The sequence below is a fragment of the Neisseria musculi genome (genome assembly GCF_014297595.2).
Lineage (GTDB): Bacteria > Pseudomonadota > Gammaproteobacteria > Burkholderiales > Neisseriaceae > Neisseria > Neisseria musculi.
In genome coordinates, this window is record NZ_CP060414.2 from 851510 (window position 1) to 1763873 (window position 912364).

General features: G+C 53.4%; 906 protein-coding genes, 21 tRNA genes, 1 other RNA gene, 60 pseudogenes and 1 riboswitch (1 of these 989 only partly in view). Of the genes and pseudogenes, 415 read left to right on the forward strand and 573 right to left on the reverse strand.

Annotated elements, in window-relative coordinates:
• Nucleotides 1-798, reverse strand: the 5' portion of a protein-coding gene (gene istA / locus H7A79_RS04305; RefSeq protein ID WP_187000734.1) for an IS21 family transposase. Its footprint begins 78 nt before the window's first position; 798 of the gene's 876 nt are visible here — the first part of the coding sequence; the start codon lies at nucleotides 796-798; its stop codon lies beyond the left edge, outside the window.
• Nucleotides 799-2322: 1524 nt separating this feature from the next.
• Between istA (H7A79_RS04305) and H7A79_RS04310 the strand changes: the two genes are divergently transcribed.
• A tRNA-Thr gene (locus H7A79_RS04310) sits at nucleotides 2323-2399 on the forward strand.
• 31 nt (nucleotides 2400-2430) lie between these two features.
• Here H7A79_RS04310 and H7A79_RS04315 read toward each other — a convergent pair.
• Nucleotides 2431-3081 carry an IS1595 family transposase gene (locus H7A79_RS04315; RefSeq protein WP_187001178.1) on the reverse strand — a complete coding sequence of 217 codons (651 nt, stop codon included), beginning with the start codon at nucleotides 3079-3081 and terminating at the stop codon, nucleotides 2431-2433.
• A gap of 236 nt (nucleotides 3082-3317) precedes the next feature.
• Entirely contained in the window at nucleotides 3318-3545 is a 228-nt protein-coding gene (locus tag H7A79_RS04320) for a transposase (protein ID WP_187001179.1), read from the reverse strand.
• 115 nt (nucleotides 3546-3660) lie between these two features.
• Here H7A79_RS04320 and H7A79_RS15170 point away from each other — a divergent pair, with 115 nt between their 5' ends.
• Nucleotides 3661-3927, forward strand: a complete 267-nt coding sequence (locus H7A79_RS15170) for a hypothetical protein (RefSeq protein ID WP_377057900.1) — start codon at nucleotides 3661-3663, stop codon at nucleotides 3925-3927.
• Nucleotides 3840-4277 (forward strand): annotated as a pseudogene (locus tag H7A79_RS04325) (IS1595 family transposase); the annotation flags it as partial. The gene H7A79_RS15170 and the pseudogene H7A79_RS04325, both read left to right, overlap by 88 nt.
• Nucleotides 4278-4727: 450 nt before the next feature.
• Here the strand turns inward: H7A79_RS04325 and dut are convergent.
• From dut to cmk, 6 genes are all read right to left on the reverse strand, one after another.
• Nucleotides 4728-5180 (reverse strand): dUTP diphosphatase, encoded by a 453-nt coding sequence (gene dut / locus H7A79_RS04330; protein WP_135036074.1) that lies wholly within the window; start codon nucleotides 5178-5180, stop codon nucleotides 4728-4730.
• Nucleotides 5181-5542: 362 nt separating this feature from the next.
• A complete protein-coding gene (locus tag H7A79_RS04335; protein ID WP_135036077.1) occupies nucleotides 5543-6841 on the reverse strand; it encodes an adenylosuccinate synthase in 1299 nt (432 codons plus the stop codon).
• A gap of 17 nt (nucleotides 6842-6858) precedes the next feature.
• A complete protein-coding gene (locus tag H7A79_RS04340; RefSeq protein ID WP_187001180.1) occupies nucleotides 6859-8025 on the reverse strand; it encodes an ATP phosphoribosyltransferase regulatory subunit in 1167 nt (388 codons plus the stop codon).
• Between the two features lie 406 nt (nucleotides 8026-8431).
• A complete protein-coding gene (locus H7A79_RS04345) occupies nucleotides 8432-8743 on the reverse strand; it encodes an integration host factor subunit beta (protein WP_085366261.1) in 312 nt (103 codons plus the stop codon).
• A gap of 11 nt (nucleotides 8744-8754) precedes the next feature.
• A complete protein-coding gene (gene rpsA, locus H7A79_RS04350) occupies nucleotides 8755-10440 on the reverse strand; it encodes a 30S ribosomal protein S1 (protein WP_135036086.1) in 1686 nt (561 codons plus the stop codon).
• 157 nt (nucleotides 10441-10597) lie between these two features.
• Nucleotides 10598-11257 (reverse strand): (d)CMP kinase, encoded by a 660-nt coding sequence (gene cmk, locus H7A79_RS04355; RefSeq protein WP_187001181.1) that lies wholly within the window; start codon nucleotides 11255-11257, stop codon nucleotides 10598-10600.
• A 573-nt stretch (nucleotides 11258-11830) separates the two neighbouring features.
• Between cmk and H7A79_RS04360 the strand changes: the two genes are divergently transcribed.
• Together H7A79_RS04360 and mutY are read left to right on the forward strand one after the other, a co-directional pair.
• Nucleotides 11831-13114, forward strand: a complete 1284-nt coding sequence (locus H7A79_RS04360) for a uracil-xanthine permease family protein (protein ID WP_246408065.1) — start codon at nucleotides 11831-11833, stop codon at nucleotides 13112-13114.
• 551 nt (nucleotides 13115-13665) lie between these two features.
• Entirely contained in the window at nucleotides 13666-14727 is a 1062-nt protein-coding gene (gene mutY / locus H7A79_RS04365) for an A/G-specific adenine glycosylase (protein WP_187001620.1), read from the forward strand.
• 808 nt (nucleotides 14728-15535) lie between these two features.
• Here the strand turns inward: mutY and H7A79_RS04370 are convergent.
• The 12 genes and pseudogenes from H7A79_RS04370 to H7A79_RS04425 all read right to left on the reverse strand — a co-directional run bounded on the left by H7A79_RS04370 (nucleotide 15536) and on the right by H7A79_RS04425 (nucleotide 24412).
• Nucleotides 15536-15754: a hypothetical protein gene (locus H7A79_RS04370; protein WP_187001182.1), complete on the reverse strand. Its 219-nt coding sequence runs from the start codon at nucleotides 15752-15754 to the stop codon at nucleotides 15536-15538.
• Nucleotides 15755-15757: 3 nt separating this feature from the next.
• Nucleotides 15758-16669: pseudogene (locus H7A79_RS04375) on the reverse strand (pseudouridine synthase); the annotation flags it as partial.
• Nucleotides 16670-16873: 204 nt separating this feature from the next.
• On the reverse strand, nucleotides 16874-17425 hold the full coding sequence (locus tag H7A79_RS04380; protein ID WP_187001184.1) for a hypothetical protein: 552 nt from the start codon (nucleotides 17423-17425) through the stop codon (nucleotides 16874-16876).
• On the reverse strand, nucleotides 17422-18030 hold the full coding sequence (scpB, locus tag H7A79_RS04385) for an SMC-Scp complex subunit ScpB (protein ID WP_135036132.1): 609 nt from the start codon (nucleotides 18028-18030) through the stop codon (nucleotides 17422-17424). The genes H7A79_RS04380 and scpB overlap by 4 nt, the downstream gene beginning before the upstream one ends.
• Nucleotides 18031-18094: 64 nt before the next feature.
• Nucleotides 18095-18469 carry a hypothetical protein gene (locus H7A79_RS04390; protein ID WP_187001185.1) on the reverse strand — a complete coding sequence of 125 codons (375 nt, stop codon included), beginning with the start codon at nucleotides 18467-18469 and terminating at the stop codon, nucleotides 18095-18097.
• Nucleotides 18466-19398, reverse strand: coding sequence for a ribosome biogenesis GTPase YlqF (gene ylqF, locus H7A79_RS04395; RefSeq protein WP_187001186.1), 933 nt, complete (start codon nucleotides 19396-19398; stop codon nucleotides 18466-18468). Before ylqF ends, H7A79_RS04390 begins: the two co-directional genes overlap by 4 nt.
• Before the next feature lie 303 nt (nucleotides 19399-19701).
• The gene (rapZ, locus tag H7A79_RS04400) at nucleotides 19702-20556 is read right to left on the reverse strand and encodes an RNase adapter RapZ (protein WP_187001187.1); all 855 of its coding nucleotides are present in this window, start codon (nucleotides 20554-20556) and stop codon (nucleotides 19702-19704) included.
• Nucleotides 20537-21571 carry an HPr(Ser) kinase/phosphatase gene (gene hprK / locus H7A79_RS04405; protein WP_135036108.1) on the reverse strand — a complete coding sequence of 345 codons (1035 nt, stop codon included), beginning with the start codon at nucleotides 21569-21571 and terminating at the stop codon, nucleotides 20537-20539. Before hprK ends, rapZ begins: the two co-directional genes overlap by 20 nt.
• Nucleotides 21572-21573: 2 nt before the next feature.
• Entirely contained in the window at nucleotides 21574-22023 is a 450-nt protein-coding gene (gene ptsN, locus H7A79_RS04410; protein ID WP_135036111.1) for a PTS IIA-like nitrogen regulatory protein PtsN, read from the reverse strand.
• Between the two features lie 234 nt (nucleotides 22024-22257).
• Nucleotides 22258-22884 carry a PAQR family membrane homeostasis protein TrhA gene (trhA, locus tag H7A79_RS04415; RefSeq protein WP_187001188.1) on the reverse strand — a complete coding sequence of 209 codons (627 nt, stop codon included), beginning with the start codon at nucleotides 22882-22884 and terminating at the stop codon, nucleotides 22258-22260.
• Between the two features lie 374 nt (nucleotides 22885-23258).
• On the reverse strand, nucleotides 23259-23699 hold the full coding sequence (gene mscL / locus H7A79_RS04420) for a large conductance mechanosensitive channel protein MscL (protein ID WP_187001189.1): 441 nt from the start codon (nucleotides 23697-23699) through the stop codon (nucleotides 23259-23261).
• Between the two features lie 221 nt (nucleotides 23700-23920).
• Complete coding sequence (locus H7A79_RS04425) at nucleotides 23921-24412, reverse strand: disulfide bond formation protein B (protein ID WP_135036114.1); 492 nt, start codon at nucleotides 24410-24412, stop codon at nucleotides 23921-23923.
• Between the two features lie 9 nt (nucleotides 24413-24421).
• Here H7A79_RS04425 and H7A79_RS04430 point away from each other — a divergent pair, with 9 nt between their 5' ends.
• On the forward strand, nucleotides 24422-24571 hold the full coding sequence (locus H7A79_RS04430; RefSeq protein WP_167743137.1) for a hypothetical protein: 150 nt from the start codon (nucleotides 24422-24424) through the stop codon (nucleotides 24569-24571).
• 70 nt (nucleotides 24572-24641) lie between these two features.
• Here the strand turns inward: H7A79_RS04430 and H7A79_RS04435 are convergent, their stop codons facing one another.
• Nucleotides 24642-25523 carry a prephenate dehydrogenase gene (locus H7A79_RS04435; RefSeq protein WP_187001190.1) on the reverse strand — a complete coding sequence of 294 codons (882 nt, stop codon included), beginning with the start codon at nucleotides 25521-25523 and terminating at the stop codon, nucleotides 24642-24644.
• 123 nt (nucleotides 25524-25646) lie between these two features.
• Nucleotides 25647-26936: a glutamate-1-semialdehyde 2,1-aminomutase gene (hemL, locus tag H7A79_RS04440; protein ID WP_187001191.1), complete on the reverse strand. Its 1290-nt coding sequence runs from the start codon at nucleotides 26934-26936 to the stop codon at nucleotides 25647-25649.
• Between the two features lie 209 nt (nucleotides 26937-27145).
• On the opposite strand from hemL, the gene H7A79_RS04445 reads away from it, so the two are divergent.
• From H7A79_RS04445 to H7A79_RS04455, 3 genes are all read left to right on the forward strand, one after another.
• On the forward strand, nucleotides 27146-28003 hold the full coding sequence (locus tag H7A79_RS04445) for a mechanosensitive ion channel family protein (protein WP_209304415.1): 858 nt from the start codon (nucleotides 27146-27148) through the stop codon (nucleotides 28001-28003).
• A complete protein-coding gene (locus H7A79_RS04450) occupies nucleotides 27996-28505 on the forward strand; it encodes a protein disulfide oxidoreductase (protein ID WP_187001621.1) in 510 nt (169 codons plus the stop codon). Before H7A79_RS04445 ends, H7A79_RS04450 begins: the two co-directional genes overlap by 8 nt.
• A 398-nt stretch (nucleotides 28506-28903) precedes the next feature.
• Nucleotides 28904-29554: an IS1595 family transposase gene (locus H7A79_RS04455; RefSeq protein ID WP_186999959.1), complete on the forward strand. Its 651-nt coding sequence runs from the start codon at nucleotides 28904-28906 to the stop codon at nucleotides 29552-29554.
• On the opposite strand, the gene H7A79_RS04460 is transcribed toward H7A79_RS04455, so the two are convergent.
• From H7A79_RS04460 to H7A79_RS04485, 6 genes and pseudogenes are all read right to left on the reverse strand, one after another.
• Nucleotides 29551-29799, reverse strand: a complete 249-nt coding sequence (locus tag H7A79_RS04460; protein ID WP_246408068.1) for a site-specific integrase — start codon at nucleotides 29797-29799, stop codon at nucleotides 29551-29553. The genes H7A79_RS04455 and H7A79_RS04460 overlap by 4 nt on opposite strands.
• Nucleotides 29800-29891: 92 nt before the next feature.
• Nucleotides 29892-30572 (reverse strand): annotated as a pseudogene (locus H7A79_RS04465) (IS1595 family transposase).
• A gap of 31 nt (nucleotides 30573-30603) precedes the next feature.
• Nucleotides 30604-30843, reverse strand: coding sequence for a tyrosine-type recombinase/integrase (locus H7A79_RS04470; RefSeq protein WP_246408070.1), 240 nt, complete (start codon nucleotides 30841-30843; stop codon nucleotides 30604-30606).
• 303 nt (nucleotides 30844-31146) lie between these two features.
• Nucleotides 31147-31374 carry a hypothetical protein gene (locus H7A79_RS04475; protein WP_246408071.1) on the reverse strand — a complete coding sequence of 76 codons (228 nt, stop codon included), beginning with the start codon at nucleotides 31372-31374 and terminating at the stop codon, nucleotides 31147-31149.
• 259 nt (nucleotides 31375-31633) lie between these two features.
• Nucleotides 31634-31876: a hypothetical protein gene (locus H7A79_RS15175; RefSeq protein WP_246408074.1), complete on the reverse strand. Its 243-nt coding sequence runs from the start codon at nucleotides 31874-31876 to the stop codon at nucleotides 31634-31636.
• Nucleotides 31877-32285: 409 nt separating this feature from the next.
• The gene (locus H7A79_RS04485; protein WP_343060894.1) at nucleotides 32286-32573 is read right to left on the reverse strand and encodes an FAD:protein FMN transferase; all 288 of its coding nucleotides are present in this window, start codon (nucleotides 32571-32573) and stop codon (nucleotides 32286-32288) included.
• A gap of 122 nt (nucleotides 32574-32695) precedes the next feature.
• Here H7A79_RS04485 and radC point away from each other — a divergent pair, with 122 nt between their 5' ends.
• Nucleotides 32696-33403: a RadC family protein gene (radC, locus tag H7A79_RS04490; RefSeq protein ID WP_187001192.1), complete on the forward strand. Its 708-nt coding sequence runs from the start codon at nucleotides 32696-32698 to the stop codon at nucleotides 33401-33403.
• Nucleotides 33404-33845: 442 nt separating this feature from the next.
• Here radC and H7A79_RS04495 read toward each other — a convergent pair whose 3' ends face one another.
• The 6 genes from H7A79_RS04495 to ampD all read right to left on the reverse strand — a co-directional run bounded on the left by H7A79_RS04495 (nucleotide 33846) and on the right by ampD (nucleotide 39029).
• Entirely contained in the window at nucleotides 33846-34709 is an 864-nt protein-coding gene (locus H7A79_RS04495) for a phosphoribosylaminoimidazolesuccinocarboxamide synthase (protein ID WP_187001623.1), read from the reverse strand.
• A gap of 40 nt (nucleotides 34710-34749) precedes the next feature.
• Entirely contained in the window at nucleotides 34750-35022 is a 273-nt protein-coding gene (locus H7A79_RS04500) for a hypothetical protein (RefSeq protein ID WP_187001193.1), read from the reverse strand.
• Nucleotides 34959-36317 (reverse strand): PFL family protein, encoded by a 1359-nt coding sequence (locus H7A79_RS04505; protein WP_135035354.1) that lies wholly within the window; start codon nucleotides 36315-36317, stop codon nucleotides 34959-34961. The genes H7A79_RS04500 and H7A79_RS04505 overlap by 64 nt, the downstream gene beginning before the upstream one ends.
• A 12-nt stretch (nucleotides 36318-36329) precedes the next feature.
• Complete coding sequence (locus tag H7A79_RS04510; protein WP_187001194.1) at nucleotides 36330-36602, reverse strand: ACT domain-containing protein; 273 nt, start codon at nucleotides 36600-36602, stop codon at nucleotides 36330-36332.
• A 528-nt stretch (nucleotides 36603-37130) separates the two neighbouring features.
• Complete coding sequence (locus tag H7A79_RS04515; protein ID WP_187001624.1) at nucleotides 37131-38387, reverse strand: cell division protein ZipA C-terminal FtsZ-binding domain-containing protein; 1257 nt, start codon at nucleotides 38385-38387, stop codon at nucleotides 37131-37133.
• A gap of 93 nt (nucleotides 38388-38480) precedes the next feature.
• Nucleotides 38481-39029 (reverse strand): 1,6-anhydro-N-acetylmuramyl-L-alanine amidase AmpD, encoded by a 549-nt coding sequence (gene ampD / locus H7A79_RS04520; RefSeq protein ID WP_492011890.1) that lies wholly within the window; start codon nucleotides 39027-39029, stop codon nucleotides 38481-38483.
• Between the two features lie 134 nt (nucleotides 39030-39163).
• On the opposite strand from ampD, the gene mltG reads away from it, so the two are divergent.
• The 5 genes from mltG (at nucleotide 39164) to recN (ending at nucleotide 45744) form a co-directional block, all read left to right on the forward strand.
• Complete coding sequence (gene mltG, locus H7A79_RS04525) at nucleotides 39164-40159, forward strand: endolytic transglycosylase MltG (RefSeq protein ID WP_187001195.1); 996 nt, start codon at nucleotides 39164-39166, stop codon at nucleotides 40157-40159.
• Between the two features lie 133 nt (nucleotides 40160-40292).
• Nucleotides 40293-40931 carry a dTMP kinase gene (tmk, locus tag H7A79_RS04530; protein WP_187001196.1) on the forward strand — a complete coding sequence of 213 codons (639 nt, stop codon included), beginning with the start codon at nucleotides 40293-40295 and terminating at the stop codon, nucleotides 40929-40931.
• 270 nt (nucleotides 40932-41201) lie between these two features.
• A complete protein-coding gene (locus H7A79_RS04535; RefSeq protein WP_187001625.1) occupies nucleotides 41202-41411 on the forward strand; it encodes a heavy-metal-associated domain-containing protein in 210 nt (69 codons plus the stop codon).
• 202 nt (nucleotides 41412-41613) lie between these two features.
• Nucleotides 41614-43806 (forward strand): heavy metal translocating P-type ATPase, encoded by a 2193-nt coding sequence (locus H7A79_RS04540; RefSeq protein ID WP_187001197.1) that lies wholly within the window; start codon nucleotides 41614-41616, stop codon nucleotides 43804-43806.
• Nucleotides 43807-44082: 276 nt separating this feature from the next.
• A complete protein-coding gene (recN, locus tag H7A79_RS04545) occupies nucleotides 44083-45744 on the forward strand; it encodes a DNA repair protein RecN (protein WP_187001198.1) in 1662 nt (553 codons plus the stop codon).
• Nucleotides 45745-46125: 381 nt separating this feature from the next.
• Here recN and H7A79_RS04550 read toward each other — a convergent pair whose 3' ends face one another.
• Nucleotides 46126-46491 (reverse strand): RidA family protein, encoded by a 366-nt coding sequence (locus H7A79_RS04550; RefSeq protein ID WP_135035330.1) that lies wholly within the window; start codon nucleotides 46489-46491, stop codon nucleotides 46126-46128.
• 581 nt (nucleotides 46492-47072) lie between these two features.
• Here H7A79_RS04550 and H7A79_RS04555 point away from each other — a divergent pair.
• A pseudogene (locus tag H7A79_RS04555) lies at nucleotides 47073-47716 on the forward strand (IS1595 family transposase).
• Between the two features lie 154 nt (nucleotides 47717-47870).
• On the opposite strand, the gene aspA reads toward H7A79_RS04555, so the two are convergent.
• From aspA to H7A79_RS04585, 6 genes are all read right to left on the reverse strand, one after another.
• The gene (gene aspA, locus H7A79_RS04560; RefSeq protein WP_187001199.1) at nucleotides 47871-49289 is read right to left on the reverse strand and encodes an aspartate ammonia-lyase; all 1419 of its coding nucleotides are present in this window, start codon (nucleotides 49287-49289) and stop codon (nucleotides 47871-47873) included.
• Nucleotides 49290-49518: 229 nt separating this feature from the next.
• Nucleotides 49519-50328, reverse strand: coding sequence for a sulfite exporter TauE/SafE family protein (locus H7A79_RS04565; protein WP_187001200.1), 810 nt, complete (start codon nucleotides 50326-50328; stop codon nucleotides 49519-49521).
• A gap of 47 nt (nucleotides 50329-50375) precedes the next feature.
• Nucleotides 50376-51131, reverse strand: a complete 756-nt coding sequence (pssA, locus tag H7A79_RS04570; protein ID WP_135035319.1) for a CDP-diacylglycerol--serine O-phosphatidyltransferase — start codon at nucleotides 51129-51131, stop codon at nucleotides 50376-50378.
• Between the two features lie 164 nt (nucleotides 51132-51295).
• The gene (locus H7A79_RS04575; RefSeq protein ID WP_187001201.1) at nucleotides 51296-51910 is read right to left on the reverse strand and encodes a thermonuclease family protein; all 615 of its coding nucleotides are present in this window, start codon (nucleotides 51908-51910) and stop codon (nucleotides 51296-51298) included.
• A 12-nt stretch (nucleotides 51911-51922) separates the two neighbouring features.
• Complete coding sequence (locus tag H7A79_RS04580) at nucleotides 51923-52612, reverse strand: SIR2 family NAD-dependent protein deacylase (protein WP_187001202.1); 690 nt, start codon at nucleotides 52610-52612, stop codon at nucleotides 51923-51925.
• A gap of 252 nt (nucleotides 52613-52864) precedes the next feature.
• Complete coding sequence (locus H7A79_RS04585) at nucleotides 52865-53638, reverse strand: FKBP-type peptidyl-prolyl cis-trans isomerase (RefSeq protein WP_135035310.1); 774 nt, start codon at nucleotides 53636-53638, stop codon at nucleotides 52865-52867.
• Between the two features lie 191 nt (nucleotides 53639-53829).
• On the opposite strand from H7A79_RS04585, the gene H7A79_RS04590 reads away from it, so the two are divergent.
• The 4 genes from H7A79_RS04590 to nusB all read left to right on the forward strand — a co-directional run bounded on the left by H7A79_RS04590 (nucleotide 53830) and on the right by nusB (nucleotide 56456).
• Nucleotides 53830-54699, forward strand: coding sequence for a DMT family transporter (locus H7A79_RS04590; RefSeq protein ID WP_187001203.1), 870 nt, complete (start codon nucleotides 53830-53832; stop codon nucleotides 54697-54699).
• 276 nt (nucleotides 54700-54975) lie between these two features.
• The gene (locus H7A79_RS04595; protein ID WP_246408075.1) at nucleotides 54976-55254 is read left to right on the forward strand and encodes an immunity protein Imm33 domain-containing protein; all 279 of its coding nucleotides are present in this window, start codon (nucleotides 54976-54978) and stop codon (nucleotides 55252-55254) included.
• A gap of 57 nt (nucleotides 55255-55311) precedes the next feature.
• Complete coding sequence (gene ribH, locus H7A79_RS04600; protein WP_187001205.1) at nucleotides 55312-55788, forward strand: 6,7-dimethyl-8-ribityllumazine synthase; 477 nt, start codon at nucleotides 55312-55314, stop codon at nucleotides 55786-55788.
• Between the two features lie 242 nt (nucleotides 55789-56030).
• On the forward strand, nucleotides 56031-56456 hold the full coding sequence (gene nusB / locus H7A79_RS04605) for a transcription antitermination factor NusB (protein ID WP_135035298.1): 426 nt from the start codon (nucleotides 56031-56033) through the stop codon (nucleotides 56454-56456).
• Nucleotides 56457-57320: 864 nt separating this feature from the next.
• Here the strand turns inward: nusB and tkt are convergent.
• Both tkt and H7A79_RS04615 read right to left on the reverse strand, forming a co-directional pair.
• Complete coding sequence (gene tkt, locus H7A79_RS04610; RefSeq protein WP_187001206.1) at nucleotides 57321-59309, reverse strand: transketolase; 1989 nt, start codon at nucleotides 59307-59309, stop codon at nucleotides 57321-57323.
• A 222-nt stretch (nucleotides 59310-59531) separates the two neighbouring features.
• Nucleotides 59532-60179: a fumarylacetoacetate hydrolase family protein gene (locus H7A79_RS04615; protein WP_187001207.1), complete on the reverse strand. Its 648-nt coding sequence runs from the start codon at nucleotides 60177-60179 to the stop codon at nucleotides 59532-59534.
• Nucleotides 60180-60754: 575 nt separating this feature from the next.
• Here H7A79_RS04615 and H7A79_RS04620 point away from each other — a divergent pair.
• Nucleotides 60755-61522: a TatD family hydrolase gene (locus tag H7A79_RS04620; protein WP_187001208.1), complete on the forward strand. Its 768-nt coding sequence runs from the start codon at nucleotides 60755-60757 to the stop codon at nucleotides 61520-61522.
• Nucleotides 61523-61761: 239 nt separating this feature from the next.
• Nucleotides 61762-62415: an IS1595 family transposase gene (locus H7A79_RS04625; RefSeq protein WP_187001209.1), complete on the forward strand. Its 654-nt coding sequence runs from the start codon at nucleotides 61762-61764 to the stop codon at nucleotides 62413-62415.
• 22 nt (nucleotides 62416-62437) lie between these two features.
• Here H7A79_RS04625 and H7A79_RS04630 read toward each other — a convergent pair.
• Nucleotides 62438-63017 (reverse strand): annotated as a pseudogene (locus H7A79_RS04630) (IS1595 family transposase); the annotation flags it as partial.
• Between the two features lie 311 nt (nucleotides 63018-63328).
• On the opposite strand from H7A79_RS04630, the gene H7A79_RS04635 reads away from it, so the two are divergent.
• The gene (locus tag H7A79_RS04635; protein ID WP_187001210.1) at nucleotides 63329-64096 is read left to right on the forward strand and encodes an endonuclease/exonuclease/phosphatase family protein; all 768 of its coding nucleotides are present in this window, start codon (nucleotides 63329-63331) and stop codon (nucleotides 64094-64096) included.
• Between the two features lie 354 nt (nucleotides 64097-64450).
• Nucleotides 64451-66745, forward strand: coding sequence for a Tex family protein (locus tag H7A79_RS04640; RefSeq protein WP_187001211.1), 2295 nt, complete (start codon nucleotides 64451-64453; stop codon nucleotides 66743-66745).
• A gap of 67 nt (nucleotides 66746-66812) precedes the next feature.
• Here the strand turns inward: H7A79_RS04640 and H7A79_RS04645 are convergent, their stop codons facing one another.
• Nucleotides 66813-67235: a hypothetical protein gene (locus tag H7A79_RS04645; RefSeq protein WP_214646411.1), complete on the reverse strand. Its 423-nt coding sequence runs from the start codon at nucleotides 67233-67235 to the stop codon at nucleotides 66813-66815.
• A gap of 315 nt (nucleotides 67236-67550) precedes the next feature.
• Between H7A79_RS04645 and H7A79_RS04650 the strand changes: the two genes are divergently transcribed.
• The 3 genes from H7A79_RS04650 (at nucleotide 67551) to H7A79_RS04660 (ending at nucleotide 71669) form a co-directional block, all read left to right on the forward strand.
• Nucleotides 67551-70649: an N-6 DNA methylase gene (locus tag H7A79_RS04650; RefSeq protein WP_214646412.1), complete on the forward strand. Its 3099-nt coding sequence runs from the start codon at nucleotides 67551-67553 to the stop codon at nucleotides 70647-70649.
• Nucleotides 70650-71060: 411 nt separating this feature from the next.
• Nucleotides 71061-71390, forward strand: coding sequence for a hypothetical protein (locus tag H7A79_RS04655; protein WP_214646413.1), 330 nt, complete (start codon nucleotides 71061-71063; stop codon nucleotides 71388-71390).
• 15 nt (nucleotides 71391-71405) lie between these two features.
• Nucleotides 71406-71669: a hypothetical protein gene (locus H7A79_RS04660; RefSeq protein ID WP_214646414.1), complete on the forward strand. Its 264-nt coding sequence runs from the start codon at nucleotides 71406-71408 to the stop codon at nucleotides 71667-71669.
• A gap of 155 nt (nucleotides 71670-71824) precedes the next feature.
• Here H7A79_RS04660 and H7A79_RS04665 read toward each other — a convergent pair whose 3' ends face one another.
• Nucleotides 71825-72019, reverse strand: a complete 195-nt coding sequence (locus H7A79_RS04665; protein ID WP_187001761.1) for a hypothetical protein — start codon at nucleotides 72017-72019, stop codon at nucleotides 71825-71827.
• On the opposite strand from H7A79_RS04665, the gene H7A79_RS04670 reads away from it, so the two are divergent.
• The 4 genes and pseudogenes from H7A79_RS04670 to H7A79_RS04685 all read left to right on the forward strand — a co-directional run bounded on the left by H7A79_RS04670 (nucleotide 71969) and on the right by H7A79_RS04685 (nucleotide 73060).
• A complete protein-coding gene (locus H7A79_RS04670; RefSeq protein ID WP_343060895.1) occupies nucleotides 71969-72163 on the forward strand; it encodes a hypothetical protein in 195 nt (64 codons plus the stop codon). The genes H7A79_RS04665 and H7A79_RS04670 overlap by 51 nt on opposite strands.
• Nucleotides 72123-72382 (forward strand): annotated as a pseudogene (locus tag H7A79_RS04675) (tRNA-dihydrouridine synthase). The gene H7A79_RS04670 and the pseudogene H7A79_RS04675 overlap by 41 nt, the downstream one beginning before the upstream one ends.
• Nucleotides 72339-72686, forward strand: coding sequence for a restriction endonuclease subunit S domain-containing protein (locus H7A79_RS04680; protein ID WP_353663631.1), 348 nt, complete (start codon nucleotides 72339-72341; stop codon nucleotides 72684-72686). Before H7A79_RS04675 ends, H7A79_RS04680 begins: the two are co-directional and overlap by 44 nt.
• Complete coding sequence (locus H7A79_RS04685; protein WP_214646415.1) at nucleotides 72680-73060, forward strand: restriction endonuclease subunit S domain-containing protein; 381 nt, start codon at nucleotides 72680-72682, stop codon at nucleotides 73058-73060. Before H7A79_RS04680 ends, H7A79_RS04685 begins: the two co-directional genes overlap by 7 nt.
• Nucleotides 73061-73090: 30 nt before the next feature.
• Here the strand turns inward: H7A79_RS04685 and H7A79_RS04690 are convergent.
• Nucleotides 73091-73677, reverse strand: a pseudogene (locus H7A79_RS04690) (IS1595 family transposase).
• Nucleotides 73678-73771: 94 nt separating this feature from the next.
• On the opposite strand from H7A79_RS04690, the pseudogene H7A79_RS04695 reads away from it, so the two are divergent.
• Nucleotides 73772-74350, forward strand: a pseudogene (locus H7A79_RS04695) (IS1595 family transposase).
• Here H7A79_RS04695 and H7A79_RS04700 read toward each other — a convergent pair.
• Nucleotides 74324-74500, reverse strand: a pseudogene (locus H7A79_RS04700) (IS1595 family transposase); the annotation flags it as partial. The pseudogenes H7A79_RS04695 and H7A79_RS04700 overlap by 27 nt on opposite strands.
• 280 nt (nucleotides 74501-74780) lie before the next feature.
• Here H7A79_RS04700 and H7A79_RS15180 point away from each other — a divergent pair.
• Nucleotides 74781-75041: pseudogene (locus H7A79_RS15180) on the forward strand (hypothetical protein); the annotation flags it as partial.
• A 74-nt stretch (nucleotides 75042-75115) separates the two neighbouring features.
• Here H7A79_RS15180 and H7A79_RS04705 read toward each other — a convergent pair.
• On the reverse strand, nucleotides 75116-75313 hold the full coding sequence (locus H7A79_RS04705) for a (2Fe-2S)-binding protein (RefSeq protein WP_135033964.1): 198 nt from the start codon (nucleotides 75311-75313) through the stop codon (nucleotides 75116-75118).
• A gap of 278 nt (nucleotides 75314-75591) precedes the next feature.
• Here H7A79_RS04705 and H7A79_RS04710 point away from each other — a divergent pair, with 278 nt between their 5' ends.
• A complete protein-coding gene (locus H7A79_RS04710) occupies nucleotides 75592-75717 on the forward strand; it encodes a hypothetical protein (protein ID WP_255518783.1) in 126 nt (41 codons plus the stop codon).
• Nucleotides 75718-75881: 164 nt separating this feature from the next.
• On the opposite strand, the gene H7A79_RS04715 is transcribed toward H7A79_RS04710, so the two are convergent.
• On the reverse strand, nucleotides 75882-78368 hold the full coding sequence (locus tag H7A79_RS04715) for a MuF-C-terminal domain-containing protein (protein WP_246408076.1): 2487 nt from the start codon (nucleotides 78366-78368) through the stop codon (nucleotides 75882-75884).
• A gap of 131 nt (nucleotides 78369-78499) precedes the next feature.
• Complete coding sequence (locus H7A79_RS04720; protein WP_187001213.1) at nucleotides 78500-79432, reverse strand: hypothetical protein; 933 nt, start codon at nucleotides 79430-79432, stop codon at nucleotides 78500-78502.
• Nucleotides 79433-79679: 247 nt separating this feature from the next.
• Between H7A79_RS04720 and H7A79_RS04725 the strand changes: the two genes are divergently transcribed.
• Nucleotides 79680-79952 carry a hypothetical protein gene (locus H7A79_RS04725; RefSeq protein ID WP_187001214.1) on the forward strand — a complete coding sequence of 91 codons (273 nt, stop codon included), beginning with the start codon at nucleotides 79680-79682 and terminating at the stop codon, nucleotides 79950-79952.
• Between the two features lie 479 nt (nucleotides 79953-80431).
• Complete coding sequence (clpB, locus tag H7A79_RS04730) at nucleotides 80432-83002, forward strand: ATP-dependent chaperone ClpB (RefSeq protein ID WP_187001215.1); 2571 nt, start codon at nucleotides 80432-80434, stop codon at nucleotides 83000-83002.
• 156 nt (nucleotides 83003-83158) lie between these two features.
• Here the strand turns inward: clpB and H7A79_RS04735 are convergent, their stop codons facing one another.
• From H7A79_RS04735 to H7A79_RS04855, 25 genes and pseudogenes are all read right to left on the reverse strand, one after another.
• Nucleotides 83159-83806, reverse strand: a complete 648-nt coding sequence (locus H7A79_RS04735; RefSeq protein ID WP_187001216.1) for a deoxynucleoside kinase — start codon at nucleotides 83804-83806, stop codon at nucleotides 83159-83161.
• 44 nt (nucleotides 83807-83850) lie between these two features.
• Entirely contained in the window at nucleotides 83851-84375 is a 525-nt protein-coding gene (gene folK / locus H7A79_RS04740) for a 2-amino-4-hydroxy-6-hydroxymethyldihydropteridine diphosphokinase (protein WP_135033959.1), read from the reverse strand.
• Between the two features lie 15 nt (nucleotides 84376-84390).
• Complete coding sequence (locus H7A79_RS04745; protein ID WP_135033958.1) at nucleotides 84391-84762, reverse strand: SirB2 family protein; 372 nt, start codon at nucleotides 84760-84762, stop codon at nucleotides 84391-84393.
• A 370-nt stretch (nucleotides 84763-85132) separates the two neighbouring features.
• Nucleotides 85133-86590 carry a ribosome biogenesis GTPase Der gene (der, locus tag H7A79_RS04750; RefSeq protein WP_135033957.1) on the reverse strand — a complete coding sequence of 486 codons (1458 nt, stop codon included), beginning with the start codon at nucleotides 86588-86590 and terminating at the stop codon, nucleotides 85133-85135.
• A 399-nt stretch (nucleotides 86591-86989) separates the two neighbouring features.
• Nucleotides 86990-87619: a YfgM family protein gene (locus H7A79_RS04755; RefSeq protein WP_135033956.1), complete on the reverse strand. Its 630-nt coding sequence runs from the start codon at nucleotides 87617-87619 to the stop codon at nucleotides 86990-86992.
• Complete coding sequence (gene hisS, locus H7A79_RS04760) at nucleotides 87620-88915, reverse strand: histidine--tRNA ligase (protein ID WP_187001217.1); 1296 nt, start codon at nucleotides 88913-88915, stop codon at nucleotides 87620-87622. It lies immediately after the preceding gene.
• Nucleotides 88916-88951: 36 nt separating this feature from the next.
• Nucleotides 88952-89347: a hypothetical protein gene (locus H7A79_RS04765; RefSeq protein ID WP_187001218.1), complete on the reverse strand. Its 396-nt coding sequence runs from the start codon at nucleotides 89345-89347 to the stop codon at nucleotides 88952-88954.
• A gap of 56 nt (nucleotides 89348-89403) precedes the next feature.
• Nucleotides 89404-90675 (reverse strand): flavodoxin-dependent (E)-4-hydroxy-3-methylbut-2-enyl-diphosphate synthase, encoded by a 1272-nt coding sequence (gene ispG / locus H7A79_RS04770; RefSeq protein ID WP_135033953.1) that lies wholly within the window; start codon nucleotides 90673-90675, stop codon nucleotides 89404-89406.
• Nucleotides 90672-91562, reverse strand: coding sequence for a helix-turn-helix domain-containing protein (locus H7A79_RS04775; protein WP_187001219.1), 891 nt, complete (start codon nucleotides 91560-91562; stop codon nucleotides 90672-90674). The genes ispG and H7A79_RS04775 overlap by 4 nt, the downstream gene beginning before the upstream one ends.
• Complete coding sequence (gene pilW / locus H7A79_RS04780; RefSeq protein WP_187001220.1) at nucleotides 91562-92326, reverse strand: type IV pilus biogenesis/stability protein PilW; 765 nt, start codon at nucleotides 92324-92326, stop codon at nucleotides 91562-91564. The genes H7A79_RS04775 and pilW overlap by 1 nt, the downstream gene beginning before the upstream one ends.
• A 2-nt stretch (nucleotides 92327-92328) precedes the next feature.
• Entirely contained in the window at nucleotides 92329-93435 is a 1107-nt protein-coding gene (rlmN, locus tag H7A79_RS04785) for a dual-specificity RNA methyltransferase RlmN (RefSeq protein WP_187001221.1), read from the reverse strand.
• A gap of 130 nt (nucleotides 93436-93565) precedes the next feature.
• Nucleotides 93566-93991, reverse strand: coding sequence for a nucleoside-diphosphate kinase (gene ndk, locus H7A79_RS04790; RefSeq protein ID WP_135033949.1), 426 nt, complete (start codon nucleotides 93989-93991; stop codon nucleotides 93566-93568).
• A gap of 117 nt (nucleotides 93992-94108) precedes the next feature.
• Complete coding sequence (gene zapE, locus H7A79_RS04795; RefSeq protein WP_187001222.1) at nucleotides 94109-95260, reverse strand: cell division protein ZapE; 1152 nt, start codon at nucleotides 95258-95260, stop codon at nucleotides 94109-94111.
• 118 nt (nucleotides 95261-95378) lie between these two features.
• Nucleotides 95379-96182: a DUF4198 domain-containing protein gene (locus H7A79_RS04800; RefSeq protein ID WP_187001223.1), complete on the reverse strand. Its 804-nt coding sequence runs from the start codon at nucleotides 96180-96182 to the stop codon at nucleotides 95379-95381.
• Between the two features lie 128 nt (nucleotides 96183-96310).
• A complete protein-coding gene (locus H7A79_RS04805) occupies nucleotides 96311-97471 on the reverse strand; it encodes a cytochrome-c peroxidase (protein ID WP_187001224.1) in 1161 nt (386 codons plus the stop codon).
• 635 nt (nucleotides 97472-98106) lie between these two features.
• A pseudogene (locus H7A79_RS04810) lies at nucleotides 98107-99057 on the reverse strand (IS110 family RNA-guided transposase).
• Between the two features lie 736 nt (nucleotides 99058-99793).
• The gene (locus H7A79_RS04815; RefSeq protein WP_246407985.1) at nucleotides 99794-100534 is read right to left on the reverse strand and encodes a hypothetical protein; all 741 of its coding nucleotides are present in this window, start codon (nucleotides 100532-100534) and stop codon (nucleotides 99794-99796) included.
• A 48-nt stretch (nucleotides 100535-100582) separates the two neighbouring features.
• Nucleotides 100583-100786, reverse strand: a complete 204-nt coding sequence (locus H7A79_RS04820) for a zonular occludens toxin domain-containing protein (protein ID WP_246407983.1) — start codon at nucleotides 100784-100786, stop codon at nucleotides 100583-100585.
• Nucleotides 100787-100930: 144 nt separating this feature from the next.
• A complete protein-coding gene (locus H7A79_RS04825; protein ID WP_187000624.1) occupies nucleotides 100931-101182 on the reverse strand; it encodes a DUF2523 family protein in 252 nt (83 codons plus the stop codon).
• A 3-nt stretch (nucleotides 101183-101185) separates the two neighbouring features.
• On the reverse strand, nucleotides 101186-101263 hold the full coding sequence (locus H7A79_RS04830; protein WP_353663637.1) for a hypothetical protein: 78 nt from the start codon (nucleotides 101261-101263) through the stop codon (nucleotides 101186-101188).
• Nucleotides 101260-101478, reverse strand: coding sequence for a major capsid protein (locus H7A79_RS04835; RefSeq protein ID WP_187000623.1), 219 nt, complete (start codon nucleotides 101476-101478; stop codon nucleotides 101260-101262). The genes H7A79_RS04830 and H7A79_RS04835 overlap by 4 nt, the downstream gene beginning before the upstream one ends.
• A 78-nt stretch (nucleotides 101479-101556) precedes the next feature.
• On the reverse strand, nucleotides 101557-101754 hold the full coding sequence (locus tag H7A79_RS04840; protein WP_434968539.1) for a hypothetical protein: 198 nt from the start codon (nucleotides 101752-101754) through the stop codon (nucleotides 101557-101559).
• A gap of 3 nt (nucleotides 101755-101757) precedes the next feature.
• Complete coding sequence (locus tag H7A79_RS04845; RefSeq protein ID WP_187000622.1) at nucleotides 101758-102054, reverse strand: hypothetical protein; 297 nt, start codon at nucleotides 102052-102054, stop codon at nucleotides 101758-101760.
• A gap of 54 nt (nucleotides 102055-102108) precedes the next feature.
• The gene (locus H7A79_RS04850) at nucleotides 102109-103434 is read right to left on the reverse strand and encodes a replication initiation factor domain-containing protein (protein ID WP_187000621.1); all 1326 of its coding nucleotides are present in this window, start codon (nucleotides 103432-103434) and stop codon (nucleotides 102109-102111) included.
• Nucleotides 103431-103637 (reverse strand): hypothetical protein, encoded by a 207-nt coding sequence (locus H7A79_RS04855; protein ID WP_187000808.1) that lies wholly within the window; start codon nucleotides 103635-103637, stop codon nucleotides 103431-103433. The genes H7A79_RS04850 and H7A79_RS04855 overlap by 4 nt, the downstream gene beginning before the upstream one ends.
• Before the next feature lie 131 nt (nucleotides 103638-103768).
• Here H7A79_RS04855 and H7A79_RS04860 point away from each other — a divergent pair, with 131 nt between their 5' ends.
• A complete protein-coding gene (locus tag H7A79_RS04860) occupies nucleotides 103769-104452 on the forward strand; it encodes a transposase (protein ID WP_187001225.1) in 684 nt (227 codons plus the stop codon).
• Nucleotides 104453-104597: 145 nt separating this feature from the next.
• Here H7A79_RS04860 and H7A79_RS04865 read toward each other — a convergent pair whose 3' ends face one another.
• The gene (locus tag H7A79_RS04865; RefSeq protein ID WP_135033943.1) at nucleotides 104598-105500 is read right to left on the reverse strand and encodes a tyrosine-type recombinase/integrase; all 903 of its coding nucleotides are present in this window, start codon (nucleotides 105498-105500) and stop codon (nucleotides 104598-104600) included.
• Between the two features lie 534 nt (nucleotides 105501-106034).
• On the opposite strand from H7A79_RS04865, the gene H7A79_RS04870 reads away from it, so the two are divergent.
• From H7A79_RS04870 to H7A79_RS04920, 11 genes are all read left to right on the forward strand, one after another.
• On the forward strand, nucleotides 106035-107378 hold the full coding sequence (locus tag H7A79_RS04870; RefSeq protein ID WP_187001226.1) for a Na(+)-translocating NADH-quinone reductase subunit A: 1344 nt from the start codon (nucleotides 106035-106037) through the stop codon (nucleotides 107376-107378).
• 2 nt (nucleotides 107379-107380) lie between these two features.
• Nucleotides 107381-108619 (forward strand): NADH:ubiquinone reductase (Na(+)-transporting) subunit B, encoded by a 1239-nt coding sequence (locus tag H7A79_RS04875; protein ID WP_135033941.1) that lies wholly within the window; start codon nucleotides 107381-107383, stop codon nucleotides 108617-108619.
• The gene (locus H7A79_RS04880; protein WP_135033940.1) at nucleotides 108606-109370 is read left to right on the forward strand and encodes a Na(+)-translocating NADH-quinone reductase subunit C; all 765 of its coding nucleotides are present in this window, start codon (nucleotides 108606-108608) and stop codon (nucleotides 109368-109370) included. The genes H7A79_RS04875 and H7A79_RS04880 overlap by 14 nt, the downstream gene beginning before the upstream one ends.
• A 2-nt stretch (nucleotides 109371-109372) precedes the next feature.
• Nucleotides 109373-109999: an NADH:ubiquinone reductase (Na(+)-transporting) subunit D gene (locus tag H7A79_RS04885; protein ID WP_135033939.1), complete on the forward strand. Its 627-nt coding sequence runs from the start codon at nucleotides 109373-109375 to the stop codon at nucleotides 109997-109999.
• A gap of 3 nt (nucleotides 110000-110002) precedes the next feature.
• Complete coding sequence (gene nqrE / locus H7A79_RS04890) at nucleotides 110003-110599, forward strand: NADH:ubiquinone reductase (Na(+)-transporting) subunit E (RefSeq protein WP_135033938.1); 597 nt, start codon at nucleotides 110003-110005, stop codon at nucleotides 110597-110599.
• Nucleotides 110600-110611: 12 nt separating this feature from the next.
• Complete coding sequence (nqrF, locus tag H7A79_RS04895) at nucleotides 110612-111835, forward strand: NADH:ubiquinone reductase (Na(+)-transporting) subunit F (RefSeq protein ID WP_187001227.1); 1224 nt, start codon at nucleotides 110612-110614, stop codon at nucleotides 111833-111835.
• Nucleotides 111836-111920: 85 nt separating this feature from the next.
• A complete protein-coding gene (locus H7A79_RS04900) occupies nucleotides 111921-112979 on the forward strand; it encodes an FAD:protein FMN transferase (RefSeq protein ID WP_187001228.1) in 1059 nt (352 codons plus the stop codon).
• Nucleotides 112980-113028: 49 nt separating this feature from the next.
• On the forward strand, nucleotides 113029-113229 hold the full coding sequence (gene nqrM / locus H7A79_RS04905; protein WP_187001229.1) for a (Na+)-NQR maturation NqrM: 201 nt from the start codon (nucleotides 113029-113031) through the stop codon (nucleotides 113227-113229).
• A 387-nt stretch (nucleotides 113230-113616) separates the two neighbouring features.
• Complete coding sequence (locus H7A79_RS04910) at nucleotides 113617-113778, forward strand: DUF192 domain-containing protein (protein WP_434968551.1); 162 nt, start codon at nucleotides 113617-113619, stop codon at nucleotides 113776-113778.
• Complete coding sequence (locus H7A79_RS04915; RefSeq protein WP_214646417.1) at nucleotides 113729-113914, forward strand: DUF192 domain-containing protein; 186 nt, start codon at nucleotides 113729-113731, stop codon at nucleotides 113912-113914. Before H7A79_RS04910 ends, H7A79_RS04915 begins: the two co-directional genes overlap by 50 nt.
• Before the next feature lie 150 nt (nucleotides 113915-114064).
• Entirely contained in the window at nucleotides 114065-114406 is a 342-nt protein-coding gene (locus H7A79_RS04920; RefSeq protein ID WP_135033934.1) for a hypothetical protein, read from the forward strand.
• A 78-nt stretch (nucleotides 114407-114484) separates the two neighbouring features.
• On the opposite strand, the gene H7A79_RS04925 is transcribed toward H7A79_RS04920, so the two are convergent.
• Nucleotides 114485-116161 (reverse strand): formate--tetrahydrofolate ligase, encoded by a 1677-nt coding sequence (locus H7A79_RS04925; RefSeq protein ID WP_187001231.1) that lies wholly within the window; start codon nucleotides 116159-116161, stop codon nucleotides 114485-114487.
• Between the two features lie 385 nt (nucleotides 116162-116546).
• On the opposite strand from H7A79_RS04925, the gene H7A79_RS04930 reads away from it, so the two are divergent.
• From H7A79_RS04930 to H7A79_RS04940, 3 genes are all read left to right on the forward strand, one after another.
• Nucleotides 116547-116975: an EamA family transporter gene (locus H7A79_RS04930; protein ID WP_187001232.1), complete on the forward strand. Its 429-nt coding sequence runs from the start codon at nucleotides 116547-116549 to the stop codon at nucleotides 116973-116975.
• A 204-nt stretch (nucleotides 116976-117179) separates the two neighbouring features.
• Nucleotides 117180-119036 carry an excinuclease ABC subunit UvrC gene (gene uvrC, locus H7A79_RS04935; protein ID WP_377057468.1) on the forward strand — a complete coding sequence of 619 codons (1857 nt, stop codon included), beginning with the start codon at nucleotides 117180-117182 and terminating at the stop codon, nucleotides 119034-119036.
• A gap of 371 nt (nucleotides 119037-119407) precedes the next feature.
• A complete protein-coding gene (locus H7A79_RS04940) occupies nucleotides 119408-119758 on the forward strand; it encodes a hypothetical protein (protein WP_214646418.1) in 351 nt (116 codons plus the stop codon).
• Between the two features lie 29 nt (nucleotides 119759-119787).
• Here the strand turns inward: H7A79_RS04940 and H7A79_RS04945 are convergent, their stop codons facing one another.
• From H7A79_RS04945 to recA (H7A79_RS04955), 3 genes and pseudogenes are all read right to left on the reverse strand, one after another.
• Nucleotides 119788-119949: a hypothetical protein gene (locus H7A79_RS04945; protein WP_246408078.1), complete on the reverse strand. Its 162-nt coding sequence runs from the start codon at nucleotides 119947-119949 to the stop codon at nucleotides 119788-119790.
• Nucleotides 119949-120149, reverse strand: a complete 201-nt coding sequence (locus H7A79_RS04950) for a hypothetical protein (protein WP_228068112.1) — start codon at nucleotides 120147-120149, stop codon at nucleotides 119949-119951. Before H7A79_RS04950 ends, H7A79_RS04945 begins: the two co-directional genes overlap by 1 nt.
• An 18-nt stretch (nucleotides 120150-120167) precedes the next feature.
• Nucleotides 120168-120473 (reverse strand): annotated as a pseudogene (recA, locus tag H7A79_RS04955) (recombinase RecA); the annotation flags it as partial.
• Between recA (H7A79_RS04955) and H7A79_RS04960 the strand changes: the two are divergent.
• Genes H7A79_RS04960 through H7A79_RS04970 form a run of 3 tightly spaced genes read left to right on the forward strand, consistent with a single transcriptional unit; the run spans nucleotide 120432 to nucleotide 121544 of the window.
• Nucleotides 120432-120962, forward strand: coding sequence for a phage head morphogenesis protein (locus H7A79_RS04960; protein ID WP_246408080.1), 531 nt, complete (start codon nucleotides 120432-120434; stop codon nucleotides 120960-120962). The pseudogene recA (H7A79_RS04955) and the gene H7A79_RS04960 sit on opposite strands and share 42 nt — an antisense overlap.
• 2 nt (nucleotides 120963-120964) lie before the next feature.
• Complete coding sequence (locus H7A79_RS04965; protein ID WP_187000117.1) at nucleotides 120965-121174, forward strand: hypothetical protein; 210 nt, start codon at nucleotides 120965-120967, stop codon at nucleotides 121172-121174.
• Nucleotides 121167-121544: a phage virion morphogenesis protein gene (locus H7A79_RS04970; RefSeq protein WP_187001235.1), complete on the forward strand. Its 378-nt coding sequence runs from the start codon at nucleotides 121167-121169 to the stop codon at nucleotides 121542-121544. Before H7A79_RS04965 ends, H7A79_RS04970 begins: the two co-directional genes overlap by 8 nt.
• Before the next feature lie 254 nt (nucleotides 121545-121798).
• On the opposite strand, the gene H7A79_RS04975 is transcribed toward H7A79_RS04970, so the two are convergent.
• From H7A79_RS04975 to tsaB, 4 genes are all read right to left on the reverse strand, one after another.
• Nucleotides 121799-121984 (reverse strand): hypothetical protein, encoded by a 186-nt coding sequence (locus H7A79_RS04975; protein ID WP_187001236.1) that lies wholly within the window; start codon nucleotides 121982-121984, stop codon nucleotides 121799-121801.
• A riboswitch (TPP riboswitch) is annotated at nucleotides 121975-122067 on the reverse strand. Its footprint overlaps the gene before it by 10 nt.
• An 800-nt stretch (nucleotides 122068-122867) precedes the next feature.
• Nucleotides 122868-123689 carry a uracil-DNA glycosylase family protein gene (locus H7A79_RS04985; RefSeq protein WP_187001237.1) on the reverse strand — a complete coding sequence of 274 codons (822 nt, stop codon included), beginning with the start codon at nucleotides 123687-123689 and terminating at the stop codon, nucleotides 122868-122870.
• Nucleotides 123683-124129, reverse strand: coding sequence for a ribosomal protein S18-alanine N-acetyltransferase (gene rimI, locus H7A79_RS04990; protein ID WP_187001238.1), 447 nt, complete (start codon nucleotides 124127-124129; stop codon nucleotides 123683-123685). Before rimI ends, H7A79_RS04985 begins: the two co-directional genes overlap by 7 nt.
• A complete protein-coding gene (gene tsaB / locus H7A79_RS04995; RefSeq protein WP_187001239.1) occupies nucleotides 124126-124800 on the reverse strand; it encodes a tRNA (adenosine(37)-N6)-threonylcarbamoyltransferase complex dimerization subunit type 1 TsaB in 675 nt (224 codons plus the stop codon). Before tsaB ends, rimI begins: the two co-directional genes overlap by 4 nt.
• 597 nt (nucleotides 124801-125397) lie before the next feature.
• Between tsaB and H7A79_RS05000 the strand changes: the two genes are divergently transcribed.
• Nucleotides 125398-126309 carry an AAA family ATPase gene (locus H7A79_RS05000; protein ID WP_187001627.1) on the forward strand — a complete coding sequence of 304 codons (912 nt, stop codon included), beginning with the start codon at nucleotides 125398-125400 and terminating at the stop codon, nucleotides 126307-126309.
• Nucleotides 126293-127237: a DUF58 domain-containing protein gene (locus H7A79_RS05005; protein WP_187001240.1), complete on the forward strand. Its 945-nt coding sequence runs from the start codon at nucleotides 126293-126295 to the stop codon at nucleotides 127235-127237. The genes H7A79_RS05000 and H7A79_RS05005 overlap by 17 nt, the downstream gene beginning before the upstream one ends.
• A gap of 197 nt (nucleotides 127238-127434) precedes the next feature.
• Here H7A79_RS05005 and H7A79_RS05010 read toward each other — a convergent pair whose 3' ends face one another.
• Entirely contained in the window at nucleotides 127435-127617 is a 183-nt protein-coding gene (locus H7A79_RS05010) for a hypothetical protein (protein ID WP_187001241.1), read from the reverse strand.
• A 1-nt stretch (nucleotide 127618) separates the two neighbouring features.
• Between H7A79_RS05010 and H7A79_RS05015 the strand changes: the two genes are divergently transcribed.
• Nucleotides 127619-129592 carry a transglutaminase TgpA family protein gene (locus tag H7A79_RS05015; protein WP_187001242.1) on the forward strand — a complete coding sequence of 658 codons (1974 nt, stop codon included), beginning with the start codon at nucleotides 127619-127621 and terminating at the stop codon, nucleotides 129590-129592.
• A gap of 65 nt (nucleotides 129593-129657) precedes the next feature.
• Nucleotides 129658-129732 (forward strand): annotated as a pseudogene (locus tag H7A79_RS05020) (IS1595 family transposase); the annotation flags it as partial.
• Between the two features lie 348 nt (nucleotides 129733-130080).
• Here H7A79_RS05020 and H7A79_RS05025 read toward each other — a convergent pair.
• The 4 genes from H7A79_RS05025 to H7A79_RS05040 all read right to left on the reverse strand — a co-directional run bounded on the left by H7A79_RS05025 (nucleotide 130081) and on the right by H7A79_RS05040 (nucleotide 134379).
• Nucleotides 130081-130731: an IS1595 family transposase gene (locus H7A79_RS05025; RefSeq protein ID WP_187000374.1), complete on the reverse strand. Its 651-nt coding sequence runs from the start codon at nucleotides 130729-130731 to the stop codon at nucleotides 130081-130083.
• A 1087-nt stretch (nucleotides 130732-131818) separates the two neighbouring features.
• Nucleotides 131819-132649 (reverse strand): symmetrical bis(5'-nucleosyl)-tetraphosphatase, encoded by an 831-nt coding sequence (locus H7A79_RS05030; protein ID WP_187001243.1) that lies wholly within the window; start codon nucleotides 132647-132649, stop codon nucleotides 131819-131821.
• A gap of 236 nt (nucleotides 132650-132885) precedes the next feature.
• The gene (locus H7A79_RS05035; protein WP_187001628.1) at nucleotides 132886-133278 is read right to left on the reverse strand and encodes a RidA family protein; all 393 of its coding nucleotides are present in this window, start codon (nucleotides 133276-133278) and stop codon (nucleotides 132886-132888) included.
• Nucleotides 133279-133635: 357 nt separating this feature from the next.
• Complete coding sequence (locus H7A79_RS05040) at nucleotides 133636-134379, reverse strand: pseudouridine synthase (protein WP_187001244.1); 744 nt, start codon at nucleotides 134377-134379, stop codon at nucleotides 133636-133638.
• Nucleotides 134380-134612: 233 nt separating this feature from the next.
• On the opposite strand from H7A79_RS05040, the gene H7A79_RS05045 reads away from it, so the two are divergent.
• On the forward strand, nucleotides 134613-135449 hold the full coding sequence (locus tag H7A79_RS05045; protein ID WP_187001245.1) for a phosphatidylserine decarboxylase: 837 nt from the start codon (nucleotides 134613-134615) through the stop codon (nucleotides 135447-135449).
• A gap of 115 nt (nucleotides 135450-135564) precedes the next feature.
• Here H7A79_RS05045 and H7A79_RS05050 read toward each other — a convergent pair whose 3' ends face one another.
• From H7A79_RS05050 to rpsF, 6 genes are all read right to left on the reverse strand, one after another.
• Nucleotides 135565-135891, reverse strand: coding sequence for a hypothetical protein (locus tag H7A79_RS05050; protein WP_187001246.1), 327 nt, complete (start codon nucleotides 135889-135891; stop codon nucleotides 135565-135567).
• A gap of 204 nt (nucleotides 135892-136095) precedes the next feature.
• Nucleotides 136096-136218 carry a hypothetical protein gene (locus H7A79_RS05055; protein ID WP_281385003.1) on the reverse strand — a complete coding sequence of 41 codons (123 nt, stop codon included), beginning with the start codon at nucleotides 136216-136218 and terminating at the stop codon, nucleotides 136096-136098.
• A 922-nt stretch (nucleotides 136219-137140) separates the two neighbouring features.
• Nucleotides 137141-137593, reverse strand: a complete 453-nt coding sequence (gene rplI, locus H7A79_RS05065; RefSeq protein ID WP_135033921.1) for a 50S ribosomal protein L9 — start codon at nucleotides 137591-137593, stop codon at nucleotides 137141-137143.
• A gap of 18 nt (nucleotides 137594-137611) precedes the next feature.
• A complete protein-coding gene (gene rpsR, locus H7A79_RS05070; RefSeq protein ID WP_135033920.1) occupies nucleotides 137612-137842 on the reverse strand; it encodes a 30S ribosomal protein S18 in 231 nt (76 codons plus the stop codon).
• A 4-nt stretch (nucleotides 137843-137846) separates the two neighbouring features.
• The gene (gene priB / locus H7A79_RS05075; protein ID WP_187001247.1) at nucleotides 137847-138143 is read right to left on the reverse strand and encodes a primosomal replication protein N; all 297 of its coding nucleotides are present in this window, start codon (nucleotides 138141-138143) and stop codon (nucleotides 137847-137849) included.
• Between the two features lie 14 nt (nucleotides 138144-138157).
• Nucleotides 138158-138535 carry a 30S ribosomal protein S6 gene (gene rpsF / locus H7A79_RS05080; protein WP_135033918.1) on the reverse strand — a complete coding sequence of 126 codons (378 nt, stop codon included), beginning with the start codon at nucleotides 138533-138535 and terminating at the stop codon, nucleotides 138158-138160.
• Nucleotides 138536-139651: 1116 nt separating this feature from the next.
• Here rpsF and trpS point away from each other — a divergent pair.
• Nucleotides 139652-140662, forward strand: a complete 1011-nt coding sequence (trpS, locus tag H7A79_RS05085; protein WP_187001248.1) for a tryptophan--tRNA ligase — start codon at nucleotides 139652-139654, stop codon at nucleotides 140660-140662.
• Between the two features lie 1699 nt (nucleotides 140663-142361).
• Here the strand turns inward: trpS and ubiE are convergent.
• Both ubiE and H7A79_RS05095 read right to left on the reverse strand, forming a co-directional pair.
• Entirely contained in the window at nucleotides 142362-143099 is a 738-nt protein-coding gene (gene ubiE, locus H7A79_RS05090; protein ID WP_135033916.1) for a bifunctional demethylmenaquinone methyltransferase/2-methoxy-6-polyprenyl-1,4-benzoquinol methylase UbiE, read from the reverse strand.
• 13 nt (nucleotides 143100-143112) lie between these two features.
• Nucleotides 143113-143535: a gamma-butyrobetaine hydroxylase family protein gene (locus tag H7A79_RS05095; RefSeq protein ID WP_187001249.1), complete on the reverse strand. Its 423-nt coding sequence runs from the start codon at nucleotides 143533-143535 to the stop codon at nucleotides 143113-143115.
• A gap of 236 nt (nucleotides 143536-143771) precedes the next feature.
• Here H7A79_RS05095 and H7A79_RS05100 point away from each other — a divergent pair, with 236 nt between their 5' ends.
• The 3 genes from H7A79_RS05100 to H7A79_RS05110 all read left to right on the forward strand — a co-directional run bounded on the left by H7A79_RS05100 (nucleotide 143772) and on the right by H7A79_RS05110 (nucleotide 146108).
• Nucleotides 143772-144329 (forward strand): hypothetical protein, encoded by a 558-nt coding sequence (locus H7A79_RS05100; RefSeq protein WP_135033914.1) that lies wholly within the window; start codon nucleotides 143772-143774, stop codon nucleotides 144327-144329.
• Between the two features lie 174 nt (nucleotides 144330-144503).
• Nucleotides 144504-145451, forward strand: a complete 948-nt coding sequence (trxB, locus tag H7A79_RS05105; RefSeq protein ID WP_187001250.1) for a thioredoxin-disulfide reductase — start codon at nucleotides 144504-144506, stop codon at nucleotides 145449-145451.
• 165 nt (nucleotides 145452-145616) lie between these two features.
• Nucleotides 145617-146108 carry a peptidylprolyl isomerase gene (locus H7A79_RS05110; protein WP_135033912.1) on the forward strand — a complete coding sequence of 164 codons (492 nt, stop codon included), beginning with the start codon at nucleotides 145617-145619 and terminating at the stop codon, nucleotides 146106-146108.
• 262 nt (nucleotides 146109-146370) lie between these two features.
• On the opposite strand, the gene H7A79_RS05115 is transcribed toward H7A79_RS05110, so the two are convergent.
• Nucleotides 146371-146640: an HU family DNA-binding protein gene (locus tag H7A79_RS05115; RefSeq protein WP_135033911.1), complete on the reverse strand. Its 270-nt coding sequence runs from the start codon at nucleotides 146638-146640 to the stop codon at nucleotides 146371-146373.
• Between the two features lie 189 nt (nucleotides 146641-146829).
• Nucleotides 146830-149280 carry an endopeptidase La gene (gene lon, locus H7A79_RS05120; RefSeq protein ID WP_187001629.1) on the reverse strand — a complete coding sequence of 817 codons (2451 nt, stop codon included), beginning with the start codon at nucleotides 149278-149280 and terminating at the stop codon, nucleotides 146830-146832.
• 418 nt (nucleotides 149281-149698) lie between these two features.
• On the opposite strand from lon, the gene H7A79_RS05125 reads away from it, so the two are divergent.
• The 3 genes from H7A79_RS05125 to lipA all read left to right on the forward strand — a co-directional run bounded on the left by H7A79_RS05125 (nucleotide 149699) and on the right by lipA (nucleotide 151881).
• Nucleotides 149699-149971, forward strand: a complete 273-nt coding sequence (locus H7A79_RS05125) for a YbeD family protein (protein WP_135033910.1) — start codon at nucleotides 149699-149701, stop codon at nucleotides 149969-149971.
• Nucleotide 149972: 1 nt separating this feature from the next.
• Complete coding sequence (gene lipB / locus H7A79_RS05130) at nucleotides 149973-150596, forward strand: lipoyl(octanoyl) transferase LipB (RefSeq protein WP_187001251.1); 624 nt, start codon at nucleotides 149973-149975, stop codon at nucleotides 150594-150596.
• A gap of 301 nt (nucleotides 150597-150897) precedes the next feature.
• Nucleotides 150898-151881, forward strand: coding sequence for a lipoyl synthase (lipA, locus tag H7A79_RS05135; RefSeq protein WP_187001630.1), 984 nt, complete (start codon nucleotides 150898-150900; stop codon nucleotides 151879-151881).
• A gap of 243 nt (nucleotides 151882-152124) precedes the next feature.
• On the opposite strand, the gene H7A79_RS05140 is transcribed toward lipA, so the two are convergent.
• The 7 genes from H7A79_RS05140 to H7A79_RS05170 form a co-directional block, all read right to left on the reverse strand.
• Nucleotides 152125-152901 carry a ferredoxin--NADP reductase gene (locus H7A79_RS05140; protein ID WP_135033908.1) on the reverse strand — a complete coding sequence of 259 codons (777 nt, stop codon included), beginning with the start codon at nucleotides 152899-152901 and terminating at the stop codon, nucleotides 152125-152127.
• A 128-nt stretch (nucleotides 152902-153029) separates the two neighbouring features.
• Nucleotides 153030-153299, reverse strand: a complete 270-nt coding sequence (locus H7A79_RS05145; protein ID WP_246408082.1) for a hypothetical protein — start codon at nucleotides 153297-153299, stop codon at nucleotides 153030-153032.
• Between the two features lie 454 nt (nucleotides 153300-153753).
• The gene (locus H7A79_RS05150; RefSeq protein ID WP_246408084.1) at nucleotides 153754-153918 is read right to left on the reverse strand and encodes a hypothetical protein; all 165 of its coding nucleotides are present in this window, start codon (nucleotides 153916-153918) and stop codon (nucleotides 153754-153756) included.
• Nucleotides 153919-154288: 370 nt separating this feature from the next.
• Entirely contained in the window at nucleotides 154289-154570 is a 282-nt protein-coding gene (locus H7A79_RS05155) for a hypothetical protein (protein WP_187001252.1), read from the reverse strand.
• A gap of 230 nt (nucleotides 154571-154800) precedes the next feature.
• Nucleotides 154801-156213 (reverse strand): threonine synthase, encoded by a 1413-nt coding sequence (thrC, locus tag H7A79_RS05160; protein WP_187001253.1) that lies wholly within the window; start codon nucleotides 156211-156213, stop codon nucleotides 154801-154803.
• A 94-nt stretch (nucleotides 156214-156307) separates the two neighbouring features.
• The gene (locus tag H7A79_RS05165) at nucleotides 156308-156661 is read right to left on the reverse strand and encodes a hypothetical protein (protein ID WP_135033311.1); all 354 of its coding nucleotides are present in this window, start codon (nucleotides 156659-156661) and stop codon (nucleotides 156308-156310) included.
• 33 nt (nucleotides 156662-156694) lie between these two features.
• Nucleotides 156695-157303 carry a sugar O-acetyltransferase gene (locus tag H7A79_RS05170; protein ID WP_209304392.1) on the reverse strand — a complete coding sequence of 203 codons (609 nt, stop codon included), beginning with the start codon at nucleotides 157301-157303 and terminating at the stop codon, nucleotides 156695-156697.
• An 83-nt stretch (nucleotides 157304-157386) separates the two neighbouring features.
• Between H7A79_RS05170 and H7A79_RS05175 the strand changes: the two genes are divergently transcribed.
• Together H7A79_RS05175 and H7A79_RS05180 are read left to right on the forward strand one after the other, a co-directional pair.
• Nucleotides 157387-158697: a replication-associated recombination protein A gene (locus H7A79_RS05175; protein ID WP_187001254.1), complete on the forward strand. Its 1311-nt coding sequence runs from the start codon at nucleotides 157387-157389 to the stop codon at nucleotides 158695-158697.
• A 192-nt stretch (nucleotides 158698-158889) separates the two neighbouring features.
• Nucleotides 158890-159027, forward strand: a complete 138-nt coding sequence (locus H7A79_RS05180) for a hypothetical protein (RefSeq protein ID WP_187001255.1) — start codon at nucleotides 158890-158892, stop codon at nucleotides 159025-159027.
• A 727-nt stretch (nucleotides 159028-159754) separates the two neighbouring features.
• Here H7A79_RS05180 and adhE read toward each other — a convergent pair.
• Entirely contained in the window at nucleotides 159755-162370 is a 2616-nt protein-coding gene (gene adhE, locus H7A79_RS05185) for a bifunctional acetaldehyde-CoA/alcohol dehydrogenase (RefSeq protein ID WP_135033905.1), read from the reverse strand.
• A gap of 280 nt (nucleotides 162371-162650) precedes the next feature.
• Here adhE and H7A79_RS05190 point away from each other — a divergent pair, with 280 nt between their 5' ends.
• The 5 genes from H7A79_RS05190 to H7A79_RS05210 all read left to right on the forward strand — a co-directional run bounded on the left by H7A79_RS05190 (nucleotide 162651) and on the right by H7A79_RS05210 (nucleotide 165490).
• Nucleotides 162651-162893 (forward strand): hypothetical protein, encoded by a 243-nt coding sequence (locus H7A79_RS05190; RefSeq protein WP_187001256.1) that lies wholly within the window; start codon nucleotides 162651-162653, stop codon nucleotides 162891-162893.
• A gap of 118 nt (nucleotides 162894-163011) precedes the next feature.
• Entirely contained in the window at nucleotides 163012-164229 is a 1218-nt protein-coding gene (pncB, locus tag H7A79_RS05195; RefSeq protein ID WP_187001257.1) for a nicotinate phosphoribosyltransferase, read from the forward strand.
• A 166-nt stretch (nucleotides 164230-164395) separates the two neighbouring features.
• Nucleotides 164396-165142, forward strand: a complete 747-nt coding sequence (fabG, locus tag H7A79_RS05200) for a 3-oxoacyl-ACP reductase FabG (RefSeq protein ID WP_135033902.1) — start codon at nucleotides 164396-164398, stop codon at nucleotides 165140-165142.
• Nucleotides 165143-165325: 183 nt separating this feature from the next.
• Nucleotides 165326-165401 (forward strand) — tRNA-Val (locus H7A79_RS05205).
• Between the two features lie 12 nt (nucleotides 165402-165413).
• Nucleotides 165414-165490 (forward strand) — tRNA-Asp (locus tag H7A79_RS05210).
• Nucleotides 165491-165665: 175 nt separating this feature from the next.
• On the opposite strand, the gene H7A79_RS05215 is transcribed toward H7A79_RS05210, so the two are convergent.
• Together H7A79_RS05215 and dalD are read right to left on the reverse strand one after the other, a co-directional pair.
• Nucleotides 165666-165983, reverse strand: coding sequence for a hypothetical protein (locus H7A79_RS05215; RefSeq protein WP_353663632.1), 318 nt, complete (start codon nucleotides 165981-165983; stop codon nucleotides 165666-165668).
• 69 nt (nucleotides 165984-166052) lie between these two features.
• The gene (dalD, locus tag H7A79_RS05220; protein ID WP_187001258.1) at nucleotides 166053-167420 is read right to left on the reverse strand and encodes a D-arabinitol 4-dehydrogenase; all 1368 of its coding nucleotides are present in this window, start codon (nucleotides 167418-167420) and stop codon (nucleotides 166053-166055) included.
• A 234-nt stretch (nucleotides 167421-167654) separates the two neighbouring features.
• Between dalD and aroA the strand changes: the two genes are divergently transcribed.
• Nucleotides 167655-168947 carry a 3-phosphoshikimate 1-carboxyvinyltransferase gene (aroA, locus tag H7A79_RS05225; protein WP_187001259.1) on the forward strand — a complete coding sequence of 431 codons (1293 nt, stop codon included), beginning with the start codon at nucleotides 167655-167657 and terminating at the stop codon, nucleotides 168945-168947.
• Between the two features lie 366 nt (nucleotides 168948-169313).
• Nucleotides 169314-169926: pseudogene (locus H7A79_RS05230) on the forward strand (IS1595 family transposase).
• An 86-nt stretch (nucleotides 169927-170012) separates the two neighbouring features.
• Here the strand turns inward: H7A79_RS05230 and H7A79_RS05235 are convergent.
• The 4 genes from H7A79_RS05235 to H7A79_RS05250 all read right to left on the reverse strand — a co-directional run bounded on the left by H7A79_RS05235 (nucleotide 170013) and on the right by H7A79_RS05250 (nucleotide 174322).
• On the reverse strand, nucleotides 170013-170531 hold the full coding sequence (locus H7A79_RS05235) for a PqiC family protein (protein WP_187001260.1): 519 nt from the start codon (nucleotides 170529-170531) through the stop codon (nucleotides 170013-170015).
• Entirely contained in the window at nucleotides 170531-172177 is a 1647-nt protein-coding gene (gene pqiB, locus H7A79_RS05240; protein ID WP_187001631.1) for an intermembrane transport protein PqiB, read from the reverse strand. The genes H7A79_RS05235 and pqiB overlap by 1 nt, the downstream gene beginning before the upstream one ends.
• Nucleotides 172177-173502: a paraquat-inducible protein A gene (locus H7A79_RS05245; protein WP_245231714.1), complete on the reverse strand. Its 1326-nt coding sequence runs from the start codon at nucleotides 173500-173502 to the stop codon at nucleotides 172177-172179. Before H7A79_RS05245 ends, pqiB begins: the two co-directional genes overlap by 1 nt.
• Nucleotides 173503-173734: 232 nt before the next feature.
• Nucleotides 173735-174322 (reverse strand): LemA family protein, encoded by a 588-nt coding sequence (locus H7A79_RS05250; RefSeq protein WP_135033898.1) that lies wholly within the window; start codon nucleotides 174320-174322, stop codon nucleotides 173735-173737.
• Between the two features lie 361 nt (nucleotides 174323-174683).
• Here H7A79_RS05250 and H7A79_RS05255 point away from each other — a divergent pair, with 361 nt between their 5' ends.
• From H7A79_RS05255 to H7A79_RS05265, 3 genes are read left to right on the forward strand one after another with little or no spacing between them, the layout of a single operon-like run.
• Nucleotides 174684-175064, forward strand: a complete 381-nt coding sequence (locus H7A79_RS05255) for a hypothetical protein (protein ID WP_246408088.1) — start codon at nucleotides 174684-174686, stop codon at nucleotides 175062-175064.
• Complete coding sequence (locus H7A79_RS05260) at nucleotides 174946-175401, forward strand: DUF3304 domain-containing protein (protein WP_353663643.1); 456 nt, start codon at nucleotides 174946-174948, stop codon at nucleotides 175399-175401. Before H7A79_RS05255 ends, H7A79_RS05260 begins: the two co-directional genes overlap by 119 nt.
• Nucleotides 175308-175529 (forward strand): hypothetical protein, encoded by a 222-nt coding sequence (locus H7A79_RS05265; RefSeq protein ID WP_187001762.1) that lies wholly within the window; start codon nucleotides 175308-175310, stop codon nucleotides 175527-175529. The genes H7A79_RS05260 and H7A79_RS05265 overlap by 94 nt, the downstream gene beginning before the upstream one ends.
• On the opposite strand, the gene H7A79_RS05270 is transcribed toward H7A79_RS05265, so the two are convergent.
• Nucleotides 175526-176230: a class I SAM-dependent methyltransferase gene (locus tag H7A79_RS05270; protein WP_187001262.1), complete on the reverse strand. Its 705-nt coding sequence runs from the start codon at nucleotides 176228-176230 to the stop codon at nucleotides 175526-175528. The genes H7A79_RS05265 and H7A79_RS05270 overlap by 4 nt on opposite strands.
• 199 nt (nucleotides 176231-176429) lie before the next feature.
• On the opposite strand from H7A79_RS05270, the gene H7A79_RS05275 reads away from it, so the two are divergent.
• The 5 genes from H7A79_RS05275 to H7A79_RS05295 all read left to right on the forward strand — a co-directional run bounded on the left by H7A79_RS05275 (nucleotide 176430) and on the right by H7A79_RS05295 (nucleotide 180640).
• Nucleotides 176430-178553 (forward strand): lytic transglycosylase, encoded by a 2124-nt coding sequence (locus H7A79_RS05275; protein ID WP_187001263.1) that lies wholly within the window; start codon nucleotides 176430-176432, stop codon nucleotides 178551-178553.
• Nucleotides 178554-179609: 1056 nt separating this feature from the next.
• Nucleotides 179610-180116 carry a hypothetical protein gene (locus tag H7A79_RS05280; protein ID WP_187001264.1) on the forward strand — a complete coding sequence of 169 codons (507 nt, stop codon included), beginning with the start codon at nucleotides 179610-179612 and terminating at the stop codon, nucleotides 180114-180116.
• A complete protein-coding gene (locus H7A79_RS05285) occupies nucleotides 180113-180268 on the forward strand; it encodes a hypothetical protein (RefSeq protein ID WP_187001265.1) in 156 nt (51 codons plus the stop codon). Before H7A79_RS05280 ends, H7A79_RS05285 begins: the two co-directional genes overlap by 4 nt.
• Nucleotides 180265-180429, forward strand: coding sequence for a hypothetical protein (locus H7A79_RS05290; RefSeq protein ID WP_187001266.1), 165 nt, complete (start codon nucleotides 180265-180267; stop codon nucleotides 180427-180429). Before H7A79_RS05285 ends, H7A79_RS05290 begins: the two co-directional genes overlap by 4 nt.
• Complete coding sequence (locus H7A79_RS05295) at nucleotides 180398-180640, forward strand: hypothetical protein (RefSeq protein ID WP_187001267.1); 243 nt, start codon at nucleotides 180398-180400, stop codon at nucleotides 180638-180640. The genes H7A79_RS05290 and H7A79_RS05295 overlap by 32 nt, the downstream gene beginning before the upstream one ends.
• A 108-nt stretch (nucleotides 180641-180748) precedes the next feature.
• Here the strand turns inward: H7A79_RS05295 and H7A79_RS05300 are convergent, their stop codons facing one another.
• Together H7A79_RS05300 and H7A79_RS05305 are read right to left on the reverse strand one after the other, a co-directional pair.
• Entirely contained in the window at nucleotides 180749-181519 is a 771-nt protein-coding gene (locus H7A79_RS05300; protein WP_187001268.1) for a DNA adenine methylase, read from the reverse strand.
• A gap of 50 nt (nucleotides 181520-181569) precedes the next feature.
• On the reverse strand, nucleotides 181570-181677 hold the full coding sequence (locus tag H7A79_RS05305) for a Com family DNA-binding transcriptional regulator (protein WP_123796416.1): 108 nt from the start codon (nucleotides 181675-181677) through the stop codon (nucleotides 181570-181572).
• A gap of 249 nt (nucleotides 181678-181926) precedes the next feature.
• Between H7A79_RS05305 and H7A79_RS05310 the strand changes: the two genes are divergently transcribed.
• From H7A79_RS05310 to H7A79_RS05350, 9 genes and pseudogenes are all read left to right on the forward strand, one after another.
• Nucleotides 181927-182157 (forward strand): hypothetical protein, encoded by a 231-nt coding sequence (locus tag H7A79_RS05310; protein ID WP_187000598.1) that lies wholly within the window; start codon nucleotides 181927-181929, stop codon nucleotides 182155-182157.
• A gap of 283 nt (nucleotides 182158-182440) precedes the next feature.
• Nucleotides 182441-183384 (forward strand): annotated as a pseudogene (locus H7A79_RS05315) (rolling circle replication-associated protein).
• A 13-nt stretch (nucleotides 183385-183397) separates the two neighbouring features.
• A complete protein-coding gene (locus H7A79_RS05320; RefSeq protein WP_281384923.1) occupies nucleotides 183398-183526 on the forward strand; it encodes a hypothetical protein in 129 nt (42 codons plus the stop codon).
• A 152-nt stretch (nucleotides 183527-183678) separates the two neighbouring features.
• A complete protein-coding gene (locus tag H7A79_RS05325) occupies nucleotides 183679-183903 on the forward strand; it encodes a hypothetical protein (protein WP_187000597.1) in 225 nt (74 codons plus the stop codon).
• A 69-nt stretch (nucleotides 183904-183972) separates the two neighbouring features.
• On the forward strand, nucleotides 183973-184221 hold the full coding sequence (locus tag H7A79_RS05330; protein ID WP_246408129.1) for a hypothetical protein: 249 nt from the start codon (nucleotides 183973-183975) through the stop codon (nucleotides 184219-184221).
• 59 nt (nucleotides 184222-184280) lie between these two features.
• Complete coding sequence (locus tag H7A79_RS05335; RefSeq protein ID WP_187000595.1) at nucleotides 184281-186134, forward strand: hypothetical protein; 1854 nt, start codon at nucleotides 184281-184283, stop codon at nucleotides 186132-186134.
• 57 nt (nucleotides 186135-186191) lie between these two features.
• Complete coding sequence (locus H7A79_RS05340; protein ID WP_281385056.1) at nucleotides 186192-186269, forward strand: hypothetical protein; 78 nt, start codon at nucleotides 186192-186194, stop codon at nucleotides 186267-186269.
• A gap of 1 nt (nucleotide 186270) precedes the next feature.
• Nucleotides 186271-186549, forward strand: coding sequence for a DUF2523 family protein (locus H7A79_RS05345; RefSeq protein ID WP_187000594.1), 279 nt, complete (start codon nucleotides 186271-186273; stop codon nucleotides 186547-186549).
• Nucleotides 186550-186567: 18 nt separating this feature from the next.
• The gene (locus H7A79_RS05350) at nucleotides 186568-187737 is read left to right on the forward strand and encodes a zonular occludens toxin family protein (RefSeq protein WP_187000593.1); all 1170 of its coding nucleotides are present in this window, start codon (nucleotides 186568-186570) and stop codon (nucleotides 187735-187737) included.
• Between the two features lie 139 nt (nucleotides 187738-187876).
• On the opposite strand, the gene H7A79_RS05355 is transcribed toward H7A79_RS05350, so the two are convergent.
• Nucleotides 187877-188527 carry an IS1595 family transposase gene (locus H7A79_RS05355; RefSeq protein WP_186999959.1) on the reverse strand — a complete coding sequence of 217 codons (651 nt, stop codon included), beginning with the start codon at nucleotides 188525-188527 and terminating at the stop codon, nucleotides 187877-187879.
• Between the two features lie 482 nt (nucleotides 188528-189009).
• On the opposite strand from H7A79_RS05355, the pseudogene H7A79_RS05360 reads away from it, so the two are divergent.
• Nucleotides 189010-189959, forward strand: a pseudogene (locus H7A79_RS05360) (IS110 family RNA-guided transposase).
• Here H7A79_RS05360 and H7A79_RS05365 read toward each other — a convergent pair.
• Nucleotides 189941-190492, reverse strand: a complete 552-nt coding sequence (locus tag H7A79_RS05365; protein WP_187001269.1) for a hypothetical protein — start codon at nucleotides 190490-190492, stop codon at nucleotides 189941-189943. The pseudogene H7A79_RS05360 and the gene H7A79_RS05365 sit on opposite strands and share 19 nt — an antisense overlap.
• A gap of 109 nt (nucleotides 190493-190601) precedes the next feature.
• On the opposite strand from H7A79_RS05365, the gene H7A79_RS05370 reads away from it, so the two are divergent.
• Nucleotides 190602-191252, forward strand: a complete 651-nt coding sequence (locus H7A79_RS05370; protein WP_186999880.1) for an IS1595 family transposase — start codon at nucleotides 190602-190604, stop codon at nucleotides 191250-191252.
• 24 nt (nucleotides 191253-191276) lie between these two features.
• Here the strand turns inward: H7A79_RS05370 and H7A79_RS05375 are convergent, their stop codons facing one another.
• The 10 genes from H7A79_RS05375 to H7A79_RS05420 form a co-directional block, all read right to left on the reverse strand.
• Nucleotides 191277-191879: an HI_1402-related protein gene (locus H7A79_RS05375; protein WP_187001270.1), complete on the reverse strand. Its 603-nt coding sequence runs from the start codon at nucleotides 191877-191879 to the stop codon at nucleotides 191277-191279.
• Nucleotides 191880-191889: 10 nt separating this feature from the next.
• On the reverse strand, nucleotides 191890-193905 hold the full coding sequence (locus tag H7A79_RS05380; protein ID WP_187001271.1) for a putative phage tail protein: 2016 nt from the start codon (nucleotides 193903-193905) through the stop codon (nucleotides 191890-191892).
• A 2-nt stretch (nucleotides 193906-193907) separates the two neighbouring features.
• Complete coding sequence (locus H7A79_RS05385; protein ID WP_187001272.1) at nucleotides 193908-194486, reverse strand: phage tail protein; 579 nt, start codon at nucleotides 194484-194486, stop codon at nucleotides 193908-193910.
• Nucleotides 194479-195645, reverse strand: a complete 1167-nt coding sequence (locus H7A79_RS05390) for a baseplate assembly protein (RefSeq protein WP_187001273.1) — start codon at nucleotides 195643-195645, stop codon at nucleotides 194479-194481. Before H7A79_RS05390 ends, H7A79_RS05385 begins: the two co-directional genes overlap by 8 nt.
• The gene (locus H7A79_RS05395; protein WP_187001274.1) at nucleotides 195636-196013 is read right to left on the reverse strand and encodes a GPW/gp25 family protein; all 378 of its coding nucleotides are present in this window, start codon (nucleotides 196011-196013) and stop codon (nucleotides 195636-195638) included. Before H7A79_RS05395 ends, H7A79_RS05390 begins: the two co-directional genes overlap by 10 nt.
• 76 nt (nucleotides 196014-196089) lie before the next feature.
• Nucleotides 196090-196674: a phage baseplate assembly protein V gene (locus H7A79_RS05400; protein ID WP_187001275.1), complete on the reverse strand. Its 585-nt coding sequence runs from the start codon at nucleotides 196672-196674 to the stop codon at nucleotides 196090-196092.
• Nucleotides 196658-197758 (reverse strand): phage late control D family protein, encoded by a 1101-nt coding sequence (locus tag H7A79_RS05405; RefSeq protein WP_187001276.1) that lies wholly within the window; start codon nucleotides 197756-197758, stop codon nucleotides 196658-196660. Before H7A79_RS05405 ends, H7A79_RS05400 begins: the two co-directional genes overlap by 17 nt.
• Nucleotides 197759-197768: 10 nt before the next feature.
• The gene (locus H7A79_RS05410; protein WP_187001277.1) at nucleotides 197769-197987 is read right to left on the reverse strand and encodes a tail protein X; all 219 of its coding nucleotides are present in this window, start codon (nucleotides 197985-197987) and stop codon (nucleotides 197769-197771) included.
• The gene (locus H7A79_RS05415; protein ID WP_187001278.1) at nucleotides 197984-198880 is read right to left on the reverse strand and encodes a phage tail protein; all 897 of its coding nucleotides are present in this window, start codon (nucleotides 198878-198880) and stop codon (nucleotides 197984-197986) included. Before H7A79_RS05415 ends, H7A79_RS05410 begins: the two co-directional genes overlap by 4 nt.
• Nucleotides 198880-201108, reverse strand: a complete 2229-nt coding sequence (locus H7A79_RS05420) for a phage tail tape measure protein (protein ID WP_187001279.1) — start codon at nucleotides 201106-201108, stop codon at nucleotides 198880-198882. Before H7A79_RS05420 ends, H7A79_RS05415 begins: the two co-directional genes overlap by 1 nt.
• Before the next feature lie 45 nt (nucleotides 201109-201153).
• Here H7A79_RS05420 and H7A79_RS05425 point away from each other — a divergent pair, with 45 nt between their 5' ends.
• Complete coding sequence (locus H7A79_RS05425) at nucleotides 201154-201354, forward strand: hypothetical protein (protein WP_187001280.1); 201 nt, start codon at nucleotides 201154-201156, stop codon at nucleotides 201352-201354.
• Here H7A79_RS05425 and H7A79_RS05430 read toward each other — a convergent pair.
• The 32 genes and pseudogenes from H7A79_RS05430 to H7A79_RS05590 form a co-directional block, all read right to left on the reverse strand.
• Nucleotides 201351-201470 (reverse strand): GpE family phage tail protein, encoded by a 120-nt coding sequence (locus H7A79_RS05430; RefSeq protein WP_187001281.1) that lies wholly within the window; start codon nucleotides 201468-201470, stop codon nucleotides 201351-201353. The genes H7A79_RS05425 and H7A79_RS05430 overlap by 4 nt on opposite strands.
• A 46-nt stretch (nucleotides 201471-201516) precedes the next feature.
• Nucleotides 201517-201807 carry a phage tail assembly protein gene (locus tag H7A79_RS05435; RefSeq protein ID WP_187001282.1) on the reverse strand — a complete coding sequence of 97 codons (291 nt, stop codon included), beginning with the start codon at nucleotides 201805-201807 and terminating at the stop codon, nucleotides 201517-201519.
• 105 nt (nucleotides 201808-201912) lie between these two features.
• Entirely contained in the window at nucleotides 201913-202428 is a 516-nt protein-coding gene (locus tag H7A79_RS05440; RefSeq protein ID WP_187001283.1) for a phage major tail tube protein, read from the reverse strand.
• Between the two features lie 10 nt (nucleotides 202429-202438).
• Nucleotides 202439-203830: a phage tail sheath family protein gene (locus H7A79_RS05445; RefSeq protein ID WP_187001284.1), complete on the reverse strand. Its 1392-nt coding sequence runs from the start codon at nucleotides 203828-203830 to the stop codon at nucleotides 202439-202441.
• Complete coding sequence (locus tag H7A79_RS05450; RefSeq protein ID WP_187001285.1) at nucleotides 203830-204333, reverse strand: Gp37 family protein; 504 nt, start codon at nucleotides 204331-204333, stop codon at nucleotides 203830-203832. Before H7A79_RS05450 ends, H7A79_RS05445 begins: the two co-directional genes overlap by 1 nt.
• 1 nt (nucleotide 204334) lies before the next feature.
• Nucleotides 204335-204763: a gp436 family protein gene (locus H7A79_RS05455; protein ID WP_100563516.1), complete on the reverse strand. Its 429-nt coding sequence runs from the start codon at nucleotides 204761-204763 to the stop codon at nucleotides 204335-204337.
• Nucleotides 204763-205026 (reverse strand): hypothetical protein, encoded by a 264-nt coding sequence (locus H7A79_RS05460; RefSeq protein ID WP_187001286.1) that lies wholly within the window; start codon nucleotides 205024-205026, stop codon nucleotides 204763-204765. Before H7A79_RS05460 ends, H7A79_RS05455 begins: the two co-directional genes overlap by 1 nt.
• 2 nt (nucleotides 205027-205028) lie before the next feature.
• Nucleotides 205029-205361: a capsid cement protein gene (locus H7A79_RS05465; protein ID WP_187001287.1), complete on the reverse strand. Its 333-nt coding sequence runs from the start codon at nucleotides 205359-205361 to the stop codon at nucleotides 205029-205031.
• Entirely contained in the window at nucleotides 205362-205628 is a 267-nt protein-coding gene (locus tag H7A79_RS05470) for a Gp49 family protein (protein WP_187001288.1), read from the reverse strand.
• 45 nt (nucleotides 205629-205673) lie between these two features.
• Entirely contained in the window at nucleotides 205674-206609 is a 936-nt protein-coding gene (locus H7A79_RS05475; RefSeq protein ID WP_187001289.1) for a major capsid protein, read from the reverse strand.
• Between the two features lie 41 nt (nucleotides 206610-206650).
• Nucleotides 206651-207778: a 2-oxoacid:acceptor oxidoreductase gene (locus tag H7A79_RS05480; RefSeq protein ID WP_187001290.1), complete on the reverse strand. Its 1128-nt coding sequence runs from the start codon at nucleotides 207776-207778 to the stop codon at nucleotides 206651-206653.
• 122 nt (nucleotides 207779-207900) lie between these two features.
• Complete coding sequence (locus H7A79_RS05485; protein WP_187001291.1) at nucleotides 207901-208110, reverse strand: hypothetical protein; 210 nt, start codon at nucleotides 208108-208110, stop codon at nucleotides 207901-207903.
• Between the two features lie 83 nt (nucleotides 208111-208193).
• A complete protein-coding gene (locus H7A79_RS05490) occupies nucleotides 208194-208559 on the reverse strand; it encodes a hypothetical protein (protein ID WP_187001292.1) in 366 nt (121 codons plus the stop codon).
• Between the two features lie 264 nt (nucleotides 208560-208823).
• A complete protein-coding gene (locus H7A79_RS05495) occupies nucleotides 208824-209165 on the reverse strand; it encodes a Mor transcription activator family protein (protein WP_187001293.1) in 342 nt (113 codons plus the stop codon).
• The gene (locus H7A79_RS05500; protein ID WP_187001294.1) at nucleotides 209162-209620 is read right to left on the reverse strand and encodes a gp16 family protein; all 459 of its coding nucleotides are present in this window, start codon (nucleotides 209618-209620) and stop codon (nucleotides 209162-209164) included. Before H7A79_RS05500 ends, H7A79_RS05495 begins: the two co-directional genes overlap by 4 nt.
• A gap of 149 nt (nucleotides 209621-209769) precedes the next feature.
• Nucleotides 209770-210045: an HU family DNA-binding protein gene (locus H7A79_RS05505; RefSeq protein ID WP_187001295.1), complete on the reverse strand. Its 276-nt coding sequence runs from the start codon at nucleotides 210043-210045 to the stop codon at nucleotides 209770-209772.
• 54 nt (nucleotides 210046-210099) lie between these two features.
• On the reverse strand, nucleotides 210100-210306 hold the full coding sequence (locus H7A79_RS05510; protein WP_187001296.1) for a hypothetical protein: 207 nt from the start codon (nucleotides 210304-210306) through the stop codon (nucleotides 210100-210102).
• 2 nt (nucleotides 210307-210308) lie between these two features.
• Nucleotides 210309-210635, reverse strand: coding sequence for a DUF5406 family protein (locus H7A79_RS05515; protein ID WP_187001297.1), 327 nt, complete (start codon nucleotides 210633-210635; stop codon nucleotides 210309-210311).
• Between the two features lie 3 nt (nucleotides 210636-210638).
• A complete protein-coding gene (locus H7A79_RS05520) occupies nucleotides 210639-211244 on the reverse strand; it encodes a DUF3164 family protein (RefSeq protein WP_187001298.1) in 606 nt (201 codons plus the stop codon).
• A gap of 16 nt (nucleotides 211245-211260) precedes the next feature.
• Nucleotides 211261-211476 carry a hypothetical protein gene (locus tag H7A79_RS05525; protein ID WP_187001299.1) on the reverse strand — a complete coding sequence of 72 codons (216 nt, stop codon included), beginning with the start codon at nucleotides 211474-211476 and terminating at the stop codon, nucleotides 211261-211263.
• Nucleotides 211473-211928: a hypothetical protein gene (locus tag H7A79_RS05530; protein ID WP_187001300.1), complete on the reverse strand. Its 456-nt coding sequence runs from the start codon at nucleotides 211926-211928 to the stop codon at nucleotides 211473-211475. Before H7A79_RS05530 ends, H7A79_RS05525 begins: the two co-directional genes overlap by 4 nt.
• Nucleotides 211906-212400, reverse strand: coding sequence for an HI_1489 N-terminal domain-containing protein (locus H7A79_RS05535; protein WP_187001301.1), 495 nt, complete (start codon nucleotides 212398-212400; stop codon nucleotides 211906-211908). The genes H7A79_RS05530 and H7A79_RS05535 overlap by 23 nt, the downstream gene beginning before the upstream one ends.
• Before the next feature lies 1 nt (nucleotide 212401).
• A complete protein-coding gene (locus tag H7A79_RS05540; RefSeq protein WP_187001302.1) occupies nucleotides 212402-212614 on the reverse strand; it encodes a hypothetical protein in 213 nt (70 codons plus the stop codon).
• Nucleotides 212605-212793, reverse strand: a complete 189-nt coding sequence (locus H7A79_RS05545; RefSeq protein WP_187001303.1) for a hypothetical protein — start codon at nucleotides 212791-212793, stop codon at nucleotides 212605-212607. The genes H7A79_RS05540 and H7A79_RS05545 overlap by 10 nt, the downstream gene beginning before the upstream one ends.
• Nucleotides 212790-213044 (reverse strand): hypothetical protein, encoded by a 255-nt coding sequence (locus tag H7A79_RS05550; protein WP_187001304.1) that lies wholly within the window; start codon nucleotides 213042-213044, stop codon nucleotides 212790-212792. The genes H7A79_RS05545 and H7A79_RS05550 overlap by 4 nt, the downstream gene beginning before the upstream one ends.
• 2 nt (nucleotides 213045-213046) lie before the next feature.
• Entirely contained in the window at nucleotides 213047-213493 is a 447-nt protein-coding gene (locus H7A79_RS05555) for a hypothetical protein (protein ID WP_246408091.1), read from the reverse strand.
• A 1-nt stretch (nucleotide 213494) separates the two neighbouring features.
• A pseudogene (locus tag H7A79_RS05560) lies at nucleotides 213495-214638 on the reverse strand (ExeA family protein).
• Nucleotides 214635-214817: a hypothetical protein gene (locus H7A79_RS05570; protein ID WP_187001305.1), complete on the reverse strand. Its 183-nt coding sequence runs from the start codon at nucleotides 214815-214817 to the stop codon at nucleotides 214635-214637. Before H7A79_RS05570 ends, H7A79_RS05560 begins: the two are co-directional and overlap by 4 nt.
• A 41-nt stretch (nucleotides 214818-214858) precedes the next feature.
• A complete protein-coding gene (locus tag H7A79_RS05575) occupies nucleotides 214859-216637 on the reverse strand; it encodes a TnsB C-terminal domain-containing protein (protein ID WP_246408097.1) in 1779 nt (592 codons plus the stop codon).
• 2 nt (nucleotides 216638-216639) lie between these two features.
• Nucleotides 216640-217488, reverse strand: coding sequence for a DUF3102 domain-containing protein (locus tag H7A79_RS05580; RefSeq protein ID WP_187001306.1), 849 nt, complete (start codon nucleotides 217486-217488; stop codon nucleotides 216640-216642).
• Nucleotides 217489-217523: 35 nt separating this feature from the next.
• Complete coding sequence (locus H7A79_RS05585; RefSeq protein WP_187001307.1) at nucleotides 217524-217811, reverse strand: IclR family transcriptional regulator; 288 nt, start codon at nucleotides 217809-217811, stop codon at nucleotides 217524-217526.
• A 7-nt stretch (nucleotides 217812-217818) separates the two neighbouring features.
• Nucleotides 217819-217995, reverse strand: a complete 177-nt coding sequence (locus H7A79_RS05590) for a DNA-binding protein (RefSeq protein WP_187001308.1) — start codon at nucleotides 217993-217995, stop codon at nucleotides 217819-217821.
• 117 nt (nucleotides 217996-218112) lie between these two features.
• Between H7A79_RS05590 and H7A79_RS05595 the strand changes: the two genes are divergently transcribed.
• The 20 genes and pseudogenes from H7A79_RS05595 to H7A79_RS05690 all read left to right on the forward strand — a co-directional run bounded on the left by H7A79_RS05595 (nucleotide 218113) and on the right by H7A79_RS05690 (nucleotide 232587).
• Nucleotides 218113-218487 (forward strand): helix-turn-helix transcriptional regulator, encoded by a 375-nt coding sequence (locus H7A79_RS05595; protein ID WP_187001309.1) that lies wholly within the window; start codon nucleotides 218113-218115, stop codon nucleotides 218485-218487.
• A gap of 24 nt (nucleotides 218488-218511) precedes the next feature.
• Nucleotides 218512-218865 (forward strand): hypothetical protein, encoded by a 354-nt coding sequence (locus tag H7A79_RS05600; protein WP_187001310.1) that lies wholly within the window; start codon nucleotides 218512-218514, stop codon nucleotides 218863-218865.
• 219 nt (nucleotides 218866-219084) lie between these two features.
• A complete protein-coding gene (locus tag H7A79_RS05605; RefSeq protein WP_187001311.1) occupies nucleotides 219085-220023 on the forward strand; it encodes a hypothetical protein in 939 nt (312 codons plus the stop codon).
• Complete coding sequence (locus H7A79_RS05610) at nucleotides 220020-220508, forward strand: hypothetical protein (protein WP_187001312.1); 489 nt, start codon at nucleotides 220020-220022, stop codon at nucleotides 220506-220508. The genes H7A79_RS05605 and H7A79_RS05610 overlap by 4 nt, the downstream gene beginning before the upstream one ends.
• Nucleotides 220509-220597: 89 nt before the next feature.
• Entirely contained in the window at nucleotides 220598-221110 is a 513-nt protein-coding gene (locus tag H7A79_RS05615) for a TIGR02594 family protein (protein WP_377057847.1), read from the forward strand.
• Nucleotides 221111-221528: 418 nt separating this feature from the next.
• A complete protein-coding gene (locus H7A79_RS05620) occupies nucleotides 221529-221777 on the forward strand; it encodes a hypothetical protein (protein WP_187001314.1) in 249 nt (82 codons plus the stop codon).
• A complete protein-coding gene (locus tag H7A79_RS05625) occupies nucleotides 221767-222171 on the forward strand; it encodes a hypothetical protein (protein ID WP_187001315.1) in 405 nt (134 codons plus the stop codon). Before H7A79_RS05620 ends, H7A79_RS05625 begins: the two co-directional genes overlap by 11 nt.
• A gap of 1 nt (nucleotide 222172) precedes the next feature.
• The gene (locus H7A79_RS05630; RefSeq protein WP_187001763.1) at nucleotides 222173-222367 is read left to right on the forward strand and encodes a hypothetical protein; all 195 of its coding nucleotides are present in this window, start codon (nucleotides 222173-222175) and stop codon (nucleotides 222365-222367) included.
• Nucleotides 222364-222576 (forward strand): TraR/DksA family transcriptional regulator, encoded by a 213-nt coding sequence (locus H7A79_RS05635; protein ID WP_187001316.1) that lies wholly within the window; start codon nucleotides 222364-222366, stop codon nucleotides 222574-222576. Before H7A79_RS05630 ends, H7A79_RS05635 begins: the two co-directional genes overlap by 4 nt.
• Nucleotides 222577-222578: 2 nt before the next feature.
• Nucleotides 222579-222902 (forward strand): annotated as a pseudogene (locus tag H7A79_RS05640) (hypothetical protein).
• Nucleotides 222899-223216, forward strand: a complete 318-nt coding sequence (locus tag H7A79_RS05645) for a hypothetical protein (RefSeq protein ID WP_187001317.1) — start codon at nucleotides 222899-222901, stop codon at nucleotides 223214-223216. Before H7A79_RS05640 ends, H7A79_RS05645 begins: the two are co-directional and overlap by 4 nt.
• Before the next feature lie 2 nt (nucleotides 223217-223218).
• Nucleotides 223219-223761, forward strand: coding sequence for a DUF3486 family protein (locus tag H7A79_RS05650; protein WP_187001318.1), 543 nt, complete (start codon nucleotides 223219-223221; stop codon nucleotides 223759-223761).
• Nucleotides 223758-225275, forward strand: coding sequence for a terminase large subunit domain-containing protein (locus H7A79_RS05655; protein WP_187001319.1), 1518 nt, complete (start codon nucleotides 223758-223760; stop codon nucleotides 225273-225275). The genes H7A79_RS05650 and H7A79_RS05655 overlap by 4 nt, the downstream gene beginning before the upstream one ends.
• A 21-nt stretch (nucleotides 225276-225296) precedes the next feature.
• On the forward strand, nucleotides 225297-226769 hold the full coding sequence (locus H7A79_RS05660; protein WP_187001320.1) for a DUF935 domain-containing protein: 1473 nt from the start codon (nucleotides 225297-225299) through the stop codon (nucleotides 226767-226769).
• Nucleotides 226766-227671 (forward strand): phage head morphogenesis protein, encoded by a 906-nt coding sequence (locus H7A79_RS05665; RefSeq protein ID WP_187001321.1) that lies wholly within the window; start codon nucleotides 226766-226768, stop codon nucleotides 227669-227671. Before H7A79_RS05660 ends, H7A79_RS05665 begins: the two co-directional genes overlap by 4 nt.
• 3 nt (nucleotides 227672-227674) lie before the next feature.
• The gene (locus H7A79_RS05670) at nucleotides 227675-228115 is read left to right on the forward strand and encodes a phage virion morphogenesis protein (protein ID WP_187001322.1); all 441 of its coding nucleotides are present in this window, start codon (nucleotides 227675-227677) and stop codon (nucleotides 228113-228115) included.
• A 177-nt stretch (nucleotides 228116-228292) separates the two neighbouring features.
• The gene (locus tag H7A79_RS05675) at nucleotides 228293-229708 is read left to right on the forward strand and encodes a hypothetical protein (RefSeq protein WP_187001323.1); all 1416 of its coding nucleotides are present in this window, start codon (nucleotides 228293-228295) and stop codon (nucleotides 229706-229708) included.
• On the forward strand, nucleotides 229708-229908 hold the full coding sequence (locus H7A79_RS05680) for a hypothetical protein (RefSeq protein ID WP_187001324.1): 201 nt from the start codon (nucleotides 229708-229710) through the stop codon (nucleotides 229906-229908). The genes H7A79_RS05675 and H7A79_RS05680 overlap by 1 nt, the downstream gene beginning before the upstream one ends.
• Nucleotides 229862-231181, forward strand: a complete 1320-nt coding sequence (locus H7A79_RS05685) for a hypothetical protein (RefSeq protein ID WP_187001325.1) — start codon at nucleotides 229862-229864, stop codon at nucleotides 231179-231181. Before H7A79_RS05680 ends, H7A79_RS05685 begins: the two co-directional genes overlap by 47 nt.
• On the forward strand, nucleotides 231178-232587 hold the full coding sequence (locus H7A79_RS05690) for a hypothetical protein (RefSeq protein ID WP_187001326.1): 1410 nt from the start codon (nucleotides 231178-231180) through the stop codon (nucleotides 232585-232587). Before H7A79_RS05685 ends, H7A79_RS05690 begins: the two co-directional genes overlap by 4 nt.
• A 176-nt stretch (nucleotides 232588-232763) precedes the next feature.
• Here H7A79_RS05690 and H7A79_RS05695 read toward each other — a convergent pair whose 3' ends face one another.
• Nucleotides 232764-233270 carry a hypothetical protein gene (locus tag H7A79_RS05695; protein ID WP_187001327.1) on the reverse strand — a complete coding sequence of 169 codons (507 nt, stop codon included), beginning with the start codon at nucleotides 233268-233270 and terminating at the stop codon, nucleotides 232764-232766.
• A 350-nt stretch (nucleotides 233271-233620) separates the two neighbouring features.
• Here H7A79_RS05695 and H7A79_RS05700 point away from each other — a divergent pair, with 350 nt between their 5' ends.
• Nucleotides 233621-233860: a hypothetical protein gene (locus H7A79_RS05700; protein WP_187001328.1), complete on the forward strand. Its 240-nt coding sequence runs from the start codon at nucleotides 233621-233623 to the stop codon at nucleotides 233858-233860.
• A gap of 169 nt (nucleotides 233861-234029) precedes the next feature.
• Nucleotides 234030-234578: a phage protease gene (locus H7A79_RS05705; RefSeq protein WP_187001329.1), complete on the forward strand. Its 549-nt coding sequence runs from the start codon at nucleotides 234030-234032 to the stop codon at nucleotides 234576-234578.
• Between the two features lie 325 nt (nucleotides 234579-234903).
• Here the strand turns inward: H7A79_RS05705 and H7A79_RS05710 are convergent.
• The 5 genes from H7A79_RS05710 to H7A79_RS05730 form a co-directional block, all read right to left on the reverse strand.
• A tRNA-Asn gene (locus tag H7A79_RS05710) sits at nucleotides 234904-234979 on the reverse strand.
• Between the two features lie 634 nt (nucleotides 234980-235613).
• Nucleotides 235614-235820: a YbdD/YjiX family protein gene (locus H7A79_RS05715; RefSeq protein WP_187001330.1), complete on the reverse strand. Its 207-nt coding sequence runs from the start codon at nucleotides 235818-235820 to the stop codon at nucleotides 235614-235616.
• On the reverse strand, nucleotides 235810-237882 hold the full coding sequence (locus H7A79_RS05720) for a carbon starvation CstA family protein (RefSeq protein WP_187001331.1): 2073 nt from the start codon (nucleotides 237880-237882) through the stop codon (nucleotides 235810-235812). The genes H7A79_RS05715 and H7A79_RS05720 overlap by 11 nt, the downstream gene beginning before the upstream one ends.
• An 8-nt stretch (nucleotides 237883-237890) precedes the next feature.
• Nucleotides 237891-238211, reverse strand: coding sequence for a hypothetical protein (locus H7A79_RS05725; RefSeq protein WP_187001332.1), 321 nt, complete (start codon nucleotides 238209-238211; stop codon nucleotides 237891-237893).
• Nucleotides 238212-238526: 315 nt separating this feature from the next.
• A complete protein-coding gene (locus H7A79_RS05730) occupies nucleotides 238527-238994 on the reverse strand; it encodes a universal stress protein (protein ID WP_187001333.1) in 468 nt (155 codons plus the stop codon).
• A gap of 132 nt (nucleotides 238995-239126) precedes the next feature.
• On the opposite strand from H7A79_RS05730, the gene H7A79_RS05735 reads away from it, so the two are divergent.
• Entirely contained in the window at nucleotides 239127-239933 is an 807-nt protein-coding gene (locus H7A79_RS05735; RefSeq protein ID WP_187001334.1) for a tRNA threonylcarbamoyladenosine dehydratase, read from the forward strand.
• Nucleotides 239930-240802, forward strand: coding sequence for a segregation and condensation protein A (locus H7A79_RS05740; RefSeq protein WP_187001335.1), 873 nt, complete (start codon nucleotides 239930-239932; stop codon nucleotides 240800-240802). The genes H7A79_RS05735 and H7A79_RS05740 overlap by 4 nt, the downstream gene beginning before the upstream one ends.
• Nucleotides 240803-241324: 522 nt before the next feature.
• Here H7A79_RS05740 and H7A79_RS05745 read toward each other — a convergent pair.
• The 5 genes from H7A79_RS05745 to icd all read right to left on the reverse strand — a co-directional run bounded on the left by H7A79_RS05745 (nucleotide 241325) and on the right by icd (nucleotide 246947).
• The gene (locus tag H7A79_RS05745) at nucleotides 241325-242521 is read right to left on the reverse strand and encodes an acetate kinase (protein WP_187001336.1); all 1197 of its coding nucleotides are present in this window, start codon (nucleotides 242519-242521) and stop codon (nucleotides 241325-241327) included.
• 157 nt (nucleotides 242522-242678) lie between these two features.
• Nucleotides 242679-243689 (reverse strand): 2Fe-2S iron-sulfur cluster-binding protein, encoded by a 1011-nt coding sequence (locus tag H7A79_RS05750; RefSeq protein WP_187001337.1) that lies wholly within the window; start codon nucleotides 243687-243689, stop codon nucleotides 242679-242681.
• Between the two features lie 356 nt (nucleotides 243690-244045).
• The gene (locus tag H7A79_RS05755) at nucleotides 244046-244351 is read right to left on the reverse strand and encodes a hypothetical protein (RefSeq protein ID WP_353663633.1); all 306 of its coding nucleotides are present in this window, start codon (nucleotides 244349-244351) and stop codon (nucleotides 244046-244048) included.
• A gap of 722 nt (nucleotides 244352-245073) precedes the next feature.
• Nucleotides 245074-245167 (reverse strand) — tRNA-Ser (locus tag H7A79_RS05760).
• Between the two features lie 541 nt (nucleotides 245168-245708).
• Nucleotides 245709-246947, reverse strand: coding sequence for an NADP-dependent isocitrate dehydrogenase (gene icd / locus H7A79_RS05765; protein WP_135035763.1), 1239 nt, complete (start codon nucleotides 246945-246947; stop codon nucleotides 245709-245711).
• Nucleotides 246948-247625: 678 nt separating this feature from the next.
• Between icd and H7A79_RS05770 the strand changes: the two genes are divergently transcribed.
• Entirely contained in the window at nucleotides 247626-248186 is a 561-nt protein-coding gene (locus tag H7A79_RS05770) for a pseudouridine synthase (RefSeq protein ID WP_187001338.1), read from the forward strand.
• Between the two features lie 807 nt (nucleotides 248187-248993).
• Here H7A79_RS05770 and H7A79_RS05775 read toward each other — a convergent pair.
• The 4 genes from H7A79_RS05775 to lptF all read right to left on the reverse strand — a co-directional run bounded on the left by H7A79_RS05775 (nucleotide 248994) and on the right by lptF (nucleotide 251482).
• Nucleotides 248994-249070: transfer RNA gene (locus tag H7A79_RS05775), tRNA-Asp, on the reverse strand.
• 12 nt (nucleotides 249071-249082) lie between these two features.
• Nucleotides 249083-249158 (reverse strand) — tRNA-Val (locus H7A79_RS05780).
• A 144-nt stretch (nucleotides 249159-249302) separates the two neighbouring features.
• On the reverse strand, nucleotides 249303-250373 hold the full coding sequence (gene lptG, locus H7A79_RS05785) for an LPS export ABC transporter permease LptG (RefSeq protein ID WP_187001339.1): 1071 nt from the start codon (nucleotides 250371-250373) through the stop codon (nucleotides 249303-249305).
• A complete protein-coding gene (lptF, locus tag H7A79_RS05790) occupies nucleotides 250370-251482 on the reverse strand; it encodes an LPS export ABC transporter permease LptF (protein WP_135035754.1) in 1113 nt (370 codons plus the stop codon). The genes lptG and lptF overlap by 4 nt, the downstream gene beginning before the upstream one ends.
• A gap of 170 nt (nucleotides 251483-251652) precedes the next feature.
• On the opposite strand from lptF, the gene H7A79_RS05795 reads away from it, so the two are divergent.
• The 3 genes from H7A79_RS05795 to efp all read left to right on the forward strand — a co-directional run bounded on the left by H7A79_RS05795 (nucleotide 251653) and on the right by efp (nucleotide 255253).
• The gene (locus tag H7A79_RS05795; protein ID WP_187001634.1) at nucleotides 251653-253077 is read left to right on the forward strand and encodes a leucyl aminopeptidase; all 1425 of its coding nucleotides are present in this window, start codon (nucleotides 251653-251655) and stop codon (nucleotides 253075-253077) included.
• A 385-nt stretch (nucleotides 253078-253462) separates the two neighbouring features.
• Complete coding sequence (earP, locus tag H7A79_RS05800) at nucleotides 253463-254650, forward strand: elongation factor P maturation arginine rhamnosyltransferase EarP (RefSeq protein ID WP_187001635.1); 1188 nt, start codon at nucleotides 253463-253465, stop codon at nucleotides 254648-254650.
• 42 nt (nucleotides 254651-254692) lie between these two features.
• Nucleotides 254693-255253 (forward strand): elongation factor P, encoded by a 561-nt coding sequence (efp, locus tag H7A79_RS05805; protein WP_085366796.1) that lies wholly within the window; start codon nucleotides 254693-254695, stop codon nucleotides 255251-255253.
• Nucleotides 255254-255718: 465 nt separating this feature from the next.
• Here the strand turns inward: efp and H7A79_RS05810 are convergent, their stop codons facing one another.
• Nucleotides 255719-255943 carry an HP1242/YdcH family protein gene (locus H7A79_RS05810; RefSeq protein ID WP_135035751.1) on the reverse strand — a complete coding sequence of 75 codons (225 nt, stop codon included), beginning with the start codon at nucleotides 255941-255943 and terminating at the stop codon, nucleotides 255719-255721.
• A gap of 198 nt (nucleotides 255944-256141) precedes the next feature.
• Here H7A79_RS05810 and H7A79_RS05815 point away from each other — a divergent pair, with 198 nt between their 5' ends.
• Complete coding sequence (locus H7A79_RS05815) at nucleotides 256142-256891, forward strand: nitroreductase family protein (protein ID WP_187001340.1); 750 nt, start codon at nucleotides 256142-256144, stop codon at nucleotides 256889-256891.
• A gap of 598 nt (nucleotides 256892-257489) precedes the next feature.
• Here H7A79_RS05815 and hpnC read toward each other — a convergent pair.
• Complete coding sequence (hpnC, locus tag H7A79_RS05820; RefSeq protein ID WP_187001636.1) at nucleotides 257490-258305, reverse strand: squalene synthase HpnC; 816 nt, start codon at nucleotides 258303-258305, stop codon at nucleotides 257490-257492.
• A gap of 163 nt (nucleotides 258306-258468) precedes the next feature.
• Nucleotides 258469-258565: signal recognition particle sRNA small type (gene ffs / locus H7A79_RS05825), an RNA gene on the reverse strand.
• 264 nt (nucleotides 258566-258829) lie between these two features.
• Here ffs and H7A79_RS05830 point away from each other — a divergent pair.
• Nucleotides 258830-262657 (forward strand): DUF3683 domain-containing protein, encoded by a 3828-nt coding sequence (locus H7A79_RS05830; RefSeq protein ID WP_187001341.1) that lies wholly within the window; start codon nucleotides 258830-258832, stop codon nucleotides 262655-262657.
• A gap of 311 nt (nucleotides 262658-262968) precedes the next feature.
• Here the strand turns inward: H7A79_RS05830 and H7A79_RS05835 are convergent.
• From H7A79_RS05835 to H7A79_RS05845, 3 genes and pseudogenes are all read right to left on the reverse strand, one after another.
• Nucleotides 262969-263618: pseudogene (locus tag H7A79_RS05835) on the reverse strand (SDR family NAD(P)-dependent oxidoreductase).
• Nucleotides 263619-263892: 274 nt separating this feature from the next.
• Nucleotides 263893-264840, reverse strand: coding sequence for an aldo/keto reductase (locus tag H7A79_RS05840; RefSeq protein ID WP_187001342.1), 948 nt, complete (start codon nucleotides 264838-264840; stop codon nucleotides 263893-263895).
• Nucleotides 264841-265060: 220 nt separating this feature from the next.
• Nucleotides 265061-265771: a putative quinol monooxygenase gene (locus tag H7A79_RS05845; RefSeq protein ID WP_187001343.1), complete on the reverse strand. Its 711-nt coding sequence runs from the start codon at nucleotides 265769-265771 to the stop codon at nucleotides 265061-265063.
• 30 nt (nucleotides 265772-265801) lie between these two features.
• On the opposite strand from H7A79_RS05845, the gene H7A79_RS05850 reads away from it, so the two are divergent.
• Complete coding sequence (locus tag H7A79_RS05850; protein WP_187001344.1) at nucleotides 265802-266137, forward strand: hypothetical protein; 336 nt, start codon at nucleotides 265802-265804, stop codon at nucleotides 266135-266137.
• 133 nt (nucleotides 266138-266270) lie between these two features.
• Here H7A79_RS05850 and H7A79_RS05855 read toward each other — a convergent pair whose 3' ends face one another.
• The gene (locus H7A79_RS05855) at nucleotides 266271-266939 is read right to left on the reverse strand and encodes a cytochrome b/b6 domain-containing protein (RefSeq protein WP_187001345.1); all 669 of its coding nucleotides are present in this window, start codon (nucleotides 266937-266939) and stop codon (nucleotides 266271-266273) included.
• 111 nt (nucleotides 266940-267050) lie between these two features.
• On the opposite strand from H7A79_RS05855, the gene H7A79_RS05860 reads away from it, so the two are divergent.
• Nucleotides 267051-267980: an NAD(P)H-hydrate dehydratase gene (locus H7A79_RS05860; protein WP_187001346.1), complete on the forward strand. Its 930-nt coding sequence runs from the start codon at nucleotides 267051-267053 to the stop codon at nucleotides 267978-267980.
• Between the two features lie 359 nt (nucleotides 267981-268339).
• Here H7A79_RS05860 and gyrA read toward each other — a convergent pair whose 3' ends face one another.
• The gene (gyrA, locus tag H7A79_RS05865) at nucleotides 268340-271126 is read right to left on the reverse strand and encodes a DNA gyrase subunit A (protein WP_187001347.1); all 2787 of its coding nucleotides are present in this window, start codon (nucleotides 271124-271126) and stop codon (nucleotides 268340-268342) included.
• Nucleotides 271127-271198: 72 nt separating this feature from the next.
• Between gyrA and H7A79_RS05870 the strand changes: the two genes are divergently transcribed.
• Nucleotides 271199-272095 (forward strand): CNP1-like family protein, encoded by an 897-nt coding sequence (locus H7A79_RS05870; RefSeq protein WP_343060897.1) that lies wholly within the window; start codon nucleotides 271199-271201, stop codon nucleotides 272093-272095.
• A 3-nt stretch (nucleotides 272096-272098) separates the two neighbouring features.
• Here the strand turns inward: H7A79_RS05870 and H7A79_RS05875 are convergent, their stop codons facing one another.
• Nucleotides 272099-272272 carry a hypothetical protein gene (locus tag H7A79_RS05875; protein ID WP_167743074.1) on the reverse strand — a complete coding sequence of 58 codons (174 nt, stop codon included), beginning with the start codon at nucleotides 272270-272272 and terminating at the stop codon, nucleotides 272099-272101.
• Between H7A79_RS05875 and H7A79_RS05880 the strand changes: the two genes are divergently transcribed.
• Nucleotides 272261-273031: a sulfite exporter TauE/SafE family protein gene (locus H7A79_RS05880; protein ID WP_187001348.1), complete on the forward strand. Its 771-nt coding sequence runs from the start codon at nucleotides 272261-272263 to the stop codon at nucleotides 273029-273031. The two genes, H7A79_RS05875 and H7A79_RS05880, sit on opposite strands and share 12 nt — an antisense overlap.
• Before the next feature lie 309 nt (nucleotides 273032-273340).
• Here H7A79_RS05880 and H7A79_RS05885 read toward each other — a convergent pair whose 3' ends face one another.
• Both H7A79_RS05885 and H7A79_RS05890 read right to left on the reverse strand, forming a co-directional pair.
• Nucleotides 273341-273640 carry an AzlD family protein gene (locus H7A79_RS05885; protein WP_187001349.1) on the reverse strand — a complete coding sequence of 100 codons (300 nt, stop codon included), beginning with the start codon at nucleotides 273638-273640 and terminating at the stop codon, nucleotides 273341-273343.
• The gene (locus tag H7A79_RS05890) at nucleotides 273637-274356 is read right to left on the reverse strand and encodes an AzlC family ABC transporter permease (protein ID WP_187001350.1); all 720 of its coding nucleotides are present in this window, start codon (nucleotides 274354-274356) and stop codon (nucleotides 273637-273639) included. The genes H7A79_RS05885 and H7A79_RS05890 overlap by 4 nt, the downstream gene beginning before the upstream one ends.
• Nucleotides 274357-274549: 193 nt before the next feature.
• Here H7A79_RS05890 and cysT point away from each other — a divergent pair.
• Nucleotides 274550-275394, forward strand: a pseudogene (gene cysT / locus H7A79_RS05895) (sulfate ABC transporter permease subunit CysT).
• A 269-nt stretch (nucleotides 275395-275663) separates the two neighbouring features.
• Entirely contained in the window at nucleotides 275664-275981 is a 318-nt protein-coding gene (locus H7A79_RS05900; RefSeq protein WP_187001351.1) for a hypothetical protein, read from the forward strand.
• A gap of 46 nt (nucleotides 275982-276027) precedes the next feature.
• Here the strand turns inward: H7A79_RS05900 and truB are convergent, their stop codons facing one another.
• Both truB and rbfA read right to left on the reverse strand, forming a co-directional pair.
• A complete protein-coding gene (gene truB, locus H7A79_RS05905; protein WP_187001352.1) occupies nucleotides 276028-276933 on the reverse strand; it encodes a tRNA pseudouridine(55) synthase TruB in 906 nt (301 codons plus the stop codon).
• Between the two features lie 118 nt (nucleotides 276934-277051).
• Nucleotides 277052-277423, reverse strand: coding sequence for a 30S ribosome-binding factor RbfA (gene rbfA / locus H7A79_RS05910; RefSeq protein WP_187001353.1), 372 nt, complete (start codon nucleotides 277421-277423; stop codon nucleotides 277052-277054).
• A gap of 305 nt (nucleotides 277424-277728) precedes the next feature.
• On the opposite strand from rbfA, the gene H7A79_RS05915 reads away from it, so the two are divergent.
• Complete coding sequence (locus H7A79_RS05915) at nucleotides 277729-278778, forward strand: Gfo/Idh/MocA family oxidoreductase (protein WP_187001354.1); 1050 nt, start codon at nucleotides 277729-277731, stop codon at nucleotides 278776-278778.
• Nucleotides 278779-278845: 67 nt separating this feature from the next.
• Here H7A79_RS05915 and H7A79_RS05920 read toward each other — a convergent pair whose 3' ends face one another.
• Complete coding sequence (locus H7A79_RS05920) at nucleotides 278846-279184, reverse strand: cupin domain-containing protein (RefSeq protein ID WP_187001355.1); 339 nt, start codon at nucleotides 279182-279184, stop codon at nucleotides 278846-278848.
• Between the two features lie 331 nt (nucleotides 279185-279515).
• On the opposite strand from H7A79_RS05920, the gene waaF reads away from it, so the two are divergent.
• A complete protein-coding gene (waaF, locus tag H7A79_RS05925; protein WP_187001356.1) occupies nucleotides 279516-280532 on the forward strand; it encodes a lipopolysaccharide heptosyltransferase II in 1017 nt (338 codons plus the stop codon).
• Between the two features lie 943 nt (nucleotides 280533-281475).
• Here waaF and H7A79_RS05930 read toward each other — a convergent pair.
• Nucleotides 281476-282096, reverse strand: a complete 621-nt coding sequence (locus tag H7A79_RS05930; RefSeq protein ID WP_187001357.1) for an HI_0552 family protein — start codon at nucleotides 282094-282096, stop codon at nucleotides 281476-281478.
• A 144-nt stretch (nucleotides 282097-282240) separates the two neighbouring features.
• Between H7A79_RS05930 and H7A79_RS05935 the strand changes: the two genes are divergently transcribed.
• Nucleotides 282241-283671, forward strand: a complete 1431-nt coding sequence (locus H7A79_RS05935; protein WP_187001358.1) for a 3'-5' exonuclease — start codon at nucleotides 282241-282243, stop codon at nucleotides 283669-283671.
• A gap of 424 nt (nucleotides 283672-284095) precedes the next feature.
• Here H7A79_RS05935 and H7A79_RS05940 read toward each other — a convergent pair whose 3' ends face one another.
• The 61 genes and pseudogenes from H7A79_RS05940 to H7A79_RS06235 all read right to left on the reverse strand — a co-directional run bounded on the left by H7A79_RS05940 (nucleotide 284096) and on the right by H7A79_RS06235 (nucleotide 322208).
• Nucleotides 284096-284929, reverse strand: coding sequence for a DNA adenine methylase (locus tag H7A79_RS05940; protein ID WP_187001359.1), 834 nt, complete (start codon nucleotides 284927-284929; stop codon nucleotides 284096-284098).
• 38 nt (nucleotides 284930-284967) lie between these two features.
• Nucleotides 284968-285676, reverse strand: a pseudogene (locus H7A79_RS05945) (DNA cytosine methyltransferase).
• 72 nt (nucleotides 285677-285748) lie between these two features.
• Nucleotides 285749-285859 carry a Com family DNA-binding transcriptional regulator gene (locus tag H7A79_RS05950; protein WP_187001360.1) on the reverse strand — a complete coding sequence of 37 codons (111 nt, stop codon included), beginning with the start codon at nucleotides 285857-285859 and terminating at the stop codon, nucleotides 285749-285751.
• Nucleotides 285860-286007: 148 nt separating this feature from the next.
• Entirely contained in the window at nucleotides 286008-286493 is a 486-nt protein-coding gene (locus tag H7A79_RS05955; protein ID WP_187000356.1) for a hypothetical protein, read from the reverse strand.
• Nucleotides 286494-287090, reverse strand: a complete 597-nt coding sequence (locus tag H7A79_RS05960) for an HI_1402-related protein (protein WP_187000876.1) — start codon at nucleotides 287088-287090, stop codon at nucleotides 286494-286496.
• A gap of 10 nt (nucleotides 287091-287100) precedes the next feature.
• Entirely contained in the window at nucleotides 287101-288999 is a 1899-nt protein-coding gene (locus H7A79_RS05965; protein ID WP_246408026.1) for a putative phage tail protein, read from the reverse strand.
• Between the two features lies 1 nt (nucleotide 289000).
• On the reverse strand, nucleotides 289001-289570 hold the full coding sequence (locus tag H7A79_RS05970; protein WP_187000877.1) for a YmfQ family protein: 570 nt from the start codon (nucleotides 289568-289570) through the stop codon (nucleotides 289001-289003).
• Between the two features lie 2 nt (nucleotides 289571-289572).
• Nucleotides 289573-290622 (reverse strand): baseplate J/gp47 family protein, encoded by a 1050-nt coding sequence (locus H7A79_RS05975; RefSeq protein WP_187000878.1) that lies wholly within the window; start codon nucleotides 290620-290622, stop codon nucleotides 289573-289575.
• 23 nt (nucleotides 290623-290645) lie between these two features.
• Nucleotides 290646-290993 carry a phage GP46 family protein gene (locus H7A79_RS05980; protein ID WP_187000879.1) on the reverse strand — a complete coding sequence of 116 codons (348 nt, stop codon included), beginning with the start codon at nucleotides 290991-290993 and terminating at the stop codon, nucleotides 290646-290648.
• A 90-nt stretch (nucleotides 290994-291083) separates the two neighbouring features.
• Nucleotides 291084-291752: a phage baseplate assembly protein V gene (locus tag H7A79_RS05985; protein ID WP_187000880.1), complete on the reverse strand. Its 669-nt coding sequence runs from the start codon at nucleotides 291750-291752 to the stop codon at nucleotides 291084-291086.
• Complete coding sequence (locus H7A79_RS05990) at nucleotides 291749-292903, reverse strand: phage baseplate assembly protein (protein WP_187000881.1); 1155 nt, start codon at nucleotides 292901-292903, stop codon at nucleotides 291749-291751. The genes H7A79_RS05985 and H7A79_RS05990 overlap by 4 nt, the downstream gene beginning before the upstream one ends.
• A complete protein-coding gene (locus H7A79_RS05995) occupies nucleotides 292893-294218 on the reverse strand; it encodes a DNA circularization protein (protein ID WP_187001361.1) in 1326 nt (441 codons plus the stop codon). Before H7A79_RS05995 ends, H7A79_RS05990 begins: the two co-directional genes overlap by 11 nt.
• On the reverse strand, nucleotides 294215-296308 hold the full coding sequence (locus H7A79_RS06000) for a phage tail tape measure protein (RefSeq protein WP_187001362.1): 2094 nt from the start codon (nucleotides 296306-296308) through the stop codon (nucleotides 294215-294217). Before H7A79_RS06000 ends, H7A79_RS05995 begins: the two co-directional genes overlap by 4 nt.
• A gap of 176 nt (nucleotides 296309-296484) precedes the next feature.
• A complete protein-coding gene (locus H7A79_RS06005) occupies nucleotides 296485-296634 on the reverse strand; it encodes a TetR family transcriptional regulator (protein ID WP_187001638.1) in 150 nt (49 codons plus the stop codon).
• Nucleotides 296635-296639: 5 nt separating this feature from the next.
• Nucleotides 296640-297065, reverse strand: a complete 426-nt coding sequence (locus H7A79_RS06010; protein WP_187001363.1) for a hypothetical protein — start codon at nucleotides 297063-297065, stop codon at nucleotides 296640-296642.
• Nucleotides 297066-297071: 6 nt separating this feature from the next.
• Nucleotides 297072-297449, reverse strand: a complete 378-nt coding sequence (locus H7A79_RS06015) for a phage tail protein (RefSeq protein ID WP_187001364.1) — start codon at nucleotides 297447-297449, stop codon at nucleotides 297072-297074.
• A 65-nt stretch (nucleotides 297450-297514) separates the two neighbouring features.
• The gene (locus H7A79_RS06020) at nucleotides 297515-298921 is read right to left on the reverse strand and encodes a phage tail sheath subtilisin-like domain-containing protein (protein WP_187001365.1); all 1407 of its coding nucleotides are present in this window, start codon (nucleotides 298919-298921) and stop codon (nucleotides 297515-297517) included.
• A complete protein-coding gene (locus H7A79_RS06025; protein WP_187001366.1) occupies nucleotides 298921-299106 on the reverse strand; it encodes a DUF2635 domain-containing protein in 186 nt (61 codons plus the stop codon). Before H7A79_RS06025 ends, H7A79_RS06020 begins: the two co-directional genes overlap by 1 nt.
• 2 nt (nucleotides 299107-299108) lie before the next feature.
• Entirely contained in the window at nucleotides 299109-299762 is a 654-nt protein-coding gene (locus H7A79_RS06030) for a phage protein Gp37 (protein ID WP_187001639.1), read from the reverse strand.
• Nucleotides 299752-300174, reverse strand: a complete 423-nt coding sequence (locus H7A79_RS06035; RefSeq protein ID WP_187001367.1) for a gp436 family protein — start codon at nucleotides 300172-300174, stop codon at nucleotides 299752-299754. The genes H7A79_RS06030 and H7A79_RS06035 overlap by 11 nt, the downstream gene beginning before the upstream one ends.
• A complete protein-coding gene (locus tag H7A79_RS06040; protein WP_187001368.1) occupies nucleotides 300174-300575 on the reverse strand; it encodes a hypothetical protein in 402 nt (133 codons plus the stop codon). Before H7A79_RS06040 ends, H7A79_RS06035 begins: the two co-directional genes overlap by 1 nt.
• A 64-nt stretch (nucleotides 300576-300639) precedes the next feature.
• Complete coding sequence (locus tag H7A79_RS06045; protein WP_187001369.1) at nucleotides 300640-301548, reverse strand: Mu-like prophage major head subunit gpT family protein; 909 nt, start codon at nucleotides 301546-301548, stop codon at nucleotides 300640-300642.
• Nucleotides 301548-302609 (reverse strand): phage protease, encoded by a 1062-nt coding sequence (locus H7A79_RS06050; protein ID WP_187001370.1) that lies wholly within the window; start codon nucleotides 302607-302609, stop codon nucleotides 301548-301550. Before H7A79_RS06050 ends, H7A79_RS06045 begins: the two co-directional genes overlap by 1 nt.
• A 216-nt stretch (nucleotides 302610-302825) precedes the next feature.
• Complete coding sequence (locus tag H7A79_RS06055) at nucleotides 302826-303242, reverse strand: phage virion morphogenesis protein (RefSeq protein ID WP_070749459.1); 417 nt, start codon at nucleotides 303240-303242, stop codon at nucleotides 302826-302828.
• A gap of 113 nt (nucleotides 303243-303355) precedes the next feature.
• Nucleotides 303356-304651, reverse strand: a complete 1296-nt coding sequence (locus H7A79_RS06060; RefSeq protein ID WP_187001371.1) for a phage head morphogenesis protein — start codon at nucleotides 304649-304651, stop codon at nucleotides 303356-303358.
• Entirely contained in the window at nucleotides 304638-306206 is a 1569-nt protein-coding gene (locus H7A79_RS06065; RefSeq protein ID WP_187001372.1) for a DUF935 domain-containing protein, read from the reverse strand. The genes H7A79_RS06060 and H7A79_RS06065 overlap by 14 nt, the downstream gene beginning before the upstream one ends.
• Complete coding sequence (terL, locus tag H7A79_RS06070; RefSeq protein WP_187001373.1) at nucleotides 306206-307840, reverse strand: phage terminase large subunit; 1635 nt, start codon at nucleotides 307838-307840, stop codon at nucleotides 306206-306208. Before terL ends, H7A79_RS06065 begins: the two co-directional genes overlap by 1 nt.
• A complete protein-coding gene (locus tag H7A79_RS15295) occupies nucleotides 307837-307950 on the reverse strand; it encodes a hypothetical protein (RefSeq protein WP_492011889.1) in 114 nt (37 codons plus the stop codon). The genes terL and H7A79_RS15295 overlap by 4 nt, the downstream gene beginning before the upstream one ends.
• Nucleotides 307951-307962: 12 nt before the next feature.
• Nucleotides 307963-308469 (reverse strand): DUF1804 family protein, encoded by a 507-nt coding sequence (locus tag H7A79_RS06075; RefSeq protein WP_187001374.1) that lies wholly within the window; start codon nucleotides 308467-308469, stop codon nucleotides 307963-307965.
• Nucleotide 308470: 1 nt separating this feature from the next.
• Nucleotides 308471-308686 (reverse strand): hypothetical protein, encoded by a 216-nt coding sequence (locus H7A79_RS06080; RefSeq protein WP_187001375.1) that lies wholly within the window; start codon nucleotides 308684-308686, stop codon nucleotides 308471-308473.
• 10 nt (nucleotides 308687-308696) lie between these two features.
• On the reverse strand, nucleotides 308697-308960 hold the full coding sequence (locus tag H7A79_RS06085; protein WP_187001640.1) for a hypothetical protein: 264 nt from the start codon (nucleotides 308958-308960) through the stop codon (nucleotides 308697-308699).
• Between the two features lie 5 nt (nucleotides 308961-308965).
• Entirely contained in the window at nucleotides 308966-309307 is a 342-nt protein-coding gene (locus H7A79_RS06090; RefSeq protein WP_187001376.1) for a hypothetical protein, read from the reverse strand.
• Nucleotides 309304-309582 carry a hypothetical protein gene (locus H7A79_RS06095; protein ID WP_434968544.1) on the reverse strand — a complete coding sequence of 93 codons (279 nt, stop codon included), beginning with the start codon at nucleotides 309580-309582 and terminating at the stop codon, nucleotides 309304-309306. Before H7A79_RS06095 ends, H7A79_RS06090 begins: the two co-directional genes overlap by 4 nt.
• Nucleotides 309518-309925, reverse strand: coding sequence for a hypothetical protein (locus H7A79_RS06100; RefSeq protein WP_187001378.1), 408 nt, complete (start codon nucleotides 309923-309925; stop codon nucleotides 309518-309520). The genes H7A79_RS06095 and H7A79_RS06100 overlap by 65 nt, the downstream gene beginning before the upstream one ends.
• On the reverse strand, nucleotides 309903-310133 hold the full coding sequence (locus H7A79_RS06105; RefSeq protein ID WP_187001379.1) for a hypothetical protein: 231 nt from the start codon (nucleotides 310131-310133) through the stop codon (nucleotides 309903-309905). The genes H7A79_RS06100 and H7A79_RS06105 overlap by 23 nt, the downstream gene beginning before the upstream one ends.
• 11 nt (nucleotides 310134-310144) lie before the next feature.
• Nucleotides 310145-310330, reverse strand: a complete 186-nt coding sequence (locus H7A79_RS06110; protein WP_187001380.1) for a hypothetical protein — start codon at nucleotides 310328-310330, stop codon at nucleotides 310145-310147.
• Between the two features lie 3 nt (nucleotides 310331-310333).
• Nucleotides 310334-310543 (reverse strand): hypothetical protein, encoded by a 210-nt coding sequence (locus H7A79_RS06115; RefSeq protein ID WP_187001381.1) that lies wholly within the window; start codon nucleotides 310541-310543, stop codon nucleotides 310334-310336.
• Nucleotides 310543-311076 carry an N-acetylmuramoyl-L-alanine amidase gene (locus H7A79_RS06120; RefSeq protein WP_187001382.1) on the reverse strand — a complete coding sequence of 178 codons (534 nt, stop codon included), beginning with the start codon at nucleotides 311074-311076 and terminating at the stop codon, nucleotides 310543-310545. Before H7A79_RS06120 ends, H7A79_RS06115 begins: the two co-directional genes overlap by 1 nt.
• A gap of 182 nt (nucleotides 311077-311258) precedes the next feature.
• Nucleotides 311259-311687, reverse strand: a complete 429-nt coding sequence (locus H7A79_RS06125) for a Mor transcription activator family protein (RefSeq protein ID WP_187001383.1) — start codon at nucleotides 311685-311687, stop codon at nucleotides 311259-311261.
• Nucleotides 311677-312087: a gp16 family protein gene (locus tag H7A79_RS06130; protein ID WP_187001641.1), complete on the reverse strand. Its 411-nt coding sequence runs from the start codon at nucleotides 312085-312087 to the stop codon at nucleotides 311677-311679. The genes H7A79_RS06125 and H7A79_RS06130 overlap by 11 nt, the downstream gene beginning before the upstream one ends.
• Nucleotides 312088-312265: 178 nt before the next feature.
• The gene (locus H7A79_RS06135; RefSeq protein ID WP_187001384.1) at nucleotides 312266-312682 is read right to left on the reverse strand and encodes a type II toxin-antitoxin system HicB family antitoxin; all 417 of its coding nucleotides are present in this window, start codon (nucleotides 312680-312682) and stop codon (nucleotides 312266-312268) included.
• A gap of 60 nt (nucleotides 312683-312742) precedes the next feature.
• A complete protein-coding gene (locus tag H7A79_RS06140) occupies nucleotides 312743-312925 on the reverse strand; it encodes a type II toxin-antitoxin system HicA family toxin (protein WP_187001385.1) in 183 nt (60 codons plus the stop codon).
• A gap of 182 nt (nucleotides 312926-313107) precedes the next feature.
• A complete protein-coding gene (locus tag H7A79_RS06145; protein WP_187001386.1) occupies nucleotides 313108-313275 on the reverse strand; it encodes a hypothetical protein in 168 nt (55 codons plus the stop codon).
• A 346-nt stretch (nucleotides 313276-313621) separates the two neighbouring features.
• Nucleotides 313622-313786: a DNA polymerase III gene (locus tag H7A79_RS06150; protein ID WP_187001387.1), complete on the reverse strand. Its 165-nt coding sequence runs from the start codon at nucleotides 313784-313786 to the stop codon at nucleotides 313622-313624.
• Nucleotides 313787-313789: 3 nt separating this feature from the next.
• Nucleotides 313790-314443, reverse strand: coding sequence for a BRO-N domain-containing protein (locus H7A79_RS06155; RefSeq protein WP_187001388.1), 654 nt, complete (start codon nucleotides 314441-314443; stop codon nucleotides 313790-313792).
• Between the two features lie 154 nt (nucleotides 314444-314597).
• Entirely contained in the window at nucleotides 314598-314765 is a 168-nt protein-coding gene (locus H7A79_RS06160; RefSeq protein WP_187001389.1) for a hypothetical protein, read from the reverse strand.
• Nucleotides 314766-315126: 361 nt separating this feature from the next.
• Complete coding sequence (locus H7A79_RS06165; protein WP_187001390.1) at nucleotides 315127-315648, reverse strand: host-nuclease inhibitor Gam family protein; 522 nt, start codon at nucleotides 315646-315648, stop codon at nucleotides 315127-315129.
• Between the two features lie 12 nt (nucleotides 315649-315660).
• Complete coding sequence (locus H7A79_RS06170) at nucleotides 315661-315897, reverse strand: hypothetical protein (RefSeq protein ID WP_187001391.1); 237 nt, start codon at nucleotides 315895-315897, stop codon at nucleotides 315661-315663.
• Entirely contained in the window at nucleotides 315890-316036 is a 147-nt protein-coding gene (locus H7A79_RS06175) for a hypothetical protein (protein ID WP_187001392.1), read from the reverse strand. Before H7A79_RS06175 ends, H7A79_RS06170 begins: the two co-directional genes overlap by 8 nt.
• 90 nt (nucleotides 316037-316126) lie before the next feature.
• Entirely contained in the window at nucleotides 316127-316279 is a 153-nt protein-coding gene (locus tag H7A79_RS06180; protein WP_187001393.1) for a hypothetical protein, read from the reverse strand.
• A gap of 1 nt (nucleotide 316280) precedes the next feature.
• Nucleotides 316281-316754 carry a hypothetical protein gene (locus H7A79_RS06185; RefSeq protein WP_187001394.1) on the reverse strand — a complete coding sequence of 158 codons (474 nt, stop codon included), beginning with the start codon at nucleotides 316752-316754 and terminating at the stop codon, nucleotides 316281-316283.
• Nucleotides 316751-317239 carry an HI_1489 N-terminal domain-containing protein gene (locus tag H7A79_RS06190; protein WP_187001395.1) on the reverse strand — a complete coding sequence of 163 codons (489 nt, stop codon included), beginning with the start codon at nucleotides 317237-317239 and terminating at the stop codon, nucleotides 316751-316753. The genes H7A79_RS06185 and H7A79_RS06190 overlap by 4 nt, the downstream gene beginning before the upstream one ends.
• On the reverse strand, nucleotides 317236-317424 hold the full coding sequence (locus H7A79_RS06195) for a hypothetical protein (RefSeq protein ID WP_187001396.1): 189 nt from the start codon (nucleotides 317422-317424) through the stop codon (nucleotides 317236-317238). Before H7A79_RS06195 ends, H7A79_RS06190 begins: the two co-directional genes overlap by 4 nt.
• On the reverse strand, nucleotides 317421-317915 hold the full coding sequence (locus H7A79_RS06200) for a class I SAM-dependent methyltransferase (protein WP_187001397.1): 495 nt from the start codon (nucleotides 317913-317915) through the stop codon (nucleotides 317421-317423). Before H7A79_RS06200 ends, H7A79_RS06195 begins: the two co-directional genes overlap by 4 nt.
• A complete protein-coding gene (locus tag H7A79_RS06205) occupies nucleotides 317912-318079 on the reverse strand; it encodes a hypothetical protein (RefSeq protein ID WP_187001398.1) in 168 nt (55 codons plus the stop codon). The genes H7A79_RS06200 and H7A79_RS06205 overlap by 4 nt, the downstream gene beginning before the upstream one ends.
• Before the next feature lie 189 nt (nucleotides 318080-318268).
• Nucleotides 318269-318430 (reverse strand): hypothetical protein, encoded by a 162-nt coding sequence (locus H7A79_RS06210; protein WP_187001399.1) that lies wholly within the window; start codon nucleotides 318428-318430, stop codon nucleotides 318269-318271.
• A gap of 108 nt (nucleotides 318431-318538) precedes the next feature.
• Nucleotides 318539-318760 (reverse strand): hypothetical protein, encoded by a 222-nt coding sequence (locus H7A79_RS06215; protein WP_187001400.1) that lies wholly within the window; start codon nucleotides 318758-318760, stop codon nucleotides 318539-318541.
• 77 nt (nucleotides 318761-318837) lie between these two features.
• Nucleotides 318838-319756 (reverse strand): annotated as a pseudogene (locus tag H7A79_RS06220) (AAA family ATPase).
• 19 nt (nucleotides 319757-319775) lie between these two features.
• Nucleotides 319776-319937: a hypothetical protein gene (locus tag H7A79_RS06225; RefSeq protein WP_187001401.1), complete on the reverse strand. Its 162-nt coding sequence runs from the start codon at nucleotides 319935-319937 to the stop codon at nucleotides 319776-319778.
• A gap of 10 nt (nucleotides 319938-319947) precedes the next feature.
• Nucleotides 319948-321963: a Mu transposase C-terminal domain-containing protein gene (locus tag H7A79_RS06230; protein WP_187001402.1), complete on the reverse strand. Its 2016-nt coding sequence runs from the start codon at nucleotides 321961-321963 to the stop codon at nucleotides 319948-319950.
• Complete coding sequence (locus H7A79_RS06235; RefSeq protein ID WP_187001403.1) at nucleotides 321960-322208, reverse strand: XRE family transcriptional regulator; 249 nt, start codon at nucleotides 322206-322208, stop codon at nucleotides 321960-321962. The genes H7A79_RS06230 and H7A79_RS06235 overlap by 4 nt, the downstream gene beginning before the upstream one ends.
• A 128-nt stretch (nucleotides 322209-322336) precedes the next feature.
• Here H7A79_RS06235 and H7A79_RS06240 point away from each other — a divergent pair, with 128 nt between their 5' ends.
• The 5 genes from H7A79_RS06240 to H7A79_RS06260 all read left to right on the forward strand — a co-directional run bounded on the left by H7A79_RS06240 (nucleotide 322337) and on the right by H7A79_RS06260 (nucleotide 327011).
• Nucleotides 322337-323152, forward strand: coding sequence for a helix-turn-helix domain-containing protein (locus tag H7A79_RS06240; RefSeq protein WP_187001404.1), 816 nt, complete (start codon nucleotides 322337-322339; stop codon nucleotides 323150-323152).
• Nucleotides 323153-323313: 161 nt separating this feature from the next.
• On the forward strand, nucleotides 323314-323757 hold the full coding sequence (locus tag H7A79_RS06245) for a S24 family peptidase (RefSeq protein ID WP_187001405.1): 444 nt from the start codon (nucleotides 323314-323316) through the stop codon (nucleotides 323755-323757).
• 265 nt (nucleotides 323758-324022) lie between these two features.
• Entirely contained in the window at nucleotides 324023-325117 is a 1095-nt protein-coding gene (aroC, locus tag H7A79_RS06250) for a chorismate synthase (protein WP_187001406.1), read from the forward strand.
• 296 nt (nucleotides 325118-325413) lie between these two features.
• Nucleotides 325414-326073 carry a DUF1269 domain-containing protein gene (locus tag H7A79_RS06255; protein ID WP_187001407.1) on the forward strand — a complete coding sequence of 220 codons (660 nt, stop codon included), beginning with the start codon at nucleotides 325414-325416 and terminating at the stop codon, nucleotides 326071-326073.
• 491 nt (nucleotides 326074-326564) lie between these two features.
• Nucleotides 326565-327011, forward strand: coding sequence for a ProQ/FINO family protein (locus H7A79_RS06260; protein ID WP_187001408.1), 447 nt, complete (start codon nucleotides 326565-326567; stop codon nucleotides 327009-327011).
• A 286-nt stretch (nucleotides 327012-327297) separates the two neighbouring features.
• Here H7A79_RS06260 and H7A79_RS06265 read toward each other — a convergent pair whose 3' ends face one another.
• Nucleotides 327298-328170 (reverse strand): DMT family transporter, encoded by an 873-nt coding sequence (locus tag H7A79_RS06265; RefSeq protein ID WP_187001409.1) that lies wholly within the window; start codon nucleotides 328168-328170, stop codon nucleotides 327298-327300.
• A 675-nt stretch (nucleotides 328171-328845) separates the two neighbouring features.
• Between H7A79_RS06265 and H7A79_RS06270 the strand changes: the two genes are divergently transcribed.
• Both H7A79_RS06270 and H7A79_RS06275 read left to right on the forward strand, forming a co-directional pair.
• Complete coding sequence (locus tag H7A79_RS06270) at nucleotides 328846-330192, forward strand: murein hydrolase activator EnvC family protein (RefSeq protein ID WP_187001410.1); 1347 nt, start codon at nucleotides 328846-328848, stop codon at nucleotides 330190-330192.
• A complete protein-coding gene (locus H7A79_RS06275; protein ID WP_187001411.1) occupies nucleotides 330180-330317 on the forward strand; it encodes a hypothetical protein in 138 nt (45 codons plus the stop codon). The genes H7A79_RS06270 and H7A79_RS06275 overlap by 13 nt, the downstream gene beginning before the upstream one ends.
• A 17-nt stretch (nucleotides 330318-330334) precedes the next feature.
• Here the strand turns inward: H7A79_RS06275 and H7A79_RS06280 are convergent, their stop codons facing one another.
• On the reverse strand, nucleotides 330335-330832 hold the full coding sequence (locus H7A79_RS06280) for a hypothetical protein (RefSeq protein ID WP_187001412.1): 498 nt from the start codon (nucleotides 330830-330832) through the stop codon (nucleotides 330335-330337).
• 373 nt (nucleotides 330833-331205) lie between these two features.
• Complete coding sequence (locus H7A79_RS06285) at nucleotides 331206-331370, reverse strand: hypothetical protein (RefSeq protein ID WP_167743080.1); 165 nt, start codon at nucleotides 331368-331370, stop codon at nucleotides 331206-331208.
• A 129-nt stretch (nucleotides 331371-331499) separates the two neighbouring features.
• Here H7A79_RS06285 and H7A79_RS06290 point away from each other — a divergent pair, with 129 nt between their 5' ends.
• The 4 genes and pseudogenes from H7A79_RS06290 (at nucleotide 331500) to H7A79_RS06305 (ending at nucleotide 335792) form a co-directional block, all read left to right on the forward strand.
• Nucleotides 331500-332960 carry a S41 family peptidase gene (locus H7A79_RS06290; RefSeq protein WP_187001413.1) on the forward strand — a complete coding sequence of 487 codons (1461 nt, stop codon included), beginning with the start codon at nucleotides 331500-331502 and terminating at the stop codon, nucleotides 332958-332960.
• 517 nt (nucleotides 332961-333477) lie between these two features.
• Nucleotides 333478-334020, forward strand: a complete 543-nt coding sequence (locus H7A79_RS06295) for a DUF2062 domain-containing protein (protein WP_187001414.1) — start codon at nucleotides 333478-333480, stop codon at nucleotides 334018-334020.
• Nucleotides 334013-334558: a type IV secretion protein Rhs gene (locus H7A79_RS06300; RefSeq protein WP_135034881.1), complete on the forward strand. Its 546-nt coding sequence runs from the start codon at nucleotides 334013-334015 to the stop codon at nucleotides 334556-334558. Before H7A79_RS06295 ends, H7A79_RS06300 begins: the two co-directional genes overlap by 8 nt.
• Before the next feature lie 555 nt (nucleotides 334559-335113).
• Nucleotides 335114-335792: pseudogene (locus tag H7A79_RS06305) on the forward strand (IS1595 family transposase).
• A 194-nt stretch (nucleotides 335793-335986) separates the two neighbouring features.
• Here the strand turns inward: H7A79_RS06305 and fdx are convergent.
• Nucleotides 335987-336328: an ISC system 2Fe-2S type ferredoxin gene (gene fdx / locus H7A79_RS06310; RefSeq protein WP_135034564.1), complete on the reverse strand. Its 342-nt coding sequence runs from the start codon at nucleotides 336326-336328 to the stop codon at nucleotides 335987-335989.
• A gap of 135 nt (nucleotides 336329-336463) precedes the next feature.
• A complete protein-coding gene (gene hscA, locus H7A79_RS06315) occupies nucleotides 336464-338326 on the reverse strand; it encodes a Fe-S protein assembly chaperone HscA (RefSeq protein WP_187001415.1) in 1863 nt (620 codons plus the stop codon).
• 388 nt (nucleotides 338327-338714) lie between these two features.
• Here hscA and H7A79_RS06320 point away from each other — a divergent pair, with 388 nt between their 5' ends.
• From H7A79_RS06320 to H7A79_RS06345, 6 genes are all read left to right on the forward strand, one after another.
• A complete protein-coding gene (locus H7A79_RS06320; protein WP_135034562.1) occupies nucleotides 338715-340067 on the forward strand; it encodes an SLC45 family MFS transporter in 1353 nt (450 codons plus the stop codon).
• A gap of 9 nt (nucleotides 340068-340076) precedes the next feature.
• The gene (locus H7A79_RS06325; protein ID WP_187001416.1) at nucleotides 340077-341078 is read left to right on the forward strand and encodes an aldose epimerase family protein; all 1002 of its coding nucleotides are present in this window, start codon (nucleotides 340077-340079) and stop codon (nucleotides 341076-341078) included.
• Nucleotides 341079-341093: 15 nt separating this feature from the next.
• Complete coding sequence (locus H7A79_RS06330; RefSeq protein ID WP_187001417.1) at nucleotides 341094-343355, forward strand: glycoside hydrolase family 65 protein; 2262 nt, start codon at nucleotides 341094-341096, stop codon at nucleotides 343353-343355.
• Between the two features lie 4 nt (nucleotides 343356-343359).
• Nucleotides 343360-344034, forward strand: coding sequence for a beta-phosphoglucomutase (gene pgmB, locus H7A79_RS06335; RefSeq protein ID WP_187001418.1), 675 nt, complete (start codon nucleotides 343360-343362; stop codon nucleotides 344032-344034).
• 256 nt (nucleotides 344035-344290) lie between these two features.
• Nucleotides 344291-345133, forward strand: coding sequence for a protease HtpX (gene htpX / locus H7A79_RS06340; RefSeq protein WP_187001419.1), 843 nt, complete (start codon nucleotides 344291-344293; stop codon nucleotides 345131-345133).
• Nucleotides 345134-345735: 602 nt separating this feature from the next.
• The gene (locus H7A79_RS06345) at nucleotides 345736-346944 is read left to right on the forward strand and encodes an amino acid aminotransferase (protein WP_187001420.1); all 1209 of its coding nucleotides are present in this window, start codon (nucleotides 345736-345738) and stop codon (nucleotides 346942-346944) included.
• 87 nt (nucleotides 346945-347031) lie between these two features.
• Here the strand turns inward: H7A79_RS06345 and H7A79_RS06350 are convergent, their stop codons facing one another.
• Complete coding sequence (locus H7A79_RS06350; protein ID WP_187001421.1) at nucleotides 347032-347841, reverse strand: outer membrane protein assembly factor BamD; 810 nt, start codon at nucleotides 347839-347841, stop codon at nucleotides 347032-347034.
• Between H7A79_RS06350 and rluD the strand changes: the two genes are divergently transcribed.
• The 8 genes from rluD (at nucleotide 347840) to H7A79_RS06390 (ending at nucleotide 353601) form a co-directional block, all read left to right on the forward strand.
• Nucleotides 347840-348955 (forward strand): 23S rRNA pseudouridine(1911/1915/1917) synthase RluD, encoded by a 1116-nt coding sequence (gene rluD, locus H7A79_RS06355; protein ID WP_187001422.1) that lies wholly within the window; start codon nucleotides 347840-347842, stop codon nucleotides 348953-348955. The genes H7A79_RS06350 and rluD overlap by 2 nt on opposite strands.
• A gap of 162 nt (nucleotides 348956-349117) precedes the next feature.
• On the forward strand, nucleotides 349118-349402 hold the full coding sequence (locus H7A79_RS06360) for a hypothetical protein (protein ID WP_187001423.1): 285 nt from the start codon (nucleotides 349118-349120) through the stop codon (nucleotides 349400-349402).
• Complete coding sequence (gene nudB / locus H7A79_RS06365) at nucleotides 349399-349860, forward strand: dihydroneopterin triphosphate diphosphatase (RefSeq protein WP_135034553.1); 462 nt, start codon at nucleotides 349399-349401, stop codon at nucleotides 349858-349860. Before H7A79_RS06360 ends, nudB begins: the two co-directional genes overlap by 4 nt.
• Nucleotides 349861-349942: 82 nt before the next feature.
• Complete coding sequence (gene hscB / locus H7A79_RS06370) at nucleotides 349943-350443, forward strand: Fe-S protein assembly co-chaperone HscB (RefSeq protein WP_187001642.1); 501 nt, start codon at nucleotides 349943-349945, stop codon at nucleotides 350441-350443.
• A gap of 118 nt (nucleotides 350444-350561) precedes the next feature.
• Entirely contained in the window at nucleotides 350562-351281 is a 720-nt protein-coding gene (locus H7A79_RS06375) for a DUF6973 domain-containing protein (RefSeq protein WP_353663634.1), read from the forward strand.
• Nucleotides 351274-352227: a nucleoside hydrolase gene (locus tag H7A79_RS06380; RefSeq protein ID WP_135034551.1), complete on the forward strand. Its 954-nt coding sequence runs from the start codon at nucleotides 351274-351276 to the stop codon at nucleotides 352225-352227. The genes H7A79_RS06375 and H7A79_RS06380 overlap by 8 nt, the downstream gene beginning before the upstream one ends.
• Nucleotides 352228-352332: 105 nt before the next feature.
• Nucleotides 352333-352938, forward strand: a complete 606-nt coding sequence (gene recR, locus H7A79_RS06385) for a recombination mediator RecR (protein WP_135034568.1) — start codon at nucleotides 352333-352335, stop codon at nucleotides 352936-352938.
• A gap of 180 nt (nucleotides 352939-353118) precedes the next feature.
• The gene (locus H7A79_RS06390; RefSeq protein ID WP_135034550.1) at nucleotides 353119-353601 is read left to right on the forward strand and encodes a GNAT family N-acetyltransferase; all 483 of its coding nucleotides are present in this window, start codon (nucleotides 353119-353121) and stop codon (nucleotides 353599-353601) included.
• A gap of 485 nt (nucleotides 353602-354086) precedes the next feature.
• On the opposite strand, the gene H7A79_RS06395 is transcribed toward H7A79_RS06390, so the two are convergent.
• Nucleotides 354087-355325: a multifunctional CCA addition/repair protein gene (locus H7A79_RS06395; RefSeq protein WP_187001643.1), complete on the reverse strand. Its 1239-nt coding sequence runs from the start codon at nucleotides 355323-355325 to the stop codon at nucleotides 354087-354089.
• A gap of 470 nt (nucleotides 355326-355795) precedes the next feature.
• Between H7A79_RS06395 and rlmB the strand changes: the two genes are divergently transcribed.
• The 4 genes from rlmB (at nucleotide 355796) to H7A79_RS06415 (ending at nucleotide 358490) form a co-directional block, all read left to right on the forward strand.
• Nucleotides 355796-356542 carry a 23S rRNA (guanosine(2251)-2'-O)-methyltransferase RlmB gene (rlmB, locus tag H7A79_RS06400; protein ID WP_187001425.1) on the forward strand — a complete coding sequence of 249 codons (747 nt, stop codon included), beginning with the start codon at nucleotides 355796-355798 and terminating at the stop codon, nucleotides 356540-356542.
• A 12-nt stretch (nucleotides 356543-356554) separates the two neighbouring features.
• Nucleotides 356555-356965 (forward strand): hypothetical protein, encoded by a 411-nt coding sequence (locus tag H7A79_RS06405; RefSeq protein ID WP_187001426.1) that lies wholly within the window; start codon nucleotides 356555-356557, stop codon nucleotides 356963-356965.
• Nucleotides 356966-357079: 114 nt separating this feature from the next.
• Nucleotides 357080-357496, forward strand: coding sequence for an NfeD family protein (locus tag H7A79_RS06410; protein WP_187001427.1), 417 nt, complete (start codon nucleotides 357080-357082; stop codon nucleotides 357494-357496).
• Nucleotides 357497-357521: 25 nt separating this feature from the next.
• Nucleotides 357522-358490 carry an SPFH domain-containing protein gene (locus H7A79_RS06415; RefSeq protein ID WP_135034547.1) on the forward strand — a complete coding sequence of 323 codons (969 nt, stop codon included), beginning with the start codon at nucleotides 357522-357524 and terminating at the stop codon, nucleotides 358488-358490.
• 418 nt (nucleotides 358491-358908) lie between these two features.
• On the opposite strand, the pseudogene H7A79_RS06420 reads toward H7A79_RS06415, so the two are convergent.
• Nucleotides 358909-359900: pseudogene (locus H7A79_RS06420) on the reverse strand (sulfate ABC transporter substrate-binding protein).
• Nucleotides 359901-361052: 1152 nt separating this feature from the next.
• On the opposite strand from H7A79_RS06420, the pseudogene H7A79_RS06425 reads away from it, so the two are divergent.
• Nucleotides 361053-361697, forward strand: a pseudogene (locus H7A79_RS06425) (IS1595 family transposase).
• 161 nt (nucleotides 361698-361858) lie between these two features.
• On the opposite strand, the gene H7A79_RS06430 reads toward H7A79_RS06425, so the two are convergent.
• The 5 genes from H7A79_RS06430 to gloB form a co-directional block, all read right to left on the reverse strand.
• Nucleotides 361859-362386, reverse strand: coding sequence for a single-stranded DNA-binding protein (locus tag H7A79_RS06430; RefSeq protein ID WP_135034546.1), 528 nt, complete (start codon nucleotides 362384-362386; stop codon nucleotides 361859-361861).
• Nucleotides 362386-363771, reverse strand: a complete 1386-nt coding sequence (locus tag H7A79_RS06435; protein ID WP_187001428.1) for an MFS transporter — start codon at nucleotides 363769-363771, stop codon at nucleotides 362386-362388. Before H7A79_RS06435 ends, H7A79_RS06430 begins: the two co-directional genes overlap by 1 nt.
• Nucleotides 363772-363854: 83 nt before the next feature.
• Nucleotides 363855-364481: a lytic transglycosylase domain-containing protein gene (locus H7A79_RS06440; protein WP_187001429.1), complete on the reverse strand. Its 627-nt coding sequence runs from the start codon at nucleotides 364479-364481 to the stop codon at nucleotides 363855-363857.
• A gap of 80 nt (nucleotides 364482-364561) precedes the next feature.
• Nucleotides 364562-367861 carry a DNA translocase FtsK gene (locus tag H7A79_RS06445; RefSeq protein ID WP_377057672.1) on the reverse strand — a complete coding sequence of 1100 codons (3300 nt, stop codon included), beginning with the start codon at nucleotides 367859-367861 and terminating at the stop codon, nucleotides 364562-364564.
• Nucleotides 367862-368026: 165 nt separating this feature from the next.
• On the reverse strand, nucleotides 368027-368791 hold the full coding sequence (gene gloB, locus H7A79_RS06450; protein WP_187001430.1) for a hydroxyacylglutathione hydrolase: 765 nt from the start codon (nucleotides 368789-368791) through the stop codon (nucleotides 368027-368029).
• A gap of 93 nt (nucleotides 368792-368884) precedes the next feature.
• Between gloB and H7A79_RS06455 the strand changes: the two genes are divergently transcribed.
• From H7A79_RS06455 to H7A79_RS06490, 8 genes are all read left to right on the forward strand, one after another.
• Entirely contained in the window at nucleotides 368885-369565 is a 681-nt protein-coding gene (locus H7A79_RS06455; protein ID WP_135034542.1) for an energy-coupling factor ABC transporter permease, read from the forward strand.
• A 188-nt stretch (nucleotides 369566-369753) separates the two neighbouring features.
• The gene (gene ppx, locus H7A79_RS06460) at nucleotides 369754-371253 is read left to right on the forward strand and encodes an exopolyphosphatase (RefSeq protein WP_187001431.1); all 1500 of its coding nucleotides are present in this window, start codon (nucleotides 369754-369756) and stop codon (nucleotides 371251-371253) included.
• A gap of 84 nt (nucleotides 371254-371337) precedes the next feature.
• A complete protein-coding gene (gene pdxH / locus H7A79_RS06465) occupies nucleotides 371338-371970 on the forward strand; it encodes a pyridoxamine 5'-phosphate oxidase (protein WP_187001432.1) in 633 nt (210 codons plus the stop codon).
• Nucleotides 371971-372211: 241 nt separating this feature from the next.
• On the forward strand, nucleotides 372212-373504 hold the full coding sequence (gene serS, locus H7A79_RS06470; protein ID WP_187001433.1) for a serine--tRNA ligase: 1293 nt from the start codon (nucleotides 372212-372214) through the stop codon (nucleotides 373502-373504).
• Nucleotides 373505-374172: 668 nt separating this feature from the next.
• The gene (locus H7A79_RS06475; RefSeq protein ID WP_187001434.1) at nucleotides 374173-374613 is read left to right on the forward strand and encodes a DNA polymerase III subunit chi; all 441 of its coding nucleotides are present in this window, start codon (nucleotides 374173-374175) and stop codon (nucleotides 374611-374613) included.
• Nucleotides 374614-375030: 417 nt separating this feature from the next.
• Nucleotides 375031-375303, forward strand: a complete 273-nt coding sequence (locus H7A79_RS06480) for a FeoA family protein (RefSeq protein WP_187001435.1) — start codon at nucleotides 375031-375033, stop codon at nucleotides 375301-375303.
• An 88-nt stretch (nucleotides 375304-375391) separates the two neighbouring features.
• On the forward strand, nucleotides 375392-377269 hold the full coding sequence (gene feoB, locus H7A79_RS06485; RefSeq protein WP_187001436.1) for a ferrous iron transporter B: 1878 nt from the start codon (nucleotides 375392-375394) through the stop codon (nucleotides 377267-377269).
• Nucleotides 377269-377409, forward strand: a complete 141-nt coding sequence (locus tag H7A79_RS06490) for a FeoB-associated Cys-rich membrane protein (protein WP_135034535.1) — start codon at nucleotides 377269-377271, stop codon at nucleotides 377407-377409. Before feoB ends, H7A79_RS06490 begins: the two co-directional genes overlap by 1 nt.
• Before the next feature lie 264 nt (nucleotides 377410-377673).
• On the opposite strand, the gene nth is transcribed toward H7A79_RS06490, so the two are convergent.
• From nth to H7A79_RS06510, 4 genes are all read right to left on the reverse strand, one after another.
• The gene (gene nth, locus H7A79_RS06495) at nucleotides 377674-378309 is read right to left on the reverse strand and encodes an endonuclease III (RefSeq protein WP_135034534.1); all 636 of its coding nucleotides are present in this window, start codon (nucleotides 378307-378309) and stop codon (nucleotides 377674-377676) included.
• A 386-nt stretch (nucleotides 378310-378695) separates the two neighbouring features.
• Nucleotides 378696-379595, reverse strand: a complete 900-nt coding sequence (locus H7A79_RS06500; RefSeq protein ID WP_187001437.1) for a pirin family protein — start codon at nucleotides 379593-379595, stop codon at nucleotides 378696-378698.
• A 250-nt stretch (nucleotides 379596-379845) separates the two neighbouring features.
• Nucleotides 379846-381738 carry a monovalent cation:proton antiporter-2 (CPA2) family protein gene (locus H7A79_RS06505; protein ID WP_187001438.1) on the reverse strand — a complete coding sequence of 631 codons (1893 nt, stop codon included), beginning with the start codon at nucleotides 381736-381738 and terminating at the stop codon, nucleotides 379846-379848.
• 284 nt (nucleotides 381739-382022) lie between these two features.
• On the reverse strand, nucleotides 382023-383792 hold the full coding sequence (locus H7A79_RS06510; RefSeq protein ID WP_187001645.1) for an ABC transporter ATP-binding protein/permease: 1770 nt from the start codon (nucleotides 383790-383792) through the stop codon (nucleotides 382023-382025).
• A 314-nt stretch (nucleotides 383793-384106) separates the two neighbouring features.
• Between H7A79_RS06510 and H7A79_RS06515 the strand changes: the two genes are divergently transcribed.
• The gene (locus H7A79_RS06515; RefSeq protein ID WP_187001439.1) at nucleotides 384107-386350 is read left to right on the forward strand and encodes a TonB-dependent receptor; all 2244 of its coding nucleotides are present in this window, start codon (nucleotides 384107-384109) and stop codon (nucleotides 386348-386350) included.
• A 314-nt stretch (nucleotides 386351-386664) separates the two neighbouring features.
• Here the strand turns inward: H7A79_RS06515 and H7A79_RS06520 are convergent, their stop codons facing one another.
• Together H7A79_RS06520 and H7A79_RS06525 are read right to left on the reverse strand one after the other, a co-directional pair.
• Nucleotides 386665-386865 (reverse strand): hypothetical protein, encoded by a 201-nt coding sequence (locus tag H7A79_RS06520; RefSeq protein WP_187001440.1) that lies wholly within the window; start codon nucleotides 386863-386865, stop codon nucleotides 386665-386667.
• A gap of 79 nt (nucleotides 386866-386944) precedes the next feature.
• Nucleotides 386945-387232: a hypothetical protein gene (locus tag H7A79_RS06525; protein WP_135037421.1), complete on the reverse strand. Its 288-nt coding sequence runs from the start codon at nucleotides 387230-387232 to the stop codon at nucleotides 386945-386947.
• Between the two features lie 421 nt (nucleotides 387233-387653).
• Here H7A79_RS06525 and rclC point away from each other — a divergent pair, with 421 nt between their 5' ends.
• From rclC to H7A79_RS06545, 4 genes are all read left to right on the forward strand, one after another.
• Entirely contained in the window at nucleotides 387654-388265 is a 612-nt protein-coding gene (gene rclC / locus H7A79_RS06530) for a reactive chlorine resistance membrane protein RclC (protein ID WP_281385022.1), read from the forward strand.
• A gap of 85 nt (nucleotides 388266-388350) precedes the next feature.
• On the forward strand, nucleotides 388351-388686 hold the full coding sequence (locus H7A79_RS06535) for a carboxymuconolactone decarboxylase family protein (protein WP_135037416.1): 336 nt from the start codon (nucleotides 388351-388353) through the stop codon (nucleotides 388684-388686).
• 585 nt (nucleotides 388687-389271) lie between these two features.
• On the forward strand, nucleotides 389272-389895 hold the full coding sequence (locus H7A79_RS06540; RefSeq protein WP_187001441.1) for a LysE/ArgO family amino acid transporter: 624 nt from the start codon (nucleotides 389272-389274) through the stop codon (nucleotides 389893-389895).
• A gap of 214 nt (nucleotides 389896-390109) precedes the next feature.
• Nucleotides 390110-390595 carry a NemA protein gene (locus tag H7A79_RS06545; RefSeq protein WP_187001442.1) on the forward strand — a complete coding sequence of 162 codons (486 nt, stop codon included), beginning with the start codon at nucleotides 390110-390112 and terminating at the stop codon, nucleotides 390593-390595.
• Nucleotides 390596-391123: 528 nt separating this feature from the next.
• On the opposite strand, the gene H7A79_RS06550 is transcribed toward H7A79_RS06545, so the two are convergent.
• Together H7A79_RS06550 and H7A79_RS06555 are read right to left on the reverse strand one after the other, a co-directional pair.
• On the reverse strand, nucleotides 391124-392722 hold the full coding sequence (locus H7A79_RS06550) for a peptide chain release factor 3 (protein ID WP_187001443.1): 1599 nt from the start codon (nucleotides 392720-392722) through the stop codon (nucleotides 391124-391126).
• Nucleotides 392723-393047: 325 nt separating this feature from the next.
• Nucleotides 393048-393926 (reverse strand): LysR family transcriptional regulator, encoded by an 879-nt coding sequence (locus H7A79_RS06555; RefSeq protein WP_187001444.1) that lies wholly within the window; start codon nucleotides 393924-393926, stop codon nucleotides 393048-393050.
• 157 nt (nucleotides 393927-394083) lie between these two features.
• On the opposite strand from H7A79_RS06555, the gene H7A79_RS06560 reads away from it, so the two are divergent.
• Nucleotides 394084-394764 (forward strand): hydrolase, encoded by a 681-nt coding sequence (locus tag H7A79_RS06560; RefSeq protein WP_187001445.1) that lies wholly within the window; start codon nucleotides 394084-394086, stop codon nucleotides 394762-394764.
• A 40-nt stretch (nucleotides 394765-394804) separates the two neighbouring features.
• Here the strand turns inward: H7A79_RS06560 and H7A79_RS06565 are convergent, their stop codons facing one another.
• Nucleotides 394805-395014, reverse strand: coding sequence for a hypothetical protein (locus tag H7A79_RS06565; protein ID WP_187001446.1), 210 nt, complete (start codon nucleotides 395012-395014; stop codon nucleotides 394805-394807).
• Between the two features lie 13 nt (nucleotides 395015-395027).
• On the opposite strand from H7A79_RS06565, the gene H7A79_RS06570 reads away from it, so the two are divergent.
• The 8 genes from H7A79_RS06570 to H7A79_RS06600 all read left to right on the forward strand — a co-directional run bounded on the left by H7A79_RS06570 (nucleotide 395028) and on the right by H7A79_RS06600 (nucleotide 398934).
• The gene (locus tag H7A79_RS06570; protein ID WP_246408101.1) at nucleotides 395028-395489 is read left to right on the forward strand and encodes a hydrolase; all 462 of its coding nucleotides are present in this window, start codon (nucleotides 395028-395030) and stop codon (nucleotides 395487-395489) included.
• 6 nt (nucleotides 395490-395495) lie between these two features.
• Nucleotides 395496-395660: a cysteine hydrolase family protein gene (locus H7A79_RS15185; RefSeq protein WP_246408102.1), complete on the forward strand. Its 165-nt coding sequence runs from the start codon at nucleotides 395496-395498 to the stop codon at nucleotides 395658-395660.
• 217 nt (nucleotides 395661-395877) lie between these two features.
• Nucleotides 395878-396390 carry an alpha/beta fold hydrolase gene (locus H7A79_RS06575; protein WP_214646420.1) on the forward strand — a complete coding sequence of 171 codons (513 nt, stop codon included), beginning with the start codon at nucleotides 395878-395880 and terminating at the stop codon, nucleotides 396388-396390.
• Nucleotides 396359-396820, forward strand: a complete 462-nt coding sequence (locus tag H7A79_RS06580) for an alpha/beta fold hydrolase (RefSeq protein ID WP_353663635.1) — start codon at nucleotides 396359-396361, stop codon at nucleotides 396818-396820. The genes H7A79_RS06575 and H7A79_RS06580 overlap by 32 nt, the downstream gene beginning before the upstream one ends.
• A 156-nt stretch (nucleotides 396821-396976) precedes the next feature.
• Entirely contained in the window at nucleotides 396977-397513 is a 537-nt protein-coding gene (locus tag H7A79_RS06585) for an NADPH-dependent FMN reductase (protein ID WP_135036977.1), read from the forward strand.
• 84 nt (nucleotides 397514-397597) lie between these two features.
• Nucleotides 397598-397855 (forward strand): DUF2789 family protein, encoded by a 258-nt coding sequence (locus tag H7A79_RS06590; RefSeq protein WP_209304857.1) that lies wholly within the window; start codon nucleotides 397598-397600, stop codon nucleotides 397853-397855.
• Nucleotides 397856-397898: 43 nt separating this feature from the next.
• Nucleotides 397899-398513 carry a glutathione S-transferase family protein gene (locus tag H7A79_RS06595; protein WP_187001447.1) on the forward strand — a complete coding sequence of 205 codons (615 nt, stop codon included), beginning with the start codon at nucleotides 397899-397901 and terminating at the stop codon, nucleotides 398511-398513.
• A gap of 286 nt (nucleotides 398514-398799) precedes the next feature.
• On the forward strand, nucleotides 398800-398934 hold the full coding sequence (locus H7A79_RS06600) for a hypothetical protein (protein WP_281385024.1): 135 nt from the start codon (nucleotides 398800-398802) through the stop codon (nucleotides 398932-398934).
• A 237-nt stretch (nucleotides 398935-399171) separates the two neighbouring features.
• Here H7A79_RS06600 and H7A79_RS06605 read toward each other — a convergent pair whose 3' ends face one another.
• The 3 genes from H7A79_RS06605 to gshA all read right to left on the reverse strand — a co-directional run bounded on the left by H7A79_RS06605 (nucleotide 399172) and on the right by gshA (nucleotide 402578).
• A complete protein-coding gene (locus H7A79_RS06605) occupies nucleotides 399172-400173 on the reverse strand; it encodes an asparaginase (protein ID WP_187001448.1) in 1002 nt (333 codons plus the stop codon).
• A 356-nt stretch (nucleotides 400174-400529) separates the two neighbouring features.
• On the reverse strand, nucleotides 400530-400724 hold the full coding sequence (gene iscX, locus H7A79_RS06610; RefSeq protein ID WP_135036983.1) for a Fe-S cluster assembly protein IscX: 195 nt from the start codon (nucleotides 400722-400724) through the stop codon (nucleotides 400530-400532).
• A 510-nt stretch (nucleotides 400725-401234) separates the two neighbouring features.
• Nucleotides 401235-402578, reverse strand: a complete 1344-nt coding sequence (gshA, locus tag H7A79_RS06615; protein WP_135036986.1) for a glutamate--cysteine ligase — start codon at nucleotides 402576-402578, stop codon at nucleotides 401235-401237.
• A 240-nt stretch (nucleotides 402579-402818) separates the two neighbouring features.
• Between gshA and leuC the strand changes: the two genes are divergently transcribed.
• From leuC to leuD, 3 genes are all read left to right on the forward strand, one after another.
• Entirely contained in the window at nucleotides 402819-404225 is a 1407-nt protein-coding gene (leuC, locus tag H7A79_RS06620; RefSeq protein WP_187001449.1) for a 3-isopropylmalate dehydratase large subunit, read from the forward strand.
• Nucleotides 404226-404355: 130 nt separating this feature from the next.
• Nucleotides 404356-404490 (forward strand): entericidin A/B family lipoprotein, encoded by a 135-nt coding sequence (locus tag H7A79_RS06625; RefSeq protein ID WP_135037165.1) that lies wholly within the window; start codon nucleotides 404356-404358, stop codon nucleotides 404488-404490.
• Nucleotides 404491-404565: 75 nt separating this feature from the next.
• Nucleotides 404566-405207, forward strand: coding sequence for a 3-isopropylmalate dehydratase small subunit (gene leuD, locus H7A79_RS06630; RefSeq protein ID WP_187001450.1), 642 nt, complete (start codon nucleotides 404566-404568; stop codon nucleotides 405205-405207).
• Between the two features lie 204 nt (nucleotides 405208-405411).
• Here the strand turns inward: leuD and H7A79_RS06635 are convergent, their stop codons facing one another.
• The 6 genes from H7A79_RS06635 to dnaB all read right to left on the reverse strand — a co-directional run bounded on the left by H7A79_RS06635 (nucleotide 405412) and on the right by dnaB (nucleotide 410451).
• Nucleotides 405412-405873, reverse strand: a complete 462-nt coding sequence (locus H7A79_RS06635; RefSeq protein ID WP_135037160.1) for a PilX family type IV pilin — start codon at nucleotides 405871-405873, stop codon at nucleotides 405412-405414.
• Between the two features lie 7 nt (nucleotides 405874-405880).
• Nucleotides 405881-406399, reverse strand: coding sequence for a pilus assembly PilX family protein (locus H7A79_RS06640; protein ID WP_187001451.1), 519 nt, complete (start codon nucleotides 406397-406399; stop codon nucleotides 405881-405883).
• Nucleotides 406375-407277 (reverse strand): PilW family protein, encoded by a 903-nt coding sequence (locus H7A79_RS06645; RefSeq protein ID WP_187001452.1) that lies wholly within the window; start codon nucleotides 407275-407277, stop codon nucleotides 406375-406377. The genes H7A79_RS06640 and H7A79_RS06645 overlap by 25 nt, the downstream gene beginning before the upstream one ends.
• Nucleotides 407278-407296: 19 nt before the next feature.
• Nucleotides 407297-408004: a type IV pilus modification protein PilV gene (gene pilV, locus H7A79_RS06650; protein ID WP_194198396.1), complete on the reverse strand. Its 708-nt coding sequence runs from the start codon at nucleotides 408002-408004 to the stop codon at nucleotides 407297-407299.
• A gap of 85 nt (nucleotides 408005-408089) precedes the next feature.
• Entirely contained in the window at nucleotides 408090-408758 is a 669-nt protein-coding gene (locus H7A79_RS06655) for a GspH/FimT family pseudopilin (RefSeq protein ID WP_187001454.1), read from the reverse strand.
• A gap of 283 nt (nucleotides 408759-409041) precedes the next feature.
• Nucleotides 409042-410451 (reverse strand): replicative DNA helicase, encoded by a 1410-nt coding sequence (dnaB, locus tag H7A79_RS06660; protein ID WP_135037149.1) that lies wholly within the window; start codon nucleotides 410449-410451, stop codon nucleotides 409042-409044.
• A 235-nt stretch (nucleotides 410452-410686) separates the two neighbouring features.
• Between dnaB and H7A79_RS06665 the strand changes: the two genes are divergently transcribed.
• Nucleotides 410687-411220 carry an inorganic diphosphatase gene (locus H7A79_RS06665; RefSeq protein ID WP_187001455.1) on the forward strand — a complete coding sequence of 178 codons (534 nt, stop codon included), beginning with the start codon at nucleotides 410687-410689 and terminating at the stop codon, nucleotides 411218-411220.
• Nucleotides 411221-411500: 280 nt separating this feature from the next.
• Here the strand turns inward: H7A79_RS06665 and rpe are convergent, their stop codons facing one another.
• On the reverse strand, nucleotides 411501-412187 hold the full coding sequence (gene rpe, locus H7A79_RS06670; protein ID WP_167743178.1) for a ribulose-phosphate 3-epimerase: 687 nt from the start codon (nucleotides 412185-412187) through the stop codon (nucleotides 411501-411503).
• A gap of 211 nt (nucleotides 412188-412398) precedes the next feature.
• Between rpe and H7A79_RS06675 the strand changes: the two genes are divergently transcribed.
• The 4 genes from H7A79_RS06675 to H7A79_RS06690 all read left to right on the forward strand — a co-directional run bounded on the left by H7A79_RS06675 (nucleotide 412399) and on the right by H7A79_RS06690 (nucleotide 415021).
• The gene (locus H7A79_RS06675) at nucleotides 412399-412830 is read left to right on the forward strand and encodes a Spy/CpxP family protein refolding chaperone (RefSeq protein WP_187001456.1); all 432 of its coding nucleotides are present in this window, start codon (nucleotides 412399-412401) and stop codon (nucleotides 412828-412830) included.
• Between the two features lie 279 nt (nucleotides 412831-413109).
• Nucleotides 413110-413760 carry an IS1595 family transposase gene (locus tag H7A79_RS06680; RefSeq protein ID WP_186999880.1) on the forward strand — a complete coding sequence of 217 codons (651 nt, stop codon included), beginning with the start codon at nucleotides 413110-413112 and terminating at the stop codon, nucleotides 413758-413760.
• 620 nt (nucleotides 413761-414380) lie between these two features.
• Nucleotides 414381-414701 (forward strand): hypothetical protein, encoded by a 321-nt coding sequence (locus H7A79_RS06685; protein ID WP_187000874.1) that lies wholly within the window; start codon nucleotides 414381-414383, stop codon nucleotides 414699-414701.
• Nucleotides 414702-414757: 56 nt separating this feature from the next.
• The gene (locus tag H7A79_RS06690) at nucleotides 414758-415021 is read left to right on the forward strand and encodes a hypothetical protein (RefSeq protein ID WP_135037661.1); all 264 of its coding nucleotides are present in this window, start codon (nucleotides 414758-414760) and stop codon (nucleotides 415019-415021) included.
• A gap of 95 nt (nucleotides 415022-415116) precedes the next feature.
• Here H7A79_RS06690 and H7A79_RS06695 read toward each other — a convergent pair whose 3' ends face one another.
• From H7A79_RS06695 to H7A79_RS06710, 4 genes are all read right to left on the reverse strand, one after another.
• The gene (locus H7A79_RS06695) at nucleotides 415117-415836 is read right to left on the reverse strand and encodes a DNA adenine methylase (protein ID WP_246408020.1); all 720 of its coding nucleotides are present in this window, start codon (nucleotides 415834-415836) and stop codon (nucleotides 415117-415119) included.
• A gap of 150 nt (nucleotides 415837-415986) precedes the next feature.
• On the reverse strand, nucleotides 415987-416523 hold the full coding sequence (locus tag H7A79_RS06700) for a DNA cytosine methyltransferase (protein WP_246408022.1): 537 nt from the start codon (nucleotides 416521-416523) through the stop codon (nucleotides 415987-415989).
• Entirely contained in the window at nucleotides 416480-416827 is a 348-nt protein-coding gene (locus H7A79_RS06705) for a DNA cytosine methyltransferase (protein ID WP_246408024.1), read from the reverse strand. The genes H7A79_RS06700 and H7A79_RS06705 overlap by 44 nt, the downstream gene beginning before the upstream one ends.
• Nucleotides 416828-416899: 72 nt before the next feature.
• Entirely contained in the window at nucleotides 416900-417010 is a 111-nt protein-coding gene (locus H7A79_RS06710; RefSeq protein WP_187000875.1) for a Com family DNA-binding transcriptional regulator, read from the reverse strand.
• Between the two features lie 62 nt (nucleotides 417011-417072).
• Here H7A79_RS06710 and istA (H7A79_RS06715) point away from each other — a divergent pair.
• The 3 genes and pseudogenes from istA (H7A79_RS06715) (at nucleotide 417073) to istB (ending at nucleotide 419381) form a co-directional block, all read left to right on the forward strand.
• A pseudogene (gene istA, locus H7A79_RS06715) lies at nucleotides 417073-418667 on the forward strand (IS21 family transposase).
• Nucleotides 418657-418803, forward strand: a complete 147-nt coding sequence (locus H7A79_RS06720) for a hypothetical protein (protein ID WP_246407916.1) — start codon at nucleotides 418657-418659, stop codon at nucleotides 418801-418803. Before istA (H7A79_RS06715) ends, H7A79_RS06720 begins: the two are co-directional and overlap by 11 nt.
• Nucleotides 418785-419381, forward strand: a complete 597-nt coding sequence (gene istB, locus H7A79_RS06725) for an IS21-like element helper ATPase IstB (protein WP_246407914.1) — start codon at nucleotides 418785-418787, stop codon at nucleotides 419379-419381. The genes H7A79_RS06720 and istB overlap by 19 nt, the downstream gene beginning before the upstream one ends.
• 167 nt (nucleotides 419382-419548) lie before the next feature.
• Here the strand turns inward: istB and H7A79_RS06730 are convergent, their stop codons facing one another.
• The 27 genes and pseudogenes from H7A79_RS06730 to H7A79_RS06855 all read right to left on the reverse strand — a co-directional run bounded on the left by H7A79_RS06730 (nucleotide 419549) and on the right by H7A79_RS06855 (nucleotide 431525).
• Nucleotides 419549-419881 carry a hypothetical protein gene (locus H7A79_RS06730; protein ID WP_187001457.1) on the reverse strand — a complete coding sequence of 111 codons (333 nt, stop codon included), beginning with the start codon at nucleotides 419879-419881 and terminating at the stop codon, nucleotides 419549-419551.
• A gap of 330 nt (nucleotides 419882-420211) precedes the next feature.
• Nucleotides 420212-420523, reverse strand: a complete 312-nt coding sequence (locus H7A79_RS06735) for a helix-turn-helix domain-containing protein (RefSeq protein WP_187001458.1) — start codon at nucleotides 420521-420523, stop codon at nucleotides 420212-420214.
• Nucleotides 420520-420886: pseudogene (locus H7A79_RS06740) on the reverse strand (type II toxin-antitoxin system RelE/ParE family toxin). The gene H7A79_RS06735 and the pseudogene H7A79_RS06740 overlap by 4 nt, the downstream one beginning before the upstream one ends.
• 87 nt (nucleotides 420887-420973) lie before the next feature.
• Nucleotides 420974-421231, reverse strand: a complete 258-nt coding sequence (locus H7A79_RS06745) for a helix-turn-helix domain-containing protein (RefSeq protein WP_187001459.1) — start codon at nucleotides 421229-421231, stop codon at nucleotides 420974-420976.
• A gap of 12 nt (nucleotides 421232-421243) precedes the next feature.
• Nucleotides 421244-421345, reverse strand: coding sequence for a helix-turn-helix transcriptional regulator (locus H7A79_RS15190; protein ID WP_434968545.1), 102 nt, complete (start codon nucleotides 421343-421345; stop codon nucleotides 421244-421246).
• A 187-nt stretch (nucleotides 421346-421532) separates the two neighbouring features.
• Nucleotides 421533-422195: a hypothetical protein gene (locus H7A79_RS06750; RefSeq protein ID WP_186999913.1), complete on the reverse strand. Its 663-nt coding sequence runs from the start codon at nucleotides 422193-422195 to the stop codon at nucleotides 421533-421535.
• A gap of 248 nt (nucleotides 422196-422443) precedes the next feature.
• Nucleotides 422444-422863: a type II toxin-antitoxin system VapC family toxin gene (locus H7A79_RS06755; protein WP_186999912.1), complete on the reverse strand. Its 420-nt coding sequence runs from the start codon at nucleotides 422861-422863 to the stop codon at nucleotides 422444-422446.
• A 2-nt stretch (nucleotides 422864-422865) separates the two neighbouring features.
• Nucleotides 422866-423132 (reverse strand): type II toxin-antitoxin system prevent-host-death family antitoxin, encoded by a 267-nt coding sequence (locus H7A79_RS06760; RefSeq protein ID WP_135037280.1) that lies wholly within the window; start codon nucleotides 423130-423132, stop codon nucleotides 422866-422868.
• Between the two features lie 177 nt (nucleotides 423133-423309).
• On the reverse strand, nucleotides 423310-423711 hold the full coding sequence (locus tag H7A79_RS06765) for a tyrosine-type recombinase/integrase (protein WP_187000099.1): 402 nt from the start codon (nucleotides 423709-423711) through the stop codon (nucleotides 423310-423312).
• The gene (locus H7A79_RS06770) at nucleotides 423680-423844 is read right to left on the reverse strand and encodes a hypothetical protein (protein WP_187000098.1); all 165 of its coding nucleotides are present in this window, start codon (nucleotides 423842-423844) and stop codon (nucleotides 423680-423682) included. The genes H7A79_RS06765 and H7A79_RS06770 overlap by 32 nt, the downstream gene beginning before the upstream one ends.
• Nucleotides 423845-423856: 12 nt before the next feature.
• Nucleotides 423857-424155: pseudogene (locus H7A79_RS15195) on the reverse strand (tyrosine-type recombinase/integrase); the annotation flags it as partial.
• Complete coding sequence (locus H7A79_RS06780) at nucleotides 424056-424394, reverse strand: Arm DNA-binding domain-containing protein (protein WP_343060902.1); 339 nt, start codon at nucleotides 424392-424394, stop codon at nucleotides 424056-424058. The gene H7A79_RS06780 and the pseudogene H7A79_RS15195, both read right to left, overlap by 100 nt.
• Nucleotides 424324-424566, reverse strand: coding sequence for a hypothetical protein (locus H7A79_RS15200; protein ID WP_186999911.1), 243 nt, complete (start codon nucleotides 424564-424566; stop codon nucleotides 424324-424326). Before H7A79_RS15200 ends, H7A79_RS06780 begins: the two co-directional genes overlap by 71 nt.
• A gap of 128 nt (nucleotides 424567-424694) precedes the next feature.
• Nucleotides 424695-424784: transfer RNA gene (locus tag H7A79_RS06785), tRNA-Leu, on the reverse strand.
• 46 nt (nucleotides 424785-424830) lie between these two features.
• A tRNA-Cys gene (locus H7A79_RS06790) sits at nucleotides 424831-424908 on the reverse strand.
• A 16-nt stretch (nucleotides 424909-424924) separates the two neighbouring features.
• Nucleotides 424925-424998, reverse strand: a tRNA-Cys gene (locus H7A79_RS06795).
• Between the two features lie 45 nt (nucleotides 424999-425043).
• Nucleotides 425044-425119 (reverse strand) — tRNA-Gly (locus H7A79_RS06800).
• Between the two features lie 25 nt (nucleotides 425120-425144).
• Nucleotides 425145-425220: transfer RNA gene (locus tag H7A79_RS06805), tRNA-Gly, on the reverse strand.
• A gap of 25 nt (nucleotides 425221-425245) precedes the next feature.
• A tRNA-Gly gene (locus H7A79_RS06810) sits at nucleotides 425246-425321 on the reverse strand.
• Between the two features lie 225 nt (nucleotides 425322-425546).
• Nucleotides 425547-426119 carry a CDP-diacylglycerol--glycerol-3-phosphate 3-phosphatidyltransferase gene (gene pgsA / locus H7A79_RS06815; RefSeq protein ID WP_135036907.1) on the reverse strand — a complete coding sequence of 191 codons (573 nt, stop codon included), beginning with the start codon at nucleotides 426117-426119 and terminating at the stop codon, nucleotides 425547-425549.
• Between the two features lie 578 nt (nucleotides 426120-426697).
• A pseudogene (locus H7A79_RS06820) lies at nucleotides 426698-426850 on the reverse strand (phage head morphogenesis protein); the annotation flags it as partial.
• A complete protein-coding gene (locus H7A79_RS06825; protein WP_246408103.1) occupies nucleotides 426847-427692 on the reverse strand; it encodes a phage portal protein family protein in 846 nt (281 codons plus the stop codon). The pseudogene H7A79_RS06820 and the gene H7A79_RS06825, both read right to left, overlap by 4 nt.
• 4 nt (nucleotides 427693-427696) lie before the next feature.
• Nucleotides 427697-427972, reverse strand: a complete 276-nt coding sequence (locus H7A79_RS06830; RefSeq protein ID WP_187001460.1) for a hypothetical protein — start codon at nucleotides 427970-427972, stop codon at nucleotides 427697-427699.
• Nucleotides 427973-428317: a hypothetical protein gene (locus H7A79_RS06835; RefSeq protein ID WP_246408104.1), complete on the reverse strand. Its 345-nt coding sequence runs from the start codon at nucleotides 428315-428317 to the stop codon at nucleotides 427973-427975. It lies immediately after the preceding gene.
• A gap of 1270 nt (nucleotides 428318-429587) precedes the next feature.
• Nucleotides 429588-430227, reverse strand: a pseudogene (locus tag H7A79_RS06845) (IS1595 family transposase).
• 1086 nt (nucleotides 430228-431313) lie between these two features.
• Nucleotides 431314-431400, reverse strand: a tRNA-Leu gene (locus H7A79_RS06850).
• A 38-nt stretch (nucleotides 431401-431438) separates the two neighbouring features.
• Nucleotides 431439-431525: transfer RNA gene (locus H7A79_RS06855), tRNA-Leu, on the reverse strand.
• An 87-nt stretch (nucleotides 431526-431612) separates the two neighbouring features.
• Between H7A79_RS06855 and rnr the strand changes: the two genes are divergently transcribed.
• Nucleotides 431613-433997: a ribonuclease R gene (gene rnr, locus H7A79_RS06860; protein WP_187001462.1), complete on the forward strand. Its 2385-nt coding sequence runs from the start codon at nucleotides 431613-431615 to the stop codon at nucleotides 433995-433997.
• A 490-nt stretch (nucleotides 433998-434487) separates the two neighbouring features.
• On the opposite strand, the gene H7A79_RS06865 is transcribed toward rnr, so the two are convergent.
• The 3 genes from H7A79_RS06865 to mltB all read right to left on the reverse strand — a co-directional run bounded on the left by H7A79_RS06865 (nucleotide 434488) and on the right by mltB (nucleotide 438514).
• A complete protein-coding gene (locus H7A79_RS06865; protein WP_135036891.1) occupies nucleotides 434488-434823 on the reverse strand; it encodes a YbaB/EbfC family nucleoid-associated protein in 336 nt (111 codons plus the stop codon).
• Nucleotides 434824-435167: 344 nt separating this feature from the next.
• Nucleotides 435168-437423: a DNA polymerase III subunit gamma/tau gene (dnaX, locus tag H7A79_RS06870; protein WP_187001463.1), complete on the reverse strand. Its 2256-nt coding sequence runs from the start codon at nucleotides 437421-437423 to the stop codon at nucleotides 435168-435170.
• A gap of 11 nt (nucleotides 437424-437434) precedes the next feature.
• Nucleotides 437435-438514 carry a lytic murein transglycosylase B gene (mltB, locus tag H7A79_RS06875; protein ID WP_135036885.1) on the reverse strand — a complete coding sequence of 360 codons (1080 nt, stop codon included), beginning with the start codon at nucleotides 438512-438514 and terminating at the stop codon, nucleotides 437435-437437.
• A 1409-nt stretch (nucleotides 438515-439923) separates the two neighbouring features.
• On the opposite strand from mltB, the pseudogene H7A79_RS06880 reads away from it, so the two are divergent.
• Nucleotides 439924-440272, forward strand: a pseudogene (locus tag H7A79_RS06880) (transposase); the annotation flags it as partial.
• A 33-nt stretch (nucleotides 440273-440305) separates the two neighbouring features.
• Here the strand turns inward: H7A79_RS06880 and H7A79_RS06885 are convergent.
• Nucleotides 440306-440956: an IS1595 family transposase gene (locus H7A79_RS06885; protein WP_187000931.1), complete on the reverse strand. Its 651-nt coding sequence runs from the start codon at nucleotides 440954-440956 to the stop codon at nucleotides 440306-440308.
• Between the two features lie 414 nt (nucleotides 440957-441370).
• Between H7A79_RS06885 and H7A79_RS06890 the strand changes: the two are divergent.
• Nucleotides 441371-442014, forward strand: a pseudogene (locus H7A79_RS06890) (IS1595 family transposase).
• A gap of 111 nt (nucleotides 442015-442125) precedes the next feature.
• Here the strand turns inward: H7A79_RS06890 and pyrC are convergent.
• The 4 genes from pyrC to hemF all read right to left on the reverse strand — a co-directional run bounded on the left by pyrC (nucleotide 442126) and on the right by hemF (nucleotide 445016).
• The gene (gene pyrC, locus H7A79_RS06895; protein ID WP_187001465.1) at nucleotides 442126-443163 is read right to left on the reverse strand and encodes a dihydroorotase; all 1038 of its coding nucleotides are present in this window, start codon (nucleotides 443161-443163) and stop codon (nucleotides 442126-442128) included.
• A gap of 72 nt (nucleotides 443164-443235) precedes the next feature.
• The gene (locus H7A79_RS06900) at nucleotides 443236-443799 is read right to left on the reverse strand and encodes an NMCC_0638 family (lipo)protein (protein WP_187001466.1); all 564 of its coding nucleotides are present in this window, start codon (nucleotides 443797-443799) and stop codon (nucleotides 443236-443238) included.
• 11 nt (nucleotides 443800-443810) lie between these two features.
• On the reverse strand, nucleotides 443811-444035 hold the full coding sequence (locus tag H7A79_RS06905) for a sulfurtransferase TusA family protein (RefSeq protein WP_135034299.1): 225 nt from the start codon (nucleotides 444033-444035) through the stop codon (nucleotides 443811-443813).
• 81 nt (nucleotides 444036-444116) lie between these two features.
• Nucleotides 444117-445016, reverse strand: a complete 900-nt coding sequence (gene hemF / locus H7A79_RS06910) for an oxygen-dependent coproporphyrinogen oxidase (RefSeq protein WP_187001467.1) — start codon at nucleotides 445014-445016, stop codon at nucleotides 444117-444119.
• Nucleotides 445017-445313: 297 nt separating this feature from the next.
• Here hemF and gap point away from each other — a divergent pair, with 297 nt between their 5' ends.
• Entirely contained in the window at nucleotides 445314-446342 is a 1029-nt protein-coding gene (gap, locus tag H7A79_RS06915; protein ID WP_187001468.1) for a type I glyceraldehyde-3-phosphate dehydrogenase, read from the forward strand.
• A 623-nt stretch (nucleotides 446343-446965) separates the two neighbouring features.
• Here gap and H7A79_RS06920 read toward each other — a convergent pair.
• Both H7A79_RS06920 and folE2 read right to left on the reverse strand, forming a co-directional pair.
• The gene (locus tag H7A79_RS06920; RefSeq protein WP_187001469.1) at nucleotides 446966-448804 is read right to left on the reverse strand and encodes a SurA N-terminal domain-containing protein; all 1839 of its coding nucleotides are present in this window, start codon (nucleotides 448802-448804) and stop codon (nucleotides 446966-446968) included.
• Nucleotides 448805-449106: 302 nt separating this feature from the next.
• Complete coding sequence (gene folE2, locus H7A79_RS06925) at nucleotides 449107-449880, reverse strand: GTP cyclohydrolase FolE2 (protein ID WP_135034255.1); 774 nt, start codon at nucleotides 449878-449880, stop codon at nucleotides 449107-449109.
• 409 nt (nucleotides 449881-450289) lie between these two features.
• Between folE2 and H7A79_RS06930 the strand changes: the two genes are divergently transcribed.
• Nucleotides 450290-451456 (forward strand): trans-sulfuration enzyme family protein, encoded by a 1167-nt coding sequence (locus H7A79_RS06930; protein ID WP_135034256.1) that lies wholly within the window; start codon nucleotides 450290-450292, stop codon nucleotides 451454-451456.
• Nucleotides 451457-451922: 466 nt separating this feature from the next.
• On the opposite strand, the gene H7A79_RS06935 is transcribed toward H7A79_RS06930, so the two are convergent.
• Nucleotides 451923-452813 (reverse strand): LysR family transcriptional regulator, encoded by an 891-nt coding sequence (locus tag H7A79_RS06935; RefSeq protein WP_187001470.1) that lies wholly within the window; start codon nucleotides 452811-452813, stop codon nucleotides 451923-451925.
• Between the two features lie 302 nt (nucleotides 452814-453115).
• Between H7A79_RS06935 and H7A79_RS06940 the strand changes: the two genes are divergently transcribed.
• From H7A79_RS06940 to purF, 8 genes are all read left to right on the forward strand, one after another.
• Entirely contained in the window at nucleotides 453116-453433 is a 318-nt protein-coding gene (locus H7A79_RS06940; protein WP_135034258.1) for a DUF485 domain-containing protein, read from the forward strand.
• A 2-nt stretch (nucleotides 453434-453435) separates the two neighbouring features.
• On the forward strand, nucleotides 453436-455112 hold the full coding sequence (locus H7A79_RS06945; RefSeq protein WP_187001471.1) for a cation acetate symporter: 1677 nt from the start codon (nucleotides 453436-453438) through the stop codon (nucleotides 455110-455112).
• A gap of 118 nt (nucleotides 455113-455230) precedes the next feature.
• The gene (locus H7A79_RS06950; RefSeq protein ID WP_135034300.1) at nucleotides 455231-455590 is read left to right on the forward strand and encodes a hypothetical protein; all 360 of its coding nucleotides are present in this window, start codon (nucleotides 455231-455233) and stop codon (nucleotides 455588-455590) included.
• 1 nt (nucleotide 455591) lies between these two features.
• Nucleotides 455592-456014: a protein YgfX gene (locus H7A79_RS06955; RefSeq protein WP_187001472.1), complete on the forward strand. Its 423-nt coding sequence runs from the start codon at nucleotides 455592-455594 to the stop codon at nucleotides 456012-456014.
• A 148-nt stretch (nucleotides 456015-456162) separates the two neighbouring features.
• On the forward strand, nucleotides 456163-457449 hold the full coding sequence (gene folC, locus H7A79_RS06960; RefSeq protein WP_187001473.1) for a bifunctional tetrahydrofolate synthase/dihydrofolate synthase: 1287 nt from the start codon (nucleotides 456163-456165) through the stop codon (nucleotides 457447-457449).
• A gap of 12 nt (nucleotides 457450-457461) precedes the next feature.
• Nucleotides 457462-458631, forward strand: coding sequence for an SPOR domain-containing protein (locus H7A79_RS06965; RefSeq protein WP_187001474.1), 1170 nt, complete (start codon nucleotides 457462-457464; stop codon nucleotides 458629-458631).
• Nucleotides 458631-459128, forward strand: a complete 498-nt coding sequence (locus H7A79_RS06970; protein WP_135034263.1) for a CvpA family protein — start codon at nucleotides 458631-458633, stop codon at nucleotides 459126-459128. Before H7A79_RS06965 ends, H7A79_RS06970 begins: the two co-directional genes overlap by 1 nt.
• 18 nt (nucleotides 459129-459146) lie before the next feature.
• Nucleotides 459147-460682 (forward strand): amidophosphoribosyltransferase, encoded by a 1536-nt coding sequence (gene purF, locus H7A79_RS06975; RefSeq protein ID WP_187001475.1) that lies wholly within the window; start codon nucleotides 459147-459149, stop codon nucleotides 460680-460682.
• A gap of 774 nt (nucleotides 460683-461456) precedes the next feature.
• Here purF and H7A79_RS06980 read toward each other — a convergent pair.
• From H7A79_RS06980 to rimP, 4 genes are all read right to left on the reverse strand, one after another.
• Complete coding sequence (locus H7A79_RS06980; protein WP_187001476.1) at nucleotides 461457-461603, reverse strand: hypothetical protein; 147 nt, start codon at nucleotides 461601-461603, stop codon at nucleotides 461457-461459.
• Between the two features lie 196 nt (nucleotides 461604-461799).
• Nucleotides 461800-464595, reverse strand: coding sequence for a translation initiation factor IF-2 (infB, locus tag H7A79_RS06985; protein ID WP_187001477.1), 2796 nt, complete (start codon nucleotides 464593-464595; stop codon nucleotides 461800-461802).
• Nucleotides 464596-464605: 10 nt separating this feature from the next.
• Complete coding sequence (nusA, locus tag H7A79_RS06990; RefSeq protein WP_187001478.1) at nucleotides 464606-466102, reverse strand: transcription termination factor NusA; 1497 nt, start codon at nucleotides 466100-466102, stop codon at nucleotides 464606-464608.
• A gap of 28 nt (nucleotides 466103-466130) precedes the next feature.
• Nucleotides 466131-466562, reverse strand: a complete 432-nt coding sequence (gene rimP / locus H7A79_RS06995; RefSeq protein WP_135034268.1) for a ribosome maturation factor RimP — start codon at nucleotides 466560-466562, stop codon at nucleotides 466131-466133.
• A 514-nt stretch (nucleotides 466563-467076) separates the two neighbouring features.
• Here rimP and H7A79_RS07000 point away from each other — a divergent pair.
• Entirely contained in the window at nucleotides 467077-468426 is a 1350-nt protein-coding gene (locus tag H7A79_RS07000; RefSeq protein ID WP_187001479.1) for a DEAD/DEAH box helicase, read from the forward strand.
• 311 nt (nucleotides 468427-468737) lie between these two features.
• On the opposite strand, the gene H7A79_RS07005 is transcribed toward H7A79_RS07000, so the two are convergent.
• From H7A79_RS07005 to H7A79_RS07020, 4 genes are all read right to left on the reverse strand, one after another.
• Nucleotides 468738-469709, reverse strand: coding sequence for a cation diffusion facilitator family transporter (locus H7A79_RS07005; protein ID WP_135034270.1), 972 nt, complete (start codon nucleotides 469707-469709; stop codon nucleotides 468738-468740).
• Nucleotides 469710-470032: 323 nt separating this feature from the next.
• Complete coding sequence (locus H7A79_RS07010; protein ID WP_135034271.1) at nucleotides 470033-471466, reverse strand: NAD-dependent succinate-semialdehyde dehydrogenase; 1434 nt, start codon at nucleotides 471464-471466, stop codon at nucleotides 470033-470035.
• A gap of 687 nt (nucleotides 471467-472153) precedes the next feature.
• Nucleotides 472154-474157 (reverse strand): ATP-dependent zinc metalloprotease FtsH, encoded by a 2004-nt coding sequence (ftsH, locus tag H7A79_RS07015; RefSeq protein WP_135034272.1) that lies wholly within the window; start codon nucleotides 474155-474157, stop codon nucleotides 472154-472156.
• Between the two features lie 63 nt (nucleotides 474158-474220).
• Entirely contained in the window at nucleotides 474221-474841 is a 621-nt protein-coding gene (locus H7A79_RS07020; RefSeq protein ID WP_187001480.1) for an RlmE family RNA methyltransferase, read from the reverse strand.
• Nucleotides 474842-474952: 111 nt separating this feature from the next.
• Between H7A79_RS07020 and yhbY the strand changes: the two genes are divergently transcribed.
• Complete coding sequence (yhbY, locus tag H7A79_RS07025) at nucleotides 474953-475234, forward strand: ribosome assembly RNA-binding protein YhbY (protein ID WP_187001481.1); 282 nt, start codon at nucleotides 474953-474955, stop codon at nucleotides 475232-475234.
• A gap of 114 nt (nucleotides 475235-475348) precedes the next feature.
• Here yhbY and H7A79_RS07030 read toward each other — a convergent pair whose 3' ends face one another.
• Nucleotides 475349-475795 (reverse strand): DUF4149 domain-containing protein, encoded by a 447-nt coding sequence (locus H7A79_RS07030; protein WP_434968546.1) that lies wholly within the window; start codon nucleotides 475793-475795, stop codon nucleotides 475349-475351.
• 155 nt (nucleotides 475796-475950) lie between these two features.
• On the opposite strand from H7A79_RS07030, the gene H7A79_RS07035 reads away from it, so the two are divergent.
• The 5 genes from H7A79_RS07035 to H7A79_RS07055 all read left to right on the forward strand — a co-directional run bounded on the left by H7A79_RS07035 (nucleotide 475951) and on the right by H7A79_RS07055 (nucleotide 479972).
• Nucleotides 475951-477525, forward strand: a complete 1575-nt coding sequence (locus H7A79_RS07035) for a YdgA family protein (RefSeq protein ID WP_187001482.1) — start codon at nucleotides 475951-475953, stop codon at nucleotides 477523-477525.
• A 162-nt stretch (nucleotides 477526-477687) separates the two neighbouring features.
• Complete coding sequence (locus H7A79_RS07040) at nucleotides 477688-477996, forward strand: TetR/AcrR family transcriptional regulator (RefSeq protein WP_187001483.1); 309 nt, start codon at nucleotides 477688-477690, stop codon at nucleotides 477994-477996.
• Nucleotides 477987-478214 carry a hypothetical protein gene (locus H7A79_RS07045; RefSeq protein ID WP_187001484.1) on the forward strand — a complete coding sequence of 76 codons (228 nt, stop codon included), beginning with the start codon at nucleotides 477987-477989 and terminating at the stop codon, nucleotides 478212-478214. The genes H7A79_RS07040 and H7A79_RS07045 overlap by 10 nt, the downstream gene beginning before the upstream one ends.
• A gap of 312 nt (nucleotides 478215-478526) precedes the next feature.
• Nucleotides 478527-479297, forward strand: a complete 771-nt coding sequence (locus H7A79_RS07050; RefSeq protein ID WP_187001485.1) for an SDR family NAD(P)-dependent oxidoreductase — start codon at nucleotides 478527-478529, stop codon at nucleotides 479295-479297.
• A 24-nt stretch (nucleotides 479298-479321) separates the two neighbouring features.
• A complete protein-coding gene (locus H7A79_RS07055; protein WP_187001486.1) occupies nucleotides 479322-479972 on the forward strand; it encodes an NAD(P)H-binding protein in 651 nt (216 codons plus the stop codon).
• A 740-nt stretch (nucleotides 479973-480712) separates the two neighbouring features.
• Here the strand turns inward: H7A79_RS07055 and H7A79_RS07060 are convergent.
• On the reverse strand, nucleotides 480713-481432 hold the full coding sequence (locus H7A79_RS07060) for a LysR substrate-binding domain-containing protein (protein WP_187001487.1): 720 nt from the start codon (nucleotides 481430-481432) through the stop codon (nucleotides 480713-480715).
• Nucleotides 481433-481627: 195 nt separating this feature from the next.
• On the opposite strand from H7A79_RS07060, the pseudogene H7A79_RS07065 reads away from it, so the two are divergent.
• Nucleotides 481628-482188 (forward strand): annotated as a pseudogene (locus H7A79_RS07065) (NAD(P)H-dependent oxidoreductase).
• Nucleotides 482189-482232: 44 nt separating this feature from the next.
• Nucleotides 482233-482829 (forward strand): flavodoxin family protein, encoded by a 597-nt coding sequence (locus H7A79_RS07070; protein ID WP_187001488.1) that lies wholly within the window; start codon nucleotides 482233-482235, stop codon nucleotides 482827-482829.
• A 214-nt stretch (nucleotides 482830-483043) separates the two neighbouring features.
• Here the strand turns inward: H7A79_RS07070 and H7A79_RS07075 are convergent, their stop codons facing one another.
• Nucleotides 483044-484105: a histone deacetylase family protein gene (locus H7A79_RS07075; RefSeq protein ID WP_187001647.1), complete on the reverse strand. Its 1062-nt coding sequence runs from the start codon at nucleotides 484103-484105 to the stop codon at nucleotides 483044-483046.
• Nucleotides 484106-484279: 174 nt separating this feature from the next.
• Here H7A79_RS07075 and yajC point away from each other — a divergent pair, with 174 nt between their 5' ends.
• From yajC to mnmM, 7 genes are all read left to right on the forward strand, one after another.
• Complete coding sequence (gene yajC, locus H7A79_RS07080) at nucleotides 484280-484573, forward strand: preprotein translocase subunit YajC (RefSeq protein WP_135034281.1); 294 nt, start codon at nucleotides 484280-484282, stop codon at nucleotides 484571-484573.
• 67 nt (nucleotides 484574-484640) lie between these two features.
• The gene (gene secD, locus H7A79_RS07085; protein ID WP_187001489.1) at nucleotides 484641-486491 is read left to right on the forward strand and encodes a protein translocase subunit SecD; all 1851 of its coding nucleotides are present in this window, start codon (nucleotides 484641-484643) and stop codon (nucleotides 486489-486491) included.
• Nucleotides 486492-486496: 5 nt separating this feature from the next.
• Nucleotides 486497-487432, forward strand: coding sequence for a protein translocase subunit SecF (secF, locus tag H7A79_RS07090; protein WP_187001490.1), 936 nt, complete (start codon nucleotides 486497-486499; stop codon nucleotides 487430-487432).
• Between the two features lie 176 nt (nucleotides 487433-487608).
• Nucleotides 487609-488649: a zinc-dependent alcohol dehydrogenase family protein gene (locus tag H7A79_RS07095; protein WP_187001491.1), complete on the forward strand. Its 1041-nt coding sequence runs from the start codon at nucleotides 487609-487611 to the stop codon at nucleotides 488647-488649.
• Between the two features lie 315 nt (nucleotides 488650-488964).
• A complete protein-coding gene (locus H7A79_RS07100) occupies nucleotides 488965-489210 on the forward strand; it encodes a hypothetical protein (RefSeq protein ID WP_187001492.1) in 246 nt (81 codons plus the stop codon).
• Between the two features lie 285 nt (nucleotides 489211-489495).
• Nucleotides 489496-489783, forward strand: a complete 288-nt coding sequence (gene hfq, locus H7A79_RS07105; protein ID WP_135034286.1) for an RNA chaperone Hfq — start codon at nucleotides 489496-489498, stop codon at nucleotides 489781-489783.
• A gap of 75 nt (nucleotides 489784-489858) precedes the next feature.
• Nucleotides 489859-490437 carry a tRNA 5-(aminomethyl)-2-thiouridylate-methyltransferase MnmM gene (gene mnmM / locus H7A79_RS07110; RefSeq protein ID WP_187001493.1) on the forward strand — a complete coding sequence of 193 codons (579 nt, stop codon included), beginning with the start codon at nucleotides 489859-489861 and terminating at the stop codon, nucleotides 490435-490437.
• A 123-nt stretch (nucleotides 490438-490560) separates the two neighbouring features.
• On the opposite strand, the gene H7A79_RS07115 is transcribed toward mnmM, so the two are convergent.
• From H7A79_RS07115 to hda, 4 genes are all read right to left on the reverse strand, one after another.
• Nucleotides 490561-491151, reverse strand: a complete 591-nt coding sequence (locus H7A79_RS07115) for a uracil-DNA glycosylase family protein (RefSeq protein WP_187001494.1) — start codon at nucleotides 491149-491151, stop codon at nucleotides 490561-490563.
• Between the two features lie 69 nt (nucleotides 491152-491220).
• Complete coding sequence (gene cutA / locus H7A79_RS07120; RefSeq protein WP_135034287.1) at nucleotides 491221-491544, reverse strand: divalent-cation tolerance protein CutA; 324 nt, start codon at nucleotides 491542-491544, stop codon at nucleotides 491221-491223.
• 16 nt (nucleotides 491545-491560) lie between these two features.
• Nucleotides 491561-492232, reverse strand: a complete 672-nt coding sequence (locus tag H7A79_RS07125) for a histidinol-phosphatase (RefSeq protein WP_135034288.1) — start codon at nucleotides 492230-492232, stop codon at nucleotides 491561-491563.
• Nucleotides 492229-492891 (reverse strand): DnaA regulatory inactivator Hda, encoded by a 663-nt coding sequence (hda, locus tag H7A79_RS07130; protein WP_187001495.1) that lies wholly within the window; start codon nucleotides 492889-492891, stop codon nucleotides 492229-492231. The genes H7A79_RS07125 and hda overlap by 4 nt, the downstream gene beginning before the upstream one ends.
• A gap of 204 nt (nucleotides 492892-493095) precedes the next feature.
• Here hda and H7A79_RS07135 point away from each other — a divergent pair, with 204 nt between their 5' ends.
• Nucleotides 493096-493746 carry a DedA family protein gene (locus H7A79_RS07135; RefSeq protein WP_187001496.1) on the forward strand — a complete coding sequence of 217 codons (651 nt, stop codon included), beginning with the start codon at nucleotides 493096-493098 and terminating at the stop codon, nucleotides 493744-493746.
• 141 nt (nucleotides 493747-493887) lie between these two features.
• Here the strand turns inward: H7A79_RS07135 and H7A79_RS07140 are convergent, their stop codons facing one another.
• The 3 genes from H7A79_RS07140 to H7A79_RS07150 form a co-directional block, all read right to left on the reverse strand.
• Nucleotides 493888-495147: an RsmB/NOP family class I SAM-dependent RNA methyltransferase gene (locus tag H7A79_RS07140; protein WP_187001497.1), complete on the reverse strand. Its 1260-nt coding sequence runs from the start codon at nucleotides 495145-495147 to the stop codon at nucleotides 493888-493890.
• A gap of 64 nt (nucleotides 495148-495211) precedes the next feature.
• Nucleotides 495212-495475, reverse strand: coding sequence for a hypothetical protein (locus H7A79_RS07145; protein ID WP_187001498.1), 264 nt, complete (start codon nucleotides 495473-495475; stop codon nucleotides 495212-495214).
• A 202-nt stretch (nucleotides 495476-495677) separates the two neighbouring features.
• Nucleotides 495678-496079: an RNA-binding S4 domain-containing protein gene (locus tag H7A79_RS07150; RefSeq protein WP_187001499.1), complete on the reverse strand. Its 402-nt coding sequence runs from the start codon at nucleotides 496077-496079 to the stop codon at nucleotides 495678-495680.
• 273 nt (nucleotides 496080-496352) lie between these two features.
• Between H7A79_RS07150 and H7A79_RS07155 the strand changes: the two genes are divergently transcribed.
• Together H7A79_RS07155 and ribBA are read left to right on the forward strand one after the other, a co-directional pair.
• On the forward strand, nucleotides 496353-497312 hold the full coding sequence (locus H7A79_RS07155) for an acetyl-CoA carboxylase carboxyltransferase subunit alpha (protein ID WP_187001648.1): 960 nt from the start codon (nucleotides 496353-496355) through the stop codon (nucleotides 497310-497312).
• A 325-nt stretch (nucleotides 497313-497637) separates the two neighbouring features.
• Nucleotides 497638-498729 carry a bifunctional 3,4-dihydroxy-2-butanone-4-phosphate synthase/GTP cyclohydrolase II gene (ribBA, locus tag H7A79_RS07160; protein WP_187001500.1) on the forward strand — a complete coding sequence of 364 codons (1092 nt, stop codon included), beginning with the start codon at nucleotides 497638-497640 and terminating at the stop codon, nucleotides 498727-498729.
• Between the two features lie 107 nt (nucleotides 498730-498836).
• Here the strand turns inward: ribBA and H7A79_RS07165 are convergent.
• Nucleotides 498837-500074: pseudogene (locus H7A79_RS07165) on the reverse strand (MFS transporter).
• Between the two features lie 217 nt (nucleotides 500075-500291).
• On the opposite strand from H7A79_RS07165, the gene H7A79_RS07170 reads away from it, so the two are divergent.
• The 7 genes and pseudogenes from H7A79_RS07170 to H7A79_RS07200 all read left to right on the forward strand — a co-directional run bounded on the left by H7A79_RS07170 (nucleotide 500292) and on the right by H7A79_RS07200 (nucleotide 508104).
• Nucleotides 500292-501695, forward strand: a complete 1404-nt coding sequence (locus H7A79_RS07170) for an SLC13 family permease (protein WP_187001503.1) — start codon at nucleotides 500292-500294, stop codon at nucleotides 501693-501695.
• 127 nt (nucleotides 501696-501822) lie between these two features.
• Nucleotides 501823-504681, forward strand: coding sequence for an excinuclease ABC subunit UvrA (gene uvrA / locus H7A79_RS07175; RefSeq protein ID WP_187001504.1), 2859 nt, complete (start codon nucleotides 501823-501825; stop codon nucleotides 504679-504681).
• A 196-nt stretch (nucleotides 504682-504877) separates the two neighbouring features.
• Nucleotides 504878-505414 (forward strand): annotated as a pseudogene (locus H7A79_RS07180) (transposase).
• 180 nt (nucleotides 505415-505594) lie between these two features.
• Nucleotides 505595-506011: a nuclease-related domain-containing protein gene (locus H7A79_RS07185; RefSeq protein WP_135034298.1), complete on the forward strand. Its 417-nt coding sequence runs from the start codon at nucleotides 505595-505597 to the stop codon at nucleotides 506009-506011.
• A gap of 16 nt (nucleotides 506012-506027) precedes the next feature.
• A complete protein-coding gene (locus H7A79_RS07190) occupies nucleotides 506028-506369 on the forward strand; it encodes a hypothetical protein (RefSeq protein WP_187001505.1) in 342 nt (113 codons plus the stop codon).
• A gap of 455 nt (nucleotides 506370-506824) precedes the next feature.
• On the forward strand, nucleotides 506825-507475 hold the full coding sequence (locus H7A79_RS07195) for an IS1595 family transposase (RefSeq protein ID WP_187000374.1): 651 nt from the start codon (nucleotides 506825-506827) through the stop codon (nucleotides 507473-507475).
• 23 nt (nucleotides 507476-507498) lie between these two features.
• Nucleotides 507499-508104, forward strand: a pseudogene (locus H7A79_RS07200) (IS1595 family transposase).
• Nucleotides 508105-508147: 43 nt separating this feature from the next.
• Here the strand turns inward: H7A79_RS07200 and H7A79_RS07205 are convergent.
• Nucleotides 508148-508705 carry a FixH family protein gene (locus H7A79_RS07205; RefSeq protein WP_135037687.1) on the reverse strand — a complete coding sequence of 186 codons (558 nt, stop codon included), beginning with the start codon at nucleotides 508703-508705 and terminating at the stop codon, nucleotides 508148-508150.
• A 1-nt stretch (nucleotide 508706) separates the two neighbouring features.
• Nucleotides 508707-510131, reverse strand: coding sequence for a cytochrome c oxidase accessory protein CcoG (gene ccoG, locus H7A79_RS07210; RefSeq protein WP_187001506.1), 1425 nt, complete (start codon nucleotides 510129-510131; stop codon nucleotides 508707-508709).
• Nucleotides 510132-510504: 373 nt separating this feature from the next.
• On the opposite strand from ccoG, the pseudogene H7A79_RS07215 reads away from it, so the two are divergent.
• Nucleotides 510505-510998, forward strand: a pseudogene (locus tag H7A79_RS07215) (IS1595 family transposase); the annotation flags it as partial.
• Nucleotides 510999-511001: 3 nt separating this feature from the next.
• On the opposite strand, the pseudogene H7A79_RS07220 reads toward H7A79_RS07215, so the two are convergent.
• Nucleotides 511002-511359: pseudogene (locus H7A79_RS07220) on the reverse strand (IS1595 family transposase); the annotation flags it as partial.
• 101 nt (nucleotides 511360-511460) lie between these two features.
• Here H7A79_RS07220 and H7A79_RS07225 point away from each other — a divergent pair.
• Nucleotides 511461-512138, forward strand: a pseudogene (locus H7A79_RS07225) (IS1595 family transposase).
• A gap of 412 nt (nucleotides 512139-512550) precedes the next feature.
• Here the strand turns inward: H7A79_RS07225 and H7A79_RS07230 are convergent.
• The 8 genes and pseudogenes from H7A79_RS07230 to H7A79_RS07265 form a co-directional block, all read right to left on the reverse strand.
• Nucleotides 512551-513198, reverse strand: a complete 648-nt coding sequence (locus H7A79_RS07230; RefSeq protein ID WP_187001649.1) for an IS1595 family transposase — start codon at nucleotides 513196-513198, stop codon at nucleotides 512551-512553.
• Nucleotides 513199-513505: 307 nt separating this feature from the next.
• Nucleotides 513506-514092, reverse strand: a pseudogene (locus tag H7A79_RS07235) (IS1595 family transposase).
• A gap of 727 nt (nucleotides 514093-514819) precedes the next feature.
• Nucleotides 514820-515464 (reverse strand): annotated as a pseudogene (locus tag H7A79_RS07240) (IS1595 family transposase).
• 359 nt (nucleotides 515465-515823) lie between these two features.
• Nucleotides 515824-516735 (reverse strand): ATP-binding protein, encoded by a 912-nt coding sequence (locus H7A79_RS15205; RefSeq protein ID WP_434968547.1) that lies wholly within the window; start codon nucleotides 516733-516735, stop codon nucleotides 515824-515826.
• 2114 nt (nucleotides 516736-518849) lie between these two features.
• A complete protein-coding gene (gene gtfA, locus H7A79_RS07250; protein ID WP_187001508.1) occupies nucleotides 518850-520298 on the reverse strand; it encodes a sucrose phosphorylase in 1449 nt (482 codons plus the stop codon).
• 661 nt (nucleotides 520299-520959) lie between these two features.
• Nucleotides 520960-521610 (reverse strand): annotated as a pseudogene (locus H7A79_RS07255) (IS1595 family transposase).
• A gap of 37 nt (nucleotides 521611-521647) precedes the next feature.
• Nucleotides 521648-521787 (reverse strand): annotated as a pseudogene (locus H7A79_RS07260) (IS1595 family transposase); the annotation flags it as partial.
• A 582-nt stretch (nucleotides 521788-522369) separates the two neighbouring features.
• Nucleotides 522370-522798, reverse strand: coding sequence for an RrF2 family transcriptional regulator (locus tag H7A79_RS07265; RefSeq protein ID WP_187001509.1), 429 nt, complete (start codon nucleotides 522796-522798; stop codon nucleotides 522370-522372).
• Between the two features lie 95 nt (nucleotides 522799-522893).
• On the opposite strand from H7A79_RS07265, the gene H7A79_RS07270 reads away from it, so the two are divergent.
• The 8 genes and pseudogenes from H7A79_RS07270 to H7A79_RS07305 all read left to right on the forward strand — a co-directional run bounded on the left by H7A79_RS07270 (nucleotide 522894) and on the right by H7A79_RS07305 (nucleotide 528491).
• Entirely contained in the window at nucleotides 522894-523256 is a 363-nt protein-coding gene (locus tag H7A79_RS07270) for a hemerythrin domain-containing protein (RefSeq protein WP_187001510.1), read from the forward strand.
• 281 nt (nucleotides 523257-523537) lie between these two features.
• A complete protein-coding gene (locus H7A79_RS07275) occupies nucleotides 523538-524692 on the forward strand; it encodes an NnrS family protein (protein WP_187001511.1) in 1155 nt (384 codons plus the stop codon).
• A 276-nt stretch (nucleotides 524693-524968) separates the two neighbouring features.
• Nucleotides 524969-525285: pseudogene (locus H7A79_RS07280) on the forward strand (N-acetyl-gamma-glutamyl-phosphate reductase); the annotation flags it as partial.
• 264 nt (nucleotides 525286-525549) lie between these two features.
• Complete coding sequence (grxD, locus tag H7A79_RS07285) at nucleotides 525550-525858, forward strand: Grx4 family monothiol glutaredoxin (RefSeq protein ID WP_135035379.1); 309 nt, start codon at nucleotides 525550-525552, stop codon at nucleotides 525856-525858.
• Nucleotides 525859-526081: 223 nt separating this feature from the next.
• On the forward strand, nucleotides 526082-526738 hold the full coding sequence (gene queC, locus H7A79_RS07290; RefSeq protein ID WP_187001512.1) for a 7-cyano-7-deazaguanine synthase QueC: 657 nt from the start codon (nucleotides 526082-526084) through the stop codon (nucleotides 526736-526738).
• Entirely contained in the window at nucleotides 526735-527160 is a 426-nt protein-coding gene (gene queD, locus H7A79_RS07295; protein ID WP_187001513.1) for a 6-carboxytetrahydropterin synthase QueD, read from the forward strand. The genes queC and queD overlap by 4 nt, the downstream gene beginning before the upstream one ends.
• Nucleotides 527161-527407: 247 nt before the next feature.
• Nucleotides 527408-527779 (forward strand): DUF1304 domain-containing protein, encoded by a 372-nt coding sequence (locus H7A79_RS07300; protein ID WP_135035389.1) that lies wholly within the window; start codon nucleotides 527408-527410, stop codon nucleotides 527777-527779.
• A gap of 79 nt (nucleotides 527780-527858) precedes the next feature.
• Complete coding sequence (locus H7A79_RS07305) at nucleotides 527859-528491, forward strand: 7-carboxy-7-deazaguanine synthase QueE (protein ID WP_187001514.1); 633 nt, start codon at nucleotides 527859-527861, stop codon at nucleotides 528489-528491.
• Between the two features lie 99 nt (nucleotides 528492-528590).
• On the opposite strand, the gene H7A79_RS07310 is transcribed toward H7A79_RS07305, so the two are convergent.
• Nucleotides 528591-528809 carry a hypothetical protein gene (locus H7A79_RS07310; protein ID WP_187001515.1) on the reverse strand — a complete coding sequence of 73 codons (219 nt, stop codon included), beginning with the start codon at nucleotides 528807-528809 and terminating at the stop codon, nucleotides 528591-528593.
• A 102-nt stretch (nucleotides 528810-528911) separates the two neighbouring features.
• Here H7A79_RS07310 and H7A79_RS07315 point away from each other — a divergent pair, with 102 nt between their 5' ends.
• The 4 genes from H7A79_RS07315 to H7A79_RS07330 all read left to right on the forward strand — a co-directional run bounded on the left by H7A79_RS07315 (nucleotide 528912) and on the right by H7A79_RS07330 (nucleotide 533913).
• Complete coding sequence (locus H7A79_RS07315) at nucleotides 528912-530003, forward strand: conjugal transfer protein (protein ID WP_187001516.1); 1092 nt, start codon at nucleotides 528912-528914, stop codon at nucleotides 530001-530003.
• The gene (locus tag H7A79_RS07320) at nucleotides 530000-530485 is read left to right on the forward strand and encodes a low molecular weight protein-tyrosine-phosphatase (protein ID WP_187001517.1); all 486 of its coding nucleotides are present in this window, start codon (nucleotides 530000-530002) and stop codon (nucleotides 530483-530485) included. The genes H7A79_RS07315 and H7A79_RS07320 overlap by 4 nt, the downstream gene beginning before the upstream one ends.
• 383 nt (nucleotides 530486-530868) lie before the next feature.
• Entirely contained in the window at nucleotides 530869-531333 is a 465-nt protein-coding gene (locus H7A79_RS07325) for a DUF302 domain-containing protein (protein ID WP_377057434.1), read from the forward strand.
• Nucleotides 531334-531525: 192 nt separating this feature from the next.
• Nucleotides 531526-533913, forward strand: coding sequence for a DNA translocase FtsK (locus H7A79_RS07330; protein WP_187001519.1), 2388 nt, complete (start codon nucleotides 531526-531528; stop codon nucleotides 533911-533913).
• Nucleotides 533914-534124: 211 nt separating this feature from the next.
• On the opposite strand, the gene ispD is transcribed toward H7A79_RS07330, so the two are convergent.
• The 3 genes from ispD to truA form a co-directional block, all read right to left on the reverse strand.
• The gene (ispD, locus tag H7A79_RS07335) at nucleotides 534125-534823 is read right to left on the reverse strand and encodes a 2-C-methyl-D-erythritol 4-phosphate cytidylyltransferase (RefSeq protein WP_377057427.1); all 699 of its coding nucleotides are present in this window, start codon (nucleotides 534821-534823) and stop codon (nucleotides 534125-534127) included.
• Nucleotides 534820-535536, reverse strand: a complete 717-nt coding sequence (gene dnaQ, locus H7A79_RS07340; protein ID WP_135035411.1) for a DNA polymerase III subunit epsilon — start codon at nucleotides 535534-535536, stop codon at nucleotides 534820-534822. Before dnaQ ends, ispD begins: the two co-directional genes overlap by 4 nt.
• Before the next feature lie 149 nt (nucleotides 535537-535685).
• Nucleotides 535686-536516, reverse strand: a complete 831-nt coding sequence (gene truA, locus H7A79_RS07345) for a tRNA pseudouridine(38-40) synthase TruA (protein ID WP_187001521.1) — start codon at nucleotides 536514-536516, stop codon at nucleotides 535686-535688.
• Between the two features lie 363 nt (nucleotides 536517-536879).
• On the opposite strand from truA, the gene gltS reads away from it, so the two are divergent.
• Entirely contained in the window at nucleotides 536880-538133 is a 1254-nt protein-coding gene (gene gltS / locus H7A79_RS07350; protein ID WP_135035417.1) for a sodium/glutamate symporter, read from the forward strand.
• Between the two features lie 95 nt (nucleotides 538134-538228).
• Entirely contained in the window at nucleotides 538229-539251 is a 1023-nt protein-coding gene (locus H7A79_RS07355) for a lysozyme inhibitor LprI family protein (RefSeq protein ID WP_187001522.1), read from the forward strand.
• A 60-nt stretch (nucleotides 539252-539311) separates the two neighbouring features.
• On the opposite strand, the gene H7A79_RS07360 is transcribed toward H7A79_RS07355, so the two are convergent.
• Together H7A79_RS07360 and H7A79_RS07365 are read right to left on the reverse strand one after the other, a co-directional pair.
• On the reverse strand, nucleotides 539312-539464 hold the full coding sequence (locus H7A79_RS07360; RefSeq protein WP_187001523.1) for a hypothetical protein: 153 nt from the start codon (nucleotides 539462-539464) through the stop codon (nucleotides 539312-539314).
• A 43-nt stretch (nucleotides 539465-539507) separates the two neighbouring features.
• Nucleotides 539508-540977, reverse strand: a complete 1470-nt coding sequence (locus H7A79_RS07365) for a DASS family sodium-coupled anion symporter (RefSeq protein WP_187001524.1) — start codon at nucleotides 540975-540977, stop codon at nucleotides 539508-539510.
• Between the two features lie 154 nt (nucleotides 540978-541131).
• Between H7A79_RS07365 and H7A79_RS07370 the strand changes: the two genes are divergently transcribed.
• Complete coding sequence (locus H7A79_RS07370; protein ID WP_187001525.1) at nucleotides 541132-541416, forward strand: hypothetical protein; 285 nt, start codon at nucleotides 541132-541134, stop codon at nucleotides 541414-541416.
• 154 nt (nucleotides 541417-541570) lie between these two features.
• Here the strand turns inward: H7A79_RS07370 and H7A79_RS07375 are convergent, their stop codons facing one another.
• Nucleotides 541571-542284: a 5'-methylthioadenosine/adenosylhomocysteine nucleosidase gene (locus H7A79_RS07375; protein WP_187001526.1), complete on the reverse strand. Its 714-nt coding sequence runs from the start codon at nucleotides 542282-542284 to the stop codon at nucleotides 541571-541573.
• Nucleotides 542285-542429: 145 nt separating this feature from the next.
• On the opposite strand from H7A79_RS07375, the gene H7A79_RS07380 reads away from it, so the two are divergent.
• From H7A79_RS07380 to H7A79_RS07425, 10 genes and pseudogenes are all read left to right on the forward strand, one after another.
• Nucleotides 542430-543557, forward strand: a complete 1128-nt coding sequence (locus tag H7A79_RS07380; protein WP_135035432.1) for a PilT/PilU family type 4a pilus ATPase — start codon at nucleotides 542430-542432, stop codon at nucleotides 543555-543557.
• Nucleotides 543558-543810: 253 nt separating this feature from the next.
• Nucleotides 543811-545121 carry a trigger factor gene (tig, locus tag H7A79_RS07385; RefSeq protein ID WP_187001527.1) on the forward strand — a complete coding sequence of 437 codons (1311 nt, stop codon included), beginning with the start codon at nucleotides 543811-543813 and terminating at the stop codon, nucleotides 545119-545121.
• A 196-nt stretch (nucleotides 545122-545317) separates the two neighbouring features.
• Complete coding sequence (gene clpP / locus H7A79_RS07390) at nucleotides 545318-545941, forward strand: ATP-dependent Clp endopeptidase proteolytic subunit ClpP (protein ID WP_135035438.1); 624 nt, start codon at nucleotides 545318-545320, stop codon at nucleotides 545939-545941.
• Nucleotides 545942-546200: 259 nt separating this feature from the next.
• Nucleotides 546201-547745, forward strand: a complete 1545-nt coding sequence (gene murJ / locus H7A79_RS07395; protein WP_187001528.1) for a murein biosynthesis integral membrane protein MurJ — start codon at nucleotides 546201-546203, stop codon at nucleotides 547743-547745.
• 300 nt (nucleotides 547746-548045) lie between these two features.
• Nucleotides 548046-548090: pseudogene (locus H7A79_RS07400) on the forward strand (hypothetical protein); the annotation flags it as partial.
• Complete coding sequence (locus H7A79_RS07405; protein ID WP_281385040.1) at nucleotides 548091-548225, forward strand: tautomerase family protein; 135 nt, start codon at nucleotides 548091-548093, stop codon at nucleotides 548223-548225.
• A 590-nt stretch (nucleotides 548226-548815) separates the two neighbouring features.
• Nucleotides 548816-548953, forward strand: coding sequence for a hypothetical protein (locus tag H7A79_RS07410; RefSeq protein ID WP_187001529.1), 138 nt, complete (start codon nucleotides 548816-548818; stop codon nucleotides 548951-548953).
• Nucleotides 548947-549468: an alpha/beta fold hydrolase gene (locus H7A79_RS07415; RefSeq protein WP_187001530.1), complete on the forward strand. Its 522-nt coding sequence runs from the start codon at nucleotides 548947-548949 to the stop codon at nucleotides 549466-549468. Before H7A79_RS07410 ends, H7A79_RS07415 begins: the two co-directional genes overlap by 7 nt.
• A gap of 221 nt (nucleotides 549469-549689) precedes the next feature.
• Entirely contained in the window at nucleotides 549690-551108 is a 1419-nt protein-coding gene (locus H7A79_RS07420; protein WP_187001531.1) for a sodium:proton antiporter, read from the forward strand.
• 423 nt (nucleotides 551109-551531) lie between these two features.
• Nucleotides 551532-552008, forward strand: coding sequence for an NGO0322 family iron-responsive protein (locus tag H7A79_RS07425; RefSeq protein ID WP_187001532.1), 477 nt, complete (start codon nucleotides 551532-551534; stop codon nucleotides 552006-552008).
• Between the two features lie 171 nt (nucleotides 552009-552179).
• Here H7A79_RS07425 and rnhA read toward each other — a convergent pair whose 3' ends face one another.
• From rnhA to lspA, 3 genes are all read right to left on the reverse strand, one after another.
• Entirely contained in the window at nucleotides 552180-552635 is a 456-nt protein-coding gene (rnhA, locus tag H7A79_RS07430; protein ID WP_187001533.1) for a ribonuclease HI, read from the reverse strand.
• Between the two features lie 380 nt (nucleotides 552636-553015).
• Nucleotides 553016-553954, reverse strand: coding sequence for a 4-hydroxy-3-methylbut-2-enyl diphosphate reductase (gene ispH / locus H7A79_RS07435; protein WP_187001534.1), 939 nt, complete (start codon nucleotides 553952-553954; stop codon nucleotides 553016-553018).
• 69 nt (nucleotides 553955-554023) lie between these two features.
• Nucleotides 554024-554530, reverse strand: coding sequence for a signal peptidase II (gene lspA / locus H7A79_RS07440; RefSeq protein ID WP_187001535.1), 507 nt, complete (start codon nucleotides 554528-554530; stop codon nucleotides 554024-554026).
• Between the two features lie 181 nt (nucleotides 554531-554711).
• Between lspA and H7A79_RS07445 the strand changes: the two genes are divergently transcribed.
• Nucleotides 554712-555488, forward strand: a complete 777-nt coding sequence (locus H7A79_RS07445; RefSeq protein WP_187001536.1) for a ferredoxin--NADP reductase — start codon at nucleotides 554712-554714, stop codon at nucleotides 555486-555488.
• Between the two features lie 445 nt (nucleotides 555489-555933).
• Here the strand turns inward: H7A79_RS07445 and H7A79_RS07450 are convergent, their stop codons facing one another.
• Nucleotides 555934-557994 (reverse strand): TonB-dependent siderophore receptor, encoded by a 2061-nt coding sequence (locus H7A79_RS07450; protein WP_246408131.1) that lies wholly within the window; start codon nucleotides 557992-557994, stop codon nucleotides 555934-555936.
• Nucleotides 557995-558122: 128 nt separating this feature from the next.
• Between H7A79_RS07450 and H7A79_RS07455 the strand changes: the two genes are divergently transcribed.
• Nucleotides 558123-558368 (forward strand): hypothetical protein, encoded by a 246-nt coding sequence (locus H7A79_RS07455; protein WP_187001538.1) that lies wholly within the window; start codon nucleotides 558123-558125, stop codon nucleotides 558366-558368.
• Here H7A79_RS07455 and H7A79_RS07460 read toward each other — a convergent pair.
• The 7 genes from H7A79_RS07460 to H7A79_RS07490 all read right to left on the reverse strand — a co-directional run bounded on the left by H7A79_RS07460 (nucleotide 558340) and on the right by H7A79_RS07490 (nucleotide 562212).
• Nucleotides 558340-558519 (reverse strand): zf-HC2 domain-containing protein, encoded by a 180-nt coding sequence (locus H7A79_RS07460; protein WP_187001539.1) that lies wholly within the window; start codon nucleotides 558517-558519, stop codon nucleotides 558340-558342. The genes H7A79_RS07455 and H7A79_RS07460 overlap by 29 nt on opposite strands.
• On the reverse strand, nucleotides 558506-559120 hold the full coding sequence (locus H7A79_RS07465; protein WP_187001540.1) for a sigma-70 family RNA polymerase sigma factor: 615 nt from the start codon (nucleotides 559118-559120) through the stop codon (nucleotides 558506-558508). The genes H7A79_RS07460 and H7A79_RS07465 overlap by 14 nt, the downstream gene beginning before the upstream one ends.
• Nucleotides 559101-559847, reverse strand: a complete 747-nt coding sequence (locus tag H7A79_RS07470) for an HvfC family RiPP maturation protein (protein ID WP_187001541.1) — start codon at nucleotides 559845-559847, stop codon at nucleotides 559101-559103. Before H7A79_RS07470 ends, H7A79_RS07465 begins: the two co-directional genes overlap by 20 nt.
• Entirely contained in the window at nucleotides 559834-560679 is an 846-nt protein-coding gene (locus tag H7A79_RS07475) for an HvfB family MNIO-type RiPP peptide maturase (RefSeq protein WP_187001651.1), read from the reverse strand. Before H7A79_RS07475 ends, H7A79_RS07470 begins: the two co-directional genes overlap by 14 nt.
• A gap of 310 nt (nucleotides 560680-560989) precedes the next feature.
• Entirely contained in the window at nucleotides 560990-561334 is a 345-nt protein-coding gene (locus H7A79_RS07480; RefSeq protein WP_187001542.1) for an HvfA family oxazolone/thioamide-modified RiPP metallophore, read from the reverse strand.
• Nucleotides 561335-561425: 91 nt separating this feature from the next.
• On the reverse strand, nucleotides 561426-561686 hold the full coding sequence (locus H7A79_RS07485) for an HvfA family oxazolone/thioamide-modified RiPP metallophore (protein ID WP_187001543.1): 261 nt from the start codon (nucleotides 561684-561686) through the stop codon (nucleotides 561426-561428).
• 70 nt (nucleotides 561687-561756) lie between these two features.
• Nucleotides 561757-562212, reverse strand: coding sequence for an HvfX family Cu-binding RiPP maturation protein (locus tag H7A79_RS07490; protein WP_135037589.1), 456 nt, complete (start codon nucleotides 562210-562212; stop codon nucleotides 561757-561759).
• Nucleotides 562213-562497: 285 nt separating this feature from the next.
• Between H7A79_RS07490 and H7A79_RS07495 the strand changes: the two genes are divergently transcribed.
• Nucleotides 562498-563004 (forward strand): hemerythrin domain-containing protein, encoded by a 507-nt coding sequence (locus H7A79_RS07495; protein ID WP_187001544.1) that lies wholly within the window; start codon nucleotides 562498-562500, stop codon nucleotides 563002-563004.
• A 459-nt stretch (nucleotides 563005-563463) separates the two neighbouring features.
• Here the strand turns inward: H7A79_RS07495 and H7A79_RS07500 are convergent, their stop codons facing one another.
• The 13 genes from H7A79_RS07500 to H7A79_RS07560 all read right to left on the reverse strand — a co-directional run bounded on the left by H7A79_RS07500 (nucleotide 563464) and on the right by H7A79_RS07560 (nucleotide 572207).
• Nucleotides 563464-563700, reverse strand: coding sequence for a hypothetical protein (locus H7A79_RS07500; RefSeq protein ID WP_187001545.1), 237 nt, complete (start codon nucleotides 563698-563700; stop codon nucleotides 563464-563466).
• A 321-nt stretch (nucleotides 563701-564021) separates the two neighbouring features.
• Nucleotides 564022-565521: a phage tail tape measure protein gene (locus H7A79_RS07505; protein WP_187001547.1), complete on the reverse strand. Its 1500-nt coding sequence runs from the start codon at nucleotides 565519-565521 to the stop codon at nucleotides 564022-564024.
• A 415-nt stretch (nucleotides 565522-565936) separates the two neighbouring features.
• Nucleotides 565937-566692, reverse strand: a complete 756-nt coding sequence (locus H7A79_RS07510; RefSeq protein WP_187001548.1) for a phage tail tube protein — start codon at nucleotides 566690-566692, stop codon at nucleotides 565937-565939.
• Between the two features lie 3 nt (nucleotides 566693-566695).
• Nucleotides 566696-567160 (reverse strand): phage tail terminator protein, encoded by a 465-nt coding sequence (locus H7A79_RS07515; protein ID WP_187001549.1) that lies wholly within the window; start codon nucleotides 567158-567160, stop codon nucleotides 566696-566698.
• 14 nt (nucleotides 567161-567174) lie between these two features.
• Nucleotides 567175-567624, reverse strand: coding sequence for a phage virion morphogenesis protein (locus tag H7A79_RS07520; RefSeq protein WP_187001550.1), 450 nt, complete (start codon nucleotides 567622-567624; stop codon nucleotides 567175-567177).
• Entirely contained in the window at nucleotides 567608-568033 is a 426-nt protein-coding gene (locus H7A79_RS07525; RefSeq protein WP_187001551.1) for a phage protein Gp36 family protein, read from the reverse strand. The genes H7A79_RS07520 and H7A79_RS07525 overlap by 17 nt, the downstream gene beginning before the upstream one ends.
• Before the next feature lie 15 nt (nucleotides 568034-568048).
• On the reverse strand, nucleotides 568049-569038 hold the full coding sequence (locus H7A79_RS07530; RefSeq protein WP_187001552.1) for a major capsid protein: 990 nt from the start codon (nucleotides 569036-569038) through the stop codon (nucleotides 568049-568051).
• Nucleotides 569039-569106: 68 nt separating this feature from the next.
• Nucleotides 569107-569460, reverse strand: coding sequence for an oxaloacetate decarboxylase alpha chain (locus tag H7A79_RS07535; RefSeq protein ID WP_187001553.1), 354 nt, complete (start codon nucleotides 569458-569460; stop codon nucleotides 569107-569109).
• Nucleotides 569453-570424 (reverse strand): hypothetical protein, encoded by a 972-nt coding sequence (locus H7A79_RS07540; protein ID WP_187001554.1) that lies wholly within the window; start codon nucleotides 570422-570424, stop codon nucleotides 569453-569455. The genes H7A79_RS07535 and H7A79_RS07540 overlap by 8 nt, the downstream gene beginning before the upstream one ends.
• 271 nt (nucleotides 570425-570695) lie before the next feature.
• On the reverse strand, nucleotides 570696-570860 hold the full coding sequence (locus H7A79_RS07545) for a hypothetical protein (protein ID WP_187001555.1): 165 nt from the start codon (nucleotides 570858-570860) through the stop codon (nucleotides 570696-570698).
• Between the two features lies 1 nt (nucleotide 570861).
• Nucleotides 570862-571203 (reverse strand): hypothetical protein, encoded by a 342-nt coding sequence (locus H7A79_RS07550; RefSeq protein WP_187001556.1) that lies wholly within the window; start codon nucleotides 571201-571203, stop codon nucleotides 570862-570864.
• Nucleotides 571200-571835 (reverse strand): hypothetical protein, encoded by a 636-nt coding sequence (locus H7A79_RS07555; RefSeq protein ID WP_187001557.1) that lies wholly within the window; start codon nucleotides 571833-571835, stop codon nucleotides 571200-571202. Before H7A79_RS07555 ends, H7A79_RS07550 begins: the two co-directional genes overlap by 4 nt.
• A gap of 177 nt (nucleotides 571836-572012) precedes the next feature.
• Entirely contained in the window at nucleotides 572013-572207 is a 195-nt protein-coding gene (locus H7A79_RS07560) for an IS3 family transposase (RefSeq protein ID WP_353663636.1), read from the reverse strand.
• Between the two features lie 1264 nt (nucleotides 572208-573471).
• Here H7A79_RS07560 and H7A79_RS15300 point away from each other — a divergent pair.
• Complete coding sequence (locus tag H7A79_RS15300) at nucleotides 573472-573591, forward strand: hypothetical protein (protein ID WP_492011891.1); 120 nt, start codon at nucleotides 573472-573474, stop codon at nucleotides 573589-573591.
• Nucleotides 573569-573931, forward strand: a complete 363-nt coding sequence (locus tag H7A79_RS07570; RefSeq protein ID WP_214646425.1) for an ATP-binding protein — start codon at nucleotides 573569-573571, stop codon at nucleotides 573929-573931. The genes H7A79_RS15300 and H7A79_RS07570 overlap by 23 nt, the downstream gene beginning before the upstream one ends.
• Here H7A79_RS07570 and H7A79_RS07575 read toward each other — a convergent pair.
• Nucleotides 573824-574327 carry a hypothetical protein gene (locus tag H7A79_RS07575; protein ID WP_187001764.1) on the reverse strand — a complete coding sequence of 168 codons (504 nt, stop codon included), beginning with the start codon at nucleotides 574325-574327 and terminating at the stop codon, nucleotides 573824-573826. The genes H7A79_RS07570 and H7A79_RS07575 overlap by 108 nt on opposite strands.
• Before the next feature lie 195 nt (nucleotides 574328-574522).
• On the opposite strand from H7A79_RS07575, the pseudogene H7A79_RS07580 reads away from it, so the two are divergent.
• A pseudogene (locus H7A79_RS07580) lies at nucleotides 574523-574627 on the forward strand (IS1595 family transposase); the annotation flags it as partial.
• A 202-nt stretch (nucleotides 574628-574829) separates the two neighbouring features.
• On the opposite strand, the gene H7A79_RS07585 reads toward H7A79_RS07580, so the two are convergent.
• From H7A79_RS07585 to H7A79_RS07645, 13 genes are all read right to left on the reverse strand, one after another.
• Nucleotides 574830-575210, reverse strand: coding sequence for a replication initiation factor domain-containing protein (locus H7A79_RS07585; protein ID WP_246408105.1), 381 nt, complete (start codon nucleotides 575208-575210; stop codon nucleotides 574830-574832).
• A 725-nt stretch (nucleotides 575211-575935) separates the two neighbouring features.
• Entirely contained in the window at nucleotides 575936-576586 is a 651-nt protein-coding gene (locus H7A79_RS07590) for an IS1595 family transposase (RefSeq protein ID WP_186999880.1), read from the reverse strand.
• A gap of 117 nt (nucleotides 576587-576703) precedes the next feature.
• Nucleotides 576704-577405, reverse strand: coding sequence for a hypothetical protein (locus tag H7A79_RS07595; protein ID WP_187001560.1), 702 nt, complete (start codon nucleotides 577403-577405; stop codon nucleotides 576704-576706).
• An 82-nt stretch (nucleotides 577406-577487) separates the two neighbouring features.
• Nucleotides 577488-578717 carry an HlyD family type I secretion periplasmic adaptor subunit gene (locus tag H7A79_RS07600; protein ID WP_135033735.1) on the reverse strand — a complete coding sequence of 410 codons (1230 nt, stop codon included), beginning with the start codon at nucleotides 578715-578717 and terminating at the stop codon, nucleotides 577488-577490.
• 88 nt (nucleotides 578718-578805) lie between these two features.
• On the reverse strand, nucleotides 578806-580956 hold the full coding sequence (locus tag H7A79_RS07605; protein WP_135033733.1) for a type I secretion system permease/ATPase: 2151 nt from the start codon (nucleotides 580954-580956) through the stop codon (nucleotides 578806-578808).
• Nucleotides 580957-580998: 42 nt separating this feature from the next.
• A complete protein-coding gene (locus tag H7A79_RS07610; protein WP_434968548.1) occupies nucleotides 580999-582339 on the reverse strand; it encodes a TolC family protein in 1341 nt (446 codons plus the stop codon).
• A gap of 263 nt (nucleotides 582340-582602) precedes the next feature.
• Complete coding sequence (locus H7A79_RS07615; RefSeq protein ID WP_135033731.1) at nucleotides 582603-583175, reverse strand: 50S ribosomal protein L25/general stress protein Ctc; 573 nt, start codon at nucleotides 583173-583175, stop codon at nucleotides 582603-582605.
• A gap of 69 nt (nucleotides 583176-583244) precedes the next feature.
• Nucleotides 583245-584231 carry a ribose-phosphate pyrophosphokinase gene (locus H7A79_RS07620; protein WP_135033764.1) on the reverse strand — a complete coding sequence of 329 codons (987 nt, stop codon included), beginning with the start codon at nucleotides 584229-584231 and terminating at the stop codon, nucleotides 583245-583247.
• A gap of 207 nt (nucleotides 584232-584438) precedes the next feature.
• A tRNA-Gln gene (locus tag H7A79_RS07625) sits at nucleotides 584439-584514 on the reverse strand.
• 9 nt (nucleotides 584515-584523) lie between these two features.
• Nucleotides 584524-584599 (reverse strand) — tRNA-Gln (locus H7A79_RS07630).
• Nucleotides 584600-584616: 17 nt separating this feature from the next.
• Nucleotides 584617-585465, reverse strand: coding sequence for a 4-(cytidine 5'-diphospho)-2-C-methyl-D-erythritol kinase (gene ispE, locus H7A79_RS07635; protein ID WP_187001561.1), 849 nt, complete (start codon nucleotides 585463-585465; stop codon nucleotides 584617-584619).
• 9 nt (nucleotides 585466-585474) lie between these two features.
• Nucleotides 585475-586068: a lipoprotein insertase outer membrane protein LolB gene (lolB, locus tag H7A79_RS07640; RefSeq protein WP_135033727.1), complete on the reverse strand. Its 594-nt coding sequence runs from the start codon at nucleotides 586066-586068 to the stop codon at nucleotides 585475-585477.
• A gap of 141 nt (nucleotides 586069-586209) precedes the next feature.
• Nucleotides 586210-588066 (reverse strand): tetratricopeptide repeat protein, encoded by a 1857-nt coding sequence (locus H7A79_RS07645; RefSeq protein ID WP_187001562.1) that lies wholly within the window; start codon nucleotides 588064-588066, stop codon nucleotides 586210-586212.
• A 167-nt stretch (nucleotides 588067-588233) separates the two neighbouring features.
• Between H7A79_RS07645 and H7A79_RS07650 the strand changes: the two genes are divergently transcribed.
• On the forward strand, nucleotides 588234-588836 hold the full coding sequence (locus H7A79_RS07650; RefSeq protein WP_187001563.1) for an NUDIX hydrolase: 603 nt from the start codon (nucleotides 588234-588236) through the stop codon (nucleotides 588834-588836).
• 245 nt (nucleotides 588837-589081) lie between these two features.
• Here H7A79_RS07650 and H7A79_RS07655 read toward each other — a convergent pair whose 3' ends face one another.
• From H7A79_RS07655 to H7A79_RS07670, 4 genes are all read right to left on the reverse strand, one after another.
• Entirely contained in the window at nucleotides 589082-590650 is a 1569-nt protein-coding gene (locus tag H7A79_RS07655; protein WP_246408106.1) for a transferrin-binding protein-like solute binding protein, read from the reverse strand.
• A gap of 350 nt (nucleotides 590651-591000) precedes the next feature.
• On the reverse strand, nucleotides 591001-592497 hold the full coding sequence (locus tag H7A79_RS07660) for a tripartite tricarboxylate transporter permease (protein WP_187001564.1): 1497 nt from the start codon (nucleotides 592495-592497) through the stop codon (nucleotides 591001-591003).
• 13 nt (nucleotides 592498-592510) lie between these two features.
• A complete protein-coding gene (locus H7A79_RS07665) occupies nucleotides 592511-592948 on the reverse strand; it encodes a tripartite tricarboxylate transporter TctB family protein (protein ID WP_135033762.1) in 438 nt (145 codons plus the stop codon).
• A 127-nt stretch (nucleotides 592949-593075) separates the two neighbouring features.
• Complete coding sequence (locus tag H7A79_RS07670; RefSeq protein ID WP_187001565.1) at nucleotides 593076-594095, reverse strand: Bug family tripartite tricarboxylate transporter substrate binding protein; 1020 nt, start codon at nucleotides 594093-594095, stop codon at nucleotides 593076-593078.
• Between the two features lie 791 nt (nucleotides 594096-594886).
• Between H7A79_RS07670 and glnD the strand changes: the two genes are divergently transcribed.
• Nucleotides 594887-597448 (forward strand): [protein-PII] uridylyltransferase, encoded by a 2562-nt coding sequence (glnD, locus tag H7A79_RS07675; protein WP_187001566.1) that lies wholly within the window; start codon nucleotides 594887-594889, stop codon nucleotides 597446-597448.
• Nucleotides 597449-597526: 78 nt separating this feature from the next.
• On the forward strand, nucleotides 597527-597739 hold the full coding sequence (locus tag H7A79_RS07680; RefSeq protein ID WP_187001567.1) for a hypothetical protein: 213 nt from the start codon (nucleotides 597527-597529) through the stop codon (nucleotides 597737-597739).
• Between the two features lie 200 nt (nucleotides 597740-597939).
• Here H7A79_RS07680 and dld read toward each other — a convergent pair whose 3' ends face one another.
• From dld to H7A79_RS07700, 4 genes are all read right to left on the reverse strand, one after another.
• Nucleotides 597940-599631, reverse strand: a complete 1692-nt coding sequence (dld, locus tag H7A79_RS07685) for a D-lactate dehydrogenase (RefSeq protein WP_135033718.1) — start codon at nucleotides 599629-599631, stop codon at nucleotides 597940-597942.
• Nucleotides 599632-599805: 174 nt separating this feature from the next.
• Nucleotides 599806-600081 carry a hypothetical protein gene (locus H7A79_RS07690; RefSeq protein WP_187001568.1) on the reverse strand — a complete coding sequence of 92 codons (276 nt, stop codon included), beginning with the start codon at nucleotides 600079-600081 and terminating at the stop codon, nucleotides 599806-599808.
• A complete protein-coding gene (locus tag H7A79_RS07695; protein WP_135033716.1) occupies nucleotides 600065-600475 on the reverse strand; it encodes a phage holin family protein in 411 nt (136 codons plus the stop codon). The genes H7A79_RS07690 and H7A79_RS07695 overlap by 17 nt, the downstream gene beginning before the upstream one ends.
• Nucleotides 600476-600580: 105 nt before the next feature.
• Complete coding sequence (locus H7A79_RS07700; RefSeq protein WP_135033715.1) at nucleotides 600581-600892, reverse strand: ElaB/YgaM/YqjD family protein; 312 nt, start codon at nucleotides 600890-600892, stop codon at nucleotides 600581-600583.
• A 273-nt stretch (nucleotides 600893-601165) separates the two neighbouring features.
• Here H7A79_RS07700 and H7A79_RS07705 point away from each other — a divergent pair, with 273 nt between their 5' ends.
• On the forward strand, nucleotides 601166-602215 hold the full coding sequence (locus H7A79_RS07705) for an NAD(P)-dependent alcohol dehydrogenase (protein ID WP_135033714.1): 1050 nt from the start codon (nucleotides 601166-601168) through the stop codon (nucleotides 602213-602215).
• 193 nt (nucleotides 602216-602408) lie between these two features.
• Here H7A79_RS07705 and scpC read toward each other — a convergent pair whose 3' ends face one another.
• The 4 genes from scpC to H7A79_RS07725 all read right to left on the reverse strand — a co-directional run bounded on the left by scpC (nucleotide 602409) and on the right by H7A79_RS07725 (nucleotide 608137).
• A complete protein-coding gene (gene scpC / locus H7A79_RS07710) occupies nucleotides 602409-603932 on the reverse strand; it encodes a succinyl-CoA:acetate CoA-transferase ScpC (protein WP_187001569.1) in 1524 nt (507 codons plus the stop codon).
• A gap of 383 nt (nucleotides 603933-604315) precedes the next feature.
• A complete protein-coding gene (locus H7A79_RS07715) occupies nucleotides 604316-605293 on the reverse strand; it encodes a tRNA dihydrouridine synthase (protein ID WP_187001654.1) in 978 nt (325 codons plus the stop codon).
• Nucleotides 605294-605909: 616 nt separating this feature from the next.
• Nucleotides 605910-606791 carry a carbohydrate kinase family protein gene (locus H7A79_RS07720; RefSeq protein WP_187001655.1) on the reverse strand — a complete coding sequence of 294 codons (882 nt, stop codon included), beginning with the start codon at nucleotides 606789-606791 and terminating at the stop codon, nucleotides 605910-605912.
• A complete protein-coding gene (locus tag H7A79_RS07725; RefSeq protein WP_187001570.1) occupies nucleotides 606791-608137 on the reverse strand; it encodes a sugar porter family MFS transporter in 1347 nt (448 codons plus the stop codon). Before H7A79_RS07725 ends, H7A79_RS07720 begins: the two co-directional genes overlap by 1 nt.
• A gap of 476 nt (nucleotides 608138-608613) precedes the next feature.
• Between H7A79_RS07725 and H7A79_RS07730 the strand changes: the two genes are divergently transcribed.
• A complete protein-coding gene (locus H7A79_RS07730) occupies nucleotides 608614-609396 on the forward strand; it encodes a formate/nitrite transporter family protein (protein ID WP_187001571.1) in 783 nt (260 codons plus the stop codon).
• 27 nt (nucleotides 609397-609423) lie between these two features.
• Here the strand turns inward: H7A79_RS07730 and H7A79_RS07735 are convergent.
• Nucleotides 609424-609556, reverse strand: a pseudogene (locus H7A79_RS07735) (lipoprotein signal peptidase).
• A gap of 102 nt (nucleotides 609557-609658) precedes the next feature.
• Between H7A79_RS07735 and ispF the strand changes: the two are divergent.
• The 3 genes from ispF (at nucleotide 609659) to H7A79_RS07750 (ending at nucleotide 612451) form a co-directional block, all read left to right on the forward strand.
• Nucleotides 609659-610138, forward strand: a complete 480-nt coding sequence (ispF, locus tag H7A79_RS07740) for a 2-C-methyl-D-erythritol 2,4-cyclodiphosphate synthase (RefSeq protein WP_135033702.1) — start codon at nucleotides 609659-609661, stop codon at nucleotides 610136-610138.
• A 236-nt stretch (nucleotides 610139-610374) separates the two neighbouring features.
• Entirely contained in the window at nucleotides 610375-611040 is a 666-nt protein-coding gene (rpiA, locus tag H7A79_RS07745; protein ID WP_135033700.1) for a ribose-5-phosphate isomerase RpiA, read from the forward strand.
• Between the two features lie 217 nt (nucleotides 611041-611257).
• Nucleotides 611258-612451, forward strand: a complete 1194-nt coding sequence (locus H7A79_RS07750) for an amino acid aminotransferase (RefSeq protein ID WP_187001572.1) — start codon at nucleotides 611258-611260, stop codon at nucleotides 612449-612451.
• 114 nt (nucleotides 612452-612565) lie between these two features.
• Here the strand turns inward: H7A79_RS07750 and H7A79_RS07755 are convergent, their stop codons facing one another.
• The 6 genes from H7A79_RS07755 to H7A79_RS07780 form a co-directional block, all read right to left on the reverse strand.
• On the reverse strand, nucleotides 612566-615046 hold the full coding sequence (locus H7A79_RS07755) for a glycogen/starch/alpha-glucan phosphorylase (RefSeq protein WP_187001573.1): 2481 nt from the start codon (nucleotides 615044-615046) through the stop codon (nucleotides 612566-612568).
• A gap of 171 nt (nucleotides 615047-615217) precedes the next feature.
• On the reverse strand, nucleotides 615218-616663 hold the full coding sequence (glgA, locus tag H7A79_RS07760) for a glycogen synthase GlgA (RefSeq protein WP_186999860.1): 1446 nt from the start codon (nucleotides 616661-616663) through the stop codon (nucleotides 615218-615220).
• A gap of 329 nt (nucleotides 616664-616992) precedes the next feature.
• The gene (locus tag H7A79_RS07765; protein ID WP_135033695.1) at nucleotides 616993-617268 is read right to left on the reverse strand and encodes a hypothetical protein; all 276 of its coding nucleotides are present in this window, start codon (nucleotides 617266-617268) and stop codon (nucleotides 616993-616995) included.
• 188 nt (nucleotides 617269-617456) lie between these two features.
• Nucleotides 617457-618755: a glucose-1-phosphate adenylyltransferase gene (glgC, locus tag H7A79_RS07770; protein WP_246407820.1), complete on the reverse strand. Its 1299-nt coding sequence runs from the start codon at nucleotides 618753-618755 to the stop codon at nucleotides 617457-617459.
• Nucleotides 618752-620749, reverse strand: coding sequence for a glycogen debranching protein GlgX (gene glgX, locus H7A79_RS07775; protein ID WP_246407822.1), 1998 nt, complete (start codon nucleotides 620747-620749; stop codon nucleotides 618752-618754). The genes glgC and glgX overlap by 4 nt, the downstream gene beginning before the upstream one ends.
• 68 nt (nucleotides 620750-620817) lie before the next feature.
• Nucleotides 620818-621012 carry a hypothetical protein gene (locus H7A79_RS07780; protein ID WP_186999861.1) on the reverse strand — a complete coding sequence of 65 codons (195 nt, stop codon included), beginning with the start codon at nucleotides 621010-621012 and terminating at the stop codon, nucleotides 620818-620820.
• Here H7A79_RS07780 and H7A79_RS07785 point away from each other — a divergent pair.
• Complete coding sequence (locus H7A79_RS07785; RefSeq protein WP_135033693.1) at nucleotides 621004-621213, forward strand: hypothetical protein; 210 nt, start codon at nucleotides 621004-621006, stop codon at nucleotides 621211-621213. The two genes, H7A79_RS07780 and H7A79_RS07785, sit on opposite strands and share 9 nt — an antisense overlap.
• A gap of 7 nt (nucleotides 621214-621220) precedes the next feature.
• On the opposite strand, the gene glgB is transcribed toward H7A79_RS07785, so the two are convergent.
• The 4 genes from glgB to adk form a co-directional block, all read right to left on the reverse strand.
• Entirely contained in the window at nucleotides 621221-625588 is a 4368-nt protein-coding gene (gene glgB, locus H7A79_RS07790) for a 1,4-alpha-glucan branching protein GlgB (RefSeq protein ID WP_187001658.1), read from the reverse strand.
• A gap of 716 nt (nucleotides 625589-626304) precedes the next feature.
• Nucleotides 626305-627936, reverse strand: a complete 1632-nt coding sequence (locus tag H7A79_RS07795; RefSeq protein ID WP_135033754.1) for a glycosyltransferase family 2 protein — start codon at nucleotides 627934-627936, stop codon at nucleotides 626305-626307.
• Nucleotides 627937-628197: 261 nt separating this feature from the next.
• A complete protein-coding gene (rnc, locus tag H7A79_RS07800) occupies nucleotides 628198-628905 on the reverse strand; it encodes a ribonuclease III (RefSeq protein ID WP_186999862.1) in 708 nt (235 codons plus the stop codon).
• 216 nt (nucleotides 628906-629121) lie between these two features.
• Complete coding sequence (gene adk, locus H7A79_RS07805; protein WP_135033689.1) at nucleotides 629122-629769, reverse strand: adenylate kinase; 648 nt, start codon at nucleotides 629767-629769, stop codon at nucleotides 629122-629124.
• A 276-nt stretch (nucleotides 629770-630045) separates the two neighbouring features.
• Here adk and recA (H7A79_RS07810) point away from each other — a divergent pair, with 276 nt between their 5' ends.
• The 4 genes from recA (H7A79_RS07810) (at nucleotide 630046) to H7A79_RS07825 (ending at nucleotide 634920) form a co-directional block, all read left to right on the forward strand.
• Nucleotides 630046-631125 carry a recombinase RecA gene (gene recA / locus H7A79_RS07810; protein WP_135033687.1) on the forward strand — a complete coding sequence of 360 codons (1080 nt, stop codon included), beginning with the start codon at nucleotides 630046-630048 and terminating at the stop codon, nucleotides 631123-631125.
• Between the two features lie 372 nt (nucleotides 631126-631497).
• Complete coding sequence (trpE, locus tag H7A79_RS07815) at nucleotides 631498-632973, forward strand: anthranilate synthase component I (protein ID WP_186999863.1); 1476 nt, start codon at nucleotides 631498-631500, stop codon at nucleotides 632971-632973.
• Between the two features lie 263 nt (nucleotides 632974-633236).
• On the forward strand, nucleotides 633237-633524 hold the full coding sequence (locus tag H7A79_RS07820; RefSeq protein WP_186999864.1) for a GIY-YIG nuclease family protein: 288 nt from the start codon (nucleotides 633237-633239) through the stop codon (nucleotides 633522-633524).
• A 259-nt stretch (nucleotides 633525-633783) separates the two neighbouring features.
• Nucleotides 633784-634920 (forward strand): 5-(carboxyamino)imidazole ribonucleotide synthase, encoded by a 1137-nt coding sequence (locus tag H7A79_RS07825; RefSeq protein WP_186999865.1) that lies wholly within the window; start codon nucleotides 633784-633786, stop codon nucleotides 634918-634920.
• A 138-nt stretch (nucleotides 634921-635058) separates the two neighbouring features.
• Here H7A79_RS07825 and era read toward each other — a convergent pair whose 3' ends face one another.
• Nucleotides 635059-635979 (reverse strand): GTPase Era, encoded by a 921-nt coding sequence (era, locus tag H7A79_RS07830; RefSeq protein WP_186999866.1) that lies wholly within the window; start codon nucleotides 635977-635979, stop codon nucleotides 635059-635061.
• Nucleotides 635980-636235: 256 nt separating this feature from the next.
• Nucleotides 636236-637633, reverse strand: coding sequence for an argininosuccinate lyase (argH, locus tag H7A79_RS07835; RefSeq protein ID WP_135033753.1), 1398 nt, complete (start codon nucleotides 637631-637633; stop codon nucleotides 636236-636238).
• Nucleotides 637634-637680: 47 nt separating this feature from the next.
• Between argH and H7A79_RS07840 the strand changes: the two genes are divergently transcribed.
• Both H7A79_RS07840 and ypfJ read left to right on the forward strand, forming a co-directional pair.
• Nucleotides 637681-638718: a sensor histidine kinase gene (locus tag H7A79_RS07840; RefSeq protein WP_135033679.1), complete on the forward strand. Its 1038-nt coding sequence runs from the start codon at nucleotides 637681-637683 to the stop codon at nucleotides 638716-638718.
• Between the two features lie 146 nt (nucleotides 638719-638864).
• Entirely contained in the window at nucleotides 638865-639701 is an 837-nt protein-coding gene (gene ypfJ, locus H7A79_RS07845; RefSeq protein WP_186999867.1) for a KPN_02809 family neutral zinc metallopeptidase, read from the forward strand.
• A gap of 271 nt (nucleotides 639702-639972) precedes the next feature.
• Here ypfJ and speB read toward each other — a convergent pair whose 3' ends face one another.
• Nucleotides 639973-640938: an agmatinase gene (gene speB, locus H7A79_RS07850; protein WP_186999868.1), complete on the reverse strand. Its 966-nt coding sequence runs from the start codon at nucleotides 640936-640938 to the stop codon at nucleotides 639973-639975.
• 96 nt (nucleotides 640939-641034) lie between these two features.
• The gene (locus H7A79_RS07855) at nucleotides 641035-641727 is read right to left on the reverse strand and encodes a DedA family protein (protein WP_135033673.1); all 693 of its coding nucleotides are present in this window, start codon (nucleotides 641725-641727) and stop codon (nucleotides 641035-641037) included.
• Between the two features lie 529 nt (nucleotides 641728-642256).
• Here H7A79_RS07855 and H7A79_RS07860 point away from each other — a divergent pair.
• Nucleotides 642257-642466: a hypothetical protein gene (locus H7A79_RS07860; RefSeq protein ID WP_186999869.1), complete on the forward strand. Its 210-nt coding sequence runs from the start codon at nucleotides 642257-642259 to the stop codon at nucleotides 642464-642466.
• 170 nt (nucleotides 642467-642636) lie between these two features.
• On the opposite strand, the gene glmM is transcribed toward H7A79_RS07860, so the two are convergent.
• Nucleotides 642637-644001: a phosphoglucosamine mutase gene (gene glmM, locus H7A79_RS07865; protein WP_186999870.1), complete on the reverse strand. Its 1365-nt coding sequence runs from the start codon at nucleotides 643999-644001 to the stop codon at nucleotides 642637-642639.
• Nucleotides 644002-644354: 353 nt separating this feature from the next.
• Here glmM and prmB point away from each other — a divergent pair, with 353 nt between their 5' ends.
• Nucleotides 644355-645254: a 50S ribosomal protein L3 N(5)-glutamine methyltransferase gene (gene prmB, locus H7A79_RS07870; RefSeq protein WP_187001659.1), complete on the forward strand. Its 900-nt coding sequence runs from the start codon at nucleotides 644355-644357 to the stop codon at nucleotides 645252-645254.
• A gap of 328 nt (nucleotides 645255-645582) precedes the next feature.
• On the opposite strand, the gene H7A79_RS07875 is transcribed toward prmB, so the two are convergent.
• From H7A79_RS07875 to H7A79_RS07885, 3 genes are read right to left on the reverse strand one after another with little or no spacing between them, the layout of a single operon-like run.
• Nucleotides 645583-647022, reverse strand: a complete 1440-nt coding sequence (locus H7A79_RS07875; protein ID WP_186999871.1) for an efflux transporter outer membrane subunit — start codon at nucleotides 647020-647022, stop codon at nucleotides 645583-645585.
• Nucleotides 647023-647079: 57 nt separating this feature from the next.
• On the reverse strand, nucleotides 647080-650265 hold the full coding sequence (locus H7A79_RS07880; protein ID WP_186999872.1) for an efflux RND transporter permease subunit: 3186 nt from the start codon (nucleotides 650263-650265) through the stop codon (nucleotides 647080-647082).
• 11 nt (nucleotides 650266-650276) lie between these two features.
• Nucleotides 650277-651557, reverse strand: coding sequence for an efflux RND transporter periplasmic adaptor subunit (locus H7A79_RS07885; protein ID WP_187001660.1), 1281 nt, complete (start codon nucleotides 651555-651557; stop codon nucleotides 650277-650279).
• Between the two features lie 234 nt (nucleotides 651558-651791).
• On the opposite strand from H7A79_RS07885, the gene mtrR reads away from it, so the two are divergent.
• Nucleotides 651792-652430 (forward strand): multidrug efflux system transcriptional repressor MtrR, encoded by a 639-nt coding sequence (gene mtrR, locus H7A79_RS07890; RefSeq protein WP_186999873.1) that lies wholly within the window; start codon nucleotides 651792-651794, stop codon nucleotides 652428-652430.
• Nucleotides 652431-652551: 121 nt separating this feature from the next.
• Here mtrR and H7A79_RS07895 read toward each other — a convergent pair whose 3' ends face one another.
• The 7 genes from H7A79_RS07895 to H7A79_RS07925 form a co-directional block, all read right to left on the reverse strand.
• On the reverse strand, nucleotides 652552-652698 hold the full coding sequence (locus H7A79_RS07895; RefSeq protein ID WP_186999874.1) for a hypothetical protein: 147 nt from the start codon (nucleotides 652696-652698) through the stop codon (nucleotides 652552-652554).
• A 445-nt stretch (nucleotides 652699-653143) separates the two neighbouring features.
• A complete protein-coding gene (locus H7A79_RS07900; RefSeq protein WP_186999875.1) occupies nucleotides 653144-653902 on the reverse strand; it encodes a peptidyl-prolyl cis-trans isomerase in 759 nt (252 codons plus the stop codon).
• Nucleotides 653899-655260, reverse strand: a complete 1362-nt coding sequence (locus H7A79_RS07905) for a DUF389 domain-containing protein (protein WP_186999876.1) — start codon at nucleotides 655258-655260, stop codon at nucleotides 653899-653901. The genes H7A79_RS07900 and H7A79_RS07905 overlap by 4 nt, the downstream gene beginning before the upstream one ends.
• A gap of 147 nt (nucleotides 655261-655407) precedes the next feature.
• A complete protein-coding gene (locus tag H7A79_RS07910; protein ID WP_186999877.1) occupies nucleotides 655408-656283 on the reverse strand; it encodes a peptidylprolyl isomerase in 876 nt (291 codons plus the stop codon).
• 64 nt (nucleotides 656284-656347) lie between these two features.
• Nucleotides 656348-656617, reverse strand: coding sequence for a BolA family protein (locus H7A79_RS07915; protein ID WP_135033662.1), 270 nt, complete (start codon nucleotides 656615-656617; stop codon nucleotides 656348-656350).
• Nucleotides 656617-656907 carry a YciI family protein gene (locus H7A79_RS07920; RefSeq protein WP_135033661.1) on the reverse strand — a complete coding sequence of 97 codons (291 nt, stop codon included), beginning with the start codon at nucleotides 656905-656907 and terminating at the stop codon, nucleotides 656617-656619. The genes H7A79_RS07915 and H7A79_RS07920 overlap by 1 nt, the downstream gene beginning before the upstream one ends.
• A 4-nt stretch (nucleotides 656908-656911) precedes the next feature.
• The gene (locus H7A79_RS07925) at nucleotides 656912-657445 is read right to left on the reverse strand and encodes a septation protein A (RefSeq protein WP_135033660.1); all 534 of its coding nucleotides are present in this window, start codon (nucleotides 657443-657445) and stop codon (nucleotides 656912-656914) included.
• A gap of 667 nt (nucleotides 657446-658112) precedes the next feature.
• Here H7A79_RS07925 and H7A79_RS07930 point away from each other — a divergent pair.
• Together H7A79_RS07930 and H7A79_RS07935 are read left to right on the forward strand one after the other, a co-directional pair.
• The gene (locus H7A79_RS07930) at nucleotides 658113-660098 is read left to right on the forward strand and encodes a FimV/HubP family polar landmark protein (RefSeq protein WP_186999879.1); all 1986 of its coding nucleotides are present in this window, start codon (nucleotides 658113-658115) and stop codon (nucleotides 660096-660098) included.
• A gap of 72 nt (nucleotides 660099-660170) precedes the next feature.
• Nucleotides 660171-660821: an IS1595 family transposase gene (locus H7A79_RS07935; protein WP_186999880.1), complete on the forward strand. Its 651-nt coding sequence runs from the start codon at nucleotides 660171-660173 to the stop codon at nucleotides 660819-660821.
• 493 nt (nucleotides 660822-661314) lie between these two features.
• Here H7A79_RS07935 and H7A79_RS07940 read toward each other — a convergent pair whose 3' ends face one another.
• The gene (locus tag H7A79_RS07940) at nucleotides 661315-662427 is read right to left on the reverse strand and encodes an anhydro-N-acetylmuramic acid kinase (protein ID WP_186999881.1); all 1113 of its coding nucleotides are present in this window, start codon (nucleotides 662425-662427) and stop codon (nucleotides 661315-661317) included.
• 282 nt (nucleotides 662428-662709) lie between these two features.
• Here H7A79_RS07940 and H7A79_RS07945 point away from each other — a divergent pair, with 282 nt between their 5' ends.
• Nucleotides 662710-664272, forward strand: a complete 1563-nt coding sequence (locus tag H7A79_RS07945) for an inorganic phosphate transporter (protein WP_186999882.1) — start codon at nucleotides 662710-662712, stop codon at nucleotides 664270-664272.
• A 304-nt stretch (nucleotides 664273-664576) separates the two neighbouring features.
• Here H7A79_RS07945 and H7A79_RS07950 read toward each other — a convergent pair.
• Both H7A79_RS07950 and H7A79_RS07955 read right to left on the reverse strand, forming a co-directional pair.
• Nucleotides 664577-664667 (reverse strand) — tRNA-Ser (locus tag H7A79_RS07950).
• A gap of 329 nt (nucleotides 664668-664996) precedes the next feature.
• Complete coding sequence (locus tag H7A79_RS07955; RefSeq protein WP_186999883.1) at nucleotides 664997-666907, reverse strand: ATP-binding cassette domain-containing protein; 1911 nt, start codon at nucleotides 666905-666907, stop codon at nucleotides 664997-664999.
• A gap of 132 nt (nucleotides 666908-667039) precedes the next feature.
• Here H7A79_RS07955 and H7A79_RS07960 point away from each other — a divergent pair, with 132 nt between their 5' ends.
• The gene (locus H7A79_RS07960; RefSeq protein ID WP_186999884.1) at nucleotides 667040-667573 is read left to right on the forward strand and encodes an RDD family protein; all 534 of its coding nucleotides are present in this window, start codon (nucleotides 667040-667042) and stop codon (nucleotides 667571-667573) included.
• A 145-nt stretch (nucleotides 667574-667718) separates the two neighbouring features.
• Here H7A79_RS07960 and H7A79_RS07965 read toward each other — a convergent pair whose 3' ends face one another.
• Entirely contained in the window at nucleotides 667719-668546 is an 828-nt protein-coding gene (locus tag H7A79_RS07965) for a c-type cytochrome (protein ID WP_186999885.1), read from the reverse strand.
• 264 nt (nucleotides 668547-668810) lie between these two features.
• On the opposite strand from H7A79_RS07965, the gene H7A79_RS07970 reads away from it, so the two are divergent.
• The 5 genes from H7A79_RS07970 to ilvC all read left to right on the forward strand — a co-directional run bounded on the left by H7A79_RS07970 (nucleotide 668811) and on the right by ilvC (nucleotide 672951).
• Nucleotides 668811-668886: transfer RNA gene (locus H7A79_RS07970), tRNA-Arg, on the forward strand.
• A gap of 367 nt (nucleotides 668887-669253) precedes the next feature.
• The gene (ilvB, locus tag H7A79_RS07975; protein WP_186999886.1) at nucleotides 669254-671032 is read left to right on the forward strand and encodes a biosynthetic-type acetolactate synthase large subunit; all 1779 of its coding nucleotides are present in this window, start codon (nucleotides 669254-669256) and stop codon (nucleotides 671030-671032) included.
• Complete coding sequence (gene ilvN / locus H7A79_RS07980) at nucleotides 671032-671523, forward strand: acetolactate synthase small subunit (RefSeq protein ID WP_135033648.1); 492 nt, start codon at nucleotides 671032-671034, stop codon at nucleotides 671521-671523. Before ilvB ends, ilvN begins: the two co-directional genes overlap by 1 nt.
• Nucleotides 671524-671588: 65 nt before the next feature.
• The gene (locus tag H7A79_RS07985; protein WP_135033646.1) at nucleotides 671589-671894 is read left to right on the forward strand and encodes a putative quinol monooxygenase; all 306 of its coding nucleotides are present in this window, start codon (nucleotides 671589-671591) and stop codon (nucleotides 671892-671894) included.
• 43 nt (nucleotides 671895-671937) lie between these two features.
• Nucleotides 671938-672951, forward strand: a complete 1014-nt coding sequence (gene ilvC / locus H7A79_RS07990; RefSeq protein ID WP_186999887.1) for a ketol-acid reductoisomerase — start codon at nucleotides 671938-671940, stop codon at nucleotides 672949-672951.
• Nucleotides 672952-673523: 572 nt separating this feature from the next.
• Here the strand turns inward: ilvC and dapC are convergent.
• A complete protein-coding gene (gene dapC, locus H7A79_RS07995; RefSeq protein WP_186999888.1) occupies nucleotides 673524-674714 on the reverse strand; it encodes a succinyldiaminopimelate transaminase in 1191 nt (396 codons plus the stop codon).
• 299 nt (nucleotides 674715-675013) lie between these two features.
• Complete coding sequence (locus H7A79_RS08000; protein ID WP_135033387.1) at nucleotides 675014-675193, reverse strand: protein MIGRI; 180 nt, start codon at nucleotides 675191-675193, stop codon at nucleotides 675014-675016.
• Nucleotides 675194-675357: 164 nt separating this feature from the next.
• Here H7A79_RS08000 and metX point away from each other — a divergent pair, with 164 nt between their 5' ends.
• Both metX and metW read left to right on the forward strand, forming a co-directional pair.
• On the forward strand, nucleotides 675358-676500 hold the full coding sequence (metX, locus tag H7A79_RS08005) for a homoserine O-succinyltransferase MetX (RefSeq protein WP_186999889.1): 1143 nt from the start codon (nucleotides 675358-675360) through the stop codon (nucleotides 676498-676500).
• On the forward strand, nucleotides 676496-677077 hold the full coding sequence (metW, locus tag H7A79_RS08010) for a methionine biosynthesis protein MetW (RefSeq protein WP_187001661.1): 582 nt from the start codon (nucleotides 676496-676498) through the stop codon (nucleotides 677075-677077). The genes metX and metW overlap by 5 nt, the downstream gene beginning before the upstream one ends.
• Nucleotide 677078: 1 nt before the next feature.
• Here the strand turns inward: metW and H7A79_RS08015 are convergent, their stop codons facing one another.
• From H7A79_RS08015 to H7A79_RS08045, 7 genes are all read right to left on the reverse strand, one after another.
• Complete coding sequence (locus tag H7A79_RS08015) at nucleotides 677079-677282, reverse strand: lipoprotein signal peptidase (RefSeq protein ID WP_246408133.1); 204 nt, start codon at nucleotides 677280-677282, stop codon at nucleotides 677079-677081.
• A gap of 43 nt (nucleotides 677283-677325) precedes the next feature.
• Nucleotides 677326-677703 (reverse strand): fluoride efflux transporter CrcB, encoded by a 378-nt coding sequence (crcB, locus tag H7A79_RS08020; RefSeq protein ID WP_186999890.1) that lies wholly within the window; start codon nucleotides 677701-677703, stop codon nucleotides 677326-677328.
• A 469-nt stretch (nucleotides 677704-678172) separates the two neighbouring features.
• Nucleotides 678173-678661 (reverse strand): 5-(carboxyamino)imidazole ribonucleotide mutase, encoded by a 489-nt coding sequence (gene purE, locus H7A79_RS08025; RefSeq protein ID WP_186999891.1) that lies wholly within the window; start codon nucleotides 678659-678661, stop codon nucleotides 678173-678175.
• Nucleotides 678662-679065: 404 nt separating this feature from the next.
• Nucleotides 679066-679725, reverse strand: a complete 660-nt coding sequence (locus tag H7A79_RS08030) for a tetratricopeptide repeat protein (RefSeq protein ID WP_186999892.1) — start codon at nucleotides 679723-679725, stop codon at nucleotides 679066-679068.
• Between the two features lie 13 nt (nucleotides 679726-679738).
• Entirely contained in the window at nucleotides 679739-680407 is a 669-nt protein-coding gene (locus H7A79_RS08035) for a class I SAM-dependent methyltransferase (protein ID WP_186999893.1), read from the reverse strand.
• A 25-nt stretch (nucleotides 680408-680432) separates the two neighbouring features.
• Entirely contained in the window at nucleotides 680433-680618 is a 186-nt protein-coding gene (locus H7A79_RS08040; protein WP_135033744.1) for a DUF3460 family protein, read from the reverse strand.
• 36 nt (nucleotides 680619-680654) lie between these two features.
• Nucleotides 680655-680807, reverse strand: a complete 153-nt coding sequence (locus H7A79_RS08045; RefSeq protein WP_186999894.1) for a hypothetical protein — start codon at nucleotides 680805-680807, stop codon at nucleotides 680655-680657.
• A 272-nt stretch (nucleotides 680808-681079) separates the two neighbouring features.
• Between H7A79_RS08045 and pcnB the strand changes: the two genes are divergently transcribed.
• From pcnB to recB, 4 genes are all read left to right on the forward strand, one after another.
• On the forward strand, nucleotides 681080-682426 hold the full coding sequence (gene pcnB, locus H7A79_RS08050) for a polynucleotide adenylyltransferase PcnB (protein ID WP_186999895.1): 1347 nt from the start codon (nucleotides 681080-681082) through the stop codon (nucleotides 682424-682426).
• A 7-nt stretch (nucleotides 682427-682433) separates the two neighbouring features.
• Nucleotides 682434-682679, forward strand: coding sequence for a glutaredoxin family protein (locus H7A79_RS08055; protein ID WP_228068095.1), 246 nt, complete (start codon nucleotides 682434-682436; stop codon nucleotides 682677-682679).
• A gap of 135 nt (nucleotides 682680-682814) precedes the next feature.
• The gene (locus H7A79_RS08060; RefSeq protein ID WP_135033626.1) at nucleotides 682815-683084 is read left to right on the forward strand and encodes a YihD family protein; all 270 of its coding nucleotides are present in this window, start codon (nucleotides 682815-682817) and stop codon (nucleotides 683082-683084) included.
• A gap of 146 nt (nucleotides 683085-683230) precedes the next feature.
• The gene (gene recB, locus H7A79_RS08065) at nucleotides 683231-686881 is read left to right on the forward strand and encodes an exodeoxyribonuclease V subunit beta (RefSeq protein WP_186999896.1); all 3651 of its coding nucleotides are present in this window, start codon (nucleotides 683231-683233) and stop codon (nucleotides 686879-686881) included.
• Between the two features lie 429 nt (nucleotides 686882-687310).
• Here the strand turns inward: recB and bfr (H7A79_RS08070) are convergent, their stop codons facing one another.
• Together bfr (H7A79_RS08070) and bfr (H7A79_RS08075) are read right to left on the reverse strand one after the other, a co-directional pair.
• Nucleotides 687311-687784 (reverse strand): bacterioferritin, encoded by a 474-nt coding sequence (bfr, locus tag H7A79_RS08070; RefSeq protein WP_186999897.1) that lies wholly within the window; start codon nucleotides 687782-687784, stop codon nucleotides 687311-687313.
• 24 nt (nucleotides 687785-687808) lie between these two features.
• Nucleotides 687809-688273, reverse strand: coding sequence for a bacterioferritin (gene bfr / locus H7A79_RS08075; protein WP_135033619.1), 465 nt, complete (start codon nucleotides 688271-688273; stop codon nucleotides 687809-687811).
• 443 nt (nucleotides 688274-688716) lie between these two features.
• Here bfr (H7A79_RS08075) and typA point away from each other — a divergent pair, with 443 nt between their 5' ends.
• Both typA and H7A79_RS08085 read left to right on the forward strand, forming a co-directional pair.
• On the forward strand, nucleotides 688717-690528 hold the full coding sequence (gene typA / locus H7A79_RS08080) for a translational GTPase TypA (protein ID WP_186999898.1): 1812 nt from the start codon (nucleotides 688717-688719) through the stop codon (nucleotides 690526-690528).
• A gap of 726 nt (nucleotides 690529-691254) precedes the next feature.
• Nucleotides 691255-692025: a Rossmann-fold NAD(P)-binding domain-containing protein gene (locus H7A79_RS08085; protein WP_186999899.1), complete on the forward strand. Its 771-nt coding sequence runs from the start codon at nucleotides 691255-691257 to the stop codon at nucleotides 692023-692025.
• Between the two features lie 164 nt (nucleotides 692026-692189).
• On the opposite strand, the gene H7A79_RS08090 is transcribed toward H7A79_RS08085, so the two are convergent.
• Both H7A79_RS08090 and H7A79_RS08095 read right to left on the reverse strand, forming a co-directional pair.
• Nucleotides 692190-692654 carry a type IV pilin protein gene (locus tag H7A79_RS08090; RefSeq protein WP_187001662.1) on the reverse strand — a complete coding sequence of 155 codons (465 nt, stop codon included), beginning with the start codon at nucleotides 692652-692654 and terminating at the stop codon, nucleotides 692190-692192.
• Between the two features lie 95 nt (nucleotides 692655-692749).
• The gene (locus H7A79_RS08095; protein WP_135033614.1) at nucleotides 692750-693223 is read right to left on the reverse strand and encodes a type IV pilin protein; all 474 of its coding nucleotides are present in this window, start codon (nucleotides 693221-693223) and stop codon (nucleotides 692750-692752) included.
• 438 nt (nucleotides 693224-693661) lie between these two features.
• Between H7A79_RS08095 and H7A79_RS08100 the strand changes: the two genes are divergently transcribed.
• From H7A79_RS08100 to H7A79_RS08110, 3 genes are read left to right on the forward strand one after another with little or no spacing between them, the layout of a single operon-like run.
• Entirely contained in the window at nucleotides 693662-694834 is a 1173-nt protein-coding gene (locus H7A79_RS08100) for an efflux RND transporter periplasmic adaptor subunit (RefSeq protein ID WP_186999900.1), read from the forward strand.
• A gap of 12 nt (nucleotides 694835-694846) precedes the next feature.
• The gene (locus tag H7A79_RS08105; RefSeq protein WP_186999901.1) at nucleotides 694847-696784 is read left to right on the forward strand and encodes a MacB family efflux pump subunit; all 1938 of its coding nucleotides are present in this window, start codon (nucleotides 694847-694849) and stop codon (nucleotides 696782-696784) included.
• Between the two features lie 56 nt (nucleotides 696785-696840).
• Complete coding sequence (locus H7A79_RS08110) at nucleotides 696841-698235, forward strand: TolC family protein (protein WP_186999902.1); 1395 nt, start codon at nucleotides 696841-696843, stop codon at nucleotides 698233-698235.
• Between the two features lie 702 nt (nucleotides 698236-698937).
• On the opposite strand, the gene hflX is transcribed toward H7A79_RS08110, so the two are convergent.
• The 9 genes from hflX to H7A79_RS08155 all read right to left on the reverse strand — a co-directional run bounded on the left by hflX (nucleotide 698938) and on the right by H7A79_RS08155 (nucleotide 707932).
• Nucleotides 698938-700137, reverse strand: a complete 1200-nt coding sequence (hflX, locus tag H7A79_RS08115; protein WP_186999903.1) for a GTPase HflX — start codon at nucleotides 700135-700137, stop codon at nucleotides 698938-698940.
• Nucleotides 700138-700179: 42 nt separating this feature from the next.
• Entirely contained in the window at nucleotides 700180-700953 is a 774-nt protein-coding gene (locus H7A79_RS08120; protein WP_186999904.1) for a TatD family hydrolase, read from the reverse strand.
• Between the two features lie 534 nt (nucleotides 700954-701487).
• Nucleotides 701488-702546: an alanine racemase gene (gene alr / locus H7A79_RS08125; RefSeq protein WP_135033603.1), complete on the reverse strand. Its 1059-nt coding sequence runs from the start codon at nucleotides 702544-702546 to the stop codon at nucleotides 701488-701490.
• 220 nt (nucleotides 702547-702766) lie between these two features.
• Complete coding sequence (hisD, locus tag H7A79_RS08130) at nucleotides 702767-704059, reverse strand: histidinol dehydrogenase (protein WP_186999905.1); 1293 nt, start codon at nucleotides 704057-704059, stop codon at nucleotides 702767-702769.
• A 41-nt stretch (nucleotides 704060-704100) separates the two neighbouring features.
• Nucleotides 704101-704460 carry an MmcQ/YjbR family DNA-binding protein gene (locus H7A79_RS08135; protein ID WP_186999906.1) on the reverse strand — a complete coding sequence of 120 codons (360 nt, stop codon included), beginning with the start codon at nucleotides 704458-704460 and terminating at the stop codon, nucleotides 704101-704103.
• Between the two features lie 53 nt (nucleotides 704461-704513).
• The gene (gene nfsA / locus H7A79_RS08140) at nucleotides 704514-705239 is read right to left on the reverse strand and encodes an oxygen-insensitive NADPH nitroreductase (protein ID WP_186999907.1); all 726 of its coding nucleotides are present in this window, start codon (nucleotides 705237-705239) and stop codon (nucleotides 704514-704516) included.
• A gap of 35 nt (nucleotides 705240-705274) precedes the next feature.
• Nucleotides 705275-706516, reverse strand: a complete 1242-nt coding sequence (locus H7A79_RS08145; protein ID WP_186999908.1) for an NYN domain-containing protein — start codon at nucleotides 706514-706516, stop codon at nucleotides 705275-705277.
• A gap of 41 nt (nucleotides 706517-706557) precedes the next feature.
• Entirely contained in the window at nucleotides 706558-707217 is a 660-nt protein-coding gene (gene hisG / locus H7A79_RS08150) for an ATP phosphoribosyltransferase (protein ID WP_186999909.1), read from the reverse strand.
• A 70-nt stretch (nucleotides 707218-707287) separates the two neighbouring features.
• Nucleotides 707288-707932: an SCO family protein gene (locus tag H7A79_RS08155; RefSeq protein WP_186999910.1), complete on the reverse strand. Its 645-nt coding sequence runs from the start codon at nucleotides 707930-707932 to the stop codon at nucleotides 707288-707290.
• 483 nt (nucleotides 707933-708415) lie between these two features.
• Between H7A79_RS08155 and H7A79_RS08160 the strand changes: the two genes are divergently transcribed.
• The 9 genes and pseudogenes from H7A79_RS08160 (at nucleotide 708416) to H7A79_RS08195 (ending at nucleotide 711662) form a co-directional block, all read left to right on the forward strand.
• Nucleotides 708416-708500: transfer RNA gene (locus H7A79_RS08160), tRNA-Leu, on the forward strand.
• A gap of 128 nt (nucleotides 708501-708628) precedes the next feature.
• Nucleotides 708629-708871, forward strand: a complete 243-nt coding sequence (locus tag H7A79_RS15210; protein ID WP_186999911.1) for a hypothetical protein — start codon at nucleotides 708629-708631, stop codon at nucleotides 708869-708871.
• Nucleotides 708813-709139, forward strand: coding sequence for an Arm DNA-binding domain-containing protein (locus tag H7A79_RS08165; RefSeq protein WP_343060905.1), 327 nt, complete (start codon nucleotides 708813-708815; stop codon nucleotides 709137-709139). Before H7A79_RS15210 ends, H7A79_RS08165 begins: the two co-directional genes overlap by 59 nt.
• A pseudogene (locus tag H7A79_RS15215) lies at nucleotides 709040-709338 on the forward strand (tyrosine-type recombinase/integrase); the annotation flags it as partial. The gene H7A79_RS08165 and the pseudogene H7A79_RS15215, both read left to right, overlap by 100 nt.
• A gap of 12 nt (nucleotides 709339-709350) precedes the next feature.
• Nucleotides 709351-709515, forward strand: coding sequence for a hypothetical protein (locus H7A79_RS08175; protein WP_187000098.1), 165 nt, complete (start codon nucleotides 709351-709353; stop codon nucleotides 709513-709515).
• On the forward strand, nucleotides 709484-709885 hold the full coding sequence (locus H7A79_RS08180; protein WP_187000099.1) for a tyrosine-type recombinase/integrase: 402 nt from the start codon (nucleotides 709484-709486) through the stop codon (nucleotides 709883-709885). The genes H7A79_RS08175 and H7A79_RS08180 overlap by 32 nt, the downstream gene beginning before the upstream one ends.
• Nucleotides 709886-710062: 177 nt before the next feature.
• On the forward strand, nucleotides 710063-710329 hold the full coding sequence (locus H7A79_RS08185) for a type II toxin-antitoxin system prevent-host-death family antitoxin (RefSeq protein WP_135037280.1): 267 nt from the start codon (nucleotides 710063-710065) through the stop codon (nucleotides 710327-710329).
• A gap of 2 nt (nucleotides 710330-710331) precedes the next feature.
• A complete protein-coding gene (locus tag H7A79_RS08190) occupies nucleotides 710332-710751 on the forward strand; it encodes a type II toxin-antitoxin system VapC family toxin (protein WP_186999912.1) in 420 nt (139 codons plus the stop codon).
• 248 nt (nucleotides 710752-710999) lie between these two features.
• Nucleotides 711000-711662: a hypothetical protein gene (locus H7A79_RS08195; RefSeq protein ID WP_186999913.1), complete on the forward strand. Its 663-nt coding sequence runs from the start codon at nucleotides 711000-711002 to the stop codon at nucleotides 711660-711662.
• 464 nt (nucleotides 711663-712126) lie between these two features.
• Here the strand turns inward: H7A79_RS08195 and H7A79_RS08200 are convergent, their stop codons facing one another.
• Nucleotides 712127-712837 (reverse strand): M23 family metallopeptidase, encoded by a 711-nt coding sequence (locus H7A79_RS08200; RefSeq protein ID WP_187001663.1) that lies wholly within the window; start codon nucleotides 712835-712837, stop codon nucleotides 712127-712129.
• A 212-nt stretch (nucleotides 712838-713049) separates the two neighbouring features.
• Between H7A79_RS08200 and H7A79_RS08205 the strand changes: the two genes are divergently transcribed.
• Both H7A79_RS08205 and H7A79_RS08210 read left to right on the forward strand, forming a co-directional pair.
• Nucleotides 713050-713529 (forward strand): FxsA family protein, encoded by a 480-nt coding sequence (locus H7A79_RS08205; RefSeq protein WP_135037271.1) that lies wholly within the window; start codon nucleotides 713050-713052, stop codon nucleotides 713527-713529.
• Nucleotides 713530-713840: 311 nt separating this feature from the next.
• Nucleotides 713841-716054, forward strand: a complete 2214-nt coding sequence (locus H7A79_RS08210) for a RelA/SpoT family protein (RefSeq protein ID WP_135037268.1) — start codon at nucleotides 713841-713843, stop codon at nucleotides 716052-716054.
• Nucleotides 716055-716655: 601 nt separating this feature from the next.
• Here H7A79_RS08210 and murI read toward each other — a convergent pair.
• Complete coding sequence (gene murI / locus H7A79_RS08215; RefSeq protein ID WP_187001664.1) at nucleotides 716656-717468, reverse strand: glutamate racemase; 813 nt, start codon at nucleotides 717466-717468, stop codon at nucleotides 716656-716658.
• Between the two features lie 373 nt (nucleotides 717469-717841).
• Here murI and tsaE point away from each other — a divergent pair, with 373 nt between their 5' ends.
• The 3 genes from tsaE to H7A79_RS08230 all read left to right on the forward strand — a co-directional run bounded on the left by tsaE (nucleotide 717842) and on the right by H7A79_RS08230 (nucleotide 719946).
• Complete coding sequence (gene tsaE / locus H7A79_RS08220) at nucleotides 717842-718312, forward strand: tRNA (adenosine(37)-N6)-threonylcarbamoyltransferase complex ATPase subunit type 1 TsaE (RefSeq protein ID WP_186999914.1); 471 nt, start codon at nucleotides 717842-717844, stop codon at nucleotides 718310-718312.
• A complete protein-coding gene (locus tag H7A79_RS08225; RefSeq protein WP_186999915.1) occupies nucleotides 718300-719607 on the forward strand; it encodes an N-acetylmuramoyl-L-alanine amidase in 1308 nt (435 codons plus the stop codon). Before tsaE ends, H7A79_RS08225 begins: the two co-directional genes overlap by 13 nt.
• Before the next feature lie 78 nt (nucleotides 719608-719685).
• Entirely contained in the window at nucleotides 719686-719946 is a 261-nt protein-coding gene (locus H7A79_RS08230) for a hypothetical protein (RefSeq protein WP_186999916.1), read from the forward strand.
• A 136-nt stretch (nucleotides 719947-720082) separates the two neighbouring features.
• Here the strand turns inward: H7A79_RS08230 and ftsB are convergent, their stop codons facing one another.
• The 4 genes from ftsB to guaB form a co-directional block, all read right to left on the reverse strand.
• A complete protein-coding gene (gene ftsB / locus H7A79_RS08235) occupies nucleotides 720083-720358 on the reverse strand; it encodes a cell division protein FtsB (protein WP_135033379.1) in 276 nt (91 codons plus the stop codon).
• A 10-nt stretch (nucleotides 720359-720368) separates the two neighbouring features.
• Nucleotides 720369-721655: a phosphopyruvate hydratase gene (eno, locus tag H7A79_RS08240; protein ID WP_186999917.1), complete on the reverse strand. Its 1287-nt coding sequence runs from the start codon at nucleotides 721653-721655 to the stop codon at nucleotides 720369-720371.
• 72 nt (nucleotides 721656-721727) lie between these two features.
• On the reverse strand, nucleotides 721728-722225 hold the full coding sequence (locus H7A79_RS08245) for a YbhB/YbcL family Raf kinase inhibitor-like protein (RefSeq protein WP_187001665.1): 498 nt from the start codon (nucleotides 722223-722225) through the stop codon (nucleotides 721728-721730).
• A 547-nt stretch (nucleotides 722226-722772) separates the two neighbouring features.
• The gene (gene guaB / locus H7A79_RS08250; RefSeq protein ID WP_186999918.1) at nucleotides 722773-724236 is read right to left on the reverse strand and encodes an IMP dehydrogenase; all 1464 of its coding nucleotides are present in this window, start codon (nucleotides 724234-724236) and stop codon (nucleotides 722773-722775) included.
• 261 nt (nucleotides 724237-724497) lie between these two features.
• Between guaB and H7A79_RS08255 the strand changes: the two genes are divergently transcribed.
• The 7 genes from H7A79_RS08255 (at nucleotide 724498) to H7A79_RS08285 (ending at nucleotide 732948) form a co-directional block, all read left to right on the forward strand.
• Nucleotides 724498-724941 (forward strand): DUF4124 domain-containing protein, encoded by a 444-nt coding sequence (locus H7A79_RS08255; RefSeq protein WP_135036472.1) that lies wholly within the window; start codon nucleotides 724498-724500, stop codon nucleotides 724939-724941.
• 111 nt (nucleotides 724942-725052) lie between these two features.
• Nucleotides 725053-726054, forward strand: a complete 1002-nt coding sequence (locus H7A79_RS08260; RefSeq protein ID WP_187001666.1) for a S49 family peptidase — start codon at nucleotides 725053-725055, stop codon at nucleotides 726052-726054.
• Nucleotides 726055-726163: 109 nt separating this feature from the next.
• Entirely contained in the window at nucleotides 726164-727558 is a 1395-nt protein-coding gene (gene hrpA, locus H7A79_RS08265; RefSeq protein WP_186999919.1) for an ATP-dependent RNA helicase HrpA, read from the forward strand.
• 465 nt (nucleotides 727559-728023) lie between these two features.
• Nucleotides 728024-728242, forward strand: a complete 219-nt coding sequence (locus H7A79_RS08270) for a hypothetical protein (RefSeq protein WP_186999920.1) — start codon at nucleotides 728024-728026, stop codon at nucleotides 728240-728242.
• Nucleotides 728243-728297: 55 nt separating this feature from the next.
• Complete coding sequence (locus H7A79_RS08275; protein ID WP_186999921.1) at nucleotides 728298-728585, forward strand: helix-turn-helix domain-containing protein; 288 nt, start codon at nucleotides 728298-728300, stop codon at nucleotides 728583-728585.
• Complete coding sequence (locus H7A79_RS08280) at nucleotides 728575-729540, forward strand: reverse transcriptase family protein (RefSeq protein ID WP_246407827.1); 966 nt, start codon at nucleotides 728575-728577, stop codon at nucleotides 729538-729540. The genes H7A79_RS08275 and H7A79_RS08280 overlap by 11 nt, the downstream gene beginning before the upstream one ends.
• A gap of 240 nt (nucleotides 729541-729780) precedes the next feature.
• On the forward strand, nucleotides 729781-732948 hold the full coding sequence (locus H7A79_RS08285; RefSeq protein ID WP_353663613.1) for a GNAT family N-acetyltransferase: 3168 nt from the start codon (nucleotides 729781-729783) through the stop codon (nucleotides 732946-732948).
• A gap of 382 nt (nucleotides 732949-733330) precedes the next feature.
• Here the strand turns inward: H7A79_RS08285 and H7A79_RS08290 are convergent, their stop codons facing one another.
• Nucleotides 733331-734980: an ABC1 kinase family protein gene (locus H7A79_RS08290; RefSeq protein WP_186999922.1), complete on the reverse strand. Its 1650-nt coding sequence runs from the start codon at nucleotides 734978-734980 to the stop codon at nucleotides 733331-733333.
• 346 nt (nucleotides 734981-735326) lie between these two features.
• Here H7A79_RS08290 and H7A79_RS08295 point away from each other — a divergent pair, with 346 nt between their 5' ends.
• The gene (locus H7A79_RS08295; protein ID WP_246408137.1) at nucleotides 735327-735842 is read left to right on the forward strand and encodes a C40 family peptidase; all 516 of its coding nucleotides are present in this window, start codon (nucleotides 735327-735329) and stop codon (nucleotides 735840-735842) included.
• Nucleotides 735843-735855: 13 nt separating this feature from the next.
• The gene (locus H7A79_RS08300) at nucleotides 735856-736074 is read left to right on the forward strand and encodes a hypothetical protein (RefSeq protein ID WP_135036501.1); all 219 of its coding nucleotides are present in this window, start codon (nucleotides 735856-735858) and stop codon (nucleotides 736072-736074) included.
• 560 nt (nucleotides 736075-736634) lie between these two features.
• On the opposite strand, the gene H7A79_RS08305 is transcribed toward H7A79_RS08300, so the two are convergent.
• A complete protein-coding gene (locus tag H7A79_RS08305) occupies nucleotides 736635-736856 on the reverse strand; it encodes a hypothetical protein (protein ID WP_214646371.1) in 222 nt (73 codons plus the stop codon).
• Here H7A79_RS08305 and H7A79_RS08310 point away from each other — a divergent pair.
• From H7A79_RS08310 to moaA, 3 genes are all read left to right on the forward strand, one after another.
• Nucleotides 736855-737193, forward strand: coding sequence for a CidA/LrgA family protein (locus H7A79_RS08310; protein WP_135036504.1), 339 nt, complete (start codon nucleotides 736855-736857; stop codon nucleotides 737191-737193). The genes H7A79_RS08305 and H7A79_RS08310 overlap by 2 nt on opposite strands.
• On the forward strand, nucleotides 737190-737885 hold the full coding sequence (locus tag H7A79_RS08315) for an LrgB family protein (RefSeq protein ID WP_186999924.1): 696 nt from the start codon (nucleotides 737190-737192) through the stop codon (nucleotides 737883-737885). Before H7A79_RS08310 ends, H7A79_RS08315 begins: the two co-directional genes overlap by 4 nt.
• A gap of 316 nt (nucleotides 737886-738201) precedes the next feature.
• On the forward strand, nucleotides 738202-739176 hold the full coding sequence (moaA, locus tag H7A79_RS08320; protein WP_186999925.1) for a GTP 3',8-cyclase MoaA: 975 nt from the start codon (nucleotides 738202-738204) through the stop codon (nucleotides 739174-739176).
• A gap of 903 nt (nucleotides 739177-740079) precedes the next feature.
• On the opposite strand, the gene ppc is transcribed toward moaA, so the two are convergent.
• Nucleotides 740080-742785: a phosphoenolpyruvate carboxylase gene (ppc, locus tag H7A79_RS08325; protein WP_186999926.1), complete on the reverse strand. Its 2706-nt coding sequence runs from the start codon at nucleotides 742783-742785 to the stop codon at nucleotides 740080-740082.
• A 257-nt stretch (nucleotides 742786-743042) separates the two neighbouring features.
• Here ppc and moaC point away from each other — a divergent pair, with 257 nt between their 5' ends.
• The 3 genes from moaC (at nucleotide 743043) to H7A79_RS08340 (ending at nucleotide 745428) form a co-directional block, all read left to right on the forward strand.
• Entirely contained in the window at nucleotides 743043-743543 is a 501-nt protein-coding gene (moaC, locus tag H7A79_RS08330) for a cyclic pyranopterin monophosphate synthase MoaC (RefSeq protein WP_186999927.1), read from the forward strand.
• Nucleotides 743544-743567: 24 nt separating this feature from the next.
• Nucleotides 743568-744371, forward strand: a complete 804-nt coding sequence (locus H7A79_RS08335; RefSeq protein ID WP_135036377.1) for a HesA/MoeB/ThiF family protein — start codon at nucleotides 743568-743570, stop codon at nucleotides 744369-744371.
• 391 nt (nucleotides 744372-744762) lie between these two features.
• On the forward strand, nucleotides 744763-745428 hold the full coding sequence (locus H7A79_RS08340; RefSeq protein ID WP_135036380.1) for an isochorismatase family protein: 666 nt from the start codon (nucleotides 744763-744765) through the stop codon (nucleotides 745426-745428).
• Between the two features lie 387 nt (nucleotides 745429-745815).
• Here the strand turns inward: H7A79_RS08340 and H7A79_RS08345 are convergent, their stop codons facing one another.
• Nucleotides 745816-746466 carry an IS1595 family transposase gene (locus H7A79_RS08345; RefSeq protein ID WP_186999880.1) on the reverse strand — a complete coding sequence of 217 codons (651 nt, stop codon included), beginning with the start codon at nucleotides 746464-746466 and terminating at the stop codon, nucleotides 745816-745818.
• Nucleotides 746467-746621: 155 nt separating this feature from the next.
• On the opposite strand from H7A79_RS08345, the pseudogene prpB reads away from it, so the two are divergent.
• A pseudogene (gene prpB, locus H7A79_RS08350) lies at nucleotides 746622-747562 on the forward strand (methylisocitrate lyase).
• A gap of 37 nt (nucleotides 747563-747599) precedes the next feature.
• Nucleotides 747600-748790: pseudogene (gene prpC, locus H7A79_RS08355) on the forward strand (bifunctional 2-methylcitrate synthase/citrate synthase).
• 763 nt (nucleotides 748791-749553) lie between these two features.
• Here the strand turns inward: prpC and H7A79_RS08360 are convergent.
• A complete protein-coding gene (locus H7A79_RS08360; RefSeq protein WP_186999928.1) occupies nucleotides 749554-750462 on the reverse strand; it encodes a Dyp-type peroxidase in 909 nt (302 codons plus the stop codon).
• A gap of 175 nt (nucleotides 750463-750637) precedes the next feature.
• On the opposite strand from H7A79_RS08360, the gene H7A79_RS08365 reads away from it, so the two are divergent.
• The 4 genes from H7A79_RS08365 to serC all read left to right on the forward strand — a co-directional run bounded on the left by H7A79_RS08365 (nucleotide 750638) and on the right by serC (nucleotide 754895).
• The gene (locus H7A79_RS08365) at nucleotides 750638-751738 is read left to right on the forward strand and encodes a metallophosphoesterase (RefSeq protein WP_186999929.1); all 1101 of its coding nucleotides are present in this window, start codon (nucleotides 750638-750640) and stop codon (nucleotides 751736-751738) included.
• 87 nt (nucleotides 751739-751825) lie between these two features.
• Nucleotides 751826-752374, forward strand: a complete 549-nt coding sequence (locus H7A79_RS08370) for a chorismate--pyruvate lyase family protein (RefSeq protein ID WP_135036389.1) — start codon at nucleotides 751826-751828, stop codon at nucleotides 752372-752374.
• Nucleotides 752375-752456: 82 nt separating this feature from the next.
• On the forward strand, nucleotides 752457-753377 hold the full coding sequence (gene ubiA / locus H7A79_RS08375) for a 4-hydroxybenzoate octaprenyltransferase (protein WP_186999930.1): 921 nt from the start codon (nucleotides 752457-752459) through the stop codon (nucleotides 753375-753377).
• Nucleotides 753378-753791: 414 nt separating this feature from the next.
• Complete coding sequence (gene serC / locus H7A79_RS08380; protein WP_186999931.1) at nucleotides 753792-754895, forward strand: phosphoserine transaminase; 1104 nt, start codon at nucleotides 753792-753794, stop codon at nucleotides 754893-754895.
• 280 nt (nucleotides 754896-755175) lie between these two features.
• Here the strand turns inward: serC and H7A79_RS08385 are convergent, their stop codons facing one another.
• The 3 genes from H7A79_RS08385 to H7A79_RS08395 all read right to left on the reverse strand — a co-directional run bounded on the left by H7A79_RS08385 (nucleotide 755176) and on the right by H7A79_RS08395 (nucleotide 758725).
• Nucleotides 755176-756303 carry a M14 family metallopeptidase gene (locus tag H7A79_RS08385; RefSeq protein ID WP_186999932.1) on the reverse strand — a complete coding sequence of 376 codons (1128 nt, stop codon included), beginning with the start codon at nucleotides 756301-756303 and terminating at the stop codon, nucleotides 755176-755178.
• Nucleotides 756304-757483: 1180 nt separating this feature from the next.
• A complete protein-coding gene (gene dapB / locus H7A79_RS08390) occupies nucleotides 757484-758296 on the reverse strand; it encodes a 4-hydroxy-tetrahydrodipicolinate reductase (RefSeq protein WP_135036401.1) in 813 nt (270 codons plus the stop codon).
• Between the two features lie 15 nt (nucleotides 758297-758311).
• On the reverse strand, nucleotides 758312-758725 hold the full coding sequence (locus H7A79_RS08395; protein WP_135036404.1) for an outer membrane protein assembly factor BamE: 414 nt from the start codon (nucleotides 758723-758725) through the stop codon (nucleotides 758312-758314).
• Between the two features lie 100 nt (nucleotides 758726-758825).
• Between H7A79_RS08395 and fur the strand changes: the two are divergent.
• The 3 genes and pseudogenes from fur (at nucleotide 758826) to dapD (ending at nucleotide 761328) form a co-directional block, all read left to right on the forward strand.
• Nucleotides 758826-759327: pseudogene (fur, locus tag H7A79_RS08400) on the forward strand (ferric iron uptake transcriptional regulator).
• Between the two features lie 335 nt (nucleotides 759328-759662).
• Nucleotides 759663-760391 carry a leucyl/phenylalanyl-tRNA--protein transferase gene (gene aat / locus H7A79_RS08405; protein WP_187001669.1) on the forward strand — a complete coding sequence of 243 codons (729 nt, stop codon included), beginning with the start codon at nucleotides 759663-759665 and terminating at the stop codon, nucleotides 760389-760391.
• Nucleotides 760392-760506: 115 nt separating this feature from the next.
• Entirely contained in the window at nucleotides 760507-761328 is an 822-nt protein-coding gene (gene dapD / locus H7A79_RS08410) for a 2,3,4,5-tetrahydropyridine-2,6-dicarboxylate N-succinyltransferase (RefSeq protein WP_186999933.1), read from the forward strand.
• A 686-nt stretch (nucleotides 761329-762014) separates the two neighbouring features.
• Here the strand turns inward: dapD and H7A79_RS08415 are convergent.
• From H7A79_RS08415 to H7A79_RS08425, 3 genes are all read right to left on the reverse strand, one after another.
• A complete protein-coding gene (locus H7A79_RS08415) occupies nucleotides 762015-762332 on the reverse strand; it encodes a DUF2322 family protein (RefSeq protein ID WP_186999934.1) in 318 nt (105 codons plus the stop codon).
• Between the two features lie 172 nt (nucleotides 762333-762504).
• Entirely contained in the window at nucleotides 762505-763131 is a 627-nt protein-coding gene (gene upp / locus H7A79_RS08420; RefSeq protein WP_186999935.1) for a uracil phosphoribosyltransferase, read from the reverse strand.
• Nucleotides 763132-763652: 521 nt separating this feature from the next.
• Nucleotides 763653-764990, reverse strand: coding sequence for an anaerobic C4-dicarboxylate transporter (locus H7A79_RS08425; protein WP_135036758.1), 1338 nt, complete (start codon nucleotides 764988-764990; stop codon nucleotides 763653-763655).
• A gap of 270 nt (nucleotides 764991-765260) precedes the next feature.
• Between H7A79_RS08425 and grcA the strand changes: the two genes are divergently transcribed.
• Nucleotides 765261-765647 (forward strand): autonomous glycyl radical cofactor GrcA, encoded by a 387-nt coding sequence (grcA, locus tag H7A79_RS08430; RefSeq protein WP_186999936.1) that lies wholly within the window; start codon nucleotides 765261-765263, stop codon nucleotides 765645-765647.
• 177 nt (nucleotides 765648-765824) lie between these two features.
• On the opposite strand, the gene H7A79_RS08435 is transcribed toward grcA, so the two are convergent.
• The 7 genes from H7A79_RS08435 to H7A79_RS08465 all read right to left on the reverse strand — a co-directional run bounded on the left by H7A79_RS08435 (nucleotide 765825) and on the right by H7A79_RS08465 (nucleotide 776568).
• Nucleotides 765825-767090 (reverse strand): endonuclease/exonuclease/phosphatase family protein, encoded by a 1266-nt coding sequence (locus H7A79_RS08435; protein ID WP_246407829.1) that lies wholly within the window; start codon nucleotides 767088-767090, stop codon nucleotides 765825-765827.
• A gap of 288 nt (nucleotides 767091-767378) precedes the next feature.
• Nucleotides 767379-769607 carry a DNA internalization-related competence protein ComEC/Rec2 gene (locus tag H7A79_RS08440; protein ID WP_186999937.1) on the reverse strand — a complete coding sequence of 743 codons (2229 nt, stop codon included), beginning with the start codon at nucleotides 769605-769607 and terminating at the stop codon, nucleotides 767379-767381.
• 411 nt (nucleotides 769608-770018) lie between these two features.
• Nucleotides 770019-772874: an aminomethyl-transferring glycine dehydrogenase gene (gene gcvP / locus H7A79_RS08445; RefSeq protein ID WP_186999938.1), complete on the reverse strand. Its 2856-nt coding sequence runs from the start codon at nucleotides 772872-772874 to the stop codon at nucleotides 770019-770021.
• Nucleotides 772875-773097: 223 nt separating this feature from the next.
• Nucleotides 773098-773838, reverse strand: a complete 741-nt coding sequence (locus H7A79_RS08450) for a UDP-2,3-diacylglucosamine diphosphatase (RefSeq protein ID WP_186999939.1) — start codon at nucleotides 773836-773838, stop codon at nucleotides 773098-773100.
• Between the two features lie 70 nt (nucleotides 773839-773908).
• On the reverse strand, nucleotides 773909-775039 hold the full coding sequence (dapE, locus tag H7A79_RS08455) for a succinyl-diaminopimelate desuccinylase (RefSeq protein WP_135036782.1): 1131 nt from the start codon (nucleotides 775037-775039) through the stop codon (nucleotides 773909-773911).
• A gap of 162 nt (nucleotides 775040-775201) precedes the next feature.
• Nucleotides 775202-775558: a PilZ domain-containing protein gene (locus tag H7A79_RS08460; RefSeq protein WP_135036785.1), complete on the reverse strand. Its 357-nt coding sequence runs from the start codon at nucleotides 775556-775558 to the stop codon at nucleotides 775202-775204.
• Between the two features lie 32 nt (nucleotides 775559-775590).
• Entirely contained in the window at nucleotides 775591-776568 is a 978-nt protein-coding gene (locus H7A79_RS08465; protein WP_186999940.1) for a DNA polymerase III subunit delta', read from the reverse strand.
• 150 nt (nucleotides 776569-776718) lie between these two features.
• On the opposite strand from H7A79_RS08465, the gene H7A79_RS08470 reads away from it, so the two are divergent.
• Nucleotides 776719-777402, forward strand: a complete 684-nt coding sequence (locus H7A79_RS08470) for an epoxyqueuosine reductase QueH (RefSeq protein WP_135036789.1) — start codon at nucleotides 776719-776721, stop codon at nucleotides 777400-777402.
• A 23-nt stretch (nucleotides 777403-777425) separates the two neighbouring features.
• Here H7A79_RS08470 and H7A79_RS08475 read toward each other — a convergent pair whose 3' ends face one another.
• From H7A79_RS08475 to H7A79_RS08505, 7 genes and pseudogenes are all read right to left on the reverse strand, one after another.
• Nucleotides 777426-777554, reverse strand: coding sequence for a hypothetical protein (locus tag H7A79_RS08475; protein WP_255518820.1), 129 nt, complete (start codon nucleotides 777552-777554; stop codon nucleotides 777426-777428).
• A gap of 718 nt (nucleotides 777555-778272) precedes the next feature.
• On the reverse strand, nucleotides 778273-778845 hold the full coding sequence (locus tag H7A79_RS08480; RefSeq protein WP_186999941.1) for an HI_0983 family protein: 573 nt from the start codon (nucleotides 778843-778845) through the stop codon (nucleotides 778273-778275).
• Between the two features lie 89 nt (nucleotides 778846-778934).
• On the reverse strand, nucleotides 778935-779069 hold the full coding sequence (locus tag H7A79_RS08485; protein ID WP_281384882.1) for a hypothetical protein: 135 nt from the start codon (nucleotides 779067-779069) through the stop codon (nucleotides 778935-778937).
• 89 nt (nucleotides 779070-779158) lie between these two features.
• Nucleotides 779159-780262, reverse strand: a pseudogene (locus H7A79_RS08490) (DUF1176 domain-containing protein).
• Nucleotides 780263-780361: 99 nt separating this feature from the next.
• Complete coding sequence (gene grxB / locus H7A79_RS08495) at nucleotides 780362-781012, reverse strand: glutaredoxin 2 (protein ID WP_186999944.1); 651 nt, start codon at nucleotides 781010-781012, stop codon at nucleotides 780362-780364.
• Nucleotides 781013-781068: 56 nt separating this feature from the next.
• The gene (gene trpB / locus H7A79_RS08500) at nucleotides 781069-782271 is read right to left on the reverse strand and encodes a tryptophan synthase subunit beta (protein WP_186999945.1); all 1203 of its coding nucleotides are present in this window, start codon (nucleotides 782269-782271) and stop codon (nucleotides 781069-781071) included.
• Nucleotides 782272-782281: 10 nt separating this feature from the next.
• Nucleotides 782282-782893 carry a phosphoribosylanthranilate isomerase gene (locus tag H7A79_RS08505; protein ID WP_377057751.1) on the reverse strand — a complete coding sequence of 204 codons (612 nt, stop codon included), beginning with the start codon at nucleotides 782891-782893 and terminating at the stop codon, nucleotides 782282-782284.
• A gap of 207 nt (nucleotides 782894-783100) precedes the next feature.
• On the opposite strand from H7A79_RS08505, the gene H7A79_RS08510 reads away from it, so the two are divergent.
• Nucleotides 783101-783259 (forward strand): hypothetical protein, encoded by a 159-nt coding sequence (locus tag H7A79_RS08510; RefSeq protein WP_186999947.1) that lies wholly within the window; start codon nucleotides 783101-783103, stop codon nucleotides 783257-783259.
• 218 nt (nucleotides 783260-783477) lie between these two features.
• Here H7A79_RS08510 and H7A79_RS08515 read toward each other — a convergent pair whose 3' ends face one another.
• Complete coding sequence (locus H7A79_RS08515; RefSeq protein WP_186999948.1) at nucleotides 783478-784032, reverse strand: gluconokinase; 555 nt, start codon at nucleotides 784030-784032, stop codon at nucleotides 783478-783480.
• 559 nt (nucleotides 784033-784591) lie between these two features.
• Between H7A79_RS08515 and H7A79_RS08520 the strand changes: the two genes are divergently transcribed.
• Nucleotides 784592-785242, forward strand: coding sequence for an IS1595 family transposase (locus H7A79_RS08520; protein ID WP_186999949.1), 651 nt, complete (start codon nucleotides 784592-784594; stop codon nucleotides 785240-785242).
• 542 nt (nucleotides 785243-785784) lie between these two features.
• Here the strand turns inward: H7A79_RS08520 and H7A79_RS08525 are convergent.
• Complete coding sequence (locus H7A79_RS08525; protein ID WP_186999950.1) at nucleotides 785785-787170, reverse strand: GntP family permease; 1386 nt, start codon at nucleotides 787168-787170, stop codon at nucleotides 785785-785787.
• Between the two features lie 383 nt (nucleotides 787171-787553).
• On the opposite strand from H7A79_RS08525, the gene trkA reads away from it, so the two are divergent.
• Together trkA and H7A79_RS08535 are read left to right on the forward strand one after the other, a co-directional pair.
• Complete coding sequence (trkA, locus tag H7A79_RS08530; RefSeq protein ID WP_135036261.1) at nucleotides 787554-788948, forward strand: Trk system potassium transporter TrkA; 1395 nt, start codon at nucleotides 787554-787556, stop codon at nucleotides 788946-788948.
• Nucleotides 788949-788999: 51 nt separating this feature from the next.
• A complete protein-coding gene (locus H7A79_RS08535; protein WP_186999951.1) occupies nucleotides 789000-789236 on the forward strand; it encodes a hypothetical protein in 237 nt (78 codons plus the stop codon).
• 472 nt (nucleotides 789237-789708) lie between these two features.
• Here H7A79_RS08535 and xth read toward each other — a convergent pair whose 3' ends face one another.
• On the reverse strand, nucleotides 789709-790479 hold the full coding sequence (gene xth, locus H7A79_RS08540; protein WP_135036255.1) for an exodeoxyribonuclease III: 771 nt from the start codon (nucleotides 790477-790479) through the stop codon (nucleotides 789709-789711).
• Between the two features lie 123 nt (nucleotides 790480-790602).
• Nucleotides 790603-790923 (reverse strand): ArsR/SmtB family transcription factor, encoded by a 321-nt coding sequence (locus H7A79_RS08545; protein ID WP_228068210.1) that lies wholly within the window; start codon nucleotides 790921-790923, stop codon nucleotides 790603-790605.
• A gap of 286 nt (nucleotides 790924-791209) precedes the next feature.
• On the opposite strand from H7A79_RS08545, the gene H7A79_RS08550 reads away from it, so the two are divergent.
• Nucleotides 791210-793258, forward strand: a complete 2049-nt coding sequence (locus H7A79_RS08550; RefSeq protein WP_186999952.1) for a M3 family metallopeptidase — start codon at nucleotides 791210-791212, stop codon at nucleotides 793256-793258.
• 284 nt (nucleotides 793259-793542) lie between these two features.
• Here H7A79_RS08550 and H7A79_RS08555 read toward each other — a convergent pair whose 3' ends face one another.
• A complete protein-coding gene (locus H7A79_RS08555; RefSeq protein WP_186999953.1) occupies nucleotides 793543-794193 on the reverse strand; it encodes a hypothetical protein in 651 nt (216 codons plus the stop codon).
• A gap of 630 nt (nucleotides 794194-794823) precedes the next feature.
• On the opposite strand from H7A79_RS08555, the gene H7A79_RS08560 reads away from it, so the two are divergent.
• The 7 genes from H7A79_RS08560 to H7A79_RS08590 all read left to right on the forward strand — a co-directional run bounded on the left by H7A79_RS08560 (nucleotide 794824) and on the right by H7A79_RS08590 (nucleotide 800874).
• Nucleotides 794824-795624, forward strand: a complete 801-nt coding sequence (locus tag H7A79_RS08560) for an NUDIX domain-containing protein (RefSeq protein ID WP_135036244.1) — start codon at nucleotides 794824-794826, stop codon at nucleotides 795622-795624.
• A gap of 15 nt (nucleotides 795625-795639) precedes the next feature.
• Nucleotides 795640-796077 carry a hypothetical protein gene (locus tag H7A79_RS08565; RefSeq protein WP_187001671.1) on the forward strand — a complete coding sequence of 146 codons (438 nt, stop codon included), beginning with the start codon at nucleotides 795640-795642 and terminating at the stop codon, nucleotides 796075-796077.
• Between the two features lie 322 nt (nucleotides 796078-796399).
• Nucleotides 796400-796675, forward strand: a complete 276-nt coding sequence (locus H7A79_RS08570) for an accessory factor UbiK family protein (RefSeq protein WP_186999954.1) — start codon at nucleotides 796400-796402, stop codon at nucleotides 796673-796675.
• A gap of 26 nt (nucleotides 796676-796701) precedes the next feature.
• Complete coding sequence (locus H7A79_RS08575) at nucleotides 796702-798192, forward strand: YifB family Mg chelatase-like AAA ATPase (RefSeq protein ID WP_135036235.1); 1491 nt, start codon at nucleotides 796702-796704, stop codon at nucleotides 798190-798192.
• A gap of 103 nt (nucleotides 798193-798295) precedes the next feature.
• Nucleotides 798296-799126: an SPOR domain-containing protein gene (locus H7A79_RS08580; RefSeq protein WP_186999955.1), complete on the forward strand. Its 831-nt coding sequence runs from the start codon at nucleotides 798296-798298 to the stop codon at nucleotides 799124-799126.
• 19 nt (nucleotides 799127-799145) lie between these two features.
• Nucleotides 799146-799847: a thiol:disulfide interchange protein DsbA/DsbL gene (locus H7A79_RS08585; protein WP_186999956.1), complete on the forward strand. Its 702-nt coding sequence runs from the start codon at nucleotides 799146-799148 to the stop codon at nucleotides 799845-799847.
• A gap of 199 nt (nucleotides 799848-800046) precedes the next feature.
• The gene (locus H7A79_RS08590) at nucleotides 800047-800874 is read left to right on the forward strand and encodes an undecaprenyl-diphosphate phosphatase (RefSeq protein WP_135036226.1); all 828 of its coding nucleotides are present in this window, start codon (nucleotides 800047-800049) and stop codon (nucleotides 800872-800874) included.
• 251 nt (nucleotides 800875-801125) lie between these two features.
• Here H7A79_RS08590 and H7A79_RS08595 read toward each other — a convergent pair whose 3' ends face one another.
• From H7A79_RS08595 to H7A79_RS08620, 6 genes are all read right to left on the reverse strand, one after another.
• On the reverse strand, nucleotides 801126-801815 hold the full coding sequence (locus H7A79_RS08595) for a M48 family metallopeptidase (RefSeq protein ID WP_186999957.1): 690 nt from the start codon (nucleotides 801813-801815) through the stop codon (nucleotides 801126-801128).
• A gap of 129 nt (nucleotides 801816-801944) precedes the next feature.
• The gene (locus tag H7A79_RS08600; RefSeq protein WP_186999958.1) at nucleotides 801945-802679 is read right to left on the reverse strand and encodes a lysophospholipid acyltransferase family protein; all 735 of its coding nucleotides are present in this window, start codon (nucleotides 802677-802679) and stop codon (nucleotides 801945-801947) included.
• A 483-nt stretch (nucleotides 802680-803162) separates the two neighbouring features.
• Entirely contained in the window at nucleotides 803163-803813 is a 651-nt protein-coding gene (locus H7A79_RS08605) for an IS1595 family transposase (protein WP_186999959.1), read from the reverse strand.
• Between the two features lie 75 nt (nucleotides 803814-803888).
• Nucleotides 803889-804458: a D-glycero-beta-D-manno-heptose 1,7-bisphosphate 7-phosphatase gene (gene gmhB / locus H7A79_RS08610; protein ID WP_186999960.1), complete on the reverse strand. Its 570-nt coding sequence runs from the start codon at nucleotides 804456-804458 to the stop codon at nucleotides 803889-803891.
• A gap of 12 nt (nucleotides 804459-804470) precedes the next feature.
• A complete protein-coding gene (locus H7A79_RS08615; RefSeq protein WP_186999961.1) occupies nucleotides 804471-805526 on the reverse strand; it encodes a glycosyltransferase family 4 protein in 1056 nt (351 codons plus the stop codon).
• Nucleotides 805527-805547: 21 nt separating this feature from the next.
• Nucleotides 805548-806000: a DUF7832 domain-containing protein gene (locus H7A79_RS08620; protein ID WP_186999962.1), complete on the reverse strand. Its 453-nt coding sequence runs from the start codon at nucleotides 805998-806000 to the stop codon at nucleotides 805548-805550.
• Between the two features lie 354 nt (nucleotides 806001-806354).
• Between H7A79_RS08620 and H7A79_RS08625 the strand changes: the two genes are divergently transcribed.
• Entirely contained in the window at nucleotides 806355-806543 is a 189-nt protein-coding gene (locus H7A79_RS08625) for a hypothetical protein (RefSeq protein WP_135033276.1), read from the forward strand.
• On the opposite strand, the gene H7A79_RS08630 is transcribed toward H7A79_RS08625, so the two are convergent.
• On the reverse strand, nucleotides 806515-807033 hold the full coding sequence (locus H7A79_RS08630; RefSeq protein WP_135033277.1) for an RNA pyrophosphohydrolase: 519 nt from the start codon (nucleotides 807031-807033) through the stop codon (nucleotides 806515-806517). The genes H7A79_RS08625 and H7A79_RS08630 overlap by 29 nt on opposite strands.
• A gap of 313 nt (nucleotides 807034-807346) precedes the next feature.
• Here H7A79_RS08630 and H7A79_RS08635 point away from each other — a divergent pair, with 313 nt between their 5' ends.
• On the forward strand, nucleotides 807347-808507 hold the full coding sequence (locus H7A79_RS08635) for a polyamine ABC transporter substrate-binding protein (RefSeq protein WP_186999963.1): 1161 nt from the start codon (nucleotides 807347-807349) through the stop codon (nucleotides 808505-808507).
• Nucleotides 808508-808800: 293 nt separating this feature from the next.
• On the opposite strand, the gene H7A79_RS08640 is transcribed toward H7A79_RS08635, so the two are convergent.
• On the reverse strand, nucleotides 808801-809142 hold the full coding sequence (locus tag H7A79_RS08640) for a phosphoglycerate kinase (RefSeq protein ID WP_186999964.1): 342 nt from the start codon (nucleotides 809140-809142) through the stop codon (nucleotides 808801-808803).
• 44 nt (nucleotides 809143-809186) lie between these two features.
• Here H7A79_RS08640 and H7A79_RS08645 point away from each other — a divergent pair, with 44 nt between their 5' ends.
• The gene (locus tag H7A79_RS08645; protein WP_186999965.1) at nucleotides 809187-809399 is read left to right on the forward strand and encodes a hypothetical protein; all 213 of its coding nucleotides are present in this window, start codon (nucleotides 809187-809189) and stop codon (nucleotides 809397-809399) included.
• A 214-nt stretch (nucleotides 809400-809613) separates the two neighbouring features.
• Here H7A79_RS08645 and H7A79_RS08650 read toward each other — a convergent pair whose 3' ends face one another.
• Complete coding sequence (locus H7A79_RS08650) at nucleotides 809614-810264, reverse strand: IS1595 family transposase (protein ID WP_186999880.1); 651 nt, start codon at nucleotides 810262-810264, stop codon at nucleotides 809614-809616.
• Between the two features lie 166 nt (nucleotides 810265-810430).
• Between H7A79_RS08650 and H7A79_RS08655 the strand changes: the two genes are divergently transcribed.
• The 9 genes and pseudogenes from H7A79_RS08655 (at nucleotide 810431) to H7A79_RS08695 (ending at nucleotide 815824) form a co-directional block, all read left to right on the forward strand.
• Nucleotides 810431-810973, forward strand: a complete 543-nt coding sequence (locus H7A79_RS08655; protein ID WP_246407831.1) for a hypothetical protein — start codon at nucleotides 810431-810433, stop codon at nucleotides 810971-810973.
• 21 nt (nucleotides 810974-810994) lie between these two features.
• The gene (locus H7A79_RS08660; protein WP_246407834.1) at nucleotides 810995-811255 is read left to right on the forward strand and encodes a helix-turn-helix domain-containing protein; all 261 of its coding nucleotides are present in this window, start codon (nucleotides 810995-810997) and stop codon (nucleotides 811253-811255) included.
• Nucleotides 811198-811437, forward strand: coding sequence for a hypothetical protein (locus tag H7A79_RS08665; RefSeq protein WP_246408166.1), 240 nt, complete (start codon nucleotides 811198-811200; stop codon nucleotides 811435-811437). Before H7A79_RS08660 ends, H7A79_RS08665 begins: the two co-directional genes overlap by 58 nt.
• Nucleotides 811438-811472: 35 nt before the next feature.
• Nucleotides 811473-812124, forward strand: a pseudogene (locus H7A79_RS08670) (IS1595 family transposase).
• A gap of 69 nt (nucleotides 812125-812193) precedes the next feature.
• The gene (locus H7A79_RS08675; RefSeq protein WP_246407836.1) at nucleotides 812194-812679 is read left to right on the forward strand and encodes a tyrosine-type recombinase/integrase; all 486 of its coding nucleotides are present in this window, start codon (nucleotides 812194-812196) and stop codon (nucleotides 812677-812679) included.
• 31 nt (nucleotides 812680-812710) lie between these two features.
• Nucleotides 812711-813355: pseudogene (locus H7A79_RS08680) on the forward strand (IS1595 family transposase).
• A 129-nt stretch (nucleotides 813356-813484) separates the two neighbouring features.
• Entirely contained in the window at nucleotides 813485-814852 is a 1368-nt protein-coding gene (gene xseA, locus H7A79_RS08685) for an exodeoxyribonuclease VII large subunit (RefSeq protein ID WP_186999966.1), read from the forward strand.
• 320 nt (nucleotides 814853-815172) lie between these two features.
• Nucleotides 815173-815355 carry a type II toxin-antitoxin system HicA family toxin gene (locus H7A79_RS08690; protein WP_186999967.1) on the forward strand — a complete coding sequence of 61 codons (183 nt, stop codon included), beginning with the start codon at nucleotides 815173-815175 and terminating at the stop codon, nucleotides 815353-815355.
• Nucleotides 815356-815407: 52 nt separating this feature from the next.
• The gene (locus H7A79_RS08695; protein ID WP_186999968.1) at nucleotides 815408-815824 is read left to right on the forward strand and encodes a type II toxin-antitoxin system HicB family antitoxin; all 417 of its coding nucleotides are present in this window, start codon (nucleotides 815408-815410) and stop codon (nucleotides 815822-815824) included.
• A gap of 64 nt (nucleotides 815825-815888) precedes the next feature.
• On the opposite strand, the gene H7A79_RS08700 is transcribed toward H7A79_RS08695, so the two are convergent.
• The 18 genes from H7A79_RS08700 to H7A79_RS08785 form a co-directional block, all read right to left on the reverse strand.
• On the reverse strand, nucleotides 815889-816092 hold the full coding sequence (locus tag H7A79_RS08700) for a hypothetical protein (protein WP_186999969.1): 204 nt from the start codon (nucleotides 816090-816092) through the stop codon (nucleotides 815889-815891).
• Between the two features lie 319 nt (nucleotides 816093-816411).
• A complete protein-coding gene (locus H7A79_RS08705; RefSeq protein ID WP_186999970.1) occupies nucleotides 816412-816936 on the reverse strand; it encodes a hypothetical protein in 525 nt (174 codons plus the stop codon).
• Nucleotides 816936-817709, reverse strand: coding sequence for a peptidoglycan-binding protein (locus H7A79_RS08710; protein ID WP_246407839.1), 774 nt, complete (start codon nucleotides 817707-817709; stop codon nucleotides 816936-816938). The genes H7A79_RS08705 and H7A79_RS08710 overlap by 1 nt, the downstream gene beginning before the upstream one ends.
• Nucleotides 817710-817767: 58 nt before the next feature.
• Nucleotides 817768-818037 carry a hypothetical protein gene (locus H7A79_RS08715; protein ID WP_186999971.1) on the reverse strand — a complete coding sequence of 90 codons (270 nt, stop codon included), beginning with the start codon at nucleotides 818035-818037 and terminating at the stop codon, nucleotides 817768-817770.
• Nucleotides 818034-818450 (reverse strand): hypothetical protein, encoded by a 417-nt coding sequence (locus H7A79_RS08720; protein ID WP_186999972.1) that lies wholly within the window; start codon nucleotides 818448-818450, stop codon nucleotides 818034-818036. Before H7A79_RS08720 ends, H7A79_RS08715 begins: the two co-directional genes overlap by 4 nt.
• Nucleotides 818451-818505: 55 nt before the next feature.
• Nucleotides 818506-818898, reverse strand: coding sequence for a hypothetical protein (locus H7A79_RS08725; protein WP_353663614.1), 393 nt, complete (start codon nucleotides 818896-818898; stop codon nucleotides 818506-818508).
• A 38-nt stretch (nucleotides 818899-818936) separates the two neighbouring features.
• On the reverse strand, nucleotides 818937-824624 hold the full coding sequence (locus H7A79_RS08730; protein ID WP_186999974.1) for a TipJ family phage tail tip protein: 5688 nt from the start codon (nucleotides 824622-824624) through the stop codon (nucleotides 818937-818939).
• A gap of 41 nt (nucleotides 824625-824665) precedes the next feature.
• Complete coding sequence (locus H7A79_RS08735; protein ID WP_186999975.1) at nucleotides 824666-825457, reverse strand: tail assembly protein; 792 nt, start codon at nucleotides 825455-825457, stop codon at nucleotides 824666-824668.
• Between the two features lie 18 nt (nucleotides 825458-825475).
• Entirely contained in the window at nucleotides 825476-826237 is a 762-nt protein-coding gene (locus tag H7A79_RS08740; RefSeq protein ID WP_187001673.1) for a C40 family peptidase, read from the reverse strand.
• A complete protein-coding gene (locus H7A79_RS08745; RefSeq protein ID WP_186999976.1) occupies nucleotides 826234-826953 on the reverse strand; it encodes a phage minor tail protein L in 720 nt (239 codons plus the stop codon). Before H7A79_RS08745 ends, H7A79_RS08740 begins: the two co-directional genes overlap by 4 nt.
• Nucleotides 826950-827288: a phage tail protein gene (locus H7A79_RS08750; protein WP_186999977.1), complete on the reverse strand. Its 339-nt coding sequence runs from the start codon at nucleotides 827286-827288 to the stop codon at nucleotides 826950-826952. The genes H7A79_RS08745 and H7A79_RS08750 overlap by 4 nt, the downstream gene beginning before the upstream one ends.
• Before the next feature lie 50 nt (nucleotides 827289-827338).
• Nucleotides 827339-830560 (reverse strand): phage tail length tape measure family protein, encoded by a 3222-nt coding sequence (locus H7A79_RS08755; RefSeq protein ID WP_186999978.1) that lies wholly within the window; start codon nucleotides 830558-830560, stop codon nucleotides 827339-827341.
• The gene (locus H7A79_RS08760) at nucleotides 830550-830822 is read right to left on the reverse strand and encodes a DUF1799 domain-containing protein (RefSeq protein WP_186999979.1); all 273 of its coding nucleotides are present in this window, start codon (nucleotides 830820-830822) and stop codon (nucleotides 830550-830552) included. The genes H7A79_RS08755 and H7A79_RS08760 overlap by 11 nt, the downstream gene beginning before the upstream one ends.
• Nucleotides 830823-830869: 47 nt before the next feature.
• Nucleotides 830870-831181, reverse strand: coding sequence for a phage tail assembly chaperone (locus H7A79_RS08765; RefSeq protein WP_186999980.1), 312 nt, complete (start codon nucleotides 831179-831181; stop codon nucleotides 830870-830872).
• Between the two features lie 48 nt (nucleotides 831182-831229).
• Nucleotides 831230-831871 carry a phage tail protein gene (locus H7A79_RS08770; RefSeq protein WP_186999981.1) on the reverse strand — a complete coding sequence of 214 codons (642 nt, stop codon included), beginning with the start codon at nucleotides 831869-831871 and terminating at the stop codon, nucleotides 831230-831232.
• Between the two features lie 62 nt (nucleotides 831872-831933).
• Complete coding sequence (gp17, locus tag H7A79_RS08775) at nucleotides 831934-832281, reverse strand: tail completion protein gp17 (RefSeq protein WP_186999982.1); 348 nt, start codon at nucleotides 832279-832281, stop codon at nucleotides 831934-831936.
• A complete protein-coding gene (locus H7A79_RS08780) occupies nucleotides 832271-832771 on the reverse strand; it encodes an HK97-gp10 family putative phage morphogenesis protein (RefSeq protein ID WP_186999983.1) in 501 nt (166 codons plus the stop codon). The genes gp17 and H7A79_RS08780 overlap by 11 nt, the downstream gene beginning before the upstream one ends.
• 2 nt (nucleotides 832772-832773) lie before the next feature.
• Complete coding sequence (locus H7A79_RS08785) at nucleotides 832774-833094, reverse strand: phage head closure protein (protein ID WP_186999984.1); 321 nt, start codon at nucleotides 833092-833094, stop codon at nucleotides 832774-832776.
• A gap of 101 nt (nucleotides 833095-833195) precedes the next feature.
• Between H7A79_RS08785 and H7A79_RS08790 the strand changes: the two genes are divergently transcribed.
• Together H7A79_RS08790 and H7A79_RS08795 are read left to right on the forward strand one after the other, a co-directional pair.
• Complete coding sequence (locus tag H7A79_RS08790; RefSeq protein ID WP_186999985.1) at nucleotides 833196-833372, forward strand: type II toxin-antitoxin system HicA family toxin; 177 nt, start codon at nucleotides 833196-833198, stop codon at nucleotides 833370-833372.
• A 33-nt stretch (nucleotides 833373-833405) separates the two neighbouring features.
• The gene (locus H7A79_RS08795; protein ID WP_186999986.1) at nucleotides 833406-833828 is read left to right on the forward strand and encodes a type II toxin-antitoxin system HicB family antitoxin; all 423 of its coding nucleotides are present in this window, start codon (nucleotides 833406-833408) and stop codon (nucleotides 833826-833828) included.
• Nucleotides 833829-833924: 96 nt separating this feature from the next.
• On the opposite strand, the gene H7A79_RS08800 is transcribed toward H7A79_RS08795, so the two are convergent.
• The 13 genes from H7A79_RS08800 to H7A79_RS08860 form a co-directional block, all read right to left on the reverse strand.
• A complete protein-coding gene (locus H7A79_RS08800) occupies nucleotides 833925-834296 on the reverse strand; it encodes a DNA-methyltransferase (RefSeq protein ID WP_186999987.1) in 372 nt (123 codons plus the stop codon).
• Between the two features lie 364 nt (nucleotides 834297-834660).
• The gene (locus H7A79_RS08805; protein WP_186999988.1) at nucleotides 834661-834867 is read right to left on the reverse strand and encodes a hypothetical protein; all 207 of its coding nucleotides are present in this window, start codon (nucleotides 834865-834867) and stop codon (nucleotides 834661-834663) included.
• A gap of 216 nt (nucleotides 834868-835083) precedes the next feature.
• The gene (locus H7A79_RS08810; RefSeq protein ID WP_186999989.1) at nucleotides 835084-835392 is read right to left on the reverse strand and encodes a head-tail connector protein; all 309 of its coding nucleotides are present in this window, start codon (nucleotides 835390-835392) and stop codon (nucleotides 835084-835086) included.
• The gene (locus H7A79_RS08815) at nucleotides 835379-835627 is read right to left on the reverse strand and encodes a hypothetical protein (RefSeq protein WP_186999990.1); all 249 of its coding nucleotides are present in this window, start codon (nucleotides 835625-835627) and stop codon (nucleotides 835379-835381) included. Before H7A79_RS08815 ends, H7A79_RS08810 begins: the two co-directional genes overlap by 14 nt.
• Nucleotides 835628-835701: 74 nt before the next feature.
• On the reverse strand, nucleotides 835702-836886 hold the full coding sequence (locus H7A79_RS08820; protein WP_186999991.1) for a phage major capsid protein: 1185 nt from the start codon (nucleotides 836884-836886) through the stop codon (nucleotides 835702-835704).
• Entirely contained in the window at nucleotides 836883-837536 is a 654-nt protein-coding gene (locus H7A79_RS08825; RefSeq protein WP_186999992.1) for an HK97 family phage prohead protease, read from the reverse strand. Before H7A79_RS08825 ends, H7A79_RS08820 begins: the two co-directional genes overlap by 4 nt.
• Nucleotides 837517-838755, reverse strand: coding sequence for a phage portal protein (locus H7A79_RS08830; protein ID WP_186999993.1), 1239 nt, complete (start codon nucleotides 838753-838755; stop codon nucleotides 837517-837519). The genes H7A79_RS08825 and H7A79_RS08830 overlap by 20 nt, the downstream gene beginning before the upstream one ends.
• Nucleotides 838756-838797: 42 nt before the next feature.
• Entirely contained in the window at nucleotides 838798-840486 is a 1689-nt protein-coding gene (locus H7A79_RS08835; protein ID WP_186999994.1) for a terminase large subunit, read from the reverse strand.
• Nucleotides 840480-841064, reverse strand: coding sequence for a terminase small subunit (locus H7A79_RS08840; RefSeq protein ID WP_186999995.1), 585 nt, complete (start codon nucleotides 841062-841064; stop codon nucleotides 840480-840482). The genes H7A79_RS08835 and H7A79_RS08840 overlap by 7 nt, the downstream gene beginning before the upstream one ends.
• Nucleotides 841065-841208: 144 nt before the next feature.
• Complete coding sequence (locus tag H7A79_RS08845; RefSeq protein WP_353663615.1) at nucleotides 841209-841550, reverse strand: HNH endonuclease; 342 nt, start codon at nucleotides 841548-841550, stop codon at nucleotides 841209-841211.
• 164 nt (nucleotides 841551-841714) lie between these two features.
• Complete coding sequence (locus tag H7A79_RS08850) at nucleotides 841715-842095, reverse strand: hypothetical protein (protein WP_246407842.1); 381 nt, start codon at nucleotides 842093-842095, stop codon at nucleotides 841715-841717.
• Nucleotides 842096-842512: 417 nt separating this feature from the next.
• Entirely contained in the window at nucleotides 842513-845443 is a 2931-nt protein-coding gene (locus H7A79_RS08855; protein WP_186999998.1) for a DUF5906 domain-containing protein, read from the reverse strand.
• A 145-nt stretch (nucleotides 845444-845588) separates the two neighbouring features.
• Entirely contained in the window at nucleotides 845589-845870 is a 282-nt protein-coding gene (locus H7A79_RS08860) for a hypothetical protein (RefSeq protein ID WP_186999999.1), read from the reverse strand.
• 48 nt (nucleotides 845871-845918) lie between these two features.
• On the opposite strand from H7A79_RS08860, the gene H7A79_RS08865 reads away from it, so the two are divergent.
• The 11 genes from H7A79_RS08865 to H7A79_RS08915 all read left to right on the forward strand — a co-directional run bounded on the left by H7A79_RS08865 (nucleotide 845919) and on the right by H7A79_RS08915 (nucleotide 850801).
• Nucleotides 845919-846620, forward strand: a complete 702-nt coding sequence (locus H7A79_RS08865; RefSeq protein ID WP_187000000.1) for a LexA family transcriptional regulator — start codon at nucleotides 845919-845921, stop codon at nucleotides 846618-846620.
• 208 nt (nucleotides 846621-846828) lie between these two features.
• The gene (locus H7A79_RS08870) at nucleotides 846829-847020 is read left to right on the forward strand and encodes a hypothetical protein (protein WP_187000001.1); all 192 of its coding nucleotides are present in this window, start codon (nucleotides 846829-846831) and stop codon (nucleotides 847018-847020) included.
• A 37-nt stretch (nucleotides 847021-847057) separates the two neighbouring features.
• Nucleotides 847058-847423, forward strand: coding sequence for a YfdP family phage-associated protein (locus H7A79_RS08875; RefSeq protein ID WP_187000002.1), 366 nt, complete (start codon nucleotides 847058-847060; stop codon nucleotides 847421-847423).
• Between the two features lie 56 nt (nucleotides 847424-847479).
• Nucleotides 847480-848334 (forward strand): DUF2303 family protein, encoded by an 855-nt coding sequence (locus H7A79_RS08880; RefSeq protein ID WP_187000003.1) that lies wholly within the window; start codon nucleotides 847480-847482, stop codon nucleotides 848332-848334.
• A gap of 63 nt (nucleotides 848335-848397) precedes the next feature.
• The gene (locus H7A79_RS08885; RefSeq protein WP_187000004.1) at nucleotides 848398-848595 is read left to right on the forward strand and encodes a hypothetical protein; all 198 of its coding nucleotides are present in this window, start codon (nucleotides 848398-848400) and stop codon (nucleotides 848593-848595) included.
• A 20-nt stretch (nucleotides 848596-848615) separates the two neighbouring features.
• Nucleotides 848616-848849, forward strand: a complete 234-nt coding sequence (locus H7A79_RS08890; RefSeq protein WP_187000005.1) for a hypothetical protein — start codon at nucleotides 848616-848618, stop codon at nucleotides 848847-848849.
• On the forward strand, nucleotides 848846-849127 hold the full coding sequence (locus H7A79_RS08895; protein WP_187000006.1) for a hypothetical protein: 282 nt from the start codon (nucleotides 848846-848848) through the stop codon (nucleotides 849125-849127). The genes H7A79_RS08890 and H7A79_RS08895 overlap by 4 nt, the downstream gene beginning before the upstream one ends.
• Nucleotides 849117-849482 (forward strand): hypothetical protein, encoded by a 366-nt coding sequence (locus H7A79_RS08900; protein WP_187000007.1) that lies wholly within the window; start codon nucleotides 849117-849119, stop codon nucleotides 849480-849482. Before H7A79_RS08895 ends, H7A79_RS08900 begins: the two co-directional genes overlap by 11 nt.
• 119 nt (nucleotides 849483-849601) lie before the next feature.
• Nucleotides 849602-850162 carry a hypothetical protein gene (locus tag H7A79_RS08905; protein WP_187000008.1) on the forward strand — a complete coding sequence of 187 codons (561 nt, stop codon included), beginning with the start codon at nucleotides 849602-849604 and terminating at the stop codon, nucleotides 850160-850162.
• A gap of 1 nt (nucleotide 850163) precedes the next feature.
• Nucleotides 850164-850511, forward strand: a complete 348-nt coding sequence (locus tag H7A79_RS08910) for a DUF551 domain-containing protein (RefSeq protein WP_187000009.1) — start codon at nucleotides 850164-850166, stop codon at nucleotides 850509-850511.
• Between the two features lie 5 nt (nucleotides 850512-850516).
• Nucleotides 850517-850801: a helix-turn-helix transcriptional regulator gene (locus tag H7A79_RS08915; protein WP_187000010.1), complete on the forward strand. Its 285-nt coding sequence runs from the start codon at nucleotides 850517-850519 to the stop codon at nucleotides 850799-850801.
• A 36-nt stretch (nucleotides 850802-850837) separates the two neighbouring features.
• Here H7A79_RS08915 and H7A79_RS08920 read toward each other — a convergent pair whose 3' ends face one another.
• Nucleotides 850838-851257: a hypothetical protein gene (locus tag H7A79_RS08920; protein WP_187000011.1), complete on the reverse strand. Its 420-nt coding sequence runs from the start codon at nucleotides 851255-851257 to the stop codon at nucleotides 850838-850840.
• A 157-nt stretch (nucleotides 851258-851414) separates the two neighbouring features.
• Here H7A79_RS08920 and H7A79_RS08925 point away from each other — a divergent pair, with 157 nt between their 5' ends.
• From H7A79_RS08925 to H7A79_RS08940, 4 genes are all read left to right on the forward strand, one after another.
• Nucleotides 851415-852281, forward strand: coding sequence for an exonuclease domain-containing protein (locus H7A79_RS08925; RefSeq protein ID WP_187000012.1), 867 nt, complete (start codon nucleotides 851415-851417; stop codon nucleotides 852279-852281).
• Between the two features lie 304 nt (nucleotides 852282-852585).
• Nucleotides 852586-853491 carry a phage antirepressor N-terminal domain-containing protein gene (locus H7A79_RS08930; RefSeq protein WP_187000013.1) on the forward strand — a complete coding sequence of 302 codons (906 nt, stop codon included), beginning with the start codon at nucleotides 852586-852588 and terminating at the stop codon, nucleotides 853489-853491.
• 128 nt (nucleotides 853492-853619) lie between these two features.
• On the forward strand, nucleotides 853620-853802 hold the full coding sequence (locus tag H7A79_RS08935; RefSeq protein ID WP_187000014.1) for a type II toxin-antitoxin system HicA family toxin: 183 nt from the start codon (nucleotides 853620-853622) through the stop codon (nucleotides 853800-853802).
• Nucleotides 853803-853864: 62 nt separating this feature from the next.
• Nucleotides 853865-854281 (forward strand): type II toxin-antitoxin system HicB family antitoxin, encoded by a 417-nt coding sequence (locus tag H7A79_RS08940; RefSeq protein WP_187000015.1) that lies wholly within the window; start codon nucleotides 853865-853867, stop codon nucleotides 854279-854281.
• Nucleotides 854282-854349: 68 nt separating this feature from the next.
• Here H7A79_RS08940 and H7A79_RS08945 read toward each other — a convergent pair whose 3' ends face one another.
• The gene (locus H7A79_RS08945) at nucleotides 854350-855363 is read right to left on the reverse strand and encodes a site-specific integrase (RefSeq protein ID WP_187000016.1); all 1014 of its coding nucleotides are present in this window, start codon (nucleotides 855361-855363) and stop codon (nucleotides 854350-854352) included.
• A 180-nt stretch (nucleotides 855364-855543) separates the two neighbouring features.
• Nucleotides 855544-855619: transfer RNA gene (locus tag H7A79_RS08950), tRNA-Glu, on the reverse strand.
• Between the two features lie 118 nt (nucleotides 855620-855737).
• Here H7A79_RS08950 and H7A79_RS08955 point away from each other — a divergent pair.
• The gene (locus tag H7A79_RS08955; protein WP_187000017.1) at nucleotides 855738-856637 is read left to right on the forward strand and encodes a recombination-associated protein RdgC; all 900 of its coding nucleotides are present in this window, start codon (nucleotides 855738-855740) and stop codon (nucleotides 856635-856637) included.
• A gap of 450 nt (nucleotides 856638-857087) precedes the next feature.
• Here H7A79_RS08955 and H7A79_RS08960 read toward each other — a convergent pair whose 3' ends face one another.
• Nucleotides 857088-857330: a hypothetical protein gene (locus H7A79_RS08960; protein WP_187000018.1), complete on the reverse strand. Its 243-nt coding sequence runs from the start codon at nucleotides 857328-857330 to the stop codon at nucleotides 857088-857090.
• Here H7A79_RS08960 and dcd point away from each other — a divergent pair.
• The 7 genes and pseudogenes from dcd to H7A79_RS08995 all read left to right on the forward strand — a co-directional run bounded on the left by dcd (nucleotide 857311) and on the right by H7A79_RS08995 (nucleotide 863245).
• Complete coding sequence (gene dcd, locus H7A79_RS08965) at nucleotides 857311-857877, forward strand: dCTP deaminase (RefSeq protein ID WP_135037338.1); 567 nt, start codon at nucleotides 857311-857313, stop codon at nucleotides 857875-857877. The two genes, H7A79_RS08960 and dcd, sit on opposite strands and share 20 nt — an antisense overlap.
• Nucleotides 857878-858285: 408 nt before the next feature.
• On the forward strand, nucleotides 858286-858846 hold the full coding sequence (locus H7A79_RS08970) for a YagU family protein (protein WP_187000019.1): 561 nt from the start codon (nucleotides 858286-858288) through the stop codon (nucleotides 858844-858846).
• A gap of 1345 nt (nucleotides 858847-860191) precedes the next feature.
• Complete coding sequence (ygfZ, locus tag H7A79_RS08975; RefSeq protein ID WP_187000020.1) at nucleotides 860192-861049, forward strand: CAF17-like 4Fe-4S cluster assembly/insertion protein YgfZ; 858 nt, start codon at nucleotides 860192-860194, stop codon at nucleotides 861047-861049.
• A 299-nt stretch (nucleotides 861050-861348) separates the two neighbouring features.
• On the forward strand, nucleotides 861349-861483 hold the full coding sequence (locus H7A79_RS08980) for a hypothetical protein (protein ID WP_255518825.1): 135 nt from the start codon (nucleotides 861349-861351) through the stop codon (nucleotides 861481-861483).
• Between the two features lie 717 nt (nucleotides 861484-862200).
• Nucleotides 862201-862398, forward strand: a pseudogene (gene lepB, locus H7A79_RS08985) (signal peptidase I); the annotation flags it as partial.
• Between the two features lie 137 nt (nucleotides 862399-862535).
• Nucleotides 862536-862823, forward strand: a complete 288-nt coding sequence (locus H7A79_RS08990; protein ID WP_353663616.1) for a hypothetical protein — start codon at nucleotides 862536-862538, stop codon at nucleotides 862821-862823.
• 167 nt (nucleotides 862824-862990) lie between these two features.
• Nucleotides 862991-863245: an IS3 family transposase gene (locus tag H7A79_RS08995; protein WP_187000022.1), complete on the forward strand. Its 255-nt coding sequence runs from the start codon at nucleotides 862991-862993 to the stop codon at nucleotides 863243-863245.
• A 328-nt stretch (nucleotides 863246-863573) separates the two neighbouring features.
• On the opposite strand, the pseudogene H7A79_RS09000 reads toward H7A79_RS08995, so the two are convergent.
• Nucleotides 863574-863786: pseudogene (locus H7A79_RS09000) on the reverse strand (IS110 family transposase); the annotation flags it as partial.
• Nucleotides 863787-864002: 216 nt separating this feature from the next.
• On the opposite strand from H7A79_RS09000, the pseudogene H7A79_RS15220 reads away from it, so the two are divergent.
• Both H7A79_RS15220 and H7A79_RS09010 read left to right on the forward strand, forming a co-directional pair.
• Nucleotides 864003-864104 (forward strand): annotated as a pseudogene (locus H7A79_RS15220) (IS3 family transposase); the annotation flags it as partial.
• Nucleotides 864105-864163: 59 nt separating this feature from the next.
• On the forward strand, nucleotides 864164-864358 hold the full coding sequence (locus tag H7A79_RS09010) for a hypothetical protein (protein ID WP_434968531.1): 195 nt from the start codon (nucleotides 864164-864166) through the stop codon (nucleotides 864356-864358).
• A gap of 283 nt (nucleotides 864359-864641) precedes the next feature.
• On the opposite strand, the gene H7A79_RS09015 is transcribed toward H7A79_RS09010, so the two are convergent.
• The 4 genes from H7A79_RS09015 to H7A79_RS09030 all read right to left on the reverse strand — a co-directional run bounded on the left by H7A79_RS09015 (nucleotide 864642) and on the right by H7A79_RS09030 (nucleotide 868957).
• Nucleotides 864642-865118, reverse strand: coding sequence for a hypothetical protein (locus tag H7A79_RS09015; RefSeq protein WP_187000025.1), 477 nt, complete (start codon nucleotides 865116-865118; stop codon nucleotides 864642-864644).
• A 1586-nt stretch (nucleotides 865119-866704) separates the two neighbouring features.
• The gene (locus H7A79_RS09020) at nucleotides 866705-867124 is read right to left on the reverse strand and encodes a LapA family protein (protein WP_187000026.1); all 420 of its coding nucleotides are present in this window, start codon (nucleotides 867122-867124) and stop codon (nucleotides 866705-866707) included.
• A gap of 352 nt (nucleotides 867125-867476) precedes the next feature.
• Nucleotides 867477-868478 carry a DNA polymerase III subunit delta gene (gene holA / locus H7A79_RS09025; RefSeq protein ID WP_135034395.1) on the reverse strand — a complete coding sequence of 334 codons (1002 nt, stop codon included), beginning with the start codon at nucleotides 868476-868478 and terminating at the stop codon, nucleotides 867477-867479.
• A complete protein-coding gene (locus tag H7A79_RS09030) occupies nucleotides 868478-868957 on the reverse strand; it encodes an LPS-assembly lipoprotein LptE (protein ID WP_135034394.1) in 480 nt (159 codons plus the stop codon). Before H7A79_RS09030 ends, holA begins: the two co-directional genes overlap by 1 nt.
• A gap of 274 nt (nucleotides 868958-869231) precedes the next feature.
• On the opposite strand from H7A79_RS09030, the gene ttcA reads away from it, so the two are divergent.
• The 4 genes from ttcA to H7A79_RS09050 all read left to right on the forward strand — a co-directional run bounded on the left by ttcA (nucleotide 869232) and on the right by H7A79_RS09050 (nucleotide 872277).
• Nucleotides 869232-870176, forward strand: a complete 945-nt coding sequence (gene ttcA / locus H7A79_RS09035) for a tRNA 2-thiocytidine(32) synthetase TtcA (protein ID WP_187001674.1) — start codon at nucleotides 869232-869234, stop codon at nucleotides 870174-870176.
• 283 nt (nucleotides 870177-870459) lie between these two features.
• The gene (locus H7A79_RS09040) at nucleotides 870460-870777 is read left to right on the forward strand and encodes an HLGFF motif protein (RefSeq protein ID WP_187000027.1); all 318 of its coding nucleotides are present in this window, start codon (nucleotides 870460-870462) and stop codon (nucleotides 870775-870777) included.
• Complete coding sequence (gene ccoS / locus H7A79_RS09045; RefSeq protein WP_187000028.1) at nucleotides 870777-870971, forward strand: cbb3-type cytochrome oxidase assembly protein CcoS; 195 nt, start codon at nucleotides 870777-870779, stop codon at nucleotides 870969-870971. Before H7A79_RS09040 ends, ccoS begins: the two co-directional genes overlap by 1 nt.
• Nucleotides 870961-872277, forward strand: coding sequence for an MFS transporter (locus H7A79_RS09050; RefSeq protein WP_187000029.1), 1317 nt, complete (start codon nucleotides 870961-870963; stop codon nucleotides 872275-872277). The genes ccoS and H7A79_RS09050 overlap by 11 nt, the downstream gene beginning before the upstream one ends.
• Before the next feature lie 195 nt (nucleotides 872278-872472).
• On the opposite strand, the gene ppsA is transcribed toward H7A79_RS09050, so the two are convergent.
• Entirely contained in the window at nucleotides 872473-874860 is a 2388-nt protein-coding gene (ppsA, locus tag H7A79_RS09055) for a phosphoenolpyruvate synthase (RefSeq protein ID WP_135034390.1), read from the reverse strand.
• Nucleotides 874861-875315: 455 nt separating this feature from the next.
• On the opposite strand from ppsA, the gene ppsR reads away from it, so the two are divergent.
• The gene (gene ppsR / locus H7A79_RS09060) at nucleotides 875316-876134 is read left to right on the forward strand and encodes a posphoenolpyruvate synthetase regulatory kinase/phosphorylase PpsR (RefSeq protein ID WP_187000030.1); all 819 of its coding nucleotides are present in this window, start codon (nucleotides 875316-875318) and stop codon (nucleotides 876132-876134) included.
• 116 nt (nucleotides 876135-876250) lie between these two features.
• Nucleotides 876251-876409, forward strand: a pseudogene (arfA, locus tag H7A79_RS09065) (alternative ribosome rescue factor ArfA); the annotation flags it as partial.
• A gap of 544 nt (nucleotides 876410-876953) precedes the next feature.
• Here arfA and H7A79_RS09070 read toward each other — a convergent pair.
• Complete coding sequence (locus H7A79_RS09070) at nucleotides 876954-877487, reverse strand: NUDIX hydrolase (RefSeq protein WP_135034387.1); 534 nt, start codon at nucleotides 877485-877487, stop codon at nucleotides 876954-876956.
• Between the two features lie 65 nt (nucleotides 877488-877552).
• Between H7A79_RS09070 and H7A79_RS09075 the strand changes: the two genes are divergently transcribed.
• The gene (locus H7A79_RS09075) at nucleotides 877553-877831 is read left to right on the forward strand and encodes a hypothetical protein (RefSeq protein WP_187000032.1); all 279 of its coding nucleotides are present in this window, start codon (nucleotides 877553-877555) and stop codon (nucleotides 877829-877831) included.
• A gap of 547 nt (nucleotides 877832-878378) precedes the next feature.
• On the opposite strand, the gene bioA is transcribed toward H7A79_RS09075, so the two are convergent.
• From bioA to H7A79_RS09090, 3 genes are all read right to left on the reverse strand, one after another.
• A complete protein-coding gene (gene bioA / locus H7A79_RS09080) occupies nucleotides 878379-879674 on the reverse strand; it encodes an adenosylmethionine--8-amino-7-oxononanoate transaminase (protein WP_135034385.1) in 1296 nt (431 codons plus the stop codon).
• A 549-nt stretch (nucleotides 879675-880223) separates the two neighbouring features.
• Nucleotides 880224-881258, reverse strand: a complete 1035-nt coding sequence (gene ruvB / locus H7A79_RS09085; protein ID WP_135034384.1) for a Holliday junction branch migration DNA helicase RuvB — start codon at nucleotides 881256-881258, stop codon at nucleotides 880224-880226.
• Between the two features lie 131 nt (nucleotides 881259-881389).
• On the reverse strand, nucleotides 881390-881743 hold the full coding sequence (locus H7A79_RS09090) for a hypothetical protein (RefSeq protein WP_187000033.1): 354 nt from the start codon (nucleotides 881741-881743) through the stop codon (nucleotides 881390-881392).
• A 154-nt stretch (nucleotides 881744-881897) separates the two neighbouring features.
• Between H7A79_RS09090 and H7A79_RS09095 the strand changes: the two genes are divergently transcribed.
• Complete coding sequence (locus H7A79_RS09095) at nucleotides 881898-882854, forward strand: bile acid:sodium symporter family protein (protein ID WP_187000034.1); 957 nt, start codon at nucleotides 881898-881900, stop codon at nucleotides 882852-882854.
• A 268-nt stretch (nucleotides 882855-883122) separates the two neighbouring features.
• Here the strand turns inward: H7A79_RS09095 and trmB are convergent, their stop codons facing one another.
• The gene (gene trmB, locus H7A79_RS09100) at nucleotides 883123-883833 is read right to left on the reverse strand and encodes a tRNA (guanosine(46)-N7)-methyltransferase TrmB (RefSeq protein WP_187001675.1); all 711 of its coding nucleotides are present in this window, start codon (nucleotides 883831-883833) and stop codon (nucleotides 883123-883125) included.
• Nucleotides 883834-884265: 432 nt separating this feature from the next.
• Here trmB and H7A79_RS09105 point away from each other — a divergent pair, with 432 nt between their 5' ends.
• Entirely contained in the window at nucleotides 884266-885246 is a 981-nt protein-coding gene (locus tag H7A79_RS09105) for a PhoH family protein (protein WP_135034381.1), read from the forward strand.
• 681 nt (nucleotides 885247-885927) lie between these two features.
• On the opposite strand, the gene hisB is transcribed toward H7A79_RS09105, so the two are convergent.
• The 3 genes from hisB to H7A79_RS09120 all read right to left on the reverse strand — a co-directional run bounded on the left by hisB (nucleotide 885928) and on the right by H7A79_RS09120 (nucleotide 889227).
• Nucleotides 885928-886869, reverse strand: coding sequence for an imidazoleglycerol-phosphate dehydratase HisB (gene hisB / locus H7A79_RS09110; RefSeq protein WP_135034404.1), 942 nt, complete (start codon nucleotides 886867-886869; stop codon nucleotides 885928-885930).
• A 100-nt stretch (nucleotides 886870-886969) separates the two neighbouring features.
• Nucleotides 886970-888049, reverse strand: coding sequence for a histidinol-phosphate transaminase (gene hisC, locus H7A79_RS09115; protein ID WP_187000035.1), 1080 nt, complete (start codon nucleotides 888047-888049; stop codon nucleotides 886970-886972).
• A 281-nt stretch (nucleotides 888050-888330) separates the two neighbouring features.
• Nucleotides 888331-889227, reverse strand: coding sequence for a lysophospholipid acyltransferase family protein (locus tag H7A79_RS09120; RefSeq protein ID WP_187001676.1), 897 nt, complete (start codon nucleotides 889225-889227; stop codon nucleotides 888331-888333).
• A 575-nt stretch (nucleotides 889228-889802) separates the two neighbouring features.
• Here H7A79_RS09120 and metK point away from each other — a divergent pair.
• Together metK and H7A79_RS09130 are read left to right on the forward strand one after the other, a co-directional pair.
• Entirely contained in the window at nucleotides 889803-890972 is a 1170-nt protein-coding gene (gene metK / locus H7A79_RS09125; RefSeq protein WP_187000036.1) for a methionine adenosyltransferase, read from the forward strand.
• Nucleotides 890973-891328: 356 nt separating this feature from the next.
• The gene (locus H7A79_RS09130) at nucleotides 891329-891913 is read left to right on the forward strand and encodes a ZapG family protein (RefSeq protein ID WP_187000037.1); all 585 of its coding nucleotides are present in this window, start codon (nucleotides 891329-891331) and stop codon (nucleotides 891911-891913) included.
• A gap of 799 nt (nucleotides 891914-892712) precedes the next feature.
• Here H7A79_RS09130 and miaB read toward each other — a convergent pair.
• Together miaB and H7A79_RS09140 are read right to left on the reverse strand one after the other, a co-directional pair.
• On the reverse strand, nucleotides 892713-894032 hold the full coding sequence (miaB, locus tag H7A79_RS09135; protein WP_135034378.1) for a tRNA (N6-isopentenyl adenosine(37)-C2)-methylthiotransferase MiaB: 1320 nt from the start codon (nucleotides 894030-894032) through the stop codon (nucleotides 892713-892715).
• Between the two features lie 18 nt (nucleotides 894033-894050).
• Entirely contained in the window at nucleotides 894051-894425 is a 375-nt protein-coding gene (locus H7A79_RS09140; RefSeq protein WP_187000038.1) for a hypothetical protein, read from the reverse strand.
• Between the two features lie 774 nt (nucleotides 894426-895199).
• Between H7A79_RS09140 and H7A79_RS09145 the strand changes: the two genes are divergently transcribed.
• Nucleotides 895200-896669, forward strand: a complete 1470-nt coding sequence (locus tag H7A79_RS09145) for a protein adenylyltransferase SelO (protein WP_187000039.1) — start codon at nucleotides 895200-895202, stop codon at nucleotides 896667-896669.
• Between the two features lie 167 nt (nucleotides 896670-896836).
• Here H7A79_RS09145 and H7A79_RS09150 read toward each other — a convergent pair whose 3' ends face one another.
• Nucleotides 896837-897124 carry a hypothetical protein gene (locus H7A79_RS09150; protein ID WP_187000040.1) on the reverse strand — a complete coding sequence of 96 codons (288 nt, stop codon included), beginning with the start codon at nucleotides 897122-897124 and terminating at the stop codon, nucleotides 896837-896839.
• A 159-nt stretch (nucleotides 897125-897283) separates the two neighbouring features.
• On the opposite strand from H7A79_RS09150, the gene ruvC reads away from it, so the two are divergent.
• On the forward strand, nucleotides 897284-897829 hold the full coding sequence (ruvC, locus tag H7A79_RS09155) for a crossover junction endodeoxyribonuclease RuvC (protein WP_187000041.1): 546 nt from the start codon (nucleotides 897284-897286) through the stop codon (nucleotides 897827-897829).
• A gap of 745 nt (nucleotides 897830-898574) precedes the next feature.
• Entirely contained in the window at nucleotides 898575-899279 is a 705-nt protein-coding gene (gene murU, locus H7A79_RS09160; RefSeq protein ID WP_187000042.1) for an N-acetylmuramate alpha-1-phosphate uridylyltransferase MurU, read from the forward strand.
• Between the two features lie 78 nt (nucleotides 899280-899357).
• Here the strand turns inward: murU and H7A79_RS09165 are convergent.
• From H7A79_RS09165 to trpC, 4 genes and pseudogenes are all read right to left on the reverse strand, one after another.
• Nucleotides 899358-900163 (reverse strand): annotated as a pseudogene (locus tag H7A79_RS09165) (integrase core domain-containing protein).
• A 652-nt stretch (nucleotides 900164-900815) separates the two neighbouring features.
• Complete coding sequence (locus H7A79_RS09175; RefSeq protein WP_214646372.1) at nucleotides 900816-902105, reverse strand: PHB depolymerase family esterase; 1290 nt, start codon at nucleotides 902103-902105, stop codon at nucleotides 900816-900818.
• Between the two features lie 248 nt (nucleotides 902106-902353).
• Nucleotides 902354-902602 (reverse strand): TM2 domain-containing protein, encoded by a 249-nt coding sequence (locus H7A79_RS09180; protein ID WP_209304406.1) that lies wholly within the window; start codon nucleotides 902600-902602, stop codon nucleotides 902354-902356.
• Between the two features lie 183 nt (nucleotides 902603-902785).
• Nucleotides 902786-903568 carry an indole-3-glycerol phosphate synthase TrpC gene (gene trpC / locus H7A79_RS09185; RefSeq protein ID WP_187000044.1) on the reverse strand — a complete coding sequence of 261 codons (783 nt, stop codon included), beginning with the start codon at nucleotides 903566-903568 and terminating at the stop codon, nucleotides 902786-902788.
• Nucleotides 903569-903682: 114 nt separating this feature from the next.
• Here trpC and H7A79_RS09190 point away from each other — a divergent pair, with 114 nt between their 5' ends.
• Nucleotides 903683-903874 (forward strand): hypothetical protein, encoded by a 192-nt coding sequence (locus H7A79_RS09190; RefSeq protein WP_187000045.1) that lies wholly within the window; start codon nucleotides 903683-903685, stop codon nucleotides 903872-903874.
• 489 nt (nucleotides 903875-904363) lie between these two features.
• Here H7A79_RS09190 and H7A79_RS09195 read toward each other — a convergent pair whose 3' ends face one another.
• Nucleotides 904364-904492 (reverse strand): hypothetical protein, encoded by a 129-nt coding sequence (locus H7A79_RS09195; protein WP_281384889.1) that lies wholly within the window; start codon nucleotides 904490-904492, stop codon nucleotides 904364-904366.
• 52 nt (nucleotides 904493-904544) lie between these two features.
• Between H7A79_RS09195 and H7A79_RS09200 the strand changes: the two genes are divergently transcribed.
• The gene (locus tag H7A79_RS09200) at nucleotides 904545-905687 is read left to right on the forward strand and encodes a THUMP domain-containing class I SAM-dependent RNA methyltransferase (protein WP_187000046.1); all 1143 of its coding nucleotides are present in this window, start codon (nucleotides 904545-904547) and stop codon (nucleotides 905685-905687) included.
• 576 nt (nucleotides 905688-906263) lie between these two features.
• Here the strand turns inward: H7A79_RS09200 and H7A79_RS09205 are convergent.
• The gene (locus tag H7A79_RS09205; RefSeq protein WP_187000047.1) at nucleotides 906264-906632 is read right to left on the reverse strand and encodes a glycine zipper domain-containing protein; all 369 of its coding nucleotides are present in this window, start codon (nucleotides 906630-906632) and stop codon (nucleotides 906264-906266) included.
• 233 nt (nucleotides 906633-906865) lie between these two features.
• Here H7A79_RS09205 and H7A79_RS09210 point away from each other — a divergent pair, with 233 nt between their 5' ends.
• On the forward strand, nucleotides 906866-907915 hold the full coding sequence (locus H7A79_RS09210; RefSeq protein ID WP_135034399.1) for a metallophosphoesterase: 1050 nt from the start codon (nucleotides 906866-906868) through the stop codon (nucleotides 907913-907915).
• Nucleotides 907916-908352: 437 nt separating this feature from the next.
• Here H7A79_RS09210 and pta read toward each other — a convergent pair whose 3' ends face one another.
• The 4 genes and pseudogenes from pta to H7A79_RS09225 form a co-directional block, all read right to left on the reverse strand.
• Entirely contained in the window at nucleotides 908353-909864 is a 1512-nt protein-coding gene (gene pta, locus H7A79_RS09215) for a phosphate acetyltransferase (RefSeq protein WP_187000048.1), read from the reverse strand.
• A 515-nt stretch (nucleotides 909865-910379) separates the two neighbouring features.
• Nucleotides 910380-910510, reverse strand: a pseudogene (locus tag H7A79_RS15225) (AAA family ATPase); the annotation flags it as partial.
• 33 nt (nucleotides 910511-910543) lie between these two features.
• Complete coding sequence (gene aroB, locus H7A79_RS09220) at nucleotides 910544-911623, reverse strand: 3-dehydroquinate synthase (protein WP_187000049.1); 1080 nt, start codon at nucleotides 911621-911623, stop codon at nucleotides 910544-910546.
• Nucleotides 911624-911790: 167 nt separating this feature from the next.
• Nucleotides 911791-912351, reverse strand: a complete 561-nt coding sequence (locus H7A79_RS09225; protein ID WP_187000050.1) for a shikimate kinase — start codon at nucleotides 912349-912351, stop codon at nucleotides 911791-911793.
• Nucleotides 912352-912364 lie beyond the last annotated feature (13 nt).

The following is a 912364-nucleotide window of genomic DNA, read 5'->3' on the forward strand; positions in this document are numbered from 1 at the left end:
GCCATCGGCCGTCTGAACATCCGAAAGCAAACCTGAAGAACGCAATGTCGCCTGCAAAGGCATGATGAAACCGGATTTCAGGTAACGCTTGAAAAGCTCTACTCTGCTTTTTAGTCCCAGCCCTATATGGCGGCAGATTTTGGAAAGGAAACCGTAGCCGTCGGCTGCTGCCGGCAACACCGGATTCAGACGGCGCCCGTCTTCTGCACAGGCATCACGTTGAATCATGACGGTTTTGGCATTATCAAACAGCACTTTGTGCGCCATGCCGCAGAAGAGTTCAAAACTGTTGCACAAACCGTCTGTCCGTGCTTCGGTACGCCCGTTGTCATAGAAGCGGACACAGCTTGCTCGGGAGTAACCCAATGTGGCGGCAAAGGCCTTCGGAGGGTTGCCGCCTCTGCGGATAATGGTGAAATCCGCCTGCATCTGCCGGCCGGGTTTGATTTCAAAGCGTAGCGCAGGTTCGTTATCGGGTTTGGGTTTGAGGATGGCGGCATAATCACTGACGATTCCGACTTTGCCCTGAAAGCCCGTTTCGAGGATTTCCCGATACGGCACGGCAGCGGGAATCCGGCCGGGAGCAGCGGCTTCGATGCGGGAGCGGATATAGTCTTTAAAGGGGTCGGGCTTGCCGGGTTTTGATCCGACTCTTTGATATTGCGGTGCGCAGTCTTTGTGAGGCAGATACTTTTTAACGGTGTTTCTAGACAATCCCAATTCTTTGGTCATGCCTTGAATGGATTTGCCTTGCTGCTTGAGCGCTTTGATGGCTGCAACCGTCTCCTGATTCAACATGAAAGCAGCCTTTGTTTTAAAGCTGCGAGTTTAAGTCAGGGTGGTCAATTTCTGACTGCCGTCAGGTGGTCATTTTTACACTGCAGATAACACTTTACGAGGCAGGTTAAACCAAAGTTATAAAAAATCATACATATTCGAAGCATTAATGCAGACGGATTCATAGGCATTGTTCAACTATTTCCTGATATTTCTTTTCAACTATACCAATTCCACTGGCAGCAAACCATACGCCGCTATCTAGCGAGAAAACCGAAACCTAATGCGGCGTGTGCTTTAAAGAAGCTGGCGAACAGTATTTTTAGCTTTGACAGTATGAAATTGCCTGTATCTATATGCGGGTCAGTACCAACAAAGTTTGAAACGTCAACACCAGTTTGTAAAATTTTCAAACTGCCTACACCAAATTTCTATCCCATTGTCAATGGCAAAACTGCCTATATCTTATCAAGTATCTCATATGAACGCTGAAAATTGTGGGTTCTACCCAGTATTTTTACAGCTGTTTTAACAGATCTTTTCTGTTGAAGAATCAATCTACAATAACGGGTTCAATATTTAAACCAATCAGAAGCCACTAGACCAACACAACACGCCTTCGGCTCTTCTTTATACAGTTTCCATGCTGCTAGAAATATCTAGTTAATGTAGAAGCGACAGATGTAAACAGTATTTCCAAAATACCGTTCAAAGCCTTGCAATGATGAGGCAATTGACCGGAATCAGTGTCGGAAGCATCAATAGCCCGTACCTGAAGTTACGCCGGTGCCCAGCTGGCGAATGCGGGCAGTACACCCCTTTCTAAGACACCGTAGAATCAGACCAATCCTATTTCAAGGCAAAGCGCATCCGAGGTAAACTCGGGTGAAAAGCGGGCACTAAAACCATCTTTTCCGACATCCTCAAACGAGGCGGCAATGGGTTTGCCCGAGGTATGCAACATATCAATGGTTGGCGCTATGCCAAGCATCGCTTGGTACGATTTAACTGAGTGCCGGAGCATAACCTTTTACCTGCATTTAAAAGAAACCCTGGGTTTCTCTTCAGCCACCGACAGGATGATTTGTATAAAGCACTATTTGTATAAAGCACTATTGGAAATGTTGCGGAAAGACCCTTTAAAATAAATTTTGAGCTATCGGGTCATATGGAAAAAAACCAGCTGAGTAGATTTAAATACGCTCCACCAAGATACCATGGATGTGTTTAACCGGATAGTAGATAATTCTAGCTAACTTCATGACGATACTTTTAAATCAGGAATACCATGGATGAAAATTAAACCCATGTAACTCTCCACATATTGCTTATCCTATCTACACTTCAAGGCCTTATCTCATTTTAAATTTGACCCACTAATATTTATTGTTTGTTAATCATATAAAATTTCATCTGCAGTTTTTTTAAACACTCCACCTGAAATAAGCTATCAACAAAACGATATCTTTAAAAAAATTTAAAAACTACCGAAAAATAATTTGCAAATACTAAAAAAAACGGATATTATATTAAACATAATATATAGCCGGTATAGCTCAGTTTGGTAGAGCAGCTGACTTGTAATCAGAAGGTCCCGAGTTCGACTCTTGGTGCCGGCACCATTTAAATAAAAAAAGGGGCTGTCCTAGATAACTAGAACAAATCCTGCTTTACTAATTGTTTTAAAATAGAAATTTGAAATTTTATCTTACTGTTGTTAAAACGCCATTCACACTCTTTCAAATACAGTTCAAAATGCTCTTTGGGAATGCCGTTAAACTTGCGTAAATGGCGTTTTGCTTGGTTCCAAAAGTTCTCAATTCCGTTAATGTGATTTTGTCGCTCAGCAAAATGTGTGCTGTGATTGATCCGAAAATGTGAAAATTCGCTCACATCAAGAACGTCATAACTTTTGTAACAATCGGTATAAACAATGCTATCAGGCTTCACTTGCTCGCGGATAATTGGCAATAAAGTCGCAGTTTGTGTATTGGGTACGGCAACGGTGTAAACCTTACCATTACGCTTCAAAAGCCCGAATACAGCCACTTTGCCAGCCGCACCGCGACCACGTTTGCCTTTGCGTTGTCCGCCAAAATAGCTTTCATCAACTTCTACTTCACCATCAAGCATTTCCAGATGCGGGCTGTTGTGATAGATAAGTAAGCGCAAACGGTGGAAGTAATAGGCAGCGGTATTTTTATTGACGCTAACTAATTGCGCCGCTGTGCGAGCGGTAACACCTGCAACAAATAGTTCAATCAGTTTGTTTTGCTTGTACTGACTTAAACGACTTTTTCTCATAGGGATTATTCTAACCTGAAGTTAAATTTCCCTAGTTATCTAGTACAGCCCCATAAACAATGCCGAAAAAATAAACAATACTGAATACAAAAGTGCCCCGCAAAAGCAGGGCACGGCTTGGTTGTTACCGGTTGAATACACAAACGGCGTTGATGCTTCGACGCGCTATCTTTCTATGCGGTATCAGTGCAGCTATTGGCAAAGCTGGGAAACATAACCGGGATTATGTTGTATGACTAATTCATTAAGATGGACAATCTGCATTTTGAATTCAAACGAATATACTGGTTTGGATTCGTGCCTGCGGATATATCTTTTAGTCCGTGAGAATGACAGGTTTTAACTCGTTTTCGAACTGTTGAACCACTTAATCCGAATTTGTTTGCCGTTGCTTGATAACCATATTCCAGTGATAAATAAAATCCCACCACTTCCAGTTTGAATTCATTTGTGGATTTAATCATGGAAATACCTTCAAAATTTAGATTGTATGTCCAACTTTTTAAATGGATAGTCGGTTAAAACAAGGGACTGTACTAGATTAGCAGATAGCCACCCTCCAAAAATAAAGATAACATCATGATAGTTAAAGAAAAAAGTTCAAAAAGAACTACTGTGTTTTTCGTGCTTCAAGTTACTGCTGTTCCGCTGCCGATATTTTGGATACCCCAATTCGGCAGCATTGTTCTACGCAAAATCCGCCAAGTCATTAGCCGTCATTTAACACTGCTGCCGATGAAATTTTTGACGTTCCGGTTGAGCTGGATGAAAGCTGTTCCGGCGGTCATCGCAAAGGAAAACGCGGAAGCGGTGTGGCAGGGAAAGCGGTCGTTTTCGGTTTTTTGAGGCACAACGGCAAAGTTTATACGGTTACCGTGCCCAATACACAAACCGCTGCTTTACTGCCGGTCATCCGCGGACAAATAAAGCCGGACAGCATTGTCTATACCGATTGCTGCAAAAGTTATGATGTACTTGATGCGGGCAGATTCAGCTGCTTTCGCATCAACCACAGTATACGGTTTGCAGAACGGCAGAATCACATTAACGGAATCGGGAGCTTTCGGAATCAGGCAAAACGGCATTTGCTCAAGTTTAACGGTATTCCCAAAGAACATTTTGAGCTGTATTTGAAGGCGTGTGGACGGCGTTTTGGCAACAGTGAAATAAAGTCTCAAATTTCTATTTTGAAATAATTGGTAAAGAGAGATTTATCCTGGTTATCTAAGACAACTCCTTATTTTTAAAGCACTGATATGATAAGAAAATTTATCGCCAACCATTAAAATAAGTCTCAAACAAAGGCAGGCGATGATGGGATGGGAAACGGATACGGCAAAACGAACCGATACTGTCATGGCTTTAAAGTGGGTTAGGTATAAAACTGTGGGTCGACTCAAAAAAAGTAAACGCTATAGTGAACCCGCTTCATTTTCGGTGTGGCGCAACAAACTGCAGGCAGCACAGAGCTGGTTTTGTTGCTGCTTCAGCGGCTTACACAATCATTCTCTTGAGCGGAAACACAGCAGTACCACAGCAGAAATAAAGTGGATTCACTAATACTGTTACGACATTACAATATCCCGGCAGGCTGTCTCTGCCCGCTTGCTGCCTTGTATCGGCAATGTGCGGATTCCTATTGCGTTTCACTTTTTACCCGTGCTGCCGAAACCGCCCGCACCGCGTTCACTGGCGGCAAATTCATCCACCAACTTAAACGCAGCCTGCACCACCGGCACCACCACCATTTGTGCGATACGCTCCAGCGGCTCGATGATAAACGCTTCTTTGCCACGGTTCCAAACCGACACTTTCAGTTCTCCCTGATAATCCGAGTCAATCAGCCCGACCAGATTGCCCAGCACAATGCCGTGTTTGTGGCCCAAACCCGAACGCGGCAGCAGTATGGCGGCGTAAGCAGGGTTGGCCAAATAAATGGCTAAGCCGGTCGGCACGAGAAACGTAGCGCCCGGCTGCAAAACAACGGCCTCGTCAATACAGGCGCGTAAATCCAAGCCTGCCGAGCCGGCTGTGGCATAGGCAGGAAGATAGTCGGTCATTTTCGGGTTGAGGATTTTTAATTCCACTTCGGTTTGCATAACGGCTCTTTCGTTTTAAAAGGCATCTTGTCTACAAGCGTAAAATCCGCTTTATTTCGGACACCAGCCCAAACAGCATGGACAATACGGAACCTGTTCGCCAGCCTGGGCGGCTGACAAAATCGTTCTCTCTACAGCAAGACACACAAGGGCACAATGGAAATAACGGTATTAAGCCTTTCAGACGGCATTAAGGTATTTTTTCAAAGGCATCAAATTGATGCAGCCGTGATCCGCTATCGGCTGTTTGTATGGTCTGCGGCTCTTGTTTGGCTTGAGTCCAAGCTGCCGTATTATACACAAAGGCCGTCTGAACAATTTCAGACGGCCCCAAAGGGTGTTTTACAGAACCGCCGGCCCAATCAGGCAAACGGATGTTGCAGCAAGATGGTTTCGGCGCGGTCGGGGCCGGTGGAAACCATGGCAACGGGCGCGCCGCACACTTCTTCGATGCGTTTCAGATAGGCTCTGGCATTCTGCGGCAGTTCGGCAAAATCTTTTACGCCGAAAGTTGATTCTTTCCAGCCCGGCAGCGTTTCGTAAATCGGTGTGCAGCCTGCCACAGCATCGGCACCAAACGGCAGAATATCGGTTGTTGTGCCATCGGCCAAGGTATAACCTACGCAGATTTTGATTTCTTCTATGCCGTCCATCACATCGAGTTTGGTGATGCACATGCCGGTGATGCCGTTTACTTGAATCGAACGTTTCAAGGCCGCAGCATCAAACCAGCCGCAGCGGCGCGCGCGGCCGGTTACCGAGCCGAACTCGTGGCCGCGCTCGGCCAAGCCTGCGCCGATGCCGTCAAAAAGCTCGGTCGGAAACGGGCCGGAGCCCACGCGGGTGGTATAGGCTTTCACAATGCCCAACACATAATCGAGCATCTGCGGCGGCACGCCCGCGCCGGCCGATGCTGCGCCGGCCAAACAGTTGGAAGAGGTTACAAAAGGATAAGTGCCATAGTCGATATCCAATAAGGTGCCCTGCGCACCTTCAAACAGCAGCTTTTCGCCTTTGCGGTTTTTTTCATAAAGTATGCGCGACACATCGGAAATCATCGGTTTGATACGGTCTGCGTATTTTTCGATAACGGCCAGCACGTCTTCCTGCCTCACCGGCTCGGCGTGGTGCAGGTGTTGCAGCTGTACGTTGTAATATGCCACATTGGCCTGCACTTTAGCTGCCAGTTTTTCGGTGTCGAACAAATCCACCATACGCACGGCGCGGCGGGCGGCTTTGTCTTCATAAGCGGGGCCGATACCGCGGCCGGTGGTGCCGATTTTGCCGCTGCCGCGCGATGCTTCGCGCGCTTGATCCAGCGCGATGTGGTAAGGCAGAATCAAAGTAGCGGTGGGGGCGATTTTCAGACGGCCTTCCACGTTTTTCACACCTGCGGCGTTCAACTCATCGATTTCGCCCATCAGTGCTTCGGGGCTGACCACCACGCCCGATCCGATAAAGCAGTCGAGCTTTTCATGCAGAATGCCGCTGGGTATCAGGCGCAAAACCGTTTTTTTGCCGCCCACCACCAGTGTGTGCCCGGCATTGTGGCCGCCCTGGAAACGCACTACGCCGGCGGTTTCTTCTGCCAGCCAGTCCACAATCTTACCCTTGCCCTCGTCTCCCCATTGGGCACCGATCACTACTACGTTTTTAGCCATAATCCTCAACCTGTTATTCAAATAACTTCGTTTTCCGCTCCGACCACCTGCCAGCCGTCTCCTTGACGTTGCAGACGGCGCATCGCTTTTCTGCCGCCGTTGTGGCCGCTGCCGTAATCGATGACCACCGTCTGCCCTTCGGCACGCAGGCGGTCAACGGTTTCCTGCGCATGCTGCAAATCAGCCGCTTCTACGGCAATGGGGGGCTGCTGCCCACATTGCGGCAAATGTCCGATAAACGTGCGCAAATCAAAACTGAAGCCGGTGGCCGGCCGGGCGCGGCCGAAATATCCGCCCAAACCATCGTAACGGCCGCCGCGCGCTACTGCTTCGTGGTTGTCTCTGCCGTAAGCAGCATACAGCAGGCCTGTGTGGTAGTTGTCCACCCGCAGCTCCGACAAATCGATATGCACGACCTGCCGGGGAAAGGCATCGCACACAGCCTGCAATTCGTTTAATGCCTTGCCCACAGCAAACAAATCGGGCAGCTTGGCGCGCGCTTCGGCCAGCACTTCGCGCGAACCGTAAAGCGCAGGCAGGAGTGCAAACGCTTTCGCCCACATACTGTCGAGTTTCCACCCGCGAACTTGGGCAGTAACGGCAGCGGTATCTTTATCCTGCATCAATGCCAGCAACTGTGCTGCCTGCTCCCCGGTCAGCCCTGCGGCCTCGGCCAACGTGCGGAATACGCCGATATGGCCGAGCGACAGCAGAATTTCACCCACACCGCCAACGGCTACACTTTTGAGCATCAGATCAATCAGCTCGATATCGGCAGCCACATCGGCATAGCCGTATAACTCCGCGCCCACCTGCAAAGGTTCGCGGGTGCTTAAAAAACCATCGGGGCGGGCGTGCAGCACCGAACCGGCATAACACAGGCGGTTAATGCCGTTATTGGCCGATAATAAATGCGCATCGATACGCGCTACCTGCGGCGTGATGTCGGCACGGACGCCGAGCTGGCGACCGCTGAGCTGATCGACCACGCGTATGGTTTTCAACGACAAGCCCGCATCGATATGGGTGAGCAGCGAATGACTGTATTCCATCAAGGGCGGATATACCAATTCATAGCCGTGCACGCGGAACAAAGCCAACAGCCGTTCCCGCGCACTCTCAAGCCGGCAGGCGGAAGAAGGCAGGATATCGGCAATGTGTTCGGGTAGTTGCCAAGACTGCATGAAAATCCAATCTCTCTGTGTGATCAACAAAGGCTGCTCAAACTGATAGCGGACTAAATTTAAACTCTGCGGCATTGCTTTGCCATACCGTATTCTTTGTACAGCACGAGGCTTGCGCTCTGTTTCGGTTTAAATGTAACCCACTAACAACCATCATTCCGGGCAACACCTGCCGCACGTTTTATACTTTGATTTTAAATTCAAACAGCTCCGAATCATTCATGCGGAACTTTAACATAAAACAACCATGAAGTGCAGCAAACAACACCACACAAGCCTGTTTGTCACATACCTTGGGTTGCCGGTTCGGTTTTTTTGTTTTCAGACGGCCTGCCCATTCTGGCAGCCACATATCACGGTTTTCAAATAAAAAACGCCGCATCTCTGCGGCGTTGACTTTTTCAGTTTATTTTGCGTTCAGCAGGGCTTGATCCACACGCTCCCGCAACTCTTTACCCGGCTTGAAGTGGGGAACATATTTTTCGGGCACTTCCACACGTTCGCCGGTTTTAGGGTTGCGGCCGACACGGGCCGGGCGGCGGTTTAAATCGAAACTGCCGAACCCGCGGATTTCGATACGCTGCCCTTTAGCCAGCGAGCGGGTCATGGTATCCACCAAAACCTTTACGCTGTATTCTACATCTTTAGCCATCAGCTGCGTGCCGTTTTTTTCGGCAAATACCTCTGCCAAACGAACCATTAATTCAGACTTAGTCATGTCTGCACCTATCACTCTTGATCGCCTGAAAGTTTGGCTTTCAGCAAATCACCCAGGCTGGTCGTGCCGGCGCTGGCAGTAGAAGCGGCATTCATAGAGTTGAGCGCATCACGGCTCTCTTTGGCGTTTTTCGCCTTCACCGACAGCTTGATGCTGCGGTTTTTGCGGTCAACCGTAGCCACAATGGCTTCTACTTCGTCGCCCTCTTTCAACACGTTGCGCAAGTCTTCAACGCGCTCGGCCGACCATTCTGAAGCCGGCAGATAAGCCTCCACCTCTTCGGTCAGCGAAACGACCGCGCCTTTGGCATCTACAGACTTCGCCACACCCTTAACCAGCGAACCTTTGTCGTTTACGCTGATAAAGTTACCGAAGGGGTCGCCCTCCAACTGTTTGATACCCAGGGAAATACGCTCTTTTTCCACATCGATGGCCAACACAACGGCCTGCACTTCTTCGCCTTTTTTGTATTTGCGCACGGCCTCTTCGCCCGACTCCGTCCAAGACAGATCGGAAAGATGAACCAAGCCGTCGATGCCGCCGGGCAGGCCTACAAATACACCGAAGTCGGTGATGGATTTCACCGCACCGGACAGCTTGTCGCCTTTATTGTGGTTGGCAGCAAACTCTTCCCACGGGTTGGCCTGGCATTGTTTCATGCCCAAGCTGATGCGGCGGCGGTCTTCATCGATTTCGAGAATCATCACTTCCACTTCGTCGCCCAGCTGCACAACCTTGCTCGGGTGGACGTTTTTGTTGGTCCAATCCATTTCGGAAACGTGCACCAAGCCCTCGATGCCCTGCTCGATTTCAACAAACGCGCCGTAGTCGGTGAGATTGGATACTTTACCGAACAGGCGGGTGCCTTGCGGATAACGGCGGGTCAGGCCGTTCCACGGGTCTTCGCCCAACTGTTTCATACCCAGGGAAACGCGCTGTTTGTCTTGGTCGAACTTCAACACTTTGGCTTCTACTTCCTGGCCCACTTCCAGCACTTCGCTCGGATGTTTCACGCGGCGCCATGCCAGATCGGTGATGTGCAGCAGGCCGTCGATGCCGCCCAAATCAACGAATGCACCGTAGTCGGTGATGTTTTTAACAATACCTTTGACAACCGAGCCTTCCTGCAGATTTTCCAGCAGGGCTTTGCGCTCTTCGCCCAGGGTAACTTCCAGAACGGCGCGGCGGGATACCACAACGTTGTTGCGTTTTTTGTCGAGTTTGATCACTTTGAATTCGACTTCTTTGCCTTCAAAGTGGGAGGTGTCTTTTACGGGACGCACATCAACCAGCGAACCGGGCAGGAAAGCGCGGATGCTGTTGATCATCACAGTTAAGCCGCCTTTGACTTTGCCGTTGATGATGCCTGAAAGAATATCGCCGTTTTCCATGGCTTCTTCCAAAGCAATCCAGTCGGCAGCGCGTTTGGCTTTTTCGCGCGACAGTTTGGTTTCGCCGAAGCCGTTTTCAACAGATTCGATGGTTACGGTAACGAAATCGCCTACTTTCACTTCAATCTCGCCCTGGGCGTTTTTGAATTCGGCCACATCGATCAGAGATTCTGATTTCAAACCGGCGTTTACGGTAACGAAGTTTTGGTCGATGCCGACCACTTCGGCGGTAATCACCTCGCCGGGGTTCATCTCTTGAAGGGTAAAGCTCTCTTCCAAAAGCTGGGCAAAATTTTCCATAGTCATAAATAACTCTTTTCAATACACCGCCAAGGGGTGCGGGGTGGGTTGTGGAAAACGCCTGCCGCCCTTGGCACGGCAGGCATTTGCTGCAAACGGTTTTCAGACGGCCTGCCAAGATGCCGGAGCCGTCTGAAAAAGCTGGCGGAATTATACAGCAGGCTTAGATTTCTGCATACCAATCAAGCACTTTTTTTACCGATTCTTCGATGGTTAGGCGGGTAGTGTCCAGCAGCAGGGCATCGGGCTGCCGCTTGAGCGGTGCAACGGCGCGGCGGCGGTCGGCTTCATCGCGTGTTTCGATGTCGGCGAGAATGCGCTCGAAAGCCAAACCTTCTGCAGGCAGACCGATTTGTTTGGCGCGGCGTTCGGCACGGGTACGGGCAGACGCAGTCAGAAAAATTTTCAGCGCGGCATCGGGAAAAACCACCGAACCCATATCGCGCCCGTCTCCCACCAAGCCCTTTTCGGTGAGAAAAGCGCGCTGCCGTTGCAGCAGTGCCCCGCGCACTTTGGGCAGCTGCGCCACTTCCGATGCCCCCATGCCGATGGCTTCGGAGCGGACGGCATCTGTAACATCGCGGCCGTCAAGCAGGATACGGCTGCCGTCAAATTCGGCGGGCAGCGCTCCGGCCAGCGCGGCTACGGCCGTTTCATCACTCCAGCCGGCATGACACTGCTGTGCGTAAAGCGCGGTCAGGCGGTAAAGTGCGCCGGAATCGAGATAGTCGAAGCCGAGCGCGGCGGCCACGCGTGATGCCACCGTGCCTTTTCCCGATGCGCCCGGGCCGTCAATGGCGATAATTTTTCGGTTTAAATCCATATCGTTATTCTCTTTATCCGCTGAGGCGGTGTTGTTCAGACGGCCTTGCGGGTTTGTCCCGACTGTTTGTCCCGGCCGTCTGAAACAATCTGTCGGTCAAATCAGAAGCAGAATTATATAGGCTGGATATAGGCTTGCAATCTTTTTCTTGACGCGCCGGCATTGCCTGAGGCCGTCTGAAAAACACGCGGCGCAATACACAAAATACTTTTTTGCAGCATTATCGTGAATCCGCCGGGCTTCCGCCACGGCCTTGCCGCGCCTCAAGCCCCGGGAAAACGCCGTTTCCGAAAGGAAACAAGTTTCTGCGGAGCTAAAACGCCGTTTCCGAAAGGAAACAAGTTTCTGCAAAGCTAAAACGCCGTTTCCGAAAGGAAACAAGTTTCTGCAAAGCTAAAACGCCGTTTCCGAAAGGAAACAAGTTTCTGCAAAGCTAAAACGGCTTTTTAAGCTGCCGGAGCGGCAACAGGGTTATGCTGCGCCGGCTGCGGCGTGCCGGCCCTGTATCGGAAATATGTGGATCCGCTATATAATCTGTCCGTTTGTTTTCAACCAGAATAACGGAACTTAAATATGCAGCAACTCAAATTAGCCGTTGCAGGCGCGCAGATTCTGTTTGTGGCATTTGGCGCGATGGTGCTGGTGCCGCTGCTCACCGGCCTGAACCCGGCCATGGCACTCTTGGGCGCGGGCATCGGTACGCTGCTTTTTCAATGTGTGACCAAACAGAAAGTGCCGGTGTTTTTAGGCTCTTCGTTCGCCTTTATTGCGCCGATTATTTATTCTGTCGGCGAATGGGGGCTGCCTTCCACCATGTTCGGCCTGTTTGCGGCGGGCTTTATGTATTTTGTGTTTGCCGCATTGATTAAATGGCGCGGGCTGGCCGCCGTCAACCGCCTGCTGCCGCCCGTGGTTATCGGGCCGGTGATTATGGTAATCGGTTTGTCGGTGGCGGTGGTGGCCAGCCAAATGGCCATGGGGCAGGCCGGCGGCACCCAGGCAGTGGACTACGCCCAATCGCTGCTGCTCTCGGGCTTTACTTTTGCCGTTACCGTGCTGGTGGCAGTGTTCGGCAGCAGAATGATCAAACTGGTGCCGATTTTAATCGGCGTGGGTGCCGGCTATGCGGCCGCCCTGCTGATGGGATGGGTGGATACTTCCCCGATTGCCGCCGCGCCGTGGTTTGCCGTGCCGCATTTTGAAACGCCGCAAATCAACTGGCAGGCTGCGCTGTTTATGCTGCCCGTTGCCATCGCCCCGGCCATTGAGCACATCGGCGGCGTGATGGCGGTGGGCAAAGTAACCGGCAACGATTATGCCAAAGACCCCGGCCTCGACAAAACGCTGGCGGGCGACGGTTTGGGCGTGTGTGCGGCGGGCTTGATCGGCGGCCCGCCCGTAACCACCTACGGCGAAGTAACCGGCGCGGTGATGATTACCAAAAACGGCAATCCGAAAATCATGACTTGGGCGGCCGTTTTCGCCATCTGCATGGCGTTTTTCGGCAAATTCAATGCTTTTCTGGCTTCGATTCCGCTGCCGGTGATGGGCGGGATTATGATTCTGCTGTTCGGCACCATCGCCTCGCTCGGCCTGAAAACGCTGATTGATGCCAAAGTGGATTTGATGCAGCCGAAAAACCTCGTTATCGTCAGCTCGGTGCTCACCACCGGCGTGGGCGGCATGATTATCAAGCTGGGCAGCATCAGCTTTGCGGGTGTCGGGCTGTGTGCGGTGCTGGCCGTGGTGCTGAACAGGATACTCTGCCCGATGCCGCGCCCGGTGAAGCGGAACCTCCCTTACCGCATTGATACCCCGCCCCGCCAAGCCATGCGTCCGACAGGCGCAGGCATATAGTGGGGCAATATTTCCGAAACAGCCCGCCGCAGCAGCGCAAGGTGCCGCAATGCAGTAGCAGAACGGGGCATACGCAGTATCGATCCGCAGCCAAACGACACGGCTTCCCCACCTGCACCAACCCGCAAGCCGGGCCGTCTGAAACCCAAAACAGAGCGATGCCCGAACCTGAAACGACAGCGCACCACAGGCTGCCTTCGGGCAGAAAACTTGCAAACCGAGCCGCCCGAAAGGCCGTCTGAAACCCACCGCTGTTTATCGTGAACCCGCACATTCCGCAACCGCACAGGCCGCAGGCACTACCGATAAATACTGATGTTGCCGCATAGGCGGCCGACAAAACCGTTTTCCCGAAGCCGAAGCGCGGTAATGCCGTAGCGGAAACCGCGCAGATTCACGATATTGCCTGCCCGCCGCAGCGAAACGGCGTTTTAGCTCCGCAGAAACTTGTTTCCTTTCGGAAACGGCGTTTTCAGACGGCCGCACGCTGCCGAACCGCCCTTGCCCGCCAGCCCCAATCCAGCTTGCAGCACATTTTTTCCTTATCCGCCATGACCGACCTTTCTTTCGCAACCCGCCTGATACGCTGGCAGAAACAGCACGGCCGCCACCACCTGCCCTGGCAGGTGCGCGATCCCTATCTCGTATGGCTCTCGGAAATCATGCTTCAGCAAACCCAAGTGGCCACCGTGCTGGACTATTACCCGCGCTTTACCGCCCGCTTTCCCACCGTGGCCGAACTGGCAGCGGCCGGGCAGGACGAAGTGCTCGGCCTGTGGGCGGGCTTGGGCTATTACAGCCGCGCCCGCAACCTGCACAAAGCCGCACGGCAGGTGGTCGAAACGTTTGGCGGCGTATTTCCGTGCGAGCGCGAAAAGCTGGAAACACTCTGCGGCGTGGGCAGGAGCACTGCAGCGGCCATTGCCGCTTTTGCCTTCCACAAGCGCGAAGCCATTTTAGACGGCAACGTCAGGCGCGTGCTCTGCCGCGTGTTTGCGCTGGACGGTGGTGCCGCCGATAAAAAGTTTGAGAAACAACTGTGGACGCTGGCCGAATCGCTGCTGCCCGAACGCGGCGGCGATATGCCCGCCTACACACAGGGGCTGATGGACTTGGGCGCCACCGTCTGCAAACGCAGCAAGCCCCTGTGCGGCGGCTGCCCGATGGCCGGCATCTGCCGGGCCAAAGCGCAAAACCTCACTGCCGAGCTGCCGCGCAAAAAAAGTGCGCCCGAAGTGCCAACGCTGCCGCTGTTTTGGCTGGTGATGCGCCGCCCAAACGGTGCCATATGGCTTGAAAAGCGGCCGCCCGAAGGCATTTGGGGCGGCCTTTACTGCGTGCCGTGCTTCAACAGCCCCGGCAGCCTCTATGCCGCCGCCGCACACTTCGGCCTTCTTTCAGACGGCCTCGAAGAACAGCCCGCCTTCACCCACCGCCTCACCCACCGCTTATTGCTGATTACCCCGTTTTGCGCACCCGTGCCCGACAGCCTGCCCGGCGGCCTTTCAGACGGCCTGTGGGCGGACCCACATGATTCCGGCTGCGGCCTGCCCAAACCGCTGCATGATTTTTTGTTAAGCCGCCGCTTGGGAAAAAAAACCGCCCGACCCTGAAACACCGGCGCTCCGCCCTATCGTGAACCCGCTTTGTTTGCGCGGCAAAACAGCAAGCCGCAAGCAGTATCGGCAACCTGCCCGGCCGTTCCCTTTAAAACACGGCCATGCCGAAGCGGCAATGAAGCGGGTTCACGGTATCCGCTTCCCAACGGCTGCCTGTTTTGCTTTGGGAAAACACAGCCGTGCCAAACCGTTTATGGCGCAGCCGGGCCGGATTCGCGCAAATCCGCCCCCGTTCAAGCGTTGCCCCGCCCTGCCCTGCGCGGGTTAAGGCCGCCCGATGCCCTGCGCCGCAAATGAAAGGAGTTCGCCATAAAGCCTGGCAAAAATGCCTAAGGCCGTCTGAAAACGTTTTCAGACGGCCTGAAACAACGCGGCCGAGCAGCAAAAGATTACCAACCCTATTCAACCTGCCATTCTGTTTGATAAATGATTTCAGACGGCCTGAGCACAGGTTCTGACGGAACCCGCAAGGCCGTCTGAAAACCACCGCCAAAGCAGATAAAGAAAACCACAACAGGAACCGTGGCCCCTCCGTTGCGGCATGGCAGCACCGTGCGCCCACTGCCCTACCGAAAATGCAGGGGTTCACTGCATTGCAGCCGTGGCAGAAACACCTGAATGCCGTCTGAAAGGCCGCAACACTATTATTCCCGCGCAGGCGGGAATAACGGCAGATCAATCTCTGCGGTGTTTTCTGAATGCTGCAAAATCCCGAGCCAGTTTGACAGCGGTTTGAATGTTACCCGGGCAGGGCGCGGCAAGGCCGGTGTTATGTTGCCGCGATGTGGTTTGCCGAAAGAGTTTAAGGCCGTCTGAAACTTTCAGACGGCCTTCGGCCTAACGGTGCGGCGTTGCCCAAACACAACGCTCCCAAACTCAAGCCGGTTTGGCGGCCGTTTGAATGCAGCCAGACAAAATGGCGGGGGGATGTGTTGCGGCGGTATTGATTATCTCTGCAAAGCTTAAGGTGTTGGAAAAGGCCGTCTGAAAACTTTTTCAGACGGCCTGCAAACTTCCGCAACCCTTATCTTCTGCTCCGGCTGCCGGGCAGGGGCATATCCGCCCACCTCATGATATTGGCCACTTCGGCGGGGTTGAGCTCGTAAAACTGACCGCGCTTGAGCCGGTTGGGCAGGCCGATGGGGCCGAAGCCCACGCGCACCAGGCGGCTCACGGCCAGGCCGAAATGCTCGAAAATGCGGCGCACTTCGCGGTTGCGGCCTTCTTTAATCACCACGTTATACCATTTGTTTGCCCCTTCTCCGCCCTGCGCGCAAATGCGCTCCACCCTTGCCAAGCCGTCTTCCAGCATCACGCCTTCTTCGGTGAGCGTTTTCATCTGCCCGGCCGTTAATCCGCCGAGCACACGCACGGCGTATTCGCGCTCCACTTCAAAGCTGGGGTGGGCGAAACGGTTTGCCAGCTCGCCCGAGGTGGTGAGAATCAGCAGCCCGCCGGTGTTGATGTCCAAGCGGCCGATGGCCGTCCAGCGGCTGCTGGCGGCCTGCGGCAGGCGGTCGAAAACGCTCACACGCCCCTGCGGGTCGCCGCGCGACACGATTTCGCCTTCCTGTTTGTAATAAAGAATAATGCGCGGCAGGCGGTCGGGCCATTTGAGCTTGATCACGCTGCCTTTTACCTGCACTTGGTCTGCCGGCGACACTTTGTCGCCCAGTTGCGCGGTTTTGCCGTTTACCGTTACCCAGCCCCGGCCGATCCACTCTTCCATTTCGCGGCGGGAGCCCGCGCCCGAGGCGGCCAGTGCTTTTTGCAGGCGCACCGGTTCGAAGCTTTCCAAATCGGCGCGTTTTTCCTTCAAATTGCGGGCGCGCTCCATGATTTTTTGGTTGGGGTTGCGCACTGCCAGTTTTTTGGCGCGCGCCGCCTGCGTTTTCGGTTTGGGCTGCCGCTGCTGGGCGGGCTTGCTTACGTTTTTATTTTTTTCAGACATTTCATGTTCTCCTAACGCGCTCTGCCGCCGGACAGAACGGCTCTTCTGAGGCCTTGCGGCGGCAGGTCGGGTGGGTAAAAAGGTTTTTTCAGACGGCCTTTGTATGCAGATCAGGCGGCCGCCCGGTTTTATTTCCGATACAGAGAGCCGGGCGGCGGGGCGTATCGAAAGCAATGTTTATCTGCCGTATCACGCTGCTGCACAATACTGCGGGCCGTTTTGCGGGCTTGGCAGGTTCGACACCGTTGGCGGCACATCTTGCCGCCCCGGCCCGTGTCTGTCTGTGTCGCCGTTTCTGCGGTTGAAATAGCGTTCGATCAGCAGCGCGCGCAATTTTTCCCACTCGGTTATGCTGTTCAGGCAGTCAATCAGTCCTGCATTGATGGTTGAGCGGGCAGCAACGCGCCTCAGCGTGCCCAGGTTCTTAATTTTATGCCTGTCTTCAATATCCCCGCCCGACCACCGGCCGATACTCAAATGCCAAAAAGGCTCGCTGCGCATATGGTAAAACGGCATGCCCATATTCATGGTGAAGCCGACATCGGCAACATAACGCCGCCAAACCTGCCTGAATGCGGTTTCCAATGCGGCATCGGGCGCGGTTTCGGTGCCTTTCAGACGGCCCTGCTCCGCCAAATCGGCCAACGCCAGCAGCAGAACGGGCTTGTGCGGTGCTTCTTTGCCTTTGTGTCTGGCGCAATTGAGCGAGGCAAAACAATGCAGATAATAGGCGGTATTCACGGTTGTTCCGCTTCATCGGGTGCGGCATCTTCCCGATCCTCCGCCCCGCCGCTGCCGGCCGGCCCGGTTAAATCGGGCAGCACCAGCTCGCCCAGCTCGGTGAGCGGCGGCAACGCTTCCAAACTTTCGAGCTGCAAATCGCTTAAAAACGCGTGGGTGGTAGCCCACAGCGCGGGGCGGCCGATGGAATCGCGGTGGCCGATGATTTCAATCCAGCCTCTGTCTTGCAGCGTCTGCATCACATTTTGCGACACTGCCACGCCGCGTATGCCTTCGATGTCGCCGCGCGTAACCGGCTGCTGGTAGGCGATAATCGCCAGCGTTTCCATCACCGCACGCGAATAGCGCGGCGCGCGCTGTTCCTGCAGGCTGCCCAGCCGTTCAAACGCCGCCTGAGCAATTTGAAACCGCCAGCCTTCGCGGGTGTGGGTTAATTGCAGGGCGCGGTCGTGCCAGCGGGCTTTCAGGCCGGCCAGCACATCGATGAGTTTGTCGGGCGAGAGCGGCGGCACGCACAACTCGCGCATGGTTTTTTCGCTCAAGGGTTCGGTTTGGGTAAGCAGTGCGGCTTCGATGAGCGCATCGGGCGGAAGTTTTTCGGTCATGGTTTGTTGGGGTTTCAGACGGCCTTGCCAACGGCCGTTTGAAACGGAAGTTAATCTTTCTGCTTCAATATGGCAATATGGCAAATCCGCGTTTTTTTGCTTCTGGCAGGCCGCGCTCGGCGATGGTATATACATTAACGCGGCCGGTTTGGCCGCCGCACACGGCGGGAAACATCACGCCGCGCAGGGTTTGTTTTCCGGCCGCATACACGCGTATGCCCTGCAGTTCTTTTTCCATAACCGCCGGGCTGATGCCGCTGCCTCCGCATTGGCGGGAGCCGTCCGGTTTGTAGATCTGCACCTGTTTTTCAAGCGTTTGGGGTTGCCGCTGACGGCTGCCGGACGGCGGGGCTTGCAGTTTGTTTTGGCCGTCTGAAAAAGTGCAGGCGGTTAAAGATAAGACGCCTGCCGATAAGGCGGCGGAAACTATCGGCCTCACAGGGGTTTTCCTTTTTTTTCTGCTTTTCGCGCTTCGCGCACGGCTTTTTGTTCGGCTTCTTTCTGTTTGGCTTTTTTGAGCCATGTTTCCCATTGGTTTGGCGTTTCGAGCGTGATTCTGCCGATGTGGCCATCGCGGAAATCGGTGAGGGTGTTTTCGGCGGCTTTTTGGTAGTTGGTGCGGCCGCCGCTTAAAACTGCGCCGCGCTTTTTGGCGATCCATTCGAGCCAGTCGGTGTTCTGCCAATGGCTGCTGGGGTCTTTATCCGCCTGATAGCGCGCTTGCAGCAGCGGCAGATAGTGGCGGCGCAGGTAGTCTAACAGCTCGAGGGCGACTTCCTCTTCATCGAGCGCGTTGCGCCCTACGGCACCGCCGGCGGCGAGATTGTAGCCGCCCTCTTCTACGATGATTTTCGGCCACAGCATCCCCGGGGTGTCGTAGAGCCAGAAGTCATCGGCGAGAAACAGGCGCTGCTCGGCTTTGGTGATGCCCGGCTCGTTACCGGTTTTGGCGGATTTTTTGCCGATCATGCCGTTAATCAGGGTGGATTTGCCAACGTTGGGAATGCCGCAAATCAAAACGCGAAGGGGCTTTCCGATGCCGCCCCGGTTAGGCATCATGGTGCGGCAGGCGCGGGTGATTTTGGCTGCGGCGGCGGTTTCGGAAGCATCGAGCGCGATAGCCCGGGTGTCGGGGCGGCTGTTGTAGTGTTCCAGCCAGACTGCGGTGCGCCCGGGGTCGGCCAAATCCTGTTTGTTGAGGATTTTGAGCTTGGGCTTGCCTTTGGAAAGCTGCGCCAGCAGGGGGTTTTCGCTGGATGCGGGCATACGGGCATCGAGCATTTCGATAACCATGTCCACGCTTTTGATGCGCTCGGCGATGGCCTTTCTGGCTTTGTTCATGTGACCGGGGAACCATTGGATTGCCATGGTGTGCTGATCTTTCGGGGTTTGGCGGGGCTTGGAAGCCGTCTGAAAAATTGCGGGTTTGGGAGGGCGCGCCGGCCTGTCCGTTAAAATATTAAGACAGAAAATGGCAGACTGTGCGGATGATGAAAACGACACAAGGCGATGCTGTGCTGCCATTGTTCTCAAACAGGCCGGTTATGACCATCAGGCAGCCCTTAAAGCCGGGCTGCCTTAAAGCCGGGCTGCCTGATGGTGTGCGGCATTATAACACGGTGCGGGGTCGGCTTTCAGACGGCCTAAATACCCAAAAAGGCCGTCTGAAACTCAGCGTTCCGCCAAACGGTTAAGCTGGCGGTGGCGCACCAGCAGTTCGTAATGCCCTTTGAGCCTTCGGGCAAGCTGCTCCACCATATACACCGAGCGGTGCTGACCGCCGGTGCAGCCTATGCCTATGGTTACATAGCTGCGGCTTTCCACCTGCATCTGCGGCAGCCAGCGGCTCATGAAACTGCCGATGCCCTCCACCATTTCCTGCACTATGGCCTGGCTGCCGAGATAATCCTGAATCGGTTTGTCCATGCCGTTGAAAGGGCGCAGCGCGGTGTCGTAATAGGGGTTGGGCAGGCTGCGCATATCAAACAGAAAATCCACATTGGTGGGCACGCCGTATTTGAAGCCGAACGATTCTAAAATCACCAGCAGCCCCTGCCTTTCGTGTTTGAGCCATTGCTGCACGGTGTGGCGCAGCTGCTGGGCATTCATTTTGGATGTGTCGATGCAGTAGGCGGCTTCTCGCAGGGGGAACAGCCAGGTTTTTTCCTGTTGCAGGCTCTCCAGCAAGGTTAAGGTTTGACCGGAAAGCGGGTGGCTGCGGCGGGTTTCTGAAAAACGCCGTACCAAAATGCCCTCTTCGGCTTCAAGAAACAGAATTTCCACTTCGTGCCCCAGGTTCCGCAGTGCCTGAAGCTGTGTTTGCGCTTCTTTAATATCGATGCGCGAGCGGATATCGACACTGATACCGAGCCGGTTTATTTCACTGCTTTCCGTGTGGTAAGCCACCAGGCCGGGCAGGAGTTTGATGGGCAGGTTATCAACGCAGTAATAGCCCAAATCTTCCAGAAGTTTGAGTGCAACCGACTTTCCCGAACCGGAAAGCCCGCTAATCAACACTATTTTCATGGCCGGTTTCGTTTTCTTTCAGCATACTTTGGTGGCGCTCCAAAAATTCTTTGGTACTGTCTTTGCCGCGCAATTGCAAAATATAGTTGCGTACGGCGGCTTCAACCAACACCGCCAGGTTGCGCCCCACCGCCACGGGCAGCGTAACCGAGCGCACGCTCACATCTAAAATCGATTCGGTTTCGGAACGGATGCTCAGGCGGTCGAGCCGTTTCATATAATCATCATCGGCAGCAACCAAGTTAATGATTAATTGAAGGATTTTTTTAGGTCGGATAGAAGTTTCGCCGAAAATATGGCGGATATTCAGCACCCCCAGCCCGCGCACTTCGAGAAAATCGCGCAGCATCGGCGGGCAGCGGCCGTCAAGCGTTTCGGGGCCGGTGCGGTAAAGCTCTACCGCATCATCGGCAATCAAACTGTGGCCGCGCGAAATCAACTCCAATGCCAGCTCACTTTTGCCCAAGCCCGACTGGCCGGTAATCAGCACGCCGATTTCAAAAACATCGAGAAACACGCCGTGTTTGACCGTGGAAACTGCCAATGTGCGCTGCAGATAAATCCGCAACACATCCATCAGATGCGGGCTTTCCAGCTTGGAGGTGAGCAGCGGGATATTGTGGGTGTGGCAATAATCGCGCAGCATCGGCGACACCGGCAGCCCGTTGGCCACAATCACCATCGACATAGGAATATCAAACAGATTGACCGGGCTTTCTTCGGGGTTTCCGTCAGCCTGCACCTGGCGCATGGGGCGGGTTTTGTCCACCATGGTGCTCAGGTCGCTGAGATTGTCGGTGCCCTCTTCCATGCGCTTGAGAAATTCGGCCTCGGCCACGCCGATTACCTGCACTTGGTTGGGGTGGATAAAATTCAGATGGCCGACCAACGCCAAAACAGGTTTGTCGTCTTTAACGCCGATGCGGTTGTCGGCTCCCGCCGTGCCGGCAGCCCAAGCCAGTTGCAGCTTGTGCTGGTTATCCTGATACAGACGGCGTACGGAAATGCTGGGCATGGTTACTCTTCGCTCAAAAGCCGCTGCACTTCTTCGGGCGACACGGCAGCCGACAAGGCTTCGCGCACGGATTTCCGCGAAAACCGGCCGGCCAGTTTCGATAAGGCTTCCAAATGTTCGCCGGTGGCGTTTTCAGGCACCAGCAAAACAAAAATCAGCGAAACCGGCTTGCCGTCCGGTGCATCGAAAGGCACCGGTTCTTTGGTGCGGATAAACGCGCCCACCGCTTTTTCCACCGAAGCATGGCGGCCGTGCGGAATCGCCACGCCCTGCCCCAAACCGGTTGTACCGAGCTTTTCGCGCGCAAACAGGCAGTCGAAAACATCGGCGCGCGCCAAGCCGGCCTCGTTTTCCAATAACAGCCCCGCCTGCTCGAACACGCGCTTTTTACTGCTGACTTCCAAATCCAGCTCAATATGCGCTAAAGGCAGGATTTCTCTGATCAGGCTCATATCAATCTCTTAACTTTACAGAAGCAAAACAGATGCGGATTGTACCCACTGTTGGGTCAAATCTCAAATTTTCCAACCCGGCTTTACACAACCCCGTGCTGCAACAAAATTATTTATCTTCAAATAATTCATCAACTTATAATCGATGCAATGATACGCACCCCGGCCGTCTTAAAACCTTTTGCCGGTTTCAGACGGCCGGAATGTGTTGATTGTATATCGGAACACACAACGCTAAATCACATAAAAATACACGCAGGCAAACTGCGCCAAACTGCCGCCGAGCACAAACAGATGCCAAATGCCGTGGCCGTGTTTGATTTTTTCATCGTTCACAAACCAGTAAATCCCCGCACTGTAAAGCAGGCCGCCCAACACCAGCCAAAACAGCCCTGCCGGCGGCAGGCTCTTGGCCAGCGGGTATATGGCCACCAGCACCAGCCAGCCCATCAATACATACAATACCATCGACAGCAGGCGTTTTTCGCTTTTCCTGCCGATGGTCAGCTCCTGGGCAATACCGAATGCCGCCAACCCCCACGACACGCCGAACAGAGACCAGCCCCATGCACCGCGCAGCGACACCAGGGTAAACGGCGTATAACTGCCTGCAATCAAAAGATAAATTGCGCAATGATCCACCTTTTGCAGCACGGCTTTCACTTTCGGCTGCGGCACACTGTGGTAAACCGTGGAGCCGGCATAAAGCACAATCAGGCAAATGCCGTAGGCGGCCGCGCTGATGATTTTATACACATCGGGCGTGCCCGCCGCTTTCACCAGCAGCAGCACCAGCCCGGCCACAGCCAACACCGTGCCTGCCAAATGGCTGTATGCGTTAAATTTTTCGCCTGCGTACATCGTAAATCATTCCAATCGGAAAAGGTGTATCAGTTTACTGCATTCTGCGCCCATCGTGCAGCCGGCCATAACTGCATCGAACCAAAGGCTTTGCCAAGCCCGCAGAAACTTGAACGCACCTGCTTCCTTTACAGCGTATCCAGCGTATCCGCTTAAAACGGGCTGTGCGGCAATCCCTTCCATTTCCTTTGGGGCATGATTGCGCTTCACTGAAATGAGAGCGGTTTGACAAGCCGCCGTTATTTTCAAGCGGGCGGGTTATGCCGCCTGACACCATTGCGTGTTTCAAACCCGCTGCGGCTTCCATCAAAATGCGGGAAAAACGTCAGGCCGTCTGAAAACGTTCAGACGGCCTGACGGAGTTTGCTCAAATATTATTTTTTGTTCAAAGAGTCGCGGATTTCGCGCAACAGCAGCACTTCTTCGGAAGGCTCGGCCGGCGCTTCTTCAACAGCCGGCGCTTCGCGTTTCAGTTTGTTGATCAGCTTGATCACCACGAAAATGGCAGCGGCGATAATCAGAAAGCTGATGATGGTGTTGATAAACAGACCCACATTCAGCGTAACCGCACCGGCTTCCTGCGCGGCAGCCAAAGTGGCATAGCCGGCTTCAGGCGCATTGGCCCCCTCTTTCAAGGTGATAAACAGGTTTGAGAAGTCCACGCCGCCGATCAAAATACCGATAGGGGGCATAATCACATCATCAACCAAAGATTTTACAATGCCGCTGAACGCTGTGCCGATAACCATACCGACCGCGAGATCGATCACGTTACCGCGCATAATAAATTCTTTAAATTCTTGTGCTAAAGACATCATATTTCCTTTCAAAAATTCAAAAAAGTGTGTGGAATATTACCAAAACTGCGCTGTATAAAAGTTAAGGCCGCGCGCATGGTACTGGATTTATTGTAATGGTATGTACAATATAGTTAAATTTTGTCTTTTCGACATGAAACGGCAATTTTGGTTCCCGCTTGTGTGAAAAAAATACCGTTCGACAAGAAGTGTAACTTTTTTACCGCAGCCGGCCTGCATCAAGCGGAGCGGCTTTTCAGCAAGCTTCCCCACACCAGCAGCAACACGAAACCGAAATACAACACACTCCACACCGGCAGCGGTATGCCGAGAAAGTAATCGGGCACCGCACAATCACCGAAACCGCGGATAACCGGCTCGTATAAATCAAACAACGGCCAATCCCGCAGGCGGAACGTCCACGGCGCACCGCAGGCCGGAGCGGCGCCGGGCGGCAGGCTTTGAATATAAAGCTGATATACCGCCACGCCCGCGCCATACACGGCCGGCACGCTCACCAAAAACGCGCTAAACATACGCCCGGCCCCGCTCTGTTGCCGCCCCAGTGCGGCCAGCAACGCCGCCATGCCGGCCGCCAACACCGACACACGCTGCAAAATGCACAACACGCAAGGGTTCAGCCCCATCACGTATTGCGAATAAAACGAGCCGATGGCGGTGCAGACCGAAAGCAACACCACGGCCCATAAGGTTTTGCGGAAAAGGTTCATACAAACTCCGTGTCAAGAATACTCCGTATCGGGCAAACACAACGGCGGCAGGCCGGCAAAACAACCGGCACCATAGGTTTTCAGACGGCCTGCCGGTATGGGCAGGCCGCCGTTTTAACGAAAGGCCGTCTGAAAGCCCGCCAAGAATACTATCCTTAGGCCAACAACGCGGCAGCCGCTGCCGGTGTGAAAAGCCGTCTGAAAATCCCCGGCAAGATGGCTGCTCATTTCATTGTGAAGCCGACCAATCATCGCGCGCCTGCCTGGCCTTTTCAAAATAACGGTAAAGCGCGGCGGCATCGCCTGCTTCAAGCATGGCTTTCAACACCGCCAACTGTTGCTGCTGGCCGTCAACCAGCGCGGTCAGGCTGTGTTTGTTGGCCATGCAGATGTCGGCCCAGACAGCAGGGTGGCTGGAAGCAATGCGGGTGAAGTCGCGGAAACCCGAAGCGGCAAAATCGAAATAAACCTCGCCATCGGGATGGGTGGCGATTTGGTGCACATAGGCATAGGCCAGCAGGTGCGGCAGATGCGACACGGCGGCGAAAACGGCATCATGCTCGTGCGCGCTCATGCGGGAAATTTGCGCCCCTGCCGAGCGCCATAACGATTCCACCAGATACAGGCCGTCTGAATCTTCTTTGCCGTGCGGGCAGATAATCAGTTTTTTGTTTTGAAACAGCCCGAACTGCGCCGCCAATGCGCCACTGCGGTCGGAGCCGGCAATCGGGTGGGCGGCGATGCAGCGCGGCAGATGCTGCGGCAGATATTGCCTGAACGCATTGATTGCCGATTGCTTGGTGCTGCCCACATCGGTTACCACGGTACGGTGGTCGAGCAGCGGTGCCAATTGCACGCACACGGCAGGCAGCGTGGCAACGGGGGTGGCGATCACCACCAAATCTGCCCCGCCCACGGCTTCGGCGCAGATGCACTCAAACGCGCGGTCAATCACCTTGCGCTCCAGCGCGCGCTCGAGATTGCTGCGGTTTAAATCGATGCCGGTTACGCCGCCCGCCAGCCCTTTGTGCTTCAAATCGAGCACAAACGAACCGCCTATCAGACCGACGCCGATAAGGGTGATGTGTTGGGGCGCAGTGGGGCTTTCCATGTTGCGGTGGGATAAACGGTTAAGCCGCCAGTTTACCCCAACGGCCGGCGGCTTAACAGTATCCGGATAGAAAAAGGCCGTCTGAACACGGCTTCAGACGGCCTCGGGTATCCGCTTGCCCGCTCAGGCCTGCGCAGCCGTTTGTGCAAACACTTTTTGCGCGGCGGCTACGGTTTCTTCGATCAGCTCGGGAGTGTGTGCGGCCGACATAAAGCAGGCTTCGTAGGCCGAGGGGCCGAAAAACACGCCGTTTTCCAGCATGCCGTGGAAGAATGTTTTGAAATATTCCACATTCGAAGCGGCCATATCGGCATAGCTTTGCGGAAAGGTGTCGGCGAAATACAGGCCGAACATACCGCCGATATAGTCGGCGCTGAAGGCGATGCCGGCTTCGCAGGCGGCCGTCTGAAAACCTTCGGTCAATTGCCGGTTGAGGGCAGACAGGTTTTCGTAGAAGCCTTCGCGTTGGATAATTTCCAGCGTTTTCAGGCCGGCGGCCACGGCCACGGGATTGCCCGACAGCGTGCCGGCCTGATACACACCGCCCAACGGGGAAATGCAGGCCATGATGTCTTTGCGGCCGCCAAACGCGGCCAGCGGCATACCGCCGCCGATAACCTTGCCCATCGTGGTCAGATCGGGCGTAATGCCGTGCAGCGACTGCGCGCCGCCCGGGGCAACGCGAAAACCGGTCATCACTTCATCGTAAATCAGTACCGCGCCGTGTTGCCGGGTGAGCGCGCGCAAAGCCTGGATAAAGCTTTCAGACGGCCTCACCAGATTCATGTTGCCGGCAAAGGGCTCCAAAATCACGCAGGCGATTTCGCTGCCGGCCTGGGCAAACGTTTCTTCGAGCTGTACGGTATTGTTGTATTCCAAAACCAGCGTGTGTCGGGTGAAATCGGCGGGCACGCCGGCAGAACTCGGGTTGCCGAAAGTGAGCAGGCCGCTGCCGGCCTTCACCAGCAGGCTGTCGGAATGGCCGTGGTAGCAACCTTCAAACTTGATGATTGTGTCGCGCCCGGTAAAACCGCGCGCCAGGCGGATGGCGCTCATGGTGGCTTCGGTGCCCGAGCTCACCAGCCGCAGCTGCTCGATGCTGGGCATCAGTTTGGCGATTTCTTCGGCGATGAGGATTTCGCCTTCGGTAGGCGCACCGAACGACAAACCGCCCAACGCTGCTTCGCGCACGGCTTCCACCACTTCAGGGTGGGCATGGCCGACAATGGCCGGCCCCCACGAGCCGACATAATCGATATAGCGGGTGCCGTTTTCGTCCCACACATAAGCGTCCCGGGCTTTTGAGATAAAGCGCGGCACGCCGCCGACGCTGCCGAATGCGCGCACGGGCGAATTGACGCCGCCGGGAATGATGTTTTTGGCACGGTTGAATAATTGTTCGTTGCGGTTCATAAGGCATCCTTGCTGAAATATACGGCTGTGTTTCAGACGGCTGAGAGGATACGGTTGGGCCGTCTGAAACGCAAAAAACCGTATTTTAACAGTTTACTGCCTGATATTGCGGCAGGCGCGGCCGCCCGGGGCAGATTTTAACGCAGCCTGCCGCCGTGTTCTGCAAATATGGTATATTGCGCCACTCTCCCGCAACCGCAAAAACTGCTGTGAATACTGTAAACCGAATCAATAACGGCATCCGCCAAAGCCTCGGCCATTATGAAGCCATGACCGAGAGCGTGCAGGCGATGATCGAAGCCTTTTGGCTGCGCGTACCCTATTTAGCGGTGGCACTGCTGGCCTTTGTGTTGTTTTGGCTGCTGGCCAGGCTGTTTAAAATCTTGGCGGCAAAGCTGCTCTCGCGCCGCCTCAGCCACAGAGCCAACCTGATGTTGGTGTTGCAGCGCATCGGCAGCGCGCTGATTGTTTTCGGCGGCTTTCTGGTGGCGATGATGATTGCCATCCCCGATTTCACCCCCGCGCAGCTGGTCAGCACGCTGGGCATCGGCTCGGTGGCCATCGGCTTTGCCTTTAAAGATATTTTCCAAAACCTGCTTTCAGGCATTCTGCTGCTGCTCAACGAGCCGTTCAAAATCGGCGACCGCATTGTTTCGGGTTCGTTTGAAGGCGAAGTGGAAAACATCGAAATCCGCGCCACCACGCTGCGCACTGATGACGACAGGCGCATCGTGATTCCCAATTCTCAACTGTTTACCTCGCCCGTTACCGTAAACACCCGCGCCGGCCTGTACCGCCAAAGTACTATGCTGACCCTGCCCGCAGGTTTGGATGCCGGCACGGTGAAAGAGCAGATTATCCACGCGCTGCAACAACAATGCGGCGACATCGTTTCCCAACCCGAAATCGCCGTTACCGCGCTTTCCGACACCACCGCCACGCTCGAGCTGCGCTGGTGGGCGCAGGGGCACGCCGACAACAACATGATTCTCGACCGCGTGCTGTCGTGCGTGCAGCCGCTGCTGACGCAGGGCGGCAAACCGAATGGAGACGAAAGCGGTGGGTAAGCGGGCCGTTTATTGGCTCCGGCAGGCGGTTCAGATGGCCTTGCTGCTGTTGCTGGTGTCGCTTGCGGTTGATTGGTGGCGCAAACCCGCCCAGCCGCAACGGTTTGCCGGGCAGGGTTTGGATATTGTAAACGGCGGGCAGACCACGCTGACCGCGCTCAGCAGCGGGCGCACCGCCGCCGTGTATTTTTGGGGAAGCTGGTGCGGCATCTGCAAACATACCTCTCCCTCCGTACAACGCCTGCACGAAGCAGGCATACCCGTGTTGGGCGTAGCGATGCACTCTGGCAGTGCGCAAGAAGTAGCAGCCTATATGCAGGAAAACGGTTTGTCGTTTGACACAGTTAACGACCCTCAAGGCAGGATATCGCGGCGATGGCAGGTGGCGGTAACACCGACCGTGGTGTTGGTAAAAAACGGCAGAATGATACACAGCACCACCGGCATCGGCAGCTATTGGGGGCTGCGCGGCCGTATCTGGCTGGCAGATAAGGTATATTGAAAAACCCACAGGTTTAAGTTTTCAGACGGCTGGGTAACACTGCCGACTATCCGTTGCAGGCAACCGCACTATAGCGGGTATAGCGGGTCTGCCCCTGCCTTTTGCCGATTCAAGCAATCGGAATCCGACACGCCTTTTACTGGCATATCGGCCGGCAAGCACGTGCTCCCTTACCGGTTTAGCTCATTTTATGAACTGCGTGCCTACCGCAGCACGGGCAAATAGCCCCCTGCCAACATAAAAACCAATATTTTGTTCATTTGCTTTTTCTTGAAAGGATAAAGAAGGTTTTTCACAGAATCTATTTGATTGTCATGATTTTCATAATAAAATTATCTTTTTTTTAGGGGCTGTACTAGATAACTAGGGAAATTTAACTTCAGGTTAGAATAATCCCTATGAGAAAAAGTCGTTTAAGTCAGTACAAGCAAAACAAACTGATTGAACTATTTGTTGCAGGTGTTACCGCCCGCACAGCGGCGCAATTAGTTAGCGTCAATAAAAATACCGCTGCCTATTACTTCCACCGTTTGCGCTTACTTATCTATCACAACAGCCCGCATCTGGAAATGCTTGATGGTGAAGTAGAAGTTGATGAAAGCTATTTTGGCGGACAACGCAAAGGCAAACGTGGTCGCGGTGCGGCTGGCAAAGTGGCTGTATTCGGGCTTTTGAAGCGTAATGGTAAGGTTTACACCGTTGCCGTACCCAATACACAAACTGCGACTTTATTGCCAATTATCCGCGAGCAAGTGAAGCCTGATAGCATTGTTTATACCGATTGTTACAAAAGTTATGACGTTCTTGATGTGAGCGAATTTTCACATTTTCGGATCAATCACAGCACACATTTTGCTGAGCGACAAAATCACATTAACGGAATTGAGAACTTTTGGAACCAAGCAAAACGCCATTTACGCAAGTTTAACGGCATTCCCAAAGAGCATTTTGAACTGTATTTGAAAGAGTGTGAATGGCGTTTTAACAACAGTGAGATAAAATTTCAAATTTCTATTTTAAAACAATCAGTAAAGCAGGATTTGTTCTAGTTATCTAGGACAGCCACTTTTTTTATCAAAAAATTAATTCTAGAGAGAAAAACACTCCGGCTAAAGTTACTGCAACAAATTTGTGTCATCATTTCGCGAATGCCGCACCAAATCAGACAATATCTGAGTATGTGACTGCAAATGCTTAAACGACAGGTAAGCATAGCGTTGAATTCCCCCATCTCTTGTAACACCCTCAATGGTACTTTTCGTTGAATCAGCCAGCTTGCCCAGATGTGTCTCAAATCGTGCCATGTGAAAGCTGTTATGTTGGCCAGCTCAAGACTTTTCTTCCAATACCTACTATTTATACCAATAATAGGATTTACACGCTTATTTACAAAGGCTCTAGACTAGCAGCTTTATATAAATTTACTTTAAAAAGCCCCCAAAGTTGGTGACCCAGTTCATCAGAGTTTCGGTTCCATCGCCATTCGCATTCCCTCAGGTGCAAATCAAAGTTTTTGGTTACGCCATTGAATTTGGCGGGCCTTTGTTTGGTAAAACTCCGGAAGCTTTCAATACCATTGATGCGCCCGGTACCATCTGCAAACTCATTTTGTCCGTGATTAACGCGCAAATGTTTAGAGTAGCCCGCATCGACCAGGCCGCTGTAACCGCGCCGGCTATCAGAATAAAAACACTCTCCAGAGAGACCTTTCCCAATATAACAGCTTGAAGTGTTTGCTTTTTACAATCAGGAACGATTTCGGTATAAACCCTGCCGTCTCTTTCGAAAATACCAAAGACGGGTTGTTTAAGCGTTCCTCTGCCACGCTTTGACTTGCCATGGAAACCGCGCTACAAATAGCTTTCATCAACCTCCATGCTGCCGTATAACAGGTCTTTTTGCTCGCTTTGGCAGCGGTATATTTCGTGTCTGAAAATGCGATACCGGTGGTTGATGGTATTGCGGTTGAAGCCTGTCGGCAAAGCGGTTTTGAGGCTTCTATACCGACACAAAAATGCTTGATAATTTTTTGAGCTGATGGTCACTTAACTTGGTGTTATATTTCATTTTTCTAGGCTAACAGAGCTATTCTGCTAGTCTAGAGCCTCACAAAAACATATTTGGAATGTTTCCCTATCTGCCACCTTAAACCCCCAATTGCGGCGCCATTTAAAACGACAACCAAAGATTTACTAGCTTTCATCTCATCAAAATAACACCAAGCAACTTTACGATCTAAATCTATTTGGTTCCACTTAAGATTTAAAACATTACTTTGCCTTAAACCAGTATTGAAGCTAAATATAATCAGGTCAGCAAAGTACCGTGTTCTTGCCACCCATATCAGCCTTTGAGCTTCAGCAGGCTTTAACCAACAAACTCATCCTTCATTCTCTTTATATTTTTCTATGAATGGCGCTTTGTCTATCCATTTCCATTTTTTTGCAGCTGCATTCAAAATAGAAATGATATAGAGATAAATAGCGGTTCTTTGTACTGTCTTTGCAATTCAGATTATCCACTACATTCATTACGAAGTCGTTATCAATATGGTGTAAATAGACCTCTGAATTGTGTCAGCAAACGTAGTTTTGATTTATCATTATTAATAACTACTTATTTTTTCTGATTTTTCTTTAAGCTATTTCAAAGCAGCTTCATCCCATAAACGCTTAGGCTTGTGGCCAAGATGGGAAACGCACCAAGCATTATGCTTAAATTCATCTCTCAGGTTTTCAGCTGATTTTTTGTCTTTCGTACGAGCAGAGCGTCTAACTCTTTTTTCACCGGGTATTGCAATGTCAACGTAATATATGCATGCCGCTTTTGCAACGGTACAAGCCCCCATGTTGTAAGCATTTTTCTTCACTCCTACTTTTGAACGAAGCCTGCAATTGCATATTTTCTTGTTCGGGCAGAAAAGCGTCAAGGGCAGGTTGGGTAATGCAATATCCCCCCCGGCAGTGCTCCCGTATATTTTCTCTTTGTGCGGCAGAAATCATTCTGCCGGTCTGCATCGTGGCCCTCATAGCTGTCTGACGGCTCTCTGACGGCTTTGTGATCAAAGTAATAACGGCTGTTTTTAGACAGCAGGAACAGGTATTCATGGGCACGGACGCAGCGGTCGGTTACGGATTCGGGCATGGGTTGGTTTTGTGCCAAATGATGTCTTGGCGCAGATACCAGCCGTCGGCCTGTAACGCCAAAGCCACCCTCCACGGAATGCCGATCAGGTCTTTGGTTTTGAGGCCATCTGAAAGCGGTGCAGTTTTAACTTCGTTGAAGCTGTGTGCTTTCAGACGGCCTTTCGGCCGCTTTAGGGACTGTGGCGGTTTCGGCTGCTGTTGCGGCCGTTTCTGACGTTGGGGCATCGGCTATCGGGGCAACGGGTTCCGCCGCTGTCCTGGTTCGGGGTTAGGATCGAGTTTGAGTTTGGAGTTCGCTGTCCATATCGCGCTCCTGTGAAACAGAAGCCTCCCTAGTCAGGGGGGCCGGGTTTGGCGGTTCGGCAGGTGGCGGGGCAGCCCGACAGACGAACTTCTTCGGCAACGATGGTCGCCTACTCTTCATCTCCTTCCCGCCATGGGGCAGCAGCGGGGCGCTTCGGCTTCGGGAGCCGCTGCTGGTTACGGTTCGCGGATTTTCTGATATCACAAACAATAACCGTCATAACTCACTATCAGGCCGTCTGAAAATATTTTTCAGACGGCCTGATAGTTTAAAAATATGATGTTTTTCAAATATCGGTGCCACAGCCTTGTGTCGCTCTGGTTGGTTTTACTATGCCCGTATTTGCCGATGACTGCGGTGTCGAAGATATGCAGATGCACCACCATGTGCGCATAAGGCGCCTATTGTGTTGAAAGACGTAACAAAAATATACGCCGTTTTCAGACGGCCTGTTGGTTTCCGGCCGGATTGACCCGCTCGCTGCTCGGCGGCGCTGAGTTGTTGGGCAGTCGGCACACGGCTCATGCTTTTGTCCGGCCCGAATCCCCACAGACTGACCGACGGGCCGATGGTTACATCGATGACGCCTTCGGTGGGGGCGTGCCGGACTCCGGGCAAACTCAGTTATGGTGAAAAACAAACATTTTACCGTGCGGGGTTTTGCAAAAGCTTCCGATCTGTTTTCTTTCCAGACGCCTTAATGTTATGATATTTGAAATAATAACTTAAAGAATAATTATATGAGTATCAAACAGTGGCCCGAAGGGGAACGGCCGCGTGAAAAACTGCTGGCGCGCGGTGCGGCGGCGTTAAGTGATGCCGAGTTGCTTGCCATTCTGCTCCGGGTGGGCACACGGGGCATGAGTGCGGTAGACTTGGCGCGCTATCTGCTTAACGAGTTCGGCAGCTTGGGCAAGTTGATGAGTGCCGATGCCAAAACCCTGTCGGTGCATAAAGGCATGGGGCTGGCGGGCTACACGCAGTTTGCGGTAGTGCGTGAAATAGGCCGGCGCGTGCTGGGGGAAGAGCTGCATGAAAACGCCGTTTTCAACCGTCCTCAAGATGTTGCCGACCTGCTGCGCCTGCATTTGGGGCATGAGCGGGTGGAGGTGAGCGTGGCATTGCTGCTCAACAGCCGCAACCGGCTGATAGCCCTGCACGAGCTCTCCCGCGGTACGGTGGCGGAAAATACCGTGTATGTGCGCGAAATCGTGAAGTTGGCGCTTGAGCATTATGCCGCCGCCGTGATTATTGCCCATAACCACCCCGGCGGCTCGCCCGAGCCTTCAAAAGCCGATATTGCTTTCACCCGCCGCCTGGCGCAGGCATTGGATTTGGTGGATGTGGCTTTGCTCGACCATTTCATTGTAACGGCGAAGCAGGCGGTATCGCTGCATGAGTGCGGTTTGATGGGAAAGGCAGAAATGCAGGATGCGGTTTTACCGTAACCGGATATAACGCGGCTGTTATTACCTTTGTTTCTGTTGCGGTGTTGCTTCTCCTCGGCTCAATGAGAACGATTTTGCCGGCCGTCTGAAACAGTACGGAATGGGTTCCATACCCGTCTGCATTGTCCCCGCCCTGCACGGCCTGCCTTGTGCCGGAAATGCAGCAGGCCGGTCAAAGTCTGCCTGCTGTCGGATGGTTCAGGCTTGGTATGCCGGGCTGTTTTTTGCTGAAATGATGGTTTCGTGATTTTTTGGGTATGCCGAACCATAAGGGTCTCCCCGCCTTGCGGCATTCCCGGCAATTCTCAAAATTCCCAAATGCGTCTTCAAACAAAAAACGGAGTGTGCAAACCTTGTTGGAGGTTTTTTTTACATTTAAGGCCGTCTGAAAATTTCAGACGGCCTTTGCATCCGTTTATATCGTTATATTGCAGCCGGCGGCTCAACCTTCAGTGAGCAGGTTTAATGCCTCGCGGTATTTTTCCACTGTTTTGCGGATAATCTCATCGGGCACTTTCGGCGCCGGTGCCTGCTTGTTCCAACCACTTTGCTCCAGCCAATCGCGCACAAACTGTTTGTCGAACGAAGGCGGAGTGGTGCCGGTGCGGTATTGGCCGGCCGGCCAAAAACGGCTCGAATCGGGCGTGAGCACTTCGTCCATCAGCGTCAGCGTGCCGTTTTCGTCAAGGCCGAACTCGAATTTCGTGTCGCAGATGATGATGCCCCGCGATTCGGCATAGGCAGCGGCTTCGGTGTAGAGCTGTATGGCTTTGCGGCGCACTTCGGCCGCAAGTTCCCTGCCGATGAGGGCTTCGCATTCTTCAAAGCTGATGTTTTCATCGTGATCGCCCACGGCAGCCTTGGTCGAAGGGGTGAAAACCACTTCGGGCAGCCGCTGCGCCTCCTGCAGGCCTGCAGGCAGTTTGATGCCGCAAACCGTACCGATTGCCCGGTAATCTTTCCAGCCGCTGCCGGCCAAATAGCCGCGCACCACAGCCTCCACTTTAACCGGCGTGAGTTTTTTGGCAACCACGGCGCGTTTTTCCAATGCACGGGCTTGCGCTTCGGGCAAGACATCGTAAACCGTGTCGCCGGTTAAGTGGTTGGGCAGGATATGGGCGAGTTTGCCGAACCAGAAATTGGACATTTGGGTGAGGATTTCCCCTTTGCCGGGAATCGGGTCATCGAGAATCACATCGAAAGCAGAGAGACGGTCGGAAGCGACCATAAGCATACGTTTTTCATCGATTCCGTATAAGTCGCGGACTTTGCCGGAATAGATTTTTTTCAGGCTGGCGGCAGGCATGGCTTTTTCCAAGAGAAACTTTCGGGGCGGCTATTTTAGCCTAAATCGGCAGGGCAGGGAGGATTGTTTGCCGGGCCGCCAGGCCGTCTGAAAGTTTTTTCAGACGGCTCAACCCTTTTATCAAACCATTTGATGCGGGCGGCTTAACGGGCGGCAAAGCAGGCGGGCATTCAAATATGCTGCCGTTCGGGCAGATTGCGGAAACCTGCGTTACCAAGTGCCGCGCTGCTTCTCCCCGGCTGGGACGGGTCAGTTTTTCATCGACTGCACCGGCGCGGGAATACGCCCGCCGCGCTTCACAAACACTTCGCACGAGCCTTCTTTCACCGGCATAATCGGTGCATAGCCCAACAGGCCGCCGAACTCTACGCTGTCGCCCACATCTTTGCCGGGCACGGGAATAATGCGCACGGCGGTGGTTTTGCCGTTAATCATGCCGATAGCGGCTTCATCGGCGATGATGCCGGAAAGGGTGGCCGCCGATGTGGTGCCGGGCACGGCCACCATATCCAGCCCGACCGAGCACACGGCGGTCATGGCTTCGAGCTTCTCCAGCGTGAGTATGCCCGATTCGGCGGCGGCAATCATGCCCTCGTCTTCCGACACGGGAATAAACGCGCCGCTCAAACCGCCCACCGCGCCCGAAGCCATCATGCCGCCTTTTTTCACGGCATCGTTCAACAGCGCCAGCGCGGCGGTAGTGCCGTGGGTGCCGCACACGCTCAAACCCATTTGCTCGAGGATGCGCGCCACCGAATCGCCGACAGCCGGTGTGGGCGCGAGCGACAAATCGAGAATGCCGAACGGAATGTTCAGGCGTTTGGCGGCTTCGTGGCCGATTAACTCACCTACGCGGGTGATTTTGAAGGCTGTTTTTTTCACCACTTCGGCCACTTCGGTTAAGGTGCGCGCATCGGAATGCTCCAGCGCGGCCTTGACCACGCCGGGGCCGGATACGCCCACATTAATCACCGCACCGGCTTCGCCCGAGCCGTGAAATGCCCCCGCCATAAAGGGATTGTCTTCCACCGCATTGCAAAACACCACGATTTTAGCGCAGCCGAAGCCTTCGGGCGTGATTTCGGCGGTTTCTTTGATGATTTCGCCTGCCAAGCGCACCGCGTCCATATTGATGCCCGCGCGGGTGCTGCCGATATTGATGGAGCTGCATACGATGTCGGTGGTTTTCATGGCTTCGGGAATCGAGCGTATAAGGATTTCGTCTGCCGGCGACATGCCTTTCTGCACCAGCGCGGAAAAGCCGCCGATAAACGATACGCCGATGGCTTTCGCGGCGCGGTCGAGGGTTTGTGCCACGCTCACATACGAATCGGCTTTGGTGGCGGCGGCGATTTGGGCGATGGGCGTTACCGAAATGCGCTGGTTCACAATCGGCACGCCGTATTTGGCCGAAAGATAGGCGGCCGTCTGAACCAAATCTTTGCCGGTATGGGTGATTTTATTGTAGATATTGCGGTTGAGTTCATCGAGATTGCTGCTGATGCAGTCGTGCAAATCGATGCCGATGGTGATGGTGCGCACATCGAAATGCTGGTCGGCCACCATGCGCACGGTTTCGAGAATTTCGTTGGACTGTATTTTGCTCATGATTCAGCCCCTTTAAATGCGGTGCATGGCGTTGAAGATTTCTTCGTTTTGCATACGGATGTCCAGCGCCAGCCTTTTGCCTTCTCCGGCAAACAAATCCAGCATCTCTTGGCGCGTTTTCGGGCATTGGGCGGTATTCACCAAAATAATCATGGTGAAAAAATCGTCCATCAACTGCTGGCTGATGTTAAGAATGTTGAGCTTGTGTTCGGCCAAAATTTTGGATACATCGTAAACGATGCCGACACGGTCTTTGCCGATAACGGTAATCACTGAATGGCTCATATTGCGTTTCCTTGATATTGGGTTTGAAATTTTAGGCGGGTTTCAGACGGCCTGTTTTTTCACAAAAGGCCGTCTGAAAAAATAAGCCGTATTGTATAGAAAAAGAAGCGTACTGCCTGCGGTGCGCCTGCGGGTTTACCGCAAAACGGCAATGCCCTGCCTTTGCTGCCGTTACGATAATGATTGACGCATTCCCGGCACGAGCCGGCCGGCCGTAAAGAATGCCGGCAGGGCAGGATACACAAAACCTTGGGGAATCAGTGGGTTCACAGCAACCCGCCCCGATAAATACGGAACGGTCGGCCGCAAAGAATACCGGCAGGGCAACACAAGCCCCCCGCCGTCATCATTTAACGCAGCCGGATTGAACATGGCCAAACCATGCCGACACCGCCTGCGGTTCGAAACCCGGCGGCGTTTTGTGCTGTTTCACTGTCTCCGCAGTTGGCCGGGCTTATTTGCTTCACTGCAGGCCACAGGCCGTCTGAAAACTTGTTCAGACGGCCTGTGGCCTGCACCGGCTCGCAATCAGGAAAACAGGCGTTTCGACAATACACCGCCCGGCTCAATGCCCACTTTCTGCATTTCATCCTGACGCGCCAACACATAGCTGCGCACATCTTTGAGCCACTGGGTGGAAAGCTCTTCGAGTTTGTCGTTTACCAGATCCAAGCCCAGCGTGCTGGAAAGTTTCACCGCCAAATCCATGAAGCGGTTGAATTGTTTTTCGCCGGCAGGCACATGGGGGATGTCGAACAGCATGCTGAAACCCCGGTAGGCCTGGTTGGCAAGCAGGCTGGAAGTAAAGGGGGCATTGTCGAGCGTGATGATGCTGAACAGCGGATCGCCCTGCTCGTCAGACAAATGAAATGCGCCGTCCACCCCCAACTCGAAACCGAGATTTTCCACGGCGGCGCGCAGCTCGGTGCCGCTGACTGTGCCGCGCGAAACAAGGTGCATGGCAATGGTTTGGTCTACGCGGGCGCACAATTCGTCAAGCGGGCGCGCGGTGTTCAAAAACGTTTCCACATCGGTAAGCAGCAGGCCGCCGTTCATTTTTTCGGCAAACCGGTTCACCTGGCCGCCGAAGCTTTCAAGCTCCTGCACGGTGGCCAGGCCGCTGCGGCTGATGGCTTGCAGGCCGATAACGAAACCCTGGTAGTAAACGCTGGGAATCGGCTCGGCGATTTGGAAGCGGCCGTCCATGGTGCAGCCGGCGATTTGAAAGCGGTGGCGGCTGGAAAGGCGGGGAATCGAATGCAGCTCCTGCGCTTCGTGCAGCGAGATATAGGCCATATAGTCGAAACGGTGGTCGAACCAGGGCAGCTCGAGCTTGGTAAGATCGTTCAGATCAAGCAGCAGTTTGCGTTTGCCTTGCAGTTTGGTTTGCGAAAACACCGGTGCCGCTATTTTTTTAAAGTCGAAAACAGCATCAGCGGGTTTGACTTCGGGTCGGATAACGGTTTCAGTGAAATCGTCTTCCACTTCAAATTCCACATCGGGCTTGCCCGCTGCCGCTTCGGAAACTTTGGCGGCAAACAAATCGTCTTTGCCGCCGAAGGCTTCCTGCCCGGAAATATCCTTATGGCGCAGGGGGCGGATGGGCGCGCCGGCCTGGTCTTGTGATTGGCCGTCGCGCACGAAATCGGTTTTGCTGCCCATCAGGGCATCTTTATCGGAATGGCCGAACTGCTCGCGCACCTGCCTGCGGTATTGGTTTTCCTGATACATATTATAGGCAATCACGCCCAAAATAACAGCGAGCACGAGAACGATGATAATCAGTGTGGTTTCACTCATATGCAATAATCCGTTAATCCGTGGGGTTGGGCCCAATGCGGCGATTATAACGAAAACCGCCTGCTCTGGCAGCATCTTTCAGCGCACGATTGCGATGCCGCCCTCCGCCACACGCACCCAATCGAAAAAATGTCCGGGGTCGCTTTTGCGGCCCGGCGCGATGTATTGGTGGCCGGTAACCGCCTCTATCGGATAGCGTGCCGCCAGCGCGCGCAGAAGAATATTTAACGATTGATACTGAACATCGGTAAAAGGTTCAAAATCGCAGCCTTCCAATTCGATGCCTATAGAAAACGCATTGCATTTTCCGCGCCCGCGAAACGAAGAAACGCCCGCATGGTAGGCCGCATCATCGCACGAAACAAACTGCACGGCTGCGCCTTTGCGGTCGATAAAGAAGTGGCTGGATACGCGCAATGGGTGTATCGCGCTGAAAAACGGGTGCTCTTTTGGATTGATGCGGTTGGTAAACAGCTTTTCCACCGCGCCCGTGCCGTATTCAAACGGGGGCAGCGAAATATTGTGCAAAACCACCAGCGAAACGGTTTCTCCGTTTTCCCGGGGGCTGAAATTGGGGGAGTCGGCACGCCGCGCGGGCAGCCACCAACCTTGTTGCCAGTTGTCCATCATATCCTTTAAACATTACGCTCTTTTTTCAGACGGCCTTTCATACTTTCAACGCTGCCGCTAAAACTGCCGTGCTGCAAAAAACGCCGCTTTCGTTTTATACTGCCGTCCGAACCAACACCACGAATCCTACCATGCTGAAAAAATTGTTGAAACGGCTTGCCGCCGCTTTTATTTTGCTTGCCGCCGTTTGGGCGGGCCTATTGTTTGCGCCGAAAAACAATGAAAAAGCCTATCGTCTGAAAATAGAAAAAAACCAGGGCATTGCCTCAGTGGGCCGCAAACTGGCCGAAAACGATATGGTTTACAGCCGCCACGCATTGATCTCGGCAGCCTATCTATTGGGTGTACACAACCGCCTGCGCACCGGCTCCTACCGCCTGCCCAAGCAGGTTTCCTCATGGCAGATTCTGCAGCACCTGCGCGGCGGCCGCCCCGATTCCATAACCGTGCGCATCACCGAAGGCATGCGCTTTGCACAAATGCGCCGCATCATCAACGAAACCCACGATATCGAACACACCACCCGCAGCTGGAGCAATGAAAAGCTGATGCAGGAAATCGCCCCCGATGCGCCGGCCGGCAACCCTGAAGGGCTGTTTTTCCCCGACAGCTATGAAATCGATGCAGGCAGCAGCGATATTCAGATTTACAAAACCGCCTACCGGACCATGCAGCGCAACCTGCAAGCCGCATGGGACGAGCGGCGCAGCGGGCTTCCCTATCAAACCCCTTACGAAATGCTGATTATGGCCAGCATCATAGAAAAAGAAACCGCCCACGAAAACGACCGCCGCCATGTTGCCGCCGTGTTTGCCAACCGCCTCGCCACCGGTATGCGCCTGCAAACCGACCCCAGCGTGATTTACGGCATGGGCGATGCCTACCAAGGCCGCATCCGCAAAGCCGATTTGCAGCGCGACACCCCCTACAACACCTACACCCGCGCAGGGCTCACCCCCACACCGATTGCGTTGCCCGGCAAAGCCGCGCTGGAAGCCGCCGCCCACCCTTCTGCCGAAAAATACCTCTATTTCGTTTCGAGAATGGACGGAACAGGCCAGAGCCAGTTCAGCCACACCCTCAGCGAACACAACGCCGCCGTACGCAAATACATTCTGAAAAAATAAAACATGATGCCGCCGGCGGGGCCGTCTGAAACATTTTCCCCAACAAAAACCAAATGTTTTCAGACGGCCTTTAACACGGCCTCCCCCATATTTCTTTTATAATGCCGCCACCCACCACCATAAAGCACACACCATGCAGGCACAATTCATCACACTTGACGGCATTGACGGCGCAGGCAAATCCACCAACCTCGCCGTGATTCAAAACTGGTTTGAAACCCGCAACCTGCCCGTACTGTTCACCCGCGAACCGGGCGGCACACCCGTGGGCGAAGCCTTACGCAAAATCCTGCTCAACCCCGCCACCCAAGCCGGCTTGCGCACCGAAACGCTGATGATGTTTGCCGCGCGCTGCCAGCACATCGAAAGCGTGATCGCCCCCGCACTGGCGCGCGGCACAAACGTCGTGTCCGACCGCTTCACCGATGCCACCTTCGCCTACCAGGGCGGCGGACGCGGCGTGCCGCCGGCCGATATCGCCGCGCTCGAAAACTGGGTTCAGGGCAGCCTGCGCCCCGATTTGACCATTCTGCTCGATGTGCCGCTGAAAGTTTCCATGCAGCGCATCGGCCGCAACCGCAAAAAAGACCGCTTCGAACAGGAAGAAGCCGCTTTCTTTACCCGCGTGCGCGCTGCTTATCTCAACCGCGCCGCCGCCGATCCCGGGCGTTACGCGGTCATCGACAGCAACCGCACACACGAAGCCGTGCAGCAATCTATCGAAGCCGCGTTAAACAAACATTTCCGGCTCAGACCCAAATCCCTCCTATAAAAAATTCCGCAGGCCGTCTGAATGGTTTTCAGACGGCAGAGTTTTCAGACGGCCTTCAGCCGGCTGTTACAAAAGCCTCTGCCTTTGATATGGTGTACCGCCTTCCCGCTCTTGACTTTGACACTAGGTTGAGGTTTATAGTTAAGCTATAGTGAATCTGCACGTTTTCCGCATCGTGCTGCAAGCCGCAGGCGGTGCGGTACGGCAAGGCGCAACCATGCTGTAACGAAGCAGGTGTTTGACTATATTTTTTATTTCACGGAGAGCATGATGGAAACCATCACCCTGAATATCGGCGGCATGACCTGCGGCGGCTGTGTCAAAAGCGTTACCAAAGTTTTAGAACAGTTAAACGGCGTGGGCAGAGTCGAAGTGAGTTTGGAAAATGCCGCTGCCCTGATTATTTACGATGCCGGTAAAATACAAACTGCCGCCTTAATCGGAGCGGTGGAAGGCGCAGGATTCGATGTTTCTTTATGAGAGAGGCCGCAGCCCCGGCAAAATCTTTCCCAAAAATCTTTTTTAAGCCTGTCTGATTAAAATAACGCTGCTGCCATGCAGGCATAATGTTAAAACTGTTTTCAAATATTGCAAAAACCCCAGGTGTCGGAAAAGGCCGGGATTGTCCAAACCCCGACCGTCTGAAACGCCTGTGTCGGTATTTCGCCGAAAGGTTGGAACCATGCAACAGAAAGTCCGCTTCCACATCAGCGGCATGACCTGCCAGGCCTGCGCGAGCCGCATTGAGAAAGTGTTGAACAAAAAAGATTTTGTTCAGACGGCCTCGGTGAACTTTGCCAGCGAAGAAGCGCAGGTGGTGTTCGACAACAGCCGCACCGATGCGGCCGCACTGGCGCAAATCATCACCCAAGCAGGTTTTAACGCGCAGGAAAAAACCGCCGCCGCCCCGCTGCCGTCTGAAAACCATACCGACTGGCGTTTGTGGCTGCTGCTGGCCGTCAATGTGCCGTTTCTCATCGGCATGGCAGGCATGATGGTGGGGCACCATGATTGGATGATGCCTGCCTTGTGGCAGTTTGCGCTGGCCAGCGTGGTGCAGCTTTGGCTCGCTGTTCCGTTTTACAAAAGCGCATGGGCGAGCATTAAAGGCGGGCTGGCGAATATGGACGTGCTGGTTACGATCGGCACGGCGGCGATTTACCTTTATTCGGTGTGGATGATGTTCCGCCACGGCGGTATGGGGCATCACGGCGGAGAGCACGTTTATTTTGAAGCCGGTGTGATGGTTGTCGGCTTCGTGAGTCTCGGCAAATTTCTCGAACACCGCACGAAAAAATCCAGCCTCGACAGCCTCGGCCTGCTGCTGAAACTCACGCCGCACCAAGTGAATGTGGAACGCGGCGGCCAATGGCAGCACCTGCCGCTCGACCAAGTGCAGGCAGGCGATTTGATCCGCGCCGGCCACGGCGAGCGCATCGCGGCAGACGGCATCGTTGAGAGCGGCAGCGGCTGGGCCGATGAAAGCCATTTAACCGGCGAATCGCAGCCCGAAGCAAAAACCGCCGGCAGCAAAGTGCTGGCCGGCGCCATGATAACCGATGGCAGCATGGTTTACCGCGCCCTCCGACTCGGCAGCCAAACCCTGCTCGGCGACATGATGGCCGCTCTGTCCGAGGCGCAAGGCAGCAAAGCACCGATTGCCCGGGTGGCCGACAAAGCAGCGGCGGTTTTCGTGCCCGCCGTGGTCGGTATCGCCGCGCTCACTTTTATCTTAACCTGGCTGTTCAAAGGCGATTGGATACCCGCGATGATAAACGCCGTGGCCGTGCTGGTCATCGCCTGCCCGTGTGCGCTTGGTTTGGCCACGCCCGCCGCGATTATGGCCGGCATGGGCAAGGCGGCGAAACACGGTATTTGGTTTAAAGACGCCGCCGCCATGGAAGCAGCCGCCCGCGTCAACGTGGTGGTGCTGGATAAAACCGGCACCCTCACCGAAGGCAGACCCGAAGTGGCGGCGGTATATCTGCGGCCGTTTGAAAACCTGCCCGGGGCTTTCGCCGTTGATGAAAACGAACTTTACCGCCTCGCCGCCTCGGTCGGGCAAAATGCTGCGCACCCGCTCGCCCGCGCCATCGTTCAGACGGCCTCGGCACGCGGCATCACCCTGCCCCTCGCCGGCAACGTGCACACCGAAGCCGGCGCAGGCGTGAAAGCCGATATAGACGGCATCGGCGAAGTGAAAATAGGCAAGCCGGACTATTGCGGCCTCACGCTGCCCAAAAACCTTGGCCCGGTGTGGAAAACCGCCAGCATCGTTGCCGTGTCGGCAAACGGCCGCGCCCTCGGTGCCTTTGCGCTGGCCGACCGGCTCAAAGCCGACAGCAAACAGGCCGTAGGCCGTCTGAAAGCACACGGCATCGAGGTGTATATGATGAGCGGCGACAATCAGGGCGTTGCCGACTATATCGCCGCGCAATTGGGCATAAGCCGTGCTTTCGGCAATATGAGCCCGCGCGGCAAAGCTGCCGAAGTGCAGAAGCTCAAAGCCGCCGGCAACACCGTGGCCATGGTGGGCGACGGCATCAACGATGCCCCCGCACTGGCCGCTGCCGATGTCGGTTTCGCCATGAAAAACGGTGCCGATATAGCCGAACACACCGCCTCGGCCACGTTGATGCAACACTCGGCCAACCAAATGGTCGATGCCCTGCTGATTTCGCGCGCTACCCTGACAAACATCAAGCAAAACCTGTTTTTCGCCTTTTTCTACAATATATCGGGCATTCCGCTGGCAGCCCTAGGCCTGCTCAGCCCGGTGGTTGCCGGCGCGGCCATGGCCCTAAGCTCGATTTCGGTGCTCGGCAATGCCCTGCGCCTGAAACGGGTGAAGATTGACGGCAGTGAATCACGATAAAAAACACGCCCCGCCGTAACCATCATAAAGCAGATCGGCCATATCGCCCCCTACCGCCCTGCCCTATTCTTATTTTGGTCTGCGGCCCAATATCTGCCCCGGCCGTCTGAAACAGCTTTCAGACGGCTTGAATACCCATAAAACCAACTGCATCGATAAAAAATAAATAAATTCTAAAAAACTATAAAAAATCTTATTTTAACTACGAAAAATCTTAGTTATAATCCCGCCCAATATCCGACTCCCGTTTCAGACGGCCCAAACCAAGGAATATCCATGCTGCTGGCGCTTTCATTATGCGACTTCGTGATTGTAGAAAAACTCAACCTCAACTTTCAAACCGGCTTCACCGTGCTCACCGGCGAAACCGGGGCGGGCAAATCCATCACGCTCGATGCACTCGGCCTGCTGTTGGGCGACAAAGCCGATTTCAGCCAAGTGCGCACCGGTGCCCGAGAAGCCCGGCTTTCCGCCCTTTTCGACATCAGCGGCCTGCCCGCATTGCAGGCGCAGCTGTATGAACAAGGTTTGCTTGAAGCCGGCAGCGAAGAATTAAGCATACGCCGCATCATCGATGCCAAAGGCAAAAGCCGCAGCTTTATCAACAACCAGGCCGCCACACTCGCGCAGCTCAAAGCCATCGGCAGCCGGCTCATCGATATCCACGGACAAAACACCCACCATTCGCTCAACCAAGAATCTGCGCAGCGGCAATTGCTCGATGCCTTCGCCGGCGCCCAAGAACAAGCCGGGGCGGTGAAACAGCTTTACCAAAGCTGGAGCAATGCCCGCAAAGCCCTGCACGAAGCGCAAAACCACGCCGAAAACACCGCCATCGAACGCGAACGGGTAGCATGGCAATGCAACGAGCTCGAGCAGCTTGATTTGCGCCACGGAGAATGGGAAAGCCTCAACCAAAGCCACCACGGCCTCGCCCACGCCGCCGAATTGTTGCAGGCCGCAGAGCAGGTTTCCGAATATATCGATGGCGACAACGGTATGCAGCGGCAACTCTATCAATGCCAAAAACTCCTGGGCAGCCTGCAAAATATCGAACCGCGCTTTGCCGAAAGCCTCGAAATGCTCGCCGCCGTTGAAGCCGAGCTGGGCGAAATCGGCGCCAATATGCGCGATGTATCCAACCGTGTCGAAATCAATCCCGATGAGCTGGCCGAGCAAGAACGGCGCATGGGCGCATTAATGAGCATGGCGCGCAAATACCGTGTCGAACCCGAATATCTGCCCGCCAAACTCGAAGAACTGAACCAAATCCTGCAAAACCTGCACGAAGCCGCCGACATCGCCGCCCTCGAAGCTGCCGCGGCGCGCACCGAAGCCGAATACACCGCCGCCGCACAGAAACTATCGGCCATGCGCACTGAAGCCGCTGCCAAACTGGCCGCCGAAACCACCGGACATATGCAGCAGTTATCCATGAAAGGTGCAGCCTTCAATATCGAACTGCTGCCCTGCCCGCCCACTGCGCACGGCTTGGAGCAAGTACAATATCAAGTGGCTGCCAACAAGGGCAGCCCCCTGCGTCCGCTCAACAAAGTGGCCTCCGGCGGCGAACTTGCCCGCATCAGCCTTTCTATTCAAGTGGTTACCAGCCAATATACCCAAGTGCCGACACTGATTTTCGATGAAGTAGATACCGGCATCGGCGGAGGTGTGGCCGAAACCGTAGGCCGCGCCCTACGCTCGCTGGGCAAACGGCATCAAGTGCTGGCCGTTACCCACCTGCCGCAAGTGGCCGCCTGCGGAGAAAACCACTGGCAGGTGCACAAACACAACGAAGGCATACAAACTGTCAGCGAAATCAAAGTATTGGATAACACCGGCCGCATCGAAGAAATCGCCCGCATGCTCGGCGGCGAAACCATCACCGACACTACTCGGAAACATGCAGAAGAAATGGTGGCGTTGGCGGCAGAATAACCGGCAAGCAGGCAAACCATACTGCTTCCGAAAATCCGTTCCAAACCTGAAAGACCCCAAATCTGAAAACATCCGTATCCCGCCACGATAGGCTTAACCCGCATATCCCAACCGTTTCTGAAAACGGCAGACGCTCAGACCCAAGCCGGCCATAACCGGATATTTAAAATGCTGAAGTATCGTGAATCAAGATAAAATGAAACCGGCGCCGGGCAGCATGGCAGAATAACGCCGTATCGTTTTTCTTTCAGTTTGCCCGCAAAGATTGCAGGCCGTCTGAAAACCATGTTTCAGACGGCCTGCCCGCTATCACCATCAGGGTTCCATTAAAAGCAGAAAATCGTTGTTTAAAAAATAAAAATCAATAGTTTACGCCTAGATTCATGCTTCCTGTTTACCGATTTGTACCGCAGAAATCTTGATTTCCACTTTCCATTCCGGCTTAGCCAACTTAGCCTGTACGCATGCACGGGCAGGCGTATAACCGGAAACCACCCAAGCATCCCACGCTTCATTCATTGCATCATAATCAGCCAAATCCGGCAAAAAAACAGTGGCCTCCAAAATATGCTTTTTATCGGATCCACATTGTGCCAGCCAATTATCGATTTGCGCCAACACATCACGGGTTTGCTCGGCAACCCCCACATCGGTACGCTCGGGCACCATACCCGCCAAAAAAACGAAACCATTGGCTACAACAGCCTCCGACAAGCGCGCTGTTTGGCCGAAGTATTGCACAGTCATTTTGCTTCCTTTGCATTAAGTATCATTAAAGTATATGGAAAACACATGGTAACACAGGCAGCGCAAGCACTTTTTCTCTCGAGCATGCGGTTCTACTGCACGCCAAACAGAAAAATATTGCACACCACCGCATTTATTTTTCAGACGGCCGTTTCCAAGCCGAACCGATTAGTCCGTCCTACCACGGCTTCCCCTGCACGCACCAAATAGATCTCACAGCAAAACTTTATCTGCAAATAACACCGCAGCACCACACACTCAGCCAACCACCCGAACGCGCCGGGCGCATCAGGTGTAAAAAACCCGGCGTTATTTACACTTTCCCTTTTTGCCTGAAACCCCGTTTGGGGATTTTTGAGAGTTGCGAGAATGCCGAAGAACACGGCCGAGCCGCATTGTTCTCGTGGTTTTTAGAATACTCAAAAACCACGAAACCATCATTGCAGCAAAAAACAAAAGCGGTTTGGCATAAACAGTGTAAACAACGTTAGACTTTTCTAGAATTAAGGTTGTCTGAAATGCTCAAATGGCGTTATTTCCGAGATGATAGGAATGGCGTTTTAAATTTTTTGGCAACTCCAATAGAGATAACACACTGCAAATTAAGAAAAAATCACAGAAAACTACTCTATTTTCTGTACCGGAAGCAACTGCCCGTTCCGCTGCCTATATTTTGGGTATGCCTAAAATTCGTCAGCCCTATTCCACCGTCAAACCTGCCAAGTCGCCAGCCATCATTTGACTCCGGCTGACGATGAGGTTTTTGACGGTTCGGTTGAGTTGGACGAAAGTTGTTTCAGTGCAAGGCGTGAGGGCTGGTGCGGGCGCGGCGCGGCAGATAAAGTGGCCGTTTTCGGCATCCTGAACCAGCACGGCAAGATCTGTACGGTGGTTGCAGATAACGCCAAGCTTGGAACTTTACTGCATGTAATCAAAAGAAAATTTATGCCTGACAGCATCGTTTGCATAACAGCCTAGACCAGTCGCAACAAATGGGATGCGGGTCGTTTTATTTATCACTGCATCAACCATTCCAAAGTGCTTGCAGACCATCGGAACCACATTGACGGCATCCGAAAATTTTTGGAATCAGGCAAAGCATACCTTACGCAAATACGGCGGAATCGGGCGGAAATATTTCTTGCCGTTATTGAAAGAATACGAATTCCGGTTTAACTTCGGCACACCAACCCTACAGCTTAAAAAAACGCTGCGGGATTGGTGAGGAATTTAGGGCTAATCTAGTACAGCCCCAATTTTTAGTGGGTTAGCTATAGTGGTTTAAACTTTCCATAAAACCCATACCGATATTCGGAATATTGCCAGATATATCACAATGATATCAGCCCTTAATATTCTCCAATATCTGTTAAAAACACTCAAGATTTAAACCGTTTCGCCTTATATTGCGGGTTCATCAGGTTTTGAGGTGATAGGATATCGTCCAACTCTTCTACGCTCAGTAAGCCTTTTTCCAACACCACTTCTCGTACGCTCTTGCCGGTTTGGGCGCAGATTTTGCCCACCAAATCACCGTTGTGGTGGCCGATAAACGGGTTTAGGTAAGTAACCAGCCCGATTGAGTTGAACACATATTGTTCGCACACTTCGCGGTTGGCCGTGATGCCCGACACGCATTTTTCGCTAAGGTTGGTGCAGGCGTTGCCCAGCAGCGAGATGCTCTCAAACAGGCATTGCCCTATCACGGGCTCCATCACGTTCAGTTGCAGCTGCCCGGCCTCGGCGGCAAAAGTAACGGTGGTGTCGTTGCCGATAACTTTGAAACACACCTGGTTTACCACTTCGGGAATCACGGGATTGACTTTGGCGGGCATAATCGAAGAGCCTGCCTGCATTTCGGGCAGGTTTATTTCGTTCAGGCCGGCGCGCGGGCCGGATGACAGCAGCCGCAGGTCGTTGCAGATTTTCGACAACTTCACCGCCGTGCGCTTCAATGCACCGTGCACCATCACATAAGCCCCGCAATCGGAAGTGGCTTCAATCAGGTTTTTGGCCGGCACGCAGGGCAGGCCGCTCACTTCGGCCAGCTTGGCCACCGCCAGGTGGGCATAGCCTTCAGGGGTATTCACGCCCGTGCCGATGGCGGTTGCGCCGAGATTCACTTCCAGCAGCAGCCCGGCCGTGCGCAGCAGGTTGCGCTCTTCTTCTTCGAGCAGTACTGCAAATGCTGAAAATTCCTGCCCCAGCGTCATCGGAACGGCATCTTGAAGCTGGGTACGCCCCATTTTCAGAATATCGGCAAACTCGTCTGCTTTGCGCTCGAATGCCTGTTTCAGACGGCCTATTTTCTCCAGCATCGCCACAATGCTGTGATAAACCGCAATGCGGAAACCCGTGGGATAAGCATCGTTGGTGGATTGGCTGGCGTTCACATGGTCGTTGGGGTTAATGATGTCGTAGCGGCCTTTTTCATAACCTGCGATTTCCAACGCAAGATTGGCAATCACTTCGTTGGCGTTCATGTTTACCGAAGTGCCTGCGCCGCCCTGATACACATCGGAAGGAAACTGGTCGAGGCAGCGGCCTTTTTCCAGCACTTCATCACAAGCCTGCTCAATCAGGCGGGCGGTTTCCATCGGAACCACCCCCAAATAGCCGTTGGTGCGGGCAGCGGCTTTTTTCACCATCACCATGCCGCGCACCAGCTCGGGAATATCGGAAACTCTCTGATCTGAAATATTGAAATTTTCTTTCGCCCGCAAGGTGTGTATACCCCAATACACTTCGTTTGGAATCTTGCGCTCGCCGAGCAGGTCGGTTTCGATGCGTTTTTTCATCTTTGGCTCTCCGTTGTTTGAAAATTTACAGCCGTTTCCGGCTGGGCAACCTGCAAAAACAGATAAAACAGGCTGGCTGCAGATAATGCGGCGGCAATACGAAGCACACCGGCGCTGCCATGATTTTAAGGTGGCCGGCTTGGCGGCTGCTTTGCCATTTTACCACTTTACAGGCATAAAAAGGCCGTCTGAAACGTTTCAGACGGCCTTTTTATCATGCTTTTCTGTTTCAGGCCTGCAAGCGCCACAGCATTCTGCCGGCAATCACCAGCAACAGTATGCCGAACGCCTGTTTCAGCTTTTCGGGCGGCAGTTTGTGTGCGGTTTTCACGCCCAGCGGTGCACATACCACCGTTGCCACGCTCAACACCGCCACCGCCGGCAGATACCAAAATCCGAACGAGCCTGCGGGCAGCCCGCCCACGCTCCAGCCCGAATAAAGATAACCTGCCGCGCCGGCTGCCGCAACCGGCCATGCCAACCCTGCCGATGTGCCCACGGCACGGTGTACCGGCACGTTGCAATACATCAAAAACGGCACCGACAGCGAACCGCCGCCTATGCCCACCCAGCTCGAAACCATGCCGAACAGCACGCCCGCCCCGCTCAAGCCCGCCCGGCCGGGCAGCGAGCGCGAAGGCTTGGGCTTGGCATCGGCCAGGGTTTTCAACGCCACCAAAACGGTAAATACGATAAAGAAAAGCTGCAAAGCCGCGTTGGAAATGTGTTTGACCAAAAACGAACCCGCCAACACGCCGGCAATCATGCCCGGCACCATGCGCCGCACCACCTGCCAATCCACCGCGCCTTTGCGGTTTTGCGCCATCACGCTCGAAAACGTGGTGAACACCATAATGGCAAACGATGTGCCCACGGCCAAATGCTGCGCGTGCGGGATATGGTCCAAACCCTGCATCTGCAACACCCACAACACCACCGGCACGATAATCATACCGCCGCCTATGCCGAGCAGCCCGGCAACAAACCCGGCAAACGCGCCGACTGCCAGCATCACCGCCACCAACTGTATGTCTAACATCGTTATTCTTCTTTTCAAATTTACAAACGTTTGTTCCACAACACTTTTCAGACGGCCGGATTGCGCTTTTTCAGCCACCGCCAAGCAAACACCACATAACCCGACAGGCTGTAGCCCAAGAAAAACAGAAACAGTACCAGCGAAGGCTCCCATGCCGCCACCGCCAACACCAGCATAAAAACAATCATCGCAAAAAACGGCACTTTGCGGCGCACGTTGATTTCTTTAAAGCTCCAAAACGGAATCTGCACCACCATCGAAAGTCCCGCAAACAAGGTGATAATCAGGCACACCCAAGCCGCCTGCGGAAAACGCCCGTAGCTGTGGTTCACCCAAATCATGCCTACAATCAGCGCCGCCGCCGTGGGGCTGGGTATGCCGATAAACCAACGTTTATCGACCTTGCCGATTAAAGTGTTGAACAGTGCCAGCCGCAGCGCGGCGCAGGCACAATAGATAAACGCGGCCGAATAGCCGATTTTGCCGAACTGCCAAAGCTGCCATTTATAGGCGATTAAAGCAGGCGCAACGCCGAAGCTCACCATATCGGCCAGGCTGTCAAGCTGCTCGCCGAACGCGCTCTGGCTGTTGGTCCAGCGCGCCACACGACCGTCCATGCCGTCCAGCAGCATCGACACAAACACCGCAATCGCCGCCGTTTCATAGCGCCCGTGCATGGCCTGCGTGATGGCGAAAAACGCGGCAAACAGCGCGGCAATCGTGAAAGAATTGGGCAGCAGGTAAATACTGTTCTGCCGCAGCAGCGCCCTGAAACGCGGCGTGGGATTTTGTGGTGTCGTCATCGTTTTTCCGTAACGGCCGTGCGGCCCGTTATGTGGTTTGTATGGATTATACCGCAAGCCTCATGCGGCGTGTTTCAGACGGCCGAACCGATTGGACAACGGCCTTGCCCGAGGCAGGCTTTGCCAACGGTCAAACCAGGCCGTCTGAAAACCGTTTCGCGGCACTACCACCAGCCCTGTTGCGCACCGCCCGCGTTCGGATTTTGCTTTTCGCGCGCCTGCCGGCGGAAATGCCACGGTGCTTGGGCGTTTTTGCCGCGCCACAGCCCTGCTGCCTGCTGCCGCGCTCCTGCTTCGGCATAGGCATAAGCGGCATAATCGGTTTTGTTCTGCCGGCGCTTGGCAATCGATACATAATGCCACGCATGACCCTGTTGGATTTGGCTCAGGTTCACATCTCTGCCGTTTATGCCCACCTTAGCCACTTCGCGCTGGTAGCGGTCGGTTTCAAACACTTCCACATCAACGGTTTTTGCCAAAACTGCGGCACTCAATGCCTGCCGCGCCGCCTGCCCGTGCGCCTGCTGCAATTCGGGCGCATCGATATAGGCCAGGCGGATTTTATGTTTGGCACCGTTATTGTCGGTAACGCGCAGCGTATCGCCATCGGCAACGGCGGTTACGCGCCCCGTGTATTGCCTGACGGTACGCGCCTGCGGCCAAACCCGGCTGTCTTGCGCTTTTTCGCCCTGATCCGGCAGCGGCACCCAAACATCTGCCTGCGCGGCCGCACCCGGCGGCAACAACGCCAAAAATATTGTTAAGATAATGTTTTTCATGAGTTTTTACCGTTAATCACAAGCAGCGCGGCGGATGAGTTCTTCAACCAGCGCAGGCACGCCGTCTTTGGCTTTTTGCGCAATTATTTCCACCGCCCTGCCCGCCTGCTGCGGCTTGGGATCAACCAAAAAACACTCGGCCTGCGGCGGGGCGAAGTGCAGCAGCGAAGCGGCGGGGTAAACCTGAAGGGAAGTGCCCACCACCATCACAATGTCGGCATCGCGCATTTCTGCCACGGCCTGCCCGAACAGCGGCACTTCCTCGCCGAACCACACGATATGCGGCCTGAGCGGGCGGCCTTTGCTGTCGGTGTGTCTGCCGTCCAAATCACCCGTCCAAGCTAAAATTTCACGCTCATCGGCACAACTGCGCGCTTTGTCCAGCTCGCCGTGCAGGTGAAGCACATGGCGGCTGCCTGCGCGCTCGTGCAGGTTGTCGACATTTTGGGTGATAATCTGCACGCGGTAATGCGCCTCCAGCCGCACCAGTGCCTGATGGGCAGCGTTCGGCTGCGCTTCGTTGGCCTGCCTGCGGCGCATATTGTAGAAATCGTACACCAACTGCGGGTTGCGCGAAAAAGCCTCGGGCGTGCACACATCGGTTATTTTGTACCCCGCCCACAAGCCGCCTTCATCGCGAAACGTGTTCAAGCCGCTGTCGGCGCTGATGCCCGCGCCGGTCAGCACCACGCATTTTTTCATCGTTCCCTCCTTAATAAATAGCCATAGCGGATTGGCACATTTTCGTTACCACGCAGCAAGTGCAGACAATGCAGATTATATCCGTTGGGCGGCTGAGAAAACCGTTCTCTCCGGGCGGAAACACCGCCGAAACGGAGCAGCGGTTTCACCCTGCGCGGGGCAGCGGCAAAACGCGCGCCGGCGCTGCTCTTGCTGCCAAAACAGCAGGCCGTCTGAAAAAATCTTTTCAGACGGCCTGCCCCGCTGCCCGGTTTATTTGCCTTGCGCTTTCGCTTTTTCTACTTTCAACAGCTTCACATCAAACACCAAAGTGGCATTCGGGCCGATTTTGTCGCTCACGGCATTTTCACCGTAGGCCAGTGCGGCGGGGATAAACAGGGTGTATTCGCCGCCTTCTTTCATTAACTGTATGCCTTCCGTCCAGCCTTTAATCACTTGGTTGAGCGGGAAAGTGGCGGTGCCGCCGTGTTGTTTGCTGCTGTCGAACACCGTGCCGTCAATCAAGCGGCCTTCGTATTCGACCGTTACCACATCAGCAGCTTTGGGCTGCGCGCCCGTGCCCTCGGTTTTCACTTGGTATTGCAGACCGGAGGCGGTGGTTTTCACGCCTTCTTTGGCGCCGTTTTCTTTCAGAAATGCCTGCCCCTTTTCAAGATTGGCTTTGGCATCTTCCACCACTTTGGCATGCGCTTTCTGCTGCTGCTCGGCCATAAACGCCATCAGCACTTCCTGTGCCTGCTGGTCGTTCAGCTTGGGCTCTTTGCCTTCGAGCAAGGTTTGCACGGCTTCGTTAAGCACTTTCAAATCCACTTCGGTGCCCTGGTCTTTCATGCGTTTCAGGGTGGTGCCGATGTCCATACCCAAAGCATAGCTGGCGCGCTGCACGGGGCTGCCGAAACCGTCTGCGGCGGCGGCAGAGGCGGGTTTTTCGCCGGATGCGGCAGCAGCGTTGCCTTCCTGTTTGCAGGCGGCCAGTGCCAGTGCGGCGGTTGCGGCCAATACGGCGGTTTTCAAGGTTTTGTTCATTATGTTCGTCCTGAGTAACATATTAACGGGAGCGTGAATTATAGCGGAGTTTGGGTAGATTGGAATGAAGGCCGTCTGAAAAAACCACTGGTTTCAAACGGCTTTGTGTTAAAAAACGCAGGCCGTTTTCTTCTCTTTTCAGACGGCCTGCTATAAAATTCAAGGCTTTTCTTGATGCAGGCATTCAAACCATGCGCGAATCCAACCGCCGTGCGGCACCCATGCTGGTTGCGGGCTGCGTGATTTTCGGCCTCGGCAGCCTGATTGTGAAAATCGTGCCGGTGGGCGCGTATGCCGTTGCCTTTTGGCGTTTGGCGGTGGCGGCGGTGATTTTTTGGGCGTTGTTGCGTTTTTTCGGGCAGAAACTGCCGAAAAGCCGGCAGGCGTTGCGTTACGCCCTGCTTTCGGGCGCGTTTCTCGGCTTCGACCTGGCTTTGTGGCACGAAAGCATTTATGCGGTCGGTCCCGGCATTTCCACTCTGCTCAACAGCCTGCAAATCTTTTTTCTTACGGCCATCGGTTTTTTCTTTTTCGGCGAACGTTTGGGCAAAATGCAATTGCTCAGCCTGATAATGGCGGTGGCGGGCGTGGCACTGATTGCCGGCCCCGAATTCGGCCGCAATCAAAGCGCAGGCTGGGGATTGGTAAGCGGGATTGTGTCGGGCTCGATGCTGGCGTTGTCGATGGTAATGGTGCGCAAAACCCATCAGGCCGAAGCCACGCCGCTGTTTCCGATGATGATGCTGGTCAGCCTCGGCGGCATGGCCGCGCTGGTGCTGCCTATGCTGCTGCTCGATGCCGGCAACCTCTACCCCGCTACCCCGCGCGATATCGGCCTGATTGTGATTTACGGCGCAGTGATGCAGTGCTTCGCCTGGGGGCTGGTTGCCTATGCGGTTGGGCTGCTCCCGTTGTCGCTGACCGGCCTGTTGCTGCTGAGCGAGCCCGCAGCAGCGCTGCTTATCGACTATTTCTGGCTCGACAAGCCCATCAACGGCCTGCAATGGGGCGGCGCGGCCTTAACGCTGGCGGCGGTTTACCTAGGGTCTGTTGACAATTGACCAACGCAGCGGCTTTTTGAGGTAAAAACCGCATATGCAAGGCAAAAAGCGCAGCAAGGTTGGACACCTTGCGAGCATTTTTAACGCCGCAGACGCGCGATTTTGACCAAAAATACCGCCGTTGCGTCATGTCAACAGACCCTAAGTTCGCAGCAGAGAAACCGCCATGCGTAAGGGCGGTGTATCGTGTAAAATAGCCGCATCTGCAATCTTTACCGCGCCGTTTCCGCCATGAGCCTGTTTGCTGCCACCTTTTCCGCCGCGCCCGGCCGCTGCATGGCTTTCAAAACCGTGGGCAAAGGCGGTGCACCCGTTGGATTGACGTACCGCAAAGAGCCGGTGTTCGAGCAAGACAGCGACCGGCGTTTTTTCAGCGGTGATGAAACCGATGAATTGACCGCTGATTCTGCAAATTTCACCGTGTGCGGCATAAGCAGCAGCACCCGCAGCCGCCCTGCCGTTGCCGAACGGCCCGCCCAACCCGCCGGCACAGCATGGAAAACCGGCCGAAACGGCAAATTCCACCCCGCCGCCGATTGGCGGCCGCAAGATTGATTTTCAAACGGCCCAATCCATTTTTTACCGTTTCACCACTTAAACTACGGAAAACCTATGAACACCATCCAACCCGACCACAACGGCACCAACCTGCGCATCGGCATCGTACAGGCACGTTTCAGCAACGAAATCGGCAGCGCCATGCTCAAAGTGTGCACCGGCAAACTCATCCAGCTCGGCGTTCACACTGACGACATCACCGTTGCCACCGTTCCCGGCGCGCTCGAAGTGCCGCTGGTGCTGCAAAACATGGCCGCATCCCGGCAATATGATGCCCTGATTGCCATCGGTGCCGTTATCCGAGGCGAAACCTACCATTTCGAGCTGGTGGCCAACGAATCCGGTGCCGGCATTACCCGCGTGGGGTTGGACTACAACATCCCCATCGCCAATGCCATTCTCACCACCGAAAACGATGCGCAGGCGCGGGCGCGCATCGAAGAGAAAGCCGCCGATGCAGCCGTGGTAGCCGTAGAATGCGCCAATCTCACCAACCTGCTGCTGCAAGATCAGTTTGAAGATGAAGTCTGACAGGGTTCAGACGGCCCGAACGGCACATTTTTTAATATAGCGGTTGACACACATATTTATCGCATTGGGCAAGCCCGCAGACCGTGCAGCCGCCGCTGAACCGGCTCCATTGCCGTTTCAGCGGCCGTAAAACTAAAACCGTTTTTTGAACCGAAGCACAACAACGCAACAGCAGAAACCAAGCCGCTTCACCAAGCCGGCTCAGGCCGTCTGAAACTCTGCCGCACAACCGAGGAAACACCATGAAAACACCCCGCCGCCGCGCCCGTGAATTTACCGTACAGGCACTTTACCAATCGGCACTCAACCACACCTCTGCCTCCGAAACCGCCCAAAACATCAACGAAAGCAGCGGCTTCAAAAAAGCCGACAGCGAATTGTTTACCGCCCTCTTTTTCGGCACCCACGCCAACCGGCAAGAATATATGCAGCAAATCCGCCCCCTGCTCGACCGTGATGAAAACGATCTCAGCCCCATCGAGCGCGCCGTATTGCTGATGGCCTGCCACGAGCTTGCCGCCATGCCCGAAACGCCCTATCCTGTGATTATCAACGAAGCCATCGAAGTAACCAAAACCTTCGGCGGCACAGACGGTCATAAGTTTGTGAACGGCATACTCGACAAACTCGCCGCCCGGCTGCGTCCGAACGATCCCAAACGCGGCTGAACAAGACCCGGCAGCAGGCATGCTGCAACATTGCCGTTATTTAAGCGGCTGCATTTGCAGCAAAACAAACCGCAAACACAACACAGCGAATCCTCGCTGCCGGCAAGCCAAACCATACCGACACTACAGAGCCGACCCGGTTGCCGCTTGGGCGGGCGATCCGCAAATCGTTCCCTTTGCACTCGAGCACGGCAACGATAGGCCAAACCATACCGGCCTGCATATGGCGGATTAACCAAACTTCCGCTACAGCGTTGCTGTGCCTTACCATACTGATTGTACTGCCTGCGGCCTGCGGCCTTAATCCGCCATACTCGGGCTTGCCCGGGCATGGACGGAACACCGACCCCGAAACACACTTGAGGCCGTCTGAAAAGTTTTCAGACGGCCTCGATATTGGAAAAAACCGGATTCTCTGCATTTTCTTCACCAAACAGTTTTTGTTTTGGCTGAAAACGATGGCTGCACCATTTCGGGTATACAAAAACTGTGCGGCGTTACCGCGTCTTACAGCATTCTTAACAACGCTTGGCCATACCCAAACCCTGTTCGGGCAAACGGAAAGTGTAACAACACCAAAACTTTCTATATTTGAGGCCGTCTGAAAACTTTCAGACGGCCTCAAGGTTGGGCGGGCTCGGGTTGTTTACACTTGCTGCACCCAACAGCTTTTGCTTTTGCCGAAAACGATGGATCCGTAATTTCGGTATGCGCACAACTGCGCGGAGCTCCGCTCCTTACGGCATTTCCGGCCACGTTTCCAAACCGGTGTCCGGGTTAAAACTAAAAGTGTAAACACCGGGATTTTCTACATTTCAGGCCGTCTGAAAACTTTCAGACGGCCTGAAGGTTTGGGCAAACGGTTTATTGTAAAACCGCTTTCACGGTATCTGCCACGTTCTCTGCGGTGAAGCCGAATTGTTGGAACAACTGCTCGGCGGGAGCGGATTCGCCGAAACGGTCAAGGCCGACCACCGCGCCGTCCAAGCCCACATACCGGTACCAGCCGCCGGTTGCGCCCGCTTCCACGGCGATGCGCGGCAGCCCCAACGGCAACACGCTGCTGCGGTAGGCTTCGTCTTGACGCTCAAACACATTGGTCGAGGGCATGGACACCACATTCACCAACACGCCCTGCCCGGCCAGCAGGGTTTGCGCCTCTAAGGCCAGCCCCACTTCGGAGCCTGTTGCGATAACCACTGCCCGCGCCGCGCCCCCTTCGGCTTCGCTGACCACGTAGCCGCCGCGCTTGATGTTATCCAACTGCACCGGGCTGCGCGGGATAAACGGCAGGTTTTGACGGCTGAAAATCAGGCTGCTGGGGCGCTCTGCTGCTTTAACGGCCTCAACCCACGCCACCAGGCTTTCGGCAGTGTCGCAGGGGCGCCATACGTCCATATTGGGAATCAGGCGCAGGGTGGCGGTTTGCTCTACCGGCTGGTGGGTGGGGCCGTCTTCGCCCAAGCCGATGGAATCGTGGGTAAACACAAACACGGGGTTGATTTTCATCAGCGCAGCCATGCGCAGAGCGTTGCGGGCGTATTCGCTGAACATCAGAAAAGTAGCGCCGAAAGGTTTTACGCCGCCGTGCAGCACCATGCCGTTGATGATGGCGGCCATGCCGAATTCGCGCACACCGTAGTGGATATAGTTGCCGCCGTTTTCGCGCGTAACCGATACGCTGCCCGGCCAGTCTGTGAGGTTGGACGGAGTGAGGTCCGCCGAGCCTCCCACCAGTTCGGGCAACACTTCGGCCAGAATTTCAATGCTGTTTTGGCTGGCTTTGCGGGTGGCGATTTTCTCGGCTTTGTCGCACACTTCTTTCAAAGCCGTCTGAACATAAGCATCGAAGCCGGCGGGCAGTTCGCGGTTCATGCGGCGCACAAATTCGGCGGCTTTTTCGGGAAACGCGGCCTGATATTCGGCAAACAGCGCGTTCCAACCGTTTTCCAGCGCCGCACCTTTTTCTTTGGCACTCCAGCCTTCATACACTTCCTGCGGGATTTCAAACGCGCCGTAATGCCAGCCCAAATGGCGGCGGGTGGCCTCGATTTCTTCTGCTCCCAACGGTGCGCCGTGGGTTTTGTGGCTGCCCTCTTTGGTGGCCGCGCCTTTGCCGATAAGGGTTTTGCAGCAGATGATGGAGGGTTTGCCGGTTTCGGCTTTGGCCTGCGCGATGGCGGCTTCGAGGGCGGCGGTATCGTGGCCGTTCACATCCGGCACCACGTGCCAGCCGTAACTTTCGAAACGTTGCGCAATGTTTTCGGTAAACCAGCCGTCCACTTTTCCGTCTATGGAAATATTATTATCGTCATATAAAACAATCAATTTGCCCAGCCCCAGCGTACCGGCCAGCGAGCAGGCCTCGTGTGACACGCCCTCCATCAGGCAGCCGTCGCCCGCAAACACATAAGTGTGGTGGTCGACAATATCCAAGCCTTCACGGTTGAACTCGGCCGCCAGAATTTTTTCGGCCAGCGCCATGCCCACGGCGTTGGCAATGCCCTGACCCAGCGGGCCGGTGGTGGTTTCCACGCCTTCGGTGTAGCCGTATTCGGGGTGGCCGGGGGTGTTGCTGTGCAGTTGGCGGAAGTTTTTCAAATCATCGATCGAAACCTGGTAGCCCGTGAGGTGCAGCAGGCTGTAGAGCAGCATCGAGGCGTGGCCGTTGGATAAAACAAAACGGTCGCGGTTGTAAAATTTAGGGTTGGCGGGATTGTGGTTTAAAAATTTCGTCCACAACACTTCGGCCATTTCGGCCATGCCCATCGGCGCGCCGGGGTGGCCGGAATTGGCTCTCTGTACTGCATCGGCAGATAAGAAACGGATGGCGTTTGCCAGTTGTGAAGCCATTTGGATACCTTCTCTGATAGGGGTGTAGAAACGTTTCCGATTATCGCCTGATTCGCGGGGGCTTTCAAGATTGGAAAACCTGCTTATGCCGCCGTACCCACACTCAAGAAAACCGTTTTGCAGGCCGCTGAAAGCAATAACACAACCGGTTGTGCCGGCTGTATTGCCGTGTGTCGGAATGTGCGGATTTGCTGTGCGGCGGCCTATTTATCCCCACGCTGCTTAAGCCACGCTGAATTCAGCCTGCACGATTCCGCCCAAATCCAACACCGCCCGGTCGCCGGAATGCAGTTCGCCCACCCCGGCGGGGGTGCCGGTGAACACCAAATCACCCGCTTTAAGGCCGTAAGTGGTAGCCAACTCCTGCAAAACCGCCGCAATCGGGTAAACCATCAATGCGGTCTGCCCCTGCTGGCGCAGCCCGCCGTTTATGGTTAAGGTGAAGGTGCAGTCTTGCGGGTCGGCCAGACTGCCTGCTGCCGTAAAATCCGACACACACGCGGCGCCGCGGAAGCCTTTGGCCTTTGTCCACGGCAGCCCTTTTTCTTTCAGACGGCTTTGGATGTCGCGGGCGGTTAAATCCAGGCCGACACCGTAGCCTGCCACAATATTTTCAATATCACTTTCAAGGCCGTCTGAATCTTTTCCGACCAGCAAAACCAACTCGCATTCATAATGCACAGAAGTGCTGTATGCCGGCAGCCCGATGGTGCCGCCGCTGCGCAGAATGCTGTTGTTCGGCTTCATAAACACCACCGGCTCGGTTGGTGCCTCATTTTTCAGTTCGGCAATATGAGCTGCATAATTGCGGCCGATGCAATAGATATTGTTCACACGCACAGCTCGGTCTTCCAAATAAATCTGCGTCATAACGTTTCCTTTTTTTGTTCGGACGGCCAAATACGATTATAGGCCGCCGCACGGTTTGCTGCACCTGGGCCGGCGTATAACGAAACTCCGTCAACCAAGCAAAGCCGCTTCTTCGGATTCTTTTCAGACGGCCCGGTGATGCGCCCGCCATAAAGCAGAAAACGCAACCCCGAACCCTTATCCGGCTTTTACCTTGCCTGAGCCACCGCCCCGTTTACCTGCAGGCGCAATCATGCCCCCTTATTTCCATTACGGCCTTGCCCGGCTCCGGCTCAAAAACAGCCTTATAAACCGATAAAGCAGCAACAGAATCCGTCCATATCGTTTTGCACTGTCTGCAACATGCTGCCTTATGCCATACCGAAAATGAAGAAATTGTCGGGGTTGGCGGTATAGAATGCGGTGCAGGTTATTAAGCCCTTCACTCGGCAACTGAGTTAAATCGGCTTTACGTTTCTAAGACATGCCCCTTGACATACCCCTTTACATAGGGCGCGCTATAGAGGCCGTCTGAAAGATTTTGCAGCGTTCAAACGGCCTGATATGATTGCCCCACTATTGAAAAGATATTTGCCATGAAGCTGACCGACACCCACTGCCACCTTGCCGACCCTGCCCTGCTCGGCAGCCTGCCGCAGGTTTTCGCCGCTGCCCGCGCGGCAGGCGTTTGCCGTTTTATCGTGCCGGCCACGCAGCGCAGCGATTTTGCCGATGTGGCGGCGTTATCGGCCTTACCGTCAGTGCATATCGCGCTGGGCATTCACCCGTGGTTTGCCGGCGCGGCCATAGAGCGTGATTTTGCAGAACTGGAGCAGCAATTGCTCAAACACCCGAAAGCATTGGTAGGGGAAATCGGTTTGGATTACGGCAGGGCGCAAACGCAGGCGCAGCGGCAACGGCAGATTGTGGTGTTCGAGCATCAGCTTGTGTTGGCACAACGGCTGCACCGCCCGGTGATTATTCACAATCTGAAAGCAGCGGCTGCAATCATGCAGTCGGTGAAAAACTGCCGTTTCACGCAAGGCGGCATTGTTCATGCCTTTTCCGGCAGTTTGGAAGAGGCACGGGCATTTATGGATTACGGGTTCAAAATCGGCATCGGTTCACTGCTGCTCAACCCTGCCGCGCGCAAAGCCCGCCGTGCGGCCGCCGAATTGCCGGCAGAAAATATTGTATTGGAAACAGACAGCCCGTTTATGCTGAAAAACGCCGTTAATACACCGGCCAACGTGCAGAAAATCGCTGCAGCCGCCGCACAACTGCGGGGTATCAAACCCGAAGACCTGGCCGCACAAACCGAGAGGAATGTGAATGCCCTACTGGCCGATATTAACAGGCTGTAAGCATGTCCTTGCCTAGTGTTTGGGCTCTTGAATTCGAATTCAAAGTGCAGCTTTCTGCAGCAAAAAACCGCACCTAATATCACCCTCCAAACTTCCCCGCTATTATATTGCCCAAAAATTCCAACGGTAAGTGGAATTTCCGTAGAAGAAATGCAATCCCTTTGAACACAAAAGTTTAACAACAATGTAGATAAAAAATTGGGGCTAACGTAGATTAGCAGTCATGATAGGCTGCTAAAATGAAGATAACAAACTGTAAATTAAGCAAAAAAAGCACAGAAGACACTACTCAGATATTTTGTGCCGGAAGTTACCGCCGTTCGGCTGCCGATGTATTGGGTATCCGGCCCAACACCGCCATACTCTTTTACCGCAAAATCCGCCTCGTCATCAGCCGTCATTCGGCCTTGGAGGCCGATCAGGTTTTTGAAGGTTCCGTAGAGTCAGATGAGCGCTGCTCCGGCGGTAAGCGCAAAGGAAAACGCGGCACAGGAGCCGCAGGCAAAGTGGTGGTTTTCGGTATCCTCAAACATGGCGGCAAGGTTTATACCGTGGTCGTGGATAACGCCAAAAAAGAGAGTTTGTTGCCTGTTATTGCGAAGAAAATCATGCCGGACAGTGTGGTGTATACCGACAGTTTAAGCAGCGATGATGTCCTGGATGTCGGCGGTTTTCACCACCATAGGATTAACCACGGCAAGACATTTGCCCAGAGACAAAACCACATCAACGGCATTGGGAATTTTTGGAATCAGGCCAAGCGTGTGCTACGCAAATACAACGGAATCGACCGGAAGTCTTTTCCCCTATTCTTGAAAGAATGCGGGTTTCGTTTTAACTTTGGCACACCAAGTGAGCAGTTGAAAATCTTGCGGGATTGGTGTGGTATTTAGGGCTAAGCTACTTCAGCCCCTAATAAAAAGTCTGTTTCGGTACACCGTTAAATTTAACCAAGCGGTTTTTGGCATAACCCCAAAACAATTCGATGCCGTTAATGTGTTGCGCACCCCGGGCGAACTCGTCTGCACCATGATGTACCCTGAAGTGCTTTTCACAGCCCATATCGACCAAGCCGTGATAGCCGCGCCAGCCGTCAGTATTGATGACAATTTCAATAGCAACCCGCCCTCGAATAACCTGTTGCAGTGTAGCTTTCGAAGTATCCGGCACGATTTCGGTATAGACTTTGTCGTCCCGTTTTAAGATGCCGAAAACAATGGTTTTGCCTCCCTCTCCCCCGCCCGCCCTCGGATGCGTTTGGAGCCGAAGTAGGATTCGTCCAGTTCGACCACACCGGCAGAGGGAGTTTGCCGTTCACATTCAGCAGCCATACGGCAACGCAGTTTGAGAAACAGATATTGGCACTTTGGGTACTGATGCCGGTGAGTCTGGCGGTATCGGAAGCGGTCAAATCAAGTGTGAAAAGGCGCAGGATTTGACGGAATTTTGATTCGGTAATTTTACTGAACTTTTGGTATTTGTTTTTAATAGGTATATCAGAAGCTTAACATCATTTTTGCTGATTTTGCTTCGTAAGCCACATATTTAATTTAGATATGAACACATTTAGATTTAGCATTATCTATTGTTATGGAATTAATGGTGCTACTTATTTTTCTAATCTACTATTTTCTACTATTTTTCTGAAGAGAGATCAATGGAGTGAGAGATAAACTGTTTCCGTTTCGCTTGAGTAGCCTGACGAACTGCCCTGTTAATAAACCGCAGCGGAACGTTACTGGTCTATTTTGCATTTTACGATATAATTCAATTATCAGGCAAAACAACAACAACGGAACACACATTATGCCCCCCACTCCCGTTACCGTCACTTCCTACAATATGCACAAAGGCATGTCGGCGCTCAACCGCAAAGTTCAGGTCGGCAGCATGGCCGAGGCTCTGCAAAGCCTCCATTCCGATATTCTGTTTTTGCAGGAAGTACAGGGCGAACACCGGGGGCGCTGTGCCAAACTGCCCGATTTTCCCCACCTGCCGCATTACGACATTATCAGCGAGCACCTTTCGTTTCACAGCAGCTACGGCAAAACCGCTGCCTTCCCCGAACGCCACCACGGCAACGCCATTCTCAGCCATATGCCCATCAACACCCGCCACAATCTCAATATCAGCGTCAATAAACTCGAGCAGCGCGGTGTGTTGCATTGCGAAATCTGGCCGGAAAACTGGAATGTACCGCTGGTGTGCCTGTGTGCCCACCTCAACCTGCGCGAGCCTGACCGCTTAAAGCAATATCGGGCGATTTTTGATTACATCACCCGCCAAGTCGATCCCCAAAGCCCGCTGATTATCGCCGGCGACTTCAACGATTGGCGTTACAAATCCACCATTTTGCTTGGCAATGCACTGAATTTGCAGGAGGTGTTTGTAGATGAAAACGGCAAACGCCCCAAAACCTTTCCCTCATGCCTGCCCGTTTTAAGCCTCGACCGCATCTATACCCGCAATCTCGAAGTGGTCGGCGCAAAAATCCACCGCAGCAGACAGTGGCAGCGGCTCTCCGACCATCTGCCCCTGAGTGTGAAAGTGCTGCCCCGCATCAAACAGCCGTAACGTATCCGCATCCAGACCGGCCGTCAGAAACCTTTCAGACGGCCTTTATTGTTTGTCCGGTTCACCGAAACTGCTCCAAGCATGGTGAATCCGCTTAATTTGCGGTAAAAAGCAGCAAGTCGCAGACAATATGGCCCCCGATTCTGTTGCCGCCTGGGTTTTGCAAAACGATTCTCTCAGGCGGAGATGCAGCAACGCCGTAACAGAAATCAAGTGGGTTTGCCATAGCAAAACAGACACAGCGAAACAGGCCGGCGCGGCCATGATTTTGAAGCGGGCGGGTTGCCTGCATCTTTGCCAACCATCATTAAAACCGCTATCCTTTCCCCTTTTTTACCTTTCCCGAAAACAACCATGAACATCACCCAAACCCTCGCCGCCGAACTCTCCGCCACCGCCGCCCAAATTACCGCCGCCGTTGCCCTTTTAGACGAAGGCGCCACCGTGCCCTTTATCGCCCGCTACCGCAAAGAAGCCACCGGCGGGCTGGACGATACCCGGCTTCGCACGCTGCAAGAACGTCTCACCTACCTGCGCGAGCTTGAGGAACGCAAACAAACCGTATTAAAAAGCATAGCGGAGCAAGGCAAACTTTCAGACGGCCTCAAAGCGCAAATCGAAGCGGCCGACAACAAAACCGCGCTTGAAGATTTATACCTGCCCTACAAGCCCAAACGCCGCACCAAAGCGCAGATTGCCCGCGAAAACGGCCTGCAACCGCTGGCCGATTCGCTGTTGGCAAACCCAGATCAAGACCCCGAAACCGCCGCGCAAGCCTATCTCAGTGGGCAGATTTCCGACAGCAAAGCCGCACTGGAGGGCGCGCGCGCCATTTTGATGGAACAATTCGCCGAAGATGCCGGGCTCATCGGCACGCTGCGCGAAAAACTGTGGCGCGAGGCCGAGATTCACGCGCAGGTGGTGGAAGGAAAAGAACAGGAAGGCCAAAAATTCGCCGACTATTTCGACCACCGCGAAGCCGTGCGCACCATGCCCGGCCACCGCGCGCTGGCAGTTTTGCGCGGCCGCAACGAAGGCATTCTGCAAGCGTCCCTGAAATACCGCCCCGACGACACCTCGATAACCGAACCCAGCGGCTACGAAAAAATCATCTGCAAACACTTCAATATCGAAGACCGCAACCACCCCGCCGACAAATGGCTGCGCGACACCGTGCGCCTTGCCTGGCGGGCGAAAATCTTTCTTTTGCTCGAAATCGAAGCCTTAGGCCGTCTGAAAGACAATGCCGATACCGATGCCATCACCGTGTTTGCCCGCAACCTCAAAGACCTGCTGCTGGCCGCGCCCGCCGGCCGCCTGCCCACGCTCGGCCTAGACCCCGGCTACCGCAACGGCGTGAAATGCGCGGTGGTGGGCGACACCGGCAAACTGCTGGACACCGCCATCGTTTATCTCCACCAAGAGAACAACATGCTGGCCGCGCTCGCCCGCCTGATCAAACAGCACGGCGTGAAACTGATTGCCATCGGCAACGGCACCGCAAGCCGCGAAACCGACAAAATCGCCGCCGAACTCGTGCGCGCGCTGCCCGAAGCGGGGCTGCACAAAATCATCGTTTCCGAAGCCGGCGCGTCTGTTTATTCCGCTTCAGAACTGGCGGCACGCGAGTTTCCCGATTTGGACGTTTCTCTGCGCGGCGCGGTATCCATCGCCCGCCGCCTGCAAGACCCGCTGGCCGAATTGGTGAAAATCGACCCCAAATCCATCGGAGTCGGCCAATACCAGCACGATGTCAATCAAGCGCAGCTTGCCAAATCGCTCGATGCCGTGGTGGAAGACTGCGTAAACGCAGTCGGCGTGGACGTAAACACCGCCTCCGCGCCGCTGCTCGCCCGCATCTCCGGCCTCAACCAAACGCTGGCGCAAAACATCGTTGCCTACCGCGATGAAAACGGCGCGTTTGCAAGCCGCAAAGCGCTTCTGAACGTGCCGCGCCTCGGCGAAAAAACCTTCGAGCAGGCCGCCGGCTTTCTGCGCATCAACGGCGGCAAAGAAGCGCTTGATGCCAGCGCCGTCCACCCCGAAGCCTACCCCGTGGTTGCCAAAATGCTCGCCGACCTCAACATCAGCGCCGCCGGCCTCATCGGCAACCGCGAAAAAATCAAACAAATCAAACCCGCCGCCTATACCACCGAACAATTCGGCCTGCCCACCATTATAGACATTCTCGCCGAACTCGAAAAACCCGGCCGCGATCCGCGCGGCAAGTTTCAGACGGCCGCATTTGCCGAAGGCATCAACGAAATCAGCGATTTAAAACCCGGAATGATATTGGAAGGCGTGGTTTCCAACGTTGCCAACTTCGGCGCGTTTATCGACATCGGTGTACACCAAGACGGCCTGGTACACATCTCCGCGCTGGCCGATAAATTCGTGCAAGACCCGCGCGAAATTGTCAAAGCCGGCGATGTGGTGAAGGTGAAAGTGCTGGAAATCGATGCCCAGCGCAAACGCATCGCCTTAACCATGCGCTTAAATGACGAACCAGGCAGCGGCACGGCAAAAAACGCCGGGCCGTCTGAAAACAAACCGCAACGCACCGGCAACACAAAAGGCAAACCCCAGCGTCAGGAAAAAGCCCCCACCAATTCGGCCATGGCCGAGGCGTTTGCGAAGTTGAAACGGTAATCCATTTGTCGAAACCCTAATTTGAGATTCAAGCATCATGATTACACGAGAGAATCTTACAGATTTATTAAAACTGCTGGACTTTCAGCAACACGGAAAGATGTTTTCCAAAATCATAAACGGCCATGAACTCAAAGCCGATTTTGCCAATCAAAAACTTATTTATCCCGCAGGCATTACCGCCGAGCGCGAGACCAGCAAAAATTTCAGCCACAACGAAAACTTTGTCGTATTCGAGTGCGTGCATAATCTTTTGCAAACAGGCTATAAGCCCGAACACATTACTCTTGAGCCCAAAACAGTCGGCGGACGAGAGGATACAAGTTTTTACTGCGACATTTTGATTAAAAACAACGATGGGGAAGAATATCTGCTTATTGAGTGTAAAACTACCGATGCCAAAGACAGCGAATTTGACAAGGCATGGAAACGTATGCAGAAAGACGGCGGTCAGCTTTTCAACTACTTCAACAGTTACCGCAAAGCGCAATACCTATGCCTGTACGCCGCCGATTGGGCAAACGGCGGAGTAGAACAGAGCTACCGTCTTGTTTCCATGAAAGACAACGAAAAATATCTGGAAAGCGACAATAGGTTGAAAAGTTACAAAAGCGTGCGCGAAGAAAGCGGCAGCAAAGCCGATTTTTTTCAAGTATGGCAGCAGACCTACCAGCTCGACTCCACCGAAAACAATCTGTTCGAATCCGCTCCGTTCCGCATCGGCACACGTCCGTTTGCCACCGCCGATTTAAAAGAAGTGGACAGTCTTGCCATCCAGAAAAAATACCACCGCTTCGCCACCATTATGCGCCAGCACAACGTATCGGGGCGCGAAAACGCTTTCGACAAGCTGGTCAATATCTTTTTGGCAAAAATCAAAGACGAAAGCGAAAACCCGAATAATTTAAAAGTCTATTGGAAAGGCGCGGCACAAGACAACTATTTTGACCTGCAAGACCGTCTGCAAGAGTTATATAAAAAAGGCATGGATGAATTTTTGGGCGAAGAAATCACCCACGTTACCAACAATGAAATCGAAGACGCTTTTGCCCTATTCAAAAACAAAAAAGACGAAACCAAGCGCACCATTTTAGAAAAATTCAAAGAAATCAAATATTACACCAACAACGACTTTGCCTTTCTCGATGTACACAACCGCCCGCTGTTTTTCAAAAACGGCGCAATTCTAAAAGAAGTCGTGCAGATGCTGCAGGACATCAAACTTAAAACCGACGGCAGCGGGCAAAACCAGTTTTTAGGCGACTTATTCGAAGGCTTTCTTGATCAAGGCGTAAAACAAAGCGAAGGACAGTTTTTCACGCCCATGCCGATTGTACGTTTTCTCGTGTCGTCTTTACCTTTGGAAAATCTGATTAAAAACGGCGAAAGCGTGCCGAAAATGATTGATTACGCCTGTGGGTCAGGCCATTTTTTAAACGAATATGCCACACAAATCCGACCCATCATAAATCAATATAAAAACGCCGACCCCGCACCGTATTACGCTGCCGCCTACGGCATAGAAAAAGAATACCGCTTATCCAAAGTTGCCAAAGTATCTGCGTTTATGTACGGGCAGGACGGCATTAATATTGTGTACGGCGATGGCTTAACCGCACACAACGATATTCAAAACGGCGCATTTTCCGTACTTGTAGCCAATCCGCCTTACAGCGTCAAAGGTTTTTTAGACACGCTATCAGAAGAAGAGCGCGAAGCCTTCGCGCTATATCGGAATGTGAAAGAAACCGATAAATTCAATGCCATTGAAACCTTTTTTATCGAACGCGCTGCCCAGCTTTTGCAGCAAGGCGGAGTGGCGGCGATTATTCTGCCGTCTTCGGTGCTCAGCAATGACAAAATCTACATCAAAGCCCGTGAAATCTTATTGCAGCGGTTTGATATTGTCGCCATTGCCGAATTCGGTTCTAGTACATTCGGCAAAACACCTACAAACACTGTAACCTTGTTTTTACGCCGCAAAGGCAATGCTCCCAGCTTGGCCGAACATTATCAAAACCGCGTGGACTCTTGGTTTGACGGCGACAACGAAGCCGACGGACTGTTTGAAGACAGTGATTTGCTTGTTCGCTATTATAATCATTGCGGCATCGATGAGAGCGAATATCTGGATTTCCTGAAAAGCAAAAAGCTGCCTGAAAACGGCATTTTTGCCGACTACCGCGCCGAATACGAAAAAAGCGGCGACTGGAAAGCCATGCAGAAAAAACGCGATTTCAAAAGGAAAAGTACAGATGAAAAACAAGCCGAATTTGAAAAACGCGCTTTTGACTTCGCCGCTGAAATCGAAAAAGACAAACTGCGCTACTTTATGCTTGCCGCAGCGAACCCTCAGCCCGTTTTGATTATCAAAAGCCCAAGCGAAAGCAAAGCCGCCAAAACCTTTCTCGGCTATGAATGGAGCACGCGCAAAGGCAGCGAAGGTATCCGATATATCGGCAGCAGCGAAACAGAAAACGAAGACGAAGACAATCCCAACCGCAACCAAGGCATCTTCAAAATGCAAACCCCGCTGTTCAACCCCAATGATTTGGCAGACAGCGGTAAGCTCAATCATTTAATCAGGCACAATTTTCAGACGGCCTTAACGCAAAAGCAGCCTGAAATTCCCGAACACCTGAAAATATTTGCCAGCCTGCGCCCGCTCCATGAAATGTTAGATTTTTCGCGCACCAAATTTGATAAGGCTATCCAGACGGCTTTGGCAGAGAAAGTAAAGATTGTGAGTAAGTATCCGTTGGTAAAACTGAAAGATTTGGCAGATGTTTATCGCGGCGTAACATATGCCAAAACAGAGCAATTACAGGAAAAGACAAGCAAAATTATTTTGCCTGCCGACAATATCACGTTAGATGGACGCTTGGAAATTAACAAAGAAATCTATTTATTGGAAAGTAAAGAGTTAGATGGCGACAAACGATTGAAGAAAAATGATATTTTTATCTGTTTTTCAAGTGGTAGTGAAAAGCACATTGGCAAATTATGCTTGATTACGGAGGATACCAATTACTTCGCGGGAGGATTTATGGGTATTTTGCGAGCAAGTGGAGAAGTATTGCCTCAATACCTATTTAATGTATTAAATTTGGATGATATGAGAAATCAGGTTCGTCAGCTAAGCAATGGTAGCAACATTAAAAATTTATCCAGTTCAATTGGCGAGCTAAAAGTTCCTAAACCACCCGAAGATGTTCAAAATCAAATCATCGCCGAATGCCAAAAAATCGACCAGGAATACGAAAGCAGTCGTATGAGCATTGAAGCCTATCGCGCCAAAATCGCCCAAATATTCAGCGACTTGGAAGTGATGGCGCAAACTCAATCGGGGGGGGTAAAACTATTTAAAATCAAAGATTTATTAAAAATATATCCTCAAAAAATTGATCCAGCTCAACATCCCGGACAAGGTATCTATATTGGTTTGGAAAATATTGAACCGCACACAGGCAAGCTGACGGGTGAATATCTACACGAATATTCGCTTATTAAAAGCGTTAAAAATAAATTTTCCATCAGAGAAATCTTATTTGGCAAACTGCGTCCCAATTTGAACAAGGTATGGCTTTCAGATTGTGAGGGAATTTGTTCAACTGATATTTTGGTACTTCAAGCCAAGAATTCAACACAAACTGTTTTGTTAAGCCATTATTTACGCAGCAAATCATTTAACGAAAAAGTATTAAAAACAGTATCAGGACAACAATTGCCGCGTACATCTTGGGAAGCCCTCAGCCATATTCAACTAGCACTACCTAATGAGTCTGAGCAAAAACAGATCTTGGCTAAAATCGCCGACTACGAAGCCGAAATCACCAAGCTGGAACAAAACCTGCAATCTCTGCCTGCCCGCAAACAGGCGGTACTGGAGAAATACCTAAATTAACCTTCAGGCAGCTTGAAAATCCGCCTGAAATAGGCCGTCTGAAAAAGGAAAACATGTCATAATCAGACAACCTATTTAATTGCGTTGCGTTATAAAATGCAGATTCAATCCATTAATAAAACGATGAGACAAAATGATGCCCAAATTATCCCAAACACAAAAAGTCATCAGGTTTTTGCAGGAAAACGCGCCGCAAAGATTTACCGCACGGCAAATTGCAGAAGCGCTTGCCGCGCAATATCCTGACGATTACCGCAATAAAAAAGCCGCTTTTGCAGACGAAAAAAATTTATCGGGCAAGTCGCCTCGGAAATCGGTTCGCAAAAAAACAGCATCATCAAAGCCTGCCCCGATATTGTGATACAGGATAAACCGTTCCCGCGTTTGTATGGGTATCAGGCGGGCTCTGCTTTGGCGGCGGATAACGGTGCCGCAAGTTTTTCGGAGCGGGATCTGTATCCCAAATTAATGCAGTTTTTATCCGGCGATTTGAAACTGTATTGTTTGCGGATTGATGAAAAGCGTTCCAAAAACAACCGCGGCGCCAAAGGCAGCCAATGGCTGCACCCCGATATTGTGGCCATGCAGGCGATGGGCCGGCAGTGGCATGCAGATGTCCGCCAATGTGTGAAATCGGGTTCGGGGCAGAATGTGGCGTTGTGGTCGTTTGAAGTGAAGCCGGTATTGAACGGCGCGAATGTGCGGGAAAGTTTTTTCCAGGCGGTCAGCAATTCCGGCTGAGCCAATGAGGGCTATTTGGCAACCACTGCCGTTATGGGCGAACACACCGAAGCAGAATTGCGGATTTTATCGGCATTGCACGACATCGGCGTGATTGTGCTGAATATCGACAATCCGAGCGAAAGTGAAATTTTATTGCCGGCCAGGCGTAAAACACAAACCGATTGGCAATCGGTTAACCGCATTGTGGAACAAAATAAGGATTTTGAAACTTTTATCGAATATGTGGCAATTTATTATCAATCGGGAAAAATCGTTGAGAAAAATTGGAACAGATAGTGCTGATGGATTCTATCCAGTGTGTTCAAATGAGCATAACAGCTTACCGGCAGATATGCTGCTGTTGCGCGCGATTATAAAAACGGAAGCTACGCGGAATACGTTTTTCCCGCTTGAATTTTATCTGCACAAAAATTGACCCGGCAACTTGACTTTCAAACGGCCTCGAACGCCATTGCCAGAAAAACCTTACAATACTGTGCTTGAAACTTTTCCGTTTCGAAGAATGATTCCACCTGCCGCCCCGCCGTCTTTCTGTTGCGCCCATGATCGATTAGACTGATGCCTACTACCGCCATATGGCTCACCAAATCACCCGCCACACTTGGCTTTACAGCGAAGTGATGCATGCCGGTACCGTTATCCACAGCGATAAAAACCATTTTTTAAGATTCAACGAAGGCGAACAGCCGGTAGCCCTTCAGCTAGGGCGGCAGCGAGTCGGCTGCTTTGGTGCAGGAGGCCAAAGCTGGCGAGGCCTACGGCTACAATGAAATCAACCTTAACTGCGGCTGCCCCAGCCTGTGCGTGCAAAATGCGCTTTCGGCGCTGGCTTGATGAACGAAACTGCGCTGGTAACCGACTGCCTCAATGCTATGCAGGATGCGGTGCAGATTCCCGTAACCGTTAAACACCGCATCGGCATCGGTCGCCAAAACGAATATGTGGTTGTGCTCGATTTTGTGGGTACGCTTTCTGTTCAGACGGCCTGAAAATATTGCCGTTCAACTGTTCAGCCAATCTTTCGCCAGCAGCGGGCGTTTGGATGCGGAATATTACCAACCCAAGTTTGACCGCCTGCTTGCCCATATCCGCAAACAAAAATACGCCTGCTTGGGCGATTTGGCTGATTTGTCCAAATCGGTTGAACCGGGCTCTGAAGCTTACCGTGATGAAGGCATACCGTTTGTTCGTGTAGCGGATTTATCTGGATTTGGTATTGCCCCGACAGATAAATTTTTAAACCCTGAAAACTTTCATAATGTTATCCGCCCCCAAAAGATACCGTATTGTTAAGCAAAGACGGCACGGTCGGCATCGCTTACCGTGTGCCGCAGAATATGAATGTGATTACTTCGGGCGCAATTGTGTATCTGAATATCAAACCGCAATATCGCGAAACCCTGCTGCCCGATTGTCTGGCTTTGGTATTAAATTCGCCCGCAGTCCGTTTGCAGGTAGAACGCGATGAAGGCGGCTTGATTATCCGGCATTGGAAGCCGTCTGAAATAAAAGAAGTTTTGATTTCCATACTGCCTTTATCCATGCAGAAACATATCAGCAATAAAGCGCAGCATAGTTTCATGCTGAAAAAGAAAAGTGAAAATTTGTTGGAAGAAGCCCAAAAGCGGGTAAAGCAAGAAATTGAAAATCAAGAAATGGAGATATAGAATATTGTTGAAGGGGCTTAGGAAGCAAAATTAGCCCAAGGGTCGATTTCTCAGTATTTTAAGCAAGACTAATACAGATCATCATGCCTGTGATTGAAGCGAAATTAGGTTTCCTTTAAATGTAAATAAAAAGTCTGTTTCGGTACACCGTTAAATTTAACCAAGCGGTTTTTGGCATAACCCCAAAACAATTCGATGCCGTTAATGTGTTGCGCACCCCGGGCGAACTCGTCTACACCATGATGTACCCTGAAGTGCTTTTCACAGCCCATATCAACCAAGCCGTGATAGCCGCTTCGGTATAGACTTTGTCGTCCCGTTTTAAGATGCCGAAAACAATGGTTTTGCCTCCCTCTCCCCCGCCCGCCCTCGGATGCGTTTGGAGCCGAAGTAGGATTCGTCCAGTTCGACCACACCGGCAGAGGGAGTTTGCCGTTCACATTCAGCAGCCATACGGCAACGCAGTTTGAGAAACAGATATTGGCACTTTGGGTACTGATGCCGGTGAGTCTGGCGGTATCGGAAGCGGTCAAATCAAGTGTGAAAAGGCGCAGGATTTGACGGAATTTTGATTCGGTAATTTTACTGAACTTTTGGTATTTGTTTTTAATAGGTATATCAGAAGCTTAACATCATTTTTGCTGATTTTGCTTCGTAAGCCCCTAAAAATAAGGGGCTGACGTAGATTAGCAATCATGACATGCTGCTAAAATGAAGATAACAAACTGTAAATTAAGCAAAAAAAGCACAGAAGACACTACTCAGATATTTTGTGCCGGAAGTTACCGCCGTTCGGCTGCCGATGTCTTGGGTATCCGGCCCAACACCGCCATACTCTTTTACCGCAAAATCCGCCTCGTCATCAGCCGTCATTCGGCCTTGGAGGCATCAGGTTTTTGAAGGTTCCGTAGTCAGATGAGCTGCTCCGGCGGTAAGCGCAAAGGAAAACGCGGCACAGGAGCCGCAGGCAAAGTGGTGATTTTCGGCATCCTCAAACGTGGCGGCAAGGTTTATACCGTGGTCGTGGATAACGCCAAAAAAGAGAGTTTGTTGCCTGTTATTACGAAGAAAATCATGCCGGACAGTGTGGTGTATACCGACAGTTTAAGCAGCGATGATGTCCCGGATGTCGGCGGTTTTCACCACCATAGGATTAACCACGGCAAGACATTTGCCCAGAGGCAAAACCACATCAACGGCATTGGGAATTTTTGGAATCAGGCCAAGCGTGTACTGCGCAAATACAACGGAATCGACCGGAAGTCTTTTCCTGCATTCTTTCAACAATAACGGAAAAGGTTGACAGTTGATTCCATTGTATTTTCGCAGAGTGCGCTTTGCCCGATTTCAGAAGTTTTCGATGCCGTTGATATGGTTTTGTTTGTCTGCAAACAACCTGCCGTGATGGATGTGCTGATGGATAAAACCGCTTATATCCAACATCACGACTATCCAAACAGTCGGCACGGAAAATAGTAATAACAGGCAGTTTGGATCTGCTTTAAGAGTCAAACGATGGCTGAATTTTTACAGTTTAACATGACTACTTATCTAGTATAGCCACCCAAAAAAAAGCGAAACAAACCGCACTGAAAATAATGGATGCCGTCCAACAAACTGTTACAGAACCGATTATCTGAAAGCACAGCTCTGCTTCTGCCGTTAGCCCAAGCATCGGAGACGCAAGAACCTCGCCCCTGCCGCCAGCGCCCTCTTGGGAAAAGGGTTGGCGGAGAGCGCAAGCGGGCTGATACGCCGATACTTTCCAAAAGGAACAGATTTCAACAAAGGGGGCAGACAGATTAAGGTAGCAAGGGGAATCAACTGCTGGCTGGGGAAAACTCTTGGTTAAAATAAACGGACTCGCACAATACCAACCATTGAGAGATACGCAGGGATCGGATGGGGTGCGGATGCGCAGGGCCACCGGCAAAGAAAAACACTTGGCTGCGAAACGCCAAGTGTTTTATTCTTAAACTAGATCTAACCTCTAATGAATATTTCAATTGAAATGAAAATTTAGGGGGATGTATAGGAACAAGTCAGCTTTGCACATTAATGAATGCCTGCAGTAACCATGCTTTGGCTTTGAGCACCACTCCCAGTTAAATAAGAAGCTGCCAAATCGCTACAACAGCCGCAACAAGTAGCAACACCTAACTGCGCCTGCAAATCGTTCAAACTACAAGCTCCGGCGGCAACGATTTCTTGAATTTGGCGGTCGGTAATGGCATTGCAAATGCAGACAAACATTTTAATACTCCTTGTTTTGCACTTCTCACATAAAAATTAGCTTCGAGAGAAGTAATTTTATTATTAGACTTAAATATAAATAAAAACAGTTCGCATTGCAAGAATAGAAATTGTAAATTACTGGAATAGTATAAATCTTTCCCTTACAAACAACACCATCCTAGTATTTGCCGCCATTTAAACTCACTTTAACCACAAAAATGTGGCAAAGTAAATATTGGCTGCAAATAATTTGGCCATCTTTTACGTACGGCATGAAGAACTAAAACGCTTTTTGGGTGGACGATATTTTCACCCGCAATCAAGATTTTGCCGATGCGCTGGAAGCTGCCGTGTATCTTGAACCTGAAACAGATGAAACGAAGCCAGATTATTCTCCGGTTGGTGCGATTTATAAATATTAATTATTTCAATTAGTTGCCTGGATATCGGAACAATATTTACAAAGTACAGCTGCTTGCGGATTTGTTCCACGATATGTTTGCGCGCGCCGGCAAACGACTTTTTTTGGCGGTCAGATGTTTCAGCGGCGGGCACTTCATATCCATCATATCAATAGGTTTGTTTTTCAAGTAAAAATCCAATGATGCCTTGCCAACCCTACCGATTCGGCAGCCGTCTTGATAATTTCAGACAACTTATTGTATGCGGCCAAGCCTACATTCAGTTCGCCCATCTCATTAAACCAGCCGCGCTCTTCTTTGCCCATATCGGCCCTGCCGTTTGGGTTATGTTGGCCGTCTGAAGCGCGGCTGAATTTAGATTCATATTGCGCCAAATCGGAATCTGTTTTAATATTGTGATTAGATAGGTCGGCATCTGAAGTAATATCCCAATGCAATTGAAGCGGACGGGTTTTCAGAAATTGCCGGCCTTTTTCCTTATTCATATAAAGCAGATTATTATTGAACGCATTTTCAAGCTGCTTGTCGTGTCTTCCGTAAACGCTGGCAATATCAACCAAATCAACGTCTCGCTTACCCTTACTGATGTGCAAAGCCGCAATAACCGGTTTATCTTTACCGTTCTCATGTTCCACAAGCTCCGTCAAAACAACAAATGCGTCTTTCTTGGTTGTGGATTCAAAAACCGCAATAGGATTGTTAAGTTGTTTTGGCAACTTTTTCATATCTTCAGGCCGCAAAGAATGGCGGTTTTTGTCGTAAGCATTTTTTCGGCCAAGAGAACCGATTATTGCTTTCTCAATTGTTCCGCCTGAGATACGCACTACTCCATCGGGAATACCGAGCATCTTAAGAACGGCAGGGGTTTTCCCCAGCTTGATAAATCCAGCATTTACTTTGCCATCAACAACCGCATCAACCGCCCGCGCAAAATCCGATTGCGCATCTTCATTCAGGCTGTAGCGGGTATCGCCTGCAAGGGGTTCAACTCCTTTTTCAGACGGCTTAACCGCATCGATACGGCGCAGCAGGCCGAACACTTGGCCGTCTGAAAACGCATCGCGTCCGATGCCTAAAGCATCTTTCAGGATATTTTTGATGCGCCCGGCAACGCGCGCCAAATACCCGCCCAAGCCGTCTTTAAACGCTGCGGGCAGGGAAATGCCGTATTTGCGCTCCAATGCTTCAAGGTTGTTTTCCTGCTTGGCCGCGTAAAGCTCGGCTATGGCTTCTTCCACCGCCGCCATGCGGTTTGCGGCTGCGGTATCCCGATAGCCGCGCCGCTGCTTCATCACCGCATCGGCAAGGCTTTTTACCGCCGTGTTGCCGTCTGCCTGCCGCAGTAACGCGCTCCATTTGGCTAAGCCTTCTACATGGATTTTTCTGTGTGCCGATTCGTGCCATGCCACAAACTTTGCCGTGTCGGCATTGGGCAGGTTGTCGGCAATCAGGGTGATGCGCCCCGTTTTCGGATCGAACCAGCCCTGCGCATTGAGCAGGTCTTCGGCATTGTCGGGGCGCGAAATATCGTCAAGCGCAACCACATCAATCAAGGCGGCATTCTTTTTGCCGACAGCCGCAACAACGGCACTTTCCAGTTCGGCGATTCTTTCCGCCGAAATTTCAGACGGCCTGCTTTCGCTGCGCTCAAAACGCGCATCGGGATTGTTTTTGCGGTAGCCTTGCAGATTCTTTTCTGTTAGAATTTTCTTACGCCCTGCGGATTGTTGCAGCAAGCCGTTTAATCGTGAACGGAACGCCTGCGCATCTGTCGAACTACGGTTCGGCCTGTCGGAAGGTAACGCGCCCTTATCGGCGGAGTTTTCCAACACGGATTGGGCTTTTCCTATATCTGCATATTTCAGCAGGCCGTCTTTTACCCAACGCTGCCACGGCATTTTGCTGTCGGCATCGTAAGCGTTAATCAGAATATGGGCATTCAGTGCATCCTTGCCTGCTTCCAAAACAATACGAACAGGCCGCCCCGAAACCTTTTCAGGCGCAATGAATACCATGCGTCCTTTAACCGTGTCGGATTCAAACACGGCGGCAGGGTTGTCAATCCAATCAGGGATTTTTTTCCATACGGCAGCAGTCATCAGCGGGTGGTTGTCGCGGCTTGCCGAAACTTTCGATTCCACGATATTCACGGGCATATTGCCGTAACCCAACATATCCAGCATATCGGAAAGGTCTAGCACGGTAACGCCGCGCATATTTGGCTTGCTGCCGTTAAACAGTTCATCAATGCGCTGCTCGTATTTTTGGCGCGTGGATTCCGAACGGCTGAATTTTCCGCTGCCGTCTTCCAGTTCCATCTCTTCGTAAAACGGGTCGCGGTGAACCGGCCAGTCTTTAAAAAGATAGTTGGTTACGGTTTCTCTGTCCGATTCCGACAAAACGCTGCCGCGCGCGGAAAATGCATAGCCTTTCTTTTCGTTGGCGGCTTTGTTGTAGTTGCGTTTGAACGCCCGCGCGTTTACCGTATCGCGGTTGGCCTGCGCTTCGGTAAAGGCTTCCCGCATCAGCCACATATCCCACGCTTTCCAATATTTGGAAATGGCCAGCCCCAGCGCGTTTTCGGTTTTGTATTCGCGGTTTTGGTAATGGTCGGGCAGCGGCAGGGTTTCACGCCCGCTGACGGTGCGCACGGTGTTGATGCCGTTTTGGTCTGCAAACCCGAGTTTGTCTGTTGATTCGAATATCTTTTTTTCAGACGGCCTTGATTTGCCGCGCCCTGCTGCGGGGCGTTCCTGCTTCAGGCCGTCTGAATCAGCGCCGTCTACTCTTTGCCGTTCTCCAACTCCGCCTGCGTTTTCGCCAGCGCCTGTTTCATCAGCGCCGCCGCTTTCGGGTTGCGGTTGAGTGTCTGAAACAGATTCCCAGCGGGTCGCTGCTCTGATTGTGTTGCGGCTGTCGGCTCTGCTCTGTCGAAGATGCCGCGCTGTTCTTGTCTGCCGTGTTGCTGCTCATAGTTCTTTATGCTTTCTTGAAGTAGTTGCTGTTTGTCGGGTGTCCGCACGCCGCCGAACATGTCGGCTTCGGCAGGGTTGCCTTGTGCGGCGAGCAAATCATAATAGTTTTTCAGCAGAGTTGAAATGGCTTTTGCGCTTCTGCGGTGTTCGTCAAAGAAACGCACCAGTTCGCGGGCAACAGGCGGTAAATCGTCTTCAAACATGCCATGTTGGGCGAGATAATCGGCCACGCTGCCGCCGCTTTCGTGTATCTCGTTTATCTTTTCCACGGCTGCCGCAATGTCGGAGGAAATATCGGCATCGTGCATCGCGCCGTCTTTGATGTGGTTTTTGGCTTTCGCAATAGCGGGCGCGGCCTGCATCATGGCGTTTACCATGTTTTTCAGCCCTGCATCGGTGCTTTCCACCATGCGGCTCAATGCGGGGCTGTTGCCATATGCACCATACAGCAGGGCATTGCGCAAACGCCTTACGCCGTCTTGGCTTAATTGGCCGTCCGCCCCCACCATCTGCGCCTGAACCGTAGTAGGCATGCTGCCGACAAAATCGCGGATAAAGCCACGGTTGGCTGGCGTGTTGAGTTCTCCGTTTTCAGACGGCACAAACGAGCCGAAATCGGGCAGGCGATCCGCATCGACACGCGCCTGCTCGAGCGCGCTCATGCCCAAGCCGCCGCCTTCGTTTGATGCCACCGCCTCCCTGTTGGTGTCGATGCCCGCATCGGTAAAGCGGCTAATCAATACAGATTATACATAATTGAATATTTTTTATTTTTTAAGATGATGGATATATCATGAAACCTATTGAGCAAACAAGAAATACAATCTAAATAATTAATATATACAGCCAATAATTTAATATATAAATTCATTTTAATAAAAACTCTTACCAAACATATTAATCCATTAAATTAATAATTTCTTGCAATTAAATATCTTGCTTAAAATTCTTAATCATTTTAACTTCATTCCATAGGAGACATTTACAATGATTAAAACGTTAAATACAACTGAGATCCAAAATGTATCAGGTGGTTGGGTTGCCAATGCCATAGGTGGAATTGTCGGATCTTATAGAGCAGGATACGGCTATCTTGCAGGAGGAGGAAAGGATTCAAATAGATTTCTTGGAGCCGTGGCATTGGGAGGTGTTGGTGGATTATTCAGCCCAGTAAACAGAATACGTTCTGCAGCTTTAACGGCAGGTGGCGCGTTTACGACCAGCGCAGTAGGCACAAGAATTGGAAGTCCATATTTTTAAAAATGAAAATATGGGCAAGATATGTTTCGCCAATACTGTGTATAGCTATATCCACAGCCGTTATAACACTGGGAATAAAATATCTTTTTCCCAATAAATATATGTTTTATTGGCAAATTTCTATCAGTATGTTCGTAACAGGGATACTGCTGCGCTGGTTTAATCGAACTGAACGTTGAATTTGATTTTCAGATCTTTCAATGTTGTTTGGAATATTTTCAGCGTTAGGTAGAACAGGTCTTTCTGTAATTTCCACTTACTTAAGTAGGCTGTATCAAAGCCAGGTCGTCTGAAAAGCCGTTTTCAGACGACCTTTTTAAACTGTATAAGCGATTTATTCACAGACTTTTAAAAAATTTATTTTTATAAAGAAAATATATATAACAATAATGCTACAAAAACCGACTTTCTGTCTTGAGTTATCCACAGGAATCCCTATATAGCCGTTAACGTAATATCAAACCAAAGGAAACCGAAAGATGAGATTCGACAAACTAACCGCAAAATTCCAGCAGGCTCTTTCAGACGGCCAGAGCCTGGCACTGGCTGCCGACAACGGCTATCTCGAAGCCGGCCATGTGCTCAAAGCCCTGCTTGACGACAACGGCGGCATCACCGCCCTGCTCGCCCACGCCGGCGTGAATGTCGCCCAAGTGAAACAGCAGTTGCAGCAAACCTTAAACAGCCTGCCGAAAGTGTCCGGTCAGGGCGGTGAAATCCTTCCCGGCCGCGAATTGCAGGCCGTACTGAACCTGATGGATAAAGCCGCTGCCAAACGCGGTGATGCCTATATTGCCAGCGAGCTATTTCCGCTTGCGCTGGTGCAGCAGAATGACGCCACCGGCAAAATCCTGAAAAATGCCGGTGCCACCGAGCAGAGCATCAACGCTGCCATCGATGCGGTGCGCGGCGGCGCGGCTGTGGACAGCCCCAATGCCGAAGACCAACGCGAAGCCCTGAAAAAATACACCCTTGATTTAACCCAACGCGCCCGCGAAGGCAAACTCGACCCCGTTATCGGCCGCGATGATGAAATCCGCCGTGCCGTTCAGGTATTGCAGCGGCGCACCAAAAACAACCCCGTGCTCATCGGCGAACCCGGTGTGGGCAAAACCGCTATCGTTGAAGGTTTGGCGCAGCGTATCGTTGACGGCGAAGTGCCCGAGAGCCTGCGCAACAAACGCCTGCTGGTGCTTGATTTGGCTGCATTAATCGCCGGCGCCAAATATCGCGGCGAATTTGAAGAACGCCTCAAAGGCGTACTCAACGATTTGGCGAAAGACGATGGCAACACATTGATTTTCATCGATGAAATCCATACTTTGGTGGGTGCCGGCAAAGCAGACGGCGCAATGGATGCGGGCAATATGCTCAAGCCTGCACTGGCGCGCGGCGAGTTGCACTGCATCGGTGCCACCACTTTGGACGAATACCGCCAATACATCGAAAAAGATGCCGCACTGGAGCGTCGCTTTCAAAAAGTGCTGGTAGGCGAGCCCAGCGTGGAAGACACCATCGCCATTTTGCGCGGTTTGCAGGAGCGTTACGAAATCCATCACGGCATCGATATCACCGACCCGGCAATCGTTGCGGCGGCAGAATTGAGCAACCGCTACATCACCGACCGCTTCCTGCCCGACAAAGCAATCGACTTAATCGATGAAGCCGCCAGCCGCATCAAAATGGAGCTGGATTCCAAACCCGAGCAGATGGACAAGCTCGACCGCCGCATCATTCAATTGAAAATGGAGCGGATGCACGTTGAAAAAGAAAACGATGACGCCAGCAAAAAACGCTTGGAGTTAATCGATGAAGAAATCGGCGGTCTGCAAAAAGAATACGCCGATTTAGACGAGATTTGGAAAGCCGAAAAAGCCTCTTCCGCCGGCACGGCCGACATCAAAAAACAAATCGATGAAATCAAGGTGAAAATCGAGCAGGCCAAACGCCAAGGCGATTTCGCCCGCGCCTCCGAATTGGAATACGGCGAGCTGCCCAAGCTCGGCCGGCAGTTGCAGGCCATCGAGAGCAACCCCGAAGCGAAACAGGCCAACAAACTCTTCCGCACCAAAGTCGGCGCAGACGAAGTGGCCGAAATCGTTTCGCGCATGACCGGCATTCCCGTGGCCAAAATGATGGAAGGCGAGCGCGACAAACTGTTGAAAATGGAAGAAGTGCTGCACAAACGCGTGGTCGGCCAAGACCAGGCCGTGCGCGCCGTGTCCAACGCCATCCGCCGCAGCCGCAGCGGTTTGGCCGACCCCGGCAAACCTTACGGCAGCTTCCTGTTTTTAGGCCCCACCGGAGTGGGCAAAACCGAATTGTGCAAAGCACTGGCCAATTTCCTGTTTGACAGCGAAGACCATTTAACCCGCATCGATATGTCGGAATACATGGAAAAACATGCCGTTGCCCGCCTAATCGGTGCGCCCCCGGGCTATGTGGGCTACGAAGAAGGCGGCTATCTCACCGAACAGGTGCGCCGCAAACCCTACAGCGTGATTCTGCTCGATGAAGTGGAAAAAGCCCACCCCGATGTGTTCAACATTCTGCTGCAAGTACTCGATGACGGCCGCCTCACCGATGGACAGGGCCGCACGGTCGATTTCAAAAACACCGTAATTGTGATGACTTCCAACATCGGCAGCCAGCATATCCAAAAACTCGGCACCGCCGATTACGAAGCGGTGAAAGACGTGGTGATGGAAGACGTGAAAGAACATTTCCGCCCCGAAATGATCAACCGCATCGATGAAGTGGTGGTGTTCCACGGTTTGGATCAGGCCAATATCCGCAACATCGCCAAAATCCAGCTCGAAGGCCTGAAAAAACGCCTCGAAGCCATGAACCTGCGCTTAACCGTAGACGATGCCGCGCTCGATGTGATTGCCCAAGCCGGCTTCGACCCGGTGTACGGCGCCCGCCCGCTCAAACGCGCGATTCAGGCAGAAATCGAAAACCCGTTGTCGGTCAAACTGTTGGAAGGCGCTTACCGGCCCGACAGTGAGATTCGTGTGCAAGCCGAGGGCGACAAACTGGTGTTTGCCTAAGCATTTGAAGCCGTTATCGTGAACCCGCTTTATTTCCGTTACGTTGCCGGGCGTACTGCCCGGTGCCGAAAATAAAGTAGATTCTCGACATAATCACAGGCCGTCTGAAAATGTTTCAGACGGCCTGTGATTCTTTCTCTATGCCCAACCCGATAATTACACTTCGTTCAGATTCAGATAATGGCGGCTGCCCTGCATATCGCTCATGGCGCGCAACAGCATTTCGAAGTGGTCGTCATTGTTGATGAAATCCAGCTCATCGGCATTGGCAATCAAGAGCGGTGAGTTTTGATAGAGATGGAAAAAGCGGCGGTATTCGTCTTGAATCTGCCCCAGATAACCCGGCGGAAAAACATTCATCATGCTGCCTTGCCGTTTTTGCAGGCGTTTTTGCGCGTTTTCATCTGAAGTCTGCAAATAGATCACCAAATCGGGCACCGGGTATTCGGGCATAATCTTGCGCTTCATCTGCCAAAACAGGGTTTGTTCGTTGGCCGGGTCGCTGCCTTTGAGCACGACCGGCACGAAAATCTGGTCTTTTTCAAGCAGAAAATCGGCGATGATGCACTCGTTTTTTTCTTCTTCGGTGTTAATCAGCTCCACTGCTTCGGTGCGGCGCATCAGAAAATACAGCTCGGTGGCCAGGCCGTGGTTGGCGGCATTCAGATAAAACTGTTCCAAAAAGGGGTTGCGCTCGGGGCTTTCGGTTAAATGCAGGGCATCGAAATATTCTGCCAGGCGGCGGCTCAGCTCGGATTTGCCGCTGCCGATGGAACCTTCTACTACGATATAACGGTGGTGCATGATGGATGGTCTCTCCGTGGTGTCGGGTGGTTGCCGGTTAAGTTTCAGACGGCCTGTTTGCGGCCGTCTGAAAACACGGGCGCGGCTTCGGTTACGGCGATGCCGCCGCTGCCCAATCGTTCTGCCAAATCTGCCGCGCGGCCGTGGTTGCCCAGCCGGAAATCGGGGGCGATTTCGGCCAGCGGGCGCATCACGAAACTGCGCTCGTGGGCGCGCGGGTGCGGCAGGGTGAGACAGGGTGTGCTGCCGGATTCACCGTTGTAGTCGATGATGTCCAAATCGAGCGTGCGCGGGGCATTGCGGAAGCTGCGCTCGCGCCCGAAGCTGCTTTCGATACTGTTTAACACAGCCAGCAGCTGCTCCGCGTCCAAACGGGTAGACACGATGCAGACGGCGTTAATAAAATCGGGCTGGTCAGCATAGCCCACGGGCGCGGTAATATAGAGTGAAGATGTGCGCAGCAGTTCAATCTGCGGATGCCCTGCAATGATTTGCAAGGCTGTTTTTATCTGCTGTTTGGGATTGTTCAGATTGCTGCCCAACGCAATGACGGCGGTGTTGGATATCATGTTTCAGACGGCCTGTCAAAGTGGTTTGTAACGCGCCAGATAAATGATTGCCGCCACGCACAGCATCGATAAACCATATCCCGCCCATGCTTTGCCGGTTTTCGGCTGCGCGCGCACGGTTATCATGCCCAAACCGATATAACCCAACAGCAGCAGCAGTTTCACGCCCAGCCAGTTTGCATTGCCAAACGGGGTGAAATGGGTGATTTTCATCAGCCACAGGCCGGTAAACAGCAGCAGCGTGTCGTTGAAATGAGGGAGGATTTTCAGGATTTTCGGCAGTGGTTTGGCGGGTTTGGCGGCGCGCAGCCAAAAGCGCAGGTTGAACAGCAGCACGGTAACGGCCGCAAACAGCATATGGCTGTGTTTCACAATGATATATTGCATGGTATTTTGGTTGGTGTTTTCAGACGGCCTGTATTGTAACCCGAAACCGCCATCGATTCTGCATTCTTCGGCAGTATTCGGGTATTCGCCGGCATAGTGAACCCACTTTGTTTCCGTTGCGGCATTTCTGTGCCTCAGCCAAAGGGAACGGTTTTGCCGGCCGCCTGTGTGGCGGCAGAATCGGTTTGGTATTGTCTGTACTGTCTGCGGCTTGCTGCCTTGTGTCGGAAAAAAGTGGGATTCACTATTAAAGCAGGGTTCGCTGTAACGATTATGATTAAACCGAGGCCGTCTGAAAAACGGGCGGCTTTTGCGGCATGCGCTTTTCAGACGGCCTAAACGTATTTTGTAACAACACGGGTGGATCTGTTTATTTGTTGTGCAGCTTTTTCACACTCACTTTGGCCTTCTTTTTCAAGCGGTTTTTTGTTTCTTTGCGCCCTTCGCGTTTTTCGATGCGGTTGCTCAACGCCGCACGGCGCAGCGGTTTTTTCTTGGGTTTGTCTTGCGCTTCTTCGTAGGGATTTTCCGACACATTGTATTGGATGCGCAGCGGCGTGCCCTGCAGATTGAAGGCTTTGCGGAAGGTTTGGGTGAGATAGCGGGTGTAGCTGTCGGAAACGGCCTGCAATGAATTGCCGTGTATCACGATAACGGGCGGATTCATGCCGCCCTGATGGGCATAGCGCATTTTCGGGCGCACCAAACCGGCTCGCGGCGGGGCTTGGCGTTCGAGTGCCGCCTGCAGAACGCGGGTGATTTTCGGCGTGGGCATTTTCATCATGGCGGCGTTGTAGGCCGATTGGATGCTCTCAAACAGGCTGTCGATGCCGCGCTCTTTCAGCGCGGAAATATAGTGGAACTTGGCGAAATCGAGAAAATAGAGTTTGCGGGCAATATCGCGCTTCACTTGTTCGCGCCGCTCCTGGCTGATGCCGTCCCATTTGTTTACCGCCACCACCAGCGCCCTGCCCGCTTCGAGGGCGAAACCGGCAATGGTGGCATCTTGGTCGGCGATGTCCTGCTGCGCATCCAACACCAGCACGGCCACGTTGGCCGCCTCAACGGCCTGCATGGCTTTAATCACCGAAAATTTCTCAACCGCTTCTTCCACTTTGCCGCGCCGGCGCACGCCTGCGGTGTCGATGATGGTAAACGGTTTGCCGGCACGCTCAAAATCGATGTGGATGCTGTCGCGGGTGGTGCCGGCCATGTCGAAGGCAATCACGCGCTCTTCGCCGAGAATGGCGTTTACCAGCGTGGATTTGCCCACGTTGGGGCGGCCGATAACGGCAAACACGGGGTGTTTGGGCGCAGCGGTTTCTTCTTCGACATCGGGAAAATGTTCCAAAACCGCTTCTATCAGGTCATACACACCATCGCCGTGTGCGCCGGAAACTACATACGGCTCCCCCAAAGCCAGCTCGTAAAATTCGGCGGCCAACACGGCCCGGTCGGCACCCTCGCCTTTGTTCACGGCCAGATACACAGGGCGCGGGCTTTGGCGCAGGCGGTCGGCGATGATTTTGTCTTGCGGGGTCAGGCCGGTGCGGCCGTCAACCAGAAATACCACTGCATCGGCTTCGTCTACCGCCTGCAGGGTCTGCTTGGCCATTTCGTGCAGAATGCCGCTGTCCACCACCGGCTCGAAGCCGCCTGTATCGATAACCAGATAAGGTTTGCTGCCCCCCCTGCCGTGGCCGTAGTGGCGGTCGCGGGTGAGGCCGGGCAGGTCGTGCACCAAAGCATCCCTACTGCGCGTGAGGCGGTTGAACAAGGTGGATTTGCCCACATTGGGGCGGCCGACTAGGGCGATGGTGGGTTTCATATTTTTGCTTTCTGTGTCAGGCCGTCTGAAAAGTTTCAGGCGGCAAGCAGGTGCTGTATAGACACCCCTCTTTAAAATCATTACAGCGTTGGTTTGCGTCGGCTGTATTCTGCAGCACAGGGGTTTGAGATGATACGCCGTCAAACAAAAGGGCTTGCAGAAAGCTTCCTGCAAGCCTACTGTTTTCAGACGGCCTGAAACCTTTGCAAAAAAACCAATTTAAACTTGAAAACGTTTGTGCTCCGCCATTTTCTCGTAGGCAGGAATCCAATACAATTTTCACAAGTCGTTGAAATCAAACAACAGTTAATTTTAAAAGGCCGGATTCCCACCTACACGGGAATGACGACAATCGGATGTTTCAGACGGCCTAAACGGATTTTGCAAAGGTCTTGGCCTTTATTTTAATTGGTCGGCCTTAAACTGCACCGACTCCCTATTGGCGGCATCTTTGGGCAGCTGCGCCAAAGCCTGCCCGTAAGCCTGCAAGGCTTCTTTGTTTTTGCCCTGTGCCAAATAAATATCGCCTTTGGTTTCCAAAAGCAGGGGTTCGAAAGCGGGGGCAACTTTGGTGTTTGAGGCGGCGAGAGCTTCTTCATATTGGTTTTGCTGCAAACGTACAACTGCCAAACGCTGGGCAGCCATTGCCTGCACAACCGGGTCTTTCTGGTTGTCTAGCACCCAGTTCAAATGGTTGGCGGCGGTGTCATAGCTGCCTTTGTCGAACTCTGTGCCGGCCACCATAAACGCGGCCTGTGCGGCAGCAGTCGTGCCGCTGTAATTCTGCTGGAGATTGCGTAAATCAGCGTTTACTGCTTTGGCATCGGCGTTGCTTTGCGCTTTTTCAACCAGCTGCGTCAGTACGGCTGCGGCCTCTTGGTCTTTTTTTACCTGATGGTTTTGATAAACCACATAACCCAAATAGCCTAAGGCGGCGGCCACCAATGCGGCAAACAGCCAACGCCCCCAGCTTTTCCAGAAATATTTGAAATTTTCGAGCTCTTCCTGCTCTTGGATATGTGCAGCCATTTAAGCATTCTTCCATTGTTGTAGGGTGGAAACCAACAGGGCGGCATCAAGGGTGGTTTGGCCGTGGGTGCCCTGTAGGTCTTTAAGGGTAACCGTGCCGTCTGAAAGCTCGTTCTGAGCCACAATCAGGGCGAAGCGTGCACCGCCGGCATCGGCTTTTTTCATCTGTGCTTTCAGGCTTTGGCTGCCGGTGTGTTGCAGCACATCGAATCCGGCATCGCGCAGGGTTTGGGCATGTTTCATCACTTGCAAAGCGGTGCCTTCGCCTTGGTGCATGGCGTAAACATCTGGTGCGGCCCGATAAGCCAGTGCGCCGTATTCCCGCACCAGCAGCAGCAGGCGTTCCACCCCCATGGCAAAGCCGATAGACGGCGCAGGTTTGCCGCCCAGCTCTTCAATCAGGCCGTCATAACGGCCGCCGCCGCAAACGGTGGCCTGTGCGCCAAGCTTGTCGGTTGTCCATTCGAACACGGTTTGGTTGTAGTAGTCCAAACCGCGAACCAAACGGGGGTTTTCCATATAGGCAATATCCAAGCCCTCGAGCATGGCTTTAAATGAGGCGTAGTGCGCACGCGATGCTCCGCCCAGATATTCGGTCAAGTGCGGTGCGTTATTGCAGATTACCTGCAAATCGGGTTTTTTGCTGTCGAGCACACGCAGGGGGTTGGTGTACAGACGGCGTTTGCTGTCTTCATCGAGCTTGTCTTTGTGGCTGCCCAGATAAGACACCAGCGCCGCACGGTGGGCGGCGCGCTCTTCGCGGTTGCCCAGGCTGTTGATTTCCAAAACCAGATAGTCGCGTATGCCCAATTCGTTCCATAAGTCTGCCGACATAGCAATGATTTCGGCATCGATATCGGGACCTTCGAAACCCAGGGCTTCCACACCCACCTGGTGAAACTGGCGGTAACGCCCTTTCTGCGGGCGTTCGCGGCGGAACATCGGCCCCATATACCATAATTTTTGCGGGCCGTTATACAGCAGGTTGTGTTCGACCACCGCACGCAGGCAGGATGCCGTACCTTCGGGGCGCAAACTCAGGCTGAGCTTATCGTTGGAATCGGCAAAGCTATACATCTCTTTGCCGACCACATCGGTTTCTTCGCCGATGGAGCGCACAAACAGGCCGGTTTGCTCCACAATGGGGGTGCGGATTTGGCTGTAACCGTAGCGGCGCGCCCAGCGGGTAACGGTGTCTTCAAATGCCTGCCAAAAGGCGGCAGTGAGTTTGAAATCTTTCTGCTCCACCGGCAGAAGGTCGTTCATGCCTTTAACGGCTTGGATTTTTTGTCCCATAGTATTTCGATATCCGCATTCTTTTCAGACGGCCTGTTATTCGATGCCGCTGTTGGTAAACTGGCGCAGCATACTGGTGGTCAAACCGGCAAATTGTCTGTATTTTTCGGACTGGCCGCTTTCTTTATCCAAATCGACAGAAACCAACACACCGCTTTTATTGCCGTAAAGCATGGTGTTTTCAATTTCCCAAACCTGTTTCTTGCCTGATACGGCAGGCGAAACAAAAGCCTGTATCATCTCGCCGGAAGGCAGGTTCTGCAAAATCAGGCTTTTTTTAACATTGTCGAGCAAATCTGCGCCCACAAACTGAAACGGGTTCACGGCCATGTCGCTCACACCCTGATAAGTGTAGATAAACACTTTGTGTTCTACTTTCGGATTGTTGAGCAGATAAAGCCTTAACAGTAATTCGCGTAAATCGGGTGCCATCTTTCACCTCGCTTTGTTTGAATATTGGAGGCCGTCTGAAAATATAACGACAGGTTTTATACCGATAGAATGGGAATCACCCGGCTCCCGTTACGTTTTTTACCGCCTTCGCCATAATTGGTTTCCACATATTCCTGCACAATAGCTAAGAATTCGGCGGCCATATTGTCGCCTTTGAGCGTAACTTTGCGTTCGCCATCCACATACACGGGGGCAACTGGCGTTTCGCCCGTACCGGGCAGACTGATGCCGATATCGGCCAGCTTACTCTCACCGGGGCCGTTAACCACGCAGCCCATCACCGCAACATTTAACGATTCTACGCCAGGATAACGGTTGCGCCAAACCGTCATGCTTTCGCGCAAATACTGCTGGATATCGCGCGCCAGCTCTTGAAATACCGTGCTGGTGGTACGTCCGCAGCCCGGACAGGCGGTAACCATGGGCGTAAACGAACGCAGCCCCATGGTTTGCAGAATTTCCTGAGCCACCACCACTTCCTGCGTGCGCGGGCTGCCCGGCTCGGGGGTGAGCGAAATACGGATGGTGTCGCCTATGCCTTCCTGCAACAACACCGCAAGCGCGGCAGTCGAGGCAACAATGCCTTTACTGCCCATGCCTGCTTCGGTTAGGCCTAAATGCAAAGGATAAGCGCAACGTGCGCCCAAATCGCGGTAAACCTGAATCAAATCCTGTACAGCACTGACCTTGCACGACAAAATGATTTTGTTTTCAGGTAGGCCCAAATCTACCGCCTTTTGGGCAGATTCCAATGCCGATACAATCAGTGCCTCTTTCATAACCTCTTCAGACGGCTTGGGCGAAGCAGAGGCCGAATTGGCATCCATCATGCGCCGGGCAAGACTTTGGTCGAGCGAACCCCAGTTTACGCCGATGCGCACGGCCTTATCGTGTTCGGCGGCAGTACGTATCATATAGGCAAATTTTTCGTCCCCTTTCGCGCCTTTGCCTACATTGCCGGGATTGATGCGGTATTTTGACAACGCGCGGGCACAATGGGGAAATTCTTGCAGCAGCCGCTCGCCGTTAAAATGAAAATCCCCCACCAATGGTGTATCGCAGCCCATATCATCCAAACGGCTTCTGATTTCCGCCACTTTGGCGGCAGCTTCAGGGCTGTTTACGGTAATCCGCACCATTTCCGAACCGGCATCACTCAATTCTTTCACTTGCTGCGCCGTACTCTGGGCATCAGCAGTGTCGGTGTTGGTCATCGACTGCACCACAACAGACGCATCGGAACCTACGGTTACATGATCGATACGGACCTGGTGGGTTGGACGGCGGATAAGTGTCGGGGTGCTCATTGCTGTCCTGCGGTAAAAGATGACGTGGTTTTACCGGTTAAGTGCCGGCGCACGGCGATTTCCCGCCCACCGTAATTGGCAGTGGCACCGAGAGAATAACCAATCCAAACTTCATACGGCGCACCGCCCCTGAAGCGGTGTTCGCTGCCTGCAGGCACAATGCGGTTGATAACGAATGCACCGTTTTTGTCTTTGATAACCAGGTTGGAGCGGTATAAAACCTTAACCATCAATTCATCGGCGGCAACCGGCACTAAACCGGAAGCAGGAGCAGGCTCCGAAGCCGCGACACTGTCTTGGGCTGTTGCCGGAGCAGAAGCAGCAGAGGCCGCAGAGATCGCAGCATCACCGTCCATTGCTACCACTGAAATATTGCCGGCCTGAAGATTGCCGGCTGCCGAGCCTGCCGGCTCCGGACGTTCCATATGATCGCTCTGTTTGGCATATTCCTGATTGGATTTGCTCTGCCATGCATAAATACCGCCGCCGACAGCCACCGCTGCCAGCACTCCTAAAATCCAGGCGGGAAACGATTTTTTTACCTCGGTTTGCCGATAATTCATAGTATGGCTGCCGCTACGGTCAACTGCATACAGATTATTGCGGTTCTGCGGCATGATTCGGTCTAAAAATGCAGCGACTTCGTTATCGTCTAAATCCAAAAAACGACCATAGGTCCGCAAAAAACCACGCACAAACACCAGCTCGGGCATCATTTCGTAGTTGCCGCTTTCCAAGCCTTCGATTTGGCGGGCCGACAGCTTCAAGCGTTCGGCAACCTCTCCTATCGAATAACCTTTCTGCTCTCGCACTTGGCGTAACTTCAAACCCAGTTCGGCGGCAGCGTTGTTGGAGGGGTGTTGTTCTAATTGCTGGTTATCGGTCATTACAAACGTCCTGTTGTAATTGTTTGCAGTTCATCGGAATAGGGATAATTGGCACGCAATTGCGCTTCGTATTCGTAGGCTGCCTGCGTGTTGCCTAAAGTATTATACAGACGCCAACCCAAAAGCAGGTCGTCTGCCCCCAAAGCATCAACCTTGCTTTGATATTGGCGGAAATAATAGTCGGCACCGCTCAGATTGCCGGCCAGCATTTTGGTACGCGCCATTTCCTTCAAAACGGGATAAAACTGCGCATCGGCCGCCAAAGCCCGTTCAAAATAAGCCTCTGCCAGGGAATACTGCCCCATTTTGGTGCTGCATATGCCTTTATTGAGATTGGCGATATGCGGGTTAGGGTAAGTGGGATCGGCCAAAGCCTTATCGAAATAAGGCAGTGCATCATTCGGACGATTTTGAATACTGCAGAGAAACCAGCCGTAATTGTTATTGATTTCCGCACTGTTCGGTTTAATCGACAATGCTTTTTGAAAGCTCTCCTGCGCTTTGTCGTTCACTTTCAAGTATTGGTAGATTTGGGCGCGAATCAGCCAAGCATTCTCGTTTTTCGGATTGGCCTTCAATGCTTCATCAATACTGCCGACTGCCTGGCGGTAATCTTTTCCGCGCAAATATTCCACAGCCAACTGTGTTTTAATGTTCGATATCTGCTCTGCCCGTTCACGTGCGGTCGGTTGCGATGCCCCGCCCGCGCAGGCACTCAATGCCAACATTATTGCCATGATTCCCGCTGTTGTTTTGGTATTCATATCTAGCCCCTTAAAATTCCCTTAGATTGTATGGTAATCTGCTGCCATTTTTCCCGGCGGCGCGTTTTATCCTTCACTTGGCCGGCAAGCTGCCCGCAGGCGGCATCGATATCGTCGCCGCGGGTTTTGCGCACGGTAACTACAAACCCTGCCTGTTGCAGGATATCGCGAAATACGCGGATGTTTTCGTTGCTCGAACGCTCGTAACCCGAATTCGGAAACGGGTTGAACGGTATCAGGTTGAATTTGCACGGCACGTTGCGTACCAGTTCGATTAACTCCCTTGCATGCTGTGCCTTGTCGTTAATACCATCGAGCATCACATATTCAAACGTAATGAAATCGCGCGGAGCCTTATCAAGATAGCGGCTGCAGGCTGCCATCAATTCTTTTAACGGGTATTTTTTATTCAGAGGCACAATTTCGTTGCGCACAGCATCGTTGGAGGCGTGCAGCGACACGGCCAGCGCCACCGGCATCACATCGCGCAATCTGTCCATCTGCGGCACCATGCCTGAAGTAGATACCGTTACCCTCCGGCGCGACAATCCGTAGCCGTGGTCGTCCAGCATAATGCCCAATGCGGTAATTACGTTGTCGAAATTGGCCAAAGGCTCGCCCATCCCCATCATCACCACATTCGAAATCACCCGCTCATTTTTCGGGGTGATGCCCATGGCTTTGTTTGCCCACCACAATTGGCCGATGATTTCGGCGGTACTCAGGTTGCGGTTGAACCCCTGCCTGCCGGTTGAACAAAACGTGCATTCCAATGCACAGCCTACTTGCGATGAAACACACAAAGTGCCGCGGTCGGCTTCGGGAATAAACACAGTTTCCACACCGTTGCCGGTTCCCACATCAAGCAGCCATTTCCGGGTGCCGTCTGAAGATTCTTGAGCGGCCATTAAAGCAGGTACGACCACTTCGGCCTGCTCTTGCAGCTTGATGCGTAAAGATTTCGCCAGGTCGGTCATGTCATCAAAACCGGCAGCGCCGGCCTGATGTATCCAGCGCATCACCTGTTTGGCACGGAAAGGCTTCTCGCCCATTTTTGCGAAATGTTCGGTCAGCCCGTTTAAATCGAAATTCAGCAGATTGGTTTTCATGTTCGCCACAGGCTTTTAAATGAAAGCTTTATCATAACTTTTCGGCAAGCTCTGCAGAAAGCTGCCATTTAAAAGCTAAACTTCAGGCCGTCTGAAAATATTCAGACAGCCCGAAGAGTTGCATGTCCGCTTAGCGGGTGCAGATTTCGCTTTCGCTGAAGAAATAGGCAATTTCTTTAGCGGCGTTTTCCAGGCTGTCGGAACCGTGCACGGCATTGGCATCGATAGATTCGGCGAAATCGGCACGGATGGTGCCGGCTGCTGCTTCTTTCGGGTTGGTGGCGCCCATCAGTTCGCGGTTTTTAACTACGGCGTTTTCACCTTCGAGCACCTGAATCATCACGGGGCCGCCGGTCATGAAGGCAACCAGGTCGGCAAAGAACGGGCGGTCTTTATGCACAGCGTAGAAATCTTGGGCTTCTTTGGTACTCAAGTGTTTCATTTTGGCGGCAATGATGCGCAGGCCGTTGTTTTCAAAACGGCTGTAGATTTGGCCGATCACATCTTTGGCAACTGCATCGGGTTTGATGATGGAAATGGTACGTTCGATAGCCATGAAAAATCCTTTAATTAATGAAATTTCCCAACAGACAGAAACGCCTGCTTTTTTTATTCTTGATTGATTTAAACAAAAATCGGGGCGCGTATTTTATCAAACTCTGCCAATATTTTGTTAAATACCGGCATTTTTTTTGCCGAGCGTTAAATGGGGCAGCGCCAGATATTCTTCCGACTGCATTTCCACCATACGGCTGACAGTGCGCACGAATTCATGGGCGAAGTCGCCTTCCACATAGATCTCTTCGGCGGGAACTTCGCTGGTAGCGCAAAATTTAACGCGGAAGTCGTATAACACGTCTATCAGCCAAGTGAGGCGGCGTGCCTCTGCTTTTTCGGCTTCGCTCAGCTTTTCGATGCCCGACACAAACACCATTTCGTAGCGTTCGGCCAAATAAAGATAATCGGCCTGCGAGCGGGGCCTGAAACACAGGGCACGGAAGTCGAACCAGATGGCTTTGCCGTCTTGCGCGTTACACATCAGTTCGCGCCCGTTTATGGTAATCGGGCGGGGATTTTTGGTTTTTCCGTGCGCCACCTGGGCAAACAACGAGGCCAGCCTGCCTTCGTTTTCTCCGTTGTCGGGCACATAAAACACCTCGGCGGGTTTTAAAGTGCGCAGGCGGTAGTCTTCGCCGCCGTCCACATTGAGAACCGTGAGTTTGCTTTCAATCAGCTCAATAGTGGGCAGAAAGCTGCTACGGTTTTGCCCTTGCGGATAAAGTTCGGAAGGTGCGTAGTTGGAGGTTGCCACCAACACCACGCCGCCTTCAAACAGACTTTCCAGCAAACGCCCCAAAATCATGGCATCGGCAATATCGCTGACGTGAAATTCATCGAAACACAACACACGGGTTTCTCCGGCAATTTCCGCAGCCACAGCTTTGAGCGGGTTCGTTTCGCTTTTCAAGGCTTTCATACGCCGGTGCACTTCGGCCATAAAGGCGTGGAAGTGTACGCGGCGTTTGCGGCGGTAAGGCAGGCAGCCGTAAAACACATCCATCAGAAAGCTCTTACCGCGCCCCACTCCGCCATAAAAATACAGCCCCTTGGGCAGTTGCGGCGAGCGCAGGCTGCGGCCCAAAAAACGGTTGCGTTTGCGTTTGAACATCATTAATTCGGTCCACAACCGGTCGAGATATTCGATGGCTTTGGCTTGGGCTGCATTACGGATAAACGCGGGCTGCTCCGAGGCGGCCTGATACCAGGTGAGCGGGCTGTGGTTGCCGAAGTCGGGCGGAACAAAGCGGTTTTCGTTATTGTTCATCTAGATAACATTTATATCGATCAATATTAACTCATTATAAAGGATTTCAGACGGCCTCCAAATGTTTCTTAAAACAGAGGCCGTCTGAAAACGGTTGTGGCCGGCAATCATGCTGCGTTTAGTGTGCCTGATGGCCGATTTGGAATGTGAGCGTAGTATAGCTTGCCTGTTTCCCGCAGATTTTCGGATCAGGAAAATCAATTTTATGCTCAACACTGGCTTTCCAGAAACCTTGGCGCAGCGGGATGATATCTACACTGCCGTCATCGCCGGTTTTATCGTAAAACGCCTGTGCTTCCACTTTATGGTTGCTGCGGCTACCGGTGTCAAAGCCGTCAAACGTGGCGGTAACAGCAGCACCCGGCAGCGGTTCGCCGTTAAACAGCACCCGCACCTTAAAGCGCCCGCCCACATGCACATTGGCGGGGTTGTCCAGCGGCACAATCTCCAAACCCTGTCCCACCGGGCGGGTGATGATTTTAGTATCGGCGCTTTCATGGCCGACATTGACAATATTTTTGCCATACATACGCGTTTGTTCGCAATAATCGGCATCAGACATTTCTCTGATACTGGCCTGCTTCCAACCGGCTTTATTTTTCGACCAAAAAGTAGGCCGGTATTCGGCGGTAACCAAATAGCTGCCCTCTTTCACGGGCTTTTTGCTTTGGTATTGATAGTTATACTGCCCTTTCTGCACCAAATCTTCTTTTCCTTTCTCGGTGATAAGCTGCATAGGTTTGCTGAAAATGTGCAGGCGCTCTTGAGCAATCAGCTCCATATCGGGGAACTCACCGTATCCCAATTCGGCCTTCAGGATTTCGCCGCCGTGCGTATGCGCAGTTTCCACCCACACGCGGTGGGCTTGGGCGGCAGTTGAGCAAAACAACGCCATCAAGGCAAATAAGGCTGTTTTTTTCATAGTTTTCTCGCTTGGTTGAAAATATAGACAGGAAAGATTTTGTTATAGTATAACATATAAAAAACAAACCAAGGCCGTCTGAAACGTTTCAGACGGCCTTTCGGTTTGAGTGCTTACGGCTGCTCAGATTATTGGTTGTTCGGACGGCCTTCCAGCGCGCTGTGTGCAGGCAGCTCGGGCACGGTGCGGGCAGACTCGGGCACCGATCCGGACAGGGTGTTCAAAAACGCCACAATGGCATCAACATCTTCTTTTGGAAGTTGTTTACCCAGTTGTGCTTCGCCCATGATGCTGACTGCTTTATCCAACTCCCACACGCTGCCATCGTGGAAATAAGGATAGGTGCGGGCAACATTGCGCAGGCCGGGAACGCGGAACACGAATTTGTCGTTTTCTGACTTGGTTACTTCAAAGCGGCCTTCATCTTGGTTTTTGCTGCCGGTAAACTGCCAATACGGGCTCTTAACCAGGCCGAATTTCTGGAACGAATCGCCGCCCAGCGACACACCTTTATGGCAGGCGATACAGCCGTTATTGATAAACGAACGCACACCCTTGCGCTCGGTTTCGTTAAGTGCGTTGATATTGCCTTTGAGATAATCGTCCCATTTGGTAGGCGTAAGCAGCGTACGCTCGAAAGCGGCAATGGCTTCTGTGATGTTTTTAAACGTTACCGCGCCGTCTGTTTGCGCATAAACTTCTTTAAACATATCGCGGTATTCGGGAATTGCGGCAATTTTTTTCTCGACCGATGCTTCATCGGTATTGGCCATTTCCACCGGATTGAGCAGCGGGCCGCCGGCCTGCTCTTCCACTGTGGCGGCACGCCCGTCCCAAAACTGGCTGCCCAGCAGCGCGGCATTCAAAGCCGTGGGAGAATTGCGCGCACCAAACGTACCTTTGTGGCCGGGGCTAGTTGGCAGATTGTCCACACCTGCCGTGGCCAGGTTATGGCAAGAGTTACAGCTTACCGTGTTGCCGCGCGACAGACGCGGTTCATACCAAAGCTGGCGGCCAAGCTTCACCTGCTCTGCGGTAAACGGGTGTGCCTTCTGCATTTCCGCCTCATCGGGCAACGGTTGGAACAGCGACTGCGCCTGCTTTAACAGCTCTTGGTCTTCAGGCGAAGCGTTGCTGTTGTCGGGCGCGGCGGCAGCGGAAACTGAGGAAGCCGCAGCCGGAGCAGATTCCGGTGCCGAAGCCTGCCCCTGCTGCCCTTCTCCCTGGCAGGCCGCAAGCGCCAGCAATACAGCCAACGCCAGCCCGCCTTTTTTGAGAACATGTTTCATGGTGATTCCTTTTTTAACAATTATTTTGGTTATGCTTTTTTTTCGCCATAATGGGCTTATGGTTGCAGGCAGTATAAAAGTGTCGTTGCCCATCGGATTTGCGCAACATCAATAATTTAACGCTTCATTGCTTTTAATAATGATGTCGATAAAATTTATAAAGAAATATTTGCGCAAACACATTGCTCTTATCTTAACTTAAAGGCCGTCTGAAACGCTGCTGCCACCCCCGTTGGAAAATCATGGCGGCACCTGCCCGCCTTACTTGCTTTGTTTATATCCGCCACTGCACGCACGGCACCGGTTTCTACAGGGCGGCTATCCCCTCCTTTCATTGCCGGCACCGGCAGCAAGCAGAAAACAGCACCGGCGATACGGCACTGCTTCTGCGGTTCTGCAGCGGTTCTGCGGCGCTCGGACGGCTTGCGGCATCATTCCCTTTAAACTGATGTGCGGCACTGCCGTTACAGAAATGAAAGAGAGTTTTGCCAAACCGGGCAACCGATGGCATTCTGCCGGACACAAAACAACCAAAGATAGTGTGTGAAAGTGTCAATGCCGTTGATGTATTCTTTCGGCAACAATCAAGCCGTGCCCTGCTTTTGCGGGGCATTTGCCTGTTTGGCATTGTTAATTTATGTTGTTAATCCGCAACGGGTTTTGTCGTATTCTGTTTGGTTTTTCAAAATGTAGAAAGCGATGGTTACCAGCTTTCGCATAATTGCAACAATAGATGAGTTTCGGCGGTTTTTTCCCGGCTTTCAGACGGCCGATAAAGGCGGGAAAGGCGTTCATGCGGTAGGCGGCCAATGCGGGCATGTATAGGGCTGCCCTTAAGTCGGACTTGCCTACCTTTGAAATCCGTTCTTTGCCGTTTACGCTTGTTCCCGGCTGATGCCGTTTTGGACCCAAACCGAAATAGGCGGCCAGTTGGGCAGCGGTATCAAAGCGTGATGTTATGGTCGAGAGCAAAACGGCGGCGGTGTTTTCGCCTATGCCTGTGATGGTTTTCAGGCGTTGGCGGTTTTTGTCGTAATCGGGATTGGCTTTGTAAAAGCTCTGCAAGTCTTTTTTAAGCGTCTGCAAATAGCGGCTCAAGTAGTCTATCGTTGCCTTTATGTGCCGTTTCAAGTAATCGGGGGCTGTTTGATACTTGGTCAGTTCTGCCGCCCGTTGTTTTTTGATGCGAGCTATATAGCGGGTCAGTTCCTGAAGCTGTTTTTGTTCGGACGGCTGCGGCTGCCATGTTTCGGGGTTCATGGCCTTGCAGTAGCGGGCGATGAGTTTTGCGTCTTGTTTGTCGGTTTTGCTTCTTTGCAATACGGCGTTTGCGAAGCCTTTTATTTTTCTTGGGTTGTCCACGCTCATTTTGTAATGGCTGTTGAGATATTCGGCCGGCGGTCTATAGCAGGTTCCCGTTGCTTCGCAGCAGCAGTGCAGGCTTGGGTTGGCGTTATGGCCGTTTAGCATGCTTTCAGCTCGGCTTAACCTGTGGGGCTGTTTCCGAATCGGTGTTCGTAAAAAAAGCCGTCTGAAATCAGACGGCAGTCTATGGTTACTTTGCTCACGTCTATTCCCAAGTACATGGTGTTTTACCTTATCAATGCGGGCTTTGCGCCTTAGATAGTGTTCAAGCTTGATGATTGGGGTAAGCCCCCGCTTCAATCTTTGGGACATGTTTTGAACATCGGCCGTACTTGCGAAGTCGGGGCTTTGCGGTGCGGGCAGCTAATCCGGGCCGCAGGGAAATTTTAATCGGGTTTGTTTCATCTGCCAAACGTTAGCGGAACTAACCCGTTGCGCTGGTTTTTTTTATCTTATCTTGCGCCGCATCGGCCGTGGGTTTGATGCGATTTGAAAAGGGTATAAAAAATCCTGCAAGGGGTATTCATACAGCTTCACTAGACATTTTTCCCCGCCCGAACCGAAACCACCTAGAGGCGCGGGGGCAGAGCAGAGAAACAAGCAGAGAGGAAGATATTAATAATGTTTGTGATCAAGCAAACGGCCACGCGATTTAAACAACTGAAACGGAAAGGAAACGTTATGATTTGATTTTGAATGATTGACAATTTGAACCAAGCAGGGCGGGGAATAGCAAAAATCCCCGTTGGCGCGGGGATTTTGGCATTGCCCGTCATCGTTTAACAACTTTGAAAGGCTTAAAATGCAGTTTAAAATACTCTTCGCTAAGGGAAAACTGCTTTTAACGGTCAATATTGACACGCGGTTTATTTTAGCGGTGTTGATGCTGATTAGTCAATAGCGAGACCCGCCAAACAAAGGCCGTCTGAATCGTTTTCAGACGGCCTTTTTGCGGTTTCACGGCCTGAACTGTTCTCCTGCTTCGACATAGCCGTCATACATCAGGTTTGGCAGGCTTTTTCCGCCCATTACCGGCACTTCTCCGCCTGATGCAGGGCTACCCCCTTGCGCGGTTTCAGACGGCGTGTATGGGGCGTTTGCGGTGTCTTTGTAGGGATTGAACGGCAGGCCGTTTTTAACGTAGTCTTTGCACATTTCGGTGCTTACTTCTTTCAGCGGCGTAGCCTGATCCGAATAACAGGTACAGCCGCTATCACCACCCGAAATACAGGCGGCCACGCGCTCAAAGGTTTTTACCTGCCGCACACTATCATAAAGGGGCTTGCTTTCGGGCTTTTCGGCCAGCGTAGGCACATATAAATCAGGTGTGAGGCTTCGGCCTTGCGCCGATGTGGAATATTCGGCAGACGGGGGCGGTGATGCGAGGGATTCAGCAGAAACGGCGGCAGCCTGAATATCTTCGCTTTGTCCTGAATAGCGTTTGCCCATCTTGATTACAGTATAGGCGGTGAAACCGATCAGCAGCGGCAGAAAGATTATAAGAAACACTAGGCTTTTGGGAATGCGCCGTTTAGGCTTGGTGTGTACTTCCGCCGATTTGTACCGGCCGAATGCTTTTTTTGGCAGCACAAAACTTCTTTCGATGGCGCGGGCAATATTGGTTGCATTATCGGGCTGATCAACGCATTCGTTCCATTCATAAAGTTTTCGGCCAACGGGTTTGATGCTGATATGCATATGTCGCTGAACCAGTTTACGCACGAACGAATCAAGAAAGCTGGGATGTTACGTTATCAGCACGATATCAAGGCCGTGATGACGGTGAAGCGCCAGCTTTTCGATGAACTCAGGAACTTTTGAAGCAGCCGAGCGGGTTCCCATTAATCTTTGCGCTTCGTCTATGATAACGAGCGGGCCGTAGGGCAGAAAGTCTTGTAATCCTTGCTCTTTGATTTGGCCGTCTGAAAGCTCCTGATGTTCTATGGCCAATTCGGGAATACCGTTGATAAAAAGCGGGCGTTTTTTTCTTTTGACCGTCTTTGTCGGTAAAGTGGGTATAGGATTCATCGGACAGCAACATATTCACGATTGATGCGGTTTTGCCCGAACCGGGAACGCCTGTTTGCAGAATAATCATTTACCATTCCCGCCACTAGGCATGAAGGAAAGTTTGTTTATGCCTGCCATTGTGATATTGAACACATAAGCCCAAAAAATGATACCGAGTGCATGACCGAAACCTGCCATGATGACAAGCCGGAATACGGCGGAGGGCATGTTTTCAAAATGGGTAACGATGTATTCTTTCAGCCAGTTCAATCCGACCATATAGCCGCCGTAGGTTACGAAAGTTAAGCCGAGCGCGGGAATAAGGAATGCAGGCATTGTTTAATCCTTTTTGAGACCTGAAAACATGATATAAGCCGCCGATATTGAAGCGAGACCTATTACAAGAAAACATATCATTTCGGCAAAACGGCACAGCCCGGCATCAGGGCAAAAATCACAGCGATGATGCCCAAAACGATACCGCCAACCTGCAAGGCATCTGAACGGGCAGTAGAGAGAGCCGTAGTAATGGCTTCGGGAACTTCGGCCATTGCCAAAGCGGGCAAAACACCCATTGGCACGGCAACGGCAGTTTTTGCGCCATATTTACGGGCAATATTCATTGCTTTCATGATATTTCCTTTAAGTGAGTTAAAAAAGTGTGCGCGGGCTTTTAAAGGCAGTCAGACCGCCCGCCGAGCCTGAATCTTTTACATTTCAGTCATAAAACCAAAGACGATAAAGTTGTCGCCTATCTCTTCTAATGCGGTTTCCACGGCTTCGTTTCTGTCGAAGAAAAAGCCCGCTTGGTTGATAAACGGCGTATGACCCACATCACCCGTATCAGACGGGTATAGGAAATCCCCTGTTTCCCGAGACTGCACTACATAAACGCGGGTTATCGTCATGGTTTAACCTTTGCTTTGTGTTCTTGGCCGAAAACCGATGATTTTCAGTTTTTGGCTTTTGCCGTTGGTTACCAGCTCAACGTTTAAATCGGCTTCAAAGGGAAATGATGCGCCTTTGAACTGTTCAAAGTTAATAGAGCCGCCGTAGTCGTATTCCGATGCCGAGCTGCCTAAAGCGTTGCCCTGACTCGCATCAAGCGGAGTGGAGACGATAACGCGGCAGTAATCAAAGGTTTTGCCGTCTATTTGGCCGTTGAAGCGCTTTACACCCATAATTTGACCTTGAATCTGCATCTGCATGATGGTTTTCCTTTCATAAATACACTGCACTTTCAGGCGGCAGCGTTCTGCCTTTTAAAACTTGCCGGAATATTGGTGATACGCCCAAGCCAAATAATCTTCTTCGTGCTTGTCTGAAATCAGCTTGGTCATTTTGCGTTTCTGTTCCAATGCCATTTCAACCAGCATTTGGGCGGATTCACCCGGTTTCAGACGGCCTTCATCTTCATGAACGGCGGGTGCGTGATTGAATTTGGCCGCGTAGTTTTCCATACTCAAACGCTTGGGCAATAAATCGTGTTCGGGTTCGAACATAGCCAGTATTTCGGCAGGCTGTTTGTTCGGAAACATGGATTTGGCGGCATTGATAGCGCGCCCGACTTGGTTTCGGGCGACTTCAATACAGCGTTCGAAAGTCAGATCGAGTACCTTTTTAACGGTTTCAATCCGTTGGGCTTTCTCTTGAAACTGTGAACAAATGGGATAGGCCCCGCCGAAGTATTCGCCCGGCACGGTCAGCACTTCAAAGGGAATAACAATATCTTTGGCTTTGAATTCGATTTCAAAACGCACCCACGGGCTTTGTTTGTCGCCCAACTGTTTGCCTTTTTCATACACGCGAACGTATTTGGACGATTCGCGCGAGCCGACATAGTAGGTTTTGCCCTTGCCGTTGTTGGATTCCCAATCGGTACCGACCGATTCGCCATCGGGCATCATGCGGTGATTGGTGAACTTGCCCGCCAGCCGGTCGGCTTTGGCCTGTTCGGGCGTGTATTCGCCGTTGAAAAAGTCTTTGGCAATATCGATGCGGGTAATCTTCGGGCGAACGGCTTGGGTGATGAACCGGTAAAGGCGGGATTCCCAGCCGTCTGAAGCGGCATTGCAGCCGGTGGCGGTAAGCTCTATCAGCATGGTGTTGTTTTGGCCGCCGAAGTGGACGCGCCCGTATTGGGCGTTATCGGTTCCCATCAGCCAGCAGGAATCATAGAAACGCCCACCCGTATGTTTGGCTTTTTCGGTAATGCCGAAGCCGAAAATATCGTTTAACGCCATTGATGCACGGACAATATATTCATCATCGGAAACGAGCGGATAACCGGCCAGCAGCGACAAAGTATCTTCGTGGATTGAAAAACTGATTTGGTCGATAAAGGCAGAATCTGCCTTACCGCGTCTTAACGGAATTTCCAGCAGACGGCCTTTGGAATCGGTCAGAAAGTGGGTGTATTTTTCAAACGCTTCCTGCTCCGCGCTTACGGCCGCTGCCGTTTCTGCTCCCCCCCCTGTTAGATAAGGGGGGCGCCATACCGGCGCATGAAGCCGCCTTTGGCGCGTCGCAAAGCCGCCGCCACCAAATACGGCTTCACGCGCTTTTTTTGCTTTGTCTTGGCTAATCATTCGGCAGACTCCCTATCCATGATTTGGCGCACGGCCAAACGCCCGTATTCGCAAGCCTGATTGACGGTTTTGACACGGTTCAGAGGATTGCAGATAGGAAAACAGACAGTACGGCTCGGATTGTCGTCTTTAAAAATGCGGACGATGTAGGATTTGGGGAAAAGTTCGGGTTCGGGTGTTACGGTGTAGTAGGCTGATGACATTTCAGACCCCTGAAAAATTCTGTTGTTCCGATTTGTCAAGGGGTATAATGTAAAAATACACCCCTTTTGTTGGGGTGCAATATATAAGGCCGTCTGAAAAAGCTGTTTCAGACGGCTTCGCAAACGCTATATTGCAAAGAAGCAAAACCGACAAACAAGACGCAAAACTCATCGCACGATACTGCAAGGCCATGAATCCCGAAGCATGGCAGCCGCAGCCGTCCGAACAAAGACACCTGCAGGAACTGACACGCTACCTATCGAGACTGAAGCGTTTGCGCGCCGCCGAACAAAACAAACGTCAAACCGCCCCCGGTTACCTGAAAGGCCATATACAGCAAACGATTGAGAATCTGACCAGCCAAATACAACAGGTAAAGGCAGATTTGCAGGCGTTCTATTCATCAAACCCGCGATACAGCGAAAACCGCCAACGCCTGAAAACCATAACGGGCATAGGCGAAAACACCGCCGCCGTTTTGCTCTCGACCATAACATCACGCTTTGATACCGCTGCCCAACTGGCCGCCTATTTCGGTTTGGGTCCAAAACGGCATCAGCCGGGAACAAGCGTAAACGGCAAAGAACGGATTTCAAAGGTAGGCAAGTCCGACTTAAGGGCAGCCCTATACATGCCCGCATCGGCCGCCTACCGCATGAACGCCTTTCCCGCCTTTATCGGCCGTCTGAAAGCCGGGAAAAAACCGCCGAAACTCATCATTGTTGCAATTATGCGAAAGCTCTTGACTATCGCTTTCCACATTTTGAAAAACCAAACGGAATACGACAAAACCCGTTACGGATTAACAGCATAAATTAACAATACCAAACAGAAAAATGCCCTACAAAAGCAGGGCACGGCTTGGTTGTTGCCGAAAGAATACATCAACGGCATTGACACTAAATACACTATCTTTGGTTGTTTGATGGTGAAAAAATTTCCCATCAAACAACGCTGCATCACGCTTTATTTAATTTACGCTTCGCCCTCGGATGCGCGCCATCGTAAACTTTGGCCAAATGATCGAAATCGAGTTTGGTGTAGATTTGCGTGGTCGATAAGCGGCTGTGGCCGAGCAGTTCCTGTACTGCGCGGATATCCTGTGCCGACTGCAGCAGATGGCTGGCGAAACTGTGGCGCAACATATGCGGCGAAATATGCTGCGGGCTGCCGTGGCGCAACGCCCAATCGCGCAGGCGGTTTTGAATCTGGCGTATGCTCAGGCGGCGGCCTGTTCTGCCGGTAAACAGCGCGGTTTCGCCGCCTGCTGCCGCCCGCTGCGGCAGATATGCCCGAACGGCTTCGATACTTTTACTGCCCAAAGGCACGCGGCGCTGTTTGCCGCCCTTCCCGGTTACCCCCACCCAGCCCTCTTCCAGCAGAATATCCTGCATATCCAATCCGTGCACCTCGGCCACGCGCAGGCCGCTACCATACATCAGCTCGAACAAAGCATGATCGCGCACGCTTAACAGCCCCTCGCCGCAACCGTTGTCGAGCAGGGTGTTGAGCGTTTCCTGCTCGACCGCCTTAGGCAGACGCTCCGGCTGCCGGGGGGCTTTCAAACCTTCTGTGGGGTCTGCCGCCAGCAAACCCTGCTGCTCCAACCAGCCGCAATACTGCCGCCAAACCGACAGTTTGCGCGCTATGCTGCGCTGGTGTGCGCCCAGTTGCGACAGTTTTTTCAAAGCCGCAACAAAATAGCGGCGGTGCAGGGTTTCACCGCCTGCATCGGGCGGCAGCAGTTTTTGAAGCTGTATCAGGTCGCGGCGGTAGGCAGCCACGGTGTGCGGCGACTTCCCCTGCTGCGCCAGCGTATTTAAATAAAGATTGCAATGATTGGCAAACTGTTCGGGAAACATGGTATCGAAGGCCGTCTGAAAAGATAAAATATTTCAATCAAAATTTTGATTTTTATAGAAAAATAAATTTTTCCAATGAAAACCGTGGTAACAAGTGTATGATTTAGGTAAAATCAAAATGCTTTCCTGTTTACATTTTAACAGAAAGCAGCCTTTACCAAACCGCCGGATTTCCCGATACAGCGCGGCAAACGGGGCGGAAATACACGGCATACGGCGGTTTTGCCGCAGCTCGGAATCAATAAAGGTGCCGACAACGGCGGCTTTGGCAGTTGTGTTTTATCGGGCGGTTGCAGGTTGGTTTTCAGACGGCCTCCCAATCCCTTTCTGCCCGGTAATGAGCCGTTCACGCATTTTCCATGCAGGGCGCAAGCTGCAGCCGGCAGCAGTTGCCAAAACCGGTTTGGCTGCCGTTTTAGGAGCCTGCATAATGGTGCTCTTTTAAGCTAAGGCGCAGCAACACCGCAGCGGGGCAGGCGGATTCACCATACCGGCCCGTGTTTCATCAATCTGATACAACGTTGGTGCGAAACCATGATTAGAATTAAAAAAGGGCTGGATCTGCCGATTGCAGGCCGGCCGGAACAAACCATCTACCCGGGCGCCGCCGTCAGCGAAGTGGCCGTACTCGGCGAAGAATATGTGGGTATGCGCCCTTCTATGAAGGTTCAGGAAGGCGACAAAGTTAAGAAAGGCCAAGTGCTGTTTGAGGATAAGAAAAACCCGGGCGTGGTGTTTACCGCTCCGGCCCCAGGCACAGTTGCCGCCATCCACCGCGGCAAAAAACGGGTATTGCAATCGGTGGTGATTGCCGTGGAGGGCGATGAGCAGGTTTCATTCGACCACTATTCCCCCGAAGCCCTCGAGCGTTTGAGCGGTGAAGAAATCCGCCGCAACCTGCTTGCCTCAGGCTTATGGACGGCATTGCGCACCCGCCCTTTCAGCAAAGTGCCTGCCGCCGATGCCGAGCCTGCCGCTATTTTCGTCAATGCGATGGACACCAACCCGCTCTGTGCCGACCCGCAAATCGTGATTCGGGAACGCGCCGATGATTTCACCCGCGGCTTATTGGTTCTGAGCCGCCTCACCGCCAATAAAATCCATGTCTGCAAAGCCGCCGGCGCCGATATTCCGGTTTCAGACGGCCGCAATATCGCCGTTCACGAATTCGGCGGCCCGCATCCGGCCGGCTTGCCGGGCACCCATATCCACTTTATCGAACCGGTTGGTGCCGGCAAAACAGTGTGGACGGTAAACTATCAAGACGTTATCGCCATCGGCCATCTGTTTGCCACCGGCGAATTAGACGTTTCGCGCGTGGTGTCGCTGGCCGGCCCGCAAGTCAAACAGCCGCGCCTGTTGCGCACCGTTTTGGGCGCGAAAATCTCCGACCTGACGGCGGGCGAATTGAAAGACGGCGAAAACCGCGTGATCTCCGGCTCGGTGCTCAGCGGCGCTGCCGCCGTCGGAGCGCACGATTATCTGGGCCGCTACCACAACCAGATTTCGGTGATTGCCGAAGGCCGTGTCAAAGAGCTGTTCGGCTGGGTGGTGCCCAGTGCCGGCAAATACACGGTTACCCGCACCACTCTCGGCCATTTCTTAAAAAACAAGCTGTTTGATTTCACATCGGCCGTCAATGGCGGCAAACGTGCGATGGTGCCCATCGGCACCTACGAGCGCGTGATGCCGCTGGATATCCTGCCTACCCTGCTGCTGCGCGATTTGATTGTCGGCGATACCGACAGCGCACAGGCTTTGGGTTGTTTGGAGCTGGACGAGGAAGATTTGGCACTGTGCAGTTTCGTCTGCCCGGGCAAATACGAATACGGCACGCTGCTGCGCAATGTGCTGGATAAGATTGAGAAAGAAGGCTGAATATGGGATTGAAACATTTTTTTGAAAAAATCGAACCCGATTTCCTGCCGGGCGGCAAACTCGAAAAATGGTATCCGCTCTATGAGGCAGTGGCCACCCTGTTATACACGCCCGGCACGGTAACGCGCAAATCCTCGCATATCCGCGATGCACTCGATTCAAAGCGCATGATGATTATGGTGTGGATTGCACTGTTTCCGGCCATGTTCTACGGCATGTATAACGTTGGTGCGCAATCGGTTGCCGCCGTCAACCATATGGGGCTGCTGGAACAAAACATCGCCGCCGACTGGCATTATGCGCTGGCGCATTGGCTGGGCATCAATTTGGGTGCCGATGCCGGCATTTTCAGCAAACTCTCGCTGGGTGCGGTATTCTTTCTGCCGATTTATGCGGTGGTGTTCGCCGTGGGCGGTTTTTGGGAGGTCCTGTTTTCCGTTATCCGCAAACACGAAATCAACGAAGGCTTTTTCGTTACCTCAATCCTGTTTGCCCTAATCGTGCCGCCCACCCTGCCGCTGTGGCAGGCTGCGCTGGGCATCACGTTCGGCGTGGTTGTAGCCAAGGAAGTGTTCGGCGGTACGGGTAAAAACTTTATGAATCCCGCGCTGGCCGGCCGCGCCTTTCTGTTTTTCGCCTATCCCGCCCAGATTTCCGGCGATGCCGTTTGGACGGCAGCAGACGGCTTTTCGGGAGCGACCGCGCTTTCCCAATGGGCAGTTGCGGGTTCAGACGGCCTGAAAAACGAAATCACCGGAGAGCCACTTGCCTGGATGGATGCCTTTATCGGCAATCTGCCCGGCTCGATGGGCGAAGTCTCCACATTGGCACTGATTATCGGCGGCCTGATGATTGTGTTTTGCCGTATTGCATCTTGGCGCATCATTGCCGGCGTGATGATCGGCATGGTGGCCACTTCGCTGCTGTTTAATGCCATCGGCTCAGACACCAACCCGATGTTTTCTATGCCGTGGTATTGGCATATGGTATTGGGCGGCTTTGCCATCGGTATGCTGTTTATGGCCACCGACCCGGTTTCCGCTTCGTTTACCAATGCCGGCAAATGGTGGTACGGCGGCCTTATCGGCATGATGTGCGTTTTGATCCGCGTGGTCAACCCCGCCTATCCCGAAGGCATGATGTTGGCTATTCTGTTTGCCAACCTGTTCGCGCCGATTTTGGATTATTTTGTTGCCCAGGCAAATATCAAACGCAGGAGGATCCGCAATGGCCAAGTTTGATAAAGACAGCTTCGGCGGCACGCTGGCGGTGGTGGTTGCCGTCAGCCTGCTGTGTTCGGTTATCGTGGCAGGTGCCGCGGTGGGTTTGAAACCCGCCCAAAACGAGAAAAAGCTGCTCGACAAACAGAGAAATATTTTGGGCGCCGCCGGCCTGCTTTCAGACGGCCTCGATGTGCCTAAAGTGTATGCCGAGCGTGTCGAGCCGCGCATCGTAGATTTGGCTACCGGCGAGTATGTAGAAGGCATGAAAGATTTCGATGCCCGCGCCGCCGCCAAAGATCCGCAGCACAGTATAAAAATCAAGCCCGAAGAAGATTCGGCAGGCATTCAAACCCGCGCCAAATACGCCGAAGTGTATTTGATTAAAGACGATTCCGGCAAAACCGGCCAAATCGTCCTGCCCATGCATGGCAGCGGTTTATGGTCGGTGATGTACGGCTTTGTTGCAGTCCGCCCGGACGGCAACACCATTAACGGCCTCACCTATTACGAGCAGGGCGAAACCGCAGGCTTGGGCGGCGAAATTGCCAATCCGCTGTGGCAAAAGCATTTTGCAGGCAAAAAACTGTATAACGATCAGGGCGGTGTCGCCATCCGCATCGGCAAAGGTGCCTCTTCCGACAAAGAACACGGTGTGGACGGTCTCTCCGGCGCCACCATGACCACCAAAGGCGTGCAGGGTTCGTTTCATTATTGGTTCGGTCAAAACGGCTTCGGCCCCTATCTGGCTAAAATCAAAGCAGGAGAATAATCATGGCTGATACAAAACGTTTGAAAGAACTCATGTTTTCTCCGGTTGTGAAAAACAACCCGATTGCCTTGCAGATTCTCGGCGTATGTTCCGCGCTGGCCGTAACCACCAAGCTGGAAACCGCCGTGGTAATGGCAATTTCAGTAGCGTTGGTAACCGGTTTTTCGAGCTTTTTCATTTCACTCATCCGCAACTACATTCCCAACAGCGTGCGCATCATCGTTCAGATGGCCATTATCGCTTCGCTGGTTACGCTGGTCGACCAAGTGTTGCAGGCTTTTGCCTATGAATTGTCCAAACAGCTGTCGGTGTTTGTCGGCCTGATTATCACCAACTGCATCGTGATGGGGCGCGCCGAAGCCTTCGCCATGAAAGAGCCGCCGCTCGAAAGCCTGATTGACGGCTTGGGCAACGGCTTCGGCTACGGCGTGATTTTGGTGATTGTGGCCGTTATCCGCGAGCTGGTAGGTTCGGGCAAGCTGTTCGGCACCACCATCATGCAAACCGTTCAAGACGGCGGCTGGTATCAGGCCAACGGCCTGTTTCTGCTTGCACCCAGCGCATTCTTTATCATCGCCTTCATTATCTGGGGTCTGCGCACTTGGAAACCCGAACAGGCGGAGGAATAATTCATGGAACACTATCTGAGCATTTTTGTGAAATCCATATTTATCGAAAATATGGCGCTCTCCTTTTTCTTGGGCATGTGTACGTTTTTAGCCGTATCCAAAAAAATCTCCACCGCTTTCGGTTTGGGCGTAGCCGTTACCGTGGTGCTGGCGATTTCGGTGCCGGCCAACCAATTGGTCTATTCGCTGGTGCTGAAAGACGGTGCCCTCATGCCGGGTGTAGACCTAACCTTTCTGCGCTTTATCACCTTTATCGGCGTGATTGCCGCCATTGTGCAGATTCTGGAAATGGTTTTGGACAAATACTTTCCCGCACTCTATAACGCGTTGGGGATTTTTCTGCCGCTGATTACGGTAAACTGCGCCATTTTCGGCGGCGTGTCATTTATGGTTCAGCGCGACTACAACTTCACCGAATCCATCGTTTACGGCACCGGCGCGGGCTTGGGCTGGATGCTGGCGATTGTGGCGCTGGCCGGCATCACCGAAAAACTGAAATACGCCGATGTGCCCAAAGGGCTGCGCGGGCTCGGCATCACGTTTATCAGCGCCGGCCTGATGGCTTTGGGTTTTCTGTCATTTTCCGGCATACAGTTATAAGGAGCGGCGCGCATGGAAATCATTTTAGGCATCGTGATGTTCACCGTCATCATTTTGGCCTTGGCCGTGATGATTCTGCTGACCAAATCCAAACTGGTGAGCTCGGGCGACATCACCATCACCATCAACGGTGAAGATGACAAAACCATCACTGTTCCAGCCGGCGGCAAACTGCTGGGCGCGCTGTCGGGCAAAGGCATTTTCGTGTCGTCCGCATGCGGCGGAGGCGGTTCCTGCGGTCAATGCAAAGTGGTGGTCAAAAGCGGAGGCGGCGACATTCTCCCCACCGAACTTTCCCATATCAGCAAGCGCGAAGCCAAAGAAGGCTGCCGGCTGTCGTGCCAGGTCAATGTGAAGAGCGATATGGACATCGCCCTGCCCGAGGAAGTGTTCGGCGTGAAAAAATGGGAATGCACCGTTATTTCCAACGACAACACGGCCACTTTCATCAAAGAGCTGAAACTGGCGATTCCCGAAGGCGAAGAAGTGCCCTTCCGCGCCGGCGGCTATATCCAAATCGAAGCCGAACCGCACACTGTGGCCTATAAAGACTTCGACATTCCCGAGCAATATCACGAAGATTGGAACAAATTCAACCTGTGGCGCTATGTTTCCAAAGTAAACGAGCCGATTGTCCGCGCCTATTCGATGGCTTCCTATCCCGAAGAAAAAGGCATCATCATGCTCAATGTGCGGATTGCCACCCCGCCGCCCAACAACCCCGATGTGCCGCCCGGCCAAATGTCGTCTTATATCTGGTCGCTCAAACCCGGCGACAAAGTGATTATTTCCGGCCCCTTCGGCGAATTTTTCGCCAAAGACACCGATGCCGAAATGGTGTTTATCGGCGGCGGCGCAGGCATGGCTCCGATGCGCTCGCATATTTTCGACCAGCTCAAACGTTTGAAATCCAAGCGTAAAATCAGTTTTTGGTATGGTGCCCGCTCCAAACGCGAAATGTTTTATGTGGAAGATTTCAACACGCTGCAAGCCGAAAACGACAACTTCCAATGGCACGTTGCCCTTTCCGACCCGCAACCCGGCGATGATTGGGACGGCTACACCGGCTTTATCCACAACGTGATTTATGAAAACTACCTCAAAAACCACGAAGCCCCGGAAGACTGCGAATTCTATATGTGCGGCCCGCCGATTATGAATGCCTCAGTGATTAAAATGCTGAAAGATTTAGGCGTGGAAGACGAAAACATCTTGTTAGACGACTTCGGCGGCTAAAGTTGCCATACGGCAGCAAACCTATCAGGCCGTCTGAAAATATTTCAGACGGCCTGTATCATTGTTCTACCTTAAAGAAACCACCATGCTTTGCCATACAAAAAAATCTATTCTCCGGCTGCTCGGGCTGCTGGTTACGCTGGGTGTCCTTTCCGCCTGTGGCGGGGCACCGGCAACGGCCACCGCGAGCGGAGAAACCATGGGCACCACCTACACGGTCAAATACCTTGCCGATTCCAAAGAGCCTTTGCCCGACCCCCAACAAATCCAAGCCGGCTGCAACAAGATTCTGCAGGAAATCAACCGGCAGATGTCCACCTATTTGGCCGACTCCGAAATCAGCCGCTTCAACCGCCTCAAAGCCGGCGAAGGCATGTCGGTTTCCGCCGACTTTGCCGCTGTGGTTCAAGAAGCATTGCGCCTGCACGCCCTCACCGAAGGCGGCCTCGATGTCACCATCGGCCCGCTGGTGAATCTGTGGGGATTCGGGCCGGACAAAAGCGTGATCCGTGCACCGACTGCCCAACAAATCAGCACCGCAAAACAGCAGGTGGGCATAGACAAAATCCGGCTGGAAACCAACAGGCCGTCTGAAAACAGCGCCTATTTAAGCAAACAGGCCGATGGGGGTTATCTGGACTTGTCTGCCATTGCCAAAGGCTTCGCCGTGGACAAACTGGCGCAGTATCTCGATAACGCCGGCATCGAAAACTATCTGGTCGAAATCGGCGGAGAATTGCGCGCCAGAGGCAGAAATCAAAACAACAAAGCTTGGAGCGTGGGCATCGAGCAGCCGCAGTTTGCTCGGCAGCAGGCCGCGCAAATTATTGTGCCGTTAAACAACCGCTCGCTTGCCACCTCGGGCGACTACCGCAACTTCCGCACCGATGCAGCGGGCAAGCGGCTTTCGCACATCATCGACCCCGAAAGCAAACAGCCTGTCCGCCATCATCTGGCCTCGGTGAGCGTGGTGGCCGACAACGCCGTTACCGCCGACGGCCTCGCCACCGGCCTTTTTGTGTTAGGCGAAGAAAAAGCGCTGGCCATTGCCGAAAAAAACCGTTGGGCGGTGTTTCTGATCATCAAAACCGCCGATGGTTTTAAAACCGAAATGTCCCCCGCTTTCAAAGAAATAGTAAAATAGCCGCTGCAAAGGCCATAACAAAGGCCCCCCCCACAAAAAGGATCACACCATGACAATCTTCTTCATCACCTTCTGCTTTTTTCTGCTGGTGATTCTCAGCATGGCACTGGGCTACATATTCACACGCCGCGAAATCAAAGGCAGTTGCGGCGGCATTTCCGCACTCGGCATGGAAAAAGTCTGCGATTGCGACACACCGTGCGCGCGCCGCAAAGCCGAATCGGCCAAACAGCAAAAAGCGGCTCCGTAACATGGCGTTGCCAAACGCCGCAAACCTGCACCGAAACAGCAAACAGGCTCTTATAGTTCCCCCCCCCCCCGCCCCCAACCGTGCGGCTGCCGGCTGTGCAGGAAGCTTTCAGCCGCTGTTCGGTACATATTGCATTCAAGATAGAGACGGGCAGCTTCCCATGAATACAAAAACATGCAAAGCCTGTTCCTCCAAACACCGGAGGGCTATGCACGCATCGCAGGGCTTGCCGCCTGCGTGCTGGCCTCGACAGCAGTAGCCAGCCCGGGCACAAGCGGTTGCCACAGGCGTGCCGCAAAAGATTTGCCGCACACCCGCTTGCAGGCCGGCAAAGCCTACATGGAGGTGCAGCTGGCAAGCACCTACCACCAGCGCCAAACCGGTCTGATGCACCGCACAGACATGCCTGCCGATGAAGGTATGCTGTTTGTTTTTCCGCAAACGGCCATACAATGCTTTTGGATGAAGAACACACCCCCTGCCTTTAACGGCGGCTTTTGTGGCAGCAGACGGCACCATCGTCAATTTGGCCGATATGCAGCCGTTTAGCGGGCAAAACCACTGCTCAACCAAGCCCGTTGCCTATGTGCTTGAAATGCACCGGGGCTGCTTCAAACGCCACGGCGTGCACCCCGGCATGCGGTTGGAAGATGTGCAGGGGCAGCTGTTTCAGCAAATGCGCTAACAACGCTGCACAGGCCGCGTCTGCCTGCACGGGGCGGGATTATTTTTCAGACGGCCTGAAACTTTTACCCACCCCGAAACAAAAAGCGGCCCAAAAACCCCGGCTATCGTGAACCCCTTCATTTCGGCACAAGGCAAAACCGCAGACAGTATGGAACCAACTCTGTTGCCGCTTCAGTGGCTTGCACAATCGCTCTTTGAACTAAAACGCAGCAATGCTGTAACGGAAATGAAAAGAGACGCTCTAAAACCTATCCCGGTTTGCATTTATTTTTCTATAAAAAACCGCAAACTGTCGCAATGCCGTAGCGGAATAAATATAAAGCGGATAGGCATGCTGACAGCCACCGCTCACCATCATTACAACGCGGCGGGATGCAAACAACACAGCCCCTACCAAGCAGGGCAAGACTGTGTGATTTTCAAACGTTCGGCAATGTTTTCTGCAGCCCAATCTTTGCCTTTATTCAATTCAATCTATTTTACCATCTGATTTTATCGGGATAATAAACAGGCCGTCTGAAAACTGTTTTTCAGACGGCCTGATTTTCAAGCAAAACAATCCGGCGGTTTAAAACAGGCCGTGAATCACGCCGTTTTCGTCCACATCGATTTTTTCGGCAGCAGGCGCTTTGGGCAGGCCGGGCATTTTCATCATATTGCCGCACAGGGCAACGATAAAGCCTGCACCGGCCGACACGGTGATGCCGCGCACATGGATGGTGAAGCCTTCGGGTCTGCCCAAAAGTTTGGCATCATCGCTGAGTGAATATTGGGTTTTGGCCATACACACAGGCAGTTTGTCCAAGCCCAGTTTTTCGAGCGAAGCGATTTCGGCAGCGGCTTCGGCACTGAATTCGACACCGGCGGCACCATAAACCCTCTGCGCAATGGTGCGGATTTTTTCCTGAACCGGCCGCCCGGTATCGTAGGCAAACTGAAAATGGTTGGGCCGGGTTTCGACTGCTTCCACCACTTTGCGCGCCAAATCTTCGCCGCCTGCCCCGCCCCTGCCCCACACTTCGGTCAGCGACACTTCCACACCCTGCTGCGCACAGGCCGTCTGAATCATTTTCAGCTCGGCATCGGTGTCGGACACGAAACGGTTGAGTGCCACCACCACCGGCAGGCCGAACACGTTTTTCAGATTGTCGATGTGTTTGAGCAGGTTGGGCAGGCCCTTCTCCAGCGCACCCAGGTTTTCTTCGCCCAGTTTGGCGCGTTCGGCGCCGCCGTTGTATTTGAGCGCACGCACGGTGGCCACCACCACGGCGGCATCGGGTTTCAAACCGGCAAGGCGGCATTTGATGTCGCAGAACTTTTCCGCGCCCAAATCCGCGCCGAAGCCTGCTTCGGTTACCGTGTAATCGCCGAGGTGGCGGGCAGTGCGGGTGGCAATCACCGAATTGCAGCCGTGTGCGATATTGGCAAAGGGGCCGCCATGCACCAGCGCGGGCGTGCCCTCGATGGTTTGCACCAAATTGGGTTTGACGGCATCTTTCAGCAAGGTCGCCATCGCGCCGTGGGCTTTGAGATCGCGCGCATAAACGGGGCTGCCGTCTTTGGCGTAGGCAACCAAAATATTGCCTAAACGCTGTTTAAGGTCGGCCAAATCTTTGGCCAGACAGAACACCGCCATCACTTCGGAGGCTACGATGATGTCGAAACCGTCTGGGCGCATCACCCCGTCAACCGGCTTGCCCATGCCGCCGATAATATTGCGCAACTGGCGGTCGTTCATATCAACCGCGCGCCGCCACAATACGCGCTTGGGGTCGATATCGAGCGCATTGCCCTGATAGATATGGTTGTCGAGCATGGCCGCCAACAGATTATTGGCCGCGCCGATGGCGTGAAAATCGCCGGTGAAATGCAGGTTGATGTCTTCCATCGGCAGCACTTGCGCGTAGCCGCCGCCCGCAGCACCGCCTTTCACGCCGAACACAGGCCCCAGCGAAGGCTCCCGCAGGGCGATAACGGTTTGTTTGCCGATGCGGTTGAGTGCATCGGCCAAGCCGATGGTAACGGTGGTTTTGCCTTCGCCGGCCGGCGTGGGGTTGATGGCGGTAACCAGCACCAGCCTGCCTTGTTTGGGCGGCAGTGCGGCGGTGTCGGCAGGGTTGATTTTGGCTTTATAATGGCCGTACGGCTCGATTTGCTCGGGCTTCAGGCCGATTTTGGCAGCGATTTCGACTATCGGCCGCATGGTGGCGGATTGGGCGATTTCAGCATCGGTTTTGTAGCTCATGGTGCGCTCCTGACTTTCCTGTAAACAATGAAACAGCGTTATTATAGGTGTAACGGCGAAATAATGCCTGCCCGCAGATAAAACTTTCAGACGGCCTTGCCGCAGCGCGGCTTGCTATACTGCAATTTTTGTCGGCCGCCTGCCCTTCAGGCCGTCTGAAACGCCGCCGGCACGGTGAAACACAATAAAGCAGGCAAAGCACCCAAACCGCAGCAACAGCATAAATACCGCCCGTTCCAATCCGCTTGAAAATACACCGTGCCGCTTATATTGCCCGCTCCACGCCGCCTTGTGCTGATGGTTACAAATTCACTATGACACGGCAAAAGGGCCGCGCCGTATCGCTTTTATCGGGTTTTACCCTGTTTTCACAAAAGGTGCCGCAATGGCTTATTCATGGTTTTACTTGGCATTGGCTTCGGCCTGTTTTGCCGCGCTCACGGCAATTTTCGCCAAAGCAGGCCTGCAAGGCATCGATTCGGACTTTGCCACCTTTATCCGCACATTGGTGATTATCGCCGCGCTGGCGGCTTTTTTGAGCTACACGGAAAAATGTCAGAATGTGGCCGGATTCACGGGTAAAAACCGGCTGTCTCTGGTATTGTCCGGCCTGGCCACAGGCGCATCGTGGCTGGCCTATTTCAAGGCTTTGCAGTTGGGCAATGCTTCGCAGGTGGCACCGGTGGACAAATTCAGCCTGGTGCTGGCGGCGCTGATGGCGGCGGTGTTTTTAGACGAACGCCCATCCGCCCAAGCATGGCTGGGTTTGGGGCTGGTAACGGCGGGCGTGCTGGTGCTGACATTGAAACACTGAGGCGGCCGAGACAGCACCGACCGCAGCCTTTTCCCGCATATAGCGAATCTACTTACCCCGTTACAGCGTTGCTGCACATTAGCTCAAAGAGAACGATTTTGTAAACCGCTAAAGCGGCAACAGAATCGGTTCCGTACTGTTTGCAGTGTCTCCGGCTTGCTGCCTGATACCGAAAATTCATTGAATCCACTATAATCCGGCCGTCTGAAAACCGATTGTTCCGCCGTGTCTGCAACCTTTGATCTGGATATTTTTTTGAAAAACCTGCCCAACCTGCCGGGCGTATACCGTATGCTCGATAAAAACGCCCGGGTGCTTTATGTGGGCAAAGCCGTCAATCTGAAACGGCGCGTTTCGGGCTATTTTCAAAAAAGCGGCCATTCGCCGCGCATTACGCTGATGGTGAAGCAAGTTTGCACCATCGAAACCACCGTTACCCGCTCCGAAGCCGAGGCGCTGATTCTCGAAAATAATTTAATCAAAGCCCTCTCGCCCAAATACAATATTCTGTTCCGCGACGACAAATCCTACCCCTACCTCATGCTCAGCGGCCACGCCTTCCCGCAGATGGCCTATTACCGCGGCACGCTCAAAAAAACCAACCAATATTTCGGCCCCTACCCCAACGGTTACGCCGTGCGCGACAGCATACAGGTGTTGCAGAAAGTATTCCGTCTGCGCACCTGTGAAGACAGCGTGTTCGAACACCGCGACCGCGCCTGCCTGCTTTACCAAATCCGCCGCTGCTCCGGCCCCTGCGCCGGCCACATCAGCCGGGAAGACTATCAGGCCGGCGTGCGCGAAGCCGTAACCTTTCTCAACGGCAAAACCGGCGAGCTCACCCAAGTTTTGCACCATAAAATGCAGCAGGCTGCCGAACGGCTCGACTTTGAAGAAGCCGCCCGCTACCGCGATCAGATTCAAGCACTCGGCCTGGTGCAGAGCCGACAGTTTATCGACAGCAAAAACCCCGACAGCCCCAACGATATCGACCTGCTGGCACTGGCCGTGGAGGGCGGCAGCGTGTGCATCCATTGGGTGAGCATACGCGGCGGGCGGCACGTGGGCGACAAAAGCTTCTTTCCCGATGTGCGCCACGACCCCGAACCCAACGGCCAAGACTACGCCGAAGCCTTTATCGCACAACATTATTTAGGAAAAAGCAAGCCCGATGTCATCATCAGCAACTTTCCCCTGCCCCAAGTGCTTCAGACGGCCTTAAACCAAGAACACGGCAGACAAATTCAATTCATCACCAAAACCATAGGAGAGCGCAAAGTGTGGCTGAAAATGGCCGAGCAAAACGCCCGCATCGCCATCAACCAACACCACCTGCAACACAGCAGCCGGCAAAACCGCACCGAAGCACTCGCGCACATACTCGAAATCGATTCAGACGGCCTACAAAGGCTCGAATGCTTCGACATCAGCCACACCCAGGGCGAAGCCACCGTTGCCTCCTGCGTGGTATACGATGAAAACAACATCCAACCCTCCCAATACCGCCGCTACAACATCACCACCGCCAAAGCAGGCGACGACTACGCCGCCATGCGCGAAGTGCTCACCCGCCGCTACAGCAAAATGGCCGAAGCCCAAGCCAACGGCGAAAGCGTCAAATGGCCCGATGCTGTGTTAATCGATGGCGGCAAAGGCCAAATCAACGTAGCAGTAGCAGTGTGGGAAGAATTGGGGCTGACCATTCCGCTGGTCGGCATCGCCAAAGGCATTGAACGCAAAGCCGGCCTGGAAGAACTGATTCTGCCCTTTTCCGGCCGCACCTTCCGCCTTCCGCCCCACAGCCCCGCCCTGCATCTTTTACAGACTGTGCGCGATGAAGCCCACCGCTTCGCCATCACCGGCCACCGCAAAAAACGCGAAAAAGCCCGCATCACCTCCTCATTGAGCGGCATTCCCGGCATCGGCAGCAAACGCCGCCAAGCCCTGCTCACCCGTTTCGGCGGCCTGCGCGGTATCACCGCCGCCAGCGTAGAAGATCTCGCGCAAGTAGAAGGCATCAGCCGCGCACTCGCCGAAAAAATCTACGACAGCCTGCATTAAAACCGGCAGATATCCGCCCCCATCGTTTAATTACAGACGGCCTCCATACCACGCCCATGAGCCCAAGTCCGCCTGAAAAAAGCCGCCTGAAAACCACCTGCACATGAAAATTTATCAAACGATAGCCGATCCATTGAAAATAGGGGCATATTACCTGCCTGTCTCTCTTGAAGCCGCGATAAATCGGCTCGATTTTTGAGATAAAGCATTTTTGATTTTGTTTCACACCGTGCAACATTGTTTCAAATCCTGCCACACAAAGGCAGGATTTTTTGCATCATCCGAAACTACGTGCTGGGATTGCTGGGCTCTTTTTGCATGGTACGGCATCATGTGTTCATCGAATAAACAAACACCGAAGGAAAAACATCATGATTATCCCCGCCCCTCAAAATGAAGACTACGGCTTTTTCGGCACCATCGGCCTGCATCACGCCCCGCAGGAGTTTTGGAAACTGGCCGTGAGCGAAATTTGCAAAGCTACCCGCGAACACGCTGAAGACGTGGCTTTGTTTTTGGACAGCCGCCACGGCCGTCATTTTGCAGATGATGTTTTAAACGGCCTGCACAACGGCTTGAGCCGTCAAGAAGCGGTAACGGCAGAAACCGGCAAGTGGAGCCGCATGGACTTTCGATCGCCGCCTTGCCCGGGAAACCGGCCTGCCGCAAACCACACCATACCTGCGCGGCCTGATTGCGGTTTTGGCCGCCCGGTAAGGTAAAATTCCCGATGTCGGGAATTTTACCCCGTTCAGTCATTGCAGATGACCAGCTCGCCGCTGGTCTTTTGCGTTTTGTCGCGGCCGACCGAATACGCCAGCTCCAAACGGGTGATGCTGAAATCCTTAAACAGCTCGAGAATATCCGGGTGGTCGTTGATGGAGAGCATAACTTTGCCTTTACTCTCCGCCATCACTTTGGCCCGCCGCTCATACTGCGCCCAATCAAGGCGCGGTCATAGCCTGCAAGCTGCCAATACGGCGGGTCGGCATAGAAGAAGATATGCTCGCGGTCGTAGCGTTTGAAGCATTTTTCCCAGGGCTCGTTTTCGATATAGACACCGTTGAGCCGCTGCTGTGCGGCTTTCAGACGGCCACGCTCGGCAGCCCGCACCGGCTCAAAACCATCTACTTAACCAATATGCAGTCGGCCTACATGGCCACCGCTATGCCGAACGTTGATGCCCGCTTTGGTGCAGACTGCGGCATCGACTTCATCGACCACTGTGGGGTTTTCTTTCAGCCACACGCGCACATTGTCTTTATCTTGGCCGATTTTGGCGCCGTTGTAGGCATGCCATGTGCCGGATTTTTCAACGATGCCGTATTTCACGCCCAAATCCACAAGTTCGCCTTCCCAACTGATGCCTTCGCCGTAGAGAATATCAAATTCGGCTTGTCGGAAAGGCGGGGCGACAATGATGAAGAGCACCGACACCCACCCTATTGGGAGTACGCCGCCATCAAAGATGGGCGCACCCGCGAAAGCCACCGCCTGCTGCACGGCAAGGTGTACGCCGCCACTGACCCGGTTTGGGATACCCGCTATCCGCCGCTGGATTACCGTTGCCGCTGCCGCGTCAAACCGCTCTCCGAAGCGCGCGGTGCGGCCAAAGTGCTGCCCAGCCCCAAATTGGAAACGATAACGGTCGATATCCGCACCAACGAATACACCGGCGAAGAGCGCTATGCCCAACGCACCGGCATCCGCATCAACGGCACCTTTGTGGCACCCAACGCCGGCTTCAATGCCAATCAGGGCAAAGCCATGCTCAGCCGCATGGCGCGGGTGGCCGCCGAAAAAGCCCGGGCCGTCCACCCCGACATCGCCCGCACCGCCATGAAAGAGCTGGCGGCAGACAAACGTTTTAAAAACAGCCTACCCAAAGCCGTGCTGGCTTGGGTGTTGGATTTACTGAAAGGGTAAAGATGGCAGAGTTGGACTTAAGCCGGGATATTTATCGGGCAGCCTACACTATTGAAGACAGTGTGGATGTGGGAAGAAATTTAAAAGACGACAACACCATAGTGTTGGACTTCGGGGAAATCAACGTCATCATTGACGATTTTCAAGCATTGGATATGATGCGGAAACTCGCCGCATTTTTTAATTATAAACTGGTGGATTTAGATGCTTGAAATCAGCTTAGATGCCAGTCAACTCGAACACGGTCTCAGCCAACTGTTGAAAAACGCCACCGACACCCGCCCCGTGATGCGTGCCATCGCTACCGAAATGGTCTCACTCACGGAAGACAACTTCGAAAGTGAGGGCTGGGGTGGGCAAAAATGGAAGAGAAGCCGGCGCGTTGCCGACAACGGCGGCAAAACCCTGCAATTATCCGGCCGGATCGCCGCCGGCATCAGCACCCAGATCGGAAACGGCTTTGCCCGTATCGGCAGTAATAAAAAATATGCCGCCATCCACTACTTCGGCGGTAAAATCGAAGCCGAAAAGAAACTCATCGACACCGCCATCGCCATCGAATCCCTCAAAAGCGGCCTTTAAAAATAAAACGGGCAATCTGCCCGTTCACTTTATTTCACTAGTAACATTGTTTCAAGTCCACTATTCCATAGTATCCACCACCATCTGGCTGAATCCCATTTAGCTCAGAGACTCTTGTATATTTATCTCAATGGGTTTCAATTTTCGCTTCAATATTATCTCCTATACTTTTCATATGTTTTACAAACAAATTCATTAGAATAATGATAACAATAGTAAGAAAATAATTTAGGTTTGAATATAAATCCTTTGTATTAAATTTTCTTCCATCCATTTGGGGATAAGTAAGTTTTATTATATCTTTGGTCAAATAACAAAACAACACAGCCCCACTCCTTCGCAACCTTGCTGTTGCCAACACAGAGCAGGAAAACAAACAGCCGCACCCCATGCCGTTTCAGACGGCCTCGGTTGCGGTGGCTGCAAAAAATGGTTGCCATTTATAGTTTCCTACGCCGGTATTTGCCGTATCAGGTTCACGGGCATCTCAGCCGCCCACCAGGCAGCGCCCCGACTAACTCAATAAAAATAAAAATATGATGAAATTACCGCAAAAAGTGTAAGTCTAGGCTACCGTCCCAAACCAAAAGCAGAACATCGGCCAAGCTTTGCATAACTGAAGTCTGCATGCATCTCATTTAAATGAGAGAACGCAGATCGGCAATCGCGACAGATTGCGAAAATGAATATAACATACGATAACAAAAGAGTATCCAAGAAAATTACTTGGATATTTTGTACCGGAGGCCACCGCACATGCGGCTGCCGGCATTCTAGATAGTCGGCCCAATACGGCTATTCTTTTTTATTGACTACACAAACCGTCTCATTATCAGCCATCATGTAGCTTGGGAAACAGATCAGTTTTTTGAGGGCTCAGCAGGGTTGGATGAGAACTGCTTCGACAGCAAGCGTAAAAAAGTGCGACAGGCAAAGTAGTGGTTTTCGGCATTCTCAAGCATTTCGGCAAGGTTGATACGGTCATGGCAAACCACACCAAAAAAAGCAAGCTTGTGCCTTACGCAAATGTAACAAAATTTACCGGAAATTTTTTCACTTGTTTTTGAAATAAGGTAAGTTTCGTTTTAACTTTGGAACACCAAAACAGCCGCTACCACTCCGGAGCTTTAGCATGATATTTGCGGCTGATTTAGCGCAGTCCCCAATTTTATTTGCCTGCAAAATACATACCGTGGTTGATGCGGAAATGGTTAAACTCACAAAAATCCAATACGCCATAATCTCTATAAGGGTGATTTTCAATGCTTTTGAATAACCCCGGTAGAGTGCCTCAAAATTTTTGAAGGGTTGCGGCTTGTTGGTTTATGACGGTACTGCGCCTGCTGCCAGTATATTCCGCAGTTTTTTCAACTCTTCCCAAGCCTGTTTTTTCAGATGCGGCTGCCGCAACAGGCGGGCGGGGTGGGGAACGGTAAATGCGGGTGTGCTGCCGCACAGTTGCGCGATGGTTTCGGCGTAGTGCGGCTGCGAAAACACCTGTCCCAAAAACAGTATTGCCTGCGCCCGTGATGCAGCGAGTTCGGCCTGCATTTGCGGCAGTGCGGCGGCCATCTGCCCGGGCGGCGGCTCGGGGGTGAACACGGCGGCGGCTTTTATCCAGCTGGTTTTGTGGACATCGGCCGCCTTCAGGCCGATGGCGGCGAGCATATTGTCAAGCAGCACGCCTGTGTTGCCGCTGAACAGCCGGCCTATGGCGCTGTCTTCCGGGGCGGGGCAGATGCTGACCGCCATTACAGCAGCAGGCTGTATCTCGGCATCGTGCATCAACGGCATGATGTAGGCGGTGTTTTCAGACGGCATTTCCCGCGTTTCGGGCAGCACGGGTTCAGACGGCTTGCCGACTGGCGCAGCTATGTTTTTTTCAGGCGGCCTGCCGTGCGCAAAATGGCCGTCTGAAACTTTGGCAGCGGATTTGACGGCAGCCGTTGCCGCCAAGCGCGCGGTTGCGGCGGCCGGCGTGCGGGCTGCGGGTTGAGGCGCGACAGTAGTTTGCAGTGGTGTTTGGGGTGCGCCCTGCGGGATATGCGCGGCGGTTTCGGCAGGCAGCACTTTTGCACCCTTGTTCAGCCACATCGGCCCCAAGCCCAGTGCTTCGTGCAAATGCAGATAACGGCTGCTTAACATAATTTCTCCATTAAAACAGCATCTTCCCACGCACCTCCGGGCAGCGGGTAATAGGCTTTGCGGCGGCCGTATTCGCTGAAACCGTGTTTGCGGTAGAGCGCCTGCGCGGCAAGGTTGGCGGCGCGGACTTCCAAAAACAGCCGCTCGGCATGCTGCACCGCAGCCGTATGAAACCATGCCGCCATCAGCCGCGAAGCCAAACCGGCGCGGCGGCGAACGGGGGCGGTGGCAATCAGATGCAGCTCCGATTCGCCGCACAAGGTCTGCCACACGGCAAAGCCGCCGATGGTGCCATCGGCTTCAGCCAACACGGTTACGCTGTCGAAACGGTTGTTTAAGGCCGTCTGAAACTGCGCAGCAGACCACGGCGACGGGTTGCATTGCGCATCGAGTGCGGCCAGCGCGGAGCAGTCTGCGGGCAAGGCGGGACGGATAATCACAGCGCGCCCTTTTGTTCGGCCTGCTCTTTGGCGGTGAGCGCGATTTTATTTCGCACATACAGCAAGCCCGCACGGGCGGCATCGGTGGCGGGGTAGCGTCCGCTTGCGGCCAGGTCGAGATAGTCTGCCGCAGTGGGCATCTGCGCCGTGCCGCCAAAGGGTGGTTTCTCGTTCAGCGCAAAGGCATTGCCTATCCCCTGCGGTTCGGCGCAAGCTGCCGGCGGCGCGATGTCTGCGGCTTTGCCTATTTGGTAACCGCTCAGGCGGCGGTGGTTTTCGGTGTCGAACCAGGCATAAAACACTTCGCCCATGCGCGCATCGGTGGCCGCCAATACACACGGTGCGCTGATTTGGTATGCCACCGCATCCAAACACGGCACGCCGACAAGCGGCAGGTTGAACGGTGCCGCCAAGCCCTGCGCCACGCCTGCGCCGATGCGCAAACCGGTAAATGCGCCGGGGCCTTGTGCGTAAACAATTCCGCCCAAACCGGCCGCCGTGATGCCTGCTTCGGCCAGCAGCGCGCCGATGTGCGGCAGAATCAGCTCAGACTGGCGGTTGCCTGCGTTTTCGTGGCGGAGCAGGGTTTGCCCGTCCGCGCGCAAGGCCAGCGACAGAAACGGAGTGCTGGTGTCGATGGCTAAAACGGGGCGGGAAAAGTCGGCTTGCATGGCGGGCAATCGAAAGTGGTCGGACGGGGCATTATACCTGAGGCAGGGGCAATTTATCAGCGTGCCGGAAGCGGCCGGGGCTGTTTCGGCATTCAAGCCGCAAGAAGTTTGTCTGTCGTTGTTTCCGTGCCGGGCAACTGCAACATTCGGCGTCTGTGTCGGTTTCACCGGTGCTTCAATAGGTTGGCCGGTTTGATTCAGGTTCCCGCCGGCACGGGAATGGCGGCATTTCAGCCTTTCAGACGGCCTGCAAACCATACGGGTGATGGCGTACCGATGGTATTTGCGCGGCGGCATTACCGGTTTTTGCCCGAAGAGAGCGGTTGTGAAACCGCTGAAAGGGCAGCGGAACCGGTGCCGCATTATCCCGTTGCCGCAGCGTGCCGCCCGGTGTTGAAACCGTGCATTCAGGATGGGCGGGTAATTTTGATACAGAAAAATACTTTGGCTGATGGTTTTTTAAGCGGATGTGTAAGTATTGTGTATGATTGTGTTAAAATTTGCTGTGCAAACATAAAGCACAAACAATCGGGCAGGCCGTCTGAAGAATTTTCAGACGGCCTGAATATACCCCGCAACCCATTTGACAGCCCTCTGATGAATACCGACATACAACACGCACTACAACAGCTCAACACGCTGATTCTAGGGAAAGAAAACGTTTTACAGCAACTGTTTGCCGCCGTGCTTGCCGGCGGCCATGTTTTGCTCGAAGACGTGCCCGGCGTGGGCAAAACCACGCTGGCACACGGCGTGGCGGCAGTTTTGGGCCTGGATTACCGCCGTGTGCAGTTTACCAACGATATGCTGCCCTCCGATCTGCTGGGCATCAATGTTTACCGCCCCAACGAAGGCCGGTTTGAGTTCCACCCCGGCCCTGTGTTCCATCACTTTTTATTGGCCGATGAAATCAACCGCGCTTCGCCCAAACTGCAATCGGCGCTGCTGGAAGCGATGGAGGAGCGTCAGGTATCGGTGGACGGGCAAACCTACGCGCTGCCCGGGCCGTTTATCGTGATCGCCACCCAAAACCCCGCCGAACAGCTCGGCACCTTTCCCCTGCCCGAATCGCAACTCGACCGCTTTATGATGCGCCTGAGCATGGGCTACCCCGCCGCCGATGCCGAAAAACGGCTGTATGCCGAAGGCAGCGGCCGCCGCAACCTGCCTGCACTTCAGGCCGTTTGCGATGCCGCAACGCTCGCACAATGGCAGCGGCAGGCCGCGCAGGTGAAATGTTCGCAGGCGGCCGCCGATTATGTGTACCGCCTTGTGCAGGCCACGCGCCAACCCGGCCGTTTCGTGATCGGCTTAAGCCCGCGTGCGGGTTTGGCGGTGGTGGCCGCGGCCAAGGCGCGGGCGTTTATGCTGGGCAGGCCGCATGTGCTGCCCGAAGATATAAAAGCCGTGTGGGTGCCGGTGGCCAACCACCGTTTGCAACCCGTGCAGCAGGGTTTGACCGGCGCACAGATTCTCGCGGATCTGCTCAATCATGTTGCCGTTGCCTAAACGCCGTCTGAATGCCGTGCAGGAGGGGGCTGCTTCTGCCGCCGCGCTGCATTGCCGCCCTACCCGCTTGGGGGTGGGGCTGGCGGTAACGGTGCTGCTGTTGTGGCTGGTGGGGCTGAACTATCAGGTTAATCTGGCTTATGCCGCCGCTTTCTGGCTGGCGGGGTTTTTGCTGGTGTCGGTGCTGCTCAACCTGCGCCAGCTTTCGGTTTTTCAGATAACGGCGGAGATGCCGGCCGAAGTGTTTGCCGGCGGCCATGCCGTGCTGGAGCTGACCGCTGCCGGCAACACCCGCCGCCTGCTGTGGTTGTGCAGCGGAGATGATTTGGCTGATACGCACACGCCGCCTGCAAAATTGTGGCAGGCCTGGCATATCGGTTCAGACGGCCTGCCTGTTTTTCAATGGCGCATTCCCGCCCTGATGCGCGGCTATCTGCGCATACCGCCGCTGCATGCGGCCTCGGTGGCGCCGTTCGGCGTGAGCATGGTGCAGTGCGTGCGGCGCTGGTCGGACGAAGCAGTGGTGTTTCCCGCACCCGTTCCCCACGATGTGCCCGATATACCCGCCCGCAGCGGTGAAGCCGACCGGCAGCGCCCGCCCGCGCAGGGCGGCGGCGATTTGGCCTATTTGCAGATGCACCAACAGGGCGCATCGTTGCAGCACGTTGCCTGGAAAACCTATGCCAAAACCGGCGAAATGCTCGACAAACGCTTTGAAGAGCCGCAACAGGCCGCCCGCAACACCATTATTTCCTATGCAGACTACCCCGCCGTCAGCGACAAAGAGCGCTTGGCGGGCTTGCTGTGTTTCCGTGTGCTTGAAGCCGAACGCCTCGGCCTGCCGTATTCGCTGGAGCTGCCGCAGCGGCTGATTTCCCCACAGCACGGCCAGCGGGAAAAGTGTTTGACGGCGCTGGCATTGTGGTAGCGGCAAACGGCGCGCATCGGGCCGCCGGCGGGTGCCCCGGCTCAAAGAGAACGGTTTTGCAGGCCGCCGGCATTGCGGCGGTCTAAAACACACCGATCCTCAATAGCCGGCTCCGTATTTGACATCATAACTGTGTTGGCCGGTTGGGTATGGGTGTCGTCAGATCGGCCGGACGGTAAAACCGGCTTACCCTTGATTCATTGCGGCGCGGTTACACTCCGGTTTGCCGAGAGCGGCTTTGCAGGCCGCCCAAGCGGCAGCAAAATCAGGTTCCATACGCCCACACGACCTTGCTGAGCGATACCGGAAACATGTGAATCCGCTATATAAAGGCCGTCTGAATCGCGGCCGTCTGAAAAGCCATATTGAACCCATAACATTATGCTGATTGCCAATCCTTCTTTTCTGCAACAGCCGCCGCCTCGAGCGGCGGCATTTGTGGTGCTGGCCGCCCTGCTGTGGGCAGCGCTGCCATTGGCTGTTGCGCTGCCTAGCGCGGTTACGGCGGTATTCGGCGGCTTGTGGCTGCTGCGGCTGGCCTTACTGAAAGCCGGTATCGGCCGTGTGCCGAAAGCGGTGTTGCTGTTATTGGCATCAGCGGCCGGCCTGCTGGTGTGGCAGCAACTCGGCACCGTAGTCGGGCGCGAAGGCGGCGTGGCGTTTTTATTGTTGCTGGTGATGCTCAAAGCGTTTGAAAGCAGCAGCCGGCGCGATTGGCAGGTGCTGCTGCTGGCTATGCTGTTTTTAATCGGGTCATCGGTGTTGCTCGACCAAAGCCTGCTTATCGGCATATGGTTGCTGCCGGCGCTGCCTGCCGTCAGCCTATGTTTTGCCGTGTTGTGCGGGTTAGGCGGCAGGGAGGCGTTCAAACGCAGTGTGCAGGCACTGTTGCTCACCTTGCCACTGACGATGGTGATGTTTGTGGCGGTGCCGCGCCTGAGCGAGCCCCTGTGGCGCATTCCGCAGCAGGCGCAGCAGGCCGAAACAGGCTTGTCGGAAACGATGGAGCCGGGCAGCATCAGCAATTTGGTGCAGAGCGGCAGATGGGTGGCCAACATCACTTTTTCAGACGGCTTCAAACCGCAGCGCAGCGATTTATATTGGCGCGCCGTTATCATGGGCGAATTTGACGGCACGCGCTGGCAGGCGCTTAACGGCAACCACATTGACGAAGCCCGCTCCGCCCCGTCCGAACGCACCGTTGCCTACCAGATGATTATCCGCGACCAAAACGGCGTTTTACCCGCGTTGGACTACCCCGCAGCAGAGCTGCCCGCAGGCGTGGAGAAAAGATTGGGGCAGACCATACGCGCAAGCCGCAGCCGTGAAGGCTTACGCCGTCTTAGCCTGCAGGCATCGCTGGGCGACACCCTGCCGCACGCCCTCGATGCCCTCGGGCAGAATTTCTACACCCGCCTGCCAAACGGCAACCCGCAAACCCGCCGCCTCGCCGAAACACTGGCGCAGCAGTCGGCCACACCCGGCCAATTTATCGGCAAAGTGCTCGAACACTACCGCCGCCACAGTTTCACCTACACCCTGCAACCGCCGCCCACACGGGGGCAAAACGGCATCGATGGGTTTATGTTTCACACCCGCCGGGGCTTCTGCGAACATTACGCCCAAAGCTTTGTGGTGATGATGCGCGCCGCCGGCCTGCCTGCGCGTGTAGTAACCGGCTATCTGGGTGCCGACTATAACGAACAGGCGGGTTTTTGGCAGATTCGCGCCAAAGATGCCCACGTTTGGGCCGAAGTGTGGCTGCCGCACGAGCAGGTTTGGCTGCGCGTCGATCCCACCGCCGTCGTTTCGGCCGCCCGTGCCGAAAGCGGCATCGGCCAAGCCCTTGCCGCCAACGAACGGACAATGGTGGCCGACAACAGCGGCCTGCTTGCCCGCTGGCGCGACACCGGGCAGTTTTATTGGCAGCAATGGGTGGTGAATTACGACCAAACCAAGCAAAACAGCCTGTTTGCCCGCATCGGCCTCGGCGGTTTCAACTGGCAAACCCTGCTGCTGGTGCTGCCCATCGCCCTCGCCGCCGCTCTGCTGCCGCTGGTGCGCTGGTGGCTAAGCGGCCGCAACCGCGAGCGTGATTTTCTCAACGAAGGCTTTACGTTGCTCAAAAGCGCAGTTTTAGGTGAAGACGATGAAACCGCTGCCGCCGTCAGCGCAGGCGAGCTGGACAACCTGCTGCGCAGCAACGGCATGACCGACCCGGCCTTGTCGCATCTGCTACAGCAATACGAACACTGGCTTTATGCAGCCGAAAGGCCGCCCCTGTGCACACAGAAACACTGGTTTGCTGCGGCACGCAAAACAGCGCAACGCTACAGAAACAACCATCTCGGGTAGCACACCTTGTCGGGCAAGCAGCAAAATATAAAATGCCCCTTTTTCATGTCTTACGCAAATAGGGCGGAATCGGGCGGAAATCTTTCTTGCTGTTTTTGAAAGAATGCGAATTTCGGTTTAACTTCGGTACACCGACCTGACAACTTAAAACGCTGCGGGATTACTGTAGAATTTAGGGTTAATTAATAATAGTACAGCTCCTTTAATTTTTAGGGTTATGCTAGGACAGCACTAAAAACACCACACTAAATCCATAAGATTTTCAGCTGCTCACTCGGTATACTTAAGTTAAATCTGGATGCGTATTCTTAAAAATGGGAAAAATTAGCGGTCAATTCTATTCCTGTATATAAATACTACATTGCTCAATTTTGGAAACTTTCAATACCGCTGATGTGATTGCGACCATCCACAAAGTGCTTACTGTAGTCAACACTCAAGTTTTGAAAATCATTAAAATATATAATGTTAGGGGCTGTCCTAGATAACTAGAACAAATCCTGCTTTACTAATTGTTTTAAAATAGAAATTTGAAATTTTATCTCACTGTTGTTAAAACGCCATTCACACTCTTTCAAATACAGTTCCAAATGCTCTTTGGGAATGCCGTTAAACTTGCGTAAATGGCGTTTTGCTTGGTTCCAAAAGTTCTCAATTCCGTTAATGTGATTTTGTCGCTCAGCAAAATGTGTGCTGTGATTGATCCGAAAATGTGAAAATTCGCTCACATCAAGAACGTCATAACTTTTGTAACAATCGGTATAAACAATGCTGTCAGGCTTCACTTGCTCGCGGATAATTGGCAATAAAGTCGCAGTTTGTGTATTGGGTACGGCAACGGTGTAAACCTTACCATTACGCTTCAAAAGCCCGAATACAGCCACTTTGCCAGCCGCACCGCGACCACGTTTGCCTTTGCGTTGTCCGCCAAAATAGCTTTCATCAACTTCTACTTCACCATCAAGCATTTCCAGATGCGGGCTGTTGTGATAGATAAGTAAGCGCAAACGGTGGAAGTAATAGGCAGCGGTATTTTTATTGACGCTAACTAATTGCGCCGCTGTGCGAGCGGTAACACCTGCAACAAATAGTTCAATCAGTTTGTTTTGCTTGTACTGACTTAAACGACTTTTTCTCATAGGGATTATTCTAACCTGAAGTTAAATTTCCCTAGTTATCTAGTACAGCCCCTAATGTTAAAGATGATTAAGCTGTCAGTATAAACGATATTACTAGATATGATTTTTTCAATAAGATAATAGGAGATAAGCTCTATTTTTTAGATTATCCACAAGCACAGTATCAACCTTTTGGCACGTTTGAGAACACCGAAAAAGACCATTTATTTCTTAGGATAATTCTGCCATATTTTCCTTTTCGTTTGTCAGCAAAACAACTTTCTGCTAATATAGGCACCCTACAAAACAGCTTTTGGCTTTTTTCGGCAAATAATGGTTGATAGCAGTATGGATTTTGTGGTGAAAGATTGCAGTGGAATTGGGGGCTATATTATATTTATCAGTGAATAGGCTGTTACTTAACATACAAAATATTTGATCATACACACCTGAATTCTAATATATGCCGAACTGCGAGGTCATCTGCAATTTTAGCGCAGCATTCCCACCAGCGAAATATGTAGTGACTGCAACAATGGCCAATATCTGCAAAAGGCTAACGATGGTTATAACAACACTCATTTTTTATGCAGCTGACTCATTAAATTAAGCAGTAAAGCCGTGTTTTTTAACTGAATAGCAGTCAACCAAACCCGTTACGAATCAACAGATTACCCTAACTATGTCTAGGTCGTTTTCAGATGGCCTTTATCTTTAATTTATAGAAAACCCTAGTTATCTAAATTTCCATTTTTATGAAGATCCATTTGGGAATTTTTCAGGGTTGTCAAGAATGTCGGAAAATATAACAATGAAATTTAAGACGCATACGAAGCCAAGGGAAAGAGGCTTTTGGGGTATTATCGTGAATCTACTTTATTTCCGTTGAAGTGTTAAGATGCCTTAACTCAAAGAGAACGGTTTTGTAAGCCGCTGATAGGGGCAGCAGAACGGGTTCTATGTTGTTTGCGGCCTGCTGTTTCTCACATAAAATAACTTAACCATACAGACGCTGCTTTTATCAGCGTGTTGCATAAATCATTCGGCTATTTTTCACATTTTCGGTTGAAAGCTGTTAGCGGCAGATGAAAATTTTAAGGCCGCATACTTATAACGCAGTTTTCCAATTCAGTCCGCCTTGGGAAGACACTTGGGCAGTTTCGCCGGTGGCGAGGTTGATGGAGGTGAGCTGGCCGCCCCACAGGGCGCCGGTGTCGAGTGCGATTACGCGGTGGTTGTTGATGTAGCCGAGTGCCGACCAATGGCCGAACACAACAGTATGGCTCAGATGGCGGCGGTCGGCGGCTTGAAACCAGGGAATTAGGTTTTCCGGCATTTCATCGGGACAGCTTTTGAATTCGTAGTCGAGTTTGTGTTTGTTGCGGGTAATGGCGCGCATTCTGGTGAATACGTTGGTGATCATACGCAGGCGGTCATAGCCTTCGAGTGTGTTTTTCCAGCGGTGCGGCCGGTTGCCGTACATATTGGCAAAGTAGTTGCGCGCCTTGCTTCTTTGCAGTTCGCTTTCCACTTCGCGGGCAAGCCCGGCAGCTTTTTCGATATCCCATTTCGGCAGTAGGCCGGCGTGCACCAAAACGTGGGTGGCGTTTTGCACCAGCAGGGGTTGGGCCTGCAGCCAGCCGAGCATTTTTTTACTGTCGGGGTGGTTGAGAATAGGGCTGATGGTGTCGCCGCGTTTGAGTTTGCCGAAACCGTATGACACGGCCAAAAGATGTAGATCGTGATTGCCGAGCACGGTCTGTATGCTGCTTTCGTGTTTGATGGCAAATTGCAGGGCTTCGAGTGATTTGGGGCCGCGGTTGACAATGTCGCCGGTGAGCCAGAGGGTGTCGGTTCCGTGGTTGAAGCCGATGGTGGCAAGCAGGGTGGTGAATTCATCGTAACAACCCTGGATATCGCCGATTGCGTAGTGTGCCATTGTGTGGATCCGTTTTGTTTTTGAACCGCAGGCCGTCTGAAACGTTCAGACGGCCTTATGTTGTACAACAACCTTAATTTAACAGTTCAGGCGGGCGGCAAAAAAGAAAGGAAAACGGGTGAAGCCGCTTCAGGTAACGCGGAACCATTCTATTTTTGCGTCAAAGATTTGCAAACCGCTGTCTTTAGGCTGAAGCGGGCAGCCCGTATGGTTTTGTGTTGCACTATATCTGTTAATCAATAGTCGTTTAACACCAGCACAGCTTCGGCTTCCACCTGCACGCCTTTGGGCAAAGCCGCTACGCCGATGGCAGCGCGGGCGGGATAAGGCTGGTTGAAGTATTCGGCCATAACTTCGTTAAATACAGAAAAATGTTTTAAATCAGTGAGATAGGCATTTATTTTTACAATATCGTCAAGCGTTCCGCCGGCTGCCTGCGCCACGGCTTGCAGGTTTTTAAACACTTGATGCGCTTCGGCACGGAAATCGCCGTTGCCGACTACTGTCATGGTGGCGGGGTCGAGCGGAATCTGGCCGCTCATGTAAACAGTATCGCCTGCGCGCACAGCTTGGCTGTATGCGCCGATGGCAGCAGGGGCGTTGTCGGTGTGGATGATGGCTTTCATAATGGTTGCCTTTGTGATGGAAACGGATTTCGGATTATCTGATAAATCTGCCTGTTTTTCCAGCCGCCCGTCCAGACGGCCTGTAGCGTTTCGGGGAGCTGTATGCTGTTTGCAGATATGCGGGCTGCCGCCTTGCGCTTACATTTCAGTCGGGCCATGCAGAAAATACAGTTGAAAGCCGGGGTTGCCCGGGCAAGGAGCGGAAGGATACAGTGCCGGCTGTGCTTTCCGGCGGCAAGGCCGGGCGGCTTAAGGCAGCGCGGTTTCATTCGGTATTGCCCAAACTGTTGGCTTCTTACGGTGTTTTTCAGACGGCCTCAAGCTGAACGAAACAACCGGTTTCTGTATTTCTGGCGACATTTAAAATGTTTCATCATGCCGCAGGTAGCGCCATTTGCCCGGCGGCAGCCGCCCCAGCTTCACTCTGCCCATGCGGATGCGCTTGAGGCCGGTTACGCGCAGGCCGACCAGCTCGCACATACGGCGGATTTGGCGTTTTTTGCCTTGTTTTAAAATAAAGCGCAACTGATCTTCGTTTTGCCATTCCACTTTGGCGGGCTTGAGTTTTTCGCCGTCCAGGCTCAAGCCGTGGTTGAGCAGTTTTAAGCCCTCTTCGCTCAAAGTGCCGCGTATGCGCACAAGATACTCTTTTTCGCTGTTGTTGTTTTCGCCGATAAGCTGTTTGGCGATACGGCCGTCTTGCGTGAGCACCAACAGGCCGGTTGAATCGATGTCCAAACGGCCGGCGGGCGCGAGGCCGAATTTGTGTTTTTCATCAAACTGAATACGGCTGTTGTCGCCTTCCCAACGGTTTTCGGGGGTGATCAGCCCGGCGGCGGAAGGATAACCTTTTTCGGCCTGCGCACTCACCCAGCCCATAGGCTTGTTAAGCAGTATCGTTACCCGCTGCGCCTGTTTTTCGTGCGCCTGCCGGTTGAGATCGATGCGGTCGGCCGAGGTAACTTTTTGACCGATCACCGCAGTTTGACCGTTCACCTTCACCCAGCCCTGCCCGATATAGCTGTCGGCTTCACGTCGCGAGCAAAGGCCGAGTTCGGCCATACGTTTGGAAAGGCGTAGTGTTTTTTGCAGGGAATGGGGCATTTCAGACGGCCTGTTCGATAAAAAGTTATTCTATTGTTGTTTAAAATAAAAATGAAACAAAGCGGCAGCGACCGGCAAAGGCGGGCAACACTGCGTCATTTTGATGTTAAGTAACGGTATTATAGCCGAGAAGCCGCTGCCGTTTTGGTTTTCAGACGGCCTTTTCCTTTTGCATCGCGTTATCGGCTATAATTAACAACCCTTTAAAAACAGATAATACGGAAGGAAGCGTTATGTCCCGTTTTTACCCGCATCCGATTATTGCCCGCGAAGGCTGGCCGTTTATCGGCAGCGGTTTGATTGCCAGCATTTTCATCACATTGTGTGCCGGTTGGTGGTCGCTGCCCTTCTGGCTGTTTACCGTGTTTGCATTGCAGTTTTTCCGCGATCCCGCGCGCTCGGCACCGCAAGATGCCGATGCGGTATTAAGCCCGGCAGACGGCCGCATCGTAGTGGTGGAACGCACCACCGATCCCTACCGCCGGGTACCATCGCTGAAAATCAGCGTGTTTATGAACGTATTTAACGTACACTCGCAACGCTCACCCATCGATGGCACGGTAACAGCGGTGGAATACACCCCGGGCAAGTTTGTGAACGCAGCCTTAGACAAGGCCTCCGCCGAAAACGAGCGCAACGCCGTTTTGGCCACCACCCGCAGTGGCCGCGAAGTAACCTTCGTGCAGATAGCGGGCTTGGTAGCACGGCGGATTCTGTGTTACACGCAAGCGGGCGCAACCCTGCGCCGCGGCGAGCGTTACGGCTTTATCCGCTTCGGCTCGCGCCTTGATGTTTATCTGCCGGCCGATGCGCAGGCACTGGTAGCGATAGGCGACAAAGTCAGCGCCACGGAAACCATCTTGGCGCGTCTGCCGCCGGCCACTCCCGAAGCAACCACCGAAGCAACACCCATCGCCGAAGCGGTTACCGCCGACACAGCCGATATTGCTCCCGGACACGAAAAAACCGCCTCAACAGAAACCCTGCCCTGCACCGAGGTAGCGCAAACCGACATCGAAGCCTCTGCCGAAAAAGCACGCCGGGCAGTTGAAAAAGAGTTCCACGGCTAAAGCGCGAAACCGCCGGATTGAAATTGAAACGGTAAAAACAAACAGTTATGGCGTTTCCGCCCGTGGTCGCGATGATTTTCAGACGGCTGCGGGCTTGGTTGTATGTAGGGCTTCGTCAGTAGCCGGCTTTGGGTTCCCGCGCCGGAGCGGCAAGCCGTTTGCCCAAGTGTTCAATGGTTGCTTTAAACACCCCCACCGGCGCGGGCGTTTTGGCGTTAACCGCCATCGTTTGGCAACGTTGAAAGGCTTCAAATCCAGTTTGAAACTCCCTGTCCAAAGGGCCGGCTACCGTTCGGCCGATGTTGGCACGCGGGTTATTGCAGCGTGCTGTCATGGCAGCCGATAGCTGCAGCGGCAAGGCCGTCTGAAACGGTTTCAGACGGCCTGTATCGGGCGTTTGGGTGGGGTTGTCTTTATGGTATTGAGCGGAGGCCTTTTTCAACGCAGTCCTGCACATTTCCGTGCCGGTTTCTTTGAGCGGCGTGGCTTGGCTGGCATGGCAGCTATAGCTGCTTTTTCCTGATAGCCTTTATACATTTTATAACCCATAAAACCAACCAAGTAAAATATCATAGCCAAGAGAACGAGTATAGCGGTAATGACATAATACCAGCGGCTTTTAATGTGTTTATATCTAGTGTGTACTTCAAAATTTATAGTAATTGGGTACTTCCTGTCTGATTTTATGGCTGGACAATAAAGCATTTCGGCTTTGCGCCGTTGGATTAGTTGCGGCTTCGTTCCATTCCACGCGGGTTAAGCCGCCCATTTTGTTTGCGGCGATATAGATAGGTTTGTTAACGACTTCACAACCATAGTATTGCACCGCTCCCGCAAAAAACTTGGACAAGTTAAGTATATGTTTCAAAAATACTTTTCAAGCTGAGTTCTACAACCGACAGGACTAGGCTTTTTTAAGTTTAGACTAATCCACTCATCATTATGGTAATGTATGTAATCATCTATACAGCTGCCGACTACGCCACCGTCAACGCACCCTCCCCATAGAAGTTTTGTGTTTTCAATGTACTTAAAGAAATGATCCGACCAGAATGCAACAGCGGGATTTTACCTTTCAGACGGACAAATGACTGGACCGGCATTTGCTCTACCCATCTTAGCGCTTTAGCTTACGGCTTAAAGAATACTCCAGCCTCAAGGTCTTTATAGCAGGCATAAACTTCGGCAACGGCAGCTTTATCCTGCGCATCAGGGTCAGGGATAATAAAAGCTGTTTTGGACAGGATGGCGCTGTGCAATAGATAGTTTGGTGGGCATTACCCTCTACATTTGGACGGTTTGGCGGCGTTCTTTTGCTTTTCTCTAGGAGCTTTCATGTGCTTTAGGCAGTTTGTTTTTCGCCCCTACAACACACTGTTGTTCCTCACAGGTTTTTCGTAGTCAGGGTTAGCGGCAAAATAAGGGGGCATTTGGCTTTCATAGAGAGACAGCCTGCAGATTTTTTGAAGTGGGGCTAGAGGGCCACTATCCAACGGTACGGGTGTGTGCGTGAGATGTTGAGTGCGTGAGATGTTGAAGCACCATGCGGCACTCTGTTGGCTGCGCACCGGGTAACAGGGGTATATTGGGATATAGAAAAACTGCACCTTAATGGGTTGGAGGATATCCAACTTTTGGGGCGCAGTTCAGGGCATTCAAACGGCCTTATACAGCATGGATTAAATGCTCCTTTATTCAACAGCCGCTACTACAGCAACATTGATAGTTGCAAGAACATCGGTATGCAAAGCTACTTCAACTTCGTATTCTCCAACAGCTTTCAGTGGGCCATTGGGCAGACGTACACTGGATTTGACAGCATCAATGCCTGAAGCAATGATCGCGGCAGCGATGTCGGCATTGGTAACAGAACCGAATAAGCGGCCATCAACACCCGCTTTTTGTGCGATAGTAAGAGTTTGACCATCGAGTTTTTCCTGACGGGCTTTGGCATCGGCTAGAATTTCAGCTTGTTTAACCTCCAGCTCAGCACGACGTGTTTCAAATTCTTTCATATTGGCTTCGGTGGCACGTTTGGCTTTACCCGAAGGAATCAGGAAATTGCGGGCATAACCGTTTTTCACGGTTACAACATCTCCCAGATTACCCAACCCACCGATTTTTTCTAACAGAATAATTTGCATGGTATGAGTCTCCGTTAATTATTTATGTTGGTCGGTATAAGGCAGCAGAGCCAAAAAGCGGGCACGTTTTACTGCGGTAGATAATTGCCGCTGATAATGCGCTTTGGTTCCTGTAATGCGTGCCGGAATAATTTTGCCATTTTCAGAAATAAAGTCTTTGAGCAAATCCACTTGTTTGTAATCGACTTCTTGGATTCTTTCAGCCGTAAAGCGGCAGAATTTTCTACGTTTGAATGATTGACGAGCCATGTGTTTAACCTTTATATTCTTTAATATTTTGTATCCTCAGCACCGGCTTGCTGTAACAACGGCTTTTTTGAGTCAAAAAGCCGCTTACTTCTACTGCGGTTTGTTCGCGGTGCTGCCAATTAAGTGCATCCTTGCCGATAATTCTAGCAGGCATTTCGAGCTTAACCAAACATTGCTGCCCGTTTTCCCACTGCCAAGATTCGTGTACCAACATAATGTCTAAAATAGGAATACCAGCAGGGGTATATCTCAGCTCTCTGCATTCGGCAATTTGTGCAGCAAGGGTGAAAAGATTATCCAATCTTTAAATTCAAATTACGCTTCGGCAGTTTTTTCTTTGGCTGCATTGCCGCCATCTAGCAGATTTTTAGACTTTTCGTCTTTCAGCATCGGAGAAGCTTCGGTTACGGCGTGTTTGGTCTTGATGGTCAGGTGGCGTAGAACGGCATCGTTGAAGCGGAAAGCAGTTTCCAGTTCATCAACCACTTCAGGTAAAGTTTCGATGTTCATCAAAACATAGTGAGCTTTGTGGATTTTATTGATCGGATAGGCCAGTTGGCGGCGCCCCCAATCCTCAAGCCTGTGGATCTTACCACCAGCTTCAGTAATCATGGTTTTATAGCGTTCAACCATTCCTGGCACCTGTTCACTTTGATCAGGATGAACGATAAACACAACCTCATAATGACGCATGTTGCCTCCTTACGGTTTTAACAGCCTTCAGCCATGCGAAAAGCAAAAGGCAAGGTTAGAAATTTTGAAATTATATACCAGTCTGCAAAGATAAAGCAAGCCGCTAAAAAATTACAACAACATCTGCTACATTTTTCAAACGGCTTCCATGTTCACTCTACCCTAAACCGCTATTTCTATTTTATTTATAGAAGACCGTAAAATCATCCACATTAACATAGAATATAGACGTTTTCCTTGCTTCGGTAGGGACTGCTCTAACCAGCCACGCCTACGCGGCAAGTCCGTGGTAGCATGGAATCGCACTCAGTAATTTTGCGGCTTTGCATGAAGCGCAGAGGCTTGACCGCTTCATTGTGAACAGGGTCATGGCAACACTGATGGGCTTTGAGGCTTACTTAACAAACCATCTGAAGCGTTACTAACATAAAGGCCTTCTACCCAATCAACTCAGGTAGTGTAGGAATCCATGCTGCCGAAGCCGACCGTTCCTCTGCTGAAACAGCGACAAGCAAAACTATTGCTGTAGGACTGGCAAAAAGACCTGACCCTTTCACTAAAACTGCAGGTGTCCGATGTCTTTCAGACTGCCATAACGTTTACTCAGAAAACCTACCACCGTAACGTTTTAAAATGTAGGAAGCAATGATTTTAATGCCCTTGCCAAGCTGCGCTTACTGCGGATGCCACTAGTACCGAAATAGGATTTATTCAGCTCCAAGATGCCGCCTAAAAGTGTCTGCCCCCATGCTTACGAGCTAAGTGCTGATGCAATTTTAGGTGCAGGCTGTTGATACTTTTGACACTGATTCCAGTTGGTTTGGCCACACCCGAAGCAGCTAGATTTTAGCTAGGCATTAATCAAAAATATTTAGATTTGGATAAAATCCATCTTAATTGTCAACCACTATTTGTTTTTGGTTAAGTAAGGATTTTGCATTAATTTGTATTTTTAAAGTTCATATTTCTAATAGGTAAATATGATTTAAAAACAGATGGAAGCAGCAGGTAAACATTATTGGGTTTTAAAGATGTATAATTTAGGCAAAGCCATTTTTTTTCAGACCGTCTTTATTTTAGATTGTCTGAAAAGATTTTACAGAGAATGAAGCGACTATGATCAAAAAACGCGTTTTAACCGGTGTAACCACTACTGGCATACCGCATTTGGGTAATTATGTCGGCGCTATCCGCCCCGCCATCCGTGCCTCGCAAAGCGAGCAAACCGAATCTTTCTTATTTTTGGCCGATTACCACGGCATCATCAAATGCCATGACCCGGTGGCAATTCACGAATCCACCCGGGCTATTGCCGCCACTTGGCTCGCCTGCGGCTTAAACCCGGAGCGCACCACGTTTTACCGCCAAAGTGATATTCCCGAAATTATGGAATTAAATTGGATACTCACCTGCATCACAGCCAAAGGGTTGATGAACCGCGCTCATGCTTATAAGGCTGCTTTGCAGGAAAATTTGGAGAAAGGGTTGGAAGATCAAGACCACCAAATCGAGATGGGGCTATACAGTTACCCGATTCTGATGAGCGCAGATATTCTGATGTTCCGGGCCAACGAAGTGCCGGTGGGACGAGACCAAATCCAACATGTTGAAATGGCGCGCGATATAGCGGGCCGCTTCAATCACCGTTTTCAAGAAGTGTTCACCCTGCCGGAAGCGAAAATAGATGAAAACGTGGAGCTCTTGGTGGGTTTGGACGGGCGCAAAATGAGCAAAAGTTACGGTAACACCATTGCGCTGTGGGAGAACGATAAAAAAATCCAGAAATCGGTGAATAAAATCCTTACCAACCTTAAAGAGCCGGGCGAACCGAAACAGCCGTCTGAAAGCCCGTTATTTGAGATTTACAAAGCCTTTGCCACACCTGAAGAAACTGCGGAGTTCATCCATATGTTGGCTGAAGGCTTGGCTTGGGGGGAGGCGAAAAAACTGCTGACAGAGAAAATCAATGCCGAACTGGCCGAACCGCGCGAACGCTATGCTGAGCTTACTACCGATCCCGCGCAGATTGAGGCCGTTTTGCAGGAAGGAGCGGCCAAAGCCCGCCGAGAAGCCCGAGTGCTGCTCGACAAAGTGCGCGATGCAGTGGGGATACGTGCACTAAAGTAGGTATGTAAGGTTTAAGACTGAAAATTTGAGATTGATTCTAAATATTACCCCAAAGACTCGGGTTTTTAGTTGTTGTTTTGGTGTTCTAAAGTTAAAGCAAAATCCATACTCTTCAAAAATAAAGGAAAAAATTTCTGATTGACTCCATTCTATTTACATAAAACACGTTTTATCTGACTCCAAAAGTTTTCAATGCTGTCAATATGACTTTGTTGGTTGGAAAAATTGTTTGCTATGATTAATTCTATGATAATAAGCTTTGCTGATATTCGACACATCGCAGCTACTCAAATTATCTGTATACTACACTATCTGTATACTACACTATCTGTATACTACACTATCTGTATACTACACTATCTGTATACTACACTGTCAGGCATAATTTTCCCCGTAACCATAGGATTGGTGCTATTCACTATGACCGTATAAACCTTACCTCAATATTTAGGAATACCGAAAGCCACTACTTTACCTGCCGTGCTCCTATCACCTCTTCCTTTTAAACGACAGTGTTTCGAAAAACATCGCCGCTTTGTGAGGTAGCAGCACGATTTGGGCTTCGGACTTGCGCCAACTGGAAGCAGTTTTGACCAAAAACTTGTTTCGTGTCACACCTCATCAATTGATAGCTACTTGATTAAATCGGTATGGCGCATAAAAAACATCATGAATTTTTTTCAAAAAATTACGATAAAATTATGATATAAGTTAAAATTGACGAAACATATGCCGCCTTCGGGTAAAACTGTTTGATTGTTGCTGCCGCCATTGGCAAGAAGGCTCCCATCTTTTAAGGCAAACCGCATCAGCATAGATTACGGTTCTACTACCGTTAATCAGGGGGAGAGTTCGTTACCCTAGGGCTGCGGTTAATCACCGCGTTTTGTGCTCAAGATTATGGTGGTTGGTGGTTGATGCCTACGCTACCAAACACATACCGGGCTTGAAATTGGATTGTTTGAGGGCTTTATTCAGCACAAGTTAAAATATGGCGGCTGCTCGGTAAAGAGAACTCTAATAGACGGCAAAACAGGCTGTTTCGTTTTGAGGCATCGATAATTGCCCCAACGGCTTCGGTAATACGTTTCAAACACACATCCGCCACAGGCTGAATTGGTTGTTCAACCAGCTGCAGTTGTTCCTGATGAATGTATACTGCCTAGTACCTGCCGGTATGGCCGCCGTTGCAGGCAAAGCAAATGGCAGCATGAACGGACTCAGGGCGAAAGATAATAAAACAGATATATTCGGCAATCTGATATTTTAACAAAGGTGCATTATGATGATTTACCGCCTATGCAGGCGGCAAGCCGGCGATAAATGATTACGGCCGTCTGAAACAACGGGAATTTTTTCAGACGGCCTTTTGCATTGAAAGCAATAGCCAAGAACGCTGCTTACCGGGGGGCCTGAAAAGCAGCCGTCAAAGCGGCTGCCGGTGTTTACCGTTTACCGTTTCCCGCAACAGATCAATAGAATGGAACAAGGTGTTGATACGCTGCCAATTCCGCGCTGCCCAAACAGCTTATTTCAGCTTAGGCAAACACTCAGATTCCCTACATCACCACTCTTTGCAAGCTGTTAAAACCATATGGTGTTGAAAGCTTTTCAAGCCGTCTGAACATGCCCTGCTTCGGGTTTTCAGACGGCCTGCATTTTAAATCAATAGGTTGGTTTTGATTTTTATTATAATAAATCAGTATTTTACCCCTTTATGCAGAGCAACGACACCTGCGGTCATGTTGTGGTAATCCACCGTATCGAAACCCGCGTCAAGCATCATTTGTTTGAGCGTTTCCTGATCGGGGTGCATCCTGATGGACTCTGCCAAATATTGGTAGCTGTCGGCATCTTTGGCAATCATTTTGCCCATCAGCGGCAGCAGTTTGAATGAATATAAGTCGTAGGCCGGCTCCAATGGCTTGAATACTTTTGAAAATTCTAAAACCAGCAGGGTGCCGCCAGGCTTTAATACACGATACATTTCTTTTAAAGCCGCATCTTTACGGGTCATATTGCGCAAGCCGAAAGCCACAGACACCAAATTGAAATAATTGTCGGGAAACGGCAGTTTTTCAGCATCGGCCAGCGATACAGGCAGAATCAGGCCTTCGTTGAGCAGGCGGTCGCGGCCTACCGAAAGCATGGAAGAATTGATGTCGGTGAGCCATACTTCGCCCTCTTTGCCCACCCGCTTTGCCCAGCCCCGCGATAAATCGCCCGTGCCGCCGGCGATGTCGAGCACTTTGCCGCCTTTGCTGAGAGGAGCGGTGTTGATGGTGAAATGTTTCCACACGCGGTGCAGGCCGCCGGACATAACATCGTTCATAATGTCGTAGTTTTTGGCTACCGAATGAAACACCTCGGCTACTTTGCCGGCTTTTTCGCTTTCGTTTACGGTTTGGTAGCCGAAATGGGTTTTGTTGTCGCTCATTATGGATTCCTGTTTAGTGTTTGCCGCAACCGCCGCTGCCGCATCCGTGTTTCAGGGCGGGTGCGGCTCTACCTGCGGCGGCAGGTGTGCGCGATGCGCCGGCCGCTTCGATAAGGCGCAGATAGTCGGCCCACATTGTATCGTATTCGTGCGCCAATTTATATAAATAATCCCAGTCGTAAAGCCCGCTGTCGTGGCCGTCTGAAAATGTGATTCTCAGGGCGTAGTGCCCCACCGGCTCTAGGGCGGAAATGGTTACGCCGGCTTTGCCTGTCTGCAGGGCTGCTTGGCCGGGGCTGTGACCGCGCACTTCGGCACTGGGCGAATAAACGCGCAGAAATTCGGCAGGCAGGCTTTTGCTGCTATCCCGGTAAACCAAGGTAAGCGCAGCACGGCTGCCGTGCAGGCGGATTTCTTCGGGAGCTTCGTATTTCATATTGGGTTTTGTATGGAAAAACGCTATTTTAGCAGTAAAATATAGCGGTTTAGTTACCATGGAACAAGGCTGCGGAGCCGCAGGCAGCACAACTAATACGATAAGGAGCAATGCTGTATTATTGTAACGAAGCCGCTATAAAACCTTTTCAGACGGCCTTGAATAAGCACCGCCCTGCCCTTATTAACATTCTGCAAACCCTGCATTATCCCGCTTTTCTTTTAAATGGAAGAATAATGAAACGAATCATTGCTTTATCTGCAATTTCCACTTTGGCTCTGGCTGCCTGTAAAGACGATACACAAGCCCGATTGGAGCAGCAGCAGAAACAAATCGAAGCACTGCAACAACAGCTTGCCCAACAAAATGCGCAGCAAGACAACACTGTTTACGAGCTGACCGCCGATGCAGTAAAAGATACCATTCCCGCAGAATATCAGGCCAACGGCAACAACGGCGAGCCGGTAACGGGCACAGACGGCCAGCAATATATTTACGACCAATCGACCGGAAGCTGGCTGCTGCAAAGCCTGGTGGGGGCGGCTGCGGGCGCGTTTATCGGCAATGCCTTGGCCAATAAATTTCAAAAAGCCCAAGCCGACACCCCTGCAGTACGGCGCGCGCGGGCCGATTATTACCAGTCGGCACAAGCGCAGCAGCGCACCAGCCGGCAGTTGAACACCAAGTCGCTGCCCGCGCAAAACCAAGCCGCACAACAGAATTACCGCCAAACTACCCAAGCCCCTTCCAACACCCGCCGCCCCATGCGCAGAGGCGGTTTCCGCCGGCGTTGAAATGCAGGCCGTCTGAAATTTTTTCAGACGGCCTTATCTGTCCGCCGAATATAACGCTATATTTTATTTACAGATTCTGTTGATTAGCCCAATCGTTTTCAGACGGCCAAACCAAACCGGTTCCGTAGTATGGTTTCGGCCATCGACATAATCGTTTTCAAGCAAGGAAAACCCATGAGCAAGCACCACAAACTGATTATTTTAGGCTCCGGCCCCGCAGGCTACACCGCTGCCGTTTATGCCGCCCGCGCCAATCTGCAACCTGTGGTTATCACCGGTGTCGCCCAAGGCGGCCAACTGATGACCACAACCGAAGTCGATAACTGGCCGGCCGATGCAGGCGGCGTGCAGGGGCCCGAGCTGATGGCACGCTTCCAAGCCCACGCCGAACGTTTCGGCACCGAGTTGGTTTTCGACCAAATCCACACAGCCGATCTGCAAAACCGCCCCTTCACGCTGAAAGGCGATATGGGTGAATACACTTGCGATGCGCTGATTATCGCCACAGGTGCCTCGGCCAAATATCTCGGCCTGCCCTGCGAAGAAAAATTTGCCGGCAAGGGCGTGTCGGCTTGCGCCACCTGCGATGGTTTTTTCTATAAAAAACAAGATGTAGCGGTTATCGGCGGCGGCAACACCGCAGTAGAAGAAGCGCTGTATTTGGCCAATATCGCCAACACCGTTACCTTGATCCACCGCCGCGACACTTTCCGTGCCGAGAAAATCATGATCGACAAACTCATGCAACGGGTTGCAGAAGGCAAAATCATTTTGAAGCTGAATGCCGTACTCGAAGACATCACCGGCGATGATATGGGCGTGAACGGCGCACGTTTGAAATATCATGACGGCAGCAGTGAAGAAATTGCCGTGCAGGGCGTGTTTATCGCCATCGGCCACAAGCCCAACACCGATATTTTCAAAGGCCAGCTTGATATGGACGAAGCCGGCTATCTGAAAACCAAAGGCGGCAGCGGCGACAATGTCGGCCTCACCAATATCGAAGGCGTGTGGGCTGCCGGCGATGTGAAAGACCACACCTACCGCCAAGCCATCACCAGCGCTGCCTCGGGCTGCCAAGCCGCCTTGGATGCGGAACGCTGGCTCGACCGCCAGAACTAAACAGATTTGGAGGCCGTCTGAATAACAGACAGCACCTATATCTATAAAATATCTATAAAATCGGCGTTAAACAGCAAATTTTACATTTCGGGCTTTCGGGCCTTCCCTTGTTTTCCGGGTAACGGTTACTGCAACCCGGTCTATCGACAGAAGAAAGGATTTTCCATGATTAAACTACACACCAATTTCGGCACCATCGGTATCGAACTCGACCACGAAAAAGCCCCCGTTACCGCCGCCAATTTTGAGCAATATGTAAAAGACGGATTTTACGATGGTTTGATTTTCCACCGTGTTATCAAGGGCTTCATGATTCAAGGCGGGGGCATGGATGAAAACATGAACGAAAAGCCCGGCCGCGATCCGATTCAAAACGAAGCCCAAAACGGCCTGAAAAACGACAAATACACCCTCGCCATGGCACGCACCCAAGCTCCCCACTCCGCCTCTTCGCAGTTTTTTATCAACACGAAAGACAACGGTTTTCTCAACCACACCGAACCCAGCCTGCACGGTTGGGGCTATGCCGTCTTCGGCAAAGTAGTTGAAGGCCGGGAGGTTGTAGATGCCATTGAGGGCGTGGCCACCAAACGCCACGGCTATCACGATGATGTGCCGGTTGAGAGCGTTGTGATCACCAAAGCGGAAATCGTATAAACCGGTTGGCCGATGAATTATTTCCGGGGCCGTCTGAAATTTTTCAGACGGCCCCGGAAATTTTCATGCCTATATTCTTTTTGCTTGGTTTCTCAAAATTATCAAATTTTATGTATCCAATTAATTTACACTACAAAACGGCAAACCAAGCAATATAGATAACACAGCGAAATACCGCAAAGTGTAAACAATCCGAACTTTTCAACGCAAAAAGCAGACACAAGCCTGCTTTTCTTATACGGATTCTAGGGATTCCGAATGTTTACAGAGCGTCTTTCAAAGCTTTTCCTGCGCGGAATTTCGGAGTTTTGGCAGCAGCGATGGTCAGTGGCTCGCCGGTTTTCGGGTTACGGCCTTGACGTTCGGCACGTTCGCCAACGTAGAAAGTACCGAAACCCACTAAAGTTACGGTATCGCCTTTTTTCAGCGCACTGGTTACGGCATTGGTCATACCGTCCAAAGCTTTGGCGGCGGCGGCTTTGGAAATATCTGCCTCTTGGGCAATGGCTTCAATCAGTTCAGACTTGTTCACAATAAGTCCCTTTCTATCGTTTGAAATAATAAAAGCCCCGATAATCGGGCGTTTGGGGTACGGTTTCGTACGTCTGGCGACTTTATAGCAAGCCTAAAATCGCTGTGTCAAGCGAAAAGATGCGGAATATTGCGCTTTTGCAGGCTTTCTTCACAACAACCGCATCTTTTACAACACATTCCTACAGATTCAATGTTTGGTTGCTTTTGTGCTTGACTGGTTTTCAGTGCCCGTCAATACGGCCTCGGCGGCATTTTTTTCGGTTTTCCACGGCTCAGGCTGATGCTCTAAACCCAAAGCCAAAACTTCGTCTATCCATTTCACCGGGTGGATAGTCAGGCCTTCCTTCACATTGTCGGGAATTTCTTCCAAGTCTTTCACGTTATCTTTCGGAATCAGCACATGCTTGATGCCGCCACGCAATGCCGCCAGCAGTTTTTCTTTCAAACCGCCGATGGGCAGTACCTCGCCGCGCAAGGTGATTTCCCCGGTCATTGCCACATCGGCGCGCACGGGAATCTGCGTAAATGCCGATACCATCGCCAGCGTCATGGCAATGCCTGCGCTGGGGCCGTCTTTGGGGGTGGCACCTTCGGGAACGTGTATGTGGATGTCTTTTTTCTCGTAGAAGTCAGGGGCAAGTCCGACTGTTTCGGCGCGCGAGCGCACCACGCTCCAAGCGGCGGAAACCGACTCTTTCATCACATCGCCCAGTTGGCCGGTTCGGATGATGTTGCCTTTTCCTGGTAAAGCTGCAGCCTCGATAGTGAGCAGTTCGCCGCCCACTTCCGTCCACGCCAGCCCGGTAACTTGGCCGATGCGGTTTTCGTCTTCGGCCACGCCGTAGTCGAATCGGCGCACACCCAAATAATTGTGGAGGTTTTTTTCGGTTACCTTCACGGTTTTGGCTTTCAGACGGCCTTTCACGGCGGCAGCGGTTTTCTTGTCGGCAGCCAGCGTAATCTGCATCACCACTTTGCGGCAGATTTTGGCAATCTCGCGGTCAAGCGAGCGCACGCCTGCTTCGCGGGTGTAATAACGGATGATGTCGCGCACCGCGCTTTCGGCAATTTCCAGCTCGCCCTCTTTCACGCCGTTGCGCTTCATTTGTTTGGGTACCAGATACTGCATGGCGATATTGATTTTTTCGTCTTCGGTGTAGCCCGACAAGCGGATGATTTCCATGCGGTCGAGCAGCGCGTGCGGAATATTGAGGCTGTTGGAAGTGGCGATAAACATCACATCGCTCAGGTCGTAATCCACTTCGGCGTAGTGATCGGCAAACTTATTGTTTTGTTCGGGATCGAGCACTTCGAGCAGGGCACTGGCGGGATCGCCGCGGAAATCGCTGCCGAGTTTGTCGATTTCATCCAACAGAAACAGCGGGTTTTTCACGCCGGCTTTGGCCATGTTCTGCAGGATTTTTCCCGGCATCGAGCCGATATAGGTGCGGCGGTGGCCGCGGATTTCGCTTTCATCGCGCACACCGCCCAAGGCCATGCGCACATATTGGCGGCCGGTGGCTTTGGCGATAGACTCGCCCAGCGAGGTTTTGCCCACACCCGGAGGGCCGACCAGGCACAGAATCGGTCCTTTGATTTTATCCATGCGTTTTTGCACGGCCAAATATTCCAAAATGCGCTCTTTGACTTTTTCCAAGCCGTAGTGGTCGGCGTTGAGCACCAAATCGGCTTTGGCCAAATCTTTGCTCACGCGCGATTTTTTCTTCCACGGCAATTCCAGAAGGGTGTCGATGTAGTTGCGCACCACGGTAGACTCTGCCGACATAGGCGGCATCATTTTCAGTTTTTTCAGCTCGGAAAGAGATTTTTCTTCGGCTTCTTTGCTCATGCCGGCTTCTTTAATCTGCTTTTCCAGCGCTTCGAGTTCGCCGCGTTCGTCTTCTTCGCCCAATTCTTTCTGAATCGCTTTTACCTGTTCGTTAAGATAATACTCGCGCTGCGATTTTTCCATTTGGCGTTTCACGCGGCCGCGGATGCGTTTTTCTACCTGCATGATGTCGAGTTCGGCTTCAAGCTGGCCAAGCAGGTATTCCATGCGCCCGGCAATGCTGACCATGCCCAATACGTCTTGGCGCTGTTCGAGTTTGAGTTGCAGGTGGGCGGCAACGGTGTCGACCAAGCGGCTGTTGTCGGAGATGCCGTGGATGGTGCCGATCACTTCGGCCGGAATTTTTTTGTTCAGTTTGGCAAACTGGTCGAACTGCGACAGCAAGGTGCGGCGCAGGGCTTCCATATCAGGAATGTCGGCATCGGTGTCTTCGGCGGATTCCACATGCGAAACAAACAGTTCGCCGTTGTCTTCCACATGGAGGGCGCGGCCGCGGCGGATACCTTCCACCAGCACTTTCACGGTGCCGTCCGGCAGCTTCAACACCTGCATCACTTGGGCTACCGTGCCCATTTTATGCAAATCTCCGGCACCGGGATTTTCTTCGTTGGGGTCGCGCTGGGCGAGCAGAAACACCGGTTCGTCTTTGGCCATGGCCGAATCGAGTGCCGCAATGGATTTTTCGCGCCCCACAAACAAGGGCAGCACCATGTGCGGATAAACCACCACGTCCCTCAGCGGCAAGGTTGCCAAAACGGCATATTCCTCAGAATGCTTGTTTGTTGCCATATCTTTGTCTCTATTCATTCAAGTGGTTGCTGCAACATTTCCGTGACGGCGTTGCTGTGCATCGGTCTTGCGGCGAAAATGCAAATCCACGATTGTTTGTCGGATTGCCGCCCACATGGGGCTGGCAGCCTGCTATTTCAAGTCTTGCCGCTTATCTCTTCAAAATGCCTTTTCAGACGGCAGTATAATGGATTGCCCGCCGTGTTTGCGTTAAAATATTGCCGAAAATGTATCAGGCCGTCTGAAAAGTGAAATTTTTTCAGACGGCCTGATTAGGTCGTACCACCTGGTACGTTACGGCAGTATTGGGGGGTAAAATCCACGCCTGCAGCGTTGAAAATGCCCGCAAGATATTCAATCTTGCTTGTTTTTGGGCCGGCCTTCTGATGACACGCCCCGGCCTTTTTAAGGAAACACTATGTCCGGACAAAACCCTTCTTTAATCGACTTTCCCTGCAACTTCACCATTAAAGTGATGGGAATCCAGCATCCCGAATTTACTTCGTCCGTACTGGCCTGCGTGCAGAAACATGCACCCGAAACCCGGGCGCACCATATCAGCGTGCGCGCCAGCAGCAAAGGCAATTATCTGGGCGCCACAGTGGAAGCGGTCAATGTGCAGAACCAAGAGCAGTTGAACGATATCTACCGCGGGCTTACCGGCCACGAGCTGGTGAAAATGGTGCTGTAGCATGAAAACCGTGTATCTCGGCCTGGCGGATTACCAGCCCGTGTTCGAAGCCATGAAAGCCTTCAATGCCCGGCGTACAGCCCAAACCGAAGACGAGCTATGGGTGGTTGAGCATCCGCCCGTGTTTACGCAAGGTTTGGCGGGCAAGCCCGAGCATCTGCTGCGGCACAGCAGCATACCCGTTGTGCAGATTGACCGGGGCGGGCAAATCACCTACCACGGCCCCGGTCAATTGGTGGTTTACACCCTCATCGATTTCAAACGCCGCAAAACCAGCGTGCGCAGTATTGTGAGTGCGCTTGAAAACAGCATTACCGCCACGCTGGCCGAATACGGCATCAATGCTGCGGCCGACCCGCAACGCCCGGGGGTATATGTAAACGGGCGCAAAATCGCCTCTTTGGGATTGCGGATTAAAAACGGCTCGGTGTATCACGGCCTGGCCTTGAATATCGATATGGACTTATCGCCTTTTCTGCACATCAACCCCTGCGGCTACGCCGGCATGGAAATGGTTCAGATGGCCGATTTCCTCTCACCCTGCCCGCCGCTTGCCGAGGTGGCCGGAAAACTGACTGCGCATTTACAGCAAAAACTGGAAGCGCCTGCCGCAGAGGCCGTCTGAAAATTATTTTCCGATACACAGCTTTAGAAAACGCCGGCCGTGTCTGTTTGCGGATATTGCCGGCTCCCTGCACCAGTTTACGGTATAGCCCCCCGGCCGGCACACACGGCTTTGCGGTTGAAAACAGCAAACCGCGCGGGCCGGGCAGACACTTTACCCTGCCCTATCCCATAAAAGGCCGCCGTTGCCGATGCACAAAAAGAACACCGCACCGGCCGTGCTTATGCTTTACAATACAGCCTTGCGCCTTCCCCGAAACCAAACCGGCCTCCGCCCAACCGATAACAGAAATATGTCAGACATGAACAACGAAACCGTCAAATCCAACAATACCCAAGGCGTCAAATACAAAGGTGCCGCCAAAACCGCACGCATTCCCATCAAAGTGGTGCCGCTGGAAGAAAAGCTCAAAAAGCCCGAATGGATACGCGCCAAGCTGCCCACGGGTAAAAAATTTTTTGAAATCAAAAATATTTTGCGCGATCAGAAAATGCACACCGTGTGCGAAGAAGCCAGCTGCCCCAACATCGGCGAATGCTTCAGCAAAGGCACCGCCACCTTTATGATTATGGGCGACATCTGCACCCGCCGCTGCCCGTTCTGCGATGTCGGCCACGGCCGCCCCAACCCGCTCGATCCGGCCGAACCTGCAAATCTGGCCGAATCCGTAGCCGCCATGAAACTGCGCTATGTGGTGATAACCTCGGTTGACCGCGACGACCTGCGCGATGGCGGTGCCCAACATTTCGCCGACTGCATCCGCGCCATCCGCGAAAAAAGCCCGCAAACCAAGATTGAAATTTTAGTGCCCGATTTCCGCGGCCGTCTCGATATTGCTTTGGATATTCTTTCCCAAACTCCGCCCGATGTGATGAACCACAATCTCGAAACCCATCCCCGCCTCTACAAACAGGCGCGCCCGGGTTCCAATTACCGGCACTCGCTCGAACTCTTGCGCCGCTATAAAGAAATGCAGCCCGATATCCCCACCAAGTCGGGCATTATGGTCGGCTTGGGCGAAACCGATGAAGAAGTGCGCGAAATCATGCGCGATATGCGCGCGCACAATATCGAAATGATTACTGTCGGCCAATACCTGCAACCTTCAGACGGCCACCTGCCCGTTTTACGCTATGTTACCCCCGCGCAGTTCAAAACATTCGAGCAAGAGGCCTACGCAATGGGCTTCACCAATGCCGCCGTCGGCGCGATGGTCAGAAGCTCTTACCACGCCGACGAGCAGGCCTCCCAGGCTTTGCGGGAAAACGTTTCAAACAGTCTTTAAATGATAGTGCCCCGCTCTATTTCCTGCTGCGGGTTACTGTTGCGGGGCTGCATCCCGCCCCACCACCAAGAGAGTGGTTTCGCCGGCTGCCGAAGCGGCAGCATAACCGGCTCGGCCATGCCGCTATCGTTTGGCCTGCGTGCCGGGTAGCGGAAATACAGTGGATTCACCATCATCCTGTTTTTAAAGCATCAGGCCGTCTGAAAAACAACTTTCAGACGGCCTGATGTTTACTGCGGCGGGTTATTGATCCACAAACGCGCGCTCAATCAGATAGTCGCCGCGCTGGCCCATTTTCGGCGAAACCTGCAGACCGAATTCCTCCAACACTGTGCCGGTGTCTTTCAGCATGGCGGGGCTGCCGCACAGCATGGCGCGGTCGTGTTCGGGGTTCATCACCGGCAGGCCGATGTCGGCAAACATTTTGCCGCTTCTCATCAGGTCGGTGATGTGGCCGCGGTGCGGGTATTCTTCGCGCGATACCACGGGGTAGTAAATCAGTTTTTCTTTGACCAGTTCGCCCAGATATTCGTGTTCGGGCAGCTCTCGGGTGAAACGGTCGTAATAGGCCAAATCTTTTTTGTAGCGCACGCCGTGTACCAGAATTACTTTTTCAAACTGTTCATAAACTTCCGGGTCTTTGGTGATGCTTAAAAACGGCGCGATGCCGGTGCCGGTGGAAAGCAGGTAAAGGTTTTTGCCGGGGTTGAGGTCGCCGCAAATCAGGGTGCCGGTGGGTTTTTTGCTCACTAAAACTTCATCGCCTACTTTCAGATGCTGCAGACGGCTGGTCAGGGGGCCGTCAGGCACTTTGATGCTGAAAAATTCGAGATGTTCTTCCCAATTTGCGCTGGCTACGCTGTATGCGCGCATCAGCGGTTTGCCGTCCACCATCAAACCCACCATTACAAACTGGCCGTTTTCAAAACGCAGCGAATCATCGCGGGTGCAGGTGAAGGTGAAATAGGAGTCTGTCCAATGGTGTACGGATAAAACTTTCTGGGTGTTGAATGCTGCCATGATGATTGCTTTCTGAAATAGGAAGCCGTCTGAAAACGGCTCTGAAACGTTTGAAAATGCCTGCTGTTCGGGCAGGCTGTCAATGTTAATCTGATTTTAAACAAAAAGAATTATGCCCACAATCTTTATCAACGCCGCTGCATCATGCCTGAAACGGCAGAAAATTCGGCCAATGCCGCCAATTGCAGCGGATCGCGCCCCCAGCGGCGGTTTTTCAGCCGCCGCATCCAATAAATATAGCGCAGGGTGCGGCTCAAAACAGCGGCATGGCGATCGGGCAGTCTCTCGAAATATATGCGCCAAATTGCCGCCGCCTCATCCAACAGGCCGTTGCGCGCCAACGGCAACAGGGTGGAATGCAGATAACAGAGCCAATCGCGGCAGTCGGCCCTCGCCAATACACTTGCGGGGTCGTCTTCAAAATCAAAAAACCGATATTGCCGGCATCGTCCAACATCATGTTCCGCGCAAAAGCCTGGCTGGCATACTGCCCCCCGGCCATGAAGGCTGCCAATTGGCCGCCAAGCCCTGCTGCCGCCATGCACTAAGGCTGCCCGCAGCGGCTTCTTCCGCGATAACATCCTGCAACGGCCTGCCGCAGAGATGCCCCATCATCAGAGAATTTTCCTGTACGGCCAAAAGAGGGGGAACGCCCCCCGATGCCGCAAGCTCACGCAGCCTGGCAGCTCCGGCGGCAATGCTCGGGTTGCTGCCCACAAATTGGGTACATGGGTCAGCACGCGCAGTTGCAGCATCTTCGCAGGCAGCGCCAAAAGCGCGTAACGCCATGCGGCATTTCTCTTGCCGGCTTTGCGGATCCACACCGTTTCGCCGTTATCCAATATATAGCGGTCAATCGCAGCCCCCTGCTGGCGGGCAGAAAGCCGCGATAATTCGCTGTGGTAATCGGGCGGCCGGCTTTCTGTTTCCGGGCTTTTTCTCCGGCTGCCCCGTGCCGGAAATGGGCAGCGGCGCATCGGAAAATGTATTTTGTTGATAATCAGCCATATTGTTCATCTAATCTGCTACAGTGCCCAATAAGGTTATTTGCCCTACCCGGGCAGCCATACCGCGCTGTTTTTTCAGACGGCTTCAGCAACAGGCCGTCTGAACACAAGGCCGGCAGGCTTCACCAAAGCGGGCTTGCGGATCCGCCCAAAACGGTGATGCGAACAAATGCCGAGTTCTAAATAAAATGTTTCGTATCATAATATCGACCGCCGCAGTTTGCCGGTTGCTGCCGGAGCGTTCAGACGGCATCGGGTTTGCGCCGCAATGCCGGGCATAGCTTCTGCTGCGGTGCCGCAAACGGATTACCCATATCCAACGGCAGGTTGCAAGCACCGCTTGTGCCGCCGTGTTCCCTACCGGTTTTCCGGCAGAAGCGTTAAGGAAACAAGGCATCGAGAAAATCAGCGGGGCGGCAGCTTTCGTTTTCCCGATAAAACATAATCTCGTGAATACGGATGCTGTTTTGCCCGCTGTTTACCGATGCAGCCGCTTTCAGCCAAAACGCCGGCCGGTTATGCCTGCGGAAGCTTGGCAGATAAGCGGCAGTGGGTTTTGCCGCCGTTTTTTCATCTTCCTCCCGCAGCCATTGAACCGTCCAAGCACGGCTCTCATCTTCGGTGCAAGGCGTAAACAGCCATTTGCCGCAGCCAAGTGCCAAGTGCGTGCTTGTGCGCTGCTGTGTTCTGCCCTCATATTTTTCCCTTTGCTGCCATGCTTGGCCTGCCCGAGCAAACGGCTCCACGGCATCAGAGGCCGTCTGAAAACGCCGTTTCCGAAGGAAACCAGTTTCTGCGAAGCCAAAACGCAGTTTCCGAAAGAAACCGGTAACACCGTTTCCGCAAGTAAACAAGTCTCTGGTTTTTTCAGACGGCCTGTACGCGTACACCTTTATTTTTCCAACGTTTCCCGGATAATGGTTTTGACAATATCGGCATTATTCGGCACGGTTTGAACGCGTTGCGGCAGTTGCTCCAAGCCTTCGAGGGCGGCGGGTCGCGGCACGGTTACGCTGCCTGCGGCTTCGTGTATGGTGTCTTCAAATTTGGCGGCCAGGGCGGTTTCGAGGCAGACGATGGTTTCACCCGCTTGGCGCACTTCGCGCGCCACTTGGATGCCGTCTGCAGTGTGCGGGTCAATCAATCCGCCGCCGCTGCGGTAAACATCAGCAATGGTGTCCAAGCGGTTGCGGTGGCTGCTTCGGCCGGAGGCAAAGCCGTATTTTTCATGAATCTCCGGCAGTTTTTCCGACAAATCAAAACCTTTGCCGCTGCCGACTTCTGCCCATAATGCCCGGATTTGTGCTGCGTTTCTGCCTGTCAGGTCAAACACGAAACGCTCGAAGTTGGAGGCTTTGGAAATGTCCATCGAGGGGCTGGAGGTAACGTGGGTGTGTTCGGCGGTGCGCGGGCGGTAAACACCGGTTTTGAAAAATTCGTCAAGCACATCGTTTTCGTTGGTAGCGGCAATCAGACGGCGGATGGGCAACCCCATCTGGCGGGCGATATGGCCTGCGCAGATGTTGCCGAAGTTACCGCTGGGCACGCAGAAACTCACTTTTTGCGCGTTGGTTTCGGTAGCTTTGAAATAACCGGCGAAGTAATACACCACTTGCGCCACGATGCGCCCCCAGTTGATGGAATTGACGGTGCCGATGTGGTGTTGCGCTTTGAAGGCGGCATCGTTCTGCACGGCCTTTACGATATCTTGGCAGTCGTCAAACATGCCCTGAACGGCGATATTGTGGATGTTTGCGTCTTGCAGGCTGAACATCTGCGCGCGTTGGAAACTGCTCATTTTGCCCTCAGGCGAGAGCATAAACACGTTTATGCCTTTTTTGCCGCGCAGGGCGTATTCGGCGGCGGAGCCGGTGTCGCCGCTGGTGGCGCCGAGAATGTTGAGCTGCCTGCCTGCTTTGGCCAGCACATATTCAAACGCATTGCCCAAAAACTGCATGGCCATGTCTTTAAACGCCAGCGTGGGGCCGTTGGAAAGGGCTTGGATTTTGATGCCGTCTGAAAGTGTGCGCACGGGTGTGATTTCGGCGCTGCCGAAAATTTCGGCGGTATAGGTGCGGTTGATAATATTGCGCAAATCGGCGGCGGGAATATCGGTAGCAAACAGGCTGATGATTTCAAACGCCAGCTCGGGGTAACTCAGGCCGCGCCATTGCTGCAGGGTTGCCGCATCGATTTGCGGATAATGCTCGGGCAGCATCAGGCCGCCATCGGGCGCAAGCCCCATCAATAATACTTCGCTGAACGGTTTGGGTGCGGTGGCTCCGCGGGTGCTGATATATTTCATGGCTCGGTTTCTTCAATCATCGGGCAAATACGCCGGAGGGCATCATAGGTTTTCAGACGGCCTGCGGTATGCGGGCAGGCCGTCTGAAACAAGATTAACGGTATAAACGCTTCACGCAGGCGGTTACGGTTTTGGCGGTTACCGAGGCTGCGGCCTGCGCGCGGGTAGCAGGATTGACAATCTGCACCATTTCGTTGGCGGTTATCTGGTTGGGGGCTTCTTCGCTGGCGCAGCCGCAGATTTTGTTTTCCCATTCCTGCTGTTTTTCGGCCGTCATCGCCAACGCGATCAAGCGCCATTCGTTGCGTTTGTTGAGTTCGGCGCGGCATTGGTTGTCTAGGGCTGCCTTCACCAAAGCGTTGCCCATGCCCAAACCGCTGTTGATATTGCCGTCTGCCGCACAGGCGGCAAGCAGTAAAGCCAACGGCAGTGCAATGATTTTTTTCATGGTTTCCCTTTTTCAAACAAGTGGTAAAAATGTTTATCCGGCGGCGCGGATTCTGGCCAGATAGGCCGCTCTGTCTGCTTCAGTGATGGCCCGCACGGTGCGGCAGGGCGAACCCATCGCCAAAACATTGGCGGGAAGATCTTTGCAGACCAGGCTGCCTGCGGCCACCACGGTGTTGCTGCCAATGGTAACGCCGCCTAGAATGATGCTCTGCGCTCCTATCCATACATTATCGCCAATCACAATCGGCTTGGCATCTTCATAGGCTTGGGCGCGCAAATCCGCATCCAGCGGATGCCCCACGGTGTACAGCCCCACGTTGGGCGCCAGCAGCACGCCGTTGCCGATGGTGATACCGCCTGCATCGAGCATAATGCAGTTGAAATTGGTATAAAAACCGTCGCCCACTTCGATATAGGTGCCGTAATCGCAGTAAAACGGCTGGGTGATAAACACGTCTTTACCTGCTTTGCCGAAGAGGCGGCGGATAATCGCTTCGCGCGCGGCCGTGTCGCCCGGGCGGGTGCAGACATTATAGTCGTGCAGCAGCTCTTTGGCGCGGTTGCGACAGGCAGCCAAACCGGCAGCCAACGCATTGTGCGGCATACCGGAGAGCATCTTTTCGCATTCGCTTTTCATCATCGGAGGCCGTCTGAAACAAAACAGGCGCCATTGTACCGTATCGGGCTTATAATGCGGGGAAACTTTAGTAACGGAACAATGCCATGCCGGACCTGTTTACCCGCCCTCCCGATGCCCCGCTTGCCGAACGCCTGCGCCCGCACTCTCTCGAAGAAGTGATCGGCCAGCAGCATTTAATCGGCGAAGGCAAACCGCTGCGGGTGGCGGTGGAAAGCGGCAAGCCGCATTCGATGCTGCTGTGGGGGCCGCCGGGTGTGGGCAAAACCACGCTGGCGAGAATTTTGGCGCAGAGTTTCCATGCTCAGTTTCTACCCGTTTCGGCCGTGTTTTCAGGGGTGAAAGACATCCGTGAAGCGATTTTGAAAGCCGAAACCGCCCTGCAGCAGGAGCGTGCAACGATTTTGTTTGTCGATGAAGTGCACCGCTTCAACAAAGCCCAGCAGGATGCGTTTCTGCCCCATGTGGAAAGCGGCCTGCTCACCTTTATCGGCGCCACCACCGAAAACCCTTCGTTTGAAGTGAACTCTGCCCTGCTGAGCCGTGCGCAGGTGTATGTGTTGCAGCCGCTCTCGGCGCAGGATTTGCAGCAACTGATTGATAAAGTGCTTGCCCTGCCCGATTATCAGGGCTTTGCCATTAACGGCGAAGCCCGCGAACTGTTGTGCCATGCTGCCGATGGTGATGCGCGCCGGCTGCTGAATCTGTTGGAACAACTGCTGCGCACTGCCGCCACCCGCCGTCTGAACGCACTCACCCCCGAGTTTCTCGCCGACAGCTTGGGCACGCAAATCCGCCGCTTCGACAAAGGCGGCGAGAGTTTTTATAACCAGATTTCTGCCCTGCACAAATCCGTGCGCGGCTCCCACCCCAACGCCGCGCTGTATTGGTTTTGCCGCATGCTGGACGGCGGCGCCGATCCGCGCTATCTCGCCCGCCGCATCGTGCGCATGGCTTGGGAAGACATCGGCCTGGCCGACCCGAGAGCCATGCAGATTGCCAACGAAGCGGCCGCCGCCTACGAACGCCTGGGTTCGCCCGAAGGCGAGCTGGCACTGGCGCAGGCCGTGCTCTATCTGGCTGCCGCTGCCAAATCCAATGCCGGCTACACGGCTTTCAACCAAATGCGCGCTTTCGTGAAAAGCAATGCCTCCGGCGAAGTGCCCGTACACCTGCGCAATGCCCCCACCAAAATGATGAAAGAGTTGGGCTACGGCCGCGAATACCGCTACGCCCACGATGAGCCGCACGCCTATGCCGCCGGCGAAAGCTACATGCCGGACGGTTTGGCCGAGCCGGATTTCTACCAACCCGTGCCGCGCGGCCTCGAAATCAAAATCGGTGAAAAACTCGCCCGGCTCAAACAGCTTGACGATGAAGCAGGCGGCATAAAGTAACCCCCCCCCCGAAGCCGCAGGTTTGAGGGCAGGGGCTGCGCAGGCAAACCGGTTGGGACTTTCACAACATTCAATATTCAAAACAATATTCAAAAACGCCGCAAACCGTTTTCCGCTATCAACCGCCAATTTGGCAGATTGGGTAATACGGTATTTCTGTTACGGCCTTGTTTTTGGCGCAAAACAGACGGCGTGGCGGATGCCCAAGCGGTAACAGAAGCCGTTTCGTACGGCCTGCGCTCTGCTGCTTGGCAGCAGCAAGAAAGCAGGTTGATGGCAGGCCGTCTGAAAATCAGCGCGCCCGGATATTCAGACGGCCTGAGCTGTTGAAAGGCCGGGTTGTTTACAGTTTTATGTGAAACCGCTTTTATTTTTTGCTGAAACGATGGTTTGTGATTTTTGAGCATCTTCAAGAACGGCGCAGCTTCGTTGTACCTTTGGGCATACTTGGCAACCCTCAAAACCCCGAAGCGGGTCTTCAGGCAAGAAACGAAAAGTGTCAAAAGCACCGGGATGTTCTACACCCGATGCCTTCGCAAAAATACTTTCAGGCCGTCTGAAACGCGCAAATACCGTCATTACCGCAGGCGGAATCAGATGAAATATTGAAGCATTGAATAAACAGATGCTTAGATGTCAAATGCCGGGCCTCTTGCCCGCAGATGCGTGACGGCCGGCAACCTGCTGTGCATGTTTTTAAATTTTGCAAACGCCCCAGCCTGCAAATATTGCAAAAACCTGCGCTTTTCATTTTTTAAATTCGAGGCCGTCTGAACATGTTTTCAGACGGCCTCAATCGTCAATGCGCAGGAATATTATCCGCCATAGTAGGCTTTGGTAGGGATTTCTTCCAAATCGGCCACCATCGGCAGGCGCGGGTTGGCGGGCGGGCATTGGTCTTCATAAACCATCAGTGCCAACTCCCTGCGGGCGGCGGCAGATGAAAATATTGAAGCATCGATATTTTCATTTTTTTAAACCCGCGCTTTTCATTTTTTAAATTCGAGGCCGTCTGAACATGTTTTCAGACGGCCTCAATCGTCAATGCGCAGGAATATTATCCGCCATAGTAGGCTTTGGTGAGGATTTCTTCCAAATCGGCCACCATCGGCAGGCGCGGGTTGGCGGGCGAGCATTGGTCTTCATAGGCCATCAATGCCAGCTCTCTGCGGGCGGCGGTGAAGGCTTTTTCATCGATGCCCTGCTCTTTGAACGACATTTTGATGCCTACGCTGTGCGCCAAATCGTGGCAGGCTTGGGCAAACGATTCCACGCCTTCTGCCGGGGTGCTGCACGGCAGGCCGAGCATACGGGCGATTTCCTGGTAGCGTACATCGGCCCTGTAGTAGTTGTATTTCGGCCAGGTGGCGGTTTTCTGCGGCCGTGTGCCGTTGTAGCGGATAACGTGGGGCAGGAATATGGCGTTGGTGCGGCCGTGAACGGTGTGAAACTTTCCGCCCACTTTGTGCGACAGCGAGTGGTTGATGCCGAGAAATGCGTTGGCAAATGCCATGCCGGCGATGGTGGAGGCGTTGTGCATTCTTTCTCGGGCTTCGGGGTCGCTTGCGCCGTTTTTGTAGGAGCGTTCCAAAAATTCAAACACCAGCTTGATGGCCTGCAGCGCCAGGCCGTCTGTAAAATCGTTGGCCAGCACCGAAACATAGGCTTCTACTGCGTGGGTGAGCACGTCCATGCCTGTGTCGGCGGTTACGCTTGCGGGAACGGTCATCGTAAACGAGGGATCAACGATGGCAATGGTGGGGGTGAGCGAATAATCGGCAATCGGGTATTTTTTGTCGCCGTCGCTGATCACGGTAAACGGCGTTACTTCGGAGCCGGTGCCCGATGTGGTGGGAATGCCGATAAACTTGGCTTTGCGCCCCAGCTCGGGGAAGCGGAAGGCGCGTTTGCGGATGTCCATGAATTTCTGCACCAAGTCTTCAAAATCAACCTGCGGCTGTTCGTAGAAAAGCCACATGGCTTTGGCCGCATCCATCGGCGAGCCGCCGCCCAGCGCGATAATGGTGTCGGGCTGGAAGCTGCGCATCAGGTCGGTGCCTTTATACACAGTCTGCACGCTCGGGTCGGCTTCGACATCGGTAAACAGCTGCACGGTAACTTTGTTTTTGCGCAGACTCAGCTGGTGGGTGATTTTATCGACAAAGCCCAAATCCACCATGGAGCGGTCGGTAACAATCATCACTTTTTCGCAATCTTTCATATCTTGCAGATATTGGATGGAATCGCGCTCGAAATAGATTTTGGCGGGCACTTTAAACCATTGCATGTTGTTTCTCCGGCGGCCTATTTTTTTGATGTTCAACAGATTGACGGCACTGACGTTGCCGCCCACAGAGTTTTTGCCGTAAGAGCCGCAGCCCAGGGTGAGCGAGGGCAGGAACGCGTTATACACATCGCCGATGCCGCCGAATGAAGAAGGGGCGTTCCAAATCACCCGCAGGGCTTTCACGCGCCCGCCGAAAGTTTTCACCAATTCTTGATCGGCCGTATGAATGGCGGCGGAGTGGCCCAAACCGTCAAACTCCACCATTTCTTCAGAAAATTTCAAGCCTTCTTCGGTGGTTTCGGCTTTCAGCATGGCCAAAACGGGCGAGAGTTTTTCACGGGTGAGCGGCTCTTTGGGGCCCACTTCGCGGCATTCCACTATAATAATGTTGGTTTGCTCAGGCACTTTGAAACCGGCCTGCTCGGCAATCCAGGCGGCAGGTTTGCCCACCACCGAGGCATTGAGTTTGGCACCGCCGCAGTTGGCGCTGTTGGCCTTCACGCCGAAAATAAATTCTTCCAGCAGCGTTTTTTCTTTTTTGTTGGCGAAATACACGCCGTAAGATTTAAATTCTTCGGCCAACTCGTTATAGATTTCTTTGTCGGCAATCACCGCCTGCTCGCTGGCGCAGATCATGCCGTTGTCGAACGCTTTGGACATTACGATGTCGTGGGCGGCCTGTTTGATGTCGGCAGATTTTTCCACATAGGCGGGCACATTGCCTGCACCCACGCCGAGCGCGGGCTTGCCGCAGGAATAGGCCGCTTCCACCATGGCATTGCCGCCGGTGGCCAAAATAGTGGCCACGCCCGGGTGTTTCATCAATGAAGACGTGCCTTCCATCGAAGGTTTTTCAATCCATTGGATACAGTTTTCCGGTGCGCCTGCGGCAATGGCGGCATCGCGGACGATTCGCGCAGCGTGGGCGGAACATTGCTGGGCAGAAGGGTGGAAGGCAAAGATAATCGGATTGCGGGTTTTCAGCGCAATCAATGCCTTAAAAATGGTGGTGGAGGTGGGGTTGGTGGTGGGGATAATGCCGCAGATGACGCCCACGGGGTCGGCAATCTCGGTGATGCCGGTTACATCGTCTTCACTGATCACGCCCACGGTTTTCAAATCGCGCAGGCGGCGCACCACATTTTCGCAGGCAAACAAATTTTTGGTGGCTTTGTCTTCAAACACCCCGCGCCCGGTTTCTTCCACCGCGTGCATGGCCAGCTCGCCGTGTTTGTCGAGCGCGGCAATCGAAGCTTTGGCCACGATATAGTCGATTTGTTCCTGGTTGAGTGTGAGAAACCGATCCAGTGCGGCCAAGCCTTGTTCGACCAAGCGGTTGACTTCGGCTACCGCAGGGCTGACAGTTTTATCGGCAGATGCATTCATAGTGTTCTCCTGAAAAGAAGTAAGGAATAAAGTAATAAACTTTCATTAAATACAGTATAAGTAATATTGTTACAAATATTCTTGACTTGCGTCATAAACACCGCACTTTAACGAAAAGCACCGCCTGATTCACTGTTGGTTTTTAAGCAGTTGAATTGGATAATATTTCTGAAATATGCAAAAAACGGAAAAATGGCGGGTTTTGGGAAGTTTTGTCTGTACTCGAAAACCATGCCTCAAAGCTGCGTGCCGCCATTCATACCCTGCAGGAATGCGTTTGTTGGGCTTTTCAGACGGCCGGCGTAAATATGGCAAGTTTTTTTGCTGCCCCTCCCCGCTAGTGCCGGTTGTTTGGCCGGATGGAAAAGCAATGATGTATTATTATTACATTTCAACAGGTAAATCAGATTGTTTATGTAATATAAACACCTTTCATTTTTTTCAGACGGCTTTCGGCATTGATTTTGAAAAAGCTCTGCCGGTCATTGCCCGGTATAAAACCGTCCTGAAATTTCCGGCATAAGCCGCACATGCAGAATCAAAACAAGAAAAGAATCAGACTCAGGCATTCTACCGAATCCCCACAAACGCCTTGAAACATGATTTAATGGCAGCCTGCCCAACCAAACGGGAACCGTTCCATGGCCCAACGCCCCCCCATCATTCAATCGCTGCTCGATACCGATTTATACAAGTTCACCATGTTGCAGGTTATCCTGCATCAATTTCCGCAAGCCCACGGCGTGTATGAATTCCGCTGCCGCAACAACGATCAAACCGCTTATCCGCTGGCCGAAATCCAAACCGAATTGGAACAGGAACTCGACAGGCTGTGCCGGCTGCAATTAAGCCAAAGCGAGCTGGACTATCTGCGCAGCCTGCGTTTTATCAAAAGCGATTTTGTCGATTATCTCGAACTGTTCCAACTCAAACGCCGTTTCGTAAAAGTTGCCACCGACAAAGCAGGCCGTCTGAACATCCGCGTTGAAGGGCCGATGATACAGGCGATGTTTTTCGAAATTTACATTCTCGCCATCGTTAACGAGCTCTACTTCCGCCGCCTCGAAACCCCCGAAGTATTGGCCGAAGGTGAGCGCCGCCTGCAGGCCAAAGCCGCGCGGCTCAAACAGCTGGCCGCCTTGCAAAGCCCCGCCGCCCCGCCGTTTCTGATTTCCGACTTCGGCACCCGCCGCCGCTACACCCTTGCCTGGCAGGAACACGTTATCACAACCCTTTACGCCGCCGCCCCCGAAATCATGCGCGGCACCAGCAATGTTTATCTCGCCAAAAAACTCGGCATCACCCCCATCGGCACCATGGCACACGAATTTTTACAGGCTTTTCAAGCGCTGGATGTCCGCTTGCGCGATTTTCAGAAAGCCGCCCTCGAGAGCTGGGTGCGCGAATACCGCGGCGATCTCGGCATCGCCCTTACCGATGTGGTGGGTATGGACGCATTTTTGCGCGATTTCGATCTCTATTTCGCCAAGCTGTTTGACGGCCTGCGCCACGACAGCGGCGACCCCTACACTTGGGGCGACAAAGCCTATGCGCACTACAAAAAACTCAAAATCGACAGCCGCACCAAAATGCTCACTTTTTCAGACGGCCTCGATATCGAAAAATCATGGGCACTGCACCAATATTTCAAAAACCGCTTCAAAACCAGTTTCGGTATCGGCACCAATTTCACCAACGATTTGGGGCATACCACGCTCAATATCGTATTGAAACTGGTCGAATGCAACGGCCAATCGGTCGCCAAACTTTCCGACAGCCCCGGCAAAACCATGACCGACAACGACACCTTCCTTGCTTATTTGCGCCAAGTATTCCAAGTGCCCGCGCCCCAATCATAAAGCCGACCGGCCGTCTGAAAGATTTCAGGCGGTTGTTGCGTCTATCAAAAACCGGGCAAACCTGTCTGACCGCCCAAAAGTTTTCAGACGGCCTCAAAATAGATAACCCGCCTTATTTTATGATATAAGGCCGTCTGAACCCCAAACCGACCACAAAGGAAACCACATGAGCTCACAAGATTTAAGCGGCAAAACTGCCCTCGTTACCGGCGCATCCCGCGGCATCGGCGCAGCGATTGCCGACACGCTGGCAGCTGCCGGTGCCACCGTTATCGGCACCGCCACCGGCGAAAGCGGCGCCCAAGCCATCGGCGAACGCCTCGCACAATGGGGCGGACAAGGCCGCGCCCTAGATGCCGCCGAACCCGAAAGCATCGAAAACCTGATTGCCCTCATCGAAAAAGAATCCGGCAAGCTCGACATTCTCGTCAATAACGCCGGCATCACCCGCGACAACCTCTTGATGCGCATGAAAGAAGAAGAATGGGACGACATCATGCAGGTCAATCTCAAAGCCGTGTTCCGCGCCAGCAAAGCCGTGTTGCGCGGCATGATGAAGCAGCGCAGCGGCCGCATTATCAACATCACCTCGGTTGTCGGCGCTATGGGCAATGCCGGGCAGGCCAACTATGCCGCCGCCAAAGCAGGCTTAATCGGCTTTTCCAAATCTATGGCGCGCGAAGTCGGCAGCAGGGGCATCACCGTCAACTGCGTTGCCCCCGGCTTTATCGACACCGATATGACCCGTGCCCTACCCGAAGAAACCCGCAAAATGTTTGAAGCGCAAACGGCACTGGGCAAATTCGGCGATGCACAAGATATCGCCGATGCCGTGCTGTTTCTCGCTTGCGACCAAGCCAAATACATCACCGGCCAAACCCTGCACGTAAACGGCGGTATGCTGATGCCCTAGCCTGCAGGGGCTGCCGGTTTGTACCGCCCGCCCTGCTCTTTTGCCTGCCGGGCGGCAGCAGGTAAAGACTAAAAGTAATTTCTTTTAGTTTTAACCATTTGCCGGGAAGTGCAAAGAAGCAGCATCAAAATGCTTGCACAAACTTGGGAATTTTGGTTTAATCACTTTCTCACAACGCAAAACGGGTGATTAGCTCAGTTGGTAGAGCGTCTGCCTTACAAGCAGAATGTCGGCGGTTCGACTCCGTCATCACCCACCAAGTTTCTTGCGCGGAGTGGTAGTTCAGTTGGTTAGAATACCGGCCTGTCACGCCGGGGGTCGCGGGTTCGAGCCCCGTCCACTCCGCCAAAACCTTTTCGGAAAAAAGCACCGTTTCAAACCGGTGCTTTTTTCTTTCTGTTCTCTGAAATTTGTCTGTTCTCTGCAATCTGTTTTCAGACGGCCAAGAGGGTGGCAAATCTCGGCCTTGCCTACATTCCTCCGTTTTTTATTCCCTGTTTTTTGCTTGGATACCTGATTCGGGCTACCCCTTGAAGATCTGTTTCGGCGTGAAAGCCTGTTTGGTTTTTTGCGTTTTTTTTGCGGCTTGTTTCAGAATACCCCGAGTCGGCAGGGCGGCATGGTTTTTAATATAGCGAACCCCTTTATTGCCTGCGGCGTTCTTAATATAGCGAACCCCTTTATTGCCTGCGGCGTTCTTAGCCCAAAGAGTACGGTTTTGCCGGGCTTCCCAAGCGGCGGCAGAATCGGTTCCGTATTGCCTGCACCGTCTGGGGCCTGCCTTATGTCGAAAATAAAATGTATTTGTTTTACTTAACAAAGCCCGTGTATGGCAGAGCATAAAATAGGCCGTCTGAAACGGGTTTGCCGCTTAGCCGGCAACGCTCCCCTTCAGACGGCCTTTGCGCCGTTAGGCTATCAGTTTGCGCACTTCCTCAATCTGTTCGCGCAGCAGAGCTTCAAACTCGGGCCTGCCTGCCAATTCGCCAAACAGGGCCGGATCGGCGGCAAAGGCTTTCACGGGATCGGCGGACTCATACACGGCGTGTACGGCAGCTTCGTCAAGAATACCGTCCTGATAGGCAAACGGCAGCCTGCCTTGGTGCCAGCGTTCCATAAACACGAAAAACAGCGCAGGCAGTTTGGCGGTGGCCGCAGGGCGCGCGCCCTGTTTGAAACGTTCAATCAGCGTGGGCTGGATTTGGGCGGGAATTTTGGAAAAACCATCGGCAGCCACACGCTGGTTGGTGTCTTTGATATAGGGGTTGGTAAACCGCTCCAGCACCACATCGCGGTATTTGCCCAAGTCGATTAAATTGTTGCCGAGGCTGGCAATCACGTCTTCGGTAACATAATCGTAGGCGATTTTGCGCGCGGTTTCGAGATTGGTGCTGTCGTGGATATACAGTTTGCCCAGCAGCGTGCCCATCCAGGCAATGGCGGCGTGCGGCACATTGAGCACGCGGATTTTGGCTTCTTCGTAAGGAATCACCGACTCCACCAGCTCTACGCCCGCCTTCTCCAGCGCGGGGCGCACATTGTTTTTGAAATTATCTTCGATCACCCATTGGGTAAAGGTTTCGCCCATTACCGGTGCTTTATCGGCAATGCCTGTTTGCGCCTGAACGCGTGCCGGCAGCTCTTTGGCCGGGCGCGGCACGATGCGGTCTACCATGGTGTTGGGGGTGGTTACGTTGGCTTTCATCCATTCGATGATGTCGTTTTGGCCGGTCAGGCCGAGAAACTCGACCAAGCCGTCGTGAAAACGCTCGCCGTTGTGTCGCACATTGTCGCAGCAAAGCAAGGTAACGGCGCCGTTTTCAAGCTGCATCCGTTTTTTGAGGATTTTGGCAATAATGCCGTAAATGGTTTGGCTGCCACCCGCTAAATCCGCTTTCAGCGCAGGGTCGTTCTGCACCAGTTTGAAATTGCTGTCGAGATAATAACCGGCCTCGGTAACGGTGAAAGCAATCACTTTAACCGCCTCCCGCCCGCCCTCTTCAATCAGCGGCACCAAACCGGCCTGCCACGGAATCAGCTTGCGGATAGACTTGATCACTTCATATTCACGCTCGCCGCGCGGGCTGACGGTTTCCAGCACATATTCGCCGTTTTGCGCACGCAGCGCTTCGATGGTATGTTCGCTGTCGTTGCGGATATTGCCGGCCGCAATCGTCCAACTGTCGTCTCCCTGCTTGATTAATTCGTTGAGATACCATGCCTGGTGGGCGCGGTGGAAGCTGCCCAAGCCGATATGAAACCAAATGTTTTTGCTCATGTTGCGCACTCCTTTTATCAGTCATACAAATATTTCAAAAAATATAATATTATTTACATCAATAAGTTATAAAACACCCGGCCATTGTGGCACAATTTGAAAGCAAAAAACAGGCATGCGAAATAAAGCGGTTCCATATATGAGGCCGTCTGAAACATCGCGCCGGCGGGTTTTCCACCGGCTCCGATTCTTGGCATAATACGGCCTTACCGATTTCCAGCAGAGAACGCCCGAATGACCGCATCCATCCGCCTGCCCGCCGCCGCCCTGAAACCCTCCACCGTTGCCCTGCCCGGCTCGAAAAGCATCAGCAACCGCACGCTGCTCTTGGCCGCCCTCTCCGACAACACCTGCGAAATCCACTCGCTGCTCAAATCAGACGACACCGACCGTATGCTTGAAGCCCTGCAAACGCTCGGCGTGAAGCTCGAATTTTTTTCAGACGGCCGTCTGAAAGTACACGGCTGCGGCGGGCGTTTTCCCAACCAAAGCGCCGATCTGTTTTTAGGCAATGCCGGCACCGCCTTCCGCCCGCTCACCGCCGTTTTGGCCATACTCGGCGGCAACTACCGCCTGCACGGCGTGCCGCGTATGCACGAGCGCCCCATCGGCGACTTGATCGATGCCCTGCACATCACCGGCGCCGATGTGCGCTATCTTGGCAACACACACTACCCGCCGCTGCAAATTAACGGGCGCGCCGACAACGGCGTGCGCACGATTCCGATCAAAGGCAATGTGTCGAGCCAGTTTCTCACCGCACTCCTGATGGCACTGCCGCTCACCGGAGAGGCATTTGCCATAGAAATGGTGGGCGGGCTGATTTCCAAACCCTATATCGACATCACCCTCAAACTGATGGCGCAGTTTGGCGTAAACGTAGAAAACCACGGCTACCGCGTATTCAACATTTCCGCCGGCGCGCACTACCGTGCGCCCGAAAACATTTATGTGGAAGGCGATGCTTCGAGCGCATCTTACTTTCTCGCCGCCGGGCTGCTTTCCGGCCAACCCGTGCGCGTTACCGGCATCGGTAAAAACAGCATTCAGGGCGATGCAGTTTTTGCGCACGAGCTTGAAAAAATCGGAGCCGCCGTGGTTTGGGGCGACAACTTTATCGAAGTTTCCCGCCCCGCCGGCCAAGCCGTACTGCCGTTCGATTTAGACGCCAACCACATCCCCGATGCCGCCATGACGCTGGCCGTAGCCGCCCTTGCCACGGGCGCACCCTGCTCGCTGCGCAACATCGGCTCGTGGCGTGTGAAAGAAACCGACCGCATCGCCGCCATGGCTGCCGAGCTGCGCAAAGTGGGCGCAAAAGTAGCTGAAGAACCCGAAGCCATCCACATCACCCCGCCTGCCGTGCTTACACCCAACGCCGAAATCGACACCTATGACGACCACCGCATGGCCATGTGTTTTTCGCTGGTATCTCTGCTGGGCGTGCCGGTTGTCATCAACAACCCGAAATGCACACACAAAACCTTCCCCACTTATTTTGACCTGTTTGCTTCGTTGAGAGAGTAAACCCGTTCATTTAAATGAAGGCCGTCTGAAAACACAATTCAGACGGCCTTTCAACACAATCCGTGTTTGAAACCCGATTAGGCAGACTGCCGCTTTTCGCCGTGCTATGCAGGCGCATGGTGAAAACAGTGCGTTTGTTCAGCATCGACTTCCAACACTCTCACTTTCACACATCACGGCTTTGACAATTTCCGCCTACGCGAGCCAAAGCTGGCCGCCTAATTCACAAAAGACAAATCGGAAATGCCGTCTTAACAGCGCAGAGAATAGAGTATTACCGGCTATTGTTTCTTTGATGTTCAGGGCAAATTATTCAAAAATGGGCTTACGAAGCAAAATCAGCAAAAATGATGTTAAGCTTCTGATATACCTATTAAAAACAAATACCAAAAGTTCAGTAAAATTACCGAATCAAAATTCCGTCAAATCCTGCGCCTTTTCACACTTGATTTGACCGCTTCCGATACCGCCAGACTCACCGGCATCAGTACCCAAAGTGCCAATATCTGTTTCTCAAACTGCGTTGCCGTATGGCTGCTGAATGTGAACGGCAAACTCCCTCTGCCGGTGTGGTCGAACTGGACGAATCCTACTTCGGCTCCAAACGCATCCGAGGGCGGGCGGGGGAGAGGGAGGCAAAACCATTGTTTTCGGCATCTTAAAACGGGACGACAAAGTCTATACCGAAATCGTGCCGGATACTTCGAAAGCTACACTGCAACAGGTTATTCGAGGGCGGGTTGCTGTTGAAATTGTCATCAATACTGACGGCTGGCGCGGCTATCACGGCTTGGTCGATATGGGCTGTGAAAAGCACTTCAGGGTACATCATGGTGCAGACGAGTTCGCCCGGGGTGCGCAACACATTAACGGCATCGAATTGTTTTGGGGTTATGCCAAAAACCGCTTGGTTAAATTTAACGGTGTACCGAAACAGACTTTTTATTTACACTTAATCTGCTCCCAAATACCTACCTGATATTGTAATGGAAGCCCTCATTGTTTCAGGCCGTGTTCACAATATTTTCATACGGCCTGCTAACTATTTGAAAATTTTATTGTATGTCAATAAACAACTGCCGAAGCTGCCTTTTCCAACCCTTGATTCAGTGATTCAACCATTGCTGTATAGCCGTCGCCGTTTTGCGGTGTTTCAATGTGAAAGGGACGGCTTTGCCCGTTCGGCCATACGGCATAACCGCTAATGAGCGTTTTGCCTTGATAATTTCCTTGAAAAGCTTCTATATAAATTTTCAGTGTCTGCATACTGCTGCTTCTGGCCGCAGGTACAAAAACGTAGCGGCCGCCCAAGCGGTTGAGCTTATTGCTGAAACCTGATGCCAATGCTTTATCCAGCGGGCTTGCCCACAGGTGGTTGCGGGCAAAGTTCACATGATAATCATCGGTTTGATATACCAGCCCGCCGTTATTGAGCGGATCGGCCAAATACACGTGCACGGCGATTTCGCTGCCGCTTTTGGCAGGAAGGGTGTATCGGCTGTCGGGCAGTGTGAAATATTGGGTAGCGGGCGTGCTACAGGCGCTCAGTGCGGCCAGCGCGCCTATCATCATCCATTTGCGCATCAGCGGCTTCCTTTCGGTATCGGATCTTTTATGTTACTGTTGAAAATCAGTGCGTTGGGTTTTTCTTTTAAGGTGTTTATCACGGGCTGTGCATCTTTCAGGGTTTTGTCGATACTCTGCAAAGTGCTCTGCACATCGCTGTAGAACGGCGACTGCGGCGACACGCCCTGCAGGGTTTGGCGTAATCCGCGCAGGGTTTGGTTCAGCTCGCCGGGGATATTTTGTGTTTGCGGTTTGTTGATTAAGGCATTGGCCGCATTCAAAGTAGCCTTAAGTTCACGCAGTGTGCCGTTCAACTCACCCACAGTGTTTGCGAGCGGCAGTTTGTTGAGTTTTTCGAGCAGGCTGCCCAGTTGCGCCTGCAAATCGTCAAATCCGCTGCTGCGGGTGGCAATAACTACGTTGCCGTTATAGTCGGCAAATGGTTTGAGTTTGGCACTTTCAGACGGCCTGTCGTCCAGCTCTATCATTTTGCTGCCGGTTAATAGGTTGTTGCTGGAAATAGTGGCGGTTAAACCTTTGTTTAAGGCCGTCTGAAACTGGTTTTGCCAATATTCGCGGCTCTGCGCCCCGGCGTTAAGCTCTATGCGCTCCGGCTCGATGCGGATGCGCACGGGAATCCAGCCGTTTTCAAACAGTTTGAGGCTGTCGTTTTCGGCAAAATAAGGTACTTCGGCCACGGTGCCGATGTTGATGCCTTTATATTCTACCGGTGCGCCGCTCATCAAACCCCGCACGCTTTGTTTGAAAAAGGCGGTGTAATAGAGGGAGCGTTCGGTCGGCAGGTTGTCGATTTCGCTACGGTTGTTATAAAGCTCGAAAGTGTCATCGTTTACCGCCGGCCTGCCTTTGTCCCCTCCGGCCGGCGAAGCAAAGGAAATGGCACCGGAAAGCAAGGCGGGAATAGGGGCGGAATCCACGCTGATACCGTTACCGGTGGTTGCGATGCTGATGCCCCGTTGCAGCCAAAACTGGCTGTGTTCGCCCACCAGTTTGTCGTTGGGGCTTTGAATGAATACGGTGTAATTGACGGTTTGGTCTTTAGGGTTGAACTCGGCATTTTCCACCACGCCCACACTGAAGTTTTCAAATAGCACCGGGCTGCCCACACCTATCATTTTGTCGTTGAGACCGATAAGTCTCAGGCGCAGGCCGTTTTGGCCGATAGCGGCGATCGGCGGGATATCGAGCACTTCAAAACGCTCTTCGGTTTCTTTGCTTTTACCGGGTGTAAAGGCAATATACGAGCCGGAAACTAAGGTATTGAGACCAGAAATTCCGCTTTGGTCGATGCGCGGCTTCACCACCCAGAATTGGGTGTCTTTACGCATCATGTCTTTTGCATCGGCAGTCAGGCGGGCGGTAACTTCCACGCCTTTTTGGTCGCTGCGCAGGCGGATGCGGGTTACCCGCCCTACTTCCACACTCAACACTTTCACCACGGTATTGTTTACTTCGATGCCTTCGGCACTGTCCATCAACAAGGTGATTTCCGGCCCGCGGTTGCGGATGTCTTTCATCAGCAGCCACCCGCCTGCAATCAGGGCAATCAGCGGAATCAGCCAGATAACCGAGCTAAATAGGTTTGCTTTGCGCACCACAGCCGCAACGGGCTGATGGGGTTGTTTGTCGTTATCGTTACTCATCATTCAGGTTGGCTTGCCGGCAGGTTTTCAGACGGCCTGTTTACAGATTGTTCAAAAGAGCGCGCTCTGTCCCACAAAAGGCGCGGGTCGAAAAAATAGGCGGAAAGCATGGTCAGCAACACCACCAGGCAGAAATATACCGCCGCCGGCCCCGGCACTACCCGCGCCACATAAGTGTGGAATGCACTCATCAGAATAATAATCACAAAAATATCAATCATCGACCATTTGCCGATGGATTCGGTAAAGCGGTAAAGCCGCTGCATGGTGTGCACGCCGGCCGGCAAGCCGCAGCGCGCGCTGAGAATCAGCACCAACATCAACACGATTTTTGCCCCCGGCACCAAAATGCTGGCACTGAAAATAATTGCGGCAATCAGCTTATCGCCTTCGTTCCACATATACACGATGCCGTTGAAAATGGTGTTTATCTGCACGGTGGCAGGATTGGAAGAAATCATAATCGGCAGCGCGTTGGCCGGAATATACAGCAGCACCGCCGCAATCAGAAACGCAATAGAGAGGCTCAGGCTCTTGGGGCGGCGCACATACAGATCGGATCCGCACACCCCGCAAGCTGCTTCTTCACGGCTGCGGAAATACAGACAATGGCTGCAGCAGACACGCCCTGCCGAGGCCGTCTGAACCGCATCACGGCCCAAAATACGGTGGATTTTATAATACACCCAATGCTGGGGAATCGACACCGAAGTGCGTATCAGCATCACCGAGAGCGCAAACATCAAATAGAATGCCGCACCAAATTCCACCTGCGCCACCGAAGAGAGTTTGATATACGCGACCAATGTCGAAATAAAAAACACATCAACCATAATCCAGTGGCGCAGCCGAACCAGCGTTCGGGTGGCATAGAGCAGGCCGGGATATCCTCTGTTTTGCCACAATGCCGCATATACATAAACACACAGCAATAAAAACAGCAGCGGCGTGCCAAACGTGAGCACAAACATCACTTCGGCCAAAAAGCCGAAATCGAGCAGCACCAAGCGTTTCATCATCGAAGGCAGCGACAGGATCGAAGTTACCCCGGCCATCGTAACCGTAACAAACATCATGCTGTACACAAACACCATCAACACCAGCGAAGCCGCCGCATAGGCCAGCGGAGCAACATACGGATTGTTTTCCACCTCCACTACTTCATAACCGCAATTCGGGCAGTGCGCCTCCTGCCCCTGCCGCAAATACGGTAACGCCATGCGCTGCCCGCATTCAGGGCAGTCGAGCATATGTGCCGGCAGTGCCGCATCTCGCTGCAGCGTATGGTAACGCCACCAACGGCGGTAGTTTCTAACAAGTTTCACAGCTGTTCAGACGGCCTCTTCCCGCCGGCAGACTCTAAAATAAAACGCTTATTATAGCCGATAAAGCGCTGTATTTTCGGATGATGGGTGTAAAAGACCGTCAGCACCGGCAACCTGTTCCGGCCGTCTGAATACACACCATAAAGCCCAAACAACAACCGCCGGCTATCTAAAAAATATAGATTAAATCGGCGGTTTCATTGGTTTGGTTTGCAATAAGTTTCAGACGGCCTTACATCAAAACACGCGGGCTGATGCTGATGGCGGTGTTGTCTTCAAATTTCAATAAGGCGGCATTTTTGTTGTGTCCGAGCAGCCCAGCCAGCACATTGGCCGGAAAGGATTGGCGCATGGTATTGTAAGAAACTGCTGAATCATTATAGGCTTGGCGCGCTACTGCCACCCTGCTTTCGGCATTGTCCAATGCTTCAATCAAACGGCGGATATCCGAATCCGACTTCAACTCGGGATGGCTCTGAATCACGCTCTGCAAATGGCGCAAAGCCGCATTCAATTCGGTTTCTACTGCACCTAAAGAAAGCAGCGAACTTTCGTCTATATTGGCCGATGCCGCCAGTAAAACTACTTCTGCACGTGCGCGGGCGGAAATAACCGCCTTTAAAACGGCAGGGGCATGGTTGAAATAATCTTTAGACACATCTGCTAAAGTAGGAATAATATCGTGGCGGCGCTTGAGTTGGATTTGAATTTGCGAAAAAGCCTTGAGATATTGCTTCTTTCCCACCAGTAAACGTTTATAAACCATTATCGGCAGCAACAAACAGAAAACAATCAGAAGCGAAGTGAGAAGCGGTTCCATGATAAATCCTTTTTAATCGGTTATTCCCGCGTGATTGCCGGGCTTTTTTTCATTTTGGTTATCAACGGTGTGATTATAACCAATCAAAATAATTGTATCTATATGTTAAATTATGCAAGAATATATTCAGCAAAAAATGTTGTTTTCTTGCACCGCTCCACAGAAACATATCTTGTCTGTATCTGTGAATAGATCTGATCTCCGATAAAGAAAATGCAAGCCGGAGGGCTGTGGATAGTGTCGAATACAAGGTGGGGCAGCGCTCGAACTGCGCTAACTGCTGCACAAAAGACTTGGGGAAACGGGCAGTTGGACATTTATCTGGCAGACAACAGCAGCCCACACACTCAACAAAAGGAAGATGAGCAATGAACATGTACAAGGTGCCTTTTCCAATAAACGCGAGGTTTTGATGTGGCTCAAAAGCCTGTGCCTGTGCGGCTTGCTGGTATTAGGCGCTTGTGAAGCCAAACCGCCCAAGGAAGAAACATATCCGGCCAGCATGGCAGGAGCCAATTACACGCGAAAAGGCGTACAGGCGTTTTATGTGAACGGTGCTTGGGGAGGTGGGATTGGCAGTTATAGCGGAGGGGAGTGGTGGTGTTTGTTGCGTGACCTTGCCCATAAAATGGCGCCCTGGCCTGGATGCGGAAGTGGAATGGCGGATCGGTCATTTTCAAAAAGAGGGTCGTTTTATGACGGGCGAGGAAAGAAATGCACTCTCTACCCAAGAGCTGAGTGAAAAGCACTGGGTCCAGCGCCATCTCAAACGCCATGTACCGATTGAGCCTTATGAACCGGATGGGGGCAGTATGCAGGTGATTTTTTACCCAATGATGAGGCAAAGATTTATGTATCGAACTGAGCGCCTTATAGCCCCAATCACCTGCGCTATCACTTGTGGCAGCAATCAGAGCGCGATCCCCAACGGATCCAGTTTGAAGCCGAGCAGCAAAAGCGTGACGAAAAAGAAGGATATTGAGAAATGGCCCTGCAACCTTTGCCCCAGAGCCTGCTGTTCTTGCGCGCTCAAGGGGCGCAAGAACAGCAGCGCCGTGCTGCGGCCTTGGCCTGCGTGAACAGCCCAGCCAAGCCCGATTGCAAACGCAATATTTCCATTGGCATCTTTGTCATTGTTGTGACAGGCCGGCTATATCGCCATGCTTTCACATATTTATTGGTAAACCGGCATACAAACAATGATTAACAACAGTCTGCGTTTAAGAAACGGCTTTTGATTTTAGCCATACCCAAGACCATTTCAGCATTCTGCAGGACTTGTCCGTATTCCGGCAGTATGTGTACCCCGCCCACACTTTTCTGCAACACCAGCCCATACACTGCCGCCTTATGCGGCCACCAGCGGTTGCCTGCCGCTTCCATAAAATGACACAGCCGCAACAGCTTCTCGTTGTCGAAAGGGGGCACATAAACCATAAACTGACCAAAAACGACTTCAAACCCCAAAGCTTTTGCATTCGCTTTTAGCGTTTGCAGAGGCAGGCAAAATTTTTTGTCGGGCAACAGCACACCGTCAAACCAATTACTACATCCCCACAACGAATAAGGGTTAAACCCCGTCAGCACTACTTTTCCTTCCGGTTTCATCACGCGGTAAGCTTCAGCAAGCGTAACATAGGGAACTCCGCTGCATTCCAGTGTATGCGGCATCAATAATACATCTACCGACTCATCTGCCCATGCCCACACGCCTGCATCCATATAAAAATCGCGACTATTGCAAAGCCATGTGCCGAGCGGCTCCAACCAGCCGCACATACCTGCCTGAACAGCTATCTGCATTTCGCCACAGAAGTAAAACCGCTTGAAAAAGCTTTTTTCCCAACCAGCGACATATTGCCCTGCTACTGTTTGTAAAAACCAGTTATCAAACATTTCCAAATTCATATCATTCAAACTTTAATTGAATTTCGAACAATCATAACAATATATAAAATATATCTGAAAAAATTATTTTAAAAAATATGATTTACATGGTAAGTATTTTAATTGCTTCAGATATTTCCGGATAACTTCTTGACTTCATGCCTTTAAAATATTACCATCCCTTATATTCAAAATCACTATCTCCGAATTTACAAAGACTATGGCCAAACTAAAATCTATAGCCTTAGCCGTTACCGGCGTATCGGCAGTTTCAGGTGCAACATACACCTACGCAGCTCCTTCCAGTCAAACAGCAGGTATGGCAATGATGCGCTTGAATTCATCATTACTTGATCAAGAGAAAAGAAGCCAAAATAATCTTGCGTCCGGCAGTTTGTGGAATGCCATGCGTAAAGATTTCCGTATGGCCGAAGTTAATTCCAATTTGGTGCGCAGTCACGAAAATAAATTTTCTGCCAGCCGCGCCTATTTCGACCGTACCATCAACCGCAGCAAACCCTATATGTATCATATTGCGAATGAAGTCAAAAAACGCAATATGCCCGCCGAAATCGCCCTACTCCCTTTCATTGAAAGCGCATTTGTTACCAAAGCCAGATCCCATGTAGGTGCCTCGGGTTTATGGCAGTTTATGCCCGCCACAGGCCGTCACTTCGGGTTGGAACGCACCGCCTTATATGATGGCCGCCACGATGTATATGCCGCCACCAACGCCGCATTGAATTATCTTGAATATCTCCACGGCATGTTTGGTGACTGGTCATTGGCATTGGCTGCTTACAACTGGGGTGAAGGCAATGTCAGCCGCGCAATCAACCGTGCACGGGCACAAGGCTTGGCTCCCGTTTATGAAAACCTGCGAATGCCCGCAGAAACCCGCAATTATGTTCCCAAACTGCTTGCTGTTCGCAACATCGTGAAAAACCCCCACGCTTTCGGCATGGGCTTGAGCGATATTGAAAACAAACCTTATTTCAAAGCCGTAAATATAGATAAACCCATTGATACAAGAGCTATTGCGCGCTTGGCCAATATTAGCGAAAGTGAATTTTTGGCTCTGAACCCGGCGTTCAATGTACCTGTTTTTGTACCGAAAGCCAACCGCAAACTGCTGCTGCCGGCTCATGCCACCTCTACATTTGAGAAAAACTACCGCAATGCCAAGTCTGACGAATTGCTTTCTTGGGACGTTTACACCGCCGGCGGAAAAACCAGTTTGAACCGTATTGCCGCCGAAGCTGGCATGGATATAACCGAACTCAAACGTTTGAACAATACTAACAGCGATTCGCTCAACTCTGGCCGCAATCTGTTGGTGGCTAAAAACAGCATTAAAGGCAAAAGCACCAATGACTACAACTATGTTCGCATCGAAACTGAACGCAGCCCCTTACCCAACAGTTACAACACCAATACAGCCTCTCTAAAACAGATCAACGGTTCTGATGTCAAAATAGCTGAATCCAGTTCGGCTCCAATTGCCATTCTGACAGGCCAAACAAAACCTGTTTCGGAACAAAGCAGCACCTCACTGGCACCCGTTTCCATTGCAGCCTCTCTGATTGCCCCCAACCAACTTCCTGAAAAAGTAGGTAACACAGCCAATTCCGTTAAGATAGAGAAGACTAATCTTACCGCAGTTCAGGCCCCAGAAACCACAACAATTGCTATTGCGGAGCCCCTGCCCCTGCCTACGCAAACCTCTGCAACCCCTATTTCGGAACAACCGACCCCCTCTGACGAATCTGCCGATGTTGCCGTAAACGACACCTCTCTGCCCAACCGTACCCCCCAAGCCACCCAGCCTACAGACCCCTTGCTGGCACTGGTTAATGACACAGAACAGCAACGCTTGAATGCTGCCGACAGCATTAAAAACACACTAGCCCAATTAGAGGCCGAAGAAACTGCCAACAAAGCCCGTGTTAACCGTATTGTTGCCAGCCGCAGTAAACAGCAGCAACGTACCGAAGCCCGCTTAGCTCGAGCCAATGCAGCTGCGCAACATGCCAATAATACCCACCGAGTAGAAGCCGGTGATACTTTGTTCAATATTTCCCAGCGTTATAACTTAACCGTAGCTGATTTGATTACCGTAAACAATATCAAAGGTAACAGTATCCGCAAAGGCCAAGTATTAAAAGTAACCGCAGCCTCTACCCAGCGGAATGCCGTACGTAATGTCTCTTATACTGTACGCAAAGGTGATACACTCAACACGATTGCCAGCCGCTTTAATGTTGATGTAAACGATATCCGCCGTTGGAACCGAAATACCCGCACAGTAACACCGGGCCAACGCTTAAAACTAATCGGCAGTTGACTTTATTCATAAACTTATATAGTGAAAAAGTAAAATAAGATACCTGATGGTTTATATCCATCGGGTATCTTATTTTCGGGCAGCCTCAATCTTTGGAAAGGTCGAGTTGATTACATTTTTTTCTAAACAGCTTTTATTTCTACCAAAATGATTATTTCGTGATTTTTAGTACCATCAAGAAGGGTCGTCTGAAAGAGCGACCGGCATCAGCCAACGTGTTTTAATGTAAAGCCGTCTGAAACGCTACACTGGCATCAGTAGGTGGATGAAGTATGGGCAATGATATCAGTTTCAATGAAGACAGCACACAAAATAAAGATTAAGAAGCGCGTATAACAGCCTGAAACGCAATCTACCTTATCTGTTTGCTTTTGAGCAAGACAAGGAATCGGAGATTAAGCCTAATTCAGCAACCTCCAAAATAGGAGGGTGACAAAGAAAAAAAGCCTAAACGTTGTTTAGGGCTTTTAAAACTTGGCTCCCCGTTCTAGCCCAGATGCGAACCAAAGTTTTATCTATTCAGTTACCTAAATAATTCTCGAAAGCGGCGTGATTGTTAAAAATCACGCTGTTTTAGTTTTGCCTTTGGCCATTTAATGGCGGTATGTCTAAAAAATCGCGCAATTATTCACAATCCCTTGATTCGGTGGTTTTCGGCTGTTACGGCTGCCGGAAAACTTTGAGTGAGCGCCTGAGTGGGGGGAGGATGAACCGGCTCGGGCGCATCACCCTTTCCGTTATTTCGCGGTGTGCCCTAGCTGCGGGGGAGAAGTCGAGCAGGCGCAGTATCACGTTAATTTGATTAAGGCGTGGTGCAATGCGACTGGGCCGAAGACGGACGAGGGCAAGGCAGCGACGGCTAAGAATTTGGAAGGACACCCGACGCCTGAAGAGGCGAAGCGCACGCGGTTTAATGCGATGAAGCATGGGCTGAATGCTCGGGTGGCTCAGTATTTCCCAGCAAAACCCGACCGATACGCGGCGTGTGAAACCTGCGATATTGACCGGGCTTTTTGCGCTGCGCAGCCTGCCTGCCAGAAGCAGACGCAGCTTTTTATGCTGCATCAGGCGGCATTCGAGCAGCGCGACCCGAAACACTTAATACCGATTTATGCGGATATACAGGCGGGTATTACCGCCATCATGCAGCAGATTTTGCAGACAATTCTGAAAGAAGGCGTGTCGTTGCGCACGCCTGCTTGGGCGGTGGATAAAGACGGCGGCGTGGTGATTGCGGAATACGAAGATTTGGCGACAGGTCAACGCCGCACGATTTATGAAGTTAAAGCGCACCCGTTATTGCGCTCGCTGCAAGACTTTTTATCGAAAAACGGTATGTCGCTGGCGGATATGGGCATGACGCCGCGCGTAATCGAGCAGGAAGAAGCGGCGATGGGTAGGCTGGCTCAAGACGGCGAAGCACAGCAGTCGTTGATGGAATATTCGCAGCGGCAGGCGTTGGCGTTGGAGAATTTGGCGGATTTGGCCAAGCGCGCGAATGCCAAAAAGATGCAAGACCCCGTGTTGATTGAATACCAGCAGCAGAACGGTGGTGAAAAGTGAACAGCAACGATGAATATCAAACGCATTGCGAACAATGCGGGGCAGAGCTGACCGGAGAAGAAAAACTTTGCTACGGCTGGCTGTGCCCTGCTTGCGATGACGAAGTGCATCAGGCGTGTTTGGCAGAGATTGAGGAAAAGGAAAAACCATGATGCCGTCTGAAAACTGTGAAGCGTGCGGCGAAAAAATGACGCATGAAGAGCAACTCGAGTTTTTGTTTATGTGCTGGAAATGCCATGAAGAAGAATCAGCTTATTTAAATCAGGCTTTTGGATTGACTGATGAGCACAGCCGCCCAACGCATCAAGGTTAAGCACCGCGCCGAAGCGGAAATTATGCGCTATGCCAAGCCCGACCCGGAAACGGGGGTAAAGCCGCACGCGCTTTGGCACAAGCATGTGCACAATGTCGACCTTGACCCGATGCAGTGTCTGAAAATGCAGGAAATGGATGATAACCGCAGCACGGTTGATTTTTCCTGCCGTCGGATGAAGCCGCGCGCGAAAAATCGGCGCGTTTGTTGAGATAAATCGGATTTAAATTTGTTTCACCGTGTGAAATACTTTTGCAAATTATACCGAACTCGGGAAAGCAGAATGACAAAAGCAACTACATCGTCGCTTTTGTTTTTTCTACCAGTTACAGATGACCAGCTCACCGCTGGTCTTTTGCGTTTTATCACGGCCAACTGAATAGGCCAACTCCAGCCTATGAATACGGAAATCTTTAAACAGCTTCCGAATATCCGGGTGGTCGTTGATGGAAAGCATGACCTTGCCTTTGCACTCCGCCATCATTTTGGCCAACAGCTCATACTGCGGCCAGTCAAAGGCTCTGTCGTAGCCTGCAAGCTGCCAGTACGGCGGGTCGGCGTAGAAGAAGGTGTGTTCGCGGTCGTAGCGTTTGAAGCACTTTTCCCACGGTTCGTTCTCGATGTACACACCGTTCAGCCTTTGCTGTGCGGCTTTCAGACGGCCTGCGATGTCGGCGGCGGTAAAGCCGCGGCCGGTGGTGGCCGTGCCGAAGTGTTGGTCAACCGTTTTACCGCCGAAAGCGGTGTGTTGAAGGTAGAAGAAGCGTGCGGCACGTTGGATGTCGGTCATCGCTTCGGTCGGGGTGGATTGCAGGCGGGCGAACACCTCTCTACTGGTCAGCGTCCACTCGAATTGGCGTACGAACTCGTCGAAATGGTGCTGAACCACGCGATACAAATTGATGAGCTGACCGTTGATATCGTTGAGCACCTCACACTTGGCCGGTTGCGGCCGCAGGAAAAACAATGCCGCGCCACCGGCGAAGAGCTCAACGTAGCAAGTATGCTCGGGAAACATCGGAATCAGGTGTTTGGCCAAACGGCGTTTACCACCCATCCATGGAACAATTGGCAGAGGCTTTTGAGTCATGATTACTCCTATATAGTAAGTATCGGTACTCAAAGGCACTCAGGTCTGAATTATTGGGTTTTAAACTGATTGAGCAATTTGCAGCGCGGACACTTGATTTCAAAGCAGCCACGGCCAACAGCCAACAATTTAAAACAATTTTTGCAACGGTGTTTCATTTTTCGCAGTACCTTTTACGTTAGTGATAAAATACCGCTGCCTCGCGAGGTGGCGGCCTTGAAGCTAACGCAGGCCAATTCTGCTTGGCTGGCGTGTCGGTGTTACCGCACCGGCACGTCGCCGTCTTTATATCTTTGTTCGGCCGTCTGTTTCAGACGGCCTTATATATTGCACCCCATGAAAAGGGGTGCATTTTTACATTCTACCCCTTGACAAGTCCGAACAACCGACTTTCAAAGGGGTCTGAAATGTCATTAGCTTACTACACCGTAACGCCCGAACCCGAAATTTTTCCCAAAGCCTACATCGTCCGCGTATTCCGTGAATCAAATAACGATTGCGTTTGTCTGCAAACCGTCAATTTTCCTATCCGAAACCCTGACCTGCCGAACAAAACCCTGTCTGAAGCCGACACGTTCGGGCGTATGACCGTTAAGAAACTGATTGACTGTCATGTGATGGCGAAAGCGGGTTCTTGAGATGGCGCACAGAACGTACAGAATCAAGCCCAACCCCGCCCGTTTCGGCGGCGGTTGGAATCTGCAGCTAATCGAAGCCGGAAAAATCATGCTCACAAAAAACGAACCTGCAAACCCATGCCCGCATGGTTTTGGGTTTGCCGGCCAAATCCATCACGATTTGGCTTTGCCGGCCTGCAAATTAGGCGGCCAATCTTGGATTGAAGCGGGGGGTGTGTCCATGAGTACCCGCTGCTGCCCCGAATGCCGCCAGTACCGCCAAACGTCCGCTTTTTCGGGCGTTTTGGGCTGCGTCTGTGATGTATGCGCCGTAGCGGCGCAAAGCGCGAAGCGCGGCGCGCTTTCTTGTCTTAATAGTAACAACTGCATCGGGAATCATGCTGCAGGCATGAAAGGCAGTAAAAACAAGCAATTGCCAAAATTTCATGAAAGGTTTGAAAGCGAAGCGGCAAAAGAGAGCGCAAAACTGAATGTGTTTTCGACTTCGCACAAGAAATCTGCAACCGCGTTGGAATTAAACGTACACCAATTCATACAAACATTTGGCCTAAACCATGTCGGCTTTTTAACTCTAACCTTTGCCGATGACGTGCAGGACGTAAAAGAAGCCGGCCGCCGCTTTCACAGTCTGCGCACAAACTTTCTGAGTAAACATTTCAAACACTGCATCTGCGTGTATGGGCGCACCAAGAAAGGCCGTATTCACTTCCACCTAATCGTAAACACCCGTGAAGATACGGCGTGGGCTGAACTTTGCCACGATTGCCGCCCGTGGCTACCAAAGTGCCAACCCCGCATTGCGCCGGTTTTGGAAGCTGATACGAGAAAACGTGGGCAGATACGGTTTCGGCCGCGCCGAACTGCTGCCGGTCAAAACCAACAGCAAAGGCTTGTCGCGCTATGTCGCCAAGTACATTGCCAAGCATATTGACAGCCGTCTTCCCGAAGACAAGGGCTATAGGCTTATCCGCACCACCATTGACAAAAAAAGCCTTTGGAAGATTGCCACATCAAACTTTTCGTTCCGCTCTGCCGGTTCGGCCCGATGGCGGCGCAAGCTGCAAAACCGGGTTGTGGCCGTTGGGCCGTATCTCAAAAGATGCCGTTGAAGTCAGGGGATTGGTGATACCCGATATAACCGAAGAGAATTACAACATCGTTTTAAGTGAAACCATCAGCCCCAAATGGGCATTTTTGAACCGCGGAATTATCGGAAAGCGGCCTTAAGAAAGGAAAAGCCATGAGCAACAAAACCCCAACCCCGCAGCCGCCCGTTCAAGGCATTTACATGACCGCCGCCTTTGACCACCGCATGATGGTGAGAGAGCGCAAAAACGATGACGGCAGTTACAGCAAAACCAACTCTTGACCGTGCGCGTATTCCCGCGCGCCTTTAAAGACAACGTGTACTACTCGGACGAAAGCTGAACAAAGATTCAGGGCTTGGGCGGTGTGCCTTGAATTGACCCCTTAAACACCGCCGACCTGTTTTTACTTACTAAACTTTGAAAGGAAAAAATCATGAAAAACCTGAAAGACAAAATGTATAAAGCTATGGCAGTCGCCACAATGACCGCCATGCCAGCCGTTGCATTGGCCGATGATGCCGATCTGCTTGGTGCCGTCAAAACCGAAACCGGCGGTTTGAAAGCAGGTGTTTTGTCGATTGGTGCGGTAGTAGTGGGCATCTCTATTGCCTTTGCGCTCGTGCGCATCGGCAAACGCGGTGCAGACTCTGTAGGCTAAGGTGCAGTCATGGGTTATCAGGTAGGCCGAATCTGCCATCAAACGCATGAAGAAGCAACAAACGCCGTGATGACCCAAGTTTTGCCTACAATCGACAAAGACGGGGTGTTACACCACCCCGTTTTTAAAGGCAAAACGTGGGTTTACAAAGAACAGCCCGTAAAGTTGACTTTCCCTCAATGTGAATATGGTCAATACCATCAAGCAGGAAAGGAAATAGGCATAGGGCTGTCAACAGCCGCTGCCGTGCTGTTTGTGGTTGTGGTGGCCGTAAAAGCGGTCGGAATGATGGGAAATGACGGAACTGAAGAAAGATGAGAAATGTTACCCGAAATGGAATTTGCACTTGGACTGCTTCCCGCTCTTTGCGGCTCGCTGTGCTTACTTGTTTCAGCCTTAACGCTGCGTTAAGCCCGCTGGCCGCATGGGCAGACGTACCCACGCCCCCGACCGCATACCACAAACAGATAGATACCAGCTTCCCAAGCGGCCAAGCCTTGCTGAATCAGGGCTACAACCCCAAAACGGGGGTATTGAAAGTAGAGAACCGCCCGCAGGGAAAACCGACCGTAACCACCAACGGTCAGACGGTAACAGGTACGCGAAACACCAATGTGGTGGTTACTGATAAATACGGCAACAAGGTAAAAGTGCCGTCAAGAATTACGCAAACGGCCAATGCTGCTGTGATTGCAAGTTATGTTGGAAATAGTCTTGCTGAAGGTATTTCAAAATATGGTAATCAGTCAGTTAATGATTATAAAGATGGCCGCTTTGGTGATATGGGGCGGTCTGTTGCTGGCGGAGTTGCAACAACACTTGATGCTTTGAGTGGTGGGGTTTTGGGGTCTGTTTGGGGCGTTGTCGATAATGCGACCGGCTCGAATATTACGGGCGGTAATCCGTCTTCGGTTTCAAACACTATTAAAAAGTTGCAAGAATCTGCTGACAATTTCCATAAAGAAATGTATGGCGGGGGAAATCCGTCAAGCCCTTCCTACAACAAAGGGAATCCATCATCACCGTCAACAGCCAACCCGTCTTCACCATCAACAGGCACACCTGCCCGACCGGGCAACCCCTCCAATCCGTCTGTTAGCGGCGGGGCTTCTTCTTCGGGGCTGGGTTCTGCTGCCGCTGCTGCCGCTTCTGCACAAAAAACCGCAGAAAGAAACGGAGATGTTGGTAATGCGGTTGGTAATGCCGCATTAAAAAAAGCCGCCGACACTGCCGCAAATGCTGCCGAAGCCAAAGCCAGGCACGAGCAGGCGAAGGAAGCGGCAAAAAAAGGTAACGAAGTTTACCAAGTCGTATTGAACTATACAGACTACGGCGTAGAACCCGTTCGAAGCAAATATAAAAGGCTAGGGGCTTATACTGATAAACAATCAACTTCAATTGCGAGATATGACAGTAAAGGCCGCAGAACAATTATTAAATCTTCGTTTTTGGATTCCTATTTGCCGGGTAGTTTGAAAGGCTCGGGTGTTGCGGCTGTGAATACAGATTTGGTCAGTGTGAATACACCCGAACCGACACCGCCTACTGCTGAAGATATGAACCTTTCAGGTGGTGAAGTCGAGCAAATTCTGCGGCGCATGTTTGAAAACCAGCAAACCAACCATCGCGAAATGATGAACCAGTTGGTCCGCATTGCCGCCAACACCGCTCCTACTGCCCCGACAGATTCACCTCCGCCGACCCAAACAGACGGTACGGGCAAACAAGTGATACGAAAAAGCGTGGTAGATGAAGCAACCACATCAAAAAGCGTTCAAAAAAATACCGTGAAAAGCGCACCTTATACACCTATGGGCAGCAACCAAGCCCAGCAAACCGAAGTTACGGTAAATAATGACGGCAGCGTAACCACAAGGATTATTCCGCGTCCCGATTTGAAAGCCAACAGCAGTCAAGCCCCGACACGCTCTCCCGTTACCCCCGATGCGGCCAATCCGTCAAACCCTGCCGTGGCCGATGCCGCCAACCCGTCTCAAACGGTACCGAACCAAACAGGGAATCAGCAAAACCAGCAGAACCAACAGAACAATCAGCAGAACCCGCAACAGCGCGATTTCTGCGAGAGAAACCCGCAAGCGGCGCAATGCGCGGATTTGGGCAGTGCCGATTACGAAGATTTGGATATACCCGAAAACGGTATAGATTTGGAATTGAAACCGCTTGACGTATTCAGTACAGACGGCGTCTGCCCTGAAAACGTTTCCTTTTAGTTCGGCGCATTGGGCAGCTTTGAATTTGATTATGCCTATATTTGTAATGTCTTACGCTTGATACGCCCGATTTTGATAACCGCCACCATCATTACCTGCGGCTTTGTGGCATACGGCGCGGTTAAGGAGCTTTGAAATGTGGGGTAACCTGATTACAGGCGTTTTGATGAACGTTGCAGGCCGTGTGATTGCCGCGCTGGGTTTGTCGTTTGTCTCTTATGTCGGCATCAACGAGATACAGGCTTTTCTTCTATCACAAGTTCAAGAACATATCGGGGGTGTGCCTGCCGATGCTTTAAATCTTGCCTACATTGCAGGTATCGGCGTGTGCCTCAACTGGGTATTCGGCACTTTCTCGTTTGTCGCATCACTGAAAGCCGTTTCGAAGCTGTCGGCAGGTATTCAAAGAAAATAAATTCTAAGGAAAACAGAAATGCTCTATTTGATTACAGGCGTACCGGGCAGCGGCAAAACCCTGAAAATGATTTCAGACTTAATGAACCGCAAAGATCTGAAAAACCGCCCGCTGTATTTGGACGGCATTTCCGAAGTCGACAACGAAGTCATACCCAATCTGCCCATTCCCGAAGGCGAAACCATGCAGACTTGGCACAAATGGGCGCCCACGGGGGCAATACTCGTAATCGATGAATGCCAGCGCGTATTCAGGCCGCGCCCCAGCGGCTCCAAAGTTCCTGACTACGTGGCCGAACTGGAAACACACCGCCATAAAGGCATAGATATTTTTTTGCTGACCCAACACCCCCGTCTGATAGATATAAACGTCCGCAGCCTGATTGGTCATCACTGCCATATCAGTAAAAGCAATCTGGGCGTTCGGCGTATGTTTGAATGGGAAAGTTGCGGCGATCCGACCAGCCGCGCCAGCGTGGCAAGTGCCGTCAAAAGCGTTTATACGCTCGACAAAAAAGCATTTGGGGTTTACAAAAGCGCCGAAGAACACACCAAAATCAAAACCAAGCTAAGCCGCGTTGTATATATCGCGCCCGTTTTACTGGCGTTCATGATTGCCGCTTCATGGTATATATACTCAAGCTGGAATGATTACACCAAAAAACAGACGCATACGGCCAAAGAACACATTGCCGCACCGGCGGCAAGCCCTGCGGAAAGTGCGGCGGATGCGGCTGCGCCGGCTGCCGCCGCGCCGGCTGCCGCCGCAATTCCGGCAGGGCAGTACCCGTCAGCAAAAGAACAGGCCGAAACGCCGCAAAAACCGCATATCAGCGAAGACGACTACAAACCCGCCATAGACGGCCAGCCGTGGACGGCTCCCATCTACAACGGCCAAAACAAAGCCGTACAAACCATGCCCTATCCCGTGGCGTGCGTCAAAAACCAAAACAAATGCACCTGTTATACCGACCAGGCCACACCGATTAAAGAGATGAAGAAACAGCAATGCCTTGATTACGTTGCAGACGGCATATACAATCCTTACAGACGGGCGGCAGAAAACACCGTCCCAACGGCAGAAAAGGCAAACGAACCCGCACCTCCGCAAGTGCTGGTAATGGGCGGCAAAAGCCCGCAGAATCTGATGTATGACGGTTATGTCGAAGCGGGTGAACAGTTTAGGTAATTAATCATGACTTGTTTTTTTTGGTTCTTAGTCGGAATAATTGTTGCAAACATTTACTTTAAATATGGATTGCGTGGTTTTTTTGATTTTAAAAAGCCGTTTGTTTATGTAATATTATTTTTGGGGCTGTCCTAGATAACTAGAACAAATCCTGCTTTACTGATTGTTTTAAAATAGAAATTTGAAATTTTATCTCACTGTTGTTAAAACGCCATTCACACTCTTTCAAATACAGTTCAAAATGCTCTTTGGGAATGCCATTAAACTTGCGTAAATGGCGTTTTGCTTGGTTCCAAAAGTTCTCAATTCCGTTAATGTGATTTTGTCGCTCAGCAAAATGTGTGCTGTGATTGATCCGAAAATGTGAAAATTCGCTCACATCAAGAACGTCATAACTTTTGTAACAATCGGTATAAACAATGCTATCAGGCTTCACTTGCTCGCGGATAATTGGCAATAAAGTCGCAGTTTGTGTATTGGGTACGGCAACGGTGTAAACCTTACCATTACGCTTCAAAAGCCCGAATACAGCCACTTTGCCAGCCGCACCGCGACCACGTTTGCCTTTGCGTTGTCCGCCAAAATAGCTTTCATCAACTTCTACTTCACCATCAAGCATTTCCAGATGCGGGCTGTTGTGATAGATAAGTAAGCGCAAACGGTGGAAGTAATAGGCAGCGGTATTTTTATTGACGCTAACTAATTGCGCCGCTGTGCGAGCGGTAACACCTGCAACAAATAGTTCAATCAGTTTGTTTTGCTTGTACTGACTTAAACGACTTTTTCTCATAGGGATTATTCTAACCTGAAGTTAAATTTCCCTAGTTATCTAGTACAGCCCCTTATTTTTTACTTGTATATTGATTTACTATGCTTTTTCATTGATGAAAAATGCCTAAACAAGTCAAGGGGCGGGCGTCCGTAAAATATTGTAATCGCCCTAAGCGTTTACAATATTTTACGGATACCCCTTGACGCCCTGCCACCCGATACGCTCCCTGCTGCTCCCGCAGCGCCCACTGCTGCGGGGGCTGCCACACGGCGAATGCGGGGTTTGGGGCAGCGCCCCATAAAGCAAAAGCTCCAAGCCCTGATAGATTCAGGCGGATATATCAGGGCTTGGCGTTTGACGAAACACCAAGCAAAGCCCCCGACTTCGCAAGTACGGCCGATGCCAAAGCATGTAGAAAAGATTGAAGCGGGGGCTTACCGCATGAGCAAGTTTGAACACTATCTAGGGATTAAAAGCCCGTATTTATAAGGTAAAACACCATGTACTTGGGAATAGACGTGAGCAAAGCAAGCATAGACTGCTGTCTGATAACAGACGGCTTTTTTTATGAACATCGGTTCAGCAACAGCCCCACAGGTTACACCAAGCTGAAAGCATGCTAAACGGCCATAACGCCAACCCAAGCCTGCACTGCTGCTGCGAAGCAACGGGAACCTACCATGAACCGCCGGCCGAATATCTCAACGGCCATTACAAAATGAGCGTGGACAACCCAAGAAAAATAAAAGGCTTCGCAAACGCCGTATTGCAAAGAAGCAAAACCGACAAACAAGACGCAAAACTCATCGCACGATACTGCAAGGCCATGAATCCAGAACCGTGGCAGCGTCCCACATCCGCACAAAAACAGCTTCAGGAACTGACCCGCTATATAGCCCGCATCAAAAAGCAACGAGCCGCCGAACAAGTCAAACTGCAAACGGCATCAGATACAATTGGCCAATTTATCAAAGACAACATCAAATACCTAAACAACCTGCTGCAAAAACTCAACCAAGAACTCAAAGCCTTTTACAAAGCCAATCCCGACTACCACAGAAACCGCCAACGCCTGAAAACCATCACAGGCATAGGCGAAAACACCGCCGCCGTTTTGCTCTCGACCATAACATCACGCTTTGATACCGCTGCCCAACTGGCCGCCTATTTCGGTTTGGGTCCAAAACGGCATCAGCCGGGAACAAGCGTAAACGGCAAAGAACGGATTTCAAAGGTAGGCAAGTCCGACTTAAGGGCAGCCCTATACATGCCCGCATTGGTTGCCTACCGCATGAAAGCCTTTCCCGCCTTTATCGGCCGTCTGAAAGCCGGGAAAAAACCGCCGAAACTCATCATTGTTGCAATTATGAGAAAGCTGGTAACCATCGCCTTCCACCTGTTGAAGAACCAAACGGAATATGATAAAAGTCGTTACGAATTAACAACATAAATTAACAATGACAAACAGAAAAATGCCCCGCAAAAGCAGGGCATGGCTTGGTTGTTGCTGAAAGAATACACCAACGGCATTGACACTAAATACACTATCTTTTCTTTTCCCTGTGCATTTTTCAGAAAAGCGGCCAATAAGTTAGGGCCGATGCGCCACGCTTCGGGCAACCCCAGCGCAGCAGCGGCGGCCTCACTGCAGAAATAGCGGTCGGCCGATTGCGGAAACACGCGGAATACCACGCCCAAGCTGCCGGGAAGGTCATAGCGGCAGCCGGTGTGCCCGGTAAACCATTTACGCACCTGGGCCTCTTCCGCCGCCTCGGCCGAGATATCGACAAAATCCCAATGGCCGGGCTTGAAGTTGATTTTTTTGAAACGCACGCCGCCGTCAAGCCAGCTGGCAGAGGCGCACAGGCCGTCTGAGAACACCACTTCGCAGTGGCTGTACGGCCCGCGGTCGACAAACCGCACCAAGCGGCTTATCCAACCCCGCCAAGCGGGCATCGTGCCTTTGTAAAACGCGACTTTCATAAAAAAATCCCTGCAAAAGATGCAGGGATATTAAGGGGAACCGGGCAGAAATGCTTTGGGGCTGTACTAGATAACTAGGGAAATTTAACTTCAGGTTAGAATAATCCCTATGAGAAAAAGTCGTTTAAGTCAGTACAAGCAAAACAAACTGATTGAACTATTTGTTGCAGGTGTTACCGCTCGCACAGCGGCGCAATTAGTTAGCGTCAATAAAAATACCGCTGCCTATTACTTCCACCGTTTGCGCTTACTTATCTATCACAACAGCCCGCATCTGGAAATGCTTGATGGTGAAGTAGAAGTTGATGAAAGCTATTTTGGCGGACAACGCAAAGGCAAACGTGGTCGCGGTGCGGCTGGCAAAGTGGCTGTATTCGGGCTTTTGAAGCGTAATGGTAAGGTTTACACCGTTGCCGTACCCAATACACAAACTGCGACTTTATTGCCAATTATCCGCGAGCAAGTGAAGCCTGATAGCATTGTTTATACCGATTGTTACAAAAGTTATGACGTTCTTGATGTGAGCGAATTTTCACATTTTCGGATCAATCACAGCACACATTTTGCTGAGCGACAAAATCACATTAACGGAATTGAGAACTTTTGGAACCAAGCAAAACGCCATTTACGCAAGTTTAATGGCATTCCCAAAGAGCATTTTGAACTGTATTTGAAAGAGTGTGAATGGCGTTTTAACAACAGTGAGATAAAATTTCAAATTTCTATTTTAAAACAATTAGTAAAGCAGGATTTGTTCTAGTTATCTAGGACAGCCCCAATGCTTTTAACGGACTTTAAAATCAGGTAGTGTGAACTCGATTTTGATTTTATCCAGTTCGGCCTGGGTGCTGGCAGCCTCAATCTTGCTTTGTAGGGCTTGGCGTTGCCCCGCGATATGGGCGGTGAGTGCCTCATAGGCCAGCGTTTTCTGCAGCGCGGCGGTCTTGAGTTGCTCGACCGGTACACCGCGCGCAGCCGCAATGCCGTCTAAAACGGGTGTCAGCACGGTGCTGTCTGCCGCCCACGCTTTGGCCTCCGCAGCCTGCAATGCCCACGTCTGCACCTCAAAAGGAGGAAGTTTGTCGGTTTCGGCGGCAGCGTCGATGCAGGCTTGGGCGGCAACATTGAGCTGCCGCAGCTTGTCGGCTTTGGCGGTGGCGAGTTGCTGTGCGGCCGCGCCATCAGGCAGCACCCACTCGCCATTTTGCAGCTGGTGCAGGTGACTTGGCGGCGGTGTATTACTAAACCAAACCTCTGCCCCATCCGACCACGCAAATGGATTTGAATCTGCGTAATCTGCTTTCAGATAATACAGGCCTTCAGTAAGGACGGGCGCATCATGCCTGATGATTTCGCAATGCCCAAATTCATTAAAGCCAAAATACATATAATAATCCTCACTGAACAACCCAACTGTTATTTTTACGAACCCTCACCGTATCGGTGAGTTTATCTATGATGACTGATCCATTTTTTGCCGTCGGAGAATATCCGATCCAAGGAATTCGGGCATTATAATAAGCATCCCCCTTCCCTGGGATTACCGGGGTGGCACCGCTAACCAGCCCGTTTTCATAATCGAAGTCTAAGTAGATGTTCTCATATGTGATTCCTTCGGCCTGGCGGATTGCCGCCATCCCGCCTCGCAAGTTTACACCTGCGAAGATAACGTTTTTCACAACCCCAGCTCCGGTTGCTTCTTGTGCAGGATTAACATCAAAAAATACAACAGGCGCATTATGGGTGTGCTGATTTTGATAGCTACCGCCTTGAACGTATAGACCATCCAACAAACCGTCCCACCCCGGAAAGCGGTCATACGTAGAAGCCACAATCCTAATTCCTTGCCTTTGGAAATCACTCATTATGTTGCCATTGAGTGAAATATTAGTGGCAGATTCAATTGAGACTGCATCCCAGCAAGAATACTGTTCGTTTCTGTTTTTACCCACAGTACATCCCTCAAGGGTCACTCCGTCAACGACCGAGAGCATATAGCCCGAGAAATTTCCTATCCCGCCGCCATCCATATTTACATCTTCCACATGACAAGATGTAAATTTAAAATTCTTATGTCGCCGCGCAGCCACACTGGTCGCCCCGAGAACCTTAAACCCACAACCACCACTCGATTTCCCGCCATGATTTCCAGACATTTTTGACACACAAGAAACAAACGATACGTCACGAATTCCAAGTTGCCCACCAAAACGATAACTGTGTTCGGCGGCGTCAGACACCAACCAGTTGGAAAAATTCAGATCGTGAGTCCAGTAGTCTCCGCCTATACTCTCCACGAGCAATCCGTTCTGCCCCGGCGCACCAGTTGCGTTGGGTGATTTTTCAGACAACCTTGCATTATAAAAATCATAGTTAGCGACATCGCGCAGGTACACCCCAGTTCTGTAGCATTTGATATCGATGTTGGATATGCGGCCATCTTCCACCCCAAAAACCAATAGTGAAGCATCGTAATTGACGATATCGACCCCACCAATGTTGATATTCCTCAGAGGCACACCAAAAGACGATTGAAGATGCACACCATAGTTCGATCCTTTAACCTCACTTTTAAGTTTGATTTTCCCGATTTCTACATTGCTCCCCAATATCCTCACCCCGCGATCGGATGCACTCCCCGGAGAGCTGACTTCCATAACATCAATCGATATGTCGCTATTAATAGTGACGCAGGGCCGATCCGAGGCAACAATCTTTTTAAAAACAGCACCCATAGCAGCAATCCTCGAAAACTGAGGCACACTTATTTGCGTTATGTTGTAGCTTTTTCCGGCCGAAAAATTGAGCTGTTTGCGCTCAAATGCACATACACTCAATGCTGATTGAATCTTTTGAGTCTCATCCATGCCATTACCCAAAACCCCAAAATCCGCCACCCAAACAGTTTCAGACTGCCTGTACCAGCGGACACCATCGACGCTCACAATTACCGTACCGCCATTATCGGGAGAGGTTGTGTCGGCTTTATTGGCTACAAACAGTCCACCACCGACGCCTGGGGTGTTGTCGTAATACCCGTTGACACTGACGAAGCTATTCCGACCTGTATATTGACGTAAAGCTGCAATGCTCACGACACTCACGCTGGCATCATTTATAGAATCCAAAACACCTTTAGGAGTGGCCGCCGTCGATTCATCATCTTCGGCCAGAACATTCGACAACTTAACAAGGCCAAAATCTGTCAGCGTACTTTTTTTGCCTAATACGTTTTTAATTTGCTGCTCTCTTTTTTCGTTTTCTTTTTTCAGCCACTGCGTCCTTGCCCCAAGTTGTACAGCCTGTTTATTAGCCACACCGTCAGCCCCGCCGGTTACAGGGTCTGTCATCTCGATTTGATACAAGTTATCAACCCACTCCGGACTAACTTTATTTTCCTGAATTATTCCCATTTTTAAGCTGCTCCAAAATTGTAATCGCCGTCAAAATCGACTTTGCCGTTGTAATACAGCGGCGTATCTTGATAATCCAAACGCACCAATACACAGCGGGCAGGTGCGAAGGCCGGTAGGGTTTCCCGCAACAGACGGGCTTCCGTATTGGTAATCGGTCGGTTGAAAATAATTGAGTAATGCGCCCACAACCGGTGGTCGCCGTACATATAAATGCCTTTGTGATTAATACTGCCGTTGTAGATTTGGCCACCAAGCCCCTCAATCAGCTTGATTTCACCAAAGCCCAAACGGTGGCAGATTTCACGCACCGCCCAGGGTGTGCCTTTGCGGCGGTGTAAAAACACGGCATCTTTAATCAGCTGGCGGCGTGTCTTATTGTCTTTGGCTAACCAGTACCCGTCCGAACCAACCATGCTGCGGCTCTCCGCCAGCAGCTCAAGGTGGTTGTCATCCACTTGCTCGAGCAAGCGGGGCATGAGCTTGGTTAAAGCAAGCTTGCGATAGCCAAGGCTGAGATTGGCCAAGCGTGTAAAGCGCGGGTCTTGAGCGATGATTAAGGCGTATTTGAGCCTAGCCATCTTGCTGCTCCATATCGACCGATAAGCTAAATGACACGCAACGCGCCCATTGGTTAGGTGCAATCACAATGACATCGCCATCTCGCAATTCGCCATGCTCGTTGGATAAAATAACGTTGTACACGCCGCTGACCTTTAAGGCCGTCTGAATATCCAATGGCACCACATCTTTGCCGAGCTTGGCATAGCGGGCAGTTTCATAGTCCGACCAAGCTGCGCTGGCAGCAGCTAAAACTGATTTAGAATCAGCACCTTTGAACAATACCAAGCGGGCATCGATTTTGTATTCCACCACTTCGGGCGCGCGTACAATCACAGTGTCACAGAGCGGCCGCACCGTCTCATCGCTCAATGCCGCCGATACCTTGTCAATCAATTCTTGGCTGGGAAGCCCGTCCGTTGCCAGCAGCGTAACGGCCACCGTGCCGCCAATCGGATTACCGGCAGAATCAACATCGTTGCTGACATGGACACCGGCAATGGCCTGCGAAACACGGCGGGCATAATACTCATAGGCTTTTTTCGGACCACCTACTGAAAACGCCTCAAAAGCCAGCAAAATCCGCTCGCGATAAGCATCGTCGCTCTCAATGATGATACCGCCTGAGGGGACAGTAATATTGCTGACCTCAACCTCAATCTCATCATGCAGCGGTTTGGCCAAGGTATTGATTTGACCGATTGCCCAGCCGTTTCCGGCCGTGCCGGTTGTAGTGCATTGCGCCGGTAGGTCAACCGTATTGCGGCTGCTCGACAAAGTTGCCGACGTAGTTGTCTCAAAAATCAGCTCGCCTACGCCGACCTGCGTGCCGACAGGGATAAACACCTGCTCGGCGGACAAGTTGGCCTCGCACGAAAAGCGCAGCGTGGTAAAAGCAGGCTGAGCTTCCAAGCGCGGCGTATTGACATCATCGCCGCACAAATCCAACATTAAGCCGGTTGCAAAGCGGACGTGCTGCTGGCGATATGCCTCGTTTACTTGCTGCCGAGTCAATGCTTCTCGGTAGGCGTACACGTTAATCAGCAAACGCTCAATGTGCGCCGGTTGCAGTGCCTTGCCGCTGTCTTGTTCATATTTGGCAATAATCTCGGCCAAGATGGTCGACAAATCATCAGCCACAACCTTGACGTCTTCACGCTTTAAAGTGCTTAAATCCATGCCGCATGCTCCAAGTTCAGCGTTGTGCCGTAGATTTCACCGGATACCTCATCAGCCACGCGCCAGCGCACGGTCATGGTGATGTGCGGGGCATTGCCGCTAAACGTCACTCCATCCACCACCGCCCGCGTTTCCCAGGTCTGAATGGCCAACACCACTTCGCGCACGATATTTGGCACAAACACGTCTTCCGGCGTGTCAATGTAGTCAAAATGATTGCTGCCGAAATCGGGGCGGGTCACATCTGAGCCTTTGCGGGTGGACAAGATGTTGTGGATACACAAGTCGATATCGTCCACGCCCTGCGCCAAACCGCTACCACCGGGAGCAAGCTGCCAGTGCTTGGAAATGGGCGTATCGAATTGCATAAAAAAATCCCTGTATTGTTTTGATACAGGGATTTTGCCTAAGGCCGTCTGAAACGGCTTTTAATGCGGATTAAAACTACTCGGGTTTGCCGGTTTTGCCGCCGCTGTCGCCCGTGTGCAAATGCCCAAGGAAGCTGATGCCGTTGATGACCACATCTCCTTCAACTTCAACATTGCCTGAAATTTGCGCAGTGGAGCCGCCGTTACCGTTGCCCGCACTCATACCGCTCAGGTAGGTCAACAGGCCGTGTACCGTGGCATTACCTTTAATCTCAGTATTCGGCGCATCAATGGTAACGGTACCTTCGGTTTGCACCAACACATCGCCCGTTTTGCGGTCGTGTTCGATAATCGTGCCGTTTTTAAAGCGCCGCACCCATTTGTCTTTGCTGCTGGCCGGTGGTTTATCGGCTGTGCTGTAAATCGCGCCAATGACGCAGCCGTTTTCGCCACGCGCGTCCAGCAGGCAGACAACTTGCTCGCCTTCGTCAGGCAGGCTGTAAAATTGATTGGCACCGGCTGCCGGTGTCGTCATCGGCAGCCAGTCGGTTTCCATGTCTTCCAGGGCAGGGATTTTGACGCGCAGATTGTGACCGGCTTCATCCACCGCCGATACCACGCCGAATTGCAGGGTCGCCCCAAAATCATGCGTTTGCTGCATCCTGCTGCTCCTCGTCATCGATATATTCAATCATCTTAATTTCCAGCTCGGTGGTGTATCCGCTGCTGCTGCGATACTCATGCCGCGCTTGCTTAACCAAATACTTACCGGAAAACTTACCCATGTTTTTCAGACGTACGGTTTGACCGGCCACCAGCAGCGCATTACCAAACAATGTGATGTTTCCGGCGCATTGGTCATCTTGCGCTTCGGCCAAGACAGCATCAGCGCGGGCATTGAGCTGCGTTTGGCTTTCACCTTTATTTGGCACGATTTTCAAGGTGTCGCCGGTGTGGCCACGTTTGGATTTCGGGCGCAGAGACTTGGTTTTTCGCGTGGCCGACACTGTTTTCTTGGTTTTCGGGTCGTAGCCGCGCATTTCCACTTGAGTCGGCACACCTTTAATCAAATCGCGCAGGCGGATTCGGCTCATGTCTTCAGGACTCAATATCACCACCGCTTTACGCTCTTTCAGCGTGACGTTGTCGGCGAATACCAGCTTATTCCCGACAACCTTAAAGGTGTGGCCATACTCTTTGGCCAACCGGCTCAAAAACTCAATATCGCGCTCCTGATACTGGGTCACCCGTTTGATTTTGATGTCTTTTACTTGACCGTCAGGCTGCAATTTCAGACGGCCTGCCACTTGGCGCACAATCTCGGCCAGCGTGGTATTTTCATACGCTCGGCCTTTTAAAGTGCGGCTGGCCTTAGTAATGCCTGCCGACAACGCCTTCAGGCTTACTGTTGACGGTGGGTGGTTGTATTCAATTTCAGCAATCTCAAAGCTGCCTAAATCTACCAGCCCGGTGAATTGGTCGCCCAAACTCAATGCCAGCGCATCGCCTTGCTCCGGATACCAACCACGCAGCCAGCGACCGTCGACATCTTCAAACTCGACCTGCAGCTCATCAGATTGCCCCTCGAGGTAATCTGTATAAACAAACGAAATCAGATACGGTGCGATGTCGCCGGTGATATCCTTGTTTTCGTAGCTCAGCGTGAAATCCGGCTTGGTTACCGGATGAGTGCCACCCGTACCGCCTTGAGCGGCCAAGCCGGACAAGAAACCCTTAATATCCATCTCAACCCCTTCAGCGCATCCAAGGCGGCAAATCGGCCTGACTGTTTTTCGGCTTGCTTTCCAGCACCGGCACAAACACCGTCAAGCCGTTGACAAACTCTTCGGCCAACGGCAAATGCGGGTTGGCCGCAATCAAGCCGTCAATCAGCAGTGCGTTGCCGTAGTGCTTATGGGCAATTAAATCCCAGCGGTCACCGTCTTTGGTGATATAGCGTAAAACCGCGCTCATCCATCACTCCTTGTCGCCAGCCAACCGGTCAACTTTTCAGCGGCCGATGCACCATTGACCACCGCTTCGGATGCCGTAGTAATTGAGTCGCCGGCCGCATCCAGCCAACCGCCGATAGTTCCACTCTCGTAACCGGCACGCATACTCGCCACCGTGCTGCCGAGCGCATTTCCGGCTGCACCAAGCTGCGTGGCCATTTCAGCCGCGCCGGATAAGTCACCCAGCAAGGCCGTTACTTCCGGCAAACCATTGAGCTTGCCCAATACATCACCGCCCACGCCGAGCGCATCGCCGATTAAATTCAGCGCACCGGCGGGATCATTGCGCAACTCTTTAGCCGCCGTGATGATGCCTTGCATCTGCTCAATGCCGTTTTCTGCCGCACGATAAATCTTCACGCCGGTTTCAACCGCCTGCATCACATCTGCCGCTTGCGCCTGTACCGATTCGGGCAACAGCGAGAGCAACGGGTTTTGCTTGCCACTGATAATTGCCGGAGTCGGAAGCGGATTGTTCGGGTCGCCGACAAACTCGGTCAGCGCTACATCCAACTCGCGCGCGGCAGTGCGGCCTTGTTTATCCTGAATCAGCGTGCGCTCGGTCAGGCTCTCAATGACAAACCAGCCGACAAAGCGGCCGGAGCCGTAAACCAGCGACACCGCCTGCTGCGCTTCCAAAGCCGCCAGCAAACCCTTATAAGCCGTGTCGGGATTGCCCAACATCCAATGCAGTTTTAAGCCAAAGCGCAGCGTGGTCAGGTCGTTTTCCATCGCCTGTAAGCGTGGTCGGCCTTTTAACACTTCGTGCTTGGCAAACTTGGCCGAGTGCTGCGCTTCTAGGCTGGCAAAGCTTTGCAAGGTCTCAAAGCGCACATCACCTAACATTGCATACATCAGAAAGCCCTCCGTTCACGGTCGGCCATCATGCGGTGAAACAGCGTTTCAAACTCGCGCAAGCCCATTTGCAAGGCCGTCTGAATTTGGGCAGGGTCGCCGCCCGGTGCGTTGATGGTCGGGTTGAAATGGATGGTCACGCCACCGGCACCCGCAGCCTGTCGCGCTTGCTCGAAATCGGCACGATGGCCGGATACCCGCGCGGCCACATCGGCACGCAGCTGGCCGATACGGCTGCCGAAGCTGTCTTTCAGACGGCCTGCCCATGCGCCGACCGTACCGATTGGCCGGTTGGCCGTACGGCGGATACCAATATCCAAACCTTGGGTAATGAAGCCACCAAAACGGCGGAACTCACGGCTCGGCGAATGGATATCCATCACAGCCTGGAATTTAGCCTTAATCGAATTGCCGATAGACGCAATCGTGTTATATACCGCTGCTGCCGCTGATTTAATGCCGTTAATCAACCCCTGAATCAACATACGGCCAAAGCCGGTAAAGGTTGACGGCAAGGTGACGCCAAACCAGCTCATCACACTGGCAAAAGCCTGATAAAACAAACCGAGCGGCGAAAAATTGAGAATAGTGGCCGCAATATTACCGATGCCACTGCTGAAGAAAGCCGTGATTTTCGCCCAAAGCCCGCTGAAAAATGTCACCAAGCTTTGCCACAACGCTTTTGCACCGCCCACCATTGATGACCAGTTGTTGTAGAGCATGTAAGCGGCAACGGCCAACAGGCCAAGGGCGAGGAAAATCGGATTGGCCATCAAGAATGCGCCCAATTTAATGAACGCAGAGCCGAGCATTGGCAATAAGCGAATTACAAATAACAAGCCACGCCCAAAAAAAGATACCGCCTTCATAAAGCCGCCAAGCATGGTATTAACGACGGACATGCCTTTTGAGAAAATCACAAACCCCATTGATGCCATACCCATCAATGCGGTGAATGTTGTGACACCAACAACCAACCCTGCCAAAACACCACCGAACTCAATAATCATGTCTATGATTGCGGGATTTTTGGCAGCCCAGTCGGTTGCCGAATGGATTAATCCGGCCAAGGCTGAGGAAACTTGATTAATAATCGGCAACAAACGGTCGCCGATTACAGTCATAAATTCAGCCCAACTGTTTTTCATCAACGTTAGGCCGTTTTCAGTAGTGGCAGAGCGAGCCGCAAACTCTTTTTCCATACTGCCTAAAAACTCAGCCTTACCGTCTTTACCGGCCTTTTTCAGCGATTCAAGCGATTGCTTATAGGTATCTAAGCCGCCGACCAGAGCTGCAACATCATCGGCATACTCCAAGCCAAACAAGTCAACCAATGCGCCCATTTGGTCTGCTTTTGGCAGCTTCTCAACCTTATGCAAAAAGTCCACTAAAGCCTGCTCGGCATTTTCAGAAATGGCCTTTTTTAAGGTTTTGGCATCCGTCCCCATGCCTTCTAAAGCCGCTTGAAATTTTTTCCCCTGTTTTTCTGCGGTCATCAATTTAGTCAGCATGCCGTTAATGGCCGTACCGGCCACCTCAGGTCTTCGACCTAAACTGATAAACGCATTCGACAACGCCGCCGCCTGAGTTTCGGCCAGACCGAACTGCACGGCCACGCCGCCCACGCGGCTGAGCGCATTGACGATATCGCCAGCTTTTGCGGGGAAATTATTGGATAAATGGTTCACCGCGTCACCGAGCTTGTCGATTTCTGCAATCGGGATTTTATAGATATTGGCCAACTTCGCCATGCTGTCACCAGCTTCATCAGCCGACATGTTGAACGCCACGCCCATCTTGGCAATCGTGACAGTAAACGATTTCAAATCCTTCTCTGCCACCCCCAACTGACCACCGGAAGCGGCAATGGCTGCCAATTCTTCTTTGGCCATCGGAATGGTGCGGGTTAATTCCAAGATGTCTTTTTTTAGATTTTCCAAGCCTTGCGGTGTTTCGAAATCAACCACTTTTTTGACATCAGCCATTGCTGATTCAAATTTAATGGCTTCTTCCGACAGGCTCATCACTATATTGCTGACGGCTTTAATACTGTTCACCGAAGCGGCGGCAGCAATTGCTGTGCCTGACCCTAACGCCATCAATTTTTTACTGGCACTGATGGAGTCATTTTTAAGCATCCCAACCACCGAGCGCAGATTCTTGATTCCTGCAATCGCGCCCCCGACGGTCGCACCGACAGTAATTGCTATTGCCAAATTTGATGACATCGGGTAAATTCCTTTGTAATAGTTCGCGAAAGAAAGGAGGTTGGAATGAAAGAATTATTGGATTACTTAAATGACGTGATTTCGATGTTTCGCTGGCTGCTTGCGTTTGCCTTTTTCAGCCTGCTTGCTACTATTGCCGCTATTGCCTACAATTTTTATCCAATCATCACCTTAACGGTCGTTGGCCTGACAATAATCGGCTGGATTGCTGAAATATTCAAACAGCGTCAGTCTAAAAGCAGCTAAACCCCTTTCTGATAGCCCGCCTTAATTTGGCGGGCTGCTTCTTTCTGCCACTCTTCAAATTCATCAAGCGGCAAGTCGTACACATCCTGCACGCTCCAACCAAACCACCAAGCCACATCGGCGCAAGCGGCTAAAAGTTCACGGTTGGCTTCGGCAACAGATTTATGCGTTTGCAGTTTCGACTTCGGCGCGAAAGGTGGCCTGAATAGCCTCCAAATCTTTCAAATCCAACTCATCCAAGTCTTCCGGCACCAAACCGGTGACACGCGATACCAGCAGCAAACCTTGCTCGGCCTCATTACTGATGTGCATGACCGCACGCAAATCACCCACACGCGGACGGCGCACCGTTACTTTTTCCAGTAATTGGCCGGTCGCCAATTTGACCGGATATTGCAACACCACAACTTGGTTGCCACCTAATTCACTTTGAATTTTCTGAGCTTCATTCATTCTTCAATCCTTTTGAAAATTAAATACAAAAAATCGCTGTATCTGCGGGAGATACAGCGATTCTGCCAAAGACCGCCTGAAACGGCTTTTAATACGTCTTAAAACCTACGCACCGATGTTTTTACGCATCTGCGACAACACATCCTGACCATCGACACGCAAGGTGTTGGTAAAGGCGTTGTAGTAAAACAGCTCGCGGCCATCGGCCACTTGGCGCACTTCGTTGACCTGGAAGGTGCTGGCAAACTCGGCTTTTTCCTTCGGCTTGAAACCGCCCAATGCGTCCTTGCCGAAGGTGCCGGTCATAGTAGTGACCATTGGCACTTCTTTTTCCAAACCGGCCGCATCGAAGGTTTGCAGATTCGAGCGAATCATCAGCTGGGCTGATTTAAATGGGTTGCGGCTACGGGCAGCAACTTCCGGATAGAAACTGTTCCAGGTCATTTCCGCTTCCAAGGCTTCCATGCCGCTTGGCAGCTTGATGGTACCGAAGAGCCCCAAACCGGTGACTTCATCCATGGTGAACTCAATTTCCGGCGCAGTGATTTCAGCGGCCTTGCCCAGCAGGTTGTTACCGTCGATATAGACGTTTGCGTTGTAGATTGCATTTAATTTAGGCATTTACGGCTCCTTAATTACCGCTGACCAAATTGGCCAAATATTTACGGGTCATCACCGACTTATTGCTGATGCGTTCAGCAGGCAGCTTCGGCGTGTATTCGTACACAATCGGCACCTGACCTTTGCTGAAGGCATCGACCAAGTCGTAGTCGTAATCCAAATCCAGCGAGAAGCCGACGATGGAAGGCAGCGTAGACAAATAAGTGCGGATGGTCTCCAACAGGCTGTCGAGCAAGGCATCATCAATCGGGCGGTCGATGTACTGCAGCTCGACGCGGCGGATGGATTCGTCAATCAAGTCGCCGGTGCGCTGTGCCACTTCAAAATTCTTGATGTGGGTAACAGTCGGGAAACACGCCAAGCGGTTGCCCCACAAGCGGTAGCCGGTGCCGTATGAATTGAATACGGTGGTGATGCCTTTTTCGTTCAGGCGGTTGGTTTCGCTTTGCGGGTCATCGGCACGGGCAGTCAGGCCGATTTCAAGGCCGGTCACACCCAGCAATTCGCGGTTTGACTTGCTGAACCAATAGCCTTGCTCCACATCGGTTTTCATACGCAGACCGGCGGCGTGGGTCGCCAATGATTCCACACCAAGCGTGCCGATAACGTGCGGGAAAAACAGCTCCGCACGGTCGCTTGATGTTTGGAAATTAATCGTACCCAACGCACCACGGCCTTCCAACGCCTTGCTCAAGGTCGTGCCTGTCGGCGCGTCAATGTACGCAATGGCTTGCAGCTTGGTGGCCAAGGTAATCGCAGCGGCAGCAACTTTGGCCGTTTTATCATACTCCGGCACAATCACAATCTTGGCATCTGCACCGTAGCGGTTGTAGCCTTCAGTCAGCAATTCCAAGCCGGTGCGCTTGCCCGTGGCCGCGACATAGCCGCCGATGATGTCTGCTTCGGTGACTTTGGTCGGGTCGGTGTAGGTGTAGCTGATTTTCGGCGCGACAGGCTTGGCGGTAAACGTGATTTCGCCGCTCACCATATCGATGGTGTAGTTTTCGCCCTCAGCCAACGGCGAATCGCCGTCTGAAACGGTATAGCCGCTCTGCAATGCAGGATGTTTGGTCTTGGCCGTCAAGGTATCGGCATCAACCGTCAATACCTCATCGCTGACTTGCGATTTATGCTTGGCCGGGTCGCAGACGTTGACCACATACGCCACACCGGACGCATAACGTGTCCAAATATTGGCGGCATCCGGCAGGGGAAAACCGGCATTCGTCAGCGCGGAAAATTGGGAAAAGTCTTTAATTGTCGAGCAAACGGTCAACTCATTGACCGCACCGATAGGCGCGGTGCCGACCATCGCAGTAATCGCACCGTCAACGGTATAGACGGCGTTGCTGCCGCCGTCGACACGCTGGGTCTCGGTGCCGTGATGAAATGCTGCTGCCATTATGGAGCCTCCTTCAGTTTCAAATCTTGTTCGTGCGGGTCGCCACTTTCGCGCGGCCGCGTGCGGGTAAATAATGGTTTGGTTTCGGGCTGATACACCTGCACCTGCTGGGTTTCGGTCTGCACCGTCAATTCATACTGCCAAGCGCCCACGTCTTCGTTTAAAAAGCGTTCCTGCAACAAATGGCAAGGCAGGCAGTTTGTGGGGCGGAAGCCGACAATGGCCAAGCGCGTTTCATCCAAAATCGCCAGCGTACCTTCATCGCCGTGCAGATTGCTGCCGATAATCGTCAGCACCAAGGTTATGTCGCGCTGCTGGGCAATGCTGCCCAAATGCTCCAAATCGGTAAACTTGCTGCCGCCATAGCCCACCAAAATCGCGCCGGTCGGGTGAATAAACTGATATTCAGACGGCCGCTCCGGAAACGCTTCAACGATGACCCACGGGATGGCCTGCTGCAAATGCTCGACCACCGAGTCAATGACCGGACGTGTGGCACTCATGTCAGTATCCCGTCATGTCAATGCGCGAGCCGCCGCGCGTGTGATACGCGCCGGGTTCCGGCTGCGCCTGTTTGTCCAAAGTATCAACGCCGATATGGATTTTGCCGTCGCGGATGGCTTCCAACGTTTTCAAAGTCGCGTTGTAAGCCGTCTCCAACGTCTTCGGAAAATCTGCACGATTGATACGGCGCGAGTGCAGGAAGTGGCGGGCAATGTTGATACACAACGGCGGCAACACAGTCGGCACCGACTTGAGCGGCAGCGGGTAGCGGCCACGCAAGTAGCCGTCAACCAAGTCGCAGGCATAGCGGATGGCTTCATCCACCACCGCCATGTCCGGCTCAGTCGCACGCGGCTCATCGTTGGTCAACTGCACCAATTCGACCTTGCTCATCGCTTTCATCATGTTATCGGCGTTGATGTAATACATTACGCGTCTGCCTTTGTTTTGCGTTGCGTTTTGGTTTTGGATTCAGGCTCGGCAGCCGGGTCGGCTTCAGGTGCCGTTTGCTCTTGGGCTTCCGCCTGCTGTTCCGGCTCTTTGGCCGTGGTGGCCACCGGTGTCACATGAGCGGCCACGGATTCGTACTGCTCAGGTGTCAGCTCGACTTTTTCGCCCAGTTCAACGCGAAATTGCTTGCCTTGGGTGTCTTCCAAAATCAAGGGCGTATTGGCGATATAAACCTTATTCATGATTAACCTTTCAACAAAACACGGATAATTTCGCCCGCCCCGGCCGCAGCCGTCAGGGCAGTACCGGCAATCTTGGCCGCACCGGTCACCGCGCAACCTTGCGCATCGGCACCGACTTGAGCACCGGCTGCAATTTCGCCACCGGCTTCAACCACCGCAATACCGACCACATCAACCGCCGCCGTATCGCCGTTGGCCACGTCATACGGCGCAACACCCAACACAGCTTCACCGGCCTTAGCCTGTGCGCCTGAAAAATTGACAAAGCGGTCTTTCACAATCTCGCCTGTCGCTGTAATGGTGGCGACCAGCACCACGTTTTTTGTTTGAGCCATTTAAACCTCTGCTTTCTGCATTACTGCATTTTCTTTCACACGATAAGCTTCCAATTCCCACAGGCGACTCATTGCGTCCTTTAACGCCAATTCACAGCCTACCTGCTCATCGAAAATATCGTGGCTTATACAAGCTGCCTTACCAATCACCACAAAACCAGATTTCAAGGTCAACGAGCAAACGATTATGGTTGTCTCGCCTACACGGTGATAATCAACCTTATCAATCTTGCTTTCGATTTCTTCGGGTGTAATTTTTGCGCTCATATCTTTCTCCCAGGCCGTCTGAACGTTTCAGACGGCCTTTAATGATTAACCCACTGCGTTTTCAAACAAGAAACCACACGCACTGCCCACGACTGCCGCCTTGCGGATATCGGTATAGCGGGCATATTCCACCTTGCCGCCAACTTCTTCATAGCGGTCGACCAGCGGCATGCCGCGACGGCGGAAGGTGTAGCCGAATGACGGCTCGCCCTCGTCATTGCCGTCTGCAACCAAATGCGGGCGCACGATCAGGCTGGCAAACTTACCCCATACATCTTTCGTGGATTTACCGGCAGCCGGAGTAGACACCGCTTCGCCGACGATGATGTCTTCAAGTTCAAGCAGGTTTTTCAGCTGCTCAACGCTCAACAGGGTTTTGCGCTCATTGGCACCCAACGCGCCAATCAATTCAGGATGGCGTTTCAGAGCCGACAACACGCTGGCACCCACCACCAACACGCCCGGGCGCACGCCGCAAGCGGCACGCACGGTTTCACGCGCGGTTTCAATATCGGCCAACGGGTTCGAATCATCCGCCGACCATTGCTTGGTCGCCGTCAAATCCTTGGTATGGCCGGATTGATAGGCCGATTTCGCCTGCAGCAAAGCAGCCGTTTCGATTTCTTGGCGCAGCTGCACACCCTTGGTAGCGCGGCGTGTCGCTTTGGCTTGCTCGTTAAAGAGCGATTCCGCTTGCTCGCGGTAGTCCACACCCGCCGCCAAATCGTGTTCTTCCAGCACCACCGGCAGATAGTTCGGCGAATCCAAAGTAATTACGTTAGACGCTGCACCGACGGCACGTTTGGTGTCATATTCGACAAACGAGCCTTTGCCGAACACCGGCACTTGCACGCCTTCGGAATCGGTCAACACCTGCGGGAAAATCTTTTCAGCGATAAACTCGGCATTTTTGTAGCCGACCGCCAGATTGGTTAAAACGGGGTCGAGTTGTCCACGCAATTTACGCAAATGAACGCTCATGTTTCTTCCTTTTTAAATGCGACGATATCGTCGCTTTTGGGTTAAACGGCGGTGCGGCGTGCCGCTTCTTCGTAGGGGATGCCTTCCTTGGCTGCCAACGCCACCGCGCGTTCGTGATGGCTCAGCGCATCAGGATTGGACGCTTCGGCAAAATCGGCAGACAGGCCGCCGGTGGCTGCCGGTGCAGCACCTTTGGCATAATGGCCGCTGGGCAATACTTCGGGCAGGCCGCGCAAGAATTGGCGCAACGCTTCGCCGATGGTGCTGCCTTCGCCGAACTCCACGCTGGTTTGCTCAGGGTAGTCGGCAAAATCCAACACCTGCACCACCAGCTCTTTGTCAGCCGGTTTCAGGCGGCCTTCTTTCACCAAGGCTTCGGCAAATTCGGCATTCTGCTCATGCTTGCCTTCGCGCAGGTCGCGGTCTTGTTCGTCTTTCAGGCGTTTCAGCTCCGCTTCCGCAGCAGCGGCCTTGGCTTCGGCTTGTTCACGGGCGGCTTTTTCGGCTGCCAGTTGTTCTTCGGGCGACATAGGGGTCTCCTTGTTTTCATGGGTTTCGGGGTCGGTTGGGGTTGCAGATTCGGCAAAAGCCGGGGTTGGTGGTGCGGACTTCCAGTCTGCCGATTCTTCGATGTCGCGGATTTCCCAATCGGCAACGACTTTATCGGCGGTGGCCGTGTCGTACTGTTCGATCAGCCAATCGCGCAGGCGGCGGAAAATCGATACCGCGCGGCGGTGGGCGTGTTCCGAAAACTCTACATACACATCGTCTTCGGCAAAGCCCACAGCGGCCAAGCCCTTCACCGCCGGCGGCTGTGCGCCCAAAAAGCCGACATGGCGCAGATACCACGCGCCGGGCTTCGGGTTGCTCGGGCTGTCGGGCGGGTAGAAGCTGGCCGACACTTTTTTGTAGCGCCCCGCCTTAACCAGGCCGGCGAAGTCATCGTCCACTTGGGCAAAGTCGGCACACAGCACGCCGTCTGAAACGGTCAGGCCGCCCACCCAGCCGTAGGCGGGCGCATCGGTTTTGGGATGGCCGACCACCAGCGGTGCTTCGTGCAGCTTGGGGTCGTAACCCGCCGCCGCTTCGGCAAGCTCTGCAGCCGTGATGGTTACCCTGTTGCCGTTGTTGTCGGTGTGCGTACCCGCCCGGAAAATCTCGTGCGCCATAAAAAAATCCCCGCATTTGCTGTTGCAGGGATTGTCGCTTGAGGCCGTCTGAAAGGCTTTTAATGCGCTTTAATAATTGCAGGCGGGCGGCCGTAAGAAACCGCCCCGAAGGGCGGGGGCGGTCAGACAAATAAAGCCGATAAGGTTTTGAGTGCCATCAATACCGGCAATACGGCAAACAAAAAGTGAAGCCGGATTAAAAGGCAGCTGTAAACAAACATGCCCAGCATAATCAAACCCAGCCACCAATGATGGAACAGCAAGGTGGGAATCAGCTTGGCATCTACCCGCAGCCAAAATACCGTAATCAGCATACAGCTCAGAATGTGCAACCATTTCCGATTATATATAGGCCAATTTACAGTTAATAACCCAAATAAAAAATTCAGTATTTTATCCAGCATGAGTTTTCCGATTAAATCCCGAGCAGGACGATTTGCAAAGGCGAACGCCAACGCAATGCCACAGCAACCACACATGAGCGGTAACGGCGGTTGTTATACAGCACATCCCGCCACTTACCAACCATTCCTAAAGCATCTTTACCCAGCTTTGTCCAAATCCACTCACCCGTCAGGGGTGTTTTACCGTAAAAAACAGAAAACACGGCATCGGCAGCCAAATAGGCTTTGGAACACTCTTTTACCGCATTGAGCATTTGATCCACAATATCTGCTGCCTCCGGCGTGATGTCTTCGGGCGCGGCCCGCAGTGCGCCATCATAAAACTTTTGGATAATGCCTGCATACACCACTTTCATCTCTTGCGTTAAAACCGTCATGTTTCATCTCCTGAATAACCCTGCCACAGCGGCAGTTTTTTCAGTTTGAACCCTCCGGAAGGCGAAAACTTTTAGCAGGCTTTAATCAGTAAAAGTAAACCGCCCCAAAAACGCGTTTTAAGCGCGTTTCCGCTTCGGGGCAGGCAAACCCCCGGCCGGAACGCGAAACGCAATCCTGGGTCGGTCAGGCATCGGTCAGAAGCGGTGTTTGCGCTCAAAAGAAAAACGGCGGGAGCGGATCCCGCCGTTTCCGGTTTTTTTACGCTAGGCAAACAAGTCAGCCTGGGTTTTGGCGCGGTGGTGCTGCGCCGCTTCGCGCACGATTTTGTAAATCTGCTGCATGGTCAAACCGTATTCCATCGCCAGCGCGGCATGGTTGCGCCCGTCGAATTTGCGCCAAATCTCGGCATCGCGCTCCGAGAGCCTGCCGAAGTGGTTTTTGGGGAAATACAACAGCTGCCCGCCCCAATGCCTGCTCAAATGCGCCGACACCTGCTTGGCCGCAGCCACAGCCTCCCGCCTGCCGATATCGGCAACCGAAACCAGGCAGGCCGCCATTTGGTCTTCCATATCGGCAATCAGTTCCGCCGTTCTGTTGTCCGTCATTGCAGTACTCCTCCCACGCGCAGCACCCATTGCTTCAGATGCTCGATCACTTTCGAGGCGTTGTCCGTGTCCAACCAGCCGTGGTAATCCACGCCCGTCATGCGCTTGACAAACCGTGCAAGGCCCAGCTCGGACGGGCTGCGCACCGCACCCAGCCTGTGCAGTTCCAGCCACAGCGCGCGGATTTTGGCCGTCTGCCTGCCGTGGTCGCGCACGGCAATATCGGGCTTACCCTGCTTGCGCTGTGCCTTAGTCGCCACCACAAACCCCTGTGCCTTCATCGCTCTCAGCACCTGCTCCAATTCGGCAACCGACAACGCCTTGCTGCTCGTTTTGCCGCCCGAAGCATTGGCCAGCAGCGTGCGGTAATCGTTGTCGCTCATCATCAACCGGCTTTTGCCCACGTGGATGAGCTTAATCAGGCAGGCTTTTTTCTGCGCCTGTGTCTCTTTCATAACCGCCCCTTGTTTCACACAGTGAAACGTTGTTTCATTTTTTATATTAAATTCAATATCTTATTTGCTATAATACACAAGCGTTATACGCCGTGCAAATAAAACAGGCCGTCTGAAAAGTTTCAGACGGCCTGCCGTGTTGTTGCAGCCTAACCGTTTAGCGCATCTTTCAATGCTTTGCCCGGTTTGAATTTCGGCACTTTGGCGGCGGGTATCGTAATCGCCTCGCCCGTTTTCGGGTTGCGGCCTTGGCGTTCGGCTTTTTCGGCTACGGTAAAGGTGCCGAAGCCGACCAGCGTGATGTCGTTGCCCTTGGCCAGCGTGTCTTTAATAATATCCGTCACGCCGTCCAAGGCCATTTCCGCCTGCTTCTTGTCCCAAAGCCATTTCTTGGCCAATTCTGCAACAAATTCAGATTTATTCATGGTATCACTCCTAAAGTTTTCAAAAGCGGCAAACCGTACCGCGCGGGTTAATGATTATTTTCGCCATTGCTTCAAAGACTCCGCCAAGCGTGCCAACCATGAAGCCTTTACCGGTATATGCAGCCGGGCTGCGACTTCTCCGTCATAAACCGCCCCAGCCGCCGCCCTTAATTTGGCTTTGGCCTGATCGGGATGGTCTGCCGAAATATTGATGCTCCACCATTTGCCGCCGAAGCGGTAGCTGAATGTATATTCTTTCATCCTCACTCCTTCGCATGTTTTCTTTCAATACCGGTAATTTCAACCGCAACAACCATTTGCATAAATGCTTCTTCCGGTTTTCCTTCTTCGTTTAAATCCACCAATAAACGCTCTCCGGCCGCGTTGTGCAACGAAACGATTACCTCGTCTCTGATAATTTCATCAACAATATTTCCTATTGCACATTCGAAGATTCCGAAGCCGGGAACATTGCCGCCGACCGATGTCGAATATTCTTTGGAATATTCCCACATCTGAATCCTGACTCTGACGTTTTGCACATAATCAAAACTTTTTGCATCATTAATGTCATACACAAATTGTTCCATTTTTCACACCTTTGCAATATCCAAATTCAGCAACTGATACTCGCCCGCATCGTCGCGGCGGTACACCCGCACAAACGGCTTGCTGATATGCACTTGCAGGCTGTCGCTCAATGCCGCCATTGCGCGCAGCCATTTGTCGTCTTTAATTTCCAAACGGCGCAGGCCGAGCACGCGGGCGGTGGAGATATTGCCTTCTTTGTCCACCTGAAACGCCGCGTTAATCAGCGTTTTCAGCTCGGTTCGGCTGCCTTCCGTCCACTCGTTGATACACTCGTCGATTAAGGCTTTGGCCGCAATCAAACCCTCATCGAACACCAAAGTGTCCTGCATCGCCAGTTGCACGCGGTACGCGCCGTCGAAGCTGTGCAGGCTGATGTTGCCTTTTTTGCCGCCCACTTTTACATCGTAGCGGTCTGCGGAAAGCTGTACGAATGCGGCAATATCGTCCATCGCCTGCTGTTTGAAGCCGCTGATATGCTCCTGCACCTGCGCCGCCTTTTCGGCGATTTCCATCACCAGCTCATCGCGCATCAGGTCGATTTCGCGAATATTGGCCAGCGGCACAAAGTTGCCTTTGGCATCTTGACGATATTGGCTTAAATCAGTCATTTTTTGATTTCCTTTTTTAAGTTAATGCGTTAACGGATATTTGCTGATAAATACGCTGCTTAATCCCTTTCGGGTCTGCGTTTTCATCTTCTTCTATATTTTCCGCAATTTGAGCCAATAAGCAGGCGACAAATTCGGAAATGCTTGATTCAGGGGTAACTGATACCAAGGGTATTTTTATTTGCAGTTTTCCACTTTCGGTCTCCGTGATAACAATTTGATATTCTTTCATTTCTTACCTTTCTGCCTTTCGGCGTAATAAATACGTTTGCATTCTTCCGGCGTGCGGTGGCGGGGGCCGTGTATCCAATCCCGGTTCATCACCGGAGCGTCTTTCAGACGGCCTGCAATCTGTTTCAGCATGGTTCTGCCGTATTCGGTAGGCTGATGCTTCTCATCCAGTTTCGGCACCATCTTGACCGTTCGCTCCGGCATATACTTGACCAGATCCGCCGGGTTCGGCCATTCAGTTGATGTGGCCGCGATATTCTGAAACGCCGCCCCGATTCTTTCGGCATCACACTCCGGCCGCCAATCATGCCTGAGCAGCAGGCCGTGCCATATTTGTGCGACCGCCTTTAAGTCGTCCGCCGCCGGTCGGCCTTTCAGATTTAAGGCCGAAAGCAGCATAAAGCCCGCACCGATTTCCTTTTTCAGCCAACTAACCTCCTTCTCCTTGTTCATTTGTCCACTCCATTAACTTTCCTACGCCTTTTCTGAGTTTGGTTTCTGCCGCCGGCGCCGCCCGAACAGCCGCCCCTGCCGTTACCGCCATTTTCTCCGGCGACCAAAACGTGATGTTTTCGAGCAGGTAGCCGTGGCTGGTCAGCGGCGGCTTCAGCTTGCCCGCATCGCGGGCCTCGAGGCAGCGGTTAAACGCCCAAATCCAAGCCTCGCGCGGGGCGGGGTAAGTTTGGCGGTTGCGGCTGATTTCAGCGGCCCGAATCATCGGGGCAATCTCGCCTACCAGCTTGGCCACGCGGGCAAAGGTCAAATCTTTTTCAGACGGCCTAAACAGGGTCAGGTATTTCAAACAGCCGCGCACCAGCTCGTCGGATATGCCCGATAACGCCACCAGCGCGGTGCGGGCTTCGTCGTGGGCAATCAGCACATCAAGGCTTAGGCTGGCTCCGCAACTTGGGCATTTAACTTTCATTTCACGCCGCCTCCTGCTTAGCTGATGCCAAATCATTACTGCTCAGGCATCTCAAGGCCGTCTGAACCACATCGGCTTCGGTGTCGGCTTTATCCGCCGATACCATCAGCAGAATAAACTGCCCGCTGGTGCTGTTCAGCTCGCAGCAGAGATAGCCTGCCCGTTCGCGCCAAACTTTGGCCTTGATGTTGCTGTAATCCCGTTCTACGCGCATTTCTTTTCCCCTTCCTCGCTCAACCGATACGTTACCGATACGCTGCTTTCAATCTCGCCGCGCCGCTCCATCTTCGCCAGCTCCGCCTTCACTTCCGCCAACGGCCAACGCAGCACATCGGCGATAAATTCGGCGGAACACGGGTAATGGCTTGCCAGCAGGTCTGATATATATGTCATCTGTATGCCTCCGCATCGCCGCGCACCCACTCGAAGTCTTCCTGCTCGTAGGCTTTAAGCATCTCGCGCACCGCATCGTCGGCTTCGCGCTGCTTGGCGGCCATCAGAGCGGCGGTGTCGTCGCTGCCCCGGTATTCAGCCGCATACTGGGCGGGCGGCGGGCTGTAAGGCTGGTCGTCTGCCTTGCTTTGGCAGCCGAGCACCAGTGCGATTGCCAGCCCGAAAACTGTTTTTTCGATTAAATCCGCCATTTTTATTCCCCGCTTTCTTCGTCTGATTCGTCAACACCGCCCGCGATGGCTAAGTTCAAAATATCCTGCCAATCCAGCATAAACCGCTTGCCGGTGGCTTTGCTTTCGATAATCGGGTTTCCCGTGGCAGTTGTTTGCATGAGGTATTCTTTGCCGCCCATGCTGCCGGTGGCGATTTCTTTACGCAAAAACAATGCGCCGCTCTCAATTAATTTGCCGTATTTCGGTTCGGTTTGCTCCGCCCAATCGTTTTCTTTTGCCAGCCGCAACAAATCATGGTGGTCAAATGCATAACCCAAACCTGTGCGGCCATCGACCACAATCAACGTGCCGTCCATCGCTGATCCACACATATAGGTCACATCTTCGCCCTGGATCATTCCGTGCACACTGGTAACCATCAGTTGCACCATCTCTTTCGATATCGGGCTGCCGTATTGTTCTTTCATCTCACACCCCCTTAACCACATCGGCATCAACCACATCAAACCCCAGCTCGGCCGCTTGGCTCATGGCCGCGCTTACTAAATTGTTGACGGCCAGCGGGTAGAGCAGGCTGTGTTCCGCCGTGCCTTTGGCCGTGCGGCTCTTTACCGTCAGGCGCTCGGCCACCGCATCGATGGCGCTCTCATCCATCACTTTGGCGATATCGCCGCCGGCGCGCTCAAACTTGTGTTTCAGGTAGCCCGCCAGCTTGCCGTCGGTCAGCGGCAACAGCGTTACCACTTCGCATCGCTGCACCACTTCGCGTACGTTCGGGTTGTTTTCGCTGAGTTTCTGTGCCAGCTCGGTTTGGCCGATTAACACAATGCCCAGCAAGCGCTCGAAACCGTGCTTCAGCTCAAAAAACCGTTTCAAGTGTTTCAGGGTGGGGATGGGCAGGCTGTGAGCCTCCTCGATTACCAACACATGCTTGTTGCCTGCTTTGGCGCTTTCGGCCAGGGCGCGGTGGATTTGGGCAAACCGCGCTTCTGGGCTGCGCTTGGGCGACACATTCGGGGCCACCGCCGCCAAAATCGCCTCGGCGATATGCACCGCCTTCAGGGTTTTGCCCTTTTGGTCGTTGTCTTCCATCGCCAACACATACGGCTCAACCATCACGATCTGTTTGCCGTCGCGGTTGATGCGCTCTTGCAGGTCTTCGCGCAGGGTGGATTTGCCCGCGCCGCTTTCGCCGACCACCGCTACAAAACCGCCGTGGCAGGCCGTCTGAAACATCGCCTCGCGCACATAACGCACATCTGGCGTCAGATACACATCATCGGCGCTGTTGATTTCGTCATTAAACGGGTCGCGCGGCAGGCCGAAATGGCGGCGGGCGGCTTGTGTTAAGGTTGCCTTTCGTAATAACATCTCTTTGTCCTCGCTTTCATTAGGGTGGGCAGGTGCGGCTTCCGGCTCGTTTCTCAGGCCAGCGGGAATATCCGCACCATTCGTTTCAAAATACTGTTTCAACTTCTCGCGCAGCTTGATCTGCGCCTTTTTTCGGCCATTTCCCGTGGTTGACCACCGCCACCAGCATGGGCTTGCTGCAGCCGATTTCGGCAGCGGCGGTTGCGTAGGATTTGCCGATTTTCTGAAAATCCTGCTTCATCGTTCATAATCCCGAATGGCTTGATGAAATTCGTTTAACGCTGCGATGGCATCGGCATCCAAGAAGCTGTCGCCATAGTTAACCTTGGGTAGGAACCGTCTGGATAACGTACCGGCTTCTGTGGCAACTTTGACGAGCTTCTCGTATTCTTCACGTTCGATTTCAATGGTTTCTTTCATTTCGTTCTCCTTCCAAATGCGACGACGTCGTCGCATTTGGTTTAACCGGTTTTGTGTAATTTCAGACGGCCTGCCGTTTTCAGTTGGTTAAATACCGCTTCCAATTGACTGGCGGCCACGCCGTCCGGATATTGTTTGGTGATTAAGGCGACTGCCTGCTTCCAATCACCACCTGCGGCTTCGATACGCGGTTTCAGCAGCTTGGCCACTTCCACCTTGCTCAACACCTGCTCGGCCACTTCCATACGGTTGTAATCCATCTGCGACCCCTGCCGCTCGATATAGAGCGTATTGCGCGCCGCCAGCGTGTCTTCCTGATGCTTGTAGGGGTCGATGCGCCCGCCGAACGGTACCACCTTCGCCTTGCGCTTGGCCTCGGCTTCGGCCAATGTGTCCGCGCCCATTGCCAGTTTTTCCTGCTCTTTTCTGGCCTGCTGCGCCGGCGTATCGGCGGCGGGTTTGTATTCCACCCCCATCAGCGCCGCGCCTTCGCGGAAGCCGAATCCGTCAAACTCGATAGCCGTTACCGTCTGCCAGATTTCGTTGCCTTGCGCATCCCATGTGGCAATGCGCGCGCCGGTTTCGTCCCAAGGGTTTTTCGCCACCAAGAGCTTCTGCCCCACCATCACGCCCGGGATGTTTTTCACACTATACACGCGGCCGCCGAAGCGGATTTCCAATTCGGGCGACACCTTCGCTTCTTTCGGTGCGCTCACCGCCAGCTCGCGGCAGTATTCGGCAGGCGGCGGCAGGATTAACTGCTCGGGTTTGATTTTGTTCCACGCCTGATAGCGCGTCACTCCGTGGCGGCTGTGGGTTTTGGTGCCGTTGTAATAGCGCATCCAGCGCTCGGCCAAACCGTTAAGCTCGTCAATGCTGTGTACTTCCACCAGTTTCAGGCTGCTCTCAAAGGCCGTTTCGACGACGTCGTTGGCCTTTTCCACCTGCCCCTTGGCGCGCGGATTACCCGGCTTGTTAATCTGCACATGCACATCCAGCGCCTTACAGAGGTTTTTAAACGCCGCCGAGGTATTGGCGCTGCCCGGGTCGAGCATCACATTCTTCGGCACGCCCCGTATCGGGTCTTTGGCCGTTTCGGCTTTGGCCTGCATCATGTAGATAAAAAAGTCGCACAGGTTCGCTGATGTCTCGCCCCCGAAGTAGTAGCGCACGCAGATGGTGCCGCTGGTATGGTCGGTGCCGGTATAACGCCACACCCGGTCGAGCTCGATTTTTTTCAGGTTGCCGGGCTTGTTTTTGTAAAACTCTTCATAACCCGCCACCCGCAAGCCCGTATCCTTGCCGTTGCGCGGCAGGTAGTAAAGAACGCACAAGCTCGGGTCGATTTGCCACCACTGGTTGGGGTGTTCCGACTTCAGCCGCGTTACCGGCTCGGGCTGCAGAAGCTGGTCGGGATGCAGCCTGTATTTGCGCAGTGCCCGCACGATGGTGCTGTCGGAGAGCTTAGTTATTTCGCCGGTTTCCTCGTCCACCCGGCAGGCATTGATTTCGCCGTTGGCGCGCAAAATCTCCACCGCCGCGCCCACCGTTGTGAGCCGCTTGCCGTTTTTGCGCATGGTTTCCATCACCAGCGTGCTGATGGTCTGCGCCTCTTCATGGCTCAAGGCCGATTTGCCCGCATCGGCGCGGCGCTTGCGGCTCGGCTTCAACACCACCGCTTCCAGTTTTCGGTGCAGGGTAGCCAAGCTAATCCCCAACGCCTGCGCCTGCTCTTTCAGATAGGCCGTCTTGCCGCCGTGCCCGCGCTGTTCGGCTTCGCGGGCGATTTCGGCCAGCCGCTCCGTCATTGCCGCATTCATGCTTATTCTCCGTCCGCCACGCCTTGCAGCCATTCCAGCACACTGTCGGTGGGTGCTTCTTCCGGCAGCGCAAACTGCTCGCGCAGCGATTCCGCATCGCGGATAATCTGATTGATGCAGCCCACCATCTGCGGCCGGTGGTCAAACCCGTGCGCCTCGCCGTGTGCGGTCAATTGCTCAAACAGGTCGCGCAGTCTGCTGATATCCGAGCGCACGCCGATTTCGGTGGTGCTCAAACGCATGGTCAGCTCGCTGGCCACATCCTGCGGCTTCGGCTCTTTCGTGCCTTTCTTAGCCAGCTTCTCGGCCAGCTCGTCCACCTTTTTGTTTTTGTCGGCAATGACCTTGTCTTTGGCCGCCGCCGTTTCGCGGCTCTCGCGCAGCGCCAGCCGCAGCTCCTTAACCGTCATACGGTCTACATCGTCGAGCGTATGGCCGTTGATATCGCCGCCGTCGGCCAGCTCGATCAGGGTTACATCTTCTTCTACCAGCAGTTCCAGCAGTTTTGATTTACCCAAATCCATCAGTCTGGCTTGCGCCTTCTGCATTTGAGGCGTAGCAAAGCGGCGGGTGGCAGACATTAAGCGACCGGCCTCCGAACGCTTAATCCCAAACTCATTTTCAGAGATTTCCAAAAAACGGCCATGGGGCGTGTGTTCTTTCAACACAATTAGGGCACGCCCCAATTCAAACATGCCTTCAAGTGTCTGACGGACAGCTTGACGGCCGCGCTCAATCCATCGGTCTTCGTTGTAGGTTTCGCCGTTTCCCCATTGCTCCATAACCATCATGCTGTGCATCGCGGCATTTTTATCTGTATTTACTGCATCCATTACTTCGATTTCGCTCATTTTTTTATCTCCAAATTACCCGACGTCGGGTAATTTCAAATTCGGTTTACACGCTGGCTCAACTCTTCCAGTTTTGCCGACATCATTTCGTGTTGACGTCTATATCTTTCGGCTATCTGTAAGGTTTTCACGCTGTATGAAAAATTGCCGTTATCCAGCCTTACCACCAATCCCGCCGCTATCAGGTCTTCCAAATCCCGGCTCACATGCACCGGCGAAATACCGAGGCCGTCTGAAATCTCTTTATTACTGACCCCGATAATCGGGTGCGCTTCCAGCGATTTAAATACGCTTAACAGCCGTTGTCCTTTGCTGCTCATCATCTGCTCCTTATTTCAAGCCGAGCTTGGAGGCGATTTCGTGGCCTTTGCCGTAGTTGCCTTTACGCTGGCCGCCGACCACCAGATAAACATCGCGCGGCTTAAAGCCGTTGTCTCTTGCCCACTGCGCCAGTGTTTGGCCGTTTTTGGCAAAATTTTCTTTTAATTTTTCAACAGTTATAGCCATAGATAGCCCCTTTCTACTGTGATAAAATAGTGAACTATTTATGCACTAGATATTTACTAGTGCATTCCTAATACGTGAATTATGAGATTTTAAAATCTCCTTTGCAAGGATTATTTTGTGATTTCCAAGTCTCTTTTCGGTAATCGTTTGAAAGAAAAAAGAAAGTTTTTAGGCTTAACTCAAGCGCAAGCTGCTGAAAAAGCGGGAATTGAGCGTGAAACATGGGGAAAATATGAGCGTGGCGTATTCATGCCTAGTGGAGACGTATTGCTCTCTTTTTTAAACATGGGGATAGATGTAAGCAGTTTATTTGCTGCCGAGATGCCTATGCCGTCTGAAAATTTAGGAATAAGCAAAGAAGAAAATGAATTGCTGGTGTGCTATCGCCAAGCTAGTGATTTGGGGCGTGCCGTCATTTTGAGTGCAGCACGCGGCGCAGAGAAAAAAGCCGCCAAAGATCATCAAGTTTCAGCCGCGGACAAAACCGCGTGATATTTAACAGACAAGGGGAGCGCCATGGAAACCGATAAACTGCTGGCGGAAGTTTCCACATTAAACGGCAAGCTGGAAAACCTGGCTTTGAAACAGCAGGCACAAGAGCAGGCTTTTTTGGATATTCTGCTCGAAATCTGCCTGCAACTGCCGCCAACCAAACAATCCAAACTGATTTTTGATTTGGACTTAACTGCCGTTCCGTCTGCAACAGTTATCCGAACCGCAAAAAGGCAGCCGCATTTATTCGATAATGAATTTCACCGACAGGCTGAGTTTTTGTCCAACCGAGAAAATCTGAATACGGTTGCAGAGCATCGGGATTATCTGATTCGGGAATTGAATACCAAAATACTTAATGTCATATGCAAAGAATAAAGAAATGCCGTCTGAAATTTTCAGACGGCATTAGGACACTCCGGCATTCTCTGGCTGCGCTGGTGTTCTGAAACGGATATTACGCAATTTGAAGCGGCCGTGCATTTTAAAGTGCATTAAAAATGACCACCCCGATATTCAGGTCATCGGACAGGTGGTGCAGATTTCCAAAGACCTTAATTGAACCAATAGAGAGCTAAACCCAAAGGTAGAAAAACAATGTCTAAGAAGGTAAGAAAGAATTTACAATATTTGCGGGCTGTACAAGACGGAAATCTGATTGATTTGGAGGGAATCCTGAGACGGGTGCTGCAGAAATTGGCATTGCATACGCAAATCATTGCTTATGGTGAGCAAACTCAAATCCAACACCGTAATCTGAATATTTTGGATTCTTCAGGCGATTTGGTTGATGGCATCTGGTTGCATATCGGTAAAGGCATGGAAAACGAACATATGCGAACCATGCGTAACCGTATCCTTTCTATCAATGATGATGGTGGGAGCCAGCCTCCGCCCGAAGGTTTTTCTTTTTTAAGTAAAGAAGCATTTCTGCATATCGACAAACATCATGTGATTTTTTGCGGAAATGGTATCCGTTCGGAGAATATTTCTTTATATTTTAAGGCATTGTCAAAAGAAGCACGTACTGATGATGATTCCATCCCCCTGTTGGATATGGAATTGCGGCCGGTGGCAAATTGCGATAAGTTACGGATGATTCAGGAACATGGTGTAAAATACATCAGTATGAATGCAAGTGCCTATCAATTATCGGTTGAACAAACTAAAAAGCCGTCATTTTTGGCAACTGTGTTACGGACTATGATTGTGGAACCAACCCAGCATGAGTTAGCACAACAAGAAGATATTCAGGCTGGTGTATTTTTGAAATTAAAGGGTAACCGTAGAGCAGCTGTTGAAGCACAAGAGCTCATGCAACGATATGCTCAAGAAGTAGTGGATGATGACGGTGGCGACAGCTTCGAGATTATTACCCAAAACGGTGAAGTAATTAAACCTGCAAATGTGAAACTCTCAAAAAGTGTATTGTTGCCTAAATTCGAGCAGACTAACGGCCTAAGTTATTTAGAAACAAGTTATGCGCTGCTGGAGTTCTTCAACGAACTTAAATCTGATAATTTGACTGAACAATGAAAAAATACCTGCCCTTTTTACGTTTTGTGCTGATTGCCTGTATATCGGCATTCTTGGCGTGGAAAGGGCAGCCTTTTGTTCATGGAAACGAGAAAGCAGTTGATTTAATTATCAACGTATTTGCAATCTTGGCCGGTTTTCTGATTGCGATTATGACGCTGTTTAGTGATATGCGGTTTGATGAAGATGCGAATTGGCGGCAAATTCAAATTCGTGAAGGCGTACAAGAACAAAGATATATCAAACATTCCATGCTCTTTTACACTTATCTGGCAGTATTGGTTTGTGTTTTTCTTGTTATATTGTTGGCTCATAAAGAAGAATATAAAAATGGACAAATAATTTTTTGGCTAGAGCGGGGATATTTATTCTTAGCCTGCATGTCCATTTTTTACTCTGTATTTTTACCCGGAAACCTAATTAAAAGCCGGAAAGAAGAGTTTCAAAAACTCATGGATAAAAAGAAACCCAAATATCCGAATTGATTTTTTAAACCCGTTTAAAAGCCCAAAAGCATAAACTCCTTCAAAATCCCTGTAACGAAACCAACCGTTACAGGGATTTTTTCATGTCTATCAATCATCAAACCGAACTGCCGTGGATAGCCGAAGCCCGCCGCCATATCGGGCTGGCAGAGATTCCGGGCAAGCAGCACAACCCCAAAATCATCAACTGGCTGAACACCCTGAATGCCTGGTGGAAAGACGACGAAACGCCGTGGTGCGGCACGTTTGTCGCCCATTGCTGCCGTGTTGCCGGGCGCGGCCTGCCGCAGCATTGGTATCGTGCCAAGGCATGGGCGGATGCGGGCACGCGCCTGCAACATCCTGCTTACGGCTGTATCGTGGTTTTCGAGCGCAAAGGCGGCGGCCATGTCGGTTTTGTGGTCGGGCAAGATGTGCAGGGCAACCTGATGGTTTTAGGCGGCAATCAGGGCAATAAAGTCAGCATTGCCAAGTTTCCCCGTAGCCGCGTTACCGCCTATGTATGGCCGTCTGAAAAAGGTAAAGCCAGCCGCCCGCTCGACAGCCGCTACAAATTGCCGCGTATTCAGATGGCCGGTGGCTTTTCGAGTAACGAAGCTTAAAGGCCGTCTGAAATGAAGAAATCACTCATCGCTTTGGCCTTATCGGCTACCGTTGCATCAAAACCGTATGTTCAAGTGCCGGCCAGATTTATGGTTGCAGACAAGCTGTCTGTGATCGTCCCGCGGGGCAGAATCGACAAATCGGGAGTGGCTGTCGCCCGCCGGGCGAAAAAGCACCGGAAAGCAAAAAAATGAAACTTTGGCTCATTGATATTCTTTACGCGATTGATGGTATTTGTAACGGCTATCTGTTGCTTTATTTAATTGCGTGTATTTTTAGAATGTTTTTTTAAAAATAACTTTCTAATCTTAGTACAGAGAAAGTGGGATTGCACTGACACCATGATGTGTATTGCATTAATAGGTGTGATTTTCATCCCGAGCAAAGATGCTCTGAAAGTTATGCTGGGTGTTTAAAATGAAATTCATCAAATGGATAGGCGGCCTGTTTACCAACCCCGCCACCGGCCAAATCAGCCACACTAAATTTTGGGCCAACGTTGCCGCCTGCGCGATGACCTATAAATTCGCCCTCCAGCCCGACGCGCCCGAGTGGCTGTTGTGGGCATACGGCGGCATGGTCGGCGGCTATGCCTTAATCAAGCGCGGTATTGCCGCCGTGCCTCAGGTCGCCCAAATCAACAAAGGGGCCGATCATGCCGATTAATCCGCTTACCCGCACCGCCGTTTCCACGGTTTTGTTTATTGCCGCCGTGCTGGCCGTCTACTTTGCCGGCCGCATCGACGGCCACCGCACCGCCATGCAAGCGGCTGAAAAAGAAAAGGCCGAAATCATCGGCACTTATCAGGCCGCAGCCTTGTCGGCGGAAATCCGATACAGCGAAAAACTGGCCGAAGCGGCCGCCGAAAAACAAAAGTGGTTCGATTTCGCGCAAGACCAAAGCGCCAAACTGGCGGCAGCCAACCGCCAATTGGATATTCAAACGGCCAAACTACAGGAGCAAATCCCCAATGCGGTTAAAAACGACGGCAACGGCTTTACTGGTATCGGTGCTGACAGCCTGCGCATCTACAACCGAGCCTTCGGCTACGCCGATTAAAGTGGTCGAGCAGCCCGTGCTGCCGCCGGTGTCTTCTGAGCTGCTGCTCGTTCACGAACGCCCCGAGCGTCTGAGCGGCGGCTCACCCCAACAACTGTTAAACCATGCCGCAGCCTACGGGGCATACTGCCAAAAGCTCGAAGCGCAGGTATCAGGCTGGCAGGCATGGTATCAACGGGAAAAACAGCAACAATGACCGACATTATCGACAAAGCGTCAGAAAACGAAGCCTTGTTCTTGGCCGAAGCCCTTTATAAAGCAGGCAGGCCGTCTGAATACCAAGGCGAAAGCAACTACGAATGCGACGACTGCGGCGGGCCGATTCCCGAAGCGCGCCGAAAAGCCGTGCCCGGCTGTACGCGCTGCGTGCTGTGCCAAGCATACTTTGAACACGGATTCCCTTAAAAATGGACAACAAAACCTTTATCAGCATTGAATTCTGGCAGCTGGTCGGCTTTCTGCTTTCCTTTCTCGGCGTGTGCTGGGGCTTCGGCAAAATGCTGTTGGCTCAATTCCAAGCCCAGCAGGACGAACGCCAAAAACAGTAGGAACGCTTGCAGGGCAAAGTGGAAATCATGGAAAAGCAGCTGGGCGAATTTAGTGCCAGCCTGCCGATGACCTATGTTTTGCGCGAAGACTACATCCGCAATCAGGTGGTATTGGAAGCCAAGCTCGACAACGTGGTCGACAAGCTCACCGAAATCTACAAAATGGAGCGTCAGCAAAAATGATCAGCCAAGAATTGATGGCCAAACAACGCCGCGAAGGAATGCGCTGGAATATCCTGAACACCTTGAACAAAGCCCGTCCGCATACCACGAGCGAAGTGTTTTTGTTGGACATCATGAACGCAATTTACCCGCAAACCACCGCCTTGGAACTGCGCCAGCAGCTCGACTATCTGGCCGACCGCAAGCTGGTGGAACTCAACAAATCGCCGCACGGCCTGTGGTTTGCCGATTTGACCAGCTTGGGCGTAGACATAGCGGAATATACGGTCGAATGCCGTGCCGGTATTGCCCGTCCTGAAAAAGTGTGGAGCTAGGCATGGCGCAACGCAGCACAATCGAAAAACTACCCGAAGCCGTCCGACACGAATTTGAACGCAAGCTCGTTGAAAACGGCTTTTCGGATTATCAAGCCATTGCCGAATGGCTGCAGGCGCAGGGCTACGAAATCAGCCGCTCGGCGGCGCACCGCTACGGCCAAAAAGTACAACGCCGCTTTGCCGCCATCAAATCCAGCACCGAAGCGGCACGCCTGATTGCCGAAGGCGCAGCCGATGAAGGCGACACCCGCAGCGAAGCGTTGATGGCCATGCTGCAAACCGAACTGTTCGATGCGCTGGTGCAAATCGGCGAAATGGACAACGAAGAATTGGGTGCGCTCGACCGTTTCGACGTAATGGCCGAAGGTGCGAAAAAAATCAGTGGTCTGATTTCCGCCAGCACGCGCCTGAAAGAATATCAGGCCAAAGTTAAGGCCAAAGTGGCGGCGGCCGAAGATGTGGCCAAGAAGGCCAAAAAAGGCGGCTTGTCCGATGAAGCTGCCGAAGCCATCCGCAAACAGATTTTGGGTATTGCCTCATGAGCGGGCGAAACATCATCGCCGAAACCATCGAAGCCTTAGGCCGCACGCCTATGGCTTTATTGCCATACCAGCAGCGTTGGTGCGCCGATAATGCGCCGGTGAAAGTTTGCGAGAAATCGCGCCGTATCGGTTTGTCGTGGGGCGAAGCGGCGGATACCGCCTTGCTGGCCGCCAGTACCAAAGGCATGAATGCTTGGTATATCGGTTACAACAAAGATATGGCCTTGGAGTTTATTAAAGAATGCGCCAACTGGGCGAAGTTTTACGGTTTGGCCGCCGGCGAAATCGAAGAAACTGAAGAAGTGTTTATTGAAGGCGACGAAAAAAAATCCGTGTTGGCTTTTGTCATCCGCTTTGCTTCGGGCTGGCGCATTACCGCTTTGTCCAGCCGTCCGTCCAACCTTCGCGGTAAACAGGGCCGCGTCATTATCGACGAGGCGGCATTCCACGAGCAACTCGGCGAGTTGCTCAAAGCGGCAATGGCTCTGCTGATGTGGGGCGGGCAGGTTCACATCATTTCCACCCATGACGGCGTGGACAACCCGTTTAACGAGCTGATTAACGATGTGCGCGCAGGAAAAAAACCATATTCCGTCCACCGCATCCCGTTTGACGAAGCGGTTTCAGACGGCCTGTACCAACGCATCTGCCTGCGCTTGGGGCATGAGTGGACGCCGGCCGGCGAAGCGGCGTGGTGTAAAGAAATCCGCGATTTTTACGGCGAAGATGCGTCCGAAGAGTTGGACTGCATCCCGAAAAACGGCGGCGGCAAATGGCTGAACCGTGCGCTGATTGAAAGCCGCATGACCCCATACGCGCCGGTTATCCGCTACGACCAGACCGACGATTTCGGCCTGTTGCCTGAACTGCGCCGCGCCCGTGAAGTGGCAGACTGGATTGCCGATACCTTGCAACCGCTGCTCGACGGTTTGGACAAAACCCGTGTGTCCTTCGTGGGTGAAGACTTCGCCCGCAGCGGCGACCGCACCGTGATCGTGCCTCTCTTGCAAAGCAAAGACCTGATTTTGAAACCGCCGTTTATCTTGGAACTCGGCAATATGCCGTTTGCCCAGCAGGAACAGATTATGCAGCATTTGTTGGCCAATCTGCCCAACCTGCGCGGCGCAGCCTTGGACGCACGAGGTAACGGCCAATCTCTGGCCGAAGCCATGCGCGACGCGTTCGGCGCGGAAGTGGTGGAGGCCGTGATGCTGTCTGAAAACTGGTACCGCAGCCATACCGCACCATTCAAGGCCGCACTGGAAGACGGCACACTCGACGGCCTGCCGCGCGATGAAGACATCTTGGCCGACCTGCGTGCGTTCGAATTGGTCAAAGGTGTGCCGCGCATTCCCGACACGCGAACCAAAGGGCAAGACGGCAGAAAACGCCACGGCGACGCGGCGATTGCTTTGGTTTTGGCGCATTACGCCAGCCGTGAACTCAATGCCGGGCCGGTGCGTGTTGCCAGCCGCCGTGTACGCCGCATCAGCAAAACCACGCATGGCTTTTAAGGCCGTCTGAAAGAGAATCCCATGAAAAAACCGCATCTCAAACTCAAATTAAACGGTCAAAACATCACTTTCAAGCCTGAAGATTTGACCGGCCATATCGCTGTTTCCCGCCAGTTTTTAAGCGGATTCGGCGGCTGGCTGCCCAATCCTGACCCGATTTTGCGCAAGATGGGCAAACAAATCTCGGTTTACCGCGAATTGTTGCGCGATGAGCTGGTCGGCAGCTTCGTGCGCCGCCGAAAAGCCGCCGTTGCCCGCCTAGACTGGAAATTAAGTGGCGATGAAGTCGATGAGCGGGTATTGAATTTTGTCGAAAATTGGCTGGTTGCTGATGTTGATGTGTATAAATTTTGCAAAGACATCATGAATGCCGCTTTTTTCGGTTATCAACCGATTGAAATTATCTGGCAGAAAGGCAGTCAATGGCTGCCGTCTGAAATCGTGGCCAAGCCGCAAGAGTGGTTTGCTTTCAATGATGACCGAGAATTGATTTTCACCGAAAACGGCTTGAGCCAAGAGCCGCTGCCGCCTTATAAATTCCTGTGTCCGCGCCATGAAGACGACTATCTTAATCCCTACGGTTTGGGTGATTTGGGCTTGGTGTTTTGGCTGGTCACTTTCAAGCGCGGCGGCCTGAAATTCTGGGTAAGTTTCACCGAAAAATACGGCGCACCATGGTTGATTGGCAAAGAGCCGCGCTCCAACACCCACAGCGACACCGAAAAGCTGCTTGACGCGTTGGAAGCCTTAATCAGCAATTCAGTCGGCACGATTCCGAATGATTCCAGCGTCGAAATCCACGAAGCCAGCGGCAAATCATCATCGGTAGATGCCTTCGACAAGCTGCTGAAAGAGTGTAAATCCGGCATCAACATCGCCTTGCTCGGCCAAGACCAAACCACCGATAAAGAAACCAACCATGCCAGTGCCAGCGCAGGCTTGGAAATCGCCGATGACATCCGCGACAGCGACCGCCGTATTGTCGAAGCGGCGTTTAATGAGCTGATTGAATGGGTGGTGTCGCTGAATTTCGGCGATGTAGTTTGCCCAAAATTCGAACTGTTTGAGAATGAAGAAGCAGGCACGAAAGAGCGTGCGGAGCGCGACAATATGTTGTCCGGCGCAGGGGTGAAATTCACTTCCCAATACTGGAAGCGCACCTATGGCTTGGAAGACGGCGATATTGTTGAAGAAGATGCCATCACCCCGACCGCCGCTGATTTTGCCGAAGGTTGGGACGGCGCAGAAACCGATGCAGGCTTGATTTTAGACACACTCGCGCCCAATGCAGGCCGTCTGAACCAACAAGGCCGCGACCTGACTGCCTTATTGGTTCAGGACTTGCAGCGCGGCGAAACCGAAGACAATATTCTCGACCGTTTGGCCGAGCAGTTCCCGAATATGGATGACACCGCCTTGCAAAACGAGCTGGCGCGCGTGATTTTCCTATCCGATTTGGTCGGTCGCATTGAAGCGCGCGGAGAATTGGCATGAATCCCGAAGACATCAAAGCCGTATTCGGTATGCAGCCCGAAGCGGCGGTCGCATATCTGAAGCAAAAAGGCGTGGACGTATCTTGGGACTGGCAGGATATGCTGGATGATGCGCACGCCACCGCGTTCACCATGGCCAAAACCGCAGGCATGGACGTGGCCAATGATATTTATCGCGCCGTTGTCAACGCCGCCGAGACCGGCCAAACGCTGGAGCAGTTCCAAAAAACACTCACGCCGGTGTTGCAAAGCAAGGGCTGGTGGGGACGCTCCCAAGCAACCAATCCCGACACCGGCGACATTCAGACGGCCACGCTCGGCACGCCGCACCGCCTGAAAACCATTTATCTGACCAATATGCAGTCGGCCTACATGGCAGGCCGCTATACCGAGATGATGGATTCGCTGGATACCCATCCGTATTGGCAATATGTCGCCATCAACGACAGCCGCACCCGCGACAGTCACCGAAAAATGCACGGCCGCGTCTATGCCGCCACCGACCCGGTGTGGAATACCATGTATCCGCCGCTGGATTTCCGCTGCCGCTGCCGCGTGCGCCCCTTATCGCGTACAGCAGGAGAAGGCAAAGTGTTGCCCAGCCCCATGTTGGAAACCCAAACTGTCGACATCGGAACAAATGAATACACCGGCGAAACCCGTTACGCCCAACGCACCGGCCTGCGGATTGACGGTAAATTCGTCGCACCGAGCGCAGGCTTCAACGCCAACCAAGGCAAAGCCATGCTCTCGCGCATGGCGGCGGTGGCGGTGCAAAAAGCACAGGCAATACATCCCGACATCGCCCGCGTTGCACTCAAAACCATGATGGGCAACGCCAAATTCAAAGCCGCATTGTCAGCGGCGGAACTGGCTTGGGTTTTGGAACTTTTGAAAGGGTAAAAAATGCTTGAAATCAGCTTAGACGCAAGCCGATTGGAACACGGTCTCGGCCAGCTGCTCAAAAACGCCACCAACACTCGCCCCATGATGCGCGCCATCGCCACCGAAATGGTCAGCCTGACGGAAGACAACTTTGAAAACGAAAGCTGGGGCGGCGAAAAGTGGAAACAAAGCAAACGCGCGGCCAATGGAGGCAAAACCCTGCAACTGACCGGCCAACTCGCCGCCAGCATCTCCACCAAAGTCGGTAACGATTTCGCCCAAATCGGCAGCAACAAAAAATACGCGGCCATCCACCACCTCGGCGGCCAAGCCGGACGCGGCAGAAAAGTCACCATCCCGGCCAGACCATACCTCCCCATCAACGGCAGCGGCCAACTACAAAACGGAGCCGAGAAAAAACTCATCGACATCGCCATCGAATCACTCAGAGCAGGTCTCTAAAAAAGCAAAAACGGGCAAAATCTGCCCGTTTATTTTCTTTGCACTCTATGAAATGCTATTTCACAAATCCAATCCCACCAAAACCCATTCCAGCCCGCCTCATCCCATTTATCTCACAGAGTCTATATATTTATCTCAATGGGTTTCAGTCGGACGGGCAAAACAGCAGTCAAAGAGATGTACTGTCTCGAATATTTGGCAACCAACCCTTTCCAAGAAGAAGGGATTGTGGCGCCGCGTTTGCAGCAGAGCCAAACGAATCTGATGTATCACTTGGATGCGATACGACGCTCGCCGATTCTGACGGGCTACATCGCGCATAAAAACGGCCGACGCCAAATGGCCGACCTGCGCTACCAGTTTGAAAACGGCAGCAAGGCCGTCTGCTACGGGATTATGAGCCAGATCGACGGCGACGGTTTGAGCATCGGCTCGCTGGAAGAAATCGATGATATGCCTTCAGACCGCCTGTTTTCACGGTTTTTGCCGATGCTGGGTTCGGCGCGGCGCTTGGGTGTTGATTCAGGCGTGAAGTTCGACCCGCAGATACGCATTACCGGCGTTTACAAGGGCGCGGACGTGCTGTCTGAACTGATTAATACGGGCGGCTACCACATCTTGCCGCCGGTTGATGTGTATCTCGGCATGGAACTGGGCATTTTGAACCAGGCATTTATCGACGAGATGAAATCCCAGTTGCCTGAAGCCGAGTATCTGCGCCAGTTTTTGTGCATGAACGTGGCCGCGCAGAACTGGATTTGGGAAAAATATATCCGCCGCGCGATGGCAGTGGGTTTGCAGTCGGGCATTCAGGCCGCCTGCCCGATGCCGGGCGGGCGGTATAAGAAGCGCGGGCTGTTGAGTTTCGGCTACGACCATTCGGGGCACGGCGAATCTGCCCATGCTTCCAAGTCTGCGCTCGTGGTTTGCGAGCAGATTGGGATTTTCGCTACTTTCCCGTTTGTGAAAACGTGGCCTGCCGGTACGGACGATGCGGTGGTTCAGCGGGATTTGCTCGGATTTTGGCAATATTTTATGCCGGATTACGCAATGGGCGACGCCTACGGTTTGGGTATGCTCACCGGCCTGAACGACCAGCTTTTTGCGCGCGGTTTAACCGACATCGACCGCCGAACCATAGGCGACGGCCAATCCACGGCATCGACGTGGCAGCATTGGCCGTTCGCGCCCATCCGCTTTGAAGGCATGGTGAAACACAATATGGCCAGCCTGTTGCGGCAGGCGTTCCACAATAATCAGGCTGCGATTCCGTATGTTGACGACGGTTCGGACGCGCTGAAAACGAAAAACGACGCCAACACGAGCTGGGGGCCGAGCGTGCTGGATTTGGTGCAGGCAGAAAGCTCCGATTTCGCTGCCTTTATCCGCCAGCTCGGAAACATTAAGGTGGAGCCGGCGAAAGGCTCGGCTTATAACTCTTACAAGATGGCAAACCCGAAAATCGGCGACGATATGTTTGATGCGGCCTGCGCGGCGATTATGGCGCTGCTGACGGCGGGTGCGGATACTTATGTGCCGTCGGTCATTCAGACGCGGGCGGTATCTCAGGCGGATTTGCTGGGGATACGGTGATGACAAAACCTTTGAGCGAAGCAGAGCGCGCCCGGGCGGCGGAAATGAAGCAGCAATGGATCGAAGCATTCGGCGACGACAGCGTTATCCGCGAATTGTATAAGGTCGGCCTGATAGACGGCTGGCGTGATGTTGTATCGGTAAGGAAACTAAATGGGAATGATGAGCTGGCTGTTCCGCCGGAAGGAAACGGCGGTTGAAGAGAGGCCGTCTGAATACGAAATCGGTATGCGAACCACGCCGGAACGTGCGACGCATATCGAATATTCGTGGCAAGGCATAGACTACCACCACCGCGCCGTTGTGGCCGACATCCGCCGCATGGACAAAGAAGACGGCCGTGTGAAGCGCATACACAATCGCGTGGCGCGCGATGTTACGCGCGGCGGCCTGGTGCTGCTCCAAGCCACAGAAAATGAGCGAATTAAGAAAGAGTGGCAGGCGTTTGAGCAGCGGCTTGAGCTGAACAATGCGCAGAAACTGAAATCGGACGCACGCGGGCTGGTGATGGAAGGCAACCTGCCAATCCAGTGGGTGTTGAACGACGCGCAGCAGGTGGCGCGTGCGGTGCGTATGCCGTCTGAAACCATACGCCCGAATGTTTTGCCGAATGGCCAGTTTAGAGATGTTCAGACGGCCTATGCCCAACACGATTACCGCAGCGGCAAAGATATTGCGACGTTTGCGCTTTGGCAGATGACGCTGGCGCGGCTCGACCCCGACAACTACGATGATTTATCTTGTTTCGGGCGGCCTTTTATGGATGCGAGCAGGGAAATTTGGCGGAAACTCCGCATGACCGATACGGATTTGGTTATCCGCCGCCACCACCGCAGCCCGATGCGGCTGGCTCATGTGCTGGAAAACGCCACCCGTGAAGAGATGGAGCAATACCGCGAAGCAACCGAAGCCAATAAAGACCTGATTACCACTGATTTTTATCTGAATAAAAAAGGCGGTGTCGCAGCCGTTCAGGGCGATGCAACGATGGGCGAAATCGGCGACGTGGTTTATCTGCTCGACAGTTTTTTTGCGGGAAGCCCGTTGCCCAAAGGTTTGATGGGCTACACCGACGGCATGGCGCGGGATATCCTCGAAGACCTGAAGCGCGACTACTACGACGAAGTCGACCAGTTGCAGGACGTGTTGGCATGGGCTTATACGCAGGGCTTCCGCCTGCATCTGCTGCTTCAGGGCATCAACCCCGACGGGCAGACTTTCCATATTACCTTCGCCGAGCGCCGCACCGAAACCTTGAGCCAAACCACCGACCGCGCGCTGAAACTGCAAGCATTGGGTATGCCGCAATCGATGATCTGGGAAGAAATGGGTTACAACGCCGGCGACGTGGAAAAACGCCGTACCGACGATGCGAAGCGTTACGACCCCTACCCGCAGACCGGTCAGAAAGTGAGCATCACGCCCGGCAACGCGCCTAAAGGCGAGAGCGCAACCAGTGTGAGTAACCGATGAGCAAGGCCGAAAAAATCCGCAAGGCCACGCTGGCCGCCGTTGCCCAGCGCGACGCCTATGTGAACGAAACCACCGACGACATCGCAGAGATGTACCGCAAGGCCGCCGACGATATGGCCGCGCAGATACGCGGCAGCGACGGGCGGCGGATAGAGCCGCTGGAACTGCACGCGCTGTTACAGGCAACGGCGGCGGTGTTGCGTCGTTTGAATACCCTGCGCGATGCGCGGCTGGAAAACGACCTGAACACGCTGGCGGTGATGGCGGGAATGCCGTTCGGCGACACGCTGACCTTTTCCCGGCGCGAACGGGCGAAAGATGCCGCGGTGTCGTTCGTGAAAAACTTCGTGCATTCAGACGGCCTGCAACTTTCAGACAGGCTTTGGCGCTTGAGCCGCCATGCCGCCGATACGGTGGCCGAGCATCTGAAAGCGGCGGTTGGCAACGGCGACGATGCTTTTCACGCCGTGATGGGCAGTTTGGGCAGCGGCGCCGATGTGCCGCCGCATATCGCCAAAGCCTACGATGCCAGCCGCGCCGGCGCGCTGCGGCAAAGCCTGCGCGATATTATGACGGGCAGCCCCGACCCGACCACGGGCGGCGGCGTGGTGTATCAGGCGGAGCGTCTCTTCCGCACCGAACTGATACGGGCGCACGGAGAAGCCTATATGGGCATGGCGTTTGAAACCGAAGGCGTGCGCGGCGTGCGCTTTATGCTATCGCCACGCCACCCGAAGCCCGACATCTGCGACACCCACGCATCGTCGGATTTATACGGGCTGGGTGCGGGCGTGTATCCAAACCGCGAAAGCTGCCCGTGGCCGGCGCACCCGAACACGTTTAGTTATGTGGTGGCGGTGTTTGATGATGAGGCCGGTGGTTCTGGGAAAGACAAGGCTGAATCATCTGCGAAAACCCAATACCCATCTGTTTATGAGGATTCTTTCCCCAAATCCTATCAATCTTTAAAGCATCATGTTGATGTGTTGAAAGCCCGTGGCGCCGACACGGACAGGTTACGGCGCGAGCTTGGCCAGAAAAAGCGGTGGGTTGCCGCCGGCCTGTCTTCGGAGCAGAAATCATGGCTGAACACTCAGGCCGGGTATGTGTTTTTGTCTGACGAAACTTTAATCAAACAGTTTGCCCACCATGCCGGGCAGCCTGTTTTTATGAAACACTATCTGAATTTGCAGCATCTGATTGATAATGCCCAGGTGGTGGCGCGCAGTAACGAAAGCTCGGTGATGTTTTTTCAAGAAGATGAAAGGGTGATGAAGGCGGTGTTGAAAACAACCCGCGACGGCAGCGAAGTATATTTGACTTCACTGCACGTTTCAGACATGAAGGCGGTGAAGCGGGCGCTGAAAAAAGAAACCGTATTCAAAAACGAATACGGTTCTTTATAGCAAGAAAACAGACTGCGGCCGGGCTGGGAATCACCGGCACGTGCTCGCAATGGCTACGGCCCCCAGATTATCACCGTGTTTCACAGCCTGCTTGCTACGTTTTCAATATAGTGCCAGCTGCGTGGTTTGTCAAACTTAAAGGCCGTCTGAAATTTCAGACGGCCTGTTTTTTAGGCTTATTTAATTTCTGTGCGTTGTTTGCCTTTTTCTGTAAACCAAATGTGATATTTTTTTCCTTTTGATTCTTCTACGGATTTCTCAAGCTTTCCATTAATCGCATCCATAAAAGCAAATGATGCCACACTATCGTTGCCACCTTTCAGCATTTCTTTTCTGATAAGTTGGTTGTCAACAAAAACCATACTTTTTATGAATTGGCAGTTTTTATCACATTCAAATACCGAATACACTTGGTTTTCTTTCCCATAGATTTGGTATTTACCGTCTTTTTCACCGGCGAATCGGATCATAATAATATTACTGGCCGCTTGACCTGCGTTTGCCTGATCTTGGCTGATTGCGGATTCGTATCCATATTCTTGACCATCTTGTAATGAGTAAAAATGATCGGGAATTGTAGATTGCTTTTCCTGTTTGAGGATTTCCTCCTGTGGTGTTTGTGTATCGGATTGGCTACAAGCAGCCACCGCTACCGCCACTAACAATACAAGATATTTTTTCATAGGTTATCCTTTTTATATGTAAGTAAATAGACGGTTTTATTTTACTGATTTGCTTTAATTTATGCTAAAAAATGGCGATGCTATTTGACTTTTAGATAACCTTGTTGTTAAATAGCTGCATTGCTTCAATCAGCAATACGGGTTTGGAAGCCCGTTCAAGAGGCAGACGCGCCGCTGCCGAGCATCTTGAATGCCTAGCGGTATTTTTACGTCTGTAACACTTCGCAACCTATGGGGCGCGAAGGCAGGAGGCTTCGCGCCTACCGGTTCCTTTTGCCGGTCTTCCAACCTGCCTTCTGCGCCCCGCCTCACGTTTGGAAGCGTGAGTATTAAATTCAAAAGGAACCATCATGAACAAATCAAGAAAATTAAGCCTGAATACCCGCCCGAATATCCACGACGCGATAGACGAGCTTTACGGCACACGGCAGGCTTTCGACGGTATGCTTACCCTGCTTTCCTGTACCAACTCTGAAAAAATCGAAATAGAAACGCTGGTGCAGTTTCTGAAATCCTTTTCACTACGGTTGAATATGTGTGAAAAAGTGTTGCAGAAAGCCGCCGGAGAAGAGTTTGCAGATGCCGCCTGATTTTTTTTAATCCTTAACTTCGCTTTTCCGACAATATCAGGCCGTCTGAAACCATTTGCCCGAACACAGGAAAATGGTTTCAGACGGCCTTTTTTCTTGCCTAAAATCATACTGTTTTACATCTTTAATCCCGCTTAATCTTGGCCTTATCTTGAATACGGATAAGGCCATGTTTTCTTTTCCACGCATTATCAAACTTTCCGAATCCACCCGCACCGAGCCGCTGCGCGTGTGCTCCGCTCCCGCGACCTTGCCGCAATCGGGCAAGAAAACGTCGTGGGTAACGATTACGCGCGTGGGCAGCTTTACTGACCCGCGCTACGGCCGCTTTGAGATTACCGCGCCCATGCTGTTGAGCATGGTGAAGAATTTTGAAGACGGCGTGGTTGGGCAGGATGTGTTTTTAGACGTGAACCACAATCCGGGCGACGGCTCGGCGGCGAAAATCCTGAAGCTGTCGGTTGAAGGCAACCGCCTGCTCGGGCTGGTGGAATGGACGGATTTCGGTTTGAAGGCGGTGAAAGAGCGCGGCTTTACCTATTTGAGCGCCGAATATCACGATAACTGGCAGGACAACGAAGCCGGCCTGTTTCACGGCGCTACCCTGCTGGGCGCGGGTTTGACGGTGCGGCCCGTTATCAAGCGCCTTGACCCTGTAACGCTGTCGTGTGAGGCCGACGGCTCGACTTTGTTTTGTCGGAATTGGCCGACGATTTGATTACGAAAGCGAATGCCCCAAATATGGAGGAGATACTCGCCTGTGCAAAATCTTACACTGACCGTGAAACTTTGCTGATTGAAAAACTGGAAAGCATCGACAGAGGACCTGAATATACACCAATATAGTGATGTTGACCTGAAGAGCAACGTGAATGTGCTGAAGGGTGTAATTATGAAATCGAAGTCATCTGAAAAAATTTGGACAATGCTACAGCATTTTATTGATCAAATCAACGTGTGCGATGATGGAATCATGATCCACTACCGCAGTTAATTATTAAAGAAAAATGCCCTGAACCAAATGTGGTTAGAGTATGGATATTTGGCTCCCCAACCTGGGCTCGAACCAGGGACCTGCGGATTAACAGTCCGTTGCTCTACCGACTGAGCTATCGGGGAAATAGAGTCAATTATAGCGATGATTTGGAAAGTGTCAATATTTTTTACGTTATTTTTTTACCTTAAACACCAGTAAATCGAATCGGGAGTCTAAGAATCAAAATTAATTTTAAAGGATTCCTCTCAGCATCTTCATCCCAGCATCTTCAACAGCATGCTCAGCATAGCCCAAAAAGATTCGGTACCGTTGATATACTGTGTACTACAGGCAAACTTATTATTGCCATAGTTACTCCTAAATAATATTTTGCAAAGCTATACCGACCCATTTTGGATATCTTCAGTATAAACTACGTTTTTAACCGCAATATGACCTCGGATGGCCTTCTACAATGTAGGTTTGGATGCATCCGAAACAGTTCCTATATAAACTTACCTTTGCATTTTAGGATGAAGGGAGCGATGATTTTACCGCCCGCACCAAGCCGCACTTGGTACCGAAAAATTCCATGATACCACCTCAAAATATCTGCCACCAATGTTCACAAGCTAAGTACCGATGCAATATATTGGGGAGTGCTTCCCAAACCCCGTGAATAAATTATAAGACATTTAATCAGTATCTATTGCAAAGCCGTCTGAAAAACACCCTATACAAAACAAGTATCAGGGTGTTTTCAAATTGGAAACCATATTAGCAACAACGCCCTCCTGAAGAGCCGCTGCGACGCTTGCTACAATAGTCCCGAAACTGCAACTCGGTCATTACAGGTGCATTGGGATTATGCTTACGTTGCCGAGTCACATAGTTTTGATAATCCGGTATACCAACTATCAGGCCGATAGCAAGACGGGTAGTTTTCCAAGTATTTTTTATACGCTGCAGTAGGTTAAAGCTCATTTTGCGGAACCTCATTGCGGTAAACGGGAGGAACTTCTTTAGCGGTAGCCCAAGCTACTTTGCGCGCTTTCATTGCAACCCGCAATCCGTAAACTGCCACGATTACGACCACAGAAAGAAAAATTATGGTAAGGCCGGAATTAACATAATCATTAAAAGCAATGCGGCTCATTTGGGCAAGATCTTTGGCCGGGGCCAATACTTTACCATGTGCCGCAGCATCATTAAATTTGGCGGCGTGCGCCAAAAAGCCGATTTTCGGATCGCTGTGAAACAGTTTTTGCAGGCTGGCGTAGCAGGTTACGAACAGCAACAGCAGCGCTGGCACCAATGATACCCACACATAGCGTTCGCGTTTCATTTTCACCAACACGACACTTACCATAATTAGTGCCACACCGGCCAGCATTTGGTTACCTATACCAAAAAGCGGCCATAAAGAATTAATGCCGCCCAATGGGTCGGTTACCCCGGTGTAAAGAAAATAACCCCACAATGCTACGGCCATTACGGTGGCAATCAGATTAGCAGGCAGGCTGTCGGTGTTGCCGAAAGGTTTAATGAAGATGCCGCCCAGATCCTGAATCATAAAACGTGCCACACGCGTGCCGGCATCAACTGCTGTTAGGATAAACAGGGCTTCAAACAGCAAAGCAAAGTGATACCAGAAAGCCATCATGCCGGGGCCTGAAATCAGCTGGCTCATAATGTTGGCCATGCCGACTGCCAAAGTGGGAGCACCGCCTGCACGGGAAAGAATGGTGTGTTCACCCACATCTTTTGCCATTTGCAGCAAAGCAGTTTCTTCGATGGGGAAGCCCAGCTGGTTGGTGATAACTTGGGCAGCATTGGCCGCATCTGTGCCGATTAGTGCGGCCGGGCTGTTCATAGCGAAATACACGCCGGGGTCAAGCGAAGCGGCAGCAGCCAATGCCATAATCGCTACAAAGCTCTCCATCAGCATACCGCCGTAGCCAATCATGCGCACATGGGTTTCGTTTTCAACCATTTTTGGGGTGGTGCCTGACGAAATCAGCGCATGGAAGCCCGAAACGGCACCACAGGCAATGGTAATAAACAGGAAAGGGAACAAGTCTCCTGAAAACACGGGACCGGTTCCATCGATAAATTTGGTTACCGCAGGCATCTGAAGTGCGGGGCCGACAATCACAATACCGATTGCCAGCGCAATGATGGTGCCGATTTTCAGGAAGGTAGAGAGATAATCTCGCGGGGTCAGCAGCAGCCAAACAGGCAACACAGCAGCCACAAAGCCGTAAATCATAATTGCCCAAGCAAGCTGGATGCCGTCCAAATCAAAAATATAGGCATAGGAGCTTTGCGCCACATCCTCGCCAAACACAATTGCGCACATCAGCAGAATAAAGCCGACTATGGAAATTTCGCCGATTTTTCCAGGACGGATATAGCGGGTATAGATGCCCATAAACAGCGCAATCGGAATAGTGGCGGCGATGGTAAAGGTGCCCCAGGGGCTGTGTACCAATGCTTTTACTACAATCAGTGCCAACACGGCCATGATAATGACCATAATCATCAAAATGCCGACAGAGGCAATCACACCGGCTACCGTGCCCAACTCCTGCTTGACAATGTCGCCCAAAGATTTGCCGTCTCGGCGCATCGACACAAACAGCACCATCATATCTTGGACGGCACCGGCAAACACCACGCCGAAGATAATCCATAGCGTACCAGGCAGATAACCCATTTGCGCGGCGAGTACGGGGCCGACCAACGGGCCTGCACCGGCAATCGCGGCAAAGTGGTGGCCGAACAAAACACCTTTGTGGGTAGGCACATAGTCCAATCCATCGTTATGCCGCTCGGCAGGCGTAAGCCGATTGGCATCAAGTTGCGCTACATTTTTGGCAATATAAAGGCTGTAAAAGCGGTAGGCGATGCAATAAACGGATATGGCGGCAACCACCATCCATACTGCATTAACCTGCTCACCGCGGCTCAAGGCCAATGTGGTAAAGGCAGCCAAGCCAACCAATATCACAGCGCCCCACAGCAGAAACGATTTAAGCTGTTTCATGTAAAACCTCACGGGATTGTTGAAAGTAGATAAAAGAAGTTTAAACTTAAATAACTTATTAATAAAAATACAATATTTTGCAAGATTAATAAAAATACAATATTTTGCAAGAACAACGCAAGAACAGGTAGTTTGGCCGCTATCTTTCCGGTTGTGCCGCAACAATCTAAATTTGGATTGCCGCGAATGAAAGCCGCTCTTCCTACATCACACGTTATCATGCCCACCAAGGCTTGAAATGCCAAAATGGTTTTCTGCCAAATAGCGGCAGCGGGCAGCTTGCGGTAAAAAGCTGTTGCGCTTTGCAGTTTGTTCTTAACACTTTCCACAGTATTGCGGTATCTATTTTCGGTGAAACCACAAAACTCCTTATTACTTATCCTTATTACATTACCATAGGCTGTACCGGCCTAAAGGAATGTTATCGGGAGCCGGATACAACCAGCGGCATCCAGTAACTGCGGTTTCCCAAACAAACTACCACCGTATACTCCTGCCAATCCGTCAGGCCCCGATGGTCGTTCAGCCAAGCGGCCGGCCGTCTGAAAGTATTAAATATTAAATATGTAAAACATAAAAACCAGAACCCGCCGCTGTTGCAAACGGCGGATCCCTGCTTTTCAGCCCGGCTGGCTCCAACGGCTTTATTCCGATTCATCTTCCGTGCTGCGGATAATCAACAGCGGCAGATGGCTTTGGCGCATCACGGTTTCGGCAAAACTCCCCATCAGCAGGTGCATCAGACCGCTGCGGCCGTGGGTGCCCAACACCAACAGGTCGGCACCTTGCGCATCAGCATAATCCACCAACTCCTGCGCCATTTCCCGCGCACCTTTGTTGGCCACCAACAGATGCTTCACCACATTCGCTGCGCCCTGCTCTTTAGCGCTGTTTTCAGCAAAATCCAGCACTTCGTTACCCTGCGCCACAGCGGCGGCTTCGTAGCTTTCATGCTGTAAAAATTCGGGTGCCAACGCCATATATTCGGCAGGATTGGCAACGTGCACCAAAGTCAGCCGCGCGCTGCCGAAACTTGCCAAATCGGCGGCATGCTTCAAAGCGTTGAGGGAAGTCGCACTGCCGTCAACGGCAACAACCAAATGCTTATACATCTTCTTCTCCTTATTTGAAGTGTCGAACCTCCGGACTCAATCCAACTCTGCCGGCTCCGTTCAAGTATAATACCGTTGCGCCGTTTTAGCAGCGTTTTTTTTATTGTGCTTGACTTACCACAAGGCAGAATCATGCAAGACACCGCTTCCGTTTTTTCCCGCCGCTTCGGCGGTATCGCCCGCCTTTACGGCCAAGCCGCCCTACAGCGTTTTGCTGCCGCTCATGTGTGTGTGGTGGGCGTAGGCGGTGTCGGCTCGTGGGCGGTGGAGGCACTCGCGCGCAGCGGTATCGGTGCCTTAACGCTGGTGGATTTGGACAACCTGGCCGAATCCAACGTCAACCGCCAACTGCCCGCGCTCACGGCCGAATTCGGCAAGGCCAAGGTAACGGCGCTGCACGAACGCATTCTGCAAATCAACCCTGCCTGCCGCGTAACCGAAATCGAAGACTTCGTTACCGAAGAAAACCTGCATGAGATTTTCAGACGGCCTTTCGATTTCGTTATCGATGCCATCGACCAAGTGCGCGTGAAAGCGGCAATGGCGGCTTATTTCGTGCAACACGGCCGGCCGTTTGTGGTGAGCGGCGGCGCCGGCGGCCGCAAAAACCCGGCTTTAATCCGCACCGGCGATTTGAGCAGTGCCACCCACGACCCGCTGCTGTCCAATCTGCGCTACACCCTCCGCAAACGCTACGGCTTCCCGCGCGGCGGCGGAAAAATGCGCGTGCCGTGCGTGTTTTCCACCGAGGGCATAACTCCGCCGCAAACGGCTCAGGCGTGTTTAACCGATAATCTTTCAGACGGCCTTTTTTCAGACGGCTCCAATGCTCCGCAAGGCTTGTCGTGTGCCGGCTACGGCGCGAGTATGCTCGTTACCGCACCATTCGGCCTTTATTGCGCGCAAGCCGCTGTCGGACACATAGGGGCAGGGAAATGACGGCAGCCGGCGAAAGCCTGCCAAGGCCGTCTGAAAAAACCGTGGCTTGGGTTTTCGGCCAGCCCGTTACCGATATTCCGCAGGATTTGTTTATTCCGCCCGATGCCCTCAAAGTGGTGCTGCACAGCTTTCAGGGGCCTCTGGATTTACTGCTTTATTTAATCCGCAAGCAGAATATTGATGTGCTGGATATTCCGATGATTAAAATCACCGAGCAGTATCTGCACTATATCGCCCAAATGGAGGCCTATCAATTTGATTTAGCCGCCGAATATTTATTGATGGCGGCGGTGTTAATCGAAATCAAATCACGCCTGCTGCTGCCGCAGCCCGAAAACACCGAAGAGAGTGAGGAGGCCGACCCGCGCGCCGAACTGGTGCGCCGCCTGCTGGCCTACGAGCAGATGAAGCTGGCCGCGGCCGGCCTCGATGCCCTGCCCCGCGCCGGCCGCGATTTCGCCTGGGCCTATCTGCCGCTGGAAATCGCCGTTGCAGCCAAACTGCCCGATGTGCACACCGCCGACCTTACCGAAGCGTGGCTGGGCATACTTTCCCGCGCCAAACACACCAAAAGCCATGCGGTGGTGCAGGATGCGGTATCCGTGCGCGCGCAGATGTCGGCCATTCTGCGCCGCCTCAACACCCGGGGTTTCTGCCGTTTTTCGGAGCTGTTCCAACCCGAGCAGGGAGTGGTGTATGTGGTGGTGAACTTTATCGCCCTGCTTGAGTTGGCCAAAGAAGGCTTGGTCCGCATTGTGCAGCCTGAAAACTTCGCCGAAATCGAAATCTATGTGAAAGACGGCGGCGCAACAGAAAACGGCGCAGAAACGCTTTCAGACGGCCTGTTTGACGAAACAGAACAACCATAACATTTTGCCGAATACCGTCTTGACCGAAAACAACGGCGGCTGTGTGCATTTCAAACCATACAGCAAGCCGACACGAAACGGGCAAGACAAAGAACTCCAAAACAACACGGCGTCACGATGGCGATTCTGTTGCTGCTTCAGCAGCCGGCAAAATGACGCTCTTTAAGCCGAGCCGGGAAAACACCGTACCGCCGTTTTATATTACCCGAATGCCAGGCCGTCTGAAAATATTTTTCAAATCAATCTGTTCATACGGCCATGCCAACCCTGCAAGCCCGCTGTTCCCTGCCCGGGCGAGGATCCGGGCATTCAATTTCCCGGTATTTGCTTAATCGATATTTCAATATTTTTATCCGGCATTCCGGCCTCTGCGTAAATAACGGTATAAAAGCCTTTCAGACGGCTTAAAGTATTTTGCAAAGGCTCACGGCTGTTTGGCGGGCTGCCGGATTCTGATAGATGCAGCACAATAAAAAACCCTGCTTTATGCAGGGCTTTCCCATATAGGCAACCGCCGTTTTATCACAGGCCGCTCAAACCGGCAGTATCGTGGGCGATCATCAATTCTTCGTTGGTGGGAATCACCACCGCCAACGCTTTGCTGTCGGCAGCGGTAATCACGCCGGCATTGCCGAAACGGGCGTTTTCGTTGGCTTGCTTGTCTTCGACCAAGCCTAAAAAGCCCAAATAGTCCAACACCTTGCTGCGGACCAAGTTGGAATTTTCGCCGATGCCGCCGGTAAACACCAAAACGTCCAAGCCGCCGGCGGCTACCGCCATAGCGGCAACGTATTTGGCCAAACGGTAGGTAAACACTTCCAATGCCAATTTGGCACCTTCGTGGCCTTTGCCCGCTTCTTCTTCAACGGTACGGCAGTCGTTGGATAATTCCGAAATGCCCAGCAGGCCTGATTTTTTGTTGAGCATATCGGTAACTTGTGTGATGCTCATGTTGGCGTTTTCGGCCAAAAACGAGAAGATGCTCGGATCGACATCGCCGCTTCGGGTGCCCATTACCAAGCCTTCCAGCGGTGTCAGCCCCATGCTGGTATCTTGGCATCCGCCGTTGGCAACTGCGGCAATCGATGCGCCGTTACCCAGGTGGGCGATAACCATGCGCAGACTGTTTTTGTCTTTGCCCAAAAAGCGGGCGGTTTCATCGGCAACAAAGCGGTAGCTGGTGCCGTGAAAGCCGTAGCGGCGCAGGCCGTATTTGCGGTAAAGCTCGCGCGGCACGGCATAAGTGTAGGCGTGTTCGGGAATACTTTGGTGGAAAGCGGTGTCGAACACGGCCACATTCGGCAGGCCTTTGAAAATATTTTGTGCAGCGCGGATGCCCAGCAGGTTGGCAGGATTGTGCAACGGCGCGAGGGGGATACATTTTTCAATGCCGTCCACCACTTCCGGCGTAATTACAATAGATTCGCTGTAAAGCTCGCCGCCGCTGACCACGCGGTGGCCGACCGCTGCAATACGGCTGTCGAGCCCGTGGGCTTTCAATTCTTCCATCAGTGCTTCCACCGCTCCGGTATGGTCGGGATTGCGTGCTAAATCTACCTTGCGCTTTTCGCCGTTGGCTTTAAACGTGATATACGCATCGGGAAGGTTCAGTTTTTCTGCCAGGCAACTGAGCAATACCCCGCCGCTGTCGTTATCCAACACCGCGCCTTTCAAAGAAGAACTGCCGCAGTTTAATACCAAAATCAGTTTGTCTGACATATTATGCTCCTAAATAACTGTTTTCAGACGGCCTCTGCCGCTTTTCAACAAAACATTTCAAAATAAAACACTGCATTCTAGCAAACTTTGCCGTATGCCGAGCATTCTGCCGGCATGGGCCAAACAATAAACAGTCTGTCAAAAACCAAGAACTGCCCTAAACTGCAGGCGAAAACGCATCCGAAAAAAATGCATCAACGGGCAGGCCGCATTGTTCTACAAGTTGTTGCCGCGCCGCCTCAATCATACCGGGCGAGCCGCAGGCATACACTTCGTGTCCCGACAAATCGGGATAATCCGCCGCAACATGAGCTTGGATATACCCTTGTGCCCCCTGCCAATTATCGTTTTGGCGGGAAAGCACCGGCGTGAAACGGGCATCGGGCAGCCGTGAAACCAAATCCGCCGCCTGCTGCAAACAATATAAATCAACCTCATGCCGCGCGCCCCAATAAAGATGCACGGTGCGCGTATCACCGTTTTCCGCCATCTGCCGTAAAATACTGCAAATCGGTGCGAATCCTGTGCCCGTGGCCATCAGAATTGCAGGTTTGCCGCTTTCTTGCAAGGTAAACGTACCCAACGGGCCGCGTACACGCAGAATTACCTTTTCTTGAATCAAGGCATTTTCGCTAAACAGCATCTCTGAAAACAAACCGCCCGCGCGCCTGCGGATATGCAGCTCCAAAGCTTCGGCCTGAGCCGGGCTGTTGGCAATCGAATAGCTGCGCACCTGGCCGTTTTTCAGCAAAATATCAATATATTGCCCGGCTAAAAATGTAAACGGCGGCGCTTTGGGCAAAGCCAGCGTCAACACAGCAACATCATGCTGGTAAACCACCGAAGCCACCCGGGCAGGAAAAGTTTTCACCGGCGGCATGGCCGCACCATTATAGCCCGGCACCTTCAACACAATATCACTTTGCGGCACCGCACAACACATCAAAATCTTACCTTGCGCCGCCTCTTCGGCGCTCAACGCCAACTCCGCATGCGCGCCCTGTGCCACTTCGCCGCCGACAAGCTCAGCTTTGCACTGCCCGCAAATACCGCTTTGGCAGGAATGCGGCAGATTCAAACCCTGCCGCTTGGCGGCGTTTAAAACCGGCTCCCCCGCTTCTGCGGTAAAAGCAGCATTATCAGGGGCAAGAGTAATGGTATAAGACATAAAATACCGTTAAAAATCAAATCAAGAAACCAGCCGCAGCCTTTGCCGGGCACCGCCGCTTCAGGCCGCAGTGCTGCTTGTGATACAAACCCTCGGGCCGAAACTGTTGCAAAATTTATAAAATACCGCCCAGCGCCTACCCGCCATCAGCACGTAGGAAACCTTGTCTGGCTTTCGTAAGTTGCTGCAATAAAAAACCTGACGGCTGTAAGGTGCAATCCACACCTGCCGGAGAACAACAGTTATTGAATGTTTCAAACGGCTGAATTATAAAACACAAACCGGCTTGACGGGTTGTCTTTTAAAACGCCTCAGCCCTGCCCCCGCAAGTCTGTTCAGACGGCCTGAAACCCGGGTTATGGATCAACGGTTTCCAACAAAGCAGGTAAAACAAATAGAACAATGCCGGCTGATTCTGTTTGCACGCCGGCGGCCTGCAAAGTCGTTTTTTGGCTAAAACGCAGCAAAGACGCAGCGGAGCCAAGTTGGCTGACTGCTTGGCCAATCGTGTTTTTTTTACGGTATGGCTTGATATTATCGTGAATCTGCCGGTTCCTTGACCATCTCTGAGATCGGGCTGCCGTCTGTGCATTCTGCACCCTGCTGTTTTGTACTGAAAATGAAGTAGAGCTGCGGCAGCGGCTGCAAACCGCCTGCATCACAGCCGCTGTGTTTTTTCTTTGAACGCCTGCAACACTAAAGGCCGTCTGAAACAGATTGTTCAGACGGCCTCCCGCAACATTGACAGTTTTAGTTAAAAAGATTTAGTTAAAAAGAATCCCGCTCGGCCAACCACAGCGCAGCCAAAGTAACCAGCGATGCACAGCCTATCAGAATAATGATTTGCAGAAAGAAAACCGACATAAAAACCTCCGTATGATTGTGAACCGCCGTGCCTGCTGCAAGCAGCGGCTTATCGTTGTTGTAAAAACCGAGTGCTCATCATACCACAAAATCATAACATTTCTTTACCTTTACTTAACTTTCCACTCTGAAAATTACAATAATTATCATCAATAGGTAGAAATAAATTAATACCATTAAAACAATAAACCAAATTTAACCCATATTCACATTAACTCCTACCGGTGTAAACCCGCCATTACTGCCTTCATAAAAAACCGGCGCGAAACGGTGTTTCTCTGAAACCGCAGCCGGCCTATGTGCAATACTGGCCTTTCAGACGGCCTGTTATCCCATTTATACGGCCGTTACACGCCTACCTACCGCCCTTCCCGGCCCTGATTGATGTTGCTTCTCTTCGCCCCCCCCCCCCCCGCAGCCGGTAATGCGCAGATTCATCGCTGAAGACGTTTTGAATAAAACCACTTTTGTCAATACAAAAAAAGCCGGTGATTGAACACCGGCTTTGAATGAATATTTATGGCGGAGTAGGAGGGATTCGAACCCTCGATCCAGGTTTTAGCCCAGATGCACCCTTAGCAGGGGTGTGCCTTCAGCCTCTCAGCCACTACTCCGTAAAGAAGCGTGAACTATAAACAAGTCTGTTTAAGGTGTCAAGAAAGTTAGTGGTTTTTGGGCTGTATGAACATTAAGTTTATGAATTCCATTTAAATTCACCTTAATCGGTTGGGCTGCTCATTCGGGCTTGCCCATGATTGGGAAAAGCCGGCCCCACACTCACTATATTGCCGCTGTATTGCTGTTTTATACCGGCCGTAACCTATGTATAGGCTTGATGCAGAGCGGTGGTAGCGGAGTGTGGTTGCCAAACGATCACTGTAGCCAATCCACTTTAATGCAGCAAACCGAAAACACTGCACAACCGGCTCTGTTGCCGCTTCAACGATTTGCAAAACCGCTCTCTTTCAACTAAGGCACAGCATGCCCTAGTGGAGATAAGCCGATTCACCATCACCATAGGGATTTTGCGCCGGGCGGTATACAGATAATGTTTAATCTGTTTTTCGAAATATCGGTGGTTCTTGCTGCAGCCGTCTGAAAAGGCCGTGCAGCACATACTGCACGGCCTTCAGGCAGCCTTTTCAGACGGCCTGGTTACATACGTTCAATCATGGCTTTGCCGAAAGCAGAGCAGGATACTTCGTTGGCACCCTCCATCAGACGGGCAAAGTCGTAAGTAACCTGTTTGTCGCCGATGGCTTTTTCCATGGATTCGATAACCAAATCTGCGGCCTCTTTCCAGCCCAGGTGGCGCAACATCATCTCGGCAGACAGAATCAGCGAGCCGGGGTTGACTTTGTCTTGGCCGGCATATTTCGGCGCGGTGCCGTGGGTGGCTTCGAATACGGCGTATTGGTCGGAAATATTCGCTCCCGGTGCGATGCCGATGCCGCCCACCTGCGCAGCCAGCGCATCAGATATATAGTCGCCGTTGAGATTCAGCGTGGCAATCACATCGTATTCAGCGGGGCGTAAAACGATTTGTTGCAGGAAAGCATCGGCAATGGCATCTTTAACAATGATTTCTTTGCCGGTTTTCGGGTTTTTGAATGCACACCACGGGCCGCCGTCTATCGGTTCGGCACCGAATTCTTTTTTGGCCAATTCGTAGCCCCAATCTCGGAAGCCGCCCTCGGTAAACTTCATGATGTTGCCTTTGTGCACCAAAGTTACGCTGTCGCGGTCGTTGTCGATGGCGTATTGGATGGCGGCGCGCACCAAGCGCGCGGTGCCTTCTTTCGACACAGGCTTGATGCCGATGCCGGAGGTGGCGGGAAAGCGGATTTTCTTCACGCCCATTTCGTTCTGCAGGAAAGCAATCACTTTTTGGGCGGCTTCGCTCTCGGCTTCCCATTCGATACCGGCATAAATATCTTCGGTGTTTTCACGGAAAATCACCATATCGGTTTTGCTCGGATCCTTCAGCGGAGAAGGCACGCCGTTGAAATAGCGCACAGGGCGCACGCATTGGTATAAATCCAACTCTTGGCGCAACGCCACGTTCAGCGAGCGGATACCGCCGCCTACGGGCGTGGTCATCGGGCCTTTGATGGATACCGAATATTCTTTCAGCGCCTCCAGCGTTTCTTCGGGCAGCCAAACATTGTCGCCGTAAACGCGGGTGGCTTTTTCGCCGGCATAAACCTCCATCCAGTGGATTTTTTTCTCGCCACCATAAGCCTTGGCTACGGCCGCATCAATCACGTTAATCATTACGGGGGTAATATCCACGCCGATGCCGTCGCCTTCGATAAAGGGGATAATCGGGTTGTTGGGAATGGCTTGTCCGGGCACGATTTTCCGACCCTCTGCGGGTACTTTGATATAGCTCATGGTGTCTCCTGTTTACGGGTGTTTTTCTTTGCAGTTTAACAAGCCCGCTGCAAAAGCGCGGCAGGCGTGGCGTGAAACTGCGCAAACGCTTTGAGATTATGCTTGATTTTTGCCGCCGGTGCCAGTAGGCAGGCAAAATCGGCCTGCGGCTGCCATACTTGACCGGCGGCGGCAGGATAAGGAAGAAAACAGGCAGGCGCAAAGCCCGATAACGGCGCGCGCGGCCAATTATTTTAAAATACCATAATATCTTCAATATACTGTCTGCGGCTTGCCACTTATCCCCCAAATGGGGGTCTAACGGCTTAGCCGGCTGATAACCGAAGGCTCAGGCCGTCTGAAAGCAGTTTTCAGACGGCCTGAATATTTTTTGTATGCCGCTGCCGGCAGCATTTGCCACGCTTGCAAAAGACAGACAACCGCGGCTTCATCCGCAGAAATCCGCACCGTTTTACCCAGCGTTATAGTTTACCCGGCGTTACAACAGTTCAGACGGCATTGCCGCACCGCGCCTTTCGTCACTGTCTTGCACTGCCGGCCGGCTGCCCGTATCAAAAGTGGACCAATCCACTATAAAATACGGCACAGGCCAAGAGCTGCACCCACAGCAAAACCAACACCCTGCCGGCAGCAGCTTTCCATCGTCAACCAATCCAGCCTCAATAAACGGCGGCATTCATGAAAAAACTGATTGTTTTCAACAAACCTTACGGCGTTATCTGCCAGTTTTCCGCGCACGAAAAACACAAAAGCCTCAAAAATTATATCGATATACCGGGTTTCTACCCCGCAGGGCGGCTGGACGCCGACAGCGAGGGCCTGCTGCTGCTCACCGACAACGGCCGCCTTCAGGCGCAGATTGCCGACCCCAAACACGGCAAAGAAAAAACCTATTGGGTGCAAGTGGAAGGCAGCCCCGATGAAGCGCGGCTCGATACACTGCGCACAGGCATGGACTTGGGCGGCTTTATCACCCGCCCGGCAAAAGTGAGGGTTTTGCCGCCGCAAGAGCCGGAGTGTTTGTGGCCGCGCAACCCGCCTATTCGGGAACGCAAAACCGTTGCTGATTTTTGGTTGGAAATCACCGTCAGCGAAGGCAGAAACCGCCAAGTGCGGCGGATGACGGCCAAAGCGGGTTATCCCTGCCTGCGCTTGGTGAGGGTGGCGGTGGGAAGGCTCAACCTGTTCGAGCTGGGCATAGAACAGGGCACTTGGGCATGGTGCCGCAAAATGCCTTGATATCTACTATAAATGCCGTTCCAACAGCCTAAATTTCAGACGGCCTGAGTTTCAGACGGCCTGAGTTTCAGACGGCCTGAGTTTCAGACGGCCTGAGTTTCAGACGGCTTGAGTTTCAGATGACTTGAGTTTCAAACGGCTTGGATATTGAAAAAAAAGTCAGATTACCGGAAAGTCCAGATGGTTTGCACTTTTTATACTGCACCGCTTTTATTTTGGGGCTGACATAGATAGGCAGTCTCGACAGGCTGTCAAAATGGGGATAGCACTTTATAGATTCAGCAAGAGCCTCTCAAGAAAACTGCTTGAATATTTTGTACCCGAAGCCGCCGCACGTGGCTGCCGATATTTTGGGTATTCAGCCCAATAGGGACACCGGCAGATTCCACCCTTACCGGATAAACCACAGCGGTTTGCCGGCCGACAAAAGCATATTATATTAATCACAGCATTGGAATTTTTTGGGGTCAGACAAAACATATCTTACGCAAATGTAACGGAATGACCGGAAATCTTTTCCTTATTCTTGAAAAGTGTAGATTTGCTTTAACTTTGCAACACCAAGCAACACTGTTTCACCTTGCTTTGGGCTTTGGGCTTTGGGGCTTTGGGCATCGTTGATCAATCTCTAAGCCCCCGAAACAGGTCTTCACGGCGGTTTCCCAAACAAACCTTCACACAGAGGGTGTAAACAGGCCGGGGTTTTCCGGTGCTCAAGCCGTCTGAAAACAGATTGCAAAAAAACAGATAAAGAAAAAAGCACCGCTTCAAGCCGGTGCTTTTTTCTTTGCTTTTTTGAAAAGGGTTTGGCGGAGTGGACGGGGCTCGAACCCGCGACCCCCGGCGTGACAGGCCGGTATTCTAACCAACTGAACTACCACTCCGTATAAGAAACTTGGTGGGTGATGACGGAGTCGAACCGCCGACATTCTGCTTGTAAGGCAGACGCTCTACCAACTGAGCTAATCACCCTTTCGCATTGCGAAGATGTGATTAAACCAAAATCCCCAAACTTGCGCAAGCGTTTTTTCAGCTTGATAAACCACTTTTCAACAAGCTGATGAAATATAAAAAAAATTACTTTTTCAGACGGCTTGTGTTTCTCTCAGACCGGATTCAGCGTTTTTCCTGCCTGCGTATCAGATACACGCCCAAAACGGCAAACAGCGCGGTCGGCAGCGCAGCGGCGATTAGCGGCGGAAAGCCGTAAAGCTGCCCGGTAAAGCCGAACAACCGGCCGGTGAAGTGAAACGCCAGCCCCAAACAGATACCGCCAAACAGCTTCAGCCCCATATTGCCGCGGCGGGTGTGTTGCGGGGTAAACGCCAGCGCCACCAAAGCCATCACCAGTGCGGCAACAGGATACATCAGTTTGCGCCACCAAGCGATTTCGTAGAGCTTGGTCTGCTGCCGGTTGTTTTTCAGATGGCCTATATAGGTGGTGAGCTCCGACACCGACATCTGTTCCGGCTTTACCAGTAACACTTCCAGCAGGCCGCGTTGCAGCTTGAGCGGCCAGTTTTGTTCGGCATGTGTTTCGGTGCGCACTGCTTCACCGTCAAGCAGGCTGCGGCGCACGTTTTGCAGCTGCCAGCTGTTGTTTGGATTGAGTGTGGCGGATTCTGCTTCCACCGCTTCAGCCAGTTGGAAGGCTTCATTGTGCCGCCACACTTTCACGCCCAGCAAGGTGTGGTCGGGCAGCATTTCGCGCACGTTGATGATGTTGTTTTGTTCTTTCAGCCACAAACCCTGCGCGCCTGTGCTGATGCGGCCGCTGATGGTGGTGGCTTTCATGTTTTCGGCACGCTGGCTCAGTGATGGTGCGAGCCATTCGCCCAAAGCCGCGGTGGCAACGGCAAATATCAGGCCGAAGCGCAACAAAACGGTAATCAGCTTTTGAGTGCTCATGCCGCTGGTTTTCATCACCGTGATTTCACTGCCGGAAGCGAGCTGGCTCAAGGCAACCAACCCGCCTATCAATACTGCCAGCGGCATCAGGTCGTAAGCGTGGGCAGGCATCTGCATCAACACATACTGCATCATTTTACTGCCGTTATAACTGCCTTTGCCCAAATCGCCTGCTTCATTGATGATGTCGAAAAAGCTGTAAAGTGCCAGAAAGGCCAGCAGTGCGTAAACCGTCATCACGCTGAGTTGGCGGATAAGGTAGCGGGTAATCAGCTTCATTTGGCACCGCCTTTCAAGCTGAGTTTTACAGCGCGCCAAAAAGGCTGTGCGGGCATACTGCGCACACGCAGCAGGATAACGGCAACGGCGGCAATGAGTATGTGCATAGGCAGCATACCGAGCCAGAAATTGAGTTTGCCGCCTTCCACCGCATTGCGCAAAAAGGTAAGGCCGTTTTGGTAAACCAAATACATGCCGATGGCAATGAGGATATTATAAGTGTGCCCCGTGCGCGGGTTGAAATAAGAAAGCGGCACGGCCAGTATGCTCAGAAGCAATACGCTCACAGGCAGCGACAGCCGCCACATCAACTCGGCCTTGTATTGCGGATTGCTGCTGCCGAAAAGCTGCCCGGTGGGAATAGTGCGGCGGTGTGAAACCGGATCAACGATTTTCGGCACCGTGCTGATAATCAGGCTCAAATGCTCGAACGACACTTGGCTGTAATCGGCCCGGCCGGGTGTGCCGCTGTAACGGTAGCCGTTGCTCAACTCGAGCGTACGCTTGTTGTCTTGCAGCGAAAACGTGCCTTCTTTGGCGAAAACGATGTTGTCGTTGCCTTTATCGTCTGTTTCGCGCAAAAACAAGTTTTTCATAATGCCCGGGCCGGTGTCGAAAGTTTCCACGAAATACACGCGCCCGTTGCGCTTGCCCAGCGTGCGGAACTCGCCCGCCTCCACCAATGAAAGCTCCTGTTTCTGTTTTAAGATTTCGGCGTATTCGCGGCTGCGCAGCTCTGCCCACGGCATCACGAAAAGCTGCATCACCGCAATCAGCAGGGCAAACGGCACGGCAAACTGCAACACAGGTCGTATCCACTGCCTCAGCGCCAGCCCGCACGAGAGCCAAACCGACATTTCGCTGTCGCGCCAATAACGGGTCAGCACAGTGAGCGTGCTGATATAGGCGGTGAGCACCAGCAAGAGCGGTGTCATGCCGACAACCCAAAAGCCCACCAGCGCGGCCACTGCATCAACCGCCACGCGGCCGTCTGCGGCACGCCCCAGCAGGTTGACGGCCTGCGTGGACACCAGCACCGCCAGCAACACCACAAAAATGCCCACAGCGGTGAAAGAGAGTTCTTTGATAAAGTTTCGTTGATAAATCATAAATAGCCGCTTTGGATGGCAGAGATGGCCGGATTAAGGTTCCTCCTGAGGTTTCGGGTATGCCAGTGATGGAGTACAATCAGGCCGATATGTTTCAGACGGCCTGTCGATATCGGCAGGGCCGTCTGAAAAAATTCTTTAGGGATAACCACTCATCTAGGAGAGTCAGCGTGAAATTTAGCACAAAAGCCGAAAAATTGCAGCCGGACACCGCCGGCGCCCTGCTTTATATCTGCGAAAAAGCCTGCCCCTGCAGCGAAAACAGCGATAACGAAACCGCCGCCCTGCTCTGCGGCTCTTTAGAAAAAGGCCAAACTTTCGCCGAAACCAAAATTTCCGAACACGGCCGTCTGAAAGCCGTTGCGGTGGTGTGCCTGCCGGATACCGGGCGCGAAACCGCAGCCAAGGCCGCCGCCGAAGCTGCCGCATGGGCGCAAAAGCAGGAATCGGTAAACATCTGCCTCGCCCCGTTCAACCAAGAAGCTGCCGCCTTGGTTGCCGAAGTGTTCGCAACCGCATTCGGTAATGCGGTTTACCGCTTCGAGCGCTACAAAAAAGAATCCCAACCCGCCCGGCTGGCCGAAGCGGTATTTTTCAGCCCCGAACACGGCCGGGCCGTAAAAGATGCGCTTAAAACAGCCGATGCCCTGGTTTACGGCATGTCGCTGTGCAAAGACCTCGGCAATGCCGCGCCCAACGAATGTACGCCCGAATATCTCGCCGAAACAGCAAAAAAACAGGCCGAAAAGCTCGGTGCCACGGTGAAAGTGTTCGATAAAAGCTATATCAAAAAACATATGGGGGCTTTTTGGTCGGTGGCCAAAGGCAGCAAACAGAAACCCTATTTCATCGAACTTTCCTATTTCGGTGCGGCAGATAAAAAAGCGGCGCCTGTGGTGCTGGTAGGCAAAGGCATCACATTCGACTCGGGCGGCATTTCGCTCAAACCCGGCCTGAATATGGACGAAATGAAATACGATATGTGCGGCGCGGCCGGCGTTATCGGCACCTTCTGCGCCGCCGTCAAACTCAAGCTGCCCGTCAATCTGACCGCGCTTATCCCCACTTGCGAAAACATGCCCTCCGGCCACGCCAACAAGCCGGGCGATATTGTAAAGAGCATGAAAGGCCTCACCATCGAAGTGCTCAACACCGATGCGGAAGGCCGTCTGATTCTGTGCGATGCCTTAACCTACGCAGAGCAGCTCAAACCCAAAGCCGTGATTGACGTTGCCACCCTCACCGGCGCCTGCATCGTTGCGCTGGGCCACGAGGTCAGCGGCCTGATGGCCAACAATCAAGAGCTGGCCGACAGCCTGCTGGCCGCCTCGCGCGAAAGCGGCGATCAAGCCTGGCAGTTGCCGCTTTTCGATTCCTATAAAGAGCAGCTCAAATCCAATTTTGCCGATCTGCCCAACATCGGCAGCCCGGGCGCAGGCACCATCACGGCAGGCACATTTTTATCTTACTTCACCGAAAACTACCCGTGGGCGCATCTCGATATCGCCGGCACCGCATGGAAATCGGGCAAAGAAAAAGGCGCCACCGGCCGCCCCGTGCCGCTGTTGCTGCACTATCTGCGCCAAATAAAATAAACGCGGTTTTTTTAAAACCATCGGCCGTCTGAAAACAAAACGAAGCTTCCGTTTTCAGACGGCCTTTCCACATGACGAAAATATAAACCCAATCCAAATCAAGCCTTTAAATCTTACTCACAAAAGCTGTGGATAACTGTGTGGAAAGTTTGTAGAATCGCCGTGTTTTTCCCGCAGAATCAAGCCCCGCACAGGGTTGCACAAAAATTAAGCCTGAATAAAAATATATTATTTATCAAATAGATAAACATATCCAACCGGTGTCAGGCCCATTAATCGGCACGCTTGTCAATGCGGTAACTATTAATGTGGATAAAGAAAATATTTTTCTTGACAATCCGCCCCGAAGCGATAATCCCGCACTCCGAATATATGGAAACCGATGATGCCCTCCGAACACCGCAGCCGGCCGCACCTTGCGCCGCAAACCCCAACCGAATCCCCGCCGGTTTGCTGGCTTTTCTGCACCGTTATCGACAATTTCGGCGACATCGGCGTATCGTGGCGGCTCGCGCAGATGCTCAACCGCGAACTCGGCCGGCAGGTGCATTTATGGACAGACAACCCCCAAGCCCTGCGCGTGCTCTGCCCCGATTTGCCCGCCCCGCCCTGCGTGTATCAAAATATCCATATCCGCCTGTGGAATTCCGACCGCGCAGCAGGCTTGGAATCCGCCCCGCCGCCCGACACCGTTATCGAAACCTTCGCCTGCAACCTGCCGCCGAATGCCATCGCCGCAATAGCCGCCAACCGGCCGCTGTGGCTGAATTGGGAATACCTGAGTGCTGAAACCAGCAACGAACGTCTGCACGCCCTACCCTCTCCGCAACCAAACGGCCTGCAAAAATATTTCTGGTTTATGGGCTTCAGCGAAAAAAGCGGCGGCCTGCTGCGCGAACAGGATTACACCGAACGCAGCCGTTTCAACACCGCCCAATGGCGCGCCCGCCTGCTGCTGCCCGAAAAAACTGCCCCCGAATGGCTGCTGTTCGGCTACGAAAGCCCCGTTTGGGCCCAATGGCTGGAGATGTGGCGGCAAAGCGGCCAACCCATCACCCTGCTGCTCTCCGGCGGGCAGATTGCCGACAGTCTCAAAACCTCCGCCGCCATTCCGCACCATGCCCTGCAACAGGCGGGCGACATGTTTCAGACGGCCTGCGTAACCCTAATCCGCATTCCTTTCGTGCCGCAACACGATTTCGACCGCCTGCTGCATCTTTCAGACGGCCTGATTGTGCGCGGGGAAGACAGCTTTGTGCGCGCCCAATTTGCCGCCAAACCCTTTTTCTGGCACATCTATCCGCAAGAAGAAGCAACGCATATCGAAAAACTGCACGCCTTTTGGAACCAAACCTATGCCTGCTACCCCGCGGCCGTCCGCAACGCCCACCGAATATTGTCGGACGAACTCAACGGCGCCACCGTGCTCACCGCCGCACAACGCCTGGCTGCCTGGCAGACCCTGCAAAGCCGCCACGCAAACTGGCGCAAAAGCGTGTCGGATTGGCAAAAACACCTGTTTTCACAGCCCAGTGCCATAGAAAAACTAGCCAAATTCAAGCAACGCCGCTAAAATAGTGCGTTTTATTTTCACCCGATATTGATTGGAAACATGATGAAAACCGCACAAGAACTGCGTGCCGGCAACGTATTTATGGTCGGCAACGACCCGATGGTGGTGCAAAAAACCGAATATATCAAAGGCGGCCGCTCTTCGGCCAAAGTGAGCATGAAGCTGAAAAACCTGCTCACCGGCGCCGCCACCGAAACCATCTATAAAGCTGACGACAAATTCGATGTTGTCGTGTTGGCGCGCAAAAACTGCACATACAGCTATTTTGCCGACCCCATGTATGTTTTTATGGACGAAGAGTTCAACCAATACGAAGTGGAAGCCGAAAACATCGGCGATGCGCTGAAATTCATTGTGGACGGCATGGAAGACGTGTGCGAGGTAACCTTCTACGAAGGCAATCCGATTTCCGTGGAGCTGCCCACCATCATCGTACGCGAAGTAGAATACACGGAGCCTGCCGTTAAAGGCGACACCTCGGGCAAAGTGATGAAAACCGCCCGTTTGGTCGGCGGCACCGAAATCCAAGTGATGGCCTACGTTGAAAACGGCGACAAAGTGGAAATCGACACCCGCACCGGCGAATTCCGCAAGCGCGCCTGATGCCCGAATTCAACACCGTTCGAAATAAGGCCTAGATACAAGGCCGTCTGAAAACATAAAACCGCCCCGGCCATTTCGCCGGCTGGGGCAGTTTTTCATAATCAGATTCAAACACCCTCCAATGCCCTCCAAACCGAAACCGTTTATTGCCGCCCCGGCAGCACAAACCAAGAAGCTGCCGTAATGCCGGGTGTATCGTGTATCTGCGCGCATGGGCGGATCAAACACCATATCCCCAAATAAACGCAGCCCCCTATAGTGAATCCGCCTTATTTTCGGCACCGGGCAAAGCGGCACAGAACCCATTCCGTTGCTTTGCTATTCCAACCGCAACAAAGCCAATACGAAATGAAACAGGCCGAACCCTGCCCATACAGAATCCGACCTGCTTTATCCGCCTGACGATAAACTTATCCGAAACTCGGAGTCGGTTTGGTTTTTCAGACGGCTCCGATCGATAATGGTTTATTTTCCGGCTTTATCGGCTTTCAACAAAATCGCATACAGCTGGTCTTTCAGATGCAGCTTCTGCTTTTTCAACTCTTCGATTTCCTGCAAACCTTCGGTAACGGGGTTGTTGGTCAGACCGGTGATTTTGTCGTCCAGCGCGTTATGCTCGTCAAACAAGCGGGCGAAGTGGGCATCTTCTTGTTTTAATTTAGAAATCAAATCGCGATATTCCGGGAACATTTCGTTTTCCTCTTAACATACCAATTAAAAAAACAAGCAATTTCTTGCTTACCTGAGTTCCATTACATTCTATAACAAAGCAGCCTTGCTAATCCAGCCCATTCTCCGATTGCACCCCGCCCTGCCGCAACCCCGCCATAGTAGATTTTCCCGGCAGCCGCGCATACAATCCCCCACTCCCCCACACAGGAAACCGCCATGAATCCTACCGTTGACACCCTGCTCGGGCACCGCACCTGCCGCCGTTTCAAAGCCGGCCTCACCATGCCGTCCGAACACCTGCAAACCATCATCGACTGCGCCCGCCGGGCCCCTTCGTGGATGAACGGCCAACACTACACCATCATCAACATCACCGCGCCCGAATTGCGCGCGCAGATTACCGCCCTGCAACCGGCCAACCCGCAAATCGGCACATGCAGCACCTATCTGGTTTTTGTGGCCGACCTGCACCGTGCCGGTTTGTGCAGCCGCGCCTATCACGGCACGTTCAGTGCCGCCGGCGATCCCGACAGCCTGATAACCGCCGTTACCGACACCGCGCTGGCCGCCCAAAACGCCGCAACGGCCGCCGAAAGCCTGGGCTACGCCACCTGCTACACCGGCGGCATCCGCAGCACCGCCGCCGAGCTGGTTGCATTATTGGGGCTGCCCCCGCACACCTTTCCCGTTTTCGGACTCTGCATCGGCACACCCGACACCGAAATGCCGCTCAAACCGCGCCTGCCCGAAAACACCGTTTACGCCGAAAACCGCTATCCCGAAGAGCAAACCCTTTCAGACGGCCTCGAGCAATACGAGCGCACCATGACCGCTTTCGGCGAAGCGCGCGAAAAATTTCCCTACCGCGAAAAATTCGCCCGCCATTACAGCAGCAGCTATGCCCCCGAAAACCTTTTCCTGCTGAAAAAGCTAGGCTGGCTGACCCAAACCGCACCGGGCAGATAATGCCCCTGCCTCAGAATCACAAACACCATGCCAAACCCACGGCGGCGGGCAGATACTTTCAGACGGCCTGAGATCTTTACTACATTCATTCAGGCCGTCTGAAAGTATCTGCTATCGTCATCAGCTTCGCCGGTCCGCTGCGCTCCCTCCGCACAATTCAAAACTATATCGCGTGCCACATCCCAACGCCGCCCGTACCGGAGCGGAAACCCTAATATTGCCGCAAACCCGCCGGCCCTGCTGCCGCATTGCTGCACCTTGGCTCAAGACGGCGGTTGTGTCAGCCGCCAAAGCAGCAACAGAACCAGTTCCGCATTATCCCTATGTTTGCGGCTTGCTGCTTTTCACCGAAAATGAACGCACCCACCATCAATAGCGGGTTGGCTGCCGCAGCCGGCAGCTACCGGATGGCAACAACCGGTAAAATCCGCCCGGATTACCGCCCGTACCGAAATAACAGCGGTTGAACATTTCAGACGGCCTGAACGGTAATGGCGGTGATTGAGTGTTTCAGACGGCCTAAACGGGAATAACAGCGGTTAAACATTTCAGACGGCTTGAACGGATTGTAAAGGCAACCACCTTGCGCCTCCTTCGATTATTTCTTCAACACCGCCCGCTTCACCACCACCCACCAATCTTTTGCCTCCAGCACGGGGCGGTGGTTGAACACATCGTAGCGGCCGGCTTCGAGCTTGTGCAGAATCTGCTGCGCGCCCAAAACAATCATGCGCAACTCCAACCCCATGCGGCCTTTGAGCGTTTGGGCCAGAGGCGAGCCGGCTTTGAGCATTTTATGGGCGCGCCCGCATTCATAGGCCATCAGCCGCTGAAAAGCAGAATCTGCCCTGCCCTCGGCAATCTGCGCCTCGCTCACACCGAATTTCTGCAAATCGCTCTGCGGGATATACACGCGCCCTTTCTGCCAATCTACGGCCACATCCTGCCAAAAATTAATCAATTGCAACGCGGTGCAGATGCCGTCACTCTGCGCAAGGCTCAAGGCATCGTGTTCGCCGTAGAGATGCAGCATGATGCGCCCCACCGGGTTGGCCGAACGGCGGCAATAATCTACCAGCCCGCCGAAATGCTGGTAACGCTTTTGCTGCACATCCTGCCCGAATGCGCAAAGCAGGTCGTAAAACGGCTGCAGGGGCAGGCCGAACGGTTGCAGCGCTTCGGCCTGCAAACGCTGCATCAGTTTGGTTTGCGGCACTTCACCCCGGGCTATTCTATCGAGCTCTCCGCGCAAACCGGCCAAGGCCTGCAAGCGTTCCGCATCAGTTGCGGCGCCCTCATCGGCAATATCATCGGCGGTGCGGGCAAAGGCGTAAACGGCGTGGGTGGGCTTGCGCAAACGGCGCGGCAGCACTATCGAGCCGACAGGGAAATTTTCATAATGGTTTACCGACATACGGGTTTTCCGGCAAATTTTTTGATAAAGGGAAAAAGGCTTGAAGGCCGTCTGAACAACAGCCGTCTGAACAACAGCCGTCTGAACAACGGGAAACAGCATATTCCTGCAAGCAGCGAAACAAAAACACCGATGAGCCGGCCATCGGTGTTTTTCAAATCAGGGCGGCGAGCCCGACCCCCGGCACTGGCGCATCAGAGTGGGCTGCTGGCTTCCGCCCCTGACCCGTTGTTCCGAATTACCATGCGGGGAGACCCGCCGTAAGGTAGGCATTATATCTGCTTTGCGCGCGCATACCAAGCGTTAATTGCGCCTGTTTCCGGCCAAAGCGGCAGCTTTGCCGGCAAACCCTTTGCCTGCATGAACGGCCTGCATATTGTATGCCCATATTTTTCCATTGAAAAAAGGCATAAACTACATTAAATTGATTTTCCTGATGTGATGCTTTCAGACGGCTTAATCCGGATTGAAGGCCGTCTGAAAAATAAAAACCTGCCCACACAACCCTATCGGAACCGCACACCATGACCGCCGCCCAACCGCGCATCCGCGAAATCCCCTATAACTACACATCTTATTCCGACCGAGAAATCATTATCCGCCTGTTGGGCGAAAATGCTTGGAACGTATTGCAGGCATTGCGCAGCCGGCGCAAAACGGGGCGGTCGGCGCGTATGCTGTTTGAAGTGCTGGGCGACATTTGGGCGGTGGAGCGCAATCCTTATCTCATCGATGATTTAATCGAACACCCCGCCCGCCTGGCCGCACTGGTGCAGGAAATGCACCACCGCCTGGGCGAAATCCGCAAGCGGCGCGACAACAACAGCCAAGTGGCCGAACTGCTGCTTTCGGCCGAGGCAGCGGTTAGGCGGTTTGACGAAAGCTTTGAAGCCACCCGCCGCAAACGCAGGCAGATTCTGGCGCGTTTGGGCAAAATCACCCGCAGGCACAACATCATGTTTGACGGCCTCGCCCGCGTGAGCCACGTTACCGATGCCACCGACTGGCGTGTGGAATACCCGTTTGTGGTGGTTAACCCCGACAGCGAAAGCGAAATCGCGCCGCTGGTGCGCGCCCTGATTGAGTTGGATCTAACCATCATCCCGCGCGGCGGCGGCACCGGTTACACCGGCGGCGCAGTGCCGCTCGATGCCATGAGCGCGGTCATCAACACCGAAAAGCTCGACCGGCACAACGGCGTGCAATATGTGGAACTGCCCGGTTTGGAGGGCACCCATCCGGTTATCTGCTGCGGCGCCGGCGTGGTTACGCGGCGGGTGGAAGAAGCCGCCGCCGCTGCCGGGCTCGTGTTTGCGGTCGACCCCACCTCGGCCGATGCCTCCTGCGTGGGCGGCAACGTGGCCATGAACGCCGGCGGCAAAAAAGCGGTATTGTGGGGCACCGCGCTGGACAATCTTGCCTGGTGGAAAATGGTCAATCCGCAGGGCGAATGGCTGAAAATCGAGCGGGTTCGCCACAACTTCGGCAAAATCCACGATGAAGACACCGCCGTGTTCAACATACACACGCTCGCTTCAGACGGCCTTAGTATTGCCAAAACCGAGCGTTTGGAAATCCCCGGCTGCCGGTTCCGCAAAACCGGCCTGGGCAAAGACGTTACCGACAAATTCTTAAGCGGCCTGCCCGGCGTGCAGAAAGAAGGCACAGACGGCATCATCACCGGCTGCGCTTTCGTGCTGCACACCATGCCCGGGCATATCCGCACCGTCTGTTTGGAATTTTTCGGCACCGTTGCCAACGCCACGCCTTCCATCGTGGAAATCCGCGACTACCTGCTCGGCCACGGCAGCGTCAAACTGGCCGGTTTGGAGCATCTCGACTGGCGTTATGTGCGCGCGGTCGGCTACGCCGCCAAAGCAGCGGGTAAAGGCCGCCCGAAAATGGTGCTGATTGCCGACATCGTCAGTAATGACGAAGCAGCCTTAAGCGGAGCGGCCGAGCACATCGTGAAACTCGCGCAGGCGCGCAATGGCGAAGGCTTTATTGCCGTTACCCCCGAAGCGCGCAAAACTTTCTGGCTCGACCGCAGCCGCACCGCCGCCATTGCCAAACATACCAACGCCTTCAAAATCAACGAAGACGTGGTGATTCCGCTGGAGCGGCTGGGCGAGTATTCAGACGGCATCGAACGCATCAATATCGAATTGTCGATTAAAAACAAACTCGCCCTGTGTGAAGCCCTGATTCAGTATCTGCGCGGCAGCCTGCCGGTGGAACAGATGGGCACCGGCCTGCCCAAAAGCGAGTTGCTGGGCGGGCGCGCCGACCATGCGCTCGCACACGTTGCGGCCGTGCAGCAACGCTGGCAGTGGCTGCTGGCCAATCTCGATGCACCGCTGGCCGACTACAAACAACGCTACGGAGCCGCCGTGCATGCCGCAGCCGAAGCAAACGACAGCGAAAGCAGTTTCATTGCCTTTCGCGATTTCCGCTTGCGCGTGTCGGTTAAAGCCGATGTGATGAAGCCCCTCTCTGAAATCTTCAGCGGCCAAACCGACACCAAAATCATGCAGGGGCTGGCAAGAATCCACACCAAAGTGGTGCGCTCGCGCGTGTTTGTTGCGCTGCATATGCACGCAGGCGACGGCAATGTGCACACCAATATCCCCGTGAATTCAGACGACTATGAAATGCTTCAGACGGCCCATCAAGCCGTGGAGCGCATCATGGCCATTGCCCGCAGCCTGGGCGGCGTGATTTCCGGCGAGCACGGCATCGGCATCACCAAGCTCGAATTTCTCACCGATGAAGAAATGCAGCCCTTTTGGGATTACAAAGCCAAAATCGATCCGCAAGGCCGCTTCAACCGCCGCAAGCTGATGAAAGGATCCGATCTGCGCAACGCCTACACCCCCTCGTTTGCCTTGCTGGGCGCAGAATCGCTGATTATGGAGCAGTCCGACCTGGGCGGGATTGCCGAGGCGGTGAAAGACTGTTTGCGCTGCGGCAAATGCAAGCCCGTGTGCAGCACCCATGTTCCGCGCGCCAACCTGCTCTACAGCCCGCGCAACAAAATTCTCGCCGCCGGCCTGCTCACCGAAGCATTCTTATATGAAGAACAAACCCGCAGAGGCGTGTCGGTCAGGCATTTTGACGAATTGGGCGATGTGGGCGACCACTGCACCGTCTGCCACCGCTGCGCCAAACCCTGCCCGGTCAATATCGATTTCGGCGATGTTACCGTAGCCGTGCGCAATTACCTGCGCAAATCCGGCAAACGCCAATCCAACCCCGCCGTGGCCGCAGGCATGGCCTTTCTCAACGCCACCGACCCGCGCACCATCCACATTTTGCGCAAAAGCGTGGTCGAAGCCGGCTTTGCCCTGCAAAACGCGGGCTACCGCTGGGGTAAAAAATTCCGCATCGGCGCAGGCAGGCAGAAAACCGCCCCCAAAGCCACCACCGGCAAAACCCCGCTAAAAGAGCAGATTGTGCACTTTATCAACCGCCCGCTGCCGCGCAACGTGCCGATTAAAACCGCCCGCGCGCTGCTGGGCATCGAAGATGCCAAAACCGTGCCGATTATCCGCAACCCGCAAACCGGCGAAGATGCCGAAGCCGTGTTCTACTTTCCCGGCTGCGGCTCCGAGCGGCTGTTCAGCCAAGTGGGGCTGGCTGCCCAAGCGATGCTGTGGCACGCCGGCGTGCAAACCGTGCTGCCGCCCGGCTATCTCTGCTGCGGCTATCCGCAAGATGCAGGCGGCGATCAAGCCAAAGCCCAACAGATGACCACCGAAAACCGCGTATTGTTCCACCGTTTGGCCAACACCTTGAACTATCTCGACATCAAAACCGTAATCGTCAGCTGCGGCACCTGCTACGACCAGCTCGAGCAATACCGCTTCGAAGACATCTTCCCCGGCTGCCGCATTATCGATATCCATGAATTTCTGCTCGAAAAAGGCATCAAACTCAACGGTATATCCGGCCGGCAGTATCTCTACCACGATCCCTGCCACAGCCCGATCAAAACCATGAACGCCGCCCAAACAGCAAGCGGGCTGATGGGCAAAAAAGTAGTTTTGAGCGACCGCTGCTGCGGCGAGAGCGGCATGTTTGCCGTGAAACGCCCCGACATCGCCACCCAGGTAAAATTCCGCAAGCAGGAAGAAATCGAAAAAAACCTGGCGCAACTGCCGCAGGGAGAGCCGGTGAAAATGCTTACCTCCTGCCCCGCCTGCCTGCAGGGGCTGAGCCGTTACCGCGACGACAACCAACTGCCGGCCGACTATATCGTGGTGGAAATGGCCAAGCATATTCTCGGCGATAACTGGCAGAATGAATTTGTCGCCAAAGCCATTAACGGCGGCATAGAAAAAGTGCGGCTGTAAACCCTGCTGCCTGCCGGCAAAACAACAGGCCGTCTGAAAACACTTTCAGACGGCCTTTGCATATTTTGCCCGATGCCGTCTGAAAACTGCGGCTCGGCTGTTAAGGCGCGGCCTGTTTTCTTCGGCGGATTGGTTTGGTGCAGGGTTGCCGGTGCGGTCAAAAGGCTCCATCGGCTGTTTTTTGAAATGCCCTCATTGTTTTTTCAGACGGCCTTTACGCCTTTTGCCCGAAGCCGTCTGAAAATGTTCAAACCTTTTCAGACGGCTCAACCGCGTTGCGGCGGGCTTTTTGCCGCCGATGCTCGGGCAGATTAAATGCCGAATCCCCCGTCTACGCCATAATGCGAGCCGGTAACGTAAGCGGCCTCTTCCGAGGCAACAAACCCCACAACCGGTGCAATTTCATCAGGCTCGGCAAAACGCCCCGGGGGCACAGTTTGCTCAACGGCTGCCTCATAATCTTTGGCCTCTTGCGCACTTAAGCCCAATTTGTCGTAAAGCGGGGTTTTGGTTGCGCCTGCGGCAACGCTGTTTACGCGTATCCCCAACGGGGCGGGTTCTTTCGCCCAAGTGCGGGCCGGGCTTAAAACCGCTGCTTTGCTGGCGGTATAGACAGAGTTTGCCGGCATCGGGTTATCGACCAGGCCAGATGTGATGTTCACCACATTGCCACGGCTTGCTTTAAGCAGCGGAAGCGCTTGCGATGTTACGTCTATCACGGCGCGGACGTTTAAGTCGAATGTGCGGTCGAAATCTTCGAGACGGATATTTTCAATGGGGTAACAGGTGCGATGCCGGCATTGTTCACCACAATATCCAGCCTGCCGAACTTCGCTTGAATATCGGCAAGAATGCGGGCTATGTCTGCCGAGTTTGACACATCGCCGACAATGTAGCCGATATTGGCGTGGCGGCCTGCGCTTTCCTGCAAGGTGTGTTCGCTGCGGCCGACAATCACCACATGCGCACCGTTTTGTGCAAAATAGCCGGCGATGCCGGCCTATGCCGGAGCCTCCGCCGGTATTAAGGCGACTTTGTTTTGTAGTTTCATTGTTTTTCCTGACAAATGGGGTGGTTGATATCAATTAGATGTCGAATGGTCTGCATCGGTTATGCACTCCGCTGCCTTGATGCAGTTTATGATTTCCGACCGCTCCGGATAACGGCAAACCAAGCCGCAATGTGCTAACGGAAACCAAAGGTGCCAAACCTGCTCTTCCCAACCGCTGCACGGCTCAGGCCATCGGGTTTTCCCACTCGCCGCGTGTGTCCGCGCCGGTTTCGTCTGCCAGCTTTTCCAGCCGGGCAATGTCATCGGCCGAAAGCACCAATCGCGCGGCTTTGGCGGCATCGGTTACGTGGCGGGTTTTGGTGGCGCCGATAATGGGCAGCGTGCCTTTGGCAACCGCCCAAGCCACGGCCACCTGTGCTGCGCCCGCATTTTGCGCCGCGCCGATTTCGGCCATCGCATCGGTGAGTTTTTGCAGCTGCGGCAGCATTTTGTTGTAGGTTTCGGCGCGTTGGCTGCCTTGCGGCAAGGGGTTTTGCGGATTGTATTTTCCGCTTAACGCGCCCTGCTCCAACACCATATAGGCAAAAAAGGTGATGCCGTTTGCTTTGCAGTAATCGAGAATGCCCGCCTTTTCGGATTCGCGGTAAAGCAGGCTGTAGTGGTTCTGCACGGCTTCGACCTTGAAGCCCGCGCCGCCCAAAATTTCATTCGCCCGCTTGATTTGCGCAAGATTGTGGTTGGAAACGCCCACGGCTTTCACTTTGCCGCTTTGCAGCAGCGGAACCAGCATCGGCGTCCAACGTTCTACGTCATGGGCGTTGTGAATCCAGTAAATATCGACAGCATCTGCGCCCAGGCGTTGCAGGCTGCCTTCGAGCATGGCAGCCACGGGGTCGGCAGCGGATTCATCGGCGGTTTGCGGGGTGAATTTGGTCGATAACAGCACGCTGCCTTGCGGATATTTGCGCACCAGTTTGCCCAGCTCGGTTTCAGAGCTGCCCATGCCGTACACGGCGGCGGTGTCCCACAGGTTCAGCCCTTCCAGCATGGCGGTGTCGAACACTTCTTTTATCTGCGCTTCGGTTAAGTTGTTGCCGAACACAGCATCGCCGCCGGCAAAACTTGTGCCCCACGACCAGGTGCCCAGTGCGGTTTTCGGTAATTTCTGCATATTAATGCTCCTTCTTATCAATCATTTAAGCCGAAAGCCCTTCGGTTTGACGGGTGTTCTGCACGGGATAATGCGGCACTCCGCCCCGGCGCCTGCTGATGCGCCGTTTGGCGTGCGCTGTTGCCGCTCCGCCCGTGCAGTGTTTTCGGTTTGTGCAGACACGGACGCGTCATACGGGCGGCAAACCATGCGGCGGAATATCGGCTCCCGCCCGCCACGGTTACGGCTCGGGTGCATGAAAAAGCAGCCCGCCCTGATTGCCCAGATAGGCGGGGGTGATGTCGATGGTCTGCCTGTCGGCAATCATGGCTGCGGTCTGCTTCAGATAATGTTGAAAATGGGGCGTTTGGCGGTGCGTTTCGTAGGCGGCATCATCGGCGTAGATTTCAAAAAACAGCCATTTGTTGGGATTATCCTGCTCCGTTGCGGCATACATCGCCAGCACGCCCTTTTCCGCTTTCAACGATTGCACCATTTCAGCGGTAACGGCGCGGGCGAATGCCCGGCTGTGTTGCGGTTTCACTTCCACCCTCTCCAGATTGATGCGGCTTGTTTCAGACGGCCTGATTTTCTTGTCGCCCAGAAAAACGGGGGGTAAGGCAATGCGCTGTTTGTGGTCGGTGAGGATTTTCGGGGAGGCAGCGAGAAAGGCGCGGTATTGCGGCGATTGGGCGTGTGTCTGATACGCCGCTTCATCGGCATAAATTTCAAACATATACGCCATATCCGGATCGGCTTTCTGCTTCACCGAATACATCGCCAGCGTGCCTTTTTCGGTTTGGATTGAAGTGCGGATATTGTTTTCGCCCACCGCATCGTATTGCGCGGTTCGGCCGCTTTGCACGCCCAGCTCAAAGGCATTGAAAACCGGCGCGGCTTGGGCGGACAAGCCCGCCGCCAAAGCCAATAGCAACGCGCTTTTTTTGTTCATTTTTCATCTCCTGATTGCGGATATATTGGTATGGTGAAGACATTTGTTTTCGGCGGCAGGCGGCATGGCGCACCGAGCCGCATCAGTTGCCTCACGGGCGGCGGTCAAGCCCTTCTTTTGGGACGGAGGCACCGCAATGCCGCAGCGGCAGTCAAACGGACACGCCATAGCGCTTCCCTACGCACATGCTACCAGGCTGATGCCGCCCAAGCAGTGCAAAGGCCGTCTGAAAACGGGAAAGCTGCCCGAACAGCGTCAAACACAGACAGAATGAAAGCGGCAAGCCGTCTGAAAAAACAGATGCCTGCCCGAGTGCAAGGCTGTCTGAAACAAGGAGCACCGGCTGAAAGCATCAAAGCCGTCTGAAATCGGAACGCTTGATTGGAAGCACCAAGGCCATCTGAAAGCACTTAATTTCAAAAACTTTCAGACGGCCTTATATTGCGCCCCATGAAAAGGGGCATTTTTACATTCTTTCCAATACCTCTACACTCCGGCTCTAACCGGCAGTGCCGGCAAACCACACCGCCGCCGCAACGGCAGCCGCAACAGCCAAAGCCGTTGCCAGTTTGCCGCTGCCGGCAAATGCTAATGCAGGCAGCTTGCCTTCGATAAATTTATAGCCGGTGATCATGGGTTTGATCAGATCATGCTTTTTTAGAAATTTATAAATAAAAATGGTGGCAACGTGTATGCAGATTAAGCCCAATAACGCATTGAAAAAGGTAACGTGCACGGTGCGCAGCGTGCTGCCCAAGCCGTCGCCTGCCCAGCCGTTGAGATAGCCGCTGTTGGTGAATGTGTTTTCATCGTTGGCAAACAAACCCGTTGCCACCTGAAACAGCACCGCCGCCAGCAGGGCCAACACCATCAGCGCGCCCAACGGGTTGTGGCCGGGTTGTTCGTTTTCGCTGATTCCGCCTTTGAGATAGCGTGCAATCTGCCCCGGCCCGCGCACAAAGTTGGCAAAGCGTGCTGTGTCGCTGCCCCACAGCCCCCAGCAGATGCGGAACACAACCAGCGCCAATATCAACAGCCCCACCCGCAAATGCCATGTCAAAAGGTTGCCGCCCGTTTCGGCGCTGTACCACATAAAGGCGGTGGCGGCCGCCAGCGTCCAATGGAAAATCCGCGTGGGCAAATCCCAAACTTTCAGTTTTTGCTTCATAATCTGCTTTCGTTCTTATATGATGGTTTGTGCCGTTTTCAGACGGCCTGCCGGCAAAGAGCCTGTCGTCTGAAATTTTTTATGATTGTAATGGATTTGCACGCAAGAATCATGATGTTTTCAAGCCCTTACCAAAGTAAACGTTTTGCCGCCCAGTTGGAGGCCGCTTTGCAGTTTCCGCAGCTTTTCACGCCGCGCGCGGCCGACAGCCACAAAGGCACACACGGCACGCTGGCGGTTGTCGGCGGCGCGGCGGGCATGAGCGGTGCCGTGATTTTGGCCGCCACAGCCGCCATCTACAGCGGCTGCGGCAAAGTGTGGGCGGGCTTCAACCAAAACACCCTGCCCCTGCCTGTTGTTCCCGAACGCCCCGAAATTATGCTCGCCACCGCGCCTGTGTTACAGCAGCGCGACGACATCAGTGCCTGGGTGTTCGGCTGCGGCTTGGGGTTGTGTAGCGAAGCCGCATCCTTGCTGCGCACTCAATTGCAGCGTTGTGGAAACGAACCGCTGCTGCTGGATGCCGATGCCCTTACTCTGCTGGCGCGCCACCCGGAAGCAGCGGCACAGGCAGGCAGGCGCGGCAATGTTATTCTCACGCCCCACCCCGCAGAAGCCGCCCGCCTGCTGGGCATATCTACCGCTGATGTGCAGGCAGACCGCGGACAGGCAGCCGAGTGCATCAGCCGCCGGTTTAACGCTTACACCGTGCTCAAAGGCCGCCACACATCGATATGCGCCCCAAACGGCAGCTTGCTCCACACCAACCGCAGCGGTAACCCCGGCCTGGCGGCGGCAGGCAGCGGCGATGTGTTGAGCGGCATCATCGGCAGCCTGCTGGCGCAAAGCATCAGCCCCGAACAAGCCATTTGCGGCGGCGTGTGGCTGCATGGTGCCGCCGCCGATGTATTGAAAGATTCCGAAACCGGCGAAACCGGTATGCTCTCCGGCGAGATCGCCCCCGCCGCCCGCTGGCTGCGCAACCGCATCACCGCCAACCTGCACCCTGAGAGCCAAGCCCGCGAAACCCTGCTACCATGAATCGGCTTTATTTTTGATATAAGGCAACAAGCCGCAGACAATGGCAGACAGTATAAAGCCGGCTCTGTTGCCGCTTGGGCGGCCGATGGTATCTTTCTCTTTAGGCTAAAGTGCAACAATGCCATAGTCGAAATGAAAGGGTTTCACGATGATTCGGTTTAATGCGGGTTTAAGGCAACTCCGGCAGACAGTGCCATACACAACCGGTTCCGTTGCTGTTGGGGCGGCTTACCAAACTGCTTTCTTTAAGCAGGCGGACTGACGCTGCCGTTATTTTAAAGTGGGTTGGCACAACCATCGGAAAGGCCGTCTGAAAACCTATGTTCAGACGGCCTCAATCACGGCTGGTGTTTAAACGGTTATCCCCGCCTGTCATCACCGGCAATGTCCCCGGCAGATTCGGCTTCGGCGCTTTCGCCGTGTTCTCCGCCGCCTTCTTCAAGCATTTCGTCTTCTTCCGGCTCGGCAATCCGCTCGAGGCTCACCAGCATTTCTCCCTCATCGAGATTGATCAGGCGCACGCCTTGGGCAGCACGGCCGGTTTCGCGGATTTGCGCCACTTTGGTGCGGATTAACACGCCGCCGCTGGTAATCAGCATCAAATCATCGCTTTCGTTTACCAGCGTGGCGGCTACCAATTCTCCGTTGCGCTCGCCGGTGTCGATGGCGATGATACCCTGCCCGCCTTTGCCTTTGCGGCTGTAGTCTGCAATCGGCGTGCGTTTGCCGTAGCCGTTTTGCGTGGCGGTGAGCACCTGCTGTTCGGTATGGTCGGGCGGGGAAACCAGCAGGCTGACGATGCGGCCGCCTTCAGGCAGGCGCATACCGCGCAAACCGCCGCTGCCCCGACCGGACGGGCGTACGCCGTTGCCTTTCAATACGGGCGCATCGGCACCGTCCGTTTCATCGTGTTCGGTTTCGGCTTCCATATCAAGGCCGTCTGAATCTTCGTTTTCCAAATCATCGGCTTCGCCGCTGCGTTCGTAATATTCGTTAAAGCGGATGGCTTTGCCGAGATTGGAAAACAGCATAATATCGCTGGTGCCGGAGGTTTTCGCCACCCCCACCAGCGAATCGCCGTCTTTGAGGGCAATGGCCTTGATGCCTTGCGTGCGCACGTTTTTAAACGCGGAAAGCTGCACTTTTTTCACCATACCCTGCGCGGTGGCGAAGAAAACGTATTCGTCTTCGGGGAACTCGCGCACGGCCATAATGGCGCTGACCTTTTCGCCTTCGTCAAGCTGAATCACGTTGTTAATCGGGCGGCCTCGGCTGTTACGCCCGCCTTCGGGCAGTTTGTACACCTTAATCCAGTGACACTTGCCGAAGTTGGTAAAGCACATCAGATAATCATGGGTGTTGGCGACAAACAGGGTTTCGATAAAGTCTTCGTCTTTGGTGGCGGCAGCCTGTTTGCCGCGCCCGCCGCGCCGCTGCGCCTGATAATCGGTGGTGGGCTGGGTTTTGATGTAGCCGCCGTGGGTGAGCGTTACCACCATTTCTCGCGGCGGAATCAAATCTTCATCGGCAATATCGCCGCCAAACGGGTTGATTTCACTGCGGCGCCCATCGCCGAAGTTGGTTTTGATTTCTTCCAGTTCTTCACCAATGATGGCGGTGATGCGCTCGGGCTTGGCCAAAATATCCAGAAAATCAATAATCTGCCCCATGATGGTTTTGTAGTCGGCCACGATGGTGTCTTGATCGAGGCCGGTGAGGTTGCGCAGGCTCATGCGCAAAATAGCATCGGCCTGAATGTCGCTGAGAAAATAGCCGCCCGCCTGCAAACCCAAACCTGCTGGCAGGCCTTCGGGGCGCGCCATCTGCATATCCAAATCGGTGCGCGCCAGCATTTCGCCCACCAAACCCGACTGCCACGGGCGCGAGAGCAGTTTTTCTTTGGCTTCGGGGGCATCGGCGGATTCTTTGATAAGCTGAATCATCTCATCAATATTCGACAAGGCCACCGCCTTGCCTTCGGCGATATGGCCTTCGTGGCGCGCCTTTTTCAGGCGGAACAGGGTGCGGCGGGTAACGACTTCGCGGCGGTGGCGCAGAAATTCGCTCAAAATCTGTTTCAGATTAAGAAGGCGCGGCTGGCCGTCTACCAAAGCCACCATATTGATGCCGAAACTGTCTTGCAGTTGGGTTAATTTATACAGTTGGTTTAAAACCACTTCGGCATTTTCGTTGCGCTTCAGTTCGATCACCACGCGCATACCCGATTTGTCGGATTCATCGCGCAGATCGGAAATGCCTTCTAACACTTTGTCGCGCACCAGCTCGCCGATTTTTTCCACCAGCTTGGCTTTGTTTACCTGATAGGGGATTTCATCGATGATAATGGCTTCACGCTCGCCGTTTTTGCCGATAGGCTCGATATGGGTTTTACCGCGCATCACCACGCGGCCGCGGCCGGTTTTATAACCCTCGCGCACCCCGCCCAAGCCGTAGATGGTGGCACCGGTGGGGAAATCGGGGGCTTTGATGATATCGATTAATTCGTCTATACCGGTTTGCGGGTCGGCCAGCAATTTCAGGCAGGCATCGATGGTGTCGGGCAGGTTGTGCGGCGGAATATTGGTGGCCATGCCCACGGCGATACCCGAGGAGCCGTTTACCAGCAAAGCGGGAAAACGGGTGGGCAGCACCAGCGGTTCACTTTCGCTGCCATCGTAGTTGGGGCCGAAATTAACGGTTTCCTCTTCGATGTCGGCCAGCATTTCGTGGGCGATTTTTGCCATGCGGATTTCGGTGTAGCGCATGGCCGCCGCGCCATCGCCATCGACAGAGCCGAAGTTGCCCTGGCCGTCTACCAACACATAGCGCATCGAAAAATCCTGCGCCATGCGCACGATGGTGTCGTACACCGCCGAATCGCCGTGCGGGTGGTATTTACCGATAACGTCGCCGACAATGCGGGCAGATTTTTTATATGCACTGTTCCAATTGTTTTTCAATTCGTGCATGGCATACAGCACGCGGCGGTGCACGGGTTTCAGGCCGTCGCGCACATCGGGCAGCGCGCGCCCCACAATCACGCTCATGGCGTAATCGAGATAGCTGCGGCGCATTTCTTCTTCAAGGCTGACGGGGAGGGTTTCTTTGGCGAAATGATGGTCGTTGCGGATGGTGGCGTCGGTCATAACGGGATAGCGGTTTCTATAGAAAATTCGCGCCATTTTAGCATAAAACGCGCCTGCATTGGCGTATCCGCAATGTTCGATACCGAGCCGCCGCAGCCGTCTGAAAAACCCGCCCTGCCTCAGAGATGCCCTGCATGCCGCTTTCAGACGGCCTTTGCAAACCGTAAAACCATATGGAACACAACGCAGCCGGGCAAAGACAGTACGGCAGACCATGTGGTTCCCTACGTTTTACGTTTTACCGCAGCCTCTGCAACCGGCAAACCTATGCCGGGCTGTGTAACAAATGCCCGCCGCCGTGCGCCGTTGCGCCCGCCTGCCCGCCGCCTTACAATGACCGCTGTTTCCAACTCACGGAGAGCTTTTATGCGCCCGATTCTGATGCTTGCGCTGGCCGCAGCCGCCCTGCAGGTTTCTGCTGCCCCGCACAGCGATAAAGACACCTTCGAAAACACCCGCTACCAGGAAAGCGAAGCCGAAAAATCGGCGCGGGAATTTAAAGAAGCCGATGTCGCCCTGCCTGCCTTTCCCGACACAAAAAACGGCGGCTGGTTTGATATTGATGCCGGCAACGCTTTCGACAAGCGGCCGAAAATCCTGCTCGAGAGCATCAGCCGCGCGCCGGACGGCACGGTGCGTTATGTTTTAAACGTGCAGTCGAAGCAGGGGCACGACAACCTCACCGCCGAAGGCATTTACTGCGCGTCCTCTTCTTTCGGCGGCGAGAACAAACGCTCGGCTTATAAAGTATTCGGCTACGGCGATCCGGTCAACCAACGCTGGATTGCCCCGAGTAAAGGCAGCTGGAAAAACATAGGCTCGATTCTCAGCGGTGCCGACCCCATACGCGGCCCGCTGTTCCGCGCGTTCTGCGAAGACGGCACCCCGAGCGGCGGGCCGGCTCTACAGCAGCGGGTTATCGAACGGGCGGGCAAACATCATCCTTCCCTGACCAACCGCAACAAATAACCCTCAAGGCCGTCTGAAAATGTTCAGACGGCCTTCTGCCTTTAACGCAACCGCATCGTTGTTTTGAACATTCTGCCATATTCCCGCCGGCCCGCGCCGCCAGAAACCGCCGCTTTCCTGCGGTGCAGCACGCCACAGCGGCAATACTGAAAAACTGAAAACATCATGGATCTTCACCTTATTGCACTTCTTGCCATCGGCTTTCTGGCCGGGCTGATGGATGCTGCGGTGGGCGGCGGCGGTTTGTTGCAGATTCCCGCCCTCTTTAACGCCCTGCCCAACAGCGTGCCGGTTACCTCGGTGATGGGTATCAACAAATTTGCTTCATTCAGCGGCACCTTCACCGCCTCGGTTCAATTTGTGCGCAAAATCCGCGTGCCGTGGAACATGCTGCTGCCCGCCGCCGTGCTGGCGTTTCTGGCTTCTTACGGCGGCGCGCGGCTGGTAGCCTATCTGCCTGTCCACCATATCAAACCGGCAATGCTGGTGATTATGGCGGCGATGTTTGTTTACACGTTTTTTAAAAAAGATTTGGGGCAGGTTGCCCGCACCGCGCAACTGAGCCGCAAAGAAACCGCATGGGGGTTGTTTTTCGGCGCCCTGATCGGTTTTTATGACGGCCTGTTCGGCCCGGGCACCGGCAGCCTGCTGGCTTTTGTGTTTGTGCGTTTTTTCGCTTACGACTTTCTCACCGCCACCGCTTCGGCCAAAGTGATTAACTTCACCACTAATCTGGCCGCACTCGCGTTTTTTATCCCCAACGGCCACATTGTTTGGGCATGGGCGCTGCCGCTGGCGGCCGCCAACCTGTGCGGCGGGCTGGCGGGCACGCATCTGGCGATACGCGGCGGCAGCCGCTTGCTGCGCTATGGGTTTATGGTGCTGTTGTGCGTGTTAATCGGCAAGTTTGGTTGGGACCTGCTGCACACGGCATAAACGTTTTATCAAACAAACGCTTGTTTATAAAAGGCCGGGGCTCTGCAAAAATCAAAAGCATCAGAAAAAGTTTGTCTGCCGCCATTGGCTGCGCAAGCCCGCCGCGCTACCCCAGTCCAAACGGCCTCCACCCAAATGTTGGTTCATCAACACTTGCAATATTTCAACCTAGATTCCCCTGCGCGTGAATGACGGCGTTTGAGCATTTCAAACGGCATGAAGACATGTTTTGCAAAACTTCAGGCCGTCTGAAAAGATTTGCGGCTTTTCAGACGGCCCGATAATTGACACGGCTTCTATTTCTCAAACTTATTTCATCAAATAACCCAACACCCCCGATGAAACCACCGCCACCAGCACCGTGGGCAGCATGCCCCAGCGGGCGGCAGCAAACAGCGTGATGGCGAGCGCAACCAATTCATGCGGTTTGTCGGATACGAAATGCGGTGCAATCACGGCAACCAGCACACAGCCCGGCGCGGCTTCCATCACCGCCGCCGCCCGCCTGCCCGGTGTGCGGTTGCGCAGGGCGGAAAAACCGATCAGCCGCGTAGAATAGGTTACCGCCAGCATACCCGTAATGGTGAGGAACGAAGCCCACGAAATCATGCTTTGTCTCCCCCAAAATAAGCGGCCAGCAGTCCCGCCGCCGCACCGGCAGGCACATACCACGCCCCATCGGCAGCGAGATATACCGCCGCAGCCGCCACCAAGCTCACCAGCCACGGGCGCGCGGCGGCAAAACCTTTCCACAAACCGCGCAGCAGCACCAGAAACACGGCGGGGAAAGCCATGCCGAATCCCCAAGCCTCCACATTGCCCAACCCCGGGCCGACAGCCGCACCCAAACCGGTGAACACCACCCACACCGCATAAAGCGTTAAGCTCACACCCATATAATAAGGCAGGCTAAACAGCGGCAGGCCGAGACCGAGCTTTTTGCGCCTGTGGATGTCGGCCAAGCTCATCGCCCAGCTTTCATCGGCCATAAAAAACAGCGCGGGCAGGGCTTTTTTCAAAGGCAGCCCTTTCAGATAAGGCGCAAGTGCCGCCCCCATCAGGATATGGCGGCTGTTAATCATCAGGGTTACGGTGATAATCAGCAGCGCCGGCAGCGGGCTGCCCCACAAACCCACGGCGGCAAATTCGGAGCCGCCGGCAAAGTTCAGCCCGGCCATCATCGACATTTCCAGCGGGCTCATGCCTTTCTGCCCGCCCTGCACGCCTAAAATCAATGCAAACGGCAGCATGCCGATAATCACCGGCAGGCAGTCTTTCACACCGCGTTTAAATTCGGACCGGGTCGGCGGGTTGTTCGTTGTCATGGCGGTATCCAAAACGGAAAAGGCCGCCATTATAAACCAAGCGGCCGTCTGAAAACATGGTGCCGCCTGCTGGTGCAACGGCTGCAAACCGTTATAACGAAATCATCTTTTATTAAAACCAACCATTCTTTCCCTTTTTCAGACGGCCTCGGTAAAGTGGCGGCATATCCCTGATGATTTGCGCTTGTGCGCCATCCGATTATGCTGCTCACCCCCCCCCTGCGTGTTACCCGGCTTCAAACTCAGCCTCGGCTTAACTGTGTTGTGTCTGTCGCTTTTGGTTGTGCTGCCGTTTGCGATGATGGCAGTGAAAGCGGGCGAAATCGGCTGGACGGCGTTTTGGCAGACCATTTCCGAGCCTAATGTTTTGGCGGCGGTGTGGCTGAGTTTGAAGATGTCGTTTTATGCCATGCTCACCAATATCGTGTTCGGCACGCTGGTAGCTTGGGTGTTGGTGCGTTATGAGTTTCCGGGCAGAAATCTGGCCAACGCGCTGGTGGATCTGCCGTTTGCGCTGCCCCCACCGCCGTAACCGGCATCGCGCTGGCCACGCTCTATGCGCCGCAGGGTTGGATAGGCCGTCTGTTTGCGCCGTGGGGTATCAGCATCGCATTCACCCCTGCCGGCATCTGGATTGCGCTGGTGGTGGTGAGCCTGCCGTTTATCGTGCGCGCGGTGCAGCCGGTGCTCGAAGAATTGCCGGCCGGATACGAAGAAGCCGCCGCCACGCCGGGTGCCGGCCGTCTCACCGTGTTCCGCCGCGTGCTGCTGCCCGAAATCACCCCCTCCCTGCTCACCGGCACCGGCATGATGTTTGCCCGAGCCACCGGCGAATACGGTTCGGTGATTTTTATCGCGGGCAATATCCCGATGGTTTCCGAAATTCTGCCGCTGGTGATCACCGGCAAGCTCGGGCAGTTTGATGTGCAGGGCGCATCGGCGGTGGCGCTGTTTATGCTGATGATTTCGTTTGCGGTTCTGTTTCTGCTCAACGCCGGCCAATGGGCTTTGAACAAACGGGCGGGCGCGAAGGCTTGAAGCGCAGGCCGTCTGAAAAGCCACCCCGTTAGGTTTCAGACGGCCTTATGCCAACGATGCCCTACCGCCGGAACCGGCGCAAAACGGCAAAGGAAGGCAGGCCGACAATACAGCTCCGGATCTGCTGCCGCTTGGGCGGCCTGCAAAACCGTTCTCTTCGAACAAAAAAGAACAAAAAAAGCGCGGCAACGCTGTAACGGAAACAACACCGCAAAGGCCGTCTGAAAAACCGTTCCGTTATGTTTCAGACGGCCTGACACCGCCTACCCGTGAAAAGTAATGCAGAGAGCAGCAAGGGTAAAGCCATACAGGCAGGCACAGCCCCGACTCTGCTGCCGCTTTGGCAGCCTGCAAAACCGTTCTCTTCGAATAAGAAAGGAACAAAAAAACGCGGCAACGCTGTAACGGAAATAACACCGCAAAGGCCGTCTGAAAAACCTGCACACGCTTTTCAGACGGCCTTGTCTTTATCTCTAACGCTTTCTTCCCTGCCGCAGGGCAATCCGTCTGCTTGCGGAAAACACCCTGCCCGGCAGCAGGCAGCGGCCGGCCGTTTGAACACCACAGCGGTTAAAAAAGAACCGTAGAAAGAATCGGATTGCTTGATTTATTTGCGCCCGGCTGCTTGCAGATTCAGCCGCATTTTGCTGTGTTCATCAGGCGCACGGCTTTCAGACGGCCCTGGCGTATTTCGGCCAGGCCGATGAAGGTGCCGTTTTCGCGGTATATGCGCAGCGGGCCGCCCTCCGGCCTGTCCTCGGCATCGGGGCGGCGGCCTGTTTGCAGCATATCGGCGGCGCGGCTGCCGATCACGGTTGCAGGCAGGTGCCGAACCAGCGCATCACAGGGCAGCAGCAGCGCATCGCGTTCGGCTTCGCTTAAGGCTTCGAGGGTTTCAAGGGTGTGGCTTTCGGCGGTGGTGAAACCTGCGGTTTCGGTGCGGCGCAGGGCGGTGAGGTGGGCGAAGGTGCCGGTGTGTTTGGCGATGTCTTCGCCGAGGGTGCGGATATAGGTGCCTTTGCTGCAACGCACGTCAATCACGGCGGCGGGCGGGGAAAACGAGCGGATATTGATCGAATAAATTTCGATGCCGCGTGCTTTGCGCTCGATGGTGATGCCTTTGCGGGCGTATTCGTAGAGCGGCCTGCCTTCGTGTTTCAATGCCGAAAACATCGGCGGCACTTGGCGGATTTTGCCCGTTAATGCGCGGCAGGCCGTCTGAAAAGCGGCCGGGCTGATATTTGCGGGCGCGGCGGCGATCACTGCGCCTTCGGCATCACCCGTGGTGGTGGCTTCGCCGAGCTTCAGCGTGGCGGTGTAGGCTTTGTCGGCATCGAGCAGATATTGGGCGAATTTGGCGGCTTCGCCGAAACACACGGGCAAGAGGCCGGTGGCAAGCGGGTCGAGCACGCCGGTGTGCCCCGCTTTTTCGGCGCGGTAGAGGCGGCGGGCTTTCTGCAGGGCGGCGTTGCTCGAGAGCCCTTGCGGTTTGTCGAGCAGCAGCACGCCGTTTACGGGGCGTTTGGTCGGTTTGTGCATACGGGGTTTCGGTGGGTATCCAAAGAGAAAGGCCGGTGTTTCAGACGGCCTGGGGAGGCAGTTGCAGCCTGCGGGCGGTTATGTTCGGCAGCGGTTGTGTCGGGCAGTTGCGCCCGGTTTAGTCTTCCACCGGTTTTTCTGCCGCCACCTGATCAATCAGGTGAGAGATGCTCATGCCGCGCGCCAGCGATTCATCGTATTTGAAATGCAGCTCGGGCGTGCGGAACAGCTTGATGCGTTTGCTCAATTCGCTGCGCAGGTAGCCTTTGGCGTGTTCGAGCGCTTCTTCGGTGATTTCGCGGGCGGTGTCGTCAAGCACGGTGTAATAAACGGTGGCGTGGCTGTAGTCGCGGGTAACTTCCACATCGTTGATGGTGATGAAACCGGCGCGCGGGTCTTTGAGGCCTTTGCGCACCAGTTCGGCCAGCTCGCGCATAATCTGCTCTTTCACGCGGTCTTGGCGGGCATAGCCCCGTTGGGGTTTTCTCATGCGGTGATCCTTTAATCGATGATGCCGCCTGAACAATGTTTCAGACGGCCGAATATTCCAAACCGCCGCCATTATAGCCGATAGCCGGTTCGATTTAAATGAAAGCAAGGCGGCAGGGCGCAGGCCGTACAAATCATGCTGCGCCGGTTCTGCCGCCGCTTTGGCAGCCGGCAACATCATTTTTTGGGGCTGAAACAGGCCGGTTGCGGTATTCAGTTTTTGTAATCCGCCATATTTCTCTTTCAGACGGCCTGCAAAAGCGGTAGGCTTAGGGCTGACACCCGACAATCAAACAGGAGCTTGGCATGACCCAAACCATCAAAATCGGCCTGGCCGGTTTCGGCCTTTCCGCCAAAGTGTTCCATCTGCCGTTTTGGCAGGCAGACGGGCGTTTCAAAGTGGTGCGCGTGTTGCAGCGTTCGGGCAGCCCGGCGCAGCAAATCCTGCCTGATGCAGAAATCGTGCGCAGTTTCAGCGGGCTGCTGGCAGACGATACCGATTTAATCGTGATTACCACGCCCAACCAAACGCATTTTGAGTTTGCCCAACAAGCCCTGCTGGCGGGCAAGCATGTGGTGGTGGAAAAACCGCTGTGCGCCACCGCAGCCCAAGCGCGCCGGCTGGCGGATCTGGCGCAAAAACAGGGCGTGGTGCTGACGGTGTATCAAAACCGCCGCTGGGACGCCGCGCTCCTCACCGCCAAACGGCTGCTTTCAGACGGCCTGCTGGGCGATATTGTCGATTGCGAAATCCGTTTCGAGCGTTACGCCGAAGGCTTGAGCCCGAAAAGCTGGAAAGAAACCGGCGGGGCAGACGTAGGTTTGGTGTACGATTTAGGCTCGCACCTGGCCGACATGGCGGTGGATCTGTTCGGCCTGCCGCAGGAAATCTATGCCGATGTGCGCCGCCAGCACGAGGGCGCGGTGAGCGATGATAATTTTCAGATGCTGCTTTATTATTACCCGGACGGCAAAAAAGTTTCGCTCACGGCGGGAAAATACATGCGCGAGCCGCTGCCGTTTATGGCTTTGCACGGCAAACGCGGCTCTTATGTGAAACAAAACGCCGACAATCAGGAAGCTCTGCTGGCTGCGGGCGCGGTGCCCGAAGGTGATTGGAACCGCGAACCGGAAGCCGAATGGGGCATTCTGCACACGAAAACCGCCGAAGGCGCCGTTATCCGCCAACGTTTTGAAGGCGAGCGCGGCGATTACGGCGCGTTTTACCGCAACCTTTACAATGTGTTGGCCAATGGTGCCGAATTGGCGGTGAAACCGCAGCAGGCGGTGCAGGTTTTAGATTTGCTGGAAAAGGCTTACCAAAGCGCAGAAAGCAAACAGCGGGTGGAAATTTGAATGTTTATGTTTATGTTTATATTGATAGGCTCAGGCCGTCTGAAAGTTTTCAGACGGCCTGTTTCCGTTATAAACAGCAGCTGCCGAAACGCAGTTTTTTGCTGAACACCAATTCGTGTGTGAGCTGTTTCACCACCAAAATATTGGTGCGGTCTTCCAATGCGCGGATGCTGTGGGCTTCGTTCGGCTCCAAGCGCACCACCTGAAGCCCGGCGGTGTTAAGCGTTTCTTTTTCGGTGGTGATTTGCGCGCTGCCGTTGAGCACGATTAACAGTATGATGGCATCGGTTTCGTAAACGGGGATTTCGTTGCCGCGCTGCAGGGAAAGCTGCACGAGCTGTTGGTCGTTGTCTTCGGCAATCACGCCGCCGATTAAGGCCTGTGGGTCTAAAATATATGGTTTCATGGCGCATATTCTCTGTGAAATTTCATTACGCCGCCCATTATAAAACCGCCGGCGGCGGCGGACAGGCTTTTTCAGACGGCCTTTGATATAAGGCAAAGGCAGGGTTCGCGCTGCGGCAGGCCCAATCCGCTTCATTGCCGCCCCAGCCCGAAAAGAGCGCTTCTGCCCGCCGGCAAAGCGGCAAACAGAACCGTTTCTGCGCCGCCTGCCGCCAAAAATAAAGCAGCTTCGCCATACACACCGCGCCGCCTGCCGCCCCGTATCCAAAATCGGCCCGATTCGCTATACAATATGCAGCGTATCAAAAATATACCGAGCCACACCCGCCGCCATGTCGAAAAAAATCCTGATTATTTCCCCCAGTTGGATAGGCGACTGCGTGATGACGCAGCCGCTCTGCCGCCGCCTGCACGAGCTGCACCCGGGCGCCGCCATCGATGTGTTTGCCCCCAAATGGTCGATGGCCGTGTTCGAGCGCATGCCCGAAGTCAGCGAAATCATCGAAAACCCGTTCGGCCACGGCGCGCTGGCGCTGAAAAAACGCTGGCAAACGGGGCGGCAGCTGGGGCGGCGTGGTTACGACCGGATTATCGTGCTGCCCGGTTCGCTCAAATCCGCCCTTATTGCGGCTGCCAGCGGCATCAAACAGCGCACGGGCTATGTGGGCGAATCGCGCTACCTGCTGCTCAACGACATCCGCAAACTCGATAAGGCCGCGCTGCCGCTGATGGCAGACCGCTATACCGCGCTGGCGCATTCCACGCAGGCCGCATTCAACGGCAGTCCGGGCAATCCGCTGTTTAAAATCGATGCAGAGCGCAAAGCGGCCGCGCTGGCCAAACACGGCTTGAACACCCGCCAACCCGTTTCGGCTTTCTGCCCGGGCGCAGAATACGGCCCCGCCAAACGCTGGCCCGCCCGCCATTTTGCCGAACTCGCCCGCCGCCATGCCCGCGCCGGCCGGCAGATCTGGCTGTTCGGCTCGCAAAAAGATTTCGATATTGCCGAAGAAATCAACACGCTTTCAGACGGCCTCTGCATCAATTTGTGCGGCAAAACCGATTTGGCAGAAGCCATCGATTTATTGGCCTGCGCCGAAACCGCAGTCTGCAACGACAGCGGCCTGATGCACCTGGCCGCCGCCGTGGGCTGCAGGCTGGCGGCGGTGTACGGCTCTTCCAGCCCAGTCCACACACCGCCGTTGAGCAATCGTGCCGCCATCGTAAGCCTGAATTTAGACTGCTCGCCCTGCTTCAAACGCGAGTGCCCGCTGGGGCATACCGACTGCCTCAACAAACTCGCGCCCGAGCAGGTGGAGCAGGCAATAAAATCGCTGGAGCAGGCTTGACTTCTGTATCCAACCCTCCACCGAAACCGGCACGCGGACGGCAGGCCGCAGGCGGTGCAGACACCGCATGACAGCCAACGCCGTGATGATTTCTAGAACAGATCGGCGGCAGCAGAAGGCCGTCTGAAAAACAACGTGGCGGTTTTTCAGACGGCCTAACGTGTTTTTATTTCCGCTGCGGCGTTGCCGTGCTTTTAATTTAAAGAGAACGGTTTTTTCAAGCCGCCAAGCGGCAACGGAATGAGCCCACAATATCCCTAGTGCCTTCGGCCTGCGTAGGTTTTAGCGGAGCAGGCAGTTCAGATCGCTGAAGCAGGCTTGACTTCTGTATCCAACCCTCCACCGAAACAACTACACGAACGGCAGATCGCAGGAGGTATAGACACAGCATGACAGCCAAGGCCGTGATGATTTTTAGAACAGATCGGCGGCAGCAGAAGGCCGTCTGAAAAACAACAGGGCGGTTTTTCAGACGGCCTAAATGAATTTTGCAAAGGTTGCGCCCTTTTCGCTTTTACTCCCGCTGCGGCATGGCTGTGTTTTTTTATTTCCGCTGCGGCATTGCCGTACTTGTGTGCTGACTTTATTCTGCTGGTGTTCAATAGAGAGCAGGTTTGCAGGCCGCCCAAGCGGCGGAAGAATCGGTTTCTTATCTGCACCACTCTGCCGCCTTGCGCCGAAATGTTCAACCGCCCTGTTTTCAGACGGCCTGTGTAGAAACACCGGCGTTTTTTACAGTATGCCGCATCAATCCGCGAAGCTCCGCACAGCGGCCAAACTGCCGGGGAGCCAGTGCCTCAGGCAGAACACTGCCCCGCCCGCCCGTTATCGGCACAGCAACCGTTTACCGCATACCGAAAGCCGCATGGCTGCCACTGCAAAAAGTGCCGCCCCCCCCCTTGCCACGATTTAAACAGGTGCCTGCCCTACCCTGCATGCTGCCTCAACTCCCCGTGAAGCAGGTTTCATATAAAGGCTGCAGGGCGCGGATTTGCGCCGCCAGCCAAGCCGCGCTGTCGGTTTGGCCGATAACGCCGCGTTCGATATGGCTGCCGATGCAGAAAAAATCACCCAGTGCCAAATCCAAACCACCCGCACGCTGTACCGCCGCAGTCGGATAATCGGCATATTCGCCATCGCTGTCGCGCCACATATCAAAGCCGTCAAAATCCCCACCCGCCAATGCCTGCGGCCATTGCCGGTATTGCTCCAGCGACACGGCCGACTGCGCCGCACGGTAGCTGTGCCAATCCAGGCACACGCCCAAACGGCGGCGGTTGAGCAGCAGCGAAAAAATCACCGCCGAATCCTGATAACGCGTGTATTTGAAATAGGCAAAAAAATGCGCCCGCACCTGCCAGCCGTTGCACCAGCGCTCGATATGCGGCGGAGCAAATTCCGCGCCCAACTGCGCCGCAACATTCTCCACCGTGTGCCGCCACACCAGCCACGCCGAGCGGTGCGCCGCTTTAATCCCGTCCAAACGCTCCGGACAATAACGCTTGATTTGCGCCAATTGGAAAAACGGCAAATCGAATACAGCGGCATGATGCGGCTGCAACATTATTGGCTCCCGTCAAAAAACAGCATTCTACCCCAGCGGCTTCGATATAGTGCAAAAAGCCGTCTGAAGTTTTCAGGCGGCCTTTGCTTATTCTTGCTTTAAATAAGCTACTATAAGATTTGGGGAACCAAACATCAATCTTGTATGTCATTAAGCCACATCACAGCACCTGTTAAAAACATGAACCACAGCCAACCTTATTTAACCCGATACGGCAAACTCGGCCATATTATTTGGGAAAGCCGTGAAACGCTCTGCCAATGCACAAAGCCGAAATGTTCACATTCTATTCGATATATTGAAATATTTTATGCCTCACCAACCTGCCCCAAGTGCAAAAGCCGAATTGAGCATCCTTATAAATATATTGTATTCGATGTTGAAAGCCCTGCTGTAAAGTTTGATAAGGCTAAACCAAACTCTGAAGAAAACCCAACTGAATTTCGAATCTGCCAATTTTCGTGGGCAGTTTACCGCCATGATGGCAATCTTGAATATATTCAAAACCACATTATCCAACCCAACGGCTACCGACTACCCGCCGATCATCAAAACAGACGCGGCTTTTCTCATGATGATGCCTGTAAACAAGGCAGGCCTATTCTTGAAGTTATCAGCCTTTTCCAACAAGATTTAGCACGTTACCCTGCTGATGAAATATGCTTGATTGCATTTAATATTTCACATGATATTGGTTTAATCAATAAAGAACTGTTACGGACAGGGCAGGACGAAATAAATTTTTCAACATTCAAACAATTCTGTCTGATGAAAAACACCACAAGCCTATGTGAACTAACCTTTCCAGACGGGCGGGAAGGGTTTAAACACCCTTCACTGATGGAGCTCCACCAATATTTGTTTGGCGGTTTTTCAAACTGGCATAATGCTTTTTACGATGTCCAGGCCACAGCCAGATGTTTTTTTGAGTTGGTCGGGCGAAAATATATCGTCTGCACACATGAAATCGACACAATAGCCGATTTACGAAACGAGACAAAACACAAACAAGAATACACAGAAAAGATGCTTTCGGAAAACAAGCAATTAGAAAACCGGCTCGAACATACAAAATCAGCGTTGTCTTCAGCCTTACACAACAATCAACAACTTCAAGAACACCGTTTATGTTTAGACAGAGATATTCAGACATGGCAAAGCCGTTATGCAACCTTAACCTCGCAAAACAAACAGCTTCGGTTTGCACTTGCAGCCATAACAACCGCCTTTTTTATAACCATAATCTGTTATTTCTTATGGCCGTCTGAAAACCATCTATATCATGCCGGCAACCAACCCAATCAGTTGGTGATTGTAAAAAACACCGCACTATATAAACGCGCATCAAGAAAATCCGGCAATTTCGCCGGATTTATACAAAAATGCAGTCTTGTGTCTGTTACCAAAAACAACAACGGTATAAGCGAATACGGCAATGGCAAATGGCTGCACATTTCCTATACAGGAAAAATCTGCCAGAATCAGAACATGAAAGGAAAATGTCTTAACAAACACACTGCGGGCTGGGTTGATGCCAAAGATATCCAATCAAAAACAAAATCCTGCCCAAATTAAAAACACTTATATATGATAAAAATCATTGAAACAAAGCCATAAAATTGCATTGCCCGCTTGCCCGCTGCTTCTTCAATCATTATATTTTGCCCCGCTTCAATCAGAAAAATCCAATCATACCTGCCGTCCGCACCACAATTCCGCAAGCTGCAAACATCTTGAAAGCCTTAACCGGCACATTCTGCCGCGACCCGGCCGGTTTTTTTGTTTAACGTTTGACCGCTCCGGTTTCAGCAACCCAATGTAGTGCCGTATATCGACACTCTATGCCATACCCCGCCCATTGCAGGCAAACTCTCCAAGCCTTTCAGACGGCCTTTATGTATAAAGCGGCGACATCTTTTGCACAGAAAAACGCTAGCTTTTGCACGAATTGAAGGTAAAAGGAAATGATAGCTTTTGCACAAACTATCTAAAAGTCGCTTTAAAATTTAAAAACCATATTATCCTCATACCCCAGCCCCTTGGCCACGCCCGCAATCAAGCTAACCGAAGCGATGCCATCAAACACTGCCCACTCCTGCGGTCGGTGTTGTTTTAAGAAACCCAAATAATCCATAAACTCGCTGCGTGTACTGCTGAAGAACACGAAAGGCGGGCGAACCATGTACATAAGTTGAAGAAACTGCACCATGCCGAAGTAGTGCTTGTTGGCATACATACCCTGCAATGTCGAAACATACGGTGGGTCAAGCACAAGCAGGGTTTTAGGCTCGTCAACATACTGCGGCAGCAGGGTTTGGAACGGTTGGGAAACAATCTCTAGTCCTTTTAAATAGCCGTCCGCATCGGGGTAATCGGTGCGGCGGATGCAGTTGTACATATGCTTATTAAGAAGCTCGGCCATGGTGCCGGCCTGATTGCTGCTGAACAGCAGCCACGAACGTAGGCAGTGCAGGTCTTTGTAGCCGTTGAAATCCTGAATGGCAGCGACAACTCGGGCTTTAGTCGGCTTGTCCAAATGCCTGTCGCGGGGGTAATCGGCCAGCACGACGGCGAGTGTCTGCCGCAGGCGGTTGGTATCGGGGATATGGCGCAAACGCTCGGCGTAGCCGTCGAAGTCGTTATAGATGACACGGGCGGCGGGTTTGGTGTGCTTGGCAACGTGCGAGAGCAGGCCGCTGCCGCCGAATGCGTCAACGATTGTCCAGCCCGCGCCGTCGGCAGGGATGTTGTCTAATGCGTCTTTAAAGGCTTTGATAAAGTTGCGTTTTTGCCCGAAAAATGGCAAGGGGGCTTTGGTGTGGTGTTTGGTCATAACAGCAGGCGCTCGCGGCGCTCTGCCTTATCGGTTAGTCAGAATGTGGTAATGAGTTTTTCTGCAATCCAGCGGGCGACTTGCGGTACAACGGCGTTTCCGGCAGCCCTAGCCTCTGCAAAGTTGGCCGCATCCAGTCCTTTGCGAAGCCCATTATCTGCAACCGTTCGCTGCCGCTCAACCATCGCACCCCGTCCGTCGGCAACAATGCAGATGTTGGAACCTGAGATGTCGATATTTGTCCCGCCGGGGAAACCTGCAAGTAAAGTTGGGTGTGCGTCCGCCCAGGCGCTGCCCGCTGCCGCCTTGCCAGCCAATCGGTCAGCTGGTCCGGCGTCAGCCATAAACCCAATTGGCGGCCACTCTCCCAATCCAGCGACCAGGAATACGCGGCGGCGTTTTGTGGGGACTCCGAAATAGCGAGCATCGAGCACTCTCCAGTATCCCACATACCCGCATTCGGCAAGGGACTGGATAACTGTCTGAAAGTCTTGGCCATTGTTGCTATTGAGCAACCCCGTGACGTTTTCAAGCACCAGCCAGCGGGGCTGAAGTGTTTTGACGATGTTGAGTGCGTCGAAGAACAGGCCGGTGCGGGAAGCGGTCGGCGAGTACGGCGCGGGGCACGTCGGCAATTTCGACTTGCCATGCGGTTGTAAATCCTGCCTGCTCGAATCCGAGATCGAAGCCGCCGATGCCGGCAAACAGGCTACCGACTGTGGGTTTTGATGGTGCTTTTGCATCCATATTTTCCTTTCGTGCGGCATTCTGGGATGCTCCGGTTTGAAAATACGGCGCTCTCGGCACTCTGTGAAATAATCAATTGAATGTGTTGATGGTTTTGCAATGGCGGCATTTTATTTCTATTTTACCGCAACCTTTTGCCAGCAATTTATGGCAGATTTTGCAACGCAATTCGCGGTATCCCATATCGCATTTACTCCGTTTGTTATAAAATACCGCCGCTTATCTGCCGTAACAGGCCGGTAAGCGGCGGCCTTGAAGTCAATGCATTTCTGACTGGCGCAACGGGTGCTTGCTAGGTTATTCGTTGCGTCGCCGCCTCTCAAATCAAATTTTAAATCCCTCCTTTCTTTTCAGACGGCCTTGTCGATACTGTAGCATACAAGGATTCAGGGCTGTGTCTGCACGGCCGCGGGTAGTCCAACGCGCGGGCGCACCATTCGCTGCAAAACCAGCTGCCCGGGCCTTGTTTGATAAACGGCAACACAAAGGCCAACACGCCGAAAAAGTCGTATCGGCAGCCATCTGTTATGCGGTAAAACCGTGCTGCCTTTTCGGCCGCCTCCGGCGGCAGCTCGATTAAATCCCATCGCTCCGGTGGCAATGCCATTACTTTTTTGCGCACGCCGCCGTCGCGGGCAGAACTGGAATAGCAAGAAAAAACCCCTGCGCGCTGGTTATCCTGTACCGCAATCTCGCAATGGCTGTACCGGCTTTTGGTAGCCCGCCGCACGGCGGCATCGGCTATGCGTTTGATTATGTCGCGCGGGCGCTTGATGTCTGCTTTGCCCTTGTAAAGGGCAAGATAAGCCTTAGCCATTCAGATGGCCTCCGGCGCAGTAAACGCAATCACAATCTTATCCAGCGCGGCGGTCGTCTTGGCCGCCTCAATCTTGGCTTGCAGCGCCTGCCGCTGCCCGGCGATGCTGGCGGTGAGTGCCTCATAGGCCAGCGTTTTGCGCAGCGCGGCGGCCCTAAGCTGCTCAACCGGCACGCCGCGTGCGGCGGCGATGCCGTCTAAAACGGGCGTGGGCGCGGCGTTGTCTGCCGCCCATACTTTGACCTCAACAGCCTGCAGCGGCCACGTCTGCACCTCAAACGCGGGCAGCTTGTCGGTTTCGGCGGCCGCGTCGATATAGTCTTGGGCGGCGGCGTTGAGCTGTTGCAGCTTGGCGGATTTGGCTGCCCTGAGTTGCTGCGCGGCCGCATCATCCGGCAACACCCACTTGCCGTTGTGTAATTGGTGCAGGTGGCCGGGCGGCGGGGTGTCGCTAAACCATACCGTCTCACCGTTTGACCAGGCAAACGGGCGGGCATCGTCAAAATCCGCTTCCAGGCAATATTGGTCGCCCGAAAGGGCGGGGGCTTCATGGGCGGCCATTTCGCAATGGCCGTATGTGTTGAAAATCAGATACATAACAAAATCCTTAAACAGTAACCCAAGTATTATTGCGGCGCACGCGCACTGTCCCGGTCAGTTTGTCGATAATTGTCGAGCCGTTTTTGGCCGTCGGCGAGTAACCGATCCACGGGATACGGGCGTTGTAGTAGGCGTCGCCCTTGCCCGGTATAACGGGGGTTGCACCGCTGCTTAAGCCGTTGTCATAGTCAAAATCAAAGTACAGGTTATCGTAGGTAATGGCGTCTGCGGTGCGGATTGCCGCCATGCCGCCGCGCATGTTGACCCCCGTGAAAACCACGTTTTTCACGGTGCCCGCGCCGGTTGCTTCGGGCGCGGCATTGGTGTCAAAAAATACCACCGGGGCGTTTTGGTTGTGGCTGTTTTGGTAGCTGCCGCCCTGCACAAACAGGCCGTCGAGCAGGCCGTCCCAGCCGGGGAACCGGTCATAAACGGCAGACACGACGCGGATGCCCTGCCGCTGGAAATCGCTCATCACGTTGCCGTTAAGCGAGATGTTGGTTACCGATTCCAGCGACACCGCATCCCAGCACGAGTATTGCGCGTTGCGCTTTTTGCCGAGCGTGCAGCCGGTCATGGTAACGCCGTCTACAACCGAAAACATGTAGCCCGCAAAATTGCCGATGCCGCCGCCGGTCATGTTGACGTCTTCGACGTGGCAGGCGGTGAGTTTAAAGTTTTTGTGGCGGTGGCGGGCCACGCTGGTAGCGCCAAGCACCTTAAAGCCGCAGCCGCCGCTCGACGTGCCGCCGTGGTTGCCCGACATCTTGGACACGCAGGCCACAAACGACACGTCGCGGATACCGAGCTGGCCGCCGAAGCGGTAGCCGTGCTCCGCTGCGTCCTCAATCAACCAATTTGCAAAAGTCAAATCATGAGTGGTGTAGTCGCCGCCAATGCTCTCAACCAGCAGGCCGTTTTGGCCGGGTGCACCCTCCGCGTTGGGCGATTTTTCGGACAGGTGGGCGCGGTTAAAATCGTAGTTGCCCACGTCGCGCAGATAAACTCCGGTGCGGTAACACTTAATTTTTATATTATCGACGCGCCCGCCCTCAACCCCGAACAGCATCAGGGCTGCGTCGTAGTTGGTAATATCCGCGGCGCCGATTTTGATATTTTTAAGCGGGATACCGATCGACGACTGCAAGTGCACACCGTAGTTTGACCCCTTGGCATCTGATTTAAGCTCGATTTTTCCGATCTCAACGTTGCTGCCCAACACACGCACGCCGCGATCTGCCGCGCTGCCGGGCGAGTTGACCGCCAGCACATCGACAGACACATCGCTGTTGATGTTGATACACGGTTGTTCGGATGCGGCCAGTTTTTTAAACACTGCTCCGGCCGCGGAAAGCTGCGAAAACTGCGGGATACTGATTTGGCTGATGCCGTAGTTTTTGCCGGCCGTGAAACCAAGCGGCTTGCGCTCGCCCGCGCATACGTTTAAGGCCGTCTGAACCTTTTGAGTTTCGTCGCTGCCGTCGCCCAAAATGCCAAAATCAGCCGCCGACACGGTTTCAGACTGCCTTTTCCAGCGCATTCCGTCGGCGGCCACAATCACCGTGCCGCCGTTGTCGGCGGTGGTTTTGTCGGCTTTGTCGGCCACAAACAGGCCGCCGCCGATACCCGGTGCGGTATCATAGTATCCGTTGACATTAACATAACCCGAACCGCTGTATTGGCGCAACGCATCAATGCTGGATACTTGCGAGGCAGATTCGGCCAAGGTTTTGATGGCACTCAAAACCTGGCTATGATCCGCCTTATCCGGCTCAATTCCGGCGGCTTTTAAAATGCTAAACAACTCGCCCTGCAACTGATTGAGCCACCATGCCGGCACGGGAGTGCCCGGCACGCGGCGGGTGCCGTCAACAAACTGATTATCGGGGGTTTGGATTAAATCCATCTTATAGCTCCTCGGCGTATTCAAAACGGCAATAAGTCCATGCCGGCTTAAGCTCCTCAAACATCGTCTCGATGATGGGGTCTGTGTAAACGGTTAGTCGGTCGCCGGCGCGGGCTTCGCCGGCGCGGAAAATGTAGGCTGTGGCGTTGCCGTCGGCGATGTCGACGCACCAGCGCCATTGGCTCTCCTCATCGTTGAGGTTGTCGCCCGCGCAGCTTGTGCCCGCCCGAAAACAATCCTCCTCAGTGATGTGGATGTCGTAGCCCGCACCCTTTGCCAAACTTAAAAAATAAGGGATGCTCAAACCGCCGGTGGCGTTGATTTTTGCGATTACGGCGCTGATGCGGTAAGGCTCGGGTTTATCGGAGTTGTCGATGCCGAGTACGCGCTCCCAGTTGTCGATCAGCTCGCCGGCGTATTCGGGGGTAACGGCGTTTTCCGCGGCGGCGGCATGGTCGGCGGCGGCATCAAGCGCATTGCCGTCGATGGTTGCCTGATTGCGCTGGCCGTCGGCATTACGGGCATAAGATACAGGCGGCAGCAGGGCAAGCAGCGTGTTTTTGTAGCCCATGATTAACCCATGCCCGTGATGGTTACGGTGCCCAGCCGATACCAGTTAACGTCGTCATCGTTTGCGGCCAGCATATTTGCGCGCGGTGCCGTCAAAATGCGGTCAGCCACACCCGGCACATTGCTGATAACCGCTTCGATTTGAGATACCACCAAATCGTCGCCCGGCTCGAATTTGCCGAAAAACTCGGCCAACGCCCGCTCAACCACCGGCTGCACATCGGATACGCCCGGGATAAACACCGATGCGGCCACATCGACGTTAACGGCGTTCGGTGCCATGACCAGCACATTTTTGGCGGTAACGGGGCGCACCTCGTCGATATAGTCTTGGCATTTTTTGATGGTCTCATCGCTCGGCAGGCCGCCCGAGCTGGTGATAACCACGTCAACCGTACCCAGCCCGCGCCGCAGCGGGTAAACGTATGCCCCCGTTACGCCGTCCACCTCCAACGCCCAATTTTTAAAGTCATACTTGTTGCCGCCTGCGGCTGGTCGGCGGATGCGCTCCAGCAAACGGGCAAGCAGCGATGCATCGCTCTCGGTGTCGGTGCCGCCCTCAACGGTAATCACGCACTCAGACGGCACGCCCGCTGGTGCCGCCATCAACTGAGCCGCTGCATTTTTGGCGTGGGTTGCGGTGCCGGCAGATTCCGCGGCCACGGCAACCCTAACCGGCGCGCTGCCGTCTGCCGCCACGCGCTCAAGGGTGCGGTAAAGATAATCGCCGCGCTTAATCAGCAGGCCGTCTGAAACAACCGCACCTGCCAACGCGCCTGTGATAACGGCATATCCTGCCGCTTTGGTGGCATTGCGGCGGCGAAGGCCGCGCAGGTTGGCGTGCCGCTCCAAATAGTCGCTATCGGCCGTGTCGGGGAAAATCTGCCGGGTAATCCACGCCTGATGCGCATACTGCCCAGCGGCCACGCTGGCCAGGCGGCTGGCGTGCACGTAGTGGTCGCCGTCGGGGCTGATGTCTGCCGTCGGGTCGAGCGACTGTGTGTCGCGCAAAACCGAATCGCGGATCTCCTCAAACGTCGGAATCGTAAACACGCTTTAAAGCCTCTTTAAACGGGTTAAATAACGGGTACCTTGTGGCGGTAGTCAAACCCGCCCTCGGCGGTATCGACGCGGATAGCCAAATACAGCCAGCCGTTGTGCGGCTGCTCGGCACTGACGGTAATCCGTTGTGCGCGCCCGCTGTCGACAATGGGCTGCAATGCCTCGGCGGCGTATTGCTCCGCCAGCAAACCCACCCGCTCAAGGTCTTTCTCGCGCTGCAACAGATGCAGCTGTGAGCCGACCGTTTTATCTGCCCACCAGCTGCCAAGCGGCGTCATCAACCGGATGTACACCGCATTTTTAAGGGTGCTGACGGTTTTGCCGGTGTAGTCGCCGGTGGCGGTATCAAGCTCTTTATCCATATCGTGATTTTGCCTTTTTCAGACGGCCTGTCAGAGCAAACGCCTTTCAAGCCTGCGGCGCAAAAAAAGCAGCCCGAAGGCTGCCTGCTGTTATCCCGGTATCGGCGGCGATGTCTGCCCGCCGCTGTCGCCGGTGTGCGGGTGGTTGGCCAACGAAACGCCCGATGCCGCCACATCGCCGTCTGTTTCAAAACTGCCGCCCGTTTGAGTTACGTTGCCGCTAAATGTCGCGCCATTGCCGCCCTGCACGGCCATGCCGCCGTTGCCGTTGATTTGGCCTTGTGCGGTCAACACCGCGCTGGTCTCCAGCATGGGCGTTTCAAAGTTGGCTGCTTCGCTGGCCGTGATTTTGTAGCTTTTGCAGTTAACCTTAAAAACATCGCAATCGGCCTCGATAACCTTGCCGCTCTTAATCACGATTTTTGCCCCTTCGTGGTTAAAAATGGCCGTTTCGCCCGGGCTGAGGTTTTTAATGCGGTATCGGCCGTGCTGCGTGCACACAATCACACCGTGCGACGTTGCACCACCCAGCGGGATAACCACCGCTTCCGAGCCTGCCGGCGGGTTGCTGGCAAAGCCGTATTCCTGCAAGTGTTCGAGGTCTTGCAGGGTTTCGTCGGCCAAGCCGCCCAACTGCACACGCTGTATCAGCCCGTCCGACACAACCAGTGTGATTTTGCCGCGGAACGCCGCCCGCACGGTATCGCCGATGTTTCGGGCCGTTTGCGCCGCCCGCTTCGCCATTTTTGCCAAACTCATTCAAATACCGCCGTTTTGTTGGTTTCCGTTTTTTGTTTTTTGCCTGCTTTTTTACGGTTGGTTACGCCTTTTTTGCTGCCCTTACGCTTGCGCGCCTGCTCCGATTTTTTGGGGTAGGCATCGGGCGTCCAAACCCCGTCCTCTTTGAACCGCAGCTCTGTTTGCGTGCCGCTGCCGCGGGAGAGCATAAACCGCCGCCCCATCAAGTAAAACACCGCATCGATGCCGTGCTCGTCATCAATCACATGCACCCGCTGGCCGGGCTGCCACAACACACCGTCGCGCGTGGCATGGCCGCCTACCGTAACCGTTAGGGTAAACCCCTCCAGCCGCCAATCGGCCAGCTGCTTTTTGGCCTGCTTTTGCAGCGCGGCCAAATTGTCGGCGTCGGACACCACCACCGTTTTGGGTTTGTGAAGCGTCATGGTCGGGTCTTTGTAAACCCATTTGAGATCGTGTTTGGCGCTGTCGCCGCTTTTTGCGTGCGATTGCGCCAGAAACACCACCTCCGAGTAGCGGTTATCTACCGACCACTCCAGCACCACGCTTTCGGTGTTGCGCCGTTTGTCGCTGCGGCTCCAACACAAGGTGGCCACGGGCGGGCTGGCATAATCCGCCCCGCCCACAACCAGCGTGCCGTCCGGCTCCATCCACGGATGCAGCCCCACCGAATTGGCAATATGCGTTAACGCCTGCCACACGCTCTCGCCCGGCTCGATGTCGATTTTATCGAGCACCGGGTTACTCTCGGCCTTGAGCCGGATATTTTTGATTTGCGGCCATGGCGCCACCAGTTTTTTAGCTGCGTCCAACACGGTCATGCCCTTAACATTGAGCTGCACGGCAGAGCAATCCACCAACAACCCGGCATAGTCGCGCCCGCTAAGCCGCAGCGAGCGCGAACCCTTGCGCTTATCGTGATGCTGGCTGTCGACAATGCCCGTCATCACCGTTTGGCCGTCTATTACCACCTCGCACGTCTCCCCCGACAAATCGGGGATTTCCGCCGCGCCGTAGGGCAGGCCGATGGCAAAATCGAAACCGTCGGCCGGTATCAAAAAATCGCTGTCTATATCGTAGCTCTCCCAATCGCGGTGCTCTTTGCCGCCGATACGCACGGCGGTGGTGTGGCCGTAGGAATTATTTTGCATAGCTGTTTACCAGTTCGCCCCGCGCGATAAATGCGGGGTGTTTGATATGGGGGTTGAGTTTGACCAGCTCGTCGGCGCGGCCAAGGTCGCCGTAAAACTCGTGCGCCAGCTGGTGCACGGTGCAGTCAAACTGGGCAATCCGCACCACCAGTGGCGGCTTTTGGTTTATTTCCGCCACAATCAGGCGGTTAAACCGCGCGGCCAGCCTGCGCAATGCCTCGCCGGCGGTGTGGGCGCTGCTGTATAGCGCATCGGCGCTCAAACTGCCCGCAGCGGTGGCATCGGCCTGTATGGCGCGCATCAGGTCGATTTCCGCCTGTATCCGCGCACGGATTTGGCGGTTAACGTGCATCAGCTCGGCCGCGCTCATCTCGCCGCCGCGCGTCTCCACCAAGTCAACCGCCACCGCCACCAGCCCCAAACACACCGATGCGCGCAAGGCCGCGTCAATCGGCCGCATTTGGTTGGCAGTGATTTTTTGCAGTTGGGTTACACCGCCTTTGCCGCTCAGCAAATCTCCGCCCAAGGCCGCGCACTCGGCCGCTTTGGCCGACACCTCGTCAAACAGCTGCCGCGCCGCCAAACCGCCCTGCGCGGTATCAATGTTTGCCGATAGGGCCGCCTCGTTTTTCAGGCCGTCTGAAACCATATCCGCCATCGTGCCTAGATTGGCACCCAAGCTCTGCCTAAAGGTATCTGCGCTGTAAGAGCCGCTCCACGGCCAGCCTACCTCATTAAAATCAAACAGCCGCCGCACCGCCCCGAACACGCCCGCGCCGGCGCTCCAAATGCCCAGCGCGCTGCCCCACAAGTCGGACACGCCCGCATCAACCGCCAGCAGCGTGTCGATAAAGCCAAATGCCGCCTCTTTGTAGGCGTCGATTTCGGCAATCAGGGCTTCCATCTCAACTAAAAAACTGTTTTCAAAAACAAAAATTTCCTGCGCTTCGGCGGCCTCACGGAACGTGATGTCGACTGCCGCGTAATCCACATTGTCGGCCTCGTGGCGGTAGCTCCACGATGCCGCAATCATGTTTTGCATCCGCCCCCAAACAGGGTGTACCAACACCCCCGCGCCCGGCTCCTCCAGCGCATCAAGCAGCTTTTTCAGACGGCCTGCATAGCCTTTGCCCCAAAAAACCGCCCGAATCTGCACCTGCCTGCCCGTGGTGCCCATATCCTCAAGGTCAACGCCCTGCACAAAGGCGCGGGCGTGCTCGGCCAACGCTTTGCCGTTGCTCTCGTCGACAGACTCAATGTCAAACCCCACGCCCTTATAAGACGCATCCTGCAAAACGGTATGCCACGCGCTCATTGGCCTGCCCCTCTGCCAAACATCAACACCTGATGCCGCGACACCTCGTTGGCAATCACACGCCCGTCGAGCGTTACGGCAATATTGTTTTGGATGGTTTGATTAAGCCCGCCCAGCGTGCCGTTGATGGCGTTAAGGCTGCCGGTAACGGCTGCGGTATCGGCGGCCAGCGCCGCATGGTATTGCGCGGTTTGCTCCGCAATCGCGGCCTGATAGGCTGCGGTTTGCTGGGTAATAACGGGCGCAAGCGGCTCGGCTGGCTTGAGCGGCTCGGCCGGCTTAAGCGGGGCCAGCGGCTCCGCCCGCAACCGCGGCGGCGGCTGCACGGGAAGATAGGGCTTGTTGGCTCGCCAAGCCTCGCGCATCTTTGCCATGCGCTCGTCTTCGCCCGCGTTCAGGCTTTCTGAACGCAACAGCAAACCCAAACCAAAACTTGTTTTGGCATTAAAAAGTTTGCCGATTTTGCCAAACCATCGGCCGCCCGCCCCGCCTTTGGGTGCACCGCCGCCGTTTTTGCCCGGTAAAAAATCCCCCAACCCCTTGCCGTTTGCCATTGCCACCAACCCCAATGCGCCCGCAGCAGCCGTTGCCGCAGCGGTTAACGCTTTGGCCGCCAACGCAGCATTCGGAAACTCGGCCGAAATCCCCATCAAGCCGGTTTGGAAACTTATCAGCGGCTCGGTGAGGCTCTCGGTCATCATGGCAATTGATTTATCCCGCTCCTGCTTGGCTGCATCGGTCATCATCCTTGCCTCATTGAGGCGCGCCACTTTGCCGTTATCGTATGTAACGCCCGCCAGCGATTGCAGGTATTTGTTGATTTGCTCCAAATCCGAGGCGGCAAACAAGCCTTGCTTTGCCTGCAAGTCAGGCATCACTTTAGACAACACAAACCCGTGCATCATATTCATTTGTTCGGCGGCGGTTTTGTCGCCCTGCTCGGCTTTGGCTTTATATCCGGCATACTCTTTGTCTTTTGCCAGCATCTGGTCCACCAAGCGGCTTAACACCTGTATGGCATTTTCGCCGTTGGCCTTGCCTCTCAAAACCGAGCCCTCCCAATCGATGCCTTTTCCGGGGGCTGCCGGATTGTCAAGTTTGGACAAGCGTTTAACCGTATCTGCCGACAATGTTTTGTTAAGGATATTGCCAACGTTGGTAGCCGCCTCGCTGGTTGTGCCCGATTTGTTTGCCGCCGACTGAAGCAGCGCCAGCAAATACTCAAACCCCTGCATGCCGTTCAGGCCGGCGGCCTGCGCCTGCGGCAGCAGCGCGGGCAGCTCGCGCACCATGTCGGCAATCTCAAAATTGCCGTCCAATCCCGACTGCAAAGCCTTTTCAAATGCCAAGCCCAAGTCTTTGCCGTTAAAACCCGCATCTTTAAGCACTTTCATTAGTTTTGCGGTGTCGTCGGGGTTGTATTGCCCGTTTTCGCTGGCTGCCATCATGGCCGCATAAGATGTTTGCGCGTCTGCCTGCACCTCTTTAAAGCTCATGCCGTTTGTCATCATGGCACTAATCATGCCCAACGCGGAATCCGCATTACCGCCATTTTGTTTAATCAGCTCCAACGCCAGCTCTTTAACCTGTTTTGCCCCCTCGGTTGCAATCCATTGCGCCGACTTGCTGTCGTCCTCGATAAATGCTTGTCGCGCCACTTGGTTGATGTTGGCATTAAGCTGTTTTTTATCGTCCATCGCAGGCTTGAGCACAGCAAAAGCGGCCGTTCCGGCAGCCATGCCGGCCGCCCCGACTGCAAAAGCCTTTTGCAGCCGCGAACCTTTGCCCAACTCGGCATTAAGCTCCGCCACACGTTGTTTGGTCGCCCGCGCCGCCCGTGCCAAATCGTTTTGCGATGCCAAGCCACTACGTCGCAGGCGGTTATAAGCGGCTTCCGTTGCGCGGATTTCGCGCTGTATTGCTTTTTCGGAGCGGATTCCCGCAACCTCATAAGGTTTGTTTGCCCGCGCCAATTGAGCTTTGGATAACGCCGTGCGCTTTAACTGCCGCTCGGTTTCGGCAAGCAGGCGGCGCGCACCGTCATCGCGCCCCGTAAGCGACAACACCAATTTCATCAAACCGTTTGCCATAAAAAACAGCCTTTAAACTCACATTAACTCACGGTTAATTATGGCTTAAAGGCTGATCGCAAGGATATTTAAGGGGCTTCAAGCCCTAATCTTGCCGGGGGAGCCGCGAAAAGGCAAAAAAAGGCCGTCTGAAACAACATTGAAACTGTTTTCAGACGGCCTTGTGCTATACCGGTTTATGGCTTGGGCAGCCGCCTTGAGATAATCACTCCGTCATCACTCGGCTTTTTAATGCCCAGGCTTGCCAAAATATCGTCAAACCATGCCGTCAGCTCGGCGTGGCACATATTGGCGACGGCCTCGGCGGATATGCCCGCCTTGGCCATCAGAATCACGGATTGGCGGTAGTTTCGGTGGCTGTTGCGGTAGCTTCCGCGGCCCGTTTTGTCCAGGCGGCCGCTGCGGTGCCCGTGGGGGCTGCCCCAGCGGCGGTGTATTTTACCCGCAGTGCATCCTGCGCGGCCAAAATAATGCCGTAGTCCTCGCCGGTGAGGTTTTCCAGCAGGTAGGCGGCGGTAAGCTGCTCGGGGGCGATGCCGTCAACAGTGAGCTGCTCGGCCCAATAGGCCATTGTTTCGGCCATCAGCGCGGCGGTTTTGCCGTTTTCGGTTTGCGCTTCGGCTCCGCCTATCTCTTCGATGGCGGCTTGCGCGCGCAACTCGCCGCCGATGGTAAGCGGGCGCAGGGCGGCGCGCTTGGCCACCTTATCCGTGCCAGGCACGGGCAGCCCCCATGCCAAATCAAAATCGTATTTCATGCCGCGTTACTCCGTGATTTTGTGCAGCGCCACCATCTCGATGTCGATGCGCGCTTCGTTATCAACCTCATACTGCTCGCTGGTCTCGACGGTAAAGCAGTCGATATACGATGTACGGCGCTCCTCTTTGTTGATGGGGTAGATGGTAATCTTGGCTTTGGTGATGTTATCCCAATCAATTTCTGTGCCGTCGATGGGGATGGCGGCGGTAACGCTCAGTTTGTGTTCGGTTACGCCATCGGCATAGCCTTTCACGCGCCCTTGGCGGTTCATGGTTTTAACGGGTTTGCGGCCTGTGGTGGTTTGCGGCTTGATGCTCACAATCTCAACGTCTTGGCCGTTAACCTCCATAATCACCGCGCCGACATAGGTTGCGTCGCTCATTTTGCTTTCCTTTTTTGGGTTTTCAGACGGCCTTTAAAGGTGTTTTAAGGCCGTCTGAAACGGGTTTAAAGATACAGGTCGATGCGGGCGGCAAACACGTGCAGGCCGTTAACCACATCTACCGGGATAACCACATTCAGGCGGTTGGGGTCGTTGGGGTCGCGCTCCACAATCAAGAGATGCGCATTGGCCATCACGCTCTCGATGATTTCGGCTTCTTCCAGTTTGAGCAGCACGTCGAGGATTTCCGAGCGCACTTTTTTCGGCGTGCGTTCGTGCAGTTTTTCGCGCGGGAAGCGCAGGGCAACACGCTGGTCTACCGCATCGCGCACATAATCCAGCGTGCGGATGGTGGTAATGTCGAGCAGGGCGGGGTCGTCGGTGCCGGTGGCGTTTTTGGTGTATGTGGACACCGCACGCAGAATCTGCACCTTGTTGTTAACCACGGTCAGCGGGGTGATGCCGTTGTAAAGGGCGTTGTTAAGCTCGGCGTAAACCGGCCAATCGGCATCCGATGTGATGCCCAAGCCCTTAACCTCAAGCGTGTTCAGGGGCTTGGCCGGGTCTTCCTCGAATGCCAACACCGCCGCATAACCTGCGGCAATAATGGCGCTGCCCTCAACGGCGCGCTTATACCACGGCACGCTGATGCGGCCGTCGTTGAGTTTGCCTGCAAACGTAGTGGCGGCTGCCAATGTGCCGCGCTGGCCGATAACGCCGATGGCGCCGCGTTTTTCGATGGCATTGGATACTGCGGTCAGATGGGCGCTCAGGCGCTTGGCGTTGGCATCGTCGCCAAACGCGCTGCACACGATGTGGTAGCGTTTGCCCGCCACCGCGTTGAGCGCGGCGGAAATATCGGCGTTGCCCTCGCCGCCGGAAAACGGGGTAACGCTCACTTTTAAGCCCGTGGCCGTGGTTGACGCGCTCAATGCCAGCTCGTTGCCGATCTCGCCCTTGCATTTGGCCGTCAGGCTTACCGCCGCCGCCGAACCTGCCGCCGCCGGGCTGTCCGCCGTGCCCAGCAGGGTACGTAAACGGCCGGCCACGGTGTCGGGGGTATCATCGGCATTAACCGATGTGGCATAAGCCACGCCGCCCAACACCACGGTGGCGGTGCCGGCTGTGGCCGGCAGGCCGGAAACGGTAACGCCGGCAGTAGCGGCCTGCGCGCCGTCGGCGGCATCGGCCACGCCGATTACGGTCAAATCCAAATATTGGTTATTGGTAAACGCTTGGCGCACGCACAAATGCGCCCACGAGCCGGCGCCGAACAAATCGGCCGCCTGCACATCGCTAAACAGGTTAACCGGCACATTGGGCGTTTGGCTGCCCGCCGCCGTCATCAGCGCAATCAGCACCATTTTCTGCGGGTTTTGCGGCAGGCCGCTAACCGCGGTTTTGGTGTTAAATTCGATGTATCGCCCGGGCACGCGGATGCTGCCGGGAATGGTGTCAAAATCCACTTTCATTACTTGCTGCCTTTCTTGGTGGCGGGTTCAGGGTCAACGGCTGCCAGCAGGTCGCCGTCGGCCAGCAGGCGGCGGTAATACAGCGTGTCGGGCACGCTCACAGGCTCTTGGCCGATATAGTCGTGCGCACGGCCCTCTTTGGGCACACGCAGGCCGTCGGCGGCCACTACTTTGATTTTGTCCATGATTAATCCTTTTTAAGGTTGATATCGGCGCCCACCTCCGCGCCGGTTGCGGGGTCGTAAATCTTGCCGGTAATGCCCTGCAAATCAGGCCACGGCTCGGATAGGCTGCCCTGGTATTTGGCAAAAATATAATCGGGGCTGGCCGGGTCGTCGGTATGCTCCGGGTAGCGGCCGTTCTCCAACCCGACGCCGCTAAAGCAGATGCTGTACTCGATTGCATATATGCCCACCGCAGCCTGCTGCACCAAAACATGATTGGCAATCGCACGCACCGCTTTGGGAACCAACCCGCGGCTGTCGGCAAACCCCAGCCGCTGGCCGTCCAGCAGGCGGCGGATGGCGCGGATTAAATCGTTGCTGCCGATTTCGCGGGCGTCGATGCCGCCCTGCCGTTGCGCCGCCTCGCTGCGCAGGTTGCGGGTGGCGGCCATTACCACAAACTCGGCGGTGTCCTGATAACGCGCGCCCCTCAAACCCGCCGGCGAGCCTACCGTTTCGATTTTGCTTCCGCCATACGTTACCCAAACCGCGGGCAGGGTGTGGATTTGCCCGGCCAAATCGTCGGCCTCGCCGTTGTAGCTCTTAACGGTGCGCACCATGCGCCCCAAACCGTTTTTCAGACGGCCTGTAATCGCCTGCTCAATATCAGTTATCACGTCCAAACACCTTGTTTTTGGCATTGGCAAAAATAACGCCGTTATCCGCCGCCGCGATTTCGCCGCCCGTGCCGTCCACTCCCAACTGCACATCGCCTTTGGCAATGGCGCGCAACAAGTCGAGCACGTCGATTTTGTAGCGGTTTCTGATTTCTTCGGTTATCAGCACGCCCGAGGCGGCAGTAAGGCGGTAACGGGCGATGTCGCAGCACAACCGCACCAAAATCGGCGGCGTATCGGCAAAAGGTCGGCTGAAACGGCCGAGATAGGCGTCGATTTCCGCCGTTGCGTCCTCCAAGGCCACCCGCGCCACATCGTCGTCAATCTCGCCGTCTTGGTTGCGGTCGGTGATTTGGATTACCTCCAAATCGCCAAACCTCGCCACCATATCGCCGACGGTTGCATAAGCCATTACTCTGCCTCTTTGCGCTCAAGTGCCGGCTCGTCGGTGATGCGCGCCCAAGCGGTTTCGCCCACTTCAGCGCGTTTTACGGTTTGCCATTGGTCGTTAAACAACACACCGCCGCGCCACAGCTCCTTGCCTTTGGCTGCGCGCACCAGCAGCGCCTCGCGGCTGTCGGCCTTTTTATCGGCTTTGCCCGTTTGGCCGCGCAGCGCGTGCAATTCGCGCGCCAAGGCTTCTTTTTCGTTTTCGGTTGCGGCCAGCTTGGCGGTCAGTTCGTCGATTTCGGCGCGGGCGGCGGCCAATTCGGCCTGCACATCCGCCGCCTGCTCATGCGCGGGCGTCTGCTCTTCGGGCTTGCTGCCCGGCGCGGGTGTTTGGGCTTCGGTGGATTTGGTGTTTTTTGCCATATTGGTCTCCCGTTTTCAGACGGCCTTTAATCTGCTTTTAAGGCCGTCTGAAAACCGTTAAAGGTTACAGATGCACCGACACGTGCAGTTTCAGTCGGCCCTTAAAGGTGTTGGTGGTGCCGTCGATTTTGTCGGCTTCCAACAGCTCGCGTGCGATGCCCTCCAGCTCGGGCGGCACCACCAGCAGGCTGGGTTTGACGTCGAGCTTGTAGCCGCCGTTTGCCTCGATGCGCTGCATCTTGACGATGATTTTTTCCAAGTTGGCTTTGGTCAGCGCGGTTTTTTCGGCCAGGTGGGCGAGTTGCCACAAACCAAAGCCGGCGGCGCAGCGGCGGCGCGAGCCGTAAAGGTAAACGTCTTCCATAAATACTTTGTCCGATTTGGCCGGGTCAAACTTGGCCTCAAATTCGGGTTCTGTGCGGCTCTGGAACACCAGCGGCTTCAGCGTTTTGGTGTCATCAATAACATACCAGCTGGGCACGCCCTCATCGGTGCCGGTGGTAATGTTGACGGTGGGCGTGTTGCTGCCGGTGCCGTCGGTTTTGCTGTTTACGGGGTGGTCGGTGTCAAAAAAGTATTGGCCGTCGTAGCAGGTGGTGGTTTTGCCTTGTTTCAACAGGCTCCACACCAAATCATCGGGCAGCGCGGCGGCGGATTCGCCCATCGCAGCCATCATCGGGCGGTACATGCCAACCTGATCGTCTTCGATGTCGGTGCGCTCCACGCCTACGGTGGCCTCAAACTTTTTATTGGCCAGGCTCATGGCCTCTTTTGCCATTTTTTCGATTTGGCGTTGGCCCACCCATTCGCGCATTTTCGGAAACTTGCCGAGCCACGCATAAGTGTTGATGGCGGTGGTCGACGGCACGGTCATGGCAATGGCGGTGTAAGACGGCTTTACAGATTCCAAACCGGTTTGGAATTCTTTGCGGAAAGCTGCCGTGATGGCGGTTAAAATGGCTGATTTATCCATTATTTATCGTCCTTTTCGGTTTTGATTTTGGCAAACTCGGCATGGCTCATGCCGAGCATTTTGGCGGCGGCCGCCTCTTCGGCGGTCAGCGCGGCGATGTTTTCGCCGGCGGGCAGGCCGCCTGTCTGCGTGCCGGCCAGTGCGGCCACCGGCTGCGCGTTGTCGATATAGCCGCTTAAAAACGCAAAGCCGCCGTCTTGTTTGAGCACGCTCTCCGCCCACTCTTTCTGCGCGGGCAGCAGTTTGCCTGCGGCCAGCGCGGCGGTAATCAGCTCGGCGCCCTTATCGGCGGCACGCTCGGCGGTCAGCGCGGCAAGCTGGCTTTGCAGCTGCTGCACCAGCTCAACGGGGGCGTATTGCGTAGGATCGGGTTTGCCTTGTGGGCAGGCGGAAAGGGCGGCGATTTTGCCGTCCTTTTCGGCCAACTCTTTATAGATGTCGGCCGACAAGGCAACGTTTTGCGGCTTGGCCTGCAACAGCGCGGTCAGCGCCGCAGTCAGCTCTTCTTCGGTCGCCTGCGGCAGGCCGAACAGTTGTTGCAACAACTCTTTCATCGGGTTTTGCTCCGTTTGGGATTTAAAAAACTGTGCCGACGCTGCCGCCAACACCTCATCCATGCCGTCGAGTGCCGGGTAATTGGTCAGCGCGGCATGGTAGATTTTGCGCACATAGCCTTTGGTGTCGTAGCCAAACACCGCCGAGATATAACGGTATTCTTTGGCGGCGATGGCTGCTGCCGCCTTATCCGTCCACTCCACGTCGGCAAACAAACCCTTGGGCGTAAAATCCAGACATCTCATCCAGCCTGCGGCGGGCGCGGGCTGGCCGTTTTTTTCCTTGTGCAGGGTCTGGTGCTCATAGTCGACCACCAGCTGGTTGCGCGATGCATTGGCCAGCTCGACCAAATCACGGCCGTTTTCCTCTGTGAGATACCACGCGGGGGCGTCAAACGGGCGGCCGTCAACCGCCCGAAACTCGCCGTAGGGCAAAAGTTGGATGCGGCCGTCTTTCGGGGCCACCTCAAAACTGCATGCGGCAAGGGTTAATTTGTCTTTAGGCATATTGCAATCCTTTCGATGTTGCCATTTTCCGGCTTTTTTCACACCATAAAGAGCGGACACGCTTCAAACCCGCCACCGACATCTATCTGATATAATCAAATCCGTTTCAGAGCCTTTTTAAATTCGCCTAGAATTGCGTTTAAATCTTCCGATGGGGGTTTGCCTTACAGCCATAAAAAACGCGCTAAAAAGCGCGTTTTTAAGGCCGTCTGAAAATCAGCCGATAAGATTGGCGAAATAATCCTGCACATCATCCATTAAAGCCTGCTTGTCGTCGTTGCTCAAAACCAAAAATTCACGCTGCGGAATGCGCACCTTGCGGCCACGTCCCGCCATGCCGCCGAAATTGTGAATCGCAGCATAAACCAGATTGGTGCCGACCAGCGCGGTATCGTTGTCGGAAAAGGTGCTGAAGCTGTTGCGCAGCGCACCGGTATCATTCAGCGGCTTGCCGTTGCGGTATTTCAGCCCCAACCATTTCGGCCGGCCGCCCGCGCGGAAATTATCACGCACGCCTTTGTGCATGGTTTCCGATAAGCGGCGCATAAGCAGATAGCGGTTTTCCACGCCACTGCCCAAGCGTTCGAGTTGGTTTTGCACCACAAACAGGTTGTCGATTTGGACTTCAATCATGCTATAATCATCTCCAAGGAAACTAGAAAAGCGATGAATCTCCCTATCGCGGCCTACCCGAAAGGGTGTGCGAGAGCGTGTGCGAGAGCGTGTGCAGGTGTGGGGAGCCCTGCCTAGTTTCCTTTTTTCTTCAGCTTTTTCTTAAATTCTTCAGTTTTCATATCCCTGAAAGAATCTAAAAATATCTCCTGCTTACTCTCAAGATATTTAAAGGCGATTAAATAAAGTCTCCCATCCATTTCTCCAACCAGCTCATAACTGTTTTTCCCTCTGCTGTTGTCGGCGTATAAATAAATAGGGTTTGCTATCAACTCTGGTAACAAGGCATATTTCTCAACGGTAAAACCTTGTCCCTCTCGACTATCCACCTGCTTAACCAGCGTATCGTCCGACAACCACACCGTTGCCCGTTTCAAACCTGTCTGCTGTTGTACTTGCTTACTTAACACACCTGCTGCAAATTTCACCTGCCGTGACAGCTTGTTGCGGATGTCGATTTTCTCTGAATTACTCAGTTTGCCATCAATTTTCAGACGGCCTTTCACTTCGTAAAACTCTTCTGAAAGCTGTTTAAACACCGCTTTAAATTCCGCACCATTCATTTCCGCTTTGGCAAATTCATGCGCGAGACCACGGTCGTATTGGTCTAAATTCGGCCGGTAATTCATGCGGCCGGCGTTGTAGCCGAAACCACGGTCGGTGGTGTGCAGGCTGCCATCGGGTGCTTTAAAGGCAATCGTCGGGTAGCTGTCGCCTTTTTTGTTGTAAACCTTATGGGTTTCCACCAAATTATGTTCACCCGATTGGCTCAACACTTTACCTTCACGCCTCATATCGCGCTCACTCAGCGCAATCACCGAGCAGCGGCAGTTATATCCGTTGGGCGGATAAAACGTTGTCCAAAACGGGTCGTCATAGCGGTACACCAACCCGTCCATAGCAGAGTGGGCGGGGCGGGTGCGGTGGTCGCCCACCGCGTCATACATCCAATAAGGCCGGTTGTCGATATTATCCATATAACCCTGATACTGCCCGGCGCTATAAGCCGACTGCATATTGGTGCGGTAGATAGTATCCAAGCGTCGCGGCGCACCGAACACCTCGCCCGTTTTAGGGTCGATGATGTCGTGGCCGTTGTGTCCGTTGGGGTGCAGCCAGCCCTTGTTTTGCAGGTGCTGCAAAATGTCTTTGTGCCAATCGGCATACGATTGGCCGTCTGAAACCGCTTTAACCATGCTTTGCTTAATGTCATTGAGCATATCCAAGTCGGTCATGCGCGCAATGGTGTATACCTTGGCAATTTCCGAATCGGTCAGATTGCGGTAATTTTCCGCCGTGACCTGCTTGGTTTTCAGCCACTCAATCGCTTTTTCCGGCGGCAAGCCGAGGGCAAAGTTAATTTTCGGCATTGGCCTGCCCCAATAAATCACTCAAAAACAAAGCATTTTGCATATAGCCTTGCAAGGTGCAGTTGTCGAGCTGCGGATAGAGCGCCGTCAGCGCCGCGTCGGCCTCCTCGTAGCTTTCGCACGCCGCCAATGCCGCCACCGCCTGTTTGATAATCGGGTTGAGTTGCGCATTAAAGTCCGGTACCTCCAGCGCCTCGTCGATGGCGGCATCTAGCGCCCGTTGCTCTTTACCAACCGCAGCCGCGGCAGGCAGGCGGGCGGACAACGCCGCCAAAGCAGCCTGATTAACGGGATTGGTTTCCCCAGGGCGCGCCAGCACCCGCTCGCCCTCGGCAGGCTCGGGAATAACCAGCTTATCACGCACCCAGCTCTCGGGGATTTGCACGCCCACATCAACCAGTTTGGGTATCGCGTCGGCAAAGATTTTGATGTCCTCAGATTCGCGGGTATCAAACTCAAACTTAGGTGCACGCGCGGGGTCGGTGTTGGGGTAGTTGATTTGCAGCCAGGGCAGGATAATCTGACGCGTGATGGTTTGCGCCACCTGCTTGGCGTCGGACACCAGCAAATCGCGCCGTACCTCGTTGTGCACGGTGCCCAGCGCATTGGTGCTGCTTTTGCCGTCCGCCCCGCTGGTAAGCGTCTGCCCCAAAATCAGGCGCGCCGCCGATTTTTCGCACCAGTCGGCCATCTGCAAAAACGGGTTGCTGGTGGCGGTGGTGCCCGATGCCGCTTGGTGCAGTTCGATTTCCATTCCCTCCGGCATAATGCCGGCGGCGTTGTGGCCGATTTCCGCCACCGCCCTCAGCAGCGTGCGTTTTTCATTTTCCGTCGCCCCTGCGCCGTATTTACCGATACGGATCGGCATACCGTATAGCTCCAAAAACTCGGCAAAGTCATGCACGGCATAATGCTTAAACATATACAGCCATGCCAGCGTGCGGAATAAGCCGTTACGCGCCTGCTGCACGCTGCGCGATTTATGGCTGTGCACCACCCAGCCCAACGGCCACAGCGGATCGCCCATCGGGTTGTTTGGTGTTTTGATGAGCAGTTGGTCGTTTTTATTCCACTTAAACCAGCTTTGCGGGCGGTGGGTAAATGCAGTCGGATAATACAGGCCGTCTGAAAGCGTCCAGCCTATTTCGAGCGCGGCAAACCCGTGGCCCACGGCGTCCATCAGGTCGATAACCAAATCCTCAAACTGCGCCAACCCGTCCACCAACTCAAACGCAGCCTGCGCCTGCGCCTCTTCTTTGGGGGTGGCGTTGCGCGGCGGGGTTACGCGCCAATCCAAAGTAAGCAGCGCGCGCTTGCGCGTGCCCATATTGGCGCCGATGTCGCTGTCGCGCTCCTCAATGTCGGCAAACAGCTCGTGCTGCGCGGTAATGTCGCCCGTTTCAGCATCCTCAAACAACCCGCGCATTTTGGCCGGCGTAATAAAGTTAGACGGATGGTCGGCAATCACCCGCCCTGCGGCGGTGATTTGCGCCAAGTCGGTTTGCAAGCCATCAACAGGCTTTTGCACTTTTTGATTTTTGTCTTTTTTTGCCATTATCTAGCCCATTTGCTTTTGATGTCGTCATCGTCAAAATCGCCGTCGGCGGTGCTTTGCCACTCAATCGGCGCGGAGTTGGCCAACGCGCCCGCCCACAGCATCTGCACCGCATCGGGGCCGTCGTCATGGTCGGCCAGCGGAAAATGCCTAAATTGCTGCTCAAGCGTGGCTTGCCCCGCATGCAGCAAAATCAGCCCGTTGGCCATGTGCGGCTGTAAGGTCTCAATGCGCAGCAGCTTGTCGGTAATCGGCTTCACCGCACGCGCCGGCACAGGCACACCACGCGCCGCGCTGCGCTTAACCAGCTCATCTTTCAAAAATTCCTGAAACTGCACCGTCTCGATAAACCACATCTTGCAGCGGTATTTTTGGTGCAGGCGGATCACATCCTCGATAATCAGATCGGGCAGGCGTTTTTTGATTTGCGCCTCCACGATATAGAGCTTGCCGGTGCCGCGGTGGTAGCCGCCGACAATAATCGCACTCGGGTCGCGGCTTGCACCGGCCTTGCCCAACGACGGGTCGAGTGCGCCGAAGTAAATTAAATCGCCCGGCAACTCCGTCCAGTATTTGAGTGCAGACGCAAACGGTGCCGCATCGCCGCTGACCGGGTCGTTTTGATACTCCGAGTCAAACGTGGCATGGCCGTCGCGGGCGCGGATTTTCATCAGATCGACCACCCTGCGCGCCGCCCAGCTCGTTACCGCACCGGCATCCATTTCCGTTTGGTTGGCCTGATAAAACGCATCGGCCATTGCCGCACCGGCTTTACCGTTGTTGCGCAGGATGGCTTCCCACTCGTCCCACAAGTCCATGCGGTCGGGCCAGCTCAACATCGCCTTAAACTTGATGCTGCGCCAAAACGGGTTATCCAACGTGCGGTTGAGCACACTGTCGTAATGTAGGATCGTGCCGATATACACCACATCGTATTTTTGGCCGACACCGCCCAAAGGCAGCACGGTTTTGGTCAGCCACGCATTGAGCTTGTCGCGCTGCTCGGGATTTCTCACTTGTTCGTCGTTTTCAATATCATCCAGCACGGTCAGGTCGGGGCGGTAAGGGCCGTGGCGCAAACCGCGCAGCTTTTTGCCGCTACCGGCCACTTGCACTTTAATATCATTGGCCGTCACAATCGCACCGGCCTGCCACACGCGGCCTTGGCTGCAGGCTTCGGTAAAGTCGGTTTTTAGGCGGGGGTTAAACTCCAGCTCCGCCTTGATGGCCTCAAGCATCGGGTAGGCTTGGTCGATGCTATCCATCACGATCACGCAATAATGCTTTTGCGCGGTAATAATGCAATACAAAGTAAACAGCTGCGTCACCAGCGTCGATTTGGCTTCGCCGCGCGGCGCGGCAATCGCTTCATGGCGGCCTTGCGCGTCTTGCAGCACTTCGGGCAGGCGGGTAAACAGGTATTCGTGCAGTTGTGATTTACTGGCCGACCGCACATAGTGTGGGAAATAAGTATTCACGAAATACTCATAGCCGCCCACAGGGTCGAGCACCTTGGCACGGCGCGCGGCCACCGCTTTCGGCGAAGCGTCGAAGCCTTCCACTTCGGCTTCGATGACTTGGCGCAGGTTCGCCGCCAAGCTCGCCAGCGATTTCAGAAATTCTTTTGTTTTCATGCGCGGTTTTCCCAAAGTTTCAGTAGAGCCTGATAATCCTGCCACGCGGCATAATCCGCAGCGGCGGCGGCTTTTTCGATTTGACTTTTACACCAGTCAATCGGGTTCATTTTTCAGACGGCCTATCCAAATTTCTTTTCAACTTCTGCACCAAACGGTTCCAAAACTTCCACAAATGCGCCCAAATGCTTAGTGTGTTTTTCTTGAACGAATACCATCAGCATTTCGATTAACTCCAACGCCGTTGCCAGCTTAGATGTCTCAGGCATCACGCGCGCGTTGGCGGCGACGGTTTTCGTAAACGCATCGGCCAGACTGGCCAGCAGCTTAGCGCGCTCCGACGGCGTTAAGTCTTCCACGCTTGAATCCTGCAGCATGGTCATGGTGCTGTTGTACTGCACCATGAATCCTGCCAACATCGCGCGGCTCAAATCTTCGATGCCGCCGCCTGCCAGCGTATAGGCGGCGCGCAGTTTGTCCCAATCGTCGCCTTTTTCCTTGTCGGCACGTTTCCATGCGCGCGCGGTGGCTTGCGGGATTTCGCACATCAAAGCCGCCGTTTCCAGCGTTTGCGCGCCGGAAACATAAAGCTGGCGCAAGCGTTCGCGTTTTTCCTGCGGATGCGCCATATCACAACCCCATCTTGGCTTTAATCAGCTGCCAGCCCAACGACACAATGCTGCCGCCCACCGCACCGGACACGCCGCCCACCACGGCGGCGGTGCGCTTGGTGTCCTTGTGGATTTCGGCGATTTCGGCTTTCATGGCCTGTTGGTTTTGCAGGGTTTGGTCGGTCTTGGCTTCGATGCGCGCCAAAGCCGATAGAATCGGGTCTCGGTTTTCCATGGTGTGTTCTCTATTTGTCGGCCTTGCGGTCGAGCTTGTCGTTGAGTTTGTCGAGCTTGGTTTCCAAACGGGCAAGGCCGTCTGAAACTGTTTTCAGGTCGGCGACGGCCTCGGCTTTGGTGCGGTAGTTGATTTCCACGCGGTGCAGTTGTTCGCGCAGCTCGTCGGCGCGGCGGTCGGCTTCTTTCAGACGGCCTGAAATGCCGTTAACCCAAAACCAACCCGCCGCCGTAGCCAAGCCCCACAGGGTTTTAAAGGCAAACTCAAAATCAATGGTGGTCATTGCGGCACATCTCCAAGCACAATGTAGCAGGCGTAGCCGTCCGGTCGGATACTGGCCACCTCGATGCCATCACGCCACGGATACACCTCATAAACGGCGGCGATGGTTTGCCACACGGCGCGGCGCTGCACGTCAAAATCGCAGTCGTCCCACTCCACGCAAAAGGTCACACGGAATTGGCTGTCCATGCGGGCGCGGTAGGTAAAGCCGCCCTTATCCAGCAAGCGCGACACGTTCAGCACAAATCCCTCCTGCTCGCGCGCGCGGCCTAAACCCAGCTCGGTATCGGCATGACGGCAGGCCAAGACGCGCTGCACCAATTCGCGGTAGGTGGTCATGGTGCCACCTCCGAACTGTCAACTTTAAGTTGATGGTTCGCCCAATCGCGCCAGCCTTGGTTTTGCACTTCCAGCTTTTGCACATACGCGCCAAACTTGACCGCATGGCGCAGCAGGGCTTCGGGTTTGCCCGATTCAGGCGGCTCAGGTCGTAACGGCGTGTCCAGCAGCGCGGCAGGCACGGGCGGCATCACCGGCTTTTCGGCCGTCTTAATCGGCGTAGCCGAGGGCTTGGCGGTAGAGACGCAGGCTGTCAGCACCCAGGCCGTCAACACAACGGCCGCCGTTTGCGCTTTTGTCTTTTTCGATAACATGATGGATTTCTTTCTCAATGGCCGCCGCGCGGCGGTCGAGTTCGCGGTTGGCTTGCGCCAGCTTCGCGCTTTCCGATTGGGCAAAGTCCTGCCATTTTTTCTGTTCGGCCAAGGCTTTTTCGAGTTCGGCAGCATAGGCTTGTTCGGCTTTCAGACGGCCTTCGGCGGCTTCGGCCTTGATTTGCTCAATCACCGCCTGTTGACGCTTAAAGGCCGTCTGAAAACCGCCGTACCACACGCCGCCCAGCAATGCGGCTGCGGCCAAAGCCGCCACGCCGTATTTAATCAGTTTGACTTGCAGCATTTTCAGCCTCCTGCCGTTTGACCGACACAAACGAACGGGCGACGGCATAGCCGCCGACGATGCCCAAGTAAATCGCCCAGATTTCAGACGGCGCATCGGGCGCGACGACAAACTTATACGTCGCCGCAGCACACGCCACGTTTGCCCACAGTTTTGAGTGCGATACCTTGCCTGTTGCGGGGTTTTTGATGATGTCTAACAGTCCCATTTCAAACGGCCTTATAAGGGATAACGGGTTTTAAACACTTCGCGCACCTCAAACAGACGATTGCCGATTTCAAAATGGCCGGTGCGGTCAATTCTTTTCAAGATGTTTTTACACAACATCGCAAATACGACAGCAGCAAAAAACCAACCCATCACGAGAGATGACAGCACACAAATCAATATCGTTTGCACATCCATTTTTTAACCCTTGTTTTTACGTTTACGCGCCGCACGCTTGGCCGCGGCCACGCTCGAAAAGCGGTGCGGCTGCTTATTTCGGCCTTTGCCAGTGTGGCGCAAATAACTCGGCGTATCCAATACCTGTAAGGCTTTTACATCGCTTTCAGACGGCTTTTTACCCAATGCCCATGCCAACGCCGCCAGCGCATATTGCTTAATCTTGCCAAACATCAGCCCAGCTCCTTCGCAATCGCATTGGCGACGGCGCGGCAAATCAACCATTTACGTTGTTTGAACAAGGCCAAATCCGCATCGTTTGAGATAAAAAAAGGCTCAAACACAATGCCGCCGTGTTGCGCGTAGGCCAAGCGGCTGTGCTGGCCGGCGTTATCCGGCTTATAGCCTTTGTCGCCGCGCATCTTCCAGCCGGTTGCTTCTGCCACCGCTTGGCTCAATAGCTGACACCAGCGTTTGTTTTTCGCTGTGCTCAAGGCTTCAATGCCCGTAGCCGTTTTATTCGCCGCCGCGTTGCAATGAAACTCAATCGCCACCGCCGAGCCGCGAATCAAAGTCAAGGCCTTGGATAAAGGCAAATTGCCCTTGCCCTCGCCATCGGTGCGCACCGTCAAGCCGTAGTCGTTACGCAAAATAGATGCCGTGATATTGCGCATATCCTGCGCCAAATCCGCCTCGCGGTCGCTGCCGTTGACCGCGCCCGGGTCGGTGTTGCTGTGGCCTGCGGTCAACACAATAATTTTGCTCATAAAAGCCCTTTCATAATCGTTTTAAGCGGTTTTTAAACCCATTTTTGCGAGCCTTTATGCTATCCGCCTTTACGCACATACCCGCACGGTATGCCTTTCAAGCCCTTAAGGCCGTCTGAAACAAGCGGATTAGGCAAAAAAAATCCGCCCGAAGGCGGATGAAAGAGGAGAATAAAACAGCGTTAAAACAGGGTATTTTGCTGCGATACCGGCTCGCATCCCGAGCGCATAATCGTGTAGCCCGTGCGCTCGGAAATGCCGTATTTCGGGCACAGTTCCGTCATCGCCATCAGGCCGCTTTTTCCCTCGACTTCGGTCAGATTTAAAAATTCGTTTCTAAACCGCTCGTTGCGCAGCTCGCGCAGAGCGTTTTCGCAGCGCGGCACATACAGCTCCTCGCCTCCATACACGCGCAACAGCTCGTATGTTTTCGCCTCGCCAATCGCCGAAAACAGCATATGCAGGCGCGGCGTATCTTCTTTGCCCTTGCCAAACTTAAACCGCGCGCCGCCGATGGCTTTTACCAGCTGTTCGGCGGCCTGTAATCCGATAACCTCGACAATATCCTGCATGGTTTCGGGCAGCAGGTGTCGCACCTTCTTAAGCTCCATTGCCTTCCCCTTTTAGTTTTTGCTGTTTTTTTGTCAACGCCGCAATCACGCCGCGCATATGCTCGTCGGTAAGCCATTCCACCCGCGCCACCCCATACATGCGCTTGGCCAAAGCATGCGCATAATTCCAGTGCAGTGTCATCGATGCCAGCAAGGCTTCGATTTTGCGCATCATCGGGTCGGCCGAGCTGCGGCGGCGCGGGCGCGCGCCGTGGCTTTTCGCAAGCGGCACAAAGCCCATACGCGTCATCTCTTCCGCCACTTTTTCCAAATCCTTCACGCCCATTTTTGCGCAAGAATCCTTTCCCGTTACCCGCTCCAGCATGGCGCGGTAAGCATCGTCGGCCATATCAAGCTCCTTTTGCGCAATCTTGATTTTGGCAATCAGGCTGCGGCGCAGCTTTTGCACATCGTTCACGGTCAAATCCTTAAAACACAATATGTTGTGTATTTTATGTTATTTTTACCGAAAAATCTACTATATATTGATTTAAGTGGCTGTTTTTTTGTGAAAGGTTGGAATGCAAAAAAGCCGTCTGAAACAGACGGCTCCGATTACTGTATAAGAAAGTTGAGGTTTAAGAAAAGCTGATATTCAAACGCTTGCCGAGTTTTCCGGCTGCTTTTTCCAAAAAATCGATTTTCGTATTGTGGCGCAAATCAAGCAGGCGGTCAATCTGCGGCATATGTACATCCAAGCGGCGTGCCATTTCCGCTTTTTTCACGTTTTGGCGCAACATTTCATTCAGCAGCAGCACCTTTGCCGTTTCCAGCGCAGGCAGTTCTACTGTTTGAGAACCATCGTTTTCAGACGGCAGCGGAATTTCACGGCGGTCTTCAAAATAGCCTTCCAAAGCACAAATCAGGCCGTCAACAGCTTCGATTTTGGCTGATTCTTCGTCTTCGCCCACTGCCACCGCCTCGGGAATATCGGGAAACGTTACCAACAGCGTGCCGTTGTCGTCGGGGGTCAAAATATAGCGATAAGCCAACATGTCATTACCTTTTGTGAATGATGGATTTGATGATTAACAAGCCCTTTCGGGCTTGCCTTGTTATTTGAGACCTAAGTCTTTTTTGATTTTCAAAACCAATCCCGTACCGATTTCTTTACTGCCGTGGTTCGGGAAAACCGATGTTTTATTACCTAATCTGATGAGTTGGTGGCTGCCGCGTTTCTGCGTGGTAAACTCTACACCCTGAGAGAGCAGCCATTTTCGGAACTCGCTGTATTTCACTCAACCTCCTTTCTTATACAGTAAAGATATAATACAACAAATTTGTTGTGTTGTCAATAAAATTAAACATTTTTGTTGTGTTTTGTGGAATCAAAAAGGCCGTCTGAAACAGCGTTGATACTGTTTTCAGACGGCCTTTATTCTTGGGTTTAAAGACTTTGCCGGGTTCCGGCCCAACCTTGCTATTTTTTTACAGCTTCGCGGATTTTATCCTTAACCCATTGGGAAAAATCGATTTTATTTGCATATTCGAGCAAATCTTTTTCGGTTTCATTGTTGAAGGATACGTTTTTGATTGTCCGCTTGGCCGCTGCCCGTTTTCGATATTCGGCCAGCTTTTCATCAACCATAGGTACTCCTTGATTTTTAAAACGGTTGGCGGTATAGTTTGAGAAAGTTTGGAGGAAGGGGCAGCGGTGTTCTGCCGCCCCTTTTTACTGCAAGTGATTTACATTAGTAAGCTTTTGCCGAGATTACCAACAAAATCACTAAGATTAGGATTTTAACCACATTCATCACCTCCTTTCTTTTTCGATTCCCGCCGCCTCCAACGGCGGGTTTCTTATTTCCTAATCCATGAAACGAATTATATTGTGTATAGACATAATAGTCAAGCATTTCCCCTAAAAAACACGCAAAAAGGCCGTCTGAAACCCCGATAAATCAAGGTTTCAGACGGCCTTTAAATCATCTAAATCATTCTTCCAGCGATTGCGCGTATTCTGACAGGCAGAGCAGCAGGCAGCCCAGTTGTTCGGACTCTTCTGATTTCAGTTCGCCGATTTGCAAGAGAGCCGTGCCTAAAAATGCCAAGCCGTGTGCAATGCTGTTGCGTTTAAGTTCCAGTTGTTCGGTATTCATGGCTTAACCCTCCAAGCTCAAAGACTGTTGCTGTTGCAGAAACGCCCGTTTTTCCTGCCGCGCCTTGCTGCCCAGTCTGCCCGCGCGGGCGAATTTCGGGTCGGGGTTGTAGGCGACAATGCCCAAGCGGTCGAGTTCTTTCAGGTGATGGCGCAAAGCGTCTTTGCTGCTGCCCATCAGGCGGGCTTTCTCGTCCCAGTTCAAACCCATATTGTGATAACGGGCAAGTCTGGCCATCTCGGGGTTGGCTTTCAGATAGGCTTGTTCCAACAGACCGGCACGCGCCATATTGAATTGCAGTGTTTCGCGGTCAACGGCGATAAAACCGTCCGGCTCGGCCAGCTTTTCCTTTGCCCATGCACGGAAGGCTTTGGCGTTGGGCGTGTTGGCGAAGAAGCTCAGCAGGTTGCAGCCGGAATGGGAGAATATGCGGGTTTCGCGCATCTTACCATCAACCGCCATCAATTTGATGGTGGTTGAATCTTTCTCTTGAAATTCATCAAGATGGCGGTTGTAGAGATTGTTCACGCCGTCGCGGGCGCGTTTGTCGGAGAAGCCCAAAGCCAAACCGAGCTGTTCGGCGGTCAGCCATTTACCGCCGTTGTGGTCGATAATGGCAATTTGGGACGGGTTGAATTGTTGGATGGGTGCATTCATGATAGAATGTCCTTTCATTTATGAGAGTAGATGACACGGAAAAGAACGCTCCAACGTTGCTTTTCCACTATTGCCGCCAAGCTCCAACTTGGCGGCAATTTCATTACAGGGTTACTGTGGAATGAATTATAACGTATATACGTTTATTTGCAACCTATTTTTTTAGCCTTTCTCTAATTATCTCCTTAACCCATTGAGAAAAATCAATTTTATTTGCAAACTCCAGCAAATCATGCTCTGTTTCTGTATTAAAAGAAACGTGCTTAAGCATTCGTTTTTTCTCATATTTTTTTCGGGTTTCGGCCAATTTTTCATCAACCATAGGCATACTCCTTGATTTTCAGCACGTTCTATTTTAAGATTGGGACTAGGCGGCGTGCCGGCCGCCTAGCTGGTTAGCCCTAGTAAGCGTTACCGCTTACCGTTAACAGGATAACCAAGATGAGAATTTGAAGGGTGAGCTTCATTTTCTTCTCCCAGTAGAGCCCCGCTTCGGTGGGGCTTTTCCCGTATCGGCCTTGCTGCACCGATGAAATGAATTATAATCGTATATACGCTAAAGGTCAAGCATTTCCCCCAAAAAAACACGCAAAAAGGCCGTCTGAAACCCAAGTTTCAGACGGCCTTTAACCATTGGCAATATCCTTCAGGCCGCCCTATGTTAAACATAGGGCGCACTAATTTCAAAGAGCCTGTTCCGTCGGCTCGATGACAAAATCCTCCATACCGCTCACAATCTTAATCCCCGGCACTTGGCCGTCTGCAAAACGCTCTTTCTGGTTCAAAATCGCGTCTTTGTCGATTTCTTGTTTGGTGCGCACAAATTCGGCAAAGGCGGATTTTTCGGAGAGCCACGCCAACACGGCGGCGACGCCGGTTACTTTGACCGACGGCGGGCGGATACGCCATTTAATCAGGCCGGTAACAAAGTCCACGGTTTTGGTTTTGCCGTTTTCGGTCAGCTCGTCTTTATGCGCTTCGCAGTAGGCGGCCACGCGCTCGGTCAGGCTCATGATTTCGGCACACAGCGGCGCGGCTTTGGCGGCATAGGCTTCTTCGATTTCGGCTTTCTTGTCGCCGGCTTCGGTTTCGAGGCGTTTCACTTCGCGCTGCAAATCGCCGATTTTGCGGATAAACGCGGTTACTTCTGCTTTGTCTTGCGCCGCTTCGATGGCGGGCTGTTTGATTCGGGTGGTTTTAGCCATTTTTACTTGCTCCTAGTTTACATATGGTCTGTCGCAGACCGCTTTAATTACTTTGATTTTGTTGATTACCGCTTGTTTAAAATCGGCTGCATCGGCATTTGCGTTAAGCTCCATACTCATCAGCATCCAACCGACCATAAAGGCTGCCAATTCTGCATTGCTTGATTCGGGGGCGGCGTGAAAGTCGGGGATTTCGACTTTGATTCCGTCGTTTTCCGTTTCTCGGATTTTGATAACGTATTCATTCATTTGATTTTTTCTCCAGTTTATTGACTAACTCGTCTGCTTCGCTCTCACTAAAGCCGCATTCTTCGGCATAGTTGCAAAACACGCTCCAGTTTTCGTCTGCAAAATCGGCCAACAGGCGGTATTCTTTTGCTTCAATCATTTGACCTAATCCTATCCATTCAAAAAATCTTTTTTTTGATATTGCTGGTAATTTTCCAGCTGCTCCTTCGTAAGGTGTTTATGGCGTTTATCAGACATGATTTCTTTCCTTTTCAAGGCGTTTTAAAATTTCGTGGGCAACGGTATTCCCCGGCAAGCCGTGTTTTTGGGCAATCTCTGCAAATTCCGTCATGTAGGTTCGCAAAAATTCGGCAAGGAGTGCTTTTTCAAAATCCTGCAACATGTCAATTTCCTTTTTCACGTTCGCGCTTGGCCAGCTCTTCGACTTTCGCGCGGTTTCTCAAAATCTGTTCGGCAAAGGTTTCGGGCTTTCCCGGCTCGATGATTTTGCCGTTCAATACCGCTTTAATGCCGTCTGAAATCTGTTTTAACGCGGATTTGCCTTTGGCTTTTTCCACTGCCGTCGGGTTGTAGCGGTACTCAATCATCGGCGGTGCGGGCGGCGGTGGCAGCACGTCCAAAAAGTCGCGCGGGCTTGGCCAGCGGTTGGTTTCTGCCGCCAGCACCATAAAGGCCGTCTGAAAGCGTTTTAAATCGCGTTCTTCGTCCCACTCGCGCCCGTGTGCCAACACACGACTCCATGCTTTGGCGGTGGCGGCCACGGTATCGGCGGCAGGCGACCCGGTCAGGCGCAGTGCCAGCAGCATAGTCAGGCCGTCAATCATCGTGTTGTGTAGTTGGGTAGGTAGTTCTTTCATCTTTTCAATCCTTGCAGCTCGGTGGCTGCGGTTAGGGTTTGGCTGGGTTTGGCGGGCGGTGCGTCTCGGTGGGTCGGTTTGCTTATCTGATTCCCTGCTGCGGTGGGCTGGCAAGCCCACCCTACAAGGATTTCATACAGATAACCGTGCGATTTGAGCGGTGTTTTCAGACGACCTGCTTCGCGTGCCGCCAAGACTTCATGCAGGGCATAGAGCCATGCGTCTATCGGTGCGGCATAGGCCGTGCCGTCTCGCTCGATAGTGGCCGTCTGAATCTGCGGCAGCAGCTCTTTGAGCAGTTTGGCGGTGCGTCCCCAAGAGAGCTGGCTCTTCTCGGGGCGGAACAGCCCGATATACCGTATTGCCGCCTTGCCAATGTCGGCATCCAGCTCGAGCAGCATTTTCAGCACTTCGGCAGCCTCGGCATCGCTGATTAAACTGTCCAAGCTGTGTACCGCGCCGCAGTTGGGGCAACGGGTGTTCATGATTCGACCTCGCCCCAATACCAATCAAATTCGCCGAAAAATGTTTCTACCGCCCATTCGTTTTTTTCTTTGTCGGTCATACTGTCCCAATCATCGGGGGCAGAGTATGCAAACAAAACACGGCTATCGCACTCATCACACAACCCCGGACAAGTCATAACAAATTCGATTTTTTTGGCCATCACATTTCCTCCTTAAAAAACGTTATCCAATGCGTCTGCGTTTGGTTTTGCTTATGCTTCATGCTGACGTGTCCGATAAGCGGCTCCACATCTGTCAGAGCCAAAATATCTTTCACAGGGATTTGGTTTTCGTTCCATTTAAAAATCAGCATACCTTCGGGCCGTAACACTCGGAAACACTCGGCAAATCCTTTGCGTAAATCCTCGCGCCAGTCATTGCCCAACACGCCGTATTTCTTTGCGAGCCAAGATTTTTCGCCTGCTTTTTCCAAATGTGGTGGGTCAAAAACCACCACCAGAAACGTGTTGTCAGGGAAAGGTAGATTGGTAAAATCCATAACCGCATCAGGGGAGATTTCCAGCTTTCGTAGGTATTTTCGGTCTTTCAGAAGATGGGTTTCCCGCCGCTTATCACCAAAAACTGCCGACTTATTGGCTTTGTCAAACCACATCATCCGGCTTCCACAACAGGGGTCTAATACTTTGGCATTCATGATTCCTCCCACAATGCAATCGCTCTTTCCAACGTCGCCGCTTCCGCCGACTTCATCATGCCGTCTGGTTTTCTTGCAACTACCACAAAATTACCGCCGTCGCTTTTACTGATTACCATCTCGCCGCGGTCTTCGAACCATTCGATAAGGTCTTTCGCATTCATTTTTAATAATCCTTTTAAGTCAATATCTTGCAATTTTCACAAGACAAAAAATATATAGCCGTATCAACAGCTTGCCGTTTTAATTGTCGTCGTAGCCGTCGCCGATCATCCGTATCAAAGCAATACGCGCCACCAGCTCCAGCAACACGCCAAGACCAATCAATACCGCCAGTCCTATTGCAATCCACATCATTTTTTCCGCTCCTTCTTCAGCAACTCTTCCGTTTCCCGCATCATCCGCGCCTGATATTCTTCCGCCGTTTCCTGCTTTTTCCGCGCCTGTCTTGTCCACGCGCGGCGGCGGTGTTGGCCGTAGGCTTGCCAATCCTGATTGCGTCTATAAAAGCTCATTTGCGCCATCCTTTCTGTATCGCCTTATCCCCAAAGCGGCGTTTGATGTCCGTCACCGCCTGTTTCAATGCCAGCTCACGCACCTTGCGTGTCGGTCGTTTGGCCTGTTTATTCATACACAATGCCCTCCATCTTGCTGTCCGCGCTCATGCTGTCGTATTGCGCTTCCACCTTCATCACTTCCGCCTGCGCCGCCATTTCCGCCGCGCGCTGTAAATCGGGTGTCTCTGCCCAGGCTTCTTCGGTACATGAGTGCAGCAAGACTCCTGCCAACAGCATAACCGTCGCGGTCAGCATCCCGGCCATCATGTGCTTCAAATATGCAATCATTTTTTATTTTCCTTCCGAATCAATGATTTATAAAATTCATTGGGTAAAAAATATATAGCCGTGTCAAGGGCTTAGGCCTATCGGATAATCAGCGAGCTGTACTTTTTCACAATCCCGGCCTGCAATTGGATGCCGTTTTTGTTCGCCGTGCGCACCGCGCCGCGCATCAGTTTACTCATCCGGCGCGTGTTGCCGTTGGCCTGTTTCACGATTTCCGACAGCGTTTCTTCATCGGCTTGCGGCAGGGCGGATTTGGCGATTTCGGCCAATTCTTCATCGGGCAGACTGTCGCCCAGCGGCAGGACTACACTCACACGGCTGTAAAGCTGCACCAGCTCGCCATGCTTGCCGCGCAGATTCGTCACCAGTTTCGGCATACCGCTCAACACCAAGCCGCAACCCGTTTCGTCGTGCAGGCGGCGCAGGATTTCCAAGGCGCGTAATGGCAAGTTTTCTGCTTCATCGACTACAATAAGACGGCCCGAATCGCGCAAACGGTCGGCCACCGCTTCAAACAAATCATTCAGGCTGCCCGTACTCATCAGCTTGCACGCCGTCGCCAGTTTGCGCATCAGCACCAGCGCGGTAAAGCTCGGATTGGCTTCAATCAGCACCGCTGCCGGATTTTGTTCGCAGTAGTGTTTGACTGCTTGGGTTTTGCCCAAACCGGCCTGACCGTAAATCACCGCCACTTCGCCGCCTTCGTGCGCATCACGCATCACTTCCGCAATCCGGCGCGTGGTGCGCGTGGCCACAAACTCAATATGCAGCTCTTCGCGCTTTGGCTTTGCTTTCCTGCACTTCCAAATATGCTTCGATTTTCGGCTCGATGGTCTCGTAATTGCCGCCTTTGTCCGCATAAGTACCGCTCAGGTACATACTTACCGCCGCCGGAGCGCAGCCGATACCGCGCGCCAATTGGGTCTGATTCAGCCCTGATTTGGCTTTAAAATCGGCAAGACGTTGTTGTAATGCTGTGTTGATTTGGTTTTTCATGTTGTTTTCCTTAAGTTTTTTAAAAAATATAGCCGTTTTCCATCCAGTCCCACACCACCCACGCCGTTGCAGCAACCACCGCAGCGCAAGCCCCGATAATCCACGGCCATGTTTTGCGTTTTTTGGCCTTACGGATGTCTTTAATCACGATACCGTCTTGTTCTAATTCATAAAAATCCATTTTTTTACTCCTATTTGTCTGCTTCAAACAAAACAAAATCATCGGTTCCCGTTTTCGGCAATACCGCATATTCCGCTTCGATAACGTCCGGCTTCATACCCATACTGCCCAGCTCGTCCCACGTTGCCGCCTGCTCAAGTGCCGGATTCGCTTCCGCATTGGCCAACCTGATTACGTTTTCCGCGCGTTTGACCTTACCTTTGCGGCGGTTTTCCGCCAGTTGGTCGCGTCGCGCCACCGGCATTGCAGGGCGTTTGTTGCCGTCGAGTTTAGCCTTACATAAAAACTTACCGGCCATGTCATACACCAACACACTCTGAGCATCGTCCAAGTCATAAGCTACACGCACTTCGTCTTTGTGGTACTCGGCCAAATCCACGCTAAAATATTGGTTGTTAAACAAATCCAGCCAGCCGCGCTGCACCTTACGGATTTCCTGCGGTCTGAACAGCGTTTCTTCCTCTTCCGCCGCCAAAAAGTCAGGGGTCAGGCCGTCTGAAATCATGCGTGCATCACGGTATTGTTTCGGCGTATAGTGCGACCCGTCTGCCATTTTCGGCAGCTCGCTGTGGGGGCGGTTGTTGTAATCGTCGATACAGGCCATCACATCAGCGATAAACTGTTTCCAGCTCGGCAGCTTAGCCGCCCATTTCTGCTGTTCAGCCGTCAGCTCTTTGCCCTGTTCCAGCGCGTTAAACGCGCTTTCCAGTTTGCGGTAGGTCAGGTTTTTCGTGCTGCTGTCCATCCCTTCGCCGGTAAACGTGTCGTAATTTCGGGCAATGCGGATTAAATTGTCTTTCCACCAGCGTTCAATGATGCCGCGCCCCTGCGGATTGCCCGGCAAACCCGTCTCATGATGGATACTCAGCCGCGCAGCGATACCCGTAATCTCGTGATCGATGGTCTTGGCCGTTTGGCCGCCGCCGTTATCCGAGTAATACATCAGCGGCACGCCAAAATGCTTGACCCCAATCCGCAGCGCATCACACACCGCCACGCAGCTCTCCGCCAAACTGACCGAAAACCCCATCACCATCCGCGTGCAACCGTCCAAAATCACCGTCACTTCCGGCTTAAACGGCCTACCGTGTACAGGGTGTGCCACCTTCGCCTTAAAGCTGTGGCCGTCGCCGATCCAAACATCGTTCGGCTTCAACGCCCCCCAATCACGCTTCACATAAGGCATCAACGCCTTATATGCCGCGCCGGTTCTGCGGCCCCGTTCCTGCATAATCATCGGCAGTTTCTCCCAAACACGTCGCACTTGGCTCTCAGTTGGCATTTCATTAATCGGCATATGCTTTTCCCACCAATCCGCAAACAACCCATAGCTGTGTGCCAATTTCGGCGCGCTCGGCACATTGTGAAAGCGGATAAAATGCGGCAACCAACGGTATTCCGACAGCGGCACAATCCGGCGCGTCGCCTTCGGAGCCAGAGCCATCAGCCGCTCGTTCGGCGTGGCCGCCTCGCGGTAGGCCAAAGTCCATTCTTTTAAAGAGCGCATGGAGAGCTTCGCTTCGCCACCGCTGCGCGCATTGGCCAAGGGCAGCAGATCCATCAAATGCTTGGGCAATCTGCCTTGTTCCAACTGTTCCAGCACATAAGCCTGCGCATGGCTTATTTTCAAGCCGCCCACGCGGTGCATTTTCAGCACCTCCGCCACAATCGATATCCGCGCATGAGCACATTGCCGCTGTTTTTCCGTTAAGCCGCCAACCACTTCGTCAATCGGCAATCCAAGCTGCGTGTTTTGGCGTTTGCCCGGCAGTTTCGCCGCCTGCACAGGTAGCGTTTCGGCCAGTTTTTCGCTTTCCGCCAGCAGCTCGTCGGCTTTTTTCTGTTGGATGGCGGTTCGGATTTCGGGGGGTAAACTGTCGATTAGGTATTCAAAACCACCTCCGCGACCGGCTCTTTCTCTAAAGTCCCAATTGGACTTTTTAGCAAGTTTTGACAATCCTCTAACAGTACTCGGAATACCTTGTATTTTTAAGTTTTCTAATTCTTTCAGGCTTATGTAGCTCATAACTGCAAAACCTCCTTGAGTTTTGAAATTCTTTCGGACCGATTGTCTTTTATCGCGTAGTAGGGGAAAACTTCTTCTAAGTCTTTTTGAATGACTTTCGCCACTGATTCCGCTATCCGGCGGCTTCCTTTTCCATTTCTGATTACTTCAGAAACAGACTGATTAGTAACGCCTAGAGCAGAAGCAATCATCCTTGCCGACACGTTATGATTTTCTAAAGATTGATAAATTTCATTCGGTTGCATATTCCCTCCTGTGTTAAAATACTTCACTTACATTGCTGGCTTACTTGCTTGCCTTACCTGTTGAATGAATCATATACCAAAGATATTTGGTATAGCAAGTATCTTTGGTTAATATTTTGGTGAAAACTATGGAACGTATTGATTTAGCTTTAAATTTAGTTGAAGAGAGAAGTAGATTAGGTTATTCAAGAAAGAATTTTGCAGAGCAGGCTGGTTGCAGTGCGGAAAGTCTGCGTTTGTACGAAAGCGGGCAAGTGAATATCCCTGCCGATTTTTTACTGGCAGCGGTTCAATTAGGAGTTGACATCCAATTCATATTTACAGGTATTCACTCTGAAAATCTGAATAGAGTCTCAGAAGAAGTTGATAGAAAGATTGAAGAGAATATAGCGAAAACAACCATAGAAAATCAGATAAATGGTAATGTCAGCAATGCTGTTATTGCTTCTTCAGGTTCTGTTGTAAACCAAGTAAATACGCAACAGCATGTAACCAAAACCATAGCAGAAGTGAAACCGGGTATCGAGCATATTACAAACGAGCAGGCGGCAAAATTACAAGCATTAGTAAAGCAAATTGTGGAGTCTGAACAAATCACAAAGACCAATCCCAAAACATTTAGAGCCGTTTGGTCTAGCCTGAATGCTTACTGTAAAGTTCCTAAATACAACTTAATTCCCCTAGAAAATTACGAAAAGGCCGAAACATATTTACGGAAATGGCTGGGTCGCTTAGGGAATACTGCTACATCAAGGAAGAAAGACCCTGATTGGCGTAAAAAGAGGTACGCATATATCAAGCTTAATATCAAACAATTTAACCTTGAAGATTGGCTATCGGACTATCTGATAAAGAATTTTTCAGTTACTAGTCTTACAGCACTTAGTGATGACGATTTGCAAAAAACCTACTCTGCCGTTGCTAGCAAAAAACGTAAAAAATAACAGTCAACTTGGAACTGTTCGATTATTTCCAGTTCCAAGTTAGAAGTTTTGTTTTTTTTTAGAATTTTTCTAATTTATTGGTTTAAAATAAAATTTCCGAACTTGGAACTAATCCATTTGTTCTAAGTTTAGTTCTAAGTTCGGACGGCATTACCGATATAATGAGCAACCCGGTCGACCTATCCGAGTTCGTCTTCGTGCCACGCTACAACATCGCCGCCGCCGCAGGCCACGGTGCATATGTAGATAGCGAGAGTTACGACTACTGTATAGCATTCAGAAAAGATTATATAAATCAGATACTTTCCAGCAATACGGAAGATTTCAGCGTAATTACGGTAAAAGGCAACAGCATGGAAGGAGTCCTAAATCACGGCGACCTGATACTGGTAAACCATGCCCGAACCGAGCCGTCAGACGGCCTGTATGTGATACAGATAGGATCTGACCTGTTCGTCAAGCAAACACAACGCCTGCCCAACAAACGTCTGTTGGTCAAATCCTCCAACACCAGCTATGACCCGTTTGAGATTGACCTTAATGATGTAGATGCCGACATCCGTATTATCGGCAAGGTAGAGTGGCTTGGCCGTACCATCGCTTAATTCAGAGCAGTTTTAAAAATGTCTTAAAACCGTTTTAAATTTGATAATTCCCCGCCAGCTTTTGCTCAAAAAAATGCGCGTTTTTGCTCATTTTTTTGCAAAAGCTGGCGTAAATTTTTTTAGATACAAAAAAACGCCGAAATCCGCGTGTTTATTGGATTTCAGCCTTTTTTTGGTGAGTGTGATTCAAGTGCAAAAACTAACAGTACCCCACATATGCTAAACTGGCCGTCCGTTTTCCAACCCTTTCCCAAAGCACAACACTATGGCAGGAAACACTTTCGGACAACTCTTTACCGTAACCACTTTCGGCGAAAGCCACGGCCCCGCGCTGGGCTGCATCATTGACGGCTGCCCGCCCGGGCTGGCCTTAACCAAACAAAACATCCAAGCCGACCTCGACCGCCGCAAACCCGGCACCAGCCGCCACGTTACCCAGCGGCGCGAGGCCGATGAAGTGGAAATTCTATCGGGCGTGTTTGAAGGCCGCACCACCGGCACCCCCATCGCGCTGCTGATCCGCAACACCGACCAGCGCAGCAAAGACTACGGCAATATCGCCCGCCGGTTCCGCCCCGGCCACGCCGATTACACCTATTGGCACAAATACGGCCTGCGCGACTACCGCGGCGGCGGCCGCTCTTCCGCCCGCGAAACCGCCGCCCGCGTGGCTGCCGGCGCCGTGGCCAAGAAATGGTTGAGCGAAACATTCGGCACCGAAATCGTGTGCTGGGTAACACAAGTCGGCGAAGTGGAAATCGCATTCGAGGGCGAGCAGTTTATCGCGCAAAACCCGTTTTTTGCCGCCAACCAATCGCAAATCGGCCGGCTCGAAAACTATATCGACAGCGTGCGCAAATCGCTTGATTCGGTGGGTGCCAAACTGCACATCGAAGCGCGCAACGTGCCTGTGGGCTTGGGCGAACCCGTGTTCGGCCGCCTCGATGCCGACATCGCCCATGCCCTGATGGGCATCAATGCCGTAAAAGGCGTGGAAATCGGCGACGGCTTCGATGTAGTTGCCCAGCGCGGCAGTTTCCACGGCGATGAGCTTACCCCGCAAGGCTTCAAATCCAACCACGCCGGCGGGGTGTTGGGCGGCATTTCCACCGGCCAAACCATCACCGCCAACTTTGCCGTCAAACCCACCAGCAGCATCGCCACCCCCCGCGAAAGCATCGACATCGATGGCAACAGCGTCCAAATCGCCACCCACGGCCGCCACGATCCCTGTGTGGGGCTGCGCGCCGCACCGATTGCCGAGGCCATGCTGGCTTTGGTGTTAATCGACCATGCTCTGCGCCACCGCGCCCAAAACGCCGGTGTGCGTGTAAGCACACCCGATATCGAACACCGCTGAACACAGCCCCCTAAAAACTTCCGGGCCGTCTGAAAAACACCAACCGCCGTCATCCGGCCGTGTTTTCAGACGGCCTTTATCCTTTGCCCTCCGGTTTGCAGCACCTTACCGCCGCTTGTATGCTGTTTGCCGACTGCATTAACAGCAGCTTACCGAATCATGAAAATATGTAAAACACCCTGCCTTGCCGAAACTTTTTAATATCAGCAGTCTATCTTTAAATATCGCGGTGTGTATGTATCGCGGTAATTCACCGCCAGAGCATTACCGCCCCCTCCCCCCGAAGGAGTAAAAATATGCAGCAAAACATTATTGTCGGCTTATTCAACGTCCCCAGCGAAGCCTACCAAGCCTTCAGCGAATTGAAGGCCTACCGCCAAACCCATGATTCTTTGATTGCACAAGCCGTATTGGTGAAAAAAGAAAACGGCGTGATTACTGTGGCCGACAGCACCGATTTTGCCGAAAATGCCGATGAAGGCGCAGTTACAGGCGGCCTGCTGGGCGCATTAATCGGCGTGTTGGGCGGCCCCGTGGGCATGCTGCTGGGCGGCGCAACCGGTGCCGTCATCGGCAGCAGCACGGGCGCAACCGTTTCGCTCGCAGAAGCTACGCTGATGGAAAGTGTGTCGCAAAAAATGATCAATGGCGATGCGGCCGTGATTGTGCTGGCCCAAGAAGCAAGCGAAGTGCCTGCCGATGCTTTCTTCGGCCGCTTCGACACCCATGTTTTACGCTGGAGCGCAGAAAGCGTCCAACAAGAAGTGTTGACCGCTGCCGAAGTCGAAGCAGAGCTGCAACGCCAAGCGCGCGAGGAGCTGCAGCAACGCCGCAAAGCCGAGCGCAAAGAAAAGGCAGAAGAGCTGAAAAACAGCCTGAAGCAGAAATTTGAAGATTTAGGCAAAAAATCAAAGGCGGATAATCAGCTCCGCCGCTGCGCCTTTGGGCAAATCTGATCCAACAGCGGCTGTGTTTGCTGCCTCGGCAGGCGGCATACGGCGATAACGCCCTCAAATTGCCGCCTGCGCAACAAAGGCCGTCTGAAAAGGTTTTCAGACGGCCTTTGAATATCATCAAACAATTTTTCATCTCAGGGTCATTTCGGAAAGGTGCTGCGGCGGTGCCGCCCCAAAAGAGTCGGAAACGCCCTATGTGATTCTGATTGCCTACCATCTCGCCCGCAAATCCGCCCACCGCCGCCGGCACGGCCATACACAAATTTCATCGAGCGCGGCGGCAGAATAACGCCCGCCATATCAGCAAAATTCCGAGAGACACCGCACACCCGCAGCGGCAGGCCAAACCATCAACGGCATAGCTGCCGCGGCCAACCGCACCATGCGCCCAAGTTCAAAACATTATCGACAAAGCCTTAGCCAAAACACCGGCTTTATACTAAAATATGCAGACTTTACCCAATCAGACCATCAGTTTCAGGAACACCAACATGACGAAGGAAACCGCTTTGGGCGCAGCACTGAAATCCGCAGTGCAAACCATGAGCAAAAAGAAACAAACCGACATGATTGCCGAACATATCTACAATAAATACGATGTGTTCAAACGCTTCAAACCGCTGGCTCTCGGCATCGACCAGGATTTGATTGCCGGGCTGCCCCAGTTTGACCCCGCCCTGATTGCGCGCGTGCTGGCCAACCACTGCCGCCGCCCGCGTTATCTCAAGGCACTCGCCCGCGGCGGCAAACGCTTTGATCTGAACAACCGCTTCAAAGGCGAAGTCAGCCCCGAAGAGCAGTCAATCGCCCAACAGCACCCCGCCGTGCAGCAGGCGCTTGCCGCCCGCGTCGAACGCCAAGCTGCCGCCGAAGCGCAGCAAACTGCCGAAACCGTGCCGCCATCTCCCGAAGCCCCCGCGCAGAGCAACAACGGCTAAACGCCCTGTCAAACCGGTTCCGCCAACCGCAAGGCAGGGCAGAAACGCCTGCCTTGCGGCCGTCTGAAAGCCTTTACGGCCAGCCTTTTGAAAACCATACAGCACCGGCGCACCTTGCCTGCGGTAGGGAGCCTGCCCGCTGCGTTGCTGCGCCCTGTATCGAAAATATACACACCCGCTCGGCCGACAGAGCACATCTGACCCGGCTCGAATATCACATGACATTTTCAGCAAAAAATAATTTCAAACGGCCTGAACCAAAACAGCCGTGCCGATAACCGGTCATTCACATGCCCAGCCAGCCTGCCAAAATATTCCAATAAAACAGGCAGCCGATGGCGCACACCGCCACCACAATCCCCGCCGCGTTGACGGCGCTGATTTTTTCTTTAAACGCCAAAGCCCCCACCAGCGTGCCGAGCACAATCACGCCGATATTCATGCCCGCAAACACCAGCGTAGGGTTGCTGCCCATCACTTGGTGCGCGCGCACATAGGTGAAAATATTGGCAAAATTCAAACAGCCCAGCACCATCCCGCCGAGTATGCCCGCCGCCGACCATTTGGCCGGCCTGGAAAACAGCCAGCCAAACATCAACACCCCTGCCAGGCAAAACGCCACCAGCAGGTTGCCGGCAAAAGCCGTGCCGCTTTTGGCCACCTGTTTAAACAGAATATCGATCACGCCGTAGCCCGCCCAAACGCCCAGCAGCCAGCCCGCATTGGCCGCAAACCCCTGTTTTTTACCGCCATCGGGCTTCCAAAGTAGGCAGAACAACGCCGTAAACGCCAACGCCAAACCGATCAGACGGCCTGTTGAAAGCTGCTCGCCAAACAGCGTAAACGAAGCCAAAACCGGCAGAAACAGCGACAGCCGCTGCGCCGCATCGGCCCGCACAATCCCCGCCTGTTCCACCGCCTTTCCCATCACCACAAACACAGAAGGCAGCAAAACGCCCAATGCGGCAAACAGCCACCATGTCGGCAGATAAGCCTTCCACGCACTCAAATCAGGCTTCAGCAACTGCATACACAACACAACGGCAACGATATAGTTCACCGCCACCGCCTGAGCGATATCTATTTTCCGCGAGCGGGCGAGTTTGAGCAGCACCGACACGGCAACGCTGCAAAAAATACTGGCAATCAAATAAAGCATCAACACCTCCACCGCAGTTTACCGGGCCGTCTGAACAACCGGTTTCACACACCAACCGGCTCCTGCAGACACCTGCGCTGCAAAACCATTCAATCTTGGAAAACCGGTTATCCGGCCCGACAGCCGCTTTCTCCCGCCGCCTAAACCATGGCCGCCGATTCAGGCACACTCAAAACCACAGGGCTTTGCCGCGCCTTGCGGCATTCGGCAACGCTGAAAAATCCCGACACAAACCTGCCAAAACAAAACCTACACACCATTGGAATTTCCATACCGACATCCTGCACGCCAAATATTTCCACCGTTTCAGACGGCCGCAACCGGCGCAAAAAACTGTTATTTTATCGGTCTTTGCCGCCCCCCAACAAGAGCCGCCCGATATGGCCGCGCCCAAACCATATCTTTTCAGCAAGCCACACAGTGAATCACATAGCGAATCTGCTTTATTTTCAGCACCGGGCGGCAAAACAATACGGAACCTATCCTATTGCGGCTTTGGCAGCCGGCAAAACCATCCCCTTCGGGATAAGGCCGGCAATACCGTAACGCCGATAAAGCGGGCGTACATAACCGCCCGGAGCCCGGCCTGCCGTTAAAACACCGCCTCCCGCCCGATTTTCAGGCGGCCTGCCTATACGTTATAATCGGTTTTTCATCACCCTGCGCCCCGCCGCCATGCCGATCAAACCGCTGTTGCCCGCCCTCCTGCTCTGCTGTTCCGCCGTCTTTGCCGCCCCCGAGCCCGTGCCTGCCGATGCCGCCCAAGCCGGCAGCGGTTTGCAGGAAATCCGCCGCGCCATCAGCGATGCCCAAGCCGATCTCAAACGCAAGCAGAGTGCGCAACAAAACGCCCGCGCCGCGCTTGAGCGCACCCAAGCCGCGCTGACCAGAGCGCAACAGGAGCTCGCAGCCATCAACAAACAGCAGCGCAACGCCTGGGCAAAACTGCAAAAGCTGCAAAACGAGCTGGGCCGTCTGAAAACCGAAGTGGCCGGCATCAAAGCCCAAGTGGCACGCCTGCTTGCCGGCCAATATAAAAACCGCCACCCCAATGCAGTGGCACTGTTTCTGAAAAACGCCGAGCCGGGGCAGAAAGCACGCTACCTGCAATACAGCCGCTACATCAACGAAGCCAACCAAAAAGTCATGAACGATTTGGCGCACCGGCAGGCCGGGCTGGAAAAACAAGAAGCCGCCATCGATGCCGGGCTGGCACGTCTGAACAAAATCAAAGCCCAACGGCAGGCAGCCATCAACAAACTCGACCGCGCCGACACCGCCGCCCAAGCCGAAAGCCGCCGGCTTTCCGAGCAGATCAACAGCCAAATCCGGCATATCTCCGCCCTGCGCGAAAACGAGCAGCGTCTCAACGCCCTGTTGGCCGACATCGCCAAACGCAACGCCGCAAAACGCCGCCAAGAAGCCGAAGCCCGCAAAAAAGCCGCCCAAGCGCGGCTGGCCGCCGCCGAAAAAGCACGCACCGAAAAAGAACAAGCCAAAATCAAAGGCAAACCTGCCCCAACCCAAGAAAGCAAACCCGCCAAAACACCCACCCCAAAACCGCAGGCCCCGCGCTCTACCCTCACCGCCGAAGACCGCGCCCTGCAGGCTCCCGACCAAACCACCGAATATAAAAACAGCTTCAGCCGCATGCAGGGCAGCCTTATCCGCCCCGTGGGCGGCAGCATCAGCGGCCGCTTCGGCCAGGCCCGCCCCGGCGGCGGCACCTGGAAAGGCGTGTTTTTCGCAACCGGCAATGCCCCCGTGCGCAGCATCGCCGGCGGCACCGTTGCCTATGCCGGTGCCCTGAGCGGCTACGGCAACATGGTGGTGCTCGACCACGGCGACGGCTATGTGAGCGTATATTCAGGCTTAAGCAGCGTATCGGTGGGCAGCGGCGGCAGCGTGGGCGCCGGCAGCACCATCGGCACCAGCGGCAGCCTGCCCACCGGAGAGCAGGGGCTGTATCTCGAAATCCGCTACCGCCGCCAGCCGATGAACCCGCTCTCATGGCTGCGCTGAAACCCGCCCTCACGGCTGCGCCCCATTTTCTCTTAACCGCTTTTTCAGACGGCCTTACGCCGCAAAACCCGCAAGGCCGTCTCCCCTCTCCCAACGATTTTTCAACCCTTTCCCAAACAGCCTGATACGGCCAAAATCCGCATCAGGCTGCCGCCCCACATTCAAACCTGCCTAATTTCCGCCCGCCGTCTGAAATATCGGCAGGTCTGTACGGGAAGCAGAGGCCGTCTGAAAATATCAAACCAACCTGAATGGGAAACACTGGCTGTCTGAAAATATCAGACCAACCTGAACCCGAATGGGAAACACAGGCCGTTTGAAAATCCGGCGCAATCGTTTCAGGATAACGTTCAGACGGCCCGGCTGTTCGGTTTGACTCCGAAAGCCCCGCCGCGCTTGCAAACCCGCTGCCGGCCGTCTGAAAATCCGCAAGATGCTTTTCAGACGGCCTGATGCAGTTGAAGCGGCCGCAGGCTGCGCCCCATCTTCCCCTACCTTTTTTCAGACGGCCCTGATGCGCTTGAAACCCGCTGCGGATTGCCGCTCTCCCTTCAAACCTGCAAACCTCCGTTTTCCAAGCCGTCTGAAAATACCGAACCGACTTGAATACCGGAAACAGAGGCCGTCTGAAAGAATCCAACCAACTTGGATTTTGGCTGCGCCAAAACCCGCAGTAGCAGGCTGTGCCACGTTTTCCTAGACAGCCTGATGCAGTTGAAGCGGCCGCAGGCTGCTCCCTATCTTCCCCTACTTTTTTTCAGACGGCCTGATGCGCTTGAAACCCGCTGCGGATTGCCGCTCTCCCTTCAAACCTGCAACCCTCCGTTTTCTAGGCCGTCTGAAACAGCGCATCTGTACAGCCCGTTCAAACGGCTGCTGTTTTCAAACAGCCTTAATCGGCTTTAAAACATCTTTCAGACGGCCTGTATCCCCTCCCACCCCCGTCAAAACCGCCGGCCCAGTGCAGCACCCGCACCCCCGCTTCAAACCCGCCGGAAACAGACTTTAAAGATTTAAAAGCAAACGGTTTCACAACAGCCGTCTGAAAATAACGCCACAGCTGCCTGAAAGCCCATCATCAGAATTTGATTGGCAGCCTGAGCCGTCTGAAAATTTTTTTCAGACGGCCGGGTAATATTCAGACGGCCTGCCCGCCTTGTGCTGCACCGCCGTTGCAAATCAGGCCTTATTTAGCATTTTTTTACCCCTATACAGTTGCCCGCAAACGATAAATCACATAAAGTTCCACAGTTATCCAAGCAGGCCGTCTGAAAGCCTGCGGCTCAGAAGAAAGAGAAAGTTTGGCAATGTCTAATTCCACTTTAAAAAAAATCGCCCTATACACACTGGGCGCATTCAGCGGCGTGGCGTTAAGCCTGAGCGTGCAGAGCCATGCGGCCGGCGAAAAGAAAAACGAAGCCCTGCCGGTGCAGTCCATCCGCACCATGGCCGAAGTGTACGGCCAGATTAAAGCCAATTATTATCAAGACAAATCAGACGATGCCCTGATTGAAGGCGCCATGAAAGGCATGGTATCCGGCCTCGACCCCCACTCGGAATACATGACCAAAAAAGATTATGCCGACCTGAAAGAAAGCACCCGCGGCGAATTCGGCGGCTTGGGTATGGAAGTGGGCGCGGAAGACGGCTTTGTGAAAGTGATTGCCCCGATTGAAGACACACCTGCCGAGCGCGCCGGCGTGAAAAGCGGCGACTTTATCGTGAAAATCAACGGCGTATCCACCCGCGGCATGACGGTCAACGAAGCCGTGAAAAAAATGCGCGGCAAACCCGGAACCGACATCACGCTCACCCTTTCGCGCAAAGATGCCGCCAAACCCATCACCGTGAAAATCACCCGCGCCGTCATCAAAGTGAAAAGCGTGCGCCACCACCTGCTCGAGCCGGGCTACGGCTATATCCGCATCAGCCAATTTCAGGAGCGCACCGTGCCCGCGCTCAACGAGTCTGCCCAAGCCTTGGCCAAACAAAACAAAGGCCCGCTCAAAGGCCTGGTGCTCGATTTGCGCGATGACCCCGGCGGCCTGCTTAACGGCGCGGTGGGCGTGTCTGCCGCCTTCCTGCCCGCCAACGCCACCGTGGTGAGCACCAAAGGCCGCAACGGCAAAGGCGGCATGGTATTGAAAGCAGTGCCTGAAGACTACATTCTCTCTTCCGGCAAAGACCCGCTCTCCGGCCTGCCCGCCGAGATGAAAACCATCCCCGTTACAGTGCTGATTAATTCCGGCTCGGCTTCGGCTTCGGAAATTGTAGCGGGCGCGCTGCAAGACCACCGCCGCGCGGTGGTGGTGGGCACGCAGAGTTTCGGCAAAGGCTCGGTGCAAACCGTACTGCCGCTCTCCAACGGCAGCGCCGTCAAGCTGACCACCGCACTCTACTATACCCCTAAAGACCGCTCGATTCAGGCGCAAGGCATCGTGCCCGATGTGGAAGTGAAAGACAAAGACCGCCTGTTTGAAAGCCGCGAAGCCGATTTGGCCGGCCACATCGGCAACCCCTTGGGCGGCGCAGAAGTAAACGGCGGCGAATATGTGCCGTCTGAAACCGCGAAAGAAGAGCCTAAAACCAAGAGCAAAAAAGAAAAAGACGAAGACCGCTCTTCCCGTCGCATTCCCAACCCGGCCAAAGACGAGCAATTGAAAAAAGCACTCGAATTGGTGAAACATCCCGCCCAATGGCAAAAATCGCTGGGGCTGGCCGCCAAAAAACCGGCACCCCAAAAAGAGAAAAACGGCGAATCGGAATAAACCCCCGACTGGCTGCACCTGCAGGCCGTCTGAAAGCATATTGAAACACCGCCCACGGCGGAACGGCCACGATGTTTTCAGACGGCCTTTACCTAGATTGCGCATACAGCCTGTCCGTTTAACAATCATAACGGAACAACGACAGAGAAAATATGCAGATACCGGTGGTGCAAACCACACAGCAACACAGGCCGGTGCCGTTTGGTTTCACAACGGAGCAGCCAACCGCTCTGTTTACGCTGCGGCGTGCTTGCTGCGCTCCTGCTCAAAGATACCGATTTTGAAAATGCTGAAGCGGCCACAAACCCGGTTTAGCAATGCCCGCACCACCTAAGGCCTGCCGCTTGCGCCGGAGAATAAAGTGGATTCACCCTAGAAACAAACATAAAAACAAAATTTTGCCGGCCGCCCGTGCTGCCAAGGCCAAGCCCGAGCCGCAGCATCCGGCACCAAAGCAAGCTCCGCCACATCACTTATATCCCTTGAAACTGCCGGATTACCCCCGATTTCTACCCGCATGACCGATACCAAACACACATCTTGGCGCAGCAGGCTGCCCGACCGCGAACAAATTTTCGCCTCACGCTGGAGCAAACCCTTTGCCCCGCTGTTCGACAAACCCTATTTCTGGACACTCAACCGCCGCCAAGCCGCCCTATCCGTTGCCGTAGGTATGTTTTGCGGCCTGATGCCCGGCCCCACCCAAATGCTCACCGCCCTGATTGCCGCCTATTTTCTGCGCACAAACCTACCCGTTGCCGTGTTCACCACCCTCTACACCAACCCCATTACTTATATGCCGCTTTACTACACTGCCTACAAAATCGGCAGCGCCCTACTGGGCGTAAAAGCAGCGGCAACCCTGGAATTTCCCGCCTGGAGGAGCGGAAACTTTCTTACCGAATCATGGGCTTGGCTGATTGGCGCAGGCAAACCGCTGCTGGTGGGCGTACCCATTTTAGGCTCAGTGCTGGCCGTAGCAGGCTATCTTGCCGTACTCACAATCTGGCGGCTGCGCACTGCCAGATTGTGGCAGAAACGGAAAGCCCGCCGTGGCTGAACGCTGGCGGCGGCTGAACGCTCAAGAAACCAAGGCAGCGCAGCTGGTTTTTTCAGACGGCATCGACTACGGCCGCATCAAAATCTACCGCGGCATACCGCTGCTGCCCGATCTCAATGTAGCCGTTGCCCCCAACGGTCACATTTATTTTCCCCGCCAAAACTGCCCCGACGACTTCACCTGCACAGGCACGCATTACACCGTGTGGCTGATACACGAACTGACCCACGTTTGGCAATACCAACACGGCTACCGCACCTGGCTGGGCGGCCTGATGCTGGCCGTTAAAGGCGGCTACCGCCAACGCTGCTGCTACGCCTACCCCTCCCCCGCAAGCATCCGCAGCATCGCCGATTTAAACATGGAGCAGCAAGCCGAGCTTATCGCCCACTACTACGCCGCCCGCTTTCTTAAATGGCCGCAATATCAAACCGACCTGCCCCATTTCGAAGCCGTTTTAAACAGCTTTCTCGCCAACCCCCACAACACCGCACTGCTGCCGAAATACCGCAACAGTTTAAGCTGGTTTACCGGCTGAAAGATATTATAATGTAACATATTTCATTTCCGTTACGATGTTGTTACGCCATTTATACTATTTGCAGCTTACTAAGGCGAACTCACTATAACGAACATACTGAACAAGTATAGCTAAAAAAATTGAAGCTTGTGCAAAACCCATACAGCATCTAAAAACATTTACATTATTCTCGGACTTAACTCTTACATATTAATAATATATCGGTCTTAGCCGTCTTGAAAAATGATAGTGTTAGTACCCATTAAAAAAACGCGTGTTTGGGTTGAATCTGTGGATTACCCCTCCTCCGCCTAAAGGGTGTTTTACGGGAGTAATACCCGTTTTCTTCCCGATATTTTGTCCGCACGGCGGTGTCGAAGGCTTGTGCTGATGCGGCAATGACCGGGGCTTGGGTGGATTGGATAGTGTTATTCCTTGCTTGCTGAAAACGGTGTCCAAGCTACAGCAAACCCTCTTTATTTCTGTTACAGCTTTAGTTGTGCCTAACCTAAAGGGCAGTTTTGTAATTATTTAGGCTCTAGACTAGCAAAATAGCTCTGTTAGCCTGGAAAAATGAAATATAACACCAAGTTAAGTGACCATCGGCTCAAAAAAATTATCAAGCATTTTTGTGTCGGTATAGAAGCCTCAAAACCGCTTTGCCGGCAGGCTTCAACCGCAATACCATCAACCACCGGTATCGCATTTTCAGACACGAAATATACCGCTGCCAAAGCGAGCAAAAAGACCTGTTATACGGCAGCATGGAGGTTGATGAAAGCTATTTGTAGCGCGGTTTCCATGGCAAGTCAAAGCGTGGCAGAGGAACGCTTAAACAACCCGTCTTTGGTATTTTCGAAAGAGACGGCAGGGTTTATACCGAAATCGTTCCTGATTGTAAAAAGCAAACACTTCAAGCTGTTATATTGGGAAAGGTCTCTCTGGAGAGTGTTTTTATTCTGATAGCCGGCGCGGTTACAGCGGCCTGGTCGATGCGGGCTACTCTAAACATTTGCGCGTTAATCACGGACAAAATGAGTTTGCAGATGGTACCGGGCGCATCAATGGTATTGAAAGCTTCCGGAGTTTTACCAAACAAAGGCCCGCCAAATTCAATGGCGTAACCAAAAACTTTGATTTGCACCTGAGGGAATGCGAATGGCGATGGAACCGAAACTCTGATGAACTGGGTCACCAACTTTGGGGGCTTTTTAAAGTAAATTTACATAAAGCTGCTAGCCTAGAGCCTTAATTATTAAGCAACTGAAACAGCCATAGAACCGGTTCCATGCTGCCTGTGCGGCAGGCGGTTTGCTGCCTTGTGGTGAAAATAAAGTGGGTTCGCGATATATCTTAACCGTTTTCGGAAAGCAATCAGATAACCAAACTTGTGTTTCTGTTTGTTTCGGCCGGCTGTCACGGCTCTGCGGCTGAAAGCCCCGGCGGTTAATGGTGTTCGCGGGCGTGGTTGATGGTGTATTTCGGAATTTCCACCACCAAATCTTCACCTGCTACTTTGGCCTGGCAGCTCAGGCGCGACTCGGCTTCCAAGCCCCATGCTTGGTCGAGCAGGTCTTCTTCGATTTCGCCGGGTTCTTCCAAACTGCCGAAGCCTTTGCGCACAATCACATGGCAGGTGGTGCAGGCACAGGACTTTTCACAGGCGTGGTCGATTTCGATGTCGTTGGCAAGCAGCAGGTCGCAGATGGTTTGCCCCTGCGGCGCGTTTTCTATGGTTTTGCCTTCGGGGCAGAGTTCGGCATGGGGGAGTATGGTTACTTTCGGCATGGTGTGTCGTTTCTTTCTGATAATAATGTTTTTGATTTCAATCGGGTAAAGTGGTGTTTTCAGACGGCCGGGCGATTTGGCTGCACCGGCAATTTAAAATTTAAATTGACAGGCTTGCAAGGCCGTCTGAAACAGTCAGAGTTCTTCCACGTTTTTGCCCGCCAACGCCCGTTGGATGTTGCGGTTCATGCGTTTGGCGGCAAAATCATCGGTTGCCTGACCGAGCGCGGATACGGCGGCGCGGATGGTTTCGGCGCTGCCGGAGCGCATTTGGTTTTCCAATTCGGCAACGGCCGTCTGAACGGTTTGCAGGCTGTTTTTGTCGAGCAGATCGCCGTCAAGTTCGAGCGCGGCTTTCACGGCGGCAGCCAAGCCTTCGGCCTCCACCACGGCTTCGGCACGGGCGCGGGCGGCCATATCGTCCGAAGCGTTGGCCATGCTTTCTTTCAGCATGCGGGTGATGGTTTCATCGTCCAGCCCGTAAGAAGGCTTCACTTCGATTTGCGCCTGCACGCCGGTGGACTGTTCGCGGGCAGACACCGAAAGCAGGCCGTCTGTATCCACCTGGAAGGTAACGCGGATGCGCGCGGCACCCGCCACCATCGGCGGAATGCCGCGCAGGGTAAATTTGGCGAGACTGCGGCAGTCGGCCACCAGCTCGCGCTCGCCCTGCACCACGTGAATGGTCATGGCGGTTTGTCCGTCTTTAAAGGTAGTGAAATCCTGTGCGCGGGCGGTGGGCAGGGTGCTGTTGCGCGGGATGATTTTTTCTGCCAGCCCGCCGTAGGTTTCCAACCCCAGCGACAACGGGGTTACATCGAGCAGCAGCCATTGGCCGTTGCTTTTGTTGCCTGCCAGCACATCGGCCTGCATGGCCGCGCCCAGTGCCACCACTTCGTCCGGGTTGAGATTATTGAGCGGTGTCTGTCCGAAAAAGGTGGCAACGGCCTGCTGGACATGTGGCATACGGGTGGCGCCGCCTACCATAATTACGCCTTTGATGTCGGATTTGGCTGCACCGGCATCTTTCAACGCCTGCTTCACCGGCTCTATGGTTTTAGCCACCAGGTGTTGGGTGAGATTTTGGAATTCTTGGCGGGTAACGGTATGCTCTATTTCGCGGCCGTCTGAAAGCGTGGTGCGGATGGTGGTGCTGTTGCTTGCGGTTAACGCTTCTTTGGCGGCGCGGGCAAGGCTTAACAGCAATTGGCTGTCCTGCTCGTTGAGCTGCGAAAGTTGGTTTTGTTCGAGCAGGTGGCAGAACAGGCGCTGGTCGAAATCATCGCCGCCCAGCGCGCTGTTGCCGCCGGTGGCTTTCACTGCAAACAATCCCTTCGATAATTGCAGCACGGATACGTCAAATGTGCCGCCGCCGAGATCGTACACCACAAACATACCTTCGGAGGCATTGTCCAAACCGTAGGCGATGGCGGCGGCAGTCGGCTCGTTCAGCAGGCGCAAAACATTCAAACCTGCCAGCCGCGCGGCATCTTTGGTGGCTTGACGTTGGGCATCATCAAAATAGGCAGGCACGGTAATCACTGCGCCGGTAAGTTGGCCGCCGAGTGCGTTTTCGGCGCGTGTTTTGAGGGTGCGCAGAATTTCGGCGGAAACGTCTATCGGTGTTTTTGCGCCTTGGCGGGTCTGCATCTCGATAATGCGCCCGTTGCTGCCGAAACGGTACGGCAGATAGTGGCTGCCCCCGCTGAGATCGGCCGGCGTGCGGCCGATTAAACGCTTGGCCGATGAAATGGTGTTGAGCGGGTCGGTTTTCTGGGCTTTGAGCGCATCGTGACCGGTTTCGGTGCGCGCTTCTTCGCAATAACGCACCACCGAAGGCAGGGAAACCCGGCCTTGTTTGTCGGCAATGCAGGCGGCGCTGCCGCTTTTTACGGTGGCAACCAGGCTGTTGGTGGTGCCCAAATCGATGCCTGCGGCCAAACGGTGCCGGTGCGGCGCAGCCGACATTCCGGGTTCGGCGATTTGCAGAAGTGCCATGTTTTGTGTGCCTTTTTGGATAATCTGTTTTTTTAACCGGCACATATTCTAGCAGATTTAGCGCGGGTAGTTGAGTGAATCTGTCGGGAATAGCCGGCTACTATTTTTCAGACGGCCGCGGTTTCAAATATTTTTGAAATTTAACGATTGCCTAACCGCCAAAATTTTTCTATTTGTAATTTACTTTCTTCATACATTACTGCACATTTCTTTACACGAAACCCAAATAATCCACAACAACTTTAGAATATCAAACAAACATTATTGTTTGGCAGCAAAAGCGGTGTAGCAAGCCGCGGCAACATATTGATATGAGTCAAGATTTATCCGTAGAAATACTACTATTATTTTTGTTGGAAAATTACTTATTTTACCCAGGAGAACCAATATGGCGGAACATCAAACCCCGTCTTCCAAACAAGGGCTGCCCGATCTCTCCAAAAGCATGATTTGGATGCTCAGCTTCGGTTTTTTGGGCGTTCAGACGGCCTTTACCCTGCAAAGCTCGCAAATGAGCCGCATCTTTCAAACACTCGGTGCAGACCCGCACGATTTGGGCTGGTTTTTTTTATTGCCCCCGCTGGCGGGCATGGTGGTGCAGCCCATTGTGGGCTATTACTCCGACCGCACATGGAACCCTAAACTGGGCGGCCGCCGCCTGCCTTATTTGATTTACGGCACCTTGATTGCCGTTATCGTGATGATTTTGATGCCCAATTCAGGCAGTTTCGGCTTCGGTTACGCTTCTTTGACGGCGCTGCTGTTCGGTGCGCTGATGATTGCTTTGTTGGACGTTTCGTCAAATATGGCGATGCAGCCGTTTAAAATGATGGTCGGCGACATGGTTAACGACAAGCAGAAAAGCTATGCCTACGGTATTCAGAGCTTTTTATCCAATACCGGTGCGATTGTGGCGGCCATCCTGCCTTTTTTGTTTGCCTTTTGGGGCTTGGCCAATACGGCGCCCAAAGGCGTGGTGCCGCAAACGGTGGTGGTGTCGTTTTATGTGGGCGCGGTGCTGCTGGTGGTAACCAGTGCATTAACGGTATTCAAAGTAAAAGAATACGACCCTGAAACCTATGCGCGCTACCACGGCATCGACCCGCAGGCCAATCATGGGAAAGTGAGCTGGGTGCAACTGCTGAAAGAGGCACCTAAAGCGTTTTGGACGGTGTCGCTGGTGCAGTTTTTCTGCTGGTTTGCTTTCCAATATATGTGGACTTATTCCGCAGGCGCAATTGCCGAAAATGTGTGGCAGACCACCGATGCTTCTTCTTTGGGTTATCAGGAGGCGGGCAACTGGTACGGCGTTTTGGCGGCGGTTCAGTCTGTCGCTGCGGTAGTGTGTTCCTACGTTTTGGCCAAAGTGCCCAACCCATACCACAAACCGGCTTATTCGCTCTGCCTGGCACTGGGCGCTGCCGGCTTTTTCTCGGTGTTTGCGGTAACGAATCAATATGCACTGGTTTTGTCGTACATTTTGGTCGGCATCGCTTGGGCAGGCATCCTCACCTACCCGCTGACTATTGTTACCAATGCCTTGTCGGGCAAACACATGGGCACCTATCTGGGGCTGTTCAACGGCTCAATCTGCCTGCCGCAGATTGTTGCCTCCCTGCTGAGCTTCGCTTTGTTCCCCATGCTGGGCGGCCATCAGGCGAATATGTTTCTGGTGGCGGGCGCAATGTTGCTGGCCGGGGCGTTGTCGGTATTTCTGATTAAAGAAACGCACAGAGTCTAGGAAGCCGCCATGACTGCCGCACCTGTTTTTTTCGGCCGTGCCGGCGGCCGCGAGGTTTACAAATATGTGCTGCGCAACGCCCGGGGCACGCAGGCCGCCATTTTGACTCTGGGCGGGATTATTCAGGAATTTTCGATATGGCAAAACGGCGTGCGCCGCCAACTGGTAGTGTCGCTGGATAATGCCGAAAGCTATGTTTGCAACCCCTTTCAGATTAACAAGCAAATCGGGCGGGTGGCCGGACGCATTCAAAACGCATCTTTCGAAATCAACGGGCAGGTTTACCGGGTACCGGCCAACGAAGGCAGACACGCCCTGCACGGCGGCGCCAACGGCCTAGGGTCGCAAATATTGGAAGCAAGTGCCGCCGACCCGCAGGAGCTGGCGCTCTCTACCGTGCTGCGGGAGGCAACAGACGGCTATCCGAACAACCTCAACCTGACTATCCGCTACCGCCTCACCGATGATAACCGTTTGGAAGTGCATTACCATGCCGAGGCGGAAGGTGATACGGTTTTCGACCCCACCGTCCATATCTACTGGCAGCTTGCCGAAGGTTTGGGAAACGGCCGTTTGAACATACCGGCAGGCCGGCACATTCCCGCCGACAGCGAAAAATTACCCGCCTACCCGCCCTACCCCGAAAACGCGCTGTTTGATTTTTCAGACGGCCGCCAACTTGACGAAGCCGTTGCGCAACTGCGGGCAAACACGCCCCGGCAGGGATTTGACGATATTTATCAGGTCGAGCCCAACCTAAACCGGCCGGCCGCCGTTTTAGACACGGCCGATGGCTGCCGCATCAAAATTTTCAGCGACCGCAACGGCCTGGTGCTGTTTACCGCCTGCCCGGCCGATCCGGCCAAACACAAACAGGGCATTTACGATACCTTGGCCACCGAAGCCCAAACGCTGCCAAACAGCCTGCACCGCCCCGAATTCGGAGAAATCCGTATGCGCGGCGGCGAAACCAAACAAACCACCATTGTTTACCAAATCGAAACCCATTGAACAAAGGAAACCGCTATGTACACCCGAATCATGGACGTGCACACTTGGAAAATCCAGTCTTCGCGCTTAGAAAAAGAACACAAACGCCTGCAGGAAAGCCTGACCAGCCTCGGCAACGGCTATATGGGCGTGCGCGGCAATTTTGAAGAAAGTTATTCCGCCGACAGCCACTTGGGCACCTACATCGCCGGCGTATGGTTTCCCGACAAAACCCGTGTCGGCTGGTGGAAAAACGGCTATCCGAAATATTTCGGCAAAGCCATCAACGCCGTCAATTTTTTCAAAGCCAGAATTTTTGTTGACGGGCAGGAAGTTGATTTGGCAGCAAACGATGTTCGGGATTTTTCTGTGTGCCTCGATATGCAGACGGGCGTGCTGTGCCGCACGTTTACCGTGTCCGGCGTGAAATTTACCGTTACCAAATTCTTGTCGGTGGCGCAAAAAGAGCTGGCATTCATCAAATGGGAAGCAGTTTCTGCAGACGGCGGCAGCCATCAGGTGAAAATCCAAGCCCTGATTGATGCCGATGTCCGCAATGAAGACGCCAACTATGAAGAGCAATTCTGGCAGGTGCTCAACCACGCGGCAGAAACCGGCGGCGCGCATCTCGCCGCGCAAACCGTTGCCAACCCGTTCGGCGTGCCTCAGTTTATCGTGAACGCACAGCAATCGTTTGCCGGCAACTTTAACGAAACAGGCCGTCTGAAAACCGATTGGGAAGTGGGCAACACCTTTGAAGCGGAAGTCGGCACCGGCGTGAAAACTCTGGAAAAACGCGTAATCGTCACCACCAGCCGGGATTATGCCGGCCTGGCCGAAGCAGAAGCCGCCGCAGACAAATTGACCGCACAAATCCGCAACACTCCGTTCGAAGATTTGCTCAAAGCACACGAGCAAGGCTGGCTGCACCGCTGGGAAATCGCCGATGTGGTTATCGAGGGCAGCGATGAGGCGCAGCAAGGCATCCGTTTCAACCTGTTCCAATTATTCTCCACCTATTACGGTGAAGACGCGCGCCTGAACATCGGCCCCAAAGGCTTTACCGGCGAGAAATACGGCGGTGCCACCTATTGGGACACCGAAGCCTACGCCGTACCGCTCTATTTATCGCTGGCCGAGCCGGAAGTTACCCGCAACCTGCTCAAATACCGCCACAACCAACTGCCTCAGGCGCAGCACAATGCCCGCGAACAAGACTTGGCCGGCGCACTGTATCCCATGGTTACCTTTACCGGCATCGAATGCCACAACGAATGGGAAATCACTTTTGAAGAAATCCACCGCAACGGCGCCATCCCCTACGCCATCTACAACTACACCAACTACACCGGAGACGAAAGCTACCTTGCTAAAGAAGGTTTGGAAGTGTTGGTGGAAGTGTCGCGTTTTTGGGCAGACCGGGTGCATTATTCAAAACGCAACGGCAAATACATGATACACGGCGTTACCGGCCCCAACGAATACGAAAACAACATCAACAACAACTGGTACACCAACACCTTGGCGGTTTGGGTACTCGACTACACTCTCAAAGCGCTGGAAAAACACCCGCGCCCCGACTTGAACGTTACCGCCGCAGAAGCCGCCAAATGGCAGGACATTATCGCCAATATGTATTACCCCTACGATGAAGAGCTGGCCGTTTTCGTACAGCACGATGGCTTCCTCGACAAAGACATCCGCCCTGCGGCCGACCTGAAACCCGAAGATTTGCCGCTCAACCAAAAATGGTCGTGGGATAAAATCCTGCGTTCGCCGTTTATCAAACAGGCCGATGTTTTGCAGGGCATTTATTTCTTCGGCGACCGTTTCAGCCTTGATGAAAAACGGCGCAATTTCGAATTCTACGAACCGCTGACCGTGCACGAAAGTTCGCTTTCCCCGTCTGTCCACGCCATTCTGGCCGCCGAACTCGGCATGGAGGCCAAAGCGGTGGAAATGTACGGGCGCACGGCCCGCCTCGATCTCGACAACTATAACAACGATACCGGCGACGGCCTGCACATCACCTCCATGACCGGTTCGTGGCTGACCATCGTGCAAGGTTTCGCCCAAATGAAAACTTGGAACGGCAAGCTCAGCTTCGCCCCCTTCCTGCCGGCCGCATGGAAAGGCTACGCCTTCCATATCAACTACCGCGGCCGCCTGTTGAAAGTCGAAGTCGGCGGCAGCGTTACCCTCACCCTGCTCAAAGGCGAACCCATCGAAATCGAAGTGTACGGCAGCAAAGTGCTGCTCGAACGCAGCCACACCGCCCCTTTGGGCAGGAAAGGATAAAGCAATGACCTTCAAAGCCGTTTTATTCGATTTAGACGGTGTCATCACCGACACTGCCGAGTATCACTATCTTGCCTGGAAAAAACTGGCCGACAGCCTGGGAATCACCATCGACCGCCGTTTCAACGAGCAGCTCAAAGGCGTATCCCGCGAAGATTCGCTGAAAAAAATCCTCGCCCACGGCGGCCTGCAAAACGCCTTTACGCCCGAAAGATTCGCCGGACTTCTCACGCAGAAAAACGACCGCTATGTCGAAATGATACAGGCCATTACCCCGGCCGATGTGTATCCGGGCATACTGGTGCTGTTGCAGAGCCTGAAGGCTGCCGGCAAAAAAATCGCTTTGGCCTCTGCCAGCAAAAACGGCCCCTTCCTACTCGAAAAAATGGCGCTGACCCCATACTTCGATGCCATCGCCGACCCTGCCAAAGTCGCCCTGTCCAAACCTGCACCCGATATTTTTCTGGCCGCGGCCAAAGGCACGGGCACGGCCATCGGAGAGTGTATCGGCATCGAAGACGCTGCGGCGGGCATCGCGGCCATCAAAGCGGCCGGCGCCCTGCCGGTCGGCGTGGGCAGCCCCGAACATTTGGGCAGCGATATTGCCGTGGTTGCCGACACCCGCAGCCTGACTCTCGACTATCTGCAACAGGTATGGGATAGCGCCTGCAGATTATAAACCTGCCTGCATACCGCAGGCCGTCTGAACACTGTTTTCAGACGGCCTTTATGCATGGTACACAGCAGCCCATCCCTTGACATACAGAAATACAAACACCTTTATGGCAGCGGGTCAGGCCGTCTGAAACCGTTCACAAATTTGCATACCTTTGCCATATTGTATCTTTGCGGCATCAAAGCTTTTTGAGACAATAACCGCGTTCTTCGGAACGAAACCGAAAAACAACACAAACCGCACTATCAAAGGAAAACCTGTGAAACGCATCTTTCTGTTTTTGCTGACCAACATTGCCGTTTTGGTCGTTATCAGCATCATTCTGAGCATACTCGGGGTGAATGCCGCCTCCAACGACATGAGCAGCCTGCTGGTTTATTCGGCAGTTGTCGGCTTTACCGGTTCGATTATTTCGCTGTTGATGTCGAAAACCATTGCCAAACGCTCGGTCGGTGCCGAAGTCATCACCCAACCGCACAACGAAACCGAAGCATGGCTGCTGCAAACCGTTGAAAACCAAGCCCGCCAATGGAACCTGAAAACCCCCGAAGTAGCCATCTACCACTCGCCCGAACCCAACGCCTTTGCCACGGGCGCCAGTAAAAACCACTCTTTGGTAGCCGTGAGCACCGGCCTGCTCGACCATATGACCCGCAACGAAGTAGAAGCCGTGCTCGCACACGAAATGGCGCACATCGGCAACGGCGATATGGTTACGCTCACGCTGATTCAGGGCGTAGTCAATACTTTCGTGGTATTTCTTGCCCGCGTGGTTTCCGGCATCGTGGCACGCAGCGGCAACGGCGAAACCTCGCAAGGCACTTATATGCTGGTGAGCATCGTTCTGCAAATCGTGTTCGGCTTTTTGGCCAACTTTATCGTTATGTGGTTCAGCCGCCAGCGTGAATACCGTGCCGATGCGGGAGCCGCCCGCCTGGTGGGCGCTCCCAAAATGATTGCCGCCCTGCAACGCCTGAAAGGCAATGCCGGCGACCTGCCCAAAGAAATGACCGCCATGGGCATCGCAGGCGGCACGCGCGATTCTTTGATGAGCACCCACCCCACTTTAGACAACCGCATCGCCCGTTTGAAACAGCTGTAACCCCAACCGCCCGCGCTTGGGCATGATAACCAAGCCCTTAAGTCCGACATTGAAATTTCAATGGGATGTGGAACTTAAGGGCTTTGTCATGACCCGTTCCGGCAATCAATAAAAGCCACGGTTTTTTTACTATACAGATGATTTATCCGGCTCAAACAGGTTTATCCGCCCCACGCCCGGAATACCCCAAATTACCCTTCTTCTCCGCCAACGTTTATCAAAGCAAACACCCTTTTGATTGAATTTTTGATTGAATACAGCACGGGGCTGCAGGCCGTCTGAAAAACAGGTTTTCAGACGGCCTGTTTGAATACCGGCCGGATTAACCGTATTTTTATAACCGGCCAATCAAAATAGGTGTCAGACGGGAAGCCGAAGGCAGAAAAACGGTGCCACACAACACGGTGCCGTGATGAGTTTAAAGCGGATCAGCCATGCAGCGGATAATCTGCAGGCTGCAAGCCCCCCTATAGCCACCAATCCACTTCATGTTTGCTGCCAACCCTCAAGCCTCAGCCAATGCAGCAATGTGCGGCAACAAAATTGTAAACCCCTGTCTCTTGTGCCAAAATATCTGCCACCCTCCCTACACAGGAAAACCCATGTTCCGGCATATCGATTTCTACCCCGGCGACCCGATTTTGGGTTTGCTCGAAACTTATCACAACGATCCGCGCAGCCACAAAGTGAATCTCGGCATCGGCATTTATTTCGATGAAAACGGCAAACTGACGTTGCCGGATTCGGTGCGTGCCGCCGAGGCAAGGCGTACCGCTGCCGCGCTACCGCGCCCCTATCTGCCGATGGAGGGCTTGGACGGCCTCCGCCGCGCGGTGCAGAAACTGCTGTTCGGCACCCACTGCGCGGCTTTGAAAGAAAACCGTATCGCCACCATTCAAACCCTCGGCGGCTCCGGTGCGCTTAAAGTGGGTGCCGATTTTCTGCGCCGCTGGTTTCCCGAAGCCAAAGTTTATGTGAGCGATCCCACTTGGGACAACCACAAAGGCATTTTCGAGGGTGCAGGTTTTGAAGTCGGCACTTATCCTTACTACGATTCCGAAACCGGAGGCGTAAAATTCGAGGAAATGCTGGCGTTTTTCTTGAAACTGCCCGAACACAGCGTGCCGGTATTACACCCCTGCTGCCACAATCCTACCGGCGTGGATTTAAGCCCCGTACAATGGGACGCACTGCTCGAAATCGTGCAAACCCGCAAGCTGATTCCGTTTATGGACATGGCTTATCAGGGCTTCGGCGAAAATTTCGACAGCGATGCCTATGCTGTGCGCAAAGCCGCCGACATGGGCCTGCCGCTGTTGGTCGGCAATTCTTTTTCCAAAAACCTTTCACTGTATGGCGAACGCGCCGGCGGCCTGAGTGTGGTATGTTCCAGCCCCGAAGAAGCCGCCCTGGTGTTCGGCCAGCTCAAATTTACCGTACGCCGCATTTATTCCAGCCCGCCCGCACACGGCGGCTGTATCGCGGCAGAAGTGATGAATACGCCCGAGCTTTTCGCGCAATGGGAGCGCGAGGTGTGCACCATGCGCAACCGTATCCGCGCCATGCGGCAAAAACTGTATGAAGTGCTTTCTGAGAAAGTGCCTGATAAAAATTTCAATTATTTCATCACCCAACGCGGAATGTTCAGCTACACCGGCCTTTCTCCCGAACAGGTGCAGCGCCTGCAAAGCGAATTTGCAGTTTATCTGGTTGCCTCCGGCCGTATGTGTGTGGCAGGGCTCAACGGAAGTAATGCCGATTATGTGGCCGATGCCTTTGCCGCCGTGTTAACCGGCCGGAAACCCGCCTGATTGCCGGTAAAAATATCGAGGCCGTCTGAAAGCAAAATGTTCAGACGGCCTCGATTATCTTTTTAACCCGGTTGCCCCAATCAGACCTTAACGCCAATAACGCCACCACGGAATACTGTTGCTTTCGCTCCACGGTTTTTGCAGATAGGGGCTGTTGGGAAAGTTTTGCGCCAAAATGCGGCGGGTATCGTCTGCCAATTGCGTTTTGTTCATTTTGCGGTAAGAAGATTCCATAATCGCCAGCGATTCTTCCACGAAACGGGTATTTTGATACCGTTCGACAATTTTCTGCGCGCGGTTGGCAGCGGCCAAATAGGCACCACGCTTCATATAATAGCGGGCCACGGCGATTTCGTTGCCGCCCAAAGCATCCACCAGCTTCGCCATACGCTCGGTGGCATCGGGCGCGTATTTGCTGTTGGGATAGCGTTCCACCAACCCGGCAAATGCCTGATAGGCCTCGCGGTTGGCTTTCGGGTCGCGGTCCGACCAATCTTGCGAAGCCAGCTTGTTTAAAAACGACTGGTCTTCGTTAAACAGCACCAAACCTTTGAGGTATAAGGCATAATCCATATTCGGATGCTGGGGGTGGTTGCGCTGGAAGCGTTCGATGGCGGCCAGTGCTTTTTCGGGCTCATCGTCTTTATAATAGGCATAAGCCGTGTCTAACTGCGCCTGCTGGGCGTAGCGGCCGTTGGGAAAGCGTGATTCTAAAATTTCATATAACTTGATGGCTCGCGTATAATTATTGCTGTTTAACTCATCATGAGCCTCGGCATACAGTTTTTCAACCGTCCAATCCTGAGTGATTTGGGCATCTTTATCAATGGTGCCTTTGGTGCCGGCGCAGCCGCCCAAAGCCAAGCCTAAAGCAGCCACTAAAAGAATTTTTTTCATGCAGAACTCTTCCTTTGAAAATGAAGCCGATTATAACGATGATTTAGGGTTTTCGGCAGCCCCCGATGCAGAAACTTGCATTAATTTAACCGTCCCTCTCGATTTGGCTGGGGTGCGGCTCGATGCGGTATTGGCCAAACTGCTGTCCGATTACTCGCGCAACCGCCTGACCGCATGGATAAAAGAAGGCGCGGTAACGGTAAACGGAAAAACCGCCCAACCCAAAGACAAAATGATAGGCAGCGAATATATCGCGGTAACGGCGCGCCCGAGCGCAGAAAACCTGGCGTTTACGCCCGAACCCATGGATTTGGACATTATCTATGAAGATGCTTCAGTGATGGTGTTAAACAAACCCGCAGGCCTGGTGGTACACCCCGCCGCCGGCAACTGGACGGGCACCCTGCTCAACGGCCTGCTGGCGCACTGCCCGGGGCTGGCGCAGATTCCTCGCGCCGGCATCGTGCACCGTTTGGATAAAGACACCAGCGGCCTGATGGTAGCAGCCAAAACCCTGAGCGCGCAAAACCATTTGGTGCGCCAATTGCAGGCGCGCACGGTCAAACGCATTTACCGCGCAGTAGCCAACGGCATCGTGCCGTTTGACGGAAAAATCGATACCCTTATCGGCCGCGACCCGCACAACCGCCTGAAAATGGCAGTGGTGAAATTCGGCGGCAAGCCGGCAGTTACCCATGTGAAAGTGTTGGAGCGTTATGCCGCGCACAGCTATATAGAATGCTCGCTCGAAACCGGCCGCACCCACCAAATCCGCGTGCATATGCGCGAAGCCGGCCATCCGCTCGCGGGCGACCCGGTTTACGGCAACCTGCGCCATCCCTGCTCCGACACCGCCAAAGCAGCCGTCAAAGGCTTGGCACGCCAAGCCCTTCATGCCTACCGCTTGAGTTTCGAGCATCCCGCCACAGGCGAAACCGTATCGTTTGAAGCGCCGATTCCTCAGGATATGTACCGCCTGTTATCCGTGTTGCGCTTGGAAGCCGGGCTGGATTCCCCACTCAGCCGTGAGGCCGCATGGCAGGAAACACCCGATAGCGGCGGAGACTGGAATGAAGACGATTACGATGTGGAAACCGTGTATCTGCACGGTTAAACAAAACCGTGCCCACAGCTTTTCAGACGGCCGGAACACCGAAACCGCAGGCCGTCTGAACCTTTCCATGCCGGTAAAAAAGCAGCAGCGCAACCCTAACCGCCGCATCGATTTAGGCTATAATCCGCCTGCCCTTCCCTGCCACACATCACGCGCGAAACCATGTTTAATCTGCCCCACAGCGGCCTGCCGCTTCAAAAAACCAGCGGGATACCGCATTTCCCGCCGGATTGGTTTGACCGTTATCGATTTATCCTGCAATTGCCTGCAAGCCGCCCCGCCCATACAAACCGGCTCCAAACCGCCGCCGCGCCGTTTGCGGCAGCAGCATTGTGCCTTTGCCGCCCTATTCTGCAGCCGCGCCGTGCAAGCCAGCCTGTTTCAGACGGCCTCAGCCCCGTGCTCACGCCATGGCCGGCACGCTTTATTGCCAACGCCCGACAATGAAAACCAACATAACCGACAAACCGCCCAAAATACCTGTTTCCGTATTGGTAGTGTTGCACGACGGCAACGGTAACATATTGCTGATTGAGCGTGCCGATTGTAAAAATTTCTGGCAGTCAGTAACCGGCAGCCTGGAGCCAAATGAAACACCCCAAGCCGCAGCAATCAGAGAAGTTTTAGAAGAAACAGGAATTTATCTTTCAGACGGCCAACTGAAAAATTGGCACGAAAGCACCGAATACGAAATCTACCCCCACTGGCGCCACCGCTACCCCCCGGGGATTACACACAATACCGAACACATATTCTCCGCCGAAATAAACCGCCAAACGCCAATAAAAATCAGCCTCTGCGAGCATACCGCCTACGCATGGCTGCCGCAGGCCGAAGCCGCCGTAAAGGTTTTTTCACCCTCAAATAGAGCAGCAATTTTAAATCTGCATAAGCATTTGTTTTAATATCCGTTTTATAGGATAATTTAAGTTATGTAAATCAAGCCGCACGCATTTGTAAACGGATTTGATTATATTGAAAGTTTTCATGGCACAATATTTTACTTTATTTGAATTGGAACCCGCGTTCGACATCGACATCGAAGCATTGGAGCAAACCTACCGTTCGCTGGCCGCCCGGTTCCACCCCGACAAATATGCTTCCGCTTCCATATTCGAGCAAAAACAGGCCGTTATGATGGCTTCGGCCGTAAATGAAGCCTACCGCGTTTTAAAGAATCCCACCGAACGCGCCGCCTACCTGCTGCTGCAACACGGAATCGAAGCCGATGCGCCCGAACACACCGCTTTCGCGCCCGAATTTCTAATGCAGCAGATGCAGTGGCGTGAAACTTTGGAAGAAGCCCGAGCCTGCAGCAACTCCGCTGTCCTGGCAGAGTTGGATGGGGAAATTGCCTCCGGGCAGCTAAATCTGCAACAGCACCTGCGCACCGCTTTTTTAAAGCAAAGTTATGATGAGGCCGCCTCCTTAGTACGACAAAGCCGCTTTCTCGACAAACTGCGCCAAGAAATACAGGCCGCCTCCTGACAGGCCGTCTGAAACCACCCATAAAAACACGATAACAATCTATTCAGCACTGCAACTTTTATCCACCGCAACCCGAACCCTTTGCTCACTCACCTAACCTTTTGACAAAAGAAAAAATATGAAACGGATCAGCCTATTGATTAGCGCATTGCTGCTCACAGCCTGCCAGATTCACAGCGATGAGGGCCGCCGCAACAAAATTCTCAAATTTACCGCCAAACACCCCGTAGCGGCGCAGGCTATCGGCCTGCCCGGTGAAGATGCCGTCAATATTACCGGCAATGCCGCCCGCTTTGCCCTCAAAACCGGCCTCGACAACGAAGCCAACGGCAGCGAAGGCTTGGGAACCCAGGTTAATGCCGTTCGCCATGCGCTTTGGCAGGCAGCCATCTCCGCCCGTTTCGGCACCGAAATCGCTGAAAAAATCGGCAACGCCTACGAAGACGACACCACCATACGCGAAAACAAAACCCAATATTTCAGCCGTGCCGCAGCCGATCAGGCTGTTGATTTGCGCAACAACCGCATCGGGCGCACCATAGGTGCCGCCAACCCCGATGCCGAGATGAAAGTGTTGGTTCGCGCTGTTATCAACCACTATCAAAAAGAGGGTTTGTGGACGGCGCGCCCTGCCGCAGAAAAAGGCCGCAGCATTTGGCGCATCAGCCGCACCAAAATCAGCCGCGCCGAGCAGCAGGCCGTGTTGGAACAGATCAAAACACTTGATGAAAACGGCTTTGCACCCGAAGATCAGGCCGACACCCCCCCCCCCCCGCAAATTAACACGCTGAGCGAAAGCACCCCCGAGCACCTACCAAACGGAGCAGCCCATGAGTGAAAAAATCCGCCTGATTATCGACACCGACCCCGGCCAAGACGATGCCGCCGCCATTCTGATGGCACACGGTCTGGCCAGGCGGGGGCTGATTGATTTCCTAGCACTCACCGTTGTGGCCGGCAACGTAGGCCTGCACCACACCGCCACCAACGCCAGAATCATCTGCGACTGGGCGGGAGCAACCGATTTTCCAGTTTATGCCGGCGCAGGCAAACCCTTATTGCGGCCGCTGGTTACCGCCGAAGAAGTGCACGGCAAAACCGGGCTGGACGGCGCACAACTACACGACCCGCAATGCCCGCTGCAACCCGTTCATGCGGTTCCCTATCTCATCGACACCCTGCGCAAAGCCAAAGAAAACGGCATCACACTCTGCCCCATCGGCCCGCTCACCAATATCGCGCAGGCCATCAGCCTTGCTCCCGACATCGTGGGCGGCATCAAAAACATTGTATTGATGGGCGGCAATTATTTTGAAGCCGGCAACATCACCCCCGCTGCCGAATTCAATTTCTATGTAGATCCCCATGCCGCGCAGATTGTGCTCGAAAGCGGCGTGCCCATCACCATTTTGCCGCTCGATGTTACCCACAAAGCCTGCATCACCACCCCGCGCATGAATGCTTTGCGCAAACAGAATAACGCCAACGGCAAACGCTTGGCCGATATCCTGCAAAGCTACGAACGCTTCGACACCCAAAAATTCGGCCTTGAAGGCGGCCCGCTGCATGACCCCTGCGCCGTTGCCTGCGCCGTTTTCCCCGAACTCTTCAGCGGCAAACCCTGCCGCGTTGATGTAGAAACCCAAAGCAGCCTCACTTTAGGCGCCTGCGTGGTGGACTGGTGGGGCACCACCGGCAAACCCGCCAATGCCCGCTGGATCACCGAAGTCGATGCAGACCGCCTGTTTCGGGAATTGGCCGCCTCCATCAACGAGCTGCCCTGATTTTCAACCATATACTGAAGGCCGTCTGAAAACAGGCGCAGCGCAGTTTGTGCCGCCCAAAACTTTTTCAGACGGCTCCAAATCCAATCCAAACCTGCCGACACCATGTCCAAAAAGCCCGATGCCTTCACCCGCCTGATCAATGCCTTGAAAATCCTGCCCAATGTCGGCCCCAAATCCGCACAGCGCATGGCCTACCAACTGTTGCAGCACAGCCGCAGCGGTGCGCAGGAACTGGCAGAAGCCCTGCAACAAGCCTTAGCGCAGGTTCACCACTGTCCCCGCTGCAACACCTTTTGCGAAGGCGGGTTGTGCGGCATATGCGCCGACCCCGACCGTGACCCGCACCGGCTGATGATTGTGCATATGCCTGCCGATGTTTCCGGCATGGAAACCGCCAACTGCCACGATGGGCTCTATTTCGTGTTGATGGGGCAAGTTAATCCCGCACAAGGCATGGATTTAAACCATGTTGCACTGGACAAGCTGATACAGCGCCTGCAAAACAGCGAAGTGGAAGAAATCATCATCGCCACCAATTTCACCGCCGAAGGTGATGCCACCGCTTATGTGTTGTCGGAATTATTCAAAAACCTGCCGTATAAAATCAGCCGCCTCGCCCGCGGCATCCCTCTCGGCGGCGAGTTGGAATATGTGGATGCCGGCACGCTCGCACAGGCGGTTTACGAACGCAAAATATTGAAAGAATAGCCGCCTCGGGCAGTTTGCATCGCGCTCGCGCAAAAAAACACCGCGTTCGGCACAAACCGCTTTATCTGCCGTTAAAAATCCCATATGTTCACAACCGCAAGCCCACATTTTGCCTGATTGATTCAGACGGCCTGCCAAACGCAAACACCGGCCGTCTGAAAACCTGCCGCCAGATACACCATGAGCCTGATTACCATACTCCGCCCCGCCGCCCCGCACGACTGCGAACATATCTACAACGCCCACCGTTATTCCGTGCAATACACCTGCACCCGCAGCTACAACAACCGCGTGCTTGAAGCCTGGAGCCGGCTGCTCAGCCCCGAGGGCTATCTCGACACCATGGGCAATGCCGACAAAGCCTTATGGGTGGTGGAATACCGCGGCCACATCCAAGGCTTTTTCCAACTCGATTTCAAAGAAGCGCAGCTTGATGCACTTTATGTCCACCCCTTCGTACACAACCACGGCCTGGGCACGGCTCTGCTGCAACGCGCCGAAGGGCTGGCCGCCGCCGAAGGGCTGAGCTTTATCAAACTCTACGCCTCGCTCAATTCAGTGGCGTTTTATAAGCTCAACGGCTACGAATCGCTCGGTGCCGCCGTTTTGCCGCTCAACCGCCAGGTAACGGTTGAATGCGAATTGATGCGCAAATATCTCTAGGGTGTTTCCGCCTCTGGGTTCTCTCCAACCAAAACCATACATAATCCCTCAGCCGCCGTTTTCCCCGAATCCGGCAGCTTTTGGCACAACCGTGCAGGCCGCAGATAATGCCGGCGCAATCTTGAGAAAACCGGGCTGTTTGCATTATTTGCACTTTTTATACCGGCCACTTTATTTTCCACACAAAATCAACGATTTCATGTTTTTTTATCATACCAAAAAAACCACGCGGCCTGCCTTCGGGCATTTTTGAATACCGCCAACCCCTGTTATTTCCATTACTGCATTGCCAAACCCAAATCCCGAGACAACGGTTCGGCAAACCAAGCGGCAGCAGAGATAGTTCTGCGGCCGCTTTCTGCCCGTTGCCGAAAATAAAGGGAAATAATGGCTCAAACCTCAAACGGGGTATCAGGGAAAATAAACGATGTCAGCAACGCCGGGATTTTCTGCGGGATTTTCTGCAGGATAGCGGCCGCATTTTCCTAACCACAGCTTAACGCCTGCCGGTAGGCCGTCTGAAGCGGCGTGATTTTTTCCAACCGCGCCTTATCGATGGCTTGGGCGGTTTGCTGCGGATTATCCGCACAGGCCGCAGCAATGGCGGCGGTGTCGGTTTCGTTGGCGGCAGCCAGCAGCGCCAGCCAGTGCGCACGCTGCGGATAGGGTTCGTTTTCGCGGTGCAGACGGCCTTGCGCATCGGCCAAGCACACGTTTAAGGCCGTCTGAAAACGCCCCGGGCGGCGGAACGCATCGGCTTTTTTCAAGGTTTCCAACACGGTTTTCGGCCTCAACTCGCCCACGCTGTGAAACATGATGTGCCAACGACACACCAATTCGGCCAGTTCGGCGCAGGCCTTCGGCACTTTGAGGTGGGCATTGACGGCACGCACGGGTTCTACACCGGCAATATCGTGGCCGTAGTGTTTGGGCAGAATATGCGCCGGCGTACGCGCCTTGCCCAAATCGTGCAGCAGCGCGGCGTAACGCTCGGGCAGGGTCAGCCCCATATCAGCAGCGCGCTGCAGCACCATCAGCGTGTGGATGCCGCTGTCGATTTCGGGGTGGTAATCGGCGCGCTGCGGCACGCCGAACAGCGCGTCCACTTCGGGCAGCAACACTTCCAACACGCCGCATTCGTGCAAAATTTCCACCATACGGCGCGGCTGCGTCTCCATCAGTCCTTTGGCCAACTCCTGCCACACCCGTTCGGCCACCAGCGCGCCGGCCTCGCCGTTTTCTACCATCTGTTTCATCAGCGTCATGGTTTCGGGCGCAACCTCGAAGCCGTAGCGGGCGGCAAAGCGGGCGGTGCGCAAAATCCGTACCGGGTCTTCGGCGAAGGCGGGCGAAACATGGCGCAGGATTTTATCGCGCAAATCCTGCCGTCCGCCGAAAGGGTCGATAATCCGGCCGTCTGAATCTTGCGCCATCGCATTGACGGTTAAATCGCGCCGCTGCAAATCCTGCTCGAGCGTTACGCTTTTGTCGGCATAAAAGGCAAAGCCCGCGTAGCCTTTGGCGGTTTTGCGCTCGGTGCGCGCCAGCGCGTATTCTTCGTGGGTTTCGGGGTGCAGAAACACGGGGAAATCCCTGCCCACCGGCCGGAAGCCGTGCCCGGTCATGGTTTCGGCATCCGCGCCCACCACCACCCAGTCACGGTCGGTAACGGGCAGCCCCAGCAAAGCATCGCGGACTGCGCCGCCGACAAGGTAAATCTGCATAATCAGGCCGTCTGAAAAAATAAACGCGATTGTACCGCAAAAGAAAACCGCAACGCTGCCGCGCCGTGCGGCGGGTGCCGTCTGAAGATTCGGTTTTTGTTTTATTGTTTCCTGCATCAAGCAGCAGGCTGCGAAATGTGCGGAGCCGACTCTCTCCAATCGGCTGGCAAAACCGTTTTTTTAACCTCGGGCCCAACAAGGCCGTAACGGAAATCAAGGGAATCTATACCCTGCAGCCAGCCGCCCCACCCTGCTTTTTTCAGACGGCCTGCGGGCAAACCCTGTATAGCGGAAACCTTATTTCTGCCACGGCGTTGCTGCGCCTTAGCTCAAAGAGAACGACTCTGTAAGCCGCTAAAGCGGCAACAGAAGCGGTTCCGTACTTGTACTGTCTGCGGCTTGCTGCCTGGTGCAAAAATAAGTTTTTCCGCTATATAATGCCGTCTCTAATCTTCAGCAGAAGCAGAATTATGGCCAATCAGCGACTTATCTACGGTTTCCATGCCTTGAACGTCCGTTTGTGGCAAAACCCCAAAAGCATCACCGGGCTTTATATACAGGAAGGCCGGCAAGATGCGCGCACGCGCGAAGTGCTGGAAAAAGCGGCTGCCGAAAACGTGCCGGTGCATTTTGCCGATGCCGCGCGGTTGGCGGCCATTGCCAAAGGCGCGCGCCATCAGGGAGTGGCCGGCTTTATCGATGCTTCTAAAAACCACGTTCATTTGGAAGATGTTTTGGAAAACCTGCGCGAGCCGGCACTGCTCTTGGTGTTGGACGGCATCACCGACCCGCACAATCTCGGTGCCTGCCTGCGCACCGCCGATGCCATGGGCGTGCACGCCGTGATTGCGCCGAAAGACAAAAGCGCGGGGCTGAACGCCACCGTGAGCAAAGTGGCCTGCGGTGCCGCCGAAACCGTTCCCTATATCACCGTTACCAATCTCGCCCGCACCCTGCGCGAGCTGAAGGAATACGGCATCTGGGTAATCGGCACCGATATGGGGGGCGAAACCGACCTGTATCACGCCAAGCTGCCCGAAAGCATCGCTTGGGTGATGGGCAGCGAAGGCGCGGGTATGCGCCGTCTCACCCGCGAGCATTGCGACATGCTGGTTTCCGTGCCGATGTTCGGCACGGTGGAAAGCATGAATGTGTCGGTAACGGCGGGCATGGTATTGGGCGAAACCCGCCGGCAGCGGATGTTAAACGCCGGATAACGGATAAATATCATGCTTGGTGCCAAAAACAGGCTGCTTATTGCCTTAGTGTATGCCCTTTCCCCGTTGGCAACCGCTTTTATCGTTTCGGTATCGGCGGCTCCGGAGCCGGTGTGGTTCATTATGGCGTATGCTGTTTTGCTGTTTTCGATACCTGCCTTTATCGTGGGCTGGATTCAGACGGCCGTATTGCATCGAAGCCGTTTGTTCAGAATGGCTGTGTCGGGTGTCAGCGCGTTTGCATTGTGTTTGGTTTTTTCTGTTTGCTTTAACCCCCTTGAATCAGGGCAGTCTTTTACAGACTCGTTTGGGGATCTGGGACGGCCGCCTTTGCCGCATCTATATTTGGGCATTTACGGCGTATTGACTGCCTGGCTGCTGGACTTTCTGATTACCGCCGCTTTAAACAGAAAGGCCGTCTGAAAACGCCCGGCCCAAACCGTTTCAGACGGCCTTTTACCGCTCAGGCAGCAAACATTGAATTTCTGCCGGCTGCCTTTATTATTCATTCAACTGAAACAACAAAGGGGCAAACCCATGATATATTGGCTTATCGCTGCGGCATTGGTGCTGATTCTCGAGCTGTTTGCCGGCACGGTTTACCTACTGGTGGTCAGCGCCGCACTGTTCGGCGCGGGCTTGGCGGCTTTGCTGTTTGACAATCACGCCGTCAGCACCACAACCGCCGCTGTGTTGGCTACAGCCGGCATCGTTTGGGTAAACCGCCGGCTGAAAAGCCGCCGCAAAACCGGCAACGGCGAAACCGCGCTCGATGATTTGGATGTCGGCCAAACCGTTCACATCAACCGCCGTCTGCACGGCAACAGGTATGAAGTGCACTACCGTGGCGCCGTTTGGCAGGCCGAGGCCGCCAACGCGCTGGCCGTTTCCCAGCCGCAAACCGCCGTCATCACCGGCAAAAACGGCAATGTTCTCCTGATTCACCTGCATTAACTCCACTCAACCCGAAGGAAAAACCATGGACTTCAGCCCTTTTCTCAGCTTTCCCATTCTGCTTTTTATCGCCGTTATCGTGTTCGGTTTCAAGGCGTTTGTGGTGGTGCCGCAGCAGGAAGCCTATGTGGTCGAGCGGCTGGGGCGTTTTCACAAAGTGCTCACGCCCGGCCTCAACATTCTGATACCGTTTATCGACCGTGTGGCCTACCGCCACACCCTGAAAGAAATCCCGCTCGATGTGCCCAGCCAAGTGTGCATCACCCGCGACAACACCCAGCTCACGGTGGACGGCATTATTTACTTTCAGGTAACCGACCCCAAACTCGCTTCATACGGCTCCAGCAATTATATTTCCGCCATCACCCAATTGGCGCAAACCACGCTGCGCTCGGTTATCGGCCGCATGGAGCTCGACCGCACCTTTGAAGAGCGGGACGAAATCAACAGCACGGTGGTGGCCGCGCTCGATGAAGCCGCCGTATCGTGGGGTGTGAAAGTGTTGCGCTACGAAATCAAAGATTTGGTGCCGCCGCAGGAAATTTTGCGCGCCATGCAGGCGCAAATTACCGCCGAACGCGAAAAACGCGCCCGCATCGCCGAGTCGGAAGGCCGCAAAATCGAGCAGATTAATCTCGCCAGCGGCCAGCGTGAAGCAGAAATCCAACAGTCCGAAGGCGAGATGCAGGCCGCCATCAACGAATCAAACGGCCAGAAAATCGCCCAAATCAACCGCGCACAAGGCGAAGCCGAAGCCCTGCGGCTGGTGGCCGAAGCCAATGCCGATGCCATCCGCGCCGTGGCCGAAGCCCTGCAAAATCCCGGCGGCAGCGAAGCCGTGAACCTGAAAGTGGCCGAACAATATGTGGAAGCCTTCGGCAAACTGGCCAAAGAAAACAACACCCTGATTATGCCCGCCAACATCGCCGACATCGGCAGCCTGGTAGCCGCCGGTTTAAAAATCGTTGAAGGCAATAAAACAGCGGCCAAATAAAAATACGCCGACCGCAGCCGCCTGCATAGATAAGCATGTTTCCGACAGCAAACCGCAGGCGGCACCATAATGCAAAACCGACTCTGCCGCTTTGGCGGCTCTGTTTGATGGGAGTGTCCGATAAAAACAAACGCGGCAGTCTGCGGGCGGCGGAAATAGGGCTGCCCGGCTGCAACCGTGAGCGTGCCGGTCCACCTTGTGCCGCTCTTCTGTCTGCCCCGCCGTTTCGTGCGTATTTTACGGACTGTTGCCCGACAAGACGGGGCTGTGCCGCATCAGTTTGCATTGAGCCTGCTATAAAAAACGCACCCTTAAGCCCGGGCAAAACACCGCAGCAGGCAAGTATCCGCGATAAAGAAAAACAGGCCGTCTGAAACGTTTCAGACGGCCTGTTTTTCTTATAAACCCGGCAAGCCCGTTATTTGTTGGCTGACAATTGATCGACCATGCGGCCGTCTGCAAAATATTTTTTCATGATTTCCTCCCAAGTGCCGAACACATCATCGGGCTTAAACGTTTCGATATCGGGAAAATCAGCTTGATGCTTTGCCAACACCGCAGTATTGCTCGGGCGCAGATAGAGTTTGGCCGCCAGCTCCTGCGCCGGTACGCTCCATAAATAGCCCAAGTATTCCCCTACCGCCACGCGGGTGCCTTTTTTCTCCGCCACGCCGTCCACCACCGCCACAGGGCTTTCCGAAAGAATGGTATAGCGCGGATACACGATTTCAAACTGCTCGGGCGCCAACACACGGCTCACATGGTTGGCTTCGTTTTCAAAGGTAATCAGCACATCGCCGATATTGCGCTGTGTGAACGTGGTTGTAGCCGCGCGGCCGCCGTTTTCAAACACAGGAGCGTTTTTCAGCAGCTTGGCAGCAAACTCTTTGGCTTTGACTTTGGCTTCGTTACCGTTATTGTATTGGCTTTCAGCCCATAGCCGAATGCACCGAGAAAGGCATAACGGCCGTTGCCGGTGGTTTTCGGGTTGGCAATCACGATTTGCAGATTGTCTTTGGCCAAATCCGCCCAATCGCGCACCTGTTTAGGGTTGCCTTTGCGCACAAGAAAAACCGTGGTACTGGTAAACGGCACGGCATTATCGGGCAAACGGCTGCGCCAACCTGCCTTCACCAGCCCTTTTTTCTCTAAAAGCTCGATATCCGAAGTTTGGTTCATGGTTACCACATCAGCCTGCAAACCTTTGGCCACTGCCAAAGCCTGTTTGCTCGAACCGCCGTGCGACTGCTGCACGCTGATTTCCCCGCCCGGATGCCGGGCTTAATATTCTTTGATAAACAGAGGGTTGTATTCCTTATAAAAATCACGCGCCACATCGTAAGACACATTCAGCAACTTGATGCCGTTACCGGCAGCGTTTTGCCCCCCCCCCCGCAGCCGATGCAGCATACTGCCCTTCGGTTTCCGGAGAGCAGGCCGACAAAGCCAAAACAATGCCAAACAAAGCAGAGAAAGAGAACAAACGGGTTGCGACCATGATGATTGAGATAAAAAATGGAAACATGGCAAACTGTAATACAAGCCGTCGGAAAAAGAAAGAATAACTCACTGGTCACGAAGCCTTTACCCACCAGCAATCCAACCCGACCGAATACATAACTGACATCCAGCCGGCGGTCAGATTCTTTTATTTACAGCATACCACTTTCAGCGGCAAAACCATCGACCAGTATTTCGACACTTCCACCACAGGCATAAGTTTAAAGCAGCCGACATCGCAGACCGTCTAGAAAGCCGAACAGCAACGACTTAATGGTATATCGAAAGCGAGCTGTGGAAAAAATGCTTCAAGCGCTACGACAGCCCCCCAATGCCTTCTTCTACACCAAACCACCTTATTGGCAGTTTGCAGGTTACAACCGCACGTTTGATTGGGCACAGCAAGGACTGCAGGCCGATGCGATAGTATACACCAGCGACAAAATCATACTATCCATCAACGAACTACCCGATAATCCAGGATCTATTCAAAGACTTCAGCATCACTGCCTTGAGCCTATATCAAAGCCGCACGGATAAAAGTAACAACGTTGGACTTTTATCTTAATTCAGTGGTTGTAGATGGGGGATCACCACTAGTCTCTGCGTTTTATCACGGCTGAAGGTATATTTGCATTCTTTTTGTCATGTGCGACAAGCGGAAGAGTATGACTGAAAAAATAAAAAATCATGACAAAACGCACGTTAGCTTACACAAATTTTTCCGATGGAATTCAGTCATTGAAAGCGGCAGTTGAGATTCTGGCAAAGCCGGCACGCCCACGGGGATTTGAACCTTGGTTACTGCTGTGAAAGGGCTGCTCTAACCGCTAAGCGATATGCGGGTACATAAACCGTGACGTACCCGGAGCAACCGAATGCTTGATTCTTTGGCTCGTAACCAAATACTTTATCCAATTGAGCTAAAGCTTCGCTGCCCCGTGTTGACCGTGAATCAAGAATGCGGATATGGAAACGTGTTTTTGCTTGGCCTTTTTCTAAAAAAGTTTTATTTTTTGATTTGGCTCTAGACTAGCAGAATAGCTCTGTTAGCCTAGAAAAATGAAATATAACACTAAGTTAAGTGACTACAGCTCAAAAAATTATCAAGCATTTTTGTGTCGGTATAGAAGCCTCAAAACCGCTTTGCCGACAGGCTTCAACCGCAATACCATCAACCACCGGTATCGCATGTTCAGGCACGAAATATACCGCTGCCAAAGCGGGCAAAAAGACCTGTTATACGGCAGCATAGAGGTTGATGAAAGCTATTTGTAGCGCGGTTTCCATGGCAAGTCAAAGCGTGGCAGAGGAACGCTTAAACAACCCGTCTTTGGTATTTTCGAAAGAGACGGCAGGGTTTATACCGAAATCGTTTCTGATTGTAAAAAGCAAACACTTCAAGCTGTTATATTGGGAAAGGTCTCTCTGGAGGGTGTTGTTTATTCTGATAGCCGGCGCGGTTACAGCGGCCTGGTCGATGCGGGCTACTCTAAACATTTGCGCGTTAATCACGGACAAAATGAGTTTGCAGATGGTACCGGGCACATCAATGGTATTGAAAGCTTCCGGAGTTTTACCAAACGAAGGCCCGCCAAATTCAACGGCGTAACCAAAAACTTTGATTTGCACCTGAAGGAATGCGGATGGCGATGGAACCGAAACTCTGATGAACTGAGTCACCAACTTTGGGGGCTTTTAAAGTAAATTTATATAAAGCTGCTAGTCTAGAGCCTTTAAATTTTGTGAAGCGCTCAGGCCGTCTGAAAATATTAATAGAAAATATTTTCAGACGGCCTGAGCGTTGATTTTGCTATCGCTGTGCCAAACTGTATGCATTGAAAATAATGAACCGGCCCGGCTTGGGTTTAGAACGGGATGTCATCATCAATATCGTCCACCGGTGCGGCAGGCGCAGCAGGCGCTTGGCGGCGGGGTGCAGCGGGCGGTGTGTTTTGGGCTTCCTGCTGGTAAACGGGAGCGTTTTGGTAATTCTGCTGTTGGGTCGCCGGCTGCGGATAAGCGCCTTGGGCTTCACCGCCGTATTCCGCCGTGCCGCTGCTGCGCGAACCGAGCATTTTCATTTCGTTGCCGATGATCTCGTATGCGGTACGCTCGATGCCGTCTTTGCCCATGTATTTGCGGCTTTGAATGCGGCCTTCGATATAAACCGAGCTGCCTTTGCGCAGATACTGGCCGGCTACTTCTGCCAAACGGCGGTAAAGTGTGATGTTGTGCCATTCGGTGCGCTCTTGGCGTTGGCCGCTTTGACGGTCGTTCCACACTTCGCTGGTGGCGATGCTGAAATTGCAAACGGGCTCGCCGTTGGGCATATAGCGTACTTCGGGGTCGCGGCCGAGATTGCCGATAAGGATAACTTTGTTTAACGATGACATCAATTTGCTCCTGAAATAATTTGTTCGGCGGCATTTTGGTCGAAACCTTTTTGCAATGCCTTGATAAAAACGGTTTTTTTGTCGGCACTGAAGCTGACGGCCTCTACGCCTTCCAATGCGGTTAAGGCAGAGTGTAATTGCTCCGCTCTGCCGCGCCAAGTTTCCGGTACCGAAAAATTGAGGTTTTTAACCGGTTTGGGGGCGGGTGAGCACACGGCAACGGCCAGCCACAACAAAATCAGGCCGCTGCAAAAAGCGAACACGCCGTTGAAACCGTAGTGTTGGAGCAACACGCCGCCGGCCGCTCCGCCGGCAAACAGGCCGACCGACTGCATGGTGTTGTACACCCCCATAGCGGTGCCTTTTAAATCGGAAGGGGCGATTTTCGACACCATTGAAGGCAGGCTGGCTTCCAGCACATTAAAGCCGATAAAATACACAGCCAGTGAAACAGCTGCCGCCCAAACGGAATCCTGCACAATCAGCAGGCCGGCCTGGGCAGCGGCAATGCAGACAATGCCGCACACAAATACTGCTTTGAGTTTGTTGCGGGTTTCGCCGACAATAATCAGCGGCACCATCAGCACCAATCCGGCCAGTGTTGCCGGCAGATAGATTTGCCAATGTTGCTCTTTCAGCAGCCCGAGTGCCACCAGGGCAAACGGTAATGCGGTAAACAGGGCCATTTGCGCAGCATGCAGGGCAAAAATGCCGAAGTTGAGCGCAAGCAGCCGGCCGTCTTTCAATACTTCGCCCAAACGCGAAGGCTGCGCCTGGGCATCTTCGTGCAGTTTCGATGCTGAGGGGTTGGGGGTGATGCAGGCCACCACGGCGATGCCGGCAAGGCTGAGCACGCCGGTTAGGGCAAACAGTCCGTCTACACCTATACGTGCGGCCAGCAGCGGTGCCAGCACAAGGCCGGCCGAGAAAGTCAGCCCGATACTCAGCCCGATGACGGCCATCGCGCGGGTGCGCACTTCATCGCGGGTAAGGTCGGCCAACAGGGCGGTAACCGCCGCGCTCACGGCACCCGCCCCCTGCACCGCCCGTGCCAGCACCAGCATCTCAAGCGTGTCGGCAGCCGCAGCCATAAAACTGCCGGCGGCAAACACAATCAGACCGAAATAAATTACCTTTTTACGGCCGAATTTATCGGAAGCCATGCCCAACGGCAATTGCAACACCGCCTGCGTCAAACCGTATATGCCCATCGCCATGCCGACCAGCGCTTTGTTGTTTTCCGCGCCGGGCAAAGTGGCGGCATAAAGCGCCAATACGGGCAGCACCAAAAACATGCCGAGCATACGCAGCGCATACACGCCTGCCAGCGATACGCCCGCGCGCCACTCATGCGGATACATCTGTGTGCGGTTTTCTGTTGCCATAATTCGGTTAAGTGTTTTCAGACGGCCTGTTGCGGCCTACCTGCGCCGCAGGCCGTCTGAAAAAATCATCGTGAAAAATCTGCTCAGCTCCACTGCCAGCGGTTGCGCCACGCGCCAAGCACGGCATCGGGATATTTGCTGCTGCCCAGGCTGCCGTTAAAACGCGCCAGAGCACGCACCAGATTGCCGCGTTCCACATTGTTATAGTGGCGTAGGATGGTGCAGCCGTAACGCAGATTGGTGCGGATATCAAACAGATTGTGTGAAGGTTTGCCGATATGGTTTTTCCAAAACGGCATCACCTGCATCAGCCCGCGCGCACCTACATTGCTGATGGCGTATTGGCGGAACGCACTTTCCACTTGGATCAGGCCGAGCACCACCTGCGTATCGAGCCCGGCGCGGCTGGATTCGTATTGGATATTGACCAGCAGCCGTTTGCGCTCGCCCTCATCGGCCACATAGCGCGCCAGCCGTGCCGACATATCGTGCAGCCAACGTTCGCCGTCTTCAGCGCGGTCGAACACCAGCCGTGCGGGATTCACGTTGTTGATGGAACTGCGCATCACCGATGCCACATCATCAGAGAGGGTTTCTTCGCGTTGCGCCCCGGCATGCAGCAGGCGGGGGCTGAGCAATAATGCGCCGCCCGCCGCCAACAGGCGGCGGCGCAGCAGACATTCGGCAGGAATCAGGTTGTCCGGTTTCATAGTGCATGGTTTGAAAATATTTATTGCTATGTTTTTCAGACGGCCTCTCTTTGCCCAAAACTTCAGGCCGTCTGAAAAACTTAATCCAAATGCCCGCCCCCCTGCGCCAATACCGTGCGGTTGCCGTTGGCCTCGGGGGCGGACACAATGCCGTCCGCCTCCATCCTGTCGATCAAACGGGCGGCGCGGTTGTAGCCGATGCGCAGATGCCGCTGCACTGATGATATGGTTGCTTTGCGGGTTTTCACCACGCAGGCAACGGCATCGTCATACATCGGATCAAGCTCTTCTTCGCCGCTGCGCTGGCCGTTAGCGTTACTGAACAGGTCATCGCTGCCCACACCTGAGGTGAGAATATCGTCAATATAGTCCGGTTCGCCGAATTGTTTCAGATATTCCACCACGCGGTGCACTTCGTCATCGGCTACGAATGCGCCGTGTACGCGCTGCGGATAGCCCGTGCCGGGCGGCAAAAACAGCATATCGCCCTGCCCCAGCAGGTTTTCTGCGCCCATTTGGTCGAGAATGGTACGGCTGTCCACCTTGCTCGACACCTGGAACGCGATGCGTGTGGGAATATTGGCTTTAATCAGGCCGGTAATCACGTCCACACTGGGGCGCTGGGTGGCCAAAATCAGGTGGATGCCGGCGGCGCGGGCTTTTTGCGCCAAACGGGCAATCAGCTCTTCGATTTTTTTGCCCGCCGTCATCATCAAATCGGCGAATTCGTCCACCACCACCACGATAAACGGCAGTTTTTCCAGCGGCTCGGGGTCTTCGGGCGTGAGCGTAAACGGGTTGGCCAATTTCCCGCCGTGTGCCGCCGCTTCGGCCACTTTCTGATTGAAGCCCGCCACATTGCGCACACCCATATGGCTCATCAGGCGGTAGCGTTTTTCCATTTCGTTCACACACCATGTGAGCGCGTTTGCGGCCAGCTTCATATCGGTTACCACGGGGGCGAGCAGGTGCGGAATGCCTTCGTAAATCGACAACTCCAGCATTTTCGGATCGATCATAATCATGCGCACTTCATCGGGCGCGGCTTTGAACAGCATCGACAGAATCATCGAGTTCACCCCCACCGATTTGCCCGAACCGGTGGTGCCCGCCACCAAAAGGTGCGGCGCTTTGGCCAAATCGGCCACAACCGGCTCGCCTGTGATGTCCTGCCCCAAGGCCAGCGTGAGCTTGGATTTGGATTCCCGAAACGCCTGCGAATTGAAGATTTCACTCAAGCGTATCATCTGCCGCTTGGGATTGGGCAGCTCCAAACCCATGCAGGTTTTGCCCGGAATGGTTTCCACCACACGGATAGATGCCACCCCCAGCGAGCGCGCCAAATCTTTTTCAAGGTTCATCACCGCATTGCCGCGCACGCCCACATCGGGTTCGATTTCGTAACGCGTAATCACGGGGCCGGCATAAGCGTCCATCACCTTCACTTTCACCTTAAACTCGGCCAGCTTCTCTTCAATGGTGATGCTGTTTTCCAGCAGGGCTTCTTCGGTTTGGGTAGCACCGGGGTCGAACTGCGGCGGCTGCAGCAGTGCTGCGGTAGGCAGGTGCGGCACGCCTGAAACCGCATGGTTCTTTGCGCCGTCCGCCGTGCCTGCCGGCAGCGTTTCAGACGGCCGCAATGTTCCGGCTGCCGGGTTTTGGAGGGTGTGTTCGAACACCGCCGCCGTGGTTTCATCGGCATGGTTTAACGCCGCGAGATCGACCGTCTGAAAAGAAAGCGGCAGTTCCGCCTCTGATGCAGACTCCTGCAGCAGCCGGTCGGTAATCGACCCGTTCGGGCGGCTGCTGATGTGCGCAACGGCCTGCCCGGCATATTCGTCAACACGCGGCGGGAAGGTTTGCAGCGGAGCGGTATCGTGCCGGAATACGGGCGGTTCGGGAATATCGATCACCTGCCGCTCCACCTCCGGCACAGAGGGCTGCTCAATCACGGCGGCTTGGGCGGCCGGCACGGCGGCAAACGGGGTAAACCGTGTAGAAATCGGCGGCGGAACGGCAACAGGCCTGCCCGGCGGCTGCAATTGTGCCGAATGGCTCTGCTCCACCCTCGCAGCGTCAGGAATCACACTTTCGCGTATGGCAGTATTGATGCGGCGGATGCGTTGCCGGCTGACCGGCGAATCGGTTTTGGCGAGATTGGCAAACACTTCGCCCTCCGGAATCACTTTGGGCTGCAAAACCTGCACCGGCGTTTGCGCCGACACTTGGCGGCGGCGCGCCAAACGCTGGCGGAGCAGGTTGGAACGGATATCGTCTTCGCCGATGGTTTCGGGGTTTCCCAACGCCTGCGCCACCGGCTGCGTCATCTCGGTGCGCGGCACGGAATGGGAAAGCCGGCGCAATTCCGAAAACACGCGTTCGCGTGTGCGCACCAGCGCAGGGTCGTCCAAACCGATAATTTCCGGCTCGACAACCGGTTGGGGCGGCGCGGCTTCTTCGAGCGCGGGTTTGAACCGCCAATTAAGCTCCACCACCTCCATATCGGGCGGGGGGTTGGAAAACCGTTTCGGTTCAGACGGCTCCGCTCTGTTTGGCGCTTGGTCGGCAAGATGGGTTTCGTGCAGCGAACGGGTGGCTTCTTCCAGCGTGATCACAGGCAGCGAAGCATCGACAGATCCGCCCACCGGGCGGTATTCGTTGCCGTCAAACGGCACATAAGGCGCAATACCGATGGCTTTGCCGGTGAGACTTCGGCTTTGGGGCGCATTTGCCTTCCCGCCTGCCGCTTCCCTTTCCGCTTCTGCCGATAAAACTGTGCCGAACATGGGAATACCGCCGCCCTCCTGCATTTGGCCGTTTTCGTTTTCAGACGGCCTCTGTTGCGTTTCGGGCTGCGCCCCTGCATTGTCGGGCAGCGGTTCGGCGGCCTTCGGGGTGCAGGCGGGGGCTTCGGTGTTGTCGGTGCTGCTGCCTGCTTCGGCAAATTCGGAGTCGGGATCAGCTTCTATTTTCGGTGCGGCGGCAAAAATCGGCAGCTCTTCGAAATCGTCATCTTGCGTTTCGCGCCTGCCGCCCGAAGTGGCATCAAGTTTGCGGCTGTGTTTCGGTGAGAGTGCGCGGAATTTTTCAACGGTTTTGTCGTAAACGGCTTTGGCTTCTTCTGCCGCCCGATAGCTCTGGCGGGTGTTTTTCAGGTTGGGATCCACGCCGCGCAGGGCTTTGGGCGGTTTGGAGCCGCCGGCTTCCGGCTCAGGCGCGGCTTCGGCATCAGCCTCGTGGCGGCTCAGATAGGCCAACTCGCGCAGCCATTCCTGCTCTTGGCGGTGGCGCACCCATAACGCGCCCGCAATCGCAAACAGCAACACAATCAGTAAAAATGTCCACAACATAAATACAAACAGCCCGTTTGGTTTCGGCAAAGGCGTTATTCTAACGTGTTTCAGCCCTGAAAAGAATAATTTTCACGCCGGCACGGGGCTTTTGACGATAATAAAGATTCAAACGACCGCTGCCGTGGCAATCAGGCTTTGAATCTGCCCGATGCCGGCCAGGCCGTCTGAAAGCCGCTCGCGCCGGCAGCCGGCTTAAAAACGGTTTTTCCATTCCCTTAGGGCAGCGAACACAGCAGCTCCGTCTGCCAATTTTCCGCCGCTGTATTCCGCCGCTTTCTGCGCCACCTGCCGGCCGCCTGTGCGCAGAAACGGGTTGATCCGAAGCTCGTGCGCCAGGCTCACCGGCAATGTGGGCATGTGTTCTGCGGCGGCTCGGGCGGTGCGCACGGCGGGGTTGTCCGGCTCGACACAGGCAGCAAAGCGCAGGTTGGCGGCGGTGTATTCGTGTGCGGGGTAAAACAATGTGTGCCCGGGCAGGCCGGCATAGCGTTGCAGCGAGACATAAAGCTGCCCGGCGGTGCCGCAAAACACCCGTCCGCAACCTGCCGAAAACAGGGTGTCGCCGCAGAAAACGTGCAGGCCCTCTGCATCGTGCAGCAGATAGCTCAGATGCCCGGCGGTATGGCCGGGCGTGTGCCAAACTTCAACGCGGCAGCCGCCAAACAGCCACTGCACGCCTTCGCCTGCATACCGGTCGGCGGCGGCGATGTCGCGGTTGCCGTATACCGTGCATTGCGGGAAAACCTGCTTCAGCCCGGCGATGCCGCCTGTGTGGTCGTGATGGTGGTGGGTAATCCATATTTCGGCCAAACTCAGGCCGTGGCGGTGCAGATAGTCGAGCACGGGCCCGGCCTCTCCCGGGTCGATGCAGACGGCCTGCCCGTTGCGGGAAACCGTCCAGATATAGTTGTCGTCCAACGCGGCAACCGGATGGATAGTAAACGCCTGCGCAGCCATTTTTCATCACCTTTGTTTTTTCAGACGGCCTTGATTATATCCTGAGGCAGGGGTATAAATCAGGCCGTCTGAAAATTTGCTGTTTGACTGTTTATGGATTTTTCGGCTGCCTGGTTTCCCCCTGCCCTGCTCTATGCCGCCCTGCTGCTGTGGGCGGGTATTTTGCTGGCCGCCAAATCCGCGCTGCCTGCGCTGTGCCGGCACAACGGTGCCGCAATGGTCGCGGCGGCTTATATGGCGGTGCTGTGGGGATTGAATGCGGGTTTGGGCAGCGGGCAGTTGGCGGGCATGAGCTACCACCTTCTCGGCATCAATTTGGCTGTGCTGATGCTCGGCCTGCCCGCCGCTTTATGGCTGGGCACGCTGCTGCTGGCAGCCTACACCGCGCTGCACGGCGGCGGAAACTGGGCGGCGCTGGGGCTCAACGCGCTGTTTGTGCTGCTGCCTGCCGCTGCCATTAATGCTGCATTCCGCCGCGTTGCCGCACGGCTGCCCGACAATCTGTTTGTTTATATTTTTGTCAACGGCTTTCTCGCTGCCGCAGCGGGAATGCTGCTCACAGGGCTGCTGGTGTCGGTGCTGTTGCAGCTTGCCGGCGTGTTTGCTGCCGATGCGTTGTGGCAGTCGGCATTTCCGGTGTTTTTTCTGCTCTCTTGGGGCGAAGCCTTTCTCAGCGGCATTTTCACGGCCGTTTTCGTGGCTCTGCGCCCGCGCTGGTTGAGCACTTTTGACGAGCGGCGTTTTTTGCGCGCCCGAAACAGCATTTGGACATAATGCCGCCTCACCCAAATATCCTCCGTACACCGCAGCGGGCAGACCTCAGCCCCACGGTATCAGGCCGTCTGAAAACCTGCCTGCGCTTTCATTGATATGAAGCAAAACCCTGCACCGAAAGCAGATGACAATCCGGCGGCTGCGGGGTAACATTCGCGCTCTTTATAATATGTTTCCGATTCCGTGTTATGAATGCTCCCAACCTTCTTGCTTCCGTGGATTTAGGATCCAACAGTTTCCGCCTGCAGATCTGCGAAATCCACAACGGCCAGTTGAAAGTCATCGATTCGTTTAAACAGATGGTGCGCTTCGCAGCAGGTTTGGACAGCCGCAAAAATCTTGACGAAGCCTCGCAGGAGCGGGCGCTGGAATGCTTGGCCAAATTCGGCGAACGCCTGCGCGGCTTCCAACCCGGGCAGGTGCGGGCGGTGGCCACCAACACCTTCCGCGTGGCGAAAAACATCGCCCAATTCATGCCCAAAGCCGAATCCGCGTTGGGCTTTTCCATCGAAATCATCGCAGGCCGCGAAGAAGCCCGCCTGATTTACACCGGCGTGGTGCACACTCTGCCGCCCAACGGCGACAGAATGCTGGTTATCGACATCGGCGGCGGCTCCACCGAATTCGTTATCGGTTCCGAGCTCAAACCCACTTCCACCGAAAGCCTGCCGCTGGGCTGCGTAACCTACAGCCTGCGTTTTTTCCAAAACAAAATTACCCAAAAAGATTTTCAGGCGGCCGTTACCGCCGCACGCAACGAAATCCAGCGCATCAGCAAACTGATGAAGCGCAGCGGCTGGGATTTCGCCGTGGGCACTTCGGGATCGGCCAAATCCATACGCGATGTGATTGCCGCCGAAAACCCGCAGGAACACGACATCACCTACGCGGGCATGAAAAAGCTGGCCGACAAAATCATTGCCGCCGGCAGCGTGAAAAAAGCGCGCCTGGAGGGCATGAAACCCGACCGCATCGAAGTGTTTGCCGGCGGGCTGGCCGTGATGACGGCCGCGTTTGAAGAGCTGGAAATCGAAAAAATGACGGTAACCGAGGCCGCCCTGCGCGATGGTGTGTTTTACGATCTGATCGGCCGCCAGCTCAACGAAGACATGCGCGACCAAACCACCGCAGAATTCCAAGAACGCTATCATGTGAGCAAAAACCAGGCCGCCCGCGTGGCCGCTGCCGCGCAAAAGTTTATGGAAAGCATCGGCCACGCCCAAAACATGCCCGTGCAGGAGCTGGCCTATTGGCAGCAATACCTCAACTGGGCGGGGCTGCTGCACGAAATCGGTGTCGATATCGCCCACACCGGCTACCACAAACACTCTGCCTATATTCTCGAAAACGCCGATATGCCCGGCTTTTCGCGCAAAGAGCAGAATATTTTGTCGCAGCTGGTGCTCGGCCACCGGGGCGATGTGCGCAAAATGATGCCTTTGGCCGGCAGCAGTGCCATATGGCCGGCCATTCTTTCGCTACGGCTGGCCGCACTGTTCTGCCGCGCCCGCCTGCCGTTGGATCTGCCGCCCTTCACCCAGCTGCGCAACAGCGATGGGGGCAAAGGCTTCGTGTTGCGCATCAACCGCAACTGGCTCGACCGGCACCCGCTGATTGCCGGCGCGCTCGAATACGAAAGCGGACAATGGCAGCGGGCAGGCATGCCCTTTACCGTGCAGGCACAATAATGCCCGCGGCTTCGGCCGTCTGAAATCCCCCCCGGCCTGTTCAGACGGCCAACCAACTTAATGCAACCCGTTTAGGAAACCGCAATGGATCTGCACCATATCCGCGAAGACTACAGCAGGCAGGAACTCTCGGAAGCCGAATGCGGCGACAACCCTATTGCCCAGTTTGACCGCTGGCTCAACGAAGCCATCCGCGCCGAAGTAAACGAACCCACCGCCATGAACGTGGCCACCGTCAATTCAGACGGCCGCCCCGAAGGCAGGCAGGTGCTGCTTAAAGAAACCAACCCGCGCGGCTTTGTGTTTTTCACCAACTATAAAAGCCGCAAAGGCCGCGCGCTGGCAGCCGTGCCGTTTGCCGCCCTCACCTTTTTCTGGCCCGAACTGGAGCGGCAGGTGCGCGTGGAAGGGCGGGTAGAAAAACTCGATGAAGCCGCATCAGACGAATATTTCGAAAGCCGTCCCTACACCAGCCGCATCGGCGCATGGGCCAGCGAGCAGAGCGAAGTGATTTCGGGCAAAGCGGCATTGGTGGCGCGCGCTGCCGCCGTGGGCCTGCAACACCCGCTGCACGTGCCCCGCCCGCCGCACTGGGGCGGCTACATTGTCCTGCCCGACCGTGTGGAGTTCTGGCAGGGCCGCCCCAGCCGCCTGCACGACCGCATCCAATACCGTTTGCAAAACGGCATCTGGCACAAAGAAAGACTGTCGCCCTGAAAGCGCAGGCCGTCTGAAAATATTGCAAAATATAATATTGTATCGGGCGTTGAACATTGCCCGCTGACGCTTTAGCTCCACGGAGCTCCACGGCCTGCCCGCGCTGTTTTCAGACGGCCTCCAAACAGAAAAACAGCGCAACGGCGCAAAACTACCGCGCCAGAAACACAGGCAACGGCGCAAATTGGTTTACAATCACCGGCCTGCTCCGGCAGGTTTACCCGAAACCACAGGAAAAACCATGTTAGACATCCAACAACTCCGCAACCACACCGCCGCCGTGGCCGAGCGTTTGGCCGCACGCGGCTACCCGCTCGACACCGCCCGCTTCGAAGCACTGGAAAACAAACGCAAGCAACTGCAAGTCCGCACCGAAGAGCTGCAGGCCGCGCGCAACAGCGAGTCGAAAAAAATCGGCGCCCTGAAAAGTTCGGGCAGGCACGAAGAAGCGGAGCAAACGATGGCGCAGGTGGCGCAGATTAAAGCAGATTTGGAACAGGCCGCCGCCGACTACGAGGCCGTGCAGGCCGAGTTGGATGCCTGGCTGGCCGCCATTCCCAACCTGCCGCACGAGAGCGTGCCGGTGGGCGCGGACGAAAGCGGGAATGTGGAGGTGCGCCGCTACGGCGCGCCGCGCGTGTTTGATTTCGCCGTCAAAGACCACGTTGATTTGGGCGCGCCGCTGGGTTTGGATTTTGAAACGGGTGCGCAGCTTTCCGGCGCGCGCTTTGCCGTGATGAAAGGCCGAATCGCCCGCCTGCACCGCGCGCTGGCGCAGTTTATGCTCGACACCCACACGCTGCACCACGGCTACACCGAGTATTACACGCCCTATATTGTCAGCAGCAACACCCTGTTCGGCACCGGCCAGCTGCCCAAATTCGGCGAAGACCTGTTTCACGTTACCCGCGGCGGCGATGAAACCAAGCTTGTGCAATATCTGATTCCCACCGCCGAAGTTACGCTCACCAACACCGTGGCCGAGAGCATTGTGCCGTCTGAAACACTGCCGCTGAAACTCACCGCCCATTCGCCCTGCTTCCGCTCCGAAGCGGGTGCCTACGGCAAAGACGTGCGCGGCCTGATCCGCCAGCACCAGTTCGACAAAGTGGAAATGGTGCAGATTACCCGCCCCGAGCATTCCTATGATGCGCTGGAAGAGATGGTCGGTCATGCCGAAAAAATCCTGCAACTGCTCGAGCTGCCCTACCGCGTGATTGTGCTGTGTACCGGCGATATGGGGTTCGGCGCGGCCAAAACCTATGATGTGGAAGTGTGGGTGCCGGCGCAAAACACCTACCGCGAAATTTCGAGCTGCTCCAACTGCGAAGACTTCCAAGCCCGCCGCATGAAAGCACGCTTCAAAGACGAAAACGGCAAAAACCGCCTGCTGCACACGCTCAACGGCTCCGGCCTGGCGGTCGGCCGCACGTTGGTAGCCGTGCTGGAAAACCACCAGAATGCAGACGGCAGCATCAACATCCCCGCCGCGCTGCAACCCTATATGGGCGGCATTGCCAAGCTGCAACCCTAGCGGAGCCCGGCAGTGCGGCGGCCTTGCGGTGGGCGGCATTGCGCAACGCCCGCTGGCGCAACCCGCCCCTTTAAATTCCACTCTGCCGCGATATGCTGAAGCCCCCGGCATGATGTGTCGGGTTATGTGTGAAACCTGAGGATTGCCTGCCGCGCCACATTGGAAGCTTGGCACTCTGCCGCCTTGCTGCGAGAGCGGCGCGGGTTTTGCAGAGCCTTAGGCCGTCTGAAAGCGGGCGCAGCTTTTTTGCCGCCCCGCTCCCGTTTTATCTTAAACCCGGAAAACGTTTTATGTTTGTTTTATGTTTAAGGTTTAAACGTTTATGTTTGCAGTCAATCCGCACATTTTCAGTGCCAACCGGCGAGCCGCAAACCATTCGGGCGGCACTCAAAACGCTCTGCGCCTTAACGGAAATGCAGCGGATTCACGTTGAAAAATCTTTTCAGACGACCTGAAGCCGTCTGAAAAGCTTAAATGCCGTTATCCCCGCTCAGGGAAATGCAAATAAAAATATTGAAGTATCGGTTAAACCCATACCGGGATGCTAAACATCTGAATGTCTGCCTGCGCGGGAATAACAGCAAATAACGCCTGTGATGTTTGTGAATCGTTCAAAGGTTACGGCCTGTATCAGCCTGCCGAAGGCCGTTTGAAACAGCGGTGATGCCATGCCCAAAGCAACTTTCTACACCCATGTCGGCGATCCTGCCGCTTTCGTTTGCCGCTTGGCGGAACGCGCCGTGAAAAGCAGCAGCCGTGTGCTGCTGTGGGCAGATTCGCCCGAAGCAGCCGAGCGGCTGGACAGGCAATTGTGGCAGTTTGATCCGGCAAGTTTTCTGCCGCACGAGTTGTGGGTTCACGGCCGGGCATTGCCGCAAAACGTGCCGCTGCTGGTGTCTTACGGGGAAGCGCTGCCTGAAACCGCACCCGGCACGATAGTGCTGAACGTCTCTGCCGATTTTTGGTGTTATGCCCCTGCCCGACCCGCCCGCGTGCTGGAAATCATCGGCACCGGCCTGGAAGATCTGGCCGATGCCCGCGAGCGTTTCAAGGCCTATCGTAAACAGGGCTTTGAAGTCGAACACCACAATATGCAGGGCAAAGCCTAAAGTATTTTCAACACTATAAATATAATAAACCCGAAATATAATAAACCCGCTTTACCGCCGGCAGGACGCTCTGTGCCTCAGCTCAAAGAAAGCGGTTGTGCAAGCCGTTGCAGCGGCAGCAGAACCGGCTCGGTATGGTCTGCGGCTTACTGTTTTGCGCCGGTATCCGGCCGTCTGAAACACCCTGTGGCAACCAACCTTTCCATGCCGGCTGCCCAATTCAACCAACTCCCTGTTTCTGATTTATATCAAGAAGTTTCAAACTATTATTTATAGATTAACAGACTGAATTGAGTATTTTGCTGAAAAGTATTAGCATGATATTGCAATCAAATAAGAACCAATACTAGTTTATTTGCTGTTTATCCGTCTTGCCGCTTTCCGATTGTTACCGTCAAACAAGAAAGTAAGTTTCTTATGGCCGTGGTTCCGCTCTCTTCTCTCAGCAAAGGCACATATGCCCATATTGATTCTATCCGGCCGCAAGCCATTTTCGGCGGGTTAGATGATTTGGTCGGCCGCCGTTTGGCCGATTTGGGTTTTTCCAACGGTATGCCGCTGATGGTGGTTGCCGTGGGCGCATTCGGCAAGGGGCCGCTTGCCGTGCGTTTGGGCAATCAGTCGCAATTTGCCCTGCGTGCGCCCGAGGCAGCCAAAATCATGTGCCGCGTGGTAACCGAACATTTCTAAACTGCTTTCAGACGGCCTTTGTTCCGCTCAATCTGTGTGGCCGTCTGAAAAATTAAAAAATCATTCCCATCATCTGCAAGGATACGATATGCAGGCCGATGCCGTTTCTTTAAGCTATTTTGCGCTGCTTGGCGCGCCCAATTGCGGCAAAACCGTTTTGTTCAACGGATTAACCGGCTCCAACGCCAAAGTGGCCAATTATCCGGGGGTAACGGTCGATAAACGCGAGGGGGTATTTATCGATGATGCCTCCATCCACATCATCGACCTTCCCGGCACCTACAGCCTGCGCACCACCAGCCCCGATGAGGCGGTGGCGCGCGATATGGTGCTGGGCAAACTCGGCCGGCAGCCCGATGCAATCATTGCCGTAGCCGATGCCACCAATCTGCGCATGACCCTGCGCATGATGCTGGAGCTGAAAATACTGGGGCTGCCGATGGCGGTGTCGCTTAATTTAAGCGATGTCGCCCGCTCGAGAGGCCTGCAAATCGATGCGGTCAAACTCAGCAAACTGCTGGGGGTGCCGGTGTTGGAAACAGTGGCGGTGAGCAAAGACGGCATCAGCGGCGTGCGCGAGGCGGTTGCAAAACTGCCGCGCCGCGCGGGCAAGCCCGTGGATATGGAGGCGGTCGAACACCTGCTCAACAATCTCGACAGTAACGCGCTGTATGAGCAGGTGGAAGACATTCTGCGCCAAGTAGTGCGCACCGAAATGAAGCTGCCCGAATGGCACCGCCGCTTGGATGCACTGGTGCTGCACCCGGTTTGGGGCTTCGTTATCTTGACGGCGGTTTTGTTATTGGTGTTCCAAGCCGTTTATTCGTGGTCGGAACCATTAATGGAGGCCATCGAAGGCGGCTTCGGCGCATTGGGCGAATGGGTGGCCGCCGTGATGCCCGCCGGCATATTGCAGGATTTGATGGTGAACGGCGTGATTGCCGGCATGGGCAGCGTGCTGGTGTTTCTGCCGCAGATTACCATTCTGTTTGCATTTATCCTTCTGCTCGAAGATTCAGGCTATCTGCCGCGCGCCGCTTTTCTGCTCGACAACCTGCTCTCGAAAAGCGGGCTTTCCGGCCGCTCGTTTATTCCGCTGCTCTCCAGCTTTGCCTGCGCCGTGCCCGCCGTGATGTCGGCGCGCACCATTCAAGACCCGCGCGAACGCCTGGCAACGATTATGATTGCCCCCATGCTCACCTGCTCGGCGCGGCTGCCCGTTTACGCGCTGATTATCGCTGCAGTGATTCCGCAGCAAACCGTATGGGGCGTGTTTAATCTGCAAGGCCTGACCCTGTTTGCCCTGTATGTGGCGGGCACCGCTTCGGCGGCATTAACAGCTTTCGTGCTGAAACGTTTTGCCCGCAGGCAAACCGGCATCCGCCAGTTTCCGCTGCTGATGGAGCTGCCCACATTCCGCATGCCCAATTTCAAACACATCGCCACCAGCCTGTGGGATCGCGTGAAAGCATTTTTAAAACGCGCCGGCACCGTGATTTTCGCCTTAAGCGTGGTGTTGTGGGCTTTGGTGAGCTTTCCTGCGCCGCCTGAAGGAGCAACCGGCGCCGCCATCGATTACAGCTTCGCCGGCACCATCGGCCACTTTATCGAGCCGCTGTTTGCGCCGCTGGGCTTCACCTGGCAGATGTGCATTGCCATGATTCCCGGCATCGCCGCCCGCGAAGTGGTGGTGGCCGCGCTGGGCACAGTATATGCTGTGGGCACAGGCTCGGAAGACGCGGTGCAAAACGCGCTGGTTCCGATTGTGGGCAGCAACTGGGGGCTGCCGACTGCGTTTGCTTTCTTGGCCTGGTATATCTACGCCCCGATGTGCATGGCCACGTTGGCGGTGATTAAGCGCGAAACCAAATCCGCCCGCAAAACCCTGATGATTACCGGCTATCTCTTTGCACTGGCCTATTTGTTTGCCTTTATCGTTTATCAGCTAAGCTCGAGGATTCTCTGATGGAACAATATATTATCGTTGGCATTATCGTAGCGGCGTGCGTGCTGTATATACTGCGCAAATTTGTGTTCAAGCCCAAAAACAGCAATTCTGCCTGCGGCGGCTGCGACCGCTGCGGCGGCGGTAAAGGCTGCGGCTAGCCTTGCTCTGCAAACCGGAACCTTTAAAAACCGACACAGGCCGTCTGAAAAGTTTCAGACGGCCTGTCCGCACAAAAACAGCGGCAAAGCCGGTACAGACGCGGCTACTTTCAAAATATCTGTTCCCGCTGCAGCCGCTTAACCGGAAAACCATGCAGATATTCAATACTCTGCTGTGCAAAAAACTTGAGGCCGTCTGAAAAGTTTCAGACGGCCTGTCAAAGCAAATTGAGTGCCAAACCCGCTCTCCCGGCAAACCGGACACTAAGGCACGGCTTTCGCCCCGTATTCACACAAATCGTTGATAATGCAGCGCGCGCACAATGGCTTTTGCGCCTTGCAGGTGTAACGGCCGTGCAGAATCAGCCAATGGTGGGCATCGAGCAGAAATTCTTTCGGCACACACTTCATCAGTTTGTCTTCCACTTCGCGCACGTTTTTGCCGGGCGCAATTTTGGTGCGGTTGGACACTCGGAAAATATGCGTGTCCACCGCCATCGCCATTTGGCCGAAAGCCGTATTCAGCACCACATTCGCAGTTTTTCGCCCCACGCCTGGCAGGGCTTCCAGCGCTTCGCGGGTTTGCGGCACTTCGCCGTTGTGTTTGTCCAACAGGATACGGCAGGTTTCGATAATGTGTTTCGATTTGGTTTTATAAAGGCCGATGGTTTTGGTGTATTCCATCACGCCTTCCAAGCCCAGATCCAGCATGGCTTGAGGAGTGGCGGCAACGGGAAACAGTTTCGCCGTGGCCTTGTTCACACCCACATCGGTAGCCTGCGCCGAAAGCAGCACGGCAATCAGCAGCTCAAACGGGCTGTTGAAGTTTAATTCGGTGGTCGGATGCGGATTGGCGGCGCGGAAACGCTCGAAAATTTCTTGGCGGATCAGTTTGTTCATTTTGGGGTTGGGTTGCAGTTTGTGCGGTTGGGGCAGGCATTATATAACACCGCGCCGTGTGTGGATTCAGGAGAGGAACATTCTTTGTCCACTCGAAAAATGATGGCGGCACCGGCCTGCCCCGCCATACTGCCGGCACTCTTGCGAGCCGCCGCCCTGCCTTAACGGCGCGGGTTGCTGCAAAAGTTCAGGCCGTCTGAAAGCATCTGCCTGCCGTTCCGCCTGTAAGCGGGCTTGCGCGGCATACAACGGCAGCTTTTTTCAGACGGCCTCTATAATAAATCGCCAATGCAGGCGGAAAGCGGCGCGGGTTGCCGCTGCGGCTTGCAAAACCGATGTGTTCGGCGAAAGTGCGGCAACCGAGTCATTGGGTTTGCGGTATCTGTCTAACGCAAACCTTGCGGCACTTCGGGTGCAACCAAACGTTTCAGCCCGGTGCCGCCCAAATCTATTTCTGTGCCGAAACGGCGGCTGCCGCTGTTCCAGTCGGTCACGGCCTGTTGCAGGGCTTCGCGGCTGTCGGCAACGAAATTCCACCAAACCACGGTGGGATGCGGCAGCGGTTCGCCGCCGAGCAGCATGATGTGGCTGCCGGCTTCTCCTTCGAGTTCAAACGATCGGGCATCGGCGGTTTCGATAAAGGCCAGCTCATCGGCGGTGAAAGTCTGCCCGCCCGCCTTGATGCTGCCCGCTATCACCAATACGCCGTATTCCCAGCCCGCTTGTGCGGGAATGCTGATGCGCGCGGCCCGGTCAAACTGTATATCCAAACCGATCAGCGGGCTGTGTTGCGCAGTGGGGGCAGTATGGCTGCCGAAGCAGCCGGTGGTCAAGATATAACGCACGCCGTTTTCCTGCCATTCGGGCAGCTCGGGATAGTGTTGGAAATCGGGATCGATTTCCTTGTGCATCGGCAAGGCTATCCACAATTGCACGGCGTGAAGCTGTTTGATGCCCTCGGGCGTTTGCTCGGTGTGTGCGATACCGCGCGCGCCGCCTGTGCCGGCCGTCATCAGATTGACCTGTTTGGGGCGGATAAGCTGGCGGAAGCCTAAACTGTCTTGGTGCCACACCTCGCCCGAGAGCATCCAGGTAAAGGTTTGCAGATTGGTGTGCGGGTGAGAGCCGACTTGCAGGCCGTCTGAATTTTCTGCAAATTCGGCGGGGCCGGCGTGATCGAGAAAGCACCATGCGCCGATGGTGCGGCGGCTGCCCTGCGGCAGCAGGCGGGCAACGGGAATGCCGCCGACGTCTTTGGTTTTGGCGGTGAGTTTTTCGGTGTTCATCAATATTCCTTTAATTGGGTTGGCTGTCGGACAGCCGGTTAAAACAAACCGGGGTTTCTTGGTGCGGCTCACTTGGGCCGTCTGAAATATCGGGCTTCCGTTTCTTTCTGTGCAAGCTGAAACCCGATTCGTTTTTTAACGCTAGAAATAAAACTTGTGGTTTTGAGCCGGATTCCCGCCGTTGCGCAAACAACGGGAAACGGATATTTCATACGGCCTCAGTAGGTTTTGCAAAGGCATCAAACCGCTGTTATTTCAATAAAGCGGCTTTTTCGCCTTCTGTGTTTTCAGACGGCCAAGCCGTCTCGTCTGCATCGGGCCACTCCACCGCTTCGCCGCGCATCAGCGCCTGTATCATGGCTGCGGTTTCGGTGTCTTCCTGCTTGGCCGCGTTGAGCATTTCCTCGTTTTGGAAGATTGCGTCTTCGGGGTTGTAGAGCGGCGCCATTCTGGCTACGCGGGCACGGTCGCGGTGGAAATAGAAGCGGCTGATTTCATCGGCCCTGCCTTTTTCCATGCCCAATACTTCCAGCGCGGTGCGGCCGGTGCGCACGGCAGAATCAAAGGTTTCGCGTATGGCAAACTCCACACCGGCACGGTGGAGCTTGAAGGTTTGGATGCGGTCGTAGGCACGGGCGATGATTTTAATGCCCGGGTTGGTTTTGCGGGCAAATTCGATGATGTGCAGCGCCTGTTCTTTATCGTCTATCGCCACCACCAGCAGTTGCGCTTTTTCGATGCCGGCGGTAAGCAGCAGTTCGGGGCGGGAGGCATCGCCGAAATAGGTTTTGATGCCGTATTTGTTCATGCCGTCCACCATCACCGGGTCTTTGTCGATAATGGTCAGCGGGTAGCCGCACATGCGCAGAATATCGGTGGTAATCTGCCCGAAACGCCCCATACCGACCACAATCACCGCTTTTTGTTCGTGAATTTCATCGTCTGCCCGCCCGGCGCCGCCCTGTTTCAGGCGCGGAGCGAGATATTTGCCGTGCAGAATCAGAAACAGCGGTGTCAGCGCCATCGAGAGCACCACAAACGCCGTCATATTGGCATTAACGGTAGCATCAATCACTTTTTGTGAAAACGCAGTGGTAAACAACACAAAGGCAAATTCGCCGCCCTGAGCCATCATCACCGCACGCTCTGCCGCTTCGGCACGGCTGCTTTTTGCCGCCCGCGCCACCAGATAAATCACTGCTGCTTTGGCCGCCATCAGCGCCACCACGCCCGACACGATAATCTGCCAGTTTTCCGCCACCACGGTCAGATCCAATGCCATACCCACCCCGAGGAAAAACAGGCCGAGCAGCAGGCCGCGGAAGGGTTCGATATCGGCCTCAAGCTGGTGGCGGAAACTGGATTCCGACAGCAATACGCCGGCCACAAACGCCCCCATCGCCATAGACAGCCCGCCTTCTTCCATCAGCAAAGCCGCGCCCAACACCACCAACAGCGCCGCCGCCGTCATCACTTCGCGCGCTTTCGATTTGGCCAGTACGCGGAACAGCGGGTTCAGCAGCCACAAACCCGCCGCCACCGGCACCGCCACCGACAATGCCGCCGCCCCCAGTTTCATCCACACGGAACCTGCTTCGGCGGCATTTACCGGATCATGCGGGGCAAGAAACGACACAACAGCCAGCAGCGGTACAATCAGCAAATCTTCAAACAGCAAAATCGACACCATGCGCTGCCCGCTGCGGCCGGCAAGCTCGTTGCGCTCGCCCAATACCTGCATCACAATCGCCGTGGAGGTCAGCACAAACCCCGAAGCGCACACAAACGCCACCTGCCAGGACGCATCGAAACCGAAAATGCCTACCAGCGTGAGTATAAAGGCCGCCAGAACCACTTGCAGGCTGCCCAGGCCGAAAATCTGCCGGCGCAGTGCCCACAAATGCGAGGGTTTCATTTCCAGGCCGATGATAAACAAAAACATTACCACGCCCAATTCTGCAATATGGATCACTGCCTGCGGGTCGTCAAACAGTTTCAAACCAAACGGCCCGATTACCAAGCCTGCCGCCAGATAACCGAGCACCGAGCCCAGCCCCAACCGTTTGAACAAAGGCACGGCAACCACTGCCGAGCCGAGCAGGGAAACCACTTTAATCAGTTCGCCCGCGCCTTCTGCTGCCATAAATCTCCGGAAAATAAAAAAATTGCTGATATTGCTTAAATAAAAAAAGACCGCCATTTTACCCGAACCGGCCCGAATCGGATTGAAGTTTGCACAGAAATAGAAAAATCCCCTCCCAAGTATCCGCAATACAAACAGTGATTTCTCTATCCGCAGCGCCGGCATGATACCGGTTGCCGGGTTGGGTTTTGATCCATTGGTTCAAACAATAAAATACAACCCGTTTCCCCCGCTTTGGCCGGAATATGGTTACTTCCTGCCGCCGGCAGCAGTTTCAGACGGCCTTAACCGCAGGGTGCCTCGCCCACAAAGATACGGCGGTTGTGAAAGGCGGCGAGCGTGCCGCGGTGGCCGATGCTCACAATAATACTCTCGGGCAAACGCTCGCGGATAAGCGTGTACAGCGCGGCTTCGGTCGGCTCGTCCAATGCGGCGGTGGCCTCGTCAAGCAACACCACTTTCGGGCGTGTGAGCAGAATGCGCACAAACGCCACGCGCTGCAATTCGCCCGGAGAGAGTTTGTGCTGCCAATCATCGGCTTTATCTAGCTGCCCGGCAAGCCGGCCTAGAAAACAGGCCTGCATGACGGCCACCAATTCAGGATGGTGCGGGTCGATGTCGGGATAGCACACCGCCTGGCGCAGGCTGCCCTGCGGTGTGTAGGGGCGTTGCGGCACAAATAAAATATCCCTCTGCGGGGGGCGGCCGATTGTGCCGCTGCTGCCGAACGGCCATAAGCCTGCCAATGCACGCAACAGTGAGGTTTTGCCGCAGCCGCTGGGGCCCTGTATCAAGAGTGCATCGCCGCTTCCAACGCCCACGTTCAGATTTTCCAGTAACACATCGCCGTTTTGGCGGTAGAGCGTTACGTTGTCGAGCGAGAGGCCGTCTGAAACTTCGTCAACCTGCGGGTTGCCGGCCTGTTTGATTTGGTTGGTGCCGGCGAGAAAGCCGCTTAAACGTTCCAAGCGGGCGCGGTAAGCGGTGAATGCTTCATAGAAGTTGCGGAAAAACGATAAGGCGCGTTGCAGGCGGTTGAATGCCTGCACGGTTTGGTGCATATCGCCGATTTTAATCTGTCCGGCAAAAAAACGCGGTGCCTGAAGCATCAGCGGCAAAAGCTGTACGCCCTGCGTGAGCAGATCGTTGAAGCCGTTTAACGTAATGCTTTGGCGGGCGATTTTCCAGCGGTTGCGGATAATGGCGGCAAAACGTTCGCCAAGCTGCTGCCGTTCGCGCCATTCGCCGTTGTAAAACGCCACGCTCTCGGCATGATCGCGCACGCGGATCAGCGAATAACGGTAGTCGCCGTTAAGTTTTTCGTTGTCGTAGTTATAGCGGATCAGCGGTTTGCCTATCCACATCGCCGCCACGGTGGAAAGCAGCACGAATACAAACACGAAAAACACCATACCGCGCGGAATCTCCAAGCCGAACAGGCTTAAAATGCCCGACAATCCCCACAAAACAATGGTAAATTCAACTGCAGAAATCACCGAATTGAGCATACCCCGGATAAATTCGATGGTAGCAACGATAAACTCCTGCGCGTCCTGCTGGATACGCTGGTCGATATTGTCGGGCGCATGGCGGAGCATTTGCAGACGGTAATAGTTTTTGTCGGCCAGCCAGCGTTCGGTCAGCACGGCGTTTAATTTTTCCGACCACTTAATCGCCAGCGCCTGATCGAAAAAATCGTTCACAATGCCGTTAAGCGTACGCATCAGCACCACCCCCGCATTAATCAGGGCGAAAAACCAAAAAGCTTGGGCTTCAGCATCTTGCAGGGCACTATATAAACCGTTGTAGAAAAATGTGTTTAAAACATTCAAACGGATTTCGGTAAGCAGCAGCAACACCATCAGCATAACTGCCAGTGCGGTTTTGACACCGCTTTTTTTATTGATGCAGGGGCGCAGAATATACCAAAACTGTTTGCCGAAACGGGTTTTGCCCGCCAGAAAAACAATCAGCACCAAAGCTGCCATCACGCCGCCCAAAGTTTGCAGCAGCCACATCGGGCTGTTGCCCAGTTCGATTTGCCATTTTTCCATATTGATTCGACACATCATGAGGCCGTCTGAAATATTTCAGACGGCCTTTCAGCCGTAAATATTTCCACAGTCAAGCGAGCTTAACCGGAGCAGAAGTTGCCGGCTGTGTTTGAGAAGATAAACAATGTAAATATAAACAAGAATATTTGTGAAATAAAAACAATAAGTTGAAAATTTTTACAAAGCTGTTTTTTTAATATTCATATAAATTCAAATTATAATACTCTAAATTAATGCAAGTAAAAATAATTCTTAAAATTCTTAAAATTGATGTTTCAGCTCAACTTCAACCTAAACCATAACAGAGGATATTTATGAAAAAACAAACATATAAAACCGCCCTGCTGCCCCTGCTGGTTTTTCAGGCATGGGCTTATGCCGACACACCGGCTGTGCCTGCCGTTGTTGAAAATACAGAAATCGGCACCGTAACAGTGAAAGGCAAGGCAGCCAAATCTTATTCTATCGCCAGCGACGGCGATCTGCGCGACCGCGTGAACTTGGGTCTGCTCGGCAAGGCCAACGCCTTCACCGCGCCGGTTACCGTGGTGAATTACGATGAAAAAGCCCTCAATAACACCGAAGCGCGCACGTTGGTGGATGCCATCGCCAAACACGATGCCTCCACATGGCAGTTCGGCGGCGAAAGCAATACGCTCACCGGCCTGTATTTCCGCGGCTATCAGTTAGATGCACGCCAATTCAGCGTAAACGGCCTGGCCGGTATGTACGGCACGCAAGGCACCTCCAGCGTACAGGTGGCTTCGGCGCAACTGATTAAAGGCGCATCCACCGCCATTACCGGCATGGATCCGGAAGGCGCGGTATCCGGCGCCGTCAATATCGAAACCAAAAAAGCCGCAGATGAAGGCAACCGCAAAATCGGCGCGGGCTACTTCAGCGACAGCCGCGCCCAAGGTACATTCGACTTGGGGCAGCGTTTCGGTGAAAACAAACAGTTCGGCGTGCGTGCAAACGGCAAGCTGCGCCACGGCGACACCCCGCGCAACGGTTACAGCGAAGACAATAAAGAATTTGCGCTCAATGCCGATTACCGTGGCGACAAACTGCGTGTGGCGTTTGACTCCATTTACTCCAAGCGCAAAGCCGAAGGCGGCCGCGCCCGTATTCAGGATATCCAAAGCGCAAACGGCCGTTTGTTTGACGCGCCGGACGGCAAAACCAACCTCTTACCGGGTTGGAACCGGCAAAACACCACCGGCCAAACCAATATGCTGACGTTTGAATATGATCTTGACGCACCGATACAAATCAGCGGCGGCATCGGTTATAACAAAGCGCGTTATTACGGCACGCTGGTTTCGCCAACGGCCTGCGCCACCGCCACCACCACCCGCCCGCAAAGCGGAAACAATTGTGACGGCACGCAATACACCACCGGCCGCGCCCGCATAACCGGCCAATATTTCCGCACCCTCAGCATGAATCTGGCCGCGCGCGGCGAATTTGAAACCGGGCCGGTCAGCCACAACTGGAATGCCGCATTCGACCGCATTATCCGCAACCGCACCACGCTGCAAAGCGCGCAAAGTGCCGCAAACAGCAGCCGCGTGATCACACCTTACGGCGCAACCAGTATTGAAGAGCAGCTGGCGGCCTACCGGCCGGTTATCCCCACAGCGATGAACACCAGCCTGGATACCAATGTCAAGGTAAACAGCCTGGCGTTATCGGATACCTTGGGCTTTTTCGGCAACAAATACCGCCTGACTTTAGGCGGCCGCTATCAAATGATTGATCAAACAGATAAAAGAGAAGGAAGCAGCGCAGACGCCTCCCGCTTCAGCCCCATGGCCATGGCCGCCTGGGTGCCTTCTCCCGATTTTGTGGTTTACGGCAACTATATGGAAGATTTGGAGCCCGGAGCCGTCACCACCGACACCGCAACAGGCGATGCGGGCATGTCCGACCCGCGCGTCAGCCGCCAGTTTGAGGTAGGCGTACGCAAAAACTGGGGTGATTTTGTTACCACGCTCAATGCCTTCCAGATCACCCGGCCCGGCTATTACCGCACCAATTCCGCTGCCTATATCGCCAACCGCCTGGCCGGCAAACCGCGCGGTACCGAACGCAACCGCGGTGTGGAATTCAGCACTTACGCCAACCTGCTGAACCAAACCCTGCGTCCGAGTTTCGGCATCATGTATCTGCAATCCCGCGTAAAAGATTATCCCACCTACGCCGAAACATTCGCCAACGGCGTGCAGGTTGCCAACCCCAATGTGATTGCCAAAGCCGGTGTCGAATGGGATACGCCGTTTGTTAAAGGGCTGACCTTAAGCAGCAATGTGCAACATTTCGGCAAATCCTACCAGCGCACCGACAAGGCTTACGCCTTCCCCTCTTACACCCTAGTGGATGTGGGCGCGCGCTACAAAACCAAGCTGGGCGGCAAAAACACCCTAACGGTGAGCAGCGCGGTAGAAAATCTGTTCAACAAAAACTACTGGCAGGTGCAGCGCGGCCAATACGACCGCAGCTTCGCCGTGCTCGGTATGCCGCGCACTTATTGGCTGAAAGCCGAACTGGAGTTTTAACCGGATTAACACATCACCGACACAGGCCGTCTGAAACTTTCAAACGGCCTGATATATTTTCAGACGGCTCGGCGGGTTGGAAAAGTTTGTTTTGCCTGCACTTTCATACCGGCAGTTTTTATTTCCGCCGAAATAGAAACAGCGGCATCGCGATGGCAGGCGTGTCCAAGCTTCACGCAACACCGCCCTGCCTTCAGGCATATTTGATAAGCGTCAAAACCCTAAAACAGAGCTTCCGGCAAAAAGAAAAATACAACCATGCCTGATTTTCGATATCCTCAGGCCGTCTGAAAGTTTCAGACGGCCTGATATTTTCAGACCGCCCGGCGGGTTGGAAAAGTTTGTTTGGTCTGCACTTTCATGCCGGCAGTTTTTATCTCTGCCGAAATAGAAACAGCGGCATCGCGATGGCAGGCGTGTCCAAGCTTCACGTAACACCGCCCTGCCTTCAGGAATATTTGATAAGCGTCAAAACCCTGAAACGGAGCTTCGGGCAAAAAGAAAAATACAACCATGCCCTGATTTTCGATATCTTCAGGCCGTCTGAAACTTTCAGACGCCCTGACGTATTTTAAAACGGCCCGTTCGGTTTGCTTATTTGCCGAACGGCAGCCATATTCTGGCCAAGCCATACATCACCGCGCCGCCCGCACCCAGCAGCAGAAACAATATGCCTTTTTTGCGCGCATTCGGGCAAAACCAGTAAACGGCAGTGCTGAAGCTGAAAAACAGCACGGCCACTACCCACACCAATTGCTTGTCTTTGAAGCGGTTAAGCATGTAGCTTTCGGTGATCACCACATACATCTGCCACAATGCCGCCATGCACATGCTGATGACGCCGGCGGGCAGAAAAACAATGCCGAGCAATTCTTTATTCATTTTTTAAATGCGGCCGTCTGAAAAAATAAAGGCGCAATTATAAACCCTGCCGCAAACAAACCGGAAGCCGCCAGTTTTCAGACGGCCTATAATATATATATAATAGTAATAGAAGAAATTTTGATTCTATAATGCTATTATTCTTATATTCACATGATAATATATCTTGAAATTTTAAATATCTAGATGATATAGAAAACATAAGCTTTGACAGAGCAATAAGTTATCTATTCGATGTGCGTAACAATTCCTGCAACCAATCAGTTAAACTCGGCCGCCGTCCGATAAGGAAACAGTAATGCCGTATAGAATTTTTACGGCAATAAAAATTACACCAACCCTAACCTACCCGTTTACTAAATTTTTATGCCTGTTTCGATAAAAGGCTGGAATCACCTACATTTTCCAACAACAATACAATATGTTCAACAACCTTAGCTTAAGGAGTATTACAATGAGTCCGTTTCACAAGCTTCTGGAAAAAATCGCACATGCCGATAAACTCGGTGTTTTTCTCTGCCGTTTTTCCATCTTTGTCGTATTTGCCTGGATAGGCTGGCTGAAATTTATTCCATATGAAGCCGATAGTATCGTACCGTTTGTTGCCAACAGTCCCTTTATGTCGTGGCTGTATAACGATCCCCTGAATTATGTTCAATATATGAATCATGAAGGGGTATTGAACGAGGCCAATCGCGCATGGCATTTGGCCAACAACACCTACGGCTATTCCAACGGTTTAGGCGTAGTGGAGCTGGTATTTGCCTTTATGATTATGGCGCACTATATCAATCCGCGTATAGGCTTTATCGGCGCGACACTCTGTTTTCTCACCCCTTTTATTACTTACACTTTTTTGATTTTCACGCCTGAAACATGGGTACATGGTGCAGATGCGCATACCGGCTTTCCTTACCTTTCCGGTGCAGGCCGTTTGGTATTGAAAGACATTATGATGCTTGCAGCAGGCTTCATTGCCATGATAGATTCTGCACGCGCAATCCTAAACAACAAAAAAGCAGCGTTCGCTTAGGCCTGCCTACGCTGTAAGTTCTAAAAACGATAAATCCGCCTGAAAGCGTCTTTATCGTTTTCAACTCACTACTGAAAGGAAAAATATGTTTAAAGATTGGCCCGAACACACTGCTTTTGTCAAACAGTCTTTTGCAAGCTTAGGTAAGAAACATCCAAAAATGCTCCAGGCTTATGGAGCATTGGAGCAAGCAGCGGCGGCAGAGGCTTTAGACGAAAAAACCCGCGAACTGATTGCAATAGCAGTCGCCATTACCACGCGCTGCGAGAGTTGCATCAGTGTGCATGCCGAAAAAGCTGTAAAAGCCGGGGCAACCGAAAGCGAGATTGCCGGAGCGTTGGCAATGGCTATTTCACTCAATGCAGGTGCTGCCTATACATATGCACTGCGTGCACTGGAAGCAGTAGAGAACCAAAGATGACACTGCCCCAAGCCGGCAGACAGTGCCTCCCGATTTTACAGTCACCGCACACTGCCGGGCTGCGGCAAAAAATGTAAAACCACACCGGAGAAGCAGCCGGACAATTGCTTATCCGGTGTGGTTTTTTATTTACAATAAGGATATAAACCTTACAGCATCCCGACCAACGATAAAGATCTCCCTCTCTGAGAGGCGGTAAAACCGCATCCCAATACTCCCTTTTACACTCCTGCCGGATCGGGCTGTCTCCAAAAAGCACCATATCCACCGTCTTAAGAGGTGTTTGGGTGCGCGTTCATACCACTACTTCTGCTTTTGATGCTCATTCAGCACACCTATAACACGCCATGCAGCAGCTATCCAAATGCAGCAAATCGACTTCACCGCATTGACCGGGACAATCAAAGCAGCACTTTTGCTTTTCTCTGATTACCAATACAGCGGGCCCGCTCAATTTTCTCTACGGTTTTGCCGTACTCCCGCACTTACTGCCTGATTGCTGCCCTGCACCCCAAATGGGCGATAGCTAACCGGCAGCATTCCAGCGATAATAACGCCCCTTTCCCACCTTTACGACAAGCTTTTATGCAGCCTTTTTTCACCGGCCTGATGATTACCGGCGGCCTGATTGCCGCCATCGGTGCACAAAATGCCTTTGTTTTAAAACAAGGCTTGCTCAAACAACATATAGGCTTGGTTGTGTTGCTGTGTTGGCTGTGCGATGTAGTGCTGATTGCGCTGGGCATATTCGGTACCGCCGCCCTGCTTGCCGGCAACCCCGCCGCCTCGGCACTGTTAGCACTGGCCGGCAGCCTGTTTCTGCTGGCCTATGGCGCGATAAACGCCAAACGCGCTTGGCAGGGCGGCGGGCATTTGGCAGTAAACACCGATGCCGCAGCTGCTTCCTCGCTGAAAACCGCAACCACCACACTCGCGCTCACCCTGCTCAACCCCCATGTATATATCGACACGGTGGTGTTAATCGGCGGAGCCGCCTCGTCTTTCAATCAAACAGGCAAAATGCTGTTTCTGCTCGGCTCGCTAACTGCCTCGGCATGTTGGTTTGTTTCGATAGGTTTCGGCGCACGCCTGCTGCTGCCGCTGTTCCGCCGCGAACGCGTGTGGCAGGTTCTCGAGGGTCTGATTGCCCTGATGATGTTTTATCTGGCATGGAATTTGCTGCAGCAAGCCCTGGCTCTGTTGTTTTGATACGGCAAAGCAACCCGTCAAAGGCCGTCTAAATCAATATGTTCAGACGGCCTTGAAATATAAAAAACCATATAAAAACAATATAATAAATGGATTAAACGGCATGCTGTGCGCCGTGCTTTACCAACCCTAACAACCCCGCCGGGCAGAACCCGATATACTGGCTGCCGTTCAGCCGCCTGCGGTATTAACCGGTTTATGAAAGGATCAAACCATGAAACACATTCTGTTTGCCACCACCCTCGCCGCCACCTTGAGCGCCTGCACCGTAGGCACGCCCGGTATGTCGGTGGGCGTGGGGGTGGGTACCGGCATAGGCCGCCATGTCGGCTTGGGCACGTCTATCAATATTCCCGTAGGGCTGGACCGCACCCGCACCAGCGGCAACAAAGACGGCACAAACGTGGTGGAAGAACAAACCGTTACCTATTTCGATGCACAAGGCAACGCCCGCAACCAACCGGTTAAAGGCGGCTTTCACCGCCAACTGGTCGGCAGGCGCAGCAACGAATACATCGTGCAGGATTTTTACAGCGACAACAACCAAAAACGCACCGACCCCTACACCCTGCCCCGCAGCCGGCTGATGGATTTCCGCGCCCACCCCGAAAACGGCGCACTGACCACCTATGCCTACAACGGCAACGTGATGCAGCAGCAGATTTTCAAAAACGGCCGGCTGGTGAACGCGAAATATTAACCGGCGGCTTTTACCGAACCGCCGGCGCAGGCGCGGATTTGATTCATTCTGCCCGATATTTCAGGCGGCAGGCCGCAAGTGCAGGCAACACGGAGCCTGCCCTGTTACCGCTTGCCGGCCGGCGGAACCGTGCGCCAAGCCAAAAGGCAATATTGCAACGGAAACTCAGGGAGTCTGCGGGCTGCACGGCTTCAGGCCGTCTGAAAAACGTTTTCAGACGGCCTGAATCTTTTGCCCAATCCCCATTGGTTTTCCATATATCCCGCAACCTTTTCCACCTTAAAGCCGTCTGAAAATGCCCAAATCCCGTTATTATCGCGGACGCCTTTATTTTCGGCACCAAGCCGCAGACCGCCGGCAGTGCAGACGATAAGAAGCCTGCCCTGTTACCGCCGGCGGCCTTAGATTTCTGCCGGCAGAAAAATGACGGAAAACAAACTTTTTGTGGTGTTTCCGGGTTTTGCAAAAGTTTCAGGCCGTCTGAAAACATGATTTTCAGACGGCCTGAAACACGTTTGTCTGTCAAACTCAAGCGTTCAGATTCGCCGAGTGCTCACGCGTTTCATGGAACACGATATCCGGCCAACGCTCCTGCGTTAAGCCCAGGTTCACGCGGTTGGGCGCGAGATAGGCCAGATTGCCGCCTGCGTCCACCGACAAATTCACCGCATTGGCTTTTTCAAATTCGGCCAGCTTTTTCCTGTCGCTGCACGACACCCAGCGCGCCGACCAAATCGGGGCGTTGTCAAACACCGCTTCCACACCGTATTCGGCGGCCAGCCGCGAAGTTACCACCTCAAACTGCAACACGCCCACCGCGCCCAAAACCAAATCGCCGCCGTTATGCGGTTTGAACACCTGCACCGCGCCCTCTTCGCCGAGCTGCTGCAAGCCTTTTTGCAGTTGTTTGATTTTCAGCGGGTTTTTAATGCGCACGCTGCGGAACAGCTCGGGCGCGAAAAACGGAATGCCGGTAAACGAAAGCTGCTCGCCTTCCGAAAAACTGTCGCCGATTTGGATATTGCCGTGGTTGGGAATGCCGATAATATCGCCTGCATAGGCTTCTTCCACCAGCTCGCGGTCGTGCGACATAAACGTAACCACGCTGGAGGCGGAAATTTCGCGGTTGATGCGCAGATGCTTCATTTTCATACCGCGCTCGAATTTGCCGGAACACACGCGCAGAAAGGCGATGCGGTCACGGTGTTTCGGGTCCATATTCGCTTGGATTTTAAACACAAAGCCTGAAAACTTCTCTTCAGACGGCTGCACCGTGCGCACGGTGGCATCGCGCGCTTTCGGGGCGGGCGCCCAGTCGATAAGGGAATTTAAAATCTCTTGGATGCCGAAATTGTTGATCGCCGAGCCGAAAAACACCGGCGTGAGCCCGCCCGCCAGAAATGCTTCCAAATCAAACCCGTTCGAGGCAGCCTGCACCAATTCGATTTCATCGCGCAATTGTTTGATTTCCAGCGGAAAGCGTTCGGCCAAAACCGGATTGGCTATGCCTTTGATGATGTCGAACTCGTGCGGCAGCCGCTCGCCGCCGGCCTCGAAGAGATAAATTTCATCGTTCAGAATGTGATACACGCCTTTGAAATTTTTGCCCATGCCGATCGGCCAGGTAACGGGCGCGCAGCGGATTTTCAAAATGCTTTCCACTTCATCGAGCAATTCCAGCGAATCGCGCACTTCGCGGTCGTATTTGTTCATAAAGGTAACGATGGGCGTGTTGCGCAGGCGGCAGACGTTGAGCAGTTTGATCGTTTGCGCTTCCACGCCTTTGGCCGCGTCAATCACCATCAAGGCGCTGTCCACCGCCGTTAACACGCGGTAGGTGTCTTCCGAAAAGTCTTGGTGGCCGGGGGTGTCGAGCAGATTGACGGTGTGGCTGCGGTAATCGAACTGCATCACCGATGAAGCCACCGAAATGCCGCGCTGCTTTTCGATTTCCATCCAGTCGGAAGTGGCGAATTTGCCGCTTTTCTTGCCCTTCACCGTTCCCGCGCTCTGAATCGCGCCCGAAAACAGCAGCAGTTTTTCGGTGAGCGTGGTTTTGCCGGCATCGGGGTGGGAAATGATGGCGAAGGTGCGGCGGCGGCACACTTCTTGTGGAATATTCGACATGGTTTCTCTTCAATGATAAATAAACGGTTTCTGTTTAGAGATGCAGCCTCAAACTGCCGCACAGAAACAGCAGCAAAGCCGGCACAGACGCAGCAGCTTTCAAAATATCTGCTCCCGCCGCAACCGCTTAACCGGAAAACAATGCAGATATTCAATACTCTGCTTTGCAAAAAACCTCGAGGCCGTCTGAAAATTTTCAGACGGCCTGCCATACAGTAGGCCGATTAACGGGGCAAGGCGCGGGATTGTATAAAAAAATGCTTGTTTTTTCAACATGTAAACCGAAACAAGCTAGGCATCGGAGCGCATGCCCCGCGCTTCCCGCTCAGCGCCTGCCGGATTTTTCCAGCAGAAAATCCACCATGCTGGCCACATTGGGGGTGGAGCCCCGGTTTTTGTAATACACCAGATACAGCGGCACGGTATCGACCCTCCATTGCGGCAGCAACCGCACCCAGCCGCCGCTGCGCAGCATATTGTCGAAACAGGGCAGAAGCGCGATGCCGATGCCGTCTGAAACCATCTGCCCGAGCAGGTTGGCATCGTTGCTGCTGAGTTTGCAGCTGCCCTGAATATGCACGCAGTGCTGTCTGCAGACAAACCGCCATTCGGGGCCGTCATATTTGTTTAACAGCGTATGCCCGTGCAGCTCGTGCGGGCTTTCGGGGCAGCCGGCGCGTTGCAGGTAGCTTTCTGCGGCAAACAGCCCCAGCTCGATGTCGGTGAGTTTGCGGGCGACAACGTTGCCGTCTTCGGGCAGGCTCAAGCGCAGGGAAATATCGATGCCGTCTTGAATCATATTCACTTTTTTATTGTTGATTTCAACTTCCAGCACCACATCGGGATAGCGGCGCATATATTCGGCCAGATGCAGCATCAGAAAACCGCGCCCCACTTCTGTGGAAACCGATATCCGCAGCAGCCCACCCGGCGTGTCAAGCCTGCCCTGCACGCCGTTGACCGCCGCTTCGGCCGCCTGCATCATCTGCTGCGCGCGCAGGTAAAACTGCTCACCCACTTCGTTGAGCAATACACCCCGTCTGCTTCTGTCCATCAATGCCGTGCCCAAGCCGGCCTCCAAACGGCTGATGCGGCGGCTCAGGCGCGACTTGGGAATATTCGCCAAATCCGCCGCCTTGCTGAAACTGCCCGCCTGCACCACCGCCACAAACAGGCGGATATCGTTTAAATCCACATTACCCATCTTGTTTCTTACCCATGTTTGCCGGTTTTTTCCTTTTTTCTGTTCTGTTTTTGCAACTTAAAGTTTGATTTTTGTATCTTGTTGCAAAATTATGCATATCTATAATGCGCCCTGTCAACACGATGTTTTCGAATAAACACTCAATAAGGAAACTGTAATGAGCCAACCCGCAAACTTCAACGGCGCCGCGCCGAAAATCGATCCCGCCAACGCCGCGATGCTGTTAATCGACCACCAAAGCGGCCTGTTTAACACCGTGCGCGATTTGAACGTGCGCGAGCTGCGCGCCAACGCCGTTACGCTGGCGAAAGTGGCGGCTTTGGCCAAAATGCCGGTAATTACCACCGCTTCGGTGCCGCAAGGCCCCAACGGCCCCTTGATTCCCGAAATCCACGAAGCCGCGCCGCATGCGCAATACGTTGCCCGCAAAGGCCAGATTAACTCTTGGGACAACCCCGATTTCGTGGCCGCCGTGAAAGCTACCGGCAAAAAGCAACTCATCATCGCCGGCACTATTACCAGCGTGTGCATGGCCTTCCCCGCCATCTCCGCGATTGCCGAGGGCTATCAGGTGTTCTGCGTGGTCGATGCTTCCGGCACCTACAGCAAAATGGCGCAGGAAATCACGCTGGCGCGCATCGTGCAGGCAGGAGCCGTGCCGATGGACACCGCCGCCGTGTGCTCCGAAATCCAGCAAACCTGGAACCGCCCCGACGCTGCCGAATGGGCAAAAGCCTATGAAGCCGTGTTCCCCGAATACGCGCTGCTGATTGAAAGCTACATCAAAGCCCGCCAAGTGGAGCACGATGGCGAGCAATTGGATTCCGAGCGCGCCTGATTGATTTTTTAATCGATCACGTTTTCAGACGGCCTGCTTTCTATTTCAGACGGCTCACCGGTCGATATTGGGAAAAGGCCGTCTGAAAACCCACCGGCGCAGCCCCAAGCCCGGCCTGCCGGGCAGAGTGCGGCGGTGTGCAGCCCGATTGCGGCGCACATAATGTATTAATGTATTTTTCCCCTTTCAGACGGCTCACCGGCCAGTGTTCGGACAACAGGCCGTCTGAAAATTCCAACCCCAACCTCAAAAAGGAAACTTTAATGGCAAACAAAAAACCCTATATCCGCCTCGACAAAAACGATGCCGCCATGCTGCTGGTCGACCACCAAACCGGCCTGCTCTCGCTGGTGCGCGATATCGAACCCGACAAGTTCAAAAACAACGTGCTGGCCACCGCCGATTTGGCCAAATATTTCGGCCTGCCCACCATTCTCACCACCAGCTTTGAAAACGGCCCCAACGGCCCGCTGGTGCCCGAATTGAAAGAAATCTTTCCCGATGCGCCCTACATCGCCCGCCCCGGCAACATCAACGCCTGGGACAACGAAGATTTTGTGAAAGCCGTCAAAGCCACCGGCAAAAAACAGCTCATCATCGCCGGCGTGGTAACCGAAGTGTGCGTGGCCTTCCCAGCGCTTTCCGCCATCGAAGAAGGCTATGATGTGTTTGTGATTACCGATGCTTCCGGCACCTTCAACACCATGACCCGCGATGCTGCGTAGGACCGCATGAGCCAAGCCGGCGTGCAGCTGATGACCTGGTTCGGCGCCGCCTGCGAGCTGCACCGCGACTGGCGCAACGACATCGAAGGCTTGGGCGCGCTGTTCGGCAACCACATCCCCGACTACCGCAACCTGATCACTAGCTTCAACACGCTCACTCAGGGTAAATAAACGCATTAAGGCCGTCTGAAAACTTTTCAGACGGCCTGTTACCGTTTTGACAGTTAATAAATTGATAATATTGGTAAGAATCTCAAAAAACCATAAGCCGGCCAAAACCTTTACCCGACATTCCTCTCTAAGGTTTGCACAGCAAGGTTTGCACAGCGGCTTTTGCAGATATGGCACAAACATCTGTTTTTTAAACATATTCACAAGGAATATCAAAATGAGTTTTGTAACCACTCGGGACGGCGTTCAGATTTTCTATAAAGATTGGGGGCCGAAAGATGCAGAAGTATTATTTTTTCATCACGGCTGGCCGCTCAGTTCCGATGATTGGGACGCACAACTGCCCTATTTCGTTGCCAAAGGCTACCGCGTTATCGCCCATGACCGCCGCGGACACGGCCGCTCAAGCCAAGTGTGGGACGGGCACGATATGGATCACTATGCCGATGATGCGGCGGCGGTAGTCGAACACTTGGGCATTCAAAAAGCCGTGCATATCGGGCATTCCACAGGCGGCGGAGAGGTGGTGCGCTATATCGCCCGCCACGGCGAAAGCCGTGTATCAAAAGCCGTGTATCAAAAGCCGTGTATCAAAAGCCGTGTATCAAAAGCCGTGTATCAAAAGCCGTGTATCAAAAGCCGTGTATCAAAAGCCGTGTATCAAAAGCCGTGTATCAAAAGCCGTGTTGGTAAGTGCCGTGCCGCCTTTAATGGTGCAGACAGAAAATAATCCTGAAGGGCTGCCCAAAGCATTATTCGATGACTTCCAAAAACAGCTGTTGGCCAACCGCGCCCAGTTTTACTATGATGTTCCCGCCGGCCCTTTCTACGGCTTTAACCGCCCGGACGCAAAAGTGTCCGAACCGGTTATCCAAAACTGGTGGCAGCAAGGCATGATGGGGGCAGCAAAAGCCCACTACGACGGCATCGCGGCATTTTCCCAAACCGACTTTACCGAAGATTTGAAAAAAATTACCGTACCCGTGTTGGTGATGCACGGCAGCGGTGACCAAGTCGTCCCATTTGAAATTTCGGGAAAACGGTCGGCACAACTACTGCAAAACAGTACATTAAAAGTGTATCCGGGCTACTCCCACGGAATGCTCACCATTAATCCTGAAGTGATCAATCCCGATTTGCTGGCATTTATCCAAAATTGAAGCCAACCGCTTGAGAACAGACCGGCATGATACGGTCAGGCCGTCTGAAAAACAGATTTCAGACGGCCTGCTGCCGTACCTCAAGCCAAAACTTGCCTTTTCCTGCCACAGGAAACACAATGATACCTTTCCGTTGAATCGTCAAGGACACTCCCCATGACCCAAATCGCCCTGATTGTCGGCAGCCTGAGCAAACAGTCTATCAACCGCGCCGTGGCCGAACATATTGCCGCGCAGGCACCCGCCGGCGTGGCAGTCGAAGAAGTGCAGATCGGCGATCTGCCGCTCTACACGCAAGATCTCGATGCCGAAAGCGTGCCGGCCTACGATCGCGTGCGCGCACAGCTCAAAGCCGCCGATGCCGTGTTAATCGTCAGCCCCGAACACAACCGCGCCATGCCTGCCGCCGTGAAAAACATTATCGATATTGCCTCGCGCCCGTTCGGCCAAAGCGTTTGGGCAGGCAAAAAAGCCGCTGTCGTTACCGCCTCGCCCGGCGGCTACGGCGGCATCAACAGCGGCCTGCAAATCCGCCAAAGCCTGCAACCGCTGGGAGCAGACGTGCTAATCGCACCCGAAGTGTTTCTCAGCCGCGCCAACGCCGCGCTGGAAAACGGCAAGGTAGCCGATGAGCGCACCGCGCAGTTTTTAAACCAATTCGCCGCCACCTTTTACGCCTGGGCAGCGCAATAAAAACAACAGGCCGTCTGAAAGCCGGTTGACAGGCTTTCAGACGGCCTATCCGCCCAATCTTTACAACTTTAGAAAGGAGCCGCCGTGCCTGCCCACCCGCCCGAATTTATCGAACAATGCGCCGGCTTCACCGACCTGTTTCTGCAATTGGGGCTGCCTGCCGAACCGCAGGAGATTGCCGGCTTTATCATGCGGCACCGCCCGCTGCCTGAGTCGGTTTCACTGTCCGATGCGCCGTTTTGGAACACCGCGCAAGCGCAGTTTTTGCAAGAGCAGCGCCAACTGGACGAGCCGCCGTTCAATATATTGATCGACCAGCTCAGCGAAGCCCTGCGCGGTTAATCTGCTCAAACCCTGTATCCCCCAACCACCGAAAGGAAACCCCATGAAACTCTACTATGCCCCCGGCACCTGCGCACTGGCCTGCTGGATTGCCTTAGAATGGGCCGGTGCCGACTATGAAGCGGTGCGCGCCGACTATGCTTCAGAAGAATACAAACGCATCAACCCACTGGCCGCCGTACCCGCGCTCGACATCGGCGGCAAACGCACGATGACCCAGGCCGCCGCCATTTTGCAATATATTGCCGACTCCCACCCCGAAAGCCGGCTCGGCAGCAACGAAGGCTTGGAAAACGCGTTCGAGCTGAACGAAACCATGTCTTTTCTCGCCAGCGACCTGCACCCCGCCTTCTGGCCGTTTTTCATGCCCTACCGTTACACCACCGATGAAAGCGAGGCGGCATTGAAAGCGGTGAAAGAATCGGCCTATGCCCGCATCGACCGCGCCATGCTGCACCTGGAAAACCTGCTGGCCGCCGGCGGGGGCTATGTGTACCAAGGCCGCCGCAGCATTGCCGATGCCTACGCATTTGTGATGGTGCGCTGGACGGAAAACCTGCCGAAAAGCTGGCGCGAATACCCCGAAATTGCAAAATTTATGGAACGCATGACGGCCGACCAAGCCGTGCAGTATGTGATGCAGGCGCAAAAAGCCTGATGCCGCCGTTTTCAGCTGCAAGGGCGGATATCTGAAAATGCCTGTCTGAAAATAGGGTTGGAAAAATAGGATTGGAACCACCGTAAAATCTCCCTGCCGATCCGTTTCACCCATACTGCGCCACCGCATACCGAAACGCCGCCGCTATGGCGGCGTTTCGGTGCAATTGCCGGAAATAAAAACTGCAAGCTGCTTTTTTAACGGCGGTACTGCCTAGCTGCACACCGAAGCCCGCCCAAGCCATCAACGCGGGAAATTGCTTTATTTCCAATCCCATAAACTCTCAATGAGACCGTTGCAAACGGGTTTCAACCAAACCCGTCTATCCGTTTACCCGCGCCTGTCGGAAAACCCGAATACCCGCCCCACTTCCACCACAGGCAAACTTCAGGCCGTCTTAAACCCTTTTCAGACGGCCTGAAGCCTTAGGTGTAGGAAATTCCAGCGTTGTTTACACGTTCCGTTTTTTTTACATGCAGACCCATTTTGGGATTTTTGAGGGTTGTCAAGAATGCCGAAAGGCACGGCGAATCCGCATCGTTCTTGAGAATGCTCCAAAATCACGAAACCATCATTCTGGCAAAAAACCAAAGCCGTTTGCCATAAAGAAACAGACCCTGCGCCTTCCCGCGCCGGCCCTGTGCGGCAGGCGGTTGCCTTATGCTTCTTCCACCAAGCCCAAATCAAGCAGCTCCTGCTGCAGCCGGCCGGCAGTCCAACCGCTGCCGACAGCCAGCGTGAGCAGCACGGCGGCGGTTTCCAAGTTGGCTTTGCCGCCGTTCACCACGCCCGCGCCCCGCAGCGCGCTGCCCTGCGCATAAACGGCGGCGGCGTTGCCTTGCGGCACTTGGCTGATGTTCAGCAACAGGCCGCCTTTTGCGGTAAACCGCCGCACGGCATCGATGAAACCGGCATCTGCCGGGGCATTGCCGTGGCCGTAGCTTTGCAATACCACAGCGTCTGCCCCGCTGCGGTCGAGGCCGTCTGAACAGGCTTGTGCAGCAAAACCGGGAATCAGCGTGGTGCAGATCACTTTGGCCTGCGGGTTCAGCGGGCGCACCTGCAAAGCCTGCCCTGTTTTTTCAGACGGCCTGATGCGCACATTATCCCAGCCTTGTTCGGGCGACCATTGCGCCAGTGTGCCGAAATGCGGGTTGCTGAAACCTTCCGCGCTTTCGGTGCTGGTTTTGCTGCTGCCCACGGCGGGAAACAGTTTGCCGTTAAAGGCAATCACGGTTTCGCGCAGATCCAGCTCGAAAGCGGTCACGGCGGTGGCAAGGTTCAGCGGGGCATCACTGTTTTCTGCATCGTAGGGCAGCTGCGAGCCGGTCAGCACCACAGGTTTGTCCAACCCCTGCAGGGCGAGTGCAAACAGATTGGCGGCGTAGGCCAATGTGTCGGTGCCGTGCAGCACCAGCACGCCGTTGTATTGCGGGATTTTTTCCGCCACCAGTTGCAGCCAGCTTTGCCAGTCGGCAAGCGTAACCGCCGAGGAATCAATCAGCGGGTCGCATAAATGCCAATCAAAACGGAAGCGGCCGGCAAACGGCAGCAGGGCTTTGCCTGCCAGCGCGGCATCCGGGCGCAGGCCTTGCCTGCTTTGGCTCATGCCGATGGTGCCGCCGGTGTAGAGTACGAAAATGGAGGGTAAGGTGTGCATATTTTCTGTTTCCGGTGTAGGTTGAATAGGAAAACGGGGCAGTCCCCAAACCGCATACGGCGCAGGCGGCAGATGCGCGGTGTCCGTTTCAGTTTAATCCGCTATGGCACAAGCCCGCTATAGTGAATCCATTTGATTTTCGACACAGGGCGGCAAACTGCAGGCAATACAGAGCCGATTCTGTTGCCGTTTTGGCGGTTTGCAAAACCGTTTTCTTCAGGCCGTGCCACAATGCTTTAACGGAAACAAAGCGGGTTCACGATTCAATATAAACAGCGGTTTTACCGGGTTGGCGCAGCAGGCCGTCTGAAAATACCGCCCTGTTTTTTCAGACGGTTAAAGCAGCCGTATGCTGCCTATTCTGCTTCCCGTATCCAAGCCTGCTGCACGGCTTCGAGGATTTTTTCGCCGCTGCGGGCAGGATCATCGTTGAAATCCGGCAGGCTGAGAATCAGCTCGCGCAACCGGGTAAACCGGATGGTTTTCGGGTCGATATCGGGATAACCGTCATAAAGTTCTTCTGCGATGCGTTGGGTGTCGGTCCATTTCATCGTGTTTTCCTTTTTTGATTCATGCAGCAACGCAAAACAGCGCAACACAACCAAGAGGCAATACCGATGCCCCGTTGCCGCTTCAGCGGTCGGCCCAACCCGTTTTCTCCGTCCCCCGGGCAGGGCTTAATTCTGTGTTGTGTTCTGTGTTGCCGACAGTGAATGCGCACATTTTGAGTAGGTTAAGCCGCAGGCAGTGCAGAATCATACGGCGAACCCGGCCATGCCCTAATGGAAATGTCCATATTCTGCGGCAGTTTGTTTGGCGGAGTGTAGCATTATCCGCTGCACAGGGCAGATTTTTCCAAAGGCCGTCTGAAAACCCGCCGCCGCAAACTGAACAGCAGAAACAACCATCTGCACTATGCCGGCAGGGCTTGTGTCCGGCATGTCTCCTGCGGTTCAACGGCGATCAGAACAACCGTTACCGCAATTTGAACAGACAGCATACGGCGGCCAAACAAGCAGAGTGCCGCCGGCAATGCCGGTTTTGCCTATGGCAAGGCTGAATTACCCTGCCGTCTGCTCTAACTCCAGCGAAGCGGCCAGCAGCGACAGGCGCGCCATCACGCCGTAAACATACAGGCGGTTGCACCCGCAATCGGGGTTGGCGGCATTGGTTTGCGGTACGCCCAGCGAATCCCATTGGGCGAACACGCGTTTGCAGCGCTCTTCGCTGCCCTCTTCCGCGCCCGCCACCGGAATCGCCTGGTTCAGCGGCACAAACACCATGCCGCCCGCGTTGAGGTTTTCATCGTTGGCGCGCCCTTCGTGCACGCGGAAAAAACCGCCGATCACGAAACGGTCCATCATATACACCACCGGCTCGGAAACTGCGCCGTCAAGTATTTCATAAGTGTAGATGCCTTCCTGCACAATCACTTCGCTCACTTGCAAGCCTTCTTTGATTTTGGCCATTTTATTGCGGTTTTTACGGTTTAACCCGCGCACTTCATCGGCCGATTTCACGCTCATCACACCCATGCCGTATGTGCCCGCATCGGCTTTCACAATCACAAAAGGCTTGTCGGTAATGCCTTTTTCATCGTATTTGGCCTGGATTTTCGCCAGCATCCGCTCCACTGCTTCGGCCAGCGCGTCTTCACCTTCGCGTTCTTGAAAATCCAAACCGCCGATCTGCTCGAAATAAGGGTTGATGTGCCACACGTCTATGCCCAGCAGTTCGGCAAATTCGGCTGCCACTTGATTGTAGGCGGCAAAGTGGGCGGTTTTACGGCGGGTCGTCCAGCCTCCGTGCAGCGGCGGCAGCACGGTTTGCGCGATGCCCTGCAAAATTTCCGGCACGCCGGCCGACAAATCATTGTTCAGCAACACCAGGCAGGGCGAGAATCCGTCTGCCAGGTGCACCCTCTCCCTGGTGCGCAGCAACGGTTCGAGCAGGATTTTATCGCCCAATGCGGTTTCAAACTCTGCCGCCTCAGTAATCTCGGGGTTGAGGCTGCCCAAGCGCACCTCAAACCCCGCCGTGCGCAGAATGGTGCTCAAGGCATACGCATTTTGCAGATAAAAAGTGTTGCGGGTATGGTTTTCGGGCACAATCAACACCGATTTCGCCTGCGGGCAGGCGCGCTCTACCGCGTCCTGCGCGGCGTGTGCCGCCAACTGGGTGAAGGCCGGATTGAGATTATTGAAGCCCCCCGGAAACAGATTCATATCGATAGAAGCCATTTTATAGCCGGCATTGCGGATATCGACCGAACCGTAAAACGGCGGCTTGTGCTGCGCCCACCGTTGGCGGAACCAAGCCTCGATTTTGGTTTGGTGGTTTAAAATGGTCCGTTCAAATTCTTGAAGTTGCGCCAGATAGGCACCAGACATTACGGGCAGCGACATATTTTTACCTGTATCAAAAATTGCTCACCCCCGCATGATAGGTTTTTCAGACGGCCTATACAAGCACCAAAAAATTATTGCAGTTAATACACAGCCAAAATAAGACAATATGTCTAAAAAATTATCAATAAAATTCAAAATAAAATATAAAAAGCATTTTTTAGACATTTTGCTTGCATTCTGCCGCACAAATCGCTACCATCACGCCGATATTTTTCTGTGATAACCAAAGCACAAACCATGAAACCGCAAACCCTTTATGACAAACTTTGGAACAGCCATATCGTCCGCGAAGAAGAAGACGGCACCGTTCTGTTATATATCGACCGCCATCTGGTACACGAAGTTACCAGCCCTCAGGCTTTCGAGGGGCTCAAAATGGCCGGCCGCAAGTTGTGGCGCATCGACAGCGTGGTTTCCACGGCCGACCACAACACCCCCACCGACCATTGGGACGAAGGCATCAAAGATCCCATCTCCAAACTGCAGGTCGATACTTTAGACAACAACATCAAAGAATTCGGTGCACTTGCCTATTTTCCTTTTAGAAACAAGGCTCAGGGCATCGTGCACGTGATGGGGCCCGAGCAGGGCGCCACCTTGCCCGGCATGACCGTGGTTTGCGGCGACTCCCACACCTCCACCCACGGCGCATTCGGCGCGCTGGCGCACGGCATCGGCACCTCCGAAGTCGAACACACCATGGCCACCCAGTGTATCACCGCCAAAAAATCCAAAACCATGCTGATTAAAGTAAACGGCCGTCTGAAACCCGGCGTTGCCGCCAAAGACATGGCTTTATACATTATCGGCCGAATCGGCACCGCCGGCGGCACCGGCCATGCGGTCGAATTCGGCGGCGAAGCTGTCCGCAGCCTCTCGATGGAAGGCCGCATGACCTTGTGCAATATGGCTATCGAGGCCGGCGCGCGCAGCGGCATCGTGGCTGTGGATCAAACCACCATCGATTATGTGAAAGGCAGGCCGCTCGCTCCCAAAGGCGAAGATTGGGAAAAAGCCGCTGCCTACTGGAAAACGCTGGTTTCCGATGAAGGCGCGGTTTTCGACACGGTTTACGAGTTTGATGCTGCCGATATCGAACCGCAGGTTACTTGGGGCACCTCGCCGGAAATGGTGCTCGACATCAACGGCAGAGTACCCAACCCCGCCGATGAAGCCGACCCGGTCAAACGCAGCGGCATGGAGCGCGCGTTGGAATACATGGGGCTGGCCGCCGACACTCCGTTAAACCAAATTCCCGTGGATGTGGTGTTTATCGGTTCCTGCACCAACAGCCGCATTGAAGATTTGCGCGAAGCCGCTGCCATAGCCAAAGGCCGCCGTAAAGCCGCCAATATCCGCCGCGTATTGGTGGTGCCGGGTTCGGGCTTGGTAAAAAATCAGGCCGAGCGCGAAGGCTTGGACAAAATCTTCACCGAAGCCGGCTTCGAATGGCGCGAACCGGGCTGCTCGATGTGCCTGGCCATGAACGCCGACCGCCTCGCACCACAGGAACGTTGCGCCTCCACTTCCAACCGCAACTTCGAAGGCCGCCAAGGCAACGGCGGGCGCACCCACTTGGTCAGCCCGGCAATGGCCGCCGCTGCCGCAGTTACCGGCTGTTTCACCGATGTACGCCGTCTGTAAAAAACAACAGGCCGTCTGAAAAACTTTCAGACGGCCTGCCTTAGAAATTGTTTTTTAGCACAAACTTTGGCATGATAATAACAGTATGCAGCAATGCATACCGTACTTTCAAACCATTAGGAGCTTAAACATGAAAAAAACCGTATTGGCCGTATTAACCGCCATGACTTTATTGTCTGCCTGCAACACCGTATCGGGCTTCGGCAAAGATGTATCCAAAGCCGGCGACAAACTTGAGCAAACTGCCGACCGCCACGGCCACTAATTTAATTGCACCCAATATCTCCACCCCCGCAACCGCTGTTACTGCGGGGGTGTTTTGCAAACCGAAAGTACGAACATGAAAGCATTCACGCAAATTACCGCATTGGTTGCCCCGCTTGACCGCGCCAATGTTGATACCGATGCCATTATCCCCAAACAATTTTTAAAATCCATCAAGCGCAGCGGCTTCGGCCCCAATGCTTTTGATGAATGGCGCTATCTCGACCACGGCGAGCCGGGCATGGATAACAGCAAACGCCCGCTCAACCCCGATTTTCCGCTCAATCAGCCGCGCTACCAAGGCGCACAAATCCTACTCACCCGCAAAAACTTTGGCTGCGGTTCATCACGCGAACACGCCCCGTGGGCTCTTGATGATTACGGCTTCCGCGCCGTTATCGCTCCCAGCTTTGCCGACATTTTCTTCAACAATTGCTACAAAAACGGCCTGCTGCCGATTGTGCTGGGCGAAGAAGCAGTCGACCAACTGTTTAAAGAAGTGGAAGCCAACGAAGGCTACCGTTTGGCCATTGATTTGGAAACGCAGACTCTCACCACACCGAGCGGCCAAACATTCACTTTCGACATTACCGAACACCGCAAACACTGCCTGTTAAACGGCCTTGACGAAATCGGCCTGACCCTGCAGCACACCGATGAAATCAAGGCGTTTGAAGAGCAACGCAAAGCCTCGCAACCGTGGCTGTTTCATGTTTGACTGTTCAAATAAAACGCACAGGTTGGTGTTTTCAAATAGTGTGCCATACCCATACTTAACCTTGATATTTTTTACCTAAAATCAGATGCTTGTGATAAGATTGCGCATGATGACATAAGCTTTCGTGATGCTTTGTGAATTTTACAGAAGCATCAGGCCGTCTGAAAAACTGATGTTTCAGACGGCCTGTTCCAATCTTGGCTTTTACTTTTTATTGCCAATCTGCTCACATTTTCCCGTTGTATTCTGAGCCCGTGCAGAAACGGCATCTTGACATCGATAAGCCTCACCGACACTGTTCATCCACAATGCCAAGGTATAACCATTATTTGCTTTGGGCGTAATCACCAAGTTATAGCGCAGGCTGTTTTGATCAGGCATCACTGCTGTGATTTCATAGCGAGCTTCCAGCTCTGGATCCCTAAACAACCCTGAAGCTCTTTTTTGCAAATCTGTTTGGCTGGACAATGACCCCGGAGTGCTGACACGTTCGGTTTTAATATTGTTATTGATATCCAACAATTCTGCCTGGGCATCGGTTAAATGCCCGCGCTCGATATAGCGGCTATATGAAGGGTAAGCTATCCCGGCAATTATGCCGATAATCGCCACCGCAACCATCAATTCAACCAAGGTAAAACCTTGTATTTTCTGTTTTGATTTCATATTTCCCCTATTTTCCCGCTGCCACATAAGACTGTAAAATCACAACAGTGTTTCTGTTTTTACCCCATGCTTTAGCCGTTACGCGGTAGATTTCCGAACCGTCAGGCTGCTGGCTGATATATTCAATAATATAACGGGAAGGTTGCGCAGCTTCTCTGGCTGCGAATATTCCGCTGCTGTTATCTATACATGATTCGGTTTTGGATTTTCCACAGGTAGCGCGCTCCCAAGCAGGATTCGTGCCTACATTACACAGAGCGTTTTCGCAATCTTCTGTGAACTGGCTTGCATCAAGATCATCGTCAGCAATTCTTTTCTCACCTGTCCGCAATGCGGCTTCAGCCAATGCTGTAGCAAATTTGTGATCTGCATCGTTGGTGCTGATACGCTGCTCGGTGTTATAAGACTGGGTTACGCTTACTACCAAAAAAGCCACTACAATCATTACCATCAATACAATAAACAGTGAAAAGCCCTGTTGTGCCGATTTGGGTTTAAAAGTTACGAAAGGCTGCGGTTGGCGCATGTGTTTCCTCCCCTTATTGCTGCATCAATATTATAGATTTGCACGGCATTGCCGGCTCCACCTGTCAAACTGATACGGACAAATGCAGGAATATGATTCAAACTATTAGAATATTGAAATTTTTCCGTGTTTCCTTCCCCATCGGGGCAGTCATTCACATAAATATATCTGAACGTTGCACTTGTAACGCTGTTTACCAACAGCTGGGGGTTGCCCCATGTATTGTTCCCATTCAACTGGAAACGGAATAAACCTGTTTGACCGCCGACAGAGCCGGTTACATAGGCATGTACGGCATAACGCAATACAGAAATTTCATTGTCTCGGGCTGTTGCCGAACCCAATGCAACTTTTGCTGCTGCGATGTTGGCCGGTTTGGTATTATTTGCCGGCCGAACCAAAGTGTCGCAGGTACTGAGCACCAACTGATCACCATTCTCAGGATTATCTGCCCCATAAAGAAAAACCAAAGCATCCGATGTGGCGGTAAAATTTGCCGCATTAAAATCGCTCCTATTGATTGTTCTTACCGCCCCTGAATTGCCCGCTGTATTATCCAGTTTGAAAGCATTTGATTGTGATGTTGCGGTATTATTATCGCGGATGGTCCGGCTATTGCTTTCCGCCATATTGAAACACCCAAAACCACCTGCCATACGGGCATCACGCACCACCATATTGGCGGCATTGCGCACATCCTGTTGCGTATTCATACGGCTGTCGGCAGCACTATTCAGCTGGCGGGCGGTGAAATAACCTTTGCTCACTGCCACCAATACAATCATGCTTAATGCACTGGCCACCAAAAACTCTATCAGGCTGAAACCCTTAATGCTTTGCGCACCCGTAATAGGCGGATAATATTTTTTGTTTTTCATATTTCGTTCTTTGATTGGGTTAATCCGGCACACGCGCTTGGTAAGTGTAAACGATATTGCTGTTATAGCTTTTTACGGCAGGAGCAACATCAGCCTGCTCCGAATCTATCTGCCACAACACTTTAACCATCAACGGCCCACTGTTTTTACAATTTGCATCCACATTGCCGTTTGAGTCGATTTCCATCTCGTCCACCCCGCGGCATATGGCATATCGAACCTCTGCATTGGGCAGAGCCGATCCCAATGCACTTTCAAAACTACGGATTTGCTCATCAACCAACTCGCTTTTAGTCAATTGGGGCGGATTACCGGCATTTGCCCCGCCTGGGTTGTTGCCGCCTGCAACATTGCCCTTTATGGTTTGTATTCCGTTTTTCATATAGGCATCATAGCTTTTATTCACCCAACCGGTATCGCCGGATGCTGCCGACAAAGTCGGATTAATCTGCATTCCCTCCATCAAATTCTGCACGGCTTGGGCAACAATGGTTTGGCTTTCGGCTTCGCGCACGCCGGATACGGTGCGCAACTGGGTGGCCAGCAAGGCCAGCACACCGACGGCCAATACAAACATCGCCACCAACACCTCAACCAGCGTCATGCCGCCTTGGCGTTGTTTCAGACGGCCCGATTCCTGCTGCGCCGAGGCGGCAACATCTGTTTTCAAATGGTTCGGATATAGGATGCGGTGCATATTTTCCCCACACTGTTTTTTCATTGACATTTACTTTATCTTGGGTATAAGTCGGGCTTTCAGACGGCCTAAAATGGTTTGGTTGCCATATGGCTGCCGTTTTCAATAGCAAAATTTATTCGTCTTTATATTTGCATAATTTGGCAATCGTGCCCGTTACGCTGCTGTCGCATTTTTGCACTCTGCCGCCGCTGTCTATCACCAAAATCGAAGCCCGTGCAGCTTTGGTTCTATCGTCTTTTGCTGCAGCATCGGTAATGGAAATTTTAACAAACCCGCTGCCGATGCTGAATGTGCTGCCGGCTCCCGCATTAGCGGCATGGCCGAATGTGCCGTTAGGATAAAACGCCCATATGAGATTGCTGCCCGGCTGCTTTGCACCGCTAAAACTATAAATATTGAACTGATAACGGGTTCGCTGTTCATCTTTGGCATTTAGAATAACGGTACGCAGATCAACATCGGTATTGCGTGTGTAACTGCCGTTTTTATCGGTATCGGCAAATGCCACCATGCCTTGGCCTTCATATGTGGCTTTGCAGTAATTGTCAGGATTGCCGTCCACTTTGATTTGGGCGGGGCAAACATAAACCGGCAGATTCAAACGGACGGCTTCGCTGCGTGCGAAGCGCAGAAGATTGGCCACCTGCTCCGCCTGGCTTGCGGCACGGCGGGAGGCTATCCATTGACTCATATTGGGGAAAGCTATTGCGGCCATAATTGCCGCGATGGCAATCACGATTAACAGCTCGGTTAAGGTAAAACCTTGGTATTTTGAACGCATGAGCAAACCTGGAGACGTTGTTTGGGTAATGTGTTTTATCAAATATTCAGTCTGTTTTCAGACGGCCTGAAATAAAACCGGTTCAATCATGCGCGGAAATACCGTAAAAAACACCCGCAGCCGAACCACGGGCATTTCATCTGCAATTGCACAGGCATGCCCCCTGTTTATCCAGCCCTGCTCTTTGGCAGTTTTGTTTATTTTCGTTGTCCATTGTAAACGATAACGTAGCTGCATACCTAATAAAATATGAAATGCGCTTAGCTTGGCGCGGAAATCTGTATCAATCTTCCATCATTGCAGCATCCGGCACATAGGTAGAATTTTCAAACTTGGTAAACTGGCCGATAAAAGTGAGATATACCCTGCCGGTGGGGCCGTTGCGGTGTTTGCCGATGATACATTCCGCCAAGCCTTTAAGCTGGGTTTCTGCGTTGTAGTATTCATCGCGGTACATAAACATAATCAGGTCGGCATCTTGCTCTATGGCCCCCGATTCACGCAAATCGGACATCATCGGGCGTTTGTCGGTGCGCTGCTCCACCGAGCGGCTCAACTGGGACAATGCAATAACCGGCACCCGCAGCTCTTTGGCCAAAGCCTTGAGTGAGCGTGAAATTTCGCCCAGCTCTGATGCGCGGTTGTCGCTGCGTCCCGATCCTGCCATCAATTGAAGATAATCGATCACTATCAAACCGAGTTTGCCGTTGAACTGGCGGGCAAGGCGGCGGGCGCGGGCGCGCAGCTCGAGCGCGGTCAGCCCCGGCGTTTCATCAATAAATATCGGCGAATCCGAAAGTTTGACCACCGCATTATTCAGACGGCTCCAGTGTTCATCTTCCAAACGACCGGTTTTGAGAACGTGCTGGTCGAGCCTGCCCACTGATCCGAGCATACGCATCACCAACTGTGCGCCGCCCATTTCCATAGAAAACACGGCCACGGGCAGTTTGGATTCCACCGCCACATGTTCGGCAATATTGATGGAAAACGCGGTTTTACCCATAGACGGCCGGCCGGCCACGATAATCAAATCACCCGGCTGTAAACCTGAGGTTTTTTTGTCTAAATCAATAAAGCCGGTGGCTATGCCGGTTACTTCATCGGGATTATCGCGCGAATAAAGCATATCGATACGCTCGACCACCTCTTTCAAAAGCGCAGGCATTTCTAAAAAGCCCTGTTTGGATTTGGCCGTGCTCTCGGCGATTTGAAAAACTTTGTTTTCGGCTTCATCGAGAAGCTGCCCGGCATCGCGGCCTTGCGGGTTATAGGCGCTGCGGGCGATTTCAGTGCCCACTTCGGCAAGCTGGCGCATAACCGAACGCTCCCGCACAATTTCGGCATAGCGGCGGATATTGGCAGCCGAAGGTGTATTTTGCGCCAGCGTAATCAGATAGTTGAACCCGCCGGCCGCCTCCAGCTCCTCGTTGCGCTCCAAAGCCTCCTGCACGGTAATCACATCAGCAGGACGGCTTTCGTTAATCAGGTTGGCGATGCTGCGGAAAATCAGCCGATGTTCGTGGCGGTAGAAATCTTCAGAGGCAACCACATCAGCGATTCGATCCCAAGCGGCATTTTCAAGCAGCAGGCCGCCCAACACCGACTGCTCCGCCTCCATAGAATGCGGCGGCAGCGATAATGCGCTCACTTCACGGTCTTCAGACGGCATCATATCGATGTAATCGTTCATGGGATCTGCCTTAGTGTATATTGGGGAAAGCCGCTTATTATAACCGAAGCCCAAACACAGCGGCCTGTAAGCATTCAAAACAAAAAAGAGAAAACGGCGGCATTGAAGCGCCCCGGAAAATTAGACACCATCTCCAACTTATGAGGCACAATTCAAGCGGCAGGGTTTCTTCGCTATAACGGCCAAGCAATGCTATACTCACGCCCGTTTAAACCGATTTAAAAAAGGAAGCATTATGGCTGATTTCAACAAAATCCTCCCTCCCGGCAACGTGGATGGCGGCATGGTCAATGTTGTGAACGAAATTCCCGCAGGCAACAACCACAAAATCGAATGGAACCGAAAATTAGGGGCGTTCCAATTAGACCGCGTAGAGCCTGCCATATTCGCCAAACCCACCAACTACGGCTTTATCCCGCAAACCCTTGATGAAGACGGTGATGAACTGGATGTTTTGCTGATTACCGAGCAACCTTTGGCTACCGGCGTGTTTCTAGAAGCAAAAATCATCGGCGTAATGAAATTTGTTGATGACGGCGAAGTTGACGACAAAATCGTGTGCGTGCCCGCCGATGACCGCAACAACGGCAATGCTTACAACAGCTTGGCTGATTTGCCGCAACAGCTGATCAAGCAAATCGAGTTTCACTTCAACCATTATAAAGCCCTGAAAAAACCCGGCTCAACCAAAGTGGGGCACTGGGGCGATATAGAAGAGGCTAAAGCGGTGATCAAAGAATCTATTGAGCGTTGGAACAAACAAGCTTAACCCCCTCATAACCCATCAATAGATCAGCGCATTTCAATGCAAAACCGAAAACTTCGGGCAGCCAACAGCAGGAAGCCGGTTCGGCTGCCGCTGTCGGCGGGGTTTACCAAACCGTTCTCCCAGGATCAAAACCCGCAGCACTGCAACGGAATAAACGCCCCCCCTGCCCCAACAAGCGCCGCAAAAAAACTACAAGATACCCAATGATTCGGGTATCTTGTTTCAAACAGATAAACTGCCGATATAACAGTTAGAGGCCGTCTGAAAAATATATCCCCCTTCAAAAGAGTGTGCCGGCCAATTCCTGCCGCATTTTATCAATAACGGCCTGATAGTCGGCCTGACCAAAAATTGCAGAGCCGGCCACAAACGTATCTGCACCTGCAGCGGCAACAGCAGCAATATTGTCCGTTTTGATACCGCCGTCCACCTCAAGCGCAACTTTCCTGCCGCTCTCGCCTTTATATATATCGAGACAATCACGCACCTGACGGATTTTCACCAATGTTTGCGGAATAAAACTCTGCCCGCCAAAACCGGGATTAACCGACATCAGCAGCACCATATCAAGCCTGTCCAACACATTTTCCAACACATAAACCGGTGTAGCCGGGTTTAGCACCAAACCTGCCTGACAGCCCAAATCTTTAATCAAACTCAGGCTGCGGTCGATATGGCGGCTCGCTTCGGGGTGAAACGTGATGATGTCTGCCCCGGCTTCGGCAAACGACCGGATCAGATCATCCACCGGCTCCACCATCAGATGTACATCTACCGGCACGGTAGTATAAGGTTTAAGTGCCGCACACACCATCGGCCCGAAGGTAAGGTTGGGCACATAATGGTTATCCATCACATCGAAATGGATAAGGTCGGCGCCCGCTTCGGTAACGCGTTTCACTTCCTCCCCCAAACGGGCGAAATCCGCAGATAAAATACTCGGAGCAATACGGAACTGTTGCACGATTGGTTTTCCTTTAAGTTTTTTCGTTTCAGACGGCCTCTGATTGAAAAAGTTCAAATCACGCCGATTACAATATTATTGATTTTAATATACTGTTTTAAAAATAAATTTTCAATAAAATTTTATTGTCATTAACAAATATTATCTGAAATAATACCGCGCTTCACAAACATATCCGCTAGTATTTTACAAATATTGAATTTGGGAAAACAATATGCTTACCACAATAAAGTTTAACCCGTTGTTACAGGCCGCCCTAGGCGGCTGCCTGCTGGTTTTCGGAACAAGCCATGCCTATGCATCGCCAATGCTCCGCTTGGACAACTTCCATCCCAATTGCGATGTACGCCCGCTGAATTTGAGCCATGCACAAATCAATGAGTTGCGCAGCATCCGTAAAGAATACAAGAAAGCCATTGAAAAAGCCTCCCGCAAAGAAGAGCGCGTCAGTAAAAACCGCCGCCGCGATATTATCAAAATCCTTTCCAGCGATAAATTCAATGCCGATGATTCACGCGATTACATAGAAAGCCGCTATCTCGCCAGTATGGATTTTGCAGTTGACGAATTGGCCATCCAACACCGTTTCTACAAGCTGCTCACGCCATTGCAACGGCAACATTGGCTGAACACCTGCCTGAGATGAATTTACCAACAAACCAAACACGCCCGCAAATCATTAAAGGCCGTCTGAAAATCTAAACTAGAGTCAACATTAAAACAAAACAAGTATATATCCTTCTATATACAAGGCACCAAGCCGCAAAGAATAGAAGCAATGCGTCAGGAAGCTCAATCTCGCCATGATTTTAAAATGGGCTATATCTAAATTTAGCATTAAAACAGGCTTAATTCGCATCATGCTTAAAGATCGGGGCTGTACTAGATAACTAGGGAAATTTAACTTCAGGTTAGAATAATCCCTATGAGAAAAAGTCGTTTAAGTCAGTACAAGCAAAACAAACTGATTGAACTATTTGTTGCAGGTGTTACCGCCCGCACAGCGGCGCAATTAGTTAGCGTCAATAAAAATACCGCTGCCTATTACTTCCACCGTTTGCGCTTACTTATCTATCACAACAGCCCGCATCTGGAAATGCTTGATGGTGAAGTAGAAGTTGATGAAAGCTATTTTGGCGGACAACGCAAAGGCAAACGTGGTCGCGGTGCGGCTGGCAAAGTGGCTGTATTCGGGCTTTTGAAGCGTAATGGTAAGGTTTACACCGTTGCCGTACCCAATACACAAACTGCGACTTTATTGCCAATTATCCGCGAGCAAGTGAAGCCTGATAGCATTGTTTATACCGATTGTTACAAAAGTTATGACGTTCTTGATGTGAGCGAATTTTCACATTTTCGGATCAATCACAGCACACATTTTGCTGAGCGACAAAATCACATTAACGGAATTGAGAACTTTTGGAACCAAGCAAAACGCCATTTACGCAAGTTTAACGGCATTCCCAAAGAGCATTTTGAACTGTATTTGAAAGAGTGTGAATGGCGTTTTAACAACAGTGAGATAAAATTTCAAATTTCTATTTTAAAACAATTAGTAAAGCAGGATTTGTTCTAGTTATCTAGGACAGCCCCAAAATTATTTTATTGTGGCGGATTAAAGTTGAAGCGGATAGCGTATTACCCATTTTGCCGTGTTGAGCCCTGCTGTACTGCATCGGTTGAAATGCAATCCGCTCCGTTATTGCTGGCATACCAAACAATCCACGGCTGAAGCTTTTGCCCAATCCAAAAAACATCACAAGAAGTTTATTTGCCGTTATTCCCGCCTGTGCAGGAATCTAAACGCTTGGCATTCCACAGCCGTTGGCTTAATCCATACTTCAATATTTTCATCTGTATTCCCGTTTGGGCATAACGGTATTTCTGCCTTTCAGACAGCATGAAGATATTTTTCAAAGACTTCCGGCTGGCTTGTTGGAAATATGCGGCCGGCCGAATTCTGAACAGAGAGGGGAGGGGCTGTCGACAACTGCCCCGCGTTTCATTTCATTCATGCCGCCGGCCACGCGCTTTCAGACGGCCGTGGTTGATGCACTCCGTTCGGTAAACCGAAGTAAAAAAGCTGCCGTTTTAAACGGGGATGGCGTAATTTTATGTTAATCAGACGGTAGCCGGTGATTTTAAGTGCTTATAATACGGCACGTTTTGATGCATTTCCCGATATGGCGAATCCGCTTGAAAACAATCACCGTGCCGGCAGGCGATCTCAAAGCCTCCAAAGGCATGGCAGAGCTGGCAGCCATGTTCAAGCAGAAAAACATCACCTTCGCGCAAACCGAATTCGCCGCCAACGTCCCGCAAGCCGAACAGAACGCTGCCGTTGATGCCCTGCTGAAACAAGGCAATCCGCACAACTTCATCATCTTTACCAAAGGCACCACCCTTCCGGCCGGCGCGGATGCCAACAGCAAAGCTGGCGAGCATATGTATTCGTTCGACTACTCCTACCTGCTCGAATCCGCACGCGACTGGCTGTTTCAGCAGGTGAAAAAATAACAGCGGAAACGTTGGTATAGATAAAGCAAGACAGTGTATCGAAGCATCAACGCTGCTTGTATCCAATTGGCAACAAACCAAACCGTGCCCTGCTTTTGCAGGGTATTTTTGTATTCGGCATTGTTTATCGCGCCGGATCGGCAGGCTGTGTGCCCAATGGTTGCTTTGATGTGGTGTTTGACTGGTTCTGCAGCCCCTTGCTTTTTGATACAGGAGATGCAATGAGTGGGTTTTGCAGACATCTTGGTTCGGGTGACTTCGGCGCTACTGTTCTTAAACGGAGCAAAACCGATAAACCAGATGCAGAACCGACAGTATAAAGCGGCGCGAACTTTGGCACCTTTTCGGGGCATCTTTGACACCAAGCCAACCGCAACTATCAGTCAGAACTTTGGCACCATACCAGCGAGGCACGTTAATCAAACTTAAAAATCATATTATCCTCATACCCCACCTTTTTGGCTATCTCGGTTATCAATTTAACTGAAGTTACCCCATCAAACACCGTCCATTCGATGGGCCGGTATTGCTCTAAAAAATCCAGATAATCCATAAGCTCGCTGCGTGTGCTGCTGAAGAACACGAAAGGCGGGCGTACCAAGCGCATAAGCTGAAGAAACCGAACCATGCCGAAGTAGTGCTTGTTGGCATACATGCCCTGCATGGTCGATACATACGGCGGGTCGAGTACCAGCAGAGTTCGCGGCTTGTCGATATACTGCGGCACCAGGGTTTGAAACGGTTGGGAAACAATCTCTAGTCCCCTTAAGTAATCTTGCGCATCGGGATAATCGCTGCGGCGGATGCCGTTATACATATGCTTGTCGAAAAACTCGGCCATGGTGCCGGCCTGATTGCTGCTGAGCAGCAGCCACGAACGCAGGCAGTTTAGGTCTTTGTAGCCGTTGAAATTCCGAATAGCGGCGACAACCCGGGACTGGGTCGGTTTGTCCAAATGTTTATCGCGGGGATAATCGGCCAATACGGCGGCGAGTGTCTGCCGCAGGCGGTTGGTGTCGGGGATATGGCGCAAACGTTCGGTGTAGCCGTCAAAGTCGTTATAGACAACGCGGGCGGCGGGTTTGGTGTGTTTGGCAACATGCGCCGGCAGGACGCTGCCGCCGAATGCGTCCACGATAGTCCAGCCCGCACCGTCGGCGGGGGATAGGGTTCAAGGCCGTCTGAAAGGCTTTGACAAAGTTGCGTTTCTGCCCGACAAAGGGCAAGAGGGCTTTGGTGTAATGGGTCATAGACAGCAGGCGCTCGCGGCGCTCTGCCTTATCGGTCAATCAGAATGTGGTGATGAGTTTTTCAGCGATCCAACATGCGATTTGCGGCACAACGGCGTTTCCGGCAGCCCGAGCTTCTGCAAAGTCGGCCGCATCCAGTCCTTTGCAAAGCCCATTATCTGCAACCGTTCGCCCCCGCTCAACCATCGCACCCCGTCCGTCGGCAACAGTGCAGATGTTGCTACCCGAGATGTCGATATTCGTCCCGCCGGGGAAGCCTGCAAGTAAAGTTGGGTGTGCGTCCGCCCAGGGGCTATCTGCTGCCGCCTTGCCGGCCGGTCGGTCAGCTGGTCCGGCGTCAGCCATAAACTCAATGGGGGGCATTTCTCCCAATCCGGCACCAGGAATACGCGGCGGCGTTTCGTGGGGACTCCGAAATAGCGAGCATCGAGCACGCGCCGGTATCCCAAATACCCGCATTGGGCAAGGGACTGGACAACTGTTTGAAAGTCTTGGCCACTGTTGCTATTGAGCAGCCCCGTGACGTTTTCAAGCACCAGCCGGCGGGGCTTGAGGGCGGAAACGATGCGCATTGCGTCGAAAAACAGGCCCGTGCGCTCTCCGGCAAGGCCCGCGCCTTTTTCCTGCGGTGGATACGTCTTGGCAGGGAAATCCGCCGATGATGACGTCAGTGCGCCACAACTCGGGCAGGCAGGTACGGACATCGGTGAATTGTTTGGCGTGCGGGAATCGGTCGGCGAGCACGGCGCGTGGCACGTCGGCAATCTCGACCTGCCAGTCGGTTGTGAATCCTGCCTGCTCGAATCTGAGATCGAAGCCGCCGATGCCGGCAAACAGGCTGCCGACGGTGGGTTTTGACGGTGCTTTTGCATCCATATTTTCCTTTCGTACGGCATTCGGCGATGCTCTAGTCTGAAAATACGGCGCTCTGAGCACTCTGTGAAATAATCAGTTAAATGTGTTGATGGTTTTGCAATGGCGGCATTTGATTTCTACTTGGCCGCAACCTTTTGCCAACAATTTATGGCAGATTTTGCAACGTAATTCGCGGTATTCCATATCGCATTTACTCCGTTTGTTATAAACTGCCCCGCTTTATCACACAGCGGAGCCTAACCTGGATGTTATGCATGGAAACCATCGCAAAAGTACACCGGCTTTTTCACCGGCAAAAACTCTCCCAACGTGAAATCGCCAAACAACTGAATCTCTCCCGCAATACAGTAGCCAAATATCTGCAGCACCCCACCGTAGCCCCCCGTCTACCGTAGAGAGCAAACGCCCGAACAAGTTCAGGACTTGCGCGAACTACCGTAGTCCCCCCGTCTACCGCAGAGAACAAACCTATTACCCCAAACTCGGCCCTTTTCTCGAAGTGTTGGCACGACAGCTGCACCAAGAAGCCCAACTGCCCAAACAGCAACACCTTTTCGCACGCCGGCATTTCGAACGCCTCAAAGATGCCGGTTATGCCGGACAGTACAGTGCCGTTGCCGTATTTATCCGCAAATTCCGCCAACAGCACCAACCCAAACCGACTCAAGTCTTTATGGCTCAGGCTTTTGCCCCGGGTGATGCTTGTCAGTTTGACTGGAGTATCGAAACCGTTTGTTTGGCCGGACAGACCGTCAAGGTGAATATCGCCCATTTCCGCTTATGCCACAGCAGGGCTTTTTTCGTTTGTGCTTATCCCAATCAGAAAGCCGATATGTTGATGGATGCACACAACCGCGCATTCGCTTTCTTCGGCGGCGTACCTGCCCGCGGTATCTACGACAATATGAAGACCGCCGTTACCCGCATCGGCAAAGGCAAGGAGAGAGAATTTAACGCGCAGTTTTTACAGATGATGACCCATTTTCTCATTGAACCGGTTGCCTGCACCCCTGCTTCCGGCTGGGAAAAAGGCCAGGTCGAGCGGCAGATACGCCACCTGCGCGAAAGATTGTTTAAACCGACTTTGGCTTTTGATTCCTTTACCTCTCTCAACGACTACCTGCAACAGCAATGCCTGCGGCTGATGAGGCAGCACAAACATCCCGAATATAGGCAGCCGGTTAACGACATATGGGAAAGGGAGAAGCATTCGTTGGCTGCTTTCCGTCCCTATCCGGCAGAACGTTTGGAGATACTCAAAGTCAGCAACCAATCTTTGGTTACCGTCGAACGCCACCGTTACAGCGTACCGGTCAGATGGGCGGGCAATACGGTTAGGGTTTATATCGGCGCACAGACCGTCCGCTTTTGTAGCGATACCGACTGCATTGCCGAACATCCGCGCAGCTTTGTGAAAGACGGCACCAGCTATAACCCTTGGCACTTTTTGCCCTATCTGCAAAAGAAACCCGGCGCGTTAAGAGACGGCAGGGCTTTCACCGGCTGGGTACTACCACCCGTCATAGAGCGTCTGAAAGCCTGTTTGCTTAAGCAGCCCAAAGGAGACCGAGTGATGGTCAAACTGCTGAACCTGATGGCCGAATACGATGCCGACTTGGCATTGACTGCAGCGGAATTGGCATTGGATGAAGGTATGCCGACTCCGGAGGCGGTCTTGAACATCATCAACCGTCTGAAAGAACCGCCGCCACCCCGTTTCCATATTAGGGACATCCCGCTTACCGTCCCGCCGTCAGTTGATTGCAGCCGTTATGACCGCTTACTGAGTCTGTCGGGCAAACAAACGGATACGATGAAGGAGAAGCATCATGCAGCATGAACGTCTGGTCGGATTGCTGAAAGAATTGAAACTCGGTGCGATGGCAGAGCAATGGGATGAAATCGTAATGGACGGCATCCGCCGCAAACGGGGTACGCCGGATATTCCGGAGCCGTTTTGGCTGCCGAACATATAGCCAAAACCGCAAGAAGCACCCAAAACCGGATCAGCCGGGCAAGGTTTGCGCAACAGCGCAGCTTGGCCGACTTCGATTTTGAGCAGAGTTTGATACACCGTCCGGCCTTGGAACTGCTTTTGGGCGGGGACTATATCAGACAGAAGCGTAATGTGGTGTTGGTAGGCGGACCGGGTACGGGCAAAACGCATATTGCCACAGCACTGGGTATCGAAGCGGCGACACAAGGATTCAGGGTACGTTTTTGGAATGTACCGGACTTGGTCAACAAATTGGAAGCAGACAAAGACGAAGGCCGTCTGAAACTAACCGAACAGCAATGTCGGTACGATTTGTTGATTCTTGATGAGTTGGGGTATCTGCCGTTTAGTCAGAAAGGCGGTTCGTTGCTGTTTCATCTGATGAGCCAACTGCATGAAAGGACGAGTGTTGTCATGACGACCAATTTGGCTTTTAGTGAATGGGTGAAGCTGTTTATGGATAAAAAGATGACGGGTGCTTTACTGGACCGCCTGACTTATTGCTGCGATATTTTTGAGACGGGCAATGATTCTTACCGGATGAAACACCGCTCATAGGGTGGCTCAATTTTAGACCACAACTGTGGCTCAGTTTTGGAATGGAATTGATAGGGGCTGGGCAGTGGCGGATATTCAAGGCCGTCTGAAAAGTGGCGGCGGGAATGCTGCGCGTTTCCGCCTGCAAAGCAACGCCCGCCCGCCTGGGTGTTGCGGGCGGGGCTGCTTTATCGGCTAGCGCGATTTTCTGCGACTATGTCCGCGTCCTCAACTGCTTCAAAGAGGTCATAGCTGCATGAATTGGCGGGAGCATAATGCACGTCAAGCTGGTTGTGAAGCTGTAAAAGCAAGTCGGCTTGGCTGACTATTACCGTGTTTCTCTGTATTTCGGCTATGGTTTTAATGGCAAGGGCGATTGATTCTGCCGCTTCGGCAAAAAGGTGATAACCCCAAAGCGTATCGGCACACTCGTTGACACAGTCGCGGGGGATTTCAATAACCTGCGGCTGTTTGCCGGCATGGTCGGGGGTATTTTGGGGTTGGGTGGGGATGTTTTGCATTTTGAAATGCTCCTATACTTTTGAGATTGAGAAACCCATTAGGGGGTGGTGCTCTCTCAGGTACATAGACACCTGCCTGCGCCTTACGGTTGGCAGACACCGCCATAACTTGACTTGTCGGCACAAAGGCCGCACAATATAAATTTTTGGCGTGAAAAAATCAGCGTTTACCCTGCTGATTTGGGCATAAGTTTTGTGAGAGAGAAACTGTAATTCAACTCTCACGGTTCAAGGTGTCAATGTTTTCCTGTTGCTGGCATTGGCTGCTGTTGGATTGTGTTGTAAAACGGCTGCCTGTAAAAAGCCCCGCTGTTTTGTGCGGGGCGGTGTTTATGCTATGGCTTCAATGCCTTTTTTCTTGATTATGGTTAACAGCTTCAGGGCTGCTCCGCTCGGTTTTTTGATTCCGCGCTCCCAATCTGAAACCTGATTTTTGCCGATATTCAGATAAACGGCTAAGGCTGCCTGGCTTAAGGCTTCACGCTCCCTTATGGCGCGTATGGTTTCCCCGCCCATCGGTTCTACTTCGGTAAGGCATGATCTATCAAAGCTGCGCATTGTCTTTTTATCGATTGCACCTGCTTCGTGAAGTCCTGCGGCCATATCGTGAATAATGCCGCTCAATTCGCTTTTGTATTTCATGGCTTCAACTCCTTTAGTTTCAGCGTAGCAATATAGCGTTCAAGCTCTGCATCTGTGCATTGTGTCAAAACGGCGGCCAAGCTTTTTAAGTTTTTCAATTCCTGAATGCTGATATTTTCGCGGTCTGACTTGGCAAAGGCATAAACAAAAAATGCACGCTTTCCCCGTTTGAATAAAATCAGGCTTCGATAACCGCCGCTTTCCCTTGCCCTTTTCGGGCTATCCGCTGCTTAATCACGCCGCCGCCCAAGTCTGCATCAATTTGCCCGCTTTCCGCTCTTTGTACTGCCTTGATTAAATCGGTGTCGGCAATACCTGTTTGTCAGAAAACTTCGCTATCCATTTGTTTTTAAAAATCCGCATGGCTGCCCTTTGTGTAATGCCATGCATTATACTGTGTTGCCCAATGCCGCACAATATTATCAATCCTGATAGAAAAAGCCCCGCTTGTCATGCGGGGCTGGTGTTTTCAGACGGCTGTTTTCCAATCGTCTGTAAATGTGTCGGCGGAATATCCAAAATGCCGTTGCAATCGTCAATGGCGAAAAAGGTAAGGGCGTATAGTGTGATGCTGCCGTGTGTCTGAATGTAGTTCAGGATTTCGGCACATTGCGATTCGAGGGGAAAACGGGAAAATGGCGGCCTGTTTTTTCGTGACTGCGGCCGTCTGAAATGCTTTTTTGTGTTTCGGGCGGTTTCTTGTTTCATGGCCTGCTCCCTTTAAATGCGGTTTGCCGATTGCTTGGCGATATAGTCGTCTATTTCGCTTTCCAGCCAGCCGATGGCCTTACCGCTGTTTGCCAGTTTGAAAGGGTGGGGCATATCGGGTCGTGGCGGCGGTTTTTGGGGTCTAAACGGTACCAAAGCGTGCTTACCGAAATGCCTAGCCGTTTGATTACTTCAAGTTGGCGCAAGATTGTGTTTGCCCTAATTCAATCGCTTTCTGCCCGTTTGGGCGTGGTTGGAATATGGCTACATTTTTTCAAGAAATTTTAGACAAAATAATACCCTATGCGCGCATAGAGTAGGCTTTTACGCGCATAGGGTATGGGTTTTTCGCGTATCGCTCAATGGCTAAAACGCCTTGCAGCCAGTTTTTCCGCATCGTTGATTCAGATACATAAAATCTTGACGCGGCTTGTTTGGCAAACTGATTTTTGCTTAACCCGCTGTCTTTGTACTCCCGTATCGCCTGTGCTTTTAGTTTGTTTGTTTTTGCGTGTCGGGCAAGCGCGGCTTTTCTGTTGGATTCTTTTATCAATTGTTTTTCTTTTGCTGCTTCCAGCGCGGCTCTCTGTAAGTCGCGCCGCGCTATTTCTCTACCTTTTCTTTCGATTTCTACCATCGGCGGCTTGTATGTTTTCTTGGGCTTTGCATTCTCGGCCTTCAGCTTTGCGATAATCTCATTTTCTAAAATAACAACATCACCGCTTGGCGTGTGGTGTTTCATGCTTTCGTATATTTTTAATTCATTTTTGGCCCGTGCTAATTCCAATTTGCTGTTTGCAAGGCTTTCTCTAAGCTGCTTGTTATCGTTCTCTACTATTTGAACCTGCTTAGATGCTCTTTTTATGTGTTGTTCAAGTGTCTTTTTATGCTCCCTTTTAAGCCTTTCTGCTTTGTCTTTCTCTTTTTGCGCTTCATCTCTCAGTCGTTTGGCCTTTTTGTGCATCTCTCTGGATTCTTTTAAATTTCGCTCTATTTCAGATACCTGCTGCTCTGATATTGTTTTTTCTTTCTTTTTTGTGGAGGGTATATGTAAACAATCTTCTTATCCTGCTCTTGTCTTTTCAATATCTTCCGCTACGTCATAGATGCTGAAACTATGCCCGCTCTCAGCATATTCCAAAAGATAACCGTAACTTCCCCATTGATTCATTTTTTCACTCCCGATAACTCAAAAAATACTTTCAGACGGCCTTAAACTGCAAATGGGTTAAACAGTTCGGTCTTAGTGTTTCTAAAATCCGCCGTGTTGCGTGTTACCAATGTAAGGCGGTGCTGTATGGCTGTTGCCGCTATCCGTGCATCGTTTTCAGGGGCTGGGTTGGGGGTGTGAAGTTTGGCGCAAATAGCGGCGGTGTTGCGGTCTATGGGCAAGATGCGGCCTGCGAACATTTCGGCCATTACTGCGCCATACCATGCCCGCAATGCCGCTCCTTGTGTTTGGTTTTTGCGCTCCATCAGCAAAATGCCCCGCTCAAGCTCCATCACAACAATAGGGCTGGTGTAGAAAACGCCGCTGTCGGCGGTGGCAAGCCAAGAGGTAAGCCCTTTGTCTGCCGTGCCGCGTTTGATTTTCCGCATCTCGCTGATTATGTTGGTATCCAGCAAATACACAGTTATTCCCCTAAATCGGCATTACGCCGCTGCGCTTGGCTGCGTGGCGGTATCTCAAGCTCTATATCGGCAGCATCAGAGCTGTCTATTTGCATCAGTACATCAAGCGCGCTTTTCGGCCTGCCTGCCAGTTGCCGATAATCGTCATAACTCAATAACACATGCGCGGGCTTGCCCCTGTTGGTTATCACTAAGGGCGCGCTGTCGGCTTCCCGCATGGCGCGGGTGGTGTAGTGGTTAAACTTCCTGCTCGTCATAATCTTTTCCATTATCAAACTCCTGCGTTTGTTTTGGATTAATGTTATTACCTTAATTTAATCCAATGCAAAGCAACGGCATATTATGCCGCCGACAAAAAAGCGGTAAAAATCCCCGCTGCTTCGGCGGGGTTGCCGGTATTTGGGATTGCGGGGCAATGATGGGCGGTTGTTAAAACCTACACAACATCAGCTTCTTTCTGCATCAATCAGGGCTGGGGCGGTGTTGTACCGCTCACGCAAATAGCCTGAATACCATTGCATCATTTCTACCCGTTGCGGCAGATATTCCGTGCGGTGGTATGCTGCCCTTACCTTGTTTTGTTCCACATGGGCAAGCTGTCGCTCGATTACATCGGGCGGGAAACCGTTTTCATTCGGCACATCGGCAGCCGGGCTGCGGAAACCGTGCGGCGTGGCAATGCCCTTGTATCCCACGTTAATGATTTTGCCTGCGGTGTTTTCGCTGATGTGGCCGTCTGAATGGGTGCGGCTGGGAAACAGATAACAACCATGCCCCGTTGCGGTGTGTAGGCTTTCCAGTAGCTCTAAAGTCCAATCAGACAAGGACACAATATGCGTCGCCCGCATCTTCATCTTTTCGGCGGGAATAACCCATAGCCGCTTGCTGATCAATTTCTTTCCATTGTGCAAAGCGGATATTGCCCGCCCGCACAAAGGTAAGCATGATTAGCATCATGGCTATGCGGTTTTCTTGGCGCATCGGTTCACGCATTTAACGGTGGTAAAACTCTGTGATTTCACTTTGCGGAAAGGCGGGCCGGTGTTTGACCTTTTCACGTACAATCACGCCGCAAAGGGCAAAGGCAGGGTTCTCTGCGGCATTGCCCGTCTGAATGGCGTAATTGAAAACGGCCTTGATACGTTGCAACACGCGGGCGGCGGTTTCAGGTACCCCACGCGCTTCTACCGCCTTACCGTTTCCAGCTGTAACGGGGCTTTGATTTCGGTAACGGGGTGCTTTCCAAGCATCGGGAAAGCGTCTGTTTCCAAAGAATACAACACGCGGGCGGCATGGTTGCTTGTCCAGCGGGGCAGTTGGTTTTTATGCCACTCGCGGGCGATTTTTTCAAAGCTGTTTCCGGTGGCGGCCTGTCGTTCCTGCTTGGCCCCTGTTGCTTGGCGGCAGCTGGGCTTGCCCTGCGAAGCAAGCGGCGGGCATTTTCGGCGGCTTTGCGGGCTTCAGACAAAGAAACGGCGGGATATTTGCCGATTGAAAGTAATTTCTCTTTTCCGTCTATGCGGTATTTCAGCCGCCATAACTTGCCGCCGTTCGGTTTGCATACCGCCGCCTGAAATTTTCTGAATCTGGGCGGTTCGTTTCAGGTTTTTTATTTGGCAGCCGTTTAACGGCGTTTGTTGGTAAAAAATAAGGGGTGTTGGTAACTGTGCGGAAATTTTACCGATTAAAAACGGTTGGTTCAATCAGACGGAACGGGGTGAAATTGGGTGAAAAAGCAAACCGAAGATGGAAGAAAACCTTTTAAATATAATGGCTTGATTGGTTTGTTTGGATAATATCGGACAAAAAACAACCGCTGGAAAGCGGTTTGTGGTGCCCGGAGCCGGAATCGAACCGGCACGACCTGTTTAGGGTCGACGGATTTTAAGTCCGTTGTGTCTACCTATTTCACCACCCGGGCGGCATCTTCGAATCGCAGTTGCATTAAAATCCGAAGACATAGAACTTGGAGGCGGGGGCACGGATTTTAACCGACCTGTATAAGGGTTGCAGCCCTTATCGCATAAACACTCTGCCACCCCGCCATGAAGGGTTTGATATTGGAGGCGGAAGTCGGAATCGAACCGGCGTACACGGCTTTGCAGGCCGCTGCATAACCACTCTGCCATTCCGCCTGAAAATTTACAAGCCGTTTAGGTGGCATAAACTGCTTGGTACTGTGGAGCGGGAAACGAGTCTCGAACTCGCGACCTCAACCTTGGCAAGGTTGCGCTCTACCAACTGAGCTATTCCCGCATCGGATTACATCTGCAATGAACTTTGGAGCGGGAAACGAGTCTCGAACTCGCGACCTCAACCTTGGCAAGGTTGCGCTCTACCAACTGAGCTATTCCCGCATCGGATTACATCTGCAATGAACTTTGGAGCGGGAAACGAGTCTCGAACTCGCGACCTCAACCTTGGCAAGGTTGCGCTCTACCAACTGAGCTATTCCCGCTTGGGGGTATTGCCACTGCTGGTTTGCAGTGGCAAAGAGAGCGTTATTATAGTGTGTGTGAAATCGGTGTCAATAGTTTTTTTAAAATTGTAGTGGATTAAATTTAAACCGATATGGAGTTTCTTCGTCTTTGTAGTTTCGTAAGCTGTTGAAGCAAAGATGGAGCATACTTACAGCTTCCTGAAGCCGAATGTGTGGTATTTAATTTAATTTAACTCCCTATAATTATCGTGCCGGACTAAACTCTTTCCAAGCCATTTTGAGATAGTAGAACATCGACCAAATAGTAAGTATGGAAGCGGTAAACATCAAAATGTTGCCGATTAGTATTAAATTAAAGCCGTGAAAGTTTTCGAGGCCGATCAAAAGCAGCAGGATTGCGGCCATCTGGGCGGTGGTTTTGAGTTTGCCGATGGTAGCAACGGCCACGCTGCCGTGTTTACCCATTTGAGCCATCCACTCGCGTAGAGCAGATATGGTGATTTCGCGGCCGATGATGATCATGGCGAAAATTACGTAAGTTCGGTTGAGGCTGACTAACAGCAACAAAGCCACGGCTACCATGAGTTTGTCAGCCACGGGATCGAGAAAAGCCCCAAAATCGGAGGTTTGCTTCCACAGGCGGGCGAGAAAGCCGTCAAACCAGTCAGTTACGGCGGCAGCGGCAAAAATTATGGCAGCTGCCCAGTTTACGGTCTGCGGGTTTACCCAGCCATCAGGCAGGTAGAAAATGGCAGTAAATGCCGGTATTAGCAATACACGCATCCATGTAAGCAAGATGGGTAGGTTCCATGGCATAGTAAGACTTTCTGTCGATTTTCAGACAGCTCAGGATTTTGGATAGGCCGTCTGAAAAAAGAGATATTTGGCAGAGTGGACTAGGGTTGGTGTGAGTGACGGATTATAACGAATTTAGGGGTAGCTTAGTGGGGAAACGTGCAGGTGGAATGATTTTGCTGATTATTTTTAACAAACTGTTGTATAGCTAGTCCACTGAATTTAAGTATAAGCAGACGAGGGAGTGAAGCCGAGTGAGATAAATATACAAGAGTCTCTGAGCTAAATGGGATTCGACCAGATGGTGGAGGATGCTGTGGGATGGCGGATTTGAAATGTTGTTTCACGGTGTGAAACAAAACAAACGGGCAGATTGCCCGTTTTATTTTTAAAGGCCGCTTTTGAGGGATTCGATGGCGATGTCGATGAGTTTCTTTATGGTTTATTTTCGGCTTCGATTTTACCGCCGGGGTGGTGGATAGCAGCTTACTTTTTATTACTGCCGATACGGGCAAAGCCGTTATCGACTTGGGTGCCGATGCCGGAGGCGAGCCGATCGGAGAGTTGCAGGGTTTTGCCGCCATTGTCGGTGCCCCATCTTTGGCGGTTTTGGCCACGGCGAAAGTGGCGGTATGGGCATCATCAAGCATATCCTGCCAATCCCAAGACACATGATGGCCTTTCTGTTTCAGATAGGCCACGGCGGCCTCGGGCTGCATACCGAACACGGCTTTGATGTCTTCGGGGTTCATCTGCCCATCTCCCGAGCCGCTTCAATCTTGCCGACCAGGCCCGATAAAAATATCAGCCTGGCCAGCTCGTTTTGCAGGGCTTTGTCGTCCATATCCGGGTAAGCGGCGGTCAGACGGTCGAGCAGGTTGTCGGTGTCGGCATCGGTATTACTGCGTGGCTCGCGGCCGATAATCCACGGTGCGCCGAACTTTTCGGCGAACTCCGCCCAAAATTTCAGGCCGCCGCGTTTGAACACGGTAGGCCAATAGACACAAGACAAATCGCCCGTGCCGTAGGGATTGGTGTAGCCGGCGTTGTGGGTCGGGCAGAGGAATTTATAGGCAGGAACGGGTTCGCGATGGCCGAAATCCGTGCTATTGGCGGTGAAATACAGTTGGCCGTCGGCATCGAACTCAAACCACTCCTGCGGTTTGGCAATGATTTTGGCGGGAAGCCATTGTTTGCCGGCCTGCCAGATAACCTCTAAAGGCTGATAGCCGAACATGGTGGCATCAAGAATACTGTTGATCAGCTGATAAATATCGATATCGGCAAGCAAACCGTCTATCAGGCGTGCGGCATCGGGCGGTACACCGTCATCTTCGAGACGCCACTCCATGCCGGTTACCGCTGCTTTGCGCCGGCGCACATGGCCGGCAACAATGGCATCGCCCAACAGTTCGCGGTAGACGGCGATATTGCGGCCGAGTTTTCGCAATACGGGGTCGGGGTTGGGCAGCAGGCCGCCGAAACCGCCGGCTCCGAAGAAACGCTGCATCACGGCCAGATGGGCAGTCAGGTTTTCAGGCTTGGCGGCAACGGTGCCGGCCGCGGTTTTGAGTTTGAAATGGGGTTTGTTCATATCTTTATCCGTTAATCATGCGGAATTTTTCGTAGAGTTCCACCCAGTCTTCGACTGTTTCCCCAACACAGAACCGAACACCGTCGGGTATCGTTATTCGCCGGCATTCGTCCGGCCATAACTTTTCAAAGACCATCAATAACGGCGTGCCGGCAATTAAATTGAGCAGGCTGAAAATTCTCATAAACGTGAAAATCAGCCCCACGGCCAAAAAGTAGACGGCGGATACGGCCAAATACGGTAAGTCTGCAGTAATTAAAAAGATGTTTTTCGGCTTCATTCAATATCCTCCCGTGAAGTGGCTGCGCCGCTTGGCTTTTCTGCTGCTGACCCGCACAGGGCCGGTATTCAGTTCGCGGGCGGCATAATGCGCCAGCACAAAAGCAATGCCCGCGTCGCCGTGGCGTTTACGGACGTCTGCGCCTTTGTTGCGCACGGCGGGTATGCGCGGCACGCCGTTAACCAACTCAAACGCGCACAGGTTATTCAAAATATCTCCGTCTTTCGGCAGGCCATCGAGCGTGCCATCTTCCAATGCTGCCTTAAACGGCGCGGTATGCAACCGGTACCAGTTTTCGGTGAGCATCACGGGCTCGATGATGTTTGCGCCGAACTTGTCCTGCATGGCTTCGGCCAGCGACTGGCCGTTGCCGCGCGCATCGAAATCGATGGCAGTTCCGTACTGAACTGTCCCCCAAGTCAGACACTATCTCCCAATATATTATGATATATGGTGCGGTTTTATGGAAAAGTATTCAAACGGATTCAAATTGGAAGTCATGAAATACCCTCTACAGGCATGGTAAAAACATACCACCAACGTTTTTTCTCTAAACCGCGCTGCCGTTCGCAAACTGGCATCGCGCTATTCTTCACGGGGAGGGCTGCATCAACCGGCAACCAGGTATCTCCGGCTGTCCTTCGGATTGTAACCATTTGAATCTCAAGTTTAACGCTATGGGTATGGTCAGAAATGAAGGGGTATCCCCAAAAGGGACGTGCCCCGCCCGACAACCGCTCGATACTGCACGGAAAGGCCATCTGAAAACAGTTGCCGGAAGGCAAAAGATTTTCAGGCGGCCTTTTCCTGCTTGCTGCACCGCCTTGACGATTTGAACCCCAGCCCGAAAGGCGGGAAACCTGTGAAGAAACCAAACCGGCCAAGGGGTAGCCAGCTCGGCTGTCTTGCAACCGGAAAGGAGCTGGTGCAGGAACCGGCGTATCTGTGCGCAGAAACGGTCGTCTCAAAACAGCTCGATGCCTTAATCTGGGAAAACAAAGCGCGGCAGGGCGAAGCCGGACCGTCTCGGGATTCAGACAGAGCTGTCCTTTGAAACGGCTGTTAGGGATTGCCGAATTGCCGCGCGGTATGTTCTACTGCCAACCGGTTTCTCAGTCAGCGGAAGACCAATATGCCGGTTTAAAACGGCATATCCCTGCGACTTGCCGGCAACACAAAGGATGGTACGGCTGCCGCAGAATAACGGTGGCAATCCGTCACACGAGGGCATTGTGGCCAATCACAAGAAAATCAGCCGTCTGAAGGCGGTGGCGGGCTGGGGCGGCAGCACGGTGGCTCAAATACTTCTTCTGTCGAGGAGGGGAAAGCTGCAGACGTACCGGGTAGAAGCTTCCATATCGGGCATCCCAACCGGAAACAGATAAGAGATGTCACTGAGTTCAATATTGCAAAAGTCGGAATACTTCCATACGTGCAAATACTTCTACTGCCGAATTGGCAGCAGCTTTGCACGAATCTATCCGTTACTGCAACCATAATGGGATTAAGCTGGAATTAAAAGGATTGAGTCCTGTGCCATACAGGATTTGAAACCATGTTGCACCATGCGAAACAAAATAAAAGGAACTGACGTAGATTAGCCCTAAATTCCACACTAATCACGCAGCGTTTTTAGCTGCCGGGACGGTGTGCTGAAGTTGAAACCGAAACCCACTTTTTTTCAAGAACAGTGGAAAGGATTTTCGGTCAATAACGTTATATTTGCGCAAAACGCGCTGCGCCTGATTCCAAAAATTTTCCATACCGTTGATATGGTTTTGGCAGTCGGCAAACGCTTTGGAATGGTTGATACGGTGGTGGGTAAAACCGCTTACATCCGGCTTGCCACAGCTGCTCAGGCCATCCGTATAAACGATACTGTCCGGCATAGTTTTCTTTTTGATTACAGGCACTAATGTCTCAAATTCAACATTGCCGGTTACAACCGTATCAACCTGATTGTGCCGTTTCAGAATGCCGAAAACAGCCGCTTTCCCTGCTGCACCGCGTCCGCATTTTCCTTTGCGATGACCGCCGAAACAGCTTTCATCCAGCCCGGCCGGAGCATTAAAAATTTCATCGGCAGCCGGTGTTAAATAACGGCTGATGACTTGGCGGATTTTGCGGTGAAGAATAGCGGAGTTAGACTGAATGCTCAAAATATCAGCAGCGAAACGGGTAGTAACTTGGAGTACAAAAAATTCAAGCAGTTTCTTTTGAACTCTCTTGCTTAAGTTGCAATTGGTTATCTGCATTTTCGTAGCTTGGCATAACTGCTAATCTACATCAGCCCTAAATAAAAAACGGTTTATCTCAAAAATCACGCCGATTTATCGCGAATAGTTGCAAATAGCCGTATTATTCAGCGCAAAACCTATCGCCTAGCCTGACTTGCTTTCGTCTAGTGGAATCCAAACTGTTTCACCGGTCAAATCCATCTGAGCCCACGTCAAATCTAAAACATTGCCTTGACGTAAATCCGTTGTTAAACCAAATATAACTGTATCCGCCATATTATTAGGAAGGCAGTACGGCAATCAGCTGGTTGGCGTTATCAGTAACCACAGTACAAATCTTACCGTGCTGCTCTAGGATGCCGAAAATAGCCGCTTTACCTGCCGTCCATTGACCGTGCCCTTACACCTTGTGCCGAAAAAACTTTCATCCAACTCAACCGAACTGTCAAAAATCTCATTGGCAGCCGGAGTCAAATGATGGTTGGCGGCTTGACAGGCTTGACGATGGAGCAGGGCTGACGAATTAAGGGCATACCCAAAATCTCGACAATGGAACGGGCAGTTGCTTCCAGTACAAAAAGGAGCAGTTTCTTGTACTTTGTTATTTAATTTTCAGTGTGTTATCTATGTTTTTTAGGGTGTGGTTGATGATCTAGTATAGTTCCAAAATAAAAGTTGTTTACATAAAAAGTGCAAATAACTCAATATTTTCAAATATCTAAACAATATCCACACATACGATTTCACTATACAAATCTTTACCTGCTTTACTTAAGTGTGCGGGCTTAAAGGCGGCAAAGGTGTAAGTGATAAAAGGTGTAAGTGATATCGGCATGAAACGAGGCGCCATCTGCTTCACCTGTATCGCCGTTTAAAGCTGTGAGTATGTCTAGTATGTCTAATGCTACTTTCAGGCCGACTGAAAGATTGAACAGGCGTCAGATTCCGGCAATGAAAGCAGGTAAAGCCTGTGCCAAAAATGCCTTCGATAACCACATCGTAAGCTGCTTTCAGACGGCATTGATATTATAGTGCATGACTGGGAAAACTGTCGCAAAATGCCGGCAACAAAAAACCGGCATTACGCCGGAGATGTTTGTTTTGTGGTGCCCAGAAGAAGACTCGAACTTCCACGCCCGTAAGGACACTAGCACCTGAAGCTAGCGCGTCTACCAATTCCGCCATCTGGGCCAATCTGTTGTTAAAGCAAAATTATGGTTTAAAACCTATGGTGCCCAGGAGAAGACTCGAACTTCCACACCCGTGAGGATACTAGCACCTGAAGCTAGCGCGTCTACCAATTCCGCCACCTGGGCTTTGCTTTAATCTTTGCTTTCGGTTAAAGTGCTGGCTGCAAAGAGATGAGCATTATATATTCAAATGAAAGATTGTCAATCATCAACATGAAGAAAAATACCAAGTTACTCAGTTTGCGTGAGCAAGACCCGTTTTTAGCGCGCGAACGCCAACGTTATGGACAACCGCTGCCCAGCCGTGAGTGGGTTATCGAATTGTTGGAAAGGGAAGGCGTTCCGCTGAAAATGGCTGCATTGGCAGAAAAGCTGTCGGTTAGCGGCGAAGAATATGATTTTTTCGAGCGCCGTATCAAGGCAATGGCGCGAGACGGCCAGGTGCTGATTAACCGTCGTGGGGCGGTGTGTGCGGCCGACAAACTGGCGCTGGTGAAATGCCGTGTTGAAGCGCACAAAGACGGATTCGGCTTCGCCGTGCCGCTGACTCCCGATAAAAAAGGTGATTTTGTGCTTTATGAACGGAAGATGCGCGGGTTGATGCACGGGGATATCGTTACTGTACGCCCTGCCGGCACGGACCGCAGAGGGCGGCGGGAAGGGCAGGTGCTGGATATTGTTGAGCGTGCCCAAAAGCAGGTGGTGGGTCGTTTTTATGTGGATCGAGGCATCGCTATCTTAGAGCCGGAAGACCGCCGTTTAACCCAAAGCATCGTGCTTGAGCCTGAGGGTTTGGCTGAAATGAAGCCCGAATCAGGGCAGGTGGTGGTGGCCGAAATCGAAAGCTATCCTGACGGCCACCGCCCGGCTGTCGCCAAATTAATCGAGGTGTTGGGAGATTATGCCGACAGCGGTATGGAAATCGAAATCGCTGTGCGCAAACACCAACTGCCGCATATTTTCAGCAAGGCCTGCCAACAGGCGGCTGCTGAAATTCCCAACCGCGTCCGCCCGCAGGATACCGAAGGCCGCGTTGATTTGCGCAGCCTGCCGCTGGTAACGATAGACGGTGAAACCGCACGCGATTTTGATGACGCGGTATATGCCGAAAAACAGGGCCGAAATTTCCGCTTGGTGGTGGCGGTTGCCGATGTGGGTCATTATGTGCGCCCCGATGATGCCATCGACAAAGATGCGCTTGAGCGCGCTACCAGCGTATATTTTCCGCGCCGCGTGATTCCCATGCTGCCTGAAAACCTCTCCAACGGCATTTGTTCGCTCAACCCCGGTGTGGAGCGTTTGTGTATGGTGTGCGATATGGTGGTAACGTATGCCGGCAATATCAAAGAATACCGGTTTTACCCCGCTGTGATGAAATCACACGCCCGCCTCACCTATAACCAGGTGTGGAATTGGATAGAACAGGGCGGCGATTATCCCCACAAAGCGCAAATCGACACTTTATACAAGCTGTTTAAGATTTTGCAGAAAAAACGCCACCAGCGCGGAGCAGTCGAATTTGAGAGTATCGAAACACAGATGATTTTCAACGATAACGGCAAAATCAAACGCATTGTGCCGGTTGTCCGCAACGATGCCCACAAACTGATTGAAGAATGTATGCTGGCGGCCAATGTGTGTGCGGCAGAGTTTTTATTGAAAAACAAACACCCTTCGCTGTTTCGCAACCATTTGGGCCCCACACCAGAAAAACTCACCGCCCTGCGCGAACAACTTGGCCTGCTCGGCCTGCATTTGGGCGGCGGCGACAACCCTGCCCCCAAAGACTATGCCAAACTGGCCGAACAATTCAAAAACCGCCCCGATGCCGAACTGCTGCAAGTGATGATGTTGCGCTCGATGCAGCAGGCCGTTTATGAGCCGGACAACCACGGCCACTTCGGCTTGGCATACGAAGCTTACACCCATTTCACCTCGCCCATCCGCCGTTATCCCGATTTAACCGTCCACCGTGCCATCAAGGCCGTGTTGAAGCAGGAAAAATATAAGCCCGAATCATGGCAGGCGTTGGGCGTGCACACATCGTTTTGCGAGCGGCGCGCCGATGATGCAGGCCGCGATGTGGAAAACTGGCTGAAAACCTACTATATGCGCGACAAAGTGGGCGAAGTGTTTGAAGGCCGCATTTCCGGCATGGCCAATTTCGGTATTTTTGTTACGCTTGAAGGCGTCCATATCGAAGGCATGGTGCACATCAGCGATTTGGGCGAAGACTATTTCAATTTCCGCCCCGAAATCATGGCTATGGAGGGCGAACGCAGCGGAGTGCGCTTCAACATGGGCAGCCGCGTAACCGTTAAGGTGGCGCGTGCCGATTTGGATACCAGCAAAATCGATCTTGCGCTGATCAGCGGCGGCGAAGTGCCGAAAAAGCGCGGCAGAAAAACTGCCGTTCAGACGGCCTCCGACAAGAAAACCACAAAAAGCCGAAGCAAAGCTGCACCCGTTAATAAGTCTGAAACTCAGCCTAAATCAGAAAAAAAGGCACAAACCGCCGTCAAAAACACCCGTAGAAAAAAGGCTGCCGCCACAAAAGGCAGCAAAGTTACAGCCAAACGCAGCAAAAATAAGGCTTAGATTGATACGTTGCTGCGGCAGAGAATCAAGCCATGGTGAACCCGCTTTGTTTCTGCTGCGGTGTTGCTGTGCTTTAGCTCAAAGAGAACGGCGTTGCCAGCCTCCCAAGCGGCAGAGCCGGTTTCATAGTGCCCGTGCTGCTTGGGACTACTGTGGGGCTGTCGGCCTTGTTCCGGCAATTCAGCTCAAAAGAGTGGTTTTAAGCTGCTTTGGAGATGCCGGAATCGGCTTCATGCCGTAACGTCCGCAGCTTGCCGCCTGATATCGAAAACGTGTTTGCCCGCGATAACAACCCGCTTTGAAACCGCAATATTGCCCCGCTTGGCTTTATCGCACTGTTTCTTTCCGCTGCCTTCCATTTCTTTGCAGATTGGCGATATACCGGCTTGGCAAAATTTTAAGGCCGTCTGAAAAGCCGGCGGTGTCAAACCGAATCTTTCAGACGGCCTGTTGCCGGCAAACCTGCTTGTTCCGGCTTGTCTCCGTTATCTCAGCGGAAAAAATCGCCCATGCCTGCGGGCAGCCCCTGTGTAAATACCCCCATGGTTTTGTTGGTGGTTTCCTCGGCTTTGTTTCCTGCATCGTTGATGGCGGCCAAAATCAAGTCTTCCAGCATTTCTTTATCATCGGCAGCTTCCTGAATCAAATCCTGGCTGATGTCGATTTTGCGCACAACGTGGCTGCAAGTCATCACCACTTTCACCAAACCGTTGCCGGCCTCGCCGCTTACTTCGGTTTCGGCCAGTTTGGCCTGTGCTTTTTTCATGTTTTCCTGCATCTGTTGGGCCTGCTTCATCAGGCCGCCCAATCCGGCTTTTCCAAACATAGTGTGTACTCCTTAATATCAATGTGTATAAATGTAGATGGTTAATCAAATGGTTGATAAATTTTCTGCCGGTATTCAGGCCGTTGCGCCAATACGGCCGCTACAGGCAAAAGTTTAATCTCCTCCGGCGGCATCGGGATTATGCGGGAGCCGGACAAAATGGGTGCTACCCAAATCTAAACCTTAGCCCCAGCGCTAAATCACAGCACAATATTTTGATTTAAAATAAAAAGTTTAGCAATCAGCATAGCAATGCCCGCTACGCTGTTCCATCGGACTGCAAACCGACTTTCGCCAACGCACGCAGGCAAACGGGGCGCCGCCCCAGTTTCAGACGGCCTTTATCACGGCTGCTTCAGCTCTAAAGTTTCCGGCAGCCACTGCGCCTCGAAAAACTGCAAAATCTGCTTTGCGGCGGGGTCGGCCTCAAGCAGTTGCTGCGCCTGCCGGCGGCCTTCGATTTGCAGGCGGGCGCGCTGCATTTCAGGCGTTTCCCAGCCCGCATCACCGCGCCAGGCTTCGGTTTGCAGCTTCAAGGTCAAACCGTAGGCTGCGGCCAGCGTGTTTTGGATTTTGTCCAACCGTTCTTTGTTGGTGGTGGCGCGGGCTTCGTGGCTGAGGGCGAACACCAGCAGGCCGCTTTCGGCATCATAGCGGGTAAGGGCGGCGTTTTGGGCGATCATTTGCGCGGCACCGAGTTTGACGGCCAGATGCTTGGCGATTTGCGGCCAGTTTTCGGGCGTCAGATCGGGAAGCGGGGCAAGAGCGGCTTCGTTTTGCGCATCGCGGTTTTCAAGTGTTGCGCTGCCTTCTCTCTCCGCAGCTTCTTCGGCTTGTTTGGTTTCTGCGCCGAATTTGGTTTCTGCGCCGAATATATCGTCTATGGGCAAATCGGCAGGCGGCAGGTGATGTCCGCCGTCTTCGGGAAAATACGGCAGTTCGTCAGGATAGTCTGCGCCGTTATCGTCAAAACGGTGTTCCAAACCGCTTTCTGCGGCAGAGGCCGTCTGAAAAACGTTGGCCGCACCAACGGCTTCTGCTTCTTCGGTAACAGCGGGGGCAGTTGCGGTTTTGCATTCCGGTTGCGGTAATGCTTCGGCCTGTGCAGAAGCTGCCGGCTGCTGTCCGGCTGCCGGCGGTAAGGTATCTTGGGATGGGGACGATATATCGGCAGCGGACATTGCTAAACCGTGTGCGGCCGTCTGAACGGCGGCGGTAACGGTTGCGGGCGGTTTGGACAATCCGGAGGATTCTGCCGTTTCGGTTTGCGCCACTATGGTTTCCTGCCACGGCGGGGTGTCGTCTGCGGGATTGCCGCTGCTGTTTTCAGGCGGATTGCCGGCAGGCGGTGCGGCCGTCTGAACAGTGTTGGAAACGGTATCGGCGGCGGCATTGGAAACTGGGGTTTCAGACGGCCTCTCCGGCGGAATCAGGGGCTTTTTTGCGGCAGGCTCTGCATGTGCGGGATTGCGCAGCTGCGTGCCTTCGATGATGCTGTCGGCACCGTGGGCTCGGGCGGCCATCGGGGCGAAGGCGAGCATACGCAACAGCGTCATCACAAAGCCTGCGTATTCATCGGGTGCAAGGCTTAAATCGTGTTTGCCGTGAATGGCGCATTGGTAATAAAGCTGAATCTGTTCGCCGCTGAGTTGTTGCGACAGGTGCAGCAGGGTTTTGCACTCGGGGTCTTCGGCAACGGCGGCGGGCACGGTTTGCACCAGTGCCAGCCGTTGCAGCAGCAGGGCCAGTTCGCTTAAGGCGTTGTCGAAACCGATGGCGCGCGCGGCCATTTCCTGCGCTTTCTGCAACAAGGCTCCGCCGTTTTGATTGACGATGCCTTGCAGCAATTCGTAAAGATAGCGTTTGTCTACCGCGCCTATCATTTGGCGCACATCGTGCTCGGTTACACTGCCTGATCCCATGGCAATCGCTTGGTCGAGCAGGCTCAGTGCATCACGCATCGAGCCGGCGGCTGCGCGCCCCAGCAGTTGCAGGGCGGCCGCTTCGTAAGCAATCTGCTCCACCGTGAGCACATGCGCCAAATGGTCGGCCACCTGCCGGGCGGTCATGTTGCGCAAAACGAATTGCAGGCAGCGGCTCAACACGGTAACCGGCACTTTGTGCGGATCGGTGGTGGCGAGGATGAACTTCACATGCTCGGGCGGCTCTTCCAGTGTTTTGAGCATGGCGTTGAACGCGCTTTTCGAGAGCATGTGCACTTCATCGATAATATAGACTTTGTATTTGCCGGCGGTGGGCGCGTATTGGGCGTTTTCGAGCACTTCGCGGATGTTGTCGATGCCGGTGTTGGAGGCGGCATCGATTTCCAGCAGATCGACATAGCGCCCCGCGTCAATCTGCGTGCAGCTTCGGCACACACCGCAAGGCTCGCCGTGACTGGGTGTTTCACAGTTGAGGCTTTTGGCAAGAATGCGGGCAATGGTGGTTTTGCCCACTCCGCGCGTGCCGGTGAGCAGGTAGGCGTGGTGCAGACGGCCTTCATCCAGCGCGTTGCGCAGAGCTTTGACAACATGCTCCTGCCCGACCAAATCGGCAAAAGTTTTAGGCCGCCACTTGCGGGCGAGAACTTGATAGGCCATAAATGATTGCTTTACAAACGATAATTTCCGCTCACGCCGTTGGCGATGTCGCGCACGGCGGTTACATACATACGGCTGTGGTTATATTGCCAAACGGTGTAGAAGTTGTTTAAACCGATATAGTATTCATACACGCCCGGGGCGGTTTCGAGACGGTAGAGTATGGCTTTTTCATTGTCGTCCACCACCTGCTGCGGCATCACGCCCAAGCGTTTCAAATCGCCCACGGTTCGGGTGGGCGCGGTTTTTTCATCGATGATGTTTTGCAGCTCCTGTGTGATGGTGAGCGTGGCCGGCACCACCATTTTGCCGCCGCTCTGCCAGCCGTGTGCTTTCAGATAGTTGGCCACCGATGCTGCCACATCACCAATATTGTTCCAAATATCGCGGCGGCCGTCTCCATCGTAATCAACCGCATATTTGCGGAAGCTCGAAGGCATAAACTGCGGCATTCCCATCGCGCCGGCATAGCTGCCTTTGAAGCCGAACACATCGCGCTTTTCTTCCCGGGCCATCAGCAGCAGCTCGTGCAGCTCCTGCTGGAAAAACTCCGCACGGCGGGGATAATCGAATGCCAGTGTGCTCAGCGAATCGGCCAGGCGGAAGCTGCCCATATTGGTGCCGTAATTGGTTTCGATGCCGATAATGGCGACAATGATTTCGGCAGGCACGCCGTAGCCTTTTGCTGCGGCATCTATGGTTTCACGGTGTTGGGTATAGAAACGCCTGCCTCCTGCGATTCTGGCTGCTCCTGCATTGGCCGCGCGGAATTCATACCACGGGCGTGATGTGCCGGGGCGGTTCATAATATTGATAATATTGCCTTTGTATTCCACATTGTTAAAAAAACTCTGCAATTCACCGGCCGAGAACCTGCCGCCTGCGGCTTCGTGGGCGATAAATTTCTGTACATTGGCATTGGCGTTGAAACCGCCCACTGCTACCGAGCCGGCAGCATGGTCAAACACCGGGCGTTTGCCGGCGGGCGGCACCGGCGTTTCCTGTGAGGTGCCGGCGCGGCCGTTTTGAATGTCGCTGCTGCACGAAGCTGCCAGCAATACGGCAAGTGCGCTCCACAATATTCTTTTCATGAATAGTCCGTTTTCAATATAGTTAGAATGCGGCGCATAGTGTATCAGACAAACCGGGTTTCCACACATTTATCAAGGCAGATTCAAATACGCATAAGCAAATGCGGTGCGGGCGGCCCGTGTATCGCAGCTTGTGCAGACACCGCAGCCGAACCGGGGTGTTTCAGCAATGCCGAAAACCTGTGTCGGAAGGGCAGCCCAAGGCGTGCCGCCGCCCCCACACTATAGGAGGCTGCCAAGCTGCCGGCTTGCCGTAAAAGCTACTGCGCCGCCCAAATAGCCGACAGCAAACCTGCGGACCCGGCAAACTGCATACCTGCCTCATGGGTTTGCTTTTACAATTTGCCTTTAGGATGTTACGCATTAGAGTGGATACAGAGTTTCAATACAGGCAACAGGCATTGTCTCTGCGAAAACAGCTTTGCAGGAAAGTAAGCAGATGATTTTTTCAGACGGCCTGCAGATCTCAATACAGCCAATGCAGTCTTCTGCAAAAAACTTTGTTTCAAAAGAATTTTCAAAATAAAAGCCAAGCCTCCGCCTTGTTTCCCGGGCCGTCTGAAACGTAAGTAGTCTGAAATTTGCAAAAACGTAAGGCGTAGACAACATTGGTTTTTTATACTTGCAACCGTTATCCCAAATCCGGCTTTACGGTGTCTGTAACAGGCTGTACTGTATTTCCGGGGTTGTTATTAGATGTTTAAACTGCCACAGCCATATCGACCAATAGTTTTTGCAAACAGCCAATACCCGCTTAGGCGGAATAACGGGGGAAATTACTGATTTTTGCTTGATTAAAGAACAAGCGTTTGTATCGCCGCTGTCTATATAGAATATGATGTTGGTAGGTTCTGAGGGAGAAGATGAAAGATGAAACCCATTCGGCCGTTTCTTCGATTTATAGCGATAGCCGTGTGAAAATCTGTTTCATCACAACAAGCCTGATGTTGCAATGGTAAACAGCACATAACCAAAAAAGCTGAAATCCTATTTGCCGTTTGACAGGGAAAAACCGGTTTGTTCTCTAGTGTTATAAACAAACAGCATGAGTAGAACGGTATTATTCTGACGGGTAATTTAGCGTCCAGCCAGCGGATGGGAATTTCGCCAACAATACAACGTCGGATGCGGTCCCGTCATATTTCTCGGATAAGCGTTGTAAAGTTACCGATTGAAAGATAAAAAGAAGATAGATATGGTGCCTGGATGAAAACTTCGTAGGGCTCAAAATTCAATTGTTCGTTACGATTTCAAAGCGGTCGATTTTCGACTGCTGCTGATAGTGATAGCACAATACATAGTGAGTAACGTTTTATAGGACAAGACACTATCTTTAGCCATATTCTGTATCATGTTTTCGGTAGTCTATCTGCGAGCAGTACACCTCTTTCTAAGACGCAGTAGAAGCCGTAGAATCAGACCAACCCTATTCCAATGCAAAGCGCATCCGAGGTAAACGCGGGTGCAAAGCGAGTTCTAAAACCATCGTTTCCGACATCCTCAAACGAGGCGGAAAGGTTTTGTACCGAAGTTGTTCCCAATACTTCCAAAGCAACGCTGCAAAAGGTTATCGGAGGCCGTATCACAGTCGAGAGCATGACCAATACCGATGGCCAGCGGAGCGCCGAAATGGGTTTTGCAAAGCATTTCAGCGTGCATCACGGCGACAATGGGTTTGCCCGAGGTATGCAACATATCAACGGTATCGAATTCTTTTGGCGCTATACCAAACATCGCTTGGCACGATTTAACGGGGTGCCGGAGCATAACCTTTGGGGCTGTCCTAGATAACTAGAACAAATCCTGCTTTACTAATTGTTTTAAAATAGAAATTTGAAATTTTATCTCACTGTTGTTAAAACGCCATTCACACTCTTTCAAATACAGTTCAAAATGCTCTTTGGGAATGCCGTTAAACTTGCGTAAATGGCGTTTTGCTTGGTTCCAAAAGTTCTCAATTCCGTTAATGTGATTTTGTCGCTCAGCAAAATGTGTGCTGTGATTGATCCGAAAATGTGAAAATTCGCTCACATCAAGAACGTCATAACTTTTGTAACAATCGGTATAAACAATGCTATCAGGCTTCACTTGCTCGCGGATAATTGGCAATAAAGTCGCAGTTTGTGTATTGGGTACGGCAACGGTGTAAACCTTACCATTACGCTTCAAAAGCCCGAATACAGCCACTTTGCCAGCCGCACCGCGACCACGTTTGCCTTTGCGTTGTCCGCCAAAATAACTTTCATCAACTTCTACTTCACCATCAAGCATTTCCAGATGCGGGCTGTTGTGATAGATAAGTAAGCGCAAACCGTGGAAGTAATAGGCAGCGGTATTTTTATTGACGCTAACTAATTGCGCCGCTGTGCGAGCGGTAACACCTGCAACAAATAGTTCAATCAGTTTGTTTTGCTTGTACTGACTTAAACGACTTTTTCTCATAGGGATTATTCTAACCTGAAGTTAAATTTCCCTAGTTATCTAGTACAGCCCCGAATATTTTGTATTGGAAGCAACCGCATGTTCTGCTGCAGATATCCCGGGTATCCAGCCCGATACGGGCGTTCTCTCTTTTTCCGCCACCGCAGGATTAATTACGGCAAAACCATATCGGCAGCATTGGAAATTTTTGGAATCAGGCGAAACGTGTCTTGCGCAAATATAACGGAATTAGCTGGGAATTTTTCCCGCACTTTTTCTGAAAGAATGTGGGTTTCGTTTTAATTTCAGGACACCAAAGCAGTTAAAAACCTGCGGCTTTGGTGGTATTTAGGGCTGATCTACTTTAACCTCTAAATATTTAATGATATTTTAAATGGCTCTAGACTAGCAGAATAGCTCTGTTAGCCTAGAAAAATGAAATATAACACCAAGTTAAGTGACTACAGCTCAAAAAATTATCAAGCATTTTTGTGTCGGTATAGAAGCCTCAAAACCGCTTTGCCGACAGGCTTCAACCGCAATACCATCAACCACCGGTATCGCATGTTCAGGCACGAAATATACCGCTGCCAAAGCGGGCAAAAAGACCTGTTATACGGCAGCATAGAGGTTGATGAAAGCTATTTGTAGCGCGGTTTCCATGGCAAGTCAAAGCGTGGCAGAGGAACGCTTAAACAACCCGTCTTTGGTATTTTCGAAAGAGACGGCAGGGTTTATACCGAAATCGTTTCTGATTGTAAAAAGCAAACACTTCAAACTGTTATATTGGGAAAGGTCTCTCTGGAGGGTGTTGTTTATTCTGATAGCCGGCGCGGTTACAGCGGCCTGGTCGATGCGGGCTACTCTAAACATTTGCGCGTTAATTACGGACAAAATGAGTTTGCAGATGGTACCGGGCACATCAATGGTATTAAAGCTTCCGGAGTTTTACCAAACGAAGGCCCGCCAAATTCAATGGCGTAACCAAAAACTTTGATTTGCACCTGAGGGAATGCGAATGGCGATGGAACCGAAACTCTGATGAACTGAGTCACCAACTTTGGGGGCTTTTAAAGTAAATTTATATAAAGCTGCTAGTCTAGAGCCATGATTTTACATTAAATTCATCCTTCTTCGCGAATCATCTTTCAGACGGCCCCAACCGGTTGGTCAGGCCGTCTGAAAGGTTTTTAATATTCCACCGTCCAATCGATACTTTCTCCGCCCCGCATCGGCACTAATGAACCGCCGTTGCCGAACGGTATTTTGGAAACCACTTCACGGGGGTGTTTCACCAGGGTAATGGTGCGTGGGTTTTCGGGCAGGCCGTAGAAACGGGCGCCGTTTTTCGAGGCAAAGGCTTCGAGTTTGTCCAGCGCGCCGGCTTTTTCAAACACTTCGGCATACAGCTCGATGGCGGTGGCGGCGCTGAATATGCCCGCGCAGCCGCAGGCATTTTCTTTGGCGGATTGTGCGTGCGGCGCGGAATCGGTGCCTAAAAAGAATTTTTGTGATTTTTCTCCGGTTATGGCTTCAACCAAAGCTTTGCGGTGGCTTTCGCGCTTGAGCACGGGCAGGCAGTAATGGTGCGGGCGCACGCCGCCCACCAGTAAATCGTTGCGGTTGAGCAGCAAGTGCTGCGGGGTAACGCTGGCGGCTACATTGTCGCCGGCTTCCATCACCAAACGGGCGGCATCGGCGGTGGTGATGTGCTCAAACACAACTTTCAAGCCCGGCACTTTATCTAAAACGGGCTTCATCACGCGTTCGATAAATACGGCTTCACGGTCGAAGATATCGATTTCGGGGTCGGTAACTTCGCCGTGCACCAGAAACAGAATGTTCTGCGCGGCCATTTCCTCTAAAACGGGAAGCAGTTTGAATAAATCGGTTACGCCCGAATCGGAATTGGTGGTGGCACCCGCCGGGTAGAGTTTGAAAGCAACGATGCCGGCGGCCTTGGCTTCGCGCACGAGTTCGGGAGTGGATTTGTCGGTGAGATAGAGCGTCATCAACGGCTCGAAAGTGCTGCCGGCAGGCAATGCGCTCAAAATGCGCTGTTTGTAGGCCAATGCATCAGCCACACCGGCCACGGGGGGCTTCAGGTTGGGCATAATCACGGCGCGCCCCATTTGGCGGGCACTAAATGGCAATACGGTTTTGAGTGCTTCACCATCGCGCAGGTGCAGGTGCATATCATCGGGTTGGATAATGGTAAGGGTTTGCATAATTTTCCTTTGGCTGTATTCAACATTGAATTGCATTAAAGGCCGTCTGAAATGTTTCAGACGGCCTGATTGTTACAGATTCACAACCGGGCTGGTTTGCCGCGGCCTGCGGGCAAGGTGGAGCGCCGGCTGTGGGGGCACATATTCGAAAGGCGGTGTGTCGGCGGCCTGCAGAATTTCTCCGCCATTTTCCGAATCCGGTTGGGTGTCAACCAATTGGCGGAACGGAAACGGCGGAACGGTGGTGTTTTCCGAGCGGAACCGCGCCGCTGTTCCCGCCCTGCCCTGTTCGACCGGCGTGATAAAGGCGCGGCGGGCGGCAGCCTCACCGGCAACGGCGGTTTTGACGCTGCACGAAGCGGGTGCGGTGCCGAAGTAAAACACGGCCTGTACGTCTGATTCCATCATGCCCGCCGGCAGTTTTTGTACGGCTTCGGCGGTTAATGGCTGCAGGTTGTGCCGCTGCGCCCAAGCGGCGGGGCTGCCCGCACTACCGCTCTGATCGGCATAGGCTTGCGTGAAAAGCTGCATCGCGCCAATGGAATAAACGGCAGCCTGCTCCGGCGCAACGCTGTTCTGCCCGCAGGCAGACAATAAAACCGTCAACACAGGCAACGCGGGCCGGAAAACGCTCATTTCAGACGGCCTTATCTGTGTTTGAGCACCAGCCTGAACACGCCGCGGACTTCGGAAGATTCCAGCAGCACATGGCCGGTTTGGCGGCAGAAGGCGGCGAAATCATCGGGCGCAGCGGCATCGGTGGCAAGCACGACAAGCAAGTCTCCTGCCTGCATCTGCGCCAGTGTTTTTTTGGCACGCAGAATCGGCAGCGGGCATTTCAATCCGGTTACGTCTAAAGTTTGTGCGTTTATCATGGCATACTCGTTTTCAGCGGGAGCTTTATTATACGCCCTGCCGGAGTGTTTGCTTAAATCTCAAATCGGGGGTCAAGCCTAGCCACCCAGCCAGTTGCGCGGCTTTAAAAATTCGTTTAACCGCGCCTCCGGCGAACCTGCTTCGGGCGTGTAGGCATATTCGAAGCGCACCAGCGGCGGCATCGACATCAAAATGCTCTCCGTGCGCCCGCCGCTTTGCAGGCCGAACAGCGTGCCCCTGTCCCACACCAGATTAAATTCCACATAACGCCCGCGCCGGTAAAGCTGGAAGTTGCGCTCGCGCTCCCCATACGGCGTATGTTTGCGGCGCGCCACAATCGGTAGGTAGGCCTCGGTGTAGCCCCCGCCGACTGCGCGGATAAAATCCAAGCAAGTGTCGAAAGGCCAGCGGTTCACATCATCGAAAAACAGGCCGCCCACGCCGCGCGCTTCGCCCCGGTGCTTCAGATAAAAATATTCATCGCACCATTGTTTGTATTGCGGATAAACATCGCTGCCAAACGGCGCACACACGGCAGCCGCAGTTTGGTGCCAATGTAAAACGTCTTCTTCAAAAGGATAAAACGGCGTTAAATCGAAACCGCCGCCAAACCACCACACCGGCTCCCTGCCCTCGGGGTGGGCAATGAAAAAGCGCACATTGGCATGGCTGGTGGGTACATAAGGGTTTTTCGGATGAACCACCAGCGATACGCCCGCCGCCTCAAACGGCGCACCCGCCAGCTCCGGGCGGTGTGCAGTGGCCGAAGCGGGCATGGCGCTGCCTTCCACATGCGAAAAATTCACCCCCGCCTGCTCAAACACCGCGCCGTTTTTCAACACCCTGCTCTCACCCTTGCCGAGTCTGCCCTGCCAACAGTCTGAAACAAAACCCGCCCCGCCGTCTTCTTTTTCGAGCGCGGCGCAGATTTGGTTGTGCAGGGTTTGCAATAGGGGCAATACCGATTCTGTATGCATGATGCTTCCTTATCGTTTTTCAGACGGCCTATTATAACGGCGAAGCCCTGCGCACGACAAAGCAGGTAGGTTTCAGGCATTGTGCTTCCCAACGGCCAATCTTCGGTTTGCAAGCCTGAATCTGCCGGAAAGCAGCAAAAAACCGTTTCGGGCAGATTGCGCGTTATGCTGTAACCGCCTGTAATCCATCTTGACTACACCGCACTACAGCACGGTATAATTCGGGCGTTCCGCCGCAGCGTTTCAGACGGCCTGCATATTTTACCACCGCTGTTTCAACAAAAAGGACTGAAAAAAATGGGCATTAAGATTGCCATCAACGGCTACGGCCGCATCGGACGACAAGTATTGCGCGCAATCTATGATTACAAACTGGAAAAACAACTTGAAGTTGTGGCGGTCAATGCCAGCGGCAGCCTCGAAACCAATGCCCATCTCACCAAATTCGACACCGTTCACGGCCGCTTTGCCGCCGATGTTTCCCACGCTGAAAACCACCTGATTATCAACGGCCGCAAAATCCCTTTCTTTTCCACCCGCCACCCCGCCGAACTGCCGTGGGCGAGCTTAGGCGTGGATTTGGTGATGGAATGCACCGGCGCATTTACCAGCAAGGTTGCAGCCCAAGCCCATCTCGAATCGGGTGCAAAAAAAGTGCTGATTTCGGCACCTGCCGATGAAGATGTTGATGCCACTATCGTTTACGGCGTAAACCATAATGTGCTCACGCCCGAAATGACTGTGGTTTCCAACGCATCGTGCACCACCAACTGCCTGGCTCCCATTGCCAAAGCCCTGCACGAAGGCATCGGCATCAACAAAGGCCTGATGACCACCATCCACGCACTCACCAACGACCAAACCGTTACCGATGTGCGCCACAAAGACTTGCGCCGTGCCCGCAGCGGCGTGGAAAACATGATTCCCACCAAAACCGGTGCGGCCAGGGCAGTGGGCATGGTGCTGCCCGAATTGAAAGGCCGCTTGGACGGCCTTGCTATCCGCGTACCCACCGTGAACGTTTCTTTGGTGGATTTGAGTTTCGAAGCAGGCCGCGACACCTGTGCAGAAGAAATCAACAGCATTGTGAAAGCTGCTTCAGACGGCCCGATGAAAGGCGTGCTCGGCTACAACACCCTGCCGCTGGTTTCTATGGATTTCAACCACACCAGCCAAGCCAGCCATTTCGACAGCACGCTCACCAAAGTAACTGCGGGCAATATGGTGAAAGTGTTTTCATGGTATGACAACGAATGGGGGTTCAGCTGCCAGATGCTCAACACCGCCCGCGCGATGTTCGGCTTGGAAGTTGCGCCTTTTGAATGAGTATTCTCAGCCGTGATGTTAAAAACTGATTGAAAACCCTTGCAGCATTTTGGCAACCGTTAGATTAGTGCGGTAAGACTTCAACAGTTGGCGGGAACGCTGCAAGGGTTTTGTCAAAGCAAATGCTGATGTCTGATAATGCGGCAGTGATGAAATGCAAAACATCATAAGGTTCAAGCGTTATTAGCATCTTCCGATATCCTGCCTGCCCTGTATTCTTGTTCATTTCGGCGATTCAATAGGGAGCTCCAATCATTTGGCCAACTCAAGCAATGCTTTACTCTTTGTTTTTTTGCAGACAAACAAAAGCGTAGCCGCCCGGTCGGACATCTTTAGAAAATTTCCAATACAGGCGTTGGTAAAATCTGCTTAATTGACTATATCAACCCTCTAGGCCGTCTGAAAATACTCCGCAAAATATAGGGCGGTAATTTTAACCGCCCTATATTTACAGCGAAACAGCACAGACAAAACAAAGTTTGAAAAGCTGAAGAGAACCCCGTCTCTGGAGCCGGTTGGGTTACCGCTTTAACGGTTTGCCAAACTACTCTCTGTGGATCGGTTAAGGCCGAACCATGATTATCGTTTTGCGTTGTTTGGCTGTACACCGACACCGTTACCGGCTACTCCGACTTCACTTTCTGCGCCCCCCGGGTTTGCTTGATGGTGGCATTCAGATGGCCGATCAAAGCGGCGAAAGAAGCATTGCTTTGATTTTCAGCCAATGCCAGTTTGGCAGGCTTCAATTGTTCTGTGATATTTTCCGGCACCTTCACACTCTGCACTTCCACCAATACCGGCGCAGGCAGATTCGACAGTAACACATAAGCCGGCTTTCCGTTTTCGGGATGGGCCTTAATCAATTGTGCGTAGGCTTCCGGCGGCATAGACTGACGCGCCTGCTCTGCCGTCAGCTGCGAAACCGGCGACCATTTCAAATCGGCCGTTTTGCCTTTCTGCACATCTGCCAGTGCCTGTTTTGCTTCAACTTCCGCCAGGCGGGCGGCTTCGGCACGCAGATAGTCTGCTTCTACAAATTTTTTGGCTTCTTCAAACGGCTGGGTGTTTTGTGCGCGAACCTCTTTTGCACGCACCACCCACACCAAGCCTTCATTAACGGTAACCGGCTCGGAATTATGCTTTTTCTTCATTACGTCATCACTGAAAATGGCGTTAATGAGGTTATCGGGCATCCCGGCGGCCTTGCCGTTTTCTTTGGTGAGCCAATCGACAGGGGCTTGCAGCTTCAGGCCGGTTTTTTTGGCAACTTCTGCAAGGCTTCCGGGGTTGTTGAATGCTTCTTCGGCCAGTTTTTCTTTGGCTTCGTTAAAGGCCGCCACAGCTTTTTTCTGCTTCAACTCTGCTTCCAGGCGGGCTTTTTCCTGCTCGAATGCAGGTTTGTCCTGAATATTCAGAATGGTGATGATGTGGTAGCCGGCGGCCGTCTGAACCACTTCGCTGATTTCGCCTTTTTTCAAAGAAAATGCACGGTCTTCAAACTCTTTCAACAACCCCCCGTCTTGCGGAAGATAACCCAAATTACCGCCGTTGCCGGCAGATGCCTCATCACGGGAATATTGTTTGGCCAATGCGGCGAATTTAGACGGAGCGGCTTTAAGCTGCGCCCGCACTTTTTCGGCTTCTGCTTTGGCGGCCGCTTTCACATCATCGGGGGCATCTTGGGGCGCGGCAAACAGAATATGCGCGATTTCGCGCTTCGGTTTGGCAGCGGTGCTTTCCTGCTCGAACGCTTTTTTAAGCTCCTCTTCGCCCACGGTTTGCTGCTGGGCCACATCTTGAATATTCAGAGCCACATGTTCCACTTTAACCGCCTGCGGAATCACATAGTCTTTTTGATTGGCTTCATAATATTTTTTCAGCGCGGCATCATCTACTTTCACCTGCCGCGCAAACGCCTCGGGGCTGAACGACACCGACCGCACGGTACGCTCGGCCTGTGTGGCGGCAATCAACTGTTTTGCCTGGGCATCGCTGACCAGGTTGCCGTTATTCACAAGGCTGATCAGGTTATTGACCATAAATTCGTTACGGATTTCTTCAATCAGCGCATCTTCCGACATTTGACGCCGGTTCAGATATTGGTTGAACAGATTTTGGCTGAATTTGCCGTTTTGGTCGTGAAAGCCGGGTTCGTCCACAATAATCTGCTTGATTTGATCCTGCGAAACGGAGATGCCCATTTCGCGCGCGCCTTCGGTTAATAATGCGCGCTGCACCAAAGCATTAAACACCGCATCGCGCGATTCGTTACCGCCGGCGGCCTGCATATTCTGCAGGGCGGTGTTCAATTGGTGTTCGCTAACCTTTTGGCCGCCCACTTTAACAATATAATCGTATCCCGGTGCGGCCACGGTGCTGACGCCGAAGCCGACAAAAGTCAGCGCAATCAGGCCTAATAAAATTTTGGCGGGCGTTTTGTATTTTTCTACGGCTACAAACATAGTATCTAATCAAGGTAATAATGCAAAGGCGCATTGTAGCAGCGTTTGCAGACACTGTGCAGCTTGAGGACATTTCTATAGGTGCGACAGCCTGCCGGTGAAGTATCAGGCCGTCTGAAAAACAGTTTCACTTGTTTTCAGACGGCCTCAAGCAGAAAATGCCTTCTGCGCACAGCTGTCGAAAGTCGAAATATAAACCGGCTGCAACGGATGCGGCTGGAAAACTGCGGTACGGCAGATAAACCCGCCTCCTGCACAACCGGCAGAAAGCGCAAATCGCACAGGAAAATCAACCGTTACCGTTAGGGATAGGCAATATAGGCATAAGCCGAATGGTTGTGTATCGACTCGAAGTTTTCACTTTCGACCGTAAAGCCGCAGATGCGGTTGTCGGCAATTAAGCGGGTGGCAACATCGCGCACCATGTCTTCCACAAATTTCGGGTTTTCATAAGCCTGCTCGGTAACATATTTCTCATCAGGGCGTTTGAGCAGCCCGTAAAGCTGGCACGAAGCCTGCGATTCCACCAAATCAATGATTTCTTCTATGGCCACTTCGCGGCCGCAGGTAATGGTTACGGTAACGTGCGAGCGTTGGTTGTGCGCGCCGTATTGCGAAATTTCCTTCGAACACGGGCACAGGCTGGTTACCGGCACCAACACTTTGAGCGTTTGGCGGTATTCGCCTTTTTCGATTTCTCCGCTTAACGTTACATCGTAATCAAGCAATGATTCTATGCCTGACACAGGCGCGCTTTTTTTTCGGAAAAAGGGAAACGACACGCTGATTTTTCCCGAATGCGAATCCAAAAGTGCCACCATTTCTTCGGTAAGCATTTTTAAACGCCCGAAGTCCAACGCTTCGGTTTGACGCTCCATCAACGCAACAAAGCGCGACATATGGGTGCCTTTTTGGTCGGCCGGCAGAAACACCGTCATGCCCAAGCGGGCAACGGTAGCCTGCACCCCTTCTGCGGTACTGATGGCAATAGGGAAACGTAAGTCTTTGATGCCGACCTGGTTAATCGGCAAATTGCGCAAATCGCGGGTGGATTGCACGTCTGCAATAGTGTTCATGCGGGAGTGTCCTCAGAATCGGGGCTTGGAGAGCCTTTAATGTGTGTGCGCCGGCCTTAAATGCAAGGCCGTTTGAAATTTTATTTCAGACGGCCTCAGGCAGTTCTGCACTGCCGGCCTGCTTTTTTGATAAAACAACACAAAACGATACAGCCTTACCCCTGCCCCCGCTTCGCTGCCCGGTTTTGTGTGTGCCGTTTAATATAAGCAGCTGTTTAGCTTCAATATCGCTCTGCCTGAAGCCGCACGGGGCGGGCGGCTGCCCGGGCGGAAGTCTGAAACCCACAGGGCTGCAAATGCGAAATTATATCACTTAGGGTGGAGCCGGGCATTGATTGTTTCAATTTTCGGGATAGTGTTAAAATCCCGCTGTTTATTATATTTACCTAATATTTTAAAGGCATGCGCCATGAAATTTGCCACCGAAGTTATCCACAGCAGCTATGATCCCGATGAACATAACCGCGCCATCATGCCTCCGGTTTACCAAAACAGCATGTTCCGCATGAAAGAAATCGGCGAGCAGATTCCGTTTCGTTATGCCCGCGCAGGCAACCCCACCCGCAAAGTGCTGGAAGACACCCTAGCCGCGCTGGAACACGGAGCGGCGGGCTTTGCCTTCGGCAGCGGCATGGCAGGCATCGACTGCGTGTTCCGCACTTTTCTGCGCCCGGGCTGCACCATCATTGCGGTGGGCGACATCTATGGCGGCACTTATGATTTACTCACCGAGGTGTATGCCTCGTGGGGCGTAAATGTGGTGTTTGCCGATTTAACCGACCCTGCCAATCTCGATAAGGCGTTGGCCGCACATCAAAATGTGGCGATGGTATGGCTGGAAAGCCCGTCCAACCCGCTGCTGCGGCTGGTGGATATTGCAACGCTGGCGGCAAAAGCCAAAGCAGCCGGCGCGCTGGTGGGCATCGACAACACCTTCGCTACGCCTTATCTGCAAAACCCGCTCGATATGGGCTGCGATATTGTGTTTCACTCGGCCACCAAATATTTGTGCGGCCATTCGGACGTGCTGATGGGTGTTGTGGCAGTAAAAACCGAAGAATTGGCGCGCCCTATGCGCACCATGATGACGAACACCGGCGGTGTGGCCGGACCGATGGACTGCGCACTGGTGCTGCGCGGCATCAAAACGCTGGCTCTGCGTATGCAGCGGCATTGCGAAAACGCGCTGGAGATCGCCAAACGGCTGGAAACACACCCTGCGGTGGAAAAAGTGTTTTACCCCGGCCTGCCCTCGCACGAGCACCACGCCTTAGCCGGGCGGCAGATGAAAGATTTCGGCGGTGTGGTGAGCATCTGGCTGAAAAACGACAGCAAAGAAGCTGCCGACAGCGTAATTAAAAACCTGAACATGATTCAGATGGCCGCCAGCCTGGGCGGGGTGGAAAGCCTGATTAACCATTGCTATTCACAGTCGCACAGCGGTGTACCGCACGAAATCAAAACCGCTGCCGGCATCAAAACCGGCCTGCTGCGGTTTTCTATCGGCGTAGAGGATGTTGATGATATTTGGGCGGATATTGCCGCCGCGCTGGACACGGCCTTGCCCGGCCGCTGATTCGCCTGTTTGATGCAGACCATACCCTTACGGCCAAGCCGTTTTAACATCATTACGGCATGGGTTCCTTACACTGCCTGCAGCCTTATGCTTTTAGTGGGTTGGCGGCAGTCTCTTTATTTTCATCCCCCCATGCCCGGAACGGGCATTTCCCGTTTTCCACCAAACGCATATGAGGTTCCGCGGCCGAGGCGGCCGTGTTTTTTTAACACTCAAACTGAAACAATGGCGTAGGGAGAGGGCAGTTTAAGCGTTCGGCACACCGTCCGAAGAAACTGCGCCCTTTTGTGAATGGCCGCAACACGGCAAGGCAGCTTCATGGCTTTCCGGCATCCGTTGCCCGATGCTTCCGGTAAAGCGGTATCTCTTTCGCGATGCTGCACAGCCGTTTTTTCCCAAATCTTACCGTGTACACAACGCGGTTATGTTTAACCGCTCAGGCCGTCTGAAAAACATCCGCCCGTTATCAAACAACCGTATCCGCCCATACGCTTTCCACACACTCTTTCAACAGATTCAATATAGGATCTTCTTCAAACTCATCGAGATAAATAAAGTGAAGCGGCAAGTTTTGGCGGTATTCGTCAAGAATGTAAATGGGTTTGCCTGCCGCACACGCAGCTTCTGCTTTTTGGGCAGGTATCATCGCCAGCCCTGTGCCTTCGCAAACCAAATCGATGATGGTTTGCGGGTAATCGCAGATAATCTGCTGTTTGGGCGAGATTTTGTATTTGCGCCAAAACTGCTGCATATGTTTGCGGCTGCTCGACACCACCGACATTTCAATCCACGCATACTCTTCCAAACTTCCGGGCAGGCCTGCCTTGATGCGGCCGGCTTCGCCTGCGTGGCAGACCAGCGAATATTGGATATCGCCGAGAAACAGGCTGCGCAGGCTGCGGCGGGTAACGGGGCCGAGAAAGAAGCCGCCGTGCAGTTGTTTGTCCAACACCCGCTGCTCGATTTCGCCGCTCATGCCGTATTGGATATGCAGCATGATATCGGGGTCTTGCTTCAGGATGCTTTGTGTCAGAGCGGTGATTCTGTCGGGCGCAACGGGGTGGATAAGGCCGAGATCAGCATGGGTAACATAATGTTCTGAAAGGGTTTTGGCAAAGCAGTCGAGTTTGTGGTGGTGTTGCAGCAGGGCTTCGGCCTCCGGCAGGAACACTTCGCCTGCCGGGGTGAGTACCATGCCGTTGGTGGTGCGTTTGAACAGGGTAACGTCCAATCGCTTTTCGAGCGATTTAATCTGCGCTGAAACGGCCGGCTGCGACAAGTGCAAACGCTCGGCTGCCTGGGTCAGATTGCCGATGTGGGCAACTTCGATAAAGGTTTTAAGCTGGTTGTAATCCATATTTTTCTTCTGCGAAAGCCGGTAGGGTAACGGCCGACCCGCTGCGGGCGGCCGCCGCCCGGCCAATCAGATCTGCCCCGGGATACTGCACCGCAGCAGCATACCTTGATGATGGTGTTTCGGCATATCTTCAGGCCGTCTGAAAGATTTTCCCGAGCGGTGATTGCTTTAAAAATCAACTCCGTCCGGCGCATTATCAGCCGGACGGATTGATACTATCAGAAAATAATATTAGCCACGGCAATGTTTTTTCATTTTAATCCGTTTCGTTTACCGGTAAGCGTTCTGTAAAGGAGAAAGTAATGGATAAACAAACTGCACGGCAAGTGCTCTCACATCCGAAATTCAAACAGATGGCGCAACAAAAAGCGATGATAGGCTGGGGATTTTCGGCTGTTGTTTTTGTGATGTATGTGGCTTATATCTGGCTGATCGGTACTGCCCCCGAAATGTTCGGCAAACCCGTATCCGAGGGCGGCATCACCACTTGGGGCGTTTACGCCGGCATCTTCGTGATTGTGTTTTCATTTATCACCACCGGCATCTATGTCAGCATAGCCAACGGTAAATTTGAAGAAATGACCCAAGAAGTTGTGCGTGAAGTTCAGGGAGAAAAATAAACATGAATAAATTTTTAATCGGTATTCCGGCTCTGCTCGCTTCGGGCAGCGTTTGGGCAGACGCCTTAACCGGCGATGTGGAAAAACAGCCGCTGAATATTTCGGCGATTGTGATGTTTCTGATTTTCGTGGGCGCAACGCTGTTCATCACCAAGTGGGCGGCCAAGCAAAACAAATCCACCAAAGATTTCTACACCGCCGGCGGCGGCATTTCCGGCTTTCAAAACGGCCTGGCCATTGCAGGGGACTTTATGTCCGCCGCCTCGTTTCTGGGCATTTCGGCCATGGTGTACACCACCGGCTACGATGGCCTGATCTATTCCACCGGCTTCTTGGTGGGCTGGCCCATCGTTTTGTTTCTGATTGCCGAACGTTTGCGCAACCTCGGTAAATTCACTTTTTCAGACGTGGTGGCCTACCGCCTCAAACAAGGGCCCGTGCGCGTATTTGCCGCCAGCGGCTCCTTATTGGTGGTGATTCTCTACCTGATAGCCCAAGTTGTAGGCGCAGGCAAACTGATCCAACTGCTGTTCGGCATGAGCTACACTTCCGCCGTGGTTATTGTGGGCGCGCTGATGGTGGCTTATGTGTTGTTCGGCGGCATGCTGGCCACCACCTGGGTGCAGATTATCAAAGCCGTGATGCTGCTTTCGGGCGCTTCGTTTATGGCCTTTATGATTTTGAAAGCCTCGGGCTTCAGCTTGGAAAACATGTTTTTGAAAGCCACCGAAATCCACGAAAAAGGCGCTGCCATCATGTCGCCCGGCGGCTTGGTTTCCAATCCGATAGACGCACTCTCGCTGGGGTTGGCATTAATGTTCGGCACCGCCGGCCTGCCGCATATCCTGATGCGCTTCTTTACCGTGCCCGATGCCAAAGAAGCACGCAAATCAGTATTTGTGGCCACGGGCTTCATCGGCTATTTCTATCTTTTAACCTTCATCATCGGCTTCGGTGCGATTATCTTCGTTACCAAAGACAACCCCCAGTTCTTCACCACCATGATTAAAGAGGGCAAATCCGTTGTAGAAATGATAGGCGGCACCAATATGGCGGCGGTTCACTTGTCGGGCGCACTCGGCGGCAACCTCTTTTTGGGCTTTATTTCCGCCGTAGCGTTCGCCACCATTCTCGCAGTAGTGGCCGGCCTGACCCTTTCCGGCGCATCGGCCGTGAGCCATGACCTTTACGCTTCGGTTTTCCGCAAAGGCCAAGCCTCGCAAGAGCAGGAAATGCGCGTATCGCGTTTGGCTACCTTAGGCTTGGGCGTGATGGCCATCGTGTTGGGCATCGCCTTTGAAAACCAAAACGTTGCCTTTATGGTGGGCTTGGCATTCGCACTGGCGGCCTCGGCCAACTTCCCGATTCTCGCCCTGTCGATGTTCTGGAAAGGCCTGACTACGCGCGGCGCGGTTATCGGCGGCTTTCTCGGCCTGCTGGCGGCTTTTGTGCTGATTATCCTCGGCCCGACCGTGTGGGTGAAAGTGCTGCACCACAAAGAAGCCCTCTTCCCCTACAGCAACCCCGCCCTGTTTTCGATTCCGCTGGCCTTTGTTGCTGCCTGGTTTTTCTCGATTACCGACAAATCCAAACAGGCCGGGCTGGATAAAGCAGGCTTTGAAGCACAATATGTCCGCTCCATGACCGGCATCGGCGCGGCAGAAGCCAGCGACCACTAAACTCAAACCGCCGCAAAGCACAATAACAGGCCGTCTGAAAAGATTTTTCAGACGGCCTTTCGGTTTGCCGCCGATATTCAGTACAATGCCGTCTGAAACCCACCTGCAAGGACGCACCATGTATTTTGTCGACCGCACCGCCGTGGTGCTCAAACCCACCGCAAACTTTCTCGCCTGGCTCAAACAGACCGATGAAAATATGCCCGATTTAACGCTGGAGCAAATCCGCAGCAACTGCTCGGTGTTTCTCGTGCCGCAGTTTGACGAGCCGGAAGCGGTGGTTTCCTATTTTGACGAGCGTTACCAAACCATTTTCGAAGCCGAAATTTCCAGTTGGGACATTCCCCGCAGCCAATGGCCGGCCGATATGGGTCTGAAAGCCTTTTGGGAATATTTCGAAGTGGAAATTCACGACATGGTGTTCGATATGGAAGAAGCCGGGCTGAACATCACCCCCGTATTCGACAACATGATGTAAGATGCGACCTTTTCAGACGGCCTTCAAACCTTCGCCCGCCGGCAAAGCCCTAACGGTGTTTCTGCATCTTTGGGCGGCTTATCTCTGCCTCACCGCGTTTCACGGCACGGCACGCATCATCGGCCTGCTGTTGCTGGCTGCCGCTTTTTTCCGGGCGTGGCACAGCCAAAACCTGCGCCACGCCGATGCCGTACACAAAATCACCGTCAGCCCGCAAGGGAGGGCGGTGGTGTTTACCGGCCGGCCGCCAGCCGATTTTGAAGCCGTGTTGCGCCCGGGCAGCCTGGTTTCGCCTTACGCCATGTTTTTGAAATGGGATGTGGGCGGCCGCACAATATGGCAGTTTGTACTGCCCGATATGACGGAGCGCGAAAGCTTCCGCCGCCTGCTGGTTTGGGCACGCTGGGGGCAGCCTAAAGATTAACCTTTCCTTTCAAGACCGTCTGAAAACGCCGTTTCCGAAGGAAACAAGTTTCTGCGGAGCTAAAACGCCGTTTCCGAAGGAAACCGGTTTCTGCCAAACCAAACACTCCCTGTTTTCAGACGGCCCCACACACATTTATCTACTCAAAATGAAAACATTAAACGACTGGTTATCGCATCTCGAAACCGCCCACAGCGCGGGGCTGATTGATATGGGTTTGGCGCGCGCGGGCGAAGTGAAAAACACCATGCGGTTGGAGCCGCAATGCCCCGTGATTGTGGTAGCAGGCACCAACGGAAAAGGCTCGGTGTGCGCCTTTCTCACCCAGATTTACAAGCAGGCCGGCTTCAAAGTAGGCACGCTCACCAGCCCGCACCTGCTCCGATACAACGAGCGCATCTGCATCAGCGGCGAGCCTGTAAGCGATGAAGCGATTACAGCTGCGTTTGAGCGCATCGAAGCGGCGCGCGGCAGCGTTTCCCTCACTTATTTCGAATTCAACACGCTGGCCGCCGTTGATATTTTTATGCGCGAAAACGTTGATGTGATGGTGTTGGAAGTCGGCCTCGGCGGGCGATTGGACGCAGTAAACATTTTTGATGCCGACTGCGCCGTGGTAACCGGTGTCGATCTTGACCACCAATCGTTTCTGGGCGACACCGTTGAAGCGGCCGCCCACGAAAAAGCCGGCGTGTTCCGCAGCGGCAAACCCGCTGTCTGCGGCCAAAACCCTCCGCCCGAACCGCTGCGCCGCCACGCCGAAAATATCGGTGCCGACCTGCTTTTGGCCAAGCGCGATTTCGATTTCAGCCGTATGGAGCAGCAACAATGGTCGTTCCACTTCCATCCCACCGCCGCATCGGGGCTTTCAGACGGCCTCAAACGCAACCGCAACGCCCTGCCCATACCCGCCCTGCGCGGTGCCTACCAACTGGGCAACGCCGCTTGTGCGCTGGCCGTTATCGAATGCCTCAACCCGCGCCTGCCTGTCGATATCGGCTCCATCAAACGCGCTCTGCTGCTGGTTCACAACCCCGGCCGCTTCCAAGTGCTGCCCGGCCGCCCGCTCACCATTCTCGATGTCGCCCACAACCCGCACGCCGCCCGCGCCCTGCGCCAAAGCTTGATTGCCCTGCCTTTCGCCGAAAAACGCACCGCCGTGTTCAGCATTTTGGCCGACAAAGATTCAGACGGCGTGATCGACACCGTGAAAGACCAGTTTGACCAATGGTATATCGCCCCACTGCATCTGCCGCGCGGTATGTCTGCGGCAGAAATAAAACAGAAACTCAACCACCACGGCATAACCTCCGTGCAGAGCTTTGAAAATATTCAAACGGCCTATCAGGCAGCTTTGGCGCAGGCCGGGGAAAATGATAGAATCACGGTTTTTGGTTCTTTCCACACCGTTGCCGAGGCCATGGCTACTTTGTAACAAGGCGGATTCATGTCAAACAACCGTTTCCATTCACTCAATGAATACGAAAAACTGAAGCGCAAAAACCGCCGCCGTTTGGTTGGCGCGTCTGCGTTGGTGATATTTGCCGGCATTTTGCTGGCCAATGTGTTGAACCAAAGCAGCACCGAAGAAGCCGCCGGCAACATCAGTATCGAAAAAACCGCCTCCGCCGAATCGGAAGCCACAGCGCAGACAGAGACTGCCAACCAAGCCGCCGCTGCCGATGATGCTTCCGACTTATCCCCTGCTGTCGTGTTGGAACCCGCCCCGGCCGATACCGAAACCACAGAACTGAGCAACCCGCTTGCTAACCCGCCCGCACAAACGCCGGCACAGCCCGCGCCCGCAGAGCAAACGGTATCCGAATCCGCCGCCCAAACCGCCGCGGCAACCGCAGCCGCAAAAGCAGCGGCCGAGAAAAAAGCGGCGCAAGCCAAACCCGCCGCCAAACCCTTGCAGGCCGAAACGCCCAAACCCCAACCCAAGCCGCAGCCCAAGCCCGAAGAAACCGCTCCGCCGCCCGTGGTGGTCATCAACAACCGCATCGAGCCCGATGCCGAAGCCGGGCGTAAAGCCGCTGCCAAAAAAGCCGAAGCCGAACGTCTGAAACAGCAGGCGCAGCAAAAGGCAGCAGCACCCAAAAACGAACAGGAAACACAAGCACGCGAAACACGCGGGCAGGCCGCAGCCAAAGAAGCCGAACGCCGCAAAACCGCACGTTCGGCCGAGCAGGAAAAAGGCCGTCTGAAAGCGCAACAAGAAGCCCGCGCCAAAGCGGAATCTGAAAAACGCGCGGCCGAAACCGCCAAGAAAAAACAGCAGCAAGCCAGCCGCAAAGCCGCGCAAGATGCGTTAAACAACAAAGCCGCGCAAGCATCGGTTGAAAAAAGCGACCCCAAAACCATTCTGGAAGGCAAACCCGCTTCCCAAAAAGCCATTATTCAGGCCGGCGCATACAGCAGCCGCGATCAAGCCAAACAAACGCAGCAGAAACTGGCCGATGCAGGCGTGAGCGCCTACATCACCGAAGTGGAAACCAGCAAAGGCAAGGTTTACCGCGTGCGCACCGGCCATTACCCTGATCGGGAAACCGCCGGCAAAGCTTTGCAACGGCTGCGCAAAAAAGGGGCAGACGGCATCATAATCGGACAACCCTGATGGCCACCTTCGACCTTCTCGCCTCCGGCCTGATCGGCCTGTGCATTATCGTTTCAATGATGCGCGGCATGATTGCCGAAGCAGCTTCTTTAATCATTTGGATTGCGTCATTTCTTGCAGCCAAAACATTCGCCGTACCTTTTTCGGAAATCGCGTTCCGCTCATTCGAACCGCGCCCTTTGGCCGTATCCCTGTCTTTTATCGTTTTGTTTGCTGCCGCATGGCTGCTGCAGCGTTGTTTGCGCTCGCTGCTTACCGGTGCCGCGCAGGCCTCGGGTTTGGGCGGCATCAACCGCCTGCTCGGCGGCGCATTCGGGGCACTGAAAGGTATTTTGCTGGTTACGTTGGCGGTAATCGTCTGCTCGTTTACCGATCTGCCGCAAACCGATGGCTGGCGGCAGTCGGTCAGTGCGGGCTATTTCGAATCGCTGGCACAATTTGCCGTACCCTATCTGCCGGCCGCCCTTGCAGATAAAATACAGTATCAACCTCTTTAAAAATGTTCGGAGAAAAAAATGTGTGGCGTATTGGGCATGGTAGCCTACCAACCTGTAAACCAAAGCCTTTATGACGGCCTGCAAATGCTGCAACACCGCGGCCAAGATGCTGCCGGCATCGTTACCGTAGAAGGCAGCATTTTCCATATGCACAAAGGCAAAGGCATGGTGCGCGATGTGTTCCGCACCCGAAATATGCGTGATCTGACAGGCAATGCCGGCATCGCCCATGTGCGCTATCCTACCGCAGGCAACGCCGAGAGCGCGGCCGAAGCGCAACCGTTTTACGTCAGCTCGCCGTTCGGCATCGTGCTGGCGCACAACGGCAACCTTACCAATACCGAAGAACTCTATGAAAACGTGTGCCACAAGCATTTGCGCCACATCAATACCCGCTCCGATTCGGAAGTGCTGCTCAATGTGTTTGCCCATGAATTGCGCCGCGCAGTTACCGACTCCAATGCTTCGCAACTGAGCGTTGACAATATCTTCGAGGCCGTTGCCAAACTGCACAAACGCATACGCGGTGCATACGGTGTGGTGGCTGTGATTGCCGGTTACGGGCTGGTGGCTTTCCGCGATCCGCTCGGTATCCGCCCGCTGGTGCTGGGCACACAAACCGATTCAGACGGCCGCACTGCCTATGCCGTTGCTTCCGAATCGGTTGCCTTCAATGCCATCGAGTTTGATTTGGAACGCGACATTGCCCCCGGCGAAGCCGTTTTCATTTCTTTAGACGGGCAGTTTTTCTCACGCCGGTGCGCCGCAAACACCAGCCTCAGCCCCTGTCTGTTCGAATACGTTTACTTCGCCCGCCCCGATTCAGTAATCGACAATGTTTCCGTTTACCGCGCCCGCTTGGGCATGGGCGTAGCACTGGCCGAAAAAGTGAGGCGCGAGCTGCCGCTCAACGATATTGATGTGGTGATGCCGATTCCCGACACCAGCCGCCCCAGTGCAATGGAACTGGCGCACCATTTAGGCAAACCCTACCGCGAAGGGCTGATTAAAAACCGCTACATCGGCCGCACCTTCATCATGCCCGGTCAAGCCACGCGCAAAAAATCAGTACGCCAAAAACTCAGCCCGATGGAATCTGAATTTAAAGGAAAAAGTGTGCTGTTGGTTGATGATTCCATCGTTCGCGGCACCACCAGCCGAGAAATTGTCGAAATGGTGCGCGCTTCCGGCGCCCGCAAAGTCTATTTTGCCTCGGCTGCCCCCGAAGTACGCTACCCCAACGTTTACGGCATCGATATGCCAACCCACGAAGAGCTGATTGCCAACGGCCGCAACAAAAACGAAATCGCCCGCGAAATCGGTGCCGATGGCTGTGTTTTCCAAGATTTGGGCGAGCTGGAGCAGGTGGTGAAATCACTCAACCCTGCCATCGATTCATTCGATGCTTCATGCTTCAGCGGCTGCTATCCCACCGGCGATATCGATGAAACCTACCTGCAAAAACTTTCTGCCGACAAATCCCTGCCCGCCGCGCTCACCGGCACCATCCACACGGCAATACGCATCAGCAACCACCCGGAAGACGATGAATAACTCTATATGCCGGTTTTCATCATTCAACCACGGCAAAAACATAAACCCGGTTCGATATGCCGCAACGGCTTCAAGATACGGCGCACCAGGTTTATATTCAGCTCCGTCTGCCGGCCTGCCGGCACAGCTTGATGCGGAGACTGTCATACAACATCACGGCAGAATCTCTGCCCCGACAGGCAATATCCGTTATCAGAAGATTGGCTGGCAGCAAACCTGGGGTTGCAATCATTTTTTCAGACGGCCTGATTTTGCGGCTGCACAAAGCAGCCGTTAAGCCTGCAGGGTCTGCTTGTCCACCGGAGCCCGGAATGACGGCGGCTGTTTTCATTAACATGCTTTAGGCGGTTTTATGATGATGAATGGCGCGTTCCCTACAACCACTTAGCAGTTTGTATGTTGCTGGCCACACTTTCTGCCTGCATTGATCATGCTGCCGTCTGCTTTTCTTGTCATTGCGTTTGATGCTTCGTAATACACGAAAAGGATTTTTTGGCGCACGCCCCCAACCCTGTCAGGATGGGATTGCAAGGATTTTCCAACATTGGTTTTATTCGCGCGGATTCCAATAGTGAAAGGCCTCAACCTTCGTAAAATCCCAAGAAATCTATTTGCCGCTGTTCCTGCACAGGCAGGAATCCGGCTGTTTAGCGTCTGATATTTGTTTCACCGATTTCAAGATTGCTGCCTGCGCGGGAATAGCGGCATCAGTCTTTCAGACGGCATCGGGGCATTTTTGCAAAGGTTCGGGAGGATAGAAAAATCCAGTATGGTTTACACTTTTCGTTTTTTGCTTGAAGGCTCATTTGGGGGATTTTTAAAAGTACCGAGAATGCCGGAAGGCGCAGCAAAGCCGCGCAGTTCTGATTCAAATACTAAAAAAAACGATTTTGCTGCTTTATCATAGGCTTGCCAAATCATTCTCTTTGGGTTCTTTAATGCCGCACGATTGTTTTAAAGCAGGCCGGCCATATCCAACCCCGTCATGATTAAATTGAATTGAAAAGAGCCGAATCCTGTCCGATACAGGATTCGGCTCTAAGAAGCCGCTTGATTAAACTGTTTGGATTGAAGCGCAGTTTATTTTTCAGACGGCCTTTTAGCCGTCTGACAACCGCTACAGCGAACGTGCCACCTCAACGATTTCAAACACTTCCAGCGTATCACCTTCCATGATTTCGTTATGGTTTTTCAGCATCAGGCCGCACTCGTAACCCATGCGCACCTCCTTAACATCATCTTTGAAGCGTTTTAGTGAAGCAAGTTCGCCCGTGTGGATAACCACATTGTTGCGAATCAGGCGGATATGAGAATCGCGCTTCACAATACCATCGGTAACCATACAGCCGGCGATATTGCCCACTTTCGATACGCTGATAACCTGGCGGATTTCCACCGAGCCGATAACCTGCTCTTTCTGCTCCGGCGCCAGCATACCGCTCATGGCTGCTTTCACATCATCGATGGCATCATAAATAATATTATAGTAGCGGATTTCCACGTTTTCGGTTTCGGCAAGCTTACGGGCGGAGCCATCAGCACGCACGTTAAAGCCGATAATGAAGGCACCCGAAGCAATCGCCAAATTGACATCGCTCTCGGTGATGCCGCCTACGCCGCTGTGCAGTACATTGACTTTTACCTCATCGGTAGAAAGTTTTTTCAGGCTGCCCGACAAGGCTTCGTAAGAGCCTTGAACATCGGCCTTGATAATCACCGACAGCGATTGCGCCTGGCCCTCCCCCATGTTACTGAACATATTCTCCAGCTTGGCCGCCTGCTGTTTGGCCAAACGCACATCGCGGTATTTGCCTTGGCGGAACAGGGCGATTTCGCGGGCTTTTTTCTCATCGGCCAACACCATCGCGTCTTCGCCGGCATTGGGTACATCTGACAGCCCCAGAATTTCCACGGGTATAGACGGCCCGGCTTCATCTATCGGTTTACCGTTTTCATCCATCATTGCACGCACTTTGCCGAAGGCCGTTCCTGCCAGCAGCATATCGCCTCTTTTCAGCGTACCGCTTTGCACCAGCAAGGTAGCAACCGCACCACGGCCTTTGTCGAGGCGTGCTTCCACGATGATGCCTTTGGCAGGCGCATCGGCGGGGGCAGTCAATTCCAACACTTCCGCCTCAAGCAACACAGCTTCGAGCAGGGTATCGATATTGATACCTTGTTTGGCCGACACATCGACAAACTGGGTATCGCCGCCCCATTCGTCAGGCACGACTTCGTGTGCCGTCAGTTCTTGGCGGATACGCTCGGGATTGGCGGCTTCTTTGTCGATTTTGTTTACCGCCACCACAATCGGCACGCCCGCCGCTTTGGCGTGGGCGATGGCCTCAATGGTTTGCGGCATTACGCCGTCATCTGCTGCCACCACCAAAATAACGATGTCGGTAGCTTTGGCACCGCGGGCGCGCATCGCCGTAAACGCTTCATGGCCGGGCGTATCGAGAAACGTAACCACACCACGCGGCGTTTCCACATGATAGGCACCGATATGCTGGGTAATGCCGCCCACTTCGCCCTGCACCACTTTGGCACGGCGGATATAGTCAAGCAGCGAGGTTTTGCCGTGGTCAACGTGTCCCATCACTGTAACCACCGGCGGACGCGGCAGTTGCTCTGCCTCGACCTGCACGGCATTATCATCCAAAAAAGCTTCCGGATCGTCGGCTGCTGCAGGTTTGCCGATGTGGCCGAGTTCTTCCACCACAATCAGAGCCGTATCTTGGTCGATGGATTGGTTGATGGTTACCATCATGCCCATTTTCATCAAGGCTTTCACGACTTCCACGCCTTTCACCGCCATTTTGTGTGCCAAATCGGCCACGGTGATGGTTTCAGGCACCAACACTTCATGCACCACGGGCTCAGTAGGTGCCTGGAAAGCGTGTTGGTTCAGCTCCAGTTTAAGCTGCTTCTTGCCCTTTTTGCCGCCGCGCACACGTTCTTCCTGCCCTGCAGCTTGGTTGCGGCCTTTCGCGCCTTTGCCTCCGCGCGGACGGTTCTCCATGTCGTCCCGGCTGTGGCGTTCGCCTTTCTTCGGGCGTGCCGAAGATTCCGGCTTTGCCGCCGACACGGCTGACAACGGAGCCTTTTCAGACGGCCTGGCAGAACGCTGCTCGGCCGTTTTGCCTTCTCTGGCTGCTTTCGCTTCCTGCTGCGCCTGCAGTTTGGCTGCTTCGCGGCGGGCTTGCCGTTCCTGCTTTTCTTTCAGCAGTGCTTCCTGATGGGCGCGCATAGCGGCGGCGCGGCGAGCTTCTTCGTCCCGGAGTGCCTGCTCTTCTGCGCTGACCACCGGGCGCACGGCGGCGGGCTGCTGCTGTTTTTGCTCTTTGTTTTTGCTTTTGACCGGTTTTTCTTCCGCAACGGCTGTTTCTTCTGCCTTGGCCGTCTGAAGCAGTTTTTCTTGCTGTTCGGCTTGCTGCATCTGCTGCGCTTCTAGGGCTTCCTGCTCGGCTTTCAGCCTCGCTGCTTCAGCCTGCGCGGCCGCTTCGGCAGCCGCTTTTTCGGCTTCGGCACGCTGCGCCGCTTCACGTTCTGCCAACGCCGCCGCTTCGGCAGCCTGCTGTTGCTGTGCTGCCTGCTCCGCTTTGGCCTTTGCTTCGGCAGCCAACTCAGCAGGCAACGGGCTCACTACTTTTCGGCTGCGCCGGCGGGTTTCCACCTGCACACCCCCTACTGTGCTGACTTCGGCTTTTTTACGGCTGATGCTGATGGTACCGCTGCCGCTTCCGCTGCCGTGTGATTTTTTCAGATAAGCCAACAATTGTTGTTTGTCATCGGAAGTAATGCTGTCGCTGCCGCTGCTTTTGTTCACGCCGGCACTGGCAAGTTGTTTCAGCAAATCGCCCACGGGCTTTTTCAGTTCGGCGGCAAATTGTTCTACTGTTGTATTGTTCATATTTACCCCCTCAGTTTTCTTCGGCAAACCAGTGTTCGCGGGCAGCCATAATCACTTGCTTGGCTTCTTCTTCGCTCACGCCGGTGATTTCGATCAATTCATCAACGGCCAGTTCTGCCAACTCATCTCGTGTGGTGATGCCCGCCTGCGCAAGATCGCGCAACATTTCTTGATCGATACCTTCGAGATTGCGCATATCTTCATCGATATCATCGAGTTTTTCTTCTGATGCAATGGCCAGCGTGAGAATGGCATCGCGTGCACGGTTGCGCAACGCTTCTACGATAGCTTCGTCAAAACCTTCTATTTCCAACAGTTCGGCGGCAGGCACATAAGCCACCTCTTCCAGCGTGGCGAAGCCTTCCTGAAGCAGCACTTCGACAGTTTCTTCGTCTACATTCAGATGCTCGGTAAACAGCCTGCGGATGGCTTCATCCTCGGCCGCATTGCGTTCCTCCGCTTCTGCCACAGTCATGATATTCAGCTGCCAGCCGGTCAGATCCGCTGCCAAACGCACGTTTTGACCGCCGCGGCCTATGGCCGGCGCCAATTGGTCTTCCGCCACCACCACATCAACGGCGTGTTTGTCTTCATCAATCAAAATGCGGGTTACTTCGGCCGGCGACAAGGCGTTGATAACGAACTGTGCGGTTTCGGGAGACCACAAAACCACATCGATACGCTCGCCGGCCAGTTCATTGGTTACGGCGTTCACGCGCGAACCGCGTACACCGATACAGGTTCCTTGCGGGTCGATGCGTTGGTCATTGGCCTTCACTGCGATTTTGGCACGGTGCCCGGGATCGCGGGACGCTTCTTTGATTTCAAGCAGGCCATCTTCAATTTCCGGCACTTCCATTGCAAACAGTTTTACCAGAAAATCACGCGAAGTGCGGCTCAGAATCACCTGTTTACGGCCGGAACTGCCGATTTCATCGACTCTCAGAAACAGCGCACGCACACGGTCGCCGTTGCGGAAATTTTCACGCGGAATCATTTGGTCGCGCGGCAGCAATGCATCGAGCCTACCGATTTCGATAATGGTTCCGTGGCGTTCCACACGCTTCACAATCCCCATTACAATATCTTCTTTACGTGCCAAAAATTCCTCGAGAATCTGCTCGCGTTCGGCATCACGGATGCGTTGCAGGATAATCTGCTTGGCGGTTTGCGCGGCTTGGCGGCCGAAACCTTCGTTTTCAAGCTGCTCTTCGTAATATTCGCCGATTTGGATGGCGGTTCCGGGAATCTCTTCCTGGATTTCTTCGATGGTCTTCTCCACATCGGGATAGGTGTAGTCTTCATCGGCCACAATCATCCAACGGCGGAAAGTTTTGTATTCTCCGGTGTCGCGGTTGATTTCTACGCGCACATCCATATGTTCGCGGCCGGATTTTTTCTTGGCAGCAGTACTCAGTGCAAACTCCAGCGCATTAAACACTACTTCGGGATCTACGTTTTTCTCACTGGCCAATGCTTCGGCCAGCAGCAACATCTCACGACTCATTTTCTTAACTCTCCGTAAAACGATATTTTTAAAATTTGAATTCCGGGCGCAAGCGGGCTTTGTCGATATTATCCAGCCCGATTTCGACAGTTTTTCCTTCGAAGGAAATGCGCACGGTATTGTTTTCACAGGCCTCGATACAGCCGATAAAGTTTTTTTGGCCGTTTATCGGCAGACGCGTTTTGACTTTGACCTGCCCTCCAGCAAAACGCACAAAGTCGGCAGCTTTTTTCAACGGACGGTCAAGGCCGGGGCTGGAGATTTCCAAGCGTTTGTAATCAATATCTTCCACCATAAACAGGCGGCTCAAATGATTGCTCACTGTAGCGCAGTCTTCCACGGTAACGCCGCCCTCTTTATCGATAAACACGCGCAAATCACCTTGCGCAGTCAATTCGAAATCCACCAACTCGTAACCCAAACCGGGCAGGGTTTTATCGAGAATAGTTTGAATATCCATAACACTCCAAAAACAAAAAATGGCCGTGGGGCCATTTTTCCTGAAAACTGAAAAATTTTCTTATTATAACCGTTTCATCTTCAAAAGCAAAGAGAAGATGCTGATTGTCAGAGTTTTCAAACCCATAACAAATTTTTAAAATACCACCCTGCCCACAACAACCGGAATCGCTTTCCGATAACCGTGTTTTTTTGCCCTGTTTCCGCTACAGCCCGTATGTCAAATATTTGACTTGACCAATCAACACAGCTTCTATATAATTGTTCGATTAAATTTTATTTGAAGCCATCGTCTTCAGCCAACTTCCACTCTTTCGGGCTTTATTTTTTTTAAAGCTTTCTGATTTGCTTCGTTTGCAGGCATATTTGCAGGTTGTTGCCGATGCTAACCACAAGCCACAGTGCTTGCAACAACCTTTCGTACATCTTTTCTTTAAGTAAATACGTTACCCCATGCTTCAGGCCGTCTGAAAATGTTTTAGACGGAATGTGTTGTTGTTTCTTTCCGGAAAACCATGTCTGTAAAATTTACCGACTTAAATCTCGATAAAAACATTTTATCCGCCCTATCGAGCGCGGGTTACGAATCGCCAACCCCAGTGCAGGCGCAGTCTGTTCCCTATGCTTTGGAGGGGCGCGACATCATGGCCTCGGCCCAAACCGGCTCCGGCAAAACCGCCGCCTTTCTGCTGCCCACCCTGCAACGGCTCACCCGCCGCAGCGACAAGCCCGGCAAAGGCCCGCGCGCATTGGTGCTCACGCCCACGCGCGAATTGGCGGCACAGGTAGAAAAAAACGCGCTCACTTATGCCCAAAATATGAAGTGGTTCCGCACAGTGAGCATTGTGGGCGGTTCTTCGTTCGGTTATCAAATCCGCGCCCTTTCCAAACCCATCGATTTGATTGTGGCCACTCCCGGCCGTCTGATGGATTTGATGGACAGCGGCAAAGTGGATTTCAGCCGCCTCGAAGTGTTGATTCTCGATGAAGCCGACCGTATGCTCGATATGGGTTTTATCGAAGACATCGAAACCATTGTGGCCGCCACCCCCGAGAGCCGCCAAACGCTGCTGTTTTCCGCCACGTGGGACGGTGCAGTGGGCAGGCTGGCGCGCAAGCTCACTAAAAATCCCGAAGTGGTGGAAGTGGAGCGCGTGGATGAACAGGGAAAAATCGAAGAGCAACTTTTATATTGCGATGATATGCGCCATAAAAACCGCCTGCTCGATTATATTTTGCGCGATGCCAATATCGGCCAGGCGGTAATTTTCACATCCACCAAGGCCATGACCGAAACCCTGGCCGATGAATTATATGAAAAAGGCTTTGCCGCCAACTGTCTGCACGGCGATATGCCGCAAGGCTGGCGCAACCGTACGCTGATGGATTTGCGCCGGGGCCGCTGTAAAATCCTGGTGGCCACAGATGTGGCCGCGCGCGGCATCGATGTGCCCACCATCACCCATGTAATTAACTACGACCTGCCCAAGCAGGCCGAAGACTATGTACACCGCATCGGCCGCACCGGCCGCGCAGGCCGCACCGGTTTGGCATTGACGTTTGCCGAAGTAAGCGAATACGTGAAAGTGCATAAAATCGAAAAATATATTTCGCGCAAACTGCCCGAAACAACCATAGAAGGCCTGGAACCCACCCGCAAGCGCGCCAAAGGCGCCGGCAAACCCAAAGGCAAAGGCGGCTGGGGGGAGCGCAGATTCGGCGACAGAAATCCCGGTGAGAAAAAATTCGGCGGCAAAAAATACGGCGATAAAAAAACCGCAGCACACAAAGCCGGCGGCAGTACTTTCGGCGGTAAGAAAAAGCCTGCGGGCAGCGTGGGCAGAAGTCCGCGTCCTTCGCGCTGACGGCTGCCAATGCGGCGGTATGGCACGGCCGAGGCCTTGGAAAATACCTTAAGGCCGTCTGAAAGCTTTCAATACCGCCATTTCCGCTTAGGCGGAAATCCAGGTGAAAATATTTAAATGCCGATTAAAAAACATTTGGATGCCAAATATCCGAGCTCCCGCTCAAGTGGGAATGACGGCAGATAAACTTCTTGTGATGTTTTTTAAAATTTTAAAAGCCTCCGGCCGTCTGAAAACTCAATAGCGCAACATCTGCATTGCTAAAGTTTTCAGACGGCCTTTGTTTTTTTGGAATGTAAGGTGCCTGCCGATTAGTGCGGATGCCCGTGATGATGATGGTGAACACAGGGCTGCGCACCGCTTGCCGCAGCCGAGCAGCCGTGTTCTTCATGCCCGTGCTGCGGCGGCTCGGCCTGCACAGTAACATGGGCGATGCCGTGCCGCTGCACGGCGGATTCTACTGCCCGTGCAATCCGGTAAGCCTCGGCAACCTTTAAAGCCCCGTCAATCACAATATGGCATGAAAGTGCGTGTTGGCGGCTGGTGATTGTCCAAGCATGGATATCGTGCAGCCCTTGTATGCCTTCGATATTGAGAATATCGGCCGCCACTTGGTTCATATCGGTGCCGGCGGGCGTGCCTTCCATCAAAATATGCAGGCTGTTTCGGGTTACGCCCCAGCCGCTTTTGCCGATAAGCAACGCAATCAGCATACTGATTACCGAATCGGCCCATATCCAGCCGAATGAGAGCACCAATATACCTGCAATGATGGCTCCGATTGATCCGAGCAAATCCCCCAACACGTGCAGATAGGCGGCACGCATATTGATGTTGCCTTCGGTATCCGAATTTTTCAACATATACCAAGCCACCGCAACATTCACAGCCAAACCGAGTGCCGCCACCGCCAGCATCGAAGCGCCGGAAATTTCGTTCGGGCTGAGCAAACGCAGCACGGCTTCGATCACAATCCATGCGGCAATCAGCAGCAAAGTGATGCCGTTAACTGCTGCGGCGATGATTTCAAAACGCTGATAACCGAAACTGCGCTTGCTGTCGGCCGGCCGCTCGCCGAAGCGGAATGCTGCCAGCGACAAGGCGATGGCGGCCGCATCGGAAAACATATGCCCCGCATCGGAAAGCAGTGCCAAACTGTTGGCCAGCCAACCGGCGGCGGCCTCAACCAGCATAAACGAGCCGATCAGCAGCAGCGAAACCCGCAGCACTTGCTTATTGGCAGCATGGGAATGCGGGTGTGTATGATCATGATGGTCGGACATGAGGGGTTCTTCTTTAATAAACTATTGTGATGATACACATTTTTCAGTTTAGAGGCCGTCTGAAAGCACTTCCGGCCAACCTATATAGTGAGTTATTTTATTCTCGCCGCCGGACAGCAAGTTGCAGACGGCAAGGGCAGTGTCTTTAGCTTCAAATAGCGGTTTTTGGCCGATAAAGCAGCAACACCGGTTTTGTGTGGTTTGTGGTTTGTGGTTTGTGGTTTGTGGTTTGTGGTTTGTGGTTTGTGGTTTGTGGTTTGTGGTTTGTGGTTTGTGGTTTGTGGTTTGTGGTGCCGGCTCCCTTTTATCGAAAATATGTGCATTCACGCCAAATCCAGGCACAGATATTTTAATTCCAAATATTCATTCACGCCGTATTTGCTGCCTTCCCGCCCCAAGCCGCTCATTTTGATGCCCCCGAACGGCGCAACTTCATTGCTGATTAAGCCCGTGTTAATGCCGACCATACCGTATTCCAGCGCTTCGCCCACCCGCCACTGGCGCGCGGTATCGCGGGTAAAAAAATAGCCGGCCAAACCGAATTCGGTATTATTGGCGGCAGCAACGGCTTCTTCTTCGCTGTCGAATTTAAACACCGGACACAACGGCCCGAAGGTTTCTTCGCAAGCCACCCGCATTCCGGCGGTTACATCGCGCAAAACGGTCGGTTCAAAAAAAGTTCCGCCTAAACTGCTGCGTTTGCCCCCGACCAAACATACTGCTCCTTTTTTCAGCGCATCGGCAATGTGCTCTTCCACTTTTTCTACCGCTTTTTCTTCAATCAGCGGGCCCTGGTTTACCCCGTCTTCCAAACCGTTTCCCAGCTTGAGTGCCGCCGTTTTTTCAGACAAACGCCGGCAGAATTCATCGTAAATTCCGGCCTGGACATATACGCGGTTGGTGCAGACACAGGTTTGCCCGCTGTTGCGGAATTTGCTGGCCAGCACACCTTCCACCGCTTTATCCAAATCGGCATCGTCAAATACCAGAAACGGCGCATTGCCGCCCAGCTCCAAGCTGAGTTTTTTGATTTGGGCGGCACTGTCGGCAAAAATCTTTGCGCCCACTTCGGTGGATCCGGTAAAACTGATTTTGCGTATGGTCTCATTGCGGGCAAACACGCCGCCGATTTCCGAAGCACTGCCGCTAACGATTGCAAACAAATCTTTTGGTATGCCCGCCCGATAAGCCAATGTTGCCAGCGCATAGGCCGAGAGCGGCGTGAGCGCGGCGGGTTTCACCAGCATGGCGCAGCCTGCCGCCAATGCAGGAGCAGCCTTGCGGGTAATCATCGCAGCGGGGAAGTTCCACGGTGTGATCGCGGCAGTTACCCCTATCGGCTGTTTGATCACCATAATTTTTTGGTTAGGCTTCACACCGGTGAGAATATCGCCATCGATACGGCGGGCCTCTTCGGCAAACCAGCGGATAAAGCTTGCTGCATAATCCATCTCTCCCCGCGATTCAGCCAAACTTTTGCCTTGCTCCATCGTTATCAACCGCGCCAGATTTTCTTTATTGTCCTTCAGTGACCGGTACCAGCACCACAAAATGTCGGCACGCTCCAATGCAGTTTTGGCCGCCCAACTTTTCTGCGCCGCAGCAGCACGCTCAATCAAAGCATCCAAAGCCCGAGCAGCGGTTTTTTTCACATAGGCCAACGTCTCTCCGGTGGCAGGATTGTTTACTTCAATGCCCTCTGCCAAAGCGCTGAGGCTGACATCTGAATGTTGCAGTAATTGCCCGATCATTTTCATCTTCACTTCCCTCAAACCATAGCCGTCAAAAAAAGGCCGGCAGGCCGGCGGCTGTTCCGTTTGGCAAAACTTCGACACCGCCGGAAAAGAGCCGTTTTTTTTACTTTTCCGCCAATCGCCGCAACTTGTTGACATCCGCCCGACCTGATCCAAACCGTATAAAGAGCCGTCTGAAATGCAGCATGGTAAAAACTTCCCTCTACGCCGCCATTGTTTTCAGACAGCCGTGTCCGGTGTTTCCACCGATACCGCCCGGCATGGATAAGGTTTGCCTTTGATAACCGCATATTCGGCAACTCCGCTGTTTCCAACAAACCAACCGCATATCTCACCAAACTCTTTGGAAACCGCCGTCTGCTTGTTTACAGACCAACCCACCCCATCGTTTATCCCTTATTTGTGAAGACGGTATCCCACCATGAGCAGCCTTTAGATTCTGCAAACTGAAACGCACTTTTCAGAACGCACTTTTCAGACGGCCGAACCAACTTCCAAACCATCTCAATTCCCATATACTTAGCAAACAACAAGAATAAAACAAGGCACCGAACCGCAGACAGCAAAAATACGGCAAGGCCGGGCAGCAATGCTGTAGCACCCTATATTTACTTTGCTGCATTCAACATTTCCCGCACCTGCACAACGCATATAAAAAGCGGCCTTAACGACCGCTGTATTAATTGGATTTTATACTTTATCTGCCGGATTGTGCATTTCTTGCGAAACGCCCGCTTCCGCTGCAATGGCTTGACCGGTTATCTTCTCTTCAGAAGCATGCCTGTTATTTTCAGCTTCTCCGGTACCGCTGTTTCCGGCCGGCGGCTGCGCCGCAGCATCGCCGTCCTTACGGATATTGTAGCTGTAATCTTTCGGCGGGCTGGGCTGCTTGCCATCCATGATTTCCAGTACTTGGTCGCGGTCGATGGTTTCCCATTCCATCAATGCTTTGCACATGGTTTCCATCTTATCGCGGTTTTCATCCAAGATTTTATAGGCCACGGCATATTGCTCGTCAAGAATGCGGCGGATTTCCGCATCCACCTCCCGCTGGGTTTTTTCGGAAATGTGCTGCGAACGGGTTACGCTGCGGCCGAGAAACACCTCGCCTTCGTTTTCGGCATAAACCATCTGCCCCATTTTGTCGCTCATACCGAAACGGGTAACCATTTCGCGGGCAATTTGGGTGGCGCGCTCGAAATCGTTGGAAGCGCCGGTAGAAATGCGGCCGACAAACAAATCTTCGGCAATACGACCGCCATACAAAATTGAAATCTGGCTCAACATTTGGTCTTTATACATGCTGATACGGTCGCGCTCGGGAAGCTGCCAAGTCAGCCCCAGCGCACGGCCGCGCGGCATAATGGTTACTTTGTGGACGGGATCCGTATATTCCAAACTTTCCGCCACAATGGCATGACCGGCCTCATGGTAGGCAGTGGCACGCTTCTCATCTTCGTGCATCACCATCGAACGGCGCTCGGGGCCCATATAGATTTTGTCTTTTGCATCTTCAAAGTCGCTTTGATCGACTTTCACTTTATTGCGGCGGCCGGCAAACAGGGCTGCTTCGTTCACCAAGTTGGCCAAATCCGCACCCGAAAAACCCGGCGTGCCGCGTGCCAGCGAAACCAAATCCACCGATTCGTCAAGCGGCACCTTCTTGGCGTGTACTTTCAAAATCTGTTCCCGACCGCGGATATCGGGCAGCGGCACCACCACTTGGCGGTCGAAACGGCCGGGGCGCTGCAAAGCGGGGTCAAGCACATCCGGGCGGTTGGTAGCAGCAATCACAATCACAGTTTGGTTGCTTTCGAAACCGTCCATTTCAACCAACAATTGGTTAAGGGTTTGTTCGCGCTCATCGTTACCGCCGCCCAAACCGGCACCGCGCTGGCGGCCTACCGCATCGATTTCATCGATAAAGATGATACAGGGGGCATTTTTCTTGGCCTGTTCGAACATATCGCGCACGCGGCTGGCACCCACGCCGACAAACATCTCCACGAAATCCGAGCCCGAGATGCTGAAAAACGGAACCTGTGCCTCACCGGCAATGGCTTTGGCCAGCAGGGTTTTACCCGTACCCGGGCTGCCTGCCAGCAGGATGCCGCGCGGCACACGTCCTCCCAGGCTCTGATAACGGTTGGGCGCCTTCAGATAATCAACGATTTCCTGAACTTCCTCTTTGGCCTCATCACAGCCTGCCACATCGGCAAAGGTTACTTTATTGGTGTCTTTGTCCAACAGTTTGGCGCGGCTTTTACCGAATGAAAATGCGCCGCCCTTACCGCCGCCGCCTGCCTGCATACGCATAAAATAAAACCATGCGCCGATTAAAAGCATCACCGGCAGCAGGCTGAACAGCAGGCTGGTGAGCATACTCGGTTTTTCTTCAGGCGTAACTTTTACACGCACTTTTTTATCCAACAGAGTCGGAACCAGCTTTTCATCTAACGGTGCATTGGTGAAAAATTCGGTTTTGTCCGTACGCGTGCCTTTAATCAGGTAGCCGCTGACCACCGAGCCTTCAATGTTCACATTGGCGATTTCGCCTTTGTTCACTTGTTCGATAAACTGCGAATATTCGATTTGCTGTTTGTTTTCTTTGCTGTCGCTGATTGCGTTGAACGCCATCAGCATGGCAACAATCAACACCAGCCAAACCAATACGTTTTTTAACATATTCCCCACTGAAACAGGCTCCATATAAGGGTCGAAAATAAAGACGGATTGTAAATCAGGCTATCCGCATTGTCAGCGTTTATTTTTGCCCAATAAATAAATCTCACTGGAACGATTGCGGGAGGCATTCGGTTTTCTGGTCTGCACCGAAGCAAACACTGCGCGCATGGACGCAGCATACTCTTGATACCCTGCTCCCTGAAACACTTTAACTAAAAAATTACCGCCGGTTTTCAAATGCTGGGCTGCAAAATCCAAAGCCAACCCGCACAAATCAAAACTGCGTGCCTGATCCGTTACGGCATTGCCCGACATATTGGGTGCCATATCGCAAATTACAAGATCCAGCGGGCGGCCTGCCAACAACTTTTCAAACTCGACCAAAACCGCATCTTCACGAAAATCACCTTGGATAAACGATACGCCCTCTATCGCATCCATCGGTAAAATATCCAAAGCAAACACCTTTCCGCCACTGCCGGCCAGCTGCGCTGCCGCCTGCGACCAGCTGCCGGGTGCGCTGCCCAAATCGGCCAATACCATACCTGGGCGGATAAGTTTGTCTTTTTCATTGATTTCCAATAGTTTGTAAGCCGCGCGTGCGCGGTAGCCTTCCTTTTTCGCCAAGTGTACATAATGGTCGTTAACGTGTTCGTTAAGCCATGCTTTGGAAGATTTGGAACGCACCGACATACCGCAACCATGCAAAAATAAAACTGTTATTGTACGTTATTTTCCCCTTTAAAGCGCCCCTTCGCGTAGAATAACCCCTTTAACCGATTTTGATATTTGAAGCAGAAAAATATGGCCGACCCACTCACCACCCAAGAAATTTTAACGCTCAAAGCCCGTGCCCATCATTTAAATCCCGTTGTGATGGTAGGCCGGCACGGTCTGACCGAATCCGTTATCAAAGAGACCGACACGGCGCTGGCAGCGCACGAGCTGATTAAAGTGCGCATATCGGGAGACGACCGTGCCGAACGCACAGCTATTTGCCAGGCTCTGTGCGAAGCGGTAAACGCGCAGTTGGTGCAGCATATCGGCAAACTGCTGGTTTTATGGCGCAAAAACACCGACAACTGAAAGCGCAAACCCACCAAATTCAAACAGGCCGTCTGAAAAACTTCTGCCTGCCCGGCTGTTACAGAAGCTCTTCAGACGGCCTATCCGATAGCCTTTGGCAATCGGCAGACAATTCTAGCGCCATTCCATTTTAACCAAGCGCAACACCAAACCCAGCCCCAATACGCTGCACACCATATAAATAATGGTCGAAACGCCGTGCCACCTGCCGAACGAGCCGCCCAGCAACATTAACAGCCAGTTTGCCGTGCCTGTTTTATGCGCTTCGATCACAGGCGCAATCAAAAACTGGTTTACCGCCAGCAAAGCCAGCAGCAGCAAAATCCATTTTCCCGTATGCCTGCGCGTATCATTTCGTTTTTGCTCCAACCTGCCCGTAAAATAAACCAGCAGCCAAACAAACAGACCGATATATGATGTTGCGGTGAACAAAATTCCTGCCAAGGCACCCGCCTGCATTCTTTCCAAATGCTGAAACAAAACGGGGGCAGCCAGATAGCCCACGCCCAACTGCAAGCCCAGCCATACTCCGGCCAACACACCGGACAATTTTTTCATCATCTGCTCCTTGCACCAAAATTCACGCACAATACCATTTTCCGCCCTTCCCCATCAAGCGCGGCAAAAGCCTTTGGCCGTCTGAATGCCCTGCCCGATCAAAGACAGGCAGCGCAAAAAATGCTATGCTTTGCGCTTTGCGTTTGATTGTGCGATTCATGAAAAAGCTATTGATTTCCCTGTTGCTTGCCCTTGCGGCCGTATCGGCAGCCTTATTTGGCGCACTGCCCTACTATCTCGGCATCAAAGCCGAAGAGAGCCTGGCCGCCCAGCAACAACTACTGTCGCAATCCGGCTTTCTCACCATCGAATCGCACCAATACCGGCGCGGCTGGTTCGGCGCAACCGAAACCACAGTCGTGCGGCTGAAACCCACATTGCTTCATAACACCGGGAAATACCTGCCCGACAACATAAAAACCGTTTTAAAAGAACCTGTTAAAATTATCAACCATATTCAGCACGGCCCGTTTGCCGGCAGTTTTACGCCCATACGCGCCCATGTGGAAACCGAATTCCGATACCACCCCGAAGCGGCCAAAGTGTTGGCGCGCTTTTTCGGCACTCAGGCACCCGTCAGCCTAACCAACACCGTTCATCTCAGCGGCAGCGGCAAGCTGTCTTTAACCGTGCCCGCATTCGATTATGAAGAGCTTTCGGGCATCAAACTGAATTGGCAGGGCTTGAGCGGCACCACCGCCTACCAACCCGGGTTCGCCGCCTATAGCCACGATTACACCGCTCCCGCCCTGCTGGCCGAACTGGCCGGCAAAGGCAATATTGCACTGGAAAACCTGCGTATCCGCACCGAAACCACCGATGGCGGCAACCAATTGGCACTGGGCGGCAGCCGATTCAAGCTGGATAAATTTTCTATGCACTGGAAAGAAGGTTTCGACTACCACATCAAAATCAATGAATTGGTCAATCTGATTACCGACTTGCAGATTGGCGCGTTTATCAACCCCACCGGCACCGTTGCCCCTTCCAAAATCGCCGTAGAAAAACTCAGTTTCGACACCCAAACCCGTGAAAACGGCGAATGGATCGACAGCGAAGGCCGCTTCCGCTTTGAAACCCTCGTTTACGGCGACACCCGCTACGGCCCGCTCGACATCAACGTAACTGCCGAACACCTGGATGCCAAAAGCCTTTTGGCCGTTAAAAACAAAATGGCCGAACTTTCGTCAAAAGAAATGAACGAAGAGCAGATTCAAAGCGAGCTGTTGAAAACCGCCCGCGACGAAGCCTCCGGCCTGTTTACCCGAAACCCCGTTCTAAACGTTAAAAACTTCACCTTTAAAACACCGCAGGGCACAATTGATGTGAAAGGCCGGCTGGGCTTCAACGGGCTCACCCGAGCAGATATGGACAATCTCAGCGCCATGCTCGATAAAACCCATGCCCGCTTCGATATGCAGGTGCCGCAAAAACTGCTCGAGCAGCTCGCCGTCAGCCAGGCCGGCAATATTTTCAGCGTGAATCCGGAAGACCTTGCCGAAGGCCGTGCCAGCCTGGAAGACATCAACGAAACCTTGCGCCTGATGGTGGAGAGCACCGTCAATTCCATGGCGCACGGGCAATATCTCACCATTGATGAAGGCAATATCAAAACCCTGCTTGAGCTGGATAACGGCCGTCTGAAACTCAACGGCAGAATATTCCAAACCGCACCCGAGCCGGAATTTACCGAAGCAGATATGCTGCCCGAAACCGCGGTTTCCGCGCCTTAGGATTACCCCTTTAAACACCATTGGCGCAACAGGCCGTCTGAAAGTTTTCAGACGGCCTGAGTTTTTCAAGCGGCACTGTTTTTCAACCCTGGCACCCAAACGGCTTGACACACCGTTTTTCTGCCATGTAATGACTAAACAGTCATTCATTAGGAAGCAGAAATGGTCAGACCGTTAAGTGCAGAAAAACACCAAACGCTAATACAAACAGCCATCGCGCTGATTGCCGAACAGGGATTGTCGGCCGGCACCGCCAACATCGCCAAACAGGCAGGCGTGGCCGGCGGAACCCTGTTCACCTATTTCGACAGCAAAGAAGCGCTGTTTAACCAGGCCTATTTAAGCATCAAGGCCGATATTGCCGCCGCCGTGTCAGGCAGCGGCAATGGTGGCGTGCCTATACCGACTGGGGCCTGCGTCATCCGCGCGAACGGGCGGCGGTGCGCCAACTGGAATCTTCATTGTTGCTGACCCTGCAAACGCGGCAGCAGACGCGGGAAATGTTTGCCCCGATGTGGCAGATACTCGATGAAGCCGAGCGCTCGGGGCAGTTTTATCTGCCGTTGGATTTCACGGTGCCGATGATGGAAGGCATGGCGGAAACCGCCATCCAGCATCTGGCAGCGCCTTCCTCGCCCGGGCAGCAGGCCGCTTTTGAAATGATGTGGCGCGCACTGGTGAAACCGTAATGCTTTTTTCAGACGGCCTTTTCAGCAAACCCGGCCCATTTCCGCCACCCGGCAGGCCGCAGGCCGTGCAGAAAGCACGGAACCGCTGTTGCCGCTTGGGCGACATGCCGAACCGTTCTCCGGATCAAAGCGCAGCCGCGCCGCAGGCGGGACGGAATAATACGGAGCCACCCTATTTCATTTCATCTTTTACGGCAATCCAGAATAAAAACGGGGAGGCAGCCCAACCGCAGGCCGTGCCGTCTGCGCTTCACGGTGGAGCAACCCCGCACCGTTATTGTTTTACTTTATATTTTCAATAGGATATTCAACATGAAACACACCGCATTAATCACCGGCGCTTCCAACGGCATCGGTTTGGAGCTGGCCCGCATTCACGCCGAACGCGGCGGCGGTTTGGTTTTGGTGGCGCGCTCGCAAAACAAACTCGAACAGCTGGCGCAGGAATTGCGCACGCAATACGGCAGCAACGTTACCGTGATTGCGCAGGATTTGGCCGCACCGCAGGCCGCGCAGGCAGTATTTGCCCAAACCGAGCAGGCGGGCATTCAAGTGGATATTTTGATCAACAATGCCGGATTCGGCGGTCACGGCCGCTTTTTCGAGCGCGAATTGGCCAAAGAGCAGCAAATGATCCAACTTAATATCACCGCGCTCACCGAGCTGACCCATCTCTATCTGCAAGACATGGCGCGGCGCGGCGGCAAAATCCTAAACGTTTCCTCCACCGCCTCGTTTATGCCCGGCCCCCTGCAGGCGGTGTATTACGCCAGCAAAGCCTATGTGACTTCGTTCAGCCAGGCGCTGGCCGAAGAAGTGCGCGAATTCGGCGTTACCGTTACCGCGCTGTGCCCCGGTGCGGTGGCAACGGGTTTCGTAGATGCCGGCGGTTTGCAGGATGTGGGCGCATGGAAAAACGCCAAATCGGCGCAATCAGTGGCCGAATACGGCTATCGGGCAATGGAAAAAGGCGAACTGGTGGCATTTAACGAAGGCAAACTGAAGTTTGCCTTGGAATGGATAATTCCGCTGCTGCCGCGCAAAACCGTGTTGAAAATGTCGCGCAAGGCAATGGAAAAGTAGTCTCAATAAAATAAAGGATTGACTATGCACGCCCTCATTATCGGCGCCACCGGCGCAACCGGCCGCGCGTTGTTGGATACCTTGCTGAACAATTCCGCCTTCGGGCGGGTCAGCATTTTCGTGCGCCGCCCCGTGGCCGTTGAGCACCCCAAACTTGCGGTTCATGTTATCGATTTCGCGCAAACCCGCACCTGGCAAGACAAAGTGCGCGGCGATGCGCTGTTTTCCTGCCTCGGCACCACCCTTAAAGACGCAGGCAGCAAAGAAGCGCAGTGGCAAATTGATTACGACTACCCATACCGGTTTGCACAAACCGCCCAAGCCAACGGCGTGCCACAGTTGCTGCTGGTGTCTTCCGCCTACGCCAACCCCGCATCGAAAGGGTTTTACACCCGCATGAAAGGCAGGCTGGAGCAAGATATTACCGCGCTGGGTTTTGCCTCGCTCGGCATCTTCCGCCCGCCGAGCCTGGTGCGCCCGAACACCGACCGCACCGGCGAAAAAACCGCACTGTGGATATTGAACCGCTTAAACCGCATCGGCCTGTTGCACGCCATGCAGCCCATGCCCGTGGCAGAACTGGCGCAAGCCCTGGCAGCAGCCGCCAAACAGGCAGTACCGGGCGTGCGCATTTTGGAAACACAGGAAATCCGCGCTGCAGCCGACACGCGATAATACCCAAAACCGCCATAGCCTAGCGCCGTCAAAACACAAAGCCGTCTGAAAACAGAAACCTGCCCGAGTGCAAGATCCTCTGAAAGGTTGAAAGGCAGGAGGTCGGTTTGAAAAATATCAAAGCCGTTTGAAATCGGAATGCCTGATTGGAAGCATCAAAGCCGTCTGAAAGAGTTTAATTAAACGGCCTCATGCCCTTTCAGACGGCCTTATAATATATTGCACCCCATGAAAAAAGGGGGCATTTTTACATTCTTTTCAATACTGCCAAAACTTTAACCCCAGCCCCTGCCGATAAACCACACCGCCGCTGCAACGGCAACGGCATAGCCGAAACCGCGCCCTCCAATTTATACCGCGCAGTATCAAGGCCGTCTGAAAGCGCTTATATTCAAGAAACCTTTCAGACGGCCTTAGCCCGAACTTAGAACAGCCATTGCCAAAACCCCATAAAGCCCGTTCCCGTTATCAAAACCCGAAGCGCAACAACAAAGCGCTCCTGACCGCCACGCCTACGGCAGATATGCCGCGCTGCCGAAATCCAAGCCGTCTGAAAAAAGGAACCCTGCCCGAACGCAAGATCCTCTGAAAGGTTGAAAGGAGGTCGGTTTGAAAAACACCAAAGCCGTTTGAAATCGGAATGCCTGATTGAAGCATCAAAGCCGTCTGAAAAGCGCTTATGTTTTGAAACCTTTTCAGACGGCCTGTATCTGCTGTTTGGCAGTGGGGATAGTGTTTCGTCAAGCTTGGTCCGCATGGCGGGCGGGCTGTTTTGAACGGGATAGTTTCTGCGCCAGAATTTCTGCCAACGCATCGAATACAAAGCGGATGCGCGGCGGTGTTACCGTGCGTTGCGGGCGGTACACATACGCCGTCCACTTCTTGCGTTCCATTTCGGGGAATAATTCCACCAGTTCGCCGGTTGATAAATACGGTTGGCACAGCAGGCGCGGCAGGCAGGAGAAGGCCTGCCCCTTTAACACGCCGATCAATTCGTTTTCCATGCGGTTGCTGACAAATTTCGGCCTGGCCGGGGAAAATTGGTATTGGTTGGACAGATACCAATTCCATACCCGCCCTGTGTTGGGGTTGATTAACGCGCTCAGGGGATAATGCCGTTGCAGGCTTTGCCAGTCTTCCGGCATGCCGGTCTGCGCGATCAATTCGGGGCTGGCGACAATGCAGTCTTCTGCCGTGCCGACTTTTTTGATAATCAAACGGCTGTCTTCGGGCGTGCCGAAGCGGATGCCGACATCGATTTGCGCATCGACCACATCGACCAAGCCCAAATCCGACCGCCAATCAATCATCAAATCGGGGAGGCCGGCCGATTTTTCCCAAAGTTCACCCAGCACTTCCTGCATCAAGGCCATATCCGGCACGGCAATACGCACCAGGCCGGCGATATGTTGGTCTTGCTGCCTGCTGTTTCGGGCAAACAGGCGTTCGCTGTCGGCCAACAGCTGGCGCGCCTGCGGCAGAAACTGTTTGCCGATTAAAGACGGCTACAACTGGTTTGGCAAAGAGCCGGCAACCGTGTTGGCGTTTTTAGACAAATATATGAAATAATTTGATTTATTTTTTAATTTAATGGAATACGGGCGGTGTATTTGTATGCTGCAAATACACCGCTTCGATATATTTCAGGAAACAAGATGAAACATATTTTAATCATTTCAGAGCACCCGGATTCAGACGGCTCCACCGCCAATACCTTGATTATCAACGAAGTGCAAAAACAATTGCCTGATGTGGAAGTGCGCCGTCTGGACAAACTGTATCCCGATTACCAAATCAACGTGCCGGCCGAGCAAGAAGCCTTAAGCCGCGCCGATGTAATTGTGTAGCAGTTTCCGTTTTATTGGTACAGCACGCCGGCGTTGCTGAAAAAATGGATCGACGACGTGCATACCCACAGTTTCGCCTATGGCTCGACAGGCGATAAACTGCACGGCAAAAAACTGATTGTTTCGTTTACCGCAGGCGGCTCGGCGCAGGATTATTCGGCAGGCGGACACGAAGGCATGGAGCTGCCCGCATTTTTTCCGCAATTTTCCCAAACAGCACATTTGTGCGGCATGGATTTTCAAACACCGGTTTATTCGCACAGTATGCACTACATCGCAGGAGCAGGCAGCCCAGACGACCTCGCCCGCATACAGGCCGATACGCTTGATCATGCCGGGCGTTTGATTGCCGCCATTCGGTCGCTATGAGGTTTTTCCCGAAAATGATGCTATGGGTTGTCAGCGCGGCAGTTTTGCTCATTACGTCGGCCGCTGCGGTTATCGTGGGCATAGATTCCTATCAATACCGGCAAAATCAACAATTAATCGAAAAATTTGCGCCCGATAAAGATAAAGCGCCAAGCAAAACCCTGGTGGTGTTTTTCTCCCGCTCGGGCAATACCGAAATCATGGCGCGCAAAATTACCCAATTAACTGGGGCCGATATATTGCCTTTGCAGTCTGCCCACAATCAAATTGGGGGGGGGGGCTGGCTACAAGCCTTACAAGATGCCCGCAATACCGATGCGGATATTACGCCTAATAAAGTGGATTTAAGTGCTTATGATACAGTGTATATCGGCTCGCCCGTGTGGTTGTACAACCCGGCACCGCAGATTTATCAGTTTGCCAAAAACCATGATTTTTCAGGAAAACAGGTGATTCTGTTCAATTCGATGAACAGCAAATTCGAGCAGCGTTTTATTGATGATTTTAAAGATATTGTCAAACAAAACGGCGGCACATTTACCAGGCATCTCTACATTATCCGCGGGCGGATGGGGCAGCAGATGCCGGCGGATGTATTTTTGCAGAAGGTGGAAAAACTGATGGAAACCGAAGCGCATTAAAACGCCGAATATAAAATACCCGTGCTTAATAAATAGAGGCCTCAAAAATATACACCACGCCGCCCCCGACACCGGCTTTTTTCCGTTTTTCGTGATGGGTGCACGGCATCAATCACGATGATTTTGATGTTTCAGACGGCCTCGGCGGGTTGTGCAGAGCATCGCGCTCCAACGGATATTTTCCATTCCATAAAGCAGCAGGTGCGGTAGCACCTTATACCCGCTTTCCGCCTCCCCGCCCCTTCGACAGACTATGCCGCAGATGCCTGTCGTATTGCAATACGCATTCGGGTTTGCCCTGTGCAGCCAACACGTAAAGGTGCGCTGCTGCCGATGCGGCAAGGCTTTCCAAGGTGTAGCCCCCCTCAAGCACCGACACTACACGGCCTTCGGCGCTCTCGGCCGCGCGCATGATTTTATGGGTCAGCCAGGCAAAATCGGCTTCGTGCAGGTTCAGACGACCGGTTTCGTCTTGTTTGTGGGCATCGAAACCCGCCGAAAGCAGCACCAGCTCCGGCTTGAATGCCTGCAAACGGGGCAGCCATTGCTCACGCACTGCTTTGCGGAACATGCGGCTGCCGGTGTGCGGTGCAAACTCGATTTCAACGCTGTTGCGCTCTTTGCTCCGCCCGGTCTCTGGAAACGGATACAGCCCCTGCGCGAAGCTGTTGAAAAACAGTATGCGCGGATCGTTGCCGAAAATTTCTTCGGTACCATCGCCGTGATGTACATCAAAATCTACTACGGCAATGCGTTGCAGGCGGAAATTGGCAATGGCGTGCATGGCGCCCACGGCCACATTGTTGATCAGGCAGAAACCGCCCGCTTTGCCGCTGTGGGCATGATGTCCGGGCGGGCGCACGGCACAGAAGGCGTTAAAGGCTTCGCCTTTCATTACCATTTCCACCGCCTTCACCACCGCACCCGCTGCATAGCGTGCGGCCTGCAACGATTCGTGGCTCATCACTGTATCGCCATCCAGGCGGTAGATTTTGCCCGCAGGCGGCTGCACCGACTCCAAAAAGCGCAGATATTTGCGCGGGTGAACCAAAGCCAGCTGTTTGTCGGCCACTTCTGACGCCTGCACGGCCTGCATCACGCTCCGGATGCCCTGTCTTTCAAGCTCTGCTTCAATAGCTGCGATCCGCTTCGGCGATTCGGGATGACCGGTATCCGGTTCGTGCTGTAGAAACAGCGGATGGCTGATCCACGCCGTTTTGGCCTTTTGACCCAGCAGGCGGCGCAATTTGGTGCGCATATATTTAACGATATTCATTGCCGTGCTTTCCGTTTTCAACGCCGCTGCATGTTTTTCAGACGGCCTTTGCATCATTTCAAGCCCTGCCATACGGAAATTTCTTGGAAAAATCCGCCCTGCCCTTTAGAATAGCTTACTTTTAGCGGCAATCCAAACTGTTTGCTGCCTGCCAACAATTTAAGGAATGAAAACATGATTGATTTTGCTTATGCTGCCGATGCCGCCCAACCGAGTATGTTGATGCAGTTTGCCCCGCTGGTGCTGATTTTGGTGGTGTTTTATTTTCTGATTATGCGCCCGCAGCAAAAGAAATTCAAAGCCCACCAAGCAATGTTGGCCGAACTCAAGCGCGGCGACAAGGTTATTTTGGCTTCGGGCTTCAAAGGCACAGTCAACAAAGTGGGCGAGCAGTTTTTTACTGTGGAAATTGCGCGCGGGGTAGAAGTTGAAGTGGAGCGCAACGCCATCGCCAGCAAAGTCGAATAAGCCTGCTGCTTGAAAAGCCGCTGCATTCGTGCTGCGGCTGTTTGTATTTATAAAATAAAGGTTTAATATGAACCGTTATCCGCTTTGGAAATACCTGTTGATTGCCGCCACGGTTATTTTGGGCATCATCTATACCCTGCCCAACCTGTTTGGCGAAACCCCGGCAGTGCAAGTATCCACCAACCGACAATCCATCATCATTAACGATCAAACTGAAGCGCGCGTAGCCGCCGCACTCAAAGCTGCCAACATTCAAACCGATGGTATGTTTGTGGCCGACAATTCGCTGAAAGTGCGCTTCAAAGACACTGAAACCCAGCTTAAAGCCCGAGATGTGATTGAAAACACCATGGGAGAAGGCTATATCACCGCGCTCAACCTGCTGGCCGACAGCCCCGAGTGGATGGCTAAAATCAAGGCCAACCCGATGTTTTTGGGCTTGGATCTGCGCGGCGGTGTGCACTTCACCATGCAGGTGGACATGAAAGCTGCCTTGCAGAAAACCTTTGAGCGCTATTCTGGCGATATCCGCCGCGAACTGCGCCGCCAGAAAATCCGCACCGGCACCGTGCGCCAAACCGAAAACAGCTTGATTGTGCCGTTTCAAGACCGCGCCGACTTACAGAAAGCGCTGCCGCAGCTTCGCAATTATTTTCCCGAAGCCACGCTGACCCCGCAGGATAACAATCTGGTGCTGACGCTGTCGCAGGATGTGCTCAACAAAGTGCGCAACGATGCGCTCAAACAAAATATCACCACCCTTCACAACCGCGTAAACGAATTGGGCGTGGCCGAACCGGTGATTCAGCAGGCAGGCGCGGAACGCATTGTCGTGCAGTTGCCGGGCGTGCAGGATACCGCCAAAGCTAAAGACATTATCGGCCGCACCGCCACGCTGGAAGTGCGCATGGTTTCCGATGATCCCGCCCAAGTTCAGACGGCCTTGGCAGGCAATGTTCCCTCAGGTTACGAATTGCTTTACAGCGCGGGCGAGCAGCCGCACCCCACTTTGGTGAGCAGGCAGGTCGAGCTTACCGGCGACAACATCAACGATGCCCAACCGGGCTTTGATGAAATGGGCGCGCCCGCCGTCAATATCAATCTCGACAGCACCGGCGGCAATATCTTTGCCGAACTCACCTCGCAAAATGTGGGCAAACGCATGGCAATGGTGTTGATTGACCAGGGCAAAGCGGAGGTGGTTACCGCGCCTGTTATCCGTTCTGCCATTACCGGCGGCCGCGTTCAAATTTCCGGCAGCATGAGTGCTGCCGAAGCCAACGATACCTCGCTGCTGTTGCGCGCCGGCTCGCTGGCGGCTCCGATGGAAATCGTGGAAGAGCGCACCATCGGCCCGTCTTTAGGCAAAGAAAACATTGCTAAAGGCTTCAATTCTACCCTGTGGGGTTTTGCTGCCGTAGCTGCCTTTATGGTGGTGTATTACCGGCTGATGGGCGTGTTTTCCACCATCGCGCTTACCACCAATATTCTCTTTCTGATAGCGATTCTGTCGGCACTGCAAGCCACGCTGACACTGCCCGGCATTGCTGCGCTGGCCTTGACGCTGGGTATGGCAATCGACTCCAACGTGTTGATTAACGAGCGTATCCGCGAAGAATTGCGTGCGGGTACGCCGCCGCAGCAGGCCATCAACTTAGGCTTTCAGCACGCTTGGGCAACCATTGTCGATTCCAATATCACTTCGCTGATTGCCGGTATCGCCCTGCTGATTTTCGGCTCCGGCCCCGTACGCGGTTTTGCCGTGGTGCACTGCTTGGGTATTCTCACTTCGATGTATTCTTCGGTTGTGGTGTTCCGCGCGCTGGTTAATCTGTGGTACGGTCGCCGCCGCAAACTGCAAAGTATTTCTATCGGCTCGGTGTGGAAACCCGAAACCGAAACGGCCGGCAAGGAGTAAGCAATATGGAACTATTCAAAATCAAACGCGATATTCCGTTTATGAGCTATGGCAAGCTCACAACGTTTATCTCACTGGTAACATTTATCGCCGCCGTTTTTTTTCTGGTTACCAAAGGCTTGAACTTCTCGGTTGAATTTACCGGCGGCACGGTAATGGAAGTGCAATACCGGCAAAGTGCCGACATCGACAAAATGCGCGGGCGCCTCGACACGCTGAAGCTGGGCGATGTTCAAGTGCAGGCATTGGGCACCAACCGGCACATCATGATACGCCTGCCGAACAAAGAAGGCGTGCCTTCTGCCCAGCTGTCCAACAATGTGATGAACCTGCTCAAACAAGACAACCCCGATGTTACCCTGCGCCAGGTTGAATTCATCGGCCCGCAGGTAGGCGACGAGCTGGTAACCAACGGCCTTTTGGCGCTGGGCATGGTGGTGGCGGGCATCATTATCTACCTTTCCGTGCGCTTCGAGTGGCGTTTTGCTGTTTCGGCAATTATCGCCAATATGCACGACATTGTGATTATTCTCGGCTGTTTTGCCTTTTTCCAATGGGAGTTCTCACTCACCGTGCTGGCCGGTATTCTCGCGGTGCTGGGCTACTCGGTGAATGAATCGGTGGTGGTGTTTGACCGTATCCGCGAAAATTTCCGCAAACCTCAAATGCGCAATAAAACCGTGCCGCAGATTATCGACAACGCCATTACCGCCACTATGAGCCGCACCATCATCACCCACGGCTCCACCGAGGCCATGGTACTTTCCATGCTGATTTTCGGCGGTGCCGCGCTGCACGGCTTCTCCATGGCACTAACCATCGGCATCGTATTCGGCATCTACTCTTCTGTGCTGGTGGCCAGCCCGATGCTGCTGATGTTCGGATTAAGCCGGGAAAACCTGGTCAAACCGCAAAAGCAGAAAGAAGAAGCCGTGGTTTAACGCATTCCCTGCCGTACGGCCGTCTGAAAGCAATTGTTTTCAGACGGCTTTTTAATATGATCCACCACTATTTGATACAATATAACATATTGAATTTTATAATAAAATTTTACACAAACCAGCGTTTGCTCTATAACGGGCCGCATTACTGTCCAACCACTCTGAAAGGATTCAATATGAAAGCAATGGCTTATTACGGCGCGGGCGACATCCGTTTTGAAGAGAAACCCAAGCCGCAAATTATCGACCCCACCGATGCAGTCGTGAAAATCGTGAAAACCACCATTTGCGGCACCGACTTGGGGATTTGGAAAGGCAAAAACCCTGAAATCGAGCCAGGGCGCATTCTCGGCCACGAAGGCATCGGCATCGTTGAAGAAGTCGGCTCAGCAGTAAACAATATTAAAAAAGGCGATAAAGTTATCATTTCGTGCGTCAGCAAATGCTGCACCTGCGATAACTGCAAAGTACAACTGTATTCCCACTGCCGCAACGGCGGCTGGATTCTCGGCTATATGATAGACGGCACCCAGGCCGAATATGTGCACACACCCTATGCCGACAACAGCCTGATTCCGCTGCCCGACAATGTAAATGAAGAAGTTGCCCTACTGTTGAGCGATGCCTTGCCCACAGCCCACGAAATCGGCGTTCAATATGGCGATGTCAAACCCGGCAACACCGTGTTTATCGCAGGTGCCGGCCCCGTGGGAATGTCGGCACTCCTGACCGCGCAGTTATACAGCCCCTCCGTGCTGATTGTGTGCGATATGGATGAAAACCGCCTGAAGCTGGCGAAAGAATTGGGCGCTACCCACACCGTCAACCCTGCATCAGGCGATGTAGCCAAACAGGTGGCCGGTATTGTCGGCGAAGACGGCGTTGATACCGCCATCGAAGCAGTGGGCATCCCCGCCACTTGGAATATGTGCCAAGATATCGTTAAACCCGGCGGCAATCTGGCCGTAGTCGGCGTATATGGCGCATCGGTTGATTTCAAACTGGAAAAACTGTGGATTAAAAACCTCACCATCACCACCGGCCTGGTGAATGCCAACACCACTGAAATGCTGATGAAAGCGATTTCCACCAGCTCGGTGGATTACACCAAAATGCTCACCCACCGCTTTAAGTTCAGCGAGTTGGAAAAAGCTTATGATGTTTTCAAACATGCGGCTGAAAACGGCGCCATGAAAGTGGTTCTGACTGCAGACTGACCTGCGTGCAGGATAATATGAAACCAAGCTGACAAAGGCCGTCTGAAAAATTTTCAGACGGCCTTTGCGTTTGTTGCGAAATAAAGTTCACTAAAAAACGTTTTATTATAAATAATTTATTTTTTTAACATTTGGATCGTTTTTTTACATAAGAGATTAGCACTTTCTTTCATTTTTTTAGAAACTTAATAAATGAAATCCACTCTGACTACACAATGCAGCTTGGTTCTGCATCTTGATGGCTTAACGCCGCCCATGCCTGTCCGACACTTCACGGACGGCTGAAAACCATTTCAATTGAAAGGACTTGTATTCATGAAAAAAGTATTAATCGCCGCCGCTTTCACCGCCCTGGCTCTCACTGCCTGCTCCAGCAATAAAGACAAAGCGCCCGAAACCGCAAACATCACCGTTGAGCAGGCTCTGCAAGAATGCCAACAGACTGTAGGCAACACCCAAGACCGTGCTGCTTTTGATGCCTGCATGAAAGATAAAGGCTTCGAACGTCCGAATGCTGCCGCCGGCTCAGAGCCTGCCGCTCCCGTTAAACCTACCAAATAAAAAAGTATGTTTTAACGTTTGGATCAGACAAACGGCTGCCTCGTCAGCCGCTTGTCTTTTTCAAGCAATCGGCATAAAAATACCAACCGGATTTTAACCATAGGTATTTCCGTAGCAGGCAGAGCTCTACCGCATTACCGCTATTCCAACTAGAAGATTTTTGAAACAACGCCAAAAACGTTTGCATATTCTTACCGAAATAGTGTTGGCAAAAAAATGCATTCAGGGCTACAATCACAAAGTGTTTTCCCGAATATTTCAAAACCATAATAACGGAGTATAAAAATGACCGCTAAAGGACAAATGCTACAAGATCCTTTTTTGAATGCTTTACGGAAAGAGCATGTTCCGGTTTCCATTTATTTGGTAAACGGCATCAAACTTCAGGGGCAGGTTGAATCATTTGACCAATATGTCGTATTGTTGCGCAACACCTCGGTAACACAAATGGTATATAAACACGCCATTTCCACCATTGTTCCCGCGCGTGCAGTGAGTTTGCAACAGCAGGAACACAAACAAACTCAGGCCGCAGCCCCTGTTCAGGTAGAAACCCAACAGCCGGCCGAATAAGGCAGCAATACAAATACCTTACCGAAACAATGCGGTAAGGTATTTTTTATATCTCTTTTTTCAGACGGCCGGATAATGCTGCTAAATAATATTCTGCCTTTCGCCCATCATTTGCTGCGCAGCAGCATCCGCCCCGGTGAAAGCGTACTTGATGGAACCGCAGGCAACGGCCACGACACCTTGTTGCTGGCACAATGCGTTGGCGCCGGAGGAAAAGTGTGGGCGTTTGACATACAGGCGCAGGCACTGGCGCAAACTGCCGCCCGATTGGCCGATGCCGGCATCCGAACCAAAGTGGAATATGTATGCGCAGGACATGAAACATTGGCAGAATATGTCGAAGAACCATTATCCGCTGCGGTATTTAATTTCGGCTGGCTTCCCGGCGGCAACAAAATGCTGACCACCCAAGCCGCCACCAGCATACCCGCTTTAACGGCTTCCTTAGCATTGCTGAAACCGGGTGGTTTGCTGGTAGCCGTTCTGTATCCCGGCCATGATGCCGGATACCATGAAGCACATTCCGTGGAACAATGGGCGGCAGATTTACCGCAGCAGCAATATGCCGTATTGAAATACGGTTTTATCAACCGCCAAAACCAACCGCCTTATTTGCTGGCGGTTGAAAAGTTGCAGAAAATCAGGCAAGCCTGATGAAATTAGGGCGGTAACAGTATCTCCGATGATAAAGCAATCGGCCTGCAAGCTAACGCGCATTCGCTTTCACGATCCTTCCTAATCAACTGATTCATTATATCTTCCCCGAAGTTGGCAAATTCACAACAAACCGGCTTCCCTGAAAAAATGCCCGTAAACTTCCGCCTTCTTTTCCAATGCCAGCGGATAAGCCCGCGATGATGACGGCAGGCGGTACAAACGCAGATTCCGCCCGTTAAACAACGCTTCGGCATATTCCCCGATTTTCGGCTTGGCAGTTTCAGACGGCATCAGAGCAAGCAATGTGTCCGTAGCCAACTCACCTGTGGTCATCACGGTTCGGCACCGCGGAATGCACGCCAACACGGCCTCCAAATCCACCGGTTCGACAATTTCCAAAAATTTATCTGCCGCATTACCCTGCAAACGCCGTACCTTATACGCCGTGTCGCCGACAGCAATGCCTTTCTCCGCTAAAAACGAACGCAGCAAACTTTCTTTAAACGCCTTGCCGCCTGCTTCAACAAAATAATCTTTATCGCCGAAAAACACCAAGCCGAACACCCGCCACATATCGTTTTGAAAATTCGGATAATAAAAATCCATTTTCCAGCGTGTACGCGGCGGCGGAAACGATCCAAGCATCAATAATCGGGCGTTTGCCGGCAAAAACGGGGGCAAGGGGTGGGTTTCTATAGTAGTGTTCGTCATCGGCAAGAGCAATAAACAGAAGCAGGCGGAAAGCCCGTCCTGCAGATCGGATACAGCTTAAAAAGCGCGCTACCGTGCCAACTGTGCCTTCATCCATTTCAAATAGGGCAGAAAACCACCCTGTACCGGCTGCATCAGCACTTGCGGGCAGTCATAGCTGTGGTGGCGCACAATAATTTTTTCCACCGCCTTGTAATGGCAGCGGGCAGTTTTAATCACCAAGCGGATTTCTTCACCACTGCACAATTGGCCGTTCCACATATACCGGCTGCTGACACTTTCATATTGCACGCAGGCAGCCAAGCCGTTTTCGAGCAACAAGCGGCCGATAAGCTCGGCTTCTTCGCGGCTCGGCGCGGTGGCAGTGATGATAACGGGCTTGAAACGGAGCATATTCAGACGGCCTTTGTTAAAGTTTGAAATTCAAAACCGGCCAACCCCGGGCTTCGGCTTCCTGCTGCAATATTTCATCGGGATTAACGGCCACTGGGTCGCTCACCAAATGCAGCAGCGGCAGGTCGTTTTTAGAGTCGCTGTAAAAATAGGTTTTGCCGTAGTCTGCAAGCGTTTCGCCGCGCGCAGCCAACCATTCGTTCAGGCGGGTGATTTTGCCTTCTTTCAGGCTGGGCGTGCCGACATAATTGCCGGTGTAGCGGCCGTCTGCACCGGTTTCCAGCCGAGTTCCAATGATATTTTCGATGCCGAACAGGCGGCAGATGGGGGTGATGATAAATTCGTTGGTCGATGAAATCACCAGCAATTCATCACCGGCACTGCGGTGGCTCTCCACCAGCATTTTCTGCATGGGCGAAATATGCGGGATAATAAAAGCGGCAGTAAATTCGCCGTGCATCTCGACCAACTCTTCTTTACTGAACCGGCCGAGCGGCTCCAAGTGGAATTTCAGAAATTCATCGATATTCAGGCAGCCGTTTTGGTAGTCGCGGTAGAACTTATCGTTTTGGGCGCGGGTGTATGCGGCATCGACCACGCCTTTCTGAATCAGATATTGCGGCCACGCGTGGTCGGAATCGGTGTTGATTAAAGTGTTGTCCAAATCGAAAATGGCGAGGTTTTTCATGCCTGCTCCTTCAGAAGCTGCCGCAACAACGGCAGGGTGATGCGCTTGCCCATTGAAACGGCATAGCGGTCTAAGGTATCGAGCATCTGCATCAGGCTGTCGGTGTCGCGCCGCCAATGATTGAGCAGATAATGAAAGATTTCAGGCTCCACCACCAATTGACGGGCAGCGGCCATACTCACCAACGCATCGATTTTTTCTTGGTCGCTCAACGGTTTGACATCGTAAACCAAACAATAGCCCATACGGGTGCGCAAATCTTCGCGCAACACCAACGCGTGCGGCGGCACCCCGCCGCTGAGCAGCAAAAATCCGCAGCCGCTGTTGCGCAAGCGGTTGAATATTTCAAACAGCACCGCCTGCCCGCTGCTGTCGAGTTTGTCTATCTGATCTACCGCCAGATATTCGGCTTCAAACGCCGTTTCCTCCAGCGGGGTGTCGGCGGCATCGACATAAACAGCGTTTTTGCCCGCCTGCGAAGCCTGCGCCACCCAGGCCTGCAGCAGGTGGCTCTTGCCCGAACCGGGCAGCCCCCACACATAAACAAACTGCCCCTGCGCTTGTTGCAGCATATACAGCAACTCGGCGTTAGACCTACCCAGAAATTTATCAAACGAAGGGTAGTCGCGGGAGGCAAAGTCAAAAATCAACTGGTTCACGGCGTGGTTTGCGCGTCTTTTTAAAACACTGCATTGTAAGCGGTTTCAGCAAACGGCAGCAAGCAGCGGCGCCGTTTGGCGGCCTGCGGTTTTTCACTTAAAATAACAGACCTTATACCCCGTTTGGGCCGTCTGAACACAACCCGGGCACAGCCGCCGCTTTCAGACGGCCGCCTTAAAAAACACTCCGAAAGCACGCTTCAAATGGAATTTATTTCATCGGTTATCGATTTTATTCTGCACATCGACCAACACCTCACCCAACTGGCCGCGCAATATGGTGCTTGGATTTACGCCATTTTGTTTCTGATTATTTTCTGCGAAACCGGCTTGGTGGTTACACCGTTTCTGCCGGGCGACTCGCTGTTGTTTGCCGCAGGCGGCATTGCCGCTATCGGCGGGATGAACATTCATATGATGGTGCTGCTGCTGATTGTGGCAGCGATTGTCGGCGATGCGGTCAATTTCGCCATCGGCAAATATTTCGGTGCCAAACTCTTTGCCAATCCCGATTCCAAGATCTTCAAGCGCAGCTATCTCGACAAAACCCACCGGTTTTACGAAAAATACGGCGGCAAAACCATCATCATCGCCCGCTTCGTGCCCATCGTGCGCACGTTTGCGCCGTTTGTGGCCGGCATGGCCGATATGCACTACGGCCGCTTTATCCGCTACAACGTTATCGGCGCCATGTTGTGGGTGGTGCTGTTTTCTTATGCGGGCTATTTCTTCGCCAATATCCCGGTGGTGAAAAACAATCTCGGCCTGGTGCTGGGCGCGATTATCGTGATTTCGGTACTGCCCGGCGTTATCGAAATTATCCGCGCCCGGCACGCGGGCAAACACGGCGAATAATCTGCAACGCGCTGTTTTTCAAAGGCTGTGTGCCGAAGTTTTACCAAAACCGTTGAAGCCGTCTGAAATATCCGTTATTTCGTTATTCATGTTGCCGGCGGGGTATATCCCCGCCTGAATTGAGGCCGTCTGAAAACCGCCCTAACCTTTGCGCTGCATCACCACAGCGAAAAAGCCGTCGGTTTGGTGTGTTGCGGTGTCCAAACGCAGATACGCTCCTGTGTTTAAATCTACTTTGGCCGCAGCCAGCAGGCCGGCGCAGTCCACCGGCTCGAATTCGGGGTGTTCCGCAAGGAAACGCTCCGCCTGCCGCTCGTTTTCTTCCGGCAAAATGCTGCATGTGGCATACACCAAACGGCCGTGCGCTTTCACCAGGGCAGCAGCAGCATGGAGAATGCTGTGCTGCTGCGCCAGCAGCTTGGCCACGGTTTCGGGCGACTGCCGGTATTTCAGATCGGGGTTGCGCCGCAAGGTGCCCAAGCCCGAACACGGCGCATCCACCAACACACGGTCGGCCTTGCCTTTCAGACGGCCGATGCGCGGGTCGGTTTCGCTGCCGATGCGCTCGGGGTGGATGTTGGTCAAACCCGCGCGCACCATGCGCGGCTTGAGATTGGCCAAGCGTTTTTCGGCAACATCAAACGCATAAATGCGGCCTTTGTTGGCCATCATCGCGCCCACGGCCAGTGTTTTGCCGCCCGCGCCGGCGCAGAAATCCACCACGGTTTCGCCGCGCCTGGCGCCGAGCAGCAGCGCGAGCAGCTGGCTGCCCTCGTCCTGCACCTCCAACGTGCCGTCAAGAAACAGCGGGTGCCTGTTGAACGCGGCTTTATCGTGCAAACGGATACCCCACGGCGAATAAGGCGGCATTTCGGCGTTTAAACCTTCGGCCTGAAGCGCGGCCAGCACTTTATCGCGCCTGCCTTTGAGGGTGTTGACGCGCAGATCCAGCGGCGCGGAGCAGTTGATGCTGCGCCCGAACGCGAGCAGGGCTTCATCGCTATAGTGCGGGCGCATTTGCCCAATCAACCACCGGGGCAGCTCGGCGGCGGTATTCAGGCCGTCTGAAAACTCGTTTTTGCGGCTTTTCAGACGGCCTAAAAAATCGGCTTCCGCCTCATCGATCAGCCCCGCCAACCGGCTGATATTCATGCTTCTGCCCAACACCAGCGCAGCCAGCGCAGCCTTGCGCGGCTGTGTGTGCGGGCGGTCGAGGGCCGCCGAAATTTTCTGATAGTGGCGCAGGGCGGCAAAAGCGGTTTCGGCAATTTCACGGCGGTCTTGGCGGCCGAGTTTTTTGTGGTTGCGGAAATAGGCGGAAAGAACCGCATCGGCAGGCTGTTTGAACGTAAGCATACCGGCCAGTACGGCGGCGGTGTGGTCGAGTCGGGCTGGGGTCATGGCGGTTTTAATGTGGGGAGAATCAGCGGCGGATTATACGTGAAACCGCCGCAGTTCCGTAACCTCAGGCAGGCGGTTTCAGACAGCCGCACACCGGCAGCCGCCCTGCCGTCAGTTTGGCCTGCACAAGGCCAAGCCGCTTTGAGCACGGCTCCGAATCACAGCGGGGCTTCACCGCCCTAATGCGGGTGCATTTGTTCGAACAGCCGCCGAGCAGCCCGGCAACCGTGTTGAGGCCGTCTGAAAACGCACTTTCGCGGCTTTTCAGACGGCCTGAAAATCGGCTTCTCCCCTCATCGGGCAAACCGGCCAACCGGCCGATATTCATGCTCCTGCCCAACATCTGCCGCAGCCTTGCGCGGCTGCGGATGCCGTTTTTTTATGGTGCCGCAGCCTGCTGCCGAAAGAATGCGGCGGAAGTCCCGCCACCCCGCTCAGACGGCCTGCCGGTGTTGTTCAGACGGCCGGAAGGTTCGATTATCCTGTTTCGATATTAAAACAGGCCGTCTGAAAAACGCCGCTCATAAAGCTTACCACCCGCCGCGCTTGATTTTGTCGATTTGGCGGCGGTCGCGCTTGGTGGGGCGGCCGTCCGGATAAGCCGCGCTGGCACGGCTTGCCTGGTCGAGCAGCTTCTGCTCTTGGCGGCGGCAGGCGGTCTCCTGATCTTCTTCATACAGCATACGCGCCTCCGGCGCAGGCCGGCGCTGGTGGTTGAGCGACAGCACCCTGATTTTGTAGGGCAGTGAATTGAGCGTTAAATCCACCGTGTCGCCCGCACTGATATTTTTGCTGTTTTTCACCTTCGCTCCATTCACCTGCACGCGCCCGAGCTCGATATGCTTCTGCGCCAGCGCGCGGGTTTTGAAAAAACGCGCCGCCCACAGCCACTTGTCGAGGCGCATGGCGGCGTTGTTGCGAGCATTGTCCATAATGGTGCCGTATTGATTGATGTGCGGCCGAGTTTAGCATAAGATACGCAATCTTATCGGGAGCTTTTGCACTAAAACGCCCCCCGCCGGCAAACAGCAATTTCAGCGCGCAAAGGCCGTCTGAACAGTTTGGGCGCGCGGCGGTCAATATCCCGCAGGGCAACCGCAGCCGTGCGGCAACCCGCGGCATTTTGGAATTTCGCGGCAGATGCTGCCAAAGCCGTTTCCTTAGCGTATCATTACGTTTGAATCCTAACGAATAAGAGCATGATTATGAAACCCGTTTTTCTGGATTTTGAACAACCCATCGCCGAATTGACTCAAAAAATCGATGAGCTGCGTTTCGTGCAGGGTGAGTCTGCCGTGGATATTTCCGAAGAAATCGCCCGCCTGCAAAAGAAAAGTGCCGATTTGACCAAGTCGATTTTCAACAAACTCACCCCCGCGCAGGTGTCGCAGGTATCGCGCCACCCGCAACGCCCTTATACTCTGGATTACATCAACGCTGTTTTCACCGATTTCCAAGAGCTGCACGGCGACCGCCATTTTGCCGATGACCACGCCGTTATCGGCGGTTTGGCGCGTTTCAACGGCCAAAGCGTGGTGGTAATCGGCCACCAGAAAGGCCGCGACACCAAAGAAAAAATCCGCCGCAATTTCGGCATGCCCCGCCCCGAAGGCTACCGCAAAGCCCTGCGCCTGATGCAGCTTGCCGAAAAATTCCACCTGCCGGTGATAACGTTTATCGACACCCCCGGTGCCTACCCCGGCATCGGCGCAGAAGAGCGCAACCAATCCGAAGCCATCGGCCGCAATCTCTATGAATTAACCAAACTGCACGTGCCTGTGTTGTGCACCATTATCGGCGAAGGCGGCTCCGGCGGTGCGTTGGCGATTGCAGTGGGCGACTTCGTGAATATGCTGCAATACTCCACTTATTCGGTGATTTCGCCCGAGGGCTGCGCATCTATTTTGTGGAAAACCGCCGAAAAAGCCCCCGATGCCGCGCAAGCCCTGGGCATCACTGCCAAACGTTTGGCCGATTTGGGTTTGATTGACCGCGTCATCGAAGAGCCGCTGGGCGGCGCACACCGCAACCACGCCGAAATAACCAAGCGCGTGAAAGAAGTGCTTACCGAGCAACTGCGCACCGCACAAGATATGCCCATGGCCGACCTGCTCACCCGCCGCTTCGACCGCATTATGGCTTACGGCCGGTTTGCCGAAAAATAAGCCACCCGCAACACAAGAACAGGCTTCGATACCTGCTCTTGTTTTTTCAGACGGCCATGCAACTATTTTTAAAGCATTTGCCGCCACGGTATTTGCTTCTACAATCAATCCGCTTTACTGCCGTTATGGCGTTGCGGCAACTTAGCCCGAAAAGACGCTTTACCGGCCGCCGGGGCGGCAACAAAAGCGGTTTCGTGAGGTCTGCACTGCTTGCGGTTTGCCCGTAGCAGAAAATAAAGTGGGTTCGCCATATAGCCAACCTACCCTGCGGCCATTACAATCGGCCGCAGCTGCTGAAACCACAAACCGATACCAAAGGCTACCCATGAACATCTCCCCCATTCCCGAAATCCTCGCCGACATCAAAGCCGGCAAAATGGTGATTATCACCGATGCAGAAGACCGTGAAAACGAAGGCGATTTGGTGATGGCTGCCCAATTCGTTACCCCGCAGGCCGTCAATTTCATGATCAAACACGCCCGAGGCCTCGTTTGCCTGCCGATGAACGATGAACTGGTCGAGCGTCTCAAACTGCCGCAGATGACGCAGAAAAACGGTGCGCAATACGGCACCAACTTCACCGTATCCATCGAAGCCGCCCACGGCATCTCCACCGGCATTTCCGCTGCCGACCGCGCGCTTACCATTCAGACGGCCGTATCGCCCGCCGTCCGACCCGAAGACATCGTCCAGCCCGGGCACATCTTCCCCCTGCGCTCACAAAAAGGCGGCGTGCTTGTGCGCGCCGGGCACACCGAAGCCGCCGTTGATTTGGCGCAGATGAGCGGCCTCACCCCCGCCGGCGTGATTTGCGAAATCCTCAACGATGACGGCACCATGGCGCGTATGCCCGAATTGATGAAGTTCGCCGAAGAGCACAACCTCAAAATCGGCACCATCGCCGATTTAATCGAATACCGCAGCCGCACCGAAAGCCTGCTTGAAGAAATGGGCGACACCGCCGTGCAAACCCCGTGGGGCGGATTCCGGCAGCATGTATATGTCGACAAACTCTCCGGCGAAACCCATCTGGCGCTGGTAAAAGGCAGCATCAGCCCCGAAAAAGAAACCCTCGTGCGCGTGCACGAGCCGTTTTCGGCGATGGACTTTCTCCAGGCCGACCCCAACCATAGCTGGCCGCTGCCCGCCGCGCTGCAACGCATCCAACAGGCCGAAAGCGGCGTGATTATCCTGCTTCACCGCACTGAAGACGGCAGCGCCCTGCTCGAGCGCACTCTGCCGAAAAACAGTTTCCAAGTGAAAAAATGGGATAAGAAAACCTACGGCATCGGCGCGCAGATTCTCGCCGGCCTCAATGTGCAGAAAATGCGCGTGATGGGAAAGCCCTCTTCTATGAACGGGCTGACCGGATTCGGGCTGGAGGTAACGGGTTTCGAAGAAGCCGCAGGCGCATAAAAAACAGGGCGGCAAACAACCGCCCTGTTGTTATTTCGAGGCCGTCTGAAACGCTGAGGCCATCTGAAAACATGCTCCAATCCGGGTAAACGGCAAACCCGTCCAACTTACCCTTTCTCTGCCCGCACTATTTTGCTTTCACGAATCGGCAGGTTCAGCAACGCCGCCGCTGCGGCCAATGCCATATCGGCATACCACATCCAGCCGTAGTCGCCGAATGCGGTGATGGCCGTGCCGCCGAGATAAGCTCCGAAAAAACCGCCGATCTGGTGAGAGAGTAAAGTCAGCCCGAACAAGGTAGCCAAATAACGCACACCAAACAGTTTGCCGACAATGGCGGCAGTGGGCGGCACCGTAGCCAGCCAAGTCAAGCCCAACCCTGCCGCAAAAAGATAAAACGCTACATCGGTTCGCGGCATCACCAAATACGCCGCAATCAGCAGCGCGCGTGAAGCATACATTGCAAACAGCAGATATTTGCTGCGCCAGCGGCCGACCGCCCAGCCTACTATCAGGCTGCCGATAACGTTGGTAATTCCGATAAGCGCCAGCGACCATGAAGCCACGGCAGGCGGCAGGCCGCACAGCGCCACTTCGGTGGGCAGGTGTGTGACCAAGAAGGCAATATGGAAACCGCAGGTAAAAAAGCCCAAATGTAGCAGAATATAGCTGCGGTCTTTGGCCGACTGCGCCAAAGCCTGCTTCAAGGTTTGGCTGCCGTCCGGCTCAAAGGCCGTCTGAACGGTTGCGGCATCACCGCACGTGAGCAGGCGCGCCAGAGGCAAAGCCAGCAACCCGGCTGCCGCCAACGCATAGGCGGCAACGCGCCAGCCTGCGGCAGGCAGCAGAACCAGCCCCTGCACCAGCGGCGCAAACAGAAACTGCCCGAGCGATCCGCCCGCATTCAGCACGCCCGAAGCCGTGCCGCGCAGATGCGGCGGCACTTTGCCGGCCACCCTGCCCATTAAAATCGAAAAACTGCCTGCACCTGCGCCAAATGCAATCATCACGCCCATTGTCAGTGTCACCCCCAAGTGCCCGGCAGCCACGGCATCAGCCCGCAACCGGCTGCCAGCAGCAGCGTTCCCCACAAAAGCACCGGCCATGCACCAAAGCGGTCGGCGAGCGCACCGGTAATCGGCTGCGACACGCCCCACATCAGCTGCATGACCGCTATCGCGAAGCTGACCGCAGAGATGCTCAATGCCGTGTCGCGCACCATAGGCTGCACAAACAACCCCAGCGACATTCTGATGCCCATGGTAATCATCAACACTAAAGCCGCCGCCAAAACCGGCAGCCACACATAACGCCGGTTGTATTGGGATTGCCGGAGTGCTTCCATACTTTACACCTTCTATCCGTTACTGCCTGAAACCTTGCAGAGTCAAGGAAATTTATAGCGAAGGCCGTCTGAAAAAGCAAGCAGCAAAGCATTTTGCCGCAACAGTTGGTTTACAGATTCTTTACAGCTACATCGGCTTACACTTATACTGCCCTTGCAGCCTCGGCACCCGGCAGGCACTTGCCTGCCGATTTTCCAATACACAGGAAACTACACCATGACTCCTGATAAAAACCGACCAGAAAACATCGAGTTGCTAAGTGCACAAGCGCCGATAACCGATTTCAAAGGCTTGTTTACCGCCATTGTCGCAGCCATCGTCAGCTTCGGCATTTACCATATCCTGCCCTACGACACTAACGCCAACAAAGGGATTGCCGTGTTGGTTTTCGTGGCGATTATGTGGTTTACCGAAGCGGTGCACATCACCGTAACCGCGCTGATGGTGCCACTGCTGGCTGTGTTGCTGGGTTTCCCGGACATGGACATCAAAAAAGCCATGAGCAGCTTTTCCGACCCGATTATCTACATTTTTTTCGGCGGGTTCGCACTTGCTGCCGCACTGCATATGCAGCGGCTCGACCGAAAAATTGCCGTTTGGCTGATTTCACTCTCACGCGGCAATATGAAAGTGGCTGTACTGATGTTGTTTGCCGTAACCGCCTTCCTGTCAATGTGGATCAGCAACACCGCCACTGCCGCCATGATGCTGCCTCTGGCCATGGGCATGATGGATCATCTCGATAAAGAAAAAGAACGCAAAACCTTTGTGTTTGTATTACTCGGCATCGCCTACTGCGCCAGCATAGGCGGCTTAGGCACCATCGTAGGCTCGCCGCCCAACGCCATTGCCGCCAAAGCATTAGACTTAGACTTTATGGGCTGGATGAAAATGGGTCTGCCCATGATGCTGCTGATGCTGCCGCTGATGCTGTTTTCTCTTTATATTATTCTGCGCCCCAACCTAAACGAGCGCGTAGAAGTAAAAACCGAACATATCCCGTGGACGCTTCACCGCATACTCGCCATGCTGATTTTTATCGCCACCGCTACCGCGTGGATATTCGGTGCCAAAATCAAAGACGTTTTCGGCATTTCCAACCCCGACACCGTTATTGCCCTGATAGCCGCCGTTTCGGTGGTGGTATTCGGCGTAGCGCGCTGGCGCGAAGTAGCCCGCAACACCGACTGGGGCGTGTTGATGCTCTTTGGCGGCGGCATCTGCCTGAGCAACCTGATGCAGGTTTCCGGCGCTTCCGAAGCCATCGGCCAGCAGGTTGCCACCACATTTGCGCTAGCACATCCATTGGTTGTCATTTTCATTGTAGCCACTTTCATCATCTTCTTAACCGAATTCACCAGCAACACCGCTTCTGCCGCACTGTTGGTGCCGATTTTTGCCGGCGTTGCCGCCCAAATGGGGCTGCCTAAAGAAGTGATGGTATTCGTTATCGGCATTGGTGCCTCCTGCGCCTTCATGCTGCCGGTTGCCACACCGCCCAACGCCATCGTGTTCGGCACAGGCTTGGTGAAACAGAAAGATATGATGCGCGTGGGTTTGCTGCTGAACATTCTCTGCATCATCCTCGTTGCCCTGTGGGCCTACACTTTCTACGCATAATTCAAAAGCAGAAAGGCCGTCTGAAAACATTTTCAGACGGCCTTTCCCTTGCGCTTGAACTCCGCGGTTTATTTTGAAAAAATGCTACAATATACAGTTTCATTTTTTCAGACGGCTTTAAGCAGATATGAGCAATAACGACACCATCCGCATTCGTGGCGCACGCACCCATAATTTGAAAAACATCGACCTGGATATTCCCCGCAACCGGTTGGTGGTGGTAACCGGTCTTTCGGGCAGCGGTAAATCAAGCTTGGCCTTCGACACGCTGTATGCCGAAGGCCAGCGGCGTTATGTGGAAAGTCTTTCTGCCTATGCCCGCCAATTTCTGCAGATGATGGACAAACCTGATGTCGATTTAATCGAGGGGCTTTCTCCTGCTATTTCCATCGAGCAGAAATCTACCAGCCATAACCCGCGCTCTACGGTAGGTACGGTAACCGAAATCCACGATTATCTGCGCTTGCTGTATGCCCGGGTCGGCACGCCTTATTGCCCGGAACACGGCCTTGCGCTTTCCAGCCAAACCGTATCTCAGATGGTTGATGCCGTGTTGAAGTTGCCGGAGGACAGCCGGGTGATGATTCTTGCTCCTGCCGTACGCGGGCGAAAAGGCGAGTTTGTCGAATTTTTTGCCGATTTGCGGGCGCAAGGTTTTGCCCGTGTGCGCGTGGATAGCGAAATTTTTCAGTTGGACGAAGTGCCGAAGCTGGAAAAAAACATCAAACACGATATCGATGTGGTCATTGACCGCGTTAAGGTAAAAGCCGATATCAAACAACGCTTGGCCGAAAGTTTTGAAACTGCCTTGCGCCACGGCGGCGAGCGTGCGCTGGCTTTGGAAATGGACAGCGGCGGAGAACATTGGTTTTCTGCCCGGTTTGCCTGCCCCGTCTGCTCATACAGCCTGCCCGAGTTGGAACCGCGCCTGTTTTCCTTTAACAACCCTGCCGGCGCCTGCCCCACCTGTGACGGTTTGGGCAATATGAACTTTTTCGACCCCGAACGCGTGGTGCTGCACCCTGAATTATCGCTGGCTGCCGGCGCAATCAAAGGCTGGGACAAACGCAACCAATTTTATTTTCAAATGATTCAATCGCTGGCTGCCCATTACGGTTTTGATGTGGGCATGCCGTTTAAAAACCTGCCTGAAAAAGTGAAAAAGGTGGTGCTGCACGGCTCAGGCAAAGAGGTTATCGAATTCCGCTACCTTTCTGAAAAAGGCACTATCTTCAACCGCAGTCATGCTTTTGAGGGCATCATTCCTAACTTGGAGCGCCGTTTCCGTGAAACCGACTCCGCCACCGTGCGCGAAGAACTGCTGCAATATCAAAGCCACAAAGCCTGCCCGAGTTGCGGCGGCGCGCGCTTGCGAAAAGAAGCGCGCTATGTTTATGTGGGCAAACAGCCGCTGCACGAGCTTTCGGCTTGGCCGCTTACTCAAACCCATGATTTTTTTGAAAAACTCGATTTAGAGGGCAATAAAAAACAGATTGCCGAAAAAATTCTCAAAGAAATCACCGAGCGTTTGGGCTTTTTGATTAATGTAGGCCTCGATTATCTTAATCTTTCCCGCTCCGCCGAAACCCTTTCCGGCGGCGAAGCCCAGCGTATCCGCCTGGCCAGCCAAATCGGTTCGGGCTTAACCGGCGTAATGTATGTGCTGGACGAGCCTTCTATCGGGCTGCACCAGCGCGACAACGACCGCCTGCTTGCCACCCTCAAACGCTTGCGCAACTTAGGCAACAGCGTGATCGTGGTGGAACATGACGAAGATGCCATCCGCGAAGCCGATTTTGTTATCGACATGGGGCCGGGAGCAGGCGAACACGGCGGAGCCGTATTAATTGCCGACACGCCCGAAAAAGTTGCCTCCTGTGGAGAATCCGTTACCGGACAATATCTGAGCGGTAAGAAAAAAATCGAAGTGCCGTCTGAAAGAACACCGCCCAACCCTGAAAGAATGTTGGTATTAAAAGGCGCACGCGGCAATAATCTTAAAAACGTAACCCTCGAATTACCGTTGGGCTTAATCACCTGCATCACCGGCGTGTCCGGCAGCGGAAAATCCACCCTGATTAATGACACGCTCGCCAAAATCACCGCCCGCGAACTTAACCGTGCCCGCGAACTTAACCGTGCCCACGAGGAACCTGCACCCTACAACGATATCACCGGCCTCGAGCATCTCGACAAAGTGATTAATGTCGATCAATCCCCCATCGGCCGCACCCCGCGTTCCAACCCTGCCACGTATACCGGCCTGTTCACTCCCATCCGCGATCTTTTCGCCGGCGTGCCGCTTGCCCGCGAGCGCGGCTACAATGTCGGCCGTTTCTCGTTTAACGTTAAAGGCGGCCGCTGCGAAGCCTGCCAGGGTGATGGCGTGATCAAAGTGGAAATGCATTTTCTGCCCGATGTGTATGTGCCTTGCGAAGTGTGCCACGGCAAACGCTACAACCGCGAAACTCTCGAAGTGCAATATAAAGGTAAAAATATCAGCCAAGTGCTGGATATGACCGTAGAAGAAGCCCGCGAATTCTTCGATGCCGTGCCCACCGTATCGCGTAAATTGCAAACCCTGATGGATGTCGGCTTAGGCTATATCCGCCTCGGCCAATCCGCCACCACCTTATCGGGCGGCGAAGCCCAGCGCATCAAACTCGCGTTGGAACTCTCCAAACGCGATACAGGGCGGACATTGTATATTTTGGACGAACCGACCACGGGTTTACACTTTGCCGACATCGCCTTATTGCTCAAAGTGATCGGCCGTCTGAAAGGCAAAGGCAACTCAATTGTGATTATCGAACATAATTTAGACGTGATTAAAACGGCAGATTATATTGTCGATTTAGGGCCGGAAGGCGGCGGCGGCGGCGGGCGGATTATTGCCAAAGGCTCGCCGGAAGAAGTGGTAAAGATTAAGGGAAGTTATACGGGGAGGTATTTGAAAGAGATTTTAAAAAGTAAAATGGTTAAATAACTAATATTCAACAACTTAACAGAAGAAAGCATGTTTATTTATGTATATTTAGATTTATTGTAAAAAATAAAATCATTAGAAATAACCTCAGGTACAGGTGGATTGGTTAAAGGCCTAGAACTAGCTAGTTTCAAGCATACCTTTTTCATTGAATGTGGAGCTGACGTAAAATTAGTGGTCATGACAGGCTGCTAAAATGAAGATAACCCATTGCAAGCTACAACGCCCACACAGAAAAAACTGCTTGAGTTTTTTATGATGGAGGTTATCACCCGCTTGGCTTCGGATATTCTCAGTATCCAAGCCAATCCCGCCATGTTGTTCTACCGAAAAATCAGCCAAGACACCGCACATCATTTGGCTTCATGCCGATGAAGTTTTGAGGGTATAGTTGAATGGGATGAGAACTACTTTGGCGGAAGGTGTAAGGGCAGGTGTGGTCGCGGCGCAATGGGTAAAATGGACTGCCTTCGGTATCCTGAAACGGCAAAGCAAAATGTTTACCCTTGCGGTGGAAAACATCAGGTGGAATACTTCACTTCCTGTTATCAAAAAGAAAACTATGCCCGACAACGTTGGTTACACTGGCTGTTTCAAAAGCTATGATGTTCTGGATGTTAGTGAATTTACCCCAGCACATCAATCATTCCCAGTTGTTTGCAGACCGTCAAAACCAAATTTCAACACGCCAAGTGAGCAGCTAAAAACATTGCTAAAATGGTGTGGTATTTAGGGCTAACCTACGTCCCTCCTAAATAAATGATAAGAGAAAAAGGATAATATAGATGATTATTAAACTATTTGAGCCGTGTGAAAACGACTTGCTCGCGTTAAATCAGCTTTTGTCTTTGCCAAATATTCCACTAGAAACATAAAATAAAATCCGGCAAGAAATCAAAAAATCCAGTCGGGAATGAAAGGCGAAAAAGAAGCAGCGTATCAGATCAATTTTCATTATGCAGCATTGAAAAATTGGATAGTGATTAACGATTTACCTTTGGAGTTTAATGAATTCACCGCACAAATAGACCATTTGTTGATTAACCGTTTCCTAGAAATTTATGTCTGCGAAAGTAAGAATTTTAACGAAGGCATCGCCATCAATGATCAAGGGGAATTTTCGGCTTTCTACCAGAGGAAACCGTACGGTATCCCTTCCCATATTGAGCAAAATAGCCATTATATCACACTATTGAAAAAACCGTTTGACAGCGGCGCAGTAAACTTGCCCATCCGCTTGGACTCTAAAATAAAACCTACACTTTTTAGCCTGATTTTAATTGCCAACTCGACACAGATTTCACCTCCAAGAAACGGACTGTCTATTTAAGGATCGAATCATCAAAGTGGAGCAGACAAAAAACAAAATTGGAAGCGGCGAGGACAATCCGGCTTTGACGACTTCTGTGGTCAAGCTGGTTTCCACAAAAACCCTGCAAAACTTTGCCGAATCTCTCGCTGCCATGCACCAAACTGCAAATATTGATTGGCCTGCCCGTTTTGGTATTTTGGATACGGAATTCGTGTGTATCAATACGAAAGAACCCGTTTCCGTTATTAAGCAGTTGGTTGCAAAATCCTCGGTAACAGAAAACAATGCTGATGTAGAAAAAGCAGAGCCCGCCAAACATTTGATTTATACATCATGCGGCATTAAGGTTAATTATAATATCGGTATTTTTTGTTAGCACAACAAAAAACGTTTTCAAGGCAATGTTTATTGCTATAAATGCCAGAAAGAGATACCCGCTACTTGGACAAGTGCCGGTTGGGTTTTATTATTTTCTTGAGAGTTTTTGCCGCTTCGCCCTAACCTGCTGCCTAGGGTAAGCGTATCCCGAGTAAAACATCAATTTCATATAGATATATGAGATACAAACGTACCGACTATGCTTCTTTATCCAAGCTGTCTGAAAAGAGTTTCAGACAGCTTTATTTTAACGGCATCAGTCATCCCGTGAATTTTCTATCATCTCAAACCCTTTGCGGTTATTGTAGATATTAGAAAAGGCTCTAGACTAGCAGAATAGCTCTGTTAGCCTAGAAAAATGAAATATAACACCAAGTTAAGTTACTATCAGCTCAAAAAATGGGGCTGTACTAGATAACTAGGGAAATTTAACTTCAGGTTAGAATAATCCCTATGAGAAAAAGTCGTTTAAGTCAGTACAAGCAAAACAAACTGATTGAACTATTTGTTGCAGGTGTTACCGCTCGCACAGCGGCGCAATTAGTTAGCGTCAATAAAAATACCGCTGCCTATTACTTCCACCGTTTGCGCTTACTTATCTATCACAACAGCCCGCATCTGGAAATGCTTGATGGTGAAGTAGAAGTTGATGAAAGCTATTTTGGCGGACAACGCAAAGGCAAACGTGGTCGCGGTGCGGCTGGCAAAGTGGCTGTATTCGGGCTTTTGAAGCGTAATGGTAAGGTTTACACCGTTGCCGTACCCAATACACAAACTGCGACTTTATTGCCAATTATCCGCGAGCAAGTGAAGCCTGACAGCATTGTTTATACCGATTGTTACAAAAGTTATGACGTTCTTGATGTGAGCGAATTTTCACATTTTCGGATCAATCACAGCACACATTTTGCTGAGCGACAAAATCACATTAACGGAATTGAGAACTTTTGGAACCAAGCAAAACGCCATTTACGCAAGTTTAACGGCATTCCCAAAGAGCATTTGGAACTGTATTTGAAAGAGTGTGAATGGCGTTTTAACAACAGTGAGATAAAATTTCAAATTTCTATTTTAAAACAATTAGTAAAGCAGGATTTGTTCTAGTTATCTAGGACAGCCCCCAAAAAATTATCAAGCATTTTTGTGTCGGTATAGAAGCCTCAAAAACCGCTTTGCCGACAGGCTTCAACCGCAATACCATCAACCACCGGTATCGCATGTTCAGGCACGAAATATACCGCTGCCAAAGCGGGCAAAAAGACCTGTTATACGGCAGCATAAAGGTTGATGAAAGCTATTTGTAGCGCGGTTTCCATGGCAAGTCAAAGCGTGGCAGAGGAACGCTTAAACAACCCGTCTTTGGTATTTTCGAAAGAGACGGCAGGGTTTATACCGAAATCGTTTCTGATTGTAAAAAGCAAACACTTCAAACTGTTATATTGGGAAAGGTCTCTCTGGAGGGTGTTGTTTATTCTGATAGCCGGCGCGGTTACAGCGGCCTGGTTGGTGCGGGCTACTCTAAACATTTGCGCGTTAATCACGGACAAAATGAGTTTGCAGATGGTACCGGGCACATCAATGGTATTGAAAGCTTCTGGAGTTTTACCAAACGAGGGCCCGCCAAATTCAACGGCGTAACCAAAAACTTTGATTTGCACCTGAAGGAATGCGAATGGCGATGGAACCGAAACTCTGATGAACTGAGTCACGAACTTTGGGGGCTTTTAAAGTAAATTTATATAAAGCTGCTAGTCTAGAGCCTAGAAAATATCTGATTCATTGTGTGGCCGCTGAAGCAGAGAGCAGTTTTTCCATCGGTTTCAGATTGACAGCATAGCCTTGATTAACCAGCCATCTGTCTTCTACTCGCCATTTTCCGCCGGCATCTTCCACGCGCACATACCAGTGATGGGTGTCAGGCAGCGGTTTGAAAACGGCGTTGTACTCAGCTTTGTTGCCCGAAAATACCCCACTTTGCGCGGGTTGCAGTTTCACGGTTTGATCCTCGGCTTTTTTTGCCGGATGCATCAATACCAAATTAAGCGGTTCCTGCGGGTTGAAGTTGCCGCTAACCAGCACTTTAGCGGCGTTTTTATCGGGATTGACCAACACTTGTGCGTGAATATTGCGTTTGAAGGCTTCTTCATCGCGGTGCAGTTGCAGGTCGATATGTTTGCCGTCTTTATAATAGTCATCGCTCACCAAGTCGGCCGAATTGCTTTGGGCTAAGTGGAAAGTGTAGAGGGCGGCAAACACCACAATCACCGGCCCTGCCATCAGCAGCCACGGCCACGGTTCTTTATACCAGACTTTCGATTTTTGCGTTTGGGGCACTTTATTCTCCGATAAACGATGCTTTTTCTATGATGGTGTGCGGTTCGCCGCCTGCTTCGCGATAGGTGAATTCAAACACTATAGGGTGGCTGCCTTTATCGGCGTATTCGGGAATGGTGGCAACCTGAACAGGCACGGTAACGGTTTCTTTCGGGGGAACGGTCAGGCCGTCTGAAGGCAGGCCGGTGAGGGAAATTTCATCAAAACCGCTTACTTTGGCAGTGATACGCTGCTCTTTTTCGCTGTCGTTGATGATGCGCAGGTTGTAGGCGTTTTCCAGCCAACCTTGGTTATTTTCGCGCACCATCACGCCTCGGTCTTTGATAATGTCTACATTGAGGGTTTCGCGGGTGGAAATGCCGGCAATCATGGCGGCCACGGCAGCAGCCAATACTGCACCGTAACCGATAACACGCGGGCGCAATAAGCGTTTTCTGATGTCTTTATCGGTATATTCGTGCGCCAGCACGCTTTCGGTGGTATAGCGTATCAGCCCGCGCGGATAGTTCATTTTATCCATAATCTCATCGCAGGCATCAATGCAGGCGGCACAGCCGATACATTGATACTGCAAGCCATCGCGGATGTCAATGCCCACGGGGCACACCTGCACGCACATAGTGCAATTGATGCAGTCGCCGAGCTTGATTTCTTCTTTACTGGCGGTTTTCTTTCGGGCTCCGCGAGGCTCGCCGCGTTCGGTATCGTAAGAAATCACCAACGTGTCTTTATCGAACATCGCGCTCTGAAAGCGGGCATAAGGGCACATATGCAGACACACCTGCTCACGCATCTGATGGGCAAACAGCCAAGTCATAAATCCGTAAAATGCTGCAGCAAACAGCGCACCGCCGCCTGCAGTGAGTGTGAATACGGCCGGCACAAGTTCGCGTATCGGCGTAAACCAGCCGGCAAAAGTGATGCCCGTCCACGCACACACAATAAAAATCAACAGATATTTAATGGTTTTAATGCGGATTTTACGGAAATTCCACCGCTCTTTATCGAGCTTCAAACGCTTGTTGCGGTCGCCTTCGACAAGGTGGTCTATCCACAGCATGATTTCGGTGTAAACCGTTTGCGGGCAGGAGTAGCCACACCACAAACGGCCGGCGATAGTGGTCCACCAAAACAGGCCGAAGGCAGAAATAATCAGCAACAGAGCCAAATAAATCAAATCACCCATGCCCAACGAAAGGCCGAAAATATAGAAATGACGCGCAGGAATATCGAATAAAACCGCCTGGCGGCCGCTCCAGTTGAACCACGGCACCACATAAAACACGAACTGCGTAGCCAAAATCATCAACAGGCGCAAATTGGCGAAACGCCCTTTAGCCATCTTCGGATGGATGCGTTTTGCACCTTGATAAAGTTGGATAACTTGTTCTTTAGATTGATTTCGGCCTTTGGGTACGCTTGACATGGCGGAGTTCCTCAGCTTGATAATGGCTTGCGTTATTTTCGTTATGGCGCAGCATTATAACAGGTGTTGGAAAAGGTCGGGTTGTTTACACTTTTTATGCCAAACAGCTTTTGTTTTTTTTTGCTGGAATGATGGTTTCGTGATTTTCGAGCATTCTCAAGAACGATGCGGCTTCGCCGTGCCTTTCGGCATTCTTGACAACCCTCAAAAATCCCAAAATGGGTCTGCATGCAAAAAACGGAAAGTGTAAACAACGCTGGAATTTCCTACACTTTTTTAGGTTTTCAGACGGCCCAAAAACCAAGCGAGGCCGTCTGAAAAACACAAATAAAAGAGACAATACCGGATTATTTAGTTGTATTACCCTCAAAAAATAGAGATAACACACTGCAAATTAAAGAAAAAATCACAAAAAACTACTCTATTTTCTGTACCGGAAGCAACTGCCCGTTCCGCTGCCGATATTTTGGGTATGCCTAAAATTCGTCAGCCCTATTCCACCGTCAAACCTGCCAAGTCGCCAGCCATCATTTGACTCCGGCTGACGATGAGGTTTTTGACGGTTCGGTTAAGTTGGACGAAAGTTGTTTCAGTGCAAGGCGTGAGGGCTGGTACGGGCGCGGCGCGGCAGGTAAAGTGGCCGTTTTCGGCATCCTGAACCAACACGGCAAGATCTGTACGGTAGTTGCAGATAACGCCAAGCTTGGAACTTTACTGCATGTAATCAAAAGAAAATTTATGCCTGACAGCATCGTTTGCACAATAAGCCCGGGCAGTCGCAATAAATGGGATGCTGGTCGTTTTGTTTATCACTGCATCAACCATTCCAAAGTGTTCACAGACCATCGGAACCTCATTGACGGCATCTTGCAGCGTTGCTTTGGAAGCATCGGGAACAACTTCGGTACAAACCCTTGCTGCCTCGTTTTAGGATGTCGGAAACGATGATTTTAGCACTCGCTTTGCCCCCGCGTTTACCTCGGATGCTTTTTGCATTGAAATGGGATTCGTCTGATTCTACGGCGTTTTAGAAAGAGGTGTCTGCCCGCATTCGCCAGCAGGGCTCCGGCGTAACTTCAGGTACGGACTGTTGATGCTTCCAACACTGATTCCGGTCAGTTTGGACGGTATCGGAAGCGTTCAAATAGAAAGCGGAAAGCCGTAAGACCTGACGGTATTGGGAATCGGTAATTTTACTGCACTTTTGATACTTGTTTTTTAATTTTATTTCATAAGCTTATCATTAATATTGGGTGGTTGTGCTTTCTTAGCCCCTTTGTTAAATAGAATAGCTCTAGACTAGCAAAATAGCTCTGTTAGCCTGGAAAAATGAAATATAACACCAAGTTAAGTGACCATCAGCTCAAAAAATTATCAAGCATTTTTGTGTCGGTATAGAAGCCTCAAAACCGCTTTGCCGACAGGCTTCAACCGCAATACCATCAACCACCGGTATCGCATTTTCAGACACGAAATATACTGCTGCCAAAGCGGGCAAAAAGACCTGTTATACGGCAGCATGGAGGTTGATGAAAGCTATTTGTAGCGCGGTTTCCATGGCAAGTCAAAGCGTGGCAGAGGAACGCTTAAACAACCCGTCTTTGGTATTTTCGAAAGAGACGGCAGGGTTTATACCGAAATCGTTCCTGATTGTAAAAAGCAAACACTTCAAGCTGTTATATTGGGAAAGGTCTCTCTGGAGAGTGTTTTTATTCTGATAGCCGGCGCGGTTACAGCGGCCTGGTCGATGCGGGCTACTCTAAACATTTGCGCGTTAATCACGGACAAAATGAGTTTGCAGATGGTACCGGGCACATCAATGGTATTGAAAGCTTCTGGAGTTTTACCAAACGAGGGCCCGCCAAATTCAACGGCGTAACCAAAAACTTTGATTTGCACCTGAGGGAATGCGGATGGCGATGGAATCGAAACTCTGATGAACTGAGTCACGAACTTTGGGGGGCTTTTAAAGTAAATTTATATAAAGCTGCTAGTCTAGAGCCATGATTTTTGTGAACGAAGCTACCAACGTCTTCTGGTCTTATCCCGTCATTATCCCGAGCAGTTCGGGAATACCGTTTATCACGGGATCCCCAATATATTCTCAAACGTAATTCCATGATTGGAGCAGGTCAGAATCACGATAAATTTAAAAAAGTATGGGTAATTTTCCTGCCGTCCGCCTGTCCGTATATCAACTGCATGGCCTGATACACAATCCAGAGAAATAGCATCCCAAAAAATGGGAACGGCATTATTTATAACATTGATATAAGACTTTTCAGCGCCGGAAAGTATTGTTTCATCAAATGAGTTATTGGATTTGTCGAATTAATCGCTGAACTGTTCAGAAACTTACTTAAATCATTTGATTTATTTGATATTTTTAATTAACTTTTGGGGCTGAAGTAGATTAGCCCTAAATACCACACCAATCCCGCAAGATTTTCAACTGCTCACTTGGTATGCCAAAGTTAAAACGAAACCCGCATTCTTTCAAGAATAGGGGAAAAGACTTTCGGTCGATTCCGTTGTATTTGCGCAGCACACGCTTGGCTTGATTCCAAAAATTCCCAATACCGTTGATGTGGTTTTGCCTCTGGGCAAATGTCTTGCCGTGGTTAATCCTATGGTGGTGAAAACCGCCGACATCCGGGACATCATCGCTGCTTAAACTTTCGGTATACACCACACTGCCCGGCATGATTTTCTTCGCAATAACAGGCAACAAACTCTCTTTTTTGGCGTTATCCACGACCACGGTATAAACCTTGCCGCCATGTTTGAGGATACCGAAAACCACCACTTTGCCTGCGGCTCCTGTGCCGCATTTTCCTTTGCGCTTACCGCCGGAGCAGCTCTCATCTGACTTTACGGAACCTTCAAAAACCTGATCGGCCTCCAAGGCCGAATGATGGCTGATGACGAGGCGGATTTTGCAGTAAAAGAGTATGGCGGTGTTGGGCCGGATACCCAAGACATCGGCAGCCGAACGGGCGGTAACTTCCGGCACAAAATATCCGAGTAGTGTCTTCTGTGATTTTTTGCTTAATTTACAGTTTGTTATCTTCGTTTTAGCAACCTATCATGACTGCTAATCTACGTCAGCCCCTAACTTTTTTAGAAAATTCAGTTTGATTTTCTAAACGAATACCCTTTTCAAGATCGTATTCAAAGTAGCCTTGGTTTAAATCTCCCAAACTTTCATTACAAAATTTATTTTTATTATCTTTGACAAAGAAAAATACTGCACTTTGGATGTCAATTTTGTATGCTGTTTCAACTTTGAAATTCCCATCTTTACCATCGGTAAGAGGGCTAATTTTCCAAATTGATGGCTGCGCAAATATTCTTAAGGGGCTTAGGAAGCAAAATTAGCCCAAGGGTCGATTTCTCAGTATTTTAAGCAAGACTAATACAGATCATCATGCCTGTGATTGAAGCGAAATTAGGTTTCCTTTAAATGTAAATAAAAAGTCTGTTTCGGTACACCGTTAAATTTAACCAAGCGGTTTTTGGCATAACCCCAAAACAATTCGATGCCGTTAATGTGTTGCGCACCCCGGGCGAACTCGTCTACACCATGATGTACCCTGAAGTGCTTTTCACAGCCCATATCAACCAAGCCGTGATAGCCGCTTCGGTATAGACTTTGTCGTCCCGTTTTAAGATGCCGAAAACAATGGTTTTGCCTCCCTCTCCCCCGCCCGCCCTCGGATGCGTTTGGAGCCGAAGTAGGATTCGTCCAGTTCGACCACACCGGCAGAGGGAGTTTGCCGTTCACATTCAGCAGCCATACGGCAACGCAGTTTGAGAAACAGATATTGGCACTTTGGGTACTGATGCCGGTGAGTCTGGCGGTATCGGAAACGGTCAAATCAAGTGTGAAAAGGCGCAGGATTTGACGGAATTTTGATTCGGTAATTTTACTGAACTTTTGGTATTTGTTTTTAATAGGTATATCAGAAGCTTAACATCATTTTTGCTGATTTTGCTTCGTAAGCCCCTTCTTAAAATTCGTTCTTCCTCAAATTTATAAGTTTCGCTTGGGTTTGGTATAGATTCAGAACAAGCCGCCAAACCGGAACACGAAGCTAATACGGTTAATGTTGTCGTTCTCACTATTTAGTCCTTTCGTAAATAACTGTTCCGGTTTCGGAACCATTTTCGTCTTTCAACTAAAAATAGGCTTTTCTGCTGTCCTGAAGCATACATAGCAGTCCTTTTTCATCTTCATACTGCATTTTGGTAAATACACCTTTAGCTAATACTGAAATGCTGTAACGGTTATCTGTTTGAGCTCTATCAAAATCCGATCACTCAATAACGAAATCATTTTGTTTTTTTGGACTCGCAGATTGGAGTTAACCAAAATACCGATAAATTTTGTGCCGCTCCTACTGTTGAAATGGGATTCCTGATGATAGCCATTTTCCAAGCACTCAAAAAGAATGCTGATAAGAGTGACGGACGAAAGTAGCCTGTGCATTATGCAGCCTCCTGATTCACAGGAACAACATTACAGGCACACAGAGATTTTGGTTGGTTGCTGTTTGATCAGACAGTTACTATCAATACCAATAAAATTACATAAGCAATTTTCACCCAAATCTCCTTTGTTGCCGCGTCTAGACGATTTTAAACTTTTCAATTATTCTATGGCTCTAGACTAGCAGCTTTATATAAATTTACTTTAAAAGCCCCCAAAGTTGGTAACTCAGTTCATCAGAGTTTCGGTTCCATCGCCATTCGCATTCCTTCAGGTGCAAATCAAAGTTTTTGGTTACGCCGTTGAATTTGGCGGGCCTTAGTTTGGTAAAACTCCGGAAGCTTTCAATACCATTGATGCGCCCGGTACCATCTGCAAACTCATTTTGTCCGTGATTAACGCACAAATGTAGAGTAGCCGGCTTATCGACCAGGCCGCTGTAACCGCGCCGGCTATCAGAATAAAAACACTCTCCAGAGAGACCTTTCCCAATATAACAGCTTGAAGTGTTTGCTTTTTACAATCAGGAACGATTTCGGTATAAACCCTGCCGTCTCTTTCGAAAATACCAAAGACGGTTGTTTAAGCGTTCCTCTGCCACGCTTTGACTTGCCATGGAAACCGCGCTACAAATAGCTTTCATCAACCTTTATGCTGCCGTATAACAGGTCTTTTTGCCCGCTTTGGCAGCGGTATGTTTCGTGCCTGAAAATGCGATACCGGTGGTTGATGGTATTGCGGTTGAAGCCTGTCGGCAAAGCGGTTTTTGAGGCTTCTATACCGACGCAAAAATGCTTGATAATTTTTTGAGCTGATAGTAACTTAACTTGGTGTTATATTTCATTTTTCTAGGCTAACAGAGCTATTCTGCTAGTCTAGAGCCTAAAAAATATTTTCGGTCACCTCCATTGTATTTTATGTAAGACACGTTTTTTCTGATTCCCCCCCCCAATGCTGTTGATGTAGTTTTGTCTATTTACAAATTACAAACTTTTTGCCATGAGTAATCCTGTAATATAATAGCGAAAACCAATGGTATCTCATTCAAATACATCGTCAATACTCAAACTATCCGCACAAACTCGACTATCAGACATGACTTTCCTTGTAATAGCTTCCCTTTTCTTTCTCGCCAACTACAAGCATGTCCACGGCCGTCAAAAACTGACCACTTTAAAGCCGGAACCGGCAGTTTGATTGTGCTCACCCCACGGGGGGGTAAATCTCCTTTATCACAGGCGCAATGCCTATCTTCTTTTTGTCCTTCAAACGGTAACTCTCTCCACTTATCCGAACAACATGACAATGGCGGAGTAATCTGTCCAGCATGGCGGCAGTCAAAGCCGTATCGTTGGCAAAAGCCCCGGCCCACCGGCTGAACGGCAAATCGGCCGTCTGAACATCCGAAAGCAAACCTGAAGAACGCAATGTCGCCTGCAAAGGCATGATGAAACCGGATTTCAGGTAACGCTTGAAAAGCTCTACTCTGCTTTTTAGTCCCAGCCCTATATGGCGGCAGATTTTGGAAAGGAAACCGTAGCCGTCGGCTGCTGCCGGCAACACCGGATTCAGACGGCGCCCGTCTTCTGCACAGGCATCACGTTGAATCATGACGGTTTTGGCATTATCAAACAGCACTTTGTGCGCCATGCCGCAGAAGAGTTCAAAACTGTTGCACAAACCGTCTGTCCGTGCTTCGGTACGCCCGTTGTCATAGAAGCGGACACAGCTTGCTCGGGAGTAACCCAATGTGGCGGCAAAGGCCTTCGGAGGGTTGCCGCCTCTGCGGATAATGGTGAAATCCGCCTGCATCTGCCGGCCGGGTTTGATTTCAAAGCGTAGCGCAGGTTCGTTATCGGGTTTGGGTTTGAGGATGGCGGCATAATCACTGACGATTCCGACTTTGCCCTGAAAGCCCGTTTCGAGGATTTCCCGATACGGCACGGCAGCGGGAATCCGGCCGGGAGCAGCGGCTTCGATGCGGGAGCGGATATAGTCTTTAAAGGGGTCGGGCTTGCCGGGTTTTGATCCGACTCTTTGATATTGCGGTGCGCAGTCTTTGTGAGGCAGATACTTTTTAACGGTGTTTCTAGACAATCCCAATTCTTTGGTCATGCCTTGAATGGATTTGCCTTACTGTTTGAGCGCTTTGATGGCTGCAACCGTCTCCTGATTCAACATGAAAGCAGCCTTTGTTTTAAAGCTGCGAGTTTAAGTCAGGGTGGTCAATTTCTGACTGCCGTCAGGTGGTCATTTTTGCACTGCCGGTAACATTAACCCTACAAATGTTGGCGGACTGTTTGAATATAAACAGTATTGACAGCCAATACTGACGTAACAATGCTACACCATTCGAAGCCGAATATTAAGATGCAAAAAGGCTATTGGTGAAAAATGATGGCTGTCAGATAACGGACGAGCCGTTATCATAGATGAAGGCAAACCAGTCTATTTTGTGAGTATTAAAGACAGCAGAGCCATAATCTCCTATATTGATGTGGAATTTCCTACCAATACTTACGAATTTGTGCAGGAGGGCGAATTTGTACGGGAGAGCAAATGAAAAGAGCAGTAAAAGCAGTATTGTTTTTTAGTTGTTACACTTGTCCAGACGGCATCTACCTTACCTAGATAAGTTTAAGTAACGTCATACAGAGCTTTTCCAAAAACAAAGGCATAGTCTATCTAGGTTTGAGTCAGGCGGGGATGACAATGGATTCAATAAAAATGTATAGACGTATTCGTTTGTTCCCCCTCCATCTGCGTAAAAAACTGTGAAACTATGATTATCACATTTGAGTACATTAAACCCAGCAGAGTACGCGTGCCTGATACAGGTCTACTTAGCAATTTACCTTTAAATATCAATAGCTAGAATACCCTGTTCTCCAGTTTCACATTGAGTGCTCCAAACAGTTTAGGCTGGGATGTCATATATGTGGGTGATGGTCATAGAGATGCTATAAGGTTAGTTACGGATTCAAAGGCAATAAATTTAATGATGTAGTCGACTTAATGAGACTTCTGATGGGGAATAACCGATGCAAAAAAGTGGATCGCTGTAGTTTCGGTAATTATTATTCCGTTTGTTTATGCTATCATTAAATCAGCAGCAAGGGCCGGTGAACACAAATCAGCCGGCATCCTATAGCCAAGTTTTTTTCCGGGTGGCAGTTGAGCTCCCTATGCCTCCTTAATCTATCTACCCGCTTTGCTGAAATCCGTTCCTTTCGGAAAGTATCGGCGTATCAGCCTGTTGGTGTTCTCCTCCAACCCTTTTCCCAAAAGGGTACCGGCAGCAGAGGCTTCGTCTCCGATGCCTGGGCGAGACCGGGTGCCGGTAAAATGCTTTGCCGTTGTCCGGTGTGAAGCATGTTGTCGAACGGTTTCGGCACGCGGATAGCCGTATCTTTTGCTTTGAAATCGGCGGCTTTGCGGATGACGGTGAATTTGGTTTTTCTCCCGGCTGCGGCAGCCTGCTTTTCCGGCTCCTGCCGATGATGTGCCCGTTTTCAAACCGCCGCTGCGCGCTTTGCCGCCGACAATGGCCGGGTAACCTCCAATGCCCTTCCGCCTTAATCCCCGCGCGACTGCCTTCCTGCACTATGGTTTGGAAACGGTGCGCGGACGGGGCTGCCGCCATTTTGCGATCTTTGGCGGGATAACGGTAAACGGTACCGTTTGATGCCTTTGTGTCGGCTAACGGCGGACGCAGAGCTGTGCTTCCGGATAATCGGCTCTGCAACGGTCTGTTGGACGGAATCCGTTATTTATCCGCGCGGTTTGTTTTGCTTTTGGGCATTACTGTGTTGCAGCGCTTGACGAGAACGGTATGTTGCTCTGACGGAATGCCCTATTTGGCGGCCGGCATGGAAGGGGACAGCCGATGGTTTGTGCGGTTTGGCCGTGTGTCCGGTTGCAGCTGCAATTCTTCTTGCCGAAAAAGGCCGGTATGCTGTCGAATACCGGCCTTTTCTGTTGGTGGAAGGTTGCACTCGAAGCTTTATTCCTCCACAGCGTTACTACGCTCCATCGTATTACTTATACAGCCTGGGGCTTGCTGCCTTACGGCAAAAAAGTTTCGTCATCACTCCATAAGCTTACACTGCTTATTTTCGTGTAAATGCAGATTGCGGAGATTAGATGTTTTCAGATGACCTAAACTGATCTTGCAAATGGTTCAGGCTTTCAGACGGCCGGCCTTTGTTTTATTACCCCATCTATATGGCTTACAGCGTGATTTCTCTGCTCTCGCCGTTCACGGTTTCAAGGATGGCGAAAGTTTTGTTGCCGGTATTAACTGTCAGTTTGGCCGATACGCCTGCGGCGGCATTGTTCCACACGATTTCCAGCTCTTTTTCGCCCAATGCTTTCACAGAGAACTCACCATCGAAGGCTTGGGAAGTGTTGCGGAACTTCAGCAGATTGAAGAGTTGTTGTACTACTGGGCGTTTCACGGCTTCATCGATTTCTGCCAAAGAATAGTAGTGGCGGTTGATGTTGCGGCCTTCTTTGGTTTTTTCCAAAAGTTCAATGTCGTTTTCACCGGCGAGCAGGCCTACATAGTAGATTTGCGGAATACCGGGGGCGAAGCATTGCAACACGCGTGCCAAGATATAGGCCTGGTCATTGTTGCCCAACGCCGAATAGTAAGTGCAGTTGATTTGATAGATATCCAAATTATTGTATTCGGCGCTGGAATATTTTTTCTTCACGTTGGCGCCTTGGGCATAGAGAGCTTCGCGGGTGGCTTCGCACTCTTCATCGGTCATTAAATCTTTTACGTCCACCACACCGATGCCGTCATGGGTGTCGAGGGTGGTAAACTGTTTGCGCGGGCAGATTTCCAACCAATGCACGAGTCGGTCAACGCAGCCGCTGAACAGGGTGTGCAACACCAGCATCGGCAGGGCGAAATCGTAAACGTAATAATCGTGTCCGGCGATTTTGAGCTGGATGGTGTAGTGCTCGTGAATTTCGGGCAGCACGGTAACATTGTGCGCATCAAGCACATCGGTGCATTCTTTCAGGGTTTCCCAGATTTCCGGTTCCACAAAGAAGCAGTTGGTGCCGATTTTTTTGTTGGCATAGGCAAACGCATCAAGGCGGATAATCGATGCACCCTGTTTGCTCAGAAATTCAAGGTTGTCTTTAATGAATTTTTTGGTTACCGGGTGGGTAACGTCTAAATCGACCTGCTGCTCGTCAAAAGTACACCACACTTTTTCGCTGGTGCCGTCTGCAAATTCGGCCATGCGGTAAGGTGCACGCGGCTTACGTTTGTAGATTAAATCCACCTGCTCTTCGGTCGGCTCGCCGCCCGGCCAAAACTCTTTATAGCGGATAAACAAATTCCGCCATTCGGAACCATCTTTTTTCTGTTGAAAATCCTGGAAATAAGGCGATTGTGCAGAAATATGGTTCACCATAAAGTCAAACATCAAGTAATAATCTTTCGCCAGCGCATTTACGTCTTCCCAGCCGCCGAATGCAGAATCGACTTTGGTATAGTCCATCGGTGCAAACCCCCGGTCACCGGAAGACGGGAAGAACGGCAGGATATGCACGCCGCCGATCACGCCCTTCATGTGCTTTTCCAACACGTTTTTCAAATCTTTCAGATTGCTGCCCAAACTGTCGGCATAGGTAATCAACATGGCTTCATTTTTCACTTGCATGATTTTCTTCCTGTCGTTAAATGTCGTTGGATTACACCTTCAGCGCATCATGCCCGGCAAGCATGACACCGATGTCAGTTTGCACAGTATCATATCAAACTCCCTGCAAAAATCAATTAGTTTAGTGTAATGAAAATGTTAGCAAGCAATACTAATTGATATAAAACAATTGATATAAAACAAATTCCGCTTTATCCGCGCAACGAGACGCAGGCTTGCCCATAATTTCATTTATCGACATAAAGCTTGAGTGTTTGAAATATTCTTTCAAACGGCCTGATTTTATACGCAACCAATATCCTATTAATCTATCTCCCTACCCCAAAATAATGACGGCATTGGTACACTCTATCGCTTGGATCTCTGAAACATACAGCAAGCCGTCTGAAAACCGAAATACCGTTATTCCCATTTCACAGGCAGACGTATGAAAATATTGAAATACATTAAACAACACTCATAAATATCGAACGCTCAGCTTTCTCTCCGTACAGGAATGACACAACTGTTATGCAAAGAAGATAACATCAGATAAACTTCTGATCATATTTTCGGAAAGAGTTGGCTGTTTACATTTTTTATGCCCATCAGCTTTGGTTTTCTGCCGAAACAATGGTATTCTAACATTCAACAAATATTTTGGGGTTGAAGTAGCTTAGCCCTAAATACCACACCAATCCCGCAAGATTTTCAACTGCTCACTTGGTGTGCCAAAGTTAAAACGAAACCCGCATTCTTTCAAGAATAGGGGAAAAGACTTTCGGTCGATTCCGTTGTATTTGCGCAGCACACGCTTGGCCTGATTCCAAGAATTCCCGATGCCGCTGATGTGGTTTTGCCTCTAGGCAAATGTCTTGCCGTGGTTAATCCTATGGTGGTGAAAACCGCCGACATCCAGAACATCATCGCTGCTTAAACTGTCGGTATACACCACACTGTCCGGCATGATTTTCTTCGTAATAACAGGCAACAAACTCTCTTTTTTGGCGTTATCCACGACCACGGTATAAACCTTGCCGCCACGTTTGGGAATACCGAAAACCACCACTTTGCCTGCGGCTCCTGTGCCGCGTTTTCCTTTGCGCTTACCGCCGGAGCAGTGCTCATCTGACTCTACGGAACCTTCAAAAACCTGATGCCTCCAAGGCCGAATGATGGCTGATGACGAGGCGGATTTTGCAGTAAAAGAGTATGGCGGTGTTGGGCCGGATACCCAAGACATCGGCAGCCGAACGGCGGTAACTTCCGGCACAAAATATCTGAGTAGTGTCCTCTGTGCTTTTTTGCTTAATTTACAGTTTGTTATCTTCATTTTAGCAGCCTATCATGACTGCTAATCTACGTTAGCCCCTGAAAATGCTATACCAGTGGCTGATGGTATTACGGTTGAAGCCTGTCAGCAAAGCGGTTTTTGAGGCTTCTATATCGACACAAAAATGCTTGATAATTTTTTGAGCTGATAGCCACTTAACTTGGTGTTATATTTCATTTTTCTAGTCTAACAGAGCTATTCTGCTAGTCTAGAGCCTAAATTATATTGAAACGATAACGAAAGTTATTGTGAAGATGGGAATCGGCATTTTTCCCGCCATACCTGTGCGAGCGTAACAGGTACTTGAACAAGCAGCGTTTATCGCCCCACCAAAACCAGTGGAAGACGGTGGACTAAAGGCGGCGCAGACAATATATATATAAAGAAAGGCCGCTTCAAACAAACCGGCTGCCATTGTTTTGCCGTGATGCCTTTAAAGCCCAACAGCCATACAGAGCCAAAACGGCTTCGATAATGAATCCACTTTATTTTCTGTTGCCGCGTTGCTGCATCTGGCACAAAGAAAGCGGTTTTGGCGGCCGCCGTGGCAGAGGCGGCTCCGCAATGCTTGCGCCGCCTGCGGCTTGCTACCTTATGCCGCAAGCGTGCAAACCCACCGTAAAAAAGCAGGCTTGCCCCGGCCTTAAAATATAATACAGACCCGAAATGAAACCGAACTGGAGCCGTCTGAAATTTCAGACGGCCGGGCATCGCCCCGCTTTTGGTTTCCAAACTCCCCCGTCTGCCTATACGCGGTTCTCAAATTTTCGGCACATACAGCAAATCACGAGTGGTTTTATTGATCAGGTCGGCCAATGTGAAGCCGTCCAGATAGTTCAGAAAGGCTTTTACCGCCCCGCCGAGTATGCCCGCCATGCGGCAACCCGGGCTAATCAGGCAGCGGTTGTTGCTGCCCATACACTCAACCAGCTGCATCGGCTCTAAATGGCGCACCACCGCGCCGATGCTGATATACTCGGGCGCGCAGGCAAGTTTCAGGCCGCCGCCGGTGCCGCGCACGCTGTCGAGAAAGCCGCCTTTCACCAGCGCAGCAACCACTTTCATCAGATGACTTCTCGAGATACTGTAGGTATCCGCAATCGTGCCGATATTGACCAAAGCACCATCGTTTACAGCGGTATACATCAACACGCGCAAGCCGTAATCGGTATGTTGGGTTAAATACATAATCGTAATGGGTTTGACTGAGTTTGACTGATTTGACTTATAGGTGAGGAAAGTTTCATAATATATGAAACTTATAAAATTATCCAGCCGCCGCTATGAAACCGCTCAAACGCCACCCTGATTTAATCGAACGCTCGCGCGAACATCATCACTCGCTGGCATTGTGCCTGCGCATTCTGCACCATCCCGCCGGCTGCCACCGGGCCGATATAGAAGCCCACCTGCCCGACCTGCTGGCGCATTTTGCTGCCGAAGAACATCAGTTTGCCCCGCATTGGCACAACATAGCCCCCTCCCTGCGCGCCCGCTTCGAATCCGACCACCGGCAACTGCGTGAGATGGCGGCCGCCCCGCAATACGGCAGTGAAGCTTGGAACACCGGGTTTGCCCTCACCCTGCGCAATCACGCCCGTTTTGAAGAGCGCGAGCTCTTTCCTGCCCTGGAGCCGTTTTTATAATGGGCGCGCTTATCATGAAAAAGCGCGCCGCAACTTTTTCAGACGGCCCTGGTGCAGCCGCAGGCCGTCTGAAAAGTTTCTGATGCTGCCCGCCGCAACACAAATTTGCCGCATCTTTTAAAGCATGAAACCGCCAACCATAGCCGCCCCGCGCAGCAAGCCCAAGCGGCAGGCCGCAGATTATGCCGTTTCCAACAGATTAACGCCCTCATTACTTTAAAGAAAGCGGGGCGGCATAATATCGAAATACCTTTTACCCGCTATCTTTCACAGGAACCGCCATGAATGCTTTTTTCAACCGCCCCGTGTGGGCGATGGCCTTTCGGCCTTTTTATCCGCTGGCCGCACTTTTCGGTGCGTTATCGGCGCTGCTGTGGGGCTTGGGCTATCAAGGCACGGCAGAACTGCCTTCACTTTACTGGCACGCCCACGAAATGATTTGGGGCTATGCCGGCGCGGTAGTGGTGGGCTTCCTGCTCACCGCCGTTGCCACTTGGACGGGGCAGCCGCCCACGCGCGGCGCGGCTTTGGCAGGTTTGGCCGCCTGCTGGCTGGTGGCGCGGATTGCACTGTATTTTCCAAACGGCGCGGCGCTGGGCGGCATTGCCGGCACGGTGTTTTTCGGCTATGCGGCGGTGTGCCTGGCTTTGCCGGTTATCCGCAGCCGCAATTCGCGCAACTATATTGCGGTGGCCGCTCTGTTGGTGTTCGGGCTGACCCATGCGCTGTTCCACCTCTATCTGCAGCCGTTTCACGCTGCCGCCCTGCTCAACGGCCTGATGGCGGGCTTGATGATGGTGGCAGGCTTTATCGGCCTGGTGGGTATGCGGATTATGCCGTTTTTCACTGCCAAACGTTTGAATATTCCGCAGGTTGCCTCGCCTGCCTGGGTGGCATGGTCGGCCTTGCTGCTGCCCATGCTTGCCGCCGTGCTGATGATGCTGCAAACCGCCCTGCCCCTGGCCGCCGCCGCCATGCTGGCGGCCGGTGCGGTTAATTTGGTGCAGGTGTGGCGGTGGTGGAACGGCAAAGTGTTGCGCGAGCCTATGTTGTGGGTGTTGTTTGCAGGTTATCTGTTTACGGCGCTCGGCCTGATTGCCACCGGCGCGGCGCAATGGCAGCCGGCCTATCTGAGTTTGGGCGTACACCTCACCGGAGTGGGCGGCATCGGCCTGCTTACCGTGGGCATGATGGCGCGTACCGCGCTGGGGCACACCGGCAGACCCATCTATCCCTCGCCGGCATCGGTAACGGCAGCCTTTTGGCTGATGGCTGCTGCCGCCGTGGTGCGCGCTGCCGCTGCGCTTTCAAGCGGCACGGCCTACACTCACGGCATCCGTTTCTCAGCCGTTTTATTTGCCCTTTCTCTGCTGCTGTATGCTTGGCGCTATATCCCGTGGCTGCTCTCGCCCCGTGCAGACGGCAAGGCCGGATAATCGGTGTTTACGGGTGAAATCCAACAGAAACGGCAGGCCGCATCACCCCGGCTCTGTTGCCGGTCGGTGGCCGGCACAATCATTTCTTACAATGCCGGCCTGTTCCGTATCGATTCCAACCGAATCCGCCCTTCAAGAACCAACCCCATACCATCAGATTTGCACCAAACTGTGTCGGACACAAGCCGCAAAGGCCGTCTGAACAATCTGCCCTTCAGACGGCCTGCCCGGTTTTAAACCAACCCCTTTCCGGCCGCTTTCAGCGAGGATTCCACCATCTCCCACCGCATCAAAGCCGGCATTGTCGGCGCCACCGGCTACACCGGCGTAGAACTGTTGCGCCGGCTTGCCGCCCACCCCGGCGTTGAAATTTGCGCCGTAACCAGCCGCAGCAACTCCGGCACAGCCGTAGCCGATTATTTTCCCAGCCTGCGCGGCGTGTATGATTTAAAGTTTCAAACGCCCGATGAAGCCGGTTTGGCGCAATGCAACGTGGTGTTTTTCGCCACCCCCAACGGCGTGGCCATGAAAGAAGCGCCCCTGCGCTGCTGGCACAAGGCGTGCGCGTGGTGGATTTGTCGGCCGACTACCGAAAGCAATGCGTGGGTTGTGTTGTCGGTTATCGACAATCTGGTGAAAGGTGCGGCCGGGCAGGCCGTGCAGAATATGAACATTATGTTCGGCTTCAACAAAACGGCCTGCGCAACAAAACGGCCTGCGCGACGCGCCGCTGCTGCCCTAGCTCGGCACAACGCACGCCGCCGCGCCCATACTGCCGCGTGCGGCCGTGTATCGGAAACCGCCCGAATCCACTATAATCGCCCTGTTTTTACACTCATCACTTTCAGGAACCGGATATGAGCATCCAAGAACAAATCAAAGAAGTGGTTACCACCCACCGCGTGGTATTGTTTATGAAAGGCACCAAGCAGTTTCCGCAATGCGGTTTCTCTTCGCGCGCCGTGCAGCTTCTGCAGGCTGCGGGCTGCGAAGATTTCGTTACCGTTAACGTGCTGGAAAACGAAGCCGTGCGCCAGGGCATCAAAGAATACAGCAGCTGGCCGACCATTCCGCAACTGTATGTCGATGGCGAATTTCTGGGCGGCTCCGACATCATGATGGAAATGTTTGAAGCCGGCGAACTGCAGGAAGCCTTAAAAGCATAACCGCCGCGCCATGCCGCCCGATGAAACGCTTTCAGGCCGTCTGAAACATGCTTTCAGACGGCCTTGGCAGCTTATAGCGGTTCTCCTTTATTTCCGGCACAAGGCAGGGTGCGGCCGCGCCGCAACGGCAGTGAAAGGATTTCACCCTAATCCGCCATTATCCCGCCTCTTTCGTTTACGCGGTTCGCAATCCATCCCGCGACAACAAAACTAGGAACCCGTCATGACCCCTCAAAAAGCCGTGGTCGTCTTTTCAGGCGGCCAGGATTCCACCACCTGCCTGATTCAGGCCGTGCGCCGATACGGCAGCGAAAACGTAGAAGCCGTTACCTTCCAATACGGCCAACGCCACGCCCGCGAGCTGGAATGCGCCCGCTTTATTGCCCGAGATTTGGGCGTGCGCCAAACCCTGCTCGATTTGAGCCCGATGCAGCACATCACCCATAACACGCTGATGGACGAAACCGCCGAAATCCAAGCCCCCGCAGGCGGCGTGCCCAACACCTTCGTAGACGGCCGCAACGCGCTGTTTCTGCTTTATGCCGCCGTTTACGCCAAAAGCCGCAACGCCCGCCATATCATCACCGGCGTGTGCGAAACCGATTTTTCGGGCTACCCCGACTGCCGCGATATTTTCATCAAATCGATGAACGTTACCCTCAATCTGGCGATGGACTACACCTTCCAAATCCACACCCCGCTGATGCACCTCACCAAAGCGCAAACCTGGGCGCTGGCCGATGAAATGGGCTGTTTGGACTATATCCGCCGCCACACCCACACCTGCTATCAGGGCACCGCAGGCGGCTGCGGAACCTGCCCCGCCTGCGTGCTGCGCGAACGCGGGCTGACCGAATACCTGACAGGCAGGGCATCATGAAAATCACCAAAATCTTCACCTTCGATTCTTCCCACATGCTAAACGGCCACGACGGCAAATGCCGAAACCTGCACGGCCACACCTATTCGCTCGAAATCACCGTTTCAGACGGCCTGATTGAAGCAGGCGCGAAAGCCGGCATGGTGATGGATTTTGCCGACTTGAAAACCCTGGTCGAACAACACATTATCGAGCCGTTCGACCATGCTTTCCTTTATCACGGCGCCAACGCGCGCGAAAGCCAAATCGCCGCCCTGCTGGAAGGCTGGCAGATGAAAACCCTGCGCTTACCCCGCCGCACCACCGCCGAAAACCTGAGTGTAGAAATCTACGGCCGTCTGAAAGCCGCCGGCCTGCCCGTGTGCAGCGTCAAACTGTGGGAAACGCCCGCCTCGTGCGCCGAATACAGCGAACCACCATAACCCGCACGGCAAACCGGCAGCCTGCCTTATCGCGGATGCCCGCTTTTTTCCACCCACTCAGCAGGCCGCAAACAGGCGGGCAACTCGGCACCGCCGCCGCCACGCGGCTTACACCATCATTGTCTTTGAACCGCCGCACGGCAGCACTGTAACGGAGTCAAGAACAAGCGGACGCACAACACCCACCGCACTACCGGCAGCACTGCATTGTTCTTTATGTTGATACACCCTGTGAGAAAACCCAACCATGCAAACCTTGGCAACCCTGGCGGCCTTAATCGTGGCCGCCGAACATTTTTATATTATGTATCTCGAAATATGCAGAATTCCCGGCCCGCAGGCCGCCCGCATTTTCGGCCTGCCCGAAGAATTTATGCGGCAAAAGCGCGTGCAGGTGATGTTTGCCAACCAGGGGCTGTATAACGGCTTTCTGGCCGCCGGCATCATTTGGGCGCAGTTTTTCGCGCCGCAAAACGCAAGCTCCCAAGCCACGCTGCTGTTTCTCGGCTTTGTGATCACCGCCGCCGTGTGGGGCGCGGCCACTTCAAACAAGGGCATTCTGCTCAAACAGGGCCTGCCCGCGCTATTGGCATTTCTGGCCGTTGCGGTATATGCTTAGGCCGTCTGAAATAGGATAACCATAAGATTGCGCCCCACCCGAAACCTGTTCGTACGGCCGAAGCGGAGCAACTGAAAACATGACAGAAATCCGCCCCGAAAACCCCGCCTACCGCATTGTCGAAATATTCGAGAGCCTGCAGGGCGAAGGCAGCAACACCGGTATGCCCGCCGTGTTTATCCGCCTGGGCAAATGCAACCTCGCCTGCGCCTGGTGCGACACCGACTACCTCACCTTTAAAACAGTAAGCCTGCAGGATATTTTAGGCCGTCTGAAACACTATTCCGCCCGAAACGTCATCATCACCGGCGGCGAGCCGACCATACAGCCGCATTTGGGCATATTGCTCGATGCTTTGAAATCGGCGGGTTACCGGCTCTTTATCGAAACCAACGGCCTAAACCCGGTGCCGCCGCAGATCGACTACACCGCCGCCAGCCCGAAAGCCTGCTACGCGGCCAAATATGAACAGCAGTGCATTGAAAAAGCAGATGAAGTGCGCATCGTGGCCGATGGCGACGTATTGGCATTTTGCACGGCAATGGAGCAGAAAATCCGCGCCAAGCATTATTATCTTTCTCCCTGCGAACAAAACGGCCGCATGAATATCTACGACACCATCCGCCAAATCGGCCTGTTAAACAACCGCCCCGATGCCCCCGTGCACTGGCAGTTGAGCGTGCAGGCGCACAAATGGGCGGGCATCGAATAGCGCGGCGGCAAGGGTTGGGTTGCCAAAGCGGGCGGGCAAAGCCTTTTCAGACGGCCGAAGCGCACCCCGCAACGCGCTTTCTTCGCCCTTGCGCCCCCCCTATACTGCCGATTCCCCAAACCAATATAAAGTATAATGCGGCGGGCAGGCACAGCACGCCGTATCGGGCAGGGCAATACCGTCATCGCTTGAAAGCAGGCGGCTGTCGTGAGCCTGCTCCGGTTTTGCCGCAAGGCAGGCCGCCAACACACAACACAACCGGCTCTGCTGCCGCCCGATGCGGCCGGCAAAACTGCTCTCCTTAACCTGCCGAATCAAAGTGCCGCAGCGTCCCAACGGAAACCAAGCAGGTTCGCGATACCGGAAACCAACCGATTCACTATATAATGCGCCATCTTGCGCACTCCGAAAGCAACGCCGATGCCGATTCTGCCCGACCCCCGCCCCTATCCTGCCGAGCCCGTCAAAAACAGCCTGCTCACCTATGCCTCGCAAATCGCGCACGGCACTTCTACCGCACAGCGCACACTCTGCGCCCAATCGCTGCAGGCCGAAATCTACACAATGTTGCAGCAAAATCATTATCTCGGCCTTTCCGTAGCCATGAGCATGGCACCCGATGCCGGCAGCTACCGCGCGCTGTTCGACAGCCTGAACGACACCCTGCTGGCCAAAACCGACTCCGAAATCCAATGGTTTGCCCTGCCCGTGGTGCTGGTGGCCGGCTGCAACCAGCCGCACACGCTGCCGTTAAACGCGCCAACGATAGAGCTGTGCGCCTGCCTGGCCGATTATCCGCACCTGCGCGAACTGGCGCAGGCAGCCTGGCTGCCCAAGCTGATGCGCTCGGCCGATTTGGCCGCCATCGATGCCGGCCTATGGTTTGCCGCCAAACAAAACGAAGCCGCCGCCCAAGCATTTGCCGCCAAGCTGCCGCAGGCAGATTTGGCCGTTCCGCAAGGGCAGTCGGTTCATGTGGTGTTTGCCTTGGGCTACGGCAAAAAAAGCATTCAGACGGCCTTAAACCCCAATCTGCGCGAAGCCGCGCTGCCGCTGATGCAGGTGTGGCAAACCGCCTTCACGCAACCCGGCCTCACCCTGTTTGCCAACCCGCTCGCCCCCGCCGCGCCGCCGGCAGCCCTCGCCGAAGGCAGCCGTATGCGGCTGCGCATGGCACTGGATGTGTTTGCCGCCAACGCTATCCGCGCCGTGCGCCTGCAAAGCCCGCGCGCCGGCGTGGTGGTGGCCGCGCAGCAGGGCGGCAGAATCCTGTTCGGCTTCAACGCCACCGACAGCGCCTTCGAGCTGGCCGACCAAGTGTTTGCCTGGCCGCTTTCCCCTGCCGAGAGCATTGCCGTCCTCCAGCAGGATTTTCTAGACCTGATGGCCGAATGCCGGGTTGAAAACATCCGCCTGCTGCACGATGTGCTGCCCGAAGAAGCCGAGTTGCCCACCTATGCCCGCGCGCTCAAACTGCCCGGCCACAACCCTTTGTTTGCAGAACCATCATGAAAACCTACCGCATTTTGTTTGTATGCCTGGGCAACATCTGCCGTTCGCCGATGGCCGAATACGTTTTCCGCCGCCTGGCCGCCGATGCCGGCGCAGCACACCGCGTGCAGGCTGCCAGCGCCGGCACATCAGGCTGGCACAACGGCGAAAATATGCACAGCGGCACCCTGAAAAAACTCAGGCAGCACGGCATCGACCCTTCGGGCTTTGCCAGCAGCCAGGTCAAGCCCGGCGACTGCGGCCGTTATGATTTTCTCATCGCCATGGACGACAACAATCTTGCCGAGCTCGAACGCCTGTTCGGCCGCCGCCCCGGGCAGATTTTCAAACTCACCGACCTGATACCCGAAAGCGGCTGCAACCATGTGCCCGACCCGTGGCACACCGGCGATTTCGATGAAACCTTCCGCCTGGTGTCGGCAGGCAGCAGGGCACTGCTGGACAAACTGAGCTTAACCGCCAACTGCAGCGGGCGCAGTTGATACCGCACACAAACCGCGCATACGGCAGGCAAAGTTTGCACCCCATCCACACCGTTTGAGCCGCCGGGTGCCCGGCAAACCAACACGCCGCCAAGCCAAACAGTATTTGCCGCCGCCGGCGCGGGCAGGAATCCGACCGGGCGCAAACCCGCGCGTTTGACACCCCTGCATCGGCTTAGACCATACTTTACTGCCCGCAAACAGCAGCATCGAAACCTTTCAGACGGCCTGAAAATATTTGGCAAAAGCTTCAGCCGTCTGAACACCCTGCCTTTACCGTTTTAAACATCAGGCAGATCAAACCCTCCCGCCGCACCTGCAGCGGCAACACCGTTTTACCCACCAGGCCCAACCGGCCGATTAAAAAAGGAAACACCATGAAACTGCTGAAAACCCTCCCCCTGCTCTGCATTGCCTCCCTTGCCGCCGCCTGCGCCCACACGCCGCCCAAACCGGAGCGTACCGCCAAGCCGACCCACACCGTTGCCAGCCGCTACGGTTTCAACGAAACCGTGCAACGCATCGAGGCCGCCGTTAAAGCCAAAGGCATGACGGTGTTCGGCGTGATCGATCATCAAAAGGCCGCCCGGCAGCACGGGCTGACCATGCAGCCGGCCAAAGTCATCATATTCGGCAACCCCAAAGCCGGCACGCCGCTGATGGTGAAAGACCCCGAATTCGCCCTCCGCCTCCCCCTGCGCGTGCTGGTTACCGAAAACGGCGGCAGCGTATCTGTGGTGTTTCAAGACACCCGCGCGCTGATAGAAAACAGCCGCCTGGATTTTTCCGATGTGGAAAACGGCTTGGCTAAAGCCGAAACCCTGCTGCAAAAAACCGTTGCCGAATAATCGGCAGATTCGCACCCCGGCGGCACGCGGTGGTTTTCAGACGGCCTCAAAACGCGGCAGACCCGTTGCCGGCCGTCTGAAAGCCTGCCGCGCCCTGCAAGGCATAATATTGTATAATTGCGCCTTTTCTCGCCCCCGACACGATTTTGCCGCCTGATGGCTTTCAGACGGCCGAACCCCCGCTATACCGCCATGGCTGACCAATCCCCGAAAAAATACGAAAAAACCGCCGCCAAGCCGCGTGCGCAAACCGCTGCCGCGCCGTCTGAAACCAAAGCGCGCCGCGCCAAAGGCGTAACGCCCGGCAAGGCCAAGCGCAACCGCCCGCCGCACGTTGCCAATCTGATTAACGATACCTTATGGCTGTTTGCCCTGCTGCTTACCGTTTATGCCGCGCTCTCGCTGGCAAGCTTCACCATGCAGGATCCCGCCTGGTCGCGCAGCGTGCCCGCAGCCGGTGAAGTGCGCAACCTGGGCGGCCTGTTCGGCGCTTACCTGGCCGATGTCGGCTATTATTTGTCGGGCTTGTCGTTTTGGTGGCTGGTGGCGGCAGGCTGCGTGTGGCTGTATAAAAACTTCCGCCCCCTCAAAACGCCCGACAGCAAGCCCTACAACCACAAAATCGCATTTGCCGCACTGGGCATACTGCTGCTCTCCAGCCCGATTTTGGAAGTGTTCGCCTTCAAAGCGCAATTGGCCGATGCCCTGCCGGTCGGCGCGGGCGGCTTAACCGGTTCGTTTGCCGCACCGGGGCTCAGCCTTCTGCTGGGTACTTCGGGCAGCCTGCTGGTTATGCTGGTGGTGGTGTTGCTCGCCCTCTCGCTGCTGGTGCAGGTGTCGTGGCTCGACATACTCGAAAAAACCGGTGCCAAACTCGAGTGGATGTGGCTGAAACTGGTGCGCAAAGAAGACAAATACATCCGCGACCTGCCCGATGCCAAAACCACCCGCCGCATGGTGCGCGATGCCAAAAACATCACCGCCGAGCCTGTAGAGCCCATCGAAGGCTCCAGCAGCAACCGCAAAGTGGCCATTGCCCCGCCGCCCGCTCCCGTTCAGACGGCCTTGTTCGACAGCAAAGGCGAAGCCGCCGAGCCGCCCCCTGCAGGCGAATACACCCTCCCCTCACTGCACCTGCTGCGCCTGCCGCAGGGTGAACCGCCCGCCATCAACCCCGACAAACTGCAACAAACCGCCGAGCGCATCGAAGCCAAGCTGGCCGAATTCGGCATCGGCGCGCAAGTGGTTTCGGCCACTTCGGGGCCGGTTATCACCCGCTTTGAAATCGAACCCGCGCAGGGCGTGAAAGGCAGCCAGATTGTCAATCTTTCCAAAGACCTGGCGCGCTCGATGTCGCTGCAGGCCGTGCGCATCGTTGAAACCATCGCCGGCAAAAACACCATGGGCATCGAGCTGCCCAACGAACGCCGCCAAGACGTGATGCTGAGCGAAATCCTTTCCTCGCCCGTGTTTACCGATGCCAAATCCAAACTCACCGTTGCGCTGGGCAAAGACATTGCCGGCATCCCCGTGGTGGGCGATCTGGCCAAAATGCCCCACCTGTTGGTGGGCGGCATGACCGGCTCGGGCAAATCGGTGGGCGTAAACGCCATGATTCTGTCGGTACTTTTCAAAGCCGCGCCCGATGAAGTGCGCTTTATCATGATCGACCCCAAAATGCTCGAACTGAGCATTTATGAAGGCATTCCCCACCTGCTCTGCCCGGTGGTAACCGATATGCGCGAGGCCGGCCAGGCTCTCAACTGGTGTGTGGCCGAAATGGAAAAACGCTACCGCCTGCTCTCCCACGCCGGCGTGCGCAACATCGATGGGTTCAACAAAAAGCTGGCCGAAGCCGCAGAAGCGGGCAAGCCGCTGCTCAACCCCTTCAGCCTCAACCCCGACCACCCCGAGCCGCTCGAAAAACTGCCGATGATTGTGGTGGTGATTGACGAATTGGCCGACCTGATGATGACCGAGCGCAAATCGGTAGAGCAGCAGATTGCCCGCCTTGCCCAAAAAGCCCGCGCCGCCGGCATCCACATGATTGTCGCCACCCAACGCCCCAGCGTGGATGTGGTAACCGGCCTGATTAAAGCCAACATCCCCACCCGCATGGCCTTTACCGTGCAAAGCAGAATCGACAGCCGCACCATTCTCGACCAAATGGGCGCAGACGAGCTGCTCAAATACGGCGATTCGCTGTTTCTGCAGCCGGGCAACGCCGAGCCCACCCGTCTGCAAGGCGCATTTGTGTCGGACGATGAAGTGCACCAAATCGTCAACCACGTCAAACGCCAGGCACCCGCCAACTATGTCGAAGGGCTGCTCAGCGGCGAAGCCGCGCTGGAAACCACCAACATCGTCAACCCCAACGCCAACAGCGACGAACTCTTCGACCAGGCTGCCGCCTTTGTGCTGGAAAGCCGCAAAACCTCGATCTCATCGCTGCAACGGCAGCTGCGCGTGGGCTACAACCGCGCCGCCAACCTGATGCAGGCTCTGGAAGATGCCGGCATCGTTTCCCCCGCCGATGTGGGCGGCAGCCGTAAGATTTTGACTCAGAAGGATAATCTTTAAATAATCTTTAGGGCAAATAATCTTTAAGAATTGCTTCGCCGGTTTAAATATGGAAAGGCCGTCTGAAAAACAGTTTTCAGACGGCCTCAAACTTTATGCAATCGATACCGCCTTCACTATCCACCACATCCGTCATACTCGGGCTTGACCCGAGTATGACGGATATGTTCAGATGGCGTGAGTGTTTTAAGATGCCGCTGCTGCGGCAAGCTCACTTTTGTGCCAGCAGCAGGCGCACGATATATTCGTCTTGCGGCAGCGTCAGCTTTAAATTGCGGCTGTCGCCCGGCACCAGCAGCGGGCGGATACCCAGCCTTTCCACCGCCGAGGCTTCATCGGTTATGGCACCGAGGTCGGCCGCAGCCAGCGCACGCTGCAGCAGGGCAGCGGAGAAAAGCTGCGGGGTTTGCGCCTGCCACAAACCGCTGCGGGGCACGGTGGTTTCGATTCGGCCGTCTGAACCGCCGCTTTTGAGGGTGTCGGCCACGGGTACGGCGAGAATGCCGCCATCGGGGTGGCTGCCGGCTTGGTCTATCAGGCGGCTGAGTGCGGCTTCGGGCAGGCAGCAGCGGGCGGCATCGTGCACGAGAATATTGTCGCCGGGGGCGGCCAAGCCGAGCCCGAGCAGGGCGTTTACGCCGTTTCTCACCGTTTCGGCGCGGCTTGCACCGCCGCAACGCAGCAACACGGTTTCGGCGGCCGTCTGAAAAGCTGCCGCTTCGGGCGCAAACACAGAGTCGTCTGCCGCCAGCACCACGGCGGTCAAACTGATTTGCGGGTGGGCGGCAAAGATGTCGAGCGTGTGCTGCAACACGGTTTTGCCGTGGATTTCCACATATTGCTTGGGTTTGCCTGCGCCGAAACGCTCGCCCGTGCCGGCAGCGGGAATGAGGGCAATGTTGCGTTTCACGCGCCGGCCTCCGTGCGCCATAAGCATTTGCCTGCGGTGATTTTATCGAGCGTGTCGAGATAGGCTTCATGCTCGGCCAGCTCGGCTTCGCCGGCGCTTAAAACTTTAAGGCTTGGCGGGCGTTGGATTTTGGCGGCAGCATCATCTTCACTGCCGTAACCGCCATACTCGTCCATCAAGTCATACTGGCCGCGCGTCATGGCCAGATACACTTCGCCGAGCAGTTCGCAGTCGATAAGCGCGCCGTGGAAAACACGTTTGCTGCGGTCGATATCAAAGCGTGTGCACAAAGCATCCAGGCTGGCTTTCTGGCCGGGAAACATTTTCCGCGCCATGCCGAGGGTATCGGTTACCGTGCAGCCCAGCCCTTCTACGGTGGGCAGCCCCATGCGGCCGAATTCCATATCGAGAAAGCCCACATCAAACTTGGCATTGTGGATAATAAGCTCGGCGCCGCGCAGAAAATCGGCGATTTGCTGCCCGACCTGCTCGAATGTGGGCGCGTTTTTGGCTTCCAAATCGGCCAGGGTGATGCCGTGTACGGCAGCGGCATCTTCGGGAATGTCGCGCCCGGGGTGGATATAAAGATGCAGGGCGCGGTGGGTAAGCCGGCGGTTGGTCATCTCCAGCCCGGCAAATTCGACCATGCGGTCGCCGCTGTTGGGATAAAGGCCGGTGGTTTCGGTGTCGAGAATAATCTGGCGGGTGTTCATAGCAGTTGCTGTTGAAAAAAGGTTGCCGCATGATACTGAAAGCGGCAGAGAAAGTAAAAACGGTTCGGCAGCGGTTGTGCCAAACCCATCAAGGCCGTCTGAAAACCATGCCCGCTTTCAGACGGCCTAACGCAATAAGCCGTTGCGGCCTACCACAGCCATTCGGGGGCGGACGGTGCGGCCACCCCCCATTCGGGCGGATAATCCACGCCCGTCAGATAAAGGCCGTCCGGCATCAGCGTGGGCGGGGCGTGTTTTCGGCTGCGCGCTTCCATCAGGTCGGCAAAGCCCTGCACGCTCAAACGGCCGTCTCCCACATACACCAGCGCACCCATAATGTTGCGCACCATATGGTGCAGAAAGGCGTTGCCGTGCAAATCGAGCTTCATCAATTCGGGCGTGCCGCTCAAGGTGGCGGCATACAGGGTTTTTACGGGGGATTTGGCCTGGCACTCTGCCGCACGGAAGCTGGAAAAATCATGTTCGCCCACCAACAGGGCGGCGGCCTGCCGCATTTTTTCCATATCCAGCGGCCGGCACACCCACCCCACCCTGCCTGCCAGCAGGGGGTTGCGCACGGAAGCCGAAAGCAACACATAACGGTAGCGGCGGCCGAACGCATCGAAGCGGGCATGAAAGCGCGGGTCGGCGGGCTGCGCATGCCAAACGGCCACTTCTTTGGGCAGGTGTGTGTTCACGCCCTTCACCCACGCCTGCGCAGGGCGCCGGGCTGTGGTGTCGAAATGCACCACTTGCGAAACCGCGTGCACGCCGGCATCGGTGCGCCCCGCCGCTACGGTGTGGATACGTTCGCCCGCAATCTGTTCCAATGCATGTTCCAAAACCTGCTGCACCGTTATCAAACCTCCGGCCTGTTTCTGCCAGCCGTGGAAACCTCTGCCGTTATAAGCGAGCATCAGTACCCAGCGCTGCGTTTGTGCCGCAGGCGGTGCGGCGGGAAATTCGTTATCGGCAGGCATGGCGGCTCCGGGTCGGCAAGTAACAATGCGTTAAGAAAAAACATTCAATTATAAACCGATTTATACCGGCAACTTATCCCGAACGGTAAAACAGCCATAAAAAACTTTACAGAATGTGAAAATGCCTGCCGCAACCTGCCCAACGGGTTGGCAGCACTGCCGCCGCAAACGGGCGTTTCAGACGGCCGTGCAGGTTTTTCAAAGTTTCAATGTGTTGAAAAGATAAATAAAACCAAACAAAATCCACCGTTACTGCCTTTGACAAACCTTAACCCTTCGCCTAATATCTGTTTCCACACAGGGCAGCCGCCCGCTCGTTTGAAATACTATGTTTGAAATACTAACCGAAAGAAGAATAGATTTATGGAATGGATTTTTAACAGTTATTACACCTTGATTGCCGCCACCGTTGTGCTGCTGGTCGGCAGGCTGATGGTGGCGAAAATCAAATTTTTGCAGGATTTCAACATCCCCGAGCCCGTGGCCGGCGGTTTGGTGGCGGCGGTGCTGCTGTATGCGCTGCACGCTGCCTATGGCGTGAGCTTCAAATTCGAAAAACCGCTGCAAGATGCGTTTATGCTGATTTTCTTCACCTCCATCGGCCTGAGCGCCGACTTTTCGCGTTTGAAAGCAGGCGGCCTCCCATTGGTTACGTTCACTGCTGTTGTCGGCTTTTTTATTTTGGTTCAAAACGCAGTGGGCGTGGGCTTGGCCGGCCTGTTCGGCCTCGACCCGCTGATCGGCCTGATCACCGGCTCGATTACCTTAACGGGCGGTCACGGCACCGCAGGTGCATGGGGGCCCGATTTCGAGAAAAACTTCGGCTTAACCGGCGCCACCGCTTTGGGCATGGCTTCGGCCACATTCGGCCTGGTGGCCGGCGGCCTGATCGGCGGCCCGGTTGCCCGCCGCCTGATCAACAAAATGGGACGCAAACCTTTAGACGAAGCCGCCATGAAAGCCCAGGCCGCCGTTTACGATGACGACAACCCCGCCGAGCGCGCCGACAACGTGTTCGAACACCCCGAACAAACCCGCCTGATTACTGCCAATTCGGCGGTGGAAACGCTGGCCATGTTTGCCGCCTGTCTGGCATTTGCCGAAATCATGGACAACATCGACAGCGTGTATCTCAAACCCTATTTTCTCGACCTGCCCAAATTCGTGTGGGCACTGTTCGGCGGCGTGATGCTGCGCAACATTCTCACCAGCGTGTTCAAATTCAATATGTTTGACCGCGCCATCGATGTGTTCGGCAACGCTTCGCTGTCGCTGTTTCTGGCCATGGCGCTGCTCAACCTGAAACTGTGGGAGCTCACCGGCCTGGCCGGCCCCGTAACCGTTATCCTGCTGGTGCAGACTGTGGTGATGATGCTTTATGCCACCTTCGTTACCTATGTTTTGATGGGGCGAGATTACGATGCGGCCGTGCTGGCTGCCGGCCACTGCGGCTTCGGCCTCGGCGCCACCCCCACCGCCGTTGCCAACATGCAGTCGATCACCGAGCGTTTCGGCCCCTCGCACAAAGCCTTTCTGATTGTGCCGATGGTGGGCGCGTTTTTCGTTGATTTCATCAATGTTTTCATCCTCACCGGTTTTGTAAACTTCCTCAAATAAACCGCAAGCAAACTAAAAAGCACCTGCAACACCTTACCCGTTGCGGGTGCTTTTGCTATGATGCCGTCTGAAACCCACCTTGCAAAGGCCGTATTATGTATAAAAAACTGCTCGCTTTTTCCCTGACTGCCGCCTTGTCCGCCTGCGGCGAGAGCGGCTCCAAACAGCCCCCCGCACCACTGGCCTGCGGCAACCCTGCCGTGGTGCAAAACGTACGCACCAATATTCAAGAAATCATCAAACAGGAAGCACAGCGTTTCGCCCGCAACGACACCCGCCAGTTTATCGATGCCGATAAAATCATCGCTGCCGCCACCCAGCTCAACGTGCAGCTTGACGGCCCTGCCGAAGAAAACCAAAACGGCCGCCCCATATGCAGAGCCAATCTGAGCATACAGATTCCCGCCGACATTCTGAACACCGCCCAAACCAACAGCCCGCTGGTTTACGGCACCAACAGCAGCATCACCCGAGTGGTTCAAGAGCGCATCACCGGCAGCCCGCTCACCTACGACAAAGGCCTGTTTGCCCGCCCGCTCCACTACACCACTGCCGAAGCAGACGGCCAAACCACCGTAAACTATGAAGACAACGCCATCACCGTAACCGCCCAAAACATTGCCGGCGCGCTGCTGCCCTACGGCGTAAAAAGCATTCTGATGATTAACGGCCAACCCGTCCGGCGCGAAGATGCACTGAACACAGCCCCGCAGGCCTTTCCCGACCCGCCGCCGGCCGACCCGCAGGACATACTCGACAATAATGCCGCCGCCAATACGTTCGGCGGAGAAACCACCGCTACAGACGCGCCCGAAACCCTTACCCCCGAGCCGCCCCGCAGCGAAACCGCCTTCTCTGCAGGCGAATTGGAGCAGGCAAAAAACAACAACCAAGCGGCCGACCGCGAAATCAATATGGTGTGGAACAGCATCGATCAGAATATCCAGAAAGAGCTGATTAACGAGCAACGCAGTTGGATTCAAAGCAAAAACACCCACTGCCGCCAAGCCGCCGCCCAAGCCGAAAGCAGCCTGCAGGCCGAATACCTGCACCTGCAATGCGACACCCGCATGACCCGCGAACGCAGCCAATACCTGCGCGGCTATACGATTAACTAAACTGCCGAACTTGGCCTTAAAACGTCACAGGCCGTCTGAAAGCATTTTCAGACGGCCTTGTTATACCACCGCATTGCCTTGCAGAAAATCCTGTGCAAAGCGCGGCAAACCAAAGTTCTCCGCAGCAGCCGCCCCGAAACCTTGCCGTGGGAAGCGAAGGCCGTCTGAAAGCTTTTCAGACGGCCGGTATTTCCAAATTGCCGGTATTTTCAAACGGCCTAATGTTGTTTGATTTTATCGGCAGAAACCTACGGGTTTACCAATAGCCCAACACTTTCCACCAAACACCGCCGATAAACACGAAAATCAGCAGGTTTACCACACTCATCACGAAACCGGCTTTCCACCATTCGGCCAGCGTGGTGTAACCCGAGCCGAAAATCACCGGAGAAGTACCCGTGGCATAGTGGGTGAGCGTCATCATGATGCTGGAGGCGGCAGCCATAATCAGCGCAAACAGCATCGGCGGCGCGCCCAGCGACAAACCCGCAGCATAAAAAGCACCGAGCATGGCAGTGATGTGGGCGGTGGTGCTGGCAAACATATAGTGGGCATACATATAGGCCAGCACCAGCAACGCCGATGCGCCCGCCCAGCCCAAGCCCAAGCCGGCAATATTGCGCTCAAGCACCACCGAAAACCAGGACACCAGCCCCAGCTTGTTTAAAAACGTTGCCATCATCACCAGCGCGGCAAACCAGGTTATCGTGTCCCACGCGCTTTTTTCTTTCAGCACATCGTCCCAAGTGAGCACGCCCGAGAGCAGCAGCAGGCTTAAGCCGATAAAGGCGGTGGTGGTGGCATCAACGGCAAAAGCCTTGCCGAACAGCATCGCCGGAACGCCCGCCCACAAAACCAGCAGCACGGCGAAAATGGCCAGCATGATTTTTTCGCCGCCGCTCATCGGCCCCAAACCGGCCAATTTTTCTTTGGCAAACTGCGCCGCATCGGGTGTTTCTTTAATCTCTGGCGGATAAATGAAATACAGCACCAGCGGCATCAGCACCATTGCAGCCAGCCCCGGCAGCAGCATCGCCAGCGCCCAAGTGCCCCAGCTTAAATGAATATCGGAGCCGGTAGCCTTGGCGATAATGTCCACCACCAGCGGATTGGGCGCGGTGGCCGTGATAAACATCGCCGAAGTAATCGGATTGCTGTGATAGTTTACCAAAGCCAGATATTTGCCGATGCGCCCCTGCGTGCCTTTTTCCGGGTCGGAATCATAGCTGGCGGCAATCGCCTTCATCACCGGGTGGATGATGCCGCCGCCGCGCGCAGTGTTGCTCGGCGTAACCGGTGCCAGCAGCAGCTCGGAAAGCGCCAGGCTGTAGCCGATGCCGATGGTTTTTTTGCCGAACAGCGAAATAAAATAATAGCCGATGCGCGCGCCCAAACCCGTTTTCAAAATGCCGCGCGAAATCATAATCGCCACACCGATCAACCAAATCAGCGGGCTGGCAAAGCTGCTGAGCGCATCTTTCACGGCATCGGCAGGCTTATCGGCGGTCACACCCGTGAGTGCCACCAGCATGATGGCGATAACCGACACCGCACCGATCGGCATGGCTTTGCCGATAATCGCCGCAATCACCCCCACAAACATCGCCAGCAGGTGCCAAGCCTGCGCCGTTACCCCTTCAGGCGCCGGCACCACAAACCAAATCACCAGGGCCAAGCCTACAGCAACCGCCGCCGGCAGCGGTTTGAAGCCGAATTTATCGCTCATTTGTTTCCTCACAGATTCAACACAGATAAAAATAATGCACTGCAACTATTTTAATCCAAGCCGCCGCCCGCAGATAGTGCAGACCGAAACCTTTTATCACGCCCCGGCCGTCTGAACGTTGCCTCTCCCGCGCCTTATCTGCGCATGCCATATAGTGTACCGCTTCATTTCTGTTACAGCACTGTCGTGCCCGCTCGAAAATAACGGCTCTGCAAACGCCGAAGCGGCAATCGAACGCGATACTCTGCTCAAACAGAATCTCTGCACCGTCCGAATTCTGCCGCCTTACCCGAAACAGAAGGGATTCACTGAAGCCGCAGCACGGCCGCAACAGAAATCCGCCCGGTCGGATTCCCCGCCCAAAGCATCATCAGGCAGGCGTTTCAGCGGCACCATGCCGGCCACCGAAAACTCATCAGGCCGTCTGAAAACCCGATGAACCCTTTTCAGACGGCCGCTGCGCAGGCAGTTTGCAAGACCAACCAAAGGGATTGATACCCCGCATTGAAAACCATTCAGGCCGTCTGAAACCGCCTGCGCATTTAGCGTGTTCAGACGGCCTTTGCCGGAGGGCTTTCCATGCGGCGCGGGGTCTAGAGAAGGCCGATAAGGTTCATCACCATGCGGGCAGAATTGGCCGAGGCCGTTTTCAAAAACTCATCGAAACTGACACCGGCCTGTTCGTCTGCCGCATCCGACACCGCGCGCACCACCACAAACGGCACCTTCAATTGGAAACAGGTTTGCGCAATGGCCGCCGCCTCCATCTCCACCGCCTGCACCCCGGCAAAATGGCGGCGGATAAATGCCGCTTTTTCTCCGCCGTGCACAAACTGGTCGCCGCTCACAATCAAGCCCCGGTGCACCGCCGCGCCCTCAAATGCCGCAGCCGCCGCTACGGCCGCTGCCGCCAGCGCCGCATCGCTCTCAAACACGGCAGGCAGTTGCGGCACCTGCCCTAAGGCATAACCGAAAGCGGTAACGTCCACATCATGATGCGCCACCTGCGTGCCGACCACCACATCGCCCACTTTCAGGCCCGCACCGATGCCTCCCGCGCTGCCGGTGTTGATAACGCAGTCGGGAGCAAAACGCCCCGCCACCCATGCCGTAACCGCCGCCGCATTGGCTTTGCCGATTCCGCTCAAAGCCAACACCGTTTTTTTGCCGCCCAGTGTGCCGCAGTAAACCGTAAACCTGCCGAACGTTTCGGTAACGGCATTTTCCATGCTGTTTTTCAACAGCTCGATTTCCTGCTCCATTGCGCCGACAACCGCCACGGTGCCGCCTGTTTGTTTTACGGTCATTTTCTTCTCTTTCAAAGGGATAAGGCGGAGCATTATACCGCTGAAGCCCACACGGCACTACTGCGCCGGCAACCCGCTCCATGCCGTCTGAAATTTGCTATAATTACTCAAATTAACCAAAACTCACACAACAAAAGGGATAAAAATGAACGAAAGTCCGCTGCCGGCCAAAGAAGAAATCTATTCGCTGCTGAAAACGCTCAATAAATATAAAGGTTCCGACCTTTTTATCACCGCCAACTTCCCGCCCGCCATGAAACTGGACGGTAAAATTACGCGCATCACCGAAACCCCGCTCACACCCGAACGCTGCATGGAAATGGCCTTTTCCGTGATGTCTTCCAAGCAGATAGACGAATTTACCAACACCAACGAGTGCAATTTTGCCATCAGCCTGCCCGACACCAGCCGTTTCCGCGTCAATGCCATGGTGCAGCGCGGTGCCACCGCGATGGTGTTCCGCACCATCACCAGCAATATCCCCAAATTCGAAACGCTCAACCTACCGCCGATATTGCAGAAAATCGCCATGCAAAAGCGCGGCCTGGTGATTTTTGTGGGCGGCACCGGCTCGGGCAAATCCACTTCGCTGGCCTCGATGATCGACTACCGCAACGAAAACAGCCACGACCACATCATCACCATCGAAGACCCCATCGAGTTTGTGCACCAACACAAAAACTGCATCATCACCCAGCGCGAAGTGGGCGTGGACACCGAAAACTGGTTTGCCGCCCTTAAAAACACCCTGCGCCAAGCGCCCGATGTGATTCTTATCGGCGAAATCCGCGACCGCGAAACCATGGATTACGCCATCGCCTTTGCCGAAACCGGCCACCTGTGTATGGCCACCCTGCACGCCAACAGCACCAACCAGGCACTCGACCGCATTATCAACTTTTTCCCCGAAGAGCGCCGCGTGCAGCTGCTCACCGACCTTTCACTCAACCTGCAGGCTTTCATCTCGCAACGCCTGATTCCGCGCGAAGGCGGCAAAGGGCGCGTAGCCGCCGTGGAAGTGCTGCTCAACTCACCGCTGATTGCCGAGTTGGTGCACAACGGCGATGTACATTCGATTAAAGAAGTCATGAAAAAATCGCAAAGCATGGGTATGCAAACCTTCGACCAGGCTCTATACGATCTCTATGAAAACGGCCACATCAGCTTTCAAGACGCCATCAAAAATGCCGATTCCGCCCACGATCTGCGTCTCGACATCCAATTGCGCAGCCGCCGCGCCCAAAATGCCGGGCCGGATTTGGAACTGATTTAACCCGCAAACCATCTGCCCTTTGCCGCATCTTCAAACAGGCAGACACGGCAGAGGCCGTCTGAAAAAACCGCTTTGTTCTTTTCAGACGGCCTCAAAACATCTGCCGCCACAAATCCGCCGCCCCTCTATTTTAACCCCCGCCGTGTGTGATATACTTCCATGCTGAATTTTCATTTCCGATTTCCCAACATCAAACGGGCCCCTGCCCGTTTTGTTGATAAACAAACAAACCTATATTCAATAAGGGCTTACGATGAGCGTAACTGTAGAAACTTTAGAAAATCTGGAACGCAGAGCAGTATTGTCGCTGCCGTGGAGCGAAATCAACGCAGAAACCGACAAACGCCTGCGGCAAACCCAACGCCGCGTAAAAATCGACGGCTTCCGCCCGGGCAAAGCGCCGCTGAAAATGGTGGCTTCCATGTATGGCGCAAGCGTGCAGAACGATGTACTCAACGAGCTGGTGCAAAAAGCATTCTACGATGCCGCCGTTGCCCAAAACCTGAAGGTGGCCGGCCGCCCCCGCTTTGAAGGCATCGAGGAGCAAAACGATGAAAACAGCTTCAAAATTGCCGCTTTATTTGAAGTGTTTCCCGAAATTACCGTAGGCGATCTGTCTGCCCAGGAAGTAGAAAAAGCAACCGCCGAAGTGGGCAGCGAAGAAGTGGAAAAAACCGTTGAGATCCTGCGCAAACAACGCGCCCGCTTTGACCATGTCGAGCGCGAAGCCCAAAACGGCGACCGCGTGATTATCGATTTCGAAGGCAAAATAGACGGCACCCCGTTTGACGGCGGCAGTGCGCAAAACTACCCGTTCGTTTTAGGCAACGGCCAAATGCTGCCCGAATTCGAAGCCGGCATATTGGGGCTGAAAGAAGGCGGAAGCAAAGATGTCGAAGTAACTTTCCCCGAGGATTACCACGGCAAAGATGTGGCCGGTAAAACCGCCGTTTTCGCCATCAGCCTGAAAAACGTGTCTGCCCCCGTGCTGCCCGAAGTGGACGAACAGTTTGCCAAAGCCTTGGGCATCGCTGACGGCGATGTTGCCAAAATGCGCGAAGAAGTGCGCAAAAACGTGGCCCGCGAAGTTGCCCGCCGCACCGAAAACCAAACCAAAAACTCGGTGATGGAAGCCCTGCTGAAGGCCGCCGAAGTGCAGTTGCCCAAAGTGTTGGTTGATGAAGAAGCCGCCCGCTTGGCCGGCGAAATGAAGCAAAACTTCGTGAATCAAGGCATGGCCGATGCCGACAGTCTGAACCTGCCTGCCGATATGTTCAAAGAACAGGCCGAACGCCGCGTGGCTTTGGGTTTGATTTTGGCCAAGCTGGTTGAAGACAACCAACTGGAGCCCACCGAAGAGCAGATCAGAGCCGTAGTGAGTGATTTTGCCGAAAGCTACGAAGATCCGCAGGAAGTGATCGACTGGTATTTTGCCGACAAACAACGTCTGCAGGGCCCCACTTCCCTGGCTGTTGAAGCCAATGTGGTAGCATTCGTGCTGGGCAAGGCCAAAGTAAACGAAAAAGTATTGTCATTTGACGAAGTGATGGGCGCGCAGGCCTGACACAGCGGTTGAGGCCGTCTGAAACCCTCAAAGCACCGAAGCAGCCTTCCGCGCTTTGGTGCTTTTTACAGCGGATTCCATTTAAAACAGCACAGCATTACCCCGCCTTGCCATGCTGCCTGTATTGCCTACGGCTTGCTGCCTGCCGTGTTAAATAATATCCGCCATGCTGAAATATTCTGATAAGGAGAACAAGATGATTCCCGACATCCGCAACGGCTACCTGGTGCCCACCGTTATCGAGCAAAGCGGCCGCGGTGAGCGCGCTTTCGATATTTATTCGCGCCTGCTCAAAGAGCGCATCGTGTTTCTGGTGGGGCCCGTAAATGATGACAGTGCCAATCTGGTGGTGGCGCAGTTGCTGTTTTTAGAGAGTGAAAACCCTGATAAAGATATTTTTCTGTATATCAACTCGCCCGGCGGCTCGGTAACGGCGGGCATGTCGATTTACGACACCATGAATTTTATCAAGCCCGATGTTTCTACCCTATGCTTGGGGCAGGCAGCCAGCATGGGCGCGTTTCTGCTTTCTGCCGGTGCCAAAGGCAAACGTTTCGCCCTGCCCAACAGCCGTGTGATGATACACCAGCCGCTGATCAGCGGCGGCTTGGGCGGCCAGGCCTCCGATATCGAAATCCACGCCCGCGAGTTGCTGAAGCTGAAAGACAAACTCAACCGCCTGCTGGCACAACACAGCGGCCGGGATTTGGCCGAAGTAGAGCGCGACACTGACCGCGATAACTATATGTCGGCGCAAGAAGCGCAAGAATACGGCTTGATCGACCAAGTATTAACCGACCGAGCCGGCATCAAACCGTAAAGCTTTTTTCAGACGGCCGCTATCCAAGCAGGCCGTCTGAAACCGAAAACATGCAGTAATAGCCAACCAACTTAATAAAAAGCACACTCGTCATACTCGGGCTTGACCCGAGTATCTTAAATTTCACTAAATATGAGAGGCTCGGGTCAAGCCCGAGTATGACAGAACGGTTATCAAGTAAGTGGTTTAACTATACTGACTCCCCGGCGGATACTTTTCAGACGACCGCAACTCTTTTTATCCCACTCAAGAAACCACCATGAACCTACTCGGCGCACTGGCAAAAGTCGGCAGTTTAACCATGGTATCGCGCATACTCGGCTTCGTGCGCGACACGATTATCGCGCGCATATTCGGCGCGGGCATGGCCACAGACGCATTTTTCGTGGCATTCAAACTGCCCAACCTGCTGCGGCGGATATTTGCCGAAGGCGCTTTCGCGCAGGCATTTGTGCCGATTTTGGCCGAGTACCGGCAAACCCGCTCCGAAGCGGCCGCGCGGGAGTTTATCCGCCATGTAGCGGGTATGTTGTCGTTTATTTTGATGATAGTAACCGCTTTGGGCATTCTGGCCGCGCCGTGGATTATTTATGTTTCCGCACCGGGCTTTACCCAAGATGCCGGCAAATTTCAGCTTTCCGTTGAACTGCTGCGCATCACCTTTCCCTATATCTTGTTGATTTCACTTTCTTCTTTTGTCGGATCGATACTCAACACCTACCATAAATTCAGCATTCCCGCCATCACGCCCACGCTGCTGAATGTGTCGTTTATCGTATGCGCGCTGTTTTTCGCCCCCTATTTCAACCCGCCGGTAATGGCACTGGCGTGGGCGGTGTTTGCGGGCGGCCTGCTGCAATTGGGCTTCCAACTGCCGTGGCTGGCAAAGCTGGGTTTTCTGAAACTGCCGAAACTGAATATGAAAGACGCGGCAGTAAACCGCGTGATCAAACAGATGATTCCGGCCGTTATCGGGGTGAGCGTGACACAGATTTCACTGGTGATCAACACCATTTTTGCCTCGCTGCTGCAATCGGGCAGCGTATCGTGGCTGTATTATGCCGACCGCCTGATGGAGCTGCCCACCGGCGTACTCGGCGCAGCACTGGGCACGATTCTGCTGCCTACCCTGTCGAAACACGCCGCAGACAAAGATACACAGGCATTTTCCGGCCTGCTGGATTGGGGCTTGCGCCTGTGTATGCTGCTTGCCCTGCCGGCAGCGGTGGGGCTGGCCGTGCTGTCGTTTCCGCTGGTGGCCACGCTGTTTCTGTATAAAGAATTTACACTCAACGATGCACTGATGACGCAAAGCGCGCTGGTTGCCTATTCGTTCGGCCTCATCGGCCTGATCATGATTAAAGTGTTGGCGCCCGGTTTTTATGCACGCCAAAACATCAAAACACCGGTGAAAATCGCCGTATTCACACTCGTCTGCACCCAATTGATGAATTTGGTGTTTATCGGCCCGCTGAAGCACACCGGCCTGGCACTCGCCATCGGCTTGGGGGCGTGCCTAAACGCGGGGCTGCTGTATTTTCTGCTGCGCAAACATAAAATCTACCAACCCGGCGCGGGCTGGGCAGTGTTTCTCGCCAAACTCGCCATTGCGCTGGCGGTAATGGGCGGCGGCTTGTGGCTGGCGCAAGCGCAAACTTATCTGCCGCTGCAATGGATTGATGTGCCCGGCTGGCAGAAAGCAGTGCAGCTTTCCGGCCTGGTGGCTCTGGGCGGAGGGCTGTATTTCTTGTCGATGGGGCTGATGGGATTGCGTCCGCACCATTTCAAACGCGCTGAAAAATAACAAAACAAAAGGGGGAGATAAAAATGCCCCTTTTTTTCATGGGTTGCAATATATGAAGGCCGTCTGAAACGTTTCAGACGGCCTGTAAGCAATCCCTTTCACTTCCGTTACGGCGTTGCTGCGCCCCGATAAGTATGCACAGCTCCACTCTGAAGCCCTGCTTCAAAGTGTTGTACCGTTTGAGGTATTATCTAACTCAAACGAAGGAATACAGCCCATACCAACCCAACTATTCACAAGGAGTTTTATATACCGCATATCAACATCAAATGCTACCCAAAAGGCTTAAGCAAACAGGAACTGCAAACCTTCGCCGATGATCTGACCGCTTTTGCTAGCGAACGTTTGAACACGCCCGCCAGATACATCACCATCGCCTACACCGAAATCCCCGCCGATGAGTGGAAAGAAAAAGTATGGGACACGGAAATCAAACCGAACGCAGACACGCCGTTGCGCAAGCCCGAATATGAAATGTAACGGTTGAAGGCCGTCTGAAAACGAACAGGGCAGGTCTCGCCAAAACGCCATTTCCGAAAAGGAAGCCTGCCTGCTGCGGAGCTAACACAGTTTCTGACAAGCAAACCGGCCTTCTGTGGTGCTGGAGCGCCGTTCCGGCAAGGCAAAACGCTGGCGAAACGGTTCCTTTTGCCGTGCTGGAACTTTCAAGCGACCTCAATCTTATCAGGGGCAGGGTTTTACACCCGTCCCATACTACCCGACTGTATCCGGCATCTTCGTGTATTGCAGATTCGGGCAGGCATCACTCCCTGCCCGCATTAATCATACCGCATCGGAAACAACATTAATCAAAATGAGGTAACAGCCATGAAACCGATCAAAATCCTCTTTCTCGCCGCGTTTACTCTCACCGCCGCCTGCGCCACCGCAAATGCGCCGCTGCGCTGACGGAAACGAGTTACCAAAGCCAAATCCCTTACGGCAACAACGAAAAAACAGGGCAATACGCCACCTCATCAGACGGCGCAAAAATCTATTTTGAACGCTACGGCAAAGGCTCGCCGCCTATTGCAGTACTGCACCGCAGCCCGATAGGTTCGCCCGCTGAAATGGGCGAATTTATCGACAATCTTGCCAAAAATCATGAGGTAATCGCCGTCAGCACGCGCGGGCACGGCAAATCTGCAATGGGCAATGTTGCGCCGGCCTGCGCGCAAAAAGCCGCCGATGTGGCGGGGCAGTGCTGAAAGCGGCGGGGATTGCGGGCAAAACGGATTTACTCGGCTTTAGCGATGGTGCCTACACCGTGCCCGCTTTCGGCGCGGCCTATCCCGCGCAAACAGCGAAAATCGTTGCCATCGGCGCAGGCAAGTGGAAACGCGGCTTCATTCAGGGCAGCGGTAAACAGCACACCCCGTTCGCCGACATCGAACAAGCCGACCCTGCCTACCGGCTGGCGCAGCAAACCGTCCGCCCCGACCCGCAGCGAACCGCCCAATGGTTCGCCGATACGCTGAAAACCTATGACAACGCCGCCATCGGCAAGGAAACCTTCGCCAACATCGCCGCGCCGGTGCTGTATATCGTTGGCGAAGACGATGCCAACGCTCCGCCGGATACCGTCATCGCCGCCTACCGCACCACTCCGCACGCCGATTTGTCCGTCATTGCCAACGCCCAGCACCCGGCCTTTATCGCCAACTTTCCGGCAGTATGGGCGGTGGTGGAGCTTTTTTTGAACGGCGGAAAAGGCGGTAAATAGGCCGTCTGAAAAAACAACGGGAAACAGCACCCCATTTTTCAGACGGCTTGGGCAGGCCGCATTTTGCTGCGCCCAACCAAGATTTCACAGCATGAAAGGCTGACACCGGCGCCGGGTTTCATTTACAATTTGCCAAACCATTATTAAGCCTTTGATTTCGGCCGCGCGCAGCCGGGCATAAACCCGCCGCGCATTCCGCCCCACTGCCAGAAGGAAATACAATGCGTTCGCCAACCCTACTGCTGCCCCTGCTGCTCGCACCGCTGCCCGCCGCCGCCTCTTCTCTCAACGGCGCCAACCTGAGCCTGCTGTGGGGCATACCGTTTGTTTTGATACTGCTTTCCATCGCCACCGGCCCGTTGTTGTTCAGCACCATATGGCACCACCATTTCGGCAAAATCACCGCCTTGCTGACGGTTTTGTTTCTGATTCCGTTTACTGCTGCATTCGGCCCGACCGAAACCTCCCGCACCGTTGCCCATGCGCTGGTGGCCGAGTATATTCCGTTTATCATTCTGCTGTTTGCACTCTACACCATTTCGGGCGGCATTCTAGTGTGGGGCAACCTTCACGGCAGCCCGCGCCTGAACACCGCCATCTTGGCCATCGGCACAGTATTGGCTTCGATTATGGGCACCACCGGCGCCGCCATGCTGCTGATCCGCCCGCTTTTAAAAGCCAACGACAACCGCAAACACCGCGTGCATGTGGTAGTGTTCTTTATTTTTCTGGTGGCCAATATCGGCGGCGGCCTCACGCCGCTGGGCGACCCGCCGCTGTTTTTAGGTTTTTTGAAAGGCGTGGATTTCGGCTGGACACTCCGGCATATGATGGTGCCCGTGGTGTTGAGTTCCGCTGTTTTGCTGACACTGTTTTATTTTCTCGACCGCTATTATTTCACTCGTGAAAACGAAGTACTGCCGCAAGACCCCTCCCCCGACAGCCCCTTGAAACTGTTCGGCAAATGGAATTTTCTGCTGCTGGGCGGTGTGGTATGCGCCGTGTTGGTATCGGGTTTGTGGAAGCCGCAACACCCCGGTATCGATATTTTAGGCACGCACTATCTGCTGCCCAACCTGCTGCGCGATGCGGTGCTGTTGGTTTTGGCGGCGGTTTCCCTTGCCATCACGCCCAAACAGGTGCGCGCGGGCAACGAGTTCAACTGGGAGCCGATACTCGAAGTGGGCAAACTCTTTCTAGGCATTTTCATCACCATCGCGCCGGTTATCGCCATGTTGCAGGCCGGTGAAAAAGGCGCGTTTGCAGGCCTGATTTCACTGGTGCACGACAGCAGCGGCCAACCCGTCAATGCCATGTATTTTTGGATAACCGGCCTCTTGTCGGCCTTTTTAGACAACGCCCCCACCTATTTGGTGTTTTTCAATATGGCCGGCGGCGATGCCCAAGCCCTGATGAGCGGCCATCTGTTCTATACGCTGCTGGCGGTATCGATGGGATCGGTGTTTATGGGTGCGCTCAGCTATATCGGCAATGCACCCAACTTTATGGTGAAAGCGATTGCAGAACAGCGCAAAGTGCCGATGCCCGGCTTTTTCGGCTATATGGCTTGGTCGCTCGCTATTTTGGTGCCGCTGTTCGTACTGCATACCTTTATTTTTTTCGTATGGCAGTTGTTTTAACCTGCCCGCTTCCGCACAACAAAGGCCGTCTGAACGATATTTTTCAGACGGCCTTTGATTGATATGGCGTACTCTCTTTTATTTCCGCCACGGCATTGCCGTACCTTGATTCGACTGTCGCAAAAAACGATTGTGCCTGCCCGTGAAGCGGTAACAGAATCGGCTCTGTATTATTGTCTGCGGTTTGCTGCCTACACCCAAATAAAGTAGACATACCCTAACCACAGTGTTGTTTTATCCACTTTTAACCTATTTAGCGTTTTTACTCAATTTTTTCATCATAACTGGAAAATTAATTTCATTTAAAAACATATATTTATTAAATTAATAATTAATAATAACAATTATCATTTGAAAATATCTCTATTTTGCGTATAATGCAGTCCAACGGTTAGGCAAACAACGCAACGAAAGGAGAACGAAATGCCCGAAAACATTTTCAAGCAAGTTTCTCTGGATATTCTGCGCCTGCACCAAAAAGCCGTACACACGCTTTTAGCCACCCAGTGCAGCGGCTGCCCGGAAATCCATGATGCAGTGTTTGTTACCTTAAACGGCAGATATTATGTTTGGTTGGCTGAAAGCCCGCAAAGCGACCCGAAAACCGGCATTCTGCTGATTGAGGCAGAAGGCACCCCCACCCGCCTGAGCTGGGTTGCCCGCGCCCGCAGGCTCAAGAAAAAAGACCGCTTATACTGCCGTGCCGCCGCCGCGCTGCAACGCCGCATCAATCCCGACCAAGCGGCATCCTGCCTCGCCGATTGCCCCTGTTTGTTGGAGCTTATCCCGCAGCAAGGCCGCTTAACAGTTAATGACAATAGAGATTTTACGCTTTTGCCTTCCGATTTGATGAAGGCTCTGTATCCGGCAAAGCAAACAATAGAAGCATTTGCCTCATAACAGTTTTGGTAGTGGTTTGTGTTCCTTTTGCGCCCCCTCGTGGGGCGGTTTTTTTGCATGGAAAAACGCGTTGCAGGCTCCCAAACAACTTGCCGGCCGCTTTTTCAGACGGCCTTTCGTTAACGATAACTGTCAGGCCGTCTGAAAACCACGGGCATTGAGTTCTGCCTGTCAGACATCTCCTGCACCACCGGCAAATTGTGCCGCACCTCGGTTGGCCAGCTTGTCGGCACGCTCGTTTTCCTCGTGGCCGGCATGGCCTTTTACCCATGCCCATTTAATGTCGTGCAAACCGGCCAAACGCTCAAGTTCACGCCACAAATCTTCGTTTTTCACCGGCTGTTTGGCAGCGGTTTTCCAGCCGTTTCGCTTCCAACCGTGTATCCATTTTTCCATACCGTTTTTCACATATTGCGAGTCGGTGCAGATTTCCACGCTGCTTCGGCGCTTCAACGCCCTCAGCCCTTCGATAACGGCCGTCAGCTCCATACGGTTGTTGGTAGTTGCAGACTCCCCGCCGAACAGCTCTTTTTCTTGTGTGCCGTAGCGCAACAGCACGCCCCAGCCGCCCGCACCCGGGTTGCCTTTGCAGGCACCATCGGTATAGAGATAAACGGTTTTGCTCATATGGTTAACCCACTATAGTGAATCCGCCTTATTCTTGCTGCAGGGCAGTACAACGATACAGAACCAATTCTGTTGCCGCCTCACCTGCAGGCAGAATTATTCTCCTTGCGCCAGGGCGCAGCAACACCCCAATGGAAATAAAACAGACTTACCATAAAATAAAATTCAAAGTATCAAGCAACAAGCAGCATGGCAGGCAGCAGGACAGCACCGTCATAACCTTGAAAGTGAATCGGCTGTATCAGTGCAGCTTAAAAACAAGGTGCATCATAACACAGGCAGTGTATCGAAGTATCAATGCCATTTAATCAGCATTTACACTTTAGTACACTGTCTGTCTTAATTCAAATTTTAGCAACCCAAATAAACCGTTTGTGCTGTTATTCTTTGCGCAAGGCTTTGGGCAATACAAACACGATGCTTTCTTCTATGCCGCTGCCTTCGCGTATGGTTTCGTGGCCCCAGCTTCGGATGGCGGCAACCACTTCTTCCACCAGCACCTCGGGAGCGGATGCGCCGGCGGTTATGCCCACGCTGTGTTTGCCTGCAAACCATTCGCGTTTCAGATGGCCGGCGTTGTCGACCATATAGGCATCCACGCCGCGCAGCGCTGCCACTTCACGCAGGCGGTTGCTGTTGGAAGAGTTGGGCGATCCGACCACAATCACGATATCGCATTGCGCCGCCAGCGCTTTCACGGCTTCCTGGCGGTTGGTGGTGGCGTAGCAGATGTCTTCTTTATGCGGGCTGCGGATATTCGGAAAACGTTTCTGCAGGGCTTCGATGATGTCGCGCGTTTCGTCCACCGATAATGTGGTTTGGCTCACATGGGCGAGCTTTTCGGCGTTGCGCACTTCCAACCCGGCCACATCTTCCACGGTTTCCACCAGCAGCATACTGCCTTCGGCAAGCTGACCCATCGTGCCTTCCACTTCAGGGTGGCCGGAGTGGCCGATCATGATGATTTGGTAGCCCTGGGCATCGAGGCGGGTAACTTCTTTATGCACTTTTGTTACCAGCGGGCAGGTTGCGTCAAACACTTGAAAGCCGCGTTGCGCCGCTTCTTGCTGCACGGCTTTGGATACGCCGTGGGCAGAATAGATCAGTGTGGCGCCCTCGGGTATATCAGCCAAATCTTCGATAAAAACCGCGCCTTTTTCGCGCAGGTTGTCCACCACGAATTTGTTGTGTACCACTTCGTGGCGCACATAAACCGGCGCGCCGAATTCTTCGAGCGCGCGCTCGACAATGCTGATGGCGCGGTCCACGCCGGCGCAGAAACCGCGCGGGTTGGCTAAGACTATGGTTTTTTGGGTCATGATGTGCTTTCTTTGTGCGGCGGCCGGCAACGGTGGTGCGGCCGTTATTGTTGGCAGAAATCTGGCGGTTTATCGGTTTTCAGACGGCCTGCTGTTTTCTTTTTTGTGTTTGAAACCGTCTATCACCAGCAGCGCGGCACCAACGCAGATAAAGCTGTCGGCCACATTAAAGGCGGGGTAATACCAGCTTTGCCAGTAAAATAGCAAAAAATCAACCACATGGCCATAAATCAGGCGGTCGGCCACATTGCCGGCCGCGCCGCCGATAATCATGGCCGCGCCGTATTTGCCCCAAGTGCCGAAGTTGTCTTTCACGATGGCGCGCGCCAGATAAAAGCTGATAACCGCCGCCAAAGCGAGAAAGAAATATTTCTGCCAGCCGCCCGCACCGGCCAGAAAGCTGAATGCCGCGCCGGTGTTGAACACCAGTGTCAAATCGAAAAAGCCGGGGAGGATATTGAGCCGTTCGGCAAACTCAAAATTTTTCAGCACGGCGGTTTTGGTGATTTGGTCGAGCACAAGGGCGGCGGCAATCAGAAGCCAATATTTGATTTTGGAGGGTTTTCGGGCTGTCATGTGCAAAATCGGCAAAAAACAAAGGCTGCATTTTACCTGAATCGCACTTTGTCGGGTTTAATTTGCATAAGGAAACAATGCGCATGGTGTGATATCACAGGGCAGTTATCTTTCAGACGGCCTTTCGGTATAATCGGCAACCTGTCTGAAAGGCCGTCTGAAACACATGCCAGGAACTGCAATGAGCGCTGCACCCGAAGCCAAATACACTGAAGAAACCGTTTTATGGATTAAACACCACACGCCCAAGCTGATTACGTTTGCCATCACCCGCCCCGAAAGCTACCGCTTCTCGGCGGGGCAGTTTTCGCGGCTGGGTTTGCGCGAGGGCAACGGCTTCATTTGGCGCGCCTATTCGGTGATGTCTGCCGAATATGCCGACACGCTCGAATATTTCGCCGTGTTGGTCGAAAACGGCCCGATGTCGGCCAGACTCGCCGCGCTGCAAAGCGGAGATACTGTGCTGCTCGACAAAAACGCCACCGGTTTTTTGCTGCCCGGGCGTTTTCCCGATGGCAAAGATTTGGTGATGCTCTGCACCGGCTCGGGCATCGCGCCGTTTTTATCGATATTGGAGCAGCCCGAAATCTGGCAGCGTTTCGACAGCCTGGTGTTGGCGCATTCTGTTTCTTATGCTGATGAATTGATTTTCACCCGCCGCATCGCCGCTTTGCAGACTCACCCTCTGGTGGGCGGATATTTCGGCAAGCTCACCTTCCTGCCCGTGCTCACCCGCGAACGGACGGCAGGCGCGCTGAACCAACGCCTGCCCGAATTGCTGGCAAGCGGAGCGTTGGCCGCCGCCGCAGGCAGGCCGTTTACCCCGCAAAACACGCGCTTTATGATCTGCGGCAATCCGGCAATGGTGAAAGACACTTTCCAAACTCTGTTCGATATGGGCTTTTCTATGCACCGCAACCGCATTCCGGGGCAGATTATGATGGAAAACGGCTTCTAACCCTGTTTTGCCGCATACACCCAATGCAAACAGGGATAAAGGCCGTCTGAAAAAACCAATGCTTTCAGACGGCCTGAGTGCATATTATCAGGGCTTTCATTAACCCTCCGCCTGCTGCTGCCGTTTTACCGCGCACCGGCGCAAACAATAATAAAGGCCGTCTGAAAAAAACCAATGCTTTCAGACGGCCTGAGCGCATATTATCAGGGCTTTCATTACCCCCCTCCCGCTGCGGCCGTTTTACCGCGCAACGGCGCAAACAATAATAAAGGCCGTCTGAAAAAAACCAATGCTTTCAGACGGCCTGAGCGCATATTATCAGGGCTTTCATTAACCCCCTCCCGCTGCGGCCGTTTTACCGCGCAACGGCGCAAACGATAATAAAGGCCGTCTGAAAAAACCAAACGCTTTCAGACGGCCTGAGTGCATATTTTAAGCACTTCAATTAAAACTTATAGTTCACTGCCAGGCGGAAATCACGGCCTATGCCGGGGAGGGTTTCGCCCCGTTGGCTGTGCGGATAATAGTATTTGTTAAATACGTTGTTTACCGAGAAATTCACATTCAAAGTATCTTTGCCCAGCGGTTTCCAGTTGGCAAAAATATCATTGACATTGTAGCTCTTGCGCTCGACTTGGGCGGCATTGCCGTTGCGGTCGCGCACCAAAACCGAACCTTTGGCTTTCTCTACGGTGCGGTTTTGCCAGCCGATTTCGAGATTGGGTTGGTTGAAGCGGTAGGCCAGCGAGGCTGTCCATGTGCGCCCTGCCTGCACGGCAAATTCGGGGTTGGCACTGAGCAGGTTGCCGGGGTGGGTGTCGTAAAGGCGAGGCTTGCTGTGCGCCACTCCTGCTTTGGCAATCAGCCCGCCGGTGCGGTAAGACGCGCCAAGCTCGTAACCGCGGTTTTTGATGTAGCCGGCGTTGGCGGCTTCGCGCACGCCCCCGATAATGTTGCCGGCGGCATCATGGCGGTTTTGCGGGTTGGCAATGGCGTCTTTAATGGTTTGCCAGAAATAGCTGCCGCTGGCGGCAAAGGTGCCGTTGTTGTAGTTGAAGCCGATTTCGGTGTTGCGCGCGCGTTCGGCTTTGGTGCCGTCTGCAATGGAAACAATGCCGCGCCGGCCGTGGGTGAGCAGCGCATCATAAAGCCTGGGGCTGCGGGTGGCATAGTTGTGTACGGCGCTGAAGCTGAGCGTTTCGAGCGGCTGCCAGATCAGGCCGAAGCTCGGGTTGAGCCGGCCGTCTGAAACCGATTTGCCGTCATGGGTTTTGATGTCGAAATGGTCGTAGCGCAGGCCTGCTGTGAGCGTGAAATCGCCGATATCGTTAATCGCTTCCACATACGCGCCGGAATCGGTTTTTTTCGGATTGGTTAGATTGTAGCTTCTCACCAATGCTTGGCCGGCGGGATTCGTTCGATTGGTGTATTGGTGGTTAAGGAATGCATGCGGCTCGATTTCTTGATGACGGTAATTTACGCCGTATTTCAAGGTGGTGTATTGGCCGATGCGGCTGTCCAAACCCACATTGGCACCTTTGGTGTCAATCATGGTGGTGGTCGGCCCGGGAACATTGCCGGCATAGCCGTTGTTGGTGTCATCGGCAGAATAGCGTTTGTTTTTCATCAGATAGGCATTGGCTTCAAGCTTATCGATGAAACCGAGATTCTTCGCGGTATATTCAAGGTTGGTATTGGAGAGGGTGGTTTCGCGGTAGGCCGGGGCGTTTGATGCCAGGCTGCCGTCCGTGCGCGGGGTGGTTTCCCAGCCGAATTCTTCACGCACAAAACGCTCGCCGCGGTGTTGGTCCTGCATGTGGCTCAACACAATGCGGTGGTTGTCGAATGTGGCGCCGATTTTGGCCAAATAACTGCGTTTGTCCAACCCGCTTTTCAGCACGGTGTTGCCGCCGTATTGGTTGGCGTAGCCCTTGCCGGCTTTATAGTCGCTTTCATCGTTTCTGCTGTAGGAAAACAAACCGTCAAAATTGCCGGCACGGCCGAATACGCTGGTGCCGTAATTGTGGCCGTTGTTGCTGGCATAGCCGGCATTCACGCGCACGCCCCAGTCTTTATCCAAACCTTTGAGCAAATCTGCCGCATCAAGGGTTTTGGCAACAATAGCACCGTTGGTTGCGCCGATACCGGAACTGGCCGAACCCGCGCCTTTTTGCACCGACACGATTTTCACCAGCGAAGGGTCAATAATAAAGCGGCCTTGGTGATAAAGAATCTGGCTGTCGGAATAGGCGTTGTCTATTTTGATATCGACCGAGTTCTGCCCCATGCCGCGAATGGTCAGAAACTGTGAAGTACCGTTACCGCCGCCGAAATCAACGGCCGGCTCTTCTTCCAGCAGTCCGCGCAAATCAGTAGCCGTGCTTTCATCTTTCTTTTGCAGTGTTACCACGTTGGTTTTGATTTTTGCACCCTGGCGGTCGCCTTTCACCACTACTTCTTCCAGCGCAGCGTTGACCGCTTCGGTGTCTGCCCACGCAGGCACCATGAATACATTACCGACCAACACGGCCAATATCGTTTTCTTCATCTCGAACCTCATTTGCACATAAACAAGTTAATCAATAATTACTACTATTTGCAAATAAATTCTAATATGAAGATTTTTCTAAGTCAATGTTAATTCAAAGTCATGAAAATAAGAATAATCAGATTTTTATGTTTGGGCAAAATAAATTACCGATTGAATATCCAATCGGTAATTTTCGGGAAGACAGCCTGCTTAAAGGCGGGAAGACAGCCTGCTTAAAGGCAGAATGCTACGGCAATCATCAGGGAGGAATGATTCAAACACCTTTGCGCCCGGCTGAAAATCCAGCCGGGATTTCCCGATTCAATGCCCGTGTTGCTGCCACTCTTTGATATTGCGGCGTATAAATGCCAGTTGGCTGCGGTAGCAGCGGCAGCTCGGGCACACTGCCAAATGCATCACCACCGAAAGGCGTTCCCTCATAGAAAGCCGGCGGTCTTGGCTCTCTGAAAGCAGTATGCAAGCTTCTTTACATTTCAACATAGCTCTTTCCTTGCTCCCCTATTTCGGTATCTGCCAAATCAAACCAACGTTGCTGCAGGCATTGCCGCAGTCCGTTGCGGGCACGGTGCAGGATAACGTAGCAGTTTTCTTTGCTGATGCTGAATTCTCGGCATATTTCAACTACTTCCCAGCCCATGATCTCGCGCAGATAAAAAATACGTGCGGTATCGTGCGGAAGCCCCTGCATACAGTTTTCCAACGCCCGGAAAAAATCCTGCCTGCACAGCGCGTCTTCCGGCGCAGGTTGCCAATATTGCGGAGCGGCAGCAGGTTGCCAGTGACCGCTTTCATCGAAACAACCGTTATAGCCCCGCTCGATGGCATCATTTTCTTCCTGCATACCTTCAAGGCTTATCATGTGCCTGCTGCTGCGGAAATAATCGGCAATTTTATTTTTGAGTATGCTCAGCACCCAGGTTTTCAACCCGGCTTCCCCCCGGAACTGGCTGTGTTTGGCTATGGCTGCCGCCAGGGTGTCCTGCACGATGTCTTCGGCCAGAAATTCATCACGCAACTGGATTTTGGCAAAGCGTAAAATATCGCAATGCAGCTCGGCAAGTTTATGTTTGAATTGTTCCATCGGTTGATTTTGTTGTGAGTAAAACGCCCGCATCCACCCAGTCATTAACTGCCGGTTTCAAAAGCTCCGCCACATCCTGCTCGGGCAGCAGCTCCTGCAGGCCTGCCAAAAGATTGGTAAATGTGTCGCTTTGGCGTTGGAAATGCTGCAGCAAAAACAGGTCGGTGCCTTCTATCGTGCGGTAATAAACCTCGTTGCTGCGGTTGCGCCAAGTTAAAACATGGCAGGGTGAGTCTTCTATCTGCTCCGGCCCGATGCTGACAAAATCACAGGGGTAATATTGCAGCCGGGCCGCAGGCGCCCAGGATAACACACTATGCTCATGCCAGCGGCCGTCTGAATCAGGCTGTATGGCTGTTTCGGCATGCAGCAAGGCGGTTTCAAAATCCATTACGGCCAGCATATTTTCAGACGGCCGCTCATGTTGCGGCAGGCTGTTGAGATAGGCGAGAAATTGCGGGGGAATATCATTAAAAAACGGAGATTCCGGGTGTGCCTCGATTAAAAAACGGTTTTGCCAGCCCTGCCATTGTTCGGAATCGGCCAGCAGACTGCTGTCGCTGAAGCAGAGATCGAGAAAACTTTTTATATTGTTGCGCACCAAGCGGGTATAAACAGCCAAGCGCTCAGGCGCGATACCGGGGGGGGCAGGCAGCGCGGGGTTGCGGATATGATCGGCAAGCTGCGCCTGCGCCTGCGCTGAAGAAATAGGGTTATGCGGCTGCATGTTTGGCTCTCTCCGCCTGCTGCTGAATCGCGGCAATGCGTGCCACTTCGGCCTCCAATTCGGCAAACGGCGGCAAGTTGCTGTCGCGCTCCAGCAGTGTGGGTACATTTTGCGGCAGGCTGCGGCAAGTGTAGGCAAACAAATCCCACACATCATCGCATACAGCCTGCCCGTGGGTGTCAATCAACAGTTCGGCAGTTTCTTCATCGTGCCCAGCCATATGAATATAGCTTACCCTTGCCAAATCGGTGCGGTTGATATAATCGGTTGGTGCAACAATGCCGTGGTTTACGGCGTTCACGTAAATATTGTTGATATCCAAATGAATATCGCAATCTGCTTCTTGCACCACTGCATTGAGAAATTCGGCTTCATCCATTTCTGCAATCGGGTTGTGGGCATAATATGAAGTGTTTTCCACCGCAATGCGCATTTCGAGCACATCCTGCACCGCGCGGATACGGGCGGCGGTGTGGCGCACCGACTCCCAGGTAAACGGCAGCGGCAGCAAATCATAAATATGCCCGTGGTGGCTGCAATAGCTCAAATGCTCCGAAAAAAAGTCGATGCGGTATTGCCGCAAAAACGCTTTGATCTGCTTGAGAAAATCAATCTGCAACGGATCTTGACCGCCTAATGAAAGCGACAACCCGTGGCAGGCAATGGGAAAACGCTCGGCCACTTCGTCAAACTGCCTGCGTGCCGCGCCGCCCATACGCAACCAGTTTTCAGGGGCGATTTCGATAAAGCGGATCGGGCTGCTTTGACGGTCGAGCCGCAAAAAGTCGGCGGCCATACTGCGCTTGTAACCCAAACCCGCACCGCGCAAGATATTCATTTCGTGTCCTTTATTATAGTATTGGAAAAAACCGGCTGTTTACACCTTTACAATGGCAAAGAGCTTTGCTTTTCCGCTGAAATAACCGTTTCTTGATTTTTGCCTATGCTCGAAACCATAGCTCGCTGTGCTTTCCGGCGTTATCGGCAACCTTTAAAAATTTCCCAAAAGGTTTTCGATGCAGAAACAAGAAAAGCAACAATGCCGGAATTTTCTATATATCGTGCTGTTTCAAGCATACCGTTCGAAGAGGCCGTCTGAACGCCGTAACGGCAAAATCCCGCATTCAGACGGCCAAACTCGCTTATTTACTGCCGCATTTGCCTTCGCCGCACTTACCCTCGGCAGCTTTGGCAGGTTTCTTTTTCGCCGAAGCGCCGCACTTGCCCTCACCGCACTTGCCTTCGCCCGCTTTGGAAGCCTTCTTGCCGGCCGCACCGCACTTGCCCTCACCGCACTTGCCTTCGCCCGCTTTGGAAGCCTTCTTGCCGGCCGCACCGCACTTGCCCTCGCCACACGCGCCTTCCTGCGCTTTTTTGGTAACGGTTTTCACAGTTTTGGCAGCGGGCTGTTTGGTTTCAGCCATGGCCTGCCCGCCCAACAAAGCCAGCGAACCGGCCAATGCAATCAGAGAAGAAGTTTTTTTCATGATGTTTCCTTTTTAAAAAGTATTGAAAAACAGAGAGTACAGTGATAAAGCCGTCTGAAAGCCCGTGTAGTTCTTTCAAACAGGCATCACATCATTTACTGCCGCATTTACCTTCGGCAGACTTACCGCTGTGCGATGCTGCGCCGCATTTGCCTTCGGCAGCCTTGCCATTGTGCGATGTTGCGCCGCATTTACCTTCGGCAGCTTTGCCGCTTGCGCCGCATTTTCCCTCGCCCACTTTATGCTGCCCAGAGGCTGCAATCGGAGCAGAGGGGGCAGAACCGGCCTGACAACCCGCCAGTGCCAGCGCACCGGCCAATGCGGCCAAAGCAGTAGAAGTTGTGGTTTTCATCTTTATTATTCCTTTCAAATAAATTAAGAGGGACAAACTTTTCTTGCGTGAAAAAACCTATTTGGGCTTTTCAGACGGCCTTGCCCGGCCGGCCGAACAGCAGATGGTCAAGCGAAAAACGACCCATGCCCTGAAGTAGCAGCGGCAGCAGCACCACCAGATAAATCAGCGCCATTTTGTAGCCGTTGTCACATACATTATAACCATTGCCGCCGTGCACCGCCGCCCACGCTACTGTCGTCAGCACCATCAGCATCAATGCACCGGCGCGTCCGAACAAGCCCGACAACAGCAACAGCGGCGCGACCAGCTCGATACCCGTTGCCGCAGCCCAGTTGAAGCCGGCAGGAAACAAGCTGAACGGAAACGGAAATGCGCCTTGAATATCGGCAAACCAGTTTTGACCGTTCCATTTTTCGATACCTGCTTCCCAAAATTCATAAGCGGCAAACAGGCGCAAACCCAAAAGCGCAATATCTTTGCCCCAAGTGTTGGAAAAACGGCTCAAACAAGCGGTGCGGTTCATAATAATTCCTAACAAATGTTTATGCCTGAATAGACGGCATATACGGCAATTTCTTACACTTCATTACAGATTTTTTAAGCTTTATTTTTAAATAATTGAAAATTATAATTTATTTTTTAAAATAACATGAGCAGAATGCCGGGTAAGGAAAACAGCAGCAATGTTGAAAATGCCCTTTGATTATACCATAACGGGGAAAGTATAAAAACAGCCTTTCAGACGGCCCAAACATTTTTTGCCGAAAAAGGTTATATGATATACTCGCCACAAAATAAGGAAAACAAGATGGATTTTTTCAACACCCGCAGCATAACGTTTGATAATCCCATAGAAATGCTCTATGCCTGCCACAGCAAAGTGCGCCGTTTTTGCAGCCAAGTGCAGATGCTGCCCGGCTACATCGTCGCCAACGGGCGAAATGATGCGGCATTGCAGGCGGTGAAACAGATCAGCCAATATTTCAACACCGCCGCTCCGCTGCACCACCAAGATGAAGAAGAAGATTTGTTCCCCCTACTGCTGTATCACTTTCCCCACACGCGCAGCAATATCGAAGAACTGCAACGCCAGCACGAAAGCCTGCACGCCGGCTGGGCAGCGGTAGAACACGAATTTGCCGGCCTGCTGGCCGACCCCGCCTACCGCCTGCAAACCGATGTACTCCAACGCTTCAGCACAGGCTACGATGCTCATCTGGCACTGGAAGAACCTTTGTTTGAAACCGGCAGAAACCTGCCTGCGCAAGCGTTGGTCGAAGCAGGAAGAAAGATGGCCGAACGTAGAAAAACTTAGGAATTGATGCCTTGTTGAAAACCATCGGAAAACCTTTTCAAACAGTCTCAACAGATTTTTTCAGCGGCCTCATTACCTACACCGAAGTATGGCGCAAGTGTTTGATAGTAAATAAACTTCATTTTCGGCAAGACGACAAACTGTAGAGTACAGCAAAGCGCAACAATACCGCAATGAAATGTTAAGGTCGCACGCGTTTTGTCATGATTTAACATTTTTTGTCATAGCAACTAATCACCTGTATAGATAACAAGCCAGCACAAATTTATTTAAAAATTTAATCAATATATTATCCTCATACTTAACACAGTTTCCTGCTGTCTTGCCTTTGGGAAATTTGGAATCCAATAAATCGTTCATCCCTTCCTCTGTAGTTCATATCTGCTTAGGTGGTTGAAGTAATCGAAGTAATCTAAAATTTCGCCTTTTACTTCGGTTTTTACCGCAGCAATCAGCTGCTCAGTTTTTTTGGCTGGAATACACTGTAGCCGCCGATACGGGCGAATAGTCGTCAATCGCCGCATTACCGCCTGCGCCGATACTGTCGATACGGCCTTTCAGCTCGTTTACCGCACCAACCACACTCTCTTTATCGTGGGTTTGCAGCGCGGATTTATGGCCGATGTCGGCCTTGATGCCTTTCAGAATCTCACCGATTTTGTCGGCAAGCAGGTTGATTCTCTCGGTCAGTTTCATATTTTGATTCACTTTTTACGAAATGGATAAAATCAGGCGGGCTACAAAATCGGGAGCATCGTCTTCGGACGGCCTGAAACCGTGCAGCCACGCCTCAAAATCTTCAAAGGATCTGCCCATATTCTCTGGCTGCCGAAGCCAGACCCTGTACAAATCATCGTCAAACCACCTCTCGGCATGGGCGATATTGCCGCGGTAAGCACGAAAATTAACCAGCATTACTCGTTCCCCTGATGATTTCCACCGCAATATCGCCGCTCATCTGCACAAGGCCGTCTGAAAGGCGGGTAAATTCAACATCGGCGGTGTAAAAGCCCTCTTTCAGGGCAACACACTGCCCGGCGGAAAGCGTGAGCAGCAGGCGGTTTTGGTCGGGATAAACACCAACCGCAAACTCGGCTGCCGCACCGCCGGCATAAAGTCGCTCAGAGCCTGTTGCGGATTGGCGGCGATATTGGCCGCCATCTGGTCGGCAGTAATCCCGATACCCTCAAGCGCCGCCTGAAAATCATTGCCTTGCGATTGCGCGGTTTGCAGTTTTTGCAACAGCGCATTAACCGCCGTAGCCGCCACCTCGGGCGGCTTACCCAAGGCGATAAACGCACCGGCAAGCGCGGACGCCTGTTCGGCGGCCAAACCAAACTGATTAGCGGTACCGCCGATACGTGCCATCGCGTTTACGATGTCTTTTTCGCGGGCGGCGGTGTTGTTTCCCAATACGTTAATGGCATCGCCAAGCCGCCCCACCTCTCCAATCGGAAGCTGAAAAACGTTGGCAATAGTAGCCGCCGCATCGCCCGCCTCTTCGGCGGTCATGCCAAAGGCCACCGACATTTTGGCGGCCATTTCGGTAAATTCCGGCAATCGGTCTAATGACACGCCAAGCTGCCCACCCTGCGCGGCAATTTCGGCCAGTTTGTCGGGCATAATTCCCAACTCGCCCGACATGCGCTTGATTTCATCTGATAGGCCCGCGATTTCCTCGGGTGTGCCGTCCACCACCTTTTTCACGCCTGCCATCGCGGTTTCAAACTTCATGGCTTCCCTAGCGGCATAAGCCAAGCCGCCCGCTTTGGTTACCACGCCTTGCAATTCGTCGGCAACATCAGTCAGGCTCGGGCGCAAATCGCTTAAGCTGCGCTCCAGCCGATAAACCTTGTCGCGCTGCAAATCGGCGGCGCGCGCCAATTCGTCATGGCTTAATGTTCCGCTGTTTTTCAGCGTTTCATAAGCCTGTTTGGTTTTTTCAATTTCCTGCCGCGCTTTGTCGTCGGTATCCAAACCAAGCTGGATACGCGCATCCGCCAACGCCTTAAGCTCTTGCGCCTCTGATGCCAGCGCATCAAGCTTTTGCGTAACCGACGCCGATTCCGCAGCCAGCTTTTTTTGGTATTCGGCCAATTTTTTAACCGGCACGCCTGTTGCCGCCATCTCGTTGCGCGCATCGCGTACTGCGGCAGACAGATCGGTTTCCTTTTGGGCAAGCTTTTCCATTTCTGCGCGCAGCTTTGCCACCGCCTCTTTTTGTTCGGCGGCCGCGTCGTTTTTCATGCTTTCGTGCAGGCCGTCCAGCAAGGTATCGGCGGCCTGCATTGCCTGCGCCGTTTTCTCAAGCTCGTTTGACAATGCTTTATATTTTTCGATGGCGGCCTGTTGTGCCGATACCTGTTCAAACTGACCGCGCAGTTTCCCCGCCTGCTCGGCAAGGTGGGCGGCCGGCAAACCGGCTGCTTCTATTTCGTCCGCCAGTTTTTTAATCTCTTCGGCGCCTTCCACACTGGCCAAAATCCGCAAACCCGCCTGAATATTTGCATTAGACATATTGACAACCTATAATAAATAACGTTACATCAAATCAACATTATTTATTACAATCCGCCCGCCGTTCTTTGACCGGCTTCATTCACACGGGGGTAATCATGATATATTTTTTACTGATACTGTTTTTCGCGGGGATGCTTACCAATCCCGCCCGCAGCAGGCCATACCGGCACACCTACCGCCGAAAATGACAAAAAGAACGCAAATAAAAGGAAAAAAACGGTGATTAAATATGGAAAAGAGGGCTGGGACGGCAACGATGTTGTCCGTAAAGGCCGCCGCAACTGTATAAACAGTCGCGAAGGTTGGGATGTTTAATTAAAAAACATCAAACAAAGGCCGTCTGAATAATATTTCAGACGGCCTTTTGCATTAATGGCCAGCGCATAACTTGCGTCAGCGGCGCGGGCATTTGCTAGGCAAACACTTTCACGCTGTAGGCCGATTTGTAGCCCGCCACCAGCACGGGGTTGCCGGTAAAGCCGGCGGAATTGAAGTCTTCGTTGAACCAGTCGATTTCGGAATCGGCAGCCACCACGGCGGAAGGCACGTGCAGTTTGATGCGCTCGCCCGTTACCCGGTTGATGCCGTCCAGCATGATTTCCAAATCGTAGTCGCCCACGGTGTCGGCATCGATGGCGTAGCCGCCGGTATCTTTGGTGCCGGCGGTTACTTTGACGGTTTCGCCGTTTTGCACGTTGGCGCAGTCGGGCTTAATCATAATCAGGCCGAGCGTTTCGTTTACTTCGAAATCGCCGGCTTCCACTTTGGCATCGGTAGCGTTTTTAACCGACACCTTGGCGGCATCGAGATTGTCCAGCGATACCTTATACCATTGGCCTTTGGTGCCGATGGCGATTTCCTCGTCCGTTACCTTGGCGGCTTTGGCTTCAATCAGGGCGGATTCGCCCATCAGCGCCATCGCCAGATTGGTGCGGTCGAAGGTGTCGAAACCCCATTTGATTTCGGACGGGTTTTTGATGGATATACTGTCGAGCGACTGGCCGATGCTGTCTTTGCGCTTGCTGATGCGCTGTTTTTTCTCGGCGCTTGTTTGGATAGACAGGTTGGTGGTGTTGCCCACATCGTAAAAGCCGCTGCCTTCGATGCGGCGGTTGCGTACAATCACGGTACCGGCAAACAGCAAACCGTCGTCTTGTTGTCGTTGCATGGGTTACTCCTTGGTTAATTTGATGGTTACGGCGGTTTCAAACCGCATCGGAAAAAATGCAAAGCCTTCGTGGTAGGCTATCGGCAGCGCGGCGCGGGCGGTAAACGGCGCGGCGGTCAGCGGCCGGCCGTTGTCGTCTTTCGGGTCGAAGCCCTGAAACGCTGCTTTAATGGCGGTGAGGGTTTCGCCGACACCGTCTTGGCTGTATTGCAGCCGGTTGGGGCTGTATTGCCGTTTGGCCAAAATAAAACTGAAGCTCAGCCGCTCGCGCAATATGGTTTTGCCGCCGGCGGTATCGTCCGGCGTGAAGCCGTCAAACACCACATACACTGCGCCGTCCTGCGGCTTGAGCCTGCGCTCGGAGGTAACCGCCTCCAAGTCGGCCGCCTCCAGCACCGCGCTCACACCCGGCACTTGGGCCATTCTCGCCATCACGGCGGGGTAGCAGGCCAAGATGTTTTGATACATGGGCAGATTTGCCATTATTTACCGCTCCAAATGGTTTGCAGCCAGTCGTGCAACTCGTCGCGGATGTCGGCGCGGTCTTGGTCGCTTAAACCGAAAATCTCGCGGGCGGGCATCTTGGCCGTGCCGGTTTGCAGGTAGCGGGCATATACGCGGTCGGTGCCGACTTCGGCCATGCTTTCGGTGGCGTGGCTGGTGATGCTCCGCAGCAGGTCGCCACGGTCAACCAATATCGAGCCGCGCGTTTTGCCGTTTTTGCCGGTTTTGGCGTAGAGCGTCCACAGCGACAATTGCGCCCACTTGCTGCCGTCCGGCGCGGTTTTGGTTTCAAACCGCTTGCGGGTGCTGTTTTCCAGCAGGCCGGCCACCGCGTTTAAAGGCTCGCTTAAATCGCCGTTAAGCCTTGCATACAGCGTGTTTAAGTGCGCCTGTAACTCGGGCAGTGTGCTGTTAACGGTTAACCTCATGCCACTCCTCAACCTTGTTCGGCCTTACCGCATACAGGCCGTCTGAAGCCTTGGCAGCGGGCTGCACGGCATCCAAACCGAGTAAACGCGGCTCTTTGACAACGGACTTAAGCCATTCGATGGCAGCCTTATACCGCTTTTCTACGATTTCGATGTCGCCGTCTTCGTGGAGGTAGTAGCGGGCGATGTCGCACACCTTGATTACCAGCACGCGCGGCACCGCGTCGCCGTTAAGGTTTTTGTAACCGGCGGCGGCCAGATAGCTGCCCGCCTCGGCCTCGGCCTCGGCGTCTGCGATAGCCCGCTCCAATACTTCGACTTTTACAGTTTTTCCGTAATCATGGTCGGTAAGTGCGGCGATTTCCCGTTCCGAAAACCGCAAAATCATATCTTCGGGGCCGATCAGCATTTCATGCCGCCTTTCTTAAGACGCGCTCAGCGTGACTACCAGCTCGGGGCGCAGCGCAATCGGCAGCGGGTTGGACTGCATGTGCAGGCTCCAGCCTTTGTCGTGGTCGAGCTTCTCGCGGCTGGCGTAATACGGCAGCGCGCGGGTGTTAACGGTTGCATTCATGTCGGCGGGCGCAAATGCCTCGGTGTACAGCTTGCGGCCTACCGGCAGCAAAATCGCTTGGTCGGCAGCGATTTTTGCGCCTTTTGCGCCGAAGTCGCCGGTATATTGGATAAACTTGATGCCGTTGTGTTCAAACTCAATCGGGTTCAACGAGCCTTCGCGGTAGGCAGCGCCGTCGCGGTAACGCTCGTACAGCGGCTTGATTTTGTCGTGGTATTTCAGCGCGGTTAAAAAGTCCAAACCGCACAAGGCCACCCAACCCGTTACCATCGCGCCTTTCTGTTTGGCGCGCAGGCTGGCAATGGTTTTATCCATTAACTGGCCCACTTCGGTGGTTTTGGTATCGAGTTTCCAATCCACGGTTTCGCGGGTCAGCTCGAACTCTTTATACAGGTCGTACAGCATGGTGCCGTCGGCATCTAAAATCTTGCCCTGCAACGCACCCAGCATCAGGTGTTCGCGGGTAAATTCAAGATTGAGCTTGCCGGCAGCCATCTTGTCATTAACTACGTTTTCCACGGTTTCGGCTTTGTCGGTGCCGAATGCGCGCAGATTCTGTACATCATCCGCGCGGACTACGTCGTCTTCGGGAAGATGTGGAATCCTGAATGTTTTAATCGCGCGGCCTTTAGGGGGCACGGCTTGGCCGGATTCGCCGCGCTCTTTGCTTTGCACCAAATTCAGACGGCCTTCCTGATATTCCACGTTTACATAAGTGGTAGTCAGGTATTGCGGCTCGAAAATACCCAAGTCGCGGATTTGCGTAGGAGTGGCCGGGATTTTGTTTACTGCGGTTGTCAGCGCACGAACGCCGAATTTGCTATCGCTTGATAAAGGCATATTGTTGACCTCAACAAAATGGTTATTAGGGTGGCCGCCGTTTCAGACGGCCTGATTGTTTTAAGAGCTTAATGGCTCTGTGCGGCAGCAACGGGCGTGCCGATATAAACGATGCCGTAGGGGTCGCCGTCTGCCTGCAAGCCAGCCAGATTGCCGCCGGATGACGCGGCATTAACAGCAGCATCAGAAACCAGCGATAAATCGATGATGCAGTTGTGCGGCTGCACCAGCACTTTGCCGTCCTGCTCGTCGGTCAATGCCAGCAGTTTTTTGCCGCTGCGGGCGGGGTAGTCGACAAACGTACCGGCTTTGGTTCCCGTATCGGCAGCAACGGCCACGCGGGTTAAATGGGTGGCTTCCCATTTAAGGTAATCGCCGGCAAGAGGGGGCAGTGTTTGCGGATTGGTTTTTTGCTCAGACATACATACCTCCGTTTAGTGAGCTTTTGCCGGTGGCAATCGAGAGTTTCGCGCCTTGCGCCGGCGGTTCGCCCGCCGCCTGATTGTCGGCCAGCAGCGCTTCCGGCACGGGCGGCTTGGCAGCCGCAGGGGCGGAAAGTGCGGCCTCGGCGGGTTTCAGGTCGCCAATTAAGGCGGCCGCCTGATCCGCATCCACAGACAACAGCAGGTTATAGGTTGATTCGGTCAGGCCGCCGAACTTACCGTCGGCGCCTTGGGTAAAACCGGCTGCCGACAGCTTGGCGTCGACATCGGATTTTTTCTTGGCTTTTTTCAGCTCGGCATTTTCCTTTTCCAAGGCCTCAACTTCGGCCTTGAGGTCGTCAAACGCCTTTTGCTCGTCAGCAGTCATGCTTGATTGCTCCTGTTTTTTGGGTTGGTAATCAAACGGCAGCGGTGCGCCGCCTGCGGATAAAGCCGTGGCATGGGTGTTGCCGTCCGCGCCGACGGCGGTAAACGACACTTCGCGGATAACGCAGTTGCGCATAATCAGTACCGGCCCGGCAACTTCATTGCCGTTTACGGTTTCCTTAACGCCCGCCGCCAACTCTTCCACGCTGCCCGATTGCACATAAACCGACATCTCCCACGGAAAGCCCTGGTCGGATTCTTCCGCCACGGCACGCCCGTGTTCGTTGTCAAGTAAGGTACCTTCGGCATACAGCCCGTCTGCGGTCACCGACAAACTGCCCACGCCCGCCCGCCTGCTGCCGGCGTGGTCGATTAAAAAGGCGGTTTTGTCTTTGAGCCTGATGCCGGAAAAGTCGATAACCGCCTGCCATTCGCCCAGGGCGAACGGCTGGCCGCTGTTGGCGATGCCGGAGAATCTGCGCGGCGCACCGCCCGCAGCGGCGGCCACAGCCACCGCGCCGGTTGACGACAGACGCAGGTTTAGGGTTTTGGGAGTTTGGGGGGTGTTGGTATTCATGCCGGCATTATGCGGCGGCGGAACGGAAAAACGGCTTTGAGGCGCTTCATCAACCTGACGGCGGTGTGCCGCTTGTGCGGGCAAGGAGGAAATGGCGTTTGCGGCGTTTTTAAACGGGGGTTAAACGGGGGGTGCGGGCGCGGGTAAGGGGTAAGCCTGCCCGAAAGGAAAAACGCGCCGAAAAGCGCGTTTTTTTCAATCTGCGGATTCTTGGGCTTCCAGTGTCATGATTCCTTGTGCGGTAATCATATATGCGTGGCCGTTTACTTTTTTAATCTGCCCGAGCTCTGTCAGCACCGACAGGGGCGTAACCTGCATTCTGCGCTAAAGGCATCAATTCGCCCACGGGCAGCGGCTTGGGATGCAGGCCGTGTTTGCGGCGCGCTTCGCGCAGGTGCGAGAGAATAAGCAGGCGCCCGGCTTGGTCGGGGTTCATTTCAACCATCCTTATAACGGGGGTCGGCTCTTAGTGCCGCCATCAAATCATCTTTATAAGGGTGCAGCGACGGCAGTTTTTCTACCGCTTCGGACACCCAACCGCAGGCGGTGCGGTATTCGGCGGCGGGCAGGTGGTCGAAGGTCATGGCTCCGCCGATAAACGAACCGACAAAGCAGCCTGCATAGTCTTTATCACGGTCGGGATTGTGCGGCCAAGCCTTTTCAAAGCGCGACTCCAAGTAGTCGTACAAATCTATAACGGCGGCACGGCTCAAGTCGACCTCGGTAAATGTCTTGGTTTCCGCATCGTAGCTTACGGTTAATCCGAAAGGCACACTCATTTTTTATCCCCTAATATCAAAGTGATTTTATTGCGTTGTTCTTCCGGCAATGATACCACATAGGCAATAACCTTAGCCCTGTTGAAGGCGTTTAACTGCCTTAAATCCAAAGGCACGATGTCGGCTTTTTTCAAATGTTTTTGGATATTATTGATTTTTTCCTGCCACCGCGCTTCAGGTATGGCAAAAAAATGGTTTAACTTCTCTATCTTTTCGGGGCGGGCTTCGTCTTCCGTAAACATAAAATCCAAAGTCGGCCACGTTTCCGGTGCGCCGTCGGAAATCACCATAAAGTCGGGCGGGTTTTTATTGGGCAGATTGTAACGCTCCAACTTAACACCGTAGGCTTCCTGCCACAGGGCAGCCGCTTCGGCTTCGTGCAGGCTCTGCTTTTTCTGCGCCTTGTCTTCGAGCAGACGGGCGACTTCGGCCTTGTCGGCTTTCAATCCCGCGAAGCTCGTTACCGCCACGCCCGTGGGGCGGAACTTGGTATTTAAATAGGCTTCCCGCGCCTCAATCATTTTATCCAGCGCATCGTCTCCGTGGCGTTCGCCGAACAGTTTTTCCAACGCACCCAGCCTGTCGCCGTGGTTGTGCGCAAAGCCCGGGGTGATGTCGGCGGGAATCTCCACCGTCTGCCCGGTGCGCGGGTTGGTAAAGACTGTGGTTTTAATGTCGGGGTTGTCGTCGATGCGCCCCTGTTTGTGGGCTGCTTTCTGCGCATCGGTAAAGGCGGTGAACTACCCCCTAAAAAACCGAACAGCTTAACCAATCGACTCCCAAAGCCTGAATCCTGTATGGCACAGAACTCAATCCTTTTCATTCCAATTAATCCCATTATGGTTGCAGTAACGGATAGATTCGCGCAAAGCCGCTTCCGGTTCGGCAGCGGAAGCGTATTTGCGCGTATGGAAACATTCCGACTTTAATGTGCCGAAGAAGCTTTCCACGGCCGCATTGCCCAAACAGTTTCCTTGCGCGACATGTTTTGCACCGGTTTGCATTTGCCCGATTCAATTTGGTAATCCCGCGCCCATACCGATCCGAACACAGTATCGGCTTTTCAGACGGCCTTGACTTCTCCAATGCCTCTTTCAACATCTTGCCGGCCAAATTGAAAGCAGGCCGGGTGGGGGTGCGGCAACCGATGATTTCTCCGTTAAACCAGTCCGTCAGCGGCAACAGTTGCGCTTTTTCCCACCGGCATCGAGTCCGGCAACCGATGATTGCCTTGTTGAACCAATCCATCAGCGAAGAAAGATACAACTTTTCTCCCGCATTATTGAGCTCCGTGGCAGCCCTTACCCGTTTCCCATTTGGCTTTTCCGCCTTGAAACGGCGTTGCAGGATAGCGGCACAACGTTGCCGGCCTCTTTCGAACGGGCGATGGACGGCATTGGCACCGCCGTACCGCCGCCCCGGCCCGACACCGCCTTCAGACGGCTGATTGTCTTGTGGTTGGCCAACATCCCTGCATAGCGGATTGCCGCCGTTATCCTGCGGCAGCCGCAGCGTCCTTTGTGTTGCCGGCAAGCCGCACGGATATGCCGTTTCAAACCGGCATATTGGTCTTCCGCCGAATGCGCTGCCGGTTGGCAGCAGAAGGCAGTAGCATGTACCGCGCCCCGAATCTTCCCCGGCGCCGTCTGAGCAGCCGTGGCTGCGGAAGATACTATGCGGCTGCCCCATCATCTCCAAAGCCGTTTCAAAGGATAGTCCTGCCTTAATCCTGAGACGACTCGGCATCTTTCTGCCGCGCTTCGTTCTTCCCGGATTCAGACATCGGGCTGTTTTCAGACGGCCTTTGCCCGCGGTATCGGGCGGTTGTCGGGCCGGTATGGAATCCGCCGGCCGGGGCGCGTCCCTTTGGGGATACCCCTTCATTTCTGACCATGACATGGCGTTCATCTTGAGATTCAAAGGGTTGCAATCCAAAGGGCAGTCGGAGATGCCTGGCTTTTTTAACGGTTTGAGCTTTTTCACAGGTTTCCCGCCTTTCGGGCCGGGCTTCAAACACTGTGAGATACGGCCTTTGGCTGCCCGCAGCATTCGGCTGAAAAAAGCCCGTATGCCGACTTTATCGAACAGCTGCCGGATGCAGGGTTCAAAGCCAAAAACAGCAGAACGCAGGCAGCTTTGTTGAAACCGGCAGGACGGCCCTCCGTCAAAACGATGACGGAATATGGCTTTAACTTTGCAACGGGTGCGCCCTAAGCCCGATTGACGGAGTTGTCGGACTTAAGTTTTATCGAAAAGCACGAAAATGCGGTGCTGCCGGGCCCCGGCCGGGCAGGTGAAACCCATTTGGCTGTTTCTTTGGCTTATCCGGCAGTAATGGCGGGTATCAGTAACGGCAGCCGATTTGATGCTGCAACCGGCGGCGCATAATCGAGGAAAGCGGAAATCTTATCTGCAAGGTTCGGTTATGGGTCCGAGGCTGCCGGTGATTGATGAAACCGGCTGTTTACCGTTTGGAAGGGAAGACGCCAACCTGTTCTTCAATGTTGCGGCCAAACGGTATGGGCGGGGCAGCATGATTCTGACGGCCGATTTGCCGTTCAGCCGGCGGGCCGGGGCTTTTGCCAACGATACGGCTTTGACTGCCGCCATGTCGGACAGATTACTCCGCCATTGTCATGTTGTTCGGATAAGTGGAGAGAGTTACCGTTTGAAGGACAAAAAGAAGATAGGCATTGCGCCTGTGATAAAGGAGATTTACCCCCCGTGAGATGGTTACAACCAAACTGCCGATTTCGGCTTTCTTTAAAGTGGTCAGTTTCTGACGGCCGTGGACAACTAAAAATTCCTGCTCTCGGATTAAACGGATGTTGGGAATTTCCCCTGTTGTCCCGTGCACCGGTGCATCGGCTGTTTGAGAAAGCCGTTTGCCGATACAGCCATCGGCCGTCTGAACATCCGAAAGCAAACCTGAAGAACGCAATGTCGCCTGCAAAGGCATGATGAAACCGGATTTCAGGTAACGCTTGAAAAGCTCCACTCTGCTTTTAGTCCCAGCCCTATATGGGCGGCAGATTTTGGAAAGGAAACCGTAGCCGTTGGCTGCTGCCGGCAACACCGGATTCAGACGGCGCCCGTCTTCTGCACAGGCATCACGTTGAATCATGACGGTTTTGGCATTATCAACAACACTTTGTGCGCCATGCCGCAGAAGAGTTCAAAACTGTTGCACAAACCGTCTGTCCGTGCTTCGGTACGCCCGTTGTCATAGAAGCGGACACAGCTTGCTCGGGAGTAACCCAATGTGGCGGTAAAGGCCTTCGGAGGGTTGCCGCCTCTGCGGATAATGGTGAAATCCGCCGACCGAAAATCCTTTCCACTGTTCTTGAAAGAATGTGAATTTCGGTTTAACTTCGGTACACCGTCTGAGCAGCTTAAAATCCTGCAAGATTGGTGTGGAATTTAAGGCTAATCTAGTACAGCCCCTTGTTTTAAAGCTGCGGGTTTAAGTCAAGGTGGTCAATTTCTGACTGCCGTCAGGTGGCCATTTTTACACTGCCGGTAACAATAGCGAGCAGGCTCCAAGCCTTTCGGATATCTGTCGTCACCACCAATCGGCATTCCAACAATCTGCCTGTCGTCAAGACCGACATCACGCATGAAGCGCATTAAGGCACCAACGGAATTTTTCCGTGTCTGACCTTATAGCCGAAAGTCAAATTAAGCGTTTTTTCCCTCACCGATATGCGCCGTTCGTGGATCATGTTTTTAAAAGTTTGGCAAATCGGAAAAGCCCCCGAAAAATAGCCGTCCGAGTGTTTCAATATATCCGGCGGGATTTCTATATCGCCGTGATTGAACTGAATTTCAAAGCGGCACCGGTTCGATTCCTTATCATCCAACTGCCTGCCTTTTTCGCACATGCAGACAAACTTTGCGTTTTTCTTCCTGCCGACATAAAACATTTTTGCCCGTTCCATCTTCCCGGTCATTTCCGACTTAGGCCGTATATTGTGATGGTCGAAACAGCCGTTATCGCGGTCTGGCAAAGCTTGTTCGGGGCTTATCCGCCATCTAAAAAATCGAGAGCCAAACCACAGCGGGTGATGCGCGGCATTATGGCATTTTGCAGAAAGTCGAAAAGGCGGTTTTCCCGGCGATAGGAAGCCAAATTACAGCCTAAACCTTTCCATTCGATTAAGACGGTATCCCGCTTTCCACCGTAATGCACTTCCCCATAATCGGCCGATTCGGAACCGAGTCTGATAAAAAATGGGTGTAGTGTTCGGTTTGGTTTTGCTCCCCACTCATGGGGTTGGTTTTTTTGTTGCTCCCCCTGTTAGTCTAGGCGGGGAGGCGGCCTTCGGCGGGTTCCGCCTTGTCTGCCGCCGCGCAGGGCGCGCCGTCTGCCACGCCATTCCCCGCCACAGCCTTATTACTCCCCGCCATCATTGCAAAACAACCTTGTCCATGATTTCGCACACAGCCAAACGCCCAAATTCTTCGACTTCTGACAAGGTTTTATTCGGCAAATCAGGATTTCGGATAGGGAAATTAACGGTTTTAATACAGCATACATCGGCGTTTTTATCTTCCTTGAAAAGCGAACGATGTAGGATTTGGGGAAACTGTAAGAATCAAGATTTACGGTGCAGTAAACAATGCACATGATAAAACCCCTTCACTTGGCGTTTGAGTTAGCGGGGCTTTAGGTTTGTAAGATATGATCCCCTTACGTGGGACGCAATTTAGATTTAGGGGCTGTCCTAGATAACTAGAACAAATCCTGCTTTACTAATTGTTTTAAAATAGAAATTTGAAATTTTATCTCACTGTTGTTAAAACGCCATTCACACTCTTTCAAATACAGTTCAAAATGCTCTTTGGGAATGCCGTTAAACTTGCGTAAATGGCGTTTTGCTTGGTTCCAAAAGTTCTCAATTCCGTTAATGTGATTTTGTCGCTCAGCAAAATGTGTGCTGTGATTGATCCGAAAATGTGAAAATTCGCTCACATCAAGAACGTCATAACTTTTGTAACAATCGGTATAAACAATGCTGTCAGGCTTCACTTGCTCGCGGATAATTGGCAATAAAGTCGCAGTTTGTGTATTGGGTACGGCAACGGTGTAAACCTTACCATTACGCTTCAAAAGCCCGAATACAGCCACTTTGCCAGCCGCACCGCGACCACGTTTGCCTTTGCGTTGTCCGCCAAAATAGCTTTCATCAACTTCTACTTCACCATCAAGCATTTCCAGATGCGGGCTGTTGTGATAGATAAGTAAGCGCAAACGGTGGAAGTAATAGGCAGCGGTATTTTTATTGACGCTAACTAATTGCGCCGCTGTGCGGGCGGTAACACCTGCAACAAATAGTTCAATCAGTTTGTTTTGCTTGTACTGACTTAAACGACTTTTTCTCATAGGGATTATTCTAACCTGAAGTTAAATTTCCCTAGTTATCTAGTACAGCCCCTAGATTTATAAGGCAAGCCTATGGTTTTCTGTCTTGTATTAGCCGCAGAGAATGACCCCGTTTACTCAGCGAATTTTCTGAATCTGATAATCCAGCCTGTCCACCCTGCCGGTTTTATTGTTTGTAATCAATAAAATATGCGGAATAAAAATCTGATAGCCTGGTAGATAATAGCCTTCAAAGCCTTGCGTCAGCTTCATTGTGCCTGTTTGGTTGTTCATGGTTAATGTACAGTTCACCCGTTGCATCGTGCCTTTCAGTTTGCTGTGGATCACGACAGCATCTTCCGACAAGCCTAAACGGCATTGCTCTTTCAGATCAATTTGCCCGTTTCTGTCAACCAATATGGCCGAACTTTGAAAAGTGCCGCCGTTTGCACTCCACTGCGCGGGGGCTGGGTTGATTTGGATATTCTCCATAACAAACCCTTCCTCACCCATCGCCCATTTCAATTCCCAATGATTCAACAAAATCAGGCTTTTGGCATCAGGCCGACCTTGGATGCGCGAAGTTTTCCGCTTCACATTGGCATGGTGCGAAGAAAATAATCTAACACTCGAAAATTTATCGGTTTGTCGGCTGATGTTGACACCGGCCTGGGCATTGCTCTGCTCAACAATATCATAGGTAATGGACTTAATACGTTGCTCGGCCTTGCCGGTTTCAAACTGACCGGCCATAGCCAATAATTGGGCATCGATATCGTTTGCCGCGTAAACTGAAAGCGGCAATGACAAAGCAATCCAAGAAAGCATAATTTTACGCATGGGGGCATCCTTAAAATAATCAGATTATATTTAGACAATAGGCCGTCTGAAAGTTTCAGACGGCCTATTGTATTTAGCGATATCAGCGTTCCCGCAGTGCCTGTTTCATGCGGGTAATCGGTTTGATAAGATATTGGAAAACGGTTTTTTCTCCGGTTTTCACATCCACCGTTGCCACCATACCGGGAATAATCGGCATATCTTTGCCATTGCGGTCTTTCAGGCTGTTGCTGCTGGTTTGCACCAAAATACGGTAATAAACTTGATTGGGGTCAAGCTTTAAATCGTTTACACGCGCTTGGTTGCTGCTGCTGACCGTATCAGGGCTGATTAAGGTTACTTTACCGTCCAAGCCACCATAAATCGCATAATCGTAGGCGCTGATTTTCACCACCGCAGGTAAACCGGGGCGCATAAATGCAACGTCTTGCGGGCGAATGTAGGCCTCCACCAGCAATTTGTCGTCCAACGGTACAATCTGTAAAATATCTTGACCCACATTTACTACACCACCCACAGTATTGATTTGGATATTTTTTACAATACCGCGCATTGGCGAACGAATTTGCGAACGTTCTACAGGGTCGGCGCGCATTACCATATTTTCTTTGGCCTGAGCCAATTCCGATTCAGCCTGCACCAACTCGTTATTGGCATCTGCCATATAGCGGTTTTTACGCTCGGCAATCTGCATGGACAGATCGCTGGACTCACGCCGCATACGCAACAACTCCACTTCGGAAACCACACCTTGCGCTACCATCGGTGCGGTAATACCGATTTCTTTATCCAAAGTAGCTTTGCTTATACTTAAATTATGAATAGCTTCGCTGACGGCTCTGCGGCGTGCATTAAACGCAGCCTGCTCACGTTGTTTCAATTCATTGCTGATACCCTGAGGAAAGCTCAAATTAGTACCATAAGCTTCTGCTTTCAAACGTGCAACCATAGCTTCGAGGTTTTTTACCTTGGCCTCACTTTCACGCAAAACAGCAGAGCTACGGGTATCATCTAATCTCAGCAGAATCTGATCTTTTTCAACAATATCACCTTCTTTAACCAGCATTTCGGTAATGATACCCGGATCCAAGCTCTGCACCACTTGCTCGCGGCTGCTGGGAATAACGTTGCCTTGACCACGGGTTACTTCTTCAATCGGGCTGTTATACGCCCAAATCACAAACACCACCAAAAATATGAAAAACAGAATAATGACCCAAAACTGACCGCTATGCTTTTCTTTCTGTAAAGCGGCATTTAAATCGTTTACCAATGCCAAATCTTTAGATTTAATATTGTTTTCGCTGCTCATAATGATAATACCTTTACGGTTTTGTTATTAGGCCGTCTGAAAACAACGGCTTTATTGTTATGCTGTGATGTGGCAAACCGGTTTCACCTTATGCCGCCGGTTGCAGTTGTTTTTCGCTTCTACCTTCATTCTGCATCAGCTTTTGCAGCACCAAATCGCGTGGGCCGTCCATCACAACCTTACCGTCATCCATTACGATAATGCGGTTCACAATTTGTAGAACCTGCGGGCGGTGGGTAACCAAAACCATAGTTCTGTTCTTACCCCATTGTGCGACAGCATTCAGTGCCATGCGTTCGGTTGCCTGATCCAAACCCGTAGTCGGTTCGTCTAACAACACAACTTTGGGGTTACGCAAAGTCATGCGGGCCAAAGCAATAATCTGTTTTTGTCCGCCCGACAAACCCAAACCGTCCTCTCCCAGCGGCATATCCAAACCGCGCGGGTGGCTGCGGATGATGCGGTCAAGGCCGAAACGCTTGAGTGCAGTCAACAAGTCTTGGTCGGTAGAATATCCATCTGTACGCGCTAAATCCATGTTTTCACGTAACGATCCCAAAAACAGGCGCGGCGACTGGCTCAACAGTACAACTTGGTTGCGTAGGAAGTTGGGATCGAGCTGACGCATATCGACACCATCAAGCATAACGTTGCCTTTTTCAGTATCATACAAGCCGCTGGCTAATTTCAACATGGTGCTTTTACCACTGCCGATGCGTCCCAAAACACCTACTTTCTCGCCCGGGCGGATATTCAGGCGCAAATCAGTAACCGCCGCACTTCCTTCCTGCTGATATTTGAATGATACATTTTCAAATGTAATATTACCCTGCACATGATCCAACGTGATGTATTGACGTTCTGGGCTGCGTTCAATCGGACGTTCCACAATATTGTTCACCCCTTCCAGAGCCAGTTTGGCTTGCTGAAACCGGGTTGCCAATCCGGCCACTTGCGCCAACGGTGCCAATGCGCGGCCAGACAAAATAACCGATGCAATCAGCGCCCCCATCGTTATTCTTTCCGCCGGATTTTCCGCGTGAATCAAATAAGTACCGAGCAATACCAAAAACACAGTATTCAACTGCTGCATGCCGGTTGCGAAGTTCACCATAAAATTGCTGGTATCTTTTACCTTAATGGAGGAAGCCGAGGTTTTTGCGGTGTATTCATCCCAGCGCTGCTGCGCCCAAGAGGTGGCATTATTGGTTTTCAAGGTTTCAATACCTTCAATCGCTTCGACCGCCAAACCGGAACGCTGAGAAGACTCTTTCATCGATTCGTTAATATAACGGGAAAGCGGCCTCTGAACCAACAAACCCACAATTACCACAATAGGGATAATTGTTAATGGAACCAGTGCCAACTTGCCGCCCACTACCGCAATCACCGTGATAAATAATAAGAGAAACGGCAAATCAACCAAAGTCAACAGGCTGGCACTGGTCATAAATTCACGCACTGATTCAAATTCACGCAAGTTATTGGCATAAGAACCCGAAGATGCCGGTCTGTCAGCCAAACGCAATGCCATTACTCGGCGGAACAGCGCCGAGCTGATAATCAAATCGGCCTTTTTACCGGCAATATCGGTCAAATGACCTCGAATCATTTTAGCGGCAAATTCAAACGTGATCGCCAAAATCACACCGATACTCAACACCCACAGGGTTTCATAAGCCTGATTGGGAATCACTCGGTCATATACATTCATCACATATAGCGAACTGACCAAAGCTAAAAAATTAATAATGAAAGTAGCAAGAATAACTTGGTAATAATAGCTTCTGAAGCGCCAAATCACTTTCCAAAACCATGATTTGGGCAAATGGTATTCCGGCAGATCAGAACGCATATCGGAAACCATTTTCTGTTTGATAAACCAGCAGTAGCCTAAATAAAGAACAGATAATTGCTCGTAATCCAGCTCTTGAGACAAACCATCGGCTTGACGCACATGATACTTCCGATTGCGGCCTACCCCTTCGATTTTAGTAACTACGGCTGCTTCTTCATTATGGAGAATCAACACAACCGGCACAGCAAGCGAAGGAATATTTTCCAAATCACGTTTGGACAATGTATTTTCAAAGCCATGGCTTTTTAAAACTTCCGAGAGCGAGTGAAAATTGACGTTCAGTTTTTTATCCCGCACAACCTCTGCAGCAAGTGCCGCTTCAGATACCGGCGCACCCAACAGGCGGGTGGCCAAAGCAATGTGTTCGATAATGGATTTCATAATAATGTTTTCACGTTAATGTTATTGGATTTTTCATTCAAACTAGCGTGCTGCACCCGCCCAGCTGGCAACCTGCGACTGGGAAACCAGATATTCAAGGGCAGCATCCCGAAAGTCATTACGTGCATTGACGTTTTCCTGCTCAATACCTGCCAATTCGTTATAAGCTCCCAAAACATCGGTGAGGGTTCGGCGTGCGATTTTGAATTGCAGTTCGTAAGATTTCACAACTTCTTTTTGTGCAGCTATATGCTGTGCAGTGATATCCTGACGCTGTTCACTTTGTGCCATGTCTATTTCGGCAGTTCGCGCTTTCTCAGTAACTTCGCGGAGAATCTGCTCCGACTTAGAGTCTGCAGCAATCAGTGCCTGTGCATTCTTATCCACATTATGCCGTGCGGCCATGTCCAATACATTCCAAGTCAGATTCAGATAAAGCTCTTTGCTGTCCTTGGTGGCTAATCCCTCCAAATTTACAGCCGGCAGCCGCGATGCTTTGGTTGCATCCAACTCGGCCTTGACACTTTCCCGCTCTGCCTGTTGGGCAAGATAAGACGGATTCAGCCCTTTATCTTTGCTGTTAAATTGTTTCACGATACCCGAGGCTGAATTACCGGCAAACGGATCTTTCAAATCCTCCGGCGAAACTGGAGAGATGGTATATTTTGACAACCGGCTCAGCGCCATTTCCATAGTACGGCGAAGTTGCGCTATAGAGGTTTCTACCTGCAACTGGCGCGAACGAGCTTCAATCAACTCTGAACGGCGACCGCCGTCATATTTCACGATAATGCTTAAATCTTTCAAAAGATTGTTGTGGCGGCTCAAACTTTGACGGCTGACATCCAACGACTCTTTTGCCCGCAATGCCGTTAAATACAGCTTACCGATCTCTCCACCCAATTGTTCTTGGGTTTCAAAATATTTATGACCGTAATAAATCTCTTTGTTCTTATCCCGTCTGACAGCTGCATTAATACCACCCCAAGAATAAAGATTCAAACTACCTCTCAATCCTAAACCATTGTCTTTATTGTTGCTACTGTATTTATGTTTTTGCGTAATCACTCGAGTACCGGTAATTCCCAGCACAGGATAATGGCCGGCCCGGGTAGCTTTTGTTGTGCTTTTAGCTGCATTTTCGTTGGCTTTTGCCTCCAGCAAAGCTGGATCGGAAACCAAAGAATGCTTTAGGATATCTTTCAGCCCTTGCGCCCCGGCAGGTTGCAAACCAAAAAGCAGCACCAGTGGCAAAACAGACCATTTTTTCAGCTTTCCACTCAGAAAAAATTGAGACATATTTTTTTTCATTTTTTTATATAGCCATCGTAATGTTTGTACAAATTCCAATATTGAAAACCAATACCAGTAATTGTTTGCCATTATTAAATATAAGACTTTGTACTAATTTTATTAGCATAACACCATATTTAACATTATCCGGTAAATCTCAGATAAAAGGTAGGGAAAAGCTACCCAAAGTACACAACAAGCTACACTACCACGGAATTTACTATTATTATAATATATGAATGTCTTGGAAAATATCTACTGAGCACCTTCACTTTGGCAATATTCTAAATAATTATTTTATAACAAAGAAAAATCCCACTGCCAATGCAATGGGATTCTATTACCAGACTTTCTTATCGCTTTTTACCGGTAACGGTAGCAACGGCCAAGTCGGCATGACGTTTCAGTGCAACACTTTGCACTCCATCAGGGAATTTAATATCCGACAAATGCAAGATATCGCCAGCTACTACATTACCGCAGTCGAGCTCCAAGGCTGCAGGAATATCTTTAGGCAAAGCTATTACTTCAACAGTAGTATTCAACAAAGAAACACGACCGCCTTGCAGTTTAACAGCCTGCGAAGTTTCCGCGTTAATAATGTGCAAGGGTACACGGATGCGCAATGGCTTGGCAGCATCAACAACTTGGAAGTCAATATGTTGAACTTGCTGACGGAACGGATGCATTTGGAAATCACGCACGATAACGTCTTGAGTTTCACCGTTTAACGTCAGTTTAAGCAATGAAGTATGGAAAGATTCTTTTTCCAATGCATAATATACAGTTTTGTGATCCACAGAAATGGCAACCGGCTCCTGCCCTTCACCGTAAAGTACTGCAGGCGTTCGGCCTTCGCGACGCAGGCGGCGGCTCGCACCAGTGCCCTGGGCATCGCGAACAATAGCTTGAATTTCATATAACATAATTTAAAGTACTCCAAAATAAACAAAACAGTTGCCATCGGCCGCGACCAGCTTTAAGACAACATCGGATTAAGGCAGAAATACACTGCCTGCTGTCAACACATCTTCATTAAACAGATATGAAACAGATTCTTCATTACTGATGCGGCGTACGGTTTCTGCAAGCAGGCCGGCAATCGTTACTTGGCGAATGCGGTCGCAGCTGCGCGCAGCCTCAGACAAAGGAATAGTATCGGTTACCACAACTTGATCAATATCGGAAGAGGCGATGCGGGTTGCTGCCTCACCTGAAAACACGGGATGGGTAGCATAAGCCAACACACGTGAAGCACCGCGTTCCTTCAATGCAGAAGCAGCTTTACACAAAGTATTGGCCGTATCAATCATATCATCGATAATCAAGCAGGTTCTACCTTGAATATCGCCAATAATATTCATAACTTCCGCCACATTGGCTTTCGGGCGGCGTTTGTCGATAATCGCCAAATCAACGTTCAACACTTTTGCCACCGCCCGCGCACGAACCACGCCGCCGATATCCGGGCTGACAACAGTCAGGTTCTCGATACGCTGCCGCTGGATATCGTTAATCAAAATCGGTGTAGCATAAATATTATCTACAGGAATATCAAAAAAACCCTGGATTTGGTCGGCATGCAAATCAACGGTCAATACGCGGTCGATACCGGCCGAATACAACATATTGGCTACCAATTTGGCCGAAATCGGCACACGCACCGAGCGCGGGCGGCGGTCTTGGCGGGCATAGCCGAAATAGGGAATAGCAGCGGTAATACGGCCTGCCGATGCGCGTTTGAGTGCGTCAGCCATAGTCAGCACTTCCATCAGGTTATCATTGGTCGGCGCACAAGTGGGCTGCAGAATAAACACATCGCGACCACGCACGTTTTCCAAAAGTTCGACTGCAACCTCGCCGTCTGAAAATTTACTGACTGAAGCGTTGCCTAGGGAAATATCCAAATGTTTTACCACTTTTTGAGCCAATTCGGGATTGGCATTGCCGGTAAACACCATCAAACTGTCGTATGCAGCCATATCTTCATCACCTGGGGTTGTATTGGATTTATGCTCGGAAAACATCACGCTTCCTTCCGCTTTGGCCTTGCAGCCGAAAGTCGATATTATACGCCCGGGCACCAAGCATTCAAAGCCCTTCCGCCTGCAATTATCGGTTTTCAGACGGCCTCACGCTTTCTCCCACAATATAAAAAGCGTGCGATAAACTCACACGCTTTTTCCGGCTGGCTGGGGAGGAAGGATTCGAACCTTCGCATGCTGGAATCAAAATCCAGTGTCTTAACCACTTGACGACTCCCCAATTTGGGGCTGGCTGGGGAGGAAGGATTCGAACCTTCGCATGCTGGAATCAAAATCCAGTGTCTTAACCACTTGACGACTCCCCAACACAATAAAACTCTTTCTATATCTGCAACGGGTGGAGGGTAAGCCCTCTTATGCAATAAGCTTCATAGATTTTCGAAATCCGCTCGAAAACAGAAACGGCTTCTTCTTGGCTGTTAAAAGCGGCAAATAAGCAGGCACCGGAGCCTGTCATTAAGGTTTTTCCGAATTTTTCGAGCGCCGAATAGGCTGCCGAAACTTCGGAATATTCTTGAAAAACCACAGCCTGCATATCGTTTCTAAACGGTTGCAGCGATTGGAAAGAAGGTATTATGCTGGGTTCGGAATTTCGTGTCAAGCGTTCGTGAGAAAAAATCACTGCGGTGCTAATGTGTACGGGCGGCTTGACCACCACATACCATTGCTGCGGAATATCCAGTTCGGTCAGTTGCTCGCCTATGCCTTTGGCAAATGCATTTTTGCCGAAGATGAAAAACGGCACATCCGCTCCCAGTTGCAGGCCGATATTCATCAATTGCTGCTGCGTCAAGGCGCACCGCCACAATTTATTCAACACCATCAGCACAGTCGCTGCATCGGAGCTGCCGCCGCCCAAGCCGCCTCCCATCGGAATCCGCTTTTCCAGCCAAATATCTGCACCGTTTCGGCCGTCTGAAAAAGGCTGCAACGCTGCGGCGGCACGGTAGGTTAAATCGGTTTCGGGCGGCACACCTTTGATTGGGGTGTGCAGCAGGATTTGCCCGTCATCGCGCAAAGCGATATAAACCGTGTCACACAGATCAATCAGGCAGAATATGCTTTCCAACTCATGGTAGCCGTCTGCACGGCGGCCGGTAATGCGCAAATCCAGATTGAGTTTGGCCGGAGCGGGATAGGCCTGCGCGGCGGCCGATACAGGTAATACCATAATACACCCTTAGCTGCGCGCCGCACATTGTGCGGGAGCATTGGTGGTGTTGGTTTTTTTCATTTGATCAAACACCAAACGCAGGCTTAACTTGGCACTTTCAAGCAATAATATTCGCGGCGTGCCGTTTTCATTCAGCGAACGCGAAATCGTCCATTCAAATTGCTGCAAACGGCCATCGGGCAAAATTTGGTAAGGGGCATTTTTAACCCATTGGCCGTTTGTCCAAATATGCAGGTATTGCACCGGCACGGGAAAGCCCAATAACTGCTCGCTCAATTCCCGCGCGCTAGCAGCCTGATATTTTTTTCCTTTATTATCAACGGCAAGCACACCTTGTCCATCTTGGCAGAGCTGGCCCAGCGTGTTGCCCAACGGGGTATTGACGTTGATGGTTTGAACTTGGTTTTGGTAAGTCCAGTCGAAATTGGCATATGAGCCTTTTTCATTCGCTTTCACCGCCAAACGGCCTTCGGCAGCGAAACTGTCAATATCGGATTGTGCGCGCCAGCCCTCTTTGCCGGCCGGGCGGGGTTGTGCGCAGGCAGCAAGCAGCAATGCGGCAACGCTGTATAAAATAAATTTGGGATGGTTGGTTTTCATGAGATACCCTATCGGTTGTTTTTTCAGACGGCCTCAAACAGCCTGCCGGCAATCATCGGCAACGCACTCAAATCTGAGCTTTAAGGTTTATAAAAGGCCGTCTGAAAATATCGGCCGCTTGCAAAATCCGAGCTTGCCCGTTTATTTCTTACGGTTGTTTTTCGGCCTGGCTGCCGGCAGTTTCACGCCCAAACGCTGCAAGGTTTTTTGCAGTACGGCATCATTCCCCCCCCTGCCCAAGCCTTCGCTCCATATTGTTTTGGCTTTTTCCTGCTGCCCAAGTTTCCACAACACTTCACCCAAGTGGGCGGCTACTTCGGGGTCGGGAAACTGGGCGTAGGCGTATTCGAGATACGGCAGTGCCGACTGCGCATCGCCTTTCAGATAGTATGCCCAACCCATACTGTCATTGATGGCAGCCGACTCCGGTTCTTGCTGGTAGGCCGCCTGAATCAGGCTGAAGGCCTCGTTTACATCATATTCGGGCAGGGCAAACATGGTGTAGCCCAAAGCATTCAAGCCGGCTGCACTATTCGGGTTCAATTTAAGATAGCGGCGCAAATCGGCCACGGCTTTTTCGGGCTGGCCGAGTTTGTCGGCATACAGCATGGCGCGTTGATAGAGAATATCGGGCAGGCGCTCCCGATAACCCGGCTGTTTTTCTGCATTGGCAGCCAAAACATTCAATTCGGCCAACGCTTCCTGCGGGTTGTTGTGTTTACTCAAGGCAAACAGATATACCCGATGCACATCGCCCATACTGAAAAAGCGGCCTTGCTGCTCCGGCAGGCGCCGGGCCCGGCGCACTTCTGCCAATGCCCTGCTGCCGTTGCCCTGCTCGGCTTCAATCGAGGCTCTGAGCACGGTCTTATCAAACACATATTCAGGTGCGGTGATTTTATCTGCCCACGCTTTGGCCTGTTTGAAATCTTTTGCGTCAGCATAACGCATCGCGCCGATTACCGCAGCCCGGCTTTTCTGCTCGCTGGTGCCGATACGGTAGGCTTTTTCGAGATAGCTGCCCACCGTTGAAATGTTTTCTTCGCGGCTCACCGACAGAATGGCCGCCTGAATGTATAAATCAGCATTCGGATTTTGGTTCAGCAGGGTTTGCAGACGCTGATATGCCTTGTCATTTTGGCCTTCGGCAATCAGGCTGCTGATTTCCATTTCCTGCCACACCGGCGACAGCTTGCCGGCATCGGTTTCGGTGAAAAAGCGCCGCAGGATTTTCGGGCTGTGCTGCGCTACCAAGCGCAGGGTAGCTTCGGTGGGCGGCAGGATTTCGGTATCGAGTTTGGCCAACCGCTGCAAAGCAGCCACGGCATCGCGCTCTTTATTGATTTGCGTGCTGAAAATCAAATCTGCAATAGCTGCTTCGGGCAAATCGGCATATTTTTTGGCGGCTTTATGCACGTCTTTACCAACCTTCCCCGCCAATGTGGGTTGTTGCACACTGATTTGCGACAGCAATAAGAAAATGCGCCTTGCCTGCTCTTCATTGGCATGCTTCAGAATTTCACCCAAATCTTTGCCGGTGTGATCCGTGTTACCGATCACCAAATCACGCGCCCAAGCCATGCGTTTTTGCGCATTGCCGGGTATGGGTTCGATTTCACGCCATTTGCGGTAAATCTGTTCCGCCTGCTGATAAGCGTTCAGCGAAACGGCCATCTCCATCGCCCGCTCGGCCACTTCGGGGCTTTTGGTGCGGTTGAGCATGACCAGATAAGTAGCCAGTGCCGTGCCGGGCTCGCCTTTCTGCAAAGCCATTTCACCGCCGAGCAAATTAAACATATCATTGGCACGCTCGACAATACCTACCCGGCGTTCGTATTCCAAAGCCCGCTCTTCGGGCGGATAAAGGCTTTTTTTCGCAGCCTGCTGCACAGCCTGCTGCGGCTGTTTGGATGTTTCGCCTGCGGCGTAGACGCTGCCGGCAAACAGCATCATCACCGCCAGCGCGGCAGAGTGGATTTCGGTTCGGCCAAAAAACATACACTTTCCTTAACAGCGGGTAACAGCGGCGCACTTTCAGACGGCCTATACCCCGATATACAAATGTGCAATACTTTATCACAAGCCCGCAGCTTTGTTGATATTGCATACCGCACTCTATCTGTGTAAAAGTGTGCAGGCCGTCTGAAAACAACAGCTAACACATCATGCCCCCCGCCGAACTCACCCGTTTTTTCCGCCGCGCTGCCGCCTATCCCTCCGCAACCCGAAACCTGCGCAACGCCCTGATTGACGGCATTGAGGTGCATGAAGCCGCCGTGTTGTTGGCCGTGGTGTTCCGCAAACGGCAATGGCAGGTTTTGCTCACCCGCAGAGCCGCCACCCTGCCCCACCACCCCGGCCAAGTTGCCTTTGCCGGCGGGCGGCGCGATGAGGGCGACATCGATCTCACCCATACTGCCTTGCGCGAAACCGCCGAAGAAACAGGCATCGCCGCCGGCTATTGGCAAACCTTTGAACCGCTGCCGCCTTATTTCACCCCATCAGGCTATACCGTTTCACCCGTGCCGGCATTGAGTATCACCAATCCGCCCGTTTATCCGAATATTGAAGAAGTAGAAGAGATTTTCTATCTGCCTTTGGATCTCGCTCTTGATAAAAGCCTTTACCGCAGCCGCAATTTCAGCCACAACGGCCAAACCGTTCCCACCCCTTTCCTGCCCTACCTTCATTACGATATTTGGGGCATGACGGCCATGATTCTTTATGATCTGGCAGAAAGATATGAGCTGCATAAAGGGCAGCGATGACACCATAACGGCAATCTTGATAAAGCCTGCCCTCTAGTTAATCGGCCCGGTTTCCATCGGCTTTAAAATGAGCATCGGCAATCTGCAGTCAATTGCAGTATAGCCGGTTCATTTTCAAATAATGACAATAAAGCAACGCCGTAACGGATTGTTAACCGGTGCACAAATTAAAAACCACAGGCCGTCTGAAATATTTTTTTCAGACGGCCTGTGGTTTTTATGAGCCGAACCGGTAAAACTCCGGTTTACGGCCGTTTGGCACCGTAGCCGCCGATCAGCTGCTTAGTGTTGTCGGCATTTTGCAGGCCGTAAGTGCCGCCGATTTCCGCAGCTTGTTCACCATAGAATTTGCCCAACAACCGGCCTGTCATCCGGTTATCTGCAGTAACGGCATCGCCTTTGAAGCTGTTGCTGTTGGCCGACCACGAAGCCGTGCCTTTCATATTGTAGCCGGAAGCGGCTTCCGAAACGCGCACGCCGTTGTTCAGGCTGTGAAACTGAGCGTTGCCGGTTTCAAAACGCAAGCCTTTTTTGGCAAAGTCGGCCACAGCTTTTACATCGGCAGTCAGTTGGCGGTCGGCCTTGCCGGCTTCAACCAAATAAGCCGTGGTGATGCCGGTATAAGTTGCCGTACCGCTGGTGGGCATGGCACTCACAGCAGTTTCATCGCCAATACTCTGATAGCCGTGGGCAATGCCGTTTTTCGGGTCGGTATAATGGGCAAAGGTTTGATAAATCCAGCCTGCTGCTGCGGGATCGTGCAGCACGATGCGGGTTCCGTCTGCAAATTGGACAATATAAACGCCATCGAATTTTTTATCGAACACCAAACCGTTTTTGTCTTTTTTGAAATATGCCAAAGCCGAAACCGCATCGGCAGTTGCTCCCGCCAAACCGCTGCGCAGCAAACGGTCATTATTATAGGCAGTTTCAATTTTATTCTTATCGGCCAATGCATCATCCCGCGCTTTTTGTGCTTCGGCCAATGCTTCTTCCTCAGCACCGCTTTTCTGTGCCTGAGCCAATGCTTTTTCGGCTGCTTCAAGCGTTTTCTTTGCCGCTTCCAGTTTTTTATAGTTTTCTACGATTCTGGCATCGACTGTGGATTTAACATTAGAGAAATGGGTATTGGGTTCGTCCCCTGTCTGCTCACTGATATCTTCTCTCGAATGGCCGCCTGAAAAAGCTTTGCTGATTGATGAATTAGGGGTGGCAAAACTTATCGTTGTTGCATCTCCTGCAGTATTTTTATTGGTAATAACTACACCATCCAGCTTGACAGGATCATTGGCGTTAAACTCCAGCGTGCGTATCAAACCGATTTGGTCGTCAATTAACGCAGGCTTACCGTCAACCCCGCGCAACTGCATATGCGGATTATGCTGCTGCGCGCCGGTGGAGGCGATAAATGCGGTATGCAGGGGCGTTGGCAGGTTCAAGGGTGCCAGGCTGTTGTTGTCGCTGATTTCAGATGCATCAACCGTGCCGTTACCGCCGGCAGAAGAACCGGCCGATGCGGCGGCCAGCGCATCCAATGCTGCCGCGAGTTTGTCTTTCTGTTCTTTGCTGATTAAAGATTTCTGGCTGTCGCTTAAGCGGTTGTAACTTTGCGCAGCCGCTTCTACCCTTTCCTTGTCTTCAAGTGTGGTTTCGGCAGGCGCATCCAACGCCTCAATCATATTCATGACATTGCGCGCTGCAACGGCGTTATCGACCAAATCGGCACTGGTCGAACCACCGCCCCCGCAGGCAGCCAAAACTGCGGCGCAAACAGCAGCAAGTGCAAGGTGTTTTACGGTTGTTTTCTTAGACATAACATCCCCTTAAGTTAATGGTTCTGCCGATAAAAAGGCATTTTCTTGAAAATTACAATTCATAACAAATTTAACAAATTGTAAATTAATGCCTGTTAAAATACAAATATCATTAACAAATACCGGCTTTCACCTTAACGGGTATCTCTATTTTGCAACATCGGGGGATGGGTTTTACGGCCTCGAAAAACACGGCAATGCCCTGTGTAAGCGGATTTTTTACCGTATAAACAACTTAAGGGGCTCGTTTTCAGCAGCAGGAAACCCGCAACCTCGATATTTTGGCGTGCAACCCTGCAAACAGAAAAAGGCCGCTAGCGGCCTTTCAGATATGTTCAAGCAGTGTATGTTCAAGCAGCGGCTTTGCGGCGGCGCAGCCTGCGGTAAACCGGCAGCAGCACCATAAAGCCCGACAGCATCCACAACGACAAGGTAATCGGGCCGTGGAACAGAATACCGATATCTCCCTGCGAAATCGACAAGGCGCGGCGCAGGCTGGATTCCATCAGCTCGCCCAACACATAACCCAAAATCAGTGCCGAAAGCGGAAAATTCAGTTTGCGCAACAGATAACCCAAAATGCCCAGCCCGATCATCAACACCAAATCAAACGTGGTGCTGTGAATGGCATACACGCCCACAAAACTTACCGCCGCAATGGCCGGAATCAAAATATAGTTGGGTATATTCAACAGCTTGGCAAAAAATCCCACCAGCGGGATATTCAACGCCAACAGAATAATGTTGCCGATAAACAGCGAGGCAATCAACCCCCACACGATATAGGGCTGCTCGCTGAAAAGCTGCGGGCCGGGGGTGATGTTGTAGAGCGTCAGCGCACCCATCATCACCGCCGTGGTGCCCGATCCCGGCACACCCAACGTGAGCATGGGGATAAACGAACCGCAGGCAGAAGCATTGTTGGCTGCTTCCGGTGCGGCAATACCGCGCAGATCGCCTTCGCCGAAAGTGCCGTTTTTGCCGGCAATTTTTTTCTCGTTGGTGTACGTCATCGCGCTGGCAATGGTTGCCCCCGCGCCGGGCAGCACGCCGATAAAGAACCCGGCCGCGCCGCTGCGGATAATCGCGCCCATGCTGAACATCAGCTCTTTCAGGTTGAACAGCGCGCGTTTGCCCTGTGCCAGCGCTTTTTGTCCGTTTTCGGTGTGCTCGAGCATAATCAGAATTTCGCTGATGCTGAAAAAGCCGATAACGATGGTGGTGAACTGGATGCCGTCTGAAAGATTGACCGAACCGAAAGTGAAACGGTAAACGCCGGTAACCGCATCCATGCCGACCATGGCCAGCGCCAACCCGATTAAGGCCGAAACGGCGGTTTTAACGGGCTGGTCGCCCACCAGGCCGCTCAAACAGGTGATGGCAAACGCCATCAGCACAAAATATTCGGCCGGTCCGAACGCAATCGCCCAATGCGCCAGCAGCGGTGCAAACAAAACCACGCCAACGGTGGCGATGGTGCTGCCGATAAACGAGCTGGCCGCAGAAAGTGAAAGCGCGATACCCGCCTTGCCCTGTTTGGCCAGCGGATAGCCGTCAAGCGTGGACATAATCGCCGCTGCATCACCCGGCACGTTAATCAAAATCGCCGAAATGCGCCCGCCGTATTCACAGCCCAAATACACCGCAGCCAGCAAGATCAGCGCCGATTCGGGCGGCAGCCCCAGCGCAAAGGCAAACGGCAGCAGCAACGCCACACCGTTAATCGGCCCCAGCCCCGGCAGCATACCCACAATGGTGCCGATAAACGCGCCTATCAACGCCAGCAGCAGGTTTTGCGGCAGCAAGGCCACCTGAAAGCCCGACATCAAATATTGCAGAGTTTCCATTGATACCCGCCTTTCAACCGAAAAAGCCCAAAGGCAGGGGCACATCCAAGGCCAAGTCGAACAGCGCGTAAAACAACGCGCCCAAAACCATGCCCGACACCGCGCAGGGCAGCGTGCGCCCGCCGAACAGCCTGCCGACACCAAACGCCATCAGCGCGGTGGCGAGCGGAAAACCCAACACTTCGAACAACGCCGCATAGGCACTCAAAAACACAATGCACAGGCCGACTTTTTTCAAAACAGCAGGGGTGTAACCCAAGTTGATGTGCCCGCCGCGCGGCCGCACCGCCAAAAACAGGCAGCACAGCGCCAACAGCGAAAGAACCAGCATCGGATAAGGGCGGGGGCCGAGAGGGTCGTAAGACACCGGCGCGGTATAGCCGAAAGCCAGGCAGAGCAAGCCTATCGCTGCCGAAAACAGCGCGGCAGAAAACAAACGTTCGATTTTCATCACAATACACTCCGTTTGCAGACAGAAAATAATGTTGTTTGCGGTTGTTTTTCAGACGGCCCGGGCGGCTCCGCTCAAGGCCGTCTGAAAAACAACCGCAAACAACGGCATCCCGGTTATCTCCGGGTTATTTGACCAACTCAAACTCTTCAGACAACGCGCGCATTTCTTTAGTGGACTGCTCAACATATTGTTTCAACTCGTCGCCGGTAAGCTCAAACGGCAGCAGGTCGCGCCGGCTGCGCAGCTCTGCGAATTTCGGGTCTTTGAGCATCGCGTCAAACTGGGTTTTCCACCAGCGATAAGATTCATCGCTCACTTTCGGCCCCATGTAATAGCCCCGGATAACCGGCCACTGCACATCGAAGCCCTGCTCTTTGGCAGTGGGAATATCTTTGAGCTTGCCCTGCAGACGCTCGGGCGAAAACACTGCCAGCACACGGATTTTGCCCGCCTCAATATGCGGTCCCATCTCGGCGATGCCCGCGCTGACCACATTGATATGGTTGCCCGACACGGCAGTTACCGCTTCGCCGCCGCCTTCCAGTGCAACATAAGCCATATCTTTCGGATTAACGCCGGCGGCTTTGGCCACCATTGCCGTTTGCAGCCAGTCTTGGCCGCCCACGCTGCCCCCTGCGCCGAAGCTGACCGATTTCGGATTCTTTTTCAGCGCATCAACCAAATCCTGCAGGTTTTTCAGCGGAGAATCGGCATTCACCGCCACCATGCCGTAGTCGGTGCCCACAGCCGCCAGCCAGCACACGTCTTTTTCGGTGTATTGGCCGAACTTGCCTTGCGCCAGGTTCAGCAGCGAGCCAGTGGAAAACGCCACGATGGCATCGTTGTTGGCAGGGTCGTTGGCCACGATTTTGTTATAGGCAACCGCGCCCACGCCGCCGGGCATATAGGTTACGCGCATCGGCTTGGCGAGCCGGCCGGTGTCTTTCAAACCGCTTTGCGCGAGTTTGCAGGTTAAATCGAAGCCGCCGCCGGGCTTGGCGGGGGCGATACATTCCGGCTTGGCGGGGGCGATACATTCCGGCTTGGCCGGCGCACCCGCTTGACCGCCGTCTTTCTTGCAGGCACCCAACGTTAAGGCCGCCGCAACCGACAAAGCCAATACGGTGTATTTTTTATGATACATGGCAAATTTCTCCTTGATGGTTATATAAAAAGCCGCCACAGCAGCTTTAAAGGGGGGGGGGGTGCGCACAAAAATTAAATGAGTCTTTGCGCTTTATCAATATTGCCCAGCCACTGCAAACAAAATCATATCTATCGGCAATATTTGTTAGCAGCACGCTCGAACAGCAGTTGAAAAAAACGGCTGCGGCAAAGCTTCGTAAAAAAACAAACAGCCGGTGGATATCGTGATGTTCAGACGGCCTGAGGCCGTCTGAAAACACACGCAACAGCGCCTGCGGTTCTACCTTTCAACCGAACCTGTTTTCCAGTCCCCACGGACAGGCCGGCGCTTGATTGCTGCCCGCTCGTGCAGTTTGCGGCGGCGTGCCTGCCGAAAAAAACAGAGATAAGCAGAAACCGCGCTGCTGTGCAAACATCGCAGGCAAACGGGTTTGCCCAAACCGACACCCCGATCTTGACACCCCGATCTTTCAGAAGGCCTGCCCTTCCCGCTTTCAGACGGCCTGCCCGTGTGTGCGGCTTGCAGGGCGGCCGGTTGATGTTTGATACCGGCTGCCGGCTTTCTTCAGCCGCGATTCTGGCGGATAATCCCTACAGTCGGGCGGCGGCCGGCAGCGGCATGCGCCGTGTCCGGTAAACCGCCCCTGCGGGTTTGTCGGGCCGGGCTCTGCCAAAACGTTGGCGGCCTGCCGCAAAAGCATTCGGCGAAAGCCGCTTTTTAACTGAAATTGATTGAAATACTGTTTGAGGCCGTCTGAAAAATCTTTCGGGCGGCCGGCGGAAAATATTATGCAAACCCTGATCCAATCAGCACTGCACAAGCTTCAATCTGAAAAACGGCAGGCCGTTGAAGCCTACTGCGCCCGGCGGCAGGTGCCGGTGTTTTTCGAACGCCACACCCAGGCTGTCGAGCGCGCGCTGGCGGTATTGTGGACGGCGCTGTTCTCCGACAGCACGATGTGCCTGCTGGCCACCGGCGGTTTCGGGCGCGGCGAAATGTATCCTTATTCAGATGTGGATTTGGCGCTTGTGTCGCCCGAACCGCTCACAGAAAAACAGCAGGAAAAAGCCGGAATCTTTGTGCAGGCGTTGTGGGATATGCAGCTGGCACCTGCCGTGAAAAGCGGCAGCGTGGAAGAATTGTGCGAAAGTGTATGCGAAGACATCACCGGCGATACCGCTTTTCTTGAGGCGCGTTTTCTGTTTGGCAACCATGATTTGGCCAAGCAGCTTTTGCAGCAACTAGACTTGCAGCGCGACACTTCTGCCTTTATCGAAGCCAAAATGCTGGAAATGCAGCAGCGGCACGCCAAATCGCAGGGTTCGGGCGCGCTGCTCGAGCCCAACATCAAAACCTGCCCCGGCGGCCTGCGCGACATCCACACCATGCTGTGGCTGGCGCGGGTGCAGGGCTTGGCTATGCCTTTAACCACGCTGATTTCGCAGGGTGTGGTCACCCGCCCCGAAGCCGTTATGCTGCTCAACAGCCATAAAAAACTGGCCGCTATCCGCATCGATCTGCATCTGGCGGCAGGCCGCAGTGAAGACAGGCTGATTTTCGACCTGCAAACCCAGGTGGCCGAAAACATGGGCTGGCACGATGACGAGCACCGTATCAAAAGCGAAAAGCTGATGCGTGTGTTTTACCGCGCCGGCAAAACGGTGATGCAGCTCAACGGGATATTGCTGCCGATGCTGCGCGGGCGCGTGTATTCGCAGGCCGGCCGCATCGTCTGCCGCATCGACGACGACTATTACCAAGTGGGCAACCAACTGGCGGTGTACGACAAAAAACTGTTTACCCGCCGCCCCGAGCATCTGTGGAAAGCAATCGGGATTCTGCAGACACGCAAAGACATTCTCACACTCGCCCCGAAAACCCTGCGCAACTGGTGGGCGGCTTCGCGCAAAATCAACCGCGCATTTTACGGCAACCCTGAAAACCGCCGCCGCTTCGCCGGTTTTTTCAAGCACGGCGAAGGGCTCACCCATGTGATGCGCTTTCTCAATCTCTACGGCGCGCTCGAACGCTATCTGCCGGCGTGGGGAAAAATCGTCGGCCTGCTCCAACACGACCTGTTCCACATCTACCCTGTTGACGACCACATCTTAACCGTGCTGCACAATATGCGCCGCCTGGCGATGGATTCGCGCAGCCACGAGCTGCCGTTTGCCTCGGCGCTGATGCACGCATTCGAAAAACAACATATTCTCTATCTGGCCGCCCTGTTTCACGACATTGCCAAAGGGCGCGGCGGCGACCATTCGATAGAAGGCGTTGCCGATGCCCGCCGCTTCGCTGCCGACCATTTTCTCAGCAAAGAAGAAAGCAGCCTTTTGGCCTGGCTGGTAGAAAACCATCTGCTGATGTCGGCAGTGGCGCAGAAAGAAGACATTCAAGACCCCGATGTTATCGACAGCTTCTGCGAGCGCGTGGAAACACAAGAGCGGTTAACTGCGCTTTACCTGCTGACCGTTGCCGACATACGCGGCACCAACCCGAAACTGTGGAACAGTTGGCGCGCCGGCCTGCTGGAAAACCTGTTTCACGCCGCCGCCCGCCGCCTGGCCGGCGAAAGCGGCAGCCGCACTGTGGTTGTGGGCCGCCGCCGGCAAGGTGCGGCCGACCAGCTTACCCGCGCCGGCACGCCCGAAAAGCAGCAGCGCAAACTCTGGCAGGCGCTGGGCCCGGCCTATTTCGTGCGCCACGAACTGCGCGAAATCCTCTGGCACACCGCCAATCTCGTCCACCAAACCGAAGCCCCGCAGGTGCGCAGCCGCATTCTGCCCGACAGCGGCACGTTGGAAGTGATGGTGTTCATGCCCAACCAACCGCGCCTGTTTGCCCGCCTGTGCCGCATCTTCAGCCGCCACAGTTTCGATATTCTCGCCGCCCGCGCTTTTGTAACCGAGCACGGCTATATTCTCGACACCTTTATCGTGCAGCTGCCGCCCGGGCGCGCCGCCGCCGATTATCCCAACGTGCAGAGTGCGCTCGAAGCCGAAATCAACAACTTCATCCACGGCTGCGACACCACCGCCGGACACACCGCCTGCGGCATCCGCAGCCGCCGCAGCCGCCACCTGCCCATCGCCCCGGGCGTGCACCTGAGCGCCGAGCAGGATTCCCCGGGCTGGTACACGCTCGAAATCGTGGCCGTAAACCGCCCCTATCTGCTGGCCGATATTGCCGAAGTGCTCTCCGAACAGGAAATCAGCCTGCGCTACGCCAAAATCGCCACCCTCGATGAGCGCGTGGAAGACAGCTTTGTGCTGTTCAGCCCGCATCTGGAAAACCCGAAAAAACAGCTTGCCTTGAAGCAGGCACTGCTGGCGCAGTTATCGGCCTGAGTGTGGGAGCCGAAGGGCTGTTTTTGCCGGGGTTAGACAAAATCTGTTCAGGCCGTCTGAAACCTTCAGACGGCCTGAATGAATGCACCCCGTTTCCGTTACGGCAGGGGTTGCGCCCGGCCCAAACAAAACGGTGTTGCCGCCGCATCGGCAGCAACGGAACCGGCTCCGCAATCTTTGCGGCGCCTGCGGTTTGCCGCCCTACGCAAAAAACAAGGCAAACCCACATCACGGAAAGGCCGGGCTTCGGAAAAACCGTTCAGGCCGTCTGAAACCTTTCAGACGGCCTGAACGAATCCGCTTCATTTCTGTTGCGGCACGGTGCGCTCGGCTCAAAACGAACGGCCTTGCCGCCGAACCGCGGGCCCCATGCTCTTTATACTGCCTGCGGTTGCTGCCCCGCCGAAAATAAAGCAAATCCACGGTAACCGGCAAATAAACGGTTTCAGTTTTATCAACCGGCTCCCCAAGTTTTCAGACGGCCTGTGCCGTTAATCGGCCCAATGCTTTTTCTTGGAAGTTTTGCCGATGCCGGGGTTGAAACTGTTGGTGGGGTCGAGTTTGCGGTAAAACTGCTTGAGCGCGGGTTGGGCTTCGTATAGGTGGCCGACATTGTGTTCGGCGGGGTATTGTGCGCCGCGTTGGTCGAGCAGGCGCAGCATTTCGTGTTCCAATGCCTGGCAGTCGTGGCCTTTTTTCACGATGTAGTCTTGGTGGAACACGTGGCACATAAAGTGGCCGTAATAGAGTTTGTGGCTGATTTTATTGTCGATTTCAGGCGGGAGTTGCTCAAACCAATCGTTATCGTTGCGGCGCAGGGCGATATCGAGGGCAACGATGTCTTCCACTTCTTTGCTGTGTACGGCGCGGTAGCGCACGGCGGCGGAAGCAACGGCAAAGCGGTGCAGCATGGCGGCTTGGGTTTCTTCGGGGCTGCACTCGAAATAAGCGCCTGATTTTCCGTTGAAATAGTCTTTCAGAAAGGCGCGCGCTTCTTCCACGCCTGCGCCGCCCATTTTCAGAATCAGATGGTGTTCGAAGCGGTTGCGGTAGTCGCGCAGGGATTGCGGCAGGTGTTCGGGCAGATATTTGCCGGCAAACTGCAGGGCTTTGTCGCTGAAATGGGTGGGCAGAATGCCGATCTTTTTGCCGAAGCGGTCGATTTTGGCTTTGAAGGCAAACAGTTGCGGCAGGCGGTGGGTGCCGAATTTTTTGATTGTCCAAAAGGTGTCTTTGCCGTATACCGCCGCTATATCGAAAGCATCGCGGTGGATATACTCGCCGGAAACGGGTAGGTTTTCGAATTCGGCCAGCACGGCGCGGCGGATGGCGGTAAGCTCTTCGGTGCGGTTGGTGCCGATATAGAACACGGCGGTGTGTTTTTCGAGAGGAAAGGTGTCCAGGCGCACGGCAAACACCATCAGTTTGCCCGCGCAGCCCGAGGCTTCGTAGTGGCGCGCCGGGTCGGCATTGAAGCGGGCGGCGCTGGGTTCGTCAATCTGGCGCACATGGTTGCAGTAGGCATGGTCGTGGCCTTTGCCGGCATCGGGCGTGATGTCTTTCTGCTGATAATGATGGCCTTGCAGGTTGGTGAGGATTTCTTCGGGCGTGCTGCCCAAATCGATGCCCAAATGGTTGATAAGATGCAGTTCGCCGTTTTCGTCTAATTGGGCAAACAGCGCCATTTCGGTGTAGGCCGGCCCGCGCTGCACCAGCGCGCCGCCGGAGTTGTTGCACACGCCGCCGAGCACCGATGCGCCGATACACGATGAGCCGATAACCGAGTGCGGCTCGCGCCCTAAGGGCTTGAGCAGCAGCTCGAGCTGGTTGAGCGTGGCACCGGGCAGGCAGACGACTTGTTCGTTGTTGTTGATGGGGCGGATGATGTTCATGCGCAGGGTGTTAACAATCACGATGTCGCGGTCGTAACCGTTGCCGTCCGGCGTGGATCCGCCGGTGAGGCCGGTGTTGGCGGCCTGCGTGAGCACAATAACGTCAGCCGCCACGCAGGCTTGCAGAACTTTCCACTGTTCCAGCAGCGTGCCCGGCCGCACCACGGCCAGCGCGCGGCCTTCGCCGAAGCGGTAGCCTTGGCGGTAGGGTTCGGTTTGGGCGGGATCGGTGATGATGTGGGGCGTGCCGACAATGTCGGTTAAGGTTTGCAGTAGTTGTGTGGCAGTCATGGCGGCGGGCTTTCCGGGGGATTGAAAATGGCAAGTTTGCAGTTTTTTTGGGGTTGGGTCAAATAGGGTTTTGAAACCTTTCGTTGAATGCGTTGAAACAGCCGAAAGGCCGTCTGAAAACCGGTTGCGGGCTTTCAGACGGCCTGTTTTCAATATTTCAATAAATGTTGTGCCTCAGCGTTTGCCATCCTGCCGCCAAACCTGCCACAGCAGCAAACCGGCGGCGGCGAAGATGCGGTGTTTCCAGCTTAAGGGCAGCAGCAGGCTTTTCCAAAGCAGGCTTTGCGGGGGCGCATTGTCGGCCAGGCTGAGAACCGTATTGAACCCGGTGTCGATCATGTTTTTCCGTTCCCGCGCCCGCTGCATTTTCAAACGTGCGGCGGTGATTTTCAAGCGCGCCAGCTCGGCCTGCATTTCTAACAGTTTACGCTCTTCATTTTTGGAGGCCATCGCTTTTTCCTTCCTTGTTCTGCACCATGCCGCGCAGACAGGCAATATCCTGCTGCATCTCGCGCAATGTGGCGGCCACTTGTGTGTTTTTGTTTTTCCACGATGAAAGCGACCATGCGGCCAAAACTGCAATTGCCAACAGGCTGCAGACAGACAAGCCGAAAAACACCCAGATTTTGGCTTCGTTGCTCAAAACGTGGTTCAACCCCAACAGCAGGCTGATCATGCCGAACGCAAACAATGCGCCCATCAGCACCACGGCGGCAAAAATCCTCACAATTACGGCAGCTTGGCCGCCCACATCCAGTTGCAGCATACGCAGGCGCAGCAGAAATAAATCTACGCCCCGGTTCAGCAATACTTGGAAATGGTCGATGCGTTGTTTCAAGTTCATGGCTGTCTCTTTGGTGGTTGCAGGCCGGCCGCAATGCCTGCCGGTGAATGGAGAATAACACAAAAAGGCCGTCTGAAAAGGTTTCAGACGGCCTCGGCTGCTGTGTTAGCGGCGGTTGAGCAATACGCCCACCACCAAGCCGGCCAAGGCGGCAAAACCCATCGCATAATAGGGTTTTTCCTGTACCAGCTCATCGGCTTGTTTGGCAGTATGCTTCACTTTGCGGGCGGCCTGCTCTTCAAAATCATACAGCTTGGTTTTGGCCGCGCTCAATTTGTCTTGCAGTTTGGCTTTCAGGGCTTTGGCTTCTTCGCTGCCGCTTTCCACGCCCTCTTGGTATAACTCTTCTACATCATTGAGTACGGAGCGGATTTCTTTCATCAATGCTTCTTTTTGCTGCTCAAAATCGTGTTTCATAAAGCCTCCTTGCAGGTTTTCGGTTAAAAAAGGGTTACAGCGTAATCCCATATAAGGCTGAAATACATATATTCAACAGTATATAGCGAAATTGCCGGCTGCTTTAAAAAAATGGGCTTTCCGCCCATTCCGCCGTGCGCGGTTTATCCCGCTGTTTAAAAGGTGTATAGTTTAAAAGGTGTATAGTAGTATCGGACAAGCCGTCTGAAAACTTTTTCATTTTACTTTAAAGAAAAGATAAAACAGCTTCCCAACCTCAACAGGAGATGAATCATGACTCAAACCGTACAAGGCTATGCAGCCCATTCGCACGACACCCCGCTGGAGCCTTTCAGCTTCGAACGCCGCGATCCGCGCCCGGACGATGTGGTAATCGATATTCTTTACACCGGTGTGTGCCACAGCGATTTGCACACCGCCCGCAACGACTGGGGCTTTACCACTTATCCCGTGGTTCCCGGCCACGAAATCGTCGGCCGCGTAACCGCCGTGGGCAGCGGAGTGGATAAATTCAAAGTGGGTGATTTGGTGGGTGTAGGCTGTTTGGTCGACAGCTGTCGCGAATGCGAACCGTGCCGCAACCATTTGGAGCAATATTGCGACAACGGTTTTGTCGCCACTTACGACTCCACCGACAAACACGACGGCCTGCGCACCTACGGCGGTTACTCGAAAAGCATCACCGTGAGTGATGCTTTCGTGCTTAAAGTGCCCGAAAACCTCGACACCAAAGCCGTGCCGCCGATTTTATGCGCCGGCATTACCACATGGTCGCCGCTGCGCCGTTGGAAAGTGGGCAAAGGCAGCAAAGTGGCGGTGGTCGGCCTCGGCGGTTTGGGGCATATGGCCATCAAACTCGCGCACGCTTTGGGTGCGGAAGTGAGCCTGTTTTCCCGCAGCCCCGGCAAGGCCGATGATGCCTACCGTTTGGGCGCCGACAAGGTGATTTTGTCCACCGACAACGCACAAATGCAGGCTGCCGCCAACCAGTTTGATTTGATTATCGACACCGTGCCTTACGAACACGATGTCAACCCCTATATGCCAACGCTGAAACTCGATGGCACATTGGTGTTTGTCGGCCTGGTGGGCGACATCACCCCCGCGCTTTCCACCATTCCGATGCTTTTCAAACGCCGCAACGTGGCCGGTTCGCTGATTGGCGGTCTGAAAGAAACGCAGGAGCTGCTCGACTTCTGCGGCGAGCATAACATTGTCTCCGATATTGAAGTGATTGATATGAAAGATATTAACGAAGCCTACGAGCGTATGCTGAAAAGCGATGTGAAATACCGTTTTGTAATCGATATGGCCACGTTGTAAGTTTTGCTTTGGTTTAATCGAAAGGCCGTCTGAATGTTTTTCAGACGGCCTGAATCTTTGCAAAAACATTTTCAGGCCGCCTGAAAGTGCTTTTTTAAACTGATTGGCTATCAAGCTCCGGTTAAATCGGCAAAGTCAAGCCGAATAAAAACCCCTTGCAAAAGCTGCAAGGGGTTGGCGGATACCAATACGGTTATTTGACGCGCATATCGCCGGTTTCAACGAAACGCTGGTGCCATGAGAGGGCTTCCAACAGCAAATGCGGTGTGTGCAGGCCGCCGGCTTTTTCGGCGCGGTCGAAATAATCGTTTAATTGGTCGCGGTATTCGGGATGGGCGCAGTTGTTGATAATCAGCTTCGCGCGCCGGCGCGGTGATTTACCGCGCAGATCGGCCATGCCTTGCTCGGTTACGATAAACATCACATCGTGCTCGGTGTGGTCGTGGTGGGAAACCATCGGCACGATGCAGGAAATCGCACCGTCTTTGGCTACCGAGGGCGACACAAAAAACGAGAAGAAGGCATTGCGGGTGAAATCGCCCGAGCCGCCTATGCCGTTCATCATTTTGGTGCCCATCACATGGGTGGAATTCACGTTGCCGTAAATATCGGCTTCAATCATGGCGTTCATGCCGATGATGCCCAAGCGGCGGATAACTTCGGGGTTGTTGGTGTATTCCATCGGGCGCAAAATGATTTTGTCGCGCAGAAATTCGATGTTGTCGTTAAAGCGTTGCAGCGCATCAGGGCTGAACGAGAGGGCTGTGGCGGAAGCCGATTTCATTTTGCCGGCGATAATCAAATCGAGCATACCGTCCTGCAGCACTTCGGTATAACCGGTCAGATCATCAAACGGGGCATCCAAGAGACCGGCCAATACGGCATTGGCCACGTTGCCCACGCCGGATTGCAGCGGCAGCAGGTTTTTCGGCAGGCGGCCGGCTTTGACTTCATGCGAGAAGAAATCGATGATTTGTGCGGCGATACGTTTGGAGTTTTCATCTGGATCGGCGAATTTGCTGTTGCGGTCGCCGCTCTCGGTGAGCACTACGGCAACGATTTTATCGGTATCGCATTCCAAATAAGGCGAGCCGATGCGGTCAAACGGGCCGGTAATCGGAATGGGTTTGCGGTGCGGCGGCACGCCGATGTCGTATGCAATATCGTGCATACCCTCGAGCTTGGCATTTTGGGCGGCATTCACCTCCACAATCACTTTCTTGGCCGCTTTGACCGCCTCATTCATATGGCCGATGCCCATGGCGGGAATGATTTTCCCATCGGCAGAAATGCCCGCTGCCTCAATCACGGCAACATCGAAATCCCCATAAAAACCCTGGCGCATCTGCTGTTCCACATGCGATAAGTGCATATCTTGATAGGCGGTGTTGCCGGCGTTGATGCTGTTGCGGATGCCGGGGTCGGATTGGAACGGGTTGCGGAAGCTCACGCAGTTTGCCGCAGCCAACACCCCATCGCACTCGGGAGCGGTGGAAGCCCCGGTAATCATACTGATGGCAAACGCTTCGCTGCGGGCATGGGCGGCTTTGGCACGCTCTGCGATGGCGGTGGGCAATGCTTTGGGGTAGCCGGCGCCGGTAAAACCACTGACGGCAACGGTCATGCCGTTGTGTATAAATTCAGCGGCTTGCTCGGCCGGCATGATTTTGGCGCGCAGGCCTTCGTGTTGTACGCGTTCTGCTGCATAGGCAGTCATGGGCATCTCCTCTTGGAAATGGAAACCGCTTTCCCGGTTATCCGGAGCGGTTCCGTTAAACATTCAATAATATGGCGCTTGGAAAAACGGCAGTCATGTAGTGCGGCGTAGCCGGCTCATTGAGCAATATATAGCAAAGGTTTTACTGTGTAAAGAAGGCTTCAGCCGCCGGCCGAAAGAGGCTGAAAACCCATTGAAATGAAATCATAAAATGCCGGCGGGGGAGATTGCGCAAAAATGCCGGGAGACAGCGGACACCCTTCATTTCCGTTACCAGGCCGTCTGAAAGTTTTCAGACGGCCTTTCGTTTAACCCTGCCCTTACCCCTGCCCTGCCTGGCAGATTTTCACCCGACAGCCCTGCCTTGCCGAGATGAAACGCGTCTATCCGCAGGCCGGGGGCCGGCTCCCGCGCCCGAGTGTTTCCAATGCCTGTTTGACCTCGGCGGTTTCTTTCAATGTGCGGATGCGCGAAAACCACTCTCCGGCTTGAGGGTAAACGTGTTTCATCATGCCCAGCCATTGTTTCAGACGGGCAACGGGATATTTGCTGCCGGCTGCTTTGGCGGTGCACAAATCGAAAAACAGCCGAATCCAGCCGGCGATTTCGGTGAAATCTGCTTCCTGTGCGCTGCCGTTTTGCCCGTATTGCTTAATCTGCCGCGCCAAATCAGGGCGCATCACTGCGCCGCGGCCGAGCATAACGCTTGTGCAGCCGCTCACGGTGGTAATGTCGAGATAGTCTTGCAGGGTAAACACATCGCCGTTGGCGGTAACGGGCACGCTGACGCTGTTGCGGATTTTTCTTATCCATTCCCAATGCGCGGGCGGTTCGTAGCCTTCTGTTTTGGTGCGGGCGTGTACGGTGAGGCCGCAGGCGCCGCCTTCGGCAATGGCCTGTGCGCATTCGATGGCGCGGGTTTTGTCTTCGAAACCCAAACGCATTTTGGCGGTGAGCGGGATGTGTGCAGGCAGGCGCTCGCGCAGGGTGCACACGATGTGGTAAATCAGTTCGGGCTCATTCAGCAGCACCGCGCCGCCTTTGTGTTTGTTGACGGTGGGGGCGGGGCAGCCGAAATTGAGGTCGATTTTGCCGGCGCCGAAACGCACGGCTTCTAAGGCATTTACCGCCATATTGGCGGCATCGCTGCCTAAAAGCTGCACGGTGCAGGGCACGCCGGCGGGCGTGAGATTGCGGTTGGCCATTTCGGGGGCGTATTTCAGCCAGGTGGGTCGGGAGTGGACGGTGTGTGTGATGCGCACAAATTCGCTCACGCATTCATCGAAACCGCCGATGCGGGTTAATAGGTCGCGCATCACGTCATCAATCAAGCCCTGCATGGGCGCGAGAATCAGCTGCATAGAGATTGGCCGTCTGAAAAAATGCATTGTATAGTAAACGGCCCGGGATAATACAGCATTGCCGGGCGCGGGCTTTAAAGACAATGCTTGCGCAACCGCGGATGCGCCAACAAAACTGTTGTTGTGTTTGCTCGTTTTGGCTTGGCGGCCTTGTTTCATTCTGTGTTGTTTTACCGCCATGCGGAAAAACCTGCAGCGGGTTTGAACATAAAGGCGGCGGCCCTGCCTTGCCGCATTTTCCGTTCCGCTGCCTTGAGTTTGTTTGGACGGATTCACGATGAGTGTTTTCAGACGGCCTGAGGCCTTTGCAAAACTCATTCAGGCCGTCTGAAATATTCAACCATCGTCATTCGTCATTCCTGTGCAGGCGGGAATCCGGTCATTTTTTTACATAAGCTATTGAAATAAAATAATTAATGTCTTTAAGACTGGATTCCGCCTGCGGAAGGAGGAGCGCAGCGGACTTGCGAAGCTAATAATAACGGAACTTAAGCATTTCAGACGGCATTAAGGGCATGCCTGCAAAGCTCCCGGTCTGTTGAATTTTGCCGAAACCGTAACATAACGGCCGAACACGACAGGGTGTCCGGCCGTTATGTTACAGAGAGAAAACGTTTCACACGGGGTTCATAAAATTCTCGATTTCTTCCAGGCTGATTTCCGGTGTGGCGCCGTGATACGATGCCACCAGCGCGCCCAGCGCGCAGGCGAACGAAACGGCTTCCTGCGGCGGGGCGTTGTCAAGCAGTTTGTAAGTGAAGCCGGCCAGGAAGCTGTCGCCGGAGCCTACTGTGTCGGCCACTTTCACGCGGTAGCCGCAATGCCGGAAAAATTCGCCGTTTTCAAAATAAATCGCACCGTGGCTGCCGAGGGTAACGCAAATACGGGGCGTGCCGCTCAGTTTGGCGAGAAACAGGATGTTTTGCTCGATGGAATTGTGTTTGGAACCGTAGGTTTTCGACAATTCGTATAATTCGTCATCGTTGAGTTTGATCAGATCGGCTTTTTTCATCATTTCGAGCAGACGACCGGTGTCGTAGTGCGGTGGGCGCAGATTGACATCGAAAATTTTGAATTTGGCTTTTTCTGCCAACCGTGCAAGCGTGTTGCGGGAAACTTCATCGCGGGTAGAAAGGCTGCCATAGATGAAAACATCCGACTCTGCCACGCGCTGCAGGGCGGCTTCTTCCACTTGGATTCTGTCCCATGCGCAGGGATAAACGATTTCGTAAGATGCACTGCCGCAGGCATCAAGATGCACTTTCACCAAGCTGGTGGCTTGGTCTTTGCACACTTGCAGCAAATCGGTATTCACGTTTTTGCTTTCAATCTGGCGCAAAAGCTCTTCGCCGTCTGCATCATCGCCCCGGCTGCTGATCATGGCAGTGTCGGCACCGAGCGAGCACAGGCGGACCAAGACATTAAGCGGCGCGCCGCCGAGTACTTTCCCGCTGGGAAAGTCGTCCCACAATACTTCGCCGAAACTGGTTACTTTCATCATGAATCTTCCTTGATTAACGATTTAGACAATTCCTCCAGCGGCACGCCTTTTGTTTCGGGCATCAGAAAGATAACGAACAAAAGCTGCAATACCATCATGCCGGTGAAAATCATAAATACGGCGCCGGCACCGATGGTGCCGAATAAAAACGGAATCATGGCCGGAATGGCTGCCGCCAGCACCCAGTGGGTAGAGCTGCCGAGCGACTGGCCTTGCGCGCGCAGGTGGTTGGGAAAGATTTCCGAAATAAACACCCAAATCACGGCACCTTGGCCGACAGCATGGGCGGCAATAAACAGGAAAAACAACAAAGGAACAATCTGCCCGCTCCAATTTTGCGAAAATGCCAAAGAAATCAACCCGAGCGAAATAATATAGCCGAAAGAGCAGATATACATTAAAGTGCGGCGGCCGAGTTTGTCGATCAACACCAAGCCGGTCAAGGTGAATACCAAATTAACCAAGCCTACGCCCACGCTGTTGAGCAGGGCGGCATTTTTCCCCAAACCCGCAATTTCAAAGATGCGCGGCGCGTAATACAGAAAAGCGTTAATGCCTGAAAATTGGTTGAAAAAGGCAATCAGAAAAGCCAGCAGAACGATAAAGCGGTATTTAGGCTGCCAAATGCTTTCGCTGCCGTGTGCGGCATCTTCCCTGCCCGCTTCGATCACACTGTCGATATCACGCCCGGGGTCGATTTTTTGCAGCACTTCGCGGGCTTCGCTGAAGCGGCCCTTCATCATCAGCCAGCGCGGCGACATCGGAACGGTACAGACCATTAAGGTGTAAATCAGAGCCGGCAGGGCTTCGATGCCGACCATCCAGCGCCATGCCGTGTCGCCCAACCCCATCTTGGCAAAGGCATAGTTGGATAAAAATGCCGCTAAAATGCCGAATACAATGTTGAATTGATACATGGCCACCAAGCGGCCGCGTTTGTCGGCAGGAGCAATTTCAGACACATAGGCGGGGGCGGCGATGGTGGAGGCACCGACACCCAAACCGCCGATAAAGCGGAAGAAGGCAAATGACCACGGGTCGGAAACCAATGCCGAGCCGATTGCGGATACGGTGTAGAGTATGCCGATAATAATCAAGGTTTTTTTCCGGCCCAGCGCATTGCTGGGCCAGCCGCCGAACAGAGCCCCGATTACCGTGCCCCACAGGGCGGAGGCCATCACCACATTGCCGTGAAAGAGGGAAGCACTGCCGAACAAGGTGTAATGCCCCCACATTTCGGAAAGGGATTTTTCGGCACCCGAAATCACAACGGTGTCGAAACCGAACAGAAAACCTGCCAGCGCCACCGTAACCGACCAAAAAAGAAGTTTGGATTGGCTCATAAAGCGTCCTTTTCTTTTGAAAATTAAAAGAATTGCCTCTGACAAAAGCTGCCTGAAGGAGCCGGCAGCCAATGAAAGCGTTTCCGAGCCGGATAAGGGGCGGCAACGCCTTGTTAAACTTCTGTTTTTCCGGTAAGTGGTTCGGCACAGGCCTGTGTGTAATATTATTATGCTTGATGTAATAAAACACAAAAAACACTGTGGCTATTATGTTTTAAAATTCTGTGGCGGACAAGCGTGCAAAGAGAACTTGTGCTTGAAGTTTGATTCACGGCAAAGCTCTGCAAAAAACCGTCATAACACAATAAGGCTGCGCATTAAGGCTTTGTTTTGCAATATGGTGCAAACATTTGCCGCGCCAAAGCATGGCGGCAGGCTAAATGTAATTAACTTACAAAATGGGTGAGCTATATCAATGAGGCCGTCTGAAACATTGCTATAATAACGTTGTTTAATTACTCGTTTCAGGTAGCAATATGAGCGATTTGTATCCGGAGCAGATTCTGCAGGCAACGGTTGAAAAAGGCGTAGCGAAGGCAAAAGGGCGTGCTTTCACTTTAAGCATTTTGGGCTTTTTGGGCGGCATGTATATTTCGCTGGGCTATCTGGCCTATATCCGCGTGGTGGGCGGGATGCCGCACGATTGGGGCAGTTTGGCAGTGTTTGTCGGCGCGGCGGTGTTCCCCATCGGGCTGGTGTGCATTCTGATAGGCGGCGGTGAACTGATCACCGGCAATATGATGGTGGTGCCGGTGGCGTGGCTGGCGAAGCGGATTTCTCTGGCGCAATGGGGGCGGAACTGGCTGATTGTTACGCTGGCCAACCTTGCGGGCGCTTTTTTTGTCGCATGGTTTTTCGGCCATTATGTCGGTTTGACCGAAGGCGGAGTGTTGGAAAAAACCATTTCGGCGGCCGAGAGCAAAGTGGCTGCAGATTTCGGCCGCGCGCTGGTGTCAGGCATAGGCTGCAACTGGATGGTGTGTATGGGCGTTTGGCTTTGCTACGGTGCGCACAGCTTTTCAGGCAAGATTCTGGGCATTTGGTTTCCGGTGATGATTTTTGTGTTAGTGGGCTTTCAGCACGTGGTGGCCAATATGTTTGTGATTCCCGCCGCGATTTGGGCGGGTGCCGATATTTCATGGGTGCAGTTCGGCTGGAACATGGTGTCGGTGTATTTGGGCAATGCTATCGGCGGTGCGGTGTTTGTGGGGGCGGTGTATTTCTACGCCTACCGCAGCAAGCTCGGTTTGAAGGCTTGAGCCCGTTTTAGAGGCCGTCTGAAACTTTCAGACGGCCTGCGGCCTTTGTAAACACACCAAATGCGGATGCAGTTCAAGGCGCAGCAGCGCAGGCATATCAGATAGACAGGCAAAGATAGGCAAACGGGCGGGCAGCACACAACGCAGAAATACGCCGCAAATGGTGTTTTTACCAAAGTTCCAGCCTTGTTTTGTGTACAATAACGGCTTTACCGTTTAACCGTTTTCAGGCCGTCTGAAAACAAAAAAAGGATTGATTGATATGAATATCCGCATCGGACAGGGGTATGATGTCCACCAACTGACCGAAGGCCGCAAGCTGATTCTCGGCGGCGTGGCCATTCCGTTTGAAAAAGGGCTGCTCGGCCATTCGGATGCCGATGCGCTGCTGCACGCCGTTACCGATGCGCTGTTGGGCGCGGCGGGTTTGGGCGATATAGGCAGCCATTTTCCCGATACCGCCGCCGAGTTTGAAAATGCCGACAGCCGCGTGCTGCTGCGCGCAGCCTATCAAAGCGTGCAGGCGGCAGGCTGGCGGGTGGTGAATGTGGACAGCACCATTATCGCCCAGCAACCCAAGCTCGCCCCGCATATTCCTGCCATGCGCGCCAATCTCGCCGCCGATTTGGGTTTGGACGAAACAGCAGTAAATATCAAAGGCAAAACCAACGAAAAACTGGGCTATCTGGGCAGGCAGGAAGGCATAGCAGCGCAGGCCGCCGTGTTGTTGCAGGCCGTCTGAAAAAGCGGATACTGCGCGGTTGGGTAAAAACTGTTACCATGTTTGCAGACAGCAAACCAAAATCAAAACGGTATCAAGCGCAGAAGCCTCAGGGCAGCAACATCGTACGGAGCCGGTTCTGCCGCCGTTTCAGCGGCTTGCAAAGCCGTTTTCTTTGCACCGGGGCAGTGCCGTATCGTTTTTATTTTGGCTTATATAATGTTCAACCCGTTTCATTTCTGATGGAGAGAAACAGCATGGCATCACAAGACGAACTCAAACGCATGGCTGCCGAAAAAGCCGTAGAGCTTGTAAACGAAAACGAATATATCGGCATCGGCACCGGCACCACCGTTAATCTGTTTATCGAAGCGTTGGCAAAAAGCGGCAAAAAAATCAAAGGCGCCGTTTCCACCTCGAAAGGCACTTCGGAGATGCTGGCGCGTTACGAAATCCCCGAGGTGCAGATGAACGAAGTGTCGCACCTGTCGCTTTATATTGACGGCGCCGATGAGGTGAACCACTCGCTGCAAATGATTAAAGGCGGCGGCGGAGCGCATCTCAACGAAAAAATCGTGGCCAGCATTGCCGACAAATTCGTGTGTATTGCCGATGAAAGCAAATACGTTTCGCGTTTGGGCAAATTTCCGCTGCCGGTGGAAGTGATTCCGATGGCGCGTTCCATGGTTTCACGCAAATTGGTGGCTTTGGGCGGCCAGCCCGAGCTGCGCATGGGTTTCATCACCTTCAACGGGCACCAGATTGTCGATGTGTACGGCTTGAATATCACGCTGCCGGTTACGCTTGAAGACGAAATCAACAAAATCCCCGGTGTGGTGGAAAACGGCCTGTTCGCCCGAAATGCCGCAGATGTGCTGGTGTTGGGCACCAAAGAGGGCGCGAAAGTGATGGTGCCGGGCTAATCCGCAGCAACAGTTGCAACAAGGCCGTCTGAAAAACAAGGTTTCAGACGGCCTTATATATTGCGCGGCAACAATATTGCAACTTTTTCCGTTTTGCCGCACTTCTGATATTGCTCAATATCCAAGCTGTTTTACAGTTTTCATCTTTTGCGAAAAAGCGTAAGATTAACTTTGCTTTTTCTACAGTTTTCCTCCCACATTTCAGAAAGGTAGCATCATGTTTTTCGACAAAATCGAAGCCGCGCCGGCCGACCCGATTCTGGGTTTGGGCGAGGCATTCAAAGCCGAAACCCGCAGCGGCAAAGTGAACCTGGGCATCGGTGTATATAAAGACGCCCAAGGCAGAACCCCGATTGTGAAAGCCGTGAAAGAAGCAGAAAAACGCCTCTTGGAAACCGAAAACACCAAAAACTACCTCACCATAGACGGCGTGGCCGACTATAACGAGCAAACCCAAATGCTGCTCTTCGGCGCCGACAGCGAAATCATCGCTTCCAAACGCGCCAAAACCGCGCAAAGCTTGGGCGGTACCGGCGCACTGCGCGTAGCCGCCGAATTCATCAAACGCCAAACCGGCGCCAAAAACGTGTGGATTTCCGCGCCCACCTGGCCCAACCACAACGCCATTTTCAAAGCCGTGGGCATCAATATCCGCGATTACCGCTATTACGACAAAACCGCCCACTCTCTCGACTGGAGCGGCCTGATTGAAGATTTGGGCCGGGCCGAAGCGGGCGATGTGGTGCTGCTGCACGGCTGCTGCCACAACCCCACCGGCATCGACCCCACGCCCGAACAATGGGAAACTTTGGCCAAAATGTCGGCCGAAAAAGGCTGGCTGCCGCTGTTCGACTTCGCCTACCAGGGCTTTGCAGACGGCCTCGAAGAAGATGCCTACGGCCTGCGCGCCTTTGCCAAACTGAATAAAGAGCTGCTGGTGGCCAGCTCGTATTCCAAAAACTTCGGCATGTATAACGAACGCGTGGGCGCATTTACCATCACAGCTGCCGATGCCGAAACCGCCAACCGTGCCTTCAGCCAGGTGAAAGCCATCATCCGAACCCTGTATTCCAACCCCGCTTCACACGGCGGCGCCACCGTGGCGATGGTGCTGAAAGACGAAGCCCTCAAAGCGCAATGGATTGCCGAACTTGACGAAATGCGCACACGCATCAAAGAAATGCGCCGGCAGTTTGTGGATTTGCTGCAAGAATACGGTGCCGGGCAGGATTTCAGCTTCATCGTGAAACAAAACGGCATGTTTTCGTTTTCGGGCTTAAGCCCCGAACAGGTTGACCGCCTGAAAGACGAATTTGCCATTTATGCCGTGCGCAGCGGCCGCATCAACGTGGCGGGCATCACCGCCGACAATATCCGCTATTTGTGCGAAAGCATTGTGAAAGTGCTGTAACGCGGTTTGAAACACACAAGGCCGTCTGAAAACAGTTTCAGACGGCCTTATATATTGCACCCCAAAAAAAGGGGGGGTATTTTTACACTTTTTCTTTAAACCTACTACCCTGCCCTACGGGTTTTCGCTCGGCAGTTCTGCTTCGCTGAGCGGCTCGATAAACCAGATGTTTTTGCAATAATCCTGAATCGAGCGGTCGGAAGAGAAATAGCCCATGTTGGCAATATTGATTAATGCCGAACGCCGCCATTTGGCCGGGTTGCTGTAGTGTTTGTCGGCACGTTCCTGTGCTTCGATATAGCTGCGGAAATCGGCGGCAAGCTGGTAGTAGTCGCCAAAGCCGTGCATCACGTTGCTGTAGCGGCTGTGCTCTTCGGGCGAGAAGGTGCCGGTGGACACTTGTTTGATAACGCGGCGCAGGTCGCTGTCTTGCTCGAGATAAACAAACGGATCGTAGCCTTCGCGGCGCAGGGCTTCCACCTGCTCGACTGTGTTGCCGAAAATGAAGATGTTGTCTTCTCCCACTTTCTCGAGAATTTCTACATTGGCACCGTCAAGCGTGCCGATGGTGAGCGCGCCGTTGAGGGCGAATTTCATGTTGCCGGTGCCGGAGGCCTCGGTGCCTGCCAGTGAAATCTGCTCGGAAAGGTCGGCTGCTGGGATGATAATCTGCGCCAGGCTCACGCTGTAGTTGGGGATAAACACCACTTTGATTAAGTCGCGGATGCGTTTGTCGTTGTTGATCACCGCCGCCACATCGTTAATCAGGCGGATGATGCGCTTGGCCGCCACATAGGCCGATGCGGCTTTGCCGGCAAAGATAAACACGCGCGGCTGCCAGTTGGCATCGGGGTTTTCGAGAATTTTGTTGTAACGGTCGATGATGTGCATCACATTCAGGGCTTGGCGCTTGTATTCGTGGATGCGTTTGATCTGCACATCAAACATGGCCTGCGGATTAACCTTGATGCCCAGCTCTTTTTCGATGTAGTCGGCCAGGCGCTGCTTGTTGGCCTGCTTCACTTCGGCAAATTCTGCCTGCACTTCGGGGTCGTCCGCCAGCCCGTTGAGTTTGGCGAGGTGATCCAAATGCAGGCGCCAATCTTGCTCTCCGAGAGTTTTATCCAAAAACTTGGTCAGCGGGCGGTTGGCCACGGCAATCCAGCGGCGGGGGGTTACACCGTTGGTTACGTTGGTGAAGCGGTCGGGGAAAATTTTGGCGAAGTCGGCGAAAATCGAGGTTTTCATCAAATCGGAGTGGATTTTGGCCACGCCGTTCACGCGGTGGGAACCCACCACCGCCAGCCATGCCATGCGCACGCGGCGGCCGTTTTCTTCATCGATGATGGAAACACGGCGGATCAGGTTGGGGTCGGTTTTGCCGATGGCGCGCAACGCGTCCAAAAACTGCTCATTGATTTCAAAAATGATGTCGAGATGGCGCGGCAGCAGGCGGCCCATCAAATCTACCGGCCAGGTTTCCAACGCTTCGCTCATCAGGGTGTGGTTGGTATAGGAAAACACGCGGCAGCTGATGCCCCAGGCCTCTTCCCAATCCATGCTTTCTTCGTCCACCAAAATGCGCATCAGCTCGGGAATCGCCAAAACAGGGTGGGTGTCGTTGAGATGGATCACCACTTTGTCGGCCAGGTTTTTGAGGTTGTGGAAACGGCATTTGTGGCGGGCAATGATGTCTTGAATCGATGCCGACACCAAGAAATATTCCTGCTTCAGGCGCAGCTCCCGGCCGCTGTCGGTGGAATCGTTGGGATAGAGCACGCGCGAGATGTTTTCGTCTTGGGTTTGTCCGCGCATGGCGGCGAAATAGTCGCCCTGGTTGAAATTGGCCAAGTCGAAAGTATCGCCCGCGTGCGCCGTCCACAGGCGCAGGGGGTTGGCCACGTTGCCGCCGTAGCCGGGAATCACTTCATCGTAGGCCAGCGCGGTGATGTGTTCGGCAGGTTCCCAATATTTGATGCTGCCGCTGCCGCACACCCGTCCGCCGAACGACACGGGATAACGTTTGGCAGGGCGGGCAAACTGCCACTGCATATCGTGATCCAGCCACAAATCGGGTTTTTCAATCTGCTGGCCGTCAACGATTTCCTGCTTGAACATACCGTATTGGTAGCGGATGCCGTAGCCCACGGCCGGAATGCGCAGCGTGGCCATCGAATCGAGAAAACAGGCGGCCAGCCGGCCCAGGCCGCCGTTGCCCAGGCCGGGGTCTTCTTCCTGCTCGCACACATCGGCAAAATCCAGCCCCAACTGCTCGAACGCTTCGTTAAACACATCATAAACGCCTTCGTTAATCAGTGAATTAACAAACGAGCGCCCCATCAGAAATTCCATCGAAAGATAATAAACCATGCGCTTGCCGTGGTCTTCGTGGCTGCGGCGGGTTTTCAGAAAACTCTCGGTAACCAGGTCGCGGGCAGCAAACATGGCGGCGTTGAGCCATTCCTGCGGGGTGGCGTTGCGGGGATCGACACCCAGAATAAAAATCAGCTTATACACAATGGCGCGGCGCACAAAATCGGCGTCGGGCTTGGGCATGGCATATTCGTATTCGGGCAGGGGGAGCTTGGAAATCATAAATCAAACCTTTTATATCAAAACTTAAATCATTGTTCCTGCGGGCAATTGTAAGGCCGTCTGAAACGCGCTGACAAATTTTCCCATATAAAAATGCCGATTATGCCCACCCGGCATTGAAACTGTTGGTAGTGGGCAACCGGCATTTCTGTTGTTGGACAAACCAACCCGTCAGCCCCGCAGGCTGCGGTAGCAGGCATCGTAGCTTTCAGCGGCTTTGTGCCAGCCGAAATCCTGCGCCATCGCCTGCCGCCGCACGGCCGGCCAGGCACGCGGTTTGCGCCACAGTGAAAGCGCGTTTTCCAGCGCGCCGCCCAATGCGCCTGCGGTCGGCTCGTCAAACACAAAACCGGTGGCAGTTTTATTTTTCAGCGTTACTTCATCGGTTTGCACCACGGTGTCGGCCAGCCCGCCGGTGCGGCGCACCAAGGGCAGCGTGCCGTATTTCAGGCCGTAGAGCTGGGTGAGGCCGCAAGGTTCGAAACGGCTGGGGATCAGAATCACATCACCGCCGCCTACCAATTGGTGCGCCAATTCTTCGTTATAGCCGATATACACGCCTACCTGCTGCGGATACTGCTCGGCCAGCCGCACAAATGCCTGCTCCAGCTCGGGCGCGCCGCTGCCGAGCAATACAAACTGCAAATCCGGGTTGGCGGGCAGCTTTTCGTGCAGCGATTCGAGCAGGAAATCTGCCCCTTTCTGCGGGGTAAGGCGCGATACCATCACGGTGAGCAGGGCTTTTTCATCGGCATTCAAAGCGAAAAACTGCTGGAGGGCTTTTTTGCCCGCTTTCTTGCCCTGCATGGCTTTGGGGTGGAAAGGCTTGGGCAGCGCGGCATCGGTTTGCGGGTTCCAAACCGCATCGTCCACGCCGTTGAGCACGCCGCTCAAGCGGCCCTGCTGCCTGCGGGTATCCAGCAGCCCCGACAACCCGCCGCCGGCCGGCTCGCGGGTGATTTCATCGGCATAGGTGGGGCTGACGGTGGTAACGTGGCCGGCGTAAAACAGGCCGGCTTTCAAAAACGAAATCTGGCCGTGAAACTCCACGCCGTCCACATGGAACATCTCCCACGGCAACCCGATTTCGCCCAAGTGTTTCGACTGAAACATGCCCTGATAGGCAATATTGTGGATGGTAAACACGCTCTTGATATAGGCGTTCCATGCGTTGAGATAGGCCGGCGCCAAACCGGCCTGCCAATCGTGCGCGTGAAGCACATCCGCCCTGCCCCACAAACCATCGAGGCCGGTGGCCACGGCAGCGGCCGCCCAGCCGAGTATGGCAAAGCGGATCACATTGTCGGCATAGTCGAAATAATGCTCGTTGTGGTAAGGGTTACCCGGGCGGTCGTAAAGATGCGGCGCATCAATCAGATACAGCCCCAGGCCGCGATAGTCGGCATAACGTATCTGCACGCTGCCGCCGAAGGTGTCGCGCACGGCCACCAAGGCGGCATCGGGCAGCACATCGCGCACATGGCGGTAATAAGGCAGGATAACGCGCACATCGTGCCCCTGCGCTTTCTGCGCAAACGGCAGCGAACCCAGCACATCGGCCAGCCCGCCGGTTTTGATCAGGGGGTAAAGCTCTGAAGCGGCATGTAGAATTTTCATAAACAGATTCCTAGAGATAAATTTTTAAAGCAGCGCGTATGGTTCAGACGGCCTGCGGTGCAATGCCTGCAAGCAGGCCGTCTGAAAGCTGCGGCCTTAGGGGCGGGTTCTGCCTGCTGACGCGGCATCAAGGCCGTCTGAACACGCTTAATATTGCTGCCCCTGCGGTGCGGTATGCGCCTTAGGCTGCCTTGCGGGCAGTTCGGCGGGGCAATGCGCTTTTTTCGGTTTTCAGACGGCCTGCGCTGAAAAGCCTGCAATCAGGCCGTTGGGGTGAAAACCGCATCAAGGCCGTCTGAAAATCCTATGTTCAGGCTGTGAAAATCACATCAGGCCGTCTGAACCCATGCCCGCCCTTTCAATGCGGCGTTCAAGCCGTCTGAAAGCCTGTACGCCTCAGGTGGGTTTGTCAGGCCTGCGGGTGCGGTATGGCAGCCGTCTGAACTGCTGCCTGCCTTGGAAAGGCCGCTGCTCTTGCGGTGCATCTGAACACCCATCAGCCCTTGCGGCGCAGCATTCAGCTTCGGGCTACCGTTTGGGCGGCTCGGCAGGCTGCGCGGTTTTTTCGGTTTGTGTTCAGACGGCCTGCGCTGAAAAGCCTGCAATCAGGCCGTTGGGGTGAAAACCGCATCAAGGCCGTCTGAAAATCCTATGTTCAGGCTGTGAAAATCACATCAGGCCGTCTGAACCCATGCCCGCCCTTTCAATGCGGTATTGCGCCTTGCAGCGTTAAGGCCGTCTGAAAGCGGCGGCACAGGGTGTTGCCGTCTGTGCCGCCTGCCGGCAGGTGCGGTTATGCCCGCTCCAGCATGGCAGGTGTTACCAGCACGACGTTGCCGCCGGAGCTGATGCGGAAGCGTTCGGCATCTTCTTCGCGGTTTACGCCGATAACGGTGTTGTCGGGTATCACGCAGTTGCGCTCGATGATGCAGTTTTTCAGATGGCAGTTTCTGCCGATATGCACGCCCGGCAGTATCACGGCCGAATCAATCACCGAACCGCTGTTTACGGTTACGCGGTCGAATAAAACCGATGAGGTGATTTGGGCATCGGTGATCAGGCAGCCGCCGCCCACCAGAGAGTTGTCGAGCGTGCGGCAGTCGGTGTTTTTATAGAAAAACTTGGCCGGCATCGGCTGAGTGGGCAGGCCGATAACCGGCCAGTTGCGGTCGAACAGGTTGAGCTGCGGGTGTTCGGTAACCAAGTCCATATGGGCGCGCCAGTAGCTGTCGAGCGTGCCGACATCGCGCCAGTAGATGCTGCCCTCGGCGTTGCGCCCCATGCACGAACGCTCGAACGGGTGGGCGTAAAGCACGCCGTCTTCAAGTGCGCGCGGGATGATGTCTTTGCCGAAATCGTGGTGGGTGTGTTCGTTTACCACTTCTTCTTCGAGCGTTTGGTAGAGATAGTCGGCATCAAACACATAAATGCCCATCGAGGCGAGCGAGTGGTCGGGCTTTTCGCGCATGGCGGGCGGGTTTTCGGGCTTTTCGACAAATTCCTGCACCTTGAGATTTTCGTTCACGGCCATAATGCCGAATTCTTTGGCTTCGCTGCGTTTCACTTCGATGCAGCCCACCGTGCATTTGGCACTGCTGTAGATATGGTCGCGCAGCATCTGCATATAGTCCATTTTATAGATGTGGTCGCCGGCAAGTATCAGCACATATTTGGGTTTGTAGTGCTCTTTCATAATCGGCACGTTCTGCCACACGGCATCGGCGGTGCCTCGGTACCACATGCTTTCGTCTATCTGCTGGCGCGCGGGCAGCATATCGACAAACTGCCCGCGTTCGCGCGGCATAAACGACCAGGCGTGCTGAAGGTGGCGCAGCAGCGAGTGGGCTTCGTATTGGGTGATCACGCCGATTTTGAGCAGGTTGGAGTTCAAACAGTTCGACAAAGTGAAGTCGATGATGCGCCAGTTGCCGCCGAAATAAACGGCAGGCTTGGAGCGGCGGTCGGTCATTTCGTGCAGGCGCGAACCGCGCCCGCCGGCCAGAATCAATACCAGGGTGCTTTTGGCAATGTCGGTGTTGTGCAGCATACGCTCAGGCTCGTAAGACAGGGGTTTTTCTTTGTGGTTGCTCATAGAGGCTCTCCAATGCGTGAAAAAATCCAAATGCCCATATCGGCTACGGTGCATTCGGGCGGGGAAACTTCGGCCTGCGAGGGGGCGAGGCGGCAGCCCCAACCGCCATCGGGCAGGCGGTAGGTTTGCGGGCTGCGCTTGGCGTTCACCAGCAGCAGCCACCGGTTGTCTATCAATATCTGCATCGATTTGGTTTCGCGGTTTTCCCAATCGCGGCCGTCCATATCGCGGCCGTCTGAAGCCAGCCAGCGCACGCGCTCTGCGCTCCACCATACGTCTTCGTTCAGCAGGCCGGTTTCGCGGCGCAGCGCCAGCAGGTTTTGCACATAGCGTTCCAAATCTTCATCGCGCGATGCCCAATCGATCCAGGTGGTTTCGTTATCCTGGCAATAGCCGTTGTTGTTGCCCCTCTGGCTGTTGCCGGATTCATCGCCGCCCAGCAGCATGGGCGTGCCGTTGGCCAGCAGCAGCGAAGCCAGCAGGGCTTTGGCGGTGTATGCCCTGGCCCGAACAACGGCAGCATCATCGGTTTCGCCTTCTATGCCGTGGTTCCAGCTCAGATTGTGGCTGTGGCCGTCGCGGTTGCCTTCGCCGTTGGCTTCGTTGTGTTTGTGGTTGTAGCTGAGCAGATCGCGCAGGGTGAAACCATCGTGGGCGGTGATAAAGTTTACGCCTGCCGAGGGGCGTTTGCCGCTGTGTTGAAAAATGTCGGAAGAGCCGGCCAGCCGCTCGGCAAATGCGCCGAGATTGCCGCTTTCGTGCACCCAAAACGCGCGCATATCATCGCGGAAACGGTCGTTCCATTCGGCAAACGGGTAGGGAAACTGCCCCAACCGGTAGCCCCCGGCGCCGATGTCCCACGGCTCGGCAATCAGTTTGCGCCCCGCCAAAACGGGGTCTTGCGCCAGCGCCTGGAAAAACCGCCCGTGTGAGTGGAAATCCGGTTCGCACCCCAACACCGTGCCCAAATCGAAGCGGAAACCATCAATGTGGAACGCTTCCACCCAATAGCGCAGGCTGTCCATCACCCAGCGGGTAACGTGGGTTTGCGACACTTGCAGGGTGTTGCCGCAGCCCGTCCAGTTGCAGTATCCGTTACAGGTCATCCAATACCATGAGGGGTTGTCGATGCCGCGCTGGCACAGCATCAGCCCGGTTTCCAGATCCTGCTCGGCGGTGTGGTTGTAAACCACGTCTAAAATCACTTCGATGCCGGCCGCGTGCAGGGCTCTGACGGCGCGGCGCAGCTCATCGGCGGCATTTTGCGGGTCGGCGGCATAGCGCGGTTCAACGGCAAAATGCGAATAGGTGTTGTAGCCCCAATAATTCACCAAACCGCGTTTTTGCAGGTGGAATTCATCGAGATGCAGGTGCACGGGCAGCAACTCCACGGCGGTGATGCCCAAATCTTTCAGACGGCCTATTACCCGTTTATCGGCCAGTGCGGCATAGGTGCCGGCATCGGGCAGGCCGGGCATCAGTTTGGTGAGGCCTTTGGCATGGGCTTCATAAATCACCGTTTGCGCCCACGACACATCGGGGAAGGCATCGCCCTGCCAGTCGAACCCGCCCTCGCCCGTTACCACGCTTTTGGGCGCAACGGCGGCATTGTCGCGCGCATCGTCATAACGGAACCATGCCGACTCTGCTTCGCTGCGGTAGTGCGCGGTGCCTGCCACCGCTTTCGCATAGGGGTCGAGCAACAGTTTCTGCGGGTTGAAAAACAGCCCCGATGACGCATCGGCAGCACCGTGCACGCGGTAACCGTAACGCTGCCCTTCTCCCACGCCTTCGGCAAAACCGTGCCAGATATGGCCGCTGCGGGCAGGCAGCAGCAGGCGGGTTTCGCCGCCGTGTTCGTCAAACAGGCAAAGCTCTACCTTGCTTGCGTGTGAAGAAAACAGCGCGAAATTGGTGCCGTCTGCCTTAAGGCTTGCGCCCATCGGATAAGGCAGGCCGTCTGAAAGAGTACAAACAGATTGCGTATGGTTCATTTCTATACCGTTTCGGATAAACCGTGCTGTCTTGTTTCAGACAACTTAAATGTTTTTCAAGCTGTTTTTCAGGCCGTCTGAAAAGCCTGCTGCAAGCCGGATATTATCTGCCGCCGTTGGCAGCAATGCCTTTCGGCTCCTCGGGCTTTGCGCAATCCCGTAAGCCGTTCGGACGGCGCATCGATATCGACACGGGCATAGGCAGTGCCTGCAAAATCTTTGCCCGCGCTGCCCGATAACGCTGCGGTGATGGTGTGGTTCATGGTGTTTTCCTTATTGATTGCGGCAGTTATGTTTCAGACGGCCTCAAAGGCTTGGCAGGCCGTCTGAAAGAAAAAAACGGTTCATCTGAAACCCGCATTATTTCTCCAACGCCGGTCAAACCGCAGCCGGCGGCGGCCGGTATTTTCAGACGGCTTCAAGGCTTGGCAGGCCGTCTGAAAGGACGAAAGCGGTTAGCCTGAGCCCGCATTATTTCTCCAATACCAGCCAAACCGTGGCCAGCGGCGGCAGGGTCAGGCTCAGCGACTGCGCCCTGCCGTGCGATGCGGCGGCTTCGGTGCGGACGATCCCGCCCTCGGCCGTGCAAACGCCGCTGCCTTGGTATGGCAGGCTGTCTGAATTCATCACTTCGCGGTAGGTGCCGGCTTCGTTTACGCCGATGCGGTAGTGTTCGCGCACCACAGGGGTGAAGTTGCTCACCACTATCAAGCGGTTGCCTTCGCGGTCGCGCCGCTCGAAAGCAAACACGGAATGGTTGCCGTCATCTGCCACCAGCCACTCGAAGCCTTCGGGCCATTGGTCGAGCTGGTAAAGCGGCGCGTGGCTGCGGTAGGTGTGGTTGAGATCGCGCACATAATCCTGCACGCCTTTGTGCCACAGGCCGCCGTGGGCTTCTTCAAGCAGAAACCAATCGAGCGGTTCGTTGTAGTTCCATTCGCGGCCCTGGGCAAATTCGCCGCCCATAAACAGCAGTTTCTTGCCGGGATAGCCCCACATAAAGCCGTAATAGGCGCGCAGGTTGGCAAATTTCTGCCAGGCATCGCCGGGCATTTTGGCCAGCAGCGAGCCTTTGCCGTGCACCACTTCATCGTGCGAGAGCGGCAAGACAAAGTTTTCGCTGTATTGGTACATCATGCCGAACGTCATCAGATTATGATGGTATTTGCGGTTGATCGGGTCTTCTTTCATGTAGCGCAGGGTATCGTTCATCCAGCCCATATTCCATTTGTATTGGAAATTCAAGCCTTCGGCGCGGGTAACGTTGGCAAACGAGGTGGATTCTTCGGCGATTTCGGCGGCGGCGGGCGTTTCGCGCTGCAACATGGTGTTGGTGTCGCGCAGAAAGTTGATGGCTTCGAGGTTTTCGCGGCCGCCGTATCGGTTGGGTATCCATTCGCCTTCTTTGCGCGAATAGTCGCGGTAAATCATCGAGGCCACGGCATCCACGCGCAGGCCGTCAAAGCCGAACCGCTCTATCCAGTATAGCGCGTTGCCTTGCAGGTAGTTTTTCACTTCGGTGCGGCCGAAGTTGTAAATCAGGGTGTTCCAGTCTTGATGGTAGCCTTCGCGCGGGTCGGCGTGTTCATACAGCGGCGTGCCGTCAAAATGGTTGAGACCGTGGTCGTCAACGGGAAAATGCCCCACCACCCAGTCGAGTATCACACCTATGCCTTCATTGTGGGCGGCCTGCACCAGCGCCTGAAGCTGCTGCGGCGAGCCGAAGCGGCTGGTGGGCGAATAAAGGCCGGTGGCCTGATAGCCCCAAGAGCCGTCAAACGGGTATTCCGACACGGGCAGAAGCTCGATATGGGTAAAGCCCATGTCTTTCACATAGGCCACCAGCTCGATAGCGAGGTCTTCATAAGTGAGCCAGAAGTTGTTTTCGAGGTTGCGCCGCCACGAGCCCAAATGCACTTCGTAAATGCTGATGGGGCTGTCGATGGCGTTGGCTTGGCGGCGGAACGCGGGCTCGGGCATTTTTTCGGGCAGGCCGCGCACCACCGAGGCAGTGGTGGGGCGCAGCTCCGAGGCAAAGGCAAACGGGTCGGCCTTTTGGCGCACATTGCCTGCGGCATCGCGTATTTCGAATTTATACAGGGCATTGAACGGCACGGCAGGGATAAAGATTTCCCAAATGCCGCTGGCGGCGTGGCGGCGCATCACATGGCGGCGGCCGTCCCAATTGTTGAACTCGCCGATAACCGAAACGCGCTGCGCGTTGGGCGCCCACACGGCGAAATTCACGCCGGCCACACCGTCAAATTCGGCCAAATGCGCGCCCAGGGCTTCATAAGGGCGCAGATGGGTGCCTTCGGTGAGCAGCCATTGGTCGATTTCCTGCAAATGCGGGCCGTAGCGGTAGGGGTCTTCGATTTTTTCAGACGGCCGCTCTGCGCTGTATTGCACGCTCAAGGCATAATCGGGCGCGCCCTCGGGCAGCACGGCGGCGAAAAAGCCCCGATTGTCGAGTTTTTCGGCCGCCGCAATCAGCTTGCCGCTGCCGCGTTCCACAATATCCACCGCCAACGCATCGGGCACCAGGCAGCGCACCACTTCGCCGTTGCCGGGCAGCCTGTGCCTGCCCAGATAGGCAAACGGGTTGCCGTGGGTGGCGCAAAACAGGCTGTCGATGGTGCCGCGCTCTTGATCATCGAGCGGCGGATAGGTTTGGGTTTGGCTGTTTTTTCTCATACGGACCTCGTTGAGCATGGCGAGCTGCTGCTCGATGAAAGGGTGTTTGGAAAAGGCTTCGAGAGGCTGAGGCAGTTTGCGCGCCCAGTTGGGATAGCCTTCGGCGATGCCCGGCACGTTGAAATTTTCGGTCATGCCCAGCAGGTTTTCGATTTGCACCGCATAAAGTATGCAGCGGCTCTCGGCGCCGAAACGGTGCACGGCATGAATCATTGCGGCATCTGCCTGTTCAGACGGCCGGTATCCGCAAGGCAGACAGTGTGTTGCTTTCAGCGCGCGGATTAAATCTTCTTTATCGTGCCCGCGCTGCTGCCAGGCCGTCTGAAAAGCAGTTTCGTCCGGCAGCACGCCCAGGGCATACATAGTTTGCAAATCGCTGCCCGCCCACCAGCCCGCCAGCGGTGCCACGTCGTGGGTGCTGGTAACGCACAGCGCCTGCTGCGGGTAATGCTCGGGCAGCTCGAAGCCGTGGTCGCGGCGGCTGAAATACATCACCTTGTATGAAAAAATGCGGTAACGCTCGAGCAGGCGGCGGGTGTCGTCCGGCACGGTGCCCAAATCTTCGCCCACCACCACACAGCGGTTGCGGTGGCTTTCGAGCGCGAGAACGGCAAACAGGATTTCCTGCGGATAATGCACATAGGCACCGTTTGCTGCCGGCGCGCGCGGCGGCTCTTTATCATACGCCGCCGCACTGCTTCCGCCGCCGTGCGCCAAACTGCCCGCATCCCCGCCGGCGGCCTGCTGCGGCACCACCCACCACAAACGGTTGAGCGACATCACATGGTCTATGCGCAACACGCCGCAATGGCGCATGTTCTCGCGAAGCACGGCAATAAATTCGCGGCAGCCGCTGCGGCGCATTACCACGGGGTGCCACGGCGGCAGGTTCCAATTCTGCCCCAACGGCCCCAGCGGGTCGGGCGGCGCGCCCACCGACATTTCCATGCAGTATTGGCTGCGTTTGAGCCAGGTGTCGGCTCCGCCGCGCGCCACGCCCACGGCCAAATCGCCGTAAAGGCCGAGCCGCACGCCGTGTTGCGCCGCCGCTTCTTCGGCCTGCCGCAGCTGCACGGCGCACAACCATTGCAGCCATTGGTAAAAACGGATTTCGCCCGCGTGCGCCTCTGCAAACGCCTGCACCGCTGCACTTTGCGGCAGATGAAATTCAGACGGCCACGCCCTCCAGCCGCGCTCCCCGCCCGCGCCGCCGTAATGTTGGTCTAAGGCCTCAAACAGGGCAAAGCCGTGAAGCGCTCCGCCTTTTTCTTCTGCAAACTGCTCAAAGGCCGTCTGAAAAGGCTGCGCGGCGCGGCTTGTGCTTTTTTCAAAGTCGGCAAACACCAGCAGCAGCGCTTCTTTTTTCAACGCCCACACCGCCGCATAATCCACCGTTTCCGCCGCGCGCACCGCTTCAATGCGGCTTTGCACCTCGGGATTTTCCAGCCACTTGCGCGCTTTGCGGGCAAAACGGTATCCGCCGATGATGCCGCCCACATCGAGATACACGGCATTCAGCCACAGGCGCGATGACGGGCTGTAGGGGCTGGCGAAATCCGGCCGCGAAGTAAACAGCGCGTGCAGCGGGTTGATGCCGATAAAATCCAAGCCGCGCCCGCCGCAGAAAGCCGCCAGCCGCGCCAAATCGCCGAAATCGCCCACACCCCAGTTATGCGCCGAGCGCAGGCTGTAAAGCTGCACGGCCAATCCGTTCATGCGCCCGCCGCCTGCCGTTTCAGGCGGCCGGTAGGCGTGTTCGGGAGCGGCCACCACTAAAACGCGGTGTTTCAGACGGCCTTTGCGAACCGTTAAACGGTAATAGCCGCTCTCTAACGCCGATAAAAAAACAGCAGACCGGCGGCCGTCTGAATCCGATGCCGTAACCGTCTGCTGCTCATCATATTCGTTGGTTAAAGAGTAGCCGCTGTAATTTTCGAAACCCGGCGGCAAAACAATCTCGGCAGGCTGCCGCGCCGTTACCGCCGCCACATCGTCAAACTCCCCTTCCGGCACACCTATTTCCAAGCGCGCAAGCAACGCTTCCAGCACCGCTTCTTCAGCCGGGTGGTAAACGCCGTTGATGTCGTGGTAGCCCGCAGCCACCCCGCAACGGGCGGCACGCTCAAAAACCGAGTGATTGCTCATATTCATTAATATATTGTTTGTGAAGTTAATTTTTTGTTTAGTGCAGCTTGGGCAATAGTAATATAAATCTGCCGTTTTGTCGTAGGTAATTTCGTGTAGCAAGCGGATTAACTGATATAGGCCAAATCCAACACAGCCGCCTGAATCTGAAAACGTTTTCAAGGTTAATACCGGTTAACCCGCATACGCGTATTATTTAAAGAAATTAACCTGATTGCACAATCAGCGCGCCTGTTGCCATATTGTTTTACCGGCTGCAAGCCCTATGTGCAAAAGCGTTGCCAAAAGTGCGGGTAACGCTTTCTTGTCGGGAAAATCCAGAGGGCGGCAAAACCGCCAAGCCGTTATTTCAGCCGGGGCGGCCGCAACACTGCCCGGGAATCTCTGCAAAACCCTCAAAAGTTTATCTGCCGTTATCGGCCCGGCAAGTCCGCTATGCTGCCCGCACGGGCGGGCTTGCCGGGCCGATAACGGAATTCAGCCATTTCAAACGGCCTCACAATAGTTTTGCCAAAACTCCAACCGATAAAGCCTTAACTGCCTTTGGGCTTTCAAACGGCCGCCGCTCCGCCGCGTGCCGGCTCTCAGCCCGAAATATGCTAAGGCCGTCTGAAAAATATTTTCAGACGGCCTTTGTTTTCAGAAATGCCTGCAGGGCTTTTCCCAAACTGAAATTCAAAAACAAAATTCAAAGCTGAAAAACGCTGAAACCGCCGTTATCTGCTTGGCGGTTCTGCCGCGCCACCCTCGATGTTCTCCGGCGTTTCGCTGCCCTGCTCCGGTGCGGTTTCCAAAAACTCGTCCACCCCGCGCCCGCAGCGGGTTTTCTTTTCGTTGAGTGTGGCTTTGAGCAAAGCATCGTTCTGCGGCAGCGCGGCGCGTTCGGCTTCGTGGTGCCACAAGTGGTAGGCTGCACCGCCGAATTTGAGGTTGTGCCGCTTCATGCCGCTATGGTAGCAGCGGGCGGCAAATTCGCTGTCTTCCCGCCCCCAGCCGACAAAATCGTTGTTGAATCCGTTCACGGCCAGCGCATCATCGCGGAAGAAACCCATATTGCAGCTTTTGATGCCTTTGTGCCCGCGGTTGCCGCGCCCGGCCAGCAGTTTCGACAATTTGGGCAGCCGCAGCGCGGAAAGGCGTTTTTTGATACCGCTGCTGTAAAACGACAAATCGGGCAGCGGCAGCAGGCGCTCGGCCAGAATTTCTTCGGTGCGCTGCCGGGAAACCAGCACGCGCGTGCCCTGAATCAAGCGGCCTTTGCGGGCAACGGCGGCATGGTCGGCGATAAACGAAGGGTCGAGCACCATATCGCCATCGATGATAATCAGGTAGTCGGACGAAGCGGCGGCAATGGCGCGGTTGCGCGCCCGGGCAGCGCGGAAGCCTTCGTCTTTCTGCCAGGCGTGTTTGACCGTTACCGGGCTGGTTTGGGCGAATCTGCCCACCACTTCGGTGGTGCGGCGGTCGGAGCCGTCGTCGGCGATGATGATTTCCTGCGGCAGGCGGGTTTGCGCGAGGGCGGATTTCAACACCAGTGCCAGTGCATCGGGGCGGTTGTAGGTGGTGACAATCAGCGACACGCTCATATTGCGGTTGTGTTCGTAGAGTTTGATATATTTGTAATACGAACCCTGGGCGTTGGCGGCGGAAATCATCAGGCCGTCTGCGCCGTAGAAAATGCCCCGTTTCAGAAAATAGTTTTTCAGAAACGCCGTGCCGCCGTGCAGCAGGGCTTTGAACACGGAAGAAGTTTTGCGGTAGCGGTTTTCTTCGGCATAAAGCGTGCTGTATTGCTGCATTTTCTGAATCAGCCCTTCGGCGTTTTGAAACGAATAATGTTTCAGACGGCCTTTGAGCGAGCGCAGGTGGTTTTGCTGCCCGATTTGCAGCGATTCGTGTACGCGCCGGTTGTTGAAACCGGCATAGTTGCGGTGGTAGAGGCGCGGCAGAATATCGGGATACCAGCCGCAGGCTTTGATCAGGCGGCCGTTATAGTGGTTGAGGCGCGAAAGGGTGTAAACGGTGTTGGGATCGTTGTGCTCCACCGCCGCGCGTATGCTTTCGATTAATTCACGATCGGGCACTTCATCGCTGTCGATGCTGAAAATCCAGGGGTGTTTGGCCAGGGAGGCAGCCAGGTTTTTCATGGGGCCGAAACCGGTGAACCCGTGTTTGCACACGCGCACGTTGGCAAACCCTGCCGCAATTTCAAGCGTGCGGTCGGCCGAGCCGTTGTCCAGCAGCAATACTTCGTCAAAATCGGCCAGCGCGGCAAGCACTTCGGCCAGATAACGTTCGGAATTTTTAACCAGCATGGTTGCGCTGGCGGGTATTTTTTGTGTCGGCATAATCAAACCATTGCAGGCCGTCTGAAAACTTTTCAGACGGCATCTGTTGTGATGAATGTTGCTTGGCACCGGGCAAACTGTAGTGAATCGGCTTTGTGCCGGCACCGGGCAGGCCGCAGGAAATAATCAAAGTTGTACGAAACCGGCTCTATCGCCGCTTCGGCCGCCGGCCAAACCGTTTTCTTCGAAGCGGAGGCGCGGCAACGGAAATAAAGCGGCTTCACCACCAACCGGAGCGAAAAAACGCGCCGCCCGTTTCGTTCACCCGCTATATTTTTCCGACAGCCACGCCAGCGCCTGTTTGGCGGCTTGCTGCTCGGCGGTGCGGCGGCTGCCGGCTTTGGCGGTGGTGATGCAGCCCAGCTCGCCCAAATCGCAGGAAACGGTAAATTCAGTGTGGCAGCCCTCGCCGTGCTGCGCTTCGATGCGGTATTTCGGCAGAGCCAGACGGCGCGCCTGCAAGGCTTCCTGCAACAGGGTTTTGGCATCTTTGCCGCCCTGCCCTTCGGCATCGGCACCGGTCACCCGCTGCGCAAACAGGCGGCGCACGGTTTGCTCGGCGGTGTTGAAACCGGCATCGAAACTGATGGCGGCAAATATGGCCTCCAGCGCATCGGCCAGAATCGAAGGCCGGTTGAAACCGCCGCTTTTGAGTTCGCCCGCCCCCAGAAACAGCACCCCGCCCACGTTCAGCGAAACGGCAACGGCGGCCAATGTTTCTTGGTTGACCAGATTGGCGCGCATACGCGAAAGGCGGCCTTCGGGCAGCTCGGGAAAGGTTTCAAACAGCATTTTGGCAACGGTGTAGTTGAGTATGGCATCACCAACAAACTCGAAACGCTCGTTGTTGCGTGAGGAAAAACTGCGGTGGGTGAGCGCCTGCTCCAGCAGCTCGGGGCATTGGAAAGTGTGGCCGAGCCGCTGCTGCAACTGTTGCAGCGCACGCTGTTTGACGGGGTCGGGCTTCATGGGGTTCTTTCGTTTTCTTCAGCCCGAATGCTTTTCCACACTTTAATAAAAGAATCAAAACGAAAATGCAGAAAAGGTTTAAGGCTGGTTAATCGTTACCGGCTGGAGATATTTCGGACGGCTTTGCATAAAGGCAGATATTTTTACCATACAAAAGCTTCAGGCCGTCTGAAACGCTGATGGTTTTCAAACGGCCTGCTATTGTATAACAAATGTTTATTTGCCCAAAGCGGCCAACACTTGCGCCTTCACGGCTTCAACGGCCTGTGTGCCGTCCACTTTGATGTATTTTGGCGCGCGCTCGCCGGTGATTTGGCTGTAAAAACCGATTAATACGGCGGTTTGCCCGTGATACACCTCGAGGCGTTTTTTCACCGTTTCTTCTTTATCATCATCGCGCTGGATTAAATCTTCGCCGGTTACATCGTCTTTGCCCTCGGTTTTCGGCGGATTGAACGCAATATGGTAGGTGCGGCCGGAGGGCAGATGCACGCGGCGGCCGCTCATGCGGTTTACAATCACCGCATCGGGCACATCGATTTCCACCACCGCGTCCAAATCCACGCCCGCCTCCACCATTGCTTCGGCCTGCGCCAGCGTGCGCGGAAAGCCGTCAAACAGAAAACCGTTTTTGCAGTCGCCCTGGGCGATGCGCTCTTTCACCATGCCGATGATGATATCGTCCCGCACCAGGCCGCCTTCATCGATGATTTTTTTCGCTTCCAAACCCAAAGGCGTGCCGGCCTTAATCGCCGCACGCAGCATATCGCCGGTGGAAATCTGCGGAATGCCGAAAGCGGCGGTGATAAATTGCGCCTGCGTGCCTTTGCCCGCACCCGGTGCGCCAAGCAGTAATACTTTCATGTGTGTTCCTTCAAACAAGTTGGTATGGCGGATAACCTTACTCCGGCGCAAAGCGGCAGGCCGCAGGCAGTATGCAGAAATCCGACCGCAGGCTGCCGCGCCGCATCAAAGCAAGTTTATCTGCCATAGGGGCAGAAATATTGCGGTATCTATCTTAATATGGTTGGCCGGTTGTGGAAAGGCCGTCTGAAAAGCAGATGAAAACTTTTTCGGGCAGGGGCGATTTATGCGATAATCTGCCCGAAATTTCCAACCGACATTCCACACGAGAACATCATGGCAGACGAAAAAAACAAATCCGAAAAAAACAAACCCGATGATAAAAGCAAAGCCCTTGCCGCCGCGCTGGCGCAAATCGAAAAAAGCTTCGGCAAAGGCTCCATCATGAAGATGGACGGCAGCCATCAAGACGAAAACCTGGAAGTGATTTCCACCGGCTCGCTCGGTTTGGATTTGGCCTTGGGTGTGGGCGGCCTGCCGCGCGGCCGTATCGTTGAAATCTTCGGCCCCGAATCTTCGGGCAAAACCACGCTGTGTCTGGAAGCCATCGCCCAATGCCAGAAAAACGGCAATATCTGCGCCTTTATCGATGCCGAACACGCCTTCGATCCGGTTTATGCGCGCAAACTCGGCGTAAAAGTGGAAGAGCTGTATCTCTCGCAGCCCGACACCGGCGAGCAGGCGCTGGAAATCTGCGACACACTGGTGCGCAGCGGCGGCTTGGATATGGTGGTGGTGGATTCGGTTGCCGCGCTGGTGCCCAAAGCCGAAATCGAAGGCGAAATGGGCGACAGCCATGTCGGCCTGCAGGCCCGCCTGATGAGCCAGGCATTGCGCAAACTCACCGGCCACATCAAAAAAACCAACACGCTGGTGGTGTTTATCAACCAAATCCGCATGAAAATCGGCGTGATGTTCGGCAGCCCCGAAACCACCACCGGCGGCAACGCCCTCAAATTCTACGCTTCCGTGCGCCTCGATATCCGCCGCACCGGCCAGATTAAAAAAGGCGATGATGTGTTGGGCAACGAAACCAAAGTGAAAGTGATTAAAAACAAAGTTGCCCCGCCTTTCCGCCAGGCCGAATTCGATATCCTCTACGGCGAGGGCATCAGTTGGGAAGGCGAACTTGTGGATTTGGGCGTGAAATACGGCATCGTTGAAAAATCCGGCGCATGGTATGCCTACAACGGCGCCAAAATCGGCCAGGGCAAAGACAATGTGCGCGTGTGGCTGAAAGAAAACCCCGCAGTTGCCGATGAAATCGATGCCGCAATCCGCACCAAAGCGGGCACCAACGTGCAGATTACCGAAGGCAGGCTCGATGAAACCGATGGCGACGCGCCCGAAGAATAAGCCGCCGACCGCAATCAAACAGGCCGTCTGAAACCGTTTTCAGACGGCCTTTCCCCACCCGAGCCCTGAAAACTGCTATACTCCGTGCATTTTCCCGCTCCGGCTCCCACAGCGTATTGAGTAAAACCAAACAGGGCAGCACACCGCAGGCCACACCGGTATACAACCGCACGGCTGCCGCACCTGCGGCCGATAAACTGCCGCAGCGAACCCGCTTATTTCCGCTGCAACAGCAAGCCGCAGGCAATACGAAACCAAACCGCCTCCGCCCCGGCAGCCGGCAAACCGCTCTCTTTGAGCCAAAGCGGATTCACCACAAACAGATCCGTTCTGCATCAGTGCCCGATTCAATCCACCAAGGCCGTCTGAAACATGATTAGCAAACAAGAATACCAAGCCCAAGCCGCCGCAGGCTACAACCGAATCCCGCTGGTGCAGGAGCTTTTGGCCGATCTCGACACCCCCCTGTCGCTTTATCTCAAACTCGCCAACCGGCCCTACACCTACCTGCTCGAATCGGTGGTGGGCGGCGAACGTTTCGGCCGCTATTCCTTTATCGGCCTGCCCTGCCGCACTTATCTCAAAGCATCGGGCAAACACGTTGATGTGTATCACAACAGCGAAATCACCGAACAGTTTGACGGCAACCCGCTGCCTTTCATCGAAGCCTTCCACGCGCGCTTCAAAACACCCGAAATCCCCGGCCTGCCCCGCTTCACCGGCGGCCTGGTCGGCTATTTCGGCTATGAAACCATCTACCACTTCGAACACTTCGCCCACCGCTTTCAAAACAGCGGCAAGCCCGACACCATCGGCACACCCGATATTTTATTGATGCTCTCGCAAGAGCTGGCCGTGATCGACAATCTTTCCGGCAAAATCTACTTAATCGTGTATGCCGACCCCGCAGAACGCAACGGCTACGAAACCGCGCGCGCGCGGCTGGAAGAGCTGCGCACCCGCCTGCGCCAAAGCTGCGCCATCCCGCTCTCGCTGGGCAGCCGGAAAACCGAGCCGCAGCATGAAACCGGCAAAGCGCGTTATCAAGAATATGTGCGCAAAATCCGCCGGTATATTCTCGATGGCGACTGTATGCAGGTGGTGCCCAGCCAGCGCATGAAGCTCGAATTTCGCGACAACCCGCTCAGCCTCTACCGCGCCCTGCGCACGCTCAACCCCTCACCCTATCTGTTTTACTACGATTTCGGCGATTTCCACATCGTTGGCTCCTCGCCCGAAATTCTGGTGCGCCGCGAGCGCGGCAACGTTATCGTGCGCCCGATTGCCGGCACGCGGCTGCGCGGCAAAACCCCGGCCGAAGATGCCGCCAACGAACAAGAACTGCTCGGCGACGCCAAAGAAATTGCCGAACACGTGATGCTGATTGATTTGGGGCGCAACGATGTGGGGCGCATCAGCCAAACCGGCCGAGTGTCGGTTACCGAAAAAATGACGGTAGAACGCTATTCGCACGTGATGCACATCGTATCCAACATAGAAGGCCGTCTGAAAGACAACACCGCCAATATGGATATTCTGGCGGCCACCTTTCCGGCGGGCACGCTCTCCGGCGCGCCCAAAGTGCGCGCGCTGGAAATCATTGAAGAACTGGAGCCCGCCAAACGCTGCATCTACGGCGGTGCGGCCGGCTGCTGGGGGTTTAACAACGATATGGACTTGGCCATCGCCATCCGCACCGCCGTGATTAAAAACGGCACGCTCTATGTGCAGAGCGGCGGCGGCATCGTTGCCGACTCGGAAGAAGAAGCCGAATGGCAGGAAACCCAAAACAAAGCCCGCGCAGTGCTGCGGGCGGCGCAGATGGTGCAGGAGGGGTTGGATAGGTAAAATTTTAAGTAGGATGCATCTTTTCAGACGGCCTTTAAGTTTACGGATAAGGCCGTCTGAAAATCCCAATCCTCAAACCGAAAAAATTTATCAGACCGCAAAATGTATTCAGAAACATAAAAACCGTCATTCCCGTGCAGGCGGGAACCCAGAACGTTGATTTTCTGAAACTTCTTAAAATTACAGATATACAAAGGTCTGAATTCCCGCCTGTGCGGGAATGACGGAGTTGGCTACAATCAATAGCTCAAGGAAGCAAACCCATGCAGCCTGCCGTTTATATACTCGCTTCCCAACGCAACGGCACACTTTACATCGGCGTAACCTCCAACCTGATACAGCGGGTGTATCAACATAAAAACCATTTGGCACAGGGTTTTACTGCGCAATACAACATGAATCTGCTGGTTTGGTACGAACTGCATCCAACAATAGAAAGTGCCATCGGTAAAGAAAAACAGCTTAAAAAATGGAACAGGCAATGGAAGTTGCGCCTGATTGAAGCAAACAATCCGACTTGGTGCGATTTATGGTCTGAAATTATGGAATAGCCGATGGTAAATCGCGGCGTAATTTTATTTTTACTGTCATTCCCGCGTAGGCGGGAATCCAAAATATTGATTTTCAGAAGCCTTTGAAAATTGCAGAAATCCGAAGATCTGGATTCCCGCCTACGCGGGAATGACGGAGTTAACGTAACCAAAAGAAAAGCAAAGTCATATACGCAGCAAAAGCAGGCAACAGCAGTTTAGGCCGTCTGAAAACTTTTCAGACGGCCTCCCGATAAAAATCTTGATAACAAACAAAACCATGCAAAACACCCCCATCCTCCCTCCCGCTATGCTCGGCATTCTCGGCGGCGGCCAGCTCGGCCGTATGTTTGCCGTTGCCGCCAAAACCATGGGCTACCGCGTTACCGTACTCGACCCCGACCCCGGTGCGCCGGCCGCCGAATTTGCCGACCGCCATTTGTGCGCGGCATTCGATGATGCAGCCGCGCTGGACGAGCTGGCGAAATGCGCTGCGGTAACCACCGAATTTGAAAATGTGAATGCCGATGCGATGCGCTTTTTGTCGCAACACACCCGCGTGTCGCCGAGCGGCGACTGCGTTGCCGTTGCCCAAAACCGCATTCAGGAAAAGGCACGGATTCAAAAAGCCGGCCTGCAAACCGCGCCCCATCAGGCCGTCTGCAAGCCCGAAGACATCGGCAAAGAGTGTGAAGCGCTGCTGCCCGGCATTCTGAAAACCGCCACGCTGGGCTATGACGGCAAAGGCCAAATCCGCGTGAAAACTTTGGACGGGCTGCGCGCCGCGTTTGCCGAATTGGGCGGCGTAGCCTGCGTGCTGGAAAAAACGGTGGATTTGCGCGGCGAGATTTCGGTGGTGGTATGCCGTCTGAACAGCGAAAACGTGCAGACTTTCGACCCTGCCGAAAACATTCACGAAAACGGCATTCTCGCCTATTCCATCGTGCCGGCGCGCTTCAACGCCGATATCCAGCTGCAGGCGCGGCAGATGGCGCGCCGTTTGGCCGATGAGTTAGACTATGTGGGCGTGTTGGCGGTGGAAATGTTTGTGGTGGGCAGCACACACGAATTGGTGGTAAACGAAATCGCCCCGCGCCCGCACAACAGCGGCCACCACACTATTGATGCCTGCGCCGCGAGCCAGTTCCAGCAGCAGGTGCGCCTGATGTGCGGCCTGCCGCCGGCCGATACCCGCCTGCTTTCCGCCTGCTGCATGGCCAATATTTTGGGCGATGCATGGGGCGCAAACGGCAGAGAGCCAAACTGGCTGCCGCTGCAAAACCACCCCGCCGCCCATCTGCACCAATACGGCAAAAAAACTGCACGCAAAGGCCGCAAAATGGGGCATTTCACCGTGTTGGCCGCCGATGCGGATGCGGCGTTTGAAAGTGCAAAAACGCTGCACGGCAGTTTGTAAAGCGCGTGCATGAAAAGCCGAAGGCCGTCTGAATTATTTTTCAGACGGCCTCTCGCGATCCAGCTTAAGTTATGCACGTCATACTCGGGCTTGACCCGGGTATCCCATATTACTGAAACCCAAGATACTCTATCCGGCTCACAAGCCCAGTTCGTTTAAAAAGCGCACATCGTCTGCCCAGCCCGATTTCACTTTCACCCACACTTTTAAAAACACTTTGCAGTCAAACAGTTTTTCCATATCCAGCCTGGCTTCGGTGGATATTTTTTTCAGTTTTTCGCCGCCTTTGCCGATCACGATGGGCTTTTGGTTTTCTTTATCCACCAAAACGGCAATATAGATATGGTAGATGCTGCTTTCTTCTTTAAACTGCTCGATTTCCACATTCATGGCATACGGCAGCTCTTCGCCCAAATAGCGGAACAGCTTTTCGCGCACGATTTCGGCGGCGAGAAAGCGGCTCGATTTATCGGTAACCATATCTTCGGGATAAAGCGGGGCTCCTTCAGGCAGAAAAGGCTTGATCGCGTGCAGCAATTGGGCGATGCCCAGCCCGTGTTTGGCGCTGACGGTTTCCACTCCGGCAAACTGAAACTCGGCACGCACGTTTTCGATAAAGGCAGCCAGCTCAAGCGGCGATTTTGCTTTGGACAAATCGATTTTGTTCAACACCAGCAACACGGGAATATGTTTGGGCAGCAGGCGCACCACCCGGCGGTCGGCTTCGGTGAAGCGCATGGCTTCGATAACGAACACCACCGCGTCCACGCCGCCCATGGCTTCGGTAACGTTTTGGTTGAGACGCTTGTTTAAAGCATTACGGTGTTCGGTTTGAAAACCCGGCGTGTCCACAAAAACAAACTGGGCGGTATCATCGGTGTAGATACCGGTTACTTTGTGGCGGGTAGTTTGTGCTTTTTTGCTGGTGATGCTGATTTTTTGGCCGATTAAATGGTTCATCAATGTAGATTTGCCCACATTGGGGCGACCCACTATCGCGACAAAACCGCAACGGTAGCCGTTGGCATCAGACAGATTGGCAGAAATATTTTCGTTCATGCGTTTTCTTTCATATTTTTCAGACGGCCTGATGTCTTTGCAAAAATACCCTCAGGCCGTCTGAAAGGTTTCAATATTGTGATGCCCGCGCACAGGCATACGGCCGGGAAATACTGAAGCTCAGGCCAAACGAGTTTCGGTACCCAATGCCCGAATTCCGCCCCGAAAAATGGCGGCAGACAAATTTGTTGCGCTTTTTGAACATTGCAAAAATACCGGCGTTTGCCAAACCCGGCCGTCTGAAACGGCGGCCGCCCTACCCTGCATTTTGTATGTCCGCCAGCAGGCCGCGCCAGCGTTTCACCTGCCGGCGCACCTGCTCGGGCGCGGTGCCGCCCAAATGGTTGCGGGCGTTGAGGCTGCCTTCGGGGGTGAGCACTTCATACACGTCTTCGCCCACCAAATCCGAAAAACCCTGCAGCACATCCAGCGGCAGCCCGCTCAAATCCACACCCTGCCCATCGGCATGGCGCACAGCCAGGGCAACCACTTCGTGCGAGTCGCGAAACGGCATGCCTTTTTTCACCAGATAATCGGCCAAATCGGTGGCGGTGGCAAAACCCTGCATCACGGCGGCGCGCATGTTTTCGGGCTTGACAGTTACGCCGCGCATCATATCGGCATAGATGCGCAGGGTGTCGATTAAGGTATCGGCGGTGTCGAAAAGCGGTTCTTTGTCTTCCTGATTGTCTTTGTTGTAGGCCAGCGGCTGGGATTTCATCAGCAGCATCAGCGCGGTGAGGTGGCCGATAACACGGCCTGATTTGCCGCGCACCAGCTCGGGCACATCGGGGTTTTTCTTCTGCGGCATGATGGAAGAACCTGTGCAGAAACGGTCGGCAATATCGATAAAGCCGAAGCGCGGGCTCATCCACACAATCAGCTCTTCGGAAAGGCGGCTCAAATGCACCATAACCAGGCCGGCGGCGGCGGTAAATTCAACGGCAAAATCGCGGTCAGACACGGCATCGAGCGAGTTTTGGCAGATGGCTTCAAACCCCAGCAGCGCGGCCGTGGTTTCGCGCCGGATGGGAAAGGTGGTGCCGGCCAGCGCCGCCGCACCCAAAGGCATACGGTTGACGCGCCTGCGGCAGTCGGCCATGCGCTCGAAATCGCGGCCGAACATTTCCACATAGGCCAGCATATGGTGGCCGAAGCTCACGGGCTGCGCCACTTGCAGATGGGTGAAACCGGGCATCACCGCTTCGGCGTTTTGTTCGGCCAAATCGATTAATGCACTTTGCAGATCGCAGATAAGGCTCTGTATATCGGTGATTTGGTCGCGCAGCCACAGGCGGATGTCGGTGGCAACTTGGTCGTTGCGGCTGCGGCCGGTGTGCAGGCGTTTGCCGGCATCGCCGATTTTATCGGTGAGGCGGCGTTCGATGTTCATGTGCACATCTTCCCAATCCAATGACCAAGTCATCTGGCCCGATTCGATTTCTGCTATAATGCCGGCCATTCCTTTGCGGATGGCGGCAAGGTCTTCCGCACTCAACACACCCGCTTCGCAAAGCATCTGCGCATGTGCCAGCGAGCCTTGTATATCCCACTTTGCCAGGCGTTTGTCGAAACCGACTGAGCCTGTATATTTTTTTACCAACTCGGATACAGGCTCGTTAAAACGGCCCGACCAGGTTTTGCCATCGTTCATCATCCGCTCGCTTGCTTATCGCATTATTTAGGGGTTTTATTGCAAAGATGCCTATTATACGTCAAATACACTCTTGGTTTGCAGTGCCGGATTTACGCAATTTCGGCACCATTGCGCGCTTGGTGCTGACCAGCATGCTGGCCTTACTGCTGTTTCCGCTGATTAACCATTCTTCTGAAAACTATCTCAGGCAGGTTTACGAGAATGCAGCCTGGGCAGCACCCACGCTGCTGCTGATTCTGATAAAAGGTTATGCGCTGGCAAACAGGTTTTCAAACGTTACCGAATCCAGATTCGGCGTACCAATCGTACACCTTTCCAACCTTTTGCTGTTTGTATTGGTCGATTATGTGATACTGGGCGAGCGCATGGCGTTTTGGCAGCATTTTTTCCTGTTTAATTTTTTTGCTTTGGGTTTTATGTACACCGAAGCATCACGCCGTTACAGCCTGGCTCCCTCGCTTTCCGAAGCACGCCTCTCCGCGCTGACCGCCCGCATCCGCCCGCACTTTCTGTTTAACAGCCTTAACGCCGCCATCAGCCTGATCCGTCTGCGCCCCTATGATGCGGAAACCCTGCTCGAAAACCTGGCCAACCTCTTCCGCGCCCAACTGCGAGACGGCAGCCAAAACAGCACACTGGGCCAGGAAATCGAATGGGCTCAGGAATACATCGCCATCGAACAGATCCGCATGGGGCACACGCGCGTGCAGGTCATGTGGCAGCACCATGCGCCCGATGATGCCGAAACCCCCCACCTGCTGTTGCAGCCCCTGTTGGAAAACGCCGTATTCCACGGCATTGAATCCACCCACCGCCCCGGCTGTATTTCAGTATTGACCACGCGGCAGAAGCATTGGATCTATATCCGCATCGAAAACCCCTACATCCCCACCGACAGCCGGGAAAACGCCAAGCCCCACAAAGGCAACTCTATGGCGCTGCGCAATCTGAAAGAGCGTTTGGTGCTGATGTACGATAACGATGCGGTCATCAAAAGCCGCCAGCTTGACGGTATTTTCCGCGTAGATATCCGCCTGCCCTACCGCCGGAAGGCTTCCGATTTAAAGAAATTGTTCGGTTAAACGTTGCAACCGCAACCGGCCGCCTGAAAAGAGATTCAGACGGCCGGTTGTATCAAAATTCCACCGCCCTTCCCTGCGGTTGCTTTAAACCTTGGGGAGCCGGCATATAATACCGCCATATTTTCACCCGCTAAAGGAATCAAGCCATGCGTTGGCAAGGAAGAAAACAAAGCTCCAATGTGGAAGACCGCCGCGGCCAAAACAGCCGCATCGGCGGCAAAAGCACCGGCATCATCGGCATCATCGTTTTGCTGGTAGGCGCCTATTACGGCGTAGATTTATCGGGCGTGGTCGGCACGCCGCAAATCGGCACTGCCGCCCCCCAAACCACGCTCAGCAGCGGGCAGGAAGCCCAATTGAACGAGCTTTCGCGCGTGGTGCTGGCCGACACCGAAACCGTATGGGCAGATTATTTCGGCAAACGCGGCAGCCGCTACACACCCGCCACGCTGGTGCTCTACACCGCCGGCACACAAACCGCCTGCGGCACCGGCCGGGCTGCGATGGGGCCGTTTTACTGCCCCGCCGACCGCAAAGTGTATCTGGATTTGTCGTTCTACGAAGATATGCGCAAGAAACTCGGCGCATCGGGCGATGCAGCGTTTGCCTATGTGATTGCCCACGAAGTCGGCCACCACGTGCAAAACCTGCTCGGCATTCTGCCGCAGGTAAACCAGGCGCAGCAGGGCATGGGCAAAGCGCAGGCCAACGCGCTTTCGGTGAAACTCGAATTGCAGGCCGACTGCTTTGCCGGCATTTGGGCGCATAACGCCATCAACCAAAAACTGTTTGAACAGGGCGATATCGAAGAAGCCGTGGCCGCCGCCGAAGCAGTGGGCGATGACCGCCTGCAACAACAGGCGCAGGGTTACGTTGTGCCCGACAGCTTCACCCACGGCTCTTCTGCCCAACGCATGAAATGGTTCAAACGCGGTATGCAGAGCGGCGACATCAATCAATGCAATACGTTTTCTTCCAATTGAATGAGAAGCAGCAAGCCCGCTGCAACATCATAAAGCATTGCCCCATTACCTGCTTACCGCACCCGGCACGCCGCCTTGTGCTTATTTCATTGTATCTCGGCTATGTGCTACCGCCCCAGGGGGCAATCCCGGCCACACCATGTTGTTGAAAAATTAACGGCTTGCAAAATTCTGCCACAAAGGCCGTCTGAACATCATGTTCCAACCCGGCAGCCCCACCGGGTTTTCAGACGGCCTGAACGGATTTTGCCGAATTCCCGCAACAGCGCAGTTACCCGCCCGCCACTTTCTTATTGCGCAGCAGACACAGCATATCGGCGGCAACGTGTGCGGCTGCGATTGCGGTAATCTCGGCGTTATCGTATGCAGGGGCAACCTCCACCACATCCATGCCGACAATATTCAGGCCGCCCAAAGCGCGGACAATGCCCAGCGCGGTATGCGAATTGAGACCGCCCGGCACGGGCGTGCCGGTGCCCGGGGCAAACGCAGGGTCGAGGCAGTCGATATCGAAGGTGATGTAAACGGGATGGTTGCCGATGATGTCGTAAATGTGTTTGACGGTGGCTTCGATGCCGTTTTCGTTCACCCAGGGCGCAAACAGCATATTCATGCCCATAAAGTCGCTGTTCCAGGTGCGTATCCCCACCTGCACGGAGGTTTTCGGGTTAATCAGCCCCTCTTTAACCGCTTTGTAAAACATGGTGCCGTGGTTGAGCGATTCGGGCGCATCATCGGGCCAAGTGTCGCAATGGGCATCAAAATGCAAGAGGCTCAAGGGCTTGCCGTATTTTTCGGCATGCGCCTGCAATAAGGGGTAAGTGATGAAGTGGTCGCCGCCGAAGGTGAGCATTTTGGCGTTGCTGCCGTTGATGATACCGAGTGCGTGTTGTTTGATGGTTTCACGTATCGTCCACGGTTGGTGGGCATCAAACCAGCAGTCGCCATAGTCGATAACGGCCAAGTCGTCAAACGGGTCGAACCCCCACGGAAACAGGTTCAACTCGGCCAGTTGTACGCTGGCGGCGCGGATGGCGGCAGGGCCAAAACGCGCACCGGAGCGGAAGGTGGTGGCCAAGTCGAGCGGAACGCCCGATACCGCCACATCCACACCGGTTAAATCGCGGGTGTAGCGGCGGCGCATAAACGATAAGGCACCTGCATAAGTGTTTTCGATGGTGGAACCTTGCAGCGATTCGCGGCGGAAGGCACCGTCGCCGTAGATGTTTGTGTTCATATTGTTTGCCCTCTTGCAAGAAATCAATATGTTCAGGCCGTCTGAAAAGGGAAAAAGGCTTTCAGACGGCCTGAAAACCCTTTTACAAAGATGCCGTCAATCGGCCTGCTTTTCCGCTTCCGCCGCCTTGCGCGCGGCCTTACGCTCTTTACGTTTGGCGCGGATGCTGCGGACATGGTCGCGGAAAAAGCGTTGGCGTTGCCGTTTTTTCCACCAAAAATACAGCAGCACCACGGCACCGATGCCGATTAAAACGAACAACCCCGATTGGAATTGGTGCACTTTGTGCATCAGCCATTCACGGTTTTCGGCGCCATACCCACCCAGATACACCCACACCGGCACTGAAATCAGCGCGGCCAAACCATCCATCATCAAAAAGCGCAGGTAAGACACTTTGCGGCTGATGCCGGCAGTGATGAAAATCGGTGTGCGCAGGCCGGGCAGAAAACGGGCGGCAAACAGCACACGGTTGCCGTATTTATCGAATTTCTCCTGCACCTGTGCATAGCGTTTCGGCGTCATCACGCGGGCAATAAAGCGTACTTTCAAAATTTTATGGCCAAACACCCGGCCGGCAGCAAACATCAGCCCGTCGCCGGCCAACACGCCCAACATCCCCACTGCCACCATCGTGTGCACGTTGGTATAGCCCAAACCCGAAATCACACCGCCGGCCACCAAAGTAACGTCTTCGGGTATCGGCACCCCGAATCCGCAGGCAAGCAGCACTAAAAACACCGCTGCATAGCCGTATTCGATAAAAAATGTTTCTAAAATCGCAAGCATGTGCTTGTCCCTTTTATGGTTGCCCGGCGGCGCAGCGTTGGAAGCGCCTGCCCATCACGGCGTTGCGTTGCGTTGCCCTGCCCCGCCTTGCTGTTGGCAGCGGATGCGGTTTGCTGCACCGGCTGCATGGAAAACCTGCCCGCCGGGATTCAGACGGCCTGAAATGATTTAAATTATTGAAAATCCTTCGGCATCTGCACCGGCTTTCCACTCTGCTTTTCCGTATCAGGCGCGGCAATACACTATAGCGGACGGCACATTATTAAAGCCGTAACCATACCGCCCCGCTTTTCCGCCTGTATCCCTTGCGGCCTGCCTGCTGATTTTAAAAAGCGGACGAGCTGTAATGAAACAATCGGTTCTGCCCATCCTAAACGGCTTCGGTTGACTTCACTGCGGCCGTCTGAAACAGGCAGACTGCTGTTTGCAACACCGGCAACAGGACAGTGTGTCTCCAAGCCTCCCTCGATAACGCCACAGCCGCCATCCGCCAGCGGGATTGCGGTGGCCGGCTATCGGAGGAATATCCATGCAAACACAACCGAACGGTGATATGCCGCAATCTTCGGCAAGGCGGGAATGCGGGAATAATGTGGTTGCCAAACCTGCGGCAGCGTTTGCGCCCGCAGCCGTTTTTCCCGCACGGCTGCGGATGCCGCACCGTTTTTCAGACGGCCTCTCCAGACCGATGCCCGCCTGTTTCCGTTTCAGACGGCCTGAATATTTTCCGGCAGCATAATCGGTTTTTATGCCGTTGCGGATGACAGCGAATCTGCTTGCCACGCCGCAGCGTTGCCTGCCCTTGCAGTGTCCATGCCGCCTGTGCTTTGCAAGACCTTGCGGCGGAAGCGGATGAATCCGTTACAGTACGGCATATCCGGCAAAAGGCCGTCTGAAAACATCAAAACGCTATGGTTGTTTTACCGCAGGCGCGGCTTTGTCTGCATGGCGGATGGCATCAGCTATGCGCTCGGCCCCCTGTCGCGCCTGGTCAATCTGGCGGGCTTCCACCATCACCCGCACCACGGGCTCGGTTCCCGATGCGCGCAACACCACGCGGCCTTTGCCTTCAAGCTCTGCTTCCACTTCGGCAAGCACATGTTTGGCGGCACCCTGCCAATCCTGCCCTTTTTGAATGCGCACGTTAATCATGGTTTGCGGAAAAGCCTGCCAGTCGGAACACACCGTCATCAAATCCTGCTCCAGAATCTGCAGCGCGGCCAGCACCTGCAAAGCCGAGATGATGCCGTCACCGGTGTTGTGTTTGTCCATACACAAAATATGGCCGCTGGCTTCACCGCCGAGCAGCCAGCCGCGCTGCTGCAGCTGCTCCAACACATAACGGTCGCCCACTTTGGCGCGGCAAAACGCCACACCCTGCTCTTTCAAAGCCAGCTCCATCGCCATATTGGTCATCACCGTGCCGACCACGCCGCCGATTTCCACGCCTTCGCGGGCGCGGGCTTTGGCAATCACATAAACCAGGCTGTCGCCATCGTAAACCTTGCCGTTTTTATCGACCATCATCAGGCGGTCGCCGTCGCCGTCCAGGGCGATGCCGTAATCGGCTTCGTTTTGCAGCACTGCCGCCTGAAGGGCTTTCGGGTGGGTGGCACCGCATTTTTCGTTGATGTTGTAGCCGTTGGGTTCATCGCCGATGCTCACCACTTTTGCGCCCAGCTCGTGAAACACTTTGGGTGCCACGCTGTAGCCCGCACCATTGGCGGTGTCCACCACCAGCTTCAGGCCGCGTAAATCCAAATTGGCGGGAAAGGTGGATTTGCAGAATTCGATATAGCGGTCATCGGCACCGTTCACGCGGCGGGCGCGGCCGAGTTTGCCGGCAGGCAGGGTTTTCATTTCTTCATCGAGTTTGGCCTCGATTTCCAACTCGATATCATCGCTCAGTTTCACACCGCCTTCGGCGAAAAATTTGATGCCGTTGTCGGAATAAACATTGTGCGATGCGGAAATCATCACCCCCGCCGAAAGCCGCAGCGCGCGCGTGAGATAGGCTACCCCGGGCGTGGGCAGCGGGCCGGTTTGGATAACATTGACGCCGGCGGCGGTAAAACCCGCCACCAATGCGGCTTCGAGCATATAGCCGGAAATACGGGTGTCTTTACCGATAATCACGGTAGGCTTGTGTTCGCTGTCGTGCTGCACCAACACCCGGCCTGCGGCATAGCCGAGCTTCAAGACAAAACCGGGGGTAATCGGAAACTGGCCCACTTCGCCGCGCACGCCGTCAGTGCCGAAATATTTTTTTGCCATATAAAAACACTCCGTTTAATCGAATGTGGTATTGTAAAACAGCGCTGCCGCCGTATCCAGCGGTTTACAAGGTTTTGCGGTTTGCCGCCCGTGTATCATGAATCCGCCCGGCTGTGCGGCGGCCGAACCCTCTAATCTGCAGTAAGAAACAAGCTCTGCACGGTGCAACTTGTTGCACCGTGCGCCGGCGGAATCCGTTAGTTTTCGGAAAACAAACCGGAAACGGTACAGTCAATATGGAACCGCTGCCGCCCAACCCGCCCTGCCCGATTGAAATAATCCGTCCGAGTTTAAGGCCGTCTGAAACCGAATCGGCTATAATCGCGCTTTCCTTCCAACCCGCAAACCTCCCTATGTTTTCCGAAGCCGATCAACACCTTTTCTCCCTGCGCGACATTTTGCGTTTTGCCGTCAGCCGTTTCAACGAAGCCGGGCTGCACTTCGGCCACGGCAGCGACAATGCCCACGATGAAGCCGCCTATCTGATTCTGCACACCCTCAATCTGCCGCCCGACACGCTCGAGCCCTATCTTGATGCCAGGCTGCTGCCGGCCGAAAAAGAAGCCGTGCTCAAGCAAATCAAACGGCGCGTAACCGAACGCATTCCCGCAGCCTACCTCACCCGCCGCGCCTGGCAGGGCGGGTTTGATTTTTATGTGGACGGGCGCGTGATTGTGCCGCGTTCGTTTATCTACGAACTTTTGGGCGAACCGCTGCTGCCGTGGACAGAACACGAAGAGCTGGTACACCGCGCGCTCGATTTATGCACCGGCAGCGGCTGCCTGGCCGTTCAGATGGCACACCACTACCCCGCCGCCGAAATCGATGCGGTCGATTTAAGCCTGGATGCCCTGGAGGTGGCCGCCGTCAATATCGAGCGCTACGGCCTTGAAGAACGCATCAACCTGATCCACACCGATTTGTTTGAAGGGCTGGAAGGCACTTATGATTTGATTGTGGCCAACCCGCCCTATGTTGATGCCGAGTCGGTGGCAGAGCTGCCCGCAGAATACCTGCACGAACCCAAACTGGCCCTGGGCAGCGGTTCAGACGGCCTTGATGCCGTCCGCACAATCCTCTCTCAGGCCGCCGGATTTCTCACCCCCCAAGGCATACTTTTGGTCGAGATCGGCCACAACCGCGACACATTGGAAGCCGCCTATCCCGAGCTGCCCTTCACCTGGCTGGAAACCAGCGGCGGCGACGGTTTCGTGTTTCTGCTCACCCGCAGGCAGCTTTTAGGGGAAGAATAACAAAAACACCACCGGTGAAACCATATCGTGAACCCTCTTTATTTCTGTTGCGGCGTTGTGCCTTAGTTCAAAGAGAGCGATTTTGCCAGCCATCAAAGCGGCAACAGAACTGGTTCCTTTCTGTCTATACCGTCTGCGCTCCGGCCCTTTATCAGAAATGCCGTGGATTCGCTATAGCGGCAGTAAGGCCGTCTGAAAACATTTGCTCTGAAGCATTTCCTGTTTTCAGACGGCCTCTATTTGTTAGTGAAGCCGATTGGCTTCTGCTTCGGCTCAGCTAAAGAGAACGGGTTTTGCCGGCCGCCCGAGCGGCGGTAGAACCGGCTGCCTACTGCCGGGCGGCATCATCGTTTTGGGTGTAACGCTTCAAACCGCCGCCGAGGGCTTTATACAGGTCGGCAAGGTTTTCCAAGCGGGTGAGCTGGTTGGCCAGCAGCGCGGTGTCGGCGCTGTAGCTGCTGCGTTCGGCATCGAGCAAATCGAGCGCACTGGATACGCCGTGGCGGTAGCGCAGATTAATCAGGCGCAGCGAGTCGGCATACGCCCTGCTTTGTTTGGTTAAAGCGGCGTTGCTTTTATCCAGCTGCTCGCGGGCAACCAGGGCGTTGGCTACATCTTGGAAAGCTGACTGTACGGCGGCTTCGTAGTTTACCACCTGAATCTGCCGGCGGATTTTCGCGGCATCAAGGTTGGCTTTATTGCTGCCCCAGTTGAAAATCGGCAGGTTGATGCTGGGCGCAAACGACCATGTGCCGTTGCCGCCTTTAAACAGGCCGCTCAATTCGGTGGAGCCTGTGCCGATGGTGCTGGTAAGGCTGATGCTGGGGAAAAACGCCGCCCGCGCCGCGCCGATATTGGCATCGGCTTGCCTGAGCGAATGCTCCGCCGCGCGGATGTCGGGGCGGTTGAGCATCACTTCGGAGCTTAAGCCGGCGGGCAGTTTGCTGATTTTAAACTGTTTGTTCAACGGCAGCCCGACCGGCAAATCGGCCGGCAGCGGCTGGTTTATCAACACCGCCAACGCGTTTGCCGCCTGCTCTTTGGATTTCACGGCATCGGCGTAGTCGGCTTTGGCCGATTCGATCAGAGCTTCCTGCTGACGCAGATCAATGGCGGAAACCACGCCTGCTTTGTGTTTCAATTGGGTGAGCCTGTAGGTTTGCTCGCGGGTTTTCAACACGTTTTGCGCCAGCTTCATGCTCTCTGCAGCATAAAGTTCGTTGAAATAGGCTTTCGCCACCGAAGCCACCAAAGCAAGATGGGCGGCATCGCGGGTGGCGGCGCTGTTGAAATAGCTTTGCAGAGCGGCTTCGGTGTTGCTGCGCACTTTGCCGAACAGGTCGATTTCATACGAAGTAATCCCCAAGCCGACACTGTATTGCGAAGATATGGCGGGCTGCCCCGCGCTGCGCAGGTCTTGCGCCGTTCTGCCGCGCGAACCGCTGCCGGCGGCATTGATGCCGGGCAGCAGGTCGGCACGCTGAATCATATACTGCTTGCGCAAGGCTTCGGCGTTGAGCGCGGCACTGCGCAAATCGGTGTTGCGCGCCAATGCAATTTCAATCAGACGGTGCAGGCGCGGGTCGGCGAAATAATCCTGCCAGCCCAAAGAGGCTGCCTGAATGCCGGTGCCGGGATAAGTGTCGTATTTGAAACTTTCTGCCACGCTGACTTCAGGCTCCTGATATTTGGGCATCAGGCTGCAGGCGGATAAAACGGCTGCCGCCAACACGGACACGGCAACGGATTTGAAGTTTGGTATTTTCATATTTTGCATCCTCTGAGGCCGTCTGAAAGTTTCAGACGGCCGGTGTCGTTCAGCATACTATTCTTGGGCAGTGTTTGCGGATTGCTGCAAATCTTCAACCGCAGCCGGCTCGGGCTTGGCTTTAAACAGTTTGCGCACGGCCACGAAGAAGGACGGTACCAAAAATACGGAAAGAACCGTGCCGATCAGCATACCCCACAACACGGCGGTGCCGATGGCGCGCTGGCTGGCGGAGCTGGCACCGCTGGCGATATACATCGGCAGCACGCCCAAAATGAATGCAAACGAAGTCATCAAAATCGGACGGAAGCGCAGATGTGCCGCTTCTTTTGCCGCTTCGACCGCGCTTTGGCCGCGTGCCTGCAGATCTTTGGCAAACTCAATAATCAAAATCGCATTTTTCGCGCTCAGCCCCATCACGGTGATAAAGCCGATGCGGAAATAGATATCGTTGAGATAGGCTGCCGAACCGCCGAACAGCATATCGAAAAGATTCCGGCCGGTGGCACCCATCGACACGCCCACCAAACCCAACGGGATAACCAGAATAACGGCCAGCGGAATCGACCAGCTTTCATACAGTGCCGCCAAAACCAGAAATACCGCAATTGCCGACAAAACGTAAATCATGGTGGTTTGCGAGCCGCCCTTGACTTCTTCGCGCGACTGGCCGGCCCACTCCAGGCTGTAGCCGCCCTGCATTTCGTCTACCATCTGCTGAACTGCGGCCATCGCTTCTCCCGAAGAATAACCTGTGGCCGGCGAGCCGGTAATCTGCATGGCGGGATAGCCGTTGAAACGCACGCTCTGCTCCATACCGTTTTCCCACGACACGGTGGCAATGGTCGATAACGGCACGGCCGTGCCCGCGCTGTTGGGCACGGTAATATTCAGAATATCGGCAGGCTGCATACGGGCAGACGCATCGGCTTGAACCACCACGCGCTGCAGGCGGCCTTGATTTGGAAAATCGTTTACATAGCTCGAGCCCAAAGCATTCGACAAGGCCGTCTGAATGCTTGAGAAACTGATGTCCTGTGCGGCGGCGGCCTGACGGTTGATATCGATTTTCAGCTGCGGCGCATCTTCCAAACCGCTGGCGCGGACGGTGCCGGCATCAAAAACCGGGCTTTGGCGCATTTTCTGCATCAGTTCGTTACGGCGTGCCAGCAAGGCTTCATGCCCGCTGTTGTTGCGGTCTTGCAGATAAAAATCCAAGCCCGAGCTGTTGCCCAATTCCTGAATGGCCGGCGGCACAACGGAAATACCGAAACCGTCCCTCAACGAGCCCATCATCGCGCCGGTCAGTTTGCCGGCTACGGAATTTGCATCGCTGCCCGGTGCGGTGCGCTCCGCCCAATCTTTCAACATGATGAAGCCCATTGCCATATTTTGACCGGAACCGGAAAAGCTGAAACCCGACACGGCAATCACGTCTTTCACTTCAGGCATAGACTTCGCCAACTCAGTAACCTGCATCAAGGTATGGTCGGTGCGCTCTTTGGTGGCACCGGCAGGCAGCTGGACGCTGGCCATCATATAGCCCTGGTCTTCGATCGGTAAGAATGATGAAGGCAGACGCATCATTAAAAATACGCCCACGGCAACCAAACCTGCATAAATCACAAACATACGGCCGATTTTGCGCAAACCGGCGGCCACCCAGCCGCTGTAACGGTGTGTCAGTCTGTCAAACTTGCGGTTAAACCAACCGAAGAAGCCTTTTTTCTCTGCGTGATGGCCTTTCGGAACCGGCTTCAACATTGTTGCGCACAAAGCCGGTGTCAATGTTAAAGCCAGGAATGCCGAAAACGCAATGGCCGAGGCCATCGTGAGGGAGAACTGCCGGTAAATATTGCCGGTTGCGCCGCTAAGCATCGCCATCGGCACAAACACAGAAATCAATACTGCGGTAATGCCGACCACCGCACCGGAAATCTGCCCCATTGCTTTTTTGGTGGCTTCTTTCGGCCGCAGGCCTTCTTCGCCCATAATCCGCTCAACGTTTTCCACCACCACAATCGCATCGTCCACCACAATACCGATAACCAACACCATGGCAAACATCGTCAATACGTTAATCGACATTCCCATATAGGCAATAAAGGCAAAACCGCCCAAGATGGAAATCGGCACAACGATGGTCGGAATCAGCGTATAGCGGATGTTTTGCAGAAAGATATACATCACGATAAACACCAAAACCACAGCTTCCAGCAGGGTGTGCACCACTTTTTCAATCGATAGGGCTACGAATGTCGAAGTGTCGTAGGGCGCAGACCAAGACATACCGTTTGGAAAATATTTTTCCAGGTTGTCCATTCGGGCTTTTACCGCAGTGGCCGTAGCCAGAGCATTACCGCTGTTGGACAACATCACCGCCATACCGGTTGTGTTTACACCGTTTAATTTGGTGGAAGTCGAGTAATCCTGCATGCCCAAGCTGATTTTTGCCACGTCTTTCAGATAAACATTGGCACCGCCGGCGGTCGAACGCAAAATGATATTGCCGAACTCTTCAACCGTGCTCAGCTGGCCCTGAGCCGTAACCGTGGCCGCTACGGTTTGGCCGGCAACCGCAGGCAGCGCACCGACCGACCCGGCCGAAATCTGAATGTTTTGCGCACTCAGCGCGCTGGAAATATCACTGAACGACAAATTGTAGTTTTGCAGTTTTTTCGGGTCCACCCAAATGCGCATAGCGCGTTGCGAGCCGAATAACTGCACCTGGCCGACACCGTTGATACGCTGCAACTCCGGCACAACGTTACGCTGCGCATAATCGTTCATTTCTTCGACAGATTGGTTTTCAGACGAGAGCATCACCACCATCAAGAAATTGGAGCGCGCTTTCGACACGGTTACGCCGTATTGCTGCACCGTAGCCGGCAAAGACGAGGTTACTTCGGATAATTTGTTTTGCACATCTACCTGCGCCAAGTCTTCATCGGTGTCCGGCGTAAACGTTAATGACACCGTGCCTCTGCCGCTCGAATCGGCAGAAGTGGTCATATAGTCCAAACCTTCGACACCATACATATTGCGCTCGATAACGGCCAATACGCTGTCTTCCATCACTTGCGCAGACGCGCCCGGATAAGTGGCCGTCAGCGTGATGGTGGGCGCGGCCACCGAGGGATATTGCGAAACAGGCAGGCTCCGAATGCCGAAGATACCCGCCGCAATAATGAAAATCGAGATAACCCAAGCAAAAATCGGACGGTCGATAAAAAATTTAGCCATGTGTTACTTCCTTATTGTTTCTTTTCATCGGAAGCAGCAGGATCGGTTGCAGAGGCCGTCTGAACGGCCGCATCATTGCGCGCTGCAGGTGCGGCTTGCGGAGCCTGCCCGCCCGGCGGCGTCCATTCTTTCGGCGTCACTTTTTTCGCCTGCATCATGCCGGCGATAGACATACCGTCCACAATCACTTTGTCGCCCGCTTTCAGGCCGTCTGAAACCAACCAATTGTTGCCATACTGCTGCGCCACCGTTACCTTGCGCGGTTCCATGCCGCCCTGGGCGTTCACAATCATCACAGTATCCTGGTTGCCGCGCGTTACTGCCTGCTGCGGCACCACAAACACATTTTCCATATCGGCCTGCGGCAGGCTCACGCGCACATATAAATTGGGCAGGAGGATATTATCGGGATTGGGCACTTCGGCACGCAGGGTTACTTGGCCGGTGGTTTCATCTACCGTGGGGTCGGCAAACAGCAAACGGCCTTTGTGGCCATAGGTTTGTCCGTTTTCCAGCTTGATATCCACTGCCACCGCGCCGTTTACTGCCTTCATTTTGCCCTCGGCAATATCCTGGCGCAGCTTCATTACATCGGTTGCGGATTGGGTGAGGTTCACATACATGGGATTGGTTTGCTGGATGGTAGCGAGCTTGGCGGTGCCGCCCGCGCTGACCAACGCACCTTCCGAAACATAAGATTGGCCGATGTAGCCCGAAATCGGCGCACTGATGCGCGAACGCTCCACATTGATTCGTGCCGATTTAATCGCTGCCTGAGCGGCTTTCACGCCGGCTTCCCCGGAACGTTTGGCCTGCACGGCGGCATCATAATCCTGCCTGCTGATCGCATCGGCCGCCACCAACGGTTTGTAGCGTGCCAAGTCGGCATCGGCTTTGGCGAGCGTTGCCCGTGCGGAAGCCAGCTCGGCGCGCGCACTTTCCAAAGAAGCAAGATAAGCAGCATCATCCAATTGATAAAGTGCCTGGCCGGCTTTTACATAACTACCCTCCTGAAACAAGCGCTTTTTAACAATGCCGCCCACCTGCGGCAGAATGTCGGCCGAACGGCGCGACTCCAAGCGGCCGGGCAGATCGGTGCTGACGGTTATCGACTGCGGCTGCACCGTAACCACGCCGACCACAGGCGCAGGTGCCTGTGGCCCTGCCGCCCCCCCGGCCTGCCCGGCCGGCTCCCCGCCCTTGCCGCAGGCAGACAACGCCAACAGCGTGGCAGCGGCCACGGCCGCCAAGCGTAATGTTTTGTTAGTTTTGTTAGAAGGATAGTATTTCATCATCTTAAATCTTTCTGTTAAATGTAATTTCCTTACATATTTTGTATGTTTCAAATCTTTCTCAAACCGTGTAGATTTCTTGCCGGCATCTGCAAAACCAAGCCATACCGCCCGTATTGCGCCGTAAAGACATCATAAAAACAGGCCGATATTATACATACACGCTTGCACGTTAAAAAGTTCTTTCTTATAATTGTGAAACTTTTTTACAAAAAATAACCCGTTTCACAAAATATGCGAAAAACCAAAGCCGAAGCCATGAAAACGCGCGAGTATCTGATACTGGCAGCACTCGACACTTTCTACCAAAAAGGCGTTGCCCGCGCCTCGCTCAACGAAATCGCCCAAAATGCCGGTGTTACACGGGGAGCCTTATACTGGCATTTCAAAAACAAAGAAGATTTGTTCGATGCCCTCTTCCAACGCCTGTGCGATGAGGTTGCCGGCAGCTTGGAAGCCGATCTGAACAACGATGATGCCGATATGTGGGAAAATATGCACGTCAGCCTTATCAATATGCTGCACCGCATAGAAAACGACCCCATACACTACAAATTCAGCAGCGTACTGCATTTAAAGTGCGAGCGTACCGATCAAAACCAGGCCATTACCGCCGTTATCGATAAATATGAAAATATGTGGCACGATCTGTTGGATGCCATCTTGAAGCAATGCATCAAACAGCACTCCCTGCCCGCCGACTTAGATACCGCGCTCGCCCGGCTTTATCTGAAATCGGCCATTCACGGCCTGATCTATCAGCGGCTGGTCAATCCCGAGCGCGCCTCCCTGAAGGAAAACGGCCCGCGCTTCGTGCAGGCAGTACTCGGCAGCCTCAGGCAATGCCCCACCCTGCGCAAGCCTCCCGCTTAATCCTGCTTTCAAAAAACTGAAACTTTTATAAAGCTCAAAAACCTATCTGCGGTTGCTCCCACTCCGGCCGCCGCCGGGAAGTTTCAGACGGCCGAACACTGAAAGCCGAGCCTTGTGTTGTTTACAGCATTAAAAAAGCAAAACAACCGGAAATCTCTGTCGCATTCACAAGCACCGCAAAAGTTTCGCTTGCCGTCATTCCCGCGCGGGCAATGCCTGATTCTTCAGTATCCAAACACCTGTTTAACCGGTATTTCAATATTTTCATTCGGATTTCCGCCGGCACGAAACTGATGATATTCAAACCTTTCAGACGGCATTGAAGATACTTTTGCAAAAGTCGGGCCGTCTGAAACAAGGGGACGCGGGCTTTCAGACGGCCTATCATGAATCCGCTTCATTTTCGGCGCAAAACAGCAAACCGCAGGCAGCATGAATCATACGAAACAGGTGCTGCCGCTTCACAGGCTTAAAAAACGCTCTCTCTTTAAGCGGGCGGCAGAGCAATGCCGCAACGGAATAGCGGGTTCGTGATACAAAGCGGCGGGCTTGCAGATATACAAACCGTGTAGCAAAGCTGCCCGATACTGTCGTTTTAAAGCGAGCAGCCACAACCGCCATTTGCCAAACGGCATTTTCCCAACGCTCCGCCCAAAATACAGTAAAGGCCGTCTGAAACCCTATTTTCAGACGGCCTGGATATTATCCGGCGTTTAACCGCCGATACCGTTTTCTTTCAAGATTTTTTCAATCTGCTCCTGAACTTTCTGCTGCTTAACCTGCTGTGCCAAAAGCGGTTTCACCTGCTCGAACGGCGGGGCTTCGGGATTGCGTTCCAAAGCAGCCAGTTTGAACAGATAAAATTTCCCGTTCATCTCGACAGGCTCGCGGCTGACCTGGCCGCGCGTCATGCCCCCAACCAGTTTCGCCATCTCCGGTGCCAACTGCTGCTGCGGGATAAAATCCGAAAACCCTTGTTCGGAGTTGGGATAACGCTTCATCAACCCGTCAAACGACAAGCCTTTCAGCAATAACTCCTGAGCTTTGCGCGCCTCCTCGGCAGTGGCAAAATACACCTGCTGCAATTTCACTACTCGGGTTTGCCGATCATAGCCTTCGCGCAGCTCTGCCTCGCTGGTTTCAGTGTTCCGCTCCAAGTAAAGTGCATACTGCATGGCATAAAATTGCGCCTCTACATTTTTAAACTGATTCTGCACTTCGGCATCTTTGTGCAAACCTGCTGTGAATGCCTCGTTCTTCAGCACCTCGGCTGTTTGCAGCTGCAAAATCACGTTTTTGCGTATTGCCGCACCATCGGGACGCTGAGTACCGGGCATACCGTCTGCCTGCTGCAACACTTGGGCAACCATACTGTCGATACGCCCCTGGTCGATTTCAGGCACCTTGCCAACAGCCGGCCCGACCGCCGCCAACACCGCCGCAACCACCAAAGTAGTGTATTTTTGTTTCATCTTAGCCGCTCCTTCCACTGTAAACGCACCTGCATACCGTTGTAACGCTGCACCAGCCATGCCTGCAGGCGTTGTTTTTCTTTTTCAGACGGCATTTCTGCCGTTTCCATCGAAACCATCACCACCTGCCTGTTGTTTTCTATGGCGGCTCCATCATTCTTTTCTGCCGTTTCTCCGTCCGCTGCTTCTTTTGCCTGCCCTGCCCTCTCCCACACCATACCGCGTCCGATGATAATGGTGTCGGCCTCCGGATATTGGGCTTGTATTTCTTTCAAAACAGCTTCATCCTCGGAGTGGTTTTTTATTGCTAAAACAGAGTCAATATCTGCCCCGCCCTTCAATTCGGCAATATGATTTTGCGATTTTTCCAATTCCTGTTTCATCTCATTCAAATCAGTATTGCCGCCCGCATACAGAACCTTAATCTGCGGTGATGACACACCTGCCGCTTCCAGACGCTGCTTAAGCAGTTGGGTAACTCTGTCAGAATTTCCCGTGCCGTTGATAATCAAGCCGACCAGTTTCTCCTTGTGGTTGAATAAACTGCGCAATATATAAAAACCTTCCTGCTGCTGTACTGCCTTAACCGCCGCAGAAGCTTTGGTGTTAAACAGCTCCTGCTTCACCAAACCTGCTGCCAGATAGCCGCTCGGCACCATTACCGCCAATACCACCACAGCAATCACAATACGGTGCAGCTTTCTCCGGGAATCGGTTACCAGCCCTCTGCGCGGCAGTTTCAGCAATTTGGCAAAAAGCAATGTGGAAAAAGCAATAAACACACAGTTGATGCAAAACAGGTAAAACGCACCGAAAAAATAATGCCAGTTGCCGTGTGCCAATCCGAAACCGGCAGTGCACAACGGCGGCATCAATGCAGTCGCAATCGCCACGCCCGGAATGGCATTGCCGCCCTCCTTGCGGGTAATCGCCACAATACCCGCACTACCGCCGAAAAAGGCAATCAACACGTCCCAAAGGTTGGGCTGCGTGCGCGCCAACAGCTCGCTTTGCGCTTCTTGCAGGGGCGTAACCGAAAAATACACGGTGGCCGTAAACAAACTGATGGCCACGAAAATGGCGATATTGCGCAAGGCTTGGCGGATTAATCCCATATCGCCCACTGCCGCACCGTAGCCCATGCCCACAATCGGTCCCATCAGCGGCGAAATCAGCATTGCACCGATAATCACGGCGGTACTGTTCACATTCAGGCCGATGCTCGCCACCGCGATGGCAAATATCAATACCCACATATTCGTACCCGACACGCGGACATTGGCACGGATAGCGGCATCGATTTTATCGGGATGCGCCTGATCGTGGCGCAGGCTGAATACGTCTTGCAGCCTAGCCATAGCATTGTCGCCTGGCGGGGTTTCTTGAGTTTCCACTTCTTTACAACCAATTGTTAAATATGAAATTTATTTATATTGTTTTAAAAAGGCGGCAGAAAAAAGGGGATTTCAGCCGCCAAAATTGATGATAGAGATCCCCCCGGCTGCTTATCTGACATTCTGAATTTTTGCTTTCCGGTAGAGCGACTCAATCGCACCATCTATACGAACCGCCTGTAATTCGTGTGCAATACCGTTTTTCGCAGCCTCATAACCCGGCACTTTGGCGGCACGTTTGTCATTAATGTAAAACACACCATACAAGCCGTTGCCGTCTTCCAGCGGGGTAGTGGTGTATCCGCCTTTATTCAGGTTTTTCACCGCCGCATAAACAACGGGTGCGCTCTGCTCCAAATCTTTCAGGTTTACATAAGCGGCATTCAAACCGCCGGTTTGTTTGCCGCGCGGATCTACCGTATATTGCCCGGCAACGGCTTTAAAATCTTTCTTGACTTTTAAATCGGCGATAGCTTTTTGGGCATCTGCCGCATTACGGGTCAAGATTTCGCCCAATTGCACTTCACTGCTGCCCTGATAAAACTTACTGAAATCACCGTAAGCTTTTTTCACATCACTTTCGGCAACAGGATTATTGCGCAACACATAGGCGATATAGGCTTGGTTTTGCAAGGCGGTTTCAAATGCCTGCCACTGCCGGGAAAACCCGGGTTTCTTATCTTCGCCGTTCTGCTTTGCGGCAGCGCGCACCTGCTCCAATGCCTGTTTATATTCGGCAGACTGATCCAATTTCAGACGTTTCGCCTCCTGCGCTGCCAAAGTCATCGTTACCTGGCGTTCGATCAGGCTGCGGCGCAACACCTGGTTGTCTTGAACCTGCGGGCTTTGACTCCTCAGCAATTGCACTTGATGGTCGATGTCTTGGCTGTCTATTTTGGTACCGTTTACGGTTACGATAGTTTGCGCCATCAAGCTGCCCGCAGCCAACAACAACGCTGCCGCAGATGCAAAATAAGTTTTCTTCATGATTGCTCTCTGATTATTTTAAAAATAAATCGTTAAATATTAATCGGATTAACCGAAACGTTTTTTAATGAAAATATTCTTCGGGCGTAACTGCTTTAATGCTCAAAGCGTGTATCAGGCCGTCTGAAAACAAATCCTGCAATAAATCTTTAACCATACGCTGGCGGCCGACCCGGCTCACGCCCGCAAACGCCTCTCCTGCCACAACTACAGCATAGTGCCCGCCACCCCGGTTTCCCGCATGGCCGGCATGCAGATGGCTGTCATCGCGAAACGCACACAACTGCAAGCCGAGCTGTTTCAGACGGCCTTCAATAATTGCCTGCATATCCATTATTTAAACACGGCCTTAAACGGTTTGATCAACACTTCCTCATATACACCCGCTTCCACATAAGGATCCTGCTCCGCCCACTCTTGTGCATCATCCAATGATGCAAATTTGGCAACAATCAAACTGCCCGACACCCGTTCGGGATTGTCCGGCAAAGGATTGGGCCCCGCCGTCAGCAAACGGCCTTCTGCCTGCAACGCCTCCAAACGCTTCAAATGGTTCGGACGCGCAGCCATACGCGCATCGTGCATCTCTTGCCCATCCGTAGCCAGCAACATGTAATATTCCATAAAATCAATCCTCCCGAGACAGATGGCGGCTCAAATACACGCCCTGTCCGATAACAAAAAAAACCATCAGGCCCGTTGAACCGAACAATTTATAATTAACCCATTGCGCTTCAGTAAACATATAGGCAACCGCAATATTGGCAATGCCCATAAACACCAAAAAAACTACCCAAATCCAAGCCAGTTTGCGCCATATCCGCCCGTCAAGCTGCAACTCTTTGCCCATCACAGCCTTCAAACCATTTTTACCCAAAAGCTCCCCCAAACCCAAAACCAACGCACCCGCCCAAAACAACACAGTAGGCTTCCACATAATAAAACGCGGATCGCGCAGTAAAATGGTTGCCCCACCGAATACCACAATCAAAACCAAGCCCACCCATTGCATCGTATCGAGCTTTTTATACTTCAGCCAGACAACCCCCGCCTGCAGCACCCCTGCAACCACAGCAGCAGCCGTTGCCCACACAATATTTTTGGTTAATGTGTAAACTGCAAAAAACAGAACCACAGCGATTAAATCGCTTAAAATCTTCATATCTTGCCAAACAAACCTAAGGTAAAATAATGCGCTATGATACAGGCAGACGAACTCTTTTGCATTACTTATGTCAATGGTAACAATAAACCGGCAGGCCGTCTGAAAAACAGGCCGATTATCCGATTTTCCCCCGTTTGCAACAGAAAGTGGTTATAAAGTTGCATACTTTGGTTTATTGTTTACATAAATTATCAATTTTACTTGGCAGAGTAGGCGGTTAGCATATATCATGCTGCCTATAAATATTAGTCTATTTACAGGCAGCTCGGCTGCATACTCGAACAGGGGTCATAATTTGAAGAACAATCACAAAATCAAACTGATTGCTGCCTCTCTCGCGCTAACAACGTCATTTTCGGCAGTTGGCGGGCTGGGCGGCTTGAATGTTCAATCCAATCTAGGCGAACCGTTTTCCGGCACGGTAACGGTAACGGGGGAGGAGGCTCGAATCCTACTGAACGGCGGCCATGCATCGCTTTCAGACGGCAATTTACGCGCCAGCGTTAGAAAATCCGGCAACAACGCCGTTATCAACATCCGCTCCGGTGCACCGGTAAACAACCCTGTTTTAGTATTCCAGGTAGGTGTAGGCTCACAATCACGCCAATACACCGCCATTATCGACCCTGCCGATTATCCTGCAGAAAGCAGCGGCTCTACCGGCGTGCAACCCGAAAATAGCGTTCAGACGGCCCAAACCCAAACCGATGAAACCGCCGCCCGTGCAGAAATATCCACCTCTGCGGCAACCAAAGCCAAGCTGAAAGCCCAAAAAACACAAGAACAAACCCGCAAGGAGCAGCAAAAAGCTGCCGCAGCCGAACGCGGAAAATTGCGCGAACAAGCTGTTGCTGAGCGTAAATCCGAACCGCCCCGGGGCAATTACAAAGTTACCCGCGGTGAAACACTTACTTCTATCGCCAGCCAAATCCGGCCGGCCGGTTTGAGCATACGCGACACCATTGCCGCCATCATGACGGCCAACCCAGAAATCTTTCCGACCCGCAATGCCAACCAAATTCTTGCCGGTCGTGTATTGAATATTCCTTCACCCGAAGAATTGAAACGCTTGGCCAAACAACCTACTCCCACCCTGAAAGAGCAGGCCGGCCAAGCATCCCAACCTACCGAAGCTTCCGCCCCTATCGAAACCGCAGCAGCTTCAGCTCCAGTCTCTCTCCCTTCAACAGACTCAACAACTGCCACAGCATCCGCCCCACAAGCATCGGAACCGGCAATTGCAACTATTGACAGCGTAGTTTCAGAGCCTTCAACTTCTGCAGAATCTACTACTTCTGCATCTATGGCAGCAACAGCCCAACCCACAGAGCCCGCTTCTGAAGAAAACAGCAGCTTATGGCGCTGGCTACTATTCTCAGGCTTAGGGGCTATCGCCTTATGGTTGCTACTAAAACTGATAAGCAAGAAAAAAGCCACTGCCGGCGGTATAACTGAGAGCGGCAATGATAGCATTGTAACTGACAGCCACACTGATACGGACGGCGAATACAAAGCACCCGACCCCGCACCTGAAACAGAAAACCGTACAGAGCAGCCCAAAACCTACCCCAACGATGAAGCCAAATCATCTGTAGAAACAATCCCAGCAGCCACTACAACAGCTGCCGCAACCCAATCCAAAGCCGAAGATGACAGCTTGGACATGGAAGACGATTTCGATGATATTTTCTTCAGCGAAACCGAAACTGCCCCTGTAGAAAAAACCGAAGGCAACTTCAACTTGGATTTAGGTTCGATTGATCGCGAACAGGCCGGCATTGTATCCGGCGCACTGACCCAAGACGAAGAAACCCAAAAACGAGAATATGCCGATTGGGACAATATTGAATCAACCGAGAGCGTTTATGAGCCTGAAACCGAAAGTGAATACCAACATGTAGCCGTTGAGTTTAATGCCGGCGAAGATGTAACTGAAAACCAGAAAGCCACCACAGCCACAGAACACGAATCAATCGATTCCGTTATTGAAACAGTTGAAACAACTGTACTAGATACACCGCTTCAGGTTTCTGACGATATCGTTACCGACCAAACCGCCGACAATAAAGAACAGCGTTTGGCACCAATCGAAACTATTACAGTTCCAGAATTAGAAGTTGAAACGGCTGGAATTGATGCGTTACCACGCGCAGACAAAACCGATACACCGATATTAGAAGCCCAACTCGAAACCACTACCGAGCAGCTTTCTTCATCCGTTGAAGTTGCAGAGAATAACCAACCTGAGACTATTCATGCTTCTGGGTCTGCTTTCTCCCCAACCAAAGCAGAGCAACCTGAATCTTATACAAGAGAGTCCGCTTGGGCAGCTGTCTCTCTGCAAGAGAATGGTTTTACCTACCAAGACGAAGAAGATTTCGATAACACGGTTAATCTCTCCACCGATGATGAAGAAACTATCGAATGGGAAAGCATCAGTGTAGAAGACAGTTCACGCAGCGATGATGTTTTTATCTCCGAATCGGTTGGCATGACCGCTCCCTTGGAAGCAAAATACGAACTGGCACAAATGTATGTTGAAATCGGCGACCCCGAAGCAGCAAAAGAAACCCTGCAAGAATTGTTAGAAGAATCCAGCGGCATTATTCTGGAAAAAGCTAAAACCATGCTTGCTGAATTAGATAAATAATACCTCCTATTTTAAAATATGGGGCTGTACTAGATAACTAGGGAAATTTAACTTCAGGTTAGAATAATCCCTATGAGAAAAAGTCGTTTAAGTCAGTACAAGCAAAACAAACTGATTGAACTATTTGTTGCAGGTGTTACCGCCCGCACAGCGGCGCAATTAGTTAGCGTCAATAAAAATACCGCTGCCTATTACTTCCACCGTTTGCGCTTACTTATCTATCACAACAGCCCGCATCTGGAAATGCTTGATGGTGAAGTAGAAGTTGATGAAAGCTATTTTGGCGGACAACGCAAAGGCAAACGTGGTCGCGGTGCGGCTGGCAAAGTGGCTGTATTCGGGCTTTTGAAGCGTAATGGTAAGGTTTACACCGTTGCCGTACCCAATACACAAACTGCGACTTTATTGCCAATTATCCGCGAGCAAGTGAAGCCTGATAGCATTGTTTATACCGATTGTTACAAAAGTTATGACGTTCTTGATGTGAGCGAATTTTCACATTTTCGGATCAATCACAGCACACATTTTGCTGAGCGACAAAATCACATTAACGGAATTGAGAACTTTTGGAACCAAGCAAAACGCCATTTACGCAAGTTTAACGGCATTCCCAAAGAGCATTTTGAACTGTATTTGAAAGAGTGTGAATGGCGTTTTAACAACAGTGAGATAAAATTTCAAATTTCTATTTTAAAACAATTAGTAAAGCAGGATTTGTTCTAGTTATCTAGGACAGCCCCTAAAATATAGAAAGGCTTACTAGATTATCCCTAAATTTCACACCATTTTCGCAACGTTTTTAGCTGTTTACTTAGTGTAGAATTTAGGGATAATCTAGTACAGATCAAAAATATTTGTCAAACAAAATGATAAACCACGTACACATATTTGCAGGTTTTCAATCCCCTATTAAGAATCACTAGACATTGCTTTTACCATCGCAATGATTTTTCCATTCATTTGCTTTATGATAGACAATAATTGCTATATTGAGGGATTAGCTTATCAAATCGCTCCATAAAAATTCGCCGTTTAGGACGAAACCTGATAAAACTTGCTCACCGTACAAACGATGAATTTTTTCATCTGCTATAACCCAAATTCATCATTTATATCTGTGCTTTGCGCGTGTATATCTGTACTTTGCGCGTGTAGCTTTCTGCTGTTGTCGCTACCGCTCTTCCTGTGGTTTATATCAGCCTCTCCTACCCATGCACTATAGCACACAGGCGGGATAGCCGGCGCCCAAGATACGCGGCCCGTGTGCACCGGTTGCGTGGTAAGGATTGCCGGATACGCGGTTTACCCAAGCGGCGGCCAGCCAACCAAATGCAGCTGCCTCCACCCATTGCGGGTCGAGATTAAGCGCAGCAGTGCTGTGCAAACTAACGCCGGCGGCAGTAAAACGCTTATTCAGGTTTTCCATCAATGCCGTATTGCGGATACCGCCGCCACAAACATAGATATTACGCACAGCTGGCGCGGCAGTAGTTACGGCATTATGAATGCTTTGCACAGTGAATTCAAGTAAGGTTCTCAGCACATCATGCGGGTTGAGGCCGTCTGAAAGCTGTGGCAACAGCCATGGCAGCGAAAACAGCTCGCGGCCGGTGCTTTTCGGATACGGACGGGCAAAATAGGGGTGGGCCAGCCATTGCGCGAGCAAACTGTCCAACACCCTGCCCTGCACGGCTTTTGCGCCGTTTTTATCGAAGGGAAGCTGCCAGATATGGTTTACCCATGCATCCATCAACATATTGCCCGGCCCAGTGTCGAATCCGAAAGCCGCCCCCTGCGGTGGCAGCACGCTGATGTTGGCAATGCCGCCGATATTGAGCACTACGCGGGTTTCGTTCGCGCTGCCGAACACGGTTTCGTGAAAAGCGGGCACCAGTGGCGCCCCCTGCCCGCCCGCCGCCAGATCGCGGCTGCGGAAATTGCCCACGGTCAAGATGCCGCTCTTTTCAGCTAACAATGCCAAATCGGCCAACTGTATGCTATAACCGCTTTCGGGAGCATGGCGCACGGTTTGGCCGTGGCAGCCGAGTGCGGTGATGTTGTGCGGAGGAATACCGGCGCGTTGCAGCAGCTCTGCTGCCGTTTGTGCATACAGAACGGCCAATTCTTGTGCCAGTATTGCGCTTCGGTGCAGCTCGTTGAAACCTATGTTTTGCAGATTGAGCAAATCGTTTTTCAGACGGCCGCAATAGGGAAGAAAAGCATGGGACTCGGCAGCCAGCCAACGGGTTTTATCCATACGCACCAGCACGGCATCCACGCCGTCCATGCTGGTACCGGACATCAGCCCGATATAGAGTTGTTCGTTCATGATTGCCGCAGGCCGTCTGAAAAAAATGCCATTGTAACCTATTTGTAGTGCGCCGATAAAACATCTCTGCGCCTGCTTCTGCTGCGCAATACCACCATACTGAAAAGGGCAGATGCCATGCATCGACATGAATATAACTTCTGAAAACATTTGTTAAGTATTCCATGACGCAGAGCGGCAATGGCTTTATAATGGAATTGAAGATAAAACGCCGCGCCGAAGCACAGCGTTTGGCTTGCCGGCAATCTTTGCAATTTTCCCGTAACCCAAGGTTCAAACAGGATGAACGCATCTTACATTCAAAAAATCAACTTTGCTTTTGCTGCACTGCTCATCGGCATGGTCGGCTATTTTATTTTCTGGGGCTTGGGTTACACTAACCACAACCACGTTATGCTGTTTTTGCTGGCTACGCTGTTTGGGGTGTTTATGGCTTTCAACATCGGCGGCAATGATGTGGCCAATTCGTTCGGCACCAGTGTTGGCGCAGGCACGCTCACCATCCCTCAGGCACTGCTGATTGCCGCCATCTTCGAAGTGAGCGGCGCGGTGATTGCCGGCGGCGAAGTAACCGACACCATACGCAAAGGAATTGTTGACTTGAGGCAAATGCACCTTGAGCCTATGCAGTTTGTGTATATTATGATGTCAGCACTATTGGCTGCCGCACTGTGGCTGCTGTTTGCCACCAAAAAAGGTTTCCCTGTATCAACCACCCATGCCATCATTGGCGGCATTGTCGGCAGCGCACTGTGCTTGGGTGCAATCAGCGGCAGCGACACCTTTGCTTTAATCCAATGGGGCAATTTGGGTGAAATTGCAGTTTCTTGGATACTCTCCCCCATGCTCGGCGGCCTGATTTCATATATTTTATTTTCACAAATCAAAAAACACGTTTTAGACTATAACACCGCAGCAGAAGAAAGCCTGAAAACCATCAAGCAGGAGAAAAAAGCCTATAAAGAGCAGCACCGCCAACATTTCGAAAGCCTCGATGAGTCCAGTAAAATCGAACTGGCCTCCGCTATGGCGCGCGATGCCCAAATTTACGGTGAAACCGATTTAGATCCTGCCGAGCTGGAATCTTCCTACTACAAAGGCCTGTATGACATCGATCACCGCAAAAGCAATATCGATGCCTATAAAGCCCTACATTCGTGGGTGCCGATTATTGCCTCACTCGGCGGCATGATGATTGCGGCCATGCTGATTTTCAAAGGCCTGAAGAACCTGCATTTGGGCATGAGCAGCGTCAGCAGTTATCTGACCATCTTCATGATCGGCGCCGCGATTTGGATGGCAACATTTATCTATGCCAAAACCCTCAAACGCAAAGACTTGAACAAGTCCACCTTTCTGATATTCAGTTGGATGCAGGTGTTTACCGCCGCAGGTTTCGCCTTCAGCCACGGAGCCAATGATATTGCCAATGCTATCGGCCCGTTTGCCGCAATTATGGACGTTTTACGCACCGGCGACATCGGTACCCAAGCTCCCGTTCCGCCCGTGGCCATGCTCACTTTCGGTATTGCCCTGATTGTCGGCCTGTGGTTTATCGGTAAAGAAGTGATTCAAACAGTAGGCACCAGCTTAGCCGAGATGCACCCTTCTTCAGGCTTTGCCGCCGAACTGGCCGCCGCTTCCGTAGTAATGCTGGCTTCGTTAATGGGGTTGCCCGTATCCAGCACACACATTTTGGTTGGGGCCGTTTTAGGCATCGGCCTGGTGAACCGCAATGCCAACTGGGCATTAATGAAACCTATCGGCCTAGCTTGGGTAATTACCCTGCCCGCTTCTGCGGTATTATCTATAGTATGTTTCCTGATTTTGCGCACCCTATTCTGATTTCCGGCACATAAAAAACCGCGTAACCTCATATTTAATCGTTGCGCGGTTTTTTCGGATAACGGTTTTTTTCAAACAACTGATATACGGCATCAGAATCAGCTCCATACTGTCTATACAGCCTTATCTTGCCTGTATTCCTGTGTTAGCTTTGTCAATGAATCCACTTCATTCCTTTACAGCATTGCTTCAGCCTACTATCTCTATACTCTGTCCTGCACCGAAAACACAGTAGATTCGCCATACAAGAACTTTTATCAGATATAACAAACCCGACCCTCAAACAAGACCCGAACTTGGTATTTGGCAGAGAGGAAGGGATTCGAACCCTCGATACGTTATTCACGTATACACGCTTTCCAGGCGTGCGACTTCAACCACTCATCCACCTCTCTAAAGAAAAAGGAATTATACGGGGTTTGCGTTATGCTGGCAATCTCCTGGCGAAGTCTTTTCTCCGGCAGGCCGATACAGGTCTCTGAAAAATACTCTTAAAACTGTCTGAAAGGCTTAAATGCTGTTATTTCTACACAGGCGGACATTCTAGATAAAAATATGGAAATATCGATTAAATAAATACTGGGATACTAAATGCTTGGGTTCCGTCCGTGCTGGCATGGCAGAAAATAAACGGGTTGTGTTTTTTGAATTTTGCAAAGATCTCAGGCTCAAGTTTCAGACGGCTGTCTGAAGCTTGAGCCGTCTGAAACTGTGTATGGCCGGCTCAACCTGCGCTGTTTTTCTTGTTTTCCAATATTTCCCAGCGTTCTAGTTTTTCCTGCAGCAGTATTTCGACTGCTTCTGCCCGCGCCTGCAGTAAACCGGCTTTTTCGTAGTTTTTGAACACTTCGGGAGCGGAAAGCTGCTCATTGATTTCGGCCTGTTCGTTTTCCAAAGTGGTGATTTCTTCGGGCAGCGCATCAAGCTCTCGTTGTTCTTTATAGGAAAGTTTTGCCGTACGGTTGGCTTTGCGCCCGTTGTCTATGTTTGCCGGCGGCTTTTCGATTTTGGTATCCGAGGCCGTCTGAAAGCTTTGTTCGCGCTTTTTGGCATCAAGATAATCTTCATAGCCGCCTATATATTCTTTCAGACGGCCTTTACCTTCAAATACAATGCTTTGTGTGATCACATTATCTAAAAACGCTCTGTCGTGGCTAACCAGAAACACTGTACCCTGATAATCGCGTAAAAGTTCTTCTAAGAGCTCTTGCGTTTCGATGTCCAAATCGTTGGTCGGTTCGTCCAGCACCAGGATGTTGGCGGGCTTGGTGAACAGTTTGGCCAACAGGAGGCGGTTGCGCTCTCCGCCGGAAAGTGAGGAAACGGGGCTTTGTGCGCGGGCCGGATGGAATAAAAAATCTTCGAGATAGCTCATCACGTGCTTTTTCTTGCCGCCGACTTCTATATAATCGTTGCCTTGCCCGAGTGTATAGAACACGGTGTCGTTTTCGTTGAGTGCGCTTCTGAATTGGTCGAAATAGGCTACTTCCTGTTTGCTGCCGATGCGGATGCGGCCGTAGCTTGGCTGCAATTCGCCCAAAATCAGCCTTAAAAAGGTGGTTTTGCCGATGCCGTTAGGGCCGATTAAACCGATTTTGTCGCCGCGCTGAATCACGGTGGAGAATTTGTCGATGATGATTTTGCCGCCGTATTGAAACGAGGCGTGCTCCAGCTCGGCGATGATTTTACCGCTTTTTCCGCCGCTGTCGAGCTTGAAATTAACACGCCCCTGCACATTGCGGCGCTCTGCACGCTGGCGGCGCAATTCTTCCAAACGGCGCACGCGGCCTTCGTTGCGGGTGCGGCGCGCTTCGATGCCTTTGCGTATCCAGGCTTCTTCCTGTGCGTGGAATTTGTCGAACAGACGGTTGTGTTCGGCTTCAACAGCCAATTCTTGCGCTTTCTTCTCGCTGTATTTGGAAAAACTGCCGGAATAGGAACGCAGAATACCGCGGTCGAGTTCGACAATACGCTCTGCAATATTGTCGAGAAAACGGCGGTCGTGTGTGATAACCACGATGCTGCCTTCAAAGGCTTTGAGCAGGTTTTCCAACCATATGATGGCGTTGATGTCGAGATGGTTGGTGGGTTCGTCCAGCAGCAGGATATCGGGCTTCTGCACCCATGCCTGCGCCAGTGCTACACGTTTTTTTTGGCCGCCGGAAAGGTTGCCGATTAATTCGTTTTCAGGCAAACCCAGCTCGCTGACGGCCTGCTTGATGGCGGCATCGAACTGCCAGCCGTTTTGCGCCTCCAGTTCGATCTGCACCTCATGTAGGGCTTTTAATAAAGCATCATTGGTGCCGCTTTCCAGTTCGCGGCTGATGCAGTGGTAGCGGCGCAGAATGCCGCGCAGCCCGCCCAAGCCTTCGGCCACCACATCAAACACACTCTCTGTAGGATTGAAAAACGATTCTTGCGGCACATACACGGTTTTCAGGCCGTTTTGCAGAATCAGCCGCCCCTCATCGGCCTTCTGCACACCTGCCAGAATTTTCAGCAGTGATGATTTGCCTGCTCCGTTGCGGCCGATAAGGCCGACTTTTTCCCCGCTCTCCAGCTGGAACGAGGCTTTATCAAGCAAGGCAACATGGCCAGCGGCGAATGAGAGATTTTCTGCTTGCAGGATGCTCATGGTTTCAAGGTGTGTAAAAAGCCCATATTTTAATAGATGAGGCCGTCTGAAAAAAGCGTTTCAGACGGCCTGACGCCGGGGAGCCGTTATCCGATATAATGGCTGTCTTGATGATTCAAACGTTTTTATTTTATGACCCAACCCGCCGTTTCTATCAAACGCCGCCTGATTGCGCTGCTATACGAAGCACTGCTGGCCGGCGCCGTTGGCGTGCCAGCCATGCTGCTTGCCGGCGTGGCTGCCACTCTGCTTAATACCGTTTCCTATATTTTGGCCAGCTTGGCGGCCATGTTGATTCCGTTAGCGGTGTGGTGGTTTTATTTCAAAGCCAACTGGTATCAAAAAGGACAAACGCTGCCGATGAAAGTATGGGGCATCGGTTTGACCGATGCGGCAGGCGCCCGCCCCCCGCTGCGGCAATTGCGCCTGCGCTTTATGTGGGCGTGTGTGCTGATTATTTTCGTCCCCATGCTGGCTTATTCGGCTTTGCGCCACTTGGGCGGGATACCTCCGAAACCGGCCTTCGGCGCAGCACTGGCTTGGTGGATACTGCCGTGGGGATTCGCTCTGTTCAACCCACAGCGGCAGTTTTTATATGACTATCTGGCCGGAACCCGTTTGGTTGATGTGCGGGGAAAACGCAAAATACAAAATCCCCAAAAATAATATAAAAACAAATCGGTTAAATACGTTATGCCCGGGCTTGATCCGGGCATCTCGCTATCCGGGGCCGGGTTAAATTGGCTCCAATAGAAAAAGCGCACCCAAACAGTACGCTTTTTTAGAAGAAATTTAAATATCTACATCCAAATCAAATGTTACCGCCGGATTGATTGGCCATATAGGTTACGGCCGCTTTCACTTCATCGTCCGTCAGGCTGGCATTTCCGCCTTTTGCCGGCATGAGTGAACCGCTGGGGCCGGTAAAGCCTTCGATTGCGTGTTTGAACAAGATTTCTTTACCCTGCTTGATACGCGGCGCCCATTCATCGTTTTTGGTGATTTTCGGCGCATTGGGAATGGCCGAAGTGGCTCCGTGGCAGGCGGCGCATGAGGTGTCGAACACTTTTTGTCCGTCAGCAGCAGAGACTGCGGCACCGGCAGAATCCGAAGCGGAGCCTGCGGTATCTTCACCTGATGCAGCAGCACCCGAAGCACCGACTGCAGGCGCCTCCAAATTGCCCCCCGACTGGTTCGCCATATAGGCGATGGATCGTTTGAGTTCGTCATCGGTCAAATCGGCCTGGCCGCCTTTGGCCGGCATGGCGTTAAAGCCGTTGAGAGCATTATTGAACAGGGTTTCGAAGCCTTTTGCGATACGCGGCACCCATTCGTTATTATGGGTTACGCGGGGCGCATTGGGAATATTGCCATCGGCAGCGTGGCATTGGATACAGACTTTGTTGAAAATCTGCTCGCCGGTGCGCTGGCCGACAGGCGTGCCGTCTCCCATAGCAACATTGCCTGCAGGCATGATACGGGTTTGGGTGGCAGAGGGCGTTGAAGCCTCCACATCGCTGTAATAGCCGCCGGTAGCCAGCTTGACCAGAAAAAACAATACTGCAAGCAGGATGACGATGCCGCCGATCAGCGGAGTTAACGCAGAGCCTCGGGCTTTGTTGTTGCTTAAGTGGTTCATGTGGTTGGGCCTCGCCGTTTTGGTAGGTTGTGAGGATAAGGGCTTGTAGTTTTTTAAATCTGTTAATTTGCATTAACAATAATTTGCTGGATTATACTGAATTCGCGGCAGCTTTCCAATCTTTAAGTTTAACCTTCCTCAAAAAAATGCCGATTACTACATCAGCCTACACACCCTGCGGGAAAATAGCGCAGCCGTTGCAGCTCCTCCCCGCGAAATAATTTTGCCAAATGAGGTGTTTTGCGTTAATCTGTCGACCTTTACGCACCCATAGCTCAGTTGGAAGAGTGTCAGTTTCCGAAGCTGGAGGTCACAGGTTCGATCCCTGTTGGGTGCGCCAGTTCAACAGTCGGGCAGTGCCGTGTTATGCGGTGCTGCCCGATTGGCTTCCAGGCCGTCTGAAAGCAGATTTTCTCTTGATAATGCCGATTTATTCTGTTGTAAATCAAACATTAAACTATATATGAATTTTTTCCGCCCCCACATGAAAGTTTTTGTCTTGATTGGATAGGGTGTTTGGGTTATCTTTCAAGCTCTTTTACTTCGATAAACGCTCAAGCGTCTGAACCAATTGATCGGGCTGCTTGGCTGCTGCTGTTTTTCTGCAGTGCGCGTACCCTAAACCGCTGCCTTCAGAAATTGCATTACAGGTGCTGTGGCAGAGCCGGCTTCCCCTATTGGTTTACACGCAGAAAAAAGAGGCAGATATGCAGTTATCAGGTGCACAAATACTCGTGCAGAGTCTGAAGGCTGAGGGCGTGGAATACGTTTTCGGCTATCCCGGCGGCGCGGTTCTCGAAATCTACGATGCGCTTTTCCAGCTCAATAAATTCAAACATATTTTGGTCCGCCACGAACAGGCGGCAGTTCACGCGGCAGATGCCTATGCGCGCACCAGCGGCAAAGTGGGCGTGGCGCTGGTTACTTCCGGCCCGGGCGCAACCAATGCCCTGACCGGCATCGCCACTGCTTATTCGGATTCCATTCCCATCGTAGTGATTGCCGGCCAGGTGGCAACACCGGCCATCGGCACCGATGCATTTCAAGAGGTAGACACGGTAGGCATCACCCGCCCCTGCGTGAAACACAATTTTCTGGTAACCGACATCAACGAGCTGACCGTTACCATCAAAAAAGCTTTTCAGATTGCCGCCAGCGGCCGCCCCGGCCCGGTGGTGGTGGATATTCCCAAAGACGTTACCCAGGCGATGGCAAAATTCAGCTATCCGCAGGAAGATATTTTTATCCGCTCCTACCAGCCTGTTACACAGGGCCATACCGGCCAAATCAAAAAAGCCGTGCAGATACTCGCTTCGGCCAAACGCCCGCTGGTGTATTTCGGCGGCGGCGTGGTACTGGGCAATGCGCATCAAGAGCTTATCGATTTGGTACGTTTAACCGGTGCGCCCTGCACCGGCACGTTGATGGGGCTGGGCGCCTACCCTTCGAGCGACCGCCGGTTTCTCGGCATGCTGGGTATGCACGGCACTTATGAAGCCAATTTGGCGATGCAGAATGCCGATGTGGTGGTAGCCGTGGGCGCACGTTTCGATGACCGCGTGGTATCGGTGCCTGCCAAATTCTTGGAAAAATCCAAAAAAATCATTCATATCGATATCGACCCCTCAAGCATCGCCAAGCGTGTGCGGGTGGATGTACCGATTGTGGGCGATGTGAAAAACGTGCTGTCCGAAATGGTGTGCCTGTGGAAAAAGCAGGAGCTGGCGGTTACGCCCGCTGCCCTTGAAAAATGGTGGCAAACCCTCGAAGCATGGCGCAGCCGCAACTGTTTGTGGTTTGATAACGACTGCGAAATCATCAAACCGCAATATGTGGTGCAGAAACTGGCCGAAGTTACCCGAAATTCGGCCATCATCACTTCGGATGTAGGCCAACACCAAATGTTTACCGCGCAATATTATCCGTTTGAGCGTCCGCGCCAATGGCTCAATTCGGGCGGTTTGGGCACGATGGGCGTGGGGCTGCCCTATGCCATGGGTGCCAAGCTGGCCGCGCCCGATCAAGATGTGTTCTGCATCACCGGCGAAGGCTCTATCCAAATGAATATCCAAGAGCTTTCCACCTGCTTCCAATACCGCATTCCGGTTAACATTGTTACCCTCAACAATGGTTATCTCGGCATGGTGCGCCAATGGCAGGAGCTTTATTACAGCAACCGTGAATCCGAAACCTATTTTGATTCGCTGCCCGACTTTGTCAAACTTTCCGAAGCCTACGGCCATGTGGGTATCCGCGTAGATAAAAAATCCGATGTAGAGGGCGCGCTGCGCGAGGCGGTAAGGCTGAAAGAGCGCCTGGTATTTCTCGATTTCATTACCGACAAAAAACAAAACGTGTTCCCGATGGTAGGCAACGGCAAAGGTTTGGACGAAATGGTGCTGCCGCCGCATATGCGCCAAACGCCTGAAGATTCCGATGTAAACGATGTGAGAGACCGTGATTACGACACAAGGAGCGTGCCATAATGCGACATATTTTATCTATCCTGATGGAAAACGAATCAGGCGCGATGAGCCGCGTGGTGGGCTTGTTTTCAGCCCGCGACTACAACATCGATTCATTGGCCGTGGCGGCCACCGAAGACAAAACCCTCTCGCGCATGACCATCGTAACCCACGGCAACGACACTGTTTTGGAGCAGATCACCAAACAGCTCAACAAGCTGGTCGAAGTGGTAAAAGTGGTGGATTTGAACGAAAGCCGCTTCGTAGAGCGCGAGCTGATGCTGGTAAAGCTGCGCGCCTTGGGCAAAGACCGTGATGAATTTCTGCGCCTGGCCGAAATCTACCGCGGCAGCGTGGTGGACGTTACCGACAAAACCTACACAGTCGAAATCACCGGCTCCAGCGACAAATTAGACTCGTTTTTAGAAACCGTAGGCAAAGCCGCGATTCTCGAAACCGTGCGCACCGGTGCCGCAGGCATCGGCAGGGGCGAGCGGATTTTAAGAATTTAAACAGCTTTTTCAGACGGCCTCATGTTCAAAGCAAGGCCGTCTGAAAAAATAGCGAGGAAACCGCCATGCAGCCCGTTAAAATTGCCGCCACCATTGTGGTCAAACCCGAATACCGCCAAGAGCTTCACGGCGTGTTTGGGCAACTGGTATCGGCCAGCCGCCGAGAAGCGGGCAACCTGCGTTACGACCTGCACCAAGACATCGAAAACCCCGACCGCGTGGTGTTTTTCGAAATCTGGCAATCTCAGGCGGCGGTGGACGAACACGGCCAAAGCGCGCATTTTCAAAATTTTCTCAAAGCCATCGAAGGCAAAACCGAAAGCGTCAGCATTGTGCTGATGAGCGATATTTCCGATAACGCCGACCGATAACTTTTTCAAACATTTATCCCACATTTATCCCAAAGGAAGCAATATGCAAGTTTATTACGACAAAGACGCCGACCTCTCCCTCATCAAAGGCAAAACCGTAGCCGTTATCGGCTACGGCTCGCAAGGCCACGCCCATGCGGCCAACCTGAAAGATTCGGGCGTGAACGTGGTCATCGGCCTGCGCGCAGGCAGCTCATGGAACAAAGCCGTTGCCGCCGGACACGATGTGCGCAGCGTAGCCGATGCCGTCAAAGCCGCCGATGTGGTGATGATTCTGCTGCCGGACGAAACCCAGCCTTTTGTTTATCGAAACGAAATCGCCCCCAACCTGAAAGACGGCGCCGCCCTGGCATTCGCCCACGGCTTCAATATCCACTACAACCAAATCGTGCCGCCCCAAAACATCGATGTGATTATGGTTGCCCCCAAAGGCCCCGGCCACACCGTGCGCAGCGAATACCTCAAAGGCGGCGGCGTGCCCACCCTGATTGCCGTTCACCAAGACCACTCCGGCAAAGCCCGCGACATCGCCCTCTCTTACGCCGCAGCCAACGGCGGCACCAAAGGCGGCGTGATTGAAACCAACTTCCGCGAAGAAACCGAAACCGACCTGTTCGGCGAACAGGCCGTGTTGTGCGGCGGCGCGGTAGAGCTGGTGAAATGCGGCTTCGAAACCCTGGTTGAAGCCGGCTATGCCCCCGAAATGGCCTATTTCGAGTGCCTGCACGAGCTGAAACTGATTGTGGATTTGATGTATGAAGGCGGCATTGCCAACATGAACTACTCGATTTCCAACAATGCCGAATACGGCGAATACGTTACCGGCCCCGAAGTGATCACGCCCGCCACCAAAGAAGCGATGAAAAAAGCACTCTACCGCATCCAAAGCGGCGAATACGCCAAAATGTTTATTCAGGAAGGCGCCGCCAACTACGCCAGCATGACCGCCCGCCGCCGCCTGAATGCCGACCACCCCATCGAAAAAGTGGGCGCGCAACTGCGCAGCATGATGCCGTGGATTGCCAAAAACAAACTGGTGGATCTGGACAAAAACTAAACCGGCATACGGTGCGCCATAACGGTTTTTCCCGCTGCCGCAAAACACAGGCCGTCTGAACCCTTTCAGACGGCCTGAAACTTTCTGCATCATCCAAACAGCCAGTGCCTTATAAAAATTCTGCCTGAACTGCCTGCCCCCAACCCAACCGCCGGCTTTGCAAAGCTGCCGGGCGGAAACGGCAGTAATGATTTCAGACGGCCTGCGGTTTCTGCAAATTCAAATATGGGCGGCATGTGGATAACGGCCGTTTAGCGAACCCGTTTTCCCTCCGCCGCAAGAATATAGCCCATCTCTACATTTCCGTTACCGCATGGCTGCACCCCAGCCAGCTCAAAGAAAACAGTTTTATAAGCCCCAGGCGGTACAGAATCAGCTCCGTACTGTCTGCGCGGCCTGCCTTGCACCCAAAGGGTACGATACAGGCCGTCTGAACCCTTTCAGACGGCCTGTATTTGCAATAAGCCAAACCAACATACCATGCTTTTACAGCGGATTCACGATAACGGTTGCAGCAGCGGTATAGATTGAAGGCGAAGCCGCAGGGAGTACACCTGCCCTGCGGCAACCGTTTAGCGGCGGTAGAGTGCCGCCATGGTTTGCGCCGCTTTCACACAGGTTTCCACATCTGCCACCAGCGCGATGCGCACATAGCCTGCACCCGGATTGCCGTGTCCGGTATCCCGCGCCAGAAAGCGGCCGGGCAACACTTGGACGGCGGCCTGCTGCCACAGCGTTTTGGTAAAGGCCAAATCGTCGCCGCCCGGCACTTTCAGCCAAATATAAAACGAAGCATCAGGCAGGCGCACATCAAAAGCGGTTTGCAGGATAGGCAGCACTTTGTCGAATTTTTCCTGATACAGGCGGCGGTTTTCGACAACGTGTGCTTCATCGTTCCAAGCAGCGGTGCTGGCGCGTTGGACGGGAATGCTCATGGCACTGCCGTGATAGGTCCGGTAGAGCAAAAAGGCTTTGAGCAACCCGGCATCGCCCGCCACGAAGCCGGAACGCAGGCCGGGCACGTTGGAGCGTTTGGACAGGCTGGTAAACATCACGATGCCCTTGTTGCTGCGGCCGAGCTGCCGTGCGGCCTGCAAACCACCGATGGGCCGGTTGCCGCCGAAATAGATTTCAGAATAGCATTCGTCAGAAGCAATAACGAAACCGTAGCGCTCCTGCAGGGCGAAGAGTTCCGCCCAATCGCCAAGCTGCATCACGCTGCCGCTTGGGTTGCCGGGCGAACACACAAACACCAGCCTGGTGCGCTGCCAAACGGCTTGCGGCACCTGGCTCCAGTCGGGCAGAAAACGCGGGGCGCGGCAGTTGGCAAAATGAATTTCGCCGCCGCCGAGCAGGGCGGCGCCTTCGTAAATCTGATAAAACGGATTGGGGCAGACCACAGCGGGCTTGGGGCCGTCTGAAACATGCTCGAGCACCACTTGGGCAAAGGCAAACAGCGCTTCTCGGCTGCCGAGCACGGGCAGGATTTCGGTTTCGGGGTTGAGCTGCAGGCCGCCGTAGCGGCGTGCCGCCCAATCGGCACAGGCTTGGCGCAGCTCGGGCAGCCCGGCCGACAAAGGGTATTGTTCAAGCTCGGGCAGAGCGGCGGTGAGCGCATCGGTAATCACGACAGGCGCGGGGTGTTTGGGTTCGCCGATGTGCAGCGGCACGGGCACAACACCGGCGGGAGGATGAATGCCGGCCAGGGCTTCGCGCAAGCGGGCAAATGGGTAAGGTTGCAGGGTGTTAAGTAACGGATTCATAGCATGGGTTTGAACGGCATAATATTGAAAATAATGCGTATCTTAACATCAATCACGCAGGGTGTGCGGCTGCAAAAGCGCGGTTTCCACCGCCGTTGCCGGCGCATTACGGCTGCAATAAAGCCCTGCGGTCGGCTGCAGCGTTTGGGCGGTTAATCACGGCACAAACCGCGCAGAACAAGATACCGAGCCTCAGGCACCACCGGCGCAATCCGCCTTCTCGGCTTGCCGAACCGGCCTCTTCCGGCTGCCAAAGAGATGCAGCGCTGTATCGCTGCTATCTTTGATGCACTGCATATCTACCTCACCGCGCCCGACACATACCACCCCAACACCGCCAGTGCCGCTGCCAGAAACACCCATGCACTGATTTGCACGATTTCGTGCAGGGCGCGTTTCTGTTTACGGCCAAACAGGCGGTGCACCACCAAAGCAACCAGTGCAATCAAAAACACAATGCGTAAAATGCGGCCTATCATGATATTCCGTTTTCCTGCCAAACTTGCCGCAGCGGCCGTCTGAAAAATCCAGCCCCACCCTGCCGGGCTGTGTAAAAACAGTGGGCTACCCGCTGCGGCCATACACACACAAACCATAACCAAACCGCTATAATAGCCGCTTTCCCAAACCAGCGCCTGCCGCCATGACCGACAAAACCGATGTTTGGATTGTAACCCCGCAGAAAATCGCGTTTGAAACGCCGCTTGCCCTGCAAAACGGGCAAACCCTGCCGCGCTTCGATCTGATGGTCGAAACCTACGGCACGCTCAATGCAGATAAATCCAACGCCGTATTGGTCTGCCACGCCCTTTCGGGCAACCACCACGTTGCCGGCCGCCACTCGCCCCACGACAAACACCCCGGCTGGTGGGACACCATGGTCGGCCCCGGCAAGCCCATCGATACCGGCCGCTTTTTTGTGGTGGGGGTAAACAACCTCGGCGGCTGCCACGGCAGCACCGGCCCCTTGAGTACCAACCCTGAAACCGGCGGAGAATACGGTGCCGATTTCCCCGTGGTAACGGTAAAAGACTGGGTACAGAGCCAGGCACGACTGGCCGATTATTTCGGCATCCGACAATGGGCGGCGGTTGCAGGCGGCAGCTTGGGCGGAATGCAGGCCCTGCAATGGGCGGTAGACTTTCCCCGGCGCGTGCGCCATGCGCTGGTGATTGCCTCGGCTACCCGTCTTTCTGCCCAAAATATCGCCTTCAACGACATCGCCCGCCAAGCCATCATCACCGACCCCGATTTCCACAACGGCCACTACCGCCGCCACGGCACCATTCCCCGCCGCGGCCTGCGCATTGCCCGCATGATGGGGCACATCACCTATCTGGCCGAACAAAGCCTGGGCAGAAAATTCGGCCGCAACATGCACGCCGAAGGCTATCGATACAGCTACGATGTTGAATTCGAAGTCGAATCCTACCTGCGCTATCAGGGCGACAAATTTGCCGAGCGCTTCGATGCCAACACCTATCTGCGCATGACCAAAGCGTTGGACTATTTCGCCCCCGCCGCCGAGTTCGGCAACGATTTGACCGCCGCCCTCAAAACCGTGCAGGCCAAATTTTTCGTGGCCGGCTTCAGCAGCGACTGGCGTTTTGCCCCCGCCCGCTCGCGCGCGCTGGTGAAACATTTGGTGAAGGCCGGCAAAAACGTGCAGTATATCGAAATAGAATCGCACCACGGCCACGATGCCTTTCTGATGGCAGACGAGCCTTATCTTTGCGCCGTGCGCACCTATATGGACAACATAGCCCGGGAGTGCTGCCGTGATTGAACTGCGCGATGATCTGCAATTGATTTACGACTGGATTCCCGCCGGCAGCCGCGTGCTGGATTTGGGCTGCGGCAGCGGCGAGCTGCTTTCTGCGCTGATGCGGCAGAAAAACTGCACCGGCTACGGCGTGGAAATCGACACCGAAGGCGTGATTGCCTCGATGTCGCGCGGCATCAACGTGATACAGGCCGATTTGGAGCAGGGGTTGCGCGATTTCGACAGCGGCAGCTTCGATGTTTTGGTACTGAGCCAAACCATACAGGCCATGCAGAACACCGAAACCATCCTGCAAGACCTCACCCGCGTGGCCCGGCAGGCCATCGTGTCGTTTCCCAATTTCGGCTACTGGAAAAACCGCCTGCAAATCGGCCTATCCGGGCATATGCCGGTGAGCGAACGCATGCCCTACCAATGGTATAACACGCCCAATATCCACTGGTGTACGCTGCACGATTTCGACCGCCTGTGCGCCAAAAACCATATCCGCGTGCTCGAGCGCACGGTGATGACCGCCGGCAGGCGCATCAATATCCTGCCCAACCTGCTCGGCAGCCTGGCGTTTTACCGGGTGAGTTAGTTTATGACAAACAATCAAACAGAGGCCGTCTGAAACATTTCAGACGGCCTGAAGTGTATTTATCACAGTATGAAACCTTTGCCCCCAGATGTGGATGCAGTTCAAGGCGCAGCAGCGCAGCGGGCGCAAACATATCAGACAGACAGGCAGGCGAGCGGACAGTACCCCAAAGGGCAGAAACGCACAACACAGAAATGCGCCGCAGATGGGAGCAGGTGCAAAGGCCCCGGCATGGCTGCGTTCCGTTTTCAGCGGAATAACTGCACCGTTGCCAAGCCCAAAGCGGCCAGCAGCAGCGAGCCGAGCAAATGCAGCAAAACCACTGCCAGCACAGCACCCCACCGCTGCGCTTGCAACATACCGATAATTTCCAGCGAAAACCCAGAAAAAGTAGTGAGACTGCCGAGAAAACCGGTGATCAGCAGCAAACGCCAATTGGGGCTGAGCGCAGGGAAACAGTCCAGCAATGCGGCAATCAGGCCGATTAAATAAGCACCCGTCCAGTTTGCCGCCAGCGTGCCGAACGCAAACCACGAAGCCGTGCCCGCAAACCATAGGCCGAACGCGTAGCGCAGCAATGTGCCGAATGCGGTGCCTGCAACGATGGCGGAAAAATTGGCAAACATGGTGCTATCCTGTCAAACCGAAAAGGCGGCCGGTGCCGGAAAAGGTTTTCAGACGGCCTGAAATCTTGGCAAAACTCATTAAAGCCGTCTGAGATGTTGGATTCCGTCATGCTCGGGCTTGATCCGATAATCCAGCATTTGCATTCAGGCGGAAGGTGGATATTTCAGAAGTATCCGGCACCGGATTGCCGGGTCAAGCCCGGCAATGGCGGGCTGTGCTACCGGAAACCGTGTATCCGCATAAGTTTTCAGATGGCCGGAAGCCAGTGCCGCAAAGGTTTTGGTCTGAAACCTTTACAGTGGATTCAATTAATTTTCAGTAGTAAGGCAACAAGCCGCAGCAACGTTGTAATGGAGTAAGCAGATTCACTATAGCAGGCCGTTTAGGCCGTCTGAACATTATACTCGGATCAAGCCCGGGGGTATGGCGGGAAGCCGACAACCGGCTATCCGGCAAAAGCTACGGCATTTATTCCGCTGCAGGCAGCTCCATCGCCAGCACGGCGGCCTGCTGACGGCGGCGGAAGGCTTCGAGTTGTTCGGCCAGCCCGGGGCTTTCGTTGGCCAGCATGGCCACGGCAAACAAAGCTGCGTTGGCAGCACCGGCCCCACCGATGGCAAACGTGGCCACAGGAATGCCTTTGGGCATCTGCACGATAGACAGCAACGAATCTTTTCCGCTCAGATATCTGCCCGGCACGGGCACACCCAACACCGGCACGGTGGTTTTGGCCGCCACCATGCCGGGCAGATGGGCTGCTCCGCCCGCGCCGGCAATAATGGCTTTGATGCCGCGCGCACGCGCGTTTTCGGCGTATTCAAACATTAAATCGGGAGTGCGGTGCGCGGAAACCACGCGGGCTTCATAAGCTACGCCGAACGCTTCCAAAATCTTTGCGGCCTGCTGCATCACCGGCCAGTCGCTGCTGCTGCCCATGATAATGCCGATTTGAATCATTGCTGCTCCTTAAAATAGGGTTGGGGGGACGGGAAACCGCTGTCTGTGTCCGGCGGCGTCCAAGGCGCAACGGCAGCAGAACCGGCTTCATTTTTGCTGCGCCGCTGCCGCGCCCTGCCCCGCTGCTTTATGGTTTGTTTATGGTTTGCGGCCGATTACCCTGAGTCGGAAAACGGGCAGCCCATTATACACAAGGGCATGCCCCGAAGCGGGATTACAGCCGTCTGAAAAAGCTTTCAGACGGCCTGAGATCTTTGCAAAAATACCTTTAATAATGCCGTCTGAAATGCTTAAATCCGTTATTCCCGCCTACACGGGGGAGCGCACAGCGGACGTGCAAAGCTCATGACGATTATTGAATATTTCAGACGGCCTGAATGAGTTTTGGCAAAGGTTTCGGCCTGTCAGCGTTTTTTCAATTCGGCATAAGCGCGCTTGGCCGCCGGGCTGTCGGGATAGGTTTGAATCAGTTTGCGCCAAGTGTCGCGGGCGATGTCCTGCTGCTGCATACGGTATTGGCACGAGCCGACACCGAACAGGGCTTCAGATGCCTGGGGGTTGTTGCGGAAACGTTTGGCAAAGCGGTTGCCGATATTGATCACCGATTCGCAGTTACCCATGCGCTGGTGGCTTTGCAGCAGCAGATACATTTGCTCGCGGGCATCATCGCTGCCGTTGCCGCCGCTGTCGGCACCGCGCAACAGCGCAATGGCGGCGGCGTAATTGCCGCTGCGGTATTGCCTGAGGGCATGGTCGTATCCGCCGGCAACGGGGCGGGCGGAGTCTGCCGGGGCGGCTGCACCGCTGCCGCTGCGTGCGGCCGTGCGGGCGGCAGGGCGGCGTTCCAATTGACGCACACGGGTTTGCAGGCTTTCTATCTGCTGCTCCAAACGGGCCGTCTGAATGCCCAGTTTATGGATTTGCGCCTGCATATCGGGTTCGGGATAGGGAATACGCGCTTGGGGCGGACGACTTTGGGTTGCCGGAGCCGGAGAAGCGGCCATATCGGCGCAGGCATTGAGCAGAAAAACGCAAAACAGCAGGGCGGGAAATTTGGAAGGCATGATGTTCTCACGGTTATTTTTTCAACAACAGGGTAAGGCCGTCGCCCACGGGCAGCGTGATGGGAATAATGCGGTTATCGTGCGGCAGGTTGCGGTTGAATGCCTGTAAAACGGCATGGGCATCGGGGCTGTCGGCGGTAGCAGGCTGCAGCACGCGTGAACCGAGCAATACATTGTCGATAGCGATGATGCCGCCGCTGCGCACCAGTTGCAGACAACGCTCGTAATATTGCGGGGTGGGCGGTTTGTCGGCATCAATCAAGGCGATGTCGTAGCTGCCGCTGCGGCCTGCGGCGATTAAATCATCGAGCGTGAGCAGCGCGGGTTGCAGGTGCAGGGTGATTTTGTGCGCCACGCCTGCGGCCTGCCAAGTTTCGCGGGCGGTGTCGGTGAAAGTAACGTTGATGTCGCAGGCGGTAACGGTGCCTTCGGGCGGCAGCACCAAAGCCATAGCGGTGCTGCTGTAGCCGGTAAACACGCCCACTTCGAGATAATGTTCGGCGCGAATCAGCCGCGCCAGCCATGTGAGCAGCGCGGCCTGCTCGGGCGCAACGGCCATTTTGCCCAAGCGGTGTCCGGACATACGGCGGCGCAGGGCGGCCAAAACGGGCGGCTCGGGCTCGCCGATGCTGTTCAGATAGCCGGCAAGCTGCGGGGAAATATGGTGTTTGTGGGTTGACATGGCTGCAAAGGCCGCCTGAACGGCATCAGTCGGGCTGGTAGGCGTAGGGCTTTTTCGGCAGTTTGGCCGCTTCATAGCCCGCCTGTTCTTCGGGGTTGAGTTCCACATCCCACAAAAGGGCGCGGTTTTTCAGGCGTTGCTGAGCCTCTTGCGGGTGTTTTTCGATGTAGTCGTTAAGAAAACGGGTGGCCTCGGATTGGTAGTGATACATGGGGTGTTCTCTTTCGGTTTGATGCATTTATGTTGCTCAATACGCGCAATTATAGCCGAAAAAACGGCATATGCGGCGCAGTGATGGGGTATAATGCGCCGTTTTGCCGGCAGTGCGGCGGATTTGGCAGACAAGCCTGCCTGTCGGGTAACGCAGGCCGTCTGAAACCTTTTGCAGCAAGGTTTGCATTCAGGTTTTTCTGCAAAGGTTTCGGGTGTCGGAAAAGCCGGGGTGTTGCGCTTTCCATGCGCAAACGGCGTGTGTTTTGCCGCAATCACGGCTTCGTGATTTTTTGGGTATACTCAAAAAACATGCGGCTCCGCCGTGCCTTTCGGCATCACTCTCTCCGAAAATCCCAAAACGGGCGTTCGGATAAAAGTGATAAAGTGTAAACAACACTAGAATTTTCTACATTTCAGGCATTTCAGACGGCCCGGTATTTGTTTTATGGTTGGATCAATATGTTGAAAAAATGGCTGCGCAAAGTGCTGCCCGGCAAATCGGGCAGGCTGCGTGCGCACAAAGAAACGGTTGCATTTGCCGAACACCGAATCAGCGCCGATATGCTCAGCTTCGCCGCCGAAAAAGTGGTGCGCCGCCTGCACAACGAAGGTTTCGAAGCCTATGTGGTGGGCGGTGCGGTGCGCGATCTGCTGCTGGGCATCGAGCCGAAAGATTTCGATGTGGCCACCGATGCCACGCCCGAGCAGGTGCGTAAAATATTCCGCCGCAGCCGCATCATCGGCCGGCGTTTCCAGATCGTGCACGTGATGGTGGGGCCGGAAACCATCGAAGTTACCACATTCCGCGGCGGCGGCAAGGTGCAGCACAACGAACACGGCCGTATCATGAAAGACAACACCTACGGCAGCATGGAAGAAGATGCCGTGCGCCGCGATTTCACCTGCAATGCGCTGTATTACGACCCGATACGCCAACAGATCATCGATTTCCATCACGGCGTGGCCGACATCCGCGCGCGCAGGCTGGTGATGATCGGCGACCCGGGCTCGCGCTATCAGGAAGACCCCGTGCGCGTGTTGCGCGCCGTGCGCCTGTCGGCCAAGCTCGGCTTTGAAGTAGAGCGGGAAACCGCCGCTCCGATTGCCGAGCATGCCGGCCGTCTGAAACAGGAGCCGGCGGCGCGCCTGTTTGACGAAATCATGAAGCTGCTGTTTTCCGGCCACGCCCTGCAATGCCTGGCACAATTCGAGCGTTTGGGCGTGGCGGCCGGCATCCACCCGATTCTCACCGCCCTGCAACAGGCGGGAAAAAACGGGCAGGGCATGATTACGCACGCCCTGCGCAACACCGATGAGCGCTTGCTCGCCGGCAAATCGGTGTCGGTAGGTTTCGTGCTGGCCGCCGTGATGTGGCCGCAGCTCGAAAGCTGTTGGCAACGCAATCTCGCCGCCGGCCAAAAGCCTGCACCCGCGCTCACCCAAGCCGTTAATGAGCTGCGCGACATCGGAAAAGGCTGGGGTGTGCCGCAGCGGTTTTCCGCCACCATGCGCGAAATCTGGCAGCTTCAGCCGCAATTTGCCAACCGTCGCGGCGCACGCCCGCACCGCCTGATTGCCCACCCGCGCTTTCGCGCTGCCTACGATTTTCTGCTGCTGCGCGCCGAAACCGGCAGTGCCGACCCCGGGCTGGCGCAATGGTGGACGGCCTTCCAACACGCCGGTGATGAAACCCGCCTGCTGATGAGTGCAGGGCAGGAAAAGGAAAACGGCGGCGCAGGCGGAGAAAAACGCAAACGCCGCCGCAGGCCGCGCAAAAAGAAAGAAGGAAGCAGCCATGCCGTCTGAAAACCGTTTGGCTTTAACACTGCTGTTCCGCGAGTATTGCAGCCTGTGCCGCAAAATGCGCAATGCCCTGCTGCCCTATCAAGCCGAATACGGATTTGATTTGGAAATCATCGATGTGGACAGCCACCCGCAGCTGGAAGAAAAATACAACGAACTCGTGCCCGTTTTGCTGCACGGCCACACCGAAATCTGCCATTGGTTTTTAGACGAACCCAAATTGCAGGCTTTTTTGCACGCCTGCCGCCAGAGTTAAACCACTTGTTTGGCAACCGCTCCCTGCAAATTTCAGGCCGTCTGAAAACAATTTGTTCAGACGGCCTGATATCTTTGTGCCGCGCCGCAAAAACCCTTACACTACCCGCTTTCACCGCCACAAAAAGGAACCACCATGAGAAGCCGCCGTTTACGCGAACTGCTTGAATTGCTGCAACCCTATTGGTCGAAAGACCCCGAGCTGAACCTCACGCAGGTTTTGCAGAAAATCGCCGCCGAAGCGGGCTTTCACAAACCGCTTGCCGAGCTGACAGACGAAGTGGTTATCTACCACCTGAAAATGAGCAGCCTCGGCAGACACGAACCCGTTCCGGGCGTGCAGAAAGATTATGAAGAAGACTTCAAAACCGCCCTGCTCAAAGCGCGCGGCATCATCAAAGAATAAAACAGAGAGCGGAATCCAAAACCATTTGCGTGCGCCCATGCCCGCACACGATACCGGCGCAGCAAACACCGGCATGAATTTGCAAACGCTTCAGGCCGTCTGAATCATCAAAACCGCCCTACTTCCAACCTATTTTCCAACCCGCCATGCACGCACAGCCGTTTGACCCGCTCGCCATTGCCGTTGAAGGCACCAACCTGATTGAAGCCTCGGCCGGCACAGGCAAAACCTACAACATCGCCGCCCTCTTCACCCGCCTGATTGTGCTCGAAAAAATGCCGGTGGAAAGCATATTGGTGGTTACGTTTACCAAAGCTGCCACCGCCGAGCTGAAAACCCGCCTGCGCGCGCGCTTGGACGATGCCTTGTCGGCGTTGGAACACGGCGGCACTTCAGACGGCCTGCAAAACCACTACCTCAGCCGCCACCCCGGCGACGGCTTTATCCTGCCGCTGCTGCAGCAAGCCCTGCAGCACGAAAGCCGCGAAAGGCTGATGGTTCGCCTGCAGGCCGCCATCAGTCGATTCGACAATGCCTCGATTTACACCATACACGGCTTCTGCCAGCGGCTGCTGCGCGACTATGCCTTTTTGTGCCAAGTGCCGTTCGATGTCTCGCTCACCGGCGACACCCGCGAACGCCTGCTCACGCCCGCGCAGGATTTCTGGCGCGAAAAAGTGTCGCCCAACCCGTTGTTGGCACAATTGGTGTTCAAAAACCGGCAAACCCCGCAAACCGCGCTGGCGGCCGTCAAACACTTTACCGGCCGCCCTTATTTGGTTTTCAGACGGCCTGAGAGCGATTTAGCCGCAAGCTACGCTGCGGCAGAACAAAGCTGGCAGGAAATCCGCACCGCCCTGCCCGCTTTGGAAGAAAAATTCTGGACGCTGTTTGCCACCGTTTTAAACGGCACCTATTTCAAAAAGCCTTCCTATCAAGAACTCTTCGCCACCCTGCAACAGGCCGCCGCACACAACCGCCTGCCCGAGGTGCCGCAAGAAGCCAAGAAAAAGGAAGATTTTTTCAAACGTTTGGAAAACCTTTCTGCCGAAACCCTGCCCGGCAAAATCAAAAAAGGCAAAACGCTAGATGCCCAAACGCAGGCCGGGTTCGACAAACTGGCCGCGTTCGGCCGCCAACTGGCCGGCATTGCCCAAACCGAACAAAACGCCCTTGCCGCCCTTTATTTCGATCTGCTCGACTATCTTGCCGCCGCGCTGGCCGAACACAAAAAAAACCACCGCGAGCGGGTGTTTGACGATTTACTGCTCGATGTTTACCACGCCCTCGCCACCGGCGCACACGCCGATGCGCTGGCGCAAGCTGCCGCAGCCGACTGGCAGGCCGCACTGATAGACGAATTCCAAGACACCGACCCGCTGCAATACACCATCTTCAGCCGTCTGTTTGCCGGGCAAAACCGCCCGCTGTTTTTGGTGGGCGACCCCAAACAGGCCATTTACAGCTTTCGCGGCGCCGATATCCACGCCTATCTGCAGGCCGCGCACGATGCCGGCAAACGCTACACGCTGGCAGTCAACCACCGCAGCCACGGTAAGCTGATACGCAGCATCAACGCCCTTTTCCGGCTAAAAAACCGCCCGTTCGTCATCGACCATATCGGCTATGCCGATGTGGGTGCCTCACGCGAAACCTGCCGTCTGAACGCCGGCGGCAGCGCCATACAGGTGCGCTGGCTCAACCGCCCCGATGAAAACAGCAACAAAGACATGCTGCGCAGCCGTGCCGCCGCATACTGCGCCGATGAAATCGCCGGCCTGCTCAACCAAGCCGCAGCAGGCCGTCTGAACTACCGCAAACATCCCGATGATGCCGGAAAACCGCTGCAGTCGGGGCAGATTGCCGTATTGGTGCGCACCTACAACGAAGGGCGGATGGCGGCCGCCGAATTGAAAAAACGCGGCATTCAAAGCGTGTTGTTAAGCCGCGAATCGGTGTTTGCCACCGAAGAAGCCGCAGCCGTTGCCGCCCTGCTCGGCTTTTGGCTGCAGCCGCACGACACCGGGCCGCTGCGTTTCGTGCTCGGCGGCGTGCTGTTCAACCAAACAGCCGCCGAACTCTACGCCCTCAACCGTGATGAAAACAGCCTGCTCGAATGGATGGCATCGGCACACGATGCTGCCGAAACCTGGCAGCAATACGGCATTTACGCCGCCATGCAGCAGTTTGCCGCGCGCCACGGCATTGAAGAGCGGCTGCTGGCCGAAGGCAACGAACGCAGCCTCACCAACTATCACCAGATTATCGAAAGGCTGGCCGAAGAAAGCGGACACAACCTCGGCCCCGCCCCGCTGCACCAATGGCTGCTCTCGCAAATTCAGACGGCCGCCGACAACACCGCCCACCCCGACAACAACCTGCTGCGGCTGGAAAGCGATGAAAACCTGGTGCAAATCGTAACCATGCACGCCGCCAAAGGCTTGCAGTATCCCGTGGTATTCTGCCCGTTTGTGTGGGACAGCAAAAAGCCCGAAAACCACTGGCAGATTCTCCACCGCAACGGACAGGCCGAACTGCTCGCCCCCCACCAGCCCGATGAAGCCGACAGCAGCCGCCTTGCCGATGAAAACCTCAGCGAAAACCTTCGCCTGCTCTACGTTGCCCTTACCCGTGCCGAAGAGCGCCTGACCGTGTATGCCGCACATTGCAGCGACACCCCCCGCAACCCGCTGGCCTATCTGCTCGAAGGCGGCACAGACGCAGGCCGCGCCGAAACCGAAGCTGCCTATACCGCCGCCGCAAAAACCGAGCGGGCCGCCAAATTGAAGCGCAACTGGCAGCAGTTTATTGCAAACGCCCCCCCCAACACCGATTTTGCGTTCACCGAAGACATACCGCCGGCGGCAAACTACCGGCCGCCGGCGGCTTCAGACGGCCGCTATCTGGCGCAAAACCTGCCTGTCCGGCTGTTTGAAACCATAAACCACACCAGCTTCACCGGTTTAAGCCGCCAAACCCGCCACCGCAGCGGAGATAGGGAGCAGGCCGGCGAAGAGCTGCAACCGACCATCGATCTGGCCGAAACCGGTGATGCGCCCGTATTCAGGCCGTCTGAAAACCCACCAAGCCCGGGCGGGCGCGATATCCATGCTTTTGCGCGCGGAGCCGATGCCGGCGTTTGCCTGCACGAAATTTTAGAGCAGTTTGACTTTTCCACCCCCGCATCCGACCAAAGCGATCTCGTGCGCACCGTCCTTGAACGCTACGGCTTCGAGCCGCATTGGCAGCAGGCCGTTGAAACCATGCTCGACCACACCCGTTCTGCACCGCTGGGCAGCGGCACGCTCGCCGACACGCCCACAAAACGCCGCCGCGCCGAAATGGCATTCACGCTGCATATGCACGACTTCACGCTCAAACACCTGCAGCAATGGTTTGCCCGCCCCGATAACGGCCTGCCCGCCGAGTGTGCCGCTGCCGCCCAACTCTTGGATTTTAACGATGTAAAAGGCTTTCTCAACGGCTTTATCGATATGGTGTGCCTGCATTCAGACGGCCTCGTTACCCTAATCGATTATAAGTCCAACCATCTCGGGCCAACCGCCGCCGATTACCACCAGGCGGCCATGAACGAAGCGGTGGCACACCACCACTATTACCTGCAGGCCTTGATTTACGCCATTGCCGCCGCACGCTATTTCCGTTCACGGCAACAGCCTGTGCAGAAAATCGCCGTACGCTATCTCTTTCTGCGCGGCCTTAACGGCAGCGGCAACGGCATTTGGGCTTGGGATTTCGATATCGGGCTGCTGTCCGGCTGGCTGGAAAACGGCTGAGTCTGTTACGTTTATTTTATGGTTCAGCCAAAATACAAACGATACCGCCCTTCCGTGCCGCCCATAGTGAGCCCGCTTTATTTGGATTGCGGCTCTGCTGCGCCCCAGCCCAAAGAGCACGGTTTTGCCGGCCGCTAAAGCGGCAGTGTAGCCGGCTCCATATTGTCTGTGCGGCCTGCGGCCCTGCTCCGTATCGAAAACAAAGCGGATTCACCATACGCTGTATCGGTTCGGCATCTGTTTCGTTTTATTTCGATTCCACATCAAAACCTTGATGCTGCCACACACCAAACTGCACACCAAAAACGCAGCCCCATAAACACCTGAAGCCGTCTGAAAACAAGGCGCAAAGAAAACGGCATACCCTTAAGTATGCCGTTTGTTGGCCGGTACTCAATAAGACTGCTGTATTTGGCAGTGGTTTGTGTGTCAGTCCTCTTGCGCCCCGGTTTGCAGATAATTGTGCAGACCCATGCCGGCAATCAGCTCCTGCTGGGTTTCCAGCCAATCAATATGCTCTTCGTTGATGTCTTTCAGTTTTTCGAGCAAATCGCGCGAAACATAATCCTGCTTCTCTTCGCACAATGCAATTGCCTCCACCAACGCGGTGTGCTTTTTCTGCTCTTGGGTCAAATCGCACTCAATGATTTCTTCAGCGCTCTCGCCAATCAACAGCTTGCCCAGATCCTGCAGATTGGGCAGACCTTCAAGCAGCAAAACACGCCCAATAATATCATCGGCAGCTTTCATTTCCACGATAGACTGCTTGTAGAAATGTTCGCCCAACTCCTCAAGCCCCCAGTTTTTCAAAATGCGGGCATGCAGGAAATATTGGTTGATGGTTACCAGCAGCAAACCCAAGTTTTTGTTTAGCTCGCGGATAACCAAACGGTCGCCTTGCATGACAATCTCCTTTCAGACGGCCTGTTACAGCTGGCTTTGCAGGTAGTTTTGAATACCCACCAAATCAATCAGGCGCAATTGTTGTTCGAGCCAGTGGGCGTGATCCTCTTCAGTGTCTTTCAATTGCGCGACCATCAGTTCGCGGGTAACGTAGTCCTGCTTTTCTTCGCACAATTTGATGCCTTTTTTCAGCGCATCGCGCACTTCGTATTCGGTATTCAAATCTGCTTTAAGCGCAGATGCCACATCTTCGCCCACGTTGATTTCGGCAGGAACCATTTTCGGAGTGCCGCCCAACATCAGGATACGGCGGATAAAATCCTCCGCATGCTGGGTTTCTTCTTCCATTTCGTGATTCAAACGCTCAAACAATTTGCTGTAGCCCCATTCGGCATACATGCGTGAGTGAATGAAATATTGGTCGCGCGCGGCCAATTCTCCCGCCAGCAATTCATTCATATAATCAATAATAGCTTTATCGCCTTGCATGATGTGTCCTTTCGTTTGTGTTTCGGTTTTGCATGTCTGCTTGGTTAAAATTGTAAGCAACAAACCTGGTTTACACAAACTTTCCATTTAAAATACAAACAATTATCAAAGGTAACAACTGCTCGGAAAAACCGTTTGAAAAACTAATGGCTTGTTTCCGTTTGATTTTCGTTGCGCTTAATATTAATAATTTATTGCAACGCGGTTTTTTATTTACAAAATTTAACTTTAAAAAAATCAACCAAACCGCAACACCCCCCTTCCACTCCGCCCCATTCAGCTTGGGTCGTGTTTTTTATCTTTATTTTCAACCATGTTATAAATTATTTCTTTTCGCTTATTAAAATAATTTATCGCCGCTGCCACATAGATAACTGAAAGAAACCAAACGAATACCATGTTATAATACGCGGTTATTTTTAGCTATCAGGCTGTTTGAAACCATGAAACAAATCCGCAATATCGCTATCATCGCCCACGTCGATCACGGCAAAACCACACTGGTCGATCAACTTCTGCGGCAATCCGGCACGTTCCGCGCCAACCAGCAGGTTGACGAGCGCGTGATGGACAGCAACGATATCGAAAAAGAACGCGGCATCACCATTCTCGCCAAAAACACCGCCATCGAATACGAAGGCTACCACATCAACATTGTCGATACTCCCGGACATGCCGATTTCGGCGGCGAAGTGGAGCGTGTTTTAGGCATGGTCGATTGCGTAGTGCTGCTGGTCGATGCACAGGAAGGCCCGATGCCGCAAACCCGTTTCGTAACCAAAAAAGCCTTGGCGCTCGGCCTGCGCCCGATTGTAGTCATTAACAAAATCGACAAACCTTCCGCCCGCCCGAGCTGGGTAATCGATCAAACTTTCGAGCTTTTCGACAAACTCGGCGCTACCGATGAACAGCTTGATTTCCCCATTGTTTACGCATCCGGCCTTTCCGGTTTTGCCAAACTGGAAGAAAGCGATGAAAGCAGCGATATGCGCCCGCTGTTTGAAACCATTCTGAAACACACCCCGCCCCCTTCCGGCAGTGCCGGCGAAACCCTGCAATTGCAGATTTCCCAACTCGACTACGACAACTACACCGGCCGTCTCGGCATCGGCCGCATTCTCAACGGCCGCATCAAACCCGGTCAAGCGGTCGCGGTGATGAACCACGAAAAACAGGTAGCGCAAGGCCGCATCAACCAGCTGCTGGGCTTCAAAGGCTTGGAGCGTGTGCCGCTTGAAGAAGCAGAGGCCGGCGACATCGTGATTATCTCCGGCCTTGACAACATCGGTATCGGCGTAACCATTTCCGATAAAGACAACCCAGTCGGCCTGCCCATGCTCAGCGTGGACGAGCCCACCCTCACCATGGACTTTATGGTCAACACCAGCCCGCTGGCCGGCACTGAAGGAAAGTTTGTAACCAGCCGCCAAATCCGCGACCGCCTCAACAAAGAATTGCTTACCAACGTAGCCCTGCGCGTGGAAGACACCGCAGATGCCGATATTTTCCGCGTATCCGGTCGCGGCGAGCTGCACCTGACCATTCTGTTGGAAAACATGCGCCGTGAAGGTTATGAATTGGCCGTAGGCAAACCACGCGTGGTGTACCGCGAAATCAACGGTCAAAAATGCGAGCCGTATGAAAACCTCACCGTTGACGTACCCGATGACAACCAAGGCGCAGTAATGGAAGAGCTCGGCCGCCGCCGTGGCGAATTAACCAATATGGAAAGCGATGGCAACGGCCGCACCCGCCTCGAATACCATATCCCCGCCCGCGGCCTGATCGGCTTCCAAGGCGAATTCATGACACTCACCCGGGGCATCGGCCTGATGAGCCACGTTTTTGACGACTACGCTCCCGTAAAGCCCGATATGCCCGGCCGCCACAACGGTGTGCTGGTATCACAGGAACAAGGTGAGGCCGTTGCCTACGCCCTGTGGAACCTCGAAGACCGCGGCCGCATGTTTGTGTCGCCCGGCGAAAAAATCTACGAAGGCATGATTATCGGCATCCACAGCCGCGACAATGATTTGGTGGTCAACCCGCTCAAAGGCAAAAAACTCACCAACGTGCGCGCCAGCGGCACCGATGAAGCCGTGCGCCTGACCACGCCGATCAAACTCACACTGGAGAGCGCGGTCGAGTTTATCGATGATGACGAGCTGGTGGAAATCACCCCCCAATCCATCAGGCTGCGCAAGCGTTATCTGCAGGAACACGAACGCCGCAAGCATTTCAAAAAACCAGATTAATCCCACCGTTTAAATGCCAGGCCGTCTGAAAATGTTTTTCAGACGGCCTGGCGTTGATAAACATACCGCGCCCCGCCACAACCGCCCCGCGCATACCGGAAAACCCGTATCAGCGGTATAACCACCCCGCTTTAATACTCATTACAACATTGACACAACATTGACCCGCCTTTACCCCGCCCGTTAAATAACCGCACTCCATTTCTGCTGCCGCCTTGCCATGCCATATGCGAAAGCCTGCGGCCCGCTGCTTTATGTTGTAAATGTACAACCCGCCATAACGGATTCTTTTTATCCCGCAACCGCCCAGGCCGTCTGAACACAAATTCCGGCAGGTAAATACCCCGTGCCGAATATTTCCCTACGGCCAATCTGCAAAAATCAAGCACAAACCGACCGCAGGCAATACCGGCCGCACAACAAGGCAGACCAAATATGGCAGTGATATTAAAATGCCGGAAAAGGCCGGACTTTTACGCCTGCCACGCCAAACAGCTTGTATTTTTCCTGCAACAATGGCTTTCCGGTTTTTGCCTATTCTCAAAAATCAGGCCGCTTCAGCGTGCCTTTAGGCATTCTCGGTTTCTTTAAAACAACCCAAAATGAGCCGCCAAGCAACAACAGAAAGTGTAAAAAACGACTCAGTCGGATTGCTCCCTGCCTATCCTTATTGCAGCCCAGATCAGCTATACTGCCCGCCTTTCCACACACCGGGCCGTCTGAAAAATGCACACACCCGATTGCGCCATACTCGGCATGGGTTATTTGGGCAAGCCGCTGGCCGAAAAAATGTTTGAAAACGGCAGCCGCATATCGGCACTCAAGCGGCAGTCCGTCTCTGCCAACCTGCCGGTGAATCTGCACACCGCCGATTTAAACCACCCGCGGGTTTTTGAGGCGGATTTTTGGCAAACATGGGCAGACAAACCACTGTGGTTCTGCCTGCTGCCGCCCTCCGCCGTTGCCGACTATCCTGCCCTACTGGCCGGCTGGCTGCAACTTGCACGCAATTTCGGCATCAAGCACATCGTTTATGCGGGCAGCACTTCAGTTTACGGAGATGCCGCCCGCCCGTGCAGCGAACACACCGCTCCCGACCCGCAAACCGAAAGTGCCTGCAAAATCTACCGGGTTGAAAAACTGCTGCGGGAGAGCGGCATCCCCAATATTGATATTTTGCGTTTGGGCGGCCTCTATTGTGCAAAGCGCCATCCTTTACACAGCCTGCTCAAGTGCAGCAATCTTACCGGGGCACACCGGCCCGTAAATATGCTGCACCGCAACCGTGCCGTGGCAGCCCTGCACCGCGCCGCCGTTACACCCGCCGGTTTGCGGATACGCAACATCGTTGAAGCGCAACACCCGACACAATACAATTTCTACCGCACCGAAGCCGCCAAACTCGGCCTGCCCGAACCTGCATTCAACCTCGGAGACCAAAGCGGCGGTAAAACCGTATATACAGTTTATGGTGATTTCGCCGACCTATTATTGTGATACAGAGACCGTCTGAAAAATTTATCAGATGAGTGAACCCTATAGCGCCAAGCGGCTCGGTATCTGAAACTTAAATGTGTATTAACCCATAAAAAAACCACCCCGGTAAGCTGGCAGATGTCCGGCTTTTGAGAGGGTGGCTTCATTTTTCAGACGGCTTTTTTCTATTGGAATACTTTGCACTGTTGATCTACTTTTGCCCCACCGGCAAAAAAACTATCATTATCCGAACAGGCACTGTCGCTGCTTTCACATATCACGGTGATTAACGATTCGTTGATTTTGATCACGCGCGGCTCACCGCTTTTATCGAACGCAACAGCTTTCAAGGTAAATTTACCATCGTGCGCACCACGGGCGTTGCCCTGCGGGCGGATACAGAAATGCTCGGTTTCCGCATACGGCAGCGCGGGCCAAGTAGTAGAAGTTTGTTTGAATGAGCGGCGCTGCTGGTAAAAACGCTCCATGAAATGAGCATTTTGCAAAAGCACCGCACGGACATGGTTCAATCGGGCATCGCGGATATATTTTTGATAGGACGGAACGGCAATCATAACCAAGACGGACAATACCGCTACGGCAGCGAGCAACTCAATCAGCGTAAAGCCTTTTTGACTAGCGTCTTGCATAATTTTCCCTATATATTTTTGATTTATAGAAAAATTATGCTCATCCGCCATAAGGCTGTAAAGAAAAAGCGTGTGTTTTTTAGTTTTGTGTGTGATTATTTATACATATAACATGTATCGGCATGGTTTGCTGAAGCATTTCCGGCCTTAGGCTTGCATAAAGTAACCACGCCGTTGCCGTCTATCTGCATATACCGTTCCTCCCCGGGGTTGGTTGTTTTGTTTGCGTTTGCAACGATAACATAATTATCTTCTATGGGATTTGCCGCACTATTGCCGGCAGGCTCCCGATAGGAAATATCAAAATACGGATTCTTTTCAAGGGCATTTGTAATTTTTTGCCGCTCGGCTTTGTCTGCATCAGTAGAATGGTTGGGAAAGCGCTTGTTTTGCGCATAATAGCGCTCCATGATCTGCGCATTGAGCATTAAATCGGCGCGCACGTTTTCCAAGCGCGTTTGGCGGATATAGGTTTCGTAAGACGGGTAGGCGATGGTGGCCAAAATAGCCAGCGTCAGCACCACAATCATCAGCTCGACCAGCGTAAAGCCTTGTTGTTGCGTTTTCATATCGGATTGGTATCAGGTAAGTGAGTCAGCGGTTGTTTTCAAAGAGGCGGGCGTATCCTTATCCGCCTCCTAAGCCGAAATGCGTATAGTGTAAATCTTATAGATTTACCTTTTCGATTTGTAAAGTATAAATTGATTTTGCGTTCTTGGTGTGCAAAGGCGATATTTGGTATCGTAAATATACTAAGCGGAATAATTAACTTTCGAAACTGTTGTATTTTGTGTGTATAAATAAGCATCACAAGCGGGAAAATGTGTAAAATTTCCTCCCAGCCCGTGTAAAAATAAATCATAAAATATATTAAAAAATAATAAGTTATGATTTATTTTTTTATGCTTTACGCTTGGCGGCACGTTTTTTTTACAGTAAACTCACGCCCGTTTTTCAGTTTGTTTTCCAAAAATATCCGTAATGGATAGTGTTCACATCGAGGCATTATGGCAAAAGCGATTAAATGGATCGGGACAGCAGCCGTTGCAGTTGTATTGGGTTTTGCAGCATGGGTTTATTTCAAACCGAAAGAACAAATCAACTATCTCACCCAAACAGTAAGCCGCATCGACATCAACCAAACGGTCAATGCCACCGGCGAGATTTCGGCAGCCCAATTGGTAACGGTAGGTTCGCAGGCCTCAGGCCAAATTAAAAAGCTGCACGTTAAAATCGGACAACAGGTTAAAAAAGGCGATTTAATCGCCGAAATCGATTCAACAACACAATTAAACGAGCTAAACACCAATAAAGCCAAACTCGACACTTATCAAGCCCAACTAGTTTCTGCCGGAATCAAGCAACGCACTGCCGATAAAAAGTACAAACGCGAAAAAGCCTTATGGGCTGAAGATGCCACCTCCAAACAAGAGCTTGAAGATGCGGAAGACGCGCTGGCCGCAGCCAAAGCATCGGTAGCCGAGTTGAAATCATTAATCAGACAAACCCAAATTTCCATCAACACCTCAGAGGCCGACTTGGGCTACACCCGTATTTCGGCAACAATGGACGGCACAATAGTATCGATCCCCGTAGAAGAAGGCCAAACCGTGAACGCCAACCAAGCCACGCCCACCATTGTGCAGCTTGCCGATTTGAGCAAAATGCTGAACAAAATGCAGATTGCCGAAGGCGATGCCGGCAAGGTAAAAGCCGGCCAGGCATTAACCTTCACCATTCTTTCGCAGCCCGACAACACCCGCTCTGCCATAATCGACACAGTCGATCCAGGCTTAACCACCATGTCGCAAGGCTCCTACACCACCAGCACCGACACCACCGACACCGCGATTTACTACTATGCCCGCTCCTTAGTGCCCAATGAAGACGGCTCGCTGCACATCGGCATGACCACCGAAAACACCATCACCATCAACCAGGCAAAAAACGTTTTGAGCGTACCGAATCTGGCGGTTAAAAATCAAAAAGGCAAAAAAGTGGTGCGCGTGTTAAACGATAAAAACCAACCACAGGAGCGTGAAATCAAAACCGGCCTGAGCGACGGCACCAACACACAAGTACTCTCCGGCTTGAAAGAGGGTGAAAAAGTGATTATTTCGGAAGCAACTGCCGCCGATGCGCAAAAAGAGCTCCGGGGCGGCCCCATGGGCCCGATGTAACGGAGCACCCCCATGAGTTTGATCGAATGCAAAAACATCAACCGTTATTTCGGCAGCGGCAACAACCGCGTACATGTGCTGAAAAACATCAGCCTGAGCATAGAAAAAGGCGACTTTGTTGCGATTATCGGCCAATCCGGCTCGGGTAAGTCCACCCTGATGAACATCATCGGCTGCCTAGACTCCGCCTCTTCAGGCTCCTACACCATAGACGGCTTGGAAACCTCCCAGATGGATGCCGACCAACTGGCCGGTTTGCGCCGCAAACGCTTCGGCTTTATCTTCCAGCGTTACAACCTGTTGAGCACGCTCAGCGCCCGCGACAATGTCGCCCTGCCTGCCGTTTACGCCGGCATGGAACACGCCGGCCGCAACCTGCGCGCCGACAAACTGCTGCACGATTTAGGCTTGGAAAACAAAGAAGGCAACAAACCCAGCGAACTTTCAGGCGGCCAACAGCAGCGCGTGAGCATCGCACGCGCATTGATGAACGGCGGCGAGATTATTTTGGCCGATGAGCCCACCGGCGCACTGGACACCCAATCGGGCGAAAACGTGATGGAGATCATCCACAGCCTGCACAAACAGGGGCATACCGTCATTTTGGTTACGCACGACCCCGGCATCGCCGCCAACGCCAACCGCGTGATTGAAATCCGCGATGGCGAAATCATTGCCGACACCAGCAAAAACACCGAAATCCCGCCCAGCAAGGTAGAAAGCGTCAAAGAAAACACCTCGTGGCTGTTTTTCAAAGACCAATTGATAGAATCATTCCGCATGTCGGTGCAGGCCATTATGGCGCACAAAATGCGCTCGCTGTTAACCATGCTCGGCATCATCATCGGCATTGCCTCGGTAGTGTCGGTGGTGGCTTTGGGGCGCGGTTCGCAAGAGAAAATCCTGTCGGATATCAGCGCCATCGGCACCAACACCATCAGCGTTTACCCCGGGCGCGGGTTCGGAGACCGCCGCTCGGGCAGGGTGCGCACACTGACCATCGGAGATGCCCAAGCAATTGCCAAACAAAGCTATGTGGACAGCGTTACCCCTATGGTTGCCTCCAACGCCACCGTTACCTACCGCAACACCGATGCCACCGCCCAGCTTTACGGTGCGGGCGAACAATATTTCGATGTGCGCGGCATTAAAATCGAAGAAGGCCGTCTGTATGATGCCGATGATGTCAAAAACAACGCCCAAGTAGCGGTTATCGATCAAAACACCAAAAACAAACTGTTTTCAGACGGCACCAACCCCATCGGCAAAACCATTTTATTTAAAAAACGCCCGCTGCAGATTATCGGCGTAACCGAAAAAGACACAAGCGGCTTCGGAAGCAGCGAAAACCTGCAAATCTGGACACCCTACACCACCGTCATCAACCGGATAAGCGGCCAGCGCCATATCAATTCGATTACCGTCAAAATCAAAGACGAGGCAAACTCGCAGGCAGCCGAAAAAAGCCTGAACGAGCTTTTGCTCTCGCGCCACGGCGTAAAAGACTTTTTCATGCAAAACAGCGACAGCATCAAACAAACCATCGAAAGCGCCACCGGCACCATGACGCTGCTGATTTCGTCTATCGCCTTTATTTCACTGTTTGTGGGCGGCATCGGCGTGATGAACATCATGCTGGTTTCCGTAACCGAACGCACCAAAGAAATCGGCGTGCGCATGGCCATCGGCGCACGGCAGAGCAATATTCTGCAACAGTTTCTGATTGAGTCCGTGCTGATCTGCCTGATCGGCGGCTTGGCCGGCGTACTGGTTTCGTTCGGCATCAGCACCCTGTTCAACTATTTCGTTCAAGACTTCGCCATGTCGTTTTCCACGCTCTCCATCGCAGCCGCCGTAACCTGCTCCACCGTGATCGGCGTGGTATTCGGCTTTATGCCCGCCAAACGTGCCTCACAACTGAACCCCATTGATGCTTTGGCACATGACTAATCTGCTTTCAGACGGCCTAAAGCCCGTTTAGGCCGTCTGAAAAAGGAACCTTCCCCATGAAACGCACAACATTTTTTCAGACGGCCTCAAGCATCGGCATTATGCTCGCACTGAGCGGCTGCGCCGTCAAACACACCCCCGCCCCCCGCTTCACACTCGAAGCCGCCGGCAGCGTGATTTCCGCCGAAGAAACCGCCCAACGCTACAACATCAACAGCCAATGGTGGAGCATCTATAACAGCAGCCCACTCAACAGCCTGATTAACCAGGCGTTTGAAAACAACATCGACTTAAAGCAAGCCGCCGTCAGCATCAACAAAGCGCTTTATCAGGCCAATATTCTCGGTGCAGAACGGGTGCCGGGCTTTAACGGCTCGCTTGGCGCATCCGGCTCTAAAAACCTGAAAAGCGGCGCAACCGGCCAATCGTTCAGCAGCCAGCTCGGCCTGAGCTACGAAATCGACCTATGGCAGAAACTCAACGCCCAAGCCGATGCACAAATGTGGGAATACAAAGCCACCCGGCAAGACCTGGCCGCCACCCGCCTCACACTCGCCAACAACGTGGCCGATGCTTATTTCAATATCGCCTATCTCAACGAAGCCGTTGCCCTCACCGAAAAATCAGTAAAACAATACCAACACATCAACCGCATCGCCTCAGCCAAATACCGATACGGCAAAGCCGATGCCGCCGAATCGCGCCAAGCACAGCAGTCTTTATTGTCGGCACAAAACAGCCTGGTGCAGCTCAAAAACAGCCGTGAAACAACAGAAGAAACCCTGCGCAACCTGCTGAATCTCAAGCCCGGCCAAAACATGGCCGCCGAACCGCCGGGCTTCCGCCTGCCCGATGCAAAAGGCGTAGATTTGAACGTGCCCGTATCCGCCCTCGCCAACCGCCCCGACCTGCGCGCTGCCGAATACCGTTTGCAGTCTTCCCTACGCAGCGTAGATGCACAGAAACGGAGTTGGTATCCGAGCATTACCGTGGGCGCTACCGTCAGCACGTCTTCCAACAAAGCCAAAACCGCTTTCGATATTCCCTTGCTCGGCGGCTCGGTGCAGGTGAACCTGCCTTTCTTAAACTGGAAAACCCTGAAATGGGAAAACAAAACCGCCGAAGCCAACTTTGAAACCGCACGGTTGAATTTCGAGCAAACACTCACCACCGCCCTGAACGAAGTGTTCGGCAACTACCAAAAATACGCACGCGCCGAAGAAAGCTTAAAAAACCAGCGCCAAAAATACGCGCTCGACCAAAAAAACAGCCGCTATTACGAAGTGCGCTACCAACACGGCAAAAACGAACTGAAAGACTGGCTTGACGCACTCAACACTGAATACAGCTCCGCCCAAAGCCTGCTAAGCCAACGTTACGAAGTACTGAAATATGAAAACATGGTGTATAAAACCATGGCCGGACGCTACACACTAAAAGATGGAAGATGAACCTGCCGTCTGCCCGATCACCGGCTTAGACAGTTTAATCAAGCGGCTTCCAAGGGATGAACCCTGCATCGAATAGGGGTTCCTGTTGTAGAAAATCCCAGCCTGTTTACAGTATCCCAAAGAAAATACTATATGAATATCCATAAAAACACCCATAAAAACACTCGGTTCACTCCACATAATTACCAAGCTATTTGACATGTTCATACCCAAAACAAAATCAGTATGACCCACTGTCCAAGCAATAAAACATCAGCATAATCACCCCATTTAACACATATTAAAAGCTGCCCGGTTGCAACTACTCATCCCTCAGAAAAGCACTAACAACCGCTTTAAGCAAATAAAATACGGTATAAAGTGTTTGACCAAGCGGGATCGGGAAATCAAGGGGAACTCAGGGAAAAAGCCAAGCACTATAACAAGTTTGACCCTGGTGAAACGGTGCATATCAATATCAAACGAACGACTGCCGTTGCTGCAAAGCTAAAAAACAGTCAATCAATGGGATTATCTGTTTGTTGCCATTTAAGATTTCCCACGCGAATTGCATTATTCATTTTGCCTGCTCCTACCACAAGTACCGTCAAGCTTCTGCTGTGCAACGTGGTTAACTGCTTCGATACGATAGAGTACGTTTATTCCGATTAATGATGTTGAGTACAAAGGTGGTACCAATTACCGTTCAGCGATGCACATACTTTAGAAAGCATATAAGCTGTACAGATATCCTGATTTCTTACCCAACACTGGCTGCTCTGCCCGTTCGGTCATCGTTTCCCTCAAAGCGTCCAAACCCAGGTTTTCGGTAACTGAAACACTCACCGCCACCACCCTACCCTGTTTGTCGCGCAATATGCCGGCAGGGCGTTGGCTGTCGGGCAATAGATCTATTTTGTTATACACCACCAGCTGCGGTATTTCATGGGCGCCGATTTCTTCGAGTACAGCATTCACAGCGTCCATCTGCCGCTCGAAATCAGGGTGGGCCGCATCGACAACGTGCAACAGCACATCGGCCAATGCGGTTTCCTCAAGCGTGGCCGAAAAAGCCGACACCAGCTTGTGCGGCAAATCGCGCACAAAACCTACCGTGTCGGTGAGAACCACGCTGGTTTGGTGGTTGAGATACAGACGGCGGGCGGTGGTGTCGAGTGTGGCGAAAAGCTGGTCTTTCGCCAATACATCGGCTTTGGTCAGCCGGTTGAACAGGCTGGATTTGCCGGCATTGGTGTAACCCACCAGCGCAAAAGTTTTGATATTGCCCTGCATGCGCGCCTTGCGGCGGGTGGCGCGTTGTTTCTGCACATTATGCAGCTGCTTTTTCAGCGCGGTGATTTTTTGGTTGATGAGGCGGCGGTCGGTTTCGAGCCGGGTTTCGCCCGGCCCTTTCAGGCCGATACCGCCTTTTTGGCTTTTCAGATGGCCGTAGCCGCGCACCAGGCGTCCGCTCAGGTGGCTGAGCTGCGCCAGCTCTACCTGCAGTTTGCCTTCCTGCGACTGTGCGCGTTTGGCAAAAATCGCCAGAATCAGGCCGACACGGTCGAGCACGCGGCATTGCAGTGCCTGCTCCAAATTGCGCTCCTGCGTGGGGCTGAGTTCGTGGTTGAACACCACCAGCTCGATATTGTGCCGCCGCACGGCTTCGGCCAGCTCTTGTGCCTTGCCGGTTCCCACAAATAAAGCAGTGTGCGCTTTGCTGCGCCTGGCGGTTTCGGTGCACACCAAATCGCCGCCTGCGGCCCTCACCAGCTCTGCTGCTTCGTTTAAGGCCGTCTGAAACGCTTGAATGCGCAACTCGTTGGCACCGGTATAGCCGGCTTCGAGCATCACGCCCGCCAACATCACGCGCTCAGGATTTTCAAGGGATTTGTCGATTTGAAACAGGGTGGGTTTGCTCACGGCGCAGGCTCCATCGGGCGGTTTTTTCAGACGGCCTGGAAGCTAGGCCGTTCTCGGCACTTTGTTAAACAGCCGGTAAAAATTTTCGGTGGTGGTTTCGGCGATGCGCTCCGGCGTTTCACCGCGCAGCTGCGCCACGAAATCGGCGGTATGTTTCACATAGGCCGGCTCATTGGGTTTGCCGCGCTTGGGCACGGGAGCAAGAAACGGCGCATCGGTTTCGAGCAAGATGCGGTCGGCGGGCACATATTTGGCCGCCGCCTGAATATCGGGAGCGTTTTTAAAGGTAACGATGCCGGAAAACGAAATATAAAAGCCCAAATCCAGTGCGGCTTTGGCCACTTCAACGTTTTCGGTAAAGCAATGGATAACGCCCGCATGCGCCTGATGTTCGCGCAACAGGCGCATGGTGTCGGCAGCCGCATCGCGGGTATGCACCACCAGCGGCAGGCCGCTTTGGTTGGCGGCAAGGATATGGCAGGCAAAACGCCGGTGCTGCCAGGCCAAATCGCCTTTGCACCAATGGTAATCCAAGCCGGTTTCGCCGATGCCGGCAACTTTCGGGTGTTGCGCATGGCGCACCAGTTCTTCAAGCGTAAATTCTTCGGCGTCTTCCCGGTCGGGGTGTATGCCCACAGTGGCGAAAATATGGGCGTTGGCCTCGGCAATCGCCAACACTTCGGCAAAACTCTGTTTGCTCACGCTGATGGCCAGTGCCTGTCTGACTTGGTTTTCCGCCATATTGGCAAACACTTCGGGCAGGCGGCTGCTTAAGCTGTCGAAATTGAGATGGCAGTGGGAATCGATTAAATACATGATATTGTTTGCTGTATTTGGATAAATTTAAGCCGCTTTGGCGGGTTCGCGTTATTTCTGTTACGGCATTGCTGCGTTTCAGTACAAAGAGAACGATCGCGTAAGCCGACCGGGCGGCAGCAGAACCGATTTTATGCTGTCCGTACTGCCCTGTGCAATTGCAGATGAAATGCCCGTGGGCGGCACAGAGCCGGTTTCATGCTGCCCGTACTGCCTGCCTCCCTGCGCTGAAAAACGATACCAACCCTATAACAGTGCCAAAATCCAAAAACCGTCTGAAAAAACATAGGGCTGCCGAACAGCGCGTTTTTTCAGACGGCACCAAGCCTTTGCAAAAATACCCTGAGTGCCGTCTGAAATGCTTAACTCCCCTCATCCCCGCGCGGGTGGGAATCCGGCCTTAAAGCCATCAATTATTTTATTTCAATGATTTAAAAAACACACGGATTCCCGCTTACGCAGGAATAACGATGGTTGAATATTTCAGACGGCCTAAATGAATTTACCAAGATCTCTCGGCCTTTGAATATTCGGCTATTCGTAATAAGTGAATTTCGCCCGCTTCACATGGCAGAGCAGTTCGTAGGCAATGGTGCCGGCGGCCTTGGCCACTTCGTTTACGTTTACCGTATCGCCCCACAGTTCGACTTCGCTGCCTATGCCCTCTTGCGACACATCCAGCTCCACCGTCATCATATCCATCGACACACGGCCGATCACCCGGCTGCGGTGGCTGCCGATGGCAACAGGCGTGCCGCTGGGAGCGTGGCGCGGATAACCGTCTGCATAACCGCAGGCAATCAAGCCCACGCGGGTGGATTTTTCGGTATAAAACGCCGCGCCGTAGCCCACCGGCGAGTGCGGCTGTAACACCCGCTCGCCAAACACACGCGTACTCAGCCGCATCACAGGCTTCAAGCGGCTGTCGGCGTGGCCGAGCGGGCAGGCACCGTAAAGCGCAATGCCCGCCCTGCCCCAGTCACGGCGGGCGGCGGGATAGCGCAGCATGGCGGCAGAGTTGGCCAGGCTCTCTTCCCCTTCCAACCCCCCGCAGCCTGAATCAAATGCCTCCATCTGCATTGCGGTCATGGCGTCATCCACTTCGTCTGCGCAGGAAAAATGGCTGAATTTCACAATACTTTCAATATTTTGACTCTGCTTCAATGCGGTGTAGGCGGCTGCATAATTGTGCGGAAAAAAGCCCGAACGATGCATACCCGAATCCATTTTCAGCCACACTTTCACAGGCTGCTGCCATTGGTGGTGCAGCAGGGCTTCAAGCTGCCATTGGCTGCACACGGCAGGCCACAGGCGGTAGTGGTCAGCCGGCCGGTATTCTCCGGCCTCAAACACGCCTCCCAGCAGCAGAATCGGGTTTTCAATGCCGTGTTCGCGCAACTGCACCGCCTCTTCCACGCTTGCCACGGCAAAACCATCGGCCATATCTGCCAGCGCGTGCGCACACCGCACCGCACCGTGGCCGTAGGCATCGGCTTTCACCACCGCCAACAGTTTGCCGCCGTGGATATTTTTCAATATGCGGTAATTGTGGCGCAGGTTTTCAAGGCGGATTTGGGCGTTTAACGGGCGCATTTTTTGAAATATCCTCTACGGCAGGGTTGGCAGAATCGGTTAAAGGCCGTCTGAAAACGCAGTTTCCGAAGGAAAACAAGTTTCTGCGGAGCTAAAACGCAGTTTCCGAAGGGAAACAAGTTTCTGCGGAGCCAAAACGGCGTTTTTCAGACGGCCTGTTTGAAAAAAGAATTATAGGCCGATTGGTGCGGTTTTTAAATATATGCCGGTATCGAAAGCGTTAGTCTTTCAAGCGCAATTCGGCCGCGCGCGCGTGGGCGGTGAGCATTTCACCGTGCGCCAGCGTGGCGGCGGTTTTGCCGAGCTTTTGCGCCCCCGCTTCAGAAACCTGAATCAGGCTGGAGCGTTTTTGGAAATCATAGGTGCCCAACGGCGAGGAAAAACGGGCGGTTCGGCTTGTGGGCAGCACATGGTTGGGGCCGGCACAATAATCACCCAAGCTCTCGCTGGTGTAGCTGCCCATGAAAATCGCGCCGGCGTGGCGGATTTTTTGCGCCCACTGCTGCGGGTTTTCTACTGATAATTCCAAATGCTCGGGCGCGATATAGTTGGCGATTTCGCAGGCTTCGTTTAAATCTTCCGCCAGAATAAACGCCCCACGGTTGCGCAGCGAGGCCTCGATAATGGCGCGGCGGGGCATTTCGCCAATCAGCCTGTTCATAGCCGTCTGAACATCATCGAGATAGGCTTGCGAAGTGGCAATCAGAATGGCTTGGGCGATTTCATCGTGTTCGGCTTGGCTGAACAAATCCATCGCCACCCAATCGGCAGGCGTGCTGCCGTCTGCAATCACCAGAATTTCAGACGGCCCGGCCACCATGTCGATGCCCACCACGCCGAACACGCGGCGTTTGGCGGCGGCCACAAAGGCATTGCCCGGGCCGGTGATTTTATCGACTTGAGGCACGGTTTCGGTGCCGTAAGCCAGCGCGGCCACTGCCTGCGCGCCGCCGATGGTAAACACTTTGGTTACGCCGGCAATATAAGCCGCCGCCAACACGATGTCGTTGCGCCCGCCTTTCGGGGTCGGCACCACCATAATGATTTCCTGCACGCCGGCTACATGCGCCGGCATGGCGTTCATAATCACCGAGCTGGGATAGGCCGCCTTGCCGCCGGGCACATAAATGCCAACCCGGTCGAGCGCGGTAATTTGCTGGCCGAGCAGCGTGCCGTCTGCATCGGTGTAGGTCCACGATTCCAGTTTTTGGCGCAGGTGGTAACGTTCTACGCGCTCGGCTGCGGTTTTCAAGGCCGTCTGAACATCGGCGGGCAAACGCTCGAATGCGTTTTGCAACTCGGCTTGGGTGAGCGTTAAATCGGCCATGCTTTGCGCCGCCATGCCGTCAAAGCGGTTGGTGTATTCAACCACGGCCGCATCGCCGCGTTGCTGCACATCGGCGCAGATGCCGGCTACGATTTGGTCGATTTTCGGATCCTGCGCGGTTTCAAAAGCCAGCAGTGCTTTGAGTTCGGCTTGGAAATCTGGGGATTGGGTGTTGAGGTGTTTCACGGTTTCACTCTTTCGTGTTTTAAAATTTCAGCGCAAGTTTTTCAGACGGCCTGTGTCAATACGAAGCTGCCGTCCAGCAAGGTTTTAACGGTGGCTTCGTTTACCGAACCATCGAGCCGCACGCTCAGCCAGTGCGTTTTGTTCATGTGGTAGGCGGGCAGAAAACCCGTCTGCACGCGCAGGAGCTGCACCAAATCGGGCGCGGCTTTGATATTGGCCAACGGCACATTTGCGCTGCCTGCCAAGCCGAGTTTGGCGGCGGGCACATCCATTAAAACCGCATACCATCTGCCGTTGCCCGTGTGGCGGAGCACAGCATAATCGGGATGCCTCCGCCACGGATATTCGGGTACGGTAAGGTAGTGTTGGGCAGCATAATCGAGCAGGGTTCGGCGGCTCATTGCGCGTGTTCCTTGCGGTTTTCAGACGGCCTTATACGGCAGGCCGTCTGAAATCATCTTTTCAACAAGCCTTTTCCCCGCAAAAAACCCAGCATATGCGGGCGCACGGGGTTGCCTAAAGTTTTCGCCAGCGACTGCTTCCACGGCACGGTTTTGCCTTTGCGCCGCACATAATAATCCGCCACCGCCTGATTATAGCTTTCAACTGCTTCGGCGTTCAGCGCCGGGCAGGCGTTTTCGGCATATACCATGGCTTTGGGCAGGCGCGGTTTAAACGGCGGATCTTGGTCGGGATAGCCCAGGCACAGGCCGATCAGCGGAATGCAGTATTCGGGCAGGTTTAATATGTCCGACACTTTTTGCGCATCGTTGCGCAGCGCGCCGATATACACGCCGCTCAGCCCCAACGATTCGGCAGCGAGCAGCACGTTTTGCGCCAAAATGCCGACATCAACTGCGCCGATGAGGCTGATTTCCGCCCAATCGAGCTGGGCATCGGGAAAGATTTGCCTGTGCTTGGAAAAGTCGATGCAGAACAGCAGAAATTCGGCGCAATCAACAATATACGGCGCGCTGCCGGCGGCCTCGCGTATGCCCTGTCTCAAGGCGGGGTCGGAAACGCGGATAATGGAAACACATTGCAGATTGTTGGAAGTAGAAGCCTGCTGCCCGGCGCGGACCAGCGTGTCGAGTATTTCGTCAGAAACCGGCTGTTGCGTGAATTGGCGGATAGAGCGGTGGGCAAAAATGGTTTCTAAAGTGGGTTTGCTCTTCAGCATGGGCGGCCTTTGGGGTTGGGAGTTTTCAGACGGCATCAATCTTTGCTGACAAAGCGTTTATTGACGCGCACCCGTTCGCCCCTGCCGGCTTTTTTGATTTCCAGCCAGTCGCTGTAAATGGCGTGTATCAGGGCACGGTCGGTATCGAAGCCGTATTGGTGCGGGTTCACGGCGGGAGCAAGCTGCTTGAGCACATCACCCAACCGCGCCCAGCCGCCCTCGTCTGCCGCCGCGTCCACAGCCTGCTGCACCACCGGAATCAGCTTGGTAAAGGTGGGTTTGCCGCTGCTTTTGGGCTTGGCGGCATTTTCTGCGGCGGCAGGCTCCTCCGGCGGCGTTTCAGACAGCATGGTTTTAGACAGCACACCGGTTTGCGGCACCTTCGCCTTGCGGGCGGGTTTGCGCCCGGGAGCGGGCAGAATATCAGGCTTGGCGGCTTCGGCCGGGGCATTGCCCGGCTGCACGGCCTTGTTGCCGCGTGCAGTTTCGCCGGTTTCGCCCGGGCGGGGTTCGTGCTGCCCGTTTTCAGACGGCCTGCCGTTTTTTTCAGCAACGGTGCGGCGCCGCACTTGGATTTGGTTGTTGTCGGTGCGCCATTCAAAAATATCGAACGATTTGATTAATTCGGAAAGCTTGCTGAAGCCGTAAAGGCGCGGGTCGAAATCGGGGTTGATTTTGTTGAGGTAGCTGCCGATGGGGCCGAGGTTGGCCCAGCCCAAATCATCGGCGTTTTCGCGCACGGCGCGTTTGATGAGCGTGGCAGCATCGGGTGCAGACGAGCCGGCTTCGGCAGCAGGTTTGGCTTTGCCGCTGCTTTTGTTTTTATCGGCACCGTTTTTTTCAGGCCGGAAGATTTCAGTGTGGATGAATTTGTCGCAGGCCTTGCGGAAGGCTTCGGGGGTTTTCTTTTCGCCGAAGCCGTAAACGGTAAGGCCGCTTTCGCGCAGACGGCTGGCCAGGCGGGTGAAATCGCTGTCGCTGGACACGATGCAGAAACCGTCAAAATTACCGCTGTAGAGCAGATCCATCGCATCGATAACCAGCGCCATATCAGTGGCGTTTTTGCCTTTGGTATAGGCAAACTGCTGCACGGGAATAATGGCGTACGGCAGCAGGGCGGCCTTCCATTTGTTGAGGCCGTGGCTCCAGTCGCCATAGATGCGCTTGACGCTGGCGATGCCGTATTTGGCGATTTCTTCCAACAGGCGGTCGATGATGTCGGCGGGGGCGTTGTCGGCATCGATTAAAACGGCGAGTTTTTTGTCGGCAATATTCATGGTTTGTTCTTCTTTTGGGTTATCTTTGTCGGTTGTCTTTTTCAGACGGCCTCTGCGCCAACGGTGTCTGCAAAAGCATCGATTACCGGCCGGATAAGCGCATATTTCACCTTCAGCGCCGCCTTGTTCACCACCAAGCAGCTGGAAATATCGCAAATATGCTCCACCGCCTCGAGGTTGTTGGCTTTCAGCGTGCCTCCGCTGGAAACCAGATCGACAATGGCATCGCTCAGCCCCACCAGCGGGGCAAGCTCCATCGAGCCGTAGAGTTTGATGATGTCCACATGCACACCTTTAGCGGCAAAATGTTCGGCAGCAATATCGGGATATTTGGTAGCCACCCGCAGTCGGCAGCCCGGTTGCGAAGCAGCGGCATAATCAAAGCCTTTGGGAGCAGCCACCATCATACGGCATTTGGCAATCTGCAAATCCAGCAGTTGATAAAGGCCGCTGCCGCCGTGTTCGATCAATACGTCTTTGCCGGCAATGCCGAAATCGGCCGCGCCGTATTGCACATAAGTGGGCACATCGCCGGCGCGCACAATCACCAGGCGGATATTGGCGCAGTTGGTTTCAATAACCAGCTTGCGCGATTTTGCCGGATCTTCTGCAGGCGTGATGCCAGCGGCGGCCAAAAGCGGCAGGGTTTCTTCAAAAATACGGCCTTTCGATAAGGCGATGGTCAATTGGTTTGCCTGCATATTTTGAAAACTCGGAGGTGAGATTATGCAGGCCGTCTGAAACTGTTTTCAGACGGCCTGATTCAAAAGGCTAAGATTTTAACAAGAGGCGGATATCGTCTGCAATCTGCTGCGCCGTATTGCCGTAAGGCTCAAACACGGCCACTTCCGAATTTTTATCAAGCAGATAAGTGCCCGCAGAGTGATCCACCAGATAAACCTTGTCGGACTGCTGCTGCGCCTTAGACGAAACCACCCGGTATTGCTGCTTGACCAGCGGCAAATCCTGCCCGCCAACAGCCGTCAGGCCGATAAAGCCGGGGTTGAACTGGCGCACATATTTTCCTATCAGCTCCGGAGTGTCGCGCTCCGGATCTACACTCACAAACACCACCGCCACATCATCTGCATCACTGCCGAGCTGTTTGAGTGCATCGCTGTATGTCAGCAATTCGGTCGGGCACACATCGGGGCAATGGGTGTAGCCGAACGACAAAATCACGGCTTTCCCTTTCAGGCTGCTCAGGCTGAAAGGCTTCCCATCGCCGTCAGTGAGCGTGAAATCGCCGCCGATGCCTTCTTTAAGCATATCCACGCCGTGAAAACCGGCAACCGCAACAGCTGCCTCCGATGCAGGTGCCGAAGCTGCAGGCACAGCTTCCTGCGGCTTACAGCCCGGCAGCGCAAGCGGCACAGCCAACGCCAACAACATATAAAAATAACCCGGTTTCAACATGCCGCCCTCCTTGAAATAACAACATAAAACGAGATGTTATCTTAACGCTAAACAGGCCGTATGAAAACCTTTCAGACGGCCTGAGCAAATTTATTATGCCGCCCCACCCCCTCCCCGCAAAAGCAGCGCCTGCTTCTACTGCACCACACCCTCACCGGTTCAGACCGTTGCAGCTCCCCTACCAAAACCGCACCTGCCCACCGGATAACCACCGGCACCGCAGTCCGCCAAACCCTACCCACCCGGCAACTTCGGCATTACAGACCCTGCTTCAAGCAAAGAATAATTTAATCGGCACACGATTGAATACAGCCCCAACAACGCCATACACACATCCAAGCAAAGCCGCAACTCACACACACTTCTAAAAATTTTCATTTAATATTATTTACTTATAACAAAGCAAAAAAACTATTTACAAAAAATCAGGCTGCCGTACTTTACAATATTTTTTTTAATACTATAATAAGCAATCTTACACCTGCCCAGGTGGCGAAATTGGTAGACGCAGGGGACTCAAAATCCCCCGCCGAAAGGTGTGTCGGTTCGAGTCCGACCCTGGGCACCACAAACCGCTTTCCAGCGGTTGTTTTTTGTCCGATATTATCCAAACAAACCAATCAAGCCATTATATTTAAAAGGTTTTCTTCCATCTTCGGTTTGCTTTTTCACCCAATTTCACCCCGTTCCGTCTGATTGAACCAACCGTTTTTAATCGGTAAAATTTCCGCACAGTTACCAACACCCCTTATTTTTTACCAACAAACGCCGTTAAACGGCTGCCAAATAAAAAACCTGAAACGAACCGCCCAGATTCAGAAAATTTCAGGCGGCGGTATGCAAACCGAACGGCGGCAAGTTATGGCGGCTGAAATACCGCATAGACGGAAAAGAGAAATTACTTTCAATCGGCAAATATCCCGCCGTTTCTTTGTCTGAAGCCCGCAAAGCCGCCGAAAATGCCCGCCGCTTGCTTCGCAGGGCAAGCCCAGCTGCCGCCAAGCAACAGGGGCCAAGCAGGAACGACAGGCCGCCACCGGAAACAGCTTTGAAAAAATCGCCCGCGAGTGGCATAAAAACCAACTGCCCCGCTGGACAAGCAACCATGCCGCCCGCGTGTTGTATTCTTTGGAAACAGACGCTTTCCCGATGCTTGGAAAGCACCCCGTTACCGAAATCAAAGCCCCGTTACAGCTGGAAACGGTAAGGCGGTAGAAGCGCGTGGGGTACCTGAAACCGCCGCCCGCGTGTTGCAACGTATCAAGGCCGTTTTCAATTACGCCATTCAGACGGGCAATGCCGCAGAGAACCCTGCCTTTGCCCTTTGCGGCGTGATTGTACGTGAAAAGGTCAAACACCGGCCCGCCTTTCCGCAAAGTGAAATCACAGAGTTTTACCACCGTTAAATGCGTGAACCGATGCGCCAAGAAAACCGCATAGCCATGATGCTAATCATGCTTACCTTTGTGCGGGCGGGCAATATCCGCTTTGCACAATGGAAAGAAATTGATCAGCAAGCGGCTATGGGTTATTCCCGCCGAAAAGATGAAGATGCGGGCGACGCATATTGTGTCCTTGTCTGATTGGACTTTAGAGCTACTGGAAAGCCTACACACCGCAACGGGGCATGGTTGTTATCTGTTTCCCAGCCGCACCCATTCAGACGGCCACATCAGCGAAAACACCGCAGGCAAAATCATTAACGTGGGATACAAGGGCATTGCCACGCCGCACGGTTTCCGCAGCCCGGCTGCCGATGTGCCGAATGAAAACGGTTTCCCGCCCGATGTAATCGAGCGACAGCTTGCCCATGTGGAACAAAACAAGGTAAGGGCAGCATACCACCGCACGGAATATCTGCCGCAACGGGTAGAAATGATGCAATGGTATTCAGGCTATTTGCGTGAGCGGTACAACACCGCCCCAGCCCTGATTGATGCAGAAAGAAGCTGATGTTGTGTAGGTTTTAACAACCGCCCATCATTGCCCCGCAATCCCAAATACCGGCAACCCCGCCGAAGCAGCGGGGATTTTTACCGCTTTTTTGTCGGCGGCATAATATGCCGTTGCTTTGCATTGGATTAAATTAAGGTAATAACATTAATCCAAAACAAACGCAGGAGTTTGATAATGGAAAAGATTATGACGAGCAGGAAGTTTAACCACTACACCACCCGCGCCATGCGGGAAGCCGACAGCGCGCCCTTAGTGATAACCAACAGGGGCAAGCCCGCGCATGTGTTATTGAGTTATGACGATTATCGGCAACTGGCAGGCAGGCCGAAAAGCGCGCTTGATGTACTGATGCAAATAGACAGCTCTGATGCTGCCGATATAGAGCTTGAGATACCGCCACGCAGCCAAGCGCAGCGGCGTAATGCCGATTTAGGGGAATAACTGTGTATTTGCTGGATACCAACATAATCAGCGAGATGCGGAAAATCAAACGCGGCACGGCAGACAAAGGGCTTACCTCTTGGCTTGCCACCGCCGACAGCGGCGTTTTCTACACCAGCCCTATTGTTGTGATGGAGCTTGAGCGGGGCATTTTGCTGATGGAGCGCAAAAACCAAACACAAGGAGCGGCATTGCGGGCATGGTATGGCGCAGTAATGGCCGAAATGTTCGCAGGCCGCATCTTGCCCATAGACCGCAACACCGCCGCTATTTGCGCCAAACTTCACACCCCCAACCCAGCCCCTGAAAACGATGCACGGATAGCGGCAACAGCCATACAGCACCGCCTTACATTGGTAACACGCAACACGGCGGATTTTAGAAACACTAAGACCGAACTGTTTAACCCATTTGCAGTTTAAGGCCGTCTGAAAGTATTTTTTGAGTTATCGGGAGTGAAAAAATGAATCAATGGGGAAGTTACGGTTATCTTTTGGAATATGCTGAGAGCGGGCATAGTTTCAGCATCTATGACGTAGCGGAAGATATTGAAAAGACAAGAGCAGGATAAGAAGATTGTTTACATATACCCTCCACAAAAAAGAAAGAAAAAACAATATCAGAGCAGCAGGTATCTGAAATAGAGCGAAATTTAAAAGAATCCAGAGAGATGCACAAAAAGGCCAAACGACTGAGAGATGAAGCGCAAAAAGAGAAAGACAAAGCAGAAAGGCTTAAAAGGGAGCATAAAAAGACACTTGAACAACACATAAAAAGAGCATCTAAGCAGGTTCAAATAGTAGAGAACGATAACAAGCAGCTTAGAGAAAGCCTTGCAAACAGCAAATTGGAATTAGCACGGGCCAAAAATGAATTAAAAATATACGAAAGCATGAAACACCACACGCCAAGCGGTGATGTTGTTATTTTAGAAAATGAGATTATCGCAAAGCTGAAGGCCGAGAATGCAAAGCCCAAGAAAACATACAAGCCGCCGATGGTAGAAATCGAAAGAAAAGGTAGAGAAATAGCGCGGCGCGACTTACAGAGAGCCGCGCTGGAAGCAGCAAAAGAAAAACAATTGATAAAAGAATCCAACAGAAAAGCCGCGCTTGCCCGACACGCAAAAACAAACAAACTAAAAGCACAGGCGATACGGGAGTACAAAGACAGCGGGTTAAGCAAAAATCAGTTTGCCAAACAAGCCGCGTCAAGATTTTATGTATCTGAATCAACGATGCGGAAAAACTGGCTGCAAGGCGTTTTAGCCATTGAGCGATACGCGAAAAACCCATACCCTATGCGCGTAAAAGCCTACTCTATGCGCGCATAGGGTATTATTTTGTCTAAAATTTCTTGAAAAAATGTAGCCATATTCCAACCACGCCCAAACGGGCAGAAAGCGATTGAATTAGGGCAAACACAATCTTGCGCCAACTTGAAGTAATCAAACGGCTAGGCATTTCGGTAAGCACGCTTTGGTACCGTTTAGACCCCAAAAACCGCCGCCACGACCCGATATGCCCCGCCCTTTCAGGCGGAAAAGCTATCGGCATCGGGCAAAACGCGGTTTATGCGAATATTACGGAATCGGCCGCAAATCTTTCCTGCTTTTCCTGAAAGAATGGGGGGTCGGTTTAACTTCGGCACACCGTCCGGGCAGCTTGAAACGCTGCGGGAATTGGTGTGGGATTTAAGGGCTAATCTACATAACTCCTAATCCTAAATATACGCACTCGGGCCGTCTGAAACGTTTCAGACGGCCCGAGTGCGTATTGAAAGATATTGGGGAAAAAATTAATTCAGATAAGGCATGGGATTGACCGCCTTGCCGTTAATCCGCACTTCAAAGTGCAGCTTCACGCGCTCGGCATCGGTGTCGCCCATCATGCCGATAACCTGCCCCGCGCGCACGGTTTGGTCTTTCTGCACCGAAATGCTCTGGTTGTGGGCATAAGCCGTTAATGTGCTGCTGTTGTGGCTGATAAGAATCAGCTTGCCGTAGCCGCGCAAGCCTTCGCCTGCATACAGTACTTTCCCCGCTGCCGCAGATTTTATCGGCGTGCCGGCTTCGCCGCCGATATCGATGCCTTTATTGGATCCGCCGTTATACGCTGCGATAATATTGGCGCGGCCGTTGTCCACCGGCCATTGCAGGTTGAGCCGGTTGGTGGGGGCAACGGTGGTTTCCCCTGCGGCAGAACCTGCCGGGGCACGCGCAGAAGTTGATGCGGAGCCGGGGCTGCCTTTCGGGCGCACGCGCAACACTTGGCCGACTTCGATTTTGGTGGGATCGCTCAGATTGTTCCAGGCGGCCAGCGTTTGCGCGCTTTGGCCGAAACGCAGGCCGATGCGGTAAAGGTTGTCGCCGCTTTGCACCCGGTAATGCCCTTCGGGAACGGGGCCGGAGGCGGTTGAGGAAGTGCCTGCGCAGGCAGCCAAAGCAAATGCGGCGGCGGCAAGCAGAAAGGTGGTTAATTTTGAGGGGAAAGCAGTTTGTGTGTTCATGGTGTAAGGATAGCAGATTTCGGCGGCCGCCCGAATGCCGGCGCGGCCTGTTGTTGGGAATACCAGTTTGAGCGCATGTATTTTACCCGTTTTCACATCGAAAATGCTTGAAAGCGCGCCGGCAGGGCTTTATTTTATAAAAAACGGCACCCCCGGTCGCGCCGCCGTTTCGGAGTTTATGCGCGGCAATACAATAATAAGGAGTTTGCACAATGCGATTTTTCGGTATCGGTTTTCTGGTGCTGTTGTTTTTGGAAATCATGTCTATCGTGTGGGTGGCCGACTGGCTGGGCGGCGGCATTGCGCTGGCGTTGATGATATTGAGCTTTATGGCAGGCGTGATGATGCTGCGCCACACCGGTCTCTCGGGCGTTTTGCTGGCGGGTGCCGCCATGAGAAGCGGCAATGGGATTTCGCTCTACCAAATGTTATGGCCCATCCGTTATGCCGTTGCCGCGCTGCTGCTGATGAGCCCAGGTTTTGTGTCGTTGGCCATCGCCCTGATTCTGCTGCTGCCGGTTAAAGGCAAACCGATTGCCCAAATGAACACAACCGGGGGCACTTTCGGCTCCGCCGATAATCCTTTCCGCCGCACCCCGGGCGGCAGCGGCGACATCATTGAAGGCGAATACACCGTTACCGAGCCGTCTGAAAAACCAAAACAAGACTATATCGAACACAAACCCGATTAATCAATCGTTACACTACACTGCATTTAAAGCGGCTCAGGCCGTCTGAAACTTTTTTCAGACGGCCTGAGTTTTTTACCCCGCTCCAACCATTGGGCCGTACAGCGGCACTGCGCTGCAGCAAAGCAACGCAAAACGTGCAGCCCGCCCCCGAGCCGATACAGCACATAGCGGCTCTGCATGCCCGAGCCACCGGCAGTTTCACCGCCCTGCTCCCATTCTGTGTGATTTCACCATTTCGTGCCGCATCGGTTTAAAACCCGCCGGCCATGCTATACAATAGCCTCTCCATATCAGCCTTATCGGGGAACTCTATGAGCAACATCAGACAAGCACCCAGCAGCATCGCGCCTGATCTCGATAATTACCACAAATGGCTCAACGGCTACACCGCCCAATTAAACGACAACGATGCCCAAATCCTGCTCAACGCCCGCAAGCTGGCCGAAACACATTACCCAGTCGATGCCCTCACCCCCCATGGCGAGCCGCTGCTGAGCCATGTTTTGGGCGCAGCGCAGATGGTGGCAGAAATGGATTTGCTGCCCGAGGCCGTCGCCGCCGCCATACTCACCGATATTCCTTCATTTATCGGAAACTGGCAGGAAACCGTAACCGAAAAATGCGGTGCAGCCGTATGCAGCCTGGTAGAAGGCATACACGAAGTGCAGAAACTTACCCACTTCGCCCGCATCGACAGTCTCGCCACACCCGAAGAACGCACCCGGCAGGCCGAAGCCATGCGCAAAATGCTGCTGGCAATGGTGGGCGACATCCGCGTGGTGCTCATCAAACTTGCGCTGCGCACCCGCACCATGCAGTTTATCGGCACCCTGCCCGACAGCCCCGAACGGCGCGCGTTGGCCAAAGAAACGCTGGATATTTTTGCGCCGCTCGCCAACCGCCTGGGCGTGTGGCAGCTCAAATGGCAGCTCGAAGATTTGGGCTTCCGCCACCAAAACCCCGAGCAATACAAAGAAATAGCCCGCCTACTCGATGAAAAGCGCACCGAGCGGCTCGAATACATCGAACACTTTCTGCAAACCCTGCGCAACGAGCTCAACAAATACCCGATCCGCTACGATGTGGCCGGCCGCCCCAAGCATATTTATTCCATCTATAAAAAAATGGTGAAAAAAAAGGTGGGCTTTGACGGGCTTTACGACATCCGCGCCGTGCGCATTCTGGTAAACAGCATTCCCGAATGCTACACCACGCTGGGCATCGTCCACAGCCTGTGGCAGCCTGTGCCCGGCGAGTTTGACGACTACATCGCCCAACCCAAAGGCAACGGCTACAAAAGCCTGCACACGGTTGTCATCGGCCCCGAAGACAAAGGCGTGGAAGTGCAGATACGCACTTTCGACATGCACCGCTTCAACGAATTCGGCGTGGCCGCCCACTGGCGTTATAAAGAAGGCGGCAAAGGAGACGGTGCCTACGAGCAGAAAATCGCCTGGCTGCGCCAACTGCTCGAATGGCGCGAAAACATGGCCGACAACAGCCGCGAAGATTTGGCCGGCGCATTCCGCACCGAGCTTTTCAACGACACCATTTATGTGCTCACGCCGCACGGCAAAGTATTGTCGCTGCCTGCCGGCTCCACCCCCATCGACTTCGCCTACGCCCTGCACAGCAGCATCGGCGACCGCTGCCGGGGCGCAAAAGTAGACGGCCAGATTGTGCCGCTCTCCACCCCGCTCGAAAACGGCCGGCGGGTGGAAATCATCACCGCCAAAGAAGGCTCTCCATCGGTAAACTGGCTTTACGAAGGCTGGGTCAAATCTTCCCGCGCCATCAACAAAATCCGCGCCTTCATCCGCCAGCAAAATGCCGATGCCGTGCGCGAAAACGGCCGCAACCAGCTTGAAAAACAATTGGTTAAATTATCGACCAAGCCCAATCTGCAAGATTTGGCCGAAAAGCTGGGCTTTAAGAAAATCGATGACCTCCACACCGCCATAGGCCAAGGCGAAGTGTCGCCGCGCGCCATTCAGAAAGCCTGCGGCACGCTGGTCGAGCCCCCGCCGCCGCCCCTGAGCGAAACCACCATCGTCAAGCAGTCGAAAATCAAAAAAGGCGGTAAAAACGGCGTGTTGGTTGACGGCGAAGACGGCCTGATGACCACCCTGGCCAAATGCTGCAAACCGGCACCACCCGACAACATCACCGGCTTCGTTACGCGCGGACGGGGCATTTCGATACACCGCAGCAACTGCACATCGTTCAAACATCTGGCCGAACAGTCGCCCGACAAAGTGCTCACCGCCCAATGGGCGCAAACCCACGAAGGGCAGGTTTTCGCCGTGGATGTGGAAATCCGCGCCCAAGACCGCAGCGGCCTGCTGCGCGATGTTTCCGACACCCTCGCCCGCCACAAACTCAACGTAACCTCCGTGCAAACCCACAGCCGCGATTTGGAAGCAAGCATGCGTTTCACGCTGGAAGTGCGCCAGGTGGGCGACCTGCCGCGCGTTTTGGCAAGCCTGGCCGAAGTAAAAGGCGTGTTGAGCGTTACACGGCTGTGATTGCAAAACGCTTTATCTGTGCAAGCCGCGCTTCCGTCTTTGCCGGCCCGGGTATGCGCAGACAGTGCAGGCAGCACGGCAAACAGGCGTGGCAAAATAAGCGCAGCAGGCCGTCTGAACGCATTTTTCAGACGGCCTGCTGCCAAACGAAGCCCCGGCAATACCTGCCGTCCCGCCACACCAGATCTGCCCCGGGTATCCGTTGGTTTTCACGCCGAAACATATTTGCAGGCGGATTCGGGCGTGGGAAATATGCTTCAACAGCCCGGTAGCAAACCGAGCAAAAGCCGCCCTCAGGCTTGCCTGCTCTAGATTCACTCAGGCCGTCTGAACGCATTTTCAGACGGCCTGAGATGTCGGTAAAGGCCGGGCTGTTTGCACACTCTATGCCTGAGCACTGTTATTTTTCTGCCGAAATGATGGCTTTGGGAGGTCCGGATACGCCGCAAACAACGCCGCCCCTTCGGCATTTTCGGCTATTCCCGCAATGGGCTGCGGGCAAAAACGAATCATGCACACCATGCGGGCATTTTTCACAACCAACGGCACAGGCCGTCTGAAAAAATGTTCAGACGGCCTGCGGTTACCGATACCGAACGCGCTAACCCAATGAAACCATTTCAATCTGATCCATGCTGCGCCCCAAAAAACGCTCGCCTATGGTGCGGAACCGCAACGGGATGTCGCTCACATAAAAGCGGTAGTCGGGCGAGGTGTTGTGGGGGTTGAGCAAGCCGGCTTCGGCCAACGCTTCGGCTGCGGCTTGGGCGGTGGTGAGTGCGGAATCCACCAGCATTACCCCCGGCGCTTCTTCGCGCAGCAGCGGTTTTAACAGCGGATAGTGGGTGCAGCCCAACACCAGTGTGTCGATATCGTCAGCCAGCAGGGGCTTGAGGTATTCGCGCGCAGTCAGCCGGGTTACTTGGTGGTCGAGCCAGCCCTCTTCCACCAGCGGCACCAGCAGCGGGCAGGCCTGCGACTGCACGCGCGCACCGGGGTTGCGGCTGTGGATGGCGCGGGCATAGGCATTGCTGTTTACCGTGGTGCTGGTGGCAATGATGCCGATATGGCCGTTGCGGGTGGTGTGCAGCGCGGCTTGGGCACCGGCACTGATCACATCGAGCACAGGCATATTGCCCGCTGCCGAACGCACTTTCTGCCCGGCCACGGCGGCGATGGTGTTGCAGGCGATAACCAGCGCCTTTACCTCGTTCTGCAACAGAAAATCAACGATTTGCGAAGTGAAGGCTTCGATGGTGGCGCGGGATTTCACACCGTAGGGCACACGGGCGGTGTCGCCGAAATAAATAATGTTTTCCATCGGCAGACGCTCCATCAGCGCGCGCACATTGGTCAGCCCGCCCACGCCGGAATCGAATACGCCGATGGGGCGTTGTTTGGTGGTGTTGTCCATATTGTTAGTCTGGCCGTCTGAAAGGCCGGCAGCCGTTTTCAGACGGCCTCGGCTGTTGGTTGGTGGTGTGCGATTGTACACCGTTTCAAGCACCCTATCGCAAACCCGCTTCATCTCCGGCACACAGCCGCAGGCCGGCAAGCCGGCTCTGCATTGTTTGGGCGGCTTGCAAAACCGTTCTTTTCGAAACAGGCATCATCACGCCGTAACGCCGCTAAAGCGCATCCGGCACCCTGCCCGACCCTGCCGGCGCGCAAGGCCGCCGTAACGGCTTCTTAATCGAATTTATCGTTTTTTACGGTTTCCAAGCCATCTGAATTGACGCATAATTCGGCCTGATTTCCACAACTCTTACCGCAAGCGAGAAACCGATATGGATTTGGCACAAACCACCCGTTTCCTGCCCGATGAAGATGCCACACTGCAACTGGGCGAAAGCTGGGCCGCCACCGTTATGCCGCCTTTGGTGGTGTATCTGCAAGGCGGCTTGGGCGCAGGCAAAACCACTTTCACCCGCGGCCTGCTGCGCGGTGCCGGTTACAAAGGCGCGGCCAAAAGCCCCACCTACACCCTTGTCGAATCCTATCCGCTGCCCCGTTTCACCCTGCTGCACCATTTCGACCTCTACCGCTTCGCTTCGCCCGAAGAATGGCAGGACGCGGGGTTGGACGATTTATTCGCTTCCAACTGCCTGTGCCTGATCGAATGGCCGCAACAAGGCGGCACTTACGTTCCGGCCGCCGACCTTACGGTGATGCTCGAACCCGACGGCTCCGGCCGCCAATGCACACTTACCGCACACACCGAAAAAGGCAAGAAAAGTTTAGAAACATGGTTAAATTAACACGCCGCCAAATCGTCCGCCGCGCTGCGGCGGGCTTATTGTTTACCCTCACCCCCATCGGCGCACCCGCCAAAGCCGCCGCCCCGCAGTTTGTAGCCGTGCGTATTTGGCCCGCCAGTGCCTACACCCGCATCACGCTTGAATCTTCGCAGTCTCTCAAATACAAACACTTCGCACTCGACAACCCGGCTCGTTTGGTGGTCGATATCGAGGGCGCGACACTCAACGGCGTATTGCAGGGCATGGCCGCCAAAGTGCAGCGCAACGACCCCTATATCCGCAGCATTCGTGTCGGCCAAAACACTGCCACCACCGTGCGCATGGTGATCGATCTCAAGCAGCCCGCCAACCCGCAGGTGTTCACGCTTGCCCCCGTGGCCAACTTCCGCCACCGCCTGGTAATGGACTTATACCCCTCCGCCGCCACCGCGCTGGCCGCCGAAGCCGATGACCCCCTGATGGCGCTCTTAAATGACTATTCGCAAGGCAAAATCCGCAGCGACGGCACCGGCAGCACCCCGCCCGTACGCGAACGCCGGCCCGCCGTCACCGACAACACCCCGCCGCCTGCCACTTCCCCCCCCGCCGTCCCGCACCGCCACGACCGCCGCCCCGTTATCGTGCTCGATCCCGGCCACGGCGGCGAAGACCCCGGCGCCATCGGCAGCAGCGGCCTGCGCGAAAAAGACGTGGTGCTCTCCATCGCCCGCGAAACCAAAAAACGCCTCGATGCCATGGGCTACCGCACCTACATGACCCGCAACGAAGACATCTTTATCCCGCTGGGTGTGCGCGTGGCCAAAGCCCGCCAGCTCAAAGCCGATGTGTTCGTATCCATTCATGCCGATGCGTTCACCAGCCCCAGCGCGCGCGGCACCGGCGTTTACGCCCTCAGCACCAAAGGCGCCACCAGCGCGGCAGCCCGCTTTCTCGCCCAAACCCAAAACAGTGCCGACTTAATCGGCGGCGTGCAGAGAGTGGGCAACCGTCAGGTAGACAGCGCCCTGCTCGATATGACCCAAACCGCCACCATCAAAGACAGCATGGCGCTCGGCCGCAGCGTATTGGGCGAATTGGGCAAACTCAACAAACTGCACAAAGGCCATGTGGACCAGGCCAACTTCGCCGTTTTGCGCGCGCCCGATATTCCTTCGATTTTGGTGGAGACCGCCTTTATTTCCAACCCCACCGAAGAGAGCCTGCTGGCCAGCCCTTCATTCCGCCAAAAAAGCGCCCAAGCCATCGCCAACGGCGTGAGGGCTTATTTGGGCAAAGCCGTTTTGGCGCGCAGATAGCCTCTCCGGCATATCGAAAGCCGCGCTTAGCATACAGGCCGTCTGAAAGATTGAATTGCTTTCAGACGGCCTGCACCTTTGGGCCATACACCCCGCATCGGCCGAGAATATTTCCCCGCCTGCTCCGCCATCCCCGGGTTCCACGCTGACGCCTGCCCTTCCGAACAAGGAAAACAGATGCCCGAAACAGGCATGGTTGCGGCGGTTGCGCTGAAAACACGATGGTGGAAACAAGCGGGTTTTGTATTGCTGCGTTTCGCGGTCATACCCTGCCGCCCCGTGTTGGAAAACGAAGTTGGATTGGGCGGATTGATCGGCTGCAGAACAGGCCGGGGTTGAAGCCATAACGGCGGCGGCCTGCTTTGCCGTGCCGGTGTCCCGGCGGTTAAAACTTTAACGCAATGGCTGCACGGCTTGCGCCAAAACAAAGGCCGTCTGAAAAATAAATCTTTCAGACGGCCTTAGCCCGAGCCGGTCAGCGGCGGTACACCAAACGGTAGTATGTTTCTCCGTTTTGGATATAGCCCAAATCTACGCGGGCGATTTCGGCAATGGCGTCCTGCCCTTGGGCGAGATCGTCCACCTCGGCCTGCAAGGCGTTGTTGCGCAAAGTGAGCGCCCGGTTTTTCTCTTCCTGGCCGGCCACTTCATCCTGCAAGCGCCACATATCGCGCCAGCCGCCTTTGGAAATCCAAAGGCTGTATTGGAACCATGTGATCGCGGCGATTAAAACCAGTGTTACCCACTTCATGCATTAGGCCTTATTTGCTCAGTTGGTAAAACGCGGCACGACCGGGGTAATAGGCGGCTTCGGCCAGCTCTTCTTCGATACGCAGCAGCTGGTTGTATTTGGCCATGCGGTCGGAACGGCTCAAAGAGCCGGTTTTAATCTGCATACAGTTGGTGGCCACGGCCAAATCGGCGATGGTGGAATCTTCGGTTTCGCCCGAGCGGTGGCTCATCACGCTGGCGTAGCGGTTGCGTTTGGCCAAATCAACGGCCTTGAGGGTTTCGCTCAGAGTGCCGATCTGATTCACTTTCACCAACAGCGCATTGGCGATACCCTGTCCGATGCCTTCGGCCAGGATTTTGGGGTTGGTGACGAAAAGATCATCGCCCACGAGCTGCACACGTTTGCCGAGTTTTTCGGTGAGGTGTTTCCAGCCCGCCCAGTCATTTTCGTCCATGCCGTCTTCGATGGAAATAATGGGATAGGCATCGGCCAGTTTGGCAAGGTAGTCGGCGAACTCTTCGCTGCTCAAGGCCAAACCTTCGGCGCTCAGGTGGTATTTACCGTCTTTATAGAATTCGCTGGAGGCGCAGTCTAAGGCAAACACCACATCTTCGCCGGGCGTATAGCCTGCGGCACCCACGGCTTCCTGCATCAGCTGCAGGGCTTCTTCATGGCTGCCCAAGTTGGGTGCAAAACCGCCTTCATCGCCGACGGTGGTGGGAAAACCTTTGCTGTCACACAGTTTTTTCAGCGCATGGAAAATTTCGGCACCGCAGCGCAGGGCTTCGCGGAAGCTTTTCGCACCCACGGACATAATCATAAATTCTTGAATATCGAGGCTGTTGTTGGCGTGTGCGCCGCCGTTGATCACATTCATCATCGGCACGGGCATCGCCATCGGGCCGGCACCGCCCAAATAGCGGTAAAGCGGCAGGCCGGCATCTTCGGCGGCAGCACGGGCAACGGCCATCGACACGGCCAGCGTGGCATTGGCGCCCAGGCGGCCTTTGTTGTCGGTGCCGTCCAGCTCAATCATCACCTGGTCGATATAGCTTTGTTCGGATGCATCCAGCCCGATTAGGGCTTGGGCGATTTCGTTATTAACGTGTTCCACGGCCTGCAATACGCCTTTGCCCAGATAGCGGCTTTTATCGCCGTCACGCAGCTCAAGAGCCTCTTTTTGACCGGTCGATGCGCCGCTGGGCACGGCGGCACGACCCATCACGCCGCTTTCGAGCAGCACATCGCATTCAACGGTGGGGTTGCCGCGTGAATCGAGAATTTCGCGGGCGAAAATATCAACAATTGCACTCATGGGAAAGTTCTCCTGAATAATCGGATCGTGTATTAAAAAGACTGCCTGTTTTTAGGCTATTAAGCTATGGTGTTATGAATCATAAATGCCGACCAGATAAGCCGTTTCAAGAATATGACCCTGCATGGCGAAATGAAGTTCATTATAACGAAAGCCGGGCTTCAAATTCAATTTGGTATCCAGAGCATAAACGTAAAGCTCGTAGCGGTGCGGCTTATCGGGCGGCGCCATACCGCCGTAGGCCGAGGCTTCAGCAATAGAGAATTTGTTGATTTTACTGGCCCAACTGTTTGCCCCTTGGGTAAAATCTTTTGCCGAAATGCTTTCGTTTTCCAGAACCGATGTCCGCTGCAAATCTGCAATCAACCAGTGTGTCCACACAAACCCTGCAACTTGCGCAGCATCTTTGTCTTCAAAAACAACAGCAAAGGATTTGGTCTGTTTTGGTGCATTTTTAATTTCGAACGGTATCGAATAAGAAGGCATACCGTTTGCCGTGAACTGCGAACCGCGTTTGCCGTATTTGTTTAAAAATTTACCGTTTTGTATACCACTGCTGACAACCTGCATTTTACGGGAAGGACTGCTTTTACTCTTCAGCCCGGCTGCGGCTGAGGCAGGAACAAATCCTGCAAGCCCTATGACTCCTGCTGCCTTGAGAAGCTGCCGCTTTTGCACATCTGACGGTTTTGCGGGGAAATTGGTATTTTTCATCTTTGGTCTCCTGAAATACCGGGCAATCATGTCCGATTGATACGATTTGGCTTTCCTACCGTTAGACGCCGTAAATCAAGCAGACCTTACAGCCCCATCTCCATTTTTATAAATATACCGGCAATAAAATAACCGGCCTTATCCCTATACATTATCGCCGGCAGCCGGAATGCGGATTCTGTAGAATATTCGGGCACAATTACTCTCCCACCTTTTACACATTGCTGCTTTTTATTGTTGTTTTCTCTCGGCGAATACGGCTCGAAAAATTATATTTTTCGGATTATACCGACTTGTATTTCAGGATACAGTTTTTCAGGCGGCAAATACCGTGAAACTTGCTTGACATCAATTCGGCTTCGGAAACAGGCCGTCTGAAAAAGTGTTCAGACGGCCTGAAACATCAACGGTGATAGTTCGGGGCTTCTTTGGTAATCTGTACATCGTGAACGTGCGACTCGCTCATGCCGGCGGCGGTGATTTCCACAAACTCGGCTTTTTCGTGCATTTCGGCAATGGTTTTGCAGCCCAGATAGCCCATGCTCGAACGCAGCCCGCCTACCAGCTGGTGGATAATCTGCACAATCGGGCCTTTATAAGGCACGCGGCCTTCGATGCCTTCGGGCACATATTTGTCGGCACTGTCTTCCTTGTCTTGGAAATAGCGGTCGCTCGAGCCCTGGCTCATCGCGCTCAACGAGCCCATGCCCCGGTAGGATTTATACGAACGCCCCTGATAAAGCTCGATTTCGCCCGGCGCTTCTTCAGTGCCGGCAAACATACCGCCCAACATCACGCAGTGCGCACCGGCCGCCAGCGCTTTGGCCACATCGCCGGAAAAGCGGATGCCGCCGTCTGCAATCAGCGGCACGCCCGTGCCTTTCAGGGCTTCTGCCACATTGTGGATGGCAGTCAGCTGCGGCACGCCCACACCGGCCACGATGCGGGTGGTGCAGATGGAGCCGGGGCCGATGCCCACTTTTACCGCATCTGCGCCTGCAGCCGCCAAATCGCGCGCCGCCTGAGCCGTGGCAATGTTGCCGCCGACCACCTGAACCTGCGGGTAATTTTGTTTCACCCACTTCACGCGCTCGAGCACTCCCTGGCTGTGGCCGTGGGCGGTATCGACCACAATCACGTCCACGCCCGCTTCAACCAGCGCTTTCACACGCTCGTCGGTATCCGCGCCCACGCCCACCGCCGCACCCACGCGCAGGCGGCCGTCTGAATCTTTATTGGCATTGGGAAACTCGGTGGTTTTGAGAATATCTTTCACGGTAATCAAGCCCTTAAGCTCCCAGTCGCCGTTCACCACCAACACGCGTTCCACTTTATGCTCGTGCATCACATCGCGCGCATCTTCGATAGACGTGCCTTCCGGCACGGTAACCAGGCGTTCGCGCGGGGTCATAATTGCCGAAACGGGCTGGTCGAGGCGTTTTTCAAAACGCAGGTCGCGGTTGGTAACCAAGCCGACCACTTTGCCGTTTTCCACCACCGGCAGGCCCGACATTTTGCGCTTGCGTTTCGAGAGCATTTCCACCAAATCGCGGATTAACATTTCAGGCTTGATGGTTACCGGGTCCTTCACGATGCCGCTTTCGTGGCGCTTCACTTTCGCCACGGCATTTGCCTGCCGCTCGGGGGGCATGTTTTTGTGGATGATGCCGATACCGCCCTCCTGCGCCATCGAAATGGCCAAACGGGCTTCGGTTACCGTGTCCATCGCAGCAGAGAGCAAGGGGGTGTTGAGCATGATTCCGCGTGTGAGCGGGGTTTGGAGTTTAACGTCGCGCGGCAGCACTCGGGAATGTGCGGGAACCAGCAAAACGTCATCAAAAGTATAGGCTTTTTCAACGATACGCATAATGCTCGGGCTTTCAGTTTGTGCAAGATGCACGGCATTGTACCAAATCCGCCGCCCGCTTAACAGCCGCCTGCCGCCCCCGGCCGTCTAAAATTTAATAAAATTACACCGCCGCACATCAGCACAAGCGTTGTAACCATGCAAACAATAACCCCCTTTATATCGCCGAATAACGCACTTATTATGACACTTACTTGATTTAACAGTACAATAAGGCCGTCTGAAAACCTATCTCCCAACACAGCCAAGAAAGAAAAAACCATGCACATTACCCGCACCGTCTATACTGCCGCTCTTCTCTGCCTGCTGCCTGCGCAATTTGCCGCTGCCCAGATTTACACCTGGAAAGGCAAAAACGGCAGCACCAGTTATTCAGATGTGCCGCACAACCTGAAAATTTCCAACGCATCAACCATCAACGTGCGCACCCGCACCGTTACCCCGCCGCCCGCCGCCCAAACCGCAGAAAGCGCAGGCGAAGGCTCGCTGGCCGACCAACAAAAACAGCTCAACGATGCCGTCAGCCGTGAAAATAAAAAAATCGAAGAGCAAAACAAAAAAATCGAAGAACAAAACCGCCTGCAAAAAGAAGACAACTGCAAAACCGCGCGCCTCAACCGCCAGTTTGCCGAAACCGCCCGCGTGGCCAACCGCGATGAATTTATCAAGCGTTACGATGCCGATATCGGCAAGTTCTGCAATTAGTCCGCTGCAAAAACCACCGGCCGTCTGAAAACCCGATTTTTCCGCTTGGTTTTCAGACGGCTCCGATTGGCCTAAAATAAACGGCATTTCATGACTCAGAAAGCCCGTTTTATGCAATACCGTATCCGCAGCAGCAACGACACACCGCCCGCCAACCTGCCCGCAGGCGAAAGCTGGGAGCGCAACACCCTGCGCGATGTTTTGCTCGAAGCCTATAAAGAACAACGCCGCGCCCGCTTCTGGCGCAACCTTTGGCGCGCCTTATGGGTGTTGGTGTTTTTGGCCGTGGCAGCCAACTCGCTCAGCAGCAGCCAAAGCGGCCCCGGCAGTTCATTGGTCAATATTTCCGAAGATCATACTGCGGTGGTTTCCCTCACGGGCACCATCGGCGATGAATACGAAGATAAAACCGCCATGCTGCGCGAGAGCCTCGAAGCCGCCTACAAAAACCACAAAGTCAAAGGCATCATCATCCGCGCCAACAGCCCCGGCGGCTCGCCCGTGGTGTCGAACACTGCCTTTAACGAAATACGCCGTCTGAAAAACGAATATAAAAACCGCAATATTCCGCTTTATGTGGTTGCCGAAGACGTTTGCGCCTCCGGCTGCTACTACATCGCCGCCGCCGCCGATAAAATCTATGCCGACCCTTCCAGCATTGTCGGCAGCATCGGCGTTATCGGCGGCGGCTTCGACCTCACCGGGCTGATGCACAATATCGGTGTGAAACGCCGCTTGAAAACGGCAGGCAGCAATAAAGGCATGGGCGACCCGTTCTCCCCCGAAACACCCGAACAAACCCGCATTTGGGAAGAAATGCTGGCCGACATCCACAGCGAATTTATCAAAGCCGTGAAGCAGGGGCGCGGCAGCCGTCTGAAAGAAAAAGAACACCCCGATATTTTCAGCGGCCGCATCTACACGGGCAACGAAGCCAAAAAAGCAGGCCTGATTGACGACTACGGCAGCATTTACAGCGTGGCGCGCGATGTGGTGAACGCCCCGAAAATCATCGACTACACCCCCGAAGACAGCTTCGGCAAACTCTTCGGCCGCCGCCTGCGTGCCGAAATCTCATCGGGTTTGCAGGCTGCCCGGAGCAAAATCTGGTAAAGGTTCCGCTTTCGCAGCTCCAAGCCTTCCGGCCGTCTGAAAAACTTTTCAGACGGCCTTCTGCTATAATCTGCAGCCTTCGTTTCAGCAGAATTTTCCATCCCTTCCCATGCAGCCCGATTTATCCCAAACCCTCGCCCGCGACCGTCATTTTCTGCAAACCGCCTTCAAAAACCCGAAAAAATTCGGCGGCTTGCCCAAAGTCGAAGAAAAATACCGCAAATCGCACGAAATCTATTTAAAACGCCAAGCCGCACTGCCCAAACCGCAGTATGACGGCACGCTGCCGGTGCACGAGCGTTTGAACGACATCAAAGCCGCCATCGCCAACCACCAAGTCACCATCATCTGCGGCGAAACCGGCTCGGGCAAAACCACCCAACTGCCGAAAATCTGCTTGGAACTCGGGCGCGGCACCGCAGGCTTAATCGGCCACACCCAACCGCGCCGCCTGGCCGCACGTTCCGTTGCCGAGCGGATTGCCGAAGAATTACAGTCGCCAATCGGCGAAACCGTCGGCTACAAAGTGCGCTTCAACGACAACACCTCGCGCGATGCCTATGTGAAACTGATGACCGACGGCATTTTGCTCGCCGAAACGCAAACCGACCGCTATCTCACCGCCTACGACACCATCATTATCGACGAAGCGCACGAGCGCAGCCTGAACATCGATTTCCTGCTGGGCTACCTGAAACAACTGCTGCCGCGCCGCCCCGATTTAAAAATCATCATCACCTCGGCCACCATCGATGCCGAGCGTTTTTCCAAGCACTTCAACAACGCCCCCGTGCTGGAAGTGAGCGGGCGCACCTATCCCGTCGAAATCCTCTACCGGCCGCTGCACGCGGCAGACGAAGACGAAGCGGAAATCGAAATCGCCGATGCCATCGTCGATGCCGCCGACGAGCTGGCGCAATTGGGCAGCGGCGATATTTTGGTGTTCCTGCCCGGCGAACGCGAAATCCGCGAAGCCGCCGAAGCCCTGCGCAAATCGCCGCTGCGCCGCCACGATGAAATCCTGCCGCTGTTTGCCCGTTTGTCAAACGCCGAACAGCACAAAATCTTCCACCCCGGCGGCACCAAACGCCGCATCGTGTTAGCCACCAACGTAGCCGAAACCTCGCTTACCGTGCCGGGCATCAAATACGTCATCGACACTGGCCTGGCGCGGGTGAAACGCTATTCCGCCCGCGCCAAAGTCGAGCAGCTTCACGTAGAAAAAATCTCACAAGCCGCCGCCCGCCAGCGTTCCGGCCGCTGCGGCCGCGTCTCCGCCGGCGTGTGTATCCGATTGTATTCACAAGAAGATTTCGAGCAACGCAGCGCGTTTGCCGACCCCGAAATCATCCGCAGCAATCTGGCGGCGGTGATTCTGCGCATGGCCGCGCTGAACTTGGGCGATGTGGCGGCATTCCCGTTTCTCGAAGCGCCCGACCAACGGTATATCAATGACGGGTTTCAGGTGTTGTTGGAACTGGGAGCGGTGGAGGAGGCCGTCTGAAAAATAAAACCTTAGCTTGCATTGATAAACCCAAATATCTCAGACAGTATTGGATTTTGTATCAATCCTCAAAAGACTTACTAGTAAAAATTTTTAACTACTAGTCAAAAAATGTTGAGCTTTGAAAGAGTATCTGCTATTATGCCTACCTATGGACGAGCTGCAATTTTCTCGATGCATTTCAAAAGATAATAATCTGATATACCGAACATGACAGTGGCACTTTCGTGTCGTTTACCCTAAAAGGTAAACTACTTCCGCGTTCTGATTAGGAATGGGTAGCCGAAGTAAAGTTAGCAACCTAAGCCTAGAAAATCAAATAAACGACTGGAAGCTGCTTATTGCATTGAAAGCAATGCAATAAGCATCAATACGAAAGCAACCTGTGCTATCCATACCATTTCTTAACGGTTCGGTATTGTTTGACGACTGGGCAATGTCGCCCTGTTAAATGAAAGATTTATTATGAAAATTCTTTTGAAAAATACTATTGATACTTTAAAACAGTTGAAAATGGAAATGCATGATGATATGGATAGCAGCACACAAGCAAAACTAGACCAAGTTATTCAGGATTTGGAACAGCATGATGATTTGACAAAATCTAAATTGCTGCAAATCTTGGGAGAAGTCTTAGACTGGTTACCAGTAATTCGCAGCATTATGCAATTACTGGATAAATAATTGGCTTGGGTGCAACAGGTTGCTTTTTATTATTCTATAGATAAGGAACTAGATAATGAATATTGGTAGAGCGATTAAATTATGCCGCAACCAAAAAGGATTTACCAAAACCAAACTGGCAGAAAATGCTGGATTATCAGTTTCTTATTTAACGTTGTTAGAACAGGGTAAACGAGACCCGAATTTATCTACGCTTGAAAAAATCTGCTTAGCTTTGCAAATTCCATCAACGGTTTTAATGTTTTTAGCAGCAGATGCAGATGAAAAAGCCAGCATGAGTACAGAATTATCAGAAAAATTATCGGCATTGGCTTTATCTGCAATTGGTGGCAATGATGAATAAACCTGTTTCTTTTTGTTATCCACACAAACCCATAGCCAGTTTGGAAAAACTGGCTATTTACTTGGGCATTACATTAGAAGAGTTACTTTATTTACGGCAATATTCTAATTCATTCTATTTCCTGCATGAGCGTAAAGAAAAAGCTGATGGTACTTTTCGGGATACCTATAATGTTCGTGATAGATTAAAAAATGTCCACGAAAAAATTGCTAAAAAATTTTTCACAATATTGGACTACCCCGAATATTTGCAAGGCGGAATTTGCAAACGCAGTAGTATAACCAATGCTAAACAACATATTGGAATGAACATTCTCATTAAAGAAGACATTTCTAATTTTTTCCCGAGCATCAGCAAAAAAATAGTTCATCAAGTATGGACTGGATTTTTCCATTTTTCCCATGATGTTGCGGATTGCCTAGCTGAATTGGTAACTTATCAAGGATACTTGGTACAGGGAAGTAAGGTTAGTGGCTTTTTGTGCAATTTGATTTGGTGGCAGCGTGAAGCAGATTTAGTTGCCGAATTCCAGAAGCAAGGACTTGTTTATACAAGGTTTGTTGATGATGTAACGGTTTCTACTAAGAGAAATTTAAGTAACGCAGAAAAGAAAAAAATTATCAGCAAAATTTATTCACTCTTCCATAGTGTTGATGCAAAAGCGAACCGAAAAAAGCAAAAGATTATGCATAAAGGCCATCAGCAAACTGTGAATAATATGAATGTTTCAATAGGCAAACCAACACTTCCAAAAGAAAAACGGAAAGAAATCCGTACTATAGTTTTTAAATGTGAACTTACCTTTCAAAATAAGGAAATACATATTACTGCTTATGAGAAACTGTTTAATTCAGCTAAAGGCAAGGTATTTTATTTAAAACAATTTCATACAGTACAAGCCGAACAGTTGCTACAACGATTGAATAAGATACAGCCTAAATTTTTCAACAGCTAAGGAACGATTGAATGCCTGTCTGAAAAATAAAAAGGCCGTCTAAAAATAAACCTATTAATTTGAGTATCAACTCTCGACGAAAACCCAAATAAACGACAAAACTGTCAGGCATCAATGCCCGACCTACAAATCCGTTATGCAAAACATGAAAAGCAATACAAATATGCCGTCTGAAAATCTTTCAGGCAGCCTGAAAACACCCACCCCCCCCGCTACCGCCTGACCAAACTCGGCAAACAAATGGCGCGGTTGCCCATCGACCCGAAAATCGCCCGCATTTTGTTGGCGGCAAAAAAGCACGACTGTATGGCGGAAATCTTGGTGATTGCGTCTGCCCTTTCCATTCAAGACCCGCGCGAGCGGCCGTTGGAGGCGCGCGAAGCGGCCGTCCGTGCGCACGAGCGGTTTGCCGACAAGCAGTCGGATTTTCTGGCCTATCTGAATATTTGGGATTCGTTTCAGCGCGAGCGTGATAAAGGCTTGTCAAACAAACAGTTGGTGCAGTGGTGCCGCCAATATTTCCTGTCGCACCTGCGGATGCGCGAGTGGCGCGAGCTGCACCGCCAATTGGCCGAAACCGCTATTGAGATGGGCTTGACCACCAAAGAGCAGGCATTCAGACGGCCGGGCGTGCAAGCGCAGTTAAGGCCGTCTGAAAATATGGGCGACCAAGATTTATCGGCCAAACTCAAGCAAAAACAACTGAATAAAAAGCAACACCGTGCCCATATCCGCGCGGCCAAAGAGGCGGGCTACGAGCAAATCCACCGCGCCCTGCTCACCGGCCTGATTGCCAATGTGGGCATGAAATCGCCGGACGGCCGCGACTACACCGGCGCGCGCGGTTCACGCTTTCATTTATTCCCGGCTTCTGCGCTGTTCAAGTCCAAGCCCAAGTGGGTGATGGCGGCGGAGCTCACCGAAACCACGAAACTTTATGCCCGCGACGTGGCCGCCATCCAGCCCGAATGGATCGAACAGGAAGCGCCGCATTTGGTGAAATATCATTATTTCGAGCCGCATTGGGAGCAGAAACGCGGCGAAGTGGTGGCCAGCGAACGGGTAACCCTTTACGGTTTAACGGTTTTGCCGCGCCGCCCCGTTGCCTACGGCCGCGTCGCCCCCGAAGAAGCGCGCGAAATCTTTATCCGCGGCGCGCTGGTGGCGCAGGAATGCGATTTGAAAGCCGATTTTTTTGTCCACAATAAAAAGCTGATCCGCGAAATCGCCGAGCTGGAACACAAATCGCGCAGGCAGGATGTGTTGGTGGACGAAGAAGCACTGTTTGATTTTTACAACCAAAGGCTGCCTGAAATGTATGTGCCGTCTGAAATACATGATGCAGATGCAGGCCGTCTGAAACCGCATATACGCCCCGCGAAAAGCGATGATGCCGCCGCCATCGCCGAAATATTCCGCCGTGCAGTCATGCACATTCACAACAGCCATTACAGCGAACAGGAAAAAAACGCATGGTTGCAGGGCGCAGACAGTGCCGATTTTTGGCAAAAGCGCATTGAGGGCGGCGGTTTTCAGGTGGCCGCACACAACGGGCGCGTGGCGGGCTTTATCAAATACCTGCCCGAACGGGGGCATATTCACTGCCTCTATACCGACCCGCATCATCAGCGGCAAGGCATTGCGGCCGCGCTGTTGTCTGCCGTGCTGCCGTTGGCGGAGAACAAAAAAAACCTAACGGCAGATGTATCCAAAGCGGCGTTGCCCTTTTTTGAAAAACAAGGCTTTGTGCTGCAGCATGAAAACCGAATTTCGCGTAACGGCTTGGTTTTAATGAATTACCGCATGATAAGGCCGTCTGAAAATACAGGGCGGCATCTCGAAGCAAACGCACAATCTGTTTCAGACGGCCTTTCAGGTAGCCCTTATCATTCAGGCCGTCTGAAAAAACCACTCCCTCTGGCCGACATCCGCACCTTCCAAAGCTGGCTGAAACAAGCCGGGCAGGAAAACCCGCGCCTGCTGTTTCTCAGCAAAGAAGACCTGATGCAGCACGCCGCTGCCCACATCACCGAAGAGCAGTTTCCCAAGTTCTACCAAACGGGCGACGGCAGATTCAAACTGAGCTACCGCTTCGAGCCGCGCCACCCGCTAGACGGCGTTACCCTTACCCTGCCGCTCACCGTGCTCAACCGTATCCACGCCCCCGCGCTCGAGTGGCTGGTGCCCGGTATGCTTCGCGAAAAATTAACACTGCTGATTAAAGCCCTGCCCAAACAAATCCGCCGCATCTGCGTGCCCGTGCCCGAATTCATCACCAAATTCTTAGAGAGCAGCCCCAACCGCCAAGAGCCGATCATTCCCCAGCTTGCCCGCTTTATCGCCAAAACCGCCGGCGATATGTGCCTGATGGAACAAATCGATCAACACGAATGGGCGGCGTTCAAACTACCCGAACACTGCTATTTCAACCTGCGCATTATCGATGACGGCGGGCAGGAGCTCGCAGGCGGGCGCGATTTAGTCAAGCTGCAACAAGCGCTCGGCCAGGCCGCCGCCGTTACCTTCCGCGACAACACCCAAGAATTCGAGCGCAACAACGTAACGGCGTGGGACATCGGCACCCTGCCCGAATCCATCAAATTCGCCCGCGGCAAACAGCAGCTCACGGGCTATCTCGGCCTGCAAAAAGAAAAAAACGGCAACATCGCCCTGCGCCTCTTTGACACCGCCCAAGCTGCCCAAGCCGCCCACCGCCAAGGCGTGATTGCCCTGATGCAGCTCCAGCTCAAAGAACATATGAAAGACCTCAACAAAGGCATTCCAGGCTTCACCCAGGCCGCCATGCTGCTCAAACACATCAGTGCCGACACCCTGCGCGACGATCTCGCCGCCGCCGTCTGCGACCGCGCCTTTATCGGCGATGACGGGCTTCCGCGCAACGAAAAAGCCTTTAAAGAGCAAATCAAACGCGCCCGCAGCCGCCTACCCGCCGTCAAAGAAGCCGTGAGCCGCTATCTGCAAGACACCGCTGCCGCCTACGCCGAACTGAACGCCAAACTCGCCAACGGCAAACACCCGCTCGCCGCACTTCTGCGCAGCCGTATGCAAAACCTGCTCGCTGCCGGTTTCGCCCAACGCACCCCCTGGAGCCAATGGCCGCGCCTGCCCGTTTACCTCAAAGCCATGACCCTGCGCATGGAAAAATACAGCGGCAACCCCGCCCGCGACACCGCGCGTGAAGCCGATATTCAAGAATTGGAACAAATGTGGCAGGAAAAAGCCGATGCCCTGCAAAAGCAAAACCAACCGCTTTCAGACGGCCTGAAAATGTTTCAATGGCAGCTGGAAGAACTGCGTGTGTCGCTGTTTGCGCAGGAATTGAAAACGCCGTATCCGGTGTCGGTGAAACGGTTGGTGAAGGAGTGGGAGGGTTTGAATAAAGGGTAAAAGGCCGTCTGAAAATTATCAACAACCCATATGGCAGATTCACTTTATTTTCAGCACAAGGCAGCAAGCCGCAGACCACATAAACAATACGGAACCGGTTTCGCCGCTGCTTGGGCGGCCGCCAAATTATCTTCTGCAAGCTAAAGCGCAGTAATGCCCAACAGAAATAAAGGGAATTCACGATATAGCCGAAGAAACTCCTAAAAATAGCCGAAGAAACTCCTAAAAAATCAAAACAGTCTTTCTATGCCGTCTGAAGCGCCGTGCTTGCAACCCGGCCGGCGCGCCGCTTACCCAACCCAAGGCCGTCTGAAACTCTGCCCGGCAGTTTTTCAGACGGCCTTTGGCTGCGCTATGCCTTGATTGCCGGTATCGCCGCTATTCAATGTTTTCCCGAACGCCAAATCGACCAGATAATCCACACGCCGTTGGCAAAAGCAAGCAGATAGCCGAGCAAGCCGATGAATTTGGGGCCGGTTTCTATGCTCATCACGATAGACGAGCCGATAATCAGGGCGGCGGTTACGATGCCCATGGTCAGGCGGTTGGTGGCGCGGTCGAGTTGGTGGCTGAAGTGGTCGAAATGTTTGAAGTCGATGTTGAGGCCGACCCGGCCTTTTTGCAGGCGGCGGCTCAGGCGAAAAAGGTTTTGCGGCAGTTCGTCAAACGCCTGCACAAGGGTTTGGGCGTGCATTTTGCTTTTGCGCAGAATATGTTCGGGCGAGGCGCGCCCGGCATACACTTCGGCCACAATGGGCTTGGCCTGCTCCAGCAGCTCGATGCTGCCGTCAAGCTGTTTTACCACGCCTTCCAGGGTAATCAGGGTTTTGAACAGCATCACCAAATCGCCCGGCAGGGTGAGGCTGTGGCGGCGCATGATTTGGGTGATGTCGTGAATCACCTGGCTGATGCGCAGGTCGCGTATGGGGGTGTGTTCATAATTGAGCAGCATTTCGAGCACATCGGCACCGAGCAGGTTTTCATCGGGCAGATCGCCCTGCGCCCAGTTAATCAGCACATACTGCATACCGAATGGGTCGCGGCGGCTAAGCGCGGTAATCAGCTCGACGATTTCGCGGCGGCGGGTGTTGCCGAGGTGGCCGACCAGGCCGAAATCAATCAGGGTGATGCGGCCTTCGCTGTTGAAAAAAATATTGCCCGGATGCGGGTCGGCGTGGAAGAAGCCCTGTTTCAGAATCATGGTAAACAGGGTGTCGGTGATGCGGGCGGCCAGCGTGCGGCGGGTGTCGGCATCAAGGCTTTCAGACGGCATGTCTTTGAGCAGGGTGTCGCCGATGTATTCCTGCACGAGAATATGGCGGTTGGAATATTCTTGGTAAACCTTGGGGATACGGATAAAGCCGTGGCCGGCAAAGGTGGCTTCAAACCGCTGCATATAGCGTAATTCCACCGATAAATCGGTTTCTTTGGCCAGGCTTTTGGCAAAATACTGCACCATCTGCACCGGACGGTAACGCCTGGCTTCGGGGATTTCCGACTCAATCAGGTTGGCCAGATGGGTTAAAATGCGCAGGTCGGCCTGTATGGTCGGTTCGATGTCGGGGCGTTTGATTTTCACCGCCACGGTTTGACCGCCAACCAGCTCGGCACGGTGCACTTGCGCAATCGAAGCACTGCCGGCGGGCTCGGGGTCGATATATTTGAACACATTTTCCACCGGCTGCCCGAGATGGGCGGAAATTAAAGCGCGGATATCGGCACCCGGTATCGGCGCCACATTGCTTTGCAGCCGTTCAAACTCTTCTATCCACTCAGAGCTGAAAATATCCACGCGGGTGGAAAGCACCTGGCCGAGCTTCACAAACGTGGGGCCGAGTGCTTCAAACGCCATGCGGAAGCGGCGTGGCGTGCTCATATAGCGGCTTTCGGGCGCGGCTTCGGCATCGGCCGCGTTTTGGTAGGAGAGCTTGATGCGCTGCACAAATCCGCCCAGGCCGTATTTGGTTAAAATGCCGATAATCTCGCGCATACGCGGAAAATCGCGCATGGCCAGCAGGGTGGGAATCATCATGGCTTTTGCAGTATTTTTCAGGGTTCATGCCTTGCACGAACGGTTTTTTGCTGTGAAAATCAATCCTTGCCGCCTGCTGCGGCACCAACCGGATCAAATTTCCGCTCTGCCGCCTTTCCGGGCGGCGCACATATTCCGCTATATTTCAATCTGTTTTTCAACAATATAGCGGCTTTATTGCCGGCTGCGAATCTGCGGCAGGACACAGAATAACACAACCGGGGCGGCACAGGCCGTCTGAAAACCGATTGCAGCAGGCTGCCCGCAGGTGGTTTGCACACAACAGAATACTTCTATGACACATTTCAAACGATTATTTTCGGCGGCACTCTCTGCTTTCTGCCTGATGTTGCCGGGTGCGGTGCAAGCCGATGATTTGGAAAACCTTATCCGCCTGCAAACGCCGCAATATGTACCGGCCGACACCTCCGTCAGCCGCAGCAGGCCGGCAGGCCGCAGCGATGCCGATGATTTGATCGGCAGTGCGATGGGGCTGCTCGGCGTGGCCTACCGTTACGGCGGCACCTCTTCGCGCACGGGTTTCGACTGCAGCGGTTTTATGCAGCATATTTTCAGCCGCAGCATGCAGATCAGCCTGCCGCGCACCTCGGCCGACCAGGCCAGAGAAGGCGAATATGTGAGCCGCAGCAGTCTGCTGCCGGGCGATATGGTGTTTTTCCGCACCATGGGCGGCAGCCGCATCTCGCATGTGGGGCTGTATATCGGCAACGACCGTTTTATTCATGCGCCCAGGGCGGGCAAGCGCATCGAGATTGCCAGCCTCAACAATAAATATTGGAAAACCAAATACGCCACCGCCCGCCGCATCAAGAAAAACGATCCTTCGCGTTTTTTAAATTAAGGCCGCAATAATCATGAGTATGCCCGAAATGCCGAAATGGTATAGCGATAACGGTGAAATCGTTTCCTGCACCGAAAAAATCAAGGTGATGGCAGAAAACATGACCGAGCTTTACCAAGCCGCCCAAGATGCGTTTGAAGATGCCCTGCTGATGGGTTGCAGTGAAACACAACTGCGCGAATATCTGCAACGGCTGGTAGCGGGCGTGGAAAACCCCTACCGCCAAGACTGAGCCGCCCCAAAATAAAAGATGCGGGATAAAAACGGAATCCGAAAGGTTTCCGTTTTTTCTTTTTTATTGTGAGCAAAAAACGGCCTTATCTATTGCCCCCTTTTTTTCTTGGGGTGAATATCAGGCCGTCTGAAAAAATATTCGGAAAAAGGCATTAATCCGAATCAACACACACGACAGCCCGCTTTACCATCCTCACAGCGCAGCCTTACCGGCCGCCCCGTCTGAGCGGCCGCTCCCCGCCGACATGGATAGCCATACAGGCCTGCGAGGCCGTCTGAACATTATTGCCCGCCGCCCCGCATTGATTTCGGCAGTGCTACAGAACTCTGGGCAGCCTGAATGGCCGGGCCCGGCTATTTTGAAACCATCACGTTGAATCTGTTTGGTTTTCAGCACTCCCCCTGCAACTTTCCAACCCCGGCAATATACAAACAGCAGCCACGGTGGAGATGTTCTCCATTTTCATAAAAAGCGGTTTCCGGCCGGGCAAAGCCGGCCTGCCCAGAACCGCTCCGCATCTTTTCAGACGGCCTGTGCAGCGGTATGATTCCGATTGGTTAATCATTTAAAAAAAATGCACTGCCATGATGAACCCTTTCATTTTCGGGCAAGGCAAGCCGCCGGCAGTACGGCAAGGCAAAGCCGCGCGGTAACAGAAATGAAAAGAACCGGCCAGCCAACCTGCGCCGTTGCAACGGCGGCAGTTTGGGCAGGTACTTCAGGCCGTCTGAAACCGCCGGCGCAATAATAAATACAACACAAAGGAGAAACCTAACCATGATTAAAGCATTGAGCGTTATTTTCGGCTGTTTGGCCGTGGGAGAGGCGGCTGTGCATTTCACCGGCATCAAACTGCCCGGCAGCATTATCGGCATGGGCTTTCTGTTTGCCGCCCTGCACGCGGGCTGGGTGAAAACTGCCTGGCTGCAGCAGATGGTAGACGTTTTGATGGGCAACCTGTCGCTGTTTTTGGTGCCGCCGTGTGTGGCGGTGATGAGCTATCTCGATGTGGTGGGGCGCGATTTTCTTTCCATCGCCACCGCCACTTTGGTGAGCACGTTTTTGGTGATGTTTGTTACCGGCAAAGTGCATGAGCTGATGCGGAGGTTTTGGTGATGGAAATGCTCGTACACCCGGCCGTTTTGCTGTTTGTTACCGTTACCGTGTATTGGATTGCCAATGTGTTGCGGACACGCACGGGCAGTTTTCTGTGCAACCCCGTGGTGTTGAGCTCGGCGGCGGTGATTGTTTATCTGAAAACCATCGGCACCGATTATGAAACCTATCGCGAAGCGGCCGCGTTTATCGATTTCTGGCTGAAACCGGCGGTGGTGTCGCTGGCGGTGCCGCTTTATCTCAACTGGAAAAAAATCAGCAGCCAATGGCTGCCGATTATCGTGTCGCAGGCGGCGGGCAGCGTAACCGGTATCGTAACCGGTGTATATATCGCCAAATGGATGGGTGCCGAGCGCGAAGTGGTGTTGTCGCTGGCGGCCAAATCGGTTACCAACCCGATTGCCATCGAAATCACCCGCACCATCGGCGGTATTCCCGCCATAACCGCCGCCACGGTGATTCTGGCGGGCATGATGGGGCAGATGGCCGGCTTCAGGCTGATGAGCAGCAGCACCATCAAACTGCCCACTTCGCAAGGGATGTCGATGGGCGCAGCCTCGCACGCAATGGGCATCGCCGCATCGCTCGACCGCAGCCGCAAATTGGCTGCCTATGCCAGCCTCGGTCTGATTTTCAACGGCATACTCACCTCCGTGTTGGTGCCGGTGCTGATTCCGCTGACAGGGATTTGATGCCGTGTGTTGCCATTCGTTCGCCACACCAAACAAACCGCAAACAACAGATAATGCCTAACCGGTTTTGCTGCCGCCCCCACGGCCTGAAAAACCGTTCTCTTTAGCCGGGCGCACGCCGCAACGGCAGCCGAACCGAGCCGCTATCGCGGCAACAGGCCGTCTGAAGCACAACCGGGTCGAACCGGACGGGTGTTTATTCTTTCAGACGGCCTGTGTATCCGCCGAAATAACTAGCCGCTAACCACAACGCATCATCAACAAAAAGCATGCCCGGCCATACAATCAGCACACCCCATACCGCGAGCACCACACCATGCTGACCGACCCATTCGGCCGCACCGTAGATTATCTGCGCATATCCGTAACCGACCGCTGCGATTTGCGCTGCACCTATTGTCTGCCCAAAGGTTTCAAAGGCTTTGCCGTGCCGAAAGACTGGCTCACGCTGGAAGAAACCGCGCGCATCGCCGCCGCGTTTGCACGGCTGGGCACCAAACGTTTCCGCCTCACCGGCGGTGAGCCGCTGCTGCGCAAAGGGCTGGCAGATCTGGCCGCCGAAATCAACCGCCAACCCGGCGTGGAAGATATTTCGCTCACCACCAACGGCACACAGTTGGGCAGATATGCCCGCACGCTGCGCCAAGCAGGCGTGCGCCGTCTCAACATCAGCCTCGACAGCCTGCGCGGCGACTGCGTGAAAAGCATCACCGGCACCGACTGCCTGCCGCAAGTGCTCGAAGGCATCAAAACCGCCAAACAAGCCGGTTTCGAGCGTATCAAAATCAACATGGTACCGCTCAAAGGCGTGAACGATACCGATTTGGACGACATGGCCGCTTTCTGCATCGAAAACGGCTTTATCCTTAATTTAATCGAAGCCATGCCCATGGGCGCCACCGGGCAGGCACACGCCAAAGTAAACCTGCAACCCGTACTGGCACAATTGCAGCAGAAATTCAACCTTAAACCTTTTGAAGGCAGAATCGGCGGCGGCCCCGCGCGCTATTGGCAAAGCGGCAGCGGCGATTTCATTCTCGGCCTGATAACCCCCATGAGCCGGCATTTCTGCGCCACCTGCAACCGCGTGCGCCTTTCCGCCACCGGCAACCTGCACCTGTGTTTGGGGCAGGAAAACAAAGTGCCGCTGCGTCCGCTGCTGCGCGGCGGCTGCAGCGATGCCGAGCTGGAGCAGGCCGTTTGTGATGCAGTGCGGCAAAAACCCGAGAAACACGAGTTTGTCGAAAACCCGCAAAAAATCATCCGCGTTATGGCATTAACGGGCGGCTAAACACCGGCAGCGGCCGAAAGCGGCTTCGGCAGAGCCTCTGCCTCCCGCCGCAGGCATAACCGGCCGCCAACACGCTGTTAAAAAATAACGGCAGCGTTGCCCTTACTGAAATTTAAAAACGGAATACGGCAAGCCCGCCCAACTGCACGCAGCGGCGTTAGGGTGCCCTAACCCACAGAGCGCGTGATGATGCAAACCATTGAAAAAACATTGCAACATCGGCGCCCGTGCCGCCTGCCGCCCAATAACGAAAACCGGCGGGTTCAGGGTTCGCTATGGCTGATGCGGTGTTCAAAGCCGTTGGGGCCGTCTGAAAATATTTTTTCAGACGGCCCCAACGATGCTGAAACACAGTAAAACGGCACAAGGCAATGCAGCCCTGCCCGCTTCCGGCTCAAGATGTGCCGACTGCTGAAACATCAGCAGATTCGCCATCAACGGTTATGCCGCCTGCACCTGCCTTACCGAAAATAAATCGGGTTCGCTATAATTGATGTGGATTTCAAAGCCATTGAAGCCGTCTGAACATATTTTTCAGACGGCTTCAATGGTTCTGAATACCGTGAAACGGTAAAAAGATATAGTAAAACGGCACAAGGCGGTGCAGCCCTACCCGCTTCCGGCTCAAAGAGGAGCGCCGCCGAAACGGCTTCGGCTTGCAGCGTAGTTGATCCGCAGCAGGCTGCCCCGCCGCAGGCAGCAAATGGTGCAGCAAAGCCCCCCTGCTGCCCTGATTATTTTAGCGGTATTGGGGGGGTCTGCTGCCCGCTGTCTTGCTTCGTTTTGTGTTTCACCATATCGATATATGGTATGACGCATATCGGATTCCGAAACTTTTGCAAACCCGCTTAGGCCGTCTGAAAACCCATACCGGTTTTCAGACGGCTTTTTACCAACCCCGCCTTACCCGGTGTTGCGCAGGCCTTGCGCCACGCCGTTGATGGTGAGATGCACCATTTGCAGCAGATAGGCGTTGTCCGGCTCTTGGCGCAGGCGTTTGAGCAGGGCCACCTGCAAGCCGCCCAGGGCGTTCAGATAAGGAATACGCAAAGCGAGCGAGCGGGCAAGCGTTCGGTTGCCGCTGAGCAGCTCTTCGGTTTGCAGAATATCGAGCAGCGCCCGGCGGCTTTTGAGATATTCGTTTTTAATCTGAGCAAATATTTCGGCGGCACGCGCGGGCGATTCGCTCAGCGAGGCGTAGTTCTCGGCCAGGGTCAAATCGGTTTTGGCCATCACCTGCTCCATATTGGAGAGCATGGCTTGGAAAAAGGGGTTGTTGCGGGCGTGGTGTTGCAAGGCTTTCAGACGGCCTGCGTCTTGACCGCACAGTTCTTCCACCGCGCTGCCGAAACCGTACCACGCGGGCAGCATCAGGCGGTTTTGCGTCCAGGAAAACACCCACGGAATCGCGCGCAAATCTTGAATCCGCGCGAGGGTTTTACGGCTGGCAGGGCGGCTGCCGAGATTGAGGCTGGCGATTTCCCGAATGGGGCTGGTTTGTAGAAAATAGTCGACAAACCCGTCGGCGGTAATCAGGGCGCGGTAATGCTTGAAGGCGCTTTCGGAAAGCGCCTGCATCAGCCGGCTGTCGGGATTTTGGCTCTGCGGCAGCAGGCTGGCTTCAAGGGTGGCGGCCACCAGGGTTTCCAGGTTGCGGCGGGCGTTGCCCGCATCGGCATATTTGGCGGTAATCACTTCGCCCTGCTCGGTGATGCGGATTTGGCCGGCCACGCTGTGTTCGGGCTGGGCGAGAATGGCTTGGTAAGAGGGGCCGCCGCCTCGCCCTACGCTGCCGCCGCGTCCGTGAAACAGGCGCATACGCACACCGTAGCGGCCAAACAGTTCCACCAAGCCCAATTCGGCCTGGTAGAGCCCCCACGAGCTGCTCACATAACCGCCGTCTTTGTTGCTGTCGGAATAGCCGAGCATGATTTCCTGAAGATTGCCGCGGCTCTCGAGCAGGCTGCGGTACCACGGCAGGGCAAACATGGTGTCCATCACGTTGCAGGCGTTTTCGAGTGCTTCGATGGTTTCAAACAGCGGCACGATATTGATGCGGCTCTGCGGTTTGCCGTTTTCCTGCAACACCAAGAGGCCGCTTTCCTTCAGCAGCAGCGCCAAAGCCAAAAGATCGCTGGGCTGCTCGCAATTGGAAATGATGCTTTGGCTGACGGCTTTTTCTCCGAATTCGTTTTTGATTTTACGGGCTTCGTGGAACACGGCCAACTCGCTTTGGGTGTGTTCGCTGTAATCCGCATAGGGGCTGTAGAGCGGGCGGCGGTTTTGCAGTTCGCGCAGCAGCACGGTTTGCTTTTCTGTTTCGGTGAGCGCGCGGTAGTTTTCCAAGCCGGCGCGGGCAAACAGCTCGGCCACCACTTCGCTGTGTTTGTCGGCATGTTGGCGCAAATCCAGCGGCATCATATAAAAGCCGAACACGGATGCGGTTCGGATCAAGTCGGCCACCCGGGCTTCGGCCAAAAGGCCGCTGCGGTTATCGCGCAGCGATTGCTGTATGGTTTTCAGATCGGCCATAAATTCATCGGCACCGCCATAAGGTTCGAGCAGGCCGAAGTGGCAGCCGAGGGTGAGGCCGAGCCGGCGGCCGCGCGCAATCAGCCGCGCCATCATGTAGGCAATGGCGCGGCGGTAGGGTTCTTCTTCGTGGGCGATTTCGGTGTCGGGGGAGCGTGCCGACAAGGCCAGTACGCCCTCGTTCACGCCGACACGGCGCACCGACAGCGGCAAGTCGTTGTAAAGCTCGCTCAGTTGGCGGCGGTAATAATGAAACACGGTGTCGGCATGGCGGGTGAAGGCATGGCGCAGGGTGTCGGCAGAAACAAAGGGATTGCCGTCGCGGTCGCCGCCTATCCAGCCGCCGATTTGCAGAATATCGGGCACTCTGATACCCGGATAGGCCGTCTGAAAGGTTTTTTCTATGCTGCGGTAAAGCTTGGGAAGGGCCTGGAAAAAACTGAGCGGAAAAATCGATACGCCGTTATTGACTTCGTTTTTAACGGTGATTTTGAAGTGGCGGGTTTCGCTGGTCTGCCATAAGGCCAGCAGGGTTGCGTCCAGCTCGCTCTGCAACTCTTCCAACGCTTCGGCGCTGTTGCAGTATTCGCGCCTGGGCAGCAGGGCACTGATGCGGCGGTGGAAATTCAAGGTGGCCTGCCGCTGCACCTCGGTGGGGTGGGCGGTGAGCACGGCGGCGATATAGGTGTTGTCGAGCTGGCGCTGAACGGTTTGCAGATCGATTTGGTGTTCGCGCAGTTTGTTTACAGTATCGGCCACGCTGCCGGCGGCGGCACGGCTGCCGGCCTGCTCGTGCGCCAAACGGCGGCGCTCGTGGTGTACGTCTTCAGCGATATTGAGCATTTGCGCAAACAGGCCGCAGGCCAAAATCAGGTTTTGGGTTTGCCGCTCGTTGAGCTGCGGCAGCACTGCTTCGATAACTGCACTGCTGTCTTCACAGTCGGCCAGAGTTTTTACGGCATTGAGTACGATTTCGGTGGTTTCGCTGTGCAGCAGCCTGAACAACGCTTGGGTAAGAAATTCGGCATCTGCGGCCAGCGGAGCATCTTTGGGATTATTCAGAATGTGGAGTCGCATAAGGTTTCTTCTTAACATTATTAATACAACTCATTGTATATCAAGGCATAACAAGAAACCATCATGGTTGGCGATGTAGCGGTATGTAATTTGATGTAAGTGGGCGGCCGCCGGGGCTGTCGGGGGGCAGGCCGTCTGAAAATAATTTATTCGCCAAACCATAGCTCCGACTCTGAAAATCCATTAGAATAAACCGCTGTGCCGTTGTGTTCAGGGAAACCTAACGGTTTAATTTAAAACACATTCAGGAAACGACTATGATTGATTTATCCCATTTCAACGAAAACAACGAAGCCCATATGGTCGATATCGGCGAAAAAGCCCCCACCAAACGCGTGGCACGTGCCAGCGGCTATATCAATATGACCCCTGATGCCGTCAAATATATTGCAGACGGCTCTGCCGACAAGGGGGATGTGCTCGGTATTGCCCGCGTGGCTGCTATCCAGGCTGCCAAGCAAACCGGTTTTCTGATTCCGCTGTGCCACCCTGTTGCCCTCACCCATGTGCGCGTGGATTTCGATGTCGATGTGCAGCTTGCCCGCGTCAAAGCCGTGGTGGCCGCCAGCACAGAGGGCAAAACCGGCGTGGAAATGGAAGCCTTAACCGGCGTCAACATTGCGCTGCTCACCATTTACGATATGCTCAAAGCCGTGGATAAAAACATGGTTATTTCACAAATCCACCTTGAAGAGAAAACCGGCGGCAAGAGCGGCACGTTCACCTTTGACAACAGCCTCGAAAACCTCAACTATTAACCCCCGCTACCCATCATATATAGTATGGATGACCGCGACCTTTTACGTTACAGCCGCCACATACTGCTCGAAGAAATCGGTATCGAAGGCCAGCAGAAGCTGCTTGATGCCTCGGCATTAGTGGTGGGCTGCGGCGGTTTGGGCGCGGCCGTTCTGCCTTATCTGGCCGCTGCCGGCGTGGGCCGTCTGATTATCGCCGATGGCGATGCTGTCGATGAAACCAATCTGCAACGGCAAACCGCGTTTTCTGAAGCCGATATCGGCAACAGCAAAGCCCAAGCCATGAAAGGCCGTCTGAACGCCATCAACAGCCGCACTCAGATCACCGCTTTAAATGAGCACCTGACCGAATCCCGCCTGCACGATTTGATGCAGTATTGCGATATTGCCATCGACTGCAGCGATAACTTCCCCACCCGCGTGTCTATCAACCGTGCAGCCGTTGCCACCCGCACACCGCTGGTCTCCGGTGCGGCCGCGCGCTTTGAAGGCCAGCTTGCCGTTTACCGCCCCGACCTGCCCGACACGCCCTGTTACGCCTGTCTGTTTGAGGGCAGCGGGGCAAACGATGGAGCCTGCGCCGTATTCGGCGTATTCGCCCCTTTGGTCGGCATTATCGGCACAAGCCAGGCAGCAGAAGCGCTGAAAATATTAACCGGTGCCGGCAGCAGCCGTTACGGCATACTGCATCTCTATGATGCGTTAAACAACGAATGGCAGCAGATAACGTTCACCCGTAACCCGCAATGCCGCGTTTGTGGCTCCCCGCATTCATTGCGGCCTGCCGGAAAAACGATGCCGCTTATCCAACAATCAAACCGGCAGTAAAATCCACTTGCCAACCAAAATTAAAATATCACTTTGTTTTAAAAGAAATTTAATATTCACAAATTCTTCTATACTGAGAAAACCATTTTCTTGTCGCATAAAAACAACTATTCCCTACCCGACTTATTATCCGACACGCTTGCCATAAAATAAATTTTTAATTTTAAATTAATAAGTTAATTCATTTATTTTAAATAAAAACCGTTAATCCGGCCATCTGAAACCGCAACTAGAAAATATTAACTAGAAAAATTATTTCATTTTTTGAAAATAATTGTTGGTATAAATACGTTTGTCTTGATAATATACCGTTCATCGGAAAGCAAACCGATTATCTGAAATTAATTCCGCCTATCCGAAACCGCAACAAACTTTTCAAGGGGCAGACATCATGAATACCATCGCTATCGATATCCAACCGCAATGCCGTTTTTCCTGCTTTGCCGCAAACGATCAGCAGTGTGTGCACCAGCCTGAAAATATTGTGCCCGAATTAAACCGCCAGGCACGTTTCGCCCAAAAGCGCGTTTTAGTGGAAAACACTTCAACCGCCAAAGAAACCCTGTGCGCCAGCTTGTGCCGAGGACGGGAGCGCGCGGCGCACAATCTCTTCACATTCAGCCTCGAAAACCATTTTCCTGATGCTGCAGACTGCCGCGGCATCCATCTGCTCAAAGGTCTTCCCTGCCCCGCCGACTACGACCACGCCATCGAAGCCGAAGGCGACAAAGCTGCCGGTGTCTGCTTTCACGACAACAAGGAAAGCCGCAGCACCGGCCTGATCGAATGGCTCTATGCCCAAAACGCCCAAACCATTATTCTCGGCGGTTTGGCAACCGAACACGCCGTTTTGGAAACCGCGCAGCATCTGGCTTGGTATAACGACAATTGGCACGTTATCGTCAATCTTTCCGCCTGTCGCGGCTACACACCCGAGGGGACGCTTAAAGCCGTTTCCGCCCTGCGTCAGGCCGGCATTACCGTGGTAACCGACACAGACGATATTCCCGCAGCCATCGCTGCCGGCGCACCTTTGTGGATGAGCAAGGTTTCTTAAGGCAGAATCCGGTTGGGCGGCTTATTTATATTTTGCAAACATCTTAAATAAGCAGGGCGCATCATGCTGAATTTTATCCGAGAATATGCAGATATCCCTGCCCGTTTGAAAGTTTCTCCAGCTTAAATTTATCCGAATCTCTCTGCAGACACTCCCATCTGTAAGAGCACTTTTCAGGCCGTCTTTTCAGACGGCCTCTTTTTATACCGAGCCGGTTTCATTCCATCACATCAACTCAAAACTGCATTGTTTTCCAAACAAACCCGTTTAAAAATAATTGATTCAACATGGTTTCAGACGGCCTGAAACGGCGCATCTCCACCCCTATGCCTGATGCGGCAAAGCCCTATTTCACCGCCATTAAAATTTTGGGGCTGTCCTAGATAACTAGAACAAATCCTGCTTTACTAATTGTTTTAAAATAGAAATTTGAAATTTTATCTCACTGTTGTTAAAACGCCATTCACACTCTTTCAAATACAGTTCAAAATGCTCTTTGGGAATGCCGTTAAACTTGCGTAAATGGCGTTTTGCTTGGTTCCAAAAGTTCTCAATTCCGTTAATGTGATTTTGTCGCTCAGCAAAATGTGTGCTGTGATTGATCCGAAAATGTGAAAATTCGCTCACATCAAGAACGTCATAACTTTTGTAACAATCGGTATAAACAATGCTGTCAGGCTTCACTTGCTCGCGGATAATTGGCAATAAAGTCGCAGTTTGTGTATTGGGTACGGCAACGGTGTAAACCTTACCATTACGCTTCAAAAGCCCGAATACAGCCACTTTGCCAGCCGCACCGCGACCACGTTTGCCTTTGCGTTGTCCGCCAAAATAGCTTTCATCAACTTCTACTTCACCATCAAGCATTTCCAGATGCGGGCTGTTGTGATAGATAAGTAAGCGCAAACGGTGGAAGTAATAGGCAGCGGTATTTTTATTGACGCTAACTAATTGCGCCGCTGTGCGAGCGGTAACACCTGCAACAAATAGTTCAATCAGTTTGTTTTGCTTGTACTGACTTAAACGACTTTTTCTCATAGGGATTATTCTAACCTGAAGTTAAATTTCCCTAGTTATCTAGTACAGCCCCAAAATTTTTAATGGATTCCACCATAATTTTGAGTTTTACAGCAATTTTAAAAATTACTACATTCGCCTACATAAGAAAAAACAACACAAAAGGAGCACCATAAATGAATATGCATGCTGCCGGCCTGCGGTTCCGCCGGGCCGTTCAAACCGAAAATCCTTTAGCCGTTGCCGGCTGCATCAACGCCTATTTCGCCCGCCTTGCCGCCCACAGCGGCTTCAAAGCCATTTACCTTTCCGGTGGCGGCGTAGCAGCCTGCTCGTGCGATATTCCCAATTTGGGCATTGCCTCCATATGAAGATGTGTTGATTGACGCCCGCCGCATCACCGACAATGTCGACACCCCCTATTAGTGGGCATCGATGCAGGCTGGGGCGGCGCTTTCAACATCGCCCGCACCATCCGCAACTTCGAGCGTGCCGGCGTGGCGGTCGTGCATATCGAAGACCAAGTGGCCCAAAAACGCTGCAGCCACCGCCCCAATAAAGCCATCGTGCCGCAAAACAAAATGACCGACCGCATCAAAGCCGCCGTAGATGCCCGCATTGATGAAAACTTCGTGATTATGGCGCGCACCGATGCGCTGGCGGTAGAAGGCTTGGAGGCAGCCATCGAGCGCGCCCGAGCCTTCGTGGAGGCCGGTGCCGACATGATTTTCCCCGAAGCCGTAACCGGGCTGAGCATGTATCGAAAATTTGCCGAAGCCGTGAGCGTGCCGGTGCTGGCCAACATCACCGAATTCGGTGCTACACCGCTCTACACCCGGCAAGAGCTGGCCGAAAACGGCGTAAACTCGCACTCTATCCCCTCTCCGCTTTCCGCGCCGCCAGCAAAGCCGCGCTGAATGTTTACCAAGCGATTATGAGCGAAGGAACCCAAGCCAACGTAATCGGCACCATGCAAACCCGTGCCGAACTCTACTTTCATGCGGGCGTTTCCTTATATTGCTATGTAATCGGCACCATGCAAACCCGTGCCGAACTCTACGAACACCTCAACTACCACAATTTCGAGCAAAAATTAGACGCTTTGTTCAGCAAATAACAACTGCCGGCGCAAAAGCCTTTCAGACGGCCTTGCATTGCAGATCGGCCATCTGAAAAAACACCAAACCACAAAAAAGGAGAATCCGAATGACTACCGAATCCCCCGCTTTCAAACCCAAAAATCCGTAGCCCTCTCAGGCGTAGCTGCGGGCAACACCGCACTGTGTACCGTAGGCCGCAGCGGCAACGACCTGAGCTACCGGGGTTACGACATTCTCGACTTGGCAAAACACTGCGAATTTGAAGAAGTTGCCCACCTTCTGATTCACGGCCTATCTGCCCAACAAATTCGAACTGGCCGCCTACAAGATCCCTGCGCGGCCTGCCCTTGCGCGTGATTCAAGTGCTCGAGAGCCTGCCCGCCCACACCCCACCCGATGGACATTTTACGCACCGGCGTATCCATGCTCGGCTGCGTACACCCCGAGCGCGAAAGCCAACCCGCCAGCGAAGCGCGCGACATCGCCGACAAATTAATCGCCTGCCTGGGCAGCATGCTGCTTTATTGGTATCAATTTTCACACAACGGCAAGCGCATCAAAGTAGAAAGCAAAGAAGACAGCATCGGCGGCCACTTCCTGCACCTGCTGCACGGCAAACGCCCCGGCAAGTCCCATGTGAAAACCATGCACATTTCACTGATTCTCTATGCCGAGCACGAATTTAACGCTTCCACCTTTACCTCGCGCGTGATTGCCGGCACAGGCTCCGACATTTATTCGTGTATCACCGGTGCCATCAGCGCACTCAAAGGCCCCAAACACGGCGGAGCCAACGAAGTGGCCCACGACATCCAAAAACGCTACCGCAACGCCGATGAAGCCGAGGCCGACATCCGCGAACGCATCGGCCGCAAAGAAATCGTTATCGGCTTCGGCCACCCCGTTTACACCCTATCCGACCCGCGCAACGTGGTGATTAAAGGAGTGGCGCGCGACCTGAGTGCCGAAACCGGCGACATGCGCCTGTTTGACATCGCCGAACGTTTGGAAACCCTGATGTGGAACGAGAAAAAAATGTTTCCCAACCTCGACTGGTTCTCCACCGTTTCCTACCAAAAACTCGGCGTACCCACCGCCATGTTCACCCCGCTGTTTATGATTTCGCGCACCACCGGCTGGAGTGCGCACATTTTGGAGCAACACCAAGACGGCAAAATCATCCGCCCCGGCGCCAACTACACCGGCCCCGACGATTTACCGTTTATCCCGATGGAAGAACGCTGACCCCGGCTATCGCGTATATAACAGCGTGAAAAATTTTCAGACGGCCCGATAACACCAACCGGCCATCTGAATTTTTGATAGAGCGAACCCACTTTATTTCCAGCACAAAGCTGCAGGCCGCCAAACTATACAGATCGTACAAAACCGATTTTACCGTTTCATCGGCTTACCCAACCGCTCCTTTGACTAAACCGTTTTCTTAAAAAAACAAACGTAAGTCGCCACAACACCGCAATAGAGCAAGCCGATTTACGATATGTAAAGCCCTTTGGCAGCGGGTTTACGCCATCAGACACCCATATTATCTGCTGTTGCGCGGTATTTCCTCTCAGCTGTCGTTTCCTGTGGGCAAAAAATACCCGAATCATGCTGGAATATGGCTGCAGGTGCGATAAAAAGGGGCCGGTCTGAAAGGTTGGCACTGTTCTTTCAGACGGCCGGCAGTATTCGATATTGCTTCCAATGTCTGTATCCCTTCGTGCTGTGCCGGCTCTGCTGCCGTCAATACCGAATCAGCCCGTATCTGGCGGCAAGTTCGGCAGCTTGGGCTACCCCCTGTTTGCTTTAGGCTGTTTGAGCAGACATACTTTCAGATGCACTCAACGTGCCGCAGGGATAACTTCTGTGTCGAACCGGCAGGCCGTCTGAAAGGACGGGTTCCTGCTTTCAGACGGCTTGATTTTTTATAAAATATTGAAGTGTAAAAATATTTTTGGTGCAAAATATTGCAGGGCCGTCTGAAATGTCCGTCTCGGCCTTTCCGTTACAGCCGGGCCAGCCGCTCTACCGATGGGGCGTAATAATATGCCCCTGATACGGCGGCGGTAACGTGTTTGAGCAGCAGATCGGTTTTTCCGTCTGCTTCGCCAAACATGCTTAAAAGCTGGGCTTCGATGTTGTGCAGCGAGCCGCAATAGGCGATAAACATCAGTCCGTGTTCGCCGGAGGCGGTGCCGAAAGGCAGGCTGCGGCGCACGATTTTTAAGCCTATGCCGTTTTCTTTCAGGTTTACACGCCCGAGATGTGAATCAGGCAGAAGTATGTCTTTGCTGAATTCTTCATCGGTTTGCTTGGTGCGGCCGACTGCGGCTTCTTGATCGGCCAGCGGCACCCGGTTCCATTTTTTCAGGTCGTGGCGGTATTTTTGCAGCAGTACGTAACTGCCGCCGGTGTCTGGCCTGCCTTCGGCAATGGTGCCGATCCGGCTGATCTCATCGGGTTCGTGGGGGTTTTCGGTGCCGTCTACAAAGCCGTCAAGGCCTCTGTTTTCAATCCAGCGGAAGCCGTGGGTTTCGTCTGCCACTTTGATGCTGCTGCCGAAAATATCCAGCAATGCCATTGCCAGTGTGAAATTAACATCGGGGCGCAGTGATTGGATATGGAACATGATGTCGTGCTGGGTGGCAGGTGCCAGGCCGTTGCCTAACGGGCGGAACGGTTTGATTTCGCAACCTTCGTCTGTATGGCCGAATGCTGCCCATGCTCCGCTGCCGAACGCAATGGTTAAACCCAGCACGGCATCGGGATATCGTTGCTGTAGCTCGGTCAAAGCCTCGAGGCTTTGCGCACAGGCGGTTTTAATGTGCCCGAGGCTGCCGGCAACGATGTCGGCCTCAATGAAAACGGCAGCTTTGCTGCTTTCGGGGATAATGGCACTTTGCGGCTGGTTCATGGCTGGGTGTTCCTTTGAATAATGTTTTTTCAGACGGTCTCTCTATGCGGAAAGAGCCGTTAAAATCCAATGGCGTATTATAACAAATTCTGCCGTTGCTTTTCTTTACTTTCATGTGCGTTTTCTATTGAATCGGTATGTTAGAATCCGCCGCCGTTATTTGCCGGGATGTTTTATGCGCAGTGTGATTTTTGTTGCCGTGCTGCTGTTGATGCAGCTGTTTACGTTCGGTTTGGGGCGGTCGCTGCAATGGCTGCTTGTGCCCGTTATTGGTGCGCATGGCCGGCGCCGGCTGATGGCCGCTGCATTTTTGGTAACCAATTCGCTGATTGCCGGCCTGCTGTTGCAGTTGGGCCATGCCGTTTTCCGCTGGACGGCGCTGTGGATGGTGGTAATGCTGTTTGTGATGTATGCGGCGCTGGCCACGTTTCTGCTCTATTTGGTGTTGCGCCGTTTTATGCCGCAAAAACCGATGTCGCGCAGCCTGCGGCTGTTTGCGCCGCTGTTTGTGGCCGGCCTGTTCGGTATTGCGCTGTATAACGCTTACACGCCGGTTGTCTGCCATGCCGAAATCCGCATCAGCAAAAAACTCGGGCAGCCGCTGCGCATCGGTATGGCCAGCGATATGCATTTGGGCATCTTGTTCGGCGCCAAACGCTTAGACGAGCTGGCCGCCATTATGAACCGTGAAAAAGTCGATATTATCCTGCTGCCCGGTGATTTGATGGACGACAACGTTGCTGCCTACCGTGCCGAAAATATGCGTCCCAGTTTGGAAAAACTGCGCGCACCGTTGGGTGTGTATGCCACCTTGGGCAACCATGACCTGTTCGGCTACGAGCGGGAAATCTACGAAGAAGTAACCCGGGCGGGCATACGCGTTCTCGCCAATGAAAGCACGGTGGTCGGTAAGGCCGGTAACCGCCTGCTGGTGGTGGGCCGCAATGATGATTTGGACGAAAACCGCCCCGCCACCGCCGAGTTGCTGCAAAATCAAAACACTGCTCTGCCCGTTTTGCTGCTCGACCACCGCCCTACCGATATTGAAACCCACGCCAAACTGCCGGTTGACGTGCAGGTATCGGGGCATGTACACAACGGTCAGATTGCCCCCGCCAATCTGATTGTGTACTTTCTCAACCGCCTCTCCTACGGCTACGAACAAATCGGCAGCGGCCATTTCTTCGTTACTTCCGGCTACGGCTTTTGGGGTGTGCCGCTGCGTTTGGGGTCGCAGTCGGAAGTGTGGATTATCGATGTAAAAGGGCGGTCTTAGCTGGAGCCGGCAATCAGCTTTCCGGTGCGATACCGCGACCTTGCCGTGCAGCCCTTTCTTTCAGGTGCAGCTGCTATAATATCGGATATGGATAACCCTCTGCTGTGGCGGCACCGCCTGCCCGACAACATCTCACCCGGCACTCCCGAAGCCGCCTTCATGCAGGCGCAGTCGCTCACCGCCGCCCTGCGCGGTTTAAACGCCGTTTTTTCCGTGCACCTGCTGCACTTGGGAAACAGCGGTTTCGACCCTCTTTTTTCAGACGGCCTGATCAATAGTGGAACGCAAAACTGGTTTGCCCGCGATGTGTTGCTGTGTTTAAACGGCAAACCCGTTGTGTGGGCGCGCAGCCTGTGCCGCCAAACATCGGCCAACTGGCGCAGCCTGCTGGATTGCGGCACGCGCCCGCTCGGCGAGCGGCTGTTTGACGGATCGCTGCCGCTCACCCGCTCGCCGTTTGAATATACTGCCCTGCCGCCCCGTTATCCGCTGGCGGGTTTCGATGGTTATGCCGTGGCGGCGCGCCGCTCGCTGTTTCGCTGGCAGGGTGAAACACTCGGCCTGGCCGAATGCTTTCTGCCCGCGCTGCAAAGTTTTGTTCAGCCCGCTGATGGGCAGGATACAATTAGACTATAATCACATTATTAAAGATGCAGGCCGTTTGGAAACAAGCGGCCTGCATCGGCTGAACAACTGATAATTAAAGCCAATACCACACATGAACATTAAACGGTTGCTCCTGAAATTTCTGCCCCGCTATGTGGTCGGCAGGCTGGTTATTTACAGCAGGCTGATGCGCATCGAAAAGCCCATCGGCACCCTGCTGCTGCTGTGGCCGACTTTTTGGGCATTGTGGATTGCCTCAAAAGGCATACCCGATTTCACAATTCTGCTGGCGTTTGCCGCCGGCACTTTTCTGATGCGCAGCGCAGGCTGCGTGGTCAATGATTTTGCCGACCGCCATATCGACGGCGGCGTAGCGCGCACCAAAATGCGGCCTTTCGTACGCGGCCTGGTCTCTGCCGAAGAAGCCATATTGCTGGCGCTGATACTCTGCCTGACGGCCGCCCTGTGCCTGCTGCCGCTCAACCGCTTAACCTGGCTGATGAGCCTGCCCGCGCTGTTTTTGGCGGTGAGCTACCCCTTCACCAAACGCTTTTTCCCGTTGCCTCAGTTTTACCTGGGGCTGGCGTTTTCGTTCGGCATACCGATGGCATTTGCCGCTGTAACTGACACCGTGCCGCCGCTGGCCTGGCTGCTGTTTACCGCCAACGTATTGTGGACGCTGGCCTACGACACCATCTACGCCATGGCCGATAAAGAAGACGACCTCAAACTCGGTATCCGCACTTCGGCTATCACCTTCGGCAGCAACGATGTATCCGCCATTATGTTGTGCCATTTTTGGTTCAGCGCCCTGATGGCGGTGTTGGGTTGGCAAATCGGTGCAACCTGGCCTTTTTGGATAGTGCTGCCGCTCACGGTTTACTGGCAGTTTCAGCAATACCGCCAAATCCAAACCCGCGACCGCTGGGTGTGTTTCCGCACCTTTTTAGAAAACAACCGCATCGGTTTGGCTTGGTTTTTAGGCATCGCCGGGCATTATCTTTGGCTGTCGCTTTATTCTCCGGCCGTCTGAAACAAGCCGGCACGAAATGTGAAACAGCGTGAACCTGCTCCATTTTCGATACACGGCAAACTCAGACAGTACAGATAATACGGAACCGGCTCTATTGCCGCTTGGTGTTCGGGCAGCTTCACCAAACCGTTCTCTTTGTGTTGAGACGCAGTAATGCCGCAGCGGAAACGAAGCAGGTTCACAATAGCGCACCACTTCCCGAGGCCGTCTGAAAAAATCTTGCTTCTTCCGAATCTACCCGTCTGCCTTGCGCAACGCTTGAGTGCCGACTAGAATCAACCGCTCTGCCCGCTTTGGGTTATGCGCCGGAAAACCATGAGAACACGCTCCCTGAGAACACGCATTGCGTTTTGATTTCCCGCCCTTCGGTGTACAAACCATACCGTGTAAGATTTCTTTCCAAGGCATACCGATATGTTACCCCACCCCGTTTATAATTTTTCTGCCGGCCCCGCCGTGCTGCCCGATGCGGTGCTGCGTACCGCACAAAATGAAATGCTCGATTACAACGGCACCGGCTTTCCCGTGATGAGCATGAGCCACCGCTCCGATGTGTTTATGAGCATTCTCCACCATGCCGATCAGGATTTACGCACGCTGCTGGATATTCCCCGCAACTATAAAATTCTGTTTATGCAGGGCGGTGCCAGCTCGCAGTTCAACATGGTGGTGATGAATTTCGCCAACGGATTCAGACGGGTAGATTCAGTAGTAACCGGCAATTGGTCATCAGTGGCCCACAAACAGATGGGCAAACTCTCCGATGTCGAAATCCATCTGGCGGCCGACGGCAAGGCTTACAACTATCTCGACCTGCCGCCCGCCAATACTTGGGATACCAGCCGGCACTCGGCTTTTGTGCACTTTGCGAGCAACGAAACCGTAAACGGCCTGCAATACGGCACTCTACCCGAACCGGGCGCAGATATGCCGCCGTTGGTCTGCGATATGTCGAGCGATATTTTGTCGCGCCGCATCAACGTGCGCAACTTCGGCGTGATTTATGCCGGCGCACAGAAAAACATCGGCCCGGCGGGCGCCACCGTGGTGATTATCCGCGAAGATCTACTCGAACGCTGCTGTAAGCGCGTGCCCGATGTGTGGAACTATCAGGCCCATGTCGGCCGCCAAGGTATGCACAACACCCCTGCTACTTATCCCATCTATATTGCAGGCTTAGTGTTCCGCTGGCTGCTGGCGCAAGGCGGCGTGGCTCAGATGGAAACGGTGAACGCGCTGAAAGCCGCCAAACTCTACGCTGCCATCGACAGCAGCGGCGGCTTCTACATCAACAATATCCGGCCGGATGCCCGCTCAAAAATGAATGTCGTATTCAGCACGCCAAGCCCCGAACTCGACCATTGCTTCGTGCAAAAAGCCGGCAATGCCGGCCTGAAAATGCTGCAGGGCTATCAATCCGTGGGCGGCATGCGTGCCAGCCTCTACAATGCCATGCCCCTGCAAGGCGTAGAAACACTGATTGGCTTTATGCACGATTTCCAACGCCGCTACGGCTGATTCAATATTCGACAGATTCAAGCCGGGACTCTTGAAAAATACCTGAAGGCCGTCTGAAAGGCCTAAATACCGACATGCCCACATAGGCAGGAATCCGAATGCTCAGCATCTAAGCGTTGTTTCACCGACACTTCAATATTACCCCTCTGACTCTCACCTGCGCGGAAACAAGGGCAAAAAACTTCTTAATGATATTTTTGAATGCTGAAAAATATCAGGCCGCCTGAAACAGATTTTTAGACGGCCTGATACAATTTGTGGGCCACACCCACTGCTGCCTTTAACGCAAATGCGGCAGCATACTTAAAATGGCAGACAACGCTGCTTCGCCCAGCCTCAACGAGCGCTGACCGTTCCAGCCGAAATCGTCATCAGGAAGGTTATGGTTGTCTTTAAACGGCATCTCCAGCGTATAAGCCAGGCATTTGAACTGTTCGCCCACCCAAGCGGTAGCCATCGTCATATCAGCCTGGCCGGACGCATCTTTCGCATAACCGTGTTCGTCTTGAAAGTCGGGGCTGGCAGCAGAAAATGCGTTTTTGAAGTGGGTTTCCAAATCAATGATGCGGTCGTTATACGAGGGTATGCCTTCTGTACCTGCAACAAACACGAAAGGTATATTTTCATCACCATGAATATCTAAAAACAAATCCACTCCGGTTTCGAGCATTTTTTTACGCACATAATAAACCTCAGGGCTGCGCGCAACAGTCGGATTCTGCCATTCTCGGTTAAGGTCGGCACCGGCGGCGTTGGTGCGCAAATTACCGTGCACGGAGCCATCCGGATTCATATTGGGCACAATATAGAATGTGGCCTGATCCAGCAGCACACGGGCAGTTGGATCCTGCGGGTCAAGCAGGCGCGCGAGCAGGCCTTCTGCAAACCATGCGGCCATGGTTTCGCCGGGGTGCTGGCGGGCAATAATCCATATTTTAAAATCGCTGGCAGCTTGATTACCAATGGTGAGCAGGTTGATGTCGCGGCCTTCAACAGTGCTGCCTAAATCGTCTATCTGGCACAACCCGCTGCCCTGCGCATCGCCAAGCAGATTCAAGTGCTGTTCGTAAGAATACGGCTCGAAATAGGCGTAATACACACTATTGGTCAGCGGCGTATGCTCGATAACCAACACACCGTTCTCGTAACGGGTGGGTACGCGGAACCAATTTTGACGATCATAAGAAGCTAGAGCCTGATAATCCTTCCAGGCGTCCGGATAAGCTGAAGCTGCAGCATTTTCAAAGCGCATCACACAATTCCGATAAGCCGCACCCTGCAGACGGAAATAAAACCATTGGGCAAAATCGGAAGCATTGTCGGGACGCAATTTCAGACGGATGTCGGCAGGGTTTTGCGCGTCTATTACCGTTACTGCGCCAGCATCAAACCGGGTGCTGATTTTCATGTGAATTCCTATTTAAGCCTGGTAAGGATTTGAAGCAGTTATTTTAAACCGGTTTCCCCTGCGTGTCTTTATAAAGAAGCAACAAGGCCGTCTGAAAATATTGCACTGCTCCCGCAAAAAACTTGGACAAGTTAAGCATATGTTTCAAAAATACTTTTCAAGCTGAGTTCTGCAACCGACAGGAATAGGCTTTTTTAAGTTTAGCCTAATCCACTCATCATTATGATAAGTATGTAATCATCTATACAGCTGCCGGTTCCACCACCGTCAACGTACCTTCCCCATAGAAGTTTTGTGTTTTCAATGTACTTAAAGAAACGCTCCGACCAGAATGCAGCAGCGGGATTTTACCTTTCAGACGGCCAAATGACTGAACCGGCATTTGCTCTACCTATCTTAGCGTTTTGACTTGTGGCTTAAAGAAGGCGATAAGTACCATTTGCCTTCTGTGCATTTTTAAACTCCGCAATATCGGTCAGCCACTTATCTGTCAATAAATTCACGATTAAGAATATTGTCCGAAATTTACCCTATTGCCTGCGGACGGAGGCTTTTTTGTTGCGGACTTTAGTTTTCAATCCCAATAAACCCATAATGCGCCACACTTTACTTTTTATTCCACGCCAATACGGTAGTAACCCACCAATGGCCGCAGGGTCTTTATAGCGAGCATAAGCTTCGGCAACGGCAGCTTTATCCTACGCATCAGGATCAGGGATAATAAAAGCTGTTTTGGACAGGATGGCGCTGTGCAATAGATATAGTTTGGTGGGCATTACCCTCTACATTTGGACGGTTTGGCGGCGTTCTTTTGCTTTTCTCTGGGAGCTTTCATATGCTTTAGGCAGTTTGTTTTCGGCCCCTGCAACACACAGTTCTCCAATCGGTTCCTCCTGGTTTTTTCGTGGTCGGGATTGGCTACAAAAAAGGGAACACTCCTTCATAGGACAGCCTACGGGTTTTGAAGTGCGGCTAAAGGGCCGATATCCAACGATACAGGCGTATGCGTGAGATGTTGAAGTGCTATACGGTACACTGTTGGCTGCGCACCGGGTAACAGGGGTATATTGAGATATAAGAAAACTGCACCTTAATGGGTTGGAAAGTGTCCAACTTTTGGGGCGCAGTTCATATTTTCAAACGGTCTGAGGTTTGCTGCCAAATAAAATCAAACAGCGGCCTACTGTTTTCTCAAACCCAAAACGTCCTGCATATCAAACAAGCCGTTTGGACGGGCGGCCAGCCATACCGCTGCACGCACGGCGCCGGCGGCAAAAGTCATGCGGCTGGAGGCTTTGTGGGTGATTTCCACCCGCTCGCCGTCAGCCGCAAACAAGGCGGTGTGGTCGCCGACAATGTCGCCGCCGCGCACGGTGGCAAAGCCGATGGTTTGCGGATCGCGTTCGCCTGTGTGCCCTTGCCGGCCGTAAACAGCGCATTGCTTCAAATCGCGGCCGAGTGCGCCGGCAATCACTTCGCCCATGCGCAGCGCTGTGCCGCTGGGGGCATCGACTTTATGGCGGTGGTGTGCTTCGATGATTTCGATATCGTAGCCTTCGTTTAATACGCGGGCTACGGTGTCGAGGATATGGAATGTGAGATTGACCCCCACGCTGTAATTAGCGGCAAACACGATGGCGGTTTTTTCGGCGGCCGTCTGAATGGCGGCTTTGCCTGCTTCATCGAAGCCTGTGGTGCCGATCACCATTTTTACGCCGGTTGCGGAGCATTGCTCCAAATAGGCCAGCGTGGATTCGGGGCGGGTGAAGTCTATCAGCACATCACTGGCGGCCAATACTGCACCGGCATCGCTGCTGATAACTACGCCGGTTTTGAGGCCGTCTGCATGGCCTGCGTCCAAACCCAAGGCCGGCGAACCGGCGCGCTCGAGTGCGCCGCTCAATATGGCTTCGGGGTGGCGGCTGACGGCCTCCACCAATACCCGCCCCATGCGCCCGCCGGCTCCGGCAACGGCAATTCTTAATGCAGTCATGTTTTTATCCTGAGTTTATTGGGCATCGGGCCTGAACACGGGCTGTGGCTGCGGCTGCACTTCGGCACTCTGCCCGGCTTGAAGCTGCTGCACGGCATATTCGATGGCATTGCCTTCGGCGCGCGCCAATCGGTCGTTATTGAAGTAGAGGGTTAGTGTCCGCTGTTCGGAAATCACGCCGTTGCGGGCGATGTTGAACGTGTAGTCCCAACGGTCGGCATGAAACGGGTCGCGCAAAAGCGGTGTACCCAGCAGCAGCTGCACCTGTTCGCGGCTCATGCCGGATTGCAGCGATGCCACGGCGCGGGCATCGAGCTCATTGCCCTGCACCACTTTCAGTTTGTAAGAAGGAAAATGCGATACGCGCTCGGAAGAGCAGGCCGCCAGCCCCAGCAGGACGGCAATGGCCGGACACAAAATTTTATTCACAAGTTTTACCTTTCATCAAACAGCCTGTCCGGGCTCGGATATAGTTGGTGATCAATGCGCCCGAAAGGTTCGGGCCATTAAAAACCTTTATTGTCAAATAGTGGGCAAAGCCGCTAAAAATGCGTATTATAACGATAATTACACCACAAGGGTATGAGAGCATTATGGAAAACAATTTCAACAATATCGCCCAATTGAAAGACAACGGCCTGAAAGTAACCGGCCCGCGCCTGAAAATTCTGGATTTATTCGAAACACACGCCGAAGAACATCTGAGCGCCGAAGATGTTTACCGTATTTTGCTCGATGAAGGCATCGAAATCGGTGTGGCCACCATTTACCGTGTGCTGACCCAATTTGAGCAGGCGGGCATTCTGCTGCGCCACCATTTTGAAACCGGCAAAGCGGTTTACGAGCTGAACCAGGGCGACCACCACGACCATATCGTGTGTGTCAAATGCGGCAGGGTAACCGAGTTCCACAACGAAGAAATCGAACGCCTGCAAGACAGAATCGCCGAAGAAAACGGCTATCAAGTGGTGGATCACGCTTTGTATATGTATGGCGTGTGCAGCCCGTGCCAGCAAAAAAGCAAACGCTGATTGCGCCTGCCCTGCCCCGGTTTTCAGACGGCCTGAATCATCACTCAGGCCGTCTGAAATGTTTCAGCGTACGGTTTATGGTTTATCACGATTTATGGTCGGTACAAAATCTGCCCGACAGTAGGTTTTCCGCTTCCCTTCCATCCACCTATCGTGAATCCGCTTTATTTTCCCTGCCAAACAGCCGCAGACAATACGGAGAGTATGAAGCCGATTCTGCTGCCGCCCGGGCATTCCACCAAACCGTTCTCTTTAAAGTTGCGGCGCAGTACCGCCGCAACGGAAATAAAACGGGTTACGATACAGGCAGCCCGCCCAAACACAGCTTTTTTGAAATGGACATTCCGATTTTACCGCCGCACGGCTGCCGTTTTCCCGACCCTGCCCGCGCCGTTGCCGAGCGCGGCGGGCTGGTGGCAGTGGGCGGCAGTTTGAGCCCCGAGCGCCTGCTGGCCGCGTATCCGCAAGGGATTTTTCCGTGGTATGGCGAAGGGCAGCCCGTCTGCTGGTTTGCCCTTGCCCCGCGCACCGTGCTGTTTCCCGCTAAAATCCATATCGGCCGTTCGCTGCAAAAACACCTGCGCAACAAACCCTATGCCGTTACGGCAAACCGCAATTTTTCCGCCGTTATCGCCGCCTGCGCCGCCACCCCGCGCACGGGGCAGAGCGGCACTTGGATCACCGCCGGTATGCAGCAGGCCTACACCAAGCTGCACCAAATGGGATACGCGCATTCGTTTGAATGTTGGTATCCCGATGAAACCGGCCGTCTGAAACTGGCCGGCGGGCTTTACGGCGTGCAGATCGGGCGCGCGTTTTTCGGCGAATCGATGTTTGCCGTGCAGGCCGATGCCTCCAAAACCGCCTTCGCCCTCGCCGTCCCCTATCTGGCACAACGCGGCATCGGATTAATCGACTGCCAGCAAAACACCGCCCACTTGGCCCGCTTCGGCTCCGAACAGATGGATTTTGCAGACTTCCAAACTGCCCTGCGGCGGCTGGCCGCACAACTGCTTACACACCCGATAGGCAGCAGCGTGCTGACCGCCAACCGCATAGGCTGATTCTGTGAAAAATTGATCAAGGCCGTCTGAAAACACGCGGCTGCTTTTTAGGTTAAAATACGCTCTTTTAATTTATCTAGGCCGTCTGAAAGCCTTTTCACCACAGGAAAACAAAATGTCTTTACAAAACATCATCGAAACTGCGTTTGAAAACCGTGCCGCCATCACCCCCGCCGGCGTTGCCCCCGAAGTGAAGCAGGCCGTTGAAGAAACCCTCAGCCTGCTCGACAACGGCGCGCTGCGCGTGGCCGAACGCTTGGGCACGGGCCGGTGGAAAGTAAACGAATGGGCGAAAAAAGCCGTGCTGCTTTCTTTCCGCATTGCCGACAACCAGGTGCACAACGACGGCGTAAACAAATATTTCGACAAAGTGCCGACCAAATTCGCCGATTGGGATGAAGAAGCATTCAAAGCCGCCGGTTTCCGCGCAGTGCCCGGTGCCGTTGCCCGCCGTGGCAGCTTTGTGGCGAAAAACGTGGTGTTGATGCCCTCTTATGTAAACATCGGTGCTTATGTCGATGAAGGCACGATGGTCGATACCTGGGCCACGGTCGGCTCGTGCGCCCAAATCGGCAAAAATGTGCATTTGTCGGGCGGCGTGGGCATCGGCGGCGTGCTCGAGCCTTTGCAGGCCACGCCCACCATCATCGAAGACAACTGCTTTATCGGCGCACGCAGCGAAATCGTGGAAGGCGTGATTGTGGAAGAAGGCAGTGTGATTTCAATGGGCGTGTATATCGGCCAGTCCACCAAAATCTATGACCGCGAAACCGGCGAAATCCACTATGGCCGCGTACCCGCCGGCTCGGTGGTGGTGTCGGGCAGCCTGCCCGCTGCCGATGGCAAATACAGCCTTTACTGTGCCGTTATCGTGAAAAAAGTAGATGCGCAAACGCGCGCCAAAACCAGCGTAAACGAACTGCTGCGCGGCGTTTAACCCCACTCTTGCCAATCTTTGCCAAAAGCAGAGATACAGTGGAACCCCTTTATTTCCGTTACGGCACTGCCCCACCCTACTGTTTGCAGCTTGCCGGGTGCCGGAAATGAAGGGGTATGTTCTAACCGAAAATCGGAAAAATGGCCGTTGTGATTTTTTTCGGAACAGACTGCGGAGCCGCTCAAATCCTAGCGTTTCTTGTTGAGATTTTTCTTGTTGAGATTGATTAGCACAATAGGCAGCGGAAAAGGCAACTTAACAAACCGTCCTGTTAAGCAGCAAACCGTAATGATGTGCGGCGCATCGTCCGAAATACGCGAAACCCGCGCCATGAAAACAGCGGCGTGCGCGGGGAAGCCGGTTAGTACGCCGGGCAGACGATAGGGAATCCACTTTAAAATCAGTGTAAAACAATAAACGGGAAACAGCGCAGGCGGCGCAAGCCAGCCTTGTGCTTGTTTTGAAGCAGATCCGCCATACGGCGTTATCAGATAACACTTTGATTTTTAATAAGTTTAAAAACCAAATCCGGCGCAGAGCCCGATTGGGTTCTTTTGCTAATGCAGGTAATGAATTGATTGGATTGCCGCAATTTGGCTTGCGCAATCATGCCCAAAATTTCGGGGCGTTTTGATTTTCAGACGGCCTGGGGTTACGCCCCCAACTTCGGCCAATTAAGGCGGATCTTACGCTGCAACGGGTTGCAGATGGAAAATCAGGTTTTCCGCTTTCACCCGCAGCAGCAGGTCGATATTGGGGTGTTTGCCGGGGTTGGCTTCGGCATCGGCAACGTGTTCTGCAAACAGAAATATGCCGCGCTCGGCGGTTTCGGGGTCAAGCACGCCGCCGTATTCCTGCGCCAGCGCGTGATAAAGCTTGAGCGAGCCGAGTTTGCCGGGCACGGCGGGGATATGGTGCAGGACTTCGCCGTTTTTGCTGCATACGTTTAAACCGATTAAGTGGTCGATAGCAGGCAGAGTGGCGAGATTTTCTTGGAAGTTCATAGCGGTATCCTTGTCGGGTGGAAGCAGGTTGGCTGCAGGATTCAAAAGCTGGATTTTTTTGCAGAGCATCATCAAAGATTGTGTGCCGCTACCGTATTTCTGCCTGTGTTTGGCTGCAGCGGGGTGTTTTCAGACGGCCGGACACTGTTATCCGGCCGTCTGAAAGGTTTGGTTAGCGGGTGCCGAAAATCTTGTCGCCGGCATCGCCCAAGCCGGGAATGATGTAGCCTTGTTTGTTCAGGTGGCTGTCGAGGGCGGCGGTGTAGATGGTAACATCGGGGTGGGCATGGTTCACGGCTTTCACGCCCTCGGGAGCGGCCACCAAAACCAATGCTTTGATATTGCGGCAGCCTTTCTGTTTCAATAGATCGATGGTGGCAACCATCGAGCCACCGGTGGCAAGCATGGGGTCGATAATCAGAGCGGGGCGCGAATCCATGCTGTCGACAAATTTTTCAAAATACGACACAGGCCTGAGGGTTTCTTCATCGCGCTGCAGGCCGACCACGCTGATTTTGGCAGTGGGGATTAAGTCTAAAACGCCGTCCAGCATACCTAATCCCGCACGCAGAATCGGCACCACGGTAAGGGTTTTGCCTTTGATGCGCTCGCCTTCGATTTCGCCGCACCAGCCATCGATAATATAATTTTCGGTGTCGAAATCGCGGGTGGCTTCATAGGCCATCAGCCGCGCCAGCTCGGTGGTAAGGGTGCGGAATTTAAACGTGCTGCATTCTGCTTCGCGCATCAGAGTGAGCTTATGTTTGACCAGCGGGTGGTTGATAATGGTGATGTTCATATTGCGCTTTCTACTATCGGGTGGGGTTTCGGCAGCCGGCGCCGGCCCGCTGTGAAACCATACGGCACGGTTCCGCCCGGTGATACGGTCTGCGGCCGGCCGCCCAATCGGGAGAACCGTATTATACGGCTATTCAAGAAAGGCTTGAAAGGTCAGGGTCGGGAAAAGCCGTCTGAAAGCCGTCTGAAAGCCGGCTGCATGGTTTTCAGACGGCCTGGTTTCTTGTAACAATCCCCCCGAAAAAACCAAACCCCGCTATACCGCCGGTGCACAAATAACGGGTGGTGAAGCATTTCAGACGGCCTTTGCCGAAACCTTGCAGACGTGAATCCCTTCATTTTCGGTGCCGGGCGGCAAGCGGCAGGCAATACGCACACGACAAGGAAGGGATTCACTATAGTAACGAACCGCTTGCCCGGATTCTCAAACCACCCGCGCAACACGGGCCGCCCCAATCATCCGCCCATCGTTTCATCATCGAAACGCCGGCGCTGCCGGGCACAAAACTTCGGTCTGCCCGCTTACAACACCAACGGCGCCACCACAAAACCCAAAGCCACGGCAAACACAATCGCCAATACGCCGGGAATCAGAAACGAGTGGTTGAACACAAAACGGCCGATACGCGTGCTGCCCGTATCGTCCATCTGCACCGCTCCGAGCAGGGTCGGATAAGTGGGCAAAACAAACAATGCCGACACAGCGGCAAAACTGGCCACCAAAATATACACCTGCGAATTGTTTTCCGGCGTGATGCCCAAAGCCAAAACCACAGCAGGCATAATGGCTTTAGCCGTTGCCGCCTGAGAATACAGCAGCATGCTGGCAAAAAACAGCGCCACCGCCAACAGCCACGGATAATTGCCCACCAGCGCCGAAGCGGTTTCTTTCACCGCCTCGATATGGCCGCTCACAAACGTATCGCCCAACCACGCCACGCCCAGCACGCACACGCAGGCGGCCATGCCCGATTTAAACGTGCTCATGTCCAACAGCTTGCCGGTGTCGAGTTTGCAGCACATCACAATCAGGCTGGCGATAATCATCATAAAGCTGACAATCGCACCATCGCGCGGCAGCACCGGTTTTTCAATCCAACCCACGGCAGGCGAAATCGCGCAGGCATACAACACCACCGCCACCACCCCGCCGAAGAAAATCCACACCGATGTGCGCGCCCCCGCAGGCAGCTCCCCGCGCCCGTCCGCCTTGTGCGTCTGCACCAAACCATCGGCCAGGCGCTGTTGGTAAGCCTTGCTTTTCGACAAATCCAAATTGCCGAACAGATTAATCAGCAGCGCCACCAGCATACAGGCGGTGTAAGTGGTAGCCAGCCAAACCAGCAGCAGTTTCGGGTAACTCACTCCCAAAGGCTCGAGCATACCGCTCATAAACACCACGGCCGCACTTACCGGCGAGGCGGTGATGGCAATCTGTGAAGCCACCACAGCAATGCTCAGCGGCGCGCTTGGGCGGATATTTTCACTTTTGGCCACCTCCACAATCACCGGCATCATGGAAAACGCCGTATGGCCCGTACCGGCGAGAATGGTAAGGAAATAAGTAACCGTTGGTGCCAAAAAATTAATATTTTTCGGGTTGCGGCGCAGCAGGCGTTCGGCGGCACGCACCAAATAATCCAAACCGCCTGCCAACTGCAGCGCGGCAATGGCCGAAATCACCGCCATAATAATCAAAATCACATCGTAAGGAACCTTGCCCGGCTCCATGCCCAAAACCAAAGCCAGCACCGCCACACCCAAACCGCCGGTATAGCCGATGGCCAGCCCGCCCAAGCGCACACCGAGAAAAATCACCCCCAGCAACACAGCCAGTTGCAGCAATAAAGAAATATCCATTATCTACCTGAATCATCTAAATAAAATAATCTTTATTTGTAACATAATTCCAAAAAACCGGAAACTGCCCCGATGGGCCGGCCATGATGCCGGCCGTCTGAAAAAACTCAAATAAAATTTGAAAAACAATGTATTAACTATTTAACAGACATAATTTCAATTCTTCGGGTGTAGTATTTTGTAAGTTGATTTAAGTCAAAATCCGTTCAGATGCGGGGTATACAATGTTTTTAACGTAATTTTTTAACACCCCGATCGAAAGGATAAACCATGATCAAAGGTATCCAAATCACCCGCAGCAACGATGCCGGCCTGCTCAACTCTTTCTGGCTGCTTGACGATGCAACCCAAGAAGTACGCTGCCTGTGCGCCAAAAGCAGCCAATACCGCGAAGACGATGTTACCGCCCTCTCCTCCTTAGGCGATGTTTCCTACAGAGAAGTGCCGCTGGACATCACCGCCCGCCCGAAAGTGGAAGGCGGCCAACACTTAAACGTGAACGTGCTGACCCGCGAAACTTTGGAAGACGCCGTGGCCAACCCCGACAAATATCCGCAGCTGACCATCCGCGTATCGGGCTACGCCGTGCGTTTCAACTCGCTCACCCCCGAGCAGCAGCGCGATGTGATTGCCCGCACATTCACCAACAGCCTGTAATCCCCATACCGCATAACAGGCCGTCTGAAAATGATTCAGACGGCCTGTTTTCTTTCCCCGCCTGTCGCGCTTCCCGCCTCCCGCTTCACAAGCAAAGGTCTTTCCAACCACCCTTATCCCCCAACCCTTATCCGGCCGATGGAATCCGCCCCTGGCCGTCTGAAACGCCCGGCCGCCCTATCTGCCGTTATCGGTATATTTTTCCTGCACAACCTCCTTAACCGGCTGTGCTTGGGCGATTTTTTCACGCGCCTGCCGTTTATCTTCTGTATTGGCCGCTTCCTTTTCCTGCACAGCCCCGGCAGCCGGAGCAAACTGAAACTTGCCGTACACCGGAAAATGATCTGAACCAATATTAGGCAACACCTTGATTTCGCTCATCATAAAATCACTGCTGTGGAAAATATGGTCGAGCGGCCATCTGAACAGCGGACAGCCGGCATGAAACGTGCTGAACAGCCCGCGCCCTTTGCGCGGATCCAACAAGCCGCTGATTTTCTGAAACAAACGCGAAGTGCGCGACCAAGCCACATCGTTCAAATCGCCGAACACCAATACCGAATGGTTGTTTTGCGCGATTTCTTTGCCCACCAGCAGCAGCTCCGCATCGCGGTCGGTGGAGGTGTCGGCCTCGGTGGGGCTGGGCGGCATCGGGTGCAGGCAGTAAATGTGTATCCATTCGCCTGAGCGCAGCTGCATTTCGGCGGCAATCGAGGGGATATCTTCGGCAACCCAATGGCGGATTTGCGCATTGCGCAAAGGCAGGCAGCTGTATAAATGCATACCGTAAAGATTGTCGAGCGGCACCTTCACCGTGTAGCCGTAGCCCTGCTCCCGCTCCAACACGGCAAGCTGCCGCTCCCACCAACCATCGCTCTCCAGCGTCAGCACCACATCGGGGCTGTAGCGGCTTATCTGCTCGAGCAGCAACTCAAAACGGCGGTTGCCGGTGAGCACATTAGCGGTAATCAGCGACACTGTGCGCCCATTGTCTTCGCCCTGATAATGCAGCACTTCCGGCTTCGATAAGCGCGTATAGGCGGATATTTCTTTCAATTGGTAAACAAAACAGCACACATTCAATATTTCAAACACCACAAACAGCCAATGACCGTGTTGCAGCAAAGCATAGTTGGACACGGCACACAACAGGCTCAACGCAGCAATTTGCGGGCGCGGAAAATCGAAAATGCGGAACGACCAATGATTAAGGTTCGCCAACGGCAGCAGCGTGGCCAAAACCGGCACGCACAACAGGGCAAACAACAGCCGCTCGGCCAGTGAAAAATCGGGCATAAACATTACCAAAAACAAAATCGGAATTTCAGGCGCAGGCCGTTTGCAGGTATCGGCTGCAAACGGTATGGCGTATTCGCACATTTCTGCCGCAGCCTTACCGCATATGCCATATCTGCTGCTCGACAGCGAAATGTGCAAACCCACTATAGCCGATGCTTTTTTATCCCGCAACCGGCCGTCTGAAAACCAGCCGGGGCAGATAAAGTAAAATGCCGCGCGCCCTTTGCCCTTTGCCCTTTGCCCGGTATTCCGCACCTTGTGCCCGATAATTTTCTATCGTTTATCCCCCCGGCAAACACAATAATGAATCCGCTTGATGCCGTTACGGTGTTGCCGCGCCCCGGCCGCAAGAGAGCGGCTTTACCAGCCGGCCCGGCGGCAGAGCAGGCTTATGCCGCCCGCGCTGTCTGCGGCTTACCGCCAAACAAAACCTTATTCAAACGGCTTCTTCTCCCAATAAAACTTAGCCTTTTTCAGACGGCCTTGAAACACCTCTTCTCCCGCCCCCAATTCAAACACCAGCGCGCCCGACAAATCTGTTCTCAACAAAGTTGCGCCGTGCGCCTTCACACGGTTTTGCACCGCAGCGGCAGGGTGTTTGTAGGCATTGGCAAAGCCGCTGGAAGCCACGGCATATTGCGGCGACACCACGTTGAGAAACGCACTCGATGATGAAGAGTCGCTGCCGTGATGCCCCAACACCAACACCTGGCTGAGCAACCCCCTGCCGTATTGTTCCACCAGCTCCCGCTCGCCGCGCCGCCCCAAATCGCCCGTTACCAGCAGCGCCTGCCCGCCCGCCACTGCGCGCAGAACGCAGCTTTGGTCGTTATCCTGCGCCGTTTTGTTTTCAGACGGCCTGAGCCATTCAAAATACACGCCGTCCCATTGCCATTGTTTTTCTCTGCAAAGCTCCGCCTGCGGGTAAAACTGCGGCTGCCCCGCCAGAATTTCGCGCGGTTTTTTGGCCTGCACTAAAGCTGTAAAACCGCCGTCGTGGTCGGCATCGTGGTGCGACAACACCAGCGCGTCCAAACGGCGCACGCCCGCCGCATTCAGATTGGGCAGAATCTGCGCGGCTGCAACCGTTTCGGTGCCCGTGTCGAACAACAAATTATGGTTGCGGGTTTGCATCCACACCGACAAACCCTGTCCCGCATCCCAAACGGTAACGTTCAGACGGCCCGGCTGCGGCACGCTCGGGCGGTAAAACACAAAACCCGCCAACACCAGCCACCCCCACGGCCTCCAACCCGAGCCGCGCGGCAGCAACACGGTTAAAGCCGCCGCCACCGCCAGCGGCAATAACAACGGCGGTGCAGCAGCCACGACATATTCGGGCGCAGCCTGCGCCACCAGCTTCACCAGCCGCAGCGTATATTCGCCCGCCGCAGCCGCCAGCCACTGCAAAGGCGCCAACGGCAGCAGCGAAGCGGCCAGCGCCAACGGCACCAATACCCACGAAAACCACGGAATCGCTACCGCGTTTACCAATGGGCTCAACAGCGGCAGCGAAGCAAACAGGCTGCCCAGTGCCACCACAGACACCGCCGTTACCGCCCATTGCGCGCGCACCGCCACCCGCAGCCCGTGCTCGTTCAGACGGCCTGCCGAAGCCCACAGCAACGCCCCCACCAAACCGAACGACAGCCAAAACCCCGCGCCCAAAACCGCAGTCGGATCAAACAGCAACACCCAAGCCAACGCCTGCTGCCAACCCCTCCACGCCGATGCGCCGCTCCCCCGCCACCATGCCCATGCCAACGCCAGCAGCATCAGCACACTGCGCTGGGTCGGCACCGCAAACCCTGCCAAACCCGCATAACACACCGCCGCCGACAAACCTGCCGCCAGCACCCAAAGGCGCGGTGTTGCCGGCACCTGCGGCAACACCCGCAACCCGCATTTCGCCAGCCAGCCCGCCAATACTGCCACCATGCCCACATGCAGGCCGGAAATGCTCACCAGATGGTTCAACCCCAAAGGCCGGAACGACTGCCACGCCTGCCCGCTCAAGGCCGACTGCTCGCCTATGCCCAACGCCCGCATCAAGGCAAGGCCGTCTGAAAAATCCTGCCCGTGTGTATCGGTGTGTTGCCAGCGGCGGCTGATGTATTCCCGCCACCGCAGCAGCAGCGGCGGGCTGCCGCCGGGCAGCGCCTGCCGCTCTTTACCGATCGTGCCCACGCCGCCGATGCCGTTGCTCAAAGCCCACGCTTCGCGGTTGACGCCGACACGGTTTGCCTCGCCTACCGGCGGCCTCACCCGTGCCTGCACCTGCCAGCGGCTGCCCGCCGGCCAGTCGCGCAGTTGGTAGTCTGCCAACTGCAGGCGGTATTGCCGCCCGCCGCCGTCCACCGCTTTTGCCGTGAAACGCACCCGCTGATCATCGCGCCGCTGCAAATCTGCTACTTCGATGGTTAAGGCCGCCGGAGCCGTCTGAAACAGCGGCCATTGTTTATCCAGCGCCGACTGCGTGCGCCAGATGCCGTATAAGGCACCACTCAAACACAACAGCAGCCACGCCGCCGCCCGAAACCGCCAAGCCGATACCAGCAGACACAGCCATACCGCTGCCAATAGCGTCCAAGAAGGCACGGCAGGCAGGGCGAACGAAGCGGCAACGCCCGCCGCCCACAGCAGCAGCCACGGTTTCGGCATTATGATTGCTTTCAAAATAATAAATAAAGGTATTATATAAACCGCATGAGCTGGCGGCAATCAGCGGCAGCGTCTATCCGCAAAATAAGCACACAGCGGCAAACGGGGCGCAGCACAGGCATCGTGCATCCACTCCATTTCCATCACAAAACAACCGGCCGCCGGCACTGCTTAAACTCAGGCACAACCATACCGTAACGGAAACAGAGTGGATTGAATGGGCCTATGCGGCAACAGCGGCCGTAGAGGTTTCAGACGGCCGGAACACAGCCCGCAGCGATCTCAAAAATACCCGTGCCAAAACCGGGCGTAACAGAAAGCAATAATAAAGTTCAGCCTAAAACCGGCTGCCATAACAACAGGCCGTCTGAAATTTTTCAGACGGCCTGTTTGCAATCCGGTCAAGCCGGATCAATCCTCATATGCTTGCAGCGGCGGGCAGGTGCAGACTAGGTTTTTATCGCCGTAAACATCGTCCACCCGGTTGACACTCGGCCAGAATTTGTGTTCGCGCACATAAGGCAGCGGGAATACGGCAGTTTCGCGGCTGTAGGCGCGCTTCCATTCGCCGGCCACGTCATTGGCGGTGTGCGGTGCCTTCACCAGCGGGTTGTCGTCTTTCGGCCATTCGCCGTTCTGCACTTTCAGCACTTCCTGCTTGATGGCTTTCATGGCGGCGATAAAGCGGTCGAGTTCGGCTTTGCTCTCGCTCTCGGTGGGCTCGATCATCAGCGTGCCGGGCACGGGAAACGACACGGTGGGGGCGTGGAAACCGTAATCCATCAGACGTTTGGCGATGTCGGTTTCGGTGATGCCGCTCTCGGCTTTCAGCGGACGCAGATCAACGATGCACTCGTGCGCCACGCGGCCGTTTTTACCGGTGTAGAGAATCGGGTAGTCTTCGCTGAGCTTTTTCGCGACATAGTTGGCGTTCAAGAGCGCCCAACGGGTTGCCTGCTCCATGCCCTGTTTGCCCATCAGGGTGATATACATCCAAGTAATCGGCAGAATGCCGGCCGAACCGTAGGGCGCGGCGGAAACAGCGCCCATGCCTTCGGTTGCGCCTTCAACCGGCGTTACGGTGTGGCTGGGGACAAACGGGGCGAGATGGGCTTTCAGGCCGATGGGGCCCATGCCGGGGCCGCCGCCGCCGTGGGGGATGCAGAAGGTTTTGTGCAGATTCATGTGCAGCACGTCTGCGCCCACTTCGGCAGGCTGCATGATGCCGATTTGGGCGTTCATGTTGGCACCGTCCATATACACCTGGCCGCCGTGGTCGTGAATGATTCGGCAAATTTCGCGGATGCCTTCTTCATACACGCCGTGGGTGGAAGGATAGGTAATCATCAGCGCACCCAAATGCTCTTGGTGTTCGGCCGCTTTGGCTTTGAGGTCTTCGATATCGACATTGCCTTTTTCATCGGTTTTCACCACCACCACTTTCATACCCAGCATCGTGGCGGTGGCGGGGTTGGTGCCGTGGGCGGATTGGGGAATCAGGCATACGTTGCGGCTGCTTTGGCCGTTGGCTTCGTGGAAACGGCGGATAGACAGCAGGCCGGTATATTCGCCCTGCGCGCCGGAATTGGGCTGAATCGACACCGCATCAAAGCCGGTAACGGCTTTGAGCTGTTGCTGCAAATCGTGCAGCAGTTGCTGGTAACCCTGCACTTGGTCTGCGGGAGCAAACGGGTGGATGTCGGCAAATTCGCGCCAGGTAACCGGCAGCATTTCGGCGGTGGCGTTGAGCTTCATGGTGCAGCTGCCCAGCGAAATCATGCTGCGGTTCATGGCCAGGTCGCGGTCTTCCAGTTTTTTCAGGTAGCGCAGCATTTCGTGTTCGGTGTGGTAGCAGTTGAACACTTCGTGGGTGAGAATGGCATCGCTGCGCAACAGGTTTTCCGGCAGGCATTGCGGCGCTTCGGCGGGCAGTGAGAGCGTGGATTGGCCTGTAAACAACGTATGCAGCACAGCCAAATCTTCGCGGCTGCTTTCTTCGTGGAAAGCGGCAGCCAGCACATTGTCGCCCGCGCGGCGCAGATTGAAGCCGGCGTTTAATGCGTTGCGGTAGATTTCGTCTGCCTTCTCGCTGCTGCCGCAATCCACCGCCACGGTGTCGAAAAACACTTCGTGCACCACTCTGAGGCCGTCTGAATTTTTCAGCGCGGCAGCAAACGCGGCGGCCAGCGCATGAATACGCCTGGCAATGCGCTTCACGCCTTCGGGGCCGTGGTAAACGGCATACATGCCGGCCAGATTGGCCAGCAGCGCCTGCGCGGTGCAGATGTTGGAAGTGGCTTTTTCGCGGCGGATGTGCTGCTCGCGGGTGGAGAGTGCCATGCGCAGCGCGGGTTTGCCTGCCGCGTCTTTCGACACGCCGATGATGCGCCCCGGAGCGGAGCGTTTGTATTCGTCTTTAAACGCAAAATAAGCCGCGTGCGGGCCGCCGAAGCCCATCGGCACACCGAAACGCTGGGTGCTGCCCAAGGCAATGTCGGCACCGATCTCGGCGGGAGACTTCAACAACACCAAACTCATCACATCGGCAGCCACCGCCACCACCGTGCCTTTTTCTTTCAGACGGCCGATAATCTCCTGCAAATCCACAACATCGCCGTCTTTGCCGGCATATTGGAACAGCGCGCCGAAAAAATCGCCTTCGGCAGCCGTCTGAATATCGCCCGCCACCAATTCGAAACCGAAATATTTGGCGCGGGTCTGCATCACGTCCAGCGTTTGCGGATACACGCGCCCGTCCACAAAGAAACGGTTGCTTTTCACTTTGCCCACGCGCTTGGCCATCGCCATTGCTTCGGCAGCGGCGGTGGCCTCATCGAGCAGTGATGCGCCGGCAGTGTCGAAACCGGTTAAATCCAGACACACTTGTTGGAAATTGAGCAGTGCCTGCAAACGCCCCTGTGCGATTTCGGCCTGATACGGCGTGTAGGCGGTGTACCAGCCGGGGTTTTCCAGCACGTTGCGCAGAATCACATTGGGCAGGCGGGTCGGGTAATAGCCCAGCCCGATATAGCTTTTGTTCACTTGGTTGCGCGCGGCAACTGCTTTGAGCTTGGCCAGCGCATCGGCCTCGGTGAGTGCTTCGGGCAGATTGAGTTCAGACGGCATCCGAATGCTCTCGGGAACAGTGTTGCCGATAAAGCCGGTCATATCTTTTTCACCCAACGCAGAGAGCAGCGCGGCCTCATCGTTCAAGCTGAGATGGCGGCGGGAAAATTCGTTATTATCAAATAATTCGTTGAAATTCATGATGTTTCCTTTGCATGAAAAAGCAGCCTGAACGGCCTGCCGTTTGAACCGTGGCAATTTTAAACGCTTTTGCGGGTTTGATGGGGTTTTCTTAAACAGAAATTTCTGTGAATGGTTGCCATCGGCTTAATTATACGCACCCTGATTTATCAAGCCGTTGCAGGATAAAATCTTTAATGTTTTCCTTAAAAAAGATGCCGTAAAGAAAGAGGCCGTCTGAAATTCAGACGGCCTCTGTTGTTAACGCCACTGTTTCCACTCCCGCCGGCGACACCTTCAAATAGCCGCCGCTGCCGCCGTGCCAGTCAGGCAAAACATAGCGTTGCACCGTGCGGCCGTTGAAACCGTGTTGGTGCACCGCCGGCCGGTGGGTGTGGCCGTGGATAAGGGCTTGGGTTTGCGGGTGGTTGCTTAAGGCCGTCTGAACGCCCTGCCCGGTTACATCTGAAACAGGCGTTTGCCCCACGGCCTGCTTTTTCCGTTTGCTGGCGGCGCGGGCGGCGGCGGCAACACGGCGGCGCAAACCCTGCGGCAGGGCGTTCAGCAGTTGTTGCAGCCACGGTTGGCGGATAATGCGGCGGAAACGTTGGTAGGACAGGTCGCCGGTACACATTTCATCGCCGTGGCTGATTAAATAATGTGTGCCGTAAAGCTCGATTTCGCAAATGTCGGGCAGCAACGTTATCCCCGCCCGTCGGGCATAATCCCGACCGAGCAGAAAATCGCGGTTGCCGCCAATGAAATACACCGGCGCACTTTGGCTGAAGGCTTTCAGCGCAGCGGCCGTCTGAACGGCGGCGGTGTCGGGCATATCGTCGCCCAGCCACACTTCAAACAAATCGCCGAGTATATACAGCGCATCCGCCCTGCCCTGCTGCGCCCGCAGAAATTGCAGAAACAGGCGGTTGAGCGCGGGGGTGTCGTCAGACAAATGCAGATCGGCGATAAACAGGGTTTGCGGCATGGCTGGGCATCGGTTTGGTTTGTTCAGACGGCATCATAACGGATTTGTGCCGTTCTATAAAACCCGCTGTTTACAGCAGCTCTGCCATCATGTGTTCATACACCGATGAGAGTTTGGAAATATCTTCGAGCAATACATTTTCGTTGGACTGATGGATGGTGGCGTTCACAAAACCCAGCTCGATCAGCTCGGCGGCCACGGCTTTGATAAAGCGGCCGTCTGAAGTGCCGCCGCCGGTAGAAAGCTCTGCCTCCACGCCGCACACGGCGGCAATGGCGCGGCGGGCGGTGTCGGTGAGCCTGCCGGCTTCGGTGAGAAACGGCCGGCCGGAATACGCCCATTCCAAATCATAATCCACGCCGTGTTTGTCGAGCACGGCATGAACCCGCTGCTTCAGGCCTGCTTCGGTAGATTCGGTGGAAAAACGGAAATTAAATTGAACATTGAGCGTGCCGGGTATCACGTTGGCGGCACCGGTGCCGCCGTTGATATTGGAAACCTGAAAGCCGGTGGGCGGAAAATATTCATTGCCGTTATCCCACTTTTCGGCGGCCAATTCGGCCAGCGCGGGCGCAAAAATATGTATGGGGTTGGCCGCCAGGTGCGGATAGGCAATATGCCCCTGCCTGCCTTTTACGGTCAGATTGCCCGAGAGCGAGCCGCGCCGGCCGTTTTTTATGGTGTCGCCCAACACCTTCTCGGCGGTAGGTTCGCCCACGATGCAATAGTCTATCTGCCCGCCACGCGCTTTGAGCGCGTCCACCACTTTGGTGGTGCCGTCAAGTGCATCGCCTTCTTCGTCAGACGTAATCAGCAGCGCGATGCTGCCGGTGTGGTTGGGATGGGCCGCCACAAAACGCTCGCAGGCGGTTACGAAACAGGCGATGGCGGTTTTCATATCGGCTGCGCCGCGCCCGAACAGCCTGCCCTCCCGCTCTGCCGGCTCGAACGGCGGCGACTGCCACTGCGCCAAAGGCCCGGGCGGCACCACATCGGTATGCCCCGCAAAACATAACAGCGGTGCGCTGCTGCCGCGCCGCGCCCAAATGTTTTTGGTGTTGCCGAAATGCATTTCTTCAATGGTGAAGCCTATGTTTTGCAAGCGTTCGGCCAAAATCTGCTGGCAGTTTTTATCATCGGGCGTAACCGATGCTTGGGCAATCAGTTGTTTGGCCAAATCCAGTGATGCGGTGTCGTTCATAGCGTTTCCTGTCGGTTTCAGACGGCCTTTTCGGGCGGCACTGCGGCGGGGAAATATTGTGTTGCGGGAAAGCCGCTCCCAATCATGATTCAGACGGCCTGCAATATCCGCACAACGGATTGGAGCCGTCTGAAATACCGCAGGTGCTAAAACAATCTGCGCTTACAGGGTAAACGTTACCCGGTCGCTGCGCAGTGCGCTGCCCAGCTCGCCTTCGATCAGAATTTTGGTTTGCAGGCAGATTTCGTCTGCGTCAAAAGCCAGCCCCACGCCCTTGGGGCGGTGGGCAGACGTGCGCGCGGGGTTGATCCATGCCACTTTGGTGCGCAGGAATTTTTTGCCGGGGTGGTCGGTGAGCTCCAAAGCCAGCAGCACTTCATCGCCCAGCGAAAAAATATCATCGGTGGGCACAAACAGGCCGCCGTGTTCGAGAAACGGCATATAGCTGTTGTAGAGTGCGGTTTTTTCACGCAGCTGCAGCGCCATCATGCGGCCGGGCAGATCTTGGGGGGTGTTCATCGTTGGTTTTCCCTTTTGTTAGTGTCAGGTAGTTATTTGTTTTGCCAGAATTCGAGATAATCGGCCAGCAAACTTTCAATCTGCATTTTAACACTCAGCGTGTGGTATCCGTAAGGACTTAAGCGGTTCAGCCGGCCTGCAAGCGTAAACAGCGCCGCGCCGGATGTGCGCCTGCCCGTTTGCGCCGATGCCTGCGCGTGTTGCGGATAATACAGCGGCGGCATCTGCTGTTGCGCCAAACCCACATCGAGCAGCCATTTGTGCAGCCAGTCGAGAAAAACGGCCAGCGGCTGCTTGTGTTTGTCGAACTCGGCGGCATAGTCGAGTATCGCCAGCAGGCGCGGGACGGCCAACAGTTCGAGCAGCGATTCGCGCAGTTTGTCGAGCTCGGGCCGGTGCTCGAACAGGGGTGCGCCGCCGTGGAAAGCCAGCAGGTTTTCGGCATTATCGGTTTCCTGCTGCTGCAAATATCGCAAGGCTTCTTCGTGAGAAGGCGGCGGCAGCACCATCTGGCGGCAGCGGCTTTTGATGGTGGGCAGCAGCTTGTCGCGCGCATGGGTAACCAGCAGAAACAACACGTTTTCAGGCGGCTCTTCCAATGCTTTCAACAGGCCGTTGGCGGCCTGGAGGTTCATGCTTTCGGCAGGGTGCACCAACACAATGCGCCGCCCGCCGCGCACGGAAGTGAGATGGATGTTATCGACCACTTCTCGCACGGCATCGATTTTAATCTGCAGCAATTTGCGCCCCGCCGTTTCGCCATCGGGGATTTCGGGGGTGAGTTCGTAAAAATCGGGGTGGCTGTTTTGCACAAACAGATGACACGAGGGGCAAACGCCACAAAAACCGCCGGCCGCATCAGGCTGCTCGCACAGCAGGGCTTGGGCAGTATAGCGGGCAAAGGCAGTTTTGCCGGTGTTTGGCCTGCCGATAAACAGCCAGGCGTTGGGCAGGCTGCTGCGGTGCCGGGCAAGCTGCCGCCATTGGGTTTGGTGCCAGGGGTAAATCATAAAAGTAAAAACACGGAAAACGGCCGCAAAGCAGGCATTATACCGCTTTCAGACGGCCTTGATTCTGCTAAAATGCGCTTTAATCCAAAAACCTTTTTTTCAGACGGCCTAACCGATGCGGCCGTCTGAAAATCTTTCAACGGCGGCAACATGAACCACAACAAACCCGAAGTAACCCCCATCGAACGCCCCATACTCACCCCGCCGGGCGGCGGCAGAAAAGTGCTGCTGCACTCCTGCTGCGCCCCCTGTTCGGGCGAAGTGATGGAAGCCATGCTCGCCAGCGGCATCGACTACACCATCTTCTTCTACAACCCCAACATCCACCCGAAAAAAGAATACGAAATCCGCAAAAACGAAAACATTGCTTTTGCCCAAAAACACAATATTCCCTTTATCGATGCCGATTACGATGTCGATAACTGGTTCGAGCGCGCCAAAGGCATGGAAATGGATCCCGAGCGCGGCCGCCGCTGCACCATGTGTTTCGATATGCGTTTCGAGCGCGCCGCCCTCTATGCCCACGAACACGGCTTTCCCGTGTTTACCAGCTCGCTGGGCATCTCACGCTGGAAAAACATGAGCCAAATCAACGACTGCGGCCACCGCGCCGCCGCGCCCTACAACGATGTGGTGTATTGGGACTTCAACTGGCGCAAAGGCGGCGGCAGCGCGCGCATGATCGAAATCAGCAAGCGCGAACATTTCTACCAGCAGGAATACTGCGGCTGCGCCTATTCGCTGCGCGACACCAACCGCCACCGCAAATCGCAAGGCCGTGCGCCGGTTAAAATCGGCGTGAAATATTACGGTGGCAAAGAAGAAAACGATTAAACCCGATAAAGTCGCAAAGTTGTTTACACTTTGGGTTTCTGCCTGAATGCCCGTTTGGGGATTTGATGGTTGTTAAGCATACCCAAAGACACTGCCGGGCTGTGCAGCTCTTGATGCCCGACAATCGCGAAACCACCGTTTCGGGCAAACAAAATCCGTTCGGTATACTTTTAAAATATAAACAACCCTGCCTTTTCCAACGGTTTCAACCCTTTTTCTGCCGGTGGGCGGAACATTCCGACAGGCCGTCTGAAAGATACTTCAAAAAAAGATACTTCAAAAACCGGCGGGATTACGCCTGCACGGAGATACAGCGGCCTTGCCGGGCCAATAACGGCAATCAGGGGTTTCAGACGGCCTGATGCAGCTGCGGCAGATTTGGCCGAACCTGCCGCCACGCCCGGCCGTCTGAAGCTCTGTTTTTCCCGCCTAACGGTTTCTCCGATGCCCCCGCGCCGTCTGCTTTGCCCGGATACTAGGCTTTTTATCAGGCGCACACGGGGGGAGCTTTGCAAAATCCTAAAAACCCACAAGAAATCATCTGCCGTTATTCCTGCGCGGGCAGGAAGCCAAACGTTGCGCATCTCAATATTTGAAGCCTTGCAAAGCTAATGGCGATAATCAAACGTTTCAGACGGCCTGAACGAATTTTGCAAAAGTCTCTATTTGTTTTTAACCGATGCTTCAATATTCCCCCGGATTTCCACCCCGAAAGTGGCAGTATTTCATTCTTTCAGACGGCCTCAGAGTTGCTTTTGCAGAAACAGCGGGTTGTTTTAAAAATTTTTTAAAAATCAAAAAACACCCGGACAGCGGGCAATGCTGGTCGGGTGTCGGTAAAAACACTTCGGCAGGCGTTGTGTCAAACGCTTATTTTACGGGGCAGTCTATGCGCGAAAGAAGGTCTGCCGCATAGGTTTGAAACTGCGTTTGCGCCCGCTTTCCTGCCGCAAGGAGTTTGCCGGCATCGCTGCCGGCAGCGTACCGCTCGGCATATTGCAGGCCGGTAAAGCCGCACGGGCTTTGCCGGTAATGCATAAGGTTTACTTCATGGTCTTTAAAATGCGGGTGCCTTTTTTTCGGCAGATATACCACCGTAACCTGCAAAGCGTTTTTCTGCGGCACGATTTCATAACGGGCATGCTCATGTTTGAGCTGCTGTGTCATGGCATCGGCAAACGTGTCGAGTGCTACCTTGCCTGTCTGCTTATGCAGGGTTATCAGTTTTTTCCATTGGTAGCCTTGTTCGCCCTCGCGGTAATATTCGGCCTGTGTTTCGTTGCGGCCTTGCAAGCGGTAGGTTTCGCCCCGGTATTGGATTTGGCGGGGAATATCGGAAGGTGCCTGCGTTTGCTCGGGCAAAGTGATGGTGGTTGTGTGCCCGCCCAGGCATCCGCTTAACGCGAACAATGTGGTTGCAAGTAGAAAAAAGGATTTGTTCATATCGGGTTGCCTCCGTTGGTTAAAAAATATCGGCATCTGTTTTTCAGACGGCCTCACGCGTGTTCCGCCATCTTACGGCCTGCATCGTTTTACATGTATGCGCTGTGATTGAGCTTCAAATAGCCCTCCACAACACAGCTGCGGTTTTCTGCCGCGCCGGCCAAGTCTGCGGCAAATAAAAGAACCAGCACAAAGGGGTTAATGGTTTTTGCTGTTTCAGACATGGCTTTCCCTCGGCGGTGTTCATATGGAAACCAATATGTTGTGTTTGAAAACAACGGTTAAAGAGCAAACAAGATATTTGCCGGTATGGCTATTTTGAGGTTTCTACCACTTCTGTAACACAATACGGCATTTCCCATGCGCCGCCGGGGAAGCCTTTGCACATTCCGTGATATGCAAAATAAACGCGCTCGAAAGTCTGCCCGTTGTAGCGGTGGGTTTCCCGGGTCCAACAATCGCCGATACCGCGCCCTTTCATATAGCCGGTAAGCGTGCCCGATTGGGCGGCATAATCGTTTAATTCAAAACCTTCTCCTGCTACGCTGTGAATATGGGTGATCAGTTTTGTTCAATCTCTGCTGAAAATGCCGTAATAATTGGCACCGTTATAAGCCGCCTGCCAGCAGCTTCTTTCAACCAGCACCTGTTTTTCGGAAAGCGGATAAACCGTATAAGGCTCATTTGTTGCCGAACAAGGGACGTTTGGGTTGCTGTTTGAAAAATATTTTCCGACCGCTTTGTCGATTAGGGCATATTCCCTGCTGCCTTTGCGCGGCTTTTGCTTCACAGGGATAACGGGGCGGACAACGGGCAGTTGGGATTTTGCCGCAGTGCGGCTGTTGCAGCCGCGCTGTATCGGGGCATCGGGCACATCATAACACCCTTGCAGCTCGTCCATTTTCAGCAGGGTTTCCCGCGCGCCTTCAGGAGATAAGTTCCAAACATTGCCGTCTGCCCCTTTAAACACAACTGCGGCATTTTTATTGCGCAAAGCGGCCAGCAGGGTATCGGCCTGCTTCGGCGAGAGCGGCCGCACAATACCGGTTTTCAACGAAAAATCAAATTTTCCCAAAGGCCTGCCGTTTACATACAATATGCCGCCGGTCCCTTCTCCAACGGGAACAATACTGAGCTTCGCATCTGCCGCTCTGCCTGCCCCTGCTTTGCGGGTAAACAGAACCGAAACGGGGTTGTCGCTCTCGTCCGACTGATACCCGGCCGCGCGGCAGGTGCCGCCGTTATCGCAAACCGATTCCCAATCTTTTTCTGTAAACCAATTGCCGTGATCATCTCCTGCGTACGCCAAATCAGCGGCCAACGCGCAAGAGACGGAAAAGCCGTCATCACAGCAAGCAGTAAGTGTTTTTTCATATATCAATCCCCCCATCAGCAGAAACATTAAACCGGCCGACATGAAAACCTGCGCATCGGACACCGTGCCCGTTTGCCAGGCTCTGCTGCCATCCTTTTCATTTGAAAAATTTTTCCGTGCAGGCAAATAGGGTAACCCTGCCTACACCGCCCTATCCGTGTAAAGCGGCACCCCGGCGGCAGCGGCCATATTGTCCGCATAAGCCCTCAATTCCGGCGGCAGCACCAGCCCGCGCACCACCGTTAAATTACGCAGCAGCGGGAAAACGTGGATGTCTTCCATGCCCAAACCCGCGCCGTTCAAATGGTGCCTGCCCGCAACCTGCCGCTCCAAACCGGCCAAATCGGTATGCAGGGTGTGCAGATATTCACCGGTTTTCGCCAGATTTCCGGTAAAACTGCCGATATCGGCTTCTTTTTTATGAACGAAATAATCCACCGCACTCTGCGCGGCAAATTCGGGCAGCCCGATCTGCACCATACGCGGCTGCACCAGTTTGTTGATATAGGAGCCCGTCTTATCCAGCCAAGCCTGCACTTGGGGGCGGATTTCTTCTTTCAGACGGCCTTTCCCCGCCAAACCATCAACATAACGCACAATATCCAAGCTTTCACCCATATACGAGCCATCGGGTTTTTGCAGTATCGGCACCTGCTTGGCACCTATCATGCCGACAGGGGTGGCTTCGTCATCGTTTGCCAGCACGATTTCTTCTGCCGCCAAGCCGCGCAGGCCGAAAATCATGCGGGCACGCACGCAGAAGGGGCAATGATCGTAAATATAGAGTTTCACGGCAGTTTTCCTATTTTTCTATTTGCGGCCACATCCCCAAAGGCCGTCTGAAAACCTTATAACTCAATGCCTTTGAGTTTGGCAACGGTGTTGATGTCTTTGTCGCCGCGGCCGGAAAGATTCACCAGAACCACTTGGTCTCTGCTCATGGCAGGCGCATTTTCCACCGCCCAGGCAAGGGCATGGCTGGATTCGAGCGCGGGAATAATGCCTTCGTACCGGCACAACAAATCAAAGGCCTGCAAGGCGGCATCATCATTAGCGGCGGTGTATTCCACGCGGCCGGTGTCGGCCAGATGGCTGTGCTCGGGGCCGATGCCGGGGTAATCCAAGCCGGCCGAAACCGAATGCGTGCCGAGCACTTGGCCGTTTTCGTCCTGCATCAGGTAACTGCGGAAGCCGTGCAAAACGCCGGCAGGGGCTTTGCCGGTAATCGGTGCGGCATGGTCGGGCGTGTCGATGCCGCGCCCGCCCGCCTCCACCCCCACCAGGCGCACGCCCGCTTCGCCGATATAGGGGTAAAACAGGCCGATGGCGTTGGAGCCGCCGCCCACGCAGGCCACTGCCGCATCGGGCTGGCGGCCGATGGCTTCGAGCATCTGCTCTTTGGCTTCGTTGCCGATTACGCATTGGAAATCGCGCACCATTTCGGGATAAGGCGCTGGGCCGGCAGCGGTGCCGATGATGTAGAAAGTGTCGTCCACCCGCGCCACCCATTCGCGCATGGCTTCGTTCATGGCATCTTTGAGCGTGCGGCTGCCGCTGTCCACGCCCACCACATTGGCACCCAACAGCTTCATGCGGAACACGTTGGGCGCCTGGCGGATAATGTCGTCAGCCCCCATATAAACACGGCATTCCATGCCGAAGCGGGCGGCAACGGTGGCGGTGGCTACACCGTGCTGGCCGGCGCCGGTTTCGGCAATCACGCGTTTTTTGCCCATGCGTTTGGCCAGCAATGCTTGGCCGATGGTGTTGTTGATTTTGTGCGCGCCGGTGTGGTTGAGATCTTCGCGCTTGAGCCAGATTTGCGCACCGCCGAGTTGTTCAGACAGGCGTGCGGCGTGGTAAACGGGGCTGGGGCGGCCGACATAGTGTTTCAGATCGCTGCGGAAAGCCGTCCAGAAAGCGGGGTCGTTTTTGGCTTCTTGATAAGCCGCCGCCAGCTCCTGCAGGGCGGGAATCAGGGTTTCGGAAACAAACACACCTCCGTGCTCGCCGAAAAAGCCTTGTGAATCGGGGGCTTGATAGTTCTGCATGAATATTCCTTTATGATAGGCGGCGGATAAACTCCGCCATTTTGGCAACAGATTTGATGCCCGCAGCGCTTTCTACGCCGCTGGACACATCAACCGTTTGCGCGCCCGTGATTCTAACAGCTTCGGCCACATTTTCAGGCGTGAGGCCGCCTGAAAGTATCCAATGGCCGCCGAGATCAGGCGGCAGCATCTGCCAATCGAAACTGCAGCCGGTGCCGCCGTATTCGCCTTCGATGTAGGCATCGAACAGCAAGGCGCGGGCATCGGGATAAGTTTCGCGTGCCGCAATGATGCCGGCAGTGTTTTGCACGCGCACGGCCTTTATATAGGGGCGCGCAAAACGGCGGCAGAATCCGGGCGTTTCATCGCCGTGAAACTGAATCATGTCTATCGGCACCTGCGCGAGAATTTCTTCGATGCGCGCCGCTTCTTCATTGACAAACAAAGCCACTACGCCGACAAACGGCGGCAGCGCCCGCACAATGCGCTGCGCCGTTTCTATGCCCACGGCGCGCCTGCTTTTTCCGTAAAACACCAGCCCCACCGCATCAACGCCCAACTCGGCGGCGGCGGCGGCGTCTTCAGGGCGGGTGAAACCGCAGATTTTGATACGGGGCTTCATCATCTTTTCCGGCAAACTCTCAATAGTGGTTGGGAATTTATACAATAGTTCGCTAATATCTGCAAAATTTCAGACGGCCTTTGCAGTGATGGTTTCAATCGGGCAAAACCGTGTTAAGCCCTTTGCCACCGGCACCCTATGGATTTTAAGATAAAGCCATGCAGCAACTCTATGCTGTTTTTTTCAAATTTAAAAGGATAAACCGTTATGAACCATATCAAAATTTTGTTGCTCTCTGCCGCTCTCACTCTAACCGCCGCCGCGTGCAGCTCGTCCGCCGCCGACACGCCTGCCGTTGATGCTGCTGCCCAAGTTCAGGAAAGCGCGCCCGCCGATATCGGCGCTGCCGATGCCGCGCAGCAATAACGCCGCCCTATCCGGCTGTTTCAGGCCGTCTGAAAACTTTTTCGGTTTCAGACGGCCTTTTCCTTACCCGGCCGCCCCACCTTAATTAATTGTTTCAAGTTTAAGCAATGGGTTTCAGACGGCCTGACCGTTCCCCAATCTGTTTTATCGGTTTCAGACGGCCTGACCATACCCAGCCTGTTTGAAACCATAGACCGCAGTATATTTATGCTGCCTGATCAACGGGCAGGACGGTGTTGATTTGGGCGGGCTATGGGCTCGAAACCTTGTGCTTTAACCCAAGCCGTGATTTCGGCCTGCACTTCTTCTGCGCCGCCCGCGCTGCCGATGCGCACGCCGGCTTCGTCTTCACCCAACTCTTCGAGAACCGCCATTTGCGAATCGAGCATACCGGCTTTCATATAATGCCCTTTGCGCGCCCTCATGCGCTCGAGATTCACTTCATACGGCGGGGAAAGGTGGACAAACACCACCCTGCCCCCGGCTTCGCGCAGAATGTCGCGGTAGTGGCGCTTGAGCGCCGAACAGGTAACGATGCTGTAGGGCTCGCCTGCCTGCGCCTGCGCGGTCATCCAATCACGCAGGTTGCGCAGCCACGGATAGCGGTCTTGATCGGTGAGCGCAATGCCCGCGCCCATTTTGTCGCGGTTTGCCTGCGTGTGGAAATCGTCGCCCTCGGCATAAGGGCATTGGAAATGCTGTTGCAGGGTAAGGGCGGCGGTGGTTTTGCCGCAGCCGCACACGCCCATCAGCACGAAATGTACGGTATCCATGATATTGCTCCTTGATTTTATTCACAACGAAATCTTCTTACATCTATTCGAATAAAAATTGAACTAATTTATTGTTGATATCCTCCCATTTTAAGGATATTTACCATTTATGTTGTGGTTATATTCTTGTTTATGTTGATACTTAAACCTGATAGGAGTTTAATAAAATGCATACATTAAATGCTAACGAATTGAGTCAAGTATCAGGCGGTTGGGTGGCCAATGCCGCTGGTGCAGGTATGGGAGCTGTCGGAGGGCATCTCGGCTATATGGCCAGTACAGCCGCAAGCGGACAATACAATCCATGGGCACATGCAGCAGCAGTTGTTACCGGTGCAGGAGAGGGGCATTAAGCCCCGTTTCAGGAGCTAGGACGTTGGTTACCGGCATGCGTAGCACAGCGTTTGGCGCAGCAGCAGGGGCAATCAATGGATACGCAGGTACAGTGGGTACCATATAACATTGGTCGTTAATATAATTCTTATCGAATCTAACCATTAAAGTTAAGGGGCTGTACTAGATAACTAGGGAAATTTAACTTCAGGTTAGAATAATCCCTATGAGAAAAAGTCGTTTAAGTCAGTACAAGCAAAACAAACTGATTGAACTATTTGTTACAGGTGTTACCGCTCGCACAGCGGCGCAATTAGTTAGCGTCAATAAAAATACCGCTGCCTATTACTTCCACCGTTTGCGCTTACTTATCTATCACAACAGCCCGCATCTGGAAATGCTTGATGGTGAAGTAGAAGTTGATGAAAGCTATTTTGGCGGACAACGCAAAGGCAAACGTGGTCGCGGTGCGGCTGGCAAAGTGGCTGTATTCGGGCTTTTGAAGCGTAATGGTAAGGTTTACACCGTTGCCGTACCCAATACACAAACTGCGACTTTATTGCCAATTATCCGCGAGCAAGTGAAGCCTGATAGCATTGTTTATACCGATTGTTACAAAAGTTATGACGTTCTTGATGTGAGCGAATTTTCACATTTTCGGATCAATCACAGCACACATTTTGCTGAGCGACAAAATCACATTAACGGAATTGAGAACTTTTGGAACCAAGCAAAACGCCATTTACGCAAGTTTAACGGCATTCCCAAAGAGCATTTTGAACTGTATTTGAAAGAGTGTGAATGGCGTTTTAACAACAGTGAGATAAAATTTCAAATTTCTATTTTAAAACAATTAGTAAAGCAGGATTTGTTCTAGTTATCTAGGACAGCCCCAAAGTTAATGGTTAGATTCTGCTTTCTTAAAAAGAAAATTCGAGTATTTGGAATGCTGCTTGTATTTAAATAATGATGGAAATACCCAGCAGGATATTATGCCGGTCGTAATTTGATTCACGTAATTTGGAATGCGGTGTAGGTGTATAGGCGACGGCTACCGGCCAAATACCATTTCAGTACGACAGGGCGGATATATAAGCGGCAACCAATCTGAATGACTGTATTTTTCTTGTAGGGGATGTTAATGATAATTTATCTGTGTAGTGCGATTTTTTTCTTTTTTTGGTTGGGTATGCGCTCTTATACCCGCAGAAAAACATGGGCAGCGGCACTTATCGTAATGACAGCCATGCTAGGGTTATTATGGACTTTTGCCGCTTGGTATGATGTCATGCATACCTACCCTCAGGATAAAACGCGAATCTGGCTGCTTTTGGGCTGTCATTCAATATTTTTAATCGTATTTAGCGACTATCTTCTGTATTTCTTCAGCAAAATTCAAAAGAAATAATTTTTAATTCACTAGAAAATGCCAAATGCAAGGGCTGAAAGTGCGAAGCCGATGGCGGCAATCAGGGTTTGGTTGACAGTCCAAGTTTTCAGCGTGGTGGGCACGTCCATGTCGAGCAGGCGGCCGACCAGCCAGAAACCGGAATCGTTGAAATGGCTCACGCCCACAGAACCGGCGGCGGTGGCCAAAACAATACAGGCAAGCTGCCAGTCGCTGTAGCCGGCGGCGGCAACGGCGGGCGCCATCAGCGCGGCGGCGGTGGTTAAGGCCACCGTGGCCGAGCCTTGCGCGATGCGCAGTGCCAACGCCACCAAAAAGCAGCCCAACAGCACGGGAATGCCCAAATGACTCATGCTGTCGGCCAATGCCTGACCGATGCCCGAAGCGCGCAGCACCCCGCCGAACATACCGCCTGCGCCGGTAATCAAAATAACCGAGCAAACAGGGCCGAGCGCGCCGTCAACGGTTTTTTCAAGCGCGCTGCCTCGCTCGCCGCGTTTTCTTCCCAGCACAAACATGGCCGCCGACACCGAAACCAACAGCGCAACGGGGGTGGCACCGATCATGCGTAGAGCCTGCACCCAGCCTTCATCGGTACTCACCACTTTTTCGGCCGCCAGCGTGGCCAAACCGGTATTTAGAAAAATCAGCAACATCGGGATGAACATAATGCCGATAACCGTGCCGGCTCCGGCAGGCTCTTTGGGGGCATCATCGTCCTGCCTGCCGCCGCTGAGGATATCGGGCACCGGCACGACAAATCGGCGGTCGAGCACTTGGCCGAGCAGATAACCGCTGAAATACCAGGTAACCACCGCCAGCGGCAGCCCGAGCAGCAGCACATGGCCGATGTTGGCGCCGTAAAATTCAGAAGCGGCAATCGGGCCCGGATGCGGCGGCAGGAAAACGTGCATTACCGAAAACGCGCCGATGGAGGCCATGCCGTAGGCCAACACATTGGCTTTCATACGCCGCGCGGTGGCAAACACAATCGGCAGCATCACCACCAGCCCCGCATCGAAGAAAATCGGAAAGCCGAAAATCAGCGATGCCACACCCAACGCAAACGGCGCGCGCTTTTCGCCGAAAGTGCGTATCAGCGCATCGGCCAGCGACTGCGCCCCGCCCGAAGTTTCCACCAGCCTGCCGAGCATCGCACCCAAGCCCACCAACAGCGCCACGCTGCCCAGCGTGCCGCCGAAGTTTTTCACCAACACATCGTTCACAATACTGCCCATCGGCAGCCCTGTGGCGATGGCGGTAAACAGGCTGGCAATCATCAGCGTGAGCAGCGCGTGTATGCGGAATCTGACAATCAACACCAAAATCAGCAGGATGGCGCCTGCCGCAATGCCCAGCAGCGTGCCTGCGCTTAACGTTTGCGTCCAGTTTTCCATATCAAGCCCTTTTCCATATACAAATACAAAAATAGTGGAATCTGCCGTCATTCTAAATACAGCCGAACACCCCGCCTATGACTTACATCAAGCCGGGCAGTCTGCATATTTGCAGCAAATCTGCCGCCATTCCGTTAGCGCATTGCCGCGCTTCGGCCTGCAAACGACTTTTTTGAATCCGCCCGGCAGAAACAGAGCCGGCGCCCGTTGCCCGCACGCCCTGCCGCCGCGCATCAAAAATAAAACTGCCCCGCCTGCTGTGCTGCAAAATGATGCACAATGCCAAACGGCAGGCCGTCTGAAACCGTTTTTGCAGAGCCGCCCATGCTTTCAGACTGCCTTTGGGCTAAAATACGCTCCCACCGAAAACACGGCAGAACAATGTGAAAATACTGATACTCGGCAGCGGCCAGGTAGGCTCCACCGTTGCCCAAGAGCTGGCCTCGCTGCCCGAAAACGATGTAACCATCATCGATACAAGCGAAACCGCGCTGCAAAACATCGGCAGCAAACTCGATGTGCAAACCCTGCTGGGCAACGGCGCCTCACCGTTTATGCTCAAGCGCGCGGGCGCGGAAGACGCCGATCTGCTGCTGGCACTCACCCGTAGCGATGAAACCAATATCGTGGCCTGCAAAATCGCCGCCGAGGTGTTCAACATTCCCGGCCGTATCGCCCGCGTGCGCTCCACCGATTATCTCGACTACCAAACCGAAGAAACGCTCAACAGCCTCGATATCTTCAGCATCACCGAGTCAATCAGCCCCGAAGAACTGGTTACCGAACGGCTCACCGGCCTGCTCAGCTACACCAGCGCATTGCAGGTGCTGCGCTTTGCCGGCGACAAAGCCCGTATGGTTGTGGTGCAGGCGCGCAAAGGCGGCCTGCTAGTCGATAAAGAAATCGCCCAAATCAACCAACACCTTCCCGAAGGCGTGGATTGCCAGATTTGCGCCATCTACCGCAACAACCGCCTGATTGTGCCTTCCGCACAAACCGTGATTATCGAAGGCGACGAAGTGTTTTTCGTGGCCGGCACCGAAAACGTCAAAATCATGATGCGCGAGCTGCGCCCCAACGAACAGCGCAACCGCCGCATCATGATTGCCGGCGGCGGCAACATCGGCTACCGCCTGGCCAAACAGCTCGAAAGCAGCATGGACATCAAAATCATCGAATACAGCAAAAACCGTGCCGAATGGCTGGCCGAACACCTCGACCGCACCCTTGTGCTGCACGGCTCGGCCACCGATGAAACCCTGCTCGAGCAGGAATATATCGATGAAATCGATGTTTTCTGCGCCCTCACCAACGATGACGAAAACAACATCATGGCCGGCCTGCTGGCCAAAAATCTCGGCGCCAAGCGCGTGATTGCCATCGTGAACCGCTCAAGTTATGTGGATCTGCTCGAGGGCAACAAAATCGACATTGTGGTGTCGCCGCACCTAGTTACCATCGGCTCGATACTCGCCCATATCCGCAAAGGCGATGTGGCGGCCGTACATCCCCTGCGGCGCGGCAAAGCCGAAGCCATCGAAGTGGTGGTGCACGGCGACAAACAAACCTCCGCGCTGGTCGGCCGCCGCGTGTCGGAAATCAAGTGGCCGCCGGGCTGCCACTTTGCCGCCCTCGTGCGCGGCGATGAAGTGGTGATGGGCCACAAAGAAGACGCGGTAATGGCCGAGGGCGACCATATCATTTTCTTCGTATCCCGCCGGCGCATATTGCGCGAGCTGGAAAAACTGATTGCCGTGAAAATGGGCTTTTTCGGCTAGCTTGCGCCGGTTGCACAATCATCCGGATACACCGTGCACAGGCCGGTGCCTTTGCAAAACACCTTCAGGCCGTCTGAAAAAATCCAATGCCACCATTCCCCGCAGGCGGAAATCCACATGAAAATATTGACGCGCCGGTCAAACAAACGCTTGAAACAAACACCCGCACTCCCGCGCAGGCGGGAATGCGGCAAATCATCTCTTGTGATATTTTGCAGATTGGATAAAAGCCTCAGGCCGTCTGAAAACACCTGCCCATGCAGACTTTTCAGACGGCCTGAAGCGTAGAAAACCGGCTTTGTTTACACTTTCCGTTTTCTGCCCGAACTCCCGTTTTTTTTAACGGTTGCGGCAACGCCGAAAGGCGCAGCAAAGCCGTATGGTTTTATTGAAGTTTTTCCGCGACCCGGTGCGGCAAGCCTATACCGAAACCGCCAAGCTCCCGTTTCCGGCAAAAACACAAGCTGCCTGGTTCAGAAAATGTAAACCACCCGGCCTTTTCCAATATCTCAGGCCGTCTGAAAACACCTGCCCATGCAGACTTTTCAGACGGCCTGAAGCGTAGAAAATCGGGCGTTGTTTACGCTTTTTATTTTTCCCAAAAACTTATTTTTCCCAAAAGCCCATTTTAGGTTTTTGAAGATGGTAGGTAATACCGGAAAGCACCGCAAAACCGCATGGTTTTCGGGCGGCAAACATTTTTCAGACGGCCGAAATGAATCCTGAAAAATTCATAATATTTTGATGATAAACACCAACGCTACAGCGCAAATTCCGCCCACACCGGCGCGTGGTCGCTTGGGCGTTCCTGCCCGCGCGCTTCCAAATCCACCTGCACGGTTTGCAGGGCATCGCGCAACGCGGCCGTAACCAAAATATGGTCGATGCGCAAACCCTGCCTGCGTTGGAACATCGCGCCGCGGTAATCCCACCAGGTGTAGTGTGCGCCCTCGGGGTAGAGATGGCGCAGGCTGTCAGTCAGCCCCAAATCGAGCAGGTTGCGGAACCACAAACGCTCGATGCTGGTGCAGTGGATTTTTTCATGCCACTTTTCGGGGTCGTAGCAGTCGGCATCGGCGGGCGCGATATTGAAATCGCCCAGCAGCACCACTTTTCCGTAACGCCCTATTTCGCCGCGCACAAATTCGGCCAGCGCGGCAAACCATTGCCGTTTGTATTCAAACTTGGGGCTGTCGGGCGCTTCGCCGTTTACACAGTAAACATTAATCACGCGCACGCCGTTAATGGTGGCGGCAATCACGCGCCGCTGCGGGTCGTCAGGCAGCGCGGGCAGGCCGGTATGCACGTCTTGCGGCTCAGCCTTGCTGATAACGGCCACGCCGTTATAGGTTTTCTGGCCGCTCCACACGGTGTGCAGGCCGGCCATCTGAAAAACGGCGGCGGGGTATTTGTCTTGATCGAGCTTCAATTCCTGCAACACCAGCACATCGGGTTGGTGTTGCTGCAGCCAGTTTTGCACCTGCGGCAGGCGCACGTTGAGAGAATTTACATTCCAAGTCGCAATCTTCATAAACAGCCTCGGTCGATATTGAAGCCGCCGATTGTGCCACACTCTGCTTTTCCCTGCACGGCCCGGCCAAAACGCAGCCCGCTGCGGCCGGCCGTTTTTTCAGACGGCCTGCGTGCAAACCGATTATTCCTGCACGGAATGTCCGGCAGGATTTTTCGGTTTGGCGCCAAGCGAAAGCAGGGTATCCAAAACCGCCGCCGCCTGCTGCGACACCAGCCGGTATTGCAGCACACGGTAATAGCGCGTGTAATCGACCACGCCTTCGGCACGCAGCCTGGTTAAGTGTTTCGACACCACAGTCGGCTGCAATGCCAACAGCCCCGCCAGCTCGCCTATGCTGCGCTCGCTCTCTTTCAGCAGTACCATAATCGCCAGCCGCTCGGGGTTGCCCATCAACTTGAGCAAAACTGCGGTGCGCTTCATCTCGAGGGTAACAGCATTCATAGTGATAACCGTAATAAACACCAAATATTTATTCTATAACAACTCTTCGCGGCACATTGAACGATAAGGCAGACTTACGGCACAAATGCCGCAGAATGCCTTGAAAACCACACTCTAATAAAACATATCGTTATCGTTTTTAAGCAATATTTTTTAAAATTGTGATGATTTCTAATCGGGCCGTTCGGCTTAATTTATCCCCCCGCCGCCCAAAAGGCTTTAATATGGCAGCCTTGCCGCCATATAAGGCCGTCTGAACCCACCCGTATTTTTTAAGAGGAACCCGATGAGCAACGTATTACTGAATCTGGCCGATGAGCCGCGCTACCACGAAATCCAAACCGGCGATATCCGCCCCGCTCTCGAAACCGCCATGAGCGAAGCCCGCGCCGAAATTGCCGCCATTAAAGCCCGAAGCGGCGCCACCTGGGAAAACACGGTAGAGCGCCTAACCGACATCACCGAACGTGTCGGCCGCATTTGGGGCGTGGTGGCGCATTTGAACTCGGTGGCCGACACACCCGAACTGCGCGCCGTATATAATGAAATGATGCCCGAAGTTACCGTGTTTTTCACCGAAATCGGCCAAGATATCGAGCTTTACGAGCGTTTCAAAGCCATCAAAAACTCGCCGGAATTCTCCAGACTCGATGCCGCCCGCCAAACCAAACTCAACCACGACTTGCGCGATTTCGTGCTCAGCGGTGCCGAACTGCCGCCCGAACAACAGGCCGAATTTGCCGCCCTGCAAACCGAAAGCGCGCAACTGGCCGCAAAATTTTCGCAAAACGTGCTCGATGCCACCGATGCGTTTGCCCTGTATTTTGACGACAACAGCCAATTGGCCGGCCTCACCGAAGACGCTCTGGCCATGTTTGCCGCCGCCGCAGAAGCCGAAGGCAGAACGGGCTATAAAATCGGCCTTCAAATGCCGCACTACACCGCCGTGATGCAGTATGCCGGCAACCGCAGCCTGCGCGAACAGATTTACCGCGCCTATGTTACCCGCGCCAGCGAATTAAGCGATGAGGGCAGATTCGACAACACCGCCAATATCGGCCGCCGTTTGGAAATCGCCCTGCAGGAAGCACGGCTGCTGGGTTTCGAGAATTTCGCCCAACTGTCGCTGTTTACCAAAATGGCCGACACGCCCGAGCAGGTTCTCGACTTTCTGCGCGGTTTGGCCGCACGCGCCAAACCGTTTGCCGAAAAAGATTTGGCCGAAATGCAGGCCTTTGCGCGCAGCAACCTCGGTATCGCCGACCCGCAACCGTGGGATTTGGCCTACATCGGCGAAAAACTGCGCGAAGCCAAATACGCCTTCAGCGAAACCGAAGTGAAAAAATATTTTCCCGCCGGCAAAGTGCTCGCCGGGCTGTTTGCCCAAATCAACCGTCTCTACGGCGTGAACTTCATCGAAAAAACCGTGTCGGTGTGGCACCCCGACGTGCGCTATTTCGAGCTGGAAAAAGGCGGCTCGATTATCGGCGGCGTGTATATGGATCTATACGCCCGCGAAGGCAAACGCGGCGGCGCATGGATGAACGACTACCGCGGCCGCCGCCGTTTCGTGTCGGGCAGCCGCATCGGCCAAACGCAAACCCCCGTTGCCTATCTGGTGTGCAACTTCACCCCGCCCGTAGGCGGCAGGGAATCGCGCCTGAGCCACGATGAAATCACCACCTTGTTCCACGAAACCGGCCACGGCCTGCACCATTTGCTCACCCAGGTAGATGAACTGGGCGTTTCCGGCATCAACGGTGTGGAATGGGATGCAGTGGAGCTGCCCAGCCAGTTTATGGAAAACTTTGCCTGGGAATACAATGTATTGGCAGATATGTCGGCGCACGAAGACAACGGTGCCGCCCTGCCGCGCGGGCTGTTCGACAAAATGGTGGCGGCGAAAAACTTCCAGCGCGGTATGTTTTTAGTGCGGCAGATGGAATTTGCCCTTTTCGATATGCTGGTTTACAGCCAAAGCGACCCCGGCCGTCTGAAAGAATGGCCTCAGGTTTTGGAAAGCGTGCGCAAAGAAGTGGCCGTGGTGCAGCCGCCCGCCTACAACCGTTTCGCCCTGAGTTTCGGCCACATCTTCGCCGGCGGCTATGCGGCAGGCTATTACAGCTATGCTTGGGCGGAAGTGTTGTCGGCCGATGCCTATGCCGCCTTTGAAGAAAGCGGCGACATCAAAGCCACCGGCAAACGCTTCTGGATGGAAATTCTCGCCGTGGGCGGCTCGCGCAGCGCAATGGAGTCGTTTAAAGCCTTCCGCGGCCGCGAACCGCAAATCGATGCGCTGCTGCGCCACAGCGGTTTCGATGTGGAAGCGGCATAAGGCGGTTTTGGCAATTCTGCCGTATCGATAAGCTGTCAGGCCGTCTGAAAAGCCTTTCAGACGGCCTGAGACCTTTGCAAAAAAGCCGTTTTAGTCCTGAATTATTTGTATTTCGTCATACTCGGGCTTGACCCGAGTATCTCTTTTTCTTCTAAAACAAACAGATGATCGGATCAAGCCCGAGCATGGCGGAAATGTTTTAAAAACCTACAAAGATTTTATAAAGTTCAGGCCGTCTGAAAAGCCTTTCAGACGGCCTGAACGCTTAAATCAATACCCTTCTATCACTGTCCTTCCCGCCCCAGCCTTTTAAACTCCCACACCGAGCCGCCGGCATGAAAACTCAAATAATACTGTTCGCCCACGGCTTCGATGACCGCAGTGTGCCAAAAACGTTTGCGCTCTTTGCCCAGCAGCACATACGAAACAAAATACGGTTCGGTAATCACGGCATTGACCGAGCGCGCCTTTTGCGCCCATGCTTCTGCCACGCCTGCCGCATCGGCAAACTTCACCTGAGAAAGCGGAGTGAGTTTTTGGGGAATATCCAAACCTTCGGGCGGAATGCGCATAGTGTCGGTGTAACGCCAGCGGCCGTGATCGTAAACATAGTGGTCGATTCGTTCCAGACGATTCGGGTTTTGGATATCCGCTTCGATGCGCGGGCGCACACCGCCGAAAAAATCGATATTGCCAAACACATTAACCGCCCTGCCGCGAAAAGGCGGCAGACCCTCCAGCGCATCTTGCGCCGCCTGCAAAGCGGCAGCATCCTCCAGCAGACTGCCGCTGCGGTAACTTGCGGGCGTTTCTGCCGAAACGGCAGCAGCAGGCGGCACGACCGCCGCCGCTGCGGCCTCGCCCGAACCACAGGCACTGAGCAGCAGTGTGCCGAAACCTAAAACCAACAGCGGCAGTTTGAAGCATGAACGCATAAAATCGGATAAAACGGCTTGAAAACGTCATTATATAGCAGATTGGCCGGCCACCTCCCGGCAAAATCCGGAAGGGCTTGAAAACATGGCTGCCCGGTCATATCCGGGCTTGGCTTTAACATCTGTGCTGCCACCTAAAAACCACAGTTGCCCGAAGCAAATCCAAACATAACAGGCAGTGTGGTTTTAAAACGGCTTTTATCAACACCCGGGTATGGGAGCCGGCGTCTTTGCAAAAAGACATCCAATACCGCACCGGCTTTGCAAGCCCGTTACACGGCAGCCGGGCAGGCTCGAAACAGACTGCTGCCAACCCGATAAACACACATGCCGTGCGGCGGAATCTCAGGCCATGCCGGCACAAAACCCATGCCGTGATGGTTTTAAAAGCGGCACCGTTTGAAAACACCGAGGGGCGGATTGCCGCCTGCCTGCACATAACGATAAACCAACTTTCGACCATGCTTTTTTTAACCCGCCCAAGAGCGGGCAACGGCCTTGTTTACCCTCCAGGCCGTCTGAAAAACCGTTTCAGACGGCCTTGCCGGTGTCTTTATGCTCTGAAACCCATGACGGCACGCCGCCGTTTCGGTATATTTCGGCCTTGTCGTTATTTTTTACGGTGCCGCAATGAACACTTCCCGCCCTTTCATCCGCGTAGTAGCCGGCATCGTGCTGGACAAGCAGGGACGCTGCCTGCTCAGCTCGCGCCCCGAAGGCAAGCCTTATGCGGGCTATTGGGAATTTGCCGGCGGCAAGGTCGAAGCGGGCGAAAGCGAGTTGGCCGCCCTGCAGCGCGAATTTGAAGAAGAGCTGGGCATCCGCATCGAAACCGCAAGGCCGTGGCTGACGAAAATCCACGATTACGAACACGCACGGGTGTATCTGCGCTTCTGGCGGGTGGAGGCCGAGAGTTGGTCGGGCAATATCCAGGCACGCGAGGGGCAGCAGTGGTCGTGGCAGCGGCCCGGCGGCTTTACCGTATCGCCCATGCTGCCTGCCAACGGTGATTTGTTGGCCGCCCTTGCCGTGCCGACACAGCTTGCCGGCCGTCTGAAAACCGGCTTTTACGGCGAAAACGCTATGGGCGGCTACCGCGTGGTGCCGTTTGCGCTGGCCGAACCGCAACACGCCAATGTGTTAATCGGCGAACCCGAACTGCGCGCGCGGGGAAAAATGCCCGCCGCACAAAGCGTATGGGTGGTGATTGACAAAGCAGAACAATGGCCGCTGGTGCAGGATGCCGATGTGGCAGTGTGGCAGGTGCAAAACCGCGAAGCCGCCGAAGCGGTGTGCGGAATGCTCGACAGCGGTGTGGCACTGCCTTTGGTGGTGCTGGCCGAGCCGAAACTTGCCGCAACATACCGCAGCCGCTGGCTGGCGGGCGGCGCCCATGCCGTGATTGCCGATGATGAAACCGAATATGTGTGAGGCCGTCTGAAAATGTTGAAACTCAATCGAAAACAAGCCGTTTGGGCGGGCATATTGCTGTTGGCGTTTGCCGCCGTAAAAATAGCGGCACTGCTGTGGTGGCAGAGCCGCCAGCCCGCCGTTACCTCCGTTGCCGAATCTGCCTGCAACGTACACGCGGGCTGCACGCTGCCCAACGGAGCGCAAGTGAAATTCAGCAGCAAAGTGGCCGCCAAAGCGCCGTTCGACATCACCCTGCACAACGTGCCGGCGCAAACGGCCGAAGTGTTTGTGAGTTTTTCGATGCGCGGTATGGACATGGGCTTCAACCGCTACAAACTGCTGCGCCGGCCTGACGGCTCGTGGGCGGCACCGCAAATCCGTCTGCCCGTGTGCGTGCAGAACCGCCGTGATTATCTGGCCGACATCCATATCGGCGGCGAGGTGTTCCAAGTGGGCTTTACCGCCGAGTGAAAGTTAAGGCCGTCTGAAAACCCTGCCGCCGTTATTTCTGTGCCGGCAGCAACCGGCTTCTGCAACCCGGCAAATGTTTTCCGATGCTCCCCGCCGGCACGCCGGATTCACATGCCGGCGGCAATCAAGGCCGGGAAAACGGCGTTGGCGGCATTTTTTGACAACTCCCCCAATCCCCAAACGGTCTGCGCACAAAAAACGGGAAGTGCAAGCCACGCCGGGATTTTCCACACCACACAACGGCCTTTGGGCAAACGCATATTTTCAGACGGCCTGATTCGCTATACAATGCCCCAAACCCTATAAATTAAGGAACAGCAAAATGATCGGCAAAAGAATATTTGAAGAATTGTCGGCCAAAGTGGGCGAAACCATCGCCAACAGCCCCGCCAAAGATGTTGAAAAAAATGTGAAAGCCCTGCTGGGCAGCGCGTTTAACCGCATGGATTTGGTTACCCGCGAAGAGTTCGACATCCAACAGCAGGTGCTGATTAAAACCCGCACCAAACTGGCCGAACTCGAAGCACGCCTGGCGAAACTCGAAAGCAGCGACGCCGAACCGCAAAACACTGCCGAAGCATCCGGGCAAACCGAATAAGGCCGTCTGAAACCGAAAACCGCCCCATGTCGTTAGCCCTTGTTTACAGCCGCGCCTTAAGCGGCATGAATGCGCCGTTGGTGGAGGTGGAAGCCCATCTTGCCAACGGCCTGCCTGCGTTTAATATTGTCGGCCTGCCCGACACCGAAGTCAAAGAAAGCCGCGACCGCGTGCGCGCGGCCATTATCCAGAGCGGCTTTGAATTTCCCGCCAAAAAAATCACCGTCAACCTCGCCCCCGCCGACCTGCCCAAAGAATCCGGCCGCTTCGACCTGCCGATTGCCCTGGGCATACTGGCCGCCTCGGGGCAGATGATGGCCGACAAACTGGCGCAATACGAATTTGCAGGCGAGCTGGCCTTATCGGGCACGCTGCGCCCCGTGCGGGGTGCGCTGGCAATGGCCTGGCAGGGCATGAAAGCCGGCCGCGCCTTTATTCTGCCGCAGCAAAATGCCGAACAGGCCGCCATCATCAACGGTATCACGGTTTACGGCGCCGGCAGTTTGGGGCAGGTGGCGGCACATCTGAATGCCGTTGAACCGTTGGCACAAACCCGAACCGGTATCGGGCAGAGGCCGTCTGAAAACCGCAGCCTGCCCGATTTGAAAGACGTGAAAGGCCAGCACACCGCCCGCCTGGCCTTGGAAATTGCCGCCGCCGGCGGCCACAGCCTGCTGATGATGGGGCCGCCCGGCACGGGAAAATCCATGCTCGCCCAACGCCTGCCCTCCATTCTGCCGCCCCTAACCGACAACGAACTCATCGAAGTATGGGCGCTGCGCTCGCTGCTGCCCAACCACCGGCAGGAATTACACCACAGCCGTCCGTTCCAGTCGCCCCATCATACTTCCAGCCCCGTGGCAGTGGTAGGCGGAAGCTCCGGCCCCGGCGAAATCTCGCTGGCCCACAACGGCGTTTTGTTTTTTGACGAGCTGCCCGAGTTTGACCGCAAAGTACTGGAAGTGTTGCGCGAACCGCTGGAAAGCGGCGAAATCCACATTTCCCGCGCGATGCACAAAGCCGTTTATCCGGCCAAATTCCAATTGGTAGCCGCCATGAACCCCTGCCCCTGCGGCTATCTCGGCCATCCCGCCAAACCCTGCCGCTGCACACCCGAAAGCATCGCCCGCTACAGGGGCAAAATATCCGGCCCGCTGCTCGACCGCATCGATCTGACCATCGAAGTGCCCGCACTTTCTGCCGCCGAGCTGATGCAGCAGCAAGCCGGCGAAAGCAGCGCCGAAGTGTCGGCGCGCGTACGGGCTGCACGCGAAAGGCAGTATGCGCGGCAGGGCAAAATCAATGCGGCTCTGAGTGTTACGGAACTGGACGAAACAGCCGCGGTCTCTAAAGAAGCGCACGAAGCACTGGGCAGCCTGCTCGAAAAACTCTCGCTTTCCGCCCGCAGCTACCACCGCATCATGCGCGTGGCGCGCACGCTGGCCGATCTGAACGGCGATAAAAGTGTCGGCCGCGCCCATGTGTTACGCGCAGTAAGTTTTCGTCGTGCTTTGTAAGGTTTTTGCTTAAAGCATAAGTTGTTGCTAAAATCCGCCGTTTCAAAACCGTAGCGGCGGCTTTCAGACGGCACCGGATAAAACAAGATTCACAGGTATGTTTATGAACGCTAAAAAACAATATGGCAAAGGCCTTTCGGGCTTTATGTTGGGCTTGTTGCTGGCAACCGCAGTGATTGCCGGTGTTTTGTTCTTTTTGAACAAAAGCAATAAAGAAGCATTCAAAGAAGAAACACGGAAAGACCTGCCCCAACCCGAAATTCTCACCCCGAACAGCAGCGGCTCCGCCGCATCCGCGCCGCCCCCTGCCCCTCCCGCCGATACAGCTTCCGATGTTTCAGACGGCCCTACCGAAGAACAGCAGGCAGTTTCCGAACCGATAACCGGCACCGCTCCCGAGCCTGCTGCGTCCGACACACCCACCGCCCCGCCGCCACAAACCACGGTCAAACCCAAGCCCGAACAAAAACCGATCGTGAAAAAGCCCGAAGCGAAAAAAGAGCAGCCGGCAAAAACAAAAGAAGAACCCAAACAAGAAGAGCGCAAAAAAGCGGCTCAACCCACGCCCGAACAAATTTTAAACAGCGGCAGCATCGAAAAAGCGCGTGAAAACGCCCGTGCCGAAGCGGCTAAAAAAGAAATGCCGGCACAAGAAAGTACCAAAAAAGCCGATAGCGGCAAACAGCAGCCTGCCGGCGACGGGGGCGGCCGCACCGTGCTGCAAATGGGCTCGTTCAACAACCGCGAGAGTGCCGAAGCCCACCGCGCCAAACTGGCCATGATGGGCATATCGTCCGGCGTGGTAGAGGGCGAGGCCAACGGCAAAACCGTTTACCGCGTACAAAGCGGCCGCATGGGCAGCGATGCCGCCCACCGTGTCCAACAAACCCTCAAGCGCAACGGTATCGACAGTTTCGCCCGCTCCGTCAAATAAGATGCAAAAAGGATAACCCATGAAATTGAAAAGTATTTTAATGGCCGCAGCCGCAGCATTCGGCTTGGCCGCCCATGCCCATGCGGCAACCGAAGGCACCGACTACACCGTTCTGCCCAAACCGATTCCCCAGCTTCAGGCCGACAAAATCGAAGTGTTGGAATTTTTCGGCTATTTCTGCGTACACTGCCACCATCTCGACCCGGTGCTGCTGAAACACGCCAAAACTTTCCCTGCCGACACCTATCTGCGCACCGAACACGTTGTTTGGCAGCCTGAAATGCTGGGCTTGGCACGTGTGGCGGCAGCGGTAAACAGCTCGGAGTTAAAATACCAAGCCAACCCCGAAGTATTCAAAGCCGTTTACGAGCAGAAAATCAATCTGGCAGACACCGCCACTTTCAAGCAATGGGCGGCGGCTCAGAAAAGCTTTGACGGCAACAAACTGATTGCCGCATATGATTCTTTCGGCAACCCTGCCCAAGCCAAAAAAATGGAAGAGCTGACCAACACCTACCAAATCAGCGGCACACCCACCGTGATCGTGGGCGGCAAATACCAGGTGAAATTCACCGGCGATTGGCAGTCGGGCATGAAAACCATTGATGATTTGGTGGTAAAAGTGCGTGGAGAGCGCAAAATGAAAGCCCCTGCAACACAAAAAGCTGTCCCCCCGCTGAAAAGCAAAGGGGCATCGATTGCCAAGTCTGCCAACAAATAAGCATAAGCAGCAAGCAGGCAGACTCAGCAGAAAAAGCCTAACCACCATGCCGAACCGCAGTTCCGTTGGGCAAAGATGCCGGCGGATTCTGCAGCCCGATGGTCAGGCTTTCCTTCTATAGAGAGAGGCTGCCTGAAATTTATGTTTGCGGGGCCGTCTGAAAGCTGCCCGGCCGTCTGAAAGAACCACGCCCGATTTTATGGATATCTTATTATTGTTCAAAGCCCTGATTTTGGGCATTATCGAAGGCCTGACCGAATTTCTGCCGATTTCCAGCACCGGCCATCTGATTGTGGCGGGCGACTTAATCAATTTCAAAAGTAACGGCAAAGTGTTTGAAATCGCCATCCAACTCGGAGCCGTGCTGGCAGTGGTGTTTGAATACCGCCGCCGTTTCACCCATGTTATCACCCATATCGGCCGCGACAGGCAGGTGAACCGCTTCGTTGTCAACCTGGCCGTGGCCTTTATCCCCGCCGCCGTAGTGGGTCTGATTTTCAGCAAACAAATCAAACATTTTCTGTTTAACCCGATTACCGTGGCCACCGCCCTGGTTATCGGCGGCTTTCTCATTTTGTGGATTGAACACCGCCAAAGCCGTATTGCGCCGAAAGTCACCAGCATTGACGATATGCGTATCCGCGATGCACTGGTGGTGGGCATCGCCCAAATATGCGCGCTGGTTCCCGGCACTTCGCGCTCGGGCAGCACCATTATGGGCGGTATGCTGTGGGGGCTGGAGCGCAAAACCGCCACCGAATTTTCATTTTTTCTGGCCGTGCCGGTGATGATTGCCGCCACCGCCTACGATGTGCTGAAGCATTTCCACCTGTTTTCCGCACAAGATATCGGCCTGATTATAGTAGGCTTTGTTTCGGCCTTTGCCGCCGGCCTCTTGGCAGTAAAAGCCCTGCTGAAATTCGTGGCCACCCGAAACTATGTGCCGTTTGCCTACTACCGCATCGTTTTCGGCAGCCTGATTCTGATTACCTGGCTGACAGGCTGGGTAAACTGGACGGAAATGTAACCGTTTTCCCAAAACACCCGGCTGCGCCAAGCCCATCACGAAGGCCGTCTGAACATATTTTCAGACGGCCTTTGCCTGTGGTTCACTCCGATTTCACTACCCTGCTTTTCATATCGGTAAAACCATGCAGCGCAGCGCGGTGTTGCTGCGCCATAAGCTAATAAGCAGCTTCACTGTGACACCCAATCATTAACGGAAATTTTAACGGAAACTTTACCCGCTACCGTTCCATACAGCTTTCCCGCCCGCTTTCAACCCAACACAAACAATTCGCTGCCATGCTGCTTCAACCACTTTTTAGCGTCTCGAGTATGCGGGGTGTAGCGGTGGACCATTTCCCAAAAATGCGGGCCGTGGTTGGGATGCGGAAGATGGCAGAGTTCGTGTATGCACACATAATCCGCCACGAAATCGGGCGCGCCGATCAAACGCCAGTTCAAACGGATGCCGGTGCGGCTGCGGCAAACGCCCCAAAAGGTTTTGGCATGGCTCAGCGCGGTTGCGGCAGGGTTCAGCCGCATGGCTTGGGCATGTTGCGCCAAACGCGGCAGCAGGGTTTCGGCGGCGCGTTCGGCCAGGTAGCGGCATAATTGGCTTTTCTGCCGGCTCCATAACGCTTCGGGCAGTAAGATTTGCGGCGGTTGGTGGCAGATATGTGCGTGTTTGTGGGTATGCAGGGTATGCCGTTCGCCGCGATACCAAATATGCCCGGGCATGGTTTCGGGGGCGGGCTGCGGGGGGCGGCTTAGGGCTTGCCGCAGTAAGGGTTCGTTGCCGGCCAGCCAGTCCTTTAACTGCCTGCCGCCGAGATAAGGCGGCACATTGAGGCGGACGGTGTCGGCAGAGTGCGGGCGAAGAATAATGTTTTTCCTGGCACTGCGTTTCAGTTCGATGCAGATAGAGAGGCCGTCTGAAAGCGTGTGGGTAAGCTGCATTGGCATACGGTTGAACGGGGGATGATTAAGTGGGGGGATTCATACTTCAGGCTTCAGATTGATAACATGAATATTGCCCCAAATGCTTCAAATTTTTCTATAACAGGCAGGGCGGCAACGAAACACAACGGGGGTTCAGACGGCCTTTGCAGCAGCAAACGGCCCCTTGCCGCCGATTTTTTGCTGCTGCGCTTCAATCCAGCTTTCGCATTGCACCATGATGGCTTCGGGCGTGCCGCCGTTATAGGCAACAGGTTTGCCGATAACCACGGTGATTTCGCCGGGGTGTTTCCAAAACGAGTTTTTCGGCCAAAATTCGCCGCTGTTGAGCGCCACCGGCACCAAGTCCATTTCAAACATCTGCGCCATGCGCGCCCCGCCGAGTTTGTATTTGCCGCGCTGCCCGGGCGGCAGGCGGGTGCCCTCGGGGAAGATGGCAATCCAAAAACCTTCTTTTTTGCGCGCCAAGCCCTGCTCCATCAACCGGCGGTTGGCCTGGGCGCGGTTGCTGCGGTCTATGCCGATGGTGTTGGCCAGTTTCAAGCCCCAACCGAAAAACGGGATTTTAAACAACTCTTTTTTGGCCACGAAAACGTGCAGAGGAAAAATTTCTTGAAACGCCAACGTTTCCCAGCCCGATTGGTGCTTGCTACAAATAATCGAAGGTTGCGCGGGAATATTGTCGATGCCTTCCACTCGGTATCTTAGGCCGACAATGTTTTTCAGCAGCCACACCAACACCAGCGCCCATGCGCGCCCCACATAATTCGCTCCCTTGGGTATCAGGGCGGCGGGCAGAATTAAGGCAAACATCAGCGGGGTAATCAAAACCAGCACCAGCCAATAGATAAAGTTGCGCAGATAAAGCATTCGGAGTTCCTAAATTTCTGTGGTTGCGGATGTTTTCAGACGGCCTTGCGTGTTAGAAAGGCCGGGTTAGTTGCAGGCATTTTCAGACAGCCTTTGGCGCTGAAGCCTGCCCTGCCGGCTGCACAGCCCGAGTGCCAGGCCATGCCATACCGCTTTGATTTTATTTTCCCACACCCAATCCCCCAGTTAACAACCAACTGCAACTGTAAAAGGCCGTCTGAAAACCTTTCAGACGGCCTTGAGTGTCCGAAAGGCCTGCCTGTTTGCACTTTTTGTGCCGGAAGACTTTGGTTTTCTGTTGCAGCAATGGTTTGGTGGTTTTTGGGTATCCGCACAACCCACACCGCTTTGCCGCTTCTTCCGGCATTCCGTCCGCCTTCAAAAAAACAAAACGGGCTCCAAACAAAAAAGGGTGTGCAATACCGGGATTCTCTGCACTCAGGCAGGTTTGGCCAAGATTTTTATTGGGGCTGTCCTAGATAACTAGAACAAATCCTGCTTTACTGATTGTTTTAAAATAGAAATTTGAAATTTTATCTCACTGTTGTTAAAACGCCATTCACACTCTTTCAAATACAGTTCAAAATGCTCTTTGGGAATGCCGTTAAACTTGCGTAAATGGCGTTTTGCTTGGTTCCAAAAGTTCTCAATTCCGTTAATGTGATTTTGTCGCTCAGCAAAATGTGTGCTGTGATTGATCCGAAAATGTGAAAATTCGCTCACATCAAGAACGTCATAACTTTTGTAACAATCGGTATAAACAATGCTGTCAGGCTTCACTTGCTCGCGGATAATTGGCAATAAAGTCGCAGTTTGTGTATTGGGTACGGCAACGGTGTAAACCTTACCATTACGCTTCAAAAGCCCGAATACAGCCACTTTGCCAGCCGCACCGCGACCACGTTTGCCTTTGCGTTGTCCGCCAAAATAGCTTTCATCAACTTCTACTTCACCATCAAGCATTTCCAGATGCGGGCTGTTGTGATAGATAAGTAAGCGCAAACGGTGGAAGTAATAGGCAGCGGTATTTTTATTGACGCTAACTAATTGCGCCGCTGTGCGGGCGGTAACACCTGCAACAAATAGTTCAATCAGTTTGTTTTGCTTGTACTGACTTAAACGACTTTTTCTCATAGGGATTATTCTAACCTGAAGTTAAATTTCCCTAGTTATCTAGTACAGCCCCTTTTTATTTTAACCCGGCAAACGTCAGCTTTCTTTGGTTTCCCTATCGTTTTCCTGCCGGGTAACGTATTGCGAAAACGCCAGCAGGTTGTCGAATATCTGCGTACTCACCGGCAGGTTGTCGCCCTCGCGCTCCAATGTTTTTTTACCCTTACCGGTGAGCACCAGCGCGGGTTTGCCGCCTGCCGCATCGATGGCCTGCAAATCGCGCAGGCTGTCGCCCACCAGCCAGGTTTCGGCAGCTTCGGCGTTAAACCGCTCGATAATGTCGGTAATCATGCCGGGTTTGGGTTTGCGGCAGTTGCAACCGTCTTCTGCCGTGTGCGGGCAAAACCAGATGCCGTCTATTTTGCCGCCTGCCTGCTGCACCAGCCGGTGCATTTTGGCATGCATCTCGGTGAGCGTTTCCACAGTGAAATAGTTGCGGCTTATGCCCGATTGGTTGGTGGCCACGGCAAGGGTGTAGCCTGCCTCGGTGAGAAAGGCAACAGCGTCCATGCTGCCTTCTACCGGCACCCATTCTTCGGCGGATTTTACGAAATCGTCGCGGTCGAGGTTAATCACGCCGTCGCGGTCGAGAATAATCAGTTTCATGTATTTTCCTGTTCAGACGGCCTGCAGCATGGCATCCAGCCCGGCAATGTGGTGCGCCACATCGGGATTGTAGGTTAAGGCTTGCAGCGGCCCTGCAATTTTATGGCCGCCCGCCTGCTTGAGGGCTACTGCCTGCCGCACAGCTTCGGCCAGGGATTCGGGGTTTTCGCGCGAAAAGAAAAAACCTGCCCCGCCGTTCATCACTTCGGTGCAGGCCATATTGTCCGACAAAACCACGCGGGTGCCGCTCAACACCGATTCAACGCCCACCAGGCCGAACGGCTCGTAAAACGATGCCATCACGGTGTAGTCGGCGGCACGGTAAAGCGCGGGCATATCGTTGCAAAAGCCCAGCTCCACCGTGTTTTTCATCGGGCGCGGCAGCGGCGAGCCTGCAACGGCAAGCTTCACCGGCAAATCGGTGCGCTCGAAAAATGCGGCCAGCAAACCCAACCCTTTGCGCGTATGGCCGGTGGACGGAAACAGAAAAACGGTTTCATCATCGCGAAAACCGTAGCGGCGGCGCGCGGCGGCAGCCGAGCCGGCATCGGGGTAAAAACGGCGGGTGTCGGCGGGCGGGTAAACCACGCGGATTTTGGCAGCATCGATGCCGTAAAGCTCCACCAGCTCGCGCTGCATCTGTGCCGAGTGCGCCATAATCAGGCGCGCGGTGGCATAATTGCTGCGGTTGCGGCAAACGGTTAATTTGTCGAGCGGGTCGGCACTTTTGCCCATGCTGCGCAAATAGCCCAAATGTGTGCCGCCGCAAACAAACACAGAGGCATGATCGCTGGGGTTGCAGGCAATCAGCCGCTCCCCGGGCCGGCGGTGCGGCTGCAATTGTGCCGAAAAGAAAAACGGCCTGAGCTTCTTAGGCACCAGGCTTTGCCGAATCAGGCAGGGTTCGATGCAGGCATACTCGGGCAGGGCAGTGTCGAATTTCGCCGCATAAATGCGCACGCTGCGGCCGTTGCCGGCAAGATGGCGCACCAAATCGAAAGTGTAGCTTTCCATGCCGCCGCCGCGGCGGAAGCAGTTAATGCTGAAAGCTAAGGGTTTTGCAGGCATAGGGCTCTTTCAGACGGCCTTTCAATGTTGGCTGCGCAGGCTGGCATCCCAGGCTTCAAAAGCGGCTTGGAATACTGCTTCCAAAGCAGCGCGGTTTTCGGCATTATCGGCAACATGGTAAAAACTCTCGAGTGCGGGCGTGTTCATGGTGCGCACATAGTCTTCCATAAACGCACCGTAGCCCTCTTCTTCATCATCGTAATAAAAATCGGCAAAACGCCGGCCAAACTCATTAAAATCTTCGCGCGTGAGTGCGCCGCCCATATGCCGGCACAAAAATTCGGCACCGCTGATGCCGCCTTCGAGCATAGCGGCAAAGTCGGCGGCGGTTTCGGGCGCACTCTGCCAAACAGGGTTGGACAGGTGTTGCGATGCCGCCCACGCCCAATACATGCCGATATGGGTGGCTGCGTTTTCCGGCGGCAGACCGGCGGGGTAGTTTTCGTCAGTGTGGAATTGAACATGGTCATACATGGCTCTGCCCTTTTTCAGACGGCCTGAAGCTTTTTAAAATTCAAAAAACCTCACAAGCAGTTTGTGTGCCGCTATTGGCCCGGCAAGCCCGCTGCACTGCCCCGCGCGGGCACAAAACTCACGGTTTATCATCTTAAGCGGCTGATTAACCATTAATTTAATATCTGCACTCGAGCTTTCGCCCACGCAGAAATAGAAATAACGGCATCCGGTTCTTTCAGACGGCATTAAGGTATTTTGCCGAGACTCCGGCCTTCGGCAACAGAAAACTCCGGCCCGCGCAAAACAGACCGTCTGAAAAACTGCCGGCCGCCTTGCCGGAAATATTTTCAGACGGCCTGAAGGCATGGTGATATGGCGGATCCACCTATTTCCGGCGCCGTGCAGGCGCAAGCAATACCAATATGGCAAAACCGATTCGCTGCCGCATTTCAGGCCGGCAAAACCGTTCCCATCAAATCGAAGCGCAACAATGCCGCAGCAGAAATCAATCAGACCCCGATCGGCAGCCGCACTAACGGCCTGCCTGCTGCCTGCCGTTAAATTCTTCCAGGGTTTCCAAACCGCGCAGAAAACGCGACAGCTCGCTCAATGCCCCTTCATATACTTCTCTTTTAAAATCAATCACCTCATCTATCGGCGCCCAATATTGGTGCCACCGCCAGCCGTCAAACTCCGGGTGGCTGGTGGCACGCAGATGCACATCGCTTTCGCGGCCGACCAAACGCAGCAGATACCAAATCTGCTTTTGGCCGCGGTAGGAACCGCGCCACTCGCGGCGCACCCAGTGCGAAGGCACATCATAGCGCAACCAATCGCGTGTACGCCCCAAAATTTTCACATGGTGCGGCAGCAAGCCCACCTCTTCAAGAAGCTCGCGGTACATCGCGGTTTCAGGGCTTTCGCCCGGCTTGATGCCGCCTTGCGGAAACTGCCACGAGTGTTCGCGCACACGCTTGCCCCAAAAAACCTCGTTGCGGTCATTGGTTAAAATAATACCGACATTGGGGCGATAGCCTTCACGGTCGAGCATCGTTCGCCCTTTGCATAAAATTCAATCAGGTGATTTTCCCATAAGTACAGGGGTTTTGACAAATCCGCCACGGTGTGCGCGGCAGCTTCACAGCCGTGTGGAAAAAATTTTTGTTTATGATGAAACGCCTATCTGAAAGCGCGTGGAAACCCATTGGTTTTTACGCGCTAAAGTATTGCATTTGAAAGGCTTTTGCCGTTTAATCCGCACTACGCCGGCCAGCCGGCGCCTGCTGTATGCGGCAAGGTGCCGTTTACATATTTCTCTATTTTTTTGTACCGCACAAACGGTACGTTTTTTGAAGGATAAAAAGATGAAAAAAACTTTATTGTTTTCTGCGCTGGCAAGCCTGTTTCTGGCCGCCTGCGGCGGATCGGGCGGCTCCGGCACCCAACAGGCAGGCGGCACACCGGCAAGCAGCGAGCGGCAGACTGCCGCCGAAGGCACGGCCAAGCTCAACATCTATAACTGGTCGGATTATGTCGATCCCGCCACCATCACCGAATTTGAAAAAAACAACGGCGTGAAAGTGCGTTACGACTATTACGACAGCAACGAAACGCTCGAAGCCAAAGTACTCACCGGCAGATCAGGCTATGACTTGGTGGCCCCCTCGATTTCCAAGGTAGGCCGCCAGATTAAAGCCGGCGCTTATCAGGAAATCGACAAAACCCTGATTCCCAACTACGCCAATCTCGACCCCGACCTGATGGCGATGATGGACAAAACCGATCCCGGCAACAAATACGCCGTGCCCTACTTTTGGGGAATCAACACACTGGCCGTCAATAAAGCCCAAGTGAAGAAGGCACTCGGCACCGACCGGCTGCCGGCCAACGAGTGGGATTTGGTGTTCAACCCCGAATACACCGCCAAACTGAAAACGTGCGGCATCAGTTTTTTCGACAGTCCTACTGAACAGATTCCGCTGGCTTTGAACTATTTGGGCAAAGATCCCAACAGCGAAAACGCCGAAGATTTGAAAGCCGCAATCGACTTGATGAAAAAAGTGCGCCCCGACATCAAACGCTTCAGCTCTTCGGGATATATTGATGATATGGCGGCAGGCAACCTATGCGTATCCGTAGGTTACGGCGGCGATCTCAACATTGCCAAAAACCGCGCCAAAGATGCAAAAAACGGCGTGGACATCGAAGTGCTTACCCCGAAAACCGGCGTGGGCATTTGGATTGATTCGTTTATGATTCCGAAAGACGCACAAAACGTTGCCAATGCCCACAAATACATCAACCACACGCTTGATCCTAAAGTGGCCGCGCAAAACGGCAACTTCGTTACCTATGCCCCCGCCAGCAAACCCGCACGCGAACTGATGGAAAAACAGTATGCCGAAGATGCCTCCATTTTCCCCGGCGAAGAAGCAAAAGCCAAGAGCTTCGTGATACTGCCCAAATCGCCCGATGCAGTCAAACTAAGTGTACGCCTGTGGCAGGGTTTGAAAGCCAACAAATAGGTATGAATGCGGAAACTTATAGAGATAACTGTTTGAAGCATAAAAGAACGGCTACAGTCTGATGGCCTCCGACCTCTACGTTGAAAGCTGCTTAGATCACTTCAAGCAGCTTTTTTCACTTCATATATACCAACTCTGCTCCAAACCGAGCCGCAGTTGTGGTCTGAAATTGAACCGCTCTCTCTCTTTTCCCTAGATCGGTTCTGCACAATATTCAACACCATATGCTCATCAATAGCTGCCTAAATGTACCACAACGGACATCTGAAAAGTGTACCCACTTTCCAGCCAATTCAGAATAGAGCACTTCTAGATGTCCATTCCCCGATTTCCCAGTGCTCACCACCGAAGACAAAGCCCAGCATATATTCCAGTTCGTTGTTTGGCAAAGCCCGCTCCAGCCGTTCCAAGTCGTCACGTTCCAGCCTGACGGTACAGCAGTTGAAGATATTTTCCCCGCCTTTTTCCCGATACAGGTTTTCCATCCGTCCGTGCAGGTGGTTGAATTTGCGCCAATAGGCAATATCGGTAGCCTGCGCTTGTTCGCGCTCTTCTTCGGTGGTCGGCACCACATCGGTTTGCCTGTCGCCCGTAAACTTTGCACGCATGGTATAACCATACATACCAAGTCCCATTTGTCATTCCTTTCATAAAAAATGTAACAATACACAACCATCGGATGCGGCAGCTGAAATGCGGGATTGGCCGTAACGGCGCCGGCAGCCGAGTCCAGGAGGCGGAGCCGCGTATTGATGCAGCGGTATCCGCCCGTATTGCCAAAGATACCGCCGAGGCCAACGAGGCCTTTTTAGGCCGTCTGAAAAAGCTGCCGGCAATTGCATTTGCGGCGGTTTTGGTATTGATGATGCTGTTCGTTTTATTGGTAACTTGAGGGTTCTCCAATGGAATTCTTTCTTAGACGTTTTGTGGTTGGTTTTATCCTCAATCCTGTTCGGTTATTTTGTTATGGAAAATCTTTCTAATAATGAATGCTGACCTTGGTACTTGTCTTTGGCGGCTGCATTACTTTGCCGGCACTTAAAGAGTGATTAGGAGGATAGTAATGGATGAATTAAGAAAAAATTTTTAGGGGCTGTCCTAGATAACTAGAACAAATCCTGCTTTACTAATTGTTTTAAAATAGAAATTTGAAATTTTATCTCACTGTTGTTAAAACGCCATTCACACTCTTTCAAATACAGTTCAAAATGCTCTTTGGGAATGCCGTTAAACTTGCGTAAATGGCGTTTTGCTTGGTTCCAAAAGTTCTCAATTCCGTTAATGTGATTTTGTCGCTCAGCAAAATGTGTGCTGTGATTGATCCGAAAATGTGAAAATTCGCTCACATCAAGAACGTCATAACTTTTGTAACAATCGGTATAAACAATGCTATCAGGCTTCACTTGCTCGCGGATAATTGGCAATAAAGTCGCAGTTTGTGTATTGGGTACGGCAACGGTGTAAACCTTACCATTACGCTTCAAAAGCCCGAATACAGCCACTTTGCCAGCCGCACCGCGACCACGTTTGCCTTTGCGTTGTCCGCCAAAATAGCTTTCATCAACTTCTACTTCACCATCAAGCATTTCCAGATGCGGGCTGTTGTGATAGATAAGTAAGCGCAAACGGTGGAAGTAATAGGCAGCGGTATTTTTATTGACGCTAACTAATTGCGCCGCTGTGCGAGCGGTAACACCTGCAACAAATAGTTCAATCAGTTTGTTTTGCTTGTACTGACTTAAACGACTTTTTCTCATAGGGATTATTCTAACCTGAAGTTAAATTTCCCTAGTTATCTAGTACAGCCCCAATTTTTATTTCTTTTGCCGGGGTATTTTACATTTGGTCGGAAGTTTGCCGTCATGGGGCAAATCTTTTCTTACCCGCGCCCGGTATATTGTTTCTTTAATGAGCAGGCTGGTTTTGGCTTTTGTGCTGCCGGTGTTTTTTCTCAAATCGTTAAAAAAAGAAATGGAAATGATCGAAAAAGCAGCCGGTGAATCGTTGGCAGGCTTGGCGGCAATGCTGTTCTGTCTGTTTTCCTTTTCTTTTCAAATTGCCGCCGCAGTCTTTGCTTTTTCGCACCAAGCGTGGCGCCATGTTGCAGATTGCGAATGGCGCACCGCCGGTGCCTGTCTGATTGTTGGGTCATTATGTCGTGTTTTTTATGTGTTGGAGTATCAAAAAAGTGATAACGATAGGGAAAAACACGGGAGAAATCGGATGCTGATTGAAGCTGCCCCCGCCGTCCGCACCGTCAAAGTCTCTGCGGGATACACCCCGCCGCCAAACCGGCTACCCGCATTACCGGCTGTTACCGGTACAGACAGAAGCAGGCAGATTCCACTGCCTGCTTTTTTACGTTTCTGCCGCAGACTATCTGATAATCGAGCCGAAAATCAAACGGCATTTGGCGGTCAGAAAGCTGGCGGAGTTTCTGAAAACCGCCACCTACCCCGTGTATGAAACCGTATATGGAGCATCACTGTGAAAACCTACGATGTAACCGAAGCGGCGGCCTACTGCAAATGCCATCCCGAAACGATACGGGAACATATCCGTGCCGGCCGGATTGCCGCATCCAAACCCGGCCGCAAATACTGTATAACTCAGCCTGCCCTTGACGCTTTTCTGTGTGGTTTGCAAAATGCACAATTGCAGGCTTCACTCGAAAGCAGGAGTGAAGAAAAATGCTTAAAACTGAAGGATTATATCGCCGTAGGAGCGGTATCTGGTACATTGACTTGACAACACCCAGCGGAAAAAGAGTTAGACGCTCTGCTCGTACAAAAGACAAAAAATCAGCTGAAGAACTGAGAGATAAACTTAAGCATGATGCTTGGCGGGTTTCCGAACTTGGCGAAAAGCCTAAGCGTTTATGGGATGAAGCCGCTTTAAAGTGGCTTAAAGAAAGGGGCTGTACTAGATAACTAGGGAAATTTAACTTCAGGTTAGAATAGTCCCTATGAGAAAAAGTCGTTTAAGTCAGTACAAGCAAAACAAACTGATTGAACTATTTGTTGCAGGTGTTACCGCTCGCACAGCGGCGCAATTAGTTAGCGTCAATAAAAATACCGCTGCCTATTACTTCCACCGTTTGCGCTTACTTATCTATCACATACAGTCCACATCTGGAAATGCTTGATGGTGAAGTAGAAGTTGATGAAAGCTATTTTGGCGGACAACGCAAAGGCAAACGTGGTCGCGGTGCGGCTGGCAAAGTGGCTGTATTCGGGCTTTTGAAGCGTAATGGTAAGGTTTACACCGTTGCCGTACCCAATACACAAACTGCGACTTTATTGCCAATTATCCGCGAGCAAGTGAAGCCTGATAGCATTGTTTATACCGATTGTTACAAAAGTTATGACGTTCTTGATGTGAGCGAATTTTCACATTTTCGGATCAATCACAGCACACATTTTGCTGAGCGATAAAATCACATTAACGGAATTGAGAACTTTTGGAACCAAGCAAAACGCCATTTACGCAAGTTTAACGGCATTCCCAAAGAGCATTTTGAACTGTATTTGAAAGAGTGTGAATGGCGTTTTAACAACAGTGAGATAAAATTTCAAATTTCTATTTTAAAACAATTAGTAAAGCAGGATTTGTTCTAGTTATCTAGGACAGCCCCTAAAGAAAAGGCGGCAAAAAGAAGTATAGAAGACGACAAGTCGAAAATACGAATGCTGACACAATTCAGGGGAGTTTATTTGCATCACATTGATAACGAGTTCGTGATGAGTGTGGTGGGGAATCTGAATTGCAAAGACAGTACAAAGAACCGCTATTTATCTCTTATCATTTCTATTTTGAATGCAGCTGCAAAAAAATGGAAATGGATAGACAAAGCACCATTGATAGAAAAATACAAAGAGAATGAAGGGCGAGTTCGCTGGTTAAAGTCTGCTGAAGCACAAAGGCTGATAGGGGTAGCAAAACCAAGGTACTTCGCCGATCTGATTATATTTAGTCTTAATACTGGTTTAAGACAAAGTAATGTTTTAAATCTTAAGTGGGACCAAATAGATTTAGATCGTCAAGTTGCTTGGTATTATCCTGATGAGATGAAAGCTGGAAAAGCTTTGGGTGTTGTTTTAAATGAAGCCACGATTGGGGATTTAAGGTGGCAGATAGGGAAACATTCCAAATATGTTTTTGTGAGGCTCTAGACTAGCAGAATAGCTCTGTTAGCCTGGAAAAATGAAATATAACACCAAGTTAAGTGACCATCAGCTCAAAAAATTATCAAGCATTTTTGTGTCGGTATAGAAGCCTCAAAACCGCTTTGCCGACAGGCTTCAACCGCAATACCATCAACCACCGGTATCGCATTTTCAGACACGAAATATACTGCTGCCAAAGCGGGCAAAAAGACCTGTTATACGGCAGCATAAAGGTTGATGAAAGCTATTTGTAGCGCGGTTTCCATGGCGAGTCAAAGCGTGGCAGAGGAACGCTTAAACAACCCGTCTTTGGTATTTTCGAAAGAGACGGCAGGGTTTATACCGAAATCGTTCCTGATTGTAAAAAGCAAACACTTCAAGCTGTTATATTGGGAAAGGTCTCTCTGGAGAGTGTTTTTATTCTGATAGCCGGCGCGGTTACAGCGGCCTGGTCGATAAGCCGGCTACTCTACATTTGTGCGTTAATCACGGACAAAATGAGTTTGCAGATGGTACCGGGCGCATCAATGGTATTGAAAGCTTCCGGAGTTTTACCAAACTAAGGCCCGCCAAATTCAACGGCGTAACCAAAAACTTTGATTTGCACCTGAGGGAATGCGGATGGCGATGGAACCGAAACTCTGATGAACTGAGTCACGAACTTTGGGGGCTTTTAAAGTAAATTTATATAAAGCTGCTAGTCTAGAGCCTTAATTATTGTTTTTCGCTGCACGGCTGCATCTCCCGCCCTGTATGGAAAGAAACCGATTCGCTATATAATGCCGCCCTAACTTTTTTAAAACACCCTGCCATGTCCAAACTGTCCTCCTCTGCACTGTCCTCCTCTGCCGTTTCCGTTTCCGAATTGAACGCTTTGGCCAAAAACCTGCTGGAAGAAAACCTGTTCGGTCTGTGGGTGGCAGGCGAAGTGTCCAACCTCACCCGCGCTGCCAGCGGGCATTATTATTTTTCGCTCAAAGACAGCCGAGCGCAGGTGCGCTGCGCCATGTTTAAAGGCACGGCGGCAAAACTGGCGCCCCCCCTGAAAGAAGGCAGCCACATCGAGCTGACCGGCCGTATCGGCATTTATGAAACACGCGGCGAGTTTCAGATTAACGTTAGTGAAATACGCTTAAACGGCTTGGGGCAACTCTACGAAGCCTATGAAAAGCTGAAAGCCAAGCTGCAAGCCGAAGGCGTGTTTGCCGCAAAGCGCAAAAAACCGCTTCCCGCCCATCCGCGCGCCATCGGTATCGTAACCAGCTTGGCGGCAGCAGCCCTGCGCGATGTAGTGTCCACCCTGAAGCGGCGCGCACCGGAAATCCCCGTATTGGTTTACCCCACTCCCGTTCAGGGGGCGGGCAGCGGACTGCAAATCGCCCAAGCCGTTCAGACGGCCGCAGCGCGCAATGAGGTAGATGTACTAATCGTATGCCGGGGCGGAGGCAGTATTGAAGATTTGTGGTCGTTTAACGAAGAAGCTGTAGTACGCGCCATTGAGGCCTGCCCGACTCCGGTGGTAAGCGGCATCGGCCATGAAACCGATTTCACGCTGGCCGATTTCGTTGCCGACAAACGCGCCCCTACCCCCACCGGAGCGGCCGAGCTGGTCAGCCCCAACCGCTTGGAATCGCTGTACAAACTGACTCAGGCACAAGGCCGTCTGAAAACCGCCTTACAGCAGCGCTATTATGATGCCAGCCAAAAAACCGACTGGCTTGCCCGCCAAATCCGCCCCCCGCAACAGAAATTAAACGAGCAGCGCACCCAACTACACACGCTGGCGCAATCACTGCACTTTGCCATGCAAAACCACCACCGCTTCAATACACAACGGCTTTCCCGCCAACAGCAGCAACTAGCCTATCTGCGCCCCAATATTTCCGGCACCGCACGCGATATACAAAATTTTCAGACGGCCTTAAAGCAGCATTGGAACACTCTATTCGCCAACCACACACAACGGTTGGAAAAACAGGCCGCCCTGCTCGAAGCCGTGTCGCCGCAACATATTCTCGAACGCGGCTTTTCAGTAGTCAAAAACAGCCGCGGCCAACTCATCCGCAGCGCAGCGGCGTTGAAGCAGGGGCAGAAACTGCATATCGCGTTTGCCGATGGAGAAACCAATGTGCGCGTTACCGGTGAAACAGCGCAACCGGATTTATTCGATTACACATAAACACACTGCGCCGCAGCTGCCAAATCAGAAAAAAGCCCGAATTCTGCGGATCCGATAAAATAAAAAATCAAGCTCTTCACAATATGCAAAAAGCTTTGGAATCTGGCACGCCCACGGGGATTTTTAAAATTAAATTAATTCAAAATCTTATGTTTAAAATAATTATTTTAAATAGCAACCAATTTCAAGTAAAAAGTATAACTCAAACAAAAAAGTGTGCATTGTGTTACATACAAAAATACAACAAAAATGTTTATTTTACTTGACAATATAACATTTTTGTTGTATTGTACGCTTACTGTATAGGAAAGGAGGTGTGAATGAAATACAGTGAATTCAGAAAGTGGCTGCTCTCTCAAGGCGTAGAATTTACCACGCAGAAACGCGGCAGCCACCAACTTATCAGATTAGGTAATAAAACATCGGTTTTCCCGAACCACGGCAGCAAAGAAATCGGCACGGGGCTGGTAAACAAAATCAAAAAAGATTTAGATTTGAAATAAAAGGCAGGCCCGTAAGGGCTTGCCATCATGATAATTTGCAAGAGGTATGAATATGTTGGCCTATCGCTATATTTTGACACCGGACGACAACGGCACTTTCTTGGTTACGTTTCCTGATATTCCGGAAGCGGTTGCCGTGGGCGAAGATGAAGCATCTGCCGGAATCGAGGCGGCAGACGGCCTGATTTGCGCTTTGGAAGGTTATTTTGCAGACCGCCGCGAAGTGCCGCTGCCGTCTGGTAACGACGGGCGGCAGGTTGTGGTGTTGCCGGCATTGGAAACCGCCAAAGTGCTGCTGCTGAACGAAATGCTGGCGCAAAATGTAAAAAAAGCAGAAATGGCGCGGCGTTTGGACGTGCATATGCCGCAAATCGACCGCCTGCTGGATTTGCGCCATAATACGAAAATCGATTTTTTGGAAAAAGCTGCCGGCAAGCTCGGCAAGCGTCTGAACATCAGCTTTTCTTAAACCCTTAACCTGACTTTCCTATACAGACCATGCAGAGGCCGCCTGTTTTCAGACGGCCTTTATTTCAGGAATCCAACCACTCGCGGCAGATTTTCAGCAGGGCTTGCGTTTTGCTGCCACCTGCTTTTTCGATGGCGGCAAGAATGATGTTTATATCTTCTGCCCTGCCTTTCACGGCAAATTGTTTATACACGCCGTTGTCGAGCTTGGCCTGATTGATACGGGTGGCGGTTTTGGCGTAGCGTTTTTTGGCTTCTTCATTTGACATGGCATTCTTCTTTGGATAAGATAATTTAAAGAAAGGCAGATGGGCGGCCTCCTTAACCGCCCTGTTTGGTTAATCAAAATATTCTGTTAGTAAGCGTTGGTAGCGAGTAGTAACAGAATCGCGAAGATTAAGAACTTCTGCATCTTTATCACCTCCTTTCTTTCTTGGATTTCCCGCTGTTGGTGCAGCGGGATTTCTTATTTAGGAAGCTCTTAATCGATAATTAAATTATAGTTTATACTAAAAATAAAAGCAAGTCTTTTTTTAAATTTATCCATTAAATTCAATTAAATATGCTTTTTTTTGCGGCGGCCTGTGATTAATCGCCGGATACCGTGCGCCCGTATGCCTGCCATTCGGCCAAATCGTTGCGCTGGTGGTCGGCTGCTTCTGCCATTGCTGCATATTCAGCCGCGCATTTTCCGAATAGCTGCCAGCCCCAGGCAGAGGTTTCATCAGGTGCGCCGGCACTTGCGGCGGCTGCGGGCAGGTTTCGGCGGCCGCTTTGAGCGGCGGCATATTGCTGCACGCGGCCAAGCTCGCGGCGCAGATGATTAACAGCAGTTTGTGCATTTTGCTTTTCCTTTTCGATTTCGGCTTGCGCAGCGGCCAATGCTGCGGCCTGTTTGCGCTCTTTTGCCAGCGTTTCGGCGGCCTGTTCGGCCCGGGCGGCGGCAAGCGAGCGGGATATTTCGGCGGCTTTGTCGGCCTGCCCGGCACGGTATTGTGCGGGGCTGGAAACAAAGTGCCGGTAGGCGGCCTGCCCCACAACGGCCGCCGCAAGCAAAAGGCACAAAGCGGCCAAAGCGGCGGTGAGGGGATTTTTGACAACCCGTGCCCACATTATTTAGCCCTCCGCAAGGCAAGCTCGAATGCAACCGCCACAAAGGCGATTTCGCCCGCTTTGTCGTTGCCGTTGATGATGCGGCGCGCGCCCACATAGTTTGCGGCATGTTCGCCGATATAATCGGTGAGCTTTTTGCCGGTAAACCAACCTTCGGCCATGCCGAAAATCATAATGGCGGCGGCGTGATCGGGCAGTAAAGCCAAATCGGGATTGCGCAGCAGATCCAAGCCCAGTTTTCTGCCTGCTTTTTCGTAGTTTTCATACCATGTTAATTGCACATAGCCGCGCCCGTAGTAAATCGGCAGGGCCGCGCTATAGGGTTGCCGGTTCATTTTCAGGCGGCGGCCGTAGTCGCAGCCTTTGCCTTTGCCGTATTCTTCAATGGGCTGCATGGTGCCGGCGGTTTCGTGGTAGGCTGTTGCCAGCATATAGGCGGCATGATTTACGCCGATTCTGCTGTTTTCCAACACATCGAGCAGGCGGTTGATGCCGTTTACCTGATTTTGTTTAATGCCGTTTCTAAACAAGGTTTTGCGAAGCTCGCCGAAAAACACCGCCCGGCTGGCGGGCACGGCTTCGCGCTGCCGCAGCTTGGGCAGCAGAGCCGCCCATGTTTTATCGTCGGCAATGCCGCTGCCGGGCAGTCGGTTGTCCATCTGAAATGCCACCACCGCATTTTTTGTGTTGCCGCCGAAACTGCCGTCTATCAGCAATCCCAGCGCGTGTTGCAGCGCGCGCACCTTTGACCCTTTGCTGCCGTATTTAGCCATTTTGTTTACTCCGTTTCAATACAAGGAAAAGCCGTCTGTTGTCAGACGGCCTGTCGGGTTATTTAAACCGCATCAACAGCATCAGCCGCCATGTTTGCGATAAAAAATAAGCGGCTGTGCCGCAATTGATGATGATTTCGGCAGGGTGCGCCACGCCGCCCTGCGCTAAGCCATGCCCGATCACGCCCACAGAGCCGCCGCACAGCACGGCGTGCGCCCATAATTCGGGCTGCCGCCAATTCCACCGCCGCACCGACAAACGGCACACGCAATGCACAAATATCACGCCTGCCGAGATCATGTTCAACCAAAGAAACACGGTTTTCATCTGTCGCCTCCGAAAAATTCAATCAGCTTTACCACGCGCCCGACAAAAGCCGCCCAAACCTGCTTGAGGCCGTCTGAAATCATGGCCATCAGCCACGGCCATGCCGCTCCGATTAAAACCGGCACCAAAGGCTTAAGCATGGCGGTTTCGGATTCGGTATCGCCGAAATCGAAATAATGCACCAGCCAGCCTACCACGGCAGGCGAAAACGCACCTGCCAGCAGGGTGCCGGCAATAATGGTAGCCATCCCGTTGCTGCGTTTGCCTGCGCGGTTGAGCCCGTGGGCTGCCGCGCCTGCAAACGCGCCCAGTATTAAGGCATCCAATGGCATTCCGATAAAAGTACCCACCACCCCGATTGCGCCGACATTGAGCGCATAGTTTGATGCGGTTGCCGTTGTGTTTACCGGCATTATTTCCCCCTTTCTTTATCAAAACGGCGGGCATAAAAATACCCGCCTGCGCGGGTTATTCGGCGGCGGCCTGCTCCGGCAAAGCGGCATAAACCAGTTTTGCCCCCGTGAACACATTGCCGGTTGCGGGTTGGCCGTAGGCATCGGTTTCCCCTTCCCGCACGGGAGCCACGATTGCCTGATACACCCAGTCGAGCAGATCGACACCGCGCGGCAGTTGCCCGCTCAGGCTGAATTGCTGGCTGCCCACGGCACGCCCGCCGCGCTCGTAAGTGCGTTGGCGGGCGTAGCTGTCTACCGCAACGGTATGATTGTGATTGACAAGGTCTAGCGACACATAGCGCACAACGTGAAATGTTTCGGCCACATCGGTTTCTTCATCGAAAATTTCATGGTCGATACCCAAAATAACCTGCTGATTGGCTTTGGCCATAACGGCTCCTTTCATAAAAAGGCCGTCTGAACCCATTTCAGACGGCTTAAAATTTAAACGATAAAACAAACAATCCCCGATACATCACCAAGCGGCTCATAGTTGAAATTGCCATTAACCCGGCAAAGAATATTCAGGGTGTGCTCCGCGCCATCAATCTGCATGGTGCGTGCAATTCCGCCGATTTTTGGCACCGTGTACGGCAAATCAAAACTAATCGGAATTTGCCCGTGAATATGTGCAGAGGGGATAGTTACCGTCCTATACCCCTTACCGGAATCGATTAAAACAGATTGGCTGGAAGTCCAAGTGCTGTAATGGTGAGAGCTGGAATGACGGGTTGTTTTTGTCGGCGACTGGATAATTTGGTGCGCCGTCAATATCCCGTCAAAATAGAGCTGCAAATCAACCCTTGCGCCATCTTCAGCAACAGCCAAAACCTGAGGAATGATTACTGTCCGCTTCGATCTTCTACTTTCCGAAATTCGGCAGGTCAATTCTTGATAACCATGATGAGAAGTAGTAAAACTGAAACCACGCACAGAAACAACATCACCAATAATATTGGCCGCCTCCAAATCCACTGCTTCAATCCGTGCACCCCGTATTACCCCTCCGATAATCGAACCGGCATTAATCGTACCACTATTCAAAACAGGAGCCTGCAACGTCTGTCCGGCAGCGATATGCTTACCGTGTATCAACCCGTCGGCGATTAAGTCGCCATCCAACGCCACCTTTGCCCTGCCGCCTTCGTTCACCACTACGAACGGGGCTTTCATGGTCTTGCTGTTCGGGTCGACCAGCGCAAATTTGTCGGCATAAACCAGCATCTGACTGTCGCCTGTTTTGCCGTCCGCGCCCAAGGCCAGCCCGGAAATCACCTTGCGTCCGCCGTGAACCGCCTCGGTTTTCAGGGTGTACATCGACTGCACCTTGCCGCTCAATTCCGCTACTGCTTCCTGCGCCACCTGTACTTTGGCGGTGGCCGAGGCTTCTACATCCTCGGGGGCGGGTGTCCAATCGGTAGCCACATTTCCGATTTCCAGTTTCACGCGGTCGAAACGGTTGTCGTTGTTTGTGCCGTTGTTCGGATAGGCATACAGGTTGAGGCTGACGTTTTGACGCTTGTCATTGGCATTGGTATGGTGCTTCCATATACCTGTGCCGCGATAGAGGCCGTCTGAAACCTTTTCCAGTTTGAACAACTCCCTGTAACCGTGGGTGTTATACACGCCGATTTCGCCGTTGCGCGTTTCGCCCAACTGGCCCCACACGGTAACCGTTACCGTTTCGCCCACCTTCGGAGCGTCTTCTACCAAATTATAGTTGCGTTGGTAGCCGTGATTTCGGGAAACACCGCTGTCGCGGATCAGGTTGCGCCCGCCGATATTCAGGTTGTCCACTTTTGCGGTCAATGCGGTAAGCTGGGAAGCTGCGGCACGCCCCTGCTCGGATACGGTTTGCTGCAACGTTGTGATTTTGGCATCGGTCGCCGTGTTCAGCCGCCGCGCTTCGGCAATGGCCGCGTCTTTTGCCGCATCTGCCTTGGCTTTGGCATCCGCTGCCGCCTGTGATTGGATAACGGCATCTTTTGCCGCAGCGTCTGCAATGGCTGCTGCTTTGGCAGCATCTGCCTTGGCTTTGGCATCGCCGCTTGCCGCTGCAATCGCGGCTGCCTTGGCCGCGTCCGCTTTAGTCTGCGCTGCACGCTCTGCCGCCGCTTTGGCGGCATCGGCTTTGGCTTGTGCGTCTGCCGAGGCCGTCTGAACGGCGGCGGCTTTGGCCGCTTCGGCTTTTTCTGCGGCACCCGCCGCAGTTTCCTGCATCTTCCATTCACCCCATACGTCTGCAGTATTGCCCACACGTTGCCACACCGAGCCGCTGTTGCTGGATACCGCGCGTTGGGTAACGTGGGCGGGTTGGCCGTAGGCGTTGGTGGTGGTAACAGTAACGAAGCCGTGGTTGCCTATACCCAAACGGCCTGCATCGGCCAGCATTTTGGAATCGCCTTTAGGCTTGGCGGCATACCAGCCCGGTGTGCGCTCATCAAGATTAACGTGGTTATTGACATACTCAACCGTGTTCAACCTGTCCGCATACCCGCGCCATTCGGCCTGCAACTCCGAGCGAACTTGGGCAACCACTTGGGTTTTGTCGGCCTTAGTGGATTTCAGGTCATGAATCTGCGCTTCGTTCTGCCCGATTTTGGCCTTGGCGGCATGGATTTCATCCGTTTGCGCTTTATCCTTTTGCGCCTGCGCTTCTTTGTAGGCGTTCAATTGTGCCGACACTTCGGCTGCGGCGGCGTTGTCGTCTTCCGGCGCAGGTGTCCAGTCGGTCGCCACACTGCCGCGCTCCAGCTTCACGCGGTCAAAACGGTTGTCGTTGTTTTCACCGGTTCTCGGGTAGGCATACAGGTTCAGGTAAACGTCTTGGTCTTTGTCGGCATTGGGGTTGGTATGGTGGTTCCACACGCCGGTGCCGCGCCAGAGGCCGTCTGAAACCTTTTCCAGTTTGAACAACTCCCTGTAACCGTGGGTGTTATACACGCCGATTTGGCCGTTGCGCGTTTCGCCCAACTGCCCCCACACGGTAACCGTTACCGTTTCGCCCACCTTCGGCGCATCGGCCAGCGGGTACTGTCGCAGATAGCCGTGGTTGCGGGAAACGCCGCTGTCGCGAATCAGGTTGCGTCCGCCGATATTCAGGTTGTTGAATTTGGCAGTCAGCGTGTCCACCTGTTGCGAGCGTGCTTGGGTTTCGTCCGCCACGGTTTTGCGCAAGGCGGTGATGCCGCTCTCGGTGTTGCCGATGCGGGTTTTCAGCGCGTTGGTTTCCGCCGAGAGTGCATTGTCGGCAGCCGTGCGGGCTTGGGTTTCTTTGGTGATACTGCCTTCTACCGCCGCCACCCGCGTAACCAGCGCCCTGCGCTCTTTGGCCTCGGCTTCATCACCTTTGACCCGCGCCGTGCGTTCGGCTTCCAAGGCCGCCGCCGTTTGGCTCTGCGCGGCGGTAACGGTGTTGATCTGCTGCGCCTGTGTGGCATTCACGTTTTCAACCGCCGCCACCCGCGTGCCGATTTCGGCAGCCTTGGCCGCCAAGTCTTTCGCCGCTTTGTCGGCTGCTGCCCTGACGGCGGCAGTACGCGCGGCAGCCTCGGCCTGTAATGCCTTCTGGCGCGCCGCCGCTTCCGCCATGATTTTATTGGACGCATCAACCGCTGCTGCCGCCTGTGCTTTTCCGCCTGCCGCTGCAGCGGCGCCGGCCATATCACTGTTTAACGATTCAATCAGGCTTTGGCTCAATGCGGATTTGGTAATTGCGCCCTGAATCTGCTGCACAATCGGGGCAGGGTCTTTGTCGGCCTGTCCCATCACTGCGGCGGTAAACTCACCGGAATTACCCGCCGCATCGACAATGCGCACCCAAAAATAATAAGTGTCAACAACCCCAACACCCGTCAATTGATAGCTATTCTGCGGATAAGGCAGGCTGGCAAGCTTGGTGGCCGTCTGAAAATCAGCACTACGCGCATACCAAAGCTCAGATACCAATTCGGAAACCACGGTTTGCGGCAACACCCAATCAATGGAAATCGCCAATGTTTTAGGCGTAGTGCGCAAACCGGTAACGGTGTAATCAATCGACCACGCTTTAACCAGCGGCTCGGATAAAGCGCCACGGGCGTTTCTGCCGCGAATTTCGGCCTTATAATTGCCGTTTGGCAAGTTTTCAAGGCGGACTTCGGCGCTTTGCGCATCGGGTATATGGCGGTATAGCTGATTATTGCGGTAAATCTTAATATCATAGGTCAGCACTTGGCCGCCGGCGCTCAAATTATCCCAACTGATTACCACCACGCCGCCATCGGCAGCCACGTTGCCGTTTACCAAAACAGGGGTAATATTGTGCAGGGTAGTAATTTCGCGGTCGAAATTTGCCCATGTATCAACCGCCGCGTATTTTTTCGGATCATGTAACAAGCCGGTAACGGTGTAGGTGCCGGCATCGGCGTTTTCTTTAATGCCGATGGCACGATACAGACGCGGTTTGACTTTGCCGCTCAACGCCCAACCGGCAGCCGCCTCCAAAGCCGAAACCGCCTCCAATACAACTTGGTTCGCTGCAGGCTGGCTCAATACTTTAGCCGATTGCAAGCCGGCTGGATTGCTGTAAAAAAACAGCGAGCCGACAACATCCGACACTTCGCGGTCAAGGGTTACGGTAGTGCCTTCAACAGCCGCCACGCGGCCTGATAGCTCGGCGCCCGCATACTGGTTATCCATTACCTGCACAATATCGTAAGGCAGGTGTTTCAAACCCTCGCGGCCGATTTCAAACGACACCATATTCTGTTGCCGAAGTTCGGTTTGCAGCGTCCACGCGCCAAAACGGGCAGCCTGACCGCGAGAATCGCAGCCGAAAGCAGTAATCTGCTTGATGTTCAGGCCGTAACGGGCAATAGCCTCATTATCGGCAACATATTCTGTTTTGGTGCGGTAGCCGTCGTATTTATCGACATACTGCACATGCACGGCGGTATGAATGGATTTATACGCTGCACCGGAATAGGTAAACAGGCCGTCTTTCACGTTGCTGTTGTTATACATCGCCACGGGGTCGACATTGGCATCCATAACCACCGACATCTGCGCACCGTTCCAAACGGGCAGACCGGTAAACACGCTGGCAAGGTTAAGCAGAAATTCACCGGCCTGCGTCAAATTGGTAATATAGGCGTTGCAGACGAAACGCGGTTCTTTGCCGCCGAAACCGTCATCCACCAATTCATCGCAGTATTTGGCGATTTGATACAGGCTCCATTTATCGACATCGGCCACTTTCAAGCGGCGGGCAAGCGTAGAGAAACGGGGCTGAGTTAACACATCGTAAAACACCCATGCAGGGTTGTTTGTCCATGCCTGCTTAAAGCTGCCATCCCATGTTTGGCCGCTGTATGTACGGGTTTCGGGGTCGTAATTGGCCGGCACTTTTACCAAACGGCCTTTCAGCAAGTAATTGCGGCGCGGAACGGAATTGCCGAACTGATCCGAATCAATCGCCAAAGCTGCAAAAGCAGTGTGGGGATAGCTTAATTTGGCATCGATAATCTCAACGTAAGACGAGAAATAAGTATTATTGCTTACTTTGTCGGTGGTGCTGTCGGGCGTTACGCGGGATACGCGGATATTGAACGGCGCGGCTGGCAGCTTATCGAACTGCACGTCTTGGTAATACATGCCGCTGCCTTTTTCGGTAAAGGTAACCATCTGAGAAGCCTGCACCCCCTGATTACCCACCAATTCCACCAACACCGATGTATTGGCCGGCAATGTATCGCCTTTATCGTTAACAGCGGCATTACGCTCAACGGCCACAGTAACACGCAAACGCCCAACCAAACCATCGGTTACGGAACGCACAATAGGCACTGCATTTTTGACACCGGCAGACACGGGAACAGTCCGCTCAGACGCATCAAAGCCCGGCACATAGGCTTGATCCTGCATACCGCGCTGGAAAAATCCCACCACACCTTTGTAGTTGAAGCTGCCGTCGGGATTCTGCACCGCTGTATCATCAAAAAATACCGATTTAAAAGGCGCATCATTTCCGTTGGCAAAACCGGCAACCACACCTTCTGAAATTGCATCGATAATGCGCAGCGATTGTGCGCTCGATAAGGTATTAGGTGCTTCGTAAGGTGTAGACTGACCGCCACCTGTTTTACCGCCCATTTTTTTGCTCCGTCAAATAAATCCGCCTGTTTTCAGGCGGCCTAAGTTACCGTATATGCTGCCGTATAGTTTCTGGCACGCACGCTGTCGTTTTCAAAATCAGTATTGTATTTTTGCCCGTTTGGTGCAGTTGCCGCTACGCCGCCTGCAAAGGTTTTCTCCATGCCCAGCGTCAAATCAACAGCCAGCGGGTCGGCAGACTGCACATCGTTATTAATACCGGCCGCCGCCGCAACCATACGCACTATGCTGTTTCCTGCATTTCGGCTGCCGCCGCCCGTCCCCGTTGCCACCCGCCGCGATTCGATACCTTGCGACACCACGCGGCTACCGCAATAGCAAATCCCATATGCCAACGGCACCGGATTGCCCTGCGCTGCCGTGTTGCTTAAATTACTGAATGCCGTATTTTTGCCGGCATCCACCCCTTTTGCAGAATCAAGCCTAGGCTGTTTCGTCAGCATCTGCGCCACACCGCCAACTGCCAACCCTACACCTAACTGCACCGCCCACGCCTGCCCGAAATAAGCACCAACCACCGCAATCACTACACCGATAACCGTTTGGATAATGCCGCCGCGCCTACCCGCACCCGCCACGCGCGGCACAATATGCAACACGCCGGAAGCAGGCCGTCTGAAAACATCCTGCATCGTTTCGGTGGTGTGGTCTTCACCCTGGAAGCGAACCTGATACACACCGTCGCGTATATACTGCCTAAGCCCTTTTATTTGGCTAAACAGTGCGTGCAACGCTTCGGCCGGGCTGTCTACATGCAAATCAAAGCGGCGGCCGTATTGTCGCAAGCCGCCGTAAAAACACACTCGAATCATCGCCAACCTTTCAACCCGCTACACGGGTGCGGAAAATTCCAAATCGTTTTCAACCGCCCGAATCATTTCAGGGCGCCACTCCGGCCAGCGCCAAACCGAATGCGTGCAGTCACGCCAATAGCCGTTATACAGCTCGCGGCGGCTCAACTGACCGTAAGCATGGTGCAGTATTTCGCCACCGCCCAAATAAAATGCCGCATGATTGGCCTGCCCGCCCAGCGCGGTTAAAACCACATCGCCCACGCAGATTTCTGCTACATCATCAATACGCCTGAACCCGCACGCCTGCAAATGGGCTACCCAATAACCCGCAGCCGCATCGGCATCCATATCGCCCCGGATATGATCCGGCAAGTCCACCCCGGCCAACATAAACGCATCACGCACCAGCGTGCCGCAATCAGCCGTTCCGTATTCAAATATCCGCCCGCGCAGATGCGGGCAGAACCGAAACAGTTTCAGACGGCCATCAACCACCAACAACCACGGCAGACCGCTATGCGTTTGCGACTGCCGGTCGGCATCCGATAAAAACGGCTCGCCGCCGGGGTGGGAATGCACCACCGCCACAATTTCGCCTGCTTTCTCCGCCAGCAGCCAGTCATCCGCCGAAATTTCAAAGTCATCATCCGGATACATGGCGCGGTTTGTTACAGGGAAAAATTCCAAACCGTTGTAATTAAAAACAATAAACCCGCACATTTCGCGCGGGCTTTCTGCGGCAGCGCAATCTAATATCTTCTGCCGCACTTCCTCGGTTAAAAATTCAATATCCATTATGTATTCACCTTGTCGCTAGACGGAAACCCGCCATAAGGCAGCACCGCCGTTGCTCCAAAGCGGGCGCGGCAGCCAGTTAAACTGCCACTGCATATATCTTTTTCAGGGTCGTTTGTCGGCATATCGAAGCGGTCAGCAACTGCCCGACCCGTGTATCCGCATCCCTCGCCGCGATACTGCCAACAACAGACATTTGCCAGCATGATACGGGCAGGAATAACCGCCCCGTCGGATTCAGACGGCGCCGCCAATTCAAATGTGGCCGATTCCGCCGTCAAACTTGCCAGCCGTTCGACGACAAATTTACTTACCACTTCCTGCGAGGCATCGGCGGTACCGTTACCCGCTTTAAAATTGGCCGCATCAAGAAATTTGGCATAGGTCTGTCGGCGGATAACGGTAACGCCGACAAGCTGGTTAAATTGCTCCGAGGCAGCGGTTACAAACCCGAAAAGATTTGAAACCGACAACGTGGGGCGGTTGCCCGCGCCCTGCGCCGTCATCTCGAAGCCGTCGGCGTGAATCGGGTATGGTTCGTAAGCCTGCCCCTGCCAAACCACAGCGGCGCCCGTTTCGTTCACCTGATTGCACAAATAAAACACTTCACCGCCGAACTCGCGGAAATCAAGCTGCCACAAATCAATCAAAACATCCTGCTGCATATCGGCCAGCGACTGCAACATCACCCCCGACATACCGCTTATACGCGGATTCATGCCAACACCTCCCGAAACTTAAACGCAAGCGAATAAACCTTGCCGCCAAGCGGCGTTTCGGTGTATTTGTCCGACACCGCCACCAACAGCCTTTCACGGCCTTGCGGCTGCCAGTAAAACGATTCCACCCCGCGCCGCGCATCCAAAAATGCTTTGATTTCGTCAATTTCCGCCCGCAAACCGACGATTTTCACATCCCAGCTTTGCAGCTTCGGGCGTAACAGCTTCGGCTGCCGCTGTTCATAACCGCCGCCGAACTGCACCGTGCGCACATCAAAATTATGCTCTGCCGCCGATTCCGACGTAACACGCCATTTAAACGTTTGCTTAGACAATTTACGCTCCAACGGCAAAAGGCCGTCTGAAATTTCAGACGGCCTTTTGCCTAACCTTTATGATAAGTTCCGCCGGGTCGGGCAACATTTTTCACATACCATTGCTCAATCATTACCGGCAACGCCTGCGCCAACTGCCTGCCCATTTCGGTATCGGCCTGTACGCTCGCTTCGCTGCCGCCGCCTGAATTGATGGTGATGCTGATATTGGTATTGCCGCCCGCATTGCGGTTTAGCGCGCCGAGCGAAGCGGTAGGCACCCCTACCACCCCGCCGTCGGCATATCCTTTCAGCCGCAGCCGCTCAACTGCCATCACGCCGCCATGCCGCGCTACATCCCGTTGGCTGAACACCACTTCGCCTTTATGCACAATTCCGGCCGGTTCATATTTGCCGCCGTGGCCGGTATAGCCGCCGCCGGAATAAGAACTCATAACCACGCCGCCTTCGGCATAACCGGCCAATGCCGATTTCATGGCATTTACAATCGCCATTTTTACCAGCATTTTTGCCAAATCCTGCAAAATGGAAACCGTCAGATCACGAAAATCCAGCTTGCCCGTGGCAACGAAATCCGCCAGCGCATCGCCCATGCGATCGAACGTCTGCACTGTTGCATCTTCCATTTGTTCGCGCATACTGCCGAACGAATCCATATAAGCCTGTAAGCCACTTTCTAGGCCGCTGCGCCAATCGTTATCCACAACATCTTGCGCCAGCTGCCGCTGCCTAAGTTTATCCAAGCTGTCGGCTTTGCCCATCCTCATGCTTTCCAGCATTTCAGGCGGTGCGCCTGCGATAGCGGCTTCGGCTATGTGTTTATCCCAAACCCGCGCCAGCGTGAGCTTTTCGATTTCTTCGCGGGTTTTTCCGATCAACGAAATTTCAAACAGTTTGTCTTCAAGCTGTTGCGCCGCTTCCTGCTGCAAACCGCTTTGAATATCGGCATATTTTTTCAACACCGAATTCAACGCGGCCTGCTCGTCGGCATGTTCAGCCGCCGCCAAGGCCGCCGCCTGCTCCGCAGCCGACATCTGCGCATATAGCGGAGAAGATAACAATTCAAGCTGTTTATCTATGGTTTTGCCCGCATTCAGCGCGGATAAGGCCAAAGAAGCGTTGATTTTTTCCTGACTTTGCAGAAAAGTTTCCGACCATTTCTGATAAGCGGTTTTTTCAGGTTCGCCAAGTTTGATAAAGTCTTTGCGTATATCGTTTGAAACTTCGCCTTTTCCGCCGTTTAACCAATCCATACGCGCCATCACTTCGGGCGCGTATTTTCTGCCGACCGGGCCGAGCTTCCAGCGGCCTTTCAGCATATTGTCGATATTGCCTTCGCCGGAATGATAAGCAGATAAAGCGTGGGCGATATTGCCATGATACCTATCCAGCAAAAAGCGCAGATATTTCGCTGCGCCTTCCGCCGAAGACTTCACACTGCCGACATCCACACCGAAACGGCGGGCGGTGTCGGGCATAAACTGCATTACACCCCGTGCGCCGACATTCGATACCGCGCCGATGTTGCCCCGCGATTCCTGCATAGACAAAGCCGCCAAAATGTTTTTCGGCAGGCCGTAACGCTTTTCAATATCCGCATAACCGTATTGGGCGGCTTGGCTTAAAACTTTTTGATTTACCGTATACTTTACGGCCTGCTGATTGCGTTTTGCTGCCCGCACCGCCCGTTCTGCTTCGGCTTTTCTTTCTTCGGCATGGCGCTGCCGCATAACGGCAAGTTCTTTTTCGGCAGCCTTCACCTGTTCAGCCCTGCCGTCGGCGCGAAGTTTGGCAATATCCTGCATCAATTGCCGCTCGGCTTCCAAACGGCGCTGATCTGCCGTTTTATTTTGTTCTTTTACCCGCTCGATACGCTCCTGCGCCGCCACCGCTTCACGATTGGTCTGCGCCTGCCGCTGTCTTTCCTTTTCCTGCTCATCGTTGATTTTTCGCTTTAGCTTAAGCTCTTCAAGCTGCCGCTGTTTTTCTGCGCGTGCATCAGCCGACAAACCGGAATAAATTGATCCGTAAAGACCGCTTCTCCCGTATTGTATATGGCCTTGTTTCAGTTGTAGCTCAAGATCGGCAATCTGCTCATCTAAGGTTGCGCTGCGCCCTATGCTTTTCATCGATTCCCAAGCACCTGCCGCCGCGTCTTTAATACCTTTCCACGCTTTTTCAATCAGGCCGAGATTTTCCAAAACCCTGCCCGACATCTGATCGGATTCGTCGGCAAACTTACGCAACACCAACTCAACGGCCTCCTGCGCCCGCCCCTGCGCCTGCAAAGCCTTAACCTGCGCGTAAACATCTGCATTCAGGGTTTGGTAAACGCCCGAAAATTTTACGATGGCCTTCAGCGGATCTTCGGCAATCTGTTCGTATTGCTTGGCAACATCTTCAACCGATTTGCCGGTGGCCTGAGACTGCAACACAATAGACTGCGCGAAGCGTTCGTAGTCTTGCGCCCCCACCCTGCCGCTGGCAACCAAAGCAATCAGGGCTTCGCGCGCCTCGGCATAGCCGCCGGTGGCCGCACCGATTTTCAAAACCAGGCTCTGCATACGGTCGGCGGATATGCCGGCACTGCCTCCCGCCAGCGTTAAGGCGTTTTCCAGCGCACGCACGTCTTCCGCACCCTTATAGGCGGCATAGCCCAGCGCGGCCACCGCCGAAGCCGCGCCGCCGATGGCGACACGGGCAGGCGTGAACAGGCTAGCCAAACCTTTAAACATCGAGCCGAAGCCGCCGAACGAATCGCGAAGCTGCCCGCCCTGCTGCAAGGCGATCAGCAACGGGTTTTGGCCGCCTGCCAACTGGGTAACGATATCCGTCATCTGCGCGGGCACCATGCGCATAGCGTTGTTGTACTGCCGCTGGCTCAATGTGGCGCGGGCGGTGGCCTGCCCGACCAGGTTCAAGGCGCGGGCGCGGGATTCCAAATAGGGAATATCGGCACCGCGCTGTTTGGCGATTTCCAGATAATATTCCAGCGTGTTGCGCCCGCCCGTGCGGGTTTCCACCGCCAGCCGCTCGAGTGCGCGTTCGACACGGCGGGTTTCCCGCTCGATTTCCCGCGCGGATTTGGCGGTTTGCTCCGCGCCCTGCTTCGCGCCGTCGCCGATTTTCGCGGCACCGGCCGCCGCGCGTTTGCCGCCCGCTTCGGCTTTTCTACCGAAATCTTCAACGGTTTTTTCCAGCGATTCGATACCGCGCTTGGCCGCTTCGGTGTCTGCGCTGAATTTTAAAGATACTTCGTTGCTACTTGCCATTTTCGCGCTCCGCCCACATAGACAATACTTCCCGCTCCATCAGCCGTATTTTCCGCAATAGGGATCTACGGCTTTTGCGCTTGATACCCTGCATATCCATCACCGCCGCAACCGCGCCGTAATCCAGCCCGTAGGCTCCGGAAAAACCCACGCGCCATTGCGTCGACACCGCAATGAACAATTCAACCGCCCGCCGGTTGCACGGCCATACTTCCACCTGCTCTTCGGTAAAATCCGCCGCTGTCAAACCGAAAGCACGCATGGCAGATTCGTCGGCTTTCGGCTTATACAGCGCGCGGGCGGCGGCTATCAGTTTCCCACGCGGGCGTTAAAGATTTCGTCGATATAGCCGGTAGTGATCCGTAATGCGGCAAACAGATAGTTTTCCAGCAGTTTTTCAACGTTTCCACGGCTAAATTCCTCTTCCAAATCCCAGCCGGAAACGCAATCCATTACAGATTCAACACCGTATCCGTCTTTGTGTTTTTCAACAAATTCATCCACCGCCTTTTTGCTGCGCCATTTGTAAACCAACTCCACCGGCTGCGGCTCGCCGCCCGCAACAGGAATATAAACAGTATGTTTGAATGTTGCTTCAGGGTTTAATTTCAATTTCGACATTTTCACTCCAACAGGCCGTCTGAAACGGTTTCAGACGGCCAAACAGGGTTAATAACGGCTGATTTCGCCATCAAGTGCGTATGAAATATTGATTTTCATACCTTCGTTGCGGGTAAGCGTCGGAACCTTATTCACGCTGAACAACCCGTTATAGGCAATCGCACCGCCGTTTGACAAGCGGATAAGCATAGGCGTGCGCACCTTGCTTTCGCCCGCAGCCACCGCCGCTTTATAACCGGGCAGCGTTGGGTCGTCAGCCACCCCGAACGTGAACGACATCGCCGTTTTCACGGTGGGAAGCTGGCGCTCAAAATCGTCTTCCAAAAAGCCGTAGTTGTAATACTGCTGTTCGCCGCCTGACATCGACACTTCCAAAATCTGAGAAAGCTGCGTCCAAGTTTTCACCTTGCGGAACTTGCCGCCGCCGGCACCTGCCGGATAATCAGCGGTTGAAGTGGTGTTCAAACCATCCAGCTTAAACGCATCCGCCGTTGTTTGCGTTACACGAAAAACACGGCCGTATAACTTGCTCCAGCCGCTGTCGAAAACGATATAATCGCCCGTTGCCAAACCGTGGCCGGTGGAAGTAACCACCGCCTCGGCGGCATTGGTTACGGCGGTCGCGGTTTTTTCAACGTCAAGCGCCGAACCGATATGAACGGTCGAGCCGTTCGGTAAAGTCAAAGCCATTGCCATACTCCAAAAAGAAAACCCGCCGAAGCGGGTAAAAAAAGGCCGTCTGAAACAGACGGCTACGAAAACACATAAAAATCCTGCTGCATACCGCGCCACCCCGTATCGGGGTCGTATGCCGACAAGGCCGCGCCGAGTGCCGCCGAGCGCGCCTGCAAACTTAACGCCGATTCGATTTGCTGAGACAATTCCACCGCCGCCAGCCTGTCGGCCGCCCACACAGAAACCTGCACGCGCACTTGATAACCGCCGCCGGTTTGGTTGTCCAAATAAAGATTTCCCTCACCGCCCACGCGCTGGATAACCACAAACGGAACCACCGCGTTATCCGGCGCGAAATCATGGTAAACATCCGTTTCAGGCGACACCGACTTCACAGCCCGCACCACCAACGCTTCAACCGCCATAAACCGCCCTTTCCACGATTTCCACAATCATCTGCTCCGCCTGCCGCCGCTTGGCATCGAACGCCGGGCGCAGAAACGGCACCGCCGGCATTCGCGCCGTGCCGAACTCAACCCACCGCGCATAAGGCACATAGCCCTTGGAAGTGGAAACCTTGCGGAACGAAACACGGTAAACCGCCCTTTCCAGCGGCACCGATTCTTCTTTCACTTCGGCCATATAAACCGATTTTTTCAAATCGCCCGGCCTGAACAGATATTTGGAACCTAACCGCCCCTTATTTCTGCCACGGCTGAAAACATGCGGCATCCCGCCCGATGCGGTGCTGTAAAACCAGTGCGCCGCTTCGCTTCGCGGCGCCCGCTCTTCAACTTCCAACCTAACCATCCAGGCTGCCTTGACAACGGCATACCTAACCGCCTTGCCCGCCTCTTCCTTGACATCGGCCAGCCTGCCGAGCGCCGCCGACAAATCAACATCCACCTCCAACACGGCTAACCTGCCTTTTCACACACCAAATCTACAAACCGCCGCAGCGTCAAATCAGGCAGCACGGATTTAATATCGTAAATATCGCCGTTTTTCAGCACCACGCGCATATCCGCCGTGATTTTCGGATTCCAGCGCACGCGGATACTGGCTTTTACAATACCCACCTCCATATCGCCTTTAATGGTTTCCGCGCCCGATGTGTGGCGGATATTCGCCCACAGCTTCATCAGCGGCCGCCATTCAGTAACGGTTGCGCCCGCAGCATCGGTCGCTTTGTGCTTGGCCTGTATTTCAATACGGCAGTTCAGCGTTCCTGCTTCCATATCATTCACCAATAATCAAAAATGTTTATTAATGCACTTGCCTTTATAATCATTTTTGCTTATAATTATTCCATCGCAACAAAGCGGAGGGCAGAAATGATATGAAGCAAAGCGAGTTCCTAAAGTGGCTGATTGCACAAGGGGTTGAAACCAGAGAGGGTACGAAACACATCAAACTTTTCTACAACGGCAAACAATCCCACCTGCCCCGCCACCCGGGCAAGGAATTAAAAACAGGTTTGGTGCAGGGCATCAAAAAACAGTTAGGCTTAAAATAACCAAGCCCCGCAAGGGGCTTTGAAAGGAATATCATGTTTTATCCCGCCGCGTTCACACCCGCCGAAGAGGGCGGTTATGTGGTTACTTTCCCCGACATACCCGAAGCCATCACACAGGGCGACGATTTAACCGAAGCCCGCGAAATGGCGGCAGATGTGCTGCTTTCGGCAATGGATTTCTATTTTGAAGACCGCCGCCCGGTGCCGCTGCCTTCCAAACCGAAAAAAGGCGAAGAGTGGGTTGCCCTGCCTGCAAGCGTGTTTGCCAAAGTGCTGCTGCTCAACGAAATGCTGGCGCAAAACATCAGCAATGCCGAACTGGCGCGGCGCATGGAAATCCGCCCGCAGGAAGTGCAGCGCATCACCAACCTCAACCACACAACCAAAATCGACACCATCGCCCGCGCCCTGATGCAGTTGGGCAAACACTTGACCGTCAATACGGTTTCAGCATAACATAAGGCCGTCTGAACCACCGTTCATAGAGTGGCTCAATTTTAGACCACAACTATGGCTCAGTTTTGGAGTGGAATTGACGATGTTCAGACGGCCTTAAAACAACACCCCTTGCGACAAGGCGTTTTCGATGCGCTGGCAGGCAATATCGAAGTATTTCGGCTCTTTTTCGATACCGATAAAGCGGCGGCCAAGCCTAAGTGCAGAAACGCCGGTGCTGCCTGTGCCCATAAACGGGTCGAGAATCAAATCACCTTTTTCACTGGCAGACATCACCGCTTTGTTCATCACATATTGAGGCTTTACGGTAGGGTGGTCGAACGGGTTTTTTTCCACATTTCCCACTACAAAACGGGTTTTGCTTTCCCATATATGTTTCCTGTAGCCGTGTATCATGTATTCTGTATCGGGCAGATAGGTGTTGCAGGTAAGCGGGGTCGGATTTTTCTTGTTCCACGTTAAAACCATCCAATTCAATCCTTGAGATTTGGCCTGAACAATGATTTCAACAAGCTGCGATTTTGCACAAAATACCAGCCAATTTTCAAAGTTTTGTAATATGGATATATCAAAACCTCCATCCAAATGCCGGTTTATATCAGCCATATACTTACGTTGCCCCCCCAAATTTCCGCCCCCAGCCTGCAAAACATAAGGCGGGTCGGAAATAAGCGCATCAACCTTATTTTCAGACAACACTACCGGCAACACATCAGCACAATCACCAAGATACAGCGTAGCACCGTCAAATTCCTGTTTCTGCATATTATTGTTCTTCCAAAGACGCCATCAGCAATTGCAAATGCCCTATGCCGACATCAAGTATCGGTCGTTATTGTGCAGCGCTTCCGACCAGATAAAAATAGGTAATACCGCGATATTCCCGCGCCTCAATCAGGCCGTCTGAAACCATTTCATCGAGATCACGGCGGGTTGTGACATAATCGGTCAAACTTTGGTCGCGGCGAAGCCAGCGGTTTACTGCCGTGCAGGTTGCGCCCGGGTTGGCTTTGATATAGCTCAAAATATGCTGTTTCATGTGTGCATCATGGTAAACAGGCCGTCTGAAATCTGCTGTTCAGACGGCCTGTTTGGTTGTGCCGATTGAAAGAGAGGGGCGGCATATCCCTTTTTCAAGACGGTGCGGCACGCCGTATCAGCCGCAAACGGATAACAAAAGCAGAAAAGTGTTTTTCAGGCGGTGTACGGATTACACTTAACCTCACAGAACCATTTTCCCGGTAGCAGAAAATGGCTACACACCGTAAAGCCGGTAGGGCTGCACCAAATGCCAAAAAGCGGCGGGGATTTCGTTTTGCGCCGACGCCGATTCGCGGTTTTGATACCAGCCGCCAATCAGCAACAACAGCGCCTGCACCGCCGCAGCGGTATAGTGCAGGCCGTCGGGGTCGGTTGCGGGTATCTCGGCATCCTCCCCGTACCAGTTGCGGCCGGTTTGCGTTTTCAGCGTTTCCAATGCCGCTTGCCGGTATTGTTCCAACAGCGCATCTTCGCTGTCGTCGTCAATCCGGCAATGGCCGCGGATTTGCTCAAGCGTTACCATCGCCGGTACCTTTGTTTTGCGGTGCGCCTGCTTCGGCCTTGTCCAGCAAGTCGCCGCCTTGGGCTTTTTCGGCTTCCTGCGCGGCCTTGGCCGCCGCTTCGGCTTCGCCATCGATTTCGGCAATCAATCCCGCTTCAATCAGGGCGGCAGCGTCCAATTCGTGCAATTCGCGGGTTTCGCCCGCCCAGTATTGCCTGTCGCCGAAGTGTTGTTCTAAAACACGGTATTTTTTCATGATGGTTTCCTTTTTAATCAGCAGGAACCATTTTGTCGGGAACAACAAAATGGTTCCTGCTTCCTGTTTGAGGATTAAGCGGTTTTGGCCGCCAAAGTGCCTTTAATAAAGGCTTCGGGGCGGTAAACGGCCAACGCCAAGCGCTCGTAACATTTGATGGTAACGAGGTTTTTTTCGAAATCGTCTTGGTTGGTGGTGGCGATTTCCACACCGACTTCTTCGCGGTCGAACACTTGCGCGCCCAACGTGAAGGCACCGGCCAGGAATGTGCCGCCCGCCAAGGCCACGGTTTCTACTACCGGCAGCCGCCACAGGCGCGGCGTTGCGCCGTCTTGCGGGTTGCCGATAATCAGACGGCCGGTTTCGTCTTTTTGCAGTTCGATTTTCGCCCAATCAACAGGGTTCAGCACAAAACCGCTGGCGGGATACTCTGCCAAAGCGGCCTGCAAGGCGGCAAGGCGCAATTGGTCGATAATGGTGTATTTCGCCATATTGGCCGGGTCGGCAAAGGCGGTGGCCTGCGGCAGAATACCTTTCAGGTTTTGGCCGCTGCCGTCGCCGTTAAGCAGTTGGCGGTCTTCGACTTCTTTCAAGCCGTAAACCATGCGGTGGTTGATAAACGATTCCAGTTGGGCGGCATCGGCCAAAATGTTTTTGCTGGCTTTGAGCAGATGGCCGATGTTTTTCACCGATGTTTCCACTTCGGTGAATTTCAGGTCTGAATATTCAAACGCCTCTCCTTCGCCTTTGGCTTTGGCGTTATTGTTGAAACCCGTTTCGCGCACATAGGTAATAGTATTGCTGCCGGTTGTGCCTTTAGCCAAGAGATCGCGAATCGTCAGGCGGCGTTCGGGCATGGCAAGAATGCCGCCTTGGCGGTCGGGCGTTACCAATACGCCTGCCGCGCCGTCGGTATCGGTGGTCAGGCTGCTGATTGTGGCCTTAACGTGGATACCGCAGGATTTACCGCTTACGGTGGATTCTGCAATTTCTTTCACACCATCGGCAGCGGCAATCAGTGCGCCCAGCGATTTACGGCCTTCGGGTTCGCCGCCTTCGCGCGCTTGTTTCTGCTCCAGTTCCTGCAAGCGCGGAAAAATATCGTTCATTTTAACCAGCGCTTCGTCGGCCTGTTCTTTCAAGGCGTTAAAATTTTGCTCGCCTTTTTCCATACGGCCTTTGATTTCGTCGCCCAAAGCCTGCACGTCGCTTTTGGCTTTGGCGAATTCGGCGGCCAATTCTTTAATGTTTTCGCTCATTGCTTGATACCTTTCAAAATATTTAAAGCGGATTCAATATCTTTTGCTTCGGGGTCTTCTGCATCACGCAAAAGTTGGCGCAAACCGTGTGAAGCAATGGCAGTAGCTTGCGCTTTGGAAAACCCTGCATCGCGCAGAAATTTTTCAAATTCGGGCAGCGTGGGCAGGCCGTCTGAAAAATCGGCTTTCACGCTGTCAACCGTGGCGGCTTCGTTTGCCGGAAATGTAACGATGGAAACTTCCCACAAATCCAATTCCAACAAATCTTGCGTGCCGTCTTCGTTTTGCCGTGTGGTAATTTCTCTGTAACCAATCGACATGCCGCCCAATGCTTTTTCTTTCAGCAGCGCATAAGCGGCGCGGGCTTGCGGAATATCATCAATCAGCAGGCGGCCTTCGACATATAAGCCGTGGTCGTCTTCCTGCATTTTGGTAAACACACCGATAGGGTCGCCGCGCCAATGCTGCCAAAGCATGGGCGGCAAACGGCCTTTTGCTGCCCATTTCTCCAAGCTCTTTTTAAAGGCACCGGGTCGCACAATATCGCCGTAGCTGTCTTCATTGTGAAACACGCTTCCGTAGCCGGTAAATGTGCCGTTTTCATCAACTGATTTGATTTCAAGCGCTATTTCAAGATGCTTGGTTTTCATTGCTGTTTCCTACCTTATCGAGGGTTGTCATATTTACCTGCACAGTCAACACATCACCGCCTTCTACTGGCGGCAGGTTTTCCAGCCGCCGCACTTCGTTACGGCTCATCACGCCGTTTTGCAGCATTTGGTTATAAAACGCGGCGCGGGCGGAACTGTCTGCCCGCAGCAAGCCTTCCACGCTGAATTTCGGGCTGTATTTGCTGCGCTCGGCAGGTTTCAGCAGTTTGCGGGTTATGGTTTGCTCAAACCGCACCAATAAAGGGCTTATCGAATAGGTTAAGAAACCGATATTGGTTGTTTCCAAGCTACTTGCCCAACTGCTGGCCTTGTCGGTATGCCCGATAAGTTGCGGAGGCGTGCCGAAAGCGCGGCAGATTTCTTCAATGCCGAAATGGCGCGATTCCAAAAGCTGCGCGTCGGCGGGGTTGATACGGATACTGCCGCTGCCCGCCAAATCCATACCCGCTTCAAGCACCATAAATTTGCCGGCGTTTTCAGGTTTGGAAAATTCCGCCATATGCGCCCGCAAATCGGTACGTTGCTGCTGCGTTAAAACCCGATCGCCCGTTTTCAGAAATCCGCCCGCCTTCAGGCCGTTTTTAAACTCGTGCTGCGCGGCTTTGTTGGCATCCAACTGCCCGCCCAGTGTTTCGGCGGCGTAGCGTATCGGGCTTAAACCAACCAATCCGTCAAGCGAAAAACCGCGAAAATGCAGAATATCGGCTTCGGAATATTCTTTGATTTTTCCGCCTTTGGCGTATCGGTAGCCGATGGCGCCGCCTTCGGTGCGCGCCACAGCCATGCTTTCGGAATCAAGCGGTTCAAGTGCCACCACGCCGCTGCCGCTGTTGCGGTGTATTCGGGCATATGCGTTTCCCCACAAATCCTGCGAGGCGGTCATGGCCTGCCAAAATTCGGCCGCGCACATATCGGCGTTGGGCGTGTCGTGCAAAATACCGTAGAGCGGGTGGTCGGTGGCAAATTCGCCGGCATTGGTACGCAAATGCAGCGGCAGTGTGGAAACGGTTTCGGCGCGAAGCCGCACGCACGCCCATACTGCCGATATTTTCAGGGCGGCGTTGGCGGTTACGATGCTGCCAGATGCAGTTGCGGCACCCGTAACCGGCGGCGCGGTGCCGCCTTTGTCTAAATGGTGGCGTCCGGTAAAGCTGCCAAAAAAACGCGACCAAAAGCCCACTCTTTCCAAATCTGCCATGCTTATTCCTATGCAAAAGGCCGTCTGAAGGTTTCAGACGGCCTAAGCAATAATCATATCATTTAAAAAATCGTCCACACTGCCTTTGGCTACCGGATTTAGCGAAAGCAGCGAAACAGCGTTGAAAAATGCCATCAGCGGGTCGATTTTTGCGGTACCACTGGCTTGCTTGGTAATAAGTATGCCGTTGGCTCGCTGTTCGACTCTGGCATTACCGACCACCCAATTCATCATATTGCTGCCGCTATGGATAAAACAGCCCTCAGCCAGCTTGCGTTCGGCGGTTTTTACCGCCGCCCCAAGCTGCCAACCCTGCCTAACCCCGACAACCGATTCTTCGGGTACGCCCTGTTCCAACATGGCGTCGAGTATCGACCCCACTCCGTGCGGGTCTAGTCCGCATTTATCTAACAGGCCGCTGGCGTATACCTGCGCTACGATGGCGGCCACTTCGTCGCTGTCGTCGCCGATGCGGTTTACCAGCGTTAAATCGCCCTGTTTGGCGAAATCCAGCAGGCGGGGCGCAATTTCTTTCCGCCGCTCCAACACGGACGGGTGCGCCCACGCATGAAACCAGCCAGCCCACATGCGCGGGTTGCTTTTCAGACGGCCTACCGCCGATATGCCCAACAAGTCATCCAATCCGCCGCCGTCAACGCCTATATCGATAACTTCGCAATGCTCCAGCAGCCAATCAAGGCTGACTTGCGGCTCTTTGCCGCTTTTTTCCCAAAATTCGGCGCCCGGCCAGTAATCGGCGGTTAGGGATAGGGCAATCTGCACGTTTAAATGCTTTGCCATAAACCGCCGCAAGGCAATTTCGCCGTCTGCCTTGGCGGTTTCAAATTCGCCGGTTAGGTATGCTTCGGAAACCGATGCGCCCAAATTCGGGTTGGTAACATAGAAATTTTCAGGCAGGCGGTAGGTGCCGTTATCCAACATTTCCTGCGGAAATTCGTACATTACCGGCAACATGCGGTTGTCGATGCGCTTACCGTCGCGGATTTCTCGGGCGCGTTTCAGCAGGTCGGCAAATACGCCTGCGGGTGCCTCGTCCGACATGGTGGAGAGGTAAATCACAAACCCCTCCGGGCGCGAAGCCAAACCGCCCTTGGCTTCAGTGAACATATCCGCCGCCTTGGCGCGTTTACCAAACAGCCAAACTTCCTCAATCAATACCCCCGTGCCTTTGATACCCGCAACGGTATCACTTTCGGCGGCCAAAACTTTCAGGGTGGCACCGGTCATGCGGTGAATGATGGTGCGGGTGTGGTCTTGTACTTGGAACAGGTCTGATAATTCGTTATCCGCCCTTATCATGGCCTTTGCCGGTTTGAAACTGTTGTTTGCCACTTCCACAGTTGGCGCAATGATGAAAAATTCCGCCTCCCGCCGCCAGTTAAGAATCAGCGCAGTAAGCATCACGCCGGCCGCCAATGTGGATTTCATGTTTTTTTTGCTGATTAGGAGGAAAAATTCCTGAATCAGCCGCACGCCGCTCTGCGGGTCGTATGCGCCGAAAATGGCCGCTACAAATTCGTAAACCCATTCACGCGTTACTTCGCCCATCATGGGTTCGCCCGGCACATCCACCAGACGCAACTGTTTGAATATCTTTAAAGCCAGTTCGGCGGATTCTTTAAACAGCGGGTCAAGCGGTATCAGGCTTTCTCCGGCGATAATCCGCCGCTTCCAATCGGGGCAGGCGGTCGACCATGATTTTTTCAACATAACCTGCCCTGCATTGGTTCTGGCGGCTGCATCGTGCCGAACCGGCCGCCCATCGCATTACGCGCGGCTTCCCGTTCCGCATCTTTTTTGCCCATATCGGCAACTTTGCCGTGATGGTAGGGCAATAAGGATTTCGCCGCTTCGATTTGCTGCCGGTTAAGTGATAAAACACCAAGCTGACACAAAATCAACTGGTCTTTCGGGTCGGTTTGGTCGTATACCACGCCGTCAAGTTCGATAGTCGTTCCTCGCACAATGGCACGCTCGCGGGCGGCAAGGGCTATTCTGTCGAGGCTTTCGGAAGACTCCGCCTGTTCGGCCTTTTCAGCCTCGTCCGCAGGCAACGATGCAGACGGCAAATGCGCACGCACGCCATCAGCTGCCCGCTCCGGTGCGGCTGCATAGCCGGCTTCCTTTAAGCTTGCGATTTCGGCCAGCACATCTTCATCTTTTGCCAACCGCGAACCGCTGGCACTGGCTGTTTTTGCGCTGTAACCGGCAGCGATTGCCGCTTCCCGATTACTCAAGCCGCGTACTTTCGCTTTGGCGAATGCTTCTTTTTGTTCGTTCATTGCCATAACGACACCCTAACAAAAAAAGCACCGACAAAGCGGTGCCTAAGTAGCATAAAATGCCAAAATCAACATATTAATCAGCCTGTTAAAAATTGGCTTTAACAACTTCCCACAGGAAAAAATTCTGCAAATGGGAGGGCGGGCGGTCTAGAAGGGAAAGCCCTCCGAACTTTTAACCCCCCCATCCCTACGGGCCAAATGCTCGGCACACTGTTTAATGCTGTCATGGCATTTTTTACATAACGGCTGCCAGTTTGATTTATCCCAAAACAGCGCATCGTTGCCGCCGTGCGGCGTTTTATGGTCAACCACCATGGCAGCAACGGGAGATAAATCCGTACTACACATCACACACAATGGATTTTCCGCCAAAAATGCCGCACGCTCACGCTGCCAACGGTAGCCGTAGCCACGCGCCGCACTGCTTGCGCCCTTAGCCGCACGAGCCGAACCAGGCACACCGCCCACAACAGGCAATTTAGCATCCAATCCCGACAATCGCGGACTAACGGTTTTCAACCTACCCATAACTAACCACCCATAGCAAAGGCCGTCTGAAATCTATTCAGACGGCCTTTTAAAACTGTTCTAAGCTTGCTTCAAACGCAACAAAACTAATTTGCCATAATTTAAACAAAAAAGTGGTACGGTTGTCAACAGGTTTTTAACAGGCGTTTAACATCTGCATCCGCTTCCAAGTTCCATCGGGCATTTCGCAGAATGCGCTTATAGGTATCCAACGAAACAGGCCGCTTAAGCCCTGCCGCCTTCGCCGCCTGCGTGCCAATCTCACGGTACTCGACCATCAATATTTCACGCCGCCGCGTGGACAGCTTACAAATCGCCCTATCCATTACCGACGCAATCGAATCAACGTCAACACCGTAAGGCAGATTGGCAGTACCGCCGGTATTGCCGACAACCACACCACCCGACATCCAAAAATTCACACGGCTTACACCAAAACCTAAGCCGCCATCTTCACGCTTGGCAGACCATTCCGCCCACCATAACAACAAATCATCAAGTTTCATTTCCCGTGCTTTTCCACGCCGCACGGATTTTGCCATTAGCCCCGTCTGAATCTATCGCAGGGCTTTGTTTATTAAGGCTTGATTTTATCAAATCGCAACATCCAAAACAAATATGTTGCACTTGTCCATATTTTTGCCCCACTTGTCCACACTTGACCATACTTTCGGACGGGCTGAAAGCCTTTAAATTCAGCACTTGTCCAACTTGTCCATAGTAATTTATATATTCCGCATGCGTGATACAAAAAATAAATATCAAAAAAGCACTAGTAAAAAAATACGCGCATGATTTTTATCACGCGCGTATAGAACTTTAAAAAAGGTGGACAAGTTGGACAAGTGCTGAATTTAAAGGCTTTCAGCCCGTCCGAAAGTATGGTCAAGTGTGGACAAGTGGGGCAAAAATATGGACAAGTGTTACAAATTTTTCAAATGTGGCAAATCAACACTGGCCGCCGCATTAAATGCTGATATTTGTCTGCCGAAATAATCAGCCTTATTAATTGTATTTGAATCACCGTTAAATACTGCCCCCGTATTCGGCTCCGGGTATCTATCCTGATCGCGCTTGCTCATCCACGAATGCGGCACGATAAAAATCCGCAGCCGTTTTTCAACTCCGTCAACCTTAACACGGGTGCGTATATCCTGCAACCGTTTGGCTATGCTGGCGTAGAAATTCTTTTGCGTCATGCTGAAAGTTTTGGTATCCGCACACCACGCCTTATAAACGGCCCACAAATCCGCGGCGGCACAGGTTATAAACGGCAAACCAAGCTCGCCTTGATACCAATCATCGAAAAATGCTTCCCATCCCGATTTATTAAGTCCGATCATGCGGTTTTTAATCGGAGTTGGCAATGGCTTGGTATGCGGCGTAAACGTTGCCCGCACAGGCACCATGCGGATATTGCCGCCATCATCCTGCCGCTGATAACCTGCCGTGTATTGCAACGGCAAGGCAAACAGAAAATCGGCAAACGCCTGAATACCGCCCGCATCGATTTCCGCCTGCAATGCCTCATATTGCGCATCAGAAAACTTTTCCCGGATTTCCATCACCATAAAGCGACGGTCGTTTGCTTCGATAGGTATCGCTTTTTCGTCATTTGAAAAAACCAAAAACGAATTGTAGTCCGAATATTCCAGCGGGTCTTTGCCTTTACGCTCAATCATAATGGTTTCAGACGTAATCATATCCTTAAACTTGCCGATAACGTTTTTGCGTTCGTCAGACGGGCTGATTTCCTCGAACACCGTTACCAACCTGTTTTGAAACGGTGCATTAAACTGGCTTTCCAGTGCATTTTGATTGAGTTTCACAAAATAATCACCAAACAACTCTTTCAAAACCTTATTGCCCAGCGTCGATTTACCCACCCCCTGCGTTTCGGAAATAAACACCAAAGCCGTAGCCGGTTTGCGTTGCGGCCATCTGAAACGGCAGGCCAACCAATTTAAAACCCATTCCGTCACATCGCCCGACATCCTGCCGTTGCCGCCGCAAAGATGCTCAATCAGGCCGATAATATGCTTGCATTTGGGATAAGCCGCCTTGATTTTCTCCAGCGGCGTTTCAGACGGAAACAGCATATCAGGTTCATCAGATTTAACCGGCAAACCTTTAAACATATTGATAAATTTAACTTTTTCTCCATCCCTGGTATAACTGATACCGGGTGGCAAGGCAGGCTCAAAAACATAATTGCTCATCGGGCACACCTTACGCGCCGCCGATTTTTGCCAATTCTCGCATTGTTCCGGAAACGCCGCCTTAACCGCAGCCAGCGAAACAATCTTACCCAAAGCAACATCAAACGCATCGGTTGTACCGTCAAGATAGATGTAGCGGTCAATCATACCGCCGAAATTGTCATATTCCGCCAACGCTTCCAAACGCCGTTGCTTGATGGTGATCTCCGCCTGAAATTCAGCCATCGTTTTACGGTTCGGCGAATTAAACCAAGCATTAACCGCAAACTTGGTAAATATTTTTTCCATTTGCGAGCGTGTAAAAGTTTCCCCCGTTATCAGGTTAACCGCTTTCATTTTTAAACCGATTTGGCTGTAATTTTCCAACAAATCAGCCATCAAACTGTGCATTTCATCGTCAGATTCCGCCAACTCATCATCCCGCCAGCCGTTGTTTTCGGCATAATCCGCCCCCGCTCCCCCTTCATTTGCCGCGTGCGTCGTTTCGCGCACGCGCTCATCATAAGAAAGGTGCGGGAAAGATTCCGCATTTTCAGACGGCCACGGGATAAGGGCAGAATCGGCCAAAGCCGCCACAGGGTCTATCAGTTTGCCGCCATCGGCAAAAGCATCTGCAATATCGTAACCGCACGGCCACACACCCGGTTCGGGAATCTGCACCATACGCACGGAGCAGTCCAAACCGGCCAGCTTTTCGGCGATACCCGCCATAGCCTTAAAGCCGGGCTGCTCCGCCTTGGCCAAAAACGGCTTGCTGTGAGGGTCGATGCCCGCCGCCGCTTCCGCTTTGGTCAATTTCTCGCGTTGGCTGTCGCAATCAGGCCACAGCACCACATTCCTACCCGACAGCGGCTGCCAATCCGCCTTTTTCCAGCCGTTACAACCACCCAGCCACGACACCACTACCCAGCCGCCCAACAACCCGCTGGCATCGGCCACAATCTTACATTTTTCGCCTTCAACCACCAGCACCGGCAAATCAGGATGCGCCGCCAGCGCATCCAAACCGAACAACGGCTGCGGGTCGTTAACGCGCCGGTTACACCATTGCTGCACACCTTCCGCGTTATTGCACCACGAGAAAGGGTAATCCGACTTGCCGCCGCCCGGCTCGATAAACCGTTGCACCACACACAAGGGGCGGCCTTCGGCATCGCGGTACACCGCCCGCAAACCTTCTTCTCGCCCGTTGCGCGCAAAAGAATATGCCCGCGAACCGCTTAAATGAAGCAAACGTTCTTCATCAAACGGCACCACAGGCCGCCAGCTGTCGCGCTTGGATTTAGCATTACCCGTTTTCGGCGTACCGCCCCATTCCACCCGCTGCACAGGCTGAAAATTACCAATATTCAGCCGCTCAGCCACCGCCCGAAATGCGTCGCCCTGATTACCGTTGGTAAACAGGTAGGCATACAAGCTGATTAAATCGCCGCCCGCATCACCGGTGGCGTAGTCCGCCCACGCACCGGAATGCGTATTAACGGCAAACGACCCCAAATGCCGGTCGGCACGGGTTGGATTTAATGCAAAAAACTCATGGCCTTTATATTTGCCGCCGGGCAACCACTCCGCCAACAAATTATCGGCGGCATTAAGAGCAGCATCAGCAACTGATTTAAAATCCAATTTCTTCATTTTCAGACGGCCTTACTAAATTTAGGCATAAAAAAGCCTGCCCCCCCCCTATAAGGACAAGGCAGGTGGTAAAAACCCCGATGCGGCGTGTTGTGTATCAGGGAATGGCGGAAAAGGGCTAAAACGATATTTGGCTAGTTAAAAATCAATTCCAAATATAGTTTTCATAATCATTCGGCCTTAATTGCTGGGGTGTCATAACCCCTTTTTCAGCAATTTTTCTCGCAATCAAAAAACCAAACGGCCTGTTTAAAGACATCCGTTTTCGCATGTATCCGAGGCTGGTTCCGCAATCCGAAGCAAATTTATTTTTCTCTTCATTGCTCAAACCCTTCAAATGCAAGCGCAACGGGCTGAAATCAATCTGACACATATGCACTCCTGTTACTGTTTCTGCCATTTTACCTAAAGGTAAAGTTAAAATCAATACCTATAGGGAATTTACCCTGGGGTATAAAAATAGGAAAATACAGGAATGGATAAATACGAATACCGCAGACAACGTCTGCTAGAACTCAAAGACACCGTATGCAACGGAAGAATAAGCGAACTGGCCGATAGGCTCGGTCGTTCCGCATCCTATGTATCAAGGATGCTGTATGAAGAAGACAATCCGCACCGAAAACGGATTGGCGACGACATGCTCGATATTATTGCTGAAACTTTCGGCGTAACTAAAGCATGGATGGATGGCGAAGGCAGTCAAATACTGACAGTAATGACATCAAAAAACCAAGATACAACAACTTTCCGCATTTTCGACGTGGCCGCATCATGTGGGCATGGCTATATAAACGGAGACGCGCCCGACCTGCTCCGCTCAATTGAAATACCGAATAGTGCCTTACAAGAATTGCTGGGAACCACCAACATGAAAGGTGTGCAGCTATGCCCGCCCGACGGTGACAGCATGGAGCCGACCATACCGCGCCGCTCGGTTACACTGATTAAAACCGACGTAACCGAATTTCAAAACAGCGGCGTATATCTGATTACCTTTCAGGGCTACACCTATATCAAACGGTTGGCGCGGGGCAAAGGCGGGGTAATCTTCGTAACCAGCGACAACCCAGCCTATGCCAAATCCGACTTCCAAATCACGCCCGCCGAATACGAGCAATTAACCGTACACGGCAAATTCTGGAAAGTGCTGCCGCTGGACTTTATGGATATATAAAACTTCCTAATTATTCTTCAATTTCCTAACAAAGGCCGTCTGAAATACATTTTTCAGACGGCCTTTTTTCACCCTTAATTTACCCAAAGGAAAATTAAATCACATTAAAAATCAAATACAAATAAAATATTTTACCCTTAGGTGTTGCGATTTATTTTCCCCGAGGGTAATATACACCCATCGAAACACAAAACACAAAGGAAACAACATGCAAGAACAAATCAATATCAGCAAGCAAGAATACGAGAGGCTCACCCACCTAGCAGCCACCGCCGCTGATTTAAAAAAACACTTCATTCCCACAATCAATTTTGCCGCCAGTTGCTTAACCGCAGAAGGCGTAGCCGCGTGGAATGATTTTGAATTCGCCTTAAAGGCTGTAACCAACCATGCCGATTAAACAACGGCATCAAACCCAACCAACCAAGGAAACCATCATGAAAACCGAAGAGAAAAAATTTGCCTTAGCCAGCAAACAAATCCCCACCGTAAACAGCGGCTGGCTCGACCGAGAACTCGGCGAAGCTATGGCCGAAGCAGTACGCGCCGTATTAGCCCACGGCAAACAAGCCGACATCACCGTGAAGCTGAAAATCCAGCCGCAAAACATCCAACACGGCACGGTAAAAATCAGCCACGACGTAACCAGCAAACTGCCGAAAGAAAAACGCGAAGGCGGCATCGTATTTGCCACACCCGACGGCAACATCCAAGCCGACGACCCTGCCCAAGGAACGCTCAATCTGAAGGGCACGGGAAACAGCGAAAAAACCCCGCTGAAATTAGCCGCCAACAACAAATAACCCGGGCGGGGAATATCCCCGCTCAATCCGCCAACCTTTAAACAGTAGAATCCGAAATGGAAAAACAACAGCAAAACATCATCGAAACCGCATTAAGCGCGGCCAAACAACCGGTAATCACATCAGGTGCAAACGGAACGCCCGTTATCTTTTATCCAAACGGAAAAGATTCATGGGACTACGCATTTGAAACCCAGCTATTAGATAAACCTTTGCGCAAAAAAGGCACCACCCACCTGCACGATACCGCCAGCCTGATTAAATATGTGCAAAAGCACCAACAGGAAGGCACACAGGTTTTCGTGGATGCCGATTACTCAAAAGGCAATATCGAAGTTACCGCCATCATCAACGGCCACACATCGCAAGATGCCGATTGGGCAGACCACCGCGCCTTTTATTCGCCGCGCCACACGCCCGCCGCAAAAAAATGGCTGGACAACACCGGCGAAAAAATGAATCAGGCGCAATTTGCCGCATTTTTAACCAACTGCGCCCGCGACATCGTATCCAAAAACCCCGATAACGAAAACGCCGTTTACCCCACTGCCGCCGAAGTGCTGGATTTCGCACTAAACCTTGAATACACCGAAAAAACCACCTTTAAACAAGGCTACCGCGAGCAAGACGGCCGCATTAACTTCACTTTCCAATCCGAGGATGCCGGCAAAACGGAAACCAACCTGAAAGCGTTTGAACGTTTCGCCATCGCCTTTACCCCGTTCCAAGGCGGCGATTCCTACTTCGTCGAAGCATTGCTGAAATTCCGGATCGACAAAAACAGCGGTGCATTAGTGCTGTGGTACGAATTGCAGCAGATTGAAGCCGTGATCGAACAGGCCACCGCAGACATCGCCAAAACCCTGCAAGACGCCTTTGCCGACATCGACATCTATTTCGGCAGACCTTAACCAACAGGCCGTCTGAAACAATCGGGAAAAACACTTTTCAGACGGCCGCCACAGGGGAAAACCATGCAAACCATCGAAACACACAGCTTAGTTATCAACGTAACCGAAGAAAACAGCGCATACGGCTGCACCATTACCAACGGCTGGGGCGACACCATCCTAGAGTTGCCGCCCACCCACAACACCAAAATCAACGCCTGCAAACGCGCCCTAATGTATCTGACCGAAAACGACCTGCAAGCCGTTATCGAAGCAGCCTAAAGCACAGGGGGGGGGGAATCATGCAAACGTTGGTAGAAACCTATAACAAACGCGAACAAACCGTAACCATATCGCTGCAAAGCACCGAGCAAAAAGTAAACAGGGAAGGCAAAGTAAAACGCACGATAAAACGCAGCCACGCCAAAACATTTGCCCAAACCGAAACCGCAGCCATAACACGATACAAACAACGCCTGATTGCCATCATGCAGGCCGAAAACCCCAAAACCTACAAAGAAAGAAAATACCTATGAAAGCCCAAACCGCACTATGCACCTATATTGCCCTAATACTGTTCGGCACCGCTGCCATCTTAGGCAAATGCAGCGCACAAACCGCCAGCGCAGCCATTCAGACGGCCTCAAAGCAATACGCCCAAGCCAACCCGGCACCCGCCGACAACACCGCCGAATTAATCAGCGCGGCAGAATCCCGCGCGATTGCCGATGTAATTGAAGCGGAAAAGGCATACGAAGAGATGGATTATGAGTTTTTCAATGGTGATGCAGAGGCATATACAAATGGAAAATAAATTTAAGTTCGGCGATATAGTGCGGCACAAAAGATTAGGTTTGTGCGTAGTTGTTAGTTATGTTCCTGAATGTGGATTTATGACTATTTCAAATAATGATGGAGCAACCGAAATCATAACAAGTGCAAGGCTTAGGATAGAAGATACCTTTGATGGGCTTGAGATTGTCTCACACCCCGACACAGCCCGCCTTAACTGGATGGAAAAGAAAATACTGGAAGACAGCGACCAAACAATCGTCTGCGACGGTTATAACGGATTCTGCACACTCGGAAATTTCCGCGAAAACCGCCTGCCCATATTTGAAAACATCCGCGAAGCTATCGACCACGAAATGAAAAAACAAGGAGACTGAAATGTTTAGTGGATTATTTGATGATTTATACAAATGGGTTTTAATCGCCATTGCCATTATTTTCCTACTCGGAATCGGCTGCGGTTTATTGCTTGCATGGATTTTCTAAAGGCCCAACCATGAAACGCCGAAAACGCTACAACCCCCGCAAACACCGCGCATACAGCAACACCGGCATACCGATGCACATACTCGTTAAAGCCGCCACCAGCAAAGAGCCGGTAAGCGGCGAAGAAATAGCAAGCATCACCGCACCCTATGCCGCCGCCGTCGAAGCCATCCGCACCGGCACATGCACCGAAGCACAGTTTTGGCACCTGATCGAAAACCACTATCTGTATATCCACCTGCTAGGCGTATTACGCGGACTGGACAAATACAGCGACAACCCCGAAACCGACATGCTGGCAAGGCTCGAAATTCAGACGGCCTGCGAAGATGCCTTAAACAAAACAACTCAAATCATCGACGCCATCGGCGAACGCAAAAAACAACGCGGCCGCTTTATCGCCACCGGCCCCGAATTAAGCCACCTAACCCAAAGCTGCGAAAAGTTTAAAGCCATACTCGGCATAGCCAACTACTCGCACTACATGCAGGCATTTAAAAACAGCGAACCCGTAATCAGCGACATCGCATACAGACACAACAAACGGATAAAACAGGAACAAGGAAAATGAAATGACAAACGAACAACTGGAAAAAGAAAAGCAGGCATTTGAAGAGTGGTTCGACGAACAAGCAACCAAAAACGACGATTTTAGATGGGAAGTAGAGCGGTTTGATGCACGGCTCGGCTGGATGGCCGCCAAAGAACACGCCGCCAAGCAAGACGGGTGGATCAACGTAGAAGAAAATTTGCCAAATCCGGACGATACCGTCTTATTGCGGGACTTCCGCAACAACATGCAGTCGGGCTATCTTGACGGCGATGCGGAAGCGTTTGTTTATACCGATTCAGATAGCTGGATTGATGATGGTGTTATAACCCACTGGCAGCCACTACCCACCCCGCCCAAAACGGAGTAAAAACAATGACAACCGAAACCTATAAAGCCATTATGCAAAAGCTGGAAACGCTCGAAACAACAGCAAAAAAATCACACCTTGCCGGGCTGACCAAAGAAAGCAGTATCCTACTCAACACCCAAGACATCGCCGACTTAATGGGATTAAGCTACCAGCACACCTACCGCGAAATCGTATCGCACCCCGACTTCCCAAAACCCGTAAGCCTGACCGACCGGCGCAAAAAGCAGGAATCCCGCCGCTGGATTGCCGGAGATGTGATTAAATATATCCACAGCAGAAAGCAGTAACAAACAGGCCGTCTGAATTTCAGACGGCCTGTTTAATCAAAATGGCAGCAATCTAGGGCGACGATACGGCCCCGAACTAACCCTGAATAAATTATCTTGGCCTTTCCTAATAGACTGCCGCTCAATAGCAGGATTTTCAGATATACCGCACAACCCCCGCCCGCGAGGGTCTTGTACAACAGCAAAATTCCAATCCCCTTCAGGAATATAAAATACCGCCCGCTCACCGGCCGCAAAACGAGCAAGCAAAGTTTGGCGGTACATTACGCCTAAATAACACCCGCTACCTAAAAACCCCGAATCTCGTGTAATTTCCACTCTTGCATAATCTTCACGCGGTTCCGCATAAGCCAACACCCTTTCAGCAGGCACATCTTTAGCCATACCCGAAACCACAGGCGCAGTAGCACAGCCGGATGCTGCTAAAGCCACTGCTAAAACTAAAACGTTCTTCATTATATTAACCCTTGTAATGTATTTATTAGGAAATAATCACTATACCCAAACAAAACAACCTTTAGCAAGCCGTATAAAAATTTAAACAACTAATTATTTACATAAAATAACAAAACTTATAAGATAAAATCATCTACCTTACGGAGAAAAAGCAATCATGCACCCCATTGCAAAAAAACTCACACAATATGCACAAAACGCCGTTTTCCTTGATACGGAAACAACAGGCTTAGATAAAGATTCCGAAATCATCGAAATAGCCGCTATCGACATAAACGGCGAAATACTTTTGAATACAACAGTAAAACCCACCCAAGCTTTTTCAGACAGCAACGAAGCTTATCAAGTACACGGAATTGCATATAGCGAACTGCTGCATTCCCCATCTTGGCCACAAGTTCAAGATCAACTGCTAAATATCATAGCAGGCAGACCGTTGCTGATTTACAACGCCGATTTCGATACCCGGCTAATGAACCAAACAGCCTATATCCACCAATACTACGAAGTAGAATACAACGCCGTGTGCATGATGAAGCTGTATAGCGAATGGCATGCAGCCTACACACAAGAGCCAAAAAAGCGTCATCGCCTAATACACGCAGCCGAATATTGCGGCGTTACCGTTAACAACGCCCACCGGGCATTAGCAGACTGCATGACCACATTGGCAATATTCCGCCACATGTTGGCGAATTGCGACAAACTGTTTGACCTAAACAGCTACAAACAACGCAATAAACGGATTAAGACGGTAGCCAATGAACAAGGCCGCTTATTCGGGCAAACAGTGGTTATCACCGGGGATTTAAGCCGACCGCGCGCAGAAATACAACAAATTGCGGCTGATGCAGGCTGTCGTTGCACAAGTAGTGTAAGCCCGAAAACCACTATTCTCGTTTTAGGAGAATCCGATATGGCCGCGCCCAGCAGCAAAGAAAAACGCGCCCGCGAATTGCAGGCCGAAGGTCATCCCATACAGATATTAAGTGAAGCTGAATTTATGGCATTGCTCGACGAATAAGCCCGTAACAAAAATCCCGCTTGCACAGGCGGGATTTTTGTTTTATGATTTTTCGCACGAGGTGTCGAAACCTCTTACAAGCCGTCATCACAGCGGTAAATGTGATTTTTTTGCGCCTATAGTTTTCATCGGTTTCCTTTGTGTTTTGTGTTTTCGATACAACCGAAGTTTCTATGGCCGAGAGGGTGAGGAATACAATACCCGCTTTGGCGGGGAATAACTCCAGCCTACTTGTAAGGTTTTCGAACCTCTCGGCCGCCCGTTTGGGCTGAATTTCGAAAATTCAATACAAGGAAACTTCAAAATGAATCAAATCAAAACCGTTCAATTTCACGGTCAAACCATTTCTGTTTTACTCCACAATAACCAACCGCATGTAGCCATGAAACCGATTTGTGAAAACATCGGTTTGGATTGGGCGGCGCAATATCAAAAAATCAAACGCAACGCTGTTTTAAATTCACGAATTGTTATGACAACAATTCGTGGCGAAGATGGAAAACCCCGCGAAAATTTATGTTTGCCGCTCGGTTTTCTCAATGGCTGGTTATTCGGTGTAGACGCGAACCGCGTCAAACCTGAAATCCGCAAACGGCTACTACAATACCAAGCCGAATGCTTCGAGGTATTAAACGCCCACTTCAACCGCCCCATACAGCAGCCGCGCATCCAACCGCCCAGCGTGGCCGAACAACTGCCCACGCGCAACGAAATACTGCAAGTAATCGAAATGCTGCTCGACCGCCTGCGCGAAATCAACAACTGGGGCGGCATAGAAGCAGATAGGCATCTTTCCAAACATTTCGGCAAAGCACCCAACGCCGCCACCTATGCCGAACTGGTTAAAATGGTGCGCTGGCTGCACCGCCAAACACAGGATATCGGCGGCCGCCCGATTTTGGCCGGCCACCGTTACCCCGAAACCCAAGTCAGACCCATAACGGCGGATTTGATGCGCAACGCCACCCAAAGCGAAATCATGCAGGCCGTAGCCGTACACCTGATGCCCCGCACCGCCAACGCCAACCGCCGCGGCCATGCAGAATCCGCTCTGTTTGAAATTGCCAATCTTCACGAAGTATTGCTGAAAACCTTGCACAACAAACGCTATAATAACGAAAACAAAAACATCAACGACCGCCAAATCGAGCAGGCATTAATGGAAGCGGGCAGGTTGCACATCTTCATCAGCGACCTGATTACCGACTAAGAAAAAAGGCCGTCTGACAACAGACGGCCTTTTCTGATACAAATACAACAAAAATGTTGCAAAACTATTGCAAATACAACATTTTTGTTGTATTATCCTTTCACACTGTTAATAAGAAAGGAGGTTAAATGAAATACAGTGAATTTAGACGATGGCTTATCTCTCAAGGTGTAGAGTTTACCACGCAAAAACGCGGAAGCCATCAGTTAATCAGATTAGGTAATAGAACATCGGTTTTTCCAAACCACGGCAGTAAAGAAATCGGCTCAGGCTTGGTAAAGAAAATCAAAAAAGACTTGAACCTTAAGTAAAGGTAAGCCCGAAAGGGCTTACCCTGCACAATCTCATCACTCAACTTACTTAAAGGACTAATATGTTATCTTATCGCTACGAACTCACCCCGGACGATAACGGAACTTTTTTAGTTACGTTTCCCGATATTCCCGAAGCGGTGGCCGTGGGTGAAGATAAAGAATCGGCAGCAATCGAAGCATTAGATGGTTTGTTGTGCGCACTCGATGGCTACTTTGAAGATCGACGCGCTATTCCGCTACCATCAACGGAACAAGGAAGCGACACCGTTACCTTACCCGCCTTGGAAACTGCAAAAGTATTGCTGCTTAACGAAATGATCGCACAAGGTGTAAAAAAAGCAGAAATGGCACGCCGTCTAGATGTCCACATGCCCCAAATAGACCGCTTGTTAGATTTGCGTCACAATACCAAAATTGATTTTTTGGAAAAAGCAGCAGAAAAGCTGGGAAAGCATTTAAGCATCAGCTTTGCATAATGTATTAAATTAAACCTAACCTTTCTTATTACAGTAAAAAAAGGCCGTCTGACAACAGACGGCCTTTCTTATTCCGGCATCTTCGCCGCCAACTCTTCTGCCGTTGGCGCATAATAAGTATTCAGCAAAATGCGCAAATCCTTATGGCCGCTGATTTTGGCAAGCTCCATCGGCTGATAAATCTTGGCAAGCCGCGTTAATGCTTCGCGCCGCGAATCATGAAAATGCAGGCCGTCTATTTGCGCCATATCCAGCAGCTTGCGGAATTGGCTGTCGCACGATCCCTTTGTAACACCAAACACCGTGCGCCCGCCGTGCGAATCCGCCACCTGCTTTAAAATCGCCGCTGCCCGCCCCGACAACGGCACATCACGCGCATGGCCGTTTTTAGTGGTCGGCAGATGCACATAGCGCTTTTCAAAATGCACGTTTTCGGGCAGCAGGCTTAAAATTTCGCCCACGCGCATGGCCGTTTCCAGCGCGAATAAAAACGCCGCCGCCACCCGTTGCACCTGCTTATCCGGCACACAATCCGCCGAATACCCGGCGCAGTAGCAAATCGCATCTACTTCAGCCGCCGAAACCCGCCGCGTGCGCGGCGGGCTGCCATCAGGTTTGCGCAGCCGCAGAAGATAATTTTCAGGCAACAGCCGCCAGTCTTTCACCGCCGCCGCCATCACCGCAGATAAAACATTCCATTCCCGCCGCACCGTGGCCGTCTGAACCTCTTTAAGCCGCTGATCCGCCCACATTTTAAATTGTAAATCCGACAAATCAGGCAGCATCACATCAGCCAGCGGCGTTTTTAAAACCCGATTGATAACATTAATCTCATTTTTAAACCCCCGCTTAGTCGGCGACACCTCATCACGGTAGCGCGTCAACAATTCAGAAAACGGCATCATCGGCGTAATACCCGCCCTAAACGCCTGCCATTCCGCCTCGATTTTCGCCGCCCACTGCTGCGCATCAACCTTACGCGAAAATACCGCCGACTTATTAAACGCCGCCCGCCCGCCGCCGGCCTTATGCCGCACCTGCACGAGCCACGAACCATTAGATTTTTTGGTAAACGATGCCATAATCCGGTTGCAAAGTTGGTTGCAAAACAGATGCAATCATACCCATAAATCAGTATAAATCAAACAAATAATATCAAATATTAATTTTCAGACATCAAGCAATAGCTAGAATTAAGATGATGATTTAAATATATAAAATAGAAAAATCCGCCTATATCGTAAAGCGGATTTTAAAAAGAGTGGCACGCCCACGGGGATTCGAACCCCGGTTGCCGCCGTGAAAGGGCAGTGTCCTAGGCCTCTAGACGATGGGCGCTTAATTGAATGCGCACTATACCTATGCAGGTTGTGTTTGTCAATCAAACAAGTGTGTCTGCCTTTCAGACGGCCCTTGCCTGCTGTATAATGTTGCAGTTTCACTTTAGGAAAATGCTATGTGGTTCAAACAAATCAGCTTTTATCCTTTAAATAAAAACAAACTACCCGATTTGGAAACGCTGGCGGTCAAGCTGGCCGAAGCGCAATTCGCTCCCTGTTCGGGCTTGGACTGGTTCAGTGAAGGCTTCAGCTCACCCGTTTCTTTTTCGCCGGAATCTGTTTTTCCTGCCGACTACACTTGGCGGGTAACGCTGAAAAAAGAAGAAAAAGTGCTGCCGGCGGGCGTGATCCGCGATATTTTGGACGAACGCGTGGCCGAGATTCAAAACACTGAAGCACGCAATGTAGGGCGCAAAGAAAAACAAGAATTAAAAGAACAGATTACCGATGACCTGCTGCCCCGCTCCTTCACCCGCAGCAGCCAAACCCAGGCCGTTTTCGATATTAAACACGGCTATTTGTTTGTGAACAATGCGTCTGCAACCAAAGCCGAAAATATGCTCACCAAACTGCGTGAAGCATTGGGTGGCTTGGAGGCAGGCCTGCCCCATACCAAACAGTCGCCGGGCAGCTTGATGACCGGTTGGCTGTTGCAGGGCGCGGCCGAGGGCGGCTTCGAGCTTGACAGCGACTGCGAACTCAAAGGCACGGGTGATGTGGCGCCGGTGGTAAAAGTGTCGAAGCAGGATTTAACTGCTGACGAAGTTGTACAACACGTTAAAAACGGCAAAACCGTTACCCAGTTGGGCTTGGTGTGGCGCGAACAGATTGCGTTTGTGCTGACACAAGATTTCACGCTCAAGCGTATCCGGTATCTCGATGTGTTGCAGGAGGAGGCTGAAGGACACGGAGACGATGCGGCCAGCATGGCTTTCGCTTCGCAGATTCTGATGACCGAATCGTTGAGCACTATGTTGGAAGAGCTGGCGGGTTATTTGGGCGGCTGGCAGGATTAGTTTTCAGACGGCCTTATCCTTCACATGCAGGCCGTCTGAAAGGCGGAAACATGGATTTTGAACGGTTATGAGCCTCAACAGGATGACACCGCCGGAATGTTTTTCAGCCTATGCGGCCGTTTTGCTGCCGTGGCTTTTGTCCGCGGTGGCTTTGGAAACTCCGGTAATGTCGGTAGAAGGCGGGTTCACTATTTTATGGATGGGCTTGGGAACATTCTGCGCTTGGCTGCCTTATCTGCTCCGTGGGCGCGCCCACCCTGCCGCTGTTGCAGCGGCCGCAGCCGTATCCGGTTTGTGGTTTTGGCTGCTATTGGCGGAGTTTACAGCCGGATACCGGGTTTATCGTTTTCAGGAAACTTATCAGGGGCACAGTGAAACATTATTCGTTGTGACCGGTTCCGCCATATTGCTGCTGATGTGTGGAATGCTTGTGGTTGCCGTTGGGCCTGCCTATCTCCGCTGCTCGGCGTTGTCTGCGGCAGCGGGGGCGGCGCTGCACAGTATGGCGGTAATGGTTTTGATGTTTGCGGCATGGTGGATTTTGCCTTTCGGTATTTTCGGGTAGCCTTTGCCGGCCGGCCCGAAAGCTGCCGCCGTGTTTCGGAAGGCTTGCTTCCAACGCTCCCTGTGTTTTTCGATTTTCCAATCTACCCGAGTTTTTAAGGAAATAACCATGTCGATTAAATCAGACAAGTGGATTCGCCGCATGGCCGAACAGTACGGCATGATCGAGCCGTTCGAGCCGAACCAGATCAAAGAGCAAGGCGGCCGCAGAATCATTTCATACGGCACCTCGAGCTATGGCTACGATATCCGCTGCGCCAATGAATTCAAAATTTTCACCAACATCAACAGCACCATTGTCGACCCCAAAAATTTCGATCTGAAAAACTTTGTTACCGTGGAAGACGACTGCTGCATTATCCCGCCCAATTCTTTCGCGCTGGCACGCACGGTGGAATATTTCCGTATTCCCCGCAGCATATTAACCGTGTGCTTGGGCAAATCTACCTATGCCCGCTGCGGCATTATCGTCAACGTTACCCCGTTCGAGCCGGAATGGGAAGGCTATGTTACGCTGGAATTTTCCAACACCACTCCTCTGCCCGCCAAAATCTATGCCGGCGAAGGCGTAGCGCAAGTGTTGTTTTTCGAAAGCGATGAAGTGTGCGAAACCTCGTATAAAGACCGTAACGGCAAATATATGGGGCAAACCGGCGTTACCCTGCCGAAAACCTGACCCGGCATTTCTAAACCAAGCGTTTTCAAATCTTGAGGCGCAGTTCGGGTCAAAAATATTTATTCCCCACCGCCTTCTGGGTTGAATTTGAAATGCCGCCCTTGCCGGAGAGAATCAAACGTTTTTGTTTCGAACAAAAGAGATATCCGAACCAAGCTGCTTGTGAAGAAAAGCGTTTTAAAACCAAATGCGAATCCCGAGAGCGGCCGGTTTCCGGCAAACCGGAATGGGTATTTCAGTTTGTGCCGTTTACATGGCAATGCAGGCTGCTGCAATCTTTTATATGGTTTTAGAGCAGGTAAAACGGGCGGCATTGCCCGCTTTTGCTTTCAGACGGCCTGGTGCGGGGAACTTATCTGTATCTAATCCGTCATAAGTAAGATAACTACACAAAAAGGACTATCTAGTATGACCAAATTATGCGCTTCTCCCGCCAACCGGAAAGTCATTCTCTGGACCACCCTGATCGGCGGCTTTTTCAGCTCGCTGGTGAAGTGGGGATCCGAGGTGAATATGCCGCCGCGCATGCCCGGCGAAATTTCCCCTCCGGGAGCCAATATTGATGCCTGGTTGGGCTGGCTGGGCTTCAACCAGCATTCGCTGGACTACACGTTTCAGGGCAACAGCATTTTGGGGGCTGTAACGCTATACCATTGGCTGCTCAGCTTTGTGTTTGCATTTGTGTATGTGTGGATTTCGGCCTATTGGCCGAAAATCCGCCTGTGGTACGGCGCGTTTTACGGCATTGTGATCACCGTGGTGATGCACGGCCTGCTGATTCCGATGTTCGGCTTCCGTAACCCCGCGTATGCCGATGGTGCGGTAGGCTGGATGTGGAACCTTAACGCAGCCGAGCATCTGAGCGAGTTTTTCGGCCACATTTATTGGTCGGTATCCATCGAAGTGTGCATGATTGCCGTGCTGGCTTATTATGCGCGACCGATTAAGGGCGATTGGGTAGAACGCTAACCGCTGTTTAGATACTGACAGTAAAAAGCGGGGCTTTACCCCGCTTTTTTTACCGCCGGCCTAAAGCAAACAGTTTGTTTCCGCTCAATCGACTTTCATCGCCGGCATTTAAACACAAGCCCAATCAAGCCTTTATGCCTTGCCCACAAAAGCTGTGGATAACTATGTGGAAAGTTTGTGAAAACAGTGTATTTCCCCCGAAAAATCGGGCTTCAGCCACCATTGCACAAAAATTAAGCCATAATTTAAATTATATATTTATCAAAAGTTTATGATTATTTTTAAGTTGTCAAGCATTTCGGCGGCAACGGTTGTTTCATCTGGCGCAGTTTATGTGGATAAAAAATCAACCGATGGACAAAACAGATAAAAGCAAGCTGCTTCTGACACGGGTTTGCGCATTTTTAGGCCGTCTGAAAAAAAAACGCTATGGCGGGTACACCATTTTGCTGGAAAAACCGTGCAATCGGCAGCGGCATAATCATCAAACTTTTCAGCAGGTGGAGGCAGCACTCAGCAAAGCCTCAGCCATGTCGGCATGACCGCCCTGCGGCCAATCAACCCATACAACCATCAAGAGCAAAATCAGAACATTCTCAATTAACACGCGCAAGCGCGCACACTACCATCAGCAGGTTGCCGATACAGCCGGATTCCCCCCCCACACATCCAAACCGTTGAACATCATTCACCTTTCCCGCTCCGGCAATCATGCCGAAACATGGCTGTAGGCATGATTGGGTTTCAGCGCATCGGCAACCGGGCACGGGCAATCGACTGAAACACCAACATATCGCCAATCCGCGAACATAAACACAGCCCCAACCCTACACACAGCCCAACAAACAGGCAATACTGTAATCATGCTACAGCGGTTCGGATTAGGTCATACTGCCCATGCAGACGATAAACTTACCCACCCTCATCAATTATGTGCGGGCGGGCTGTCTGGAGCCGGCAACACAACCTATGCCGATAACGCCCGACACCGAAGCAGCCATAAAAAGCATAACAAATATAAGTTGGCGCGACCGTCTGAAAAAAACACAGCAAAACCCGCCGCACTTCAACGAAACACAGTTATAGCCGTTTGAGCCCGTCCGGCAAACCAAAATATTTTCCCGCCGCAATGCCATCACGGACTCAGCCCGACAAAAGCAAAACACAAGCGGCTGTACAAATTGTGCGAAACCTTTTGTTTCCGTTTCAGCGGCTTGCACAACCTTTCTTCAACCCAAGCAGGCCGGCGCTGCATACATTTAAATTCAATCCACAACAACACAGCCCTTTAAGCCGCACAGCACAGCAGTTAAAATGCAGGCTGCACATACAGAGGATTTCCACCATGCAAACCCGCTTACCGTTTTTCAGCCTGATCCGCGCCAGCGGCAGCGACCGCTTCGCCTTTTTACACAGCCAGCTTTCCAACGACATCAACAACCTGCAACCCGGCGCAGCCTGTTACGCCACCTACAACACCCCCAAAGGCCGCGTAATTGCCAATATGCTGGTGCTCAACTGCGGCGAATACCTGCTACTGGCGCTGGCTGCCGATTTGGCCGAAACCATAACCAAACGCCTGCGTATGTTTGTTTTGCGCGCCCAAGTTGTGCTTGAGCCGCTGCCAAACTTTGCCGTTGCCGGCGAACTGCCGCCGCAAATCCCGCCCCAGCCTGCATCAGAACCCACCCACACATTTACCGCCGAAGAACAAAACAGCGTGTGGACGGTTACCTTACCCCACCGAGGCCGTCTGAAAATCGGCCCCGCCGCCGCCCTGCCCGAATACCATGCCGCAGCCGAAAACAGCTGGAACACACACGAAATCCTCAGCGGCTACCCCTGGATCAGCGCCGCCACCAGCGAAAGCTGCGTTGCCCAAATGCTCAACCAACACACCATCGGCGGCATACATTTCAAAAAAGGCTGCTACCCGGGGCAGGAAATCATCGCCCGCGCCCAATACCGGGGCCAAGTCAAACGCGGCTTGACCATACTTGAAAGCAGCGCGCCCGCAACCGCAGGGGCAACAGTGCGCAGCGGCAGCGAAGAAGCCGGCATCATCATCAACAGCGCAACGGCAAGCAGCGGCAGCATCAATTTGGCCGTGATAAAATTTTCCGCTGCACAAAATCCCTTAACCGATGCCCGCGGCACCCCCCTAACTCTTGAGCGTACATTTTTTCCATCCGATCACAATTAACGTTTGCCGCGCCTGCTTATGCCGCCCGACCCGGCGTATCGACCAACAGCACCCTTGCATCCATCACAGAAAACACCGTTCCGATTGATCAAACAAACAGCGCAAACTTTTCAGACGGCCAACCTCGAAAAATGCCCGTATCGATTGACAAACCAAACGGTGTAAACTTTTTACACAGCCCGCTGCAAAATACCCGCGCCGATTAAAAAACAAATGGCGCGGTTTTCAAGCAGCACATTCGGCCGTCTGAAAACCGCGCCACAACCGAAACCCAAACCGAAAAACCCGGCATGTTTCAAATGAGAATACACACCGACAGCGCCCGTAAAATACATCTGATACTGAACTTTTGGCCTCCGCTTTTATTCTGCGGCACCAGCATCACCGAGCTGAGCGATGATTACAGCTACATGAAAGCCAGCCTGAAAGACTAGAGCAACACCTGCAACATACATAGCGCACAGTTTTCCGCTGCAGCCTGTTTGTCCTAATCAATGCGCCCTATTCAGCCATGCTCAACGGCGTGATAAGCAAACGGTATAATGATTTTATATTGAAAAATGCTCCAAGTGATATAGGAACATTAATAAGAGCTACCGATTAACCCACTGCACCTACGATAACCAGTATGACTGACTCTAAACTAAGAGGAGCAAATTCTAGCTGCATGTATGTAGGTAATTCAAAATAAAGAGCAAAGTTCATTATTTGAACCTCCTCATTCAATCACACTTAAATCTAAGAAGACTCCTAACTGAACTCCCCCAAGTCAGACACCCTCCCCGATGTCTGAGGTACAGTTTTTTTGGCAAAGTATCCAAACGAATTCAAATTGAAAGCCGTGAAATACCCTCTGCAGGCATGGTAAAAACACACTGCCAAAGTTTTTTCTCTAAACCGCGCTGCCGTGCGCAAACGGGCATTGCGTTATATTCTCCACGAGGAGGGCAGCATCGGCCTACGGTCAGACATCACCATTTATCCTTATTCAAAACTATCAGGAAAACACACCGCAATACGGCATGATTACCATCGAGACCCAAGTTTTTCAAGAAACCATAGGCACACACCATTTCGAAGTGCTGAAAATCGCCGGGCAGCCCAGCTTTCTGCCGCAAGGCGTACGCTCCGATTTCCCTGACCGGCAAAGCTGCGAATATGCGGAAGACGGCTCATGGTTCCGCTGCACCGTGCCCGAAGGCCATTATTTCATGATGGGCGACAACCGCGACAACAGCGAAGATTCCCGTTACTGGGGCTTTGTGAGCGACAAATTGATTGTCGGCAAGGCTTTCTTTATCTGGATGAACTTCAGCGACATCAGTCGAGTAGGCACCCGCATACAGTAATCGGAAAGAAAAGATTACATGACGGCCGTCTGAAAATATGTTTCAGACGGCCTGTTCCTGTTTGCGGTGGTACCTTGACGGTTTGAATCCCAGCCCGAAAGGCGGGCAGCCTGTGGAGAAACCAAACTGGCCAAGATGTGCAGGACGGAAAATCTGTAAAAAAGATCAAACAACCTGAAACCGTTAAAAAAGCCAGGCATCTCCGACTGCCCTTTGGATTGCAACCCTTTGAATCTCAAGATGAACGCCATGTCATGGTCAGAAATGAAGGGGTATCCCCAAAGGGACGCGCCCCGGCCGGCGGATTCCATACCGGCCCGACAACCGCCCGATACCGCGGGCAAAGGCCGTCTGAAAACAGCCCGATGTCTGAATCCGGGAAGAACGAAGCGCGGCAGAAAGATGCCGAGTCGTCTCAGGATTAAGGCAGGACTATCCTTTGAAACGGCTTTGGAGATGACGGGGCAGCCGCGTAGTATCTTCCGCAGCCACGGCTGCTCAGACGGCGCCGGGGAAGATTCGGGGCGCGGTACATGCTACTGCCTTCTGCTGCCAACCGGCAGCGCATTCGGCAGAAGACCAATATGCCGGTTTGAAACGGCATATCCGTGCGGCTTGCCGGCAACACAAAGGACGCTGCGGCTGCCGCAGGATAACGGCGGCAATCCGCTATGCAGGGATGTTGGCCAACCACAAGACAATCAGCCGTCTGAAGGCGGTGTCGGGCCGGGGCGGCGGTACGGCGGTGCCAATGCCGTCCATCGCCCGTTCGAAAGAGGCCGGCAACGTTGTGCCGCTATCCTGCAACGCCGTTTCAAGGCGGAAAAGCCAAATGGGAAACGGGTAAGGGCTGCCACGGAGCTCAATAATGCGGGAGAAAAGTTGTATCTTTCTTCGCTGATGGATTGGTTCAACAAGGCAATCATCGGTTGCCGGACTCGATGCCGGTGGGGAAAAGCGCAACTGTTGCCGCTGACGGGCTGGTTTAACGGAGAAATCATCGGTTGCTGAATCCTACAACCCGGCGTTGTCGATTCGGTCGGGAAAATATTGAAAGAAGCGTTTAAGCAATCAAGATAGTGTGTGAAAGTGTCAATGCCGTTGATGTATTCTTTCGGCAACAACCAAGCCGTGCCCTGCTTTTGCGGGGCATTTTTCTGTTTGGTATTGTTAATTTATGTTGTTAATCCGTAACGGGTTTTGTCGTATTCCGTTTGTTTTTTCAAAATGTAGAAAGCGATGGTTACCAGCTTTCTCATAATTGCAACAATGATGAGTTTCGGCGGTTTTTTCCCGGCTTTCAGACGGCCGATAAAGGCGGGAAAGGCGTTCATGCGGTAGGCGGCCGATGCGGGCATGTATAGGGCTGCCCGTGCCTGGCTTTTGCCGTCTGAAAAGCCGATACTGTGTTCGGATCGGTATGGGCGCGGGATTACCAAATTGAATCGGGCAAATGCAAACCGGTGCAAAACATGTCGCGCAAGGAAACTGTTTGGGCAATGCGGCCGTGGAAAGCTTCTCCGGCACGTTAAAAAAAGCCTGCGTATTTCAAAGTGTGATGCCCATACGCGCAAATATGCTTCCGCTGCCGGATTGCAGCAGCTTTGCATGAGTATATTCATTATTACCACCACAACAGAACCAAGCTGAAATTAAAAGGACTGAGCCCTGTACAGTACAGGATTCAGCCCTTGAAAACCGCTTGATTAAGCTGTCTAACTTTGGATGCAGTTCAGAATGCCACTTCTTGATAAAAACAGCGCGTATGGCTATCAAAGAAACATTGAGCTGTTTCGATTTTGATCTCCACCCTCAAATCGTTACCCACGCCAAAATCCCATCCATGCACGGTTTTGATTTGGACATAGACCACGAAATTGCCCCGTGGGATTTAATTGTTTATGAGCCGATGCCTGAAACGCTGTCAATCGTCCAAACCCAAGCCACAGTTGCAGTCTGAAAATTGAGCCGCCTTATCGGTAGTATTTCATCTGGTTAAAAATCATGGCTAGACTCAAAAATACCTAAGTAAATCAGTCGGTTTGATAATGATCCGGCCGTCTTTTCACCCATAAAACAGCTTCTCCCGTCCGCCAAAAACCGGGGGTACAGGTATGGCAGCGTTGGTCTTTTCGTGTACCCCATCGGGTAAAACGGCAACCCGCCGCCTTTGCGGACAAACGGCAGACAACCCAGCCCGCTAAGAGCCGGCAAACCATACCGATGCTGCTGCCCGACCCGTTTCAGACGACCGGCGCCGCTGGCAGGTTGATGATGCCTCCCTCCCAGCCCCCGTGGCTGTATATCTCCGTGCACTGCCGGTTTCTCCGCCCGTGCCGGATCCGGCCGGCAGGTTCGGCCGTCTGAAAAACAGAAAGCAGCCAACGCATGTTTTTCTTTTTTCTTTTTTCTTTTTTCTTTTTTCTTTTTTCTTTTTTCTTTTTTCTTTTTTCTTTTTTCTTTTTTCTTTTTTCTTTTTTCTTTTTTCTTTTTTCTTTTTTCTTTTTCCTGTCTCCCCGGTAACGGACTGACCGTATTCTGAATGGTTGTGCCGCGTCACCGGCCGAATGTATTGATATATTGCTGTTGCAGGTCATTATGGGTTGGCGTGCGGGAATCAAACCGCAGCCGGTTAAAACACCCTTTCGCGCAGGCAGCGCGTCTGCCGCATTACCCGGCCTTTTCCCGGCCGGACGCGGGTGTGCGGGCAGAAAAAACACGGGAAAAGCCGGTGCCGGTTGGAGCCTCCATTGTCCGCACCATCCCGACTCAATCGGAAAGCGGGGGATCATCCGGCAAACCGCCCGTCAAACTCCCGCTCCCCGCCTTTGCCCGGCAGTGTTGGTATTGCCGCAGATGCCGGGGGCGGGTACGCCGCCGGAGAAAGCAAAGGCACGGTTGTACGCATCCGTCAAGCTGTCGGCGTTCCGGTCGGGACGGGCAAAGCCCTGCTGCGGCATAAGCGCAAACGGGCGGCCTCCGCCTTGACGGTTTGACCGGCCGGACAGACGACCGCCGGCACTCCATTCGAACCGGACGGTTTCACGTTGGGAGTGTTTCTGCCGGTAAGAAAAGCCGGTGTACTTTTGCGGTGGTTTGCATAACATCCGGGTTGGGCCGGGCTGTATGGTAAAGCGGGGCACTCTGCAACAAACAGACCCGGTTTTGGAGTGCCATCCCCCGTTCCCCGGACGGGTTTTGTAGGATAGTTGACAGGTGTTTGTTTATCCGATAAACAGATAAGGCTGTACACGGTGAAAAGAACCGAACAATCCCAGCGCATAGTTTCGGTGGGAGCCAAAAATCCTGCCTTTGTTTGGCAGGATTTGAAATCATGTTGCACCGTGTGAAACAAAATTAAAAACGGTTTAGTTCAAAAATCACGTTGATTTATCGGTACGGCTTCACCTTAATCTGTCTGCCCCACCGCTTTGCTGAAATCCGTTCCTTTCGGAAAGTATCGGCGTATCGGCCTGTTGGTGTTCTCCTCCAACCCTTTTCCCAAAAGGGCACCGGCAGCAGAGGCTTCGTCTCCGATGCCTGGGCGAGACCGGGTGCCGGTAAAATGCTTTGCCGTTGTCCGGTGTGAAGCATGTTGTCGAACGGTTTCGGCACGCGGATAACCGTATCTTTTGCTTTGAAATCGGCGGCTTTGCGGATGACGGTGAATTTGGTTTTTCTCCCGGCTGCGGCAGCCTGCTTTTCCGGCTCCTGCCGATGATGTGCCCGTTTTCAAACCGCCGCTGCGCGCTTTGCCGCCGACAATGGCCGGGCAACCTCCAATGCCCTTCCGCCTTAATCCCCGCGCGGCTGCCTTCCTGCACTATGGTTTGGAAACGGTGCGCGGACGGGGCTGCCGCCATTTTGCGATCTTTGAAACGGTGCCGTTTGATGCCTTTGTGTCGGCTAACGGCGGACGCAGGGCTGTGCTTCCGGATAATCGGCTCTGCAACGGTCTGTTGGACGGAATCCGTTATTTTCCGCGCGGTTTGTTTTGCTTTTGGGCATTACTGTGTTGCAGCGCTTGACGAGAACGGTATGTTGCTCTGACGGAATGCCTTATTTGGCAGCCGGTGTGGAAGGTGCAGCCGATGGTTTGTGTGGTTTGGCCGTGTGTCCGGTTGCATGCGGTAGTGTTCGGAAATACAATATCGTGGCCCTGAAGGTCGGTTGTGCGCAGGCCATATTGCCATTTTTCCTGCCGAAAAAGGCCGGTATGCTGTCGCATACCGGCCTTTTCTGTTGGTGGAAGGCTGCACTTGTTGGGTGAATGTTAAGCGGCCTTTGGCTGTTGAAGCACACTTTATCAGCGGTGCGGCCTGCGTTGTCCTTTCATCTGCTGTTGCGCCATTTGGTTCATCTGTTGGCGGGTCGGGCGGTTTTTCATCATGGCGTGCGCCTCCTCCACCGAGCATTTCTGCGACAGGCAGATAACGGTAACGGCGTCTTTTTGTGCCTGGCCGCCGGTGTGGTACATTCGGCGCAGGTTGGCTTCATTGACGCGGCCTTTTTCGGGATCAATATCGAATTTTTTCAGACGCTCGAGAAAATGGCGCTGCTGACGGCGCGTTGTCCAAATCATGCCGCCGATTACGCCCGCCATTACGGCAACGGCCAACACGATGGCCACCGGCCATGAGTCGGTAAATAAAACGAATATCAGGCTCAGCACGGCTGTGGCTAAAACGGCCAAGCCGCCCAGGCGGAGTTTGGTTTTGTTATCCATGTGTATTCCTTATCATCATCTTCACGGTTCGATATAGATTAAATTCAATAAAGGCAAGATGGCAGGCTGCGGCTAATATCAAGTATGTCCAAGCGGATGAATACCGTGTCGGTTTGCATTGAACCGCTATAGCGGATGGCTGCGCTGCGGCGTACACGCCCTGCCCTCAAAGAAGGTTTTGCAAGCTGCGAAGCGGTATAAAACCGGTTGGGTGATACGTGCGCGATAGGTGCCTACGGTTTGTCGCTTTGCGGCAGCACTATCAACCTGCGGCGGCCGTCTGAAAAACAGTTGTTGCACGGTAAAATTTTTTCAGACGGCCTTTCAGCTTCAGGCGCACGGCATTATAGCTTTATCGTGCCAATCCCGTAACCAATTGTTTGAACTCGCTCCATGCATTGCCGGCTTCTGCGCCTTTGATGATGCGGTCGATACGGGCGCAGGTTTGCAGGGCTTCGATCAGGCGGGCGGCACCGATGCGTTTGAGTGCGGCCGGCGCGAGTGTCTGCCGCTCACCCCACAGACGCAGACTGTTGCGTACGGCCTGCACGCTCTGCCCCTGTTTCAGCGCGGCGGCAAGGCGGATAAGGGTGCGGACATCTTCGGCCACTGCCCACAGCAGCAACACGGGCTCTTCGCCTTCCGCCTCCAAACTGTCGAGCAGGCGCGCTACGCGGGGGGCATCTGCGCCCATCCATGCGCCGGCAAGCTGGAACACATCAAAACGGGCCACATTGGCAACGGCAGCTTCGGCATCGGCCAGATCGACTAAATGTCCTGCCGGGTGCAGCAGTGCGAGTTTGTCGATTTCCTGTTTGGCGGCCAGCAGGTTGCCTTCTACACGCTCGGCAAATAATGCCAGCGCATCGGCTTCGATATCGAGATTGAGGCGGTTCAGACGGCTGCGTATCCATTGCGGCAGCGCGGCACCGGTAACGGCTTTGGCTTCCAGCACCACACCGTGCGCCGCCAGCGAAGCAAACCATTTGGCCTGGGTTTGGGCGCGCTCCAGCTTGGGCAGCACCACCACGGTTACTGTGTCTTCGGGCAGGCGCGCGGCCAGCGTTTGCAGCGCATCGCCGCCGTTTTTGCCGGGTTTGCCACTAGGGATATGGATTTCCAACAGTTTCAAATCGGCAAACAGCCCCATGCTGCCTGCCGACTGCAGAAGTTCGTTCCAATCGAAACTGTTGTCGGCGGTATAGACTTCGCGGTTGAGATAGCCCTGCTTTTTGGCGGCGGCGCGCAGGTTGTCCAACGCCTCCACACGCAGCAGGTCTTCTTCGCCGTGTATCACATACAGGGATTTGAGCGGCTGATCGGGCGAAAATCCGCCGGTGTCTGCTGCCGCCATTACTGCGCTTTCAGAAAAGTCAGCCGGGTAACAATCTGCCCGGCGGCATCGGCACGCATTTCTTCCCAAACGGTGTTTTCTTCTTCGGCCTTGCCCAGCACTTCGCTGTCGGAATAATCGATTTTGCGCGCCACCTGCACCGTTACCGGCTCACCCAGCGCTCTGCCGCCGGCATAGGCCTGCGCCTGCACCTGCAACACCAGCAGGTATTCGTTGATGACTGCTGCGCGGGTAACGGTGAACACATCGCGGCGGGTGCCGATATGGTTTACCGTGACCGTGGCCTGTGCTTCGGATGCCTGCACCGGTTTACCGCCGGCGCGGCGCAAGGCGTTTTCGAGCGGCCGCTGCATGGATTGGCCGTTGGCTATATACCAAGACGGGTAAGGCAGCGCGCCGGAGATGCCGCCTGTGCCTTTCAGATGAAAACCGCAGCCGGCCGCCAGCATCACGGCGGCAGCCGATAAAATCTTTTTCATAAAGCTCTTCCGTAGCCTGTGGAAACAAACCGGGTTGGGATTATAGCCCAGCGGCCGAAGGTTTGTCAGGCCGTCCGAACGGCCGGGCGCCGCTTGCCGCCTGTTCGGCACTACGCCGGTATATAATGCCGGAACCGTGCCGGTACGGTTTCACTTTAACTGCCCGAAAAAACTGCCCGAAAAGCCGCGCCTCATCTGGTTTCCGCCGCTTGTTTTCAGACGGCCTTCCCGGTTTTTGGGTATAATCACGGCTTTTTCCAGCCCGTTTTCCGCCATGTCTAGAAAACCCAAACACGAACTCGAAAACAATAAATTGAACAAACGTTTGCGCCATGCTGTCGGCGATGCCGTAAACGATTTCAACATGATTGAAAACGGCGACAAAATCATGGTGTGTCTCTCGGGCGGCAAAGACAGCTATGCGCTTTTGGATATTCTGCGCCAGCTGCAGGCATCTGCACCGGTGGATTTCGATCTGCTGGCCGTCAATCTCGATCAAAAACAGCCCGGTTTTCCCGAGCATGTTTTGCCTGAATATCTCCAAAGCATCGGCGTGCCGTATAAAATCATCGAAGAAGACACTTATTCTGTGGTCAAACGCGTAATCGGAGAAGGCAAAACCACCTGCTCGCTGTGCAGCCGCCTGCGCCGGGGCGTGCTTTACCGCGCGGCCAAAGAATCGGGCTGCACCAAAATCGCGCTGGGCCACCACCGCGACGATATTCTCGAAACCCTGTTTCTGAATATGTTTTACGGCGGCAAACTCAAAGCCATGCCGCCCAAACTGGTGAGCGACAACGGCGAACACATCGTTATCCGCCCGCTGGCGTATGTGAAAGAAAAAGACTTGGCGCGCTATGCCGGGCTGAAGCAGTTTCCGATTATCCCCTGCAACTTGTGCGGCTCGCAGCCCAACCTGCAGCGGCAGGTGATTAAGGAAATGCTGCAAGATTGGGACAAGCGCTTTCCCGGCCGCATCGAGAGTATGTTTGCCGCGCTGCAAAACGTGGTGCCCTCCCACTTGGCCGACACCGGTTTGTTTGACTTTGCCGGCTTGCAGCGCGGCCAGAAACTGAAACACGGCGGTGATTTGGCTTTCGATAAAGAAATCCTGCCGCCACGGTTTTCAGACGGCCTCAGGGCAGAAAACGGCGAAACCATACTGCCCGCCGCCGCGCCGAAAAAAGTGATCAATATTTTGGCCAGCAAACCCCAATAAGGCTGCAAATGTTTCAGACGGCCAAAACCATTCAGGCCGTCTGAAACGCCCGACTCCGCCATACTCGGGCTTGACCCGAGTATCTCGATTTGCCGGAAAGTTATGAAACAACAAAAGACGGCCGAACCGCGTCAGAGCATGACGCAGATGTTTTAAGTGCCGGACGACAAATACCATGCAGGCCGTCTGAAAAGCAAAACCGCCTTGTTTCTGCGTATTTTCCCCTTTTTATCCCGCCCACAAACTGTTACATTACCCCATCTGCAAAAGGCCGTCTGAAAATATGCACTATTTCAGTATCCACACCCAAGAGGGTGATCATTTGGGCTTTTTTATCATGCTGCCCGACAATGAATCCGAAAACCCGCCGCAAAGCGGGCGTTTCGCCGTGAAGCTGCAAAGCGAAAACCTGCCGCCGCCGACCGCCGCCGTGCGCGCGCTTGCGGCCTGCCAAAACGCCGCAGCGCCGCTTTATTGGACGCTCGAAAAAGACCATGTCGCCCTGTTTGACGACAACGCCGCCCTCGGCCGCATACGCGGCGAATACCTCACTCTTGCCGGCCAAACGCTGCTGCTCAACGATTTAACGGGAACCCTGTGATGGAAAGCGTGTTTATTCTGATACCCATCAGCATTATTCTGGCCTTTCTGATTGCCTATTTTTTCTGGTGGTCGGGCAAAAGCGGCCAGTTTGACGATTTGGAAGGCCCGGCACACCGCATCTTGATGGACGATGATTCTACCGACCGGCCGGATGCCGGCAAACCTCGGGAAACGCAGCAAAATGAGCCTTAAAGACAACCTGGATTTCTCCACCAGCCGCCGCTTTGCCCCGCTTTTCGGCACGCAGTTTCTCGGCGCGTTCAACGACAATCTGTTTAAAACCGCGCTGTTTGTGATGATCAGTTTCTACGGCCTGGGGCAGAACGATTTTCTGCCCGCCGGCCAGATGCTCAATCTCGGTGCGCTGCTGTTTATCCTGCCCTATTTTCTGTTTTCGGCCATTTCGGGGCAGCTGAGCACCAAGTTCGACAAAGCCAAACTCGCCCGCGCGGTCAAACTGTTGGAAATCGCGGTAATGGCGGCGGCAGCGTTTGGCTTTTATATCCGCTCCGCCCCCCTGCTGCTGTTCTGCCTGTTTTGCATGGGCGCGCAATCCACCCTGTTCGGCCCGCTGAAATATGCCATACTGCCCGATTATCTCAACGATGAAGAGCTGATTATGGGCAACAGCCTGATTGAATCGGGCACGTTTTTGGCGATTTTGTCCGGCCAGATTCTCGGCACCGCCGTGGCGGGCATTCCGCCGCACATCATCGGCATCATGGTGGTGGCAGTGGCGGCGGCAGGCACGCTTACCAGCCTGTTTATGCCGTCTGTACCCGCCAAAAACCCTGCCGCCCGCCTCGAACCCAACATCGCCAAAGGCACTTGGGTGCTGCTGGAAGAAACCTTCGCCCAACGCAAACTCTGCGCCGCCATCATCGGCATTTCGTGGTTTTGGTTTGTCGGCTCGGTCTATACCACCCAACTGCCCACGTTCACGCAAATCCATCTGGGCGGCAACGATAATGTGTTCAATCTGATGCTGACGCTGTTTTCTGTCGGCATCGCCGCCGGCTCCCTACTGTGCGCCAAAGCCAGCCACCGGCGGCTGCACTTGGGATGGGTGGTGGTTGGCGCACTCGGCCTCACCGTCAGCGGGCTGGTGCTGGTTTGGCTCACGCACGGCCGGCACTTTACCGAACTGCAAGGCTTGGGCTGGTTTTTGTCGCAGGCCAACGCTTACCCCGTTATCCTTGCCATGGTTGCCATCGGCTTTTTCGGCGGCTTTTTCTCGGTGCCGCTCTACACTTGGCTGCAAACCGCCAGCAGCGATGCTTTCCGCGCCCATGCCGTAGCCGCCAACAATATCGTAAACGGTCTGTTTATGGTTACTGCCGCCCTCTTGAGCGCCGCCCTGCTGTGGCTGTTTGACAGCATCACCCTGCTTTATCTGACGGTGGCGGCGGGCAATCTGCCGCTGATTGCTTATTTGGTCAAACTCGAACCGCAGTTTTTCAGTGATTTGAAAAGTTGTCTGAAAAAATCATCCGGCTAAGTCTCAGGCCGTCTGAAACATTTCAGACGGCCAAGGGCAGGCCGATGCTGCCTCGGTTGTAAAACAGCTTGGCAGTATTGCCGCCCGCAGCTTGTGCTTCGCACGAAAAATGTGTGCGTTCATTACCGCCGCCAAACCAAAGCAGAAACCGCCGTATCTTCATCGCAGATACGGCGGTTTGGTTTTCAAACGGCCTTATTGGTTCAATTCTTTCGCCAAATACAGCCAGGTTTCAATCACGGTGTCGGGGTTGAGCGAGATGGTTTCAATGCCCTCCTGCACCAGCCATTTGGCAAAATCGGGGTGGTCAGACGGGCCTTGGCCGCAGATGCCGACATATTTGTTGTGTTTGCGGCAGGCCGAGATGGCCAGATGCAGCATCACTTTCACGGCAGGGTTGCGCTCATCGAATGTGCCGGCAATCGCACCGCCGCTGTCGCGGTCCACGCCCAGGGTGAGCTGGGTCATATCGTTGGAGCCGATGGAGAAACCATCGAAATATTGCAGAAACTGCTCAGCCAGCAGGGCATTGCTCGGCAGCTCGCACATCATAATCAGGCGCAGGCCGTTTTTACCCCGCTCCAAGCCGTTTTCTTTCAATGCCTTCACCACGGCCTCGGCTTCGCCCAGGGTGCGCACGAACGGAATCATGATTTCCACATTGGTCAGCCCCATTTCATCACGCACATATTTGAGCGCACGGCATTCCAGTGCAAAGCATTCTTTGAAATCGTCTGAAACATAGCGGGCGGCACCGCGAAAGCCCAACATCGGGTTTTCTTCGTGCGGCTCGTACAGGCTGCCGCCCAGCAGGTTGGCATACTCGTTGGATTTGAAATCAGACATGCGCACTATCACTTTGCGCGGGTAAACCGATGCCGCCAACGTGGCCACGCCCTCGGCGATTTTGTCCACATAAAAATCCACCGGTGAAGCATAACCGGCAATGCGCTCGCGGATTTCTTCCTGCAAGCCGGCATCTTGGCGGTCAAACTCAAGCAGTGCTTTGGGGTGGATGCCGATTTGGCGGTTGATGATAAATTCCATCCGCGCCAAGCCGATGCCTTCGTTGGGCAGGCCGGAGAAGCTGAATGCCAGCTCGGGATTGCCCACATTCATCATGATTTTTACCGGCGATTTGGGCATATTGTCCAAAGCGATATCGGTTACTTCCACATCCAGCAGGCCCTCATAAATAAAGCCTGTGTCGCCCTCTGCACAAGACACGGTTACTTCCTGGCCGTCTGAAAGGGTTGAGGTTGCATCGCCGCTGCCCACTACGGCGGGAATGCCCAACTCGCGGGCAATAATGGCGGCGTGGCAGGTGCGGCCGCCACGGTTGGTTACAATGGCCGAAGCGCGTTTCATCACCGGCTCCCAATCGGGGTCGGTCATATCGGTAACCAGCACATCGCCGGCCTGCACGCTCTCCATCTGCGATATATCGCGCACCAGGCGCACTTTGCCCTGGCCGACTTTCTGGCCGATGGCGCGGCCTTCGCACAAGATTTTCTTTTGACCGCCTATGCTGTAGCGGCGCAGGCTGCGGGTGCCGTCTTCCTGCGATTTAACGGTTTCAGGGCGCGCCTGCAGAATATAAAGTTTGCCGTCCACACCATCGCGTCCCCATTCGATATCCATCGGGCGGCCGTAATGTTCTTCAATAATCAGCGCATATTTGGCCAATTCGGTGATTTCCTCATCGGAAATCGAAAAGGCTTTGCGGTCGGCTTCGGGCACCTCCACCACCTGCACCGATTTGCCTGCCTGCGCCTGGTCGGTGAAGGTCATTTTAATCAGCTTGGAACCCATGGTTTTGCGCAAAATGGCGGGCTTGCCGGCTTTCAGTGTAGGTTTGTGCACATAAAATTCATCGGGATTCACCGCACCCTGCACCACGGTTTCGCCGAGGCCGTATGAAGAGGTTACAAACACCACTTGGTCGAAACCGCTTTCGGTGTCGATAGAAAACATCACGCCGGCCGCACCGCTGTCGGAGCGCACCATGCGCTGCACACCTGCCGACAAAGCCACGATGTCGTGCGCAAAACCCTTGTGCACGCGGTAGGAAATGGCGCGGTCGTTATACAGTGAAGCGAAAACGTGTTTCATGGCTTCTTTAACGTTTTCCAGCCCGTTGATGTTTAAGAAGGTTTCCTGTTGCCCGGCAAACGAAGCATCGGGCAGGTCTTCGGCCGTGGCCGAAGAGCGCACCGCTACCGAAATTTCACTGCTGCCGGCATCGGCCACCATTTTGTTCCAGGCTTCTTCAACGGCTGCATCCAGCTCTGCGGGAAAAGGCGTGTCTAAAATCCACCGGCGGATTTCTTTGCCCACACGCGCAAGCTCGGTAACGTCTTCTACATCCAAAGCAGCCAAAGCGGCGGAAATACGCCCGCTCAGGCCGTTGTGCGCCAAAAAAGCACGGTAGGCTTCGGCAGTGGTGGCAAAACCGCCCGGCACGCGCACACCTTTTTCGGTAAGCCGGCTGATCATTTCGCCCAAAGAGGCATTTTTACCGCCCACGCTTTCCACATCGGTCATGCGCAGGTTTTCAAACCAAATCACGTAATTTGCAGCCATGTTTTCAGTCCATTAACAAGTTAAAAAAAGAAATGAATCCGCAGCGGTATTCTAACCACTCGGGCGTGTAGTGTCATGTATTTTTATGCAGGCAGGCACTGCGGCCGTCTGAAAAAAATTGCCGCCAACGCACCGTGTAGCACCATGAAACAATATGATAATCCATTGTTGTTTTCCTTAACCCTTGTTAAATATGGGGCTTGAAATAAGTTAACAAAATCTTGCCGCCTGCTCAAGGCAAAATAATCGGCATAAAATGCCAATAAACCCCCACTCGTTGAATGAAATGTGTGTTTAAAAAATATAGTTATTTTATTGTAACAGTTTGTAGTCAGGCCGTTGCAGCCGGTTTCCAATTCAGCCGAAACGGTTTGTTGCCGGAATATTATGTAGTATGATGGTAGATATTTTGACCCGCAACCCACCCCTTTATTGGGCAGTTTGAGAGGAACACCATGGCGCGCCGTTCTGCTTTTTTTATTTCCGACCGCACCGGTATCACATCGGAGAGCATGGGCGAGGCTCTGCTCGACCAGTTTGAAGGCATCAGCTTCAAGCGTGCCACCTATCCTTTTGTGGACACGCCCGACAAAGCCCGTGCAGCAGTACGGATTATCAATGCCGCCGCAGCCGAAAGCGGCCTGCGCCCGCTGGTGTTCACCAGCATCATCAATGACGAAATCCGCAGTATCATTAAAAATTGCGAAGGGCTGCATTTGAGCTTTTTCGATGCTTTTCTCGGCACCATAGAGCGCGAACTGGGGCTGACCGCCCGCCATTCGGTCGGCCGCACCCACGGCATCGGCGACACCCAGCGTTACGATGCGCGCATGGAAGCGGTGAATTTTTCGCTCAACCACGACGACGGCATCAGCGGCAAAGATTTGAAAGACGCCGATGTGATTCTGATGGGCGTATCGCGCTCGGGCAAAACCCCCACCTGCCTGTATCTCGCGCTGCAATACGGCATACGCGCCGCCAACTACCCGCTCACCCCTGATGATTTGGAAAGCAGCGATCTGCCGCACATGGTCAAACCCCACAAACACAAACTCTACGGCCTCACCATTCTGCCCGAGCGCCTTCAGGCCATACGCCACGAACGCCGCCCCGATTCCACCTATTCGCAGCTCAACACCTGCAGGCGCGAGGTTGCCGATGCACAGGCCATGTTCCGCACCCACAATATCCCGTTCACCAACACCACCGACAAATCGGTGGAAGAATTGGCCGTAAACATTATGCAGGCCTGCCATCTGAAGCGGCGTTTCTAAACGCCGGCCAACTGTTTTACAACATTATTGCCCTGTTGAAACATAGCGTTATATCTCTTTCAGACGGCCTTGTGCTAAAATGCGGGCCGTCTGAAAACATATATGGTTCAACCAAAATGAGCAAACGCAAAATCGAAACCAACAAAGGCAAAATTCAAGATAACGCCTTGAAAGCCCTGGTTAAATCCAATCTCTTCCGCCACAAGGTGTTTAAAAACAAAAAAGGCAAAGGCGCATACAGCCGCAAAGGCCGCCACAACAACCCGTCAGGTTTTCCTCTCTTGGAAAACCTGATTTTTTATGCCGCCGCCAACCGCCGCCTGCCCCAAGCTTTTATCTTTCCAAGCATTTCTACAGCAGATTCAATGACTTCGATAGAAAGCTGCAAGGCGCAGCAACGCTGTAGCGGAAATTAAGTCAATCCGCCATCACACAATATCTGCCCGCCGCCCGCAAACCCTATCCGATATCAAACCACACACCGGCAACACATAAAAGAAAACCGCAAACGCCAAAAACCTGCCCGACAAAGCATTTAGACACCGTTCAAAAAACCGCAGCCCCTCAGAAAACAAGCAGGCTGTTGATTTTTGCCCGCCATTCACCCGAGGCCGTCTGAATGTTTTCAGACGGCCTCGGGTGCTTTTCCAACTGCCTAGGCCGGCATTGGGGTCAAAACGCACGGAGCCTTTTGAAATGCCCGATGCCGAAACCTTTGCAAAATTTGTTCAGGCCGTCTGAAAGATTCAGCCATCGTTATTCCCACGCGGGCTGGGTAACGTTTTACAGTGTTTTTTTGGGCTTCGCCGAAATCCAAAATCAACTGTTCAGCAGCCAATATTGCAATCCCGCCAATGTTTTGGCATCGGCAATTTCATTGTTTTGCAGAGCAGTTTTAACGGCTTCGCGGCTCATCAGCACGGTTTCGGTGAGCTCGTCTTCATCGTTTTTCAGGGTGCTGCCTTCGCGCACGCCTTCGGCTTGGTAGAGATACATCACTTCATCGCAGAAACCGGGGGCGGTGTAGAAAGTGTGGAGCAGTTTCACGCTGTCGGCGGTGTAGGGCGTTTCTTCGGCCAGTTCGCGCAGGGCGCAGGCGGCAGGGTTTTCGCCGGCATCGAGTTTGCCGGCGGGCAGCTCGAGCAGGGCGCGGCCGCAGGCGTAACGCCATTGGCGCACCAGCACCACTTCGCCGTTGCCGGTAACGGCCAGCACGCAGGCGGCACCGGGGTGGCGAATCACCACGCGGGTGCTTTCGTTGCCGTTGGGCAGGCGCACGGTGTCGCGGGCGATGTCGATAAACGAGCCTTTGAAAATCGGCTCGGAGCTGAGGCGGGTTTCGGCCAGATTCATGGTGTTCCTTTCGGTGGGAATAGGGTTTCGGAGAGAGATAATGCTTTCAGACGGCCTGATTGATTATGTTGAAAAAGGCCGGGCTGTTACACTTTTTTGCCGGAAAGCTTTTGTTTTTGCTGAAACGGCGGTTTTGTGATTTGCGTGTATACCCAAAAAAACATGCCGCCCTGCCGTGCCTTTCGGCAGGTTCGACAATCCTCGAAACCCCCAAACGGGGCTTCAAGCAAAAAACGAAAAATGTAAACAATGCTGGATTTTTCTACCCCGCATGCAACAAAACATCACACGTTTATCTGCCGCTATCGGCTTCGCAAGCTTGCCGAGCCGATAACGGTATTTAAGCCTTTCAGACGGCCTGAAGGTATTTTTGCAGCCCCTGCCTGCCGTTGTGGCAAAACGGCTTGGTGCAGGCATTGCGCACTGCCTGATTATAGCGGATTGGTTTGTGTATTTTCATCTGGGTTCCCATCTGCACGGGAATGGCGGTATTGCGGCAATGGCGGTGCTGAAAGCTTTCAGACGGCCTGAAGGTAGTTTTTGCAGGAAACCCCGGCCTAAGATTTTTGCCAAACGGCCTGGCGCGGGCATTGTGTTCCGGCTTCTCTCCCTTCCGTTACGGTACTGCACTTTGGCTTAAAGAAGGCGGTTTTGCCGGCAGTTGATGCGGCGGCAGAAACGGTTCCGTACTGCCTGCACGGTCTGCGGTTTGCTGCCTTGTGTCAAAAAGGCGAATCTGCCCCGTCCTGTTGCCATGTCTGCCCCGACCGCGCCGCTGTGTTTTGATCCGCATCTTTATCCGGCTGTTTTACGGAACTTTTGCCGGGTGCGCGCGGAACCATACCCGCCGGCTGCATCGGTTTTACATCGGTTCTGCCCTGCCGGCGCGGGTTAGGGCTGCCGGAACAGCCTGTTTTCGCCAACGGCCGCTGCCACGGCACCGGTGAGTTTGAGCATCTGCTGCGGGGCTGTGATAAAGGGCGGCATCAGGTAGATCAGTTTGCCGAACGGCCTGATCCACACGCCTTGCTCTACAAAAAATTTCTGCATGGCGGCCATATCGGCGGGGTGGCGGGTTTCGACCACGCCGACTGCGCCGATGATGCGCACATCGGCTACATTGGGGTGGCCGGCCAGGCTTGATAAGGCCGTCTGAAAATGCCGCTCGATGGCGGCCACCTGCTGCGGCCATTGGTTGCGCTGCAAGATCTGCATATTGGCTTCGGCCACGGCGCAGGCCAGCGGGTTGGCCATAAAGGTGGGGCCGTGCATAAACACGCCGGCTTCGCCGCTGCACACGGTTTCGGCCACACGGCGGGCAGCGGCGGCGGCGGAGAGCGTCATCATGCCGCCGGTGAGGGCTTTGCCGATGCACATGATGTCGGGCTGCACTTGGGCGTGTTGGCAGGCAAACAGTTTGCCGGTGCGGCCGAAACCGGTGGCGATTTCGTCTAAAATCAGCAAGATGCCGTATTCATCGCACAAGGCGCGCACCTGCCGCAAAAATTCGGGGTGGTAGATGCGCATACCGCCCGCGCCCTGCACGATGGGCTCGAGTATCACGGCGGCAATGCTGCGGTGGTTTTGCGCTAAGGCCGTCTGAAACGCAATGATGTCGCCGGGCAGCCATTCGCCGTTAAAGCGGCTTTGCGGGGCGGGGGCGAAGATGTGTTCGGGCAGAAAGCTGCGGTAGAGGCTGTGCATCGAATTAACGGGGTCGCACACACTCATGGCACCGAAGGTGTCGCCGTGGTAGCCGCGCTCGATGGTGAGAAATTTGCTGCGCGCTTCACCGCGCGCGTGCCAGTATTGCAGAGCCATTTTCAGCGACACCTCCACCGCCACCGAGCCGGAGTCGGCCAGAAAAATGCAGTCGAGGTTGGCTGGCAGCATGGTTTTCAGGCTGCGGCACAGGCGCACGGCGGGTTGGTGGGTGAGCCCGCCAAACATCACATGGGGCATGGTTTCGAGCTGCCGTTGCGCGGCAGCGGCCAGCTCGGGGTGGTTGTAGCCGTGTTGTGCACACCACCACGACGACATGCCGTCTATCAGCCTGCGGCCGTCTGAAAGCTCGATATACACGCCTTCGGTGCGCGCAACGGGATAAACGGGCAGCGGGGCGGTGATGGAAGTGTAGGGATGCCAGATATGGCGGCGGTCGAAATCAGAGTCGGCGGATGTAAACATGGCGGTTGGTGTCAATAGAAAAATGTTGAAACCTTTGCAACAGCCGGGCTGCTGTCTGAAAACGGCTTCCTGCCGGCTTTACACGCCTGCCGGGAATGCGGGTGGGCCGGCAAATCTGTAAAACAGGGTTTTTCAGCATTTCAGACGGCCTGAAAACGGCTCCGGAAATTTGTTTTGCAAAGGACTTTGGGTTGTCGGTAAAGGTTGGGTTGGGCTGCTTACCTCCGCAAGGCCAAACGGCTTGTGTTTTTTAGCGGAAACAATGGCTTGGTTTTTGCCATGCTCGAAACTGTGCGGTTTTACTGTCTTGCGGCACGCCCGGCAAACATCCCCAAACGGGTATATGGGTGGAAAACGTAAAATGCAAACAATACGGAAAACGGAGGTTTTCCGCACCGCAAGCCGTCTGAAATTTTATCGGGGCGGGGTTTTCCGCACGGTTTGAACATGGCAGCGTAACCGCAGGCAGTATGGCGGGGCCGTTGCCGCTTCGGCGGTTTGCGCGCTTTAATCAAGGACGCGGTGCCGTTTGGTGTGGCTTTGGTTCGACTAGGTTTTTTCGGTTTTCAGCCCGAAATGCAGATAGCTGCGTTCGGTGGCGGTGCGCCCGCGCGGGGTGCGCTGCAAAAAGCCCTGCTGGATCAGATAGGGTTCGATAACGTCTTCGATGGTGTCGGTGGATTCGCCGATGGCGGCGGCGATGTTGTCCAACCCCACCGGGCCGCCGCCGAATTTGCCGATAACGGCTTCGAGAAATTTTCTGTCCATCACATCGAGGCCTTCCGAATCCACATCGAGCATACCCAAAGCAGCATCGGCGGTGGCCGCATCGATCAGGCCGCCGTTTTTCACTTCGGCATAATCGCGCACGCGCCGCAGCAGGCGGTTGGCGATGCGCGGCGTTCCCCTGCTGCGGCGGGCAACTTCCAGCGCGCCTTCTTCGCCCATATTCAGCTGCAGCAGTTGGGCGGAGCGGGTAACGATGGTGGCCAGGTCGGCTGTTTCATAAAACTCCAGCCGCGACACGATGCCGAAGCGGTCGCGCAGCGGGTTGGTGAGCATGCCGGCGCGGGTGGTGGCGCCCACCAGCGTAAACGGCGGCAGGTCGATTTTCACCGAGCGGGCAGCGGGGCCTTCGCCTATCATAATGTCGAGCTGGTAGTCCTCCAACGCGGGGTAGAGGATTTCTTCTACCACGGGGCTTAAGCGGTGGATTTCATCGATAAACAACACATCGTGCGGCTCGAGATTGGTGAGCAGGGCAGCCAAATCGCCGGCGCGCTCGATCACGGGGCCACTGGTTTGGCGCAGGTTTACGCCCAATTCTTTGGAAATGATGTGCGCCAGCGTGGTTTTGCCCAGGCCGGGCGGGCCGAACAGCAGCGTGTGGTCGAGTGCCTCTCCGCGTTTTTTGGCGGCGGCGATAAAAATCGCCAACTGCTCTTTGGCTTTGGCCTGCCCGATATAGTCGGCCAGGGTTTTCGGACGCAGGGCGCGCTCGAGCAGCTCTTCTTGGGCGGAGATGCTTTGCGCGGTGATGATGCGTTGCGGTTGGGCGGCGGAAAGATTGTCGGTTTGCAGCATAGGTGTTTGCGTGTTGTTAGAGGCCGTCTGAAAGCGGGGCGTATTATTATGACCGGCCTGCCCGGCCATTATAATAATGGTGTCGGCCTTGCACGGGTTATCGTGTTTGCAGCCTGCCGTTGTGCATTGGTTTAAAAGCGTATCGGCGGGGTTTCAGACGGCCTTTTGGATTGCCCGGCGGTGCGCTGCCGCCAAACCAGATAGTCGCGCAGAGGCGGCATGGGCGGGTTGATGCAGTGGGGGCAAATGCCGGCGGTGTCTTCATCATCGCTGCCAATGTGCAGGGCGTTGGGGTCGAAACGCGCCTGCTGCACCACTGCCTGCGCCAATGCCTGCGCCTGCACGGCATCAAATTCGAAACTGCCGAGTATTTCCCGCAGCAGGGCGTGTTCGGCGGCGCTGAAGCTGCGGCTGTTATCGCGAATCAGGCGGATATAGCCGCTGTTGCTGATTTTATCGTGCAGTAAATCGGTGTGGTTGTTCATTTGCCGGATATTCTCTGAAGGCCGTCTGAAAGAAAGCGGGCAGGTTGGGATTATAGCCGAAATTTAAACGTTTACGGCGCAGGCTTGCGCGCGTGTCTTTCACCTGCCTAGAAATGCGCGTATGCTGCGCTTTTTTGTTTGGTTGGAAAATGTTATGGAATCTTTGAGCCGTTTCAGCCGCTTTGTCGGCCAAACTTTTGCTTTGTGGGCGGCACTGTTTGCGGGCATTGCTTTTGCCGCGCCGGAAACTTTCAAATGGGTGCTGCCGCATATTCCGCTGCTGCTGGGTGTGGTGATGTTCGGCATGGGGCTGACGCTCTCGCCTGCCGATTTTAAAATTCTCGGCCGCCATCCGAAAGCGGTGTTGGTGGGGGTGGCGGCACAGTTTGTGATTATGCCGCTCACCGCTTATGCGTTGGCGGCGGGTTTCAATCTGCCGCCTGAAATTGCCGTGGGCGTGATTTTGGTGGGGGCATGCCCCGGCGGCACGGCTTCTAATGTTATCACCTATCTGGCGCGGGGCGATGTGGCGCTTTCGGTGGCGGTAACTTCTGTGAGTACGCTGCTGGCGCCCGTACTCACGCCTGCAGTTTTCTACCTGCTGGCCAACCAGTGGCTGGATATTTCTGCCGGCGCGATGTTCGGCTCGATTGCCCAAATGGTGCTGCTGCCGGTGGTGGCGGGCGTGGCCGCGCATTTGCTGTTCAGAAAGCAGGCCGAGGCTGCGGCAGGGGCATTGCCGTTGGTGTCAGTGGCGGCCATCGTGCTGATTATCGGCGCGGTGGTGGGTGCGGCCAAACCGAAAATCCTCGAAAGCGGCCTGCTGATTCTGGGTGTGGTGGTTCTGCACAACGGCATCGGCTATCTGCTGGGGTTTCTCGCTGCCAGGCTGTGCCGCCTGCCTTTCAGTGCGCAAAAAACACTGGCCATTGAAGTGGGTATGCAAAACTCAGGCTTGGGTGCGGCGCTCGCATCGGCTTATTTCACGCCGCTGGCCGCCGTGCCCAGCGCGGTATTCAGCGTGTGGCACAATATTTCCGGCTCGCTGCTGGCTTCTTATTGGGCGGCCAAGGCCGGCAAAAAGCAAGAAAGCCCCGATGATTCGGCCTAAGACCGTAAAACCAAACTGCCCGTGGTTGAAAAACATGGCTTTTGCCGGCTGCGGAAACGGCAGACCGGGTGTTTGCGCACTTGCTGCATGGTTTTCCGGCTTTGCTGCCTTGTTCCGCCCTATATTGCAGAGAGCAAGGCCGTCTGAAACATTCAGACGGCTTGATTGTTGCCGAAAGAATACACCAACGGCATTGACACTTTCACACACTATCTTTGGTTTGCCCGGCATATTCTGTTTGCGGCGCAAATAACTTTCGGCCGGCCGCTTAGGCTTTGCTCACAAACACCAAATCCCAAACACCGTGTCCCAGCCGCCTGCCGCGCGCCTCAAATTTGGTTTCAGGGCGGTAGCCGGGGGTGGGCGCATAGCCGGCGGCGGTGTTTTGCAGGCTGTCGAAACCGCTTAACACTTCCAGCATCTGAACGGCGTATTCTTCCCAATCGGTTGCCAGATGGATATAGCCGCCGGGTTTGAGCTTGGGCAGCAGCTTGGCCACAAACGGGGCTTGGATCAGGCGGCGTTTGTGGTGGCGTTTTTTGTGCCACGGGTCGGGAAAGAAAATATGAATGCCCTCAAGCGAGCTGTCGGAGAGCATGTTTTCCACCACGTCTACGGCGTCATGCCGCATCACGCGGATATTATTCACGCTTTGCTCGTCAATCAATTTCAAAATATTGCCGACACCCGGGCCGTGCACATCAACGGCCAGAAAGTCGGTTTGCGGCAGCCGTTTGGCGATTTCCACCGTGGCTGCGCCCATGCCGAAGCCGATTTCCAACACTTTCGGGTTGGCGCGGCCGAACACGGCATTCAAATCTACCGGCGCGGTTTGGTAATCGAGGCCGAACTGCGGCCACAGCGTGTTGATGGCGCGCTGCTGCGCGGCGGTCATGTGGCCTTGGCGCAGCACGAAACTGCGGATGCTGCGTTGGTGTTCTGCCGTTTCGGCATCACGGGGCGGTTGCGGGTTGGTCATGGCGGGGCGCAAAAAGGTGAAAAACCGCGATTCTACAAAAATATCGGGCCGTCTGAAAGATAAAAACTTTTCAGACGGCCCGATGCCTGCTTGATTGTTCTGCCCTTCACTTTGCAGTAAACCTGCAAGCAAACCCGCACCTTTCTGGAACCGGGCGGCGGGCTGTATGGATAACGCCGCAACGGAAACACAGCGGGCCCGCAACCAAACCGGCGCAAAGCGGCGTGCCGCAGGCAGCGCAACGGGGCAAAAGCGCGCAACGCCGCCATGATGTAAAGTGGCTTGGTTTGGATGGTTCGAGCCGTCTGAAACAGAGATAATGGTCGGTTTGAATATCTGCGCTTTCATTATCAGGCTCCGGCCTTGATTTTTTACTGCTTAAACCTTATAACCCCACCATCTTCAAACCTGCCGCAAAAGCTGCCCTGCCACATGAGCCATACCGTCCGCCTGCAATTGGAACATACCGACAACGCCGCGCTGCAACGCCTTTGCGGTGCGCTTGATGCCAATCTGAACACTCTTGCCCGCGCGCTCGACATCCAAATCAGCCGCCGCTTTTCCGATTTCACGCTTTTAGGCGGGCTTGCCCACGCCGGCCGCCGTGCGCTGCTTTCGCTGGCCGACACCGCCCGAGAGCGTGATTTGGACGACAGCGATATCCAACTTGCCGCTGTTGAAGCCAAAACCGCCGATGCGTCCCACCAAGAAAAACACCACGGCCAACAATATTATCTGCGCACCAAGCGCGGCAGTATAGGCGGGCGTACACCGCGCCAAAACGGCTATATCCGCGCCCTGCTCAATCACGATGTGGTGTTCGGCCTGGGCCCTGCCGGCACGGGTAAAACTTATTTAGCCGTGGCCGCCGCCGTTGATGCGGTGGAAAAACACCAAATCGAGCGCATTGTTTTGGTACGCCCTGCAGTGGAAGCCGGTGAAAAACTTGGTTTTCTGCCCGGCGATCTGGCTCAGAAAGTCGATCCCTATCTGCGCCCGCTCTACGATGCGCTCTATGATTTGATGGGATTCGACCGCGTAACCAAGCTGTTGGAAAAAGGGCTGATCGAAATCGCCCCTTTGGCCTATATGCGCGGCCGCACCCTCAACGGTGCCTATGTGATTTTAGACGAGGCACAAAACACCACACCCGAGCAGATGAAGATGTTTTTAACCCGCATCGGCTTCGGTGCCAAAGCCGTGATTACCGGCGACTTGAGCCAGATCGACCTGCCCCGCAACATCAAATCTGGCTTAAAAGATGCCAGAGAAAAACTCGCCGGCATCGAAGGGCTGTATTTCCACACCTTTACCAGCGAAGATGTGGTACGCCACCCGTTGGTGCAGAAAATCGTGGAGGCCTACGATGCCGCAGACGGGTGCGGAGAAAAGGCCGAAGGCACGCCGGCATAGTTTTGCGGAGCGGTTGCGCCTGCCTTTCACCGCCGCCGCTTTCCCACAATCACCGCATCAACCCGCACGGCAATCTAGCCAACCCGCTTTATTTTCGGTTTAAGGCACAAACCGCATGCCGTGAAAACAGTGGCAACCGGCTCTGTTGCTGCCCGGGCGGTTTGTAAAACCGTTCACTTTAGGCTAAAGCGCACACGGCAACGCCGCAACGGAAATGAAGCGGATTTAAGACGGCCGGTAAAATCTTCGCCTTGCCATGATTTTAAAGCGGACGGGCTCCCCCTTATTGCGCAATCATGCGGCCGCACTTTGCCGCCCGCTGCTGTTATCGGCTGCCGTGTCTCCATTACCACTCAGGGGCTGATTTTATTCAGCCCCTGTTTTATGTAAACGGCTTTGATTCAAGGCTGCAAAATCCCCGCGCCAGCCTGCGTTCTGAAAACTCAAGGCCGTCTGAAAGAATATTCAGACGGCCTTAGGCTTCTGTTTCACCATAAAATAAGGCAGGTTGAAATTTCGGTAAAAATACGCAGAGCCGTCTGAAATGCCAGAAGCCGTTATTTTATCGGCGCAACTGTAAAACAGGGGCTTCATAACAATATCAAGATATTACAGACTTCCTTCGGAAATCGGGCGGCAGCCGCAGATGGCCGGCATTTTCCAATCAGACAGGCCCCGCCGTTATGCTTCGATGAGCATGCCTTTGGTGGAGGGTATCCGGCCGCCCATACGCGGATCAAATTCCACTGCTGCACGCAGGGCACGGCCGAAAGCTTTGAACACGGTTTCGGCCTGATGGTGGGCGTTTTTGCCGCTCAAATTATCGATATGCAGCGTCATCATACCGTGATTGACCAACCCTGTGAAAAATTCGCCGAACAAATCCACATCAAACCGCCCGATCAAGGCGCGGGTGAACTCGATGTTGTAAACCAAACCGGGGCGGCCGGACAAATCGATAACCACCCGGCTTAAGGCCTCATCGAGCGGCACATAGGCATGGCCGTAGCGGCGGATGCCCGCTTTGCCGCCCAACGCCTGTTTCAATGCCTGGCCGAAAGTGATACCGATGTCTTCTACAGTGTGGTGGTCATCGATATGCAGATCGCCCTTGCAGGTGATGTCGATGTCGATCAGGCTGTGGCGGGCAACTTGGTCGAGCATATGCTCCAAGAAAGGCACGCCGGTATCGAAACGGCTTTTGCCCGTACCGTCAAGATTAACGGCCACGGTAATTTGGGTTTCGCAGGTATTGCGGCTGACCACGGCCGTGCGGCCTTCGGCAGAGTCGAAACCAAGTGCCGGCGCAGAAGCAGCACCCTCCGCCTGCCCGGCTGCGGCCGCACGGGCTGCGGCAACTTCTTTGCGGCGTTGTTCTGCTTCAGGATCGTGCTCGCGGTTCATCCAGCCTTTGCGCTTGCCCATGCCGGCTTCGAGCTTGGCCAACAGCGAAGGGCGGATGCCCCTGCCGTTTTCGTCTTCCGACTGCTGCTCCAGGCGGCGTTTGATTTGCGAGAGCGAAGCCGAATTGTCGTAACCGCAGCGGCGTGCCAGCTCGACCATCGAGCCGGCCTCTTTGGCCAGCAGTTTCAGGTTGTTCAGGTGAAGTTGGGTTTTGTTCATCATACAATCTTTCTGTTCACACAATATTTATTAATGAAACCGGGCTGATGTATTCACACCGGACCGGTTTGCCGTCTGAAAACATCATCAGGCGGCTTTATCAGGCATATAAATCGCGGATAACGTTTAAAACCGCATTGTTTTGTTGCGGCGCACCCACAGTAAGGCGCAGGCATTGCGCCAGCAGCGGGTGCGAACCATGCAGTTTTTTCACCAAAATCTTATTGCGCTTTAAGGTTTCGTGCGCCGTGTCGGCACAAGGCACGCGCACGGTAATGAAATTGGCCTCGCTGGGAAACACTTTCAGACGGCCGATGGCAGAAAGCGCTTGAAACAGGCGTTCGCGCTCGACTTTCAAAACGGTCGTAGTCTGAGCAATTTTGTCTGCATGCCGCAGGGCAAATTTGGCCGTTGCCAAACACAATTGGTTCATATTGTAGGGCGGCACGATTTTCGCCAACTCACGCATCACGCCCGCACAACCGCAGGCATACCCCACCCGCAGGCCGGCAAAGCCGATTTTGCTGATGGTGCGCATCACCACCAGATTTTCAATGCTGCCCGCCTGCGGCAGAAAACTGTCGCCGCTGAAAGCGCCGTAAGCCTCATCCACCACCACCAGTCCTTTGGCAGCGCAGATAACGGCCTGCACATCTTCGCGCTCGAAACCCGTGCCGGTGGGGTTGTTCGGATAGGCGATAAAAATCAGCGCGGGATTATGCTTTTCGACAGCAGCCAACACCGCCGGAAGATTGAGCGTGAAATCTTCGTTCAACGGCACACCGATATAATCCATACCGTATAAAGCAGCATTGTGCCGGTACATCACAAAGCCCGGCTCCACCGCCAACATGGCCGCACCGGGCTTTGCCAGCAGCATGGCAAACAGCTGTATCAGCTCGTCCGAGCCGTTGCCCAACGCAATTTCGGCCGCCGGCGGAACGGCAAAGGCCTCGCGCAAAACCGCCTGCAGGCCGCTGGTTGCAGGGTTGGGATAAAGATGTATCGGCACATTTTTCAGCAGCCCCACCCATTCGTTTAATAACGCTTCATCATCGGCAAACGGATGATAAGGGCTTTCCATCGCATCAAGTTTGATAAAGCCTTCGGGCAAATCAGCCACCCGATAGGCGGTTAAAGCCCGGATATCCGGGCGGATTAAATCGGAAAAAGCAGTCATATCTCGGCTTCTGTAAAAACCGGCGCAGCGGATTGAAACCGCACGCATGGAAAATATAATATTCAGTCTCTCAGCATAACTTTCGATAAATATAACATATTTTTTTATTGAAAGTTAACGTTTCGTTTTATTTTTTCATAGATTTATTTAAAGAAACCTTTAAGCATGGGTGATATGGCAAACCCTCTTCCTTTCCGTTATAGCATCTCTGCACCTTAGCCCAATAAAACCCAATTTCCAAAAGGAAAGCGGTTTCTGCGGTGTTGAAGTGCAACATCTGCCTAGCTTTCAGATACCCGGCTTTCAGACGGCGGTTCGGAGGCGCCGGCGGGGTGTTTGTAGCGGTTGTAGGCAAACAGATATTGGTGCGGGAAACGTTTGATCCAGTATTCCACATTGCTGTTTATCACCTGAGCATCGTGATCCTTGTTGCCGTTAAGCGCGCCCTGCAAAGGCTCGATGTGCAGCACAAAGCCCTGCCCTGCGGGCAAACGTTCGCCTGCAAAAAACAGCGCCCTCACGCCTTTTACCTGCGCGAGTTTGCCTGCCAGCGTCATCGTGTAGGCGGGCTTGCCGAAAAAACCGGCCCACACGCCTTCGCCGCCTTCTTGGGGATCGGGCACATGGTCGGGCAAAACGATGGTGGCCTCACCCGCGCGCAGGGCTTTGATAATCTGCTTCACCCCTTGGATATTGGCGGGGGCGGTGCGCCCTTTACCGCGCACTCTCCCGGCCTGCATCACTTGGTCTAAAATCTTGATTTTCTGAGGCTTATACATGGCGGTGAGCGGAAACGGCAACTGCTCGCTGATATAGCGCCCAGCGATATCGTAGCTGCCGATGTGCGGCGTGATAAGCAGCAGGCCTTCGCCTTTTTCCACCGCCTGCCGGATATGCTCCCAGCCGTGCGCAGCTTTGAACAGCCCGGCCACTTGTTGAGGCTGTCTGAAAAAAGCCACCGGCAGCTCCAGCCCGCCTTTGGCGGTTTCGCGCAGCACGGCTTTCACGGCGGCATCGCCGGCATCAAGGCCGGCAATCTGCAAATTGCTGCGTATCCGCTCGCGGTCTTTGCGGGCAAAATAAAAGCCCAAAACGCCCAATACATCGCCGATGGCGTGCAGCACGCGCAGAGGCAGCACGGCGGCAAGGCGGAACAGCAGAAAAACCAAAGTTTGCATAGCAGGCACCGGCGGATAAAAACGGCATTGTAATGGAAAAGGCTGCAGCACGGTGCGGCCGTCTGAAAGGACTTCGGGCAGGCTTTTCAGACGGCCTTTGCCCAACGGTGCAAGGGCAAAATGCGCCAAGCTGTTTTTCAGACGGCCGGATTAGATGGTGCGGCGGCAAAATGTTGCAAGCAGTTTTCAGACGGCCCCTGCCCTGCGGTATGACCGTCTGAAATGTCTGTCTAAACTCCTTTCATGGCTCGGGCTCGATTCCGCATCGGGTAGGCGTATGTCATGCCGGCAAAGGGTTGTTTGCTGCGCGCAGCTTCCGCGCCCGCTTGCCCGCCCGTTTGCCGTTATCCGACCGCCGGGCTGCCGCCTCTGCACAAAGCCTGGCCAACCGCTTGACTCGATATTTATATCATTGAGTTTCAATGAAAAATTTAACGCCATGCACGGCAGGATTGATAGTGGTTGAAGCCCCGCCGTTCATGGCGGTAGAATCCGCATTTGCCTGATAGGCGCAATGCCTGCCGTATCAGCCCCACGCGCGGAAATGCGCGGTGTTAAAACATGAAAGTGTGTGTATGAGCGAATATGTGTTTACTTCGGAATCTGTGTCGGAAGGCCACCCCGACAAAGTGGCCGACCAGATTTCCGATGCTGTTTTAGATGCCATTCTGGCGCAAGACTCTAAAGCCCGCGTGGCCGCCGAAACGCTGGTGGCCACTGATTTGTGTGTGCTGGCGGGGGAAATCACCACCACTGCCGAAGTCGATTACGAACAAACTGCCCGCGAAACCATCGCCCGCATCGGCTACAACAACCCCGAATGGGGCTTTTCGGCCGATTCCTGCAAAGTGGTGTTGAACTACGGCCGGCAGTCGCCCGACATTGCCCAAGGTGTAAACGAAGGCGAAGGCATAGACTTAAACCAGGGTGCGGGCGACCAGGGGCTGATGTTCGGCTATGCCTGTGATGAAACGCCTGCGCTGATGCCGTTTCCGATTTATTACAGCCACCGCCTGATGCAGCGCCAGAGCGAAGTGCGCAGAAGCGGCCTGCTGCCGTGGCTGCGCCCCGATGCCAAAGCCCAGCTCACCTGCGTGTACGACAGCGAAACCGGCAAGGTGAAACGCATCGACACGGTGGTGCTTTCCACCCAGCACAGCCCCGACATCGGCCGGGAAGATTTGATTGATGCCGTGAAACAACACATTATCTTCCCCGTGCTGCCCAAAGAAATGCTCGCCAAAGAAACCAAATATCTGATCAACCCCACCGGCAACTTCGTTATCGGCGGCCCGCAGGGCGACTGCGGTTTAACCGGCCGCAAAATCATTGTCGATACCTATGGCGGCGCGGCTCCGCACGGCGGCGGCGCGTTTTCCGGCAAAGACCCCACCAAAGTGGACCGCTCCGCCGCCTATGCCTGCCGCTATGTGGCCAAAAACATCGTGGCCGCAGGTTTGGCGCGCCAATGCCAGATTCAGATTTCCTACGCTATCGGCATTGCCGAACCGACCTCCATCGCCATCGACACCTTCGGCACCGGCGAATTAAACGAAGCCGAATTAATCAAACTGGTACGCGAACATTTCGATCTGCGCCCCAAAGGCATTATCCGAATGCTCGACCTGCTGCACCCGATTTACGGAAAATCCGCCGCCTACGGCCACTTCGGCCGCGAAGAGCCGGAATTCACCTGGGAGCGCACCGACAAAGCCGCCGCCTTAAAAGCCGCATCGGGCTGGTAAAAAATCTGCCGCCCTTCTGCAAAGGCCGTCTGAAAGATTGATGTTTTTCAGACGGCCTTTCACACCGGTCGCCGGTATGGTGGTTTCGCCCTTTATTTCCGTTACGGCATTGCTGCGCCTTGCTCGAAACACACGTCTTTGCCTGCCCAAGCAGCAGAATCGGGGCTGCGCCGTCTGTAGCTTACTGCCCTGCCTGAAAATAAAAAGCACCCTACCGTTAAATCGAAGCAACGCCCGGCAGCGGAAAAGCGGAAAACGGTTAGGCAACATCATGCGGCTGCCATTGTTTCCGCAGCCGTATCATTGGTAAGATACGGGCGGCAATTTCCGATTATCCACCGCCAAAGGAGAACAAAATGAATGCGTTACCCTGGGAAATCCAACTCGCCGCAGCCTCCGTTACCGGCTTTGCCGCCGGCCTGCTGGTAATGTGGCTGGTTTTACGCCCGAAAACCGGCCGGCACAAACAGGAGCGCGAAATGCTGATGCAGGAGTTCGGCCGGTTCCGCCGCCAAGTAGACGAACATTTCGTAGAAACCGCCGCCGCTGTCGATGAATTAAACCGCAGCTATCAAAAAGTTATCCGGCACTTAAGCAGCGGCGCCCACTCGCTGATGGACAAAAAAACTCTGCAGGAACAACTCACCAAGCGCGGCAACGCTTCCATTACTGTGGCTTATCTGGCCGCCGAAGCCGCCGCAACGGCCGACACGCCCGAAACCGCCGCCGTTACCGCCGATGCCGTTGCCGCTCCGCAGCCGGATGTCGATTTGGACGAGCAAACCCCTGTGAGCGATGCCCCGGTGATTACCCCGCCTCCGCTGGCCGGTGATGCTGCGCCGCCCGAAGCAGACCAAACCGGGGCTGCCAAACAAGAACATGCGGCTGAAACGGTGTCGGAACCCGCCGAATCCGAGCCGGCCTCCGCAAACACAGCATAAGTTTGCGGCAGATGAAAAGCGTGCGGCCGGGTTTGGTTTATGGTTACGGCTTTATTTTTATCAAGCAGCCGCACCCGGTTCTGTCCCGGGTATTTTGGTTCTAAAAATACGGCATGCCGATGCCTTGGAAAAAATACCCCGAGGCCGTCTGAAAAACTGATATACCGCCATTAGTTTCGCCGGTCCGCTGCGTTACCCTGCACAGCAGGCATCCGGTGAAAAGATTGAAATATCAGTCAACCCAACACTCAAATGCCAACAACTGCGCGGGGCTGCTTCATTTCCGCTAAGGCATTGCTGCTGCCTTAGTTTTAGGCAAAAATGGTTTTGCCGGCCGCTTAAACGGCAACAGAATCGGCTCCATACCGTTTTGCGCTGCCTGCGGCCTGTTGTTTTACGCCAAAAATGAAGCGGGTTCGCGATGGTCAAACCGTGCCGGATGATGCAGGCGGGTTGCCCTGCCCGCCCCAACCCCGTTTCTGTCTCTGAAATTTTCCGCCTGCCCGGGCGGCAGCAGAACGGATTCTGCACTGCCCGCGCGGCCGCAATCCCGCTGCCTTGCCCTCTTCGATTCGGGTGCGGTTTCGTTATCCATGCTTTTGCAAATATGCCCGGGCCGAAACCTTTGCAAAACTACTTTAAGGCCGTCTGAAATGCTTAAATCCCGCCATTAGCTTCGCAAGTCTGCTACGCTGATGACGATTGTTGAATGGCTCAGACGGCCTAAATGAATTTTGCAAAGATTTCAGGCCGTCTGAAAATATGTTCAAACGGCCTGTTGTGATACAGACGGTGTATTTCAAACCCGTTCGCCGCGCAGCGAGAACGTGTAGGCTTCGGTGATTTTCAGATCAATCATTTGGTTGATCAAATCGGCGGAACCTGTGAAATTCACCACACGGTTGTTGGCGGTGCGCGCCTGCAGCTGGTCGGGATCTTTTTTAGAAATGCCTTCCACCAGGCAGCGCTGCACGGTGCCGATCATGGTTTGGTTGATGCGCGCGGTTTCGGCCTCGATCACTTCGTTGAGTGCCTCAAGGCGGCGCACTTTTTCTTCGTGCGGCGTGTCGTCGGGCAGGTTGGCGGCGGGCGTGCCGGGGCGCGGGCTGTAAATAAACACAAAGCTCAGATCGAAAGCCATGTCTTTCACCAGCTTTAAGGTTTGCTCGAACTCGGGCTCGGTTTCGCCGGGAAAACCGACAATAAAGTCGGAGCTCAAACACAAATCGGGGCGGATGGCGCGCAGTTTGCGGATGATGGATTTGTATTCCAGCGCAGTATAGCCGCGCTTCATTGCTGAAAGTACGCGGTCGGAACCGCTCTGAACCGGCAGGTGCAGGTGGGAAACCAGTTTGGGCAGATCGCGGTAGCACTCGATGATGGCATCGGAAAATTCGCGCGGGTGGCTGGTGGTGAAGCGCATGCGCTCGATGCCGGGGATTTCGTGTACGATGCGCAACAAAGTGGCAAAATCGCAAATTCCGCCGTTGTCTGTTTCACCGCGATAGGCGTTTACATTCTGCCCCAGCAGATTGATTTCTTTCACGCCCTGCTGGGCAAGATTGGCGATTTCGGTGAGCACATCGTTTAGGGGGCGCGAAAACTCTTCGCCGCGGGTGTAGGGCACCACGCAGAAGCTGCAATATTTGGAACAGCCCTCCATAATCGACACAAATGCGCTGCCGCCTTCCACGCGGGCGGGCGGCAGGTGGTCGAATTTTTCGATTTCGGGAAAGGAAATATCCACTTGCGAGAGGCCGGTGGTTTCTTTGTCGATAATCATCTGCGGCAGGCGGTGCAGGGTTTGCGGGCCGAACACCACATCCACATAGGGCGCACGTTTCACGATGGCTTCGCCCTCCTGTGAGGCCACGCAGCCGCCCACGCCGATAATCAGGTTGGGTTTTTTGGCTTTCAGGGGTTTGACGCGGCCTAAATCCGAAAACACTTTTTCCTGCGCTTTTTCGCGCACGGAGCAAGTGTTGAAGAGAATGATGTCGGCCTCTTCGGCCTCGCCCACTTGCACCAAATCTTCTCCCTGAGCGAGCACGGAGAGCATTTTTTCGCTGTCGTATTCGTTCATCTGGCAGCCGAAGGTGCGGATAAATACTTTTTTCATATCAAACGGATAAATGGTTTACTGGCGGGCGGCACGCTGCTCGAAAGCCTGCTTTTCGGCATCGGTGAGCACCCAGATTTCGCTGATGTTGCCGGCTTCGTTGCGGCGCACGGCAACGGCTTTGCCGGTATGGCCAGTGAGCTTGCCGCGCACAATAAAGCGGTTGCGTTCGTCTTTGATGCGCAAATCATGGGTGGCGGTAAAGGTTTCGGCATTGCCGTCAATCCAGCCTAGAGTGAGGATTTTCAACCAAGAAAGGCCGCCGTTGCCCAATACAATCTGCGGGTATGCCACCTGCTTCAACACGGCCACATCCATATCGGCCGGCACGGTGCGTTGCGCCCAGGTTAGAGAAGAAAACAATAAAATCAAAAGGGTAAATAATTTTTTCATGATATTTTTCTACCGTAATGTGAGTAATACAGCGGGGGGGGGATTATAACATAGAGAAGCAAGGCGTAATCTTTGTTTCCAATAGAGATTTATCTTGGCGGCCGATTTGCTCCGGTTTGCCGGGGAGTGTCTTCGCCTGCCTCCCGTGTCGGCAAGATGGGAGCCTGCTACGGATAACGGGGGGCACAATGATGCAGAAGAGCCGGAAACAGGCCGTCTGAAAACAGTCTGCACAGAAAGTTTTGCCGATCCGTTGATACAGAATATGGAATGACTCATTTGAACCACAGGGTAGGTTTGCCGTTTTTAAATATGCGCGGCGGCAGACGGTGTGCAGGCGGGCTGTATGATCTGCAACGGGTTCGGCGCGGCGGCTCTTGAAAATCCGAAAATCCGTCCTCAATAAGAACGTTCAGATTGAAGAACATTCGGGTTGGAAGCTGCTTCCCGCCTGCATTGCGGCGGCATTTCAGACGGCCTGTCTGTGGAAATTGCAGCCTTTTGCCTGCATATTCTGCCGGTTATAGTCAGCCCGCTTTATTGCCGTTGCGGCATGGCTGCGCTCCAGCCCAAAGAATGGTTTTGCAAGCCGCCCAAACGGCAACAGAACCGGCTGCGGCTTGCCTTGCCGAAAATAAAGCGGATTCACTGGTTATGGTTATTATGATGCCGATGCCCGTTCCGGGAGCTTTGACACTTCGGCATACCAAACCGCGCGGTATACAAAAGCACCCAAACCAGCTCACTCCGACACCACCGACACCTGGATTGATTATGCCGCACACCCTCCCGCTTACCGAGCCCGCCGTTGCCGGGCTGCCCGCAACCTTTTACCGCCGCATCCGCCCCGAGCCGCTCTCCCAACCTTATTGGGTGGCGCAAAATCACGCGCTGGCGGCAGAAATGGGCTTGAGGCCGTCTGAAATCTTCGACAACCCCGACAATCTGCTCTATCTGGCCGGCAGCGCGCCCGCCTACAACCCCACGCCCATCGCCACCGTGTACAGCGGCCACCAGTTCGGCGTGTATGTGCACCAACTCGGCGACGGGCGCGCGGCTTTGCTGGGCGAGAGCGGCAGCGGCGGGCAACGCTGGGAATGGCAGCTCAAAGGCATGGGCAAAACGCCCTATTCGCGCTTTGCAGACGGCCGCGCCGTGTTGCGTTCCAGCATACGCGAATACCTCTGCTGCGAAGCCATGCACGGCCTGGGTATCGCCACCACGCGCGCACTCGCGCTCACCGGCAGCAACGATGCGGTGTACCGAGAAGAAGCCGAAACCGCCGCCGTGCTCACGCGCATCGCCCCGAGCTTTATCCGCTTCGGCCACTTCGAATATCTCTACCACACCGGCCGGCACCACAACCTGCCCGTGCTGGCCGACTTTTTAATTGACCGCCACTTCCCCGAATGCCGCCGGGCCGATAACCCTTATTTGGCGTTTTTCCAAACCGTTTCGCAGCGCACCGCCGCCCTGATAGCCGCCTGGCAGAGCGTGGGCTTCTGCCACGGTGTGATGAACACCGACAACATGTCGGCACTCGGGCTCACCATAGATTACGGCCCGTTCGGCTTTCTCGACCACTACGACCGCCACCATGTGTGCAACCATTCCGACCACGAAGGGCGCTATGCCTACAACGAGCAGCCCCATGTGGCACATTGGAACCTGATCCGCTTCGCCTCCTGCCTGCTGCCGCTGGTGCCCGAAAGCGCACTAACCGATGAGTTGGAACGCTTTCCCGAAGCGTTCCAGACAGCCTATACCGCCAGAATGCGCGCCAAAATCGGCCTGCAAACCGAAGAGCCTGCAGACCATGGGCTAATCGGCGATATGTTTGCCGCCCTGCAAGGCAGAAAAGTAGATTTCACCCTGTTTTTCAGGCACTTGTCTAAAATCGGCAACACCCACGGCGAACCGCCGCCGCCCGAGCTGGCTTCCCTGTTTGAAGGTTCCGCCGATGCCTTTGTCCACTGGCTCGGCCGCTACCGGGGCAGGCTGCACGCCGAAAACAGCAACCCCGAAGCGCGCGCCGTGCGCATGAACGCCGTCAACCCGCTGTATATCTTGAGAAACTATCTGCTCGAACAAGCCATCACACAAGCCAAAAACGGCGACTTCCGCGAAATCGAACGCCTGCACCGCTGCATGCAGAACCCGTTTGAAGAGCGGCAGGAATTTGCAGATTTTGCCGAACGGCCGCCGCAATGGGCAGGCGGCATCTGCGTGAGCTGTTCGAGTTAGCCGCTTAGCCGCTGCGCCCGTTTCAAAAAGCCGCCGGCCGTCTGAAATACCCAACCGCTGCCGCACACGCGAGCCGAAATCCGATCTCGCCCTGCAAATGCCTAAAACACTTTTTCAGACGGCCTGCGTTTTTTGATACTGCCGTGCCTGTCTCATACCCAATCGGTTCATGGCAAAACTTTTTCAGACGGCCTCAGACTTTGCGCCACCCACTCAGGCCGTCTGAAATACCCAACTGCTGCCGCACACGCGAGCCGAAATCCGATCTCGCCCTGCAAACGCCTAAAACACTTTTTCAGACGGCCTGCGTTTTTTGATACTGCCGTGCTTGTCTCATACCCAATCGGTTCATGGCAAACTTTTTCAGACGGCTCCAACCTTTGCCCCCCGCTCAGGCCGTCTGAAATACCCAACCGCTGCCGCACACGCGAGCCGAAATCCAATCCCAACTTCACACGTTATGGAATGTTGTTTTTTAAAATCCGCACCCGCCAGCGCGGGAACGGCGGCAAATAAAACGCTATGATATTTTTGAATGATGCAAAAGCCCAGGGCTGCCGTTTATCCCTGCTATAATCCACATCTTTGCCCCCTGCCCCAGGCCGTCTGAAAATATGAATACCCGCCCCACCCGCATTCTCGGCATCGACCCCGGCAGCCGCGTTACCGGCTTCGGCGTGGTGGACGTGCGCGGGCGCGGGCATTTCTATGTGGCCTCCGGCTGCATCAAAACCCCCCCGAATGCGCCGTTGGCCGAACGCATCTCCGTGATTGTGAAACACATCGATGAAATCATCACCGCCTACCGCCCGCAGCAGGCGGCGGTGGAGCAGGTGTTTGTGAACGTTAATCCTGCCGCCACGCTGATGCTCGGTCAAGCGCGCGGCGCAGCGCTCGCGGCGCTGGTGATGCACGGCCTGCCCACTTTCGAATACACCGCCCTGCAAGTCAAGCAGGCCGTAGTCGGCAAAGGCAAAGCCGCCAAAGAGCAGGTGCAGCACATGGTGGTGCAGATGCTGGCTTTGTCGGGCACGCCGCAGGCCGATGCTGCCGACGGCCTGGCCGTTGCCCTCACCCATGCACTGCGCAATCAAGGCCTGGCCGCACAACTGCAACAAGGCAGCCTGCAAATCAAGCGCGGGCGTTTTCAAAAAAAATAACCCGAAACGGAAACCGGCAGTTTCAGACGGCCGCAAAACCTGCAAACACCAACCTGCAAATCTGCACACATTTCATGGCAAATCCGATAAAACCCGGCACAAAGCAAACCGCAAAGAGCGTGAATTTTCTGACACTGCCTCATTACATTGCTGCGCCTTAGCCCGAAGAGAACAGTGGACTCGGACCTTTTATTTGAGATTAATCCTATCATGATAGTAATAATGGATATACTCATATTTCAAGCCGCCAAAACAGCAACAAAACCAGTTCTGCACATTTTTCTGCGGCCTTCCGGTATTTGAAATATGTAGATTCACCATACCCGCCTCCTGTTTTCAGACGGCACCAAGCCTTTGCAAAAATACTTGATGCCGTCTGAAAAACCGAAATACCGCCATTCTGCTGTAACGGAAATAATGGTAAATAAATTTTTGGTGCTGTTTTTGAATCTTGCCTATTCTAAACCTACTTGCAGTAAAGCCGCACCGATTCACTACAAAACAAACGGTATTTAAGATGAGGCAGGCAGCTGTATCAAACGGAATATCTGCGGCAGGCCGCAGATACAAACCATATAGGGTGCGGCAGTGCTATAACTTTAAAACTAACCGGCTATCGCAGAAGCATTCCGCCCACGACACTGCAACCTCCGGCCGCTGCAGCGTATCCTGCAGAAACAATACGGCAAAGCCTGCGGCCTTTTGTTATACAATCCGCTTTTTTCCGAAACCACTGTAAAACCTTATGAAAGCCATGATTCTAGCGGCCGGGCGCGGCGAGCGTATGCGCCCGCTTACCGACACCTGTCCTAAACCCTTGTTGAAAGTGGCGGGGGAGCCGCTTATCGGCCTGCATCTGCGCCGCCTGCGTGCCGCCGGCATAGTCGAAATCGTTATCAACCATGCCTGGCTGGGTGCGCAAATCGAAGCGGCCTTGGGCTCGGGCGCGGCTTACGGCGTAAACATCCGCTATTCTCCCGAAGGGGAAACCGGCCTGGAAACGGCAGGCGGTATCGCCACTGCGCTGCCGCTGTTGGGAGAGCCGTTTTTGGTGGTGAACGGCGATGTGTTGGCCGACCTTGATTTTCAGACGGCCTTTGCCGCAGCCGATTCCCTGCGCCGGCAGCGCAGGCTGGCGCATTTATGGCTGGTGCCCAACCCCGCGCACAATCCGGAAGGTGATTTTATTTTGCAGGAAAACGGTGCGGTGGTGGCGGCAGACGCAGTCGGAGAGCGGCTCACGTTTTCCGGCATGGCAGTTTACCATCCCGATTTGTTCCGCCACACACCGCCTCACCGGGCGGCCAAACTTGCCCCGCTGCTGCGCGAAGCCATGAATGCGGGCTTGGTTTGCGGTGAAAAACACACCGGCCTGTGGCTGGACGTGGGCACGGTGGAGCGGCTGGCCGAAGCAGATAAATTAATGCAGGGCAGAATGGGCTGCCGCTGAGCGGCTTTGCCGAAAACTTCAGGCCGTCTGAAAAACCTGTTTTCAGACGGCCTGAGATGTAAGAAATCCTCGCGTTGTTTACACAACAGGTTGAGAAAAATAAGCCTGTAAAACCTCAAAAGGCGTATCGCCCTTCAAGCCCTTATGCGGCTTAACCGTATTATAAAAATTCACAAAACGGCACAATTCCTTCTGCCTGTGTTCCGAATCCATAAACGGAACTTTGTCATGCCACATTTCCATCAGGGTGCGGATTACCCGTTCTGCCTTACCGTTGGTCTGCGGTCGGGCAATACGGGTAAACTTCTGGTTGATGTTGTTCTGCACACAGGCAACCGCAAACGGATGCGACGCATTGCCACGGTATTCCATGCCGTTGTCCGAATAGGCGCATTCGATGGTATAAGGACAACAGTCAATCACATCACGCAAAAGGAACTTGACCGCACTAGCCGCTGTACGGTCGGGCAAAATGGCCGCATACAGTTCGCGGGAATAGTCGTCAATGGCGACAAACAGGTAATCTCTCGAGGCGGTTGCTTTTTGGTTTTGCAACAAAGGCAGTCGTTTGGTGTCGAAATGCACCATTTCGCCGGGATAGGATTTGTTGTAGCGTTTGGCCTGTTTCTTGAGCTTTTCTTCGATATTTTTTTCCACTTTTGCCAAACGCTTCATTCCGTATTTGGCCTGTTTGAAACGTTGTTGGTGCTGTTTTGTGGTGCGAGCAGCTGCAGCCGTGCGGCCTTTAGGATGCGGTAAATGGTAACCCCGCTGACTTGGTATTGCCGGGCCAGTGAGGTAACGGTGATTTTATCCTGCGTATAGGCGCGCCAAACGGCTTGGCGTTGGTGCGGGGTAAGGCGGGTCTTTTTATGGATGTTCATGGCAGTATTGTCTTTCAAATACTGTAAACAACGCTAGAGTTTCTTACACCTGAGATTTTTGCAGAACTCCTTTCAATATCTTAAAACCCCTGCATCATACCCGGGCTTGGCTCGGGCATCCTTTTTTTCAAAAGAAGTGCAGAGATACCCGGGTCAAGCCCGGGCATGACGGAAAAGCCTTTTGTGATAGTTTTTTGAATTTTGCAAGGGTCCCAGCCCGCCTGCTTCCAAGCGGGCACGGTTCAAAATTTCCCGTACCCGGCAATCACATATTTGCCGGCGGTGTTTTAGACAGCGTTGCCGCCGCCATTCGGGAGCATCACGGTTTTAGCCGTTGATTTTCACCGAACCCGCGGTTGCCACATTGGCGGTCCGATTCATATCGGGCAGACCGATGCCCTTGGCCGCCGCATCGGGTTTGCCGCTCCAAACCCAAAATTGCGGGAATTTCCTGCCCTTATCGCTTTTACTCCGGTTAAAACGAATGCTTGCGGCACAGCAGGCGCAACCGGCGGGTGCGCCGCCTTTTATGGTCTGAACATGCCGCGCCGGTAAAATCGGGCATTGCATTTGCACACACCGCGCCTGAAGAAAACCAGGCCGTCTGAAACGTTTCAGACGGCCTGCTTCGCATGGGAACCGTGCCGGCACACTAGGGTTTGCGCTGTTCAAACAGCCAATCGCGTATGCCTTCGATGGTGTAGGCGATGCGCCAGGTGTGAGTGTGGTTGGCCGCACTGCTGTCGGTTTGGCCGGCGGGCACCACCGTGCCTTTCTGCAAAACGGTGTAGTTGATGTCGGCATTTTGGCTGCCCACCGCCCGCGCTTCGGCATCAAACTCTGCGGCGGCAGACAGGCCGCTCCATATTGTACGCACCACTTTGGCACCGCCTTTTTCAAGAACGCCGGCAACAACGTTCATGCCCGGGTAGGCTTTTTCATCGCCTTCGGCAACCATCATCCACATTTTGCCTTTCGCCGGCAGAGCAGCTTTGACGGCATCCCACTGCGCAGCCACAATGTAAGAAGCGGCAAAGAAATCAGGGTGTTTGCCGCCCATCGCCATTACCGCCATGCCGCCTTCTGCCTGGCCGGTAGCGTAGCGGCGCGCAGTGTCGATGCTGTATCGTGTTTGCAGATGTTTGATAAGATTGATCACAGCATCCGCATCATTGGCGGCTGCAGTTTTGCCGTTTGCGGTTTGACGGCCGAACTGCGGTGCCAGCACAAACGCTTCATTTTTGGCCTGCGACTCGGGCGAAGCCCAAACCACCGCACCCAAGCCCTGTTGCAGGGCGGCTTTAACATCGCTGCCGGCAATGCCCTCATCGTGGATAAACAACACCAGCGGATAGGTTTTCTTCGGATTGTAATTTTTCGGCACAAACAAATTGTAATGAACGGTTGCACCGGTTTGCGGGTCGGCAAACGAAGCCTGTTTGAAATCGTCCACCACCAGATTCACCGCCGTTTTGCTCTGCCGATCATTACCGTCGGCGGCAATGGTGTTACCCCTCGTGTCGGCAATATCGCCGGTTTGGGTAACTTTCAGCTCGGGCCTGCGGCGGATAATGTCGCGCCCTTCCATACCGAAGGCTACGGCATCTTCATCGTTTTTAGAAAGCTCCAGCACCACATAGCGGCCGTTTTTAGGCTGCTCGGCAGTAACCGGCGCATTGTTGGCATACACTTTGGTTACCGTTCGGTTTGCCACGGCGAAATCTTCAGACTGCAACGAAGCATTGCTAATTTCGGCCGCGTATTTCACCACAGCAGCAGTAATTTTCTGGCCATCGCCGAACACTTCGGTTACCGCAGCCACTTCCTGCACAGGGTCGGCCGCAGCAGCATGCTCGGCAGGAAACACGGAAGATAAGGCCTGGCAACCCGACAAGGCCGCGACCAAACCGGCAGCAGCTAAAACAGCAGTGATTTTTTTCATAATCCATACTTTCAGAAAAACCGGCAGGGCATGATGTACCACTATAACCGCTCCCCCGAAGTTTGTGTGCACCACCATACGGAACGGCGGTTTTATCGCCTAAGCGTTAAAAAATCAAAAAAGCCGTCTGAATATTTCAGACGGCCTTCCGTATCGTGAATCTGCACTTTTTCGATACTGTTAAGGCCGCCGGCAATGGGGGCGCGGGGATGGGGCAGCGGAATTGGGCGGATTCAATGTCCGGCCGCTCACACCACGATGGCGCCCAGCGAGTCGGTGGGTTTGAATGCGGCAAATATACCCTCGATAATGCCGACAATGGTCGGGATAAACGTCCAACTGAGTAGAAAATATCCTATCCCCATCCACACCCGGCCGGCGCAGAATTTGTGTACGCCGAAGGTGCCGAACAGCAGTGCCATCGCCACATAAAGGGCTTTGTTGCAGGTGTGCGGATAAGATGCGGCATAAGAAACAGGAACATTCGGGGCGTGCATGGTTTTTCCTTGCGTTGTGGGGTGTTTGAACATTTTCCAAATGGTGTGCGCGGCTTTAAATTCAAAGTGTTTTTTCGTAAAAACAGGCAAACGCGCTGGTTTAATTTTGAAATCCGCCCTGAAACGGAAAGCCGGTTTGGCCGGTGCTTTTGGCCGTCTGAAAGTTTTCAGACGGCCTCGGTATCAAAACAGAGCCTTCACCGCTGCTTCGATATTGCCGGCACGCATAAAGGTTTCGCCGATGAGAAAGGTGTGTACGCCGTGGTTTTGCATCAGGGTTACGTCTTCTTTATTGCGGATGCCGCTTTCGGTGATGACGGTTTTGCCTGCAAGTGCGGGCAGCAGCTCGAGCGTTTGCTGCAGCGACACATCAAATGTGTGCAGATTGCGGTTGTTTACGCCCCAAAGCGGTGTAGTGAGGTTGCGGCATTTTTCCAGCTCGGCGGGGTGGTGCAGCTCCAGCAGCACCGCCATGCCCAATTCGTGTGCAGTGTGTTCGAACTGCTCCAATTCGTGCGCCTTAAGCGCGGCGGCAATCAGCAGCACTGCATCGGCACCCCAGGCGCGCGCTTGGTAAAGCTGATAGTTGTCGATGATGAAATCTTTGCGCAACACGGGCAGGGTCGCGGCGGCCTTCGCTTGTTTGAGGTAGTTTGGCGAGCCTTGGAAATATTGCTCATCGGTGAGCACCGACAAGCAGGCTGCGCCGGCACGCTGATACGCCTGCGCAATGGCGGCGGGGTCGAAATCGGGGCGGATCAAACCTTTAGACGGGCTGGCTTTTTTCACTTCGGCAATCACTGCCGGCAAGCCGGCGGCATGTTTGGCCGCGATGGCTTCGACAAATCCGCGCGCCGGTTCGGCCGCCTGCGCCTGTGGCTTAAGCTCGTTTAGCGGCAACGCGGCTCGGGCGGCGGCGACTTCTTCGGCTTTGGTGGCGAGAATTTTGTTTAAGATGTCGGACATGGCAAACTTTCGGTCAGATAGGTTTTCAGACGGCCGCCTGCATCAGGCCGTCTGAAACGGCGCGGAATCGGCAGATATTGGCAAACAGATGCCGAAGTATAAAAGATAAGGCCGTTGGAAAGCCACCGTTTCAGACGGCCGGCACCCACACGCCGAAAGGTTCGCCCCCCGACAGGCAACACCCGCACACCGGTGTCGGCAAACGCCGCCGCACATACCGCTCCGCTCTGCCAACGCCGCCAACCCGCGCCTGCAAACGCTTACAGTTTGAATCTCCATACCGACAGCAAAAGTGATGCCGGTTAACCGCCGGGCTGCATTTCGGGCAAACATTACCGATGTGTGGCCGACAACATCATGCCGCTATCGTGAATTTACTGTATTTTCGGCGCAGGGCAAGCCCCAAACCATACAGGCAGTACAAAATTTTGACGAGGATTCAGCAGCGCATAAAACCGTTCTCTTTGAGACGGGATGGCGGCACCATCATGGAAATGCAGCGGGCTCTCCATAGCGGCGGGCGGAGGGTATAACTGCCACTGCGCGCCCATATCCGGCCGTTTGCACACACCGGCCGTGCAACCGTGTGGTAGCGGCGGTGCCGATAATATGGCTGCATTCGCGATAACCCGTGGAAAAAAGCATCATAAAAAATGTAGAAAAACCCGGCTTGGTTTGCACTTTCCGTATTCAGTCTGAAAACCCGTGTCAGGGTTGTGAAAAGCTGCAAGAAACACCGAAAAGTACGGCAAAGCCGTGTAGTGCTTGGGGATACTCAAAATTACGGAACCGCCGTTACTGCAAAAACAAGCCGTTTGACACAAACAGCGCAAACAGCCCGACTTTTCCGACACACAAAACAAACAAGCCGTCTGAAATATTCTGCCGCAGAGCCTTGCGCACGGCTATAATCGGCCGCACCATGTGATTTTTAACGATTCAGACGGCCTGAACCGGCGCCGTCCCGGAAGCCCCTATGACCCACTATTCCCTCTTCGCCACCTGCCCGCGCGGCCTTGAAAGCGTTTTACAGCAAGAGCTGCTCGCGCTGGGCTGCGGCCAAATCAAACCCACAGACGGCGGTGCAGCCTGCAAAGGAGCGCTGGAACAGGTTTACCGCATCAATCTGCATTCGCGCACCGCCGGCCGCGTGCTGCTGCAGCTGGCCGAAGGCGGCTACCGCAGCGAAGCCGACATTTACACCCTCGCCCGCAATATCCGTTGGAGCAGCTGGTTCGGGCTGGAACACACCTTCAAAGTGAAAGTGGAAGGCAGGCACGCGCGGGTGAAAAGCCTTGATTTTACCGCCCTGAAAATTAAAGATGCCCTGTGTGATGCATTCCGCGATGCGCTCGGCTCACGCCCCAGTGTCAGCAAAACCCGACCCGATGTGCGCATACACGCCTTTATCGGCGGGCAAACCGCGCAGATTTTTATCGACACCAGCGGCGAAGCCCTGTTCAAACGCGGCTACCGCCAAGACACGGGCGAAGCCCCCCTGCGCGAAAACCTCGCCGCCGGCCTGCTGCAGCTGGCGGGCTATAACGGCACGCAGCCGTTTCAAGACCCCTTTTGCGGCAGCGGCACCCTCGCCATCGAAGCGGCCTGGATTGCCCTGCGCCGCGCCCCCGGCCTGATGCGCCGTTTCGGCTTTGAAAAACTCGCCAACTTCGATGCCGCCCTGTGGCAGAGCCTGCGCAGCGAAGCAGAGCGGCAGATTCTGCCGCAAACGCCCGCGCCAATCGCGGGCAGCGACAACGACCGCCGCATCATCGGCACCGCCCAAGCCAACGCCGAAGCCGCCGGCGCGGGCAGCCTGATTCGCTGGAGCGTGCAGGAAGCTCAGTCTGCCCGCCCCAACGGCGCAAACGGCATCATGGTTTCCAACCCGCCCTACGGCGTGCGGCTGGCCGAAGTGCAGGCGCTGCACGCGCTTTACCCGCAGCTGGGCACGTGGCTCAAACAGCACTACGCGGGCTGGCGCGCCGGCATGTTCACCGCCGACCGCGACATGCCCAAACTGATGCGCCTCTCGCCCAAACGCAAAATTCCGCTGTTTAACGGCAATCTCGACTGCCGCCTGTTTCTGCTCGATATGGTGGCGGGGTCGAACCGTTAAGGCTGTCCTATCCCCTTTTCCGTTACGGCGTTGTGCGCCGCAACTCCAAAATAACGGTTTTACCGGCACGGGCGGTTATAAAACCGGTTCCGCATTATCCGCGCTGCCTGCGGCCTTGCACGAGAATAAAGGGATCCGCCTAACAGAGAATGTAAAAATGCCCCCTTTTCACGGGGTGCAATATATCAGGCCGTCTGAAACCCAAACCGGCCTGCGCCGCACCAAATATCCGAAACATCATTCAGGCTAAGGTTCCGGCAAAACCCGGCCGTCTGAAATGCCCTTTTTCATCATTCCCGGGCGGCACCGCTCCGATGGCGCAACACACCGAAACCAAGCAGGGGAAGCGCAAGGCCGTGCTGTATCGTTTCTGTATCGTTTTATGATGTTTTGCCGTAAACCTATTACCCATAAAAAATTATCCATAAAAAACTGCACCCCGAAAATGGCTTGGAAGCCGATTTTCGGAGTGCAGTTCATCGCAGACAGACCCGCTTTCCATATCAAAAAAGCCGCACTTTGATGTTGAACCTGCGGAAATTTTCAATCTGCGCGCGGACACCGTTAAGCAAGCGGTTAATGGTGGTGCCGGTGGCCGCGTCCGCCGTGATGTTTGTAATGCGCGTGCGGCGGGCCGTAGTGGCGTTTGTTACCGTGGCCGTAATAATGATGATGGTGGTGCGTTATATCGCGGTAAACCACGCGCTCGGCCGCCTTGCGCTTTTGGTTGCGTTTGGCGTAGAGATTGCCCGCCGTACCGCCCAATGCCGCGCCGATCAGCGTGCTTTCCATATTGTTGCCGGCAGCACTGCCGATTACGCCGCCCACGGCAGCACCCACAATCGTAGCCGTGGTGCGGTCGGACATCCGCGCCTGCGCCAGCGGCGCCAGCACCAGCGCCGAAGCAGCCAACACGGTTATCATAGATTTGCGGACCATATTCATAAAACACTCTCCGTATTGTTTCGGGAAAACGGTTGCCTTTTACCACACAATGCGGCAACACCCGATAAAATGCCGACAAACGGCCTGTTTCGGCCACCGGCTGCATCATACCTGCAATCTATTTAAAGATATGCACACACAATGTAATATTGCGCAGCCCCCGGCTACACTGCGCCTTCCATACCGAACCGCCGCCTTCAGACGGCCGGCACCTTACAACGGAAACCCAAACCATGCCCTACTGCTACCGCCGCACCCTGCCCGCCGCACCACTCGACATCATCGGCGATGTTCACGGTGAAATCGACGCCCTGCAAGCACTGCTGCACCATCTCGGCTACCGTGAAAACGGCAGCCACCCCAAAGGCAGAAAACTCGTGTTCGCAGGCGATCTGTGCGACCGCGGCCCCGACAGCCCGGCCGTGCTCGCATGGTTTTGGGAAATGCACGATGCAGGCAACGCCTTCACCGTTTTGGGCAACCACGAACTCAACGCCCTGATGCACGACCCCAAAGACGGATCCGGCTGGTTTTTTCCCGAGCGCGCCGCCAAAGATGCCGCCCTTTACGCCCCCTGGCACACCCTGCCCGCCCACGCGCGCCACGCGCTCGAAAGCCGCCTGGCCGAGCAACCGCTGATATGGGCGCGCAGCGATGTGCGCATCGTCCACGCCGCCTGGCTGCCGCACACCTTTTCCCGGCTGGAAGAAGCGCGCGGCGAAAGCCTCACCCAACAATACCGCCGCTTCGACCGCGAGCTGGACGCGCAACTGCAAACCGCCCCCTGGTATGCCGACTATCTGCGCGAACAGCAGCGTTACGCCGAAGCCGCCCAAAACCCGCATCAGACACCGCCGCCCATGCCCGCCACCGCACAATACGAGCTCAACCGCAGCCGCCTGCACCCCATACGCGCGCTCACCAGCGGCATCGAGCAGCCCGCACCGCAACCGTTTTACGCAGGCGGCCGCTGGCGTTACACCGCCCGCTGCGGCTGGTGGAACAGCTACCGCGAATCCGTGCCCGTGTTAATCGGCCATTACTGGCGCAGCTGGCGGCCGCAGCCGGGCAAGTCCGGCCGCGAAAACATTCTGCCCGCAGCGGGCAATGCCTGGCACGGCGCAAAGCGAAATGTGTTTTGCACCGACTTTTCCGCCGGCGCGCGCTGGCGCGACCGCAAACAGGGCATCCCGCCCGCACAATCGCAGTTCCGCCTGGCGGCTATGTGCTGGCCGGAGCGGGTGTTGGTGTTCGACAACGGCGATATCGAGCAAACGGTTTAAGGGTTTGGCCACGATACAGGCCGTCTGAAATCATGTTTTCAGACGGCCTGAGTGTTGCAAAAGGCTGGGTTGCAGAATGCAGAAAACTCTGCAAGAAGTTTATCGGCCGTTATTCCCACACAGGCGGAAATCCAAATGTTCGGCATCTGCGCATCTGTTTTAACCGATATTTCAAACTCTCATCCCCATTGCTGCACGCGCCGGAACAGCGTTATGGCGGAAACAACGGTATTTCAGCCTTTCAGACGGCCTGAGGTATTTCTGCAAAGCCCCCGGCCTATATCATTCGAAACAGGGTTGCCCTAGCGGGAAACCTATGTTTTCAAGTTTGGAACGGTTGGCTTGAAGCGGTTTTTGTGAAAAGGATTCAAACGATAACACAGCAGGCCGTCTGAAAAAAAGCTTTCAGACGGCCTGCTGTGTTATCGTCGAGTTGTTTATCCGACCATCTGAACAGCCTGAATGGCGGTAAGCGCAATGGTGTAAACGATGTCGTCCACCAAAGCGCCGCGCGACAGGTCGTTTACGGGCTTGCGCAAGCCTTGCAGCATCGGGCCCACGCTCAACACGTTGGCGTTGCGCTGCACGGCTTTATAGGTGCAGTTGCCGGTGTTGAGGTCGGGGAACACCAACACGGTGGCCTGGCCGGCCACTTTGCTGTCGGGTGCTTTGGATTTGGCCACGCTGGGCACGGTGGCGGCATCGTATTGCAGCGGGCCGTCCACATCGATATCGGGGCGTTTTTCGCGCACGAGGGCGGTGGCCTGCGCCACTTTTTCCACGGCGGGGCCTGCGCCTGAGGTGCCGGTTGAGTAGGAAATCATCGCCACTTTGGGCTCAATGCCGAAGGCTTTGGCTGAATCGGCAGATTGGATGGCGATGTCGGCCAGCTGCTCGGAGGTAGGCTCGGGATTGACCGCGCAGTCGCCATACACCAGCACTTGATTGGGCAGCAGCATAAAGAATACGCTGGAAACCAGGCTGGCGCCGGGGGCGGTTTTAATCAGTTGCAGGGCGGGGCGGATGGTGTTGGCGGTGGTATGTACGGCGCCGGACACCAGGCCGTCCACATGGTTTTGCGCCATCATCATGGTGCCCAACACCACGGTGTCTTGCAGCTGTTCGCGTGCCTGCTCGGGGGTTAGGCCTTTGCTCTTGCGCAGTTCGCACATCGGCTCGACATATTGCTCGACCAGGGTGGCGGGATCGATGATTTCCAATGAATCGGGCAGGGTGATGTGGCGTTCTTTGGCAACGGCCTCCACTTCTGCGCGCGGTGCCAGCAACACGCAGCGGGCGATGCCTTTTTCGTGGCAGATGGCGGCGGCCTGCACGGTGCGCGGCTCTGCTCCTTCGGGCAATACGATGCGTTTGTCGGCACGGCGGGCGGATTCCATCATGTTGACGCGGAATTGCGCAGGCGACATACGGCCGGTTTTCTTCAGCAGCAAATCGGTGTCGGTAACGTTTTGCGAAGAGCCGAAACAGGCCAGGCCGGTTTTTTCGGCCACGGCGGCCCCTACGCCCGCATCGGCATTGCCGTCAAGAATAAAACCCGCCAGCACGCCCGGCGCGGTGGCATAGGCTTGTTTGGCGATGTTCAGCTTGTTGGTGAGATGTTCGATGTCTTCGTTGTCGGAAAACACGGAAAACACCACGTTGGCATCAAGCGACAGGGCCAGTTCGAGATTGCGGGTGGAAAGAAACAGTTTTTCCGCATCGGGTTTGATGCCTTTGATAACGATATTTTCGGCGTTTACTTGGGTAACGCGCGACACCAGCATATCGAGCCAATCATCGTATTTGCCGGCACACAGCATTTTTTCGGCTTCGCCGCTTTCGTCAAGCGCGCGGAAAACGGCGGCATCGGGCAGGGCGGCGGCAACGGCCTGGGTTACGGCCCAGCCGTCTGAACGGGCAGATACGGGAACAATCAATACGGTAGCCATAAATAATCCTTTTAGAAACTGAAACCGGAAAGGGAAAATCGGGAGTTATTTTATCACTTTGATTAGGCGGTTTATACCCGTAATTTTTGCGCGGCCGCACTCAGTTTGCTTTATTGTTTGAAATCAAGCCGCTGTGACGGGCGGAAAAAGTATACGCCATACCCGGGCTTGAAGCGGTTGTCTCGGGTTACCGTAAGCTTTGAGATACCCGAGTCAGGCCCGGGGATGACGGAACGGCTACTGAGCAAGCGGTTTGAGATCTTGGCAACCATGCCTTAACAGGCCGTCTGAAAAAAGACGTCTGAAATATTTGAATCCCGCCATCGGTTTCGCAAGCCCGCTGCGCTGCCCTTTCGCCGGCAGGAATCCGGGTTGAAAAGTTGAAGTATTGTTTAAACAGACACTTGAATACCAAACGTCTGAATTCCCGCCCTGCTCTAAAATGACGGTGAACGGGTATTTCAGACGGCCTCAATAACTTGCAAAGGTTTCGATTTTAACTTTTTAACTATGGGCAGAATCACGCTGTGAAGTTTACGGCACACCTGCCCGGTGAGTCGGCCGCCTTCTCTGCAGCCGCATAGCGGGGCGCACCAATCATGCGGGCAACGGCGTGTTTTTCCATGTATTCCGACATATCGATGCGGAATTCGCCGCCGCCGGGCGGTTGCAGTTTTTTTTATAGATAGGGCTGCAGGGTTGTGCGCAGGATTTCCATATCGGTGATTTCGGTGATATTGGCTTCGCCCAAGCGGTTCAGCCCGATAAAACGCATGGTGCCGTTATCTACTTTTTTATCGTGCCGCATATGTTCTATCCACTTTTCAAAGGCAAAACGGGGCGGGGCAGCGGGCAGGCCGGCCTGTTTCAGCAGGTTGGCAATGCGTTGGGTGTCGGCAGGTTTCAGACGGCCTAAAGTTTCCGACAGGCGACAGGCCAGCACCATGCCTGCGGCCACGGCTTCGCCGTGCAGCCATACGCCGTAACCCATTTCGGCTTCGATGGCATGGCCGAAAGTGTGCCCCAGGTTGAGCCATGCACGGATGCCTTGTTCGGTTTCGTCTCGGGCAACAATATCGGCTTTCATTTTGCAGCAATGATACACGGCCTCCGCCAACAGAACGGGCTCCTGCCGCATGAGCGCGGGCATATGCTCTTCCAGCCAGGCGATAAAATCACAGTCGCCCAATGCGCCGTATTTGATAACTTCGGCCATGCCGGCGGAAAGCTCGCGTGCAGGCAGGGTGGCGAGTGTGCTTAAGTCGGCAAGCACCGCGCGCGGTTGGTAAAACGCACCAATCATGTTTTTACCCAACGGATGATTAATGGCAGTTTTGCCGCCTACCGATGAATCGACTTGGCTCAGCAGGGTAGTGGGCACTTGGATAAACGGTATGCCGCGTTGGTAGGCGGCAGCCGCAAAGCCGGCGATGTCGCCGATCACGCCGCCCCCGAGGGCGATTAACGTGGTTTTGCGGTCGGCACGGTTTTGCATCAAACCATCAAAAATCAGGTTGAGGGTTTGCCAGTTTTTATACTGCTCTCCATCGGGCAGCACAATATCGAAATACCCGATGCCAAGCCTGCTTAAAGCCGTCTGAAAAGCGGGCAGATGCAGCGCTGCAACGGTTTCGTTGGTAACGATGGCGGCTTTTTGGCTTAAGTAAGGTTTGAGCAGGATGTCGGCTTGGGCAATCAGGTTCCTGCCAATAAAAATGGGGTATTGGCGAGTGGGGGTGGCTACGGTCAGGGTTTGCACGATGGCGGCTCCGTTTCTATCGGGTTACGGAAAATACAACAACAGGGCTGCGGTTATCAGGCATGCCGTCTGAAACCTTATCGTGTTTCAAACGGCTTTTAAGATATTTTCCAAAGGTATCGGCCTATTATGCCGCACATTTCGACTGCGCCCTAAAAGCCGTTTGCTTATTTTTTATCGTTGCAAACGGATGATGCAGGCGGCTGCGTCCACGCCTGCAACAGATATTCGGCGTTTTTATGGCAGCTTTGCCGGTTGGCTTCGATAATGATGTGCGCGGCGGAGCGGTAAACACTGTCGCGCAGATTGTACAGCTCCCGCAATTTGGCCAGGGGATCTGCCACTTGCAGCAGCGGGCGGTTGGTGTCGCAGCGGGTACGCTCGATCAGCACCTCGGGGCAGGCGTGCAGATAAACCACGGTGCCGCGCTCACGCAGCCTGCGGCGGTTTTCCTCACGCAGCACCGCGCCGCCGCCGGTGGCCAGCACGATGTTATCCAACGCGCTCAACTCGTTTATCACTGCGGTTTCACGATCGCGGAAGCCCTGCTCGCCTTCCAATTCGAAAATGGTCGGAACCGACACGCCGGTGCGCCTGCAGATTTCTTGATCGCTGTCGTAAAAAGGGCGGTTCAGCATTTGGGCTATATGCCTGCCCAATGTGGTTTTGCCCGCCCCCATCAAACCGATTAAAAATAAATTGCCTGCTATGTTTTCCATAGCAGGCATTGTAAACGAAAAT

Coding starts and splice junctions, on each gene's coding strand:
- H7A79_RS06575 (WP_214646420.1), top strand. CDS start 395,878: ATGAGTTTTGTAACCACTCGGGACGGCGTTCAGATTTTCTATAAAGAT.
- era (WP_186999866.1), bottom strand. CDS start 635,979: ATGAACGAAAATATTTCTGCCAATCTGTCTGATGCCAACGGCTACCGT.
- H7A79_RS08085 (WP_186999899.1), top strand. CDS start 691,255: ATGCACACACCCGATTGCGCCATACTCGGCATGGGTTATTTGGGCAAG.
- H7A79_RS07910 (WP_186999877.1), bottom strand. CDS start 656,283: ATGAAGAAAACTTATTTTGCATCTGCGGCAGCGTTGTTGTTGGCTGCG.
- H7A79_RS08370 (WP_135036389.1), top strand. CDS start 751,826: ATGGATAACCCTCTGCTGTGGCGGCACCGCCTGCCCGACAACATCTCA.
- H7A79_RS06675 (WP_187001456.1), top strand. CDS start 412,399: ATGCTTACCACAATAAAGTTTAACCCGTTGTTACAGGCCGCCCTAGGC.
- dalD (WP_187001258.1), bottom strand. CDS start 167,420: ATGAGCAAAAACATTTGGTTTCATATCGGCTTGGGCAGCTTCCACCGC.
- rpiA (WP_135033700.1), top strand. CDS start 610,375: ATGGCATCACAAGACGAACTCAAACGCATGGCTGCCGAAAAAGCCGTA.
- H7A79_RS05465 (WP_187001287.1), bottom strand. CDS start 205,361: ATGGCTCAAACAAAAAACGTGGTGCTGGTCGCCACCATTACAGCGACA.
- H7A79_RS15295 (WP_492011889.1), bottom strand. CDS start 307,950: ATGAACCCGATTGACTGGTGTAAAAGTCAAATCGAAAAAGCCGCCGCC.
- H7A79_RS05735 (WP_187001334.1), top strand. CDS start 239,127: ATGCAAGACACCGCTTCCGTTTTTTCCCGCCGCTTCGGCGGTATCGCC.
- H7A79_RS05170 (WP_209304392.1), bottom strand. CDS start 157,303: ATGATGAAAAGCGAATGCGAAAAGATGCTCTCCGGTATGCCGCACAAT.
- H7A79_RS05005 (WP_187001240.1), top strand. CDS start 126,293: ATGTTGCCGTTGCCTAAACGCCGTCTGAATGCCGTGCAGGAGGGGGCT.
- ccoS (WP_187000028.1), top strand. CDS start 870,777: ATGGAAAGCGTGTTTATTCTGATACCCATCAGCATTATTCTGGCCTTT.
- H7A79_RS06645 (WP_187001452.1), bottom strand. CDS start 407,277: ATGAAAAACAAAAAATATTATCCGCCTATTACGGGTGCGCAAAGCATT.
- pyrC (WP_187001465.1), bottom strand. CDS start 443,163: ATGCAAACCCTTACCATTATCCAACCCGATGATATGCACCTGCACCTG.
- H7A79_RS06380 (WP_135034551.1), top strand. CDS start 351,274: ATGAGTGAAAAAATCCGCCTGATTATCGACACCGACCCCGGCCAAGAC.
- H7A79_RS06375 (WP_353663634.1), top strand. CDS start 350,562: ATGAAACGGATCAGCCTATTGATTAGCGCATTGCTGCTCACAGCCTGC.
- gltS (WP_135035417.1), top strand. CDS start 536,880: ATGGAATGGATTTTTAACAGTTATTACACCTTGATTGCCGCCACCGTT.
- dnaB (WP_135037149.1), bottom strand. CDS start 410,451: ATGAACGATTACATCGATATGATGCCGTCTGAAGACCGTGAAGTGAGC.
- H7A79_RS07455 (WP_187001538.1), top strand. CDS start 558,123: ATGTTAATTCAAAGTCATGAAAATAAGAATAATCAGATTTTTATGTTT.
- H7A79_RS07365 (WP_187001524.1), bottom strand. CDS start 540,977: ATGAGCGATAAATTCGGCTTCAAACCGCTGCCGGCGGCGGTTGCTGTA.
- folE2 (WP_135034255.1), bottom strand. CDS start 449,880: ATGAACACTATTGCAGACGTGCAATCCACCCGCGATTTGCGCAATTTG.
- H7A79_RS08720 (WP_186999972.1), bottom strand. CDS start 818,450: ATGCCGGTAAACACAACGGCAACCGCATCAAACTATGCGCTCAATGTC.
- H7A79_RS05355 (WP_186999959.1), bottom strand. CDS start 188,527: ATGAGAAAAAGTCGTTTAAGTCAGTACAAGCAAAACAAACTGATTGAA.
- pilV (WP_194198396.1), bottom strand. CDS start 408,004: ATGTCAATGAAAAAACAGTGTGGGGAAAATATGCACCGCATCCTATAT.
- H7A79_RS06065 (WP_187001372.1), bottom strand. CDS start 306,206: ATGGCAAAAAAAGACAAAAATCAAAAAGTGCAAAAGCCTGTTGATGGC.
- H7A79_RS04620 (WP_187001208.1), top strand. CDS start 60,755: ATGAAGCTGACCGACACCCACTGCCACCTTGCCGACCCTGCCCTGCTC.
- H7A79_RS05530 (WP_187001300.1), bottom strand. CDS start 211,928: ATGAACAAGGAGAAGGAGGTTAGTTGGCTGAAAAAGGAAATCGGTGCG.
- H7A79_RS05400 (WP_187001275.1), bottom strand. CDS start 196,674: ATGCAGCAAACGCATGATTTTGGGGCGACCCTGCAATTCGGCGTGGTA.
- mutY (WP_187001620.1), top strand. CDS start 13,666: ATGACCGACCTTTCTTTCGCAACCCGCCTGATACGCTGGCAGAAACAG.
- H7A79_RS05095 (WP_187001249.1), bottom strand. CDS start 143,535: ATGAAATACGAAGCTCCCGAAGAAATCCGCCTGCACGGCAGCCGTGCT.
- ygfZ (WP_187000020.1), top strand. CDS start 860,192: ATGCAAACCCGCTTACCGTTTTTCAGCCTGATCCGCGCCAGCGGCAGC.
- H7A79_RS07960 (WP_186999884.1), top strand. CDS start 667,040: ATGACCCAACCCGCCGTTTCTATCAAACGCCGCCTGATTGCGCTGCTA.
- H7A79_RS09140 (WP_187000038.1), bottom strand. CDS start 894,425: ATGAAAAAATTATTTACCCTTTTGATTTTATTGTTTTCTTCTCTAACC.
- H7A79_RS04825 (WP_187000624.1), bottom strand. CDS start 101,182: ATGCCTGCATTCCTTATTCCCGCGCTCGGCTTAACTTTCGTAACCTAC.
- H7A79_RS09145 (WP_187000039.1), top strand. CDS start 895,200: ATGCCGCACACCCTCCCGCTTACCGAGCCCGCCGTTGCCGGGCTGCCC.
- H7A79_RS07590 (WP_186999880.1), bottom strand. CDS start 576,586: ATGAGAAAAAGTCGTTTAAGTCAGTACAAGCAAAACAAACTGATTGAA.
- ilvC (WP_186999887.1), top strand. CDS start 671,938: ATGCAAGTTTATTACGACAAAGACGCCGACCTCTCCCTCATCAAAGGC.
- ubiE (WP_135033916.1), bottom strand. CDS start 143,099: ATGAGCGACAACAAAACCCATTTCGGCTACCAAACCGTAAACGAAAGC.
- H7A79_RS08290 (WP_186999922.1), bottom strand. CDS start 734,980: ATGATGATTCCCACCCTGCTGGCCATGCGCGATTTTCCGCGTATGCGC.
- H7A79_RS06865 (WP_135036891.1), bottom strand. CDS start 434,823: ATGTTTGGAAAAGCCGGATTGGGCGGCCTGATGAAGCAGGCCCAACAG.
- H7A79_RS06105 (WP_187001379.1), bottom strand. CDS start 310,133: ATGGGACTGTTAGACATCATCAAAAACCCCGCAACAGGCAAGGTATCG.
- rlmN (WP_187001221.1), bottom strand. CDS start 93,435: ATGAAAACCAATCTGCTGAATTTCGATTTAAACGGGCTGACCGAACAT.
- guaB (WP_186999918.1), bottom strand. CDS start 724,236: ATGCGTATCGTTGAAAAAGCCTATACTTTTGATGACGTTTTGCTGGTT.
- H7A79_RS06145 (WP_187001386.1), bottom strand. CDS start 313,275: ATGGTTGATGAAAAGCTGGCCGAATATCGAAAACGGGCAGCGGCCAAG.
- H7A79_RS08840 (WP_186999995.1), bottom strand. CDS start 841,064: ATGGCAATGAACGAACAAAAAGAAGCATTCGCCAAAGCGAAAGTACGC.
- H7A79_RS04510 (WP_187001194.1), bottom strand. CDS start 36,602: ATGAGCCATTCAGTGATTACCGTTATCGGCAAAGACCGTGTCGGCATC.
- H7A79_RS04910 (WP_434968551.1), top strand. CDS start 113,617: ATGCACCGCACAGACATGCCTGCCGATGAAGGTATGCTGTTTGTTTTT.
- nusB (WP_135035298.1), top strand. CDS start 56,031: ATGAAAACACCCCGCCGCCGCGCCCGTGAATTTACCGTACAGGCACTT.
- H7A79_RS06980 (WP_187001476.1), bottom strand. CDS start 461,603: ATGATTTGGCAAGCCTATGATAAAGCAGCAAAATCGTTTTTTTTAGTA.
- H7A79_RS07965 (WP_186999885.1), bottom strand. CDS start 668,546: ATGAACCACTTAAGCAACAACAAAGCCCGAGGCTCTGCGTTAACTCCG.
- H7A79_RS06825 (WP_246408103.1), bottom strand. CDS start 427,692: ATGAACAAACCCCATTTCAAACTCAAAACCGCGGCCGGCACCGTTGCC.
- gyrA (WP_187001347.1), bottom strand. CDS start 271,126: ATGACCGACGCCACCATCCGCAACGACCATCATTTCGCCAAAGAAACC.
- H7A79_RS05435 (WP_187001282.1), bottom strand. CDS start 201,807: ATGAATGAAGCTCAGAAAATTCAAAGTGAATTAGGTGGCAACCAAGTT.
- H7A79_RS05445 (WP_187001284.1), bottom strand. CDS start 203,830: ATGGCAGCAGCATTTCATCACGGCACCGAGACCCAGCGTGTCGACGGC.
- rimP (WP_135034268.1), bottom strand. CDS start 466,562: ATGGATATTCAAACTATTCTCGATAAAACCCTGCCCGGTTTGGGTTAC.
- rnhA (WP_187001533.1), bottom strand. CDS start 552,635: ATGAGCAAAACCGTTTATCTCTATACCGATGGTGCCTGCAAAGGCAAC.
- H7A79_RS08675 (WP_246407836.1), top strand. CDS start 812,194: ATGCTGACACAATTCAGGGGAGTTTATTTGCATCACATTGATAACGAG.
- cmk (WP_187001181.1), bottom strand. CDS start 11,257: ATGGATTTAAACCGAAAAATTATCGCCATTGACGGCCCGGGCGCATCG.
- H7A79_RS07460 (WP_187001539.1), bottom strand. CDS start 558,519: ATGTTGAAATGTAAAGAAGCTTGCATACTGCTTTCAGAGAGCCAAGAC.
- H7A79_RS06730 (WP_187001457.1), bottom strand. CDS start 419,881: ATGCAAAACATCCCCACCCAACCCCAAAATACCCCCGACCATGCCGGC.
- ptsN (WP_135036111.1), bottom strand. CDS start 22,023: ATGAGCCTGATCAGAGAAATCCTGCCTTTAGCGCATATTGAGCTGGAT.
- H7A79_RS08385 (WP_186999932.1), bottom strand. CDS start 756,303: ATGAAAATCAGCACCCGGTTTGATGCTGGCGCAGTAACGGTAATAGAC.
- H7A79_RS07155 (WP_187001648.1), top strand. CDS start 496,353: ATGAAACCCGTTTTTCTGGATTTTGAACAACCCATCGCCGAATTGACT.
- H7A79_RS08585 (WP_186999956.1), top strand. CDS start 799,146: ATGAAATTGAAAAGTATTTTAATGGCCGCAGCCGCAGCATTCGGCTTG.
- H7A79_RS06555 (WP_187001444.1), bottom strand. CDS start 393,926: ATGGGTAATGTGGATTTAAACGATATCCGCCTGTTTGTGGCGGTGGTG.
- H7A79_RS07820 (WP_186999864.1), top strand. CDS start 633,237: ATGCAGCCTGCCGTTTATATACTCGCTTCCCAACGCAACGGCACACTT.
- hemL (WP_187001191.1), bottom strand. CDS start 26,936: ATGAACCGCAACGAACAATTATTCAACCGTGCCAAAAACATCATTCCC.
- H7A79_RS04965 (WP_187000117.1), top strand. CDS start 120,965: ATGGCAGAGTTGGACTTAAGCCGGGATATTTATCGGGCAGCCTACACT.
- H7A79_RS05810 (WP_135035751.1), bottom strand. CDS start 255,943: ATGTTCCCGGAATATCGCGATTTGATTTCTAAATTAAAACAAGAAGAT.
- lptF (WP_135035754.1), bottom strand. CDS start 251,482: ATGATTTATCAACGAAACTTTATCAAAGAACTCTCTTTCACCGCTGTG.
- nusA (WP_187001478.1), bottom strand. CDS start 466,102: ATGAGTCGTGAGATGTTGCTGCTGGCCGAAGCATTGGCCAGTGAGAAA.
- H7A79_RS07265 (WP_187001509.1), bottom strand. CDS start 522,798: ATGTATTTAACCCAACATACCGATTACGGCTTGCGCGTGTTGATGTAT.
- H7A79_RS07900 (WP_186999875.1), bottom strand. CDS start 653,902: ATGAAACAAAAATACACTACTTTGGTGGTTGCGGCGGTGTTGGCGGCG.
- H7A79_RS05555 (WP_246408091.1), bottom strand. CDS start 213,493: ATGAAAGAACAATACGGCAGCCCGATATCGAAAGAGATGGTGCAACTG.
- H7A79_RS04840 (WP_434968539.1), bottom strand. CDS start 101,754: ATGACGATAACCCGCGTTTATGTAGTGCAGTCTCGGGAAACAGGGGAT.
- murU (WP_187000042.1), top strand. CDS start 898,575: ATGAAAGCCATGATTCTAGCGGCCGGGCGCGGCGAGCGTATGCGCCCG.
- aspA (WP_187001199.1), bottom strand. CDS start 49,289: ATGAAAAAACGCATCGAAACCGACCTGCTCGGCGAGCGCAAGATTCCA.
- H7A79_RS05935 (WP_187001358.1), top strand. CDS start 282,241: ATGTCATTAAGCCACATCACAGCACCTGTTAAAAACATGAACCACAGC.
- H7A79_RS04315 (WP_187001178.1), bottom strand. CDS start 3,081: ATGAGAAAAAGTCGTTTAAGTCAGTACAAGCAAAACAAACTGATTGAA.
- H7A79_RS07880 (WP_186999872.1), bottom strand. CDS start 650,265: ATGGCTAAATTTTTTATCGACCGTCCGATTTTTGCTTGGGTTATCTCG.
- trpE (WP_186999863.1), top strand. CDS start 631,498: ATGATTAGCAAACAAGAATACCAAGCCCAAGCCGCCGCAGGCTACAAC.
- efp (WP_085366796.1), top strand. CDS start 254,693: ATGAAAACCGCACAAGAACTGCGTGCCGGCAACGTATTTATGGTCGGC.
- aroC (WP_187001406.1), top strand. CDS start 324,023: ATGGCAGGAAACACTTTCGGACAACTCTTTACCGTAACCACTTTCGGC.
- H7A79_RS05575 (WP_246408097.1), bottom strand. CDS start 216,637: ATGAATGCGGCAATGACGGAGCGGCTGGCCGAAATCGCCCGCGAAGCC.
- H7A79_RS06390 (WP_135034550.1), top strand. CDS start 353,119: ATGAGCCTGATTACCATACTCCGCCCCGCCGCCCCGCACGACTGCGAA.
- clpP (WP_135035438.1), top strand. CDS start 545,318: ATGATTCCCGACATCCGCAACGGCTACCTGGTGCCCACCGTTATCGAG.
- H7A79_RS07955 (WP_186999883.1), bottom strand. CDS start 666,907: ATGAGCATCCTGCAAGCAGAAAATCTCTCATTCGCCGCTGGCCATGTT.
- cutA (WP_135034287.1), bottom strand. CDS start 491,544: ATGCTCCGTTTCAAGCCCGTTATCATCACTGCCACCGCGCCGAGCCGC.
- H7A79_RS07135 (WP_187001496.1), top strand. CDS start 493,096: ATGGAATTTATTTCATCGGTTATCGATTTTATTCTGCACATCGACCAA.
- H7A79_RS07935 (WP_186999880.1), top strand. CDS start 660,171: ATGAGAAAAAGTCGTTTAAGTCAGTACAAGCAAAACAAACTGATTGAA.
- H7A79_RS08185 (WP_135037280.1), top strand. CDS start 710,063: ATGGAAAAGATTATGACGAGCAGGAAGTTTAACCACTACACCACCCGC.
- H7A79_RS05930 (WP_187001357.1), bottom strand. CDS start 282,096: ATGTTGCAGCCGCATCATGCCGCTGTATTCGATTTGCCGTTTTTCCAA.
- H7A79_RS06635 (WP_135037160.1), bottom strand. CDS start 405,873: ATGAAATCAAAACAGAAAATACAAGGTTTTACCTTGGTTGAATTGATG.
- H7A79_RS06180 (WP_187001393.1), bottom strand. CDS start 316,279: ATGTTGCAGGATTTTGAAAAAGCACTCCTTGCCGAATTTTTGCGAACC.
- H7A79_RS09040 (WP_187000027.1), top strand. CDS start 870,460: ATGCACTATTTCAGTATCCACACCCAAGAGGGTGATCATTTGGGCTTT.
- H7A79_RS08865 (WP_187000000.1), top strand. CDS start 845,919: ATGGATAAATACGAATACCGCAGACAACGTCTGCTAGAACTCAAAGAC.
- H7A79_RS05645 (WP_187001317.1), top strand. CDS start 222,899: ATGATCAGCCAAGAATTGATGGCCAAACAACGCCGCGAAGGAATGCGC.
- H7A79_RS08735 (WP_186999975.1), bottom strand. CDS start 825,457: ATGATTCGAGTGTGTTTTTACGGCGGCTTGCGACAATACGGCCGCCGC.
- H7A79_RS07115 (WP_187001494.1), bottom strand. CDS start 491,151: ATGACGAACACTACTATAGAAACCCACCCCTTGCCCCCGTTTTTGCCG.
- H7A79_RS08095 (WP_135033614.1), bottom strand. CDS start 693,223: ATGAAAACGCAACAACAAGGCTTTACGCTGGTCGAGCTGATGATTGTG.
- H7A79_RS06395 (WP_187001643.1), bottom strand. CDS start 355,325: ATGCAGATTTACCTTGTCGGCGGCGCAGTCCGCGATGCTTTGCTGGGG.
- H7A79_RS07075 (WP_187001647.1), bottom strand. CDS start 484,105: ATGAATATCGTTAAATATATGCGCACCAAATTGCGCCGCCTGCTGGGT.
- H7A79_RS04345 (WP_085366261.1), bottom strand. CDS start 8,743: ATGACTAAGTCTGAATTAATGGTTCGTTTGGCAGAGGTATTTGCCGAA.
- H7A79_RS05110 (WP_135033912.1), top strand. CDS start 145,617: ATGATTAAACTACACACCAATTTCGGCACCATCGGTATCGAACTCGAC.
- H7A79_RS05995 (WP_187001361.1), bottom strand. CDS start 294,218: ATGAGCGCGTGGCATACCGTTTTGCAGGATGCGTCTTATAAGGGCGTG.
- H7A79_RS08905 (WP_187000008.1), top strand. CDS start 849,602: ATGAAACGCCGAAAACGCTACAACCCCCGCAAACACCGCGCATACAGC.
- H7A79_RS06060 (WP_187001371.1), bottom strand. CDS start 304,651: ATGCCGAAAATTAACTTTGCCCTCGGCTTGCCGCCGGAAAAAGCGATT.
- xseA (WP_186999966.1), top strand. CDS start 813,485: ATGTCCAAACTGTCCTCCTCTGCACTGTCCTCCTCTGCCGTTTCCGTT.
- H7A79_RS04870 (WP_187001226.1), top strand. CDS start 106,035: ATGATTAGAATTAAAAAAGGGCTGGATCTGCCGATTGCAGGCCGGCCG.
- H7A79_RS08425 (WP_135036758.1), bottom strand. CDS start 764,990: ATGGATATTTCTTTATTGCTGCAACTGGCTGTGTTGCTGGGGGTGATT.
- H7A79_RS06155 (WP_187001388.1), bottom strand. CDS start 314,443: ATGAATGCACCCATCCAACAATTCAACCCGTCCCAAATTGCCATTATC.
- H7A79_RS06040 (WP_187001368.1), bottom strand. CDS start 300,575: ATGGCAAAAAACACCAAATCCACCGAAGCCCAAACACCCGCGCCGGGC.
- H7A79_RS06570 (WP_246408101.1), top strand. CDS start 395,028: ATGGCAAACAAAAAACCCTATATCCGCCTCGACAAAAACGATGCCGCC.
- H7A79_RS04745 (WP_135033958.1), bottom strand. CDS start 84,762: ATGCAATATATCATTGTGAAACACAGCCATATGCTGTTTGCGGCCGTT.
- H7A79_RS09175 (WP_214646372.1), bottom strand. CDS start 902,105: ATGAAAAAAATCACTGCTGTTTTAGCTGCTGCCGGTTTGGTCGCGGCC.
- H7A79_RS07055 (WP_187001486.1), top strand. CDS start 479,322: ATGCACGCCCTCATTATCGGCGCCACCGGCGCAACCGGCCGCGCGTTG.
- ribBA (WP_187001500.1), top strand. CDS start 497,638: ATGAACATCTCCCCCATTCCCGAAATCCTCGCCGACATCAAAGCCGGC.
- H7A79_RS08195 (WP_186999913.1), top strand. CDS start 711,000: ATGCACAAAAAGGCCAAACGACTGAGAGATGAAGCGCAAAAAGAGAAA.
- rnc (WP_186999862.1), bottom strand. CDS start 628,905: ATGAAGCCCGACCCCGTCAAACAGCGTGCGCTGCAACAGTTGCAGCAG.
- H7A79_RS06135 (WP_187001384.1), bottom strand. CDS start 312,682: ATGTTGGCTTATCGCTATATTTTGACCCCCGACGACAACGGCACGCTG.
- H7A79_RS08570 (WP_186999954.1), top strand. CDS start 796,400: ATGATCGGCAAAAGAATATTTGAAGAATTGTCGGCCAAAGTGGGCGAA.
- ispE (WP_187001561.1), bottom strand. CDS start 585,465: ATGGTATTACCTGTATCGGCCGCCGCGCAGGCCTATCCCGCTCCGGCC.
- H7A79_RS05570 (WP_187001305.1), bottom strand. CDS start 214,817: ATGAAAGAAACCATTGAAATCGAACGTGAAGAATACGAGAAGCTCGTC.
- H7A79_RS05250 (WP_135033898.1), bottom strand. CDS start 174,322: ATGGAACCGCTTCTCACTTCGCTTCTGATTGTTTTCTGTTTGTTGCTG.
- ispH (WP_187001534.1), bottom strand. CDS start 553,954: ATGACCCAAAAAACCATAGTCTTAGCCAACCCGCGCGGTTTCTGCGCC.
- H7A79_RS08710 (WP_246407839.1), bottom strand. CDS start 817,709: ATGGCTAAATACGGCAGCAAAGGGTCAAAGGTGCGCGCGCTGCAACAC.
- folK (WP_135033959.1), bottom strand. CDS start 84,375: ATGATATCCAACACCGCCGTCATTGCGTTGGGCAGCAATCTGAACAAT.
- H7A79_RS08295 (WP_246408137.1), top strand. CDS start 735,327: ATGTTGCCGGGTGCGGTGCAAGCCGATGATTTGGAAAACCTTATCCGC.
- H7A79_RS04435 (WP_187001190.1), bottom strand. CDS start 25,523: ATGGAAAGCCCCACTGCGCCCCAACACATCACCCTTATCGGCGTCGGT.
- H7A79_RS06965 (WP_187001474.1), top strand. CDS start 457,462: ATGTCAAACAACCGTTTCCATTCACTCAATGAATACGAAAAACTGAAG.
- H7A79_RS08465 (WP_186999940.1), bottom strand. CDS start 776,568: ATGATTTACCCCTGGCACCAAACCCAATGGCGGCAGCTTGCCCGGCAC.
- H7A79_RS08930 (WP_187000013.1), top strand. CDS start 852,586: ATGAATCAAATCAAAACCGTTCAATTTCACGGTCAAACCATTTCTGTT.
- H7A79_RS06295 (WP_187001414.1), top strand. CDS start 333,478: ATGACCGATACCAAACACACATCTTGGCGCAGCAGGCTGCCCGACCGC.
- H7A79_RS08155 (WP_186999910.1), bottom strand. CDS start 707,932: ATGTTGAAACCGGGTTATTTTTATATGTTGTTGGCGTTGGCTGTGCCG.
- H7A79_RS04590 (WP_187001203.1), top strand. CDS start 53,830: ATGCGCGAATCCAACCGCCGTGCGGCACCCATGCTGGTTGCGGGCTGC.
- H7A79_RS05025 (WP_187000374.1), bottom strand. CDS start 130,731: ATGAGAAAAAGTCGTTTAAGTCAGTACAAGCAAAACAAACTGATTGAA.
- H7A79_RS06150 (WP_187001387.1), bottom strand. CDS start 313,786: ATGAATACCGAACAACTGGAACTTAAACGCAACAGCATTGCACACGGC.
- trmB (WP_187001675.1), bottom strand. CDS start 883,833: ATGACCAACCCGCAACCGCCCCGTGATGCCGAAACGGCAGAACACCAA.
- H7A79_RS06750 (WP_186999913.1), bottom strand. CDS start 422,195: ATGCACAAAAAGGCCAAACGACTGAGAGATGAAGCGCAAAAAGAGAAA.
- H7A79_RS07095 (WP_187001491.1), top strand. CDS start 487,609: ATGAAAGCAATGGCTTATTACGGCGCGGGCGACATCCGTTTTGAAGAG.
- H7A79_RS06835 (WP_246408104.1), bottom strand. CDS start 428,317: ATGCAGGACAAGTTCGGCGCAAACATCATCGAGCCCGTGATGCTCACC.
- H7A79_RS08940 (WP_187000015.1), top strand. CDS start 853,865: ATGTTATCTTATCGCTACGAACTCACCCCGGACGATAACGGAACTTTT.
- H7A79_RS08225 (WP_186999915.1), top strand. CDS start 718,300: ATGGTTAAATTAACACGCCGCCAAATCGTCCGCCGCGCTGCGGCGGGC.
- tig (WP_187001527.1), top strand. CDS start 543,811: ATGAGCGTAACTGTAGAAACTTTAGAAAATCTGGAACGCAGAGCAGTA.
- H7A79_RS07575 (WP_187001764.1), bottom strand. CDS start 574,327: ATGATTCAACGTGATGCCTGTGCAGAAGACGGGCGCCGTCTGAATCCG.
- H7A79_RS06275 (WP_187001411.1), top strand. CDS start 330,180: ATGGCTGCGCTGAAACCCGCCCTCACGGCTGCGCCCCATTTTCTCTTA.
- H7A79_RS04800 (WP_187001223.1), bottom strand. CDS start 96,182: ATGAAAAAAACAGCCTTATTTGCCTTGATGGCGTTGTTTTGCTCAACT.
- H7A79_RS08285 (WP_353663613.1), top strand. CDS start 729,781: ATGGCGCGGTTGCCCATCGACCCGAAAATCGCCCGCATTTTGTTGGCG.
- H7A79_RS05730 (WP_187001333.1), bottom strand. CDS start 238,994: ATGTATAAGCATTTGGTTGTTGCCGTTGACGGCAGTGCGACTTCCCTC.
- H7A79_RS08175 (WP_187000098.1), top strand. CDS start 709,351: ATGCGCCAAGAAAACCGCATAGCCATGATGCTAATCATGCTTACCTTT.
- H7A79_RS07670 (WP_187001565.1), bottom strand. CDS start 594,095: ATGTATCATAAAAAATACACCGTATTGGCTTTGTCGGTTGCGGCGGCC.
- tkt (WP_187001206.1), bottom strand. CDS start 59,309: ATGGCTTCACAACTGGCAAACGCCATCCGTTTCTTATCTGCCGATGCA.
- H7A79_RS05450 (WP_187001285.1), bottom strand. CDS start 204,333: ATGAGTGCCACACGTCCGGTCATTGACTCGGTGGTCGAGCATTTGCAG.
- H7A79_RS05745 (WP_187001336.1), bottom strand. CDS start 242,521: ATGTCAGACAAACTGATTTTGGTATTAAACTGCGGCAGTTCTTCTTTG.
- H7A79_RS04455 (WP_186999959.1), top strand. CDS start 28,904: ATGAGAAAAAGTCGTTTAAGTCAGTACAAGCAAAACAAACTGATTGAA.
- H7A79_RS06345 (WP_187001420.1), top strand. CDS start 345,736: ATGTTCCGGCATATCGATTTCTACCCCGGCGACCCGATTTTGGGTTTG.
- H7A79_RS06520 (WP_187001440.1), bottom strand. CDS start 386,865: ATGGTTGTATTTTTCTTTTTGCCCGAAGCTCCGTTTCAGGGTTTTGAC.
- H7A79_RS06290 (WP_187001413.1), top strand. CDS start 331,500: ATGTCTAATTCCACTTTAAAAAAAATCGCCCTATACACACTGGGCGCA.
- H7A79_RS05585 (WP_187001307.1), bottom strand. CDS start 217,811: ATGATGAGCAGCAAAGGACAACGGCTGTTAAGCGTATTTAAATCGCTG.
- recR (WP_135034568.1), top strand. CDS start 352,333: ATGTCCAAAAAGCCCGATGCCTTCACCCGCCTGATCAATGCCTTGAAA.
- H7A79_RS06500 (WP_187001437.1), bottom strand. CDS start 379,595: ATGAACACCGAAAAACTCACCGCCAAAACCAAAGACGTCGGCGGCATT.
- H7A79_RS06360 (WP_187001423.1), top strand. CDS start 349,118: ATGTTTAATCTGCCCCACAGCGGCCTGCCGCTTCAAAAAACCAGCGGG.
- H7A79_RS05675 (WP_187001323.1), top strand. CDS start 228,293: ATGTACTGTCTCGAATATTTGGCAACCAACCCTTTCCAAGAAGAAGGG.
- H7A79_RS08365 (WP_186999929.1), top strand. CDS start 750,638: ATGCGCAGTGTGATTTTTGTTGCCGTGCTGCTGTTGATGCAGCTGTTT.
- H7A79_RS07520 (WP_187001550.1), bottom strand. CDS start 567,624: ATGAGGTTAACCGTTAACAGCACACTGCCCGAGTTACAGGCGCACTTA.
- H7A79_RS06110 (WP_187001380.1), bottom strand. CDS start 310,330: ATGGATGTGCAAACGATATTGATTTGTGTGCTGTCATCTCTCGTGATG.
- H7A79_RS07985 (WP_135033646.1), top strand. CDS start 671,589: ATGCAGCCCGTTAAAATTGCCGCCACCATTGTGGTCAAACCCGAATAC.
- H7A79_RS07550 (WP_187001556.1), bottom strand. CDS start 571,203: ATGAGTGTGCCTTTCGGATTAACCGTAAGCTACGATGCGGAAACCAAG.
- H7A79_RS08935 (WP_187000014.1), top strand. CDS start 853,620: ATGAAATACAGTGAATTTAGACGATGGCTTATCTCTCAAGGTGTAGAG.
- dapE (WP_135036782.1), bottom strand. CDS start 775,039: ATGAACGACACCGCATCACTGGATTTGGCCAAACAACTGATTGCCCAA.
- H7A79_RS08755 (WP_186999978.1), bottom strand. CDS start 830,560: ATGGCAAGTAGCAACGAAGTATCTTTAAAATTCAGCGCAGACACCGAA.
- H7A79_RS08110 (WP_186999902.1), top strand. CDS start 696,841: ATGAAACGCACAACATTTTTTCAGACGGCCTCAAGCATCGGCATTATG.
- H7A79_RS09225 (WP_187000050.1), bottom strand. CDS start 912,351: ATGCCTGCTATGGAAAACATAGCAGGCAATTTATTTTTAATCGGTTTG.
- H7A79_RS07530 (WP_187001552.1), bottom strand. CDS start 569,038: ATGCCTTTATCAAGCGATAGCAAATTCGGCGTTCGTGCGCTGACAACC.
- H7A79_RS08825 (WP_186999992.1), bottom strand. CDS start 837,536: ATGAAAACCAAGCATCTTGAAATAGCGCTTGAAATCAAATCAGTTGAT.
- tsaE (WP_186999914.1), top strand. CDS start 717,842: ATGGATTTGGCACAAACCACCCGTTTCCTGCCCGATGAAGATGCCACA.
- rpsR (WP_135033920.1), bottom strand. CDS start 137,842: ATGGCTCGTCAATCATTCAAACGTAGAAAATTCTGCCGCTTTACGGCT.
- secF (WP_187001490.1), top strand. CDS start 486,497: ATGGAACTATTCAAAATCAAACGCGATATTCCGTTTATGAGCTATGGC.
- H7A79_RS07645 (WP_187001562.1), bottom strand. CDS start 588,066: ATGTTTTTTGGCCGAACCGAAATCCACTCTGCCGCGCTGGCGGTGATG.
- H7A79_RS06525 (WP_135037421.1), bottom strand. CDS start 387,232: ATGAATAAAGAATTGCTCGGCATTGTTTTTCTGCCCGCCGGCGTCATC.
- H7A79_RS09105 (WP_135034381.1), top strand. CDS start 884,266: ATGAGCCATACCGTCCGCCTGCAATTGGAACATACCGACAACGCCGCG.
- H7A79_RS15190 (WP_434968545.1), bottom strand. CDS start 421,345: ATGCCCCACCCTTTCAAACTGGCAAACAGCGGTAAGGCCATCGGCTGG.
- H7A79_RS06210 (WP_187001399.1), bottom strand. CDS start 318,430: ATGAGCTTTTATAGACGCAATCAGGATTGGCAAGCCTACGGCCAACAC.
- ampD (WP_492011890.1), bottom strand. CDS start 39,029: ATGGACAACTGGCAACAAGGTTGGTGGCTGCCCGCGCGGCGTGCCGAC.
- H7A79_RS05600 (WP_187001310.1), top strand. CDS start 218,512: ATGGAAACCGATAAACTGCTGGCGGAAGTTTCCACATTAAACGGCAAG.
- H7A79_RS06055 (WP_070749459.1), bottom strand. CDS start 303,242: ATGATTGAAGTCCAAATCGACAACCTGTTTGTGGTGCAAAACCAACTC.
- H7A79_RS06765 (WP_187000099.1), bottom strand. CDS start 423,711: ATGCGGGCGACGCATATTGTGTCCTTGTCTGATTGGACTTTAGAGCTA.
- H7A79_RS07470 (WP_187001541.1), bottom strand. CDS start 559,847: ATGCAGCCGCATAACCCTATTTCTTCAGCGCAGGCGCAGGCGCAGCTT.
- H7A79_RS06735 (WP_187001458.1), bottom strand. CDS start 420,523: ATGAAATACAAAAGCGAATTGAGCGGCATTATTCACGATATGGCCGCA.
- H7A79_RS06550 (WP_187001443.1), bottom strand. CDS start 392,722: ATGTCGAATATTCCACAAGAAGTGTGCCGCCGCCGCACCTTCGCCATC.
- H7A79_RS06405 (WP_187001426.1), top strand. CDS start 356,555: ATGCTTGGTGCCAAAAACAGGCTGCTTATTGCCTTAGTGTATGCCCTT.
- H7A79_RS07615 (WP_135033731.1), bottom strand. CDS start 583,175: ATGTTATATGAAATTCAAGCTATTGTTCGCGATGCCCAGGGCACTGGT.
- truA (WP_187001521.1), bottom strand. CDS start 536,516: ATGCCTGCCGATAACGAATTTCCCGCCGCACCGCCTGCGGCACAAACG.
- H7A79_RS05330 (WP_246408129.1), top strand. CDS start 183,973: ATGACCCAAGTTTTGCCTACAATCGACAAAGACGGGGTGTTACACCAC.
- H7A79_RS04550 (WP_135035330.1), bottom strand. CDS start 46,491: ATGACTGTGCAATACTTCGGCCAAACAGCGCGCTTGTCGGAGGCTGTT.
- H7A79_RS05970 (WP_187000877.1), bottom strand. CDS start 289,570: ATGGGCTACAAAAACACGCTGCTTGCCCTGCTGCCGCCTGTATCTTAT.
- H7A79_RS09200 (WP_187000046.1), top strand. CDS start 904,545: ATGACCCACTATTCCCTCTTCGCCACCTGCCCGCGCGGCCTTGAAAGC.
- ilvB (WP_186999886.1), top strand. CDS start 669,254: ATGCAGTTATCAGGTGCACAAATACTCGTGCAGAGTCTGAAGGCTGAG.
- glnD (WP_187001566.1), top strand. CDS start 594,887: ATGCAAACCCTGATCCAATCAGCACTGCACAAGCTTCAATCTGAAAAA.
- H7A79_RS06205 (WP_187001398.1), bottom strand. CDS start 318,079: ATGAATGCGAAAGACCTTATCGAATGGTTCGAAGACCGCGGCGAGATG.
- dut (WP_135036074.1), bottom strand. CDS start 5,180: ATGCAAACCGAAGTGGAATTAAAAATCCTCAACCCGAAAATGACCGAC.
- H7A79_RS05655 (WP_187001319.1), top strand. CDS start 223,758: ATGAGCGGGCGAAACATCATCGCCGAAACCATCGAAGCCTTAGGCCGC.
- H7A79_RS07875 (WP_186999871.1), bottom strand. CDS start 647,022: ATGAAAATACCAAACTTCAAATCCGTTGCCGTGTCCGTGTTGGCGGCA.
- bioA (WP_135034385.1), bottom strand. CDS start 879,674: ATGTTTACATCCGCCGACTCTGATTTCGACCGCCGCCATATCTGGCAT.
- H7A79_RS08650 (WP_186999880.1), bottom strand. CDS start 810,264: ATGAGAAAAAGTCGTTTAAGTCAGTACAAGCAAAACAAACTGATTGAA.
- H7A79_RS08785 (WP_186999984.1), bottom strand. CDS start 833,094: ATGGAAGCAGGAACGCTGAACTGCCGTATTGAAATACAGGCCAAGCAC.
- H7A79_RS06540 (WP_187001441.1), top strand. CDS start 389,272: ATGCAGCCTTTTTTCACCGGCCTGATGATTACCGGCGGCCTGATTGCC.
- feoB (WP_187001436.1), top strand. CDS start 375,392: ATGCAGGCCGATGCCGTTTCTTTAAGCTATTTTGCGCTGCTTGGCGCG.
- H7A79_RS07480 (WP_187001542.1), bottom strand. CDS start 561,334: ATGAAAAAAACTTCTTCTCTGATTGCATTGGCCGGTTCGCTGGCTTTG.
- H7A79_RS08945 (WP_187000016.1), bottom strand. CDS start 855,363: ATGGCATCGTTTACCAAAAAATCTAATGGTTCGTGGCTCGTGCAGGTG.
- H7A79_RS08835 (WP_186999994.1), bottom strand. CDS start 840,486: ATGTTGAAAAAATCATGGTCGACCGCCTGCCCCGATTGGAAGCGGCGG.
- H7A79_RS06170 (WP_187001391.1), bottom strand. CDS start 315,897: ATGAATGAATACGTTATCAAAATCCGAGAAACGGAAAACGACGGAATC.
- H7A79_RS05840 (WP_187001342.1), bottom strand. CDS start 264,840: ATGCAGAAATTACCGAAAACCGCACTGGGCACCTGGTCGTGGGGCACA.
- H7A79_RS09090 (WP_187000033.1), bottom strand. CDS start 881,743: ATGAACAACCACACCGATTTACTGCACGATAAAATCAGCAACAGCGGC.
- H7A79_RS07320 (WP_187001517.1), top strand. CDS start 530,000: ATGAAAACCTACCGCATTTTGTTTGTATGCCTGGGCAACATCTGCCGT.
- H7A79_RS05270 (WP_187001262.1), bottom strand. CDS start 176,230: ATGAATTTGGAAATGTTTGATAACTGGTTTTTACAAACAGTAGCAGGG.
- H7A79_RS05550 (WP_187001304.1), bottom strand. CDS start 213,044: ATGGCGGATTTAATCGAAAAAACAGTTTTCGGGCTGGCAATCGCACTG.
- H7A79_RS15175 (WP_246408074.1), bottom strand. CDS start 31,876: ATGCCCCAACGTCAGAAACGGCCGCAACAGCAGCCGAAACCGCCACAG.
- H7A79_RS06320 (WP_135034562.1), top strand. CDS start 338,715: ATGGCGGAACATCAAACCCCGTCTTCCAAACAAGGGCTGCCCGATCTC.
- H7A79_RS07300 (WP_135035389.1), top strand. CDS start 527,408: ATGCAAACCTTGGCAACCCTGGCGGCCTTAATCGTGGCCGCCGAACAT.
- ccoG (WP_187001506.1), bottom strand. CDS start 510,131: ATGTCAAGCGTACCCAAAGGCCGAAATCAATCTAAAGAACAAGTTATC.
- H7A79_RS05455 (WP_100563516.1), bottom strand. CDS start 204,763: ATGTATTACATCAACGCCGATAACATGATGAAAGCGATGAGCAAGGTC.
- H7A79_RS07825 (WP_186999865.1), top strand. CDS start 633,784: ATGCAAAACACCCCCATCCTCCCTCCCGCTATGCTCGGCATTCTCGGC.
- metK (WP_187000036.1), top strand. CDS start 889,803: ATGAGCGAATATGTGTTTACTTCGGAATCTGTGTCGGAAGGCCACCCC.
- H7A79_RS07885 (WP_187001660.1), bottom strand. CDS start 651,557: ATGAAATACTATCCTTCTAACAAAACTAACAAAACATTACGCTTGGCG.
- bfr (WP_135033619.1), bottom strand. CDS start 688,273: ATGCAAGGCGATAAAGCTATTATTGATTATATGAATGAATTGCTGGCG.
- H7A79_RS08640 (WP_186999964.1), bottom strand. CDS start 809,142: ATGGGACTTGGTATGTATGGTTATACCATGCGTGCAAAGTTTACGGGC.
- gap (WP_187001468.1), top strand. CDS start 445,314: ATGGGCATTAAGATTGCCATCAACGGCTACGGCCGCATCGGACGACAA.
- H7A79_RS07000 (WP_187001479.1), top strand. CDS start 467,077: ATGTCTGTAAAATTTACCGACTTAAATCTCGATAAAAACATTTTATCC.
- H7A79_RS04945 (WP_246408078.1), bottom strand. CDS start 119,949: ATGGCGGAGAGTAAAGGCAAAGTTATGCTCTCCATCAACGACCACCCG.
- waaF (WP_187001356.1), top strand. CDS start 279,516: ATGTCGAAAAAAATCCTGATTATTTCCCCCAGTTGGATAGGCGACTGC.
- H7A79_RS08510 (WP_186999947.1), top strand. CDS start 783,101: ATGAACCATATCAAAATTTTGTTGCTCTCTGCCGCTCTCACTCTAACC.
- H7A79_RS05580 (WP_187001306.1), bottom strand. CDS start 217,488: ATGAGCGAAATCGAAGTAATGGATGCAGTAAATACAGATAAAAATGCC.
- H7A79_RS05125 (WP_135033910.1), top strand. CDS start 149,699: ATGTCCGGACAAAACCCTTCTTTAATCGACTTTCCCTGCAACTTCACC.
- H7A79_RS07375 (WP_187001526.1), bottom strand. CDS start 542,284: ATGACCGTAAAACAAACAGGCGGCACCGTGGCGGTTGTCGGCGCAATG.
- H7A79_RS05015 (WP_187001242.1), top strand. CDS start 127,619: ATGCTGATTGCCAATCCTTCTTTTCTGCAACAGCCGCCGCCTCGAGCG.
- H7A79_RS05420 (WP_187001279.1), bottom strand. CDS start 201,108: ATGTCATCAAATTTGGCAATAGCAATTACTGTCGGTGCGACCGTCGGG.
- crcB (WP_186999890.1), bottom strand. CDS start 677,703: ATGTTTGCCAATTTTTCCGCCATCGTTGCAGGCACCGCATTCGGCACA.
- lipA (WP_187001630.1), top strand. CDS start 150,898: ATGAACAACGAAACCGTCAAATCCAACAATACCCAAGGCGTCAAATAC.
- H7A79_RS04335 (WP_135036077.1), bottom strand. CDS start 6,841: ATGGCTAAAAACGTAGTAGTGATCGGTGCCCAATGGGGAGACGAGGGC.
- H7A79_RS05670 (WP_187001322.1), top strand. CDS start 227,675: ATGCTTGAAATCAGCTTAGACGCAAGCCGATTGGAACACGGTCTCGGC.
- H7A79_RS05425 (WP_187001280.1), top strand. CDS start 201,154: ATGAAAGAATTATTGGATTACTTAAATGACGTGATTTCGATGTTTCGC.
- H7A79_RS07860 (WP_186999869.1), top strand. CDS start 642,257: ATGCAAACACAACCGAACGGTGATATGCCGCAATCTTCGGCAAGGCGG.
- rlmB (WP_187001425.1), top strand. CDS start 355,796: ATGGCCAATCAGCGACTTATCTACGGTTTCCATGCCTTGAACGTCCGT.
- gloB (WP_187001430.1), bottom strand. CDS start 368,791: ATGGCTGCGCAGGCGTTTACTATCCATCCGGTTGCCGCGTTGGACGAC.
- H7A79_RS08340 (WP_135036380.1), top strand. CDS start 744,763: ATGAATACCATCGCTATCGATATCCAACCGCAATGCCGTTTTTCCTGC.
- H7A79_RS05165 (WP_135033311.1), bottom strand. CDS start 156,661: ATGAAAAAAATCATTGCACTGCCGTTGGCTTTACTGCTTGCCGCCTGT.
- H7A79_RS05915 (WP_187001354.1), top strand. CDS start 277,729: ATGACCCAAACCATCAAAATCGGCCTGGCCGGTTTCGGCCTTTCCGCC.
- hisB (WP_135034404.1), bottom strand. CDS start 886,869: ATGAACAAAACCCAACTTCACCTGAACAACCTGAAACTGCTGGCCAAA.
- H7A79_RS08275 (WP_186999921.1), top strand. CDS start 728,298: ATGAATATTGGTAGAGCGATTAAATTATGCCGCAACCAAAAAGGATTT.
- H7A79_RS06760 (WP_135037280.1), bottom strand. CDS start 423,132: ATGGAAAAGATTATGACGAGCAGGAAGTTTAACCACTACACCACCCGC.
- H7A79_RS06640 (WP_187001451.1), bottom strand. CDS start 406,399: ATGCGCCAACCGCAGCCTTTCGTAACTTTTAAACCCAAATCGGCACAA.
- eno (WP_186999917.1), bottom strand. CDS start 721,655: ATGAGTGCAATTGTTGATATTTTCGCCCGCGAAATTCTCGATTCACGC.
- H7A79_RS07185 (WP_135034298.1), top strand. CDS start 505,595: ATGAAAGGCGAAAAAGAAGCAGCGTATCAGATCAATTTTCATTATGCA.
- rbfA (WP_187001353.1), bottom strand. CDS start 277,423: ATGAGAAAACCCCAACGGGGCTATGCCCGCCAAGACCGCGTGAAAGAG.
- H7A79_RS07705 (WP_135033714.1), top strand. CDS start 601,166: ATGACTCAAACCGTACAAGGCTATGCAGCCCATTCGCACGACACCCCG.
- zapE (WP_187001222.1), bottom strand. CDS start 95,260: ATGAACAATAACGAAAACCGCTTTGTTCCGCCCGACTTCGGCAACCAC.
- H7A79_RS08810 (WP_186999989.1), bottom strand. CDS start 835,392: ATGGTAACGCTTGAGCAAATCCGCGGCCATTGCCGGATTGACGACGAC.
- H7A79_RS05545 (WP_187001303.1), bottom strand. CDS start 212,793: ATGACATATATATCAGACCTGCTGGCAAGCCATTACCCGTGTTCCGCC.
- H7A79_RS04865 (WP_135033943.1), bottom strand. CDS start 105,500: ATGTTTCCCGAACAGTTTGCCAATCATTGCAATCTTTATTTAAATACG.
- H7A79_RS04640 (WP_187001211.1), top strand. CDS start 64,451: ATGAACATCACCCAAACCCTCGCCGCCGAACTCTCCGCCACCGCCGCC.
- H7A79_RS05680 (WP_187001324.1), top strand. CDS start 229,708: ATGACAAAACCTTTGAGCGAAGCAGAGCGCGCCCGGGCGGCGGAAATG.
- H7A79_RS06035 (WP_187001367.1), bottom strand. CDS start 300,174: ATGGCTTATGCAACCGTCGGCGATATGGTGGCGAGGTTTGGCGATTTG.
- nqrF (WP_187001227.1), top strand. CDS start 110,612: ATGGAAATCATTTTAGGCATCGTGATGTTCACCGTCATCATTTTGGCC.
- scpB (WP_135036132.1), bottom strand. CDS start 18,030: ATGACCGAAAAACTTCCGCCCGATGCGCTCATCGAAGCCGCACTGCTT.
- H7A79_RS06430 (WP_135034546.1), bottom strand. CDS start 362,386: ATGTCATCGTTAAACAAAGTTATCCTTATCGGCAATCTCGGCCGCGAC.
- H7A79_RS08440 (WP_186999937.1), bottom strand. CDS start 769,607: ATGCCGAAACCGTGGCTGCTGCTGTGGGCGGCGGGCGTTGCCGCTTCG.
- glgB (WP_187001658.1), bottom strand. CDS start 625,588: ATGAGCAATCACTCGGTTTTTGAGCGTGCCGCCCGTTGCGGGGTGGCT.
- H7A79_RS05495 (WP_187001293.1), bottom strand. CDS start 209,165: ATGACGGACAACAGAACGGCGGAACTGATTGCCGATATGGAAGACCAA.
- grcA (WP_186999936.1), top strand. CDS start 765,261: ATGATCAAAGGTATCCAAATCACCCGCAGCAACGATGCCGGCCTGCTC.
- mscL (WP_187001189.1), bottom strand. CDS start 23,699: ATGTCTTTAGCACAAGAATTTAAAGAATTTATTATGCGCGGTAACGTG.
- aroA (WP_187001259.1), top strand. CDS start 167,655: ATGACCGCATCCATCCGCCTGCCCGCCGCCGCCCTGAAACCCTCCACC.
- H7A79_RS07725 (WP_187001570.1), bottom strand. CDS start 608,137: ATGAGCCAATCCAAACTTCTTTTTTGGTCGGTTACGGTGGCGCTGGCA.
- H7A79_RS08600 (WP_186999958.1), bottom strand. CDS start 802,679: ATGCTTTATCTGCGCAACTTTATCTATTGGCTGGTGCTGGTTTTGATT.
- hfq (WP_135034286.1), top strand. CDS start 489,496: ATGACCGCTAAAGGACAAATGCTACAAGATCCTTTTTTGAATGCTTTA.
- recN (WP_187001198.1), top strand. CDS start 44,083: ATGCTGCTGGCGCTTTCATTATGCGACTTCGTGATTGTAGAAAAACTC.
- lspA (WP_187001535.1), bottom strand. CDS start 554,530: ATGACAGCCCGAAAACCCTCCAAAATCAAATATTGGCTTCTGATTGCC.
- H7A79_RS07750 (WP_187001572.1), top strand. CDS start 611,258: ATGTTTTTCGACAAAATCGAAGCCGCGCCGGCCGACCCGATTCTGGGT.
- hrpA (WP_186999919.1), top strand. CDS start 726,164: ATGCAGCCCGATTTATCCCAAACCCTCGCCCGCGACCGTCATTTTCTG.
- H7A79_RS05350 (WP_187000593.1), top strand. CDS start 186,568: ATGCTCTATTTGATTACAGGCGTACCGGGCAGCGGCAAAACCCTGAAA.
- H7A79_RS06050 (WP_187001370.1), bottom strand. CDS start 302,609: ATGCCTAAAGACAAATTAACCCTTGCCGCATGCAGTTTTGAGGTGGCC.
- H7A79_RS06585 (WP_135036977.1), top strand. CDS start 396,977: ATGACCCAAATCGCCCTGATTGTCGGCAGCCTGAGCAAACAGTCTATC.
- H7A79_RS05310 (WP_187000598.1), top strand. CDS start 181,927: ATGTCATTAGCTTACTACACCGTAACGCCCGAACCCGAAATTTTTCCC.
- H7A79_RS08875 (WP_187000002.1), top strand. CDS start 847,058: ATGAAAACCGAAGAGAAAAAATTTGCCTTAGCCAGCAAACAAATCCCC.
- H7A79_RS06410 (WP_187001427.1), top strand. CDS start 357,080: ATGATATATTGGCTTATCGCTGCGGCATTGGTGCTGATTCTCGAGCTG.
- H7A79_RS07595 (WP_187001560.1), bottom strand. CDS start 577,405: ATGCGTAAAATTATGCTTTCTTGGATTGCTTTGTCATTGCCGCTTTCA.
- H7A79_RS09050 (WP_187000029.1), top strand. CDS start 870,961: ATGAGCCTTAAAGACAACCTGGATTTCTCCACCAGCCGCCGCTTTGCC.
- H7A79_RS04975 (WP_187001236.1), bottom strand. CDS start 121,984: ATGGCAACCATTTTTTGCAGCCACCGCAACCGAGGCCGTCTGAAACGG.
- H7A79_RS08480 (WP_186999941.1), bottom strand. CDS start 778,845: ATGAACAAATCCTTTTTTCTACTTGCAACCACATTGTTCGCGTTAAGC.
- H7A79_RS04735 (WP_187001216.1), bottom strand. CDS start 83,806: ATGCACCACCGTTATATCGTAGTAGAAGGTTCCATCGGCAGCGGCAAA.
- H7A79_RS05280 (WP_187001264.1), top strand. CDS start 179,610: ATGCTGCATCAGGCGGCATTCGAGCAGCGCGACCCGAAACACTTAATA.
- H7A79_RS05510 (WP_187001296.1), bottom strand. CDS start 210,306: ATGAAAGAATATACATTCAGCTACCGCTTCGGCGGCAAATGGTGGAGC.
- miaB (WP_135034378.1), bottom strand. CDS start 894,032: ATGAAAAAAGTATTTATCCGCACCTTCGGCTGCCAGATGAACGAATAC.
- H7A79_RS06710 (WP_187000875.1), bottom strand. CDS start 417,010: ATGGAATACCGCGAATTACGTTGCAAAATCTGCCATAAATTGTTGGCA.
- H7A79_RS05845 (WP_187001343.1), bottom strand. CDS start 265,771: ATGAACAAAAAAAGCGCGTTGCTATTGGCTTTGGCGGCGGGCTTGTCC.
- H7A79_RS04705 (WP_135033964.1), bottom strand. CDS start 75,313: ATGTTTGTCTGCATTTGCAATGCCATTACCGACCGCCAAATTCAAGAA.
- H7A79_RS07695 (WP_135033716.1), bottom strand. CDS start 600,475: ATGAACTTGAAACAACGCATCGACCATTTCCAAGTATTGCTGAACCGG.
- rpsF (WP_135033918.1), bottom strand. CDS start 138,535: ATGCGTCATTATGAGGTTGTGTTTATCGTTCATCCTGATCAAAGTGAA.
- H7A79_RS05175 (WP_187001254.1), top strand. CDS start 157,387: ATGCCGGACCTGTTTACCCGCCCTCCCGATGCCCCGCTTGCCGAACGC.
- H7A79_RS04425 (WP_135036114.1), bottom strand. CDS start 24,412: ATGAACCTTTTCCGCAAAACCTTATGGGCCGTGGTGTTGCTTTCGGTC.
- H7A79_RS06240 (WP_187001404.1), top strand. CDS start 322,337: ATGGAACGTATTGATTTAGCTTTAAATTTAGTTGAAGAGAGAAGTAGA.
- bfr (WP_186999897.1), bottom strand. CDS start 687,784: ATGCAAGGCGACCGTTTGGTTATCCGCGAGCTAAACAAAAACTTGGGT.
- H7A79_RS08630 (WP_135033277.1), bottom strand. CDS start 807,033: ATGCTCGACCGTGAAGGCTATCGCCCCAATGTCGGTATTATTTTAACC.
- H7A79_RS07905 (WP_186999876.1), bottom strand. CDS start 655,260: ATGGCTAGGCTGCAAGACGTATTCAGCCTGCGCCACGATCAGGCGCAT.
- gp17 (WP_186999982.1), bottom strand. CDS start 832,281: ATGGCGGTTGAAGCGTTGGTGGTGCGGGCTGTGAAGTCGGTGTCGCCT.
- serC (WP_186999931.1), top strand. CDS start 753,792: ATGTTACCCCACCCCGTTTATAATTTTTCTGCCGGCCCCGCCGTGCTG.
- H7A79_RS05520 (WP_187001298.1), bottom strand. CDS start 211,244: ATGACTGATTTAAGCCAATATCGTCAAGATGCCAAAGGCAACTTTGTG.
- H7A79_RS08725 (WP_353663614.1), bottom strand. CDS start 818,898: ATGAAAGGAGCCGTTATGGCCAAAGCCAATCAGCAGGTTATTTTGGGT.
- H7A79_RS08470 (WP_135036789.1), top strand. CDS start 776,719: ATGAACCACAACAAACCCGAAGTAACCCCCATCGAACGCCCCATACTC.
- H7A79_RS05410 (WP_187001277.1), bottom strand. CDS start 197,987: ATGAGCGCGGTTTTACGCTATATCACCAAAGACGGTGACCGCTGGGAT.
- dnaX (WP_187001463.1), bottom strand. CDS start 437,423: ATGGCCTATCAAGTTCTCGCCCGCAAGTGGCGGCCTAAAACTTTTGCC.
- H7A79_RS06475 (WP_187001434.1), top strand. CDS start 374,173: ATGCCCAAAGCAACTTTCTACACCCATGTCGGCGATCCTGCCGCTTTC.
- H7A79_RS08920 (WP_187000011.1), bottom strand. CDS start 851,257: ATGAAGAACGTTTTAGTTTTAGCAGTGGCTTTAGCAGCATCCGGCTGT.
- H7A79_RS06510 (WP_187001645.1), bottom strand. CDS start 383,792: ATGGAAAAATGGCAAATCGAACTGGGCAACAGCCCGATGTGGCTGCTG.
- H7A79_RS05990 (WP_187000881.1), bottom strand. CDS start 292,903: ATGCAAAATAATTCCTACGGCCACACCACCGCCGTGCGTATCGGCGGC.
- recB (WP_186999896.1), top strand. CDS start 683,231: ATGCACGCACAGCCGTTTGACCCGCTCGCCATTGCCGTTGAAGGCACC.
- H7A79_RS08120 (WP_186999904.1), bottom strand. CDS start 700,953: ATGTATTTAATCGATTCCCACTGCCATCTCAATTTCGACAGCTTAAGC.
- H7A79_RS06200 (WP_187001397.1), bottom strand. CDS start 317,915: ATGAATGCCAAAGTATTAGACCCCTGTTGTGGAAGCCGGATGATGTGG.
- adk (WP_135033689.1), bottom strand. CDS start 629,769: ATGAAAGTATTACTGCTTGGCGCACCGGGTGCGGGCAAAGGCACGCAG.
- H7A79_RS07195 (WP_187000374.1), top strand. CDS start 506,825: ATGAGAAAAAGTCGTTTAAGTCAGTACAAGCAAAACAAACTGATTGAA.
- H7A79_RS06900 (WP_187001466.1), bottom strand. CDS start 443,799: ATGAGCGTTTTCCGGCCCGCGTTGCCTGTGTTGACGGTTTTATTGTCT.
- H7A79_RS04665 (WP_187001761.1), bottom strand. CDS start 72,019: ATGCATCACTTCGCTGTAAAGCCAAGTGTGGCGGGTGATTTGGTGAGC.
- H7A79_RS06260 (WP_187001408.1), top strand. CDS start 326,565: ATGACGAAGGAAACCGCTTTGGGCGCAGCACTGAAATCCGCAGTGCAA.
- H7A79_RS08505 (WP_377057751.1), bottom strand. CDS start 782,893: ATGAAGCCCCGTATCAAAATCTGCGGTTTCACCCGCCCTGAAGACGCC.
- H7A79_RS06330 (WP_187001417.1), top strand. CDS start 341,094: ATGTACACCCGAATCATGGACGTGCACACTTGGAAAATCCAGTCTTCG.
- H7A79_RS07795 (WP_135033754.1), bottom strand. CDS start 627,936: ATGCCGACACAAAAAATACCCGCCAGCGCAACCATGCTGGTTAAAAAT.
- ubiA (WP_186999930.1), top strand. CDS start 752,457: ATGAACATTAAACGGTTGCTCCTGAAATTTCTGCCCCGCTATGTGGTC.
- H7A79_RS09070 (WP_135034387.1), bottom strand. CDS start 877,487: ATGAATCTGGCCGAAACCCGCCTCAGCTCCGAGCCGATTTTCAAAGGC.
- H7A79_RS05415 (WP_187001278.1), bottom strand. CDS start 198,880: ATGTATGCAATGTTAGGTGATGTGCGCTTTGAGACCTTGCAAAGCTTT.
- H7A79_RS07270 (WP_187001510.1), top strand. CDS start 522,894: ATGAAACCGCTCAAACGCCACCCTGATTTAATCGAACGCTCGCGCGAA.
- rpsA (WP_135036086.1), bottom strand. CDS start 10,440: ATGACTATGGAAAATTTTGCCCAGCTTTTGGAAGAGAGCTTTACCCTT.
- ruvB (WP_135034384.1), bottom strand. CDS start 881,258: ATGCTGCAAACCGACAATCTTTCCGCCGCCCAACCGCAACGCATCATC.
- H7A79_RS08045 (WP_186999894.1), bottom strand. CDS start 680,807: ATGCAAACCTTGCTGCAAAAGGTTTCAGACGGCCTGCGTTACCCGACA.
- pqiB (WP_187001631.1), bottom strand. CDS start 172,177: ATGAGTAACGATAACGACAAACAACCCCATCAGCCCGTTGCGGCTGTG.
- H7A79_RS06560 (WP_187001445.1), top strand. CDS start 394,084: ATGAGCCAACCCGCAAACTTCAACGGCGCCGCGCCGAAAATCGATCCC.
- H7A79_RS08000 (WP_135033387.1), bottom strand. CDS start 675,193: ATGATAGGCCGCATTTTACGCATTGTGTTTTTGATTGCACTGGTTGCT.
- recA (WP_135033687.1), top strand. CDS start 630,046: ATGGCAGACGAAAAAAACAAATCCGAAAAAAACAAACCCGATGATAAA.
- H7A79_RS05610 (WP_187001312.1), top strand. CDS start 220,020: ATGAAAAAATACCTGCCCTTTTTACGTTTTGTGCTGATTGCCTGTATA.
- H7A79_RS05010 (WP_187001241.1), bottom strand. CDS start 127,617: ATGTTATGGGTTCAATATGGCTTTTCAGACGGCCGCGATTCAGACGGC.
- H7A79_RS07275 (WP_187001511.1), top strand. CDS start 523,538: ATGAATGCTTTTTTCAACCGCCCCGTGTGGGCGATGGCCTTTCGGCCT.
- clpB (WP_187001215.1), top strand. CDS start 80,432: ATGAGATTCGACAAACTAACCGCAAAATTCCAGCAGGCTCTTTCAGAC.
- H7A79_RS06190 (WP_187001395.1), bottom strand. CDS start 317,239: ATGAACACCCGTTGCCCCAACTGCGGCGCGGTACACAGCTTGGACAGT.
- H7A79_RS07330 (WP_187001519.1), top strand. CDS start 531,526: ATGGCTGACCAATCCCCGAAAAAATACGAAAAAACCGCCGCCAAGCCG.
- infB (WP_187001477.1), bottom strand. CDS start 464,595: ATGAACAATACAACAGTAGAACAATTTGCCGCCGAACTGAAAAAGCCC.
- H7A79_RS07035 (WP_187001482.1), top strand. CDS start 475,951: ATGAAAAAGCTATTGATTTCCCTGTTGCTTGCCCTTGCGGCCGTATCG.
- H7A79_RS05345 (WP_187000594.1), top strand. CDS start 186,271: ATGTGGGGTAACCTGATTACAGGCGTTTTGATGAACGTTGCAGGCCGT.
- H7A79_RS06080 (WP_187001375.1), bottom strand. CDS start 308,686: ATGGAAAACCGAGACCCGATTCTATCGGCTTTGGCGCGCATCGAAGCC.
- glgA (WP_186999860.1), bottom strand. CDS start 616,663: ATGAAAATTCTACATGCCGCTTCAGAGCTTTACCCCCTGATCAAAACC.
- murJ (WP_187001528.1), top strand. CDS start 546,201: ATGAACCTACTCGGCGCACTGGCAAAAGTCGGCAGTTTAACCATGGTA.
- nth (WP_135034534.1), bottom strand. CDS start 378,309: ATGAACAAACTGATCCGCCAAGAAATTTTCGAGCGTTTCCGCGCCGCC.
- H7A79_RS08830 (WP_186999993.1), bottom strand. CDS start 838,755: ATGGCAGATTTGGAAAGAGTGGGCTTTTGGTCGCGTTTTTTTGGCAGC.
- H7A79_RS08030 (WP_186999892.1), bottom strand. CDS start 679,725: ATGCCTTCCAAATTTCCCGCCCTGCTGTTTTGCGTTTTTCTGCTCAAT.
- H7A79_RS08520 (WP_186999949.1), top strand. CDS start 784,592: ATGAGAAAAAGTCGTTTAAGTCAGTACAAGCAAAACAAACTGATTGAA.
- truB (WP_187001352.1), bottom strand. CDS start 276,933: ATGCACAAACCGACCAAACGCCCCGTAAACGGCGTGCTGCTGCTCGAC.
- H7A79_RS08915 (WP_187000010.1), top strand. CDS start 850,517: ATGACAACCGAAACCTATAAAGCCATTATGCAAAAGCTGGAAACGCTC.
- H7A79_RS05365 (WP_187001269.1), bottom strand. CDS start 190,492: ATGAAAGTCGCGTTTTACAAAGGCACGATGCCCGCTTGGCGGGGTTGG.
- H7A79_RS05885 (WP_187001349.1), bottom strand. CDS start 273,640: ATGATTTCGTGGGCTTCGTTCCTCACCATTACGGGTATGCTGGCGGTA.
- H7A79_RS04635 (WP_187001210.1), top strand. CDS start 63,329: ATGCCCCCCACTCCCGTTACCGTCACTTCCTACAATATGCACAAAGGC.
- ypfJ (WP_186999867.1), top strand. CDS start 638,865: ATGCGTTGGCAAGGAAGAAAACAAAGCTCCAATGTGGAAGACCGCCGC.
- nudB (WP_135034553.1), top strand. CDS start 349,399: ATGAAAACCAACATAACCGACAAACCGCCCAAAATACCTGTTTCCGTA.
- H7A79_RS05870 (WP_343060897.1), top strand. CDS start 271,199: ATGTTCGATACCGAGCCGCCGCAGCCGTCTGAAAAACCCGCCCTGCCT.
- H7A79_RS15185 (WP_246408102.1), top strand. CDS start 395,496: ATGAGCCAAGCCGGCGTGCAGCTGATGACCTGGTTCGGCGCCGCCTGC.
- H7A79_RS05700 (WP_187001328.1), top strand. CDS start 233,621: ATGAACAAATCAAGAAAATTAAGCCTGAATACCCGCCCGAATATCCAC.
- H7A79_RS08645 (WP_186999965.1), top strand. CDS start 809,187: ATGCGGCAGCTGAAATGCGGGATTGGCCGTAACGGCGCCGGCAGCCGA.
- ndk (WP_135033949.1), bottom strand. CDS start 93,991: ATGGCTATCGAACGTACCATTTCCATCATCAAACCCGATGCAGTTGCC.
- H7A79_RS06950 (WP_135034300.1), top strand. CDS start 455,231: ATGTATTTTGTCGACCGCACCGCCGTGGTGCTCAAACCCACCGCAAAC.
- nqrM (WP_187001229.1), top strand. CDS start 113,029: ATGACAATCTTCTTCATCACCTTCTGCTTTTTTCTGCTGGTGATTCTC.
- dcd (WP_135037338.1), top strand. CDS start 857,311: ATGTCGATTAAATCAGACAAGTGGATTCGCCGCATGGCCGAACAGTAC.
- H7A79_RS08245 (WP_187001665.1), bottom strand. CDS start 722,225: ATGCAGGTTGTCAGCAGTGGTATACAAAACGGTAAATTTTTAAACAAA.
- H7A79_RS04815 (WP_246407985.1), bottom strand. CDS start 100,534: ATGCATATCAGCATCAAACCCGTTGGCCGAAAACTTTATGAATGGAAC.
- H7A79_RS06005 (WP_187001638.1), bottom strand. CDS start 296,634: ATGGCCAAGGCGGGCATATCCGCCGAGGCCGTCGCCAATATGTGCCAC.
- mnmM (WP_187001493.1), top strand. CDS start 489,859: ATGCTGCTAAATAATATTCTGCCTTTCGCCCATCATTTGCTGCGCAGC.
- H7A79_RS08925 (WP_187000012.1), top strand. CDS start 851,415: ATGCACCCCATTGCAAAAAAACTCACACAATATGCACAAAACGCCGTT.
- H7A79_RS08550 (WP_186999952.1), top strand. CDS start 791,210: ATGAGCAACGTATTACTGAATCTGGCCGATGAGCCGCGCTACCACGAA.
- H7A79_RS04885 (WP_135033939.1), top strand. CDS start 109,373: ATGGCTGATACAAAACGTTTGAAAGAACTCATGTTTTCTCCGGTTGTG.
- H7A79_RS04850 (WP_187000621.1), bottom strand. CDS start 103,434: ATGATTAGCCAAGACAAAGCAAAAAAAGCGCGTGAAGCCGTATTTGGT.
- H7A79_RS07650 (WP_187001563.1), top strand. CDS start 588,234: ATGCCCCCCGCCGAACTCACCCGTTTTTTCCGCCGCGCTGCCGCCTAT.
- H7A79_RS05460 (WP_187001286.1), bottom strand. CDS start 205,026: ATGAATAAGGTTTATATCGCCAATACGCCCTTGATTTTGGAAGACACC.
- uvrA (WP_187001504.1), top strand. CDS start 501,823: ATGAGCAATAACGACACCATCCGCATTCGTGGCGCACGCACCCATAAT.
- H7A79_RS04625 (WP_187001209.1), top strand. CDS start 61,762: ATGAAGATAACAAACTGTAAATTAAGCAAAAAAAGCACAGAAGACACT.
- H7A79_RS08345 (WP_186999880.1), bottom strand. CDS start 746,466: ATGAGAAAAAGTCGTTTAAGTCAGTACAAGCAAAACAAACTGATTGAA.
- H7A79_RS05265 (WP_187001762.1), top strand. CDS start 175,308: ATGGCCCTGCAACCTTTGCCCCAGAGCCTGCTGTTCTTGCGCGCTCAA.
- H7A79_RS05940 (WP_187001359.1), bottom strand. CDS start 284,929: ATGACCAAACACCACACCAAAGCCCCCTTGCCATTTTTCGGGCAAAAA.
- hisG (WP_186999909.1), bottom strand. CDS start 707,217: ATGCAGGCAAACCAATTGACCATCGCCTTATCGAAAGGCCGTATTTTT.
- H7A79_RS06255 (WP_187001407.1), top strand. CDS start 325,414: ATGCAGCAAAACATTATTGTCGGCTTATTCAACGTCCCCAGCGAAGCC.
- H7A79_RS07660 (WP_187001564.1), bottom strand. CDS start 592,497: ATGGAAACTCTGCAATATTTGATGTCGGGCTTTCAGGTGGCCTTGCTG.
- mtrR (WP_186999873.1), top strand. CDS start 651,792: ATGCGAAAAACCAAAGCCGAAGCCATGAAAACGCGCGAGTATCTGATA.
- H7A79_RS07925 (WP_135033660.1), bottom strand. CDS start 657,445: ATGAAGATTTTAAGCGATTTAATCGCTGTGGTTCTGTTTTTTGCAGTT.
- H7A79_RS08605 (WP_186999959.1), bottom strand. CDS start 803,813: ATGAGAAAAAGTCGTTTAAGTCAGTACAAGCAAAACAAACTGATTGAA.
- H7A79_RS09195 (WP_281384889.1), bottom strand. CDS start 904,492: ATGGTGCGGCCGATTATAGCCGTGCGCAAGGCTCTGCGGCAGAATATT.
- H7A79_RS06075 (WP_187001374.1), bottom strand. CDS start 308,469: ATGGCGCATCCGCAGGAAAAACGCGAACGCTTGCGCCAGCTTTATGTT.
- H7A79_RS07920 (WP_135033661.1), bottom strand. CDS start 656,907: ATGGAATATTACATGTTGCTGGCTACGGATGGGCAAGAGATGCACGAT.
- H7A79_RS05890 (WP_187001350.1), bottom strand. CDS start 274,356: ATGACAACGAACAACCCGCCGACCCGGTCCGAATTTAAACGCGGTGTG.
- H7A79_RS06700 (WP_246408022.1), bottom strand. CDS start 416,523: ATGCGCATCGTTTCCGCCCTCAAGCCCCGCCGGCTGGTGCTTGAAAAC.
- H7A79_RS05055 (WP_281385003.1), bottom strand. CDS start 136,218: ATGGGCGGCTTAACCCGCGTGGAATGGAACGAAGCCGCAACTAATCCA.
- hisS (WP_187001217.1), bottom strand. CDS start 88,915: ATGGGACAAAAAATCCAAGCCGTTAAAGGCATGAACGACCTTCTGCCG.
- holA (WP_135034395.1), bottom strand. CDS start 868,478: ATGGCGGCAGCAGACACCGGCGGATTTTCGCCCGATCAGCCGCTCAAA.
- H7A79_RS08890 (WP_187000005.1), top strand. CDS start 848,616: ATGCAAACGTTGGTAGAAACCTATAACAAACGCGAACAAACCGTAACC.
- leuD (WP_187001450.1), top strand. CDS start 404,566: ATGAAAGCATTCACGCAAATTACCGCATTGGTTGCCCCGCTTGACCGC.
- H7A79_RS04985 (WP_187001237.1), bottom strand. CDS start 123,689: ATGTTAAGCAGCCGTTATCTGCATTTGCACGAAGCACTGGGCTTGGGG.
- pdxH (WP_187001432.1), top strand. CDS start 371,338: ATGGATCTGCACCATATCCGCGAAGACTACAGCAGGCAGGAACTCTCG.
- H7A79_RS08105 (WP_186999901.1), top strand. CDS start 694,847: ATGAGTTTGATCGAATGCAAAAACATCAACCGTTATTTCGGCAGCGGC.
- H7A79_RS08450 (WP_186999939.1), bottom strand. CDS start 773,838: ATGCCGCAAACCCTGTTTATCGCCGATCTGCATTTGTCTGACGACACC.
- H7A79_RS08515 (WP_186999948.1), bottom strand. CDS start 784,032: ATGGATACCGTACATTTCGTGCTGATGGGCGTGTGCGGCTGCGGCAAA.
- H7A79_RS04540 (WP_187001197.1), top strand. CDS start 41,614: ATGCAACAGAAAGTCCGCTTCCACATCAGCGGCATGACCTGCCAGGCC.
- H7A79_RS06665 (WP_187001455.1), top strand. CDS start 410,687: ATGGCTGATTTCAACAAAATCCTCCCTCCCGGCAACGTGGATGGCGGC.
- H7A79_RS08635 (WP_186999963.1), top strand. CDS start 807,347: ATGAAAAAAACTTTATTGTTTTCTGCGCTGGCAAGCCTGTTTCTGGCC.
- gtfA (WP_187001508.1), bottom strand. CDS start 520,298: ATGCAAGTGAAAAATGAAGCCATGTTGATTACCTATGCCGACAGTTTG.
- H7A79_RS05985 (WP_187000880.1), bottom strand. CDS start 291,752: ATGAGTTTGGCAAAAATGGCGAAGCGGGCGGCGCAAACGGCCCGAAAC.
- H7A79_RS08625 (WP_135033276.1), top strand. CDS start 806,355: ATGGCGGATCCACCTATTTCCGGCGCCGTGCAGGCGCAAGCAATACCA.
- H7A79_RS05955 (WP_187000356.1), bottom strand. CDS start 286,493: ATGGCTAAGGCTTATCTTGCCCTTTACAAGGGCAAAGCAGACATCAAG.
- ribH (WP_187001205.1), top strand. CDS start 55,312: ATGAACACCATCCAACCCGACCACAACGGCACCAACCTGCGCATCGGC.
- H7A79_RS05535 (WP_187001301.1), bottom strand. CDS start 212,400: ATGAAAGTTAAATGCCCAAGTTGCGGAGCCAGCCTAAGCCTTGATGTG.
- H7A79_RS07050 (WP_187001485.1), top strand. CDS start 478,527: ATGAAACACACCGCATTAATCACCGGCGCTTCCAACGGCATCGGTTTG.
- pilW (WP_187001220.1), bottom strand. CDS start 92,326: ATGAATACCAAAACAACAGCGGGAATCATGGCAATAATGTTGGCATTG.
- trhA (WP_187001188.1), bottom strand. CDS start 22,884: ATGTACGCAGGCGAAAAATTTAACGCATACAGCCATTTGGCAGGCACG.
- speB (WP_186999868.1), bottom strand. CDS start 640,938: ATGAACACAAACATCTACGGCGACGGTGCCTTCCGCCGCGAATCGCTG.
- H7A79_RS08820 (WP_186999991.1), bottom strand. CDS start 836,886: ATGAGCGAAAACATTAAAGAATTGGCCGCCGAATTCGCCAAAGCCAAA.
- H7A79_RS06920 (WP_187001469.1), bottom strand. CDS start 448,804: ATGTTTGTAGCCGTAGAAAAATACAAAACGCCCGCCAAAATTTTATTA.
- H7A79_RS07605 (WP_135033733.1), bottom strand. CDS start 580,956: ATGAAATCCATTATCGAACACATTGCTTTGGCCACCCGCCTGTTGGGT.
- secD (WP_187001489.1), top strand. CDS start 484,641: ATGAACCGTTATCCGCTTTGGAAATACCTGTTGATTGCCGCCACGGTT.
- hprK (WP_135036108.1), bottom strand. CDS start 21,571: ATGCCCAGCATTTCCGTACGCCGTCTGTATCAGGATAACCAGCACAAG.
- H7A79_RS08980 (WP_255518825.1), top strand. CDS start 861,349: ATGAGAATACACACCGACAGCGCCCGTAAAATACATCTGATACTGAAC.
- H7A79_RS05850 (WP_187001344.1), top strand. CDS start 265,802: ATGGTGAAGACATTTGTTTTCGGCGGCAGGCGGCATGGCGCACCGAGC.
- H7A79_RS05290 (WP_187001266.1), top strand. CDS start 180,265: ATGATGCCGTCTGAAAACTGTGAAGCGTGCGGCGAAAAAATGACGCAT.
- murI (WP_187001664.1), bottom strand. CDS start 717,468: ATGGACAACACCACCAAACAACGCCCCATCGGCGTATTCGATTCCGGC.
- H7A79_RS05705 (WP_187001329.1), top strand. CDS start 234,030: ATGTTTTCTTTTCCACGCATTATCAAACTTTCCGAATCCACCCGCACC.
- H7A79_RS04880 (WP_135033940.1), top strand. CDS start 108,606: ATGGCCAAGTTTGATAAAGACAGCTTCGGCGGCACGCTGGCGGTGGTG.
- hscB (WP_187001642.1), top strand. CDS start 349,943: ATGGCACAATATTTTACTTTATTTGAATTGGAACCCGCGTTCGACATC.
- der (WP_135033957.1), bottom strand. CDS start 86,590: ATGAAACCCACCATCGCCCTAGTCGGCCGCCCCAATGTGGGCAAATCC.
- ruvC (WP_187000041.1), top strand. CDS start 897,284: ATGAATACCCGCCCCACCCGCATTCTCGGCATCGACCCCGGCAGCCGC.
- H7A79_RS06945 (WP_187001471.1), top strand. CDS start 453,436: ATGAATAAATTTTTAATCGGTATTCCGGCTCTGCTCGCTTCGGGCAGC.
- alr (WP_135033603.1), bottom strand. CDS start 702,546: ATGCGCCCGTTAAACGCCCAAATCCGCCTTGAAAACCTGCGCCACAAT.
- H7A79_RS07515 (WP_187001549.1), bottom strand. CDS start 567,160: ATGTATCAAAACATCTTGGCCTGCTACCCCGCCGTGATGGCGAGAATG.
- H7A79_RS06955 (WP_187001472.1), top strand. CDS start 455,592: ATGCGACCTTTTCAGACGGCCTTCAAACCTTCGCCCGCCGGCAAAGCC.
- H7A79_RS09020 (WP_187000026.1), bottom strand. CDS start 867,124: ATGGATAACAAAACCAAACTCCGCCTGGGCGGCTTGGCCGTTTTAGCC.
- H7A79_RS05045 (WP_187001245.1), top strand. CDS start 134,613: ATGTCCCGTTTTTACCCGCATCCGATTATTGCCCGCGAAGGCTGGCCG.
- H7A79_RS07020 (WP_187001480.1), bottom strand. CDS start 474,841: ATGTCGGTGCGTTCCAAATCTTCCAAAGCATGGCTTAACGAACACGTT.
- fabG (WP_135033902.1), top strand. CDS start 164,396: ATGAGCTCACAAGATTTAAGCGGCAAAACTGCCCTCGTTACCGGCGCA.
- H7A79_RS08730 (WP_186999974.1), bottom strand. CDS start 824,624: ATGGGCGGTAAAACAGGTGGCGGTCAGTCTACACCTTACGAAGCACCT.
- H7A79_RS08695 (WP_186999968.1), top strand. CDS start 815,408: ATGTTGGCCTATCGCTATATTTTGACACCGGACGACAACGGCACTTTC.
- H7A79_RS04670 (WP_343060895.1), top strand. CDS start 71,969: ATGGCTCACCAAATCACCCGCCACACTTGGCTTTACAGCGAAGTGATG.
- ppc (WP_186999926.1), bottom strand. CDS start 742,785: ATGCGACTCCACATTCTGAATAATCCCAAAGATGCTCCGCTGGCCGCA.
- trpC (WP_187000044.1), bottom strand. CDS start 903,568: ATGTCCGACATCTTAAACAAAATTCTCGCCACCAAAGCCGAAGAAGTC.
- H7A79_RS06600 (WP_281385024.1), top strand. CDS start 398,800: ATGAGACCGTTGCAAACGGGTTTCAACCAAACCCGTCTATCCGTTTAC.
- H7A79_RS06325 (WP_187001416.1), top strand. CDS start 340,077: ATGACTGCCGCACCTGTTTTTTTCGGCCGTGCCGGCGGCCGCGAGGTT.
- H7A79_RS04875 (WP_135033941.1), top strand. CDS start 107,381: ATGGGATTGAAACATTTTTTTGAAAAAATCGAACCCGATTTCCTGCCG.
- lptG (WP_187001339.1), bottom strand. CDS start 250,373: ATGAAGCTGATTACCCGCTACCTTATCCGCCAACTCAGCGTGATGACG.
- H7A79_RS08305 (WP_214646371.1), bottom strand. CDS start 736,856: ATGGTTAGGTTTCTCCTTTGTGTTGTATTTATTATTGCGCCGGCGGTT.
- H7A79_RS09030 (WP_135034394.1), bottom strand. CDS start 868,957: ATGAAAAAGATTTTATCGGCTGCCGCCGTGATGCTGGCGGCCGGCTGC.
- H7A79_RS08970 (WP_187000019.1), top strand. CDS start 858,286: ATGACCAAATTATGCGCTTCTCCCGCCAACCGGAAAGTCATTCTCTGG.
- H7A79_RS07510 (WP_187001548.1), bottom strand. CDS start 566,692: ATGCAACGACAACAAGACGACGGTTTGCTGTTTGCCGGTACCGTGATT.
- H7A79_RS04830 (WP_353663637.1), bottom strand. CDS start 101,263: ATGATATGTTTTCTTGTAATAGGTCTCGCTTCAATATCGGCGGCTTAT.
- dld (WP_135033718.1), bottom strand. CDS start 599,631: ATGACTGCCACACAACTACTGCAAACCTTAACCGACATTGTCGGCACG.
- H7A79_RS09075 (WP_187000032.1), top strand. CDS start 877,553: ATGTTGAAAAAGGCCGGGCTGTTACACTTTTTTGCCGGAAAGCTTTTG.
- H7A79_RS07410 (WP_187001529.1), top strand. CDS start 548,816: ATGGGCGAATTTATCGACAATCTTGCCAAAAATCATGAGGTAATCGCC.
- H7A79_RS04535 (WP_187001625.1), top strand. CDS start 41,202: ATGGAAACCATCACCCTGAATATCGGCGGCATGACCTGCGGCGGCTGT.
- terL (WP_187001373.1), bottom strand. CDS start 307,840: ATGAAAACAAAAGAATTTCTGAAATCGCTGGCGAGCTTGGCGGCGAAC.
- H7A79_RS07005 (WP_135034270.1), bottom strand. CDS start 469,709: ATGTCCGACCATCATGATCATACACACCCGCATTCCCATGCTGCCAAT.
- H7A79_RS09180 (WP_209304406.1), bottom strand. CDS start 902,602: ATGCACGCCCCGAATGTTCCTGTTTCTTATGCCGCATCTTATCCGCAC.
- H7A79_RS05295 (WP_187001267.1), top strand. CDS start 180,398: ATGAGCACAGCCGCCCAACGCATCAAGGTTAAGCACCGCGCCGAAGCG.
- gshA (WP_135036986.1), bottom strand. CDS start 402,578: ATGTCGCTGCCCGTAATGTCTGGTGCCTATCTGGCGCAACTTCAAGAA.
- mltB (WP_135036885.1), bottom strand. CDS start 438,514: ATGAAAAGAATATTGTGGAGCGCACTTGCCGTATTGCTGGCAGCTTCG.
- H7A79_RS08035 (WP_186999893.1), bottom strand. CDS start 680,407: ATGTCAACCCACAAACACCATATTTCCCCGCAGCTTGCCGGCTATCTG.
- H7A79_RS06490 (WP_135034535.1), top strand. CDS start 377,269: ATGGAACAATATATTATCGTTGGCATTATCGTAGCGGCGTGCGTGCTG.
- ppsA (WP_135034390.1), bottom strand. CDS start 874,860: ATGGCTGCAAATTACGTGATTTGGTTTGAAAACCTGCGCATGACCGAT.
- H7A79_RS05380 (WP_187001271.1), bottom strand. CDS start 193,905: ATGGGAATAATTCAGGAAAATAAAGTTAGTCCGGAGTGGGTTGATAAC.
- H7A79_RS07855 (WP_135033673.1), bottom strand. CDS start 641,727: ATGCTTGCGATTTTAGAAACATTTTTTATCGAATACGGCTATGCAGCG.
- tmk (WP_187001196.1), top strand. CDS start 40,293: ATGCAGGCACAATTCATCACACTTGACGGCATTGACGGCGCAGGCAAA.
- H7A79_RS06830 (WP_187001460.1), bottom strand. CDS start 427,972: ATGAAGCCGAAAAACATCTTTTTAATTACTGCAGACTTACCGTATTTG.
- dnaQ (WP_135035411.1), bottom strand. CDS start 535,536: ATGAACACCCGCCAGATTATTCTCGACACCGAAACCACCGGCCTTTAT.
- H7A79_RS04360 (WP_246408065.1), top strand. CDS start 11,831: ATGCAGCAACTCAAATTAGCCGTTGCAGGCGCGCAGATTCTGTTTGTG.
- H7A79_RS08545 (WP_228068210.1), bottom strand. CDS start 790,923: ATGAATGCTGTTACCCTCGAGATGAAGCGCACCGCAGTTTTGCTCAAG.
- H7A79_RS05635 (WP_187001316.1), top strand. CDS start 222,364: ATGACCGACATTATCGACAAAGCGTCAGAAAACGAAGCCTTGTTCTTG.
- H7A79_RS07945 (WP_186999882.1), top strand. CDS start 662,710: ATGAACGCATCTTACATTCAAAAAATCAACTTTGCTTTTGCTGCACTG.
- H7A79_RS05500 (WP_187001294.1), bottom strand. CDS start 209,620: ATGAAAGAGACACAGGCGCAGAAAAAAGCCTGCCTGATTAAGCTCATC.
- H7A79_RS08335 (WP_135036377.1), top strand. CDS start 743,568: ATGGATGACCGCGACCTTTTACGTTACAGCCGCCACATACTGCTCGAA.
- H7A79_RS05030 (WP_187001243.1), bottom strand. CDS start 132,649: ATGGCACACTACGCAATCGGCGATATCCAGGGTTGTTACGATGAATTC.
- H7A79_RS07170 (WP_187001503.1), top strand. CDS start 500,292: ATGACTCCTGATAAAAACCGACCAGAAAACATCGAGTTGCTAAGTGCA.
- H7A79_RS08910 (WP_187000009.1), top strand. CDS start 850,164: ATGACAAACGAACAACTGGAAAAAGAAAAGCAGGCATTTGAAGAGTGG.
- H7A79_RS04505 (WP_135035354.1), bottom strand. CDS start 36,317: ATGAGCAAAATACAGTCCAACGAAATTCTCGAAACCGTGCGCATGGTG.
- H7A79_RS09010 (WP_434968531.1), top strand. CDS start 864,164: ATGGCTATCAAAGAAACATTGAGCTGTTTCGATTTTGATCTCCACCCT.
- H7A79_RS08745 (WP_186999976.1), bottom strand. CDS start 826,953: ATGAATCCGCGTATAAGCGGTATGTCGGGGGTGATGTTGCAGTCGCTG.
- H7A79_RS06245 (WP_187001405.1), top strand. CDS start 323,314: ATGAGCAACCCGGTCGACCTATCCGAGTTCGTCTTCGTGCCACGCTAC.
- hpnC (WP_187001636.1), bottom strand. CDS start 258,305: ATGTCGGTAAACCATTATGAAAATTTCCCTGTCGGCTCGATAGTGCTG.
- H7A79_RS08595 (WP_186999957.1), bottom strand. CDS start 801,815: ATGCCAATGCAGCTTACCCACACGCTTTCAGACGGCCTCTCTATCTGC.
- H7A79_RS05650 (WP_187001318.1), top strand. CDS start 223,219: ATGGCGCAACGCAGCACAATCGAAAAACTACCCGAAGCCGTCCGACAC.
- H7A79_RS05515 (WP_187001297.1), bottom strand. CDS start 210,635: ATGGAACAATTTGTGTATGACATTAATGATGCAAAAAGTTTTGATTAT.
- dapC (WP_186999888.1), bottom strand. CDS start 674,714: ATGAATCCGTTACTTAACACCCTGCAACCTTACCCATTTGCCCGCTTG.
- H7A79_RS06435 (WP_187001428.1), bottom strand. CDS start 363,771: ATGGCAACAGAAAACCGCACACAGATGTATCCGCATGAGTGGCGCGCG.
- H7A79_RS08415 (WP_186999934.1), bottom strand. CDS start 762,332: ATGAACTTCCAAGAAAATCTCGCCACTCTGCCTGCTATCGACCACTTA.
- dapD (WP_186999933.1), top strand. CDS start 760,507: ATGTCTTTACAAAACATCATCGAAACTGCGTTTGAAAACCGTGCCGCC.
- H7A79_RS04595 (WP_246408075.1), top strand. CDS start 54,976: ATGGCTTTCAAAACCGTGGGCAAAGGCGGTGCACCCGTTGGATTGACG.
- H7A79_RS05375 (WP_187001270.1), bottom strand. CDS start 191,879: ATGTATTTTGGCTTTAATGAATTTGGGCATTGCGAAATCATCAGGCAT.
- H7A79_RS05305 (WP_123796416.1), bottom strand. CDS start 181,677: ATGAAACACCGTTGCAAAAATTGTTTTAAATTGTTGGCTGTTGGCCGT.
- H7A79_RS08145 (WP_186999908.1), bottom strand. CDS start 706,516: ATGAATATTGCCGACAAAAAACTCGCCGTTTTAATCGATGCCGACAAC.
- iscX (WP_135036983.1), bottom strand. CDS start 400,724: ATGAAATGGACCGACACCCAACGCATCGCAGAAGAACTTTATGACGGT.
- H7A79_RS04845 (WP_187000622.1), bottom strand. CDS start 102,054: ATGCAGATGCAGATTCAAGGTCAAATTATGGGTGTAAAGCGCTTCAAC.
- typA (WP_186999898.1), top strand. CDS start 688,717: ATGAAACAAATCCGCAATATCGCTATCATCGCCCACGTCGATCACGGC.
- H7A79_RS06020 (WP_187001365.1), bottom strand. CDS start 298,921: ATGAAAGTGGATTTTGACACCATTCCCGGCAGCATCCGCGTGCCCGGG.
- H7A79_RS05525 (WP_187001299.1), bottom strand. CDS start 211,476: ATGAAAGAATATCAAATTGTTATCACGGAGACCGAAAGTGGAAAACTG.
- H7A79_RS08620 (WP_186999962.1), bottom strand. CDS start 806,000: ATGTATGACCATGTTCAATTCCACACTGACGAAAACTACCCCGCCGGT.
- H7A79_RS06680 (WP_186999880.1), top strand. CDS start 413,110: ATGAGAAAAAGTCGTTTAAGTCAGTACAAGCAAAACAAACTGATTGAA.
- H7A79_RS08090 (WP_187001662.1), bottom strand. CDS start 692,654: ATGCAAGACGCTAGTCAAAAAGGCTTTACGCTGATTGAGTTGCTCGCT.
- gcvP (WP_186999938.1), bottom strand. CDS start 772,874: ATGAATTTCAACGAATTATTTGATAATAACGAATTTTCCCGCCGCCAT.
- H7A79_RS08715 (WP_186999971.1), bottom strand. CDS start 818,037: ATGAAAACCGTGTTTCTTTGGTTGAACATGATCTCGGCAGGCGTGATA.
- moaC (WP_186999927.1), top strand. CDS start 743,043: ATGATTGATTTATCCCATTTCAACGAAAACAACGAAGCCCATATGGTC.
- pta (WP_187000048.1), bottom strand. CDS start 909,864: ATGGCTACCGTATTGATTGTTCCCGTATCTGCCCGTTCAGACGGCTGG.
- H7A79_RS07560 (WP_353663636.1), bottom strand. CDS start 572,207: ATGCAAACCGGTGCAAAACATGTCGCGCAAGGAAACTGTTTGGGCAAT.
- H7A79_RS08870 (WP_187000001.1), top strand. CDS start 846,829: ATGCAAGAACAAATCAATATCAGCAAGCAAGAATACGAGAGGCTCACC.
- H7A79_RS05720 (WP_187001331.1), bottom strand. CDS start 237,882: ATGAAACAGCTTAAATCGTTTCTGCTGTGGGGCGCTGTGATATTGGTT.
- lipB (WP_187001251.1), top strand. CDS start 149,973: ATGAAAACCGTGTATCTCGGCCTGGCGGATTACCAGCCCGTGTTCGAA.
- serS (WP_187001433.1), top strand. CDS start 372,212: ATGTTAGACATCCAACAACTCCGCAACCACACCGCCGCCGTGGCCGAG.
- H7A79_RS08795 (WP_186999986.1), top strand. CDS start 833,406: ATGTTTTATCCCGCCGCGTTCACACCCGCCGAAGAGGGCGGTTATGTG.
- H7A79_RS08300 (WP_135036501.1), top strand. CDS start 735,856: ATGAGTATGCCCGAAATGCCGAAATGGTATAGCGATAACGGTGAAATC.
- rapZ (WP_187001187.1), bottom strand. CDS start 20,556: ATGAAAATAGTGTTGATTAGCGGGCTTTCCGGTTCGGGAAAGTCGGTT.
- H7A79_RS08895 (WP_187000006.1), top strand. CDS start 848,846: ATGAAAGCCCAAACCGCACTATGCACCTATATTGCCCTAATACTGTTC.
- H7A79_RS05000 (WP_187001627.1), top strand. CDS start 125,398: ATGAATACCGACATACAACACGCACTACAACAGCTCAACACGCTGATT.
- ispG (WP_135033953.1), bottom strand. CDS start 90,675: ATGAGCACCCCGACACTTATCCGCCGTCCAACCCACCAGGTCCGTATC.
- H7A79_RS06440 (WP_187001429.1), bottom strand. CDS start 364,481: ATGAAACCGGACAACCTGATTCCTGCCGAATGTCTGCTGCGCCGCCGC.
- H7A79_RS05695 (WP_187001327.1), bottom strand. CDS start 233,270: ATGAAAAAATATCTTGTATTGTTAGTGGCGGTAGCGGTGGCTGCTTGT.
- rnr (WP_187001462.1), top strand. CDS start 431,613: ATGAAGAAAAATACCAAGTTACTCAGTTTGCGTGAGCAAGACCCGTTT.
- dapB (WP_135036401.1), bottom strand. CDS start 758,296: ATGACTGCATTAAGAATTGCCGTTGCCGGAGCCGGCGGGCGCATGGGG.
- H7A79_RS05140 (WP_135033908.1), bottom strand. CDS start 152,901: ATGGCAGCATTCAACACCCAGAAAGTTTTATCCGTACACCATTGGACA.
- H7A79_RS04925 (WP_187001231.1), bottom strand. CDS start 116,161: ATGAGCTACAAAACCGATGCTGAAATCGCCCAATCCGCCACCATGCGG.
- H7A79_RS15170 (WP_377057900.1), top strand. CDS start 3,661: ATGATAGTTAAAGAAAAAAGTTCAAAAAGAACTACTGTGTTTTTCGTG.
- H7A79_RS05690 (WP_187001326.1), top strand. CDS start 231,178: ATGAGCAAGGCCGAAAAAATCCGCAAGGCCACGCTGGCCGCCGTTGCC.
- H7A79_RS06455 (WP_135034542.1), top strand. CDS start 368,885: ATGGATTTTTCGGCTGCCTGGTTTCCCCCTGCCCTGCTCTATGCCGCC.
- H7A79_RS08310 (WP_135036504.1), top strand. CDS start 736,855: ATGATTAAAGCATTGAGCGTTATTTTCGGCTGTTTGGCCGTGGGAGAG.
- H7A79_RS06090 (WP_187001376.1), bottom strand. CDS start 309,307: ATGACCACCTACCGCGAATTGGTGCAGCGCGTCTTGGCCTGCCGTCAT.
- H7A79_RS06225 (WP_187001401.1), bottom strand. CDS start 319,937: ATGGATTTTTATGAATTAGAACAAGACGGTATCGTGATTAAAGACATC.
- H7A79_RS09210 (WP_135034399.1), top strand. CDS start 906,866: ATGCCCTACTGCTACCGCCGCACCCTGCCCGCCGCACCACTCGACATC.
- moaA (WP_186999925.1), top strand. CDS start 738,202: ATGCTGACCGACCCATTCGGCCGCACCGTAGATTATCTGCGCATATCC.
- rclC (WP_281385022.1), top strand. CDS start 387,654: ATGTTCAACAACCTTAGCTTAAGGAGTATTACAATGAGTCCGTTTCAC.
- H7A79_RS08880 (WP_187000003.1), top strand. CDS start 847,480: ATGGAAAAACAACAGCAAAACATCATCGAAACCGCATTAAGCGCGGCC.
- ttcA (WP_187001674.1), top strand. CDS start 869,232: ATGTCTAGAAAACCCAAACACGAACTCGAAAACAATAAATTGAACAAA.
- H7A79_RS05150 (WP_246408084.1), bottom strand. CDS start 153,918: ATGAACAATATGGCTGATTATCAACAAAATACATTTTCCGATGCGCCG.
- H7A79_RS07540 (WP_187001554.1), bottom strand. CDS start 570,424: ATGAATACCAACACCCCCCAAACTCCCAAAACCCTAAACCTGCGTCTG.
- H7A79_RS08460 (WP_135036785.1), bottom strand. CDS start 775,558: ATGAACACCCCCCAAGATCTGCCCGGCCGCATGATGGCGCTGCAGCTG.
- H7A79_RS06970 (WP_135034263.1), top strand. CDS start 458,631: ATGGCCACCTTCGACCTTCTCGCCTCCGGCCTGATCGGCCTGTGCATT.
- H7A79_RS05685 (WP_187001325.1), top strand. CDS start 229,862: ATGGGAATGATGAGCTGGCTGTTCCGCCGGAAGGAAACGGCGGTTGAA.
- H7A79_RS06000 (WP_187001362.1), bottom strand. CDS start 296,308: ATGGCAAACGGTTTGATGAAATTGGTGTTGTCGCTTACGGGGCGCGAT.
- H7A79_RS07040 (WP_187001483.1), top strand. CDS start 477,688: ATGGTCAGACCGTTAAGTGCAGAAAAACACCAAACGCTAATACAAACA.
- H7A79_RS06015 (WP_187001364.1), bottom strand. CDS start 297,449: ATGAGCGACGCAACCTATGTCGGCGCGGTGATTATGGAGGTTAACGGC.
- H7A79_RS07690 (WP_187001568.1), bottom strand. CDS start 600,081: ATGGCCTCCAAAAATGAAGAGCGTAAACTGTTAGAAATGCAGGCCGAG.
- H7A79_RS05040 (WP_187001244.1), bottom strand. CDS start 134,379: ATGCCCCATTCCCTGCAAAAAACACTACGCCTTTCCAAACGTATGGCC.
- H7A79_RS05920 (WP_187001355.1), bottom strand. CDS start 279,184: ATGAAACCATATATTTTAGACCCACAGGCCTTAATCGGCGGCGTGATT.
- H7A79_RS06045 (WP_187001369.1), bottom strand. CDS start 301,548: ATGGATAAATCAGCCATTTTAACCGCCATCACGGCAGCTTTCCGCAAA.
- H7A79_RS04580 (WP_187001202.1), bottom strand. CDS start 52,612: ATGAAAAAATGCGTGGTGCTGACCGGCGCGGGCATCAGCGCCGACAGC.
- ispF (WP_135033702.1), top strand. CDS start 609,659: ATGAATATCCGCATCGGACAGGGGTATGATGTCCACCAACTGACCGAA.
- H7A79_RS04765 (WP_187001218.1), bottom strand. CDS start 89,347: ATGGCACCCGATTTACGCGAATTACTGTTAAGGCTTTATCTGCTCAAC.
- H7A79_RS07940 (WP_186999881.1), bottom strand. CDS start 662,427: ATGAACGAACAACTCTATATCGGGCTGATGTCCGGTACCAGCATGGAC.
- queC (WP_187001512.1), top strand. CDS start 526,082: ATGACCCCTCAAAAAGCCGTGGTCGTCTTTTCAGGCGGCCAGGATTCC.
- H7A79_RS08180 (WP_187000099.1), top strand. CDS start 709,484: ATGCGGGCGACGCATATTGTGTCCTTGTCTGATTGGACTTTAGAGCTA.
- H7A79_RS08135 (WP_186999906.1), bottom strand. CDS start 704,460: ATGAGCCGCCGAACCCTGCTCGATTATGCTGCCCAACACTACCTTACC.
- pssA (WP_135035319.1), bottom strand. CDS start 51,131: ATGACGACACCACAAAATCCCACGCCGCGTTTCAGGGCGCTGCTGCGG.
- H7A79_RS04565 (WP_187001200.1), bottom strand. CDS start 50,328: ATGTTAGACATACAGTTGGTGGCGGTGATGCTGGCAGTCGGCGCGTTT.
- H7A79_RS07100 (WP_187001492.1), top strand. CDS start 488,965: ATGAAAAAAGTATTAATCGCCGCCGCTTTCACCGCCCTGGCTCTCACT.
- H7A79_RS04930 (WP_187001232.1), top strand. CDS start 116,547: ATGGCTTATTCATGGTTTTACTTGGCATTGGCTTCGGCCTGTTTTGCC.
- H7A79_RS05320 (WP_281384923.1), top strand. CDS start 183,398: ATGAGCAACAAAACCCCAACCCCGCAGCCGCCCGTTCAAGGCATTTAC.
- H7A79_RS06505 (WP_187001438.1), bottom strand. CDS start 381,738: ATGGCAGCAGAAGGCGCGGGCGAACTGATTAAAGTGGTTTCCCTGCTC.
- fdx (WP_135034564.1), bottom strand. CDS start 336,328: ATGCCGAAAGTAACCATACTCCCCCATGCCGAACTCTGCCCCGAAGGC.
- H7A79_RS06940 (WP_135034258.1), top strand. CDS start 453,116: ATGGATAAACAAACTGCACGGCAAGTGCTCTCACATCCGAAATTCAAA.
- H7A79_RS06175 (WP_187001392.1), bottom strand. CDS start 316,036: ATGATTGAAGCAAAAGAATACCGCCTGTTGGCCGATTTTGCAGACGAA.
- H7A79_RS05830 (WP_187001341.1), top strand. CDS start 258,830: ATGACCGCCGCCCAACCGCGCATCCGCGAAATCCCCTATAACTACACA.
- H7A79_RS06265 (WP_187001409.1), bottom strand. CDS start 328,170: ATGCTTTATTTGATTGCCAGTATTTTTTGCAGCGTTGCCGTGTCGGTG.
- H7A79_RS08955 (WP_187000017.1), top strand. CDS start 855,738: ATGTGGTTCAAACAAATCAGCTTTTATCCTTTAAATAAAAACAAACTA.
- H7A79_RS05625 (WP_187001315.1), top strand. CDS start 221,767: ATGCCGATTAATCCGCTTACCCGCACCGCCGTTTCCACGGTTTTGTTT.
- H7A79_RS05275 (WP_187001263.1), top strand. CDS start 176,430: ATGGCCAAACTAAAATCTATAGCCTTAGCCGTTACCGGCGTATCGGCA.
- H7A79_RS06100 (WP_187001378.1), bottom strand. CDS start 309,925: ATGCTGCAAGTCAAACTGATTAAATACGGCGTGGCGGCTTTGGCCGCA.
- H7A79_RS07305 (WP_187001514.1), top strand. CDS start 527,859: ATGACAGAAATCCGCCCCGAAAACCCCGCCTACCGCATTGTCGAAATA.
- H7A79_RS06605 (WP_187001448.1), bottom strand. CDS start 400,173: ATGCACACCTTACCCTCCATTTTCGTACTCTACACCGGCGGCACCATC.
- nfsA (WP_186999907.1), bottom strand. CDS start 705,239: ATGCTGAAGAGCAAACCCACTTTAGAAACCATTTTTGCCCACCGCTCT.
- H7A79_RS07570 (WP_214646425.1), top strand. CDS start 573,569: ATGCTGCAACCGGCGGCGCATAATCGAGGAAAGCGGAAATCTTATCTG.
- H7A79_RS08555 (WP_186999953.1), bottom strand. CDS start 794,193: ATGCGTTCATGCTTCAAACTGCCGCTGTTGGTTTTAGGTTTCGGCACA.
- H7A79_RS08760 (WP_186999979.1), bottom strand. CDS start 830,822: ATGCGTGCTTTCGGTTTGACAGCGGCGGATTTTACCGAAGAGCAGGTG.
- H7A79_RS08575 (WP_135036235.1), top strand. CDS start 796,702: ATGTCGTTAGCCCTTGTTTACAGCCGCGCCTTAAGCGGCATGAATGCG.
- H7A79_RS07145 (WP_187001498.1), bottom strand. CDS start 495,475: ATGAATATCGGCCGGTTGGCCGGTTTGCCCGATGAGGGGAGAAGCCGA.
- H7A79_RS04940 (WP_214646418.1), top strand. CDS start 119,408: ATGATTATCCCCGCCCCTCAAAATGAAGACTACGGCTTTTTCGGCACC.
- H7A79_RS04775 (WP_187001219.1), bottom strand. CDS start 91,562: ATGACCGATAACCAGCAATTAGAACAACACCCCTCCAACAACGCTGCC.
- H7A79_RS05855 (WP_187001345.1), bottom strand. CDS start 266,939: ATGAAGCAAAAACTGAAAGTTTGGGATTTGCCCACGCGGATTTTCCAT.
- H7A79_RS05660 (WP_187001320.1), top strand. CDS start 225,297: ATGAAAAAACCGCATCTCAAACTCAAATTAAACGGTCAAAACATCACT.
- H7A79_RS05440 (WP_187001283.1), bottom strand. CDS start 202,428: ATGCCTAAATTAAATGCAATCTACAACGCAAACGTCTATATCGACGGT.
- H7A79_RS06935 (WP_187001470.1), bottom strand. CDS start 452,813: ATGGATTACAACCAGCTTAAAACCTTTATCGAAGTTGCCCACATCGGC.
- H7A79_RS07715 (WP_187001654.1), bottom strand. CDS start 605,293: ATGCAGCTGATTCTCGCGCCCATGCAGGGCTTGATTGATGACGTGATG.
- H7A79_RS08200 (WP_187001663.1), bottom strand. CDS start 712,837: ATGAACACACAAACTGCTTTCCCCTCAAAATTAACCACCTTTCTGCTT.
- H7A79_RS08700 (WP_186999969.1), bottom strand. CDS start 816,092: ATGTCAAATGAAGAAGCCAAAAAACGCTACGCCAAAACCGCCACCCGT.
- earP (WP_187001635.1), top strand. CDS start 253,463: ATGCCCTCCGAACACCGCAGCCGGCCGCACCTTGCGCCGCAAACCCCA.
- H7A79_RS06415 (WP_135034547.1), top strand. CDS start 357,522: ATGGACTTCAGCCCTTTTCTCAGCTTTCCCATTCTGCTTTTTATCGCC.
- H7A79_RS06595 (WP_187001447.1), top strand. CDS start 397,899: ATGAAACTCTACTATGCCCCCGGCACCTGCGCACTGGCCTGCTGGATT.
- H7A79_RS05395 (WP_187001274.1), bottom strand. CDS start 196,013: ATGCAATTCGATACGCCCATTTCCAAGCACTGGCAGCTTGCTCCCGGT.
- pcnB (WP_186999895.1), top strand. CDS start 681,080: ATGTTGAAAAAATGGCTGCGCAAAGTGCTGCCCGGCAAATCGGGCAGG.
- H7A79_RS05880 (WP_187001348.1), top strand. CDS start 272,261: ATGGATCTTCACCTTATTGCACTTCTTGCCATCGGCTTTCTGGCCGGG.
- H7A79_RS07895 (WP_186999874.1), bottom strand. CDS start 652,698: ATGAAAATATTGAAATACCGGTTAAACAGGTGTTTGGATACTGAAGAA.
- H7A79_RS06010 (WP_187001363.1), bottom strand. CDS start 297,065: ATGAAATACGATTTTGATTTGGCATGGGGGCTGCCCGTGCCTGGCACG.
- H7A79_RS05540 (WP_187001302.1), bottom strand. CDS start 212,614: ATGCGCGTAGAACGGGATTACAGCAACATCAAGGCCAAAGTTTGGCGC.
- H7A79_RS07315 (WP_187001516.1), top strand. CDS start 528,912: ATGCCGATTCTGCCCGACCCCCGCCCCTATCCTGCCGAGCCCGTCAAA.
- thrC (WP_187001253.1), bottom strand. CDS start 156,213: ATGAAATATATCAGCACCCGCGGAGCCACCGCACCCAAACCGTTCAGC.
- H7A79_RS07490 (WP_135037589.1), bottom strand. CDS start 562,212: ATGAACCGCACCGCTTGTTTGAGCCGTTTTTCCAACACTTGGGGCAAA.
- H7A79_RS07780 (WP_186999861.1), bottom strand. CDS start 621,012: ATGAACCACACCATCACCGCAGCGTTATCGGGCAGCGCGGGCAAAGAT.
- H7A79_RS05480 (WP_187001290.1), bottom strand. CDS start 207,778: ATGGCGCACGAGATTTTCCGGGCGGGTACGCACACCGACAACAACGGC.
- H7A79_RS05740 (WP_187001335.1), top strand. CDS start 239,930: ATGACGGCAGCCGGCGAAAGCCTGCCAAGGCCGTCTGAAAAAACCGTG.
- H7A79_RS07445 (WP_187001536.1), top strand. CDS start 554,712: ATGAGCGCTGCACCCGAAGCCAAATACACTGAAGAAACCGTTTTATGG.
- H7A79_RS08815 (WP_186999990.1), bottom strand. CDS start 835,627: ATGAAAAAATACCGTGTTTTAGAACAACACTTCGGCGACAGGCAATAC.
- H7A79_RS09120 (WP_187001676.1), bottom strand. CDS start 889,227: ATGCAAACTTTGGTTTTTCTGCTGTTCCGCCTTGCCGCCGTGCTGCCT.
- leuC (WP_187001449.1), top strand. CDS start 402,819: ATGAAACCGCAAACCCTTTATGACAAACTTTGGAACAGCCATATCGTC.
- glgX (WP_246407822.1), bottom strand. CDS start 620,749: ATGAACCATACGCAATCTGTTTGTACTCTTTCAGACGGCCTGCCTTAT.
- H7A79_RS06885 (WP_187000931.1), bottom strand. CDS start 440,956: ATGAGAAAAAGTCGTTTAAGTCAGTACAAGCAAAACAAACTGATTGAA.
- radC (WP_187001192.1), top strand. CDS start 32,696: ATGAGTATCAAACAGTGGCCCGAAGGGGAACGGCCGCGTGAAAAACTG.
- H7A79_RS07010 (WP_135034271.1), bottom strand. CDS start 471,466: ATGAAAATGATCGGGCAATTACTGCAACATTCAGATGTCAGCCTCAGC.
- H7A79_RS08525 (WP_186999950.1), bottom strand. CDS start 787,170: ATGGAAAACTGGACGCAAACGTTAAGCGCAGGCACGCTGCTGGGCATT.
- yajC (WP_135034281.1), top strand. CDS start 484,280: ATGATTGATTTTGCTTATGCTGCCGATGCCGCCCAACCGAGTATGTTG.
- H7A79_RS07720 (WP_187001655.1), bottom strand. CDS start 606,791: ATGAAAGTAACCAGTTTCGGCGAAGTATTGTGGGACGACTTTCCCAGC.
- argH (WP_135033753.1), bottom strand. CDS start 637,633: ATGAACGATGGCAAAACCTGGTCGGGCCGTTTTAACGAGCCTGTATCC.
- H7A79_RS04970 (WP_187001235.1), top strand. CDS start 121,167: ATGCTTGAAATCAGCTTAGATGCCAGTCAACTCGAACACGGTCTCAGC.
- H7A79_RS04805 (WP_187001224.1), bottom strand. CDS start 97,471: ATGAAACATGTTCTCAAAAAAGGCGGGCTGGCGTTGGCTGTATTGCTG.
- H7A79_RS08060 (WP_135033626.1), top strand. CDS start 682,815: ATGAGAAGCCGCCGTTTACGCGAACTGCTTGAATTGCTGCAACCCTAT.
- H7A79_RS06545 (WP_187001442.1), top strand. CDS start 390,110: ATGAAACACATTCTGTTTGCCACCACCCTCGCCGCCACCTTGAGCGCC.
- H7A79_RS05300 (WP_187001268.1), bottom strand. CDS start 181,519: ATGACTCAAAAGCCTCTGCCAATTGTTCCATGGATGGGTGGTAAACGC.
- H7A79_RS06705 (WP_246408024.1), bottom strand. CDS start 416,827: ATGGATGCAAAAGCACCGTCAAAACCCACCGTCGGCAGCCTGTTTGCC.
- aat (WP_187001669.1), top strand. CDS start 759,663: ATGGACATTCCGATTTTACCGCCGCACGGCTGCCGTTTTCCCGACCCT.
- H7A79_RS08705 (WP_186999970.1), bottom strand. CDS start 816,936: ATGTGGGCACGGGTTGTCAAAAATCCCCTCACCGCCGCTTTGGCCGCT.
- hisC (WP_187000035.1), bottom strand. CDS start 888,049: ATGACTGCTTTTTCCGATTTAATCCGCCCGGATATCCGGGCTTTAACC.
- folC (WP_187001473.1), top strand. CDS start 456,163: ATGAAAACATTAAACGACTGGTTATCGCATCTCGAAACCGCCCACAGC.
- H7A79_RS06120 (WP_187001382.1), bottom strand. CDS start 311,076: ATGAGCAAAATTATTGTGTTGACCGCAGGCCACAGCAACACCGACCCG.
- H7A79_RS05215 (WP_353663632.1), bottom strand. CDS start 165,983: ATGCTCTGCCATACACGGGCTTTGTTAAGTAAAACAAATACATTTTAT.
- ppx (WP_187001431.1), top strand. CDS start 369,754: ATGAATGCTCCCAACCTTCTTGCTTCCGTGGATTTAGGATCCAACAGT.
- H7A79_RS08805 (WP_186999988.1), bottom strand. CDS start 834,867: ATGAAACAGCATATTTTGAGCTATATCAAAGCCAACCCGGGCGCAACC.
- H7A79_RS08770 (WP_186999981.1), bottom strand. CDS start 831,871: ATGGCTTTGACTTTACCGAACGGCTCGACCGTTCATATCGGTTCGGCG.
- H7A79_RS05505 (WP_187001295.1), bottom strand. CDS start 210,045: ATGAATAAATCTGAATTTGTTGCAGAATTGGCCAAGAAATGGCTTTGG.
- H7A79_RS05950 (WP_187001360.1), bottom strand. CDS start 285,859: ATGGGATACCGCGAATTGCGTTGCAAAATCTGCCATAAATTGCTGGCA.
- pgsA (WP_135036907.1), bottom strand. CDS start 426,119: ATGCCATGGAACCTACCCATCTTGCTTACATGGATGCGTGTATTGCTA.
- H7A79_RS05815 (WP_187001340.1), top strand. CDS start 256,142: ATGAATCCTACCGTTGACACCCTGCTCGGGCACCGCACCTGCCGCCGT.
- H7A79_RS07425 (WP_187001532.1), top strand. CDS start 551,532: ATGCCCGAAAACATTTTCAAGCAAGTTTCTCTGGATATTCTGCGCCTG.
- hscA (WP_187001415.1), bottom strand. CDS start 338,326: ATGGCACTTCTGCAAATCGCCGAACCCGGAATGTCGGCTGCGCCGCAC.
- H7A79_RS06160 (WP_187001389.1), bottom strand. CDS start 314,765: ATGGTTGATGAAAAATTGGCCGAAACCCGAAAAAAATATGAGAAAAAA.
- H7A79_RS07125 (WP_135034288.1), bottom strand. CDS start 492,232: ATGAAAAACCTCGCCATTTTCGATTTGGACAACACTTTAATCAACACC.
- H7A79_RS06745 (WP_187001459.1), bottom strand. CDS start 421,231: ATGAAACAAGAAACCGCCCGAAACACAAAAAAGCATTTCAGACGGCCG.
- hemF (WP_187001467.1), bottom strand. CDS start 445,016: ATGCATACAGAATCGGTATTGCCCCTATTGCAAACCCTGCACAACCAA.
- H7A79_RS09095 (WP_187000034.1), top strand. CDS start 881,898: ATGGAATCTTTGAGCCGTTTCAGCCGCTTTGTCGGCCAAACTTTTGCT.
- H7A79_RS05770 (WP_187001338.1), top strand. CDS start 247,626: ATGAAAAAACTGATTGTTTTCAACAAACCTTACGGCGTTATCTGCCAG.
- H7A79_RS06235 (WP_187001403.1), bottom strand. CDS start 322,208: ATGCAACCGAATGAAATTTATCAATCTTTAGAAAATCATAACGTGTCG.
- H7A79_RS05370 (WP_186999880.1), top strand. CDS start 190,602: ATGAGAAAAAGTCGTTTAAGTCAGTACAAGCAAAACAAACTGATTGAA.
- H7A79_RS08665 (WP_246408166.1), top strand. CDS start 811,198: ATGCTTAAAACTGAAGGATTATATCGCCGTAGGAGCGGTATCTGGTAC.
- H7A79_RS08885 (WP_187000004.1), top strand. CDS start 848,398: ATGCAAACCATCGAAACACACAGCTTAGTTATCAACGTAACCGAAGAA.
- H7A79_RS08100 (WP_186999900.1), top strand. CDS start 693,662: ATGGCAAAAGCGATTAAATGGATCGGGACAGCAGCCGTTGCAGTTGTA.
- H7A79_RS08900 (WP_187000007.1), top strand. CDS start 849,117: ATGGAAAATAAATTTAAGTTCGGCGATATAGTGCGGCACAAAAGATTA.
- H7A79_RS05490 (WP_187001292.1), bottom strand. CDS start 208,559: ATGACGGTTTTAACGCAAGAGATGAAAGTGGTGTATGCAGGCATTATC.
- lon (WP_187001629.1), bottom strand. CDS start 149,280: ATGGCAACAAACAAGCATTCTGAGGAATATGCCGTTTTGGCAACCTTG.
- H7A79_RS07505 (WP_187001547.1), bottom strand. CDS start 565,521: ATGTCTAATGCAAATATTCAGGCGGGTTTGCGGATTTTGGCCAGTGTG.
- H7A79_RS07525 (WP_187001551.1), bottom strand. CDS start 568,033: ATGCTGATCGGCCCCGAAGATATGATTTTGCGGTTTTCGGAACGGGAA.
- yhbY (WP_187001481.1), top strand. CDS start 474,953: ATGGCCGACCCACTCACCACCCAAGAAATTTTAACGCTCAAAGCCCGT.
- H7A79_RS05325 (WP_187000597.1), top strand. CDS start 183,679: ATGAAAAACCTGAAAGACAAAATGTATAAAGCTATGGCAGTCGCCACA.
- H7A79_RS04495 (WP_187001623.1), bottom strand. CDS start 34,709: ATGCCTGCCGCCAGCCTGAAAAAAATCTATTCCGGCAAAGTCCGCGAC.
- H7A79_RS07545 (WP_187001555.1), bottom strand. CDS start 570,860: ATGAACCCCGACCAAGCCGGGCGCCTGCTTATTCTCTCGCACCTGCGC.
- H7A79_RS07500 (WP_187001545.1), bottom strand. CDS start 563,700: ATGAAACTGACCGAGAGAATCAACCTGCTTGCCGACAAAATCGGTGAG.
- H7A79_RS05715 (WP_187001330.1), bottom strand. CDS start 235,820: ATGAGCTTTAACCTACTGCAGCGTATAAAAAATACTTGGAAAACTACC.
- ppsR (WP_187000030.1), top strand. CDS start 875,316: ATGGCGCGCCGTTCTGCTTTTTTTATTTCCGACCGCACCGGTATCACA.
- H7A79_RS04585 (WP_135035310.1), bottom strand. CDS start 53,638: ATGAACAAAACCTTGAAAACCGCCGTATTGGCCGCAACCGCCGCACTG.
- H7A79_RS15205 (WP_434968547.1), bottom strand. CDS start 516,735: ATGACCAAAGAATTGGGATTGTCTAGAAACACCGTTAAAAAGTATCTG.
- H7A79_RS07680 (WP_187001567.1), top strand. CDS start 597,527: ATGAATGCACCCCGTTTCCGTTACGGCAGGGGTTGCGCCCGGCCCAAA.
- H7A79_RS06535 (WP_135037416.1), top strand. CDS start 388,351: ATGTTTAAAGATTGGCCCGAACACACTGCTTTTGTCAAACAGTCTTTT.
- H7A79_RS06350 (WP_187001421.1), bottom strand. CDS start 347,841: ATGAAAAAAATTCTTTTAGTGGCTGCTTTAGGCTTGGCTTTGGGCGGC.
- H7A79_RS04920 (WP_135033934.1), top strand. CDS start 114,065: ATGGAACCAACTCTGTTGCCGCTTCAGTGGCTTGCACAATCGCTCTTT.
- H7A79_RS05605 (WP_187001311.1), top strand. CDS start 219,085: ATGTCTAAGAAGGTAAGAAAGAATTTACAATATTTGCGGGCTGTACAA.
- scpC (WP_187001569.1), bottom strand. CDS start 603,932: ATGACTGCCTATGCAGCAGAACGCGTACAACACGAAGGCCTGCGCGCC.
- H7A79_RS06230 (WP_187001402.1), bottom strand. CDS start 321,963: ATGAGCTACATAAGCCTGAAAGAATTAGAAAACTTAAAAATACAAGGT.
- H7A79_RS08210 (WP_135037268.1), top strand. CDS start 713,841: ATGAGCAACATCAGACAAGCACCCAGCAGCATCGCGCCTGATCTCGAT.
- H7A79_RS08260 (WP_187001666.1), top strand. CDS start 725,053: ATGCAATACCGTATCCGCAGCAGCAACGACACACCGCCCGCCAACCTG.
- icd (WP_135035763.1), bottom strand. CDS start 246,947: ATGAGCTATATCAAAGTACCCGCAGAGGGTCGGAAAATCGTGCCCGGA.
- xth (WP_135036255.1), bottom strand. CDS start 790,479: ATGAAGATTGCGACTTGGAATGTAAATTCTCTCAACGTGCGCCTGCCG.
- pgmB (WP_187001418.1), top strand. CDS start 343,360: ATGACCTTCAAAGCCGTTTTATTCGATTTAGACGGTGTCATCACCGAC.
- gmhB (WP_186999960.1), bottom strand. CDS start 804,458: ATGAAACTGATTATTCTCGACCGCGACGGCGTGATTAACCTCGACCGC.
- H7A79_RS06655 (WP_187001454.1), bottom strand. CDS start 408,758: ATGCGTTCAAAATACCAAGGTTTTACCTTAACCGAGCTGTTAATCGTG.
- H7A79_RS06480 (WP_187001435.1), top strand. CDS start 375,031: ATGGCCGTGGTTCCGCTCTCTTCTCTCAGCAAAGGCACATATGCCCAT.
- trpS (WP_187001248.1), top strand. CDS start 139,652: ATGATCAAAAAACGCGTTTTAACCGGTGTAACCACTACTGGCATACCG.
- H7A79_RS09205 (WP_187000047.1), bottom strand. CDS start 906,632: ATGAATATGGTCCGCAAATCTATGATAACCGTGTTGGCTGCTTCGGCG.
- queD (WP_187001513.1), top strand. CDS start 526,735: ATGAAAATCACCAAAATCTTCACCTTCGATTCTTCCCACATGCTAAAC.
- H7A79_RS06215 (WP_187001400.1), bottom strand. CDS start 318,760: ATGATTGCATATTTGAAGCACATGATGGCCGGGATGCTGACCGCGACG.
- H7A79_RS08040 (WP_135033744.1), bottom strand. CDS start 680,618: ATGTATCACTACCAATCCGAGGCCACCCGTTTTCTTAACGACTACATC.
- H7A79_RS08580 (WP_186999955.1), top strand. CDS start 798,296: ATGAACGCTAAAAAACAATATGGCAAAGGCCTTTCGGGCTTTATGTTG.
- H7A79_RS08560 (WP_135036244.1), top strand. CDS start 794,824: ATGAACACTTCCCGCCCTTTCATCCGCGTAGTAGCCGGCATCGTGCTG.
- pncB (WP_187001257.1), top strand. CDS start 163,012: ATGGCCCAACGCCCCCCCATCATTCAATCGCTGCTCGATACCGATTTA.
- tsaB (WP_187001239.1), bottom strand. CDS start 124,800: ATGCAAGCCGACTTTTCCCGCCCCGTTTTAGCCATCGACACCAGCACT.
- H7A79_RS05405 (WP_187001276.1), bottom strand. CDS start 197,758: ATGGATATTAAGGGTTTCTTGTCCGGCTTGGCCGCTCAAGGCGGTACG.
- nqrE (WP_135033938.1), top strand. CDS start 110,003: ATGGAACACTATCTGAGCATTTTTGTGAAATCCATATTTATCGAAAAT.
- H7A79_RS06115 (WP_187001381.1), bottom strand. CDS start 310,543: ATGTTTGGCAAGATTAAGCAATATGCGCTGGCGGCGTTGGCATGGGCA.
- grxD (WP_135035379.1), top strand. CDS start 525,550: ATGAGCATCCAAGAACAAATCAAAGAAGTGGTTACCACCCACCGCGTG.
- H7A79_RS05960 (WP_187000876.1), bottom strand. CDS start 287,090: ATGTATCTGATTTTCAACACATACGGCCATTGCGAAATGGCCGCCCAT.
- H7A79_RS07600 (WP_135033735.1), bottom strand. CDS start 578,717: ATGAGCAGCGAAAACAATATTAAATCTAAAGATTTGGCATTGGTAAAC.
- H7A79_RS05385 (WP_187001272.1), bottom strand. CDS start 194,486: ATGGCTAGGCTCAAATACGCCTTAATCATCGCTCAAGACCCGCGCTTT.
- H7A79_RS08280 (WP_246407827.1), top strand. CDS start 728,575: ATGATGAATAAACCTGTTTCTTTTTGTTATCCACACAAACCCATAGCC.
- H7A79_RS08690 (WP_186999967.1), top strand. CDS start 815,173: ATGAAATACAGTGAATTCAGAAAGTGGCTGCTCTCTCAAGGCGTAGAA.
- H7A79_RS07840 (WP_135033679.1), top strand. CDS start 637,681: ATGCCTATTATACGTCAAATACACTCTTGGTTTGCAGTGCCGGATTTA.
- H7A79_RS07755 (WP_187001573.1), bottom strand. CDS start 615,046: ATGATTTCCAAGCTCCCCCTGCCCGAATACGAATATGCCATGCCCAAG.
- H7A79_RS05665 (WP_187001321.1), top strand. CDS start 226,766: ATGAATCCCGAAGACATCAAAGCCGTATTCGGTATGCAGCCCGAAGCG.
- H7A79_RS06930 (WP_135034256.1), top strand. CDS start 450,290: ATGAAATTTGCCACCGAAGTTATCCACAGCAGCTATGATCCCGATGAA.
- H7A79_RS05980 (WP_187000879.1), bottom strand. CDS start 290,993: ATGGATAAAGAGCTTGATACCGCCACCGGCGACTACACCGGCAAAACC.
- H7A79_RS07140 (WP_187001497.1), bottom strand. CDS start 495,147: ATGACCCCAGCCCGACTCGACCACACCGCCGCCGTACTGGCCGGTATG.
- H7A79_RS06515 (WP_187001439.1), top strand. CDS start 384,107: ATGAAAAAACAAACATATAAAACCGCCCTGCTGCCCCTGCTGGTTTTT.
- ftsB (WP_135033379.1), bottom strand. CDS start 720,358: ATGAAGTGGGTAACACTGGTTTTAATCGCCGCGATCACATGGTTCCAA.
- ilvN (WP_135033648.1), top strand. CDS start 671,032: ATGCGACATATTTTATCTATCCTGATGGAAAACGAATCAGGCGCGATG.
- H7A79_RS05255 (WP_246408088.1), top strand. CDS start 174,684: ATGAGCAATGAACATGTACAAGGTGCCTTTTCCAATAAACGCGAGGTT.
- H7A79_RS05590 (WP_187001308.1), bottom strand. CDS start 217,995: ATGGCTATAACTGTTGAAAAATTAAAAGAAAATTTTGCCAAAAACGGC.
- H7A79_RS04340 (WP_187001180.1), bottom strand. CDS start 8,025: ATGCAGTCTTGGCAACTACCCGAACACATTGCCGATATCCTGCCTTCT.
- H7A79_RS07730 (WP_187001571.1), top strand. CDS start 608,614: ATGAGCGATTTGTATCCGGAGCAGATTCTGCAGGCAACGGTTGAAAAA.
- rplI (WP_135033921.1), bottom strand. CDS start 137,593: ATGCAAATTATTCTGTTAGAAAAAATCGGTGGGTTGGGTAATCTGGGA.
- H7A79_RS06165 (WP_187001390.1), bottom strand. CDS start 315,648: ATGGCTAAAACCACCCGAATCAAACAGCCCGCCATCGAAGCGGCGCAA.
- H7A79_RS07420 (WP_187001531.1), top strand. CDS start 549,690: ATGCGTTCGCCAACCCTACTGCTGCCCCTGCTGCTCGCACCGCTGCCC.
- H7A79_RS08790 (WP_186999985.1), top strand. CDS start 833,196: ATGAAGCAAAGCGAGTTCCTAAAGTGGCTGATTGCACAAGGGGTTGAA.
- lolB (WP_135033727.1), bottom strand. CDS start 586,068: ATGAAAACCAACCATCCCAAATTTATTTTATACAGCGTTGCCGCATTG.
- H7A79_RS08360 (WP_186999928.1), bottom strand. CDS start 750,462: ATGAACCAGCCGCAAAGTGCCATTATCCCCGAAAGCAGCAAAGCTGCC.
- H7A79_RS07465 (WP_187001540.1), bottom strand. CDS start 559,120: ATGGAACAATTCAAACATAAACTTGCCGAGCTGCATTGCGATATTTTA.
- H7A79_RS07655 (WP_246408106.1), bottom strand. CDS start 590,650: ATGTCTAAGAAAACAACCGTAAAACACCTTGCACTTGCTGCTGTTTGC.
- H7A79_RS07495 (WP_187001544.1), top strand. CDS start 562,498: ATGGATTTTTTCAACACCCGCAGCATAACGTTTGATAATCCCATAGAA.
- H7A79_RS07150 (WP_187001499.1), bottom strand. CDS start 496,079: ATGGACAATGCTCGCAACAACGCCGCCATGCGCCTCGACAAGTGGCTG.
- H7A79_RS07380 (WP_135035432.1), top strand. CDS start 542,430: ATGAACGAAAGTCCGCTGCCGGCCAAAGAAGAAATCTATTCGCTGCTG.
- H7A79_RS06770 (WP_187000098.1), bottom strand. CDS start 423,844: ATGCGCCAAGAAAACCGCATAGCCATGATGCTAATCATGCTTACCTTT.
- glgC (WP_246407820.1), bottom strand. CDS start 618,755: ATGAGCAACCACAAAGAAAAACCCCTGTCTTACGAGCCTGAGCGTATG.
- purF (WP_187001475.1), top strand. CDS start 459,147: ATGTGTGGCGTATTGGGCATGGTAGCCTACCAACCTGTAAACCAAAGC.
- H7A79_RS05470 (WP_187001288.1), bottom strand. CDS start 205,628: ATGAGCGCAAAAATTACACCCGAAGAAATCGAAAGCAAGATTGATAAG.
- H7A79_RS07355 (WP_187001522.1), top strand. CDS start 538,229: ATGTATAAAAAACTGCTCGCTTTTTCCCTGACTGCCGCCTTGTCCGCC.
- H7A79_RS06185 (WP_187001394.1), bottom strand. CDS start 316,754: ATGAAAGAACTACCTACCCAACTACACAACACGATGATTGACGGCCTG.
- H7A79_RS05620 (WP_187001314.1), top strand. CDS start 221,529: ATGAAATTCATCAAATGGATAGGCGGCCTGTTTACCAACCCCGCCACC.
- H7A79_RS04650 (WP_214646412.1), top strand. CDS start 67,551: ATGCGCCAGCACAACGTATCGGGGCGCGAAAACGCTTTCGACAAGCTG.
- H7A79_RS04615 (WP_187001207.1), bottom strand. CDS start 60,179: ATGACGCAGATTTATTTGGAAGACCGAGCTGTGCGTGTGAACAATATC.
- H7A79_RS08485 (WP_281384882.1), bottom strand. CDS start 779,069: ATGTCTGAAACAGCAAAAACCATTAACCCCTTTGTGCTGGTTCTTTTA.
- trpB (WP_186999945.1), bottom strand. CDS start 782,271: ATGCAGAACTATCAAGCCCCCGATTCACAAGGCTTTTTCGGCGAGCAC.
- H7A79_RS07610 (WP_434968548.1), bottom strand. CDS start 582,339: ATGGCAAACAATTACTGGTATTGGTTTTCAATATTGGAATTTGTACAA.
- H7A79_RS07700 (WP_135033715.1), bottom strand. CDS start 600,892: ATGAAACACGATTTTGAGCAGCAAAAAGAAGCATTGATGAAAGAAATC.
- upp (WP_186999935.1), bottom strand. CDS start 763,131: ATGAACATCACCATTATCAACCACCCGCTGGTCAAACATAAGCTCACT.
- H7A79_RS08850 (WP_246407842.1), bottom strand. CDS start 842,095: ATGAAACTTGATGATTTGTTGTTATGGTGGGCGGAATGGTCTGCCAAG.
- H7A79_RS05235 (WP_187001260.1), bottom strand. CDS start 170,531: ATGCGCAAATGGATGATGATAGGCGCGCTGGCCGCACTGAGCGCCTGT.
- H7A79_RS09130 (WP_187000037.1), top strand. CDS start 891,329: ATGAATGCGTTACCCTGGGAAATCCAACTCGCCGCAGCCTCCGTTACC.
- metX (WP_186999889.1), top strand. CDS start 675,358: ATGACCGACAAAACCGATGTTTGGATTGTAACCCCGCAGAAAATCGCG.
- H7A79_RS05965 (WP_246408026.1), bottom strand. CDS start 288,999: ATGGATTTAATCCAAACCCCCGATAATCAGTTTGTTGACGGCACCCGC.
- H7A79_RS07535 (WP_187001553.1), bottom strand. CDS start 569,460: ATGTCTGAGCAAAAAACCAATCCGCAAACACTGCCCCCTCTTGCCGGC.
- mltG (WP_187001195.1), top strand. CDS start 39,164: ATGCTGAAAAAATTGTTGAAACGGCTTGCCGCCGCTTTTATTTTGCTT.
- trxB (WP_187001250.1), top strand. CDS start 144,504: ATGAGCAAGCACCACAAACTGATTATTTTAGGCTCCGGCCCCGCAGGC.
- purE (WP_186999891.1), bottom strand. CDS start 678,661: ATGATTCAAATCGGCATTATCATGGGCAGCAGCAGCGACTGGCCGGTG.
- H7A79_RS04855 (WP_187000808.1), bottom strand. CDS start 103,637: ATGTCATCAGCCTACTACACCGTAACACCCGAACCCGAACTTTTCCCC.
- H7A79_RS04320 (WP_187001179.1), bottom strand. CDS start 3,545: ATGATTAAATCCACAAATGAATTCAAACTGGAAGTGGTGGGATTTTAT.
- H7A79_RS08205 (WP_135037271.1), top strand. CDS start 713,050: ATGCGATTTTTCGGTATCGGTTTTCTGGTGCTGTTGTTTTTGGAAATC.
- H7A79_RS05860 (WP_187001346.1), top strand. CDS start 267,051: ATGATGTTTTCAAGCCCTTACCAAAGTAAACGTTTTGCCGCCCAGTTG.
- H7A79_RS08270 (WP_186999920.1), top strand. CDS start 728,024: ATGAAAATTCTTTTGAAAAATACTATTGATACTTTAAAACAGTTGAAA.
- H7A79_RS08855 (WP_186999998.1), bottom strand. CDS start 845,443: ATGAAGAAATTGGATTTTAAATCAGTTGCTGATGCTGCTCTTAATGCC.
- H7A79_RS07915 (WP_135033662.1), bottom strand. CDS start 656,617: ATGGATATGCAGGCAATTATTGAAGGCCGTCTGAAACAGCTCGGCTTG.
- ylqF (WP_187001186.1), bottom strand. CDS start 19,398: ATGGCAATCCAATGGTTCCCCGGTCACATGAACAAAGCCAGAAAGGCC.
- glmM (WP_186999870.1), bottom strand. CDS start 644,001: ATGGCAAAAAAATATTTCGGCACTGACGGCGTGCGCGGCGAAGTGGGC.
- H7A79_RS04835 (WP_187000623.1), bottom strand. CDS start 101,478: ATGAAAGCAATGAATATTGCCCGTAAATATGGCGCAAAAACTGCCGTT.
- H7A79_RS04575 (WP_187001201.1), bottom strand. CDS start 51,910: ATGAAAAACATTATCTTAACAATATTTTTGGCGTTGTTGCCGCCGGGT.
- H7A79_RS06270 (WP_187001410.1), top strand. CDS start 328,846: ATGCCGATCAAACCGCTGTTGCCCGCCCTCCTGCTCTGCTGTTCCGCC.
- rluD (WP_187001422.1), top strand. CDS start 347,840: ATGCAGAACTCTTCCTTTGAAAATGAAGCCGATTATAACGATGATTTA.
- H7A79_RS06720 (WP_246407916.1), top strand. CDS start 418,657: ATGCAGCATGAACGTCTGGTCGGATTGCTGAAAGAATTGAAACTCGGT.
- H7A79_RS04755 (WP_135033956.1), bottom strand. CDS start 87,619: ATGGCTGCACATATCCAAGAGCAGGAAGAGCTCGAAAATTTCAAATAT.
- H7A79_RS05475 (WP_187001289.1), bottom strand. CDS start 206,609: ATGAGCGTTCATTTGCGTAAATTGCGTGGACAACTCGACCCCGTTTTA.
- H7A79_RS08590 (WP_135036226.1), top strand. CDS start 800,047: ATGGATATCTTATTATTGTTCAAAGCCCTGATTTTGGGCATTATCGAA.
- adhE (WP_135033905.1), bottom strand. CDS start 162,370: ATGAATGCATCTGCCGATAAAACTGTCAGCCCTGCGGTAGCCGAAGTC.
- H7A79_RS07485 (WP_187001543.1), bottom strand. CDS start 561,686: ATGAAAACCACAACTTCTACTGCTTTGGCCGCATTGGCCGGTGCGCTG.
- prmB (WP_187001659.1), top strand. CDS start 644,355: ATGTTTTCCGAAGCCGATCAACACCTTTTCTCCCTGCGCGACATTTTG.
- H7A79_RS08615 (WP_186999961.1), bottom strand. CDS start 805,526: ATGCCTGCAAAACCCTTAGCTTTCAGCATTAACTGCTTCCGCCGCGGC.
- H7A79_RS07665 (WP_135033762.1), bottom strand. CDS start 592,948: ATGAAAATCGAACGTTTGTTTTCTGCCGCGCTGTTTTCGGCAGCGATA.
- H7A79_RS06025 (WP_187001366.1), bottom strand. CDS start 299,106: ATGGACAAAATCAAAGTAGTGGCCGCCGACGGCCTGCGTGTGCCCAAA.
- H7A79_RS06625 (WP_135037165.1), top strand. CDS start 404,356: ATGAAAAAAACCGTATTGGCCGTATTAACCGCCATGACTTTATTGTCT.
- H7A79_RS07030 (WP_434968546.1), bottom strand. CDS start 475,795: ATGATGAAAAAATTGTCCGGTGTGTTGGCCGGAGTATGGCTGGGCTTG.
- H7A79_RS06125 (WP_187001383.1), bottom strand. CDS start 311,687: ATGGAGCTTAAGAAGGTGCGACACCTGCTGCCCGAAACCATGCAGGAT.
- H7A79_RS05100 (WP_135033914.1), top strand. CDS start 143,772: ATGAAACGAATCATTGCTTTATCTGCAATTTCCACTTTGGCTCTGGCT.
- H7A79_RS04725 (WP_187001214.1), top strand. CDS start 79,680: ATGATTAAAACGTTAAATACAACTGAGATCCAAAATGTATCAGGTGGT.
- H7A79_RS08255 (WP_135036472.1), top strand. CDS start 724,498: ATGCACATTACCCGCACCGTCTATACTGCCGCTCTTCTCTGCCTGCTG.
- H7A79_RS07620 (WP_135033764.1), bottom strand. CDS start 584,231: ATGGCTGCATACGACAGTTTGATGGTGTTTACCGGCAATGCCAATCCC.
- H7A79_RS05390 (WP_187001273.1), bottom strand. CDS start 195,645: ATGGATTTAAGCACTTTAAAGCGTGAAGACGTCAAGGTTGTGGCTGAT.
- H7A79_RS05750 (WP_187001337.1), bottom strand. CDS start 243,689: ATGTCTTATACCATTACTCTTGCCCCTGATAATGCTGCTTTTACCGCA.
- H7A79_RS08800 (WP_186999987.1), bottom strand. CDS start 834,296: ATGGTTTTAACGTGGAACAAGAAAAATCCGACCCCGCTTACCTGCAAC.
- H7A79_RS07450 (WP_246408131.1), bottom strand. CDS start 557,994: ATGGTGCCTGCGTGGGCAGACACCGAAGCGGTCAACGCTGCGCTGGAA.
- H7A79_RS04900 (WP_187001228.1), top strand. CDS start 111,921: ATGCTTTGCCATACAAAAAAATCTATTCTCCGGCTGCTCGGGCTGCTG.
- H7A79_RS08765 (WP_186999980.1), bottom strand. CDS start 831,181: ATGTCGAAATTGAAATTAAACCCTGAAGCAACATTCAAACATACTGTT.